770 protein-coding genes, 1 tRNA gene, 10 pseudogenes and 1 riboswitch (2 of these 782 only partly in view) are annotated in these 922,746 nt (G+C 72.2%); of the genes and pseudogenes, 359 read left to right on the top strand and 422 right to left on the bottom strand.

Annotated elements, in window-relative coordinates; genetic code table 11:
- From ACMXN5_RS42660 to ACMXN5_RS42645, 4 genes are all read left to right on the top strand, one after another.
- On the top strand, window positions 1-337 hold the 3' end of the coding sequence (locus tag ACMXN5_RS42660; RefSeq protein WP_439680247.1) for an ABC transporter ATP-binding protein. It extends 575 nt beyond the left edge of the window; 337 of the gene's 912 nt are visible here — the last part of the coding sequence; its start codon lies beyond the left edge, outside the window; the stop codon is at window positions 335-337.
- On the top strand, window positions 334-1,044 hold the full coding sequence (locus ACMXN5_RS42655; protein ID WP_439680246.1) for an ABC transporter permease: 711 nt from the start codon (window positions 334-336) through the stop codon (window positions 1,042-1,044). The genes ACMXN5_RS42660 and ACMXN5_RS42655 overlap by 4 nt, the downstream gene beginning before the upstream one ends.
- Window positions 1,045-1,388: 344 nt before the next feature.
- Entirely contained in the window at window positions 1,389-2,939 is a 1,551-nt protein-coding gene (locus ACMXN5_RS42650; protein ID WP_439680245.1) for a M4 family metallopeptidase, read from the top strand.
- A 251-nt stretch (window positions 2,940-3,190) separates the two neighbouring features.
- A complete protein-coding gene (locus tag ACMXN5_RS42645; protein WP_439680244.1) occupies window positions 3,191-6,646 on the top strand; it encodes a M28 family peptidase in 3,456 nt (1,151 codons plus the stop codon).
- A gap of 100 nt (window positions 6,647-6,746) precedes the next feature.
- Here the strand turns inward: ACMXN5_RS42645 and ACMXN5_RS42640 are convergent, their stop codons facing one another.
- The gene (locus ACMXN5_RS42640) at window positions 6,747-7,214 is read right to left on the bottom strand and encodes a MarR family winged helix-turn-helix transcriptional regulator (protein ID WP_126638644.1); all 468 of its coding nucleotides are present in this window, start codon (window positions 7,212-7,214) and stop codon (window positions 6,747-6,749) included.
- Between the two features lie 184 nt (window positions 7,215-7,398).
- Here ACMXN5_RS42640 and ACMXN5_RS42635 point away from each other — a divergent pair, with 184 nt between their 5' ends.
- The 5 genes from ACMXN5_RS42635 to ACMXN5_RS42615 all read left to right on the top strand — a co-directional run bounded on the left by ACMXN5_RS42635 (window position 7,399) and on the right by ACMXN5_RS42615 (window position 12,485).
- Window positions 7,399-7,965: a DoxX family protein gene (locus ACMXN5_RS42635; protein WP_395792784.1), complete on the top strand. Its 567-nt coding sequence runs from the start codon at window positions 7,399-7,401 to the stop codon at window positions 7,963-7,965.
- 210 nt (window positions 7,966-8,175) lie between these two features.
- Window positions 8,176-8,457, top strand: coding sequence for a metal-sensitive transcriptional regulator (locus tag ACMXN5_RS42630; RefSeq protein ID WP_078981450.1), 282 nt, complete (start codon window positions 8,176-8,178; stop codon window positions 8,455-8,457).
- 148 nt (window positions 8,458-8,605) lie between these two features.
- Window positions 8,606-8,878 (top strand): heavy-metal-associated domain-containing protein, encoded by a 273-nt coding sequence (locus ACMXN5_RS42625; protein ID WP_439680243.1) that lies wholly within the window; start codon window positions 8,606-8,608, stop codon window positions 8,876-8,878.
- Between the two features lie 166 nt (window positions 8,879-9,044).
- Window positions 9,045-10,025 carry a hypothetical protein gene (locus ACMXN5_RS42620; protein WP_439680242.1) on the top strand — a complete coding sequence of 327 codons (981 nt, stop codon included), beginning with the start codon at window positions 9,045-9,047 and terminating at the stop codon, window positions 10,023-10,025.
- A 159-nt stretch (window positions 10,026-10,184) separates the two neighbouring features.
- Entirely contained in the window at window positions 10,185-12,485 is a 2,301-nt protein-coding gene (locus ACMXN5_RS42615) for a heavy metal translocating P-type ATPase (RefSeq protein WP_439680241.1), read from the top strand.
- A 415-nt stretch (window positions 12,486-12,900) separates the two neighbouring features.
- On the opposite strand, the gene ACMXN5_RS42610 is transcribed toward ACMXN5_RS42615, so the two are convergent.
- The 11 genes from ACMXN5_RS42610 to ACMXN5_RS42560 form a co-directional block, all read right to left on the bottom strand.
- The gene (locus ACMXN5_RS42610; RefSeq protein ID WP_439680240.1) at window positions 12,901-13,689 is read right to left on the bottom strand and encodes a VOC family protein; all 789 of its coding nucleotides are present in this window, start codon (window positions 13,687-13,689) and stop codon (window positions 12,901-12,903) included.
- 177 nt (window positions 13,690-13,866) lie between these two features.
- Window positions 13,867-15,453 carry an ABC transporter ATP-binding protein gene (locus tag ACMXN5_RS42605; RefSeq protein WP_439680239.1) on the bottom strand — a complete coding sequence of 529 codons (1,587 nt, stop codon included), beginning with the start codon at window positions 15,451-15,453 and terminating at the stop codon, window positions 13,867-13,869.
- Window positions 15,440-16,231, bottom strand: coding sequence for an ABC transporter permease (locus tag ACMXN5_RS42600; RefSeq protein ID WP_439680238.1), 792 nt, complete (start codon window positions 16,229-16,231; stop codon window positions 15,440-15,442). The genes ACMXN5_RS42605 and ACMXN5_RS42600 overlap by 14 nt, the downstream gene beginning before the upstream one ends.
- A gap of 56 nt (window positions 16,232-16,287) precedes the next feature.
- Complete coding sequence (locus tag ACMXN5_RS42595) at window positions 16,288-17,241, bottom strand: ABC transporter permease (protein WP_439680237.1); 954 nt, start codon at window positions 17,239-17,241, stop codon at window positions 16,288-16,290.
- Window positions 17,238-18,836 (bottom strand): ABC transporter substrate-binding protein, encoded by a 1,599-nt coding sequence (locus ACMXN5_RS42590; protein ID WP_439680236.1) that lies wholly within the window; start codon window positions 18,834-18,836, stop codon window positions 17,238-17,240. The genes ACMXN5_RS42595 and ACMXN5_RS42590 overlap by 4 nt, the downstream gene beginning before the upstream one ends.
- A 49-nt stretch (window positions 18,837-18,885) precedes the next feature.
- Window positions 18,886-19,677, bottom strand: a complete 792-nt coding sequence (locus ACMXN5_RS42585; protein ID WP_439680235.1) for a class I SAM-dependent methyltransferase — start codon at window positions 19,675-19,677, stop codon at window positions 18,886-18,888.
- Window positions 19,678-19,837: 160 nt separating this feature from the next.
- On the bottom strand, window positions 19,838-21,139 hold the full coding sequence (locus tag ACMXN5_RS42580) for an MFS transporter (protein WP_439680234.1): 1,302 nt from the start codon (window positions 21,137-21,139) through the stop codon (window positions 19,838-19,840).
- The gene (locus ACMXN5_RS42575; RefSeq protein WP_439680233.1) at window positions 21,136-22,188 is read right to left on the bottom strand and encodes an enolase C-terminal domain-like protein; all 1,053 of its coding nucleotides are present in this window, start codon (window positions 22,186-22,188) and stop codon (window positions 21,136-21,138) included. Before ACMXN5_RS42575 ends, ACMXN5_RS42580 begins: the two co-directional genes overlap by 4 nt.
- The gene (locus tag ACMXN5_RS42570; RefSeq protein ID WP_439680232.1) at window positions 22,185-23,360 is read right to left on the bottom strand and encodes a PLP-dependent cysteine synthase family protein; all 1,176 of its coding nucleotides are present in this window, start codon (window positions 23,358-23,360) and stop codon (window positions 22,185-22,187) included. Before ACMXN5_RS42570 ends, ACMXN5_RS42575 begins: the two co-directional genes overlap by 4 nt.
- Window positions 23,357-24,352 carry a Rossmann-like domain-containing protein gene (locus tag ACMXN5_RS42565; RefSeq protein WP_439680231.1) on the bottom strand — a complete coding sequence of 332 codons (996 nt, stop codon included), beginning with the start codon at window positions 24,350-24,352 and terminating at the stop codon, window positions 23,357-23,359. The genes ACMXN5_RS42570 and ACMXN5_RS42565 overlap by 4 nt, the downstream gene beginning before the upstream one ends.
- Complete coding sequence (locus ACMXN5_RS42560; RefSeq protein ID WP_439680230.1) at window positions 24,349-25,638, bottom strand: ATP-grasp domain-containing protein; 1,290 nt, start codon at window positions 25,636-25,638, stop codon at window positions 24,349-24,351. The genes ACMXN5_RS42565 and ACMXN5_RS42560 overlap by 4 nt, the downstream gene beginning before the upstream one ends.
- A gap of 469 nt (window positions 25,639-26,107) precedes the next feature.
- On the opposite strand from ACMXN5_RS42560, the gene ACMXN5_RS42555 reads away from it, so the two are divergent.
- Window positions 26,108-26,971 (top strand): hypothetical protein, encoded by an 864-nt coding sequence (locus ACMXN5_RS42555; RefSeq protein ID WP_439680229.1) that lies wholly within the window; start codon window positions 26,108-26,110, stop codon window positions 26,969-26,971.
- Between the two features lie 195 nt (window positions 26,972-27,166).
- Here ACMXN5_RS42555 and ACMXN5_RS42550 read toward each other — a convergent pair whose 3' ends face one another.
- Both ACMXN5_RS42550 and ACMXN5_RS42545 read right to left on the bottom strand, forming a co-directional pair.
- Window positions 27,167-27,652: a DUF1992 domain-containing protein gene (locus ACMXN5_RS42550; protein ID WP_439680228.1), complete on the bottom strand. Its 486-nt coding sequence runs from the start codon at window positions 27,650-27,652 to the stop codon at window positions 27,167-27,169.
- A gap of 119 nt (window positions 27,653-27,771) precedes the next feature.
- Window positions 27,772-28,569, bottom strand: a complete 798-nt coding sequence (locus ACMXN5_RS42545; RefSeq protein WP_439680227.1) for a methyltransferase domain-containing protein — start codon at window positions 28,567-28,569, stop codon at window positions 27,772-27,774.
- Between the two features lie 249 nt (window positions 28,570-28,818).
- On the opposite strand from ACMXN5_RS42545, the gene ACMXN5_RS42540 reads away from it, so the two are divergent.
- Together ACMXN5_RS42540 and ACMXN5_RS42535 are read left to right on the top strand one after the other, a co-directional pair.
- Window positions 28,819-29,691, top strand: coding sequence for an ATP-grasp domain-containing protein (locus ACMXN5_RS42540; RefSeq protein WP_439680226.1), 873 nt, complete (start codon window positions 28,819-28,821; stop codon window positions 29,689-29,691).
- A gap of 277 nt (window positions 29,692-29,968) precedes the next feature.
- Window positions 29,969-30,790 (top strand): SAM-dependent methyltransferase, encoded by an 822-nt coding sequence (locus ACMXN5_RS42535; protein WP_439680225.1) that lies wholly within the window; start codon window positions 29,969-29,971, stop codon window positions 30,788-30,790.
- A gap of 154 nt (window positions 30,791-30,944) precedes the next feature.
- Here ACMXN5_RS42535 and ACMXN5_RS42530 read toward each other — a convergent pair whose 3' ends face one another.
- The gene (locus tag ACMXN5_RS42530; protein ID WP_439680224.1) at window positions 30,945-31,361 is read right to left on the bottom strand and encodes a chaplin; all 417 of its coding nucleotides are present in this window, start codon (window positions 31,359-31,361) and stop codon (window positions 30,945-30,947) included.
- A 150-nt stretch (window positions 31,362-31,511) separates the two neighbouring features.
- Between ACMXN5_RS42530 and ACMXN5_RS42525 the strand changes: the two genes are divergently transcribed.
- Entirely contained in the window at window positions 31,512-33,005 is a 1,494-nt protein-coding gene (locus ACMXN5_RS42525) for a multicopper oxidase family protein (protein WP_439680223.1), read from the top strand.
- Window positions 33,006-33,067: 62 nt separating this feature from the next.
- On the opposite strand, the gene ACMXN5_RS42520 is transcribed toward ACMXN5_RS42525, so the two are convergent.
- From ACMXN5_RS42520 to ACMXN5_RS42470, 11 genes are all read right to left on the bottom strand, one after another.
- The gene (locus ACMXN5_RS42520) at window positions 33,068-34,120 is read right to left on the bottom strand and encodes a right-handed parallel beta-helix repeat-containing protein (protein ID WP_439680222.1); all 1,053 of its coding nucleotides are present in this window, start codon (window positions 34,118-34,120) and stop codon (window positions 33,068-33,070) included.
- A gap of 71 nt (window positions 34,121-34,191) precedes the next feature.
- The gene (locus ACMXN5_RS42515) at window positions 34,192-35,580 is read right to left on the bottom strand and encodes an acetyl-CoA carboxylase biotin carboxylase subunit (RefSeq protein WP_439680221.1); all 1,389 of its coding nucleotides are present in this window, start codon (window positions 35,578-35,580) and stop codon (window positions 34,192-34,194) included.
- Window positions 35,581-35,601: 21 nt separating this feature from the next.
- Window positions 35,602-36,228, bottom strand: a complete 627-nt coding sequence (locus ACMXN5_RS42510) for an acetyl-CoA carboxylase biotin carboxyl carrier protein (RefSeq protein WP_439680220.1) — start codon at window positions 36,226-36,228, stop codon at window positions 35,602-35,604.
- Window positions 36,225-38,300, bottom strand: coding sequence for an acetyl-CoA carboxylase, carboxyltransferase subunit beta (accD, locus tag ACMXN5_RS42505; protein WP_439680219.1), 2,076 nt, complete (start codon window positions 38,298-38,300; stop codon window positions 36,225-36,227). The genes ACMXN5_RS42510 and accD overlap by 4 nt, the downstream gene beginning before the upstream one ends.
- Before the next feature lie 52 nt (window positions 38,301-38,352).
- Entirely contained in the window at window positions 38,353-38,685 is a 333-nt protein-coding gene (locus ACMXN5_RS42500) for a TcmI family type II polyketide cyclase (protein WP_395792832.1), read from the bottom strand.
- A gap of 99 nt (window positions 38,686-38,784) precedes the next feature.
- The gene (locus ACMXN5_RS42495; protein WP_439680218.1) at window positions 38,785-39,267 is read right to left on the bottom strand and encodes an SRPBCC family protein; all 483 of its coding nucleotides are present in this window, start codon (window positions 39,265-39,267) and stop codon (window positions 38,785-38,787) included.
- A gap of 1 nt (window position 39,268) precedes the next feature.
- Window positions 39,269-39,523 carry an acyl carrier protein gene (locus ACMXN5_RS42490; protein ID WP_395792836.1) on the bottom strand — a complete coding sequence of 85 codons (255 nt, stop codon included), beginning with the start codon at window positions 39,521-39,523 and terminating at the stop codon, window positions 39,269-39,271.
- Between the two features lie 79 nt (window positions 39,524-39,602).
- The gene (locus tag ACMXN5_RS42485) at window positions 39,603-40,847 is read right to left on the bottom strand and encodes a beta-ketoacyl synthase N-terminal-like domain-containing protein (RefSeq protein WP_439680217.1); all 1,245 of its coding nucleotides are present in this window, start codon (window positions 40,845-40,847) and stop codon (window positions 39,603-39,605) included.
- A complete protein-coding gene (locus ACMXN5_RS42480) occupies window positions 40,844-42,112 on the bottom strand; it encodes a beta-ketoacyl-[acyl-carrier-protein] synthase family protein (protein ID WP_439680216.1) in 1,269 nt (422 codons plus the stop codon). The genes ACMXN5_RS42485 and ACMXN5_RS42480 overlap by 4 nt, the downstream gene beginning before the upstream one ends.
- Entirely contained in the window at window positions 42,109-42,525 is a 417-nt protein-coding gene (locus ACMXN5_RS42475) for a cupin domain-containing protein (RefSeq protein ID WP_395792840.1), read from the bottom strand. The genes ACMXN5_RS42480 and ACMXN5_RS42475 overlap by 4 nt, the downstream gene beginning before the upstream one ends.
- 52 nt (window positions 42,526-42,577) lie before the next feature.
- Window positions 42,578-43,807, bottom strand: a complete 1,230-nt coding sequence (locus tag ACMXN5_RS42470) for a SchA/CurD-like domain-containing protein (protein ID WP_439680215.1) — start codon at window positions 43,805-43,807, stop codon at window positions 42,578-42,580.
- A 356-nt stretch (window positions 43,808-44,163) separates the two neighbouring features.
- On the opposite strand from ACMXN5_RS42470, the gene ACMXN5_RS42465 reads away from it, so the two are divergent.
- Complete coding sequence (locus ACMXN5_RS42465; protein WP_439680214.1) at window positions 44,164-45,867, top strand: FAD-dependent oxidoreductase; 1,704 nt, start codon at window positions 44,164-44,166, stop codon at window positions 45,865-45,867.
- Window positions 45,868-45,960: 93 nt separating this feature from the next.
- Here the strand turns inward: ACMXN5_RS42465 and ACMXN5_RS42460 are convergent, their stop codons facing one another.
- The 4 genes from ACMXN5_RS42460 to ACMXN5_RS42445 form a co-directional block, all read right to left on the bottom strand.
- Entirely contained in the window at window positions 45,961-46,596 is a 636-nt protein-coding gene (locus tag ACMXN5_RS42460; protein WP_439681401.1) for a class F sortase, read from the bottom strand.
- Window positions 46,597-46,796: 200 nt separating this feature from the next.
- Window positions 46,797-47,201: a hypothetical protein gene (locus ACMXN5_RS42455; RefSeq protein WP_395792846.1), complete on the bottom strand. Its 405-nt coding sequence runs from the start codon at window positions 47,199-47,201 to the stop codon at window positions 46,797-46,799.
- Between the two features lie 264 nt (window positions 47,202-47,465).
- Window positions 47,466-48,500 (bottom strand): methyltransferase, encoded by a 1,035-nt coding sequence (locus ACMXN5_RS42450; protein ID WP_439680213.1) that lies wholly within the window; start codon window positions 48,498-48,500, stop codon window positions 47,466-47,468.
- Between the two features lie 260 nt (window positions 48,501-48,760).
- Window positions 48,761-49,921, bottom strand: coding sequence for a PucR family transcriptional regulator (locus ACMXN5_RS42445; RefSeq protein WP_439680212.1), 1,161 nt, complete (start codon window positions 49,919-49,921; stop codon window positions 48,761-48,763).
- A 92-nt stretch (window positions 49,922-50,013) separates the two neighbouring features.
- Between ACMXN5_RS42445 and ACMXN5_RS42440 the strand changes: the two genes are divergently transcribed.
- Complete coding sequence (locus tag ACMXN5_RS42440) at window positions 50,014-51,204, top strand: amidohydrolase (protein ID WP_439680211.1); 1,191 nt, start codon at window positions 50,014-50,016, stop codon at window positions 51,202-51,204.
- 66 nt (window positions 51,205-51,270) lie between these two features.
- Here the strand turns inward: ACMXN5_RS42440 and aroC are convergent, their stop codons facing one another.
- The 11 genes from aroC to ACMXN5_RS42385 all read right to left on the bottom strand — a co-directional run bounded on the left by aroC (window position 51,271) and on the right by ACMXN5_RS42385 (window position 62,948).
- Window positions 51,271-52,503 (bottom strand): chorismate synthase, encoded by a 1,233-nt coding sequence (aroC, locus tag ACMXN5_RS42435; protein ID WP_439680210.1) that lies wholly within the window; start codon window positions 52,501-52,503, stop codon window positions 51,271-51,273.
- Between the two features lie 48 nt (window positions 52,504-52,551).
- Window positions 52,552-53,370 carry a sulfite exporter TauE/SafE family protein gene (locus ACMXN5_RS42430; RefSeq protein WP_439680209.1) on the bottom strand — a complete coding sequence of 273 codons (819 nt, stop codon included), beginning with the start codon at window positions 53,368-53,370 and terminating at the stop codon, window positions 52,552-52,554.
- Window positions 53,367-54,410 (bottom strand): zinc-binding dehydrogenase, encoded by a 1,044-nt coding sequence (locus ACMXN5_RS42425; RefSeq protein WP_439680208.1) that lies wholly within the window; start codon window positions 54,408-54,410, stop codon window positions 53,367-53,369. Before ACMXN5_RS42425 ends, ACMXN5_RS42430 begins: the two co-directional genes overlap by 4 nt.
- Window positions 54,407-55,315 (bottom strand): ABC transporter permease, encoded by a 909-nt coding sequence (locus ACMXN5_RS42420; RefSeq protein WP_439680207.1) that lies wholly within the window; start codon window positions 55,313-55,315, stop codon window positions 54,407-54,409. Before ACMXN5_RS42420 ends, ACMXN5_RS42425 begins: the two co-directional genes overlap by 4 nt.
- Before the next feature lie 15 nt (window positions 55,316-55,330).
- Window positions 55,331-56,467, bottom strand: a complete 1,137-nt coding sequence (locus ACMXN5_RS42415) for an ABC transporter permease (protein ID WP_439680206.1) — start codon at window positions 56,465-56,467, stop codon at window positions 55,331-55,333.
- Window positions 56,464-58,194 carry an ABC transporter ATP-binding protein gene (locus ACMXN5_RS42410; RefSeq protein ID WP_439680205.1) on the bottom strand — a complete coding sequence of 577 codons (1,731 nt, stop codon included), beginning with the start codon at window positions 58,192-58,194 and terminating at the stop codon, window positions 56,464-56,466. Before ACMXN5_RS42410 ends, ACMXN5_RS42415 begins: the two co-directional genes overlap by 4 nt.
- A complete protein-coding gene (locus tag ACMXN5_RS42405) occupies window positions 58,169-59,251 on the bottom strand; it encodes a BMP family ABC transporter substrate-binding protein (RefSeq protein ID WP_395792866.1) in 1,083 nt (360 codons plus the stop codon). The genes ACMXN5_RS42410 and ACMXN5_RS42405 overlap by 26 nt, the downstream gene beginning before the upstream one ends.
- 296 nt (window positions 59,252-59,547) lie before the next feature.
- Entirely contained in the window at window positions 59,548-59,907 is a 360-nt protein-coding gene (locus tag ACMXN5_RS42400; protein ID WP_126638606.1) for a cupin domain-containing protein, read from the bottom strand.
- A 203-nt stretch (window positions 59,908-60,110) separates the two neighbouring features.
- Window positions 60,111-60,836, bottom strand: coding sequence for a FadR/GntR family transcriptional regulator (locus tag ACMXN5_RS42395; protein WP_160161488.1), 726 nt, complete (start codon window positions 60,834-60,836; stop codon window positions 60,111-60,113).
- A 5-nt stretch (window positions 60,837-60,841) separates the two neighbouring features.
- A complete protein-coding gene (locus ACMXN5_RS42390) occupies window positions 60,842-61,327 on the bottom strand; it encodes a VOC family protein (protein ID WP_380011786.1) in 486 nt (161 codons plus the stop codon).
- A gap of 103 nt (window positions 61,328-61,430) precedes the next feature.
- Window positions 61,431-62,948, bottom strand: a complete 1,518-nt coding sequence (locus ACMXN5_RS42385; RefSeq protein WP_439680204.1) for an aldehyde dehydrogenase family protein — start codon at window positions 62,946-62,948, stop codon at window positions 61,431-61,433.
- Between the two features lie 329 nt (window positions 62,949-63,277).
- On the opposite strand from ACMXN5_RS42385, the gene ACMXN5_RS42380 reads away from it, so the two are divergent.
- Genes ACMXN5_RS42380 through ACMXN5_RS42360 form a run of 5 tightly spaced genes read left to right on the top strand, consistent with a single transcriptional unit; the run spans window position 63,278 to window position 67,959 of the window.
- Window positions 63,278-64,675 carry an amidohydrolase family protein gene (locus tag ACMXN5_RS42380; RefSeq protein WP_439680203.1) on the top strand — a complete coding sequence of 466 codons (1,398 nt, stop codon included), beginning with the start codon at window positions 63,278-63,280 and terminating at the stop codon, window positions 64,673-64,675.
- Window positions 64,676-64,730: 55 nt separating this feature from the next.
- Window positions 64,731-65,750, top strand: coding sequence for a zinc-dependent alcohol dehydrogenase (locus ACMXN5_RS42375; RefSeq protein ID WP_439680202.1), 1,020 nt, complete (start codon window positions 64,731-64,733; stop codon window positions 65,748-65,750).
- 2 nt (window positions 65,751-65,752) lie between these two features.
- Window positions 65,753-67,162, top strand: a complete 1,410-nt coding sequence (locus tag ACMXN5_RS42370; RefSeq protein ID WP_439680201.1) for an FGGY-family carbohydrate kinase — start codon at window positions 65,753-65,755, stop codon at window positions 67,160-67,162.
- Window positions 67,147-67,536 carry a VOC family protein gene (locus ACMXN5_RS42365; protein WP_439680200.1) on the top strand — a complete coding sequence of 130 codons (390 nt, stop codon included), beginning with the start codon at window positions 67,147-67,149 and terminating at the stop codon, window positions 67,534-67,536. The genes ACMXN5_RS42370 and ACMXN5_RS42365 overlap by 16 nt, the downstream gene beginning before the upstream one ends.
- A gap of 36 nt (window positions 67,537-67,572) precedes the next feature.
- On the top strand, window positions 67,573-67,959 hold the full coding sequence (locus ACMXN5_RS42360; RefSeq protein ID WP_380011801.1) for a VOC family protein: 387 nt from the start codon (window positions 67,573-67,575) through the stop codon (window positions 67,957-67,959).
- 119 nt (window positions 67,960-68,078) lie between these two features.
- Here the strand turns inward: ACMXN5_RS42360 and ACMXN5_RS42355 are convergent, their stop codons facing one another.
- Entirely contained in the window at window positions 68,079-69,089 is a 1,011-nt protein-coding gene (locus ACMXN5_RS42355; protein WP_439680199.1) for an aldo/keto reductase, read from the bottom strand.
- Between the two features lie 188 nt (window positions 69,090-69,277).
- Between ACMXN5_RS42355 and ACMXN5_RS42350 the strand changes: the two genes are divergently transcribed.
- From ACMXN5_RS42350 to ACMXN5_RS42300, 11 genes are all read left to right on the top strand, one after another.
- The gene (locus ACMXN5_RS42350) at window positions 69,278-70,477 is read left to right on the top strand and encodes an aromatic ring-hydroxylating oxygenase subunit alpha (RefSeq protein ID WP_439680198.1); all 1,200 of its coding nucleotides are present in this window, start codon (window positions 69,278-69,280) and stop codon (window positions 70,475-70,477) included.
- 124 nt (window positions 70,478-70,601) lie between these two features.
- Complete coding sequence (locus ACMXN5_RS42345; RefSeq protein WP_439680197.1) at window positions 70,602-71,108, top strand: VOC family protein; 507 nt, start codon at window positions 70,602-70,604, stop codon at window positions 71,106-71,108.
- Entirely contained in the window at window positions 71,105-71,545 is a 441-nt protein-coding gene (locus tag ACMXN5_RS42340; protein WP_439680196.1) for an ester cyclase, read from the top strand. The genes ACMXN5_RS42345 and ACMXN5_RS42340 overlap by 4 nt, the downstream gene beginning before the upstream one ends.
- Window positions 71,546-71,598: 53 nt before the next feature.
- Window positions 71,599-72,381 (top strand): class I fructose-bisphosphate aldolase, encoded by a 783-nt coding sequence (locus ACMXN5_RS42335; protein ID WP_439680195.1) that lies wholly within the window; start codon window positions 71,599-71,601, stop codon window positions 72,379-72,381.
- Window positions 72,382-73,106: 725 nt separating this feature from the next.
- Window positions 73,107-74,975: a 2-oxoacid:acceptor oxidoreductase subunit alpha gene (locus ACMXN5_RS42330; protein ID WP_439680194.1), complete on the top strand. Its 1,869-nt coding sequence runs from the start codon at window positions 73,107-73,109 to the stop codon at window positions 74,973-74,975.
- Window positions 74,968-76,023, top strand: coding sequence for a 2-oxoacid:ferredoxin oxidoreductase subunit beta (locus ACMXN5_RS42325; RefSeq protein ID WP_439680193.1), 1,056 nt, complete (start codon window positions 74,968-74,970; stop codon window positions 76,021-76,023). Before ACMXN5_RS42330 ends, ACMXN5_RS42325 begins: the two co-directional genes overlap by 8 nt.
- Window positions 76,020-76,319: a ferredoxin gene (fdxA, locus tag ACMXN5_RS42320; protein ID WP_439680192.1), complete on the top strand. Its 300-nt coding sequence runs from the start codon at window positions 76,020-76,022 to the stop codon at window positions 76,317-76,319. Before ACMXN5_RS42325 ends, fdxA begins: the two co-directional genes overlap by 4 nt.
- 66 nt (window positions 76,320-76,385) lie before the next feature.
- Window positions 76,386-78,572 carry a hydantoinase/oxoprolinase family protein gene (locus ACMXN5_RS42315; protein WP_439680191.1) on the top strand — a complete coding sequence of 729 codons (2,187 nt, stop codon included), beginning with the start codon at window positions 76,386-76,388 and terminating at the stop codon, window positions 78,570-78,572.
- Window positions 78,569-80,170: a hydantoinase B/oxoprolinase family protein gene (locus ACMXN5_RS42310; RefSeq protein ID WP_439680190.1), complete on the top strand. Its 1,602-nt coding sequence runs from the start codon at window positions 78,569-78,571 to the stop codon at window positions 80,168-80,170. The genes ACMXN5_RS42315 and ACMXN5_RS42310 overlap by 4 nt, the downstream gene beginning before the upstream one ends.
- Before the next feature lie 136 nt (window positions 80,171-80,306).
- A complete protein-coding gene (locus tag ACMXN5_RS42305; RefSeq protein WP_439680189.1) occupies window positions 80,307-81,818 on the top strand; it encodes a class I adenylate-forming enzyme family protein in 1,512 nt (503 codons plus the stop codon).
- Window positions 81,815-82,474, top strand: a complete 660-nt coding sequence (locus ACMXN5_RS42300; protein ID WP_439680188.1) for an RraA family protein — start codon at window positions 81,815-81,817, stop codon at window positions 82,472-82,474. Before ACMXN5_RS42305 ends, ACMXN5_RS42300 begins: the two co-directional genes overlap by 4 nt.
- A gap of 66 nt (window positions 82,475-82,540) precedes the next feature.
- Here ACMXN5_RS42300 and ACMXN5_RS42295 read toward each other — a convergent pair whose 3' ends face one another.
- Together ACMXN5_RS42295 and ACMXN5_RS42290 are read right to left on the bottom strand one after the other, a co-directional pair.
- Complete coding sequence (locus ACMXN5_RS42295) at window positions 82,541-83,380, bottom strand: alpha/beta fold hydrolase (RefSeq protein WP_439680187.1); 840 nt, start codon at window positions 83,378-83,380, stop codon at window positions 82,541-82,543.
- Window positions 83,381-83,821: 441 nt separating this feature from the next.
- Window positions 83,822-84,430 (bottom strand): helix-turn-helix domain-containing protein, encoded by a 609-nt coding sequence (locus tag ACMXN5_RS42290; RefSeq protein WP_439680186.1) that lies wholly within the window; start codon window positions 84,428-84,430, stop codon window positions 83,822-83,824.
- 92 nt (window positions 84,431-84,522) lie between these two features.
- Between ACMXN5_RS42290 and ACMXN5_RS42285 the strand changes: the two genes are divergently transcribed.
- Window positions 84,523-85,341, top strand: a complete 819-nt coding sequence (locus ACMXN5_RS42285) for an MBL fold metallo-hydrolase (protein WP_439680185.1) — start codon at window positions 84,523-84,525, stop codon at window positions 85,339-85,341.
- 132 nt (window positions 85,342-85,473) lie between these two features.
- On the opposite strand, the pseudogene ACMXN5_RS42280 reads toward ACMXN5_RS42285, so the two are convergent.
- The 3 genes and pseudogenes from ACMXN5_RS42280 to ACMXN5_RS42270 form a co-directional block, all read right to left on the bottom strand.
- A pseudogene (locus ACMXN5_RS42280) lies at window positions 85,474-85,674 on the bottom strand (hypothetical protein); the annotation flags it as partial.
- Window positions 85,675-85,845: 171 nt separating this feature from the next.
- On the bottom strand, window positions 85,846-87,117 hold the full coding sequence (locus ACMXN5_RS42275) for an aminotransferase class I/II-fold pyridoxal phosphate-dependent enzyme (RefSeq protein WP_395792910.1): 1,272 nt from the start codon (window positions 87,115-87,117) through the stop codon (window positions 85,846-85,848).
- Between the two features lie 141 nt (window positions 87,118-87,258).
- Window positions 87,259-87,708, bottom strand: a complete 450-nt coding sequence (locus ACMXN5_RS42270; RefSeq protein ID WP_439680184.1) for a hypothetical protein — start codon at window positions 87,706-87,708, stop codon at window positions 87,259-87,261.
- A gap of 202 nt (window positions 87,709-87,910) precedes the next feature.
- On the opposite strand from ACMXN5_RS42270, the gene ACMXN5_RS42265 reads away from it, so the two are divergent.
- On the top strand, window positions 87,911-88,990 hold the full coding sequence (locus ACMXN5_RS42265; RefSeq protein ID WP_439680183.1) for a magnesium and cobalt transport protein CorA: 1,080 nt from the start codon (window positions 87,911-87,913) through the stop codon (window positions 88,988-88,990).
- Between the two features lie 67 nt (window positions 88,991-89,057).
- Here ACMXN5_RS42265 and ACMXN5_RS42260 read toward each other — a convergent pair whose 3' ends face one another.
- From ACMXN5_RS42260 to ACMXN5_RS42235, 6 genes are all read right to left on the bottom strand, one after another.
- Window positions 89,058-89,630 (bottom strand): TetR/AcrR family transcriptional regulator, encoded by a 573-nt coding sequence (locus tag ACMXN5_RS42260; protein WP_439680182.1) that lies wholly within the window; start codon window positions 89,628-89,630, stop codon window positions 89,058-89,060.
- Between the two features lie 203 nt (window positions 89,631-89,833).
- Window positions 89,834-90,712, bottom strand: coding sequence for an ATP-binding cassette domain-containing protein (locus ACMXN5_RS42255; RefSeq protein ID WP_439680181.1), 879 nt, complete (start codon window positions 90,710-90,712; stop codon window positions 89,834-89,836).
- Window positions 90,700-92,682 carry a dipeptide/oligopeptide/nickel ABC transporter permease/ATP-binding protein gene (locus tag ACMXN5_RS42250; protein ID WP_439680180.1) on the bottom strand — a complete coding sequence of 661 codons (1,983 nt, stop codon included), beginning with the start codon at window positions 92,680-92,682 and terminating at the stop codon, window positions 90,700-90,702. Before ACMXN5_RS42250 ends, ACMXN5_RS42255 begins: the two co-directional genes overlap by 13 nt.
- Window positions 92,679-93,617 carry an ABC transporter permease gene (locus ACMXN5_RS42245; protein WP_439680179.1) on the bottom strand — a complete coding sequence of 313 codons (939 nt, stop codon included), beginning with the start codon at window positions 93,615-93,617 and terminating at the stop codon, window positions 92,679-92,681. The genes ACMXN5_RS42250 and ACMXN5_RS42245 overlap by 4 nt, the downstream gene beginning before the upstream one ends.
- 8 nt (window positions 93,618-93,625) lie before the next feature.
- Window positions 93,626-95,152: an ABC transporter substrate-binding protein gene (locus ACMXN5_RS42240; RefSeq protein ID WP_439680178.1), complete on the bottom strand. Its 1,527-nt coding sequence runs from the start codon at window positions 95,150-95,152 to the stop codon at window positions 93,626-93,628.
- Window positions 95,153-95,500: 348 nt separating this feature from the next.
- Entirely contained in the window at window positions 95,501-96,928 is a 1,428-nt protein-coding gene (locus tag ACMXN5_RS42235) for a DUF3089 domain-containing protein (protein ID WP_439680177.1), read from the bottom strand.
- 83 nt (window positions 96,929-97,011) lie between these two features.
- Between ACMXN5_RS42235 and ACMXN5_RS42230 the strand changes: the two genes are divergently transcribed.
- Window positions 97,012-97,704 carry a TetR/AcrR family transcriptional regulator gene (locus ACMXN5_RS42230; protein ID WP_439680176.1) on the top strand — a complete coding sequence of 231 codons (693 nt, stop codon included), beginning with the start codon at window positions 97,012-97,014 and terminating at the stop codon, window positions 97,702-97,704.
- Window positions 97,701-100,088, top strand: coding sequence for a family 1 glycosylhydrolase (locus tag ACMXN5_RS42225; RefSeq protein ID WP_439680175.1), 2,388 nt, complete (start codon window positions 97,701-97,703; stop codon window positions 100,086-100,088). The genes ACMXN5_RS42230 and ACMXN5_RS42225 overlap by 4 nt, the downstream gene beginning before the upstream one ends.
- Window positions 100,089-100,177: 89 nt before the next feature.
- Here ACMXN5_RS42225 and ACMXN5_RS42220 read toward each other — a convergent pair whose 3' ends face one another.
- Together ACMXN5_RS42220 and ACMXN5_RS42215 are read right to left on the bottom strand one after the other, a co-directional pair.
- Window positions 100,178-102,049 carry a glycosyl hydrolase gene (locus ACMXN5_RS42220; protein WP_439680174.1) on the bottom strand — a complete coding sequence of 624 codons (1,872 nt, stop codon included), beginning with the start codon at window positions 102,047-102,049 and terminating at the stop codon, window positions 100,178-100,180.
- 433 nt (window positions 102,050-102,482) lie between these two features.
- A complete protein-coding gene (locus ACMXN5_RS42215; protein ID WP_439680173.1) occupies window positions 102,483-103,469 on the bottom strand; it encodes a LysR family transcriptional regulator in 987 nt (328 codons plus the stop codon).
- Between the two features lie 108 nt (window positions 103,470-103,577).
- On the opposite strand from ACMXN5_RS42215, the gene ACMXN5_RS42210 reads away from it, so the two are divergent.
- The 3 genes from ACMXN5_RS42210 to ACMXN5_RS42200 all read left to right on the top strand — a co-directional run bounded on the left by ACMXN5_RS42210 (window position 103,578) and on the right by ACMXN5_RS42200 (window position 105,452).
- Complete coding sequence (locus tag ACMXN5_RS42210) at window positions 103,578-104,471, top strand: NAD(P)H-binding protein (RefSeq protein ID WP_439680172.1); 894 nt, start codon at window positions 103,578-103,580, stop codon at window positions 104,469-104,471.
- An 85-nt stretch (window positions 104,472-104,556) separates the two neighbouring features.
- Complete coding sequence (locus tag ACMXN5_RS42205; RefSeq protein WP_380011903.1) at window positions 104,557-104,922, top strand: darcynin family protein; 366 nt, start codon at window positions 104,557-104,559, stop codon at window positions 104,920-104,922.
- A gap of 65 nt (window positions 104,923-104,987) precedes the next feature.
- Window positions 104,988-105,452 carry a hypothetical protein gene (locus ACMXN5_RS42200; RefSeq protein ID WP_439680171.1) on the top strand — a complete coding sequence of 155 codons (465 nt, stop codon included), beginning with the start codon at window positions 104,988-104,990 and terminating at the stop codon, window positions 105,450-105,452.
- A gap of 155 nt (window positions 105,453-105,607) precedes the next feature.
- Here ACMXN5_RS42200 and ACMXN5_RS42195 read toward each other — a convergent pair whose 3' ends face one another.
- Together ACMXN5_RS42195 and ACMXN5_RS42190 are read right to left on the bottom strand one after the other, a co-directional pair.
- A complete protein-coding gene (locus ACMXN5_RS42195; protein WP_439680170.1) occupies window positions 105,608-107,017 on the bottom strand; it encodes a protein kinase domain-containing protein in 1,410 nt (469 codons plus the stop codon).
- On the bottom strand, window positions 107,014-107,772 hold the full coding sequence (locus ACMXN5_RS42190; RefSeq protein ID WP_439680169.1) for an FHA domain-containing protein: 759 nt from the start codon (window positions 107,770-107,772) through the stop codon (window positions 107,014-107,016). The genes ACMXN5_RS42195 and ACMXN5_RS42190 overlap by 4 nt, the downstream gene beginning before the upstream one ends.
- A 111-nt stretch (window positions 107,773-107,883) precedes the next feature.
- Here ACMXN5_RS42190 and ACMXN5_RS42185 point away from each other — a divergent pair, with 111 nt between their 5' ends.
- The 3 genes from ACMXN5_RS42185 (at window position 107,884) to ACMXN5_RS42175 (ending at window position 112,041) form a co-directional block, all read left to right on the top strand.
- The gene (locus tag ACMXN5_RS42185) at window positions 107,884-108,894 is read left to right on the top strand and encodes a hypothetical protein (RefSeq protein WP_439680168.1); all 1,011 of its coding nucleotides are present in this window, start codon (window positions 107,884-107,886) and stop codon (window positions 108,892-108,894) included.
- Window positions 108,895-109,933: 1,039 nt separating this feature from the next.
- On the top strand, window positions 109,934-110,308 hold the full coding sequence (locus ACMXN5_RS42180; RefSeq protein WP_439680167.1) for a hypothetical protein: 375 nt from the start codon (window positions 109,934-109,936) through the stop codon (window positions 110,306-110,308).
- A 209-nt stretch (window positions 110,309-110,517) separates the two neighbouring features.
- A complete protein-coding gene (locus tag ACMXN5_RS42175; RefSeq protein WP_439680166.1) occupies window positions 110,518-112,041 on the top strand; it encodes a tetratricopeptide repeat protein in 1,524 nt (507 codons plus the stop codon).
- A 160-nt stretch (window positions 112,042-112,201) separates the two neighbouring features.
- On the opposite strand, the gene ACMXN5_RS42170 is transcribed toward ACMXN5_RS42175, so the two are convergent.
- Window positions 112,202-112,675, bottom strand: a complete 474-nt coding sequence (locus ACMXN5_RS42170) for a hypothetical protein (RefSeq protein WP_439680165.1) — start codon at window positions 112,673-112,675, stop codon at window positions 112,202-112,204.
- Window positions 112,656-112,919 carry a hypothetical protein gene (locus ACMXN5_RS42165; RefSeq protein WP_439680164.1) on the bottom strand — a complete coding sequence of 88 codons (264 nt, stop codon included), beginning with the start codon at window positions 112,917-112,919 and terminating at the stop codon, window positions 112,656-112,658. The genes ACMXN5_RS42170 and ACMXN5_RS42165 overlap by 20 nt, the downstream gene beginning before the upstream one ends.
- 118 nt (window positions 112,920-113,037) lie before the next feature.
- Between ACMXN5_RS42165 and ACMXN5_RS42160 the strand changes: the two genes are divergently transcribed.
- On the top strand, window positions 113,038-113,979 hold the full coding sequence (locus ACMXN5_RS42160; protein WP_439680163.1) for a helix-turn-helix domain-containing protein: 942 nt from the start codon (window positions 113,038-113,040) through the stop codon (window positions 113,977-113,979).
- Complete coding sequence (locus tag ACMXN5_RS42155) at window positions 113,939-114,058, top strand: DUF397 domain-containing protein (protein ID WP_439680162.1); 120 nt, start codon at window positions 113,939-113,941, stop codon at window positions 114,056-114,058. Before ACMXN5_RS42160 ends, ACMXN5_RS42155 begins: the two co-directional genes overlap by 41 nt.
- Before the next feature lie 7 nt (window positions 114,059-114,065).
- Here ACMXN5_RS42155 and ACMXN5_RS42150 read toward each other — a convergent pair whose 3' ends face one another.
- Window positions 114,066-115,025, bottom strand: coding sequence for a helix-turn-helix transcriptional regulator (locus tag ACMXN5_RS42150; RefSeq protein ID WP_439680161.1), 960 nt, complete (start codon window positions 115,023-115,025; stop codon window positions 114,066-114,068).
- Between the two features lie 94 nt (window positions 115,026-115,119).
- Here ACMXN5_RS42150 and ACMXN5_RS42145 point away from each other — a divergent pair, with 94 nt between their 5' ends.
- Together ACMXN5_RS42145 and ACMXN5_RS42140 are read left to right on the top strand one after the other, a co-directional pair.
- Entirely contained in the window at window positions 115,120-116,109 is a 990-nt protein-coding gene (locus tag ACMXN5_RS42145; RefSeq protein WP_439680160.1) for a zinc-binding dehydrogenase, read from the top strand.
- A 204-nt stretch (window positions 116,110-116,313) separates the two neighbouring features.
- The gene (locus tag ACMXN5_RS42140; protein ID WP_380011942.1) at window positions 116,314-116,724 is read left to right on the top strand and encodes a DUF3291 domain-containing protein; all 411 of its coding nucleotides are present in this window, start codon (window positions 116,314-116,316) and stop codon (window positions 116,722-116,724) included.
- Window positions 116,725-117,206: 482 nt separating this feature from the next.
- Here ACMXN5_RS42140 and ACMXN5_RS42135 read toward each other — a convergent pair whose 3' ends face one another.
- Both ACMXN5_RS42135 and ACMXN5_RS42130 read right to left on the bottom strand, forming a co-directional pair.
- Window positions 117,207-118,085: a calcium-binding protein gene (locus ACMXN5_RS42135; protein WP_439680159.1), complete on the bottom strand. Its 879-nt coding sequence runs from the start codon at window positions 118,083-118,085 to the stop codon at window positions 117,207-117,209.
- Between the two features lie 556 nt (window positions 118,086-118,641).
- Window positions 118,642-119,235, bottom strand: coding sequence for a helix-turn-helix domain-containing protein (locus ACMXN5_RS42130; RefSeq protein ID WP_439680158.1), 594 nt, complete (start codon window positions 119,233-119,235; stop codon window positions 118,642-118,644).
- Between the two features lie 302 nt (window positions 119,236-119,537).
- On the opposite strand from ACMXN5_RS42130, the gene ACMXN5_RS42125 reads away from it, so the two are divergent.
- On the top strand, window positions 119,538-120,527 hold the full coding sequence (locus ACMXN5_RS42125; RefSeq protein ID WP_439681400.1) for an alpha/beta hydrolase: 990 nt from the start codon (window positions 119,538-119,540) through the stop codon (window positions 120,525-120,527).
- Window positions 120,528-120,586: 59 nt separating this feature from the next.
- Here the strand turns inward: ACMXN5_RS42125 and ACMXN5_RS42120 are convergent, their stop codons facing one another.
- The 6 genes from ACMXN5_RS42120 to ACMXN5_RS42095 form a co-directional block, all read right to left on the bottom strand.
- Entirely contained in the window at window positions 120,587-122,128 is a 1,542-nt protein-coding gene (locus ACMXN5_RS42120) for a YfcC family protein (protein ID WP_439680157.1), read from the bottom strand.
- 114 nt (window positions 122,129-122,242) lie between these two features.
- The gene (locus ACMXN5_RS42115) at window positions 122,243-123,592 is read right to left on the bottom strand and encodes a M20/M25/M40 family metallo-hydrolase (protein ID WP_439680156.1); all 1,350 of its coding nucleotides are present in this window, start codon (window positions 123,590-123,592) and stop codon (window positions 122,243-122,245) included.
- A 272-nt stretch (window positions 123,593-123,864) separates the two neighbouring features.
- On the bottom strand, window positions 123,865-127,239 hold the full coding sequence (locus ACMXN5_RS42110) for a serine hydrolase (protein ID WP_439680155.1): 3,375 nt from the start codon (window positions 127,237-127,239) through the stop codon (window positions 123,865-123,867).
- Window positions 127,240-127,826: 587 nt separating this feature from the next.
- Complete coding sequence (locus tag ACMXN5_RS42105) at window positions 127,827-128,204, bottom strand: nuclear transport factor 2 family protein (protein ID WP_439680154.1); 378 nt, start codon at window positions 128,202-128,204, stop codon at window positions 127,827-127,829.
- A gap of 201 nt (window positions 128,205-128,405) precedes the next feature.
- Window positions 128,406-128,954: a GNAT family N-acetyltransferase gene (locus tag ACMXN5_RS42100; RefSeq protein WP_439680153.1), complete on the bottom strand. Its 549-nt coding sequence runs from the start codon at window positions 128,952-128,954 to the stop codon at window positions 128,406-128,408.
- 172 nt (window positions 128,955-129,126) lie between these two features.
- On the bottom strand, window positions 129,127-129,591 hold the full coding sequence (locus ACMXN5_RS42095; RefSeq protein WP_439680152.1) for an SRPBCC family protein: 465 nt from the start codon (window positions 129,589-129,591) through the stop codon (window positions 129,127-129,129).
- A gap of 460 nt (window positions 129,592-130,051) precedes the next feature.
- On the opposite strand from ACMXN5_RS42095, the gene ACMXN5_RS42090 reads away from it, so the two are divergent.
- Complete coding sequence (locus ACMXN5_RS42090) at window positions 130,052-130,252, top strand: hypothetical protein (protein WP_439680151.1); 201 nt, start codon at window positions 130,052-130,054, stop codon at window positions 130,250-130,252.
- On the opposite strand, the gene ACMXN5_RS42085 is transcribed toward ACMXN5_RS42090, so the two are convergent.
- Both ACMXN5_RS42085 and ACMXN5_RS42080 read right to left on the bottom strand, forming a co-directional pair.
- Window positions 130,249-130,407, bottom strand: coding sequence for a hypothetical protein (locus ACMXN5_RS42085; RefSeq protein ID WP_439680150.1), 159 nt, complete (start codon window positions 130,405-130,407; stop codon window positions 130,249-130,251). The genes ACMXN5_RS42090 and ACMXN5_RS42085 overlap by 4 nt on opposite strands.
- A gap of 159 nt (window positions 130,408-130,566) precedes the next feature.
- Window positions 130,567-130,818, bottom strand: a complete 252-nt coding sequence (locus ACMXN5_RS42080) for a hypothetical protein (RefSeq protein ID WP_439680149.1) — start codon at window positions 130,816-130,818, stop codon at window positions 130,567-130,569.
- A gap of 97 nt (window positions 130,819-130,915) precedes the next feature.
- Here ACMXN5_RS42080 and ACMXN5_RS42075 point away from each other — a divergent pair, with 97 nt between their 5' ends.
- The gene (locus ACMXN5_RS42075) at window positions 130,916-131,149 is read left to right on the top strand and encodes a hypothetical protein (protein ID WP_439680148.1); all 234 of its coding nucleotides are present in this window, start codon (window positions 130,916-130,918) and stop codon (window positions 131,147-131,149) included.
- A 98-nt stretch (window positions 131,150-131,247) separates the two neighbouring features.
- Window positions 131,248-131,961, top strand: coding sequence for a DedA family protein (locus tag ACMXN5_RS42070; protein ID WP_439680147.1), 714 nt, complete (start codon window positions 131,248-131,250; stop codon window positions 131,959-131,961).
- 2,114 nt (window positions 131,962-134,075) lie between these two features.
- Here the strand turns inward: ACMXN5_RS42070 and ACMXN5_RS42065 are convergent.
- Window positions 134,076-134,957 carry a LysR family transcriptional regulator gene (locus ACMXN5_RS42065; RefSeq protein ID WP_439680146.1) on the bottom strand — a complete coding sequence of 294 codons (882 nt, stop codon included), beginning with the start codon at window positions 134,955-134,957 and terminating at the stop codon, window positions 134,076-134,078.
- Window positions 134,958-135,106: 149 nt separating this feature from the next.
- Between ACMXN5_RS42065 and ACMXN5_RS42060 the strand changes: the two genes are divergently transcribed.
- From ACMXN5_RS42060 to nhaA, 3 genes are all read left to right on the top strand, one after another.
- Window positions 135,107-136,282: a nuclear transport factor 2 family protein gene (locus ACMXN5_RS42060; protein WP_439680145.1), complete on the top strand. Its 1,176-nt coding sequence runs from the start codon at window positions 135,107-135,109 to the stop codon at window positions 136,280-136,282.
- Between the two features lie 140 nt (window positions 136,283-136,422).
- A complete protein-coding gene (gene efeU, locus ACMXN5_RS42055; protein ID WP_395797225.1) occupies window positions 136,423-137,283 on the top strand; it encodes an iron uptake transporter permease EfeU in 861 nt (286 codons plus the stop codon).
- 186 nt (window positions 137,284-137,469) lie between these two features.
- Window positions 137,470-139,356: a Na+/H+ antiporter NhaA gene (nhaA, locus tag ACMXN5_RS42050; protein WP_439680144.1), complete on the top strand. Its 1,887-nt coding sequence runs from the start codon at window positions 137,470-137,472 to the stop codon at window positions 139,354-139,356.
- A gap of 101 nt (window positions 139,357-139,457) precedes the next feature.
- On the opposite strand, the gene cynR is transcribed toward nhaA, so the two are convergent.
- Window positions 139,458-140,375, bottom strand: a complete 918-nt coding sequence (gene cynR, locus ACMXN5_RS42045; protein WP_439680143.1) for a transcriptional regulator CynR — start codon at window positions 140,373-140,375, stop codon at window positions 139,458-139,460.
- A 168-nt stretch (window positions 140,376-140,543) separates the two neighbouring features.
- Between cynR and ACMXN5_RS42040 the strand changes: the two genes are divergently transcribed.
- From ACMXN5_RS42040 to ACMXN5_RS42025, 4 genes are all read left to right on the top strand, one after another.
- Entirely contained in the window at window positions 140,544-141,155 is a 612-nt protein-coding gene (locus ACMXN5_RS42040) for a carbonic anhydrase (protein WP_439680142.1), read from the top strand.
- 56 nt (window positions 141,156-141,211) lie between these two features.
- Complete coding sequence (cynS, locus tag ACMXN5_RS42035; RefSeq protein ID WP_439680141.1) at window positions 141,212-141,682, top strand: cyanase; 471 nt, start codon at window positions 141,212-141,214, stop codon at window positions 141,680-141,682.
- Window positions 141,683-141,766: 84 nt separating this feature from the next.
- Window positions 141,767-142,264 carry a nucleoside deaminase gene (locus ACMXN5_RS42030; protein WP_439680140.1) on the top strand — a complete coding sequence of 166 codons (498 nt, stop codon included), beginning with the start codon at window positions 141,767-141,769 and terminating at the stop codon, window positions 142,262-142,264.
- A 170-nt stretch (window positions 142,265-142,434) separates the two neighbouring features.
- Window positions 142,435-143,637 (top strand): methyltransferase domain-containing protein, encoded by a 1,203-nt coding sequence (locus ACMXN5_RS42025; protein WP_439680139.1) that lies wholly within the window; start codon window positions 142,435-142,437, stop codon window positions 143,635-143,637.
- Window positions 143,638-143,647: 10 nt separating this feature from the next.
- On the opposite strand, the gene ACMXN5_RS42020 is transcribed toward ACMXN5_RS42025, so the two are convergent.
- Complete coding sequence (locus ACMXN5_RS42020; protein WP_439680138.1) at window positions 143,648-144,469, bottom strand: alpha/beta hydrolase; 822 nt, start codon at window positions 144,467-144,469, stop codon at window positions 143,648-143,650.
- 301 nt (window positions 144,470-144,770) lie between these two features.
- On the opposite strand from ACMXN5_RS42020, the gene ACMXN5_RS42015 reads away from it, so the two are divergent.
- The 3 genes from ACMXN5_RS42015 (at window position 144,771) to ACMXN5_RS42005 (ending at window position 147,848) form a co-directional block, all read left to right on the top strand.
- Complete coding sequence (locus ACMXN5_RS42015) at window positions 144,771-144,989, top strand: hypothetical protein (RefSeq protein WP_380006923.1); 219 nt, start codon at window positions 144,771-144,773, stop codon at window positions 144,987-144,989.
- Between the two features lie 846 nt (window positions 144,990-145,835).
- Window positions 145,836-146,618 (top strand): SDR family NAD(P)-dependent oxidoreductase, encoded by a 783-nt coding sequence (locus ACMXN5_RS42010; RefSeq protein WP_439680137.1) that lies wholly within the window; start codon window positions 145,836-145,838, stop codon window positions 146,616-146,618.
- 138 nt (window positions 146,619-146,756) lie between these two features.
- Entirely contained in the window at window positions 146,757-147,848 is a 1,092-nt protein-coding gene (locus tag ACMXN5_RS42005; RefSeq protein ID WP_439680136.1) for an NAD(P)/FAD-dependent oxidoreductase, read from the top strand.
- A gap of 48 nt (window positions 147,849-147,896) precedes the next feature.
- Here ACMXN5_RS42005 and ACMXN5_RS42000 read toward each other — a convergent pair whose 3' ends face one another.
- The 3 genes from ACMXN5_RS42000 to ACMXN5_RS41990 all read right to left on the bottom strand — a co-directional run bounded on the left by ACMXN5_RS42000 (window position 147,897) and on the right by ACMXN5_RS41990 (window position 150,765).
- On the bottom strand, window positions 147,897-148,352 hold the full coding sequence (locus tag ACMXN5_RS42000; RefSeq protein ID WP_439681399.1) for a MarR family winged helix-turn-helix transcriptional regulator: 456 nt from the start codon (window positions 148,350-148,352) through the stop codon (window positions 147,897-147,899).
- A 139-nt stretch (window positions 148,353-148,491) separates the two neighbouring features.
- Window positions 148,492-149,604 carry a chitinase gene (locus ACMXN5_RS41995; RefSeq protein WP_439680135.1) on the bottom strand — a complete coding sequence of 371 codons (1,113 nt, stop codon included), beginning with the start codon at window positions 149,602-149,604 and terminating at the stop codon, window positions 148,492-148,494.
- A gap of 501 nt (window positions 149,605-150,105) precedes the next feature.
- Window positions 150,106-150,765, bottom strand: coding sequence for a TetR/AcrR family transcriptional regulator (locus ACMXN5_RS41990; protein ID WP_395797205.1), 660 nt, complete (start codon window positions 150,763-150,765; stop codon window positions 150,106-150,108).
- 170 nt (window positions 150,766-150,935) lie between these two features.
- On the opposite strand from ACMXN5_RS41990, the gene ACMXN5_RS41985 reads away from it, so the two are divergent.
- Entirely contained in the window at window positions 150,936-152,561 is a 1,626-nt protein-coding gene (locus ACMXN5_RS41985) for a flavin-containing monooxygenase (RefSeq protein WP_439680134.1), read from the top strand.
- Between the two features lie 75 nt (window positions 152,562-152,636).
- Here the strand turns inward: ACMXN5_RS41985 and ACMXN5_RS41980 are convergent, their stop codons facing one another.
- Together ACMXN5_RS41980 and ACMXN5_RS41975 are read right to left on the bottom strand one after the other, a co-directional pair.
- Entirely contained in the window at window positions 152,637-153,497 is an 861-nt protein-coding gene (locus ACMXN5_RS41980) for an MMPL family transporter (RefSeq protein WP_439680133.1), read from the bottom strand.
- A 160-nt stretch (window positions 153,498-153,657) separates the two neighbouring features.
- Entirely contained in the window at window positions 153,658-154,167 is a 510-nt protein-coding gene (locus ACMXN5_RS41975) for a DUF2867 domain-containing protein (protein WP_439680132.1), read from the bottom strand.
- 137 nt (window positions 154,168-154,304) lie between these two features.
- Here ACMXN5_RS41975 and ACMXN5_RS41970 point away from each other — a divergent pair, with 137 nt between their 5' ends.
- Window positions 154,305-155,477, top strand: coding sequence for a MalY/PatB family protein (locus tag ACMXN5_RS41970; protein WP_439680131.1), 1,173 nt, complete (start codon window positions 154,305-154,307; stop codon window positions 155,475-155,477).
- A 59-nt stretch (window positions 155,478-155,536) separates the two neighbouring features.
- Here ACMXN5_RS41970 and ACMXN5_RS41965 read toward each other — a convergent pair whose 3' ends face one another.
- Window positions 155,537-156,049, bottom strand: coding sequence for a hypothetical protein (locus tag ACMXN5_RS41965; protein WP_439680130.1), 513 nt, complete (start codon window positions 156,047-156,049; stop codon window positions 155,537-155,539).
- Window positions 156,050-156,212: 163 nt separating this feature from the next.
- A complete protein-coding gene (locus ACMXN5_RS41960) occupies window positions 156,213-156,719 on the bottom strand; it encodes a VOC family protein (protein WP_439680129.1) in 507 nt (168 codons plus the stop codon).
- A 530-nt stretch (window positions 156,720-157,249) separates the two neighbouring features.
- Between ACMXN5_RS41960 and ACMXN5_RS41955 the strand changes: the two genes are divergently transcribed.
- Window positions 157,250-158,551, top strand: coding sequence for a helix-turn-helix domain-containing protein (locus ACMXN5_RS41955; protein WP_439681398.1), 1,302 nt, complete (start codon window positions 157,250-157,252; stop codon window positions 158,549-158,551).
- A gap of 29 nt (window positions 158,552-158,580) precedes the next feature.
- Here the strand turns inward: ACMXN5_RS41955 and ACMXN5_RS41950 are convergent, their stop codons facing one another.
- The 12 genes from ACMXN5_RS41950 to ACMXN5_RS41895 form a co-directional block, all read right to left on the bottom strand.
- A complete protein-coding gene (locus tag ACMXN5_RS41950) occupies window positions 158,581-161,394 on the bottom strand; it encodes a non-ribosomal peptide synthetase (RefSeq protein ID WP_439680128.1) in 2,814 nt (937 codons plus the stop codon).
- A gap of 761 nt (window positions 161,395-162,155) precedes the next feature.
- On the bottom strand, window positions 162,156-163,025 hold the full coding sequence (locus tag ACMXN5_RS41945) for an SDR family oxidoreductase (RefSeq protein ID WP_439680127.1): 870 nt from the start codon (window positions 163,023-163,025) through the stop codon (window positions 162,156-162,158).
- On the bottom strand, window positions 163,022-163,741 hold the full coding sequence (locus tag ACMXN5_RS41940; RefSeq protein ID WP_439680126.1) for a thioesterase II family protein: 720 nt from the start codon (window positions 163,739-163,741) through the stop codon (window positions 163,022-163,024). The genes ACMXN5_RS41945 and ACMXN5_RS41940 overlap by 4 nt, the downstream gene beginning before the upstream one ends.
- A 96-nt stretch (window positions 163,742-163,837) precedes the next feature.
- Window positions 163,838-164,908: a pyridoxal-phosphate dependent enzyme gene (locus ACMXN5_RS41935; protein WP_439680125.1), complete on the bottom strand. Its 1,071-nt coding sequence runs from the start codon at window positions 164,906-164,908 to the stop codon at window positions 163,838-163,840.
- A complete protein-coding gene (locus tag ACMXN5_RS41930) occupies window positions 164,905-167,274 on the bottom strand; it encodes a lantibiotic dehydratase (protein WP_439680124.1) in 2,370 nt (789 codons plus the stop codon). Before ACMXN5_RS41930 ends, ACMXN5_RS41935 begins: the two co-directional genes overlap by 4 nt.
- A 2-nt stretch (window positions 167,275-167,276) precedes the next feature.
- On the bottom strand, window positions 167,277-168,038 hold the full coding sequence (locus ACMXN5_RS41925) for an aspartyl/asparaginyl beta-hydroxylase domain-containing protein (RefSeq protein ID WP_439680123.1): 762 nt from the start codon (window positions 168,036-168,038) through the stop codon (window positions 167,277-167,279).
- Window positions 168,039-168,083: 45 nt separating this feature from the next.
- Window positions 168,084-169,319: an Ldh family oxidoreductase gene (locus ACMXN5_RS41920; protein WP_439680122.1), complete on the bottom strand. Its 1,236-nt coding sequence runs from the start codon at window positions 169,317-169,319 to the stop codon at window positions 168,084-168,086.
- Window positions 169,309-170,055, bottom strand: coding sequence for an aspartyl/asparaginyl beta-hydroxylase domain-containing protein (locus ACMXN5_RS41915; protein ID WP_439680121.1), 747 nt, complete (start codon window positions 170,053-170,055; stop codon window positions 169,309-169,311). Before ACMXN5_RS41915 ends, ACMXN5_RS41920 begins: the two co-directional genes overlap by 11 nt.
- 19 nt (window positions 170,056-170,074) lie before the next feature.
- Complete coding sequence (locus ACMXN5_RS41910; protein ID WP_380032525.1) at window positions 170,075-170,335, bottom strand: MbtH family protein; 261 nt, start codon at window positions 170,333-170,335, stop codon at window positions 170,075-170,077.
- Window positions 170,332-171,090 (bottom strand): aspartate/glutamate racemase family protein, encoded by a 759-nt coding sequence (locus tag ACMXN5_RS41905; RefSeq protein ID WP_439680120.1) that lies wholly within the window; start codon window positions 171,088-171,090, stop codon window positions 170,332-170,334. Before ACMXN5_RS41905 ends, ACMXN5_RS41910 begins: the two co-directional genes overlap by 4 nt.
- Window positions 171,090-178,472 carry an amino acid adenylation domain-containing protein gene (locus ACMXN5_RS41900; protein WP_439680119.1) on the bottom strand — a complete coding sequence of 2,461 codons (7,383 nt, stop codon included), beginning with the start codon at window positions 178,470-178,472 and terminating at the stop codon, window positions 171,090-171,092. The genes ACMXN5_RS41905 and ACMXN5_RS41900 overlap by 1 nt, the downstream gene beginning before the upstream one ends.
- Window positions 178,465-186,618 (bottom strand): amino acid adenylation domain-containing protein, encoded by an 8,154-nt coding sequence (locus ACMXN5_RS41895; RefSeq protein ID WP_439680118.1) that lies wholly within the window; start codon window positions 186,616-186,618, stop codon window positions 178,465-178,467. The genes ACMXN5_RS41900 and ACMXN5_RS41895 overlap by 8 nt, the downstream gene beginning before the upstream one ends.
- Before the next feature lie 477 nt (window positions 186,619-187,095).
- Here ACMXN5_RS41895 and ACMXN5_RS41890 point away from each other — a divergent pair, with 477 nt between their 5' ends.
- The 4 genes from ACMXN5_RS41890 to ACMXN5_RS41875 all read left to right on the top strand — a co-directional run bounded on the left by ACMXN5_RS41890 (window position 187,096) and on the right by ACMXN5_RS41875 (window position 194,291).
- A complete protein-coding gene (locus tag ACMXN5_RS41890) occupies window positions 187,096-189,183 on the top strand; it encodes a B12-binding domain-containing radical SAM protein (protein ID WP_439680117.1) in 2,088 nt (695 codons plus the stop codon).
- Window positions 189,180-190,460 (top strand): MalY/PatB family protein, encoded by a 1,281-nt coding sequence (locus ACMXN5_RS41885; protein ID WP_439680116.1) that lies wholly within the window; start codon window positions 189,180-189,182, stop codon window positions 190,458-190,460. The genes ACMXN5_RS41890 and ACMXN5_RS41885 overlap by 4 nt, the downstream gene beginning before the upstream one ends.
- Window positions 190,457-191,722, top strand: coding sequence for an MFS transporter (locus ACMXN5_RS41880; RefSeq protein ID WP_439680115.1), 1,266 nt, complete (start codon window positions 190,457-190,459; stop codon window positions 191,720-191,722). The genes ACMXN5_RS41885 and ACMXN5_RS41880 overlap by 4 nt, the downstream gene beginning before the upstream one ends.
- Before the next feature lie 238 nt (window positions 191,723-191,960).
- Entirely contained in the window at window positions 191,961-194,291 is a 2,331-nt protein-coding gene (locus tag ACMXN5_RS41875) for a glycosyl hydrolase family 18 protein (RefSeq protein WP_439680114.1), read from the top strand.
- A gap of 139 nt (window positions 194,292-194,430) precedes the next feature.
- Here ACMXN5_RS41875 and ACMXN5_RS41870 read toward each other — a convergent pair whose 3' ends face one another.
- From ACMXN5_RS41870 to ACMXN5_RS41845, 6 genes are all read right to left on the bottom strand, one after another.
- Window positions 194,431-195,240, bottom strand: a complete 810-nt coding sequence (locus ACMXN5_RS41870) for an SAM-dependent methyltransferase (protein WP_439680113.1) — start codon at window positions 195,238-195,240, stop codon at window positions 194,431-194,433.
- 228 nt (window positions 195,241-195,468) lie between these two features.
- Window positions 195,469-195,660 (bottom strand): hypothetical protein, encoded by a 192-nt coding sequence (locus ACMXN5_RS41865; RefSeq protein WP_439680112.1) that lies wholly within the window; start codon window positions 195,658-195,660, stop codon window positions 195,469-195,471.
- A gap of 160 nt (window positions 195,661-195,820) precedes the next feature.
- Complete coding sequence (locus ACMXN5_RS41860; RefSeq protein WP_439680111.1) at window positions 195,821-196,792, bottom strand: aldo/keto reductase; 972 nt, start codon at window positions 196,790-196,792, stop codon at window positions 195,821-195,823.
- Window positions 196,793-196,953: 161 nt separating this feature from the next.
- Complete coding sequence (gene speB, locus ACMXN5_RS41855) at window positions 196,954-197,916, bottom strand: agmatinase (protein ID WP_380032544.1); 963 nt, start codon at window positions 197,914-197,916, stop codon at window positions 196,954-196,956.
- Window positions 197,913-198,893: a nitrilase-related carbon-nitrogen hydrolase gene (locus ACMXN5_RS41850; protein ID WP_439680110.1), complete on the bottom strand. Its 981-nt coding sequence runs from the start codon at window positions 198,891-198,893 to the stop codon at window positions 197,913-197,915. Before ACMXN5_RS41850 ends, speB begins: the two co-directional genes overlap by 4 nt.
- Before the next feature lies 1 nt (window position 198,894).
- Entirely contained in the window at window positions 198,895-200,433 is a 1,539-nt protein-coding gene (locus tag ACMXN5_RS41845; RefSeq protein WP_439680109.1) for a purine-cytosine permease family protein, read from the bottom strand.
- A 144-nt stretch (window positions 200,434-200,577) separates the two neighbouring features.
- Here ACMXN5_RS41845 and ACMXN5_RS41840 point away from each other — a divergent pair, with 144 nt between their 5' ends.
- Window positions 200,578-202,188: a PucR family transcriptional regulator gene (locus ACMXN5_RS41840; protein ID WP_439680108.1), complete on the top strand. Its 1,611-nt coding sequence runs from the start codon at window positions 200,578-200,580 to the stop codon at window positions 202,186-202,188.
- A 297-nt stretch (window positions 202,189-202,485) separates the two neighbouring features.
- On the opposite strand, the gene ACMXN5_RS41835 is transcribed toward ACMXN5_RS41840, so the two are convergent.
- Complete coding sequence (locus ACMXN5_RS41835) at window positions 202,486-203,016, bottom strand: DoxX family protein (RefSeq protein WP_439680107.1); 531 nt, start codon at window positions 203,014-203,016, stop codon at window positions 202,486-202,488.
- 1,286 nt (window positions 203,017-204,302) lie between these two features.
- Here ACMXN5_RS41835 and ACMXN5_RS41830 point away from each other — a divergent pair.
- The 4 genes from ACMXN5_RS41830 (at window position 204,303) to ACMXN5_RS41815 (ending at window position 209,763) form a co-directional block, all read left to right on the top strand.
- Complete coding sequence (locus tag ACMXN5_RS41830; protein WP_439680106.1) at window positions 204,303-206,855, top strand: nitrate- and nitrite sensing domain-containing protein; 2,553 nt, start codon at window positions 204,303-204,305, stop codon at window positions 206,853-206,855.
- A complete protein-coding gene (locus ACMXN5_RS41825; RefSeq protein WP_395797145.1) occupies window positions 206,852-207,364 on the top strand; it encodes a hypothetical protein in 513 nt (170 codons plus the stop codon). The genes ACMXN5_RS41830 and ACMXN5_RS41825 overlap by 4 nt, the downstream gene beginning before the upstream one ends.
- 329 nt (window positions 207,365-207,693) lie before the next feature.
- On the top strand, window positions 207,694-208,926 hold the full coding sequence (locus ACMXN5_RS41820; protein ID WP_439680105.1) for an ABC transporter substrate-binding protein: 1,233 nt from the start codon (window positions 207,694-207,696) through the stop codon (window positions 208,924-208,926).
- A 45-nt stretch (window positions 208,927-208,971) separates the two neighbouring features.
- Complete coding sequence (locus ACMXN5_RS41815; protein WP_439680104.1) at window positions 208,972-209,763, top strand: class I SAM-dependent methyltransferase; 792 nt, start codon at window positions 208,972-208,974, stop codon at window positions 209,761-209,763.
- Window positions 209,764-209,871: 108 nt separating this feature from the next.
- Here ACMXN5_RS41815 and ACMXN5_RS41810 read toward each other — a convergent pair whose 3' ends face one another.
- From ACMXN5_RS41810 to ACMXN5_RS41795, 4 genes are all read right to left on the bottom strand, one after another.
- Window positions 209,872-211,068, bottom strand: a complete 1,197-nt coding sequence (locus tag ACMXN5_RS41810; RefSeq protein WP_439680103.1) for a type III PLP-dependent enzyme — start codon at window positions 211,066-211,068, stop codon at window positions 209,872-209,874.
- Complete coding sequence (locus ACMXN5_RS41805) at window positions 211,065-212,798, bottom strand: IucA/IucC family protein (protein ID WP_439680102.1); 1,734 nt, start codon at window positions 212,796-212,798, stop codon at window positions 211,065-211,067. Before ACMXN5_RS41805 ends, ACMXN5_RS41810 begins: the two co-directional genes overlap by 4 nt.
- 87 nt (window positions 212,799-212,885) lie before the next feature.
- Window positions 212,886-214,595, bottom strand: coding sequence for an IucA/IucC family protein (locus tag ACMXN5_RS41800; RefSeq protein WP_439680101.1), 1,710 nt, complete (start codon window positions 214,593-214,595; stop codon window positions 212,886-212,888).
- Window positions 214,592-215,800 carry an ATP-grasp domain-containing protein gene (locus tag ACMXN5_RS41795; protein WP_439680100.1) on the bottom strand — a complete coding sequence of 403 codons (1,209 nt, stop codon included), beginning with the start codon at window positions 215,798-215,800 and terminating at the stop codon, window positions 214,592-214,594. Before ACMXN5_RS41795 ends, ACMXN5_RS41800 begins: the two co-directional genes overlap by 4 nt.
- A 349-nt stretch (window positions 215,801-216,149) precedes the next feature.
- Between ACMXN5_RS41795 and ACMXN5_RS41790 the strand changes: the two genes are divergently transcribed.
- Window positions 216,150-216,959, top strand: coding sequence for a siderophore-interacting protein (locus ACMXN5_RS41790; protein ID WP_439680099.1), 810 nt, complete (start codon window positions 216,150-216,152; stop codon window positions 216,957-216,959).
- An 89-nt stretch (window positions 216,960-217,048) separates the two neighbouring features.
- Here ACMXN5_RS41790 and ACMXN5_RS41785 read toward each other — a convergent pair whose 3' ends face one another.
- On the bottom strand, window positions 217,049-217,987 hold the full coding sequence (locus tag ACMXN5_RS41785) for a LysR family transcriptional regulator (protein ID WP_439680098.1): 939 nt from the start codon (window positions 217,985-217,987) through the stop codon (window positions 217,049-217,051).
- Between the two features lie 83 nt (window positions 217,988-218,070).
- Here ACMXN5_RS41785 and ACMXN5_RS41780 point away from each other — a divergent pair, with 83 nt between their 5' ends.
- Window positions 218,071-218,967: an EamA family transporter gene (locus ACMXN5_RS41780; protein ID WP_439680097.1), complete on the top strand. Its 897-nt coding sequence runs from the start codon at window positions 218,071-218,073 to the stop codon at window positions 218,965-218,967.
- A gap of 49 nt (window positions 218,968-219,016) precedes the next feature.
- Here ACMXN5_RS41780 and ACMXN5_RS41775 read toward each other — a convergent pair whose 3' ends face one another.
- On the bottom strand, window positions 219,017-219,310 hold the full coding sequence (locus tag ACMXN5_RS41775) for a DUF6343 family protein (protein ID WP_439680096.1): 294 nt from the start codon (window positions 219,308-219,310) through the stop codon (window positions 219,017-219,019).
- A 161-nt stretch (window positions 219,311-219,471) separates the two neighbouring features.
- Here ACMXN5_RS41775 and ACMXN5_RS41770 point away from each other — a divergent pair, with 161 nt between their 5' ends.
- From ACMXN5_RS41770 to ACMXN5_RS41760, 3 genes are all read left to right on the top strand, one after another.
- On the top strand, window positions 219,472-219,759 hold the full coding sequence (locus tag ACMXN5_RS41770) for a hypothetical protein (RefSeq protein ID WP_439680095.1): 288 nt from the start codon (window positions 219,472-219,474) through the stop codon (window positions 219,757-219,759).
- 114 nt (window positions 219,760-219,873) lie between these two features.
- Entirely contained in the window at window positions 219,874-220,821 is a 948-nt protein-coding gene (locus ACMXN5_RS41765; protein WP_439680094.1) for a D-2-hydroxyacid dehydrogenase family protein, read from the top strand.
- 32 nt (window positions 220,822-220,853) lie between these two features.
- The gene (locus ACMXN5_RS41760) at window positions 220,854-221,486 is read left to right on the top strand and encodes an AAA family ATPase (RefSeq protein ID WP_439680093.1); all 633 of its coding nucleotides are present in this window, start codon (window positions 220,854-220,856) and stop codon (window positions 221,484-221,486) included.
- A gap of 12 nt (window positions 221,487-221,498) precedes the next feature.
- Here the strand turns inward: ACMXN5_RS41760 and ACMXN5_RS41755 are convergent, their stop codons facing one another.
- Window positions 221,499-222,179, bottom strand: a complete 681-nt coding sequence (locus ACMXN5_RS41755; RefSeq protein WP_439680092.1) for a hypothetical protein — start codon at window positions 222,177-222,179, stop codon at window positions 221,499-221,501.
- 452 nt (window positions 222,180-222,631) lie between these two features.
- Between ACMXN5_RS41755 and ACMXN5_RS41750 the strand changes: the two genes are divergently transcribed.
- Entirely contained in the window at window positions 222,632-223,447 is an 816-nt protein-coding gene (locus ACMXN5_RS41750) for a SpoIIE family protein phosphatase (RefSeq protein ID WP_439680091.1), read from the top strand.
- 23 nt (window positions 223,448-223,470) lie between these two features.
- On the opposite strand, the gene ACMXN5_RS41745 is transcribed toward ACMXN5_RS41750, so the two are convergent.
- The 7 genes from ACMXN5_RS41745 to ACMXN5_RS41715 form a co-directional block, all read right to left on the bottom strand.
- Entirely contained in the window at window positions 223,471-225,132 is a 1,662-nt protein-coding gene (locus ACMXN5_RS41745) for a PucR family transcriptional regulator (RefSeq protein ID WP_439680090.1), read from the bottom strand.
- Window positions 225,133-225,424: 292 nt separating this feature from the next.
- Window positions 225,425-226,354, bottom strand: a complete 930-nt coding sequence (locus ACMXN5_RS41740; protein WP_439680089.1) for a GNAT family N-acetyltransferase — start codon at window positions 226,352-226,354, stop codon at window positions 225,425-225,427.
- A complete protein-coding gene (locus tag ACMXN5_RS41735) occupies window positions 226,351-227,256 on the bottom strand; it encodes an ATP-binding cassette domain-containing protein (protein ID WP_439680088.1) in 906 nt (301 codons plus the stop codon). Before ACMXN5_RS41735 ends, ACMXN5_RS41740 begins: the two co-directional genes overlap by 4 nt.
- Window positions 227,253-229,109 carry a dipeptide/oligopeptide/nickel ABC transporter permease/ATP-binding protein gene (locus ACMXN5_RS41730; RefSeq protein ID WP_439680087.1) on the bottom strand — a complete coding sequence of 619 codons (1,857 nt, stop codon included), beginning with the start codon at window positions 229,107-229,109 and terminating at the stop codon, window positions 227,253-227,255. The genes ACMXN5_RS41735 and ACMXN5_RS41730 overlap by 4 nt, the downstream gene beginning before the upstream one ends.
- A gap of 2 nt (window positions 229,110-229,111) precedes the next feature.
- On the bottom strand, window positions 229,112-230,101 hold the full coding sequence (locus tag ACMXN5_RS41725) for an ABC transporter permease (RefSeq protein WP_439680086.1): 990 nt from the start codon (window positions 230,099-230,101) through the stop codon (window positions 229,112-229,114).
- Window positions 230,098-231,669 carry an ABC transporter substrate-binding protein gene (locus tag ACMXN5_RS41720; protein ID WP_439680085.1) on the bottom strand — a complete coding sequence of 524 codons (1,572 nt, stop codon included), beginning with the start codon at window positions 231,667-231,669 and terminating at the stop codon, window positions 230,098-230,100. The genes ACMXN5_RS41725 and ACMXN5_RS41720 overlap by 4 nt, the downstream gene beginning before the upstream one ends.
- Window positions 231,666-233,138, bottom strand: coding sequence for a serine hydrolase domain-containing protein (locus ACMXN5_RS41715; RefSeq protein WP_439680084.1), 1,473 nt, complete (start codon window positions 233,136-233,138; stop codon window positions 231,666-231,668). Before ACMXN5_RS41715 ends, ACMXN5_RS41720 begins: the two co-directional genes overlap by 4 nt.
- Window positions 233,139-233,489: 351 nt before the next feature.
- Between ACMXN5_RS41715 and ACMXN5_RS41710 the strand changes: the two genes are divergently transcribed.
- Entirely contained in the window at window positions 233,490-234,389 is a 900-nt protein-coding gene (locus ACMXN5_RS41710) for a serine hydrolase (protein WP_439680083.1), read from the top strand.
- A gap of 91 nt (window positions 234,390-234,480) precedes the next feature.
- Here ACMXN5_RS41710 and ACMXN5_RS41705 read toward each other — a convergent pair whose 3' ends face one another.
- Window positions 234,481-235,212: a spermidine synthase gene (locus tag ACMXN5_RS41705; RefSeq protein WP_439680082.1), complete on the bottom strand. Its 732-nt coding sequence runs from the start codon at window positions 235,210-235,212 to the stop codon at window positions 234,481-234,483.
- 188 nt (window positions 235,213-235,400) lie between these two features.
- Complete coding sequence (locus ACMXN5_RS41700; RefSeq protein ID WP_439680081.1) at window positions 235,401-236,867, bottom strand: carboxylesterase/lipase family protein; 1,467 nt, start codon at window positions 236,865-236,867, stop codon at window positions 235,401-235,403.
- 260 nt (window positions 236,868-237,127) lie between these two features.
- Here ACMXN5_RS41700 and ACMXN5_RS41695 point away from each other — a divergent pair, with 260 nt between their 5' ends.
- The 3 genes and pseudogenes from ACMXN5_RS41695 (at window position 237,128) to ACMXN5_RS41685 (ending at window position 242,828) form a co-directional block, all read left to right on the top strand.
- On the top strand, window positions 237,128-238,771 hold the full coding sequence (locus ACMXN5_RS41695; protein ID WP_439680080.1) for a CocE/NonD family hydrolase: 1,644 nt from the start codon (window positions 237,128-237,130) through the stop codon (window positions 238,769-238,771).
- A 284-nt stretch (window positions 238,772-239,055) separates the two neighbouring features.
- Window positions 239,056-240,936 (top strand): annotated as a pseudogene (locus ACMXN5_RS41690) (M4 family metallopeptidase); the annotation flags it as partial.
- Window positions 240,937-241,550: 614 nt separating this feature from the next.
- Entirely contained in the window at window positions 241,551-242,828 is a 1,278-nt protein-coding gene (locus ACMXN5_RS41685) for a DUF3533 domain-containing protein (protein ID WP_439680079.1), read from the top strand.
- Between the two features lie 265 nt (window positions 242,829-243,093).
- Here ACMXN5_RS41685 and ACMXN5_RS41680 read toward each other — a convergent pair whose 3' ends face one another.
- Window positions 243,094-244,215 (bottom strand): acyl-CoA dehydrogenase family protein, encoded by a 1,122-nt coding sequence (locus tag ACMXN5_RS41680; protein ID WP_439680078.1) that lies wholly within the window; start codon window positions 244,213-244,215, stop codon window positions 243,094-243,096.
- Window positions 244,216-244,660: 445 nt separating this feature from the next.
- Between ACMXN5_RS41680 and ACMXN5_RS41675 the strand changes: the two genes are divergently transcribed.
- From ACMXN5_RS41675 to ACMXN5_RS41630, 10 genes are all read left to right on the top strand, one after another.
- On the top strand, window positions 244,661-245,698 hold the full coding sequence (locus tag ACMXN5_RS41675; protein ID WP_439680077.1) for a dipeptidase: 1,038 nt from the start codon (window positions 244,661-244,663) through the stop codon (window positions 245,696-245,698).
- 65 nt (window positions 245,699-245,763) lie between these two features.
- On the top strand, window positions 245,764-246,855 hold the full coding sequence (locus tag ACMXN5_RS41670; protein ID WP_439681397.1) for a M20 family metallopeptidase: 1,092 nt from the start codon (window positions 245,764-245,766) through the stop codon (window positions 246,853-246,855).
- Window positions 246,852-247,652: a GNAT family N-acetyltransferase gene (locus tag ACMXN5_RS41665; RefSeq protein WP_439680076.1), complete on the top strand. Its 801-nt coding sequence runs from the start codon at window positions 246,852-246,854 to the stop codon at window positions 247,650-247,652. The genes ACMXN5_RS41670 and ACMXN5_RS41665 overlap by 4 nt, the downstream gene beginning before the upstream one ends.
- Window positions 247,653-247,695: 43 nt before the next feature.
- A complete protein-coding gene (menC, locus tag ACMXN5_RS41660) occupies window positions 247,696-248,796 on the top strand; it encodes an o-succinylbenzoate synthase (RefSeq protein ID WP_439680075.1) in 1,101 nt (366 codons plus the stop codon).
- 402 nt (window positions 248,797-249,198) lie between these two features.
- Entirely contained in the window at window positions 249,199-249,519 is a 321-nt protein-coding gene (locus ACMXN5_RS41655; RefSeq protein WP_439680074.1) for a hypothetical protein, read from the top strand.
- Window positions 249,520-249,739: 220 nt separating this feature from the next.
- Entirely contained in the window at window positions 249,740-251,716 is a 1,977-nt protein-coding gene (locus ACMXN5_RS41650; protein ID WP_439680073.1) for a LodA/GoxA family CTQ-dependent oxidase, read from the top strand.
- Window positions 251,713-252,855: a tryptophan 7-halogenase gene (locus tag ACMXN5_RS41645; RefSeq protein ID WP_439680072.1), complete on the top strand. Its 1,143-nt coding sequence runs from the start codon at window positions 251,713-251,715 to the stop codon at window positions 252,853-252,855. The genes ACMXN5_RS41650 and ACMXN5_RS41645 overlap by 4 nt, the downstream gene beginning before the upstream one ends.
- 32 nt (window positions 252,856-252,887) lie before the next feature.
- A complete protein-coding gene (locus ACMXN5_RS41640) occupies window positions 252,888-253,469 on the top strand; it encodes a TetR/AcrR family transcriptional regulator (protein WP_439680071.1) in 582 nt (193 codons plus the stop codon).
- 136 nt (window positions 253,470-253,605) lie between these two features.
- The gene (locus ACMXN5_RS41635; protein WP_439680070.1) at window positions 253,606-254,790 is read left to right on the top strand and encodes an MFS transporter; all 1,185 of its coding nucleotides are present in this window, start codon (window positions 253,606-253,608) and stop codon (window positions 254,788-254,790) included.
- 168 nt (window positions 254,791-254,958) lie between these two features.
- Complete coding sequence (locus tag ACMXN5_RS41630; protein WP_439680069.1) at window positions 254,959-255,108, top strand: hypothetical protein; 150 nt, start codon at window positions 254,959-254,961, stop codon at window positions 255,106-255,108.
- A 48-nt stretch (window positions 255,109-255,156) separates the two neighbouring features.
- Here the strand turns inward: ACMXN5_RS41630 and ACMXN5_RS41625 are convergent, their stop codons facing one another.
- Genes ACMXN5_RS41625 through ACMXN5_RS41605 form a run of 5 tightly spaced genes read right to left on the bottom strand, consistent with a single transcriptional unit; the run spans window position 255,157 to window position 270,713 of the window.
- Complete coding sequence (locus tag ACMXN5_RS41625) at window positions 255,157-255,363, bottom strand: MbtH family protein (RefSeq protein WP_439680068.1); 207 nt, start codon at window positions 255,361-255,363, stop codon at window positions 255,157-255,159.
- Window positions 255,360-260,987, bottom strand: coding sequence for a non-ribosomal peptide synthetase/MFS transporter (locus ACMXN5_RS41620; protein WP_439680067.1), 5,628 nt, complete (start codon window positions 260,985-260,987; stop codon window positions 255,360-255,362). Before ACMXN5_RS41620 ends, ACMXN5_RS41625 begins: the two co-directional genes overlap by 4 nt.
- On the bottom strand, window positions 260,984-264,307 hold the full coding sequence (locus tag ACMXN5_RS41615) for an amino acid adenylation domain-containing protein (protein WP_439680066.1): 3,324 nt from the start codon (window positions 264,305-264,307) through the stop codon (window positions 260,984-260,986). The genes ACMXN5_RS41620 and ACMXN5_RS41615 overlap by 4 nt, the downstream gene beginning before the upstream one ends.
- Window positions 264,304-267,471: a non-ribosomal peptide synthetase gene (locus ACMXN5_RS41610; RefSeq protein ID WP_439680065.1), complete on the bottom strand. Its 3,168-nt coding sequence runs from the start codon at window positions 267,469-267,471 to the stop codon at window positions 264,304-264,306. The genes ACMXN5_RS41615 and ACMXN5_RS41610 overlap by 4 nt, the downstream gene beginning before the upstream one ends.
- On the bottom strand, window positions 267,471-270,713 hold the full coding sequence (locus ACMXN5_RS41605) for an AMP-binding protein (protein WP_439680064.1): 3,243 nt from the start codon (window positions 270,711-270,713) through the stop codon (window positions 267,471-267,473). The genes ACMXN5_RS41610 and ACMXN5_RS41605 overlap by 1 nt, the downstream gene beginning before the upstream one ends.
- 555 nt (window positions 270,714-271,268) lie before the next feature.
- On the opposite strand from ACMXN5_RS41605, the gene ACMXN5_RS41600 reads away from it, so the two are divergent.
- Both ACMXN5_RS41600 and ACMXN5_RS41595 read left to right on the top strand, forming a co-directional pair.
- Window positions 271,269-271,472 carry a DUF6229 family protein gene (locus ACMXN5_RS41600; protein WP_380007174.1) on the top strand — a complete coding sequence of 68 codons (204 nt, stop codon included), beginning with the start codon at window positions 271,269-271,271 and terminating at the stop codon, window positions 271,470-271,472.
- 90 nt (window positions 271,473-271,562) lie between these two features.
- The gene (locus tag ACMXN5_RS41595) at window positions 271,563-274,475 is read left to right on the top strand and encodes a type 2 lanthipeptide synthetase LanM family protein (RefSeq protein WP_439680063.1); all 2,913 of its coding nucleotides are present in this window, start codon (window positions 271,563-271,565) and stop codon (window positions 274,473-274,475) included.
- 28 nt (window positions 274,476-274,503) lie between these two features.
- Here the strand turns inward: ACMXN5_RS41595 and ACMXN5_RS41590 are convergent, their stop codons facing one another.
- The 3 genes from ACMXN5_RS41590 to ACMXN5_RS41580 form a co-directional block, all read right to left on the bottom strand.
- On the bottom strand, window positions 274,504-276,393 hold the full coding sequence (locus ACMXN5_RS41590; RefSeq protein ID WP_395800537.1) for an ABC transporter ATP-binding protein: 1,890 nt from the start codon (window positions 276,391-276,393) through the stop codon (window positions 274,504-274,506).
- A 158-nt stretch (window positions 276,394-276,551) separates the two neighbouring features.
- Window positions 276,552-279,488, bottom strand: coding sequence for a helix-turn-helix transcriptional regulator (locus ACMXN5_RS41585; RefSeq protein ID WP_439681396.1), 2,937 nt, complete (start codon window positions 279,486-279,488; stop codon window positions 276,552-276,554).
- A 280-nt stretch (window positions 279,489-279,768) separates the two neighbouring features.
- Window positions 279,769-280,584, bottom strand: a complete 816-nt coding sequence (locus ACMXN5_RS41580) for a chitosanase (protein WP_395800557.1) — start codon at window positions 280,582-280,584, stop codon at window positions 279,769-279,771.
- 749 nt (window positions 280,585-281,333) lie between these two features.
- On the opposite strand from ACMXN5_RS41580, the gene ACMXN5_RS41575 reads away from it, so the two are divergent.
- A complete protein-coding gene (locus ACMXN5_RS41575) occupies window positions 281,334-281,501 on the top strand; it encodes a hypothetical protein (protein WP_439680062.1) in 168 nt (55 codons plus the stop codon).
- A 127-nt stretch (window positions 281,502-281,628) separates the two neighbouring features.
- Here ACMXN5_RS41575 and ACMXN5_RS41570 read toward each other — a convergent pair whose 3' ends face one another.
- Window positions 281,629-282,072: a hypothetical protein gene (locus tag ACMXN5_RS41570; RefSeq protein ID WP_439680061.1), complete on the bottom strand. Its 444-nt coding sequence runs from the start codon at window positions 282,070-282,072 to the stop codon at window positions 281,629-281,631.
- A 332-nt stretch (window positions 282,073-282,404) separates the two neighbouring features.
- On the opposite strand from ACMXN5_RS41570, the gene ACMXN5_RS41565 reads away from it, so the two are divergent.
- Window positions 282,405-282,956: a hypothetical protein gene (locus ACMXN5_RS41565; protein WP_439680060.1), complete on the top strand. Its 552-nt coding sequence runs from the start codon at window positions 282,405-282,407 to the stop codon at window positions 282,954-282,956.
- A gap of 33 nt (window positions 282,957-282,989) precedes the next feature.
- Here the strand turns inward: ACMXN5_RS41565 and ACMXN5_RS41560 are convergent, their stop codons facing one another.
- The 4 genes from ACMXN5_RS41560 to ACMXN5_RS41545 all read right to left on the bottom strand — a co-directional run bounded on the left by ACMXN5_RS41560 (window position 282,990) and on the right by ACMXN5_RS41545 (window position 286,952).
- Window positions 282,990-283,226: a hypothetical protein gene (locus ACMXN5_RS41560; RefSeq protein WP_439680059.1), complete on the bottom strand. Its 237-nt coding sequence runs from the start codon at window positions 283,224-283,226 to the stop codon at window positions 282,990-282,992.
- A gap of 235 nt (window positions 283,227-283,461) precedes the next feature.
- Window positions 283,462-284,556: a LuxR C-terminal-related transcriptional regulator gene (locus ACMXN5_RS41555; protein ID WP_439680058.1), complete on the bottom strand. Its 1,095-nt coding sequence runs from the start codon at window positions 284,554-284,556 to the stop codon at window positions 283,462-283,464.
- Window positions 284,557-284,735: 179 nt separating this feature from the next.
- Window positions 284,736-285,728, bottom strand: a complete 993-nt coding sequence (locus ACMXN5_RS41550) for a quinone oxidoreductase family protein (protein WP_439680057.1) — start codon at window positions 285,726-285,728, stop codon at window positions 284,736-284,738.
- Between the two features lie 102 nt (window positions 285,729-285,830).
- Window positions 285,831-286,952: a winged helix DNA-binding domain-containing protein gene (locus ACMXN5_RS41545; RefSeq protein WP_439680056.1), complete on the bottom strand. Its 1,122-nt coding sequence runs from the start codon at window positions 286,950-286,952 to the stop codon at window positions 285,831-285,833.
- A gap of 303 nt (window positions 286,953-287,255) precedes the next feature.
- On the opposite strand from ACMXN5_RS41545, the gene ACMXN5_RS41540 reads away from it, so the two are divergent.
- Window positions 287,256-287,609, top strand: a complete 354-nt coding sequence (locus ACMXN5_RS41540; protein WP_439680055.1) for a VOC family protein — start codon at window positions 287,256-287,258, stop codon at window positions 287,607-287,609.
- A gap of 163 nt (window positions 287,610-287,772) precedes the next feature.
- Here ACMXN5_RS41540 and ACMXN5_RS41535 read toward each other — a convergent pair whose 3' ends face one another.
- Window positions 287,773-289,071: an ROK family transcriptional regulator gene (locus tag ACMXN5_RS41535; RefSeq protein ID WP_439680053.1), complete on the bottom strand. Its 1,299-nt coding sequence runs from the start codon at window positions 289,069-289,071 to the stop codon at window positions 287,773-287,775.
- Window positions 289,072-289,238: 167 nt separating this feature from the next.
- Between ACMXN5_RS41535 and ACMXN5_RS41530 the strand changes: the two genes are divergently transcribed.
- Window positions 289,239-290,720 carry a carboxylesterase/lipase family protein gene (locus tag ACMXN5_RS41530; protein ID WP_439680052.1) on the top strand — a complete coding sequence of 494 codons (1,482 nt, stop codon included), beginning with the start codon at window positions 289,239-289,241 and terminating at the stop codon, window positions 290,718-290,720.
- Window positions 290,721-290,846: 126 nt separating this feature from the next.
- Here ACMXN5_RS41530 and ACMXN5_RS41525 read toward each other — a convergent pair whose 3' ends face one another.
- Window positions 290,847-291,626 (bottom strand): SDR family oxidoreductase, encoded by a 780-nt coding sequence (locus ACMXN5_RS41525; RefSeq protein ID WP_439680051.1) that lies wholly within the window; start codon window positions 291,624-291,626, stop codon window positions 290,847-290,849.
- Between the two features lie 177 nt (window positions 291,627-291,803).
- Here ACMXN5_RS41525 and ACMXN5_RS41520 point away from each other — a divergent pair, with 177 nt between their 5' ends.
- Window positions 291,804-292,415 (top strand): isochorismatase family protein, encoded by a 612-nt coding sequence (locus tag ACMXN5_RS41520; protein ID WP_439680050.1) that lies wholly within the window; start codon window positions 291,804-291,806, stop codon window positions 292,413-292,415.
- 51 nt (window positions 292,416-292,466) lie between these two features.
- Here the strand turns inward: ACMXN5_RS41520 and ACMXN5_RS41515 are convergent, their stop codons facing one another.
- Window positions 292,467-294,476 carry an AfsR/SARP family transcriptional regulator gene (locus ACMXN5_RS41515; RefSeq protein ID WP_439680049.1) on the bottom strand — a complete coding sequence of 670 codons (2,010 nt, stop codon included), beginning with the start codon at window positions 294,474-294,476 and terminating at the stop codon, window positions 292,467-292,469.
- Between the two features lie 119 nt (window positions 294,477-294,595).
- On the opposite strand from ACMXN5_RS41515, the gene ACMXN5_RS41510 reads away from it, so the two are divergent.
- Complete coding sequence (locus tag ACMXN5_RS41510; protein ID WP_439680048.1) at window positions 294,596-295,651, top strand: NADP-dependent oxidoreductase; 1,056 nt, start codon at window positions 294,596-294,598, stop codon at window positions 295,649-295,651.
- A gap of 57 nt (window positions 295,652-295,708) precedes the next feature.
- Here ACMXN5_RS41510 and ACMXN5_RS41505 read toward each other — a convergent pair whose 3' ends face one another.
- The 7 genes from ACMXN5_RS41505 to ACMXN5_RS41475 form a co-directional block, all read right to left on the bottom strand.
- Window positions 295,709-296,548, bottom strand: coding sequence for a hypothetical protein (locus ACMXN5_RS41505; RefSeq protein ID WP_439680047.1), 840 nt, complete (start codon window positions 296,546-296,548; stop codon window positions 295,709-295,711).
- A complete protein-coding gene (locus ACMXN5_RS41500; RefSeq protein ID WP_439680046.1) occupies window positions 296,548-298,671 on the bottom strand; it encodes a right-handed parallel beta-helix repeat-containing protein in 2,124 nt (707 codons plus the stop codon). Before ACMXN5_RS41500 ends, ACMXN5_RS41505 begins: the two co-directional genes overlap by 1 nt.
- Before the next feature lie 213 nt (window positions 298,672-298,884).
- Window positions 298,885-299,865 (bottom strand): hydroxyacid dehydrogenase, encoded by a 981-nt coding sequence (locus tag ACMXN5_RS41495; protein WP_439681395.1) that lies wholly within the window; start codon window positions 299,863-299,865, stop codon window positions 298,885-298,887.
- Between the two features lie 71 nt (window positions 299,866-299,936).
- Window positions 299,937-300,893 carry a carbohydrate ABC transporter permease gene (locus ACMXN5_RS41490; protein ID WP_439680045.1) on the bottom strand — a complete coding sequence of 319 codons (957 nt, stop codon included), beginning with the start codon at window positions 300,891-300,893 and terminating at the stop codon, window positions 299,937-299,939.
- Entirely contained in the window at window positions 300,890-301,795 is a 906-nt protein-coding gene (locus tag ACMXN5_RS41485; protein ID WP_380042913.1) for a carbohydrate ABC transporter permease, read from the bottom strand. The genes ACMXN5_RS41490 and ACMXN5_RS41485 overlap by 4 nt, the downstream gene beginning before the upstream one ends.
- 131 nt (window positions 301,796-301,926) lie before the next feature.
- The gene (locus ACMXN5_RS41480) at window positions 301,927-303,261 is read right to left on the bottom strand and encodes an ABC transporter substrate-binding protein (protein ID WP_439680044.1); all 1,335 of its coding nucleotides are present in this window, start codon (window positions 303,259-303,261) and stop codon (window positions 301,927-301,929) included.
- 119 nt (window positions 303,262-303,380) lie between these two features.
- Window positions 303,381-304,568, bottom strand: coding sequence for a substrate-binding domain-containing protein (locus ACMXN5_RS41475; RefSeq protein ID WP_439680043.1), 1,188 nt, complete (start codon window positions 304,566-304,568; stop codon window positions 303,381-303,383).
- A 249-nt stretch (window positions 304,569-304,817) separates the two neighbouring features.
- On the opposite strand from ACMXN5_RS41475, the gene ACMXN5_RS41470 reads away from it, so the two are divergent.
- Window positions 304,818-306,758 carry a DUF2264 domain-containing protein gene (locus ACMXN5_RS41470; protein WP_439680042.1) on the top strand — a complete coding sequence of 647 codons (1,941 nt, stop codon included), beginning with the start codon at window positions 304,818-304,820 and terminating at the stop codon, window positions 306,756-306,758.
- Window positions 306,759-306,771: 13 nt separating this feature from the next.
- On the opposite strand, the gene ACMXN5_RS41465 is transcribed toward ACMXN5_RS41470, so the two are convergent.
- From ACMXN5_RS41465 to ACMXN5_RS41455, 3 genes are all read right to left on the bottom strand, one after another.
- Window positions 306,772-307,440 carry a class I SAM-dependent methyltransferase gene (locus ACMXN5_RS41465; protein ID WP_439680041.1) on the bottom strand — a complete coding sequence of 223 codons (669 nt, stop codon included), beginning with the start codon at window positions 307,438-307,440 and terminating at the stop codon, window positions 306,772-306,774.
- Window positions 307,441-307,707: 267 nt separating this feature from the next.
- On the bottom strand, window positions 307,708-308,298 hold the full coding sequence (locus tag ACMXN5_RS41460) for a lytic polysaccharide monooxygenase auxiliary activity family 9 protein (RefSeq protein ID WP_395796271.1): 591 nt from the start codon (window positions 308,296-308,298) through the stop codon (window positions 307,708-307,710).
- Between the two features lie 227 nt (window positions 308,299-308,525).
- Window positions 308,526-309,254 carry a FadR/GntR family transcriptional regulator gene (locus ACMXN5_RS41455; RefSeq protein WP_439680040.1) on the bottom strand — a complete coding sequence of 243 codons (729 nt, stop codon included), beginning with the start codon at window positions 309,252-309,254 and terminating at the stop codon, window positions 308,526-308,528.
- A 153-nt stretch (window positions 309,255-309,407) separates the two neighbouring features.
- On the opposite strand from ACMXN5_RS41455, the gene ACMXN5_RS41450 reads away from it, so the two are divergent.
- The 4 genes from ACMXN5_RS41450 to argS all read left to right on the top strand — a co-directional run bounded on the left by ACMXN5_RS41450 (window position 309,408) and on the right by argS (window position 313,896).
- Window positions 309,408-309,962, top strand: a complete 555-nt coding sequence (locus tag ACMXN5_RS41450; protein ID WP_439680039.1) for a gluconokinase — start codon at window positions 309,408-309,410, stop codon at window positions 309,960-309,962.
- Window positions 309,959-311,356 (top strand): GntT/GntP/DsdX family permease, encoded by a 1,398-nt coding sequence (locus tag ACMXN5_RS41445; RefSeq protein ID WP_380034895.1) that lies wholly within the window; start codon window positions 309,959-309,961, stop codon window positions 311,354-311,356. The genes ACMXN5_RS41450 and ACMXN5_RS41445 overlap by 4 nt, the downstream gene beginning before the upstream one ends.
- Before the next feature lie 143 nt (window positions 311,357-311,499).
- Window positions 311,500-312,108 carry a TetR family transcriptional regulator C-terminal domain-containing protein gene (locus tag ACMXN5_RS41440; RefSeq protein WP_439680038.1) on the top strand — a complete coding sequence of 203 codons (609 nt, stop codon included), beginning with the start codon at window positions 311,500-311,502 and terminating at the stop codon, window positions 312,106-312,108.
- A 63-nt stretch (window positions 312,109-312,171) separates the two neighbouring features.
- A complete protein-coding gene (gene argS, locus ACMXN5_RS41435; RefSeq protein WP_439680037.1) occupies window positions 312,172-313,896 on the top strand; it encodes an arginine--tRNA ligase in 1,725 nt (574 codons plus the stop codon).
- A 119-nt stretch (window positions 313,897-314,015) separates the two neighbouring features.
- Here argS and ACMXN5_RS41430 read toward each other — a convergent pair whose 3' ends face one another.
- Together ACMXN5_RS41430 and ACMXN5_RS41425 are read right to left on the bottom strand one after the other, a co-directional pair.
- Window positions 314,016-314,834, bottom strand: a complete 819-nt coding sequence (locus ACMXN5_RS41430) for a hypothetical protein (RefSeq protein WP_439680036.1) — start codon at window positions 314,832-314,834, stop codon at window positions 314,016-314,018.
- A 4-nt stretch (window positions 314,835-314,838) separates the two neighbouring features.
- Window positions 314,839-315,504: a papain-like cysteine protease family protein gene (locus tag ACMXN5_RS41425; protein WP_439680035.1), complete on the bottom strand. Its 666-nt coding sequence runs from the start codon at window positions 315,502-315,504 to the stop codon at window positions 314,839-314,841.
- Between the two features lie 237 nt (window positions 315,505-315,741).
- Here ACMXN5_RS41425 and ACMXN5_RS41420 point away from each other — a divergent pair, with 237 nt between their 5' ends.
- Both ACMXN5_RS41420 and ACMXN5_RS41415 read left to right on the top strand, forming a co-directional pair.
- A complete protein-coding gene (locus ACMXN5_RS41420; RefSeq protein WP_395796264.1) occupies window positions 315,742-316,677 on the top strand; it encodes a hypothetical protein in 936 nt (311 codons plus the stop codon).
- Window positions 316,678-316,779: 102 nt separating this feature from the next.
- On the top strand, window positions 316,780-317,721 hold the full coding sequence (locus tag ACMXN5_RS41415) for a ribose-phosphate diphosphokinase (RefSeq protein WP_439680034.1): 942 nt from the start codon (window positions 316,780-316,782) through the stop codon (window positions 317,719-317,721).
- A gap of 18 nt (window positions 317,722-317,739) precedes the next feature.
- Here ACMXN5_RS41415 and ACMXN5_RS41410 read toward each other — a convergent pair whose 3' ends face one another.
- From ACMXN5_RS41410 to ACMXN5_RS41400, 3 genes are all read right to left on the bottom strand, one after another.
- Entirely contained in the window at window positions 317,740-318,684 is a 945-nt protein-coding gene (locus tag ACMXN5_RS41410) for a DUF6114 domain-containing protein (protein ID WP_439680033.1), read from the bottom strand.
- 72 nt (window positions 318,685-318,756) lie between these two features.
- Window positions 318,757-319,413: a DUF6230 family protein gene (locus ACMXN5_RS41405; protein ID WP_439680032.1), complete on the bottom strand. Its 657-nt coding sequence runs from the start codon at window positions 319,411-319,413 to the stop codon at window positions 318,757-318,759.
- Between the two features lie 223 nt (window positions 319,414-319,636).
- Window positions 319,637-321,127 (bottom strand): MFS transporter, encoded by a 1,491-nt coding sequence (locus ACMXN5_RS41400; RefSeq protein ID WP_439680031.1) that lies wholly within the window; start codon window positions 321,125-321,127, stop codon window positions 319,637-319,639.
- Window positions 321,128-321,359: 232 nt separating this feature from the next.
- Here ACMXN5_RS41400 and ACMXN5_RS41395 point away from each other — a divergent pair, with 232 nt between their 5' ends.
- Entirely contained in the window at window positions 321,360-321,683 is a 324-nt protein-coding gene (locus tag ACMXN5_RS41395; RefSeq protein ID WP_380007287.1) for an ArsR/SmtB family transcription factor, read from the top strand.
- A 111-nt stretch (window positions 321,684-321,794) separates the two neighbouring features.
- Window positions 321,795-321,995, top strand: a complete 201-nt coding sequence (locus tag ACMXN5_RS41390; protein ID WP_380007291.1) for a hypothetical protein — start codon at window positions 321,795-321,797, stop codon at window positions 321,993-321,995.
- A gap of 69 nt (window positions 321,996-322,064) precedes the next feature.
- Here ACMXN5_RS41390 and ACMXN5_RS41385 read toward each other — a convergent pair whose 3' ends face one another.
- Window positions 322,065-322,994: a TIGR03619 family F420-dependent LLM class oxidoreductase gene (locus ACMXN5_RS41385; RefSeq protein WP_439680030.1), complete on the bottom strand. Its 930-nt coding sequence runs from the start codon at window positions 322,992-322,994 to the stop codon at window positions 322,065-322,067.
- Window positions 322,995-323,046: 52 nt separating this feature from the next.
- On the bottom strand, window positions 323,047-324,762 hold the full coding sequence (locus ACMXN5_RS41380) for an amidohydrolase (protein WP_439680029.1): 1,716 nt from the start codon (window positions 324,760-324,762) through the stop codon (window positions 323,047-323,049).
- 97 nt (window positions 324,763-324,859) lie between these two features.
- Between ACMXN5_RS41380 and ACMXN5_RS41375 the strand changes: the two genes are divergently transcribed.
- Window positions 324,860-325,552, top strand: a complete 693-nt coding sequence (locus ACMXN5_RS41375) for a type 1 glutamine amidotransferase (protein WP_439680028.1) — start codon at window positions 324,860-324,862, stop codon at window positions 325,550-325,552.
- Window positions 325,553-325,667: 115 nt separating this feature from the next.
- On the opposite strand, the gene ACMXN5_RS41370 is transcribed toward ACMXN5_RS41375, so the two are convergent.
- The 11 genes and pseudogenes from ACMXN5_RS41370 to ACMXN5_RS41320 form a co-directional block, all read right to left on the bottom strand.
- On the bottom strand, window positions 325,668-325,829 hold the full coding sequence (locus tag ACMXN5_RS41370) for a hypothetical protein (RefSeq protein WP_439680027.1): 162 nt from the start codon (window positions 325,827-325,829) through the stop codon (window positions 325,668-325,670).
- Window positions 325,830-325,973: 144 nt separating this feature from the next.
- Window positions 325,974-327,254 (bottom strand): MFS transporter, encoded by a 1,281-nt coding sequence (locus ACMXN5_RS41365; protein ID WP_439680026.1) that lies wholly within the window; start codon window positions 327,252-327,254, stop codon window positions 325,974-325,976.
- 9 nt (window positions 327,255-327,263) lie between these two features.
- Window positions 327,264-327,830, bottom strand: a complete 567-nt coding sequence (locus tag ACMXN5_RS41360) for a GNAT family N-acetyltransferase (protein WP_439680025.1) — start codon at window positions 327,828-327,830, stop codon at window positions 327,264-327,266.
- Complete coding sequence (locus tag ACMXN5_RS41355) at window positions 327,831-329,015, bottom strand: type III PLP-dependent enzyme (protein ID WP_439680024.1); 1,185 nt, start codon at window positions 329,013-329,015, stop codon at window positions 327,831-327,833. It abuts the gene before it with no gap.
- Window positions 329,016-329,034: 19 nt separating this feature from the next.
- Window positions 329,035-330,348: a DUF6271 family protein gene (locus ACMXN5_RS41350; protein WP_439680023.1), complete on the bottom strand. Its 1,314-nt coding sequence runs from the start codon at window positions 330,346-330,348 to the stop codon at window positions 329,035-329,037.
- Window positions 330,330-331,403 carry a phytanoyl-CoA dioxygenase family protein gene (locus tag ACMXN5_RS41345; protein WP_439680022.1) on the bottom strand — a complete coding sequence of 358 codons (1,074 nt, stop codon included), beginning with the start codon at window positions 331,401-331,403 and terminating at the stop codon, window positions 330,330-330,332. The genes ACMXN5_RS41350 and ACMXN5_RS41345 overlap by 19 nt, the downstream gene beginning before the upstream one ends.
- An 888-nt stretch (window positions 331,404-332,291) precedes the next feature.
- Entirely contained in the window at window positions 332,292-332,708 is a 417-nt protein-coding gene (locus ACMXN5_RS41340; protein WP_439680021.1) for an oxidoreductase C-terminal domain-containing protein, read from the bottom strand.
- A 221-nt stretch (window positions 332,709-332,929) separates the two neighbouring features.
- Window positions 332,930-333,118: a ferredoxin gene (locus tag ACMXN5_RS41335; RefSeq protein WP_439680020.1), complete on the bottom strand. Its 189-nt coding sequence runs from the start codon at window positions 333,116-333,118 to the stop codon at window positions 332,930-332,932.
- Window positions 333,119-333,173: 55 nt separating this feature from the next.
- On the bottom strand, window positions 333,174-334,025 hold the full coding sequence (locus ACMXN5_RS41330; RefSeq protein WP_439681394.1) for a fumarylacetoacetate hydrolase family protein: 852 nt from the start codon (window positions 334,023-334,025) through the stop codon (window positions 333,174-333,176).
- Window positions 334,022-334,978, bottom strand: a complete 957-nt coding sequence (locus ACMXN5_RS41325; protein WP_439681393.1) for a catechol 1,2-dioxygenase — start codon at window positions 334,976-334,978, stop codon at window positions 334,022-334,024. The genes ACMXN5_RS41330 and ACMXN5_RS41325 overlap by 4 nt, the downstream gene beginning before the upstream one ends.
- A pseudogene (locus ACMXN5_RS41320) lies at window positions 334,974-336,441 on the bottom strand (aldehyde dehydrogenase); the annotation flags it as partial. The gene ACMXN5_RS41325 and the pseudogene ACMXN5_RS41320, both read right to left, overlap by 5 nt.
- A gap of 174 nt (window positions 336,442-336,615) precedes the next feature.
- Here ACMXN5_RS41320 and ACMXN5_RS41315 point away from each other — a divergent pair.
- Together ACMXN5_RS41315 and ACMXN5_RS41310 are read left to right on the top strand one after the other, a co-directional pair.
- Complete coding sequence (locus ACMXN5_RS41315; RefSeq protein ID WP_439680019.1) at window positions 336,616-338,136, top strand: aldehyde dehydrogenase; 1,521 nt, start codon at window positions 336,616-336,618, stop codon at window positions 338,134-338,136.
- A 112-nt stretch (window positions 338,137-338,248) separates the two neighbouring features.
- Complete coding sequence (locus ACMXN5_RS41310) at window positions 338,249-338,938, top strand: gamma-glutamyl-gamma-aminobutyrate hydrolase family protein (RefSeq protein ID WP_439680018.1); 690 nt, start codon at window positions 338,249-338,251, stop codon at window positions 338,936-338,938.
- A gap of 31 nt (window positions 338,939-338,969) precedes the next feature.
- Here the strand turns inward: ACMXN5_RS41310 and ACMXN5_RS41305 are convergent, their stop codons facing one another.
- Both ACMXN5_RS41305 and ACMXN5_RS41300 read right to left on the bottom strand, forming a co-directional pair.
- Entirely contained in the window at window positions 338,970-339,350 is a 381-nt protein-coding gene (locus ACMXN5_RS41305; RefSeq protein WP_439680017.1) for a DUF4259 domain-containing protein, read from the bottom strand.
- Window positions 339,351-339,421: 71 nt separating this feature from the next.
- Window positions 339,422-339,994 carry a MarR family winged helix-turn-helix transcriptional regulator gene (locus ACMXN5_RS41300; protein WP_395796245.1) on the bottom strand — a complete coding sequence of 191 codons (573 nt, stop codon included), beginning with the start codon at window positions 339,992-339,994 and terminating at the stop codon, window positions 339,422-339,424.
- 197 nt (window positions 339,995-340,191) lie between these two features.
- Between ACMXN5_RS41300 and ACMXN5_RS41295 the strand changes: the two genes are divergently transcribed.
- Complete coding sequence (locus ACMXN5_RS41295; protein WP_439680016.1) at window positions 340,192-341,655, top strand: APC family permease; 1,464 nt, start codon at window positions 340,192-340,194, stop codon at window positions 341,653-341,655.
- Window positions 341,656-341,718: 63 nt separating this feature from the next.
- On the opposite strand, the gene ACMXN5_RS41290 is transcribed toward ACMXN5_RS41295, so the two are convergent.
- Entirely contained in the window at window positions 341,719-342,543 is an 825-nt protein-coding gene (locus tag ACMXN5_RS41290; RefSeq protein ID WP_439680015.1) for an acetoacetate decarboxylase family protein, read from the bottom strand.
- 194 nt (window positions 342,544-342,737) lie between these two features.
- Between ACMXN5_RS41290 and ACMXN5_RS41285 the strand changes: the two genes are divergently transcribed.
- The 3 genes from ACMXN5_RS41285 (at window position 342,738) to ACMXN5_RS41275 (ending at window position 346,558) form a co-directional block, all read left to right on the top strand.
- The gene (locus ACMXN5_RS41285; protein ID WP_439680014.1) at window positions 342,738-344,096 is read left to right on the top strand and encodes a glutamine synthetase family protein; all 1,359 of its coding nucleotides are present in this window, start codon (window positions 342,738-342,740) and stop codon (window positions 344,094-344,096) included.
- Window positions 344,097-344,144: 48 nt separating this feature from the next.
- Entirely contained in the window at window positions 344,145-345,392 is a 1,248-nt protein-coding gene (locus ACMXN5_RS41280) for a cytochrome P450 (RefSeq protein WP_439681392.1), read from the top strand.
- Between the two features lie 98 nt (window positions 345,393-345,490).
- Window positions 345,491-346,558: a PI-PLC domain-containing protein gene (locus tag ACMXN5_RS41275; protein ID WP_439680013.1), complete on the top strand. Its 1,068-nt coding sequence runs from the start codon at window positions 345,491-345,493 to the stop codon at window positions 346,556-346,558.
- A 268-nt stretch (window positions 346,559-346,826) separates the two neighbouring features.
- On the opposite strand, the gene ACMXN5_RS41270 is transcribed toward ACMXN5_RS41275, so the two are convergent.
- From ACMXN5_RS41270 to ACMXN5_RS41255, 4 genes are all read right to left on the bottom strand, one after another.
- Window positions 346,827-347,519, bottom strand: coding sequence for an HU family DNA-binding protein (locus ACMXN5_RS41270; protein ID WP_439680012.1), 693 nt, complete (start codon window positions 347,517-347,519; stop codon window positions 346,827-346,829).
- A gap of 1,641 nt (window positions 347,520-349,160) precedes the next feature.
- Entirely contained in the window at window positions 349,161-349,763 is a 603-nt protein-coding gene (locus tag ACMXN5_RS41265; RefSeq protein WP_439680011.1) for a TetR/AcrR family transcriptional regulator, read from the bottom strand.
- A gap of 52 nt (window positions 349,764-349,815) precedes the next feature.
- Window positions 349,816-350,778: a quinone oxidoreductase family protein gene (locus ACMXN5_RS41260; RefSeq protein WP_439680010.1), complete on the bottom strand. Its 963-nt coding sequence runs from the start codon at window positions 350,776-350,778 to the stop codon at window positions 349,816-349,818.
- Between the two features lie 130 nt (window positions 350,779-350,908).
- Window positions 350,909-351,304 carry an MmcQ/YjbR family DNA-binding protein gene (locus ACMXN5_RS41255; RefSeq protein ID WP_439681391.1) on the bottom strand — a complete coding sequence of 132 codons (396 nt, stop codon included), beginning with the start codon at window positions 351,302-351,304 and terminating at the stop codon, window positions 350,909-350,911.
- Between the two features lie 211 nt (window positions 351,305-351,515).
- Between ACMXN5_RS41255 and ACMXN5_RS41250 the strand changes: the two genes are divergently transcribed.
- The 6 genes from ACMXN5_RS41250 to ACMXN5_RS41225 all read left to right on the top strand — a co-directional run bounded on the left by ACMXN5_RS41250 (window position 351,516) and on the right by ACMXN5_RS41225 (window position 357,083).
- Window positions 351,516-352,043 carry a gamma carbonic anhydrase family protein gene (locus tag ACMXN5_RS41250; RefSeq protein ID WP_395796239.1) on the top strand — a complete coding sequence of 176 codons (528 nt, stop codon included), beginning with the start codon at window positions 351,516-351,518 and terminating at the stop codon, window positions 352,041-352,043.
- 539 nt (window positions 352,044-352,582) lie between these two features.
- A complete protein-coding gene (locus ACMXN5_RS41245; RefSeq protein WP_439680009.1) occupies window positions 352,583-353,779 on the top strand; it encodes a globin domain-containing protein in 1,197 nt (398 codons plus the stop codon).
- Window positions 353,780-354,089: 310 nt separating this feature from the next.
- A complete protein-coding gene (locus ACMXN5_RS41240) occupies window positions 354,090-355,232 on the top strand; it encodes a nitric oxide synthase oxygenase (protein ID WP_439681390.1) in 1,143 nt (380 codons plus the stop codon).
- A gap of 56 nt (window positions 355,233-355,288) precedes the next feature.
- Window positions 355,289-355,969 (top strand): TetR/AcrR family transcriptional regulator, encoded by a 681-nt coding sequence (locus tag ACMXN5_RS41235; RefSeq protein ID WP_439680008.1) that lies wholly within the window; start codon window positions 355,289-355,291, stop codon window positions 355,967-355,969.
- Entirely contained in the window at window positions 355,966-356,739 is a 774-nt protein-coding gene (locus tag ACMXN5_RS41230) for an SDR family NAD(P)-dependent oxidoreductase (protein ID WP_439680007.1), read from the top strand. The genes ACMXN5_RS41235 and ACMXN5_RS41230 overlap by 4 nt, the downstream gene beginning before the upstream one ends.
- A gap of 137 nt (window positions 356,740-356,876) precedes the next feature.
- Window positions 356,877-357,083: a cold-shock protein gene (locus ACMXN5_RS41225; protein WP_395796235.1), complete on the top strand. Its 207-nt coding sequence runs from the start codon at window positions 356,877-356,879 to the stop codon at window positions 357,081-357,083.
- 101 nt (window positions 357,084-357,184) lie between these two features.
- Here ACMXN5_RS41225 and ACMXN5_RS41220 read toward each other — a convergent pair whose 3' ends face one another.
- Both ACMXN5_RS41220 and ACMXN5_RS41215 read right to left on the bottom strand, forming a co-directional pair.
- Complete coding sequence (locus ACMXN5_RS41220) at window positions 357,185-357,679, bottom strand: PaaI family thioesterase (RefSeq protein WP_395796234.1); 495 nt, start codon at window positions 357,677-357,679, stop codon at window positions 357,185-357,187.
- A gap of 48 nt (window positions 357,680-357,727) precedes the next feature.
- Window positions 357,728-358,099, bottom strand: coding sequence for a hypothetical protein (locus ACMXN5_RS41215; RefSeq protein WP_439680006.1), 372 nt, complete (start codon window positions 358,097-358,099; stop codon window positions 357,728-357,730).
- Between the two features lie 247 nt (window positions 358,100-358,346).
- Here ACMXN5_RS41215 and ACMXN5_RS41210 point away from each other — a divergent pair, with 247 nt between their 5' ends.
- The 4 genes from ACMXN5_RS41210 to ACMXN5_RS41195 all read left to right on the top strand — a co-directional run bounded on the left by ACMXN5_RS41210 (window position 358,347) and on the right by ACMXN5_RS41195 (window position 362,462).
- Complete coding sequence (locus tag ACMXN5_RS41210; RefSeq protein WP_439680005.1) at window positions 358,347-360,335, top strand: ABC1 kinase family protein; 1,989 nt, start codon at window positions 358,347-358,349, stop codon at window positions 360,333-360,335.
- A gap of 179 nt (window positions 360,336-360,514) precedes the next feature.
- Window positions 360,515-361,219, top strand: coding sequence for a hypothetical protein (locus tag ACMXN5_RS41205; RefSeq protein WP_439680004.1), 705 nt, complete (start codon window positions 360,515-360,517; stop codon window positions 361,217-361,219).
- A gap of 149 nt (window positions 361,220-361,368) precedes the next feature.
- On the top strand, window positions 361,369-362,127 hold the full coding sequence (locus ACMXN5_RS41200; RefSeq protein WP_439680003.1) for a class I SAM-dependent methyltransferase: 759 nt from the start codon (window positions 361,369-361,371) through the stop codon (window positions 362,125-362,127).
- A 128-nt stretch (window positions 362,128-362,255) separates the two neighbouring features.
- Window positions 362,256-362,462, top strand: a complete 207-nt coding sequence (locus tag ACMXN5_RS41195) for a hypothetical protein (RefSeq protein ID WP_395796230.1) — start codon at window positions 362,256-362,258, stop codon at window positions 362,460-362,462.
- A gap of 148 nt (window positions 362,463-362,610) precedes the next feature.
- On the opposite strand, the gene ACMXN5_RS41190 is transcribed toward ACMXN5_RS41195, so the two are convergent.
- Window positions 362,611-363,267: a hypothetical protein gene (locus tag ACMXN5_RS41190; RefSeq protein WP_439680002.1), complete on the bottom strand. Its 657-nt coding sequence runs from the start codon at window positions 363,265-363,267 to the stop codon at window positions 362,611-362,613.
- Between the two features lie 340 nt (window positions 363,268-363,607).
- Here ACMXN5_RS41190 and ACMXN5_RS41185 point away from each other — a divergent pair, with 340 nt between their 5' ends.
- Both ACMXN5_RS41185 and ACMXN5_RS41180 read left to right on the top strand, forming a co-directional pair.
- Entirely contained in the window at window positions 363,608-365,650 is a 2,043-nt protein-coding gene (locus tag ACMXN5_RS41185) for a prolyl oligopeptidase family serine peptidase (protein WP_439680001.1), read from the top strand.
- Window positions 365,651-366,643: 993 nt separating this feature from the next.
- Window positions 366,644-367,153, top strand: coding sequence for a cupin domain-containing protein (locus tag ACMXN5_RS41180; protein ID WP_380034758.1), 510 nt, complete (start codon window positions 366,644-366,646; stop codon window positions 367,151-367,153).
- A gap of 73 nt (window positions 367,154-367,226) precedes the next feature.
- On the opposite strand, the gene ACMXN5_RS41175 is transcribed toward ACMXN5_RS41180, so the two are convergent.
- Window positions 367,227-367,667: a DUF2000 family protein gene (locus ACMXN5_RS41175; protein WP_439680000.1), complete on the bottom strand. Its 441-nt coding sequence runs from the start codon at window positions 367,665-367,667 to the stop codon at window positions 367,227-367,229.
- A gap of 50 nt (window positions 367,668-367,717) precedes the next feature.
- Between ACMXN5_RS41175 and ACMXN5_RS41170 the strand changes: the two genes are divergently transcribed.
- Together ACMXN5_RS41170 and ACMXN5_RS41165 are read left to right on the top strand one after the other, a co-directional pair.
- Complete coding sequence (locus ACMXN5_RS41170; protein ID WP_439679999.1) at window positions 367,718-368,620, top strand: AraC family transcriptional regulator; 903 nt, start codon at window positions 367,718-367,720, stop codon at window positions 368,618-368,620.
- Window positions 368,621-368,746: 126 nt separating this feature from the next.
- The gene (locus ACMXN5_RS41165; RefSeq protein ID WP_439679998.1) at window positions 368,747-373,237 is read left to right on the top strand and encodes a hypothetical protein; all 4,491 of its coding nucleotides are present in this window, start codon (window positions 368,747-368,749) and stop codon (window positions 373,235-373,237) included.
- A 35-nt stretch (window positions 373,238-373,272) separates the two neighbouring features.
- Here the strand turns inward: ACMXN5_RS41165 and ACMXN5_RS41160 are convergent, their stop codons facing one another.
- Window positions 373,273-374,295: an ABC transporter substrate-binding protein gene (locus ACMXN5_RS41160; RefSeq protein ID WP_395796219.1), complete on the bottom strand. Its 1,023-nt coding sequence runs from the start codon at window positions 374,293-374,295 to the stop codon at window positions 373,273-373,275.
- A 224-nt stretch (window positions 374,296-374,519) separates the two neighbouring features.
- Here ACMXN5_RS41160 and ACMXN5_RS41155 point away from each other — a divergent pair, with 224 nt between their 5' ends.
- The gene (locus tag ACMXN5_RS41155; RefSeq protein ID WP_439679997.1) at window positions 374,520-375,920 is read left to right on the top strand and encodes an aminotransferase class V-fold PLP-dependent enzyme; all 1,401 of its coding nucleotides are present in this window, start codon (window positions 374,520-374,522) and stop codon (window positions 375,918-375,920) included.
- A 16-nt stretch (window positions 375,921-375,936) separates the two neighbouring features.
- Here ACMXN5_RS41155 and ACMXN5_RS41150 read toward each other — a convergent pair whose 3' ends face one another.
- The 3 genes from ACMXN5_RS41150 to ACMXN5_RS41140 all read right to left on the bottom strand — a co-directional run bounded on the left by ACMXN5_RS41150 (window position 375,937) and on the right by ACMXN5_RS41140 (window position 381,607).
- Window positions 375,937-377,703: an ATP-binding cassette domain-containing protein gene (locus ACMXN5_RS41150; protein WP_439679996.1), complete on the bottom strand. Its 1,767-nt coding sequence runs from the start codon at window positions 377,701-377,703 to the stop codon at window positions 375,937-375,939.
- A 120-nt stretch (window positions 377,704-377,823) separates the two neighbouring features.
- Entirely contained in the window at window positions 377,824-380,760 is a 2,937-nt protein-coding gene (locus tag ACMXN5_RS41145) for a helix-turn-helix transcriptional regulator (protein WP_439681389.1), read from the bottom strand.
- 271 nt (window positions 380,761-381,031) lie between these two features.
- A complete protein-coding gene (locus ACMXN5_RS41140; RefSeq protein WP_439679995.1) occupies window positions 381,032-381,607 on the bottom strand; it encodes a GNAT family N-acetyltransferase in 576 nt (191 codons plus the stop codon).
- Between the two features lie 156 nt (window positions 381,608-381,763).
- Between ACMXN5_RS41140 and ACMXN5_RS41135 the strand changes: the two genes are divergently transcribed.
- Window positions 381,764-383,578 carry a glycosyl transferase gene (locus tag ACMXN5_RS41135; protein ID WP_439679994.1) on the top strand — a complete coding sequence of 605 codons (1,815 nt, stop codon included), beginning with the start codon at window positions 381,764-381,766 and terminating at the stop codon, window positions 383,576-383,578.
- 34 nt (window positions 383,579-383,612) lie between these two features.
- On the opposite strand, the gene ACMXN5_RS41130 is transcribed toward ACMXN5_RS41135, so the two are convergent.
- Entirely contained in the window at window positions 383,613-384,050 is a 438-nt protein-coding gene (locus ACMXN5_RS41130) for a hypothetical protein (RefSeq protein WP_439679993.1), read from the bottom strand.
- Between the two features lie 90 nt (window positions 384,051-384,140).
- Here ACMXN5_RS41130 and ACMXN5_RS41125 point away from each other — a divergent pair, with 90 nt between their 5' ends.
- A complete protein-coding gene (locus tag ACMXN5_RS41125; RefSeq protein WP_439679992.1) occupies window positions 384,141-384,794 on the top strand; it encodes a histone deacetylase in 654 nt (217 codons plus the stop codon).
- Window positions 384,795-384,801: 7 nt separating this feature from the next.
- On the opposite strand, the gene ACMXN5_RS41120 is transcribed toward ACMXN5_RS41125, so the two are convergent.
- Window positions 384,802-385,527 (bottom strand): flavodoxin family protein, encoded by a 726-nt coding sequence (locus ACMXN5_RS41120; protein ID WP_439679991.1) that lies wholly within the window; start codon window positions 385,525-385,527, stop codon window positions 384,802-384,804.
- Between the two features lie 347 nt (window positions 385,528-385,874).
- Between ACMXN5_RS41120 and ACMXN5_RS41115 the strand changes: the two genes are divergently transcribed.
- Together ACMXN5_RS41115 and ACMXN5_RS41110 are read left to right on the top strand one after the other, a co-directional pair.
- Window positions 385,875-386,282 (top strand): WXG100 family type VII secretion target, encoded by a 408-nt coding sequence (locus ACMXN5_RS41115; protein WP_439679990.1) that lies wholly within the window; start codon window positions 385,875-385,877, stop codon window positions 386,280-386,282.
- 1 nt (window position 386,283) lies between these two features.
- Complete coding sequence (locus ACMXN5_RS41110) at window positions 386,284-388,404, top strand: hypothetical protein (protein WP_439679989.1); 2,121 nt, start codon at window positions 386,284-386,286, stop codon at window positions 388,402-388,404.
- 38 nt (window positions 388,405-388,442) lie between these two features.
- On the opposite strand, the gene ACMXN5_RS41105 is transcribed toward ACMXN5_RS41110, so the two are convergent.
- The gene (locus ACMXN5_RS41105) at window positions 388,443-389,084 is read right to left on the bottom strand and encodes a uridine kinase family protein (RefSeq protein WP_439679988.1); all 642 of its coding nucleotides are present in this window, start codon (window positions 389,082-389,084) and stop codon (window positions 388,443-388,445) included.
- 110 nt (window positions 389,085-389,194) lie between these two features.
- On the opposite strand from ACMXN5_RS41105, the gene ACMXN5_RS41100 reads away from it, so the two are divergent.
- From ACMXN5_RS41100 to ACMXN5_RS41090, 3 genes are all read left to right on the top strand, one after another.
- Entirely contained in the window at window positions 389,195-389,515 is a 321-nt protein-coding gene (locus tag ACMXN5_RS41100) for a DMT family transporter (RefSeq protein WP_380014501.1), read from the top strand.
- On the top strand, window positions 389,512-390,051 hold the full coding sequence (locus tag ACMXN5_RS41095; protein ID WP_439679987.1) for a TetR/AcrR family transcriptional regulator: 540 nt from the start codon (window positions 389,512-389,514) through the stop codon (window positions 390,049-390,051). The genes ACMXN5_RS41100 and ACMXN5_RS41095 overlap by 4 nt, the downstream gene beginning before the upstream one ends.
- 288 nt (window positions 390,052-390,339) lie before the next feature.
- Window positions 390,340-390,924, top strand: coding sequence for a TMEM165/GDT1 family protein (locus ACMXN5_RS41090; protein ID WP_126642227.1), 585 nt, complete (start codon window positions 390,340-390,342; stop codon window positions 390,922-390,924).
- A gap of 33 nt (window positions 390,925-390,957) precedes the next feature.
- Here the strand turns inward: ACMXN5_RS41090 and ACMXN5_RS41085 are convergent, their stop codons facing one another.
- Window positions 390,958-391,434: a DNA-binding protein gene (locus ACMXN5_RS41085; RefSeq protein ID WP_439679986.1), complete on the bottom strand. Its 477-nt coding sequence runs from the start codon at window positions 391,432-391,434 to the stop codon at window positions 390,958-390,960.
- 569 nt (window positions 391,435-392,003) lie between these two features.
- Window positions 392,004-392,160: riboswitch (cyclic di-AMP (ydaO/yuaA leader) on the top strand.
- Window positions 392,161-392,166: 6 nt separating this feature from the next.
- Here ACMXN5_RS41085 and ACMXN5_RS41080 point away from each other — a divergent pair.
- Window positions 392,167-393,129, top strand: coding sequence for an NlpC/P60 family protein (locus ACMXN5_RS41080; protein WP_439679985.1), 963 nt, complete (start codon window positions 392,167-392,169; stop codon window positions 393,127-393,129).
- Between the two features lie 147 nt (window positions 393,130-393,276).
- Here the strand turns inward: ACMXN5_RS41080 and ACMXN5_RS41075 are convergent, their stop codons facing one another.
- The 5 genes from ACMXN5_RS41075 to ACMXN5_RS41055 form a co-directional block, all read right to left on the bottom strand.
- Window positions 393,277-395,061 carry a methyltransferase gene (locus ACMXN5_RS41075; protein WP_439679984.1) on the bottom strand — a complete coding sequence of 595 codons (1,785 nt, stop codon included), beginning with the start codon at window positions 395,059-395,061 and terminating at the stop codon, window positions 393,277-393,279.
- A gap of 151 nt (window positions 395,062-395,212) precedes the next feature.
- Window positions 395,213-397,042 carry an acyl-CoA dehydrogenase family protein gene (locus tag ACMXN5_RS41070; RefSeq protein ID WP_439679983.1) on the bottom strand — a complete coding sequence of 610 codons (1,830 nt, stop codon included), beginning with the start codon at window positions 397,040-397,042 and terminating at the stop codon, window positions 395,213-395,215.
- Between the two features lie 92 nt (window positions 397,043-397,134).
- Entirely contained in the window at window positions 397,135-403,200 is a 6,066-nt protein-coding gene (locus ACMXN5_RS41065) for a beta-ketoacyl synthase N-terminal-like domain-containing protein (protein WP_439679982.1), read from the bottom strand.
- 505 nt (window positions 403,201-403,705) lie between these two features.
- Window positions 403,706-404,869 carry an ROK family protein gene (locus ACMXN5_RS41060; protein WP_439679981.1) on the bottom strand — a complete coding sequence of 388 codons (1,164 nt, stop codon included), beginning with the start codon at window positions 404,867-404,869 and terminating at the stop codon, window positions 403,706-403,708.
- Entirely contained in the window at window positions 404,866-406,404 is a 1,539-nt protein-coding gene (locus tag ACMXN5_RS41055) for an APC family permease (protein WP_439679980.1), read from the bottom strand. The genes ACMXN5_RS41060 and ACMXN5_RS41055 overlap by 4 nt, the downstream gene beginning before the upstream one ends.
- 228 nt (window positions 406,405-406,632) lie before the next feature.
- Between ACMXN5_RS41055 and ACMXN5_RS41050 the strand changes: the two genes are divergently transcribed.
- Complete coding sequence (locus ACMXN5_RS41050; RefSeq protein ID WP_439679979.1) at window positions 406,633-407,874, top strand: ROK family protein; 1,242 nt, start codon at window positions 406,633-406,635, stop codon at window positions 407,872-407,874.
- 13 nt (window positions 407,875-407,887) lie between these two features.
- Here ACMXN5_RS41050 and ACMXN5_RS41045 read toward each other — a convergent pair whose 3' ends face one another.
- The gene (locus tag ACMXN5_RS41045; RefSeq protein ID WP_439681388.1) at window positions 407,888-408,250 is read right to left on the bottom strand and encodes a transposase; all 363 of its coding nucleotides are present in this window, start codon (window positions 408,248-408,250) and stop codon (window positions 407,888-407,890) included.
- A 48-nt stretch (window positions 408,251-408,298) separates the two neighbouring features.
- Window positions 408,299-408,658, bottom strand: a pseudogene (locus ACMXN5_RS41040) (winged helix-turn-helix transcriptional regulator); the annotation flags it as partial.
- Window positions 408,659-408,807: 149 nt separating this feature from the next.
- On the opposite strand from ACMXN5_RS41040, the gene ACMXN5_RS41035 reads away from it, so the two are divergent.
- From ACMXN5_RS41035 to ACMXN5_RS40995, 9 genes are all read left to right on the top strand, one after another.
- A complete protein-coding gene (locus tag ACMXN5_RS41035) occupies window positions 408,808-409,719 on the top strand; it encodes an NAD(P)-binding domain-containing protein (RefSeq protein ID WP_439679978.1) in 912 nt (303 codons plus the stop codon).
- Between the two features lie 427 nt (window positions 409,720-410,146).
- On the top strand, window positions 410,147-413,374 hold the full coding sequence (locus ACMXN5_RS41030) for an amino acid adenylation domain-containing protein (protein WP_439679977.1): 3,228 nt from the start codon (window positions 410,147-410,149) through the stop codon (window positions 413,372-413,374).
- A complete protein-coding gene (locus ACMXN5_RS41025) occupies window positions 413,371-418,941 on the top strand; it encodes an amino acid adenylation domain-containing protein (protein ID WP_439679976.1) in 5,571 nt (1,856 codons plus the stop codon). The genes ACMXN5_RS41030 and ACMXN5_RS41025 overlap by 4 nt, the downstream gene beginning before the upstream one ends.
- Entirely contained in the window at window positions 418,938-420,452 is a 1,515-nt protein-coding gene (locus ACMXN5_RS41020) for a class I adenylate-forming enzyme family protein (RefSeq protein WP_439679975.1), read from the top strand. The genes ACMXN5_RS41025 and ACMXN5_RS41020 overlap by 4 nt, the downstream gene beginning before the upstream one ends.
- Window positions 420,449-423,817, top strand: a complete 3,369-nt coding sequence (locus ACMXN5_RS41015) for a non-ribosomal peptide synthetase (RefSeq protein WP_439679974.1) — start codon at window positions 420,449-420,451, stop codon at window positions 423,815-423,817. Before ACMXN5_RS41020 ends, ACMXN5_RS41015 begins: the two co-directional genes overlap by 4 nt.
- Window positions 423,817-424,050: an MbtH family protein gene (locus tag ACMXN5_RS41010; RefSeq protein WP_380014546.1), complete on the top strand. Its 234-nt coding sequence runs from the start codon at window positions 423,817-423,819 to the stop codon at window positions 424,048-424,050. The genes ACMXN5_RS41015 and ACMXN5_RS41010 overlap by 1 nt, the downstream gene beginning before the upstream one ends.
- Window positions 424,047-424,313 (top strand): acyl carrier protein, encoded by a 267-nt coding sequence (locus ACMXN5_RS41005; RefSeq protein ID WP_078979926.1) that lies wholly within the window; start codon window positions 424,047-424,049, stop codon window positions 424,311-424,313. The genes ACMXN5_RS41010 and ACMXN5_RS41005 overlap by 4 nt, the downstream gene beginning before the upstream one ends.
- The gene (locus tag ACMXN5_RS41000; protein ID WP_439679973.1) at window positions 424,306-425,769 is read left to right on the top strand and encodes a condensation domain-containing protein; all 1,464 of its coding nucleotides are present in this window, start codon (window positions 424,306-424,308) and stop codon (window positions 425,767-425,769) included. The genes ACMXN5_RS41005 and ACMXN5_RS41000 overlap by 8 nt, the downstream gene beginning before the upstream one ends.
- The gene (locus tag ACMXN5_RS40995; protein WP_439679972.1) at window positions 425,766-427,670 is read left to right on the top strand and encodes a N,N-dimethylformamidase beta subunit family domain-containing protein; all 1,905 of its coding nucleotides are present in this window, start codon (window positions 425,766-425,768) and stop codon (window positions 427,668-427,670) included. The genes ACMXN5_RS41000 and ACMXN5_RS40995 overlap by 4 nt, the downstream gene beginning before the upstream one ends.
- 4 nt (window positions 427,671-427,674) lie before the next feature.
- Here ACMXN5_RS40995 and ACMXN5_RS40990 read toward each other — a convergent pair whose 3' ends face one another.
- Window positions 427,675-428,199 (bottom strand): cupin domain-containing protein, encoded by a 525-nt coding sequence (locus ACMXN5_RS40990; RefSeq protein WP_395796192.1) that lies wholly within the window; start codon window positions 428,197-428,199, stop codon window positions 427,675-427,677.
- A 226-nt stretch (window positions 428,200-428,425) separates the two neighbouring features.
- Between ACMXN5_RS40990 and ACMXN5_RS40985 the strand changes: the two genes are divergently transcribed.
- Entirely contained in the window at window positions 428,426-429,049 is a 624-nt protein-coding gene (locus ACMXN5_RS40985; RefSeq protein WP_439679971.1) for a dihydrofolate reductase family protein, read from the top strand.
- A 308-nt stretch (window positions 429,050-429,357) separates the two neighbouring features.
- Here the strand turns inward: ACMXN5_RS40985 and ACMXN5_RS40980 are convergent, their stop codons facing one another.
- The 3 genes from ACMXN5_RS40980 to ACMXN5_RS40970 form a co-directional block, all read right to left on the bottom strand.
- Entirely contained in the window at window positions 429,358-429,702 is a 345-nt protein-coding gene (locus ACMXN5_RS40980; protein ID WP_395796190.1) for a VOC family protein, read from the bottom strand.
- A gap of 213 nt (window positions 429,703-429,915) precedes the next feature.
- The gene (gene glsA / locus ACMXN5_RS40975; protein WP_439679970.1) at window positions 429,916-431,277 is read right to left on the bottom strand and encodes a glutaminase A; all 1,362 of its coding nucleotides are present in this window, start codon (window positions 431,275-431,277) and stop codon (window positions 429,916-429,918) included.
- 295 nt (window positions 431,278-431,572) lie between these two features.
- Window positions 431,573-432,508 carry a LysR family transcriptional regulator gene (locus ACMXN5_RS40970; protein WP_439679969.1) on the bottom strand — a complete coding sequence of 312 codons (936 nt, stop codon included), beginning with the start codon at window positions 432,506-432,508 and terminating at the stop codon, window positions 431,573-431,575.
- A 245-nt stretch (window positions 432,509-432,753) separates the two neighbouring features.
- Here ACMXN5_RS40970 and ACMXN5_RS40965 point away from each other — a divergent pair, with 245 nt between their 5' ends.
- The 3 genes from ACMXN5_RS40965 to ACMXN5_RS40955 all read left to right on the top strand — a co-directional run bounded on the left by ACMXN5_RS40965 (window position 432,754) and on the right by ACMXN5_RS40955 (window position 435,594).
- Window positions 432,754-434,127: an MFS transporter gene (locus ACMXN5_RS40965; protein WP_439679968.1), complete on the top strand. Its 1,374-nt coding sequence runs from the start codon at window positions 432,754-432,756 to the stop codon at window positions 434,125-434,127.
- Between the two features lie 103 nt (window positions 434,128-434,230).
- A complete protein-coding gene (locus ACMXN5_RS40960; protein ID WP_439679967.1) occupies window positions 434,231-434,632 on the top strand; it encodes a DUF3224 domain-containing protein in 402 nt (133 codons plus the stop codon).
- Window positions 434,633-434,784: 152 nt separating this feature from the next.
- Window positions 434,785-435,594, top strand: coding sequence for a sugar phosphate isomerase/epimerase family protein (locus tag ACMXN5_RS40955; RefSeq protein WP_439679966.1), 810 nt, complete (start codon window positions 434,785-434,787; stop codon window positions 435,592-435,594).
- Window positions 435,595-435,712: 118 nt separating this feature from the next.
- Here the strand turns inward: ACMXN5_RS40955 and ACMXN5_RS40950 are convergent, their stop codons facing one another.
- The 3 genes from ACMXN5_RS40950 to ACMXN5_RS40940 all read right to left on the bottom strand — a co-directional run bounded on the left by ACMXN5_RS40950 (window position 435,713) and on the right by ACMXN5_RS40940 (window position 438,326).
- The gene (locus ACMXN5_RS40950; protein ID WP_439679965.1) at window positions 435,713-435,964 is read right to left on the bottom strand and encodes a hypothetical protein; all 252 of its coding nucleotides are present in this window, start codon (window positions 435,962-435,964) and stop codon (window positions 435,713-435,715) included.
- 224 nt (window positions 435,965-436,188) lie between these two features.
- The gene (locus ACMXN5_RS40945) at window positions 436,189-437,094 is read right to left on the bottom strand and encodes an alpha/beta fold hydrolase (RefSeq protein WP_439679964.1); all 906 of its coding nucleotides are present in this window, start codon (window positions 437,092-437,094) and stop codon (window positions 436,189-436,191) included.
- Between the two features lie 20 nt (window positions 437,095-437,114).
- Entirely contained in the window at window positions 437,115-438,326 is a 1,212-nt protein-coding gene (locus ACMXN5_RS40940; RefSeq protein ID WP_439679963.1) for an MFS transporter, read from the bottom strand.
- Between the two features lie 139 nt (window positions 438,327-438,465).
- On the opposite strand from ACMXN5_RS40940, the gene ACMXN5_RS40935 reads away from it, so the two are divergent.
- Window positions 438,466-438,999, top strand: a complete 534-nt coding sequence (locus ACMXN5_RS40935) for a CGNR zinc finger domain-containing protein (RefSeq protein ID WP_439679962.1) — start codon at window positions 438,466-438,468, stop codon at window positions 438,997-438,999.
- A 373-nt stretch (window positions 439,000-439,372) separates the two neighbouring features.
- Here ACMXN5_RS40935 and ACMXN5_RS40930 read toward each other — a convergent pair whose 3' ends face one another.
- On the bottom strand, window positions 439,373-439,498 hold the full coding sequence (locus ACMXN5_RS40930) for a hypothetical protein (RefSeq protein WP_439681387.1): 126 nt from the start codon (window positions 439,496-439,498) through the stop codon (window positions 439,373-439,375).
- Window positions 439,499-439,834: 336 nt separating this feature from the next.
- Here ACMXN5_RS40930 and ACMXN5_RS40925 point away from each other — a divergent pair, with 336 nt between their 5' ends.
- Window positions 439,835-440,314 (top strand): HIT family protein, encoded by a 480-nt coding sequence (locus ACMXN5_RS40925; RefSeq protein ID WP_439679961.1) that lies wholly within the window; start codon window positions 439,835-439,837, stop codon window positions 440,312-440,314.
- 17 nt (window positions 440,315-440,331) lie between these two features.
- Here ACMXN5_RS40925 and ACMXN5_RS40920 read toward each other — a convergent pair whose 3' ends face one another.
- On the bottom strand, window positions 440,332-440,913 hold the full coding sequence (locus ACMXN5_RS40920) for a dihydrofolate reductase family protein (protein WP_439679960.1): 582 nt from the start codon (window positions 440,911-440,913) through the stop codon (window positions 440,332-440,334).
- 65 nt (window positions 440,914-440,978) lie between these two features.
- Complete coding sequence (locus ACMXN5_RS40915; RefSeq protein ID WP_439679959.1) at window positions 440,979-441,818, bottom strand: helix-turn-helix domain-containing protein; 840 nt, start codon at window positions 441,816-441,818, stop codon at window positions 440,979-440,981.
- Window positions 441,819-442,279: 461 nt separating this feature from the next.
- On the opposite strand from ACMXN5_RS40915, the gene ACMXN5_RS40910 reads away from it, so the two are divergent.
- Window positions 442,280-443,728: an amidase gene (locus ACMXN5_RS40910; RefSeq protein ID WP_439679958.1), complete on the top strand. Its 1,449-nt coding sequence runs from the start codon at window positions 442,280-442,282 to the stop codon at window positions 443,726-443,728.
- Between the two features lie 530 nt (window positions 443,729-444,258).
- Entirely contained in the window at window positions 444,259-444,870 is a 612-nt protein-coding gene (locus ACMXN5_RS40905; RefSeq protein WP_439679957.1) for a YdeI/OmpD-associated family protein, read from the top strand.
- 72 nt (window positions 444,871-444,942) lie between these two features.
- Here ACMXN5_RS40905 and ACMXN5_RS40900 read toward each other — a convergent pair whose 3' ends face one another.
- Window positions 444,943-445,923, bottom strand: coding sequence for a helix-turn-helix transcriptional regulator (locus ACMXN5_RS40900; RefSeq protein WP_439679956.1), 981 nt, complete (start codon window positions 445,921-445,923; stop codon window positions 444,943-444,945).
- A gap of 116 nt (window positions 445,924-446,039) precedes the next feature.
- Here ACMXN5_RS40900 and ACMXN5_RS40895 point away from each other — a divergent pair, with 116 nt between their 5' ends.
- The gene (locus tag ACMXN5_RS40895; protein ID WP_439679955.1) at window positions 446,040-446,981 is read left to right on the top strand and encodes an alpha/beta fold hydrolase; all 942 of its coding nucleotides are present in this window, start codon (window positions 446,040-446,042) and stop codon (window positions 446,979-446,981) included.
- A 551-nt stretch (window positions 446,982-447,532) separates the two neighbouring features.
- Here the strand turns inward: ACMXN5_RS40895 and ACMXN5_RS40890 are convergent.
- Entirely contained in the window at window positions 447,533-448,117 is a 585-nt protein-coding gene (locus ACMXN5_RS40890) for a TetR/AcrR family transcriptional regulator (protein WP_439679954.1), read from the bottom strand.
- 64 nt (window positions 448,118-448,181) lie between these two features.
- Between ACMXN5_RS40890 and ACMXN5_RS40885 the strand changes: the two genes are divergently transcribed.
- The 3 genes from ACMXN5_RS40885 (at window position 448,182) to ACMXN5_RS40875 (ending at window position 449,914) form a co-directional block, all read left to right on the top strand.
- Entirely contained in the window at window positions 448,182-448,718 is a 537-nt protein-coding gene (locus tag ACMXN5_RS40885) for an SRPBCC family protein (protein ID WP_439679953.1), read from the top strand.
- 34 nt (window positions 448,719-448,752) lie between these two features.
- A complete protein-coding gene (locus ACMXN5_RS40880; protein ID WP_439679952.1) occupies window positions 448,753-449,265 on the top strand; it encodes a hypothetical protein in 513 nt (170 codons plus the stop codon).
- A gap of 76 nt (window positions 449,266-449,341) precedes the next feature.
- Window positions 449,342-449,914: a hypothetical protein gene (locus ACMXN5_RS40875; RefSeq protein WP_439679951.1), complete on the top strand. Its 573-nt coding sequence runs from the start codon at window positions 449,342-449,344 to the stop codon at window positions 449,912-449,914.
- A gap of 217 nt (window positions 449,915-450,131) precedes the next feature.
- Here the strand turns inward: ACMXN5_RS40875 and ACMXN5_RS40870 are convergent, their stop codons facing one another.
- On the bottom strand, window positions 450,132-450,992 hold the full coding sequence (locus tag ACMXN5_RS40870) for a helix-turn-helix domain-containing protein (protein ID WP_439679950.1): 861 nt from the start codon (window positions 450,990-450,992) through the stop codon (window positions 450,132-450,134).
- Window positions 450,993-451,221: 229 nt separating this feature from the next.
- On the opposite strand from ACMXN5_RS40870, the gene ACMXN5_RS40865 reads away from it, so the two are divergent.
- Window positions 451,222-452,823, top strand: a complete 1,602-nt coding sequence (locus ACMXN5_RS40865; protein WP_439679949.1) for an MFS transporter — start codon at window positions 451,222-451,224, stop codon at window positions 452,821-452,823.
- Here ACMXN5_RS40865 and ACMXN5_RS40860 read toward each other — a convergent pair.
- Window positions 452,760-453,323, bottom strand: coding sequence for a CGNR zinc finger domain-containing protein (locus tag ACMXN5_RS40860; RefSeq protein WP_439681386.1), 564 nt, complete (start codon window positions 453,321-453,323; stop codon window positions 452,760-452,762). The two genes, ACMXN5_RS40865 and ACMXN5_RS40860, sit on opposite strands and share 64 nt — an antisense overlap.
- 59 nt (window positions 453,324-453,382) lie before the next feature.
- Here ACMXN5_RS40860 and ACMXN5_RS40855 point away from each other — a divergent pair, with 59 nt between their 5' ends.
- Window positions 453,383-454,948, top strand: coding sequence for an MFS transporter (locus ACMXN5_RS40855; RefSeq protein ID WP_439679948.1), 1,566 nt, complete (start codon window positions 453,383-453,385; stop codon window positions 454,946-454,948).
- A 726-nt stretch (window positions 454,949-455,674) separates the two neighbouring features.
- Here ACMXN5_RS40855 and ACMXN5_RS40850 read toward each other — a convergent pair.
- Together ACMXN5_RS40850 and ACMXN5_RS40845 are read right to left on the bottom strand one after the other, a co-directional pair.
- Window positions 455,675-456,843, bottom strand: a protein-coding gene (locus ACMXN5_RS40850) for an IS3 family transposase (RefSeq protein WP_439679947.1) whose coding sequence is annotated in 2 segments (ribosomal slippage) — window positions 455,675-456,594 and window positions 456,594-456,843 — 1,170 coding nt in all. Because the reading frame shifts where the segments join, the coding sequence is not laid out codon by codon here.
- A 1,970-nt stretch (window positions 456,844-458,813) separates the two neighbouring features.
- Window positions 458,814-459,887 (bottom strand): LacI family DNA-binding transcriptional regulator, encoded by a 1,074-nt coding sequence (locus ACMXN5_RS40845; protein ID WP_439679946.1) that lies wholly within the window; start codon window positions 459,885-459,887, stop codon window positions 458,814-458,816.
- Between the two features lie 164 nt (window positions 459,888-460,051).
- Between ACMXN5_RS40845 and ACMXN5_RS40840 the strand changes: the two genes are divergently transcribed.
- The 5 genes from ACMXN5_RS40840 to ACMXN5_RS40820 all read left to right on the top strand — a co-directional run bounded on the left by ACMXN5_RS40840 (window position 460,052) and on the right by ACMXN5_RS40820 (window position 466,101).
- On the top strand, window positions 460,052-461,224 hold the full coding sequence (locus ACMXN5_RS40840; RefSeq protein WP_439679945.1) for a Gfo/Idh/MocA family protein: 1,173 nt from the start codon (window positions 460,052-460,054) through the stop codon (window positions 461,222-461,224).
- Window positions 461,221-462,393 carry a dihydrodipicolinate synthase family protein gene (locus ACMXN5_RS40835; protein WP_439679944.1) on the top strand — a complete coding sequence of 391 codons (1,173 nt, stop codon included), beginning with the start codon at window positions 461,221-461,223 and terminating at the stop codon, window positions 462,391-462,393. Before ACMXN5_RS40840 ends, ACMXN5_RS40835 begins: the two co-directional genes overlap by 4 nt.
- A gap of 146 nt (window positions 462,394-462,539) precedes the next feature.
- Window positions 462,540-463,388: a sugar phosphate isomerase/epimerase family protein gene (locus ACMXN5_RS40830; RefSeq protein ID WP_439681385.1), complete on the top strand. Its 849-nt coding sequence runs from the start codon at window positions 462,540-462,542 to the stop codon at window positions 463,386-463,388.
- A 296-nt stretch (window positions 463,389-463,684) separates the two neighbouring features.
- A complete protein-coding gene (locus ACMXN5_RS40825; RefSeq protein ID WP_439679943.1) occupies window positions 463,685-464,794 on the top strand; it encodes a glycerate kinase in 1,110 nt (369 codons plus the stop codon).
- 149 nt (window positions 464,795-464,943) lie between these two features.
- On the top strand, window positions 464,944-466,101 hold the full coding sequence (locus ACMXN5_RS40820; protein ID WP_439679942.1) for a methyltransferase: 1,158 nt from the start codon (window positions 464,944-464,946) through the stop codon (window positions 466,099-466,101).
- Window positions 466,102-466,198: 97 nt separating this feature from the next.
- Here ACMXN5_RS40820 and ACMXN5_RS40815 read toward each other — a convergent pair whose 3' ends face one another.
- Window positions 466,199-466,774 carry a MarR family winged helix-turn-helix transcriptional regulator gene (locus tag ACMXN5_RS40815; protein ID WP_439679941.1) on the bottom strand — a complete coding sequence of 192 codons (576 nt, stop codon included), beginning with the start codon at window positions 466,772-466,774 and terminating at the stop codon, window positions 466,199-466,201.
- 68 nt (window positions 466,775-466,842) lie between these two features.
- Here ACMXN5_RS40815 and ACMXN5_RS40810 point away from each other — a divergent pair, with 68 nt between their 5' ends.
- From ACMXN5_RS40810 to ACMXN5_RS40800, 3 genes are all read left to right on the top strand, one after another.
- On the top strand, window positions 466,843-468,105 hold the full coding sequence (locus ACMXN5_RS40810; protein ID WP_439679940.1) for an MFS transporter: 1,263 nt from the start codon (window positions 466,843-466,845) through the stop codon (window positions 468,103-468,105).
- A gap of 83 nt (window positions 468,106-468,188) precedes the next feature.
- Window positions 468,189-468,260: transfer RNA gene (locus tag ACMXN5_RS40805), tRNA-Pro, on the top strand.
- 2 nt (window positions 468,261-468,262) lie between these two features.
- Window positions 468,263-470,563, top strand: a complete 2,301-nt coding sequence (locus ACMXN5_RS40800; RefSeq protein WP_439679939.1) for a hypothetical protein — start codon at window positions 468,263-468,265, stop codon at window positions 470,561-470,563.
- Between the two features lie 16 nt (window positions 470,564-470,579).
- Here ACMXN5_RS40800 and ACMXN5_RS40795 read toward each other — a convergent pair whose 3' ends face one another.
- On the bottom strand, window positions 470,580-471,263 hold the full coding sequence (locus ACMXN5_RS40795; protein WP_439679938.1) for a TetR/AcrR family transcriptional regulator: 684 nt from the start codon (window positions 471,261-471,263) through the stop codon (window positions 470,580-470,582).
- A 211-nt stretch (window positions 471,264-471,474) separates the two neighbouring features.
- Between ACMXN5_RS40795 and ACMXN5_RS40790 the strand changes: the two genes are divergently transcribed.
- The gene (locus ACMXN5_RS40790) at window positions 471,475-472,899 is read left to right on the top strand and encodes an MFS transporter (RefSeq protein ID WP_439679937.1); all 1,425 of its coding nucleotides are present in this window, start codon (window positions 471,475-471,477) and stop codon (window positions 472,897-472,899) included.
- Between the two features lie 16 nt (window positions 472,900-472,915).
- Here the strand turns inward: ACMXN5_RS40790 and ACMXN5_RS40785 are convergent, their stop codons facing one another.
- Window positions 472,916-473,584 carry a tetratricopeptide repeat protein gene (locus ACMXN5_RS40785; RefSeq protein WP_439679936.1) on the bottom strand — a complete coding sequence of 223 codons (669 nt, stop codon included), beginning with the start codon at window positions 473,582-473,584 and terminating at the stop codon, window positions 472,916-472,918.
- 169 nt (window positions 473,585-473,753) lie between these two features.
- Between ACMXN5_RS40785 and ACMXN5_RS40780 the strand changes: the two genes are divergently transcribed.
- Window positions 473,754-473,912: a hypothetical protein gene (locus ACMXN5_RS40780; RefSeq protein ID WP_439679935.1), complete on the top strand. Its 159-nt coding sequence runs from the start codon at window positions 473,754-473,756 to the stop codon at window positions 473,910-473,912.
- Window positions 473,913-473,936: 24 nt separating this feature from the next.
- On the opposite strand, the gene ACMXN5_RS40775 is transcribed toward ACMXN5_RS40780, so the two are convergent.
- The 3 genes from ACMXN5_RS40775 to ACMXN5_RS40765 all read right to left on the bottom strand — a co-directional run bounded on the left by ACMXN5_RS40775 (window position 473,937) and on the right by ACMXN5_RS40765 (window position 477,550).
- Window positions 473,937-474,992 (bottom strand): hypothetical protein, encoded by a 1,056-nt coding sequence (locus tag ACMXN5_RS40775; protein WP_439679934.1) that lies wholly within the window; start codon window positions 474,990-474,992, stop codon window positions 473,937-473,939.
- 354 nt (window positions 474,993-475,346) lie between these two features.
- Window positions 475,347-476,753, bottom strand: a complete 1,407-nt coding sequence (gene lpdA / locus ACMXN5_RS40770) for a dihydrolipoyl dehydrogenase (protein ID WP_439679933.1) — start codon at window positions 476,751-476,753, stop codon at window positions 475,347-475,349.
- A gap of 110 nt (window positions 476,754-476,863) precedes the next feature.
- On the bottom strand, window positions 476,864-477,550 hold the full coding sequence (locus ACMXN5_RS40765; RefSeq protein WP_439679932.1) for a helix-turn-helix domain-containing protein: 687 nt from the start codon (window positions 477,548-477,550) through the stop codon (window positions 476,864-476,866).
- A gap of 213 nt (window positions 477,551-477,763) precedes the next feature.
- Here ACMXN5_RS40765 and ACMXN5_RS40760 point away from each other — a divergent pair, with 213 nt between their 5' ends.
- Complete coding sequence (locus tag ACMXN5_RS40760) at window positions 477,764-479,197, top strand: pyridoxal phosphate-dependent decarboxylase family protein (RefSeq protein WP_439679931.1); 1,434 nt, start codon at window positions 477,764-477,766, stop codon at window positions 479,195-479,197.
- A gap of 308 nt (window positions 479,198-479,505) precedes the next feature.
- Complete coding sequence (locus tag ACMXN5_RS40755; RefSeq protein WP_439679930.1) at window positions 479,506-479,760, top strand: acyl carrier protein; 255 nt, start codon at window positions 479,506-479,508, stop codon at window positions 479,758-479,760.
- Between the two features lie 39 nt (window positions 479,761-479,799).
- Here ACMXN5_RS40755 and ACMXN5_RS40750 read toward each other — a convergent pair whose 3' ends face one another.
- Together ACMXN5_RS40750 and ACMXN5_RS40745 are read right to left on the bottom strand one after the other, a co-directional pair.
- The gene (locus ACMXN5_RS40750) at window positions 479,800-480,690 is read right to left on the bottom strand and encodes an alpha/beta fold hydrolase (protein ID WP_439679929.1); all 891 of its coding nucleotides are present in this window, start codon (window positions 480,688-480,690) and stop codon (window positions 479,800-479,802) included.
- Between the two features lie 69 nt (window positions 480,691-480,759).
- Entirely contained in the window at window positions 480,760-481,251 is a 492-nt protein-coding gene (locus ACMXN5_RS40745; protein WP_439679928.1) for a transposase, read from the bottom strand.
- A 48-nt stretch (window positions 481,252-481,299) separates the two neighbouring features.
- Here ACMXN5_RS40745 and ACMXN5_RS40740 point away from each other — a divergent pair, with 48 nt between their 5' ends.
- The gene (locus tag ACMXN5_RS40740) at window positions 481,300-481,695 is read left to right on the top strand and encodes a Rid family hydrolase (RefSeq protein ID WP_439679927.1); all 396 of its coding nucleotides are present in this window, start codon (window positions 481,300-481,302) and stop codon (window positions 481,693-481,695) included.
- A 62-nt stretch (window positions 481,696-481,757) separates the two neighbouring features.
- Here ACMXN5_RS40740 and ACMXN5_RS40735 read toward each other — a convergent pair whose 3' ends face one another.
- Together ACMXN5_RS40735 and ACMXN5_RS40730 are read right to left on the bottom strand one after the other, a co-directional pair.
- Window positions 481,758-483,029, bottom strand: a complete 1,272-nt coding sequence (locus tag ACMXN5_RS40735; protein WP_439679926.1) for a hypothetical protein — start codon at window positions 483,027-483,029, stop codon at window positions 481,758-481,760.
- A gap of 293 nt (window positions 483,030-483,322) precedes the next feature.
- Window positions 483,323-483,730 carry a hypothetical protein gene (locus ACMXN5_RS40730; RefSeq protein WP_439679925.1) on the bottom strand — a complete coding sequence of 136 codons (408 nt, stop codon included), beginning with the start codon at window positions 483,728-483,730 and terminating at the stop codon, window positions 483,323-483,325.
- Window positions 483,731-484,044: 314 nt separating this feature from the next.
- Between ACMXN5_RS40730 and ACMXN5_RS40725 the strand changes: the two genes are divergently transcribed.
- Complete coding sequence (locus ACMXN5_RS40725; RefSeq protein ID WP_439679924.1) at window positions 484,045-485,283, top strand: porin PorA family protein; 1,239 nt, start codon at window positions 484,045-484,047, stop codon at window positions 485,281-485,283.
- Between the two features lie 71 nt (window positions 485,284-485,354).
- Here the strand turns inward: ACMXN5_RS40725 and ACMXN5_RS40720 are convergent, their stop codons facing one another.
- Window positions 485,355-486,245 carry a LysR family transcriptional regulator gene (locus ACMXN5_RS40720; RefSeq protein WP_439679923.1) on the bottom strand — a complete coding sequence of 297 codons (891 nt, stop codon included), beginning with the start codon at window positions 486,243-486,245 and terminating at the stop codon, window positions 485,355-485,357.
- Window positions 486,246-486,329: 84 nt separating this feature from the next.
- Here ACMXN5_RS40720 and ACMXN5_RS40715 point away from each other — a divergent pair, with 84 nt between their 5' ends.
- The 10 genes from ACMXN5_RS40715 (at window position 486,330) to ACMXN5_RS40670 (ending at window position 495,419) form a co-directional block, all read left to right on the top strand.
- Complete coding sequence (locus tag ACMXN5_RS40715; RefSeq protein ID WP_439679922.1) at window positions 486,330-487,352, top strand: threonine ammonia-lyase; 1,023 nt, start codon at window positions 486,330-486,332, stop codon at window positions 487,350-487,352.
- A 305-nt stretch (window positions 487,353-487,657) separates the two neighbouring features.
- On the top strand, window positions 487,658-488,329 hold the full coding sequence (locus tag ACMXN5_RS40710; RefSeq protein WP_078979967.1) for a FadR/GntR family transcriptional regulator: 672 nt from the start codon (window positions 487,658-487,660) through the stop codon (window positions 488,327-488,329).
- A 396-nt stretch (window positions 488,330-488,725) separates the two neighbouring features.
- The gene (locus ACMXN5_RS40705) at window positions 488,726-490,117 is read left to right on the top strand and encodes an L-fuconate dehydratase (protein ID WP_439679921.1); all 1,392 of its coding nucleotides are present in this window, start codon (window positions 488,726-488,728) and stop codon (window positions 490,115-490,117) included.
- Window positions 490,114-490,872, top strand: a complete 759-nt coding sequence (locus tag ACMXN5_RS40700) for an SDR family NAD(P)-dependent oxidoreductase (RefSeq protein ID WP_439679920.1) — start codon at window positions 490,114-490,116, stop codon at window positions 490,870-490,872. The genes ACMXN5_RS40705 and ACMXN5_RS40700 overlap by 4 nt, the downstream gene beginning before the upstream one ends.
- 445 nt (window positions 490,873-491,317) lie before the next feature.
- Window positions 491,318-492,259, top strand: coding sequence for an aldo/keto reductase (locus ACMXN5_RS40695; RefSeq protein WP_439679919.1), 942 nt, complete (start codon window positions 491,318-491,320; stop codon window positions 492,257-492,259).
- 123 nt (window positions 492,260-492,382) lie between these two features.
- On the top strand, window positions 492,383-492,574 hold the full coding sequence (locus ACMXN5_RS40690; protein WP_439679918.1) for a hypothetical protein: 192 nt from the start codon (window positions 492,383-492,385) through the stop codon (window positions 492,572-492,574).
- Between the two features lie 220 nt (window positions 492,575-492,794).
- Complete coding sequence (locus ACMXN5_RS40685; protein WP_439679917.1) at window positions 492,795-493,238, top strand: SRPBCC domain-containing protein; 444 nt, start codon at window positions 492,795-492,797, stop codon at window positions 493,236-493,238.
- Entirely contained in the window at window positions 493,235-493,591 is a 357-nt protein-coding gene (locus ACMXN5_RS40680) for an ArsR/SmtB family transcription factor (protein ID WP_439679916.1), read from the top strand. Before ACMXN5_RS40685 ends, ACMXN5_RS40680 begins: the two co-directional genes overlap by 4 nt.
- A 219-nt stretch (window positions 493,592-493,810) precedes the next feature.
- The gene (locus ACMXN5_RS40675) at window positions 493,811-494,602 is read left to right on the top strand and encodes an SDR family NAD(P)-dependent oxidoreductase (protein ID WP_439679915.1); all 792 of its coding nucleotides are present in this window, start codon (window positions 493,811-493,813) and stop codon (window positions 494,600-494,602) included.
- 76 nt (window positions 494,603-494,678) lie between these two features.
- Window positions 494,679-495,419 (top strand): SDR family NAD(P)-dependent oxidoreductase, encoded by a 741-nt coding sequence (locus ACMXN5_RS40670; protein WP_439679914.1) that lies wholly within the window; start codon window positions 494,679-494,681, stop codon window positions 495,417-495,419.
- On the opposite strand, the gene ACMXN5_RS40665 is transcribed toward ACMXN5_RS40670, so the two are convergent.
- Complete coding sequence (locus ACMXN5_RS40665) at window positions 495,371-496,141, bottom strand: MerR family transcriptional regulator (RefSeq protein ID WP_439679913.1); 771 nt, start codon at window positions 496,139-496,141, stop codon at window positions 495,371-495,373. The two genes, ACMXN5_RS40670 and ACMXN5_RS40665, sit on opposite strands and share 49 nt — an antisense overlap.
- A 36-nt stretch (window positions 496,142-496,177) precedes the next feature.
- Here ACMXN5_RS40665 and ACMXN5_RS40660 point away from each other — a divergent pair, with 36 nt between their 5' ends.
- A complete protein-coding gene (locus ACMXN5_RS40660) occupies window positions 496,178-496,783 on the top strand; it encodes a short chain dehydrogenase (protein WP_439679912.1) in 606 nt (201 codons plus the stop codon).
- Between the two features lie 155 nt (window positions 496,784-496,938).
- Here the strand turns inward: ACMXN5_RS40660 and ACMXN5_RS40655 are convergent, their stop codons facing one another.
- Window positions 496,939-497,598, bottom strand: a complete 660-nt coding sequence (locus ACMXN5_RS40655; protein ID WP_439679911.1) for a hemerythrin domain-containing protein — start codon at window positions 497,596-497,598, stop codon at window positions 496,939-496,941.
- Window positions 497,599-497,886: 288 nt separating this feature from the next.
- Between ACMXN5_RS40655 and ACMXN5_RS40650 the strand changes: the two genes are divergently transcribed.
- On the top strand, window positions 497,887-498,174 hold the full coding sequence (locus ACMXN5_RS40650; protein ID WP_439679910.1) for a hypothetical protein: 288 nt from the start codon (window positions 497,887-497,889) through the stop codon (window positions 498,172-498,174).
- A 69-nt stretch (window positions 498,175-498,243) separates the two neighbouring features.
- Here the strand turns inward: ACMXN5_RS40650 and ACMXN5_RS40645 are convergent, their stop codons facing one another.
- From ACMXN5_RS40645 to ACMXN5_RS40625, 5 genes are all read right to left on the bottom strand, one after another.
- Window positions 498,244-499,476 (bottom strand): hypothetical protein, encoded by a 1,233-nt coding sequence (locus tag ACMXN5_RS40645; protein ID WP_439679909.1) that lies wholly within the window; start codon window positions 499,474-499,476, stop codon window positions 498,244-498,246.
- A gap of 111 nt (window positions 499,477-499,587) precedes the next feature.
- Window positions 499,588-500,910 (bottom strand): nucleotidyl transferase AbiEii/AbiGii toxin family protein, encoded by a 1,323-nt coding sequence (locus ACMXN5_RS40640; RefSeq protein ID WP_439679908.1) that lies wholly within the window; start codon window positions 500,908-500,910, stop codon window positions 499,588-499,590.
- 47 nt (window positions 500,911-500,957) lie between these two features.
- Window positions 500,958-501,503 carry a GNAT family N-acetyltransferase gene (locus tag ACMXN5_RS40635; protein WP_439679907.1) on the bottom strand — a complete coding sequence of 182 codons (546 nt, stop codon included), beginning with the start codon at window positions 501,501-501,503 and terminating at the stop codon, window positions 500,958-500,960.
- Between the two features lie 90 nt (window positions 501,504-501,593).
- Window positions 501,594-503,030, bottom strand: a complete 1,437-nt coding sequence (locus ACMXN5_RS40630) for a GuaB1 family IMP dehydrogenase-related protein (protein ID WP_439679906.1) — start codon at window positions 503,028-503,030, stop codon at window positions 501,594-501,596.
- Between the two features lie 2,045 nt (window positions 503,031-505,075).
- Window positions 505,076-505,963, bottom strand: a complete 888-nt coding sequence (locus tag ACMXN5_RS40625) for a sigma-70 family RNA polymerase sigma factor (protein ID WP_439679905.1) — start codon at window positions 505,961-505,963, stop codon at window positions 505,076-505,078.
- A 491-nt stretch (window positions 505,964-506,454) separates the two neighbouring features.
- Here ACMXN5_RS40625 and ACMXN5_RS40620 point away from each other — a divergent pair, with 491 nt between their 5' ends.
- On the top strand, window positions 506,455-508,008 hold the full coding sequence (locus tag ACMXN5_RS40620; protein WP_439679904.1) for an MFS transporter: 1,554 nt from the start codon (window positions 506,455-506,457) through the stop codon (window positions 508,006-508,008).
- Between the two features lie 143 nt (window positions 508,009-508,151).
- Here ACMXN5_RS40620 and ACMXN5_RS40615 read toward each other — a convergent pair whose 3' ends face one another.
- Together ACMXN5_RS40615 and ACMXN5_RS40610 are read right to left on the bottom strand one after the other, a co-directional pair.
- Window positions 508,152-509,792, bottom strand: coding sequence for a hypothetical protein (locus ACMXN5_RS40615; protein ID WP_439679903.1), 1,641 nt, complete (start codon window positions 509,790-509,792; stop codon window positions 508,152-508,154).
- Window positions 509,789-510,568 carry an ABC transporter ATP-binding protein gene (locus ACMXN5_RS40610; RefSeq protein WP_439679902.1) on the bottom strand — a complete coding sequence of 260 codons (780 nt, stop codon included), beginning with the start codon at window positions 510,566-510,568 and terminating at the stop codon, window positions 509,789-509,791. The genes ACMXN5_RS40615 and ACMXN5_RS40610 overlap by 4 nt, the downstream gene beginning before the upstream one ends.
- A 228-nt stretch (window positions 510,569-510,796) precedes the next feature.
- On the opposite strand from ACMXN5_RS40610, the gene ACMXN5_RS40605 reads away from it, so the two are divergent.
- Window positions 510,797-511,225, top strand: coding sequence for an OsmC family protein (locus tag ACMXN5_RS40605; RefSeq protein WP_395796130.1), 429 nt, complete (start codon window positions 510,797-510,799; stop codon window positions 511,223-511,225).
- 95 nt (window positions 511,226-511,320) lie between these two features.
- Here the strand turns inward: ACMXN5_RS40605 and ACMXN5_RS40600 are convergent, their stop codons facing one another.
- Window positions 511,321-511,761, bottom strand: coding sequence for a hypothetical protein (locus ACMXN5_RS40600; RefSeq protein WP_439679901.1), 441 nt, complete (start codon window positions 511,759-511,761; stop codon window positions 511,321-511,323).
- Window positions 511,762-511,869: 108 nt separating this feature from the next.
- Between ACMXN5_RS40600 and ACMXN5_RS40595 the strand changes: the two genes are divergently transcribed.
- Entirely contained in the window at window positions 511,870-512,532 is a 663-nt protein-coding gene (locus ACMXN5_RS40595; protein WP_439679900.1) for a hemerythrin domain-containing protein, read from the top strand.
- A 273-nt stretch (window positions 512,533-512,805) separates the two neighbouring features.
- Window positions 512,806-513,294, top strand: coding sequence for a beta-class carbonic anhydrase (locus tag ACMXN5_RS40590; protein WP_395796127.1), 489 nt, complete (start codon window positions 512,806-512,808; stop codon window positions 513,292-513,294).
- A 105-nt stretch (window positions 513,295-513,399) separates the two neighbouring features.
- On the opposite strand, the gene ACMXN5_RS40585 is transcribed toward ACMXN5_RS40590, so the two are convergent.
- Window positions 513,400-514,440, bottom strand: a complete 1,041-nt coding sequence (locus ACMXN5_RS40585) for a hypothetical protein (protein ID WP_439679899.1) — start codon at window positions 514,438-514,440, stop codon at window positions 513,400-513,402.
- A gap of 210 nt (window positions 514,441-514,650) precedes the next feature.
- Here ACMXN5_RS40585 and ACMXN5_RS40580 point away from each other — a divergent pair, with 210 nt between their 5' ends.
- The 3 genes from ACMXN5_RS40580 to ACMXN5_RS40570 all read left to right on the top strand — a co-directional run bounded on the left by ACMXN5_RS40580 (window position 514,651) and on the right by ACMXN5_RS40570 (window position 516,652).
- A complete protein-coding gene (locus tag ACMXN5_RS40580; protein WP_439679898.1) occupies window positions 514,651-515,097 on the top strand; it encodes a DUF4267 domain-containing protein in 447 nt (148 codons plus the stop codon).
- A gap of 203 nt (window positions 515,098-515,300) precedes the next feature.
- Entirely contained in the window at window positions 515,301-515,693 is a 393-nt protein-coding gene (locus tag ACMXN5_RS40575; protein WP_439679897.1) for a BlaI/MecI/CopY family transcriptional regulator, read from the top strand.
- A complete protein-coding gene (locus tag ACMXN5_RS40570; RefSeq protein ID WP_439679896.1) occupies window positions 515,690-516,652 on the top strand; it encodes a M56 family metallopeptidase in 963 nt (320 codons plus the stop codon). The genes ACMXN5_RS40575 and ACMXN5_RS40570 overlap by 4 nt, the downstream gene beginning before the upstream one ends.
- Window positions 516,653-516,693: 41 nt before the next feature.
- On the opposite strand, the gene ACMXN5_RS40565 is transcribed toward ACMXN5_RS40570, so the two are convergent.
- Window positions 516,694-517,155 carry an ATP-binding protein gene (locus ACMXN5_RS40565; RefSeq protein WP_439679895.1) on the bottom strand — a complete coding sequence of 154 codons (462 nt, stop codon included), beginning with the start codon at window positions 517,153-517,155 and terminating at the stop codon, window positions 516,694-516,696.
- 177 nt (window positions 517,156-517,332) lie between these two features.
- On the opposite strand from ACMXN5_RS40565, the gene ACMXN5_RS40560 reads away from it, so the two are divergent.
- The 4 genes from ACMXN5_RS40560 (at window position 517,333) to ACMXN5_RS40545 (ending at window position 520,402) form a co-directional block, all read left to right on the top strand.
- The gene (locus ACMXN5_RS40560; protein ID WP_439679894.1) at window positions 517,333-517,533 is read left to right on the top strand and encodes a DUF1918 domain-containing protein; all 201 of its coding nucleotides are present in this window, start codon (window positions 517,333-517,335) and stop codon (window positions 517,531-517,533) included.
- Window positions 517,534-517,596: 63 nt separating this feature from the next.
- Entirely contained in the window at window positions 517,597-518,058 is a 462-nt protein-coding gene (locus tag ACMXN5_RS40555; RefSeq protein ID WP_439679893.1) for a universal stress protein, read from the top strand.
- 222 nt (window positions 518,059-518,280) lie between these two features.
- Entirely contained in the window at window positions 518,281-519,060 is a 780-nt protein-coding gene (locus tag ACMXN5_RS40550; RefSeq protein ID WP_439679892.1) for a VOC family protein, read from the top strand.
- A 226-nt stretch (window positions 519,061-519,286) separates the two neighbouring features.
- A complete protein-coding gene (locus ACMXN5_RS40545) occupies window positions 519,287-520,402 on the top strand; it encodes a PP2C family protein-serine/threonine phosphatase (RefSeq protein WP_439679891.1) in 1,116 nt (371 codons plus the stop codon).
- An 88-nt stretch (window positions 520,403-520,490) separates the two neighbouring features.
- Here ACMXN5_RS40545 and ACMXN5_RS40540 read toward each other — a convergent pair whose 3' ends face one another.
- The 6 genes from ACMXN5_RS40540 to ACMXN5_RS40515 form a co-directional block, all read right to left on the bottom strand.
- On the bottom strand, window positions 520,491-521,183 hold the full coding sequence (locus tag ACMXN5_RS40540; protein WP_439679890.1) for an RraA family protein: 693 nt from the start codon (window positions 521,181-521,183) through the stop codon (window positions 520,491-520,493).
- Window positions 521,184-521,315: 132 nt separating this feature from the next.
- Window positions 521,316-521,984 carry a response regulator gene (locus ACMXN5_RS40535; RefSeq protein WP_395796115.1) on the bottom strand — a complete coding sequence of 223 codons (669 nt, stop codon included), beginning with the start codon at window positions 521,982-521,984 and terminating at the stop codon, window positions 521,316-521,318.
- Window position 521,985: 1 nt separating this feature from the next.
- Complete coding sequence (locus ACMXN5_RS40530; protein WP_439679889.1) at window positions 521,986-523,227, bottom strand: DUF7134 domain-containing protein; 1,242 nt, start codon at window positions 523,225-523,227, stop codon at window positions 521,986-521,988.
- Window positions 523,224-524,078, bottom strand: a complete 855-nt coding sequence (locus ACMXN5_RS40525) for an ABC transporter permease (RefSeq protein WP_439679888.1) — start codon at window positions 524,076-524,078, stop codon at window positions 523,224-523,226. The genes ACMXN5_RS40530 and ACMXN5_RS40525 overlap by 4 nt, the downstream gene beginning before the upstream one ends.
- Window positions 524,078-525,013 (bottom strand): ATP-binding cassette domain-containing protein, encoded by a 936-nt coding sequence (locus ACMXN5_RS40520; protein WP_439679887.1) that lies wholly within the window; start codon window positions 525,011-525,013, stop codon window positions 524,078-524,080. Before ACMXN5_RS40520 ends, ACMXN5_RS40525 begins: the two co-directional genes overlap by 1 nt.
- A 274-nt stretch (window positions 525,014-525,287) precedes the next feature.
- The gene (locus ACMXN5_RS40515; RefSeq protein WP_439679886.1) at window positions 525,288-525,971 is read right to left on the bottom strand and encodes a TetR/AcrR family transcriptional regulator; all 684 of its coding nucleotides are present in this window, start codon (window positions 525,969-525,971) and stop codon (window positions 525,288-525,290) included.
- Window positions 525,972-526,133: 162 nt separating this feature from the next.
- Here ACMXN5_RS40515 and ACMXN5_RS40510 point away from each other — a divergent pair, with 162 nt between their 5' ends.
- The 4 genes from ACMXN5_RS40510 (at window position 526,134) to ACMXN5_RS40495 (ending at window position 530,990) form a co-directional block, all read left to right on the top strand.
- Window positions 526,134-527,096, top strand: coding sequence for a metal-dependent hydrolase (locus tag ACMXN5_RS40510; RefSeq protein ID WP_439679885.1), 963 nt, complete (start codon window positions 526,134-526,136; stop codon window positions 527,094-527,096).
- Between the two features lie 147 nt (window positions 527,097-527,243).
- Window positions 527,244-528,290 (top strand): PDR/VanB family oxidoreductase, encoded by a 1,047-nt coding sequence (locus ACMXN5_RS40505; RefSeq protein ID WP_439679884.1) that lies wholly within the window; start codon window positions 527,244-527,246, stop codon window positions 528,288-528,290.
- A 31-nt stretch (window positions 528,291-528,321) separates the two neighbouring features.
- Entirely contained in the window at window positions 528,322-529,197 is an 876-nt protein-coding gene (locus ACMXN5_RS40500) for a M24 family metallopeptidase (protein WP_439679883.1), read from the top strand.
- Window positions 529,194-530,990 (top strand): SDR family oxidoreductase, encoded by a 1,797-nt coding sequence (locus tag ACMXN5_RS40495; RefSeq protein ID WP_439679882.1) that lies wholly within the window; start codon window positions 529,194-529,196, stop codon window positions 530,988-530,990. Before ACMXN5_RS40500 ends, ACMXN5_RS40495 begins: the two co-directional genes overlap by 4 nt.
- A 1,445-nt stretch (window positions 530,991-532,435) precedes the next feature.
- On the opposite strand, the gene ACMXN5_RS40490 is transcribed toward ACMXN5_RS40495, so the two are convergent.
- Window positions 532,436-533,623, bottom strand: a complete 1,188-nt coding sequence (locus tag ACMXN5_RS40490; protein WP_439679881.1) for a Cmx/CmrA family chloramphenicol efflux MFS transporter — start codon at window positions 533,621-533,623, stop codon at window positions 532,436-532,438.
- A gap of 421 nt (window positions 533,624-534,044) precedes the next feature.
- On the opposite strand from ACMXN5_RS40490, the gene argF reads away from it, so the two are divergent.
- Window positions 534,045-535,028, top strand: coding sequence for an ornithine carbamoyltransferase (gene argF / locus ACMXN5_RS40485; protein WP_439679880.1), 984 nt, complete (start codon window positions 534,045-534,047; stop codon window positions 535,026-535,028).
- A 231-nt stretch (window positions 535,029-535,259) separates the two neighbouring features.
- Here argF and ACMXN5_RS40480 read toward each other — a convergent pair whose 3' ends face one another.
- The 4 genes from ACMXN5_RS40480 to ACMXN5_RS40465 form a co-directional block, all read right to left on the bottom strand.
- Complete coding sequence (locus ACMXN5_RS40480; protein ID WP_439679879.1) at window positions 535,260-536,111, bottom strand: carbohydrate-binding protein; 852 nt, start codon at window positions 536,109-536,111, stop codon at window positions 535,260-535,262.
- 73 nt (window positions 536,112-536,184) lie between these two features.
- On the bottom strand, window positions 536,185-537,147 hold the full coding sequence (locus tag ACMXN5_RS40475) for an AraC family transcriptional regulator (protein ID WP_395792966.1): 963 nt from the start codon (window positions 537,145-537,147) through the stop codon (window positions 536,185-536,187).
- 412 nt (window positions 537,148-537,559) lie between these two features.
- Window positions 537,560-539,692 carry a glycosyl hydrolase family 18 protein gene (locus ACMXN5_RS40470; protein WP_439679878.1) on the bottom strand — a complete coding sequence of 711 codons (2,133 nt, stop codon included), beginning with the start codon at window positions 539,690-539,692 and terminating at the stop codon, window positions 537,560-537,562.
- Between the two features lie 407 nt (window positions 539,693-540,099).
- Window positions 540,100-541,008: a lytic polysaccharide monooxygenase auxiliary activity family 9 protein gene (locus ACMXN5_RS40465; RefSeq protein WP_439679877.1), complete on the bottom strand. Its 909-nt coding sequence runs from the start codon at window positions 541,006-541,008 to the stop codon at window positions 540,100-540,102.
- Between the two features lie 677 nt (window positions 541,009-541,685).
- Here ACMXN5_RS40465 and ACMXN5_RS40460 point away from each other — a divergent pair.
- Complete coding sequence (locus ACMXN5_RS40460; protein WP_439679876.1) at window positions 541,686-543,395, top strand: cellulose binding domain-containing protein; 1,710 nt, start codon at window positions 541,686-541,688, stop codon at window positions 543,393-543,395.
- A 209-nt stretch (window positions 543,396-543,604) separates the two neighbouring features.
- Here the strand turns inward: ACMXN5_RS40460 and ACMXN5_RS40455 are convergent, their stop codons facing one another.
- On the bottom strand, window positions 543,605-544,804 hold the full coding sequence (locus ACMXN5_RS40455) for an alpha/beta hydrolase family protein (protein WP_439679875.1): 1,200 nt from the start codon (window positions 544,802-544,804) through the stop codon (window positions 543,605-543,607).
- A gap of 271 nt (window positions 544,805-545,075) precedes the next feature.
- On the opposite strand from ACMXN5_RS40455, the gene ACMXN5_RS40450 reads away from it, so the two are divergent.
- The gene (locus ACMXN5_RS40450) at window positions 545,076-545,564 is read left to right on the top strand and encodes an SRPBCC family protein (RefSeq protein WP_395792976.1); all 489 of its coding nucleotides are present in this window, start codon (window positions 545,076-545,078) and stop codon (window positions 545,562-545,564) included.
- Between the two features lie 16 nt (window positions 545,565-545,580).
- Here ACMXN5_RS40450 and ACMXN5_RS40445 read toward each other — a convergent pair whose 3' ends face one another.
- Both ACMXN5_RS40445 and ACMXN5_RS40440 read right to left on the bottom strand, forming a co-directional pair.
- Window positions 545,581-546,300, bottom strand: a complete 720-nt coding sequence (locus ACMXN5_RS40445; RefSeq protein ID WP_439679874.1) for an alpha/beta fold hydrolase — start codon at window positions 546,298-546,300, stop codon at window positions 545,581-545,583.
- 121 nt (window positions 546,301-546,421) lie between these two features.
- Window positions 546,422-546,802: an ArsR/SmtB family transcription factor gene (locus ACMXN5_RS40440; RefSeq protein ID WP_439679873.1), complete on the bottom strand. Its 381-nt coding sequence runs from the start codon at window positions 546,800-546,802 to the stop codon at window positions 546,422-546,424.
- Between the two features lie 105 nt (window positions 546,803-546,907).
- On the opposite strand from ACMXN5_RS40440, the gene ACMXN5_RS40435 reads away from it, so the two are divergent.
- A complete protein-coding gene (locus tag ACMXN5_RS40435) occupies window positions 546,908-547,786 on the top strand; it encodes an NAD(P)-dependent oxidoreductase (protein ID WP_439679872.1) in 879 nt (292 codons plus the stop codon).
- 40 nt (window positions 547,787-547,826) lie between these two features.
- Here the strand turns inward: ACMXN5_RS40435 and ACMXN5_RS40430 are convergent, their stop codons facing one another.
- Window positions 547,827-548,300: a DUF6069 family protein gene (locus tag ACMXN5_RS40430; RefSeq protein ID WP_439679871.1), complete on the bottom strand. Its 474-nt coding sequence runs from the start codon at window positions 548,298-548,300 to the stop codon at window positions 547,827-547,829.
- Between the two features lie 146 nt (window positions 548,301-548,446).
- Between ACMXN5_RS40430 and ACMXN5_RS40425 the strand changes: the two genes are divergently transcribed.
- The 6 genes from ACMXN5_RS40425 to ACMXN5_RS40400 all read left to right on the top strand — a co-directional run bounded on the left by ACMXN5_RS40425 (window position 548,447) and on the right by ACMXN5_RS40400 (window position 555,233).
- Window positions 548,447-548,953 (top strand): hypothetical protein, encoded by a 507-nt coding sequence (locus ACMXN5_RS40425; protein WP_439679870.1) that lies wholly within the window; start codon window positions 548,447-548,449, stop codon window positions 548,951-548,953.
- Window positions 548,954-549,450: 497 nt separating this feature from the next.
- Window positions 549,451-550,581 (top strand): sugar ABC transporter substrate-binding protein, encoded by a 1,131-nt coding sequence (locus ACMXN5_RS40420; RefSeq protein WP_439679869.1) that lies wholly within the window; start codon window positions 549,451-549,453, stop codon window positions 550,579-550,581.
- A 99-nt stretch (window positions 550,582-550,680) separates the two neighbouring features.
- The gene (locus ACMXN5_RS40415) at window positions 550,681-551,490 is read left to right on the top strand and encodes an ATP-binding cassette domain-containing protein (protein WP_246126582.1); all 810 of its coding nucleotides are present in this window, start codon (window positions 550,681-550,683) and stop codon (window positions 551,488-551,490) included.
- The gene (locus tag ACMXN5_RS40410; RefSeq protein WP_439679868.1) at window positions 551,487-552,752 is read left to right on the top strand and encodes a sugar ABC transporter permease; all 1,266 of its coding nucleotides are present in this window, start codon (window positions 551,487-551,489) and stop codon (window positions 552,750-552,752) included. The genes ACMXN5_RS40415 and ACMXN5_RS40410 overlap by 4 nt, the downstream gene beginning before the upstream one ends.
- 56 nt (window positions 552,753-552,808) lie before the next feature.
- Window positions 552,809-553,990, top strand: a complete 1,182-nt coding sequence (locus ACMXN5_RS40405) for an ROK family protein (protein ID WP_439679867.1) — start codon at window positions 552,809-552,811, stop codon at window positions 553,988-553,990.
- A gap of 325 nt (window positions 553,991-554,315) precedes the next feature.
- A complete protein-coding gene (locus ACMXN5_RS40400) occupies window positions 554,316-555,233 on the top strand; it encodes an SDR family oxidoreductase (RefSeq protein ID WP_439679866.1) in 918 nt (305 codons plus the stop codon).
- A 46-nt stretch (window positions 555,234-555,279) separates the two neighbouring features.
- Here the strand turns inward: ACMXN5_RS40400 and ACMXN5_RS40395 are convergent, their stop codons facing one another.
- A complete protein-coding gene (locus tag ACMXN5_RS40395) occupies window positions 555,280-556,188 on the bottom strand; it encodes a zinc-binding dehydrogenase (RefSeq protein WP_439679865.1) in 909 nt (302 codons plus the stop codon).
- Between the two features lie 264 nt (window positions 556,189-556,452).
- Between ACMXN5_RS40395 and ACMXN5_RS40390 the strand changes: the two genes are divergently transcribed.
- Both ACMXN5_RS40390 and ACMXN5_RS40385 read left to right on the top strand, forming a co-directional pair.
- A complete protein-coding gene (locus ACMXN5_RS40390) occupies window positions 556,453-557,580 on the top strand; it encodes a PP2C family protein-serine/threonine phosphatase (RefSeq protein ID WP_439679864.1) in 1,128 nt (375 codons plus the stop codon).
- 2 nt (window positions 557,581-557,582) lie between these two features.
- Window positions 557,583-557,963 (top strand): acyl-CoA thioester hydrolase/BAAT C-terminal domain-containing protein, encoded by a 381-nt coding sequence (locus ACMXN5_RS40385; protein WP_439679863.1) that lies wholly within the window; start codon window positions 557,583-557,585, stop codon window positions 557,961-557,963.
- A 28-nt stretch (window positions 557,964-557,991) separates the two neighbouring features.
- Here the strand turns inward: ACMXN5_RS40385 and ACMXN5_RS40380 are convergent, their stop codons facing one another.
- The 6 genes from ACMXN5_RS40380 to ACMXN5_RS40355 all read right to left on the bottom strand — a co-directional run bounded on the left by ACMXN5_RS40380 (window position 557,992) and on the right by ACMXN5_RS40355 (window position 563,839).
- A complete protein-coding gene (locus ACMXN5_RS40380) occupies window positions 557,992-559,008 on the bottom strand; it encodes an NADP-dependent oxidoreductase (RefSeq protein WP_439679862.1) in 1,017 nt (338 codons plus the stop codon).
- An 81-nt stretch (window positions 559,009-559,089) separates the two neighbouring features.
- Window positions 559,090-559,542, bottom strand: coding sequence for a MaoC family dehydratase (locus tag ACMXN5_RS40375; RefSeq protein ID WP_395793002.1), 453 nt, complete (start codon window positions 559,540-559,542; stop codon window positions 559,090-559,092).
- Window positions 559,543-559,614: 72 nt separating this feature from the next.
- Window positions 559,615-560,400: a 3-oxoacyl-ACP reductase FabG gene (fabG, locus tag ACMXN5_RS40370; RefSeq protein ID WP_439679861.1), complete on the bottom strand. Its 786-nt coding sequence runs from the start codon at window positions 560,398-560,400 to the stop codon at window positions 559,615-559,617.
- Between the two features lie 270 nt (window positions 560,401-560,670).
- Window positions 560,671-561,756, bottom strand: a complete 1,086-nt coding sequence (locus ACMXN5_RS40365) for a WD40 repeat domain-containing protein (protein ID WP_439679860.1) — start codon at window positions 561,754-561,756, stop codon at window positions 560,671-560,673.
- Between the two features lie 109 nt (window positions 561,757-561,865).
- Entirely contained in the window at window positions 561,866-562,846 is a 981-nt protein-coding gene (locus ACMXN5_RS40360) for a zinc-binding dehydrogenase (protein WP_439679859.1), read from the bottom strand.
- Window positions 562,847-562,978: 132 nt separating this feature from the next.
- Window positions 562,979-563,839, bottom strand: a complete 861-nt coding sequence (locus ACMXN5_RS40355; RefSeq protein WP_439679858.1) for a tetratricopeptide repeat protein — start codon at window positions 563,837-563,839, stop codon at window positions 562,979-562,981.
- A 117-nt stretch (window positions 563,840-563,956) separates the two neighbouring features.
- On the opposite strand from ACMXN5_RS40355, the gene ACMXN5_RS40350 reads away from it, so the two are divergent.
- Window positions 563,957-564,610, top strand: coding sequence for a M15 family metallopeptidase (locus tag ACMXN5_RS40350; RefSeq protein WP_439679857.1), 654 nt, complete (start codon window positions 563,957-563,959; stop codon window positions 564,608-564,610).
- 38 nt (window positions 564,611-564,648) lie between these two features.
- Here ACMXN5_RS40350 and ACMXN5_RS40345 read toward each other — a convergent pair whose 3' ends face one another.
- Complete coding sequence (locus ACMXN5_RS40345) at window positions 564,649-564,876, bottom strand: hypothetical protein (RefSeq protein ID WP_439679856.1); 228 nt, start codon at window positions 564,874-564,876, stop codon at window positions 564,649-564,651.
- A 78-nt stretch (window positions 564,877-564,954) separates the two neighbouring features.
- On the opposite strand from ACMXN5_RS40345, the gene ACMXN5_RS40340 reads away from it, so the two are divergent.
- The 4 genes from ACMXN5_RS40340 (at window position 564,955) to ACMXN5_RS40325 (ending at window position 570,465) form a co-directional block, all read left to right on the top strand.
- A complete protein-coding gene (locus ACMXN5_RS40340; RefSeq protein WP_439679855.1) occupies window positions 564,955-566,325 on the top strand; it encodes an alkaline phosphatase in 1,371 nt (456 codons plus the stop codon).
- A 695-nt stretch (window positions 566,326-567,020) separates the two neighbouring features.
- Complete coding sequence (locus ACMXN5_RS40335; RefSeq protein ID WP_439679854.1) at window positions 567,021-567,680, top strand: pentapeptide repeat-containing protein; 660 nt, start codon at window positions 567,021-567,023, stop codon at window positions 567,678-567,680.
- A gap of 152 nt (window positions 567,681-567,832) precedes the next feature.
- Window positions 567,833-569,413 carry an MFS transporter gene (locus tag ACMXN5_RS40330; RefSeq protein WP_439679853.1) on the top strand — a complete coding sequence of 527 codons (1,581 nt, stop codon included), beginning with the start codon at window positions 567,833-567,835 and terminating at the stop codon, window positions 569,411-569,413.
- A gap of 281 nt (window positions 569,414-569,694) precedes the next feature.
- Entirely contained in the window at window positions 569,695-570,465 is a 771-nt protein-coding gene (locus ACMXN5_RS40325) for an AAA family ATPase (RefSeq protein ID WP_439681384.1), read from the top strand.
- 151 nt (window positions 570,466-570,616) lie between these two features.
- Here ACMXN5_RS40325 and ACMXN5_RS40320 read toward each other — a convergent pair whose 3' ends face one another.
- A complete protein-coding gene (locus ACMXN5_RS40320) occupies window positions 570,617-570,826 on the bottom strand; it encodes a hypothetical protein (protein WP_395793033.1) in 210 nt (69 codons plus the stop codon).
- A gap of 201 nt (window positions 570,827-571,027) precedes the next feature.
- Window positions 571,028-572,104, bottom strand: coding sequence for an enoyl-CoA hydratase/isomerase family protein (locus tag ACMXN5_RS40315; RefSeq protein ID WP_439679852.1), 1,077 nt, complete (start codon window positions 572,102-572,104; stop codon window positions 571,028-571,030).
- Between the two features lie 291 nt (window positions 572,105-572,395).
- Here ACMXN5_RS40315 and ACMXN5_RS40310 point away from each other — a divergent pair, with 291 nt between their 5' ends.
- Complete coding sequence (locus tag ACMXN5_RS40310) at window positions 572,396-573,259, top strand: siderophore-interacting protein (protein ID WP_439679851.1); 864 nt, start codon at window positions 572,396-572,398, stop codon at window positions 573,257-573,259.
- Between the two features lie 44 nt (window positions 573,260-573,303).
- Here the strand turns inward: ACMXN5_RS40310 and ACMXN5_RS40305 are convergent, their stop codons facing one another.
- The 3 genes from ACMXN5_RS40305 to ACMXN5_RS40295 all read right to left on the bottom strand — a co-directional run bounded on the left by ACMXN5_RS40305 (window position 573,304) and on the right by ACMXN5_RS40295 (window position 574,836).
- Entirely contained in the window at window positions 573,304-573,897 is a 594-nt protein-coding gene (locus tag ACMXN5_RS40305) for a TIGR03086 family metal-binding protein (RefSeq protein WP_439679850.1), read from the bottom strand.
- A gap of 160 nt (window positions 573,898-574,057) precedes the next feature.
- Window positions 574,058-574,270, bottom strand: coding sequence for a hypothetical protein (locus ACMXN5_RS40300; RefSeq protein ID WP_439679849.1), 213 nt, complete (start codon window positions 574,268-574,270; stop codon window positions 574,058-574,060).
- The gene (locus ACMXN5_RS40295; RefSeq protein ID WP_439679848.1) at window positions 574,267-574,836 is read right to left on the bottom strand and encodes a carboxymuconolactone decarboxylase family protein; all 570 of its coding nucleotides are present in this window, start codon (window positions 574,834-574,836) and stop codon (window positions 574,267-574,269) included. The genes ACMXN5_RS40300 and ACMXN5_RS40295 overlap by 4 nt, the downstream gene beginning before the upstream one ends.
- Before the next feature lie 118 nt (window positions 574,837-574,954).
- Between ACMXN5_RS40295 and ACMXN5_RS40290 the strand changes: the two genes are divergently transcribed.
- Entirely contained in the window at window positions 574,955-575,509 is a 555-nt protein-coding gene (locus ACMXN5_RS40290; RefSeq protein ID WP_439679847.1) for a TetR/AcrR family transcriptional regulator, read from the top strand.
- A gap of 16 nt (window positions 575,510-575,525) precedes the next feature.
- Here the strand turns inward: ACMXN5_RS40290 and ACMXN5_RS40285 are convergent, their stop codons facing one another.
- Both ACMXN5_RS40285 and ACMXN5_RS40280 read right to left on the bottom strand, forming a co-directional pair.
- Complete coding sequence (locus ACMXN5_RS40285) at window positions 575,526-576,125, bottom strand: CatB-related O-acetyltransferase (RefSeq protein WP_439681383.1); 600 nt, start codon at window positions 576,123-576,125, stop codon at window positions 575,526-575,528.
- Between the two features lie 119 nt (window positions 576,126-576,244).
- Window positions 576,245-576,925, bottom strand: a complete 681-nt coding sequence (locus ACMXN5_RS40280) for an MSMEG_1061 family FMN-dependent PPOX-type flavoprotein (RefSeq protein WP_439679846.1) — start codon at window positions 576,923-576,925, stop codon at window positions 576,245-576,247.
- 56 nt (window positions 576,926-576,981) lie between these two features.
- Between ACMXN5_RS40280 and ACMXN5_RS40275 the strand changes: the two genes are divergently transcribed.
- From ACMXN5_RS40275 to ACMXN5_RS40265, 3 genes are all read left to right on the top strand, one after another.
- The gene (locus ACMXN5_RS40275) at window positions 576,982-577,752 is read left to right on the top strand and encodes a helical backbone metal receptor (RefSeq protein WP_439679845.1); all 771 of its coding nucleotides are present in this window, start codon (window positions 576,982-576,984) and stop codon (window positions 577,750-577,752) included.
- 361 nt (window positions 577,753-578,113) lie between these two features.
- Entirely contained in the window at window positions 578,114-578,917 is an 804-nt protein-coding gene (locus tag ACMXN5_RS40270) for a methyltransferase domain-containing protein (protein WP_439679844.1), read from the top strand.
- A gap of 85 nt (window positions 578,918-579,002) precedes the next feature.
- Complete coding sequence (locus tag ACMXN5_RS40265) at window positions 579,003-579,551, top strand: MOSC domain-containing protein (protein ID WP_439679843.1); 549 nt, start codon at window positions 579,003-579,005, stop codon at window positions 579,549-579,551.
- 31 nt (window positions 579,552-579,582) lie between these two features.
- On the opposite strand, the gene ACMXN5_RS40260 is transcribed toward ACMXN5_RS40265, so the two are convergent.
- The 6 genes from ACMXN5_RS40260 to ACMXN5_RS40235 all read right to left on the bottom strand — a co-directional run bounded on the left by ACMXN5_RS40260 (window position 579,583) and on the right by ACMXN5_RS40235 (window position 589,600).
- Window positions 579,583-583,758 carry a molybdopterin-dependent oxidoreductase gene (locus ACMXN5_RS40260; protein WP_439679842.1) on the bottom strand — a complete coding sequence of 1,392 codons (4,176 nt, stop codon included), beginning with the start codon at window positions 583,756-583,758 and terminating at the stop codon, window positions 579,583-579,585.
- Between the two features lie 367 nt (window positions 583,759-584,125).
- Window positions 584,126-584,872 (bottom strand): Clp protease N-terminal domain-containing protein, encoded by a 747-nt coding sequence (locus ACMXN5_RS40255; RefSeq protein WP_439679841.1) that lies wholly within the window; start codon window positions 584,870-584,872, stop codon window positions 584,126-584,128.
- Between the two features lie 67 nt (window positions 584,873-584,939).
- Window positions 584,940-586,949 carry an FUSC family protein gene (locus ACMXN5_RS40250; RefSeq protein ID WP_439679840.1) on the bottom strand — a complete coding sequence of 670 codons (2,010 nt, stop codon included), beginning with the start codon at window positions 586,947-586,949 and terminating at the stop codon, window positions 584,940-584,942.
- 158 nt (window positions 586,950-587,107) lie between these two features.
- Window positions 587,108-587,779 carry a class I SAM-dependent DNA methyltransferase gene (locus ACMXN5_RS40245; protein ID WP_439679839.1) on the bottom strand — a complete coding sequence of 224 codons (672 nt, stop codon included), beginning with the start codon at window positions 587,777-587,779 and terminating at the stop codon, window positions 587,108-587,110.
- Window positions 587,780-587,836: 57 nt separating this feature from the next.
- Entirely contained in the window at window positions 587,837-588,346 is a 510-nt protein-coding gene (locus ACMXN5_RS40240) for a mycothiol transferase (protein WP_395793057.1), read from the bottom strand.
- A 234-nt stretch (window positions 588,347-588,580) separates the two neighbouring features.
- Window positions 588,581-589,600, bottom strand: coding sequence for a GlxA family transcriptional regulator (locus ACMXN5_RS40235; RefSeq protein WP_439679838.1), 1,020 nt, complete (start codon window positions 589,598-589,600; stop codon window positions 588,581-588,583).
- A gap of 158 nt (window positions 589,601-589,758) precedes the next feature.
- On the opposite strand from ACMXN5_RS40235, the gene ACMXN5_RS40230 reads away from it, so the two are divergent.
- A complete protein-coding gene (locus tag ACMXN5_RS40230; protein ID WP_439679837.1) occupies window positions 589,759-590,616 on the top strand; it encodes a S1 family peptidase in 858 nt (285 codons plus the stop codon).
- Between the two features lie 131 nt (window positions 590,617-590,747).
- The gene (locus tag ACMXN5_RS40225) at window positions 590,748-591,728 is read left to right on the top strand and encodes a GlxA family transcriptional regulator (RefSeq protein WP_439679836.1); all 981 of its coding nucleotides are present in this window, start codon (window positions 590,748-590,750) and stop codon (window positions 591,726-591,728) included.
- A gap of 24 nt (window positions 591,729-591,752) precedes the next feature.
- Here the strand turns inward: ACMXN5_RS40225 and ACMXN5_RS40220 are convergent, their stop codons facing one another.
- Together ACMXN5_RS40220 and ACMXN5_RS40215 are read right to left on the bottom strand one after the other, a co-directional pair.
- Window positions 591,753-593,450: a bifunctional 3'-5' exonuclease/DNA polymerase gene (locus ACMXN5_RS40220; RefSeq protein WP_439681382.1), complete on the bottom strand. Its 1,698-nt coding sequence runs from the start codon at window positions 593,448-593,450 to the stop codon at window positions 591,753-591,755.
- Window positions 593,451-593,646: 196 nt separating this feature from the next.
- Complete coding sequence (locus ACMXN5_RS40215; RefSeq protein WP_439679835.1) at window positions 593,647-594,618, bottom strand: helix-turn-helix transcriptional regulator; 972 nt, start codon at window positions 594,616-594,618, stop codon at window positions 593,647-593,649.
- A gap of 133 nt (window positions 594,619-594,751) precedes the next feature.
- On the opposite strand from ACMXN5_RS40215, the gene ACMXN5_RS40210 reads away from it, so the two are divergent.
- Together ACMXN5_RS40210 and ACMXN5_RS40205 are read left to right on the top strand one after the other, a co-directional pair.
- The gene (locus ACMXN5_RS40210; RefSeq protein ID WP_395793069.1) at window positions 594,752-595,147 is read left to right on the top strand and encodes a RidA family protein; all 396 of its coding nucleotides are present in this window, start codon (window positions 594,752-594,754) and stop codon (window positions 595,145-595,147) included.
- A 138-nt stretch (window positions 595,148-595,285) separates the two neighbouring features.
- Window positions 595,286-595,588: a hypothetical protein gene (locus ACMXN5_RS40205; RefSeq protein ID WP_439679834.1), complete on the top strand. Its 303-nt coding sequence runs from the start codon at window positions 595,286-595,288 to the stop codon at window positions 595,586-595,588.
- A gap of 67 nt (window positions 595,589-595,655) precedes the next feature.
- Here the strand turns inward: ACMXN5_RS40205 and ACMXN5_RS40200 are convergent, their stop codons facing one another.
- Together ACMXN5_RS40200 and ACMXN5_RS40195 are read right to left on the bottom strand one after the other, a co-directional pair.
- Window positions 595,656-596,375: a sigma-70 family RNA polymerase sigma factor gene (locus ACMXN5_RS40200; protein WP_439681381.1), complete on the bottom strand. Its 720-nt coding sequence runs from the start codon at window positions 596,373-596,375 to the stop codon at window positions 595,656-595,658.
- Between the two features lie 506 nt (window positions 596,376-596,881).
- On the bottom strand, window positions 596,882-597,688 hold the full coding sequence (locus ACMXN5_RS40195) for a hypothetical protein (RefSeq protein ID WP_439679833.1): 807 nt from the start codon (window positions 597,686-597,688) through the stop codon (window positions 596,882-596,884).
- A gap of 238 nt (window positions 597,689-597,926) precedes the next feature.
- On the opposite strand from ACMXN5_RS40195, the gene ACMXN5_RS40190 reads away from it, so the two are divergent.
- The 6 genes from ACMXN5_RS40190 (at window position 597,927) to ACMXN5_RS40165 (ending at window position 604,853) form a co-directional block, all read left to right on the top strand.
- Window positions 597,927-598,319: a hypothetical protein gene (locus ACMXN5_RS40190; RefSeq protein WP_439679832.1), complete on the top strand. Its 393-nt coding sequence runs from the start codon at window positions 597,927-597,929 to the stop codon at window positions 598,317-598,319.
- Window positions 598,316-600,598: a heavy metal translocating P-type ATPase gene (locus ACMXN5_RS40185; RefSeq protein ID WP_439679831.1), complete on the top strand. Its 2,283-nt coding sequence runs from the start codon at window positions 598,316-598,318 to the stop codon at window positions 600,596-600,598. The genes ACMXN5_RS40190 and ACMXN5_RS40185 overlap by 4 nt, the downstream gene beginning before the upstream one ends.
- A complete protein-coding gene (locus ACMXN5_RS40180) occupies window positions 600,595-601,122 on the top strand; it encodes a copper chaperone PCu(A)C (RefSeq protein WP_439679830.1) in 528 nt (175 codons plus the stop codon). The genes ACMXN5_RS40185 and ACMXN5_RS40180 overlap by 4 nt, the downstream gene beginning before the upstream one ends.
- 50 nt (window positions 601,123-601,172) lie before the next feature.
- On the top strand, window positions 601,173-601,622 hold the full coding sequence (locus ACMXN5_RS40175; protein ID WP_439679829.1) for a DUF4440 domain-containing protein: 450 nt from the start codon (window positions 601,173-601,175) through the stop codon (window positions 601,620-601,622).
- A 78-nt stretch (window positions 601,623-601,700) separates the two neighbouring features.
- Complete coding sequence (locus tag ACMXN5_RS40170) at window positions 601,701-603,872, top strand: UvrD-helicase domain-containing protein (RefSeq protein WP_439679828.1); 2,172 nt, start codon at window positions 601,701-601,703, stop codon at window positions 603,870-603,872.
- Window positions 603,873-603,983: 111 nt separating this feature from the next.
- Complete coding sequence (locus ACMXN5_RS40165; RefSeq protein WP_439679827.1) at window positions 603,984-604,853, top strand: pentapeptide repeat-containing protein; 870 nt, start codon at window positions 603,984-603,986, stop codon at window positions 604,851-604,853.
- 25 nt (window positions 604,854-604,878) lie between these two features.
- Here the strand turns inward: ACMXN5_RS40165 and ACMXN5_RS40160 are convergent, their stop codons facing one another.
- Window positions 604,879-605,670, bottom strand: coding sequence for a hypothetical protein (locus tag ACMXN5_RS40160; protein WP_439679826.1), 792 nt, complete (start codon window positions 605,668-605,670; stop codon window positions 604,879-604,881).
- 300 nt (window positions 605,671-605,970) lie between these two features.
- Window positions 605,971-607,461, bottom strand: a complete 1,491-nt coding sequence (locus tag ACMXN5_RS40155; protein ID WP_439679825.1) for a PLP-dependent aminotransferase family protein — start codon at window positions 607,459-607,461, stop codon at window positions 605,971-605,973.
- A 103-nt stretch (window positions 607,462-607,564) separates the two neighbouring features.
- On the opposite strand from ACMXN5_RS40155, the gene ACMXN5_RS40150 reads away from it, so the two are divergent.
- The 3 genes from ACMXN5_RS40150 (at window position 607,565) to ACMXN5_RS40140 (ending at window position 609,912) form a co-directional block, all read left to right on the top strand.
- On the top strand, window positions 607,565-608,317 hold the full coding sequence (locus tag ACMXN5_RS40150) for a metallophosphoesterase (RefSeq protein ID WP_439679824.1): 753 nt from the start codon (window positions 607,565-607,567) through the stop codon (window positions 608,315-608,317).
- Between the two features lie 50 nt (window positions 608,318-608,367).
- Entirely contained in the window at window positions 608,368-609,195 is an 828-nt protein-coding gene (locus ACMXN5_RS40145) for a PP2C family protein-serine/threonine phosphatase (RefSeq protein WP_439679823.1), read from the top strand.
- A 96-nt stretch (window positions 609,196-609,291) separates the two neighbouring features.
- Window positions 609,292-609,912 carry a cyclodeaminase/cyclohydrolase family protein gene (locus tag ACMXN5_RS40140; protein ID WP_439679822.1) on the top strand — a complete coding sequence of 207 codons (621 nt, stop codon included), beginning with the start codon at window positions 609,292-609,294 and terminating at the stop codon, window positions 609,910-609,912.
- Between the two features lie 45 nt (window positions 609,913-609,957).
- Here the strand turns inward: ACMXN5_RS40140 and ACMXN5_RS40135 are convergent, their stop codons facing one another.
- A complete protein-coding gene (locus ACMXN5_RS40135) occupies window positions 609,958-610,332 on the bottom strand; it encodes a hypothetical protein (RefSeq protein WP_439679821.1) in 375 nt (124 codons plus the stop codon).
- Between the two features lie 187 nt (window positions 610,333-610,519).
- Between ACMXN5_RS40135 and ACMXN5_RS40130 the strand changes: the two genes are divergently transcribed.
- From ACMXN5_RS40130 to ACMXN5_RS40115, 4 genes are all read left to right on the top strand, one after another.
- Window positions 610,520-610,780, top strand: a complete 261-nt coding sequence (locus ACMXN5_RS40130; RefSeq protein ID WP_395793099.1) for a DUF3099 domain-containing protein — start codon at window positions 610,520-610,522, stop codon at window positions 610,778-610,780.
- 127 nt (window positions 610,781-610,907) lie between these two features.
- Window positions 610,908-611,192 carry a hypothetical protein gene (locus ACMXN5_RS40125; RefSeq protein ID WP_439679820.1) on the top strand — a complete coding sequence of 95 codons (285 nt, stop codon included), beginning with the start codon at window positions 610,908-610,910 and terminating at the stop codon, window positions 611,190-611,192.
- Between the two features lie 113 nt (window positions 611,193-611,305).
- Window positions 611,306-612,175, top strand: coding sequence for an NAD(P)H-binding protein (locus tag ACMXN5_RS40120; RefSeq protein ID WP_439679819.1), 870 nt, complete (start codon window positions 611,306-611,308; stop codon window positions 612,173-612,175).
- Window positions 612,176-612,260: 85 nt separating this feature from the next.
- Window positions 612,261-612,458, top strand: coding sequence for a hypothetical protein (locus ACMXN5_RS40115; RefSeq protein WP_439679818.1), 198 nt, complete (start codon window positions 612,261-612,263; stop codon window positions 612,456-612,458).
- An 81-nt stretch (window positions 612,459-612,539) separates the two neighbouring features.
- On the opposite strand, the gene ACMXN5_RS40110 is transcribed toward ACMXN5_RS40115, so the two are convergent.
- The gene (locus tag ACMXN5_RS40110; RefSeq protein WP_395793107.1) at window positions 612,540-612,731 is read right to left on the bottom strand and encodes a hypothetical protein; all 192 of its coding nucleotides are present in this window, start codon (window positions 612,729-612,731) and stop codon (window positions 612,540-612,542) included.
- 129 nt (window positions 612,732-612,860) lie between these two features.
- Here ACMXN5_RS40110 and ACMXN5_RS40105 point away from each other — a divergent pair, with 129 nt between their 5' ends.
- On the top strand, window positions 612,861-613,721 hold the full coding sequence (locus tag ACMXN5_RS40105) for a hypothetical protein (RefSeq protein WP_439679817.1): 861 nt from the start codon (window positions 612,861-612,863) through the stop codon (window positions 613,719-613,721).
- 32 nt (window positions 613,722-613,753) lie between these two features.
- Here ACMXN5_RS40105 and ACMXN5_RS40100 read toward each other — a convergent pair whose 3' ends face one another.
- The 3 genes from ACMXN5_RS40100 to ACMXN5_RS40090 form a co-directional block, all read right to left on the bottom strand.
- Window positions 613,754-615,547, bottom strand: a complete 1,794-nt coding sequence (locus ACMXN5_RS40100; protein WP_439679816.1) for a SpoIIE family protein phosphatase — start codon at window positions 615,545-615,547, stop codon at window positions 613,754-613,756.
- A gap of 113 nt (window positions 615,548-615,660) precedes the next feature.
- Window positions 615,661-617,016 carry a pyridoxal phosphate-dependent decarboxylase family protein gene (locus ACMXN5_RS40095; protein WP_439679815.1) on the bottom strand — a complete coding sequence of 452 codons (1,356 nt, stop codon included), beginning with the start codon at window positions 617,014-617,016 and terminating at the stop codon, window positions 615,661-615,663.
- A gap of 193 nt (window positions 617,017-617,209) precedes the next feature.
- The gene (locus ACMXN5_RS40090; protein WP_380004088.1) at window positions 617,210-617,677 is read right to left on the bottom strand and encodes an Lrp/AsnC family transcriptional regulator; all 468 of its coding nucleotides are present in this window, start codon (window positions 617,675-617,677) and stop codon (window positions 617,210-617,212) included.
- A 329-nt stretch (window positions 617,678-618,006) separates the two neighbouring features.
- Between ACMXN5_RS40090 and ACMXN5_RS40085 the strand changes: the two genes are divergently transcribed.
- Entirely contained in the window at window positions 618,007-618,609 is a 603-nt protein-coding gene (locus tag ACMXN5_RS40085; RefSeq protein ID WP_439679814.1) for a hypothetical protein, read from the top strand.
- A gap of 187 nt (window positions 618,610-618,796) precedes the next feature.
- Here the strand turns inward: ACMXN5_RS40085 and ACMXN5_RS40080 are convergent, their stop codons facing one another.
- Together ACMXN5_RS40080 and ACMXN5_RS40075 are read right to left on the bottom strand one after the other, a co-directional pair.
- Window positions 618,797-619,711: a terpene synthase family protein gene (locus ACMXN5_RS40080; RefSeq protein WP_439679813.1), complete on the bottom strand. Its 915-nt coding sequence runs from the start codon at window positions 619,709-619,711 to the stop codon at window positions 618,797-618,799.
- Between the two features lie 82 nt (window positions 619,712-619,793).
- Entirely contained in the window at window positions 619,794-621,260 is a 1,467-nt protein-coding gene (locus ACMXN5_RS40075) for a cytochrome P450 (RefSeq protein WP_439679812.1), read from the bottom strand.
- Between the two features lie 245 nt (window positions 621,261-621,505).
- Here ACMXN5_RS40075 and ACMXN5_RS40070 point away from each other — a divergent pair, with 245 nt between their 5' ends.
- Together ACMXN5_RS40070 and ACMXN5_RS40065 are read left to right on the top strand one after the other, a co-directional pair.
- On the top strand, window positions 621,506-622,858 hold the full coding sequence (locus tag ACMXN5_RS40070) for a cytochrome P450 (RefSeq protein ID WP_439679811.1): 1,353 nt from the start codon (window positions 621,506-621,508) through the stop codon (window positions 622,856-622,858).
- A gap of 96 nt (window positions 622,859-622,954) precedes the next feature.
- Complete coding sequence (locus tag ACMXN5_RS40065) at window positions 622,955-625,051, top strand: beta-alanine-activating enzyme beta-propeller domain-containing protein (RefSeq protein ID WP_439679810.1); 2,097 nt, start codon at window positions 622,955-622,957, stop codon at window positions 625,049-625,051.
- A gap of 6 nt (window positions 625,052-625,057) precedes the next feature.
- Here the strand turns inward: ACMXN5_RS40065 and ACMXN5_RS40060 are convergent, their stop codons facing one another.
- Window positions 625,058-625,774: an NAD(P)-dependent oxidoreductase gene (locus ACMXN5_RS40060; protein ID WP_439679809.1), complete on the bottom strand. Its 717-nt coding sequence runs from the start codon at window positions 625,772-625,774 to the stop codon at window positions 625,058-625,060.
- A gap of 172 nt (window positions 625,775-625,946) precedes the next feature.
- Here ACMXN5_RS40060 and ACMXN5_RS40055 point away from each other — a divergent pair, with 172 nt between their 5' ends.
- A complete protein-coding gene (locus tag ACMXN5_RS40055; RefSeq protein ID WP_439681380.1) occupies window positions 625,947-626,570 on the top strand; it encodes a TetR/AcrR family transcriptional regulator C-terminal domain-containing protein in 624 nt (207 codons plus the stop codon).
- Here the strand turns inward: ACMXN5_RS40055 and ACMXN5_RS40050 are convergent.
- A complete protein-coding gene (locus ACMXN5_RS40050) occupies window positions 626,523-627,128 on the bottom strand; it encodes a TetR/AcrR family transcriptional regulator (RefSeq protein WP_439679808.1) in 606 nt (201 codons plus the stop codon). The two genes, ACMXN5_RS40055 and ACMXN5_RS40050, sit on opposite strands and share 48 nt — an antisense overlap.
- A 101-nt stretch (window positions 627,129-627,229) precedes the next feature.
- Here ACMXN5_RS40050 and ACMXN5_RS40045 point away from each other — a divergent pair, with 101 nt between their 5' ends.
- On the top strand, window positions 627,230-628,732 hold the full coding sequence (locus ACMXN5_RS40045) for an MDR family MFS transporter (RefSeq protein WP_439679807.1): 1,503 nt from the start codon (window positions 627,230-627,232) through the stop codon (window positions 628,730-628,732).
- Window positions 628,733-628,813: 81 nt separating this feature from the next.
- Here ACMXN5_RS40045 and ACMXN5_RS40040 read toward each other — a convergent pair whose 3' ends face one another.
- Window positions 628,814-630,394, bottom strand: a complete 1,581-nt coding sequence (locus ACMXN5_RS40040) for an FAD-dependent oxidoreductase (RefSeq protein ID WP_439679806.1) — start codon at window positions 630,392-630,394, stop codon at window positions 628,814-628,816.
- Between the two features lie 126 nt (window positions 630,395-630,520).
- Between ACMXN5_RS40040 and ACMXN5_RS40035 the strand changes: the two genes are divergently transcribed.
- Window positions 630,521-631,132, top strand: coding sequence for a TetR/AcrR family transcriptional regulator (locus ACMXN5_RS40035; RefSeq protein ID WP_439679805.1), 612 nt, complete (start codon window positions 630,521-630,523; stop codon window positions 631,130-631,132).
- 38 nt (window positions 631,133-631,170) lie between these two features.
- Here ACMXN5_RS40035 and ACMXN5_RS40030 read toward each other — a convergent pair whose 3' ends face one another.
- Window positions 631,171-631,815, bottom strand: a complete 645-nt coding sequence (locus tag ACMXN5_RS40030; protein WP_439679804.1) for a class I SAM-dependent methyltransferase — start codon at window positions 631,813-631,815, stop codon at window positions 631,171-631,173.
- A gap of 684 nt (window positions 631,816-632,499) precedes the next feature.
- On the opposite strand from ACMXN5_RS40030, the gene ACMXN5_RS40025 reads away from it, so the two are divergent.
- A complete protein-coding gene (locus ACMXN5_RS40025) occupies window positions 632,500-633,480 on the top strand; it encodes a polyprenyl synthetase family protein (protein ID WP_439679803.1) in 981 nt (326 codons plus the stop codon).
- Between the two features lie 206 nt (window positions 633,481-633,686).
- Complete coding sequence (locus tag ACMXN5_RS40020) at window positions 633,687-634,376, top strand: helix-turn-helix transcriptional regulator (RefSeq protein ID WP_439679802.1); 690 nt, start codon at window positions 633,687-633,689, stop codon at window positions 634,374-634,376.
- Window positions 634,377-634,441: 65 nt separating this feature from the next.
- Here the strand turns inward: ACMXN5_RS40020 and ACMXN5_RS40015 are convergent, their stop codons facing one another.
- Window positions 634,442-634,945 (bottom strand): methylglyoxal synthase, encoded by a 504-nt coding sequence (locus tag ACMXN5_RS40015; RefSeq protein ID WP_439679801.1) that lies wholly within the window; start codon window positions 634,943-634,945, stop codon window positions 634,442-634,444.
- A gap of 489 nt (window positions 634,946-635,434) precedes the next feature.
- On the opposite strand from ACMXN5_RS40015, the gene ACMXN5_RS40010 reads away from it, so the two are divergent.
- Entirely contained in the window at window positions 635,435-636,880 is a 1,446-nt protein-coding gene (locus ACMXN5_RS40010; protein ID WP_439679800.1) for an esterase/lipase family protein, read from the top strand.
- Window positions 636,881-637,025: 145 nt separating this feature from the next.
- Here the strand turns inward: ACMXN5_RS40010 and ACMXN5_RS40005 are convergent, their stop codons facing one another.
- Together ACMXN5_RS40005 and ACMXN5_RS40000 are read right to left on the bottom strand one after the other, a co-directional pair.
- Window positions 637,026-637,910 (bottom strand): helix-turn-helix transcriptional regulator, encoded by an 885-nt coding sequence (locus tag ACMXN5_RS40005; protein ID WP_439681379.1) that lies wholly within the window; start codon window positions 637,908-637,910, stop codon window positions 637,026-637,028.
- A 36-nt stretch (window positions 637,911-637,946) separates the two neighbouring features.
- Complete coding sequence (locus tag ACMXN5_RS40000) at window positions 637,947-638,753, bottom strand: SDR family oxidoreductase (protein ID WP_439679799.1); 807 nt, start codon at window positions 638,751-638,753, stop codon at window positions 637,947-637,949.
- Window positions 638,754-639,000: 247 nt separating this feature from the next.
- On the opposite strand from ACMXN5_RS40000, the gene ACMXN5_RS39995 reads away from it, so the two are divergent.
- On the top strand, window positions 639,001-640,035 hold the full coding sequence (locus ACMXN5_RS39995) for a WD40/YVTN/BNR-like repeat-containing protein (protein WP_439679798.1): 1,035 nt from the start codon (window positions 639,001-639,003) through the stop codon (window positions 640,033-640,035).
- 81 nt (window positions 640,036-640,116) lie between these two features.
- Here the strand turns inward: ACMXN5_RS39995 and ACMXN5_RS39990 are convergent, their stop codons facing one another.
- Window positions 640,117-640,719: a TetR/AcrR family transcriptional regulator gene (locus tag ACMXN5_RS39990; protein WP_439679797.1), complete on the bottom strand. Its 603-nt coding sequence runs from the start codon at window positions 640,717-640,719 to the stop codon at window positions 640,117-640,119.
- Window positions 640,720-640,826: 107 nt separating this feature from the next.
- Here ACMXN5_RS39990 and ACMXN5_RS39985 point away from each other — a divergent pair, with 107 nt between their 5' ends.
- Window positions 640,827-641,654: an alpha/beta fold hydrolase gene (locus ACMXN5_RS39985; protein WP_439679796.1), complete on the top strand. Its 828-nt coding sequence runs from the start codon at window positions 640,827-640,829 to the stop codon at window positions 641,652-641,654.
- A gap of 30 nt (window positions 641,655-641,684) precedes the next feature.
- On the opposite strand, the gene ACMXN5_RS39980 is transcribed toward ACMXN5_RS39985, so the two are convergent.
- Window positions 641,685-642,236: a carboxymuconolactone decarboxylase family protein gene (locus ACMXN5_RS39980; RefSeq protein WP_439679795.1), complete on the bottom strand. Its 552-nt coding sequence runs from the start codon at window positions 642,234-642,236 to the stop codon at window positions 641,685-641,687.
- 82 nt (window positions 642,237-642,318) lie between these two features.
- Here ACMXN5_RS39980 and ACMXN5_RS39975 point away from each other — a divergent pair, with 82 nt between their 5' ends.
- The gene (locus ACMXN5_RS39975) at window positions 642,319-642,729 is read left to right on the top strand and encodes a winged helix-turn-helix transcriptional regulator (RefSeq protein WP_439679794.1); all 411 of its coding nucleotides are present in this window, start codon (window positions 642,319-642,321) and stop codon (window positions 642,727-642,729) included.
- 6 nt (window positions 642,730-642,735) lie between these two features.
- Here ACMXN5_RS39975 and ACMXN5_RS39970 read toward each other — a convergent pair whose 3' ends face one another.
- The 7 genes from ACMXN5_RS39970 to ACMXN5_RS39940 form a co-directional block, all read right to left on the bottom strand.
- A complete protein-coding gene (locus tag ACMXN5_RS39970; protein WP_439679793.1) occupies window positions 642,736-643,563 on the bottom strand; it encodes a hypothetical protein in 828 nt (275 codons plus the stop codon).
- Between the two features lie 182 nt (window positions 643,564-643,745).
- Complete coding sequence (locus ACMXN5_RS39965; protein WP_439681378.1) at window positions 643,746-644,393, bottom strand: LuxR C-terminal-related transcriptional regulator; 648 nt, start codon at window positions 644,391-644,393, stop codon at window positions 643,746-643,748.
- A 50-nt stretch (window positions 644,394-644,443) separates the two neighbouring features.
- Window positions 644,444-645,778, bottom strand: a complete 1,335-nt coding sequence (locus ACMXN5_RS39960) for a sensor domain-containing protein (RefSeq protein WP_439679792.1) — start codon at window positions 645,776-645,778, stop codon at window positions 644,444-644,446.
- Window positions 645,775-646,371 (bottom strand): ATP-binding protein, encoded by a 597-nt coding sequence (locus ACMXN5_RS39955; protein WP_439679791.1) that lies wholly within the window; start codon window positions 646,369-646,371, stop codon window positions 645,775-645,777. The genes ACMXN5_RS39960 and ACMXN5_RS39955 overlap by 4 nt, the downstream gene beginning before the upstream one ends.
- Before the next feature lie 123 nt (window positions 646,372-646,494).
- On the bottom strand, window positions 646,495-647,733 hold the full coding sequence (locus ACMXN5_RS39950; RefSeq protein WP_439679790.1) for a helix-turn-helix domain-containing protein: 1,239 nt from the start codon (window positions 647,731-647,733) through the stop codon (window positions 646,495-646,497).
- 73 nt (window positions 647,734-647,806) lie between these two features.
- Window positions 647,807-648,301 (bottom strand): metallophosphoesterase family protein, encoded by a 495-nt coding sequence (locus ACMXN5_RS39945; protein ID WP_439679789.1) that lies wholly within the window; start codon window positions 648,299-648,301, stop codon window positions 647,807-647,809.
- A 56-nt stretch (window positions 648,302-648,357) separates the two neighbouring features.
- Window positions 648,358-648,873 (bottom strand): winged helix-turn-helix transcriptional regulator, encoded by a 516-nt coding sequence (locus ACMXN5_RS39940; protein ID WP_439679788.1) that lies wholly within the window; start codon window positions 648,871-648,873, stop codon window positions 648,358-648,360.
- A 242-nt stretch (window positions 648,874-649,115) separates the two neighbouring features.
- Here ACMXN5_RS39940 and ACMXN5_RS39935 point away from each other — a divergent pair, with 242 nt between their 5' ends.
- The gene (locus ACMXN5_RS39935; RefSeq protein ID WP_439679787.1) at window positions 649,116-650,444 is read left to right on the top strand and encodes an MFS transporter; all 1,329 of its coding nucleotides are present in this window, start codon (window positions 649,116-649,118) and stop codon (window positions 650,442-650,444) included.
- A 14-nt stretch (window positions 650,445-650,458) separates the two neighbouring features.
- Window positions 650,459-651,040, top strand: a complete 582-nt coding sequence (locus ACMXN5_RS39930) for a GNAT family N-acetyltransferase (protein ID WP_439679786.1) — start codon at window positions 650,459-650,461, stop codon at window positions 651,038-651,040.
- On the opposite strand, the gene ACMXN5_RS39925 is transcribed toward ACMXN5_RS39930, so the two are convergent.
- The 10 genes from ACMXN5_RS39925 to ACMXN5_RS39880 all read right to left on the bottom strand — a co-directional run bounded on the left by ACMXN5_RS39925 (window position 651,010) and on the right by ACMXN5_RS39880 (window position 662,426).
- Window positions 651,010-651,294, bottom strand: coding sequence for a hypothetical protein (locus tag ACMXN5_RS39925; RefSeq protein ID WP_439679785.1), 285 nt, complete (start codon window positions 651,292-651,294; stop codon window positions 651,010-651,012). The genes ACMXN5_RS39930 and ACMXN5_RS39925 overlap by 31 nt on opposite strands.
- Window positions 651,295-651,512: 218 nt before the next feature.
- Window positions 651,513-652,571: an SIS domain-containing protein gene (locus ACMXN5_RS39920; protein WP_439679784.1), complete on the bottom strand. Its 1,059-nt coding sequence runs from the start codon at window positions 652,569-652,571 to the stop codon at window positions 651,513-651,515.
- Window positions 652,572-652,728: 157 nt separating this feature from the next.
- Window positions 652,729-653,679 carry an ROK family protein gene (locus ACMXN5_RS39915; RefSeq protein WP_439679783.1) on the bottom strand — a complete coding sequence of 317 codons (951 nt, stop codon included), beginning with the start codon at window positions 653,677-653,679 and terminating at the stop codon, window positions 652,729-652,731.
- The gene (locus tag ACMXN5_RS39910) at window positions 653,676-654,890 is read right to left on the bottom strand and encodes an alanine racemase (RefSeq protein ID WP_439679782.1); all 1,215 of its coding nucleotides are present in this window, start codon (window positions 654,888-654,890) and stop codon (window positions 653,676-653,678) included. Before ACMXN5_RS39910 ends, ACMXN5_RS39915 begins: the two co-directional genes overlap by 4 nt.
- A 55-nt stretch (window positions 654,891-654,945) precedes the next feature.
- A complete protein-coding gene (locus tag ACMXN5_RS39905) occupies window positions 654,946-656,481 on the bottom strand; it encodes an APC family permease (protein WP_439679781.1) in 1,536 nt (511 codons plus the stop codon).
- An 89-nt stretch (window positions 656,482-656,570) separates the two neighbouring features.
- Entirely contained in the window at window positions 656,571-657,812 is a 1,242-nt protein-coding gene (locus ACMXN5_RS39900; protein ID WP_439681377.1) for an ROK family transcriptional regulator, read from the bottom strand.
- Between the two features lie 154 nt (window positions 657,813-657,966).
- Window positions 657,967-658,464, bottom strand: a complete 498-nt coding sequence (locus ACMXN5_RS39895) for a hypothetical protein (RefSeq protein WP_439679780.1) — start codon at window positions 658,462-658,464, stop codon at window positions 657,967-657,969.
- Window positions 658,465-658,522: 58 nt separating this feature from the next.
- On the bottom strand, window positions 658,523-659,596 hold the full coding sequence (locus ACMXN5_RS39890) for a hypothetical protein (protein WP_439679779.1): 1,074 nt from the start codon (window positions 659,594-659,596) through the stop codon (window positions 658,523-658,525).
- Between the two features lie 793 nt (window positions 659,597-660,389).
- Window positions 660,390-660,914: an SRPBCC family protein gene (locus tag ACMXN5_RS39885; protein WP_439679778.1), complete on the bottom strand. Its 525-nt coding sequence runs from the start codon at window positions 660,912-660,914 to the stop codon at window positions 660,390-660,392.
- Window positions 660,915-661,928: 1,014 nt separating this feature from the next.
- Complete coding sequence (locus ACMXN5_RS39880; RefSeq protein WP_439679777.1) at window positions 661,929-662,426, bottom strand: MarR family winged helix-turn-helix transcriptional regulator; 498 nt, start codon at window positions 662,424-662,426, stop codon at window positions 661,929-661,931.
- A gap of 126 nt (window positions 662,427-662,552) precedes the next feature.
- Between ACMXN5_RS39880 and ACMXN5_RS39875 the strand changes: the two genes are divergently transcribed.
- Entirely contained in the window at window positions 662,553-663,194 is a 642-nt protein-coding gene (locus ACMXN5_RS39875) for an NAD(P)-dependent oxidoreductase (RefSeq protein ID WP_439679776.1), read from the top strand.
- A 118-nt stretch (window positions 663,195-663,312) separates the two neighbouring features.
- Here the strand turns inward: ACMXN5_RS39875 and ACMXN5_RS39870 are convergent, their stop codons facing one another.
- Both ACMXN5_RS39870 and ACMXN5_RS39865 read right to left on the bottom strand, forming a co-directional pair.
- Window positions 663,313-663,906, bottom strand: a complete 594-nt coding sequence (locus ACMXN5_RS39870; RefSeq protein ID WP_439681376.1) for a cysteine hydrolase family protein — start codon at window positions 663,904-663,906, stop codon at window positions 663,313-663,315.
- Between the two features lie 200 nt (window positions 663,907-664,106).
- Window positions 664,107-665,342 (bottom strand): annotated as a pseudogene (locus ACMXN5_RS39865) (MFS transporter); the annotation flags it as partial.
- Window positions 665,343-665,816: 474 nt separating this feature from the next.
- Between ACMXN5_RS39865 and ACMXN5_RS39860 the strand changes: the two are divergent.
- From ACMXN5_RS39860 to ACMXN5_RS39850, 3 genes and pseudogenes are all read left to right on the top strand, one after another.
- Window positions 665,817-666,785, top strand: coding sequence for a LysR family transcriptional regulator (locus tag ACMXN5_RS39860; protein ID WP_439679775.1), 969 nt, complete (start codon window positions 665,817-665,819; stop codon window positions 666,783-666,785).
- 210 nt (window positions 666,786-666,995) lie between these two features.
- Window positions 666,996-667,703: a haloacid dehalogenase-like hydrolase gene (locus tag ACMXN5_RS39855; protein WP_439679774.1), complete on the top strand. Its 708-nt coding sequence runs from the start codon at window positions 666,996-666,998 to the stop codon at window positions 667,701-667,703.
- Between the two features lie 83 nt (window positions 667,704-667,786).
- Window positions 667,787-668,766, top strand: a pseudogene (locus tag ACMXN5_RS39850) (ADP-ribosylglycohydrolase family protein).
- 39 nt (window positions 668,767-668,805) lie between these two features.
- On the opposite strand, the gene ACMXN5_RS39845 reads toward ACMXN5_RS39850, so the two are convergent.
- The gene (locus ACMXN5_RS39845; RefSeq protein WP_439679773.1) at window positions 668,806-669,465 is read right to left on the bottom strand and encodes an ABATE domain-containing protein; all 660 of its coding nucleotides are present in this window, start codon (window positions 669,463-669,465) and stop codon (window positions 668,806-668,808) included.
- An 86-nt stretch (window positions 669,466-669,551) separates the two neighbouring features.
- Between ACMXN5_RS39845 and ACMXN5_RS39840 the strand changes: the two genes are divergently transcribed.
- Window positions 669,552-670,319 (top strand): MBL fold metallo-hydrolase, encoded by a 768-nt coding sequence (locus ACMXN5_RS39840; RefSeq protein ID WP_380004035.1) that lies wholly within the window; start codon window positions 669,552-669,554, stop codon window positions 670,317-670,319.
- 443 nt (window positions 670,320-670,762) lie between these two features.
- Here ACMXN5_RS39840 and ACMXN5_RS39835 read toward each other — a convergent pair.
- Window positions 670,763-670,987, bottom strand: a pseudogene (locus tag ACMXN5_RS39835) (alpha/beta hydrolase); the annotation flags it as partial.
- A gap of 428 nt (window positions 670,988-671,415) precedes the next feature.
- Window positions 671,416-672,066: a hypothetical protein gene (locus tag ACMXN5_RS39830; RefSeq protein WP_439679772.1), complete on the bottom strand. Its 651-nt coding sequence runs from the start codon at window positions 672,064-672,066 to the stop codon at window positions 671,416-671,418.
- A gap of 233 nt (window positions 672,067-672,299) precedes the next feature.
- Here ACMXN5_RS39830 and ACMXN5_RS39825 point away from each other — a divergent pair, with 233 nt between their 5' ends.
- Window positions 672,300-673,370 (top strand): DUF4328 domain-containing protein, encoded by a 1,071-nt coding sequence (locus ACMXN5_RS39825; protein ID WP_439679771.1) that lies wholly within the window; start codon window positions 672,300-672,302, stop codon window positions 673,368-673,370.
- Between the two features lie 86 nt (window positions 673,371-673,456).
- Here the strand turns inward: ACMXN5_RS39825 and ACMXN5_RS39820 are convergent, their stop codons facing one another.
- Window positions 673,457-673,984 carry a MarR family winged helix-turn-helix transcriptional regulator gene (locus ACMXN5_RS39820; RefSeq protein WP_439679770.1) on the bottom strand — a complete coding sequence of 176 codons (528 nt, stop codon included), beginning with the start codon at window positions 673,982-673,984 and terminating at the stop codon, window positions 673,457-673,459.
- Window positions 673,985-674,059: 75 nt separating this feature from the next.
- Between ACMXN5_RS39820 and ACMXN5_RS39815 the strand changes: the two genes are divergently transcribed.
- From ACMXN5_RS39815 to dnaN, 3 genes are all read left to right on the top strand, one after another.
- The gene (locus ACMXN5_RS39815) at window positions 674,060-675,394 is read left to right on the top strand and encodes an amidohydrolase family protein (RefSeq protein ID WP_439679769.1); all 1,335 of its coding nucleotides are present in this window, start codon (window positions 674,060-674,062) and stop codon (window positions 675,392-675,394) included.
- A gap of 122 nt (window positions 675,395-675,516) precedes the next feature.
- Window positions 675,517-675,648, top strand: coding sequence for a hypothetical protein (locus tag ACMXN5_RS39810; protein ID WP_439679768.1), 132 nt, complete (start codon window positions 675,517-675,519; stop codon window positions 675,646-675,648).
- Between the two features lie 681 nt (window positions 675,649-676,329).
- Complete coding sequence (gene dnaN, locus ACMXN5_RS39805) at window positions 676,330-677,538, top strand: DNA polymerase III subunit beta (protein ID WP_439679767.1); 1,209 nt, start codon at window positions 676,330-676,332, stop codon at window positions 677,536-677,538.
- Here the strand turns inward: dnaN and ACMXN5_RS39800 are convergent.
- Both ACMXN5_RS39800 and ACMXN5_RS39795 read right to left on the bottom strand, forming a co-directional pair.
- Window positions 677,495-677,845: a transposase gene (locus ACMXN5_RS39800; RefSeq protein ID WP_439679766.1), complete on the bottom strand. Its 351-nt coding sequence runs from the start codon at window positions 677,843-677,845 to the stop codon at window positions 677,495-677,497. The two genes, dnaN and ACMXN5_RS39800, sit on opposite strands and share 44 nt — an antisense overlap.
- A gap of 623 nt (window positions 677,846-678,468) precedes the next feature.
- On the bottom strand, window positions 678,469-679,203 hold the full coding sequence (locus ACMXN5_RS39795; RefSeq protein WP_439679765.1) for an HAD family hydrolase: 735 nt from the start codon (window positions 679,201-679,203) through the stop codon (window positions 678,469-678,471).
- 1,194 nt (window positions 679,204-680,397) lie between these two features.
- Here ACMXN5_RS39795 and ACMXN5_RS39790 point away from each other — a divergent pair.
- A complete protein-coding gene (locus ACMXN5_RS39790; RefSeq protein WP_020554288.1) occupies window positions 680,398-680,865 on the top strand; it encodes a hypothetical protein in 468 nt (155 codons plus the stop codon).
- A 328-nt stretch (window positions 680,866-681,193) separates the two neighbouring features.
- A complete protein-coding gene (locus ACMXN5_RS39785) occupies window positions 681,194-683,320 on the top strand; it encodes a hypothetical protein (RefSeq protein WP_439679764.1) in 2,127 nt (708 codons plus the stop codon).
- A gap of 134 nt (window positions 683,321-683,454) precedes the next feature.
- On the opposite strand, the gene ACMXN5_RS39780 is transcribed toward ACMXN5_RS39785, so the two are convergent.
- A complete protein-coding gene (locus tag ACMXN5_RS39780; RefSeq protein WP_439679763.1) occupies window positions 683,455-684,810 on the bottom strand; it encodes a hypothetical protein in 1,356 nt (451 codons plus the stop codon).
- Complete coding sequence (locus ACMXN5_RS39775) at window positions 684,810-685,637, bottom strand: ParA family protein (protein ID WP_078980120.1); 828 nt, start codon at window positions 685,635-685,637, stop codon at window positions 684,810-684,812. Before ACMXN5_RS39775 ends, ACMXN5_RS39780 begins: the two co-directional genes overlap by 1 nt.
- 4,948 nt (window positions 685,638-690,585) lie before the next feature.
- On the opposite strand from ACMXN5_RS39775, the gene ACMXN5_RS39770 reads away from it, so the two are divergent.
- Together ACMXN5_RS39770 and ACMXN5_RS39765 are read left to right on the top strand one after the other, a co-directional pair.
- Window positions 690,586-691,050 carry an SRPBCC family protein gene (locus ACMXN5_RS39770; RefSeq protein ID WP_439679762.1) on the top strand — a complete coding sequence of 155 codons (465 nt, stop codon included), beginning with the start codon at window positions 690,586-690,588 and terminating at the stop codon, window positions 691,048-691,050.
- Between the two features lie 930 nt (window positions 691,051-691,980).
- On the top strand, window positions 691,981-692,508 hold the full coding sequence (locus ACMXN5_RS39765) for a nuclear transport factor 2 family protein (protein WP_439679761.1): 528 nt from the start codon (window positions 691,981-691,983) through the stop codon (window positions 692,506-692,508).
- Window positions 692,509-692,832: 324 nt separating this feature from the next.
- On the opposite strand, the gene rox is transcribed toward ACMXN5_RS39765, so the two are convergent.
- The 5 genes from rox to ACMXN5_RS39740 all read right to left on the bottom strand — a co-directional run bounded on the left by rox (window position 692,833) and on the right by ACMXN5_RS39740 (window position 697,023).
- Entirely contained in the window at window positions 692,833-694,266 is a 1,434-nt protein-coding gene (gene rox, locus ACMXN5_RS39760; protein ID WP_439679760.1) for a rifampin monooxygenase, read from the bottom strand.
- 242 nt (window positions 694,267-694,508) lie between these two features.
- Window positions 694,509-695,333 carry a RidA family protein gene (locus ACMXN5_RS39755; protein ID WP_439681375.1) on the bottom strand — a complete coding sequence of 275 codons (825 nt, stop codon included), beginning with the start codon at window positions 695,331-695,333 and terminating at the stop codon, window positions 694,509-694,511.
- A 60-nt stretch (window positions 695,334-695,393) separates the two neighbouring features.
- Window positions 695,394-695,921, bottom strand: coding sequence for a hypothetical protein (locus tag ACMXN5_RS39750; protein WP_439679759.1), 528 nt, complete (start codon window positions 695,919-695,921; stop codon window positions 695,394-695,396).
- Window positions 695,918-696,451, bottom strand: a complete 534-nt coding sequence (locus tag ACMXN5_RS39745) for an RNA polymerase sigma factor (RefSeq protein WP_439679758.1) — start codon at window positions 696,449-696,451, stop codon at window positions 695,918-695,920. Before ACMXN5_RS39745 ends, ACMXN5_RS39750 begins: the two co-directional genes overlap by 4 nt.
- Before the next feature lie 8 nt (window positions 696,452-696,459).
- Window positions 696,460-697,023 carry a DUF3995 domain-containing protein gene (locus ACMXN5_RS39740; protein ID WP_439679757.1) on the bottom strand — a complete coding sequence of 188 codons (564 nt, stop codon included), beginning with the start codon at window positions 697,021-697,023 and terminating at the stop codon, window positions 696,460-696,462.
- Window positions 697,024-697,195: 172 nt separating this feature from the next.
- Between ACMXN5_RS39740 and ACMXN5_RS39735 the strand changes: the two genes are divergently transcribed.
- Window positions 697,196-697,657, top strand: a complete 462-nt coding sequence (locus ACMXN5_RS39735) for a nuclear transport factor 2 family protein (protein ID WP_439679756.1) — start codon at window positions 697,196-697,198, stop codon at window positions 697,655-697,657.
- Between the two features lie 753 nt (window positions 697,658-698,410).
- Here the strand turns inward: ACMXN5_RS39735 and ACMXN5_RS39730 are convergent.
- From ACMXN5_RS39730 to ACMXN5_RS39720, 3 genes are all read right to left on the bottom strand, one after another.
- Window positions 698,411-698,896: a DUF3291 domain-containing protein gene (locus tag ACMXN5_RS39730; protein WP_439679755.1), complete on the bottom strand. Its 486-nt coding sequence runs from the start codon at window positions 698,894-698,896 to the stop codon at window positions 698,411-698,413.
- 95 nt (window positions 698,897-698,991) lie between these two features.
- Window positions 698,992-699,690, bottom strand: a complete 699-nt coding sequence (locus tag ACMXN5_RS39725; protein WP_439679754.1) for a helix-turn-helix transcriptional regulator — start codon at window positions 699,688-699,690, stop codon at window positions 698,992-698,994.
- Between the two features lie 298 nt (window positions 699,691-699,988).
- Window positions 699,989-700,882 carry a LysR family transcriptional regulator gene (locus tag ACMXN5_RS39720; protein WP_439679753.1) on the bottom strand — a complete coding sequence of 298 codons (894 nt, stop codon included), beginning with the start codon at window positions 700,880-700,882 and terminating at the stop codon, window positions 699,989-699,991.
- 290 nt (window positions 700,883-701,172) lie between these two features.
- Here ACMXN5_RS39720 and ACMXN5_RS39715 point away from each other — a divergent pair, with 290 nt between their 5' ends.
- Window positions 701,173-702,003, top strand: a complete 831-nt coding sequence (locus ACMXN5_RS39715) for an SDR family NAD(P)-dependent oxidoreductase (protein WP_439679752.1) — start codon at window positions 701,173-701,175, stop codon at window positions 702,001-702,003.
- Window positions 702,004-702,193: 190 nt separating this feature from the next.
- Window positions 702,194-702,952 (top strand): snapalysin, encoded by a 759-nt coding sequence (gene snpA / locus ACMXN5_RS39710; protein ID WP_439679751.1) that lies wholly within the window; start codon window positions 702,194-702,196, stop codon window positions 702,950-702,952.
- 332 nt (window positions 702,953-703,284) lie between these two features.
- Here snpA and ACMXN5_RS39705 read toward each other — a convergent pair whose 3' ends face one another.
- From ACMXN5_RS39705 to ACMXN5_RS39665, 9 genes are all read right to left on the bottom strand, one after another.
- Window positions 703,285-705,417, bottom strand: a complete 2,133-nt coding sequence (locus ACMXN5_RS39705) for a phosphocholine-specific phospholipase C (RefSeq protein WP_439679750.1) — start codon at window positions 705,415-705,417, stop codon at window positions 703,285-703,287.
- A gap of 549 nt (window positions 705,418-705,966) precedes the next feature.
- Complete coding sequence (locus ACMXN5_RS39700) at window positions 705,967-707,454, bottom strand: hypothetical protein (protein ID WP_439679749.1); 1,488 nt, start codon at window positions 707,452-707,454, stop codon at window positions 705,967-705,969.
- A 297-nt stretch (window positions 707,455-707,751) separates the two neighbouring features.
- A complete protein-coding gene (locus ACMXN5_RS39695; protein ID WP_439679748.1) occupies window positions 707,752-709,338 on the bottom strand; it encodes a class I adenylate-forming enzyme family protein in 1,587 nt (528 codons plus the stop codon).
- Between the two features lie 45 nt (window positions 709,339-709,383).
- A complete protein-coding gene (locus ACMXN5_RS39690; protein WP_439679747.1) occupies window positions 709,384-709,740 on the bottom strand; it encodes a hypothetical protein in 357 nt (118 codons plus the stop codon).
- 85 nt (window positions 709,741-709,825) lie between these two features.
- Window positions 709,826-710,905: a D-2-hydroxyacid dehydrogenase gene (locus ACMXN5_RS39685; RefSeq protein ID WP_439679746.1), complete on the bottom strand. Its 1,080-nt coding sequence runs from the start codon at window positions 710,903-710,905 to the stop codon at window positions 709,826-709,828.
- Window positions 710,893-711,828, bottom strand: coding sequence for a thiamine pyrophosphate-dependent enzyme (locus tag ACMXN5_RS39680; RefSeq protein WP_439679745.1), 936 nt, complete (start codon window positions 711,826-711,828; stop codon window positions 710,893-710,895). The genes ACMXN5_RS39685 and ACMXN5_RS39680 overlap by 13 nt, the downstream gene beginning before the upstream one ends.
- Window positions 711,825-713,051 carry a hypothetical protein gene (locus tag ACMXN5_RS39675; RefSeq protein ID WP_439679744.1) on the bottom strand — a complete coding sequence of 409 codons (1,227 nt, stop codon included), beginning with the start codon at window positions 713,049-713,051 and terminating at the stop codon, window positions 711,825-711,827. The genes ACMXN5_RS39680 and ACMXN5_RS39675 overlap by 4 nt, the downstream gene beginning before the upstream one ends.
- The gene (locus tag ACMXN5_RS39670) at window positions 713,048-713,368 is read right to left on the bottom strand and encodes a 4Fe-4S dicluster domain-containing protein (RefSeq protein ID WP_439679743.1); all 321 of its coding nucleotides are present in this window, start codon (window positions 713,366-713,368) and stop codon (window positions 713,048-713,050) included. The genes ACMXN5_RS39675 and ACMXN5_RS39670 overlap by 4 nt, the downstream gene beginning before the upstream one ends.
- Window positions 713,365-713,934: a 2-oxoacid:acceptor oxidoreductase family protein gene (locus ACMXN5_RS39665; protein ID WP_439679742.1), complete on the bottom strand. Its 570-nt coding sequence runs from the start codon at window positions 713,932-713,934 to the stop codon at window positions 713,365-713,367. Before ACMXN5_RS39665 ends, ACMXN5_RS39670 begins: the two co-directional genes overlap by 4 nt.
- A 189-nt stretch (window positions 713,935-714,123) precedes the next feature.
- On the opposite strand from ACMXN5_RS39665, the gene ACMXN5_RS39660 reads away from it, so the two are divergent.
- Window positions 714,124-714,801: a TetR/AcrR family transcriptional regulator gene (locus tag ACMXN5_RS39660; RefSeq protein WP_439679741.1), complete on the top strand. Its 678-nt coding sequence runs from the start codon at window positions 714,124-714,126 to the stop codon at window positions 714,799-714,801.
- 1,160 nt (window positions 714,802-715,961) lie between these two features.
- Here the strand turns inward: ACMXN5_RS39660 and ACMXN5_RS39655 are convergent.
- Complete coding sequence (locus tag ACMXN5_RS39655) at window positions 715,962-717,107, bottom strand: ABC transporter substrate-binding protein (RefSeq protein ID WP_439679740.1); 1,146 nt, start codon at window positions 717,105-717,107, stop codon at window positions 715,962-715,964.
- Window positions 717,108-717,287: 180 nt separating this feature from the next.
- Window positions 717,288-717,836: a TetR/AcrR family transcriptional regulator gene (locus ACMXN5_RS39650; RefSeq protein WP_439679739.1), complete on the bottom strand. Its 549-nt coding sequence runs from the start codon at window positions 717,834-717,836 to the stop codon at window positions 717,288-717,290.
- Between the two features lie 129 nt (window positions 717,837-717,965).
- Here ACMXN5_RS39650 and ACMXN5_RS39645 point away from each other — a divergent pair, with 129 nt between their 5' ends.
- The 13 genes from ACMXN5_RS39645 to ACMXN5_RS39585 all read left to right on the top strand — a co-directional run bounded on the left by ACMXN5_RS39645 (window position 717,966) and on the right by ACMXN5_RS39585 (window position 738,194).
- Window positions 717,966-718,274, top strand: coding sequence for a hypothetical protein (locus ACMXN5_RS39645; protein WP_439679738.1), 309 nt, complete (start codon window positions 717,966-717,968; stop codon window positions 718,272-718,274).
- An 87-nt stretch (window positions 718,275-718,361) separates the two neighbouring features.
- Window positions 718,362-719,084 (top strand): VOC family protein, encoded by a 723-nt coding sequence (locus tag ACMXN5_RS39640; RefSeq protein WP_439679737.1) that lies wholly within the window; start codon window positions 718,362-718,364, stop codon window positions 719,082-719,084.
- A gap of 1,659 nt (window positions 719,085-720,743) precedes the next feature.
- The gene (locus ACMXN5_RS39635) at window positions 720,744-720,872 is read left to right on the top strand and encodes a hypothetical protein (RefSeq protein ID WP_439679736.1); all 129 of its coding nucleotides are present in this window, start codon (window positions 720,744-720,746) and stop codon (window positions 720,870-720,872) included.
- Between the two features lie 288 nt (window positions 720,873-721,160).
- Window positions 721,161-722,168 carry an alpha/beta hydrolase gene (locus ACMXN5_RS39630; RefSeq protein WP_439679735.1) on the top strand — a complete coding sequence of 336 codons (1,008 nt, stop codon included), beginning with the start codon at window positions 721,161-721,163 and terminating at the stop codon, window positions 722,166-722,168.
- A gap of 347 nt (window positions 722,169-722,515) precedes the next feature.
- Window positions 722,516-723,277, top strand: a complete 762-nt coding sequence (locus tag ACMXN5_RS39625; RefSeq protein ID WP_395793279.1) for a ParA family protein — start codon at window positions 722,516-722,518, stop codon at window positions 723,275-723,277.
- A gap of 62 nt (window positions 723,278-723,339) precedes the next feature.
- Window positions 723,340-724,083 (top strand): hypothetical protein, encoded by a 744-nt coding sequence (locus ACMXN5_RS39620; RefSeq protein ID WP_439679734.1) that lies wholly within the window; start codon window positions 723,340-723,342, stop codon window positions 724,081-724,083.
- 576 nt (window positions 724,084-724,659) lie between these two features.
- A complete protein-coding gene (locus ACMXN5_RS39615; RefSeq protein ID WP_439679733.1) occupies window positions 724,660-727,575 on the top strand; it encodes a hypothetical protein in 2,916 nt (971 codons plus the stop codon).
- 1,503 nt (window positions 727,576-729,078) lie between these two features.
- On the top strand, window positions 729,079-729,501 hold the full coding sequence (locus ACMXN5_RS39610; protein ID WP_439679732.1) for a hypothetical protein: 423 nt from the start codon (window positions 729,079-729,081) through the stop codon (window positions 729,499-729,501).
- A 549-nt stretch (window positions 729,502-730,050) separates the two neighbouring features.
- Window positions 730,051-730,821 carry an SDR family NAD(P)-dependent oxidoreductase gene (locus ACMXN5_RS39605; protein ID WP_380003988.1) on the top strand — a complete coding sequence of 257 codons (771 nt, stop codon included), beginning with the start codon at window positions 730,051-730,053 and terminating at the stop codon, window positions 730,819-730,821.
- A gap of 1,378 nt (window positions 730,822-732,199) precedes the next feature.
- On the top strand, window positions 732,200-733,522 hold the full coding sequence (locus tag ACMXN5_RS39600) for a hypothetical protein (protein ID WP_439679731.1): 1,323 nt from the start codon (window positions 732,200-732,202) through the stop codon (window positions 733,520-733,522).
- A 199-nt stretch (window positions 733,523-733,721) separates the two neighbouring features.
- On the top strand, window positions 733,722-734,204 hold the full coding sequence (locus tag ACMXN5_RS39595) for an NUDIX domain-containing protein (protein ID WP_439679730.1): 483 nt from the start codon (window positions 733,722-733,724) through the stop codon (window positions 734,202-734,204).
- Between the two features lie 302 nt (window positions 734,205-734,506).
- Window positions 734,507-736,486, top strand: a complete 1,980-nt coding sequence (locus tag ACMXN5_RS39590; RefSeq protein WP_439679729.1) for an IPT/TIG domain-containing protein — start codon at window positions 734,507-734,509, stop codon at window positions 736,484-736,486.
- 361 nt (window positions 736,487-736,847) lie between these two features.
- Window positions 736,848-738,194, top strand: a complete 1,347-nt coding sequence (locus ACMXN5_RS39585) for a low temperature requirement protein A (protein WP_439679728.1) — start codon at window positions 736,848-736,850, stop codon at window positions 738,192-738,194.
- A gap of 131 nt (window positions 738,195-738,325) precedes the next feature.
- On the opposite strand, the gene ACMXN5_RS39580 is transcribed toward ACMXN5_RS39585, so the two are convergent.
- Window positions 738,326-740,608: an MMPL family transporter gene (locus ACMXN5_RS39580; protein ID WP_439679727.1), complete on the bottom strand. Its 2,283-nt coding sequence runs from the start codon at window positions 740,606-740,608 to the stop codon at window positions 738,326-738,328.
- A gap of 435 nt (window positions 740,609-741,043) precedes the next feature.
- Between ACMXN5_RS39580 and ACMXN5_RS39575 the strand changes: the two genes are divergently transcribed.
- The 3 genes from ACMXN5_RS39575 to ACMXN5_RS39565 all read left to right on the top strand — a co-directional run bounded on the left by ACMXN5_RS39575 (window position 741,044) and on the right by ACMXN5_RS39565 (window position 743,028).
- A complete protein-coding gene (locus tag ACMXN5_RS39575; RefSeq protein WP_439679726.1) occupies window positions 741,044-741,649 on the top strand; it encodes a TetR/AcrR family transcriptional regulator in 606 nt (201 codons plus the stop codon).
- A 165-nt stretch (window positions 741,650-741,814) separates the two neighbouring features.
- Window positions 741,815-742,546 carry a hypothetical protein gene (locus tag ACMXN5_RS39570; RefSeq protein WP_439679725.1) on the top strand — a complete coding sequence of 244 codons (732 nt, stop codon included), beginning with the start codon at window positions 741,815-741,817 and terminating at the stop codon, window positions 742,544-742,546.
- Between the two features lie 158 nt (window positions 742,547-742,704).
- Window positions 742,705-743,028 (top strand): hypothetical protein, encoded by a 324-nt coding sequence (locus ACMXN5_RS39565; RefSeq protein WP_439679724.1) that lies wholly within the window; start codon window positions 742,705-742,707, stop codon window positions 743,026-743,028.
- Window positions 743,029-743,088: 60 nt separating this feature from the next.
- Here the strand turns inward: ACMXN5_RS39565 and ACMXN5_RS39560 are convergent, their stop codons facing one another.
- Entirely contained in the window at window positions 743,089-743,847 is a 759-nt protein-coding gene (locus tag ACMXN5_RS39560) for a DeoR/GlpR family DNA-binding transcription regulator (protein ID WP_439679723.1), read from the bottom strand.
- Window positions 743,848-743,897: 50 nt separating this feature from the next.
- On the opposite strand from ACMXN5_RS39560, the gene ACMXN5_RS39555 reads away from it, so the two are divergent.
- Window positions 743,898-744,542, top strand: a complete 645-nt coding sequence (locus ACMXN5_RS39555) for an HAD family hydrolase (protein ID WP_439679722.1) — start codon at window positions 743,898-743,900, stop codon at window positions 744,540-744,542.
- A gap of 93 nt (window positions 744,543-744,635) precedes the next feature.
- On the opposite strand, the gene ACMXN5_RS39550 is transcribed toward ACMXN5_RS39555, so the two are convergent.
- On the bottom strand, window positions 744,636-745,181 hold the full coding sequence (locus tag ACMXN5_RS39550; RefSeq protein ID WP_380003974.1) for a YceI family protein: 546 nt from the start codon (window positions 745,179-745,181) through the stop codon (window positions 744,636-744,638).
- A gap of 126 nt (window positions 745,182-745,307) precedes the next feature.
- Here ACMXN5_RS39550 and ACMXN5_RS39545 point away from each other — a divergent pair, with 126 nt between their 5' ends.
- Window positions 745,308-745,931, top strand: a complete 624-nt coding sequence (locus tag ACMXN5_RS39545; RefSeq protein ID WP_439679721.1) for a MarR family winged helix-turn-helix transcriptional regulator — start codon at window positions 745,308-745,310, stop codon at window positions 745,929-745,931.
- A 44-nt stretch (window positions 745,932-745,975) separates the two neighbouring features.
- Here ACMXN5_RS39545 and ACMXN5_RS39540 read toward each other — a convergent pair whose 3' ends face one another.
- Window positions 745,976-746,737, bottom strand: coding sequence for a putative protein N(5)-glutamine methyltransferase (locus ACMXN5_RS39540; RefSeq protein WP_439679720.1), 762 nt, complete (start codon window positions 746,735-746,737; stop codon window positions 745,976-745,978).
- 327 nt (window positions 746,738-747,064) lie between these two features.
- Window positions 747,065-748,285, bottom strand: coding sequence for an MFS transporter (locus tag ACMXN5_RS39535; protein WP_439679719.1), 1,221 nt, complete (start codon window positions 748,283-748,285; stop codon window positions 747,065-747,067).
- Window positions 748,286-748,490: 205 nt separating this feature from the next.
- Here ACMXN5_RS39535 and ACMXN5_RS39530 point away from each other — a divergent pair, with 205 nt between their 5' ends.
- Window positions 748,491-751,481, top strand: a complete 2,991-nt coding sequence (locus tag ACMXN5_RS39530) for a helix-turn-helix transcriptional regulator (RefSeq protein WP_439679718.1) — start codon at window positions 748,491-748,493, stop codon at window positions 751,479-751,481.
- On the opposite strand, the gene ACMXN5_RS39525 is transcribed toward ACMXN5_RS39530, so the two are convergent.
- From ACMXN5_RS39525 to ACMXN5_RS39510, 4 genes are all read right to left on the bottom strand, one after another.
- Entirely contained in the window at window positions 751,444-751,728 is a 285-nt protein-coding gene (locus ACMXN5_RS39525; RefSeq protein ID WP_439679717.1) for a hypothetical protein, read from the bottom strand. The two genes, ACMXN5_RS39530 and ACMXN5_RS39525, sit on opposite strands and share 38 nt — an antisense overlap.
- A gap of 553 nt (window positions 751,729-752,281) precedes the next feature.
- The gene (locus ACMXN5_RS39520; protein WP_439679716.1) at window positions 752,282-753,445 is read right to left on the bottom strand and encodes a terpene synthase family protein; all 1,164 of its coding nucleotides are present in this window, start codon (window positions 753,443-753,445) and stop codon (window positions 752,282-752,284) included.
- A 241-nt stretch (window positions 753,446-753,686) separates the two neighbouring features.
- Entirely contained in the window at window positions 753,687-755,837 is a 2,151-nt protein-coding gene (gene ligA, locus ACMXN5_RS39515) for an NAD-dependent DNA ligase LigA (protein ID WP_439679715.1), read from the bottom strand.
- A gap of 44 nt (window positions 755,838-755,881) precedes the next feature.
- Window positions 755,882-757,066 (bottom strand): MFS transporter, encoded by a 1,185-nt coding sequence (locus tag ACMXN5_RS39510; RefSeq protein ID WP_439679714.1) that lies wholly within the window; start codon window positions 757,064-757,066, stop codon window positions 755,882-755,884.
- Window positions 757,067-757,125: 59 nt separating this feature from the next.
- Here ACMXN5_RS39510 and ACMXN5_RS39505 point away from each other — a divergent pair, with 59 nt between their 5' ends.
- The gene (locus tag ACMXN5_RS39505; protein WP_439679713.1) at window positions 757,126-758,097 is read left to right on the top strand and encodes an ArsR/SmtB family transcription factor; all 972 of its coding nucleotides are present in this window, start codon (window positions 757,126-757,128) and stop codon (window positions 758,095-758,097) included.
- A gap of 67 nt (window positions 758,098-758,164) precedes the next feature.
- Complete coding sequence (locus ACMXN5_RS39500) at window positions 758,165-758,908, top strand: YqjF family protein (RefSeq protein WP_439679712.1); 744 nt, start codon at window positions 758,165-758,167, stop codon at window positions 758,906-758,908.
- 718 nt (window positions 758,909-759,626) lie between these two features.
- Here ACMXN5_RS39500 and ACMXN5_RS39495 read toward each other — a convergent pair.
- From ACMXN5_RS39495 to ACMXN5_RS39480, 4 genes are all read right to left on the bottom strand, one after another.
- Window positions 759,627-760,154, bottom strand: coding sequence for a nucleotidyltransferase domain-containing protein (locus ACMXN5_RS39495; RefSeq protein ID WP_395793322.1), 528 nt, complete (start codon window positions 760,152-760,154; stop codon window positions 759,627-759,629).
- Window positions 760,155-760,443: 289 nt separating this feature from the next.
- Window positions 760,444-761,439: a carbohydrate kinase family protein gene (locus ACMXN5_RS39490; RefSeq protein ID WP_439679711.1), complete on the bottom strand. Its 996-nt coding sequence runs from the start codon at window positions 761,437-761,439 to the stop codon at window positions 760,444-760,446.
- The gene (locus ACMXN5_RS39485; RefSeq protein WP_439679710.1) at window positions 761,436-762,467 is read right to left on the bottom strand and encodes a LacI family DNA-binding transcriptional regulator; all 1,032 of its coding nucleotides are present in this window, start codon (window positions 762,465-762,467) and stop codon (window positions 761,436-761,438) included. The genes ACMXN5_RS39490 and ACMXN5_RS39485 overlap by 4 nt, the downstream gene beginning before the upstream one ends.
- A gap of 86 nt (window positions 762,468-762,553) precedes the next feature.
- A complete protein-coding gene (locus ACMXN5_RS39480) occupies window positions 762,554-763,858 on the bottom strand; it encodes an AGE family epimerase/isomerase (RefSeq protein WP_439679709.1) in 1,305 nt (434 codons plus the stop codon).
- A 337-nt stretch (window positions 763,859-764,195) separates the two neighbouring features.
- On the opposite strand from ACMXN5_RS39480, the gene ACMXN5_RS39475 reads away from it, so the two are divergent.
- The 3 genes from ACMXN5_RS39475 to ACMXN5_RS39465 all read left to right on the top strand — a co-directional run bounded on the left by ACMXN5_RS39475 (window position 764,196) and on the right by ACMXN5_RS39465 (window position 767,268).
- A complete protein-coding gene (locus ACMXN5_RS39475) occupies window positions 764,196-764,969 on the top strand; it encodes an ATP-binding cassette domain-containing protein (protein ID WP_439679708.1) in 774 nt (257 codons plus the stop codon).
- Window positions 764,966-766,222 carry an ABC transporter permease subunit gene (locus ACMXN5_RS39470; RefSeq protein WP_439679707.1) on the top strand — a complete coding sequence of 419 codons (1,257 nt, stop codon included), beginning with the start codon at window positions 764,966-764,968 and terminating at the stop codon, window positions 766,220-766,222. Before ACMXN5_RS39475 ends, ACMXN5_RS39470 begins: the two co-directional genes overlap by 4 nt.
- A 77-nt stretch (window positions 766,223-766,299) precedes the next feature.
- Window positions 766,300-767,268 carry an ABC transporter substrate-binding protein gene (locus tag ACMXN5_RS39465; protein ID WP_395793334.1) on the top strand — a complete coding sequence of 323 codons (969 nt, stop codon included), beginning with the start codon at window positions 766,300-766,302 and terminating at the stop codon, window positions 767,266-767,268.
- 229 nt (window positions 767,269-767,497) lie between these two features.
- On the opposite strand, the gene ACMXN5_RS39460 is transcribed toward ACMXN5_RS39465, so the two are convergent.
- The 10 genes from ACMXN5_RS39460 to ACMXN5_RS39415 all read right to left on the bottom strand — a co-directional run bounded on the left by ACMXN5_RS39460 (window position 767,498) and on the right by ACMXN5_RS39415 (window position 776,623).
- Entirely contained in the window at window positions 767,498-768,085 is a 588-nt protein-coding gene (locus ACMXN5_RS39460; protein WP_439679706.1) for a septum formation family protein, read from the bottom strand.
- A 145-nt stretch (window positions 768,086-768,230) separates the two neighbouring features.
- Complete coding sequence (locus ACMXN5_RS39455) at window positions 768,231-768,902, bottom strand: S26 family signal peptidase (RefSeq protein ID WP_439679705.1); 672 nt, start codon at window positions 768,900-768,902, stop codon at window positions 768,231-768,233.
- On the bottom strand, window positions 768,899-770,719 hold the full coding sequence (locus ACMXN5_RS39450; protein ID WP_439679704.1) for an ABC transporter ATP-binding protein: 1,821 nt from the start codon (window positions 770,717-770,719) through the stop codon (window positions 768,899-768,901). Before ACMXN5_RS39450 ends, ACMXN5_RS39455 begins: the two co-directional genes overlap by 4 nt.
- A complete protein-coding gene (locus tag ACMXN5_RS39445; protein WP_439679703.1) occupies window positions 770,716-771,240 on the bottom strand; it encodes a peroxiredoxin family protein in 525 nt (174 codons plus the stop codon). The genes ACMXN5_RS39450 and ACMXN5_RS39445 overlap by 4 nt, the downstream gene beginning before the upstream one ends.
- Entirely contained in the window at window positions 771,240-771,758 is a 519-nt protein-coding gene (locus ACMXN5_RS39440; RefSeq protein ID WP_439679702.1) for a MauE/DoxX family redox-associated membrane protein, read from the bottom strand. Before ACMXN5_RS39440 ends, ACMXN5_RS39445 begins: the two co-directional genes overlap by 1 nt.
- 309 nt (window positions 771,759-772,067) lie before the next feature.
- Window positions 772,068-772,232 (bottom strand): hypothetical protein, encoded by a 165-nt coding sequence (locus tag ACMXN5_RS39435; protein ID WP_439679701.1) that lies wholly within the window; start codon window positions 772,230-772,232, stop codon window positions 772,068-772,070.
- A 191-nt stretch (window positions 772,233-772,423) separates the two neighbouring features.
- Window positions 772,424-773,161 carry a class F sortase gene (locus ACMXN5_RS39430; protein ID WP_439679700.1) on the bottom strand — a complete coding sequence of 246 codons (738 nt, stop codon included), beginning with the start codon at window positions 773,159-773,161 and terminating at the stop codon, window positions 772,424-772,426.
- 3 nt (window positions 773,162-773,164) lie between these two features.
- Window positions 773,165-773,635 carry a hypothetical protein gene (locus ACMXN5_RS39425; RefSeq protein WP_395793348.1) on the bottom strand — a complete coding sequence of 157 codons (471 nt, stop codon included), beginning with the start codon at window positions 773,633-773,635 and terminating at the stop codon, window positions 773,165-773,167.
- A 161-nt stretch (window positions 773,636-773,796) separates the two neighbouring features.
- Complete coding sequence (locus ACMXN5_RS39420; RefSeq protein WP_439679699.1) at window positions 773,797-775,563, bottom strand: SpoIIE family protein phosphatase; 1,767 nt, start codon at window positions 775,561-775,563, stop codon at window positions 773,797-773,799.
- Window positions 775,564-775,603: 40 nt separating this feature from the next.
- Complete coding sequence (locus tag ACMXN5_RS39415) at window positions 775,604-776,623, bottom strand: ACP S-malonyltransferase (protein ID WP_439679698.1); 1,020 nt, start codon at window positions 776,621-776,623, stop codon at window positions 775,604-775,606.
- 650 nt (window positions 776,624-777,273) lie between these two features.
- On the opposite strand from ACMXN5_RS39415, the gene ACMXN5_RS39410 reads away from it, so the two are divergent.
- The gene (locus ACMXN5_RS39410) at window positions 777,274-778,182 is read left to right on the top strand and encodes a Gfo/Idh/MocA family protein (protein WP_439679697.1); all 909 of its coding nucleotides are present in this window, start codon (window positions 777,274-777,276) and stop codon (window positions 778,180-778,182) included.
- A gap of 18 nt (window positions 778,183-778,200) precedes the next feature.
- Here ACMXN5_RS39410 and ACMXN5_RS39405 read toward each other — a convergent pair whose 3' ends face one another.
- A complete protein-coding gene (locus tag ACMXN5_RS39405) occupies window positions 778,201-778,635 on the bottom strand; it encodes an ankyrin repeat domain-containing protein (RefSeq protein ID WP_439679696.1) in 435 nt (144 codons plus the stop codon).
- 85 nt (window positions 778,636-778,720) lie between these two features.
- Window positions 778,721-779,152 carry a hypothetical protein gene (locus ACMXN5_RS39400; protein ID WP_395793360.1) on the bottom strand — a complete coding sequence of 144 codons (432 nt, stop codon included), beginning with the start codon at window positions 779,150-779,152 and terminating at the stop codon, window positions 778,721-778,723.
- 191 nt (window positions 779,153-779,343) lie between these two features.
- On the opposite strand from ACMXN5_RS39400, the gene ACMXN5_RS39395 reads away from it, so the two are divergent.
- Window positions 779,344-780,237 (top strand): SecDF P1 head subdomain-containing protein, encoded by an 894-nt coding sequence (locus tag ACMXN5_RS39395; protein WP_439679695.1) that lies wholly within the window; start codon window positions 779,344-779,346, stop codon window positions 780,235-780,237.
- On the opposite strand, the gene ACMXN5_RS39390 is transcribed toward ACMXN5_RS39395, so the two are convergent.
- The gene (locus ACMXN5_RS39390; protein WP_439679694.1) at window positions 780,206-780,784 is read right to left on the bottom strand and encodes a MarR family winged helix-turn-helix transcriptional regulator; all 579 of its coding nucleotides are present in this window, start codon (window positions 780,782-780,784) and stop codon (window positions 780,206-780,208) included. The two genes, ACMXN5_RS39395 and ACMXN5_RS39390, sit on opposite strands and share 32 nt — an antisense overlap.
- Window positions 780,785-780,857: 73 nt before the next feature.
- Between ACMXN5_RS39390 and pip the strand changes: the two genes are divergently transcribed.
- The 3 genes from pip to ACMXN5_RS39375 all read left to right on the top strand — a co-directional run bounded on the left by pip (window position 780,858) and on the right by ACMXN5_RS39375 (window position 782,941).
- Window positions 780,858-781,814 (top strand): prolyl aminopeptidase, encoded by a 957-nt coding sequence (pip, locus tag ACMXN5_RS39385; protein ID WP_439679693.1) that lies wholly within the window; start codon window positions 780,858-780,860, stop codon window positions 781,812-781,814.
- Window positions 781,815-781,886: 72 nt separating this feature from the next.
- Window positions 781,887-782,378: a DUF1877 family protein gene (locus ACMXN5_RS39380; protein WP_395793368.1), complete on the top strand. Its 492-nt coding sequence runs from the start codon at window positions 781,887-781,889 to the stop codon at window positions 782,376-782,378.
- A gap of 74 nt (window positions 782,379-782,452) precedes the next feature.
- Entirely contained in the window at window positions 782,453-782,941 is a 489-nt protein-coding gene (locus tag ACMXN5_RS39375) for a GNAT family N-acetyltransferase (protein ID WP_439679692.1), read from the top strand.
- Between the two features lie 7 nt (window positions 782,942-782,948).
- Here ACMXN5_RS39375 and ACMXN5_RS39370 read toward each other — a convergent pair whose 3' ends face one another.
- The gene (locus ACMXN5_RS39370; RefSeq protein ID WP_439679691.1) at window positions 782,949-783,926 is read right to left on the bottom strand and encodes an acetylxylan esterase; all 978 of its coding nucleotides are present in this window, start codon (window positions 783,924-783,926) and stop codon (window positions 782,949-782,951) included.
- A 319-nt stretch (window positions 783,927-784,245) separates the two neighbouring features.
- On the opposite strand from ACMXN5_RS39370, the gene ACMXN5_RS39365 reads away from it, so the two are divergent.
- The 3 genes from ACMXN5_RS39365 to ACMXN5_RS39355 all read left to right on the top strand — a co-directional run bounded on the left by ACMXN5_RS39365 (window position 784,246) and on the right by ACMXN5_RS39355 (window position 786,497).
- Window positions 784,246-785,058 carry a hypothetical protein gene (locus tag ACMXN5_RS39365; RefSeq protein ID WP_439679690.1) on the top strand — a complete coding sequence of 271 codons (813 nt, stop codon included), beginning with the start codon at window positions 784,246-784,248 and terminating at the stop codon, window positions 785,056-785,058.
- 28 nt (window positions 785,059-785,086) lie between these two features.
- A complete protein-coding gene (locus ACMXN5_RS39360) occupies window positions 785,087-785,842 on the top strand; it encodes a class I SAM-dependent methyltransferase (RefSeq protein WP_439679689.1) in 756 nt (251 codons plus the stop codon).
- Between the two features lie 106 nt (window positions 785,843-785,948).
- Window positions 785,949-786,497 carry a GNAT family N-acetyltransferase gene (locus tag ACMXN5_RS39355; RefSeq protein WP_439679688.1) on the top strand — a complete coding sequence of 183 codons (549 nt, stop codon included), beginning with the start codon at window positions 785,949-785,951 and terminating at the stop codon, window positions 786,495-786,497.
- Here the strand turns inward: ACMXN5_RS39355 and ACMXN5_RS39350 are convergent.
- The 3 genes from ACMXN5_RS39350 to ACMXN5_RS39340 all read right to left on the bottom strand — a co-directional run bounded on the left by ACMXN5_RS39350 (window position 786,484) and on the right by ACMXN5_RS39340 (window position 793,398).
- Window positions 786,484-787,509, bottom strand: coding sequence for a helix-turn-helix domain-containing protein (locus ACMXN5_RS39350; protein WP_439679687.1), 1,026 nt, complete (start codon window positions 787,507-787,509; stop codon window positions 786,484-786,486). The genes ACMXN5_RS39355 and ACMXN5_RS39350 overlap by 14 nt on opposite strands.
- A 195-nt stretch (window positions 787,510-787,704) precedes the next feature.
- The gene (locus tag ACMXN5_RS39345; RefSeq protein WP_439679686.1) at window positions 787,705-788,214 is read right to left on the bottom strand and encodes a DinB family protein; all 510 of its coding nucleotides are present in this window, start codon (window positions 788,212-788,214) and stop codon (window positions 787,705-787,707) included.
- 48 nt (window positions 788,215-788,262) lie between these two features.
- Window positions 788,263-793,398: a caspase, EACC1-associated type gene (locus ACMXN5_RS39340; RefSeq protein WP_439679685.1), complete on the bottom strand. Its 5,136-nt coding sequence runs from the start codon at window positions 793,396-793,398 to the stop codon at window positions 788,263-788,265.
- 207 nt (window positions 793,399-793,605) lie between these two features.
- On the opposite strand from ACMXN5_RS39340, the gene ACMXN5_RS39335 reads away from it, so the two are divergent.
- From ACMXN5_RS39335 to ACMXN5_RS39315, 5 genes are all read left to right on the top strand, one after another.
- A complete protein-coding gene (locus ACMXN5_RS39335; protein WP_439679684.1) occupies window positions 793,606-793,908 on the top strand; it encodes a hypothetical protein in 303 nt (100 codons plus the stop codon).
- Between the two features lie 293 nt (window positions 793,909-794,201).
- The gene (locus tag ACMXN5_RS39330; protein WP_439679683.1) at window positions 794,202-794,819 is read left to right on the top strand and encodes an HIT family protein; all 618 of its coding nucleotides are present in this window, start codon (window positions 794,202-794,204) and stop codon (window positions 794,817-794,819) included.
- A gap of 96 nt (window positions 794,820-794,915) precedes the next feature.
- Window positions 794,916-795,917, top strand: coding sequence for an aminoglycoside phosphotransferase family protein (locus tag ACMXN5_RS39325; protein WP_439679682.1), 1,002 nt, complete (start codon window positions 794,916-794,918; stop codon window positions 795,915-795,917).
- Complete coding sequence (locus ACMXN5_RS39320) at window positions 795,881-796,792, top strand: TetR/AcrR family transcriptional regulator (RefSeq protein ID WP_439679681.1); 912 nt, start codon at window positions 795,881-795,883, stop codon at window positions 796,790-796,792. The genes ACMXN5_RS39325 and ACMXN5_RS39320 overlap by 37 nt, the downstream gene beginning before the upstream one ends.
- 130 nt (window positions 796,793-796,922) lie before the next feature.
- Window positions 796,923-797,783 carry an alpha/beta fold hydrolase gene (locus ACMXN5_RS39315; RefSeq protein ID WP_439679680.1) on the top strand — a complete coding sequence of 287 codons (861 nt, stop codon included), beginning with the start codon at window positions 796,923-796,925 and terminating at the stop codon, window positions 797,781-797,783.
- Between the two features lie 25 nt (window positions 797,784-797,808).
- Here the strand turns inward: ACMXN5_RS39315 and ACMXN5_RS39310 are convergent, their stop codons facing one another.
- A complete protein-coding gene (locus tag ACMXN5_RS39310; protein WP_439679679.1) occupies window positions 797,809-798,795 on the bottom strand; it encodes a helix-turn-helix domain-containing protein in 987 nt (328 codons plus the stop codon).
- 135 nt (window positions 798,796-798,930) lie between these two features.
- Here ACMXN5_RS39310 and ACMXN5_RS39305 point away from each other — a divergent pair, with 135 nt between their 5' ends.
- Entirely contained in the window at window positions 798,931-799,851 is a 921-nt protein-coding gene (locus ACMXN5_RS39305; protein WP_439679678.1) for an NADP-dependent oxidoreductase, read from the top strand.
- 52 nt (window positions 799,852-799,903) lie between these two features.
- Here the strand turns inward: ACMXN5_RS39305 and ACMXN5_RS39300 are convergent, their stop codons facing one another.
- Window positions 799,904-800,602: a hypothetical protein gene (locus ACMXN5_RS39300; RefSeq protein WP_439679677.1), complete on the bottom strand. Its 699-nt coding sequence runs from the start codon at window positions 800,600-800,602 to the stop codon at window positions 799,904-799,906.
- A gap of 181 nt (window positions 800,603-800,783) precedes the next feature.
- Here ACMXN5_RS39300 and ACMXN5_RS39295 point away from each other — a divergent pair, with 181 nt between their 5' ends.
- Window positions 800,784-801,359 carry a TetR/AcrR family transcriptional regulator gene (locus ACMXN5_RS39295; RefSeq protein ID WP_395793402.1) on the top strand — a complete coding sequence of 192 codons (576 nt, stop codon included), beginning with the start codon at window positions 800,784-800,786 and terminating at the stop codon, window positions 801,357-801,359.
- A gap of 187 nt (window positions 801,360-801,546) precedes the next feature.
- A complete protein-coding gene (locus ACMXN5_RS39290) occupies window positions 801,547-801,987 on the top strand; it encodes an NUDIX domain-containing protein (protein WP_380037422.1) in 441 nt (146 codons plus the stop codon).
- A gap of 24 nt (window positions 801,988-802,011) precedes the next feature.
- On the opposite strand, the gene ACMXN5_RS39285 is transcribed toward ACMXN5_RS39290, so the two are convergent.
- Both ACMXN5_RS39285 and ACMXN5_RS39280 read right to left on the bottom strand, forming a co-directional pair.
- Complete coding sequence (locus tag ACMXN5_RS39285; protein ID WP_439679676.1) at window positions 802,012-802,710, bottom strand: response regulator; 699 nt, start codon at window positions 802,708-802,710, stop codon at window positions 802,012-802,014.
- Window positions 802,707-803,861: a sensor histidine kinase gene (locus ACMXN5_RS39280; RefSeq protein ID WP_439679675.1), complete on the bottom strand. Its 1,155-nt coding sequence runs from the start codon at window positions 803,859-803,861 to the stop codon at window positions 802,707-802,709. Before ACMXN5_RS39280 ends, ACMXN5_RS39285 begins: the two co-directional genes overlap by 4 nt.
- Window positions 803,862-804,070: 209 nt before the next feature.
- Here ACMXN5_RS39280 and ACMXN5_RS39275 point away from each other — a divergent pair, with 209 nt between their 5' ends.
- Window positions 804,071-806,620, top strand: coding sequence for an ABC transporter permease (locus tag ACMXN5_RS39275; RefSeq protein WP_439679674.1), 2,550 nt, complete (start codon window positions 804,071-804,073; stop codon window positions 806,618-806,620).
- Here the strand turns inward: ACMXN5_RS39275 and ACMXN5_RS39270 are convergent.
- Together ACMXN5_RS39270 and ACMXN5_RS39265 are read right to left on the bottom strand one after the other, a co-directional pair.
- Entirely contained in the window at window positions 806,617-807,297 is a 681-nt protein-coding gene (locus ACMXN5_RS39270; RefSeq protein ID WP_439679673.1) for a response regulator, read from the bottom strand. The genes ACMXN5_RS39275 and ACMXN5_RS39270 overlap by 4 nt on opposite strands.
- Complete coding sequence (locus ACMXN5_RS39265; protein WP_439679672.1) at window positions 807,294-808,517, bottom strand: sensor histidine kinase; 1,224 nt, start codon at window positions 808,515-808,517, stop codon at window positions 807,294-807,296. Before ACMXN5_RS39265 ends, ACMXN5_RS39270 begins: the two co-directional genes overlap by 4 nt.
- 198 nt (window positions 808,518-808,715) lie before the next feature.
- Between ACMXN5_RS39265 and ACMXN5_RS39260 the strand changes: the two genes are divergently transcribed.
- Both ACMXN5_RS39260 and ACMXN5_RS39255 read left to right on the top strand, forming a co-directional pair.
- Complete coding sequence (locus tag ACMXN5_RS39260; protein ID WP_439679671.1) at window positions 808,716-809,645, top strand: ABC transporter ATP-binding protein; 930 nt, start codon at window positions 808,716-808,718, stop codon at window positions 809,643-809,645.
- Window positions 809,642-810,424 (top strand): ABC transporter permease subunit, encoded by a 783-nt coding sequence (locus tag ACMXN5_RS39255; protein ID WP_395793418.1) that lies wholly within the window; start codon window positions 809,642-809,644, stop codon window positions 810,422-810,424. The genes ACMXN5_RS39260 and ACMXN5_RS39255 overlap by 4 nt, the downstream gene beginning before the upstream one ends.
- Before the next feature lie 335 nt (window positions 810,425-810,759).
- Here ACMXN5_RS39255 and ACMXN5_RS39250 read toward each other — a convergent pair whose 3' ends face one another.
- From ACMXN5_RS39250 to ACMXN5_RS39195, 12 genes are all read right to left on the bottom strand, one after another.
- Window positions 810,760-811,545 carry an ABC transporter permease gene (locus tag ACMXN5_RS39250; protein WP_439679670.1) on the bottom strand — a complete coding sequence of 262 codons (786 nt, stop codon included), beginning with the start codon at window positions 811,543-811,545 and terminating at the stop codon, window positions 810,760-810,762.
- A complete protein-coding gene (locus ACMXN5_RS39245; protein ID WP_439679669.1) occupies window positions 811,542-812,546 on the bottom strand; it encodes an ATP-binding cassette domain-containing protein in 1,005 nt (334 codons plus the stop codon). The genes ACMXN5_RS39250 and ACMXN5_RS39245 overlap by 4 nt, the downstream gene beginning before the upstream one ends.
- Window positions 812,547-812,580: 34 nt before the next feature.
- Complete coding sequence (locus tag ACMXN5_RS39240; protein WP_439679668.1) at window positions 812,581-813,417, bottom strand: DUF4097 family beta strand repeat-containing protein; 837 nt, start codon at window positions 813,415-813,417, stop codon at window positions 812,581-812,583.
- A 96-nt stretch (window positions 813,418-813,513) separates the two neighbouring features.
- Window positions 813,514-814,056 carry a hypothetical protein gene (locus tag ACMXN5_RS39235; RefSeq protein ID WP_439679667.1) on the bottom strand — a complete coding sequence of 181 codons (543 nt, stop codon included), beginning with the start codon at window positions 814,054-814,056 and terminating at the stop codon, window positions 813,514-813,516.
- Between the two features lie 167 nt (window positions 814,057-814,223).
- A complete protein-coding gene (locus ACMXN5_RS39230) occupies window positions 814,224-814,436 on the bottom strand; it encodes a ferredoxin (protein WP_395793428.1) in 213 nt (70 codons plus the stop codon).
- Window positions 814,415-815,365: a pyridoxamine 5'-phosphate oxidase family protein gene (locus ACMXN5_RS39225; RefSeq protein WP_439679666.1), complete on the bottom strand. Its 951-nt coding sequence runs from the start codon at window positions 815,363-815,365 to the stop codon at window positions 814,415-814,417. The genes ACMXN5_RS39230 and ACMXN5_RS39225 overlap by 22 nt, the downstream gene beginning before the upstream one ends.
- Window positions 815,366-815,435: 70 nt before the next feature.
- Entirely contained in the window at window positions 815,436-815,891 is a 456-nt protein-coding gene (locus ACMXN5_RS39220) for a VOC family protein (protein ID WP_439679665.1), read from the bottom strand.
- A 181-nt stretch (window positions 815,892-816,072) separates the two neighbouring features.
- A complete protein-coding gene (locus tag ACMXN5_RS39215) occupies window positions 816,073-816,708 on the bottom strand; it encodes a hypothetical protein (protein ID WP_439679664.1) in 636 nt (211 codons plus the stop codon).
- 86 nt (window positions 816,709-816,794) lie between these two features.
- Window positions 816,795-817,178 carry a hypothetical protein gene (locus ACMXN5_RS39210; RefSeq protein ID WP_439679663.1) on the bottom strand — a complete coding sequence of 128 codons (384 nt, stop codon included), beginning with the start codon at window positions 817,176-817,178 and terminating at the stop codon, window positions 816,795-816,797.
- Between the two features lie 96 nt (window positions 817,179-817,274).
- Window positions 817,275-817,793, bottom strand: coding sequence for a GNAT family N-acetyltransferase (locus ACMXN5_RS39205; protein WP_439679662.1), 519 nt, complete (start codon window positions 817,791-817,793; stop codon window positions 817,275-817,277).
- A gap of 12 nt (window positions 817,794-817,805) precedes the next feature.
- Window positions 817,806-818,411, bottom strand: a complete 606-nt coding sequence (locus tag ACMXN5_RS39200; protein ID WP_439679661.1) for a helix-turn-helix domain-containing protein — start codon at window positions 818,409-818,411, stop codon at window positions 817,806-817,808.
- Window positions 818,412-818,491: 80 nt separating this feature from the next.
- Window positions 818,492-819,997, bottom strand: coding sequence for a YibE/F family protein (locus ACMXN5_RS39195; protein WP_439679660.1), 1,506 nt, complete (start codon window positions 819,995-819,997; stop codon window positions 818,492-818,494).
- Window positions 819,998-820,248: 251 nt separating this feature from the next.
- On the opposite strand from ACMXN5_RS39195, the gene ACMXN5_RS39190 reads away from it, so the two are divergent.
- Both ACMXN5_RS39190 and ACMXN5_RS39185 read left to right on the top strand, forming a co-directional pair.
- Window positions 820,249-820,689, top strand: a complete 441-nt coding sequence (locus ACMXN5_RS39190; protein ID WP_126636947.1) for an Lrp/AsnC family transcriptional regulator — start codon at window positions 820,249-820,251, stop codon at window positions 820,687-820,689.
- A gap of 56 nt (window positions 820,690-820,745) precedes the next feature.
- Entirely contained in the window at window positions 820,746-821,099 is a 354-nt protein-coding gene (locus ACMXN5_RS39185; protein ID WP_439679659.1) for a DUF6204 family protein, read from the top strand.
- 276 nt (window positions 821,100-821,375) lie between these two features.
- Here ACMXN5_RS39185 and ACMXN5_RS39180 read toward each other — a convergent pair whose 3' ends face one another.
- The 3 genes from ACMXN5_RS39180 to ACMXN5_RS39170 form a co-directional block, all read right to left on the bottom strand.
- The gene (locus ACMXN5_RS39180) at window positions 821,376-821,933 is read right to left on the bottom strand and encodes a 2'-5' RNA ligase family protein (RefSeq protein WP_439679658.1); all 558 of its coding nucleotides are present in this window, start codon (window positions 821,931-821,933) and stop codon (window positions 821,376-821,378) included.
- A 518-nt stretch (window positions 821,934-822,451) separates the two neighbouring features.
- On the bottom strand, window positions 822,452-822,634 hold the full coding sequence (locus tag ACMXN5_RS39175; RefSeq protein ID WP_439679657.1) for a hypothetical protein: 183 nt from the start codon (window positions 822,632-822,634) through the stop codon (window positions 822,452-822,454).
- A gap of 200 nt (window positions 822,635-822,834) precedes the next feature.
- Entirely contained in the window at window positions 822,835-824,772 is a 1,938-nt protein-coding gene (locus ACMXN5_RS39170; RefSeq protein ID WP_439679656.1) for a glycerophosphodiester phosphodiesterase family protein, read from the bottom strand.
- 469 nt (window positions 824,773-825,241) lie between these two features.
- Here ACMXN5_RS39170 and ACMXN5_RS39165 point away from each other — a divergent pair, with 469 nt between their 5' ends.
- Complete coding sequence (locus tag ACMXN5_RS39165; RefSeq protein ID WP_439679655.1) at window positions 825,242-830,224, top strand: amino acid adenylation domain-containing protein; 4,983 nt, start codon at window positions 825,242-825,244, stop codon at window positions 830,222-830,224.
- Window positions 830,221-835,698: an amino acid adenylation domain-containing protein gene (locus tag ACMXN5_RS39160; RefSeq protein ID WP_439679654.1), complete on the top strand. Its 5,478-nt coding sequence runs from the start codon at window positions 830,221-830,223 to the stop codon at window positions 835,696-835,698. The genes ACMXN5_RS39165 and ACMXN5_RS39160 overlap by 4 nt, the downstream gene beginning before the upstream one ends.
- A 126-nt stretch (window positions 835,699-835,824) precedes the next feature.
- On the opposite strand, the gene ACMXN5_RS39155 is transcribed toward ACMXN5_RS39160, so the two are convergent.
- The 6 genes from ACMXN5_RS39155 to ACMXN5_RS39130 form a co-directional block, all read right to left on the bottom strand.
- Entirely contained in the window at window positions 835,825-836,907 is a 1,083-nt protein-coding gene (locus ACMXN5_RS39155) for a hypothetical protein (protein ID WP_439679653.1), read from the bottom strand.
- 471 nt (window positions 836,908-837,378) lie between these two features.
- On the bottom strand, window positions 837,379-838,398 hold the full coding sequence (locus tag ACMXN5_RS39150; protein ID WP_439679652.1) for a hypothetical protein: 1,020 nt from the start codon (window positions 838,396-838,398) through the stop codon (window positions 837,379-837,381).
- Window positions 838,399-838,469: 71 nt separating this feature from the next.
- The gene (locus ACMXN5_RS39145) at window positions 838,470-838,598 is read right to left on the bottom strand and encodes a hypothetical protein (protein WP_380003552.1); all 129 of its coding nucleotides are present in this window, start codon (window positions 838,596-838,598) and stop codon (window positions 838,470-838,472) included.
- Window positions 838,599-839,129: 531 nt separating this feature from the next.
- The gene (locus tag ACMXN5_RS39140; protein WP_439679651.1) at window positions 839,130-839,525 is read right to left on the bottom strand and encodes a hypothetical protein; all 396 of its coding nucleotides are present in this window, start codon (window positions 839,523-839,525) and stop codon (window positions 839,130-839,132) included.
- A 96-nt stretch (window positions 839,526-839,621) separates the two neighbouring features.
- Window positions 839,622-840,404, bottom strand: coding sequence for a phosphotransferase family protein (locus ACMXN5_RS39135; RefSeq protein ID WP_439679650.1), 783 nt, complete (start codon window positions 840,402-840,404; stop codon window positions 839,622-839,624).
- A gap of 250 nt (window positions 840,405-840,654) precedes the next feature.
- A complete protein-coding gene (locus ACMXN5_RS39130; RefSeq protein ID WP_439679649.1) occupies window positions 840,655-840,945 on the bottom strand; it encodes a hypothetical protein in 291 nt (96 codons plus the stop codon).
- A gap of 411 nt (window positions 840,946-841,356) precedes the next feature.
- On the opposite strand from ACMXN5_RS39130, the gene ACMXN5_RS39125 reads away from it, so the two are divergent.
- The gene (locus ACMXN5_RS39125) at window positions 841,357-842,220 is read left to right on the top strand and encodes a helix-turn-helix domain-containing protein (protein ID WP_439679648.1); all 864 of its coding nucleotides are present in this window, start codon (window positions 841,357-841,359) and stop codon (window positions 842,218-842,220) included.
- A 6-nt stretch (window positions 842,221-842,226) separates the two neighbouring features.
- Window positions 842,227-842,421, top strand: coding sequence for a DUF397 domain-containing protein (locus ACMXN5_RS39120; protein WP_439679647.1), 195 nt, complete (start codon window positions 842,227-842,229; stop codon window positions 842,419-842,421).
- A gap of 366 nt (window positions 842,422-842,787) precedes the next feature.
- Here the strand turns inward: ACMXN5_RS39120 and ACMXN5_RS39115 are convergent, their stop codons facing one another.
- The 4 genes and pseudogenes from ACMXN5_RS39115 to ACMXN5_RS39100 all read right to left on the bottom strand — a co-directional run bounded on the left by ACMXN5_RS39115 (window position 842,788) and on the right by ACMXN5_RS39100 (window position 846,955).
- The gene (locus tag ACMXN5_RS39115; RefSeq protein WP_439681374.1) at window positions 842,788-843,192 is read right to left on the bottom strand and encodes a Scr1 family TA system antitoxin-like transcriptional regulator; all 405 of its coding nucleotides are present in this window, start codon (window positions 843,190-843,192) and stop codon (window positions 842,788-842,790) included.
- Window positions 843,193-843,316: 124 nt separating this feature from the next.
- Window positions 843,317-843,469: pseudogene (locus ACMXN5_RS39110) on the bottom strand (helix-turn-helix domain-containing protein); the annotation flags it as partial.
- 5 nt (window positions 843,470-843,474) lie between these two features.
- Window positions 843,475-843,897 (bottom strand): DUF6879 family protein, encoded by a 423-nt coding sequence (locus ACMXN5_RS39105; protein WP_439679646.1) that lies wholly within the window; start codon window positions 843,895-843,897, stop codon window positions 843,475-843,477.
- A 421-nt stretch (window positions 843,898-844,318) separates the two neighbouring features.
- Window positions 844,319-846,955: a glycoside hydrolase family 3 C-terminal domain-containing protein gene (locus ACMXN5_RS39100; protein ID WP_439679645.1), complete on the bottom strand. Its 2,637-nt coding sequence runs from the start codon at window positions 846,953-846,955 to the stop codon at window positions 844,319-844,321.
- Window positions 846,956-847,016: 61 nt separating this feature from the next.
- On the opposite strand from ACMXN5_RS39100, the gene ACMXN5_RS39095 reads away from it, so the two are divergent.
- On the top strand, window positions 847,017-847,658 hold the full coding sequence (locus ACMXN5_RS39095; RefSeq protein ID WP_380037354.1) for a TetR family transcriptional regulator: 642 nt from the start codon (window positions 847,017-847,019) through the stop codon (window positions 847,656-847,658).
- 12 nt (window positions 847,659-847,670) lie between these two features.
- Here ACMXN5_RS39095 and ACMXN5_RS39090 read toward each other — a convergent pair whose 3' ends face one another.
- Together ACMXN5_RS39090 and ACMXN5_RS39085 are read right to left on the bottom strand one after the other, a co-directional pair.
- Window positions 847,671-849,968, bottom strand: a complete 2,298-nt coding sequence (locus ACMXN5_RS39090) for an alpha-L-rhamnosidase-related protein (protein WP_439679644.1) — start codon at window positions 849,966-849,968, stop codon at window positions 847,671-847,673.
- A gap of 162 nt (window positions 849,969-850,130) precedes the next feature.
- A complete protein-coding gene (locus tag ACMXN5_RS39085) occupies window positions 850,131-851,033 on the bottom strand; it encodes an alpha/beta fold hydrolase (protein WP_439679643.1) in 903 nt (300 codons plus the stop codon).
- A 277-nt stretch (window positions 851,034-851,310) separates the two neighbouring features.
- On the opposite strand from ACMXN5_RS39085, the gene ACMXN5_RS39080 reads away from it, so the two are divergent.
- The 6 genes from ACMXN5_RS39080 (at window position 851,311) to ACMXN5_RS39055 (ending at window position 864,538) form a co-directional block, all read left to right on the top strand.
- The gene (locus ACMXN5_RS39080; RefSeq protein ID WP_439679642.1) at window positions 851,311-852,645 is read left to right on the top strand and encodes a hypothetical protein; all 1,335 of its coding nucleotides are present in this window, start codon (window positions 851,311-851,313) and stop codon (window positions 852,643-852,645) included.
- 4 nt (window positions 852,646-852,649) lie between these two features.
- Window positions 852,650-854,992: an ATP-binding protein gene (locus tag ACMXN5_RS39075; RefSeq protein WP_395793482.1), complete on the top strand. Its 2,343-nt coding sequence runs from the start codon at window positions 852,650-852,652 to the stop codon at window positions 854,990-854,992.
- On the top strand, window positions 854,985-857,978 hold the full coding sequence (locus tag ACMXN5_RS39070; protein ID WP_439679641.1) for an ABC transporter permease subunit: 2,994 nt from the start codon (window positions 854,985-854,987) through the stop codon (window positions 857,976-857,978). The genes ACMXN5_RS39075 and ACMXN5_RS39070 overlap by 8 nt, the downstream gene beginning before the upstream one ends.
- Before the next feature lie 3 nt (window positions 857,979-857,981).
- Window positions 857,982-858,935, top strand: coding sequence for an alpha/beta hydrolase (locus tag ACMXN5_RS39065; protein ID WP_439679640.1), 954 nt, complete (start codon window positions 857,982-857,984; stop codon window positions 858,933-858,935).
- A gap of 165 nt (window positions 858,936-859,100) precedes the next feature.
- Window positions 859,101-861,098 (top strand): CocE/NonD family hydrolase, encoded by a 1,998-nt coding sequence (locus tag ACMXN5_RS39060; RefSeq protein ID WP_439679639.1) that lies wholly within the window; start codon window positions 859,101-859,103, stop codon window positions 861,096-861,098.
- Between the two features lie 173 nt (window positions 861,099-861,271).
- Window positions 861,272-864,538: a BTAD domain-containing putative transcriptional regulator gene (locus ACMXN5_RS39055; RefSeq protein WP_439679638.1), complete on the top strand. Its 3,267-nt coding sequence runs from the start codon at window positions 861,272-861,274 to the stop codon at window positions 864,536-864,538.
- Here ACMXN5_RS39055 and ACMXN5_RS39050 read toward each other — a convergent pair.
- Complete coding sequence (locus ACMXN5_RS39050) at window positions 864,532-864,942, bottom strand: VOC family protein (RefSeq protein WP_439679637.1); 411 nt, start codon at window positions 864,940-864,942, stop codon at window positions 864,532-864,534. The genes ACMXN5_RS39055 and ACMXN5_RS39050 overlap by 7 nt on opposite strands.
- Before the next feature lie 56 nt (window positions 864,943-864,998).
- On the opposite strand from ACMXN5_RS39050, the gene ACMXN5_RS39045 reads away from it, so the two are divergent.
- Together ACMXN5_RS39045 and ACMXN5_RS39040 are read left to right on the top strand one after the other, a co-directional pair.
- Window positions 864,999-865,442, top strand: coding sequence for a MarR family winged helix-turn-helix transcriptional regulator (locus tag ACMXN5_RS39045; RefSeq protein ID WP_439679636.1), 444 nt, complete (start codon window positions 864,999-865,001; stop codon window positions 865,440-865,442).
- Window positions 865,443-865,577: 135 nt separating this feature from the next.
- Window positions 865,578-866,180 (top strand): hypothetical protein, encoded by a 603-nt coding sequence (locus tag ACMXN5_RS39040; RefSeq protein WP_439679635.1) that lies wholly within the window; start codon window positions 865,578-865,580, stop codon window positions 866,178-866,180.
- Between the two features lie 85 nt (window positions 866,181-866,265).
- Here the strand turns inward: ACMXN5_RS39040 and ACMXN5_RS39035 are convergent, their stop codons facing one another.
- A complete protein-coding gene (locus ACMXN5_RS39035) occupies window positions 866,266-867,432 on the bottom strand; it encodes a pyridoxal phosphate-dependent aminotransferase (RefSeq protein ID WP_439679634.1) in 1,167 nt (388 codons plus the stop codon).
- A gap of 84 nt (window positions 867,433-867,516) precedes the next feature.
- Between ACMXN5_RS39035 and ACMXN5_RS39030 the strand changes: the two genes are divergently transcribed.
- The 5 genes from ACMXN5_RS39030 to ACMXN5_RS39010 all read left to right on the top strand — a co-directional run bounded on the left by ACMXN5_RS39030 (window position 867,517) and on the right by ACMXN5_RS39010 (window position 870,588).
- Entirely contained in the window at window positions 867,517-868,053 is a 537-nt protein-coding gene (locus tag ACMXN5_RS39030) for a helix-turn-helix domain-containing protein (protein WP_439679633.1), read from the top strand.
- A gap of 93 nt (window positions 868,054-868,146) precedes the next feature.
- Complete coding sequence (locus ACMXN5_RS39025; RefSeq protein ID WP_439679632.1) at window positions 868,147-869,268, top strand: poly(ethylene terephthalate) hydrolase family protein; 1,122 nt, start codon at window positions 868,147-868,149, stop codon at window positions 869,266-869,268.
- A gap of 88 nt (window positions 869,269-869,356) precedes the next feature.
- A complete protein-coding gene (locus ACMXN5_RS39020; RefSeq protein ID WP_439679631.1) occupies window positions 869,357-869,746 on the top strand; it encodes a cupin domain-containing protein in 390 nt (129 codons plus the stop codon).
- Between the two features lie 128 nt (window positions 869,747-869,874).
- Window positions 869,875-870,057 carry a hypothetical protein gene (locus tag ACMXN5_RS39015; protein ID WP_439679630.1) on the top strand — a complete coding sequence of 61 codons (183 nt, stop codon included), beginning with the start codon at window positions 869,875-869,877 and terminating at the stop codon, window positions 870,055-870,057.
- Window positions 870,058-870,228: 171 nt separating this feature from the next.
- Complete coding sequence (locus ACMXN5_RS39010) at window positions 870,229-870,588, top strand: GNAT family N-acetyltransferase (protein WP_380003577.1); 360 nt, start codon at window positions 870,229-870,231, stop codon at window positions 870,586-870,588.
- Window positions 870,589-870,634: 46 nt separating this feature from the next.
- Here the strand turns inward: ACMXN5_RS39010 and ACMXN5_RS39005 are convergent, their stop codons facing one another.
- From ACMXN5_RS39005 to ACMXN5_RS38990, 4 genes and pseudogenes are all read right to left on the bottom strand, one after another.
- Complete coding sequence (locus ACMXN5_RS39005; RefSeq protein ID WP_439679629.1) at window positions 870,635-871,273, bottom strand: LysE family translocator; 639 nt, start codon at window positions 871,271-871,273, stop codon at window positions 870,635-870,637.
- A gap of 101 nt (window positions 871,274-871,374) precedes the next feature.
- A pseudogene (locus tag ACMXN5_RS39000) lies at window positions 871,375-871,575 on the bottom strand (cupin domain-containing protein); the annotation flags it as partial.
- Between the two features lie 18 nt (window positions 871,576-871,593).
- Window positions 871,594-872,550 (bottom strand): DMT family transporter, encoded by a 957-nt coding sequence (locus tag ACMXN5_RS38995; protein ID WP_439679628.1) that lies wholly within the window; start codon window positions 872,548-872,550, stop codon window positions 871,594-871,596.
- A 53-nt stretch (window positions 872,551-872,603) separates the two neighbouring features.
- Window positions 872,604-873,272: an alpha/beta fold hydrolase gene (locus ACMXN5_RS38990; RefSeq protein ID WP_439679627.1), complete on the bottom strand. Its 669-nt coding sequence runs from the start codon at window positions 873,270-873,272 to the stop codon at window positions 872,604-872,606.
- A gap of 276 nt (window positions 873,273-873,548) precedes the next feature.
- Here ACMXN5_RS38990 and ACMXN5_RS38985 point away from each other — a divergent pair, with 276 nt between their 5' ends.
- Window positions 873,549-874,409: a LysR family transcriptional regulator gene (locus tag ACMXN5_RS38985; protein WP_439679626.1), complete on the top strand. Its 861-nt coding sequence runs from the start codon at window positions 873,549-873,551 to the stop codon at window positions 874,407-874,409.
- 16 nt (window positions 874,410-874,425) lie between these two features.
- Here the strand turns inward: ACMXN5_RS38985 and ACMXN5_RS38980 are convergent, their stop codons facing one another.
- Window positions 874,426-875,361 (bottom strand): NADP-dependent oxidoreductase, encoded by a 936-nt coding sequence (locus ACMXN5_RS38980; RefSeq protein WP_439679625.1) that lies wholly within the window; start codon window positions 875,359-875,361, stop codon window positions 874,426-874,428.
- 154 nt (window positions 875,362-875,515) lie between these two features.
- On the opposite strand from ACMXN5_RS38980, the gene ACMXN5_RS38975 reads away from it, so the two are divergent.
- A complete protein-coding gene (locus ACMXN5_RS38975) occupies window positions 875,516-876,424 on the top strand; it encodes a LysR family transcriptional regulator (protein WP_439679624.1) in 909 nt (302 codons plus the stop codon).
- Between the two features lie 44 nt (window positions 876,425-876,468).
- Here the strand turns inward: ACMXN5_RS38975 and ACMXN5_RS38970 are convergent, their stop codons facing one another.
- Window positions 876,469-877,380, bottom strand: coding sequence for a DMT family transporter (locus ACMXN5_RS38970; RefSeq protein ID WP_439679623.1), 912 nt, complete (start codon window positions 877,378-877,380; stop codon window positions 876,469-876,471).
- On the opposite strand from ACMXN5_RS38970, the gene ACMXN5_RS38965 reads away from it, so the two are divergent.
- Entirely contained in the window at window positions 877,379-878,809 is a 1,431-nt protein-coding gene (locus ACMXN5_RS38965; protein WP_439679622.1) for a PLP-dependent aminotransferase family protein, read from the top strand. The genes ACMXN5_RS38970 and ACMXN5_RS38965 overlap by 2 nt on opposite strands.
- Window positions 878,810-878,894: 85 nt before the next feature.
- Here ACMXN5_RS38965 and ACMXN5_RS38960 read toward each other — a convergent pair whose 3' ends face one another.
- A complete protein-coding gene (locus ACMXN5_RS38960) occupies window positions 878,895-879,272 on the bottom strand; it encodes a VOC family protein (protein ID WP_439679621.1) in 378 nt (125 codons plus the stop codon).
- Between the two features lie 231 nt (window positions 879,273-879,503).
- Here ACMXN5_RS38960 and ACMXN5_RS38955 point away from each other — a divergent pair, with 231 nt between their 5' ends.
- Complete coding sequence (locus ACMXN5_RS38955) at window positions 879,504-880,970, top strand: MFS transporter (RefSeq protein ID WP_439679620.1); 1,467 nt, start codon at window positions 879,504-879,506, stop codon at window positions 880,968-880,970.
- A gap of 37 nt (window positions 880,971-881,007) precedes the next feature.
- On the opposite strand, the gene ACMXN5_RS38950 is transcribed toward ACMXN5_RS38955, so the two are convergent.
- The 3 genes from ACMXN5_RS38950 to ACMXN5_RS38940 form a co-directional block, all read right to left on the bottom strand.
- Window positions 881,008-881,577, bottom strand: coding sequence for a GNAT family N-acetyltransferase (locus ACMXN5_RS38950; RefSeq protein WP_439679619.1), 570 nt, complete (start codon window positions 881,575-881,577; stop codon window positions 881,008-881,010).
- A 166-nt stretch (window positions 881,578-881,743) separates the two neighbouring features.
- The gene (locus ACMXN5_RS38945) at window positions 881,744-882,523 is read right to left on the bottom strand and encodes an SDR family NAD(P)-dependent oxidoreductase (protein WP_439679618.1); all 780 of its coding nucleotides are present in this window, start codon (window positions 882,521-882,523) and stop codon (window positions 881,744-881,746) included.
- 93 nt (window positions 882,524-882,616) lie between these two features.
- On the bottom strand, window positions 882,617-883,834 hold the full coding sequence (locus tag ACMXN5_RS38940; protein WP_439679617.1) for an MFS transporter: 1,218 nt from the start codon (window positions 883,832-883,834) through the stop codon (window positions 882,617-882,619).
- 64 nt (window positions 883,835-883,898) lie between these two features.
- Between ACMXN5_RS38940 and ACMXN5_RS38935 the strand changes: the two genes are divergently transcribed.
- Together ACMXN5_RS38935 and ACMXN5_RS38930 are read left to right on the top strand one after the other, a co-directional pair.
- The gene (locus ACMXN5_RS38935; protein WP_439679616.1) at window positions 883,899-884,288 is read left to right on the top strand and encodes a MerR family transcriptional regulator; all 390 of its coding nucleotides are present in this window, start codon (window positions 883,899-883,901) and stop codon (window positions 884,286-884,288) included.
- Between the two features lie 289 nt (window positions 884,289-884,577).
- Window positions 884,578-884,799, top strand: a complete 222-nt coding sequence (locus tag ACMXN5_RS38930; protein WP_439679615.1) for a hypothetical protein — start codon at window positions 884,578-884,580, stop codon at window positions 884,797-884,799.
- A 1-nt stretch (window position 884,800) separates the two neighbouring features.
- On the opposite strand, the gene ACMXN5_RS38925 is transcribed toward ACMXN5_RS38930, so the two are convergent.
- The 4 genes from ACMXN5_RS38925 to ACMXN5_RS38910 form a co-directional block, all read right to left on the bottom strand.
- Window positions 884,801-885,280 carry a carboxymuconolactone decarboxylase family protein gene (locus ACMXN5_RS38925; RefSeq protein WP_439679614.1) on the bottom strand — a complete coding sequence of 160 codons (480 nt, stop codon included), beginning with the start codon at window positions 885,278-885,280 and terminating at the stop codon, window positions 884,801-884,803.
- Between the two features lie 99 nt (window positions 885,281-885,379).
- Window positions 885,380-886,348 (bottom strand): RNA polymerase sigma-70 factor, encoded by a 969-nt coding sequence (locus ACMXN5_RS38920; RefSeq protein ID WP_439679613.1) that lies wholly within the window; start codon window positions 886,346-886,348, stop codon window positions 885,380-885,382.
- A gap of 161 nt (window positions 886,349-886,509) precedes the next feature.
- Window positions 886,510-886,884 (bottom strand): MerR family transcriptional regulator, encoded by a 375-nt coding sequence (locus ACMXN5_RS38915; protein WP_439679612.1) that lies wholly within the window; start codon window positions 886,882-886,884, stop codon window positions 886,510-886,512.
- 120 nt (window positions 886,885-887,004) lie between these two features.
- Window positions 887,005-887,769 (bottom strand): SDR family NAD(P)-dependent oxidoreductase, encoded by a 765-nt coding sequence (locus ACMXN5_RS38910; RefSeq protein ID WP_439679611.1) that lies wholly within the window; start codon window positions 887,767-887,769, stop codon window positions 887,005-887,007.
- 175 nt (window positions 887,770-887,944) lie between these two features.
- Here ACMXN5_RS38910 and ACMXN5_RS38905 point away from each other — a divergent pair, with 175 nt between their 5' ends.
- Window positions 887,945-888,997 carry a 2-dehydropantoate 2-reductase gene (locus ACMXN5_RS38905; protein WP_439679610.1) on the top strand — a complete coding sequence of 351 codons (1,053 nt, stop codon included), beginning with the start codon at window positions 887,945-887,947 and terminating at the stop codon, window positions 888,995-888,997.
- A 30-nt stretch (window positions 888,998-889,027) separates the two neighbouring features.
- On the opposite strand, the gene ACMXN5_RS38900 is transcribed toward ACMXN5_RS38905, so the two are convergent.
- Complete coding sequence (locus ACMXN5_RS38900; protein ID WP_439679609.1) at window positions 889,028-890,080, bottom strand: LysR family transcriptional regulator; 1,053 nt, start codon at window positions 890,078-890,080, stop codon at window positions 889,028-889,030.
- A gap of 132 nt (window positions 890,081-890,212) precedes the next feature.
- Between ACMXN5_RS38900 and ACMXN5_RS38895 the strand changes: the two genes are divergently transcribed.
- Window positions 890,213-890,908: a type 1 glutamine amidotransferase domain-containing protein gene (locus tag ACMXN5_RS38895; RefSeq protein ID WP_439679608.1), complete on the top strand. Its 696-nt coding sequence runs from the start codon at window positions 890,213-890,215 to the stop codon at window positions 890,906-890,908.
- A 73-nt stretch (window positions 890,909-890,981) separates the two neighbouring features.
- On the opposite strand, the gene ACMXN5_RS38890 is transcribed toward ACMXN5_RS38895, so the two are convergent.
- The gene (locus ACMXN5_RS38890) at window positions 890,982-892,241 is read right to left on the bottom strand and encodes an MFS transporter (RefSeq protein WP_439679607.1); all 1,260 of its coding nucleotides are present in this window, start codon (window positions 892,239-892,241) and stop codon (window positions 890,982-890,984) included.
- Window positions 892,242-892,807: 566 nt separating this feature from the next.
- Here ACMXN5_RS38890 and ACMXN5_RS38885 point away from each other — a divergent pair.
- Complete coding sequence (locus ACMXN5_RS38885; RefSeq protein ID WP_439679606.1) at window positions 892,808-893,980, top strand: ROK family transcriptional regulator; 1,173 nt, start codon at window positions 892,808-892,810, stop codon at window positions 893,978-893,980.
- Between the two features lie 37 nt (window positions 893,981-894,017).
- On the opposite strand, the gene ACMXN5_RS38880 is transcribed toward ACMXN5_RS38885, so the two are convergent.
- On the bottom strand, window positions 894,018-894,863 hold the full coding sequence (locus ACMXN5_RS38880; protein ID WP_439679605.1) for a serine/threonine protein kinase: 846 nt from the start codon (window positions 894,861-894,863) through the stop codon (window positions 894,018-894,020).
- 1,703 nt (window positions 894,864-896,566) lie between these two features.
- Between ACMXN5_RS38880 and ACMXN5_RS38875 the strand changes: the two genes are divergently transcribed.
- Entirely contained in the window at window positions 896,567-896,698 is a 132-nt protein-coding gene (locus tag ACMXN5_RS38875) for a hypothetical protein (RefSeq protein WP_439679604.1), read from the top strand.
- A 176-nt stretch (window positions 896,699-896,874) separates the two neighbouring features.
- Here the strand turns inward: ACMXN5_RS38875 and ACMXN5_RS38870 are convergent, their stop codons facing one another.
- A complete protein-coding gene (locus tag ACMXN5_RS38870) occupies window positions 896,875-897,999 on the bottom strand; it encodes a helix-turn-helix domain-containing protein (protein WP_439679603.1) in 1,125 nt (374 codons plus the stop codon).
- A 772-nt stretch (window positions 898,000-898,771) separates the two neighbouring features.
- Between ACMXN5_RS38870 and ACMXN5_RS38865 the strand changes: the two genes are divergently transcribed.
- The 3 genes from ACMXN5_RS38865 (at window position 898,772) to trpS (ending at window position 902,386) form a co-directional block, all read left to right on the top strand.
- Complete coding sequence (locus tag ACMXN5_RS38865) at window positions 898,772-899,653, top strand: radical SAM/SPASM domain-containing protein (protein ID WP_439679602.1); 882 nt, start codon at window positions 898,772-898,774, stop codon at window positions 899,651-899,653.
- Between the two features lie 267 nt (window positions 899,654-899,920).
- The gene (locus ACMXN5_RS38860) at window positions 899,921-900,802 is read left to right on the top strand and encodes a methyltransferase domain-containing protein (RefSeq protein ID WP_439679601.1); all 882 of its coding nucleotides are present in this window, start codon (window positions 899,921-899,923) and stop codon (window positions 900,800-900,802) included.
- Between the two features lie 474 nt (window positions 900,803-901,276).
- Entirely contained in the window at window positions 901,277-902,386 is a 1,110-nt protein-coding gene (gene trpS / locus ACMXN5_RS38855) for a tryptophan--tRNA ligase (protein WP_439679600.1), read from the top strand.
- Between the two features lie 123 nt (window positions 902,387-902,509).
- Here the strand turns inward: trpS and ACMXN5_RS38850 are convergent, their stop codons facing one another.
- A complete protein-coding gene (locus ACMXN5_RS38850; protein WP_439679599.1) occupies window positions 902,510-904,108 on the bottom strand; it encodes an MFS transporter in 1,599 nt (532 codons plus the stop codon).
- Between the two features lie 228 nt (window positions 904,109-904,336).
- Here ACMXN5_RS38850 and ACMXN5_RS38845 point away from each other — a divergent pair, with 228 nt between their 5' ends.
- Together ACMXN5_RS38845 and ACMXN5_RS38840 are read left to right on the top strand one after the other, a co-directional pair.
- Window positions 904,337-905,065: a TetR/AcrR family transcriptional regulator gene (locus ACMXN5_RS38845; protein WP_439679598.1), complete on the top strand. Its 729-nt coding sequence runs from the start codon at window positions 904,337-904,339 to the stop codon at window positions 905,063-905,065.
- Window positions 905,066-905,422: 357 nt separating this feature from the next.
- Window positions 905,423-907,552, top strand: a complete 2,130-nt coding sequence (locus tag ACMXN5_RS38840) for an MMPL family transporter (RefSeq protein ID WP_395793556.1) — start codon at window positions 905,423-905,425, stop codon at window positions 907,550-907,552.
- An 86-nt stretch (window positions 907,553-907,638) separates the two neighbouring features.
- On the opposite strand, the gene ACMXN5_RS38835 is transcribed toward ACMXN5_RS38840, so the two are convergent.
- The 3 genes from ACMXN5_RS38835 to ACMXN5_RS38825 form a co-directional block, all read right to left on the bottom strand.
- Window positions 907,639-908,571: a MerR family transcriptional regulator gene (locus ACMXN5_RS38835; protein ID WP_439679597.1), complete on the bottom strand. Its 933-nt coding sequence runs from the start codon at window positions 908,569-908,571 to the stop codon at window positions 907,639-907,641.
- Window positions 908,572-908,706: 135 nt separating this feature from the next.
- The gene (locus ACMXN5_RS38830; RefSeq protein WP_439679596.1) at window positions 908,707-910,341 is read right to left on the bottom strand and encodes an ABC transporter substrate-binding protein; all 1,635 of its coding nucleotides are present in this window, start codon (window positions 910,339-910,341) and stop codon (window positions 908,707-908,709) included.
- 233 nt (window positions 910,342-910,574) lie between these two features.
- A complete protein-coding gene (locus tag ACMXN5_RS38825; protein WP_439679595.1) occupies window positions 910,575-912,131 on the bottom strand; it encodes an alkaline phosphatase D family protein in 1,557 nt (518 codons plus the stop codon).
- Between the two features lie 233 nt (window positions 912,132-912,364).
- Between ACMXN5_RS38825 and ACMXN5_RS38820 the strand changes: the two genes are divergently transcribed.
- On the top strand, window positions 912,365-913,168 hold the full coding sequence (locus tag ACMXN5_RS38820; RefSeq protein ID WP_439679594.1) for an SGNH/GDSL hydrolase family protein: 804 nt from the start codon (window positions 912,365-912,367) through the stop codon (window positions 913,166-913,168).
- Between the two features lie 12 nt (window positions 913,169-913,180).
- Here ACMXN5_RS38820 and ACMXN5_RS38815 read toward each other — a convergent pair whose 3' ends face one another.
- Complete coding sequence (locus ACMXN5_RS38815) at window positions 913,181-914,167, bottom strand: DUF5937 family protein (protein WP_439679593.1); 987 nt, start codon at window positions 914,165-914,167, stop codon at window positions 913,181-913,183.
- An 86-nt stretch (window positions 914,168-914,253) separates the two neighbouring features.
- On the opposite strand from ACMXN5_RS38815, the gene ACMXN5_RS38810 reads away from it, so the two are divergent.
- The 4 genes from ACMXN5_RS38810 (at window position 914,254) to ACMXN5_RS38795 (ending at window position 918,001) form a co-directional block, all read left to right on the top strand.
- Window positions 914,254-915,519: an MFS transporter gene (locus tag ACMXN5_RS38810; protein WP_439679592.1), complete on the top strand. Its 1,266-nt coding sequence runs from the start codon at window positions 914,254-914,256 to the stop codon at window positions 915,517-915,519.
- Window positions 915,520-915,702: 183 nt separating this feature from the next.
- Window positions 915,703-916,065, top strand: coding sequence for a YciI family protein (locus tag ACMXN5_RS38805; protein ID WP_439679591.1), 363 nt, complete (start codon window positions 915,703-915,705; stop codon window positions 916,063-916,065).
- A complete protein-coding gene (locus tag ACMXN5_RS38800; protein WP_439679590.1) occupies window positions 916,062-917,312 on the top strand; it encodes an RNA polymerase sigma factor in 1,251 nt (416 codons plus the stop codon). Before ACMXN5_RS38805 ends, ACMXN5_RS38800 begins: the two co-directional genes overlap by 4 nt.
- Window positions 917,313-917,434: 122 nt before the next feature.
- Window positions 917,435-918,001, top strand: coding sequence for a dihydrofolate reductase family protein (locus ACMXN5_RS38795; protein ID WP_439679589.1), 567 nt, complete (start codon window positions 917,435-917,437; stop codon window positions 917,999-918,001).
- Window positions 918,002-918,044: 43 nt separating this feature from the next.
- Here ACMXN5_RS38795 and ACMXN5_RS38790 read toward each other — a convergent pair whose 3' ends face one another.
- The 4 genes and pseudogenes from ACMXN5_RS38790 to ACMXN5_RS38775 form a co-directional block, all read right to left on the bottom strand.
- Window positions 918,045-918,551 (bottom strand): VOC family protein, encoded by a 507-nt coding sequence (locus ACMXN5_RS38790; protein ID WP_380003615.1) that lies wholly within the window; start codon window positions 918,549-918,551, stop codon window positions 918,045-918,047.
- 93 nt (window positions 918,552-918,644) lie between these two features.
- A complete protein-coding gene (locus ACMXN5_RS38785) occupies window positions 918,645-919,676 on the bottom strand; it encodes an aminotransferase class I/II-fold pyridoxal phosphate-dependent enzyme (RefSeq protein WP_439679588.1) in 1,032 nt (343 codons plus the stop codon).
- A gap of 190 nt (window positions 919,677-919,866) precedes the next feature.
- On the bottom strand, window positions 919,867-920,487 hold the full coding sequence (locus ACMXN5_RS38780) for a GNAT family N-acetyltransferase (RefSeq protein ID WP_439679587.1): 621 nt from the start codon (window positions 920,485-920,487) through the stop codon (window positions 919,867-919,869).
- Between the two features lie 133 nt (window positions 920,488-920,620).
- A pseudogene (locus tag ACMXN5_RS38775) lies at window positions 920,621-921,148 on the bottom strand (family 1 glycosylhydrolase); the annotation flags it as partial.
- Between the two features lies 1 nt (window position 921,149).
- Here ACMXN5_RS38775 and ACMXN5_RS38770 point away from each other — a divergent pair.
- The gene (locus ACMXN5_RS38770; RefSeq protein ID WP_439679586.1) at window positions 921,150-921,329 is read left to right on the top strand and encodes a hypothetical protein; all 180 of its coding nucleotides are present in this window, start codon (window positions 921,150-921,152) and stop codon (window positions 921,327-921,329) included.
- Window positions 921,330-921,338: 9 nt separating this feature from the next.
- A complete protein-coding gene (locus ACMXN5_RS38765; RefSeq protein ID WP_439679585.1) occupies window positions 921,339-921,662 on the top strand; it encodes a hypothetical protein in 324 nt (107 codons plus the stop codon).
- A gap of 139 nt (window positions 921,663-921,801) precedes the next feature.
- On the opposite strand, the gene ACMXN5_RS38760 is transcribed toward ACMXN5_RS38765, so the two are convergent.
- Window positions 921,802-922,746, bottom strand: the 3' portion of a protein-coding gene (locus ACMXN5_RS38760; RefSeq protein WP_439679584.1) for a helix-turn-helix transcriptional regulator. Its footprint extends 63 nt past the window's final position; 945 of the gene's 1,008 nt are visible here — the last part of the coding sequence; its start codon lies beyond the right edge, outside the window — the gene reads right to left on this strand; it ends in the stop codon at window positions 921,802-921,804.

The following is a 922,746-nucleotide window of genomic DNA, read 5'->3' as shown; positions in this document are numbered from 1 at the left end:
GAGCACGCTGGCCGACCGGATCGCGATCATGCGCGAGGGTCGGATCGCGGTCGAGGGCACCCTGACCGAACTGCTCGCCCCATACCCCGCGCGGATCTCCTTCGACCTGCCCGACGGACCGGCCGCGACCGACCTGCCACTCGCGGTGGATGTGGCCGGCAGTCGGGGGGATCGGGTCACCGTGATCACCGACGAACCGGAGCGCGCCATGGCGACGCTGCTCGCCTGGGCGGACGGGCGCGGCGTGCGGCTGCGCGGCCTGGTGACCCGGCCGGCGACGCTGGACGACGTCTTCCGGGCCGTCGCGGGCCCCGCGCCGACGGGGGTGGCCGCGTGAAGGGCACCGCGTGGCGGGCCGTGGCCGCCGCCGAACTGCGCATCATGCTGCGCAACAAGGCGGTCGCGGCCACGGTGGTACTGCTGCCGCTGCTCGTCGCGTTCACCGCGCCGGCCTCGCCGACGCCGAACACGGTCGCGCATTCCGTGTTGTTCATGCTGCTGATCGGGGTGCACGCGACACTCGCCACCACGCTCGCCGCCCGGCGCAAGGACCTGTTCCTCAAACGTCTGCGCAGCGGCGCGGACCCCGACGCGTCGGTCATCGTCGGGCTGGTGCTGCCGGCGATCGTGGTCACGTGCGGCCAAATCGTGGTGTTGGTTGCCGTGTGGGCACGCACCGATCTGTCCGTGCCCGACAACCCGGCGCTGCTCGTCCTGGCGATCGTGAGCGGGGCGCTGATGTGTACGGGGGTCGCGATGGCCACCTCGGCGTTCACCGCGTCGGCGGAGCAGGCGCAGATCACCACGATGCCGTTCCTGGTCGTCGCCATCGGCGGCAGCCTGCTGGTACAGGACCGCGCCCCGGAAAACCTGCAATGGCTCGGCTACCTGGTCCCCGGCGACGGCGTGGTGGACCTCGTGACCGGGGCCTGGGAAGGGATGGGCGTGGGCGCCGCGTTCCTGGCGCTGGCGTCGGTGACCGCCTGGACGCTGATCGGCGCCGTGCTCGGCATCCGGCTGTTCCGCTGGGAGCCCCGGCACTGAGCAGAGCATGCTGCGGCACCGAGCGGGCCCCGGCATCGGGCGGGACCGGGCGCCGAAGACGCGATCTCGGTGCCCGGTCCGCCGGGCTCAGGTCCCGCAGTGCCCGGGTGGGGTGCGGGTGCCGAGGGCGATGTCGATCGCCGAGAGGCGGTCGGCGGGCGGCGCTCGGCCGGGGTGCTCCAATCGCCCACTCCGCTCCCATAACTAGCCAGAATGTGCCGATTGTTCGGCCTTCGTTGCCGCAGAACCGTTCCGCTGTGAGGGTGTTCCTCGCTCGGGCGACGAACCCGGCGCGCCGGCGATCGGTTTCGTCGTCGCGGCCCGTCTTCCCCCGAGGAGCCTCGATGCATCGCAGAACGCCGACGGTCGGGTCGGTCCTGGCCCTGTTGGCCGGCCTGGTGATCGGCACCACCACACCCTCGAACGCGACCCCGCCACCGAACTCCCCCGCCGCCGCCCGCGCCGCCGCGATCGACGCGGCCGACCGCGCCGTCTCCGGCGACTCGGGCAACCTCGCCAAGGCACCCGGCGAGCGGTACCGGCGGGGCATGGTGACGCCCTGGCTCGACAACCTCTACTCGATCGCCTACGCCCGCACCTATCGCGGCCTGCCCGTGGTCGGCGGCGACGCCGCCGTGTTGGCCGACGGCACCGGCCGAATCCGGGCCGTGGAGACCGCCGACGGCCCGCGCATCGACGTACCGACCGAGCCGACCGTGCCCGCCGCGACGGCCGAGGCGAGCGCTCGTTCCCGGCTGACCGCGGTGGAGCGGGTGGACGCGCCCCGCCTGGTGGTGCAACTCGGGCCCGACGCCGCCCACTTGGCCTGGGAGACGGTACTGGCCGGCCGGGCCGGGAACACGCCCGGCAGGCTGCACGTGTTCGTCGACGCCCGATCCGGTGCGGTGCTCGACGCCGCGACCTTCGACGACGTACGCGCCGGCACCGGGCACAGCAAGTGGAACGGCCCGAACCCGATCACCATCACCACCGCCTCCAGCGGTTCCACCTACTTCATGCAGGACCTGACCCGCCCGGGCCTGAGCTGCGCCAAGTACAACGCCGGAGTGTTGACCAAGACCGTCGACGACTGGGGCAACGGGGACCCGACCACGATCGAGACCGGCTGTGTCGACTCGATGTGGGCGGTGCAGAAGGAATGGGACATGCTCCGCGACTGGCTGGGCCGCAACGGGCACAACGGCAACGGCCGCACACTTCCGGTCGTGGTCGGTCTTCCCGACGTCAACGCCTACTCCGACGGCTCCAAGGTGTTCATCGGCCACGACGTCAGGGGCCGGTGGCTCGGCGCGATGGACATCGTGGGCCACGAATACGGGCATTTCATCGACTCGTCCACGCCGGGCTATCCGTTCAAGGAGTACGGACTCAGCGAGGGCTCCGGCGACATCTTCGGCGCGCTCACCGAGTTCTACGCCAACGAACCGGCGCCGTTCGACACCCCGGACTACACCGTCGCCGAGATGGTCGACATGGGTAGCGGCAGGCCGCTGCGGTACATGTACAACCCCTCCCTGACCGGCGACCCGAACTGCTACTCCTCGACGATGCCGCCGGACGAGCACGCCGCATCGGGTCCACTGAACCACTGGTTCTATCTGCTCGCGGAAGGCTCCAACCCCGGTGGCGGCAAGCCCGACAGTCCGACGTGCAACAACTCCACGGTCACCGGCGTGGGCATCAAGATGGCCGGAAAAGTGTTCTACGGCGGCCTGTTGATGCGACCGGCCGGCACCGACTACCGGAAGCTGCGCGTGATCACCGTCCGTGCGGCCAAGGTCCTCGACCCGACCTGCGTCACCTGGAAGGCGACCAGGGCGGCGTGGAGCGCGGTCAACGTCCCGCCCCAGGCGGCGGAACCGCTCTGCCCCTGACCCCACCCCGGCGTCCGGGCCCCGCACCACCGGGGCTCGGACGCCGCGACCGCAACAGGCCCCGAGCGACGGCTATTTCGCCAGTATTTGCTGGCCTCGCCAGAGCCCTTCGCGCGGCCCTTGTGTCCGTGTGAGTGTTTCGCTCGCTCGGGCACGAACCCCGGCCTGCACGGTCGACCGCGACGCTCACGAGGCGCGTGGTCCAAGCCGGATTCGTGGTCGAGGTCTGCCTTCCCACTCGAGGAGCCTCGATGAATCGAAGAATGACCACGGCCGGAACCGTTCTGGCCATGCTCACCGGCCTCACCGTGGGCGTGGCGGCCCAGCCGGCGTCAGCCGACCCGCCGCAGCCCAGCTCGCAGGAACTGGCGGTCTCCGCCGCCGACCGTGCCGTCTCCAGCGGCCTCGACACCCTCGCCAAGGGTCCCGACGAGCAGTACCAGCGCCAAGCCGTCACCCCGTGGATCAACGACCTGTACTCGGTCGCGTACCAGCGCACCTACCGCGGCCTGCCGGTCGTCGGCGCGGACGCCGTGGTGATGGCCGACGGCAAGGGCCGGGTACGGGCGACCCAGTCGTCCACCGACGCCCGCATCGCCGTACCGACCCAGCCCACCATCGCCGCCGGCGCGGCCGAGGCCACGTCCAGGACCAAGCTGGCGAGCGTGGATCGGGTCGACTCGCACCGCCTGGTCGTCCGGGTCAAGGACGGCAAGAGCGCGTTGGCCTGGGAAACCGTGCTGATCGGCCGGACCGCGACCGCGCCCAGCCGGCTGCACGTGTTCGTGGACGCGAGCACGGGCACAGTGCTCGACACGACCGACGACGTCAAGGCCGGCACCGGCAACAGCCAGTGGAACGGCCCCAACCCGCTCACGATCGACACCACCAACTCCGGTGGTACGTACTCCCTGCGCGACCCGAACCGGCCGGGCCTGACCTGCGCCGACTACTCGACCGGCCAGGTCTTCTCCAAGTCCTCGGACTCGTGGGGCAACGGCCAGGCATCGAGCAAGGAAACCGGCTGCGTCGACGTCATGTGGGCGGCGCAGAAGGAATGGAACATGCTCCGCGACTGGCTCGGTCGCAACGGCCACAACGGCACCGGCGGCAGCTGGCCCGTCAAGGTCGGCCTGAACGACGTCAACGCCTACTGGGACGGCTCGTCCGTCTCGATCGGCCACAACCAGAGCAACCAGTGGATCGGCTCGATGGACGTGGTCGGCCACGAATTCGGCCACGGTATCGACCAGTTCACCCCCGGCGGCACCAGCGGTGAGGCCGGGCTCGGTGAGGGCACCGGCGACATCATGGGTGCGCTGACCGAGGCGTTCACCAACGAGCCCTCCCAGTACGACGCCCCCGACTACACCGTCGGCGAGACCGTCAACCTCGTGGGCCAGGGCCCGATCCGCTACATGTACAAGCCGTCCACCAACGGCGACCCCGACTGCTACAGCTCCTCCATTCCCAGCACCGAGGAGCACGCGGCGGCCGGCCCGCTCAACCACTGGTTCTACCTCCTCGCCGAGGGCACCAACCCGGGCGGCGGCAAGCCGACCAGCCCGACCTGCAACAGCAGCACCCTGACCGGGGTCGGCATCCAGCAGGCCGGCAAGGTCTTCTACGGCGGCATGCTCCTGAAGACCAGCGGCATGACCTACAAGCGCTACCGGACCGCGACGCTCAGCGCGGCCAAGACGCTCGACCCGACCTGTGCGCTGTTCACCAAGACCAAGGCCGCCTGGGACGCGATCAGCGTGCCCGCGCAGACGGGTGACCCGACCTGCACCCCCGGCCCGGGTCAGAACGACTTCTCGATCACCCTCAACCCGACCGCCGGCACGGTGGCCCCGGGCGCGTCCGTCACCTCCACGGTGGCCACGACCATCACCAGCGGCCAGGCGCAGACGGTCAACCTGACCGCCTCCGGTCTGCCGAACGGTGTGACCGCCCAGTTCAACCCGGCCAGTGTGCAGTCCGGCGGCAACTCCACGCTGACCCTGTCGGCGAGTTCGGCCGCCACGGCGGGCACGTCCACGATCACGGTGACCGGCACCGGTACCGGCGCGACCCACACCGCGCAGTACACCCTGACGGTCAGCGGGACGTCCTCCCCGATACCCGACGTCAGCGTCGCGAACGTGCAGGCGCACCTGTCCCAGCTGAACACCATCGCGACCCAGAACGGTGGCAACCGCCGTGCGGGCAGCGCCGGTTACACCGCGTCGCTGGCCTATGTGAAGGGTAAGCTCCAGGCGGCCGGCTACCAGGTCACCGAGCAGACCTGCACCTCCTGCACCTACCGCTCCAACAACCTGATCGCCGACTGGCCCGGCGGCCCCGCCGACTCCACCATCATGTTCGGCGCCCACCTGGACAGCGTCCAGGCCGGCCCCGGCATCAACGACAACGGCTCCGGCTCCGCCACCCTCCTGGAGAACGCGCTCGTCCTCGCGCAGGCCAACCCGAACCTGACCAAGCATGTCCGGTTCGGCTGGTGGGCCGGCGAGGAACAGGGCCTCCAGGGCTCGCAGTTCTACGTCAGCCAATTGAGCTCCACCCAGCGCACCGCGATCAAGGGCTACTACAACTTCGACATGGTCGGCTCGCCCAACGGCGGCTACTTCATCAACAACATCAACTCCGCCACCGCCGCCCCGATGAAGGCCTACTGGGACTCGCTGAACCTGCGTCCCGAGGAGAACGTCGAGGGCCAGGGCCGCTCCGACGACTACTCCTTCCAGCAGGGCGGCATCCCCACCTCCGGCTACGCGGCCGGTGCCGACGCGGTCAAGACCTCCGCGCAGGCGCAGAAGTGGGGCGGACAGGCGAACCAGTCCTACGACTCCTGCTACCACTCCGCGTGTGACACCTCCTCCAACATCAACGCGACGGTTCTGGACCGCAGCGCGGACGGCGTCGCCTACACCATCTGGAAGACCGCGGTCGGCGGCGGCAACCCCGGCAACGACTTCTCGGTCGGCGTCAGCCCGAACTCGGGCAGCACCCAGCCGGGCGGCAACACCACCGCGACCGTCAACACCCAGACCACCAGCGGCAACCCGCAGACGGTGAACCTGACCTCCTCCGGCGCGCCGAGCGGCGTGAACGTGACCTTCAACCCGACGTCGGTCCAGTCCGGCGCGTCCTCGACGGTGACCTTCCAGGTGGGGGCCAACGTCGCGACGGGTACGTATCCGATCACCATCACCGGCACCGGCAGCGTCCAGCACGCGACGACCTACACGCTGACCGTCGGCACCGTCAACCCGGGCAACTCGCTGCAGAACGGCGGCTTCGAGCAGGGCACCGCCAACTGGACGCAGAGCGCCAGCGACATCACCAACAGCACGCAGGCCACCCCGCACAGCGGTGGCTGGTACGCCTGGATGATGGGTTACGGCAGCACCGCCACCGAGACCCTGAGCCAGGAGAACATCACCATCCCGGCCAACGCCACGCTGCGCGTGTGGGTCAAGATCACCACCGAGGAGGTCGGGAACACCGTCTACGACACCCTCGGCGTCCAGATCAACGGCACCACGCTGGCCACCTACTCCAACGCCAACGCGACCGGTACCTATGTGCAGAAGACCGTGGACCTGAGCGCCTACGCGGGCCAGACGGTCAGCCTCCAGTTCTCCGGTTCCGAGGACGAGTCCGCGACGACCACGTTCTACGTGGACGACGTCTCGATCTCCTGACCCCGTCCCGAAAGGCACCGCACCACGAGTGACCGCCCCGCCCCCGGCAGCGCGCCGGGGGCGGGGCGCACCCGTGTCCGGGCCCGCGCGCCGGCCGCGCTCAGGCCCGGTCGTGTGCCCGCAGCCGGCGGCCGACCACGCCCAACGCCTCGGCCAGTACCGCCAGTTGCTCACGATCCAGGACGTCGATCAGAACCTCGCGCACCCGCGCGACATGTGCGGGCGCGGCGCCGCGCAACCGCGCGGATCCCTCGTCGGTCAGCACCGCGTAGACCCCGCGCGCCTGTTCCGGGCACGCGCGCCGGCGGACCAGGCCCAGCTTCTCCAACTGGGCGACCTGGTAGGTGATCCCGCTCTTCGAGGTGATCAACCGGTCGGCCAGTTCGGCCATCCGCAGTTCGCCGTCGGGCGCGTCCGCGAGGTGCACCAGGATCTCGTACTGCGGGTGGGACAACCCCGCCTCGTCCTTGAGCTGGCGCTCCAGCGCCCGGTCCACCCGGTGGCCGGCCTCGACGAAGCTCGTCCACGCGGCCATCTCCAGGTCGTCCAGCCAACGCGGTTCGCTCATGCGGCAAACCCTACCCAGCTTGTCGAAGCCGGGGTCGGCCTGTAGCGTCGAAGTAGTTCAAATTTGAACTGACACCGCACCTCGCGGAGCGCGCCGCCACACGCGGTGCCACCGCGTGGCGCCGCCGCATGTCCGCACGCCGCAAGATCGCCCCAGCGACCTCGCCATCGACAGGAGCACCCGCATGTACTCCCCCGCCGAGACGACCCACCGCGACCCCGATCAGGCGACCCGCATCGCGCCGGCCGGCGCGCCCGCCGGGTCGCTGCACGGCTACGACCTCGGCCTGGCCCTGCTGCGCATCGTCGTCGGCCTGACCATGGCCGCACACGGCACACAGAAGCTCTTCGGCTGGTTCGACGGCTCCGGCCTGGACGGCACCGGCCAGTTCTTCACCATGAGCGGCTACCCGTCCGGCAAGGCGATGGCGACCGTGGCCGGCCTCACCGAGACCTTCGGCGGCCTCGCCCTCGTCATCGGCCTGTGCACTCCCCTGGCCGCCGCCGGGATCGTGGGCACCATGATCAACGCCATCGCGGTCAAGTGGGACGGCGGCTTCTTCGCACCGAAGGGCGTCGAGTACGAACTGCTGCTCACCGCGGCCGCCGCCGCGCTCGCGCTGACCGGCCCCGGCCGGCTGGCCGTGGACCGCTTCCTGCCGGTCCTGCGCAGCCACCGCGTCGCGTACGGCATCGCCGCCGTCGCGGTCGGCGCACTCACCGCCGGCGTCATCCTGATGTTGCGCGACTGAGCGCGAGCACGCCCCGAATCACCTGCGACCGCCCCCGGGATCCACGGATCCCGGGGGCGGTCGCACGTCGCGCCTCCGACGTTCGGCGCGGGCGCCCGGCATTCCGAATATTTTCATAGGGCCCGGGGGTATTCGACCGACCGAAACGATACCCTACGGGGGTACCTTGCGGTCGAGCCGAGACCGCATGCGCGACCAAGGAGGCCCGCGATGACCGGATACGACGACGGCAAGGACGCCTACCTCGCCCGCCTCAAGCGGGTGGAAGGCCAGGTCAGAGGGCTGCATCGGATGGTGGAGTCGGACGCCTACTGCATCGACGTGCTGACCCAGGTGTCCGCCGTGACCAAGGCGCTCCAGGCCGTTGCCCTGGGACTGCTGACCGATCACCTGGGGCACTGTGTGGTCCAGGCCGCCGGGCAGGGCGGCGACGCGGCCGACGCCAAGGTCCGCGAGGCCGCCGATGCGGTGGCCCGATTGGTGCGCTCCTGACGGGAGTTGCCCGCGCCCGCACCCCCCGTTCCGAAACAGGAATCCATCCCCTCGGCTTGACAACATACCCAGGGGGGGTATTTTGTAGTCGAAGCCGCCGACCGGAACGCCTCCGGTGCGGCGGACCCGAGAACCAGGAGGCTTCGCCATGAGCACGACCACTTCCGTCACCTCGACCTACACCGTCACCGGCATGACCTGCGGCCACTGCGTCTCCTCGGTCAAGGCCGAGGTCGGCAAAATCGACGGCGTCACGGAGGTCGCGGTCGACCTCGCGAGCGGCAGGGTGACGGTCACCTCCGACGCGGCCCTGGCTGACACGGCCGTCGCGGCGGCGATCGACGAGGCCGGCTACGAACTGGTCGCCCCGGCGGCCGAGGCCCCCGAGGCCGGCGCGAGCTGCTGCGGCACCTGCCACTGACCCGTCGAGGGGGCGCCGCCCGACACCGGCGCCCCCTCGACGAACCACCCACGACCCCGGTCGGCCACACCACCGGGGCCCGCCGCTCCACGGCGACCACCCGCCGCACCGCCTCGAACGCGGCGTCCGACGCGGTGTCGAACGCGCCATCGAACAGGGAGAGAGCATGAACACCGCAGTCAAAGTCGGCGCGTTCGGCGCCGGCGTGGTGCTGGCCTTCGGGGCCGCCTTCGGCATCGGCCACGCGGTCGGCCCGGTCGGCTCCGATCCCGCCCCCGCACACGGCGGCCACGGCGGCGCCCAGGCGGGCCCATCGGGCGGCGCCCGCTCCCCCGGCGCCACACCGGCCGCCGCCGAGATGCCGGGCGGCCTCCAGGTCTCCGAGCGGGGCTACACCCTGGTCACCCCCGCCGAGCCGCTGCCGGCCGGCACCGCCACCGACTTCCGCTTCCGTGTCCTCGGCCCGGACGGGCAACCGTGGACGCGCTACGACCGGGCCCACGACAAGGACCTGCACCTGATCGTGGCCCGCCGCGACCTGTCCGGGTTCCAGCACGTACACCCCGTGCTCGGCGCCGACGGCACCTGGAGCGTGCCGCTGACCTTCGCGAACGCCGGCACGTACCGGATGTTCGCCGACTTCACACCCACGGGCGACCCCGGCGGCACACTCACCCTGGGCGCCGACGTCGTGGTGGCGGGCGACTACGCACCGGCCGCGCTGCCGGCGCCGAGCCGCACCGCCGTCGTCGACGGCTACACCGTCACCCTGGCCGGCGACCTGACCACAACGTCCGCACCGCTCACCCTGAACGTGAGCAAGGACGGCCGCCCCGTCACCGACCTCCAGCCCTACCTCGGCGCCTACGGCCACCTGGTCGCGCTGCGCCAGGGCGACCTGGCCTACCTCCACGTGCACCCGCAGGGCGCGCCCGGCGACGGCAAGACCCCCGCGGGCCCCGGCATCGGCTTCCACGCCCAGGCCCCCAGCGCGGGCAACTACCGCCTCTACCTGGACTTCCAACACGAGGGCAGGGTCCGCACCGCCGAGTTCACCGTCACGGTGGGCGCCGCGACTGCACCGACTCCGCCGCCCGCCCAGTCCACGCAGCCCGCCCAGCCCGAGCACGGCGAGCACGCCCACTAGGGATGCCCGACGCCATTCTCGGGCTCGGCCAGGGCCGACGTTTGACGTTTTGATACCCCCCTAGGGTATAGTTCAGGCATGATCGCGGGACGGCGCCGGCCGCCACCGCCCCCGGCCCCGCGACGGCCGCGCAACCACCGATCCGAACAGGAGCAGGCGATGGGTTCGACCACCGAAACCTCGACGCCACAGGACAGCGGGCAGATCGAACTGTCGATCGGCGGCATGACCTGCGCTTCGTGCGCGATGCGCATCGAGAAGCGGCTGAACAAGCTCGACGGCGTGACCGCGACGGTCAACTACGCCACCGAGAAGGCGAAGGTCAGCTACGCCGGCGAGATCGCGCCGGCCGACCTGATCGCCCAGGTCGAGGCGGCCGGATACACGGCCGAACTTCCCGCCCCTCCCGTCACCGCCGGCGGCGGCGAGGCCGCGCCGGAGGCCGACCCCGAGGGTGGTCGGGTCCGCGCCCTGCGCGACCGGCTGCTGATCTCCGCCGTACTGACCGTGCCGGTGATCGCGATGGCGATGGTCCCGGCGTTCCAGTTCACCAACTGGCAGTGGTTGTCCCTCGCGCTGGCCTGGCCGGTCGTGGCCTACGGCGCGTGGCCGTTCCACAAGGCCGCCTGGACCAACCTGCGGCACGGCACCTCGACCATGGACACACTCGTGTCGATGGGCACACTGGCCGCGCTCGCGTGGTCGGTCTACGCATTGTTCTGGGGCAGCGCCGGCGAACCCGGCATGACCCACGCGTTCTCCTTCGCCATCGAACGCAGCGACGGGGCCGGAAACATCTACCTGGAGGCCGCCGCCGGGGTGACCACCTTCATCCTGGCCGGTCGCTACTTCGAGGCCCGCGCCAAGCGCCGCTCCGGCGCGGCGCTCAAGGCCCTGCTCGAACTCGGCGCCCGCGACGTGGCGGTGCTGCGGGACGGGCGCGAGGAGCGCATCCCGGTCGAACAGCTCGTCGTCGGCGACCTGTTCGTGGTCCGTCCCGGCGAGAAGATCGCCACCGACGGCGTGATCGAGCAGGGCACCTCGGCGGTCGACGCCTCGATGCTCACCGGCGAGTCGGTCCCCGTCGAGGTCGCTCCCGGCGACACCGTCACCGGCGCCACCGTCAACGCCGGCGGCCGGCTCGTGGTCCGGGCCACCCGAATCGGCGCCGACACCCAGCTCGCCCAGATGGCCCGGCTGGTCGAGGACGCGCAGAACGGCAAGGCCCAGGTCCAGCGCCTGGCCGACAAGGTCTCCGGCATCTTCGTCCCGATCGTGATCGCCCTCGCCGCCGCCACCCTCGGCTTCTGGTGGGGCACCGGCCAGGGCATCGCCGGCGCGTTCACCGCCGCCGTCGCCGTGCTGATCATCGCCTGCCCGTGCGCCCTGGGCCTGGCCACCCCGACCGCGCTGATGGTCGGCACCGGGCGCGGCGCCCAGCTGGGCATCCTGATCAAGGGCCCCGAGGTCCTTGAGTCCACCCGTCGCGTCGACACCGTCGTGCTCGACAAGACCGGCACCGTCACCACCGGCCGGATGACCCTCCTGGACGTGCACCTCGCCGCCGACGAGACCGAGGCCGAGGTGCTGCGCCTGGCCGGTGCCCTGGAGAACGCCTCCGAGCACCCCATCGCCCAGGCCGTCGCCAAGGGCGCGACCGAGCGGGTCGGCGACCTGCCGGATCCGGAGGACTTCGCCAACGTCGAGGGGCTCGGCGTGCAGGGCATCGTCGAGGGCCACGCCGTCCTGGTCGGCCGCACCCGGCTGCTGACCGAGTGGGCGCTCGACCTCCCGGCGGAGCTGGAGCGGGCCATGGCCGACGCCGAGGCGCTGGGCCGTACCGCCGTCGCGGTGGCGTGGGACGGCAAGGCCCGCGCGGTGCTGGTCGTCGCCGACGCGATCAAGCCCACCTCCGCCGAGGCCATCCGCCGCTTCCGCGAGCTGGGCCTGACCCCGATCCTGCTCACCGGCGACAACACCACGGTCGCGCACACCGTCGCCGGGCAGGTCGGCATCGACCCGGAGCACGTGTTCGCCGAGGTGATGCCCAAGGACAAGGTCGACGTGGTCACCCGTCTCCAGGAGGAGGGCCGGATCGTGGCCATGGTCGGCGACGGCGTCAACGACGCCGCCGCGCTGGCCAAGGCCGACCTCGGCCTGGCCATGGGCACCGGCACCGATGTCGCCATCGAGGCATCCGACCTCACCCTGGTGCGCGGCGACCTGCGCGCCGCCGCCGACGCCATCCGCCTCGCCCGCAAGACCCTGGGCACGATCAAGTCCAACCTGTTCTGGGCCTTCGCCTACAACGTCGCCGCCCTCCCGCTGGCCGCCTCCGGCCTGCTGAACCCGATGCTCGCCGGTGCGGCGATGGCCTTCAGCTCGGTCTTCGTGATCAGCAACAGCCTGCGGCTGCGCGGCTTCAAGGCCCTGGCCGACGACACCCACCCGACCGCGTAGTCCCGACACGAAAGCACGAATGGTCCGCCCCTCACGAGGGGCGGACCTTCCGCGTGTGCGAGCGGCCGATTCGCAGTACGTCCGGCAGGACCGTGCGCAGCGTGCGTTCCGCGTCGGCCCGCTCGTAGTGGCCGAAGCGGCCGAGCGCGGCGATCCACGCCTCGTAATAGGTGTCCCAGCCCTGGGCGGAAATCCTTGACGATGCCGTCCAGGTCCGCGAAGAACGGGTCGCTGCGCAGGCCGACGGCGAAGCGGTACGGACCGGCCCGAACCACGGTCGTGTCGGCGGCCCGGCGGCGGCGGGCGACGCGCGCCGGTGGTCGCCCGTCCGGCCGCGACACCGCGCCGCTCCGCCCGGCGATACGACCGCAAGGCCCGCCCGACACCCGCGTGGGGTGCCGGGCGGACCGTCTGGTCAGTTCGGTGCCGGAGCGGTCGCGTTGATCACCGCGAACGCGCCGCCCTGCGGGTCCGTGACCACGGCCATCCGGCCGGCCATCATGTCGAACGGCGGCTTGAGCACGTTGCCGCCGGCCCGGACCAGCGCGTCGACGACGCTGTCGGTGTCGTCGACGGAGAAGTAGGTCAGCCAGTGCGACGGCGTACCCTGCGGCAGCTGGTCGAGCCCCTGCATCCCGCCGACCACACGTCCATCCGCACTCAGCGAGAAGTAGCCCTCGGCCCCCTCCATCGGCTCGGCCTCCAGACCGAGCGCGGCCTTGCCGAACTTCGCCGCGGCGCCCGTATCGCTGGTGTTCAGCTCGCTCCAGATCACCGAACCGGGCTCGTTGACCACCTGCGCCCCACCGAAGTCCCGCGCCTGCCACAGACCGAACACCGCGCCGGTGGGATCGGCGGCGACACACATCCGGCCCAGGGTCATCACGTCCATCGCCGGCATCATCACCTTGCCGCCGGCCTTGGTGACCTTCTCCTGGGAAGCGTCCACGTCGGCGGTGGCCAGGTAGGTGGTCCACGCCGTCGGCGGGGTCGGTCCGCCGTCGGGGGACATCGCCTTCATGATGCCCGCGACGGCCTTGCCGTTGAGCGTGCAGACCGCGTATCCACCGGTCTCCGGCGGGCCCACCTCGCCCTGCCAGCCGAATAGGTCGCGGTAGAAGTCGAGCGCGGCCTGCTGGTCGGGCACCATCAGGTCGACCCAACAGGGTGTGCCGGGCTTATAGGGACTGGTTACCTCGGGCATGACGGAACCTCCAGAGAAGAACGACGCCCCCGTACCCGTCGTCACTCGCCATCGTGGGCAACCCACATCGGGCCACCACCGACGCGCCGGTACCCGCCGGACCACGTCCGTCAACCTCCGATCGGGCCGCGTCGCCCACCCGCCCGGCTCGGGACGGTGCGACGCGGTCGCCGTCGTTCACCCCCGGCCGATCCGCAGCGGGTCGGGAAGGTCCGTATCGGCGGCCGGGTCGCCGAGGTCGTCTCCCCGGCCCGGTGACCCGGCACCGCGGGCCGCGCGGACCAGCCGGCGGGTGAACGTGTGTCGAGGGTCGGTCAGGATCCGTCCGGCCGGACCCTCTTCCACCAGCCGGCCCGCGTCCAGGACCGCGATCCGGTCCGCGAGCCGGGCAGCCGCCGCCAGGTCGTGGGTGATGAACACCAGGGACAGGCCGGTACGTTCCCGGGAACGAGCGAGCAGGTCCAGCAACTCCGTCCGGGCCGCGCCGTCCAGGCCCGAGGTGATCTCGTCGCAGACCAGCACGCCGGGCCGGGCGAGCAGGGCTCGGGCCAACGCGGCACGCTGCAACTCGCCCCCGGACAGCGCGCCCGGTCGCCGCTCCGCCACGGACGCGGCCAGGCCGAGTTCGGCCAACGTATCGAGCGCCTCCGTCCGAGCCGCGTCCGGGTGCACGCCGCGCAGCCGTACGGCGGTCCGGGCCACCTGGTCCACGACCGGCCGGCCCTCGTCGAACGAGGCCCGCGCGTCCTGGAACACGTATTGCACGGCGGACAGTTGGTCAGTAGTACGACCGCGCAGCGAGCGGGGCAACGTCGTGCCGTCGAACCGGATCCGCCCCCGGTATCCACTGTGCAGACCGGCGAGGCAGCGTCCCAGCGTCGTTTTGCCGCTGCCCGAACGGCCCACCAGGGCAACGCATTCGCCGGGTGCCACGGACAGGCTCACCCGGTCCAGGACGGTCACCCGGCGCCGCACGTCCGCCGGGTATCCGGCCGTGAGGTCCCCCACTTCCAGCCGAACGGCGGTCCTGGGGTCGGGGCCTGCGTCTGCACCCGGCCTCGGGGGCGGAACCTCCACCCGCTCCGGCGCCGGCAGCACCCGTGCCGTCGGCCCGAACCCGACCGGCCGCCCGTGGGCCAACAGCACCACCTCGTCCGCGAGTCGGCGCACCACATCGAGGTCGTGGCTGAGCAACAACACCGCGATCCCTTCCCCGGCCAGGGCCGCCAGCCGCTCCACGACGCCCTGCTTGGTCAGCGCGTCCTGTCCCGTCGTCGGCTCGTCGGCGACCACGACCCGCGCACCGAGCAACAACGCCTGGGCCACCACGACGCGTTGCTGCTGCCCTCCGGAGAGCTGATGCGGGAAACGCCGCACGACCTCCTCGGGGTGCTCGATCCGCGCCGCCCGCAACGCCTCGACCACCGCTGCCCGGTGCACCCCCCGGCCGCCCACGCGCGCCCGCGCGATGTCCCGCAACAACACGCCGACCCGACGCACCGGGTTGAGCACCGCGCCGGGATGTTGCGGGACGTACCCGACCGCTCCCCCACCCACGACGCGTACCTCGCCCGTCACCCGTGCGCCGGGCGGGAATTCGTCGAGCAGGGCCAGTGCGGTGGTGGTCTTGCCGCTGCCCGACGGCCCCACCAGTGCGGTGATCCGCCCGGCACGTAGCGTCAGATCCACCCCGTCCACGATCGCCCGACCACCCACCACGACCCGCAACCCGCTTACGAACGCCACGGGTTCAGCGCCGCTCATCGTCCCTCCCCCGCCCGGCCGTCGGCGTCCGCAACGCGGTGTCGAACGCCAGGTTCGTACCCATCGACAGCGCCACGATCAGCGCCGCCGGCACCACCACGGCCCACGGTTGCAGGAACAGGCCGGGCCGGTTGCGGTCCACCATCACCGCCCAGTCGGCGGCATCCGGGGCCACACCCACGCCCAGGAACGCGGCGGTCGCCACCAGGTACAGCGCACTGGCGAGCCGGGTCCCCGCGTCGGCGGCCAGCGTGCGCCGGATCGACCGCAGCGGGTAGCCGACGGTGATCCGCCACCAGGACTCGCCCTGCATCCGCAGCGCCTCGACGGCGGGCCGCGCCGCCACCTCGGTGCCCGCCGCGGCCACCACCCGCGCGGCGTCCGGCATCGCCACCAGGGCGATCACCGGCACCAGTTCGGCCGGCCCCGGCCGAAACAGCGCGGCCACGAGCAGCACGACGAGCAGGGACGGTACCGCGATCAGCACGTCCAGCGGCCGCATCAGCACCTCGGCCACCCACCCGCGCCGCGCCGCCGCGGCGGCCAGCCCGAGCGGCACCGCCACCAGATAGGCCAGGACCGTCGCGGCCACCGCCACCAACACCACCGATCGCCCGCCGAGCAACACCTGCCGCCACACATCGCGCCCGGCGAAGTCGGTGCCCAGCCAATGCCCTCCCCCGGCGCTGAACGACACCGCGCGCGGCTGCACCGGCCCCGCGAACCACGGCCCGATCAACGCGATCACCAGCGGCAGCCCGATCAACGCGAGCGCCACCGCATACCGTCGGCCACCGTCGCCGCCCCAACTCGGTCGTCCCAAAGGCGGGTTCACTAGGCCGCCACCTCCACGCGCGGCGCCAGCCGCAGCGTCACGAGGTCGGCGACAAGGTTGACCGAAACGGTCACCACACCGAACACCAGCGCCAGCCCCTGGATCACCGGGATGTCGCGCGCCGCGACCGCGTCCACCAGCACGGTGCCGAGCCCGGGGATCACGAACAGCGCCTCCACCACGATCACGCCGCCCAGCAACCAGTCGCAGGTGCGGGCGAGTTGCTGGCTCGCGGGGGCAAGGGCGTTGGGCAGCGCATGCATCCAGCACACCCGGGCACCGGACAGGCCCTGCCGCCGCGCGTGCGCCACGTACGGCGATGCCATCGCGTCGATCATGCCCGCACGCACCAGCCGGGCGATCGTGCACACCGGCCGGGACAGCAGCACCACCACCGGCAGCACCAACACGGCCGGACGGCCGAGCAGATCACCGTCGGTACCCACCGCCGTCGGCGGCAACCACCGCAGTTCCAGCGCGAACAGCGTGACCAGCAACACCCCGAGGGCGAACTCCGGAACCGCGTGCACCGCCGACGTCAGCGCGCTGATCAGCCGATCCACCGGGCCGCCCTCGCGCCGCGCGGCAAGCACCCCCAGACCCACCGACAGCGGCACGAGAAGGACGACCGTGACCCCGGCCAATACCAGGGTCGGGCCGAACCCGTCGGCGAGCAGGTCGGCGACCGGCCGGCCCGAGACCAGCGAGGTGCCCAGGTCGCCGTGCGCCAGACGCTCGATCCAGGCGGCCAACCGTCCGCCGACCGAACGATCCAGGCTCATCGACTCCCGGATCCGCGCGATCCGCTCCGGGTCGGGCTGGTCGCCCGCCAGGGCCACCGCCGCGTCCCCCGGCAGCGCCTCGGTCAACGCGAAGATCAACACCACCACGGCCGCGATCTGGACCGGGCCAAGCAGCAGGCGGCGTGCCGGGCGGCCACGATCCGCGCTCACCCGAGCCAGACCTTGTCGAACCGGGCCCAGTCCAGCGTATTGGCGGGCGCGTTCGTCGCCACGCCGCGCACCCGGTTCGCGGTGGCCACGATCCAGTCCGCGAAACCCCAGATCAGGAACCCGCCCTCGTCGTGGAGTCGGCGCTGCATACGCTCGTACAACGCGGTGCGCGACGCCTCGTCGGGGGTGGACTGGATCTGCCGGTACAGCTCGTCGAAGTCCCGGTCCCGCCAGTGTGTGGCGTTGGTGGTGGATCCGGTCAACAGCCGCTGGGAGACGTGTGATTCGATCGGCATCGCCCCCGAGCGGTAGGACGCGAACGTGCCGGAGGTGAGGATGTCCTTCCAGTAGGTGTCCTTGTTGCCGATCCGCACCTGGACGGTGACCCCGGCCTTTGCCGCCTGTTCCTTGAATATCCCGGCGGCCTCGACGAATCCGGTGGCGGCGGGCGCGGTGTCCAGCGTGACGGTCAGGCCCTCGGCGCCGGCCTCGCGCAGCAGCGCGCGGGCTCGGGCAAGGTCCTGGGTGCGCTGCGGCAGGCTCGTCGCGTAGTAGCGATATCCCTTGCCGAACAGGTCGTTGCCCACCTCCCCGGCGCCGGACAGTGCCCCGTCGACGAGTTCCCGACGGTCGGCGATCAGGCAGAACGCCTGTCGGACCCGCCGGTCGTCGAACGGCGGCCGATCGGTCTTCATCACAAAGCCCTGCATCGCGCTGTTCCGCAACCGCAACACGCTGATCCGGCCCCGGCCCTCGTGCACCCGCGCGGTGGCCGGGTTCAACTCGTGCGCGTACTCGACCTGCCCGCCGAGCAGCGCGTTGGTCCGCGCCGATTCCTCGCCCGCGATCACGAACTCCAGTTCGTCCAGGTGCGGACCGCCGTCCCAGTACCCGTCGTTGCGCCGCAGCAGCAGCGAACTCCCGGGCTTGAACGACCCGAACACGAACGGCCCCGATCCCACCGGCCGCTCGAAGGAGTCCGCACCGGCCGGCACGATGTAGGCGCCGAACGCCGCGAGTACGTTGGGGAATTCGGCGTAGGGCAGCTTGAGCCGGAACTCCACCGTGGCCGGGTCGATCACCCGACTCGCGGCCTGGTCGATCGACTCCAGCGCGGCCTTGGCCCGGAACGCCCTTGCCGGGTCGGCGATCCGGCGAAAGCTGTACAGCACGTCCTCGGCGGTCACGGGCCGACCGTCGTGGAAGGTCGCCGGACGCAGCCGTACCCGCCAGGTGTCCAGCGTCGCGTTCGGCTCCCACCCGGCGGCGAGCCGGGGTACCGGGGCCAGGTCCGCGCCGTAGTCGGCGAGCTTGTCGAACAGGGCCTTGGCCCGGGCCACGTCGACGAACAGATTGGCCAGGTGCGGATCCAGCGTCTCGTTGGCACCGCCGCCCGGGAAGGCCGCCCGCAACCGACCGCCGCGCCTGGGCGTTCCCTCGCCCGGCGTACCGGCGCGCGGCCCGGGCTCGGCCGTGCCGCCGGCGCAGCCCACCGCCAGGGTCAGCGCGGCGACGCCCCCGGCGGTCAGGAAGGCCCGGCGGGAGGTACCGGCGCGGGATGCGCCGAGGGGTATGCGGGGGTGGATCCGGCTCATGGGTCGTTCTCTCCGTGTCGGCGGTGGTGGTGGGCGAGGTGATGCCGGGTCAGCGGCGGCGGGCGACCACGTGCAGGCGGTCGCCGTGCCCGGTCGCGGCGGGCGGGGCGCCCTCGATCCAGGGCGGGTCGGTACGCGGTCCCGGGCGGTCGTACAGGTCGAGCACGTCAAAGCCGGCGACGTCGAGGAAGTAGTCCAGCTCGCGGGGGAACAGCAGTCGCCACGCGGAGAGCTGCACCCGGGCCAGCGCTCCGTCGTCCGACGTCCATTCCCGGCGTCGGCGCAGCAGTTGGGCGCCGTGGTCGACCCACAGGGTGGTGCGCGAGGTGTGGGTGACCCCGGCGCGCACGACGGTGTCGGTACGGGGTTCGGTTTCGGGCCGGGCACCCTCGGCGCCCTGCAGGAAATAGGCGCCGTTGCGCAGTTCGGCCACGAACAGCCCGCCGGGCACGAGGTGTTCCCGACAACGACCGAGGAACGCCGCGAGTTCGGCGTTCTCGTGGCAGTACAGCAGCGCGCTGTCCAGGCAGATCACGGCGTCGAAGACGCGCCCGAGGTCGAAGTCGCGCATGTCGGCGAGGCGGTAGTCCGGCCCGGGGTGGCGGGTGCGGGCGTGGCGCACCATCGCCGCCGAGGTGTCGATGCCGACCACCTCGCGGGCGGCGTGCGCGTGCAACCAGGCCGCGTCCCGCCCGGTGCCGCACCCCACGTCCAGCACGCGCGGCCCGCCGCCGTGGCGCCGCAGGGTCGCGTCGGTCCACCGGGCGGCGAGCCGGCCGGGGTCGGGGAAGCGGCGTTCGTAGAGTTCGGGGGTATCGGTCAGGAAATTGCGGGTACTCACGTCGGTTCGCTCTCGGCTTCGTACGGGTCGCGGACGCTCATCGGGGCGGTTTCTCGGCCGCGCGGCGGTAACAGGTGCTCATTGCGGCAAGCTCTCGGCCGCGCGGCCGGCACGGGTGCTCGTCGCGGCAAGCTCGCGGCCACGCGACCGGCACGGGTGCTCATCGGGACTCGCTCTCGGCCCTGGGGTGGTCGGGAGTACGCGCCGGCTCGACAGCGCCGGTCCCGGGCGCGGTCGGCGGCAGCGTCCCGCCCCGGCGCAGCCATCCCACCGCCGAGGCCGAGACCAGGCCGAGGAGCGCGCAGCAGGCCCACGGCAACCACGCCCGACCACCGTCCGCGCCCGCGTCCATCGCCCAGCCGATCCCGGCGTTGCCGGCCGCCGCCGCGATGCCCGACGCCGCGTAGAACAGCCCGAAGCAGGTGCCGGTCAATCGGTCCGGGCCGAAGGCGGGGACCAGTTCGAGCACGAACGGCTGGGCGATCATCACGCCCAGATGCAGCAGCAGGGCGGCGGCGATCAGCGGCACCATTCGCACCACCGCGTCCCCGGTCCCGTCTGGGCCGGCGCCGCCGGCGACCACCATCGGGGGTAGAAAGGCCAGCCCCGTCACGGCCGTTCCGATCGTGATCCACCGGGCGCGGTCGCCGCGCGTCTGAAGGAAGCGGGTGATCCGCAGTTGCAGCAGCAGGTTGGCGACCGTCCCGGTGAGGAACAGCAGCCCGACGGCGGCCTCCTGGCCGGTCGCGTGCCGAACGCCGTCCGGGAGCAGCAGATACAGCTGCGTCTCCAGGCCGTACAGCCCGGCCATCGCGATCGAGAACGCCACGAAGGCGCGGTTGCCCAGGACTTCGCGCCAGTCGGCCACCACCGAACGCTCCGGCGCGGGCACCGGGCGCGCCGGCAGGACGAGCGCCTGGGCGATCGTCAGCGCCGCGAACAGCACGGCCGCGGTGAGCGCGGCGGCGGTGAAGTCGACCAGGAGCAGCAGGCTGCCGAGCAGCGGGCCGAGCAGGGCGCCGGTGGTGGCGAAGACGTTGAACAGGGCGAACGCCTCGGCCCGGCGCGGCCCCGCCTCGCGGGCGAGGTAGGTGCGCACCGCGGGGTTGAACAGCGCCCCGGCCAGTCCGCTGAGCAGCGCGGCGGCAAGCAGCACCGGTAGTCCGTCGCCCAGCGCGAACAACCCGAACCCCACGGTGCGCAGCGCACATCCGGCGATGATCACGCCGCGTGCGCCGAGCCGATCGGCGGCGGAGCCGCCGAGGATGAACAGTCCCTGCTGCGCGAGGTTGCGCACGCCCAGGACGATGCCGACGACGGCGGCGGACATCCCCAGGTCGTCGGTGAGGTGGGTGGCCAGATACGGGATCAGCAGGTAGAAGCCGGTGTTCACGCCGAGCTGGTTGACCAGCAACAACCGTACCGCGAGCGGAAATTCGGCCACCGCGCGAAGTGTCCTCATCGGTCGGCCCCGATCGTGCGCCGCACACCCAGCCCGGGCGCGTGTCCGCCGGCGCGCACCGTGCCGTCGATACCGCCGATGCCGGTCCACGGATCGTGGGCGAGCAGCAGATGCCCGTCCAGGTCGACCCAGCGGGCCCGGTCGACGAGGTGTACGGCGGGCGCGATGCCGAGCGAACTGCCGGTCAGACAGCCGAACATGACCCCGGTACCGCTGCCGCGCAGGTCCTCGACGATCCGCGACGCCACACGCGGACCGCCACATTCGGCGAGTTTGAGGTTGACCCCGGGAATCCGTCCGGCCAGCCGCAGCACATCCTCGCGGGTGACCGCGTCCTCGTCGGCGATCACCGGAATCGGTGCGTGCCGAGCGATCCGCGCCAGCACATCGGGTCGCCCGGCGGCGATCGGCTGTTCCACCGCCTCCACCCCGAGAAGGGCGAATCGCGGCAGCAACTCCATGGTCTGCGCCTCGCTCCACGCGCCGTTGGGATCGAGCAGCAGCCGGGCGTCCGGTACCGCGTCGCGCACGGCCGAGATCCGCGCCAGATCGTGCGCCGGATCGGGCGCACCGGCCTTCACCTTGAGCACGGTGAACCCGAGTCCGGCCCACCGCGTCGCCGCACCGGCCGCGTGCTCGATGCCACCGAGCCCGATGGTCCGCGCGGTCATCGCCGCGGGCGCCCGTTCGGCGCCGAGCAGCCGGTGTACGGGCTGCCCGGCGCGCTTGCCCACCAGGTCGAGCAACGCCGCGTCGAGCGCGGCCCGCACCCCGAGCGGCAGCCCGCCCGGTCCGGTGCCGGCCAACTCCCCCGAAGCGCTCTCCGGTTCGCCGAACCGCCCCAGCCACGGCCGGGCCACCCGCGCCAGCGCCGCCCCGATGTCATCGGCCGACAGCCCCAGCCGAGTGCTGCCCAATGCCTCACCCCACCCGCGCACCCCTTCGTGCTCGACACACACCCAGACGGCATCCCGCCCGGCCATCACCGACCGCGAGATGCGCAACGGCTCACCCAGTTCGAGCCGGGTGGTCTGCCACGTGAGCCTCATGCGGACCCCGTTATGGATGCCTCGGGCATGCCCGCGACGCGGGGCGCGGGCGTGGCGGCCGACGCGGGCGCGTATTCCCGCGCCGACGACCCCGGGCCGCCCGGCGTGCGCGCGACCGTGCGACAGCGCGCCCAGCCGCCGACCTCGACGATCCCGGGGTCCAGGATCTCCACCGGGTGGGTGGGCACGTGGGCGCCGTCCAGGCCGTGCGCGGCGCAGAAGGCGTCGTCGTAGACCGTGCCCAGGTACCGGTGCGGGCCGTCCGGGAAGATGGTGGCCACGGTCGTGCCGGGGTGCACCCGGGCCGCCCACGCGGCGACCAGGGCGACCGCGCCGGTACTCCAGCCGCCGCTGACGAAGCTGCCCCGGGCCAGCCGGCGGCACGCGTCGACGGCGGCGGCCGGGCCGACCCAGTGCACCTCGTCGAACGCGTGGTGGGCGACGTTGCGCGGCCGGATGCTGCTGCCGAGCCCGCGCATCAGGCGTGGTCGGGCGGGCTGGCCGAAAATGGTCGAGCCGACGGAGTCGACGCCGATCACGGTCAGCGCCGGCCAGCGCCGGCGCAGCGGCCCGATCAGCCCGGCGCTGTGCCCGCCGGTGCCCACGCTGCACACCAGGACGTCCACGTGGTCGAGCTGGTCGGCGAGTTCGGCCGCCATCGACGCGTAGCCCGCCGGGTTGTCGGGGTTGTTGTACTGGTCCGGCCAATAGGCGCCGGGGGTGCCGCGCAGGATCTCACGCAGCCGGTCGATCCGGGCTGCCTGCCAGCCACCGACCGCCGCCGGATGTTCCACCAGATCCAATTCGGCTCCGTGCGCACGCAACAACTGCCGCATGGACGGTTCGAGTTCGCGATCGCCGACGAGCCGGACCGGGTGACCGAGCGCCTGTCCGGCGAACGCCAGACCGATGCCCAGCGTGCCCGAGGTGGACTCGACCACGAGCGCGCCCGGGCGCAGTTCGCCGCGCCGGCGGGCGCCGCGCAACATCGATACGGCGGCGCGCGCCTTCATGCCGCCCGCGCTCAGGTATTCGAGCTTGGCCCAGAAGCCCGGATGCGGGCAGGGCAGTTCGGTGCCGACGCGGACCACGGGGGTGCGGCCGAGCAGGGCCAGCAGGTCGGGATTGCCACCCGTCGAACCGGCGGCGCGCGGGAGCGGGACGGTATTCACGCGGCACCTCCCGATCGGTGCGCCGCGCTCGCACCTTCGGGCCGGTGCGCCGCGCTCGCACCTTCGGGCCGGTGCGCCGCGCTCGCACTTTCGGGCCCGTCCGCGGCGCTTGTACTTTCGGGCCCGTGCGCGGCACTCGGGTCTGCGAGCCGGTACGCCGCACTCGGCCCGCCGTATTGGTAGACCACACCGGGCCCGCCGTCCAGCCAGAAGAACGGATAGGGCTCGGCGCACACCGCGCTCACCCCCGCGCCGACGAAGTGCGGCAGGATCGCGCTGCCGGTCTGGGCGAACATCACCAGCGGCTTGCCGGTGCTCGCGGCGTGTGCGCGCAGCGGCTCGAAGGTGTCGTTGCCCAGCGTCATGCCGGAGGCCAGGATCGCGTCGCAGCGGTCCAGTTCGGCCTCGGCGTCGCGGCGGATCGGCTCGCCCCATTCGGTGCGCCCGCCCTCGAAGTCGCACGGCACGCAGCCGATCCCGAGCGTACGCAGCCGCTCCAACAGCGAGTTGACCACGCCCACGACCAGCACCGTGCGTACCCGCTCCACGGGTAGCAGGTCGACCACGGCCCGGGCCCGGGCCCGTGACTTGGTCAGCGAACTCCCGGCCGGCAGCGGGTACGCCCGGGCACCGTGCTCGGAGCCGTGCGGCCGGGCCCGCATCAGGTAGGCATCCAGCGCGGCGATCCGGACCGGCGCGAGTGGATGCGCCAGCAGGTCGGCGACGCGGGCCCCGACACATGCGTCGACGGTGTCGGCGGGCAGCGTGCCCGGCTCGGCGGCACACGAGCCGACCGCCGCGCCCAATCGCACGCTCAGCACCTCGTTGCGGTAGCCGGTGGTGCGTTCCGCGTGCCGGACGGCCTGCACGGTGCGGAAGGCGGTGCTCACGCGCTCCTGGTTCGGGTCGGCCCCGAACTCCCCGGCGCGGACCCGGACGAGCAGATCGTCGAGGGTGCCCGGGGGCCCGGGCACGGATCGCGGCCGGCTCACCCGGTCACCGCCGACACGGCCGCGTAGCGGGGGCGCAGCCGACCGAGCATGCGCTCGGCCGACTCCCGCGCGCCGGCGCCCCGGGAGGCGGTCAGCACGTGGCCCAGATACTCGTTGTTGCTGGTCGCGGCCCGTACCGCCCGCCCCGGTTCGGCCAGGGTCAGCTCGACCACGCCCGGCTCGCCGCGTACCGCGTCGGCGCCGTCGATGCCGGCGAGTGTGCCCGTCCCGTCGGCCGACAGGTCGCGTTCGTCCGGCAGCAGCAGGCCGATGGCCGCACTGCGCACGCCGGTCTCCCGCACCGCGAGGTCGGGACGCCGGCCGAGCGCGACATCGACACAGGCCACGACCAGGTCGACGCCGGTGACGTGCCGGACCAGTTCGGTGATGCGATTGCCCGCCGGCCTGGGGTTGACCTCGATCGTGCGCGGCCCGTCGGGGGTGAGCCGGATCTCGGTGTGCGCCACGACGTGGTCCAGGCCCAGCGCCTCGACCGCGCGTACGGCGGTGTCCGCGGCGGCCCGCGTACGGTCCGGATCGAGTGCGGCCGGGAACATGTGTCCGGTCTCGACGAACGTCGGCTCGGCGCCCAGGCTCTTGTCGGTGACGCCGACGACATGGGTGTGCCCCGCCTGGGTGACCGTCTCGACACTGACCTCGGGCCCGGTGAGGTACTCCTCGATCAGCACCACCGGGGCCCGGCGCTGTCCGCGCGCGTTCACCGTGAGGTCCGTGATCGCCCGCTGTGCGCGGGCCAGTTCGACCTCGTCGTGGACGACACGCACCAACATCCCGGCGCACAGGTCCACCGGCTTGACCACGACGGGATAGCCGATCTCGCGCGCCGCGGCACGCGCCCGCGCCCGGTCCGCGCACAGCGCGAAGCGCGGGCCGGGCACGCCCGCCTCGGCCAGGCGCAGGCGGGTCAGATCCTTGCGGCAGGCCGCCTCCACCGCGTCCGGCGCGGGAGCGGGCAGGCCGAGCCGGGCGGCGATCCGCGCGGTGGCCGGCAGGTAGTAGTCGCACGCGGACAACACCCCGTCGAACGCGAACACCTCGTGCAGCCGTTCGACCGCGGCCGGCAGTTCCGCCGCGTCGTTGGTCTCGGTCGTGACGATGTTGCGTGCGGACAGCAGCGGATGCGACGCCGCGCCGGGCATCGCGCGCAGGTAGTGGTGCAGATCCCGGGTGAGGAACGTGAACTCGTGTCCGGCCTCGTGGATCGCCCGGGGCAACAACCCGCTCATCGCCCCGACCCAGCTTTCGACAACCAACAGATGACCCACCGAACTCCCTCTCCGACCGCGGCGACGGCTCTCTCGCAGAGCATCGATCCGCCGTGACCGTATCGGGAATGGTTTTCATTTTCAATACAACATCAACGAGAGCCCGCGTCCGTACCCGTCGACACCCACCCGCGCAGGCCCGCCACCGCCCCGAAACCACATCCGAACCGCACCCGACACCACATCGGCACTGCCGAATCCGGGCCTCGACGCCGCCCCGAAACCCCCGAACCCCGTTTCCCATGTCACAACCCGTCCGCAACACCGCACGCAGAGCGGCCGATCCAAGCTTTCTTCGGGCAATTCCGCACGCGGAAACGTGTTTTGGTGCATGTCACGCGCGGAACGGGCGATCATGGACCCAGCGCGGGTGGGATGCCCCCGCCCGCCGAAGGGGAACAACGTGCTCCGGTCCGCCGGATCGCGACTGCCCCGACCCGATTGCCGAACCACGAAAAGGAGTCGCCGGATGGTCGCATCGTCGGTTGACGAACTGAGAGTTGCATTGGAAAAGGAGGCCACGGAACTGGCCGGGCAACGGGACCGGCTGCAAGAGGAACTGGCCGTGGTCGAGGCTCAGTTGGCCGCTCGGCTGAGCGCGGTGGAGCAACTGGCACTGATTCGCCCGCTGACCGCGTCGGCGTCGGCCCCGGCCGAGGAGGCCGCGGCGGAGCCGGTCGCCGAGACCGAGGTCGCCCCGGCGCCCGAGGCCGAATCCGCGCCCGGGGCCGAACCCGCCGTGGAGACCGCGCCCGAGGCCGAGGCCACCGCCTCGCCCGAGCCGGTCGTCGAGGCCACGCCCGAACCGGCCGCTCCGGAGACCCCGGCGGCGACCGTTCCGGCCCCGCGCCGCAAGAAGCAGGCGGTCGCGGCGGTGGCGGAGCAGACGCGGATACAGTCCGCCTCCGCCCGCAAGGCTCCGGCCGGCAAGCCCGCGGCCAGGAAGTCCACCCGCACCAAGGCCGGCGCAGCGGCGAAGGCAACCGCCGCCAAGCCGGCCACCGCCAAGCCGAGCGCCACCAAGCGGACCACCACCAAGGCGGGCACCGCGACCAAGGCCGCCAAGGCGACCCCGGCCGCCAAGGCCAAGGCCACGGAAGCACCCGCGGCGGCGCCGGCGGCCCGTCCGGTCCGTTCCCACCTGCGCGACGAGATCGCCGCGCTGTTGGCGGGCACCGGCGAGCCGATGAACGTGCGTCAGCTCACCGAGGCCCTGGGCGAGGTCGCCACCAAGAGCCGCATGGAGAGCGTGCGCACCTCGACCGAGGGTCTGGTCAAGGCCGGACGCGCGGTCAAGACCGGTCGCGGGCTGTTCACCGGCCCCGCGGCCTGAACCACCCCGGGTCCGCCCGGTTCTCCGGACGATCGCCGGCTCGACGACCCACCTCGGCACCACCGGGGCCACGTCGAGCCGGCGGTCTCCGTCCCGGCCGAACACCGACCCACCAACGGACCCACCCCGTGCCCAGGCCCTGTCCGGCGGATCTTGCCGGACGACGCGGACCCGGCAAGATCCGCCGGACCGGGCCTACCCCACCCGACGCCGCCAGGGCCGCCACCGCGACGACCCACGCCGACGCGCGTCCGTACCCACCGGGTTCGCCGGCGCCGCCGGCTCCGGCCGCGCCGCCCGCCACCGCGCGACCGCCTCCTCCTCGTCGAACGGCCGAAGGCCCAGCACCGGCCCGGGCGGCGGCATCCGCAACGCGGCGACGATCTTGGCATTGATCTCCGTGACCATGCGCCGGACCTCACGCTCCGAGCGGGCCCGCTCGATCTCCGCCATCGTGTCCTCGGCCTCCTTGCGGAGCGCCAGGGTCGGGGGCAGTACGGAGATGCCCTCGGTCTGCATCTTGCGGCGCACCCACCACAGCTCGTCGTAGGGCGCGTCGATCGCGGCCAACGGTTTGCCGGCCCCGGGAAGGTCGTCGAACTCGCCCCGCGCGGCGGCGGCGTCGATCTGCCGGTCCACCCACGAATCGAACGGAACCTCGGGCGGCTTGCGCTCGGTCACGGAACTCCTCCTCCGCACGACGACGTCGGTTCCCCTCCAGCATGCCGCACCGCCCCACCGACCGGACGGCGGCGGGTCGGCGGCGGGCCACACCCCCGACCCCGCCGCCGACCCCGAGGTCACCAGTCGCAGGAGCACACCTTCGGCTTGTCGGCCCGAACGATCGCCGACCGCATCCCGTCGGTGATCTCGTGCGAGGGCTCGACGGTGATCCGGATGAACCCGGCCGCCCGGAGCCCGGCCCGATACTCGCTCGCCGCCAACGCCCCGGCCAGACACCCGGCGAACGACCCGCGCGCGATCTGCTCCTCGATCGTCAGCCCCTCACCGGCCACCACGTCACACACGGCGAGCCGGCCGCCGGGGCGCAGCACCCGAAACGCCTCGGCGAACACCGCGCCCTTGTCCACCGCCAGACTGATCACACAGTTCGAGATCACCACGTCGACCGTCGCGGCCGGCAGCGGCACCGCCTCGATCGAGCCCTTCAGGAACTCGACGTTGTCCACCCCGGCACGCCGCGCGTTCGCCCCGGCCAACTCCAACATCTCGTCCAGCAGATCGAGCCCGTACACCCGCCCCTTCGGCCCCACCAGTCGGGCCGAAAGCAGTACGTCGATGCCGCCGCCCGAGCCGAGATCGAGCACCCGCTCGCCCTCGACCAGGTCCGCCGCCGCGGCCGGATTACCGCACCCCAGGCTCGCGGCCGACGCCGCCCCGGGCAGCCGCCCCAACTCCTCCGCGCGGTATCGCCCCGCCCCGAACCCCCGACCGACCCCGACCCCACTGCCGTCACAGCAGGATTCGCTGGTCACACTGCCCCCGGCCAGCACGGTGCTCGCCGCCGCCACATAGGTCGCGTGCACCCCGGCACGCACGTCGTCCATGGTTTCGTCTGCCACGGTTTCCTCGCTCATCCACGGTCCCACCCCCCGACCCCGACCGGTCGGCGGTGGCAGTCTGGAGCCATCCGCGGGTGCGATCGCATCATTTCGGCCAATGGACGGCTATCGTTCGCCCGAGGGTCATCAACGCCCGTCGACCCACCCGAACAAGCCACGCCCGCGAACCCGGGCCGGCTCGAACGCGGCCCGCCCGCGGGTGGCGGGCGGGGGTGATCCGCCGACCCGGTGTTCCCGCGTTCACCACCGCCCTCGGAGGTATCCATGTCGGTCGCGATCCGCGTGGCGCCGGCCACCTCGGCCCCGGGCCTCCGACTGGACGCGGACCTGCCGCCGCTGGTGGCCGCCCTGCGCTCGCACGGCGTCGACGCCGAGGCGGTGTCGTGGGATCGCGCCGACGTGGACTGGTCGGCGTACGACGCGGTGGTGATCCGGTCCACGTGGGGCTACTGCGAACGGCCGGCGTGCTATCTGGCCTGGGTGGACGCGGTCGAGGCGGTGACCCGCCTGGACAATCCGGCCGCGCCGGTGTGCTGGAACACCGACAAGCGGTATCTGCGCGAACTCGCCGCGCGCGGCGTCCCGGTGGTGCCGACCCGCTTCGTCGCCCCCGGCGAACAGGCGATCCTGTCCGAACACGGCCACTTCGTGATCAAGCCCGCCGTCTCCTCCGGCGCCCGGGACAGCGCCCGCTACACCCCGGAGCACCACGACGCGGCCGGCCGCCACATCGCCGCACTGCACGCCGGCGGCGAGACCGCGATGGTGCAGCCGTACCTGTCCCGGATCGACGAGGGCGAACGGGCGCTGGTCTTCCTCGGCGGCACGTTCGGCCACGCGATGCGCAAGGGGCCGGTCCTGACCGAGGTCGGCGTCCTCGACAACGACCGCCACCCGCATCCGGGTCTGGCCCCGTACACCCCGACCGCCGCCGAACTCGACCTGGCCGTCGCGGCGTTGTCCGTCGTCCCGGTCGCACATCCGCTGCTCTACGCCCGCGTCGACGTGGCCCTGGCCGACGACGGCTCGCCGGTGGTGATGGAGCTCGAACTCGTCGAGCCCAACCTGTTCCTCGCCGACAACCCCGCCGCCCTGCACCGCCTCGCCGAGCTGATCCGTGCCCGCACCGTCGACTGAACTCGCGCACCGAGAGGGCAGAACGCCGAAGGGCCCGGGTCGGAGAGACTCCGACCCGGGCCCGAACCACCGGCTGACGCTCGACATCGACTGCCCGGGTGCTGAACACCCATCTCGGTTCGGCGCCGAACAGCCGTACCGAAACGGGTCGTTCCGCCGTCACCCGAAAAACTTTGCCGACCGTGACGGAAGATTCACCGCCACGCCTGCCGCCTCGGGTCGAACGGCCCCTAGATTGGCCTGGACCACCCCACACGGCATCCGGAGTTGAGAGTTCGTGGCCGAGTTCATACCCGACGCCGAATCGGCTTTACCAGAGCGGAAGATCGACACCGAGGTGGCCCATACCGCCCGGGTGTGGAACTACTGGCTGGGCGGCAAGGACAACTATCCCGTGGACCGGGAGACCGGTGATCAGATCGCCGCGATCCACCCCGGCACCCGCGATTACGCCCTCGCCGACCGGCAGTTCCTCGGTCGGGCGATCCGCTACCTGGCTCGCGATCTGGGCATCCGGCAGTTCCTCGACATCGGCACCGGACTGCCGACGGCCGGGAACACCCATGAGATCGCGCAGAGCGTGGCGCCGGAGTCCCGCATCGTCTACGTCGACAACGATCCCCTGGTACTGGTGCACGCCCGGGCGCTGCTGACCAGCAGTCCGGAGGGGGCCACCCGCTACATCGACGCCGATCTGCGCGACGTCGACGAGATCCTGGCCCGGGCGTCGAAGACCCTCGACTTCGACCAACCCATCGCCCTGGTCCTGCTCGGCGTGATCATCTTCGTGAACGACGACGACGAGGCCTACGGCACGGTACGCCGCCTCCTGGACGCGCTTCCGTCCGGCAGCCATCTCGCGCTGTCCCACACGGTGACCAGTCCGCCGGCGCCGCCGGACGTGGACGACGCCGTGGCGTTCTGGAACGAGCACGGCACGCCCAAGCTCAAGCAGCGCTCACCTGAGGGCATCGCCCGCTTCTTCGACGGCCTGGAACTGCTCGAACCGGGTGTCGTCACCTGTTCGCACTGGCGGCCGGATACCGGGGTCCGCGCCCCCGAGGTGGCCATGTGGGGCGCGGTGGGCCGCAAACCGTAGCCCGTCGCGCACACGACGAAGCCGGGGCCGCGCCGCAGGGGGAGCGCCGCCACCGGCCGCGTGTGGCGGCCCCTCGGATCCGTCCGCATCGAGGGGCCGCCGGTATATCGGTGTCACGCGCCGTCAGCGGAGGACGGACGGCACGAACCTCGGATCAGCCGTGCTGACCGTGGTGCGGGGCCTCGTGGTGGTCACCGTGGTGCGGCGCCTCGTGCTGGCCGTGCTTCTCGTCGGCGCCGTCGACGTTCGCGCAGACGTTGCCGATCGCCGGGTTGAGCAGCCCGATGACGTTGATGCTGTTGCCGCAGATGTTGATCGGCACGTGGATCGGAACCTGGATGTTGTTGCCGGACAACACGCCGGGCGACCCGACCGCCGCGCCGTTCGCCTCGGACCCGGCGCTGGCGACGCCGGCACCGGCCATGACGAGAGCTGCGACACCGGCGGCCACGGAGGCCGACTTCTTGAACGTGTACATGTGATCTCCGTTTCGGATGGCGCCGCGGGTGGCGCGATCGACCGGTGCAACGAGGGGAATCCCAGGAGGCAACTGGCGTTCGCGCTCGTTCACCCGACCGGCGGCACGGATCGCGGCCGACGGAGTGGCCCGGCGCCAAGGCGTGTTCGCCGGACCGGGGCGGGGTACTGGCGCCGGATCCCGCCGGCACCCCGGCGGCCGACGCCCCGTCGCGAGCCGACCTCAGGAAGCAGGGCCGCACCGTTGCCTGTCCCCTCCCACCCCACCCGCCGCTCGCTGCTGCTCGGTACGGCCGGCACCGCCGCGCTGCTCGCCGCCGGCACCGGCACCCGGTTCCGCGCCGGCGCCCCCGCGACCCTCGCGCCCGTTTCCCGCGCCGGCTCGGCCGCCGATGTCGCGGTCCTGCTCACGGCCGCGCCGACCACGGTCGACCTGGGCGCGCGCGAGGTGGCCACCTGGGGGTTCGGCGACCGCCTCCCCGGCCCGGAGATCCGGGTCACGGCCGGCGCCACCGTGACCGCGCACCTGCGCAACGACCTGCCGCAGGACACCACGGTGCACTGGCACGGGGTACGGATCGATCAGCGGATGGACGGCGCCCCCGGGTTCAGCCAGGCCCCGGTTGCGCCGGGCGGCGGCTTCGACTACCGCTTCGTCGTGCCCGACCCGGGCACGTACTTCTACCACTCGCACGTGGGCACCCAACTCGACCGCGCGCTCTACGGCGCGCTGGTGGTCGAGGACCCGGCCGAGCCGCTGTCCTACGACGCGGAGTGGACCGTCGTGCTCGACGACTGGATCGACGGCACCGGCACCGACCCGGACGCGGTGCTGACGGAACTGCGCGGCAACCCCAGGCCACCGCAGAACATGCGCAGCACCCTCCTCGGCGGCAGCGCCGGACACGTCGCCTACCCGCACTACCTGGTCAACGGCCGCGCCCCGGAGGCCCCGGAGGTGTTCGAGGAGGCACCGGGCCGGCGGATCCGCCTGCGCCTGATCAACGCCGGGGCGGACACGGCGTTCCGGGTCGCGCTGGGCAGCCACCGGCTGACCGTCACCCACACCGACGGCTTCCCGGTGCTGCCGGTACGGGTGGACACGCTGCTGATCGGGATGGGCGAGCGCTACGACGTGCTGGTCACCCTCGACGACGGGGTGTTCCCGCTGGTCGCCGCCGCGGAGGGGAAGAACGCCCGGGCCTTCGCGGTGGTCCGCACCTCGACCGGCGACGCCCCGCCGGCCTCGGTCGACGTCCCGGAACTGGATCGCCGAGTGCTCGGCCTCGCCGACCTGACCGCCGACCCGTCGGTCGACCCGGGCGACGAACCGGCCCGCGAGGTGGACCTGGTGCTGCGCACGGGTGGTGCGCGCGGCACGTCGTGGACGATCGGCACGGCGGACGCGTCCGACGACACATCGCTGCGGGTGGCGGTCGCCCACGGCGAACGGGTGCGCCTGTCCTTCACCAACGACTCCCGCATCTGGCATCCCGTCCACCTGCACGGACACACCTTCCGAGTGCGCCGGCCCGGCGGTGGCGGCCCGCGCAAGGACACCGTGGTGGTCCGCCCCCGGGAAACCGTCACCGTGGACCTGCTCGCCGACAACCCCGGCGAGTGGATGCTGCACTGCCACAACGTCTACCACAGCGAGTTGGGCATGATGGCCACCCTCGGCTACGGCGACGCCCCACCCGACACGATCATGCCCGGCATGGCCCCCGAACAGCACTGACCCGGGCCGGAGACGCCCGACGCGCCTCCGGCCCGGGTGGGTCGGCCCCCTCCCGACAACCGTCAGCAGTGCCCGGCGGGCTCGGACCGCTCACACACGTTCGCCTCGAACGTGTTGATCTCGGTGACCCGGTACGCCAGGTCGGAAGGCGCGTTGCCCGTCACCACGTTGCCCCGGATCACATTGCCCACGGTCGGGCGCCCGGCCTGGCTGGGCATCACCACGATGCCGCCCGACATCGGCGACTCCCCCTGGTTGTCCCGCACCTGATTGTCCGACACCTGCGTCTCCCGGGCGCCGGTGAGCACGATGCCGGAACCCTGGATGAAGGCCAGCCGCGGATTCGGCGGGCAATACTTGTTGTTCTCGTCGATGCGATTGCCCCGGATCGCCAGCGGCCCGGCGGCGGGTTCCTTGTCGTCGCCCACGATGAACACCCCGGCGCAGTTCCCGGTCAGTTCGTTCTGCTCGATCGCCAACTCCCGCCCGCGCCGGATCAGTACGCCGAGCCGGTTGCCGGCGGAGTGGTTGCGGGCGATGCTCGCGCCCATCGCGTCGGCGGTGTCCGCCAGGAACAGCCCCGCCTGGCCGTTGTCCTCGGCGGTGTTGTCGGTGAGTTCGCCCTGAACCGAGTTCTCCTGGCCGATCCCGTGTTCGCCGTTGTGATGTGCGAACACCCGGCGCACCCGCATACGTTCGGTGCCGCTGCCCATCACGCCGGTCTTGGTGAAGCCGGTGACGGTCAACGACTGGATCCGCACATCCGCGACCCGGTGCTCGGCCGTGCCGACCACGCACAGCCCGTTCCCGGCCACCGCGCACTCGTTCGTCGCGTCCGCTTCACCCGGGGTGAGCACCGTACGCTCGCCCGCCCCGCGAATCGTCAGCCGATCGGTGCGGACCAGGACGCTACCGGTGTACGTACCGGGCGCCACCTCGATGGTGTCCCCGGGCGCGGCGGCGTCCACCGCCGCCTGGATCGACTCGCCCGGATGGACGACATGCCGGGTCTCCGCCTGCGCGGTCGGCGCCAACACCGAGCCGAGGATCGTGAGCGCGGTGACACAGCCGAGGGGAAGCAGCCGCTGTACGGGCAGTGCGTGCATGGGGTGCATGGGGAATGATCCGCCTTCGCTTGTGCAGGAACGGGTACGGGAATCGGGTCGCGCCGCAGGGCCTCAGGGCCTCACGGCACCGGGGCGGGCTCGGCCGGGGCGGACTCGGTGACGTCCGAGGTCATCGTGTCCACCAGGTCCGTGGTGTGTTCGCCGGCTCGGAAGCTCGGGTGCGCCAGCAGTCGCCGCAGGAAGCCCAGCGTGGTCTGTACCCCGCCGCCGGCCACCCGGAATTCGCCCAGAGCCCGCTCGGCGCGCGCGATGGCCCGCTCCCGGTCGGGTGCCCAGACGATCGCCTTGGCGAGCAGCGAGTCGTAGTCCGGACCGACCGTCCAGCCCGGATAGGCGTGCGTGTCGATCCGCACGCACGGACCGCCGGGCGGCACGAACTCCGCCAACCGGCCGGGCGTCGGCGCGAAGGCCCGGGCCGGATCCTCGGCGTTGATCCGGCACTCGATCGCCACCCCGCGCGGCACCACGTCGTCCTGACCGAACGTCAGCGGCGCACCAGCGGCGATGGCGAGCTGTTCGCGCACGATGTCCACGCCGGTGACCATCTCGGTGACCGGATGCTCCACCTGGATCCGGCAGTTGATCTCCAGCAGGTGGAACCGGTTCGCGGGCGTGACCACGAACTCGAAGGTGCCCGCGCCCACGTAGCCGACCGCCGTCGCCCCGCGCAACGCCGCCGCGCACATCGCCTCGCGCGTCTCGGCCGGCAGGTTCGGGGCGGGCGACTCCTCGACCAGCTTCTGGTGCCTGCGCTGCGCGGAGCAGTCCCGCTCGCCCAGGTGCACGGCGCCGCCGCGGCCGTCGCACAACACCTGTACCTCGACGTGCCGGGCGCGGTCGATGTAGCGCTCCAGGTAGAGCCGTTCGTCACCGAAGACGGCTCGTGCCCGGGCGCGGGTGTCCTGGTAGGCCCAGGCCAGCTCGTCCGGGTCGCGGACCACGCTCATCCCGCGACCGCCACCGCCCGCCACCGCCTTGAGGATCACCGGATAGCCGACCCGCGCGGCGATCTCGGCGGCCTCCATCGGTGAACTCAACGCGCCGTCGCTGCCGGGGAGTACCGGCAGTCCGGCCGCGGCCATCACCGCGCGCGCCTCGCTCTTGTCGCCGAGCCGCTGCATCACGTGCGGCGGCGGGCCGATGAAGGTGATCCCGTGCGCCTCGCAGATCTCGGCGAAGTCGGGGTCCTCGGACAGGAATCCGTAGCCGGGGTGGATCGCCTCCGCCCCCGTGCGCCGGGCCGCCTCGATGATCGCCGGCATGTTGAGATAGCTGGACCTGGCCGGCGGCGGACCGATGTGCACGGCCTCGTCCGCGAAGCGCACCACCGCGGACTCCCGGTCCGCGGTGGAGTACACGGCCACGCTGCGGATGCCCATTTCGCGGCAGGTGCGGGCGACCCGCAGGGCGATTTCACCGCGGTTGGCGATGAGCACGGTCGAGAACACGGGGACCACCTCGGGTCGTCGTCAGTGCCGGTTGTGGGAGCCGCCGGGACGGTCGTCGGCGCCTACGTCCGGATCGGCGCCGACGGTGTCGATCACGAGCAGGGGCTCCTGGTACTCGACCGGCTGCGCGTCGGCCACCAGCACCTCCACCACCAGCCCGGACACCTCGGCGGTGACGGTGTTCATCATCTTCATGACCTCGAGGATGCCCACCGTCTGACCGGGGTGGACGGTGTCGCCGACGCTGACGAACGGCTTCGCGCCCACCTCGGGAGCGTGGTAGAAGGTGCCGACCATCGGGGCCGACACGTAGCGACGTCCGCCGTCCGGCTCGGCCGACTGCTCGCCGGGGACGGCGGCGACGGGCGCGGCGCCGGGAACGGCGGGCGCGGCCCCGGAGGGGGCGGCCTCGGGCCATTCGATCTCGATGCTGGTGTCGCCGCAGCGCAACCGGATCCACCGCGGCGGCACGGGCGCCGGCCGCACCGGGCCCGGCGCCTCGGGGGCGGCCGGCCGAGGATGCGCGGACCCGTGCGCGGGATCGAACGGTCTGACCCAGCGCTCGTCGGCATAGCCGGCGGGGTGGCGGTCGGGTCGATCATCGGCGTGCGCGTCGCGCGCCGGGGACGGTCCATGGGGCGAACTCATCGGGCACTTCCTTCGACAGGAGCAACTTCGACGGGGACGGCCTCCGCACGGACCGTCTCGACACGCACGGCCGCGCCGGGAGCAACTTCCGCCCGGGCGACGCGAGTACGAGCGGAGACACCTCGGACCGAGCCGGCACCGACGGAGTCGGCCCGACCATGCTCGGCGCGAACGGTCTCGGCACGGGTGGCTTCGACACGAGCGGCCTCGGGGCGGGTGGCCTCGGCATGGGTGGCCTCGGCGGCGCCGAACCTCCGGAAACGTTCGCCGCGTTCGCGCAGGAGGCGGGTGCGGTTCAGGGCGAGGAGTTCGTCGACGACGGGGATCAGGGCGGTGCGCAGCAGTGTGGCGGCTCGGCCGGGGTCGGTGTGGGCGCCGCCGGGTGGCTCGGGAACGATCCCGTCGACCACACCGAGGCGCAGCAGGTCGCGCGGCCCCATACGAAGCGCCGCCGCCGCGGCGGGGGCCGCCGACGGGTCCTTCCACAGGATGGCGGCGCAGCCCTCGGGGCTGATCACCGAGTAGATGCCGTGCTCGCCGATCAGCACCCGGTCGGCCACGGCCAGCGCCAGTGCGCCGCCGCTGCCGCCCTCGCCGGTGATCACCGTGACGATGGGGGTGGCCAGTCGGGCCATCAGGCGCAGGTTCTCCGCGATGGCGACGGCCTGGCCGTCGCGTTCGGCGTCCGGCCCGGGGTTGGCTCCCGGCGTGTCGACCAGGGTGATCACCGGCAGGCCGAGCTTGGCGGCGAGCCGCATCAGCCGGGCCGCCTTGCGGAAGCCGGCCGGGGTGGCCATGCCGAACTTGCGGTATTGCCGCTCGGCGAGGTTGTCGCCGCCCTTCTGATGCCCGATCAGCATCACCGGCCGACCGTCGAGCCGACCGATGCCGCCCACGATCGCGGGGCAGTCGGCACCAATACGATCCCCGTGCAACTCGTGGAAATCCTCCAGGAGTCGACCCGCGTAGTCGAGCATCGTCGGCCGCCCCGCATGCCGCGCCAGCCGAACAGCCTCCCAGGGCTCACCGGGCTCCCCCGCAAGCTCACCGAGCGACGGCGCATGGCACGCATGTCCGTTCGCGGCTGACCCGTTCGCGGCAGACCCATCCGCCCCGGACCCGTTCCGAGCGACCCCGTTCGGCGTAGTGCCCCCCGGGGTAGCCCCGTTCGATGTCGAGCCGTTCGCCCCCGACTCGTACCCACCCGACACGACCCCGTTCAGGATCGTGCCGTTCCCCCCGTCCCGCCGCCCCGCCCTCGCCCCGCCCACCGCGAGGAAGTGCCGCAACGTCGCGCGCAGCGCCGGTCGCGCGACGATCGTGTCGACCATCCCGTGTTCGAGCAGGAATTCGGCGGTCTGGAACCCCTCGGGCAACCGTTCGCCGATGGTCTGCTCGATCACCCGTGGCCCGGCGAAGCCCATCCGCGCGCCGGGTTCGATCAGGATCACATCCGCCGGCGTCGCGAACGAGGCGGCCACCCCGCCGTACGTGGGATCCGTGATCAGCGACAACACCAACACGCCGGCCTCGTCCAGTTCCGCCAGGGCGTGCGCGGTCTTGGCCATCTGCATCAGCGACAGCACGCCCTCCTGCATGCGCGCCCCGCCCGAGGCGGTGATCAGCAGCAGCGGGATCCCCGTCCGCAGGCTCTCGTCGGCGGCGGCGGTGACCAGCGCGCCCACCGCGCAACCCAGACTGCCGCCGAGGAAACGGAAGTCCATCGCGACGACCACCACAGGCTGCCCGTGAATGGTGCCCCGCGCACACACCGCGGCCTCGTCCATGCCGGTCTCCGCACGCGCCCGATCCAGCCGTTCCGGGTAGGGGCGGGAGTCGACGAAGCCGAGCGGATCGTGCGGTGCGGGGTCGGCGCGCAGCGCGATCTCCGAGCCGGGATCGAGGAGTTGATCCAGGCGTTCACGCGCCGTCAGGCGCGCGTGCTCGCCGCAGTCGGGGCACACCCGCAGGTCCCGGGTGAAACGTTTGCCGTATACGAGTTCGGCGCAGCGTCCGCACTTGACCCAGTCGGGTCGGCTGTCGACGGTGAGCCCCGGATGGGTCTCGATCATGGCATCAGGTCCTTGGACGGTCGGGCCTTGGACGGTGGGGCGGGCGGCGAGGTCACCGCTGCGCGTCGCGCTCCCAGCGGTAGAACTCGCGGGCCATCGCGTCCTGGGGCGAGCGCCAGGTCTGCGGGTCGTACGCGTGCACATGCGCCGAGAGCCGTTCGCTGATGTCGCGGAACTCCGGGTGTCCGGCGACCTTCGCGACCGCGGGGCCGGGGGGCCGGTCGGCCTCGATCAGGTGCAGGTACAGGTCGCCGAACTGGAAGAGGCTGCGGCCGGTGACGCCGACCAGGTGCGGGAGTTCGCCGGTGTCGGAGGCGGCGAAGATGTCGGCGATCGGGGTCGCCGAGTCGGGCTTCATCCGGGCGACGATCAGGGTGCGGTGCATGGGTTGCCGTCCTTGTCGAGGGGTGGGCCGGTGGGGCCGCGAGACGCGCGGCCCCACCGGCGGGGCGTCGTCGCGCCGGGGCGGGCGACGACGCGGGGTTCACCAGGTGCGCACGGTGGGCGCTACGCCCGTCTCCCGGGCGCGCTCCTGGATCCGGTCCCGGATCAGTTCGAGCTGGACGCGCGAGTTGCGGTTGATGTTGTCCGTCATCCACTCGTCGTCGACCGGGGCGGTCTCCTTCATCGCGAAGTCCTGGACCCAGCGCATCCGTACGCCGTCGGGCACCTCGTGGTACTCCCAGCGGATGTGCATGTGCGCGAACGGCCCGGTCTCCACCCGGCGCGCCCACACCGTGCGCGTCTCGCGGTCGGCCTCGCGCTCGGACACCCAGCTCCAGATCTTCCCGTCCTTGTCGGGCTTCATGGTCAGGCGGAAGGTGACCTTGCTGCCTTCACGCTCCAGGACCTCCACCGACGCGTATTCGCTGAACAGGTTCGTCCAGTTGTCCACGTCGTTGGTGATGTCCCAGACCAGGTCGAACGGGGCCCCGATGACGATGTCGTTGTCGGTATGGCCGGCCATGTCACACTCCTGAGGTGAGTTGCGAATTGGTGGTTTCCAGGAACTCGCGCGGGGTCTTGCATTGGTCCACGTCCGCGCCGAGCGGGAACTTGTAGCGCCGCTCCAACTCGGCGACGATCCCGAGCAGGCCCAGCGAGTCGAGGCCGAACTGTTCGAACGTGGCTTCGGGGTCCCGCAGTTGCTCGGGCTGAGCGGTGACGCCGGCGCATGACTTCATCACCTCGGCGAGCACTTCGTGGGTGAGCGGTCCGTTCATCGCGGGCTTCCTTTCGGATGAGTCGGATGATGCGTACGAGGGGCACGGGTCGTACCGGCCGCGGGATTCGCCGAGTGGGCTACGGCGTGTCGGGGCGGCCGTCGCCTCGGCGCAGCACCAGTGCGGCGTTGCCGCCCATCAGGCCGCGGCTGAGCACCAGGGCGGTGCGCAGTTCGGCGGCCCTGGCCCGGCCGGTGACCAGGTCGAGGTCGTGGCAGACGTCGAACACGCCCGGGGTGGGCGGCAGTACGCCGTGTTCCATGGCCAGGATCGCGGCGGCGCAGTCGAGCATCGGTGCGCCGCAGTAGGCCCGGCCGATGCCGGCCTTGGGCGCGGTGACCGGCACCCGGGCGGCGCGGGCGCCCAACGCGTCGGACAGGGCGAGTACTTCGGCGTGGTCGGCCTCGGGGGTGCCGAGCGCGTCGGCGAAGACCACGTCGATGTCGGCGGGTCCGCATTCGGCCTCGGCCAGCGCGTCGCGGATCGCGCGGGCCAGTCCGTGCCGGGACGGCCCCCAGCCGCAGGTGCCGGTGAACGTCGCTCCGTGTCCGAGCACTTCGGCCCGGATCCGGGCGCCGCGCCGGCGGGCGGACTCGGCCTCCTCGACGACGAACATCGCGCCGCCCTCGGCGGGGGCGAAGCCTCGGGCGGCGGAGGTGAACGGGAGGTAGGCCCGTGCGGGGTCGGCGGCGAGGCTGAGCGCGTCGTAGCCGAGTTGGCAGACCATCGAGTACGGGGCGAGCGGTGCCTCGGCGGCGCCGACCACGACGGCGTCGGTGCCTCGGCGGATGGTCCGGACGGCGTGCGCGAGCGCATCCAGGCCGCCGGCCTCGTCGTTGGCCAGCACCGCGCAGGGGCCTTTGAAGCCGCCGCGGATGGAGATCTGGCCGGTGGTGGCCGCGTAGAACCAGGCGATCGACTGGTACGGCCCGACGAAGCCGGGTCCCTTGCCCCACAGGTTCTGCAGTTCGCGCTGACCGAACTCGCCGCCGCCGGAGCAGCTCGCGGTGGTCACCCCGACGCCGAAGGTGGACGTCGGGCCCAGTGCCGCGTCGGCCAGGGCCTGGTCGGCGGCGACCAGCGCGAAGTGGGTGAAGCGGTCGGTCTGGACCAGGTATCGCTCCTCGACCACGGCGGCGGGGTCGAAGTCGCGTACCTCGCCCGCGACGGTCAGCGGCAGGTGGTCGCAGCCTTCGCGGGAGATCCGGTCCAGCACGAAGCGGCCCTCGCGGGTCGCCTTCCAGAACACGTCGGCGCCGATGCCGTTGGGCGCGACGACGCCGACGCCGGTGACCACGGTGCGTCTTGCTGTGGAGCCGTTCATCGGGGTCTCCTCTCCCGACGGTCCAGGACCACCGCGGACTGGAAGCCGCCGAACCCGCTGCCCACCGACAACACCGTCGTCAGGCCCATCGGCCGGGCGGTGCCCGGCACGTAGTCGAGGTCGCACTCGGGGTCCGGCGTCTCGTAGTTGGCCGTGGGCGGCACCGCCTTGTGCTCCATCGCCAGGGCGCACGCGGCGAGTTCGATGGCGCCGATGGCGCCGAGCGAGTGGCCGACCATCGACTTGATCGAACTCATCGGCACCTTGTGTGCGTGTGCGCCGAGCGAGCGCTTGACGGCCGCGGTCTCGTGGCGGTCGTTCTGCTTGGTGCCCGAGCCGTGCGCGTTGACGTAGTCGACGGCGTCGGGGGCGACCTCCGCGTCCGCCAGTGCGCGGTCGATCGCCTCGGACATCTCCAGGCCCTCGCGGGTCAGGCCGGTCATGTGGTGTGCGTTGCCGCGCGTGGCGAACCCGCCGACCTCGCAGTACACATGGGCGCCGCGCCGGTGGGCGTGTTCGAGCTCCTCCAGGATCAGCACCGCGGCGCCCTCGCCGAGGACGAATCCGTCCCGGTCCGCGTCGAACGGCCGGGAGGCGTGCGCCGGGTCGTCGTTGCGGGTCGAGGTGGCCTTGATCGCGTCGAAGCAGGCGACCGTGATCGGCGAGATCGGCGAGTCGGCCGCGCCGGCGATGTACACGTCGGCGCGGCCCTCCTCGATCGCGTGCGCGGCGTAGCCGATCGCGTCGAGGCCGGAGGTACAGCCGGTGGAGACGGTCTGCACCGGGCCCTTGGCGACGAACTCCTCGGCCACCTCGGCGGCCAGGGTGCTCGGCGAGAAGGCCCGGTGCAGGAAGGGGTCGGCCCTGCGGTGGTCGACGGCCCAGGTCTTGCCGGGGCCGCTGACCGCGATGTAGTCGTGTTCGAGCCGGGTGGTGCCGCCCACGGCGGTGCCGAGGGAGACGCCGATCCGCCAGGGGTCCTCGGCGTCGCGGTCCAGGCCGCTGCCGCGGACCGCCTCGGCCGCCGCGGCGAGCGCGAACTGCACGTAGCGGTCCGCGCGTCGGGCCCGGTCGGGGTCGACGCCGCACGCGATCGGGTCGAAGTCGCATTCGGCGGCGATCCGGGAGCGGAACCCGGTGGGGTCGAAGAAGGTGATCCCGCGCGTCGCCGTGCGGCCCGCCATCAGCAGGTCCCAGAACGCGGTGACACCCACCCCACCGGGTGCCACCACCCCGACGCCGGTGACCGCGACCCGGCGCCTCAAGAGTCGGCGCCCACGGTCTCGGCGGGTTCGATCCCCTCCGTGTCGACGTGCCCGAGTTCGGGCCGCGGCGCGAGCGGGGCGAGTTGGAAGACCATCCGCGCCTGGACGCGGCCGACGTTGCGGAAGCGGTGGCGCATGTTCTTCGGGATCATCAGGCCCTGGTCGGGCCGGAGTTCGTGGGTGACGCCGTCCAGGTCGACCTCGATGGAGCCGACCACGACGTGGATGAACTCCTCGGAGTACGGGTGGTAGTGCTCGGCGATCATGTCCCCGGGCTCGATCAGGGCCAGGCCCATGAATCCGCTGGTGGAGCCGACGGTCGCCGGGCCGAGCGTGACCCGGAGGTCACCGCCGCGGCGGCGGTTCGGCTCGATCTCGTCCAGGTTGACGATGCGTACGGTCTGCGTGGTCATCTGTGCCACCTCCAAGTGGCGGGGCGGCGCCGTCGGGCGCCGCCCCGGGGGATCAGGCGTCGCGAGCGGCGCGACGGTCGGTGACGGGGGTCGTCTCGCACGCGGCGAGCAGTCGGCGCAGCCCCTCGTCGGTGTCCAACTCGCCGTCCTCGCCGAGGTCGAGCAGTCGGCTCAGCCGGGCGGCGGATTCCCGGCGGTCGACGCCGAGCAGCAGCGCCGGGTCCTGGTCCGCCGGGCCGCGCAGGTCCAGCACGCGGATCAGGGTGTCGCCGCGCAGGAAGACCTGGCTGTGCGCGATCGGGCCGCCGGCGACGGCGATCGCCTGCTCGTCGTGCCGGCGCAGCAGCGTCGCGGCGGATTCACCGCAGCCGTGCCGGACCGGGTACAGGAACGCGCGGCGGGTCGTCTCGGTCTTGTCCGACTTCTTGCCCGACGCCTTGCCCGACGCCTTGTCCGACTTCGTGGTCGGCGCGCTCAGGTGGTAGACCTCGGCCAGCGAGGAGCGCATGAAGAACGCGCGGGCGGCCTCGGAGTCGTTCAGGTCGCGCGCCTCCTCCAGGTGCGGGTTCAGCGCCTCCTCGGCGGCGCGCACCTGGGGCTGCTCGGCCACATGGCGCAGCGCGGCGCGCAGGTCGCCCTCGACCTCGATGGCCCGTACGACGCGGTTGCCGAGCATGAACACCGAGGTGCGGCGCAGCGAGGTGGTCGGGTTGACCCGGGCCTCGGGCGACTCGTAGCCGGCGAGGATGCGGGCCACCTCGGCCTCGCTGCCCGGCTTGACGGTGAAGGTGAGCGCGCAGCGCACCACGCCGGGGGCGGCCGGCGCGGCGACGCGGGCCTTGTCGGCCGCCGCCTTCGCCTTGGGCGTGGCGCCGGCCTTCGCCTTGCCCTTCGGCGCGCGGGCGCCGGTGGTCATCATCGGACCGTCGGGCGCGCGCAGGTCGGTCTCGCGGGCCACCGAGAAGCGCAGCGAGCGGGTGCCGCGCACGCAGCCGTGCAGCGGCTGGACCATCACCTGGTGCTCGGGGCTGTCCACCCACGCCAGGTATTGGGAGGCGCCCTCCCACTCGCTGGTGATCAGCCACTGGCTGGGGTCCTCGATGGACTGGCACAGCTGGTCGCGCAGGTGGCCCGGAACGGCGGCCACCTGGTGGCGGATGCCTTCGTAGGCCTCGAGGAAACGTTGCTCCGACCCTTCGTGCAGCTCCAGCATGAGCAGCACCCGGAGCTTGGACGTGGTGTCGGCGGTGGGATTCGCCGTGGAGTGGACGAGGGTGTCCATGTCAGTCCTTTGGTCATGGGATTCGGCCGAACGTCGTGCCCGCCCGCCGAGGGCGCTCCCGGGGGACCGGGTCGCACCGACGCCGCCCGGGGAACGGAAGGTCGAGCGGGTCGCGGTCGGTCGCGCCGCTCGCGCGATCACACCGGGATACCCGCCCGATCCGTCCGTCGGGACCCGGCTTCGACTTCGAGCGTGGCGGCCGATCATCACCCTGTGCATCTTTTGAGGGCATATGAGTGACATTGGGCAACGACGACCGGCCGGCGGCGATGAGCGGGAACAGGAGGACCCCCGGCGGACCTCCTCCGCCCGCGACGGCGGCCGGGTCCGCAGTCCTCGCCAACGCAGGAGTAGTGATGAACCCCGAGATCCAACACCGGGTGCCGGTCCTGGTCGTGGGCGGCTCGCTGGTCGGGCTGTCCACGTCCGTCTTCCTGGGCCGACTCGGCGTCCCGCACATGCTGGTGGAGCGGCACGCCGACACCTCGCGGCATCCGCGCGGGCGCGGCAACAACGTGCGCACGATGGAGGTGTTCCGCACCGCCGGGGTCGAGGATCGAATCCGCGCCGCGTCCGCCGTACTTGCCGACAACCACGGCATCCTCCAGGCGGACACCATCGCCGGCGACATCCAGGAGTGGCTGTTCAAGGAGATCGATCCGGGCGGCGGACTGGCCAAGTTCAGCCCGTCGTCGTGGTGTCTGTGCAGCCAGAACGACCTGGAGCCGGTACTCGCCGACTACGCCCGCGAACTCGGCGGCGACGTGCGCTTCGGTACCCAACTCCGGTCCTGTGTACCGGACGAGGACGGTGTGACGGCGGTCGTGGAGGCCCGCGAGAGCGGGCAACGGCTCACCGTGCGCGCCGACTACGTGGTCGCGGCGGATGGACCGCGCAGTCCGGTGCGCGACGCGCTGGGCATCGACGTGAGCGGTCCGGGCGACCTGTTCCACAACGTGAGCGTCACCTTCACCTCGCGCGACCTGGCCGCGCACGTCGGCGAACGCCGGTTCATCGTCTGCTATCTGACGAACCCTCGGGGCGAGGGCGCGCTGCTGCCGGTGGACAACCGGGAGCAATGGGTCTTCCACCTGCCGTGGCATCCGGAGGAGGACGAGCCGATCGAGGCGTTCTCCGACGAGCGCTGCGTGGCGCACATCCGCGCCGCCGCCGGGGTGCCGGACCTGGATGTGACGATCACCGGCAAGGCGCCGTGGCACGCCGCCGAGCGGGTGGCCGAACGTTACCGCTCCGGGCGGGTGTTCCTGGCCGGCGACTCGGCCCACGAGATGTCGCCCACCGGCGCGTTCGGGTCCAACACCGGGATCCAGGACGCGCACAACCTGGCCTGGAAACTGGCCGCGGTGCTGAACGGGCACGCGGGCGCCGACCTGTTGGACACCTACGAGGCGGAGCGCCGGCCGGTGGCGGTGGCCACGGCCGCGCGGGCGTCCACCCGTTCGGCCGAACACAGCCACCCGGGGTATGCCGCGCCCACGGTCGGCGGCGGCAAGCAGCCGGGCGTGCTCGGCGTGGTGCTCGGCTACCGCTACGCGTCCGCCGCCGTGCTCGGGGCGGACCCCGAACTGCCGGTGTTGCCCGAGCGGTTCCGGCCGCCGAACGGCGAGCCGGGCACCCGGGCGCCGCACCTGTGGCTGCGCCGCAACGACGCCCGGGTGTCCACCCTGGACCTGTACGAGACCTCGCCGGTGTTGCTGGTCGGCGCGGGTCCGGCCGGGGCCGCGTGGCAGCGGTCGGCGCAGCGTGCGAGCCGGCGCCTGGGCGTACCGGTGGCGGTGTACCGGGTGGGTACCGAGGCGGAGGCCGCGGTGGTGGACCTGGTCACCGCGCCGGACGTGGACTGGGCCGAGGTGCACGGGGTCACCGACGAGGGCGCGGTGTTGGTCCGCCCGGACGGTTTCGTCGCGTGGCGGGTCCCGGTCGCCGAGCCCGATCCGGAGGGCACCCTGGTGGGGGTGTTGGGCGCGGTGGCGTGCCGGACCGAGCGGGGCGAGCGGGGTGGTGAGGCCGCGAAGGTCGGCGGCGACGCTCAGGTGTAGCGGAACGCGCGGCGGCCGGCTCCGGGAGGAATCCGGGGCCGGCCACCGTGTGTTCGGGAGCGGGTGTACGAGGTCGCGCGCGTGCGGGGACGGCTACTCCGGGGGCAGCAGGTGGGCGAAGACGACCACGTTGTCCTTGTAGTCCTTGGCCTTGCGGTCGTACGTGCCGCCGCAGGTGATCAGCCGCAGCTGGGCGTCCTGGGTCTTTCCGTACACCCGCTCGTCGGGGAAGGCGTCCTTCGGGAACGCCTCGACCGAGTCGACCGCGAACCTGGCCACGCTGCCGTCGGCGCGCGAGATCTCCACGGTGTCGCCGGACTTGAGGCTGCCGAGCCCCCAGAAGACAGCGGGGCCCATCATCGTGTCGACGTGGCCGAGCACGAGCGCGTTGCCCCGGGACCCGGGGGTGACGCCCTCCTCGTACCAGCCGGCCAGATTGCGGTTGCCCGCGGGCGGGACGTCCAGGACCCCGGAGGAGTTGAGGCCGAGGCCGATGAACGGGGCGTCCACCTTGATTCGGGGGATCTTGATCCGCACCGGCTCCGAACGTTTCATCGCCCCGGGGGTCGGGCTCGGCGAGGGGGCGGCGCTCGCCGCGGCGCTCGGTTGCGCGGCGGCGGGCACGGGTTGGGGTGGCGGACCCGAGTCGCTGCTCAGGTCGTGCTTGATCATCAGGGCGCCCAGGAGGATCGCCACCGCGGCGATCGCCATCAGTCGAGCGGCGCTCATGCGGCGCGGCGCGGCGGGCTCGGACGTCTCGGTGGGCGGAGCGGGGTCGGGCAAGACGATGCCTCTTTCCTGGCCGAAGGAGTACCGGGGCCGGCTTCGGGGGAACCGGCGGTGCGGGCCGGGGCGGGGACGACGTCACCGTGGCCACCGCCCCGGGAAGGGCGGTGGCCACGGCGGGTGTTGCCTGGGGGCGGGACGGGTCAGGCCCGAGCCGCCGAGACGGCGGGACGACGACGCAGCGCGTAGACGCCGACGCCGACACCACCCGCGATCAGGGCCGCACCGGTGCCGAGCGCGGCACCGTCGTCGAGGAAGGAGCCGCCGATGCCGGTGTGCACGCCACCGTGCGGGCTCTTGTGCTCCTTCCAGGACTTCTCGTGCGAGCCGCCTTCGCCGCCCTTGTCCTCACTGGATTCGCCGCCCTTGTCGGGCGTCCACTTTCCTTCACCGGACCAGGACTTCTCCTGCCCGCCGTTCCCGGGGGCCGAAGGGCCGCTGTCCGGCTTCACCGGCGCCGGGGCATCGGCGTAGGCGGCCGGGACCGCCAGGGTCAGGGCGGCGAAGCCGAGGGCGGAACCGGCGACGAGAGCGCGTGCACGACGCATCGTGATATTCCTTCCGGCGCTCGCGAACTGCCGACGGGCATCGGCAACGGGGATCGGCGAGGCGCCTTCATCACCATCGAACGGCGCCGGCGACCCCGCGACCCGCGTGACTGCATTCGGGGCCCCCGCTCTGGGCCTCCCGGGCGGAAATCCCGACCGGCTTCACCCCCGGGGAGCAGTCGCATGTTTAGCTCATGGTGATCATGCATGACTTTCCGTAGCCGGAGGCGGCGGGGCGGGTCGGACGGGTCGGGTGCGGCCCGATCAGGCCGGGACCGTGCACTCGAACATGTGCAGCGAGGGGTTCACCGCGCGCACGTCCCGGCCGCGCAGGCCCGCCTGCTCGATCAGGGTCAGCAGGCTGTCCTTGGTGTGTTTGCGGCCGCCGACGTTGAGTAGCAGCAGGAGGTCCATCGCCGCGGTGAAGCGCATCGAGGCGGTCTCGTCGACCAGGTTCTCGATCACCGCGACGCGGGCACCGGGGGCGGCCGCGGCGACGATGTTGCGCAGCGTGCGGAGCGTGCTGTCGTCGTCCCATTCGAGGATGTTCTTCACGATGTACAGGTCTGCCCGCACGCCGATGTCGACCCGGCAGTCCCCGCCCACCAGGGTTGCCCGGCCGGCGAGTTCGCCGCCGTCGCGCAGTCGGCGGTCCGCCGAGGCGACCACGCCGGGCAGGTCGAGCAGGGTGCCGCGCAGGGTCGGGTTGCGCTCCAGAAGGGTGGCCAGGACCAGGCCCTGGCCGCCGCCGATGTCGGCGACGGAGTCCACGCCGGTCAGGTCGAGCGCCGCGGTGACGTCCTGGGCGGAGGTCCGGCTGGACTGGGTCATCGCCCGGTCGAGGGCGGCGGCCGACTCGGGGGCGTCCTCGTGCAGGTAGTCGAAGAACTGCTTGCCGTGCAGCTCGGGGAAGACGCTGCCGCCGGAGCGCACCGCGCGGTCCAGGTGCGGCCAGGCCTCCCAGGTCCACGGCTCGGTGGTCCACAGCGCCACGTCCCGCATGCTGCGGGGCGCGTCCGCGCGCAGCAGGCGGGATGCCTCGGTGTGCGTGTAGCGGCCGTCGGGCTCCTCGGCGAAGACGCCCTGGCAGGCGAGCGCGCGCAGCAGGCGGTGCAGTGCCCCGGGGTGCGCGGACACCTCGCGGGCCAATTCCTCGACGGTCGCCGGGGTGTCGCCCAGCGCGTCGGGCAGGCCCAGGCGCAGCGCGGCGCGCAGCGCGCCGGCGGACATCGCGCCGAACGCCAGCTCGCGCAGCCGGGTGGCCGCCTGCGGGGTAAGGGTCACGTCGGTTTCGGTCATGCTGATCGCCTCTCGACCGGTGGGACACCCCGAGCAACCGGCGGGCTCGACCGAATCGGCCCGCGCGTCGACGTCCCGGCGGTCCGCACCGGGGCTGGAACGACTGTGACCCACACCCGGCGGCATCCCGCCGAGGCGCGGCCGATCGACGCGAACTCTCGCCCGGGAGTCATCCGGATGGCCCCACTCGGACACCGGCGGGCGGATGATTCGGGGGCTTGCGGGAGGCGCCCGGGGGCCTGCGCGCGCTCGTGGGGGTGTTACGGGACCTCTCGGAGGGCCAGGAGGAGTTCGCGGGCGGTCAGGGCGGCCTGGAGTTGGAGGGTGACCTCGGGGTCGAGGGGATTGGCGCCGAGGAGTTCGCGGATCTGGCCGATCCGGTAGCCGACCGAGTTGCGGTGCAGGTGCAGCAGCTCGGCGACCGCGGCGCGGCTGCCGTTGGTGGCCAGCCACGCGCTGAGCGTGGCCACCCATTCCTCACGTTCCAGGATCGGGCCCAGGTGTTGGTCCACGAACGCCTGGAGTCGGGCCGGTGGCACGCCGAACAGCAGTTGGGCCAGGCCGAGCGAGGAGAACATCAGCTGTACCTCGCCGGGGCGGCGGCGCAGCAGGCCGAGCACGGTCTCCGCGTCGTGGAAGGAGCGGGCCGTCCCGCGCGGGTCGCTGACCGTGGGGCCGGCGGCGGCCAGTACGGGGACGTCGCCGACCATGCCCTGGAGCCGGATGCGGATGCGGCTGATCTCGCGTTCGACGTTGCCCGAGAGCACCGCCAGGCCCAGTTCGCCCTCTTGGCGCACCGGCATCTCCAGCCAGGACAGCGCGGTGGTCCAGGTGCGCTGGTTGGGTCCGGAGTAGGCGAACACGACGGCGGAGTGAGGGCGATCGAGGTGCAGGCCGAACCGGGCGGCGGTGCGCGTGACATCGCCCAGGTTGCGCAGCGCGCCGTAGCGCAGTTCGTCGATCAGGCGACCCGCGGTCTCGGCGGTCGCGGTGGCCACCGCGTCCCGCCGGATCGCCTCGATCGCCACCGCCGTGACCGCGGCGCGCAGCAGCGGCTCGTCGTCGCGGGCGCCGTCCGGCTCGCCCAACAGCAGTAGTCCGACCCGGCGTTGGGCCACCCGTACGGGCAACGCCGAGGCCCGCCAGCCCTCGTCGCAGGTGACCTCGACCACGCGGTCCTCGACGAATACGTGGGCCACCGCGACGGGGGTCATCGACTCGGTGCCGTCGTCGGTCGCGGCGAGCACACCGCCGTGCACGCCCACCAGTCGGGCGGTGCGGCCGGTACGCCGGGCCAGGGCTCGCAGGATCGCGGGCCAGCCGTCGCCGGAGAGGGCGAGGACGTTCAGCTCACGCTCGAACGCCTCGGCCCGGTCCGGCACGGGGGTCCGGTTTTCCGTGACTTCTGCCTTGTCGATCATGGATTTCCGCACCTTAGCCGGTCGTTGTTACGCGGAACAGATACTTCGTTCGGTCACTTCCCGTTACGTCCGTCGTGGGGCAGGATGCGCCCATGCGAGCCTTCGACCTCGCGGCACCCGCAAAGGCCGCCGCCCAGGCGGCGGTGGACGCCGCCGCACCAGAGCTGGTTGCACTCAGTCACCGTCTGCACGCCCATCCCGAACTCGGCTTCGCCGAGAAGCGCGCCTGCGGATGGTTGGGCGAGCAGCTGACCGAACACGGCTTCACCGTCACCCCGGGCGTGGGCGAGTTGCCGACCGCGTTCGTCGCCGAGCGCGGCGCCGGGCCGCTGGTGCTGGGGATCTGCGCGGAGTACGACGCGCTGCCGGGGATCGGGCACGCGTGCGGGCACAACGTGATCGCGTCCGCCGCGATCACCGCCGCGCTCGCGCTGGGCGCGGTCGCCGACGAGTTGGGCGTGACCGTACGCGTGTTCGGCACCCCCGCCGAGGAGAACGGCGGGGGCAAGGTGCTGATGCTGGAGCGCGGCGTGTTCGCCGGGGTGCACGCGGCGATGATGGTGCACCCCTCGCCCCGGGAGCGGCTCGATCCGACCTGTCTGGCCCGCGCGCAACTGCACGTCGAGTACGACGGCCGGGCCGCGCACGCGTCGGCCTGCCCGGAGGACGGGATCAACGCGGCCGACGCGCTGACCGTCGCGCAGGTGGCGATCGGGCTGCTGCGCCAGCACATGACGCCGGATCAGCGGGTGCACGGGATCACCACCACCGGCGGGCAGGTGCCGAACGTGATCCCCGAGCACACCGAGGCCGACTACTACGTACGCGCCGCCACGTTGGCCGGGTTGACCGATCTGGAGGCGCGGGTGCGCGAGTGTTTCCAGGCGGGCGCGGTGGCCACCCGTTCGCGCCTGACGTTGTCCTCGACCTCGCCCGCGTACTCGGAATTCCGGCACGACCCGGGCCTGTTGGCGGCTTACGAGCGCAACGCGCTGGTGGTGGGACGGGAGTTCCCGCCGGTGACCGCCGAGGACGACCGGCAGGCCGGGTCCACCGACATGGCCAACGTGTCGCTGGCGATCCCGTCCATCCAGCCGCTGATCTCCATCGACTCCGGTGATGTGGGGCTGCACCAGGCCGAGTTCGCCGCGTATGCGGCGCGTCCGGCCGCGGATCGGGCGCTGCTTGACGGTGGTCTGGCGATGGCGTGGACGTGTGTGGACGCCGCGCTGGACGAGGGCCTGCGCGCGCGGCTGCTCGCGGGGGCGCCGGCCGGGGGCTGAACCGCCGATGGGCTCCGGGGTGATCGCCCCGGAGCCCGTCGGCCGGTTTCGGCCCGGCGTGCGTGCTCATGCGTCGGCGACGGTCACCGGCAGGGCCGCGAGGTAGGCGTCGGCGTTGCGCCGGGTCTCGGTCACGCTGTCCCCGCCGAACTTCTCCAGGACCGCGTCCGCGAGGACGAGGGCCACCATCGCCTCGGCGACCACGCCGGTCGCGGGCACCGAACACACGTCGCTGCGCTGGGCGATCGCCTTGGCCGGATCGCCGGTGCGCACGTCGAACGTGGCCAGGGCCCGGGACAGGGTGGAGATCGGCTTCATCGCGGCGCGCACGCGGAGTGGTTCGCCGGAGGTCATGCCGCCCTCGATGCCGCCGGCGCGGCCGGTCTCGCGGCGCACCCGGGTGGGGCCGGGGTGTCCCGGGGCGACCGGGGTGATTTCGTCGTGCGCGACCGAGCCGCGGCGGGTCGCGGTGGTGAAGCCGTCGCCGACCTCGACGCCCTTGATCGCCTGGATGCCCATCAGCGCGGCGGCCAGGCGCGCGTCCAGGCGGCGGTCCCAGTGCACGTAGCTGCCCAGGCCCGGCGGCAGGCCGTACACCACCACCTCGACCACGCCGCCGAGGGTGTCGGCGTCCTTGTGCGCGGCCTCGATCTCGGCGTTCATCGCGGCGGCGGTCTCCGGGTCGACGCAGCGCACCGGGTCGGCGTCGATCGTGTCCAGGCTGCCGCGTTCGGGCACCAGCGCGGTCGGCAGCGCGACGGCGCCGATCCGGACCACGTGGCTGAGGATCTCCACGTCCAGGGTCTGGGCCAGGAACGCGCGGGCGACCTCGCCGAGCGCCACACGGGCCGCGGTCTCCCGGGCGCTGGCCCGCTCCAGGACGGGGCGGATGTCGTCGAAGCCGTACTTCTGCATCCCGGCCAGGTCGGCGTGCCCGGGGCGGGGGCGGGTCAGCGCCGCGGCCCGGCCGCGATCGGCGAGCCGGCCCGGTTCGTCGAAGCGGCGCCCGTCGGCGTCGACCGGATCCGGCGCCATCACCTCGGCCCACTTGGCCCATTCGGTGTTGGCCACGCGCAATGCCACGGGCCCGCCGAGGGTGATCCCGTGCCGCACGCCGCCGGTGAACTCCACCTCGTCCCGCTCGAATCGCATCCGGGCCCCGCGCCCGTTGCCCAGCCGCCGCCGGGCCAACGCGTGTGCCAACTCGCCGGAGGACACCTCGACTCCGGCCGGCAGCCCCTCCAGTACGGCGGTGAGCGCGGGACCGTGCGACTCCCCGGCGGTGAGCCAACGCAACATGGGATTCCTTCTTTCACGAGTGCGACGGTCGAACGGGACCGGGCGGGGTCAGGTGAGCAGCAGGACGGCCCCCACCACCGTGCCGACGACGATGACGAGGGTGCGCAGGATCGGGGCGGGGACCCGACGGCCGACGTGGGCGCCGACCCGGCCGCCCGCCACCGAGCCGAGGGCGAGCAACAGCACGGGGAGCCAAGCGACTTCGGCGGTGAGCGCGAACAGCACGGCGGCCACGAGGTTCACCAGCGCCTGGAGGAGGTTCTTCAGGCCGTTGAGCCGGTTCAGGTCCTCGTCCAGCACGATCGCGAGCAGCGCGAGCAGCAACACGCCCTGCGCGGCGCCGAAATAGCCGCCGTACACGCTCACCGCGAACACCGCGGCGGGCAGCGCGACGCCGACGCCGGAGCCCGCCGTGCGGGACGCGGGAGGCGCCTCGGTCGAGGATCCCGGCACCACCGCCGGGACCCCCGCGTTGGCCGCGCGGCGGGTGCGCAGGCGGGCGGACAACCACGGCTGTACGCCCATCAGCGCCGCGGCGAGCAGGACCAGTACGGGCACCACCGCGCGGAACGCGCCCGGCGGCAGGCCGAGCAGGAGCAGGCCGCCGGTCGCGCCGCCCAGCACGGCGGCGACGGACAGCGGGCGCAACCGGGGTGCCTGCGCGGCCAGTTCGCGCCGGAAGCCGAGGGTTCCGGCGATCGACCCCGGGGTGAGGCCGATCGTATTGGAGACGTTGGCGACCACGGGCGGGTGGCCGAGGGCGAGCAGGACCGGGAAGGTGAGCAGCGAACCGGAGCCGACGACCGTGTTGACCGTGCCCGCGCCGAGGCCCGCCGTCAGCACGAGCAGGGCCTCGGCGGGGGTCATCGGGCGCCGCCGGGGAGCAGGGTGACCTTGCCGAACGCGGCGCCGCTCTCCAGGCGCCGGTGGGCCGCGGCCGCGTCGGCGAGGGGGAACGCGCCGTCCTGTACCGGGGTCAGCCCCCGGTCCAGGCAGAACTCGACCATGGCCGCGAAGTCCGCGTCGCCGATCGAGCCCGCGCCGAGCAGGGTGAGCCCGCTGTGGAACGCGTGCGGGAGGTCGAAGCCCGCCTCGGTGCCGGTGGTGTCCCCGCAGAAGACCAGTCGGCCGCGGGGGCGCAGTGCGTGCAGCGACGCCTGGAACAGCGCCGGACCGACGTGGTCGAGCACCAGGTCGACGCCGGCCCCGCCGGTCGCCGCGCGGGCCCGGGCGACCAGGTCCGAGGTGCGGTGGTCGATCAGCACGTCGGCGCCGAGGTCGGCCATCCGGTCCAGCTTGGCCCGCGAGCCGGAGGTGACCACGACGCGCGCCCCGAGTGCGCGGGCCAGTTGTATGGCGGCGATGCTCACCCCGCTGCCCGCGCCGTGCACCATCAGCGTCTCCCCCGCGCGCAGCCCGCCGCGTACGACCAGGCCCTGCCAGGCCATGCCGTACGCGGTGGGCAGCCCGGCGGCGGCCACGTGCGGCACGTGTGCCGGGATCACGTGGGTGCGCCCGGCGGGGACCACGATCGACTCGGCGTAGCCGCCCGGCCGATTCCCGCCGACCACGCGCAGCGCCCCGCACCACGCCTCGTCGCCGCGCCGACAGGCGGCGCAAGTCCCGCAGTGGACGGCCGGGTTGACCAGCACCCGGTCGCCGACCCGGCGCTCGCGCACGCCGCCGCCGACGGCCAGGACGTCTCCCGCGACATCCATCCCGGGCACGTGCGGCAGCGTGAAGCCCGGCAGCAGCCCCGGGCCGCGCCGTTGCAGCAGGTCGAGGCGGTTGACCGCGGCGGCGCGCACCGCGACCAGCACCTCGCCCGGGCCCGGTTCCGGGTCGGGTAGGACCACCTGCTCCAGGATCTCCGGGCCGCCGTGGCCGCGGTGCCGCACCGCCCTCATACGATCCCCCGCACGAACGGCGCGCCCAGCGCGGCAGGTTGGCGGTGCGTCTTGGCCAGGAACATCATCGCGAGCAGCGCCAGCAGATACGGCGCGGCGATCAGCAGTTGCGAATTGAGATGTACGCCGAGCGCGGGCAGGGCGAGCCGCATCGCGTCGGCGGCGCCGAAGACCAGGCAGCCGGCCATGGTGCCGCGCAGCGTCCAGCCGCCGAAGATCACCGCCGCGATCACCACGAAGCCGCGACCGGCGGTCATGTTCTGGTTGAACGCGCCGACTTCGCCCACCGCGAGATAGGCGCCGCCGAGTCCGGCCAGCACGCCGCACAGCAGCACGCTCTGCCGGCGTCTGCGGCGCACGTCGATGCCGGTGACGTCGGCCGACTGGGGGTTCTCCCCGGCGGCGCGCAACTCCAGGCCGAAGCGGCTGCGTTGCACCAGCCACCACACCAGCGGGATCAGCCCGACCAGCAGATAGGCGGGCCAGCGGTGGGCGAACAACACCGGCCCGAGCAGCGGCAGATCGGACAGCACCGGGATGTCCAGCGCGTCCACCTGATGCCCGGTCAGGTCGATCGAGTCGAGCAGGAAGCTGGTCAGGCCGAGCACGAGCGCGTTCAGGGCAAGCCCGACCACGTAGGTGTTGACCGACAGGCGATGGCTGAACTCGGCGTGCACGAAGCCGATGACCAGGCCGGCCAGCATGCCGAAGACCAGGCCGAAGGACGCGGAACCGGTCATCGAGGCGCCCCACACGGCGTTGAACGCGCCGCCGAGCATCATCGCCTCGACCGAGATGTTGATGGTGCCGGCGCGCTCCGCGATGTATTCGCCGCAGGCGGCGAACGCCAGCGGCACGGTGAGCCGGACCGAACTGGCCAGGACCATGGCGAGGTCGTCGATCATGGCATCCTCCCGGTCTCAGGCCGCGCCGGCGGTACGACGGCGTCGCACCTCGGCGTAGGCGGCGGGGAACACCGTGGCCAGCACCATCAGCGCGGTGACCACGGCGACGATGTAGCGCGGAACCCCGGTGGCGGACAGGAATCCGCCGCCCGCGCGCAGCGCGCCGAAGAACAGCGCCACTGGCACGGCGAGCAGCGGCTTGTCCCGGGCGACGAGCGCGACGAGCAGTCCGTCGAAGCCGACGTTGTCGGCGAAGCCGTCCTGCATGCGGTGGCCGTTGCCGGTGAGCATCACGCCGCCGGCCAGGCCCGCGAACGCACCGGAGGCGAGCAGCGCACCGCCGCCGACCAACACCGCGCCCACGCCCGCCCGATGCGCGGCCTTGGGGTTGAGCCCGAGCATGCGCAGCCGGAAGCCGAGACGGGTGCGGACCAGCACCAGGGAGGTGCCCACGGCCGACACCAACGCGATGAAGATGCCCGCGCCGATGTTGAAGTCGGGGTATTCGCCGATCCGGGGCAGCCAGACCGACTCGGCCAGCATGTCGGTCTGCGAGGTGGTGACCTGCCCGGCCACCGCCTTCTCGCGCAGCAGCGACGGGGAGTTGACCGTGTACGAGACGGCCTGGTTCGCGACGAAGATCAGCAGCAGCGTGCTGATCACCACCGCGACGCCGCGCCAGTAGAACAGCAGCGCGGCGATGCCGGCCCACAACGCGCCGCCGACGGCCGCGCCGAGCAGGGCCAGGATCAGCACCAGCGGTCCCGGGCCCGGGGTGAACAGCGCGATCGCCGCGCCGACCGCGGCGCCGACCAGGAGTTGGCCCTCCTGGCCGATGTTGAAGATGCCCGCCCGGGCTGCGATCACCGAGCCGACGGCGACAAGCAGCAGCGGCGCGGCCTGGTCGATGCTCTGCCCGATGGCCGCGCCGTCGGCCAGGCTCCCGTCGTACATCGCGTTCGCCGCGTCCCACGGGGACTGGCCGACCAGCGCGATCAGCAGGCCGGCCAGGGCCAGTGCGGTGGACAGCGAGAGCAGGTAGAGCAGCGGGGTGCCCAGGTCGGCGAGTCGGGGTCGGCGGCGCGCGTCGGGCTCGGGCGCCGCGACGGTGGACGGGGGTTCGGAGATCAGCGTCCCGGTGGTCGACGTCATGCCGCCTGGCCTCCCATCATCAGGCCCAGTCGCTCGGTGTCGACGTCGGCGCGGTCCATCTCGCCGACCACGGCGCCCCGGTGGAGCACCGCGACGCGGTGCGAGAGAGTGAGGATCTCGCCCAGTTCGGTGGACAGGAGCAGGACGGCGATGCCCTCGCGGGCGGCGGCGTGCAGCCGCTCGGTCATGTACTCGATGGCGCCGATGTCCAGGCCCCGGGTGGGCTGCGCGGCCACCAACACCCTCGGTTTGCCCGCGAGTTCGCGGGCCAGTACCACCTTTTGCTGATTGCCGCCGGACAGTTGCCGCATCGGGGTGTCCGGCGAGGGGGTGGCGATCTCGAACTCCTCGATCAATCGCCGGGCCCGCTCGGCCATCCGGCGCCGGCTGAGCAGTCCCCGGCGGGTCACCGAGGACAGGTCGGCCATCATCAGGTTCTCCGCGACGGACATGTCGAGCACGCAACCCGACACGTGTCGGTCCTCGGGCACCACGCCGACCCCGGCGGCGTGCATCGCGCCGGGCCGGCCGGCGGCGACGGCGCCGCCGCACACCTCCACCCGGCCTGCGTCCAGCGGCAGCAGGCTGGAGAGCAGATCACCCAGTGCCGCCTGGCCGTTGCCCTCGACGCCCGCGATGCCCAGGATCTCCCCGGCGCGCACCTCCAGGCTCAGCCCGCGCAGGAGCGGGCGCCGGTCGGCGGCCCGAGCGTGCGCGTCGGTGATCCGCAGGCGGACCTCGCCGGCCGCCGGGCGCGGCTCGGGGGCGGGGGCCGCCGCGGGTTCCCGTACGTCCAACACGGCGGTGCCGCCGCTCGGTTCACCCGTGCCGGGCTCGATCAGCGCGTCGAGCGCGCCGACCGCGGACGCGGCGGTCCACTTGGACAGTTCGCGCCCGACCATCTCCCGGGCCAGCGCCCGGACATCGGTGTCGGCGGTGGCCCGCCTGGCCACCACGCGCCCCTGGCGCATGATGGTGACCCGGTCGGTGGCGTGCACGATCTCGTCCAGCTTGTGGCTGATCAGGATCACCGCCTTGCCCTCGTCGGCGACCACCCGGCGCAGCACGGTGAACAGCTCGCGCGATTCCTCCAGGGTGAGTACCGAGGTCGGCTCGTCCAGGATCAGCACCCCGGGGTCGCGGCGCAGACACTTGACGATCTCGACCCGCTGCCGCTCGCCGGTGGACAGGTCCTCGACGCACGCGTCGGGGTCGACCCGCAGGCCGTAGCGGTCGCCGACCTCGCGCACCAGCGTGCGCGCCCGGTCCCGGTCGACCCGGCCGCGGTCGCCGAGCACCACGTTTTCCCACACGCTGAGCCGGTCCACCAGGCTGAAGTGCTGGTGCACCATCGAGATGCCGTGCGCCGCCGCGGCCGAGGGGTCGGCGATGGTGGTCTCGGTGCCGCGCAGCACGATCCGTCCGGTGTCCGGGACGACCAGGCCGAGCAGGATCTTCATCAGCGTGCTCTTGCCCGCGCCGTTCTCGCCGAGCAGGCCGTGGATCTCCCCGGCCCGAACCCGCAGCGAGACGTCGTCACAGGCGCGCACCGCGCCGAACCGTTTGCCGATGCCGAGCAGTTGCACGACGGGGACGGTGAGCACCGAGGCGGCGCCGGGGTGTTCGGCGGGCCCGTCGAGGAAGGGGCCCGCGGCCCCGCCGGCGGGCTCGGGTGTGGGTCGGGAGGCGGTCACGGCGGTGTCACTTGCCTGCGGCGACGGCCTCATCGACCTTCACCTTCCCGCTGCCGATGTCCTGGATCAGCGTCTGGAGCTGCTGCGCCTGGTCGCCGGTGGGCTTGCAGAGCTTGACCGTGGGGACCGGGTCCTTGCCCAGGTGCCACTCGCGGGCGACCCCCATCCGCAGCGTGCCCTTCTTGAAGTCCTCCAGCGCGCCGGCGAAGTAGGCGCCGGGGCTGAAGATCACCGAGATCGCGTATTGCGCGCCGGGCGTGCCGCAGCGGTCGGTACCGGGGGTGAGCGCCGGGACGCCCTTCTCGTTGGCGAGTTGGGTGACCACGTCGGTGGCGCCGCCGAGGTAGGGGTAGATCACCTTGACGCCCTGGCTGATCTGCGCCTGGGCGGCTTCCTTGGCCTTGCCGGAGTCGTTGAAGTCGCCGGTGTAGGTCTGCACCATCTCGGCGTCGGGCACGACCTTCTTGATGCCGGCCTCGAACGCCTTGGCCACGTCGCGGGCGAACTGGAGGTCGGGGCCGGTGATGTAGCCGGCCTTCCTGCCGCCGTTCTCCTTGAGGATCAGTCCGGCGGCGTAACCGGCCACGTACAGCGACTCGTTGATGTAGTCGAGCGACTGGGTGAACTCGGCGGTCTGGGTGACGCCCTGCCCGCCGCTGATGTACCAGGTGGTGCCCTTGCACTGGGGTTCCTTGGCGGCGCTCAGCGCGTCCTTGAGCTCGCTGGCGCCGATGGCGATCATGTCGACCTTCTGCCGACACAGGTTGCGCGCCTGCTGCACGGCGTTGGCCGGGTTGATCTTGTCGACCACCACCAGCTTCCAACCGTTCGCCGTGGCATAGGTGTTCGCCTCGTCGACGAAGCTCTGGTAGTAGCCCTTGTCCTTGGTGTCGCCGGGGCTCATCACCCCGATGACGACCTTCTTGTCCTTGTTGACGTCGGGTTCGTTGGCGGGGAGGGTGCCGGCGCCGGGGGCACCGGCCGAGGCGGGCGCCCCGGCGGGGGTGGTGGAGGACGAGGAGGAACCGCCGCCACAGGCGGTGAGGAGCAGTCCCGGTATGATGACCGAGGCCGCGATGACTCGAACCATGTTCTTCATCGGAAGGTCTCCAGACGAATCAGGGCGCGTTGGTTCGACACGGACCGACGGGTACGCGGCGATCCGGGCGGGCACGGTGGGCGTGCCGTTGCCGGGTGTGCGGCCGCGGGCCGGGGTGGGATGTCGGTCCGGCGGAGGAACCCGTTCCGGTTGCACGGGGAAGTCCGGCCCGGGAGCGGGTGGGGGTCGGTGCGCGGTGCCTGCGGCGTGCGCAACCGTCCGACAGTGGTGGGGTGTTGCGGTGGTACGGGGCGTCGTGCGGGTGGTGGGCGCGGGCGGGTCGGCCGTCAGCGGTACTCGTCGCGCGGCGGGGTGAAGATGTCCAGGATCCAGGTCTCGCCGTGCTCGGGGTCGCCGATGAACAGGCTGTCCCCGTGGTCGCAGCCCTTGGGCGCCCAGTAGACGTCGCCGGGGCCGAGCACCCGCCGCTCGTCCGAGTCGATCCGGAAGTCGAGCCTGCCCTTGAGCACCATGCCGTACTGCTCGTGGTCGGGATGGTCGTCGTAGGGGGTGGGGCCGCATCCCTCGCGGATCCGCCACAGGGTCAGCATCAATTCGTCGCCGGTGTAGACCCGGCGCCGGAATCCCGGCTTGACCTCGACGAACTCGCTGTCGTCGAAGGCCCAGACGCGTTGCGTGTCGCTCATCTCGATGCGGTCCTCTCCGGGTGGTGCGCACGGTCGTGGGGGAAGTGGCGGGCGGGGCGGCGCGGGCGGGGGTCGCGCCGGGATCAGCGCGGGTCCCGGGGGCGGTGCCGTGCCGGGTGGCGGTGCCGTGCCGTTTCCGGCGCCGTGCCATGCTGTGCCGTTGCCGGCCGGGTGCGGCCCGGCGCGGGTCTCGAACGGTGGGTCTAGAACATCCGCGCGGTCATCTGCCGCTCCACCTCGCCGAGGTGTTCGGCGGCGGCGTGGGCGGCGGCGTCGGGGGCGCCGGCGGCGACCGCCTCGGCGATGCCGCGGTGCGAGCGGCAGGACTCGGCGATCACCTGACGGACCGCCTCGGCGTTGCCCTCGGCGGCCAGGAGCGAGGCGAAGTCGCCGGACGCGAATACCGCGTCGAGCACCTTCGCGTACAACTCGCGCAGCGTGGTGTTGCCACACGCGCGGGCCAGTGCCGCGTGGAAGCGGCGGTCCTGGCGGCGGAACGCCTCCAGGCTCATCGACGGGTCGAATCCGGCCGCCAGTTCGCCGATCTCGGCCCGCTGGTCTGGCTCGGCCCGCAGCGCGGCCAGTCGGGCGATGGCGACCTCGGTCACCTGGCGTACCTCGAACAGTTCGGACACGCGCAACTTGCGGCCGTCGGCCGCGTCGAAGGACACCCCGGGCAGCCGCTCGGCGACATAGAACCGGTTCCCCCGCTTGACCAGGCAGCCCAGCGAGACCAGGCCCTGGATCGCCTCGCGCACCGAGGTGCGGGCCACCCCGAACTGCTCGCACAGCGTGCGTTCCGGGGGCAGTTGGGCGCCCGGTCGCAGGTCGCCCTCGCGTACGCTCGCCAGGAGCGCGTCGCGGACCTCCTCGGAGATCGTGCGGCGCGCGACCTTGGCGAACGGGATCCGCTCCCCCGGTGCCCGCAAGGGCACTACTCGCCCGCCAGGTGCGCGAACCGCTCACGTTCGGCGTCCAGGTCCAGCGGGCGGATGATCGCCTCGTGTTCCTCGTCGCCCCAATACTCGGGCGGGACCAGCCACATGACCTCGAATTCGAGGCCGTCGGGGTCCTTGGCGTACAGGCTCTTGTTGGCGCCGTGGTCGCTCGCGCCGATCAACGCGCCTGCGGTGGCGAGGCGTTGCCGGGCCTCGTCCAGGTCGTCGAGGGTGGGGACCTCCCACGCGATGTGGTACATCCCCACGGTGCGCCGACCGGCCTGGGACTCGCCGGCCTCGGCGCCGATGGTGAAGAACGCGATGTCGTGGTGGTTCTTCGACGCGGGGGCCCGCATGAAGACGTAGCTCCCGGGCGGGCCGTCGATGACGGTGACGAAATCCAGCACCTCGTTGTAGAACCGGGCGGTCTTGTGCGCGTCGCGCACGTACAGCACCGCGTGGTTCATCCCGGTAACGGCCACGATCGGGCCTCCTCAGGGTGTGGGTCAGGCTGTTGGTCTGACAATCAGAAGGTATGAAGCTCGGTCAGGTGTGGTCATTGGTCCCCGAGCACAACCCGGCGCTTCACCCGCTGTGCACCTGGACGTTCACCGCCTTGGTGCGGGTGTAGGCGTCCACCCCGGTCCTGGCGAAGCCGCTGGCCCCGCGCGGCTCACCGCGTCCGCCGTTCATGTCCGGCGCGAAGTGACAGTTCACATTGACCTCGCCGCAGTCCAGCGCGTCCGCGAATCGGAACGCACGTTCGATGTCCCGGGTGAACACGGTGCCGTTGAGGCCGTACCGCGTCCCGTTGGCCAGCGCCACCGCCTCCGCCTCGTCGGCGAACGACATCGCGGCGAGCACCGGTCCGAACACCTCTTCCTGTTCCACCTCGCACCCGCGCCGAACCCGACCGAGCACGGTCGGCGCGACATAGGTCTCCGGCAGGCCGTCGGGCAGCACCGGCTCGCCGACCACGGAGGCGTCCCCGGCGGCCAGGGCCCGGTCCACGAAGCCCCGAACCCGGTCGGCGTGGCGCGGGTTGATCAGGGGCCCGATGAAGGTGTCCGGATGCAGCGCGTCGCCCACCGGCAGGGACGCCGCGGCCGCCGCCACCGCCTCCACCACCCGCTCGTACACCGACTCCTGGACCAGCAGTCGACTGCCCGCGACGCACACCTCGCCCATGTTCACGAACGCGGCCATCATCGCCCAGCCGACCGCCTGGTCCAGGTCGGCGTCGTCGAACACCACCACCGGCGACTTGCCGCCCAGCTCCAGATGTACGGGGGTCAGGTTGCGCGCGGCGGCGGCCAGTACGTGCCGGCCGGTATCGGTGCCGCCGGTCAGACTGATCAGGTCGATCCTGGGGTCGGTGATCAGCCGCTCGCCGACCGTGGCGCCGGGGCCGAGCACGATGTTCAGCACCCCGGCCGGCAGCCCCGCCGCGGTCAGCAACCGGCCCAGCTCGACCAGCGTCACCACCGCGTCGACCGGCGGTTTGGCCACGATCGAGCAGCCGGCCGCCAGCGCCGAGGCGATCCGCTGACTGCCCGTCATCAACGGGCCGTTCCACGGCAACAACTCGACCACCACGCCGGCCGGCTCGCCGAGCCGCAGGGTCAGCAGGTCCGGGCCGCCGCCGGGCAACAACTCGGGCGGGAAGGACGAGCGCCGCACGTCGCCGTGCACGGTGCGGCAGATCGCCGCGGCGTACGAGAACGCGTTGGCCGCCTCGTAGACGTCGTTCGTCAACGCCCCAGAGACCGCCTTGCCGGTGTCCATCGCCTCCAGGGCAGCCAGTCGGGGCGCGTCCGCGCGGATCGCCGCGGCCACCGCCTCCAGCACCTCCGCCTTGCGCGGCCCCGGCATACGCCGCCACACTCCGGCGTCGAAACTGCCGCGCGCCGCGACGATCGCCGCCTCGACCTCGGCGTCGGTCGCCGCCAACCAGGACGCCGGGTGCCCGCCCGTGGAGGGGTCGACCACCGGCCGCGCCTCGCCGTCGAAGGACTCCCGGCCGGCGATCAACTGCGGGTACGGATCCGAGCGCAGCCAATCGGCACGTATGCGTGGTCCGCTGGTGCTGGTGTCGTCGGTCATGTGGGCAACTCCCTCGACGCGGTGGATGGGCCCGGCCGGTCCGGTGGATCCTGGTGGGCCCCGGTTGGGCCCCGGTGAGTCCCGGTGGGCCCCGACGGGTCCTGGTGGATCCCCGTGGGTCCGCCGGAGCGGCGCGAACCGTGCCGGGCGCCGCAACCTGGAAGCCTCGCCCGACACGGCACCGGGCCAGGTTTTCCCCCGTCGGCCTGTGCTCGCATTGTGTTCCCGGCATGGACTGGGCGCACTTGATTGTGCTCCGGGCCACGATGCCGGCGGCCGGCGCCGGGCCTAGTGTCCCCAGACATGGCGACTGCGCAGGTGAGAGCAACATGAGCGGCCCCGGGCCGACCCGGCCGGAGCTGCTGGTCGCGGGCGGTGACGTGGTCACCATGAACCCGCGCCGCGAGGTCCTGCTCGGCGGCGCGGTCGCCGTCGCCGGGGAGCGCATCGTGGCCGTCGGCGCCACGTCCGAACTGCGCGCCCGCTGGCCGGGCACCCCCGAACTGGACGCGAGCGAGTGCGTCGTCACCCCCGGCCTGGTCAACGCCCACCTGCACCAGACCGGCGACCCGCTGGCCCGCGCGCGCATCCCCGACGACCTGCCGCCGGGCGCCGCCGTCGACACCTGGGCGGTGCCGCTGCACGCGGCGCACCTGCCCGCCGACGACGAACTGTCCGCACTGCTGGCCGGCGTGGAGAGCCTGCGCAACGGGGTGACCACCGTGATCGAGGCGGGCACCGTGGCACACCCGGAGCGGGTGGCCGCCGCGATGCACGAGGTGGGCATCCGGGGCGGGATCGGCGCCTGGGGGTGGGACGTGCCCGGCGCGCCGTTCGCCGCGCCGGCCGGCGAGGTGCTGGACCGGCTCGCCGCGCTGGTGGACGCCCATCCCGCGGGCGGCCGGGTCGAGGGGTGGGTCACCCTGGTCGGGCACGGCTTGGCCTCCGACGAACTGCTCGCCGGCGCAGCCGAGTTGGCCCGTACGAGTGGCGCCCGGATGACGATGCACCTGTCCCCCTCCGGCGCCGACCCCGAGGACTACCTGCGCCGCACCGGCCGCCGGCCCGCGCTGCACCTGGCCTCGCTCGACGTGCTCGGCCCGCACCTGCTGCTCGCACACGCCGTGTGGCTGGACGACGCCGAGGTCGAGGCGCTGCTCGCCACCCGCACGGCGGTCGCCTACTGCCCGTGGGCGTATCTGCGCCTGGGCCAGGGTGTCACCCGCGCCGGACGGCATGCCGAACTGCTGCGCCGCGGCGGGCGGATCGCGCTCGGGACGGACGCGGCCAACGCCGCCGACTCGGCCGACGTGCTGCGTACCGCCGCGCTCGCGGTCGGGCTGGCCAAGGACATGGCGCTCGACCCCACCGGACCGGGTGCCGCCGAGGCGCTGGAGTTGGCCACCATCGGCGGCGCCGAGGCGATCGGCATGGCCGACCGGATCGGCTCGCTGGAGCCCGGCAAGTACGCCGACCTGGCGGTGCACGACGCCACCGGCCCGCAGTGGACCCCGCGCGGCGACGTCGCGCAGCAGTTGGTGTGGTCCGCCGACGGGCGTTCGGTGCGCGACGTGCTGGTCGGCGGCCGGGTCGTGGTGCGCGACCACGCGTGCGTCGAGGTGGACGAGCGTGCCCTGCGTACCGCCGCCGCGCGCACCTCCGAGGCGCTGCTCGCCCGGGCGGGTGTGCCACCGAGTTCGCGCTGGCCGACCCTGCGGGCGTACTGAACACCTCACCTTCCGTTTTTCCGCCGCAGTCTTCCCGCGAAGTCGAGGAGCCCCCATGCGAGTTGCCGTTGTCACCGCGCCCGAGCAGGTCGACCTGCGCGAGGAGCCGGTCCCCGAGGTCGGCCCCGACGACGTGCTGGTGCGCGTCGGCCGTACCGGCATGTGCACCATGGAGCGCAGGCTCTACCTGGGCACCAAGCCGATCTACCCGGTCGCCCCCGGCCACGAGGTGGCGGGCGAGGTGGTCGCCGTGGGCGCCGCCGTGGCCGGGCTGCCCGGGGTCGCGGCGGTCGGCGATACGGTCACCGTCGACCTGCTCACCCGCTGCGGTACCTGTACCTCGTGCCGGCGCGGGCGCAGTGCGCTGTGCAAGCAGCCGCAGGGCGGCGCGCTCGTGGACGGGACCATCTCGATGGGCGCCGGTTTCGCCGAGTTCGTCAAGGTCAAGGCGCTCCAGGCGTTTCGCACCGGCTCGGCACCGATCGCACACGCCGCGATGGGCGAACCGCTGGCCTGTGTGGCGCACTCGGCCCGGCTCGGCGGACTGCGCGCGGGCGATCGGGTGGCGGTGATCGGCGCCGGGTTCATGGGCCGACTGCACCTGGCCCTGGCCCGGTTCAAGGGCGCCGCGTCGGTCGGCCTGATCGACATCAGCGAGGAACGCCTGGCCGAGGCCCGCGCGGCCGGCGCGGACTGGACGAGCACCCCCGAGCAGGCCGTCGAGAGCGGCGGCAGGCAGGACGTCGTGTTCGTCACCGCCGGCGCCCCGGGCGCCCTGGAGGGCGCGCTCGCCCTGTGCGACGACGGTGGCACGGTGGTGCTGTTCGGCGCCTTCTCCAAGGAGGTACTCGCCGGGGTCGGGCCGGATCTGATCCACCATCACGAACTGAGCATCGTCGGCGTGTACAGCCAGGAGCCGCAGGACTGGACCGAGGCCGCCGCGATCATCGGCTCCGGCCGGCTGGCGGCCGACCTCGACGCGCTGGTCACCGCGACCTATCCGCTCGCCGACGTGGACGCGGCCTTCCGGCTGGCCGCGAAGTCGCCCGTCTACCGTGTCCTCGTGGGCGGTTGAGCATGCCCGGCACCTCCTCCGTCGTGGTCGGCGTCGACGTCGGCAGCAACTCGGTCCGCGCGCTGGCCCTGGATCCCGACGGAGCGGTCCTGGGCGGTACCGCCGCCGGCTACCCCGGCGCGGCGAACTGGCGCCCCGGGCACGCCGATCCATACGCCTGGCTGGCCGCGACCACGCAGGCGCTGGCCGAACTGCGCGCGCTGGTGCCCGGTGCGGCCCGTCCCGCCGCGCTGTGCCTGGGCGGGCAGAGCCCGACGACCGTGGTCGGGGGGATCGGGGCGTCGGGCGTCGGCTCTGGAGTCGGCTCGGGGGTCGGCTTCGGGGTTGCCGCGCTGACCTGTCGGCATCCGGCGGGGGCGACCGGCTCGCCCGTGGAGCAACACCACGCCCAGCACGCGGCGTTGCGTGCCGAGCACGGGCCCGATGTGCGGGCCTGGCAGCTGTACGACTGGCTGGCCGCCCGGTTCGGCGCGGATCGGGCGCAGGCGCGGTGGCCGGGTGATCCGGCGCTGAGCGGCTACGGGCCGGTGGTCGCCACCGGGTCCGTGGTCGGCGCGCTGGGGACCGGGCACGATCTGGCGGCGGGCACCCCGCTGGTGGCCGGTGCGCAGGATGCCTATCTGGCGTTCTGGGCGGGCGGGTTGGATCGCCCCGGGCGGGCCCTGGACCCCGGCGGGCGCACCGGTGGGCTGGCCGTGGCGGTGGCCGCCGGTTCGCCCGCCGCCGACGCGTACGCGCTGCCGGCGGCGGTGCCCGGGGTCGAGATCGTCGGCGGGCCGGTAGCCGCGCACGGGCTGATCCTGGAGTGGCTGCGCGACCTCACCGGGCGCGAGGTCCGCGACCTGTTGGCCCTGGCCGCCGAGGTACCGCCGGGCGCACGGGGCGTGGTGATCCTGCCCTACCTCGAGGGCGAGCGCGCGCCGCGCTGGAACCGCGAGTTGCGCGGCGAGGTCTTCGGCCTGACCTCGGGCAGCGGTCCGGGCGAACTGGCCCGCGCCGTCCTGGAGGGCACCGCGTACGGCCTCGCGCACATCGCAACGGTACTGGCCGCGCAGGGAGTTCACCTGGACACCCTGGTGTGCGCCGGCTCGCCCGCGCGCAACGCGCTGTGGTGCTCGATCAAGGCCTCGGTACTGGGCGTTCCGGTCGAGGTGCCCGCCGAGACGGACCTGGCCGCGTACGGCGCGGCCCTGGCCGCCGGCGCCGGCGCACGCTGGTGGCCCGCGCCCGGGGCAGGTCGGGCGGGCGACTGGCCGCGCCCGGCGATGACCGTGCTCGCCCCCGAACCCCACCCCGAGTACGCGGCCGGACTGCGCCGCTTCCTCGACCTCGGCGACGCCGCCCAGCGGCGCGCGTCCGCCGCCGTCACCACCCCCACCCGCTCCGAGGAGTCGACGTGCCCAATCCGGTGATCTTCATGGACCTGCCCTCCCCCGATGTGGAGGCCACGTCCGCCTTCTACGCGGCCTTGTTCGGCTGGGAGTTCAAGCGGCGCCCGGCCGACGAGTTCAGCGAGGTGCTGCCCGGGGTCAAGCCCAACCTGGGCATCCGCCGCGAGGCCCGCCCCGCGGTCGGTCCGGTGCCGCGCATCTACGTGATGGTCGACGAGCCGCCCATCTACCTCGACAAGGCCGTCGCGGCCGGGGCGAGTGTGTTGTGGGAGGAGAAGCCGTGGGCCGAATTCGAGGCCCGCTACGCCGCGTTCCGTGACCCGTGGGGCAACGAGGTCGTGCTGTGGCGCGACAAGGGCACCTACTTCACGCATGGTCACGCCCACCAGGTCTGACTTCTCGTACCCGAACCCCCGGAAAGGATCCACCCGGTGACCAACACCCTGGTCTTCGTCGACATGCCCACGCCCGACGTGCAGGCGACCACCGAGTTCTACCGCGAGTTGTTCGGCTGGACGATCAACCCGCGCCCGCAGGGCGTCTTCCACCAGATCGTGCCCGGCGAGGGGCTGCACCTGGGCCTGTTCGACGAGGCCGCCCAGGTGCCGGACCCGGCGCCGCTGCCCCAACAGCCGCGCTCCGGACTGCACTCGCGGGTGTACATCCTGGTCGACGCGGCCCCGAGCGAGTATCTGAACAAGGCGGTGCTGCTCGGCGCGACCGCGCTGTGGGAGCAGTGCTACTGGGAGGAATTCGGCGGCCACCACGCCTCGTTCCTGGACCCGTGGGGCAACCAGATCGTGATGTGGGAGAAGTGAGGTAGCGCCGACGGGTCCACTCGCCGGTCCACCGGCCCACCGAAGCGCCCGTGCGCACGATCCCGGATACGGGTCGTGCGCACGGGCGGTTGTCGGTGATGTGGCGGGCGCGGATTCGCTCAGGTTCGGGGAGCCGGGCGGGGATAGGGGCAGTCCGCCGGGTTCACGTCCGTGCCGGGGGCGACCAGGGCATCCAGTCGGGCCAGGGCTTCCCGGCTCAACTCGACCTCGCAGGCGTCGAGTTGGGATTCCAGCTGGTCCGGGGTGCGCGGGCCGAGGATGGCGGCGGTCACCTGGGGGTGGGCCAGGACGAAGGCGAGGGCCAACTCGGGCAGGCTGCACCCGGCTTCGTCGGCGATCGCGGCGAACTCCTCGACCAGGGCCGTCTTCGCGGCGCGGATCGTGGTGTCGGCGTGGTCGAAGTGCTCGGCGTTGCGCACCGCGCGGGAATCGGGCGAAACGGCGGCACCGGTGCGGTACTTGCCGGTCAGCCAGCCGCCGTTGAGCGGGCTGAACACCAGCACGCCCAGACCGTGTCGGCCGCAGGTGGGCAGCGCGGCGTGCTCCGCGTGCCGGGCGAAGGCCGAGTAGGCCAGTTGTTCCGTCGCGAACGGCTGGTGCCCGTGCCGCTCGGCGGTCCAGCGCGCCTCCACGATGGCCTCGGCGGGCAGTGCGGAGGAGCCGATCGCGCGCACCTTGCCCTGACGAACCAGGTCGGTCAGCGCGCCCAGCGTCTCGTCCATGTCGGTGGTCGGGTCGGGCCGGTGCAGTTGGTACAGGTCCAGGTGGTCGGTCTCCAGTCGGCGCAGGCTGTCCTCCACCGCGCGCATGATCCAGCGCCGCGAGGCCCCCCGGCGCAGCGGCGCGTCGGGGTCCATCGCCTCGCCGAACTTGGTGGCGAGCACCACGTCGTCGCGGCGGCCCTTGAGCGCCTTGGCCAGGATGCGCTCGCTCTCCCCGAACGCGTACACGTCGGCGGTGTCCACGAAGTTGATCCCGGCGTCGAGCGCGCGATGCACCATGCGCACGCACGCGTCGTGGTCGGTGTTGCCCCACGCGCCGAACATCATCGTGCCGAGACACAGCCTGCTGACCCGGATGCCGGTGCGACCGAGCGGGGTGTACTCCACGGGTGTCCTCCCAGGGTGCCGTGCTTCGGACGTGCTCCCCCGAGGCTGGCACGCCGGTACGTGTGCACCGATGTGGTCCGGGCGCAGCGCGAGGGCCGTTTGTTCGTGCCTGAAGCACATATCGGGGCCGATTCCCGCCGCCTACCTTCGGCTGTATCGCAAACATCCCAGGTGACGGGGAGGACGTTGTGCTGACGGACCGGATCGGGGCCGCGGAACATGCCCTGGACGAGCGGGTGGCGGAACAACGCCGGACCGCGACCGCTCGCGAGGGCGACGGTTTGGTGGACGCCCCCCTGCCGAGCGAGATGTTGCAGCCTTGGGAGGTCTGGGATCGGGACCTGTTCGATCTGGAGATGATCCGGGTGTTCGCCCGCTCGTGGATCTGGCTGGGCGACACCGAGGACCTGCGCCGGCCCGGCGACTTCATCACCGGGCGGATCGGCGGCCAGTCGGTCCTGGTGGTCAAGCAGCGCGACGGCTCGGTCAAGGGTTTCCTGAACAACTGCCGGCACCGGGCCTCCGGCGTCGCGTTCGACGCCGCGGGCAACTGCGGCAAGGCGTTCGCCTGCCCCTACCACGCATGGACGTACGGGCTCGACGGCACGCTGTTGTCGATTCCGGACATGAACCGGATGTACGGGCCGGACTTCCCGATGCACCGGTACGGCCTGGTCCCCATCCGGGTGCACGTGGCCTTCGACAAGCTCGTCTTCGCGTGCCTGTCGCACAAGGCGCCGTCGTTCGAGGAGTGGATCGCACCGCTGCTGCCGCGTTACACGGCGTATCGGATCGGTGACTACCACCGCTACCACCGCGAGTTGGACGAGGAGTACCCGTTCAACTGGAAGGCGTTCGTCGAGAACTCCAACGACGACTACCACGTGCGTTTCGTGCACCGCCGGTTGAACAAGGTGCGCAAGCAGATGGACACCGTGGTGCGCTTCGAGGGGCGAACCACCAGCGGCTACAAGCCGCACAGCGACGCGTACGACATGTCGCTGGGTCGGACCGACCTGGGTGAGGAGGATCTGCGGGGCAGCTACGCGGAGTTCGTCTATCCGAATCTGACGCCGCTGCCCTACGCCTCCCAGCTGATCATGGTGCGGGCGGATCCCATCGCGCCCGATCGCACCCGGCTGTTCTCCCGGATCTACGGGCTGACCGACGATCTCGACTTGCAGGAGCGGGAGTTGGTCAATCTGGAGCTGACCAACAAGGAGGACACCGACATGGTGACCGTGCTGATGGAGAACCTGCGGTCGCCGTTCTACCGGGTGGGTCCGCCCAGCGCGTGGGAGGGCCGCGCCCAGCACATGATGCGGCAGATCCGTCAGGACGTGGCGACGCCGCTGGCGGCGGACGAGTTCGACGGGCCGATCGACTGAGTGCCGGGTGCCGGGCGCGCCGGGCGCCGGGAGCCGTCGGGCGGCGGCGCGCGCACAGGCAGCACGTACACGGAGCACACGCACGGAGCACACGCACCACACCGGACCGAGAGGAGCCATCGCGATGGAACCGACGTTGACCGAGGCCCGCTGGACCCATATCGCGCTGCCGTCGTCCGACCTGGAGGCGGCGATCGACTTCTACACCTCGTTCACCCCGCTGGTGGTGGTGTCGCGGCACAGCGACGACGCCGGCTCCAACGCGTGGTTGTCCAATCCCGATCAGGTACAGACGCCGTTCGTGCTGGTCCTGGTCGCCTTCGACAAGGACCGGGGCAATCCGCAACCGCAGCTGACGCCGTTCGCGCATCTGGGCATGGAGGTGCCGTCGCGGGGCGACGTGGACACGATCGCCGAGCGGGCGCGGGCGGCCGGCTGCCTGCACTGGGAGCCGATGGATGTACCGCCGCCGGTGGGCTACATCTGCGCGCTGAAGGATCCGGACGGCAATGTCGTGGAGATCTCGCACAACCAGCAGGTGTTCGCGGAGGTTCGTGAGCTGTGGGGTGAACGGGAGGGCGGGGGCGGCGGGGATGTTCGGGACGGTCGGGATGTGCGGGCCGATGCGTGAGTGAGGCGGCGGCGGGGACTCGGGCGGCGGTCGAGGCGTATGTCGCGGCGCTCAACGGGGGTGATCCGGACACGATCGCGGAACGGGTGAGTGTCGACTTCCACAACGAGCACACCTCGGCGCTGGGGCGCAGTCTGCGGGGGCGGGCCGCCTATCGCGAGCGGCTGCCGCACTTCCTGGCCGAGTTCGAGGAGTTGCGCTATGTCGTGGAGGACCTGCTGGTGGACGGCGATCGGGCCGCGCTCGCCTACACGATGACGTGCCGACCGCGTGGCTCGCGGGCCGCCGAACCGGTGCGGATCCGTGGGGTGTTCCGGTTTCGGGTGGTGGGCGGGTTGGTGGCGCATCGCGTGGACTACTGGGACGGGAGCGAGTTCGAGCGGCAGGTCGGGGGCGCGGATGCGGCTCGGCTCGGGCCGTCCGTGGATCTGGACTGAAGGTGTTTTTCGGCTCCGCCGACTCGGGTGGAGAACGATCGAAGGGAACGACTGTGCAGACCTATTCCGCTACCGGGGCGGGCAAGCTTCGGCGGATGCGTCGGATGTTCGGCGCGGACGGCCGGGCCGTGTTCGTCGCCATCGACCACGCCGCGTACATGGGCGAGGGGCCGCCGCTGGGTGAGCCGATGGCGCAGATCGCCGCGGGCGGTCCGGACGCGGTGCTCGCCACGTGGCACCTGGCTCGGGCCTACGCCGACACCTTCGCCGATGCGGGGTTGGTGTTGCGGATCGACGGTGGCGCCTCGGAGTTGGGCGAGTTCGCGCCGGGTGACGTCACCGACATCATGCATCTGCCGGAGCAGGCGATGAAGTTGGGCGCGGACTGCGTGGTGGTGCTGGCCTTCCCCGGTGCGCCGGACGAGCATCTGTCGTTGCGGCGGCTGGCCCGGTTGACCTCGGAGTGTGAACAGCTCGGCCTGCCGGTGATGGCGGAGATGATCCCGGGGGGCTGGGGCAAGGCCGTGCCGTGGACCACGGAGAACGTGGCGCGCGCGGCGCGGATCGGCGCGGAACTGGGGGCGGACATCGTCAAGACCGTCTGCCCGGGACGGCCCGAGGAGTTCGCCGCCGTGGTCGAGGCGTGTCCGGTTCCGGTGGTGGCGCTGGGTGGGCCGAAGTCGGACAGTGAGGACGAGGTCGTGGCGTTGGCGGGCGGCGTGGTCGCGGCCGGCGGGGCCGGGGTGGCCTTCGGGCGGAACGTGTGGGGGTCGGCCAAGCCGCAGTTGCTCGTGGAGCGGCTCCGCGATGCGGTCCATGGGGGCGGGGCGGGCTAGCGGACTTGGTGGGCGGTCCTCACGCGCCGGACGGGCTGAATGGGGCTCCGGCCCGCGCCGAGGGCCGGGCCGGGTGCCGCGTGGCCGGTCTGCGGCCCGGCTGTCCTCAAACGCCGGACGGGCTTGGATGGCCCGGTACGGCCCCGCCCAGGGCCGGGCCCGGGCCCGGGTGCCGCCGAGCCGGCCTGCGGCCCGGCTGTCCTCAAACGCCGGACGGGCTTGGATGGCTCGGGTCGGTCCTGTCTGGGACTGAGCGCGGGTCCCGTGCCCCCTGGCCGGCCTGCGGCCCGGCTGTCCTCCAACGCCGGACGGGCTGAAATGGCCCGGTACGGCCCTATCTGGGACTGAGCGCGGGTCCCGTGCCCCCTGGCCGGCCTGCGGCCCGGCTGTCCTCCAACGCCGGACGGGCTGAGATGGCCCGGTACGGCCCCGCTCAGGGCGGGCTCGGGCCCGTGCCCTTGGGCCGGCCTGCGGCCCGGCTGTCCTCAAACGCCGGACGGGCTTGGATGGCCCGGTACGGCCCCGCCCAGGGCCGGGCTCAGGCCCGGTGCCGCCGAGCCGGCCTGCGGCCCGCCTGTCCTCAAACGCCGGACGGGCTGAAATGGGTCGGTCGGCCCCACCTGGGGCTGGGGCTGGGTCTCCCGCTCAGGGCCGGGCTCGGGCCGGTCTGCGGGTCGGGGGGTCTCACGCGTCGGATGGGATGGATTGGATCGGGAGTTGCGATTATGGCTCAGCTGGTTACCTCCGTGTCTCGGGTGGTTGTTCGGTTTGCCGGGGATTCCGGGGACGGGATGCAGCTTGTGGGGGATCGGTTTACCGCGCAGAGCACGCTTTTCGGGAACGACGTGTCCACGTTTCCGGATTTTCCTGCGGAAATTCGCGCGCCGGGTGGGACGTTGCCCGGGGTTTCGGCGTTTCAGATTCAGTTTGCGGATCATTCGGTCAGCACTCCCGGGGATGCCGCCGATGTGTTGGTGGCGATGAATCCGGCTGCTTTGCGGGCCAACCTGGGTGGGCTGCCGCGTGGGGCGGACGTCATTGTGGATACCGATGAGTTCACCGCGCGGAATCTGGTCAAGGCCGGATATCCGGCGGGGGTCAGCCCGCTTGCCGATGGGTCGTTGGCCGGCTATCGGGTGCATGCGGTGGCGTTGACCGGGTTGACCGTGGGGGCGTTGCGGTCCTTTGATCTGCCGCGGCGGGATGCCGAGCGGGGTAGGAACATGTTCGCCTTGGGGCTGCTGTCGTGGATGTATCACCGGCCGACCGAGGCGACCGTGGCGTTTTTGCGGGAGAAGTTCGCTCGGCGGCCGGAGTTGGCGGCGGTCAACGTAGCGGCGTTCACCGCGGGTTGGAACTTCGGGGAGACCACCGAGTCGTTCGGCGGCGGGTATCGGGTTGCGTCCGCGCCTCGGGCGCCGGGGCGGTATCGCACCATCACCGGCAATCGTGCCCTCGCCTACGGGTTGATCGCCGCCGCGGATCGGGCCGGACTGCCGCTGTTTCTCGGGTCGTACCCGATCACCCCGGCCTCGGACATCCTGCACGAGCTGAGCCGGCAGCGGCATTTCGGGGTGACCACGTTCCAGGCCGAGGACGAGATCGCCGGAATCGGGGCGGCGCTCGGTGCGGCCTTCGGCGGCTCGCTCGGGGTGACCACCACGTCCGGGCCGGGATTGGCGCTGAAGTCGGAGACGATCGGACTCGCGGTCTCGCTCGAACTACCGCTGGTGGTCGTGGACGTACAGCGCGGCGGGCCCTCGACCGGGCTGCCCACCAAGACCGAACAGTCGGATCTGCTCCAGGCGTTGTACGGGCGCAACGGCGAGTCGCCGGTGCCGGTGCTGGCCGCCTCCTCGCCCGGCGACTGTTTCGCCACCGCCGTCGAGGCGGTTCGGATCGCGGTCACCTACCGCACGCCGGTGGTGCTGCTCTCCGACGGCTACCTGGCCAACGGCTCCGAGCCCTGGCGGGTGCCGGAAATCGACGAACTGCCGGTGATCGACCCGGCGTTCGCGACCGGACCGAATGCGGTGGACGCCGACGGCACGCCGTGCTTCCAGCCCTATCTGCGCGACCCGGACACGCTGGCCCGGCCCTGGGCGGTGCCCGGCACGCCCGGCCTGGAGCACCGGGTGGGCGGGCTGGAGAAGGCCGACCGCACCGGGGAGATCTCCTACGACGCGGCCAACCACGATCACATGGTGCGCACCCGGCGGGCCAAGGTGGACCGGATCGCGCGTGACCTGCCGCCGCTGGCGGTGGACGATCCAGGCGGCGCCGCCGAGGTGTTGGTGCTCGGCTGGGGGTCCACGGCCGGGCCGATCGCCGCCGCGTGTACCGAAGTCCGGGCCGCCGGAGGCGCGGTGGCCCGGGCCCGGTTGCGCCATCTCGACCCGTTCCCGGCCGACCTCGGCGAACTCCTCGGCCGCTACCGGCGCGTGCTGGTCCCGGAGATGAACCTGGGCCAACTCGCGGGCCTGCTGCGGGCCCGGTACCCGGTCGACGTCGAATCCCTCACCCAGGTGCGCGGCATGCCGTTCAAGGTGGCCGAACTGCGCACCGCGATCGAGAAGGTCGCCGCCGATGTCTGACACGCCCCTGCTCACCATCGCCGAGCGGCCGGCATCCCCGCTGTCCGCCCGCGACTTCCGCAGCGATCAGGAGGTGCGCTGGTGTCCGGGCTGCGGGGACTACGCCATCCTGGCCGCCGTCCAGGGCTTCCTGCCCGAACTGGGCCTGCGCCGGGAGAACATCGTCTTCGTCTCGGGCATCGGCTGCTCCAGCCGCTTCCCGTACTACCTGGACACCTACGGCATGCACTCGATCCATGGCCGGGCACCGGCGATCGCCACCGGCCTGGCCGTGTCCCGCCCCGACCTGAGCGTGTGGGTGGTCACCGGTGACGGCGACGCGCTGTCCATCGGCGGCAACCACCTGATCCACGCGCTGCGCCGCAACGTCAACCTGAAGATCCTGCTGTTCAACAACCGGATCTACGGTCTGACCAAGGGTCAGTACTCGCCCACCTCGGAGACCGGCAAGATCACCAAATCCACCCCGGAGGGGTCGCTCGACCATCCCTTCAACCCGATCTCGCTCGCTCTCGGCGCTGAGGCGGGCTTTGTCGCCCGCACCCTCGACTCCGATCGCAAACACCTGACCTCGGTGCTGCGCGCGGCGGCGGCGCACGAGGGCACGGCCCTGGTGGAGATCTACCAGAACTGCAACATCTTCAACGACGGCGCGTTCGAGCGGTTGAAGGCGCCCGGCACCCGGGACGAGCACGTGTTGCGGCTCGAACACGGTGCGCCGATGCGGTACGGCCCGGCGGGCGCCCGCACGGTGGTGCGCGATCCGGGCGGCGGGTTGCGGCCGGGGGCCGGGGACGACGCGGCCGTGGTGCACGACGCGCATACGAGCGACCCGGTCCCGGCGTTCGCGCTGTCCCGGTTGCCGGAGGCGGGTGGACCGACCCCGATCGGGGTGTTCCGCAGCGTGCGCCGACCCACCTACGACGGCGCCGTGGTCGAGCAGGGCCACCGGGTGCGCGCCGAGCGCGGCCCCGGCAGCGTGGCCGACCTGCTCGGCGGCGGCGATACCTGGACCGTGCCGGCGCCCACCGGAAGCGAGGCGAGATGACCTACGTCATCGGCGCGAACTGCGTCGACGTCAAGGACCGTACCTGCGTGGCGGAATGCCCGGTCGCCTGCATCCACGAGGGCGATCGCATGCTCTACATCCACCCCGAGGAGTGTGTGGACTGCGGCGCCTGCGAGCCGGTCTGCCCGGTGGAGGCCATCTACCACGTGGACGACCTGCCCGCCGACTGGTTGTGGCACCTGGACGCGGCCGCCGAGGCCACCGCCGGACGAACGGACGCGGAACCGGTGTCCGACCCGGCGACGGTGACCGCGCTTCCGCCTGCGGTCCAGTGAACCTCCTTGCTGTTGACCCGAGTTGATTCAGCTCTCCGTACACCCGAGAAGAACAGGAGGCCCGAGATGACCGACTGGCGCCTTGCCGTGGACATCGGTGGCACCTTCACCGACGTGGTCCTGTTGGATGCCGACACGGGCCGTGTGGTGGTCGAGAAGACGCTGACCACCCCGGCCGCCCCGCTCGGCGGCGTCCGGGCGGGAGTGACCTCGGCGCTGGCCAAGGCCGGCATCACGCCGGCCGACATCACCCGGCCGATCGTGCACGCCACCACGCTGATCACCAACGCCCTGATCGAGGGCAAGACCGGCCGGGCCGCGCTGGTGACGACCCTGGGCTTCGGCGACACGCTGGAGATCCGCAACGAGCACCGCTACGACATGTACGACCTCCAGATCGAGTTCCCGGCGCCGCCGATCCCGCGCGAGCTGGTCTTCGAGATCGACGAGCGCACCACCGCCGCCGGCGAGGTCCGCACCGCACCGAGCGAGGCCGAACTCGACGCGCTCGCCGAGCGATTGGCCGCGCACGAGGTGGAGTCGGTCGCGGTGTGCCTGCTCAACTCGTACGCGGACGCGACCAACGAGAGGGCGGTCGCCGAGGGGTTGGCCAAGCGGCTGTCCGTGCCGGTGTGCGCGTCGCACGAGGTGACGCCGCAGATCCGCGAGTATCCGCGCATGGTCACCACCGCGTGCAACGCGGCCACCATGCCGGTGATCGGGCCCTATCTGGCCGAGTTGCAGGCCTGGTTGACCGCCGAGGGCTTCGGCGCGTCGGTGCTGATGATGCTCTCCAACGGCGGGGTGGTCTCCGCCGACGACGCCCGCCGGGTACCGATCCGGCTGGTCGAGTCCGGTCCGGCCGCGGGCGCCCTCGCCGGTGTCTGGTACGCCCGACGGCTGGGCGAGGAACGGCTGTTCTGCTTCGACATGGGCGGCACCACCGCCAAGTCCTGCCTGATCGAGGACTATCGGCCGGAGTTGACCAACGCTTTCGAAGTGGCCCGGGTCTACCGCTTCAAGAAGGGCTCGGGCTACCCCTGTTCGATCCCGTCGGTCGACCTCGTGGAGATCGGCGCGGGCGGCGGCAGCCTGGCCCGGGTGGACGAACTCGGCCTGCTCAAGGTCGGTCCCGACTCCGCCGGCGCCGATCCGGGCCCGGTCGGCTATGCCCGAGGCGGTACCGTACCCGCCACCACCGACGCGGACCTGGTGCTCGGGCTGCTCGACCCGCAGTACTTCCTGGGCGGCGAGATGCCGCTCGATCTGCCCGCCGCCCGAGCCGCGTTCGCGCCGCTCGCCGAACGGCTCAGCGCCGGCGCCGACGCGGACCACGTCGCGGTCGGCGTGTACGAGGTGATCAACCAGAACATGGCCGCCTCCGCGCGGATGCACGCCGTCGAGCGCGGCATCGACCTGCGCGGCGTCTCGTTGATCGCGTTCGGCGGCGCGGGACCGGTGCACGCGTGCGGAGTCGCCACGCTCCTGGAGGCGCCCCGGGTGATCTTCCCGGTCAACGCGAGCGTGTTGTCCGCGTTCGGCACGCTGGTCAGCCCGGTGCGGATCGACCTGGCCCGCAGCATGGTCCGCACCCTCGACGAGGGGGTGTCCGCCGACCGGGACACACTGCTCGCGGACATGCGCCAGGAGGCGCGTCGGGTACTGGCCGCCGCCGGGGCGGAGGCGGGCGATGTGCGCTACCGCTACGGCCTGGACGCGCGCTACGAGGGCCAGGGCAACGAGATCACCCTGTGGGTGGGCGAGGGCGACGCCTGGCCGACCACACTCGCGGACACCGTCGAGCAGTTCCACACCGAGTACCAGAAGATCTACGGGTTGCGGATCCCCGACGTCGGCGTCGAGGTGGTCACGTGGCGGGTCGCCGCGTGGTCGGACGCGCCGGGCTTCGAGGTGCCCACGGTGCCGGTCGGCGCGGGCGAGCCCACGCCGAACCGGTATCGCGCCGCGCGCTTCCGGTTGGGCGCGCCCGCCGTCGACGTCCCGGTGTACCGGCGGGCCGAACTCGGGGCGGGGCACCGGTTCGTCGGGCCCGCGCTGGTCGAGGAGCGGGAGACCACGTCGGTCATTCCCGACGGCTGGACCTGCGAGGTCGGGCCGGACGGGTCGATCGTGGCCACGGCGACGGCTGCCGTTCCTGCTGCTCCAGCTGTTTCCGCCGCTCCTGCTGTTTCTGCTGCCGCCGCCGGCGCTGCCACCGCTGCCACCGCTGCCACCGAGGAGGGATCCGCGTGACTCGCACCTTCGACGCGATCGAGTTGGAGGTCCTGTGGGGCTCCCTCGTCGCGACCGTCAACGAGCAGGCCAAGGCGCTCCAGCGGGCCGCGTTCAGCCCGATCGTGCGCGAGGCCGGCGACTTGGCCAACGCGCTGTTCGACCGGCGCGGGCGGATGGTCGCCCAGGCGGTCACCGGCACCCCCGGGCACATCAACTCGCTGGCCATCGCCTGTCGCAACATCCTGGACCGGCACCCGGTCGACTCGCTCGCCCCCGGGGACGTACTGGTCACCAACGACCCGTATCAGACCGCCGGGCAACTGCTGGACGTCACCGTCCTGGTGCCGGTCTGGCGCGGCGGCCGGGTGATCGCCTTCTTCGGCTCCACCATCCACCACACCGATGTCGGCGGCTACGGCATCGGCGCGGGCGCGCGGGACGTGTTCGAGGAGGGCCTGTGGATCCCGATCAGCAAGCTCATGGTCGGTGGCGAACGCAACGAGCCCGTCTGGGACTTCATCCTGGCCAACGTCCGCCAACCCACGCACATGGCCGGTGACCTGCACGCCCAGATGGCCTCCGGCGAGGTGGGCGCGGCGCGGCTGAAGACACTGCTCGACGCGTATGCGTTGGCGGATATCGAGGATCTGGGCGACGAGGTGATCCGCCGCTCCGAGGAGGCCACCCGACGGGCGATCCGGGCGCTGCCGGGCGGTACGTACGAGGCCGCGTCGGTGCTGGACCTGGCGGACGGCTCGGAGATCACCATCAAGGTGGCGGTCACGATCGACGCCGAGGCGGGCGAGATCCTGGTGGATTACGCCGGTTCGTCGGGGGCGAGTCCGTTCGGGATCAACGTGGTGAAGAACTACACCCACGCCTATACGACATTTACTCTGCGCAGCCTGCTCAATCCCGATGTACCCAACAACGCGGGCTCGTTGGCGCCGATCCGGGTCGAGGCGCCGTTGGGCAGCATCGTCAACGCGGTGTCGCCGGCGCCGTGTACCGCGCGCCACGTGGTGGGCATGTTCCTGCCGATGCCGCTGCTGAACGCGATGTCCCAGGCGCTGCCGGAGGCGGTGATGGCCGAGGGTTCGGCGGCCGTATGGACCATGCAGGTCAGCGGACACGACGCGGAGGGCAGGCCGTTCATCACCGCGATGTTCACCTACGCGGGCGGCGTCGGCGCGCGGGCCGGCAAACCCGGGCTGTCCACCACGTCGTATCCCACCGGCGTGTCCGCCGTGCCGTTGGAGGTGGTCGAGGCGTCGGCACCGATTCGCTTCCTGCGCAAGGAACTTCGACGCGGCTCGGGCGGACTCGGCGCGCAGGAGGGCGGGATGGGGCAGACCATCGAGTTCACCGTGGACTCGCCGTCGCCGTGGGTGCTCAACGCGGTCGCCAGCCGGCTCGCGCGCGGCCCGCGCGGGATCTTCGGCGGCGGGGAGGGGGCCACCGGGCGCTTCCTGGTCAACGGCGAACCGGTGCGCACGCAGGCCCGGATCACGCTGCAGCCGGGGGATGTGGTGCGGCTGGAGCTGCCGGGCGGTGGGGGGTACGGAACGCCGGTGCCGGCGGGAGCGGCCGGGGCTGCGGGGGCGGGCTCGGCGTGACGCGTGGGCGTCGGCGCGCGGCCGCTGCCTGGTCGCGCGTCGGCGCCTGGTTGCGACGCACCCGTACGGTGGCGTAATTCCCCGGGCTTGGTGCCGTCATCCGAAGTCTTCATGTCCGTTTGCCTTGGAGGTTCATGTGGCGTCCGAAGCGCCCACCTTCGCCGCGCGCTGGTCCGCGACCGTGGCCGGTCGGCCGCATGCGCCGTTCCTGATCTGGGAGGGGCCGGACGGGGAGGTGACCCGCTGGACCTATGGCGAGTTCGACGCCCTCGTGGCGCGGGTGGCCGGCGGGCTGACCGCGCGCGGCGTGCGGCCCGGGGATCGGGTCGGCATCGCGCTGCGCAACTGCCCGGCGTACGTGGCGTTGTGGCTCGCGCTGGTCCGGATCGGCGCGGCGATGGTCTGCCACGATCCGTCGGCGAGTGCCCCGGAACTGGCCGCGCACCTGCGGCGGACGGGGGCTCGGCTCGGGTTCTGTGCGCCCTCGCGTGCCGCCGACTACCGGGCGGCGGCGCGGGATTCGGGCGCGGCCGTCGTCGTGGTCGAGGTCGGGGAGGACGACACCGCGCTTGCGGTCCTGTCGGGTCGGCCGGCAGCGGTCGGTGACACTCCCCCGCCGGGGCCTTACGACCTCGCGGGGCTGATGTTCACCTCCGGTACGACGGCCGCGCCCAAGTGTGTGATGGTCACTCAGGCCAACTACGCCTTCGCCGGTGACGTCATGGCGTCCGCCGCCGAACTCGGGGCCGATGACCGGCAGTTGGTCGTGCTGCCGATGTTCCACGCGAACGCGCAGTACTACTCCTTCGCGGCCGCGATCGTGGTGGGGGCGAGCGTGGTGTTGTTGCCCACCTTCTCCGCGAGCCGCTTCGTCGACCAGGCCGCTCGGCATCTGGTCACCCACGTCAGCCTGTTCGCCGCGCCGATCCGGATGATCCTGGCCCGGACGGCGCGGCGGCAGCCGGTCTCCGGTCTGCGGGTGCGGCATTGCTGGTACGCGCAGAATGTCACGGACGAGCAGTACGAGCGCTTCGCGACGCTGCTCGGCGGTTGTCGGCCGCGCCAGTTGTACGGCATGACCGAGACCATCCCGGCGGTGCTGAGCAATCCCGTCGCGGCGCCGATCCCGGGGTCGATGGGTCGGCCGACGCCCGGGTGCGTGGTGGCGGTGCACGACGGGGAGATCGTGGTCGGCGGTGAGCCCGGGGTGAGCCTGTTCGCCGGGTATCTCGACGATCCGGCCGCCACCACCGCCGCCTACCGGGACGGCTGGTTCGTCACCGGCGATCGCGCTCGGGTGGACGCGGACGGGCACTTCCACTTCGCCGGTCGGCGTGGCGATGTGCTCAAGGTGGCCGGGGAGAATGTCTCGATCGTGGAGATCGAGGCGGTGTTGGCCGAACATCCGGCGGTGCTGGAAGCGGCCGTGGTGGGTGTGCCGGACGTGATGCGCGACGAGGTGCCGGTGGCGTTCGTGGTGGCCGCGCCTGGGGCCGGGCCGGCCGCGCTCGACGATCTGGCCGAGTGGTGTGCGGCGCGGCTCGCGAAGGCGAAGCGGCCGGTGCGCTTCGAGCGGGTGGCGGAGTTGCCGCGTACCTCCGTGGGCAAGATCCGCAAGTTCCTGCTGACCGAGAGGACTTCCCCGTGACCGACGTCGTACCCGGGCCGCTGCCCGCCACCGCCGCGCTTGCCGATCTGCTGCAACTCCGGGGGCGGGCGGGGTGGTTGACGCCGCCGTTGCGGCCGTTCCACCGGGGTTCGGGCGCTGTGCTCGGGTCGGCGCGTACGGTGCGGTTGGCGGCCGGGGCGGGCACGCACGGGCTCAAGCCGCTGCATGCGCTGCTCGCGGAGGACCTGGCCGGCCGGGTGGTGGTGATCGGCGGCGCGGACGCGGCTCCGGGGGCGGTGTGGGGCGAGATCCTGAGCACCGCCGCGCTGGCCCGGGGGGCGGTCGGCGCGTTGATCGAGGGGGCGGTGCGGGACGTGCCGGCGGTGGCCCGGCTGGGGTTGCGGCTGTGGGCCCGGTCCGAGGCGACGGCGGGTCCGGGCGGGGCGGTGCATGTGGCCGAGATCGGCGGCCCGATCCGGCTCGGCGACACCGCGCTGGTGGAGGGCGATCCGATTCTGCTCGACGACGGCGGCGCGGTGGCGTTGCCGGCCGCCGACGCGGACGTCCTGCTGACCGACGCGCTGACGTATCACCGCGCGGAGGAGGAGGTGCTGGCCGCCCTGACAGCGGGTCTGCGCCTCCCCCGGGCCTACACCCCCAAGGCCGAGGCGATCACCCGTCTGCGCAACCGCTGACGCCCTGGACGCACGTGTGGGCCGCCGGCGCGGTCGTCGGCGGCCCGCACGTGATCGGGGCGGACGTCAGTCGTGGGCCGGCTGTTCCAGGAAGGAGCGGATCGCGTCGGCGACCCGGTCGGGGAACTGGGCGTGCGCGTAGTGGCCCGCACCCTCGACGAGTTGGAGCCGGGCGAGGCCCTTGGGCATGGCGTCGACGATGGCCTGGCCCTCGGCGGCGGGGTCGGACCAGTCGGGGTCGAGGGTGCCTTCGAGGACGAGCGCCGGGCACTGGATGTTGCCTAGTTCGGCGCCGGCGTCGGTGGGCGGGGCCATGCCCATCTTGGCCACCACGGCCATCCGTCCCGGGCGGCGCAATTCGGTGTCGAGCGTGGCGATTTGGGCGGCGAAGTCGGCCGGCTTGGTACCCGGGTAGGCGTGGTGGAGGTAGCGCTTCCACACTCCGACGTTGCGGAACATGCCGGCGCCCATCAGCAGGATCATGCCCTTGCGGTAGCGGGCGTTGGACCCCAGGGCCCGGAAGTCGACCTTCTGGGCTTGGGTGAACGGGGCGATCTCCACGATGGCGTCGACCAGTTCGGGCGCCCGCGCCGCGGCAATGGTGGCCGATCCGCCGGAGAAGGAGTGTCCGACGATGACGGCCGGGTCGCCGCCCAACTCCCGGATCAGGGCAAGCAGATCGTTCGCCGTGTCGGTGCGGGTGTAGGAGGACCATCCGAGGGTCGACTCGCCGTGCCCGCGCAGGTCCACGCAGGCCACGCGGTATCCGGCGGAGAGCAGGATGTCCGCAAGCTCCCGAAAGGACGACCGATTGTTGCCCATGCCGGGCGAAAGCACCACCAGCCGCCCCTCGCCGCGCACATCGTAGGCAAGCCGCCCACCCTCGATCTCCAGGAACTCGGTCATCGCCGTCGCCTTCTTCCCCGTGACGCATCCTCGAACACCCCGAAGCTAACACCGTTAGCCATTCAAAGTCAACGACCTCACCCACCCCAGGAAGCCGCGACGGGAGCGGGGCGAGGGCAGACGCGGGTGCACCCAGCCGCACGGAACCGCCCGGACGCAGAGGCGGGCGGGCACGGGCGCGAAGGCGGGCGGGCGCTGGTGTGGAGCCGGGCGGGCACGGGCGCGAAGGCGGGCAGCGGGTGCCGGCACGGAGCCGGGGGGCGCGGGCGCGAGGTCGGTGGGAGTGGCGTGTCCCGCTGGAGGGGGCGTGAGCTTGGGTGGTGGGCGGCGTCCGCCGGCGTGCGGGAGGGGGCGGAGGCGGGCGTGGGTGTTCTGGTGGGTTGGGGTTTGGGGTTGGGCTGGTGGTGTGGGTGCCTTGTGAGGGCTGGGGTCTGGTGTTGGTCAGGTTCTGCGGGAGATGACCATGATGTATTCGCAGGGGGCTTTCGTTCGGTTGGCGAAGCCGTGGTCCATGTCGGCTTGGAAGAACAGCGAGTCGCCTGTGGCCAGGGTTTCGGTGATCCCGCCGATCGCGACGGTGAGGGTGCCTTCGAGCACCACGAGTTGTTTCTCCGTACCCGGCGGGTACGCCGGCAGCAGGCCCGTCGAGACCTGCGCCGGGAGGTGATGGACGACCATCTCGGCTCGCCCCGCGCCCGGGGCCGCCGACACGATGTGCCGTTCGAAGCCGGTTTCCGGGTCACGGAACACGGGGCGATCGTTCCTGCGCATGGCAACGGCCACCCCGGCCCGGGCGGCAGCCGGCGCACCGATCAGGTCCGAGAGCGACGCGTCGAGCGCGTGGGCGATTCTGGACGCGACACCGATCGTCGGGCTCTTCTCGCCGCGTTCGACCTTGGACAACATCGCCCGGCTGACCGACGACCGCGTGGACAACTGCTCCAGCGTCAGCCCCGCCTCCTCGCGGCGGCGCCGCACATTGCCGCCGAACGCGCCGGCCAGGTCGTCACCGTGCTGTGGCTCGGCCGCGTTCTCGTCTTGCTCGACCACCGTGCTCCTCGATCGCTGGATGCCTCACTGCCGACAGTGTAGGGTTTCTTCTATAGGAGATTCAGTCTTCCATCAGAGACGTGAGGGATTCCATGCGTTTGATCTCGAGTGGCCGGCACCATGCCACGTTCGAATTCGGCGATCTGCAGGTGGTCGCGTTGCGAGACGGGTACATCGACATGCCGCCGAGCCGGCTTCGCGACGAGCACGGGTGCACGCTCGACGAGTTGCCGGCCGCCGTACCGCTGGCCGGCGACAACCTGCGGCTGTCGGTCAACGCCTTCTTCTTCACCGACGGCACACGGTCGGTGCTCGTCGACACCGGCGCGTCCGACGTCTGGTACGAGCCCACCATGGGATTGCTCCACGACGCGTTCGACGAAGCGGGAATCGACCGCGCGCAGGTCACCGATGTGGCCATCACCCACAGGCACGAGGACCACGTGAGCGGCCTGATCGCGCCGGACGGTTCGGAGGCGTTCCCCAAGCTCGAGCGCGTGTGGATCGGCGCGGGCGACGCCTCGGTGTTCACGGGGCGGCTCGAACCGATCCGCGACCGGGTCGTATCGGTGTCGGAGGAGGTCGCGATCAACGACTGGACCACCGCGATCCCGACGCCGGGCCACACCCCCGGCCACACCGTCTACGAGGTCCGGAGCGGCGCCGGCCGGCTGCTCGCCTGGGGCGACACCGTGCACGTTCCCACGCTTCAATTCGAACAGCCGAAGGTGTCCTGGGAGCTCGACCGCGACCAGTCCCAGGCCCGCGCCGCACGCGCGGCACTGCTCGAACAACTCGGCCGGCCACACCACTTCGTGGCCGGCGCCCACCTCGACTCACCCGGCATCGCCCGCGTGACCCCCTCCGGCGACGGTTACGCGCTGGAATACCTCGCACCACCGATCGGCTGATCGAACCCGCCGGCACCGCACCGCGCCCGCGTGCTCCGGCACGGACTCCGCATGTAGAACTCCTCCGGCGCGACCGCGTAGGAATCGTCCACCGCGACGCCGGCCGCGCCCGTCCCACCCGCGATCGCCCGTCGACTCGTGCCACATGGGGCAGTACGGCCACGGATGGTCGGCGGGCCACAGCAGCGGGCCGCCGATCGAACTGTCGTACGGCGACGGGGAACCGGGGCGGGGATGCAGCCGGATCGCCGGGCGGCCCAGCGGCGCCAGGTCGGGAAGGAGCGCGGTGACGTCGACCGGCCGCGGTGAGGTGGTGTGGGTGGTGCCGTTCATGGTGGCGATGCTGCCGGCAGTGCCCGACAAGGGGTCTACCGACCCATATGACAAGGGCTGTACCCACCCGTGTACAGCCCCCGCGCGCAAGGTGTCGGCGCAAAAACGCGACCCGGCCCGCCCCCGGTTCGATTCGGGGGGCGGGCCGGGTCGTCGTCGGGTGCGTTGGCGTTACTTCGCCGCGGCCTCGGCGGCGGCGAGCTTGACGCACACCGCGACGGCCCGCATCGCGCGGTGCACCTCGTCGACCGTCGGGTAGCTGGGGGCCAAGCGGATGTGGTGGTCGCGCGGGTCGTTGCCCTCGGGGAACGCGGCACCGGCCGGGGTCAGCGCGACGCCGACCTCCTTGGCCAGCCGGACCACCTCGGCGGCGCAGCCGTCCGGCACCTCCAGGCTGACGAAGTACCCGCCCTCGGGCCGGGTCCAGCTCGCGATGCCGAGCGCGCCCAGCTCACGATCCAGGACCTCGTACACCGCGGCGAAGCGCGGCTCCAGCAGCTCGCGGTGCAACTGCATGTGCGCGAGTACGCCCTCGGCGTCGCCGAAGAAGCGCACGTGCCGCAGCTGGTTGACCTTGTCCGGGCCGATGGTCTGCTTGGCCAGCAGCCCGGTCAGCCAGGCGGTGTTCGCCGCGGAGGAGCCGAAGAAGGCCACCCCGGCGCCGGCGTGGCTGATCTTCGAGGTCGAGCCGAAGACGAACGCGCGGTCGGGGTTGCCCGCCTCGGCGCAGGCGTCCAGGATCGACAGCAGCTCGACCGGCTTGTCGGTCAGGTGGTGCACCGCGTAGGCGTTGTCCCAGAACAGCCGGAAGTCCGGCGCGGCGGTGGGCATCGCGGCGAGCCGGCGCACCGTCTCGTCGCTGTAGCTCTCCCCGCTCGGGTTGCTGTACTTGGGCACGCACCACATGCCCTTGATCCGCGCGTCGGCGGCGACCAGCGCCTCGACCGCGGCCAGGTCCGGGCCCTCGCCGGTGAGCGGGACCGGGACCATGCCGATGCCGAACCGCTCGCACAGCGCGAAGTGCCGGTCGTAGCCGGGCACCGGACACAGGAACAGAACCTCGGGCTCGTCCACCCAGCGACGCTCGGCGCCGGGCACCTTGGACAGCAGCGCGTGCGCGATCACGTCGTGCATCAGGGTGAGGCTGGCATTGCCGAGGGCGAGCAGTTGCGCGGCCGGGACCTGCAGCAGTTCGGCGAAGATCTCCCGCAGCTCGGGCAGGCCGTTGAGCCCGCCGTAGTTGCGGCAGTCGGTGCCGTCGGCGGCCTTGAAGTCGTCGCCGCCGGGCAGCGAGAGCAGCCCGTTCGCCAGGTCCAGTTGTTGCGGCGAGGGCTTGCCCCGGGTGAGATCGAGGCGAAGTCCCTCGGCCGCGAGGGCCGCGTACTCCTCGCGAACGGCCGCGAGGTCGATTTCCGGACTGGACACGTCGGTGCTGAGCGGCACGAGATCCCCAAAATAGGCGGAGGCCGCAGACACGTGCGGCGGGGGCGCGCCCAATCTAGCAATACCCGGGGCCCGGCTCCGCCCCGACGGCGGCCCCGCTCCCGGATCGGGGATCGCGCGCCGCCGCGACCCCTCGTTCGTTCATCCGTTCGGGAAGTCCGCCCGCACGAAGCGCAGCTCGCGCCGGGAGCGGTGGTCGTTGATCAGGCTGTGCGTGTCCACGAACAGGGTCAGCGCGTCCTCGGCGAGCCGGCCCACGTACTCCACCGTTCCGGACTCGTCGGTCGCCGCGAACGAGATCGCGGCCCCGTCGAGGTGGTAGGTGCCCTGGCTGCTCCCCTGGTGCCGGGGCCCGAACCAGCGACAGATCAGCGGGATCATCTCGGCCCCGGTCACGCAGGTGACGGTGCTGACCCGATCCGGGTCGGTGAAGCGGACGTAGTGGGTGCACGAGAGATCGCCCATCACGGTTTCCGGCTCGACGTCCACGTACAGCCCGTCGCGGCGCGGCACCGGCCCGCCTCCCGCGAGCGGCGCCGCCTTGGGATCGTCCGGGTCGGTCGGTCCACGGAACTCGCCATCGCCGTCCAACGGTTGCTCCTTCACTCGATTCCGCAGGACGCTACCGCTCGCGCACGGCGACGTCCCCGCCCCGGGCCGGCGGGTCCGTGCGGACGGCGCCGCGGCCCGCTCGCCGGGGGCGGACCGCCGGGATTCCTGCGATGTAGGCCCCCCGCGAAGGGGTGGTGCCGCCTACGATCGGGCGGGACATCCTCGATTCGGGAGCAGGACGATGAGCTCGTGGCGGACGACGAAGCGCTTTCGGCCCGGCGGCGCGATACCGGCGGGTGCGGAGGCGGCGGGGGCTCGGCGGGCGCCCGTGGTGGTGGACTGCGCGCTCTACGACAAGGGGGTCCGGCGCCCCGGTGAGGTGCCGTTGCAGGACGCGCTCGACGCGGCCGAGGCGAGCGAGGACTGCTTCGTGTGGATCGGGCTGCACGCCCCGCTCGCCGAAGACCTGGCCGAGATCGCCGCCGCCTTCCACCTGCACCCGCTGGCCGTGGAGGACGCGGTCGAGGCGCATCAGCGGCCCAAGCTGGAGCGCTACGACGACACCCTGTTCCTGGTGCTCAAGACGATCGTCTACGTCGAGCACGACGCGCTGACCGCGACCAGCGAGGTGGTGGACACCGGCGAGATCATGGTCTTCGCCGGCGACAAGTTCGTCGTGGTGGTCCGACACGGCAGCGCGCCGCCGCTGGTCGAGCTGCGCCAGTCCCTGGAGGCCGATCCCGAGCGGCTCGGGCACGGCCCGGCCGCGGTGGTGCACGCGATCACCGACCGGGTCGTGGACGACTACCTGCTGGTGGCGGACAAGGTCGAGGACGACTTCGAACGCCTGGAGGAGGAGGTGTTCTCGCCCCGGCCGAGCAACGACGCGGAGCGCATCTACCAGCTCAAACGCGAGCTGATCGAGTTCAAGCGCGCGGTACTGCCGCTGGCCCGGCCGCTGGAGCGACTGGCCGACGGGGGTCTGCCGGGGGACGGCACGGTCTTCGACGCCTATCTGCGCGATGTGGCCGACCACCTGGCCCAGGTGCGCGAACGGCTCGTGGCGTTCGACGAACTGCTCGACTCGATACTTTCGGCGAGCCTGGCCGGGGTGACGGTCCGGCAGAACACCGACATGCGCAAGATCGCCGCGATCGCGGCGATCCTGGCCGTCCCGACGCTGATCGTGGGCATCTACGGGATGAACTTCGAACACATGCCGGAGCTGAAGTGGACGTACGGCTATCCGAGCGTGCTGGTCGTGATGGTCGGTGCCTGTGTCCTGATGTTCCGCGCCTTCCGCCGCAACGACTGGTTGTGAGTCCCGACCGCCGTACCGGAGATCCGAGCGCCGGGAACGTGGCTCCGCCGCCGGCAGCGGGCCTCGGTCAGGGCTTCACTCGCAGGCCGGCGATCAGGATCCGCGCCAGCCGCCGCGCGTCGTAGCGCGCGTCGTTGTCGGCGCCGATGCAGAGGTTGCCGACACCGCGCATCAGCTCGTACGCCTCGATGTCGGGGCGGATCTCGCCGGAGGCGGCCGCGGCGGCCAGCAGTTCGGTGCACACCGGCAGGAGCCGATCGAGGAAGTAGTGCAGCAGCGCCTCGAAGCCGGCGTTGTCCGACTGCAACACGGCCGCGAGGCCGTGCTTGGTGACCAGGAAGTCGACGAACAGGTCGATCCAGCGCCCCAGCGCGGCGTACGGGGTCGCGCTGGTCGCGAGCAACTCCGGTCCGGCCTCGGCGCAGGTCTGCACCTGGTGCCGATACACCGCGATGATCAGGTCCGCCCGGGTCGGGAAGTGGCGGTAGATCGTGCCCGTGCCGACTCCGGCCCGGGCCGCGATGTCGCGCACCGGGGCCTCCACGCCCGAGGTCACGAAGACCGCGGCGGCGGCATCGAGCAGGATCTCCTCGTTGCGCCGCGCGTCCACGCGCTTGGGCCGCTCCACGCCGTCCTTCACCCTGCCGCCCCTCTCCCGCCGGATCCGCCGTCGGAACAGCGTTCCGCTTGTCCATGATGCCAGAGCGGGCACGGCGGGCCGGCCCCCGCTCGGCGCGACGATCGCGCGTACCGGTCCCGGCGTGGCCGCCGCCTCCCGGCCGATCCGGTCGGCCCGCCGCCGGTGCGCGATACCGTGCGGGCCGGCCGCCGTGCCGCCCCCGCCTACCCCACTCGCGCCCCCTGCGCCGCCAACCGATGCCGGGCCGCGCGCCGTTCCGCCTGGCGGGCCGGGTTCGGTACCGGGGCCGCCAGCAACAGGGCGCGCGTGTACGGGTGTTCGGGGTCGGTGGTGACTCGCGCCGCGTCCCCGCATTCGACGATCTCGCCGCGCGACATCACCGCGACCCGGTCGCTCACGTGGCCGACCACCGACAGGTCGTGCGCGATGAACAGGTAGGCCACGCCCGTGGCCTGCTGGAGTTCGACTAGCAGGTTGATCACCTGCGCCCGGGTGGACAGGTCGAGTGCGCTCACCGGCTCGTCGCAGATGATCAGGCGCGGGCCGGGCGCGAGCGCGCGGGCGATGGCGACGCGTTGCCGCTGTCCGCCGGAGAGTTCGCGGGCCGAGCGCTCGGCGGTGTCCGCCGGGAGGCCGACCGCGTCGAGCAGTTCGCCGATCCGCTCACGCGCCGCCCGGCGGGTGTGCGTATGCCGCGCGGTGAGCGGTTCGGTGAGGATGTCCCCGATGGTCATCGACGGGTTCAGCGAGCCGTAGGGGTCCTGGAACACCACCTGGATGTCCCGGCTCAGCCCGCGCCGCGCCCGGCGGCCCAGGCCGTCGATCCGGGTGCCGGCGAAGGTGATCGTGCCGCCGGCCACCGGCGCGAGGCCGAGTACCGCGCGCCCGAGGGTGGTCTTGCCGGAGCCGGACTCGCCGACCAGGCCGACGGTTTCGTGGGCGTGCACCTCCAGGCTCACCTCGTGCAGCACGCGCAGCGGCGGGCGCCGCCGACCGCCGGTGCGGTACTCCACCACCAGTTTGTCGACGGCGAGCAGCGGCTGCGCCGGGTCCGCGGCGGCCGTCGCGTTCACCGGTTCCATACGATCACCTCGTTCTCCACGCGGACGCAGCGCACCGCGCCGTCCCGGTGGGTGGTCGGCTCCGGGTGGACCGCGCAGTCGGGTGCGGCGTACGCGCAGCGCGGGGCGAATCGGCAGCCGCTGGGCCGGTCGTGGACCGAGGGCACCCGGTCCGGGATGGTGGGCAGTCGGCTCCGGGCGCTGGCACCGTCCGGGATGGCGGCGAGCAGCGCGGCGGAGTACGGGTGCGCCGGGCGGGCGAACAGGTCCGCCGAGGTCGCGGTTTCGACGATCTCCCCGGCGTACATCACCGCCACCCGGTCGCAGATGTCCGCGACCACGCCCAGGTCGTGGGTGACCAGGATCATCCCCATGCCGTGCTCGCGCTGGAGCGAGCGCAGCAGGTCCAGGATCTCGGCCTGCACGGTGACATCGAGCGCCGTCGTCGGCTCGTCCGCGATCAGCAGGTCGGGTTCGGCGGCGACCGCGCCCGCGATCAGGATGCGCTGGGCCATGCCGCCGGAGACCTGGTGCGGGTAGGCGGCGAACACCCGGGCGGGGTCGGCGATGCCCACCCGGTCCAGGAGTTCCAGGGCCCGGCGGCGGGCGCCGTCGCGGGACAGACCCAGGTGCGCGCGCAGCGGCTCGACCAGTTGGCTGCCGATCCGAAAGCTCGGGTCGAGGTTGGACATCGGGTCCTGCGGGATGTAGCCGATCCGGCGCCCGCGCAGCGCGTTGACCTCCCGCTCGGACAGCGCCGCGAGGTCGCGCCCGTCGAACACCACCCGCCCGGCCCGGATTTCGCCACCGGCGGGCAGCAGGCGCAGTACGGCCAGCGCGGTTTGCGTCTTGCCGCACCCGGATTCGCCGACCAGGCCCAGGATTTCGCCCCGATCCACGCTCAGTGACACCGCGTCCACGACGGCGGCCTCGCCACCGGGCGTCGGGTAGGCGACCTCCAGGCCGTCCACCACGAGCAGCGCGCCGGTGTCCACGCCCACCGCCCGCTCGCGGGCCGGCCCCCGTACCCGCCGGCGCCGCGTCGCCGGGGCGGGCTTGGGCGCGTCCTCGAAGGCGTCCCGAAGTCCCGCGCCGAGCAGCGTGACCGCCAGCACGGTGAGGGTGATCGCCGCGCCCGGCCACACCGACAACATCGCGTTGTCGTACACGTGTACCGAGGCGTCGTTGAGCATCGCCCCCCAACTGGCCCGGTCCGCCTCGCCCAGGCCGAGGAAGGCGATGCCGGATTCGATGATCAACGCGAGGCCGAAGATCAGCGACGCCTGGGTGATGATCGGGACCCGCACCACGCGCAGGATGTGCCGGCCCATGATCCGCGGGTCGGACAGGCCGGCCACCCGCGCGGCGTCCACGTACGGCTCCCCGCGCACCCGTTTCACCTCGCCGCGCACCAGCCGAAAGACGGGGGCGGCGGTGAGTACGCCGAGCACGACCATCGAGCCGACCAGGCCGGGCCCTTCCACCGCGACGAGCGCGAGCAGAACCACCACGCCGGGCAGGGCCAGGAACAGGTTGGCCACCCAACTCGACAGCGCGTCCCACCAGCCGCCCACGTAGCCGGCCGCGAGCCCGGTGGGCACGCCGATCAGCAGCGCCACCCCGGTGGCGATGGCGCCGGCGAACAGGCTGGTGCGGCTGCCGTACAGCAGTCGGCTCAGTACGTCCCGGCCGGAGCCGTCGCCGCCGAGCGGATGGGTGCCGGACGGGTCGGCCAGGACCGCGTCCAACGCGGCCTTGTTGGGCCCGTGTTCGCTCAACAACCCCGCGAACACGCCGGTCACGATCACCAGCAGCAGCACGGCCGACGCGGCGACCGCGATCGGGTCCCGGAGGAAGCGCCCGGCGGGCCCGTGCCGGCGCGGCGCGGCGGCCGGGACGGACTCGGCCGCGGGCCTGCCCCGTTGCGCAGACTCCGCCGGGGCCTGCGCGGCGGTCGGCGGCGCGATGGCCGCGGTCTGGTTGTCGTTCATCTCATGCCGACTTTCGGATCGAGCACGCCGGTCGCCAGATCGACGACCAGGTTGACGGAGACCACGACGCACACACTCACCAGGACGACCCCCTGCACGGTGGGTACGTCCGACTGCGAGGTCGCGCCGATGGCCAGCGAACCGAGACCGGGCAGCGCGAAGATCTGCTCGATCACCAGCGCGCCGCCGAGCAGCCCGATGAACTGGAGGCCGACCACGGTCAGCGCGGGCGGGGTCGCGTTGCGCAGCACGTGGACCAACAGCACGCGCCGTGTCGGCAGTCCGCGGCTGCGCAGGGTCCGCACGTAGTCCCGCTCCAGGACCGTGGCCACCGCGTTGCGGGTCTGCTGGGCGATCGCGGCGATCCCGGAGACGGCGATGGTGGCCACCGGGAGCACCAGTGAACGGGCCCAGTCCACGGGCGATTCGCCGAACGGTACATAGCCGGTGGCGGGCAGCCAGTCGAGCTTCACCGCGAACAGCGCCACCAGCAGGATGCCCACCCAAAGGCCCGGGATCGCGAAGCCGGCCACGGCGAGCACGTGCACCGAGCGGTCCACGATCCCGCGCCGGATCGCGGCGAACAGCCCGAGGGCGATGCCGAACAGCGCGCAGATCAGGGTCGCGGTCAGGGTCAGGGACAGCGTCACCGGCAGTTTGGTGCCGATCGAGTCGGAGACGTCGAGGCCGGTGGTCCACGAGGTGCCCAGGTCGCCGCGCAGCGCCGCCCACAACCAGTCCAGGTAGCGCGGCACGACCGGCCGGTCCAGGCCCAACTCCTTGCGTTTGGCCGCCAGTTGTTCGTCGGTGGCGGATACGCCCAGGATGCCGCGGCCCGGGTCGGGCAGCAGGTCCATCAGGAAGAAGGTCAGCGCGGAGACCACGAGCAGCAGGGCGACGGCCGAGATCAACCGACGGGTGAGGAAGGTGATCATGGCGACGCTCAGCCGGCGAGTTTGTAGTCGGACAGGGAGAAGAAGGTCTGTCCGGGCTGGTTGCCCAGCGTGATCCGCTTGGCCGAGAACATCACCGTCTCGCCGCGGAAGAGCGGCGCGAACCACGCCTGTTCGACCACGTGTGCGTTCAACTGCCGGTACAGCGGGCCCTGGTCCTGATCGCTCGCCTTGGCGATCCGTGCCAGCAGGTCGACCGCGACCGGGTCGTTGACCTTGAACGGATTGGTCGGCGCGGTGGGCGACAGCAGCGCGTTGGCGTCGATCCAGTTCTGCGTGGTGCCCCAGACGTACATGAACGCCGGGAATCGGCCGCTGAAGTACTGCACGGAGAGCTGGTTGGTGCTCACCGGGGTGTACTCGACCTTGATGCCCACCTGGTTCAACTGCTCGGCCAGCACCGGGTAGATCGCGGGCACGAAGGCGTTCTCGCTGGGCAGGGCGAGCTTGAAGCCGTCGGGGAAGCCGGCCTCGGTGAGCAACTGCTTGGCGCGGGCCGGGTCGTAGGGATACTTGCGGTCCAACTCCGGGTCGTACGCCGGGGATCCGGCCGCGAACATCTGCGTGGTGGGGGTGCCGACGCCGGCCATGATGGCCTTGAGGATGCCGGGGCCGTCGACCGCGTGGTTGATCGCCTGGCGTACGCGGGCGTCCTTGAGCGGCGGGGCGATCTTGCCGTCCCGGTCGACCAGCCACAGGCCGGTGACCTGGCCGGGTTGGCGGGTCACGGTCAGGCCCGCCTGTTTGGCGGCGTCCATCCGGGCCGGGGCGCCGATGCCGGCGTCGGCCTGGCCGGTGAGCAGCGCGGTGGTGCGGGCGTTGGTGTCCGGGATCGCCTTGATCACGACCTTGTCGAACGGGTACGCGGCGGGGGTGCGGTAGCGCGGGTTGCGGGTGTAGGTGTAGCGGTCGCCGCGGGTGGTGTGGCCGGTGTCCAGGATGTACGGTCCGGTGCCCACGGGTTGTGCGTTGGCGTCGGCGAAGGCTTTGGGGCCGACCATCATCCCGGCGACCAGGCCGAGGTTGAACAGCAGCGCCGGATCGGGCGTCTTCAGGGCCAGTTCGACCTCGGTGGGGCTGTTGACCGTGACGCCGGCGACGGTGGCGACGGCGAACGAGCTGGGTCCGTTGCTCGTGGCCATGCGGTCCAGGTTCTGTTTGACCACGGACGCGTCGAACGGGGTGCCGTCGCTGAACGTGACGCCCTCGCGCAGGGTCATCCGCAGGTGCCGGCGCTCGGGGTCGGTGTAGGTCCACGCGGTGGCCAGCCCCGGGCCGACGCTCTGGTCGGGGTTGACCGTGGTGAGCGCGTCGTACAGGGGCTGGAGGTAGGCGAGCATGTTGCCCCCGGCCGTCTTCGCCGGGTCCAGGCTCGCCGCGTCGGCCGCGGCGGCCAGGGTCAGGGTCTTGCCGCCGGCGCCCTTCGAGGTGTTCGAGCCGCCACAGCCGGCGACGGCGGCCACGACGAGTCCGGCGGTGGCGAGGGCCGCTACGCGGCGGCGTCCCAGGATGGTCATGACTGGTCCTTAGTCGAATTCGCGGGACGAATTCGGGAATCGAATTCCCCGGTGCGGTCGGCCGGCCGAAATGTTGGCCGTTACACGTAACGGAAGCGTGCGGTCGGGATACCCGGCGTATTCACGCGACGGTTACGCGGGTCGATGGATATGGCCGGGCATTTCGGCCGACCTCGCGGCGTGCTCGAATCGCCGCCGGACGGCCCGGGGATGCGGGTGGGCGCGGCGGGTGCTGCGGCGGTGCGGGTGTGGTGGCGCGGAGGTGGTGCGGGCGCCGGGTGGGGTGGGCCGGGTGGGCCCGGGTGGGCCGAGCGAGCCGGGCCGCTGGGCCCGGGTGGGCCGGTCGGGTCAGGCCGGGTGGGCCGCCCGCCACGTGTTCGCCTGGGCGGCGATCAGCGCGGTGAGGTCGCCCATCGCGACGTTGTAGTCGACGGTGTGCGTGCCCAGCGGGACGGACAGGCCGCTGTCGGGGAACATCTCGGCGCCGCCGGTGATGTCGAACCAGGTCGCGGTGCCGTTCGCGTCCTGGGTGAAGGCGCACTTCCCGCTGATCTTGTCCTGGTATCGGGTGTAGCCGGACGGGTCGTCGGCCAACTCGTACGCGGACAACACGTGCGCGAGGTGGCCGCGCGGGTTGAGCCAGTTGCCGTCCATCAGACGGCGGGTGGGCATGTACATGTCCAGCGGTGTCGCCGTGTCGGCCGGAGTGCCGCGCAACAACGCGGCCGGGTTGACGCACATCATCTGGTGCCCCGGTATCGGTGTGCGGCCGAACGCCGATCCGGCCGGGAGCCCGCCCCCGGGCGGCAGCGCGTAGCTGTTGTACGCCACCACGCACCCGGTCGGGATCGGCGCCTGGGGCCCGGAGCGTACGCACGTGGGGATGTGCTGGAACGTCGAGGCCGGGTCGGCGCCGCCGCCCTGGGTCCCGCCGATCGGCACCTGGAGGTAGCCGCCGAGCAGCACCGCCGACACCAACCGGTCCTGCACGGCCGGGTTGCCGTCGATCTCCTGCTGCATCACCCGGGACAACACGCCGGTGCCCTGGGAGTGGCCCAGGAGCACCACGCCGCGCCGCTGGTGGGTGACCGGGTCGGTGTTGTGGTTGGCCCAGTAGTCGCGCCAGGCGTCCAGGACGTCGCGCGAGCCGGTCTCCGCGTCCAGCGGCACGCCCAGGCCGCCGACCAGCAGTTCGGAGAAGGACGCCTGCCGATACATCGGGGCGAACACCCGACACGTGCCGGCGAAGCGGCCGATCTGGTCGAGGGCGGCCGCGAGCGCGCTGTTGGACGGGCCCGGGGGCAGGGATCCGATCCGCAGGAGCGGGTTGGGCAGCAGGTCGACGGTGGGGTACGCGTAGAAGCAGTCGATCTGCGGGTTCGCCGGCGCGGCGAACGGCTCGGGTACGCGCGAGCCGTCGGCGCGGACCGAGGTGGCGTCGAGCGTGGTGGTCGCCCCGTTGAGGTAGCGGGCGCTGAACGTGCCGTCGGGGCCCGGGCGTTGCGGGTTGCCGGCGAGGTCCTGGTTGCACGGGTTGGTCGCGAGGCCGGGGCGACAGAGCCAGACCGTCTCCTTGAGCGGGGAGGTCAGGCTCTTGCCGGCCGGATCGGCGGTCGAGGTGGTGTTCGCCGGGATGTTCGTGGCGGTGTTCGCGGCGATGCTCGTGGCGCTGTTCGGCGTGCTGTTCGGGGCGGCGGACGTGCCGGTCGGGATGACGGCGGCGGCCAGGGTCAGGGACAGCGCGCCCAGGGCGAGGAAGATTCTCGATCTGCTCATGGCGTGAGCTCCGATCCAGGTGTCGTGAACTTTCGACGAGGTGGAACTTACTAAGGACTAAGTAAATAATCTAGAGTGCCGATGTGACTGAGAATTCGGATGCACGTAAACCAGCCGTCGGCCGCGCACGGGGCCGCACCAAGGCACCGACCGCGAAGGGGGAGGAACGACGGCGGGAGATCGTCGCCGCCGCGTCGGAATTGTTCGCCCGGGCGGGCTTTCGCGGCACCGGTATGGCGGAGGTGGCCCAGCGGGTCGGCATCACCGAGCCCGGCCTGCTCTACCACTTCGGCAGCAAGGAGGGCCTGCTCCGGGCCGTGGTCGAGCACCGGGACCTGCGCAGTCAGGCGTTCGCCCGGGACATCGCCGCGGTGGGCGGGCTCCAGGCGCTGCGCGAGATGCCCGCGTTCGCCCACCGCAATCGCGAACAGCCGGGTCTGGCCAAGCTGTTCGCGGTGCTGCTCGCGGAGAACCTGGATCCGGGCGACCCCGAGCACGACTTCTTCGTCCGGCGCTACCGCGAGATGCGCGCGGTGGTCGCCGGGATGATCCGCGACGGTCAGCGCGGCGGCGAGATGCGGGCGGACGTGAGTCCGGAGCTGAAGGCGATCGAGATCCTGGCCGCGCTCGACGGCATCGCCTCCCAGTGGCTGCTCGATCCCGAGGAGGTCGACCTGGTGGTCAGCATCGAGGAGTACGCCCGCACGCTGATCCGGGACCTGGCCACCCATCCCGAGCCGGCCGAGACCGGCGCGCCCGAGGAGGTACAAGGATGATCGACGGCGGCGGTCGGGACTTCCCTCCCGCGTTCCTGTGGGGCGCGGCCACCGCGGCCCACCAGGTCGAGGGCGGCCTGACCGACAACGACTGGACCGACTGGGAGAACGCCGGCCGCACCGCCGAACCCAGCGGCGCGGGCATCGACCAGTGGCGCCGCTGGCCGACCGACATCGCGCTGCTGGCCGAACTCGGGCACACCGCGCACCGGATGTCGATCGAGTGGTCCCGGCTCGCCCCCTCGCGCGGGGTGTGGGACGCCGCCGCGTTCGACCACTACGCGCGGGTGCTTGACGGTGTGCGCGAGCACGGCCTCGCGGCGTTCGTCACCCTCCAACACTTCACCCTGCCGCGCTGGTTCGCCACGTCCGGCGGCTGGCTCGCGCCCGACGCGCCCGAGATCTTCGCGGAGTTCGCCGCCGAGGCCGGGCGGCGGCTCGGGGATCGCATCCCCTTCGCGGGCACGATCAACGAGCCGCAGATCGTCGCGTTCAACGGCTACCTGAAGGGCAACCACCCACCCGGGTATCGGGATCGGGATCGGATGGTCGCCGCCAACGAGAGCCTGATGCGCGCGCACGACGCCGCCGTGACCGCGTTGCGCGCGACCGCGCCGAACACGCGGGTGGGCGTGTGCCTGCAACTCCCGCTGATACAACCGGCCGACCCGGACGGCGCCGCCGACGTCGAACTGGCGGACTGGTACCGGGAGATGCTGGTCACCCGGCACCTGGAACACCTGCGCGACGCGGCCGATGCGGGCGACTGGGTGGGCGTGCAGTACTACACCCGCGCCCGGGTGAACGCCGCGCTGGAACAGCAGCGACTGGGCGAGCCGCCGGCGGGCACACCCACCACGCAGATGGGGTGGGAGGTCTACCCGGACGGGCTCACCGAGATGTTGCGGTTGGCCGGCAAAACCACCGGCCTGCCGATCTACATCACCGAGAACGGCATCGCCACCACCGACGACGCCGAGCGGGTGGCCTACCTGGACAGCCACCTGCGCGCCGTCCGGGCGGCCCTCGCGGACGGCGTCGACGTGCGCGGATACCTCCACTGGTCCGCGTTCGACAACTTCGAGTGGACACACGGCTACCGCCCCCGCTTCGGCCTGATCGGCATCGACCGCGCCAACGACCTGCAACGCGTGATCCACCCCAGCGCCCGCGCCTACCACCGAGTGATCACAACGGGCCGAATAGCCGCCCTCCACGAACCCGACATCGACCCGGCCGCCGACCCGAACGAGCCCTCGGCCGCCGGCTGCGCGGGGGCCGGGGCGGGGCGCTGCTCGGTCGGTGGGGCGGGGCTTCGTTTCGGGTCCGAAAATTCCGAGTTGTCCGGTCGTTCGGCCGGCCTGTCGAAGGAGATGCTTGTGCGGATCGATCCACCTGTGGTGCGACTGTTGCAGCGTGTGGCCGCCGAGGCGCAGCCCGAGTCGCGGGATCTGGCGCTGCGGCGCGCACAGTCCGCCGCCACCATGCGGCTCGCGGCGTTCCCGCCGGGCCCCGACATCGAGGTCACCGAGCACACCGTGCCCGTCGCCGACGGCGACATCGCGGTGCGGGTGTGGCGGCCGAGGAACCCGGAAACGCCCGTCCCCGCCTACTTCTTCCTGCACGGCGGCGGCTGGGTACTGGGCAACCTGGACACCGCCGAGGCCGAGTGCGGACCCGTCGCCTCGCTCGTCCCGTGCGCCGTGGTCCACGTCGACTACCGGCTCGCCCCCGAACACCCCTTCCCCACCCCGCTGGACGACTGCCTGACCGCCTACGCGTGGCTCCTGGAACACGCCGACGAACTCGGCATCGACCCGAACCTGGTCGCCATCGGCGGCGCGAGCGCGGGCGGCAACCTGGCCGCCGCGATGTGCCTGGCGCTGCGCGAACGCGGCCTGCCGCAGCCCAGCCTCCAGGTCCTGGACGCCGCGCCGTTCGACCTCACCCCGATGCCGGACCCGGTCGCCGCCGGCGAACCGGCCCGACCCGGCCTGTCCGTCGCCGAGTTCAACATGTTCGCGCGGCACTACGTGCCGGAGGCCGAGGCCGCCGTCAACCCGCTGGTGTCCCCGCTGCGCGCCGCCGACCTGTCCGGCCTGGCCCCGGCCCTGGTCGTGGTGGCCGAGTACGACCCACTGCGCGACCAGGCCGAGGACTACCTCGCGGCGCTGCGCGCCGCCGACGTCCCCGCCGCCGGCATCCGCGTACTGGGCCACATCCACGGCGGCTGGGTCGTCCCGGCCACGGTCACCCACACCCTCGTCAACGAAATGCGTGCCGCAGCCCTGCGCCACGCCTTCGCCGGAACCCTGGTCGGCCCACTCACCCCACGCCTGATCGACCGCCTCGCCGCCGCCGAGCCGGCCCCGCAGCCCGCCTGACCGGCGGCCCGGCACCTCCGGGCCGAACCGGGACGGCGGCCGGCGCCGCACGCCGCGACACGTGCCCGTCGCGACGCGCGGCGCCGGGTTCAGCGGACCGTGACCTCGTCGACGAACACGACGGCTCGGCCCGTACCACCCGCGCCCCGACGCTCGAACTGCACGCCGATCTCCCGGATGTCGCCGGGCGAGCCGACCCCGGCCAGGTTGAGGGTCAAGGTCGTGGCGTCCGGCCCGAGCGGAACGGCGCCGGCGTCGTACCACGTTTGGGCGGCGGTGGTCTTGACGTAGAGCTTGGCCGTGCCGCCCGATGCCGTGGCCCGGACCGTGGCGGTCAGGGTTCGGCGACCGGACAGGTCGAACTGCGCGCGGCGGTCCACGTACGCCTCCGGGGCCGCGAGGTCGATCTCGGCGCCGAGCGAACGGCCGCCCTCACTCGCCCAGTCGCTCGTGCTCGCGGGCGCGGTCGCGGTAAGGTAGCCGGTCCAGCCCTCGGTACCGGACTCGAAACCGGAGAGCAGGGTCGGCGGGGCGATCGCGGTGACGTCGTCCACGTACACCGCGCTGCGCCCGCTCGCGCCCGGGGCGGGCCGGAACAGTACGCCGATCTCGCGGACGTCGCCGAGGTCGGCCACGCGGCTCAGATCCAGGCTCAACACCGCGCCGTTCGGGCCGATGCGGACCGCTCCCCCGTCGTACCAGGCCGCCCCCGCGCCGGTGCGGATGTAGAGCTTGGCGGTGGTGCCGGCGGCCTGGTTGCCCCACTCGGCGGTGCGGACCGTCGCCGTCAACGCACGGTATCCGGTGAGGTCTTGCGGGGTGACGCGGTTCAAGTACGCCTCTGGGGCGGCCAGATCGACGTCCGCCTTGAGGGATCGGCCGCCCTGCGCCGCCCATTCGTCCACCGACCAGGGCCCGGCCAGTACCTGCCAGCCGCCCCAACCCTGCGTGCCGGACTCGAAGTCCGCGAGCGGCACGGGTGTTCCGGCGGGGATGGGCCCGCCCTCGGTGCGCGCGGACAGGGCGATCTCACCGCGCGTGATCGTCCACGGGTCGCCCATCAGCCGGGCCGCGCCGGTATTGGCGGTCGGCCGCCACTGGTCGTTCCAGGCCATGAAGTAGGCGGTGGCCGGGAATCGGGTACGGATCGCGTCGATCCACTTCCCGTAGTCCAACGGCACCTCGATCACCCCACCGGGACCGCTTCGCGGCCCGATCTCGGCGAACGCGAACGGCTTGCCCAGCGCGACGAGTTCGTCGTACCCCTGAACGGCGGCGGGCTCGCGCACATAGCAGTCCAGGCCGACGACATCGGTATACGCCCCACCCGGGTAATAGGACGAGCGTTTGCCGTAATTGCAGTCCGGCGCGTACACCCACAGCAGGTTGTGCAGGCCCTTGACCTCGGTGAGGTAGCCATACATGTCACGCCACACGGCGGCGAACGTCTGCGGATCCTGCGCGCTCCACCAGAACGAGTCGCCGTTCATCTCGTGCAACGGCCGGAACAACACCGGCACACCCGCATCGGCGAGATCGCGCAACCCCTCCGCGACCCGGTCGAGTTCGGCCTGCCAGCGCCGGCCGGTCCCGGTGGTGCGGTCGGTGAGCCGATCGAACGTGGCCAACTTGCTGAACAGCCCGCTCCAGTCCGGCTGATCCGGATTGGGCAGGTGGGCGCTGACGGTGACCAGGCCACCGGACGCCGCCCAGTCCTTCAAGGTCGCGTTGCAGGTGTGGTCGATGGCGTTGCCGTCATGCCCGTAGTCGCACCCCAGCAGCCCGGGATACGCACCGGTCTGCGCCTTCGACTCCTCCACCTGGGCGAGGGAGAACGTCTTCCCGCTGTATCCGGCGAACTGCCCGGACACCACCCGATTCTGTGCCCGATTGCCCAAATGCCCGAGCCAGTCCCGGACATCGCGGGTGGCGGACGTGGCCTGCGGATCACTCGGCGGCACCGAATGCGCCCGAGCCGCCGACACCCCCGTCCCCGCCGAAACCACCACCGCAGCCACCAAGGCCGCACATCTTTGCCCCCATCGCGATCGCACGCAGCTCAACCCCCGTCGAAAGTGATCATCACGACGGCACACAGGCTAACCACGCCGGCGGCACCGGGGGCGGCGGGCCGATGATCTCGCGGGTTTCGGCTGAATACCGCCGCACCACCGCCGCCCCCGACCCCTGGGCACCCCCGGCACCTCCTGCGCCCCAACGCCGGTCGCCGCCCTGAGCCCGCGCCTCGCCGGCGACGAAGCCGTGTCCGCCCCCGCGCTCACCGGCTCCCGCGTGCTTCGCGACCGGGATCGGGAGGACCCCGGCCACCTCGACTTCGACGCCCCCTCCCCCGATGTGCCGGCCGACCTGGAGGAGCGACTGGAGGCAGGCCGGCTACCGGACTTCGTCCGCACCCGGCTGCTGGGGCCGGGCGGCCCCGGTGTCCGTCGGTGTGCACAGGGTCCGGCGGACCGCGTCGCGGAGCCAGCGGTGGGCGCCGTCGGCGGTGTGCCGGGGGTGCCAGGCCATGCCGATGGTCACCACCGGCAGGTCCAGCGGGATGTCCAGCAGGTGCAGGCCGAGGGCCTCGGCGTCCCGGGTCAGGGGTGAGTGGGCCGCGCCGGGGAGTGCGGCGGGTACGAGGCAGACGACGTCGCTGCGGGCGGCCAGGGTCATCGCGGCCAGGTGAGCGGGCAGGACGATGCCGACCCGCCGCCGCAGGCCGTGCTCGGCCAACGCGGCGTCGAGGGGGCCGGTGAACCTGCCGCGGCGGCTGACCGCGACGTGTTCGGCGGCGGCGAGCCGGGCCGGCGTCAGCTTCCCCTCGGTCAGCGGATGGCCCGGCCGGACGGCCGCCACCATGCGCAGCTCGACCAGTGTCTCGACCCGGGTCTCCGGGTCCACGTGGTCGATCGAACCGACCTCCAGGTCGATCCGGCCGTCGCGCAGGGCGGGCCCGGCCTCCAGTTCCTCGGCCCGGATCCGGAACGAGACACCCGGCGCCTCCCGCCGACCCAGCTCCAGCAGCCCCGGCGCCAGCGCCGCGCCGACCACGTCGGCCGCCTGGAGCGTGAACGTACTGCGCAGGCCGGCGGGGTCGACACTCGCGCCGGGCCCGAGCAGCGCCCCCAGGCTGCGGACGACCGCGGCGGCCTCCTCGCGCAGGGCCTGGGCGCGCGGGGTGGGAACCATCGCCTGCCCGGCCCGGACCAGGAGGGGGTCTTGGAGGATGCGGCGCAACCGGGCGAGGTTGCGGCTCATCGCGGCGGGCGAGGTATGCAGCCGCGCGGCGGCGCGCGTCACGCTGTGCTCGGCCAGCAGGGCGTCCAGCGCGATGGCGAGATTGGCGTCGATGACCGGATCCGGGCTGCTCACCAGCATTATTCCATTTCAGTCAATGATTCCGTGCCGAAGTTCCCATTGTGGCATCACGGCGCTCCTCAGCAGGATGAGGGACGTAACGAACCGGCACGACACACGAGGTTTTCCATGATCGTCATCACCGCTCCCACCGGGAACATCGGCCGTCACCTGCTCTCCGGGCTGCTGAAATCCGCCCCCGCCGCGGGCGAGGAACTGCGCGTGATCGTGCGCGACCCCGCCCGACTCCCCGAACAGGCGCGCGGAGCCGTCGACGTGGTCACCGGCTCGCACGCGGACGCCGACGTCCTCGACCGGGCCTTCGACGGCGCGGACGCCGTCTTCTGGCTCGTCCCCCCGGACGCCGCGCTGACCCCGCACGACGCGTACATCGGCTTCAGCCGCCCCGCCGTCGAGGCGCTCGCCGCCCACGGCGTCGGCCACGTCGTCGGCGTCTCCGCACTCGGCCGCGGCACCGCGCTCGCCGACCGGGCCGGCATCGTCACCACCTCGCTAGCCATGGACGACCTCATCGCCGAAAGCGGCGCCGCCTATCGCGCCCTGGCCTGCGCGTCCTTCTTCGAGAACTTCCTGGAGGAGGCCGACTCGATCCGCGAACACGGCTTCTTCACCGACACCGTCGAGGCCGACCGCAAGGCCCCCCTCGTCGCCGTCGCCGACATCGCCGTCGCCGCGGCCGACCTGCTCCTGAACCGCTCCTGGACCGGCACCGGCAGCGTCCCGCTCCTCGGCCCCGAGGACCTGTCCGTCAACGACCTCGCCCGCATCATGACCGAGCAGTTCGGCCGCCCCGTGCGCTACGAGCGCCAGGCACTGGACGACATGTACACCACCCTCGTCGGCTACGGCCTCAACGAGGCATTCGTACAGAGCATCGTCGACATGAAGCGGGCCAAGGACGAGGGCCTGGACGCCGGCATCACCCGCACCCCGGAAACCACCTCGCCCACCAGCTTCGAGCAGTGGTGCGCCCAAATCCTCAAGCCCGCAGTCCTGTCCTGACATCCGGCGCCCGCCGTTCGGCGCTCGGCGCTCGGCGCTCGGCGAACTCCCCGACACCACCTACCCCCACCTTGGAGGCATCCCGATGTCCACCGACCAGACCGAACCCCCGGTCACCGCGTTCATGCTGGTCAAGACCACACCCGAGTGGCTCGCCCTGACCGTCGAGGAGCGGGTGCACGCCTTCACCACCCAGGTCCTGCCGGCCATCGAGGCCAAGACCACCGGCGTGCGATCACGCTTCTACGACACGGAGTTCTACTCCGTACGCGTCACCGACGTCTGGGTATGGGAGGCCGACGACCACAAGGCCTACCAGCTCCTGATCGACGCCCTGCGCGAAACCCCGTTCTGGGACCGCTACTTCGAGATCGTCGACCTCCTCGTCGGCACCGAGAACGGCTACGCCCGCACGTACGGCCTCGAACCCGTGACCACCATCAGCACCTGACCCACCCATGCCACCTCACACTTGTGAGGCTCCGCGGGCGTCGGGCCGCCGGCATCGTCATCGTCATGAAACTCAACCGAACCATCACGGTCCTGGCACTGGCAACCGGTGCCCTCGTCGGCGGCATGACCCCGGCCCTGGCGGCCGGAACGACCGGCGCCGCCGCCCAGGGGGCCTCGATCAAGGCGGCGGAGCCCCCCATCGTCACCAGCGGCCCCTCTGGCGGTTATTACGTCTACTACCGCGAGAATGGCCATACCACCGACTGTCCGAGCGAACGACTGTGCCTGAGCGTGTGGGACAAAACCGTGAGCCCACACCAGTGGAAGGTATTCGCCTTCAGGACATGCGGCGTCTACAACATCAAAAACTGGCTGGGCGACGGCTACTGGGAGAACAACCAGACCGGCAAGGCCAAGGGGACGTTCTACTCCGGCCCCAACGGTACCGGCAACTCCAACACCACCGACAAGCCATACTCTCGCGGCGAGTACGGATGGACCCCGATCAACAGCATCCGCCCCTGCTGACCACCCTCACACGCGGCAAACCCGCGAGGTCGTCGAGGGTGCACGGCACGGGGGTTGCAGCCCGGCGGCCGATCGACCGGCTGTTGCCGGGAGTTGAGTGAAACGCTCGGCCGGGATTCCCGAATCCCGGCCGAGCGTTTCGCGTTGCCCACTCGCTACGCGCAGGAATCCGTCCACACGTGCGAACGCGGGAACACGCTCCCGTCGAGGTTGCGGCGGGTACCGGGGGGAACGCAGCCGATTTCCTTCTGCAGGTGTTTGTCCGCGAAGTAGGTGACGTTGATCAAGGTCTCGCCCGCCGCGGCGCCCTTTCCGTTGTTGAAGACCGATCGTGGCGCCGTGGTGCCCGCCCAACTACAGACGTTCTTCCCCGCGAGCCAGTCGGCTTCGTCTCCCACCCAGGCACACATCCGGCCCCCGCCGTCGGACTCGGTGAAGAAGCAGACGCTGCCCGGGATGCAGCGGTCGTAGGCGACGGGAGAGACCGGGGTGGCCGACGGCGTGCCCGCCGGTGCGGCCGGGGTGTTCGAGCCCTTGGCCGTCGGGGAGTTCGTGTCGTCCGGGCCCAGGAGAAATGCCGTACCGGCCGCCACCGCGCAGACCGCCGTGACGAGGGCGGCGGAGAGCAGGAGGCGCTTGCGGCGCCGCGACTCGGTTACCCCGGTGGGACGTTGCAGCTGCTCGATGCGCCGGAGCAGGGAACGCGCGTCGTGCGGGGCGCGCGCGTCGTGGCTCGGGGCCAGGCAGTCACCGATGATCTCCCGCCATGCGGACGGCAGTTCGGGGGCCAGGCGCAGATCCTGCTCGCCTCGTACGTAGTGCGTCAGCGCGGTGCGGCGCGCGGCGGCGGTGGGTCCGGGCAACGGCATGGTCCCGGTGAGCACCAGGTGGGCCAGTACCCCGAACGCCCAGATGTCGGCGGTGGGGCGCACCAGTCGGCCGCGTTCGGTGATGTCGCTCCACAATAATTCGGGCGGGGTGAAGTCGGGTGTGGCGAAGCCGGGCGCGTAGGCGTGGGTGCCCTCCAACTCGGCGGCCATGTTGAAGTCGGCCAGCCGGATGGTGCCATCCGCCATCACCAGGACGTTGCCGGGCTTGAGGTCGCCGTGCACCCAGCCGGCCCCGTGCAACTGCACCAGCCCTTCGCAGATCTGGGTGAGCAGGGCCGGCGCGGACGGGGGTCGTGGTGACCGGGCGAGGACTTGGTCGAGCGAGGTTTCGGCATGGTCCAGCACCAGGACGGTGGCGCCGTCGAGGTCGGGCAGATCCGGGTCGTCGACGGTCAGCACGTCGTGCATGCGGATGAGCCGAGGCGCGTGGACGCGGCGCAGCACCTCGATCTCGCGCTCCGCCAGGTCGCGCAGGTGGCGCAGTTGGCGCGGTGTGCGCGTGCCGGTGGGCAGGAACTTGAGCGCGGCCCGACGCGGTTCGACCGCCGTGGTGCGGCGCGCGGTGTAGACACTGCCGAACCCGCCGGAACCCAGCAGGCGTTCGACCCGCCAGGAGCCGATCTCGTACCCCTCGGGCACGGTCACGGTGCTCGGCCGCGGTTGCTGCCCGGTCACCGCTCCTCTCCGACGCCGGCGGCCTCATCCAGGAGGGCCAGGTCCTCTTCCCGGACCAGATCGAAGCGCAGCGCGACCGCGACCAACGACTCCTTGATGCCGTTGCGCCGCGGACCCGTCTCCGCGCTTTCCCGCGGTGGCCGCAAACGCAGCTTCACGGCAAGGTAGTTGATGTTCCACTGGACCGTCGCACGGTTGGCCGCGGACCACCCGGGACGCAGCCGCCGCACGATCTCCTCGGACGTGGGCAGCGCGGTGTGCGCCGGCATGTCGCGCAGTCGCGGCTCGCACAGGGCGACCAGGACCGCGAAGTAGCGTTTGCCGCGATCCAGGCAGAAGGCCGGCACGGTGGTGGCGCCCTGCGGCTCCCACGGCTCCGAACCCAGGTAGTCGTGGCGCGGCGCCCACACCTCGACGGCGAGCAGTTCGTCCGCCGCGGGTAAGAGGATGCGCGCGAACTCGAAGGGAATGGGCGCGTCCAGGCGACCGGGGGCGAGCTTGATGTGCTCACCCGCCCCCTCCGGGTTCTCCACGACATAGGTCTGCCGGCGGTTGAGATTGCTCAACGTCCAGAACGCGCCCACGGCCGTGATCTCCCCCGCCAGCCGGGACACCCCCTTGTGAGCGAGCACCAGACGGTGGCTGTGACCCAAGAACTCGGCCTCGCGGCCGAAGACCAGCCGCTCACCGGGAACGAGTCCCACTTGGTCCTGGCGTCTCGTACATCCCGGCGGTACCACGATGATGCCGTGCATACATCCCCCATGGGTTTGTCGACCAGCGTACGACCGCACCTCGTCGTCCATGTTGCGGATCCAACATCTCGGTTCATGAGGAACAAGCGAAGGGCAGGCTCGGGAGCGACGGTGCGGATCGGTAGCGTGTTGGGCGTGCACATACATCCCGAAGGCCAGGCGTTGGTGGACGAGTTCCCACAGTTGGGGGACCTCGCCCGGGTCGCGGTGTTGCTGAATCCGGCGAGCGGTGTGCCCGATGCGGGTGACAGCGGTGTGGGCGGGCCGCTGTTGTGGCCCGCCGGCGAACCGTGGCCGCAGTGCTCCGTCGGTCACTGGGTCTACCACCGTGACCCGCTCAGCGCGGCCGAGCGCCGGGAGTGGCAGGAGATGGACGAGGCCCGCAAGACCCGCGCCCGCAATGGCACCGGCGCAGCCAACGTCCTCACGCACGAGGAGGCGGCCGCGCAGAAGCGGATCATGAACGGTGCGAGCGCCCTGGACATGATCAGGTGGGAACGGATCTCGACGCGACCGGACCCGTGCACCGATCCGGTGGCGATGGTGCCCGTGTTGCAGTTGCGCGCGTGCGATGTCCCTCGCGTGTTCGAGGGACGCGACGCGGACCTCCTCCAGGCGTTGTGGTGCCCGAACGACCACGACCGCGAGGACGTGGCCGGCGGATACCCGTACGGCGGCCCGCGGCTCGAATTGCGGTGGCGGCGCAGTACCGAGGACGGGCTCACACCGGCCACGCCGCCGCAGCCGCGTCGGGCGGCGGACGGGTACATCCCGCGGCCGTGCACGTTGAGCCCCGTCGAGGCGTGGGACTTCCCCGAGCACGACGAGCTTCCGGAGGACCTGCGGGACGTCGTCGAGATCTGGTGCGAAGACCAAGACTTGGACTACCACGACGACTTCGCCTGCCTGGACGGCTGGAAAGTCGGCGGTTGGCCGTCATGGCACCTCACCGACCTCCAGCGGATCACCTGTCCCGCAACGGATTGCGGACGTCGCATGCAACTGTTCCTGACCATGGACAGCGGCGGCGATCCCTCCCTCAACGTCGGCCGCTTCGGCGAACTCCGCGTGTTCGTCTGCCCCGACGACCCGGGCCACCCCATCGCCTTGAACATCCAGTAGCTCGTTTCGACGAAACCCCGTGCTCCGGCTGGGACTCTTCAACGTCACCTCGATCACATGTGTCGTGACATATATGTCGTGCAACATGCCCGATATGAGCACTTCAGAGGAGATTCCGACCCTGGTCTTCATCTCCTGCTTCTCCGGCGCCCCGTGGAGCGCCGAACAGCTCGCCCCCTACGGCAATGCGTCCACGCGCACGCTGCGCCTGATTGCGCGCCGGCCGCCGAACTGCCCGAAGCGCTGGCCTACCGCGCCGAGCTCGCCATCCGCGCCGACGACACACCCTGCGGCCGATGCTCTTACCCGCGCACGCGCCGTGCCCCTCACCGAAGCCGAACGCGGCCGACTCACCGCGCACTTGGCCGGCCTCGAAGACCTGGAGGCCGTCCTCCGTCCCGCACAGCGGCCCGCCAACCACAGTTCCGGTGATCCCCGAAGCCCAGGTCGTTCGCCTCGCCCTCGGCAAGCTCACGCGTCCCGTCCACGACCCTCGTGATGCCGACCCGCTACCACTGACTCCGGTGCCGGTACTCACCAGCCCCGGGCACTACCGGCGGTGCGTTCTCATAGTGCCGAACAGTTCCCTTCAGCGGGGTGACAGCCGTCGGGCCCTCGCCTGGCGCGGCGGGCGCATCGTCCGGGAATCCGGTGAGTCGATCGGCCATCTCCTGCACCTGAACCGGCGTCAGCATTCCCGATCGGATCCACGCATCCCGCAGCAGGCCACGCAGCTCGGATGCGGTCGTCCCAGCCGAGGCGCACCGGCTCGGGGAAGTCCGGGTGGCCGAGGTGATGGTGCACCGCCTGACAGTCCTTGAACCGAAGACGCCAGACGTCCCGGTCCCCGCTTCCGGTGCGGCATCCGGGCCTTGAACCGCGAGGTTGAAGGCAAGCCGAGGCCATGACTCCGATCGCCGATGTCGATGCTGTTGCCGCGTCCGCGTCGAACCGCCGGAGACCCGGCTCGAACTGCTCATCGCCCATGTCACCGCCTGTTCCCGAGACTTGATCATGCTTGTGGTCCGACGATGGGTGTGTGACGGGTTGGCGTAAGGCGTGTCTGGTGGGTGTGGCGGTCGTCGGGGTGGTGGCGGCAGTGGGGTTGGTCGTGTTGACGGTTGTCGCCGACCTCGACACGGCGGCTGCGGTGGGCAGTGTGGTGGGGGCGGTGGCGGGTGTCGCGTCGACGTGGGTGTCGGTGGCTGCGTTGCCGGGGGCGACCGGGTCGACGACGGTGCGTGCGGACGGCGGGTCGAACGCGGCGGGCGGGGACATGCGCAATCCCTCGGCCCGTGACACCGGGTCCGGTTCCGGGCCGGCTCCGGTGTCGGGGCCGGGTGTGTCCGCGTCGGGCGGGTCGAACGCCGCGGGTGGGGACATGACCGATCCGACCGCGCATCGCGGCCCGTGACGCGGTGGCGCCGCCGTAGGCGGGCCGCCGACACCTCCACCGCGGCGTCGGGCGTATCGGCGACGGCAGGCTCCAACGCGGCGGGGCGCGACTTGGTCAACCCGGTGGCGATCCGTTCCGAGTTCGCGCTGCCACCGGAGGCGTATGCGCCGATCCCCGATGACGCCGCCCGCGCGGGGGTGTCGAACATTCGCCGTACCGTGTCGTTCGTGGGTCGTGTCGGCGAACTCGGCGCGTTGGAAGCGGCGTTCGCCCGGGTCGGTGAGGTGATCGTGCACGCGGTGCACGGGCTGGGCGGCGTCGGCAAGTCCGCGCTCACCGCCCACTGGGCCGCACACCGAAGCGAGCGGGTGCGGTGGTGGATCACCGCCGAGGATACGACGAAGGTCGACGCGGGATTGAGCGCGCTCGCGCGGGCCCTGCACCCCGGCCTGGGCGCGCTGCCCGCCGAGTTGCAGACCCAACGCGTGCTCGCGTGGCTGGCCGGGCACGACGACTGGCTGCTGGTCCTGGACAACGTCGAGGACCCCGCCCACATCGACCCACTGCTCGACCGGGTCGCGGGACGGGGCCGGATCCTGGTCACCACCCGTCGCGCGACCGGCTGGCACCGCCACGCCACCACCATCCGCCTGGGCGCCCTGGAATCGGCCGACGCCCTCGCCCTGTTCACCCGCATCCTCACCCATCAAGGGCCGCGCGAGGTCGACGGCGCCGACGCGGTGTGCGCGGAACTCGGACACCTGGCACTGGCCGTGGAACAGGCCGCCGCGTACTGCGCCGAAACCGGCACCGCACCGCGCGCCTACCTCGACATGCTCCACCGATGGCCCGCCACGATGTTCGCCGCCACCACCGCGGGAGGCGACTCCCAACGCACCATCGCCCGCATCTGGCACCTGACCCTCGACCGCCTGACCGACACCCCACTCGCCGGGCAACTGCTGCGGATCCTCGCCTGGTACGCCCCCGACCACATCCCCCGCACCCTCCTCACCCCCCTCGCCGCGCCCCCCGAACTCGCCGCCGCGATCGGCCGACTGGTCGCCTACAGCATGATCACCGACAACGGCGACGACACCCTGACCGTCCACCGCCTCGTCCAGACCCACGCCCGCACCCCCGACCCCACCGACCCCCACAGCCAACCCGACGACATCGCCCGCGCCCGCGACAGCGCCGCCGCGCTCCTCGCCATCGCCTTCCCCACCGACGTCAGGCACCCCGCGAACCTGCCCACCTGCCGAACCCTCCTCCCGCACGTCGACGCGCTCACCCGCCGGCACACCCCCGACCACGACACCGCCCACACCGCCCGCACCCTCGACCGCGCGGCAACCTACCGACAGGGGCAAGGCGCACTCGCACCCGCCGTCCTCGGCCTCCAACGCGCCATGAGCGCCCGCGAGCGGGTCTCGGGGGCCGACCATCACGACACGCTGGACTCCCGCAACAACCTCGCGCACGCCTACACGTCGGGGGGAGATCCAGGGCGGGCCATCCCGCTGCACGAACGCACCCTCGCGGACCGGGAACGGGTACTGGGCACCGACCACCCCGACACCCTGACCTCCCGCAAGAACCTCGCGCTCGCGTACCGGTCAGCGGGGGATTTGGGGCGGGCCATCCCCTTGTATGAACGCACCCTCGCCGACGCCGAGCGGGTCCTCAGCCCCGGTCATCCGTTGATCGCAGCGGTACTCGTAGGCCTCGAACAGGCGCTGTCCACGTAGCAGGGCAATGGCGGCCACCCATCGGGTGGTTACGGCAGCCCAGGCCTGAACAGCCCAGCCGGTAGCGACGTCCCGAGCAGTGCGAGGCTGTGATGACGGCGTGTCCTACGGCTCGACGTCCGTCCGGTCCGAGTCGGGGCGGATTTGCGGAGGGATGGGTTCAGAGGCGGTAGCAGCCGTATGCGCGGGGGGCGGGGGTGCCGGGTGGGATGGGGAATGGGCGGGATTTGGCGGGTGGGGCGCCGTCGCTTGGGAACCAGACGCCGTCGTCCGGTACGAGGAGGGTGAGCGAGGCCGTCCAGGTGGGTTGGGCCGGGTCGAAGGGTTGTACGCGGGCTTCGCCGGTGTTCGCGTCGATGTGCTCGATCGTTCCGGGCGGGTGGGTTCGGCGCAGGCAGTCGCTCGTGTGTTTCGCCTTGTCGCCGACGCCGATGCGGCCGGGCCTGGGCGGTGGCGGGATTCGGCGTACGTCGTCCGAGGGCATGACCCAGGCGACCCGGCCGCCGCGCGGTTGCACGGTGAGCTTTTGGCCGCCGTCCGGAAGGGGTTGCGCCATGAGGATCTGGCCGGGCCGGCGCACCTCGCGGATGGCGTCGTCGGTGGGTTCGACCCAGTCACCCTCGCGATACGTCACGGCCCACCCCCGCGATTTCGGCGGAGTCGCCTTCCAACACCCGCAGGTGCCCGCAGTGCGTCCGGAACTCGGTGCCGCCGGCGAGGCGCACGAACGCCTGAAGGTTGATCACGGCGGCGAACGTCCCGATGCGGCCGGAGAGTTCGCACCGGACGGCGCGCTTGCCGTTGGCCTTCCAGAAGCGGGCTACGTGGTCGGTGGTCCAGTCGTGTGGGCTCTCGGGATAGTTATCTAGGGTGGGCATACTTGTCCTCTCGGTTGCCGCCAGTACTGATTCGGCCACTCTGTGAACAAGCATCGATCCGACGCCTAGGCTGCAATAGCCATTGGGGTTTACGTGACCTGCCATAAAGGGGGGATCCATGAGTGATGAGGCCCAGGACGAGGCGCCAGTCGTAGAGGTGTTCGGACGCATGGTCGCAACGCTTCGAGAAGCCGCCGGATACCGGCAAGCCGAACTCGCGCGCGTCACCTATGGTTTGAGTGCCACACGGCTGAACCAGATCGAGCGAGGCACCGGGCACCCGCCCACCTTGGCGAACTCAATCGCCTTGGACACCGCGCTCAAGACGGGCGGCCTCCTCACGAAGCTGTGGAAGCACTTGACCACCCGGGTATTTGCGGCGTGGTCACAGCCCTTCATGGATTTCGAGAGCACTGCCGTCGAGATCCGCAAGTACCTCGTCCAGTTCGTACCCGGACTACTCCAGACGGAGAACTATGCTCGGGCCCTACTGCGTGGAGGTCGAACCCTCCGAGACGATGCGCATCTCGAAGAACGAGTCTTCGGACGTTTGGGTCGACAAGAGCGGCTCAGCGGTCCGGAAGCGCCACACCTATGGGTAGTTCTTGACGAAGGTGTCATTCGCAGGCCAGTTGGCGGCCCGGACACCATGCGGCAGCAACTCGCGCGGCTACTCGAAACAGAGAACGACAGCCGAATCAGCGTGCAGATCCTCCCCTTTGACGAAGGGGAACACGCAGGTATGGGTGGCTCATTGACGCTGCTTACGATGCCGGAAGGTCGCAAGGTCGCCTACATCGAAGGTGCCGGGGTCGGACGTATGATCGAGGACCCGATCGAGGTCGAGCAGTTCGCCGTAACTTACGATCGGCAACGGGCACGAGCCCTACCGGTAGGTATGTCCATGGACATGATCCGAGAAGCTATGGAGGGCCTAGACCATGCACGCTTCCCAGGTTCAGCCCGAGCCCTACGCCTGGCGAAAGTCCAGTCACAGCGACCAGGATGGAGGGGACTGCGTGGAAGTCGGCACCGCCACCTCCCTCGTCCCCGTCCGTGACAGCAAGGACCCGGAGATAGGCCACCTCATATTCGGCGCGGCCTCGTGGGCGGCCCTCACCGCTTCGCTGCGGGCCTGACGTCCCGTCAGCTTGCCGCCGTGTCCCCGGCGCGCGTGAAACGGGCGCCCCACTCTCGGATGTGCGCGGCGAACTCCGGTGGGCCCAGGATCTCGAACTCGGCGCCCACGTTGCCCAGTGCCTGGGTCGGCCAGTCCAGGGACGTCGAGGTCATGGTGAGCAGGCAACTGTCCCCGTCGAGCGGTTCGATCGTGCCCCAGCGGCCGACCAGCTGCCGCACGCGCGAGGACGGCGCGTACACACGCGCCTCGACCGTATACGGAGCCGGCGCCCCGCTCGCCGCCCGCACGAAGGCCACGGCGTCGTCGGCCGGTAGCGGGCGCGGTCGAAAGCGCGCGCCGGTCGCCGTCGGCTCGGTCAACCGGTCGAGGCGGAAACTGCGCCAGTCGTGCCGGGCGAGGTCGTACGCGACCAGGTACCAGCGTCCGCCGAGCGCGACGACGCGGTGCGGCTCGACCTCACGCTCCGTGGGCGCGGATCCCCTGGCCGTATAGCCGAACCGCAGCCGCTCCTCGTCCCGGCACGCCTGGACGATCACGGTGAGCACCCCCGCCGCGACGACCGGCCCGGACACGGCCGCGGAGAGCGTCATCGCGCGCAGGGTGTCCACCCTGGCCCGCAGCCGGGGCGGCAGGACCCGTACCACCTTGGTGAGCGCCCGCAGCGACGCCTCCTCCAACCCCGCGATCCCGCTCTGCGCCGCGTCGCCGATGCCCACCGCGAGGGCCACCGCCTCCTCGTCGTCCAGCAGCAGCGGCGGCAGTACCGCGCCGGGCGCGAGCTGGTAGCCGCCGTCGGTACCCCGGGCGGCGTTGACCGGGTAGCCGAGTTCGCGCAACCGCTCGACGTCGCGGCGCAGCGTGCGCTCGGAGACCCCGAGCCGATCGGACAGTTCCGGTCCGGACCAGTGCCGATGGGTCTGCAACAACGAGAGCAGTCTGAGGGTCCGTGAGCTGGTGTTCGCCATGCCGACAATGCTGCCCGGACTTCCGGCCGGAAAATGACCGGAAGTCCTCCTAGAGTCGATCTCGAAGGTCACACCGAGGCAAGGAACAAGACAAGTGATCACTCGTGAAGTCCAGCTGACCGCCCGAATCACCGGTACGCCCACGCTCGACCATTTCGCCCTCGCCGAGACCGAGGTGGACGGCGAGGTCCTGGTACGCACCGACCGGATCGGGCTCGCCGCGACCTACCTGGAGCTGATGCGGGCCGACTGCACCATCCCGGTGCCGGCCTGGCAGCCGGGGCAGCGGGTGGGGGTGGCCGTCGTCGGCACCGTGGTCCGATCCGACAGCCCCGACCTCGAAGTCGGCGACCTGGTGCAGTCGATGGCCGGCTGGAGCGAGTATTCGGCCGGCCCGGCCGACTCGTACCTCAGGCTCGACCGCGAGGCGTTCGCCGACCCCGGCCACCACCTGGGTCAGGGCCCGACCGCCTACTACGGGATGGCCGACGTGGCGGGCGTGGGCGAAGGCGACGTGGTCTTCGTCTCCGGCGCGGCGGGCGGGGTGGGCTCGCTCGCCGGGCAGATCGCCAAGTGCCTCGGCGCGGCACGGGTGATCGGCAGCGCGGGCAGCGCGGCGAAGGTCGACTGGTTGGTGAACGAGTTGGGCTACGACGCCGCCTTCGACTACCACGACGGGCCCACGGCCGAACGGCTCGCGGAACTCGCGCCCGACGGCATCTCGGTCTTCTTCGACGTCGTGGGCGGCGAGCAGTATCGGGGCGCGCTCCAGGCGGCCCGCCCGGGCACACGCTTCGCCCTGTGCGGGTCGCTGTCCAGCCAACTCGGCGACGCGGCGGACCGCTTCCCGCAGCCCGACCGCGCGGCGGCCGAGGCCGCGGGCGTCGAACTGCTGCCGTTCTCCTGCCACCACACACCGGATCAGATCGCGGCTTGGCGCAAGCACTTCGGCGATTGGCTGGGCGAGGGCCGGTTCGTCTATCCACAGACGGTCGTCGAGGCCGGAATCGCCGACGTACCGCAGGCGTTCCTCTCCCTGCTGCGGGGCACCTACCGCGGCAACGTCTCGGTGCGGCTGCCGTAGGCACCCGTCCCCGCGCCTCCTCCACGCACCGAACCGAGCACAGCAGCCCCACGCCGGGAAGTCGGTTGCTCGGCGGGTCGATTGTCCCCTCGCCGCCGGGTGCCGGATCGGTCCGCAGGCCCAAAGGCGCAACCCGGTCGCGGCCGGGGCCGTCGTACGCGTATCCTCCGGCTCCTGCCAACTTTGTGATCTTGGAGGCCTTTCGTGCCCACCCTGCCGTGGACCGTTCCCAACGCGCCCGGAGACACCACGTCCGCCCTGGTCATGGCGTCGCGTTTCGAGGTGCGCAGCCTCAAGGACGTACCGCGCTTCTTCACCAAGTCGCTCGCCGCCTGGCGCCAGGTCAAAAGAGCCCCCGGCTGCCTGGGCGCCTCCCTGATCGCCCGTCCCTTCAAGCGCACCTTCCTGACGCTCTCCGCGTGGGACGACCGCCAGTCGCTCATGACCTTCAACGGCACCGATCCGCACCGCGGCATCGTGACCGCGATGCGCCCGACGATGAAGACGTCGACCTTCGTCTTCTGGAACGTCGAGGTCGGCGACCTCCCCATCAACTGGGCCGACGCCGAACGCCGCATCGCGGAAAAGGCCGCAACCCAACCGGACGCCGGCTAGGCCGTTGGGCCGTGGCAGTTCGCCAACGCCGGAATCGACGCGATCAGCCGCTGACGGCGCCCGCGATCGGGCTCGCCGGGGACGTCCAGCCGCGCCCACAGTGGCCCGGACACCGGATCGGTGAGGCCGGGGTGACGCTCGCCGTGCAGCGGGCGGCGGGCTTGTCACGGCGGGTCGCGATCGACCGGAACCGGGGGCTGTGTGGACTCCCGAAGATCGTGCGATGGCGGCCATATCCGTTTCGGGCCGGGATCGCGACGGGCGGTGGAACCCTGGTAGTCGGCCACGCACCGGTTGGCGAAGGTTGCGAACGCCCGCTTGGTCCCGGAACCGGCTACCCCGACGAAATCGGCCCGTTCACGCGATCGACCGACACCCTGGGCCCGGGGTGTCGGTGCGACCAAGCGAAAGTGCCGTGTTCGGCTGAACGGAACACCGGTTCAACGAAGTGACCGGGTCGTACTCCTGCTACGACTACCTACTCACGCCTCGCAGTCGGCGGAGACAGTGCCGCCGTCGAGGCCGACGTCGCACTGGTCGATGCCGGTGCCGCCGAAGAGGGCGTCGACGCCGGCTCCACCCCTGAGGATGTCGTTCCCGGCGTTGCCTTCCAGCGTGTCGTTCCCGTCGCCACCGATCAGCAGGTCGTCGCCTTCGGCGCCGCGCAGCTGGTTGTCGGCGGCGTTGCCGGTGATGGCGTCGTTGTACTGACCGCCTCGCACGTTCTCGACGTCGGAGTGCACGTTGATGTTCGTGTAGCCGTTCTGGCCGTCGTCGGCGACGTCGTCCAGGGTCACCGTCACCGGGCCGGTGGCCAGGGTGAAGGCGATCTCGTCACGACCGGCGCCGCCGAAGACCTCGCGCGGCGCGGTCGAGGTGGGGTCGTACACGACGATCGCGTCGTCACCGTCGCCGCCTCGGGTGACGGTGCCCACCTTGGCGTAGAGGACGTCGTCCCCCGCGCCACCGTCGATCTCACAGCGCGACGCGTTCACGATGTCGTCGTCCGCGCCGCCGTTCACACGGCAGTTCACGCCTGCCCTGCCCGTCAGCTGAACGATGTCGTCTCCGGCACCGAGGTCGACGACGACCGAGGTGAAGTTGGAACTCGGGCAGACGGCTGCTCCGGAGGCATTCTTCGTGCAACCGTTCCCGACCGTCACGCCGCCGCCGGGAGTGGAGTCCGACACGGTCCAGCCGGACGCGGATCCGGTGACCGTGACGATGTTGTCCACCACCCCGGCCGAAGTCGTGTGCAGCACACCGTCGTTGTCGACGTACACCGCGGTGCGCGCGACCGCGGCAGCCGATCCGGATGTGCCGGCTCCGGCGATCCCCGTTCCGGCGATCCCAACCGTCACGAGCAGCGCGGTCGATAACCGCGCTAACCGACGTCCATGAGACATCGAAGTTCCTCTCCTTCTCTCACTCTTCGCGCGTATACCCTTCCGGGGGACGCGCGAGATGACACGAACACCGCCACGTCGCACGGCCATTGGCGGCCCGCGTACGAAACGGGCCCAGGGGAACGTCCCTCGTGGACCCGCGACGGCGTGGGCGTGTACCCACGCGTCACAGAATCCCCTTCCGGAACATCCGCCACAGCGAGGATTTCGGACAAAGAATTCGAATAGTGACGATCTTGGTGTCGGCGGCACGCGCGATCACTCGACGCCTCCAAGGCCGCTTCGAACGCCATTTCGAGTGCCGTTTCACCGGTTTTCGGTCAACCCATCCCACCTCCGACCCGGCGGATACATCCCGAGGTCATCCGAACAACCCGGACAGGACACCCGAGACCGTGCGTCGAAGTGGCCCGATCTCGGCGGCCCTGTGGCCAACTCCCTTTGAGGGAAAGTGAGTTCGAAGAGCCGACGGCGGCTTTCGGTGACCCGGACGAGCCGGCCCGGTGCCGCGCTACCGGGGTCCTCGGTCGGGCAACGGGGTGCGTGGGCGCAGACGTTCGCCCTGGGGGCCGAACATGATCAGGTATTCCACCGGGCCGCCGGGGCCGGCGTTCGCGACGCCGTGGGCGGTGCGGGTGTCGAACTCGGCCGTCTCGCCGGCGGTCAGGACGAGATCCTGGTCGCCGAGGGCCAACCACAGGCGCCCGTACAGGACGCACAGCCATTCGTATCCGTCGTGGGAGACCTGCCGGGGCCGCGCGGGCGGCGCGTCGATCGCCGGCAGGACGTGTTTGTGGGCGTGCAGGCCGCCGACGTAGCGGGTCAGCGGCCACACCGCCTTGTCGTCGCCGGCGCGCTGCGGCGTCGGTGGGCGTGGTCCGGCCGGGCCGGCCGGTGCGGTGCCGGCCAGCTCGTCGAGGGAGACGTCGTACGCCTTCGCGAGCCGCAGCAGCACCTCCAGGGTCGGCCTGCGCCGGCCGTTCTCGATCCGGGACAGCGTGCTCGGCGCGATGCCGGTCGCGCGGCCGACGGCGGTGAGCGTGGCGCCGCGCCGCTCGCGCGCGATCCGCAGGCGCGGGCCCATGGCCGCCAGAGCGTCGGCCATCCCGTCGTCCGTCCCCGGCTCCGGCTCCGACCCCGGCCCTCGCCCCGGTCCCGGTCCCCTCTCCGACTCCGACCCCGGCCCTGGCCCCCGCCCCGGTCCCGGTCCCCTCTCCGACCCCGACCCCGACCCCGACCCCGACTCCACCATCCCGCTCCCTCCGCCCGTGTCGCCTCCACGCCCTGTCCTGCAAGTTTGCCAGGATGGCAATGCCACTCGCCCCGCGCACCCGCCGCACCGCATGATCGGTGGGTGACCGCGGCCGGCCGTGAACCGAGGAGCCGCCCGTGACCCGAGGAGAAGCGATGCACCACCCCGCGCCGTCCGCCGACCAACGCCACCGCACCATCGAGGCCCCCGCCGGGCGCCTGCACCTGGTCGAGCAGGGCACCGGACCGCTGGTCCTGCTCGTCCACGGCTTCCCCGAGTCCTGGTACTCCTGGCGCCGGCAGCTCCCGGCCCTCGCCGCGGCGGGCTACCGCGCCGTGGCGCTCGACGTCCGCGGCTACGGCCGCTCCTCCAAGCCCGCCGCCGGCGACGCCTACCGCATGCTCGACCTGGTCGCGGACAACGTCGCCCTGGTGCGCGCCCTGGGCGAGGAGCAGGCGGTGATCGTCGGGCACGACTGGGGCGCCAACATCGCGGCGACCTCCGCCCTGCTCCACCCCGAGGTCTTCCGCGCCGTCGCACTCCTGAGCGTGCCCTACGCGCCGCCCGGCGGCCCCCGCCCCACCGACGTCTTCGCGCAGATGGGCGGCGACGAGGAGTTCTACGTCTCGTACTTCCAGGAGCCCGGCCGGGCCGAAGCGGAGATCGAGCCCGACGTCCGGGGCTGGCTCGCGGGCTTCTACGCGGCCCTGTCCGCCGACACCATGCCGGCCCAGGGCGCGCCCGACCCGCACTTCGTGGCCCGCGCCGGCGGCCGGCTGCGCGACCGCTTCCCCGGCGGGAGCCTGCCCGCGTGGCTGACCGAGGACGAACTCGACGTGTACGCGGGTGAGTTCGAGCGCACCGGTCTGACCGGAGCGCTCAACCGCTACCGCAACATGGACCGCGACTGGGCCGACCTCGCCGACCACGCCGGCGCCCCGATCAAGCAGCCGTCCCTGTTCATCGGCGGCGCCCTGGACGCCTCCACGATCTGGATGGCCGACGCCATCGCCGCCTATCCGACCACCCTCCCCGGCCTGATCTCCTCCCACATCCTGGACGGCTGCGGCCACTGGATCCAGCAGGAGCGTCCCGACGAGGTCAACCGCCTCCTGACCACCTGGCTCTCCGGCCTCCGGGACTGAATCGCCCGCCCCATCGGCCGGGTTCGCCCGAGGGCGACCCCGGCCGGCGCGGCGGCCGGTCAGGACAGGCCGGAGCCCAGCGCGATGAAGGCGCAGATCAGTACGAACAGGATGGCCAGCAGCGGCGCGGCGAAGCGCAGGTATTGGTTGTAGCCGACCTTGGCCAGCGACACCCCACCCATGATCACCGCCGTCGTCGGCACCCACAGGTTCATCCACCCCGACGCCGATTGCCACGCCGTGACCACCAACGCCCGTGGCACATCGGCGAAATCGGCCAACGGCGCCAGGATCGGCATCGCCAGCGTCGCGTGCCCCGAGGTGGACGGGATCAGGAACGCCAGCGGCAGGTTGACCGCGAAGATCAGCAGGCCGAACACGGCCGAGGTGGAATCCGCGACCGTGCTCTCCATCGAGTGCAGCACGGTGTCGGTGACCAGGGCGTTGTTCATGATCACGGTGACCCCTCGGGCCAGCATGATGATCAGCGCCGGCGAGACGAAGTCGGCCGCGCCCTGGATGATCGTCTCGGACAACTTCTTCTCGCCCATCCGGGCCAACAGCCCGACGATGATCGCCGCCACGATGAACAGTGCCGCCAACTGGGCGAAGGACCAGTCGAGTTCCCATCCGTAAGGGGTGGCGTCGGCGTCGCCCGTGAGGACCTGCGCCCACGGGATGATCGAGAAGATCATGAAGACGAACGTGAGCGTCACCGCGACCAGCACGATCTGGTGCGTCCGGGTCAACGGCTCCGGATCCGCGCCGGTGGACGCCGCCTGCGCCTGTTCGCGGTCCTCCGGCAGGAAGCCCACGATGGAGCGGGACGGATCGGCCTTGACCCGACGCGCGTACCGCACCACGTACAGGATCGTCACCGCCGTCAACACGACCAGCATGATCAACCGGAGCACGATGCCGTCGCCCAGCGAGATCCCCGCCGCCGACGAGGCCACGCCGGTCGCGAACGGGTTCACCGTCGAACACAGTACGCCCACGCCCGCGCCCAGGATGATCGTGCCGGTGGCCACCATCCGGTCGTAGCCGAGCGCCAGCATCAACGGCACGATCAGGCCGTAGAACCCGAGCGTCTCCTCGGCGAAACCCTCCACCGAGCCGAGGATGGAGAAGACCGTCATGATCGCCACGATCAACACCGCGCCGCGTGTGCGCAGTCGATGCGCCAGCCGGGCGATGCCCCGATCCAGCGCGCCGGTGGCGAACACCACCGTGATGAACGCCCCGATCGCCAGCACGAACAGGAACACCGCCGCACTGCCGTACAGATCACCGGAGTTGTCCGGCGCGACCTGTCCGCTCTGCACGTCCTTGATCCCGTACAGGCCGTTGACCGGTGACAGGAACAGGTCGTTGAGCCGCTGGATGAAGTCCTCGGGCGACTTGGTGTGGTGGTAGCTGCCCGCGACCGGTTTGCCGTCGTCGCCGCGCCGGTACTCGCCCGTCGGAATCGCGAACGCCAGCGCCCAGACCGCGATCGTCACGATCGCCAATACCGTCAGCGCGCTGGGAAAGCGGAACCCGCGCTTCGGCGAGGGTGTTTCGTCCTCGGCCTCGGTCGGCGGGGCTTGGTCGGTGCTCACGCGGTGCTCCTCGCGGCTGCTGATGGTTCGATGCGGCTGCTGGTGGTTCGTGGGGCGTCGGGGTCGAGGCGGTGGCGACGCGGGCGCCGGGGCGGGTCACGCGTGTGTCACGCCTCAGTCGCGCCGGAACCGCTCGGCGTACGCCGTGAAGAAGGCCGCCTCCGCGACCACCGCGTCGCGCAGTTCGCTCACCAGGACCCGCTCGTTGGGCCCGTGCAGGTTGCACATGCTGTCCTGCGCCCCGAACAGCAGGATCTCCGCGCCGGGTTGGGCCGCCGCCAGGCTGTTGACCAGCGGGATGGACCCGCCCGCCGCCGCGTGTACGGGATCCTCGCCCCACGCCGTGCGCAGCGCCTCGTGCGCGGCGGCGTAGGCCACGCCGTCGGTGGCCGCCGCGAACCCCGAACCGGGCGCGCCGGCCTGAGTCACCGTCAGCGGTACGCCGAACGGCCGCAGGCCCTCCAGGAATTCGATCAGCAGCCGCTGTGCCTCGGCCGGGTCCTGGGCCGGGTGGCAGCGCATGTTGAGCTTGGCCCGCGCGGAGGGGACCACGGCGGAGGCCGCGCGTTCGACCGAGGGCGCGTCCAGGCCGGTGACCGTGACGGCCGGGCCGGACCACAGGCGCGAGCCGAGATCGCCGGTGCCGATCAGCGGCATGCCGGCCCGGATCCCGGCGAGCCGACGGAACTCCTCCTCGCTCCAACCGCCGCCCGCCCACTGCTCGCGGCGCAGGCCGGGCACGGCGACGTCGCCCTTGGCGTCGTGCAGGGCGGCCAGCGCGTGCAGCAGTACCAGGAGGGCGTCCGGTGCGGCGCCGCCGAAGTTGCCGCTGTGCTTGGCCTCTTCGAGCGTGTGCACCTCGACGATCACCTCGACCACGCCGCGCAGCGCCACGGTCAACGTGCCGGTGCCGGGGCGGATGTTGCCCATGTCGGCGATCACCATCGCGTCGCAGGCGAATTCGTCCGGGTGCGCCTGGGGGTAGTCGTCGAAGTCGCTGCCGTACTCCTCCTGGCCCTCGAACACGATCCGGATCCCCACCGGCGGCCGGCCGTCGAACGCCCGCAGCGCGCCGACGTGCACGATCAGGTTCGACTTGTCGTCCGCCACGCCGCGCCCGTGGATCGCCCCGTCGACGTCGGTCGGCTCGAACGGCGTCGTCGTCCACAACGCCTCGTCGCCGGCGGGCTGTACGTCGTAGTGCCCGTAGAGCAGCACGGTCGGCGCGTCCGGGTGCGGCGGCGGGATGTGGCCGGTGATCACCGGGGAGGTGTCCGGCAGTCGCAGCGCGGCGATGTCCTGCACGCCGGCGTCCCGCAGCAGGTCGACCACCAGGTCGTGGGCCTCGGCCACCGGCTCCGGCGGGTAGCCGGGGAAGGCGATCGACGGGATCCGGGTGAGCCGCCGCAGGTCGGCGCAGAGGTCGTCGAGCATCCCGTCGACCCGGGTGGTCAACTCGTCCATCGTGGTACTCCTTGGCCGCCCCGCACGCGGCGCGCCGATCGCGTCGCCTGGCCCATACTCACGCAAACCGGGCACACGGCCGGGGTCCGGCGCGCCTCCGGGGGCGCCCTCACCCGGGTGGGCGCACGGATGCGGCGGCCGATCGAGTGAGGGCGGCTCGGGGACGGGACGGGGGCGCGCACGGAATCGGCCCCCTGCCTCGGACGGGAAACGAGGCAGGGGGCCGACGGCACCGCGTCACGGGGAAACGCGGTGGGGGTGGGCGGGTCGGGTCAGTCCTGTTGCGGACTGATCCGAGCGCCCAGGTACAGGAATCGCCGGCCGGTGCCGAACGAGGCGAAGGTCAGCGGATGCCAGATCGGCGACCCGGGCAGGCGTACCGCGAACACGTCCTCGGCGACCGGCACCATCCGCATCTCGGTGACCGCGTCGGGCAGGGTGTCCGCCAGCGGCCCGGTCAGCTCGCGGCGCAGCACCAGACCGTCGGGCGTCACCGTCACCTCGTCGCGCTGTGCGGCGCGTTCGTAGACCCCGACGTAGCGGTCCACGTCCACGGCCGGCGGCTGGGCAGGCGGGGCGAACGGCTCGTTCGGCGCGATGCCCGCGACCTCGGCGAGGATCTCCGCGAACAGTTCCTCGGAAAGTTCCTCCCCCTGCCCGCCGTTGGTCAACAGCGCCACCGCCAGGCCGTGTTCGGGCAGTACCTGGAGGAAGGCGAGCTGGCCGACGGTGCCGCCGTTGTGGCCGCACAGCTCCTGTCCGTCCACCGACCACAGGCGCCAACCCAGGCCCCAGGCGGTGCCGGTCAACGCGGTGTCGGGTACGTCCACCTGCCGCTCGCGCATCGCGGTCGTGTGCTGCGCGGCGAGCAGTCGGCGGCCGTCGGCGGCGAGGCCGTCGGTCAGGTGCAGCCGGGCGAAGGCGAGCAGTTCGGCCGCGGTGGAGGAGATCAGGCCGGCCGGTCCGAGGGAGCGGGGCAGGCCCGACACCGGTGCCACGGTCGGCGCGCCGCCGCCTTCGGAGACGTGTCCGATCGCGGCGCTCAGGAGCAGCACCTCCTCGGGCAGCGTGACGGTGCGGGTCAGTCCGAGCGGGGTGCTCAGCCGCTCGCGCAACACCTCGTCCCAGGTCTTGCCGGTCAGGTGCTCGATCACCCGGCCGGCCAGGACGAAGCCCGCGTTGCAGTACGACCAGCCGGCGCCCGGCGGGAAGACCTGCGCGACGTCGGCGAGGGTGTCCACGTAGCGGGCCACGCAGTCGTCGCCGCGCCCGGTGTCGGGGAAGTGGTCGCCGTCGATGCCGGAGGAGTGCGTGAGCAGGTGACGCATGGTGATGCGCTTGGGCAACTCCGGGTCGGACAGCCGCAGTTCCGGCATCAGTTCGGCCAACGGCTGGTCCAGGTCCAGCAGTCCGTCCTCGACGAGCTGCATGACCAGCGTGGTGGTCCACACCTTGCTGATCGAGCCGATCTGGAAGACCGATTCGGTGGTGACCGGGACGCCGGTGTTCAGGTTGAGGACGCCGTGGGCGGCCTCGATCAGGTCGTCGGGGCCGTTGTCGCCGAGGCGCAGGATGGCGAGCGTCGCGCCGGGGACCTGGTGGCGCGGGGCCAGCGTGGACAGCCGGCGCTGCCAGTGCGCGGCGTCCAGGCGGGCCGGGCGGGTGCGGCCGGCGGGGCCGGCGTACTGCTCGACCCAGTCGATGATCCGCCGGTTCCAGTCGAGGCGGTGCGAGGGGCGGCCCTGCAGGATGAACAGGTGCGAGCCCTCGGGGTAGAGCACCATCCGGGTCGGTACGCCCTGCTCGCGCAGCGCGCTGAACCACTGCTGGGCCTGGCCGACGGGGCACCGCATGTCGGCGCCGCCGTGCACGATCAGGGTCGGGGTGCGTACGTCGCCGACCCGGGTCAGCGGGTTCATCGCGGCGTAGCGCTCGGGCTCGTCGCGGTAGCTGATGTCGCCGAATTCGGCCCGGGCGAGGAAGGTGCCGGCGTCGGAGGTGCCGGAGACGCTGACCAGGTCGCTGACCACGCCGCCGGCGACCGCCGCGGCGAAGCGCCGGTCGCGGCTGGTCAGGTAGCAGGTCATGTAGCCGCCGTAGCTGTAGCCGGCGACGGCGAGCCGGTCCGGGTCGGCGATGCCCTCGGCGACGAGGGTGTCCAGCGGCTCCAGGAAGTCGGGGGCGTCGGCGAGGCCCCATTCCCCGACGGCGGCGGTGAAGAAGTCCTCGCCGTAGCCGTCGCTGGCCCGGGGGTTGGGCAGCAGGATGGTCCAGCCGCGCTCGACCAGCACCTGGTGGTAGAGGTGGATCGAGTCGGCGGTGCCGCCCCACGCGTTGTGCGGGCCGCCGTGGATGTCCATGAGCAGCGGGCCGGGGCCGGTCGCCTGCGGGTCGCGGATCACCCGGGCGTGTACGACGGTGCCGTCGGAGATGGTGAACCGGCGGTCGACGGCGGTGAACAGTTCCACGTCCGGCAGCGCGTCGGCGACATGCGTGGTGAGTACGCGCTCGGTGCCGTCGGCGGGGTCGACCAGGATGACCTCGCCGTAGGAGGTGGGGGTGGCCAGCACGATGGCGACCGGGCCGGGGTTCTGCGGGATGGAGAGGCCGGAGACGCTGCGGTTGGCGCCGCCGACCAGCAGGCGGGTGGTGTCGGTGGCGGGGTCGAGGACCAGCAGTTGGGTGTCGCCGGCCTCGCGGGCGCAGAACAGCAGTTCGCGGCCGTCGGGGGTGAACGCGGGCAGCGCGCCGGGGTATCCGCCGCCGCCGGGCATGATGTTGCGGTCCAGCGCGGCGGCGAGTTCGGTGACGGGGCCGCCGGCGAGGGGGATGCGGAGCAGGCGCGCGTGTCCGGTGCCGTTGTGGGTGGCGCCGACGGCGAGCAGCGCCTCGCCGTCGGGGGTCCAGCCGACGGGACCGATCATGCCGTCGGCAGGACCGACCTGCTCGGCGGGTGCGTGGGGGGTGAACGGGTCGAGCACGTACGCCGCCGACAGGTTGTTCATGTCGGCGTCGGCGTCGCGGCCGGCGGAGAAGGCCAGCCGGCGGCCGTCGGGCGACCAGGCCGGCTCGCTCGCGTGCCACTCCCCCTCGGTGAGCTGGGTGACCTCGCCGGTGTCCGGGTCGAGCACGTGGAGGTGGCTGCGCATGGTGCCGAGCAGGCCGGCGCCGTCGGCCTGGTAGTCCAGGGCGTCGACGACCAGCGGCGCGTGGCCCCGGGCGGCGCGTGCGGCGTCGTCCTCGCCGGGGACGGCGTGGGTGTCGACGGCACCGGTGAACGCGATGCGGGAGCCGTCCGGGCTCCAGATCGGGCGGCCGGCGCCCAGCGGGAGACGGGTCAGCTGCCGGGGGTCGCCGCCGGTCACGGGCAGGACCCAGATCTGCGGCGGGCCGCCGGCGGCCCGCAGGAACGCGATGCGCGTGCCGTCGGGCGACCAGGCCGCGCTGCCGTCTCCGGGACCCTCGGTGAGCCTGGTCGCCGGGGTGTCGCCGGCGGTGGCCACCCACCACAGGCTGCGCACCGGACGGTCCGCCTCGGCATCGACGCCGACCAGCGTGTAGACGACACGAGTCCCGTCGGGGGAGATCGACGGCTGCTCCGGCAGCACAATCGCGGTCAGGTCGTCCAGACGCAGACGTCGTGTCATGGCTTCCTCCATCCTGGGTCGCCCTCGGCCCGGTCCCGCCGACCCCGGCGGCGGCGAATGCCACGACGCTAGAGCGGCGAGCGCCCGGGAACTTCGTGGCAACGAACCAAGGTGAAGCCCCCTTTCGGTGCGGCCCCACCAGGCGGGGCGGAACGGGAGGGGGTAGGCCGGAGGGGGCGGGGGCGGAGTGGGCCAGGGGCGGGCGGGGGCGGGCCAGAGCCGGGGTGGGCCAGGGCGGGCGGGGCTGGTCGGAGGCCGAAGCCGGGGCGGGGCCGGGCGGGGCCCGATGCCGGGCTGGGGCGGAAGGGGGCTGGGCTGGGGCGGCAATCGCGGGTAGGGGGAGGGGGCCGGCGAACGACTGGGCCGGGTGGCGAGCCTTGGACGGCGGACGGCGGACGGCGGACGGCACGCGGAAGGCGGCAGGCAGCGCCCGCATCCGCAGCGCGAAGGGCATCCGCTGGGGCGGGCGCCGCCTCGACGCCGCAGCATGACCGACCGCGAACCGCAGTCCCGAAGTGCCGAAGTGCCGAAGTGCCGAAGTGCCGAAAAGGACAAGTTCACGAGAAGGACAGCGACGGAAGGACGTCTCAGGAGGCGGACGGCTCGATCTCCCCCGCAAAGACGATGACCTGGTCGATGAGGCTCCGCCGCAGATGGACGACGTCCGTTCCCGCCAGGCGGGGGCCTCCGTCCGGCGTGGTGAAGGCCCACTGGTACCGGGCCCACTCGTCAGGCATGTCCACCGCTGAGCAGCGCACCATCGTGCCGGTCCCCGCCGGGTGGCGCCGAATATCCAGCACGAACCGCTCGACCGCCGCGATTCCTTCGCTGCGACCCAACGGCCCCCAGAAGACCACGTCCGAGGTCAGGGCCTGGGAGAGCAGGCCGGTCACACAGCTGTCGTCCGAGGCGTTGAACGCAGAGATGAACGCGTCGATCGCGGAGCGTGCCGTCTCTTCCTGCATGCCCCAGTAATACCAGCCGTCGCGCGTGCGCTCGTCCCGCGAGGTGCCTTCCGATCACGGTGGACCATCCCGGTCACAGCACTGGCCACCGGCTGCCACCACGCGCTGACCGCCCGCGTCTACCGCTGCCGGTCGCCGCCGCATGCCAACGGCTGCTCGCCCGCGTCGGCCGCCCGGCGATGCCCGTGCGGCCGCCGGATGTTACAGCGTCGGCGTCGACTCCTCGTCCTCCAAAGGCAGTTCGTCCCTCAGGAGGCTGTAGAAGACCACGTCGCGCCACCGGCCTGCTCGGAAGAGGTACGCGCGGGCCACGCCCTCTGGTGTGAAGCCGACCTTTTCCAGCGCGCGTTGTTCGGCGACATTGTCGACCTCCGTCGCCGCCTCCACCCGCGCCACCTGGGTGTGGGCGAACAGGTAGCGGACCAGCAGGAGTTGAGCGCGGGTGCCGAAACCCTGCCCCCGCACCTCGGGGAACAGATTTATCCCGACGTTCCAACAGTAGGAGGTGCGTGAGGTGACGATTTTGCGCCAGGCCACGAAACCCAGGACGTCGGCCCCGCGAACCACCAGCAACTGCCCTCCGGTGTCCCCGAGAAAGCCGCTCTCGGTCCACTCGCGCCGCCACCGCCCGGGATCCGCCCAGCCCTGCCAACCGAACGGACCGACCGCCTCGGGATCCGTCGAAAACCGTTCGAGAAGGGGGAGATCGCCCTCGACCACCGGCCGCAGCGACACCTGTTCGTCACTCATGGGCTCGAACTCCGTTCGATCGTCGCGCACTTCCGCCGGCACCGCCGGGGCGCGGAACCGACCCGCCGGGTACACGATCGGCACGATCACCACGGCAGCCGAGAATACCGCCGCAACGACCGCCTGCCGATGCCCGAACACGACGCCCTTGGGCGGCGCGGAGATCGAACGCCTACTCGGACACTGCCGATTCGAGGGAGTCCTTCAGATACTCATTGCGCGCGACGATCAACCGCACCATGTATCGATGCAGTCCGATCCACCCGACGACGGCACCGATCGGCCCGAACGGAGCGGCGTAGTCGACGACATCGCGCATCACGGTGCCGCCGACCCCGTCCGAGGTGAAGCGGTGCTCGTGGCGCCAGCGCGCGAACGGGCCGCCGACCTGCTCGTCCACGAACCGACTCGGCTCCTCGTACGCCGTGATCCGCGAGGTCATCCGCCACACCACACCGAAGTGCCGCGCCCGCCAGGTGACACTTTCGCCGAGCCCGATCCGGCCGGCCGTCACCCCACCGATCGCCCGCTCCCCCGACGAAGCCATGGACGCGGTATGCGCGTCGATGTCCAGGGACGCCTCGAAAGCCCGTGCGGGCGTGACACGAATGTGCGTGGTCGTCTCGAAATGCGGCACGGGCCGAGCGTACGCGCCCGCCACGGACGGCCGGTGGCGGGTATGGGGGTGGCCACTCGGCTCTGGCAACACCGCTGAGAGCAGCGGCATTTCCGACGCCTGGGCCCCGGTCCGACGATCCGGACCGTGCCGGCCGGATGCCCTGAAGCTTCGTGCGGCCTCGTTCCACGCCCGCGTTCATGTGCAGTCGCCCGGTGTTTCCCTCCAGGTCGCCCCGTCTGGCCCGCGGTTGGGCTTGGGTGGTCGCGGACGAGCCATCCCCGCCGCATGCGGCGCGGCGCGGACCCGCCTGCACCCAGCTCTGCCGTTCGACACACCCGACGTGACGAATCCAAGGAGTAAGGCCATGGCGTTCCCCCAGTGCCCCCGGTGCGGCTTATCGAACGAAGTCGTGCCGGATCGGAGCCGCCAACCGGATCATCCAGGGCCCTCGACCGAGCTTCCCCCGTGGTTCGGCTGGGTGCTCCTGCCTGCGGCCACACTCGCCCTGTCGTTGTTCGTGGGCCTGTACATCGGAATGCCGTTCGGGGCGGTCTCGTTCGGAGCCTGGTTCTGGGCCCGATCGGACACGAACGGCGGCAGCGGCCGCCCACGGCCGCCCGGCAACGAGTTCCTGTGCAACCGCTGCGTGCACAGGTTCGCCACGCCCGGACACAGCTAGATCGCGTGCAGGCACCGCAAACGGCCGACCACCAGGGTTCGTTCGGCGGCCGACAGGCGCCGGTGTCCGCGCACATTCGTGGTCACCACCGGACAGGCGGGCCACGCACCGCAGTTCGAGAACGCCTCGCCCAGACACGGTATCCACATCCACATCCACATCCGCATCCATGTCCACGTCCGCATCCGCATCCGCATCCGCGCGGTATTCCCCAAGCCGCCCGACAGGGAGGCGCATCGGAGGTGTCGCGGTCGACGCGGCGGGTATCCCGTCGCCCTCGACCCGCGCGGCATCGCCATCCGCCGCGACACTGCCTAGTCGTTCCGGGCGTCGCCGTCGTTCGAGCGGTTGGCGCGGCGGCGACGCATACGTTCGCGGAGAGAGTCCGTCGAGGGGTCGAGCATCGGTCGCTCGGCCGAACTGTCCGGGGACGCCTCGCTCCACTGCCGGGCCTGCCGTACCAGCGCGGCCAGTTCGTCGGAGCCGTTCTCCCGCGATGAGTCGTGGTGCGTCATGGTGGACCCGATGCCCGCGCACCTGCCGGCCCACGGCTGATAATTGGTCACGAATATGCGGCATATCGATAACAACGGTGGCGAAGGGGGCGCACCAAGGGGCGGTTTTCAGCCGCCGCATCTCGGCGCGGCGCACTGCGCTGCGCGTGTGCATCGGACCACGACCGAAGGCCGCCTCACCCACGCGCTCGCCAATCGCGACCTGTACGACCTGTACGACCTGTACGACCTGTACGACCTGTACGACCTGGGCAACCTGCACGACGGCGACCGAGTCCCACGCGGCGGTGTTCACCGACGCATCCGGCCCGGCGCGCCGGCCCCCGTCCCCACCGCGTCACCCGCCCGGCCCACAACGCTCTCGGCCGACTCTCAGCCGTGATGCGGCATCGTTTCGAGGGCAGAGCCCCGGTATGTCGTTCCCGCCGTGACCACGGCCGGCCGACACCGGATCGCGCGTTATCGAAGGAGGGAACGCCCATGCCTTCGTCGGCCGTGTCCGACTTGGCCGTGTCCGACCTGGCCGTGAACGTGCTGGACGCGAGTTCGTTGTTGTCCGCCTTCGGGGCGCTCGGCATCGCCGTGGTGTTGTTCGCGGAGACCGGCCTGCTGGTCGGCTTCTTCCTGCCCGGCGACTCGTTGTTGTTCACCGCCGGCCTGTTGTGCGTATCGGGCTCCTCGGACCGGGTGCACCTGACCCTGTGGCAGGTGTTGCTCGCCGCCGTGGGCGGCGCCCTGCTCGGCGCCCAGGTCGGCTACCTCCTCGGCCGGCGCGGCGGACGCGCGCTGCTGAGCCGGTACAAGAACCGCAGCCTGCACGAAGGCGTGGCGCGGGCCGAGGAGTTGCTGGGCAAGTACGGACACGCCAAGGCGGTGGTCCTAGCCCGCTTCGTTCCGGTCGTGCGCACGGTGCTCAACCCGCTGGCAGGCGTACTGGAGATGCCCGTGCGCACCTTCACGCTGTGGCAGATCATCGGCGGCACGGTCTGGGCGATCGGCCTGGTCCTGGCAGGCTACGGACTCGGCTCGTCCGTACCGAACGTGGACACCTACCTGCTGCCGATCGTGGCGGTGGTGGTACTGATCTCGCTTCTGCCGATCGCACTGGAGGTCCTCCGCCAACGCAAACACCGCCGTAGCCCCGGCTCGGGCTCGGGCTCGGACCCCGGCTCCCACCGCCGAGACGAACCGTGACCGACCGCACCTTGTGCGGGTGCTTGGGCGTTCCCGGCGGACGTTGCGCTTGTGGTCGCGGGTGGCCGGGGCGGGGTCTGTCAGAGTCGGTGATGGGCCGCCGCCGGCGTGCGGGGCTCCAAGACTCCGGCTTCCGGCGAGACGGCTGCATTGCTCAGCGAAAACCGGCTGGCAGCGAGGGAGCGGGAGGGCGGTCCGGTCGAGTCCTCCGGAGACCTTCGCGAGTGGGCCGGGCGTTTCCGGCGGGCGTTGCGCTGTTGGTTGCGTGATGGCTGGTCCGGGGCCGGTCAGAGTCGGCGATGGGCCGCCGCCGGCGTGCGGGGCTCCGAGACCTGGGGCTCCTGGCGAGGCGAGCGCATTGGTCGTCGAAAACCGGCTGGCAGCGAGGGAGCGGGAGGGCGGTCGGGTCGAGTCTGCCGGGGGCTTCCCGGGTGGGCTGGGTGTCTTCGGCGAGATCGCGCTTCTGGTTGCGTGGGCCGGTGCGGGGCCGGTCACAGTCGCCGGGTCGGCCGCCGCCGGCGTGCGGGGCTCCGAGCGGCGGGGTGCCCGGCGAGACGCGTATGTTGCTCGGCAAAAAACCGGCCGGCAGCGGGGAGCAGGGGGTGGTCGAGTCGAGTCCTCCGGAGAGCCTTCCCGAGTGGGCCGGGTGTTTCCGGCGGGCGTTGCACCTTGAGTTGCGTGGGCTGGTCCGGGGCCGGTCAGAGTCGGCGATGGGCCGCCGCCGGCGTGCGGGGCTCCGAGACTCGAAGCTCCCGACGAGACGCCCGTATCGCTCGGCGGAAAACCGGCTGGCAGCGAGGGAGCGGGTGGGCGCTCGGGGTGAGTCCTCTGGCCGGCCTTCCGGAGTAGGTCGGGGTGCTTTGGGCGCGTTTGGAAGGGAGTTGGGGCTCGAACCGGATCGTGATCGATGGTTGGGGGTTTTGAGCCTCGGCGACCTGCGGTTTTGTAGTGTCGGGGCGGAAAGTCGGGCGTCGAGTGCCGGTTTCGTGCGGTCCGACCCCCTGAACGCCGCTGTGAAGACCAAAGTCGCCCGATCGCAGCCGACTTCGGGCGCCGCGACCTCGCAGAGGCCGTCGAGGAGACCACAAGTGCCCAGCGGGGGCCGAAACCGGATCCCGAGGCACCTCAAACGCTCCCACTTCGCGCTGACCTGCGGTTCTTTCCCACACCGAGGCCACGACAGCTCACGCCGTCCGGTTTCGTGCACTCTCGCCCCCCACCCACGCCCACTGCACCTCGAAATGCCCTGCCTCACGCACTCGGGAAGCCTCCTCGGCGGGATCGACCTGACCGCCCTCCCTCCCCGCCGCTGCCAGCCGGTTTTCGCCGAGCAATGCACCCGCCCCACCGGAAGCCGGAATCTCGGAGCCCCGCACGCCGGCGGCGGCCCACCGCCGACTCTGACCAGCCCGCACCAGCCACCCGCAACCCAAGGCACAACGCACGCCGAAAACACCTGACTTCCCTGGGAAGGCGCCCGGAGGACTCAACCCGACCACCCTCCTGCCCGCCACTGCCGGCCGGTTTTCGCGGACCAACACAACCGCCTCGCCGGGAATCCGCCGTCTCGGAGCCCCGCACGCCGGCGGCGGCCCACCACCGACCCTGACCAGCCCCGCACCAGCCACACGCAACCAACAGCGCAACGCCCGCCGAAAACACCCGACTCCCCCGGGAAGGTCCCCCGGAGGACTCGACCCGACCGCCCTCCCGCTCCCTCACTGCCGGCCGGTTTTCGCCGACCAAGTCGCCGCCTCACCGGGAGCTTCGAGTCTTGGAGCCCCGCACGCCGGCGGCGGCCCACCACCGACTCTGACCAGCCCCGCACCAGCCACACGCAACCAACAGCGCAACGCCCGCCGGGAACGCCCGGCCCACTCCGGAAGGCCCCCAAAGAACCCGGCCCCACCACCCACCCGCTCCCCCGCTGCCGGCCGGTTTTCGCCGAGCAAGACGCCGCCTCGTCGGGAGCTTCCACTCTTGGAGCCCCGCACGCCGGCGGCGGCCCGCCGCCGACTCTGACCAGCCCCGCACCGGTCACCCGCAACCCAAGGCGCAACGTATGCCGGAAGCAGGCCCGGCTCCGGTCGGCCCGAGGCCTCCGGCGGGGCGTGTCAGGTGAACGCTGTCGCCAAGTGGGTGGACAAGGCCGCTGCTGCTGGGTGTTGGTCGTGTTGTGGGGTGATCGTGTAGATGCCGCGGGTTGGGGGGTCTACCAGGGTCGCCGTGGTGACGTCCGTACGTAGGGCGATGGTCAGGGCTGCGGGGATCAGGGCGATGGCGTGGCCGGTGGCGACCATGGCGATTTTGCCCGGTAGGTCGGCTGCGGTGAGGTCGATTCGGGCGGTGGTGCCGGCGCGGGCGGCGTGGCGGCGTAGGAGGGCCGCCGAGCCGTCGTTGTCCTCGACCCAGGTCTGGTCGGCCAGTTCGTGGATCGGCAGTGGGCCCCGGCCGGCGTGTGGGTGGTCGGCGGGCAGGACGACCACCATCTCGTCCACGCCCAGGAGCCGTCGTTCCACCCGGGGGTCGTCCGGCAGACCCGGCGGCGCGTCCGTGACCACGGCGATGTCCAGGTCGCGGGCGAGCACCCGGTCGTACAGGTCGGCGCTCGATCCGGGCAACAGGCTCCACCGCAGCGGGCCTTCGTCGTCCAGGAGGCGCCGGATCGCGGCGGGTACGATCCCGGCGGCCAGGGACGGCGTCGCGCCGACGGTCAGCGGCCGACCCGGTGCCCCGTCCCGTACGTCCCGAACCGCGCGCACCGCCCGATCCGCCTCGTTGAGCACGACCAGGGCATGATGCCGGAACACCTCGCCGGCCGGCGTCGGCCGCACCCCGCGCACCTGCCGCTCGACCAGCGCCACCCCGAGCCGACGCTCCAGGCCGGCGATCTGCCGGGAGACGGCCGACTGGGTGTGGCCGAGTTCGACCGCCGCCGCCGACAACGACCCGACCCGACACACCGTCACGAAGGTCCGCCACACGGTCAGATCCACGTTGCTTCCTCCATGGCACGGGCACGGGCACGAGCACGAGACGGGCACGAATATGCCGGCCCCCGCGCAGGCTATATGCGAGATACGCATGCCTGCCCTTCCAAAGTTGCGCTTGTCGCAGACCTTGGCCCTGCTTCACGCTGGGGCGCATGACCACCCCACCACGCACGATCGCCGTCCTCGGCCTGGGCCGCATGGGCGCCGCTGTCGCGACACGACTCGCCGAGCACGCCCACGAGGTCATCGGCTGGACCCGCTCCGGGCACCCCGCCACCGGAAGCCCCTTCGACACCACCGCCGACCCAGCCACCGCCGTCGCGAAAGCCGACGTCGTGCTCCTCGCGCTGTTCGACGGTCGGGCCTGCCGCGAGGTTGTCGACCAGGTCCGCGCCTCGCTTCGACCCGACGCCATCGTGGTGAACACGAGCACGATCGCCCCCGCCGACGCGTCGGCGCTGGCCCATGAACTCGGGGCCTCCTACGTACACGCGCCCGTGCTCGGCTCGGTGCCCGCCGTCGCTGCCGGGACCCTGGAGGTCCTCGCCGGCGCCGACCCCGACACGCTCGATCGGATGCGGCCGGTGTTGGCGGCGCTCGGCACCGTGCGGCCCGTCGCCGACGCCGGTACCGCCGCCGCCCTCAAGCTCATCGCCAACAGCAGCCTCGCCGGCGGGGTCCTGGCCCTGCGCGAGGCGCTGCGGCAGGGGGACGCGCTCGGCCTGCCGCGAACCGAGGTGCTGGACGTACTCGAACTCGGCCTGCTCGGCGGACTCGTGGCCCGCAAGCGCAGCATCCTCACGAGCGCAGGCAACCCGGCCACGGCCGCCCCCGCCCAGTTCACCATCGCCGCTCTGGCCAAGGACCTGGACCTGCTGGCCGCCGCGTCCGGCACCCCGCTGCGCAGCGCGGCCGACCTGGCCGACACCCCGGCCGACCCCGAGGCCGACATCGCCGTCGCCGCGCTGACCCCCGCCGTCCCCGACGCGGTGCTCGAACCCCTTCGCACCTATATACGCGGACACGCCACCGGCGACCCCGCCCACTTCCGCGCCGCGTTCCTGCCCACCGCGCACGTCGAGGGCATCCGGGACGGCGCGTTCGTCTCATGGGGCCTCGACGAATATTGCGCGCTCTTCCCCGGCCGGCCCGCCCCGGACGAGCCGACCCGCTCGCGCCGCATCGACACCGTCGACGTACACGGCACCGTCGCCACCGCGACCATGACCCTGCGACACGGCACCGACACCTTCACCGACCTCTTCCTCCTGGCCCACGTCGACGAGAAGTGGCGCATCACCAACAAGGCCTACCACCGACACCCCTGAGCCCCAGCCCCCAAACCGCCCGGCCCCAGCCGCCCGCCCACCCGGACATGACCGATCCCATGTTGACGACGCATCCGAACGGGTGCTTTGGTGAGCCTCGCCTAAATTCCGAGATATGTTCGATCGAGCGGGGTCACCTGGTGTTCGCCAACTACCTGATAGGTCTGCGCGAAGGGCTGGAGGCAGCCCTCGTGGTCAGCATCCTGATCGCCTATCTCGTCAAGAGCGACCGCCGGGACGCGCTGCCCGCCGTCTGGCTCGGGATCGGCGCCGCCGTCGCGCTCAGCGTCGCGCTCGAGGCCACCCTCGAACTGACCTCGGCCGAGATGACCTTCGAGCAGCAGGAGCTGTTCGGCGGTTCGCTCTCCATCCTGGCCGTGCTCCTGGTCACCTGGATGATCTTCTGGATGCGGCGTACCTCACACGCGCTCAAGGCGGAGTTGCAGGGCAAGCTGGACCACGCGCTGGCGATGGGCACCGGTGCGCTGGTGTTGACCGCGTTCCTGTCCGTGGGGCGGGAGGGTCTGGAGACGGCGGTGATCGTGTGGGGCACGGCCCGCTCCACCGGCGAGAACACCGAGCCGATGATCGGCGTCGCCCTCGGACTGGCCACCGCCGTCGTGCTCGGCTACCTCTTCTACGCCGGCGCCGTCCGGATCAACCTCGCCAAGTTCTTCCTCTGGACCGGCGCCGGCCTCGTCGTCGTCGCCGCCGGCGTACTGGCATACGGCGTCCACGACCTCCAAGAGGCCGACTACCTCCCCGGACTGTCGAACCGGGCGTTCGACATCAGCGACACCATCCCCCCGGACACCTGGTACGGCACCCTCCTCAAGGGCATCCTCAACTTCCAGCCCGACCCCACGGTCCTCCAGGTCACCGTCTGGCTCCTGTACCTGATCCCGGTCATGGCGCTGTTCTTCCTCCTCCCCAAGGGCGGCCCGAAGGGCGGCCCGAACAAGGCCCCCGCCCCCGCCGCGCCGGGAACCGCCTCCGTCTGAGCGGACCGCGCCCCGTGGCGCAAATCACGCACATCGCCGGCAGGTCACGACAGGCCACGACAGATCACGCGGACCGACCCGATCCCACGCCGGGTATGTCCGGGAAGATCATCCATCGCGCACCGACGGATATCCTCTGACCCGGTCCGGCCGAGGAGCGCCGAACACGTACAGGGGGGCACAGGCATGACGCAGCCGCGCAACGGGGACGGCCTCGCGGGCCAATCCCTCGACGAGGGCGGGGCGCGCACCGCGCGGTGGGCGTTCATCCGCACCGAGAGCGGCAGCGCGACGGTCCTCCTGGTCGCCACGCTGGCCGCACTGGCCTGGGCGAACATCGGCGCCGACTCCTACGAGTCGTTGTGGCACACGCACCTGTCGATCCGGCTCGGCGACTCTGGTGTCGCGCTCGACCTGCGCGAGTGGGTCAACAGCGGCCTGATGACGCTGTTCTTCTTCGTGGTCGGCCTCGAGGCCCGGCGCGAGTTCGACCTGGGCGAGTTGCGCGAGCGGCGCCGGCTGACCCTGCCGTTGCTGGCCGGACTCAGCGGCATGGCCGTACCGGTGCTGATCTACCTGGCGATTAACGCGGGCGACTCCTCCGTACACGGCTGGGGCGCGGCGATGTCCACCGACACCGCCTTCGCGCTGGGCATGCTCGCCCTGCTCGGCAGCCGGTTCCCGCGCCGGCTGCACACGTTCATCCTGACCGTGGCCGTGGTCGACGACTTCGTCGCCCTCGTGGTGATCGCCGTCGCCTACAGCGACCACATCGACGTGACCCCGCTGCTGATCGCGCTGGCCCTGCTCGGGGTGGTCCTGCTGGTGCGCGGCGCGCGGATCCGGCGTGGTGCCCCGTACGGGGTGCTGGGCGTGATCACCTGGGTCGCGGTGCTGAAGTCCGGCGTGGATCCGGTCGTGGTCGGCCTGGTATTCGGCCTGCTGACCATCGCCCACCCGGCGTCGCGGGCCGAGCTGGAACGGGCCACCGGCCTGTTCCGCTCCTTCCGCGAGCAGCCCACCCCCGAGCTGGAACGCACCGCCCGACGCGGCATGGCGGCGGCGCTGTCGCCCAACGAGCGGCTGCAGCGGATGTACCACCCGTGGACGAGCTACGTGATCGTGCCGCTGTTCGCACTGGCCAACGCCGGGATCACGCTGAACGGCGGGCTGCTCTCCCGGGCCTTCACCTCGCCGATCACGCTCGGCATCCTGTTCGCCTACGTGCTCGGCAAGCCGATCGGGATCATCGGCGCCAGTTCGCTGACCACCAGGCTCAGCGGGGGCCGGCTGCGTCCGCCGGTCGGCTGGGGCGCGGTGGTCGGCGGCGGCGCGATCGCGGGTGTGGGCTTCACCGTGTCGCTGCTGATCGCGACGCTCGCCTTCGAGGGCGAGCAGTTGGACGAGGCCAAGGTCGGCGTGCTCAGCGCCGTCGTGTGCTCGTTCGTGGTCACCTGGCTGGTGTCGGTGGTGATCTCGGCGCTGCCGCGCCCGGCCCGGTCGCGGGCACTGCTCGGCACCGGGCAGAGCCTGGTCGACCTGGCGGTGCCGGTGGATCCGGACCGCGACCACATCCGGGGCCCGATCGACGCGCCGGTGACGCTGGTCGAGTACGGCGACTTCGAATGCCCGTTCTGCGGTCGGGCCGAGCCGGTGGTGCGCGAGCTGCTGGCCGACTTCGGCGACGTGCGCTACGTCTGGCGCCACCTGCCGCTGCCCGACGTACACCCCCGGGCCCGACTGGCCGCGATCGCCGCCGAGGCCGCCGCGGATCAGGGCGCGTTCTGGGAGATGATGGACCACCTCCTCGAACACCAGGACGCACTCAAGCCGAGCGACCTGATCGAACACGCGCGCACCCTGGGCTTGGACGTCGACGAGTTCCGCCTCGCGCTGCGCACCCGGCAGGGCGCCGATCGGGTCGCCGAGGACGAGGAGTCGGCGGACCTGAGCGGGGTGACCGGTACACCGACCTTCTTCGTCAACGGCCGCCGCCACCACGGCCCGTACGACATCGCCGGCCTCACGGCGGCCGTACACGCGGCCAAGGAACGCGCGCTGATGGACCGCTGAGCGGGCGGCGCGCGGGGCCACTCACCTCGGCGCGGCCGCTCACGTCGGCGCGCCCACCCGCCTCGGGACAACGGACACAGCTGACGTAGCGGACGCCGCGCTCACCCGGCCGATTCCGCGACGTCGTCGCGGGCCCGGACCACGTCCCGGGTCAGCCGTTCGAAGGCGCGGGCGGCGGCGCTGCGGTAGGCGCTCTCCCGGCGGAGCAGCACGACGGTACGCACCGGCAGCGGCGGGTCGACGGCCACCGGGCGCAGATGCGGATGGTCGCGGGCGATCGCGTCCGGCAGCACGGTGGCCAGCGGGGTGCGTCGGACGATCTCGGTCAGCGCCTGGATCGAGTTCGCCTGGACCGCGATCCGGGGCCGTACGCCGTGCCGGGCGAAGTACTCGTCGATATGCCCTCGGGTGGCGAAGTCGTCGCTGAGCAGCGCCAGATGCTCCGCGTCCAGGTCGCGCACCGGCAGCGGCGGGGCGTCCGGGGCGGGGGTCGGCCGGGTCGCGCCGACCACCAGGCTGAGCCGTTCGGTGCCGAGCGCCGTCCCGACGAGGCCCGGCAGGTGTGTGCCGCGAAACGCGATGCCCAGGTCGAACTCGTCCGCGGCCAGGCCGGATTCGATCCTGTCCTGGGTGGTCTCCACGACGTCGAGGGCGATCCCGGGGTGCCGGGCGTACAACTCCTCGGTCAGCGGCCCGACCAGGTATGTGGTGAACGTCGGCGTCACCGCGAGCCGCAGGCCGCCGCGGGTCAGGTCGGCCACGTCGTGCACGGCGCGTTCGGCGGCGGCCAGGTCCTGGAGGGCCCGGCGGGCGTAGTGCAGGTAGCTCTCCCCGACGTCGGTCGGCCGCACCGTGCGCCCGCTCCGGTCGAGCAGGCGCACTCCGAGGATGCGTTCGAGCTGTTTGATCTGCTGGGACAGGGTCGGCTGCGAGACACGCAGTTCCTCCGCCGCACGGGTGAAGTTGCCGTGCTCGGCGACGGCGAGCAGGTAGCGGAGGTGCCGTAGTTCCGGGGCCATGCGGACGACTATAGGTGATGGCTATGGCTTCGATGGGTACTGCGTCTTGGACGCTATAGGCACAGGTCATGCATGGTGGATCCAGTCGGACAGGAACACCTTCGAGGAGCGCCTTCGGGAAGCGCCTTCGAGGAGCACCTTCGTCTTCGTAAGGGAGTAGTGCCAGCCATGCATCACCTCACCGCCGGTGTCACCCGGTTCCAGCGCGATGTGTTCCCGGCCAAGGCGCCGCTGTTCGACCGCCTGGCCCATGCCCATCGGCCCGCGACGCTCTTCATCAGCTGCTCCGACGCCCGCGTGGTGCCGGAGCTGATCACCCAGAGCGAGCCGGGCGAGCTGTTCGTGATCCGTACGGCCGGCAATCTGGTGCCGGCCCACACACCGGGCGCGGGCGGCGGTGACGGGGTGGCCGCGAGCATCGAGTACGCGGTCGCCGTCCTGGCGGTCACGGATGTGATCGTCTGCGGGCACTCGGCCTGCGGGGCGATGACCGCGCTCGCCGAGGGCCACGACCTGGCCAGTACGCCGCAGGTCGCCGACTGGCTCCGGCACGCGAATCCCGACCGGGCCCGCCCGGCCGCCGACGCCTCGGATCGGGTGGGCGCGCTGGTCCGGAGCAACGTCGCCGACCAACTCGCCAACCTGGCCACGCATCCGAGCGTGGCCGGCGCCCTGGCCCGGCAGGCACTGACCCTGCATGGCTGGGTCTATGACATCGGCTCCGGCACGGTCACCGCGCTGGACGCCGCCACGGGCCGGCCGATCGCCCTACCGGCCTGACCCCTCCCCTCCGCCTGACCGTCCCCTCCCCCACACACTCTCGTAAGGAAAACTCCATGCCGCACGCCCTGTTCGACCCCGCCGCCCGGCAGCAGCTCGCCGCCACCGCCGTCGAGGCCAAGATCCGCAAGGACCTGACCTGGGAGCGGATCGCCGAACCCACCGGCCTGTCCGTCGCGTTCGTCACCGCCGCCGTCCTCGGTCAGCACCCGCTGCCCGCCGACGCCGCCCAAGCGGTCGCCGAACTCCTGGACCTGGGCCCGGACGCCGCAGCGCTGCTCCAGGCCATCCCCACCCGGGGCCCGGACACCCCGGGCCTGCCGACCGACCCGACCATCTACCGCTTCCACGAGATGCTGATGGTCTACGGCACCACCCTGAAGGCGCTGATCCACGAGCAGTTCGGCGACGGCATCATCAGCGCGATCAACTTCCGCCTCGACGTGCGGAAGGTCGCCGACCCGGAGGGCGGCGAGCGCGCGGTAATCACGTTGGACGGCAAGTATCTGCCGACCAAGCCGTTCTGAGATTCCGGCTTTCCCGTCTCTTTCCGCACACCTTCACCCGAACGACCAAGAAAACCCCACGACCAAGAAATCCCAAGGAATCCCATGGACTTCGCCCAACGCACCATCGACCTCGCCCTCCGCAACGTCGAGGAGGGCGGCCGGCCCTTCGCGACCGTGATCGTCCGCGACGGCGAGATCGTCGCCGAGAGTGCGAACAAGGTGGCCCAGACCGCCGATCCGACCGCGCACGCCGAGATCCTGGCGATCCGCGAGGCGTGCCGAAAGCTGGGGACCGAGCATCTGACCGGCGCCACCATCTACGTCCTCGCCCACCCGTGCCCGATGTGCCTGGGCTCGCTCTACTACTGCTCCCCCGACGAGGTCGTCTTCCTGACCACCCGCGACGACTACGCGCCGCACTATGTCGACGACCGCAGGTACTTCGAACTCGACACCTTCTACGCGGAGTTCGCCAAGCCGTGGGAGGAGCGCCGGCTTCCGATGCGATACGAGCCGCGCACCGCCGCCACCGACGTCTACCGCGAGTGGCAACGCCGCAACGGCGGCGAACGCCGGGTCACGGGCGTCCCCACGGCCTGATCCGGCCGCCGGGGCCGTTCGCCGCCGTTGCGGAGTCGATATCGCCAACTTCCGCGCTCTCCTTGACGATTACGCTTCGGCGTTTCTAGGGTGCGGCGAGTAGTCACCCTCCGGAAAGGTTGGTTCGTGATGGCCGCTCGGTCCGTCGTTCCCGCTCGCCGGTGCGTTTCATGACGGTGGGGCCCGACACGCTGACGGCGCTGCTCAAGCGCAAGGACGTGCTCCCGGCAGGATGGGAGTCGGTGTTCGGCATGGTGGCGCGCGAGGACTTCGTGCCCGCCCGGATCTGGCCGGACGACACCGACGCGCTCCTCGATCGCGACCGGGAGCCGGAGGCGTGGCGCCGCGCGGTCTATTCGGACCGGGCGTTGGTGACCCAGTGGGACGACGGCCGGCACTCCGGCACCGAGGCGGGCCGGCTGGCCACCTCGTCGGCGTCGATGCCCTCGACCCTCGCGGAGATGTTGTACGACCTCGACGCGGCGCCGGGGATGCGGGTGTTGGAGGTCGGCACCGGGACCGGGTACAGCGCCGGCCTGCTGGCCGCGCGCGGCTGCCGGGTCACCTCGATCGAGGTCGACCCGCACCTGGCCCGGCGGGCTCGGGAGAATTTGGCTGCGGCCGGGTTCGGCGATCTGGTCGAGGTGATCACCGGCGACGGCACGCTGGGCCATCGGGCGGGCGGGCCGTACGACCGGATCCAGGTCACCGCCGGGGTGCGGCGGGTGCCGGCGGCGTGGATCGAACAGGCCGCGCCCGGCGCGGTGATCGTGCTGCCGTGGGGCACCGACTACGGCAGTGGCGACTGCGCGCTGCGCCTGGTGGTGGGCGCCGATCGGCGCGGTGCGAGCGGGCCGTTCACGCTCGCCACGGCGTTCATGAAGCTGCGGGCCCAGCGGCCGGATTGGCGGCGCTACGGCGGTGCGGCGCTGCCCGACGACTGGGCCGCCTACGCCCGGGCGACGACCACGACGTTGGGCTACGACGACGTGGTCGGCGGGCCGTTCGACTCGGTGGGCTTCGTGCTCGGCCTGTGTGTACCCGATTGCCTGGCCCGGCCGGTGCTGCACGGGATATTCGGCGCGACGTTGTGGCTGTACGGCGCCGACACCGGCCGGGGTCACTCGATCGCCGCGGCCGACTTCGGCACGGACGCGCCGACCGTCCGGCAGTCGGGCCCGCGTCGGTTGTGGCATGAGGTCGAGGCGAGTTGGCACTGGTGGAACGCCCGGGGCCGGCCGACCATCCACGACTTCGGCCTGACCGTCACGGTCGCCGGTGACGGTGTCGTCGACCAACAACCGTGGTACGGCGCCACCACGTTTCCGCTCGTCCCGCCGGCGCACGACTGGCCCGCGCGGGGCCGCGGTTGACGTCCGGAGGTCAGGCCGGGGTCGGGGCCGCGGCGGCGGGGAAGCCGGCGTCCGCGAGCCAGAGCAGTGCGCTCTCCGCGACTTCCGGCCATCCGCTGTCGACGGTCAGCGAGTGGCCCCGGTCCTCGAAGCAGCGATAGTCCGTGATGGCACGGGAGTTGCGGTAGCACTTGAGCGTGGCGCGGGTCAGCACGTCGGGGACGGTGTGGTCCTGCTTTCCGGACAGCAGCAGGAGCGGACCGCGCGACTGGTTCCTTGTGGCGACCTCGGCGGCGGAGTTGCGGGTGAGGTTGCCCAGGGCCAGTTGGAAGAGTGGGCGGGCCGAACTGGGGATCGTCCAGGCCGCGAACAGGTCCTCCGACTCCTTGCGGGACACGGTGTTGGCGAAGCCGTACCGGAACTGGGCCTGATTCAGCGACACCGCGCGCTTGGCGTTGGCGGGGTTGCGCAGGATCGCGTATGTCGCCTTCACCTGGGCCGGTCCGATCGCCTTGACACCCTTGATCTGACCGGGACAGATCGCCACGGCCGCGGCGACCAGGCCCTCGCCGAGCAGCTGCTGGGCGATGAGGCCGCCGACGGAGTGGCCGATCAACACCGGCGGGGTGTCGAGGCCGCGAATCACGTCCGCGTAGGCCGCGGCGATTTCGGCGAGGCCGACGCCGGCCTGGCTCTGCGGGTCCCGGCGGGTGGCCAGTACGGTGCCCGGCACTCCGGGCCACTCGGGCGCCAGCGGCTCGTAGCCGGCCTTCCGGAATCGTTCGATCCAATTCCGCCAGCTGGTCGAATGCAGCCACAAACCATGGATGAACACCACGGGAGTACGTTTCACGGCCCTACCTCGCCTCGCTCACCAAGCCCCCGCCGCACAGCCCGAACAAGATCCTTTCCCGCCACTGTGGCACCGCCCCCGGCACGGCGCCGGCCGCGCCGCGGCGGACGTGTGGTTGTGTCCGGGGGTGGGGGCGTCGACGGGGGCGGATTTCGGAATGGGCGTCATGTAAGGTTTCTACAGATGTGTAGAAGCTTGGTTTCGGCGGGCTCGGTGCGAGCGAGGCCGCTTGGTCGCCTGCGATTCAGGGGGTGGAACTGTGCTGAATGATCATCGAGAGCGACGCATGGGAGTCGAGTGGGTGACGGCTCCTCCGGAGGAGGAGATCCGCCGGGTCTACGAGCCGGTGGAGATCCGTAACCGGGACGGCAGTTGGGCGCTGGGACGAATCAACGCGCGCTGGTACGGCGGGCGCGGCGAGGACTGGTGCCGCCTGCGCATCGTGGGCAGCGACCGTCCGGCCCGGTGGGTCCCGTTCGACCCGGACGTCTTCGTGGAACTGCAGATCGACGGGACCTGAGGCGCGGCCGCCACGGCACGGCCGCACCGCACACCGCCCGTAGGGCGCGCGTGGGGCCGTGGGGGCGGCGCTGCCGGTCGGCGGCGCCGTGGGCTCGGGCGCGGCGGCGACCGGTACGCGCCTACGGCTCGGATGCACCGCCGCCGGCGCTGCGCAGGCCGAGATCCGGCGTTGCCGGTCGCCGCGGGTCGAGGTGCGGTGCTGCCCGTCAACAGGCGCCATGAGCGCGGGCGTGACGGCGCCCAGCGCGCGCCTACCGGCCCGGGACGCACCGCCGCCGACGCGGCGTAGGCCGAGATGCGGCGTTGCCGGTCGCCGCGAGTAAGAAGTCCGGCGCTGACCGCACGCGCGGGCGGGATGCATCGTTGCCGGTTGGCGCGAGGCAGGGTGCGGTGCTGACGGTACGCGCACGCCAGGACGCCTCGCCTCCGGCCGGCACGAGGCGAGGTGCGACGCTGACCGCACGCGCGGCCCAGGACGCTTGGCTTCCGGCCGGCACGAGGCGAAGTGCGGCGCTGACCGCACGCAGACGCCAGGACGCTTCGCCTCCGGGCGGCGCGAGGCGAGGTGCGGCGCTGACCGCACGCGCGGCCCAGGACGCTTGGCTTCCGGCCGGCACGAGGCGAGGTGCGGCGCTGACCGCACGCAGACGCCAGGGCGATTCGCCTCCGGGCGGCGCGAGGCGAGGGGCGGCGCTGACCGCACGCGCACGGTTGGGCGCCTCGCTTCCGGTTGGCGCTCGCCGGGAGGCTCCCCTGCCGGCCTTGGGTCCGCCGGGGTGCGGCCGTCGACCCTCGTTGGGGGCCTCGTAGGCTCGGGCGTTCGACGCTGTATGAGGAGGTCGTCGTGTCCGATGGGACGTGGGGCTTTCCCGCCGTGGGGCGGCGGGTGTTGGTCAGTGGGGCCGCGCGGGGGTTGGGTCGGGCCGTCGCCCGGGCGTTCGCCGCGCACGGGGACCGGGTGGTGGTGCACTACGGGTCGCGGCGGGACGAGGCCGAGGAGACGTTGGGCGGCCTGGCCGGCCGGGGACACGTGCTGATCGGCGCGGACCTCGCCGAGCCGGACGCGGTCGAGCGGCTGGTGGCCGAGGCGGAGGAGGCCCTCGGCGGCATCGACGTGCTGGTCAACAACGCCGCCGTCAACACCCCACATCCGCCCGCCACGACCGACTACGCCGAGTGGGTGACCGCCTGGCAGCGGCACGTCGCGGTCAACCTCGTCGGCGCCGCCGGACTGAGCCACCTCGTCGCCCGGGGCATGATCGCGCGCGGCACCGGCGGCCGCATCGTCAACGTCGGCTCGCGCGGCGCCTTCCGGGGCGAGCCGGACCACCCCGCCTACGGCGCCACCAAGGCCGGACTGCACGCGCTGGGCCAATCCCTGGCGGTGGCGCTCGCTCCGCACCGGATCGCGGTCGCCTCCGTCGCCCCGGGTTTCATCGACACCGACCGGGTGGCCCACCGCCTCTCCGGCGCCGAGGGTGCCGCGATCCGCGACCAGAGCCCGTTCGGCCGGGTCGCCGATCCGGCCGAAATAGCCGCCGCCGTCCTGTGGTTGGCCTCCCCGGAGGCCGAATGGGCATCCGGCACGATCCTCGACCTCAACGGCGCCTCCCACCTGCGCACCTGAACCGACTCCGGATCGCACGGCCGGGATCCCGGAGCACCGACCCCCACCAACCGAGCATTTACCGTTTGCCGTTCGTACTACGAACTATTAACGTTCGTAGTGCGAACGGCATTCTTATTGCTCGGGGAATGAGGAATCATGAGTCGTACCGTTGCGGTCATCGGTGGGGGCTACGGCGGCGCCGCGGTGGCCAAGGCGCTCGACCAGGACGCCGACGTGGTGCTGATCGAGCCCAAGGACGCGTTCGTACACGCCGCCGCGTCGTTGCGCGCCCTGGTGCAGCCGGACTGGGCGGACAACATGTTCTTCGCCTACGACCGACTGCTCTCGCGCGGCACGGTGCTGCGCGGGCGGGCCGTCTCGGTGGACCCGCGCGGAGTCACGCTCGCATCCGGCGCCCGGGTGGACGCCGACTATCTGGTGCTGGCCTCGGGATCCCAATACCCCTACCCCGCCAAGCCGGACACCGACGTCACCGCCGACGCGCTGAGCCGGATCCGCGAGACCCACACCGAACTGGCGGGCGCCGAACGGGTGTTGCTGGTCGGCGCCGGACCGGTCGGGCTGGAGCTGGCGGGCGAGATCAAGGCGGTGTGGCCGGACAAGCAGGTGGTCGTGGTGGATCCCGCCGAACAGCTGATGCCCGGCTTCCGGCCCGAGCTGCGTGCCGACCTGCTCGCCCAACTCGAGGCGCTGGGCGTGGGGTTGTGCTTGGGTACGACCCTGACCACCCAGCCGCCGAGCGAGCCGGGGCAGGCCAAGGCGTTCACCGTGAACACCACCGAAGGTGGCGGGATATCCGCCGACATCTGGTTCCGCTGCCACGGGGTGCGGATCAACGGGGACTACCTGGCCGACGGCCTCGTCGCCATCCGTACGCCGCAGGGGCAGGTCCGGGTCACCGACACGCTCAACGTCGACGGGCACGCGCACATCTACGCGATCGGCGATGTCACCGACCTGGCCGAGTCCAAGATGGCCGCGTACGCGATGCGGCACGCCGAGGTCGTGGCGCGGAACATCCTGACCCAGGTGCGGGGGGAGGCGCCCACCGCGACCTACCTGCCCTCGCCCGAGCCCTCGATCCTGCTCCCGCTCGGGCCCACGGGTGGCGTCGGCCAATACCCCACGCCGGACGGGCCGATGGTGGTGCCGGCGCAGACCGTCGCCGAGTACAAGGGCCGGGATCTGGGCATCGGCCGGTTCGTCGATCTGTTCGGCACGGGCTGAGTCGCGGCGTGGACCGCGCGCGCCGGCGTGGGTCACCGGCGGTCGCCGTCAGGCGCCGTTCCCGCAGGCGCCCTCGTCGAGTTCCATGAACACCGCCGGCACCTCGTTGTCCCGGACCAGGCGGGACAACAACTCGGCGAGCCTGGTGCGATCGGCGTCGCCCAGACCGGCCGGCAGCTTCTCGACCCGCCGACAGGTCTCCGCGTAGAACTCCTCAGCGAGTTCGGCGCCCTGCTCGGTGAGCGCGATGCGGACCGCGCGGCGGTCCCCGGGGTCCGGCTCGCGGCGCACCAGGTCGCGCTGCACGGTGCGGTCCACCAGCCCGGTCAGGCTGGACTTGGCCAGGCCCAGCATCTCGCCCAGCTCGCGCATCCCGTACGGCTGCGGCATCAGTACGCAGAGCAACTGCCCCTGCTGCGGGGTCAACCCGTGGTCGCGGCTCGACTCGGCGTATACCGCGTTCACCAGGAATGCGGATCGCACCAACGCGGTGACGACCCCCATCTGCTCACCCACGGTCTTTCCCATCCGCCAAGCCTACGGCACCGCCGGTCACGGAAGGTGAGGGCGGTCCCGTCGCCCCCGGGTGGGGGTGACGGGACCGCCCGGTGTGTGCGCGTGCCGTGCCGTGCGGTCGGCGCGGTCAGCGGCCCTGGAGGGCCTTGACGTTGTTGCCGAAGGTCCAGTTGCGCGAGCCGTCCCAGTTCAGCGACCAGGTCATCAGACCCTTGAGTGCGCCGCCGTACTTGTTCCACGCCTGGGAGACCAGGCCGGTCGACATGTAGCCGCCGCCCGCGCCCGGTTGCGCGGGCAGGCCGGGGACCTGCTTGTCGTAGGGAACCTTGATCGTGGTGCCCTGGACGACCAGGCCACGGTTCAGGCAGTCGGTCTGCGCGGTGAAGCCGGCGACGGTGCCGGCGGAGTAGGAGTCGCCGTTGCAGCCGTACATGTTGCCGTTGTAGTACTGCATGTTCAGCCACCACAGCCGGCCGTTGTCCGCGTACTTCTTCACGATCGGCAGATACGCGCCCCAGATCGAGCCGTAGGTGACGCTGCCGCCGGTGACGTAGGCCGTTTCGGGGGCCATCGTGAGACCGAACTGCGGTGGCATCTGGGCCAGTACGCCGTCGATGATGTGCATCAGGTTGGCCTGCGAGGTGGACGGGGTGTTGATGTTGCCGCCGCCGACCAGACCGGTCTCGATGTCGATGTCGATGCCGTCGAATTGGTACTTCTTCAGGATCGGCACCACGGTCGCGATGAACCGGTCCGCCACGGCACGGGAGTTGAGGTCGATACCGGCCGCGGCGCCGCCGATGGACATCAGGATGGTGGCGCCGGCCGCCTTCGCCTGGCACATCTCGGCCGGGGTGGCCACCTTGACGGTCGAGTCCATCCCGTCCTCCCACAGGACGGTGCCGTCGCCGAGGATGACCGGGAACGCCGCGTTGAGGACGTTGTATCCATGCGCGGCGATGCGCGCGTCGGTGATCGGGATCCAGCCGAGCGGCGGGTGTACGCCGTTGACCGCGCCGTCCCAGTTCTCCCAGTAGCCCTGGATCACCTTGCCGAAGGGCTTCGGCTTGCGCGGACAGAGATCGTCCGGCGGGTCGGCGGTGGTGGCCGCGGTGGCCTTCGCCAGGTGCGGACGGCCGCTGCCCTGAATGCCGTCCGGGGTGGACGCGGCGACGGAGCCGCCCACCGCGAAGGCGACCGCCAGGGCGACCCCAAGCAGGCGTGAGGTCCTGCGCTTCATGCTCGATATCCTTCCGGCCGTTCGAGCGCGGCCGGGCACGGAAGGAACGTCCTGCGTGGCACGCCTACCTCCCGGGCGGGGACGGGCCCGGAAACTCACGTGGTGCAACACCAAAACGCTAAAGTGGTCCAGACCTCCAGGTCAACAGGTCCAGACCACAGTCAAACTCCGTCAAACACCCCGCACCCCCGAACCACAAACCGCAACGCGACCCCGGAGCCGAACACAAAACGCGGGGCCGAGCGCGGAACGCGGGGTGAGCGCGGAGCCAGGCACGGGCCGAGGCGAAGGGCGGGGCTCAGAAGGCGAGTCCAGGCGAAAGGCCGGACACGAGACGCGGGACCAGGCACGAGACGCTGCACACAACCCGAACCGGCACACGACGCGAGGCGAGGCACAGCCCGAACCGGCGCGGGACGCGAGGCGACGCACGACCCCGGGCGGCGCGGGACGCGAGGGCGCACACGGCCCGAACCGGCGCACGATGCGGGGTGGTGGGGGCTACCGGGGTGGGGTTGGAGGGTGGTAGATGGCGGTCAGCCAGATGTGGAGCAGGGTGGTTACTGCCTCCGGTTCGGATAGGGAGGGTTGGTCGGTGGCGAGCGTGGCCAGGAGGACTCGTTCGTTCATCGACGTGAGTGCGATGGCCAGGGCTCGGGCCGGGGGGCCGTCGGGGGCGGCGCCTCGGGTGCGTTCGGCGGTGATGGCGGCCGTGGCTCGGCGGATCCAGTTCTCCATGACGCGGGCCCACAGCTCCTGTACCTCGCGGTTGGTGCCGTGGGCTCGGGCTGCGGCCAGGGTGACCGCGCGGTGGGCCCGGAAGGTCGCGAAGAAGGCGTCGATCGTCGATCGCCAGTGGGCCGTCGGGTCCGCCGGCAGGTCTTCGAGCATGCCCTCCGAGCCGGCGTCGGCCTCGGCGACCACCCGGTCGATCAGGCTGAGCAGGACCGCCTCCTTGGAGGCGAAGTAGAAGTAGAAGGTGGGTCGCGAGATGCCCGCCCCGCGGGCCAGGTCGTCGATGGAGATCTCGTCCAGGCCGCGCCCGCCGAGCAGCCGCTCCGCGGTGGCCAGGATGGCCCGCTCCCGATCGTCGCCCGAGGGACGCGAGTCGCGCCGGCCCCGACGCGGGCGGATGCTGTCCGTGGCGGGGGTCTCGGTCACCCCCGAACCCTATCGCCCGTCGAACGTCTCGACACTGTGTTGACTGGCTCGACGCCACGTCGATACCGTTGCCTACGCTACCGCCCGGTAGCCGCGCGCCGCACCGGCGTTCGTACGGGTGTCGCACCCGTCGCCCACTGTCGGGCGCCCCTCGCGGAATGGGGAACGGCATGGCCAGGGAACACGTCGACGTACTGATCGTCGGAGCGGGCCTGTCCGGCATCGGCGCCGCCTGCCACCTGCGCCGACACTCCCCGGGCAAGTCCGTACTGATCCTGGAGGGCCGCGACGCGATCGGCGGCACGTGGGACATCTTCCGCTACCCCGGGATCCGTTCCGACTCGGACATGCACACCCTCGGCTACTCCTTCCGGCCGTGGACCGCGAACGAGGCGATCGTCGAAGGCGCGGCGATCCGCGACTACATCCGCGACACGGCGCGCGAACAGGGCGTGGATCGGCTGGTGCGCTTCGGGCATCGGGTGCTCGGCGCGGAGTGGTCGAGCGGCGAGGCCCGGTGGACGGTACGCGCCGCCCGGCGGCCGGTCGCACTCGCGACGCAGGCGCCCTCGGCGAGGTCTATACCGACGCCGATATCGACAGCAACGACCCCGACCCCGACGCCATCGCCGAACCCCGCCGACGAAGCCGCATCCGATCCGGGCGACGAGGCACGTCCCACCGAAGTCGTCGAGCTGACCTGCTCGTTCCTGTTCGTGTGCACCGGCTACTACCGCTACGACCAGGGCTACACCCCCGACTTCCCCGGCATCGAGAACTTCGCCGGACCCGTCGTCCACCCCCAGGCGTGGCCCGAGGACCTGGACTACACCGACAAGCGGGTGGTGGTCATCGGCAGCGGCGCCACCGCCGTCACCCTGGTCCCCTCGATGGCCGACACCGCCGCGCACGTGACCATGCTCCAGCGCTCGCCCACCTACGTGATGGCGCTGCCCGCACGCGACACGGTGGGCCGACGCCTGCGTCGGGTGTTGCCGGACCGCGCCGCGCTGCCGCTGATCCGGGCCAAGAACGTCGGCCTCACCATGCTCGCCTTCCACCTCTCGCGCGGCGCGCCGAGGCTGATGAAGTCCGTGCTGCGCAGGGGCGCCATCCGGCAACTGCCCGAAGGCTACGACGTGGACACCCACTTCGCGCCCCGCTACGACCCGTGGGACCAGCGCATGTGCTTCGTCCCCGACGGCGACCTGTTCGCCGCGCTACGCGGCGGCCGGGCCTCGATCGTCACCGACACCATCGCCGGCTTCACCGAGACCGGACTGCGTCTGGACTCGGGTGCCGAACTGCCCGCCGACATCGTGGTCACCGCGACCGGCCTGAACCTGCTGGCCATCGGCGGCATGACGCTCACCGTCGACGAAACCCCGATCGAACTGTCCGAGACGGTCGCCTACAAGGGCATGATGCTCTCCGGCGTGCCCAACTTCGCCCTGGCCCTCGGCTACACCAACGCCTCGTGGACGCTCAAGTGCGACCTGGTCAGCCGCTACGTATGCCGGTTGCTCAACCACATGGACGCGCACGGCTACCAGGTGTGCGTGCCACAGGCCCCGCCCGCCGACGCGCCGCTCGAACCGCTGCTCGACCTGAAGTCCGGCTATGTCCTGCGCGGCACCGCGATGTTGCCCAAGCAGGGCCCGACCGCGCCGTGGCGACTGCACCAGAACTACCCGCGCGACGTGCTGCTGTTCAAGCACGGTTCGCTCCAGGACCGGGGGATGCGCTTCGGCCGCGCCACCGCCCGGCCACACCCGGCCGAGCGGGCCGCGCACTGAACGCCCCCCGGGCAAAGGGCAGTTCCGGGGCCGGTCCCCGGGAGAACCGACCCCGGAAGAAAGCGGGTCGTCCGCTCAGCCGTTCGCCGGCTGAGCGGCACCGGCGGCCCGCGCAGGCTCCGTATCGCGCACCAGTTCGCTGCGATACCGCGCGAAGATCAGCAGCGCGTAGTCGATGCCCACGCCGAGCCCGACCAGGATCATCACGAACGGCACCCAGCTCGCGATGGTGAACACCCGGGAGGCGACCACCACCGCGGCCATCGACGAGCCGACCGCGAACAGCGCGGTGACGATGGGCAGTCCGGCCGCGATCAGGGTGCCGAACAGGAAGACCAGGATGACCAGCGCGGCCAGGATCCCCGCGCCCTCGGCACCACTGCTCTCGTTCCGGCCCATCGCCCGGGCCGCCTCGCCGCCCAACTCGACCCGCAGCCCGTCGTGCCGGATCGACCGCGCGGTGTCGTGGATCCGCTCGGTCTGCGCGGTGGTCATCTCCTCCGAGGTACCGGTGAGCACCACCGTGGCATAGCCGACCCGGCCGTCGGGGGAGATCGCCGCCGGATCGTCGTACAGGCTGCGCACCTGCGCCACCATGGGCAGTCCGGCCACCTTGCCGAGCATCGCCTCGATCCGCTGCCAGGTCGCCTCGGTACGCAGGCCGGCCTCGTCGCGCAGCACGATCTGGAGGGTGTCGCCGGCCTCGGCCGAGGCGTGTGCGGCGAGCAGGTCCGACGCCCGCTGCGACTCGGCGCCCGGGATGGAGTAGTCCTCGTGGTAGTCGTCACCGACCGTCGAGGCGACGCCCCAGGTGCCGACGAGAACGACCAGCCACAGCCCCACGACGAGCCATTTGCGGCGATGCGCGAAGCCGGCGAGGCGGGCGAACACCCCCGCTCGTGGGGCCGTGAGGGGAGCTTGTTCGGTGAACGTCATGGGTCTTCCCGGATCGTGTCGATCGGCACAGGCTTCGCCGCTATGACGCGCCCGGCGTGCCGGATGTGACCGATCGGCGCGAGAACCCTCCGACACGACTCGCGCCCGCCAAAAACGGGCGCGTGGCCGGCCCGGTGGCATGGGTCCCGCGTGTGTACGGTCAGCCGCGCAGCGTGCTGCGGCTCGCGCGCCGCAGGAGCCACGGGACGGTCAGGTGGTGAATCGGCGCGATCGCGCCCCACACCACACGGCCGATGCGCCGCTCGTGGCGCACCCGGGTGATCCACACGACACCGTCGTCCCGGACAAGCAGCGTGTTGTGCGCCGTGACCAGGCGTGAACTCGCCGTCACGGTGCACGAGTCGGCGTCGGATGTCGCGATCGACCAGCCCAGCACGTGCGTCGGCGACGGCCGCGGGCCCAGCCGCAACCCGAGCACGAGGGTCCATCCGATCAGCAGCATCCCGCGAAACACGGCCGGCGACCCCTCGAACACCGCCCGGGCCCACTGCTCGGGGGTACGCGCGCGAGCCGTCGCCGTCCCCAGCTCGAACGCCGAGGCGTATTCGGCCCCCGGCAACCCCGCGCCCGGCAGCCCCGCTCCCGACGACTCCGCGCCGGGCGCCGCCACGTCCGGCACCACGATCCGCCGCACCCGCGCGCCACCCACGAAGCATCCTCCCGACACCGACTTGCCAATCCGGTCGATCCTAGGGCGTGCCCGACCCGGATTCGGCGCGGCCCGTCGTTCATTCGCCCTCGTCACACCCTCTTCTCCCGGGCGGGTGCTCGCTTATCGTGGGTTTCATGGACAGTCTGTCGGAGCCCATCGCCGAGAATGTCGATCCGCTGCGCGCGCTCACGTTGGAGACGCTGCGTCGGCGCACCAGCATGAAGTGGCTCGCCTACCCGGAGGATGTACTTCCGCTGTGGGTGGCCGAGTTGGACGTCCCCCTGGCCGAGCCGATCATCCAGGCCGTGACCGACGCCGTCCGGCTCGGCGACACGGGGTATGCCGCGGGCACCGAATACGCCACCGCCCTGGCCGACTTCGCCGCCAAGCGGTGGGGGTGGCACTCGCTCGCGGTCGAGCGTACGGCGATCGTGCCGGACGTGATGCAGGGCGTCGTCGAGATGCTCAAACTGGTCACCGGGCCGGGCGATCGGGTCGTGGTCAACTCACCCGTGTATCCGCCGTTCTACATGTTCCTGAAAAACATGGATCGCCAGGTGGTGGAGGCCCCGCTCGGCGCGGACCACCGGATCGATCTCGACGTACTGGCCGACACCTTCCGTACCGCGACGGCCGCCGGCGGACGGGTCGCCTATCTGCTGTGCAGCCCGCACAACCCGACCGGGACGGTGCACACCGAGGCCGAACTGGCCGCCGTGGCCCGGCTGTCCGCCGAGCACGGGGTGCGCGTCGTGGCGGACGAGATCCACGCGCCGCTGGCGCCGCCGGACCGGTACGTGCCGTACCTGAGCGTCCCGGGCACCGCCGACGGCCTGTCCCTGATGTCCGCGTCCAAGGGTTGGAACCTGGCCGGGCTCAAGGCAGCGCTCGCCATCGCCGGCCCGGCCGCCGCCGAGGAACTGGCCGCGCTGCCCGAGGAGGTGAGCCACGGCCCCAGCCACGTCGGCGTGATCGCGCACACCGCCGCGCTGCGCGACGGTGTCGGCTGGCTGGACGCCCTCCTGGCCGGACTCGCGGCGAACCGGCGGCTCCTGGCCGACCTGCTCGCCGAACACCTGCCGGCCGTGCGCTACACCCCCGCCGAAAGCACCTACCTGGCCTGGCTCGACTGCCGTGACCTCGGCCTGGGCGACCGCCCGGCGGCGTACTTCCTCGACCGGGCCAAGGTCGCGCTGACCTGCGGCGTCGACTTCGGCACCGGCGGCGCGGGACACGCCCGGCTCAACCTGGGCACCCACCCGGACATCGTCACCGACGCGATCCGCCGGATGGCCGCCGCGCTCTGACCACCACACGCATCGCCGGGACGGCCGATCCGCACGGACTCGGCCGTCTCGGCGGGCGCTCAGTCCGTCCGGTTCGGGCCGGCCAGATACTCCAGCGCGTGCAGCAGGTACGCGGCGGAGGGGTCGGTACGGTCGGTGCGCAGCGCCCACAGCGCGACCTCGGTCGGGAACTGTACGTCGGCGAACGCGATCACCACCCCGCTGCCGTCCAGGAACAACCGACTGCGGGCGCTGCCCAGGTCGATCCAGGTCTCGGCGACCGCGAGGGCCGCGGCCTCGTCCGCGCAGGGCAGGTAGGCGAAGCGGCCGTCCACCAGGTCGGGCGGCAGGATCCGGGCGGCGCGGCGCACCTGGGCCAGGTGGGTCTCGAAGGTGTCCGTGTGCTCCCGCGCGGTCCAGGGCAGCCGCGAACGCCACAGCAGGCAGGTGCACCAGGCGGTCACCAATACGGCGTCCGGGTCGACGGCGGACACCGCGTCGGGTCGGCCGGCGGCGTCGGGGTGCGGCCCGGTGCGCATCAGGTGTCGGGCCGCGACCCGCTCGACCACGGCGTCGGGCTGTTCCTCGCTCAACGATCCGATCCCGTTCTCGATACACACGCCGGAGTCGCCGGCGCCCGTCAGGTCACGCTGCACAGCACGGTAGACCACCGAGGCCACCGGGCCGGCCACGCCCCTCCGGGCCGGGCCGAGCGGGTGCCGAGCGGCGTGGGCGCCGGTCTGCTCCGCATCCGGCTCAGGCCGGTGCGCCGACCACTCGATCGGTGGCCGACCGGCCGTGCGGGTGTGGGCGGGGCCGGCCGAAGTCGAGGGACGTACAGCTTGGTTCGTCCGGGTGGGACCAGGCCCCCACGGGGGTGCGCCAGAGGATCTCGACCATGATCCCGTCCGGGTCGTGACCGTGGACGGAAATGCCCATGCCCTGGTCCGTACTGCCGCCGAGCGCGTCGGCCGCCGCCAACCGGTGGCGCGCGCGTCGGAGGTCGGCGATCGTGTCGACCTCGAAGGCGACGTGGTACGGCCCTCGGCCGACGACCGCTCCCGGGCCGGTATTGGCGATCAGGCCCAGATCGTGGCGGATGCTCGACTCGGGCGCGGAGCGCAGCAGGGCCATGGCCGGCCAGTGCGCGGTGGCGGGCAGGCTGCTGACCACCTCCAGGCCCACGACGTCACGGTAGAACCGGGTGGAGAGATCGAGGTCGCGGACGGACATGACGGCGTGGTTGATCCGACGGATCGTCACCGTGCCTCCCTGGGTGACTTGTTCGAGGCGAGCCGCACGCAACGCGGGGTGCGACGCGGGTCGTTCGACGTGGACCGCGCGACGGGGGACGCGCGTTCGGCGCAGGGGAAGTGCGTTCGGCGAAGCGGAGTCGAGCGAACTCCGCCCACAGCGTAGAGTAGTCGCAGCGTGACCGACGGGTCACGTGTCGGATTCGAAAGCTCACAAACACCACTGATGCAACAACTGTCACATCGGCACCCCAACCAGGCTTCAGGGCGGGGTGTTTGGCGCGTTTCAATCTGCCGGCACCGCCTTCCGCTCTCCTAGGGTGACTCTCTGGATGGGCAGTACATCCATCTCCCCCGCCCATTCGTCGCCCGACCGGCCTCGGCCCTCCGGCCACGCCGGATCCCGACGTCGACCCGCGTCGGGAGAGCGCTCCACAAGAGCCCCAGGGCCTTCGGAACCCGGACGGGCCACCTCACCCTGGGTGCGTCCGGGCAGTGCCGACAGTTTCCACACAGGAAAGGTTCGGTCCCTTGCAGCAGGTGAACATGGACGATCACACCGTGTCGTTCGGCGCCGCCCTGCGCCATCATCGTCGACAACAGGGCCTGTCCCTGCGGCAGTTGGCCGGACTCGTGGCCTACAGTCCGGGCTGGCTGAGCAAGATAGAGAACGGCATGTCGACGCCGACCATGCAGTTGGCCCGCTTGTGCGACCGGGAACTGGCAGCCGACGGCGTACTGGCCGCGTTGGCCGGTTCCACGGCCGACGACCTCCCGCCCCGCCTGCGTCCCGCCCAACTCCCGCCCTCCACCGCCGGATTCGTCGGCCGCGAACGCGAACTCCGAGATCTCGACGCGCTCCTGGCACACAGTACGGAGACCGGACTGCCGCTGACGGTCGCCATCGACGGGCCGGCCGGCGTCGGCAAGAGCGCGCTGATGATCCGCTGGGCCGGACAGGTCTCCGGGTCGTTTCCCGGCGGCGTGCTCTACCGCGATCTGCGCGGCTCCTCCCCCGATGCCGAACCGGTGCGTCCGACCGAGGTGTTGGCCGACTTCCTGATCGCGCTGCGGGTGTGTCCGCCCGCCGTCCCGGCCGACCTGGAACAGCGCGCCGCGATGTTCCGCAGCCTGCTGGCCGGTCTGCGCATGCTGGTGATCCTGGACAACGCGGCGGACTCCCGGCAGGTCACGCCCCTGCTGCCGGGAACCGCCGGTTGTGCCGCCGTGGTGACCAGTCGCCGCCGACTGACCGGGATCGCGGTGCGCGCCGGCGCGTCCAAGATCCCGCTCGGACCGATGTCGCCCGCCGAGTCGGTAGCGCTGCTGTGCGCGGTGGTCGGCCCCGATCGGGTGCTCGCCGAGGCGGACGCGGCCCGGAAGTTGGCCCGACACTGTGCCCATCTGCCGCTGGCCCTGCGGATCGCCGCCGAACGCCTGGCCACCCGACCGCACCGCTCGCTCTCGCTGCTCGCCGAGGAACTCGACGACGAGAAAAGCCGGTTGGACCTGCTGGCCGACGCCGACGACCCGCACCTCGCGCTGCGCTCCGCGTTCTTCGGGTCCTATCGCGACCTCGACCCGGAGGCCGCGCGGGCGTTTCGCCTGCTCGGCCTGCATCCGGACGGGCGCTTGGAGGCGTCCGTCGCCGCCGGGTTGATCGGCCGCCCGCTGGGACACACCCGCCGACTGCTGGAAAGCCTGGTCAGCGTGCACCTGTTGGAGGAGACCGGCCCCGACCGGTACCGCCTCGCCACCCTGCTGCGCGCGTACGCGGCCGAACGCGCCGGCGACGAGGAGACCCGGGTCGGCGCCGACGACCCCGGGCCGACCGCCCGCTGACGTACCCGACGGCGCCGGGCCGGCCCTGCTCACCCGGCGCCCTCGGTCAACAACGCCACCAGGCGCGGCACGGTGGCGTGCCGGTAGAACTGCCGCACCGTGATCCGCGGCAGACCGGCCGCCCGCAACTCGGCAAGCAGTCGGGTCGCCAACAGCGAGTTGCCGCCAACCTCGAAGAAGCCCTCGTCAGGCCCGGCATCGGCGCCCAACACCCGCCGCCAGATCTCCCACACCGTCGCGGCCGTCGCCGACTCGGCGGGCGTACCGAATCCGGCGGGCGGATCGGCCGCCATCGGGTCCGGGCCGTTCACAGCCGGCACCGCGTCTTCGTCCGGCGCGGACAGTGCGGCGAGCCGGTCGGTGTCGACCTTCCCGTTCACCGTCAGCGGCAGCGCCGGCACCACGACGGCCCGGCCCGGCACCATGTACTCCGGCAACACCGCCCGCGCCGCGCGCAACACCTGCGCCGGGTCGCCGCCGTCGACCAGCACCAGATACGCGTCGATCCGGGCCTCCGCGCCGTCGTCGGCATTCGCCCCGCGGACCACCACCGCCGCCGCCTCGATCACGCTCGCGTGTTCCAGCAACACCGCCTCGATCTCGCCCAGTTCGATGCGGTAGCCGCGCACCTTCACCTGGGTGTCCAGGCGGCCCAGATGATCGATCCGGCCGTCCGCGCGCAGCCGACCGCGATCGCCGCTGCGGTAGACCCGCTGCCCGGTGTGCGGATCCACCACGAACCGTTCGGCCGTCTGCTCGGGGCGGCCCAGGTAGCCGATCGCCACGCCGGCCCCGCCCACCCACAACTCGCCCGCCACCCCGGGCGGTAGCACCCGCCCCCTCGGGTCGCGCACCGACACCCACCAGCCCGGCAGCGGCGCACCCACGGACCGCGCCTCGTTGGTCGCCCGGGTCGGGGTCAACGGCTGGGCGGTGACGTGCACGGTCGTCTCGGTGATGCCGTACATGTTCACCAACCGGCACTCCGAGTACGAGTGCCGCTCGAACCAGGGGCGCACCATCGGCGGATGCAGCGGCTCGCCGCCGAAGACCACCAGGCGCAGCGCCAGGTCCTCGGCCCGTCTGCGGTCCACCTCGACGAGTTGGGCGAAGGCCGACGGCGTCTGGTTGAGCACGGTCACGCGCCGCTCGACCAGCAGGTCGTAGAAGTCCTCGACCGAGCGGGCCGTCCAGTAGGAGACCACCACCAGGTGGCCGCCGCCGAGCAGGCAGCCCCAGATCTCCCAGACCGAGAAGTCGAAGGCGGTGGAGTGGAACAGGGTCCAGACGTCGTCGATTCCCGGGGCGAGCAGGTCGCGGGTCGCGTCGAGCAGCGCGAGAACGTTGCCGTGCGGCACCTCGACGCCCTTCGGCCGTCCGGTGGAGCCGGAGGTGTAGATCACGTAGGCGGGGTGCGCTGCGCCGACGGCGGGCGGGGAGAACTCGCGGTATTCCGAGGCGCGTTGGCGAATCGTCGCGGGGTCGAGGACGGTGACGGTCGGGGCGGTCCGGTCGGTCGGGTCGGTGGGGTCGGTGGGGTCGCGCGGATCGGCCGGGAAGGCCTTCGGGTCGCCGATCACCAGGCGCAGGCCGGCGTCCGTCGCGGTGTGCCGCAGTCGGGCGGGTGGATGGCGTACGTCGAGCGGCACGTAGGTGCAGCCGGCGGTGAGTACGGCCAGGAGCACCACCACGGTCTCGGCGTCCGGTTCCAGGAGCACGCCCACGCGGTCCCCGGGTTCGGCTCCGGCTGCTCGCAGACCGCGGGCCGTCAGGGCGGCGCGGGCGGCCAACTCCCGGTAGGTGTACGTGCCGTCGTCGTCGGAGAGGGCGATCGCATCGGGTCGCGCGGCGGCCGTCGCGGCGAAGCGGGCATGGATCGTGTCCGCCCGGTCGGGGGCGGGGTCGAGTCGCCGGTCCACGCCGCCCAGGCGCAGCGTGTCCCGGGTCTCGGCCGGGCTCAGCCAGGTGATCGTGGCCAGCGGAGCGGTGTCGGCGGCGGCGTGCAACTCGCGGACGACACGCGCGATGTGCCGACAGATCCGCTCGGCGACCGAGGCGTCGACCAGTCCCGCGTCGTGGCGGCAGGTCAGCGTCGGGGTGCCGGCCGGGTCCGCCGCGGCGTAGAGCGTGAGCGGCACGATCGGGGCCAGGGACGGGCGGTAGTCGGCCCACCCGTCCGGACCGTCGGCGGCGGTGATCAGCACGGTCTGCGGCGCGGGGCCCGGCTCCGCCGGCGCGACCACGATCGGCCCGGCGGCGGGGCAACTCGCCGCGATCAGATGCAGGTAGCGGCCGACCGTGTCGTCCTCGTCCACCCGCACGTCGTGCACATGCGACCCCAGTCGGCGGCATCGGCCGTACGGCGTCGCGGCGGCCACGGTCTCGGCGGCGACGTCCAGGACGGCGAAGCGCTGCCACGGCTCGCCCGCGTGCCGGGCCGACACGAGCGCCACGGCCGCCGGGAGCAGCCGCTCGTACAGCCCGGGCAGCGCGGGCAGCGGCACCGACGCCCACCCGATCCGCCCGACCTCGCTCGGCTCCCCCAGCGCCCAGGCCGGCGCGGCCTCGGGGCGGTTCGCCCGGAACTCCGGCATTTCGGTGGCGAGCGTCGGCACCGTGGGTACGGTCACCGGGTCTGCCGGGATCGGGCCGCCGAACAACACCTCGGCCAGCCGGTGCAGCCCGTAGGGCGACACCGCCACCCGCTCCGCGACCAGGACAAGGTCGGCGACGCCGTCGGCGTACACCAGGACCAACACCCGCAGCGGCCCGGCAGCCGGATGCACCGGCCGCTCGGCCTCCCGCTCCCGCCGCCGTCGGGCGAGCGGATGATCCGAGTCCACGGCCAACACCTGCCGCCACGCGACCCCGACCCTCACCCCCGGCCAAGCTTCGGCAGCCCGCCGCAAGCCGAGCCGCACGGTCTCCTCGTCCACCCCCACCGGCAACCGCCGGACAAGACTGTGGCAGCCCCGCCCAAGCTGCAACGCCCGCGCAGAACGCCCCCGGCAACGCCCGGTCGACACCAAAACGCGAGCCTCGGCCTGTACATCCGACGCATCAACCCCGCCCAGCACCACCCCGCCGGCAGACCCGGAAGCCACGCCCAAGGCGCTCGAACCGGGAGCCGCGCCGACAACAGCGGGCGCGGTCGCCGCGTCCACGGCAGTCGAACCGGTCGAACCGGCGGCCGCACCCAAGGCGGCGGTCACAACGGCGCCATCCACGACCGTGGCCCCGGAGGCCGCATCCACGTTTCCTGGCCCGGTGCCCGGGTCCGACGCGGTCGGTTCGGGACGCGCGTTCACCACCGTCGACCCAACCGCCGTAGCCGGCACGGTCGGTGTGCCCGCACAGCACCTCGAACCGAGCCCGGCACCCGCCGACTCGGACCCCGCATCCGCTGGGTCGGGAACTGCGGCGCCCGCACCCACCGAAGGCGGCGCCATGCCCGCCGGAACAGGGGTCGCACCCGCCGACCCAGCGCCCGCGCCCGCCGCAGCCGGCCCCGCCACGGCCATCCTCGGCTTGGGTCGCACACCGCCCGCGCCGCCCGTCGCGTTCGTATTCGTCGCCTCGCTCTTTCGCATCCGGGCCTCGTTCTTCATCGGACCGTGAACCCCCCGTCGACCGCGAGCAGGCTTCCCGTGACCTGGCGGGCCTCGTCCCCGGCCAGCCACAGGGCCGCGCCGGCCACGTCCGCCGGTTCGACGAGGGAGTTGGTCGGTTGGGCCTGGACGAAGGCTGCCTCGTGTTCGTCGGCCGGGACGTCCAGGGAGCGGGCGATCTCGCCGAGCATGCGGCCCTCCAGGAGCGGATCGTCGCGTACCGATCCCGGGCACAGCGCGTTGACCCGCACCCCATAGGGCGCGTAGTCGAGCGCCGCCGCGCGGGTGAGCCCGATCAGGCCGTGTTTGGCCGCGACGTAGGCGGCGAAGTTGCGGTAGCCGACCATGCCGGCGGTCGAGGAGACGTTCACGATGCTGCCGCCGCGCTGTTCGACCATCACCGGCGCCACCGCCTTCATCAGCCGCCACGCGCCGCTCAGGTCGACGTCGAGCATCAACTGCCACTCGTCCTCGCGGATCTCGTGGATCGGTTTGCCGGAAGGCGCGGCGATACCGGCGTTGTTGAGCAGCACATCGATGCCGCCGAACCGGTCCAGGGCGAGATCGATCGCCCGGTCCACGGTCGACGCGTCGGTGATGTCCGCGACCGAGGTGACCACCTCGACGCCGAACTCCGCGCATTGCCGGGCGGTTTCCGCCAGTTGGGCCGGGGAGGCCAGCGGATACGGCACGCCGGGGTGGTCCGAGGCGACGTCGAGCAGCAACAGGTCGGCGCCCGCCTCGGCATAGCGCACCGCGCAGGCCCGACCCAGCCCCCGACCCGCGCCGGTGATCACGGCGGTCCTGTCCGCGAGTCGCGGTGCGCCGTCGTCGTGTGCGCGGCCCCGGGTCTCCGCCGCGCTCATCGGCTCGGACCCACCGGTTGGCCCACCGTGCCCGCGATCAACCGCAGCAGCGCGTCGGCCTGTTCGGTGGGATACATGTGTCCGCCCGGGAGTTCGGCGGTGAGCAGCGGCGCGGTGGTCACCGCCTGCCACTGCCCGACCTCACGCGCCGAGACCATGTCGTCCGCACTGCCGCGCACGGTGAGAATGGGCGCGGGCAGCGGCCGGTCGACGGTCGGCCGGTAGCGCTCGTGCATCTCGGCGTCCGCGCGCAGCACGGGCAACAGCAGTTCGCGAAACTCCGGGTCGTCCAGCGCGGCCGGCCGGTATCCGACGAACTCGGCGATTCCGTCCAGGAATTGCTCGTCGGACAGGCCGGTGACCTGCCGCCGGCGTGATTGGTACGGGCCGTGCGAGCCGCTGACCACCAGGACCGCGACGCGGATGTCGGCGGTGTCGATCAGGCGATGGGCCAACTCGTAGCCCAGGAAGGCGCCCATGCTGTGTCCGAACACGGCGATCTCGGTACGACCCCGAAGCGCGGCCCGCACGCGCGGGGCGAGTTCGTCGATCGCGGCGCCGATGTCCCGGTGCGGCTCGTCGTCGATCAGCTCTTCCCGGCCCGGCAGTTGCACCGGCACGATGCTCAGGCCGTGTCCTTCGCGCCCCCACCAGGTACGGAAGATCGAGGCGCCGACACCGGCGAAGGGCAGGCACACCAGCGGCAGGGGTTTCATCTCGGCTCCGTTTCGCATCCGCGTGTTCTCCGTTCCCACCCGCACGGCGGGCGTCCTGCTCCCGGCCCCGGGCCTCGCGGCCCGGGTCCGGACGGTTCACCCGCGTCTGCGGGCGGCGGCCAGGTCGGCCAGGCCCTCGCGCAGGGCCGGTTCGGACTCGGGGGGCGGCGGGCGACGGCCCGCGTAGATCGTGTTCAGATACGCCGCGCCCAGGTCCGGACAGATCACGCCGATCTCGCGCAGTTCCGGATCGCCTCGGGCGGCGACCACCGCGCCCAGCAGCGCGGCGCCGGAGGAGCCGCCCAGGGTCAGGCCGGTGGCCGCGCGTACGACCCGGCAGGCCGGCGCGGCGTATTCGTCGGCGACGCGCACGCATACATCCCAGTCGCCCGGACGCAGGAACGACGAGCGTCGGCCGGAGCCGAAGCCGGGGATCTTGGCCGGCCGCGCGCCGCGTTCGCCGCCGGTCGCCGCCGAACCGACCGCGTCCACGGCCACGATCGTGGTGTTCGGGTGGGCGCGGCGGAAGTAGGCGGACAGGCCCGCCAGGGTGCCGCCGGTGGAGATCGCCGCGACCACCGCGTCCGGGCCGACGGCACCGATGCCCCGACCGATGCCCCGGGCGAGTTCGGGTCCCGTCCAGCGTTCGTGCACGTTCGGGTTGGCGGGGCTGCCGTACTGGTCGGTCCAGCGCATGCGCCGGTCGGCGGCGAGGATCCGGCGCACCATGCGCAGCCGTTCGGCGACCGGGTTGCCGGCGGCCGTCGGCTCGACCAGGACCACGTCGGCGCCCGCGTCCGCCATCAGCGTGATGCTCCGGCGCGGGGTGTCGCGGTCCACCACGAGGGTGCACCGATAGCCCCGGGCGCGGCAGATGCCGGCGAGCGCGACGCCCAGGTTGCCGGAGGTGGACTCGACGATCGATCCGCCCGGCTCCAGGCCGCCGTTGCGTTCCAGGTGCTCGATCAGGGCGTGCGCGGTACGGGCCTTGATCGATCCGTACGCGTTGGCCCCTTCGAGCTTGAGCCACAACCGGCGGCCGATGCCGGACACGGGCAGTACCAGCGGTACGAGCGGGGTGCCGCCGATCCCGAGTTCGCCCGCACCGGCGGTCGGCAGGGGGAAGTCCGTTCCCAGGCAGGGTGGTCCGGTCGGTCCGCGATTCATCCGCTGCGCTCCCCCGCCCGTGCCCCTGCCCCTGCTCGTGCCCGGTAGTAGCCGAACCGGAGTTCGGCGGTGTGTCGACCCGCGTGGTCGCGCAGCCACAGGTCGGCCGGTCCCGGCAACATCTCCGAGACCACGATCGGGCCGTGCGCCCGGTCGTAGTGGCGCGAGAACAGGTCGGCCAGCACCGGTACCTCGAAGTCCACGAAGATCGGCTTGGGTTCGCCGGCGAAGCGCACATAGACCTGGTCGGGGAACCCGTACCGGTCGCGCAACCGGCGCATCCGGGTGCGGTTGGCCGGGTGCAGACCGCTCCACGATCGCGGCGGCGGCGCGGGGATCCGCCAGGTCTCCCGGTGCACGACGGTGCGGCCCACGGTCAGCCGGGGCAGGTGCGGGACGTCGTCGAGGGCGCGGAACATGTCCTCGGCGCCGATCAGTCGGGCGCCGGTGAACGGCGTGAAGATCGACTCGACCTCGTCGCCCCAGGACGGCAGCGGCGGTCTGGTCAGCAGTACCCGACCCAACGTCGGGCATTCGAGCACGAGTTCGCCGCCGTCGAGGCGCACCCGCAGGTCGGCCGCGCGGCCGACCCGTCCGGGCGGGCGGGGGCTGGTACCCAGGAACTCCACCTCGGGCAGCACCTCTGCGCGGGCCAGCGTCTTGCGCCCGTGTGCCAGGACCGGATCGCAGATCCGCGCGTCGGTCAGCTCCTCGATCAGGCCGCCGATCTCGGCCTCGAATCCGGCCCGGTCCGGATGCAGCGCCGGCCACAGGCCCTGGAGCAACTGGTCGTGCAGGCCGTGTACTTCGCCGACCACGACGGTGAACGCGTCGGCGTTGATCGCCGCCTCGTCCGGCGCGGCGACGAACAGGTCGGCGCCCGCCACGCACCACGTGTCGAAGTCGACCCGGGCCGCGGCCCGTTTCGCCCAGTCCATGTCGAGCCGCACCCGGGGCCGGTCGGCGTTGGCGCGCAGCCGGTCGGTGAGCGCCGAGGGCCCGTCCATCCGGGTCCGGTCGTCGATCTTGCGCAGCCGCTCACCGAGCCCGGCCGCATCGGCAGCGGCCAACACCAGGTCCAGCGGCACGCTTTGCCCGCCGAACGTGTCGGCGAACCACTCGGTGATCTCGGCGACCAGTCGTCGCCGCCGGGCCAGCGACAGTTCGAACAGCAGGTCCAGGAGCATCGGCGCCTCGTCGGTGAGATACCGGTGCAGCGGGCGGCCGAGGTCGAAGCGCGGCCAGGGGAAGCGTCCGTCCTCGACCAGGATCGACCGGTCGGCGTAGTGCCGACCCGCGTCCTTGTCCGCCGCGGCCCCGGTGACCTCGGTGAACGTGCGCCCGACGGCGGACAACGCCTCGCGGCGCGCCGCCAGGGACGGCGCCTCGTGGAATCGCTGTCGGCGCAGGTCCAGTTCGGCCAGTACGCCGCGCCATCGCCGGCCCGCCGGGCCGGACAGGCGTGCGGCGAACTCGGTGAGCGGGCGCAGCGGATCGATCAGGCCGACCGGGACGGTCAGCCCGAAGCGCACCGAGCCGCGCCGGTCCAGCGCGCGCAGCAGGTCGAGCGTGCCGTCGAGGTCCAGGCCCTCGGCGGCGGCCAGTTCGGCGGCGGTGGTCCGCCCGTCGCAGCGCGCGACCAACGCCCGCTCGGCCGGCGTCCGGGGCGGCTCGACCCGTTCGTCCAGGGTGATCGGCCACCGGTCGTAGCGGACCGCGAACTGCCGCCCGTCCCGCTCGACCAGATTCGGCGGCACGCGCGGCGCCACCTCGGCGAGCACGTCGGGATCGGCGCTCATCACGTCGGCGATCGCCTGCGCGGCCCAGTGGGTCCAGGCGGTCGCCAAGCGCACCGGGGCCGGCTCCCCGAGGTCGAGCCGAAACGGCTCGTCCGGGCGCACCCGCGCCCAGGCGACCGGACCGAAGAAGCTGGTGCTCTCGTTCTTGGCGCACATGCGCTGGAGGTACATCGCGGCCAGCAACACCCGTCGCCGGTCGGCCGAGCGCAGCCGGCTCGGGTCCGGGTCGGTCCGCAACCAGTGGTGCAGGCGTTCGTAGGCTCCCCGGCTGGAGAGCAGGACGGCCTCCAGGAAGCGCGGATCCGCGCAGGTGCGCAGCAGGCGGCGCACACACTCGGCGATCAGGTCCGCGTCGGCCGATCCGCCCACGACGGCGGCCTTCCCGCCCGCGTGCGGATCGGCCGGGTCCGGGACGCGCAAATCCTCCAGCGACTCGTAGGCGAACCCGGTGGATTTGACCAGCGCCCAACCGGATAACCGCCAGGGCCCCTCGGCCGCCGGCCCGGACGCGGGCACCGATCCCGCTTGCGACCCCTGCGGCTCAGGGACGTCCGTCTCGTCGCCCATCCCTAGTCGTCCTCGTACAGGAAGGTCTTCCAAACGGTCATCATGTACGCCAGCGCGCGTTTCTCGATCGTGGTCAGCTCCGGGTGCCAGACGTCGAAGAGCAGCACCGCGCGGCCCGACTCGGCCTCGTTCCACACCTCGTGCTCGAACGAGTCGTCGAAGACGATGGCCCGGCCCTCGCTCCAGGTCCGGGTCTCGTCGGCGACCCGCATCCGCCCGCCGTCGGGCACCACCAGGCCCAGATGACAGCGCACCCGGGCGTTGATGAAGCCGCAGTGCGGTGCGACATGGGTGCGCGGACCCATGATGGAGAAGTAGCACATGCCCGAATCGGCCACCCCGTCCGGCTCGGACAGCACCTTCATGGTGCGCGGGCAGCGGGCGATGTGCTCCGGGTAGGAGCGGCCGAGCAGGTGGAAGTAGTACGCGTTCCAGTCGCCCGCCTCGGCCAGGTTCCCGGAGTTGGGGTGTCGGACGGCGTCGGCGGGGACCAGCCCGCCGACCGCCTCGAACTCCTCCCGGATCGCGCCGTATCCGGCCTCCAGGTCGGCGATCCAGGGGAACTGCCGTCGGTCCCACCACGGTTGCGCGGTGAGGCCGGGAAGCAGGACTTCCGGGCGCTGCACCGCGTCCTCGTCGGCGGGCTCGCGCCACGAACTGACCTCCAGGCCGTCCAGGATCCGGGTCAACCGGGACCGGTCCAGGTGCTGTTCGTCGATCCACCGGTCCAGGAACGGCCGACTGTCGTTGACCCACGCGGGCATCCCGCGCTCCTTCCTTCCGTGCCCACGAGGGGCGTTCGGGTGTGCTCAGGGCCGACGTGACGGACGTTCCGGCCGAGGCGCGGCGAGGTCGGCGGTTCCCGGGTCGACGTCGGCGTCGCCCGTGCGCGGCAGCCTGGTCGGGACGTCGAACCGGGCGCCGACCGCGATCAGGTCGGCCACGGTCGCGCGCGGCAGCGGGATCCCCGTCGCGCGGGCCTGTCGGCTGCGATGTTCCGGGGCGCCGGGGACGCTCGCGTGTGCCCCGGCCGCCTCGGCGTCGGCGATCAGCGCGGCGGTGTCCGCGATCATCGCCCGATACGGCTCCAGGCCGCCGAACGCCTCGGGGTCGATCGCGATCAGGCAGACGCCGGCGATCTCGCCCCGGCCGGTGGAGTCGGGTGGGCGCTGCGAGCCGGCCAGGGTCGGCGTAGCGTCGTCGATCGCGGCCAGACCGCCGAGCAGGGCCGCGCCGAGGGCCAGGCCGAAGCCCTTGTGCGCGGCCACCGGGCTGCCCAGCGGCAACAACGCGCCGCCCGCCAGGTAGTCGGCCGGGTCCCGGCTGGGACGCCGTCCCGCGTCCACGACACACCCCTCGGGCAGTGCCTCGCCGCGCGCCGCGGCGGCGGTGATCTTGCCTTCGGCGAGCAGCGCCATCGACACGTCCACCACCACCGGGTGATCGGTGCCGGGCACGCCGAGCGCCCAGGGGTTGGCCGCGAGGAACCGTCCCGAGCCGCCGGGCGGCGCCATCACGCCGACACCGGGACCGGCGGCTCCCACGGTGAGCATCCCGACCAGACCGGCGTTCGCGAGCAGTTCGCAGTAGTGCCCGAGCCGGCCGATGTGGCCGCAGTGTCGGATGGCCACCACTCCGACGCCGTGTTCGATGGCCAGGGAGGCCACCAACTCGCAGGCCATCCGGGCCGAGTAGTGCCCGAACCCGCGACGCGCGTCGAGCAGTACGCTCGCCCGGCGCCGGCGCAGCACGTGCGGCCGGGCGCCGGGTATCAGGTCGCCGCGCTCCGCCTCGGCGACGTATTGCGGCAGCCGCAACACGCCGTGCGAGTCGTGTCCGGCCAGGTTCGCGCCGACCAGGTGTTCCGCGACCTCGACGGCCACCTGCCCGCCGGCTCCCATGCGGCGGCAGACCGAGTCGACGAACAGGGTCAACTCGGCGGGTGGTACCCGGATCGCGTCCGCGTCGGTCGACGCGGCACGGATCGGCGGCAGCGTCGGCGCGGCCGACGGTGCGGGGCCGGGCGCCCTCGGGTCAGTCCACATCGGACGTCCACATCCGCATCACGAACTCCATGGCCCGGCGCTCGACGTCGGTCAGATCGGGGTGCCAGGTGTCCACCAGCAGCACCGCCCGGGGGCGGTCCGAGTCGTTGGCCACCTCGTGCTCGAACGAGTCGTCGAAGACCGAGCACCGGCCCTCCCGCCAGGCCCGGGTCTCGGTGCCCACCCGCATGCGACAGTCCGGCGGCACGATCAGGCCGAGATGGCAACGAATCCGGGTGTTCACGAAGCCGCAGTGCGGCTTGACCCGGGTTCGCGGCGCCAGCATCGAGAAGTAGCAGATCCCGGCGTCGGCCACCCCGGGCACCGCCGCCAACGCCTCGGCCGTGGCCGGGCATTGCGCCAGATGCTCGGGGAACGTGGTCCCCATGGTGTGGAAGTGGTACGCGTTCCAGCCGCCGGTCGCGGCCAGTTCGCGCTCCTCGGGGTGCCGGTCGATCCCGTCGCTCGCGAACTGCTTCTCGAACTCGTCGCGGATGCGCGGGTATCGGCTCTCCAACGCGTCGACCCACGGATACCGGTCGGGGTCGTGCCAGGGCGAGGCGGCCAGTCCGGGCACCAGGATCGCGGGGGATTGCAGGTGCCCGGCCCGGGATCGCACCGGGTCGTCGGGATCGAGACCGCGGTAGATCCGGTCCAACTCGTCCGGGTCGATGCCCTGTTCGGCGGCCCAGCCGGTCAGGGCCCGGGCGCTGTCCTGCGGCGTGGGCTCACGCATCGTGTTCGTGGCCTTCCGCTCAGCTCGCCGACGGGCGCGCGGCGGACTGCCGCGCCTCGGCCTCGGCCCGCCGGGCGAGCCGGTCACGCAGGCTCTTGGGACGCATGTCGGTCCACACCCGTTCGATGTGGGCGAGGCAGTCCTCCCGGGACCCCTCGACGTCGACGCCGTCCACCCGCACGATCCGCCAACCGACCGGCACATCGCGGCCGACCGCCCAGATCGAGTACTGCTCCTCGTCGTTGATCACGACCGACCAACGGGTGTCCTCGACCGTCATGGTTGTTCTCCGCTCATCACGTTGTGTTGCGTTTCCGATGAAGTGGCGGCCGGTCGCACCGGTCGCGAGGGGATATCTCCGGGGACGAGGATCGCCCGTGCCAACACGTCGGTCACGTCCACGACCGGGACGCGGCCCGCCCGGGCCGGGGCGATCACCGACAGTTCGGTACAGGCCAGCACGACGCAGTCCGGATCACCCGTCCGGCGCGGCAGCAGGCCCTCGATCCAGCGGGCGAACTCCCCGCGCAGCGCCTCGACGGGGTCACCGCGCTTGACCCGATCGATGAAGTCGTCGGTCTCCGCCTGACGGGCCGCGTCCGGGTAGCGGGCGATCGTGTCGGGCGCCAGGTGCGGCTCGTACAGGCGCAGTTCGGCCGTCGCCTCGGTGGCCAGCAGCAGCGGCCGACGCAGCCGGCGGCGGCGCAGCGCGACACCGGTCTCGGCGAGCAGGTCGAAGACGGGTACGCCGACCGCGTCGCACAGCTCGGTCCGGTAGGCGTGTGTGGTCGCCGAGGGGATGGCGATCGCGTCCGCCCCGGCACGCTCCAACCGCTCCACCGTATCGAGCAGTTGCGGCAGCGGGCTCTCACCCCGCCCGAGCAGGTGCTCGATCCGGCTGGGCATCGGTTCGGAGACCAACACCGCCGCCGGGTAGTCGGCGTCGTCGCTCGCGCCGGACAGGCGCAGCAGGCGTTCGTAGAAGTACACGGACGCGAGCGGACCGACGCCGCCGACGATGCCGATGCGTTTCATCAAGGCCCAGCCTCCTCGGGGAACGATGCCGATCCGGCGGGGCCGTCGGGACACAGCGCGGTGTCCACGCCGATGCGCAGCAGCCGGGCGAACTCGGGCACGTGCGGCGGGTTGGCCAGGTCGTGGTGGGTGCCCGGCACCGGCACCACATGCAGCGCGGCATGCGTACGTCGACCCCAACTCGCGGGCACCACGGCTGGGTTGGTCAGCGTCGGGTGCCGCTCGCTCGCGGTGAACAGGTGCAGCGGGGCGCGCACCCGGGTGGTGGAGTGATGGCCCTCGGCGGCACGCCCGTTCGCGGTGAACACATCGATCATCCGGCGCAGCGTGCCGGCGTCGGCGTAGCGGGACAGCCGGTCCCGCGCGGTGAGGTGTCCGGCCAGCAGGGTGAGCACCGCGTCGTCGTCGGCCCGGCTCAGCCCGGAGCGGGTCAGGCCCTGGGTGATGCCGAATCGAGCCAGTTCGCCGGTGTTCGCGTACCACTCCTCGACCTCGTCCTCGCCGAACGCGCGGGCGTCGATCACCCCGACGAACGCGACCGCCTCGCCGGCGGCCTCCAGGAGCGCGGCCATCTCCACCACGACGTTGCCGCCGAAGGACCAACCCGCCAGCAGATAGGGGCCGTTCGGGGCGACCTTGCGGACCTCCTCGACGTAGCGCCGCGCCATCTCCCCCAGGTCGGTCAGCGGGGCGGTGTCGCTGCTGTACCCGATCGCCTCGATCCCGTAGACCGGCCGCCAGTCGCCGAGTTCGCGAACCAGGTGCACGTAGCAGCACACGTCGCCGGACTGCGGGTGTACCAGGAACAGCGGTGGTCCGGGCAGGTGTTCGTCGCCGAGCGGGACCACCAGGTCGGGTCCGTCGGGCGAGGGCTCGGCCAGGGCGGTCGCGGCGGCGGCCAGCCGTTCGATGGTGGGGTTGCGGAAGAGGGTGTGCAGCGGCAGGTCCAGGCCGGTCCGGCGGCGGATCGTCTCGACCAGTTCGACCGCCTTGAGCGAATGGCCGCCGAGTTCGAAGAAGTCCTGATGCACGCCGATCGGGGCCCGACCGAGCACCTCCTCCCACACGCCCAGGAGCCGCATCTCGGCCCGGTTGCGCGGCGTCACCACCGCCTCGCCGGAATGCGGTTCGGGCGCCGGCGGGCGGGCGGCCAGGGCCCGGCGGTCGAGTTTGCCGTGCGCGGTGGTGGGCAGCGCGTCGAGTGCGACGTAGTGGCCCGGGCGCAGGTGCTCGGGCAGTACGTCGGCGATCGCCCGGCGCAGCGCGCGCAGGTCGGGCCGTCCGGCGGCGCCGACCACGTAGGCCACCAACTCGGCGCCGTCCGGCCCCCGGTGCGCCACCACGGCCGCCGCGCGTACCTCCGGGCGGGTCAGCAACGCGGCCTCGACCTCGCCGGGTTCCACCCGCACGCCGCGCACCTTGACCTGGTCGTCTCGGCGGCCGTGGAAGATCAGCCGGCCATGGAAGTCGACCCGGGCCAGGTCCCCGGTGCGGTACCAGCGGCTGCCGGGCGGCCCGTACGGGTCCGGCAGGAAACGCTCGGCGGTGGCGGCCGGCGCGCCCGGGTAACCGATCGAGACACCCGGGCCGCCCAGGTAGAGTTCGCCGATCGCGCCGGTGGGCAGCGGCCGACCGGCGGCGTCCAGGACCAGTGCCCGGGTGCCGGGCAGCGGCGCGCCGATCGGGATCGACCCGGCGTCGAGGTCGGCGTCGGTGATGCGTCGGAACGTGGACGTCATGGTGCACTCGGTGGGCCCGTACTGGTTGACCACCACGATCCCGGTGCCCAGCCGGCGCACCCGGCGCAACACCTCCGCGCTCGGCTCCTCGCCGCTGAGCAGAATCAGCCGCAACCGGCTCGCGGCGGGCGCGGCGTCGGCATCGCCGTCGGCGACCGCGGTCAACACCCCCAGCAGCGACGGCACCACGGACAACAGCGCCGTCACCGCGCACCGGTCGACCGTGGTCAGAATCGCCCTCGGGGCGCGTGCGTGTTCGTCGGCCGGCAGCACCAGGCGGGCGCCGGCGGCGAGGGTGCCGAAGATGTCCCGGATCGCCGCGTCGAAGGAGACGGCGGCCACCTGGAGCACGGTGTCCTCGGCGCCGATCTCGAACTCGGCGGCGAGCAGGCGGAGATACCGGCTCGCCGCCGCGTGGGTGGTGGGCACCGCCTTGGGCAGGCCGGTGGAGCCGGAGGTGAAGGTCACGTAGGCGAGGTCCGCCGGGCCGGCGGGGGAATCCGGAGGGTTGTCGGCCTCGATGGTCGACGCGGACACCACCGCCGACCCGGCGAACCGGTCCGTCGCGTCGCCGGTCGGTGACGCCTCGTCGGTCAGCACCAGGGACGCACCCGCGTGGGTCAGCAACAGCCGGATGCGCTCGTCGGGTTGGCTCGGGTCGAGCGGTACGGCGGCGGCGCCGGTCCGGAACACCGCGAGCAGGCCCACGACCAGCTCGATCGACCGGGGCAGCAGCACGGCGACGAATACGCCGGGCCGGGCGCCGGCCGCCCGCAGCCGCCGGGCCAGGCCGTTCGCGCGCCGGTCCAACCCGGCGTAGGTGACCACCTGTTCGCCGAACTCCAGGGCCGGGGCCGTCGGCCGTTCGGCGGCGCGGGCGGCGACCAGGGTGTGCAGGCAGGCGTCCTGGGACCCGGTGGGCGCGTCGATCGGCAACAGGCCTTGTGCGGCGGCCGGATCGAGCAGTTCGGGTCCCGCCGTCGAGCCGTCCGGGCGGGCGAGGGCCGTGGTGAGCACACGCCGGAAGGTGTCCGCGATGCCGTGCGCGGTCGTGGGGTCGTAGAGCGCCGTGGCGTAGGCCAGCGAACCGGTCAACGTGCCGTCGGGGCGTTCGGTGAGGGTCAGGGCGAGGTCGAACTTCGCGCTGTGATGCGGGACCCGTACGGATTCGGTTCGCACCCCGGGCAGGTCAAGCGCATCGGCCTCGTCCCGGTCGAGCGCGAACATGATCTGGAACAGCGGGTGTCGGCTCAGTTCGCGCTCCGGCCGCAGCTCCTCCACCAACCGCTCGAACGGCAGGTCCTGATGCGCGGTCGCGTCCAGGACGGTGGCCCGCACCTCGCGCACCAGGTCCGCGAACGCGCGCTCCTCCCCGGCGTACGTTCGGAGTACCAGGGTGTTGACGAACGGGCCAATTGCATCGGCCAGTTCGGGATACTGGCGACCGCGACCCGCCGTCGGGGACCCGAGCACGACGTCCGTACTCCCGGAGAGCCGGGCCGCGGTGACCGCGAACGCGGCGCACAGGATCACAAACGGCGTGGCCCCCAGCTCGCGCGCCACCTCGGCCGTACGCCGCGCGACAGTCTCCGGCAGCTCGAAGTCGACCGAGGCGCCCTTCTCGTCGAACATCGCCGGTCGGCGTCGGTCGCCGGGGATCTCGGTGGCGGTCGCTCCGGCCAACTTCTCGCGCCAATAGGCGAGATCAGCCGCGCCTCGGGTGGTGTCGGCACGCTCCCACGCGGCGAAGTCGGCATATTGCAGCGGCGGTCGAGCAGGCTCGGGCGGCATCGATACCGACGCCGATACCGACCCGGATCCGGACTCGAACCCGGCGAGCGCCCGATACCCGGCACCGACCTCCGCCCAGAACAGCGGCAACGACCAACCGTCGACCACCGCGTGGTGCATGACCACCACCAACAGGTGGTCCTCGGCGCCGATCCGGATCGGCGTGGCCCGGAACAGCGGCCCGCGCGCCAGGTCGAACGGCTCGGCGCAGCGCCGCCGCGCCTCGGCGAGCGCCGCCGCTTCCGCGTCGCCCGGATCCGCCGTACCCGGGTCGTACACCTCGTCCCACGGCGCCCACACCGGGTCGGTCACCTGTACGGGGCCGTCGGGGCCGGCCGTGAACCGCCCGCGCAGCACGTCGTGTCGGGTCAGGACCCCCTCGACGGCCCGACGCAGCAGGGCCGGGTCCACCCTGCCGCGCAGCCGCAGCACGGACGCCACGTTGTAGTCGGCGCGATCCGGGCGCAGCCGGTCCAGGAACCACAGTCGCCGCTGGAGGAACGACAGCGGCGCCGGGCCCGGTTCGGCGCGCCGAGGGATGCGCTCGACGGGCCGCTCCGGGTCGAGCGCGGCGGCGAACTCGCGCACCGTGGGCCGGTCGAAGACCAGTCGCACGGGCGCCTCCACCGCCAACTCCTCGCGTAGCGCGGCAACCAGGCGCGCCGCGCGCAGCGAGTGCCCGCCCAGTGCGAAGAAGTCGTCGTGCGCGCCGACCCGTTCGACGTCCAGGACCCGCGCCCACACCTCGGCGATCCGCGACTCCCGCTCGCCGACGGGCGCGACATACGCGGCGCTCGTCCGGGGTGGGGGCGGGTCGGGCAGCGCGCGGCGGTCGAGCTTGCCGTTCGGCGTCAGCGGCAACTCGTCGAGTTCGACGATCAGCGGCGGCACCAGGTATTCCGGCAGGCTCTCCCGCAACCACTCCCGGGCGAGCACGCCGGGGTCCCGGTCGTCGTGGCCGGCGCGGCGCACCAGGTAGCCGACGAGCACGCGGTCCAGCCCCTCGCCGTGCACCCGCACCGCCGCACGGGTGATGTCGGGGTGGGCCAGCAGGCGGGCCTCGATCTCGCCGGGCTCGATGCGATGGCCCCGGATCTTGACCTGGTGGTCGGCCCGGCCGAGGAAGTGCAGCCGGCCGTCGGGGCGGTAGCGGACCAGGTCACCGGTGCGGTACATCCGGGCCCCGGCACGGCCGGCGCCCGCCGCGAACGGATCGGGCAGCAGCCGCTCGGCGGTCCGGCCGGGGTCGGCGGCGTAGCCGCGCGCCAGACCGAGGCCGCCGATGTACAGCTCGCCGACCACGCCGATGGGCACGACGGCGAGACGGTTGTCGAGCACGTACAGCGACGTGTTCAGCAGCGGGCGGCCGAGCGGTGGGGCGGCCGGGTCGGGGGTGCCCACGCCGGGCGTGGCGGGGGTGTACTCCACGAGGTGTGCGGCGGACCAGATGGTGGTTTCGGTCGGGCCGTACACGTTCCACAGGCGCGCCACCCGTGCACGGATGCGCTCGGCGAGCGGTCCCGGCAGTGCCTCGCCGCCGCACAGCGCCCGGATCTCGCCGCCGGGCCAGCCCGCGTCCAGCAACATCGCCCAGCCGGCGGGGGTGGCCTGGACCACGGTGGCGCCGGCGTCGGTCAGCGCGGCGCCGAGCCGGCCGCCGTCCGTGAGCACCGCCTGCGGGAGCACCTGGACCCGGGCGCCGGCCGCGAGCGGGACGAGCAGTTCCAGCACCGCGATATCGAACGAGACGGTGGTCAGCGCGCCGACCACGGACGATCCGTCCAGGGACAGGCGTTCGATCATGTCCCGGGCGACGTTGGCCACGCCCCGGTGGGTCACCATGACACCCTTGGGCCGACCGGTGGAGCCGGAGGTGTGGATCAGGTAGGCCACCTGGTCCGGGTCGGGTGCGGCGGCGGTCGGGCGCGGGGCCGCCGCGTGGTCGGGGACGGTGTCGAGGTCGAGCACCGGCACCCCGAAGTCGGCCCAGGGCATGGTCCGCGCGGTGGCGGCGTGGGTGAGTACCAGTCGGGTCTCGCTGTCCGCGAGGAGGGCGCCGATTCGGGCCGTGGCGTGGCTCGGGTCGATCGGCAGGTAACTTCCGCCCGCGCGCAGCACGCCGAGCAGCGCGATGACCAGGTCCACGGAACGGTCCAGGCAGACCGCGACCACACCCTCGGGCGGCAGGCCCAGGGCTTCGAGCCGGGCGGCCAACCGGTCGGCTTGGCCCATCAGTTCGGCGTAGCTCACCGTACGCTCGCCGCAGCCGAGCGCGATCGCCTCCGGGGTGCGTCGGGCCTGCTCGGCGATCAGTTCGGGCAGCGTGGCGCCGTCCGGGTCGCGGACCTCGCCGCGTCCCCACTCGTGGACGAGGGTGGCCAATTCGGCCGGGTCGGCGAGCGGAAGCCGGGCGGGGGGCAGGTCCGGGTAGGCGGTGGCCGTGTGCATGAGGCGGATGTAACCGGCGGCCAGGCGATGGATGGTCGCGGACTCGAAGAGATCCGGGTCGAAGACGATCGATCCGGTGATCGGGGCTTCGGGCCCGGCCTCGGTCAGGGTGAGCGCGAGGTCGAACTTCGATGTGGTGACCGGCAGCGGCACGGGACGCAGGCGCGGGCCCGACCGGGTTTGCGCATCCGGCGCGGACTCGTGCTGGTGTGCGAACAGCACCTGGAACAGCGGGTTTCGGCTCAGGTCACGGCGGGGGTGGAGGTGTTCGACCAGGTGCGCGAAGGGCAGGCGCTGGTGGGCGTACGCGCCGAGCGCGGTCTCGCGGACCCGACCGATCAGGTCGACGAAGCTCGGCGAGTCGGCCAGTTCGGTGCGCAGCACCACGGTGTTCACGAACGTGCCGAGCATCGCCTCCAGCTCGGGGCGATCCCGCCCGGCGACCGGGGTGCCGACCGCGATGTCGGTCTGCCCGCCGAGCAGGGCGAGTTGCGCCTTGAAGCCGGCGAGCAGGGTCATGAACGGCGTCGCGCCGTGTCGTACGGACAACGCGCGCACCCGATCGACGGTCGCGGTGGGCAGGGTGAAGCGCACCTCGGCGCCGGCGCGCTCGCTCGCGGCGGGCCGGGGATGGTCGGTGGGCAGCGTGAGTTCGGGCAGCCCGGCCAGTCGTTCGGCCCAGTAGCGCAGGTCGGCGGTCTCGGTCTCGGCGGCGCGGGCGCGCTGCCAGGCGGCGAAGTCGGTGTACTGCCGGGCCGGCGGATCCTCGGGCAGCGGCCGGCGGGCGCGGGCGGCGGCGTAGAGACGTGCCAGTTCGTCCCAGGTCCGGGCCATGGCCGGCCCATCGGTGGCGATGTGGTGCACCGTCAGCAGCACCAGCGCGGAACGGTCGACGCAGCGCAGCACGGCCGCGCGCAGGGGCAGTTCGCCGGCCAGGTCGAACGGCCGGTCGGCGAGGCCGGCGACCCTTCGGGCGAGGCGGCGCAGGGCGTCGGGGTCGGCCGGGTCGCCGAGTTCGGTGCCGTCGACCGTCTCGATCGACACCGGGCCCGCGGGACGGAGCACGGGCCGGGGCAGGCCGTCGACCTCGGTGAAGACGGTCCGCAATACCTCGTACCGGGCGACCAGCGCGGTGAGTGCCCGGCCGAACGCGTCCGGGTCGAACTCGTCCCGGAACCACATGCATTGCGGCACGTTGTATTCCGGGGCCCGGCCCAGGACGCGGTCGACCAGCCAGACCCGTTCCTGCTCGAACGAGGCCACGATCGGGGCGTCGGCCGGACGCCGGGGCAACGATCCCGAGTACGTGTCCGACGAATCGGGCCCGGGACCGGCCAGCCGCGCCCGGGCCGCGCGCAGTCGTTCCACCAGGCGCGGGTCACGCGCACCGGTCCGCTCAGTCATCGCAGCCCCCGGCGGGCATGTCGCCGTCGGTCGGTTCGCCGAGCAGTTCGGCCTCGATGGCGGCGGCGAACCCCGCGATCGTCGGATGCTCGAAGAGCAGCACCAGCGGCAGTTCCGCGTCCAGGGCGCGGCGCAGTCGGGAGACGATCCGGGTGGCCAGAAGCGAATGACCCCCCAGGGCGAAAAAGTTGGCGTCGGCGTCGTCGGCGGCCAGGAATTGCGCCCAGACCTCGGCGACCAGGAGTTCCGCGTCGGTCTCGGGGGCGCGGATCGGGCCGGGTGACGGGGCCGGTCGGGCGTCCCGGTCCGGTGCGGGCAGTCGTTTGCGGTCCACCTTGCCGTTCGGGCTCAGCGGCAGTGCGTCCAGCAGGGTCAGGCGGGTGGGCACCAGATACGGCGGCAGCCGTTCGCCCAGATAGGCGCGTACGTGTTCGGGCTCGGGGCGGGTGCCGGCGGCGGCCACGAGGTAGGCGAGCAGACGGTGGTCGCCGGGCGTGGGCTCCCACTTGGTGACCACCGCATCGGCGATGTCCGGGTGTGCGACCAACATGGCCTCGATCTCCCCGAGTTCGACCCGGATGCCGCGAATCTTGACCTGATGGTCGACCCGGCCCAGGAACAGCAGTTCGCCGTCCGGGCGGCGGATCGCCCGGTCGCCGGTCCGGTACAGCCGCTCCCCCGGGACGTCCGGGTCGGGTACGAACGCCTCGGCGGTGCGCCGCGGGTCGTTCCAGTAGCCGCGCGCCAAACCCGGTCCACCGACGTGCAGTTCCCCCTCGACGCCGACCGGGACCGGCCGCAGGTCGGCGTCCAGGACGTGCACCCTGTAGTTGTCCAGGGGCAGGCCGATCGGCACCGTGTCGGCTTTCGCGTCCTCGGGGCCGCAGACGTGGTGGGTGGCGTCGATGGATGCCTCGGTCGGGCCCCACTGGTTGTGCAACCGGGCACCCCGCGCGTCCAGATGCGTTCGGAAGCGGGCCACCAGGTCCGGGCGCAACGCCTCGCCGCTGGAGACCACGACCCGCAGCCGGTCGAGTCCCACGGGCCCGACGGCATCGAGTTCGTCGAGGAACAGGCCGAGCATGCTGGGGACGAACTGGAGCACCGCGACCTCGTGTTCGACGGCCGCGCGCAGAATCTCCCGGGGGTCGCGGTGCAGGCCGGGTTCGAGCATGACCACGGTGCCGCCGACCAGCCACGGCCAGAACAGCTCCACCGCGGAGTCGTCGAAGCTGAGCACCGTCTTGTGCAACACCCGGTCGCCGACGGCCAGACCGTGGCGGCGGTGCATCCACCACATGCGGTTGACCCAGCCCCGGTGCGGGTTGGCCACGCCCTTGGGCTTACCGGTCGAGCCGGAGGTGTAGTAGATCGAGACCAGGTCGTCGGGGTCGACACGGACGTCGGGCGGGGTGTCCGACCGGGCGTCGGGCGGGACCTCCGACCGGGCGTCGGGTGCGGTCGAGTCGACCGTGATGGTACGGATCCCGGCGTCGGCCGGCAGCGCGTCGCCCGCCGAGGCGTCGACCACGCAGATGTCCGTGCCCGCCTCGTCGAGGAGTTGTCGGGCGCGGGCCGGGGGCAGGTCGGGGTCGAGCGGTAGGTAGGCGCCGCCTGCCTTGAGGATCCCGAGCAGCGCGACGGCCAGGTCCGAGCCCCGGTCCAGGCGCAGGCCGACCGGAAGGCCGGGGCGGACGCCGTGTGCCACGAGCCGGTGCGCGAATCGGTTGGCGCGGCGGTCGAGTTCTGCGTAGTCGAGGGCCTCCCGCCCGGCGATCACGGCCGCGGTGTGCGGGGTGCGGCGGGCCTGCCGGGTGAACAGGTCGTGCAGGCAGTGGTCGAGGTCGTGGTCGACGGCGGTGTCGTTCCATCGGACATACGGCGAGGCGCCGGCCTCGGGGTCGCCCGCAGCCGCATGCCGGGCATCGCCGGTCGCGGGGGGCGTGAGGGCCTCGGCCCGGTCGGGCGCGGACCCGAGGGCGTCGGGCGCCCCGAGGCGGGCTTGCCGGCCGAGGCCGCCCACCGGCGCGTGCGGTCGCTCGACCAGCGCCGCGAGGAGCTGGACATAGTCGCGGGCCAGCCGTTCGATCGTGGCGGGGTCGAACAGGTCGGTGGCGTAGTAGACGCTGCCCAGATACGTGTCCCCTCGCTCGGCGACGGCGATCTCCAGGTCGAGCTTGGCGGCGCGGAACGGCACCGGGTGCGGTGCGACCCCGAGTTCCCCCCAGTCGGCGGGGGCGGGGTTGACGTCCGCCATCGAGAACATCAGCTGGAACAGCGGGTTGCGGCCGAGGTCGCGCTCCGGCCTCAGTTCGTCGACGAGTTGCTCGAACGGCAGGTCCTGGTGCGAGTAGGCCGCGGCCGCGTCGGCGCGGGTGCGGGCGATCAGGTCGGCGAAGCCCAGTGCGGGATCGAGATCGGCACGCAGGACCAATGTGTTGACGAACAGACCGATCAGACCGTCGAGTTCGGGGCGGCCGCGCCCGGCGACGGGGGTGCCGACGGCGATGTCGCGGACCCCGGTGCGCCGCGCGACGAGCACCTGGAAGGCGGTGAGCAGGGTGATGAACGGCGTGCTCTCGTGTGTCCGGCTCAGGTCGAGGAGTCGGCGGCGCAGGTCGGCGGGAATCTCGAAGTCGAACTGCTCGCCCCGGCCGGACATGACGGGCGGCCGCGGGCGGTCGCCGGGCAGTTCCACCGAGGTCAGTCCGGCCAGGTGGCTGCGCCAGTAGTCGGCCTGGGCCCGCCGGGCCGGGTCCGCCGCCGCGCCGCTCTCCCAGGCCGCGTAGTCGGCGTAGCGCAGTGCCGGCGGGTCCGGTTCGTGCCGCGCGCCCAGCCGGTATCGGTCGGCCAGTTCGCGGCACAACACCTCGCTGGACCAGCCGTCGGTGGCGATGTGGTGTACGACCAGGAAGAGGATGTGGTCGTCGTCGGCCAACCGAACCAGCAGCGTGCGCAACGGAGGTGCGGCGGCGAGGTCGAACGGGCGGCCGAGGTCGTCGGCGATCGCCGCGTCGGCGGCGGGCAGCGCCTGCTCGATCGGCAGTGTGCGCAGGTCGAGCTCGCGCGGCACGATCGGCGCGGCAGGTTCGACGAGTTGGTGTGCCTCGTCGTCGCGGAGCACATAGCGGGTGCGGAGGATGTCGTGCCGGGCGACCAGCCCGGTGAGCGCGGTGCGCAGCCGATCCGGGTCCAGCGGGCCGGTCAGGCGCAAGGCGACGGGCAGGTTGTAGTCCGGTCGGTTCGGCCAGAGTTGGTCGAGGAACCACAATCGGCGCTGGGCGAAAGACAGCGGCACGAGGTCGTCGGCGGTGGTGGTGCGCGGGATGGTGTGCTCATCGGCGTCGCGGTCGTGATCGGGCCCGGTGAGCCGGAGCCGTGCCTCGGTGGGCAGCCCGGCCAGGAACGCGGCGGGCGTCGGGTGGCGGAAGACGTTCTTGACCGGCACCTCGATCGTGTGGTCCGCGCGCAGCCGGCCGACGAGGCGGATCGCCGCCAGGGAGTTTCCGCCGAGTTCGAAGAAGCTGTCATCGAGGCGCACTTCGGGCACGTCGAGGGTGCGGGCGTACAGCGCGCACAGGGCCCGTTCCTCGGCCGTGCGCGGGGGGCGGGAGGGGTCGGCGAGGTCGAGCGCGGGCAGCGCCGCCTCGTCAACGGTGCCGGACGCGGTGCGCGGGAGGGCGGGCAGCGGGACCAGGGCGGCCGGCACCAGGTGCGCGGGCAGCCGATCGGCCAGGAACGCGACGAGTGCGTCGCCGAGTTCCGTGTGGCTGGGGGCCGGCACCAGGTAGCCGACCAGGATCTCGCCGAGGTGTTCGTCGTCGCGGCGCACCACCACGGCCTCGGCCACCCCGGCGTGTTCGGTCAGCGCCGCCTCGATCTCGGCGGGCTCGATCCGCCGTCCACCCTGGCGCAGTTGCCGGTCGCGGCGGCCCACGTGGTCCGCGCTGCCGTCGGCGCGGCGGTGGAAGAGGTCGCCGGTGCGGTACATCCGCGACCCGGGTGGGCCGTACGGGTCGGGGACGAAGCGCTCGGCGGTGAGTGCGGGTCGGCCCAGGTAGCCGGACGCGATCCCGGGTTCGGCCAGGCACAGTTCGCCGATCATGCCGATGCCGACGAGGGTGCCGGTCTCGTCCACGAGCCGGGCTCTGGGGCCACCGGCGGCCGGTGCGGCCGGAGGATCCGGTTCGCGCACGGTGTCCATGCCGACACCGCGCAGCAGCCGGGCCCACAGCGGATACGGGCCGTCCTCGTCGGTGGGTCCGGAGGCGCGCAGGATCGGCTCGCCCGGGTGGTCCGGGGCGGTGAGCAGGTCGCGGTGGCTCGTGCACACGCCGACGAGGGCGCCGGTGGAGTCGCTCGTATAGGCGATGCAGGCGATCCGGTCGGGGTCGATCTCGACGGGCGCCGAGCCGGTGGGTGCCGCCGCCCCCGCGTGGATCGTGTCGGCCACCCGCAGGACACGGGTTTCGGGGCCGACCAGGGCGCGGACCCGTGCCGCCCGCTCGGGGTGGTCGACCAGTACGGTGCCGGCGCCGCTGTCGGCGAGGATCGTGGCCAGGCGCTGGTCGGGCAGGTCCGGGTCGAGCGGCACGTACGTCCCGCCGGCCTCGATCACGCCGACGGTCGCGGTCACCGCCTCGACGCCGGGTTCCAGGAGCAGCGCGACGGGTGCGTCGACGTCGTTCAGGCCATCCGCGAGGGCCCTGGCGCGTTGGGCCAACTCTCGGTACGTCAGCACGTCTTCGCCGACGGCCGACGCCTCGGGGTGTGCGGCGACCCGGGCGTGGAAGGCGGCGGTCAGGGTGTCGTGTTCCGGGTGGGCGGCCGGCTCGGTCGGGCGCAGGTCCGCGAGTTCGGCGTCGTCTAGGATGGTGAGCGCGCCGAGCGGGCGGTGCGGGTGGGCGACGGCCTCGCGCAGGAGGCGGACCAGTCGGTCGGCCATGCGCCGGACGGTGTCCCGGTCGAACAGGTCGGTGGCGTACTCCACGGTGGCGTCGATGCGGTCCGGGCGGCCCGTCTCGGTGCGGTGCGGGAAGAGGTGGAACGCGAGGTCGAACTTGGCGGATCGGGTGTTGGCCAGGGTCCACGGGTCGGCCAGTCCGGGCAGTCCGGTGATCGCGTCGGGGGTGTTCAGCAGGCCGAGCGAGACCTGGAAGATCGGGTGCCGGGACAGGCTGCGGACCGGGTTGAGTTTCTCGACGAGCAGGTCGAACGGGACGTCCTGGTGCGCGTAGGCGGGTAGCCAGGACCGGTCCACCCTGGCGAGGAGTTCGGCGAAGGTGGGGTCGCCGGAGGTGTCCGTGCGCAGCACCACGGTGTTGACGAAGAAGCCGATCAGGTCGTCGAGGACGGCGTCCGCGCGGCCCGCGATGGGGCTGCCCACCACGATGTCCTCGCCCGCGCCGAGTCGGGTGAGCAGGCCGGCCAGGCCGGCGTGCAGCGCGACGAACAGCGTGGTGTGCGCGGAGCGGGCCAGGTCGTCCAGGGCCGTGCACAGGTCGGCGGGTAGTTCGAAGGCGTGCACGTCGCCCGCGTGACCGGCCACGATCGGGCGCGGACGATCGGTGGGCAGCGTCAGTCCGGCCGGGGCATCGGCCAACCGCTCCGTCCAGTAGGCGAGTTGTCTGCCCAGCGGACTGTCCGGGTCGTTCTCGTCGCCCAGGTGTTCACGCTGCCACGCGGCGTAGTCGCGGTATTGCAGCGGCAGCGGCGGGATGTCGGGCCGGGTGCCGCGGATTCGGGCGGCGTAGGCCCGGCCGAGGTCGCGGGTGAGCGTGGTGAGCGACCAGCCGTCGGCGCTGATGTGGTGGACCACCACGAGCAGCAGGCTCTCGTGCGGGGTTCGGATCAGCTCGGCCCGGATCGGCAGCCGGGTGGTCAGGTCGAACGGCGCCCGCGCGGCGCGGGTGATCTCCGCGTCCACGGCGTCGGCCGCACAGTCGGTGACGGGGATACGCACCCCGAACTCGTCGATGTCGAGGATGTGTTGGTGCGGTACGTCGTCGTGTTGTACCGGGAAGACCGTGCGCAGACTCTCGTGACGTTCGATCACATCGCGCAGCGCGGCCCGCAGGGCTCCGAGGTCGGGCTCGGTGTGCAGGCGGAACAGCAGCGGGATGTGGTAGTCCGGGTTGGCGCTGCCCTCCAGGCGGTTGACCAGCCACAACCGCCGCTGGGCGAAGGACAGCGGGATGACGTCGGGGCGTGGCCGGGGGGCCGGCGGCGGGCGTTCGGCGGTCCGGGCCTGGGCCGCCGCGTCCAGCCGGAGTGCGAGTGCGGCCGGGGTCGGCGCCTCGAACACGTCGACCACCCGCAGGAGTCCGGCTCCGGCGGCGGCGATCCGGGCGACCGCACGGGTCGCGAGCAGCGAGTGGCCGCCGAGTTCGATGAAGTTGTCGTCGATGCCGACCCGGTCGAGGCCGAGCAGGTCGGCGAACACCTCGCACAGCAGTTCCTCGACGGCCGAACGCGGTGCACGGCCGTCGACGGCGTGCGTCGGGGCGGGTAGCGCGGCCGAGTCCACCTTCCCGTTGGGCGTCAGCGGCAGGGCATCCAGAACCACACAGTCCGTCGGCACCATGTAGGCGGGCAGGGTGGCGGCCAACTCCCCCAACACCGACCGACCCCAACCCGGGTCGCCGGGCCTCGGGTTCGCGTCGCCGGTCGAAGTGTCCCGGCGTGGGACCAGGTAGGCGACGATCGTCTTGTCGCCGTGTGCGTCCGGCACGGCCAGCACCGCGGCGCCCGCGACGTCGGGGCGCAGGACGAGGCGGCTCTCGATCTCGCCGAGTTCGATGCGGAAGCCGCGTACCTTGACCTGGCGGTCGCGGCGGCCGACGAATTCGAGCAGGCCGTCCGGCCGCCGGCGCACGATGTCGCCGGTGCGGTACATCCGCGCGCCGCCGCCGGCGAACGGGTCGGGTACGAACCGGTCGGCGGTGATCCCGGGGCGGCCCCGGTAACCGCGCGCGACGCCCCGCCCGCCCAGGCACAGTTCGCCGTCCGCTCCGGTCTCGACCGGGTCCAGCCGCTCGTCCACGACGTAGGTGCGCACGCCCGCCATCGCCGAGCCGATCGGCACGGGCGCTCCCACCGGCTCGGTCGGCACATGGAACGCGGCGAAGATGGTGCCCTCGGTGGGCCCGTAGACGTTGACCACGGTGCCCGCACCGCCCGCCCGCAACGCGCGCGAGACGGCGAGCGGGGAGGCCGCCTCGCCGCCCATCCACACCTGGCCGATGCCCGCGAAGACCGCCGGATCCTGCTCGACCATCACGTTGAACAGGGAGGTCGTGACGAACGCGCAGGTGACGCCCTCCTCCTTGATCAGGCGCGCGACCACGCCCGCGTCCACCTCGCCGGGCGGGGCCACCACCACCCGGCCGCCGCGAAGCAGCGGCATCCAGATCTCGAACACCGACGCGTCGAACGCCAGCGGCGAATACTGGAGCACCCGCCGGTCCAGTCCGTCCGACCAGCACGGATCGGCCGCGAACGCGACCAGGTCGCGGTGTTCGACCTCGACGCCCTTGGGCACGCCGGTGGAGCCGGAGGTGTGGATCACGTACGCGAGCCGACGCGGCGATCGAGGGCGCGCGGGTCCCTCCGCCATGGATCCGGGCGGCGAGACGGGTACGGTCGCCACGGGCCCCGGCGGCGCCACGGCGTCCGCGAAGCACACCACGTCCACCCACTCGGCGCAGAACTCGCGGACCCGCGCCGCCCGTTCGGCGGTGTCCACCAGGACGAGGCCGATACCGCACTCGTCCAGGATCAGCCGCAACCGGGCCGCCGGCGAGCGGATGTCCAGTGGTACATAGGGGCGTCCCGCCTTGACCGTGCCGACCATGGCGGCGACGACGTCGACGCCCCGGTCCATGAACACGCCGACCGGCGCCTCGTCGGCCAGTTCCGGCCCGCACACCTCGCAGTCGTCGACCAGATGGGTGTCCGCACCGCGAGCCTCCAGGAACCGGCGTACCGCGTCGGAGGATTCGTCGAGTTCGCGGTAGTCGACCACCCGCTCCGCGCAGGTGATCGCGGTCGCGTCCGGGTGTTCGGCGACGCGCGCCGCGAACACCCCCACCAGGTCGTCCGGTTCCCGCGACGCGTGATCGTCCGGTTCCCGCGAGGCGTGCGACAACGCAGTTCTCCCATCGCCGATCCGGGCCCGGGACGGGATGCCCGGGGCCGACGTGCGCATACGCGTGTGCTCGGTGGATTCAGGGGGTTGGATGGGTTCCGGGGTCCGGTCACCCGTCCGGCCCGCACCGGCGATGACGCATGCGGACCACCATCGACCGGCGGCCGGGAGGGCGAAAGTGTTGCCCTGTTGCCCGTTCGAGGAAACACCTCCCCACGTGCGACGGCGCGCCCAGTCACGGCTCCCACGAGGACTTTCGCCGTGCCGCGGGCCGGCACGACGGGCCGCCCGACGCGGCGCTGTTTCCTCGTTTGGGCAACAGGGCAACACTTTCGCCCCTCGGGGCCCTCGCCGATGGTGGACGCCATGCCCGTGCGACGGCACGTGCGGCGTCATGGGGGATCGTTCTGCGGCCCACGCGCGGGATTTCGGCCGTCGGCGGCCTGATGGCACGTCGGGGACCGACCTGGAGGGCCGATGACCAATTCCGTCGACGAAGAACCGACCTCGGCCGGCGCGGACATCAGATTCCACGACGCGGGCGGCGGCGCCGCGCCCGCGATCTTCCAGGAGCTCCTGAGTACGCGCAGGCACCGACTCGCGACGGACCTGGCCGCCGGCCGCACGGCGACCCGGTACTTCCCGGTGCTCTGCGTCCTGGCGCCCGTGATGACGCAGGCCGAGGGAGAGATCACCTACCCCGGCGACCCGATGTGCCTGTACGCCGCGCTCAGCCTCGCCGTGCACCGCGCCGTCGCCGACGCGGGGCCGATCCAATGCGCCGAACACTACAACGACCTGGCGCCGGAGTGGACCCGGTTCCCGGACCACGCCTACCGGATGACGGCCGGCCACGACGGCTACCGCGACTACGGCACCGACCCGAACACCGACCAGACCGTCTTCGACCCCCGGATCTGGGACGAGACCGCCCGGGTGCGCTGGATCCGGCTGCTGCGCCGGGTACGGCCCAGGGTCGTGCTGATCAGCGCGGTCTCCCCGGCGCACCGCTACGCCCTGGAGATCGCCGGCCTGGTCCGCACCGAGGCCCCGGACGCCTTCGTGGTACTCGGCGGACGCCACGCGGACGAGACGGTGATCCGGGTACCCCATCGGGAGCGCCTGGTGCTCGCCCCCAGCAGTCCACTCGCCGTGATCGCCGACGGGCGCGCGCCCCGGGTGTTCGACGCGGTGATCACCGGTGAGGCGTACCACTCGCTCGACCTGCTGATGCGTGCGCTGGCCCTGGCCATCGACCTGGAGCGGCGCTGGGTCGACCGCGATCGGGTGTTGCCCTGTCTTCAGGGACTGCTCGACAAAGAGGGGCCCTCGGTGGGCAGTTCCGTGATCGTGCTGCTGTCCGCGTCCGGGTTCGACGTGCTGCCGCAGGACGGATCCTCGCTCGATCTGGGCTCGTTGCCCTCGCCGTACGAGGCGTTCGCGATCCGCTCGCGCTTCCCGATCTTCACCCACTCCGACGGCGGTATCCGACGCACGGCACACGTGATGGTCTCCAACGCCTGTCCTTATCACTGCAATTTCTGCTCGGAGTCCTCCACGCTCGGCATCGGCCTCAAGCGGTTCCGGGAGGATCCGATCGGCCGCGCGCTGGAACGTGTGTGTGAATACGTCGGCTACGGCGCCGAGGCGCTGTTCTTCGACGACTCGGTTTTCTGGAGCGGCCGTTCGCGCGACATCGCCGAATTCTGCGGGCGGTTGCGGGAATTGCGCGGGAGCGAACCGGCGGCGCTGCCGGTGCGCTTCGCCCGGCTGCTGCCGGAGCCGGAGGATCCGGCCCGGCTGCGGGACCTCGAATGGGGTGCCCAACTCACCGTGGACACCCTGATCGCGCTGCGGGAGCGGCACGCGGCGAGCGAGATCCTGAACCGGATGCGCGAGGCCGGCTGCTCGTATGTGTACGTCGGCATCGAGAGCATGTCGACGCAGGTGATGGACCACATCCACAAGAACCTGCGGCGCGGCACCGACCGGCCGTGGGCGCATCGGGTGCGCGAGGCGGTGTCGCTGGTCAAGCGGCACGGGATGCGGGTGGGCACCTCGGTGTTGTTCGGCCTCGACGGCGAGACGCGCGGCAGCATCGACGAGACGATCGAGGCGGTGGGCGGCCTGATCGACGCGCGCCTGATCGACCTGGCCAGCCCGAACATCCTCACCTACCATCCCGCCACGCCGATCACCCGCGTACACGGCATGCACGATCGGCTCGACTACCACTCGCCCCGGGTGGACAACCGGCGCCCCTACACCTACTTCGAGGAGGCCTTCCCGGGCGTGGTCTCGGTGGTGCTGGCCGAGGACGACATCTGGCACATCCACCGCGAGACGGAACGCCGCTGGGGGACGGTACGCAACGACTCGTCCCCGCTGCTCGGGGAGGGAGCCGGGGTGGGGGTCGTGCCGGAGGAGGCGGAGGGCGAGACGGCGGGCGGCCCGGACGACGGGACGGGCAGCGCGGAGCCGGACGGCGGGACAGCCGGCGGCTCGCGGGTCGTGGCCGGTTTTGTACCGGGCGTCGCCGCCGCTGCCGAGGAGCCCGGCCGATGAGCGCGGACGCGGCACCGGCAGCCGACTTCGAGCCCTCGGACCCCCTCGGGGGCGAACCCACCTTCGGGCTGGAACCCGCCTTCGGGCGTGAACCCGCCTTCGAACACCGGGTGTTCGACGCGCTCGACCCGGATGTCCTGGCCCGTCGCGACGGGGAGAAGTGGGCCTACGCGCCCGAGGACACGCTGTCCGCGTGGATCGGCGACATGGACTTCCCCGTGGCGCCCGAGATCCGCGCCGCGCTGATCCGGCGGATCGACGGCGACCTGGGCTACCCGGTGTGGTTCGACGGGACCGAGGGGGCGCCGCTGGGCGAGGTGTTCGCGGCCCGGATGAAGCGCCGGTTCGGCTTCGCCGCCGAGCCGACCCACCTGCGCCTGTTCACCGACGTCAACCAGGCGATGTCGGCGGTCCTGCACCTGGCCACCCGCCCCGGCGACGCGGTCGTCCTGCACACGCCCGCCTGCCCGCCGTTCGTCGACGACCTGCGCCGGATGGACCGCCCGCCGCTGACCGTGCCGATCGAGGAGGGTCTGCACGGCTGGACGCTCGACCCGGACCGGGTGGCCGCGACGCTCGACCGGGCGGAGCGTTGCCGGGTGTTGTTCCTGGTCAATCCGCACAATCCCACGGGCCGGGTGCTGCGCCGGGACGAACTCGAAGGACTGGCCGAACTCGCCCTGCGGCACGACCTGTTGGTGATCTCCGACGAGGTGCACGCGGACCTGACCCACCCGCCGAACGTACACATCCCGTTCGCGTCCCTCGGGCCGGAGATCGCCGCCCGCACGGTCACCGTGACCTCGGGCAGCAAGGCGTTCAACCTGGCGGGCATCCGCTGCGCCGCCGCGCACATCGGCCCGCCGGAGCTGCGGGACGCGGTGGACGCCCGGCGGGGACTGCTCTTCGGCCAGGTCGGCGTGCTGGCCGTGGCCGCCCTGGAGGCGGCCTGGGCGGAGGGCGACGCGTGGCTGGACGAGGTACGCGTCCTCCTCGACCGCAACCGCCGCCGCCTCGCCGCGGGACTGCCCGAGGGCATCCGCCACCACTCCCCCGAGGCGGGATTTCTGGCCTGGCTCGACTGCCGTCCGCTGGGCCTGGGCAACGACCCGTACGTCTTCTTCCGCGACCACGCCAAGGTCCTCCTCTTCTCCGGCCCGTCCTTCGGCCCCGAAGGAAACGGCTTCGCCCGCCTGAACTTCGCCACATCGGCGGGAGTCCTCGACGAAATCCTGACCCGCATGCACACCGCGCTACGCGCACCCGGCCGCACATGAGGCGTGCAACGGCGGCGAGCGTCGTTGCCGGGTCGCCCGCGCATCGTGATCGCAACGTGTTGCGTTGGCTGGTTGCGTATACGGCCTCCGTGGTCGGTGACAGCGGGTTCTTTCTCGCCCTGGGGTGGGCCGCCAACCAGCACGGTGGGCCCGCGCGGGTCGGGTTGGTCATGGCGATCGCGGCGATCCCCCGCGCGGTGCTCATGCTCGGCGGCGGTGTGGTCGCCGACCTGTTCGGGCCGCGTCGGGTGGTGATCGGCAGCGATGCCGTGCGCTGCCTCGTCGTGCTCGCCGCCGCGGCGGTCCTGGCGCTGTCCGCACCCGGGCTGTGGCTGCTGATCGCCGTCGCGCTGGTGTTCAGCGTCGTCGACGCGTTGTTCATGCCGGCCGTGGGCGCCCTCCCGCCGCTGCTGGCCGCGCCCGGGGAACTGGTCCGGGTCCAGGGCATGCGCGCGCTGTCCATCCGGCTCGGCCAGACCGCCGGGCCGCCCCTGGCCGGCGTCGCACTGGCCCTCGGCGGCCCGGCCGCCGCGTTCACCGTCGCGGGCGGGCTGTTCGCGCTCTCCCTCGTGCTGCTGCTCGCGGTACGGATACCCGGCGCCGGATCGATCGCCGCCGCGACGGAGGCCCCCGCCGGCGGCCGTGCGCGGGCCGCCGCGTGGCGCGAACTCACCGACGGCCTGCGCTACATCCGCCGCCGCCCGCTGATCCGTCGCCTCGTCCTGGCGAGCGCGCTGATCGAACTCGGCGCCGGCGGCCCGCTGAACGTCGGCATGGTCGTCCTGGCCGACGCACGCGGCTGGGGCGCCTCGGGCGCCGGCTGGCTCGCCGGCGCGTTCAGTGTCGGCGCGGGCGCGAGCGCACTGCTCCTCACCGTGACCGGCCGGCTGCCCCGAGCCGGCGCCGTCCTGATCACCGCCCTGGCCGCCGGCTCCGCGGGCCTGGCCGGCCTCGGCGCGACCACCGTCCTGCCGATCGCCGTCGCCGTCGCGGCCTGCGCCGGCCTGCTGTTCGGCCTCAACGGCAGCCTGAGTTACGCCCTCGTACAGACCGCGACCGAACCCGCCTACCAGGGCCGGGTCGCCTCCGTCCTCAGCCTGACCGCCTTCGGCCTCGGCCCGATCGCCTTCCCCCTGTTCGGCGCCACCGTCGCCGCCACCGGCCCGGGCCCCGCCTACACGATCTTCGCCGGGATCAGTGCCCTCGGCGCCGCCGTCGGGCTGACCTCCCCGACCATTCGCCGCGCCGAACTCCCGCGCTGAGTAAGGGCGGACCGCCACATCGGTCGGCAAAAACCGCTGTCGGCGCCGCGCCCCGCGCCTCCACTGTTGACCTTTTGGTCCAGACCACTTACCGTCCTAGAGGCGTTTTGGTCCAGACCAATTTCGCCGGCGACCGCTTCTCGACCGCGACCGACGTCCCCGTCGCGCGGTCACCCCGGTGAGGCGCGCACGTGCACGGTTCCGCACAGCCCTGTTCCACGCACGCAGGGAGAGAGCCATGTCCCCACACCAACGCACAGTCCGCGGCACACCCCGCGGCAGATTCCGCAACAGCCTGCGCAGCCGCGCGGCCGTCCTGATCGCCGTCCTGGCCCTGCCCCTGGCCGTACTCACCGGTCTCAACGCCGGCGCCGCACAGGCGGCCGGCAAGCTCACCGCGACGTTCTCCGTCCAGGACAACGGCTCGTGGTGGAAGGGCACTTACGTCGTACACAACGGCGGCACCGCCGCCGTCACCGGCTGGCAACTCGAGTTCGACCTGCCGCCCGGGGTCACCATCAACGGCAACTACTACGGCGACGCCACCGTCACCGGCAGCCACGTCTCGGTCAAGAACGCCTACTACAACGGCACCATCGCCGCCGGCGGCAGCACCGACCCGTTCAGCTACTGGTTCGTCGGCAACGGCCCCGCCGGCACGCCCACCCACTGCACCGTCAACGGCGACAAGTGCGACGGCACCCCCGACGCCCCGCCCTCGGCACCCGGCACACCGCACACCACCACCATCACCGCGCACTCCATCTCGCTCGCCTGGACCCCGGCGGCCGGCGGCGACTATCCGGTGACCGGCTACGAGGTGACCTCCGGCGGCACCACCGTCGCCACCACCACGGCCACCACCGCCACGTTGACCAACCTGACCCCGGCCACCTCGTACACCTACGCGGTCCGGGCCAAGGACAAGCGCGGCAACCTGGGCCCGGCGAGCGCACCGGTGACGGTGACCACTGTCGACCCGGCCGGCGACCCGACCCCGCCGACCGCGCCGGGCACGCTGCGCAGTACCGGCAAGACGTCCGCCACCGTCGCCCTGGCCTGGAACGCGTCGACCGACAACGTCGGCGTGGCCGCGTACGACGTCTATCGCAACGGCACCCTGGCCACCACCGTCGCCGGCACCGCCACCGCGGCCACCGTCGACAGCCTGTCCCCCGCCACCGCCTACACCTTCACGGTCAAGGCCCGGGACGCGGCGGACAACTCCTCGCCGGCCTCCAACGCGGTGGACGTGACCACCGACGACATCGCCGGCGCCGGCAAGAACCTGCGCGTCGGCTACTTCGTGCAGTGGGGCATCTACGGCCGCCAGTACTTCGTGAAGAACCTGGACACCTCCGGCTCGGCCGCCAAGCTGGACGTGATCAACTACGCCTTCGAGAACATCGATCCGGTCAACCTGACCTGCATGGCCGGCGTCACCAAGGGCACCACCGCCAACCCGCAGGACCCCGACCAGGGCACCGGCGCGGGCGACGCGGACGCCGACTACGCCCGGCCGATGTCGGCCTCGCAGTCGGTGAACGGGGTCGCCGACGACGGATGGGCCAAGCTGCGCGGCAACTTCAACCAGATCAAGCTGCTCAAGGCCAAGTACCCGCACCTGAAGGTGGTGGTCTCGCTCGGCGGCTGGACCTACTCGAAGTTCTTCTCCGACGCGGCGGCCACCGAGGCGTCCCGGCAGAAGTTCGTCAAGTCCTGCGTGGACACCTGGATCAAGGGTGACCTGCCGGTCTACAACGGCGCCGGCGGCCCGGGCACCGGCGCGGGCGTGTTCGACGGCATCGACATCGACTGGGAGTGGCCCGGCTCGCCCGACGGGCACGCCGGCAACCACTACAACGTCAACGACAAGCAGAACCTGACCCTGCTGCTCGCCGAGTTCCGCAAGCAGCTCGACGCCACCGGCGGACAGCGCAAGCTGCTCACCGCGTTCACCCCGGCCGACCCGGTCAAGGTGAACCAGGGCTGGGACCTGTCGAAGATCTTCGACTCCCTGGACGTGGCCAACATCCAGGGCTACGACTTCCACGGCGCCGGCAGCGACAACTCGTGGGAGCCCAACCGCGCAGGTCACCAGGCCAACCTCTACACCGACACGCAGGACCCGTACCCGACCCACTTCAGCATCGACGACGCGGTGAAGATCTACACCGACGCCGGGGTCAATCCACGCAAGCTGACCATCGGCTTCCCGTTCTACGGACGGGGCTGGCAGGCGGTGGCCGACGGCGGGGTACACGGCGAGTGGCAGTCCGCGAACGGCGCCGCACCGGGCCAGTTCGCCGAGGAGGCCGGCACCCGCGGCTACCAGAACCTGCTGAGCAGCGTGCCCAATCTGACCGTCTATCACGACGCGCAATCCGTCTCGACCTACGGCTACACCGGAGCCGGCGGACAGTGGTGGACCTTCGACGACGCCTGGTCGATCGGCCAGAAGACGGCCTACCTGAAATCCAAACACCTACTCGGCGCGATGATCTGGGAGATGTCCGGTGACACCCCCAACGGAGCGCTGATGACCGCGATCGACAACGGCCTCAAGTAGCGCCACACGGCGCCGACTTCGGCGCCAAGCGCCAAGCCCGAAGCCCCACGCACCACGCACCACGCACCACGCACCACGCACCGACCGTGCCGCCGTCCGGGACCACCGGGCGGCGGTACGGCCGCCTCCGGGCCGATCCTCACGCCTCCGGGACGCGGCCCAGACCGCCGATCATGGTCAGCCCCGCGTAGGCGGATTCGTCCGCCACTGGGGTCTCGGGACGCCAGTACGGCAGCAGCACCACACCCGGCTCGACCGGTTCGGTACCCGCGAAGTAGCCCTCTATGGTCGCTCGACTGCGGAAGCGGCCACTACCGAGGGTGGACAGGAACAGGTGCTCCAACTCGCGCCCCTCCGGCGTGGAATCGCAGAAGTGGGTGATGAACAGGTAGCTGCCCGGGGCCAGGGCCTCGCGGTAGGTGCGCACCAGCCCCGCCGGATCGTCCGCGTCCGCGAGATGGTGCAGCACCGCGACCATGAGCAACCCCAACGGCCGCTTCAGATCCAGGAGTTCGGTGATCTCCGGCCGGGTGAGCATGTCCCGGGCGTCCCGCACGTCGGCGTTCACCACCCGGGTGCGATCGTTCTCGGCCAACAACGCGCGGCCGTGCGCGAGCACGATCGGATCGTTGTCCACATAGACGACCCGGGCGCGCGGATTCTCCTGCTGCGCCACCTCGTGGGTATTGCGCGCGGTGGGTAATCCCGACCCGAGGTCGAGGAATTGATCGATGCCCTCCCGGGCCATATAGCGCACACCGCGCTCCAGGATCGCCCGATTCACCCGCGCACCCGTACGGGCGTTGGGCATCACGGCCATCGCCTTGTCGGCGATCACCCGGTCGATCGCGAAATGATCCTTGCCGCCCAGAATCGCGTCGTAGACCCGCGCGACACTGGGCACCCCCATATCGACTCCCCCGGGTCCCCACTCGGGTGAAGTCTCCATCTCCGTCTCGTCGTTCGACGGAACCCACCACTCCTCGGACACAGTTGCCCCCCGACCGACTCATCCTCGGCGCCACAGCGGTCCCTACCGTCCACACCGGTGACATCCGCGGATCCCCGCCTGTGCCCCGGAGGCTATCCGCCAACCGCCCGGATAATCAGTCACATCGCCACTCCGTTCCGCGACTGTTACCCCACCGACGGTGATCTTGTACCCGCCGCCGTGGGACTACCGCCGAGGCCGGGGCCGGATCCGGACGTGGAACCCGAAGGCGACACCACCCGCGGTCCCCGCCATCAGCGCGCTCAGCAGCCATTCCCGACTGCACGCCGCAAGTACCGCGATCAGCACCGCGATCGCTGCCGGCGGCCCCCACAGGAACACCTCCCGGCGCGCGTCGCGACCGAGTTCCACCGCCATCCACGCCCTCTTCCGCCCGGATCGACACCGACCCGGCAAACACGCCGATCTCGGCGGCGCCGCCCCCAACACCCACCGAGGCATCGGCTGCGCGCAGTGTACGCGCGCGCGGCCGACGCCCCGTCGACCTCCGCGTCACCGGGCGGGTCGCCGACCGGGATCAGGCGAATCCCGCCACCGGCCGCGGCGTGTACGGGCGTTCCAGCCGGTCCACCTCGGCCGCCGTGAGGGTCAGCGACAGGGCCGTGACGGCGTCGTCGACGTGTACCGGCTTCCCGGCGCCGACGATCGGCGCGGTCACCCCGGGTCGGCTCGCGATCCACGCCAGCGCGACCTGGGCTCGCGATACCCCACGCTCCTCGGCGATCTCGGCCACCGCCTCGACGATCGGGCGGTCCGCCTCGCCGTACAGCGTCTTGCCGAACTCGTCGGTCTCGCTGCGGGCGCTGTCCGCGCCCCAGTCGCGGGTCAGCCGCCCCCGGGCCAGCGGGCTCCACGGAATCACTCCGACGCCCTGGTCCGCGCACAGCGGCAACATCTCCCGCTCCTCCTCGCGGTAGAGGAGGTTGAGGTGGTTCTGCATGGAGACGAACCGGGTCCAGCCGTGCCGCTCGGCGGTGTACTGGGCCTTGGCGAACTGCCACGCGTACATCGAGGACGCGCCGATGTAGCGGGCCTTGCCCGCCTTGACCACGTCGTGCAGCGCCTCCATCGTCTCCTCGATGGGGGTCGCGGTGTCCCAGCGGTGGATCTGGTACAGGTCCACGTAATCCGTGCCCAGTCGGCGCAGCGAGTTGTCGATCTCGGTCAGCACGGCCTTGCGGGAGAGCCCGGCCGCGTTCGGCCCCGGCCGCATCCGCCCGTTCAGCTTCGTGGCGATCACGATCTCGTCCCGCCGCGCGAAGTCCGCCAACGCGCGCCCGACGATCTCCTCGCTGGTCCCGTCGGAGTAGATGTTCGCCGTGTCGAAGAAGTTGATCCCGGCCTCCACGGCGCGCCGAATCAACGGCCGAGCCGCGTCCTCGGGCAACGTCCACGGATGGCTGCCACGCTCGGGCACCCCGTAGCTCATACATCCGAGACAGATCCGCGAGACGTCCAACCCGGTGCTGCCGAGCTTCACATACTCCATTACCGCGCCACCTCTTCCCATAGGCCCCGGACCGCCCACGAACATATCCCGCGACCGCGAAACCCCTGGCCGGGGCCCGCCGAAACCGGATCGAAGGGGTGGTGGGGACGCCTCGGCCGACCGTCCCCCGTGCGGTCGGCCGAGACGGGCTCGGGGGATGGTCAGGCCGGGATGCCGTCGCGTTGGTTGCGGGCCAGGACGGACAGGAGTTCGTAGCCGACGTGGGCCGCGGCGATGCCGGTGAGTTCGGCGTGGTCGTAGGCGGGGGCCACCTCGACGATGTCCGCGCCGACGACGTTCAGGCCGACCAGTCCGCGCAGGGTGTTGAGGAGTTCGCGGCTGGTCAGGCCGCCCGCCTCGGGGGTGCCGGTGCCGGGGGCGTGCGCCGGGTCCAGGACGTCGATGTCGACCGAGACGTACACCGGGCCGGTGCCGAGCCGGCGCCGCATGCGCTCGACCACCGACGCGACCGTGGCGTCCTGGTAGTCGTCGCTGTGCACGACCTGGAAGCCGAGCACGCCGTCCTCGCGCAGGTCGTCGGGGCCGTACAGCGGCCCGCGGATGCCCACGTGCAGGCAGCGGGTCGGGTCGAGCAGGCCCTCCTCCGACGCGCGGCGGAACGGCGTGCCGTGGGTGTACGGCTCGCCGAAGTAGGTGTCCCACGTGTCCAGATGCGCGTCGAAGTGCACCACCGCGACCGGCCCGTGCTCGGCCGCGACCGCGCGCAGCAGGGGCAGGGCGATGGTGTGGTCGCCGCCGATGGTGAGCAGCCGGGTGCCGCTCGCGGCGAACTCGCGGGCGGCGGCTTCGAGCGTGGCGATCGCGGCTCCGATGTCGAACGGGTTGACCGCGATGTCGCCCGCGTCGGCGACCTGCAACTCGGCGAACGGCGACACGTCCAGCGCCGGGTTGTACGGCCGCAGCAGCTTCGACGAGGCGCGCACGTGCGCCGGACCGAAGCGGGCGCCGGGCCGGTAGCTGACACCGGTGTCGAACGGCACGCCCACGACGGCGACATCGACCCGTTCGACCTCGTCGGCGCGCGGCAGGCGCGCGAAGGTGGCGGGGCCCGCGAAGCGCGGAACGCGCGTGGCGTCGATGGGTCCCTGAGGGGCGCCGGTCATCGCTCGGTCCTTTCGGTGGTGTGCTCGTTCGAGTTCGGGTCCGAGTTCGAGTTCGAGTTCGGGTCGGAGTCGGAGTCGGAGTTCGAGTCGGAGTTCGAGTTCACGTTCGACGCTGGAAGCGGGGGCGGTTCGAGAACCGGCCCGTACAACTCGGGCCGTCGGTCCGCGAATACGTCGTTGTGGGCGCCGATCCGCTTGTCCCGGGCCTCGGTGAGTCGGCAGCGGGCGAGCAGCAGGTGTTCGGCGTCCTCGGCCGGCGGGCCGGCGAGGGGGAAGCCGTCCGGGTCGACGATGATCGAGCCGCCGACCCAGGACGTGCCGCGTTCGGGGCCGGCCCGGTCGCAGGCGGCGACGAACACCCGGTTCACCGCGGCGTTCGCCTGGACCCGGACGTCCTCCGCCGGCCGCTCGCCCGCCGGCCGGGGCGCGTAAGGCCAGTTGACCGGCGCGCACAGCAGATCCGCGCCGCGCAGGGTGGCGGTGCGCACCCATTCGGGGAACTCGACGTCGTAGCAGACCAGTACCCCGATACGACCCACCTCGGTCTGCACCACCGGCGGCAACGCGTCGCCGGGGGCGAAGAGTTCGCCCTCGCGGCCCCACAGGTGCGCCTTGCGGTAGCACGCCCGGACGCCGCTCGCGTCGACCAGGACGGCCGAGTTGCGGATCACGCCGTCGGCGTCGCGTTCGGCGAACCCGCCGACCACGATCACCCCGAGCCGCCGGGCCGCCTCGTGCCAGCCGGTCACGGTCGGCCCGTTGACCGGCTCAGCGTAGTCCGCGGCCTCGGCGGCGTCGCGCATCACGTAGCCGCTGTTGGTCAGTTCGGGCAGGACGATCACGTCGGCCCCGGCCGCGGCGGCCCGTTCGATCGCGGCCAGCGCCGCGCGCCGATTGCCCTCGACGTCGCCGACGGACAGGGCGATTTGCGCGCAGGCCACCACGGTCTCGGTCGCGTCGCCGTCACGGTCGCTCATGTCAGGCCCCCGACGGCGCGTCGGCGCCTTCGAGTTCGGCCTCGCTCGCCCGCTCGGCGGCGCGCTCCGCGGTCAGGTCCAGGTCGCGGCACAGCCAGGCGTACAGCGCGCCGCCGACCAGCAGTCCGACCACGAAGGACAGGTCCGCGCCGTCCAGCGCGTCGGCCACCGGGCCGGTGAAGAACGAGGTCTTGAAGAACGGGATCATCGCCGCGAAGCCGACCGCGTAGGCGGTCAGTCCGCGCCAGGACCAGCGCCCGTAGATGCCGCGCGGGTCGAAGATCGCGGTGACCGCGTAGTGGCCCCTGCGGACGAGGTAGAAGTCGACGAGGTTGACCGCGGTCCACGGGATGAGGCCGTAGAGCATCATGAGAATGAAGTCGTTGAAGCTGCCCAGGTAGTCCTCCGGCAGCACGATCGCCACCACGAAGACGATCGCCTCGATCGCCACGATGCCGATCACCCGCACCCGCACGGTGGGCCGCACCGGACGGAACGCGTCGAGCGCGCTGGTCGTGGTGAGCATCGCGCCGTAGGCGTTCACCGCCATGATGCTGATCAGCGCGAGTGCGGACACAAGGACGGCGAACGTCCCGAAGCCCGGCACGATGTCGTTGCCCACCTGCCGCACCGCCGCGATCGCGTCCGGGTCCGGCAGCGCCGAGGCGAGCAGCGCGCCCAGCGACATCAGCCACGCCGCGGAGCCCGCGGCGCCCGCGTACGTCCACCAGATCACCTTGCGCGCGGGCACGTCGGCGGGCAGGTAGCGGGAGTAGTCGGAGACGTAGACGGCGTAGCTGATCTGGTAGCCGGCCGCGCCGGAGAAGACCACCAGGAACGCGGTCCAGGACATCCCGCCACCGCCGGCGGGCGTGGACACGTCGAGGTTGACGATCGCGCCGATGCTGAGCACGCCGAACACGGCGATCAGGACGTACGTCAGCCAGCGCTGGACCAGGTGCAGCAGGTCGTGGCCGACCACGGCGAGCACGATCGCGATGGCGATCAGGACCGCGTACCAGAGCGTCGAACCGCCGGGCAGCACGGTCTGTAGGCCCTGGGTGGCCAGCACCACGTTGAAGACGTTGAAGCCGACGTAGACGAACACGACCGCGACGAACGGCACGATCGCGCCGCGGATGCCGAACTGGGCGCGCGACTGGATCATCTGCGGCAGGCCCATCCGCGGGCCCTGGTTGGCGTGGAACGCCATGAAGAAGGTGCCGAAGCAGGCGCCGAGCACGACCGCCAGGATCGACCAACCCAGGCCCAGGCCGAGGGCGGGGCCGATGAAGCCGGTGACCATCGTGGTCAGCACGAAGTTGCCGGTGAACCAGAACGGACCCTGGTGCCAGACCTTGCCGTGCCGCTCCCGGGCGGGGACGTAGTCGATCGAGCGGGTCTCGATCGCCACACCGCCGGGGCGGGGGCCGGCGACGGACGCGGCGTCGGGGGCACTCGCGGCCCGTACGGCCGTCGCGGGAGCCGTGGCGGAGCGGGCGGCGGCCGGGGCTGCGCGTGATGGCCTGGTGGCGTCCATGGGCTCTCCTGCGGTCCTGCGTTCTGCGCGGTCGACGCGTCGGGGTCGACGGCCGGTGGGTGACGCCTGAAGGTACGCCCGGTTAACAACCGTAAACGATCGATATGATGTCGAATCTGATTGGCGAGGGTGGACACTATGTCCATGCCCATATCGCACTCGGCCGATCTTCCCGGCATTATCCGCATTTCCGACCTGGTGGCCCTCCCCGAGTTGCGCCTGGCCGTGGTGTCCGGCGCCGAGCACCTGGACCGCCGGGTCGAGGCGGCGCATGTGTCCGAGCTGCTCTCCCCGGGGCAGTGGCTCCAGGGCGGCGAGCTGTTGATGACCATCGGCCTGCTGCTGCCGATGACCGATCGGGACTGCGCGGCGTACGTGCGCGATGTCGCGGGTGCGGGCGCCTGCGCGCTGGTCCTCGGTCTGGGGCGGGAGCTGCCCCACCAGCGGGCGCCCGAGCCGCTGATCCGGGCCGCCGGGGACGCCGGGCTGCCGCTGCTCACGGTGCCGGACGAGGTGCCGTTCATCGCGGTCACGAAGGCGGTCTTCGCGGCCCGGGCGGCGCAGCAGCGGTTGGCCCTGGAGCACGCCTTCGAGGCGCAGCGCCGGTTGACCATCGCGGCGGCGTCGGGCAATGGCGTGCTGGCCACGCTGCGGGCCTGGCGGGCGGCGACCGGGGTGGACGCGATCGTCGCCGACCCGGTGGGCCGGCTGGTCGCGGACAGCCTGGCGGGCCCGCCCGAGGCGCCGGGAGCCGACGGCTCGGCGGACGCGGTGGCGTTGCTGGCCGCCAGTACCGACCTGATCCGCCGGGTGGCCGCGCGCGGGCTGCACGGCAGCGGGAGCAGCAGCGACGCCGAGGGGGTGCGGGTGGAGGTGCAGCCGTTGGGCGCCCGGCGGCTGCGCGGGCTGTTGGTGCTGGCGGGGCCGGTGGAGTCGGCGGCTCGGTTGTTGGTGTCCGGGCTGGTGTCCCTGCTGTCGCTGGAGCTGGAGCGGCGGCATCTGGCCGACGAGCCGGTACGTCGCCGGCGGGCCGCGTTGTTGGGCCGGCTGCTCGCCCCGGGGACCACGGCCGAGCAGGCGCGGGACGTGCTGGCGGCGGCGGGGCTGGCGGCGGGGTCGGTGCGCGGGGTGGTGGTGGGCCTCGACGTGGGGCCGGGGGACGGCGGGGACGGCGGGGATCCGGCGGTGGGGGACGCGGCTGACGCGGCTGAACTGGCCGCCGATCTGGCTCTGGCGTTGCCCGGCGGGCTGGTCAGGGTGACGGGCGGGGCGGTGGAGGCGGTGTTCGGGGCGGATCTGGACGTGTACGCGATCCTCGGCCGGTTCGCGCCCGGGCGGCCGGCGGGCGTCGGGCCGGCGGTCGAGCCGGACGCGGCCGGGTCGTCGATCCGCCAGGCCCGCAGTCTGCTGGCGGTCAGCCGGGCGGCGGGGCATCCGGTGGAGGCCCGGCACGGGACCGCGAGCCGGTTGCTGCTGGGGCTTGCGGACGCGCGCACGCTGGCGGGCTACGCGGATGCCGTGCTGGGGCCGATCGATGCGGCCGATCCCGGGGGCGAGTTGGTCGCGACGCTGGCCGTGTGGCTGGAGACGGGCGGGTCGTGGGACGAGACGAGTCGGCGGCTGGACGTGCATCGGCACACCGTGCGCAATCGGGTGGACAAGGCGATGCGGGTGGCCGGGCGGCGGGTGGAGAGTGGGGACGATCGGTTCGATCTGTGGCTGGCGGCCCGCATCCGTCGCGACAGTCCGGGTTGATCGTCCCCACACTCGGGCCGTGGGGCAGCCTTGGCCTTAAGCGCACCCGAGCCGTGCGGCAGCCTCTGGCCTCAAGCGCACCCGAGCCGTGCGACAGCCTCTGGCCTCAAGCGCCGGCCGGGCTGAGTGGCCTCAAACGCCGGCCGGGCTATTTGGGCTCAAGCGCCGCCCGGCTGCTTGGGCTCAAACGCCGGCCGGGCTATTTGGGCTCGACTGCCGGATCGGCTGCTTGGCTCACGTGCCCGCCCGGGTGCTTGGCTTGGGTGACGGTTCGGCTGTTTGTGGGCTGGGGGTGGGTCAGGCGACTACCGCTGGGGCGGATTCGTTGGGGCCCGTTGAGGTGTTGGGCTTGGTGGGTTGGAGGCTCCTGGATTTGGTGGGGGTTTTCGAGTCGGGGTTTCCGGCGTCCGGGGTGGGGGGTGTGTTGCGGGTGAGCAGGTTGTCGAGGGCGAAGCTGCCGGCTCCGAAGACGACGATCAGGAGCAGGGACCAGCAGAACAGCACGGAGAGTTCGCCGCCGTTCTGCAGCGGCCACAGGTCCTCCTTCTGGTGCTCGGTGAAGTAGGCGTAGGCCATCGAGCCGGAGGACAGGAACGCGGCGGCGCGGGTGCCCAACCCGAGCAACACCAGTCCTCCGCCGACGAGTTGAATGACTGCCGCGTACCAGCCGGGCCACTCGCCCGCGGGGACGGTGCCGCGCCCGCTGTCCGGGAAGCCGAACAACGACGCGGCGCCGTGGCAGGTGAACAGCAATCCGATGACGATTCGGAACAGCCCGAGGACATGGGGTTTCGCCGATTCGACGGCGGCGTGCGGAACTGGGGACATCGGACGCTCCTGGGGGACGGATGCGGGAGATTGGTCCAGACCAGATTCGAGCGGCCGGCCCGGTAGCGACAATGCCGGGCTCCGCAACTGTCACAAAATGGCACAGCACCCGCGTGGACACCGAGGGCCGAACGGGCGACGCTGCCGGTGCCGCCGACTTCCGGGACGGCGGACACCGCTCCCGGGCCGTCGCGCCCGGGAGCGGCGCACGGACCGGCTTCGGGTGGCGCCCGATCCGCCATCCGTCGGGCGTCTGCGCCGAACACCCGTACCGGCGCGCGCCGTCGGTCGGCGCCGCCGTGCAATTGACCGGCAACCCCCTTTCACCGGGCTTTCGTTCGTTCTGCGGATCGGCTCGGACATCCCGGCCATCCGGTCGGTTCGATACCGCCGGAGGCCGCCCCACGCCCCGGACGTCGGCGACCTCGGCGGGTGACGTGACGGTGACAACAGGGGTGCAACGAGACCCAAGTTTCGTTTGACGTCCGGTGGATTCGCAGGGACAGTGTGTGTGCGCACCGATGCGAACAGTTGCCCCAGCCGCTATCGGGCGTTTCCTGGTCGACCCCGCACCCCCTTGCGAGGAGTGATCCGTTCATGGGCGTTTTTGCGGCGAAAGCTCACGACCGAATGATCCCGGAGCGGTGGGCCGACTGTCCGAGGGCGCCGCACCTGGGCTCGAACCCCCGTACATGGACCGCCACTTGGTCTCGCGGGAGCCGGCCGCATCCCGTGCCCTGATGCCCCGGACCCGCGTCCACCCCGAGCGGCCATGACCCGCTCACGGACACCCGCCCTCCCGGACACCGGTCCGGATCGTGTCGAGGCCCGGCACCGGGTGACCGGAATGTCCGCGAACCGGAAGCGGAGGCGCCGCTACCGGCCGATCGGGACCCGATCGGCCCGGACCGGGCGCAGACCCCCAGCGGATCCGCCGATCCCGGACCACCCCGTCCCGGGCCGGCCCACGATCCACCGGCCGCCGGAACCCACCGCGTCGACGCCGCCGCAACCCTCCGCCGGCGGCCCGCCCGCGGGCCCCCGCTCGTCGCAAGTCCTCCCCCGCCGACCATCGTTCAGGGATCACTACCCGTGTTGCGATTACTCCGCCGTCCCGCTCACGTCGCTCACGCGACCCGCGCCGGCCGGCCGAACCGGCTCCTCCCGACGTCCGCCGCCCGCCGTCCGGCCGCGACCGCAGCCGCGACCGTGACCGCCGGTCCGCGGCACCCGGCGACGCCGAACCCGCCCGCGCACACCCGATCGGGCACGAGGGGCGAACACGGATGATGAGGATACGTCCCTCCCGCAAGGCGAGCGCGGCCGAGGCGAGCGCGGCACAGCCGACCGCCGACGCACCGCCCGACCCCTCTCCGCCCACCGGCACGGTCTTCGCGTCGCCGCCCGCCGTCGACCCGAACTCCCGTTCTCCGCTGCGGATTCGATTCGCAGCCCGGATCCGGCCCCGGGTCCGCGGGCTGATCACGCTCATGGTCGTCGTGCCCTCCGCGGGCATGGTCTTCTTCGCCGGATCCGCGATCCTGGACATGGTCGAGCAGGCACGGGCCGCCGACCACGCGCACGACTTGGTCCGCGTCTCCGCCGACGCGGGCGAGGTGGGCCGCCGACTCCAGGCCGAGAGCGCCGCCGCGGTCACCCTGCTCTCGCGCGGCCCCGGACCGATCACCAGCGCCGACTACCGCACCGCGATCGCCGCGAGCGAGACCGCCATCCGCCGCTACCAGGACCGCCGTCGCGGCCTGGAACCCGCTTCCACCGCCGAGCGCGACGCGCTGGCCGCCGTGGACATCGCGCTGCGCGGCCTGCCGGGTCTGCGCGTGCAGGTCGACCAGCGCGGCGTGGCCACCTCGGCGGCGGCCGTGCGCTATTGGGCGTGGATCGGCACCACCGTGGACCTGCGCGCCCGGGTCGCCCTCGACCCCGGCGTATCCGGCGAGACCGCCGGCCGGCTGCGCGCCATCACCGCGCTCGCCCAGGCCCGGGCCGCGCTCGGCCAGCAACAGGTCACCGTGCTGCGCTCGTTGGGCGCCGACCCGCTGGGCGGCCCGGTCCTCAAGGCATCCTCCACCGCGCGCGCCGCGCACGACCAGGCGCTGGAGGCGTTCGCGGTGACCGCGCCGTCGAAGTGGCGCGAACAACTGGCCCGATCGTTGTCCGGCCCGGAGATGATCCGCGTCGCGCAGACCGAGGACGCGCTCACGCGCGGCCCCCTGGAGCCCGAGGTCTGGCGCGCGGCGCTGGCCGAACGCGCCGACCGCGTCTGGTCGGTGGAGCAGGAGGCCGACGCCGACGTGGCCCGCGAGGTGGCCGACGTGGCCGACCACCGGTGGTGGCTGGCCGGCATCCAGGGCGCGGTGCTGATCGCCGCGGTGCTCGCCGCCGCCGCGGCCGCCGCCTGGCTCGGCCGACTACTGCACCGGCGCCTGCGGACCCTGGCCGAGCGGGTCACCGTGATGACCCAGGAGACGCTGCCCGCCGTCGAGGCCGACCTGCGTCGGCGCGACGCGCTGGCCCCGCACGAGACGGGTCGGACGTACGCGCTCAAGATGCTCGGCGCCAAGCCCGAACGCGAGCGCGGCGCCGACGAGATCGCCGACCTGGCCCGCGCGCTGACCACCCTCGCGTACAGCACGGTCGAGCACAGCGCCTCGCTGGTGCTGGCCCAGCGCGAGTACAACGACGCGCTCGGCGACGTCGCCCGGCGCATCCGGGTGCAGACCAGCCGGGTCAGCAGCGCGCTCGACCGGCTCCAGGAATCCAATCTGACGGTCGATCAGCTGGGTACGGTCTTCGAGGTCGACCACGGCAACGAGGGCACCAAGCGGCTCGCCGACTCGATCGCCGTGCTCAGTGGGCAACCGCCGAACCGGCTGTGGCCGGACACCCCGCTCTACGAGGTGGTCCGCGCCGGCGCCCAGCGGGTGACCAGCTACGAACGCCTGCCCGACATCGCGTTCAAGGGCATCCCGACCTCGATCGTCCTCGCCGGCGACACGGTCGGCGCGGTCACCCAGATCATCGGCGAGATCGTCGACAACGCGGCCCGCTTCTCCGGCCGGCACCAGGTGGAGATCACCGCCGCGCGCACCGAGGCGGGCGTGTTGGTGCGGATCCTGGACCAGGGCGTCGGCCACCACGACCCGGACCTGCTCAACCGGCGGCTCAGGGCCGACGTGGACGCGCTGCCGTCGCTGCGCCAGACCGGTCTGACCGTGGTCGCGCTCCAGGCCCGCCCGCTGGCCATCGACGTCGAACTGCGGCCCGGCACCGACGGCGGCACGGTCGTCGACATCGTGCTGCCGCACGCGATCATCGCCTCCGTCGGCCGGCACCGCCGCCGGGTGGACAACGGCGCCCGGCCGATCGCACCGCGACCCGCGCCCGCCGCCATCGCCGTCGGCACGAACGGAAGCAGCCCGAACACAGGCGCCCCTCACAGCCCCTTCGCAAGCGGCCCCAACGGCCACAGCCCGTTCGCGAGCGGCCCGAACGCCCACAGCCCCTTCGCGAACGGCCCGTACCCGCTCACCGCCAACGGCAACGGCAGCGGACCCGCCGACGCGCTCGGCGACGCCGCGAACGGCGCCGACCCGCACCTGCCCGGCCCGATCTCCGGCGGCCCGCTCCCCGCCAACCTCGCGCCCGAGTTGACCGCCCAGGGCCTGCCGCGGCGGGCGCGGCGCACGGGCCAACCGACCCAGTTCCGTCGTAGCGCCCCACCCACCCGTGACATCGCGCAGGCCAGCGCCGCCGCCGCCTCCTTCGGCCGCGGCGCCCGCGATCTGCCCTTCACCCGGACCCCCAAGGAATCCCCATGACCGAGCCCGCCGTCGACCAGAGCGTGCTCGACGACTTCATGCGCCAGTTCGTCCACGACCACGCCCCCGACGTGTTGCACGCGGTGGCCGCCAGCGGGGACTCGCTGCTGGTCGCCCAGGCCGCGCTGCCCGGTCGAATACGCCCCGACGAGGCGTCGCAGGCGGCATGGCTCGCGAACGCCGAGAAGATCGCGTCGAGCGCGCCCGGAGCCCTGCTCATGCAGGACTACAGCGCCGACCTGATGGGCCTGGGGCCGGTCAGTGTGCTGATGTCGCAGGCCGAGCACGGCCTGCTGCTCACCATGGGCAACACCGCTCCGGGCCCGGACGGACAGGTCCACCCCTCCGCGCTGATCGTGGCGACCACCTGGAACGCCGACGTCGGTCAGCTGATCCGGGCGATGCACGCGTTGATGGAGCGGGTCGGCCCCTCGCTGACCCCGCTCGCGCGCGGCCGCGGCCTCCAGCCGCAACCCGCGCGTATGCCCGCCCCCAGCCGGGTCTTCTGATCCGAACGGCCCGGCTGCCCCACCGAGCGATCCGGCCATCCGCCCGGGTCGCCCGGCGTACTCGCGCGCCCGGCCCACCGGCCGATCCGGCGCATCGCGCCCCGCGTGGCTCCCGCACGTCCCGGGACGCACTCCCGAGATCCGCGTCCCGCGCCGTCGCGGGTGAGCCGCCGACCCGAGCGGAGTTCGACCCGTTTCGCGTACCCCGTTTCGCGTACCCCGTTTCGCGCATCCCGTCCGCGCCACGACGGTCGGCGCCCGGCCCGTCCGGCGGCACCCCGTCCACGCTCCTTCCGTCCGTGCTCTTCCAGTCCGAGAGAGAGACCGACATGCGCAGCTCCATACGTAGACGGATCCGCTCCACTCGCACTCCCGTGGCCCTCGCCACCGGGCTCCTCCTCGTGCTGTCCGCGTGCTCGGGCAGCGCGGCCGGGAACGACAAGGGCAAGGCCGCCGACGAGGTGGCCAAGATCGGCCTGCTCACCCCGGCCACCGGCCCCTACGCCGCGGTCGGCGAGGACACCCGCGCCGGCCTCGAGCTGTACCGGGACACGCACGGCGGCAAACTCGGCGGCCTCAAGGCGGACATCGTGGTGCGCGACGAGGGCGCGGGACCGCCGACCGCCGTCCCGGCCGCGACCGAACTGGTAAAGCAGCAGAACGTGTTGGCCATCACCGGCATCGTCAGCGGCGGCAGCGTGGCCGGCGTGTTGCCGATCGCCGCCGCCAACAACACCGCGCTGATGGGTGTGGCCGGTCGTCCCGAGTTCCCCGACCCCAAACTGACCGCGCACGTCTGGTCGTTCAACACCCAGTCCTACGAGGCCGGCGCCGCCGCCGGGCCCTGGGTCAAGGAGCACGTCAACGGCCCGGTCTACGCGATCGGCCCGGACTACCAGGGTGGCTGGGACCAACTCAAGGGCTTCACGGAGTCGTTCACCAAGGCCGGTGGCACGCTGGCCAATCCGGACGGCAAGACCACGTTCACCCCGTTCCCCGGCACGCAGAACTTCCTGCCCTACCTGAACAAGATCGCGCAGAGCGGCGCCAAGGCGGTCTACACCTTCTACGCCGGCACCGCGGCGGTCGACTTCGTGAAGCAGTACCGGGCGTCCGAGGCGGCCAAACTCCCGCTGTACGCGAGTGGTCCGCTGACCGAGGGACGCCAACTCGACGCCCAGTCCGACGCCGCCGCCGGCATCACCACGTTCGCCACCTACGGTGCGGATCTGGACAACCCGGCGAACCGCGCCTTCGTCGCCGCGTGGCAGCAGCGGCACCCCGACCGCAGCCCGACGATCTACGCGGTCGCCGCGTGGGACATCGCCCGCTCCCTGGACAGCGCCATCGGCGCGGTCCGCGCGCAGAAGAAGCCGCTCACTCCCGAGGCGGTGAACACCGCCCTGGGCAATGTCGGTCAGATCGACAGCCCGCGCGGCGCGATGCAGCTGAACCCGGCCACCCACTCGCCGGTGCAGCAGTGGTACCGCTTCGAGGTGCGCAACGACGGCCCCAAGCGGGCCAATGTCGCGGTCGAGCAACTGGCCGTGCTGGGCGGCTGATCCGCCCTCCCCCACCCTCCACCCCACCCACGCGAGGAGCCGGCCTTGTACGCGTTCGCCGAAGCCGACGACATCACCTACCAGTTGGAGACCCTGCAACGCCTGCTCGACCCGACCACCCGAATGGTGCTGGACTCGCTCGACACCCCGACCGGCCAGGAGTGGCTGGAGATCGGGTACGGCCTGGGCAGCATCGCCCGTGAACTCTCCCGCCGGATCGGCCCCTCCGGCGCCGTGCACGCCACCGACCTGGCCGCACGCTCGGTGTCGGCGCCGACGGGTGGCGCGCCCATCCACACCTTCCCGCTCGACCTGCGCACCGACACCCTGCCGCCGCGACCGTTCCTGGGCATCCACGGCCGGCTGGTGCTGCTGCACATACCCGAACGCCGGGAGATCCTGACCCGCCTGGTCGAGGCCCTGGAGCCGGGCGGCGTACTGGTCCTGGAGGACTGGTTCTGCCCGACCGCGCCGCGCGTGCTGAACTGCGCCGATTCGACCGACGCCAAGATCTTCACCGAGGTGGTCGAGGGCATCCTGGCGGTGCTGCGCAATCGGGGCGCCGACCTCGAATGGGCGGCGTCCACGTACGAGGCGTTCGCCGAGGCGGGGCTGACCGGGATCCGCGCCGTGCGTACCGAACCCGATTGCGCGGGTCCGGGCCCGGCGCACCGCCTGTACGCCTGCAACGCGCGGCAACTGCGTCCCCAACTCACGGCGTTGGGTGTGGCCGACGAACTCCTGGACCGCTTCCAGGAGATCGTGCTCCAACCGGACCTGGTCACCACGGGTTGGCGGCTGATCTCCACGGTCGGCACCAAGCCGGGCGAGCACTGACCGTCGACACCGGACCGGCCGACCATCGAGCGCCGGCGCCGCGTGCGACCACCCGCCGGCCCGAAACCACCCGGTTTCGGGCCGGCGGCTTGTGCGCTCGGCGCCCCGTCACAGGTGGTGGAACGTCGGGTGCGGGTGCATCAGGAAGTCGTGGTGGGAAATGTTCCACGCGTAGGCGCCGGCCATCGCGAACACGACGCGGTCGCCGAGCGCCAGCCGGGAGACCGGTCGGCGGCGGGCGAACACGTCCTTGGGGGTGCACAGTTGGCCGACCAGGGTGACCTCGGCGGCGGTCACCTGCGGGCGCGGCCACGGATGCGGCCACGGATGTGCGCTCGGCAGGACGGCGAAGGGCTGGTCGTGTCCCTTGGCCGCGGGGGTGCGCAGGTGGTGGGTGCCGCCGCGGAGCACCGCGAAGGCCGCGCCGTGGCTGTGCTTGAGATCCAGCACCTCGGTGGCGTACCAACCGCAGTAGGCGGTCAGCGCCCGACCCGGTTCGATCCGCAGGGACAAGTCCGCACGGTCGGCGAGGATTTCCGCCATCCCGGCGCCCAGGCGGGCCCAGTCGAAGCGGGCGGTGGGGTCGGTGTACTCGACCGCCATGCCGCCGCCGACGTTGACCTCGGGCAGGGCAATCCGTTGCCGGTCGGCGACCGTTCGGGTCCAGTCGACGATCCGCGCGGCGACGGCGACCTGGGTGTCCGCGTCCAGTCCGCCGGCCAGGTGCGCGTGAATCCCGCGCACCCGGACCCGGCCGGCGTCCGGACCGCGCAGCAGGTGCAGGCACGCCTCGGCGTCGTCCGGGTCCAGGCCGAACGGGGACGGATCGCCGCCCATGATCAGCGCCGCGCCGCGCAACAGGGCGCCGTCCAGGGGCAGATTGACCCGCAGCAGCACATCGACGTCGCGGTCGGGCGTATGCCGGCCGGCGAACGCGATCAGGCGGTGCAGTTCGGCGCGGCTCTCCACGTGGATGCGTTCGACGCCCGCCCGCAGCGCGGCGATCAGCTCGGCGTCGGTCTTGCCCGGGCCGCCGAAGGCGATCCGGGCCTCGGGCATGTGGGCGCGCACATGCGCGAGTTCCCCGCCCGAGGAGACCTCGAAGCCGCTCACGGAACCGTCCAGCGCGGTCAGGATCTCCGGTGCCGGGTTGGCCTTTGCCGCGTAGTACACCTCGACCCGCTCGGGCAGCGCGGCGCGCACCGCCGCCGCGTGTGCCCGCAGCCCGGCCCGGTCGTACAGGTACGCGGGCAACGCCTCGGGGGCGAGGTCGGCGACGTGGGCGCGGATGTGCGGGGGGATCATCGGATGCTCCGGACGGGGGTGCGGGGTGCGCCGTCGGGGGTCGGCTCGACCGGCGGCGCGGGGATGCGGACGTATTCCGCCTCGCGGTCGGCGCGCCGCTCCCAGCGAGCGAGGAGGTTGGCCTTGGCGGGCAGCGGCGCGCCCGCGAGCAGGGCGCGCAGCGGTTCGGGATCTCTGTGTTCGGCGGCGCACTCGGCCAGGACCGCGTGGACCAGTGCCCAGCAGCGGGCCTCCAGGCGCGGATGGACGTCGACCAGCGCGGCGAGCATTTCGGCGATGTTGTTGACCAGCAGGCAGTAGACCACGCGGTCCCAGCCGCGCCGGGCGTCGTAGGTCATCGGCGCGGCCACCGACGGCGGCAGCGCGGCCAGCACGGTGGCGTGCGGCCCGGGAAGCAGCTTGGTCCCCTCCATGTCGCGCATCAGCACCTGCCGGGGCCGACCGCCGGCGTCCACCGCGACCAGGACGTTCTGGAGGTGCGGTTCCAGGACCACGCCGTGTGCGAAGTAGTGGGCCAGCACCGGCGGGACGAGCAGCCGCAGGTAGTCCTCCCACCAGTGCAGCGCGTCGTCGGGCCCGGCGCCGTCGAGCAGTCGGGACAGGTGCGCGGACCCGGTCGGGTACTCGGCGGCCACGGCGGCGGCGAGCAGCGGCGTGGTCCCGGACCGCAGCCGCGTGTCGAGCCCGTCGCGGACGATCACCCCGAAGCCTTCGAGGAGTTCGGGGGCGACGTCGGCCGACAGGCTGCGGTAGGCGGGCTCGCCGAGGATGGCGAAGTCGGGAAAGCGGGTGGCTGTGCGGGCCGCGATCGGGGCCAGCGCCCGGGTGAGCGCGACGGCGCCGGACAGTTCGTAGGCGGCGTTCTTGCGTACGCAGTTGGTGATGCGCACGTTCAGGCTGAATTTGAGGAACACTCCGGCGCCGGCGAGGGTGCGTACCGACGCGGTGGGGGCGAAGTGCGGGCCGGCCTCGCCCAGGTCGCGGATGTCGCCGCGGAGCAGTGCGGCGCGCAGGCGCGGGTGGCCGGCGAGGAGTTCGTACTGCCACGGGTGCGCGGGGAGCAGGGTGTAGCCGGCCGGCACCGGGCCGAGCCGGTCCAGGACGGCGGTGTCGGCGGCGGATATGCGCTCCTGGGCGACGAGTTCGCTGCGTACGGCGAGGTGTCGCAGCCGGAACTCGGCGCGGGCCTCGGGGGCGTAGGCGGCCCAGGTGGTCGGGTCGGTGCCGCGCGCCTTGGGGGTGGGGTGGAAGCGGTGTCCGAACAGCAGCGCCTGTTCCGACTCCAGGTAGCGCGACGCGGGCGGCGCGGCGCGGCGCGCCAGCCCGGCGGCCACACCCGCGTGGCTGGAGGCGAGTTGGCCCAGAAACTCGTCGTTGGGCACACCGGTACGCATGTCCAGTTCGCGGTGCACCCGCCGGCCCAGCTCGGACCAGGACAGCGCATGCCAAGCGGGCCCGCGTCGTTCGCTCACCGGCCCGGTGAAGCGGTGGTCGCCGAGCAGGGAGGTGCGTCGCAGCCGGACCCGCAGTTCGGTACCGGATCGGGCCAGCCACAACCGCAGGTGACCGCCGTCGGGCTCGACCACGCTGTGCCGTTCGGGGCCGCAAACCTCCCGGAGCAGGCAGTTGAGCAGGGTGTGCGCGACGGCGTCGTCGGCCGAGGGCGGCGCGGGCGGGGCCTCGGCGGCGGGGGCCGCGGTGGTCGTGGGTCGGGCCGACTGCGGCGACATGGGCGACTCCGGCGGGTCTTGGCAGGTGCGAGGTGCGCGATGTGCGGTGCGAGGTGTGCGGCTCGGGGCCGTGGCGTGGGCGGGCCGCTACGGGGTTTCGGCCGGACGGCGCAGGTAGTTCGGTCCGGTCGTGTAGTGCTTGTTGATGTCGGCAGCGCCGGAGCGCTCCTTGGTGAGCAGGGTCCCGGCGGTGACCATCGCCTTGATCGGGAGCCGGTCCGCGTCGAGGATCCGGCGGCGCAACCACGGATCCGCCATCTCCGCCAGCCGGTCGTGTACCAAGCGCAGCAGTCGGGCGCTTTCGGCGTCCGGCAGGGCGAATGCCAGGGCGCCGGCGCACAGATGCACGGTGATGGTGACGAACAGGTCGGCAAGCGGCCCGTCGTCGGGGCTGTAGGTACGCGGGTCGTCGAAGCCGTCGTGCTCGACCGGGCAGCGGGCCCGGTTGATCCGGGGCCCGTCGTTGTCCTTGAGCAGGAGGCGCATGGGGCGGTCGTCGGCGAGTACGAGGGAGAGGTTCTGCGGGTGCGATTCGAGTGCGACGCCGTACCGGAAGAGTGTGGTCTGCCAGTCCAGGAGCAGCGTGAGGTAGGCGTCGAGCAGCGCGAACCGGTCGCCGCCGTACCAGCGTTCGGCGACCCGGTTGAGAACGGACGTGCCGTCGTGCACCCGGGCGAGCAGGGCGGCGACGGGGAGTACGAGGGTGTCGTCGGGCAGGTTCGGGTAGCGGCGCACCAGGACGGCGAGCAGTTCGTGGCAGGCGTGCAGGTGGGTCTGTTCGTCGGCGAGCAACACCCGGTCTCGTAAGCGGGGTTCGCGGTCCAGGACGGCGGCGAGCAGGCGTTGTCCGGCGGCGCCGTCGACGAGCGTGCCGGGTTTGATGGTGCGTCGGTTGCGCATGCCGAGGGTGGCGATCGGCAGCGGGAGCTTGAGGTGTACGCCGGGGTGGTCGAGCACGGCGACGGTGCGCATCGACAGGGTCGGCCGCACGTCCAGGTGGGCCGGTGCGGTGGGCACGGCCGGGTGCGGGAGTCGGTCGAGGGTGAGGGGGTGTACCGGCAGCGCGAGCCGGCTGTGTTCCAGGTCGGGTCGGCCGAGTGTGGTGGGGGTGGGCCACCAGTCGGGCAGGGTGCCGGTGAGCGTGGCCGCGTCGTGCGGGAGCAGGGCCCAGCGCAGCCGGAAGGTCGGGTGGTGTTCGGGGGCGTAGCGGCGAAGCGCCGCCGCGTCCAGGCCGGAACGGGCGCGCGGGGTCGGGTGGATGGGGTGGTCGAGATGTGCGGCGAGGGTGTCGAGGGCCGGGCCGGCGCGCAGTCCGGTCCAGGTGCTCGGGTCCGGGCCGTGGTCGGCGGCGAGCCGGGCCCGGACTGCCGGGATCGCGTCGGCCATGGCGCGGCCGGCCCGGGCCGACTGGCGGCACTCCTCGGCGAAGTCGTCGAAGCCGGAGCGGTCGCGGGGGTCGGCCTGGTCGCGCAGGCCGGCCAACACGGCGCCGGTGGTGGTCAGTCGGGTGCCCTCGTGTTCGGCGAGCAGAAGCGGTTCGCGGGCCGCGTACTCGCACTGGAAACCGTCGGGACGCACAGGAATCAGCCAACTCGCCGTGCCATGCGGGGCGTTCAGTCGCAACCAGGTGCCGTCGGGCCGGTGCAGGGTTTCGGCGGTGGAGCGCAGGCCGAGGATGTCCTCGCGCAGTACGGCGTCGAGCACGCGTCGCAGTTGCTCGCCGTCGGGGGCGTTCGCCGACGCGCCGCGCCGGGCCGGGTCGGGTGGTGCCGGGTCGGCGACGGCGGGTTCGGTCACGGGGTGATGCCCCACGTGTGGTCGGCGAGGAACGCCTTGGCCGCGTGGTCGACCGCCGACCGGTCGGTACCGGTCGTGCGCAGCACGCCGAGGTAGTCCCGGTTGGAGTGGTGCAGTTCGTGGTGTTCGCCGATCGCCCGCAGCGGGTGGTAGTCCGTCCGCACACCCGCGTCGGAGGTGGTGTCCTCGCGGCCCGGAGCGGTGGTGAGCACGCCGGCACGGTCCGCGCACGGCCAGTCGATGCGGGCGTGCCGGTCGGTGTGCGCACCGAGGTCGGCGGGGAGGTCGTCGCCGAGGTGCACGCGCAGGATGTACTCGAAGAGCGGGATGTCCAGGACGTCGGCGAGCAGCAGGTCGCACTGGTCGCCGATGGCGCGGTAGTTGACCTCGATGATCCGGGGGCGACCGTCCTGGAGCACGAATTCGGTGTGACAGGCGCCGAATCCGACGCCGAGCGCGTCGAGCCGGTCCAGTACGCCGGCGGTGCTCGCGGCGGGCGGGTGGGGGACCAGATCCAGCCTCAGTTCGATGAAGTGTGGTGGCGGCGACAGGTGGGTGTGGAATCCGGCCACCACCCGTGTGCCGTTCCGGTCGCCGAGGGTTTCCAGGGTGTAGAGCTCGCCGCTCAGGAACTCCTCGACCACCAGCGCCGCGCCGGGCCGACGGGAGCGGATCTCGGCGCAGCTCGCCAGGAGTTGCCCGTCGTCGGCGACCAGCACCACGTCCTCACCCGCCACGCCCTCGCGGGGTTTGACCACGCACGGGAACGGCGGGTCGAGCGCGAGCAGTTCCTTCGCGTCCCGCTCCGGCGCCAGTTCGGCGGCCCAGACCGGGTCGACGGCCGTGGCGGCCAGCCGTCGGCGCATGTGTGCCTTGTTCTTGGCGTGCAGCGCGGCCCGCCATTCCTTGGCGGGGAGGTCGAACCAGGCGGCGGCCAGGGCGGTTTGCACCTGGAGGTGGTCGCTGTTGCTGAACACCGCGTCGGGGTGGGGGCCGTCGGCGATCCGGTCGATCACCGCGCGGAAGTCGCGGACGTCGCACTCCACGACCTCGACGAAGTCCCGGCCGCCGCACACCGCGAGGTGGGCCGGCACGTAGGCGGGGTCGGTGAGCAGGGTGACGTCCAGGCCCAGGCGGTGGGCGGCGGGCAGGAAGCCGTCGGTGACCGAGTCGGTGGGGTTGAGCGCGAGCAGGTACAGCCGCATGCGTGATCGCTCCCCCTCGGACACGTCGACTCGTCGATCCGGACGCCGGGCCCGGGCACGCCCCGCCCTCGGCGAACACACCCCGCCGCCGGGCGTCCCGACCCGGACCGGCCGGGGACCCGGACCAACTTAGGCTAGCCATACCTCCTGGCCAAATCCGGCCCTTGCCAAGCCCGTTCGGCCCAGTGTCGGCGCGTCGCGGGTGATCGTGAAACCCGCTCGGTCAGGCTAACCTAACTCCGACATCGTCCCGTGTCGTCCACCGGTCGACCCGTGTCCGAGAGGGCGAGTTCCCATCACCACCGAACGTGAACGTCGTGCGCGGCTGTACCGGCCCTTCCACCTCACCGTGGTCCGCAACACCCCGATCACCCGCAACGCGATCCGGATCACCCTGACCGGCCCGCGCCTGGCGAGCTTCGTGCCCGGCGGGCCGGATCAGCGGATCAAGCTGTTCGTCCCGCGCGAGGGCCGACCGGCACCCCGGATCACCCGGGCGGACCTGACCTGGCGCGAGGCGTGGGCGCGGATCCCCGAGGCGGACCGGCCGTACCAGCGCACCTACACCGTGCGCGCGCACCGTTCGGATCCGGTCGAGATCGACATCGACTTCGCGCTGCACACGCCCGGCGGGCCGGCGTCCCGTTGGGCGCGCGCGGCCCGCCCCGGGGACCCGATCGAGGTGCTGGGGCCGACCGCCGCCCGCAACGGGGGCTACAGCTTCGAGCCACCCGCGGGCCGCCGCCTGCTTCTGGTCGGGGACCACGCGGCGCTGCCGGCGATCGGGTCCATCGTCGAGTCGTTGCCGGCCGACGCCGAGGGGACCGTGTTCGTCGAGGTGACCACCGAGGCGGACCGCCAGCAGTTGGCCGCGCCGCCCGGCGTACGGGTGAACTGGCTGCACCGGGGTGGTGCGCCGGCCGGGGACCACCGCCTCCTGGACGCGGTCCGCGACGCCCGGCCGCCGACCGACCACGGCTACGCGTGGCTCGCGGGCGAGGCCGGCCGGGTGCGGGCGCTGCGCCGCCACCTCAAGGACGAACGCGGCATGGACCCCCGCGCGATCGCGTTCATGGGCTACTGGCGGGTGGGCCACACCGAGGAGACCGCGCACACAGAACCGGGCGCCGCCGCTCCGAGGGTGCAACTCACCCACTGATCGGGCGACTTCGACACGGCGGGTGAACCCGAGCGGGAGACCGGGCCGAGTACCGGCGACTCGGCCCGGAACGCAGCCGGCGCGCCCGGTCAACCCGCCCCTTCCGCCTCCGTCGCGTCCACGTCTGCCGCGTCCATGCGCGCCCGCTGTGCGATCACCCGATCCACGACCAGCTCCACGCCGGGCCGCAGATGGCCGCCGGGGCGGGTGATCGCGAACATCCGCCGCTCCACCTCGATCCCGGGCATCGGCACGTATCGCACACCCGACCGGGGCGGCGCGAACGACGGCACGACCGCGACGCCGAGGTCGGCGGCGACGAAGTCCAGGATCAGGTCCAGGCTGTCCGCGCGGTGCGCGATCCGAGGCCGGAACCCGGCGATCCCGCAGAGCCTGGACACCAGTTCGCCGTCCTGGTCGCCCCGCGAGTTGACCACCCACGGAAGTCGCTCCAGGGTCCGCAACTCGCGCGGCACCGCGATCCGCCCCGGCACCGCGCACCCGGCGGGCACGGCGAGCACCAGCGGCGTACGGCACATCATCCGCACCGCCGCGCCGTCGTGGGCGAACCGCTGGAACAGGCTGTAGTCGTAGCCGAAGCCCAGGTCGATCCGGTCGTGCGCGAGCAGATCCAGCACCTCGGCCGGCTCCCGTTCCTGGAGTTCGAGCCGCAGCGCCGGATGCGAACGGGCCAACTCCCCGGCCACCGGCAGCAGATCGGCCGAGATCGCGGCGGCGTACGCGGCCACCTTGAGCAGTCCGGCGGGTTCGGCGTCGGCGCGCAGCACCGCCCGGGCGGCCTCCTCCGCGGCGAGGATGTCCACCGCGTGCTCGGCGAACCGCCGCCCGGCGCAGGTCAGTCGCACGGTCCGCCCGGTGCGCTCGACCAGTTCGACGCCCGTCTCCCGTTCGAGTGCGGCGATCTGCTGCGACACGGCCGATGTCCCGTAGCCGGTGGCCTCGGCCACGGCGCGCATCGTGCCCAGCCGATCAAGCTCGACCAGGGTGCGCAGCAGGCGGGTCTCCATCGACTCATCATCCGTACCGAGCGGACGTTCTGTCCATCATCACGCGATGGACGCGGACCGTCACGCTCGCCTGCAATGGGCGGATGAGGAACACACCGGCCCCGCTGCTCGCCCTGGGCTCGATCGTCGCCGTGCAGATCGGCGCCGCCACCTCCACGCACATGTTCGACTCGATCGGCCCGGCGGGCACGGCCTGGCTGCGGCTGTGCTGGGCCTCGCTGTTCTTCCTGATCCTGGTCCGACCCAGGCCCTGGACACGCTCCCGCGCCGATCTGGGCGCGGCTCTCACACTCGGCACGGCGAGCGCGGTGATGACCGTGGCCGGATTCGAGGCGATCGCCCGGATCCCGCTCGGGACGGAGGTGGCGATCGCCTTCCTCGGCCCGCTGGGCGTGGCGGTGCTGCGCCGCCGGGATCGTTGGGGCCTGCTCTGGCCGGTCCTGGCCTTCGTCGGCGTGGTCCTGGCCACCCGCCCCTGGCAGGGTCGGCTCGACACCCTGGGCCTGGTGTACGCGCTGATCTGCGCGGCCGGTTGGGCCGGCTACGTGATCCTCACCCAGCGCATCGGCGATCGCTTCTCGGGCCTCGACGGGTTGGCCTACTCCATCCCCGTCGCCACCGTCGCGAGCGCCTTCGTCGGTGTACCGCAGGTGGCCGGTGGGGAAGTGACGCCGCCGCTCGTCCTGGAGGGCGCGGCGTTGGCGCTGCTCATCCCGATCCTGCCCTACACCCTCGAACTGTTCGCCCTGCGCAGGCTGACCGCCGCCGCGTTCGGCACGCTGATGAGCCTGGAGCCGGCCGCCGCGTTGCTCGCCGGCCTGGTCTTCCTGCATCAGGTCCCGGGCGCGGCGCAGATCCTGGGCATGCTCCTGGTCACCGCCGCCGCGCTGGGCACGGCCCGCTCGGCGGGGGCACGGCGTGCGGCGGAGCCGACGGCGGAGGGCCGGGCGGAGCCGCCGGCCACGGTGCGCGCGCAGTAGCCCCCGGCGCCGGTCGCGGCGCGGCGGCCGTGCGTCGAGGGCGAGCGGCTCACCCGGGGCGGCCGGACCGGGTCCGTTCCTCGCGCATCCGGCGGGCGATCACCCGCAGGTCGATCCAGGCGATCACGGCCGTGAGGGCGCAGACGATCGCCGCGATCAGCCAGAGGGTGCGCACGCTGTCGGCGACGTCCCCGACGGCGGCCACGGCGCACGCCGCGCACGCGATCACGAAGAACGGCAGCGCGATCCGGGACATGACCCGACGCGCGGGGAGGTCGCTGCGGGGGTGGGCCGCCTCGCTGCCGGGAGGGCGCCTGGTCGAAGCGCGATGTCGCGCGTTCATATCTTTCGCATACCCGACGGCACACCCGATACGCGGTCCCGCGCCCGGGCGTTTGCACGGGTGGGAGCACGGGAGGACGCTGGAAACGTACGTGATCGAGTCCTCCACGACGCCCGAGGCGAGTGTCGAGCGCGATCCGTACCGAAACGCAGGTGAGATCGATGCGCATGCTTCTTTCCGCACGGATGAACACCGAGGCGGGCAACCAGGCGATCGCGGACGGGTCGCTGGGCAAACGGATCCAGTCCATCGTCGAACGGGTGAACCCCGAGGCGGCCTACTTCGCCGCGTTCGAGGGCGACCGTACGTGTCTGCTCGTGTTCGACATGCAGGACTCCTCCCAGTTGCCGTCCATCACCGAACCGTTCTTCGAGTTGGGCGCCAAGGTCGCCGTCCGGCCGGTGATGAACCTGGACGACCTGCGCACGGGCCTGGCGGCCCTCGGCTGACCTCGGCTGACCTCGGCTGACCTCGCACGGGCTCTCGGCCGAGGCCGCCGGTAGGGTCGGACGCGGTCCGGCCGGGCGAGCCGCGCGACGGGGGCCGCAGGCGAGGGGGCGCACGTGTTTCGGGTGGCCGTGATCGACGACTATCAGGGGCAGGCCGCAGCGCTCGACTGCTGGGGCGAACTGCCGGACGACACCGAGGCGATCTTCTTCCCGGACCATGTGCGCGACCCCGACACGTTGGTCGAACGCCTGTCGGGGTTCGACGCGGTGGTGGCGATGCGCGAGCGCACCGCGTTCCCGGCGGAACTGCTGGCCCGGCTGCCCGCGTTGCGGCTTTTGATCACCACCGGGATGAACAACGCCGCGATCGACGTCGAGGCGGCGCGTGCCCGGGGCGTCACCGTCTGTGGCACGAGTCTGCTCCCGCATCCGGCGGCGGAGTTGACCTGGGCGCTGATCCTCGAACTGGCCAAGCGCACCGGGGCCGAGGAGGCGAGCCTGCGGGCCGGTACCTGGCAGCGCGGCGTGGGCGTCGACCTCGCCGGCGCCACGCTCGGCGTGATCGGTCTGGGCAAGCTGGGCACCCGAGTGGCCCGGGTCGGCGCCGCGTTCGGGATGCGGGTGCTGGCCTGGAGCAGCAACCTCACGGCCGAACAGGGCGCGGCGGTCGGCGTCGAGGTGGTGGCCAAGGAGGAGTTGTTCCGGCGCGCCGACTTCGTCACCGTGCATGTGCGCTACAGCGAGCGCACCAGGTCGCTGGTCGGCGCGGCCGAACTCGCGCTGATGCGGCCGACCGCGTATCTGGTCAACACCTCGCGCGCGCCGATCGTGGACCGGGACGCGCTGCTGGCCGCGCTGCACGAGGGCCGGATCGCGGGGGCCGGGCTGGATGTGTACCCCGTGGAGCCGATCCCGGCGGACGACCCGATCCTGGCGGCACCCAATACCGTGCTCACCCCGCACATCGGGTATGCGACGCGGGACAACTACGAACTGGCGTACGCCGAGGCGGTCGAGGACGTCGCGGCCTTCCTCGCGGGCGTGCCGGTACGGGAGTTGTAGGTCGGCGGCGTCGGCGGCTTAGGGTCGTGCGCATGCTCATCTGGATCAACGGCCCCTTCGGGGGCGGCAAGACGCAGACGGCGCACGAGCTGCACCGACGGCTGCCGGGCAGTGTGATCTGCGACCCGGAGGAGGTCGGCTTCGGGCTGCACCGGATGACGCCGCGGGCGCTGCGCGGCGACTTCCAGGATCTGCCGGCGTGGCGGCAGGGGGTGTACGAGGTGCTGGATCTGACCCTGGCCAGGCATCCGGGGCCGGTGTTGGCACCGATGACGGTGATCGAGCCGGACTACTTCCGGGAGATCGTCGGCCGGCTGCGCGAACGGGGCCACGACGTACGGCACTTCGCGCTGTTGGCCGAGCGGGGGACGGTGTTGCGGCGGTTGGCCGAGCGCGGCTTCGGGCGGGCGGTGCGCGTGGTGGCGGGCCGGGAGGCACCGCTGCGGCGGGAGAGCTTCGCGGTCGCCCGGCTCGATCTGTGCCTGGAACGCCTGGCCGGCCCGGAGTTCGCCGAGCACATCCACACCGACCACATCGACACGCCGAGGGTGGCCGACCTGATCGCCGAGTCGACCGAGTTGACCCTGGTGCCCAACACCGACTCCCCCGCGCGGGCTCGGGTACGCCGGGCCTGGACGGGGTTGCGGCACATCCGCTTCGTGTAGCCCCCCGTCGGGTCAGATCCGCTCTCGCGGCCCATCCGGCAGGAGGGTGGTGAGAGGGAACGTGGTGGTGTGGTCCTCGGGGCGGGACAGGTGCAGCGCGGCGTGGAACCAGCCCGCGGATTCGCGGCCTTCGGGGTCCTCGGCGGCGGCGAGCACCGCGTCGACGGCGTAGCGCTGCTCCCGTTCGCTGGTGAAGCGGCGTTGCGGGAAGGTGTGCGCGCCGAACCTCTCGGTGACCAGGCCGTGGGCGGTGAGTCCGTCGGCGATGGCTCGGTAGGAGCCGGTGCGCAGGACGAACGCGGCCACCCACACGGGTGCCGGGGCGTCGGTCAGGAAGGGGCGGAAGCTGCGCGGAGACAGGAAGCTGGCGCCGCCGGTGACGGTGATCAGGCCGACCGGGCGCGCGGCGGCGAGCAGTTCCGGCGAGGGGGACGCGACCTCCAGGTTCTCGGCGAACCCGGCGTCGAGCAGGCCGACGGCGCGCGCGTAGGCGATGGCGTTGGCCGCCACGTCCAGGCCGATCACGGGCACCGCGTCGGCGCGGCGGCGGGCGGCGTACCACTCGCGGTCGGCCTCGATCAGCTCGGCGGTGTCCATCGCGACGATGGGCGCGGAAGCGTACCGCTCGTACAACTCGGCGAGGGTCACGTCGTGGTTGAGCAGCGCCGCGTTGATCCCGTAGGAGCAACACATGTCCAAGACCGCAACGCCCGCGCCCCCCTCTGCCCGAGTGGCGACAAGCCGCCGAAACACCTCTTGCGCATGATGCGGCGTCTGATACCCCCACGCCCCGAGCGCCCGAAAGAACCCCCGAGGATCCGCCCGGTCATAAATCTCGTCGAACGAGGTCATGGCCCCGGTCTCAACCCCACCACTCACCACACCAACCCCTCTCCTCCCTCCAACCCTGCCCACCCCCCAAACCCCCAAAGCCTCCCCCGACAAACGAACACGAGCCGAGCACAGAGCACGGCACCGCGACCACGAGGCGGCCCAGGCGGGCGCGGGACAGGCGCGGGGCAGGTGCGGGACGGGCCCGGGCGGGCGCGAAGCGGGGCTGGGGTCGGCGGATGGGGGTTGGGGGCGTTTCGGGGGGTCGTGGGTGGGTGACACTCGTCGGAGGTGTCCCGCCGGTGAGGAGATCCGTGAGTACCGACGCGCAGCCGCCCGAGTCCGATCTGTCCAGCATGTCGAGTGATCGCGGGCAGTCCGCGGCTGCCGGGTATGACCTCTCGCCGGGGATAGGGGAGACGACCCTTGCCCGGGTTGATGGGCTGCGCGTGGCTGCTCGGCGGGTCGGGGGTGCGGCGGAAGCGCCCGAGCCGGCCGATCGGTGCTGGTTCGGCGAGGTTCGCGAGACGCCGTTGGGGGCTCGGGCGGTGTTTGGTGACGTGGCCGGCGATCCGCTGTGCGCGCCCGATCTGGCGGCGGAGGTGCTCGCCGCGTTCGGTGCGGTCGCCGCCGAGTTGCCCTCACCGGCCGAGGTCTCCCACCGGATCGCGCTGGCCCTGCGCGAGGACCATTCGCGCGGCCATCGGCCCCTGGTCCGGCTGCTGCTGGTCGAGCGCGCCGGCGGGCCGGCCGGAGACGGCTCGCTGACCCTGGTCAACCGCGGCTATCCGAACCCGCTCCTGATCGTCGGCCGGCGGGTGCTCGGCCTGGAACCCATCTACGCCACCCCGCCGATCGGCGCACTGACACCCGGCACGTTCCGCCCGCCGGAGCTGACCGTCGCGGCGGGCCGGGGCGAGCGGGTACTGCTGTACACGGACGAACTCGCCGAGGCCGCGGGCGCGGACGGCACGCGCTACCCGTTCGCCGAGCGCGCCCCGAGCCACGTGGGCGGCGACTTCGCCGACGCGCTGGACCGCCTGGCGGTCGACGTCGAGGCACACTTCGCCCCAGCCTTCCCCGGCGACGCGGCGCTGTTCCTGGTCGAACCGGGCCCGCTCGGCACCTGACCGACCACACCCCGAGAGAAGCCCTACCCCACCGTCCCCCGCATCGGCGTCGGCACCAGCCGCGCCGCGTCGAGCGACCGGTGCGCCGGGCCGCTCCCGTGCACCCCGTACAGCCGGAGCTGGAACATCGCGTCGAAGCGCGCGTCGCCGTCGGCGAGGTCGATCGCGCCCACCTCGGACAACCGGCGCAGCCGATAGCGGAACGTGTTCGGGTGCACGTGCACGGCCGCCGCGGCGGCGGTGACGTCACCGAACGTGTCCAGCCACGCCGCCAATGTCTCGGTGAGATGGGTGTCGTGTTCGGCGTCGTAGGCCCGCAGTCGGGCCACCGGCCCGGCCGGTGCGTCGTCCGTGGCGGCCACCCGGTCGGCCACCTCGACCAGCAGCGACGACACGTACACGTCGCACAGCCTGGCCACCCGCAGCGGGGATCGGCCCGAGCGCAACACGCGCAGCGCACGATCGGCGTCCGCCCGGGACGAGGGCAGGTCGACGGCGCGGGCGGCCACCCGGCCGATGCCCACCACCGCCTCGATCCGCCCGCCGATCCGGGCCAGGAACTCCTCGGCCAGCCGTACCGCCCGCGCGTCCGACTCGGTCGGCAGGATCGCGTAGGTGAAGCCGCCGAGCCGGGCCGTCGCGGTCCGCGGATGTACCGCCGCCAGGTGCAGCGCCAGCGCGTCGACGATCCGGTGCTCCTCGGCGGTGCGCTCGGCCGGTGCCGCGTCGCCCACCACCGCGAGCGCGAGCACACACGCCGGCTGGTGCGCCAGGCCGAGTCGGCCCGCCGCGTCCACCGCCGCCGGCCCGCCTTCGAGCACCGTGGCCAGCAGGTCGGTGCGCAACCGGCGCTCCACGTCGGCGCCCGCCCGTCGGCGCAGCAGGTGCAGCGCGACCACCTTGGCCGCCTCGATCAGCGACCGCTGCAACTCGGCGGACAGCGGCCCGCGCACCACGACCCAGATCGAGCCGAGGATCTCGTCCCCGGCGCGCACCGCGATGGCCACCCGGGGCATGTCCGAGACGCCCGGCAGGTACACCGGACCCTCGCTGCGATACAGCGCCTGGAACGCGCCGCGCTCCTCCAGGATCCGCAACCACTCGGCGGGCACCTGGCGATCCAGGATGGTGGCGATCCGCGGCTCGTCCGCCTCGTCCTGGCGGCTGGAGAAGGCCAGTACGCGCCCGCTGCGATCCTCCACCGTGACCGGCCCGTCCAGCAGCGCGGCGATCGCGTTGACCAGCGCGAACAGGTCGCCGGAGGGTGCCCCGTCCAGGGTTTCGCCGGTCTGCGCGCTGCCGATCTCGTCCACCGCGAGCAGCGAGCGCAGCAGCGTGGCGACCTGGGACCAGGACGCCCCGGGGGTCAGCGCGAGCACCACCACGCCGGTCTGCGCCACCGCGTCCCGGATCTCCGCGTCCACCGCGAGCGGCCCGCGCACCACGACGGCCGAGGCGGCCAGCGCCGCCGCGCGGTGCACCAGGGTGGCGATCGCCGAGGACCCGTAGACCGCGACGCCGAGCACCACCGCGCCGGGCGGGTGCGCGGGTTCGTCGCCCGGGTCGTGGATGAGGACGCCGGTGACCTCGCGGTTCGGGTCCGCTTCGCCGGCGGCGACCTCGAAAAGGGTCGAGCCGAGGTCGTCGATGATGCGCCCGAGCACGGCGCGCGGACGCGCGGTCATCGCGGGTCCGTCGAGGCGTCGGCGGGCACGGTGGCCCGGGCGGATATCGGCCGGTTGTCGGTCAGGTCCGTCACGAGGGGATCCATTCGGTCGACACGAGCCCCCGTCGAACGCACCGGAGCGGCCGTGTCGCCCGGTGGCCGATCCGTGTGCGGGAGTCTAAACGATCTTGGGCCGAAAGTGGGGAAATCTCCGGCCCACGCCCGGTTCGATCCAACGGCCGCACGTGCCGCCGAACCGAACCGGACCACATGCGTCACAGCCCTTCGGCTCGAACCGAGCCGAGGCGCACTCAGCCCCCGTCTCGTCGCCGGTCCACGACATATCCCCCGAGCCGCCCGAAGCCGCGCACCACGCGACCCTCGCCCATCAGCCCGCCGAGCACCTCGCGCACCGCCAGCCGCCACGAGAGTACGGCGTCCGGGTCGGCACGCCGCAGCGCGTCGATGTCGCGCGGCACCCGGACGATCACCACGTCGGCATCGGTGCGCCCGAGCACGGGTCGGCCATCGGCCCCCGCGTCCAGAGCGATCGCGACCCCCTCCTCCCCCGGAGCCGCCGCGTCGTCCGCCGGCTGCGGGATCCCCTCGCAGGCGAGGGCCACCCGAGGGGCGGTCAGATCCCAGCGCACCAGCAGCCGATCGGTATGGTCACCGGCGTTGAACGCGTCGGTCAAACGCCCGTAGAAGTCGACCAGATACTCGGCGGGTACCGCACCGAGTTTGGCCAGATTGAAGAACGCGTTGCGCCCCACCAGGGGGTCGAACGTCCAGCTGATCCGGGTGATCCCGCGGTCCAGGCACCAGGCGCGCTGGTGCACCTTGAGCGCGTGGCCCACCTCGCGTCCGCGCGAGCGCACGTCCACGCCCGCGATGTGCGAGTGCAGGCCGTCGGTGGCGAGCAGAGCCACGCAGGCACCGGTCAACCGGTCGCCCTCGTAGGTGCCCGCCACATAGCCGCCGGCATGCGCCAGGACCATCAGCAGTTCGGGCAACATCATCGGATTCGCCGAGTCCACCTGCCAGATGCGGTCCAGCAGCTTGCACACCTCGGACACCTCGTCCAGCGTGTGCAGTTGGCGGATCTCGACGTGCGCCGCGCGAGCCGCGCGGACGGCCGCCGCGGTCGCGCGGTCGCGGAGCGCACCGGAATCGGGTGCGGGCTCGGGTTCGGCACGGTACAGGTCGCCGCCGATCCGCGCGCCCGCCGGTGTCGGGGTCATCGGTTCCCGGTCTCCGTTCCCTCGTCCGTACCGGAGGCGGCCCGCGCCGCTCCCCCGGTCTGCGCGCCCTCGGTGCCCGCGCCCTCCGGCAGCGGCTCGCCGATCCGCGGTACGCCCGACAACAGCGCCCGCGTGTACTCGTGTTCGGGGTCCTCAAGGACCTGTGCGGCCGGCCCCTCCTCGACCAGGACACCCCGGTCCATCACCGCGATCCGGTCCGCCAGGTAGCGCACCACGGCCAGGTTGTGCGTGATGAACAACATCGCGAAGCCCAGCTCGCGCTGCAGGTCGCGGATCAGGTTGAGCACCGCGCCCTGGACCGAGACGTCCAGCGCCGAGGTGACCTCGTCCGCCACCAGGACCGCCGGTCGCGCGGCCAACGCGCGGGCCAGCGCCACCCGTTGCCGCTGGCCGCCGGAGAGCGCGCGCGGCATTCGGGTGCTCATCCCCGGGTCGATCCCGACCAGGTCGAGATACCGGGCCACCTCCTCCGCCCGCCGCGCCCGGTCCTCGCGCGGCACCGCCTCGGCCACCGAGGCGCCCACGCTCAACCGGGGGTTCAGCGACGCGAACGGGTCCTGGAAGACCAGTTGCACCGGCCTGCGCCCGGGCCGCCGACCCTGGTCGACGCCGTCCACCAGGACGTTGCCCGCGGTGATCGGCACCAGCCCGACCGCGGCCCGGCCGAGGGTGGACTTGCCCGATCCGGAGCCGCCGACCAGGCCGACCACGCGGCCCGCCGGCACCTCCAGGGACACGTCGTCGACGGCGGTCACCGCCGAGCGGCCACGGCCGTAGCGCACCGTGATGTGGCGCAGTTCGAGCGAACCGGACGTGCCGGCCCCGGCGGGCGCTGCGTCGGCCTCGGCCGCGACCGGGGCAACCGTACCTGCGGCTTTCATCGAACCTCCTCCAGTTCCTGCACGGCGGTGGTGATCGGGTCCCAGCACGCCACGCGGCGTCCGGGGCCGATGCGTTCCAGGACCGGTTCCTCGGTCCGGCAGCGGTCGCTCGCCCGGGCGCAGCGCGGCGCGAACGGGCAGCCCACGCTCTCCTCGCCGGGCTCCGGCGGGCGGCCCGGGATGGTCGCCAGCGGCACGTCCCGGTCGGTGGTCATGGTCGGTACCGCGCCGATCAGCGCGGCCGAGTACGGGTGCGCGACGCCGTCGGCCAGGTCGCCGACCGGCAGTTCCTCGACGATGCGGCCCGCGTACATCACCACGACCCGGTCGCACACCTGCGACACGACGGCGATGTCGTGCGAGATGAGCAGCAACGCGGCGCCGGATTCGGCCCGTACGTCCCGCAGCAGGGCCAACACCTGGGCCTGAACGGTGACATCGAGAGCGGTGGTCGGCTCGTCGGCGATGATCAGTCGGGGCTCGCCCATCAGGCCCATCGCGATCATCACCCGCTGGCGCATGCCGCCGGAGAACTCGTGCGGGCGCTTGGCGACCCGCTGTTCGGGGTTGATGATGCCCACCGCGCCCAGTCGGGCGACCGCTCGGGTCAGTGCCGCCGCGCGGCCGGCGCCGTGGTGCACCTCGGCGACCTCGGCGAGTTGCCGGCCCACGGTGAGCGCCGGGTTGAGCGAGGCCATCGGGTCCTGGAACACCATGGCCAGCGAAGTGCCCTTGGGTGCCTGGCGGTTCAGGTCCCGGTCGGCGAAGCGCAGGGTACGGGCGCTGACCCGGCCGGGGTGCGGAACCAGTCCGGCCGCGGCCAGCGCGGTCAGGCTCTTGCCCGAGCCGGACTCGCCGACGATGCCGACCGCCTCGCCCTCGGTGACGCTGAGGCACACATCGTGTACGGCGGTGTGTCCCGGGAAGCGCACCCGCAGGTGGTCGACGTGCAGCAGGGCCGACTCCGCCTCGGCGGCGACGTGTTCGTCGATCGAGACGACCGGCTCGGCCTCGGGCCGGTTCGCGCCGCGGCCACCGCTGGCACCCGCGACCACCTCGCCGATCAGGCCGAACGTGATGCCGGTCAGCACGATCGCGGCGCCGGGGCCGACCGCCGACATCGGGTCGACCATGACCCGGTCGAGTTGTTCGTTGAGCAGGCGCCCCCAGTCGTAGTCGGGCGCCTGCACGCCAAGGCCGAGGAAGGACAGGCCGGAGAAGGAGACCAGGATGCCGGCGGCGACCTGGGCGACGAACAGCGCGACCGGTTCGGCGATGTTGGGCAGGATGTGCCGCACGACGATCCGGAGCCGGCCGACGCCCAGGATCCGCGCGGCGGCCACGTAGTCGGTGCCGGCGACGGAAGCGGTCAGGTTCTGCACGAGCCGGGCGGTGGCGGGGGCCGCGCCCAGGCCGATGGCGAAGGCGGCGGAGAAGGTGCCGACGCCGAAGATGACCGCGAGGAAGAGCACGAACAGCAGGCCGGGGAAGGCCACGAGCAGGTTGACCGTCGCGGTGATCAGCCGGCCGGCGCGCCGGCCGAGGACCGCCGGGAGCACACCCAGGATCAGCCCGCCGAGCACCGCGATCAACGTGGCGAACAGGGTCAGTTCGAGGGTGAGCCGGGTGGCCACGACCACCCGGGCGGCGATGTCGCGACCGAGCGCGTCGGTACCGAACAGGTGCTCGGTGCCGCTGTGTCGGCCGATCGCGTCGGTGTCGATCCGGTCGGCGGTGTCGCCGGCCAGCATCGGGCCGAAGATCGCCACGAGCAGGATCAGGGCGCTGAGGATCGCCGTGGCGATACCCATCGGGGTGCGCAGCGCTTGGCGCAGTCTAGGGGCCTTGGACATCGTCAGCTCCCGCGAATCGTGGACTTGGGGTCGGCGACGGCGACGGCGAGGTCGACCGCGAAGTGGATCGCGAGCGCGGCGGCTCCGTAGACGAGCACGATGCCCTGGACGAGCGGATAGTCCTTCTGCAGGATCGCCTGGACGATGGTCATGCCCAGGCCGGGCCAGGCGAAGACGTTCTCGATCAGCACGGTGCCCGCGAGCAGGCTGCTGAGGATCAGGCCGCCGAGGGTGAGCGAGGAGGTGAGCAGGTTCGGCAGCGCGTGTCGCAGGTAGAGCAGTCGGCTCGGCAGCCGTTTGGCGCGGGCGGTGCGCATGTAGTCGGTCTCGAACACGCGCAGCGCCTCGACCCGGACGATCCGCGACAGCGCGGCGATCGGGGTGATGGCCAGGGCCAGTACGGGCAGTACGTAGGAGTCGGGCCCCTCGCGCAGTGCCACCGGGAACCAGCCGAGGCTGACGCCGAACACCGAGGCCAGGCCGACGGCGAGGAGGAATTCCGGGATGGCCACGATCGCCCCGGTCGAGGAGGCGAAGGCCAGTTCGCCGCGGCGCCGGCGGCCGTTCAGGGTGAACACGGCCATCGCCATGCCCAGCGGGATGGACACCACCATGACCAGGATGAACGCGTAGATCGCGATCTCCAGGGTGGCGGGGAGCCGATCGCCGATCATGCTCGACACCGAGACCCGGGCGGTGATCGATTCGCCGAGGTCGCCGTGGAAGAGCCCGCTCACGAAGTGTTTGTACTGGGTGATCAGCGAGTCGTTCAGGCCCAGTTGTTCCTTGCGGGCGGCGACCGCCTCAGGGGTGGCGTTCATCCCCAGGGCGCCGCGGACGGGGTCGCCGGGGACGAAGTGGATCATCGCGAACGCTGCGGTCACCAGGGCGGCCAGCGAGACCACCAGGCGACCGGTGCGCCGCAGGAAGAAGGAAGTCCAGGGACCGAGACGGAAGTCCGTCACGCGGCCGGACAGGGTTGCGGTGCTCATCGGCCACCGACCTTGTGCAGGGAGGACGGCACCACGCCGCCACCGTCGAGTTCGAAGCTGTAGCCTCGAACGAAGTAGGGGGTCATCGAGTCCACGAACGTCACCACGTCCGCGCGTTTGATCAACTCGGATTCGGCGGCCGTCCATTCGGGACAGCCGGCGATGTCGGGCTTGGCCATCGCCTCGCCGACGAGGCGCTGGTATTCGGGATTGTCGAGCGATCCGAAGTTCAGCCCCTCGGGAGGCTTGGGTCCGGAGAAGAACGGGAGGACCTGATCGGGCGTGGTCACCGAGATCGGCGCCCACGCGAGTTCCCACTGACCGCCCATCAGGATCGACGCGTTCGTCGACGCCGTGGTCGGCTGGGTGCTCACCTTCACCCCGAACGACTCCCACTGCTTGACCGCCAGTTCGACGGCCGAGACGAGTTGGGTGCCGAACACGCCCGGATACGGCATCGAGATCGACAGTTGTTTGCCGTCTTTGCTCCAGTGTCCGCCGGACTTCTTCCAGCCGGCCTCACGCATCAGCGCCGCGGCCTGCGCCGGGTCGTGCGGCGGGAGGTGGCCGGTGACCGAGTCCTCGGTGCACGGTGGGCCCATCGTGATGCCGAGCCGCAGCGGGGCCATGCCCTTGCCGCCGGTGGCCACCGCGCCGATCTGCTTGAGGTCGACCGCGGACAGCAGCGCCCGGCGCACCCGGGCATCGGCCGTGACACGATTCGGCGCCTCGTTGAAAAGCAACATCCCCAGTGGATCCCGTTCGATCACCGCCTTGATCCCGGCCGCGGTCAACCGGGCTCGGTCGGGGCCCATCACCGCCGCGATGTCGAGTTGCCCGCTGAGCAGCAGATTGGTCCGGGTGGACTCGTTGCCGACGACCTTGAAGACCACCCGGTCCGGCAACGCGGAATTGTCGGCGCCGTCCGGCCCCCAGGTGTAGCCGGGTCGTTTGACGAAGGTGAAATGGTCGCCCGCGACCACCTCTGCGAGTCGGAAGGGACCGGTGCCGTCGGAGGTGTGGGCGAGCTTGTCCGAGTCCTTCAGCGAGGAGGGACACACCAGCCGCAACATCGAGGTGCCGCGGAGCAGGAACGGGGCCGGCTGCGAGGTCTCGAGGGTCACCGTGCCGGCCTCGTTGTCGGCGGTGGCGGTGACCCCGGGAGGCACCATCAGGCCGTACAGCGGCGACTTGTTGGCCGGGTCGACGATGTGGTTGTACTGGGCGGCGACATCGGCCGCGGTGAGCGGCTCACCGTTTTGGCACTTCACGTCGCGCCTGAGCGTGAACGTCGCCGATTTCGCGTCGGAACTCCACTTCTCCGCGACGCCGGAGGCGATACGCCCGTCGGGCCGGATGTTGATCAGCGAGTCGTAGGAGAAGCGGTTCATCATGGTCGCGTAGGAGACCAGCGTGGTCATCGGGTTCAGGTTGCTGGGGTCGCTGGGGATCGCGATGGTGACGGTGTCGCCGTCCCCCGAACTCCCACCCGTGCCCGTCCCGCCGCAGCCGGCGGCGAACAGGCCCAGCGCGAGCGCCGCGGCGGCCCCGCGCGAGGCGCGTCTCATCGCGCGCCTCCGCTACAGGAGTCGACGCCGGCCCGCTCGGCACCGGAGGTGGCGGCCGGCTCGCCGACCACCATCCGGGGCAGCGCGCGGGTCATGTGCACGAAGCGCGCCCGGTCGCCGTCGCCGACGAAGGCGTACTGGTCGTGCTGCCCGCCCTTCGCCTCGACGGCGATCAGCGTGCGGGCGTCGCGGGCGACCAGTTCGGTCGTCCGGACGCTCTCGCCCATCATCTTGGCCGCGGTGCCCAGGGTGCGCATGGTCAGCTCGAAGCCGCGCTCCGACTCGACCACGTCCATCGCCAGTACCTGCGACGCGTAGCGACCGACGAAGAAGCGTGCATCCACCACCGGCGGGTCGACGGGCGGCACGGCGGGCTCGGGCATGGCGACGCCCGCGGTGCTCGCCAACACCTCGCGGACCAGCTCGTACATCACGCCCAACTCGCCGCCGTTGGTCAGGATCGCGATCGAGACGCCGCTCTCGGGGGCCACCCGCAGGATCGCGGCCTGGCCGAACGTGCCGCCGTCGTGGCCGATCACCGGGCCGCCCGCCCAGTCGAACAGGTTCCAACCCAGGCCCCACGCGGTGCCGACCGCGCCGACATCGGGCACGTCCACCTGCGACTCGCGCATGGCCAGGGCCGACGCCTCGGACAGCAGGCGGGTGCCGTCCGGCAACAGGCCGCACGCGACGTGCGCGGCGGCGAACGCGACCAGGTCGCTCGCGGTGGTGGCCAGCGTCGAGCCGGCCGGCGCGTTGGAGCGGGGCAGTTGCCACACCGGCGCCTTCACGCTCGTCCCGTCGGGGCCCTCCACGTGCCCGATCGCCACCCGGTGCAGGATCGCCTCGGCGGCGCCGGTCGCCACCCGGGTCAGCCCGAGCGGAAGGGTGATCCGCTCGCGCAGCGTGGCCTCCCACGTCTGCCCGGTCAGCACCTCGACGATCCGACCGAGGGCGACGTATCCGCTGTTGCAGTAGGAGAACATCTCGCCGGGCGCGAACAACCGCCCGCCGTGGTCGGCCAGATGCCCGACCAGCCCCGCCACCGCGTCGTCACCGGGACCGAAGTCCTCGAACACGTCGCCCTCGAACCCCGCGGTGTGGCACAGCAGTTGACGAACCGTCACGCTCGCCGCGGCGGCCTCGTCGAGCAGCTTGAAGTCCGGGAGGAAGGTCCGCACCGGTGCGTCGAGGTTGAGCACACCCTCGTCGACCAGCTGCATGATCAGCGTCGCCGTCCACACTTTGGTGATCGAGCCGATCTGGAAGATCGACTCGGGCGTGGCCGGGTACCCGATCTCCGTGTCGAGCACGCCGGTGGCGGCCGCGACCGTCTCGTCGCCCATTCGTACCGCGACGCTCGCGCCGGGGATATTGCCACGCTTGGCCAGCTCGCCGAGACGGGTCGCTAGGTACTCGGGAGTCGGCAGCGCCCGGGCAGCGGCCCCGGGCACATCGGATCGTCCCATCGTGGGATACCTCCTCGGAAGGCGGCGGCGAGTGCCGCAGAGGACGATCACGGTAGGCAGCGTCCGAAAACCCCGAATCGTCGTCCCGGACGAAGAACGGTCGGCGAACCTGTCCGAATCACCGACGCCGAGCCGTACCGCGGGGGACGATGCTCGGCAGGGGCCGCCGCGGGGTCGTGAACCGGATCGGCCGAGGTCGTACGACATACGCGCACCACCTTTTCGCGGGCGACCCGACCGACGACGGACCCACCCGCACCGCCTCCCCCGGCACCCCACATCGGCGCCGAACGGGCGACCACCACCGGCGACCGGCCCTGCGGGGCATCCGACCACCCACACGGAGCGGACATGAGCACCGATCGAGAGCCGGTAGAACCCACACAGCGCATCCGGGCGATCTTCGACGCGGCCCGGGTCGACGGCTTCCTGCACGTACGCGACCTCGACACCGCCGACGAGGTCGCCTACCAGGCCGACGACCGGGTCGTGCTCGCGTCGGTCCTGAAGGTGCCGATCGTCCTGGAGTACGCCCGCCAGGCCGCCGACGGCCGGCTCGACCGGGCCGGCCGGCACCTGGTCACCGCCGCCGACCGCGAAGGCGACGGCATCGGCACCGACGGCTGTATGTACGACGTGGAGATGAGCGCGCGCGACCTCGCCTTCATGATGATCACCCAGAGCGACAACGCGGCGACCGACATCGTGCTGCGCCTGGTCGGCCGGGACAACGTGCGGGCCACGCTCGACGCGCTGGACTGCCGCGACACCTCCGTCAGCGGCTGCAGGGACCTGTTCGAATCGGTGCTGGACGATCTGGGTGTCGACCCGAGCGGCAACGTCGACGAGCAGGTCGCCCGGGCCACGCCCGAGCAGATCCGGGCGCTGACCGTGCGCGACCCGAAGCGCACCGCCGCGACCACCCCGCGCGAGATCACCAAGCTGCTCGCCGCGATATGGCGGGACGAGGCGGGCTCCGCCGAGGCCTGCGCCGAGGTGCGCGACATCATGGGCCGGCAGATCTGGCCGCACCGGCTCGCGTCCGGTTTCGCGGACGAGATCCGGGTCTCCGGCAAGACCGGCACCCTGTGGGGCGTGCGCAACGAGGTCGGCGTGGTGGAGTACCCCGACGGCAGGCGCTACGCGGTGGGCGTGTTCCTGCGCCTGGAGTCGCTGGGCTTTCGCGCGCCCGCGGCCGACGCCTCGATCGGGCTTGCGGCCCGCGCGGCGATCGACCACCTGCGCGCCTGATGACCGGGGTCGGGTCCGGCGGCGCGTGCCCTGTCGCCGGGCCCGATACCCCGACCCGCGTCCCGACCCGTCGGCCGGCCCTCACGGCGGGTCAGGACGCGGGCTCCTCCGCTGTGCGGGCCACGTACACGGTGTTGGTGGCCGTACCGCCCTGGAGCGGGTTGTCGAAGTCGACGACGTGCGCTGCCGAGTCGACGAAGACCTCGCCGAGCACCGCGCCGAACTCCAGGTCCGGCGGGTCGTTGGACCACAGCGCGAACACCCCGCCCGGACGCAGCCGATCGGCCAACGCGCGCAATCCTGCGGGCCGGTACAGCGCGGCGTGGCTCGGGTGCAGCACGTGGCGCGGGGAGTGGTCGACGTCCAGCAGGATCGCGTGGAAGCGCCGACCCGGCTCCTGCGGATCGAACCCGCTCGCCTCGCCCGCCAGTGCGAAGAAGTCGCCCTGGACCAGCCGGCAGCGGGGATCGCCCGCGAGGCCGGCGCCGAGCGGGACCAGGCCGCGCCGGTGCCAGTCGATCACCTCGCCGAGCGCGTCGACCACGATCAGCTCGCGTACGCGCGGATCGTCCAGCGCCGCGCGGGCGGTGTAGCCCAGGCCCAGACCGCCCACCACGACGTCGAGTTCGACATCGGGCAACTCGGCCAGGCCCAGCCGGGTCAGCGCGATCTCGCCCGCTGTGAACAGGCTGGACATCAGGAACTCGTCGCCGAGCTTGACCTCGTGCACGTCCTCGCCGGAGACCGGGTCGCGCCTGCGGCGCAGACTGATCTCGCCCATCGGCGTCGTCCGCCAGTCGAGTTCCTCGAAACGCGCGCTCATCCGTGCACCCTCAACCGTGTCGGTACCATCCACCGGCCGCGCCGGTGGGCGGAAGCCTATGGTCCCGGGCGCCCCGCCGCCGTCGGGCTCGCCGTCGGGCGGGCGGCAGGCCCTCCGGGTGGCCGGTCAGCCTACAGCCGCCGCTCGGGTTGCCGGACCGGTCGCCCCGCACCCGGCGGGGTCGGCGATCAGCCCCAGGCGGCGCGTTCGGCCTCGCGCGGGGCGAGCACGGTGGTCGTGGTCGGCGCGTCGAACATCCGTACCGGCCGCCGCGCGTCCCACGGTTCCCAGCCGGGATCGCCGGTCTTGGCGAACCGCACCCAGGCGGCGTGCATCTCGTCGGCGAGGGATTGCGGCGGCGCGTCCCCGGTGAGCGAGGTCCACGCGCCGGAGTCGAGCCCGTCGAAGACGAACGGCAACTCCATCGCGTGCGCGGCACCGAGGTCGCACACGGGGCTGCGCCAGGCGAACTCGTAGACGTAGGTGGCTACTCCACGATCCAGCCGGGCATCCGCGAGGCGGTTGATCGGCAACCGAACCAGCAGATCCGTGGCCAACGCGCCGAGCAGTTCGCCGCGCCCGGCGCCGGGTCGGGCCGCCCGGTACGCGGCCAGGATCCGCCGGCCGATCCGGAACTTCAGCCGCGCGCCCGCGAACAACACCGGCCCGACCCGGTCGAGCAGGCCGGTGGGCACGAACCACAGCCGGTATTCCTCGGTGTTCGAGCCGAGCAGCAACCCGATTCCGGAGCCCGCGCCGGCCAACAGGGCCGCCTGCGGGTGGGTGGGCACCAGGTCGTCGCCGATCGCCGGCGCGAACCCCGCGCCGCCGGTCGTCATCGGTGTGCCGCCGGTGGTGACCGCCTGTTCGGCGGCGACCAGTTCGTCCGGCGGCACCTCGGCGAACGCCGCCCGGGACCCGGCACGGCCCAGCCGCTTGGCCACCGACTCGGTGATCCGCCCGGCCTTCGCGGGCGGCAGCGCGTCCGGCATCCCGCTCTGCAGGATCGCGCGCACGAACAGCGCCTCGGCGTCCGAGTGCGCGACCAACGCCCCGAGCAGGATCGATCCGGCGGACTCGCCGAACACGGTCACCCGCGCCGGATCGCCGCCGAAGGCCGCGATCTCCGCCTGTACCCAGCGCAGCGCGGCGACCACGTCGGCGAGGCCGACATTGCGCGGCGCGCCGTCGAGCACGGAGAAACCCTCCGACGCCAAGCGATAGTTCACCGCGACGTACACCACGCCGTCGCGGGCGAACGCCGCGCCGTCGTAGCCGGGCAGCGCGTTCGCCCCGTGCGCGAGCGAGCCGCCGTGCACCCACACCATCACCGGCAGCCCGCTCGCGTCGGCCGGCGCCCAAACGTTGAGGTTGAGGTATTCGTCGCCCTCGATCACCACTGTCGGCAGCAGTTCGCCCAGGGCTCCCCGGTACGGCGCCTGCGGCGCGGTCGGGCCCATCGTGTCGGCGTCGCGCACCCCGGCCCAGCCCGGGTGCGCGACCGGCCGCTCGAAGCGCGACTCCCCCACCGGCGCGGCGGCGTACGGAATGCCCAGCCAGCGATGGATGCCGTCGGCCAGGGCCACGCCGCGAAGCGATCCGGCGGAGATCGTCACCGTGGCCCGCCCCTGCTCGGCTTCCGGGGGAACGCTCATGACTGGCCATCCGATCCGCGGGTCGGCCCGCTCGACGATTCCGGCAGATCGGCCGAGGGTAGCGAAGCGGGCCGCCGCGAAGTCGCGGGCGTCCGGCCCTCGGGCGGCACCGGAACGGGCTCTGCCACTTCGGATTTTCCGCGCATTCCGGCCACGCACACCATCATTCGATGACACCGTGTTGCCGGGCGGACACCGACCGCCATGCCCGGTCGACCACGCCCTCGTCCGAAACGTTCGCGAAGTGGGGAAGGACCGACGTGAGTTCACACGAAACGCACACGACCAGCCTGTATCCGGAAGTGGACGAGGCGACCTTGGCACAGTTGGTCGAGGCGTTGGAGAGCGGGGACACCACACGACTCGCGCCCGCGCGGGCCGCCGAGATCGAGGAGGCCCGGGCGCTGGTCCGATTCACCCCGGTGCGGGTGCCCGGTGCGGACGGCACCGAACTGGACGGCGCGCTCTGGCTGCACCCCGGAGACCGACCTCGGCCGGTGGTCGTGATGCCGTCCCCGTGGACGCACCTCGGCTGGCTCCTCTACGTGGCCCAGGCCACCCGGTTCGCGCTCAAGGGATATCACGTACTGGCGTACACCGCCCGGGGGTTCGGCCTGTCCAAGGGCAACGTCGAGGTGGCCGGCCCGCTCGACGTCCAGGACGGAATCGCGGCGCTCACGTTCGTATTGTCCCGAATCGACGGCGAGGCGAGCGGCATCGGCTTCCTCGGCGACTCGTACGGCTCGGGCATCAGTCAGTTGGTGGCCGCGCACGATCCCCGGGTGACGGCGGTGGTGGCCCTGAGCACCTGGGGCGACCTGGGCGCGGCGTTCTACGAGAACGAGACCCGGCACACCGCCGCGGTGGAGACCCTGCGCAAGGCCGCGGCCGAGAAGCGGCTCAGCGAGGACACCCGCACCCGGTTCGACAACGTGCGCGACAACGAGGACATCGAGGGCACCCTGGAGTGGGCCAGGGAGCGCTCGCCCATCCACCACATCGAGGCGATCAACAATCGTGAGCGACCGCTGCCCGTCCTGTTCGCGAACGCGTGGCACGAGACGCTGTTCCCGACCAACCAACTGCTGACCATGTTCAACGCGCTGACCGGCCCCAAACGCCTCCTGCTGTCCATCGGCGACCACTCCGCGCCGGAGATGTCGGGCATCGTCGGCCTGCCGAACCGGATCTGGGAGGAGGCCCACCGGTGGTTCGACCACTACCTCCTGCGTGTCGACACCGGCGTCGACCTCGAGGACGAGGTGGTCACCGAGATCATGTGGAGCAAGGCCCTGGAGGAGCAGCCCACCTGGGGCGCGGTCACCGGACGCACCGAGCGGCTGTACCTGTCCGCGCCGCAGAACGGCGGCGACGGCACCCTGTCCGACAAACCCGGCGCCGACGGCGAGGTCGCCTTCGCGGCGGGTACGGACACCCCGGCCACCGTCGCGGACAAGATCATCGGGACCGGGAACGCGGAACTGGCCGGCAACCCGAAGGTATACCCGACCGCCGAGATCGACCGGGCGCACGCGGGCGTATGGGCCACCGCACCGCTCCCAGTGACGGCCAAGCTGCGCGGCGTGCCCCGGCTACACCTGACCTACACGGTCGACGCGGCCGAATCGACGCTGATCGCCTACCTGTTCGACGTCGACGCCGAGGACAACGCGCACATCATCACGCACGCGCCGTTCACCGAGCTGCGCGGCGAGAGCGGTCGACCGGTCTCGGTCGACATCGCGCTCCAGGCCACCGGCTACGACGTGCGGGCCGGCCACCGGGTGATGCTGGTCATCGACACGATCGATCCGTTCTACGGCGACGCCACCGACGGCGACAGCACGATCTCGCTCACCCTCTCCGACGAGGATCCGTCCCATCTGGAGCTTCCGCTGAGCTGAATCGGGCACGCCCGGCTGCCCGGCCCGTCCGGGTCGGGCAGCCGGTGCGCAAACTTCGTGGAGACATTCTCCGTTGGGCGCAACTTGCCTGCCCGATAAGGAGTTTGACAGATTTTGCCGACCCCGCGAAGCCGCATTGTTCGGGACACCGCAGACGTGTGAGCGTTTGCCGATCGGGCACGAACCCGGCGGTCACGCTCGTCGGCGGTTCGCTCACGTCGCGAATTCGCGTACGACGAAGGCCGGTTCGTGGTCGAGGTCTACCTTCCACTCAAGGAGCCTCGATGAATCGCAAAACGGTGACGGCCGGGACTGTCCTGGCCGTACTCGCCGGATTGGCGGTCTCCACCACCGCACAGTCGGCGTCCGCCGACCCGTCTCCCCCTCCCGGCTCGCAGGCATTGGCGGTAGCCGCCGCCGACCAGGCCGTCTCCAGCGGTCTGGACACCCTTGCCAAGGGTCCCGACGAGCAGTACCAGCGCCAGACGGTGACCCCCTGGGTCAACGGTCTCTACTCGGTCGCGTACGAACGCACCTACCACGGCCTTCCGGTCGTCGGCGGGGACGCGGTCGTGCTGGCCGACAACCAGGGCCGGGTCCGCGCGACCCAGTCCGCCACCGGTACCCGCATAGCCGCGAAGACCACGGCCACCATCGACGCGAGCGCCGCGGAGGCGACGTCGAAGGCCCGGCTCGCCGCCGTGGACAAGGTGGAATCGCACCGCCTGGTCGTCCGGGTCAAGGACGGCGTGAGCAACCTCGCCTGGGAAACCGTGGTCGTCGGCCGTACCGCGACCGCGCCCAGCCGCCTGCACGTCTTCGTCGACGCGAGCACGGGCACGGTGCTCGACCAGATCGACGACGTGAAGGCCGGCACCGGCAACAGCCAGTGGAACGGCCCGAATCCGCTGACCATCGACACCACCAACTCGGGCGGCACCTACTCCCTGCGCGACCCGAACCGGCCGGGCCTGACCTGCGCCGACTACAGCACCGGCACGGTCTTCTCCAAGTCCACCGACTCCTGGGGCAACGGCCAGGCGTCGAGCAAGGAAACCGGCTGCGTCGACGTCATGTGGGCGGCGCAGAAGGAATGGAACATGCTCCGCGACTGGCTCGGTCGCAACGGCCACAACGGCACCGGCGGCAGCTGGCCCGTCAAGGTCGGCCTGAACGACGTCAACGCCTACTGGGACGGCTCCTCCGTCTCCATCGGCCACAACCAGGCCAACCAGTGGATCGGCTCGATGGACGTCGTCGGCCACGAATTCGGCCACGGCATCGACCAGTTCACCCCCGGCGGCGCCGGAACCGAACCGGGTCTGGGCGAGAGCACCGGCGACATCATGGGTGCGCTGACCGAGGCGTACACCAACGAGCCCTCCCCCTACGACACCCCCGACTACACCGTCGGCGAAGCCGTGAACCTGGTCGGCCAGGGCCCGATCCGCTACATGTACAAGCCGTCCACCAACGGCGACCCCGACTGCTACAGCTCCTCGATTCCCAACACGGAGGAGCACGCGGCGGCCGGACCGCTCAACCACTGGTTCTACCTGCTCGCCGAAGGCACCAACCCGGGCGGCGGCAAGCCGACCAGCCCGACCTGCAACAGCAGCACCCTGACCGGGGTCGGCATCCAGCAGGCCGGCAAGGTCTTCTACGGCGGCATGCTGCTCAAGACCAGCGGCATGACCTACAAGAAGTACCGCACGGCCACGCTCAACTCGGCCAAGACGCTCGACGCGACCTGCGCGCTGTTCAACAAGACCAAGGCCGCCTGGGACGCGATCAGCGTGCCCGCGCAGACCGGTGACCCGACCTGCACCGGCGGTCCCGCGCAGAACGACTTCTCGATGAGCTTCAACCCGAACTCGGGTACCGTACAGCCCGGTTCGTCGATCACCGCGACCCTGGGCACGACCGTCACCTCGGGTAACGCGCAGTCCGTCTCGCTGACCGCGGCCGGGCAGCCGGGCGACGTCACCGTGGCCCTGAGCCCGAACCCGATCCAGTCCGGCGCCTCCTCGACGCTGACCGCGACGGCCGCGGCGGGCGCCGCGAACGGCACTTATGTGATCACCGTCACCGGTACCGGGCCCAACGCCACGCACACCGCCCAGTACACCCTGACCGTCGGTACCGGCGGCCCGGGCGGCGACGCGATCAAGAACGGCGGCTTCGAACAGGGCACCGCCAACTGGACGCAGAGCGCGAGCGACATCACCAACAGTTCGCAGAACGCGGCACACGGCGGCACCTGGTACGCGTGGATGATGGGCTACGGCTCCACCGCCACCGAGACCCTGTCGCAGTCCAACGTCGCGATCCCCAACACCGCCGCACCCACGTTGAAGGTGTGGATCAAGACCACGACCCAGGAAACGGGGTCCACGGTCTACGACACGCTCAAGGTGCAGATCAACGGCACCACCCTCGCCACCTACTCCAACGTCGGCGCCACCGGTGCCTACGTGCAGCGCACGGTGGACCTGAGCGCCTACAAGGGCCAGACGGTCACCCTGCAGTTCGCGGGCGCCGAGGACTCGTCGCTGACCACCACGTTCCTCGTGGACGACGTGACGATCTCCTGACCGCGCGCGACCGATGACGGCCCTGCTTCCGGCGCCCCACGCCGGGAGCAGGGCTTTCGGACGTACCGGGCGGGTTCGCGGGTTTGGCCGCCCGCCGATCCGGCGACCATCTCGCCCACGGTGGCCGTACCCCGCACGGGCGGGCGCGCGGCGGCCGGATCGCTACGCCGCGCGTCTGGAGAACGATGGCCTCGAATCAGTCCGTGCCCTGGGTCGGCGCGTGGCGGGTGCTGCGCAATCCGCGGATCTGGGTGGGCCCGTCGATCATCGTCGGCCTGCTGGCGTTCCTGCTGTCGATGCTCTACATGGGCGGCATCCTCGATCCGCGCGGGGACCTGCGCAAACTGCCGATCGGCGTGGTCGACGCGGATCGCGGCACCGGGGACGGGACGCCGAGCCTGGGCGCGCGGATCACCGCCGGGATTGCCGCCTCCCCCGGCGGCGCGGTGTCCTGGAAGCGGCTGGACGAGGCGGCGGCCCGCCGTGACCTGGCCTCGGGCAAGCTGTACGGGGCGATCCTGGTGCCGGCCGACTTCACCGCGTCGGTGGCGGCGCTGAACGCACCCGCGCCCAACCCGCCCGCGCCGACCCGCCCGGCGATCCTGGTGCTGACCAACCCGGGCGTGGGCAGCCTGGCCTCGTCGCTGGCCGGCTCCATCGCGCAACAGGCCGTGCACGGCGCGTCGTTGCAGCTCGGCGCGACGCTGAACGCGAGCGCGCCGACCGGGCCGGACACCGCCGCCGGCCGGCTGCTGCGCGCCGATCCGATCGCCGCCGTGGTGACGGTCGGCCACGGCATCGGCCCCCGCACCGGCCTGGGTCTGACCGCGTTCTACTACACACTGCTCCTGGTGCTCGCGGGCTTCCTGGGCGGCAACATCATCGGCAACATGGTCGACGTCGCACTGGGCTACGTGGCGAGCGAGATCGGCCCGTGGCGTACCGAACGACCACTGGTGCACATCACCCGTACGCACACCCTCGCGGTCAAGTGCACGATGTCGGCGGTGTTGTCCGTGCTGACCGCCACCCTGATCATGGTGGCCACCGTCGGCATCCTGGACATGGACGCCGCGCATCTGCCGCTGCTCTGGATCTTCTCGGTCTGCGCGACCACCGCGGTCGGGATCGGCGTCCAGGCGATCAACGCGGCCTTCGGCGGGATCGGCCAGTTGGTGAGCATGTTCGTGTTCATCGTGCTGGCGCTGCCCTCGTCCGGCGCGACCATCCCGCTTCAGGCGCTGCCGCCGTTCTACCGGGTTTTGTCGGTCTTCGAGCCGATGCGCCAACTCAGCGACGGCGTCCGGGCCATCCTGTACTTCGACGCCCGCGCCGACGCGGGACTGACCCGGGCCTGGATCGGCATCGGGTTCGGGATCGTCGCCGGGCTGGTCTTCGGTTTCGCGATGACCACCTACTACGACCGCAGGCAACTGCACCGCATCCCGCCGAAGACCGAGTAGTCGGCAGCGGGTCCGGGTGCTGCGCGCCCGGCTCGCCGACCCCACCCCATCGACCCCCGGAGCCGAACATGCTGCTGCACCTGGTACTCGCCACATGGAAGCCTGACGTCCGCGCCGATGACGTCGCGGAACTCGCCGCTTCGGTCCGCCGGTTCGCCGACCGGCGAACTCCGCAACCCGATGGTGGCGCCGCCGACCCGGCCGTGACCACCCCGACCGGCGGCCCGCTCCGGCGGGGTCCGCCGGTCGGGTGCGTGCCGGTCGATCAGGGGCCCACCGCGGCCAGGCCGGCGGCGTCGCGGCGAGCGGCCCGCCGGTCGTCCCCCGTTCCGGTCCGGGTCGCCCGGCGGTGCAGGGTCGCGGCCTCGCGGGCGTAGCGGTGCACCGGGAACTCGTCGGCCGCCGCGCCCAGGATCCGTACCGCCGTCGTGCTCGTCTCCATCGCGGCCTCCACGGCGACCAGTTCGGCCACCGACGCCTGGCGGGTGTACGACAGGCCGGCGTCACGACGACGGGCGGCGTCCAGGTACATCGCCCGGGCCGAATCGATCGCACCCGCGCATTCGGCCAGGACCCCGCGATCGGGTCGGGCGGCGCAGTCGGTCGCGATCTCCAGCGCCGCCTGGGCCAGTCCGGTCGCACACGCCGCCGCGCCGAGCCGGCCGGCGTCCAGGATCTCGAACGCGATCCGCAGGCCCCGGTCCCGCACTCCGATCAGCCGTTCGGGTTCCAGGTACACGCCGTCCCAGTAGGCGGTGGTGGTCGGGAAGGCACGCAGCCCGAGCGACTGCTCGGGCGGGCCGAAGTAGAGGTATTCGTCGGCGCCGGGCGCCAGGAAGCACGAGACGTCGGGCCGCGCCGGGCCGGTGCGGGCGAACACGGTGTGGAAGTGCGCCCGGCCGCCGTGCGCCAGCTCGACCTGGGTGCCCACCATCAGGTGACCGCCCCTGGTCCGCTCGGCCCGACAGGCCACCGCCGACGGGTCGGCGCCCACGTGCGGCTCGGCACGGCCGTGGCCGCCGATCAGCGCGCCGTCGAACATCTCCGGCAACCACTGCTCGCGCTGCGCGTCGGTGCCGTGCACGGCCGCCGGCAGGCACGCCAGCGTGTGCACGTGTACCGCGTCGGCCAGCCCCACCCAGCGCGCGGCCAACTCCTCCAGGACCTGGAGGTAGACCTCGTACGGCTGGCCGCCGCCCCCGTAGCGCACGGGGTAGGGCAGCCCGGAGAGCCCGGCCCGGCCGAGCGTGCGGAACAACCCCGTGGGGTAACGCGCCTCGGCCTCACAGGCGCCGGCCCGAGGCGTGAGCTCCCGATCCGCGAACGCCCGCGTGCGGGCGATCAGGTCATGGGCGGCATCAGAGGGCAGCAAACGGTCGACAGGCACGGGCGCCTCCCAGGGCCGACGGACGGCCCGGCCAGAAATCCGGGTCGGACGCCGAAACCCGCACGGCACCCCCCGCACCGGAGCCGCCCGAACCAACCCCGGGAAGCCCGGGACACGTGGGCACGGTAGAGCGCCGGCCCCCACCCACGGATCGTCCACCACGACAAACCCGACCCCTTTCCTTCGTCGCCCCCACCCACCGCCGGCCCCGGTCCCACCCGCCCCCGCGCCTCCGCAGGCCCCCGTCCCCCCTCCGCGAGCCCTCGCCGCGGTGCCCGTGGGCCCTTGTCCGCCCCCTGGGGTGTGCGCGAACGTTCGGTGGGGGTGTGTCGTCGTGGCTTTGTGCCCGGTTACGGAAACCATCGACAGCATTGGTCATTCGGACGAAGCACTCGGTGCGCGCCGCCGCCTAGCGTCGCTGACACACCGACCGGAAGGATTCGACATGGGTTCCGACCTGCACACCCGCGCCGTCGTCGCGGATACGCACAACGACCTGTTGATGGCGGTGGTCGAGCGACCACCCGGACGTTGGGCGAGCTTCTTCCGCGAGCAGTGGTTGCCGCAACTCCGCGAGGGCGGGGTGGACGTACAGGTGCTGCCGGTCTTCGTGGACGACCAGTTCCGGCCCGAGGGCGCGCTGCGCCGCACGCTGCGCATGGTCGAGTGCGCGCACGCCATCGCCGAGGGCAACCCGGACGACGTGCGCCTGTGCCTGAACGGCGACGACATCGACGCGGCGCTGGCCGAGGGCCGGATCGCCCTCGTCCTGGCCCTGGAGAGCGCCCCCGGCGTGGACGCCGACCTGGAGCTGTTCCGCACCCTGTACCGCCTCGGCGTCCGGGTCGCCTCGATCGCGCACTGGGGCCGCTCCCCGCTCGGCGACGGCAGCGGCGAGGATGCCACCGGCAGCCGGCTCACCCACGCCGGCGTCGAGGCGCTGCGCGAGATGGAGCGCCTGGGCATCGTCTTCGACATCTCCCACCTGGGCGCCTCCGGCGTCGCACACGTATTGCAGGAGGCCACCCGCCCGCTGCTCGCCAGCCACTCGGCGGCCCGGGCGCTGTGCGACCACCACCGGAACCTGACCGACGAGCAGATCCGGGGCGTGGCCGCCACGGGCGGTGTCGTGTGCGTCAACTTCGTGCCGGACTTCCTGAGCACCGAGCGCGCCGAGCAGACCATCGACCGCGTCGTGGACCACATCGAGCACGTGATCGGCGTGGCCGGCATCGACCACGTCGGAATCGGCCCCGATTTCCTGCGCGAGGTGCTGGCCGACATCACCCCGCCGTGCTGCGAGGGCGTCGACTACACCGGCGTGGACACCTCGACCACCCTGCCGGGCCTGGACGGTCCGGCCGAACTCCCCGCACTGACCGAGGCGTTGGTCCGGCGCGGCTTCGGTGAGAAGGAGATCATGGCGATTTTGGGCGGCAACGTACAGCGGCTGTTCCGCGCCGAGTTGGGGCGGGCCCGATGACCGGCCCGACGACCGACCCCACGCCCGGCGCCACGAGCGCCGTCTCCGCCTTCGACACCGACGCCATGCTGGCCGATCTGGCCGAACTGGTGACGTGCGAGTCCTTCTCCGCCGACCTGGCCGCGGTCGCCCGCAGCGCCGAGGTGGTCGCCGCGCAGGGCGCGCGCCTGCTCGGCGCCCAACCGCGCCGGATCGTGCTCGAAGGCGTGACCCACCTCCAGTGGACCTTCGGCACCCCGCGCGTATTGCTGGTCGGCCACCACGACACGGTGTGGCCGATGGGCTCGCTGACCACCCATCCGTGGTCGGTGCGCGACGGAATCGCCCGGGGGCCGGGGTGCTTCGACATGAAGGCCGGCCTGGTCCAGATCTTCCACGCGCTCGCCTCGCTGGACTCGCTCGACGGGATCGGCGTGCTGATCACCGGCGACGAGGAGGTCGGCTCGACCAGCTCGCGGGGGCTGATCGAGGACGCCGCACGGGGCTGCGCGGCCGCGTTCGTCCTGGAGGCGTCCGCCGACGGCGGCGCGCTCAAGACCGCGCGCAAGGGCGGCTCGCAGTACGAACTGGTCGTGCACGGCAAGGCCGCGCACGCCGGTCTGGAGCCGGAGAAGGGGATCAACGCCGCCATCGAGGCCGCGCACCTGGTGCTCGCCCTCGACGGCCTGGCCGACGTGGTCGACGAAGGCGCGACGGGCGACTGGCGCACCACGGTGACCCCCACCGTGGTGCGGGCGGGCGCGGTGTCCAACACGGTGCCGCCGCACGCGGCGGTGACGGTCGATGTACGGGTGCCCACGCGCAAGGCGCAGGACCGGGTCGACGAGCTGATCCGCGCGCTGCCCACGACCGTGCCGGGTGCCCGGGTCGAGGTGTTGGGCGGAGCCAACCGCCCCCCGCTGGAGGACACTTCCTCGCGCGCGCTGTTCGACCTCGCCGGCCTGACCGCGGCCCACCTGGGCCTGCCGCCGCTGCGCTCCGCGGCGGTCGGCGGCGCCTCCGACGGCAACTTCACCGCCGGCATCGGCTGCCCCACCCTCGACGGCCTGGGCGCCGTCGGCGGCGGCGCGCACGCCGACCACGAACACGTGATCGTGGCCGAACTGGCCCCGCGGGCCGCGCTGCTCGCGGGCCTGATCGACGCGGTGCGGCGATGAGCGCCCCCGTGCTCAGCGCCCCGGCCATCCGGGAGCTGCACGAGCTCGACGAACTCGAGGCCGTCTGCGCGCTGTTCTGCGAGATCTGGGGCACGCCGGCGAACAACCCGCCGATCAACGTGGAGCAGATGCGCGCGTTGTCGCACGCGGGCAACTACGTCGCCGGCGCCTACGCCGACGGCCGGCTCGTCGGCGCGACGGTCGCCTTCTTCGGCGCGCCGATCGCCCGCACCATGCACTCGCACATCACCGGCGCGCTCCCCGGCCACGCGGCGGGCCTGGCGCTGAAGCTGCACCAGCGCGACTGGGCGCTCGATCGCGGCCTGCACCGGATCACCTGGACGTACGATCCGCTGATCGCCCGCAACGCGCACTTCAACCTGGCCAAGCTCGGCGGTGTGATCGACGCCTACCTGCCCAACTTCTACGGCACCGTGGACGACGCGATCAACGCCGGCACCGACACCGACCGCGCCATGGTCGGCTGGGACCTGGCCGAACCGCGCGTGGTCGCCGCGGCCCGCCGCGAGTCGATCCCGGTGGTCGTACCGCCCGGCGCGGTGGCCGCGCTGACCGACCGCGACGGCCGGCCCGTGCTCGGCCGCACCGACGCCGAGGACCTGCTCGTCGGCGTCCCGGCGGACATCGAGAAGTTGCGGCACACCGACCCGGCCACGGCCCGGGACTGGCGACTCGCGCTGCGCGAGGTGCTGGCCGGGTTGCTCGCCGACGGCGCCCGGGTGACCGGCTTCCACGGCCGGTCCCGATACGTCCTCACCCGCGGGCCGGTCGCATGACCTGCCACCGAACCACCTCGAACCGATCAGGAGTCCAGGCACCATGAAGATCAACGCAATCGAACTGCGCCGGATCGCGATGCCGCTGCGCGCGCCGTTCCGCACCTCCTTCGGCGTCGAGACCGCCCGCGACATCGTGCTGGTGCGCGTGGTCACCCCCGAGGGGGAGGGCTGGGGCGAGTGTGTGGCGATGTCCGAGCCGCTGTACAGCTCGGAGTACGTGGACGCCGCACTCGACGTGCTCAAGCGATTCCTGATCCCCGCGCTGCCGGAAAAGGTGGACGCGCGGGCGGCGAAGCGGGCGATGAAGCCGTTCAAGGGCCACCGGATGGCGAAGGCGGCGCTGGAGACGGCCGTGCTCGACGCGCAACTGCGGGTCTCCGGCGAGTCGTTCGGCTCCTTCCTGGGCGCGTCGCGCGATCGGGTGCCGTGCGGGGTGTCCGTGGGCATCATGGACTCGATCCCCGAACTCCTGGAGTCGGTCGGCGGGTTCGTCGAGGAGGGCTATGTCCGGATCAAGCTGAAGATCGCGCCGGGCTGGGACCTGGCGCCGGTGCGCGCGGTGCGCGAGCGGTTCGGCGACGACCTGCTGCTCCAGGTGGACGCGAACGCCGCGTACACCCTGGCCGACGCCCGGCAACTGGCCAAGCTGGACGACTTCGACCTGCTGTTGATCGAACAGCCGCTTGCCGACGACGACCTGGTGCAACACGCCGCGCTGGCCAAGCAGTTGAAGACCCCGGTGTGCCTGGACGAGTCGATCGAGTCGGTCGAGCACGCCGCCGCCGCGATCACCCTGGGCGCGGCCTCGATCATCAACATCAAGCCGGGCAGGGTCGGCGGCTACCTGGAGGCCAAGGCCATCCACGACCTGTGTGTGGCGCACGGCGTGCCGGTCTGGTGCGGCGGCATGTTGGAAACGGGCCTGGGCCGCGCCGCGAACGTCGCCCTCGCCGCGCTCCCCGGCTTCGTGCTCCCCGGCGACACGTCGGCCTCGCGCCGCTACTTCGCCACCGACATCACCACGCCGTTCGAACTCGCCGACGGACACCTCGACGTGCCCACCGGCCCGGGTCTGGGCATCGACCCGATCCAGGACATCCTGGATTCGGTGACCACGTCCAGCGAGTGGATCAAGTTCTGAGACGTCGGGAGCCTTCCCCGAGCGCTCACTGAACGACCCGCGGCGCCCGGACGATCGACCGGTCGTCGGATCACCATCCGATCCGACGACCGGATCGTCCGGGTGCTTCGGCATGCGCATCGGGCGCCGAACGTGCCCACCGGCCCCGGCACGGGCCCGCCATCCGCATCATGAGACACGGTGGACGAGGCGTGGCGGGTGTGCGAACTTCGATGTCATGCGGCGTCGGGCGATTATTACCGACGGCGTGCCGACACCGGGCTGACCAGGACGAACCATTCCCTGCGGCCCACCGTCCGCACGCAGACCTCTCGCGCTTCGCGAGGGGTCTTTCTGTTTTCTCCGACGGTTCGCATCGAAACCGCGCATCCTCCCCCACCCACGACAGGAGCACAGCGACCCATGGTCGACGACGGCACCCAGGTCCTCGATGTCGCTCGGTACGCCCCACCCGCCCAACGGCTCGGCCCACCGGACCAATCCCGAACCGCCGAACCGGAGATCGCCCACCTGGTGGCCCGCATGCGTCATCACCAAGGCTCGCTGGCCCGGGTCGCCTCCGTCCTCAACAACCACGGCGTCCACCGACTGACCTACACCTCGACGGACCTCGGCGCCGCCACGGTCGAGGTGAGCGTGCATCCGCGCGATGCCGCCCGGGTCGAGGCCAGACTGCGCCGGCTGGTGGAAGTCACCGAGGTGACGCGCCTGTCGGCCGACTGACGCGCGCCGCGCCGGGCCGCCGGTGCCCCCGTCCGCACCCGGGCGGGGGCGCGGCGATTCCCCCGTTTGTCACCCGACTGGGCCTTGCGCCGCGTGTGTGCGGTTGGCCAGCGTGTAGGGGCGCGCGCGACTGGGACAAGTATCGCGTCGTGGCGAGCGGCCGACCCCCGTGGGCGTGTTCGTCCCGGCGGCGAGGACGCACGACGGCGACGGGAGTGTTGTGAGCGACCGCAACGGCAGCGGCAGGACGGGCGATGCGATCGTCCGGCTACGGATCCACCCGGCCATCGGCATCGCGCGTGTGGGCAACAGCACGCGCCCCGACGGCTGGTTCCTCGGTCCCGAGACGCCGAACCCACCGGTGTCCCCGGCGGGTTCGTTCAAGGATCCCGACGGCGCGATCAAGCGGCAGGCGGCTCGGTTCCGCCTTTACGGCTACACCGCCGACGGCCGGGTGGTGCGCGAGGTGACCACCGCCGACCCGGGCACCAGGATCACCTGGGGCGTGCACGTGGCCAACCGCAAGGCCGGCTGGTACGAGTTCCATCTGCCGCTGGACATCCCCGACTCCCGCGACCCGGCGGCCAAGCCGTCGGTGCGGCGCAACCCCCGGGTGGCCGACCGGGGTTCGCTGGTGATCGACCCCGGCCGCAAGACCCTCGACGCGGCGAGCGGCGCGACCGTGCCGTTCACCGGCGGCCGGTTCCTGGGCCGGGTCGACGTGCCGCTTGGCGAGATGCACGCGGACGAGGCGGGCCGGTTGGTGGTGCTCGGTGGGCACGGCACGTCCGGCTCCCCCGAACACACACCACTGGACTCGGTCACCAACAACGACGGTTGGTACGACGACATCTCCGACGGGCCGGTCACCGCGATGGTCACCGTCGACGGCATGCCGATCCCGGTGGATCCGGCGTGGGTGGTGGTCGCGCCGCCGAACTTCGCACCCGAGGTACGCACCCTGCGGACGCTGTACGACCTGCTCTTCGACGTGTTCGTCTCGACGGGGCAACTGCCGTTCCCGGACCGGGTTTCCTTCGGCGAGCACATCGAGCCGATCCTGCGCCGGTTCTGCGAACTCCAGTGGGTCAACGCGGGGTTCGCCGCGCAGTTCGGGTGGGCCGGCCCGGAGCACTTCCTCGATCCGGACAACCTGGCCCGGCTCGGGAGCCCGGCGGCCACGTATCGTGAGTTGCGCCGACAGGTGTACACGGCGCTGCGCGACTACGGCCGCGACGACAAGTCGCCGATGCCGTGGCCGTGGTTGTACGGGGACGGCATGGCGAGTGTGCCGCGCACGGTGCGGCAGTACATGACGTTGTCCCCGACCCAGGACCGGCTGCTGCTCGCGTGGTCGCGGGGCGAGTTCGATCCGGCGCCGTTCCCGGGCTACCCCGCGAGGGTGGAGGACGCGTCGCCGGCCGCGCAGCCCGGGTTGTTGGATCGGGCCGCACTGGACTTCTGTGTGGCCGACGCGTTCCATCCGGGGATCGAGGTGACCTGGCCGATCCGGCACGCGTCGATGTTCGCCGAGCCGTTCCGGATCCTGCCGCGTGCCGAGGGTGCGCCGGATCCCGACTACGGCGACACACTGACCCCGGACAAGGCGCTGGCCGCCGACGGGCCGTTGCACGCGCAGGGCCCGGGCGACCTGAGCCGTTGGATGGCGGTGCCGTGGCAGACGGACACCGCCGGGTGTCGGGCCGGGTACGAGTCGCAGGCCGGGCTCGGGCCGCGCTACGACCCGTACGTGCCCACGTTCTGGCCGGCGCGCGTGCCGAACCATGTGCTGAAGCAGAGCGACTACGAAAAAGTCAACCGCCCGGACGGCGACGGCTCGGTTGACCGCGAGGCCGCCTTCGCGCACCGCGTGGTGTGGTTGCGCGGCCTGACCGGGACCACCCCGCAGGAGCAGCGCCGGCAGATGGTGGACGGCTGGTACAAGCTGGGCATCGTCGAGACCCGCCCCTACACCGTCGACGACGGGCGTTTCCCGAAGGTGATGCAGGTCGAATCGACGCCCGAGCCGCCGTTCGATCAGGCCGCCGACACGCACAACCTGGTCAACGTGCACGTCCCGGCGCGGATGGAGGTCGAGACGGCGACCGCGGCCGTGGTCGAGGTGACCGGGCACGACCCGGCGGAGGTGACGGTGGGCTACGTCGACAACATCGACCCCTACCTGGACGCCCTGTGACCGGGGCCGGGGCGCCGCCCGGCCGTCGGCGCCACGACGTGATCGTGGCGGGCGGCGGTCCGGCCGGCGCCTCGGCCGCGATCACCCTGGCCCGGGCCGGTCGTTCGGTCCTGCTCGCCGACGCGGGTTCCGGGCCGCCGGCCATCGGCGAGGCGCTGCCGGCGGCCGCGGGGCGGTTGTTGGCCGACCTGGGCGTGGCGAAGCATGTACCGGGGCCGGGTCACCTGCCCTGCCACGCCACGCGGTCCGCGTGGGGTTCGGCGCACCCGGTCACGGTGTCGGGCATCGCCGACCCGTACGGATCCGGCCGGCACCTGGACCGCGCCCTGTTCGACGCACGGCTGCGCGAGGGCGCCCGGACGGCGGGCGCGGAGGTCGCCGAGCACACCCGGGTCGGCGCGCCGACGCGGCGACCCGACGGCACGTGGTCGGTACCGCTGCACCGCGGCGATCGGCACGAAGTCGCGCTCTGCGACCGACTCGTGGACGCGACGGGTCGTCGCGCGACCATCGCGACCGGCATCGGCGGCGCCCGCCGCCGAACCCGGGACGCGCTGGTCGCGCTGCACGTGACGCTGCCGAACGTCCCCGCGTCGTACACCGACACAAGCACCCTGGTCGAAGCGGCCCCCGACGGCTGGTGGTACACCGCCCTCGTCCCCGGCAGCCGACTCCTCCTCGCCTACTTCACCGACGCCGACGCACCAACTCACGGGGCCGGCAGGGACGTCGCCTTCCGCGCCCACCTCGCCGAGACCACCCACACCGCCGCCCGAGTGGCCGCCGTGCCCTTCCCCCGCGACCTGGCCCCACGCCGCGCCCCCGCCCACAGCGCGCACCTGGACCGCGTCGTCGGCGACGGCTGGATCGCGGTCGGCGACGCCGCCGTAGCCTTCGACCCACTCTCCTCCCAGGGCATCCTCACCGCCCTGTACACCGGCCTGACCGCCGCCGAGGCACTCCACGCGAGCCTGGCGGGCGACCCGAACGCCCTCGACGTATACCGGGATCGCATCACCGCCCTGCTCGACGCCTACCACCGCAACCACAGCGACGCCTACGCCGTCGAACAACGCTGGGCCGACCGTCCCTTCTGGCGCCGACGCCAATCCGCGGGCCGGGTCGCCGGCCGTTGTTGACTGATGTGTACAGAACTGGTTAGCGTCCTCTCATGAGCAGGCCACGCGAGTTCGACGACCAGGCCGTCATCGACGCCGCGATGGCGGTGTTCTGGGAGAAGGGCTACGAGGCGACCACCACGCAGGACCTGTGCGCCCGCACGGGACTCGGCCGGGGCAGCCTGTACAACGCGTTCGGCAGCAAACACCGGCTGTACGAGGAGTCGGTGCGCCGCTACGGCCGCACCCTGGCCGAGGCGCAGGTGGCGATGCTGGCCGAGCCGGGCGGCTCGGTCCGGGAGCGACTGCGGGACCTGCTGCTGGGGATGATCGAGCTCGACCTGGCCGACCCCGGCCGGCGCGGCTGCCTGGCGCTCAACGCCGCGACCGAGCCGAGCGGGCGCAGCGAGATGGTCGCGGACCTGGTGCACCGACAGTTCGTCGACCTGGAGCAGGCGCTCTGCCACCTGATCACGATCGGCCGGGCCACGGGCGAGCTGACCGGCGACCGGCCCGTACTCCAGGTGGCCCGGACCTTCCAAAGCACGTATTACGGCCTGCGCACACTCGCCAAGGTCACCGACGACCGCGCCGCACTCCTCGATGTCGTGGAGGGGGCCGTGGCGGCCCTGTAGGCAGGGCGGGAATCGATCCCGAGTCCGTACAACCACGGCTCGGCCTCGGCATGCCCATTTTCTGTACTGCTCAGTAAAAAATAACACTCGCATAACCCATCAAAACCCACACACATTCACCACGGGGAAACCAAATATGCGCTCGATACGACCCGACGTCCCACCCGCCGTACTGGCCCTGATGTTGTGCGTGTTCGGCGTCACCACCGGCGAGTTCGTGATCGCCGGCATCCTGCCCGATGTCGCCGACGACATGGACGTGTCGATCTCCGCGGCCGGGCTGCTGGTGACCGCGTACGCCGTCGGCATGATCGTCGGCGGTCCGGTGCTGACCGCGCTCACCGCCCGGGCGCAGCGCAAGCCGCTGATCACCGTGCTGCTCACGATCGTGGTGGTCGGGAACCTGGCCTCGGCGCTCGCCCCGAACTATCCCGTCCTGTTCGCGGCGCGCATCGTCACCTCGCTGGTCACGGCCACCTTCTTCGCCAACGCGATCGTGATCGCCGCGTCCACGGCGGCGCCCGGCAAGCAGGCGTCCACGGTGTCCACGCTGGTCTTCGGGATGAACCTGTCGATGATCCTGGGCGCGCCGCTGGGCACGCTGATCGGCAACACGTTCGGCTGGCGGTCCACGTTCGTCGCCATCGCGGCGTGCTGTGCGCTGGGGCTGGCTCTGGTGTGGCGGCTGGTTCCGGACGTACGCGGCGCCGTGTCGGCGGGCTCGGCGGTCGCCGAACTGCGGGTGTTCCGCAGCCCGGACGTGCGGTGGGCGATCGCCGTCACCGCCGTCGCCAACGCCGGACTGCTCGCCGTCTTCACCTACTTCGCGCCGCTGCTCACCGATGTCGCGCACTTCGCGGAGGGATCCGTACCGATCCTGCTGCTGACGTACGGCGTGGGCGCGGCGGTCGGCAACATCGTCGGCGGGCGGCTCGCCGACCGCGCCCCGATGCGCACCCAGATCGGCCTGTTGACCGCGCTCGCCGCGACCCTGGTCCTCATGTGGGCGACCGCCGGCAGCCGCGTGCCCACCGCGATCCTGGTCTTCGCCATCGGCGCCCTCGGCTTCGCGGTCATCCCCGGCATGCAGACCCGCGTCCTGACCACCGCCTCCTCCGCCCCCACCCTGGCCATGGCCGTCAACGCCTCCGCCTACCAACTGGCCGCCGCCCTCGGCGCCTGGCTCGGCGGCCGCACCGCCGACGGCCCGGGCCTACGCGCCATCTACCTCCTGGCCGCGATCATCACCACCGCGGGCATAGCCACCAGCACCTACGCCCACCACCGCTCCCAAATTCCCGAGCCGGCCCAAGCCCCCTGACCCGCTCACTCGTTCGGGGGAGCCGCCCGGGTTCCTGCCCCGACTCCGAGATCTCTGCGTAGGTTCAACCCGACGACAGCACACCGGCCCGGTTGATGGCCTCACGGGCCGTCGGCGGTTAATCATGGGCGCATGACGCGACGCGAGCCACAGGAACGGAGGCCACCGATGTCGACGGTGACCGAACGTGCAGCCGGCGAGCCGGAAGACGGTCGATACACCGTCGTCATCGCACGGTCCTTCGGCAAGCGCGTCCACCTCCCCGCGCCGGTCGACCTGACCATCGACACGGATCGCCTTCTGAACATGGTTCGCTGACCGACCCTCTGTGGTGGGCCCGAGTCGGGCCCACCACCGGCGGTCGGGTCAGGCGTTCGGGGACTCGCGTACGCTGCGGGGGCGCATGTCGGTCCAGACCTTGTCGATGTGGGCCAGGCAGTCCTCGCGGGGGCCGGTGAAGCCTTCGGGGCGCCAGCCGGCCGGGATGTCGCGGTCGGTGGCCCAGACCGAGTACTGGTCCTCGTCGTTGATCACTACACGGCACACACGCGTGGGTTCGTCGTCGGTGGTCATGCCTTCTCCGATTCGAGGTGGGCCGGGTTGGGCCCGGTGGATGGGGTCTTGGTGCGCTTGCGGCGTTCCTCGATGCCGATCAGGTCGTCCGGCATGGCGTCGGGGACCTCGTCGTCGAAGCGCGAGATCACCCGGTGTCGGAACGAGGCGAGGGCCAGCAGGATCATCGCGGACGCGCAGATCAGGTACAGGAACCCGGTGCCGCGCCCCTCCCCCACGCCGATCACCCGGCCGACGCTGGAGGCGAGCGCGCCGTCCGGACGCAACAGCGGTTCGAGCAGATGCACGGACAGCGGCGCGATCACCCCGAAGCCCAGCGGAAGGGTCGACCACGCCACCATCGTGTTCAGCGCGATCACTCGGCCGTGGAACCGCTGCGGCACCTTGACCTGGATGATCGTCGCGTAGATGCCGTTGAGCAGCGACAGGCCGAAGAACACCCCGAAGAAGGAGACCCCGACCAGCACCGGCGAGGGCCGCAGCCCTGCCAGGAACGCGAACACCGCGATGAGCATCGTGGCGACCAGGATCCCGTGCATCCGCCGATGCCGCGGCCCGCCCCACACGCCCATGGCCAGCCCGCCGAGCAGCGCACCCGCCCCGGCCGCCATGCCGACCGCGCCGGCGGTGTGTACCGAGCCGAACGACAACACCAGTGGCGTCATCAGCACCAGCATCGGCGCCAGGAAGACGTTCAGCAGCGCGAAGTAGAGCAACATCGTGCGAAATCCCGCGTGCCCCATCGAGTAGCGCACCCCGTTGGCGATCTCCTTGACCATGCTCTCGCGTCGGGTCTGCGCCATCGTGTCGGGGAACGGCACGAACGCCACCACCGTCACCGCGATCACGAAGGTGCCGATGTCGATCAGCAGGATCCCGCCGAGCCCGATGCCCGCGAGCAGCGCCACCGCGATCAGCGGCACCACCAACTGGGCCAGCCCGGTACTCATTTGCACGATCCCGTTGGCGTGTCCCAGGTAGCGCTTGGGCACCAGTTGCGGCACCGCCGAGTTGTAGGCCAGTCGTTGGAACGTCGCGGTCAGCGACAAAACCACGAGCAGGCCGTACACCGCGCCCACTCCCAAATGGCCCGCCCACAAAAGCAACGCCATCGTCACCTGCACCAGACCCGCCACGCAGTCCGCGGCCAACATCACCGACCGGCGGCTGTTGCGGTCCACCACCGCGCCCGCGAGCGGCGCCACCACGATGCCCGGCACCAGGGCCAACACCGAGAACAGCGCGAACTGGGTGAGCGAATCGGTGCGCAGGTAGATCCAGATCGGGATGGCGAACTCGGTCAGCGCCGACCCGGTGATGGAGGCGAGCTGCCCGAGCGCCACCGCCATGAAGCGGCCCATGCTCGGCCGCACCGCCGACCGACCCGCGGTCTTCACCTCCGCCGCCGAGCCCGACCCCGAACCCGGCACCGACTCGGCCACCGAGCCCGCTTCGGCCCCGGAGACCCCGTGCAGCCACCAGCTCGCGTCCTCGCCGCGCGCCGCCCGGGTCAGCGGCTCGGTACGCTCCCGCGCCACCGCCTCATGCGTCGCCGTGACGATCTCGGCCAACTCCTCGGCCCGGTACCGCAGGAAGTAGTGCCCCGCCTCGTCGATCACCACCAACGCCGTGGCCGAGGCCATGAAGTGCCATTCGCGGTAGCGCTCCTGATAGAACTCGGTACTCGGGTCACGCTCGCCGATCACCGAAATCACCGGCGCGGCCAGCGGCGGCAGGTCCTGGGCCATGCGCTTGGTGAAGTACGCCTCCGAAGTCAGCCCGTCCTTGCGCATGTTGCGGATGATGAAGCCCACCTGCTCCTCGTCCAGGTCGCCGAGGTCGGCGCCCATCGAGGTCAGCCAGTTCAGATGCACCCGGTCCCCGCGCAGCCGCTCCAGACCGGCGAATCGGGTCAACGCGCCGAGCACACCGCCCTCGGGCCGGGCGAACGGGAAGATCGCGCCCAGGTACACCGCCTCCAAGCGGCGCCCGGCCTGTTCCAGGAGATACGCGATCTGCGCGGTGAGCGCGCTGCCCACTCCGCAGTGCCCGTACAGCGCCAACGGCCCCTCGACTCCGGCCAGGATCTCGTCCGCACACTCCCGCGCGACCTCCTCGATCGGTCTGGGCGCCTCCGGCATGGACAGGTCGTGGCCGGGAATCGCCACCGAGTACAGCGCGTGCCCCGCCGGCAGCGCGTCCGCCAACGGCTGGTAGACCACCGCACTGCCGCCGCCGTACGGCACGCACACCAGCGACAACACCCGCTGCCCGACCGGAATCGGCCGGGTCAACTCGTGCAGCAGCGACCGTGGTTCGTCCGCACCGACCGGGCGTTCGAGCAGTTGCGCCAGTTCGCGGATGGTCCGGTGCTTGAACAGTTCGAGCAGCGACACCTGCCGACCGCCGGGCGGCAACACCTTGCGCAGCCGGGCCAACACCTGCATGGCGAGCAGCGAGTGGCCACCGAGTTCGAAGAAGTCGTCCGTCACGCCCACCGACGCGAGTTCGAGGACACCGGTCCAGATCTCGACGAGTGTTTCCTCGAGTTCGCTCGCGGGCGGCACGCGCTCACCCCCACCCGCGCCCTCGGCCGTGTCGGGTTCGGGCAGCAGCGCCCGATCCACCTTGCCGTGCGCCTTCAGCGGCAGCCGGTCCAGCCACACGAAGCGAGACGGCACCATGTACTCGGGCAGTCGCAACAACAACGCGCGCCGCAGGTCCGCTCCGGCGGGGCACTCACCCGACAGGGCCGACGCGTCCCCGTCCTCCTCCGGTGGCACCAGATACGCGATCAGCCGCTGCGCGCCGGCCGGACCGCGCGGGTCCACCACGGCCTGCGCAATGCCCTCCTGTGCCCGCAACGCCTCCTCGATCTCGGCGGGTTCGACCCGGTAGCCGCGAATCTTGATCTGCTGGTCGCCGCGCCCCAAGAACTCGATGTCGCCGTCGGGCAGATACCGGCCCAGATCGCCGGTGCGGTACAGCCGCCCGCCCGGCGGCCCGAACGGGTCGGGGACGAACCGGTCGGCGGTGGCTCCGGGTTGGCCCAGATAGCCCCGGGCCAGCCGCTCGCCGCCGATGTGGATCTCCCCGGTGACCCCGATCGGCACCGGCTCCAGATGCGCGTCCAACAGGTACACCCGCGCGTTCGGCAGCGGCCGGCCGATCGGCGTCACGGTCGAGGTCACCGTGTCGTCGGGCCGGACCCGGTAGGTGGTCACCCCCACCGTGGTCTCCGTGGGCCCGTAGTGGTTGACCACCGCACAACCGCCCAGCGCGGCCAGGTCCCGGGTCCACTCCCACGACGAGCCCTCGCCGCCCAGGATCAACAACCGCCGGGGCAACAGCGGTTCGGTGCCGACCTCGGCGGCGAGCCCGGCCAGGTGCGAGGGCGTCATCTTGAGGTAGTCGACCGGATGCCGGGCCAGATAGTCGGCGAACTCGGCGCCGGACAACCGCTTGGGCATCAGGTGCAGTTCGCCGCCGGTGGTCCAGGCCAGGTACAGCGCGGTGATCGCGAAGTCGAAGGACAACGACTGGGCCAGCCCGTACACCGACCCGGGCACCACCTCGAACCGCTCGCGCACCCCCTCCAGATAGGCCAGCGCCTCCCGGTGCTGGACCGCGACCCCCTTGGGACGCCCGGTCGAACCGGACGTGTAGATCACGTAGGCCAGATTCCCCGGCCGCGCCGTACCCGGCACCGGATCCGCGCTCTCCGCCTCGATCACGGCCCGTTCACGGTCGACCAAGACCACCGCTCCGGTGTGGCCCACCGTGCGTTCCCGCAGCGCGGTGTCGGTCACCACCACTCGCACCGCCGAGTCGGTGAGCATGAACGTCAGCCGCTCCACCGGCTGTTCCGGGTCCAGCGGCAGATAGGCCGCGCCCGCCTTGAGCACGGCGAGCACCGCCACCGCCAGGTCCAGGGACTGCTCCAGGCACAGCGCGACCGGCGTCTCCGGCCCCGCACCGGCCGCCCGCAACCGCCGGGCCAGCCGATTCGCGCGCGCGTCGAGTTCGCCGTAGTCGAGCGTGTCGCCCTGGTGGGTCACCGCCGGCGCACGCGGATCCCGGGCCACCTGCGCCTCTATCGCCCGAGCCAGCGTGGTGTGTTCGGACAGCGGACGAGCCGTGTCGTTCCACTCGGTGAGCAACCGCGCCCGCTCGGCCGCGCCAAGCAGGTCGATCCGGGACAGCGGGACGTGCGGATCGGCGACCACCGACCGCAACAGCGTGGCCAGATGCCCGGCCAGCCGTTCGACCGTGGCCGCGTCGAACAGGTCGGTGTTGTAGGTCATCAGCCCATGCATCCCGGTGCCGACCTCGAACACGAACAGGCTCAGATCGAAGCGGGTCACCCGGGAATCGGCGGTGAACCAGTCGTGTGCGAGACCGGTGAAGCCGTGCTCGCCACGCCCGTAGTTCTGGAGCGCGAAGGTGACCTGGAACAGCGGCGTCCGGGAGACGTCGCGCGCCACGTTCTGCCCGCGCACCACCTGATCGAACGGCAGATCCTGGTGGGCGTAGGCATCCAGGCTGCTCTCCCGTACCCGGCCCAGGAGTTCGGCGAAGGTCGGATCACCCGCCAGTGGTGCCCGCATGGCCAGCATGTTGACGAACATGCCGATCATCGGCTCCAGATCCGGATGCGGACGCCCCGCGATCGGCGAGCCGACCGCGAAGTCGGTTTGCCCGGCGTGCCGGGACAACACCGCCTGCCATGCCGCCAGCAGCGTCATGTACTGCGTGGCACCGTGGGCCCGCCCCAGCGCGGTGACCGCGTCGCACAGCTCCGGGTCGAGTACGAACGAGTGCCCGTCCCCGGAGAACGTCTGCTGCGGCGGGCGGGGCCGGTCGGTGGGCAGGGCGAGCGTACCCACGCCCGCCAATCGTTCGCGCCAATAGGCGGCGGCACGCTCGCCCTCGGCGCCGCCGAGCCGCCGCTGCTGCCAGGCCGCGTAGTCGCCGTACCGCACCGCCGGTGCCGACAGCGGCGATTCGAGCCCGGCGACGAACGCGTTGTAGTCCGTCATGAGTTCGTTCACCATCAGGTGCACCGACCAGCCGTCGCCGACCAGATGGTGCAGCACCACGACCAGGATCGTGTCGTCGCGGTCCAGCCGCACCAGCGCGGCCCGGAACAGCGGGGGCACCTCCAGGTCGAACGGTCGGGCGAACTCCTCGCCCACGAGCGCCGCGGCCCACCGCTCGCGCCCCCCGAGATCCAGGTCGAGGGGCGCGCTGCGCCGAGTCACGGGGACCGGCGCCGGCGGGTGCACGGTCGCGGTCGGGTGACCGTCGGCGCTGGTCCCGAACGTGGTGCGCAGGCTGTCGTGCCGGGCAAGCAGCCCGGTCAACGCCCGCTCCACCGCAGCCTCGTCCAGCGGCCCGCGCAGCCGCAGCGCGAAGGGGATGGTGTAGGCGGCGGTGCCCGGTGTCAGGTTCTCCATGAACCACAGCGGGATCTGCGCCGAGGACAGCGGAATCTCGGCCTCGTCCGGCAGCCGGGGAATCGACGGCGGCGCCACCGCCGTCGACCGGCGCAACCGCTGTTCCAGCAGGGCCCGCTTCGCGGCGGACAGGCCGCCCGCCCGGGTCGGGGGTGAAGTGAGCGTCATCGCGGGTCCCCCGTCTCGGTTGCGTCCAGCACCAGTCGTTCGGCGTCCGCCTCGGACAGCTCGTCCAGTTCGACCATCAGCAGTTCCTCGATCGCCGCGGCCAGACCGGCCACGGTGGGATCGGCGAACAGGGTCCGGATCGGCACCGCGAGTTCGATCGCGGCGCCGAGTCGGGCCACCGCCCGGGTGGCCAGCAACGAATGGCCGCCCAGTGCGAAGAAGTCGTCCAGCGCGCCGACCCGGGACACTCCGAGCACCTCACCGAAGGTCTCCGCGACCAGCTCCTCGGCGCTGCCGCGCGGAGCCACGAACGAGGCTTCGGGTATGGCGTGTCGCTCGGGCGCGGGCAGCGCGGCCCGGTCCAGCTTGCCGTTCGGGGTGAGCGGCAACCGGTCCAGCGTCACGAACGCCGCGGGCACCAGATGGGCCGGCAGCGTGCGGCCCAGCGCGGCCCGCAGCCGCGCCGCGTCCGGCACGGGCATCGACCCGGCCGCCTCCGGTACCACGTAGGCGACCAGCCGTCGATCGCCCCGCTCTTCCCGGACCACCACCACCGCCTGCCCGATGTCCGGCCGCGCCACCAGGGCCGCCTCGATCTCGCCGAGTTCGATCCGGTAGCCGCGCAGCTTGACCTGGTGGTCGTCGCGGCCCAGGAACTCCAAGGCCCCGTCGGGTCGCAGCCGGGCGCGGTCGCCGGTGCGGTAGAGCCGGGCCCCGGGCCGCCCGTACGGGTCGGGCACGAAGTGGCGTGCGGTCAGGGCTGGTCGGCCGAGATAGCCGCGCGCCAACCCGGTTCCGCCGATGCACAGTTCGCCGGCGACCCCGATCGGCACCGGTTCCAGGTGCCGATCCAGCACATGCACGCGGGTGTCCGCGAGCGGGCGGCCGATCGGCGGCCTGGAACCGTCCCAGGCCCCGGCCGCACCTCCGGCCAGGTCCGCCGCGGTGGCGATGACCGTGGCCTCGGTCGGACCGTACGTGTTGACCACCTCGATCCGCTCGCCGAACACCTCGGACCAGCGCCGCATCGAGGCGGCGTCGGCCTGATCGCCGCCCAGGATCAGCAGCCGCAGGGTCTTTGGCCAGGCCAAGCCCGGTGTCAGGGCCACGAGTTCGTGCCAGTAGGACGTCGGCAGGTCGAGCACGGTCAGCGTGCGCCCGGCCGCGGTGCCGAAGAAGTCCGGCAACAACCCGTCGGCGGGGGCGAGCACGAGCGTGGCGCCGCCGAGCAGGCTCGGATACAGCTCCTCGACGTGCGTATCGAAGCCGAACGAGGCGAACTGCAACACCCGGTCGCCCGGACCGCTCCGATACCGCTCGCGCATCCATGCCACCCGACCCGCCAGCGCCTCCCGGGTGATCGGGGTGCCCTTGGGTCGGCCGGTGGAGCCGGACGTGTAGATGATGTAGGCGAGATGGTCGGGACCTGCGATCCGGGCGGGCGGCTCCGCTCCGGTATCCCCAGGCGGATCCGCGTCGACCTCGTCCAGCAGCGACACCGGCAACTCGCCGCCTGCGAACCGATCGGCGAACCGCGCCCGGCACAAGACGCGTTCCGCTCCGCCGTCGGACAGCATCCACCCGATCCGCTCGGTCGGCAACGTCGGGTCGATCGGCAGATACGCGCCACCCGCCTTCAGTACGGCCAGCAGCGCGACAACCGTCTCGATCGAGCGTTCGGCGCAGACCGCGACCACCGTGTCCGGTCCGGTGCCGGCCCGGCGCAACACCCCGGCCAGCCGGTTCGCGCGGGCGTCGAGGTCGGCGTAGTCGACCCGGGTGTCGCCCGACTCGACGGCGACCGCATGCGGGGTGCGCAGCGCCTGTACCTCGAAGGCCACGACCGGGTCGGGGCATTCGCCGCCGGTCGGCCCCATCGCACCCGCCAGCACCCGCACCCGCTCCGCCGCCGACAACAGCGGCAGCCGGGACAGCGGGGTGTCCGGATGCGCGACCGCGCCCGCGAGCAGGGTCTCGAAGCAGCGGGCCAGTCGGGTGATGCTCTCGGGAGCGAAGCGGTCGGTGTTGTACACGAACTCGGTGACCAGCTCGTCGCCTTCCGGCCAGACCTCCAGCGCCAGATCGAACTTGGCCTGCCGGAAGCCCGATTCGAACCCCTCGGCGGCGACCCCGGCCAGACGCAATCCGGCTCCGGCCGGTGGGCGCAGGGTCAGCATGGTCTGGAACACCGGTGGGCTGTCCGGGTCGCGGTCCACGTCCAGCGCGCCGAGCAGCCGCTCGAACGGTACGTCCTGATGCTCGTACGCCTGGAGAGCCACCGTGCGGGTGCGGCTCAGGAAGTCGCGGAAGGACGGGTCACCGGCCGTACTTCCGCGCAGGACCAGGGTGTTCAGGAAATATCCGACCAGCGGCTCGTAGTCCTCCTCGTCCCGACCCGCCAGCGGCGAGCCGACGCAGACGTCCTCCTGGTCGCAGTAGCGGGCGAGCAGGGTCTGGTATCCGGCGAGCAGGGTCATGTAGAGGGTGACCCGTTCGCGCCGGGCGAGTTGTTCGATTCCGATGCGCAGCGATGCCGGAAGGTGGTGGGTGACCGTACCGCCGTGCCCGGACTCGGTGTCGGTGCCGCTGCCCCGGGGCCGATCGACCGGCAGGTCCAGGGTCGGCGCACCGGCGAGTTGCCGGGTCCAGTAGGTCAGTCGTTCCTCGAAGCCGGGCTCGTCGAGGAGTTCGTGTTGGCGCCGTACGTAGTCGCCGTAGGTCAGCGGCAGCGGGGTCAGCGGCGAGGGGCGCCCCTCGGTGAACGCCGCGTAGAGAGCCGCCAGTTCCTCGTCGATCACGTTCATCGACCAGCCGTCGGCGACGATGTGGTGCAGGGCCAGGCACAACACGTGATCCCGGCCGGCGGAGTCCAGGTGCAGCAGGCTCGCCGCGAACAGCGGGCCCCGGGCCAGGTCGAACGCACGGTTCGTGCGTTCGGCGACCAGATCGCGGGCGCGTTGTTCGCGCTCGGCCGGGGCGCCGTCGACCCGCACACGCTCCAGGACGAACGTCCCGGGCGCGCCGATCACCTGGATCGGTACACCGTCCTCGTCGGGGAAGGTCGCGCGCAGGCTGTCGTGCCGGTCGACCAGTTCGCACAGGGCGCGGTCGAGGGCGGCGACGTCGAGCGGGCCGCGCAGACGGTGGACCTGGAACATGTTGAACGCCGCGTCGCCGGGGTTGATCCGGTCGAGCAGCCACAGCCGTTCCTGGCCTGCGGACAGCGGGATGCGCCGCGTTGGGCGGGACGCGGACGGGTCGGCGGTCCGGTCCGGCAGCGTCAACGGGTGCGGGTCGTGGCTTCGGGTCGGGTTGTTCATGGCCGCCGCTCGCTTCGCATCGCGGAAACCGCGCTGGTGAGTCCGGAGATGGTCGGGGTTTCGAAGAACACGTGCAGCGGTACGTCGACGCCGAGGCGTTTGCGGATCCGCGCGCCGATCCGGGTGACGGTCAGCGAGTGACCGCCCAGGTCGAACAGGTCCTCGTCGGGACGGATGTCGTCCAGGCCGAGCACTTCGCGCCAGATCGCGGTGATCTCGGCGGCGGGCCCGGTATCGGCGGAGGTGTCAGCCGCGTCGACCGGGTCCGGTTCGACCGCCCGCAGGCGCGGCGGCGCGGGCAGCGCGGCCCGGTCCAGCTTGCCGTTGGGGGTCAGCGGCAGGCGCTCCAGCGGCACATAGACGCCGGGTACCAGGGCCCGGGGCAGCGTCGCGGCCAGATGCACGCGCAGTTCGGCCGCGCTCGGCATGGCGGCGCCGCGCGGGACCAGGTAGGCGACCAGGAGCGGCCCGTCGGCACCGTCCCCACGCACCGTCACGGCCGCCGCCGCGATGCCCTCGTGGTCGAGCAACGCGCCCTCGATCTCGCCGAGTTCGACCCGATGGCCGAGGATCTTGACCTGGTGGTCGTCCCGGCCCAGGAACTCGATCCGGCCGTCGTCGCGATACCGGGCCAGGTCACCGGTGCGGTAGAGGCGGGCGCCGGGCGGGCCGTACGGGTCGGGCCCGAAGCGGTCGGCGGTGACGCCCGGCAACCGGCGGTAGCCCCGGGCCAGCCCGTCGCCGCCGATGTACAGGTCGCCCGCGACGCCGACCGGGGTGGGGGTCAGGTGTCGGTCCAGGACGTACATCCGGGTGTTGGCGATCGGGCGGCCGATCGTCACCTCGTCGTCGTCCGGGCCGATCTCGGCGGTGCTGGACCACACCGTGGTCTCGGTCGGCCCGTACGCGTTCACCAGGCGGCGGGCCCGGCGGCGCAACTCGTCTGCGAGCGGCACCGGCAGCGGTTCGCCGCCGGTGACGGCGAACACCGCCGGCTCCTCGAAGCCCGCGTCGAGCAGCATGCGCCAGCCGGACGGGGTGGCCTGGACATGGGTAACCCGTCGACCCCGGATCAACCGGAGCAGCGCCCGGCCGTCCCGGGTCTCCCCGTCCTCGGCGAGCACGAGTCGCCCGCCCGTGATCAGCGGCACGTACAGCTCGACCGCCGAGATGTCGAAGGATGCCGAGGTCAGGCCCAACCACACCGAGTTGGCGGCGCAGGCCAGGACCTCCCGCATCGAGGCGAGCAGGTTGCTGAGCGCGCGGTGTTCGATCTCCACGCCCTTCGGGCGGCCGGTGGAGCCGGATGTGGCCAGCACGTAGGCGAGTTCACCGGGCGTCGGTGGGGGTGCGGCCACCGGGTCGGGGCCGGCCGGGTCGATCACCGCCGTCCCGGTGAGGATCCCGTCGATCAGCAGCGCTTCGTCAGCATGACCGGCAAACCGGCCGAGCAGGTCGCGTTCGGTCAACAGGGCATCGGCGGCGCAGTCTTCGAGCACCATTGCCAGTCGGGCCGACGGGTATTCCGGGTCCAGCGGCAGATACGCGGCACCCGCCCGCAGCACCCCGAGCAGCGCGGTGGGCAGCGCGGCCGTGCGCCGCACGCAGACCGCGACCAGGTCGCCTCGGCCGATCCCGGTGCCCCGCAATCGCCGGGCCACCGCGTCGACGGCCGCGTCGAGTCGGGCATAGGTGAGCCGGGTCGCACCGCACTCCACCGCGATCGACTCGGGGGTACGGGCGGCCTGGTGAGCGAACTGTTCGGGCAGGGTGGCCGGTTCGACCTCCTTCCCGGTGTCGTTCCAGTCCCGCACCATACGTTCGCGCTCGTCGGCGCTCTGCAGGGCGAGGCGGGACAGCCGGGTGTCCGGGTCGGCGACGATCGCCCGCAGCAGGGTCCGGTAGTGGCCCGCCATCGCCGTCGCGGCGTCCTCGTCGAGCGCGTCGGTGGCGTAGTGCAGGTGCAGTGCGAGTCGATCCGGGTCGTCCAGGCACTGCATGTGCAGGTCGCCGCGCGCGGCGTGGTTGAACACGGTCCAGTCGATCGACACGGGCAGGCCCGCGAAGTCGGGCACCGAGGTACGGCGGCGATAGCTCATCGACACCGGCGCCAATGCCAGGCGCGGGGTCAGGCCGGTGACGACCCGGCCGAGCGGCACGTCGCGGACCGGGTACAGGTTGCGCAGGTCGGCCCGCAGCGCCTGGACGAAGGCGCGGAAGGTGAGGTCGGCGGACGGCGTGGTGCGGACGGGGAGTTCGTTGACGTAGGGACCCACCCGGTCGCGGCTGTGCGGGGTGCGGGTGCCCAGGTCGATGGCGACCGTGGCCTGTTCGTTGCCGTAGCGCCAGAGCTGGGTGTGCAGCGCGCCCAGGAGCAGCGCGAAGGTACTGACGCCGAGGAGTTCGGCGGTGGCGGCGACGGCCACGCGCAGTTCGTCGTCGACGGGGATCGGGACGGACCCGCCGATACCGCTGTCGATCGTACTGCGGCGGCGTCCGGGCAGGGTGACGACGGGTGGTTCACGCTCCTCGCCGGCGAAGCGGATCTCGGCCAGGCCGACCCGGCGCTCGGCCTCGGCCGCCTCGCGGGCGATACGCTCCGCGTCCTCCGACTCCTCCAGGTCCGGCAGATCGGGTTTGACACCGGTGCCGAACGCGGCGTAGTGCGCGGCCAGATCGCGGACGAGGATGTCCTTGGAGCCGCCGTCGAAGGCCAGGTGGTGGGCGACCACGAGCAGGGTGCGGTGTCCGGGGCCCGCGTCGACCAGGGTGAAGCGCACCAGCGGCCCGGTCTCCGGGTCGAACGGGCGCAGCGTCTCGCGGCGCAGCAACTCGGCCGCCGAATCGCTGCGTTGCGCCTCGGGCGTCTCGGTCAGGTCCTCGATCACCAGGTGCGCAACGGTGTCGGCGGGGACCAGCCACGGTTCCCCGTCGAGTTCGCGCAGCGCGCTGCCCAAGACCGGGTGGCGCACCACGACCGCGTCACAGGCGTGCGCCAGCGCGGCCCGGTCGAGGTCGCCGGTGAACCGGATGCTCAGCGGCATGTGGTGCGCGGTGCCCGTGGGTACCGCGAGTTCGGTGAACCGGATGCCGTGTTGCGCCGGGGACACCGGGGCTCGGCACGGGGATTCCGGCGGCAGGGATACCGGTCGGGTGGTGCGCATCAGCGGCCCTCCTGGGAGGCGGTGGGTGCGTGAACCAGTGCGGCGGTGTCCCCGAACACCGGCGCCTGGGGGTGGTCGAGCGCGAACTCGCAGGCCTCGACGAAGGCCTGGGCCAGGTCCTCGACGACGGACGGGGCGAACGCGCGGTCGTTGTACAGCAGCCAGCCGGCGATGGTGCCGTCGGGCTGTTCAGTCAGGGCCAGTTCGGGCACGCCCAGGTCAGGGCGGCCGTCCGGCGTGGGCCATTCGGCGTCCAACTGCCTGGGCAATTCGAAGGGTTCGGAGAGCAGGCCGAGGAAGTGCGCCTGGTTGCTCCAACTCTCGTAGCGCACCCAGGCCGCGTCCGGAAAGCGCGGGTAGAACTCGGCGAACGGGTAGCACTGGTGCTCGGTCGCGGCGAGCGCGGCGGTGCGGACCCGGTGGAGCAGGTCGTCGTACGACGGGTCGCCGCCCAGGTCGACCCGGATCAGCAGGGATTGCACGAGGCAGCCGATCAGGTTCTCGCTGCCGGGTCGGATCCGGCCGGGTACCGGTGACATCACCACGATGTCCCGGATGCCGGACGCCCGCGCCAGGACGCCCGTCCAGCACGCGGTGGCCACCATGAACGGCGTCGCGCCCCGCTCGCGGGCGGCTGTGCGCAACCGCTCGACCAGGTCGGCGGCAAGGCCGAAACGCACCGAAGCGCTGTGCAGCAGACCGGTGGCCGCGCGCCCGGGGAAGGGGTCGAGGGCGGCGGGCGCCCCGGCCAGGGTCGCCTCCCAGAACGGGCGGGTGCGCGGCCATTGCGCGCGGGCCCAGCCCAGGTGTTCCGAGCAGGTGGGCGTGGGCGGCGGGAGCGGAGCGGGCCGATCGGTGTGCAACGCCGAGTAGATCAGGGCGACCTCCCGCAGCAGGACGCCCATCGACCAGCCGTCGAACACCATGTGGTGCACCGCGAGGATCAGCACGTGGTCCTCGGGGTCGAGTTCGATCAGCAGGGCGCGCACGAGGGGTCCGTGTGCGAGGTCCCAGTGGTGTTCGCGTTCGGTGCCGGCGTGCTCGCGGGCGAACCGTTCGCGGTCGGCGTGCGTGGCGCCTTCGGCCCGGATCCGCCGCATCTCGGGTGGTAGTTCGGCGAGTACGACGGCGTCGGCGGTGCCGTCGGCGTAGTGGAAGACGGTGCGCAGCGCCTCGTGCCGGCGCACCACCTCGCCCAGGGCGGCCTCCAGGGTGTCGGGGTCGAGGGTGTCGGTGATCCGGATCCCCACACTGACGGGGCCGACGTCGCGCGGCTGGTCGGTGGCGTACATCCAGACGAAGAAGTTCTCCTGCTGCGAGCTGAGCGGCATGCGGACGACCGGCTCCTCGGCCGACTCGCGGCTCGCGGCCCCGGGCCACGTGCACGCCGGTTCCGCCGCCGTACTTACGCCTTCCGATTCCGTCCGGGCGGGTTCGGGTCGCGCACGGGCGGTGTCGATCCAGGCGGCCTGGGCGGCCAGTTCGGGTCGGTCGAAGGCGAGCGAGACGGGCACGTCGAGCGCGAACAGGCGGGTCGCGGCGGCGGCCAGCCGGGTCGCCTTGAACGAGTCCCCGCCCAGGGCGAAGAAGTTGTCGTCGGGACCGGCGCCGGGCGTGCCCAGCACTTCCGCCCACAGGCCGCCCACGGCGGTCTCCGTCGCGGTCCGGGGCGCACTCGGCCGCGCGGCGTCGTCCTCGGCCATCCGGGCCCGAAGTTCCGCCTTGACCACCTTGCCCGCCGGGTTCCGGGGCAGGGTGTCCAGGCGCAGGAATCGGGTCGGGATCTCGTGCCGGGCCAGGCGTTCGCGCAGGAACGCCCGCAGGTCGTCGGCGGAGACCTCGTCCCGCAGGACCAGCGCGGCGGCAACCATGGTGCCCATCACGGCGTGTGGCACGCCGAACACGGCGGCGTCGGCGACGGCCGGGTGTTCGTACAGCGCGGCTTCCACGGCGAGCGTGGCGACCTTGTTCGCGCCGGACTTGATCAGGTCGCTTTCCCGGTCGATCAGGTACAGGTAGCCGTCGGCGTCGAGTCGGCCGATGTCGCCCATCCGGATCCAGCCGTCGGTGAACACCCGGGCGTCCGCACCCGGGTCGCGGTAGTAGGTGCGCGAGGTGGTGGGCGAGTGCAGCCAGATCTCGCCGGCCTCGCCGGTCGGTACGGGTTCGCCGTCCGGGCCGACGATGCGCAGGTCGTCCAGCCCGGTGCCGCGCCCGACCGAGGTCGGCCGGTCGGGGTCGAAGACCATGGTGGTCTGGGCCGGGGCCGCCTCGGTCGAGGTGTAGGAGTTGACGATCACGGCGTCGGGGAAGATCTCGGTCAGGGCCAGTGCGGTGGCCGGCGGCAGTGCGGCGGCGGTCGAGCCGAAGAGTTGCACCGAGTCGAGGTCGTGCCGGGTCCAGGCCCGCGAGTCGACCAGGTCGGTCGCCATCGCGGGCACGGTGAACACGGTGCCGACCCGGTGGGCGGCGATCAGCGCGCAGAACTCCTCGGCGTCGAACGCCGGGGCGCACAGCGCGGTCGGCGCGGCGGTCAGCGCGTTGAGCAACATCGTCTGCCCGGCGTTGGTACCGATCGGAAACGCGTGCAGGAAGTGCTTCGAGTGCGCCAACTGCCGTCGTCGGGGCGCCGGTTCGAAACCGTGGGTGAGGTTGGCGTGGGTGGCGCCGACACCCTTGGGGGTGCCGGTGGTGCCGGAGGTGTAGAGGATCTGCGCGAGGTCGTCGGGATGCGGCTCGGCGAGGGCCGGGGGTTCGGCGGGTTCGAGAGGCTCGGCGGGATCCGGGGGTTCATGCGGATCGACGGCGTCCGGCGCCGGGAGTGCGGCCGGATTCGAGCGGCGCCGAGCGTGCGCGGCGGATTCGAGCGTCGTCGAAATCGCCGTCCAAGTACCGGTGTTCGGTGGCTCGATGTCGACGCCGTGCAGGACGCCGGCCGCCGCGCAGTGCGTGAGCAGGGCCTGCACGGCGGCGGTCGGCAGGCGTTCGGGCAGCGGTACGGCGACCGCGCCGGCCCGCTGGACCGCGCAGTAGGCGACCGCGTAGTCGGCCCATTCGCGACCGGCGAAGATCAGCGCGACCCGATCCCCCGCGCGTACCCCCCGATCGTGCAACTCGCGGGCCAGGGCGACGGATCGGCGCCACCAGTCGATGAAGGTCAGTCCGGTCCCGGAGTGGCCCGGGACCAGGATCGCGACGCGATGCGGGTCGAGGTCCGCGCGGGCTGCCAACAGGCCCGGCACGGTGCATCGATCCTCGGGACGCCCCGAACCGGATAACCCGGGCCGGACGTCGGGGGCGGTCACGGCGCGCCCCGCTTCGACGTCGCCGGGCACGGACGTGGTTGAGCTCTGCGCATGGTTCTTCTCCGGGGTAGGAGTGCAAAGTTCGGTACGCCGACGGAGCAGTGTCGGCTCACGCTCGAATGGGGCGGAATTGCCGTACGGGAACCACCGACGAGCCATGGAGCGATGACCGTCGGCGACGCGCCCAAGACTGTCAATGGACTAGACCAATGACAAGAGCCGTTCCGAATCCCGGACCACGTTCAAGGTGGAAAACCGGCCGGTCGCAGCGCCGGGAGGGCGCATCGACCACCCCCGGCTGCCCGTCGGGCCACGTGCGAACCACTCGATTCCGGCCCGGGAGCGGAGAATTCGCCTCGTTGCGCGGAAGTCTGTCGCGGACGACATTCGGGCGCTAACGTGTGCCTGCCGCACTTCCCTCACCCAGGGTCGATGATCGTTGAACCCGGTGTACTCGCCGGTAATCATCGACATCGGCGGAAAGGTATCGTCATGCGTACCGCATCGAATGCCACGCGGAACACCGTCGTCGACGCCTGGCGCTCCGGCGCCGAAACGGCCGACGGCGTGGAGAACCCCGCCGGTTCGCTCTACATCGGCGGATCCGCCACGGAACAGGGCCTCACCGAGATCGACGTCGCGGCGATCAGCTGTGGCACCGCCTGTTCGTGGTCGCGCACCCGCGCCTGTTGTTGACCGAAGCTCTCCGGCTCGCCGTTCGGCGCCGATCGCACGTGCGATCGGCGTCGGGCGGCGGGTCCGTCTCGATGGGGTGGCGATCCGCAGATGGCGATTTTGGTCCGGCCGCGTCCCGTGGTGAGCTACGACGACGCGGGTGAGTTCGACACCGCGTTCGAGCCGCTGATCGGCCCCGCCCTGAACCGCTTCCGGCGCCGACTGCGCGCCGTGCCGGACCCGCTGTCCACCACCGAGCGGGAAATCCTGCTGCGCGCCGCCCGACGCGGCCTGTTGGACACCGTGCGCCCCAAGGCCAACCGGCTGCTCCTGCTGGAACTGCACGCCGCCCGGATGTCCGGTCGGCTCACCCGCGCGACCAGCGAGCAACGCTGGCAGGAATTCCTCGAACGCGCCGCCGAGCCCGCGTTTTGGAGCGAACTCGACGGCGACTACCCGGCCTTCGCACCGCGCCTGGACCGGGTGATCCGCAATCGGTGCACGGCCCTGCTCACCCTGGCCCGCCGCATCGCCGCCGATCGCGACCGGCTGACCGACCTGCTCGGCACGCGCCCCGGCGAACTCGTCGAGATCGGCACGGACGCGGGCGACTCGCACCGCGGCGGCCGTACCGTGGCCCTGCTCCGCTTCGAAGCCGGCCGCGCGGTGTACAAACCCCGCGCGCTCGCGGTCGACGTCGCCCTCGCCACCACCGTCGACACCCTCCTGGCCCACATCCCGCGCGAGGAACGCATCGCGGTCCCGCGGGTGTTGCTCGGCACGGACTACGGCTGGGCGGCACACGTCGAACACCGCTACTGCGCCGACGCCGCCGAACAGTCCCGCTTCTACCGCGGCCTCGGCGAGTGGATGTGCGTCGTACAACTCCTCGGCGGCACCGACCTGCACTCGGAGAACGTGATCGCCTGCGGCCCGGTCCCGTGGGTGGTGGACTGCGAGACGCTGTTCAGCCCCGAACCCCGGGTCGGCGCAAGCGGACTCGGCGACGCCTTCGACACCGCCGCCGCCTCCGTCCGGCGCACCGTGCTGCGCACCGGCCTGTTGCCGATGCGCCTGGGCCAACTCGCTCTGCAGGGCGTGGACATGTCCGCCGTCGGCGCCCTCCCCGACCAGCAACCGCGCGTCCCGGTACCGGTGATCAGTGGCGCCGGCACCGATCTGGCCCGGCTCACGATGGAGCCCGCCGACGTGGCCGGATCGGCCAACCTGCCCGCCCCCGACGCCGATCCGCTCGCCCACCAGGACGACATCGTGCACGGCTACCGCGACCTGCGCGCCCGCCTGGACGCACTCGACGCGGCCGGACGACTGCGGCCCATGCTCGACGTGTTCGCCGGATGCGAGCTGCGGGTGGTGTTGCGCCCCACCCAGGTCTACGTCGAGATCGCCCGGATGCTCTGGCATCCCGCATCGCTGCACGACGAGGGCCCGGCCGTCGAGCGCGCGCGGGATGTACTGATCCGCCAGGCGAAAGCGCTGCACGGCGCCCCCGACACGCCGGAGGTGGTCGGCGCCGAAGTCGCCGATCTCCTCGACGGCGACATCCCGTTCTTCGGCGTCCGGCCCGAGCGGGGGCGGATGACCGGACCGCGCGGTACCGAATGGGGCGATCCCGCACACCTGGTCGACGAGAGCGTCGCCCGCTGGCGGGCCGGGGACCCGGAGTTCGAGGAGGTGATGATCCGCTCCTCGCTGCTCGGCGTCTACCGCGACCGCAGCGCGATGCCCGAGGGGGAACGACACCGCGAGGTGACGGTACGACCCGACCGGCGGGAGGAACGCCGGCGTGCCCTCGCCGCCGAATCCGCGCGCGACCTGTGCGCCCGGGCCGTCGTCGGCGCGGACGGGACGGCCACCTGGATCGGGCCGGTGTACACCGACAGCGGCTTCAACGTACGCCCGTTCGCCGCCGACCTGTACAGCGGACAGGCCGGCGTCGCACTGGCCCTGCGGGCGTATCTGACCGAGTCCCGCGCGGGCCGGGTACCGGCCGTGGACGGGCTGCCGGCGCTGACCGAGGGGGCGATCCGGGCACTGGCGGCGATGGAGGACGCGGTACCCACCACCCGGGTCGGCGCGTTCGACGGGATCGGCGCGGCGGTCCGGACCTGGCTGGCCCTGCACACCGCGTCGGGCCGACCGACCGACCTGGAACGGGCGATCCGGCACGCCGAGCGCGCACCGGGCCTGTTGGCCGAGGACACCATCCTCGACCTCGCCGGCGGCGCCGCCGGGCTGATCGTGCCGATGCTCGCCCTGACCGACCGTACCGGTGACCGCCGTTGGCGCGACGTCGCCGAATCCGCCGCGGAACTGCTCGGGCGACGCGCCGTCGTCGAGGAGGACGCCCTCGGCCGACGCACCGCTCGCTGGCCGACCGTACTCTTTCCCGACGGCATCGGCGGCTTCGCGCACGGCGCCGCGGGCATCGCCTGGGCGCTGACCCGACTCGGACTTGCCGCGAACCAGCCGGAGTGGTTCGAACTCGCCGACCTGGCCTGGGCGTTCCAGGAGTCCCTGTACGACCCGAAGGTGCGCAGCTGGCTGGACGGCCGGCAGCGGGGCGAGGTCCTGTTCCTCGACTCCTGGTGCCACGGCAGCACCGGCATCGGCCTGGCCGGTTGGGACCTGTACGGGCGCACCGGCGCCCCCGAACACCTCGACCGGGCCCTGCGCGCGGCCGCCGCAACCTGGCGCACCGGCTTCGGCTGGGACTACACGCTGTGCCACGGCGACCTGGGCTCGTGGGAGCTCCTGGACACCCTCCTGCGCGGCGCCCCCGAACAGCTTCGCTCCCACCTGCCACAGGCCCCGACCCGGGCCCACCTCGACGCGCTCCTGCTGACCGGGCTCGAAACCTACGGCCCGCACACCACGTCCACCCGGCACACCACCACGGCATCCCTGCTCCCGGGCAGCGCAGGCGCCCTGCACCAACTCCTGCGCATGCACCCGACGAGCGCGGAGCGCCCGCCGTCACTGCTGCTTCTGGACGAACTCTGATTGGTGGTAAGGGCGTTGCCCCGGTCGGTCAATCCACGTAGGCCGATGCCTGGATGCGGTACAGGTCGGCGTATTCGCCGTTCTCGCGCATCAATTCTTCGTGGGTGCCGTGCTCGACCACCTCGCCGGCGCGCAACACGACGATCCGGTCGCACTCTCGAACCGACGCCAACCGGTGGCTGATCAGCACCACCGTACGACCGGCCGCGAGCCGGCGGATGTTGGCGTAGACCGCGTGCTCCGCGCGGGCGTCCAGGGCCGCGGTGGGCTCGTCGGCGATCAGCAGGCGGGCGTCCCGGTAGAAGCCGCGCGCGATCCCGATCCGCTGCCACTGGCCGCCGGACAGGTCCACCCCGGCGCGGAACTTCTTGGACAACAACGTGTCGTAGCCGTACGGGAGTCGCGAGATCAGGCCGTCCGCGTCCGCGTCCCGGGCCGCCCGGGTCAGCGCGGTCCCGTCCGCGTCCGGCCGATCGGCGCGCCCGAGCACGATGTTGCCGCGCGCCGTCAGCGGCCACCGGGTGGGCTGCTGCATCACCAGCGCCACCTGTTCGCGAACCCCCACCGGGTCGACCATGGCCAGATCGGTGCCGTCCCAGTGCACGGTGCCCTTGTCCGGCCGATGCAGCGCGGCCAACAGCAGGGCGAGCGTGGTCTTGCCGGACCCGTTCTCCCCGACCAGGGCCACCGTCTCGCCCCGGCGGATCACCAGATCGACCCCGCGCAGCGCCGGGCCGGCGCTGCCGGGATACGCGAAGTAGACGTCCCGTAACCGGATTTCGGCGAACCCGTCCGGCACCTCGCCGACCGCCGGCGGCCGGGCCCGGCCGGCCGCCTCGGCCAGGAAGGCGTGATAGTCGGTGATGTACAGGGACTTCTCGTAGAGCCGGTCCACCGCCACCATCAGCGTGGCCAGCGAACCGCTCGCGGTACGCACCGCCAACACCGCCGTACCGGCCACCGCGAGCGGCACGATCTCGGCGCGGACCAGCAGTCCGAGAGCCACATAGGTGGCCCCCAACGCCAGGCCGGACAACGTGCGCCCGACCACGCCCACCCGCACCTGGGCATAGCCCACCCGCACCTCGGCCTGCTCGACCAGCCGGGCCAGGCGCCGGAATTCGGTCAACAGCGCCTCCTCGGCGGTCCCGGCCCGCACCTCCGCCGCCGCCTCCCGGGCGGTGAGCAGATCGGCGAACAACCACAGACGCCGATACAGCGTCATGCGCTGGACCATGCCCTCGAACCCGATCCGGGCCGAGCGCAGCGCCGCCCACCCCTGCGGCGCGATCGACAGCGCCAACAGCGGCAGCAGTACCGGGTGCAGCCCGGTCACCACGCCGATGCCGACCAGCAAACCGACCAGGGCGCCGAGCAGTTCGACCGCGTGCGCGAGGGCCAGTTGGGCGTGGTCGATGCCGCGGTCGCGCGCCCGGGCGAGCGCGTCGTGCCAGTCGGCGTCGTCGAACGCGGCCAACTCGGCGCCGACCGCCGCCGCGTGCAGGCGCTCCTCGGCGACCCGACGGATCCCCGGCGACAGGCGGGCCTGGGTCGCCTGCACCACCGTCTCCAAGCCGGCGCGGGCCGAGGTCGCGACCACCACCGCGATCACCGCCGGCACCGCGTCGCCGACCCGGTCCGCCGCCGGCCCCGAGGCGAACAGCGCCGACAACGCCCGCGACGTGGCCAACAGGGCCAGTGCGGTGGCCACCCCGGCGGCGGCCTGGGCGCATACCAACACCACCGCCGCACGCCCACTGGCCGCCCACGCCAGGCGCCACACCTGCGCCAACGCGACCGGCAACCGGGTGACCATACGACCCAGTCCCGCGTTCGCCGCCTCCCCGTCGAAGGGCGTGTCGTAGCCCTCGCCCAACTCGTCGAACTCGCCCAACTCCGGTGGCACATGCCCCGCCATCCCGAACCCCTCCCGGCCGACAAGTGGGGTATGCCCGTGGCGGCGGCACACTACGGGTACCAAAGGGAGCGCACGGGTGGCCGGAGGGGCGCCCGGACCGTCCCGCAAAGCCCGCAACCGGGCATCCACCGCCGACACGCCGCCGGGCGGGCCGGCCCCTAGTCGGGGATCAACCCGCTGCGCCGCGCCAGGGCGACCGCCTCCGTGCGGCGGGAGGCGCCGACCTTGGCCATGATGTTGGACACGTGCACACTCGCGGTCTTGGCGCTGATGTACAGCTCCTCGCCGATCTGCCGATTGCTCAGCCCACGCGCCAGCAGCTCCAACACCTCACGCTCGCGCGCCGTCAGCGTCACCTCGTCGGCCGACGCCGCCGCCGCACCGGCCAGTCGCCCGCGCCGCACCATGGCGTCCACCGCGTCGCGCAGCGGTACCGCCCCCAGCCGCTCCGCGGTCTCCCGCACCCGCTGCGCCAGGGCGGTCGCCTCCTCCCGCCGGTCGGCGGCCACCAGGGCCTGGGCCAGCCGCAGTTCGCTGCGCGCCTGCTCGAACACGTTGCCGTAGCCGTACGCCTCGGCGGTCTTCTCCCACAGCGCGACGTCGACCTCGCCGCGCACCCGCGACCACTCGGCCTCGGCGCGCGACAACCAGGCGACGCTCTCGGGTCCGGTGCGCGGGAAGCGCCGATTGGGCCAGGACATCGTGGTGCGGGCCCGCTCGATGAACGGCTCCGCCCGCGCCACCTCCCGGGCCGCCGCCTCGCTGTCCCCCGCCGCCCGCAGCTCGGTCGCGGTGTCGCCGATCGCGGACAGGGCCAGGGCGGAGATCCGGATGCCCGCGTCGGGGTAGGGGTTGCGGTCCTCGGACAACGCGTCGAGCGCGCGCCGCGCCCACTCGGCCGCCGCCGTGGAATCGCCGCGCCAGGCCGCCTCGTCGGTGAGCACCAGGCTGCCGATCAGGGTGCTGATCCAGTTGAACGGGCGCTCCTCGAACAGGGCGCGGGCCCGCTCCGCGACGCCCGGCTCGCCCCGACCCAGCGGGACGTACAGCGCCGCCTCCGCGACGTGCCGAAACGCGGACGGCACCGTCTCGGGCACCACTTCGAGCGCCTCGTCCCAGCGGCCGAGGGTGTACAGGAGTTGGGCTCGCAGATACTGCATGTCCAGCGGGTAGGGCGAGGTGGATCTGGTGGTGCGGCGGGCCAGTTCCAGGCCCTCGTCCAGCCAGCCCAGGCTCTCCGCGAGTCGACCGGACTCGAAGCTGCCCATGGCCAGGTTGAACAGCGCCCGCAACTCGATCGCGGTGTTCCCCGACTTGTGCGCCAAGTCGCGTGCCTGGCTCAGCCGTTCGCGTCCCTCCATGGCCTGGCGGCTGCCCCATTCCAGCCCGGTCAGCGAGATGATCGCATCGGCGAGCGCATCGTCGGTGCCCAACTCCTCTGCCGCGGCCAGTAGTTGGTGGCCCAGTCGACGCGCGGTCTCGTCGTCGTTGAGGTAGTAGGCGGCCTGGATGTGGGTGGCCGCCGCCCACAACCACGTGCGCGAGGGCGGGTCGGCGGGGATCATCGCGAGCGCCTGGCTGCTGTACTCGAACGCGGCGTGGAGGTTGTCCACGTTCATCAGGCTGGAGGCGAGCGTGTAGCGCACGGTGACGGCGAGGTCGACGTCGGCGTTTTCGCCGACCCGGTCCAGCGCGCTGCGCGCGAACGCGACGGCCCGATGCGCCTCGCCGGCCCGCACGGCGGCGGCCGAGGCGCGCATCATCAGCGTCACGTCGTCGCTGTCCACCAGCTCGCGGGCATTCGGCACCGCGTCCCACACCTCGAGGGCCGCTTCGAGGCGGCGCATCTCCTCCGCCGGCGCGCCCATCCGGGCGGCGGAATCGGCGGCCTCGACGGAGGCGGTGAGCGCGCCGGGCAGGTCGTGACCGGCGCGGTAGTGGTGGGCGCGCTCGGCCGCACTGCCCGACCGCCGTCCCGGCTCGCCGAGCAGCCGGGCGAACACGGCGTGGATCCGGACCCGCTCGCCCGGAAGCAGGTCCTCGTACGCCGCCTCGCGGGTCAGCGCGTGCCGGAAGGCGTACGTATCGCCCTCGTCGGCGACCAGCAGGTGGCGCCCGACGGCCTCGCGCAGCGCGGTCTCCAACTCGTCGTCGGGCAGCTCGACGGCGTCCCGGAGCAGTCCGTGCTCGACCCGGCGCCCGGCCACGGCCGCGGTCCGGAGCACCCGTTGGGCCACGCTCGACATCTGCTCGATCCGGGTGAGCAGCACCTCGGCCAGGCCGCTGGGCACACCGCCGTCGATGTCGTCGGTGGCGGCCCGCAGTTCCTGTGCGTAGAAGGCGTTGCCCTCGGCGCGCTCGACGATGGCCCGGACGGTGTCCTCGGGCAGCGGGTCGGCGGCCAGGCCCCGGACGAGGCGGGCCACGTCGTCGTCGCCCATCGGCCGCAGGTCCAGTCGCCCGACGGACGGCAGGCGCACCAGTTCGGCGAGCAGCGGGCGCAGCGGGTGGCGGCGGTGCAGGTCGTCGGAGCGGTAGGACACGAGTACGGTCAGCCGCTGGTAGCCGGCCGCCCCCGGACGTTGCGGCAGGAGTCGGCTGAGCAGGAAGCGCAGCAGGTCGCGGGTGGACTGGTCGGCCCAGTGCACGTCCTCGATCACCAACAACACCGGCGCCTGCTCGGCCAGGTCCCCGAGCAGCCCGGCGACGTCCTCCAGGAGCCGCAGCCGCACCCCGGAGTCCGGCATCTCGCCGGCGTGCTCCTTGCCCCCGCCGGCCCGCAGCAGTCGCTCCACGGCCGGATGCGCGGCCAGCACGTCGGCATGGCGCTCGTCGGCCTCCAACCGCCGCAGCACCTCGACGAACGGCAGATAGGGCAGCCCGACGTCGCCGAGGTCCACGCAGTGCCCGGTCAACACGGTCATCCCGGCTCCGGACGCCCGAGCCGCCGCCTCCGCCAACAACCGCGTCTTGCCCACACCGGCGTCCCCGGCCACGAGCAGGGCACAGGGATCGCCGGCCCGCCCACGCCCCAGCGCCTCCTCGAGCCGAGCAACCTCCTCGCCCCGCCCCACCAAAGCCGCATCCCAACCCACATCCGTCACCGGCCCATCTTCACACGCCCCATCCACCACCGGCGGACCCGTATCCCGGCGCGACTCGCCCGAGGAGGTGGCGGGGCTCGGTCGGCGCACCGGTGGTGGTGGCCGAGCGTCATCGACAACCCAATGGTTGTGCGCTTGGCGCGGTATGCGGCCACCGCGTGGACGAGCCTCGGGCGTGCGGAAGGCCGCCGCGGGAGGGCGGCGGCCTTGCGGTGCATGGGAAGGGCGGGGGTCCCGGATCGGGGGGATCCGGGACCGCCGCGGGTCGGGGTCAGCTCTTGATCGAGTAGCTGTCCCCGTAGACCTTCCAGTTCAGGGGCGGGTTGAGGTCGAGGTTGCCGGCCTTGAGGAAGACGCGCTGTTCGGTGTCGACCCGGCTGGTGTCGCTGTGCGCGTCCTCGTGCTTCATGGCGACCTTGCGGGCGTCGAGGAAGGCGTTGAGGTAGGTGGTCTCGTTGCCGCCCTGGGCCGGCGGCTTGGCCTTCTTCAGGGCGTTGGCGCGGATCGAGCTGAAGCTGTCCCGGTCGCCACCGTCGCCGTGCATGACGATGGCGTCGTAGTACATGAACTGGCCCAGCGCGCCCAGGCCGTCCGACTTGCCGCGGTTGACCGCCGGGTTGAAGTACACCCGGTCCCGTTCGTCGTCCTGCGCCTTGCGGAAGTCGGGGTCGCCCGCGGCGGTGGCCCAGGCCTTCTCGAAGGAACTGCCCAGCCCGGAATGCGAGTCCGAGCCGTTGACCTTGCGCAGCGCGGGCAGGAACTTGGCCAGCACGTTGTTGGGTTTGCGCGCGGTGTACAGCTCGACCAGGTCGAGCATGTCGCCCGTGCCGGAACAGAAGCCGATGATGCCGGCCGTGTAACCGCGGCCGTCGTCGATGTCCTCGATGTACTTGTACTGCGCCTTCCAATCCAGAGAGGAGTTCTCCGCGCTGGACACCAGTTGCATCGCGATGTCCTTCTTGTGCGGGTCGTCCAGGTCGACGCGCGCGGCGGCCGTGGCCGAGGCGGTCGAACCCGACGATGCCGCGCCGGTGGTCGCCGCGTGGGCCAGCGGCCCGGGTACGGCGATCAGCAGGCCGGTGGCCACAAGCAGGGTCAGGCGCTTGCGGCTGCGTCCGAGTTGAGCGTGCACGTGCGTCTCCGTTCCGGCCGATGACGGCCATGTTCGGGGGGCTTGGCGTGCCGGCTGGAATCCTTTGTTAGGAAAGTTTCCTAACTAGGACGAGTCACATTGAAGCACTGCGGGGTTCCGTCGCCAAGGGGTAGAGCCCATCTCGGCCAAACTCGCCCACCACGATTCACCGTCCCGTCACCAGGATTTGATGATCCATCAGGTGTTCGGCAGGCCCGGCACGCCGACGTCGACCGCGACGTCGCCGCACCCCGACCGCTCGCACACCGTGATCCAACCCCCGCGCCCGCGGGAGCCGATGGTGTCGGGGACCGGCACCCGGGGAAGTCGACACGTGCCAGGGGTGTTTCGGACAGCCGCTCGGACAACCCCGGACGGACCTCCGCCGGTCCCGGGCCGCTCCTGCGGTGAGATTCTCGGCCACGGACGCGCGCGGACTCCCCGCCCCGCTCTCGGATTTCGGGGCGGCGGGGACCACCGGTCGGATTCGCCGACGGATTCGGGAACCGATCAGGGTCGGCGCGCGTGAATGTAGTGGACGTCACCAGGCCGCCCCACCTCCTGTGCGAGCCGGTGAATCAGGCCGAACCGGCCCATTCCGGACAGGGCTTGGTCGTCTTGCCCTGAATGGGTTGGGATGCCGTTTGCCAATCGATTGGGCTTCTGTGGCAGCCAACCACATCGTCACGTGGCAGCATCGGGGGATGGACGAGCATCAGCGACAGCCCGAGGCCGAGCCCGAGTGGCTCGACAACGACGACTTCGAGCGACTCCTGGCCGAGGTTCTGCCGGAGCTGGAGCCCGCGTTGCCGCCGGGCCGAGGCAAGCGGATCTACGAGCGCGCCGCCCACGGGGACTCCGCGGCCGGGTGAACCGACCCGCGTGACCCCACTCGAATCGATCCATGTCGCCCAGCGCGAGCGCAAGTTGGCACAGACCCTCGCGACGCCCCGGCCGCCCATCGGCCGGGGCGTCGCCCCGTTGTCGCTTGTCGGGTGATCAACCGCCCACGGTGATCGGGAGTTCACCGTATCCACGCAACAGCAGGCGGTCGTCCCGAACCGCGCCCGGCGCCTGGGCCGACGCGGGAAAGCGGGCCAGGAATCGTGGGAAGGCCACCGTCGCCTCCAGTCGAGCGAGCATGGCGGTCGCGCGCATCCGGGTGTGCGCGGGCTGGTTGGCCTGCAGGATCGAGCGGCCGAACAGTTCCAGCGACGGCGGTTCGGGATGATAGCCGAACATCGTGGCGTTCAGCTCGGGATCGACCACGCCGAAGTCCCGGTCGCGCAGCACGCGGTCGACGGCGGCGTACCCGGTGACCAGGACGAGCGTGTCGCTCACCCGCGCCACCGGGCCCAGCCGGTGGGCCTGTTCGTACAGCGGATAAGGATTCGCCCGGGCCTCGGGTGTGTCGAGCAGTTCGACGATCGCGGTCGCGTCCACGTGGTTGCCTCTCGTCCCCGTCCGACGGTCGGCCCGGACAATCGGCGCCGGCCACCTGTCACACCGGCAACCTTCGCCACGGCTTGCGGAGTTCCCCGGTCCGGGTCTGCGGCTCACAAGCGGCGCGCGACGGCCCCGTACACCCCGACGATGGCCGCGCCCCGTCGCGCAAATCGTGCGGCTCGCGCAAGGAGGCCATCGTCGATACGCGGGAGCAGGCGGGCGACCCGCCAGGGTTCAATACACTGTGTGATGTCCCGGTTGCTGTATGTGAGATTCCGGGTGACCGTTGATGGGCACTCCCCGTTTCCTTATGGAAGGGTCCATCAGTCATGCGCAACACCCGGATCGTCGCCGCCGCCACCGGCTTGTCTCTCCTCATGGGTGCCGGGGCGGCGGTGGCCGTCACCGAGGTCGGCACCGCCTCGGCGACACCGCGCACCGTCGCCGCGGCTCCCGTGGCCGTGCCGGACGCGGCGACCCAGCTGATCGACCAGCTGGGCGCGGTCGGTGCGGTGACCAAGGCGGTCGGCGACCTGGTCGCGGCGGCCACGGCCGTCCCGCCCGACGTGGCCAAGGTCAACGACGCGGTCGCCTCCCTGGAGGCCCTGGCCAAGGCGCTGCTGGACAAGCTCCCGGCCACCCCCGTCGCCCCTCCGGCACGCGCGGGGTCGTCGGCCGTGCCGCTGTCGCCGGCCGACGCGGTGGCCGCGCTGCTCAAGGACGGCCAGGACCTGCTCAAGGCGGTTCAGGCGCTCGTCGCGGTTCCCCCGGGCTCTCCGAACCCCGACGTGCCGGCCGTGGTCACCAACATCGCCAAGGACCTCCTCGGCCTGGTCACGAGCGTGACGACCGCGCTCGCGGGCGTCGCGCCCCCGGCGTAGTCGGCGCTCGCGGCCCGGGTCGCGGCACCACCCTCACGACGGGGCCCGGTCGATCACCGACCGGGCCCCGTCGGCCGTGCCGGGGCCCGGCCCCACCGCGAACAGCGCCATCAGTACCGCGGGCGACGCCGCGGCGCCGAGCCCGGAGGAGAGCCGGAAGCGGGACAGTGCGCGGCCGAGGCGATGGGCGGGCGTGGTGGCCACGAAGATGCCGGCGGACCGGGCCGGCGACGCGTGCAGGTGGGAGACCGGCACCGCGGGCAGCGCCACTCCAGGACGTTGAAGCAGAACGCGTACGGGAGGTTGGCCACGTCGAGCGCGGTGATCCACGATCCCCCGGCGGCCCGCGACTTCGGCTCGCTCGGCCCGGAGGTGTCCCGTTCCCCGGACCGCCCGTCGCGGTCACCCGCAGCGAGCGGACCAGGAACGCGGCGACGGCGTAGCCGATACCGGTCACCGCCACGAGCATCCGCAGCGCCCCGTACCCCCGGCCATCGCCACCGGGTCAGCTCGCCGTGCGGACCCGGTGTACCGCCGGCGCGGTGGCCGGGGCCACGTATTCGGTGAAGAGTTTGGCGACCAGTTCGCCTCGGCTGGCGACGCCGACCTTGCCCAGCACGGACTTGATGTGGTCGCGCACGGTGTGCGTGGAGATGTGCAGCCGGCGGGCGATCTCGTCGGTGGCCAGGCCGCTCGTGACCAGCCGGGTGATCTCCGTCTCGCGCGCGGTCAGTTCGAACGTCTCGACGATGATCGTGGACACCTCGGACGCCGGGGCCGCCTCGATCATCACCACGGTGAACGCGTCGTCGCCGCTCAGCCGGGACGCGTGGCACACCAGCCAGCGCCCGGCCCGGGTACGCACCCGGACCCGGCCGGTCCCGGCGGCGGCCAGGGTGGCGATCCAGATCGGTGTCATCGGCGCCGTGGGGTCGCCCGGCTCGCCGGTCACGCTCGCGATCCGGGCGCGGGCCTGTTCGTTGGCCGAGACCAGGCGCCCGGCGCGGTCGAAGAGCAGTACGCCGGTGGCCTCTCCCGCCTCGGCGACCGCGTCGGCCGAGACCTCCGCCGGCCGCAGGAACCCGCGCAGCCGCCCGGCGAGCGGCGCGGACAGGCCGGCGACCAGTTCGGTGTCGGCGGCGGTGAAGGCGGGCCGGTCCCGGTCGCGGAACAGGCTCACGCTGCCCCACGGCCGCCCGCCCACCCGCAACACCGCGCGCAGTTCGTCGCCGAAACGACGCGGGCGCAGGTACGCGTCGTAGAGGGGGCCGAGTTCGGGCCGATCGCCGGTGCTCTCCCGCAGCGCGGCCGCCGGGACGCGGGCGTCGACCAGGTCCCGGAACGCGTTGACCGTGTCCGGGTCCGACTCGCTGGTCCAGAACGCGGCGCAGCCCTCCTCGTCCAGGTTCTCCACCCGGATCGGCGCGGCGATCAGCCCGGTGAGCGGATCGGTGGCGCGCCACACGGCGGCGTCGAAGGGCACCAGGCGGCGCAGCCGGGTGGACGCGCCGGCGAACAACGCGAGCGCGTCCGGCGCGTCGGCGGCGCGGGCGAGCAGCTCGTCGCGCTTCCAGGCGTCGGTGTCGGGTCGGCGGGTCATGGGGGTCCGTCCTGATCGGGGGCGGGTCGGGACTGGTCGGGACGGGGCCGGGAGCTGGTCGGGGCCGGTCGGGGGTTGGTCGGGCTGGTCGGGTTGGTCGGGTTGGTCGGGTTGGTCGGGTTGGTCGGGTTGGTCGGGTCGAAGGCTTTCGGATCCGGTTTTCGGGTTCGGTTTCGGATTCAGTCAACCTCCGGGATCAGCAGAAGCTTCCCGGTCGTTCGGCGGCTCTCCAGGTCCTCGTGTGCTCGGCGGGCCTCGGCCAGCGGGTACCGGCCGCCCAGGTGCGGGCGCAGCGTGCCGTCCCCGGTGCGGGCGAACACGTCGCGGGCGCGCAGCAGGAGCTCGTCCCGGTCGCGGATGTAGTCGGCGATCCCCGGTCGGGTCAGGTGCAGCGACCCGCCGGCGAGCAGTCGGCCGGTGTCGAAGTCGCGGACCGGGCCGCTGATCCCGCCGAGCAGCACCATCGTGCCGCGCGGACGCAGGCTCGCCAGGCCGGCGTCGAAGGTGGCCGCGCCGACGCCGTCGTAGACCGCGTCCACGCCCTGCCCGGCGGTCGCCTCGCGGACCCGGTCGGCGAATCCGGCGTAGTCGAGCACGAGGGCGGCGCCTGCGGCACGGGCCCGGGCGTGCTTGTCGGGTCCGGAGACGGTGGCGATCACGCGGGCGCCGCGGGCGACGGCGTACTGGGTGAGCAGGCCGCCCAGACCGCCGGCGGCGGCGTGTACCAGGACGGTGTCGCCGGGGCGGATCCGGTAGGCGTCGTGGGTGAGGTAGTGCGCGGTCATCCCGTGCATCAGGACCGAGGCGGCGGATTCCGCGTCGAGGCGGGGCGGGATCGGTACCAGGCGGTCGGCGCGGACCACGGCGCGCTGCGCGTAGGCGCCGTACGCGGTGGTCACCGAGCCGTCCATGGCCCAGGCGACCCGGTCGCCGACGGCGACGCCGGCCACGTCCGGGCCGGTTTCCAGGACGGTGCCGGCGCCCTCGACACCGGGGACGAACGGAGTGGGTACGGCGAACACGCCGCGGCGCTGGCTGATGTCGATGTAGTTGATCCCGCTCGCGGCGACCGCCACCAGGACCCGGCCCCGGGTGGGCCGCGGCGTGGGATGGGTGTCGACGGTGCTCAGCACCTCGGGTCCGCCGTGGCGGGTGGCGATGACGGCCTGCATGCTGCGCGCTCCTCGGGTGGGCGGATTCCGACCCGATCGATCGTGCGCGGCGGGTGGGCGGGTGCCCATCCCCCAGGTGGGGGATGGGCAGCGCCCTCGTGATCACCCCTGGGGCACGATCTCGACGTCGCGGGCGGCGGAGTCGGCCGGCGCGGCGAACGTGCACAGCCGGGCCGCCTCGGCCATGACCGCGTCGGTGGTTTCGGCGGACAGCGGGGTGAAGGGGGTCAGGCGCAGGCCGGTGGGGTGTACGGACCAGGTACCGGCAATGAACCCGTCGACGAGAAACGTGGGCAGCACGAGCGAGTTGCCCGGCAGGACCCGGCGGCGGTACTCGTCGGGCAGGATCCGGGTCCGGTCGGCGTGGCCGAGTACGGCGTTGTCGAAGGCGGGCAGGAACCGGACCGGGGCGGGGGCGTCCTCGGCGGCCAGTTCGGCGTCGGGGAGGTCGTACAGGTCGCGCCCGTCCGCGTCGCGCAAAACCCGCAGCGGCATGGCCTCGATCACCGCGCGCAGCCGCTTGAGCCCGGACCAGGCCTGTACGTCCGCCACACTCGCCGGGCCGAACGCGGCCAGGTAGCGCTCGACCAGCTCGCGGATGTCACGGGTGGGGTCCATCGCCCGCCCGGTCCAGACCGGCGCCAGGGCCATCGGCACCGACGGCCGGTTGCCCCAGCCGCCCCACACGCCGTTGGGCGTCGGGTGCACGATGGGCAACATGCGCTGGACCGCCGCCGCGAGCACATATCCGGAACGACCGGGATACCGCTCACCCAGGAGCCGGCCGAGTTCGCGCCGGGCGAGCTGCCCGTCGGCGAGCAACTTACGTCCCGTGGCGGCGAGTTCGTCGGGTTCGAGGCCGCGCGTCTCGGCGGCGTAGTAGCTCGCGCGCAGCTCGGTCCCGGGCGCGGGTTGGAAGTGCGGTCGGATCCAGGCGTAGTCCTCGGCGGCGGCGAGGTGCTGGGTGCCGCGCAGGAGCGGGCCGCGGACCACGTCCTTGTCCGTGTACAGGTCGGTCAACTCCGCGTGCCGAAACTCCGCGATGCGCGACCACAGGCCGACATAAGGCCAGTTCGGCTCCTGCGCCTGCATGGCGACCAGGTGCCGGACAACCTGCGCGGCGGGCCGGCGGGTGCGCGCGGCGAGCATCTGACGGGCGATCAGCGTCCGGTTGAGCACGCGGCGGGACACCGGGAGGTGGGGTACGCGGGAAGGGGACTCCATGGTCACAAGCATGTACGGGAATGCGGCAGACTCCCTTCCGCATTCCCACCCGGGTGGGGCCGTCGACGGGGTCAGCGGGCCGGGAACACGTTGTCGCGAAAGGCGCCCGTCATGCAACGGACCGCCGCCGGCGTGCGGGGGGTCCCCTGGCGTGGTCTAGCCGCGATCACTTCTCGCGACTTGCTGCCACGACATCCCGCTGCTCACCGCTCTCGCGGGACACGATCCGCACACCGGACCGGCGGTCGACGGCATTCACCCCCAGCCCTGGCAGCCGGCCAGCCCTGTTTTATGCTCACGCCCATGGCACTCGAATGGGAACAGATCATCGTCGACTCCTCCGACCCCGTCGCCCTCGGGCGCTGGTGGGCCGAGGCTCTCGGCTGGGTGGTGGTCGACGAATCCGAGGAGATCATCGAGATCCGGCCCGAACCGGACCGGATGCCGGGGCTGCTCTTCGTGCCTGTCCCCGAGGGCAAGACATCGAAAAACCGGCTCCACCCCGACTTCCGCCCCGACGACCAGGAAGCCGAGGTCGCCCGGCTGCTCTCCCTCGGCGCCCGGCGCGCCGACGCCGTGCAGAACGAACAGCACTGGGTGACCCTCCTCGACCCGGAGGGCAACGAATTCTGTGTCCTGGGTGAGCGGAAGAGCTGAGCGAGGATCGGGCAGCCGCAGCATGCGGCAAGCACTGTCGATGGCGGCATCGGCGGCCTGCTCCGGGGCCGGGTTCGATCTCGGCCCGGGCCGGCTCGACGGCATCCGCGGTCATGGCCCGGCCCACAAGCCCACGGCGAGGCGTTCGGCGGTGTCGGCGGGGTCAGGGGGCCTGGGGGGTCAGGTGTGGGACCTGGGTCGGGGTGTTCAAGGTGGTTTCTCGGCTGGTTTGTAGCGCGCCCCTCAGGGTGGCTTCCTCGGACAGCTTGCCCGCCGTGATGGTGGGTTCCAGGTGGGGGGCCACTGCGCGGCGGCCGGACAGGGTGGTGTCGATGCCGTTGGTAAGCCAGGGGTACCAGGTGGCCAGGTAGCCGCCGAGGATTACCTCGGCCGGGTCGACCAGGCCGGTGATGGCCAGTACCGCGGCGCCGACCGCGCGGCCGGCGGCGGTGAGGGCTTCGGTTGCGGTCGGGTCGCCGGCTCGTAGGCGGTGGTCGAGTTCGGTCAGGGCCGCGTCGACGCCCTCGTGTGTGGCGATGTCGGCGAGGCCGGCGGCCGCGGTGAGGGGTTCGGGGCCGACGTACATGGCCAGGCAGCCGTGTGCGCCGCAGGGGCAGTCGGGGCCGTCGAAGGCGAGGGGGATGTGGCCCACCTCGCCGGCCAGGCCGTGTGTGCCGGTGTGGATTCGGCCGCCCACCACCAGGCCGCCGCCGACGCCGGTGTCGGCCTTGATGTACACGACGGCGTGCGGTAGTTCGCCGCCCTGTTCGGCGCGGGCGTGGTACTCGGCCAGGGCCGCCACGTTCGCGTCGTTGACCAGGTCCACCGGGCAGGCCAGGTCCGGCAGGTGCGCCGTCACCAGCGCCCGCAGATCGGTCCTGGCCCAGCCGAAGTCGATCGCGGCGGCGACGGTGTGGCCGGGCCCGGTGATCGGCCCGGCCATGGCGATCACGACCCGCGCGAGGTGTGCGTCGGGCCGTGTGCGGACCACCTCCTCGGCGCGGCGGATGGCGTCGGCGAGTACGGCGGCCAGCGGCTCGGGGTCGCCGAACGGCGCGTGGTGCGGGACGGACGCGCGGTGCACCACCTCGCCGGCCAGGTCGGCCGCCAGCACCTCGACCCGCTCCAGGGTCACCTGTACCGCGATCGCCACCACCCGCCCCGGCACCAGGCGCAACAGCCGACGCGGCCGACCCCGTCCACCGGAGGAGGCCGAGCCGACCTCGGCCACCAGGCCGCGCCCGATCAGTTCGGCGGCCAGCGCGGTGACCGACGCGTGGACCAGGCCGGTGGCCGCCGCGACCTCGGTCCGCGCGCAGGGCCCGTGGGCGGCGATCTCGCGCAGGACCAGCGCCAGGTTGTGACGCCGCACGGCGGCGGTGTCGGTGGGGCTGGGACTGGGACTGCGGCGGAGGCCGGAGTCGGGCCCCGGCCCCGGGTCGGGCGTTGCGGCGGTATTCACGTCGTCGATTGTGCCCTGGCTTCCCCCGCTCCGGTGATTATTTTTTTCAACTCTTGCAATATTTATTGACCCGGGTCGATACTCACCGACAAGACCTCGACAAGAACCGTCGTACCCGTCGAACGCCGACCACCCCCGACCCCCGACCCCGCACCCAAGGATCGCCCGTGTCCCAGCAGCCCCTCGTCACCACCACCCTGGGCCCCGTCCGGGGTGTGTGGCAGGACCGGTCCGCCCGCTTCCTGGGCATCCCCTACGCCAAGCCGCCCGTCGGCGACCTCCGCTTCGCCGCCCCCGAGGTCCCGGAGCCGTGGACCGAGCCGCTGGCCGCCACCGCCTACGGGCCCACCGCCCAGCGTCGCGGCTTCGGCGAGGGGCCGACCATCATCCCCGAGCCGTCGATCCCGGGCGACGACGTACTCAACCTCAACGTGTTCACCCCCGACCCCACCCCGGACGCCGCGCTGCCCGTACTGGTCTGGATCCACGGCGGCGGCTTCGTGGCCGGCTCCGCCGCCAGCCCCTGGTACGACGGCCGTACCTTCAACCGCGACGGTGTGGTCCTGGTCTCGCACGGCTACCGACTCGGCATCGAGGGTTTCCTGCACCTGGCGGACGCGCCCGACAACCGGGCCGTGCTGGACTGGATCGCCGCCCTGCGCTGGGTCCGCGACAACATCGCGGCCTTCGGCGGCGACCCCGCCAAGGTGACCATCGCCGGCCAGTCGGCCGGGGGCGGCGCGGTGCAGACGCTGATGGCCACCCCGTCCGCGCACGAATTGTTCCGGGCCGGCATCTCGGTCTCCGGCGCGGTGATGGACCCGCAGCGCCGCGCCGACGGCCTCGCCGTGGCCGCGCGCTTCACCGCCCGCACCGGCCTGCCCGCCACCGCCGCCGCGCTGCGCGACCTCTCGCACGAGGAGCTACAGCGTCTGCAGGACCTGGTCACCGCGCCCGAGGACGGCGCCGCGTCGCTGCCCGAACTGCTCCTCGCGCCGTTCGCCGACGGCGAGTTGATCCCCGAAGACGTACACGGCGCGTTCCGGGACGGCTCGGCCTCACCGGCCCCGCTGATGCTCGGCGCGACCCACCACGAGTTCAACTTCGCCGCCGAACTCGGCATGGCGGACGCCCCGATCGAGGCAGCCGTCGGCGTACTCGGCTCGATCGGCCTGTCGCCCGAGGGCACCTCGGCCTACCTCGCGCTGCACGAGGGCGCGACCCCCGCCGGGGTGATCGGCCAGGCGATCACCGACTCGCTGTTCCGCGCCGCCGCCTCGTCGATCGCCGAGGCGCGTGCGGGCCAGGGCCGGCCGACCTGGATGTACGCCTTCGAATGGCGCTCCACCGCCCCGATGTTCGCCGGCCAGGCGTTCCACTGCCTCGACCTGCCGTTCGCCTTCGACCTGCTCGGCGCCGAACGCGCGCAGGACGCGACCGGCCCCGACGCCCCCGTCGCACTGGCCGAGGCGATGCACGGGGCCTGGGTGTCGTTCGTCCGCGACCTCGACCCGGGGCGGTCCTGGCCGCGCTACACCCGCTCGGGCCGCGAGACGATGGTGTGGGACACGACGCCCTACGTCGCCGGTGACACCCTGGCCGCCGAACGCGAGATCTGGGCGACGCGTTCGGTTCCGACAACGACCTGACCGGGGACGGCCCAGGGTGGGCCGGTACAAGTGCCGACGGTGCCCGGCCCCGGGTGGGGCATGCCCACCCGGGACGGCCGTCCGCGCATACGGGTCACGCGGTGGCGTGGTCCGCCCACAGGCGGGTCACGCCGTGGTGCCGGCGAGCCAGTCGCGGTAGGTCGGGCCCGCGAGGGTGGCGTGCGGGCCGGGGAGCAGGCCGCCGTTCTCGAACAGGTCGCGATCCGGGTTGGCCGGGTCGCTCACCTCCTCGACGCGGACCGTGTGGCCACGCCGCTCCAGCACCAGTTGCGCCATCTCGGCGAGGTTCTCCTCGCGCGGACCGGCGATCTCCGCGAACGGGGTACCCGCCGTCTCCGCGATCGGCCCGTCACCGGTGGCCAGTTCGACCAGACTCTCCGCCACGGCCCGCGCGCCGATCAGCTGGGTACGCATTTTCGGCACGTAGCACACCTCGCCGCGAATCCCCCAGCTCGCCAACTCCTCGACGAACTCGTGGAATTGCGCCGCGCGCAGGATCCGCACCGGCACCGGACCGGCGAGCACGGCCTGTTCGTGGGCCAGCTTGGCCGCGTTGTAGCCCGCGACCGAGGCGTCGATGCCGATGATCGAGGCGACCACCATGCGCCGCACGCCGGTCTTGGCACCCGCCGCCTGGAGGTTGCGCGCCGAGGTGGTGAAGAACTCGGTGGCCTCCTGTTGGTCGGGCGAGGGTGTGCTGGACACGTCGATGACGCAGTCGACCCCCTCCAGCGCCTCGGTGAGCCCCGTGCCGGTGATCACATCCACGCCGGCGGACCGCGAGATCGCGACCACGTCGTGCCCGCGCTCCCGGAGCACGTCGGCCACGTGCCGCCCGGCCCGACCGGTGGCTCCGACGACCGCGATCCTCGAACCAGTCTCCATGGTGTTCTCCCTCTTCGTATCCGTCCCGGGGCCGCTCGGCCCCGATCTGCTGCGACACCACGTTGACGATGCCGGGCATCCCCGTGTGACACCCACGAGCAACCTATTTCAAACTCGAGTCGCCCAAGCTTCGACCCCCTCGCCACCGTCGCGGATGACCAGGCAGGATGGGGTGGCATGACGCAGAACGTGGACGCCGTCTCGGCATTGATCATCGTGGACGCACAGGTGGCCTTCGTCACCGGCGGGGGTGCGGTCCCGGACGCCGCGCGTGTGCTGGATCGGGTCGGCGCCCTGCTCACCGAGGCACGGGCGCGCGGGTCGCTGGTGGTGCATCTCCAGAACGACGGACCGGTCGGCGCGGACGACGAAACCGGCTCCCCCGGTTGGGAGTTGATGCTGCCGGTACGGCCCGGTCCCCGCGAGGTGGTGATCCGCAAGACCGAGGACGACGGCTTCGACGGTACGTCGCTGGCCGAGGTCCTGGCCGCGGCGGAGGTGGCCGGCGTCGCCGTGTGCGGCGTGATGTCCGAGATGTGCGTGGGAGCGACCGCACGGGCCGCGCTGGAACGCGGCTACCGCGTGGTGCTGCCGCACGACGCGCACGCCACGTACGACATCCCGGCCGCGCCCGGGATCAGCGAGGCGGTACCGGCCCGGATGGTCTCACGGGTGGCCGAATGGGCGCTGGGCGACGAGGTCGAGATCGTCCCGCACGCCGAGGACGTCGTCTTCACCGCCGCCGGTACGGACACCGCCCACCCCGAGAGCGCGGAACACCCGGCGTAGCGCGTCCACCGATGCGGTACCCGCCGCCGCACCGTCAAGGGCGGTCGTCCCTCAGGTCGGCGCCGGTCGGCCCGCGAGTTCGCCGGCTTCCCACAGCCGGTCCAGGGCGTACGCCCGCACCGATTCGGCCAACCGGTAGCGGGGGCCGTCGAGTTCGATCGTCATCGCGACGAGGGAGCGGTCCACCAGGCGCGTCAGGGCGTCGACGACATCGAGGTCGCCGCCGCCCGCCAGGGCGACCTCGATCACGTCCGGGAGCCGCCGGCCGCCCTCGGCCACGGACAGGCGGCGCAGCACGGCCTGTTCGGGTGGGGAGAGCAGTTCCCAACTCCAGTCGAGCGTGGCGCTCAGGGTGCGGTGTCGGGTCGGGCCGGCCCGACGGCCCGAGGCCACGATCGCGAATCGATCGTCCAGGCGCGCGGCCACCTCCGCGACGCCGAGGCCGCGTACCCGGCCGGCGGCCAGTTCCAGTGCGAGCGGGATCCCGTCCAGACGACGGCAGATCGTGACCACGTCGGCGGCGTTGTCGGCGTCGAGACGGAAGCCCGGTACGGTCGCGGCGACCCGCTCGACGAACAGCTCCACGGCCGCATGGCCCATCGCGTCCTCCGGTGCCGTCTCCGACGCGGGTACCGGCAGGGGCGGAACGGGCCACAACCGCTCGCCCGGTACGGCCAGCGGCTCCCGACCGGTGGCCAGAATCCGCAGACCGGGCACCGCCCGAAGCAGCCCCTCGGCAACGGTGGCAACCGCGTCGACGACGTGCTCGCAGGTGTCCAACACCAGGAGCAGCCGCCGAGACGCCAACGCGGCGGCCAACGGGCGCGGTTCGCCGACGACTCCCGGGGCGAGGCCCAGGTCCCGGGCGATCGTCGCGGCGACGTCCGCCGGGGTGGCGGTGGCGCGGTCGAGGTCCACAAGGTCGACGAATCCGACCGCCTCGACGCCTGGGAGGCCATCTGCGACCGGCGGTGGTGCGTCCCGGGCCGCCTCGACCGCCAGCGCGGTTTTGCCCACACCGCCGGGACCGGTCAGGGTGACCAGCCGTTCCGTGGCCATCAGCGCCCGCACCCGAGCCATCGCGTCCGCCCGACCGACCAACGGCGTAAGCGCGACGGGCAACCCGACCGGCACGGCCGGGGCAGCGGCAAACGCGACGGAACCCGAGCCGGAGCCGGAGCCCGAAAGCGAGCCCGAGCCGGAGCCGGACTCGGGAACAGAACCCGACCCCGCTGCCGAGTCCGAAACCCGTCCCGGCGCAACGGCCGCCCCCGCGCGGGAATCCACCATCGCCGAACCCCGCGCCGTCGCCTGCAACCCGGGATCCTGCCTGAGGATCCGCTCGTACAGCGCCGCCAGTTCCGGCCCCGGGTCCACGCCCAGTTCGTCCGCGAGCCGCTCGCGCAGTTCCGCGTACACCGCCAGCGCCTCGCTCTGCCGCCCGGCCAGGTACAGGGCCCGCATGTACACCGCGCGCAGCCGTTCGCACAGCGGGTGACGGGTCACCAGGTCGCCGATCTCGTCGACCGGGGACGGTTGTTCGCCCAGATCGAGCCGGGCCAGCGCGTGCTCCCCCTGGGCGGTGATCCGTTCCTTGTCCAGCCGCACGGCCACCGAGCGGGCGAACTCCTCGTCGGCGACGTCGGCGTACGCGGGCCCGCGTCCCAGTGCCAACGCATCGGTCAGCAGCGTCTTCCGGGTCTGCGCGTCCTCGGTGGTCCTGGCCCGCTCCACCAGGACCCGGAAGCGGCCCGCGTCCACGGCGTCGGGCGAGACGGCGAGGCGGTAGCCGGGCGGCTGCCACACCACCAGGTCCCGTCCACCCGGTTCGGCGGCCTCCAGGGCGCGGCGCAGTTGGGACACCCGGGTCTGCAATGTGGCGACGGGGTTGCGCGGGAGTCGGCGGCCCCACAGGTCCTCGATCAGCCGGTCGGCCGGCACCGGTCGGCCCTCGTGGATCAGCAGGTCCGCGAGCAGCGCGCGCACCTTCGCCTCTGGGATCGGCACCGACGCGCCGTCCTCCGTCCAGACGGCCAGCGGGCCGAGCACCCCGAATCGCACCCTCGCACGCTACCCCACACGGACGGACCTACAGCCGATCGGAAGGAAACCGGAAGTGCGGTCCGCCAACGTATGGAGTGCCGCACCGACCGAGAGACACAGACAAGGAAGTCCCCGCGATGAAGCCAAAGAACAACAACACCGACAGCACCAACGGCACCAACACCCCGCGTCCCTCCGTGAACCGGGAAATCCACTTGGCGTCGCGCCCGGTGGGCGAACCGGAGCCGGCGAACTTCGCATTGGTCGAGACGGAGATCCCGGAGCCCGCCGAAGGGCAGATCCTGGTTCGCAACACCTGGATGTCGGTGGACCCGTACATGCGCGGCCGGATGAACGACGACGCCTCCTACATCGTCCCGTTCGCCATCGGCGCCGTGCTGGAGGGCCACGCGGTCGGCGAGGTGGTGGCCTCCCGCAGCGCGGAGGTCGCCGTGGGCGCGACGGTGTCGCACTTCGCCGGATGGCGCGAGTACGCGGTGATCGACGGCGCCGAGGCCACCGTCCTGGACGTCTCGGCCACTCGCCCGCAGGACCACCTCGGCGCACTGGGGCAGGTCGGCTTCACCGCCTATCTCGCGGTCGCCGAGGTCGCTCCGGTACGTCCGGGCGACGTGGTCTTCGTCTCCGGCGCGGCCGGCGCGGTGGGCAGCCTGGCCGGGCAGATCGCCCGCAACCTCGGCGCGTCCCGGGTGATCGGATCGGCCGGCGGGCCCGAGAAGGGTCGGATCCTGACGGACGTGTTCGGCTTCGACGCCGCCATCGACTACCGGGCCGGTTCGATCGCGGAGCAGTTGGCGGAGGCGGCGCCGGAGGGCATCGACGTGTACGTGGACAACGTCGGCGGAGACCACCTGGAGGCCGCGATCGGGGCGATGCGGATGCATGGGCGGGCCGCCATCGTCGGCATGATCAGCGGCTACAACGCCACCGAGCCGGTCCCGGGCCCGAGCAACCTCTACGACCTGGTGCTTCGGCAACTGACCCTGAAGGGCCTGCTCGTGGTCGACCACTACGACAAGTTCCCGGCCTACCTGACCCAGGCGACGAAATGGCTCGCGGACGGCAGCCTGCACACCCGGGAAACGACCGTGCACGGCATCGACCGCGCCCCGGAAGCCTTCCTCGGCATGCTGCACGGCGCCAACACCGGCAAAATGCTCGTCCGCCTGTGACCCGCACCCCCGCCCTGGCTGGCTCCGCCGCGCTCGGGGTGCCCTTGAGGTGTTCGGTTACTCCGCCTGGTGGACCACCGTGTCCGCGGCCGGGCTCGGGAGGAGTCGGGTGGCTGCCGTGCGGTGGGTCAGTTCGGTGTTGAAGGCCGTTGTCGTCAGGTCGCGGCGGAGTCGGTCGCGGGCCTCTTCGAAGGGTGGCGGGCTCGCCGACGGGGCTGCCGTGGCCAGGAGTTCGGTGTATCGGGCGTGCAACCGGGGCTCCGACAGGTCTACTTCGAGGGTGGCTGCCAGTGCCGCCGACCACTCGGCCGTCTCGGTGCGGGCGAAGCTCTCCTCGTCGTAGCGTGGTACGCCGGGCATCGGGTGGCCGGACGAGCGGGCCGCCTCTCGACGGGCGTTCTCCGTGTCCAGGCGGGTGCGGAAGCCCGCCTCGCTCGGGTCGGTCGACAGTCCGGCCTCGTACGCCCACCGGCGCAGCACGGTGTCCGCGACCGCCGCCCGCAACGACCGCTCGACGAGTACCTCGTGCGGCGTGCCACCGGCGACCGGCGTGGCCCAGTAGGCGGCTCGCCCACCGCGCATCGGGAACTCGGCCACCACCTCCGCCCGCAGCCGCGTCGCCACCCGCCGCAGATGGGCCGCCGTCACCGGGACGCCGTCCACGGTCGCGACCGCGGCGGCCGGATCGACGGGGGTGGTGGGCGGCGGGGTCGCCGAGGACGATCCCGCCCGCCCGGGGGTAGCCGCCGAGAACGGGCCGAGGAGAAGCACCGCAAGCACTGCGAGCACCCCGACCACGCCGAGCGCGGCGAAGCCGAGCGCGACACGCGCCGCCACCCGGCGCCGCGCGGCGGGACCGGCGCCCCGTGCCCCCGCGGCCCGTCCTCGGCGGGACATCAGACGACCTTCACGTCGAACACGTGCAGGCCGGGCCCGGCGATCGGGCTGCCCGTCGGCAGGGTCACCGACGCCACGGTCCGGCCGGGGTCGATGGCGAGGGCGGCGACTCGTACCGTGACGTCCTCCTCGGAGCGGGCCGAGGCCGGCGTGCGGTAGTCGGTCTGCGGCTTGTGGTGGTAGGCGGCCCGTACCGCGACCTGGTCGCTCGGGCCGGCGGTGGTGCTCCACCAGTCGCCGAGGGTCAGGGTCGCGGTCGTGGTGGTGCCGTCGGTGTAGGTAACGGTGGTCGTGCCGGTCTGTGCGCCGTACGCGCCCGCGCCCAGCACCACCAGGCGACTGCCGCTGCCGCTCAGCGCGATCCGCTGGCCGGCGGCCTTGACGTTGTCCGGCAGGCCGTACGCGCGCGGGTGCCACGTGAACTCGGCCCCGCCGGCGGTGACCCGGGCGCCCGGGACGTAGCCGGCCGCCGCCAGTGCCTGGCCGGAGTAGCTGCGGCCGGACAATCCGAAGCCGCCGACGTTGGGATTGGCGTCGTCGCCGACCCCGACGTTGTTGTAGGCGGCGGCGATCGAGGGGTACAGCGGCGGCGCGGCCACCGCCGGGCCGTTGTACGCACCCCGGTTGACCCCCGTCCCGTCGGCCGGAACGGCGTTGCCGAAGTAGTCGCTCGTGCCGAGTCCGGGAACGGCGACTCCCTTACCCAGTGCGGGAGATCCGGCGAGCAGCGCGTACCCGGCCGCGTCGGTGCGACCGGTCGCCGTACCCGGTGCGGCCAACCTGGGATCGGTGGTCACGGCGGAGGTGTCGCCGGTGGGCGCGGTGAATCCGCCGTGGTAGACGTTGGCCCGATAGTCGACGCCCGTGCCGGTGGGCAGCGCACCCTGACCCGCGACGAAGACGTTGTTGGCGACGAGGGTGTTCGCGCCGGGACCGTTGGGGAGTTCGACGTCGAGCTTCTTGCTCGGGCAGAAGAAGGTGTTGTTGTACATCCGCAGCGGACTGGTGTTGTCCCCCGAGGCGTTGGCCCTGATCCGGCAGTCGTCCTGGGCGATGTTGAAGCGCAGCACCTGGGTGGCGTGGAAGTTGCCGAAGGAGGTGCAGTTCTGGCAACCCAGGTAGAAACCGCCGCCGTTGTCGTGCGAGTAGTTGTACTGGTAGGTGCAGGATCCGGTGATCGCGCCGTCGCAGTCCCACGCGGTGGAGTCGAAGATCGACGGCCGCTGCCGGGTGACCTCGTTGTATTGGAACACCGGGTCGCGCGAGTTGATCGGCCACATGCCGGCGAAGTTGCCGTTCAAATAGGGGTACTTGCCGCCTCCGCCGTCGTCGAAGAGGTTGTACTCGACGAGCGGCGCGTCCGAGCCGTGCACCACGATGCCGTCACCGCCGACACTGCGGATGGTGTTCGCCCGGATCAGTACGTCGCGGTGGAAGTCGGCGGGCTTGACCGAGATCTTGATGCCGCCGCCACCGGTGTCGTGGACCTGGTTGTCGGCGATGGTGATGCCCTCGATCGGTCCGGCGGTCGCCTTGCCGAGCACGACGATGCCGGCCGACGCGGAGAACCAGCCCGCGTTGGTACCGGTCTTGTCGCTCCAGCCGGCGACGTCGGAGACCTCCAGGTCGCGCAGCACGATCCCGTATTTGCGGTCGGGGGTGGTGGTGTCGACCTGAACTCCGGTACGCAGCGCCTGAGTCGGCGCCGGGTTGGTCACGTGCAGGCCCTGTACGGTCCACCAGCTCTGGTCGACCAGGCGGAGGGTGGAGGGGCCGCCGGTGCCCTGCACGATCGGGCGCGGGCCTTCGCCGTAGGCGCCGATCGTGATGGGATTGCCGGGGGCGCCGTTGCCCTTGGGTTGCAGCGTGCCGACGCAGACGGTGCCGGCGCGGAGCAGGATGCGGTCGCCTCCGGCGTAGGTGCGGGAGTTGACGGCGCTCAGGTCGCCGAGCGGGTCGTCGGGGCTGCCGCCGCCGTCGGGTCGGCCCACCCCGCAATCGACGTAGGTCGTGGTGGGGCCGGTCGTCGCGGCGCCGGCGGTCGGGGCGAGAGCGGCCAGGCCGGCCAGGCTCGCCATGAGGGTTGTCGCCAAAGTGGCGGCAATCGGTCTGAAGCCGTGCATGTGACCTCCGGTCGTGGGGGTCTTGCAAGTGCATCCGGCGGGGGCCGGAAGAGTGTGGCTCGGGTTGACTCGTCGGGTGGCCTCAAACGCCGGCCGGGCTGAAGTGACCGGCCTGGGGTGGCCTCGGACGCCGGCGGGGCTGGAGCGGGTGTTCGAGGTTGACCCCGCCCCGACGCCCGAAGGCGGGGTTCGGGCGTCGGGGTGGACGGAGGGTCAGGCCGAGCGCGTGAGCGTGGCCGGTTCCACCTCGTGGGCGAACGGCACGCCCCTGGTGTAGCGGTCCAGTTCGTCGAGGGCCGAGGCGACCATGCGGCTGAGTTCACCGCCGAGGGAGCCCGCGATGTGCGGGGTCAGCAGGACGTTGGGCAGGTCGTAGAGCGGGGACGCGGCCGGGAGGACGTCGGGCTCCGTGACATCGATGACCGCGTCCAGGCGGCCCGCCACCAGCTCTTCCGTAAGGGCCTCCTGGTCCACCAGCGAGCCTCGCGCGGTGTTGATCAACGTGGCGCCGTCCCGCATCAGGGCCAGCCGGCGGCGGTCCAACAGGTGATGGGTGGACTCCAGTTCGGGGGCGTGCACGCTGACCACGTCGGAGCGGCGCATCAGTTCGTCCAGGTCCACCCGTCGCGCGCCCAGTGCCTCGGCCTGATCGGTGGTCACGTAGGGGTCGTGCAGCAGCAGTTCGAAGTCGAACGGGCGCAGCAGTTCGAGCACACGCCGGCCGATCCGGGACGCGCCGACGATCCCGATGGTGCGCCGGTAGTTGCCGAACCCCGGGAACCGGGCGTCCCAGTCGACCAGGCGCCGCTCCGCGCGGTAGGCGTCCCGGATCCGCAGCACCCGCTTGTTGGCGAACAGCACGGCGGCGACGGTGTATTCGGCCACCGGCAGCGCGTTGGCCGCCGCGCCGGAGGAGACGATCAGGCCGCGCGCCCAGGCCGCGTCGGTGAGGTGGTGCTTGACCGATCCGGCCGCGTGCACCACGGCGCGCAACCTCGGCGCACGGGCCAACGCCGCCTCGTCCAGAGGCGCGCTGCCCCAGCAGGTGAACAACACCTCGGCCTCGGCCAGCGCCGCGACCGCGTCGGGGGCGGCGAAGTCGGCCGCGATCAGGTCCAGGTCGACCTCGGCGAGCGCGGCCAGTCGGGTCCGGGCCTCGTCGTCCAGGATGCGGGCGGCCACCGCCGGGTCCATCGCGAGCAATACCCTCGGTCGCCGCCGCTCCGGGCCGCCGAGTCGGGTGGTGGTGGTGCTCGTACCGTCGGTCACTTGACGCTCCCCGCGGACAGCCCCGAACGCCAGTGGCGCTGGAGCGAGACGAAGGCGACGACCAGCGGGACGACGGCCATCAACGATCCGGTGATCACCAGCGGGTAGAACTCGGGCGACGCGTGCGCGTTGGTGTTCCACGAGTACAGGCCCAGGCTCACCGGGTAGAGCTTCTGGTCGGAGAGCATCACCAGGGGCAGGAAGAAGTTGTTCCAGATCGCGGTGAACTGGAACAGGAAGATGGTCACGAAGCCCGGCATCATCATCGGCAGGGCCACCGCGCGGAAGGTGCGGATCTCGCCGGCGCCGTCCATCCGGGCCGCTTCCAATACCTCTCCGGGGATGTATCCGGCGCTGAACACCCGCGCCAGGTAGACCCCGAAGGGGTTGACGATCACCGGGATGAACACCGCCCAGAAGGTGTTGACCAGGCCCACCTTGGAGGCGAGCAGGTACAGCGGCAGGGCCACCGCCGTGGTGGGCACGAGTACGCCCAGGAGCACGCCGCCGAACAACTTCTCCTTCCCGGGGAAGTCGAACTTGTCGAACGCGTAGCCGGCCAGCACGCTCACGAACGAGCCCAGGGCGGCGCCGACGCCCGCGTACAGCAGGCTGTTGAGGTACCAGCGCCAGTAGATCCCGTCGCTCTCGTTGTTCACCGCCTTGACGTTCTCGGTGAAGTGGAATCCGTCGAACGCGAAGCCGTCGCCGCCGAACAGGCCGCCCATGTCCTTGGTCGCGGCGATCAGCAACCAGGCCAGCGGCAGCAGCATGTAGAGGGTGGCCAGGACCAGCGCGCCGTTGACCGCGATCCTGGACATCAGCGCCTCGGTGGCGCGGCCCTTGGCGCGGGGGCGGCGGGCGGGTCGGCCGGTACGGGCGGGGGTCGGCGCGGGCGCGTCGGCCGCGGCGCCGCCCGAGTGCTCGCCCGGGTGCTGCACGGTGGTGCTCATGCGGTCCTCCGTCCGGACGACAGGCGGGTGACGCCGAACGACAGCGCCGCGGCGAACACGGCCAGCAGCACCGAGGCGGCGGCGGCCAGGCCGAAGTCGTTGGCACGGAAAGCGGCCGAGTAGGCGTACATGTTGGGCGTCCAGGAGCTGCCGACGGCCGGATTGGCGTCGCTGAGGATGGACGGCTCGGTGAACAGTTGCAGCGAGCCGATGATGGTGAACAACATCGTCATGGCGACGGCGGCGCGGATCATCGGGATCTTCACCGACACCGCGATGCGCACCGGTCCGGCACCGTCGACGGTGGCCGCCTCGACCACCTCGCGCGGGATCGCCTGGAGCGCGGCGTAGAAGATGATCATGTTGTAGCCGATCCACTCCCACGTGGCGATGTTGACGATCGAGAACAGCGCGGTGTCCGAGGCCAGGAAGTCCCAGTGCAGACCGCCGGATTCGAGCAGGTCGATGATCGGGCTCAGGCCGGGGGTGTACAGGTAGACCCAGATCAGCGCGGCGATGATGCCGGGCACCGCGTGCGGCAGGAACAGCGCGAGTTGGAAGAACCTGCGGGCCCGGGCCAGCGCCGAGTCGAGCAGCAGCGCCAGCGCGAGTGCGGCGCCGACCATGATCGGGATGTACAGCAGGCAGTACAGGCCGATCGCGATGAAACCGTCGCGGAACTTGTCGTCGCCGAGCGCGTCGGCGTAGTTGCCGAGGCCGGTGAACACCCGTCTGGTGCCGCCGAAGCCCAGGCCCGAGGTCTTCTCGGTGAACAGGCTGAGCCAGATCGCGTACCCGATCGGCACGATCATGGTGGCGATGAACAGCACGTAGAAGGGGGTCAGGAACAGGGCGGCGGTGGTCTTCCGGCGCCGGCGGCCGGCGCGCAGGGATGTGTTCATGGAGTGGAGCTGCTTCCTGGTGGCGGTCCCCCGACGCGCGACGGCGCGGCGCGCGTCGGGGGCCTGCGGATCTCGGATCCGGAATCGTCGTCGCCGGGCGGGCCCGGCGCGAGGCGTCGACGGTCGGTCGGCTACTTGACCGAGATGCCGCGCTTCTTCAGCTCCTCGACGGTGGTCTTCTGGGCCTCCTCCAGGGCGCCCACGATGGTGCCGCCGCTGGAGAGCTTGCCGAACTGGTCCTTGAGGATGGTGTTCGTCTGCGTCATCGACGGACCCCACGTCCAGCCGGCGCCGACCTTGCCGGCCGCGTCGGTGAACAGCGGGTAGATGTCCTGCTTGCCGAAGTAGCCGGTGTCGAAGAACTGCGAGGCGGTGGGCACCAGTTCGGTGGCGGCCGGGTAGGCGCTGGAGGTGCCGGAGGCGATCCGCGCGGAGATGCCCTCCTTGGTGGTGGTCATCCACTCGATGAAGGTGAGCGCGGCTTTGCTCTTCTTGCTGTCCTTGCTCACCGCGAAGGTCGAGCCGCCGAGCATGGCGTTGGCCGGGGTGCCCCAGTCGGGCAGCGGCGCGACGGCCCACTTGCCGGCCAGGTCGGGCTGGCTGCTCTTGAGCACGCCCGCGCTCCACGAGGCGCCGACGATGCCGACGGTGCCGCCGCTCTTGAGGTCGGCGTTCCACTGCTGGCTGAACGAGGGCTGCACGCGCACCAGGTCGTTGGAGACCAGCTTGTTCCAGTACTCGCCGACCTTGCGCGAGTTGGGGTCGGTGAGCGAGACCTTCCAGGACTCGCCCTCGGTGCCGAACCACGCGCCGCCGGCCTGCCAGGTCAGGCCCGCCATGGTGCTGGGGTCGTCGGGGTAGAAGGTGCCGATCCGGGCGTTCGGGTCGGCCTTCTTGACCTGCTCGGCGGCGGCCCGGTACTCGTCCCAGGTCTTGGGAACCGCGATGTTGTGGTCGGTGAAGAAGTCCTTGCGGTAGTACAGCGCCATCGGCGCGGCGTCCAGCGGCACCGCCCAGGTCTTGCCGCCCAGTTCGGTCAGTTTGTTGACCGACGCGGGGAACTTCGACTTCAGCCCCGACACCTTCGAGGTGATGTCCTGCACCGCGCCCTGGCTGACGAAGTCGGGCAGTTGCGGGTACTCGATGGTCAGCACGTCGGGGGCGTTGCCCGCCTTGACCGCGTTGGACATCTTCGCGTAGCCGCCCGCGTTGCCGGACGGGATCTGCTCGTACTTGACCTGGATGTCGGGGTGCGACTTGTTGAACGCGTCCACCACTTCCTGGGTGCCCTTGGTCCAAGACCAGAAGCTCAGCTCCTGCTTCTGCCCCGGGGCGCCGCCCGCGGCTGGGCCGGCGCCCGTGTCCTTCTTCTTGTCGTCGTCGCCACCGCCGCAGGCCGTGACGAGGCTCAGGGCGGTGACTATGCCGACGAGAGCCGTGCCGAGTCGGATGGATGTGCGCTGCATGGATGCTCCTGGGTCGAACCTGCATCGAAGGCGATAGCGAGCATCATTCGTTCAGGAGCGAACAGCGTCAAGAGCAAATGAACAATCGATGAAAAACGAAACTCGCTATGATCGTTCGATCACGCAGGGGTTCGGTCGGTTTCGCTTGTTCGCGAGGGGGTGGTGGTCGGTGTCGGTTCGGCGGACGGGATCGCTCCGCTCGCCTCGGTCGGCGCGTCCGGGTCGGCCGGCTCGGTGGTCGCCCGCAGCCGCAGCCTCGGCACCAGCGAGATGTGTCGGGGCGCGCGCCCCTCGTCGCCGTCGGCGAGCCGCGCGGCCAGCAGTTCGACGGCGATCCGGCCGACCTCGTGCTTGGCCGGCGCGATCGCGCTCAGCGGCGGGTCGGCCAGCGCGGCCACCTCGTCGTCGTAGGCGATCAGCGCCAGGTCGCCGGGCACGTCCAGGCCCGCCGCGCGCAGTCGGGACACTAGGAGCAGTGCGTCCTGGTCGTTGTGCACCAGCGCGGCGGTGGCGGCGCCGGTACGGGCAACCTCGATCACCCGCGTCACCGCCCGGTCGAAGCCGTCCGCGTCCTCGCCCGGATGCGGCGTCTCCACCCCGGCCGGATCCGGCGGGGTCAGCCCGAGCGCGGCCATCGCGGCGGTGTACCCGGCATGCACGGCGGGCGTGGTCGGGCTGCCCAACCGGGCCACGAGCAGGATGCGCCGGTGGCCGAGCGTGCCCAGCCGGCGCACCGCCTGGGCGGCGCCGAGCGCGTGGTCGGAGGCCACCCGGTCCAGGTGTTCGAGCCCGGAGCCGATCTCGGCGCGGCGCTCCACCAGGACCACCGGCACCGGCAGGCTTCCCATCCAGGCGTCCTCCCCGCCCGGGCCCGGTGCGCGCGAGGGGGTCAGCAGCAGCCCGTCCACGCCGCCGCGCAGCAGCTGGTCGACCTGGTCGCGGTCCTCGGCGGGCAGATAGCGCGAGATGCCCAGCACGAGCCGGCCGCCGATCGCCTCGACCGCGTCCCGGGCGCCGCGCACCACCTCCGGGAAGTAGTAGGTGGCGGACGGGACGAGCATGCCGATCGTCGGGCCGTCGTGGCCGTTCGCGGAAGGCCGCCCGGGGGTGGGCGCGGCGGGGCGCGCGTGCGGCAGGGTGGCGCCGCCGTGTACCCGCGCGAGCAGCCCGCTCGCCACCAGCGCGGTGACGTCGCGCCGCACGGTGACCAGGGAGACGCCCAGTTCCTCGGCGATCTCCACCACCTTGACGCTGCCCCGCTCGCGGGCCGTCCTGAGAATGAGTTCCTGCCGCTGTTCCGCCAACACCGTGGACGTCGTCCTTCCGAGTCGCGCACGCCTGCGCCCGGCGTGCCCCCCTGGCGTCCGGCTGCTGTCCGGCCGCCGCCTCAGCCTAGGGCATCGCCATTCGATTTTGATTGAAAAGGATCGTTCGATCAAACCGACTCTTGACCTGATCGATCGACCCCACCTAGCGTGTCGACGGCCGAACGGGTCGAACGGTCGATCGGTCGGCGCGAGCACGCCGACGGCCGAGCCGCCGAGTCGAGGAGATCCGTGAACACACCGCACCCCTTCGTGCTCCCGCCGGAGGACCGCACGCTGAGCCCGTTCACCGGCTGGACGCGCGCGCACTGGGAAGCGGTGGCCGACGGTCTGCTCGCGGCGGTGCGCCCATACCGCTCCCCCGGCGGCGCGCTGATCACCCTGCCGGGCCGCACCAGCTGGTCGGGCGCACGCTCCGACGGCCTGGAGGGGTACGCCCGCACCTTCCTGCTCGCGGCGCTGCGCGCGGCCGGCGCCGCGGCCTCCGGTCGGCCCGTCCCGGCGGGCCTGCTCGAACCGTACGCAGACGGTCTGCGCGCGGGAACCGCCGCACCGGGCACGGCGGATCCGGAGTCCTGGCCGGCCGTGGTCGATCGCGGCCAGGCGATGGTGGAGGCCGCGTCGGTGGCGCTGGCCCTGCATCTGACGAGGGCGCACCTGTGGGACCGGCTGGACGAGCCCACCCGGGAGCGGGCCGCCGACTGGCTGGCGGGCGCCCTGCGGCACGAGCCGGTGGACAACAACTGGTGGCTCTTCCCGGTCGCGGTCGGCACCTTCCTGGAGGCGGTCGGCCGATATCCCGAGCAGTCCCGCGCGGCGATCGAGCGCGGTCTGACCCGGATCGAGGACTGGTACGTCGGCGACGGCTGGTACACCGACGGCGCGGGCCGCTACTTCGACCACTACAACGGCTGGGCCCTGCACCTGTACCCGCTGCTGTGCGCGGTGGTGGCGGGCGAGCCGGTCGACGCGGTCCGGCGCGAGCGGCTGCGCACGTTCCTGGCCGGCTACGGCCGCCTGTTCGACCGCGCCGGTGCGCCGCTGCACCAGGGGCGCTCGCTGACCTACCGGTTCGCCGCGGCGGCGCCGCTGTGGCTGGGCGCGCTGGTGGACGCCACGCCCTACTCCCCCGGTACCACGCGGCGGCTGGCGAGCGGCGTGTTGCGGCACTTCCTCGATCGTGGCGCGGCGGGCCCGGACGGCCTGCTGTCCCTGGGCTGGTACGGCCCGGACCCGGCGACCGTGCAGTCCTATTCGGGCTCGGCGTCGCCGTACTGGGCGGCCAAGGGCTTCGTCGGCCTGCTGCTGCCCGAGGACCACGAGGTGTGGACCGCGCCCGAGTGCGCGGGGCCGGCCGAGACGGAGAGCGCGGAGAGCGGATTCGGGCTGCCCGGGCCGGGTCTGCTCGTACACTCCGGCGGGGGCGCGGCACGGTTGCTCAACCACGGCGCCGACCACCAGCCGGCCGCGCCGAGCGGCGAACTCGCCCCCGACGACCCGCTGTACGCCCGCCTGTCCTACTCCGCGGCGACCGGCCCCACCCGCGACGGCGACCTCGCCGACAACCACCTGGGCCTGGTCCTCGACGGCCGGGTCACCGAGCGCGGCCGGGTCGAGCCGCTGGGCGCCGGGTCGCACTGGGTGGCCTCGGCGCATGTGCCCACGCTCGACGGGAGGCCGGTACCGGGCACCCGGGTCGTATCGGTCGCCGTGGTGCGCGATGCGTACGAGGTGCGCGTGCACCGGGTCCAGGCGCCGGCCGGCACGGCGGTGCGCGAGACGGGGTGGGCGCCGGCGGCGGCATCCGGCGCGGACCTGCACTCCTCCGTGGACGGACCGCGGGCGTGCGTGCATACCGACGCCGTACACGCCGGCCTCACCGGTCTGCTGGGCTGGGACCGGGCCACGATCCACCCGGCGCCGCACGGGACGGCGTTCGGCGCGGCGGCCGAGGTGCCCGCGCTCGACGGCGTCGCGACGGCGGGTCCGCTGGTCACCGCGCTGTCCCTGACCTGGGCCGACGCCCCGCCCGGCCCGGCGCCGCGCGCGACGGAGCCGGCGCCGGGCGCGGACGCCGGGTGGGGTGTGGACATCGCGTGGGGCGACGGCACCGTCGGCCGGGTGCGGGTGTCCGCGTCGGGAGAGTGCTCGGTCGCCCACGAACCGGCCTGACGGCCGGGGAGGTTCAGGCCTTCGGCAGCCGGCGCACCATCAGCGTGTTGTCGATGCGCGTGACCGGCCGGCCCTCGGGGTCGTTCTGGATGCGCTCGTGCTCCTCGCTGCGCAGCACCTCCCACTCCCCGTCCGGGAGTTCGAGCGAGGCCAGCACCTCGTCGGGCGTGGGCAGCGCCATGTCGGGCGTCGGGTCGGTCTCCCACGGCGGCAGTCCGCAGTGCCCGACGACCAACAACACGCCGCCCGGGGCGACCGCCGCGACCGCCTTGCGCAGGATGCGATCGCGGTCGATGCCGGCGTGCGAGTGCAGGAAGTGCGCCGAGATCAGGTCGAAGTCGCCCTCGGGGAAGGTCTCGTCCAGGTTGTGCCACTGCCAGTCGACCAGGTCGGCGACCTGCGCCTCCTCGGCATGGACCGCGGCGCGCTCCAGGGCGATCCGGGAGACGTCGACGCCGGTCACCCGCCAGCCGCGCCGGGCCAGCCAGATCGCGTCGGCCCCCTCCCCGCAGCCCAGGTCCAGGGCGCGGCCGGGCGGCAGGTCGGCGGTCTCGCGGACCAGCGGGGCGTTCGGGTTGCCGCTCCAGATGCGCTCCTTCTCCGCGTAGCGCGCGTCCCACGATTCGGCGGGCGTGAGCGGGGCGGTCGACGGCTCGGCGGTCGGGGGCTTGTCGTCGGTCATCGCGGACGTCCTCCAGGGCGATGGCGGTGTGCCCGGTCGGCGGGACCGGGCGGGCGGCGCGTGGTCCGTCGCCCGTGCGCATGGTCCGCCGGAAGGGGGTCGCGTGACAAACCTTGTTGCCGAGTCGGCAAACGGGGCCTGTCGAAGGCAGGACATCACGAACGTGCGTGGGCCGGTGAGCCGCCGAAGCGCGGCGACCCACCGGCACGCTCGCGATGCCGTGCCGTCCGAATCGCCCGGGTTATTCGGGCTGTTCGGGCTGTCGGATCAGAGCGTCACATCCGTGCACTGGTAGAAGGCGTTGCCGGTGTCCGCGACGTCCCAGACCGCGAGGACCACGGCCCGGCCGCTGCGCCCGCCGGGGATCGTGCCGGTGTGCGAGACGACGGAACCCGGCTGTACGCCGTTGTAGGGGACGGTCAGGAAGGGGGTGCTCTCCAACTGGGCCCGGGTGATCTTCTGACTGGGGGACCAGCTCGCCTTGGTGATGAAGTAGCGGAACGACGTGGTGGCGTGCCGCGCGGTGAGCTTCCAGGTGAAGGTCTTGCTTGAGCCGGAGGTCAGCTGGGAGGTCGGCCACGCGCCGCCACGCGGGTCGTCCAGTTCGGCGAAGCGGCTGTTGCCGCCCGCACACAGGGTGCCGTCGGCGGGACCGCGGGTGGGGAAACCCTTGGGGCCCTCGACGCTCTGCGGCTCCCATTGGATCTCGCCGCAGTTGGTGACGGTGCCGTTGGCGCAGTAGGCGGCCCGGCTGGGCGGGCTGGTGACCCACCCGTGGCCGCTGGCGGTGCCGGCCAGGATCAGGGGAACCGAGACGGCCGGTACGGCCATCGCCGTCAGGATGGTCCTTGTACGCATGGAACTCTCCTTGGGGACGAGTGAATGCGAAGGACGTTCGAACGGTCCGGGTCCGCGTCGCACGCCTCATTTCACCGCGTGTTCACATCCGTATTACCTTCCTCAAGTTAAGAGGTCCAGACCAATCGGTCAATGGTTCGGATGCCGGTGCGGGCAACGAAGTCCCTTTTGGTACAAGGTGGTTGGGGATCTTCGGGGGGATATCGGGGGGTTGGTGATCCCCGATGTCAGCCGCGCCCGGCCGGTTGCCCGGATTCCGGTGCCAGCACCTCGAGTTCGGCCATCGCCCCGACGGTGATCTCCCGGGTCAACCGCTCGGCGGCGACCGCGTCGCCCTCGCGGATCGCCTCGGCGACCCGCACGTGCAGAGTGACGGCCGGCGGGTCCGGGTCGGGGAACATCACGTGGTGGTGGGTGCGTCCGCTCAGCACCTCGGCGACCACGTCGCCCAGGCGGGCGAACATCTCGTTGCCGGACGCGGTGAGGATCTCCCGGTGGAAGGCGATGTCGTGCACGAGATACGCCGCCAACTGCCGACCGCGCGAGGTGGAGACCATGCCGAGCGCATGCCCGGTCAGCGCGGCGCACTGGGCCGGCGTGGCGAACCGGGCGGCCAGCGCGGCGGCGGCGGGCTCGATCGCCGAGCGCAGTTCGGTCAGCGACCGCAGTTGGCGCGGACGGTCGGCGCCGGCCAGGCGCCAGCGGATCACGTACGGGTCGAAGACGTTCCACTGCTCGGGCGGGCGCACGGTGACCCCCACCCGCCGGCGCGACTCGACCAGTTGCATGGATTCCAGCACCCGCACGGCCTCGCGGACCACGGTGCGGGAGACCTCGAAGCGCTCTTCCAGCTCGTCGGTGCGAAGCACCGTGCCGGCCGGGTGGGCGCCGGCCGCGATGGCGGGCCCGAGGGATTCCAACACCTTCATATGCAAGCCCCGGCCCTCGTTCTCCATGGCGTCACCCTACTGGGCGGGGCCCGCCGAGTAGGTGAGATTATGTATGACTTAATTGCATCGAGGGCTTGATTAAGTACTACCTATAGGTTTGGGTATGGGACGGCGCCCGAGCACGAGCCGGGCCGGCCGGGCCGAGACAGCGAGGTATCGATGAGCGCACCCCACGTCGTGGTCGTCATGGGTGTGTCCGGCACGGGCAAGTCCACCGTCGGCCGCCTCCTGGCCGCCGAACTGCGGGTGCCCTACGCCGACGCGGACGACTTCCACCCGCCCGCCAACATCGCCAAGATGTCGGCCGGGATCCCGCTGGACGACGTGGACCGCGCACCCTGGCTGGACGCCATCGGCGACTGGCTCGGCGCGCACGCCGACACCGGAGGCGTGGTCGGCTGCTCGGCCCTCAAGCGGGCCTACCGCGACCGGCTGCGCCGCGCCGCGCCCGACGCGATCACCGTCCACCTCTCCGGTGACCGCGCCCTGATCGCCGAGCGGCTGCACGAGCGCACCGGCCACTTCATGCCGGAGACGCTGCTCGACTCGCAGTTCGCCGACCTGCAACCCCTGGAGCCGGACGAAGCGGGTGTCTCCCTCGACATCACGCCCGGCCCGTCCACCCTCACCGCCCAGGCCGTCGCCGCGCTGCGCCGCCTGGAGACACCACGCAATCCGGACACGCACCGGAATCCGAATCAGGGAACCCCATGAGCACCATCGACCTGCCGGCACTGGCGGCGGCTCCGGCCGCGCCGATCACCTCGGCCGGACACGCCCAACTGGGCCTGGCCGTTCTCGTCGGCATCGGCGTCATCGTCCTGCTGATCGGCAGCCTCAAGCTGCACGCCTTCCTCGCCCTCACCATCGGCTCGCTCGTCCTCGGCGCGGTCGCCGCCGCGCCGATGGACAAGACGATCGCGAGCTTCACCTCCGGACTCGGCTCCACCGTCGCGGGCGTGGGCGTACTGATCGCGCTCGGCGCGATCCTGGGCAAACTCCTCGCCGACTCCGGCGGCGCCGACCAGATCGTGGACACCATCCTGGCCAAGGCGAGCGATCGCACCATGCCGTGGGCGATGGCGCTGATCGCGGGCATCATCGGCCTGCCGCTGTTCTTCGAGGTCGGCGTGGTCCTGCTGATCCCGGTGGTGCTGCTCGTGGCCAAGCGCGGCAACCACTCGCTGATGCGGGTCGGCATCCCCGCCCTGGCCGGGCTGTCCGTCATGCACGGCCTGGTCCCGCCGCACCCCGGGCCGCTGGCCGCGATCGACGCGATCCACGCCGACCTGGGCGTGGTGCTCGCGCTCGGCGTGGTGGTCGCCATCCCGACGCTGGCCATCGCCGGCCCGCTGTTCGGCCGCTACGCCGCCCGCTGGGTGGACATCGCACCGCCGGAGCAGCTCACCCCGGAGCGGCCCTCGGAGGAGTTGGAGCGCCGGCCGAGCTTCGCCGTCACCGTGTCCACCGTGTTGCTGCCCGTCGTACTGATGCTCGGCAAGGCCCTGGTCGACATCGTCGTGGACGATCCCGCCGACCGGGTCCAGCGGGTCGCCGACGTGGTCGGCTCACCGCTGATCGCGCTGCTGTCCGCGGTGCTGGTGGCGATGTTCACCCTCGGCCGGGCGGCGGGCTTTCGCCGCGACCGGCTCGCGAGCACCGTCGAGAAGGCGCTGCTGCCGATCGCCGGGATCCTGCTCATCGTGGGCGCGGGCGGCGGCTTCAAGCAGACCCTGGTCGACGTGGGCGTGGGCCGGATGATCCTGGACATCTCCGAGGACTGGTCCATCTCGCCGCTGCTGTTGGCCTGGCTGATCGCGGTCGCCATCCGCCTGGCCACCGGATCCGCGACGGTGGCCACCATCTCGGCGGCCGGCCTGGTGGCACCGCTGGCGGCGGACATGAGCACCACGCACACCGCCCTGCTCGTGCTGGCCGTGGGCGCCGGGTCGCTGTTCTTCAGCCACCTCAACGACGCCGGGTTCTGGTTGGTCAAGGAGTACTTCGGGATGAACGTCGGTCAGACGATCAAGACCTGGTCCCTGATGGAGACGATCATCTCGGTGGTCGCGGGCGGCTTCGTGCTGTTGTTGTCGCTGGTGTTGTAGCCCGACGAAGGTCGTGGCGTGACCCGACGACGGTCGTGTCGTGGCTCACCAAAGGTCTGGACCAATCGTCGGGTCGACGGACGCCGCCCGCGCCCCGGCACCGGGTCCACCGGAATCGCCCGGTCAGGCCGTAGGCTGCCGGTATGTCGGGTCCCCGGGATGCAGCTCGTGACGAGGACCGGGTGCGCGCCGCCGCCTTCCGACTGGTGGTCGCGGGCGGCGGCGCGGCGGTGGCGCCCGAACGGGTCGCCGCCGCGCTCGAACCGCCCGTGGCCGACCTCGGCCTGGCCGACGCCGACGACGTCCTGCTCGCCGCCGTCCACTGGTCGCACCGGCGCATCGCCCGGCGCTTCTTCGACCTCACCGCCGGCCGCTTCGGCCTGGCCGCGCTGCGGGAGGGCCTGACCGACCTGCTCCCGCTCGACGCGGGCCGGGTCGACGAAACCGTCCTGGAACTGGCCGTGTGGCACCGGGCCCGGGTCAGCGCCAAGGTCGCCGAGAACAACCGGCGCGAACGCGAGGACCTGCGCGTGATCGTGCGCGGCGTGCTGGCCGACGCCCGCGACGACGGCGAACTCGTCGACGGCGTCGACGTGGACGCCGTCGCCGCCTGCCTGCTCGCGCTGATCGACGGATTGAGCGTGCACGTCCTGCTCTACCCCGATCGCGTGCCGGCCGCGACCGCGGCCCGCACTCTCACCGCCGAACTGGACCGCATCACCCGGCCGGCCCCGCCCACCGACGATCGCTGAGCGGCCGGGCCGGCGCCGGAAATCCAGGTGAGCGAAGCACGCGGGGTCGGCTAACTTCCGGGCATGGTCAATCCGGAGAAGCTGCTCATCGAGCGGCTGGCCCCGGCGTTCGCACAGGTCGCGGGTACGCCCGTCGATCCGTCGATACGCCGCGGCCGGCACGCGGATTTCCAGTGCGACGGGGCCCTGGGCCTGGGTCGACGACTGGGCCGCGACGCGCGTGAGGTCGCGGCCGACGTACTCCGACTGGCCCGACTCGACGACCTGTGCCCGACGGCCCGCGTCGCCGGACCCGGCTTCATCGAACTCGACCTCGACCCCGCCCGGCTCGGCACACTGCTCGCGGACATCGCCGCCGATCCCCGGCTCGGCGTGCCGCGCACCGATCGCCCCGAGACCGTCCTGGTCGACTACTCCGGCCCCAACACCGCCAAGGAGATGCACGTCGGCCACCTGCGCTCGACGATCATCGGCGACGCGGCCGTGCGGATCCTGGAGTGGCAGGGCCACACCGTGCTGAGGCGCAACCATCTCGGCGACTGGGGCACTCCGTTCGGCATGCTCATCGAGCACCTGCTCGACGTCGGCGAGGCCGAGGCCGCGCACGAGTTGTCCGTCGGCGACCTGACCGGCTTCTACCAGGCCGCCCGCCGCGCGTTCGACGCCGACGAGGCGTTCCGGGAGCGCTCGCGCCGGCGGGTGGTCGCGCTCCAGGCGGGCGATCCGACCACGCTGCGTCTGTGGCACGTGCTGGTCGCCGGGTCCAAGGCGTACTTCACCACCGTCTACACCCGCCTGGGTGTGCGACTCACCGAGGACGACTTCTTCGGCGAGAGCCACTACAACGACCGACTCCCGTCCGTGCCCGAGGGGTTGGCCGAGGCCGGGCTGCTGCGCGAGAGCGAGGGCGCGCAGTGCGTCTTCCCCGACGGCTTCACCAACCGCGAGGGCGAGCCGCTGCCGCTGATCGTGCGCAAGAGCGACGGCGGCTTCAACTACGCCGCCACCGACCTGGCCGCCGTGCGGCAGCGTGTGCGCGAGGAGGGCGCGACTCGGCTGCTGTACGTCATCGGCGCGCCGCAGCGCGAGCATCTGGAGATGGTCTTCGCGACCGCCCGGTCCATGGGCTGGCTGACCGCGCCCACCCGGGTCGAACACGTCGACTTCGGCTACGTGTTGGGCGATGACGGCCGGATCCTGCGGACCCGGGCGGGGGCGTCGATCAAGCTGGTGGACCTGCTCGACGAGGCGGTGGCCCGGGCGCGGGCGGCGATCGACGGGAAGAACCCGGACCTGGACGCGGAGACCCGGGCTCAGGTGGCCCGCGCGGTGGGCATCGGCGCGGTCAAGTACGGCGACCTGTCGGCGGATCGGCGCAAGGACTACCGCTTCGACTACGACCGAATGCTCGCCTTCGACGGCAACACCGCGCCGTATCTCCAGTACGCCCGGGTTCGGAGCCTGTCGATCCTGCGCCGAGCCGGCGTCGAGACGCCGGACCCGAGTGTCGTGCCGATCGTGCACGAGCCGGCCGAACGGGAGTTGGCCCTGCGCCTGCTCGCGCTGCCCGAGGTGATCGAGGAGGTGGGTGCGTCGCTGGACTTCCACCGGCTCACGCAGTACCTGTTCGCCCTGGCCACCGCGTTCACCACGTTCTTCGAAAGGTGTCCGGTACTGCGCGCGGAGCCCGGGATCCGCGACTCCCGGCTGATCCTGTGCGACCTGACCGCCCGCACCCTGGCGCTCGGCCTGGACCTGCTCGGCATCGAGGCGCCCGACCGCATGTAGTGCGCGCAGCGCGAAAGGGCCTTCCCGGCAAGGGAGTCGGCGGGGGTGGAGACCCGACTCCCCGACGCCGGGAAGGCCCTGCTCACGCCGCCGGCAACCGCACCGGCGTCAACCCGGGTTCAGGAACGGCGCCGCCGCACCCGCACCACGGCGCCGCCCAGACCCGCCACACCGAGCAACCCGGCCGCGGCAAAGGCGGTGGGCGCCACGCCGAACGGGTCGTCGCCGGTACCGGACCGCGCCGCACCCGGGTCGGTGGGCCCGAAGCCGCCCGCCAACCCCTTCGCGTCGTAGCCGGAACCGGGCAACTTGTCGGCGTACGCCCGGTGTACCCGCCGCTGGTAGGCCGCGACGGTGGTCCCGCCCGCGCCGATCGCGTGCTCGGCGTCGGCGTTGAGCGGCGACACCCGGTCGCCGGACTGTACGTACCAGGCGTTGATCTGCGGCTCACGGAAGACCACCCCGCCGGGTGCCAACCTCGCCCCGGTGGCGACGTAGCGGGCCTCGTCGTCACCCTCGGCGATGTTGACCACCTGCGGGCCCTGCGCGGTGTCGGCCGTCCAGACCGACGCCCGGCGGCCGTCCGCGGCGACCGCCGTGCCGGCCAGGAACTCCCGCCGGGCGATCGGTACCGCCGCCGCGCCCGGTCGGGCCGCGACGAACTCCGGGGACAACATGTACACGGCGACCACGTCGCCGTCGATCCTGGGCGCCGCGTCGGGCGCCGCGAGCGCGCCGTCCCGGGCGAAGAACCTGGCCAGCGTGTCCAACGTGCCCGGCGCGGCGACCACGTCCCGGGCCGCGCTCACGCTCGCCGCGTCCGGCGCCGACGGCGCGGGGACGGATGCGGCGTGCGCGGCCTGGGGGTTGAGCGTCAGGGTGAGCGCCGCGGCCAGGGTGCCGGCCGCGAACAGACGCTTGATGGGGCCTGTGGTCATGGCGTCACGCTCCGATCCGGTAGAGCGAGTGGGTCCAGGAGAACTGGTTGTTGTTCACGTACCAGTTGTGCGACGCCCAGTTGTAGCGGGTGCTCGACGGCCACGGGTCGCCCCAGTAGACCCAGCTCTGCGCGGTGTCGTAGCCGTAGATCACGTGCATGTGCCCGCCGCCGGACGACCATTGGATCCGGGTCTCGATCGGCCGGTTGGCGTTGATCTCGGTCTGTACGGTGCTGTACTGGAGCCAACCGTTGACATAGGAGCCGGAGTTGATCCCGGCCCAGTCCAGCGCGTTCTGCACGTTGCCCAGGTCGGCCTGGGAGTTGGGGCACTCGGTGTTCTGGGATCGGCCGAATGCCGCGTTGCAGAACTGGTTCTGGCTGTAGCCGCGGCCGTACCAGGTCGCGATCGTGTTGCCGGCTCCCGCCCAGCACCAGTTGCTCTTCTGCTGGGCCTGCATGGTGATGTTCAGCCGCTTGGCGCCGAGCGCGACCGGCGCCGCGACGTCGGTCGCGACGGAGGCGGAAGCGGAGCCGGAGCCGGCGGTGGAGGCGGCGGAAGCCGCCGACGGCACCGTGAACAGCGCGGAGAGCAGGGCGACCACGGCGAGGGTCACCGCGGCACCGCGCCGACCGGACGCGGGGCCCGTGCGTGGGGACGTTCGAGTCATGGCGTTCCTTCCGTAACGGAGGGACGGGGGGTGGAACGTGGCGCGCGTCCGGACGCTGCAAGGTGGAGCATCGGGTGTTGTCGTGGTGTCTTTCAAGACGCTTCAATGCGGGGTGAAGCGGTGGTGTGAACGTCTCGACCGGCGTGTGAACGACGTACGACCGGTCGACCGGGACACCTCGGCCGGGACCGCCGGCCCCGACCGGACGGCCGTGAACGTTCACAAGGGAGGCGAGCGATGTCGCGGACCGATACCCGACCCGATCCGGTCGAGGCGGAACTGGCGAGGGCGTTGCGCGCGGGCCCGTTCCATCTGGCGTTGCGCGCGGCACTGGCCGCGCGCGGCCTCGCCCTGCACCGCGTGCAACACCGGCTGGCCCAGCGCGGCGTACACGTCGGGGTGACCAGTCTCAGCTACTGGCAACAGGGCGCCCGGCGCCCGCAGCGCGCCGAATCGTTGCGCGCCGTACGGGCGTTGGAGGAGGTCCTGGAGTTGCCGCCGCGTGCGCTGACCCGGCTGCTCGAACCGCCGACCGGCGAGCGCACCGCGTCCCGGCCGTATCGCGCGGTGGTCGAGGAGTCCGGCTCGCTGGGGCGGTTGCTCACCGATCTGGAGTCGCCGGCCGACGGCGGACTGCACACCGTCTGCCAGTTGGAGCGGGTCCGGGTCGGCCCGGCCCGCGAACTCCAGGGCCGCGCCTCGCAACACGTGGTGCGCGCGCACCGCGACGGGGTGGACCGCTATCTCGCCATCCACGTCGGCGACCCGGGCTGCGCACCCGAGCGGGTACGGGTGCGGGCGAACGAGAACTGCCGGGTGGGCCGGGTGCGGTGGAGCGCCGATTCGGCGGTCCTGGTCGCGGAGTTGTTGTTCGACGCGCGGCTGCGGGCCGGTGACACCTACGTGTTCGGCTACGGCTTCGAGGACGGCACGGGCGGACCGAGCAAGGAGTACGTCCGCGGATTCACCTTCCCCTGCGGGCAGTACGTGCTCCAGGTGCGCTTCGACCCGGCCGCACTGCCCGTGCACTGCCGCCGCTTCACGCAGAGCACGGCGACCGCACCGCGCGCCGGCCGACGCGACCTGACCCTGAACGGCCGCCACTGCATCGTCCACCTGGCCGAACAGGACGTCGGCCCGGGTCTGCTCGGGATCGGCTGGGACTGGACCTGAGCGGCGGCCCGGCGTACGCCTCGGGGCGGATTCGGCGGCTCGGCCGCGGGCCCATAGCATGTGGCGGGCATGCCGAAGCACTTCACGCAGAAGGAGCACCACGTGCGAGAGATCGCCGTGTTCAGTGGTAGCGCACACCCCGAGTTGGCCGCCCAGGTCTGCGCGCAACTGGGTGTCCCGCTCAGCCCCACCCGGGTGAACAGATTCGCGAACGACTGCCTCGAGGTGCAGCTTCAGGCCAACTGCCGTGAGCACGACGTCTTCCTGATCCAGCCGCTGGTCGCCCCCGTGCAGGAGAACCTGGTCGAGCTGCTGCTGATGTGCGACGCCGCGCGCGGCGCCTCGGCGGGTCGGATCACCGTGGTCATGCCGCACTACGCGTACGCACGTTCGGACAAGAAGGACGCGCCGCGCATCTCGATCGGCGGCCGGTTGGTCGCCGACCTCATGGTCGCCTCGGGGGCGAGCCGGGTGCTGGCGATGACCCTGCACTCGCCGCAGGTGCACGGGTTCTTCTCGGTCCCGGTCGACCACCTGCACGCGCTGCGCGAGTTGGCCGCCCACTTCCGCCGATACGACCTGTCCAACACCACCGTGGTCTCCCCCGACCTGGGCAACGCCAAGGAGGCCGCGGCCTTCGCCCGGATGCTCGGCGCCCAGGTCGCCGCCGGGGCCAAACAACGGTTCGCCGACGACCGGGTGGCGATCAGCTCGGTGATCGGCGAGATCACCGGCCGTGACGTGATCGTCCTGGACGACGAGATCGCCAAGGGCAGCACCGTCCTGGAACTCCTGGAGCGGTTGCGCGAGTTGGACGCCCGCTCGATCCGTGTCGCGTGTACCCACGGGCTGTTCGCGGCGGGCGCGCTCAAGCGCCTGTCCGATCAGTCCGACGTGCTCGAAATCGTCTGTACGAACACCGTCCCGATCCCCGCGGAGGAACACACGGACAAACTGCGGGTGTTGTCCATCGCCCCGGCCCTGGCCGAGGCGGTACGCCGAATCCACAACGGGGAGAGCGTCAGCGCGCTGTTCGACATGTGACGGTGGCGCCGAACCCGCTCAGGTGAGCTTCAGGTCCGTGGTGATCCGGTCGGTGCGGACCAGCGCCTGTTCGGCGCGGACGTCGGTCATGAACACGAACGGCGGGATGATCGGCGGCAGCGGCAGGCCGTCGGCCGCGAAGTCGAGGCAGAGCAGTCCCTCGATGCAGCCGTGCAGCCTGGTCAGGTAGATCCGGACGTGCCCGTCCAGGTCGAGCCGGGTGGTGTCGATGCGCATCCCCGGTCCGGCGCCGTCCCGGGTGGACAGGCGATAGTCGCGCAGGCGGGCCGAGTCCATGGTCAACACCAGTACGCGCAGCGGCCCGCGCGCGGTGTCGAGGGTGGTCACCCCGGCCAGGGCGAAGCCGACCGGGGCGAAGAAGCTCGCGGTGATCGCCGGAGGTGTGGCGCCGACGACGACGCGCTCGGCCGGCGGCGCGGCGGTGATGGCGGTGGCGGTGGTCCGGCCACCGCCGTGTACCACCGCTTTGGCCCGGTTCTCGCCCGGTCCGAGGATGGACGCGACGACCAGCAGGGGCAACAACACGGCCATCGTCACCGTCTCGCCACCGGTGGACACCCGGTTCGGCCGCCACGCGACGCCCATCGCGCTGCCGAGCACGCCGAGCAGCATGCCGAGCAGGAAGCCGCCGAGGTTGGCCGCCACGAATGACGAGATCGAGACGATCATCGCGAAGATCCCGACGAAGTGCCGGTGTCGGGCCGCGAACCACATGAACAGCCCGGCGACGATAAGGATCACCCCGATCGCCAGGCTCGCGATGCCGGCGATCCCCAGGCTGATCATCACCGGCAGCGGGGACAGCGGGACGGCCAGGATCTCCAGGCCGCCCGCGATCAGATACACCCCGCTCCAGAACGGCCGGGTGCGCCGCCATCGGCGCACCACCCGCCGCTCGGCCCGAAACGGCAGGTACCGGTCCAACCTCGATCTGGGCTCCATGTCGTTCCGTCCTCCGGAGGTGACGTGCGAGCGCAAGCGGCAGCGGCAGTGGCTGCGGCGGTGGGATCGGAATCAGAAGCAGCCGGCGCCGTCGAGGCTCACCCCGACGCGCAGGCCCCGGAGGTTGAACGTGCCGCCGGTGGCCGACCAGGCGTGCGAACGCACGCCGGCCACCGAGACGTCGCCCGCCTGGAGGCCGAACGTGCCGCGCTCGCCCTGCGCACCGGGCACCTTGTCCAGGGTGGACGCGTCGCGGCCGATCTCCACGGTGCCGAACTGCGCGTCGCCGACCAGGTCTTCGGCGCTGATGATCAGGTTCTTCGCGGTCACCGCCCCCGCGTCGCCGCCGGCGGTGAGCTTGAACGTGATCGTCCCCAGCGGGGTCTTGACCTTGGCCGACTGGCAGATGTCGCTCAGCGTCGCGTCGCCGACGGCGAGCATCGAGACCGGGTGTCCCTTGCCGTCGAGTGAGGTGTTGGTGCTCACGTAGGACGACAGGCCGGTGCTGCTCAGCTTGCCCGAACCCACCTGGAAGCTGGTCCCGGACACCGCGAACGAGGCGGCGAGGGCGCCCTGTGCCATGGCCAGGGTGAGGACGCCGACCACGCCGACACCCACCGCGCCGAGCGCCGCCGCGCGCCGCCAACTCGTGCCGCCCTCGTCGGCCTCCGCCGACGGGCCGCCCGTACCGAGGTCGCGTTCCGATGCCGAGCCGTTTCGTGCGGACACTGTGTTCCCCTCTCGTGGGACCGGGCCGTTCACGAGTCGCCGAGACAACACGCACGCACGCGAGTGGGCCGGGACGCGTCGCGGGACATCGGGGCGGGGCAGCGGGGCGGGGCCGGATTTCGGTGCCGCGGGGCGATGCCGTGGGACGCGGAGCGGAGCTGCCTTCGACGCTGTGCGTATATACCGTGCCGGGCCCGAGAGTAGGCGCTGTTTTGAATAAAAGTCAACGGACTTTCGGGAACTTTCCGGCGTCCTCCTCAAGCGCCGAACGGGCTGCGATGTGGGACCGGGTGGTGGAGTGGCGGCGTAGGGCCAGGGTGGCCAGGATGCCGATGGCCATGCCCGCGGCGGTGAGCAGGACGACTACGAACTCACCGTCGGCGGTGGCCGTTCGCAGGGCGGCGCCGGACTTGCCGTCGGTGCCGATGTCGGCGATGGCGGTGAACACCGCGAGGCCGATGGCGTTGCCGAGGTTGAGGGTGGTGGAGGCGATGCCGTTGGCGACGCCCTGCTCGGCGGGAGCGGTGCCGGTGGCCGCGGCGATCCACATGGCGGTCCAGACGATGCCCTGCCCGATGCCGGAGACCACGAGTCCGGGTACGAGCAGGCCATAGCCGGCGCCCTCGTCGAAGCCGACGGCGAGTACGGCGGTACCGATCGCGCCGATCACGAAGCCGATGATCAGCGTTCGGCGATTGCCGAACCGGGTGGCCAGGCGCTCACCGAGTTGGGTGCCCGCGGCGATGGCGACCGAGGGGATCAGGAAGGCGAGTCCGCTCTCCAGCGCGCTGTAGCCGTGCACGCTCTGCAGCAGCACGGTGAGGAAGTAGGGCAGCACGCCGAAGGTGGCCATGTAGATGAACGTGATGCCCATCCCGACGGTGAGGCTGCGATTGCGGAACAGCCGGAACGGCATCAGCGGGTCTCGCGTGCGCGCCTCGACGGCGGCGAACGCCACGAGCAACAGCACGGCCAGGACGAACGCGCCGACGACCCACGGGCTGCCCCAGCCCAGTTCGGGACCCTCGACCAGGGCGGCGACCAGGAGGGTGGATCCGCCGGTGACGCCGAGCGCGCCGGGCAGGTCGAACGGGCGGCGGATACCCCGGGCCGGGTCGCGGGGGATGACGAACAGCGCGGCGAGCGCGGCCAGTCCGGCGAGCGGGACGTTGACGAAGAACACCGCGGGCCAGCCGAAGTTCTCGGTCAGCACGCCGCCGAGCAGGGCGCCGATGGTCAGCCCGCTCGCGCCCGCGCCGCCCCACACCGCGAGAGCTCGATTACGCTTCGGGCCCTCCTCGAACAGGGTGTTGATCAGCGACAGGGTGGCCGGCAGCAGCAGTGCGCCGCCGATGCCCTGGATCGCGCGCGCCACGATGATCGTGCCGGAGTCGGGCGCGAGGCCGCCCGCCAGCGAGGACAACGCGTAGACGAGCAGGGCCGTCACGAAGGTCCGGCGTCGGCCGAGCAGGTCCGCGGCGCGCCCACCGACCAGCAGGAAGCCGCCGGCGAAGACGACATACGCGCTGACCACCAACTGCTGGGTCTGACCGGGGAAGCCGAGGTCGTCGCCGATCTCGGGCAACGCGACGAACACGATGTTGAGGTCGAGGGCGTAGATCAGCTGCGCGAGGGCCAACAGGGCCAACGTCCAGCCGAGGTGTCGCCCGCCGGCGGCGGCCCTCGGCGGTGTCGGCGCGGAGAGAGTGGACATGCGGATACGCCCCTTCGTGGGTTGGGTGGGTCGGGTCGCGGGGTGGTTCCGGCATTCGACGGGCGGGGTCGCCCGGCCAAAGCCGACCGTACGAATGATTGCGTACAGTCGGACTGTTCGGCAAGGCCCCGGCTCGCGAGAACCGCCGCCACGGGACCATGCGGGACCACATCGGCGCAGGTCATCCGGCTTGTCCGCAGGGATTGTTCGAATGTCGCGGTACAGTGGGAGCATGAGCTACCGTCACCCGGACCGCGATCAGATCCGGATCGAGAGCGTCCTGTCGGCACTCGGCAACCCGCTGCGACTCGGCGCGGTGCGGGTGCTCGACGCGGGCGGGGAACACAACTGCGGCAGCGTGCTCGCCGTGCTGGGCGTGACCGCGAAGTCGACGATGACGCACCACTGGCGCGTATTGCGGGACAGCGGCGTGATCACCCAGGAGCCCTCCGGTCGGGAGAACCTGCTCTCGCTGCGCCGGGCCGACCTCGACGCCCGCTACCCGGGCCTGCTCGACGCGATCCTGAGCGGCGCCCGCACCGACGCCGACGAGTAGGCCCCGGCTCCCTCGCCCGGGGCCGCCGCGAACGGCGCAACGCGTGGTGTCCGATGTGCGTCGGTCGGGTACTACCACCGATCTCCGGTATCACGGCGAGAGAAGTGTGCGATGGAGATCGGTACGAAGGTCAGGGCGATCACGGCGCTCGGCGGCGGACTTCGCCAGGAAGTGCCCGCGGACGCCGAGGGCTGGGTGGTGGCCAACCGGTTCGGCGGCGAGATCGAGGTCGCCTTCACCCTCCCGGGTCTGCTCGGCGGTACCCGTACGGTCAACGTCCCGGTGGACCCGATCCACGTGGCACCGGTCTGAGCGGCGTCAGGGCACCCCGAGGCGCCGGGATCAGGCGGGGTCGCGCACCACCCGGCGCGCACGCGGGGCTCACATCGTCGCGACGCGTCGGACGATGTCGCGGCACAGCGTGCCCACTTCGGCCAGGTCGTCGGTGTACTGGGAGGGCTTGACGCAGATCGTGCCGAAGCCGCGCGCCAGTTGGCCGGGGATGGACTCCAGGGCGGGTTCGATCGGCGCGGGGCTGTGCGCGTCCGGGAAGGTGGGCCGGATCCCACCGACCATCTCCAGGGCGTCCGCATCGCGTCCGGCCGCGCCCAAAGCGGCACGCAGGTCGGTCAGTTCGGCGTCGGTGGGCCGGCCGAGCGGATGGAAGCCGTGGCCGTACCGGACCAACCGGCGCAGTAGCGCGGGATGTACCGAGCTGCCGCCGATCCACAGGCGCGGGCCCGATTCCCGGTAGGGCTTGGGCACCAGGTAGGCGTCCTCGAAGCGGTAGTCCTCGCCGGCGAAGGAGGCCGGGGTGTCCCGCCACAACACCTTCCAGGCGGCCAGGTGTTCGTCCAGGAGCCGGCCGCGGCGCTCGAACGGGACGCCGAGCGCGGCATATTCGGGCGGGTGCCAGCTCACGATGGGCTGTACCACCAGACGTCCCTCGGCCAGCAGGTCGAGGGTGGCCAACTGCTGGGCCAGCGCGAGCGGATGGCGCAGCGGCGCGATCACTCCGGCCGCGATCAGGCGCAGCCGGGTGGTCCGCGCGGCGATGGCGGCGAGCAGGAGCAGCGAGTTCGGCCACGGCGTCGCCGGGTCCTGGTTGCCGGGGAGGGCGTACTCGCGCGGATTCGCCATCAGCCCGTCGGCGTCCGAGCCCGGGCCGAGCACGATGTGTTCGCTGACCATGACGCCGTCGAACCCGGCGTCCTCCGCCTCGACCGCCATGCGGACCAGGGCGGGCAGGTCGCGGGGGTCGGTCAGGGTCCAGTTCTCGCTGAGCACGAGGATCATGCGGGGCGCGGGCATGGCGGTCCTTACGTCGGGCATGGGGCATTCGGGCAAGGGGCGTCGGGGCGGGTCAGGCCGAGTACACGATCCGGCCGTCGAACACGGTGAGCGCGACCGGAAGTTCGGCGATCTCGTGCGGGGTCGCCGTGGTGAGGTCGCCGGCCAGGACGCAGATGTCGGCGACCTTGCCGACCTCCAGGGAGCCCTTCCAGTCCTCGGCGAAGTCCTGGCGCGCGGCGTTGATCGTGTACGCGCGCACCGCCGTGGCCAGGTCCACACACTGCTCGGGGCCGCTGGGTTTGCCGGTCGCCTTCGACTCGCGCAGCATCATCGCGGACACCCCTCGGCGCCAATCGGGGTGGGTGATCGGCGCGTCGGAACTCGCGGTGACCGCGATGCCGGCCTGCACCGCGCTGCGCACCGGCCACTGGTAGGCGGAGCGTTCGGGGCCGACCACGCCGTCCATCAGGTCGGCGATCGTCCATTTGATCGCCGGGTTCATGTTCACCCCCCAGCCGTGCTCGGCGAGAGTGCGCAGGCTGCGCGGGGTGCAGAAGTCGCCGTGGATGACGTAGTGACGCTCGTCCTCGCGCGGGTGGGCGTCGGCGGCCTCCGTGAACGCCTCGACGAGGGCGTCGATCGCCTGATCGCCGGTGACGTGCACGCCGATCTGGTGGCCCGCCGCGTGGGCGTGGCGCACGATGGTGCGCAGTTCGTCCACGCGCAGCGCGTCGGTGGAGCCGTGCATGCACAGGCAGCCGTTGCCGCCGCCGACGTACTCCTCGTGCATCCACGCGGTCCGGCTCGGCGGTATCCCGTCCGCGAAGACCTTGACCCCGAGCACCCGCAGGAGCCGGGGGTCCAGGTCGCCGATGCCCTCGGGAAGCGGCGCGGCGAGGCGTTCGGGCAGTACGTCGGCGGCCTCGCCCATGGCCAGCGGCAGCAGCAACACGCTGACCCGCGCGTCGAGTTCGCCGCTGCGCGCCAGGTCGGCGTAGACCGCCAGGGTCTCCGCGCCGGCCGCGCCGAGGAAGAGCGAGCCGCCGCCGGGGCCCAGGCCCGGCTCGGTGAAACCGGTGATGCCCTCGGCGTGACAGATGGCCACCGCCGCGCGGATCGCCCGTTCCCGATCGGCCCGGGTCATCGGCGGTACGGCCGCGTTGACCAGGTTCTGCGCGCCCTCGCGGAGCAGGCCGGTGGGTTCGCCGTCGGGGTCGAGTTCGATGATGCCGCCGGGCGGGGCGACGGTGTGCCGGTCGATGCCCGCCAGTTCGAGGGCGCGGCTGTTCAGCCAGGCGGTGTGTCCGGTGAACTCGTAGAGCAGGACCGGGCGATCGTGCACCACGGCGTCCAGGTCCCGGCGATGCGGCGTACGCGGGCCGGAGCCGCCGGCCGACGGCGGCCCGCACTCGGCGAGGTAGCCGACGTCCCAGCCGTTCCCGATCACCCAGGCGTTTGGTGGCAGGGTCGCCGCGTGTCGGGCGACGGCGGCGGTGATGTCGGCGATCGAGCCGACGGCGGGATGGGACACGTCGACCGCGAGCGGCGGGCGGGTGGCGCCGAACGCGCACGCGTGCAGATGCGAGTCGTCGATGCCGGGCAGCGCACTGCGGCCGGCCAGGTCGATCACCGTCGTGTCGGGACCGATCAGCGGCCGGATCTCGGCGTCCGAGCCGACCGCGACGATCCGGCCGGCCCGGACGGCGAGCGCCTCGGCGATGGTGAACGCGGCATCGACGGTGAGTACCCGACCATTGATCATGACGAGATCGGCGCCGACCGACATGGAGGTCTCCTAACCCGATATTATTTGAGGCCAAACGATATGGATCGAACCCGGCCGCCACAAGACCTCGGGCCGGATCGACGGAAGGAGAGCTCGGGTGCGTGCCCTGATCATTCGCCACGACCACCCCTCACACGCCGGATTCGTCGGCGTGCGACTGGCCGAACGCGGCTTCGAGTCGCACGACGTGACCGTCGTCCCCGACGAACGTTTCCACTCTCCCGACGTCCGGTTCGCCTTCCCGAGCCCGACCGACTTCGACGTGATCGTGGTGCTCGGCGCGCCGTGGTCGGTCTACGACACGGCGACGATAGGCACCTGGGTGGGCGACGAACTCGATCTGCTGCGCGAGGCGGTCGCGGCGGACGTCCCGGTCCTGGGCATCTGCTTCGGCGCCCAGGCGCTGAGCGCGGCGCTCGGCGGCACGGTCGAGCCGGCCCCGAAGTACGAACTCGGGTGGCACCGGGTCGAGACCGACGATCCGAACCTGATCGCCGCCGGGCCCTGGTACCAGTGGCACTTCGACCGGTTCACCGTGCCGCCGGGCGGCCGGGAGATCGCCCGCTCGACGGTCGGGCCCCAGGCGTACGTCGTCGGCCGCTCGATGGGCGTGCAGTTCCATCCCGAGGTCACCCCGGACATCGCGGCCGCGTGGTTGGCCCACGGCGGTGCCGACCAGGCCGCCGAACTCGGCCTGGACGGCGAGGATTTGCGGCGGAGCGAGGCGGGTGCGCGGGAGCGGGCCGCCGCGCTGGTGGACGCGTTCCTGACGGAGGTCGCCAAGCTCTGAGCAACGGGCGTCCCGGACGCCTCTCGGCGAACGCCCGGGGTCGGGTGCTCACCGAGAGGCGTCCTCGGGCGTGGGCCCGCGTCCCGGAGACCTGCTCGGGACGCGGGCCGGTGGCCTACGCCCCGGCGCGGATCAGCACGAAGCCGATTCCGGTGAGGGCTGCGGCCAGGGCCGCGAGCAGGATCGGGGAAAGGCCGACGCCGGTGCCCGGGAGCGGCTTGGGCGTGGGCGCGGGCGGGGACGGCAACAGCGCGGGGCATTGGTACGCATTGCTCACCGCGGCGGGTCGCGCGTCCGGCGTCGTCGATCGCCCGGCCGTGCGCCGCAGACGAGGAAGCCCCGTCGCCCGCCTTCTCGTAAGCGGGTGACGGGGCTTCCGTCCGTGTCGTGGCTCGTCGGCCACGGACCGGGCTCGCGCGGGTTACGCGGATGCGTCGGTGAGTGGGGTGCGGTCGGCGGGGGCGGGTGCGGGGGTCGGGGCGGGCTCGACGTCTGTGTTCATGTCGACGTCGGTATCGGCATCGGTCACGCTCGGCCAGTGGATCTGCGTCGCGCAGACGGAGACCAGGAGGGCCGAGACGGCGACCGCGCCCATCCCCCACACGAGGCTGCTGCCGCTCGCGATGAAGCCGATCAGGGCCGGCCCGGCCAGCAGGCCGGTGGTACCCATCGCGGCGACCAGGGCCAGTGCGTCCGAACCCGCGCGCGCCGCCGCGACGTACACACACGGCGTGACGGCGGCCACGCCCAGGCCGACGCACGCGAAGCCGATCAGCGCCGGCACCACGCCGCCGACCAGGAGCGCGACCGCCAACCCGGCACCGGCCAGCACACTTCCGGCCCGGACGATCCGCCCGTCGCCCCAGCGGGTGCGCCACCCGTCGGCGAAGACCCGGGCGAGCACCATCATCACCGAGACCACGGCGATGCCCAGCGGGGCCACCTCGGCCGACGCGTGCACGACGTCCTTCATGTACAGCGCCGACCAGTCGTTCATCGCGCCCTCGGTCACCGTGCCGAAGGCCATCGCGCAGCCCATCCAGATGGTGATCCGCGACGGCATGCTCAATCGGCGCCGGCCCGCGGGCGCCGGCTCGTCAACGGCCGGCTCCGGTGCGGCCTTCGGCGCCGCCTCGTCCTCGGTCAGCAGCCCGGGCCGGGCGTAGCCGATCAGCAGCGCCAGCAGTACGGCGGCCACCGCGAAGTGCGCGGCCAGCGTGGAGGTGAGGGCGTTCATCCCCGAGGCGAGCAGCGCGGCGCACAACGACCCGCCGCTGAACGTGGCGTGCAGCTTGGCCATCGCCGTGCGCTGGTACCGCACCTCGAGCGCGGCGCCCTGTGCGTTCATCGCGACGTTCAGACAACCCACCGCCACCCCGTCGAGGCAGATGATCAGCAGCGCCACGGGGTAGTTCGGCGCCACCGCCAGGGCGAGCAGCAGGACACCCAGGGCGAGCGCGGACAGCAGCGCGAGCAGGCGCGAGCCCAGGCGCCGGGTCAGGATCGCGACGAGCGGGAACGAGGCCGCCGCCCCGGCTCCGCAGGCCATCAGCAGCAGACCGACCTCGGCCTCGCCCAGGTCGAGCTTGCTCTTGATCGCGGGCAACCGTGACGCCCAGGTGGCGTACTGGAGTCCGAGAAAACAGAACAGTGCTGCGATCGCCACCTGTGCCCGGCGGAAATCATCGCGAACGCGAAACATGTGATCGGCCTACTTCGTCATCCGAGGGTGATCCGCGCGACGGATCGTCGATGGTCCGCGCCGGTCCGGGCGGGGGTCCGCGGCGACCGGCATGGACATGTACACCGCGTCCGGGCCGTAGCTCGCGGGGAGAGCGATCTCGCGCAGGGCGTGGAACCCCCGCGCCGACCAGAACCCCTCGCTGCCGCCGACGGAGACGAGCGAGATGCGCTGGTATCGCTTGGCACGCGCCGCGGTGGTCACCCGGCGCAGCAGTTCGCCCGCCAAGCCGTCGCCGCGGTACGCCTCGCCGACCACCAGGTCGTGCAGGTGCAGGTTGCGCGAGTGGAAGACCACCTGCTCCTCGCGGTCCAGGTCCGGGTATTGCCCGACCGGGTAGGGCAACGACAGGACGTAGCCCGCCACTTGCCGACCGACCTCCAGTACGAAGCAGGTGGCCGGCGAGGAACGGGCCCGCGAGCGCAGCGCGGCCCGTCCCTCCGACAGTGCGGCGTCGGCATAGGTACCGGCTTCCAGAGCGACGATGTCGTCCCAGTCGCCTTCGGTGATGTGCCGAATACGCACGTCGTGGTCCATTTACACCAGACCTTCCACGGATACGTCGACGCAGGTGTACGGCAGCGGGGCGAACCCGTTGAAGCCCTGTGTGGTGTAACTGGTGGCGTAGGCGCCGCTGGAGAGGATCCACACCGGATCCCCCGAGGCGACCGCCCTGGGCACCTGCACGAGGTCGCCGTCCGACCCGAAGGCGTCGTCGCTGTCGCAGGTGGGCCCGGCGACCACGGCGGGCACGTACTCGGCGCCGCCGTGTGTGGGGAACACCAGGCGGTACTGGAGTTCGTCCATCTCGTACAGGCCATTGAACTTGCCGCAGCTCAGGTACAGCCAGTTGCGGCGTTGTCCGTCGGGCTGTTCGCGCGTGGTCAGGCGGGACACCCGGGCCCGGATCGCGCCGTTGTCGGCGACGAAGTAGCGCCCCGGCTCCATCAGGAAGTCGAGCGGCACGACGGACACCCGGCGCAGCCGGCGGATGCCCTCACGGATGACCTCGAAGATCTTGTCCAGCGGGGGTTCCAGCGGTTGACCGTGTCGGTCGAGGTAGCCCAGCGCCGGGAGTCCGCCGCCGAGGTTGACGTGGTCGGGGTGGATCCCTCGCCGGTTCAGTGCCGCGAGGGTGTCCGCGATCCGGTCGAACGCCTCCTGCCAGCCCTCGGTGGTCATCTGTTGCGAGCCGACGTGGACGGACAGCCCGGCGGGGATCAGACCCTCGGCGCGGGCCCGTTCCAGGATCCGCAGGGCGTCGGCGCCGGAGCAGCCGAACTTGCGGCTGAGCCCCCACAGCGCGCCCTCCCCGCTGGTGGCGAGGCGGCAGAAGACCCGGGAGCCGGGGGCGTGCGCGGCGATCGCGGCGACGTCCTCGATGCTGTCCGTGGCGAAGTCGCGGATGCCGAGCCGGTACGCGTCGGCGATGTTGCGGTCGGACTTGATGGTGTTGCCGTAGTGGATGCGGTCCACGGGTACGCCGGTCTCGATCGCCTGCGCGATCTCCTGCGGGCTGGCCGCGTCGAAGCCCGCTCCCTGGCGGGCGAGGCAGCCGAGCACCTCGTCCACGGGGCAGGCCTTCATCGCGAATCGCACGGCGATGTCGGGGAGTTCGCGGATCAGCGTGTCGTAGCGTTCTTCGATGCCCGCGATATCGAAGACGATCAGGTCGTCGTCGGCGGTGGCCAGGGCGGCGCGCATGTGTGCGTTTACGTGCATGATGTCGGTCCGGGTCCCACTATCCGTGCGGTTCGTGGAGGCTTGTGGTCCGGCTCGCCCGGACCAGCGAATCCCATGTCTCGATCAGCAGCGCGAAGTCCTCGATGTCCTCCTGGACCTCGTCGAGCAGGCGTGGGCCGCGGGCGGCGAGCGTGTCGGCGAACTCGGCGTAGCGCCCGCCCAGTCGCCGGTAGGAGCGGTCCAGGCTGCGCAGTCGGTCGATGTTGTCCGTGCGGTCCGACCGGGTGCTCTCGCGGGCGAGTTCGGCGATCACCGAGGGGCGTACGTGGCGTTCGTCGTCCAGGAGTGTGCCGCCGGCCGCCGCCATGCGGTCGTAGATGAACTCGAAGTAGAGCATCGAGAGAAAGAACTTGGTCAACCGGGTCTGGTACGCCGCGAATCCGGGGTCGGTGCGGCGTTCAGCGGTGTAGAAGTTCACGATGTTGCGGTTGTGCAGGACTCCGGGCAGCCCGGCGTCGTGGATCAGGTGCAGGAGGAAGTAGTCGCTGCCGATGGTGTCGGTGGCCGGCGGCAGCGGTACCCGCTCGTACACCGCGTGGTCGAACGCGACGTTGCACATGTCCACCCGCATCGGGTCGACGACGGTCAGGAGCGAGTGGTCCGCGACGAACGGCGCGGTGCCGGCGCCCGTGAACGACTCGTCGACCAGTTCCCGCTTGCGCTCGGCGGACCAGGCGGGCGGGGCCCACAGGCCGACCACGTCGTAGTACACCTCGGGGTCGAGGCTGCGGATCTCACCGATGTCGACCGAGAGTTCGCCGACGAACGAGCTGCCGACCAGGACCACGGGGTCGGCGGCGAGGGCCGGGTCGAGGGTGGTCTCCGACACGCCGGCGCTCGCCTCGCGCGCGGGTCGGCCGAGCGACATCAGCTCGTGGTGGATCGGGAAGACGGGTGCGCCGTCGAGCATTTGGTAGGTGCTGTCCGAGTCCCGGCGGTGCATCGATCGGCAGCCGAGGGCGGCGGCGATCAGGAACGCGCGGTTCGTGCAGGCGCCGTAGGAGACCCGGTCCGGGAGCATCAGGTCGAGCAGCAGGTCCGGCTTGGTGACGTCGGCGCGGGCGAGGACCGCACGGAGGAAGGCGCGCTGTTCGCTCTCGTCGAGGTGGTGCACGACCACGTGCGGTGTCGCCGGCAGGGCGGCGGCGGCCTGCCGGTGTTCGCTCAGCGTCGCCGGGTCGGAGGAGTCGAGGATCAGCAGGTGCACCTCGACGTCGAAGTGCCCGGCCGCATGGGCGGCCTCGGCGGCGATCGCCGAAATGGTCGCGGCGCAGGCCCTGTTGGTGGGTAGGGTCAGGCAGATTGCGTGCATTGCGCTTCTCCGGTCGATGGTGCGGGTGTGTGCCCGCTCCAGGATTCGAGGCCCAGGAGCTTCCTGCCGAGGTCGTTCAGCGTCGCCGTCTCGTACCTGAGGGATTCGTGCTTGCGGGCGTCGCCGACCAGCGTCTTGTTCCAGTCGGGGGTGCGCAGGTGCCGCCAGGAGTCGACTCGGGATTCGGTCAGTTCCCGGTTGCTTTCGAGCGCGGGCATCATGGACAGGTACTGGACCGCGCGCACGCCACGCTCGGAGCTGTTGCGGGCCACGCCGTGGGCGAGCAGTCCGTTCCAGATCAGCAGGTCGCCGGCCGCCAACTGCGGTCGCACTACCGGGTATTCAGCGCGGTCGGCGTCCGGCCGGATCGGGTCGCGGTCCTCGGGTTGGCCGGACTTCCAGTGCTCGAACCGGCGGAACAGCTCCGGCGAACATTGGAAACCGCCGTGGTCCGGGCGGGTGTCGTCGAGCGCGATGATGCCCTGGACCCGCTGCGGGGGTGTCGCGAGGGTGGTGTCGACGTCCCAGTGCAGCTCGATGTCGAAGCCCTTGTCCGTGGGCGCGATGTGCGCGCGGTCACGGTCGCGGATGTTGGGCGGGTTCAGGTTGAGCCGGTCCAGCGTCACCCACAGCTCCTCGCAGTCCCACACGTCGACGAAGGCGTCGTAGACGCGGGCGGACTGGCGGCTGTCCCAGATGAGTTGGTGGTGGTATGCCTCGACGAAGCCGTAGATGTGCAGCTCCTGATCCAGCGCGGAGCGGAACTGCCGGTCGTCCGAGTACCAGCCCTCGGGGTCGTCGGGGTCGAGCCCCTGGAAGTCCCAGGCGAATTCGAGAAGCCGCGCGGCGGCCTCGGCCGGGATGGCCTCCTTCACGACGACGTACCCGTAGGTCTGCCAGAAGTCGAAGTCGGCTTCGGAGAGCACCCGCAGGGGTCGGGTCTTCTTCAGGTCGCGCAGCGGAGTCGGGGCCAGGTAGGTCTCGCCGATCGAACTGAAGTAGGGGATCTCGGACGCGGCTCGGTACGGGTATGGGTCGGATTCGGGCGTCGGCATACGATCCCTCCAAGGCTCGAACGATCTGGTCGGTATTGGGGGCGTGGGGCATCGCGGCTCGTGCCGGCGCGTCGGCGCGATCGCCCCGCCCCGGCCGGCGCCGTCCGGGATCGACCGGGCGAGTCGAGGCACGGGCGGCGGTCGGCCATTCCCGGGCACGGTGAAGTCGTGGACGGGAAAGGGCGGTTCGCACGTCATCGGACGGGCGAGGCTGCGCGCGCTCGCCCGGCCTGCGGGTCGCCTCGATCCGACCGAGGGCAGGACACATCGCAACCTCGCCTGCCTACGCGTGCCGCGAGGTCCTGCCGGTCGCGGAACGTGTGTCGGGTGAGGCCGCCGACGTGGTGCCGTGTGCGGTGCTCGGGAGTTCGGCTGTGGGAGTCAGCCGTGAAAATCGGCCGAGGGAGGTCGGCCGGGGGGTTCGGCGGTACAAGGGGGGTGGTCCGGGGAGGCCGTGATCCCCGACGAAGCCTCGATCGGGATTCCTACCTCCTCGTATCCGGCGCCGCACATCGATCGCGGACACCCAAAGCGAACGCGAGATGCCTCACCGACCGGCCGCGCTACCACGCTGCGGCCATGCCGGGACACACACCTCTCCAATCCCCGTACCTCTAGGTTGGTCTAGACCAACTTTCAGTGTCAACCCCCACGATGATCCTTTTTGCAACGGCGCGTTCCCGCATGATCACGCAGGCGAAGGAGTGGGGTTCGGCGACCGTCCGGGCGTTCGGGTGCCGTTTGCCGCCGATTGCCCGGGAGTTCGCTCGCGCGCCGGTGGGGTGGACCTCGAGCCCTGCGACGCGAGCGCCGACGAGTGGGCCGTCCTCATCGCCGTGACCGGGGGGCGGGCGTCGCCGGCGCCGGGCCCGGCCCGTCGCGTCGCGGTCAGTCGAGGTGGTGGCGGTACTTGGTGGACAAGGGGTGGGATCCGGGGGTCAGGGCCACCACACCCACCAGGGTGTCGTCGCGGTGGTAGCCGACCGCACAGGCGGTGGTCCACGTGCCTTCGAGGAGGCGGATGTCGGCGGCGCCGAGGGCGGGGGCGCCGTAGGACTGGAGGCGGTCCCCGTACTGGTCGGACCAGAAGGCGGGCAGCGGGGCAAAAGGGGCGTCAGGCGCGGCGGTGTCGGACAGGTGGGCGGTCAGGGTGCGGGCCGCGTGCCTGGCCGTGTCCGTGGGGATGCTCCAGTGTTCGACGCGGCGCGGGACGTCGTCGTAGCGCGGGTTGGCAAAGCGGGCCACGTCGCCGACGGCCACCACGTCGGGGCGGGATTCGACCCGCAGGGCGGCGTCGCAGCGCACGCCGTCGGCGAGGTCGAGGCCGTTGCCGGCCGGCCATTCGGTGTTCGGGATCGCGCCGTCGCCTCGATCACCGCGTCGGCCGGGAGCGTACGGCCGTCGTCCAGGACGACCCCGGCGACGTGCCCCTCCCCCGTCAACCGGTCCACCGTGCGGCCGAGTTCGGCGGCCCGCAGACCGCCCATGGACGCGCCGACGACCACCACCCGACGACCGGTCATCGCTCAGTCCTCGATCGTGATGGCCTGCAACGGGCAGACGTCGGCGGCGTCCTCGACCGCGTCGCGCAGCGTGTCGTCCGGCTCGGCGACGAACTCGAGGCGGCCGGCGTCGTTGATCCGGAACACCTCGGGCGCGCAGAACACACACTGCCCGTGGTCCCGACACCGGTCCATGTCGACGATGACCTTCACGGTTGTCCCTTCCGATCGAATGAGGTGGTGGGCCGAGCGGACGGCGGGCGGCGACTCACCGCCTGGGCGCACGGATTCCGCGCAGCTCCCAGTCACCGCCGAGGGCGGTGGAGCGCACCTCTTCGGACTCGGTGGGCTGCGCGCCGCAGTCGGTACGAATGGGGGTCGGACCGGTGACGATGTGGTTGGTCAGTCGGCCCAGGCCCTCCGCCTCGACCTCGACCACATCGCCCGGCTGTACGGGACGCGAGCCGGCCGGGGTGCCGGACAGGAGCACGTCGCCGGGGTGGAGCGTGATCGTGCGGGCGATGTCGGCGACGAGGTAGTGCATGTCCCACTCCATCTCGTCGGTGGAACCCTCCTGCACCACCGCGCCGTTGACATAGGTGCGCAGCGCCTTGCCGCGGAAGTCCCAGCCCTCGACCAGGCCGGGGCCGAGCGGGCACAGCGTGTCGGAGCCCTTGACCCGCAACATCGAGCCGGCGTCGGTGTCCCGGAAGTCGTGCAGGCCGTAGTCGTTGGCGAGGGTGTAGCCGCGGATGTACGCGCCCGCGTCGGCGGGGGCGATGTTGCGGCAGGTACGGCCGATCACGATCGCGATCTCGCCCTCGTAGTTGAGGTATTTGCACCCGGCCGGGCGAACCACCGCACCGCCGTGCGCGTTCAGCGACGAGGTCGGCTTGTGGAAGTAGGTCGGCGCGGGCGGCAGCGAGGTGCCGAACTCCTCGACCCGGCTGCGGTGGTTGAGGTGCACCGCGACGATCTTGCCCGGTGCGATCGGCGGCAGGTGGTGCGCGTCGGCGGCCTTGATCCGTCGGCCGTCGGCGGCGACCAGTTCGGCGCCCTCGCGGACGACCTCGACGACGGCGCCGTCGAGCAGGATGCGGCGGTACTCGGTGGTGGTCATTCGACTCGTCCTCGGGAGGTGTGGGGGTCGGCAACCCGGGAGGTGGGGTCGGCGACCTGTGAGGTGTGTGCGTGGGGCGCCGTCCAGCCGCCCGCCGGCCGGTCGAACCAGACGTGTGCCTGCCCGGTGCCGGTGGCGTTCTCGTAGTCGCCGACCAGCCGCCCCGGCGCGGTGCAGCGCTCCTCGCCGAGCGCGCCGAGCATCATCAGGTAGTGCCCGAAGCGGGCTTCGGGCTTGTACCGCAGGAAGTCCGGCATGCCCGCGAGCACGCTCGCGTGGTCCCCGCGCTCCATCCAGGCGATGCGCTGTTCGTCGGCGGCGCGCGCCTGCGGGGTGCGCACGTGGACCGGGTCCGATGCCTCGTGGTCGCGCAGTTCGCGCAGGCTCCAGAACGTGTGCGAGAACGCGCCGGACGCGATCAGGAGCACCCTGCGGTCGGTGGCCGCGATGCCGTCGGCGAGCGCCCGGCCGAGCCGCAGGTTGTCCTCGACGTCGGCGGTCTGGCAACAACCGATGCCCAGCCAGCGTTTGCCGGGCACGCCCAGGTGGTGCCACAGGTTGACGGTGGCGTAGTGGATCGGCAGGAACGGATCCTCGATCGGGGTGATCCAGGTGCCGTGCTTGGCCGCGAACCCGGCGGTGGCGTGCGCCAGTTCCGGGTCGCCGGGGAAGGCGTAGGGGATCTGCCGCATGCCGCGTGGCAGTTCCTCCGAGGTGTACAGCCCGGCGCGGTGCGCCTGGGCGGCGATGACGAACTCGACGGTGGTCGCCCAGTGCGAGTCGAAGACCACGACGGTGTCGTAGTCGAGCCGTTCGAACACCTCGGCGCGCAGCCGGGCCAGGGCCGGGACCAGGCTGATCTCCCGTCCCTCGTTCAGCTCGTGCCGCACGTCCGGGGGCAGCATGATGGTGGGCGAGTGGGCCAGGATGCCCGCGCCGACGATCTCTCCCATGGTCAGTGCCATCCGTTCGGCGAGGTCACGGTGTTCTTGACGTCGCAGTAGAAGTCGAAGCTCCAGGTGCCGCCTTCGCGGCCGACGCCGGACTGCCGCGCGCCGCCGAAGGGCGCCCGCAGGTCGCGGACGAAGAAGCAGTTGACCCACACCGTGCCCGCGACGAGCCGCGCGCCGACCCGCCGGGCCCGCTCCCGACTTCCCGTCACCAACGTCGCGGCCAGCCCGAATCGGGTGTCGTTGGCGAGGGTGATCGCCTCGTCCTCGGTGGTGAAGGTCTGGAGGGTCAGCACCGGGCCGAACACCTCCTCCTGGACGATCTCGGCGTCCTGGGCGACGTCGGTGAGCAGCGTGGGGCGGTAGTACAGCCCGCCCAGCCCGGTGTCGGGGCCGCCGCCGAGCAGGGCCTTGGCGCCGGCGTCGAGCGCGCGGCGGACGAAGCCGTCGACCCGGGCGAGGTGCTCCGGGTGGATGTTGGGTCCCATGTCGGTGGCCGGATCGCGCGGGTCGCCCTGGACCAGGGTGCGGGCCTTCGCCAGGAACCGCGCGGTGAACTCCTCGGCGACGGCGGCGTCGACGAGCAGCCGGGTGGCCGCCAGGCAGACCTGGCCGGCGTTGTCGTACTGTTCGACGGCCAGTCCCACAGCCAGGTCCAGGTCGGCGTCGGCGAAGACCAACAGCGGGGATTTGCCGCCGAGTTCGAGGCTGACCGGGGTGAGGTTGGCGGCTGCGGCGGCGCCGATGTGCCGGGCGGTGGGGACCGAGCCGGTGAAGCTGATCCGGCGCACGTCCGGGTGTGCGGTCAGCGCGGCGCCGACCTCCTCGCCGTAGCCCTGGACCACGTTGAACACACCCGCCGGCAGGCCCGCCTCGGCGGTGATGTCGGCGAGCAGCGAAGCGGTCAGCGGGGTCCACTCGGCGGCCTTGAGCACGACGGTGTTCCCGGCCGCGAGCGCCGGGGCGACCTTCCAGGTGGCCAGCATCAGCGGCGCGTTCCACGGGGTGATCAGCACACACGGCCCGGCCGGATCCCACGAGACCCGGTTCTCGTGGCCCCGAGTGTCGAAGTCGTCGTGCCCGAGCGAGTCGGTCAGCCAGTCGGCGAAGAAGCGGAAGTTGTGCGCGACCCGCGGCATCACCCCGCGCAGGTGCGAGCGAAGCAACGCGCCGTTGTCCGTGGTCTCCACGATCGCCAACTCGGCGAGCCGGGCCTCGACGCCGTCGGCGACGGCGTGCAGCAGCCGGGCCCGCTCGGCGGGCGGCGTGGCGGCCCACCCGGGGAAGGCGGCGCGGGCGGCGGCCACGGCCGCGTCGGCCTCGGCGCGCCCGCCCCGGGCGATCTCGCCGAGCACGGCGCCGTCGATCGGCGAGACGTCGGTGAAGGTGTCCGCGGACCCGACCCGCTCGCCACCGATCCAGTGCCGGGTGTCGACGGTGACGCCCGCGACGGTGACCTCGGTCATGGATACCCCTCCAAGTCGTTTGACCCCAAACAATTTAGCCGGCGCCGAACACGACGGTCAAGCCCTCTCCCCGGAAGGCCGTTCCGCTGTATCGTTTGCCCCCAAACAATCGCCACGAAAGCCCCGCCGTCCGGTCGCCTCGCGCGGCCGACCGCCCCGACGAAAGCGGACACCATGACGGAGCACCCCCACCCGAACGACCCGAGCGACCCGCCCCAGCACCCCACGCATGACGACTGGCTGCGACGCGCCGACCGGCTCCGTCCCGTGACGGCCCATCACATCGACGGCGAGGACCACCCCGGCGGCGGCGACACCTTCACCGTGATCGCCCCGCGCGACGGCACCCCCCTCGCCGAACCCGCCCGCGCCGGGCAGCGCGAGGTCGACCTCGCCGTCGCCGCCGCCCGCCGCGCCTTCGACGCAGGCCCCTGGCCCCGACTGGCCCCGGCCGATCGCGGCCGGACGCTGATCCGGCTCGCCGACGCCGTCGAGGCCCACCGCGCCGAACTCGCGCTGACCGTCTCGCTGGAGATGGGCAAGCCGATCACCGAGGCGTACGACATCGAACTGCGCGCGGTGGCGGCCACGTTCCGCTGGTACGGCGAGGTCGCAGACAAGCTGGTCGACGAGGCACCGCAGACCCCCGCCGACGCCCTGGCCCTGGTCACCCGCGAACCGGTGGGCGTGGTCGCGGCGGTCGTCCCGTGGAACTTCCCGCTCACCATGGCCGCCTGGAAGGTCGCCCCGGCGCTGGCGGCCGGCTGCACCGTCGTCCTCAAGCCCGCCGAACAGTCACCGCTGTCCGCGCTGCGGTTGGGCCGCCTCGCCAGTGAAGCCGGCCTGCCGCCGGGGGTGTTCAACGTGATCGCCGGCGAGGGCCCGACCACCGGCCGCGCCCTCGGCCTGCACCCGGACGTCGACGTGCTCGCGTTCACCGGCTCCACCGCCGTCGGCCGGCACTTCCTGCGCTACGCCGCCGACTCCAACCTCAAGCGGGTCTGGCTCGAACTGGGCGGGAAATCGCCGCACATCGTGCTGCCCGACGCCGACGTACCGGCCGCCGCGGCAAGCGCCGCATGGGGCATCTTCTTCAACCAGGGCGAGATGTGTACCGCGCCGTCCCGGCTGCTCGTGCACTCCTCGATCGCCGACGAGGTGGTGGACGCGGTGGTCGACCGGGCCCGCGCGCTGCGCGTCGGCGACCCGCTCGACCCGGCCACCACGATGGGCGCGCTGGTGACCGCCGAGCACCTGGCCCGGGTCGGGGACCACATCGCCCGCGCCGACGCCGCCGGCGCCCGGCTGCGCACCGGCGGGGCCCGGCTCGATCGCCCGGGCCACTACCTGGAGCCGACCGTGTTCGACCGGGTCACCCCCGACATGGCGCTCGCCCGCGAGGAGGTCTTCGGCCCGGTGCTGGCGGTGCTCACGTTCGACACCGAGGACGAGGCGATGCGCCTCGCCAACGCGACCGAGTACGGCCTCGCGGCCGGCGTGTGGACCACCGACCTCTCCGCCGCGCACCGCCTGTCCCGAGCGATCCGCGCCGGCACGGTCTGGGTCAACTGCTACGAGGAGGGCGGCCTCAACGTCCCGTTCGGCGGCGTCAAACAATCGGGCCACGGCCGGGACAAGTCGCTGCACGCGCTCGACAAGTACACCGACCTCAAGACGACCTGGATCAGCCTGTGACGCCGGCGGCCGGCAACTCACCCGACCTGCACGGCGGTTGGTCCCGAGCGGCCGGTCCGCCTGCCCCGACCCCACAGCGCTCCACCGTCCCGCCGCACCCCCGGAGACCCCCGTGCCCCGCCCCCTGATAGCCCTCCCCTGCCGGTTCGCGGCCACCACGTCCGCCCTGCGCTACGCCGCCGAGGTCACCGCCCGCGCCCTCGCCGAGGCGGTGTACCGGGCGGGCGGTGAGCCGTTCATGATGCACCCGGCCGAACCCGCCGGTGCCGCGGGTCGGTTGGCCCGCGCCGACGGCCTGCTACTGCCCGGCGGCGGCGATGTGGCACCGAGCACCTACGGCGCGGACACCACGCACGACGAGGTGTACGACGTCGACGCCGACCAGGACGCCTTCGACCTCGCCGCCGCCCGCCACGCGCTGGCCGTCGGCCTGCCCACCCTCGCCGTGTGTCGCGGCCTCCAGGTGGTCAACGTGGCGCTCGGCGGCACGCTGTCCCAGGACATGCCCGTCCACCACCGCCACGTCGTGCACCCGGTGACGCTGACCCCCGACTCGACCACCGCCCGCGCCGCCGGCACCAAGGACCTGGACGTCTCCTGCTACCACCATCAGGCGATCGACCGCCCGGCCCCCGGCCTCCGGATCACCGGCACCGCCGCCGACGGCATCGTCGAGGCGGTCGAACTCGTCGACCCCGCAGGCTGGTTCGTCGCGATCCAGTGGCACCCCGAGGACACCGCCGCCACCGACCCGGCCCAACAGGCCCTGTTCGACGCACTGATCGAGGCGGCCACGAGGTAACCACCCGCGGCACGACACGGCGCGCAGCGTGCTATCGGGCGGCCACCTCGGCGCACGCCCGCACCATACGGTCGAACGTGGCGACCTGGATCTCCCGCCGCTCCTTCTTCCACTCCTCCGACGGCCCCAGACCGTCGATGGTGCGTTCCCAAACGCCCATGAAGGTCTCCTTCCAGCCCTCGACCACCTCGGCGGCGGGCATGCTGTCGGCGACATAGCCGGCGTCGTACAGCGCGCACACCAGTTCCAGGTTGCACGGGATCGCCACACCCCAGTACTCGTCCGGCTCCAGCTGTACCGGATCGTCCGCCGCCATCACCTCGGCGACCTCGTCGACGAGCCGCTCCACGATCATCGTCAAGTGCTCATGGGCGGGATCGCTGTCGAAGTTGCCACTGCCCCACGTGCCCACGTTTCCTCCTCGTCCGGACCACCCGCTCGATGCGGCGCACCGAGCGAAGCAGACCCGTCCGACATCCGCCCCTATCCCTTCGGCCGTCGCCCCCCGCGCCTCGGCTTCGGTTCGCCGCCGGCCAGGAGTTCCTGGCGGCGTTCCTCTCCCTTGGCCTCCAACTGCGCCACGATGCGGCGCAGGCCGTCGGCCAGGGTGAGGCATTCGTCCGGGGTCAGGTCGTCGGCGACGAAGGCCTCCTCGGCGTTGAAGGCGGGGAAGACCCGGGCCATCAGCTCCTCGCCGGCGGGGGTCAACGAGAGCAGCACGAGCCGGCCGTCGGTGGCGTGCGCAGTGCGGTTGAGCAGCCCGCGCGTCTCCAGCGTGCGGGCGACGCCGGTGAGCGTGCCCTTGGAGATGCCCGCCTCCTCGGCGACGTGCCGGGTCTCGCTCTCGCCCCAGATCCACACCTCCCACAACACCGTGAACGCGGTCCAGGTGAGTTCGGCGTCGCGCAGCACCGAGTTCTCCAGGTGCTGGCGCACCGCGGCGGCGGCCCGGTAGATGTTCGACACCGCGGCCATCTGCTCGCGCCGCAGCGGGATGTCGCCCAGCCGGGCCTGAACGGCCTTCTCCGTCTCGGTGATGGACCGCTTGCCGACCAACGTGCCCCGCCTTATCTAGTCGTGCGCGTATCCGACCCCGGCCCGATACGCCCTGTGCACCTTGAAATCTAGCCCTTGTGAGGACCTGTTTGCATCCGTACGATCGGCGGCACTCGCAGATCGTACGGACCCAAACGAATGGCTTCCCGCCCGTTCCCACCGGTCCCCACCCGTCCCCATCCTCGGAGGCGCCGGACATGGCAGTCAGAGAAGCGTCGACGAACAACTCCTCCGCCCCCGACCCGACCGTCTCCTCCCGAGGTTCGCTCGGCGTCGCGCACATCGTCTTCTTCGTGGTGGCGGCCTCAGCCCCCCTCACCGTCGCCGCCGGCGGCATCCCGCAGAGCCTCGCGGTCACCGAGACGTCCGGCATCCCGGCGGCCTACCTCGTCCTGGCCGCCCTGCTCGCCGTCTTCAGCGTCGGCTATGCGGCGATGAGCCGGCGGATCACCGGCGCGGGCGCGTTCTACGCCTACGTGGCCCAAGGGCTGGGCCGGGTCGCCGGCCTCGGCGCCGCGTTCGTCGCACTGATCTCGTACAACGCCATGCAGATCGGCATCTACGGCCTGTTCGGCTTCACCACGGCCGACTTCCTGGACGCCAAGTTCGGGTGGCACGTCGACTGGTGGGTGATCGTCCTGGTCGGCATCGCGATCGTCGGCACCCTCGGCTACCTGCGGATCGACCTCAACGCGCGGGTGCTGGCCGCGCTGCTGATCGCCGAGACGATCACCGTACTCGTCTTCGACATCGGCGCGTTCGGCCACGCTCCCGAGGGCGTGTCGCCGCACCCCTTCTCCTGGGACGCGCTGACCACCGGCTCGATGGGCGCGGCCTTCTGCTTCGTGATGGCCTCCTTCACCGGCTTCGAGTCGGCCGCGATCTACGGCGAGGAGTGCCGGGATCCCCGGCGCACCGTGGCCCGCTCGACCTACATCTCGGTCGGCGTGATCGGCGTGCTGTACGCGATCACCGCCTGGGCGCTGATCAGCGGCGCGGGTACCGACAAGGCGGTCGCGGCGGCGGGCGAGCACGGACCGAACCTGATCTTCGTGCTCGGCGGCGACCAGATCGGCTCGGGTTTCGCCGACGTGGCCCAGGTGTTCCTGATCACCAGCCTGTTCGCCGCGCTGCTGTCCTTCCACAACGCGGTCGCCCGCTACTTCTTCGCGCTCGGACGCGAGGGGGTGCTGCCGACCCCGCTGGGCCGCACCCATCCGCGCAACGACTCCCCACACCTGGGTTCGGCCACCCAGACCGTGCTCGCCGCGGCCGTGGTGATCGTGTTCGCCGTGCTCGACCGCGACCCGATGGCGACCCTGTTCAACTGGTTCACCAACCTGGGCGCGCTCGGCGTGATGTTGCTCCTGGTGCTGACCTCGCTCGCGGTGATCGCCTTCTTCCTCCGACACGGCGCCGACGGCGAGAACGCGTGGAGCCGTTTGGTGGCGCCCGCCGTCGCCGCGGTACTGCTCGCGGTGGTGTTCGTCGCCGCCCTGGACAACTTCGGCGTACTCCTGGGCGTCGACTCGGGCTCCGCGCTGCGCTGGGTGCTGCCCGCGCTGGTGCTCGGCGCGGGGGTGGTGGGTGCGCTGTTCGCGCTGTACCTGCGCGTGGCCCGACCGCACGTATACGCGGGCATCGGGCGGGGGCGCGGCTGACCGCATACGTGTGAAGGGCCCTGCCGACCGGCAGGGCCCTTCACACGTGTACTCCCGCCGGGCCTACGCCACGCCCGACACCCCCGACGCGCCGCTCGCCAGCAGCGTGCCGCCGTTCCACACCACGCCGACCTGGCGGTAGTAGGCGCCGATCGGCTCGATCGGCTCCAGCCGGGCCAGTTCCTCCGTGGGCGCCTCGAACAGGGTCAACTCCGCGTCGCCGGCCCACGCCTGCCCGCCCTCGGCGGACTCGGCGCCGGTGACCACCAGTTCGTCCAGGGCCAGTCCCCCGCCCGGTTCGATCGACGGCAACCAGCGGTGGTGCGCCATCGGATGCCCGTTGACGAAGCCGTTGGTCGGCGCGGGCTCGCGCAGCGTCACCACCACCTCGGCGAGGCGCCGGTCGGCGGCGGCGAGGGTGGCGCCGAACCTCGCGCCCGCCTCGATCCGGGGCGCCGGGCCGTACGGGTGCGGCCGGGTCTGGTGGATCGAGCCCAGCTTCTTCGGATAGCCCTGGTGCAGTCCGCGCGCGATGGCGAAGTCCTTGTCCACCCAGATGTACACGCAGCGCGAGTAGGTCCCTCCCGCGTAGCGGCAGCGCACCACCACGAAGCACTCCTTGTACTGCGCGCGCACCGGGTCGAGCAGTTCGCCCCGCCCGGCCGAGCAGGACTGCCAGTCGGCCCAGATCAGCGCGACCGCGCCGGGGTCCTCGTCGGCGAGTTCGAGTTGTGGGGGCAGCAGTTCGGCCACCCGGGCGGGGTCGGTGCGGTACTCGACGGTGAGCAGGTCGCCGGAGTAGTGCCACGGGGGTGCGGGGATCATCGACGACCGGCCCGTGCCGGTCTTGGGGTGGAAGAAACCGTGTACGCCGCGTACGCCGGTCATGGCGCCTCCCTCTGCGAGTCCGAAGCCGAGCCGAGTGAATCGTTTGGGTCCGTACGATATGCCTCCCGCTCCGCGTTGTCACGTGCGTAAAAGGCTCGTCCAACCCCTTGTGCGACACCTGCGACCTCCATATGGTTTGGGCTCAAACGAATCGGCTCGTGCCGCCGCCGTCCATCCCGTGCGAGGAGAATCCGGTGAATCCATCCGAGTCGGACCGGGTCCACGACATCGTCGCCGAGCTGCGGGCGCGCGGGATCGACGTGGTCCGGGTCGCCTACCCGGACCTGATCGGCACCGATCGTGGTCGCGACGTGCTGGTGGACCACCTGCCCTCGGTGCACGCCCACGGACTGGCCTTCTGTCGCGCGGTCTTCCACACCACACCCCGTGGCGAGACCGTCGCGGTCGCCGGCGGCATGGACGCGGGGTTGCCGGACATCTGCGTGTACCCGGACCCGGACACCCTGGTCGACATTCCGTGGGAGCCGGGCGTGGCGTGGTGTCTGGGCGACACCATGGACCCGGCGACCGGGCGACCCGCCGCCGAGGCACCGCGCTCGGTGCTGCGCGACGTGCTGCGTCGCATGGCCGACGAGACCGGGCTGCGGCCGGTGGTCGGGCCCGAGTTGGAATACTTCCTGTGCGAGCCGGACCCGGACGTCCGGGGCGGGTGGCGGCGGTACGGCGACGCGCCGGGCAACGTCTACGTCGCGGGCCGGCGCGGTGACCCGGACGGCCACCTGCTGCGCACCCTGCGCCACCTCGGCAAGCTGGGCATCGGCGCCACCACCGGCAACCACGAGTACTGCTCGGGCCAGTTCGAGATCAACCTGCACCACTCCGACGCGCTCGACGCCGCCGACCGGGCCTTCCGCTTCAAGGCATCGGTCAAGGAACTGGCCCGCCTGGAAGGCCGGTTGGCCACCTTCATGGCCAAACCCTTCGCGGACGAGGGTGGTTCCGGGTTCCATCTGCACCTGAGCTGCGTGGACCCGGACGGGACCAACGCGTTCGACGACCCCGACGGGGCGCACGGCCTGTCCACCGTCGCGCACCACGCCATCGCCGGCGTACTCGCGCACGCCCCCGCACTGGCCGCGCTGCTCAACCCGACGGTCAACTCGTACAAACGTTTCGGGCCGGACACGCTCGCGCCGTGGCTGATCGACTGGGGCCTGGACAACCGCAGCGCGATGGTGCGGATACCGCCCGAGCGCGGCGCCGGCGCGCGCCTGGAGATCCGCCTCGGCGACGCGAGCGCGAACCCGTACCTGGCCGTCGCCGGGCTGCTCGCCGCGGTGCATCTGGGCCTGCGCGACAAGGCGATGCCGCCGCCCCCGCTGGAGGGGTACGGCTACGACACCGCCAAGGCGCCGGTCCTGCCCGCGACGCTGACCGAGGCGCTGGACGCCTTCGCGGCCGACGACGCGCTCACCGCGCTGCTCGGCGCGGAGTTCACCGACGCCTTCCTCACCTACAAGCGCGACGAGGTCGCCCGCTTCCACCGGCACGTCACCGACTGGGAGTTCACCGAGTACGCCCACCACCTCTGAGGAGCCAGCGTGCGCACCCCCACCACCGCCTCGGCGACGCCCGAGCCGATGCCGCTCGACGAGATCGACCTCGCGGACAACGACCGTTTCCTCGACGGCGAGACGCCGTGGCGCATGTTCCATACGCTGCGCCGCGAGGATCCCGTGCACTGGCAGCCCGAACCGGCGCCGAACAGCGGCTTCTGGGCGCTGACCCGGCACGCCGACATCGTCGCGGTCGACCGCGACCCGCAGACCTTCACCTCCACACGCTTCACCAACCTGGAGGAGGTCGACGACTCGCAGATCGCCATCCGCCGCTCGCTCCTGGAGACCGACGGCCTGCGCCACGGCGCGCTGCGCAGGCTGCTGCAAAGGCAGTTCACGCCGCGCGCGATCGCCGACTACGGCACGTTCCTGCGCGGGCTGACCGCCCGCACCCTCGACAACGCGCTGGCCAAGGGCACGTTCGACTTCGTGCACGAGGTCTCCGCCGACTTCCCGATCAACGTGCTGGCCAAGATGCTGGACGTGCCGGGCGAGGACACCGGGAAACTGATCGACTGGGGCAACCGCATCATCGGCAACACCGACCCGGACTACGCGGACGTACTCCTGGAGAGCGCGGAGAGCGAGCGGTATCGCGACCTGCCCTTCCGCAGCCCGGCCTCGCTCGAAGTCTTCGCCTATGGACGCGAGTTGGCCGAACGTCGGCGGGGCGGCGAGGGCACCGACCTGGTCAGCCGGCTGGTCAACCAGGCCCCCTCCGACGGTGTGCCGCTGTCACGGCACGACTTCGACAACTACTTCCTGCTCCTGGTCGTGGCCGGCAACGAGACCACCCGACACGCGATCTCGCACTCGATGCTGGCCCTGCTGGACAACCCCACCCAGCTGGAGCTGCTGCGCGACAACCTCGCGCTGATGCCGGACGCCGTCGAGGAGTTCCTGCGCTGGGCCTCGCCCGTCTACCACTTCCGCCGCACCGCGACCCGGGACGTCGAGATCGGCGGCAGGCGCATCCGCGAGGGCGACAAGGTGGTGATGTGGTTCGCCTCCGGCAACCGGGACGAGGCGGTGTTCGAGAACCCGTACGACTTCGACGTCACCCGACGCGGCGTCGACCACGTCACCTTCGGCAGGGGCGGCCCGCATTTCTGCCTCGGCAACGCCCTGGCCCGCCTGGAGATGCGGATCATGTTCGAGGAACTGCTCCCCCGGATCTCCGACATCCGCCTGGCCGGCGAGGTCCGCCGGGTGCGTTCGAACTTCGTCAACGGCATCAAGGAACTCCCGGTGACGGTGACGTTGGCCTGAACACCGGCATGCGTGAAGCCGGATGGCCCGAAAGGGGTCGCGGGCCGGTCGGTTCGTGGGGGTCACAACGTGAGGGATTCCGGGTACGTTCCCGGGCCATGGACTCTTCCGGCGGCGTCTCGGCCGCCTCTCTCGGATCCCTCGAACACCGCGGCGCGCGCGGTGGGTCGCGCTCGACCGGCCGGCCCGGACTCGGGCTGCTCGTCGTGGTGTTCGCCCTCCTGGCCGCCCTCCTCCCCTCGGCCGCCTCCGCCGTCGGCTCCGCGGCACCCCTCACCGCCGCAGAGCAACGCTGGGGCAATGCCCGGCTCGATCAGGTCGGTTCGCTGACCACGCACAACTCGTTCACCAACTACGAGGACTCCCGATGGTCCTCGGTCAACCAATCCGAGTCGGTGCGCGGCCAGTTGGCCGGCGGCGTACGCGGATTGATGCTCGACACACACTGGTACGAGCACAGCACCGCGCTGTGCGTGATCAGCTTCGGCAGCGACTGCTACCCGAGCGACGTCTACCTGTGCCACGGCGACTGCAAGGCGTTCGCGGGAGTGACGTACGCCCTGCCCCGGCAGAGCTTCGCGGGCACGATGCAGACCGTCGTGGACTTCCTGACCGCGAATCCGCTGGAGGTGGTGACCGTCTTCCTGGAGGACTACGTCGACACCGAGCAACTGCGCGGCTCGCTCGGCCGGGTGCGCGGCCTGTCGGATCTGCTGTTCCGCCCGGACACCGCCGGAGTGCGCGACAACGGCTGGCCGAGGGTGGCGGATCTGGTCGGCGCGAACAAGCGGCTGTTGATGTTCTCCGACCGGTCGGACAAGACGAGCCTGGGGGTGATGTACGACAAGGCGTGGACCGTGCAGAACTACTGGAGCCTGGGCGACCTGGGCAACGACCTCGCCTGTACGAGCCGCTGGTCGGACGTGCCGTTGGACCGGACCGAACCGGGCTTTCGCCGGTTGTTCGTAATGAGCCACTTCCGCAACGTGCCGACGGTGGGCACCGCGGCCCTGGACAACGGGACCAAGCTCAGAAATCGAATCGCACAGCAGTGCGAACAGGCGGCGGGCCGCGCCCCGAACTTCGTCGCGGTCGACTTCCATCGACTGTCGGACGGGAGCGGCCATACCCCGGCGTCGATCGTGGCCGAGCTGAACGGGCGGTAGAGCCGGCGCCGGCGCCCGTCGCGGCGGCGCGTGCGCCGCGGACGGGCTCGGGGCAAAATCGGCCGGGCGAGTCCGTGGTGTCCGGTCGAGCGTGGTCCGACCGGCACGGCGTGCCGTGACGGGTGGTCGACGAGATGGTGCTTCGGCGGGTCGCCCCGCCGGAGCGTGTGCGTATCGGGAGATGGGCCGCCGTGCCGCGCCGGCGCGGCGAGCCCGGTCGGACCGCCCCGTGTGGGCGGTCCGACCATCACATCCGACCGGGTGGTCCTCAGGCGCGGTTGGCGGTACGAGCGCCGGTCGCGCGCTTGGCGGCGGTCCCCTTGCGACCGGAAGCGCCGCGCGTCGGCGGCTTGGCGGCCTTCTTGGCGGTGGTCTTCGCCGGGGTCGCCTTGGCCGTGGTCTTCTTGGCGGTCGTCTTCTTGGCGGTCACCTTCTTGGCGGTGGTCTTCTTCGCCGCGGTGGTCTTGGCCGCCGCGGTCGCCCGGGTGGTGGCCTTCTTCGCGGTGGTCTTGCGCGCGGCGGCCGGCGCGGCGGCGCGCGTGGTGGCCTTCTTGGCCGTCTTCTTGGCGGTGGCCTTCTTCGCGGTGGTCTTCTTGGCCGCGGCCTTCTTGCCCGCGACGGTGGTGCCGCCGGACACGGTGCCCGGGGACGCCTTCTTGATCGCGGTCTCGCCCTTGGTCAGCTTCTTGGTACCGCCGGTGAGGTCCTTGAAGCCCTGGCCCGGGCGGAAGCGCGGCACCGACGTCTTCTTGACCCGAACCCGTTCGCCCGTCTGGGGGTTACGGGCGTAACGAGCGGCCCGGTCGACCTTCTCGAACGACCCGAAGCCGGTGACCGAGACCCGGTCACCCGCGACGACCGAACGAATGATGGTGTCCAAAACCGCGTCGACCGCTTCCTCGGCCGCAGCCCGGCCGCCGAGCTTGTCGGCGATGGCTTCGACGAGTTGTGCCTTGTTCATGAGACGCCTTTCGTGGTGCGGGGGTACCGATCGCCTTCGACCGGCCGGACCATCCGACCGATCGGGTCGAACGCCGTTGCGCCAGTACCCATTTCCATGACTGTAACTCTCCGTCACACGGGGGGCATTTCGAACTGCGGTAACGACGCGCTCGAAACACCCCCTTGGATCAACGACGGGGACCCCGCACGGAGATCGGTCCGACACCGACCAAATCCGCGTATCCGGTCCCGACGTTCGCCGGCGAAGGACCGTTTTCCCCTTGTGGGACAAGGCCCGAGGCGGCACGAGGGCCCTCGGATCCGGCGCGGGAAACACCCCTTCGGCCCCCTGTCGAGGGTCCGGTAATCGGGAAATACGCGCCGACACGCGGCCCGTCGAAACCGATTTCCCACCCCGGCGCGCCAACACCCGTCGACGCACGGGACGGAACCGGGCTCCCCGGCCCTGCGAAAGCCCACCGCCGGCACGAACTCGGGACGGCACACGCACCCGTCGGCCGGGTGCGCTCGCGAGCCCGGGGCCCGGATCGGGGCCCAACACGAGGTGTCGGCCGGGCCGATAGCGCGCCGGCGGGCCGAACTCGGGACATCGAAGGGCCCCGCGGCGCGGGAGGCGCCGATGACGGAAGAGCCGCGAACGGACGCCGATCCGGCCACCGAGACGGCGGATGCGCGGCCGGGGCGACCGTTCATCGGCCCCTGGAAGGCCCACAGGCGGGACAGGGCCGCTCAAAGCGCCCCGGTCGACCCTCGGGGACAGGCAATGGATTCGAGGCTCACGGAGGGCGATTCAGGGCGGTCCGGGGCGAACCGGATCCCGAAGCAGGCGGATCCCCGGCGGACGAAGGCACATTCGGACCGGATTCTCGGCCCCCTGGACCGAATCGAGCCGGGCACTCCCGGAACCCACCACGAAACATCGCGGACCAGCGTTCCCGGCACACGAATCCCGAGACCACGGAGGGCGCGTAGGACCCACGGCCGGGAACCGACCGCACACACCGCCGGACCGGTCCCGCAGGCCGAACCCGGCCACGGCGGCACGACTGCCTCAAGAAACCCGCAGCTCACCGTGCCCAACGGCACTCCGACACCGCGGAAACGAGCACGCCCGCCGGAGGATCGCCGAACACCGGCGGCCGAACCGCACGGCGCGCTCCGCCGCACTCCGACAGGCCGCCGGCCCCGGAAACTCACCCTCAGTCACCCTCGGCCCCGATCCGTATCGGCGCGCCTCATCCGTTCCGGAACGTTCCGGAAATTCGACCTCGGCACGTCGAACAAGGATTGGCGCGCCCGAGAAAGCGAACGAATGAGCGAGGAGCGAACCGGACCGGGCGCAATCCGCGCCCCGCCGGAGGCGAGCCGGCGAAGTCGACCCACTCGGACGCGACAGACGGGCAAACGACCTCCGTCGCCGGCCACGGCGGTTCCGGGTGATCGTCCCGGCCGAGCGGCCCGACCCCCGGCACCCGCTCGATACGTGCGGCCACCGCGGACCGCCCAGCCCTGGGCAGGACATCGGCGACCGCAAGCCGTTGCGCCCCAGAACTCGGCGCCGCCGTCCCACGGTTGCCAGAGCCGCATCCGAACTTGCTTGCGAATCAAGCCGGTTGCCCTCATCGAGGCCACCCCTTGCTCAACGGTCCCGGGGACCCCCGGTGCGCAGATGGGCGATGCCCAGGTCCAAGGCGGCTTCCAAGTGGGTCGTGGCACCCGTGGTCAGCAGGATCAGCACGCCGCCCTGGATGCCGGCCAGCAAGGCTGCGGCCTCGCGGTCGGCGTCCAGCGCGGGGGCGATCTCGCCGCCGTCCTGCATGTGGCGGATGCCCTCGGCCAACTGTCCCTGCCACCGGTCGAGCAGTTCGCCGGCGACGCTCCGGCCGGCGTCGGTGGCCGTACCCAGCCGGGACAGGGCCACATGGAGGGGGCAGTCGACGCCCTGCGCGCGATAGCGGGCAAGGACCTTGTCCCGCCATCGATACCAGGCGTCCCAGGAGGTGAGCGCACCCAGCTCCGGCTGCTGGTCGTCGATGACTTGGGCCGCCTCGTGTCGGGCCACCGCGAGGAGCAGTTCGTCCTTCCCGTCCGGGAAGTAGTGGAAGAGCTGGCTCTTGCTGGTGGCGGTGCGAGCCATGACGTCCTCCAGCCGCAGCCCGAACACACCCTCGGCACGGATCTGCTCGGCGGCGCCCTCGATGATGCGTCGCCTGGTCGCGGCGCCCTTGCGGGTCAACGGCACGTGTCCTCCCGATGCGATCGGTTCCGGTCGAGCCGGGTCGGGCCCGGCGATGTCACGGCAGGAGCAGCAGCTTGCCGGTGGTCCGGCGCGATTCGAGGTCCGCATGGGCACGGGCCGCGTCCGCGAGGGCGTAGCGGCCGGTGACGCGCGGGGTGAGGCGTGCGTCCAGGATCAGGTCGAAGATCTCGCCGGTGCGCCGGAGCAGCGCCGCACGGGTGTCGACGTGGTGATGCACCACGGGGTAGGTGAGCAGGATGCTGTTCGGCAGGTCGGTGGGTCGCAGGGTCGGCACGCCCATGAACGGGCCGTAGTACGCGTGCACCCCGTGCGGACGCAGGGCCAGCTGGGAGGAGCGGAAGGTGTCGGCGCCGCCTCCGTCGTAGACGACGTCCGCCCCCCGCCCGCCGGTCAGCTCCCGGATCCGGTCCTCGAAGCCGCCGCCGGAGTGGACCAGCACGTGGTCGGCGCCGGCCTCCTTCGCCGTGGGAACCTTGTCCTGGCGCGAGACCAGGCCGATCACCCGGCCACCGCGCGCCTTGACCATCTGCGTGAGCAACAGGCCGACTCCGCCGGCCGCGGCGTGCACCACGGCAGTATCGCCCGGCGTGATCGGGTGGGTCTCGGTGCTCAGGTGGCTCGCGGTCAGGCCCTGCATCATCACGGCGGCGGCCGTCTCGTCGTCGACCCCATCGGGCACCTGGACCAGTGAGTGCGCCGGTACGACGAGGAGTTCGGCGTAACTGCCCGGGTGGTAGAACCAGGCCACGCGGTCGCCCTCGGCCAGGTCCCGGACGCCCTCGCCGAGCGCGGCGACGCGGCCCATGCCTTCGACACCCAGGATCGCCGGCGCGGCCCAGCCCGGACCACCTCGACCGCGGGCGCCGACGTCCATGTAGTTCACCCCGGCGGCGCCCAGGCGCACCAGCACCTCGCCGGGGCCGGGGGACGGGTCCGGCAGTTCGGTCCAGCGCATGACCTCGGGGCCGCCGTGCTCCTCGATACGGATCGCATACATGGGTGACACCTCTCCGGCCGTCCGCGCGAGCGGGCACGTCGTGTGGGAATGCCGGCAACCGTAGGTCGGCAAAAATGGACCGGCAAGTCCAGACATCGGCCCCGACGGGCCGGCCCACGAGGCGGCGGAGTCACCCGTCCTCGCGATTGCGCTCCCGCTGCCCCGGCCAGTCGAGCCTGAGCCGTTGCAGTCGCGGCAGGGAGGCGACCACCAGGTCGTAGGAGTCCTCGATCAGATCCCGCACCATCGCCTCCGGCAACGAGCCGTCCAGGGTCACGGTGTTCCAATGCCGCTTGTTGAGGTGGTAGCCGGGCGCGATCGCGGGGTGATCGTTGCGCAGCCGAACCGCCAGGTCCGGATCGCACTTCAGGCTCACCCGCAGCGGCGGCGTGTCGGTCAGCGTGGACAGGGCGAAGATCTTCCCACCGACCTTGAAGGTCGACACATCCGGGTTCCGTCCGAACGGAAACTCCTCGACGGCGCCGTTGAACCCGAGGCACACCCCCCGAAGCCGCCCCGCACCCATCCCCGGCAACCGCCGCGCATCAGCCATCCCGCCAGTATGCCCACGCATCGGGCGCGGAACCCGACGGCATCGCGGCGCGCGACCTTTGCGTCGCGGAATCCGGCCGAGGCAGGCCCCGAGCGCGGCCGGGCACTGCCGGTCGGGGGCCGCGGAGCCGCGGCTACAGTGCCAGGGTCGCGGATCGGGTGGGTCCGCGTGTCGAAGGAGGGTCATGTCCAACCCGCTGATCGCCGCCGTGGGCGGACGCGTTCCGCAGGTCGATCCCGCCGCGTTCGTCGCGGTGAACGCGACCGTGGTCGGCGCCGTCACCCTCGCCGCCGGGTCGAGCGTATGGTACGGCGCGGTGTTGCGCGGCGACGCCGAGTCGATCGCCGTGGGCCCCGAAACCAATATCCAGGACAACTGCACCGTGCACAGCGACCCCGATTTCCCCACGGTGATCGGCGCGCGAGTGTCCGTGGGCCACAACGCGGTACTGCACGGCTGCACGATCGAGGACGACGTCCTGGTCGGGATGAACTCCACCGTCCTCAACGGCGCGCACATCGGCGCCGGCGCCCTGATCGCCGCCGGCGCGGTGGTCCCGCAGGGCATGCGGGTGCCGCCGGGCGTGTTGGTCGCCGGTGTACCGGGCCGGATCCGGCGCGAACTCACCGAGGAGGAGCGCGCCGGCATCAAGGCCAACGGTGTCGGTTACCGGTTCCTGGCGCAGGCTCACGGCGAGATCACCCCGCTCTGACCCCACCCGCACCGCCGACGGACCGCGCCCTCGCACCGACCCGGGGCGCGGTCCGTGCGCGTATGCGGACTTTTCGGGCGTGCGGCGGGGCTTCGTCGAGCCGATTCCCGGGCGTCGCGCCCCCGCCGACAACCGTCGGGGGCGGCCAGTCGCGCGATGCGTCCGCGACGCGCGTAGACACGATTCGGCGCGTGCCACCCATCTCCACGACGACGCACTCGGCCGTCCCGGGCTCCGGCCGGCGGTTCCCGGCACCCTCGCACGCCGCTCTCCGCCGGCCGGAATTGCACTCTCACCTGGGGGTTTACCACTCCCATACGTGTGCGTACGGCTGCGGAGAGTGTAGGTGGATTACCGGTCAACCGGCGCATAACAGACTTCTGTGCCTCCAGAACCGGAACCGGGCCTTCGACTTGACGCCGGGGCGATGATCCGATGATCGTGTTCCGGCCGCCGGTGTTCCGCGATGGACTCGCGAAGGACTCGCGACGGAACCGGCCGAGCAACCCTCTTGTGGAAGGGCTACCGATGGGCCGATTTTGGAATCCAACGACGCAGACCACATCCGACATAACGACGCCGACTTCATTCGGTACAACCTCGCGGTCGTCGCTCCTCGGGCCGCCGACGTCACGTCCCACTTCTACGCGCTGCTGTTCCTGCGGCGGCCCGAACTCCGCGACCTTTTCCCCCCGGCGATGGACGTCCAGCGCGATCGCCTGCTGCACGCACTGATCCGCATCGTCGGCGATCTGGACGACGCTCCCGCGCTGCACGGCTACCTCGGCCAACTCGGCCGCGACCATCGCAAGTTCGACGTGATCGCCGAACACTACGACCTGGTCGGGGAATGCCTGGTCGCCGCACTCGCCCGCTACAGCGGCGAAACCTGGAACGACGCGGTACAGGCCGCCTGGGTACGCGCGTACGGCGCGGCGGCCAAAATCATGATCGGCGCCGCCGACGAGGACGCCCGGACCAACCCCCCGCACTGGGCGGCCGAAATCGTCTCGCACCACAAGGCCGCCGATGACATCGCGGTGGTCACCGTCCGCCCCGATATCCCGTTCCCGTACCGGGCCGGCCAGTACACGTTCCTGGAAACCCCGTGGTGGCCACGGGTATGGCGGGCCTACTCGATCGCCAACGCGCCCGACCCCCAGGGCCTGCTCACCTTCCACGTGCGCTCGGTACCGGCCGGTTGGGTCAGCAACGCCCTGGTCCACAAGGCCAAGCCGGGCGACCGGATCAAACTCGGTGCAGCCATGGGCGAGATGGTCGTCGACCACCTGGCACCCAACCCGATGTTGTGCGTCGCGGGCGGCACCGGACTCGCACCGCTGAAGGCGATGGTGGAGGAACTGGCCTACTACGGCACCGATCGGTTCGTCGACCTCTTCTACGGCGCCAGCGCGCACAGCGGCCTGTACGGCCTGGAGGACCTGCTGCGCCTGTCCCAGAAGGTGTCCTGGCTGCGGGTCAGACCCGCGCTCGACGACCTGACCCTGGCCGGGATCAGCGGAGGGATCTCGGAGGTGGTCGGCGAGTACGGGCCGCGCTTCGACTGCGACGCGTATCTCAGCGGACCACCCGCGATGGTGCTCGACAGCGCCCGGGTACTGCGCCGACTGGGCCTTAACAGAAGCCAGATCCACCACGATCCGGTCGTCGGCGCGTACGCCGCCGAGGCCGAGGTCGAGATACCGACCCCCGTCGCCGCGGAGGCACCCGGCTGAACCCTCGGACCACCCTCGCCGTCTCGTACCCCGCCCAGACCCGAAACAGGCTCCCGCGACCCGTCGTCGCGCCGCCGAGCCGGTTCCCAGGAGAACGTTGACCGAACACGGCAGCACCCGAATCCGCGAGGATCAGCCGTCACCCGTCGGGTCCCATCCCGGAGTTCCGTCACCGCCCGACGAAGTCGCCTGTCCCACGGGCCGATTCCCCGCCCCACCGGGCCACCCTCCCGCAGCGGCGGTCGAAGCGGGCGCGATACCGGCCCAACTCCCCGCACCGGCGGCATCCCTGCCCGCCCCGCCACCGCTGATCCACTCCCCACGCCCCCGCGGTGCCGTCGATCCCGAACTCGCCCGCTCCTTCCTGGAGCGTTTCCTCCGCGAGACCAAGTCCCCCGTGGATCCCGCGAGTCGATGGCGTGAGATCGCCGAGCAGATCCGGGACACCGGCACCTACACCCACACCTCCGCCGAACTCACCTGGGGCGCCCGGGTCGCCTGGCGCAACTCGGCCCGCTGCATCGGCCGGCTGTACTGGAACAGCCTGGCCGTGCGCGACCGCCGACACGTGAGCCGGCCCGACGAAGTCGCCGCGCAGTGCGCCGGGCACCTGCGCGAGACCTGGCGCGGCGGCCGGATCCGCCCGACCCTGACGGTGTTCGCCCCCGACACCCCCACCGGTCCGCAGGTACGGATCTGGAACGAGCAGCTGATCCGCTACGCCGGCTACCGTCGCGCGGACGGCACCCCGGTGGGCGACGGCCGCAATCTCGGCATCACCGATCTCGCCCACGAACTCGGCTGGCGCGGCGAGGGCACCGAGTTCGACCCGCTGCCGCTGATCATCGAGGGCCGGGACGGCCGGCTGCGGCCGTACGCACTGCCCCCGGACGCGATCCGCGAGATCGCGCTGACCCACCCCGAGCACCCGGACTTCGCCGACCTGGGGCTGCGCTGGCACGCGGTCCCGGCGATCTCCAACATGCGCCTGGAGATCGGCGGCGTCTCGTACAGCGCGGCGCCGTTCAACGGCTGGTACATGGGCACCGAGATCGGCGCCCGCAACCTGGTCGACGCGGATCGCTACGACGCGCTGCCGGCGATCGCCGAGTTGTTCGCGCTGGACACCTCCAGCGAGCGCACGTTGTGGCGCGATCGGGCCCTGATCGAGCTCAACCGGGCCGTACTGCACTCCTTCGACACGGCCGGCGCGACCATCACCGACCACCACACCGAGTCCACCCGCTTCCTGCGCCACGTCGAGCGCGAGGCCGAGGCGGGCCGCAGGTGTCCGGCGGACTGGAGTTGGATCGTGCCACCCGTCTCGGGCGGGCTGACCCCGGTGTACCACCGCTACTACGACGACCACGACGAACACACCCTGACCCCGGCGTACATCCTCGACGAGGCGGCGACCCGACGGGCGGCGGGCGAGGTCGGAGGGCTGGGGTAGCCCGAGACCGAGGCGGGTTATGTCCCATCGGGACAATAGAGTGTTACGCTGCTGATATGAGCATCGACGACCCCGAATCCGACGGCCGTCGGCAACGCACCCGGCGCAGTCGGGAGGCGATGTCCGACGCCGCCGTCGAGCTGCTGCTCGCGCACGGTCTCGACGGAGTCACCGTCGAGGCCGTCGCCGAGCGGGCCGGGGTCACGCGCCGCACGTTCAGTCGGCACTTCGCCGGCAAGGAGGACGCGGTCCTCGCCGAGTTCCGGGAGAACACCGCCCGGATCAACGACGCGCTGCGCGCCCGTCCCGAGGCCGAACCGCCGCTGCTCGCCTACCGCGCCGCGGTGGCCGACTGGCTGGCGATCGAGTACACCGCGGCCGACGCCCGGCTCGCCCGACACCTGGAACTGTTCCGCCGGGTCGATGGTGAGCCGGCGCTGTTCGGCGCCTACCAGCGGATCCGGATCGAGGCCGAGGCCGAATCGGTGCGGGTGATCGCGGCCCGTCTGGGCGTCGACCCCGACCACGATCCGCGCCCCGCGGTGGTCGTCGGCGCCGGCGCCGGCACCCTGGTCGCCGCGTTGCGGGCCTGGGCCCGGGCCGGCGATCCGGGGGCGCTGCCCGCGCTCGCCGAGCGGTTCTTCGATGCCCTGGTCGGCATGCTCGCCGACCCGACGGGGGACGTCCATCCCACATCAGGCAACACCCGTTCCACAAAGGTCGTGAACCACCCATGAGCACCACCACCCCCGAGTACGCCGTCGAGTTCGCCGGCAAGGTCGCCCTCGTCACCGGCGCGGCATCCGGCATCGGCCTGGCCATCGCCCACCGACTCGCCGCCGGCGGCGCCGCGGTCGTCCTCGCCGACTTCAACGAGGCCGGCGCCCGGGAGGCCGCCGACGCCCTGTCCGCCACCGGCGCGCGGGCCGCGGCGGTCGCGGTGGACGTGACCGACCCGGACTCGGTCGAGGCCGCCGTACGCTTCACCGTCGAGACCTTCGGCGCGCTGCACCTGGCGGTCAACAACGCGGGCATCGCCGGGCCCAGCGGGCCCACCGGCGAGTACGACGTCGCGGCCTGGGACCGGGTGATCGCCACCGACCTGTCCGGGGTCTTCTACTCGATGCGCCACGAACTGCCCGCGATCCTGGCCGCCGGCGGTGGGGCCGTGGTCAACATGTCGTCGATCCTGGGCACCAACGGCTTCGCCGGTCAGGCCGCCTACGTCGCCGCCAAGCACGGGGTGATCGGCCTGACCAAGACCGCCGCCGTCGAATACGCCGAACACGGCGTGCGGATCAACGCGGTGGGCCCCGGGTTCATCGAGACCCCGCTGCTGCGGGACAGCGACGAGGAGCAGCACGCGCTCCTGGTGTCGCTGCACCCGCAGGGCCGCCTGGGCACCGCCGAGGAGGTCGCCGAACTGACCGCGTTCCTCCTGTCCGACCGGGCCTCGTTCGTCCAGGGCAGCTACCACCTGGTGGACGGCGGCTACTCGGCCCGCTGAGCCGATCCGGGGCCGCCGCCCGCGTCCACCGCGTGTTTCGCCGCCGGCCGGGCGGGAAATCTCGGGGGCCGCAGTCGCGACGAGGCTCCGGCGGACGCGCCCGTCGCGCGTCGTGGCATCAGATGAAGGAATGAACGATGGCAACAGGCAAGGTGAAGTGGTTCAACGCGGACAAGGGCTTCGGCTTCATCGAGCAGGATGACAAGGGTCCGGACGTCTTCGTCCACTTCTCCGCCATCCAGGGCACCGGCTTCAAGCAGTTGGAGGAGAACGACGAGGTCGAGTACGACGTCACTCAGGGCCCCAAGGGTCCGCAAGCGGAGAACGTCGTCGTCCGCAGGTAGGCCGCGGTCGCACGTTCGACCGCCACCGGGGCATCGCCGGGACCACGGTCCCGCCGGTGCCCCGGCCGCGTTTCGCCCGAGGGCCGGGGCAACCGCTCGGGTCAGGGCGTCGGCAGGTCGAACAGCATGCACGTGCTGGTGGCGTGGGCCAGCAGCCGGTCGTTCGCGTCGTACAGGCCGGCCTCGGCGAGGGCGGTGCGCCGGCCCCGGGTGAGCACGGTGCCGATCGCCCGGACCTTGCCCGTATCGACGGTCATCGGCCGCAGGAACCGGGTGGACAGGTCGAGCGAGGTGTAGCCGACGCCCTTGGCGAGGGTGGTGTGCACGGCGCAGCCGGCCGCCGAGTCGAGCAGGGTGGCGTAGAGCCCGCCGTGCACGCTGCCGATCGGGTTGTAGTGCTCCTCGCCCGGGACGACGGCGAACACTGCCCGGCCCTCCTCGACCTCCTCCAGGGTGAAGTCGAGATTGGCCGCGATCGGCGGTCCGGGCAGCCGTCCGGCCACGATCTCGCGCAGGAAGTCCAGCCCCGACATGGTGCCCACGGCGACGGCGGAGAGCTTCGGATCCTGCCAGGTGAACGTGCGCGACCGAGTCATGTGCTTTCCGACCTTCTTCCCGACGACGAGGGCGAGGGCGGCGACGCCCTACGACGATGATGATCCAAGCCCTCGACGGCGCTTCGCCCGGCCCCGGGCAGCGGCCAGACCGACGAACCCGGCCGCGGCGAGGGCAGCGGTGATCACGGCGGCGAGCAGCCAGAGGTCGATCGTGCCCTGGTGGTCGTTCCACGGGTGCGGCGGCACCGGCGAACCGTCGCCGTAGGTGGTCGTGTCGCGCAGGGACCCGGTCACCCGGGCACCGAGCCGGACCACGCCGGCGGCCACCGCGCACAGCACACTCGCCCCGGCCGCCGCGGCGGGCACCGTGTACCAGGCGCCGTGCGGCCGCCTCCGGGGGTGCCGCGGCGGCCCCCACGTCGGGCGCGGGCGGTTCGGGTACGCGGTGCGGTCGGTCATGATCGCCATCCTGGCCCCTCGGCCGGACGGGGACCTGAGTACCCGTACTCGGTTTCCCGCCGAACCACCGCCGGGATCCGCCTCGTGGGTCGCAGGTCCGAATCCGCGGGTCGGCGCCTGGTGGGGGGTCGGGCGGTAGGTTCTCCTCCGCACGTGCAAGATCACTCGGGGAAGGTCTCATCAGCATGTCGCATGGATTCTCGGCGCCCGCCGACGGACACGTCATACTCGCGGCCGGCTCCCGGGGGTGCCCGTGCTGAGCGCGGGTGAGGCCGGCGTGGATCGGGGCGTGTTGTGGGTGGCGACCACGCTCACCGCGTTGGCCCTCGTCGTCGGACTCGCCTGGGGCGCCCGGCGGTTGCTGGGGTTGCCGGTGGGGACGAGGCGTACGCTCGCGGCGGGGCTGCTCGGCATGGTCGTGTCGTGGGCCGTCGGCGGCAACATCCAGCGGCACAACCCCGGCGTCTTCATGACGGTGACGCTCGGCGTGGCGCTGCTCGCCTCGATGACGTTCATCGTGGTGATCGAGGCACTCGTGCCGAGCGGGTCGTGGCCCGGCACGGTCGAGTTCGTCCGCGGACTGCGTCGGCGCGCCGCGCGGGGGCGGCGCTACTCGCAGATCAGCCGGATCGCCGCCCGGCACGGACTGGGCCCGTACCTGCGCGGTCGGCGCCGGACCGACGCGGGCGGCCGGCGCGCGGTCCTGGCCCGCTCGTTGCAACAGGCGCTCCAGGAGGGCGGGGTCACCTTCGTCAAGCTGGGCCAGGTGTTGTCCACCCGCCGCGACCTGCTGCCGGTCGAGTTCGTGGACGCGCTCGCGCTGCTCCAACACCGGGTCGCGCCCGCGCCGTGGGCCGAGGTCGAGGCGGTACTGGCCGCCGAGTTGGGCGCGCCGGTGTCCGACGTCTTCGCCGAATTCGACCCGGAGCCGCTGGCGGCCGCGTCGATCGCCCAGGTGCATCGGGCCCGGTTGCGCTCGGGCGGCGAGGTCGTGGTGAAGATACAGCGCCCCGGGATCGGGCCGATCGTCGAGCGGGATCTGGACATCCTGGCCCGGCTCGCGGCGAGTCTGGATCGGCGCACCGCGTGGGGACACGCGCTCGGTCTGGTCGAGTTGGCCGACGGCTTCGCGGTCGCGTTGCGCGAGGAGTTGGACTTCCGGATCGAGGCGCGCAACACCGCCGCCGTGCTGGCCGCCGGGTCCGGGCGGCGGGATCCGCAGCTGATCCTGCCCCGGCCACACCCCGAGTTGAGCACCGCGCGGGTGCTGGTCCTGGACCGGTTGGACGGGGTACCGCTGGGGACCGCCGTGCAGACGCTCGACGAACGCGGGCTCGACCGGGGCGGGTTGGCCCGTACGCTGCTCGGCGAGTTGTTGCGGCAGATCATGTTCGACGGGGTGTTCCACGCCGACCCGCATCCGGGGAACATCATGCTGCTGACCGACGGCCGGTTGGCGCTGCTCGACTTCGGCTCGGTGGGCCGGATCGACGCACAACTGCGCGGCGGATTGCAGGATCTGCTGCTCGCGCTCGGCCGGGCCGATCCCGCCGCGATGTCCGACGCGCTGCTGCGGGTGGTGACCCGCCCGGCGGAGTTGGACGAGCAGCGGCTGCAACGTGCGCTCGGCCGGTTCATGGCCCGTCATCTCAGCGCGGGACTGGCGCCGGACATGGCCATGTTCACCGACCTGTTCCGGCTCGTGTCCGCGTTCGAGCTGACCGTGGCGCCGGAGATCGCGGCGGTGTTCCGGGCACTGGCCACGGTCGAGGGCACGCTCACCGGGATCGAACCGGGCTTCGACATCTTCGCCGAGGCACGCGGCTATGCGACCGCACACGTCACCGAACAGTTCGAACCGGGCAGCCTGCGCGACGCGGCCACGAGCGAACTGCTGCACCTGCTCCCGGTGTTGCGCCGACTTCCGCGCCGCTTCGAGCGGCTGACGGGGGCACTGGAGGAGGGACGACTGGGCGTCAACGTACGGTTGTTGGCCGACGAGCGCGATCGCCGGGTGGTCACCTCGATGTTGCATCGGACGCTGCTGACCGTGCTGGGGGCGACCGCCGGGATCATGGCGGTCCTGCTCCTGGGCACCGAGGGCGGGCCGCGTGTGGGCGAAAGTGTGGGGCTGTACCAGGTGTTCGGCTACAACCTGCTCGTGGTCAGCTGCGTACTGGTGTTGCGGGTGTTGTTCACCATCTTCCGTGCGGAGCGGGTCGAGAGGTGGCGTTGACGGACTGCCGTGCTCCGTACCGAAATTGGTGATGCCTCGCACGAATCGGTGACGCTGTGCACGGTCGCGGCGACTCTCCGGTATCTTTCTGCTTCATGATCATTTCGATGATCGTGCGCCACACCCGTCCCATCATTCGTCCGTCCCATGACGACCCATGCATCCAGGGGGAATCCCATATGAAGCGTTGGCCTGCCGCCCTTGTCCTCGCGTTCGGCATCACCATCGGCGCCGGCGGCGCCCAGAGCGCGGTCGCCGCGTCCACGCACACCCCCGCCTGCGTGGCCGACGCCTCGCCCGGCCACACGCGCCGGCATCTGCCGGTGGCGGAGATCTTCGTGACCGACAACACCGCGGTGATCAGCGATCCGAACGATCCCCGACTGCGAACGGAACTGAACCGCTTCGCCTGCCAGGTGCGTGCGACGATCCGCGCGCACGGTGCCGACCCGGACAAGTCCTCGTTGCTGGACGGGGTGTTCTGGTCCGGCGAGTCGCAGAGCGTCACCTACGAGCGCTCGCGCGAGTTCGACGTCGACGGCCTGGACGCGGCGGAGCTCAACCACATCGCCGACGTACTGCGCAAGCGCTACGACCAGGAGTCGGTGCTCACCTTCGAGTACCTGCGCGCCGACTCCCCGCGCGCGGACGCGATCGAGGTCGAGGTGCCGAACGTGAGCGTGCAGCGCCTGCACGACGGGCTCGCCGCCGACCCCGAGGCGCGCGAACGTCTCTTCGGCGGCTCGGTCACGGTGCGCGGTGGCAAGCTGATCCTGGTCGCCGACCGCGCGGACGCGGCCCTGGTCGAGCGCTTCGTCGGCACCCTGGGCGGCGACTGGTCGTCGGCCACGGTCCACTACGGGGACCGGGAGTTCGTCGGCTAGCAGACGACCGGGCGATACGGGGCGGGATGTGCGGCGACGATGGCCTGCGTCGCCGCATCCCGCCCCGGCTGCGCTCGGCCGGTTTCGCGGCGACGGGCCGGGGCGGAAAACGTTTGCCGGATGGGTTGCGGCGCGGTATTGATGCGGATATGTCACGCACCTTTGCAGACCTGACCGCCGAGGCCGAGTCGGTGTCCGTGGCCGGCTGGGACTTCTCCTGGCTGGCCGGACGGGCCACCGAGGCCCGCCCCTCGTGGGGATACCAGCGGCTGATGGGCGAGCGTCTGGCCGGTGTGTCCGCCGCCCTCGACATCCAGACCGGTGGCGGGGAGGTGTTGGCCGGCGTACCGAAGTTGCCGCCCACCATGGTCGCCACCGAGTCGTGGCCGCCGAACGTGGCCAAGGCCACGGAGTTGTTGCACCCGCTCGGCGCGGTGGTGGTCGCCGACCCCGACGAGCCGCCGCTGCCGTTCGCCGACGCCGCCTTCGACCTGGTCACCAGCCGCCATCCGGCGACGGTTTGGTGGTCGGAGATCGCCCGCGTGTTGCGGCCCGGCGGCACCTATCTGGCCCAGCATGTCGGCCCGGCCTCGGTGTTCGAGCTGATCGAATACTTCCTGGGCCCGCAGCCCGAGGCGCGCAAGGGTCGGCACCCGGACACCGAGAGCGCCGACGCGCGGGCCGCCGGTCTGGAGATCGTCGATCTGCGGACGGAACGGCTGCGGATGGAGTTCTTCGACGTCGGCGCGGTCGTGTACTTCCTGCGCAAGGTGATCTGGCTGGTGCCCGGCTTCACCGTGGACGCCTACCGGGACCGACTCCACGACCTGCACGAACTCATCGAACGGGACGGACCGTTCGTCGCGCACTCGACCCGGGTGCTGTTCGAGGCGCGGCGACCCGACTGAGCCGGCCGGGGGCGCGCGGGCTCCGCGCCGGTGACGAGCGCCGGGGTACGCCGGGGCGGACCGCCCCCGCGCAGGCCCGGGCGGGTGACATGGCGTAGCCCCCGGCCGATCCCGGCGTTGAGCACGGCATGACCCAGACTCGACGCATCATCGCCGCCGTGGTCCTGGCGACGGGCGCCGCCGCACTCGCCACCCCCGTCGCGAACGCGGGCACCCCGCCCCCGGACATCGCCCTCACCACCCCGGACAGCACGGCCTCGGCCACCGACGGCATCACCCCGCAGCAGGCCCTGGGCACCGCCATGAGCTCCCTCGTCGGCGGCCTCGCCCATTGACCCACCCGAAGCCCGCGGCGGCCCCGTCCGCCGCCGGCCGGACCGACCGCCGCCGCCCCTCCCTCCGGAGCGCGGCGGTTTCCCGTTTCCGGGGGCCGGAAAAACCGTTTCCCGCCCGGTTCGGTGCGAAATGCCGACGCTCCGGAGATCACCGGTGGCTTGTGGTCGCCGCCGCCACACCGGGAGCGCGAGGCTCGATGCCCGGTTCGGGGAACAGCGCGTGCAGGCGGGTGACCAGTGCGGCGTCCGGGAGGACCGCGCGGCGCGCGTCGGCGGCGATCGGGCAGGACGACATCACCCGCACACCGTGGCGCAGGCCGTCGTCGTACCCGAACATCACGACGTAGTCCGCCTGGCGACCCGCCCCGGAGCAGGCGAGGCCGCCGGCGGGCAACGGGGGTTGGGTCCGCAGCGCCCGGGCGTACTCGGCCGGATCCGGGAGGGCGCGCGTGCCGGCCAAGTCCGTGCGGTGCCGCGCCGGTCGGTCGTCGCGCGGATAGCGGCACACCACGGCGGAGCGCGGCGTGCCCGGGACGAACGGGTCCGCCGGGGCGGCATGGTTCGGCAATCGCCAGTCGGGGGTGGTCGGGTCGACCCACCGGGGGCAGCCCTCCGCGTCCACGGGAGCGGGCGGCGGCGCGGGATTGGCGGTCGCCGAATACCGCGCGGGCGCCTCCCCGGCGGCATTGAGCAGCGCGGTCCCGCCGAGGCCGACCGCGATCACGGCGACCGCCGGAGCGGCCCACCGACGACGTCGGTGATCGCGCGGCGGACTCGGCCGATCGGCACGCGGCTTCTCGCCCATGACAGCACCCTGACACACGGCCCCGCGCGCGTGCGCGGCGGGCCAACCGGCCTTCGGCCGCGGAAGGTTGCCCCCGACGCCCCGGGTACGGCATGCGCCGACAGCGCTACGGCCCGACCGGGCCGATGTGGCCGGGGTGGGCGGCGGGCGTGCTCGGCAAAACGCCGGCCACGTGCGTCGGAAGGGCCGCAAGCGGTGCGAAGCCGACAGGAAAGCCCGGACGCGCGCCGGCCCGCGCCGCGGCCGGCGCGAGGCGCGCCCGTCAACCGGCCGGCCCGGGTTGTTTCGCCGGGTGGCGAAACATTCGGTGGGGCCGGGCCCGGCGGCCAGTCTGTAGCGCATGTCGATGATCGGTTTGCCCCGGCAGTTCGTGCGCACTCGGCGGTTCACCTCGGGTCTGCCCACCGCGTTCACCGTGTCCGGCGACGGTGCGTCGGTGCTGTTCCTGCGCAGTCGTTCCGGGGAGGATCCGGTGGGCTGCCTGTGGTGTCTGGACCTCGACACCGGCGCCGAGCGGCTGCTCGTGGATCCCGCACGCTCGGCGCAGGCGGCCGGCCGGGCCGGGATCGCCGCGTACGCCACCGACGACGCGGCTCGGCTCGCCGCGTTCGTGCTGCCGGACGGGTTGTGGGTGGTCGACGTGCCGACCGGGCGTGCGCGTCGGTTGCCCGTCGAGGGGCCGGTCGCCGACCCCCGCCTCGACCCGGCCGGGCGGCGGATCGCCTATCTGGCCGACGGTGCGCTGCGGGTGGTAGAGGCGGACGGCACCGGTGACCGGGCGGTCGCCGAAGCCGACGGCACCCACGTGCGTTTCGGGGTCGCCGAGTATGTCGCGACCGCGTCGATCGGCCGGGACCGCGGCTACTGGTGGTCCCCGGACGGTACGCGGCTCCTGGTCGCCCGCGTGGACGAGAGCGAGGTGCCGATCCGCTGGCTCGCCGACCCGACGGATCCGGGTGTCGCGCCGCGCGCCCTGCGCTACCCGGCGGCGGGCGACCCCAACGCCGAGGTCACCCTGTGGCTCGTCACCCTCGCCGGTGAACGCGTCGAAGTGCCCTGGGACCGAGCCGGGTTCGAATACCTGACCGCCGCCGGCTGGGACGCCCACGGCCCGTTCGCCGAGGTGCAGAGCCGCGACCAGCGCACCGTCCGCGTATTGGCCGTCGACGAGGTGGACGGCCGTACCCGCCTGCTCGCCGAACGGCGGGACCCGCACTGGGTGCACCTGCTGCGCGGCACCCCGGTACGGACCGCGTCCGGCGCGCTGGTCGGGCACTCCGACGCCGACGGCACCCGCCGACTCACCCTGGACGGCGTACCGATCACCCCGGCGGGCTTGCACGTGCGCGAAGTGTTCGGGGTGGACGGCGACGACGTGTTGTTCGGCGCCGCCGACGACCCCACCGAGGCCGGGATCTGGACGTACCGACCGGGCGCCGGCGCCGAACGGCTCGACGGGGAGGCGGGCGTACATGCCGCCGTGCGCCGCGCGGGCACGCTCGTACACACGGCCCGGACCCCCGATCGCCCGGGCGCCCGCACGCACGTGCTGCCTGTGGATCGCCCCGCCGTGCCGATCCGCTCGTATCCGGCCGAGCCGGTCCTGCGGCTGCGCGCCACCCGGATCATCACCACCGAACGCGGCCTGCACAGCCAGGTGTTGCTGCCGTCATGGCATCGCGCGGGCGACCCGCCGCTGCCCGTGCTCGTCGACCCGTACGGGGGTCCGGCCCTCCAGCGGGTCACCGCTCAGCAGGCGCCGATGACCTTCGTTTCCCAGTGGTTCGCCGAACAGGGCTTCGCCGTGCTGATCACCGACGGCAGCGGGACGCCGGGGCGCGGTCCGGCCTGGGAGCGCGAGGTGGCCGGCGACATCCTCGGCCCGGTGCTCGCCGACCAGGTCGCCGCGCTGGCCGAAGTGGTGCGACAGCGGCCCGAGTTGGACGCCTCGACGGTCGCCGTGCGGGGTTGGTCGTTCGGCGCGACACTGGCCCTGACCGCCATCCTGCGCCGCCCGGACGTCTTCCACGCCGCGATCGCCGGCGGCGGCGTCACCGACCAGCGCCTGTACGACACGCATTGGCGCGAACGTTTCCTCGGCCGTCCCGACGAGCACCCCGAACGTTACGCCGCCTGCTCACCGCTGTCCTCGGCCGCCGAGTTGCGCCGACCCCTGTTGCTGATCCACGGGCTGGCCGACGACAACGTCTGGCCGGCCAACACATTGCGCCTGTCCGGCGAACTGCTCGCCGCCGGACGGCCGCACGAGGTGTTGCCGCTGGTCCGCACCGGCCACGCGCCCACGGACGAAAACCTCTTCGAGAAGTTGTTGGCCCATCAACTCGACTTCCTGCGGCGCCATTTGCGACTCCCACCACGCTGAGCGCCCAGCCGGGCGGGCAGCGGGGACGACATGCGGGCGAGTCAGCCGGTGGCGCTCGGGTACGGCCAGGGGCTCCCCAACTCGGCGTGCAGTTGCCGTCGGAAGGCCACTTCGAGGTCGGGGTCGACGTCGAGCACGATGTCGGGGTCGAGGTCGGTGTCCGCTCCACCGGGGGACCCGCGCCCCGGCTCGCTGCATCTCTGCGACCGCCTCCACGCTGTGGTCCTCCCAATACCGCAGCACCACCACCGCCCGGTCCCTCGGCGCCAACCGCATCAGCGCGTCGATCAGGGTCAGCCGTACGTCCGGGAGATCGGCATCGGCGGCCGTGTCGGGGCGGCGCTCCAGGCCCGCCGCGTCGATGCCGGGCAGCTCGGTGGAACCGAGTCGGCGCCTGCGGTCCAGGTAGGCGTTCAGGAGCACCCGCTTCGCGTACGCGTGCGGCTGGTCGGTGTGCTCTATGCGGCGCCCGTCGCGGCGCTGCCGTCCCATCCCGACCTCCCCTCCTGTCGCGTCCGTCCCTGATCCATACGCATCCGGAGGAGGGGGCGGATGCACGTGTCCTGCGCCACAGCGCGGACGGGTCGGCCGGGGGTCGCCCTCGCGGACTCGTACGCGTGTCGCAATCGGTCCCCCAATTGGCATGTCGGGCCGGTCATACCGACATCGAACGGGCCATACGTTGGTTCGGTCGACGCGAAGTAGGCGTCCGGGACTCCTTCGGGGGCGCGGGAGGGGTTTCGCCGTCACGGGGCGGCGAAACCCCTCCCTTGTTTGTGCGGGGTTGACCGAGGGCGGGAAATTGACCCATCATTTCGTCCTCGAAATGCACCATTGTGAGGGTCGAAAGCGGCCGTAGATTGGTGTCAACGAACGGCGGGGCCGGGCGCCGAGGAAGCAGCGAAGCGCCCCCACCGTCCGTACGCATCACCTCGATCGGCACCGGTCGACCGGTTCACCGCTCTCCCGCACGTCCGTACGCAAGGAGCCACCATGTCCGCGAACACCTCGAACACCGCCGCCGCCACCACCGGCGAGGTCCCCGTCCTGGTCCGTACCCGGGACGCCGAGATCATCCAGGACGGTCCGACCAGCCTGATCACGCTGCTGGCCGACACCCCCGGGCTGACCGCGAACCTGGCCACGTTCCGCAAGGGCTCGCCGGGCGCGCCCGCGCACTTCCACACCCGGGCGAGCGAGATGTTCCACGTCACCGAGGGCACCATGCGCATCCTGCTCGGCGAGGAGATCGTGACCCTGGAGACGGGCGACTTCCTCCTCGTGCCGCCGAACACCACGCACGCCTTCGCCCCGGCCCCGGACACCGAGGCCAAGATGCTGGTGGTCTTCACGCCCGGCATGGACCGCTTCGACTACTACCGCCTGCTGGAGCGGGTGCACCGCGGCGAGGCCGACTTCGCCGAACTGCGCGCGACGTCCGAGCGGTTCGACAACCACTACGTCGACAGCCCCGTGTGGCGCGAGGCCATCGCCGGGAAGTGAACCCACGCACCATGACGCAGGGCCCGGACCACCTCACGTGGTCCGGGCCCTGCGTGTTTCACGCGGACACCCCCTACGGGTGCATCGCCGCGCCCTTGCAGACCTTGTCCACCGCGTTGCGCGGCCCGTACACGGCGATGCCGACCAGGTCCAGATCGGCGCGCGGCACCGCCCGCACCGCCGCGCGGTTGTCCCGGTCGTTGCCGGTGGCGAACAGGTCCGAGGTGAACACCGCCACCGACAGGTCCCGGCCGAGGGCGCGGGTGTGCGCCGTGTTCAGCAGTTCCTTCCCGGCCTCGAAGATCAGTACCGGCTGGCGGAACATCGGCAGGTACGCGGTGTCGTCGGCGTCCGTGTACGGCTCGCCGATCACCTCCGGCACCCGGGTGCCCAGGCCACTGACCAGGAACGCCGTCACGTTCAGTCGTTGCCAGGCGGCCAGGTCCTCGCGCAGCAGGACGGCGATCTTGGTGTCGAAACGGATGGGCGCGTTCTCGGCGTGCTCGGATTCCATGCCCGGAAGTCTTCCGGGGCCCGCATCGGCCCGTCTTGTACGATCCTGACATGGTTGCCGGTGCGGAACTCGTGGCATGGCGGCCACCGGTGGCCGGCGTCACCGAGGTGCTGCACGCACACATGACCGACCACGCCTACCCGATGCACACACACGCCGCGTGGACGTTGCTGATCGTCGACGACGGCATGATCCGCTACGACCTGGACCGGCACGAACACGGTGTGTTGCGACAGACCGTGAGCCTGCTGCCGCCACATGTGCCGCACAACGGCGCCGCGGCCACCGCGACCGGGTTCCATAAGCGGGTGTTGTATCTGGACTCCTCGCACCTGCCCCACTCCCTGATCGGCCCGGCCGTGGACCGACCGGTGTTCGACGATCCGGAATTGCGCCTCCGGCTGGATCGGCTGCACCTGTCGCTGGCCTGTGCCGGCGAGGAGTTGGAGACCGAGAGCAGGCTCGCGTTCATCGCCGAGCGGCTGCGCACCCACCTGCGGGGCCGGGTCGGCGCACCGCCGGAGGTGCGCGATCCGGGCCTGGCCCGCCGATTGCGGGACCTGCTGGACGAGCGTTACGTCGAAGGTGTCACGCTGCGCGAGGCGGCCGAGGTGCTGTACGCGCATCCCACCCATCTGATCCGGGCCTTCGGCCGGGAGTTCGGCATCGGCCCGCACCAGTATCTGACCGGCCGTCGGGTCGACCTGGCCCGCACGCTCCTGCTCGACGGCATGCCTGCGCACACCGTCGCCACCGCCGCGGGATTTTATGATCAGTCGCATCTGAACCGGCACTTCAGGCGTGTATTGGGTACCAGCCCGGGCCGGTTCGCGCGGATCGGGGCCGGTGCGGTCGCGATGCGCGGGCGCTCGTCGGCGATCCCTACGACCGCCCCGGGCGATCGCCGCCGACCTCGGCCCGCGCCCCTGTCCGGCACCCCTGTCGGCCCCTGACCGGTCCGCGCTCGACGGCCGATCGTCGGTGAGCTGTGGTGGGGTGGCCCTCGCGATGCCGCCCGGAACCCGGGCGGGAACACGGCGGACGGCCGGTGGGTCCGACAAGCAAAGGGGAGGCGAACAGTGACGCAGGAAGCCGCGCGGCGATCCGACCCGGCCGCGGAGGTGCTGCTCGGACTCGCGGTGGCGAGCGGCGAGCCGGGCGACGCGGGCCGGCTGCGGCATCGACTCGGCGTGCGCGAGCCGGCCTGGTTGGCCGATGCGGCGCTGCCGATCACCGCACGTCGTCGGGCGGTGCGCGATCCGGACGTGCCGGTGCGCCGCGCGGTGGCGCGCAACCCCCGGGCCACCCCGGCCGATCTGGCCGCGCTCCTGGAACGGCCCGACCCGGTCGTCGATCGCCTGGTCTACCGGCACGCCACCGCGCTGCCGTGGATGCGCCGGGAGATCCTCGCCCCGGGCCGACACCCGGATGCGAGCGCCCTCGCGGTGTTGTGGGAGGAGATCCGCGCCTGTGCCGAAGACCCGCCGGACCATCCGCACTTCGTCGGCGCGGCGGTGGTCTCCGGCATCCCGGCGCTGATCGAGCACGCACTGCGCACCCAGGGCGCGCGGCTGACCCGCGCCGAGCAACTGCGCGGTCTGCTCGGCATGTTCGCCGAGCCGGAGCGGCTGCGCGCGCTGCTCGGCGAGGTGCGGTTTCGGCCCGGCGTGCCGTCCGAGCCCGGCAGCGCACCCGGGCCCGGTGTCGCCGACCTCGCCGCCGCCGCGCTCGCGTCCGGGGACGACGGGCCGCTGCGGGCCGCGGTGCTCGCCGCGGAGGGCTCGGCCGGGTTGATCGCGGGGCTGCGGGCCCGCGAGCCGGAGCCGACCTGGCGCCGGCACGTCGACTGGACCCGGCTGCCGGCCGCGCACCGCGCCGACCCGCTGCCCGAGTCGGCCGCCGTCGCGCTGGCCGCCCGGCCGGACTGTCCCGAGGTGCTGCTCGCCGAGTTGTATCGGGCCCACCCGGCCGCGGTGGCGCACGTCGCCCGCCCCTCGGTCGCCCTCCTGGAGGCCGCGGCGCACCTGCCGGGCCATGTCGAGGCGACCCGGATCGCCGCCGCTGCCGCCGCGTCCGGACTGGCCGACGAACGACACGCCGCGCCGATACCGAGCCGCGTGGCCCCCGCCCGCGTCGGGGTGGCCATGCTCGCCGAACTCCCGCCCGGCCGCCCGCTCGCCGAGCTGATCCACCGTCACCTGGGTTGTTCGGCCGACCGCTGGGCCGCCCTGCGCGGCGCGCTGTCCCGCTACCGGGGCACCCTGGCCGACCTGCTGACGGGCATCGCCGACGGCACCGTGCCCGGCTCCGGAAACGCCCCTCCTCCGGCGCTGTCCCGGTCCTACCGCTTCCTGCTCCACGCCGCCCCGCCCGAGGATCTACGCGCCCTGCTGCCGCACCTGCCCGACGAGTTGCTGCGCGACCTGCTCGGGCGCGGCCCGCTCCCCGAGCACGTCTTCGAGGCCGCCCTCGCCGGCCGCGACCCGAGAGTCTGCGCAGCGTCGGCGGCCAACTCGGGCCTGGATCCGCGCCGGCTGGGCCGGCTCGTCGGGCTGGACGAACCCCACGTGAACGCCGCGGTGTATCGCAACCACCACTGCCCGCTCACCCTGCGCCGCCGCATCGCCTCGGGCATGCCGCGCACCGCGGGTCGGACCGAACCGGTGCCACTGGACCCGGTGTTGCGCGCCGAACTGCTCGACTGCGCGGACCAGCGCCGACTCACCCCGCTGGTGATCAGCGGCGACCCGGAGCTGGTGCACGCCGCGCTGTACGCGTTGCCCTCCGCCGACGCGCGGGCGTTCGCGTTCCTGAAGGTGTGGCAACGCGGCGGCCCCGACGCGGCCCGGCGCCTGGTGGAACTGATCGGCGGACTCGGGCCGCACCGGGCCGACGCCCTCCCGGACCACCTCGAATCCGCGGATGGGCCGGGCCGGTTGGGCGCGGTGCGCATCCCGTACGAGGACCCCGACGCCCTGCCGAACGTGCTGGCCGGCGCGCGCGGGCGCAACGCCACCCGCCGGCTCCTGGCCACGCTGGTGCACGAGCCGTACGCGTACGACCTGCCGCGCCTGGTCGCCCGGCATCGGGAAACGCCGTTCGCGCCCGAGTCGATCGACGAACTGCTGCGCCACGAGGACGCCGTCGGCGAACCGACCCGCCTGCTGCGCCTCGCGGTGGTCAACCGGGCCTGCGGGACCACCGCCGAGGACCTGAACCGCGAGCCGATCGACCGGCTGCGCGAGGTCGCCTTCCACCGCACCGACGCCGGCTGGGTGAACGACTGCGTCGAGCACGAACTTCTGGATCCGATACGCCTGGTGGACACCGCCCGCCCGGCCGGCGAGGTGCTGCGCGCGCTGCCCAAGCTGACCCGGGACACCGTCGCCGCACCGGTCCGGGCCCGGATCGGCGCGCTGGTGCGGACCCGGCTCGCCGGGCACGTCGAGGCGACCGTGATCGCGCTGGGCCTGCTCGACTCGTTCGCCGGCACCGTCGGCGAGCTGATCGATGTCGCCGCACAGGCCGCCGGACCGCCGCCCGAACCCGGGCAACGCGCCGCCGCCGACGCCGAGATCGCCGAATCGGCCCGCGAACTGGCCGCGTCCACGCCGGCGTCGCGCACCCCCGAGCGGGTCGGGCCGACGTTGCCGACCCGGTGCGGGCGACGCGGCGCCCCGGACCGCAGTTGTGCGCTGGCCGCCGCGCATCTGTTGCGCTCGATGGTGCCGGGCGCGCCGATCCCCACCGATCCGGCCGTGCTCACGGTCTTCGCGGAGACCCCGGAGGCGGATGTACCCGGGCTGGCCCACCCGGACTGGCTGCGCGCGGCCTGCGCGGCGGCTCCCGTGGACCTGCCGCGCGAGCGGTTGGCCCGGCGCGATCCGGTCGGCTTCCGCGCCGGCGCCTCGGTCTCGGTGCGCTACCGCGCCGGGCTGGTCGGCCCCGCCGAGTTGATCGCCGGCACCCCCGCCCGCGCGTTGAGCACCGCGCGGCCGGGCGAGTTCTCCCAGCTCGCCCGGGAACCGCTGACCCGGGCGGTGCGCGCGCTGCTCGCCGAACACCTCGGCCACGACCCGCGCCGCTGGCTCGCCGCACTGGCGGTGATGGACAGCGACGGCGGCGAACTGCCGCTGCCCAAGCTCCTTGAGCGCGTCACCGCCGGCGCCCCGGAGCCGCCGGGGGACGGGCCGCCCGCGGTGCTCTCCGACGCCGGGTCGGCGCTGCTCGTCTACGCCGACGTGCGGGTGCTGCGCGCCGTCCTGCCGCTGCTCGCGCCCGGCGCGCCGAGCATCCTGGCCCGCGACGCCGAGCGGGGTCGGCATGTCAGCGCCGACCTGGTCGAGTACGTGCTCGGCCTGACCGACGTCGAGCCCGCGCTAATCCTGGCCGAGGGCGACGCCCGCTCGCCGCACACCCGACACGTGCGCGAACGCCTGCTGGCCCGGCGCGATCCGGCGCTGGACGACCGGCTGTACGGCGATGTGAAGCGGCGCGGCGACGTGGCCGAGCGGCGGCGGATCCTGGCCCGCGCGGCGGACGACCCCCGGCCGCTGTCCGCCGCGCTGCGGGCCCGGCTGCTCGAACCCGGCGTGTTCTCGGCGTATTGGGTGGACGCGCTGCGGGTCGCCGTCGAGGCGGCCGACGCGGACGTGGTCGAATCGGCGCTGGCCGCGATGTCCGGGAAGTTGTCCCTGCTGGACCAACTGCTCGCGGCCCGGAGCGTGTTGCGCTTCGGCGGCGCGCGTCGGCTACGCGCGGTGATCGATCGTGGCCTCCTGGGCAGCGGCGCGGCCAGGATCGCCGGCAAGGCACTGGAGGCGCACGATCGGGCGCTCGACGCCGGGGGGCGGGCCGGGCTCGACGTGTCCCCGCCGGCGCGCGCCGCGCTCGACGCCGGGTCGGCGGTGCTGAGCGAGCGGGTCGAGCGGGAGTCGTCGCCGGCCCGGCTGGTGGCCCGGCTGCGCGGGTGCCGGCGGCTGCCGGACGCGGAGCGGGTCCTGGATCGGCCGTACCGGCGCGACTGGGCGCTGCTGGCGCGAGAGCACGCGCGCGAGCCGTGGCCGGCGGGCGTGCGGCACGCGCTCGCGACCCGGCCGGACGCGCCCGACGAGATCGTGCTGTCGATGCTGGCCGACCTGCATCCGGCGGAGGCGTTCGCCGCGGCCCGGCGCGGTCCGCGCGCCGCCCGCGCCGTCACCGCGCTGGTGGTGCCCGACGGCGGCACCGCCGAGTGGCACGCGGAGGTGGAACGCCTGGTCGAGGCGGGCCTGTTGACCGGCCGCGACCTGGTGCACGAGGTCGGCCACGCGGAACGGGCGCTGCGCTACCTCGCCGACGCCCGGGCCCGGGTCGACCTGGCCGGTCCGGTGCGCGCGGCGGTCGACGCGGCATACGAGGAGGTCGCCGTACTGGCCGTCGACCTGCTGGGCACCGAGGACCGCTCGTGGCAACGCCTGTTCGCCGCACTGACCGAACAGGACGAACACTGGCGCCGCGCACACGGCCCGGCCGCCGGCATCGCCGGCCTGCTGACATACGCGGCCCGCGAACCGCTGGGACCGGCCTGACACGGGCCGGTCCCGCCGGCGCGGTGGGAGCGGCCTCAGCCGGCCAGGTTCTTCTCCAGGTCGCCCAGGATCGAGTTCGCCGCGACCACGCCGAGGCCGAGGTACCAGGTCTCGTCGGGGACGGTGACGGCCTTGCCCTTCTCCACCGCGCCGAGCTTCTTCCACAGCGGGTTGTCGGTGACCCTGCCCTGCGCGGTCTTGTCCGCCGGGCCGTAGGTGCCGACGAAGATCCGGTCGGCGTCCGCCTCGGTGATCCGCTCCTCGGACAGCTCCACCGCCAGGTCGTCGATGTTCTGGTTGGCCGGGCGCGGCAGGCCGACGTCCTGGAGCACCGTGCCGATCAGCGACTTGTTCGCGTACAGGCGGATCTTGCCCGGCATGAACCGCACCATCGAGATGGTCGGCTTGTTCGGACCGAGCTTCTCGCCGAGCGCCTTGGCCCGGGCCTGGTAGGCGTCCAGCTGCTGCTTCGCCTCGGCGGTCTTGTCCAGCGCCGCGGCGTTGAGCAGGAAGTTCTCCTTCCAGGTGTAGCCGGGGCGCACGGAGAACACGGTCGGCGCGATCTTGGCCAGCGTGGCGTACTGCTGTTCGGCGCGCAGCTTGCTGCCCAGGATCAGGTCGGGCTTCAGGTTCTCGATCGCCTCGAGGTTGAGGCTGTTGATCGTGCCGACCTTGGCCGGCTTGCCGGCCTTGCCCTCCAAGTAGGCGGGCAGTTCCTGGGAGCCGTCGGTGAACGCGACGCCGACCGGCTGCACACCGAGCGCGGCGACGTTGTCCAACTCGCCGGTGTCCAGCACGACGACCCGCTTCGGCCGCTCCTTCAGGACCACGTCGCCCATCGCGGTACGGATGGTGCGCGGGTACTGCCCCGGCGCCGCGTCGGTGCCCAGGCCTGTGGTGACCTGGCCGGCGTTGCCGAACTCCTTGCCGCCGGCGGCGACGGCGGGCTTGCCGCCCTTGTTCCCGTCGGACGAGTCCGAGCTGCCGCAGGCCCCGGTGAGCAGGGCGGCGGACAGGGTCACGGCGACGGCGGCGATCCGGCGGCGGGGTATCGGCATGGGTGCTGGTTCCTTGGCGCGTGGGGGACGCGGGTCGAACGCCGTGGTACGGCGGCGATCGACCCACCTGTGTTCAGGTAAGGCTTACCTTGCCTCACCCTAGAGGATGGTTGGCGCGGAACCGCCATCAGGGGTGAGAACGGGCATCCGGAACACGCGGTCGCACCCGTTGACGTGCGCTCCGCGAGGGCGCGAGACTCGGACATTCGGGGGAGGTGGGGACCGTGGGAAGCGCCGAGCCGACCGGACCGCCGGACTTCGAGGCGATCCGCCGTACGGAATACGGCTACCTCGACGACCAGGGCCTCGTCTACCTCGACCACACCGGCGCCGGCCTGGCCGCACGCCGCCAGTGGCAGGCGCACGCCGCACGCATGGCGGGCCGTACCTACGGCAATCCGCACTCCGAACACCCGGCGTCGGTCGCCTCCACGGACCTGGTCGAGCACACCCGCCGGGCGATCCTGGCGCACTTCAACGCCGATCCGGACCGCTACGCGGCGGTGTTCACCGCGAACGCCACCGGCGCCTGCCGACTGGTCGGCGAGGCCTACCCGTTCCGGCGCGGCACCCGGTTCGTCCTGCCGATCGACAACCACAACTCGGTGAACGGGATCCGCGAGTACGCTCGCGCCCGGGGCGCGCGCACCGAGTACATCGGCCTGTCCGGTCCCGAACTGCGCCTGGACGGCGAACGATTACGCGCCACGCTGGCCCGCCGCCGGGGCCTGTTCGCGTTCCCCGCGCAGAGCAACTTCACCGGCGTACGCCACCCCCTGGAGTGGATCGACGTCGCCCACGAGCACGGCTGGGAGGTACTGCTCGACGCCGCCGCGTACGCCCCCACCAACGTGCTCGATCTGGCCGTCGTACAACCGGAGTTCGTCGCCGTCAGCTGGTACAAGGTGTTCGGCTACCCGACCGGCGTGGGCGCGCTGATCGCGCGTCGGGACGCGCTGGCCCGGCTGCGTCGGCCGTGGTTCGCCGGCGGCACGATCGAGGCGGTCAGTGCGCAGGGCGGCTGGCATCGCATGGCCGACGACGAGTCCGCGTACGAGGACGGCACGCTCAACTTCCTGGCCGTTCCCGACGTGGCGCAGGGCCTGGCCTGGGTCGAGGAGGTGGGGATGACGGCGATCCACGAGCGGGTCGCCGCGTTGACCGCGCATCTGCTGGCCGGATTGGCCGAGTTGCACCATCACGGCGGCGAGCCGCTGGTGCGGGTGTACGGGCCGGGCACGACGGACGAGCGGGGTGCGACGGTGGCGCTCAACGTCCTGGACGCCGCCGGGCACGTGGTGGACGAGCGGGTCGTGGCGCGTGACACCGCCGCCGCCCGGATCTGCGTGCGCACCGGCTGCTTCTGCAATCCCGGCGCGGGCGAGGCGGCGTTCGCGATCGGCCGACGCACGCTGCGCGGCGCGGTGTTGCGCACCGCCGCGTCCGGCGGCACCCTCGACGACTATCTGACCCGGCTCGGTCTGCCCTCCGGCGGCGCGGTCCGGGTCTCGCTCGGCCTGCCGTCCACCCGCGCCGACGTGGACGCCTTCCTCGACTTCCTGGTCCGCGCCTACCGCGACCGAGCGGTCGACCCGAACGGACTGGCCCCGCGCCTGCGCTGTTGACCACGCCCGCGCACGCTCACCGCCCGGCCCGGGGGCAGCGGCGGGCCAGCACGACGCAGGTCGCGGCCACGAACAGCGCGGCGCAGCCCGCGAGTACCGCCCAGCCGAGCAGTGGCGAGTGGTCGAAGCTGTCCCCGTACGAGGCGAGCAGCGGCGGTCCGAGCGGGGAACGGCTGTGCGCCCAGCGGCCGGACAGGTCCAGGTCGCTGCCCAGGGCCTCGAACGCCCACCGGTTGGTCATCGCGTAGCTGAGGGTGTGTCCGATCGCGGGCATCCGGGGCACCGGGACGAACGCGCCGGAGAAGAGCACCTGGGGAAAACACAGCAACGGCAACATCAGCGTGGCCTGGCCCACTTCGGTCACCGCGGCGGAGGTCAGCAGCCCGAGCGCGAGCGCCGCGGCCGAGGCGAGCAGCAGCGTCACCAGGAGGGATCCGTACACGCTCCAGGACGCGGCGGGCAGCCGGTTCATCCCGCGCAGCACGGCGAGCAGCAGTACGTCGGCCAGTACCAGAATCGGGAGCAGCACGGTGAACTTGGCCGCGAGGTACGGCCCGATCCGCAGCACGGTCAGCCGTTCGCGGCGCACGATCGGCAGTTCCACGCAGATCTGCAACAGCCCGTAGGTCAGCCCGAAGAAGAAGCCGCCGAACGCGATCCAGAACAGGATCATCGCCGCTCCGGACGGGCTCGGCGCGAGCGGGTCGAAGGCGCCGGGGCGAAAGAGCATCGCGAACATGGCCACGATCACCAGCGGCGAGCCGATCAGCATCGCGGCGGTCAGCCGGTCCCGGGTGATCAGTTCGAGATCGCGGCGGGCCAGGATCGACCATTGGCGCAGCGGGTGATCGGCCTTTCCGGCGCCACGGGCCGGGCCCGGCCTGCGGACTGCCGGGGGTTTCGGGGCGGCGGAACGTGGCTCGGCCGGGTAATCGGGTGTGGGCACCGACCCGGCGACCGGGCCCGACCTGCCTCCCGGTCCGGCTGTCCGCTCCAACTCCGGTTCCAGAGCGCCCACTTCGGGTTCGAGCAGCAGTTCCGGCTCACGGCCCGCGTCCACGCTCGCCCCTCGGGACGCCACCGCGGCGTACACGTCGGCCTCGGTCGCCACGCCGAAGTGCGCGCACATCGCCCGGGGATCGCCGACGTAGGCGGGCCGTCCGTCGGGCGCCAGGAACGCCACCCGGTCGCAGCGGGCCAGGTCGGCCGGGGCGTGTGTGGTGAGCACGACGGTGGTGCCCGCGCGGGCCAACTCGTGCAGCAGGTCCATCAGTTCGGCTGCGGCGGCCGGATCCAGGCCGGACGTCGGCTCGTCCAGGAACAACACCCTGGGCCGGGTCAGCAACTCCACCGCGATGCTGGCCCGCTTGCGCTCGCCGCCGCTGAGCGTGCCCACCCGCTGACCCGCGCGCGCGGTCAGCCCGAGCGCGGCCAGGGTGCGCTCGACGGCGTCGGCCGGCCCCTCGTCGGCCGGTGCGCGCAGCGCCGCCGCGTAGCGCAGGCTGTGCGCCAACGGCAGCGCGCGGTGCAGGATGTCGTCCTGCGGGACATAGCCCAGGCCGCGCGCGTCGGGCCGCCCACCGTCGTGCCGCACCTCGCCCGCACTCGGCGCCCGGATCCCGGCCAGGGTGTCCAGGAGCGTGGTCTTGCCCGACCCGCTGCCGCCCGCGATCGCCGACACCTCACCGGCCTCGGCGACCATCGAGACGCCGCGAAGCACGGTCCGCCCGCCGACCGTTCGCTCCACATCGCACGCCGCGACCCGGATCCCGTGCCCTGCCATGAGCGCCCCCCGACGACTGCCCCCGAACCATCGACGGGTCATGTATAGCCCGTGCAACCGGCCCCGGACACCCCGCTCGGTGTGATCGGTATCGGGTTGCCGAGGTTCGTCGGCGCCGGGTCAGTCGTCCAGCAGCCGCATCCGGTGGGCCAGCGCGGCGGCCTCGCCGCGGGTGGCCACCTCCAACTTGGCCAGGATGTTGGACACGTGCACGCTCGCCGTCTTGACGCTGATGAACAACGTCTCGGCGATCTGCCGGTTGCTCCGCCCGTCCACGAGCAGGCCCAGCACCTCCTGCTCACGGGGCGTCAGATCGCCCGCCTGGTGCGCCGATCGGGCCGCGGCCGGGCTCGCGCCGGCGCGGCCGAAAGGTTCGAGTCGGGCCCGTCGGGCGAGCAGTTCGATACGTTCGCGCAGCGGCACGGCACCCAGGCGCACCGCCGTCTCGTGGGCCCGGCCGAGCACCTCGGCGGCGGCCGCCCGCTCGCCGGCGGCGACAAGCGCGGCGCCGAGGTCGGCCTGTGCCTGCGCGGTGGGATAGGGCTGCGTGGTCGCCTCCCAGCCCGCCACCACCTCGCGCCATCGGTCCACGGTGTCGGTGCCCTCGACGCGGTCCAGGCACGCGGTCAGGGTGCGTGCCTGGGTGCGGTCCAGCGCGCAGTCCTGGGCCAGCGCCGCGCCGGCCGCCCGGATCCGGGCGAGGTCGGCGCGGATCGCCTCGGTCGGCTCGTCGTCGCCGTACGCGCGGGCCGCCTCGATCAGCAGCGGGAAGGCGAACCGCTGGTTGCCGACGCCGAAGCCGGCCCGCAGTTCCGCGTCCAGGATCTCGACCACCTCGGCGCGCCGGCCCTGCGCGCGGGCCAGCGCGATCGCGGCGCCGGACTGCGGGATGCGGTGTTGCGCCTCCTGGTGCCTGCCGCGTGCGCTCTCGCGCGCGTGGGTCAGCGGGGCCGCCGCCTCGGCGATGTCGCCGCGGACCAGGTGGGTCATGGCCAGCATGCGTTCGGCGTGGCCGGTGGCGCAGCCGTCGGCGTTGTGCTCGCGGATGTCGTCCACCGTCCGGGCCACCTCGTTCCAGCGGCCGAGCGAGAACAGGCTCTCCGCGAGGTTGCCCAGGAGGAACGCGCCGGTGTTGCGGACCACGCCACGTTCCCGGGACAGGTCGAGCGCGCGGTGGAGCGCGGCGACCGACTCCTCGTGCCGGCCGACGCCCTCCAGGACGGAGGCCCAGTTGCCGAGCACGTAGATCAGCGTGTCCGGCTTGCCGCCCGTCGCCGCCTCCGCGACGCGGACCGCCTCGATGCCGTACGCGAGTGCCTGCGTCTCGTCCGGCTCGCCGGACCCGGTCAGGAACCAGGACAGCGCCTGGAGCGTGCCGGCGATCATGTCCTGGTCGTCGAGCCGGCGGGCGATCTCCAGGACCTGCCGGGCGATCTGCAGGGCCTCCTGGACGTGCCCCTCCAGGAAGTGGGCGCGGGCGCTGCGCAGGGCCACGCCCGCGTACTCGATCGAGTCGGGTCGGTCCTGCAACAGGCTTTCGGCGTGCTCCAGTTCGACCATGCCGGAGCCGCGGCCCAGCCGGTTCAGCGACTTCGCCCGCTGGGTCCACAGCAGCGCCGCCCGGAGCGGGTCGCGCTCCTCGTCGACGAGGTCCAACGCGTGGCGCAACAGGGCGAGTTCACGATCGCCGGAGTTGTCGTAGCGGGCCGCGACGATGGCACCGTCCAGGACCTGTGCGAGCGTGGTGCCGGTGGACTCCTCCGGGTCGGGGACCATGTCCCACATCGCGATCGCCCGCTCGTACAGCTCCCGCGCCTCGCCGAAGGCGTACCGGTCGGCGGCGGCGACAGCCGCGGTCAGGCTCGCGGGCAGTGCCTCGGCGGGACGACCGGCGGCGGTCCAGTAGCGGGCCCGGCGCTCCACGTGGTCGCGGTGCGGGGACAGTTCGCCGCGCTCCACCAGGGCGTCGTGGGCCCGGGCGAACGCCGCGTACATCCGGGTGCGCTCGCCGGGCAGCAGGTCGCCGAGCGCCGCCTCGCCGACGAGCGCGTGCCGGAAGGTGTAGCCCTCGCCGTCCGCGTCGGAGACCAGGACGTGCCCCGACACGGCCGCGCGCAGCGCCGTCTCCAGGGTGTCCGGGTCGAGACCGGCCACCTCGGCGAGCAGCCGGTGCTCCACGCCGATGCCGCCGACGGCGGCCAGCCGAACCACACGGCGGGCCTGTTCGGGCAGTTGTTCGATCCGGATCAGGAGCAGGTCGCGGAGCGTGTCGGACAGGTCGGTGAGCCGCCCGTCGCGGATGCCGGCGGCCAGTTCCTCGACGAAGAACGCGTTGCCCTCGGAGCGTTCGAACACCTGCCGGGTGAGGGCGCGCGAGGGGGTCTCGCCGAGCAGGCCGGTGAGGTGCCTCTCCACCTGCGGCAGGGTGAGCCGGCCCAGCTCCACCCGGGCCACCGAGCGGATGCGTTCCAGCTCGGCGACCAGGCGGCGCATCGGGTGGCTGCGGTCCATCGCGTCCGCGCGCAGCGTGCCGACCAGCAGGATCCGTCCCCGGCGCAGCGAGCGGACCAGGAACGCGAGCAGTTCACGGGTGGCCGAGTCGGCCCAGTGCAGGTCCTCGAAGGCGATCACGAGGGTGCGGTCCTCGCCGGCGCGCTCCAGCAGGCGCAGCGCGGACTCGTACAGCCCGGCCCGCTCCGGGGCGGGGCCCACCACGGGTTCGGCGGCGAGCGTCGGCGAGATCCAGGCCAGCTCGCGGCGGCGGTCGCCGACCACGGCGTCGAAGTCGTCGCCGAGCGTGGTCGCCAACGCCCGCAGGATGGCCGAGAACGGCGCGAACGGCAGCCCCTCGGCACCCAGTTCGAAACAGGCCCCGACCGCGACCACGGTCGGCTGCGAGCGATCGGCGGCACCGGCCAAGAACTCGTCCAACAACCGGGTCTTCCCGACCCCGGCCTCCCCGGTGAGCAACACGACCCGGGGCTCCCCGCCATCGGCCTCGCCAAGCGCCTCGACAAGCCGCCCCATCTCGGACTCACGACCAACAAACAGCGGCATCCCGACAAGAACAGTCACACAACGCAGCTTCCCACGCCCCCTGACCAAACGAACGGCACGGGTAGCAACAACCCACCCCTCCGGCAGCCCGTCGGCCGGGCGGTCGGGGCGAGCAGGCGGGCAAGCCGAGCAGGCCGCCGCGCGGGAAGCGAGGAGCCAGGCAAGCGGGCCGGCGAGTAGGCGGGCGAGCCGGCCATCGGGCGGTGGGTGGGCTTTCGGACCGGCGGGTCCGGGGTGGGTGGGTGGGGGGTGGTGGGGGTGTGGCGCCGGGTCAGGTGGGGGTGGGTCGGGTTCGGTGGAGCCATTCGGTGCGGGTGATCGTGTATTCGACCTCGCCGTGTTCGGAGCCCTCGATCGGCTCGGGCCAGTTGTCGAAGTATGTGCGTCGCAGGGTCAGGCCCAGCTTTTCCAGCACCCGTCGCGAGGCCCGGTTCACGGACATCGTGTTCGCGGTCACCTCGTGCGGTCCCGGCTCGGCGAAGCCTCGGTCGAGCAGCGCCCCCGCACCCTCGGTCGCGTAGCCCAGCCCCCACGCGTCACGACGCAGGCGATATCCCAGCTCGACCACGTCGACACCGTTCTCGGCGAGCGGACGCAGCTCGAACCACGCAACGAACCGCCCACCGTCCCGCTCCCGCGCGGCCCAGAAGCCCGGCCGGCCCCACGCCGGGTACACGTGCCGCAACCGAGGCAGGACCCGCTCCCGAACGGCCTCGACCGACGTCGGCCGCCCGCCGTCGATGAAGCGCATGACCTCCGGGTCACCGTCCAACTCGACCAGATGCGTCAGGTCCGACTCGACGAACGCCCGCAACTCCAGCCGCGGCGTCTCCAGAAAGATCGACATCCCGCCATCCTGGCCGACGCCCCGGCGCCGAGCCGGCGAATTTACCCGTCCGGCGACCCCGGTGCCCGCTCGGCCGCCCGGCCCTCATACCATGGCCGGCGATCCTCTCGCCGCTGGGCGCTCATGGCGGGCAATCTCCCCGGAAGGACCCGATCCATGGCCGCCGTCGCGACCCGGCTCCGCATATCGTCCTGCCTCGCGCGCGCCGGTGGCATACGCGGCGGCCGCATACCCGGCGTGCGTGCCGGCGACCGGTGGGTCGCCGTCGGGTTCCTCCTGCTCGCCGTCTGGCTCTACCACGACCTCTGGGCCGATCTCGATCACGCCTACCTGGCCTCCGCCGGCCAGGACCAGAACATGTGGGAGTGGTTCTTCGACGCCACCGCCGACGCGGTGCGCGACCTGCGCGATCCGCTGATCTCGGACCTGCAGAACCACCCGCTGGGCGTCAACATGATGGCCAACACGGCCATGCTCGGCCTAGGCGTACCGCTGACCCCGGTGACCCTGCTGTTCGGCCCGACCAGCACATGGGCACTGGTGCTCACCGGCGGCCTGGCCGCAAGCGCGTTCGCCTGGTATCGCCTGTTCATCCGCCACCTCGTGCGACATCGCGCGGCGGCGGTGATCGCCGGCGGGTTCTGCGGGTTCGCGCCGCCGATCGTCGCGCACGGCAACGCACATCCGAACTTCGTCGTGCTCTTCGTGATCCCGCCGATCATCGGCGCGGTGATCCGGCTGTGGCGCGACGAACGGCCGGTGCGCAACGGCATCGTGCTCGGGCTGCTGATCGCGTTCCAGATCTTCATCGGCGAGGAACCCCTGGTGTTCGCCGCCACCGGCCTGGTGGTGTTCGGGTTCGCCTACGCACTGGCCCGCCCCGAGGCGGCCCGGGCGGCGGCCCGACCGCTGGGCACGGGACTGCTGATCGCCGCCGCCGTGTCGTTCGCACTGGTGGCGTATCCGCTCTGGGTGCAGTTCTTCGGGCCGCAGCACTACTCCTCGCTCGAACACGAGTCCGGCAACGACCTGGCCGCGTTCACCGCGTACGCGAGCGATTCCCTCGCCGGCGACCGGAGCAGCGCGGCGGCGCTGTCCGAGGGCCCGACCGAGGAGAACGCGTTCTTCGGCTGGCCGCTGATGATCCTCACCGGATTCCTCGTCGTCTGGCTGCGCCGCGAGGTGGTCGCGCGAGCGGCGACGATCACCGCCCTGGTCGCGGCACTGCTCTCGCTCGGGCTGCGGATCGTGGTCGACCACGAGAAGACCGGCATCCCGGGACCGTGGCAGCTGGTGAACAAGTTGCCGCTGTTCGAATCGATCCTGGAATCCCGGTACGCGATGGTCTGCGTCCCCGCGATCGCGGTCCTGCTGGCGATGGCCACCGACCGGGTACTGGCCTCGGTCCGGGATCGACCCGTCACCGAGCGCGAGTTGCCGGTACGGCTGATCTGGGCCGGCGTGCTGACCATGGCCCTGCTGCCGATCGCGCCCACCCCGCTGGACGTCGTCGACCGCCGCCCGGTACCGGCCTTCTTCGCCGACGGACGGTGGCGCCCGTACGTGGACCACGGGTCGGTGGTCGTGGTGCCGCTGCCGAGCGTGGTCGAGGCGTCCGCGTTGCACTGGCAGAGCGTGGCCGACCTGGGCTTCCCGCTCGCGGAGGGCTACTTCGTCGGCCCGTGGGGTCCCGACCGGGTGGGTGTGTACGGCGCCGACTACAGCCCGACCTCGGCGCTGCTCGGTCGGGTCGCCTCCGAGGGCAAGGTCCCCGAGATCACCGACGACCAGCGCCGCGAGGCCCGCGAGGACCTGGCCCGCTGGCGCGCCGACGTGGTCGTACTGCCCCGGCACCCGCACGGCGCGGAGCTGGCCGGCACCCTGACCGCGCTGCTCGGTCCGGGTCAACGGGTCGCCGACGTGCAGGTATGGGACGTACGACCGCTGGTGGCGGCGGCCCGGGCCGGATAGGCCGGGCCGAACCGGCCCGAAACCGCACACCGGATCAGCGGTATCTGGCCTCGATCTCGGCGAAGTACGCCTTGGCGAGCCGCAGAAACCGCGCTTCGCACAGCGCGATCTCGTCGCCGAGCCGATATCCCAGGACGGACCGCGCGGGATCCAGCCGGATCTGCGTGTCGCCGACCAGCCGACCGGCATGCGCCGTCAACGATCTGGCCAGCACCCGGACCTCGTTGACGGGGTTGCCGTCCTTCTTCTCCAGACTGCGGCTGCGGTTCGCGAAGAAATGGTCCAGGGCCAGGACCAGGTTGTTGAAGAACTCCGGCTCGAACGCCTCCAGCGCCGTCTCGAACCGTGTCGCGGCCGCGCCGGACAACCGCGCCCCCGTCGCCGCCAGTGCGTGATACGTGTCGACCTGGCGCTCGATCGAGGCCCGACACGCATCGATGTAGGTCTGGTCGTAGCGGTTCACGCACACCACGCCCGCCACCTCCCGATACTCGACTGCGTTATCCGACTGACGCGCCCCGTCCCGTGAATGTGACCGCGCACTCGCGCTACGCTGCCGGGCGTGTGTTCCGATCTGGTGTGGTATGTCGCGTACGGGTCCAACATGCACGCCGCCCGGCTCGACTGTTACCTGCGCGGCGGCCGGCCGCCCGGCGGCGTCCGGAACTATCCGGGATGCCGGGATCCGGCCGCACCGCGCGCGACGCGGCCGGTGGTGATACCGGGCCGGATGTACTTCGCCCTCGAGTCGAGGGTCTGGACCGGCGGAATGGCCCTGTACGACCCGCTGGACCCGGGTCGCACACCCGGCCGGGCATACCTGCTGACCCTCGGGCAGTTCGCCGACCTCGCCGCACAGGAGATGCACCGCGCCCCCGGGCGCGACCTCGACCTCGGCGACATGGCGACCACCGGCCGGGTGACCCTCGGCCCGGGCCGCTACGAGACGGTGGTCCGCGTCGGTACGGCCGACGGCCTGCCGATACTCACCCTGACCACGCCTTCCCGCAGCGCCGATGTGCCGTGGAACGCCCCCGCCGCCGCATATCTGCACCACCTGAGCGCCGGTCTCGGCGAGGCGCACGGCTGGTCCCGCCGGCGCGCCGCCCGCTACCTCGCCGGCTGCCCGGGCGCGGCCGGCACCTGGACCGAGGACACGATCGCCGTGCTGCCGAGCCCACCGGACCCGCCGTGCCCGCCCGGCCCGCCGAGTTGACCGTCCCTCAGCGATAGTCCGGATTCTCGAAGTCGTACCGGCACCCGGCGTCCCACCCCGCCCGCTGGTTGCCGTACGCCGGAATCCCACCCGCGTCCTTGAGCAGCCGGGCCAGGTGCAGCAGATTCCAGGTCATGAAGGTGGTGTTGCGGTTGGTGAAGTCGTTGTCCGGACCCCCCGACCCGGGATCCAGATACGACGGCCCCGGCCCGGCCTCGCCCATCCACCCCGCGTCCGCCTGCGGCGGGATGGTGTAGCCGAGGTGCTGAAGGCTGTACAGCACGTTCATCGCGCAGTGTTTGACGCCGTCCTCGTTCCCGGTGATCAGACAACCGCCGACCCGCCCGTAATAGGCGTACTGCCCGGCCTCGTTGAGCAGGCTGGAACACGCGTACAGCCGCTCCACCACCCGCTTGAGCACCGAACTGTTGTCGCCGAGCCAGATCGGCCCGGCCAGGACCAGGATGTCCGCGTCCATCACCCGCTCGTACAACTCCGGCCACTCGTCGCTCGGCCACCCGCGCTCGCGCATGTTCGGCCAGACCCCGGTGGCGATCTCGTGGTCCACCGCCCGGAACTCGTCGACCGCGACCCCGTGTCGGGTCATGATGCCGCGGCTGATGTCCACCAGGCCCTGGGTGTTGCTGACCTCCGGGGAACGTTTGAGGGTGCAGTTCACGAACAGCGCTCGCAGGTCGTCGTAGCGCGCGGGCGGTGGTCCGAAGTCGGGCATCGAAGGCTCCTCGTTTCTCGTGTCTCGTGTCTCTTGTCTCGAAGGCGGTGAACGGGGGTGACGCGGGGCCGGCGCGATGGACGACCGAGGACGTCCCGGCGCCGGCCTCTCGCATCCGATCACCCCGGGAGGGCATATCCCCCCGCACCTCGCCCACCGCCCCGCCCCGGCCCACCCGCTCGGCGCAACAGCGGCGCCCGTCGGCCGACTCCCCGCCCGCGGTTCCGATCCGGCATCACCCCCCGCGATGTCCACGGATCGGTTGATCACGGCGAGCCGGTGGTCTTGGATGGCCGTGTATCGCGCATGTATGGCGCGTATCGCATCGGTGACTCGGGGGTTACGGCATGACGACCGATTTCGACTCGATACTCAATCCGGGACTGCCCCGAGTGAAGGTGGACGGCAGCACGTTCGCCGCCACGAACAGGCCCGACCCGCGCCCGGGTTGCGCACCGCAGGCACCCGACGTACATGTCGAGCCCGGCACGTTGGACACCGCCGCCGGCCGACTGCGGGAGATCGCGGGGGACTTCCGCACCACCGGCCTCAAGGGCGTCACCGCACTCGAACCGGTGACCAAGGCACTCGACGGTTTCGACCTGGCCAAGGCGGTGGACGCCGCGCACACCGCGTGGCACGACCGCACCATCGCGGTCGCCGACACCCTCGCCGGCCGGGCCGGGAACCTGAACACCGCGGCGACCGCATGGCGCAACACCGAGGGATCCGTCTGCACGACCTTCGGAGGCTGACGTGGTCGATTTCATCCACCTGCGTGACGTCGACCTGGGCACGCTCGTCACCGCGGCCGAGGTGTGGGCCACACTGCCCGACCGCATGCACACCCAGCACGGCGACGTGGACCGCGACGTGGTCGCTCCGCTCGCCGGCGGCGCCTGGAAGGGCGCCGAGGCCACCGCCGCGATCGGCGAACTCCGGGCCATGTCCGGCCAGATGGAGGACGCGCACACCGAGGCGGCGGCGCTGCGCACGGTGCTGCTCGACGCGGCGAGCGACCTGAAGACCGCCAAGGAGCACCTGACCAAGGCGATCACCGACGCGGCCGACCAGAAGTTGACCGTGAACGACAGCGGCGGCGTGCACTGGACCGCGCCGTCGTACGCGCGCAACCTGCCCCCGGACGACTACGACGCGGTGACCAAACCGCTCAAGGAGGCGGCGCAGGGCATCGCGGACCGGATCGGCAGGGCGCTGACCGAGGCCACCGCCGCCGACCAGCGCGCCGCCTTCGCGCTGAACGCGGACACGCGCGGCGACGACCCGAAGAAGTTCAACGGCAAGGCGGTCGGCGCGGGCCCGGCCCAGGACGCGCGCCGCGCGACCGACCTGGCCAATCGGCTGATGATGCTCAGCCCGGCCGAGCGCGGCGAACTGCGCAATCTCCTCGCCGCCAACGCCGACGACCCGGCGTTCGGTACCCCGTTCCTGAACCAACAGGGTCCGCGCGGCACGCTCTGGCTGGCGGGGATGATCGCCAAGCTCGGCGGCGGCGACGCACCCAAGGGCTTACAGGAGGACCTGAAGGCGATCCAGGCCGACCTCGGTCGAGTGCTGGCCGCCGGTACCGGAAAGGGCCCCGGGCCGCACGTCGATCGGGCGTGGGTCGACGAACTCATGCGGGCCGGCCGGGAGAAGACCGACATCGGGCTGTATTCGTTTCGGCCCTACGGATATCAACTCCTGGGCACCCTGCTCGACACCGGGCATCAGGACACCGATTTCCTGCGCTTGATCAGCCAGGACATGCGCGCCATGGAGCGGGACGATCCCGCCGTATGGATGAAGAACACGCCGTCGGGCGCGATGTACAACGGGTTCCGGCTCGACATCGCCGACGGACACGGGGCGGGTCTGGACCCGATGACCGGCCTGATGGCCGCCTTCGGCAACAACCCCGAGGCGTCGAAGGAGTTCTTCGATCCCGCCAAGCACCCCGGCGAGGTCGGCTACATGCTCAAGCGGCACTGGTTGCCGGACTGGGCCGGCGCGGGCCCGATCCCCGAGGGGTACAACCCGCCCGGACTCGACCAGTTGGGCCGGGCGTTGGAGGCCGCCTCGACCGGACAGACGCCCGGCGGCGGCTACGGACTGCCCGGCGGCCCGCATCCCCCGCACGACGAGACGATGCGGCAGATCATGCGGGACACGGTCGCCACGCTCGGCGGCGACGACGGCCTGCGCGGCAAGTTCGCGGCCAACCTGCGGGACAGCGTCGGCAACATGGTCGCGTCCTATATGGGCGACGGCGTGTACGACCAACTCGTCGCCAAGGACGGGCAGAACGGGGCGATGTTCCACGACCGGGACCTGATGCGGGTGATCACCGGCGCGGGCAACGACCCCGAGGCGTTCGCGGTGATGCACGGCGCCACCGTCGAACACGCCGCCGGCGTGCTGGCCGCACACCCGGTGGTCAAGGCGCCGGGGGCGCTGCCGGCGATGGACGTCGAGGCCCGGCAGGCGTTCAACGCGCTGGGCACGATGGACGGTCTGCGCGACGAGTCGATCGTGGCGGCGCGCGAGGCGGGGGTCACCGAGGCGACCTGGAACCGCAAGTACCAGACCCTCGCGAGTGCGCAGATCCTGAGCTACATCCCGCACGTCGGCGTTCCCGCCGGCCGGATGATGGACATCTACACGGCGCACGCCCTGGCCGCCGACACCGCCGCCCTCGAACACGGCTCCGGGCTCAGCCGGACCGAGAACTACTGGAGCGGCTGGTCGAGTTCGCAGGCGATGGCGGAGGAGTACGCGCGGGCGAACAGCACCAGCCCGGAGGAGATCGCCGACCTGGCCGAGGACCGCCGGGCCCAGGCGATGGACACCGCCGCCCGCCGACTGGCCCGCAAGTAGCCCGATCGAGCCCGCCGCCCACTCCCCGGGCGGCGGGCTCACCCGGATCCGGCGACGGCCTCGGCTGGTGAGGCGGGCGATCCGGGCGGCACGAGCCGGCCACTCGTGCCGTCGACGCGCAGATGGGGGCGCTCCCACGGACGGTCGGCGGCCAGGTGCGCGGCCTCGGCGGTGCGCCACAACCGCCAGAACCAGGCGAGTCCGGGCCCGTCGCGCTCCAGCGTGCGGGCGGCGGCGACCTCGGCCGGAGTGTCGACCAGGACGCGCAGCGCGGTGACCGTAGCGAGTTCCCGGCGGGCCGCGCCGACGCCCTCCAGGATCACCACCGGGGCGGCCGGTATCTCGCGGTAGCCGCCGATCCGATAGGCGGGCCAGTCGTAGATGTCGCACCGCGCCGGCTCGTGCCGGGCCAGCGGCGCCAGCAACTGCTCGCGCAACCGCGGCAGCCAGCCGAAGAAGTCGCCGGGCCGGGCGAAGTCGTCCAACCGCACCACGGGCGCGCCGGGCAGGTGCGCGGTGAGCGTGTCGGCGAACGTGGTCTTGCCCGAGCCGCCGATCCCGTCCACCGCGATCAACCGGGTCCGGCCGACGGACGGCGGGAGCGCCACGGCACACGCGCCCAACCGGGCAGCCGTCGCACACCGGCGCGGATCGAGCCGTTCGGGCCGTTCGGTGGGCATCGGCGCAGCCTACCCACCACCACGACCAGGCCCGCCGGGGGCCGGCGACCGCACACCCCGCTCCAGTACATTTGTACTTGTACATCTGTACAACTCGGTGGGGAGGGCACATGGCCTGGTTGTTCCTGGGGTTGGCGATCTCGTGTGAGGTGATCGCGACCAGTCTGCTCAAGAGCACCGACGGCTTCACCCGGCTGTGGCCGACGCTGGCCTGCCTGGGCGGCTATGCCGGCGCCTTCTATCTCCTGACGCTCTCGCTGCGCCAGTTGCAGGTGGGCACGGCGTACGCGATCTGGTCGGGGCTCGGGACGGTGGCGATCGCCCTGGTCGGCGCGGTGTTCCTGAACGAGCCGATGACGCTGCTCAAGGCGTTCGGGATGGCCCTGGTGATCGCGGGCGTGGTGGTGCTGAACCTGGGTGGTGCGCATTGACCGCGACCCGGGATCCGGAGGGCCGCCGGTTGCGGATCGTGCGCGGCGCCGTCCAGGCCATCGCCGAGGTGGGCGTCGGCAACACCACGCACCGCCTGGTCGCGGCGCGGGCCGAGGTCCCGCTGGGGGCGACCACGTACTACTTCGCGTCGCTCGACGACCTGGTCGCCGCGGCGCTGGAGTACGCGTCGGCGGAGACGGTGCGGATGGTGGACGACTGGGCGGCGCGGATCCGGGGCAGCGACGACGTGCCCGGCGTGCTCACCACGCTCACCGCCGAATACCTCGCGGACCGCCCTCGGGCGCTGGTCGAGTACGAGTTGTATCTGGCCGCGGCGCGCAGTCCCGAGCTGCGCGGTTTCGCGCGGGCGTGGGTCGAGGGGATCGGCGGCTCCCTGGCCGATCGGTTCGGATCACCCGCCGCGGCGGCGGCGGTCACGCTCCTGGACGGCACGATGTTGCAGGTGTTGACCCTGGGCACGCCGCTGGACGAGGAGCAACTGCGCTGGTCGCTGGCCCGCTGCCTGGCATCGTGAGCCGGACCCGGGCCCGCGCGGCGATGCTCGGGCGGGTCGTACGCATGCGGTAGGGTCGCAGCCAGCGAAGGGGAGTAGCCCCGCGAACCGGTCGTCGACATGCTGGAGCCCTCGGGCTCCCGGTGGCCGGGCCCGATCATCACGGGTGGGCGAGACCTTCGGCCAGGCAACGACGCGTCCGCGAATCTCGCGGACGCACCCCGTCGTGCCGGGCCGAGTGGTCCTCCAATCCGCCGAGCGGCGCTTCGTGAAGACCCGGGGCCCGGCTCTCGCAGAAAGCCACCCGGAATGCACCTCGACCTCCTGGCGATCCTGACCGCCTTCGGGCTGATCTTCCTCGCCGAGCTCCCGGACAAGACCATGTTCGCGTCGCTCGCCATGGGCACGCGCATGCGCCCGCTCTACGTCTGGTTCGGTACCTCGACCGCGTTCGCCGTGCACGTCGCGCTCGCCGTGGGCGCGGGCGGCCTGCTCGGCCTGCTGCCCGGTTGGATCGTCAAGCTCGTCTCCGCCGCGCTGTTCGGCTTCGGCGCGTTCATGCTGCTGCGCGGTGGTGCCGACGACGAGGACGCGGACGGCGGCGGGGCGCGGATCACCGGATTCCGGGCGGTGTTCTCGACCGCCTTCATGGCCGTGTTCATCAGCGAGTGGGGCGACCTGACCCAGATCACCACCGCCAACCTGGCCGCCACCAACGGCACCTGGTCCACCGCGATCGGCTCGGTCGCGGCGCTGATGTCGGTGTCCGCGCTGGCGCTGCTCGCCGGGCGGTTCATCGCCAAGCGCATGCCGTTGCAGACCGTGCAGCGGATCGGCGGGGTGTGCATGCTCGGCCTGGCGATCTGGTCCCTGGTCGAGGTCTTCGCGGGCTGACCCGGTGGGTGTTGCGAGCCGACCCGCGCGCGTTCAGGCCCGAGCGGCCGGGTCGTCCTCCGGCTCGGGGGTGGTGCGGCCGAGCAGGCGCTCGTAGCGCTGGCGGGCCGCCTGCGGGGTGCCCAGGCCCAGGCCGAAGGCGATCTCCTGCCAGGTCATCTCGCGCCCCCGGGCCATTCGGAGCAGCCCCGCCTCCAGGTCGTCCATCTCGCCCCTGGCCATCGGGATCAGGCTCAGCGCGGCGGTGATGTCGGCGTGGTCGACCGCCGGCTCGCCGTCGGCGGGCTGCGCGATACCGCCGAGCAGGAACGACACCAGCCGGATCGCCTCGTGCGGGCCGAGCATGTACGGGTGCACCTGCCGCGCGCGCTGCTCGTCGGTGGCCGCGTGCCGCTCGGCGATCCGGAACAGGGAGGCGTGTACGCGCCGGGCCCGCGCCTGCTCGGGGTCGGGCGCGGTGAAGGGGTCGTGGGATTCGGGGGTCGCGGGCGTGTCCGGAGTCGACGACATGGTCACAGCATGCCGAGACGCACGGATCGATGTCAATGGATCATGTCGCATGATTCGTGTTGAACACTTTGTTCATGTGGCTTGATTCCGCCCCCTACCCCCGCGTCGATCCGGCCTGGGTTGCGCCGGAGTGAAACCCGGACCCAGGAGCAGGAGACCGCACCAGTGACGGTCCCCGGCGCGTCCGTCCGGTGGAAAGCCCCTCTGCCGGGGCGTAGGCACGGGGGGGCGGCCGGCCCGATGCCCGGAATGTGATGTAGCCCGCATGGATAAAACGGACATAAATTATATAGCCGACTTCGGGTTGCAATTCATTTTCGGTGGCCGGCGACGGATCTCGACTATTTTCCGTTACCGCTCCGTCACGCCACTCTCCGAGATACGCCCTCGTCATCGCGGGTGCTTCCGACCGAAGCCGGCCGAGATGTCGCCTTTATTCCGCCTTTACGCTCCGCACAATGTCTGGGATTCGGTTGTGATCTCCCCATCGCATTGCCTACCTTTCTCGCCGATTCACCTTTCGGGTGAACCCTGCCGCCGGTACGCCGAATCCCGTCGCCGGCAGCGGGATGTCTACAGCGAAGAATCCGACGGGAGCGGGGGAACCAGGTGAATCGCCGTGGCCGGGATCGTTCCGGTGACGGCTAGGGGTGAAGTCGCGTGAAGCGACCGGGCTGCTCCAGTCCGAATCCGACAGCTCACCTCGTAGGCGACAGGAGAGGACCCCATTTCATGCTGTCCGCAAACGCTCGCCACCGAGCCGCCCGCCCCGCCAACGTCCGCCGCTTCGTCGCGGCGGTGGGCATCGCCGGCATGGGAGCCGTCATCCCGGTCGCCGGCGCCGGTGCGGCCCACGCACAGGTCCCCACCACCGACCAGGCCCCCACCGGCGCCTCCGCCGTGCTGTCGGCCACGCCGACCGCCGCGGTCGAGAGTGCCCCGGTCCAGGCCGAGGTCGCCGCGCCCGCGGCCACCACCGCCGCGGACAAGGCCCGCTACCTGGTCCAGGCCGGTGACACGCTGTCCCAGCTCGCGCTGACCAACAAGGTCTCCGGCGGCTGGCAGAGCCTGTACCAGCTCAACCGCGACGTGCTCCTGTCCGGCCCGGACCTGATCGAGATCGGCCAGACCCTGCGGCTGACCGGCTCGGCGCCCGCGCAGCCCAAGGCGGAGGCCCCGGCCAAGCCAAGCATCCAGGTCCAGCCGAAGACCACGGTCACCGGCAAGACCGCGCCGAAGCCGACGAGCAAGCCGTCGGTCGACGTCGCGGCCAAGCCCGCCGCCAAGCCCGCCACCGGCGGCTCGAAGGGCAACCAGGCGCCCACCGGCGGTTCCTCGAACGCGTCGAGCAAGGCCCTCCAGGCCGTCGCCTTCGCCAAGGCGCAGGTCGGCAAGCCGTACGTGTACGGCGCCACCGGCCCGAACGCGTACGACTGCTCGGGTCTGGTCCAGGCCGCGTACAAGGCGGCGGGCATCTCGCTGCCGCGCGTGACCAACGACCAGTTCGCCGCCGACCCGCACGTGTCGATCGCCAACCTGCAGCCCGGCGACCTGGTGTTCTTCTACTCGGGCATCAGCCACGTCGGCATCTACATCGGCGACGGCAAGATGGTGCACGCCGCCAACTCGCGCAAGCCGGTGGAGATCGCCTCGATCAACACCATGCCGATCGCCGGCGCGACCCGCCCGAACTGATCGCGCGACCCGGCCGCGGCGGCGCCCGGGTGAGCATCGCACAGCAGTGGCGGTAGCTGTGACAGCAGTGGCTCGGCGCCGTGCCCCCGACCGTGGTCGGGGGCACGGCGCCGTCGCACATCCGCTGCCTGCACGTGCGCCGGGTAGCTACTCCTGCGTAAGACGCGGTCGGGCGGTGAGTACCGCCATGTCCAGCGGCAGCGGTCGCAGGTCGAGCAGTTCGAAGCCGCCCTCGGCCAGCAACGCGCGATACTCCGCCACCGTGCGCTCGCGGCCCCGGGCGTTGGTCATCATCTGGATGTCGAAGCGCAGCGGCAACACCGACCCGCCCGCCTCGACGATCGGCCGTTCGACGATCGCCAGGCGTGCGTCGACCGGCATCGCCCGGGCCAGCGCCCGCAACACGACCAGGCACTCGGCATCCGCCCAGTCGTGCAGGATCCGGGCCAGCAGGTACACGTCTCCGCCACCGGGCAGCGGATCGGTGAAGAAGTCGCCGACCACCAGATCGCACCGGTCCTCGGCGGCCGATGCGGTGAGCAACTCCCGGGCGGCGTCGACCACATGCCCCCGCTCGAAGAGCACCCCGCGCGCGGTCGCATGCTCGCGCAACACGCGTAGGAGCAACTCCCCGTCGCCGCCCCCGACATCGACCACCGTCGCGGCCGGCGGCAGGTCCAGGGCGGCCGGCACCGCGTCGAAGACGATCGTGCCGAACGCCATCGCCTCCCGGAACAGCCGGGCGTCGTCCGGGTGTTCGGCGAAATATTCGAACGACTCCCGGCCGTGCACCCGGGTGAACGCGTCCTCGCCGGTGCGCACCGTGTGTTCCAGGCCGAGATACGACGTGAAGAACAGACCGCTGTACAGGTCCGCCAGCGCGGCCAACGATCCGTCCCGATCGGTGCGCAGCAGCGCACCGCGCTCGGTGAGCCGGTAGTGTCCGTCCGCCTCGACCCGCAACACCCCGTGCCCGGCCAGCAGGCGCATCAGCCGCCCCAGGCGGTCCGGTTCGGCACCCGCCGCCTCGGCCAGCTCGGCCACCGACCGGGACCCGTCGCCGAGGTGGTCGGCCAGGCCCAGCCGTGCCGCGACACCGATCGCCTGGGTCACCCACGCGCCGGTGACCAGGTGCAACATCTCCCGGGTCGGGTCCTCGCGCGGCGGATCCTCGTGCGCCGGCGAACCGGCCCGACCGGACGCCGGGTCCGGAGCCGCGTGGCGCCGCAGAACCTCGGGATACGAACCGGTGGCCAGGATCTCCAGGCGGCGCGGCCAGCGGTCCGAGGCCGGTTCACCGGTGCTGCGGAAGTACAGCACGAAGGTGTCCTCGTGCGGATTGAAGCCGCCGCCGTCCCGCAGTACCTCGTCCCGGGACACCAGCAGGTCGTGCAGATCCAGGAGGGTGACCGGAGTCGGCTCGACCACGCGGAAGGCGAAGTGCGTCTCGCCGTTGCGGGCGCGCTCCTCGGCCCGTAGTCGGGCGAAGTCGGCTCCCGGGACCGGTGCCACGGCGAACAGTTCGAGGTTGCGGCCCTCGCAGGCGGCGACCCCGTCGCCGGGCAGCGAGCAGCGCACGATGTGTACGTCGACCGATTCCGCGCGCAGGCCCAGGCGTTCGGCGATGCGGTTGCGAACGACGGTGCTGGGCACGACCTCGATGGTGCGTAATCCCCAGTGCGGCAGTCGGTCGAGCAGGTCGCCGAGCCGCTCCGGGAACACGAGCAGCGCGGCGTGGTCGAAGCGGCAGTGCCGGGACACCATGTCCACGACCGCGTCGGGAACTCCCGGCGGCAGCGCGGCCCGGAGAATGTCCGCCGCGCCGTGTCCGCACACGTGGTCGATCAACGCGCGGATACGGTCGGCGTCCGGATCGGACAGGTACTCGGGGGCGATCCCGGTCGGGACGGCCGTCGAAGGTGCAGGGTTCATCGAAGCTCCGTTTGTCCGTGGTCCGAGGGGTGGTGCGCGCGCGTCCCGAACGGCCCGGCGGGGGTGCGCGGGTCGGGGCGGGGCGCCCTGTGGAGGTATGGGGAGTCAGGAGGGTGGCGCCCGGGGAGGCGGATCCGGGGGCGGCGGGGCGTCACGTCGTCAGGTCGCCGATCGGGTCGTCCCCGGCCAGGGCGCCCCGGACCAGGCCCGGCGGTACGTCCAGCAGGTCGACCAATGCCCGGGCGTGCGGCGCCAGTCGGGCGCACGCGGCGTCGATCCGGGCCGACAGGGCGCGGACCTCGTCGGCGGTGAGCAGACCGGCGGCCAGGAACCAGCCGTCGTGTGCCGTGACTTCCTCCAGGACCCGGACCAGGCACAGGTCGTCGAGCACCGGCTCGGGCACGCGGTGCCCGAACGTCGGGCGGGCGTCGTGGATCAGCGCCTCGACGGTGATCCGCGCCGCGTGCGCCTCGCCCAGGCGCTCGGCGGCATCGGCGCAGTCGTTGCGGAGGACGAACGGGTCGGTCCCCCGCTCCGCACCGATCCGCAGCCGCTCGACGAGTCCTTCGTGCAGCAGTCGCTCGCGAGCGCGGAACAGGCCGGCCCAGCCGGCGCGTTCGAGGGGCGCGGTGGCGCGGCCCGGGGCGTCGGGAGCGTCGGCGTCGTCGGGGGCTGCCGGGGGCTCGTAGTCGATGCCGGTCGCCATCGACCAGCCCGCGTCGAGGAGGATCAACTGGTTGTCGCCGCCCGCCGCGTTGAAGGCCATCGCCAGGCCCTGGTAGTCGATCAGCCGGTTCTCCGCGAAGAAGCCGAACGCGCCGCACGCCCGCCGACAGCGCGACACGGCCTGTTCGGCGAGTCGATCGGTGGTCACCTTGAGCAGCGAGGCGGTGCGCATCGTGGCCGGGGGCAGACCCCGATCGGCCCCCCGGTGCACCGGCAACCGCCAGCACAGGTCGGTCGCCCGGCGGGCCAGCACCGTCGCGGTCAAGGCCGCCGCGTGGGCGCCGAACAGTGCGCGCTGCTGATTGCGGTGGGCCAGCGCCGGGGTTTCCGGATCGAAGGGGCCGACCGTGCGGCGCCGGTGGGCGTGGGCGAGGGCGATCGCGGTCGCGGCGCGCGTGACGGCGGCCATCCCGGTGGCGATCGCTCCCCACGCGAACCTGCTCTGGCCCTGACTGCGCCGGCTGCGGGCCGCCGGATCGAGCGGGTCGTGATGGCCGTTCGGCGCGGTGATCGTGGCCCCGTCGCGCAACCAGCGGTCGGCGGGCACCCGGACGTGATCGAAGCGTACGGCCGCGTAGTCCAGCGGCAGCAGACCGGTCGGCGGTCGTGGCGTGATCACCACCCCCGGGCACGGGCCGGCCTCGTCCCGCAGCGGCACCAGGAACAGCCCGGTGCCCCGGCCGATGCCGTCCACCACGATCCGCGCGCCGACGACCGCCACTCGGGGCACCCCGCAAAGGCCCACGTTGGGCGGGTACTTGCTCGCCCCGGCGTCCGGGGTGTACAGGTCGAACGTCTCACCCACCGGGTCCCAGACCGCCTCGGTGCGGATGCCGGCGGAGCTGTTACCCCGGCCCGCCTCGGTCATCAGCGCGGCGCCGATCGTGGGGCCGAGGGCCAGTTCGGCGATGTCCTCGGGGCTCGCCCCGAAGTCCAGCGCGGGGCCGAGGGTCATGCAGTGGTGCAGGAACATCACGTGGAACACGCTCGGGTCGACCATCGCGGCGAGTTCGAGCAGTTCGCGCAGGTACGCCGGATGGTGCAGGAGCGGATCATCGCCGGATATGCGCTCGTGCAGCCACCCCACCCGGCGGTAGGTCAGCGCGTCCCGGACCGGCCCGGCGATCGCCGCGTCGGGACCGGCCGGCGGATCGAAGAGCACGTCGGCGAACAGCTTGGCGGGGTCGGGGAAGGCGTGCTCGGTGGGCGCAACGGGGGCGTTCCCCAGGGCGGTTCGCCGGGCGTGCTCGGTCATCCGGGTGGCTCCTGACACAAGGGGTGGCCGCACGACGCCGGGGGCCGGCGGTGCGGTGGTACGACGGGCGGGCGGGGTGCGGACGGGGGTGGTCACCGATCTGCCGCGTCGAGCGGGAGCCGGAGCAGCCAGGATTCGACCGCCGCGACCACCGGTCCGGCGTGCGCGTCGAGCACCGAGAAGTGGTCGCCGGGCACGTCCACGCGGGTGTGCGGGAGCGCCCAGTCGGCGGCCCCGGCGAGCGGTCGTTCGGCCCGGAGCAGCAGCGTGGGCGTGCCGATCGGCTCCGGTTGCCGGGCGGTCAGGATGCGGAGGTAGGCGCCGGTCGCGGTGAGCCGGGTCGGGCCGGCGTCGATCGGGTCGGCGGCCTCGGGGCGGGCGTCGGTCCCGGAGTCGGCGTCCATCCCGGACCCGCCCCAGGGCGCGGTGAGGATCGTCGGCAGCGCCGTGGCGAGGAGTTCGGGATCCGGCCGGGAGGTGTCGAGCAGGACCACCCCCTCGGCCGGCCGGCCGAGCGCCTCCAGACGACCCGCCACCGCGTGGGCGATCAGCCCGCCGGAGGAGTGGCCGCACACCACGAACGGGGACGAGTCGTCCCGGCGTTCCAGACCCGCGACGTGTGCCGCGACGACGGCGTCCAGGTCGCGCGGCAGCGGTTCGCCGGCCAGGAAGCCCGGTTGGGACAGGATGTGGACGGTACGCACGCCGGCCCAGTGGGCCACGAGGCGGGCGTACTCGTGCGGCCCGCTCATCGGCAACACCGAGGGCAGCCAGATCAGTTCCGGGTGCGCCTCGCCCCGGGCCCGGGTGCGGCCGATCGAGGCGTGCGCGGGCGCGCCGGCCGCGTCGAAGGCGGGTCGCAGTCGCGACGCGCTCGCGAGGATGTCCAAGGCGACGGCGGCCTGTCCGTCCGCGCAGGCTCGCCGCACCAACCCGGCCAGTCCGTCCGGAAGTTCGGCGGACGCCGCGGCGGGCGGAGCGGCGTCCACGACCCGGGTCCAGACGTAGCCGGCGAGTCGGGCCGGGGTGGGGAGGTCGAACACGGCTCCGGTGGGCAGCCGGACACCGAGCAGGTCGGTCAGCCGGCGGCGCAGGCGGGCTGCGGCGAGCGAGTCGAACCCGTGTTCCTGGAAGGCACGATCGGCCGGGATCTCGTCGGCGTCGGGGTATCCGATCACGTCGGCGGCGATCCGCCGGACCAGATCCGACACGGCGATCCGGCCCTCGGCTTCCGGAAGGGCGCGAATACGGTCGGCGGTTCCGGCGGTCCCGGCGGTGTCGGCGTCGGCGGGTCGGTCGGGCGTGGGCGGCAACGGGTCGGCGGGCGTCGACGTGTCGGCCGGCCAGTACCGCTCCCGCCGGAACGGGTACGTGGGCAACTCGACCAGGTCCCGGGCCTGTCCGGGACAGACCGACCGCCAATCGACGGACACACCCTGGACGTACGCGTCGGCCATCGACAGCAAAAACCGGCGCATGCCGCCGTCGCCTCGGCGCAGGCTGCCCACGGCCACCGCGTCCCGCCCGGCCGCCTCCGCACTCTCGTGCACGGCGTGGGTGAGCAGCGGATGCGGACTGGGTTCGACGAAGCAGCGGTGGCCGTCGGCGAGCAGCTTGCCGACGGTGGTGTCGAACGCGACCGGCAGGCGCAGATTGCGGTACCAGTACTCGGCGTTCATCCTCCGCGTGTCCAACCGGCCGGGGTCGACCGTGGAGTACAGCGGAGTGTGCCCGGCGCGCGGGGTGATCCCGGCGAGTTCGGCGCGCAGGCGGTGTTCGGCTTCGGCCACGTGTGCCGAGTGCGAGGCGTAGTCGACGGGGAGTCGGGCGACCCGGACGTCCTCGGCCCGCAGTTCGGCCAGCAGCGCGTCCACCTCGGGGGCGTCCCCGGCGAGCACCACCGAACGCGGCGCGTTGACGGCGGCGATGCTCACCCGGCCCTCCCGCAGCGCCGCGCGGGCTCGGAGTTCATCGGCGGACAGCGCGACGGAGGCCATCGCGCCACCCGCGAGTTCGCGCACCACCCGGGCCCGTACGGCGACCACCCGGGCGGCGTCGGCGAGCGACAACGCTCCGCATATGTAAGCGGCGGCCACCTCACCCTGGCTGTGCCCGACCACGGCGGCGGGTCGGACGCCGTACGCGCGCCAGAGTTCGGCCAGCGAGACCTGCGTGGCGAACAACACCGCCTGGATCACCTCGACCCCGTCCGCCGGCGGACCGTTGGCGGCACCGCGCAGGACGTCGAGCGGGGACCAGTGCAGGTGTTCGGCCAGGGCCGCATCGCAGGCGGCCATGGAGCGGGCGAACTCCGGCGACTCGGCGAGCAGTCCGTCGACCATGCCGGCCCACTGCGACCCCTGGCCGGGGAACACGAACACCGCCTCGCCGACGGGCCCCGAACTCCCGCCGACCAGGTCCGGCGTGTCCTCGCCCGTGGCGAGCGCGCGCAACGCGGCCCGATAGGCGGCCGGTTCGTCGGCGACCACGACGGCGCGGTGCTCGAAGCCGGTCCGGGTGCGGGCAAGGGTGTGGCCGACGTCGGCCGGCGCGAAGTCGCCCCGGACGGTGGGGTGATCGGCCAGCCGTTCGGCGAGCACCCGCAGCGCGGCCGGGGTCTTCGCGGACAGGACCCAGGGCACGGGCCGGCTCGGCGCGGCGGGGCGTGCGTCCGGCGCGTCGTCGGCCGCGTCCGCCTCCGCCACCAGCACATGGGCGTTGGTGCCGCTGATCCCGAACGCCGATACACCCGCGACGCGGGGGCGGGAGGCGGACCTCGACCACGGGGTCGCGGCGGTCAGCAACCGAACCGTCTCGCTCGACCAGTCGACGTGGGGGGTCGGCGCGTCCACGTGGAGCGTGCGAGGCAGCACGCCGTGGCGCAGTGCCAGTACCGTCTTGATCACCCCGGCGATCCCGGCGGCGGCCTGGGTGTGGCCCAGGTTCGACTTGATCGAGCCCAGCCAGAGCGGAGCGGACGCGCGGCGCCGGCTGCCGTAGCCGGCCAGGATCGCGCGGGCCTCGATCGGGTCGCCCAAGGGGGTTCCGGTGCCGTGCGCCTCGACCGCGTCCACCTGGTCTGCGGTCAGCCCGGCGTCGGCCAGGGCCTGGCGGATCACCTGCTCCTGGGCGCCGCCGTGGGGTGCGGTCAGCCCGTTGCTCGCGCCGTCCTGGTTGACGGCGGAGCCGCGCAACTCGGCCAGGATGGCATGGCCCAGGCGCCGGGCGTCCGAGCGCCGTTCCAGGATCAGTACGCCCGCGCCCTCCGCCCAGCCGGCGCCGTCCGCCGCCGCCGCGAACGCCTTGCAGCGGCCGTCGGCGGCCAGCGCGCGCTGCCGGCTGAACTCGACGAACGAGCCGGGGCCGGCCATCACGGTCACCCCGCCCACCACGGCCAGCGTGCACTCGCGGCGGCGCAGCGCCTGGCCGGCCAGGTGCAGGGCGACCAGCGACGACGAGCAGGCGGTATCCACGGTGAGCGCGGGACCGGTCAGGCCCAGCTGGTAGGCGATCCGGCCGGACGCCACACTCGCGGCGTTGCCGGTGAGCAGCCGACCGTCGAAGCGCTCCGGGGCCTCGCCGACGCGGGGCGCGTAGTCCGCGGCCATCATGCCGACGTAGACGCCGGTGGGTGTACCGCGCAGGGTCGTGGGGTCGATGCCGGCCCGCTCCAAAGCCTCCCACGTGGTTTCCAGGAGCAGCCGCTGCTGCGGATCCATGGCCAGGGCCTCGGCGGGGCCGATGCCGAAGAAGCGGGCGTCGAAGTCGGCGGCGTCGGCGAGGAATCCGCCGTGTCGCACGTACGAGGTGCCCGGGTGGTCGGGGTCGGGGTGGTACAGCCGCGCCGCGTCCCAGCCGCGATCGGTGGGGAATTCGGTGATCGTGTCGCGGCCCTCGTCGAGCACGCGCCACAGGTCGGCCGGGGAAACGATCCCACCGGGGAAGCGGCAGCCCATCCCGACGATCACCAGGGGCTCGTCGTCGTCTCCGGCGGCCGGCCGCGGCACGACGGTGTCCTCGGGTTGCGCCTCGTCTCCGAGGGCGGCCAAGTGTCGGGCCAGCGCGCGCGGGGTCGGGTGGTCGTAGACCACGGTGCTGGGGAGCGTAATCCCGGCGGCGTCCGACAGGCGCAGGGCCAGCCGCACCGCGGCCGCCGACTGAAGGCCGAGCGAGCCGAACGTGGCGTCGGGCGCGACGGGTTCGGCCGGGTCGGCACCGACCGCGCCCGTGGTGAGGTCGAGGACCAGGGCGAGGGCGGCGGCTAAACGCGGCGCCGGGGTCGCGGGGTCGGTCGGGTCGGCCGGGTCGGCTGAGTCGGTCGGGTCGGCTGAGTCGGTCGGGTCGTCGGCCGGGCTGGCTGAGTCAGTCGGGTCGGTCAGGCCGGCTGAGTCGGCAGGGTCGGTCGGATCGACCAGGTCGCCCGATTCCCCCGAGCCACCTGGGCGGTCCGAGTCGGCCACCGCCGAGATCGCCCGGTCCAGGTCGGTCGCCCCCGTCCCGCCCACCCCCGTCGGACCCCCCGCATCCCCACCCCGGCCGCCGCCCCCCGCGCCGGTCCGGCTCGCCAGCAGCTCCGCCAGCCGGCCGCGCGCGATCTTGCCGGTCGGGGTGACCGGCACCTCGTCGACCACGATCAGCGCCAACGGCCACTTGTACTCGGCGACTTCCCGGCGGGCCAGGTGCGCCCGGATCCCGTCCAGGTCGATCGTGGCACCCGGGCGCAACGCGGCGACGGCGCACGGATATTCGCCCAGCCGGGCGTCCGGGCGCGCGCCGATCGCGACGGTGGCGAACTGCGGCAGCTCGTCGAGCACCGCCTCGACCTCGGCGGCGCCGAACTTCAGCCCGCCGACGTTGATCGACTCGGCGTGCCGGCCGTGGAAGACGACGGTGCCGTCCTCGGCGAGCGCCGCCCGGTCCCCGGTGCGCAACCAGCCGTCGGCGGTCATCGCCGCGCGGGTGAGTTCCGGGTCGCCGAGGTAGCCCCGGAACACATGCGGCCCCCGGTACTGGAGTTCGCCCACCTCGCCGGGCGCGCACGGCGCACCGCTCTCGTCCAGCACCCGAACCCGGGCGTCCCGTATCGGGCGACCGATGCTGCGGGCGGCGGCCTCGGGTGGATCGTCCGGGAGGGTGTACGTGCCGGCGCCGAGTTCGGACATGCCCCACTGGACGATCGTGCGGGCCCCGGCGACGCGGCGCAGTTCCGCGACCAGCCGGCCCGGCACGGCGGCGCCGCCGGTGCGGACCTCGCGCAGCCGGATCGGCGGGTGGCTCCCGGTCCGGCCCACCACGTCGCGCAGTTGCGCCGGGACGGCGAACAGCACGGTGGCGTCGACCCGGGCGGCCAGATCGGCGAAGGTCTCGACGTCCCAGGCGGGGAGCAGCGCCTGACGATGGCCGACCAGCACCGACAGGTGGACCGACAACAGGCCGAACAGGTGGGTGAACGCGCTTGCGCTGACGATCGTGTCGTCCGCCCGGACCCGCCCCTCCCAGGCCACGGTCGCGGCGTTCGCGAGCAGCCCGGCATGGCTGTGCAGGCAGAGTTTGGGCCGGGTGGAGGTGGTTCCGGAGGAGGGCAGCAGCACGAACGGCTGCTCCGGGCGTACCGGAACCGGGCGTGGCCGGCGGCCGACGTATGCGCGCAGCAGCGCCGCGAACGAGCGCACGTCGGGCGTCTCGGTGACCTCACCGATCACCAACAGGCGGATGGGGACGGCCAGTCCCGCCGATATTCGACGCGCGTCACCTGGTTCGTCCCGACCGCGCCACGCGGCCGGCAGCACGAGGACCCGGGGCGTCACCCGTTCCAGCAACGACCGTAGTTCGCGCGGGCCCAGGGCCAGATGCAGCGGCACCATCACCGCGCCCAGGTCGGCGATCGCGACATGCGCGAGCAGGAACTCCCAGGAGTTGGCCAGCCGCACCGCCACGGGGTCGCCGGGGCGCACGCCGAGGTCCTGGAGTCCGGCGGCCAACGCGTGCGACTCGGCCCGCCATTCGCGCCAGGTCCGGGTGTGTTCCCCGTAGGACACGGCGGGTGCGTCGGCCCACGCTGCGGCGGCCTCGGCGAACAAGTCGGGCAGCGTACGCGGATCCTCGACCCGGTCGTGCATCGTTTCGTCGATCAGGTAGTCGCCCACCGTGATGGCCATCCGCACCTACCCCCGCACACCGAATGGGCCGCCACACGCCGACCGTTGCGCACACAGGCGGTGACCATGGCGCGCGTATGCGTGTGCATGGTGCGGGTGGGGCGCACATCTTGTCAAGACGAAAGGGTCTTATCGGTCGATCATTTCGATCGGGATGCGAGGGCCACGTGCGGCGGGCGTTGTCGGGAGCCGGCGGAAGTCGCCCGGCATCGGCCGCAATCGCATACCGGGCGGGGCGAATTCGGAGCGGTCGTTGTCCGGGTGGGACGAATTCCGACGCGCATATCGCGCGTGCCACGCCCGAATTCGGCGCCGGCGTCGAATTGGGGCCGAGCCCGGTACACGTTCCGAATGCGGTCCGGGCGCATTCGGAACGTGTACCGGGCGGATTGCGAGCGCACTCGGTACGCTCCCCGCCCGCGTGCCGGACCGATTCGGACCGCAATTCCCCGTCGTTCCGGCCGATTCCGGGCACGTCGAGCACGTATCGACCCGAGGCGACCCCTTACGGTCGCCCGGCTTTGGAGGTCACCCCGGCGGTGGCCGTCGACAGGCCGGCCACCTCGGTGGCGAGCGAGAGGGCGCCTCGCAGGGACGCGTCCTGGAGGAAGCGGGCCGGGACGACCACCGGCGGGAAGGGCACGGCGGTGCGGATCCGGGCGCGCAGCGCGGCCAGCACACGCGGCGCGGAACGCATCAGGCCGCCGGTGATCGCGATGCGTTCCGCGTCGATCGTGATCGCCAGATTCGCGATGTGGACCGCGAGTTCGTCCAGAGCCTCGTCGACCAGGGCCCGTACACGCGGATCCGGGTCGGTGAACAGTGCGGCGGCGTCCACCTCGTGGCCGAGCAGTTCGCCGCCGCGTCTGCCCAGGCCGCTGCCGGCGGTGTACTCCTCCAACGGCGCGCGCCCGGCGCCGAATCCGACGTCCGCGCGATCCCGAAGCAGGTAACCGATCTCGCCCGCCGCGCCGTTCGCCCCGGCGAGGACCCGCCCGCCGAGCACGATCGCCGCGGCGATCCCGGTGCCGAGGGTGAGCAGGATCGCCGGATCCGCGCCGCGCAGCGCACCCCAGTGGGACTCGGCCAGCGCCGCCGCCTTGCCGTCGTTGCCGACCGCAACCCGCTCGGGGTCCAGGTCGAAACCCTCGGCCAGGGTGGCCGCGAGCGCCAGATCCTGCCAGCCGGGCACGTTGGGCGCGAGCAACACCCGGTCGGGCAGCACGATTCCGGGGCTGACCGCGCCCACCGCCGAACAATGCCCGCCGGTATCGGCCGCGGTCCGTGCGACCAGGCCGCGCGCCGCGTGCATCGCACGCCGCACCGCCTGCTCGGCGCCCTCGCGGGCGTCGGTCTCCAGCCGTTCGCCGGCCAGCACCGTGCCGTCCGGCCGCGCGGTCGCCACCGCGATCTTGGTGCCACCGAAGTCGATGCCACACACGAACGACTCCCCCACCTCCGCGCCGGAGCGGGCGAACACCCGCTCCGGCGCGGGAAGGGTGCCGGGTGCGCCCGGGGTACGGAGCGCGCCGGCGGCGTCGGTGCCGCCATACACCCCGTTCGCGCCGACCACACCGGAGGCATCGGCCGCTCCGGAAGCGCCGGGGGCATCCGGAGCGCCGAATCCTTCGGCGGCGGCGGGATTGCGATCACCGCCGACCGCCCTCATGCGGGCTCCGCGAGGCCGCCGCCAGTCGCACCGGCTCCACCCGGCCCGACCTCGCTCGCCGCCGCCGCCCCGGCCGGTGCCGGCTCCCCATCGACCTTGCCGTCCACATCCGCCTCGTTCCGGTTCAAGTACACCTCGTCGATCTCCCTCGGCCCGAACGGCCAGGTCCGCTCCACCTTCGCCCAGATCAGGAACGCCAGACACCCCAGCGCCACCCACGCCAGCGACCACTCGATCGGATGCCGGTCGGGCGAATTCTTGTCCGCGTAGCAGAAGATCGCTATCCAACCGACCAAGGAGACCACGGCCGGAACCGGATAGAGCCACATCCGGTAGGGCCGGCGGAGCCCGGGTTGCCGGCGGCGCAGCACGATCAGCGCGGCGACCTGGGACACCGCCTGCACGATCACCATCACCGCGGTCAGCAGCACGATGATCGTGTTGAAGTCGGTGTGGTTGCCGATCAGGAAGCCGGCCGCCGTCACCACGCCCATGGTGACCAGGCCCACGGTCGGGAACCGGTGACGCGGGTGCAGCCGGGCGAACTGCTTGAAGAACACCCGGTCGCGGGCCGCGTCGAAGGGCACCCGGGAGCCGCCGAGCAGGCCGGCGAACACCGACGCGAAGGCGGTGATCAGGATCAGCACGGTCACCGTCTGCGCCGCGCCCTTGCCCCACGCCTTCTCCAGGACGAGCGAACCGATCGACGAGGAACCGGAAATGGTGTCGGTGTCGGTCACCCCCAGTACGCCGATCTGCATGATCAGGTAGATCCCCATGATGCCCACGATCGAGTAGACGATCGAACGCGGCAGCACCCGGCCGGGGTTCTTGATCTCGGCGCCCAGGTAGGCGGTGGTGTTGTACCCGAGGTAGTCGTAGATGCCGATGTTCAGGCCGCCGACGAACGCCAGCCAGAAGGCGGTGGTGCCCATGTCGAACGCGCCGTCGGGGTAGGTGAAGGCCAGGTCGGCGTCGAAGTTGGTGTAGCACGCGATGATCACCGCACCGACGCTGATCAGCATGACCACCCACATGATGGTGCTGAGCAGCCCGATCGATTCGATCCGGCGCCACAACAGCAGCACCACGAGCACCACCACGCCGACGCCGACGACGTCGCCCTCGGTCTGCGACATCGAGGGCCACAGGTATTGCAGGTACTGCACCATGCCCAACACGCCGGTGGACATGATCAGCGGGATGAACAGGATGGCCGTCCAGACGAACAGGAACGGCATCAGCCGACCCGTGCGGTACTGGAATGCCTCGCGCAGATAGATGTAGGTGCCGCCCGCGCCCGGCATCGCGGCGCCGAGTTCGGCCCAGATCAGGCCGTCGGCGAGGGCGAGCAGCGCGCCGGCGAGGAAGCCGAGGATGGCCTGCGGACCGCCGAAGGTGCCGACCATCAGCGGGATCGTGACGAACGGCCCGATGCCGCACATCTGGCTCATGTTGATCGCGGTCGCCTGGAACAGGCCGATTCGGCGGACGAATCCGCCCTCCGGCGTGGTCGTTCTCGGGCCGGCGCTCATCGTGGACCTCCTGCAGAGGGGTACCCCCGGGGGGACCGCCGGGGGTCGGAACGATGGTGCGGAGAAAGGGACTTCGGACGGCGGCCGAGTGCTCGGAGCCGTCGGTTTGTTAAGTAAATTTCCTTAACTAATCCCCGTCAAGAGCGCCCGGGGATCGAGGCCACATCTTTGCCCTTCCGTGGCGGTTACAGTGGCGCGACTACCTTCGATGCCGCTGACGGAGAGCCGATGACCCCAGGAGGTATCCCGCCGGAACCCGACGCGCCCGCCGTGGCGCACTGGAACCGGGGCGTGCTGCGCAGTCACAACGAGCGGGTACTCCTGGATCGGGTCCGCGCCGCCGCGCCCATCTCGCGCGCCCAACTCGCCCGCGACACCGGCCTGTCCAAACCGACAGTGTCCACCGCGCTGGACGCGTTGGAACGTGCGGGGCTGGTGCGGCCGGTGGGCCTGGAGACCGGCGCGCGGGGTCGGGCCGCGCTGCTGTACGAGCCCGATCCGACGGCGGGCTACGTGGTGGGGATCGATGTGGGGCGGTCCTGGATCCGAGCCGCGGTCGCCGACCTGGACGGCCGGTTGCTGGCCCGGCAGGACCGGCACAACCGGGCCCGTACCTCGGCCACCATGCTGGCCACCGCCACCGACCTGGCGCGGACCGTGGTCGCCGACGCCGGTCTGGAGCCGACCGCCGTGGTGCACACCGTGATCGGCTGCCCGGGCGTGTACGACCGCGCGGCCGACCGGATCCGGTACGCGGTCAACCTGCCCGGATGGGGCCGCCCGGGCCTGCGCGGCCGGATGGAGGCGGCGCTCGGCACCACCGTGGACATCGTCAACGACGCGAACCTGGCCGCGCTCGGCGAGTACCACGGCGGCGCCGGGGCGGGCTGCCCGCTGTTCGTGTACGTCACCGTCGGCACCGGCCTGGGCATGGGCATCGTCGCCGACGGGCGGCTGTTCCCGGGCGCGGGCGGCGCGGCGGGCGAGATCGGCTTCCTGCCGCTGTCCCCGCGCCCGTCGGACCGGGTCGGGCACGGCGCGAGCGGCCCGGTGCCGCGACGCGGCATGCTGGAGGACGCGGTGTCCGCCGACGCGGTCGTGCGCGGCGCGCGGGCGCTGGGGATGACCGGGCCGCTCACCGCGAAGGCCGTCTTCGACGCCGCCCGCCGCGCGGAGGAACCGGCCGCGAGCGCGGTCCGACACGAGGCACAGCGGCTCGCCCACGTGGTGGCCTCGGTCGCCGCCGTGCTCGATCCGGAACTGGTGGTCCTCGGCGGCGGGATCGGCGCCAACGCGGACCTGCTGCTCGGCCCGATGACCACCGAACTGCACGAGTTGACCCCACTGCGCCCTCGGGTGGCCGCGAGCGGCCTCGGCGAGGAGGCGGTCCTGCTCGGCGCGGTGGCCACGGCCGTCGCCACCGCCCGGGACCGCGTCTTCACCCACCACACGATGGGCCAGCAGGGCTGACCGGAGGCCGGCCTCAGCTCCGGCCGACGACCAGCGGTCGCGGTTGGCGGGCCACCTCACCCAGCCGGCCGATCAGGCCGCGCAGCACCTCAGCGTCGTCCCCGCCGGCCGCCTGAAGGCGGTCCTGCAACACCCGGACGACCGCCGCCCACGTACCGTCGGAGACCCAGCGGCGCCGGCACGCGGCGACCGTCCGCCACGGCCCGAACCGGGGCGGCAGGTCGGACCAGCGCACACCGGTCCGCATGCGGTACAGCACGCCGTCGACGATCTGTCGCAGGCCCGGCCCCCGGTCGGCGGAAGGCCCGGGCGCCGGCCAGAGCGGCGCGAGCAACGCCCATTCGCGGTCGGTGAGTTCGGTGCGATCGGCAACCACGGACAGGGTGATCAACCGGTCCGTGTCGACGCTGTACCCGGACGCGTCGCCCAGGAGGTTCGCCCGTCCCCACGCGCCGAGCGGTCGCAGTGCCGCGTTCAACGACGTGCCCAGCGGGGTGAGCGAATACTCGACCCGCAACGGCAGTTCGTCGAACTGCTCACGATGCACGATGCCGTCCAGTTCCAACTCTCGCAGATGCGAGGCCAGTACCTTCTCGGTGATCCCGGGTACCAACCGGCGCAGCTCGCCGAAGCGGCACGGGTGCTCGTTCAGCGCCCACAGGATGAGCACCTTCCACTTCCCGCCGACCACCCCCATGGCCGCGTCGATCCCGCAGACGTACGCCCCCGGCCTGCCCCTGACCGTACCCGTGCCGGTTCCCGTGCCTGTTCCGGCGCCCGTCATGTCCGTCCTCCGCCCGCTCGTCGCCCGTGCACCGCCCACGCCGCCCCGCTTCGGTATCGCTCGGGCCGTCCCGGCGGCCGGTGTCGCACGAGTACCCACTTCCAAGTGCGTACTTGCCCGCCCGGACGCCGGTGACCAGCCTAATCCGCATGGAACCCGACACCCGAACGACCGATCCCACCCTGCTCGCGTCCACCCCCAGGTCCCCGCTCGCCGTACTCGGCCTGGGCGCCATGGGCGGCGCGCTGGCCCGCGCCTGGCTCGCCGCCGGACACCCGGTGACCGTCTGGAACCGCACCCCGGGCCGGGCCGAGCCGTTCGCCGACGCAGGCGCGACCGTCGCCGCGAGCGCCGCCGAGGCGGTGGCCGCGGCCGAGTTGGTCGTGGTGTGCCTGCTCGACCACGCCTCGGTCGAGGAGACCCTGGCCGGTGTCGACCTCGCCGGTCGGGACCTGGTCGACCTCACCACGACCACCCCCGCCGAGGCCCGTGCCGGCGCCGCCGGGGCCGCCGAGCGCGGGGCCCGCTTCCTGGCGGGCGGGGTGATGGCGATCCCACCGATGATCGGCGTCCCCGGGGCCGGCTGCTACGTCTTCTACAGCGGCTCCCGGGAGGTCTTCGACACCCGCGGCGACACCCTGGCCGTGCCGGCGGCCGGCCGTTACGTGGGCGCAGACGCCGGTTTCGCCGCGCTGTACGACGTGGCCCTGCTCAGCGCGATGACCGGGATGTTCGCCGGCCTCACGCACGCCTTCGCACTGGTGCGCGAGGAGGCGATCGAACCGACCGCCTTCGCCCCGCTCCTGGCCGAATGGCTGACCGCGATGGCACCCACGGCGCACCGCACGGCGGCCCAACTGACGACCGGCGACTACGCCTCGGGGGTGGCCTCCCCGCTCACGATGCAACTCGCGGGCGCGCCGACCCTGCTGCGTACCGCCGCCGAGCAGGGCGTCAGTCCCGAACTGCTGCTGCCCTATCTGGCCCTGATGGAGCGTCGGGTGGCCGACGGGCACGGGAACGAGAGCGGGACGGGGCTGATCGATCTGCTGCGCGGCTGAGCCGCCGATGCGGATGCGAGCCGGCCCGGATCCGCGCCGCCGATCCCGAATGCGCGAAGTCCGACCCGGATGCGCGGGGCCGGGCCCGGCTCGGCTCCACGTCCCCGAATCCCCCTGCCCGACTGCCGGTTCGACCATCCCGATCATTAACACCCGGTTGGTATTCGGGCCGGTCGGCTCCGTTCCGCTTGATTCGAGGTCTGGACCAATAGTCGGTTTGGTATAGACCATTGACACTGCCTCGATGGCACTCCTAGCGTTGCCGACGCACGCCACGGGGGCGGACTTCGATCGGGCGACGACAGGTCGTCCGACGCGCCGCCGTGCCGCGAGCCGACGCCCGCGTCGGATCGCGGAAACGGGATGACGGCACGGCCGTTCGGTCGGCGCGTGACGTCCCTCGGGCGATGGTGGCGAGGGGGTCGACATGGACGACGAACGCACGCTTTCCCGAACCGGGTCCGGAGAACGGATCGAGCCGACCGGGGCCGCCGAGCCGCGCGCCGGGGAGCGGGTCGGCGGGTTGTCCTTCGGCCAGGAACGCCTGTGGTTCCTCGACCGCTTCGAACCGGGCGACGCCGCCTGGAACATCCCGTGGGTATTGCGCCTGTCCGGCCCGCTGGACATCGAGGCGCTGCGTGTCGCGTTCGCGGGTGTCGCCGCCCGACACGACGCGCTGCGCACCCGATTCCCCGACGACGAGGGACGCCCCGTCGCCGTGGTGGCACCGCCCGGCCCGGTCCCGATCGAGATCGTGGACCCGGCCGGGCCGAGTGCCGACGCACCCGCCCGCATCCTCGCCGAGCGGGTCAACACCGGCTTCGACCTCGCCGCCGCACCGCCGCTGCGGGTGACCCTGGTCCGGCTCGACGACCGTAAACACGTGTTGTGCGTGGTGCTCCACCACATCCTGGCCGACGGCTGGTCGCTCAATCTGCTCCGCCGCGAACTGGAACTGCGCTACAGCGCGCACCGCGACGGCGTGTCGCCCGTCTTCGCCGAACTGCCCTCCTACCTCGACCACGCCGCCCGGCAGCGGGAGCACGACCGGGACACCGAGCGGGCCGTCGACTACTGGCGCCGGCAACTCGCCGACCTGCCCACGCTCGACCTGCCGCTGGACCGCCCGCGCACCGCCGCGCCGTCCTCCGCGACCGCGTTCCACACCCGGCGCCTGACCGGCATCGGCCCCGCCCTGGACCACGTCGCGCGAACCCGGCGCTGTACCCCGTTCATGGTCCTGCTCGCCGGCTACCAGGCACTGCTGCACCGCCACGGCGGGCAGCGCGACTTCGCCGTGGGCGCGCCGATCGCCGGTCGCGGTGAGGTCGAACACGAGGGCCTGATCGGCTACTTCTCCAACACCTTGGTGTTGCGCGCCGACCTGCGCGGGGAGCCGACCTTCGGCGAACTGCTGCACCGCACCCGACGGACCGCGCTCGGCGCGTACGGCCACGACCGCATCCCGTTCGAGCAACTGCTCGCCGAACTGCGGGTGGACCGCGATCCGGCGGCGCCCGCCCCGCTGTTCCAGACGCTGCTCACGGTGCACACCCAGGACGCGGACACCGGACCCGCCCGCCGCTTCGCCGACCTGGAGGCCCGCGAGGTGGACGGCGGCCACCGCGCGGGCAAGTTCGACCTCTCCCTGGACATCCGCCGCGACGGCGACGACCTGGAGGCGGTCTTCGGCTACCGCACCGCGCTGTTCGACGAGTCGACCGCGGTCGCCCTGGCCACCCGCCTGGAAACCCTGCTGCGCGGCGCCCTCGCCGATCCGGACACCCCGGTACACCTGCTGCCGCTGCTGACCGACGCCGACCGGGACCGACTGCGCATCCGACCCGCACCCGCCGACGAGCCCGCCGAATCGGTCCCGGCGGCCATCGCCCGGGTCCCGGGCGACCGCATCGCCCTGCGCACCCCCGACGGCTCCGTCACCTACCGCGAACTCGCTCTGCGCGCCGACGCCCTGGCCGCCCGACTCCGCAGCGCGGGGGCCGAACCCGGCGCCGTCGTCGGGGTGTTGTGCCCACGCGGCGCCAACGCGGTCGTGGCCATGCTGGCCGCCTGGCGCGCGGGCGCCGCGTATCTGCCCCTGGACCCCGAATACCCGACCAAGCGCCTGGAGTTCATGCTCGCGGACAGTGCGACCCGGGTGGTGGTCACCGACGCCGCGCACGCCGGGGGCCTGCCCGCGACGATCACCCCGGTACTCGCCGACACCGCGCCGGAGGGCGCGCCCTTCACGCCCGTCGAACCCACCGCCCAGTCCCCCGCGTACCTGATCTACACCTCCGGCTCCACGGGCACCCCCAAGGGTGTCCTGGTCCCGCACGGGGCCCTCGCCGCCCGGGTGCGCTGGATGCGCACCGGCTACCGGATCGAGCCGAGCGACCGGGTTCTACAGAGCGCCTCGCTCAGCTTCGACACCCATGTCGAGGAGCTGTATCCGGCCCTGGCCGCCGGCGCCACGCTGGTCCTGCCCGCGCCCGACGCCACCCTGCCCGACGTACTCGCCGCCGGCGACGCGGACGACGTCACCGTGCTCGACCTGCCCACCCCCTACTGGCACGAACTCGTCGAGACCGGCGCCGACACCATCGCCTGGCCGCCCGCGCTGCGCCTGCTCATCCTCGGCGCCGACCAGGTCCGCCCCGGCGCGGTCGCCGCCTGGCGCGCCCGCTTCGGCGACCGGGTCCGCCTGGTCAACTCCTACGGGCCGACCGAGACCACCGTCATCGCCACCACCGCCGACCTCGGCGCCGCCGACACCACCGCACGCCCGCCGATCGGCACCCCGATCGACGCCACGCACACCGTCGTCGCCGACGCGCACGGCAACCCCGTCCCGCCCGGCGTGCCCGGCGAACTGCTGATCGGCGGCGCCGGCGTCGCCCAGGGCTACCTCGGCCGCCCCGGCACCACCGCCGCCGCCTTCCGTCCCGACCCCGACGGCCCGCCCGGCGCCCGCCGCTACCACACCGGGGACCGGGTACGGCTGCGCGCCGACGGGCGGTTGGAATTCCTCGGCCGGCTCGACGCCCAGGTCAAGGTGCGCGGCTACCGGATCGAGCCGGGCGAGGTGGAGGTCGCGCTCCTGGCCCACCCCGGCGTACTCCAGGCCGCCGTGGTCGCCCGGGACGAGGCACTGGTGGGCTACGTGGTCGCCACCGCCGACCTGTCCGTGCCCGAACTGCGCGCCGACCTGGCCGGCCGACTGCCCGCGCACCTGCTGCCCGGCGCCCTGGTCCGGCTGGACCGGCTCCCGCTGACCCCGAACGGCAAACTCGACCACCGCGCCCTGCCCGCCCCCGACCGCCGCGCCGAACAGGCCCACGGTTACCTCGCGCCTCGCACCGACGCCGAGGGACTGGTCGCCGAGATCTGGATCGACGTGCTCGGCCTGGACAAGGCCGGCGTACTCGACGACTTCTTCGAACTCGGCGGGCACTCGCTCCTGGCCACCCGCGTGGTCGCCCGGATCGCCGCCGCCACCGACCTCGTCGTACCGCTGCGCACCCTGTTCACCCACCGCACCCTCGCCGGATTCGCCGCCGCGGTCGAGGAGCTGTTGGTCGCCGACCTGGCCGCGCTCGACGACGACACCGCCGAGCAGCTGCTCTCCGCCGAGAGGAACCGTTCGCAGCCATGAGCACCGAGTCCCCCGCGCGCGACACGTCGCTGTCCGCGACCAAACGCGAACTCCTGGAACGCCGGCTGCGCCGCCGCGTAGCCGCCGGCCCGGTCATCCCCCGCCGGCCCGAGGGCACCGTGCCGCCGCTGTCCTACGCCCAGGAACGCGTCTGGTTCATGGAGCAGTTCGCGCCCGGCACGGCCGCCTACACCATCCCGGTCGCCCGCCGGCTGCGCGGTGCGCTCGACGTCGACGCCCTGGAACGGGCTCTGGCCGACCTGGTCGCCCGCCACGAGACCCTGCGCTCGCGCTACCTCGTGGACGAGGACGGACAGCCCCGCCTGGACATCGCCGCGACCCTGCCGTCGGTACTCACACGCGTCGAGGCGGCCGACCGGGCCGAGGCGGAGCGGCTGGTCAACGCGGGCGCCGCGGCGTCCTTCGACCTCGCCGAGGGACCCCTGATCCGGGCCCTGCTGATCCGCCTGACCGATACCGACCACGTGTTGCTGCTGACTGTGCACCACAGCGTCAGCGACGGATGGTCCAGCGAGATCATGGTCCGCGAGGTACTGGCCGGCTACGCCGCGTATGCCACCGGCAGCGCGCCGCGACTTCCCGAATTGCCGGTCTCCTACGGCGACTTCGCCATCTGGCAGCGGGAGCGGCTGACCGGCGAGACGCTGCTGCGCGAGACGGCGTACTGGCGGACCGAGCTGGCCGGCGTCGAACCGCTCGAACTGCCCACCCGCGGACCACGCCCGTCCCGGCAGACCTTCGCCGGCGCCGGCCACGCCTTCGAGGTCGACCGCGAACTCCTGGACCGGCTGACCGCGTTGGCCCGCGAGCGCGGCGCCACCCTGTACATGGTGCTGCTCGCCGCCTTCCACCTCATGCTCGCCCGGCACAGCGGGCAGCGCGAGTTCGCGGTCGGCTCGCCGGTCGCCGGTCGCCCGCATCCCGAGGTGGAGAACCTGGTCGGGATGTTCGTCAACGTGGTGGCGCTGCGCGCCCGCACCGGCGGCGATCCGACCTTCGCCGAACTGCTCGACCGCACCCGAGAGACCTGCCTGGAGGCTTACGCGCACCAGGAGTTGCCATTCGCCCAGCTGGTAACCGAGCTGAACGTGGCGCGCGACGTGACCCGGTCGCCTGTGTTCCAGGCGGTGCTCGCGGTGCAGAACTACGCCACGGCGAACGCCCCCGACGACCGGGCCGGGTTGACCGCCGAGGCGTTCGGCCTCCAGGCCGGCGGCACCCGGTTCGACCTGGAACTGTTCCTGATGGAGTGGCCGGACGGCCTGTACGGCGCCTTCAACTACAACACCGACCTGTTCGACGAGACGACCATCGCCCGCCTCGGCCGGCATCTGGGTCGACTGCTCGCGGTACTCGCCGACCGGCCCGACGTACCGGTGTCCACCCTCGACGGCCTCGACCCCGACGAACGCGACCTGGTCCTGACCCGCTGGAACGACACCGCCGCGCCGGTCCCGGAACGGTCCACGCTGGTCGACCTGATCGCCGACCGCATCGCCCGCACCCCCGACGCCACCGCCGTGGTCCTGGACGATCACACCCTGACCTATCGCGAACTCGACGCCGCCGCCGATCGGGTCGCCCACCGCCTCCGCGTCGAGGGGGTCCGACCCGGCGACCTGGTCGCGGTCGGCGCGGAACGCTCCCCCGAACTGGTGGCCGCCCTGCTTGGCGTGCTGCGCACCGGCGCCGGGTACACGCCGCTGGACCCCGAATACCCGGCCGAACGCCTGGCGTTCATGCTGGCCGACTCGGGCGCGCGGGTGTTGCTCAGCCAGCGGCGACTGCCGATGCCCGCCGACTGCGCGGCCACGGTGATCGCCCTGGACGACCTCGCCGACTGGCCCGACCCGACACCCGGCGCCGACGGCACCGGCGGCATCACCGACGTCGCGGCACCGACTCCCGACGACGTCGCGTACATGATCTACACCTCCGGCTCCACCGGCCGGCCCAAGGGTGTGCCCAACACGCACCGCGGCATCGTGAACCGGATCGCGTGGATGCAGGACACCTACCGACTGGGCCCCGACGACGCGGTGTTGCAGAAGACCCCGGCGAGCTTCGACGTGTCGGTCTGGGAGTTCTTCTGGCCGCTGACCGCGGGTGCCCGGCTGGTCCTGGCCCGCCCGGGCGGGCACAAGGATGCCGGCTATCTGCGCGACGTGATCGCCGAACAGGGCGTGACAGTGGCGCACTTCGTGCCCGCGATGCTGACCGTGTTCCTCGCCGAGGAGGGCGTCGAGCGCTGCACGACGCTGCGTCGAGTGGTGTGCAGCGGCGAGGAGTTGGCGCCGGACAACGCCCGCGCCTTCCGCGAGCGACTGCCGGATTGTGCGCTGGCGAACCTGTACGGGCCCACCGAGGCGGCCGTGGACGTCACCGCGTGGGAGTGCGCCGGCCCGCTCGCCACCGTGCCGATCGGCGCGCCGATCCACAACACCCGGGTGTACGTGCTCGACGAGGCCATGCGACCGGCGCCGCTCGGCACGCCCGGCGAGCTGTATCTGGGCGGGGTCCAGGTGGCGCTGGGCTACCACCGGCGGCCCGGACTGACCGGGGAACGTTTCGTCCCGGACCCGTTCGGCGCCCCGGGCACCCGCCTCTACCGCACCGGTGACCTCGCCCGGTGGCGACCCGACGGCACCCTCGACTTCCTCGGCCGGATCGACGGTCAGGTCAAGCTGCGCGGCCTGCGGATCGAACTCGGCGAGATCGAGGCCGCGTTGCGCGCCCGCCCGGAGGTGGACGAGGCCGCGGTGGTGGTCCGCGAGGACACCCCCGGAGACAAACGCATCACCGCGTATGTGGTGCCCACCGACCCGGATCGCGGCACCGAGGACTTCGACGCCGACGACATCCGGGCCGCACTCAAACGCACCCTGCCCGACTACATGGTCCCCGCCGCGTTCGTCGCGCTGCCGGCGCTGCCCCTGACTCCCAGCGGCAAGCTCGACCGCAAGGCTTTGCCCGCGCCCGCCGCGCGTCGCTCCAAGGGCGCCGCCGCCGCGCCGCCGACCACCCCGGCCGAGCTGCTGTTCGCCCGGATCTGGTGCGACGTGCTCACGCTGCCCGAAGTCGGCGTCGACGACGACTTCTTCGACCTCGGCGGCCACTCCCTGCTGGCCACCCAGGTGGTCGCGCGAGCCCGCAAGCAGCTCCCGGAGATCGGCGGCCGGGCGGTCAGCGTGATGGACGTCTTCACGCACAAGACCATCCGCGAGATCGCCGCCCTGTCCACGCTGTCCGAGGCCGAACGCGGCCCGGCGCGGCTGCTGTACCGGCTGAGCAAGCCCGTCCCGGCGGCGCGGCGCACCTTGTCCCTGGTCTGCGTGCCCTACGGCGGCGGCAGCGCGGTGGTGTACCAGCCGCTGGCCGACGCACTGCCGGACACCCACGACCTGTGGTCGGTGGCCATCCCCGGACACGACGTGGGCGTCACCCAGGAGCGGCTGCCGTTCGACGAACTCGCCCGGCGGATCGTCGCCGAGGTCCAGGAACGAGTCGAGGGACCGATCGCGCTCTACGGCCACTGCGGCGTCGGCAGCGCGTTGATCGTCGCCGTGGCCCGGCAACTAGAGTCCGCCGGACGCGAGTTGGACGCGGTGTACATCGGCGCCCAGTTCCCGTTCGCCCGGCCTCGCGGGCGGGTGCTCTCCGCGCTGAGCAAGGTGGCCGCGCTCGAACCACTGCTCGGCGACCGGGTGTACGCCAACTGGCTGACCTCGATGGGCGCCGACATGGCGGACCTGGACGGCGACCAGATGAAGTTCATCATCGGCAACATGCGGCGCGACTCGGTGGCGGCCGAGGAGTACTTCACCGAGGCGCTGTCCGACAACCGCCCCCGGCTGCGCGCGCCCATCGTCTCGGTGATGGGCGACCGGGACCCGGCCGCCGACTTCTACCAGGAACGCTTCCGCGAGTGGCGCACCATCGCCGACCGGGTGGCGCTGGTGATGCTGGACGAGGCGGGCCACTTCTTCCTCAAGCACCGCGCGAACGACCTGGCCGAAGTGATCACGCGCGTACATCCGGCGGTGGCCGCGGGCCGCACCGACGCGCTGCCCATCCGCGAGGCGGACGGCCCGTGGTGGTTCCACGGCACCGCCGGACCACCGGACGATCCCGGACCGGACCGGGCCAGGGCCGACGCTGCTCCGGGCCGCGAACCCCAGCCCGGCATGGGCCGGTTCCTCCTGGTGGCGTTCAGCCAACTGGTCTCGATCACCGGCTCCGCGCTGACCGAGTTCGCGTTGCCGATCTGGATCTACCTCCAGACCGGCTCGATGGGCCGCTTCGCGCTCTACGCGGTGATCGGCATGTTGCCGGGCATCCTGATCGGCCCGCTCGCCGGGGCGATCGTGGACCGGATGGATCGACGCAGGGTGATGCTGCTCGGCGACCTGGCGGCGGGCAGCACGCAGGGGGTGCTGTTGCTGCTCCTGGTCTCGGGGTCGCTGCATCCGTGGCACATCTACGTCCTGCTGGGCGCGCTGTCCATGGCGCTCACCTTCCAACGCCTGGCCTACGCCTCGGCGGTGCCACAACTGGTGCCCAAGCAATACCTCGGGCACGCCAACGGCATCGTGCAACTGGCCGGTGGAGTCGCCCAGTTCGTGGTCCCGCTGATGGCGGTTGGGCTGATGGCCGGCATCGGTCTGCGCGGCATCCTGATCCTGGACGTGATCAGCTACACGATCGCGATCACCATCATCGCCTTCGTGAAGTTCCCGCGCACCCTCCCGTGGCGGCGGCGCGAATCGCTCACCGCCGAGATCAAGCACGGCTTCACCTACTCGTGGCGCCATCGCGGCTTCCGGGCCATGCTGCTCTGGTTCGCCGTGCTGAACCTGTTCCTGTCCCCGCTGTTCCTGCTCACCACGCCGCTGGTGTTGTCCTTCGACTCGCTCGGCGGCGCCGCCCGGGTATCCATGGCGGCCGGTGCCGGGGTGATCGTGGGTGGCATCGCGATGGGCTTCTGGGGCGGTCCGCGCCGGCAACGGTTGCGCGGCATGTTGTGGTTGGCCGCCGCGCTGGCCGGGGCGTCCGCGTTCACCGGTCTGCACGCGAGCCTGTGGGTGGTCGGGATCGGCGCCTTCGGGATGTCCTGCGCACTGTCCCTGGTCAACGGCGTCTACACGACCATCGTCCAGGTCAAGGTGCCCCAGCGCTTCCACGGCCGGGTGTTCGCGCTGAACACCCTGGTCGCCTGGTCCACGCTGCCGATCGGGCACGGCGTCATCGCGCCGCTCGGCGCCAAGCTGTTCGAGCCGTTGATGACCGACGACGGGCCGCTCGCGGGCTCGATGGGCCGCTTGATCGGACACGGCGAGGGGCGCGGCATCGGCCTGCTCTACCTGGTGTTCGGCGCCGCGATGCTCGCCCTCGTGCTGATCGGCCTGCGACTGCCGGTCCTTGCCCACTTCGACCGGGATGTCCCGGACGCGCCCGCCGACGACGAGGTCGGCATCCAGGAACGCGAACGCCGGATCCGGGCCCGAGCCGCCGAGTCGGCGCCCGCCCTCGCGGAGGTGTCGAAGTGAGCATCGGAACCCGGCCCCGGCCGACGCCCGCCGGCCGCCGCGCGCCGGAGAGCCTGTCCGCGCTGCTCGCGCATCGCGCCGAGATCGAGCCGGAGCAACCCGCGATCCTCAGCGGGCGCGAGAAGTTGACGTTCGGCTCCTGGCACTACCGCGCGGACGCGGTCGCCGCGGGGCTGGCCGAACGCGGCATCGGCGCGGGCGATCGGGTCGCGCTCCTGTACGGCAACGGCGACTGGATCGACTACGCGACCGCCTACCTGGGCGTACAGCGCGCCGGCGCGGTCGCGGTGCCGATGTCGGACCGGCTCGCCCCGGCCGAGGTGCGGCACCTGCTCGCGCACAGCGGGGCCGCGGCCGTGCTGCACCGCGCCGAGTTGGTCCCGCCGGACGCCGGCACCGGCGCTTGGACCGCCCCGGTCGAGGACATCGAGACCTACCCCGCGGGCGGCCTGCCGACCCCGGACCCCGGCGACCTCGCGCAGATCCTGTACACCTCCGGAACCACCGGCACCCCCAAGGGTGTCGCCGCGACGCATGCCAACCTGGCGTACGGCTGCACGCTGGACGCGCGCCGTCGCCCGCTCGGCCACTCGGCGCACTTCCTGCACGCGTACCCGGTGGGCACCAACGCCGGGCAGACCATGCTGATCAACGCGCTCGACGCGAAGGCGACCGCGATCGCCGCCCCGCGCTTCACCCCGGGACACTTCGCCCGACTGATCGAACGGCACGCGGTGGGCAGTGTGTTCGTGGTGCCGGCGATGGCCATCGAACTGCTCGGCGCGGACCAGGCACACCGCCACGACCTGTCCAGCGTGCGGCTGCTCGGCTCCACCGCCGCCGCCCTGCCGCGCCGGGTCGCGGTGGGCCTGGCCCGGCTGTTCCCACAGGCGCAGATCGTCAACTACTACACCTCCACCGAGGCCGCGCCCGCGCAGACCACGATGTTGTTCGACCCCGAACACCCCGGCTCGCCCGGCCGACCCGCGTCGTTGCGCGACCTGCGGGTGACCGACGAGCGCGGGCGGGTGTTGCCGGTCGGGGAGACCGGAGAGGTCTGGCTGCGCACCCCGACCACGCCCCGCTCGTACTACGGCGAGAAGACCGACTCGCGGGTGTTCTCCGGGCGTTGGGTGCGCATGGGCGACCTCGGCTACCTGGACGCCGAGGGTTTCCTGTACCTGGTCGACCGCGAGCGGGACGTGATCAAGTCCGGTGCGTACAAGGTCTCCACGTTGCAGGTCGAGGACGCCCTGCACGAACACCCGGGCGTGCTGGACGCGGCCGCGTTCGGCGTACCGCACCCCGTGCTCGGGATGACCGTCGCCGCCGTCGTGGTGCCCCGGGGCGAATTGACCGCGACCGAGCTGCGGGTGTTCCTGATGGAACGGCTCGCCGCCCACGAACTCCCCGGACACGTGGTGTTCCGGGAATCCCTGCCGCGCAACGAGGGCGGCAAGATCCTCAAGCGCGAGCTGCGCCGGCTCCTGGACGACGAGGTCCGACCATGACTGTGACGAACGATCAGATCCCCTGGAACGATCGTATTCCGCCGAACGAGCACCCGGCCCCGACGGCCGAAAGCACCGACGCCGAGCCCGGGGCGGGGCTCGACACGCTGCCCTTCACGCCGTTGTCCGCCGCCCAGTTGGGCGTGTGGGTGACCGAGCGCACGTTGCCCGCCGAGTCCGCCTACCACCTCTCGGTGCTGCTGCGCTTCGACGGCCCGCTCGACCCGGACGCGCTGGCCCGCGCGTGCGCCGCCACGATCGAGCGGCACCCGATACTGGCCGCGGCGGTCGGCGAGGCGGACGGCACGCCGGGCCTGGTGCCCACAACCCCCGCGCCGATGCGCCGGGTGCCGGCCGACGAGGCGGACCTGGACGCGATGATCCGGGCCGAACTGGGTCGCCCCTTCGACCTGTACGCCGGTCCGCTCTCCCGCTTCACGCTGTTCTCCCTCGCGCCGGACCGGCACACGCTCCTGGTGACGGCGCACCACGTGATCTTCGACGGCACGTCCAAGGAGATCGTGGTGGCCGCCCTGGCTCGGGCCTACCGCGCGGCCCGCGAGGGCGGGACCCCGGCGGGCCCGGCAGTCCCGGCGTCACAAGGCCCCGGATCGACAGACGTGTTCCGGGCCGGACCGGTGTCGGCCGACCATCCCGACACCACCGGCGTCTGGGCCCGGCACCGCGAGGAGCCCGGTCGGGCGATCCTGCCGGGGCTGCTGCCCACCACGCGGGCCGGCGGCGAACCGGCGCCGGGCACCACGATCCCGTTCACCCTCGGGCCCGAAACGGTCGACGCACTGCACGAGACGGCCGTGCGACTCGGCGTCACCCACTTCGAACTGCTGCTGGCCGCCTGGCACACGCTGCTGTTCCGCTACGGCAACGCGCGGGTGCGTACCGCGCTCGAACTCACCACCCGCACCCCGGCCGAGGCGCGCGGGGTCGGGCTGTACGTCAACGAGCTGCCGGTCTCCTCCCGGCCGCGCGCGGGACAGGGCTTCGGCACGTTCGTCCGGGAACTGCGCGCCGAACTGCGGGCGATCTACGCCTTCCGCGACGTGCCGTACAGCCACACCGTGCGCGGTCTCGGACCCAGGACCGCGCTGACCGAGCTGACCGTGAGCTATCGGCGGCGCACCCGCGTGGTCGAGCCGGTCTTCCCCGGGGTGGAGACCCGGGTCGAATGGATCGTGTTGCCGCCGACCGCGCGCAACACCGCGCATCTGCAACTGGTCGAGGGCCGGGATCGGATCGACGGCGCGCTGCACGTACCTACGGACGGCTTCGTCCCGGACGCGGCCACGCGTATCCCGGGCCACTTCGCCACCCTGCTGAACACCGCGCTGGCCGACCCCGAACTGCCGCTGGGCGATCTGCCGTTGTTGTCCGAGCGGGAGCTGGTCCGGGTCCTGCACACCGACAACGCCACCGACACGCCGTATCCGGCCGAGGAAACCGTCGTCGAGCTGTTCGCCGCGCGCGCCGCGGCGGCCCCCGACACGGTCGCCGTCGTGTGCTCGGGCCGGTTCCTGACCTACCGCCAGGTGGCCTCGGCCGCCTACGTGTTCGCCGAGCGCCTGCACCGCGCCGGGATCGGCGCCGGCGACCTGGTGGCGATCGAACTGCCGCGTACCGGCGAACAGGTCGCCGCCGTCCTCGGCGTGCTCGGCGCGGGCGCCGCGTATCTGCCGCTCGACCCGGGCTATCCGGCCGAACGGTTGGCCTTCATCCGGTCGGACGCGCGCATCGCGGCGATCGTACGCGACGGGGGCGCGCGCACGGGTGAACCGAGCGGCCCCGGTGCGGACTTCACGCCCGACCACATTCCGGACGCGCCCGAGGAGTCGCTCCGGCTCCATCTCGTCGCTCCCGTCGAAGCGCCGGTCCCCGATGCCTCCGCCGCACCGGCCCGGCTTCGCCTCGTCGCCCCCGTCGAACCGCTCGTCCTGGCCGCCCCCGACCTGAACGGGCCCGACCTCTTCGGTAGCGAGCCCGGTCGGGTCCGGCCGCCCAGTCGGCCGGCGCCGGGCGATCCGGCGTATGTGATCTACACGTCCGGCTCGACCGGTCGGCCCAAGGGCGTCCAGGTACCGCACCACGCGCTGGCCAATCTGCTCGCGAGCATGCGCGACCGGCTCGGCGCCGGTCCCGACGACCGCTGGCTCGGGTTGACCTCGCTGTCCTTCGACATCTCCACGGTCGAACTCCTGCTGCCGCTGACCACCGGCGCCCGGGTGGTACTGGTGCCCGACGACCGGCACCGGGACGGACCGGCGCAACTGGCCCTGCTGGAGCGGCACGCCGTCTCGCACGTCCAGGCCACCCCGAGCGGCTGGAGGGTGCTGCTCGCGGCCGGCCTGCACCGTCCGGGGCTGACCGCGATCACCGGCGGCGAGGCCCTGCCCGCCTCGCTGGCCGCCGAACTGCGCGGTGTGGTGGGCCGGTTGGTCAACGTATACGGGCCCACCGAGACCACGGTGTGGTCCACCTACGCCGAGGTCGACTCCGAGACCGCGCCCGGCATCGGCCGGCCCCTGGCCAACACCCGCGCGTACGTGCTCGACGGCCGGCTGCATCCGGTCCCCGAGGGCCTGGTGGGCGAGTTGTTCCTGGGCGGGGACGGCGTCGCGCACGGCTACCTCGGCCGCCCGGGGCTGACCGCCGAGCGGTTCGTGGCGGACCCGTTCGGGCCGCCCGGCACCCGCCTGTACCGCACCGGCGATCTGGTCCGACACGCGCCCGGCGGCGGGCTCGACTACGTCGGGCGTACCGACGCCCAGGTCAAACTGCGCGGACACCGGATCGAACTCGGCGAGATCGAGAGCCGGCTCGCCGCGCATCCCGGCATCGCCCAAGCGGCGATCCGACTGCTCGACCCGGATGGCGAACACGCCCGCCTGGTCGGCTACCTGGTCCCCGAGCCCGGTCAACCCCCCATCGTCCCCGACGAGTTGCGCGCCTACCTCGCCCGCACCCTGCCGAGCGCCATGGTGCCCACCGGCTTCCTGGCCCTGGACGCCTTCCCGCTGACCCCCAACGGCAAGCTGGACCAGGCCCGCCTGCCCGAACCGGCACCCGCTCGACCCCAACCGGGCGGATCCGCCGACCCGTTCGACGCGGCCGACGGCCCGGCCGACGAACTCACCGAGACCGTACGGGCGATCTGGGCCGAGGTGTTGCGCCTGGACGACATCGGCGTGGACGAGGACCTTTTCGACCTCGGCGGCCACTCGCTCACCATCACCCAGATCGCCGCCCGGATCCGCAAACGCCTGGGCGTCGAGGTCCCGCTCGACGTCTTCTTCGACACCCCCACCGTCGGCGGCGTGACCGACGCCGTCCGCGACCTCCAGGAGCCGTGATGCGCAACGATCCCGAAACCACCGACCCCGAGACCGACCAGGAGACCTACCGCGTGGTCGTCAACGACGAGGAACAACACTCGTTGTGGCCGCTGCGCACCGACCCGCCCGCAGGCTGGGTGCCCACCGGATTCGTCGGCACCCGCGAGGAGTGCACGGCGCACATCGACCGGGTCTGGCCGGACATCCGGCCGCTGAGCCTGCGTCGGCGACTGGCCGGGGACGCGGCATGAGGGCGGACCCGCTGCGCGAACGGGTGGCCACGCTGATCGCCGACGTGAGCGGCGGCGAGGTGAGCGCGCACGAGGTGTTGGAATCGACCGGCTCGCTGACCGCGTCCGGGGTGAGTTCGCTGACCTTCCTGCGCCTGATCGACGCCCTGGAGGGCGAGTTCGACGTGTTCTTCGATCTTGACGCCGACCTGGACTTCGTCGAGGACCTGGACTCGCTGGTGGCGCACCTGACCCGGCACGGCGTGGCGGTGGGCGATGGTTGAGGACGAATCGGCGAGAGCCCGGGTCGCGGCCGAGCCACCGGTCGCGGCCCCCTACGAGGTGCCGGCACCCTTCGCGGTCTCCGCCGACGACCCGGTCCAAGCCCCGCTGACGTGGGGTCAGCGGGCGATCTGGCAGGCCATCCGGCGCACCGCGCCCAGCGACCACTACTTCAACATGACCCGCGTCTTGCCGATCGCCGACCGCGGCCGGCCGGTGGACGTGACCCGGGCGACCGCCGCGCTCGGCCGGCTGATGGAGCGTCACGACGCGTTGCGCACCCGGCTCGTGTCCTCCGACGGCGAGCCCCGACAGGCCCGCCACTCGGTGGGCACGCTGCCGGTGGAGGTGTTCGAGGCGGCGCTGATCGAGGACGCGGACACGGTCGCGGCGGCGGTGGCCGAACGCCTCGGCGCCACCCGCTTCGACTACTTCGACGCCTGGCCGATCCGGGTCGGCCTGGTGGTGCACGGCGGCCGGGTCCGCTACATCGCACTGGCCCTGTGTCACGTGGCCACCGACGGGCACGGCGTCGAAGTCCTGGTCCGCGACCTGCGGTTGCTGATCCGGCGCGGGTCGGCGGGCGGCCCGGCGGCGGGTGGGCCGCTGGACCTGGCGCACGAGCAGTCCACGACCACGGGCCTGCGTCGGGGCGAATCGGCGCTCGCGCACTGGGAGACGCACTATCGGCGGATCGCGCCGACGGTGTTCGCCGACGTGATCGCCGAACCGGCGGCGCCGCGCTTTCGTACCGTGCGCCTGGTCTCCCCCGCACTGGCCCGGGCCGCCGACGCGGTCGCGCTGCGCCACCGGGTCAGCCCGTCGGCGGTGTTGCTCGCGGGCGCGGCCGTGTTGGCGGCGCGCGCGGGCGGCCGGGACACCGCGGTGATGTTGCCGATCGTCGCCAACCGTTTCCGGGCGGACAGCCGCGATCTGGTCACCACGCTGTCCCAGGAAGGGCTGTTCGTGCTCGACCTGGACCTCGGCGCGCGCTTCACCGACCTGCTGCCCGCCGCGTGGCAGGCGTCGCTGCGCGCGTATCGCAGCGCGGGCTACGACCCCGACCGGTGGAACGCGCTGATGTCCAGAATCACCGCCGAACGCGGCACGCCCATCCGGCCGTTCTGCTGCTTCAACGACATGCGCCTGGTGGACAGGCCGCCGGAGCCGGGACCGGAGCCGACCGCCGCCGAACTGGACGTGGCGCGCACCCGCAGTCGGGTGGAACCGGCGGGCGGGCACGAGTTCATCGCCTGCCGGTACTGCATGCACGTGGTCGCCGAGGGCGACGCGCTGGTGGTCAGCGTCACCGGCGACACCGCCTATCTGCCCCTACACGCGCTGGAGGCGCACCTGGTCGCGCTGGAGGATCTGCTGGTACGCGCCGCCGCCGGGCGGGAGGTGCCGATCGGCGCGCTGACCGGCTTCGCGGAGCGGGTGGCGGAGCCGGTCGCATGAGCGTCCTGGCGTATGCCGGTGCCACGTCCGTCACGGCGGGCGACCGGCTGCGCTTCCACGTGGCCTCGACCGACGGCGGCCCGGTGCGTGGCGAGGTCACGATCGTCGACGCGACCACCGACCACGTCCTGGCCCGGGCGCGAGTGAGCGGCGAGCACTGGGAGTTGGCCGTTCCACCGGACTGGCCCAGCTCGCTGTACCGGGCCGTGTTCGACGACGGCACCCCGCTCGCCGGGGACGAACCCCTGGACCACGAGGCCTGGTTCGTGGTCCGCGCGGCGCGGCCCGGGATGGCCGCGCCGATCCTGGTGTCGGTGCCGTTCGCCACCTGGCAGGCGTACAACCGCTCCGGCGTGCCCGGCCGGGGGCTGTACTACGCCGAACAGCCGAACCGGGCCGCCCGGGTCACGTTCGACCGACCCGGCGGCGGGCCCCCGCCGGAGCGCTGGGAGGAGGGCCTGCTGCGCTGGTTGCGGGCCACCGGCCGGCCGGTCGAGTTCTGCTCCGGCCTGGATCTGCACGGCGGGGACGAACTCCTGTCGCACTACCGGCTGTTGGTGGTCAATGGGCACGATGAGTATTGGTCGCGGGAACAGCGCGACACCGTCGAAGGGTTCGTCCGACGCGGCGGCAACCTGGCCATCTTCGCCGCGAACACCGCGTGGTGGCAGATGCGCCTGGAGGACGACGGCCGCACCATGGTCTGCCATCGGGACGCGGTCGCCGACCCGATGGCGGCGATCGATCCCGAGCGGGTCACCGTGGAGTGGTCCAGCGCGCCGGTGCACCGGCCGGAGAACACGATGACCGGGCTCAGCTTCCGGCGGGGCGCGGGTGCGTGGGGCGAGGGAATGAAGGTGATCCGCGAGGAGGCGTACATCGCCCGGTTCACCGACCACTGGGCGTTCGCCGGCACCGGCCTCGCGGACGGCGACAAGTTCGCCCAGGGCGCGCTCGGCTACGAGACGGACGCGGCCGAACTGGACTGGAGCACGGGTGTCCCGCGCGCCACCGGCCGCGACGGCACCCCGCCGTCGTTCGTCGTGCTCGCCACCGCCGATCTGCGGCACTGGGCGCGCTACGGGCAGGGCGGCGACGCGGTGATGGGCACGTTCCGGCTCGGCGCGGGCACGGTGTTCAACGCGGGCACCATCAACTGGGGCAGTGCGCTGGCCGATCCGGTGGTCGACCGGGTCACCCGCAACGTGCTGGACCAGCTCGGCGCCGCCACACAGCCGCAGTGGGAGGTGATCGGCCCCGCCGCCGACATCCGCGCGCTCACCGCCTGCGAGGACGTGCTGTTCGCGGTGGACATCGAGGGGGCGTTGCTCTGCCGCGACACCGGCGGGCAGAACCTGCCCTGGCGGGCGATCGGCGCCGCGCCGGCGGTGCGCGCCCTGGCCGCGGCGCGGGAGGCGGCCGGTGCGCTGCCGCTGGAGGTGTACGCGGTCGGCCCGGACGATCGGCTGCTGCGCCGGCCGCCGGTGACTCGGCCCGCGCCGTGGACCCCGGTCGCCCGACTGCCCGAGGGCACTCTCGCGCTGGCGCTGTGCGACGGCGGCGTCTTCGCGGTGGACGCCGCCGACACGCTGCACCACGTGTACGCGACCGAGCTGCCCGCCGACCCCGAGGCGCCGGCGCCGTGGCGCGTACTCGGCCCGGCGGGCGGCGCGATCGCCCTCGCGGCGATGAACGGCCGGTTGTACGCCGCCGACGGCGTCGGCCGGCTGTGCACCCGGCTGCCGATCGTGGGGCCGGCCGCGTTCGTCCCGCTGCCCGGCGAATCGGCCCCGCCCGACACCTGCCGCACGCTGACCGGCCACGCCGGGAGCGTGATCGTCACCGCACCGGGTTGCCGGATCCGCCGCCGCTCGGCGGTGCCGCCGCCGACGAGGGGCTGAGCGCCTACGCGCCGAGGTCGACCCAGTGGTTGTCGTGGCGGAGGAAGAACCGGGCGCGTTCCTTGTCGGTGAGGTGTTCCAGCTCGGGGATGCCCTCGAAGTAGGCCTCCCGGGGCGCCCCCGGGGCGAACTGGAGCAGCATCGAGGCCGGCTCGCCGGATTCGTTCCGGAACGCGTGCAGGCCGCCGACCGGGACGTACAGGAAGTCCCCGGCCCTGGCGTCGCGCCAGTCCCGGCCGTCGAACAGCCGGATTGTGCCGGAGAGCACGAAGAACGACTCGGAGATGGTCCGGTGGAAGTGGGTGCCGGGGCCGCTGGGCACCGCGTGCATGTCGACCCGGTACAGGCCGTACTCGCCGTCGGTGGAGTCGGTGGTGGCCAGGTAGTGGTAGGTCGCACCGGCGGTGATCAGCTCGGGCGGGTGCTCGGCCGGGCGGAACCGGGCGTTGACCTCGCCGGAGTCGCCGCGGTAGCGGGTCTCGGGGTAGCCGAGGCTCTGCGGATCGTCGGGGACGTCGGGGAAGGACATCGCGGGCTCCTCATCGGACGTGTCGCGTTTGGTGGCGGTGCGTGTGGTGGTGACGTGTGACGTGTGTGGTCGTGACGCATGCGGGTGGATCGGGGCGGGAATCGTCGGGGATCGATCGAAGGACCGCTCCCGGACCGATGAGTTTCCGGTGGACGCGCGGTCGAAGCATGTGTCGGCTCGAAAACCACGCGACCACGACGGCGACACCGCGACGAAGGGCAGCGCCATGAAAATCACCCTCGCCACCTTCCTCACCATCGACGGGGTCTACCAGGCCCCGGGCGGTCCGGAGGAGGACCCCGGAGGCGGCTTCGAACACGGCGGCTGGTCGGCGCCGTACGGGGACGACGACTTCGGCCGGTTCATGGTCGGGGTGATCGGCCGTGCGGAGGCGTTCCTGCTCGGACGGCGGACGTACGACATCTTCGCGTCCTATTGGCCCGCGATCACCGACCCGGCCGACCCGATCGCCGGGCCGCTGAACACGCTGCCCAAGTACGTACCCACCAACACCCTCACGTCGGCCGATTGGCACAACACCCGGCTGCTGCACGGCGACCTGGCGGAGGAGGTCGGCGCGCTCCGGAAGCAGGACGGCGGCGAACTCCAGATCCACGGCAGCGGCGCGCTCGCCGGGTCGCTGCTGCGGCTCGGCCTCATCGACACGATGCACCTGCTGACGTTCCCGATCGCCCTCGGCACGGGCAAGCGCCTGTTCGAGCCGGGTGTACTGCCGGCCGCGTTCGCGCTCACCGGCTCGGAGGTCACCGGGAAGGGCGTGGTGATCACGTCCTACGAGCGCCGGGGCGCACCCACCTACGGCAGCTACGAACGTCCCGAGCAGGGGTAGAGCCGCAGGCCCGAGCGGGGTGGCCGCAGGCCCGAGCCGGGATGGCCGCAGGCCCGGGAGCGCAGCCGAGAGCCCGGGAGCGCACACGCCGACGGCGCGTCCGAGACCCACGGGGGGTGTCGGCCGCGCCGTCGGCGGTTTTTCGCGGGGCGGGGACCCCGCGATCGTGGGGCCGGGGCCCGGCCTGGGGAGACCGGCTCGGGCACCCTGCCCGCGCGGGCCCGGGAGTCCGGTCTCGGGAGTCATGGCCGGGGTTCGGCGTACCCCGGCCGAGACTCGCGAGTCCCCGGGCCCACGACGCTCGGGACTCAGGCCTCCTGGATGAGACCGATCGGGTTGTCGTCGGCGTCCTTGAGTACGGCGGTGCGCTTGCCGCCGCCGACGTCCTTGACCTCGTGGACGGGCTGCGCGCCGCCCTCGACCAGCGACGCGAAGGTCGCGTCGATGTCCGCGACGTGCCAGTAGGAGATCGGGCCGTGCTCCCACTTGGCGTGGCCGTGCGGGTCCAGGCCGATGTCCTGGCCGTCGAGGTGATAGCCGACGTAGTACGACTCGTCCATCACCGGGTCGACGCCGAGGATCCGGCTGTACAACTCCTTGGCCTTGGCGAGATCCCGCACGGGGTAGATCACCGTCTTGATGCCTGTGGTCATGCTGCGCTCCTCGGGAGGGCCGGCCGGCGTCCGGGTTCGGGGTCCGGGTGCGGGTCGGCGTCGGGGCTTTCGCCTTTGTGGGTGCGGGTCCGTTGTCGGTCCGTCGAGGAGGTGACCCGCGCGGACGGAGGAGTGTGACCGGTCCGGTGAAGATTTTCCGAGGTGGGGTACGGGGCGGCGTGGGGGTGGGCGGCCGGGTGCGCGGGGTCGTGGCTATCCGGCCGGCTCGATCGTCGTCGCCAACAGCCGGTCCTCTCCCCACGCGACGGCCTCCTCCCGGTTGGCGAACGCCGTCCACGGCGCCGGTCCGTCGCCGATCGGGTCGAGCAGCGGTTCCCGGGCGGCGATGGCGATCTCGTGGCCGGCGGCGACCAGGTCGGCCAGCACGGCACCGAGCATCGCGGCCGAGCCGAGCGCGATCCGGGTGACCCGGTCCAGGTCGAGCACGATCCACCCGGGCGGGCTCGGCTCGGACTGGCGCAGCGCGTGCAGCAGGTGCTCCGTCTCGGTGAACTCCAACGCCCCCTGCGCCCGGATGACCACGACACGATGCCCCTCGCGGTCGAGAACCGCCCGCTGCGCGGGTGTCCGGGCCCGGTAGGAGGGGTGTTCGAGCGCGGTGGTGACCTCGGTGACGGTGGCGATGTGCCGACCGGGCTGGTGCATCAGGTGCAGCGCGAAACGTTCGGACAACTCGGTCAGCGCGACCACACCGCGCACGGGGTTGCCGGCCCGGTCCAGCGGCGGGCTGTGTACCGCGATGCCGAACCGCGCCGGACTGCACGCGATCAGGCCGCCGGACACCCCGCTCTTGGCGGGCAGTCCCACCCGCAGCAGCCATTCGCCCGCGCTGTCGTACATCCCGCAGGTCGCCATCACCGCCAACGTCCTCACCGCCACCGGCTCGGCGATCACCCGGTCGCCGGTGACGGGGTTGACGCCGCCGTTGGCCAACGTGGCCGCCATCACCGCCAGGTCGGCCACCCGGACCCGGATCGAGCATTGGCGGAAGTAGGTGCGTACGGTCTCGTCCACGTCGCCGGCCAACGAACCCGCGCCGCGCATCAGGTAGGCCAGCGCCCGGTTGCGGTCTCCGGTCGCCGCCTCGGAGCGGTAGACGTCCTCGTCGACGTCCAGGGATCGGCCCGCGAAGGCGGACAGGCAGGCGCGGATACGTTCGAAGCGGTCCCGCGCGTCGGCCGCCGGAACCAGCGAGGTGGTGACGATCGCGCCCGCGTTGACCATCGGGTTCGCCGGTCGGCCGGTGCCCGGCTCCAGGCTGATCGCGTTGAACGCCTCGCCGCTGGGCTCGGCGCCGACCCGGCGGGCCACCTCGGCCGGGCCGAGTTCGGATACGGCGAGCGCGTAGACGAAGGGCTTGGACACCGACTGGATGCTGAACAGGTCGTCGGTGTCGCCGGCGTGGTAGCGGTTGCCGGACATGCTGACCAGCGCGAGGCCGAAGGTACGGGGGTCGGCGGAGGCCAACTGTGGGATGTAGTCGGCGACTTCGCCGTCGGCGAGCGAACTCAGCCGGTCGTGCAGCTCGGCCAGGGAGGTGGTCACCGGGTCCATGGGGACCACCCTTCGGCTGTGTGGGCGCAGCGGGGTCCGGCATCGTCCTGCTCCCGTCCGTCGACCGGCCGGGCCGGCGAGCGGGTGTGGGCCGATGCGGTGTCGTCACGTAGCGTGATGGTCGGTCTTCGAGCGTAGTCGGCACAGGGTGGACATGCCCGTCGGCGGGGCGCGGGGTTGGGCCGGTTGTGGGGCCGGCTGTGCAGCCGGTTGTGTGGCTTGCCGTGGGGCCGGCTGTGCAGCCGGTTGTGTGGCTTGCCGTGGGGCCGGCTGTGGGGCGGGCTGTGGGGCCGGCTCAGCCCTGTGGCGATCCCGTCCGGATCGGCGCGCCGGCCTCGGCGCGCTCGCCGGGTGCCGCCGCCGCGTACAGCACCTCGCGCAGTCCGGGAAGTGTCTCGCGGTCCGGGCGCCAGACCAGGCGCAGGGTGAGGTCGGGGGTGTCCAGCGGAAGCCTGACCAGGGTGCCGGCGGCGAGTTGGTCGGCGACCGCGAAGTGCGGCAACAGTGCGACGCCCAGCCCCTGTTCGGCCCAGGCCCGGGTGACCGCGACACCGCCGGCCCTGACCCGCTCCACCTCGGCACCGAGCAACCGATCGCCGGCCAGCCGGAACGAGCAGGCCGACGCCCCGTTGACCAGCAGCCGCTCCTTGCGCAGGTCGGCGTCGGTGATCCGGTCCCGGTCACCCAGCGCATGCCCCGGGGCGGCGACCAGCGCCAGCCCGACGGGTTCCAGGTCGACGAACGCCAGTACGGCCGGCGGTGGTTCGAACCCCAGCTCGCCGAGCCAGGTGCCGGCGTCCAGGAGCAGCGCCACGTCCAGCCGACCGGCCACCACGGCGGCCAGGAGTTCGCTCCGATCGCTGTCCGAGACCACCTGGACCCGCAGATCGGGTCGGCGGGCGGCGAGCCGGCCGAGCACCGAGGGCACGTGCGTCGCGGCGATGCTCTCCAACGCCCCCAGTCGCAGCAGCGGCGCCGCTGCGGCCACCTCGCGGCGGGCCTGTTCGGCCTGGTCGAGCAGCCGGTGCGCCCACTCCCGCATGCGCTCCCCGGCGGCGGTCGGCGTCATGCCCCGGGGGCCTCGGTCGAACAGGAGTACGCCCATGGACTTCTCCAGCACCCGGATCTGCTCGGAGACCGACGACGGCGCGATGTCGAGCGCGTTGGCGGCCGCGGTGACCGTACCGAACCGGGCGACCGCCTCGAAGGTGCGGAGCTGGCGAAGTTCCATGGCCGGGCAACCTCCTTCGAGCATTCGGATATTCCGAACGGAGCATACGGGCGGGCCGGTCGAGTCGAGGGCTGCGGTCGACGGACAGTGGTGCAGCGCGATCCTCGGGCTCTTCCGGGTGGCCCCCGGGCCTGTTCCGGGTCGTTCCCGGGCCTCCTTCGGGCCTCTTTTGGGCCTGCTTTGGGCCTGCTTTGGGCCTCTTTTCGGTCGCTCCCCCACTGCCGCTCCACCTTCGGAGACTCTCGATGACACTCCTCGATCCACCCGTCGCAACCGCACCCACCATCACCTCGAGGTCGCGCACCCGGGCCCTGATCGGCATCTCGCTCGGCTACTTCATGGTGTTGCTCGACATGACCGTGCTGTCCGTGGCCGAGCCGGATCTGGCCCGGTCGCTGGGCGGTTCGGTGGCAGGGCTGCAGTGGACGGTGTCCGGGTACACGGTCGTCTTCGGCGCCCTGCTCCTGACCGCGGGGGCGGTGGCCGACCGGTTCGGCGCGCACCGGGCGTTCCGGGTCGGCATCGTCGGGTTCGGCGTCGGTTCGCTGCTGAGCGCGGCGGCGCCGAACCTGTGGACGCTGGTGGCGCTGCGCGGGCTGCTCGGGGTGGCCGCGGCCGCCTGCGTACCGGCGTCGATGGCGATGATCACCCGGCTGTTCCCAGTCCCCGCCGAGCGGGCCGGGGCGGTGTCGGTGTGGGCGGCGCTCAGCGGCGCGGCCCTCGCCGTCGGCCCGCTCGCCGGCGGCCTGCTCGTGGACGCGTACAGCTGGCGCGCCATCTTCCTGGTCAACGTCCCGATCGCCGCCCTCACCCTGGCGCTGACCGCCGGCCGCGCGGTGCGGTGCCCCCGGGGCGAGCGGCCGATCGACTGGGCCTCCCAGTTCGTCGTGTGCGTGGCGCTGGGCCTGGCCACCGACGCGCTGATCGCGGCCGGGTCGGGGTCCGGGACGCACGCGGCCGGCTCGGGGGCGGCGGCGGTGCTCGCCGCGCTGCTGTTCGTCCGGGCCGAACGGCGCAGCCCGCACCCGGTGTTGCCGGCCGCCGTGTTGCGCTCGCGCGCCACGAGGTCGGCGCTGCTCGCCGGGGCGGCGGTCAACTTCGCGATGACGGGGCTGCTGTTCGTCCTGCCGCTGCTGTTCCGGCAGAACCTGCACATGTCGCCGATGCGGACGGGGGTGGCGTTCCTGCCGATGACGCTGCCGTTCGCGGTGAACCCGCTGCTCACCGGGCGGATCGTGGCGCGGTCCGGGCCGCGGGCCCCGATGCTGGCCGGGCTGGGGCTGCTGACCTCGGGCTGCGTGGTGTTCGCCGTCGCGGTGCTTACCGGCTTCGGGTATCCGGTGCTGGCGATCGGGCTGGTGTGTACCGGCTTCGGGGTTTCCTTCGCGCTGCCCGCCCTGGTCGGCACGGTGATCGCCACGGCACCGGAGGGCACGGCCGGCGCGGCCGGCGGCCTGCTCAACGCGGTCCGCCAGATCGGTGCCACGGTCGGGGTCGCGGCGATGGGCGCGTTCATCGGCGTCGACGGCGCGACGGGCACCCACGATCTGGCCTGGGCCCTGCTGCTGCCGGCGGCGCTGTGCGCGGTGATGACGGTGGTGGTGGGACGGCGGGTCTGACACGCGGGCGCCGGGCCATACGCGGATGTCGGCGCCGTATGCAAAGCTGCGTGCGACCAGCGGGGCACGGGATCCTCATCCCCCCAGAAACGAGGACTGCGCAATGGACATGGGCACGACCGCCACCGGGACATTCGACCTCACCTCCTTCCAACCGGAGGCGATCGACGAGGCCCCGGGGGCCGCACTCGGCCGGGTCACCATCACCAAGGTGTTCACCGGCGACCTGGCCGGCGAGAGCACGGTGCACATGTCGTCGGTCATGGACGTCGAAGGCGCCCCCGCCGCCTATGTCGCGGTGGAACGCTTCACCGGCGAACTGACGGGCCGCAAGGGCTCCTTCGTCTTCCTGCACTGCGCACCGGGGACCGCGGGCGAGGAACTGACGATCCGGGTGGTCGCGGGTACCGGGACGGACGAACTCGCCGGGATCACCGGCTCGCTGGACATCACACGAACCGAGGACGGCGGTCACACGTACGTCCTGGAGTACACACTCGGCTGACATCCCGCTCCGGGGTCGGACACGGGGGCACCTCGATGCCGGGCCGGTGTCGCCTTGACCCGGGGGCGACGGCGACCTACGCTCCGAAACGGAAACGGGAAAGCGCTTTCCATTCGACCGTGCCGCCCGCGGGGCGAAAGATTCGAGGACACGTGAGCACACCCGAGCAGCCGAGGTGGGCCTTCAGCACCCTCGGTGCCCCCGGCCGGCCGGTGCACGAACACCTCGTCCGCGCGCTTCGACACGGCTGCACCGGCCTCGAACTCCGGGTCCACCAGGACGAGTTCGTACACGTGGACCTGCCCCCGGCCGAGCGCCGGGCCATCCGCGCCCGGATCACCGACGCCGGCCTGGCCGTACCGTGCCTGGCCGGCTACGCGGGCATCTGCGCACCCACCCCCGACCCGGTCGTCCTGTCCGCCATCGACCGCCTCCTCGACCTGGCCTACGACCTGGGCGCATCGGCCGTCCGCATCTTCCCCGGCGGTACCGGCGACGGCGACACCGAACGCGCCCAACGCAGGCTGGCCGCCCTCCTCCCCGACGCCCGCGCCCGCGGCGTCACCATGCTCATCGAAACCCACGACTCCCACCCCACGGGCGCAGCCGTCGCGACCCTGATCCGCCCCTTCACCGGCGCGGTCGGCGCAATCTGGGACGCCCTGCACCCCTGGCGCCACGGCGAACAACCCCCCGAAACCGCCGAAGCCCTCGCGGGCTTCCTGCGTTACGTCCAAATCAAGGACGCGGCCTCAACGATCGACACCACCCCGGTCCCCCTGGGCACCGGAGCAGTACCACTGACCACCATCGGCACCACCCTGCAAGCCCAGGCCTGGCAAGGCTGGATCTCCCTCGAATGGGAAAAAGCCTGGTACCCGGAAATCCCCACCCTCGACGAGGTCCTCCCAGCCGCAGCCCAATGGGTGAACACATACTCCCGAACACGACCGAGCAAATAACTATCGTGCGGTTGCTCGGCCATGCCGGTGGCGCGGTTGCCGCGGGCGGTGTCGCGAGGCTTGTAGTCGGGTCGCCCACGGTGCGGGGGCTTGCCCTGGAACCTGTCCAGGAGGGTATTCACGTAGCCGCCGACCCTGGCCGGTGCGCGAAGGGGGACCGGGCCTCGGGAGAGAGTGGTCCGGGATTCCGCTCGGCGTGATCGGGCAGTCGATCCGTCTCGGCGCGGTCCGCCGGGAGCGACGCGCCACGTGACTGCTGCTGCACCGCGAACACGACCAGCTCAGGCGGTGGTTGCTCCTCGACGGACAGGATGTTCGCGCGGAGATCGACCGCGGCGCCGCCCGAACCGGCGTCGTCGGTACGAGCCATGGCCCGATCCACGAGAAAGCACGTCACAGCAGCTCCCACTCGGTCGTACTCGCGAGGTTCCGCAACGCCGCGAGGTGGCGCGCCAGATGCGGTCTGTGGTCCGTGAGTGGTGCCGTGACCGGTGCCAGGATCCCCCGGGCACGCCCTGACGCGACGCGGCGCCGCATCCGGCCGAGTGGCCAGGTGCGGCGCCGCGTGTGCGAGTGCGTGCGTGGGCGTGGCGGTCAGGTGACGTTGCGGCCGAGGAAGTCGCGGATCAGCGCCGCGATTTCCGGGGTGTGGGTGGCGAGTGCGAAGTGCCCGGCGTCGAGCAGGTGGATCTCCGCGTCGGGCAGGTCGCGGACGAACGCGCGGGCCCCGTCCGGGCCGAAGATCTCGTCGCCCGCGCCCCACGCGACCAGCGTCGGCGGGCGGTGGGTGCGGAAGTACTCCTGGAAGGCCGGGTAGCCGTCCAGGTTGAACTGGTAGTCCCAGAACAGCTGTAGCTGGATCTCCTTGTTGCCGGGTCGATCCAGGTACGCCTGGTCCAGGACCCAGGCATCCGGCGCCACTCGGGCCAGGCGGTCCGCCGGGATGCCGTGTGTGTGCTGCCACTTGGTGGCCTCGGCGGTAAACAGCTCGCGCACCGCGGGCTCGTGCGTCTCGCGGTCCTTGGCGTGCGCGAACAGGATGTCCCAGAACGGGGTGAAGCCCTCCAGGTAGGCGTTCCCGCTCTGGCTGATCAGCGCGGTGACCCGCTCGGGGTGCGCGGCGGCGATCCGCAGGCCGATGGGGGCGCCGTAGTCCTGGATGTACAGCGCGAACCGGTCCAGGCCGAGGTGGTCGACGAGCTTGAGGGTGACCTCGGTCAACGTGTCGAAGCTGTACGGGAAGGCGTCCACGGCCGGCGCGTCCGACTGCCCGAAACCGATGTGGTCGGGGGCCACCAGGTGGTAGGTGTCGGCGAGTTCGCCGATCAGGTCGCGGTACATCGCGGAGCTGGACGGGAAGCCGTGCAGCAGGAGCAGCGTGGGGTTCGCCGGGTCGCCGGCCTCGCGGTAGAAGACGTTCAGTCCGTCGATCCGCACGGTGGCGTGGCGAATGGCGCGGTCGGCGGAGGCGGTGGGGGTGGGGGTGGCGATGGCGTTCATGGGGATCGTCCCTTTCAGGGTCACGAGGTGGATGCAGAGGATGCGAGAGCTGCGGTAGAGGCGGTGGTGCGCGCGGCGGTACGGGCCGCGCTCTCGGTGGTCGACGTCAGGACGGCGGCGAGCAGGCTGAGTCCGACGCCGGCCGCGAAGTAGGCGCGGTAGCCGCCGGTGGCGGCGTGTCCGGCGGCGGCCAGGGCGAGGCCGAGGCCGGCCGAGCCCTGGTGGACGATCCAGGCGGGAGCGAGCGTTCGGCCCAGGCGTGCCGGGTCGAGGCCGCGGGTGACGATCGCCATGGTCAGCGGGATCACCGTGAACGACGCGGCGCCGAACAGCACGGCGGCGACGACGAGCAGCCGCGGGTCGGGAGCGGCGGCCGCGAGCACGAGGGACGCGGCGCGCAGCAGGTGCATGACCGGCAACAGGCGTTCGGGCACGGTGTGACCGACGAGACGCGCCGTCACCGCGGACGACACCGCGGCAGCGGCGGCGGCCACCGCGACCAGACTGCCGCCGGCCGCGGCCGACCAGCCCAGTTCGACGGCGTGCTTGGGGAGCAGCAGGACCATCGCGTACAAGGTCGCGGCATGCAGCCCGAACGCGGCGAGGATGCGCCCACGGCCACGCAACGATTGCCGCTTCGGCAAACCCGGCCCGCCTCCCCCGGTAGCGAGGGAAGCCCCGGAAGCCCCGGAAGCCCCCGGCACGGCTGCCACCTGACGGTCCGTCGGGATGGCCGCCGCAAGCACCGCGGTGGCGGCCAGCCCCGCCGCACCGATCGCCACGTACGTACCGCGCGTCCCCAACGGCCCGAACAGCCCGGCCGCCGCCCACGGGACGACCAGTTGCCCGAGGTTGATGCCGATCGTGGCGCGGGCCAACGCCGGTGCCGCACGGTCGCCTTCGGCCCGGGCGATCAGGGTGCTGACGGCGAGGCTGGAGGACCCCGCGAAGCCGAGGCCGCCGAGCACCACGTACGCCGCCACGAACTGCCCGGCGCCGCGCGCCGCGCCGAGCGCCAGGTAGCTCGCCGACAGCAGCAGGAGCGCCGCGACGATCACCCGCTTCGCGCCGATCCGGTCGAGCAGGACGCCGACCAGCGGCTGGGCGGCGCCGGTGACCGCCGTGGACAGCGCCGCCGCGACCGCGAGGGTCCCGGCGCCGATGCCGTAGTCCTCCGCGACCGGTGCGAAGAACACCCCTGCGGAGAAGTTGAGACCGAACGACACGGTCATGGCCGCCAGTCCTGCCCCGGTACTGCCGATGCGCGGCACTACGGCCACCCCCTTGTTTCTAATGCCTACTTTGATGCCTAGACATTAGACAGCCGGGAACTAACCTGTCAACACGCATTCATCGGTTAGATTGATCGGCATGGACATCCGACCGCTGACCGGCGAACCCCTGGCGCTTGACCTCGCGAACACACGCCTGTCCCTGCACGGCGCCCTGCACGACCACCTGGACGACCCGGCCCTACTGCGGGCCTGGCTCGCCGAACACGCCTTGGACAACCACCCCGACACCACGCCCGAGACGGACCTCGACGCCGTACGCGACGCACTCGTCGCCACCCGGGAAGCGATCCGCGCCGCACTGGAGGAAGGCGCATACCACGACCTGGACGCGGTCCTCGCACGCGGGACGATCCGCCTCGGACTCGGCGCACAGGGCCCCACCGAGCAGGTCGACGTCGCCGACCCGGCATGGCGACCGGCCTGGGAAACGGCACGCGCCTACCTGGAGTTGCTCCGCACCGCCGATCCGGACCGAATCAGACGCTGCGCGAACCCGGAATGCACACTCTGGTTCGCGGACGTATCCAAGAACGGACGACGCCGGTGGTGTTCGATGGCCGAATGCGGCAACCGCGCCAAGGCCCGAGCCCACTACACCCGAAGCCGATGACCGCGAACCAACCCGAGCACCCGAAACCGGCCCGTACAACGCCGTGATGCGACCGGAGGCGACGTCGGCTGATAGGAGCGGACCCCAGCGAGGGCATCCGCGCCGCGCTCGCCGACCGCAGGGTCGCACGGCACCTCAAAGGCCGGGCGGCGGACCGGTGATCGAAGCCGCCGCCGGCGACCCGACCCACGCACGACGGACCGCGCTCGACCACCCGTCCGCGGCCACCGCCACCCGCGACGAGACGGCCGGCGACGTGGCGACGGCCGGGAAAATCGGCGAGCGTCGCCGCTGCCACGTCGCCCTCCGCACAGCCACCGCCCCTGCCGTACACCGGCGTGATCGACGGCCGCCGCCACGACGTGCCACCCCACTACGCGGGCAACACACCGCGCTCAGCCCCGGTCGTCCGGCGCAAGGCCGGCCGCCGGTGTCTACTCCGTCGGCCGTAGGGGGCAATCGTCAGCAGCCCGCACCCATATGCCCGCCCCTTTCCCACGCCACCGACCGCCACCGACCACCGCGGCCCTCAGCGAGTCGGGGTCGACGGTTTCCGCTGTGCCCTCGAAGGGAGCGAAACGTCGGCAGGGCACAGGACACAGGAACTTCGCGTTAGGCGAGCACGTGGGGGCGGTCCCTACGCCCTCGCCCCGGCGACTGACCCGGCAACCGGGATCCGCGCCGTCCCTGGGGACACCCGGGCGCCTCCTCCCGGCGCCGCGGTCGTATCGCACAAGGATCGGCGAGTCGTACGACAAGACGCGACAGCGCACCAGCCCGGTCAGGAAAGGGGCTTCCCCTTTCGTGGGTTTACACGCCGCCTACGCTCGTGGGCATGACGACACCTTCCGAAAGCTGCTACTCCTGCCGGCAGGACGCCTCGTACGACACCCTCCCACCCCGCGAACGCATCGTTTCCGACGCGCTGTGGAGGGTGAAGCACGCGGTCGGTACGAGCCTGCCGGGCTGGCTGGTCCTGATCCCTCGACGCCATGTCACCTCGATCGCGGACCTGACCGAGGACGAGGCCGCCGGTCTGGGGCTGTTGCAGGTCCACGTGTCGCGGGCGCTGCGGGAGGTGACCGGTTGCGCCAAGACCTATGTGGCGCAGTTCGCCGAGAAACCGGGGTTCGAGCACGTGCACTTCCACGTGGTGCCCCGAATGGCGGGTCTGGCTCCCGAGTTGCGCGGGCCGAGCGTATTCGCCCTGTTGAATACGACCGAGGCGGAGCGAGTGTCGACCGCAGAGATGGACCGCGTCGCGCTCGCGATACGCGGACACCTCGGATCGCTGCCGAGCGCGTCAACGCAGTGAGTGCAGCGACGGATCGGTCAACGGCGTACCCGATAGCGCAGGTGGAGCACCCGGTCGCCCTGGATCACCACGTCGGGGTCCTCCAACAGGTGTTGCGCGTAGACCGACCCGAAGTAGCGTTTGCCGGACCCGAAAACGACCGGCACGACGTCCATGCGCACCTCGTCGACCAAGCCCGCCGCAAGCACCTGGCCGCCGACGTTGCCGGCGGCGACCTCGACGATGCGGTCGCCCGCAAGCTCCCGCGCCTTGGCGATGGCCGCCTCGACGCCGTCGACGAAGTGGAACGGCGCCCGGGGGTCCCAGCCTTCGGGCGCCGGCCGGTGCGTCACCACGACCACGTGGTCGATCCCGCTCGGCGGCTTCCCGTCCCAGCCGTCGGTCATGTCGAAGACGTGGCGGCCGGCAACCGTCACCCCGATTTGGTCCCAGTACGGCCGGGTGTAGTCGTAGGACGTCTGCGACACCTTCACCTCGCCGCTCTCGTCCAACGGGACGTCACCGCCGGACAGCCAGTCGAACAGCGGTCCGGGCTGGTCGTTCTCGTCCGCGACGAAGCCGTCCACCGACACCGAGCCGTACATGACCACCTTGCCCACGGGGCTCTCCTCTGCTTTCGGGTGCCCCAAATTAGCGGGTCGTGAGCCGTCGCTCTTGTAGGAAATCAATCGGCCGGCAGCGGCCACCCGTCCAGCGTGTGGCCGGGATGTTCGCGCAGGAACCGCCGCCGGATCTCGAGGTACCGGGTCGGTGTGAGCCCGGTGAACGCCCGGAACTCGTGGACGAAGTGGGCCTGGTCGAAGTAGCCCGCGCCACCTGCGAGTTCACCCCAGTCGATCGGCCCGGCGGGGTCGATCGCGAGCACGGCGGCGGTGAAGCGGTGGGTGCGGGCCAGCCGCTTCGGCGTGACGCCGACGAGTTCCTTGAACCGCTGCGCCAGATGGGTACCGCTGACGCCGGCCGCCGCGCTCAGGTCGCCCATCGCCACCGCCCCGCCGGTCGCCGCGATGACGCCGCCCGTATGGCGGACCAGCCCCAGGCCGGCCCTCTCGCACAGCCGTCGCATCAGCTCCTCCTCGAGCAGCGTCAGCATCTCGTGCGGTCCGTCGGCCGCGGCCAGCCGCTCACGCAGTTCGGCGACGGCGGGCCGACCCCAGACCTGCTCCAGCGTCACCGGCCGGTCGCGCAGTTCGGCCGCGGGCATCGGCAGGAACGACGCCGGCCCCCACGGCTTGAAGTGCACGCCGACGGACCGGGTCCGGGGCGGGTAGCCGAACTCCAACGCGCGGGTGGGCGTGGTGACCACGCAGCCGTCGGCGTACTCGGCCGTCTCGACATCGGTGCCGGCGCGGATGCGAAACGGCGCCCCGAGGTTGACGATCAGCAGCGCCGCCGGCATCGCCGGCAGCGTCAGCCGGGCGTACGGCGGCGCACCCTCCAGGTAGTAGAGGTCGTCGATCAGCCCGTCCAGCGGCGGCCGCGGCACTTGGGACACGTACTCCACACGCACAGCATCGCCGACGCCCCGCCGGCACCGCGCGCCGGGACGGGTCGGCGGCGCTGGTGTCGGCGACGAGGCGGGGACGAGCCGGCCCCGACCCGGTGCCGATCCCGGACGAGCGCCCGGCCGCGGACATGTGCGTGGGATACGCGTGCGGTGTGGTGTGGGCGTTCCTGCGCTCGACGACGCCGAGCAGTCCTGGGCGCGCGAGGGCGCTCGGTGGGGGTGGGACGTCTGCCGAGTCGGATGCTTGCGCACGTCCCGTGTGGCGGCCGTTTCGTGGCCGTCAGCCTCCGGTTGCGGCCCCTTGAGTGCGGACGAAGCTGTCGGCAAAAGTGACCAAGGCCACACGCCCACTTGATCGCCTACGCACGTTAGCCTCGGCCTTGACCGGCCCTGAGCTGGGCTTTTGTGTCAGCCGCAGTGGTGTGATCGCTGCGGTTCGGGTTTTTTCGGAGGTTCGCATGACCGATGTGGCATTTCATTCCGCAGGCCGACTCGCCGCCGCCGTCGCGGCGAAGGAGGTGTCGAGCGTCGAGCTGCTCGACCACTACCTCGACCGGCTGGAGCGGTTCGGCCCGAAGGTCAACGCCATCGTCGCCCGGGACGAGGAGGGCGCGCGAGCCGCGGCACTGGCGGCCGACCGCGCGGTCTCGCGCGGCGAGCCGCTCGGCCGGCTGCACGGCGTGCCCGTGACGATCAAGGACAGTCTCGAGGTCGCCGGCATGCGGACCACCGGGGGCTCGACCCGCTGGGGACATCACGTCTCGACGCACGACGCCGAGTCGGTCGCGCGGCTCAGGAACGCGGGAGCGATCGTGTTCGGCAAGTCGAACCTGCCGGCCGACGCCCGGGACTGGCAGACCCACAACGAGATCTACGGAACGACGAACAACCCGTGGGACCCGGCCCGTGGAGCCGGCGGGTCGTCCGGCGGGTCCGCCGCGGCGGTGGCCGCGGGGCTGACCGGCCTGGAACTCGGCGGCGACACGGCGGGCTCGATCCGGGTACCCGCCCACTTCTGCGGCGTCTACGGACTGCGCCCGTCGTTCGGGATCGTGCCGAGGCACGGCAGCGTCTCCGGGCACGCCCCCGGGACGCTGGCGGACTTCGACATGGCGGTACTCGGCCCGCTCGCCAGGCACGCCGACGACCTCGACCTGGGGCTCGACGTCCTCGCGGGGGCCGACCACGAACGCGCCCCGGCCTGGCGGCTGGAGCTGCCCGCCGCCAAGGCCCGCACGCTGCGGGAGTTCCGGGTCGCGGCGTGGCTCGACGACCCGTTCTGCCCCGTCGACAGCGAGTTGGTCGCCATCATGCGGGCAGCGGTGGAAGCGGTGCGGGCCGAGGGCGCCACCGTGGTGGAGGGCGCGGGGCCGGCCGGGCTGGAGGAGACGATGGCCCTGTATCAGCCGTTGCTGATGGCGCAGAGCGGGCTGGTCGAGTCCGACGAGTCGTACGCCGGGCTCGTGGAACTCGCCGCGACGGAAGGTGCAGCGGGCGGGTTCGCGTCGGATCTGACGCTCCGCTTCCGGGACTGGCACGCGCTCGACGAACGCCGGCAGCACTCCCGCCGCCGCTGGGCCGAGTTCTTCGGCGACGTCGACGTACTCCTGTGCCCGGTGAGCCCGACGGCCGCCTTCCGGCACGACCATCGCCCCGACCCCACCTGGTCGGTCCGGACCCTGCGCGTCGACGGCGCCGACCGGCCGTACCGCGAGATGCTCACCTGGATGGCGCCTTCGGCGGTCAACCACCTGCCCGCAGCGGTGGCGCCCGTCGGGGCGACCCGGGACGGGCTTCCGGTCGGCATCCAGATCATCGCGCCCTACCTGCACGACCGCACGGCGGTCCGGTTCGCGCGGTGCCTCGCCGAGGTGATCGGCGGGTCCCGCCGCCCACCGGGGTTCTGAGCGCCACCGGCCGCTCGCGGCCGGGAACGCCCGCCGGAGACAACCGAGTTCCCGGCGTCGGGTTGACGGCGCGGGCATAGTGGGGCAGCGCATGACTCGCCTCACGTGGCAGGGCATCACCCTCGCATCGCGTCCTTGCGCCACACCAAGCGGTCGCGGGGCCTACTGGTGGACTCGCCTATTCAACTGTCGCCAGTTCCGCCTGGGCCCAGCCTGCTGGTGACCGTACGTGGTCGTCGGCGTAGCGACTCCAGTCTTCTCCGACCTCGGATGCGAGGCGGGTCGCGATGACGTCGTGGTAGCCGAGGGCGTCGACGACGACGGGGCGGGCATCTCCAGGACCCACTGTGGCGGATCACTCCGGTCCGGGCGGCGGCTGTGGGGACGCCGAGGTCGTTGAGCTGACCGGAGAGGGCAGCCGTTCTTCACGGTGGCGTCGGCGAGGGCGAGCCAGGCCGACATCGACGCCGCGGGCTCAACGAGTCATCCCGACAGGTCGAGACACCTGGTTGCGGCACTAACCTGCGGTGGTGACCGGAGCCGAGCTGGATGGGTTGATCGTTGCCGACGGCGCGGCGCTGCGCGCGTGGCTGCTGGACAACCACACCGCCTCTCCTGGCGTGTGGCTCGCCCTGACCAGGAAGGGCGGCACCGTTACCACGCTGACCTGGCAGCAGGCGGTCGACGAGGCACTGTGCTTCGGCTGGATCGACGGACAGGCCCGCAAGCGCGACGAGGAGAGCTCCTGGCGGCGGTTCACCCCGCGCCGGCCCCGCAGCATCTGGTCCCAGCGCAACGTCGCCAACGTGGCCCGGTTGGAGGCGGCCGGCCTGATGCAGCCCGCCGGCCGCGCCGCGGTCGACGCCGCGAAGGCCGACGGGCGGTGGACGGCCGCCTATGCGCCGTCATCGGAAGCGGAGGTGCCGGCCGACCTGCGCGTCGCGATCGCCGCCGACCCAGCGGCGCAGGCGATGTTCGAGGTACTCACCAAGACCAACCGCTTCGCCCTCATCAGCCGGGTCAATGCCGTCAAGCGGGCCGAGATGCGAACCCGGAAGATCGCCGAGTGCGTGGCGATGCTGGTCCGGCACGAGACGATCCACCCGCAGAGAGCCAGGCCGGCGGACCCGCCGGCGTCGTGACCGGGCTCCTGCCGGAACGGACAAACCCAGCCTATTGAGCGGAACTGTTCTCGAACCCCTGCCTCGTCCGCTTCAAGACGGGTGAAGGTCTCCGCCGGTGCGCGGCCGGCCGTATCGTTCGACGAGGGCGTTGCCGATCGAGGCCAGACGGTCACGGACCCCCGGAGGGCCGGTCACCTCGACCCATTCGACCAGCCCGGAGAGCTCGCCGGCGAGGATGTACTCGTTGGGGCCGCGGATCACGACCTCGATGCGGCCGTCGGTCGTGGAACCTCCCACGTCGAGCCGGTCGCCGAGCGCCATCCGGAGGATGCCCATCCCGTCGGGTGTGCATACCGCCCGGACCTCCAGCGGCGTTCGTTTGCGATCGACCTCTTCGGCGATCTCATTCCAGCTCTCGGCAAGGTCGAAGTCCCCGGGTCGGTGCACAGGGTCGCCGGTCGGGTCGGCGGACGACACGCGGTCGATCCGGAAGACCCGTCGGCCGGTCTCGGTGTCGGAGACGAGGTACCACACAGGACCTTTGGCGACGATGCCCAGCGGGTGGACGGTTCTCCGGGTTTCGACGCCTTTGCCGTCGACGTAGCCGAGCGACACCTGGACCCCGCGGATCACCGCGTCTTGGAGTTCGTCGAGGAAGCGAGGCGGCCGGTGCTCGATACGGCCCGCCCCCCATCGCTGCGGGTCCACGACCAGCGACGCCGCCGCTGCCTCGGCCTGCACCCGGAAGGGCTTCGGTAGGGCATGGACGAGCTTGCGCAGAGCCGCCTTCATCGCCGGCGTCGCGTCCGAGGCCGGACCGACAGCCAGGAACAGGGCGCGTGCCTCGCCGGCGGTCAACCCGGACAGGTCGGTACGGGCGCCGCCCACCAGGCGCCAGCCACCGCCTCGGCCCTGCACGGAGTACACGGGCACCCCGGCCGCGGCCAGGGCGTCGAGGTCACGGCGGGCGGTGCGCTCGGAGACGTCCAGCTCTCGGGAGACCTCCGCGGCTGTCACCTGCTCGCGTCGTTGGAGCAAGAGGAGTACGGCCACCAGCCGATCGGATCGCATACCGACAAAACTCCCATGAAAACCGGTCATGAGGTGACCGGTTTGGGGAGCAAGGTGGCTACATGACCTCATCGAGGAGGTCGACCGTCGGCGAACGCCCCCAGAGAGGAAATGCAGTGTTCAATCCAGCAGAATTTCCCGAGCCCACCCTCATCCAGGTCAACGGTGTGGAGCTCGAAGTCTTCGAGGCAGGCCGGGAAAACAAGGGCAAGCCCATCGTGCTCTGCCACGGCTGGCCGGAGCACGCGTTCTCCTGGCGTCACCTGATGCCCGTCCTCGCAGCGGCCGGCTACCACGTCATCGCACCGAACCAGCGGGGTTACGGCAACTCGTCCCGCCCGACCGAGGTGACGGACTACGACATCGAACACCTGACGGGTGACCTCGTCGCGCTCCTGGACCACTACGGCTACGAGGACGCCACCTTCGTCGGCCACGACTGGGGGGCGTTCGTCGTCTGGGGACTGACCCTGTTGCACCCCGACCGGGTGAACAAGCTGATCAACCTGAGCCTGCCTTACCAGGAGCGCGGAGAAACGCCGTGGATCGAGGTCATGGAAACCTTCCTCGGCGGCGACTTCTACTTCGTCCACTTCAACCGGCAGCCGGGCGTCGCGGACGCCGTATTCGATGCCGACACCTCCCGGTTCCTCCGCAACCTCTACCGGAAGAACGTGCCCCCCGCACCCCCTGAGCCGGGCATGGCATTCATCAACCTCGCCAAGGCGGAAACACCACTCGGTGAGCCCGTCATGAGCGACAGCGACCTGGCCGTCTACGTCTCCGCGTTCGAGACGTCGGGATTCACGGGCGGCATCAACTGGTACAGGAACCTCGACCGCAACTGGCACCGGCTGGCGGACGCGGACCCGATCATCAAGCAGCCCGCCCTCATGATCTACGGCGACCGGGACTTCGCGATCCCGAGGTTCGAAAGACTGGCGGAGTTCGTGCCCAACGTGGAAGTGGTCGGCCTGGACTGCGGTCACTGGATCCAGGAGGAAATGCCGGAAGAAACCAACCAGGTTATTTCGAAATGGCTGGAACGGCAGGGCTAGTGTCTCGTGATCCGGTTCGTATCACCTGAAGGCCGAGTTCTCGCATCACACCGATGACAGCCGGACGTGGGGGTGGGCCAGGTCGCGCGGCCTCCTCGTCAGGGCTTCAAGGTCATCTGGTAGCGGGTTTCAGGCTCACCCTGGGGTGGAACCCGACCTCCCCACCGTGGCTCGTCGAGCCCGAGCGACCGACCCAAGCCCCGACAAGTGTCATCCCGACAACCCACTTGCCTAGTGAATCGGCTGAAGGTCGCCAAGAATCGGTGGGTGCCCAGCCGACCGGTGACCTCCCGTGGTCTCCGGCGGCGTATCGGCTCCAGGTGCCGCCGGTCTCGTTGCGGAGGCGACTGGTGGTACGACGTGAGGGTGAGGCAGCACCGTCGCCTCGCGGCCCCGGTGCTGCCGGATCACCTCGGGCAGCGCCGCACGTGAGGGTGATGAGGTGATCGGCGGCCGGTATGAGCGCGGCGCGCCGGTGTCCGGTCCGCGCCGCCTCAAGAGTGGGCCGTCGCGGGCGTGGGGATAGGCAACTCCCTTGGAAGCAGCACCGTTCACGGCCGCAACAGGGCGACCGCACTCTCTTGCGCGAGGTTCTCGGCGACATCGGGCAGGGCCGTCCCATTCCGCAGGTGCCTCCGTACCAGCGCCAGCGGCAAGTCGACGACCGCCAGCACGACACGCTCGAAGTCCGCGGGCGCGGTGGCGTCCAGCCGGACGGCCAACTCCGACAACACTTCGTGAACCCGCTGGTTCGCGTCGGCCAGGCGGCGCGCATGCCGCTCCGGCCACTCCTCCTGGCCGAAGGCGCCGGCTCCGTACAACAACACGGCAGCCCGCTCAGGATTCGCCCTGCTCCAGGCAACGACGTACCGTGCCGCCGCGCCGCCCGCGTCGTGCGGCTCGGGGCGGGAGGCGAGCGCGGCGAAGTAGCCCTCGTGGAACTCGCCGACGGTGCGCAGCCACAACTCCGCCAACAAGACGGCCCGTTGCGGGAAGCGGTGGTAGACCGAGCCGCTGGGTGCGCCGCACGCTCGGGCGACCGCCGCCATGGTGACCGCGGCCGGTCCGTGGGCGGCGGCCACGTGTACCGCGGCTTCGAGGAGGTCTGTTTCGTCGTAGCGAGGTGGCCTGGCCATGAAATAGAGAGTACTCTCCATTTCAATTAGAGGAGAGCATCTAATACTCTTGGGAGGGGCGCGAATGGCGGTCCTGAACATTCACGAACGCCGGATCCAGGCGCCATGCGGGCAGGTCGGCGCACTGATCAATCGTCTGGCGAGCGCCGACGACCCGCTGTGGCCGGGCCGGTCCTGGCCCAGGATGGTGCTGGATCGTGGTCTGTGTGTCGGCTCGCGCGGCGGCCACGGCCCCATCCGCTACTCCGTCGAGGCCTATGTGCCCGGGCAGTGGGTCCGGTTCCGGTTCTCGGCCCCGCGCGGCTTCGACGGCACGCATGAGTTCGTCGTCCAGCCCGCCGAACCGGGCGGCACGGTGCTCCGCCACGTCCTCGCCATGCGACTGCACGGCAGCGCCCGGCTTTCGTGGCCGCTGGCCTTTCGCCGGCTGCACGACGCCCTGATCGAGGAGTGCTTGGACCGCGCCGAGTCCGCCTTCGGGCCGGCAGACGGCGGTCGTGCCAAGCGGAGCACCTATGTTCGGCTCCTGCGTTACCTCGGGGCGCGGACCACACGTCGGTTCCGGGGCGCATCGGCGCCGACAGGGCTGCGGACAGATTGACGACACGGACGCCGCGCATCATGGACCACACGCTGTGGCCGAGCGATCCGCGCCCACCGGGCCCCTCGTCAGCCCGGTCGACCCAGGGCCCCACGCCCACCCCCGCCGCGAACGCCTCCGACGCCGCCTCGGCTTCGCCGCCATCGTCGCGTGTCTCCCGTACGTCGGGCTCAAGCTGCTCTGGGTCCGCTGCGTCGATGTCGGCGTGATCGACCGCAGCCGACTGAGCACCGCCGCACGGATCGCGGTCAACCTGGTGACGTTCCTGATGGACGCGACGGCCGCGGTCATCGCGTACTGGCTCACCCGGCCCGGCGGACCCCCCGTCCGCGCCTGGCTCGTCGCGTTGCCGATGTGGATGGCGTCGGGACTCCTGTCGACCATCATGCTCGCGGTCCCGCTCCAGCTGGGCGTCGCGCTACTCGGCGGGGCGAACCCGTCCGCCGCCGACGACTTCCTCCAGTCATGGGTCCATGGCGTCGTCTACGGTGGCTTCATCGCCGAAGGCGCCGTCCTGCTCGGCGCGTTCGATGTCGGCCGCTGGTAAGGCCTCCGTGGGGAAGCGCTTGCGTGCCGGTTCGTCGAAGCGGAGCGAGCCGGGCGTGGGCTGAATACCCTGGGCCATGCCATCGATCAGACTGAACAACGACACCGCTGCGATGCTGGCGGTCTGGGTCGAGCCGTGGGGCACCGACCATTGGATGCGACCACACGAGAAGTTCACGCTCCTCACCGGCGACGGTCCCGAACCGGATCCCGACGATGTGCCCTTCGACGTGGTTTTCCACGACGAGGGCGTGAGTGTCTGGGTCAACGGCGCCTACGAGGCCACCGTGCACGACGAATCGGGTGCCGAGGTGTCGTGCGGACATCAGCGCCCCCTCGACGTCATGCGTGCCTGGACCGAGTCGGCCGAGGCGGCAGCGATCGCCGACCGTCCGTACCTCACCCCGGAGATCCGGGAGATGGCCCGACGCCACGCCGAGGACATGCGCCGCGCGCTCACCGAGGCCGAGGCCGCGGCCGCCGCTGAGGCGGCCGAAGTGGTGGCGGAGGTCGAAGGGTCTGCCGAGGATCCAATAGCGGAGCCGGAGTCCACGGCCGAAGCCGACATGAGCGACGCCAACACGGCCGAACTCGGCACCCGCTCCGGGCCCACCACTCCAAACGGAGCGGACACGACGGCCGGACGCTGACCAGTTCAAAGCCTGAGTGGCTATGAACCCGAGCGGCTGAGGACCTGGGCGGCCAACGACCTGGGCTGAGCAGCTGAGCAGCTGCGCGACCGAGCAGCTGCGCGACCGAGCAGCTGAGCGGCTGAAGAACCCGAGCACCCAAGCGCCAAGCCCCAACGCAAGACCCTCCCCCACGCCCGCCGCCCGCGCAGCGGCACCCCCCGGGCCGCCGGCCCCCCTATGCCGTGGCCTCCGGCCGGGCCCTCGTGGCCAGTTCGGACAGGCCCCGCAACACCCGGCGGCCCTCCTCGTCCGGCTCCTGCGGCTGGTAGATGGTGATCCGCTGGCCGCCCTCCATCCGCAGCACCTCGAACGCGAGCGTGATCTCGCCGAGTTGCGGATGCCGGTACGTCTCCTGGTCGCTACGCCGCCGACGCACGTCGTACCGCTGCCACTGCGCCGCGAACTCGGGGCTCCCCTCCGTGAGTTCGTCCACCAGAGCGGCCAACTCCCGGTCTCTGGGGTCGGCGGCGAGCAGCGAGCGCAGTTGCGCCGTGGTGCTGAGCGCGGCCCGCTCCCAGTCGGCGAACAGCTCCCGTGCCATCGGGTGCAGGAACAGGTACCGAATGCTGTTGCGCCGCTCCGGCGCCCAGTCGGCCAGCCCTGGCAGCAGCGCGAACACCTCGGGGTTGGCGGCCAGGATGTCGCTGGTCCGACCGAGCAGGTACGCGGGCCAGGGTCGGACCCGCTCCAGGAGCGCGCGGATCCCCGGCCGTACCTCCCGATCCGCGGGCGCGCCGCCGGCCGGCACCCGCTCCGCCGCGTGGTTGGCCAGGGCGTACAGGTGCGCGTGCTCCTCCTCGTTCAACCGCAGCGCGCTCGCGATCCCGTCCAGGACCGCACCGCCGGGATTGTTTTCGCGGCCCTGCTCCAGGCGCGTGTAGTACTGGATGCTCAGCCCCGCCAGCGCGGCCAGCTCCTCCCTGCGCAGCCCCTGGGTACGACGGAGTCCGGTGCCGGCGGGCAGCCCGACGTCGCCGGGCTGGAGACGGGCGCGGCGGGCCTGCAGGAACTCTCCGAGTGGATGTGGTGACGTCACCTCTCGATTGTCACAAAGCCGGGGTCTCGGTGCGTGTCCCCCGCGGGGACAGGCACGGCGGGTTGGCGCCGGCACGGGGACGACCGTGCCACCACCGGTCCCGGCACCGCACTCGCCACTGGTGCGAATGACACGGCCTTCATGGCGACCCACGCACGCGCAAAGCTGACAGCGCCGCCCCGGGTCCGGCCCCCGACCCGACGCCCGCAGAACGGACGTGCCCGCCGCCATGCCCCCGACCGACCCGCTTCCGCATCCGACTCCCTCGCCCCCGCGCCGCCGATTCGCCGGCCCCACGCCCGAACGGGCCGGATTCGGGGCCCGGTTCACCACGGCCGCCGCCGTCGGATCGGTCCTGAATCCGATCAACTCGTCCATCATCGCGATCGCGCTGGTGTCGATCGGCCGGGCGTTCGGCGTGGACGCGGGGGCAACGACGTGGCTGGTGTCGGCGTTGTACCTGGCCACCGCGATCGGGCAGCCGACGGCTGGGCGGCGCGCGGATCTTTTCGGGCCCAGGCGGGTGTACCTCGCCGGCATGGCACTGGTCGCGCTCGGCGGGCTGATCGGCTTCGTGGGTACGTCGATCGGCATGCTCGTGGTCGCGCGTGTGGTGCTCGGACTGGGTACGTCGGCGGCCTATCCGGCGGCGATGACGATGGTACGCCGGCAGTCCGAACGCCTCGCCCGGCCCGCGCCGGGACGGGTGTTGAACGCGCTCGCGGTGGCCGGGCAGACCACGATGGCGATCGGGCCGCCGCTGGGCGGCCTGCTGATCGCGGTCGGCGGGTGGCGGGCGATGTTCCTGATCAACATCCCGCTCGCGGCGATCGCGGCCGGGTTCGCGGTGTATTGGTTGCCGGCGGACGAGCGCCGGCGGCGTACCGGCTCGGCGGCGCGAGAACTGGATCCCCCGGGCCTGCTGCTGTTCGCCGCGACGTTGACGAGCGTACTGCTGTTCCTGATGCGGCCCACCGCGTCGAGGTGGTGGCTGCTCGCGCTCGGTCTGGTGGCCGGACTGGCGCTGACCCGGTGGGAGTCGCGCGCGCACTCGCCGTTCCTGGATGTGCGAATGGTGGCCCGCAACGGCGCGTTGACCAGGACGTACCTGCGGCAGGCGGTGGCGATGGCCTCGACCTACTGCTTCATCTACGGCTGGACCATGTGGCTGGAGCAGAGCGCGGACCGCTCCGCGTCGGCCGCAGGGCTGCTGATGACGCCGTCGTTCGTGGTGGCGGCCGGGGTCTCGGCCGTGGTGACGGGGCCCAGGCTGCGTACTCCCCTGCTGGCCGGTGCCGGCGTGCTGACCGTGGGCAGCGCGAGCCTGTTGCTGCTGCGGGCCGACTCGCCGCTGTGGTTGCTGATCGTGGTGAGCGTCGTCTTCGGGCTCCAGAACGGCCTGGCCAACACGGCCAACCAGCGAGCGATGTTCCGTCAGGCGCCGGCCGCCGCGACGGGCACGGCGGCCGGGCTGCTGCGTACGTTCTCCTACCTGGGCGCGCTGGCGTCGGCGAGCCTGATCGGCGCCACCTTCGGTCGGCGGGCGACCGACGTGGGGCTGCATCACCTGGGCATGATCCTGACGGTGATGTCGGTCGTATTGGTGGCGGCCACCGCGCTGGACCCGGCGCTGCGTGGGGGGCGGGAGGACGAGGGGCGGGGTGCCGGGGGGCGGGGTGGCAAGGGGCCGGGTGGCGAGGGATCGGATGCCGAGGGATCGGATGCCGGGGAACCGGGAGCCGGGGAGCCGGAGGCCGGAAAGCCGCCCTATGCCCGGGCGCGGCGGTGGGCGGCCACCCGTTCGCGCGTGGCGCAGCGCCGGGAGCAGTAGCGGCGGGGCGGGCCACCGCCCTCGTCGACGAAGACGTGTCGGCAGGTCGCCGAGGTACAGACGCCGCCGGGTGGACGTTGCCGGTCCCACAGCAGCATGGTCAGGGCCAGACACGACGAGGCGAGGAACCATTCGCCCCACGGCGCGTCGTCGTCGCGGTCGAGGTGGGGATGCCACGGGCTGCGGCCGTCGTGCGAGGTGAGCCGAAGCCTGCCCCGCCCCCGACGAAGCAGGCGATTGAGCGCGTCGGCGGCAGCGTCGACGTCCTCGGCGGCGAAGACCGCACGCAGCAGCAGGGCGGCGGCGCGCAGGTCGGCGACGTCGGTCGCGGTGAGCTCGATCGGATCGGACTCGCCGTGTTCGCGCAGGAGTTCGGCGAGGGCGGAGGGGGATGGGTCGGGCGGCGGGTCGTCCGCCGTCAGCACGTTGACCAGGGCGACGGTGCGTCGGGCCACGGCCTGTACCGAGTGGCGGGTGGCCCGCTCGTCGTTCGAGTGCAGCACAGCTCAAATGTAACGCATCTAGCCAATAATTGAGTTACCTACGTAACGTGCCAGTCATGCAAAAGCGTTACGGAGGAATATGGCCGTACATCGCCGGAGCGGCCGCAGCACGCACCGGCGACGAGATGTCGGGCCCGGCCCTGCTGCTGGCCGGCTTGGCGACCACCGGCTCGCCCGCCACCGCCTCGGCACTGCTCGCCGCCGTCACCGCGGCGGCAGCACTCGGCGGTCCCGTCTTCGGCGTACTCCTCGACCGCTCCCCCCGACCGGGCCGCCTGCTGACTGCCACGCTGGCGGGCTATGCGGCGGCGCTCGGGGCAATCCTGGCCACGCTGGGCCGAACCCCGATCGCGATCACCCTGCTGATCGCCCTGACCGCAGGACTGGCCGGCCCAGCCCTGACCGGCGGCTGGACGTCCCAACTGCCGCGTGTGGTCGCACCAGCCGACCTGCCGCGCGCAACGACGTACGACGCCATGACATTCAACCTGGCCGCCCTGGCCGGCCCGGCCCTGGCCGGAATCGTCACGACCCTGGCCGGGGCGCGGGCCGCGATGACAACCGCGATCGTCCTGATCTGCCTGGCCCTATCGGCGGCCCGAGCACTGCCCCCGGCCCGTGCGCAGGTACCCGCTCGCACATCGGTGGCGGCCCGCCCGCAGGTACTGCGGCGGCGGCGCTTGACGCCGCCACCAGCCGGGACATCACCCACCACCGGAGTACAGGCGCCCCGAAACCACGCGGCGCCACCGCCGACCCCAGCGCCGCCCACCAACCGCAGCCAGGAGCCCCGGGAGCCGTCGGAGCCGTCGAAGCCGTCGGCGGCGGCCAACGGCCTGCCCACCGCTGCCTCTCACAACGCACCCCCGGAGCGGCCGGAGCGGCCGAAGCGGCCGAAGCCGCCGAAGCACCCGTCGACCCCGTCGATCGGCGCCGACCTCGTCGCGGGCTTCAGGGCCATCGTGGGATCACCGTCCCTGGCCCGGGCCACGGCGGCATCGATGTTGTCCTGTGTCGGACAGGGCATCCTGCTCGCCGCCGGCCCACTCCTCGGCGAACGGGCCTTCGGCTCGGCCGCCCACGGACCGACCCTGCTCTCACTGCTCGCCGCCTCGGCGTTGACGACGAACGCGTTCCTGGCCCGCCGGCCGCACCCACTGCGCCCGGAGACGGTGATCCGGTACAGCACGCTGATCCTCGCCGGCGCCCTCCTACTCGCAGCAACGGCCCACCCGATCCCGCTGATCGCCGCGATGCTCCTCGCCGGCATGGCCGAAGGCCCGCAACTCACGGCCCTGTTCACGATCCGACACCGCGAAGCCCCCGAGGCCCTACGCAGCCGCATCTTCACCACCGGCGCCAGCCTGAAAATCACCACCTTCGCCCTCGGCGCAGCCCTCACCGGCCCCCTCCTCACCCACTCCCTCACCACAGCCCTGGCCACAGCCGCGCTCTTCCAGGTCCTGGCCACACTCAGCCTCACCGGGGGAAGGCCGATGCCACCGGCGGACGGGAGAACAAACGCCGGGTCCACCGAACACCCCAAGCCAGAGCCCGAATCCGAACCCGAACCCGAGCAACACCCGGGGTCAAGGCAGGAAAGCCGCAGCCCCGAACGGTGATCACTCGAAACGCGCCGAGTTCCTCCCACACGCTCGCCCCCCAGACACGCCAACCGGCACGGCACGACGCCGGGCGCGCGGGATATCGACCCTGCAGCGACCGGGCCGACATCCCCAACCGAGGCCGAGGAGGTCGGAGATGCCTTTTTTTGGGTGGGTCAGAGCGTGTTCGGCGGACGTTGCGCTGTTGGTTGCGGGGTGCCGGGTGCGGGGCTGGTCCGGCACGTGGGATGGGCCGCCGCCGGCGTGCGTGGCTCCGAGACGGAGGGCTCCCGACAAGACGAGCGTGTTGGTCGGCGAAAACCGGCCGGCAGCGGGGGCGGGAGGGGGCCGGGGTCGGGTTCCCCGGCCGGCCTTCCCGAGTGGGTGAAGGTGCTTCCGGCGCGTGCTGCGCTTGTGGTTGCGGGTGGCTGGTGCGGGGCTGGTCAGAGTCGGTGATGGGCCGCCGCCAGCGTGCGGGGCTCCGAGACCCGGATTCCCGACGAGACGGGCGCGTTACTCGGTGAAAAACCGGCCGGCAGCGAGGGCGCGAAGGGTGGTCCGGTCGGGTTCCCGGGTGACCTTCCTGAGTGGGTCGAGCGTTTCCGGCGCGCGTTGCGCTTGTGGTTGCGGGTGGCTGGTCCGGGGCCGGTCAGAGTCGGTGATGGGCCGCCGCCAGCGTGCGGGGCTCCCCGTCGAAGGGTTTGAGGAGCCCCGCGTTTTCCGGACGCCTTACTTGTTGTCCTTTTATGCCGCGAGTCCGAGTCCGTCGTGGTCCCGCAGGGCTTCGAGTGGTGTGCGATAGCCCAGGGCGGAGTGGAGTCGTCGGCGATTGTAGAAGCCCTCGATGTATCTGACAACCTCGCGGCGTGCCTTCGCGTGGTTCGTGAAGACGTAGCGGTTCAGGCATTCGTTCTTCAGCGCACCGAAGAAGGACTCTGCCATTGCGTTGTCCCAGCACACTCCGGTGCGTCCGACCGATTGGCGCATGTCGTGGTGGTCCAGGGTCCGCGCGAATTCCTCCGAGGTGTAGTTGCTGCCGCGATCCGAATGGAAGATCGCATCCTTCTCGATGTGCGTGCGCCCCCGGGCCATGTCGAGTGCCGAGGCGACGAGCGAGGTTTTGTAATGGTCGGCCATCGCCCACCCGACGACCGACTTGCTGTGGCAGTCGATGACCGTGGCGAGATAAAGAAAACCCTCCCACGTCGGAATGTAGGTGACGTCGCCGACGAGCTTTGCCCCGGGCCGGTCGGCGGTGAAGTCACGTCGGACGAGGTCGGGGATCCGCGGGTGCGCCTCGCCCGGCCGGGTGGTGACCGTCCGCCATGGGCGGGGTTGGCAGGGCACCAGGCCCAGCTCGCGCATCAGCGCGCGGACCAACTCCGGCGAGACGGTCTCGCCGGAGCGGGCCAGGACGGCGTGGACGCGCCGATATCCGTAGGTCTCGTGATTCGCGGCGAAGATCTCCTTGATCGCGGCGGTGAGTCGGTGGCGTCGTCGCGTGGTGGCGGATTCGGGGCGGGCCCGCCATTCGTAATATCCGGAGCGGGACACGTCGAGCCATCGGCACATGTCGGCGATGCGAAAGGTTGCCTTCTCCGCGTCGACGAGTTCGTAGCGGGAACTCACCGATGGTTGCGGGCGAAGAAGGCGCTTGCTTTTACCAGGAACGCGTTCTCCTCGCGGAGTTTCCGGTTCTCGCGTTCGAGCTCGCGTTCGCGCGCGGTCACGGGTTCGTCGCCTCGCGGCGTCGACCCGGGTTCCGTGACGGACCTGCGGTGTTGCGCGACCCAGTTCCCGAGAGTGGTGTCGTTGATTCCCAACTCGTGCGCGACCTGGACGATCGGACGGGGACCGTCCAACACCAGACGAACGGCCTCGTCCTTGAACTGCTGCGTATATCTCTTCGGCACGTGCTTTCTCTTTCCGGTTTCCTGCAACCCTACGCGGGTCGCTGTCCGGAAGATCAAGGGCACCTCAGTTCCCGACGAGACGGGCGCGTTGCTCGGCGAAAACCGGCCGGCAGCGAGGGCACGGAGGGTGGTCCGGTCGCGTTCCCGGAGGGCCTTCCCAAGTGGGCCGGGCGCTTCCTGCGGGCGTTGCGCCTTTGGTTACGTGGGCCGGTGCGGGGCTGGTCAGAGTCGGTGGTGGGTCGCCGCCGGCGTGCGGGGCTCCGAGACTCGAAGTTCTCGGCGAGGCGGGCGTTTTGCTCACTGGAAACCGGCTGGCAGCGGGGGAGCGGGTGGGTGCTCGGGTCGAGTCTGCCGAGGGGCTTTCCGGGGTGGGTTGGTGCGATTCGGGGCGTTGGGGGCGGGGTTGGGGTTCGGAGCCGGATCTCGGTGGGTGGTTGGGGGCTTCGAGTTTCTGTGGCCTGCGGTTTTGTGGGGGCGGGGTGGAAAGTCGGGTGTTGAGTGCCGGTTTCGTGTTCGTCGACCTCTTCGGCGCGAGTGTGGAGACCGAAACTGCCTGGTCGGAGTCGGCTGCAAGCGCTGCGGCCTTGCAAGGGTCGTCGAGGAAACCGAAAGTGCCCAGTGAGGGTCGAAACCGGATCCCGAGGCACCTCAAACGCTCTCCTCTTTGCGCTGACCTGCGGTTTTCTCTCACCGCGAGGCCACGGCACCCCACGCCGTCCAGATTTGTGAACTCTCGCCACCCACACACCGACCGCACACCGAAAACACCCGACCCACCCGGGAAGGCTCCCTGCGGACTCGACCCGAGCCCCCTCCTGCCCGCTGCTGCCGGCCGGTTTTCGCCGAGCAACACGCCCGCCTCGTCGGGAGCCCGGAGGCTTGGAGCCCCGCACGCCGGCGGCGGCCCATCACCGACTCTGACCAGCCCCGCACCAGCCACCCGCAACCACAAGCGCAACGCCCGCCGGAAACACCCGACCCACTCAGGAAGGTCACCCTGGAACCCGACCGGACCACCCTCCGCGCCCTCGCTGCCGGCCGGTTTTTCACCGAGCAACGCGCCCGTCTCGTCGGGAATCCGGGCCTCGGAGCCCCGCACGCCGGCGGCGGCCCCCCACCGACTCAGACCAGCCCCGCACCAGCCACCCGCAACCACAAGCGCAACGCCCGCCGGAAACACCCGACCCACTCGGAAAGGCCACCCGGCGGACTCGACCGGACCACCCTCCTGCCCGCCGCTGCCGGCCGGTTTTCGCCGAGCAACACGCCCGCCTCGTCGGGAGCCCGGAGGCTTGGAGCCACGCACGCCGGCGGCGGCCCACCACCGACTCTGACCGGCCCCGGACCGGCCACCCGCAACCCAAGACGCAACGCGCGCCGAAAACACCCGGCCCATTCGGGAACGCACGCCCGGCGGACCCGACCCGAGCACCCACCCCGCCCGCCGCTGCAGGCCGCTTTTTCGCCGACCAACACACCCGCCTCGTCAGGACCTCGAAGTCTCGAAGCCCCGAACGCCGGCGGCGGACCACCACCGACCCGGACCCGCCCCGCACCGGGACCACGCGGCCAAAGCTCAGCGCCTGCCGGACGGAAAACCTCGGCCTGCTCGGGCAGCCTCTCGCCTCTCGCCTCTCGCCTCTCCCCGCCCCCATACCCCCGGCCCGGGCATCGCGTGGATGAGCACACAGCCGCTGCGACGCCGACACCAAGCCCGGCCAACATGCCCTGCCAAGGTTCGGCAGGTCGGGAGTTCCGCCGCATCCACCTCACCGAGCCAACCGCACGCCCCCTGCCTCGAAGGTCTCGGAGGGTGCACTCACGGCGCCGCCTGGGATGGGTCGGGGACCGGGCCGGCAACGGCCGGCGCCGTCGCCCGCCCGAGCCGCCAATGCCCTGATGATCCCCGTTGCCACCGGCCGCCCCGACGCCCTGCCCCAATGGCACCGAGGCCCCGGCAACCCCACCGGTCAGGCCCCAGGGACCGGCCCCGTGCTGGATCTGATGACCAGTTCCGCGTCCACGTCCACCGTGCGTGGGGTCACCGTTGGGCCCGTGAGGATCATGTGCATGGCCTGGGTGCCGATGTCGGCCAGGGGGAGGCGGATCGTGGTCAGGGGTGGGTTGAGGTCGGCGGCGAAGGGGACGTCGTCGAAGCCCACCACCGAGACCTGGTCCGGTACGCGCAAGCCCAGGTCCTCCCGCAGGGCGGCCAGCACTCCGGCGGCCATCACGTCGTTGAGGACGACGAGCGCGGTCGGTGCGGACGGACCGGCCAACAGGGCACGGGCGGCAGTTCGGGCCTGCTCTCGGGTGAATCCGCCGTCGACCACCTGACCCGGGGTCAGGGGAAGCCCCAGCGACCGGAGTTGCCGCCGGGCGCCGTCCAGGCGATCCCGGACCGTGGTCAGCGCGCGGGGGCCGGAGACGATGCCGAAGCGCCGGTGGCCGAGGTCGTACAGGTGGCGCACGGCGAGGGCGGCGCCGGCGCGGTTGGCCGGGCGTACGGTGTCGGCGGCGATCCCGTGTGAGCCGACCGCGATCACGTGGCCGCCGTCGGCGCGGTAGGCCTCCGCCTCGGCGGCGAGCCGTCGGGTGAACTCGCGGTCGGCGAAGCCGCTGCCGGCCAGGACCACCGCGCGGGCGCGTTGGGCGCGCAGGCGGGCCAGGTAGTCGAGTTCCAGTTCGGGGTCGCGGAACGTGGCGGCCAGCATCACCAGCAGCCCGTGCTCCCGGGCGACGCCCATCGCGCCGGCCGCGATCGCCGCGAAGTACGGGTCGGCGACGTCGTGCACCACCACGCCCACCACGCTCGTCGTGGAGCGGGCCAGCGCCTGCGCCGGAGCGTTGGAGACGTACCTGAGTTCGCGGGCGGCGTCGAGTACGCGCTTGCGCAGTTCCTCCCCCACGATCCGGGTCCCGCTGCTGCCGTGCAGGGCGCGGGAGGCGGTGGCGGAGGAGACCCCGGCGCGCTCGGCCACCTGCTGGAGGGTGACGGGGCCCGGCGGGCGGGCCGCAGGCGAGTCGGAGGTCGGATTCGGCATGGGCACAGAGTAGCGATTGGAAAGCGCATACCCAAGTGGATGCCGGGCGCGGTAAGCGGGCAGTGCGCCTCTGGCCCGGCATCCCTTGACCTTGGCGGCCCCGCGCTCTAGCTTACGGGAAAGCGCTTTCCCACTCCCGTCCACCCGCCTATCGAGAGGCCCCCATGACCACCACCCACACCCTCGGCGTCGTGATGAACGGCGTCACCGGCCGCATGGGCTACCGCCAGCACCTGGTCCGCTCGATCCTGGCCATCCGCGAGCAGGGCGGCGTGGCGCTGGCCGACGGGTCGCGGGTCGTGCTCGAGCCGGTGCTGGTCGGGCGTGACGCGGACAAGCTGCGCGCGATGGCCGACCGGCACGGCATCGCCGCCTGGACGACCAACCTGGACACCGCGCTCGCCGACCCCGCGAACACGATCTACTTCGACGCGCAGGTGACCACGGCGCGCGAGAAGGCGATCCACGCGGCGATCGCGGCGGGCAAGCACATTTACACCGAGAAGCCGACCGCCGAGACCCTGACCGGCGCGCTGGACCTGGCCCGGGCCGCCGACGCCGCCGGGGTCAAGCACGGCGTGGTGCAGGACAAGCTGTTCCTGCCCGGACTGCTCAAGCTCCGCCGGTTGATCCAGGGCGGCTTCTTCGGCCGAATCCTGTCCGTGCGCGGCGAGTTCGGCTACTGGGTGTTCGAGGGCGACTGGCAGGCCGCACAGCGGCCGAGCTGGAACTACCGGGCCGAGGACGGCGGCGGCATCGTCGTGGACATGTTCTGCCACTGGTCGTACGTCCTGGAGAACCTGTTCGGCCGGGTCGAGGCGGTCACCGCCAAGGCCGTCACGCACATCCCCACCCGCTGGGACGAGCAGGGCCGGGAATACCCGGCGACCGCCGACGACGCGGCCTACGGCATCTTCGAACTCGCGGGCGGGGTGGTCGCGCAGATCAACTCGTCGTGGGCGGTGCGGGTGAACCGGGACGAACTGGTGGAGTTCCAGGTCGACGGCACCGAGGGCAGCGCCGTCGCCGGGCTGCGTCGATGCCGCGTCCAGCACCGCTCGGCGACGCCGACTCCGGTGTGGAACCCGGACCTTCCGGTCACCGAGTCCTTCCGGGACCAGTGGCAGGAGATCCCCGACAACGCGGGCGACAGCGGCTTCGACAACGGATTCAAGGTCCAGTGGGAGGACTTCGTCCGGCACGTGGTGGACGACGCGCCGTTCGCGTTCGACTTCCTCGCCGGCGCGCGGGGCGTACAGCTGGCCGAGTGCGGCCTGCGCTCCTCGGCCGAGGGCCGTCGGATCGAGCTCCCCGTGCTCGACGGGAAGTCCGCATGACCGCCCGCCTGTTGCTGCCCACGACGACGGGCACGGTCGAGCCGTACGAACTCACCGGCGTACACCTGGGCGCGGCTCCCGGGGGCCCGGCCTTCCGCGAACGCACCGCGTACGCCGCCGCGCACGTGGTGGCCGACCCGCTCGCCGACAACACCCCGGGCCGGCCGGCGGCACCCGACTGGGACGCCACGCTCGCCTTCCGGCGCCACCTGTGGTCGCACGGCTTCGCCGTCGCCGACGCGATGGACACCGCGCAGCGCAACATGGGCCTGGACTGGGCGGCCACCGCCGAGTTGATCCGCCGCAGCGCCGCCGAGGCGGCCACGATCGGCGACCCGTACGCGCTGATCGCCTGCGGCGCGGGCACGGACCACGCCGGCGTCGGACTGACCGTGGATCAGGTGATCGCCGCCTACACGGAACAGATCGCGGTGGTCGAGGAATCGGGCGCCAAGGTCGTGCTGATGGCGAGCCGGCAACTGGCCGCGGTGGCGCAGGGGCCGGAGGACTATCGGCGGGTGTACGACGCGCTGTTGCGGCAGGTGCGGCGGCCGGTGGTACTGCACTGGTTGGGCGAGGTGTTCGACCCGGCGCTGGCCGGCTACTGGGGCTCCGCCGATGTCGACGCGGCGACGGAGACGTTCCTGGACCTGGTGCGCGAGCACGCGGATCGGGTCGACGGGGTCAAGGTCTCGCTGCTCGACCGTGACCACGAGGTTCGGCTGCGCGCGCAACTCCCCGCCGGGGTACGCCTGTACACCGGGGACGACTTCCACTACCCGGAGCTGATCCGGGGCGACGGGCGGCACTTCAGCCACGCCCTGCTCGGCATCTTCGACGCGATCGCCCCGGTCGCGGCGGGCGCGCTGCGGGCGTTGGACGCCGGTGACACGGATCGGTACGAGGCCCTGATGGCGCCGACGGTGCCGCTGTCCCGGCATCTGTTCGCGGCGCCGACCTACCACTACAAGACCGGCATCGTCTTCCTGGCCTGGCTGACCGGCCGCCAGTCCGCGTTCACGATGGTGGCGGGCGCACAATCGGCCCGCTCCGTACCGCACTTGGCCGAGGCCTTCCGACTGGCCGACGCGGCGGGCCTGTTCCCGGATCCGGAGTTGGCGGCGTCCCGGATGCGGGCGCTGTTGACGGTGGCGGGGGTGGCGTCGTGAGGGCGAACGAGGCGACGGGTTCGGAGGCACAGGACGTGACGGCGGCGGCAGCGGTACCCGCATCCGAGGCCGCAACGGCCTCGGATGCACGCCAACCCGCCCCCGACCCGACGGCGGTGGACGTCCCGAGCGGGCGACCCGCCGGCGTGCCCACGCCCGCGGTCGGCGACGCGCGGTTGGCGCGGCTTGCGCTGAACCAGTGGACGACGCGGGAGTGGTCGCTGCGCGAGGCGGTCGAGGGGTGTGCGCGGGCGGGCCTGCCGGCGATCGGGTTGTGGCGGGACAAGGTCGCCGACGCGGGGCTCGCCGAGTCGGCGAAGCTCGTGCGCGAGGCCGGGTTGCGCGTCTCGTCGTTGTGCCGAGGCGGGTTCCTGACCGCGCGCGAACCGGCCGCGTGGGCCAAGGCGATCGCGGACAACCGTCGCGCGATCGAGGAGGCCGCGGCGTTGGAGGCGGCCTGTCTGGTCCTGGTCGTCGGCGGACTGCCCGCTGACGACCGGGACTTGCCGGGGGCGCGGGAGCGGGTCGCCGAGGCGCTGGCCGAACTCGCGCCGTACGCCGGGGAGCACGGGGTTCGGCTCGCGTTGGAGCCGCTGCACCCGATGTACTGCGCGGACCGCGCGGTACTCTCCACTCTGGACCAGGCACTGGACCTGGCCGAGCCGCATCCGGTCGAGCAGGTCGGTGTGGTCGTGGACGCGTTCCACGTGTGGTGGGACCCGTACCTCCCGGCGGCCATCCGCCGGGCCGGCGCGCGGATCGCCTCGTTCCAGATCTGCGACTGGGTGCTCCCGCTGCCCGCGGACACCCTCCTCGCCCGAGGCATGATGGGCGACGGCACGATCGACTTCCGCGCGATGGCGACGATGGTCGAGGCGGCCGGCTACCGAGGCGACATCGAGGTGGAGATCTTCAACGCCGACGTCTGGTCCGCCGACCCGAACGCGGTCCTGGCCACCCTGAAACGCCGATACGTGACGGAACTCCTGGGCTGAGCCCGCGAGTCGCCTCCGGCCCGGCTGCTCGGGGCGGCCGTCCACCATCCGGCCGCCCCGAGCCGGCATCGGTTTCACTACACGGGTGCCGGCAAGTGCGTCCGACCGGGCCCCGTCGAATCCGGCCGAGCGGCGCCGACACTGCTCCGTGCCGCCCGGTCGGACTCGCGGAGGACCGGGTCGGCGCAGCGGACGTGGGAGGGTGCCTTCCCCGTGTACCTCGCCTCCCCAGGCGTGCCCGGGGCCGGCCCGGCATACGTCCGGCCGACTCTCACCGATACGAAAGTGGATCCATCATGCGCATCGTGCTTGCTCCCGACTCGTTCAAGGGGACCGTTGAGGCTTCGGTGGTGGCCGAGGTTTGGGCGGAGGGGTGGTTGCGGGGGCGGCCGGGGGACGAGGTGGTGTCGGTGCCGTTGGCGGATGGGGGTGAGGGCACGCTCGATGCGGTGGCGCGGGCCGTGCCGGGGGCCGTGCGGGTGCCGGTGGGGCCGGTGCCCGGGCCCGATGGGCGGCCCGTGGACGGCGTGTGGTTGCGGTTGCCGGACGGTACGGGCGTGGTCGAACTCGCCGCCGTGTCGGGGCTGCCGCTGATGGCCGCGCCCGATCCGACCGGGGCGCATACCGCCGGCCTCGGCGTCGTCGTCGGCGCGGCGCTGCGGGCCGGCGTGTCCGCCCTGGTGGTCGCGGTGGGCGGTTCGGCCTCAACCGACGGCGGCACCGGCGCCCTGGCCGCGCTCGGTGCCCGCTTCCTCGACCACGACGGCCGGGAACTTCCGTACGGCGGCGGCCCCTTGGCTCGTCTGGCCGGCATCGACACGAGCGGGCTCGCGGCGCCTCCCCCCTGCGGCGTACAGATCCTCACCGACGTCACCAATCCCCTGCTCGGCCCGACCGGCGCGGCGGCCGTCTTCGGCCCGCAGAAGGGCGCGACCCCGGACCACGTCGCGGCCCTGGACGCCGCCCTCGCCCGCCTGGCCGTCCTCCTCGGCGGCAGCCCGACCGCCCCCGGCGCCGGCGCGGCAGGCGGTACCGCGTACGGCCTCGCCGCCGCCTGGAACGCCTCGATCGTGCCCGGCGCCCTCCGCGTCGCCGAGCTCGCGGGCCTGCCGGACGCCCTCGTCGGCGCCGACCTCGTGATCACCGGCGAGGGCCGCTTCGACGCCACCTCCGCGCAGGGCAAGGTGGTCGGCACGGTCCTCGACCTGGCCCACCACGGCGCCGGCGTCCCCGTGGCCCTGATCGCCGGCTCGATCGCCGCCCCGCTACCCCCGGGTGTGCGGACCGCCGCCGACCTGACCGCCCTGTCCGGCTCCCCCGCCGAGGCCCGAACCAACCCCGCCCACTGGCTCCGCGAGGCCGCCACGCGCCTGGCCGGCGAATTCCGCGCCACGTCCGCAACCTGACCGCCCCACGGCCGACTTCGGCGCGGCGGAGGTGGCGGTCGATCCAGCCGAGCGGTCCGCCGGCCGACCCCAGCCCCGGCCCCGACCCCGCCCGCGAGCCCGCCGCATGGCCCCGAGCAGCCGATGGGGGCGGCTAGGCTGAGGGGATAATGAATTGGTTTTCTGCGCCTTCGGGCGAGTTCGAGCTCGGCCGGTATCCCGAGGATCCCCGTGATCTGCTGCGCGCCTGGGATGCCGCCGACGAGTACGTACTGCGCCACCTCGCCGGCATCGACGACGCCGAACCGACGGATCTGTCCGGCTCCGTCGTGATCGTGGGCGACCGATGGGGCGCGCTGGCGACCGCGCTGGCCGAGTCCCGGCCGGTACAGATCAGCGACTCGTTCCTCGGCCAGGAGGCCACTCGGACGAACCTGGCGCGCAACGACGCCGACCCGAAGTGGGTGCGGCTGCTCTCCACGCAGGACGCGCCGCCGGAGCGGATCGACGTACTGATCGTCCGCGTCCCGAAGAATCTGGCCCTGCTGGAGGACCAGCTGCACCGGCTCGCGCCCGGGGTGCACGCCGACACCGTGGTGGTCGGCACCGGGATGACCACCGAGATCCATACGTCCACGCTCAAGCTGTTCGAGCGGATCATCGGCCCGACCCGGACCTCGCTCGCGGTGAAGAAGGCCCGGCTGATCTTCGCCACGCCCGACCCCGCGCTGCCGCGTACCCCGAGCCCGTGGCCGCACGGCTACACGCTGCCGGACGGCCTGGGCGCGGCGTCCGGGATCGTGACCGTCAACCACGCGGGCATCTTCTGCGCCGACCGGCTCGACATCGGTACCCGCTTCCTGCTGCGCAACCTGCCGCGTCGCGTCGGCCGCGACCGGGTGGTGGACCTGGGCTGCGGCAACGGCGTGGTGGGTACGGCGGCGATGCTGACCAATCCGCGCTCGGAGGTGTTGTTCGTCGACGAGTCGCACCAGGCGGTGGCGTCGGCGCGGGCCACCTTCGAGGCGAACCTCGGGACCGACGCGGGCGCCGAGTTCGTGGTGGGCGACGGGGTGACCGACGTGGCGCCCGAGAGTGTCGACCTGATCCTGAACAATCCGCCGTTCCACACCCACCGGGCCACCACCGAGGGCATCTCGTGGCGGATGTTCGCCGGTTCGCGCGCGGCGCTGCGCTCCGGCGGCGAACTGTGGGTGATCGGCAATCGGCATCTGGGCTATCACGTGAAGCTGCGCCGGTTGTTCGGCAACTGCGAGATCGTGGCGAGCGACCCGAAGTTCGTCGTGCTGCGGGCCGTGAAGAAGTAGGGGGCGAGGCCGTTCGGGGGGACACCGGGCCGGAGCCACCGCCCGACCCGGTCCCGCCCGTCCCGGACCGTTCCCAGGCCCCAGCCCCCGGCCCCACTCAGTCCTCGTTCTCCACCCGCAACAACATCCGCTTCAGCAGCGCGTTCAGTACATCCCGATCCGCCTCGTCGAGCGGCCCGACCATCGCCCGCTCGGCCCGGTCGAGCAGTTTCATCGCGGCCGTCCAGCGCTCCCGGCCGGTGTCGGTCAGTTCGACGTCGACCCGGCGGCGGTCCTCGGTGCCCCGGATGCGGCGGATCAGGCCGGCCTTCTCCAGCGTGTCCAGCCGCCCGGTGATGCCGGCCGGCGACACCATCAGCTCGCCGGCCAGTTCGGACGGCGTGGCCCGGTACGGCGCGCCGCGCGAGGACAGTCGGTGCAGCGTCTCGAACTCGAAGCCCTGGAGTCCCAGCTCGGCGAGCGTGCGTTCCTTGACCTGCCGCACGTGCCTGTTCAGCATCTGGATGCGGGTGACGATGCCCTCCACCCGCTCGTCGAAGGGCGCCTTGTCCCGCCAGCGCGCGATGTGCCGGTCGACCGAGTCGTCGGTCTCGGACGGCCTGGGCTCGCCGCGCTCGCCGCCCCGCGTCTGCCGATCCTGGTCCGATGTCCGGTCCCGACGCTCACCTTGCATTCGGTCATTATGCTATGCGGGTCGTTAATTTGCTGGCGAAAGATTCGCTGACGAATTATATTGCGGTCATGACGTCCTCGACCCGACGGCTGATCCTCGGCCGCTCCTTCGCGGCCTTCGCGACCGCGCTGATCCCGACCACGCTGACCCTGGCGCTCGTACACACCGGTTCCAACGGCGATCTGGGCCTGGTCCTGGCATGCGAGCTGATCCCGATGTTGCTGCTGCTACCGGTGGCCGGGGTGATGGCGGACCGCTTCCCTCCGCACCGGGTGGTACTGATCGCCGACCTCGTACGCGCCACCGCCCAGTTGGCGATCGGCGTCGAACTGCTCTCGGCCCCGCCCCGGATCGCCGACCTGGCCGTACTGTCCGCGCTCACCGGCGCCGCCGTCGCGTTCGGCACGTCGGCGATCCATACCCTGGTGGTGTCGGTGGTGCCCGAGCCGGAGCGGATGCGGACCAACTCCCGCCTCGGCGTGGTCCAGGGCCTGGCCCAGATGGCGGCACCCGCGGCCGCCGGCGGCCTGATGCTCGCGGTCGGCGCCGGCTGGTCCTCGCTGCTCACCGGTCTGCTGTTCGTCGGATCGGCCGCCACCTTCGGCGGCCTGCGTCCCGAACGGATCGTACGTCGGGCCGAACCGGGGCCGTTCCTGGGCGAGTTGCGGGCCGGGTGGGAGGAGACCAGGCGCCATCCCTGGTTCCTGGCGAGCGTGATCACGCACGGCGTCTGGCACCTGGCGGCCGGCTTTCTGCTCACCCTCGGGCCGATCATCGCCGTGGACCGGCTCGGCGGCGACCGGTCCTGGGTGATCATCGCCCAAGTCGGCACCGTGGGGCTGCTGTTCGGCGTGTGGGTCTCCTCCCGTCTGCCGATTCGCCGTCCCCTGGTGGCCACCACGTTCGGCGCCGCGCTCTACGCCGTCCCGCTCACCACCCTGGCCCTGCACGCCCCGATGCCGGTCGTCGCGGCCGGCTACTTCGTCGCCATGCTCGGCCTCGGCGTCCTCAGCCCGCTGTGGGAGACCACGATGCAGCGCCGGATCCCGGCGGACGCGCTGGGCCGGGTCGGCTCGTTCGACGCGCTGATCTCCTTCGCGGCCCGGCCGCTCGGCCTGGCCGTGGCCGCTCCGGTCGCGGCGGCGATCGGCAGTACGACGCCGCTGCTGGTGGCCGCCGTACTCGTATTGGCCTCGAATCTGGCGCTGTTGCTGCTGCCGGACGTTCGGATGACCACGAACGCGGCGGAGGACGCGGCGAAAGACGCCGCGACGGACGCGCCCGTCGTGGCGGAGCCCGCGACCGAGTCCGCCCCCGCCAGGCAGGCCTGACCCACCCGGGGCGGACCGAGCCCCGCCGCAAATCCGATTGTTCCGCCCTCGTGTCCGCCTCTAGCCTGAACCCGCAACGACGACGGCGTGTAGCTCAGCAGTAGAGCACCGGGCTTGGGACCCGGAGGGCGCGGGGGCGGAACCCGCCATGCCGGCTATGAACGACAACGAAGAGCAGCGACAGGGGCCCGCGCCCGAGAGCGCCGACGGTACCTACATCGGCGGGCAACTGGCCCGAGCCCTCCGCACGGCCGCGACCCACGAGGACGCGGACACCCGCCGCCGTGCCGAACTCCGGCTCGGGCGTTGGCGCCAAGTGCTGCACGGCCTGCGCGACGGGTCGTTGCGGATCGGCTCGCGCACGCCCGTCGCCGGGTTCCCGGCCTGGGTGACGCCCGAGGTGGTCCGCGGCGGATTCGCCACAGGGGCGGCGAGCGCCGGCGGCCCGCCGCTGCCGCACGAGGTCGAACTCGCGCGCCGTGTGGGCGTACCGGCCGATCGGCGCGCCCTGTTCGAGTATCACCTGAGCGATGCGGGTCTGGCCGAACTCACCGCGATGCTCGACAGCGGGCACTACGAGGTGACCGTGCCGGAGGAGGCCGCGCTGCTCGCGGTGGCCTGGCTGGCCCGAGCGGGCGAGCGGGCCGCGGCGCTCGAACTCCTGGAGGCGATCGCGCCGTTCGCGGACCGTCTGCGCTTCGCGCCGCGCCCGACGTCCGCCCCCGCGCCCGACCCCTCGACGGCGTACCGGCGTACGGTCGGCGAGGCCCGCGCCGAGGTGGCTGGGCGGCGGCCGAAGCGCGCGATCGAGGCGATGCGCGAGGCCCTTGCCGTCTGGAACCCGTTCGCGGACGAACTGCTCACGCTCTGGCTGGACGTCACCGATGTCGACACCGGCCATGTGCTCACCCGCGACCCGGATCCGGACTGGCGGCGGCGCGGACGCGAACTGCTGGACCGGTACGAGGTGTTGGCGGCCGAGCATAGCCTGTGCGGCAAGCACCGCGACCCGAAGCAGAATCAGAGCATCCTGCGCACCGCTCTCGCGGATGTCCTCGCCGAACGCCCGCTCGACGCGCGCCGGCTCGGACTGGTCCGGCACACGATCGTGTCGATGGTGGGTCGGCGCGGTATCCCCGGATCGGCCGAGCACACACGGCTGCGCGAGTGGCAGGCGGACGATGCGAGGCGGCCGATGCACCACGAGTCGGCCCGCGTGGTGGTGCGGCGGTTGGGCGACCTGCCGCAGGATGCCGGGACGACCGACACCGGCGCGCTGCTCGGGCCGATCACGACGGCCGAGCAGGAGGCGACCGGTGTGCCGGCGCACGCGGAGATCCCGGTGGCGATCCGGCGGTTGGTCGAGCGGGCGCTGAGCGCGCCGATCGGGACGCTGATCGAGCGCGGCGTCGTGCCGTCGGCCGAGGTACTGGCCGAGCTGGTACCGCAGTTGGTCGCCTCGACGACGGCACAGGCGTACCCCGATGCCTCGTTGCGGGCGCTGATGAGCGCGCACCACCGGGCGTTCGGCAATCGTCGCTCGTTGTTGCTGGTGGATCTGCAACACCAGGTCCGGGCCGAGGAACTGCCGTGGGTGGCCGCGGTGTCCGGTCGGCGCGAGCGCGACATCGAGGCCCGGGAGCAGGCCCGGACGGTGTTGACCCGCATCGGCGAGCTGGCGCTGACCGGCTTCCCGGCGACGATCCTGCCCAACCCGATGATCGCCCAGCTGTCCGCGCTCACCGCCGGCGCGGGGGTGCGGGTGCCGTGGGTGGAGGAGTTGGCGGCGGACATCTTCATGGGCCGGTTCTCCCGGAAGTTCCTGGGCGCGGCGGTGCTGGCCCGCGGGATCCTGGAAGGGTCGTTGTACGAGCGGTACTTCGACATCGACTACGCCGCGGTGGCGGAGTGGGTGAACGGGGACCCGGACTGGCGTGCCTACTCCGACGCGTCGCTCACCCGGTTCGGCGAGATGTGCCGAGCGCGGGGCGGGGTCGGGACGGGGTGGTCCGTGGCTTCGAACGGCGTGGTGCTCGAGCATGCGCAGATCCTGACCACGCACAACCTGGCGGCACTCGCCGGACCGGTCGGGGTCGAGCCGAACTGGGCCGACCTGGCCCGGCGTTCGTTCACCGCGGTGTGCCGGTTGACGGCGCGCACGCAGGGCAACCCGCGGCCGCTGGGCATGGTGAAGGACGCGGCGTACGCGTGGCGGCAGATGGTGTTCCACCTGTCGCTGTGCGGCGAGGCGGAGCGGGCCGAGGTGGAATCCTGGTTCGACGACGAGAGCGCCCGGTATCCCGACCACGTGGGCCGACGGCTGGCACCGGCGGTGTTCGGGCTGCGCGCAGTCGCCGCCGGCGCGCGCTTCAACGCCGGTGGCACGCTCGACAACGGCGCGGGCCGACGGCTGGTGGGGTGGACGACGAGCCGGCATTGGTTGTTGGAGTCGCGGTAGAGGCGTGGGCCGGCTCCTACAGGTCCGGCCATCCTTGGCACAGGTGGGTGAACACGACGTCCAGCGCCCGGCGGGGGTCGGGTTCCCCGCCGGCCAGGTCGGGGGTCTCCAGCACGTAGCGGGCCAGGACGCGCAGCGACAGGTCGGCGGGGTCGCGGCCGGTCTCCTCGGCGATCACCCGGGCCAGGGCCGCCTCGCAGCCGATCCACAACGATCTGGCGTACGCGCGCAACGCCGGGGTGGCCACCACGAGTTCGGCCCGACGGCGGAACTCGGGATCCGGGTCGGGACGGAACGGCCCCCGCCGGGTCAGGAACGTGTGTAGGGCGGTCAGGATCGAGCTGCCTTCGGGGCGTTCGCGGACCGCCGCGAGCAGGGCCGCCTCGCGCTCGTCGCCGTCGTGCAGGATCAACGCTTCCTTGCCGCCGGGGAAGTGCGCGAAGAGCGTGGTCACGGCGGTGTCCGCGGCCTCGGCAATCTCGGCGACGGTCACCTCGGTGAAGCCGCGCTCCAGGAACAGACGTAGCGCGGCGTCGGAGAGGGCCTTGCGGGTGGCGGCCTTCTTGCGCTCGCGGCGGCCGAGAGGCTCGGAGGGGGCGGGCGTCGCGGCGGCGGCCGGTGCGGGTCGCGCCTTCGCCGCGGGTTGCCGGCGGCGGCTCGCGGGAGGCTGCGCGGGTGTCTGCGGCCGGCTGTCAGTCATGGGGCGATCGTAGCAAAGTCGCAAGTACTACGGATCCATAATGATGATGTAGTCGTAGTGTCAATGATTTCATGGTGACTATGAATCCGTAGTGATTGCGGTTTTGTAGTGAGTGTGGTCCTCTGGAAGGGCGCTCGCCTCGCTCGCCCTGCTCGCCCGGCGGGCCCACCCCGTTCACGCCCCTTATGCCGACCTGCCTCCGGAGTCCGCCATGTCCGTCCTCACCGAACCCGCCCCGACGCCGACGCAGGCGTCACCCTCACGAACCGTCCTGTGGCTGATCCTCGGCCTCGTCCTGGTGGCCGACGCCCTGGACATGATCGACTCGACGGTGACCAACATCGCCGCGCCCACGATCGTGGACGACGTCGGCGGCGGCGAGACGCTGATCAAGTGGCTCGGCTCGGCGTACGCGCTGGCCATGGGTGTACTGCTGGTGGTCGGCGGTCGCCTGGGCGACAAGTTCGGTCAGCGCCGGTTGTTCCTGATCGGCATGATCGGCTTCACAGCGGCCTCGGCCGGCTGCGGACTGGCGCCGGATCCGGTGCTGCTCGTGGTCGCCCGGGTGGTCCAGGGCGCCTTCGGAGCGCTGCTTCTCCCGCAGGGCATGGCGATCATGACCAGGACGTTTCCGCGCGAGATGTTGGCCAAGGCGTTCAACCTGTTCGGCCCGCTGCTCGGCCTGGCCACCGTCGGTGGGCCGGTCCTGGCCGGGTTCGTCATCGACGCCGATGTGGCCGGGCTGTCCTGGCGGCCGATCTTCCTGGTCAACCTGATCCTGGGCGGTGTCGGCGTCGTCGCCGCGCTGCGCCTGCTCCCGCACGACGACGGGGATCGCTCGCTCACCGTGGACGGGCCCGGCGCCGGCTATCTGGGCGTGACCATGTTCGGCCTGATGTTCGGCCTCATCGAGGGATCCGCCAACGGCTGGGACGCCCTGCCGATCGGCTCCCTCGCGGTCGGCCTGGTCGCGCTGGCCCTGTTTGCGCGACGCCAGCGAACCGCCGCGAACCCGCTGATCAAGCCGTCGCTGTTGAGCAATCGCGGCTTCACGGCCGGTCTGATCGTCGGCCTGCTGTTCTTCGCCGTCACCAGCGGATCGACGTATGTCGTCTCGCTCTTCATGCAGCAGGCCCTGAACGCCGGCCCCCGCGACGCGGCCCTCGGCCTGCTGCCGCTGACCATCGGGATCATCATCGCCGCCGGCGCGTGCATGGCCCTCACCCGGCGACTCGGCCGCACACTCATCCTGATCGGCATGCTGATCACCCTGGTCGGCACCGGATGGCTGCTCGCCCTCGTCGTCGCGCACGGTACCGACCTGAGCCTGTGGGCCCTGGCCCCGGCGGTGCTGGTCACCGGCCTCGGGATGGGTACGTGCTTCGGCACCATCTTCGACATCGCCCTCGGCGACATCGCGCCCGACGAGGCGGGCAGCGCCGGCGGGGCGCTCACCGCGATCCAACAACTGGCCGCCGGCATCGGTTCGGCGACGGTGACCACGATCTACTTCCACGCCGGCGCGCCCGCGCACGCGATGACGGTCAGCCTGGTCACGGTGCTCGTGGTCACCGTGGTGTGCCTGCCGGCCGTGCTGCTGTTGCCCCGCAACGCACCTGCGGAACCGGCGAGTTGACGGCCGCGTCGCGGTGTCAGGCGGGCGGGATGGCCTCGGTCAGGGCGGCGCGGGACTCCTCGATCGAGGCGGTGATGCCCTTCGCGTCGGCCGCCTCGGCGAGGGCGCTCGCCTCCTCGATCAGCGCGAGGGCGTCGTCGCGGCGATCCTGGCCGGCGGCGATGTAGGCCAGGCCGACCAGGTTGGCCGCGACCCCGGCGGGGAAGTCGAGTTCGCGGCGCAGCCGGGTCGACCACTCCAACCGCTCCCGCGCCCGATCGAGCCGGCCGGCCCGGTGTTCGGCGATGCCCAGGTGCCGGAGCGCGTACGACATCGTCCGCCGGTCGTCGACGCCCGTGGCCAATTCCAGAGAACGTTCGAGGGCCGGCACCGCCGCGGCGTCGTCGTCCCGGATCACCTGGTGCAGCACGCCGATCCAGAACAGCGCCTCGCCCTCGCCGCGTTCGTCACCCAGATTCCGGTACAGCTCCGCGGCACGTTCGAACAGGGCCGACTCACGCGGATCCTCCCCGCCCGCCCGGCGCTCAAGAAAGCGAGCGTGCAGAACACGACCCCGAGCCAGAGCCAAGTCGGCCTCGACAGCGTCGAGTTCCTGATCGGCGGCGGGCAACGCGGCGGCTTCACCACCGAATACCGACCGCTCGTAGAACAACCTCGCCCGCTCGAAACGTTCGTCGACGCTCATCAAGTGCCCCCGGCATGCGCGGATCGGAAGCCGCGAGTCCAGTGGCGGGTGCGGCACGGCGGGAGGGCGCGGCCGTCGAGTCCCCCCGAAGCCGGTCACGATCGTCGCCGCCCTCGGCGCCACGTTCCTGACCCTCCTGTGGACGGTCCTGACCCTGACCACCGAAATCATGGGCACCACCATCCGCGGCGACGACCTGCCCGACGACTTCCCAAGCCGGGTGGGCGGCTGGGAAGCCGCCTCCTACTACATCTGCTACGCCCCGTTGATCCTTTGGGGCCCACTACTCGCGATCCTCACCATCGCCTACCACAACCGCCGAAAGTAACCCGAACACAAGCGGCGGTACATGTCAGTCGGCGTCCGGCCAAGCCCGGGCGGGGCCGGTCTTGGCCAGATACGCCTCGGTCTCGGCCCGGGTCAGCACCGCCTCCAGGGTGAGGTCGCCGGGCAGGGCCGGATAGAACCGGCCGGCGCTCCAAGTGCGGCCATATGTCGGCGGATCCAGCACCAACAGGCGCTCGCCGTCGACGAGCGGGATATCCGCGGGGCAGCCCTCGTTCCAGATCCACGAGCCGTCCGCCGCACACAGGTTGAACGCGCCGTTCGTCTGCAATTCCCCATCGAGCGCGGTATCCCGGGCCGCGGCCACCACCTCGGCCGAGGGCGCCTCACCGGCAATGTGGCCGCCTCCGACGAGGAGATGCGCCAGCAGCGTGTGCAGTTGAAAGTTGTCCCCGATCCGGCTCACCCGCATCCGGTATCCCGTCCCGGAGGGACGGTGCAGAACAACCAAGGGCTCGTCGTCGAACATCTTGAGCAGGTAGCGCAGGCACTTGAGGTCCGCATCCCCCTGTGCGGCCTTCTCGACCAGCCCAACCAACGTCCCGTCGGCCTGTACCGCCCGGCGTATCTCGGCGTGGAGAAGCACCGCGACACCGGCCATCTCCCACAGCGGCAACTGCGTCCACGCGGACACCGCCCCGAACTTCCGCCCGTCCATGCCACCGACCGCCGCGATCCGCTCCACCACCTCACCCAGCATCAGGTGGTCGCGTTCCGGCAATTCGCCCCCGACCGTCTCCTCCCACAAGGCCGGAAACGCCATCACGTCACGCATGGCCTCACCCACCCCGGCGAGGATCGGCCCCGAACATGCCTCCGGATCGGCCCCGTGCTCCACACAGGCCCCGACCATCACGGCAAGAATCCCCTCGGCCCCCATCGGAACCCGCGGCAACAACGCCGCCATCCGCGGCCCCGCCTCCACACAACTCGCCGGCTTCGCCCCTTGCACCGCGCCGCTCAACGCATGAAAGGCCTCATTGAGCAACACTTCATCCTGCTCCCCCAAGGCCCGCTCAAGCTGGTCAACCGCCTTGGACAAAGCACGCTCACGAAAGATCATGCACGCAACCTAGCCACCCCCACTGCCACTTCCCCCACAACAACCAACACCCGCAGCCGCGACCCCAGTCGATACAACGCAGCGGAGACGGAACAGGTTCTGTCGCGGTCGGCAACCGTGGTTTGCCTGCGGTGCAGGCGAACGGTCCCGATTCTTCAGGGAGTTCGCCCTCGTCATCGGGCTCAATGGCCCGGCCGGGTCAAAGGAGGCCGTCGATCGCGCCTGTGCGGGCGCGATCGACGGCCGGGGGCGATCCCGGAGGGATCCCGCAGTGGTCCGGATCGCCGTCGTGGAGGCTTCAGCGGGTGGCTCCGGCTTCGGGATCCGGCGTGGCGAGCCCGAAGGCACGCCTCGTCACATGTTGATCATGTGGCCGGCGAGGCCGTGGATGGCTTCCTTGACGGCTTCGCCGAGGGTCGGGTGGGCGTGGACGTTGCGGGCCACCTCGTGGACGGTGAGGTCCCACTGTTGGGCCAGGGTGAGTTCGGGGAGGAGTTCGGTGACCTCGGGGCCGATCAGGTGGGCGCCCAGGAGTTCGCCGTGGGTGCGGTCGCTGATCACCTTGACGAAGCCGACCGGGTCGCCCAGGCCGTGCGCCTTGCCGTTGGCCGTGAACGGGAACTTGGCGACCTGTACGTCGAAGCCCTTCTCCCGCGCCTGCGCCTCCGTCCAGCCGAAGCTGGCGATCTGCGGCTGGCAGTAGGTGGCGCGCGGGATCATCGGGAAGTCGAGTTCCATCGTCTCGGCGCCCGCGATCGTCTCGGCGGCGATGACCGCCATCGACTCGGCCGCGTGCGCGAGCATCAGCTTCGCGGTGACGTCGCCGATCGCGTAGATGTGCGGGACGTTGGTCCGGCCGCGGCCGTCCACGTCGATCGCGCCGCGCTCGGTGAGGGCGACGCCGGTGTTCTCCAGGCCGTATCCGCTCACGCGCGGCGCGAAGCCGATCGCCTGCAGGACCTTGTCCGCCTCCAGTACCTGCTGCTGCCCGTCGCGGGTCACGGTGACCCGGACCTTGGCGTTCGGGTCGCTGTCGTCGATCGACTCGACCCGCGTGGAGGTCAGGATCTCGATGCCCAACCGCCGGTAGCGCTTGGCGAGTTCGGTGGAGACGTCGACGTCCTCGAGCGGCACGACCCGGTCGAGGAACTCGACGATGGTCACCTTCACGCCGTAGTTGTGCAGGACGTACGCGAACTCCACGCCGATCGCGCCGGCGCCCGCGATGATGATGCTCTCCGGCAGTCGGTCGGTGAGGATCTGCTCCTCATAGGTGACCACACGCTCGCTGAGCGAGGTGCCCGGCAGCAGCCGGGTGGTGGCGCCGGCCGCGATGACGCAGTGGTCGAAGGTGACGGTCTGGACGCCGCCCGCGGTGAGCGACACGTCCAGGGTGTGCGTGTCGACGAACGTGCCGAGCCCGTCGAACTCGGTGATGCCGTTCTTCTTCATCAGGTAGTGCACGCCGTTGACCCGGCCGTCGGCCACCTTGCGGCTGCGCTTGAACGCGGCCTCGTAGTCGAACGTGACCGAGCCCTCGACACGGATCCCGAAGGTCTTGGCCTCCTGCGTGAAGATGTGCGCCAGCTCCGCGTTGCGCAGCAGCGCCTTGGACGGGATGCAGCCGACGTTCAGGCAGACACCTCCCCAGTACTTCTGCTCGACGACCGCGACGCGCAGTCCGAGCTGTGCGCTGCGAACCGCCGCGGTGTATCCGCCGGGACCGGCACCCAGGACGACGACGTCAAAGTGATTGCTCATGATCCATACGATATGCGGCCGGCGTCGGGCCCGGGACGGCCGGGGCGCCCTCGCGGGCACGTGTTCCGGACGCCCCGGCGGACGCCGCCGCACCCGCCTCGCCGCGCCCGCTACGCCTCCCCCGCCGGCGGTCGCACCCGCCGCCCCGTCATGCGCTCGGCGCGGATCCGGATGCACACGTCGCGGCGCCCGGCCGGCCACGGGCCCTCGTCCGCGCCCGGCACGTCGGCGGGGTCGTCGTCGGGCTCCGCCGTGCCCCGGATCAGGACGCTCCAGCCGATCCGCGCCGCGTCGACGATGTCGTCCACCTCGAACAGCACCGGGCCCGCGACGCGGGCCAGGGACGAGTCGGCGGCGGTACAGAACACCACGTCGCGGCCGAGCAGCACGTAGTTGACCGGCAGTACGAACGGATCGGGCGCATCCAGCACGGCCACCCGGCCGACCAGTTGCAGGGCGACCCGGGCCAGACACTCCTCCTCCGTCATCACCACCAGCTCCCGCTCCGGGGCCGGCTCCCGACCCGGCGGCGCGGGCGCGAGCCGATGCGTGAAGGCCGCGGACGAGGGGGCCAGCAGGTCGTCGACGGTGGTTTCGAGCGCGTCGGCGAGTCGGGACAGGGCCGGCGCCGACGGCGCGGTCGAACCGGACTCGACGGAGTGCACCCACCCGCCGGGCAGCCCCGTACGGCGGGCGATGTCCGGTACGGACAACCCGAGTTCGCGTCGCCGGGCGGCCACCCGCCCGGGCAACGCGTCGGTGGATGGACGGACGGTACCCGCAGTCTCCTCGGTCATCACCCCAGCCCACTCCCCACGACCCGGTTCGACCGGGCATTGCGCCGATCGGCGGCGCGCCCCCTCGGGAGGGGGCCGAACACCGCGCGTCGATCCCTACAGACATCCCGCACCCGCCGCGCTACCGTGCCCGAACCCCCGGTCGAAGCGCGTGGGAACACCGCCGGATCGGGTCGTGATCGGTCGCATCGAGGGAACGATCGGGAGGCACGAATGGGCACATTCGCGGACGGGCGGCCGGCGGCCGAGGTACTGGCGGAGTTGACCACACTGCACGCCGGGGACGAGCCCGGGCGCGGGCGGCCCGGGGTGGCCAATACCTTCGACTCGGGTTCGGCCTCGGTCGAGGATGTCGCGGTCCGCGCGTTCGAGCTGTATCTGCACGTCAACGGCCTGTACCCGACCTCCTTCCCGAGCGTGGCCACGCTGGAGCACGAGGTCGTCGCGATCGTCGGCGAGCAGCTGCACGCCCCGCCGGGCGCCGCCGGGAGCTGGACCAGCGGCGGCACCGAGAGCTGCCTGCTCGCGGCGAAGGCGGCCCGGGACGCGCGCCCCGACGTGGGCCGCCCGCGCATCGTGTTCGCCCGCTCGGCGCACGCGGCCTGGGCCAAGGCGGCCGGATACTTCGGCCTCGACCCCGTCATCGTGGACATCGACCCCGTCACGATGACCGCCGACGTCGCCGCGATCGAGCGGGCGATCGACGACGACACCGTCCTGGTGGTCGCCTCGGCGCCCTCCTACGGCCACGGCGTCGTCGACCCCATCCCCGAGATCGCCGCGATCTGCGCCCGGCGCGGCGTGCGCTGCCACGTGGACGCGTGCATCGGCGGCTGGGTGCTGCCGTTCGCCGAACAGCTCGGACACCCCGTCCCGGCCTGGGACTTCCGCGTCCCCGGCGTGGACTCGATCTCGGTGGACCTGCACAAGTACGGCTACACGCCCAAGGGTTGCTCGATCCTGCTGTACCGCACCGCGGCGCTACGCCGGACCCAGTACTTCGTCGGGTCCGCCTGGACCGGCTATCCGGTGGTCAATCCCACCATGCAGAGTTCGAAGTCGGGCGGACTGATCGCCGCCGCGTGGGCGGTGCTGCGCCACCTCGGGGCGGACGGGTACCGGGAGTTGGTCACCCGCACACTGACCGCCACCCGCGAACTGGTCGACGGCGTCAGGGAGATCCCGGAACTCCGTGTCCTGGGCACCCCCGCCGCCAGCCTGGTCGCGGTGACCACGAACGGCGTCGACTTCTTCGCCTTCCTGGACGAACTGGAGCGCCTGGGTTGGGCCGTGCAGCCCCAGCTGTCGCAGCCGAACGTACCGCCGACGATCCATCTGACCATGACCGCGACCCACGGCCCCCATGTCCCGGATCTGCTCCACGCGCTCCGCACCGCCGCCCGCACCGCGGCCGGCCGCGAACCGCTGCCCACCACCGAGCAGTTGCGCGCGGTCGACCGGCTCACCGCGCTCGCCGCCGCCGACGGCGGGGTGTCGCCCGACGCGCTGACCGAACTCATGGTCGAGACCGGCCTGTTGACCGACGGCCGGTTCGCCCCGGTACACGCGCTCCTGGACCACCTGCCGCCCGCGCTGCGCGAGGCCGTGTTACTCGCCTTCTTCGAGGGCCTCAACCCGCCCCTGTAGGCCCGGCCCGGCACCCGGCGCGGCACCCGCGCGCCACGCCCGGCCGAACCGCCCCCGGCCTGGTCGTCACGGCGATTCGCCATGCTTCGCCACCCGCGCCGCACCGATTGTGTCCTACCGCCGGAACGTGGGCGCCGACTAGCGTTTCCCCCGGTACGACAGGGGCCGATGCCGTCGATCGGCGGCCTCGGGCCCCGGTCGACGGGCCGGCCCGGAACATCCTCGCCGTCGGCCGCCACGCCCGTGTCCGTGTACCGCCCCCTCTCCCCCGTCCGGGACGCATCCATGACCCGCCAAGGAGCCACGCCATGTCCGTGAACGCCGCTCTTCTGGAGGAGATCGTCGATCAGACCGCCCGACTCATCTCCCTCGACGTGACCCGGATCGACCCCGACGACACCTTCGCCGAACTGGGCGTGGACGCGACCCTCGCGGTCGAGTTCGCGGACGTGCTCGGCAAGCGGTACGGCATCTCCGTCGCGCCGGCGGCGATCCTGGCGCGGGTCACGCCCAGCGGCCTGGCCGAGTTCGTCGACCAGGTGCGCGCGGGCGGTACGGCCTGATCGCGGAGCGCGCGACCGGCGATCACCCGCCGCCGGCGATCACCCACCGCGCTCGGCCCGCGCGGACACGCCGTTGCGTCCGGACAGGAAGGCCCGGAGCACGGCCAGGGACCGTTCCGGCGCCTCCTGAAAGGCTCCGTGACCGGCGTCGGGCAGTACGTGCAGCCGGGTCTCGGCATTGACCAGGCCGGCCGCCAGGCGCCGCGCCGCGCTCGCGGTGGTCACCGGGTCGTACTCGCCGGCCAGGACCAGCGTCGGGCAGGTGACCGCGTCGAGCCCGATCCACTCCTCGAAGTGGTCGGCGAGGTGGTACCGGAACCGCTCCACGACATCGTGGTTCCACCGGATCCGGCGCGTGCGATCCGCGGCGCCGGGGTCGCCGTCCGGACGTCGCGAGTACAGCGGTACGCAGTCCTGCTCCCAGCCCCGCCGTATCTCGTCGGAACGCTCGCCCTGCCAGTAGCGACGGGCGATCTCCCGTACCCGCGCGCCACCGAGGCGTTCGAACACGTCGAGTCGCTCGTCGGTACGGCCGGGCAACACGCTGTCCAGTACGAGCCGGCCGACCCGCCCCGGATGCCGAATGGCCGCGGTGAGCGCAACCCTCCCGCCGCTCGCGGTACCCACCAGGATCGGCGCGGGAATGTCCACGATGTCACAGAACGCGACCACGTCGTCGGCCCAGCGTTCCCACGTCCACAACGCGGGATCGCCCCGCTCGGACCGCCCGCTGCCCCGCTGGTCGAGGTAGACGACCTGGGCGAACCGCGCGGCGGCGTACATCGCGGGCTTGAACGTGGAGTGGTCGGCGCCGGGACCACCGTGCAGCAGCACCAGGGTCGGCCGCTCGACCATGATCGGGCCGTACGGAACGACTTTCGGACCATCAACATCGAAATAGAGCCGGATGTCACCTATGGACACACGCATGTCAACATCGTGACAGAGCAGACGCACATCGGCCGGACGCCGATGCGCGCGGCCACGACCCGCCGGGCATCACGACACCGCCGACTCGTCCCCCCGCTCGCCCCGCGCACCGGTCGCCCGGGCCCCGAGCGCCGCGTCGACCTCGATCAGCCAGTCCAGATTGCCGTTCGGGTCGGGGCAGTGTTGGAGCCGGGTCAGGATGCGATGCCAGGTGCCGTCGTTGCCCCACACGGTGTACCGGTGATACACGGTCCGCCACGGCCCGAACCGCTCCGGCAGTTCCCACCACGCACACCGGCGCTCGTGTTTCCAGGCCACCGCGTCGATCACGGCCCGCCGATCGAGCGACCGGCCGCCCCGCCGCCGCCGCGCCCGTTCCGGCAGCAGAGGCTCCACCAGCGCCCACTGACCATCCGTCAGCCCATCCCAACGACCCACACCCCACCAACGACGCACCCACCCATCCGACACGGCACCGATGTGGGGATCTCGGACGAGGCGGCGTGTTCGGTGGGGGTGGGCAGGGAAGTTGGTTAGAGTCGACGGGGCAACTTGCGCCATTTTGCCAGCTTTTGCCAACCTCCAGGCTCATGGGCGAAGGATGATGCGATGCACAGGCAGGACATCGGACCTCGAATGTTCGGCGATCGACTCGGCTACAACCGGGCCGTCTCGGTGGACCGCCCCGATCGGTGGCTGGTGTTGGCCGGTCACGAATCCCGCGGGCCCGACGGCGCGATCGTGCATGTACGGGATCTGCGCGGCCAGATCGAGACCACCTTCGACCGGATCGCCGAAACACTGGACGAGGCCGGCTTCACCTTCACGGACGTCGTGCGACTGCGCTACTTCGCGCTCGACGTCGCCGCCGTCGCCGGCCACTTCGACGTGATCACCGCGCGCCTGGAACGAGAGAACTGCCGCCCGGCCACCGTCCTGGTCGGCGTCACCGCCCTCTCCGACCCGGACATGCTGATCGAAATCGAGGGCCTGGCCGTCCGGTAGGGCCAGGATCGGCCCGGGAGCCGAACGGCTCCCGGACCGATCCCGCCCACCGCCGTTCACCGTCACCCGTACAGGGCGCCCGCCTCCTCGAAGTCGGCGACACCCTCGGCCGCCCGACCCACCGTGGCCAGAAGCAGGGCATGGTCGGTGAGGGCGCGGACCAGCAACGGCGTACCGGCGTCCGGATCGGCGACGGCGAACGCCCGCGCGTGGTCGACGGCCTTGGCGAAGGCCGGCAGCAGCCGATCGATCACGTCGGTCCGGGGCATGTACGCGAACGTGGCCCGGACGTTGAGCCGACGTTCGAGCACCAGGCGTTCGGCGGCGCCGGTGGTCGGGGCGTCGAGCGCGCCACGAAGCGCGGTTTCGGCGTGGACGTACCCTTCCAGGCGCGTCGGCGACCAGTGGTCGCGAGTCGTGGCGTGCGCGACATCCGCCGGCTCGTCGGCGGCGCCGAAGACGGCTAGGTGGTGGGCGAGTTCGTCGTGGCGCAGGCCGTGCACCGAACCACGGAACGGCCCACGGACCGGCCCCCGAACCGGGCTCTGTTCGACACCTCGGCGATACACCTCGACGGCACGCGCGAACACCGCCCGCCCCTCCGCGCGCCGTTGCGCGGCGGCAAGCAGGTGGGCGCCGTAGAGCAGGATCGGCACCCGACGGTCGTCCGGCATGGCGTCGACGGCGACGGCGAGGCCGCTGCCGTTGCCGCCGCCGTCGAGCAGTGGGGCGTACACCTCCGCCGCCTCGGCAAAGCGGCCGCGCGTGGCGAGGTGGCCCGCGAAGGCGGTGACGTACCAGTGCCGGTCGGCCGTCAACCGGTAGTCCCGCCGCAACCCGGCGGTGACCGCGACCGCCTCGGCGAACAACGACTCGGCCTCGTCGTCCCGTCCGTCCTCGACCAGTCCGACGGCGAGCGCCAGGATCGCCTCGGCCAGGGCCCAGCGGTCACCCCCTCCGGCTCGGGCGAGCGCGACGAGTTCGCGTCGGACGGCAAGTGCCTCCCGCCGCCGCCCGTAGCGGTACAGCGCCCATTGGTGGGTGGCCTGCATCCCCCGCAACACCGCGTCCCGGTCCCGGTGTTCGGCCGGGTCCAGCCCCCGGCACAACTCGATCGCCTCGGTCAGCCGCCCGAGGGTGAGACCCATGTCGACCCCGTGCCGGGCGAAGACGTGCCCGGTCGTGTGCAACGCCACGGCCAACCGTCGCGCGTAGTGCCGCGGCCCGTCGACCTCCCCCAACACCCGGTAGATCCCGACCAATCGCTCCGCCGACAACCGCTCGACGTCGAACAGCGCGACTCGCGCACGAGCCACCACATCGGCATTCGCCACATGCACCCCTGTAATTCGTGTCCACCCCGTCGCGCCACTCGGCACGACGCCACAACGCACCCCGGAAACGCGCATGCCGTCGAAACCCCCGGACTCCCCCGGCGGCTCGATCGATCCGACATGTACGCACACCCGATGCCGCGCCCGTCCCCGGCGGCTCGTTGTCGCGGAACCGTACAGCGAGCGATGCGCCTTCAGGCTGTACGCAAATTCCCATAAGGTAAGGGCGTATCAACCTCCGGGACCCGGTCCCGAAACTCCGGCCCTCGGCTCTCGACCGATAGTCGGCGGCGTCAGGGCACCTGGCGGAGATAGAGAGCGCCGCACGTGTGGCAGACGGGGTGGATGGTGCCCCATTCGAGATCCGACCTGGTTTCGGCCTGCGGTCGGAGGACGCGGCCACACAGGGCATCGGTGCCGGCGTTGCGGATCATGTGCCAGAGCCTGACCCGGGCGGCGGTGTCATCCCCGGCGGCTCCGGCGGATGCGGCCGATTCGACGTATTCGGCGCACAGTTCGTAGACCACGAGCATGATCGCACCACCTCTGCTGGGCTCGGTCGGATGAGACATCACGCCCTTTCGTCCACTTTTGCACAAAGTGACCCGGCGGACGACCAAGAGCTGTTCATGTTTCCGACGGGGTGTCAAAAAAAGCCCCTGACTTGGGACTTGCATGGCGAGCTGCAACAGAAGCTGCATGAAGGCATGTTCGGGGAATCGCAGCGACACTCACAACGCACACTGCGACGACACATGTAGCGGCACTCGCAACGCCACCCGCAACGGCAGCGGCAACGGCAACGACGGCTCGACGACCGCCGGTTCAAGTGAGGCGCAACAGCTCGTACGCCCGATATACCACGAACCAACCGTACTGAGGTGGGAATCGTGGTATCTGGCGCAATCCGTTGCGAATCCTGGTGGGGTACGGGCCAACAGGTCGCGTGCGCCGACGCGACGGGAGGACATCCGGCCCTCCCGGGGCCATCTGGCGACCTGCGGAGGCTGGTCTGATGAGAAAGACGTCCTGGTATCTCGGTGCCGCCGCCACATTGCTGGTGACGGCGAGTGCGGTGACCCGGTTCGCCGTGCTGCCCGCCGTGCACCAGGTGCCCGACGACGCCGACTTCACGATGCATTTCGCCGGCGGCATGACCATGTTGGATCCCCAGGCGTTGCAGGCGGGCAATCTGTCCGGGGCCATCGTGCGCGACCTGCCGGTGAAGGTGGACCGGCACGTGCACGCCGTGCACACCTCCGGTTCGACGATCGTGCTGAGCGACCGGACCGTGGTGTCCGGTCCGCAGAAGCAGATCCTGACCGACGTGGACAACCGCTGGGCGGTGGACCGCAAGACGCTGCTGGAGCGGTCCATTCCCAAGGGTGTCCGCGCCAATCCGCACAAGGGTCTGACCGCGGGCTTCCCGTTGGAGCCGAAGAAGAAGAACTATCCGTTCTGGGACTCGCCGACCCAGACGACCGTCCCGGCGACGTACATCCGCACCGAACAACGCGCCGGCCGCGAGACGTACGTGTTCTCGATCCGCACGAGCGGCCCGCTCGCCGATCCGGACACGCTGCGCTCGCTGCCGCCCGCGATGCCCAAGGCGGCCGTGCAGGGCCTGGCCGGCGTCGCGTTCCCGAATCGGCCCGCCGATCCGACCGACGGGGCCGATCCCACACCCCTCGCGTACACGTCGACCACCGACCTCACCGGCTGGGTCGACAGCGAAACGGGCACCACGGTGGACCTCGAATCCACCCAGTCGGTCACCGCGACCGCCGTGACCGCGAACGGCACCCCGACCGAGGTCTTCCCGGTGGTGCAGCTCAAGATGACCACCACGCCGGCCTCGCGCGCGGAGTTGGCCGACACCGCTGCCGACGGCGCGCAGGCCCTGTGGCTGCTCGGCGTCGTGGGTCCGTTGGTCGCGCTGCTCCTCGGCCTGGCACTGCTCGGCTTGGCCGTGTACCTCGAATTCCGGGCCCGGCGGGCGCAGCCCGACCCGGCCGTCCCGGGGCCGCGCACCGAGACCGACGCCGCTCCCGAGCCGTCACCGGATCCGGCGCCGATTGGGGCCGCATCCGGGGCCGCATCCGGGACCGCGGCCGGAACCACGGAATCGACCACGAAGGCGGACACCAACACCGCCTCGTCCGTCCCGGCTGCCGGTTCCAATGCCGATGCGGATGCCGATTCCGAATCGGATGCCGGAACCAACCACAAAACCAACAACGCCTCGACCACCTGAACCACGCCCCCGCAAGCGGCCCGACCCCGGGGACCCCCACCCCGGCGGCCGGGCCGCACCCGTCCCAGCCATCACCCCTCGGCCAACGCCCCCGCCGCCGCGCGGCCCAGCTCCGCAAGCAACGCGGCCGTGGGCGCCGGGTCGGGCGCGGCGCCGTGTACCGCCGCGTCCACCAGGCGTACCTGATCGGCCAGCCGCACCGTTCGCACCGCCGCGTTGCGCTGCGCGGCCAGGGCCAGGCCCGGCAGCGTGGTGACCCCGAGGCCGGCGGCGACCAGGGCCTGGACGGCGACGTAGTCGTCGGTGGTGAACGCGATGTCGGGGACGAATCCGGCCGCCGCGCACGAGCGGACCAGCTGCGTACGGCAACATTCGCAGCCGGTGATCCAGCGCCGCTCGGCGTGGTCCGCGACCCGGTCACCGGCCACGTCGAGCGGCGTGACCAAATGAATCGGCTCGACCAGCAGCCGGGTGCGGCGCAGCCCGTCGTCGTCCGCCGACACCGTGCCCGGATGCGTGAACAGCACCGCCACGTCCACCTCACCGGCCCGCAACAGCCGTACCGCGTCCGGCGGTTCGGCCTCGATGAGGCGCAGTTCGACACCCGGGTGGGCGGCGTCGAACGCGGCGGCGGCGCGCGGAACGAAGGTGCCGAGCGCGGAGGGGAACGCGGCCAGGCGCACCCGGCCCGCGCGCAGCCCGGTGTGGGCGGCCAGCTCCGCCTCGGCCGCGTCGAGCCGTCCCAGGATCTCCTCGGCCCGCTCGGCCAGCATGCGCCCGGCGTCGGTCAACCGGATTCCGCGCCCCACCCGCTGGATCAGCCGACTTCCGGTCTCCGCCTCCAGGCGCGACAGGTGATGGCTGATCGAGGGCTGCGCGTACCCGAGCGCCCGAGCCGCGTCGGTGACCGACCCGTACCGGGCGACGGCGGCGAGCACACGCAGTCGGGTGACGTCGAGCATGCGGCCAATATATCGATGCCATCGATGGATGACCCACAAAAATGGCATTGGACCAATGAATCGCCGGCACCGCAGGATGGCCCCATGACAGCCGACCCGACCGCTCCCCCTCCGGCCCTCTCTCCCCAGCCCAGGCCCACGCCCTCGCCCACGCCCACCTTCGCCGACATCCTCAGCGCCCGCGATCTCCTCGCCGGCCATCTCCCACCGACCCCGATGTGGTCCTATCCCGCGCTCGACGCGGCCACCGGCGCCGAGGTTTACGTCAAACACGAGAACGTGCAGCCGGTCGGCGCCTTCAAGGTGCGGGGCGGCCTGACCCTGCTCGCCGGCCTGAACCCGGCCGAACGGGCCCGCGGCCTGGTCACCTACTCGACGGGCAATCACGCGCAGTCGATCGCCTACGCGTGTGCCGCCTTCGGCGTGACCGGCACCGTGGTGATGCCCGCCGGCGCGAACCCGGCCAAGGTGCGGGCGGTGCGCGCGCTCGGGGCGAGCGTGGTGCTGCACGGCGCGGACATGGCCGGCGCACAGGGGCGGGCCGAGCAGTACGCGGACGATACCGGCGCCCTCCTCGTCAGCCCCGGCGACACCCCGGCCCTGGTGGCCGGTGTCGGCACCGCGTACCTGGAGATCTGTACCGCCCGGCCCGACCTGGATGCGATCGTGGTCCCGATCGGCAGTGGTACCGGTGCCGCGGCCGCCGTCCTCGTGGCCGCCGAACTCGCCCCGAACTGCCGGGTGATCGGCGTACAGTCCGCCGCCGCGCCGGCCGCGCACGACTCCTGGCGCGCCGGCACGTGCGTCACGCGCGCCAACACCACCGTCGTGGACGGGTTGGCCACGGGCCGCGGATTCGCCCTGCCACAAAGGCTGTTGCGGCAGGGTCTGGCCGACTTCCTCCTGGTCTCCGACGCGGATATCGCCGTCGCCCAGCGGCTGTTCGCCACCCACGCCCACACCCTGGCCGAGGGCGCGGGGGCCGCGGCGCTGGCCGCCGTACTGACCCATCCGGCCGAGTTCGCGGGACGCCGGGTCGCGGTGATGTGCTCCGGGGGCAATGCGTCGCCGGCCGAGATCGCGGCGCTCGGCGAAGGGCACGATTGAGCGATCGCGGAGGCCCGGATGTACGGCGACGCGATCTACGGGACCCGCCTGCGGAGTACGCCGGAAGATCGGACGGCTGACGGGGTCTCCGCGCGGTACACCATCCCGGACGGCGACCGGATCGCGACGCCGCCGCCCTCCGTACCCGGTTTCCCCGCTCCGGTGATGCCGCGGATCAGCCCCGCACCCCACCCGATTCGACCCTCCCCGGTCCCGCTCCCGCGCGTGCCGGCGGGCGGCCCTGTCCATGTACGGGCCGACCCGCCATACTGGGGAGTCATCGGATCTCTGGAAGGGTCATCGGCGTGGCGGTCACAGACGAAGCCATCGACAAGATCAAGGGCATGATCGTCTCCGGGGAGCTTCAGCCGGGCGAGAAGCTGCCCAAGGAGGCCGACCTGGCCGCGAAGCTCGGCCTGTCCCGGAATTCGCTGCGCGAGGCGGTCAAGGCGCTGTCGCTGATCCAGATCCTCGACGTGCGCCAGGGCGACGGCACCTACGTGACGAGCCTGGAGCCCAATCTGCTCCTCGGCGCGATCTCCTTCGTGGTCGACTTCCACCACGACAAGAGCGTGCTCGACTTCCTCCAGGTACGCCGGATCCTGGAACCGGCGGCGACCGCGCTGGCCGCCGAGCGGATCGACGCGGAGGGCATCGCGAAGCTGCGGGCGCTCGCGGACGCGCCGAGTCCGGACGCGGGGCACGAGGCGCTGATCGAGCAGGATCTGCGCTTCCATCACGAAATCGCCGTGTTCAGCGGCAACCAGGTGTTGTGCTCGCTCCTCGAGACGTTGTCGAGCCCGACCACACGTGCCCGGATCTGGCGCGGACTGACCGAGGACGACTCGTGGCTGCGCACGATCCGCGAGCACCACTCGATCGTGGACGCCCTGGAGAACCACGACGCGGCGGCGGCGCACGCGTGGTCGACGGTGCACACGAGCGGGGTCGAGCAGTGGCTGCGGCGGATGGCCTGAGTTCCGGAGGCGCGGACATCCTGCGGTCGGTCGGCGATGCAGCGGGACGGGGTGGCCGGGTTCGCGGTGCGCCGGGCGGGCCGGATGCGCCGGGGCCGCGTCGAGCCGTGTCCGGCCGGGCGCCGACAGGCGTCGATGCGGGAGGTGGCGGGTCATTCGGAGCGATCGGCACCTTTGGCCTCTCGACGAACACCATTGATCCGATGTATCAGACCCCTTCAAGGATAATTGCAGCGTAAACCCGGCATTTCTCGACCAGCCCTCCGATGAATCGTAGACGAGCGACCGGAAACGGGGTATACATCGGATGTCTGATCGTCCTTCACCCCGCTCGGGCGCATTCCCGTTCCCGTGTTCGGCGATCGGGTCGCACGGTCGAGAACCGAGGAGTCGCACGTGATCCCGCACCACTCCGATGATCCGCCCCGGCGGGTCGCCGGCGCCGTCCCCCGCGTCACCGAACTCGTCACCGCGGACATCCGCTTTCCCACCTCGCGGGAACTGGACGGCTCCGATGCGATGAACCCCGACCCGGACTACTCGGCCGCATACGTGATCCTGCGCACCGACGCGGGCGACGGGCACGAGGGCCACGGGTTCGCGTTCACCATCGGGCGTGGCAACGATGTGCAGGTCGCCGCGATCGAGACGCTGCGCCCGTATGTGGTCGGCAGGCCCCTCGACGAACTCCTGGACGATCTGGGCGAGTTCTCGCGCGGTCTGATCGGCGACAGCCAACTGCGGTGGCTCGGACCGGAGAAGGGCGTCATGCACATGGCCATCTCGGCCGTGGTCAACGCCGCCTGGGATCTCAAGGCCAAGCGCGCCGGGCAACCGCTGTGGCAGCTGCTCGCCGAGATGAGCCCGGAACGGATCGTCGATCTGGTCGACTTCCGCTACCTGGGCGACGCGCTCACGCGCGAGGAGGCGCTGGAGATCCTGCACCGTGCCGTGCCCGGTCGGGCCGAGCGGGTCGAGACGTTGCGGGCGCAGGGCTATCCCGCCTACACCACGTCGCCCGGCTGGCTGGGCTACGACGATGACAAGCTCGCCCGGCTGTGCCGCGAGGCGGTGGCCGACGGCTTCGGTCAGATCAAGCTGAAGGTCGGCGCGGACGTCGAGGACGACGTCCGTCGGTTGCGGATCGCCCGTGCGACAGTGGGGCCGGACATCCGTATCGCGGTGGACGCCAACCAGCGCTGGGAGGTGGCGGAGGCGATCTCCTGGATGAGCCGGCTCGCCGAGTTCGACCCGCACTGGATCGAGGAGCCCACCAGTCCCGACGAAGTCCTCGGCCACGCCGCGATCCGCGCGGCGATCGCCCCGGTCAAGGTCGCCACCGGTGAACACGTACAGAACCGGATCGTGTTCAAGCAGTTGCTCCAGGCCGGGGCGATCGACTTCCTGCAGCTCGACGCGTGTCGGGTCGGCGGGGTCAACGAGAACATCGCCATCCTGCTGCTGGCCGCCAAGTTCGGCGTGCCGGTCTGCCCGCACGCGGGCGGGGTGGGGCTGTGCGAACTGGTCCGGCACCTCTCGATGTTCGACTACGTCGCGGTCAGCGGCACGCTCCAGGACCGGGTCATCGAGTACGTCGACCACCTGCACGAGCACTTCGTCGACCCGGTGGTGATCGAGCGCGGGGCCTACCGCGCGCCCACCGCGCCCGGCTTCTCCGCGACGATGCACCCCGCGTCGATCGACACCTACCGCTACCCGGACGGCCTGTTCTGGATCGCCGACCGGGCGGCCGAACTCGCCGAAACCCATGTCGGAGCCGCCTCGTGAGCACCCATCAGGAATTCGCCGGCCTGCGGGCCCTGGTCACGGGCGGCGCGTCCGGCATCGGCCTGGCCACCGCGCGCCTGCTTGCCGCGCGCGGGGCGGCCGTCGCCGTCCTGGATCGCGACCTCACCGGCCTGCCGGGCGAACTCGCGGGCCACACCGCCGACGTCAGCGACGACGCGTCGGTGGTCCGCGCCGTCGAGGCGGTCGGCGTGGAGCTCGGCGGGCTGGACATCCTGGTCAACAACGCCGGCATCGGCGCCGCCGGGACCGTCGCGGACAACGACGACGCGGAATGGCACCGGGTCCTGGATGTCAACGTGCTCGGCCTGGTGCGGGTCACGCGCGCGTGCCTGCCGTATCTGCGGGCTTCCGCGCATGCGGCGATCGTCAACACGTGCTCGATCGCGGCGACGGCGGGGTTGCCGCAGCGGGCGCTGTACTCGGCGTCCAAGGGCGCGGTACAGGCGCTGACGCTGGCGATGGCGGCCGACCATGTGCGGGAGGGGATTCGGGTCAACTGCGTCAATCCCGGTACGGCCGACACGCCGTGGGTGGGGCGGTTGTTGTCCGCCGCGGCCGATCCCGACGGGGAGCGGGCGGCGCTCAACGCCCGGCAGCCGCTGGGGCGGTTGGTCAGCGCGGAGGAGGTCGCCTACGCGATCTGCACGCTGGCCAGCCCACTCGCTTCCGCGACGACCGGGGCGGCGGTGGCGGTGGATGGCGGTATGCAAGGTTTGCGGTTGCGGCCGTCGTGAACTCGGCCTGCGGTCGGGGGTTGTCCTCAAACGCCGGACGGGCTGTCGCCGCACTCGGAACGGGCGAGGATCCCGCACGGGCCTGCGGCCGGCTTTTCGTCCTCAAACGCCGGACGGGCTGAGATGGTTGGCTCGCCCTGGGCGCAAGGCGAGGCACCCGGCACGGGCCTGCGGCCGGCCTTTTGTCCTCAAACGCCGGACGGGCTGAAATGGTTGGCTCGCCCTGGACGCGAGGCGAGGCACCCGGCACCGGCCTGCGGCCGGCCTTTTGTCCTCAAACGCCGGACAGGCTGAAGTGATTGGCTCGCTCTCGGTGCCAGGCGAGGCGCCCGGCACCGGCCTGCGGACTGGGCTTCGGCCGGCGCGGGTCTGCGGGTGGTTTGGGCTCGGGTGGTGTGGGTGGATTGGGTTGTCGGGGGTGGGTTTGGAACGGGAGGTGATGGTTGTGAAGTGGCGTGTGGTTGGTGGGACCGATGTGTTGGTGAGTGAAGTGGGGCTCGGGGCCGCGCCGTTGGGGAATCTTGGGGCGCCGATCGACGATGAGACGGCCGGCGCGGTCGTGGATGCCGCCTGGCGGGCCGGGATTCGGTACTTCGATACCGCGCCGCATTACGGCGTCGGGTTGTCCGAGTCCCGACTCGGGGACGCGTTGCGTGGGCGGCCGCGCGGTGAGTTCACCGTTTCGACCAAGGTTGGCCGGCTCCTCGTTGACGACCCCGACGCGCCCACCGCCGGGGAGGGGTTCGTCGATACGCCCGCGCGGCGTCGAGTACGCGACTACTCGGCGGACGGTGTGCGGCGCAGTATCGAGGCGAGCCTGGACCGGCTCGGGCTGGACCGGATCGACATCGTGCTGATCCACGATCCGGACGAGCACTGGGCCGAGGCCGTCGGCGCGGCGTATCCCGCCCTCGCCGAACTGCGCGCCCAGGGCGTGATCGGCGCGATCGGCGTCGGCATGAACCAGAGCGCGATGCCCGCCCGGTTCGTGGCCGAGACCGACCTCGACTGCGTCATGCTCGCCGGCCGCTACACCCTCCTCGACCGCACCGGCGCCGACCTGCTCGACCTGTGCGCCCGCCGAGGCGTCTCCGTCCTGGGCGCCGGCGTCTACAACAGCGGCCTCCTCGCCAACCCGCGCCCGGGCGCCACCTACGACTACGCGCCCGCCGACGCCGAGCTGCTGGCGCGGGCGTTGCGGCTGCGCGACCTCTGCGAGGCGTACGACGTACCGCTGCGCGCCGCGGCCCTCCGCTTCGTCGCGGCACACCCGGCAGTGGCCACCATCGTGGTCGGCGCCCGGAGCGCGGCCCAGATCACGGACACCGTCGCCCTCGCCGCCGAACGTATCCCCGACGAGCTGTGGGAGGAACTGGGCGCCGTGTGATGGCAGTTCGGATCGTCGGCGGACCTACCAACGGCGGACCGAGCTTCGACGGAGGTCCCTCGGACACAGCGGGTCGGCGCGTGTTACAAAGACTGTGACACTGGCACGATCTTGGAGGCACCCATGATCCGCAGGATGGTCACCGGCTTCGTCGACACGATCACCGGCCGCGCCCGCCGCCGGCAAAAGGCCGCAGGGCCCGGCGCCGACGACCTCTTGCGCGTGGGCGACGACTCGGTCGGCGGACCGCACGCCGCCTATCGTCGCGGCGAGGGCGGCTCCGCATGGATGCGTGGTGGCGGCGGCGGTTTGTAACGTCCGATGGCGGCCCTCTCGACGCGGCCGCGACACCGAGTGGCGAACAGCTCGGTGTCGTCGCCGCGTTCGACGGCGACGCACCCCCTCCCCCAGACTCTCCACCCCCACCGCGCCTCCCTGCCCGCGACGAGTCGGCAGTGAAACGCAACCCATGGTTGCGCCTGAGAGGTCGACGTGCAATCGTGGGGTTGCGCCTGAGACTGTAGGGGGAAGCGCGATGAGTGAAGACCGGATCGAACGCGATACGTTGATCGATGCGCCTTTGGAGCGAGTATGGTCGCTCGTGGCCGTGCCCGGATTCTGGGTGGCCGACGAGGCGAGCGTGGCAGGCACCGTGGCCAGGGAGGGTGTGTCGATGCTCGCGAAGAACCCCAACCTGGGTGAGGTCTCGGTGCGTGTGGAGCGGGTCGAACCGCCGACTTATGTGGCCTATCGCTGGGCCGGCGCGTTCCCGGGCGAGGAATTGCGCGCGGACAACAGCACCCTGGTCGAATTCACGCTGAGCACAGAGGGCGACAAGACACGACTTCGTGTCGTCGAGAGCGGGTTCGCCGCGCTGAACATGTCCGACGAGCGGCGCGACCGGACGATCCGGTTCCACGCCGAAGGCTGGCCCCAGGTGTTCGACGTGGTCAAGGGCCGCGCGGAACCGGCCGGGTGACCGCAGCGGAAGGTCGCGGCCCCGCCGACGGGATCGACAGTGTCCTGGTCGCGCTGGCCGACCCGACCAGACGTCAACTGCTCGCCGTACTCGCCGCACAGGGCGAGGCGACCGCGACCACACTCGCCGACGCGCTGCCCATCTCGCGCCAGGCGGTGGTCAAACATCTTTCCGTCCTGGACGGCGCCGGACTGGTTTCCGGCTCCCGCGTGGGGCGCGAAGTGCGGTACACGGTGCGGCCCGCGGCCCTGGACGCGACGGCACGCTGGATGGCCTCCCTCGCCGCCGACTGGGATCAGCGGTTGGCGATGATCAAGCGCCTCGCCGAGGCACCCGAGCGGGAAGAGCGTTAGCTCCCCTCGGAGCATGTGTGTGTAGGTAGTACGTAGCCGACTCCCGCCTGGCCGCCTTCGCCGCGCGGCCATGGGGTCCTGCCGCCCTGCGGCCCCTTCATGGCCCGGCGTTCGACGTAATCCCCATGTCTTCCGAGCCGTGCCGCCGATGCGGTACGACGCTCGCAACTCGCCTGCGCCGCAACGTTCGTTGCGGCGGCGAAAGGAGCAGAACCTCCCATGGATCTTCGACTCACCGGTAAGACGGCCGTCGTCACCGGCGGCAGCAAAGGCATAGGTCTCGCCGTCGTACGCACCCTGCTCGCCGAGGGGATGCGCGTGGTCACCGGCTCACGCACCATGACGGCGGAGCTGAAGAAGACCGAGGCGGTGCCCGTGACCGTCGACCTCACCACGCCCGACGGGCCGGGCCGGCTCATCGACAGGGCCGTGGCGGAGCTCGGCGGCATCGACCTGCTGGTCAACAACGTAGGGGTGGGCGATACCGACGACTTCGCGAAGGGGGTCCGGTTCAACCTGCTCGAACTGCCGGACGAAGCGTGGGAGCACACATTCGACCTGCACTTCTACAGCGCGTTGCGCGCCGTCCGCGCCGCGCTCCCCTACCTGATCGAGCGCAACGGCACGATCGTCAACGTCTCCTCGACCGGCGCGCGTGCCGCCGGCGCCGGTCCCGCCGACTACAACGTCTCCAAGGCCGCGCTGGGCGCGCTCACCAAGGTGATCTCCGAGCAGTTCGGCGGGCAGGGCGTACGCGCCGTCACCGTATCGCCCGGGCCGGTCGGCACCGGGGTGTGGACCGACCCGGACGGTTTCGTCGGCCGCATGGCGCGGGAACAGGGCCTTGCCCACGACGTGTTCGTGGAGCAGCTGATCAACGCGAGCGGTGTCACCACCGGCCGCCTCGCCGCCCCGGAGGAGGTCGCGCAGCTCATCGCCTTCCTGGCGTCACCCGTCAACATCACCGGCAGCGAACACCTCATCGACGGGGGCATGATCAAACACGTCTGACGCCGGTCGGAGCGGGCGAAACGCCAAGGCGGTTTTCCGCCGGCTCCGCGGAGGGGAGTCGGCCAGGCTTGGGGACATGAACGAGATCCAAGGAAAAATCGCGTTGGTCACCGGTGGCAGCCGAGGCATCGGGGCCGCGTCGGTGCGGGCGCTGGCCGCGCACGGAGCCGACGTGGCGTTCACCTACCGGTCCGATGTCGACGCGGCGGCCGGTGTGGTGGAGCAGGTGAAGGCGCTGGGACGACGGGCGTTGGCGATCCGCGCCGACGGCGTGGACACGGACGCGGTGGTCGCGGCCGTGGACGAGACGGCCGCCACATTCGGCCGGCTGGACATCCTGCTGAACAACGCGGCGGTGTTCCGGCTCGGCCCGATCGAGGAGTTGGGCGCGGCCGAGCTGAACGAGACGCTCGCGGCCAACGTGAGTGCCCCGTACCTGGCTTCGCGTGCGGCGGCCGCGCACATGGTCGACGGCGGCCGAATCATCACCATCGGCAGCAACGTGGCCGGGCGCACCATCTTCCCGGGCTTCACCCTGTACACACTGAGCAAGGCCGCGGTGGTCGGCATGACCAAGGGCCTGGCCCGGGACCTGGGTCCGCGCGGGATCACGGTCAATGTGATCCAGCCCGGCCCGACCGACACCGACCTCAACCCCGCCGACGGCCCGAACGCCGAGGGCGTGCGCGGCCACACCGCGCTCGGGCGCTTCGCGTCCACGGACGAGATAGCCCGCACCGTCGTGTACCTGGCCGGTCCGGGTGGCGACTACATCACCGGCACCGCGATCGAAGTGGACGGGGGGTTCAACATCTGAGCGATGCCTCGTGACAGCCGGCCCGGGCCCGCGCCCGGGCCGGCGTCGGTGAGCACCTCCCGGAAGTACGGGCAGTGGGTCAGGTCGTCGTGAGTGCGGGACAGGGCGCACGTGACCAGGTCCAACGCGGTGCGGGTGCGGGCGAGTTCGGCTGCCAAGGCGGTCTGTCGGCGGCGCAGGGTGGCTCGGCGGGCGTGCGGGTCGGCGTCGGCGAGCAGGGCCGCGATGTCGTCCAGGGGCAGGCCGGCCTCCTTGGCGCGCAGGACGACGGCGATCCGTTCGGCGTCGGCCTCGCCGTAGCGGCGGCGGCCTGCTCCGTCGCGGTCGGGGCGGAGCAGGCCGACGTGTTCCCAGTGGCGCAGTACGTGTGCGGCGAGTCCGAAGCGGGCGGCCGTATCGCCGATAGCGAGGGTCGGTCCGGGATCGGGGGTTGACTTCATGTCGTCATTGAGTCGCACGGTGGTCGGCATGACCAGTACGAACCGGTCGGCCCCGACGCCGGCCCCGCCGCGCCGACCACCGAACCCGACGATGTCCTCCTCGCCCTCCTCGCCCTCCTCGCCCGCCTCGACGCCGTGGATGCGCGGCCCGAGGCGGTACGACTGCGTGCCCGTACCTATGCACCGCCCTTCGCCGACGCGTCGTTCGGCGGTTACCGCTCGGACCTCCCGGGCCGGTCGTATCCGTCGTTTGCCCATCCCCGACGAACCGGCGAGGATCACAGCGGTATTCGTTCGTTTCCCGCGTCGGAGGTCGTCGTGAAGGTTCTCGTGGTCGGTGCCACCGGCACTCTCGGTGCCGCAGTCACCACATTGCTCGCCACCCGACACGACGTGGTCACCGCGTCGCGGACGGAGCGCACCGACGTGGCGGTGGACATCACCGACCCGGCGTCGATCGCGGCGATGTACGAACGGGTCGGCCGCGTCGACGCGGTCGCCTGTACCGCCGGCAGCGTGCCGTTCAAGGAGATCGGCGACCTCTCACGGGAGGACACCGTGAGCGCGGCGCTGGACAAGCTGCTCGGACAGATCGAACTGGTCCGTCGCGGCCTCGACGCGGTCGCGGACAACGGCTCGTTCACGCTGATCACCGGCATCCTGGCGGGCGAGCCGGTCCGCACCGGATCGATGTCCTCGATGGCCAACGGCGGCGTCGACGCGTTCGTTCGGGGCGCGGCCGTCGAACTCCCGCGCGGGTTGCGGATCAACTCGGTCAGCCCGACGGTGTTCACCGAATCCGCCGAGGCATACGACGCGATCTTTCCCGGTTTTCCGCCGGTCGACGTGTCCGCCGCCGCACTCGCCTACCGACGCTCGATCGAGGGCGTGCAGACGGGGCAGACGTTCCGCGTGGGCTGGTAGCCGACAGGCGTGGTGCGTACGACGGTCCGGGCACCGTTGGCGTTGATGTACCGCACTGGCCGGGTGGGGGTCCGGATCGCCGCCGTGATCCGGAACCGCGCCCGGCCGGTGCGGTATGGGTCTCGGGGGGCTGCGGCATTGGTGCGGGGTGTGGGTCATGCGGCGGTGGAGCCGTTCTTCGGGCCCCAGATGTGGCGGGCGGCGTAGGCCGGCTTCCATTCGGCGTGGTAGGCGGCGCGGACCGGTTCGGGCAGCACGCCGAGGGCGATCGCGATGTGTTCGTCGCTCGCGCCCTGGAGGAGCCAGGGGAGGTATTCGGGGGTGCCCGGCCCTATCCGTACCTGGTGCTCGGCGCCGAATCGCCGGAGCAGTTCGGGTGTGCAGTGCTCGTCGACGATCGCCAGGGCCTCGTCCTCCTCGTGGGTGAGGTGTCCGCCGAGGCCGCCGACCAGACGCTCGACGATCATCGCCAGGCGTTCCGGGCCGCCCTCACGGTCGGCCAGCGCGGCGTCGACGGCGTTCAGGCCGGGGTCGACGATCGCGTGCTCCGCCTCCATCGCTTCGATCACCGCGAGCTGGTTCGGCAGGTTCTGCGTGGCCAACCGGATCGCGGGCCACAACACGTCGTCCTCGGCGCCGTGGTGCACGTGCAGGTACCGCTTGAACAGCTCCCAGCCGACCGACGCCTGGAGGATCACCCGGGGATCGTCCGTGGCCTCGGCGGTGATCCGCGCGATCTGTTCCAGCTGGCGACGAAGCGCATCATGGAAGATGAACATCATCGACATATCGTTCTTGAAGGACTTGCCGGTCATGCTGTGCTCCGATTCGCGATCTGCCGACCTCGGCTGCGGCGCGCGGCGATGCGCGGCCCCGCGGCGTTGTCGCCGGGTGCCGTCGCCGGTCCGATCGGCTCGTTGTCGTCGGCTCGTGGTCGGCGGCTCGTTGCCGCCCGACACCTCACTGACGGATCCGAGTCGGGGAATGTGACCGATCGCGGCCGGATATTTTTTCGGGGCCTCGGTCGGGGCGGCGGGCCGGTCGGGGCGGTGGGCCGGGCCGGTCGGGGCGGTGGTGTCCGTCCTGTCGGACATCATGGGGGGATGAACACACACCGCCCACGAGGCACCTGCGGAGTGTGCGGGCGTCGGGTCGCGGTGACCGAGACGCACGCGGTCTGGCGGCACGACGATCCCGGACACGTGCGGGCCGGCGACGCGCCGATCTCCTGCCGGGGGTCCTGGACGCCCGCCGCCGAGCGGGCGCACGACCTGCTCGACGGGCACGAGCAGCTCGTCCTGCTCGGCGCCGAGACGGAAGCGGAGCGGGATCGGGAGGAGTCGGACGGCGCGCCGACGGCCGTCTCCGCCGGGCACTCGTTTGGTCGGTGAGACGATGCGGGCGGGACGCCGGACGCCGGCGGGCGCTCGGCGGCCCACCCGAGCCGGGCCGGCCGTCGATCAGCCGACCGCCCCTGCCCGGTCCCCGGTCACCGCGCCTGCGGTGGCCAGGAGTTCCGGGATGGTGCCGGTGAAGTCCGGGAACAGCCGCAGCGCGACGATCCACGCCTCCACGTCCGCCCCCAGATAGCGGTCGGCCAGCAGGTACGCCCGGGCACGCGGCGCGCCCGACGCCCAACGGTCCGGGGACGTACGTCCGTCGGTGCCGGCGAGGATCGACAACGCCACCGCCGCCGGGCGGGCGTGGTCCAGTACGTCGGCGCCGGTCAGTCGGCCGGCGACCAGTGCCGTGTGCAGCCACGGTCGGTCGTCGCGGCTCGACCGCGGCAGCCCCTCGGCCAGCAGCGCGATCAGCAACTCGTGGGGGCAGTCCGGCAGTTCGGCCAGCCGCGCATGCAGCGCGGCCGGCAGCGGGGTGGTTCGGTGCGCCCGGATCAGCTCCGGCCACGGGATCGTGCCGCCGTCGTCGAGGATCCCGTCGACCCGGTCGGGCTGCTCGGAGTCGTCGCCGGCGCACAGGAACTCCACGATGTGCTCCGGGACTTCCGACTCGGCCAAGCGCGCGTCGAGGACGGCGCGGCCGTCGTGGCGACCCAGGGCCTCCTCGATCTCGGCCCGCGCCTCGGCCGGGAAGTGGGCCTCGGCGAGTATCCGGCGCACCTCGTCCCGGCCGTGCCGCGCCCAGACCCCGAGGATCAGCCGCAGTCGGCCCGCCTCGGTGCGCAGCGGCAGGCGGTTGACCACGATCCGGGCCACCTCGGCGTCGCCCGAGGCCATCCCGGCGGCGAGCCACCGGGCGCAGCGGCCCAGTTCGGCCGCCCACAGCAGGTCGGTGAGCGCCGTGGGCACCGGGCCGACCGTACCGTCACGACGCACACCCGCGAGCAGCCGGGCGCGTTCCGTGCGGTCCAGGACCGGTCCGGCGAACAGGCGGGCGTCGACGAGCGGGTCGTCCAGGTCGAGGAGCGCGTCCAGTTCCTCGGCGGTGAGGTCGGTCCGGGCGGCCCGAGCGAGGGGATCGTGCGACGCGGGGTCGGCGGGGGCGGGGACGGATGGGGCGGCCGGGTCGGCTGGAGCGGCCGGGTCGGCGTCGGCCAACGCCCCAGGAACACTGGGCAAGGAGCGCAGTGCCGGGCCCAGTTCGTCCCCGAGCCGGTCGACGAGCACGGGCACGACGGCGGCATCCGCCAGCGTGAAGACGGCCTTGACCACGGACGGTTCGATGGTGCTCACCGATGGTCCTTCCTGAACGGTGATCCGAGCGATTCGACAATCGGACGGGCGGACGGGCGGACGGGCAGCCGGGCAGCCGGGCAGCCGGGCAGCCGGGGGATGCTCGGCCGGTCAGACCTCTTCCCGCAGTGCCTCCAACGCGTTGCGCACGACGTCCGGATTACGCTCGTAGTAGCCGAGTTGGCTCGACCCGTACGGCAGTTCCGCCACATACGCGGCCGCCGCCTGTTCCGGTGTGCAGCGCTCGGGGCCGACCACCTCGCGGATCACCACGATGCTCTCGGTCAGGCCGAGGGCGCGGCTGCGCAGCCACCCGGCCAGCGCCGGCATCCCGCCGTGTGCCGCCTCGCGCCGGCCGTCCGGGAGCAGCGGCGCGAGCCACCGCAGTCGCCAGGCGTAGCCGTCGACTGCCGGCTCGCCCGCCTCCTCGGCGAAGACCGGGGCCAGTGCGGTGAGCAGGCGCTCCATGAACTCCTCGGTCGAGCCGCCGAGATGCGGGTATTCCTTGGCGAACTCGCTCCAGTCGGGGTCCTGGTCGACCAGCGCGCCGCGCCCCACCCGCCGGCCGGCCCAGTGCGGTTCCGCCGCGACCAGGGTGGCGTGCAGCAGTTCGGCGCGCAGCGGCGTCGACTCGGCGAGCAGGACCGCGTCGTACAGGTCCTTGCCCTGTGGGTAGGCGTCGGCGATCAGCCACAACAACTTCCAGGCCAGGGACTGCTCGCGGGTGGCGGCCAGGAGCCGGTGCCCGCCCGTGCCGTCGTGCCTGGGCACCTCGGTGTACGCGGCCGGCGAGGGCAGCGTCTCGGAGAAGACGAAGTCGAGTTGCACCGTCCCGGACGGCAGGCCGTCGGCCTGCCAGGGCAGCACCAGCCGTCGGCCCGGGACACGGTCGTAGGTCCAGATCTCGTCGTCGACCGCGCCGGCCGCGTCGATCCGCACCTCGCCCGCCGCGCGCGCGTGCGCCTCGGCGGCGCGCCCGATCCCGGCCAACATCCGCTCCGTGCGCGGCTCGGCCAGTTCCCAGGTGGCCGGGACCACCACGAAGTCCAGGTCGCCGGGTTCCCGGGCGGCGTCGCCGTACCAGGCGCGGAGCAGCATGCTCCCGCGCAGCACCAGGTGTTCGGCCCACCGGGATTCCGCGATCGCGGCGAGCGCGTGGTCGATCGCGCGGCGGCGCGCGGTGTGCCAGCGTTCGGCGGCCTCGGGCGCGGCAAATTGCGGCTCCCCGGCCCGCATCGCGCTGGCGTACTGCTTCAACGCCGGGTCGAACACGGCGCGTTGCACCAGGCCGGGGCCGGTCGCCGCCAGCAGCGTGCGGGGCAACTCCTGTTGTTCACGGTCCTGTTCGCTCGGCGGTCCCTGCGGGAGCGCCAACCGCTCGTCCCACGGCCCCCATCCGAGGTTGTACCAGTTGTCGTCCTGGTCGCTGGTCATGCCCGCTCCCCCTCGTCGTCTCCGCCGCCGCGCCCCCGTCCGTGTACTCAGGCCGGATCGGCCGGCTCCGGCGCGCCGTCGACGGTGAGGTCCTTGGCGTACCAGATCTCCGCATATTGGCAATTGTTGTGCGCCGGCACCTCGACGTAGCCGGTCCTGGTGTACAGGGTGCGCGCCTCGATCAGGTCCAGCCGGGTGTCGAGCATGATGCGTTCGGCGCCCAGCGCCCGCGCGGCGTCGTCCACGGCGGCCATCAGGCGCCGGCCGCCGCCGGTGCCGCGCATGTCGGGGCGGACGAAGACGCGGGTGAGTTCGGCGGCGCCGTCGGCGCGCAGCCGCACTCCGGCGCAGGCGGCCGGTTCGTCGCGGTACCGGCCGACCAGGAACACCCCGGCGGGCGGCACGAGATCGTCGTGCGTGGTCTCGGCGAGGCCCGCCTCGATCTCGGCGGGGGTGGAGTCGCGGCCCTCGTGCAACCGGTAGTAGCGGTCGCTGACCTCGACGTAGTACGCGCGATGCAGCGCGAGTGCCTCGGGCGAGTCGACCGGGGTGGGCACGATCGTCCAGGTTCCGGTGCGGGTGGCGTGCGTCATGACAAGAGTGTCACCCGGCCGTCAATCCGTTTCGTACGGAGGGTGCCTCGGCGGCGCGCTCCCGGGGCGGAGGTTCGCGCCGCCGACGGCTCACCAGCTCTCGGGCAGCGGTTTGCCCTCCGCGTAGCCCGCCGGGCTCTGCACGCCCAGGATCGCGCGCTCGTGGAATTCGGCGAGGTTGCGGGCGCCCGCGTAGGTGCAGGCGCTGCGCACGCCCGCGCCGATCGAGTCCATCAGGTCCTCGACGCCCGGGCGGACCGGGTCCAGGTACATCCGCGAGGACGAGATGCCCTCCTCGAACAGCGCCTTGCGGGCCCGGTCGAAGGCGGATTCGGTGGCGGTGCGCAGTCGGACCGCGCGGGCCGAGGCCATGCCGAAGCTCTCCTTGTACAGCCGACCCTCGCCGTCGCGGTACGCGTCCCCGGGTGATTCGTAGGTGGCCGCGAACCACGAGCCGACCATCACGTTCGAGGCCCCGGCGGCCAGCGCGAGGGCCACGTCGCGCGGATACCGGACGCCGCCGTCGGCCCACACGTGTCGCCCCGACCGCGCCGCCTCGGCGGCACATTCGGCGACGGCGGAGAACTGCGGGCGGCCGACGCCGGTCATCATCCGCGTGGTACACATCGCGCCGGGCCCGACGCCGACCTTGACGATGTCGGCGCCCGCGTCGATCAGGTCGCGCACGCCCGCCACGGTGACCACGTTGCCCGCGACGATCGGTACGGGCGGGTCGAGCGCCCGTACCGCGCGCAGTGCCTTGAGCATCTGCTCCTGGTGACCGTGCGCGGTGTCCAGGACGAGCGTGTCCACGCCCGCCTCGATCAGGCTCGCCGCCTTGTGCGCCACGTCGTTGGTGATGCCGATCGCGGCGGCCACCCGCAGCCGGCCCGCGGCGTCCACGGCCGGCGTGTACAGGGTCGAGCGCAGCGCGCCGGTGCGGGTGAGTACGGCGACCAGTCGGCCGTCGGCGTCCACGATCGGCGCGAGCTTGTGCCGGCCCTCGTGGAGCCGGTCGAACGCCTCGCGCGGGTCGACCCCGTCGGGCAGCGTGAGCAGTTCGGTGGACATCACCCGCGCGAGCTGCGCGAAACGATCCACCCCCAGGCAGTCCGCCTCGGCCACGATCCCCACCGGCCGACCGCCCTCGGTCACCACGACCGCCCCGTGCGCCCGCTTGGGAAGCAGGTTCATCGCCTCGCCGACGGTGTCGGTGGGCGACATCGTGATGGGGGTGTCGTACACGAGGTGGCGTTGCTTGACCCAGCCGGTCACCTCGGCGACCACATCGACCGGGATGTCCTGCGGAATCACCGCGAGCCCACCACGCCGCGCAATGGTCTCGGCCATCCGCCGCCCGGCCACGGCGGTCATATTGGCCACCACCACGGGGATGGTGGTCCCGGTCCCATCGGAGGTGGTCAGGTCCACATCGAGCCGCGACCCCACACCGGATCGCGACGGAACGAGGAAGACGTCACTGTAGGTGAGGTCATGGGGCGGAACCTGATCGTGGAGAAATCTCATGCCGCGGAACGTACCCACCCCGACGACGGATATCGATCTTCACAACGGACTGCCGTTGACCACTGGGGGGTTGGGGGTGGGAACGCGGGCGTTGAGGGTTTGGCTGCGGGGGGGCGCCCGGGGCGGGGCTGGCCCGAGTCGGCGGGTCGGCGGGTCGGCCGCCGCCAACGTGCGGGGCTCCGAGACTTGGGGCTTTTGGCGAGGCTGGTGTGCTGGTTGGCGAAAAAGCGGCCTGCAGCGGCGGGCGGCGCGGGTGCTCGGGTGGGGTTCGCCGGGCGTGCGTTCCCGAGTGGGCCGAGTGTTTCCGGCGCGCGCTGCGCCTTGGTTGGCGTGGGCTGGTCCGGGGCGGGTCAGAGTCGGTGGTGGGCCGCCGCCGGCGTGCGTGGCTCCAAGACTCCGGCCCCCGACGAGACGGGTGCGTTGCGCACCGAAAACCGGCCGGCAGCGGCGAGCACGAGGAGGCTTGGGTCGAGACTGCCGAGGAACCTTCCCGAGTGGGCCCGGCATTCCCGGCGCCCGTTGCGCACTTGGCTGCGTGGGCTGCTCCGGGGCCGGTCGGAGTCGGTGGTGAGCCGCCGCCGGCGTGCGGGGCTCCAAGACCCGGGGCTCCCGACGAGACGGGCATGTCGGTCGGCGAAAAAGCGGCCCGCAGCGGCGGGCAGGGTGGTACTCGGGTTGGGTTCGCAGGGCGTGCGTTCCCGAATGGGCCGGGTGTTTTCGGCGCGCGTTGCGCTTGTGGTTCCGGGTGGCTGGTGCGGGGCGGGTCAGAGTCGATGGTGGGCCGCCGCCGGCGTGCGGGGCTCCGAGACCTGGGCCTCCCGACGAGACGAGCGCGTTGCTCGGCGAAAACCGGCCAGCAGCGGGGGCGGGAGGGCCCTTGGGTCGAGTCCTCCAGGCGGCCTTCCCGGGTGGGTCGGGCAGGGCGTTTCGAGGTGCGGTGGGCGTGTGGGGGCGGGAGTTCACGAAACCGGACGGCCTGAGGTGCTGTGGTCTCGACGTGAGAGAAAACCGCAGGTCAGCGCGAAGCGGGAGTGTCCGAGGTGCCTCGGGATCCGGTTTCGGCGCCGGCTGGGCACTTTCGGTCTCCTCGGCGGCCTCTGTGGGGTCGCAGAGTCCGAAGTCGGCGTCGTTTGGGCGGTTTTGGTCTCTACAGCGGCGTTGAGGGGGTCGGAGCGCACGAAACCGGCACTCGTCGCCCGACTTTCCGCCCCGGCCCCGCAAAACCGCAGGTCACCGAAGCTCGAAGCCCACAACCACCCATCGCGATCCGGTTTCGGACCCCAACTCCCCTCCAAACACTCCCGAAACGCCCCGACCCACCCGGGAAGGCCGCCCGGAGGACTCGACCCAAGCGCCCTCCCTGCCCGCCGCTGCCGGCCGGTTTTCGCCGAGCAACGCGCGCGTCTCGTCGGGAAGCCCGGGTCTCGGAGCCCCGCACGCCGGCGGCGGCCCATCGTCGACTCTGACCGGCCCCGCACCGGCCACCCGCAACCCAAGGCGCAACGCGCGGCGGAAACGCCCGGCCCACTCGGAAAGGTCACCCGGCGGACTCGACCCGAGCCTTCTCCCGCCCCCCGCTGCCGGCCGGTTTTCGCCGAGCAACGCGCGCGTCTCGTCGGGAGGCCCGGGTCTTGGAACCCCGCACGCCGGCGGCGGCCCACCACCGACTCTGACCAGCCCCGGACCGGCCACCCGCAACCCAAGGCGCAGCGCGCGACGGAAACGCCCGGCCCACTCGGAAAGGTCATCCGGCGGACTCGACCCGAGCCTTCTCCTGCTCCCTCACTGCCGGCCGGTTTTCGCCGAGCAACGCGCTCGTCTCGTCGGGAAGCCCGGGTCTTGGAGCCCCGCACGCCGGCGGCGGCCCACCACCGACTCTGACCAGCCCCGCACCGGCGCACCGCAGCCGAAGTGCGACTCTCGCCGAAGACACGCGACGCACTCGGAAAGGCCACCCGGGGAATCCAACCCAACCACCCTCCCGCCCCCGCTGCCGGCCGCGCCCCCGCCGCCCTCCCCGCAACCCCGCCCGTGTCGGCCTTCGTTCAGCTTGCCGGGACCGTCAGGTCCAAGTGGCTGAGGCGGGCTGGGTCGGCCAGGATGTCCAGGCTGACGATTCGGCCGGCCACGAAGCCGAAGGCCAGTACCGACATCGGCCGGCCGGCGGAGATGGCCACCACCCCGGCCATGCCGTTGACCAGGGCGGGGCGGGCGCTGTCGGCGATTTGGGCGAAGGCGAGCGCCTGGCCGGCCACCGCCGCCGCGCCGCGCACGATCGAGCCGCCGGGGCGCAGGGGGCCGCCGTCGGCGCGGGCCACCACGTCCGGGTCGAGCACGGCGACCAGCGCATCGAAGTCGCCGCCGCGGACGGCCGCCAGGAACGCGTCGACGATCTCGCGCTGGACGGCGAGGTCGACGTCGGGGGATGGGGCCGCGCCCTGGACCCGACGCCGGGCCCGGCTGGCGAGTTGGCGGGCCGCGGCCGGTGTGCGGTCCACGATCGGCGCGATCTCGTCGAACGGGACGGCGAACAGGTCGTGCAGGACGAAGGCCAGCCGTTCGGCGGGGGCGAGCGTCTCCAGGACCACCATGAGGGCGAGGCCGATCGAGTCGGCGATCAGGACCGATTCCTCGGGGTCGCCGGCGCCCATCCCGGTGATGATCGGGTCGGGCACGTGTACCTGCGGGTCCAGCGGCTCCTCGCCGCGTGAGCGACGCGAGCGCAGCATGTCCAGGCAGACCCGGCCGACCACGGTGGTCAGCCAGCCGGCCAGGTTGTCCACCTCGTCCGGGTCGGACCGGCTGAGCTTGAGCCAGGTCTCCTGGAGCGCGTCGTCGGCCTCGGTCAGCGAGCCGAGCATGCGATAGGCCACCGCCAGCAGGTGGCCGCGGTGCGTCTCGAAGCGCTCGGCCAGAAAGTCGTGCTCGTTCATCCGCATCACCATCACCATCACCATCACCATCCCCGTCCTGCGGTCGCGTCCTCGGTTCTCGTCGCGACCTTCACAGCCATGACGTTGCGATCAGGGCCGATGTGACAGCGCAGGGACGGCGGGGACGGAAGGACGGACCGAGGGACGGACCGAGGGAAGGACCGAAGCACCGGCCGAGGACGCGGCCCTCGGGCCGCGCGTCGGGACGACCCCGGGCGCGTTCGGAAATTGCCCTCCGCCCCGCTGTCACATTCGCCGTCGGCGATCCGTCAAGGCGGTGACGAACGAGTCCCGGCCCCAGCGGCCGGGGGCGGAACCGACGCGAACGTACGACGCGGCCGGTTCGGCGGATCCCCGCGACGACGCTCGGCCGGTTGCCTCCCGCGACCGCCCGGCGTGGGTGGGACCTGCCCTCGAACACCCGATACCGCGATCGCCACGGACGTCCGATCGCTCGATCACCCGATTCCGCATGGTTTAGGAGAAATGTGATGTCTGCCACCGATTCGGCGACGAGCCGATCCGGACCCGGCGTCGGCACCGGAGCGATCCTGGCGTTCCTGTGCCTGGGCCAGTTCATGGTGTTCCTCGACGTGTCGATCGTGAACCTGGCGCTGCCGTCGATCAAGACCGGCCTGGACATGTCGGAGGTGAGCCAGAACTACATCGTCACCGCGTACGGCACCGTCCTCGGCGGCTTCCTGCTCCTCGGCGGACGACTCGCGGACACCTTCGGCCGTCGCCGGGTACTGCAGGCGGGCTTCGTGCTGTTCGCGCTCGCGTCGCTGGTCTCGGGCCTGGCGCAGAACGGCACGATGCTGATCACCGCGCGCGGCTTCCAGGGCCTGGGCTCGTCGATGATCGCGCCGTCGGCGCTGTCCATCCTGACCAACACCTTCCCCGAGGGCGCCGAGCGCAACAAGGCGCTGGGCATCTGGGGTTCGCTCGCCGGCATCGCGTCGATCGTCGGCGTGATCATGGGGGGCCTGCTCGCGGACGGACCCGGCTGGGAATGGATCTTCTGGATCAACGTGCCGATCGGACTCGGCGTCGCGCTCCTCGCCCCGAAGGTGCTGCCGGAGAGCGTGGCCGAAGAGCGTGGACACAAGTTCGACGTGGCCGGCGCGGCCACCCTCACCGCCGGTCTGCTGCTGCTGATCTTCACCCTCGGCGAGGCCACCACGGTGGGCTGGGCCACTACTCGGACCATCGGCAGCCTGAGTGGCGTGGCCGTCCTGCTCGGCGCGTTTTTGGCGATCGAGGCGCGGGCGGCGGCACCGACCCTGCCGCTGCGGGTCTTCCGGTTGAAGACGATGCGGACCGCGAACCTGTCCGCGATCCTGGTGTTCGGCATGTTCGGCGCGCTGTTCTTCTTCGCCAGCCTGTTCATGCAGGACGTGTACGACTACTCGCCGATGAAGGCCGGCTTCGCCTACGTGCCGCTGGCCGTCGCGGTCGCGGTCGGTGCGGGCGTCGCGTCGGGTCTGATCACCAAGGTGGCCGCGCGACCGGTGCTGATCGCCGGACTCGCGGTGACCACCACGGGACTGCTCCTGCTGTGGCGGGCCCCGCTGGACGGCCGGTACGCGGTCGACATCCTGCCCGCGTTCATCGCCCTCGGCCTCGGTTGCGGCATGTGCTTCGTCACCCTCCAGATCGCCGCGTTCGTCGGCATCAGCGAGGAGGAGGCGGGCATGGGCGCCGGTCTGATCAACACCAGCCAGGAGGCGGGCGGCGCTCTCGGCCTCGCGGTGATCGCCACCATCGCCTACAGCGGCTTCGCCGGCGACATGACCCGGGCGGCGGGCAACGTGCACAGGGTGCACGAGGCCCAACTGTCGGTCAATCACGACGCGTTCCTGTCCGCCGCGATCCTGGGCGTGGTCGCGTTGCTCTTCGCGGCGCTGCTGATGCCCCGGGGCCAGGCGGCGATGAGCTCCGGCCCGGCACCGGCGGCCGGCGCGGCTCCGGCCAGCGCGGCGGGCAGCGTGGACGTCACCTCCGCGATGACGGAGGCCGAGGTCGAGATCGACGCCCGGAAGTAGCCCGCAAGTAGCATGGAGTTCCCATCGAGGCGTCGCCCCGGACCGAGTTCGGCCCGGAGCGACGCCTCGACGTATCGAACGACCGCGCCGAGCACGGGTGTTCGAGCGATACCCCGGGTGTTCGACCGATACCCGGACTGCCCTCAGCCCGCGCGCAGCCGGCGGCCCGTGTAGTGGGCCCACCACGCCATCGGGCCGGCCGCCGCGAGGACGCAGGCGAGCGGGATCGGAGCGAGCCCATCGTGTGCGCAGGCCGCGGCCAGCGCGGGTACCGCGGCCGCCAGTGCGGCCAGCGGCCCTCGCAGGTACCACAGCGCGGTCTGGGCCAAGGCGGTGTTGCCCATCGGGGTGTCCGCGCCGAACAACACGGACGTGGGGACCGGCCCCCGGTACGCGCTGACCAATGCCGCACCGGTCAGCACCGGCACCGCGGCGGGAAGCACCAGCAGCGCCGGATGCCAGCGCCCGACCACCGCACAGACCCCGAGGCCCACACCCGTCGCCGTGATCGCCGACAGCGCCGGCACGACGCCGTGCCACAGCGCCAACACCCCGGCGGAGAAGGGGAGATTGCCGGCGCGCCGGACGTCGTCGGTCTCCACGCGGGCGGGTTCGGCGAGCCGGCTCACCGCCAGGTAGGCGCCGGTCAGCGCGAGTGCGCAGAGCAACACCCGAGGTCGGGTGGCCGGTTCGGGCCCGGCGGCGGTCAGCGTCACCGCGATCGTGGTCCACAGGACCGCCCATCCCAGCAGGCGCGGCGCGCGCAGCAGGGCCGTCGCGTCGCGCCACGGGATCGCCATCCGGCGATCGTGCGGGATCGGCAGTCGCCACACCGGGCGCCGCCGGCGGGTCGTCCGGGCGCCGCGCACGACGGTGCCGGCCTGGCGCAGGTCCAGGGTGAGTACGGACGCGGTCACCCGCGCGACCAGCGCGGTCCGGGTCCGCAGGCCCTCGGCGGGGATGGCGCCCGACGCGCGCCACGCGAGGCCGAGCGGGGCGGCGGTTCCGAGCAGGGCCAGGACACCGGCCGGAGCCCATCCCGGCGCTCGGGTCGCGGTCGCGGCCAGGAGCGGTTGGGTCGCCCACCCCCATGGGCCGCTCCAGGACACCACCGTGCCGATCCACCCCGTGCCGGAGCCGAGCAGCGCGGGTACGGACAGGGCGACCAGGACGAGCAGCGCCAGTCGTACGCCGAGCAGGGTCCGCCCCGCGTACCGGAGCGGAACGCGGTCGTAGCGTTGCACGAGCACGCCGACCCCGACCATGCCGAGCCCGGTGAGCAGCCCGGCGAACGCGCCGCCGGCGGTCGGCCCGGGCCAGGAATCGGCGCCCAGGACGTACAACACGAAGCCCGCCGCGCCACCGGCCGCCGTACCCGCCGCGCCCGAGACCAGCATCGCCCCGAGCAGCCGGGGCCGGAACAACCGCCGGCGCAGCGCCGGAAGCGGCAGCAGCCAACTCGCGGCCGGCCCGTCGAGCCGGATCGGGCCACGCCAGAGCGCGTCGCGCGCGGCCGCGTACAGGACCAGCGCGACCAGGGTCGGCGCGGTCACCGGCAGCGACGCCAGCACGTGCCGGGCCGCCGGGCCGTCCCAGCTGCCGGCCCGCGCGGTGTGCAGGCCGGCCACCAGGTACGGCACGCCCCAGATCGCGACCAGCAACCCGATCGTGTACAGCGCGAACGCGGTTCGCCCGCGCCGCCGTTCGCGCTCGGCGCGGCGAACGCGGTGGAGGTGGGCCAGGGTTCGCGAGGTGACGGCCGCAAAGTCGGGGTCGGCGCTCATCGCGCGGACTGCGGCGCGGGCTCGCCGACACCCCCGTGCGGCCGAGGCGCCGGACACGACGCGTCGACCGGGTGCGCGGTACCGGAGCCGGCCGACTCGCCAACCCCGCCGTCCCCGGGCGTCCCCGCCTCGTACCGGTCCAGCACCAGGATACGATCGGCCACCGCCCGGGCCAGGTCGTCGCGGTGCGTGGCCAGCAGGATCGCCACACCGTCCGCCTTGTGTGCGAGCAGTCGTTCGATCAACTCGGCCCGCGCCCGCGCGTCCAACCGCTGTTCGGGCTCGTCCAGGACCAGCAGGTCGTGCGGCCGGACGAACGCGGCGGCCAGCGACATCGCCTGGGTCTGCCCGGAGGACAGGCCGCCGGGGAAGACGTCGGCGTGGTCGCCGAGCCGGTGTTCGACGAGCATGTCGTCCACCACGTCGTCGGCATCGCGGCCGAGCCCGTGCGCGACGGCGACCAGCATCAGGTGCTCACGTACCGTCAGGTCCGGGTAGTGGGCGCCGACATCCATCACGGTCGCGATCCGGGCGCGGGTGGCCGGGTCGTCCTCGTCCACGGGAGCACCGGCGAAGCGCACCTCGCCCGAGGCGGGCCGTTCGCGGCCGACGGCCAGGCGCAGCAGCGTCGATTTGCCGGACCCGTTGTCGCCCATCAGCGCCAGGCACTCCCCGGGGCGGATCGACGCGCTGATCCCGTCGAGCACGGGCCGGTCCCCGTAGCGGTGGCCGACCTCGTCGAGGACGAGGAGCGCGGCGTCGTGGTCGGCGCTCACTGCGCTTCCCCTCCGTTCGAGGCGTTCGTTCCGGCGACCGGATACCCGGCGGCACGGCCCTCAGCCTACGCGGGACGTCCGCGCCGCCCGGGCGCCCTCCATCGGACATCACGCCAGGCCGGGGAAGCCGGGAAACCGGGAGGACATCGGGGTCCGAAGCGGTGTGGGGCGCGGCGGGCCGCCGCCACGTCCACGGGAGCGAATATCGTCACCCGCTAGGGTCGTCCCATGACTATTCGTAGCGCGACCGCACACTGGCAGGGCACCATCCTCGAGGGTGCCGGCACCATGCGCACCGGTAAGGGCGGCCTGGAAGGCGCCTATTCGTTCAAGTCCCGCTTCGAGGAAGGCGAGGGCACCAACCCGGAGGAGCTGATCGGCGCGGCGCTCGCGGGCTGCTTCTCGATGGCCCTGGCCAAGGGCCTGGGCGACGCGGGTTTCCCGGCCACGAGCGTGGTCACCACCGCCAAGGTGCACCTGGACAAGGTCGACGGCGCCCCGACCGTGACCCGGATCGACCTGGAGAACACCGTCGTGGCCGCCGGGATCGACGAGGCCGAGTTCCTCAAGATCGCCGATGTCACCAAGCGGAACTGTCCCATCTCGCGGCTGCTGGCACCCGGCACGGAGATCACCCTGACCGCGTCGCTGGGCTGACCCGAAGCACGATCCCCCCGCCGCCGTCCGGGCTCACATCCCGGACGGCGGCGGGGCAACCGAACCCGGCACCACGCAATCCCGACCCGACCGGCTCACGCGCCCGGATCGAGTCCGGCCTTTCGGGCCGACAGATACGCATGCCTGGTGGGACGTACACCCTCGCCGGGGTCGGGATCACGAACCGTCCGCGCGTGCAGGACCAGACCCGACGCGGTGAGCAGGTCGGCGATCGTGTCCGGGTGCCGACGATGGCAGTCCAGGGACACCTCGTGGCCGAACGCCTCGGTCAGGCACAGCGGTTCGTCCCCGGCCTGGAAGGCAAGCAACAACCGGCCGCCCGGAGCCAGGACCCGATGGAACTCGGCGAACGCAGCCGATGTCGGCGACCGGCCCGACCTCGGGGCCGGTCGAAAGCACCGATTCGGCGCGAACACGGCCAACTGGGCCCGATCCATCGGCTTGCGCGCGAGTTCCTCGCGGGCGAGGTCGGTGTACGCGGCGGCCACCGGATCGCGGACACATCGCCCGGTCACATCACCCCGTCGCCGCGCGTCAAAGAGGTACACGAGCGCGGAGTCACGGAGATCGAGGGCCGACTCCCCGCGCCACCCGACCCGACCCGGCCACAAGCAAGGAATCCCGTGCGCAACAGGGCCTTTCGACACGACATGTCGACCACGTTCGCCATCCACGACGCGCTGCGCCGCGACCTGGAGCGGATCGCCCGCCTGGCCGCGCGCGGCGAGGACGAGGCATGGCACGTGTTGCGGTTCGCGGGCGGGTGGGAGATGTTCGAGCGCTACCTGCGTGTGCATCACGACGCCGAAGACGCCGCCCTGTGGCCGCTCCTGCGCCGCAGGCTCGCACACCGACCCGACGAGTTGGCCCTGATCGCGGTGATGGAGGCGGAGCACGCCACCTTCGACCCGCTCTTGGACGCGATCGACGCGGCACTGGCCGACCCGGCGTGGGGACCCACCCGGCTCGGCGACCTCCTCGACGGCCTGGTCACCGGGCTGCGCGGACACCTCGCCCACGAGGAGGACGAGGTCCTGCCGCTCCTGGACGCGGTCGCCGGCGCCGAACAGGTGCACCGACTCGATGTGGAACACGGTCGCCGCATCGGCTCCGGCACCTGCCGCTACCTGCCCTGGCTGCTGGATCGGGCGGATCCCGAGACGGTCACCACCATCCTCGGTCGACTCCCGGAATCCATCCGCCCGACCTACCTGGACCAGTGGCAGCCGGCCTACGCGGCCCGGAACCTGTGGGGCACCCACAACCGATCGACCCTGGCCTCCTGAGCAGCTCGCCCCGAACGGGTGTGCGCTTGCGCCGCACGGGCACGTTCAGTTCACTGTCCTCATGGGGAACGGGCCCGGTATGGCGGCGACTTCGCTCGAAGGCTTCTGGCCGACGCGCCGCGTCCGCCTGTTCGACGAGTGGTGTCCGTGGGCCACGCCGCGTGTCGTCGCCGCGCGCGTGGCCGCTCCGCGTCCGAACCCGCCCGGTTCGCACGACACTTCGGGCGCCGGGATCGGGTGAGTCCCGCAACTCCCCAGCGCGAAGGACCCCACATGTCCGTCACCGACGAACTCCTGGCCAACAACGTGGCCTATGTCGAGAACTTCACCGGTCCCCTCCCGCTCCCACCCGCCAGGCACCTCGCCGTGGTCGCGTGCATGGACGCGCGGTTGAACGTGTACGCGATCCTCGGGCTGGCCGAGGGCGACGCACACGTGATCCGCAACGCCGGCGGGGTGATCACCGCCGACGAACTGCGGTCGCTGACGATCAGTCAACGGCTGCTCGGCACCGAGGAGATCATCCTCATCCACCACACCGACTGCGGCATGCTGACCTTCGACGACGACGGGTTCAAGGCCGACATCGCGGCCGACACCGGCCTCAAGCCCGCCTGGGCGAGCGAGGCGTTCACGGATGTGGAAACCGACGTACGCCAGTCGATCGGCCGGATCAAGGCCGACCCGTTCATCGTGCACAAGGACCGTGTGCGCGGCTTCGTCTTCGACGTGGCCACCGGGAAACTCAACGAGGTCGTCTGACCCACGACGCCACCCCGGCCCGAGGGCCCGAGGAACACACGCGGACCCTCGGGCCGGGGGGAATCGTACGAAACACCCGAGGGTTCGACGCGGCGTCCCCGACGCTCAGCAGGCGAACGGATCGGTCGGGTCGGTGGCGTCGCTCGGATGGGCGGGATACGAAGGCCCGTTCGGCGGCGCCGCGCCGCGCCGAGGACCCACACCGGCGGGCGTGCCCGCAGCAGGCGCCGGGGCCGTGCCCGTCGCCGAACCGGCCACCGCACCCGGCCCCGCTCCCGCACCGCCCGCCGACCCGTCGCCGATCCCCCGCGCCGCCTCCACCCCGTCCGGCTCCTCCTCGCCGTCGGCCACCACCGCCTCGGCCTGTTCGCGCTGGGCGCGGAGCTTCGTGGCGATCGTGTCGGTACGGGCACGCAGCACACGGGTACGCTCGGCCACCGCCGCGTCGTCCGAGCCGCCCGCCGAGGCGGCCTCGACCACCTCGACGCCGTGCGCCCGCGCGGTGGCCACCAGGCTCTCCGCGACGGCGGTCTGCCGAGCCAGCAGCGCGGTCGCGAACAGGCTTGCCCGCAGCGTGCGTTCCCGGCCGAGCAGGCCGCGGTAGGTGATCTCGCAGGCCACCGGCACCCGGTCGATGCGCCGGTCGTCGGCCTGTTCCAGCGAGGCCAGGACGACGGTGAGCAACCCCTCCACGACCTTGGTGACCGCCCACTTGCGCCCCGGCAACGGCGGCAACACCTCGCGGATCCGGTCCACCTCGATGTCCAGCGCCGCCGTGGTCATCGACTCGAACGCGTCGTGCGTGGTCAGCCGGACGACCTTCTCCCACGGGATGTCCTCCCCGTCGAAGCCGACCGTCTCGGGGCCGAACCGCATCGCACCGAGGCCGTCCAGCAACCGCAGCGGCCGGGCGGTGATCGCGGGTACCTTCGGGTGCCGACACACCAGCGCGCCGAGGGAGAACTCCCAGGCCACGAAGGTGGGCGCGTCCGGCGCAGGCAGTGCGTCCAGCGTCGCGTGCACCCACTCGCCCGACGCGACCCGGGCCCGACCCGCCCCGATTCGACTGCCCACCGCGGCCCGCCCGGACGCCGCCGCGGAGCCCACCGCGCCGCCGATGCCCCGCAGTTGGTCCCGTATCGCCACGTCCCCGCTCCCCTCGCCGAACCACCCCGCGAACCCCTTCATGATCACCTTAATCGCACCCACCCCCACCGACCGGCCCCGCCGGCTCCCCGCGCACCCTCCGGGCCGCCTCCAAGTCGCTTCCATGTGCCTTCCAGGACCACCCGGCGAGTGTTTTCCCCACAAGGCGACGACAGCCGGTCCCACCGGCCCGACACTCGGGAGAACACCATGAAGCTCAGGACCCTCGCCACCATCCTGGCCGCCCTCGGTGGCGGCTTCATCATCTACGTGGGCCTCGCCTACCTGCTCGACCCGCAGGCGACCGCGTCCGGCTTCGGCCTGCCCAGTTGGCCCGAACACCAAGGCACCGGCTTCCTCGCCGTCAAGGGCGTCCGCGACATCGGCACCGGGCTGGTCATACTCGCCCTGCTGCTGACCGGACACCGGCGGGCGCTCGGCTGGACGATGCTCGCCATGACCTTCATCCCGGCCGGCGACATGACGGTCGTGCTGAGCAACGACGGCTCCACCGCCACGGCCTTCGGCGTCCACGGCCTGACCGCCTCGCTGGTGGCGCTCACCGCCGGCCTGCTGCTGCGCGAACGCCCGGTCGCGGCAACCGCCCCCGCGCCGACCGCGACCACCCCGCGCGTGAGCGTCCCGGCGACACGTTGACCCCTCGGGCCATGCCGGCGACCGTGCCCCGACGCGCCTACGACGGCCTTGCGGGACGACCGGGCACCCCGCACGAGCGGGTACGGTCTAGACCGTCACCGTTCGCCGGCATGGCGCCACCGAGCGTGGCGCGGACGGGTGCGGGGTACGGGTACGGGATTACGGGGCCGGGAGAGCAAAGCCGAGGACGGAGGGACACGGGCATGGGCGAATCACCGCGGGTGCAGGGCGAGTTGCAGGCCGAGATCATGGCCGTGTTGTGGCGGATCGAGGCCGGCACCGTCGAGCGGATCAGGTCCGAACTGCCCGAGTCCTCGCGCGGGGCCTATACGACCGTTCAGACCGTGTGCAACCGCCTCGCCGAGCGGGGGTTGTTGGCCAGGGCGCGGGACGGTCAGGCGTTCGTGTACCGGCCGACGGTGACCGAGGCCGACTATGTGGCGTCGTCGGTGTCCTCGGCGCTCGCCGCGGCCTCCGAGCCGGCCCGCCGGGTGGCGCTGGCCCAACTCGTCGGCGGTCTGGAGGCCTCGGAGTTGGCCGACCTGCGTGCGCTGGCCCGCCGGATCGAGATCGAACGCGGGCCCGACGGCCGATGAGTTCGCTCGGCGTCTGGGCCGCGCTCCTGGGGGCGGTGATCGTACTGCCACACCTCGCGCCGCTGGACCGAGTCCGTCCCGTGGGCGCGGCGGCGATCTGGGCCTTGGCTCTCGCGGCCCGCGCGACGGTGGCGATCGGCCTCGTCCTCACCGCGGTGATCTGCCTGCCGGACACCCCACGCTTCGCGCACTGGGTACGGGAGTTGCCGCACCAGGTGGTCGCCGGCGTCGGCGACACCGAACTCGCCCTCGGCGGCCTGGCGTTCCTGACCCTGGCCGCGATCGCCCACCGTCTCCGGGCCTGCCTGCGCGGCGCCCGCACCCCGCCGCACCCGCTGCCGCTGACCGGCCCGGGCGGCAGCATCGTGGTCGGCGACCGCGAGGTGCTGATGGCGGCCGTCGGCTGGCGGCGGCGCTCGATCGTGGTCAGCGCCGGCGCGTTGGCGGCGCTCGACGACGACGAATTGGCGGCGGGTCTCGCACACGAGCAGGGCCACATCTCCCGCGCCCACCACTGGTGGCAGGCCGGCGCCGAGGTGTGCCGCCTGCTCGCCCGCCGGCTGCCCGGCACCACGCGGGCCGCCGACGAGTTGGCGTTCCAACTGGAGCGGGCCGCCGACGTATGGGCGATCGAGCACGACCACGACCCGGTCGTCCTGGCGAGCGCGGTGTGCAAGGCGGCGCTCGCCGGGCCTGTCCGCGAACCCGACCCGACCGGCGGCGCACACCACCTGATCGGCCGCTCTCCGGCCTACGCGGGACGCCGGGTCCGCCTGCTCCTGGAGGGCTGCCCGACCGGCACCCACCGACGCAACCTCGCGGTCCGGGCGAGCGCGCTGGCCATGACCGTCCTGATCACCGGCGCAACCCTGACCGGCACCACCCACTTCGGCACGACCCTGCTCCGCTGCCACATCACCACCACATGCCCCCACCCGATCCAGTCGGCACACCGCTGACGCCACCGCTACCAACCCGCCCGGACCCGCCCAACCGCCCGTCACCCGCCCGCCCCCGCCTCGGTCCGCGCGATCGTCGCCCACACCAGCAGCTCGCCCGCCACCGGCCGGCTCCCCCACTCCACCGCCAACGCCTCGACCAGGCGCAGCCCCCGGCCGCATTCGCTGTCCTCCGGTGGGCCGTTCGGCCGGGGCAGCCGTCGTGGCCGGGCGTGCCGACTGCGTACCGCGAGGTGGATCCGCGTCGGCTCGATCCGCACGTCGAGGTCCATCGTCGGCCCACTCCCGTGCCGGATCGCGTTGCTCAGCAACTCGCAGACGATCAGCTGCGCGGTATGTACGTCGTCCTCGTGCACGTGCCGCCGACGCAGCGCCGAGGCCAGCACCCGACGGGCCCGAGGCACCTCGGCCGCCACCGCCTCGAACACCGCACCGCCCCGAAGCGCGGGCGGCTCCGCCGGATCCGCCGGGGTGGCCGGCCCACCGCCCGCACGCTGCGCCATCCCACACGTCCCCTCACCGGGCAAAGCAAGTAGTCCTACGAACTGTAGGAGAGATCGGCTCGGGACTCCAGCCGCGCTCGACGACGGCTCGTTCCCGACCTTCACCCACCGTGATCATCCTGTTACGATCTGATGGCTGAATCGACTCCCCACCCCACCCCAGAGGAGCCAGTCGACATGCACGCCACCAAGGGTGATCGCCTTCTCATCCACGGCCGGGTCGTCGGCCAACAGGACCACGTCGTCGAGATCGTCGAGGTCCTGGGTCCGAACGGAACCCCGCCCTTCCGGGTCCGGGCCGCGAACGGCCACGAGAGCATCATGGCCCCGGGCCCGGACTGCGTGGTCGAACACCGCCAGTCCCCCACCCAGGGGTAGCCTCGGAACCCGTCGCCCGCCCCTCGTACGCGTGCGCACGACCCCCACGTCCGAGGAGCACCCGTGACCGACCCCGCGTCGCCGCCCGTCTTCGAACTCGGCACGGACGGACCGCGCGCCGTGCTCGTCGGCGTGGACGGCAGCCGCACCTCGCTCCGCGCCGCCGACTACGCCCTCGGGCAGGCCCGCCGCGGCGACGCGGAGTTGGTCTCCGTCTACGTCCGCGCCCCCATGGGCATCGCCGCCACCACCCCCGAGGGGGCCGGGGTGATGGAGCAGGCGCACGAGTCGGCCGTCCACGAGGTCGCCGACTACATCACGAAGCGGGCCGCCGAGTTGCGAGTGCGCCACCGCTTCGTCGAGGCGTACGGCGACGTGGCGCACGAGATCGCCAAACTCGCCGACCAGGTCCGCGCGGACGCGGTGGTCGTCGGCGCCTCGGAACGCTTCGGCCACCGCCTCGTCGGCTCGCTCGCGATCCGCCTGGTCCGCTCGGCCCGCTGGCCGGTCACGGTCATCCCCTGAGCCCTGGACCCCCGGGTCCCCCATACCTCGCGCCCGCCCTGATCGCCCGGCGGATCGCTCACCCATTCGGCACGACCACAGCGCGACCGCAGTGCGACCGCAGCCCACCACCCGTGCGTGCGCAGGCGCGGAACGGGTGTCCGGAGTCAGACTTGTCGAGTCCGTGCAATTCATGACATCTGCGGCAACTCGGACCGAAGCGAGGTCCGGCGAAGGAGCGACATGCTCAGCACCGACTACGCGACCGGCGCGCCGAACTGGCTCGACCTGGGCAGCCCCGACACCGACGCGGCGGCGCGTTTCTACACCACGATCTTCGGCTGGGACTTCCAGTCGGCCGGCGAGGATGCCGGCGGCTACGGCCTCTTCCAGCAGGGCGGCAAGCCGGTCGCCGGACTCGGGCCGTTGACCGAGGAGGGCGCCTCGTCCGCCTGGACCGTCTACTTCAAGACCCCCGACGCCGACGCGACCGCCCGCGCCGTGACCGACGGCGGCGGCCGGGTGCGGGTGGAACCGTTCGACGTGATGGAGATGGGTCGGATGTCGCCGCTCACCGACCCGGCGGGCGCCGATTTCGCGATCTGGCAGCCCGGTACCTTCCAGGGCGCGGAACTGGTCGGCAAGCCGACCTCGCCGGCCTGGGTCGAACTGCACGGCGTCGAACCCACCGCGGCGCTCGCCTTCTACGGGAAGTTGTTCGGCTGGCGCACGCAGCAGTTCGAGATGCCCGACATGACATACAACGTGCTGTCCACGGCCGAGGGCGACCAGCAGACGACCTCCTTCGGCGGCATCGTGCCCGACCCGCACGGCCAGGACGCGCACTGGATCGCCTACTTCGAGGTCGCCGACCCCGACGACGTGATCGCCAAGGCGGAGCGCAACGGCGGCACCGTGACGATGCCCGCCGCCGACGTCCCGGACGTGGGCCGACTGGCGTGGCTGACCGACCCGTTCGGCGCACCGTTCGCCATCATCAAGGGCGTGGACCAGACCGCGTAGACCGCGTGGCGCCGACGGCCGGGATCCCCCGGCCCGGCGGCGCCGCGATCGGCGTCCCGGGCCCGACGGCTGCGGGACGCCGACGGCGTCCAGGCCGGATCCCGCTACTCCCCGCCGCGCCCCCCGCTCCCACCTCGCCGGGCCGCCCGTTCGGGTGTCGTCACCTGTTCAGCGGGCGCTGTGCATGCGGCATACCACTACATTCTGGGCGACCATGGACGCACCGATGAGCAGCAGGGAGCCGCAGCAGCCCGTGGCCGGAACCGCAACACAGTCGCTGTTTCGTCAGATCGCGCTGCCCGTCGGCATCCTCGTCGTGGTCACCGTCGTGGACCTGGCGACGGGTTCGTCGATGGTGTTCTATCCGTTCCTGCTGCTCGCGCCGACGCTCGCCGCCGCCACCGCGCCGCCCCTGGCGATTCTCGTCATCGGCGGCGTCTCGCTGCCGCTGCGCTACTGGCTGGCGTCGGTGGACGGCTATCTCGGGCCCGAGTACCACGAGCTGTTCAACATCAGCACGTGGATGTACGTGATGGCCACAGCGCTGGCGATGTACCTGTCCGCCGCCCGGATACGGCACGAGCGGGCCCTGGTCGCGGTCTCCGAGGTGGCCCTCGCGGCGCAGCGCGCGATCCTGATGCCGCCCACCGACGGCCTCGGCGGCCTGCGGTTGGCGGTGCGCTACTTCGCGGTGGCCGAGGGGGCGGAGCTGGGCGGGGATCTGTACATCGCGCTCGACACCCCGTTCGGGGTGCGGCTGATCATCGGCGACGTGCTCGGGAAGGGGTTGGGGGCGGTGCGGACCGCCGCGATCACGATCGGCGCGTTTCGCGAGGCGGCGTACGACGAGCCGGAACTGAGCGCGGTGGCCCGCCGGGTGGACGCCAGTGTGACCCGCAACGCACCGGCCGACCGCTTCGTGACCGCGCTGCTCGTCGAGGTGCGGGCCGAGCAGGTGGCGTTCGTACACCGCGGCCACGAGCAGCCGGTGGCGATCCGGGCGGACGGCACCGTGCATGTGCTGGAACCGCCCGATCCCGGCCTGCCGCTGGGTCTGGGCGAGCTGGACCCGGGCACGCCGCCCGAGTGGGAGGTGCCGTTCGGCGCGGGCGACCTGCTGCTGCTGATGACCGACGGCTTCGCCGACGCGCGGGACGCGGGGGGCCGGCACTATCCGCTGGTCGAGCGGATCGAGGCGCTGCTCGGCGGCGAGCGACCGATCGCGGCGGATCCGGTGGCCGCGGTCGAGCGGCTGGGCGACGATTTGCGGCAACACGTCGGCACGCTGCGCCTGACCGACGACGCGCTGGTGCTGGCGCTGTGCCGCCCGCCGGCCTGCTGACCGCGTGGCGACCGTGGCCCGACCGCGTGCCGATCCCCGCGACGCCGCGCCCCGCCGAACGCCGCCCGCGCCGACCGCCGCCCCTCGGCTACTCCTCGATCGCGCCGCCGGTGCGGCGCAGGTGTTGCCGGAAGGTATACGACGGGTCGGCGGCGCGGCGGGACAGGTAGTCGGCGAAGGTGGTCTGCTCGCGCAGGGTGTCGCCGGAGCGGATGCGGCGGGCCTGTTCGCGTTCGGTGTCGTGGATGCGGTGGGCGGTGGCCAGGACCTCCTCGACCCGGTCGGCGGCGACGAACAGCACGCCGTCCTCGTCGCCGAACACCACGTCGTCGACGCCCACCGTGTGCGGCCCGATCCGGGCCGAGGTCAGCGCCTCGGGCTCACGCTCGTCCAGCCGGGTCGGTCCCGGCGGATAGGCGCCGTAGCTGAACACCGGCAGCCCGATCTCGATCAGTTCCGGCGTATCGCGGTGCAGCCCCCACACCACCAGCGCCGCCACCCCCGCCGCCTCGGCCTCCAACACCGCCAGGTCGCCCACACACGCCTCGTCGAGGCGACCACCGTTGTCGATCACCAGTACGTCACCCGGCTCGGCCGCGCCGAACGCCTCCAGGAACACGTCCACGCTCCCGTAGTGCCGAACCGGCAACACCCGCCCGGCGATCCGCTGCCCGGGAACCACCGCCCGAATCCCGGGCGGCGCGATCCGCAGCGGCGCGTCCACCCGGACGCAGGCGTCGGCCACGAGGGGCGTGGACAGGTCCGCGAATGCCTTGAGCATGTGCGTTCTCCGTGGCTCGGCACCGTCGCCGTCGACGGCGCGCCCGAATACGACGAGTCAGTCTCATGAGGCTACCCACCCGCCCATCCGCCGTCGACGCCATCCGCTGCGGCGATCGCGCGGGAACGCGGTTCACAGGGGTTGCACGAGGCGGCTTTCGTAGGCGACCACCACCGCCTGGACTCGGTCGCGGACGCCGAGTTTGGCCAGGACTCGGCTGACGTGGGTTTTGATCGTGGCGTCGGACAGTTGGAGGCGGGCGGCGATCTCGGCGTTGGACAGGCCCCGGGCCATCTCGACCAGGACGCCGCGTTCACGTTCGGTCAGGCCGCCCAGGCGCGGGTCCTCGGCGCCGGGGGCGGCGTCGTGTTCGGGCAGGCGGTGGGCGAAGGTCTCCAGGAGGCGGCGGGTGATCCGGGGCGCGACCACCGCGTCGCCGGCCGCGACCGAGCGGATCGCCGCGAGCAGTTCGGCGGGCAGCGCGTTCTTGAGCAGGAAGCCGGAGGCACCGGCGCGCAGTCCGGCGAACGCGTACTCGTCCAGGTCGAACGTGGTCAGGATGAGCACCCTGGTGTCGGGGCAGCGCTCGGTGATCAGCCGGGTGGCCTCGATGCCGTCCATGCCGGGCATCCGCACGTCCATCAACACCACGTCGGGGCGGGTGAGTTCGGCCAGTCGTACGGCCTCCTCGCCGCAGTCGGCCTCGCCGGCCACGCTCATGTCGTCCTGGGCGCCCAGGACCATCGTGAACGCCATCCGCAGCAGCGGCTGGTCGTCCACCACCAGTACGTCGATGGCCACGTCAGGATCCTCCCGGGTCGGTCAGGTGCAGTACGGCCGACACGCGCCAGCCGCCGCCGGGCAGCGGTCCGGCCGCCACTTCGCCACCGTAGACGGCGGCGCGCTCGCGCATGCCGGCGATGCCGCTGCCGGTGCCGGTGGTGGTGGTAGCCGCGGTGCCGCCGGCGGCGGCGAATGCGCGCGGGCGGCCGTCGTCGACCACGCTCAACTCCAGGCGCTCGGGCGAACTCCACACCCGGATCCGGGCGTTCGCGCCGGGTTCGGCGTGCTTGAGGGTGTTGGTCAGGGCCTCCTGGGCGAGCCGGTACACCGCGAGTTGGGCGCCCTGCGGCACCTCGCGGGTGTCGCCCTGGATGGTCAGCGTGGTCGGCAGGCCCGCCGCGCGGACCTGTTCGGCCAGCGCGCCGAGCCGGGCCAGGTCGGGCTGCGGGTGCCGGGCCGCGTCCGGTTCGTCCTCGCGCAGCACGCCCAGGAAGCGGCGCATCTCGGTGAGCGCCTGCCGGCCGGTGCCGGAGACCTGCTCCATCGCCGTCGCGGATCGGTCGGGCGTACTGCGCACGGTCATCGCGGCGGCGTCGGCGAGGGCGACCATCACCGACAGGTTGTGCGTGACGATGTCGTGCATCTCCCGGGCGATCCGCGCGCGTTCGGCCGCGACGGCGAGTTGCGCCTGCTGTTCCTGGTCGCGCTCCAGGCGGTGGGCGCGGTCCTCCAGGGCGGCCAGGTAGCGCCGTCGGGTGCGCAGGTTCGCGCCGAGCACCACCGCCGTGACGGCCATCGCGCTCAGTCCGACGAACGCGCCGAAGCGGTAGCCGTCCAGGGTCCAGCGCCCGACGGCCAGCAGGATGCCGGCCTCGACCACCGCCAGCGCGTACACCGTTCGGCGCCGGTCCTGGGTGGCGGCCACCGTGTACAGCGCGATCAGCAGGCTCGCGTCCGCGCCGGTGCGCGCGTCGATGATCCACTGGACCAGGGCCACGGTCGCGATCACCGCGAACACCGCCACCGGGGCCCGGCGGCGCAGCGCGAGCGGCAGGATCAGGGCCAGCCCGACCACCGACCAGGCGGACAGCCGCATCAGGTTGCCGGACTCGAAGATGAGCACCAGGCCCACCGCCACGGTGGTGTCGGCCCAGATCGGATGCCTGCTGGTGAAGGCCATCACGCGCGCCGGGACGGCGGCGAGCCCATGCCCGCCGCCGTCCCGGCGCAGCGCCGTTTCGATGCGCCGTGCCGTACTCATGCGTCGCGCCTGCGCATCAACACCGCCGCTGCCGCGAGGGTCGCCGCGGCGTAGAGCGCGAAGACCGTGATGCCCGTGTTCGGGGACAGCGCGTCGGCCGACGGATGCCAGCGGGTGAACGCCTGACCGGCCTCGCTGGGGAGGTACCTGGTGATGTGGTCCTGCCACGCGGTCGGCAGGGCCTGCACCACCTGGGGCAGCACGAGCAGCAGGCCGAACACGATCGCGATGCCGCCGGCGGCGTTGCGCACGATGGCGCCGACGCCGATCGCCAGGATGCCGGTGATGGCGAGGTAGAGGGCCACGCCGATCACCACGCGCGGCACGCCCGGGTCGCCGAGCCCGACGTCGATGTGCTCCTTGCTCAGCACCGCCTGCCCGGCCAGGAACGCGATCAGGGAGGTGACCAGCATCAGTACGAAGGTGACCGCGCCGAAGACGGCGGCCTTGGCCCACAACACGGGCAGGCGATGCGGCACCGCGGACATCGTGGCCCGGATCGAGCCGGTGGCGTACTCCCCGGTGATCACCAGCACACCGAGTACGCCGATGGCCAACTGGGCGAGGTAGAGGCCGGTCAGGCTCGCGTTGGGCGCGGAGAAGCGGGCACGCTCGGCGGCACCGGTGTCCGGCCAGCGGTCGACCGTGCCGGAGGTGACCAGCAGGCCGAGCGCGATCACCACGAAGACCGCGGCGACCAGGACCCAGAACGTCGAGCGCAGGCTGCGCAGTTTGATCCATTCGGCGTGGAGCACGCGGACGAAGGTGACCCGGCCGCGCCCGGCGGCGCGGGAGACGAAGTTGGGGGTGGGAGCGGGGGCGGGGGCGCCGGGGGTGATCGTGGTCGACATCAGGCGGCCCTGCCCCGTGTCCCGACCGACGGGTCGCCGACCCGATACTCGACCGCGTCGCGTGTCGACTCCATGAACGCCTCCTCCAGGGACACCCGATGCGGGACCAGTTCGAACAGGGTGATGCCATGCGCCGCCGCGATCCGGCCGATGTCGTCGCTGGAGACCCCGCTGATCTCCAACACGTCGCGCTCCTCGGTCGCGATGCGCACCTCGGGCCCGAACAGCAGCGCCCGCAAGCGGTCGGCGTCGGGGGTGCGTACCCGGACCTGGTCGGGCGCGGCGCCCGCGATGAAGTCCGCGACCGACGTGTCGGCGATCAGCCGGCCCCGACCGACCACGATCAGGTGCTCGGCGGTGAGCGCCATCTCGCTCATCAGGTGTGAGGACAGGAAGACCGTACGTCCCTCGGCGGCGAGCGACTTGAGCAGGGTACGGATCCACAACACGCCCTCGGGGTCGAGGCCGTTGACCGGTTCGTCCAGGACCAGTGTCGCCGGGTCGCCGAGCAGTGCGGTGGCGATGCCGAGGCGCTGGCCCATGCCGAGCGAGAAGCCGCCGACCCGCTTGCGGGCCACCTCGTCCAGGCCGACCATCCGGATCACCTGGTGCACCCGACGGGTGGGGATGCCGGTGGTGGCGGCCATGGACAGCAGGTGGTGGTACGCCGAGCGGCCGGTGTGTACCGCCTTCGCCTCCAGGAGCGCGCCGACTTCGTGCAGCGGGGCCGGATGGTCGGCGTAGCGGCGGCCGTTGACGGTGACCGAGCCGGAGGTGGGGCGGTCCAGGCCCAGGATCATCCGCATGGTGGTGGACTTGCCGGCGCCGTTGGGACCCAGGAATCCGGTGACCACGCCGGGACGGACGGTGAAGCTCAACCCCTCCACGGCGGTCTTGGGACCGTAGCGTTTGGTCAGTGCTTCGGCTGTGATCATCGCTGGATCTCCGCGGCTCCGGTGCGTCGACGCCTCCTTGGGGAGGGCCGCCGGGCGGGTGCCCGGTATGCCCTCGACGGTAGGGAATCGGTACGGCCGTGACGATCGCCGTGCGGACGAACCTTTCGGGCGTGGACGTGCGCCCGAAGGGTGAGCGGGTAGGCCCCGGGGATGACCCGGGGCGGGTGGGGGTCGGGTGGGGGTCCGGCGCGGGGCGGGTGGGGGTCCGGCGCGGGACGGGTGCCGGTCGGGTGCTGCGGGTCGTCGACCCTTGCTACTCCGGCTGCGTCCGCGCGCGCTGCAGGGCGAGGGCGGCCTCGGGTGGTTGCCACGCCGGGTCGAGGTCGGCGATGGTGACGAACGTATCCATCAGCAGCGTCACCAGCAGGTGGTGGACCTCCTCGCGGGCCAACTCCCGCCGGGCCAGCCAGTCCAGCGTGACCCCCTCGACGCAGTACAGCCAACCCACCAGCGCGGCGCGGGCGATCGGCGACAGGTCGACGCGGCCGTAGGCGCCGTCGGCGAGCGAGGTGAGCATCTCCTCGCGGACCCGTTCGCGGATCGTGAGCACGTCGGTGTCGAAGCCGACGCCGCCGCTGACCACGGTGCGATAGGCGGCCTCGTTGCCCTGGGCGAAGCGCAGATAGCCGTCCAGCACCTTGCGCAACCGGTCGGCCGCGGGTTGGTCGGCGTCGCTGCGGGCGCGGGCGACCAGGTCGGCGACGGAGTCCTCGATCACCGCGACGTAGTAGCCGCGCTTGTTTCGGAAGTAGTAGTAGAGCAGGCCCTTCGCGACGTTGGCCCGGGTCGCGATCTCGTCCACGGACAGTGCGTCGTAGGAGGTGTTCGCGAACAACTGGCGCCCAATGGCCACGAGTTCGGCGCGACGGGCCTGCGAGCGCTCGGAGTCGGGCGGGGTCCGGCGACCCTCCGTGCGGGATCGTTGACTCTTGTTCAAATCGGGGCCTGGTTTCGGTCGCGGCGACGGCGGCGGGTACGCGCAGAGTATCGAAACCGGCCGGTGCTGGAAGTATTGACTTTTATTCAACACTCCCTACTGTGAGGTAACAAGACAGGTGACCAGAGAGGCAGCAAGAGTTCCCCACGAAGGAGCACCGTCATGTCCTCGGCTCCCCCCGGCCCACCGCTCCCCCGTCGCGACCGTCACGACCGCCGCTCGACCCGAACCCCGGCCAGGGGTCCGGCCGTTCGCGCCGACGAGCACCACGACCTCGCGCTCAACCCGCGCGACGTGCGCTTCGACTGGTCGCGCCTGCCGATGCACTGGGTTCCGCAGGAACCGATGGCCACGCACACGATGAATGTGCTGCACCTGCTGCTGCCCGAGGGCGAGCGCTGGTTCGTGCGCACCTTCCGGGAGGCGTTGCCGCTGGTCACCGACGAGCGGCTGCGCGAGGACGTGATCGGCTTCATCGGCCAGGAGTCCGTACACGCCGAGGCCCACCAGGGCGTGCTCGACCTGCTGCTCGCCAAGGGCCTGGACCCGGCGCCGTTCGTGCGCCAGGTGGAATGGCTCTTCCGCCGCGTGCTCGCCGGCCGGGACGACCTCACCGGCCCGGCCGGCCGCGAGCACCTGATCGAACGGGTCGCGATCATCGCCGCGATCGAGCACTTCACCGCGTTCCTCGGCGACTGGGTGCTCAACGCGCCGGGCCTGGACCGGGCCGGGGTCGACCCGGTGATGCTGGACCTGCTCCGCTGGCACGGCGCCGAGGAGGTGGAACACCGCAGCGTGGCCTACGACTTGCTGGTCCACCTCGACCCGAGCTATCTGCGCCGGATGCGCACGATGGCGGTCACCGGACCTGTGCTCACCTGGATGTGGGTGCGCGGCGTGCGCTTCCTGATGCTGGCCGACCCCGCCCTGGAGGGCCGGGTGCGGCCCACGTGGCGCGCGTACGTACAGGCGTCGCGGCGCGGGTTGTTGCCGGGGCTGACCGGCGCGGCCCGCTCCGCCGCGCGATACGTCAAGCCGCGCTACCACCCGACCCAGGAGGGCTCGACCGGGCAGGCGGTGGCGTATCTGGCCCGATCTCCGGCGGCGCGGGCGGCTGCGCGGTAGTTCGCTGCGATACCTGCTTCGATCCGGATGCCGAGGACACCGACGATGCCGAGGATGCCGATGAGTCCGTCCATACCGCCAACCTCCGCACCGTCGGAGCACATTAGCCCGCCGCCGGATCTTTACGGCCGCGAGCGCGGCGACCGGATGATGCGGGCGCTGGCCGTCCTGGGCCGCGTCCACACCGAGGCGATCGCCCGGCGCGGCCGGCGGCCGGCCCGGGTGGGCGCGCCGAACACCGCCGCCGTCCGCTCCGACGCGCTCGAACTGGTGGTGCGCGAACGGGTCGTCGAGGCCGAGGACGTGGTCTCCCTGCGGCTGACCACACCGGCCGGCGGCCGGCTGCCCCGCTGGCAGCCGGGCGCGCACCTGCTCCTGTCGCTGCCGTCCGGACGTCGCCGGCACTACTCGCTGTGCGGCGACCCCGAGGACCGCTACACGTATCGGATCGCGGTGCGCCGGCTGGCCGAGGGCGGCGGCGGATCGATCGAGATGCACGACGCGTTGCCGGTGGGCGCCACGCTGCGAACCGCCGGGCCGCGCAACGCGTTTCCGTTCGCCGCCGAACCCGCCGTGCTGTTCCTGGCCGGCGGCATCGGCATCACGCCGATCCTGCCGATGGTGCGTCGGGCCGCGCGGCTCGGATCGGACTGGCGGCTGATCCATCTCGGACGGACCCGCGACTCGCTGCCGTTCGGCGCCGAACTGGCGGAACTGGGCGACGCCGGAGGCCGGTTCGAGGTGCGCGCGGACGACGAGGAGGGCCCGCCGGATTGCGCCGAACTGCTCGGCCGCGCGCCCGTCGGGGCGGCGGTGTACTGCTGCGGGCCGGCGCCGATGCTGGCCGCCGTGCGCGAGGCCGTCGAGGCAAGTCCGGTCGGGGGCCTGCACTTCGAGCGCTTCGCGCCGGCACCCGTGGTCGACGGCCAACCGTTCACCCTCCGTCTGCGGCGCAGCGGCATCGAACTGCCGATACCGGCCGACCGGCCGGCGCTCGACGTGCTGCGCGAGGCCGATCCCGACACCGCCTACTCCTGCCGGCAGGGCTTTTGCGGCATGTGTCGGGTCAACGTGGTGGCCGGCACCGTGCAGCACCGCGACCTGCGCCTGACCGACGACGAACGCGCGGCCGGCGCGATGCTGATCTGCGTCTCCCGCGCCGCCGAGGGCGAGCGGTTGGTCCTCGACCTGTGACGCGCATGATCTCGCTTGGAAGGCGGCGTTGATGAGCACACGGCTCAAGGTCCCGTCGGCGCGCGCGCCCGGGGGCATGCCGGCGTTCCGGTACGACGAGGACGACCTGGATCGATTCCGCGACGTGCAGCGGTTGGCGTATCGGTGCGCCGAGCGGGTCGCGGCCTGGATCGAACCGGGCGTCACCGAGCGGCAGGCCGCCGCGCGGCTCGGGCGGGAGTTGGCGGCGGAGGGTGTCCGGGATTGCTTCCACATCCCGTTCGTGTGGTTCGGCGACCGCACCGCGTTCCGCAACTTCCGTACTCCGTTGCAGTTCTTCCCGAGCGGCCGGGTCCTGACCGAGGGTATGCCGTACGTGCTGGACTGCGCGCCGATCGTGGACGGGTACACCGGCGACATCGGCTACGCGGGCAAGGTCGGCGAAAACCCGGTGTGGGACCGGGTCGTGGCCGATCTCGGTGCCTACCGCGAGCTGATCGTGGCCGAGGTGCGCCGGCGCAGGCCGCTGGACGACGTGTACCGGGCGGTCGACGCACTGACGATCGCGCACGGCTACGACAACCGGCATCAGGTCTATCCGGGGCGGGTGATCGCCCATCAGGTCACCCGGGTCACCCTGCGCAGGCCGATCGGGGTGAATGTGCTCGGCTTCGGTGTGCGCACGATTCGCACCCTCGGTCGGGAGCTGATCGCCGAGCGGCTGCACGGGCGTTCGCCGCTGTGGGCGGACGGTCGGGCGTCGCGACATGCGCCCACTCCGGGCCTGTGGGCGGTGGAACCGCACATCGCGCTGCGCGCGGTGGGCGCCAAATTCGAGGAGTTGCTGGTGGTCACCGACGACGACGCGTACTGGCTGGACGACGACGTGCCGCACGTGCGGCGGTTGTGCGAAGCGGGGTCGCGATGACGGCGGGGGCAGTCGGAGGGGCCGGCGAAGTCGGCGTCGTGCGCGCTCGGACCGTCGTGTCGCGTGGTGTCCGGCTCGCGGTGTACGAACAGGGGCCGCAGGACGGCCCATTGGTGCTGCTGGTGCACGGCTATCCGGACACCCATCACGTGTGGGACGACGTCGCCGCCGATCTGGCTCACGACCACCGGGTGGTGCGCTACGACGTGCGTGGCGCGGGAGCGTCGGGGGCGCCCGGAAGTCGATACGGCTATCGACTGGAGCAGTTGGCCGCCGACCTGTTCGCCGTGCTGGACGCGGTGAGCCCGGATCGGCCGGCGCACGTGCTCGCCCACGACTGGGGTTCGATCCAGGCGTGGGAGGCGGTCACCGACCGGGCCGGGCCGCGCCGGATCGCCTCGTACACCTCGATCTCCGGGCCGTGCCTGGACCACGTCGGACACTGGGCCAGGCACCGACTGGCCCGGCCCACGCCACGGCATCTGCGCCAACTCGCGGCCCAGTCGGCGCGTTCGTGGTACATCGCGATGTTCCACCTGCCGATGCTCGCGCCCGCGGTCTGGCGGTCGGGGCTGGCGGCGCGGTGGGGCGGGCTGTTGGCCCGGGCCGAGGGGGTGCGGCCGCGCGCGGGTCACCCGCAGGCCACGCTCGCCGACGACGCGGTGCGCGGCATCGGGCTGTACCGGGCCAACATGCTGCCCCGAATGTTGCTTCCGGGGCGGCGCGAGACGACCGTGCCGGTGCAACTGATCACCCTCGCCGACGATCCGTATGTCGGTGCGGCGCTGTCCGAGGACCTGGACCGCTGGGTGCCCCGGTTGTGGCGGCGCACGGTCGCGGCCGGCCACTGGTCCGCCCTTCTGGAGAAAGGCCCGACCGTGGCCCGGATGACCCGCGAATTCGCCGCACACATCGACCACGGCACCACGACGCCCGACCTCGACGCGGCCCGGCACGGCGAACGGCGGCCCGGAAAGGACCCGTTCGCGGGTCGCCTCGCCCTGATCACCGGCGCGGGCGGCGGAATCGGCCGAGCCACCGCGGTCGCGTTCGCCGAACAGGGCGCCGACATCGTGGTGTGCGACGTCGACTCGGCCGGAGCCGAACGCACCGCCGAACTGGCCCGCCTGTACGGGCGTTCGGCGCACGTGTACCGCGTCGACGTATCCGACGGTGCGGCCATGGACGCCTTCGCGGCCAAGGTCGCGGCGGCACACGGCGTCCCGGACATCGTGGTCAACAACGCGGGCGTCGGCCACGCCGGCACGTTCCTGGCCACCACCGACGCCGAGTGGAAGCGCGTGTTGGACGTCAACCTGTGGGGCGTCATCCACGGCTGCCGGGCCTTCGGCACGCTGTTGGCCGAACGCGGCGAGGGCGGACACATCGTCAACATCGCGTCGGCGGCGGCGTACACCCCCTCCAAGTTGCTGGCGGCCTACGCGACCACCAAGGCGGCGGTGGCCATGCTGTCGGACTGCCTACGAGCCGAACTGGCGGGCTCCGGCGTGCGGGTGACCACGATCCACCCGGGCATCGTCAACACCGGAATCACCCGAAGCACCACCTTCTCCGGGATGAACACCACCGACCAGGCCGCACAGCGAGAACGCGCATCCAGACTGTACGCCCGCCGCAACTACCCCCCGGAAAAGGTGGCGGACCACATCATCCGAGCAATCCGCCGCCGCCAAGCGGTGGCCCCAATAACCCCGGAGGCCAGAGCCGCATGGTGGCTGAGCCGCCTATCCCCCACAACAATGCGAATACTGGCCCGCACAGGCATCGCCTAGCCCCCGCCGCTCCCCGCGCCCAGGCCCCCACACCCCACAACCGAAGGGCAGCACCACCGGAACAACCTGCGTGCCGTGCCCTTACTCTTCCGGGCAGTGACCCGCATAGGGTTGTTTGGGTCGCGGGTGCCCGGTGCGGGGCCGGCCAGAGTCGGTGATGGGCCGCCGCCAGCGCTCGGGGCTCCAAGACTCAGCGCTACCGACGAGATGGGCGCGTTGCTCGCCCAAACCCAGGCAGCGGCGGGGAGGAAGGTGCTCCGGTCAAGTCTGCCGGGGCGCCTTCCGAGATGGGCCGGGTGCCCTCGGCGGGCGCTGCGCCTTGGGTTGCGGGTGACCCGGTGCGGGGCTGGTCAGAGTCGGTGATGGGCCGCCGCCGGCGTGCGGGGCTCCGAGACTCGAAGCTTGCGGTGAGGCGGGTGTGTTGGTCGGCGGAAACCGGCCGGCAGCGGCGGGGAAGGAGGGTGCTCGGGTCGAGTCTGGCGGGGCGCCTTCCCGAGTGGGTCGGGGCATTTTGGGGGCGTTGGGGCTGGGTTGGGGTTCGAAACCGGATCTCGGCGGGTGGTTGTGGGCTTGGAGCTTCGGTGACCTGCGGTTTTGCGTGGTCGGGGCGGGAAGTCGGGTGTCGAGTGCCGGTTTCGTGTGCTCCGGCCCCCTCAACGCCGGTGTGAAGGCCAAATCGGCCCGATCGCAGCCGACTTCGGGCGCTGCGACCTCACAGGGGCCTTCGGGGAGACCGACAGTGCCCAGTGGGTGTCGGAACCGGATTCCGAGGCAGTCGAAACGACTCCTCTTCGCACTGACCTGTGGTTTTCTCTCGTGCCGAGGCTCCGGCACCCCACGTCGTCCAGGTTTGTGAACCCTCGTCGCCCAAATGCCCACCGCACACCGAAACCACCTGACCCACTCGGGAAGGCCCCCGGTCTCGGCGCCCCGCACGCTGGCGGTGGCCAACCCCGAACTGTGACCAGCCCCGCACCAGCCCACCGCGACCAAAGGCGCAACCCTCGCCGCCACCAGCCAACCCACTCGGAAAGGCGCCCGGCAAGACTCGACCCGAGCACCGTCCCGCTCCGCCGCTGCCAGCCGGTTCTTGCCGAGCGATGCGGCTGTCTCGTCGGAAACCCTCAGTCTTGGAGCCCCGCACGCCGGCGGCGGCCCACCCGCCGACTCAGACCGACCCCGCACCGGCCACCCGCAACCAAAAGCGCAACGCCCGTCGGAAACACCCGACCCACTCGGCAGGGACCCCGGAGAACCCAACCCGACCGCCCTCCCGCTCCCCGCTGCCGGCCGGTTTTCCACCGAGCAACACACCCGCCGCGCCGAGAGCCCCCAGGCTCTGAGCCCCCCACGCCGGCGGCGGCCCGCCCGCCGACTCAGACCGACCCCGCACCGGGCACCCGCTCGGTGGACTCGGCGCCGATCGCCAAGTGGCCGGGGGTGGGTCAGGTGTGTGCGGTGGGCTTGGGGAGGTGGTGGGGCCTGCGTTCGTGGTGGTGGGTTGTTGCTGCCACCGTTAGGGCCAGGAGCATGAGGGCTGCGCTGGTTGCCAGGGGGGCTCGGTAGCCGAGGTTGGCGTTGAGGGTCAGGCCGCCCAGCCAGGGGCCCAGGGTGCCGCCGATGTTGAAGGCGGAGGTGGCCAGGGCGCCGGACAGGCCGGAGGTGTCCTGGGAGAGGCGGAGTACGCGGGCGATCAGGGCCGTGCCGGTCGCGAAGGCGAGCATGCCCTGGATTGCGACCAGGGTGATCGCCGCCCATGGGGTGGCCGCCGTGTACGCGAACAGGGCCCAGCCGACGGCCGAGGCCGCCATCCCCCACCCGATCACCTGGGTCGGTCGTCGGTCGACGATCCGGCCCGCGATGGTTACGCCGACGAACGAGCCGATTCCGAACAGGGCGAGGGCGATCGGGACCCAGCCGTCGGCCAGGCCGGTGACCTCGGTGATCACCGGCTCGAAGTAGGAGAACGCGCAGAAGGTGGCGCCTTGGACGAGGGCCATCACCGACAGGGTCGACAGCAGCGGCCGGGTGAGCAGGGCGCGCAGGTCCCGACGGGTGTTTGCCGACGGGTCCGGCTGCGCCGGTGGTGCGTGGTTCGGGATGGTTCGGGCGATGGCGAGTACGGCCGGCAGCGACACCAGGGCCACCGCCCAGAACGCCGCGCGCCAGCCCCACCGGTCGCCCAGGAGCGCGCCGGCCGGTACACCGACCACGCAGGCGACGGTGACGCCGCCGACCACCACCGAGGCGGCGCGGGCCCGCTGTTCGGGTCGGACCAGGTCGATCGCGGTCACCAGGGCGACCGCCCAGAAGCCGGCGTTGGCCAGTGCGCCGAATACGCGAGTGGCCAGCAGGACCGGGTAGTTCGGGGTGAGCGCGCCCACCACGTGCGCGGCGATGAACACGCACAGGAAGAACAGCAGTGCGCGGCGGCGTGGTTGCCGGCGGCCGACCAGCGCCATCGCGGGCGCGCCCACCACCATCCCGATGGCGAACGCCGAGGTCAGCAGTCCGGCGGTGGGAATGGACACGTGCAGATCGTCGGCGATGCCCGAGAGCAGGCCGGAGAGCATGAACTCCGAGGTGCCCTGGGCAAAGACCGCGAGCCCGAGCACATATACGGCGAATGGCATGACGAAACCCCATGGACGTCCGATGGATTACCTCACGGCTCGACACCGGCGACTCCGGTGGCGGCCATGTCCGAGGACGCCCGCGGCCATTGCGGCCACGCGGCTTCAGCTCATCGACAGGGGATCGGCCACCGGCTCACCGGCGGCCGTCGTCTGTCCGACTCGGGGTTGCTCACGGGGGCGAAGCTATCAGCCCCGCTCACGGCACCTCCACCGGGTTTTCGATCTCACCGGACTCCGAACTCCGAGCGCCGAGCGCCGAGCGCCAAGCGCCGGGCACCGGGCACCGGGCACCGAGCACCGGGCACCGAGTGGTGGCTGCCGGAAAATAGGCCGCCGTTTTCGACCTCAGTCGTGCATGATGATGCCGTATCAGGAATATTCATGCATCTTCATCGAGCCATCGAATCGAGGTCATCCCATGGGGTTTTCCGCCCTCAAGGGTCGCAACCTGCTCTCGCTCCTGGACGTGAGCGCCGCAGAGATCGGTGAGTTGCTGGATCGGGCCGGGGATCTGAAGGAGCGGGCCGCGTTCGGGGAGCGGGTGCCGGTGTTGGCGGGGCGCAATATCGCGTTGATATTTCTCAAGCCCTCGTGCCGCACTCGCGTCTCGTTCGTCGTCGCGGCGACGCAGTCCGGGGCGCATCCGGAGGTCTTCGGTCGCGAGGACATCCGATTCGGGATCAAGGAGTCCGTGCGCGATATCGCCCGGGTGTTCGGGCGGGTCTTCGACGGGGTGATGTTCCGCGGCTTCGAGCATACGACCGTCGCCGAGTTCGCCGCGCACGCGGGGGTGCCGGTGTGGAACGGGCTGTGCGACACCTACCATCCGACCCAGGTGCTCGCCGACCTGCTCACGCTACGGGAGAACTTCGGCGAACTCCGCGGCCTGCCCGTCGCATACGTCGGCGACGGCCGCAACAACGTGGCCCGTACCCTTGCCGTCGCCGCCGTCAAGCTCGGCCTCGACCTGCGCGTCCTGGCCCCGGAGCCGCTGCACCCCGACCCCGCGTCGATCGCCGAACTGCTCGCCGGGGCGGAGTCGTCGGGGGCCGCGATCACCGTCACCGCGTCGCCGGGAGAGGCGCTGGCCGGCTCGGCCGCGGTGTACGGCGACGTGTGGGTGTCCATGGGCGAGGAGGAGGAGACCGACCATCGTATCGAGCTGCTGCGCGACCTGAAGGTCACGCCCGAGCTGATGGCCCGCACCGGCCGCGCCGACACCGTCTACCTGCACTGCCTGCCCGCGTTCCACGACCTGGAGACCGAGACCGCGCGGGCCCGTCCCGACCTCCGCGAGGTGGCGGACGAGGTCTTCGAGGGCCCGCGCAGCCGGGTGTTCGACCAGTCGGAAAACCGCATGCACACCGCCAAGGCCCTGATGCAACTCACCATCGCGGGCTGAACGGTCGCGCACGCCCCAAGGAGTCCACACCGATCGAACCGGCCCGACCGATCGAAACGACCCGACCGGGCCAACCGGGTCGGCCGGGCCGAGCGGCCCGGCCGTTCCCACCGACCACGCGGGCCCCACGATTCGCGCGGTCGCGCCCGAGGACGGCGCCCACGAACGCCGGGCCCCGGCGGGTGGCACCGCCGGGGCCCGTGATCGACTCGCCTCCCCCGGCGATGTCGATCAGATCCGCTGCCAAAGAGCCGGCACGTTCGGCGGCTCCCATCCCGAAATTGCCGTATGCCCTTGCAGGCAGCGGTAGTTCTGGCCGCCGTAGGACACCGTGGCGCCGGCGGCGTAGTTGGTGCCCGCCCGCCAGGTGCCGCCCGGCGGGTTCGTCGGCGGCTCGCTCGTGGGCGGCTGGCTCGTCGGCGGCTGGCTCGTCGGGGGGACCCCGGCGATGTTGAGGACGAAGTCGAAGGTCGCCTCCTTGCCGGGGTTGCCGTTGCGCACGTTCATCAACAGCCGCGCGTCGAAGATCGTGTCGGTGTTGTTGCGCGGCTCGCCCGGGAAGTAGGTCTGCGTGGTCAGGATCCCCCGGTTGGGCGCCTGGACCTTCACGTGCAGGTGCCGGGTGCGACCCGGGTACAGGCCAGGTACCACCGTGGTCAGCTGGTACGCGCCCTGCGCGTTGGTGAACTGGTGGCCGCGGAAGGTGTATCCGACGTTGTCGTACTCGCCGTTGGTGTCCGCCTGCCAGAAGTCGAGCAGCACGTTGGCCAGTGGCTGACACGCGCGGTTGAACACGAAGCCGGACACCACCAGCGGCGTACCGGGGCCGGTGAGCACCGACCGCAGCGGGGAGTTGGGCTTGAAGTACGGCCCTTCGGTCTGGTCGATGGTGGGCTCGTCGCCGTCGTGGCAGAACGGCGTCGGGGCCAACGGCCCGCCGCTGCCTCGCTGCGCCCGGGCCAGCGCGGGCACGCCGCCGATCAGCAGCGGCAGCGGAGCGGCGATCAGCGCCGCCTTGAGCAGGTTCTTGCGGGTGATGCCGCGCGCGACGGGTTCTTCCTGGTCGGTGATCTCGGGGTCCATGGCGACCTCCTCGGCGAGGGGACGGGCGGGCAGCGTCGACGAATCGATCCGCTCGCTCGCGATTGGTCTGAACCTATGCTCGCCAGTTGCGGGCGTCGATGGACAAAGCACGGCTCTCGTGGTGCTTCGCGTTGATCTCGCGGCGATACTCCCCCGGGGTGCTCCCGGTCTCCCGACGAAAGAACCGGCAGAAGTACGCGGGGTCCGCGAAACCCACCCTGTCCGCGACTTGACGCACTGTCAGATCACTGCCGGCGAGTAGCCGCTTGGCCTCCACCACCTGCGCCTCGCGGATGATCCGGCCGGGGGTGCGGCCGGTGGCGGTCTTCACCGCGTGGTTGAGATGGCCCACCGAGACGCCTAGGCGGTCGGCGTACGCACCGACCGTACGCTCGACCGGATCCGGGTCCGGCGGGCCGTCCAGGAGCCGGGCGAAGCGCTGGGCGAGGGCCGCGGTCGGCCCCGGATCGGGCTGTCCCGGATCCGATCGCCCCGCATCCCGCCGGGAGTCGGGGCCGTCCCATATCGCCAGTCGGGCCGCACGCAGGATCAGCACATGCAGATACGCCTGGAGCACCGGGATGAATCCCACGCCCTGTTCGGCGTATTCGCGGCGCAACTCGGCCACCACGCCGAGCAGTCCGGGCGCCGCCTCCGGCGTGGGCCGCAGCCGCGCACAGCCGGCCAGGTCGCGGACGGTGTCCCGGTCCTCGGGGTGGGCGAACAGGAAGTCGTCGTTGAACAACACGACCCAGCCGGTCAGGTCCTGCATGCGATGCCAGAAGTGCACCTGGCCGGGGGCGATGAAGAACAACTGCGGCGGAGACACCGACCGGGGCACCAGATCCAATACGTGGGTACCGCGACCGCCGGTGACGATGGCGATCTCGTAGAAGGTGTGCCGGTGCGGGAAATCGGCCCGGGACAGCGGGCCGATGCTGTCGAACGAGCCGACGGCGAACGGCAGGACGCTCGGCGCGGGCACCTCGAGTCGGTGCAGCGGAACCGCCGGGCGGAGCTGGGTGGACGCGGTCATCGGCGCCTCCCGGCGCCGGTGCGGCGGGTTGGTCGCGGGTGGGTGTTGCGTGCCATGTCGGCCCCCTGGCGGTTCTCGGACGATGCGGCCGGCGCTCGATCAGCGCTTCAGGTTAGGCCGTTCCGAGACGACTGCCGGGCGGGTCGCGCGCAACGGCACGAACTGGCAAACCAAACCGTGCGCGACCTGCCACGACGGCCGGCCGGGAAGGGTTCGCGCCCCGACTGGACCGGCACCGCCGCCGGGTGAACGGGCCCCGCCTCGCCCGCGATCCCCGCATGGCATACGGCAACCGGGCGCCGGCTCGCGGTGGGGTCGCGAGCCGGCGTCCGGGCTTCGGGGGCGATCGCAGCGGTGTCGGGGGGTCCCGTGCATCCGGCGGGATGCGCGGGGCCGCCCCGGCACCATGGCCTCAGCTGATCGCGAAGTCGTCGCCGTAGACCGAGCCCTGCCCGTACCAGCCGTGCAGGTAGACCGTCACGCTGCCGGACGCGCCGACCGTGAACGGCACGGTCACCTTGGCCCACGTGGTCCCGGGCGAGGCCCAGGTACTGGCCGTCGCGCCCCCGCTCACGCCCAGGTAGGCGTAGTTGCCGCGAACCCAAGCGGTGAGGGTGTGGGTCGAGTTGGGGGCGAGTTGCAGGGTCTGCTTGCATTCCCCGGTCTGCGCCGCGCCGGCCGCGACCTCCAGGGCGTGTGTGCCGCCGTGGGTGGGCGTGGAGACCACCGCCCCGCCGGGTTGGCAGGTCCACGGAGCGAGCGAGCCGCTTTCCAGGTCGGCGTTGAGCAGGCCGCCGGAGGAGCCGTTGACGGTGAGCGTGTACACCGCGCTGTGCGTGGCCGACGGGCTGGTGCCGGTGACGGTGATCGGATAGGTGCCGGGGAGCAGGGCCGCGGTGGTGGAGATGTTCAGCGCCGCGGATCCGCCCGTGGTGACCGAGGCCGGGGTGATCGTGGCGTTGAGGCCGTTGCCGGCGCCGGACACGGTCAGTGCGATGGTTTCCGCCGCGCCGGCGGCGATCGTGGTGGTGAGTGTCGACGAGGTGCTGCCGCCCTGTGTGACGCTGCCCGACGCGGGACCGGCGGACAGGGTGAAGTCGTTGGTGACCGGCCCGGAGGTGACGGTCAGCGAGTAGGTCGCGCTGTGCGTCGCGGACGCGCCGACGCCGGTGACGGTGAGCGGATAGGTGCCGGGGGTCGCCGTCGCGGAGGCGCTGACGTTCAGCGTCGCGGATCCGCCCGCGGTGACCGTACTCGGGGTGACGGACGCGTTCACCCCGCTGGGGGCGCCGGTCACGGTGAGCGCGACGTTCTGCGCGTTGCCCTGGGTGACCGCGGTGGTGATCGTCGACGACGTGGTGCCGCCGAGCGCGACCGAGCCGGTGGACGGGTTCAGGCTGAGCGCGAAGTCGTTGGTGACCGGTCCTCCGCCGCCGGTGAACGGTGCGAAGGTGTGCGTGAACTGCCATTGCTCCTGCGGGATTCCGGAACAGTTGTCCTGCGCCGTACCCCCCGGGCAGGAGCCGTTGTCGCGCTGGAGGGCCCACATCGACAGGGTGCTGATCCCCTGCGTCTTGGCCCAGTCGACGACGGTGACCGCATCGGCCGTGGTGAACGTCTCGGCGGCGCCGAAGTCGTCCACGCCGGGCATCACGGTGACGCCGACCATGGCCCACAGTTCGGCCTGGGTCTTGTTCGGGTACAGCTGGCCGAGTTGGTTCTTCAGGCCGGTCGCGGCGCTCTTCGCGTCGTTGGCCATCTGGTGCGGCTGGTTGTCGTAGTAGTCGAACGTCATGATGTTGACGACGTCGACCTTGGTGCCGTTGCTCACCGCGTTCCGCAACACCGCCAGGCCGCTGTCGGCCAGGCCCGAGGTCGTGGTCGGCAGGGTGTACTGGATCTGCAGAGAGCGGTTGTTGCTCGCCGCCCACGCCTGGACCTGCTTGAGCGCCTTGTTGCGGCGGTCGATGCCGGCCGTGTTGGTCAGCGAGTTGTCCTCGATGTCGAGGCAGATGCGGCTGATGTCGTAGGTGGAGATCACGTTCTCGATCGCCGTCGCGATGGAGTTGACGTTGGTGCAGCTGTCCGCGATCTCGGTGCCGGTGTTGTCCGCGGTGTAGCCGCCGAACGACGGGATCACGTCGCCGCCGGCCGCGCGGATCCTGGCGATGTCCGCGCCGAACGTGGACTGGGCGATGGGCATTCCGGTGTCGCCGTTCCAGTACGGCGTACACGAGCCCTTGCTCGGGGTCTGGATGAAGGCCATGGTCAGGTACTTCGCGCCGGACTGGGCGGACAGCGTCGCCGGGTTCTCCCCCGTCCACGCCTCGAAGTACGGCGCGAACACGCGGGTGGGCAGCGGTGTGGCGGCCTGCGCGCCCGCCTGTCCGGCCGTGGCGGGCGCCGCTGCCGCCGCCTGCGCGGTGGTCGGCGTGGTTTCCGCGGCGGCATTCGCGGCGCCGCCCGAGGTCAGCACGAGGCCCAGCGACGCGGCGGCGGTGGCCACCACGGTCGCCAGGGTGCGGAGCGGACTTGGTCGTCGCATGGGTACTCCCGCTTTCTGAGGACGAGAAAGGGACTTGCGGAGCACGTGCGGGGCGGGACGGTGGGTGCGGGGTCGGCGCGGAGGGGTGGAGCCGCGGGAGGACCCGTCCGGAGGAGACGGGTTTTCGGTCGGGCGTCGCGCGGTCGGGATGGGCCACGCGGGGTGGTTCGAGCCGGCGCGGTGGGGACGGCCGCGCCGGCGGATCGGGTGGAGGGATCGGGTGGTGCGGAGGGGCCGGCCCCGGGACCGGGCCGGTGCGAGGAGGGTGCCGGCCCCCCGGGGACGTGGGGGGCGGCGCGGCAGGCGTGGTTTGGCCCACCTCCGGCCCGGCGGCGGTCGTCGGGTTGGTCGGGCCCGACGACTTCGTCCGGGCCGGAGGTGGCATCTGTGGGGTGCCGGGCGCGGGTTCAGCGCCGGGCGCGGGCCTCCCGACGCCGGTTGGTCAGCACGACGGCGCCCCCGCCGACGATGATCAACGCACCCGCGCCGGCCGCTCCGACCGTGGCCGCGCGCGGCACGCCCGCCGGGCCGTGGTCCGGCACGGCCGCGGCCACCGGGGCCTCGTGGATGCTCTCGTGGGTACGCCCGGCGGGTTCGATGTACGGTGCGCCGGTCTCGTGCGCGAGCGGCGCGGTCGCCGCCGTCACCCGCTCGGCGGCGGCCGGTGCGGCAGCGGCGCCGAAGACCACGTCCGAGCAGGAGTAGAACGCCTCGGGGCTGTCGGAGCGTTGGTAGATCACATAGACCAGGTGGCGCCCGGTCTTGCCCTGCGGCATCCGGCCGTTCATCACGAACGACCCGTTGTCCAGCGGCGGATCGGTCTGGGTCAGGAACGGCGTGGCCTCCAGGTCGGACCAACGCAGCGGCACGGTGGGGTCGTAGCCGTCGCGGGTCACGAAGAACTGGAACGTGCCGCGGTGCGGGGAGGTGGCCCGGAACAGGAAGTTGAAGGTGCTGCCGGGGGAGACCGCGGTCGCGGGCCAGTCGGCGCGCGCCTGGTCGAAGCCCTTGTACTTGTCCCGCCCGGCGCTGCACAACTTGCCGTCGGGGATCAGCTGGTGGTGCCGACCGGCGACGTCCGCGAGGTTGACCTCGTTCCAGTCGTACACCGGCTGTGTGCCGCCGATGGCCACCGCGGCCTTGCACGCGGCGGACGTCGGGTTCTCCGGGTTCTCGGCGCGACACGTGCCGGTACGGCTGAGCGGGTTGCTGAGTGTGCCGTGCGCCTGTGCGGTTCCGGTGGCCAGCGCGGCGATCGTCAAGGGTGCCAGGCAGCAGGCCGCGGCGAATGCCGCGACCCTGCGGGGAGACTTCATGAAGCCCTCCGGGTAAGGGAGTTGCCGATTGCGGGGGACGCACGAAGACCGCATGGACGTCATACGGAAGCCCTCGAACGCGGGTGGGACGGTCGGCGCGGTTGGAACCTGTCGGCACTGGTGGGACGGTCGGCGCGGGTGGGACGGGGATCCGAGGTGGCCGCGACGGATCCCGGTATTCCGGCGTACGGGTGCCGCCGCCTGCGGTCCGACGGGACAGGTATAGACCAATGACTGCGGCGCTACACAGATTCGTCGTGCTCGTCCGGTCGCGCAAGAGCGCGGAGCGGGTCTTTCCGATTCGATCGTGCCGACGAGGGTTCATTACGCCCCAACCGAGGCGTTGCGAAAGCCCGCGAAAAGTCGGTCCGGCCTGCGCGACCTTGTTTCTGACGGTGCGTCATATGTGTCGTCATTGTGCCGAGGAAAAATTTTCCGCGATCCGCAGCGGCCTTGCCAATACTTGCCGGGCGCGCCGAGAAAGTGCCCGCGACCCTATGGACGAGACCCGGGTTGGTATAGACCATTGCACCAGACACATCTCGAAGCGCAGTACGATCCGGCACACCGCCCGGCCGCGAGCGGTGGAATGCGCCAACCGGCGGCGCACGCACGGCGGATCGCGCACGACCCTCGTCCCCCGACTCGTGTCCCAGACGTGTCCAGGAGCCGGCTCGATGAACCCTGAGTCCCCCGCCCCGTCCCCCTCCCCGCGCCGCGATCCCCGGTCCGGCACCTCCCGGCCCGGCAACTCCCCGTCCCCCAGGGCCCATTCCACATCCACCGGACCGGCTCGGCGCCGGCTGCGCGCACTCGCCCGCGCCGTCGCCGTCACCGTTCTCGCCCCCATCGCGTTGGTGGTCCTGCCCGCCGGCGCCGCGCACGCCGCCTCCCCCGAGGCGACGTTCGCCAAGGCGTCCGACTGGGGCTCCGGCTTCACCGGGCAGTACACCGTCCGCAACCAGGGCACCGGCACGCTCACCGGTTGGAAGGTCGAGTTCGACCTGCCCGCCGGCACCACGGTCGGCTCCTACTGGGACACGCTGCAAAGCGGTTCCGGCAGCGGCGGCCACTACGTGTTCACCAACCGCGAGTACAACGGCACCCTCGCACCGGGCGCCTCGACCACGTTCGGCTTCCTCGGCGCCGGGCCCGGAACCCCCACCGGCTGCAAGCTCAACGGCAATCCGTGCACCGGACCGGCCACGCCGGACACCACCGCGCCGAGCACACCGACGAACCTGCGGGTATCCGCGGCCGGTTCCTCGTCGCTGACCCTGGCCTGGACCGCGTCCACCGACAACGACCGGGTCACCGGCTACGACGTGTACGTCGACAGCGTCGCCCGCGCCGGCACGGCCGACCCCGGCGCGACGCTGACCGGGCTCACCCCGGACACCGCGTACCGGATCAAGGTCCGGGCGAAGGACGCGTCGGGCAACGTGTCCCCGTTCACCCCCGAGCTGATCGGCACCACCACGACGGGCGGCGGCAATCCGCCGGCGGGCTCGGTGCGCAGCGTCCCGTACATCGACATCACCGCGCCCACCCCCACCCTGACCGACGTGGCCGCGGCCACCGGCCAGAAGGTGTTCACGCTCGCCTTCGTCCTGGGCAGCAACAGTGGTTGCGACCCCAAGTGGGGTGGCACGATCGCCCTCGACGAGCCGCGAATCCTCAACCAGATCGCGGCACTTCGGGCCCAGGGCGGGGACATCGTGGTCGCCTTCGGCGGCGCGGCCGGCCCCTACCTGGAGGCGTCCTGCGGCAGCGCCGACGCGCTCGCCGCCGCGTACACCAAGGTGATCGACACGCTGGGCGCCAAGCACCTCGACATCGACATCGAGGCGTCCATCCCGCTCGACACGATGAACAAGGCGCTGGCGAAGGTGCAGCGGGATCGGCCGGCCACCACGGTGAGCTTCACGCTGATGGTCCAGGGCGACGACTACGGTCTGACCCCGGCGCTGGGCGTGGACCTGCTGAAGAACGCGCGGGACAACGGAGTTCGGGTCGACATCGTCAACCCGATGGCGATGGAGTTCGGCACGTCGCGCCCGGTGTGGGGCGACGCGGTGATCGCCGCCGCGGAATCGACGCTGCGTCAGATGAAGGAGATCTGGCCAGCCAAGTCCGACGCCGAACTCCGGGGCATGCTCGCGGTCACGCCGATGATCGGCCGCAACTTCAACGGCAAGATCTTCGTCCAGTCGGACGCGACCAAGCTGGTCTCCTGGGCCAACAGCAACCACATCGGCCGACTGGCGTTCTGGTCGGTGGGCCGGGACAACGGCTCCTGCCCGGGTGGCGGGGTCTCCGCGACGTGCAGCAGCATCAGCCAGTCGCCCTACGAATTCACCAATCTCTTCGAGGGTTTCACCGGCTGAGCCCCCTTCGGGATCCGTCCGGATCCCACCCGAGGAAGAACCCGTGCCCGGCATCGATCGACCCCCTTTCGGTCGATGCCTCCCGAGCCCGGCGGCGACCACGCGACGCCGCCGGGCCTTCCTCGTTCACGAGTCATGGGTCACGAGTCATGGGTCGCGGGTCGCGGGTCGCGGGTCGCGGGTCGCGGGTCGTCGGTCGGGGTCGCCGGTCAGGGGTTGTTGAACCGGATCTCCGGGTTCGCCGGAGTCGGGCCGTCGAGCAGCGGTCGGGGCAGGTGCCTCAGGTGGCGGTCGACGAAGGCGGCAAGGTAGGCACGGGTCAGCTCCAGCCCCCGCGCACCCGGCAGGGTCGTCGCCGATCCGCCGCCGGGCAGGCCGAGTTGGTCCAGGAAGACGGGGAAGTCGCTGAAGCTGAAGTGGGTGGCGTTCGCCACGGTCAACCACCGCTTCCAGCCGTCCAGTCGGGTCCACGCCTGGTCCCAGCTCGGGTCGTCGCCGCCCGGCCGATGGGTCTCGTCGTCGGTGCCGAAGAGCAGGAACGGTCGTTTGCCCAGGCCGCTTTCGGGCACGGCGGAGTGGAAGGCGCCGTCCATGTTCACGCCCGCCCGGATCCGGGGGTCGCCGGCCATCGCCGCCGCCGCGCCCGCGCCGCCGATCGAGTGGCCGGCCGCGCCGATGCGGTGCCGGTCGATGAGGTCGGCGTACCGCCAGGCCGGGTCGGCCCCAATGAGGCGATCCACCACGAACGACATGTCCCGACCCCGGCCGGAGGTGGCCGCGACGAAGTCCTCCTCGGTGCGCACTTTCATACAGGCCACGCAGGTGAGCATCCGGCCGCCGGGGAACGCGGTGCCCACCGACTCGTACGCGTGGTCGATCGCGGCCACCACATAGCCCCGACTCGCCAGATCCTCGGCGAGGCCGGTGAGGGTGAACACGGAATAGCCGAATCCCGGGGAGAGCACCACCAGCGGATACCGGCCGGGCGCGGGGCGGGCGTCGGCCCGCACGTCGGTGGCGGTCGTGCTCAACACCTCCGCGGGGAACACGTCCCCCATCCCGATGTCGGCCAACATCAGCCGCGCCTCGTCGACCGTGGCGTACCGCGTGGGTGTGCCGGTTCCGCGACGGGCGGGGTAGTACATCCCGACCATCAGTTCACGCGCCCCCGCCTCGGGCACCCACGGATCGGTCCGACTCGGGTCGACCAGGTGGAGGGATTGCCGGCCGACCCCGTAGGGCCCGGTCGGGTGCGGCAACGAGGTACGCTGTCCGCCCGGCACGGGATCGGCGGCGAGCACCGTCCGCGCGGGCGGGGGCGAGGCGGCGGCGGGAAGGGCCGCCGCGATCGGCAACACCAGCGCGAGCGCCGGTGGCAGCAGTCTGCGGAGCAGTGAGAATGCGGGCATACCCCGAACACTGGCCGCCGCCCCGCTCCGGCGCATCACCCTTCGGTCGCAGTCGGTGACCGCGCTCGTCTACATCCTGAGGCGTGTCCGTCCCCCCGCGGTTCGATCGGCCGATCGGACCACTCCCGGGTGGTTCGGCGGAATGCTTCGGCGTGGCGCGGGAGCAGGGTGCCGGTGTCGCGGGGGGCGCCGGCGGATAGTGGAACGCAGGCGATCCCCGGGCATCCGGTCACGTCCGCGACCGATGCCGCCCCACCTGGGAGAAGGCTCCGTGTCCGACACGCAGTTCGACTACGTCATCTACATCCGCGCCACCCCCGAGGTGTTGTGGCGCGCACTCACCGAACGGGCCGAGATCGAGCGCTGGTTCGACGGCTCCGGGCCGGAGTCGGACTGGGCCGTCGGCTCGACCGTACGCTGGTCGATGTCGCCCCGGATGGCCCCGCGCGACGCCGGTCAGGTGGTCCTGGAGGCCGAGCCGCCACATCGGCTGGCGTACACCTGGCACAACTACGAACCCGAGATCGCCGAGATGTTCGGGTGGAGCGCCGAGCAGTTGGCCGAGCGTCGACGGGAGCCGGTGTCCAAGGTCGCGTTCGACCTGGTGCCGGTCGGCGAGGCGGTGGCGCTGCGCGTCCTGCACGACGGGTTCGCGCCCGGCTCGGAGATGTTGGCGAGCATTCGGGAGGGGTGGCCGATGATCCTGTCCAACCTCAAGACGGTGCTGGAGACCGACGAACCGCTGCGGTTCGGCGCCTAGGCCGGCGTTTCGGAGCTCAGGGCGCCGGGCGGCGGGCGTCCGGGGCGGCGAGGAAGGATCGGACCACCTCGGTGAACGCGTGCGGTTCGGCCGCGTGCACCAAGTGGCCGACCGGGATGGTGACGACGCGCACGTCGGGGAGGCGGCGGCTCCATTCGGCGATGCGCTCCTGGGGGATGTGGCTGCCCGATCCGCCGCCGACGACGAGGGTAGGGGCGGTGATCAGGCCGAGGCGATCCCCCCAGGCGGGGTCGGGGCTGTCGATCTGCTTGCGGATGGCGATCACCATGTCCCAGTCGAAGCCGAGTTCGCCCTCCGGCCGCGTTGGCGCGACGGCCTCGCGCGGCACCGGGACGGAGACGTCCTCCAGGACCAACCTCCTGACCCGGTCCGGGTGTTCCTGGGCGAAGAGGTAGGCCACGATGCCGCCCATCGAATGGCCGATCAGGTCCACGCGAGCCAGGCCCAGCGCGTCCAGGCAGCCGAGGAGGTCGTCTCGCATGAGTTCGAGCGAGTAGCTGCCGGGCCGGTCGCTGCGCCCGTGTCCGCGCAGTTCGACGACGTACACCCGCCAGGTGTCGGCCAGACTGCGAGCTATCCGATCCCAGTCCGCGGCGTCCTCCCCGAGCGCGTGCAACAACACGATCGGCGGAGCCGCGGGATCCCCCCAAACCTCATGAACCAGCCGCACCCCGTCGACCTCGACCACGCCGACCACACCACTCGATTCACCCATATTCGGACCATACCGAGGACCCACACACCAACGGAACAGCCCACGGGACGCGAAGCGCGAGGCGGGCCGGCGCGGCGGTGTCGAGGGGCTGGGGTTTGTGGAGGCCGGGGCTGGGCCGTGATCAGGGCTGGGGGTTTGGCTCGGTGGGACCGGCAGGCGTGGGGTCTTCAGGTGCGGGGCTGGTGGGGGTTATGCCTTCGAGGTGGAGGAGGTTGGGTAGGAGGCCTGGGAAGCGGGCGTTGAATTCTTCTGCGCGTAGGCGCAGGGTCATGCCCGTGCCGGTGTTGCGCTGGACGATCAGGCCGGCTTCCCGCAGCACCTTCCAGTGGTACGAGCGGGTGGACTTCGACCCGGGTACGGACAGCGCCGTGCACGGCAGTTCGCGATCCGGGTCGGCGGCCAGCGTGACCACCACGCCGCGTCGGTGGTCGTCGGACAACGCGGCGAAGACCGTACTCAGCGCCACCTCGTCGAGTGACGGGTGGGGCATCTGAACAGCCATCCCGTATCCCACTCCTCGGTCCGATCCCGGTTGCCGGCGTATGCCGTCGGTGTCTACGGTACCGGGGTACGAAGATTTTCGAACCACCCCACGGGGAGTGCACTCATGACGAACACCCGTCCGACCATCGCCGTGCTGGGCATCGGCATCATCGGTGCCGCCCTCGCCCGCAACCTGGCGCGCGCCGGGTTCGCCGTCCGGGCCTGGAACCGCAGTCCGGAGAAGGCGGCGGCGCTGGTCGCCGACGGGGTGACCGCGGCCGAGACCCCGGCCGACGCGGTCACCGGCGCCGACTTCGTGCTCACCGCGCTCAACGACGGCCCACGCGTGCTCGACGCGATGCGCGCGGCGGTCCCGGGCCTGCGCAAGGGCACGACGTGGGTGCAGGTCAGCACGGTCGGCGTGGACGCGTTCGACGAGCTGGCCGCATTCGCCCGCGCCCAGGGCCTGTTCCTGGTGGACGCCCCCGTCCAGGGCACCCGCGGACCGGCCGAGCAGGGGAAGCTGGTGATCCTGGCGGCCGGCGAGCCGGGGATTCGGGACCGGGTGCAGCCGCTGTTCGACACGATCGGACAGCGCACCATGTGGGTGGGCGAGGACGGTACGTCCGGCACCGCGAGCCGGCTCAAGCTCGTCCTGAACACCTGGGTCCTGGCGCTGACCCACGGCGTGGGCGAGACGCTGGCCCTGGCCAAGGGCCTGGATGTGGACCCGAAGCTGGTCTTCGACGCGATCTCCGGCGGCCCGCTGGACAACCAGTACTTCCACCTCAAGGGCGGCGCCATCCTCGCGAACGAGTACACCCCGTCCTTCACCGTGGACAACGCGGAGAAGGACGCCCGACTGGTCCTGCAGGCCGCCGAGTACGCGGGCATCCGCGTGGACGTCGTCGCGGCCGGCGCCGAACGCCTCCACCGCGCCTCCGAACAGGGCCACGGCGACAAGGACATGGCCGCCGCGTATCTCGCCTCGTTCGACGACTGACGGCCACACCGAACCCCGGGCGCCGCCGCCCCCACCGGGTTCAGACTCGGAGGGCGCGGTCGGCGTCCGCCAGGCGGTGGGTGACGGTCGGGACGACCACGGCCGCGGCCACCAGGTGGGCGCCGCACAACATGAGCTTGGTCGAGATCGTGGTGTCGCCGGCCAGGATCGGGCTGATCATGGACAGCGCGGTCAGGGCGACGGTGGTGCGCAGGTACGTCCGCGCCGGACGGGGCGCTCGGCGCGCGATCAGCACGGCGAGCAGCGTGCCGACGCTCATGGCCACCGCCACGCCCATGGCGAACATCCCCACGGTGATCGGCTCCGCCGTCGCCGCGCCGACGTTCCCGGCCCGCATCGGCGTACCGAGCCCACGCGCGATCAGCCCGTACACCTCGGTGGCGACGGCCGCGACCGCCCCGGCGGCCACGCTGACCAGCCACACCGGCCGGGTCGAGACGAGGGTCGGGGTCGAACGGTCGTGGGCGGCGGGGCGGCTGACGGTCTGGGCCATGGCGATCTCCTCGGGTGGTCGTTTCGTTGTCGTCACCGGGGAGTCGGAGCCGCCCTCGGTTTCTCGACGCCCCGCGCACAAACTTTTCCGCGCGGCTTCGAGGCGACCCGAACCCCCGTCTCCCGTACGGGCGTAGGGTCGGTGCCATGGGCGAGCTGGTGGGATTCGCGATGGTCGCCGGCAGCCTTGCCGCCGCGGTGGGAGTGTGCCTGTGGCTCGCCGTCCGCGTACGCCGCAGAGGCACCGGCGGCGCGGCCATTCGCGCCGCCATGTCCGCCTATGACGAGGCCCTGCACGGAACGGCGAACGACGCCTACGTGGAGATCCAGGTCCAGGCGCGGCGCAAGCTGCCGGTGCGGTCGCCCGACGACCCTTGGCGCTCGTCCCGATTCGACCCCACCCGGCAAAACGACGACCGCACCGCGCCGCCGCCCCGAGCCCGCGCACGCCGCACGGCGGCGCGCGGTCGGCTCCGGCGGTTGTGGTCGAGGCGCACTCCGGCGGAACGGGACCCGGGTGGGACACTCCGACGGGTGACCGCCGAGGCGACGAGCCCGCGAGCCGGTCGCCGGTTCACCGCACGATCGCCGCGCGCAAGCCGGTCCGGCCCGCGTACGCCGATCTTCGGACCCGCGACGATCCCGGTCGGGTAGTTCCTCCCGGTCCCTCTCGGCGTAACGCCGTCGCCCTTCGCACGACACCGTCCACGCCCTCTTCGCCGGGCACTTCGCCACCCGCCGCCGGCCCGCGCACGGTAGCCCCGGCCCGACCGGGCGATCCCCGCCGCCCCGACACCGCCGACCAACCGGTCCTGCCGGCCACGGACCCGCCCCACACCACATCCCCGCGCCCGCACGCCCCCACCGCCGGCGCCGCCAAAAGTTGCCTCACCCGCCCGAATGCCCAGGCCGGGGCCTACGAACGCGCCCTCTGCCTCCCTAAGTTGTGGCTCGGAACTTAATTTCCCCCCACCTGAGGTCTGGCGGACACCCCGTGCGGCTATTACGTTGTCGCCCACAACATTTACGGCGCGGTCGCCGCCGGACTGTCGACCGCTCACCCCTGCGCACAACTCCGCACGCCGCACCACCCCGTGACGCCATCACGTCCCCCCGCCGGCCCCACCGGCGCGTGCCCGAAGGGATCCACCATGCGCAAGAGGTTCCTCGTGTCCGTCTCCGCCTGTGTGCTGGTCGCCGCCGGCACCCTGTCCGCCTGTTCGGACACCTCCGGCTCCGGGTCCGGGTCCTCCGGTGCCCCCGGCGCGTCCGGTGCCTCCGGCGGCAACGGCAAGAAGGCGAAGATCGGCGTGATCCTCCCGGACAGCAAGACCTCGGGTCGCTGGGAGACCAACGACCGCAAGTACCTGACCGAGGCGTTCAAGGCCGCCGGCGTCGACTACGACATCCAGAACGCCCAGGGCGACAAGTCCCAGTTCCAGACCCTCGCCGACCAGATGATCACCAACGGCGCCACCGTCCTGGTCATCGTCAACCTGGACAGCGGCACCGGAAAGGCCGTACTGGACAAGGCGAAGTCGCAGGGCGTGGCGACCATCGACTACGACCGGCTGACCCTGGGTGGCAGCGCCCAGTACTACGTCAGCTTCGACAACGTGAAGGTCGGCACGCTGATGGGCCAGGGCATCGAGAAGTGCCTGTCCGCCGCCGGCGCGCAAAAGCCCACCATCGCGATGCTCAACGGCTCGGCCACCGACAACAACGCGACGCTGCTCAAGCAGGGCTACGACGGGGTGCTCAAGCCGAAGTTCGACTCCGGCGAGTACGTGAAGGGCCCGGACCAGGCCGTCCCGGACTGGAACAACACCGAGGGCGCCAACATGTTCGAGCAGATGCTCACCCAGTCGCCGAACGTCTCCGGCGTGGTGGCCGCCAACGACGGCCTGGGCAACGCGGCGATCTCGATCCTGAAGAAGCAGAAGCTCAACGGCCGGGTCCCGGTCACCGGGCAGGACGCGGAGACCACCGCGCTGCAGAACATCCTGGTCGGCGACCAGTGCATGACCGTCTACAAGGCGATCAAGAAGGAGGCCGACGCGGTCTCCGGCCTGGCCGTGGCGCTGGCCAAGGGCCAAAAGCCCAGCGTGCCCGCCACCGTGCGCGACCCCGAGGGCAAGCGCGACGTGCCGTCCGTGCTCCTGGAGCCGCTGGCGATCTACAAGGAGAACGTCAAGGACGTCGTCGCCGACGGCTACGTCACCAAGGACACCCTGTGCACCGGCGCCTACGCCGCCAAGTGCACCGAGTTCGGCATCAACTGACCGTTCGGGCCCCGCGATCGTGCCGGAACCGACACCCACGAGGGTCGGTTCCGGTCGGCGCGTCCCACCCCTGCCGCCCCCAAGCGAGGAGCCCGCATCGTGGCCCTGTCCCCCACCCCCGCCCCGCCGCCCGCGAGCAATCCGGTGCTCGAACTGCGCGGCGTCAACAAGAGCTTCGGCGCCGTCCACGTGCTGCGCGACGTCGACCTGTCCGTGTACGAGGGCCAGGTGACCGCGCTCGTCGGCGACAACGGCGCGGGCAAGTCGACCCTGGTCAAGTGCATCGGCGGGATCCACACCGCCGACTCCGGCGAATACTTCTTCGACGGTGCGCCCGTCACCGTGCACAGCCCGCGCGACGCGTCCGACCTGGGCGTCGAGATCGTCTACCAGGACCTCGCCCTGTGCGACAACCTCGACATCGTGCAGAACATGTTCCTCGGTCGGGAACGCCGGCGCGGCTGGGTGCTCGACGAGGACAGCATGGAGCAGATCGCCGAGGAGACCCTGGCCGGCCTGTCCGTGCGTACCGTCTCCTCGATCCGTCAGCGCGTCTCCAGCCTCTCCGGCGGCCAACGCCAGACCGTGGCCATCGCCAAGGCGGTGTTGTGGAACAGCAAGGTCGTGGTGCTGGACGAACCCACCGCCGCGCTGGGCGTGTCGCAGACCGCGCAGGTGCTCGAACTGGTCCGCCGGCTCGCCGACAACGGCCTCGCCGTCGTACTCATCTCGCACAACATGAACGACGTGTTCGCGGTCGCCGACCGGATCGCGGTGCTCTACCTGGGCCGGACCGCCGCCCAGGTCAACGCGGGTGAGATCACCCATTCCCAGATCGTCGAACTCATCACGTCGGGACAGACCGAGGCATTCGGTCCCGGTGCCGGTCGAAACGGAGTGAACCGATGACGAGCAGCGCCCTGCCTCTCGCCGACGGCAACAGCGGAACCGGTGCCCCCGAATCGCCGGTGGTCGCGCACGTGAAGGACTACCTCGCCCGGCTGCGCGGCGGTGACACCGGCGCGATGCCCGCGGTGCTCGGCCTGGTCGTGCTGTGCACGGTATTCGCCATCATGCGCCCCAAGTTCCTCAGCGCGGGCAACTTCGCCAACCTGTTCACCCAGGGCGCCGCGGTCACCGTGATCGCGATGGGACTGATCTTCGTCCTGGTCCTGGGCGAGATCGACCTGTCCGCGGGCTTCGCCAGCGGGGTGTGCGCGGCGGTGCTCGCCGTGCTGCTCACCGAACACGACTGGCCCTGGTACGCCGCCGTGCTCGCCGCGCTGGTCGTGGGCATGGTGATCGGCCTGGTCCTGGGCGTGCTGGTGGCCAAGGTCGGCATCCCGTCCTTCGTGGTCACCCTCGGCGCGTTCCTGGCCTTCCAGGGTGTCTCGCTGCTGCTGGTCAAGGGCGGCACCAACGTGCCGGTGCGCGACTCGACCATCCTGGCCATCTCCAACCGCAACCTCGCCCCGATCGTCGGCTGGCTGCTGGCCGCCGCCGCGGTCGCCGGGTACGGGGTGGTGCACGTGCGCCGCAACCGCAGCCGGGCGCGCCGCGGGCTGAGCGCCGAGCCGATCGTGATCACCGGCCTGCGGATCGGCGTGCTCGCCGTGCTGGTCGGCCTCGCCGTGTACGTGCTCAACCAGGAGCGCAGCCGCAACACGGTGATCTCCTCGCTACGCGGTGTGCCGATCGTGGTGCCGGTCCTGGTGATCCTGCTCCTGGTCGGCACGTTCGTGCTGCGCCGCACCCCGTACGGGCTGAGCCTGTACGCGGTCGGCGGCAACCGCGAGGCGGCCCGGCGGGCCGGGATCAATGTGGACCGGGTACGCATCTCGGCGTTCGTGATCTGCTCCACGATGGCCGCGATCGGCGGCATCGTCGCCGCCTCCCGGGCCAACTCGGTCGACTCCAACACCGGCGGCAGCAACGTGCTGTTGTACGCCGTGGGCGCCGCGGTGATCGGCGGCACCAGCCTGTTCGGCGGCAAGGGACGGGTGCTGGACGCGGTGCTCGGCGGCGCGGTGGTCGCGGTGATCGACAACGGCATGGGGCTCATGGGGTACAGCGCCGGCGTCAAGTACGTTGTGACCGGCGTCGTGCTGCTCCTCGCCGCCGGGGTCGACGCCCTGTCGCGGCGGCGGGCCGAAGCCGCCGGGCTGCGGTGACGCCGCCCTCCCCCTCGATCGACGCCACGGATGAGAAAGGCAGGGTCCGCAGCCCGATGCGCGCAGCGCCCACCCAGGAGGACATCCGCAGGCAGAACCTGGGGGCGCTGCTGCGCCACGTGCACGTGCTCGGCCCCACCTCCCGGGCCCGGTTGACCGCCGGCATGGGCCTGAACCGCAGCACGATCGGCGCGCTGACCACGGAACTCGCGGCGGCCGGGCTGATCGTCGAGGAGGCGCCGCGCGACACCTCCGGCGGCGGGCGGGGCCGGCCCTCGCTCGTGGTCCGGGCCCAGCAGCGGGTGTACGTGTACGCCTTCACGATCGGCGTGGACCGGCTGGTCGCGGCCCGGGTCGGGCTCGGCGGGGTGATCCTGGATCGCCGCGAACTCCAGCGCCCGGGCAGCGGGTTCTCGCCGAAGGAGGTGGCCGAGGCGCTCGGCGGGTTCGTCGCGCAGATGCGGCTGAGCGCGCCGCACGACGGGGTGTGCGTGGGTGCGGGCGTGGCGGTGTGCGCGATGGTGCGCGGCTCGGACGGCACGATTCCCGAGGGGCCGACCCAGGACTGGCGCAACGAACCGCTGGGGGAGCGGCTTTCGACCGCGATCGGGATGGTGGTCATGGTCGGCAACGACGCCGACCTGGGAGTGGTCGCCGAGCACACCCGGGGTGCGGCGGTGGGCTGCGACGACGTGATCTACCTGCACGGCGACGTGTGCATCGGCGGCGGCATCCTGTCCGCCGGGCGGCCGGTGGCCGGCGGCGACGGGTACGCGGGCGAGGTCGGACACATGGTGGTCAATCCGGACGGCCGACCGTGTCGGTGCGGGGCGCGCGGGTGCTGGGAGGCGGAGATCGGCGAGTTCGCGCTCACCCGGGGCACCGCGAAGCACGCGATCGGCGGTCTGGCGGACGCGGCGGCGCGCGGCGACCACGACGCGGAGGAGGGGATGCGCCGGGTCGGCGACTGGCTCGGCCTGGGCGTGGCCAACCTGGTGAACATCCTCAACCCGCAGATGGTGGTGTTCGGCGGCACACTGCGCGAGGTGTACCTGGCCACCGCCGCGCAGGTGCGCAGTCGGCTCAACCGCACCAGCCTGTCGGTCACCCGCGAACACCTCAAACTGCGCACGGCGGCCCTGGGCGACGACGCCCCGCTGTACGGCGCCGCCGAACTGGCTTTCGCCCGCCTGCTGGACAACCCCCTGGAGTCGGGGCTGGCGCCGGCGGCGGGATAGGCGGGACGGGCGGTCGGCAGAGGGACGGGCGGTCGGCGGCGCGCCCACGATCGGGTGGACTCGGCGCGTCGAATCCGCCGTCCGGGTGACCTTTCGGGTCGCCCGGCGTGGCGCGCCCTGTTTCATGGTCCTCGTGCGGGCCGCCGAGTCCGGAGGGTGCATCGCGCCCGAGCATCCCCCGGACCCGGCGGCCGGCACCCGAAGCCCCCGACGCCCCAGCGGCGTTCGGCTCCGACGCCGCGCCCGTCCCGACGCGGGTTTGCCGCATCCGATCCCGGGCAGCGGCCGACGGGGCAGCGATCCACGAGCAACACCGGGAGCCGGCATGGCCACGAGCACCCTCCGCGATCGGGTCGCCCTGGTCGCCGGAGCCACCCGAGGCGCCGGACGCGGCGTCGCGGTCGAACTCGGCGCGGCCGGCGCGACCGTGTACGTCACCGGCCGCAGCACCCGCGGTCAACGCTCCGAGTACGACCGCCCGGAGACCATCGAGGACACCGCCGACCTGGTCACCGCCGCCGGCGGCCACGGCATCGCGGTACCCACCGACCACCTGGAGCCGGCGCGGGTCCGGGCGCTGATCGAGCGCATCGACGCCGAGCAGGGCCGCCTCGACGTGCTGGTCAACGACATCTGGGGCGGCGAGAAGTTGTTCGCCTGGGACACCCCGATGTGGGAACACGACCTGGACGACGGGCTGCGGATCCTGCGCCTCGCCGTGGACACGCACGCGATCACCAGCCATTACGCCCTGCCGCTGCTGCTGCGCGACCCCGGCGGCCTGGTGGTGGAGATGACCGACGGCACCAACGAGTACAACCGCGACAACTACCGGGTGTCCTTCTTCTACGACCTGGCCAAGTCGGCGGTGTTGCGGATGGCCTTCGCGCTCGGCCACGAACTCGGCCCGCGCGGCGCCACCGCCGTCGCCCTCACTCCGGGGTGGCTGCGCTCGGAGATGATGCTCGACGCGTACAAGGTGACCGAGGCGAACTGGCGCGACGCCCTGAAGGTGCAGCCACACTTCGGCATCTCCGAGTCTCCGGCGTACGTGGGCCGGGCCGTGGCGGCGTTGGCCGCCGACCCCGACGTGGCCCGCTGGAACGGGCAGTCCCTCTCCAGCGGGCAACTCGCCGGCGTCTACGGCTTCACCGACACGGACGGCAGCCGCCCCGACGCCTGGCGCTACCTGGTCGAGGTCCAGGACCGCGACCTCCCCGCCGACCAGACCGGTTACCGCTGAACCGCGCCTGAACCGCGCCCGGCGCGCCGACGGCCCACGCCCGGACTCAGCCCACCGTCAGTACCGCCTTGCCCCGGATCCGCCGGCCGAGCAGCAGCGCCGTGGCCTCGCCGATCCTGCTCCAATCCGCCTGCCAGTCGACGGGGGCATGCAGTCGCCCGTCGGCGACCAGGCGCACCACATGGGCCAGATCCGCCGCCGAGTCGCCGCCGCGCTTGAAACCGACGATCGAGGTCTCGGGTCCGATCAGATCGTAGGACGAGAAGTCCGCCCGCTCACCGGACGCGGCGCCGACGGCGATCACCCGACCGCCCGGCGCCAGGTGTCGCAGCAGCCCGGTCAGCAGCGGCCCGCCGACGTTGTCCACCACCACGTCCAGCGGGGCGTCGAGGTCGGCGGGATCGGTGAGCACCCGCTCCGCGCCGTACTCCGCCAACCCCTTGCCCCGCTCGGGCCCGCCGACGAAGGCGGTCACCCGTGCGCCCGCGAGGTGTGCCAGCTGTACCGCGAACGTCCCGACCCCGCCCGACGCCCCGGTCACCCCGACCCGGGTGCCCGGGCCCACCTCGCCCCGGCGCAGCGCCCGCAAGGCGGTGACCGCCGCCACCGGCAGCGTCGCGGCCTGCTCGAACCCGACCCCGTCCGGCAGCACGGCGAGCTCATCCACGTGTACCGCACGCAACTCCGCCCACCCGGACCGCCAGTCGAAGGTGACCACCCGCTCACCCACCCGCGGCCCACGCCCGGATTCGGCGGCCCGCTCCACCACACCGGCCGCGTCCCACCCGGGAATCGTGCCGTCCGGGGTGTCCCCGTCGACCTTGGGCAACTCGCCGAAGTTCAACGAGATCGCGGCGACACGCACCAGTACCTCGTCGGGCCCGGGCACGGGATCGGCCACGGTTCCGAGTTCGAGTCGCCCGGGCACACCATGATTCACGACGACAGCACGCATGAAACACACTCCCACCATTGGAACCCACCTGCCGTCGAACCCCAACTCGCCCACCTCCAAAGGCATTCCGCCACAGTCGGGGACGGCCGCGCGGTCCGCGACGGCGCTGTGGTCCCGGACGGCCGTCCACCGTGTGGCGTAGCTGGGGGTGGGGTGGACCGGGAAAGGGTTCCGAGGGGCATCGGCTCCCGGCGGTCGACCGACGACCGATCCACTCCGGGTGACCCGCGTGGTGCCCGCCCGACGCAGGACGGTGCCCAGCCGATGAGCGAAGCCGCGGTGGTCGAGGCGGAGCGAGGGCGGGCGCTGCGGCAGTTGATCCCGCTGCTTCCGGCGCTGCTCTACATCACCATCGTGGCCGTCGACTTCGGCACACCGGACGAGTTCCGGACCGACACGATGTTGTGCCTGGTGCCGATGACCGCGTCCGCGCTGATCCCGGTGGGTCCGACCATGGTGTACGCCGTCCTCGCCACGGTGACGTTCCTGGTCCTGGACCCGTGGCTGGCGCCGGTGGGGTACGAACACGACTGGGCCGGGTTCGTGGTGGTCGTGCTGGGCGGGGCGATCGCGGTGACGACGGTGTGGCTCCGGACCCGATTGCAGGACCGGGTCTCGCGCCTGGGCAACGTGGTCGAACACGTCCAGCGCGCACTGCTGCCGCCGGTGCCGCCGGTGGTGGGCGGGGTCCGGGTCGAGCGCAGCTATCTGGCCGCCGAACGGGACGCGGAGGTCGGCGGCGACGTGTACGACGTGGTGGACACCCCGCATGGGACACGCGCGTTCATCGCCGACGTGCAGGGCAAGGGGCTGACCGCGGTGGGCGCGAGCGCGGCACTGGTCGGCACGTTCGACGAGGCGGCCCACGCCGAGCCGGACCTGTGGCGGGTCGGACGGCGCATGGGCGCGGGGTTGGAGCGCTTCGGCCGCAACCAGGTGCTGCTCGGCGAGCCGGACACAGACTGGTTCGCCACCGCGCTGATCGTCTGCTTCGACGGGGACGGCCGGGTCGAGCTGACCAACCACGGGCACGAGGCGCCGGCGGTGATCGGCCCGTCCGGGGTGCGCTGGTTGCAGGTGCCGCCGGAGTTGCCGCTGGGTCTGGCCGGACTGGCGCCGGCCGAGGACCGGGGGCCGACGTACCGGTTCCGGATGACCCCCGACGAGTCGTTGCTGCTGTACACCGACGGCACCACCGAGGCGCGGGATGCGGCCGGCCGGTTCTTCCCGCTGCGCGACTGGGTCGCCCGGCACGCGGACCCGAACCGGTCCGCGGCCGAGTTGTTGGCCGATCTGCAACAGGCGCTGCTCGCGCACGTGGGCGGGCGGCTCACCGACGACGCGGCGCTGATGGTGCTGCGCCCGGTGGCCCCGGAGCCGGCGGGGCCGTAGGGGTGGCGGCCCTTCGGGCGCCGCCGACCTGGCCGGGACCGCCACGAGGAGCAGGATGGCCGGCCACGGCCCGAGCACCGGGTCGGCGAGCGCCGCGAGAAATCGCCGGCGCCGACGATCAACTGTGGCCGTCGGCGGATGCGGCCCGCGCGATCGTCGAGGAACTCGATGATCGCGGCAACCCCCACCCGCACCGGGCCCTGGTCTTTCCGGATGCCGGGCACGGCGTCGGCACCTTTCCCTATCTCGCCGCGGGCACCCGGTATACCTACCCGGTGACCAAGGAACCGCTCGACCTGGGCGGCACCCGGGCCGCCAACGCCGCCGCCCAGGCACGGGGATGGCCCCGGGTCCTCGCCCTGCTCGCGTCCCTGACCCGCTGAACGGCCGGCCCCGGCCACGACCGACCGCTCAGCGGATGCGCAGCACCAGCTTGCCCGTGTTCGCCCCGGTGAACAGGCGCAGCAGGGTCTCCGGGAAGGCCGTGACGTCGCCCTCCACCACGTCCTCGCGCGCGCGGAGTCGGCCGTCCGCGAGCCACCCGGCCAGTTCCGCCGTCGCCTCGGGGTAGCGGTCGGCGTAGTCGAAGACCACCATGCCGGTCATCGACGCCCGGTTGACCAGCAGGGAGAGGTAGTTGCTGGGGCCCGGGCCGGGTTCGGTGTTGTTGTACTGGGAGATCGCGCCGCACACGATCACCCGCGCGCCCCGGGCCAGCCGGGTCAGCGCCGCGTCCAGGATCGTGCCGCCGACGTTGTCGAAGAACACGTCCACGCCGTCGGGGCAGTGTTTGCGCAGCGCGGCGGGCACGTCGTCGTTCTTGTAGTCGACGGCCGCGTCGAAGCCGAACTCCTCGGTCAGCGTGCGGCACTTGTCCGGCCCGCCGGCGATGCCCACCGCCCGGCAGCCCTTCAACCTGGCGAGTTGGCCGGCCACGCTGCCCACCGCACCGGCCGCGCCGGACACGAGTACGGTCTGCCCCGGTTGCGGGCGCCCGATGTCGAACAGGCCGAAGTACGCGGTCAGTCCGGTGGCGCCGAGGACGCCCAGGTGGGTCTCGGGCGGGGCGATGCCCAGGTCCACTCGGCGCACCCCCTCGCCGTCGGTCTCCGCGTACTCCTGCACGCCGAAGCGGCCGAACACGTGGTCCCCGACCGCGAAGTCCGGATGCCGCGAGGCGAGCACGCGGCCGATGCCGCCGGCGCGCATCACCTCGCCGATCCGTACCGGCGGGATGTACGAGCGCACGTCGTTCATCCAGCCGCGCATCGCCGGGTCGAGCGAGATGTGCGAGACCTCGACCAGGAGGCGCCCGTCGGCCGGCTCGGGCACCGGTTCGGCGGTCAGCTCCCAGTCGGTGGTCACGGGCAGGCCGGACGGGCGCGCGGCCAGCCGGATCTGACGGTTCGTGGCGGCGGGCGTGGTCATACGGGACGCAACTCCTTCGTCGTGGACGTGCCGGACGGGCGGTCGGACGCAAGCTCGTGGGCGGTACGGACGCCGGACGGGTCAGGGGACGAGCAGGGAGAGCGTGTCCGCGACGCACGCGGGCTTTGCGACGCCCTCGATCTCGATGGTGTGCCGCACCGTCAGCCGCACCCCCTGCGCGGTCCGTACCGCGTCGACCAGGACCGCGTGGTCGCGGATCCGCGCGCCGACCGGCACCGGGGCCGGGAAACGCACCTTGTCCGAGCCGTAGTTGACGCCCATCCGCACCCCGCGCACGGTCAACAGGTCGGCGGCCAGGACCGGGATCAGCGACAGGGTGAGATAGCCGTGCGCGATGGTGGTGCCGAACGGGCCGTCCTTGGCCCGTTCGGGGTCGACGTGGATCCACTGGTGGTCGCCGGTCGCGTCGGCGAAGGTGTCGATGCGTTCCTGGTCGACGGTCAACCAGTCACCGGTACCCAGCGGTTCGCCCTTGGCCGCGAACACCTCGTCGACGTTCTCGAACACACGCATGGTGGATGCTCCTTCGGGATGGACCCGGGCCGGGGGTGGCCGGCCCGGGCGCCTGGGTGTATTGCCCCGCGGTCAGCAGAGCGGGCCGCCGGCGACGTAGATCACCTGGCCCGAGACGAAGCCCGCGTCCTCGCCGGTCAGGAACGCGATGGTGTTGGCGACGTCCTCGGGGCGGCCGACCCGGCGGACCGGGATCTGCTGGGCCGCGGCCTCCTGGAACGCCTCGAACTCCATGCCGACGCGGGCCGCGGTGGCCGCGGTCATGTCGGTGACGATGAAGCCCGGCGCCACCGCGTTGGCGGTCACCCCGAACTTGCCCAGTTCGAAGGCGAGGGTCTTGGTGAAGCCCTGGAGTCCGGCCTTGGCCGCCGAGTAGTTGGCCTGCCCCCGGTTGCCCAGCGCGGACGAGCTGGAGAGGTTGACGATCCGGCCCCAGCCGGCGGCGGTCATGTGCGCCTGGACCGCGCGGCTCATCAGGAACGCGCCGCGCAGGTGTACGTCGATGACCGTGTCCCAGTCGCCGTCGGACATCTTGAACAGCAGGTTGTCCCGGATCACGCCGGCGTTGTTGACCAGCACGGTCGGCGCGCCGAGGGTGTCGGCCACGCGCGCGACGGCGGCGTCCACCTGGTCGCCGACAGTGACGTCGGCGCCGACCGCGAGCGCCGTGCCGCCGGCCGCGACGATCGCGGCGACCGTGTCGGCACAGGCGGCCTCGTCCAGGTCGAGCACGGCCACGGCCCTGCCCTCGGCGGCGAGTCGGCGGGCGGTGGCCGCGCCGATGCCGCGCGCGGCGCCGGTGACGATGGCCACGCGCGGGGTGGTCGAGGTCGCGGTCGCGGGGGTGTTCTCGGTCATGGGTGCGGGGTCCTCCGGGTCGTCGCCGGCACGGCAGGGCCGGCGAATACGGCGCTTCCGACCGCCCCTTGGGCGACCCGCGCCCGTCCGGCCGAAGGCGCCGACCGGGCGATGCTCGCGGGTCTCGGAGCGTGGAGTAGCGGGATTCTGCTGTGCGGTAACGGTACCGACCGGTCGGTATCAAGGCTAGAGCGCACCACGAACTCGTTCGGGTCGAACAGGCGCCGGGGGCGCGGGCGCCGGGAGGCGCGGGCCGGGGGTGGGCGGGTGTCAATCGTGGCGCAGTACCGCGAGTTCTCGGCCGAAGGCGACGACGACGCGGCCGCCCGGGGCCACGGTCAGCGCGTCGACCGGGAAGGGGAAGAGGAGGCGGGGGCCGATGGGGGTGTGGGTGGTCAGGTCCCAGACCTGTACCGTGCCGCGCTCCCCCGTCGGGACGGTCGGGGCGGTCGGGACGGTCGGGATGGTCTGAGCGCTCGCGCCCGTGAAGCCGCCGGCGACCACGATCGGGCGGCCGGCGAGCAGGCCGGTCGCGACGGCGGAGACGTCGGCGGCGAGTGGTGCGCCGATCGGCTCGCGGGTGACCAGATCCCAGACCCGCGCCGCCTGCCGGCTGCCGGTGACGGCGACCGGGCGGCCGTGCACGACGGCGGTGGCCACAGCAGTCACCGCGCAGGAGTGTCCGGTCAGCGGTGCCCCGAATTCGGCGCCGGTGGCCAGGTCGATCACCCGTACCGCGTTGTCCGCGTCGCCGTTCCGGGCCGTCTCGGGGCCCACGATCGCCACCGGACGCCCGTCCAGTTCGGCCGTCGCCACCGCCCGCACCGATCCGATCAGCGGTTCGCCGACCGGCAGGCCCGTGGCCGGGTCCCACACCCGTACGCCGGCCGAGTCCCCGGTGACCGCCACCGGGCGGCCCGCCACGGTGGCCCGCGCGGCGCCCACCCACGCGGTCCGGCCGACCAGGGGCCGGCACACCTGGTGGCCGCCGTCCAGGTCGAACACCCGTACCGTGGCGCCCCACCCGGCCGTCCCGGCGACCACCACCGGCCGGCCGCCGACCAGCGCGGTCGTCACCGCGGTCACCCGTGCGTCGTGCCCGACCAAGGGTTCGCCGACGGACCGTTCGGGGACCAGGTCGCAGATCCACACCCCCTCGGGCCCGCCGTCGGCCCGGCCGGTCGTCCGCGCCGGCGGGTCGGTCGCCGTCCAGGGGCCCGTCACCCAGTCCGGCCGCCAGCGCGAAGGCAGTTCGCGGCCGGCCCGGTCGGCCCGGTCGGCGGGAGGGGAGGTCTCCGACGTGTCGTCGTCGATCGTCGCGAGCCAAGAGATATCGCCCTGCGCAACGTTGGACATATCACCATTGTGCCCATCGGCACCCGCCACGTGCACGGTCTCCGGCCCGCCGCGCCGGCCGAAAACCGGCGCCGCCGGCGGGGCGTGACCGCGACCGGAACGGCGGCGCTCAGGCCCCGACCGTCAACACCACCTTGCCGTCCGTCGCGCGCGATTCCAGTGCGGCGTGCGCGGCCGCGGCCTCGGCCAACGGGAAGGCGGTGATGGCCGGCACCATCGTGCCGTCGGCGGCGGCGTTCAGGGCGCGGGCGGTCAATTCCGGCCAACCGCCCGCCGGGACCATGTTCGGCCCGATCGCCCAGGTCGCGGTCAGTTGCCGCTCGACCAGGTCGCGCGTGGTGATCTCGGTCGGCTCGCCCGCGGCCCAGCCGTACAGGAGGAACCGGCCGCCGGGGCCCAGGAGTTCGAGGGCCTGCCGGCCGAGGGCGCCGCCGACGCCGTCGAGCACGACGGTGGGTTCGCGGCCGGCCGACGCGGCCCGCACCCGCTCGGGCCAGTCCGCGTCGCGGTAGTCCACCGCGATGTCGGCGCCCAGCGCACGCACCTTGGCCACCTTCGCCGGGCCGCCCGCGGCCCCCACCACGAGTGCCCCGGCGGCGCGCGCGGCGCGGACGAACAGGCTGCCCAGGCCGCCGGCGGCGGACATCACCAGGACCACGTCCCGGGCGTCGATCCGGGCCACCCCGAGCACGCCCTGCGCCGTGGTGCCGGTGGTGATCGCCGCGACCGCCTCGGCGGCACCCAGGCCGTCGGGGATCGGGTGCACCGCGGCCAGGTCGGCGACCGCCCGCTCGGCGTACCCGCCGCCGTCGCCGAGCTGCGCCACGACCCGACGGCCCAGCCACTGCGCGGCGACCCCCGGCCCGACCGCCCCGACCACGCCGGCCACCTCGCCGCCGGGCGTGGTCGGCAACGCCGGCGGCCGGTGCGGGCCGACCGCCTCCCCGCGCCGCAAGCGGGCCTCGATCAGGTGCACACCGGCGACCTCGACGTCGATGCGCACCTGCCCCTCGCCGGGCCGAGGGTCCGGAACCCCTTCGAACCGCAGATTCTCGGCCGGGCCGAACGTATGCAGCCGGATCGCGCGCATGGGGTGACTCCCGAGTTCGAAGTGGGCGCCCACGATCCGAAGAACCGACGGGCGCCGGGTACGGGAGCCACTATCAAAGATGAAGCCGACTTGAGGTCAACCCAGCCGGGGAGCGCAACCCGCGAGGCGGGATCAGACCGCGACCAGGTCCGTCCACGAGCGGGCGTCCCCCAGGTCGGCCCAGGCGTTCAGGAGCGAGCGGGCCTCGGCCTCGGGAGCGGCGATCCGTACGCCCACGCCCACCCCGTGCCCGCTCGTGCGCTCCTGCTCGACCCGGCCCTCGGCGCAACACCCGCACAACATCCGGATGCCGGCGCTCGCCTCCAGGGCGAAGTCGCGTTCGGTGAAGGACGTCTCCAGCGCGTCGAAGTCCGCCTCCGTCGGCGCGGTCACGTCGGCCGTCCAGGTGGGCATGTCGGACGCACGCCAGAGCAGCAGTTCGTCGAAGACCGGATAGGTATGGCCGCCCATCACCCGCTCACCCTCGGGCACGCCGTCGTGCAGCACGATGTCGCCGAAGCGGCGGGCCGGGGACAGCGGCACGTTGAGCACCACCGCCCGGGTCGGGCAGATCCGCCGGCCCCAGACCACCTCCCGGCCGTCGGGGGTGTCCAGACGCACACAGGTGATCCCGAAGTCCTGGTCGATCTCCCCCGTGCCCGGCGCGATGTCGATGCCGTACGCCCGCCACGACGCGCGGGCCGTCTCCCAGTCGCCGAGCACGGTGGCGGCGATGCCCAGGTTCCAGTGCGCGGGATCCCCGGTGCCCGGCGACGGCACCAGCGCGGCCGCCTGCCGACCGACCGCGAAAGCCTTCCGCCAGTCGCGCAGGAACTTGTGCGCCAGTGCCGCGTCGAAAGCCCACTGCCCCGCGAGCGCATGGTCGGGTTCGGCGGCGAGCAGCCGCTCGTACCGGTCGGCGGCACGCGCCCATTCCTGCCGGTCCCAGGCCCGTTCGGCCCGATCGATCAGGGCACGCGTGCTGCGGTTCATCGGTACGACTCCCTCGTGGCCATCGTACGTCGACGGTCCGCACGGAGTGTGCCGGCCGACGCCGACAGGCGTGGACGGTGTGCGCGGGGGTCACCGCCGTCGGGAGATGATCTTCGTATGGATCAGATCATCTTGATGTCCGACCCGCTCGTGGCCGCCATCCCCGTCCGTGATCGCGGCGAGCCGTTGGTGGACGTGCGGGCGGACGGGTCGTTGCCGGTGGATCCGCGCCAGGCGGAGTGGGCCGCCGCGTACACCTTCGTGCGCGTCGGCGTGCTCGACCGGCTGATCAGGGCGCAGGCGGCGCTGCCCGACGGGCTGCGCCTGTTGTTCGTCGAGGGATACCGGCCGCCGGCGCTGCAACGTCGATACTTCGAGGAGTACGCCGACGAGCTGCGCGCCGCGCACCCCGACTGGGACGCCGACCGCGCCCACGTCGCGGCCGGCCGCTACGTCTCCCCGCCCGAGATCGCCCCGCACAGCGCCGGCGCCGCGGTCGACCTGACCCTCGTCGACCCGACCGGCCGCGAACTCGACCTGGGCACCCCGATGAACGCGAGCCCCGAGGAAAGCGCCGGCACCTGCTACACCGCCGCAGAGAACATCACCCCGCAGGCCCGCGCCAACCGCGCCATCCTGAGCGCCGCCCTGACCGAGGCCGGCCTGGTCAACTACCCGACCGAGTGGTGGCACTGGTCCTACGGCGACCGCTACTGGGCCCTGCTCACCAACACCGAAGCCGCCCTCTACGGCCCCCGCGAACTCCCCTGACCCGCCCCCGCCGAGCCCGACACGCGTCGACCGGCGGTTCAGGCGAGCCAGGCCGGCACGGCGTCCCCGCTCGCCGCCGCCGCGTCGAGAAAGACCACCAGCGCCTCGAAACGGTCCCGCCCCCACTCCAGGCAGGCGGGCTCCTCCCAACCCAGGGGGTAGACGTTCGCCGCCCGGGCCGCCGGTCGTCCGTCCCCGATGGCAACCGGGTCGGAGTGCGCACTTCGGGCATGGGAACGGACATTCGGGTGTACGCGACACGTCATCTGTTCTTCGCCCCTTGGTTCCCCCCGGGCTGATGGACTCGGCATCGTCGGCAACGCGTCGACCCCGAAGGAGGAAAAATGCCGGATCTGCGTTTGTCCCGTCGTCATCTCGCGTGGGGGGCAGCCGCCGTGTTGGCCGCCGGCGTCGCCGTACCCAGCGCGGCGTCGGCGTTCGGTCAGGCGGATCAAGCCCGGCACGCGATCAAGGACGGTCAGGCCAAGAACGTCATCATGCTGCTCGGTGACGGGATGGGCGACTCCGAGATCACCCTGGCCCGGAACTACTCGGTCGGCGCGGCCGGTCGACTGAACATGGACGGGTTCCCGCTCACCGGCGCGTACACCACGTACGCCGTCGACAAGGACAAGCGCCCGGACTACGTCACCGACTCGGCCGCGAGCGGCACCGGGTGGGCGACCGGACAAAAGACGGTCAACGGCCGCATCTCCAAGACTCCGGACACCGACAAGGCGCTGCCGACGATCCTGGAGCTGGCCAAGAAGAACGGCTACGCCACGGGCAGCGTCACCACGGCCGAGCTGACCGACGCCACCCCGGCGGTCCTCCAGGCGCACGCCACGGACCGCAGCTGCCAGGGCCCGGCGGACATGGCCAAGTGCCCGACCGACACGATCGCCGCCGGCGGCCCCGGCTCGATCGCCGAGCAGAGCGTCGCTGGCAAGTTCGACGTGCTCCTCGGCGGCGGCAAGGCCCGCTTCGACCAGACCATCACGCAGGGCCCGTTCGCGGGCAAGACCGTGCTCCAGCAGGCGCAGGAGTCGGGCTACCAGATCGCCACCGACGCCGACTCGCTCAAGGCCGCGCGGGCCGGCAAGCCGGTGCTCGGCCTGTTCGCGCCGGTCAACGTCCCGGTCGAGTGGACCGGCAAGGCCGCCGCGGTCGGCGGTACCGAGCCGCAGCGCTGCGTCACCTCGAACCCGAACCGCCCGGCCTCCACGCCGACCCTGGTGCAGCAGACCGCCAAGGCGATCGAGCTGCTGGAGGCCAAGCAGTCCGGCCGCGGCCACGACCGCGGCAAGGGCTTCTTCCTCCAGGTCGAGGGTGCCTCGATCGACAAGCAGGACCACGCCGCCGACCCGTGCGGTCAGATCGGTGAGACCGTCGCGTTCGACCAGGCGGTCAAGCTCGCCCGCGAGTACGCGGCCAAGCACCCCGACACGCTCGTGGTGACCACCGCGGACCACGCGCACACCAGCCAGATCGTGCCGCTGGACGCCACCCCTCCGGGTCTGTCCTCGACGCTGGTCACCAACGAGGGTGTGCAGCTCAAGGTCAACTACTCGACCAACACCCCCGGCAAGTCGCAGGAGCACACCGGCACCGAGGTGCGCATCGCGGCCCAGGGCCCGCAGGCGTTCCGCGTGCTCGGCGTGACCGACCAGACGGAACTGTTCAACACGTTCCGGGCGGCACTGCGACTGCGCTGACGCGCAGCGGCTTCGGCCACGACCGCGGCCCGCAGGCCCTCCCGCCTGCGGGCCGCGGCGCGTTCGTGTCCGCGCGCCCCCGATAACGTTCGATCTTCCGACGCAGCGACAGGAAAAGGAGCCCGAGGAGGCGTGGCTTCCCCGGGATGGCACCGAGTGCCGGAACCTCCTGATCGAGGACGGGTGGCGGATCGCCGGGGACGGTGGAGACCGACGTCGAGGTGGTCGACCCGATCCGCCTCGTCTCCTGACGTCCCGCCGTGTCCCTGGCGGGTTCGGCGAGGTCGGCCGGGAGGTGATGCGTAAGTCGTCCTCCGTCGCACGATCGTTCTCACGGAACTCGGCTCCGGTCGGCCGCCCGCGTCGCCGAGCGTCGTCACCCGCCGGCAACAGGCTTGCCACGCAGCGGAGTTGGTGCCGGGTGTCGATCGGGAGAAGCGGACGACGCGGTCTCATCCGATGCAGTGTGATCCGTGTCACCTAGAAGGTTTGGGGTAATATCGCCGCATTCGGTGGCGGCCTCGCTCGAAGTCGCGGATGCCGCCGGGCGCCGCCCGCGAGGCCGCGTCGATTCGGTGGATCGCGGCGTCGCGCGATAGGCATGGACCCCCGCCCGCCGCGCCCCGTTCGGCGACGGTCGTGGGCGGGCAAGCCGCGGGACCCGGTCCCGATGATGCGTTCGTGGAGGATTCCTGATGCGCGCCCGTGCCCCTCGTGACTTCGACCAACTGCCGTACGCACACCGGCTCGTGGCGTTCGACGGCGAACTCGACCGGGAAGGCGACCACGAGTTCGCACACTTCGACGGAGGCGTGTTCACGGACGTGGAGGGCGGCGGTACCGCGTTCACCTCGTCGGCCTTCTCCTCGGTGAGCTTCGACGGCGGCCGTTTCCGCCGTGCCCGGTTCGACGACGTGTGGCTGCACGCCGCCCGCATCGTCGGCACCGACCTCGCGGAAACGAGGTGGATGGACGCCGAGTTCACCGCGTGCGTCCTGGCCGGCCTCGAGGTGTTCGGCGCCGGGCTGCGCCGTGTGGTCTTCCACAACTGCAAGTTCGACTCGGTCAACCTGCGCGGGGCCAAGCTGCGCGAGGTCTCCTTCGTGGACTGCCTGCTGCGCGACGTGGACTTCGCCGGCGCGACGCTGACCGATCTGCGCTTCCCCGGCTCGACCCTGGAGCGGGTCCGCCTGGAGAACGCCGTGTTGACCAGGGTCGACCTGCGCGAGGCGGGCGCGCTCGGCTTCGCCTCCGGCGTCGACGCACTGCGCGGCGCGACCGTCGACAGCGCCCAACTCCTCGACCTGGCCCCGGCGCTCGCCCAGGTCCTGGGCCTGATCGTCAAGGACCGGTAGGCGCACACGGGGAGTTGGCCGGCCGGCCCGTCGCTGCCCCGATTTGCGCACCGAGAGGAACGGGCGCGAGGTTCGCGGATCGCAGCGCAACCACCCGGGCACACTGGGTGAGTAGGCCGTTCCATTCCCGACGCGTGAGGTCGTGCGCAACCATGGCTCAGCCCGCATCCCCCACCCCGTCAACCTCAAACGCATCACCACCCTCGGCCGCGGCGGCACCGGCGGCCCGCTGGCCGGCCATACTGGTCAGCGGCGCCGGCATCCTGATGACCCTCGATGTGACCATCGTCAACGTCGCGCTGCCCGACATCGCCGACGACCTCGGCGCCCGGCTCGGTGGCCTGCAGTGGGTGGTCAGCGCCTACACGCTCGCCTTCGCCGCGCTGCTGCTCGCGGCCGGTTCGGTCTCCGACCGGATCGGCCGGCGGCGGGTGTTCGGCGCGGGCGTGGCCCTGTTCACCGTCGCCTCGGCGGCCTGCGCGTTCGCGCCGAACGTGGGCACGCTGATCATCTTCCGCGGCATCCAGGGCGTCGGCGCGGCGATGGTGATGGCCACCTCGTTGGCGCTGCTCGCGTCCGCCTACTCCGGGCGCACCCGCCAGACCGCGATCGGCGTCTACTCCGGCCTCAGCGGTGCCGCCGCCGCGCTCGGGCCGCTGGTGGGCGGGGCCCTGGTGGACGGGCTCGGTTGGCGGTGGATCTTCCTGATCAACCTCCCCGTCGGTGTCCTGGTCGTGGTCGGCACCTGGCTGAAGCTGCCCGACGACACCACCGACACGGCCGGGCGCGGGCGACTCGACCTGGCCGGCGTACTGCTCGCGATCGGCGGCCTGTTCGCGCTCAACTACGCGGTGATCAAGGGCCCGGAGGAGGGGTGGACCGCGGCGATCGTGCTGACCACGCTGATCGTCGGGACGATACTGATCGTCGCCTTCGTGGTGGTCGAGGTGGTCCGGCCGTCGATCGCGCTGCTCGATGTCCGGCTGTTCCGGATCCCGTCGTTCACCGGGGCGATCCTGGCCAGTCTGTTCGGCCGGATCACCTCGTTCGGGCTGTTGCCTTTCCTGATCCTGTGGTTGCAGGGCATGCTCGGCAACTCGCCGTTCCGGACCGGCGTCAAGATGCTGGTGCTGACCGTTCCGCTCCTGCTGATCGCGCCGCTGAGCGGGCTGGTACAGCGGGTACTGACGCCGGGTCAGGCGATCGGGGTGGGCTTCGCGGTGGCCGGGGTCGGGTCGTTGACCATGGCCCGGGTGGACGCGGGCAGTTCGTGGACGGTCATGCTGCCGGGCTTCATCCTGCTCGGCATCGCGGGCGGATTGAGCTTCCCGCCGCTGATGGGCGTGGCGGTGGGCGTGGTACCGGCCGAGCGGGCCGGGATGGCCTCCGGCGCCACCAACATGTTCTTCCCGCTGGGCACTTCGATCGGCGTGGCCGCCGGCGGCGCGCTGCTGACCGCACGGATCGCCGACGACCTGAGCGACGACGTGCTCACCGGCGGCGGCGTGCCCCCGGGCGCGGCCGACCGGGTTCGCGACGGTGTCGCCTCCGGCCGGTTCGCCCCGCTGAAGGACCACCCGGCGGCGCTGGCCGACGCCCGGGACGCCTTCACCTCCGGCCTGGCCCAGGTATGCCTGCTGATGGCCGTCATCGGCTTCGTGGCGGCGATCCTGTGCACGGTGCTCATCCGCGAATCCGACCGCCACGAGGCCCCGCCACCGGCGGCGGGCTGAACACGTTCGCGACCCCCGACGATCCAGGACGTGCCCGCGTACGCCGATCGCCCGGACGCGCTCGCGTGGGGCGCGGGATTTCGGGTGACGATGATTATCGTTGGCGGGCCCGGGCGGGCCCGGGCGGGCGGAGAGCGGCGCGACCTGTGAGGATGTCCGCTGGTGTCGCGCCCGATCGCGGGTCCTGTCGCGCCGGGGGAGTTGTGCCGATGCGTCGAGGGACGCGGCGGAGGCGGATGTCGCCGGGTGCGGCGCGGGCGGGGGAAGTGGCGGTGGGCGAGATGCAGGGGGCGGACCGGGTGGGTACGGGGGAGGAGTCGGCCGGGGGATCCGGAGGACTGATGCGACCGCGCGGACTCGTCGATCTGCGCGGGCAGGAGCACGGGCCCGCCGTGCTCGGGTACCCCGCAGGCGCCGTCGTGGTGGTCTCCGGGCTGCCGGGGAGCGGCAAGAGCACGCTGCTGAACCGCTGGTCCGGATCGGCAGTCGTGGTCGACCCGCGTACGGCGCACGTCGAGTATCAGGACCGGATGCCCTCGTGGTTGCCGTACGCGGTGTATCGCCCGTGGGTGCGGCTGCAGCACGTCAGGCGGCTGCGCGCACACGTGCGGAGCGGGAGTCCGGTCCTCGTGCACGACTGCGGCAGCCGATCGTGGATGCGTCGGTGGTTGGCCAGGTCCGCCGAACGGCAACGACGCGAACTGCACCTGGTCCTGCTCGCGGTGGACGCCGCCGACGCGCTCGCCGGGCAGGAGAAGCGCGGACGCTGGGTGCCCGGCCGGGTCTTCGACCGGCATCGGCGCGGCCTGACCCGGTTGTTGCTGGCGCTGTCCGTACAGGGCGCCGCGGTCGTCCCCGAGGCCGCCTCCGTCGTACTGCTCGACCGCACCCTGCGCGAACACGTGGTCGCCCTGGAATTCGGCCCGGACCGCGTGGCCGATCCCCGTCCGGAGACCCCCGAGCGGCCTCCGGTCCCGCCCACCGCGACCCCCGCCCACGTCGTGATCACCCGCCCACGACGCGACCCGAGGGCCCCCGAACCCGCGTCCTAGGCCGGGGCGGGGCGCGTCGCCGCACCAGCGGCGACCCACGTGCGCCCCGCCCCGATCCGAGCCGCCCCGTCGGCTCGCGTGTCCCCGATGTCGCGCCGGCCGCCGAGTCCCCTGTGCCCGGCGGACGAGCGCCACTCATCGGAAGCATGATTCACCGGGCCAACAGGTGCAGCCCACGGTGCATGTCGTGGGCCGGTTCGAGCACGGCGAGCGTCGTGAGCGCCACCGCTCCCGCCCGCTCGGCCCGGCGCATCCTGGCCTCGGCCCGCCGCTCCCGCCACGCCGTGCGCCGCAGCGCCGCGCGGTCCGCGTCCGCCAGGATCTCCCGCTCGCGCGCCTTGAACATCTCGTACTCGATCATGACCGTCTCCCGCTTCCCCCGACCCGGCCTCCCCGGTTCGTGGTAACAGCTTCGCGGCCCAGGTGGGCCCCGGACATCGGGCGGATGCCCCATCCCTACGCGCCGGACAAACCCCGAGACCCCTAAGGCGTCCTAGGGATCCCCACCCGCCGCCCCAAAACCACCCGGGCAACCGGCCCCGCCGCCCCGCTCGCCTCCCGCTCAGCCCAGTCCCAACTCCCGCTCCCCGAGCGGCGCGAAGAACGCCTCCACGTCGGCCGCCCCGACCTCCGCGAGCGTCGCCGGAGACCAGCGCGGTCGGCGATCCTTGTCCACCACCTGCGCCCGTACACCCTCGACCAGATCGGGCGTGCCCACCGCCACGCACGAGACCCGGTACTCCTGGTCCAGCACCGCCCCGAGCGACCCGGCCCGCCGGGCCCGGCGCAGCGCCGCCAGCGTCACCTTCAGCGCCGTGGGCGACCTGGCCGCGATCAGCTCGGCAGCCTCCTTGGCCGCCGGTTCGCCGCTGGCGAGCAGCCGATCCAGGATCTCCTCGACGGTGTCCGCCGCGTAGCACGCGTCGATCCAGGCGCGCCGCTCGGCCGGCACGCCGGCGGGCGCGGGCTCGGCGTGGTGGGCCGCCGCCTCGGCCGGGTCGCCGGCGGCCAGGGCGTCGAGCAGGGCGGGCAGCCGGTCCGAGGGAACGAAGTGGTCGGCGAGCCCGCACAGGATCGTGTCGGCGGCGCCGATCGCACCGGCGGTGAGCGCCAGATGGGTGCCGAGTTCGCCGGGGGCGCGGGAGAGCAGGTACGTGCCGCCGACGTCCGGTACGAAGCCGATCCCGGTCTCCGGCATGGCCACCGTCGAGCGCTCGGTGACGATGCGTACGTCGCCGTGCGCCGAGACGCCGACGCCGCCGCCCATCACCACGCCGTCCATGATCGCGACGTAGGGCTTCGGATACGCCGCGATCCGCGCGTTGAGCAGGTATTCGTCGCGCCAGAACTCGCGCGCCGCGTGCCCGCCTTCGAGCGCGTCCGCGCGGATCGCCCGGATGTCCCCGCCCGCACACAGCCCGCGCTCGCCCGCGCCGGTGATCAGTACGGCCGCGACGGAGTCGTCCCGCGCCCACTCGGCGAGCGCGGCGGTGATCCGGCGCACCATCGGGTGGTCCAGCGCGTTGATCGCGCGCGGCCGGTTCAGGGTGATCCGACCGAGCCGGCCCGCCGGTCCGATGCGATCGACCAGCACGGTGTCCTCGGGGGAGGGCTGCGGGGGCTGCGCGTGCGGCGTCATGGTGCGTCGTTCCCTTCGGGTCCGGAAAAAGCCGATCGGCGGCGGCCCCGGCGACCCGCCCCGTTCGCGGCTCCCCGGCGTCCGTACACCCCGACGATCTCTCTCGGCACCGTATCGCCCGGCCCTCGACGCCCCGCAGGCACGCACCTGTGCGGTCCCCCGCGCTGACCGCCCCGCGCGGAAAATCCTTTCGCGGAATCGCCTTGACAAAGTTGCGTGATTTTTTGCTAAACCTACCCAAGCCGGTTCACCCAACCGTCGTCAATCGACGCATTCATGGGGGTTTGCGCCATGGGCGGATCACCGCTTGTTTCTCTTCTCCACGTCGCCGAGGTCACCCGGATCACCCCGCGCATGACGCGCGTGAGCTTCACCGGGGAGGGACTGGGCGAGGACTTCGCGACCTGGCCCGACCAGCAGCTCAAGCTGTGCTTCCCGCGTGCCGGACAACGCGCACCGCTGCTGCCGCAGGAGGATCCGGACGACCTCGGGCGGTGGTACGGGGCGTTCCTGGCCATCCCCGAGGCCGAACGCCCCTGGATGCGCAGCTACACGGTCCGCGCCCACCACCGCGAACGCGCCACGATCGACGTCGACTTCGTGCTGCACCCGGACGCCGGCCCGGCCACCCGGTGGGCCGAGTCGGCGCGCCCCGGCGACATCCTCGCCCGCTACGGCCCCTCGGCGGCCTACGCCAGGCCGCTCGGCGCCGCCGACACGCATCTCCTGGTCGGCGACGAGACCGCGCTGCCCGCCATCGGCTCGATCCTGGCGGCGCTGCCCGAGGACACCCACGCGATCGTGTACGCGGAGGTGGTGGACGCGGCCGAGGAGCAACGTTTCCGCACCCGGGCCCGGCTCACCACGCACTGGCTGCATCGCGGCACGGTGCCGGCCGGACACGGTGACCTGCTGCCGGCGGCGCTTCGGGCCGCCCGGTTGCCGGAGGGGTCGACGCGGGCCTGGTTGGCGGGTGAGGCGGGCACGGTCCGGGCGCTGCGCCGGCACCTGGTCGACGAGCGCGGACTGGCCAAGGGGGCGGTCGAGTTCGCGGGCTACTGGCGGCTGCGGCTGACCCAGGACGACGCGCCGACCGAGGCGGACCTGGCCGAGGCACGCGAGCGGATGGCGGACGCGGCGGCGACCGGCTCCTGAGCGAACCGGGCCCGACCCCATGTCTCCGTCTGTCGCCGTCGCGCCTACGCCGCCTGCCACGACGGGCTGCGGCCGGCCATCGCGACCACCCGGTCGAGCAGCGGCGCGTCGGCGGGGACGGCCACCGGCGGCGCGAAGATGGCGTCCGGATCGGGCAGATCCGGGTCGACCGCCTCCTGGGTCGGGGCGAGGAAGGCCGGCGAGGCCTCCAGGTTTGCCGTGTCCACGGTGTATACGCGGCCCAGCGCGCGAGCCAAGTCCCAGCCGTGCAGCAGGAGTTCGTTGTGCGCGACGAGGCCCATGACCTGGGCGGGCAGGGTCACCCCGCCGGCCTGGGTCATCCCCTCCCAGGCGTCCGTACGCCGCCAGACGGCCACGAGTTCGTCCAACTCGCGGGGCAGGATCGTGCGCCAGTCCGGGTCGAGGTCGGGCATCTTCGCGGGCGGGGCGGTGGCGGTGGTCGGGCCCAGATCCTTGCGGCCCGCGTCGCGGAACGCGATGGTCAGGCCGACCAGATGGGAGAGCAGATCCCGGACCGCGTAGTTCGCACACGGGGTCGGATCGTCCAGCCGGTCGTCCGGCAGGTCGGCCGCGAGACGGGCGACGGTCGTGGCCGGCGAGTGCAGATCCACGGTCATGGGGTGGCTCCTCCGGGTGCGGATCGAGTCCTTGGGGGGTGGACCGTGCGGGCCGGGAAAACTCATCGGTGTATCCGCACATCCGCGCATCCGCATCGCGTTTCTCGCGCGCCTCCGCCGGTGCGGCCGGCGACGATGTCGACGTCGCCGGCCGCACCGCTCAGCCCGCCGGCTCCTCCCGGTAGGTGATCAGCCGTACCGCCGGCGCGGAGACGACCTGGACGACACCGGTGCCGGGGATGTCGAGGTGGACGAAGCCGCCCTCGATCGCGACGCGTGCGGTCGGGACGGAGGTGGTGGGTACGCCGTCGGCGCCCCGCACCGGGTAGCCGTCGACGAGTTCGACGGACGCGGTGTGCCAGGTGCGGGTCACGCGGTCACCTCCGGGAAGTCCAGCTCGGGCCGGGCCAGGTGGTTGTAGTAGTTGGACAGCGTGTTCAGCGCGATGTGCGCGACGATCTCGGCCTCCTCGGCCTCGGTGACCCCGGCCGCGCGGGCCTTGGACCGGTCCTCCTCGCCGACACGGCCCCGGGTGCGGACGATCCGCCGGGCCAGGGTCAGCACGGCGTCGGTGTGCGGATCCGCGTCGTGCGCGTCCCGGGTCTCCCGCAGTTCGTCCTCGGTCAGGCCCATCAGGCCGCCCCGGTAGGTGTGCGCGCTGACGCAGTAGGTGCACTCGTTCTCCTGCGCGATCAGCAGCGCCAACTGCTCCCGGAGGCGGGCCCGCAGGACACCTCGGGTGAGCCGGTCGCGCATCGCGAGGTAACCCTCCAGCGCGGCCGGACCGCTCGCGAGCGCCGCGTACAGGTTCGGCACCCGGCCGAGCTGCTTCTCGACCCGCGCCAGCAGGTCGGCATGCGCGTCGGTCGCCCCGGGCGACGAAGGCGCGGGCGTGGGTGTCGGCGCGGATGTGGGTGTGGGTGTGGGTGTGGACGACATGTGAACCCCCGTTGCTCTCTCGCTTCGATGTGCCGCCAAAAAACGGTACCGATCGGTTCCGTTTTGCAGACGGTACTGATCGGTACCGTTTCCGGTCAAGAGGGGTTAGGATCCGAACGTGCCCGTCAAAGCCCGAGACCGTCTGCTCGCCACCGCCGAGGAACTCTTCTACGCCGAGGGGATCCGCGCCGTCGGCACCGAGCGCATCCTGGCCGAATCCGGCGTCGGCCGGGCGTCGTTGTATCGGCACTTCCCGAGCAAGGACGACCTCGTCGTCGCCGTCCTGGAGGCGCGCGATCGGCGCTGGCGGGCCTGGCTGGCGGAGCGGGTCGAGGCGCTGGGCGGCGGCCCGGCGGCCGTGTTCGACGCGCTCGCCGAGCGGTTCGCGCGCAACGACTTCCGGGGGTGCGCGTTCATCAACACGATGGTCGAGTCCGCCGACCCGGACGGTTCGGCGCACCGCGTCGCGGCCGACCACAAGGAGCGGGTGGTGGCCTACCTGGAGCAGCTCCTGACCGCCGCGCAGGTCTCGGAACCGGCGCTCCTGGCGCGCGAGTTCGCGCTGCTCATGGACGGCGCGATCGTCACCGCGCTGCGTGAGCGCACCCCCGCCCCGGCGGTCCGGGCCCGTCGGATCGCCCAGGCGCTGCTGGCGGCCGACGGGGCCGGGTAGGGGTGGCGGTCTTCGGTTACGGTGCGACCGCCGCCAACTCGGCGACCGTGCCGGACATGATGGTCCGGATGTTCCGGGTGATGTGCTCGATCGGCCAGTCCCACCACGCCAGTTCGAGCAGGCGCGCGACGTCCTCCGGGCTGTACCGGGTACGGATCGGCTTCGCCGGATTGCCGCCGACGATCGTGTAATCGGGGACGTCGTCCACCACCACGGCACCGGAGGCGACGATCGCGCCGTGTCCGATCCGGACCCCGGGCATCACCATGGCCCGATAGCCGAACCAGACGTCGTTGCCGATCACCGTGTCGCCCCGTCCCGGCAGGCCGGAGATCAGGTCGAAGTGGTCGGCCCAGGACCCGCCCATGATCGGGAACGGGAAGGTCGAGGGCCCGTCCATCCGGTGGTTGGCCCCGTTCATCACGAACCGCACGCCCTCGCCCAGCGCGCAGAACTTCCCGATCACCAGCCGCTCCGGCCCGTAGTGATAGAGCACGTTGCGGGTCTCGAACGCGGTGGGGTCGTCCGGGTCGTCGTAGTAGGAGAAGTCCCCGACCTCGATCAGCGGCGAGGTCACCAGCGGCTTGAGCAGGACCACGCGCGACTGCCCCGGCATCGGGTGCAGCACGGTGGGATCGGCGGGCGTCTGGGCATCCACGGCGTACTCCGAGGGTGGATCGGCCGGCCGACGGGGGCCGGTGGGACGGGGTTCGGTACCTCGGGCGTGGTCGCCGGCTACTCGTACCGGTACTTCAACGAGTCCTCCTCCGCCTGTCGGACGGCCTCGATGGTCAACCCGGGCATGCGCAGCTGGGCCAGGGTCACCTCGGCCGAACTCGGCTGGGCGTCGGCCGGCAGCCAACCGTCCGGCTTCCAGGCCGAACTGCGCAGCAGCGCCTTGGGGCAGTGCGGGTACACCTCGTCCAGCTCGACCACGAGCGCGCTGACCGGGGGCTTGCCCACCGGCGTGAGCCGCGCGAGCAACTCGGGCCGCGCGGACACGCACGCGCGCCCGTTGGCGCGAAGTGTGGTGGTGCGCCCGGGAATCACGAACAGCAGACCGACCCGGCCGGTCGCCACCACGTTGTGCAGCGTGTCGAGGCGCTTGTTGCCGGTGGCGTCGGGGATGACCAGGGTGCGGTCGTCGAGCACGGTGACGAACCCGGCCGGGCCGCCGCGAGGGGTGACATCGCAGCGGCCGGCGGCGTCGGTACTGGCGACGAAGACCAACGACGCGCAGCCGACCAGCGCGCGGGTCTTCTCGGTGAGCCGGTCCATCTCCTTGGCCGCGGCGGCCGCGCCCGGATGCTCGTACAGCTCGCGCAGGCCCGTGACGTCGGATATCGCGTCCGCGCTCAACGCGTCGAACAGACTGGGACCGCGCTCCGCGACGGGGTTCTCGGTGCTGGTGATCATGCCGCCACCCTAGGTGGTGCTCCCGAACGGCCGGTCGGTCCCCGTAGGGTCGGGGCATGCGCGACGATCTCGATCTGCCCGTGCCGGTGCCCGACGAGGTGCGGCGGGTGGTCTCGCTGGTGCCCTCGCTCACCGAGGCGGTCGCGGTGAGCGCGCCCGGCCTGCTGGTCGGCGCCACCGACTGGTGTACGCATCCCGCCGACCTGGACGTGGTCCGGATCCGGGGCACCAAGAATCCGGACCTGGACGCCATCCGCGCCCTTGCCCCGGATCTGGTCCTGGCCAACGAGGAGGAGAACCGACCGGCCGACCTGGCCGCGCTGCGGGCGGCCGGAATCGCCGTGTGGGTCACCCGGGTTCGCGGTCTGGACGAGGCCTTCACCGCGCTGGAGCGCATGCTCGTGCTCGGCTGCCGACTGCCGGCACCGCCCTGGCTCGCCGCCTGCCGGGCCGCGTGGGCGGGGCTGCCGGCGGCCCCGCCGCGCCGCGCGATCGTCCCGGTGTGGCGGCGGCCGTGGATGGTCGCCGGCCGGGACACCTTCGCCGCCGACGTGCTGGCCCGCTTCGGCCTGACCAACGTGTTCGCGCAGCACGCGGAACGTTGGCCGAAGGTCTCCCTCGACGAACTCCGCGCCGCCGAGCCCGACTTGGTGGTGCTCCCGGACGAGCCCTACCGGTTCACCACCGAGGACGGCCCGGAGGCGTTCCCCGGCCTTCCGGTCGCACTGGTCGACGGGCGCCATCTCACCTGGTACGGCCCGTCGTTGGCGGCGGCCCCCGGGGTGCTCGCCGGGCAACTGGCGGCCGCCGGCCGGTTCGACGGGTAACCCGGTGCGGCGCACTCGCGGAAGTGCGTGATGCCGACCAGCTTCCCGTCCACCTTGGCACCCAGCGCGTGCGTCCGGATGTCCTCCCCTCGCGCGGGACCGAGCCTTGTTCATCAGGCCGAACGTGTTCGCGTTCCCGTACGTGTCCATGGCGGAGCGGCACCTTTGAGGCGGCGTGGCCCGGGGGTGTGGGGACTTGCCTACCAGAGCGAGGCGACGCCCGTTCGCGGGAGTGCGCCGGAGCCCGGTGTCTCGCGGGGCGGGAGGCGGGCGCAGCGCTGCGGGCGGGCGCGGGGCGGGTGGGGTGGGGTGAGGTGGGGTGAGGTGGGTGGGTGGTGTTGTCGGGGGGCAGGATTGGGGGATGGGTGAAGTCGGTGGGGGTCAGGGCTATCTGTTGGACAACCGGCAGGCCGAGGCCGGGGTTCGGTTCGAGGCGCTTGCGAAGTTGTTCGACCCGGTGACGTTCGGGCACGTGGATCGGCTCGGGATCGGGGCCGGGATGCGGTGTTGGGAGGTGGGGGCCGGCGGGACCTCGGTGCCGTTGGGGCTGGCCGAGCGGGTCGGGTCGACGGGGGCGGTGGTCGCCACCGACATCGACGTGTCCTGGGCGCGGGACGTCGCCGGCGGTGTGATCGAGGTGTTCACGCACGATGTCGCGGTCGATCCGCCGCCGGCCGGTGGCTTCGACCTGGTGCACGCCCGGCTGGTCCTGATCCACGTCGCCGACCGCGCCGAGGCGCTGCGTCGGATGGTCGGGGCGCTGCGGCCCGGCGGCGTACTGCTTGTCGAGGACGCCGATCCGATGTTGCAGCCGTTGCCGTGCCCGGACGAGTCGGGGCCGGAGCAGCGGCTCGCCAATCGACTCCGGGCCGACGTCCGCGCCCTGATGGCGGCGCGCGGCGCCGATCTGGCCTACGGCCGGACCCTGCCACGTCTGCTGCGCGCGGCGGGGCTGGACGACGTGCGGGCCGACGCGTACTTCCCGATCACCTCGCCGGCGTGCGCCGTACTGGAGGCGGCCACGGTGCGGCAGGTCCGGCACCACCTGGTCGAACAGGGCCTGGCGAGCGACGAGGAGATCGACCGCCACCTGGCCACCATCGCCGCCGGCCGGCTCGACCTGGCCCTGGCGCCGCTGATCTCGGCGTGGGGACGCCGCCGATAGGCCGACTCCCGTGCGGTGCGGGCGGGCGTTGTCGTACTGTGTCGTCGGATCGCAGTGAGTCTCTTATGGAAACCGAGGAGGCGCCATGGGCGTGGTCGGCGGCGTGGTGGCGGTGTCGCGGAGCGGCGAACACACGTTTCGCAAAGGGAATGTCGAGACCATCCGCCTCCTCGCCGGCCTCGGCGTGGAGGGCGACGCCCACCTCGGCGTCACCGTGCAACACCGATCGCGGGTCGCGGTCGACCCCACGCAGCCCAATCTGCGCCAGGTACACCTCATCCACGCCGAGTTGTACCAGGAGCTGGCCGCCGCCGGATTCACCGTCGCTCCGGGGCAGTTGGGCGAGAACGTGACCACGCGCGGGATCGACCTGCTCGGCCTGCCCACCGGCACGCTGCTGCACCTGGGCGCCGAGGCGGTGGTCGAGGTGACCGGACTGCGCAACCCGTGTCAGCAGATCAACACGTTCCGCGCCGGCCTGCTCAAGGAGGTCGTCGGTCGGGACGAAGCGGGCAACCTGGTGCGCAAGGCGGGCATCATGGGCGTGGTCCGCGCCGGCGGCGAGATCCGACCCGGCGATCCCATTCGGGTCGAGGTGCCCGCGCCGCCGCATCGCGCCCTGGAACGGGTCTGAGCCCGCACCGCCGGCGCGCACTGCTCACTGCTTAGTACACGTCCCGCACATAGCGCCGCTCCCCCACCATCTGCCGTACGTACGCGTCCGCTTCGTCCTCGGTCCGCCCACCGTGGGCGATCACGATCTCGCGCAGCGCGCGGTCGACGTCCTTGGCCATGCGACCCGCGTCGCCGCAGACGTAGACGTGCGCCCCGCGCGACAACCAGTCCCACATGCGCGGGCCGTGTTCACGCATGCGGTCCTGGACGTAGATCTTGGCCCGCTGGTCGCGGGAGAACGCCAGGTCGAGCCGATCCAGCAGCCCGACGCGGCGGAACTCGGCGAGTTCGTCCCGGTAGTAGAAGTCGGTGGCCCGCCGCTGCTCGCCGAAGAACAGCCAGTTCGGCCCGGTGTGACCGCGCGCCTGCCGATCGGCCAGAAAACCCAGGAACGGTGCGACGCCCGTACCGGGGCCGATCATCACGGCGGGTGTCGTCGGATCCGTCGGCGGCCGGAAATGCGGGGAACGGCGCACGAATACCGGCACCGGCCCGTCGGCGCCCAGCGTCGCGAGATGCCCGGAGCACACCCCCTGCCGCTCGGCACCGGCCTCGTTGCGATAGCGCACCACGGACACGGTGATCCGCACCTCGCCGGGGTGCGCGAGCGGGCTGGAGGAGATCGAGTACAGCCGCGGCTCCAGCCGCTTGAGCACGCCGGCCCACTCGACCGGATCCGCCCGCACCCCGAACTCGCCGATCACGTCCACCGCTTGGCGGCCCCAACTCCACCGGGCGAGTTCGTCCCGACCGCCGGCCCGGAGCAGCCGCTCCAGGTCCCGGTCGTGGGTGCGCTCCGCGACGAACCGGAGCAGTTCGGGGGTGATCCGGGCGATTTCGAACCGGCTCCGCAGTGCCTCGCCGAGCGCGAGTTCGCCCAGGTCCGGCACGGGGATGGGGGTCGCCGGGTCCAGGCCGGTGGCGGCCAGCCATTCGGCCACCGCCTCCGGGCGGTTGACCGGCCAGACCCCGAGCGCGTCCCCGGGCTCGTAGTCCAGGTCGCCGTGTGCGCCGCCGCGCGTATCGAAGGTGAACTGCCGTACCTCCTTGGCGGATTCGGGCAGACCGAGCAGTCGATCGCCGATCAGCAGGGCGGGGAAGGGCGCCGCCTTCGAGTAGCCGACGGCGGCCGGCGGCGGCGGCGGTGCGCCGGGCGTCGGCGCCGTGCTGCCGAGCGCGGCCAGCACCCCGTCCAGCCAGCTCGCGGCGGTTCGGTCGTAGTCGGGTTCGCAGTCGGCGCGTGGGGCGATCCGGGTGCCGCCGAGTTCGGCCAACCGCTCGTCGAGGCGGCGGCCGTGCCCGCAGAAGTCGGCATAGCCCGAGTCGCCCAGGGCCAACACGGCGTAGCGCAGCCCGTGCACCTCCGGCCGCCCGGCCCCGGTCAGCGCCGCCCAGAACCCGGCCCCGTTGTCGGGCGCCTCGCCGTCGCCGAAGGTGCTGGTGATCAGGAGCACGGGTACGCCGCTGGGCAGCGTGTCCGGACTGTGCTCGGTCATCTCGCGCACGACGGGTCGCCGCCCGGCCTCGGCCAGTCGGCCGGCGATCGAGCCGGCCAACTCGGCGGCGTTGCCGGTCTGCGAGGCCCACAACACCAACACGTCGCCCTCGTCGGGTGATTCGGCCGTGAGGTCGGCGACCGCGACGGCCGCGGTCGTGGCGGCGGGCATCTCGACGGTCCGGGAGAACAGGCCCGCCAGGAGCCCGTTGACCCACGGCACCCGGGCCGGGGCGATCGGGGCCCGGTCGGGCAGCACCGGGACGCCCAGCGCCCGGCTCGTCCCGGATCCGGCCGCGCCCGCGAGGAATCCGGCCAGGTAGCGCCGTTCCTCGTCCGTGTACACCGGCGGCGCGAGGTCGCCGAGGCCGAGCAGCGCGGCTGCGGCGCGGATGTCGGGGTCGGTCGGGGCCGACGGTGATGCGACGGCGGCCGGGTCCGGTCCCGAAGCGGGGGTCGAGGGCGCGACCGGGTCGGGGCGCACCGGGCCCGCGACCTTCGTCAACGCCACCGCGCAGGCCTTGAATTCGGGCTGGAAGGAGATCGGGTCGACCGCGTCGTTCGTGACCGCGTTGATCCCGAGGAACGCGCCGAACCGCTCGTTCCAGTGGAACGGCACGAAGCAGTTGCCCGGCCGGACCCGGTCGGTGGGCCGAGCGGGCAACACCACGCGCCCGCGTCGGGAGGCCACTTCGACCACGTCGCCCGCCTCGATGCCCAGTTCCAGTGCGTCCTCGGGGTGGATCTCCACGAACGGTGCCGGGTCGAGGCGGTTGAGCGCGTCGATCCGCCCGGTCTTGGTCATGGTGTGCCACTGGTGCTGCACGCGGCCGGTGTTGAGCACCATCGGGTAGTCCCGATCGGGCAGTTCGGCGGGCGGCAGATGCGGCCGGGCGAAGAACACCGCCCGCCCGCTCGCGGTCGGGAAGCGCGGCCGGCGGCGGGTGTCGCCCGCGTCGCCCGGTTCCGCGACATCCGCCGTCAGGTATCGGATCGGGTTACGGTCCGGCCCGTCCGGCGCCGAGCTCGGCCACTGCACCGGTGTCTCGCGCAGCCGCTCGTGGCTCACCCCGCTCAGGTCGTAGCCGGTCATCGGGTTCCGGGCCCGCCGGAGTTCGTCGAACACCTCCTCGACACCGGCGTAGTCGAAGGCGTCGGCGAAGCCCATCTCGCGCGCGACCCGGGCGATGATCAGCCAGTCGGGCAGCGCCTCGCCGACCGGGTCGACAGCCTGCCGGGACAGCGTGAGATTACGTTCGGAGTTGACCATGACGCCCTCGGTCTCGGCCCACATCGCGGCCGGCAGCACCACATCGGCGTACACATTGGTCTCGGTGTCCGCGAACACGTCCTGGGCGACCACGAATTCAGCCGCCCGCAGTCCCGCGATCACCGCGTCCCGGTTGGCCACCGAGGCGACCGGGTTGGTGCAGATGATCCAGCACGCCTTGACGTCACCCGCGGCCATCCGAGCGAACAGGTCCACCGTGCCGCCGCCCGCCTCCGCACGCAGCGTCCCGGCGGGCACCTCCCATAGCCGCTCGACGAACTCCCGGTCCTCGGCCACCAGTACCGAACGCTGACCGGGCAACCCCGGGCCCATGTAGCCCATTTCCCGGCCGCCCATCGCGTTCGGCTGCCCGGTCAGCGAGAACGGGCCGCTGCCCGGTCGGCAGATCGCGCCGGTGGCGAGATGCAGGTTGATCAGCGCGTTGGTGTTCCAGGTGCCGTGGGTGCTCTGGTTGAGCCCCATCGTCCAGCAGCTGGTCCACTCCCCCGCCGCGCCGATCCACCGCGCGGCCTGCCCGATGTCCTGCTCGGCCAGGCCGGTCAGCTCGGCGACCCGCGCCGGCGGGTAGTCCCGCAGGAACTCCGGCATCTCGTCCCAGCCCTCGGTGCACTCGGCGATGAACGCGGGATCGGTGTCGCCGTTCTCCACGAGGAGGTGCAACAGGCCGTTCAGCAGGGCCAGATCGGTGCCGGGACGGATCTGCAGGAACAGGTCGGCCTTGGCGGCGGTGGCGGTGCGACGCGGGTCGACCACGATCAGCTTGGCGCCCGCCCGGACCCGGTCCATCATGCGCAGGAACAGGATCGGGTGGCAGTCGGCCATGTTGGCGCCGATCACCAGGAAGACGTCGGCGTGTTCGAAGTCCTGGTACGAGCCGGGCGGTCCGTCCGCGCCCAGGGAGAGTTTGTAGCCACTTCCGGCACTGGCCATGCACAACCGCGAGTTCGACTCGATGCGGTTGGTACCCACAAAGCCCTTGGCCAGCTTGGTGGCCAGATACTGGGCCTCCAGGGTGAGTTGGCCGGAGACGTAGAAGGCCAGCGCGTCCGGGCCGTGCGCGTCCAGGATCTCGCGCAACCGCCGGGCGGTCGTGGTGATCGCCGCGTCCACCCCGGTCGGCGTCGGCGCGGCGTCGCGCTCGGCGCGGACCAGCGCGGTGGTCAACCGCCCCGGGGCGGTGAGCAGTTCGGCGCTGGTGGCGCCCTTCGTACACAGCCGCCCCCGATTCGTCGGGTGCGCCCGGTCACCGCGCGCCTTGAGCACGGTGCGCCGGCCGGTCGCGGAGTCGACCGCGATGTCGAGGAGCATGCCGCAGCCGACCCCGCAGTACGAGCAGACGGTCCGCACGGTGTCGTCGGCCGCCTTCGGCTCCGATCCCACTGGCGACACCCCTTTCCCGGCATTCTCCGGAACTTCCGGTACACACCTATATATGCCGGTACGCCCCCGGCCGCGCGGCGCTGGTGCGGCCACCGCCGCCCGAGCCCCATGTCCGGGACGCTAAAGAGCGGCGGTTTCACGAACATCACACGCCCCCGCGTCGGGGGTTACGTCGACCGCACAAACGCCCGGTCACCACGGTGAGGCGGGCCGCGTCCGGGGATCGACGCGAGGATGACGCCGGAAGCGACGGTGCCGGGTGAGTCGGACGGGAACACCGAAGCGGCGTCGTCCCCGGCGCTGGGCCGGCGACGACGCCGCTCGGGCAGTCGTGGTGGTGGACGACACCACCGATCGCGGTGCGGGCTCAGTCCTGCGATCCGTCGGCTGCGCCCGCGATGGCCGCCAGTGCCTCGGCCAGATACGCGTCGACGGCCGTCTTGTCGATGCCCAGGCCGCCGAGGAGGCCATCCGAGTCGCCCTCGAACTCCAGGAGGGCGAGCAGGACATGCTCGGTGCCGACGTAGTTGTGGCCCAGGCGCAGCGCCTCGCGGAGGGTGAGTTCCAGGACCTTGCGGGCCGCCGCGTCGTAGGGAACGAGGTCGGGCACCGTCTCGACGGTCGGCGGCAGTTCGGCGCGGGCCGCCTCCCGGAGCGCGTCCAGCGTGACCCCCTGGGCGACCACGGCCGCGGCGGCGAGCGAGGCGGGGTCGGCGATCAGGCCGAGGATCAGGTGCACCGGACCGATCTCGACGTTGCCCGCCGCGTGCGCCTCGTTCTGCGCCACCACCACCAGGTTGCGGGCCCGGGCGGTGAACCGGCCGAAGCCCTGCCGCGGATCGAGCTCGGACTCGCCGGCGGCCTTGGGGACGAAGCGCTTCTGCGCCGCCTGCTTGGTCACACCCATGCCGGCGCCGATGTCCTTCCAGGACGCGCCGGAGCGGCGGGCCTGGTCCACGAAGTGGCCGATGAGGTGGTCGGCCACCTCGCCGAGGTGATCGGACACGATCACCGCGCCGGACAGTTGTTCCAGGATGTCGGAGTGGGTCTGCTTGATGGTTTCGATGAGATCGTCGAGCCGGACCGGGTTGGTCATGCGCGCGGGATTCTCCATGCGTCAGCCGTAGGTTGACCACCATGATTGGTCAACCCTTGGTTGACGCTCGTATCGGCGCCGACTCTCAAGGCTTCTTCGGCTGCTCCGATGCCTCCGACGGCCCGTCCAGCGTCGAGCGCACCGAACGCACCTCCCTGCGCACGTCGGAGAACACGTCCTGCGGCTCCTCCACCGCCGCCGCCGCCGGAACCGCCCCCACCGCACCCAGGCCCTCGGAGCGCATCGACGCCGCCAACGCCCGCAGTTCGGCGGCGATGTGCGCCGCCGCCTCCGGCGAGGGCGGCGGCGCGCCGTGCGCGGTGTGCACCGCCGCGGCCGTACCCGTGTCGATCACCCGCTCCACCGCCACGATCAGCGGCCACCAGGCCGCCGCCCGGGCGCCCGCCGGCGGCGGTTCGCCGAGCGCGCGCTGGAACTCGGTCCGTACGTCGGACAGATCGCGATAGATCCGCCGCCGGGTCCGGGCCCGGGCGGCCTGGTCGGCGTTCTCGTCGAACGCGCACTCGATGTAGCGCGCGGTGTCCTCGATCGCGGTGGCCAACCGCGCGCCGACCCGGGTGTGCCAGCTCTCCGGCCACAGCGCATAGCCCACGACCAGCACGATCGCGCAGCCGATCAGGCTGTCCACCAGGCGCGGCGCGAGCAGCCCGACGCCCTGGTGCCCCAGCAGATCGGACAGGATCAGGATCAGCGGCGTGATCACCGCGGTCTGATAGCCGTAGCCGCGCCGGGAGAGTATCGGCAGCGCCGCCGCGAGCACGAGCACGACCGGCACCTCCCATCCTCCGCGCGGCACGAATTCCAGGATCACGCCCGCCACCACCAGCCCGGCTGCCGTACCCAGCGCGCGCAGCAGGGCCCGGGAGAACACCGAGCCGAAGTCCGGTTTGAGGACGAACGTGACGGTCAGCGGCACCCAGTACGAGCGCGGTACGTCCACCACGGACACCAGTGCCTGGGCCACGCCGATGCACAACATCAGCCGCAGCCCGTACCGCCACGACTCCGCCGACACCAGCAGAGCACGCGCGCCGGCCGCCACCCGCTCGGGCAGCGCACCCGGGCGGCCGACCCGATCGGGCACCCGGTACGCGCCGGACAACGTCTCCCGGGCATGGGTGATCGCGGCGGCCACCGCACGATCGGCCGGAGCGCACACCCCCGAGCGGTCGGCCGAGCCGACGGGGACCGTACCGCCGCGCACCGCCGCCGCGATCTCGCGCACGGTGGCCACGTCGACCTCGGCCACGGAGCGCTCCTCGGCGTGCGTCGCGGTGCCCGCCTCGACCAGCGGGCCGACCGCGTTCAGCAGCGCGACCAGCCGCGACATGCCACGGCTGCGGCCCGGTGCCACCGCCCGCCGCCCGAGCAGCAGGTCGTACGCGTGGTTGAGGGTCAACGTCACCTCGGCCCGGGCCGGCTCCCACTCCTCGGTGCCGGCCGCCGCCAACAGGTTCGCGGTCGCGTCGTACGCGTCGGCGACCGCGTCCCGTTCGGGGATGCGCGAGCGCGCGGGCCAGGCGAGCAGCGCCATCAGCAGCACCAGCCCGGCCCCGGCCAGGGTCAACATCGGCGCGCGCCACCACGGCGAGGGCATCGGCAGGCCGGCCCCGATCACCGCCATCAGCAGCAGGTTCAGGCCGGACGCCGAGGCCACCGCGCCGATCGTGCTGATCATCCCGGCGACCAGCGCGAGCACGGTGAGCATCGCGACGGCGGACCAGCCGTGGCCGAACTGCGCGCTGCCGAGAGCGAGTCCGATCGCGCCGACGATCTGCGGGACGGCGATGTTGAGTACGCGCAGCCGGTAGGCGTCGGCGGTGTCCCCGAAGACCGCGCCCAGCGCGCCGATGGCCACGAGCGCGCCGGAGGCGGTGTCGTCGACGAGCACACCCACCGCGAGCGGCGCGCCGATGCCGATCGCGGCGCGCACCGCGGCGGCCTTCGGCATCGGGCCCGGGGTGGCGCGCAGGGTCAGGGCCAGCCACTCCGGCGGCGCGAGGCGGCCGGACCGGGCGGCGGCGCCGTCGGGCCGCCCGTCGTCGCTCGGCTCCGCACGTTCGGTCATCGTCATCACAGGATCCCGAACGAGGCGAGGCGGACGGACAAGGCGCGCGGAGCCGGATGAGTGCGGCATTCCGCTGCCGGGTCAACGGTACCGACCGACCTCCGGCGGCCGGCCGGCGCCCCGGCCGCGACGGCTCGGCCCGCGACCGCTCAACCCGCGGCGGCTCAGCCCGCGGCGGACTTGCGCGCGTGTACGAAGAGTTGTTCCTCCGGCCCGGCGGCGGGGTGGTGGGGATGGAACACGCTGACCCGCTGGTGCAGGATCTCCAGACCGGCGGCACGCAGACGCACGAGTAGTTCCTCTCGCGCGTGGCTGGTCACCCGGGCCCGGTGGCCCAGCCAGTCGATCTCCACGCCGTCCGCCTCGGCCGGCACCGTCGCGAACGCGAGCAGCCCGCCGGGCACGAGTCGGGCACCCAGGCGTTCGAGTTGATGGTCCAGGTCGGCGCGCGGCAATTGCAGGAACGGGAAGAACGCGCAGATCGCGTCCCAGGCCGCGTCGTCGTCAACGAGGTCGCGGGCGTCCACCTGTTCGAAAACGGCGCCCGGGACCCGGGCCCGGGCCAGTTCGACCATGGTCGCCGAGACGTCGATCCCGGTCACCCGGTGACCGGCCGCGGTCAGCCGCTCGGCGGTCGGCCGGCCCGTACCGGATCCGATGTCCAGCACCTTCGAGCCGGGCGGGAGTTCGGCGATCAGCCAGTCCAGTGCGGCCAGTTGTTCGGGCAGATCGGCGAACGCGTTTTCGTAGCCCGCCCCGATGGCGTCGAACAACGCGGCGGCGGGGGATCGTGCGCCGTGTGCCGACGGGGAGGGCGAAACGGGATCGGGGGCCATGGGACGGCGTCCTTTCCTCCGTGGGAAGGGCGGGGAGCGAAGGCAGGAAGGGCAGTCCTAACGACGCAGCAGGATGCCCCGGATGAACGCCGCCTGCCCCGCGTGCTGGAGGTCGTCGCCGATCACGCTGACCAGCCGTACGCCCAGGGTGACCGCCGGCGTCCACGCCTCGTCCACGACCCGATCCAGGTCGGCGGGCGTCAGGTCGCGGACGTACCCGATGGTCTGCTCGTGTACCGCGTCGTAGTAGCCGGTGAGCAGGTCCGCCGAGTCCACCCGCACCGCGGCCACCGCCTTCGTGTCCTGCCCGTAGCCGATCGCCCGGACCGGGAACGGCAGTTCGAAACGTTTGTGCCAGTCCTGCGCGGTCCACACCTGCTCCAGGCCCGCGACGTCGGCGACGTGGTCGTCCTGGACCCGGGCCAGATGCCAGATCAGCCACGCGATCGAGTTCGCGTCGTCGTCCAGTCGCTCGGCCAGTTGGTCGGGCGTCAGATCGGCGACCGCCTGGTGCACGACCTCCTGCACTCGGCCGAATGCGTCGACCAGTAGCTCCGCGCTGTTCATCGAACCCCTCGCTCCACTCGTTCCACCGCCGTGGCGTCCATGTCGTCCATGTCGTCCATGTCGTCCTGGTCTTCCGCGTCGTCCCGCTCGTCTGCTACTCCTGCCCCGTCCGCTGCCGGTCGTACACCTGCCGCGCGGCCCCGACGGCGGCGAACCGCCCCTACGGGTCACGCAGGACCGGGCCGAGGCGGGCCGTGTCTTCCCGGGTGGGGGCGGCAATCGCAATTCGTCGGCTCACTCCGGGTTTCGGTTCGGGTGGTGCGACTGCTGCGAGGGGGTGAAGTCGGCGACGAGGGAACGGAAGGCCGCGCGGTAGACGCTCGGCGTGGTGCCGGTCGCGCGCAGGAAGTGGGCGCGCAGATTCGCGGGGGTGCCCAGGCCGGTCTGCGCCGCGATGCGTTCGACCGGGTCCTCGGTGCGCTCCAGCAGCCACTGGGCGCGCTGGATCCGGATGCGGAGCAGGTATTGGAGCGGGGAGAGCCCGGTCTCGGCGCGAAATCGCCGGGTGAGGCTGCGCACGCCCAGTCCCGCGCGGCCGGCGATGTCGGCGAGCGCGATCGGGTGGTGCAGGTTGGCCGCCAGCCACGCGGTGGTCGGTTCGAGGCTGCTGCCGGGTGGGGTGTAAGCGCTGTGCGCGGCGTCGTCCGGGCCGTCGGCGTCGATGTCCTCGGCGGGGGCGTGCAGTTGCAGGAACAGCTGCCGCTCGGTCTCGATGGCCACACCCAGGCCGTAGTCGAGCGTGATCAGGTCGAGGTACAGATCGACGCCGCCGAGCACCCCGGCGGCGGAGCGGAAACCGCCGTCGGCGACCACCTCGCCCTCGGGGTCGACCTCGATCCGGGGGTGACGCCGGGCCAGTTCCCGGGTGTACCGCCGGGCGGTGGCCGCGCGCCGGCCGTCCAGGAGGCCGGTGGCCGCGAGGGTGAACGTTCCGGTGCCGACCGCGCCGATCCGGCCGCCGCGTGCGGCCACGCCCCGAAGCGCGGCTACGATCTCCGGCGCGGGTTCGTCGCGAAAGGCCGCGTGCCCCGGGATCAGGACCGTGTCCGCCTCTTCCAGAACGGCCGGGTCCCAGGGCGCCTCCACCCGAAAGGACCCGGGTTCGCCGGTCGCCGTGAAGCCCGGGGCGGTACAGATCCGCAGGTCGTAGGCGACCGGTGGGTGATGCCGGGCGGCGGTGCCGAAGACCAGTCCGGGGGCGGTGAGCTGATGCCCGGGGATTCCGTCGAGCGCGAGCACGGCGATCACTGGCATGTCCGGAATCTAACCGAGGACGACATCGAGACGGCTGTTTCGAGCCGGCCGCCGCGCCGAGGATGGACAACACGGGGCCGGACGCGGGAGACGTCCGGCCCCGGGTACGGCCGCCGCACCCCTGTGCGGCCGATACTCCCTCCACGAAAGGTCACCACATGCGCGCAACCACCTCGCGTTCCACCGCCGACACCGGCGCCGCCCCGCGCCGCCGGCGCGGCCTGGTCGCCAAGGCGCTCACGGCCACGGGAGCGGCACTGGTGCTCGGCACCACGGCCTTCGCCGGCAGCGCCGGGGCGATCGTCAACGGTCAGGACTCGACCGAGAAGTACCAGTTCATGGCGTATGTGCCGATGAAGGCGGCGGGCGTGGACGCCGGGTGCGGGGCCACCTTGATCGACAAGCAGTGGGTGCTCACCGCGGCGCACTGTGTCGACCGTGAGCTGCCGATCGAACTGGCGGGGACGGTGCGGATCGGCAGCGAGAACCGCACGCAGGGCGGCACTGTTCGCAAGATCGACAAGATCGTGATGCACCCCGGCTACTCGCAGCCCGCCGAGGAGGGTGGCTACAACGTGAACGACCTCGCGTTGATCCGCCTGGACCGGCCGGTCAAGGAGAAGCCGATCAAGCTCGCCAAGCAGGCCGGGCCGGTGGGCACGCCGACTCGACTTCTCGGCTTCGGCACGATCGTCGACCCGGACAGCCTGGACAACGCGGTCTTCCCGACCCGGCTCCAGGAGCTGGACACCCGCCTGGGCACCAGCGCCGAGTGCAACGGCCGCACCGACGGCACGCGCCTGTGCACGGTCAGCCGCAAGCTCAACGCCATGGCCTGCTTCGGCGACTCCGGCGGCCCGCAGATCCAAAAGAACCGCGCCGGCCGGTGGGAGCTGATCGGCACCACGTCCGGCGACGGCGACGGCAAGCCGGGCTGCGCGACGGGCCCGGGCCTGTACACGAACGACACCGCGTACAAGAGCTGGATCCACACGACGATGCACAACAACAAGTAGCCCGATCCGCCGCCGCCCAGCCCCGGCCCGCCCGACGTGGGACACCCCGCGTCGGGCGGGCCGCGCGACGGGTGCGTGGCGTGTCGATGTGGTGTGCGGCTTCGGTGGACCGCGAGTGGTTGGATTCGGTCATGTCGGTTATCGCCGTGCTCGCCCTCGACGGGGTCCCCGAGCACCAGCTCACCGCCCCCGGGCTGGTGTTCGGGGTCGCCGGGCGCGAACATCGCGGCGTCGCATACGAGATCAGGATCTGTTCGGGGCCCGGGCCGCGGGTGACCGGCGGGCCGGCCGGGTTGCGGATCGGCGCGCCCTACGGACTCGATGCCCTCGCGGACGCGGACGTCGTACTGGTCCCGGGCCACGACGGCTTCCGGGACGCGCCGCCGGCCGGTGTCCTCGCGGCACTGCGCGCCGCGGCATCGCACGGCGGCCGGATCGCCGCCGTCGACACCGGGACCTTCACCCTCGCCGCGACCGGACTCCTGAGCGGACGCCGAGCCACCACCAACCGACGCCACACCGACGAACTGGCCGAGCTGCACCCCGACATCGACGTCGACCCGCTCGGCATCGCGATCGAGGACGGCCCCTTCCTCACCGCCGCGGGCGTCTTCGGCGGCATCGACGTCTGCCTGCGGATCCTGGCGCACGACCACGGCCGGCGGGTGGCCGAGGCGACGAGCCGGGAACTCATCACCCCGCTGCACGTGTACGCCGACGACGTCCAGGAGGCAATCGCCCGGGAGGTCGCCGAAAGCGTCGGGCTGGACCCGACACTGCGCTGGATGCGGGAGCACCTCCACGAGCCGCTCACCGTCGCCGGCCTCGCCGCCCACGCCCGGACCAGCGTCAGCAGCCTCACCCGCCGCTTCCACGCGCACACGGGTCTGAGCCCGCTCCAATACCTGCTCCGCATCCGCCTGGAAGAGGCGCAACGCCTGCTCCGGGAAACCGACTTCCCCGTCGGACTGATCGCGGACCGCACGGGCTTCGGCACACCGGCCGCCATGCGCCGACACTTCCGCGCCCTCACCGACACCACCCCGAGCGCCTACCGCCGGGCCCACCGGGTCGCCGAGGGCCGATCCCGCCCCCGGCCCGGATCCGGTTGAGGCCGACCGTGCGGGCGGCGTGCGCTACTTGGCCTCGGCGTAGGTCCGGGTCGCCGTCGGCACCAGGGGCAGCAGGACGGGCGTGTCGCCGAAGACCAGGGTCCGGGCCTCCTCCGCCGCCTCGGTGATCGCGGCGGAAACCGCCTCGGTCAGGTCCGCGGGGCTGTGCACGATGAACTCGTCGTGTTGGAAGAAGACCAGATGCGGGCGGCCCGACGGGGACGCGTCGTAGCGGGCGAGCCGACGGCGCAGCGCGGCGAGCAGGGCCAGCGCCCAGTCGGCGGCACTGGCCTGGATGACGAAGTTGCGGGTGAAACGGCCCCGGGCGCGCGTGGATCGGGCGCCCGCGTCGTCGGTGCGGTCGGCGCCTGGTTCGCCGCTCGCGCCGCCCTCGGCGAGGTCGAGCCAGGCGGAAGAGGGCGGCGGGCAGGTACGCCCGAGCCGCGACCGGACGATGCCGCCCTCCTCGCCGGTGCGCGCGGCGGCCTCGACGTAGCCCATCGCGTCCGGATACCGCCGCCGCAGGGTGGTCAGGAGCGGACCGATGTCGCCGCTGGTCTGGCCGTACATCGCACCGAGCAGGCCGAGTTTGGCCTTGGCCCGATCACCCTGGAAGGCGGCCTTGGCCAACGCCTCGTACAGGTCGCCGGCGGCGGCGGAACGGGCCAGCCCGGCGTCGCCCGACATCGCGGCCAGCACGCGCGGCTCCAGCTGCGCCGCGTCGGCGACCACCAGCCGCCACCCGGGGTCGGCCACGACCGCGCCGCGCAGGACGCGCGGGATCTGCAGCGCGCCGCCGCCGCGACCGGCCCAGCGGCCGGTGACAACGCCCCCGACGACGTACTCGGGGCGGAATCGGCCGCCGCGCACCCAGGTGTCCTGCCACGCCCACCCGTGCGCGGCGTGCAGGCGGGCGAGTTCCTTGTACTTGATCAACAGGGCGGCGGCCGGGTGGGCCACGTCGCGCAGGTACCAGGTGCGGGTCGAGGTGAGCCGTACGCCCTGATCGGCGAACGCCTTCAGCACCTGCGGATGCGAATCGGGGTTGAACGCCCGCCCGCCGAGCGCCGCGCGCAGTTGTTCGGCCAGGTCGGCGAGGTGTTGCGGCGGCGTGCCCGCGACCCGGGGCCGGGCGCCGAGCAGTTCGGTGAGCAGCGCGTCGTGTACGTCGACCCGCCAGGGCAGCCCGTCGGCGGCCATCTCGGCCGCGGCCAGCCCGCCGGCCGACTCGGCGGCGACCAGGAGCCGGAAGCGGGAGCGGCGGGCGGCGTCCTCGATCGCGTCGATGCGGCGCACCTGGTCGGCGTGCACCGCCACCACGGCCTCCAGCGCGTCGACGCCGGCGGGCAGCCGCAGCCGATCGGGGACGAACAGGCTGTCCTGCGCGTCGGCGACGCCGATCGGCAGGTCCTCGGGCACCGGCAGGCCCTTCAGCCGGGCCCAGGCCGCGCCCAGCGAGCGGGGTTCGCCGACCCGCTCCTCGTGCGCGAGCAGCAGCGACTCGACCAGCGCGAGGTCGTGGCAGCGACTCACCCGGGAGGGCAACAACGGCGCGTACGCACTCTCCGCCGACGCCCACACCCATCGGGGCGGCACCGGCGCGGCCTCGAAGTCGGCCACCGCCGCGACCAGATCGGTCACGTGGACGGCCGCCCCGAGCGGCACCCCGTCGTCCCCGAGCGGCCGCAGCCATCCCCCGTGCCCATAGGCGTCGGGCGCCACGGCCACGCGAGGCGCCCTCACCCGCACCACACTCCCGGCCGGACCCGGTCGACCGAGGCACGGCGCACCCCGCACCGAGTCGAATCCACGGCCCACCTCCTCCCGCCGCACCGAATGCGCACGAACCACTCACAACCGACAACACCGCCGACCGACGAACACTACCCGCCACCCCCGACAAAGGCGGCGCCGACGGTCAGGGGGAGGTCGTGTAGCGGGTCGCGGCCGCCATGGCGCGCTCGTGCAGGGACGTGCGCAACGACCGGGGCGCCAGTGCCTCGGCGTCCGGGTCGAGTCGCCACAGGGCCCATTCGGCGTGGCGGGCGTCCTGGAAGGTCACTTCCAGGCGCAGTCGGCCGTCCGCCTCGGGCTCTTCGGCGCGCACGGCCAGCGCGGTGGCCAACAGTTCCTCCCGCCGTGCCGGGTTCACCCGCACCAGTACGGCGAATTGTTCGTCGGCAAGGAACTGCGCGCAGCGTTCGCGCCAGACCCGGTCCAGGTCGACCCGGTTCGGCCGCCGGGCCGGTTCGGGCAGTTCCTCGGCGGCCAGCACCCGGGACAGCCGGTAGGTGCGGTCCTCGCCGGATCGGGTGGCCAGCAGATAGCCCCGATCGCGCACGGTGACCAGGCCGATCGGGTCCACCGTGCGCCACTGCGGCTCCCGGCCGGTGGGCGCGTAGTGGATCCGGAGCCGGTGTCCGGCCAGCACCGCGCGCCGGACCTCGACCATCGCCGTACGGGACACCTCCTCGGCCGGCGACCGGCGGGAGAGCAGGTCCGTCTCCGGCTCGACGAGAAACCGCTGCGCCGCGTCGTTCGCGGTGGCCCGATGGCTTTCGGGCAGCGCGTCGACCACCTTGCGCATCGCCGAGGCGAGCGCCGACCCGAGGCCGAACACCTGCTCGCCGCGCCCCGATCCGGCGGCCAGGAGGGCAAGGGCCTCGTCGTGGTTCAGCCCGGTCAGCTCGGTCCGGAAACCGGGCGACAACACGAACCCGCCGTGCCGGCCGCGCTCGGCGTAGACCGGGACACCGGCAGCGGACAGCGCCTCGATGTCGCGCAGCACGGTGCGCGTGGACACCTCCAGCTCGTCGGCCAGCGTGGCGGCGGTCAGCCGACCGCGCTGCCGCAGCAACAACACCAGTGAAACCAACCGATCGGCGCGCACCTCGAGAATTTATCGGAATACCTGACCAAGGATGTCGTGATTCATTGCGAGGCTCTTCCCACGACGTCAGGGGCGGCCGTCGGGCCGCCGGACGTACGTACTTCCGACACCTGCGAATGGAGCCGACGTGGCGATGGAACGAACGGCAGTCAACCCGGTGACGTGGTCGACGGAGCTGGGATTCAACCAGGGAGAGGTCGTCTCCGGGCACACCCGGACCCTGTACTGCTCCGGGCAGACCGCGATGAGCGCGGAGGGCAAGCCCGAGCACGACGGGGACATGGCGGCTCAGTTGGCGCTGACCCTCGACAACCTGGAGGCCGTTCTCGGCGAGGCCGGCATGTCCCTCGCGAACCTGATCCGGCTCAACGTCTACACGACCGACGTCGATCTGCTCTTTCGGCACTACGGCGTGCTGGCGTCACGATTGGGCGCCGCAGGGGTGGCGCCGACCACCACGATGCTCGGGGTGACCCGGCTGGCGATCCCGACCCTGATGGTCGAACTGGAGGGGACCGCGGTCGCCTGACGCGACCTCGGCGCCGGGCGGGGGGCGGCGGCGAATCGCGGGGGGTTAGGTTCGTGGGCGGAGCGGTCGATCGGTCGTCGCCGTGTCCGGTGGCATCGATCGACCGCGGTTTCGTCGTCGTTGTGAGGAGTGCGTTCCATGGCTCGTGTGCCTTCCGCCGCCGTTGCCGCCGCCGGGTTGATCGGCGGGTACGCGGTTGCCCGCTTTACGAAGCGGCGACCGCTCGGCGGCGCGGTGTTGGCCGCGGCGGGTGCGGTGGCGGCCAAGGGGTGGCGGGAGCGGGCCGGTACACCGACCGCCGCCGCGCTGACCGGCCTGTACACGGTCGCGTTCGGCGCCTCGCACCCACTCGCGAAGAAGATCGGCGCCTGGCCCTCGGTATTCGCGGTGGCCGCAACGGTGGCCGCCGCGTCGTACGCACTCGCGGACCGCAAGGCATAGAACCGACCATGCCGGCTCCGAACGAGGGCACGCCACGCGCGGGTTGCGTGGCGTGCCCTCCGGCGGGTCAGCCGGCTTTGCGGTGGGGGGTGGGGTGGGGTTCCGGGGAGTCGTAGCCGGCTTCGTCGGCCTCGCGCAGGAGTGCGATCAGGTCGCTTCGGGCTCTGGCGACGCGTGAGCGTACGGTGCCGATCGGGCAGCCGGCGATGACGGCCGCCTCGGCGTAGCCGAAGTCGAGCACCTGGGTCAGGACGAATGCCTCGCGTCGGGCCGGATGCAGCGCGCCGAACAGGTCGTCGAGGGCCAGGCCCTCGTCGAAGCCGGGACGGGTGATGTCCTGGCGGCGTTCGGCGACTTCCACCCAGTCGTCGACGGCGGCGGTACGGGGCCGCGCGGCGGCCGCGCGATACCGGTCGACGACGGTGCGTCGGGCGATGGACAACAGCCAGGTCCGGACCGAGGACGACCCCGTGAAACGGGGCAGTGCCGTCCAGGCTCGCAGGTACGTCTCCTGGGTGAGGTCGTCCGCGCTCTGGACGTCGGTCAGGTAGGCGACGAAGCGCCACACGTCGCGATGTGTGCCCCGGACGAAGTCGTCCACGGCGTCCGGGTCACCGGCCGCGCCGGCGAGGGCGCGCGCGGTCAGGTCGAGGTCGGGCGTGGGATCCCCGGAGCGGCGGGAGTCGAGCGGGGTCACCGAGGCGGTGTGGTCGCCGCGCGAGGCTTCGCATGCGCGGGACGGGTCGGGCGTGGGGTGAGCGGTACGGCGCGCCGGGGGGCGCAGCATCAAGGTGGTCGCGAGGGCCGGCAGTTGGTGCTCGGGCCGGTGTTCGGGCCGGTGTTCCGGTCGGGTGACAGGGTGGAGAGCAGACATGGTCCACGTCCTCGTCGTGCGGGCGGCGATCGATCGGCGCCGGGCGGATCGATGCCGAGCGGGTGGAGGGGCGCGCACCGGGAGCCGAGTGCGGCGGTGCCTGCGACTCGGACTCGACGACGGTGCGGTGGAAGACCCGAGGACACACAGGGCCGAACACGGATATTTCGGCAACGGCGTGAAGAATCGCACCTTGGCCGCGAGAACCGGGGAACGTTTCCCGGCCACGACACCGGTGTCACTCGGGTGATCGGTACGCCTGATTCCACCGACCGCGATGCGACGACGGCCGCAGGCGCCGACGCGCCCGGGGCAGGCCCCGGATCGGGCGAGGTCACCGCGCCGAAGGCACGACGGACCCGGCCGTCCCGCGCGGGCGTGCGTGGGCCGGAGCGCACATCGGTGGACGTCGGTGGACGTCAGGCGTACAGCGCCGCCGGCGGCCCTCGACCCGGTAGCGGTCGGCTGACCCACTTGGGGACGGCCCGTACCCGACGCCGGCTCGCCCTCGGCATCGCGGGGCGGCCGGTGGCGATCGGCGACGTCCAGGCGCCGACCAGCGCGAGCACCACGCTGCCCGCCATCGTGGCGAGCAGGCGCAGCAGTCGGAAGACCGCCTTCTCGCCGTGCCGCAACCACAGGCCGCACCCGAGCGCGGCGAGCACGTGTGCGGCGAACATCCCGGTACCGCCGTGTCCCAGAACGGACATCAGCACACCGTCGTGGTTCATCCCGCCCATCGCGGAACCGGAACCGGAACCGGATCCCGAACCGGCGCCGGCCATGTGGTGCCCACCGGAGCCGGCCGCGGGCCCGCCGAAGCCGGCCGCCGCCGGGGACTGTCGGGCCAGGTCCGGGTCGAGCCGCATCCGGGTGAGCAGTTCGGCCACCGAGTGGGTCGGCGCGTCGCCGGGGCGGTCGTCGTTGCACAGCAGCACTTGGAGCCACTGGGATCGAAAGCGGGCCGCGCCGGTCGGCTCGGCGACCGGTTGCCGAGCCAGCGTGAACAACGTATGCAGACCGGCCTGGGCGGCCAGTACGGCGGCCGTGATCGCGCCCAGTCCACGTTCACGATCGGCCACGGCCCAGGCCAGTACGCCGATCCCGACCCCGGCTCCGACCGGGGCGACCCAGTGCACCGGGGCGTCGGACATCAGGGTGTGCCCGAACAGCGCGAGCAACACACAGACCACCGCGAACATCGCGGCGCGAACGGCTCGAAGCACGGACCGGGCAGGCATGGTGAGCCTCATGTTCCCATTCGCGGGCGCCGATCGGACCCGGGGGTGGCCGCCCACTTCCCGAACTTCTCCCGAACCCCGCCGAAACCCGGACCGAACCCGACTCCGGATCCCGAGCGTCCACCGGGAGTCCGGGTGGATCGTGTCGTCCGGGAACCAGGCATGATCGCCGGCCGACTACCGGGATGCCCTCGCCCGCCGACCGATCCCTGGAGCCCGATTCATGCCCGTGTTCGCCGGTGGACCCGACCCCCGGGATCGCCCCTGGCACCTGCGCCTGCGCCCGCCGTTCCGGCCGCGCATCGGCGGAGTCGCCGGAGATGCCGGAAATGCCGAAGACACCGGGATCACCCCGGATTTGCTTCCGCGCCCGACGGCGACGTCGCGTCGGGCCGGTTCGGCGCCCGGGACGGTGTTCGCCTTCCTCGGCCTGCTCCTGGTCCTGTTCGTCGTCGCGTTCACGATCGGCCGCCAGGTCGGCCCGGTGGCGCCCGACCTGCGCAAGCCGGGTCCGCCCGGGGTGCCGGTCAAGATGGGCGAGGAGGGCGGCGGGCACGGCCGGATGGGCCTGGGCGAACCCGACGGCCGCCTCCGCACCTCGGGCGCCGCCCTGTGACCACCTCGACCCGACCGATCACCACCGACGTGACCGTCTCCGGCATGACCTGCGGCGCCTGCGTGAATCGGGTCGAGCGTCGGCTGGCCCGGCTCGACGGCGTCACCGCCACGGTCAACCTCGCCACCGGCCGGGCCCGCGTCGTACACCCCGCGTCCCTGCCGGTGATCGACCTCCTCGCGGCCATCACCGCCGCCGGCTACGAGGCGACCGTGGCCGGCCCGGATTCCGCCGGCGCCGCCGCGACCGGCCCGGCCGCCGAGGCGATCGACCCCGGTCGGCGCAACCTCCTGATCGTGGCCGCACTGGCGCTGCCCGTACTGGTCCTGTCGATGGTGCCCGCGTGGCAGTTCACCAACTGGCAGTGGTTGTGCCTGACGCTGGCCGCGCCGGTGGCCACGTGGGGGGCCTGGCCGTTCCATCGTCGGGCCCTGCACGGGCTGCGCTACGCGGGCGCGACCATGGACACCCTGGTCAGCCTCGGCGTACTCGCCGCGTTCGGCTGGTCCCTGTGGGCCCTGTTCGGCGGCGGCGCCGGCGAGCCCGGGATGCGGATGCCCTTCACCCTGCTGCCGCCCGCCGCCGGCGACGAGGCGCACATGTACCTCGAAGTCGCCGTCGCCGTGCCGCTGTTCGTCCTGCTGGGCCGCCGGTTGGAGGACCGGGCCCGGACCCGGACCGGCTCCGCGCTGCGCGAGTTGGCCGCGCTCGTCCCGGACCGGGTCGCCGTCCTGCACCCGGGGCCCGGCGGGAAGACGGTCGAGGTGACCGTGCCGACCGCGTCCCTGACGGTCGGTCAGGTCTTCGTGGTCCGGCCCGGCGACCGGGTGCCCGCCGATGGCGTCGTGGTCGACGGCCGCTCCGCGCTCGACGTGTCCCACCTGACCGGGGAAAGCCGCCCGATGGAGGTCGGCCCCGACGACCAGGTGCCCGGCGGCAGCGTCAACGAGGGCGGCCGGATCACCGCGAGGGCCACCGCCGTCGGTGCGGACACCCGCCTCGCCCGGATCACCGCCGCGGTGGAGGAGGCCCAGGCCGGCAAGACCGGCGCACAGCGGCTCGCCGACCGCATCGCGGGCGTGTTCGTCCCGTCCGTACTGGCCACGGCCGTGACCGTGCTCGGCTTCTGGCTCGGCGCCGGCGGCGACCCGCAGGCCGCGGCCGGTGCGACCATGGCCGTCCTGGTGGTGGCCTGCCCGTGCGCCCTCGGCCTGGCCACACCCACCGCGATCCTGGCCGCCACCGGGCGCGGCGCGCGGCTCGGCGTACTGATCCGCGAACCCGCCGCCCTGGAACGCCTGCGCCGCGTGGGCACCGTCGTGGTCGACAAGACCGGCACGCTGACCACCGGCGGCATGAGCCTGCTGCGCTGCGTGGCCGCGCCCGACGTCGACCCGGGCGAACTGCTCGCCCGGGTGGGCGCGGTCGAGTCCGCGTCCGGGCACCCGATCGGCCGGGCCCTCACCCGCGCCGCCACCGAGCGCGCGGGCACGCTGCCGCCGGTCGCCGACTTCGCCTCGGAGCCCGGAATCGGCGTCCGCGGCCTGGTGGACGGCTCACGGGTGGCCGTCCTGCGCCCGGGCGTCGAGGACGTCACGGCGCTGCCCGCCGGCCTGCGGGCGGCGCTGTCCGAGGCGGACGCCGCCGGGGACACCGCGGTCGTCGCGACGGTCAACGGCGTGCCGGCGGGGGTGCTGGTCCTGGGCGACTCGGTACGCCCGGAGGCCGCCGCCGCGATCCGGGCGCTCGATCGGCTCGGCGTCACGGTGGTCCTGGCCACGGGCGATCGGCCGGGGCCGGCCCGGGCGGTGGCCGACGCGGTCGGGATCGACGAGGTGCTGAGCGAGTTGGACCCGCACGACAAGGCCGAACTCGTCCGCGGCCTGCGGCAGGACCAGCCCGGACGGGCCGTCGCGGTGGTCGGCGACGGCATCAACGACACGATCGCGCTCGGCGAGGCGGACCTGGGCATCGGCATGGGCGGCGGCACGGCGGCGGCGATCGGCGTCGCCGACGTGACGCTGGTGCGCGACGACCTGGGCGCGCTGGCCGACGCGATCCGGCTCTCCCGGCGCACGACCGGGACGATCCGGGCCAACCTCGGCTGGGCGTTCGGCTACAACGCGGTACTGATCCCGATCGCGGTGACCGGGCTGCTCAACCCCATGCTCGCCGCCGCCGCGATGTCGGTCAGCTCGCTCGCGGTGGTCACCAACAGCCTCCGGCTGACCCGTTTCCGGGCCGGCCGCCCCGACGACGCGAAGCGGAACCGGACATGAAGCCCCTGACCGCGCCGAAGCCCCCGTTCGTACCGAAGGCCCTGGCCGCGTTGAAGTCCGTCGCCGGCCCCGTCCTGGCCGCCGCCCTCGCGCTGACCCTGCTCACCGTCTGGACCGCGACCGGCCGCGCCGGTACCGCACCCAGGCTCTCCATCAGCGACGGTCGGGTACACCTGGCCACCAACGCCGACGCCACCTCCGCCTACTTCACCATCCGCAACACCGGCGACGCCAACGACGAACTCGTCTCCGTCAGCACCCCCATCACCACCGACGTCGGCTTCAGCTTCCACACCTACACGGGCTACGCCGGCCGCATGTGGATGACCAAGGCCCTGCCGATCCCGGCCAACGGCCTGCTCGGCATGACCGCGAGCGGCGCGAACATCATGCTCGGCACACCCCCCAAACTCACTCCCGGCCAAACCATCCCCTTCACCCTCCACTTCCGCCACAGCCCCCCGATCCACACCACCGCCGTAGTGATCCGACCGGGCACCTGGACCCCCGCCCGCACCTCCTGACCCGAAAAAACCGGTCGGTCATCCCCGATGAGATGGTCCAAACTCGCCCAATGACCGACGAAGCCGCAGCCGAAGCCACAACCGCGACCCCAGCCCAAGCCCAAGCCGACCACGAATCCGCGATCCGAGCCGCCGTCACCGGCGAGCTGCAACTGCTCGATCCCGCCGTACGACGCTCCCGAAAAGCCGTGTCCGCACTTCTCGACCCCGACTTCGTGGAGTTCGGACGCTCCGGACGCCGCTGGGACCGCGACAGCACCCTCGAGGCCCTGGCCACCGAGGAGCCGATCCGAACGACCGTGTCCGCGATGTCCGGCACCCTCCTGGCCCCGAACCTGGTCCACCTGACCTTTCGAACCGAGTCCACCGACCGGCACACCCTCCGCAGTTCCCTGTGGCGCCACTCCCCGGAGGGCTGGCGAATGTACTTCCACCAGGCCACGCCCACCTCCGCCGGCACCAGCCACTGGCGCGTGTCTTCAGGCATCGAGCCGGATTAGCATGGACGTGCGACGTGATCTGCGAGCGGCCCGCCCGAAAGCCGGCGCCGCCCGGGAGCGCAGCGGGGGGCGGGTGCGATGCGAGCTGTGGATGCGGGTGGGTCGTTGGCCCGGCTCGCGCGCGATGCGCGGGCACGGGAGCGGGAGTTGCGGCGGGAGTGGGTGGCCGCCCGTCGGACGGCGCTGCGGTTCGAGGCCGCGTCGGCGGCCGAACAGCGGGTCGTGGCGCACCTGTTGCTGTTGCTCGGCTACGGATGGCGGCTGCTGGCCGACCGACGTTGGCCCGGCACTCGGGCGGCCAACGTCGACCTGGTGCTGGTCGGGCCCGGCGGGATCCACGTGGTCGACGTCAAGAACTGGCGCGACGCCCCACGGGTCGCGGACGGGCATCTGTTCGCGGGCGAGCGGGCCCGGGACGACGAGGCGGCGAAGCTGTTGGCGATCACCCGAATCGCCGAGGAGGCGGTGGGGCCGCTGGGCATCTCGCCCGTGGCGGTGCAGCCGCTGATGGTGTTCGCCGGCCACCGGGTCGACGCCGTCCTCGGCCGGATCCGGCTGCTCGGCGAGGCGCAGGTCGGGCCGGATCTGGCAGCCCTCCCGGCCCGCCTCGACCCGGGCGCCGTGGCGGCGATCGCGGACCGGCTGGCGCGGGTGTTCCCGGCGTACGAGGACACCGTCCGGGCACCCGTCGACCCGGTGCCGCCCGGGCCGCGCGACGGGGCGTTCGATCCGCGCGAGTTCGCCGCCGCCACGCTGCGCGCCGCCCGACTCGGGCCGATCGAGCGGTGGATGACCTACCTCGACCCCGGCCAGTGCGACCTGGTCCGCGCCGACTGGCCCGGCCCCGCGCGGATCACCGGCCCGGCCGGGACCGGCAAGACCGTGGTCGGCCTGCATCGGGCCGCCTACCTGGCCCAACACGGCGCGGGCCGGGTTCTGTACGTGACCTTCACCGCGAACCTGCCCCGCGTACAACGCACGTTCCTGGCCGACCTGGCGCCGGTCGCGGTGGATCGGGTGGACTTCCACACCATTCACTCCTGGGCCCTGCGCTTCCTCGACGAACACGGCGCCCGACCCCCCGGCCTCGACGCCGCCCGCGCCGCGGCCGCCTTCGACCGAGCCTGGTCCGAAACCCGAACCGAGACCCGAGAGACCCGCACCCACGAACGCCTCACCCGCATCGCCGCGTCCCCCGCCTACTGGCGCCAGGAGATCGACCACCTGATCAAGGGCCGAGGCATCGAGACCTCCGCCGAGTACGCCCGCCTGCCCCGCCCCGGCCGCCGAACCCGACTGACCCGCGCCGGAGACCACGACGCGGTATGGCGGTTGTACCGGCGCTACGAGCAACTACTGCGCGCCGAAGGCATCTCCGACTTCAACGACGTCCTGACCGCCGCCCTGCGCCAGGCACGCCGGCGGCCCCGGGTCGCATCGCCCTACACCTCCGTGATCGTCGACGAGGTACAGGACCTCACCCTGGTGGGCGTGCGCCTGCTGCGCACGCTGGTCGGCGACGCGCCCAACGGCCTGTTGCTCATCGGCGACGGCCAACAGGCCGTCTACCCGGGCGGGTTCCGCCTCGCCGACGCGGGCCTGGTGATCCCCGACGAGCACACGCACGTCCTGCGCCGCAACTACCGCAACGCACCGGACATCGTCCGCGCCGCACTCGAGGTGGTCGCGTCGGACGGCTACGAGGACCCGGCACTCGGCCGCGTCACCGCCCCACGCCCCCTCGAATTCGCAAACCGGACGCGCGCTCCAAACACGCCGGCCGAGCCCAACCCCGCCGTCACCCGGGCGAACCTCCCCTCACCCGCCGACCACGACGCCGCCCTGCTCACCACCCTGCTCGCCGACCCCCGCGCCTGGCCCGACACCGCCGTCCTGTGCCGATCCGGCGCCGACGTCGTCCACTACGCGGATCTGCTCGCACGGGCCGGAATCCCGGTATGCCCCCTGGCCCGCTACGAGGGCCGCACCACCGCCGGCGTCAAGGTCGGCGGCTACATCCGAGCCAAGGGGTTGGAGTTCAAGCACGTCCTGCTGCCGAGATACGACCTGGCCCACCCCACCGGCGACCGAGGCGGACTCGCGGCCCGAGAGCGCGCGGAGGCGGCCCGACGCCGGCTGTTCATCGCCATGGTCCGCGCCCGCGACACGCTGTGGCTGGGCCACGTCACCCCCGCTTCGACCCCGAACCCGCCCACTCCACCGAGTCATCCCACCCGCCCCATCCGGTAAGCACTGCCCCGACACGGTCACCGGGGCCGATCGGGGACAATGGACGGATCGCCCCGAGCCGACCGCGTCCCCCTCGCCCGGCTCCCCCGCCCCGTCAGGAGTCCCCGCACCGTGCCCGAGCAGCGCGAGCCCGCAGCACCCGGCCCCGACCCGGTCCTCGTCGACGGGCGTGCCCAGGCCCTGCGCGCCGACTGCGCGAACTGCTTCGCGCTGTGCTGCGTCGCGCCCGCCTTCGCCGCCTCGGCCGACTTCGCCATCGACAAGCCCGCCGGCCGCCCCTGCCCGAACCTGCGCACCGACGACTTCGGCTGCGGCGTACACACCCGCCTGCGCACGATCGGCTTCACGGGCTGCACCGTCTACGACTGCTTCGGCGCGGGCCAGAAGGTCGCCCAGGTCACCTACGCCGGCCGGGACTGGCGCCGGGCGCCGCACACCGCGCAGCAGATGTTCCGGGTCTTCCCGGTCATGCGTGACCTGCACGAACTGCTGCGCTACCTGAACGAGGCGCTGTCCCTGCCGGCCGCACACCCGGTACACGCCGACCTCGGCGCCGCCTACGACGAGACCGAGCAGCTGACCCTGGGCAGCCCCGCCGACCTGCTGCGGGTCGACATCATGGCGCTGCGGCAGCGGTACAACCCGCTGCTCCTGCGCGCGAGCGAACTGACCCGCGCGGCCGTCCCGGGCCGCAGGAAGGACCGCCGGGGCGCGGACCTGATGGGGGCCCGCCTGGGGGGCATCGACCTGCGCGGCGCGAACCTGCGCGGGGCGTACCTGATCGGCGCCGACCTGCGCGGAGCCGACCTGCGCCTGGCCGACGTGATCGGCGCGGACTTCCGCGACGCGGACCTGCGCGACGCCGACCTGCGCGACGCCCTCTACCTGACCCAGTCCCAACTCGACGCCGCCAAGGGCAACCCCCGAACCAAACTGCCCGCCGCCTACACCCACCCCGCCCACTGGACGCAGACCCGGTGAAACACCCTCACCCGCCGGCGCACGCTCACGGGTAGGTCCTGCGGATCTGGTAGATACCCGGCGCCACCCGGTTGGAGTGGGAGCGGATCAGGGCGGCCAGGGTGTCCGGCCAGACGGTGGTGCGGGACCAGATGACGCCCGCCAGCACGGGAATGTCCAGGTGGTCGACCCGGGACAGGTCGGTGTCGGAGGCGTCGACGGGCTCGGCGCGGATCTCCTCCTCCAGGCACGAGGCGAGGCGGGCCGCGGAGCCCGCCGCCGCAAGGGCCGCCGCGGCAGGGATCGTTCGGCCCGGCTCGGCCGATTCGCGGAGGCGTTGCTGGGCGGCGTCCAGGGCGCGGCCGCTGTCGGCCAGTGCGGTGCCCAGGGCCTCGGCGAGTACGCCCGGCCGCGAGGGGACGAGGGTCGGGAGCGGAGTGAGGCGGTTGCCCAGGCAGCGGGCCTGACCGGCGGCCAACGACAGGGCGATCAACGCCTCCGTCCGGCGGTGCCGGCCGTCGCCCCGGCACGCCGACTCCAGCACCCGAAACGCCCGGCCCACCGCCGCCCGATGCCCGAGGACCCGCCCGCGGATGTCCCGGGCCCGGGCACGCAGCACGATCGCGGTCCGCGCCGGGCAGCGGTCCTGCGATACGAGCAGCTCCGCGTGCGCGCTCGGCCCGTGCTCGTACCGGTCGCACAGGGCCCGGCCCAACTCGTCGCCCAGGTGCGCCCAGGCCAGGCGTGCGGCGGCCGGGTCGGCATCCGGGTCCGCGGTCGACAACACGCGCAGATCGTGCTCGGTGAAGGCACGTCGTTCCTCGTCGGAAATGTTCATCGGGCCGCCTCCTGCTGTCGCAAGTCGAACCGCCACGTCGAACCGCACGTCGAGCCAGAGGGCCGAACAGAAAGGGGCAGGAGGAAACGAACCGAAGCACGAGCCGGCGGAATCTCGGGGACGAGAAAGGCGCTTTATGAATGAAGCCGCACCTTGTCCGCGTGCTTCAAGGTATCAGCCGACCCCCGGTTTGCTCCATGGATGCGACACCCTGGGTTACCCCATGGATCTTCCGCGTCACCGTTTCCCGCCGGGCGCACGCATGGCGCGCGTCGAGCGCACGTCGAGCGCACCCCCGGTTCACGCCGCCCGCAGCACCTCCGCCAGCGCGTCCAGCGTGCCCGGCCAGGCGTGTCCGGGCGAGGCCGCGAACCCGACGAGGATGCCCTCCTCGGGGGCCGGCCCGTGCCACAACTCCCGTACGCCGCGCAGTGCCATCCCGCACGCCGCGGCGCGCGCGAGCACCAGGTCCTCGTCCGGGCCGCCCGGCGGCAGCGTCATCAGTACATGCAGCCCGGCCGGCACACCGCGGAACTCCCGCCCGAAAGCCGCCCGTTCGGTGCCGAAGCGGCGCACGAGGAGTTCCCGTCGACGGCGATAGCTCAGCCGGGCCGCGCGCACGTGCCGCTCGTAGTCGTGCCGGTTCAGCAGATCCGCCAGCACCGACTGGCCCAACCCCTGGGTGTGCCAGTCGGCCCGGTGCTTGGCCCGCACCACCGGTTCGACCAGGTGTCCGGGCAGGGCCAGCCAGGCCAGCCGCAGCCCCGGCCCCAACGTCTTGGACACCGACCCGCAATACGCCACATGCTCCGGCGCCATGCCCTGCAACGCGCCGACGGGCTGCCGGTCGTAGCGGAACTCGCCGTCGTAGTCGTCCTCGACGATCAACGCGCCACTCGCCCGCGCCCACGCGCACACCCGGTGCCGGCGTCCGGGTCGCAACGGCACACCCGTCGGATACTGGTGCGCCGGCGTCAACACCACCGCGCCCAGCGCCGGATCGGCCAGCCGCTCGAAGCGCGCGCCCTCGGCATCCACGGGCAGTGGCACCACCGCCGGCCCGGCGCGGCGGATCACGTCCCGATACACGTTGTGCCCGGGGTCCTCCATCCCCACCGCACGCACCCCGGCCTCGGCCAGGACGCTCGCGAGCAGCCCGATCGACTGGTAGAAGCCCGTGGTGATCACGATGCGATCGGGCGTGGTCAGCACGCCTCGAGTACGGCCGAGGTGTTCGGCCAGCGCGGTGCGCAGTTCGAGCCGGCCCTGCGGATCGCCGACGCCGTGCACCGCGAGCGGCGCGGCGGTGGTGAGTACCCGGCGGGTGGCGCGCAGCCACGCGGCGGTCGGGAAGGCCGATACGTCCGGCAGGCCGGGGCGCAGGTCGAACCGGGGCGCGCCGGCCTCCGGCGCGCCGTGTGAGGTCTCCGGTCCGGCCGGCCCGGGCAGGTCTGCGACCCGGGTGGCGGCTCCCTGACGGGCGATCAGGAACCCTTCGGCGACCAGCTGGTCGTAGGCCGCGGTGACCGTCCCGCGCGCGAAGCCCAGGTCGGCGGCGAGCCCGCGCGTGGACGGCAGCGCGGCACCGGGCGCCAGCCGCCCGCCGCGGATCGCCGCCCGCAGGGCCCGCTCCAGACCGACCCTGCGGCCCTCGGCGGTGTCCACGTCGACGTGCAGGTCGATCGCGGCGGCCACACCGCCCGCGCCGGGCCCACCGGCCGCCTCACCCACTTCGCCCACCGCGCCCACCGCGCCCACCGCGCCCACGAAACTGGACCAATCCTTCGGCATTTCACTGGATCTTAACCCTGGTCCGGTAGCCCGCGTAGCGTCTACGTCATCACGACCGGCTACACCGGAACAACGTTTCCCCTCGCCCTCAAGGACCCGCCCGATGATCGTGTTCGCGCATCTCAGTGACACCCACCTCGACGGCAGCCGGCGGGCCGCCAAGCGCACCCGCGCGACGATGGAGCACCTGAACACGCTCCCCTTCGACCTGGACGCGGTCCTGGTCACCGGCGACATCGTGGACCACGGCCTGCCCGCCGAATACGACGAGGCCCGCGCGGTGTTGGCGTCCCGGCACCCGCTGCTGATCCTGCCCGGCAACCACGACGTACGCGGCCCCTTCCGGAAGGGGCTGCTCGACGAGCCCGCCGACGACGCCCCGATCAACCGGGTGCATCGCACGGAGCGCGCGGTGTACGCGCTGTGCGACTCGTCGATCCCGGGCCGCGACGACGGTCTGATCCCCGACGAGACGCTGACCTGGTTGACCGGGGTGCTGGACGAAACCCCGTCCTCCGTACCGGTGTTCGTGGCGTTCCACCACCCGCCGGTGGAGTTGGGCATTCCGACCATCGACGCGATCCGCCAGTTCGGCGCGGACCGCCTCGCCGCCGTGGTCGCCGACCGGCCCAACGTGGCCGGACTGCTGTGCGGGCATGCGCACACGCCCGCGGCCACCACGTTCGCCGGCAAGCCGTTGATCGTCGCGCCGGGCGTGGTCTCCACCGTCAACCTGCCGTGGGAGCGCGCCGACGAGGACGCGCCGTTCGTCGACGTGGACATCCCGCCCGCGCTCGCATTCCACATCCTGGACGACGCCGGCCGGCTCACCACACATTTCCGCACCGTGGTCTGATCGCCCGATAGCGTGCCACGGTACGCCAATCGGAGCGAAGGGGGCCGCTCATGTTCGAACGACGCCGGCAGGACCCGGGGGGCGCGGGCGGGGTCGGTTTCACGGCGGGCCCGGCGCGGGTGCTCGCGGCGGCGGGCAGCGTGGTCGGCACCCGGTATCGGGCCAACTTCGACGTGTTCGGCCTGGACCCGGACCTGCGCCTGGCCGCCGTGGTCGACGGCATGGGCGACGGGCCCGGGAGCACGGCGGCCGGACGGATCACCATGACCGGGTTCACCGAGACGGTCCGCCGCGCCGTGCACGGGGGCGGCGCGGCGGACCCGGCGGCGTTGCGGGCGGGCGTGGCCGCCGTCCAGGACCGGGTGCTGGCCGCGGCCCGCGACCTGGACGGGGTCACCGGCTGCACGCTCACCGCGCTGGTCGCCGACGCGGGCGCGGCGAGCGACCCGGAGGGCGCCGCATGGCTGGTCCAGATCGGCGATTCGCGCGTGTATCGCCTGCGGGCCGGATACCTCGAGTTGCTGACGGTGGATCACACCGAGGCGTGGTTGGGCGCCGTCTACGGCTGGTACCCGGCCGACTCGCCGCAGGCCGCCGCCGCGCGTTATCGACTCGGCCGCTATCTCGGGCACCCGGGTCGGCCCGAACCGGACGTGCTCAACGTGACGTTGCGTCCGGGCGACGTGTACCTGCTGTGCACCGACGGTGTCGCCGAACAGGTGGACTACCGCACGCTCGGCCGACTGCTCGCCGCGCCGGGGGAGCCCGCGGGAATCGTCGAGCGCCTGCTCACCGCGACCCTGGACGCGGGCGGCCACGACAACGCGACCGCGATCGTGCTCCGCGTGGAGGAGTCGGCGGCGGGGTCGACACACTGACCGCGTGAGGGTTGCCGTCGGCACCGAACACGGCCCGGATTCGTGCGAGGATTCCCGGACATGCGGCAGTCGCCCCCGAGCGAAGGACGAACTCCCATGCAGGACGAGAAGATCGGCGAATACCTGGCCCGGCTCGCCGACCGGGTGCCGGCGCCCGGCGGCGGCGCGGCGGCCGCGCTGCACATCGCGCAGGCCACCGCGCTGCTCGGGATGGTGGCCCGCTACACCACGGGCGAGCAGTACACCGAGCACGCCACGTCGATCGCCGAGGTGATCTCGCTGACCGACGAACTGCGGGCCATGGCACTGCGCTTGGCCGAGGCGGACGCGGCCGCGTTCACCGCGGTGACGGAGGCGTACAAGCTGCCCCGGGAGACCGCCAAGGAGGTCTCCGACCGGTCGGCGACCGTGGCCGTCGCGCTGGTCGGCGCGGCCAAGCCGCCGGCCGAGGTGATCGTCCTGGCCTCGGCGTGTGTCGAACTGGCCGAGAAACTGCTGCCGATCGCGAATCAGACGGTGATCACCGACGTGGCCGCGGCGGTCGAGGCGGCGCGGGCGGCGGCGACCACGTCCAGGGTGAACATCGAGGTCAACCTCAACAGCATCAGGGACGAACAGGTCCGCGCCGAACTCGCCGCGCAGACCGCCCGCGTGGACGACATCACGACCCGCGCCGACGAGGTCACCAAGGCGGTGCGGGCGGTGGTATCCGGCTGAGGCGGCGATCGGGGCGGGGCCGGTTCCGGCGCCGCCCCGATCGCCTCACCACCTCGCGACGCGGCGTCCCTCGTGCTCGTGCCAGCGGCCCGGGAGGTCGATGATCTGGGCGCCGGCGCCGATGAACCGATCCGCGATGGCGCGTGCCCGCTCGGGGTCGAGCGAGAAGACCCACAGGCCGGGGATCAGGACGATCCGGACCGCGCCGGCCAGCACATGGACCAGCAGTTGTTCGAGGGCGGGTCGTTCCTCACGCGAGGAGACACCGTTGTCCAAACACACCACCGGCCGACTCAGCCCGATGCCCTGCGCGTACGCCGTCAGCGCGTTGCGGTGGGCGGCCATCTCCCACGGGTCACGCGGGTAGCACCGCAGGTAAGCGACCGGCGCGCCGACGTGCGGAGGGGAGACGGTCGTCATGGCGACTGATTCCTTTCCGGCGATCGGCACGGACCCGCGGTCCCGCCTGAGCGCAAGTGAACACCTTCCCCACCCCAGAGGTCTATACCAATATTGTCATTCCTGGGTAACTCCCGGGCATCGGCCCACCGTGGCGGCCGTCGCGGCGTCCCCGTCGTCTTGCCTCGACAAGTCGTACCGTGAAGGCATGAGCACCAACGACCCGGGCGGCCCGGGTCCCGGGGGTGCCACCCCGAACGGGCCGGTCCCGTCCCAGCGCCGCCGCCGCAAGCGCTACTTCGTGATGATGGGCGTGTGCCTGGTGCTGTTCCTGCTCGCCGGCACGGTGGTCTACCGCTGGTCGTTCCCGGCCGCCGCCGGCATGACGATCGTCGCGATGGCGATCCCCCCGTTCGCCGCGATCGTGGCCAATCGCCGCGAGCGGGGCGACCGCTGGTGGGACGAGTGACGCGCCCCGTCGGTCACGGATCGGTTCCGACGCGGTGACAACCCGGAAGGCGACGAACCATCGCCCCCTCCCGGTCCGTCCCTCCCGACGACCCGCGAACGCGCGGGGTGTGGGGGGAAGGACGGACATGGCCGGCAACGCGGGCATACAGGCGGCACGACGGGGCGCGACACCGCGGGACGACCTGCTCGACCGAACGATCCCCGCAGAGCACACGATCCCGGGCGAGCGCGTCGACCCGGGCGGGGTGCGCCGAGTCGGCCGGGCCGCCCGACAGGGGCTGCTCCTGCTGCTCCTCGTCGTGGTCGCGGCGGGCCTCGCCGCCCTCTACCCGGACCAGGCGCACCAGGCGTTCGACCGATCCCGCCCGCTCCTGGACCTGATGCTCGGCCCGCTCGGCGACGTGCGCTGAACCGGGCGCGCCGGATGGGCGTGGTTCGGCGGGAGAGCGGCAACCGCGCAGTAGGGTCGGTGGCCGAGCGGCCGGGCCGGGCCCGATCGCGCGAGTCGGGAAAGGACGCAGTCATGGCACCAGTCATCGCGGTCACCGGAGCGAGCGGGCAGATCGGCGGCCGGGTCGCCCGGCGGCTCGCCGAGGCCGGCGCGACGCAACGATTGGTGGGACGTGATCCGTCCCGACTGCCCGAACTGGGCGGCGCGACCCCGGCGCCGCCGGCGACCTACGCCGACGGCGAGGCGATGCGCAGGGCGCTGGACGGCGCGAGCGTACTGTTCCTGGTCTCCGCCCGGGAGAGCGCCGATCGGGTCCGCGAGCACATCTCGGTCGTGGACGCCGCGGTCGCCGCCGGGGTGCACCGCATCGTCTACGTGTCCTTCCTGAGCGCCGCCCCCGACGCCACCTTCACCTTCGCCCGCGACCACTGGCACACCGAGCAGCACATCCGCGACTCGGGACTGCGGCACACCTTCCTGCGCGACAGCCTGTACCTGGCCGGGCTGCCCGCCATGGTCGGACCCGACGGCATCATCCGCGGCCCGGCCGGCGACGGTCGGGTCTCGGCGGTGGCGCACGCGGACATCGCGGACGCCGCGGCGGCGGTCCTGCTCGGCGGCGACGCGCACGACGACCTCACCTACGACCTCACCGGCCCCGAGGCGATCACCCTGACCGAGGCCGCGGCGGTGCTCACCCGCTTCGCCGGCCGGCCGATCGGCTACGTGCCCGAGACCCGCGACGAGGCGTACGCCTCACGCGCCCGCTACAACGCGCCGGCCTGGGAGATGGCCGGCTGGGTGAGCTCCTACGAGGCGATCGCGACCGGCGAGATGAGCAAGGTCTCCAACGCGGTACCGATGCTCACCGGTCGCCCGGCGCAGAACCTGGCCGGCTGGCTGACCACCCACCCGCAGTCCTGGAGCCACCTCAAGCCCTGAACCCCCCGCGACCGGCACGTCGGGTCGCTCCCCCGACCGGCCGCGCCCGGGTGCGAGGCGCCGGCAGGACGGGTCTGCTGGGGCTATGCACCCCACACACCCGATCATCGAGCTGACCGAGCTACTGATGCGCGAGACCGATCTGCCCCAGGATCGCGCGAACGCTCTCGTACGCCGCATCTGGGACGCGGGCGTGGCCGAGGGCACTCGGCGGATGATGGACGACCTCGCCGCCGCCAACCGCGAGAGCGAGGAACTGCGCCGCGCCCTGGACGACGAGTGAGCCCGCCGCGTCCGAAGGCGTGGTGTCCCCGCTCGGGGCCGGACCGGGACACCACGCCCGCCCGTGACGCGGATGACGCGCCTACAGCGGCAGCGTGCCCGCGAGCTGGTTGACGTGGTTCAGGTTGTTGAGGCCGTCGGGATAGACCGAACGGGGCACCCCGGCGACCTGGCCGGTGTTCGGGGTGGGCTCCTGCGCGGAGGCGGCGGACGCGCCGAAGGTCACGGCGAGGGCGGTGCCGGCCAGAGCGGCGGCGGTGATGCGCTTGATCATGTCCCGCCCAACGAGGGCCCGCCCACTTGGTCACCGGGCCGCGCGTCGGCGGCTCCCGGTTCACCTGATCGGCGTCGGTAGCCCGGCCCGGAGGGGGAACCGGAGCACGGACACCGAGGAGGAGGGCCGATGCCGGCGGCGCACACCACCCACCCGCAACTGGCCGGATGGTGGCAGGACACCATGATCCGCGAGGGCCGGCTGCCGATGACCCTGGCGTTCGCGTCGCTGCTGCTCACCTTCCTGATCACGCGCACCATCACCCGGCTGATCCGGGCCGGGCGCGGCCCGTTCCGCAACCTCGACAGCGGCGGGGTGCACATCCACCACGTGGTCCCGGGCATCGTGCTCGCCCTGATCGGCGGCTTCGTCGGCGTCGGGTCCGGCGAATACCTGGTCGGCCGCGCGGTCGCGGGGGTGCTGCTCGGGATCGGCGCGGGGCTGGTCCTGGACGAGTTCGGGATGATCGTGCACCTGGCCGACGTGTACTGGTCCGAGCAGGGCCGGATCTCGATCGAGGCCACCGTGCTGACGATCGCCGCGGTCGGCCTGGCGGCGAGCGGATTCGTGCCCTTCGACGCGAAGCCCGAGGGAGACAGCGTCGACGATCGGGTGGTGTGGGTGATCGTGCTGCTCCTGGACATCGCCATGGCCGCGATCACCTTCGCCAAGGGCAAGGTCGGTACCGGCGTGATCGGCGTGTTCATCCCGATCGTCAACATCGTCGCGGCGATCCGACTGGCCCGCCCCGGCTCGCCGTGGGCCCGCCGACGCTACCGTGACCGCCCGCGAAAGTTGCGCCGCGCCCAGGCCCGGGCCGCGCGCCACGACGCCCGCTGGGGCCCGATCCGCCACCGCTTCGAGGACACCATCGCGGGCAGCCTGATCCCGACCCCGCCCGCCCCGACGCCGCCCCGGGAAGCCCGCCGGCGGGTCACGGTGACCGGCACCCGGCACACCTGGACCCGCCCGGCCGCCGACCCGAACTGACGCCCGGCGCGCACCGGTTACGGCCGACGGGGTCAGCGGCCCGGGGTCGATCCCCCCGGGGCCGCCGGGCGTCTTCGGGCGGCCAGGACCGCGATGTCGTCCTCCGGCTTGTCGGTGATCATCCGGGCGATCACCGTGTCCACCAGGCGCACCAGCGGAGTCTCCGCGGTCAGTCCCACCCGGGTCAGTCGTTGCAGCGACTCGCCGATGTCCTCGCCCCGGCGCTCGACCAGGCCGTCGGTATACATCACCAGGACCCGGTCCGGATCGCTGCGGCGCCGTACCGAGCCGTAGCCGCCGAAACCGGTGCCCAGCGGCGGTCCGACCGGCACGTCGACCAGTTCGGCCGCGTCGCCCGGGCCGACCAGGAGCGGCGGCAGGTGGCCGGCGCTGGCGAAGGTGACCGTGTCCGTCGCCGGGTCGACCAGGACCAGCAGGCAGCTGGCCACCCGTTCGATGCCCGCCTTGGTGCTGGTGCGGTCCACCGCGGCCAGGATCTCGTGCGGCTCCAGGTCGGAGCGGGCCTGTACCCGCAGCAGCGCCCGGAACTGGCTCATCTCCACGGCGGCCTGCACGCCGTGTCCCATCACGTCGCCGACCGCGAGCAATGTGCGGCCCCCGCTCAGCGCGACCGCGTCGTACCAGTCGCCGCCCACCTCGACGCTGCTGCCCGCGGGCCGGTAGCGCGAGGCCAACTCGATGTCCGGGTGCGGCGCGTCGGGCGCGGCGAGCAGCGCGTGCTGCAGGGCCAGTGCGATGTCGTGCTCGTGCGCGTAGCGGCGGGCGTTGTCCACGCTGATCGCCCCGCGCCGGGCCAGGTCGCGGGCCAGGATCACGTCCTCGGGAGAGAACTCGTCGGCCGCGCCGTGCCGGGACATGGTGACCATGCCGATCGCACTACCCCGGGCGACCAGCGGCAGCGCCACCACCGAGTGCAGGCCCACCGAGCGGAACACCGCGAGTCGGTCGGGGCTGGACACCTGCCGGGCCATCTCCTCGTCGGCCGCCCGGTTGACCACCACGGGGCTGCGTTCGCTGAGCGCGCGCGGCACCATCGAGCCCTGCTGGTAGTCCACGTTCTCGCCGGGTTGGCGCAGGATCGCCGCCTGTTCGGCCATACCGGGCCGGTGCGAGAGCGCGGCGCGCCACATCCGGACCAGGTCGAGCGGTTGGTGCGGGGTGCCGTTGGCGCCCTCGACGGCGAACACGTCCACCGTGGCCACATCGCTCAGCTCGGCGACGAACAGCTCGGCCAACTCCTCGCAGGTCTCGACCAGATCGAGGGTGGTGCCGACCCGGGTGGCGGCGGCGTCCAGGACCGCGAGCCGGCGCCGGGCCGCGTCCAGCTCCAGCTGGGTGCGCCGGGACTCGGACACCTCCAGGAGCACGGCCGCCAGACCGACCACCTCGCCCTCGTGCTCCAGGCGGTGGTAGGCGCCGTGCCACCAGCGGCGGCCGGGCGGGCCCGCGTGCGTGGTCCCGGAGGAGGTGGCCTCGCGGGGCACGCCGTCGCGCAGCACCGCCCGGAGCACGTCCTCCTTCGCGTCCAGGTCGGGCAGCACCTCGCCGATGGTGCGGCCCAGGTGCACCTCGGCCGGCAGGCCGTTCATCCGCGCCAGCGCCGGATTGACATAGAGGTAGCGCATGGTCGGGCTCATCACCCCCACCGCCGCCGGCGTGCCGTCGAGCAGGCCCTGCAACACCGCGTAGGCGCCGACATCGCGCACATCCCCCGCGCGTGTGCCCACCAGTCGTGCCACCGCGCCGGTCACGGCGTCGACCTCCGGCACCATCATCGGCGGGTCCGCGTACTCGTCCAGCGCCACGCCTGTCCTCTCCGGCCCCGAGGCCGATCGGGCGCCCGGCCCCCGAAGCCGTCCCATCGGCTTCCAGTCTGGGCCACGGCGACCCGAACGCGCGAGCGGCAGGCCGCACTGCGTTACCTCATCGTGGCCAGGATCTCCTCGACCGTCGCCATCGTGGTACCCGGGTGCAGGAACGCGAAGCGGGCCACGGTCTCCCCCTCCCAACCGGTCGGGGTGACGAAACCGACCTGGCCGGCCAGCAGGCGGCGGGACCAGTCGAGGTAGTCGTCCGGGCCCCAACCGGTGCGCCGGAACAGCACCGCGGACAGCTCCGGGTCGCGGATCAGCTCCAGCCCGGGGGTGGCCCGGATCAGCTCGGCGGTGTCCCGGGCCAGGGTCAGTGCGGTCTCGATGGCCTCGGTGTACGCGTCGGTGCCATGCACGGCGAGGGAGAACCACAGCGGCAGGCCGCGGGCGCGCCGGGTGAGGTGGTACGCGTAGTCGGTCGGGTTCCACTCCTCGGGCGCGTCGGTGTGCAGGACGTCGAGGTAGGACGCGTCCTGGGTGTGCACGCCGCGGGCCGGGCCCGGGTTGCGGTAGATCAGCGCCGCGCAGTCGAACGGCGCGAACAGCCACTTGTGCGGGTCGACGACGAACGAGTCGGCGAGTTCGATCCCGTCGTAGCGGGCCCGCACGCTCGGCGCGAGCAATCCGGCGCCGCCGTACGCGCCGTCCACGTGGAACCACAGGTCGCGCTCGCGGGCCACCGCACCGATCCCGGCCAGGTCGTCGATGATGCCCGCGTTGGTGGTGCCGGCGGTGGCCACCACGCCGACCACGTCGTGCGCCTCGGGGTCGGCGTCCAGCCCGGCGCGCAACGCCTCGCCGGTGAGGCGGTGGTCGGTGGTCCGCACCACGAGCGCGTCCATGCCGATGATCCGCAGCGTGTTGCCGATCGAGGAGTGCGCCTGGTCACTGACCGCGATCCGCAGCCGGTCCCGCGCGCCGGTCCCGGTCCGCCGCCGGCCCATGTCCCGGGCCACCACGAGCGCGGACAGGTTGCCCGCCGAGCCGCCGCTGACGAAGCAGCCGCCGGCGCTCGCGGGCAGCCCGGCCAGGTCGGCGATCAGCCGCAACACCTGGTTCTCCGCGGCCACCGCGCCGGCCGCCTCCAGCCACGAGATGCCCTGGAGGGACGCGCACGAGACGACCATGTCGAACAGCAGCGCGGCCTTGGTCGGCGCGGCCGGGATGAAGGAGAGGAAGCGCGGGCTGTCGCAGGAGATGACCGCCGGGGCGAGCTGGTCGGCGTAGATCGCCAACACCTCGCCCGGGTCGTTGCCCCGCGCGCCGATCAGGCCGTCGAGCGCGCGGTCGAGCTTGTCCTTGCGGCCGGGGTGGTCGAGCGGGACCGGGTCCAGGGCGAGCCGTTCGCGCATGTAGTCGAAGACGAGGTCGGCGAGCGCGGGGTCGTACCGGTGCATGGACATGGGCGTGGGGGTGCTCGGCGTCGGCATGGCGGTGCTCGGCATTCTCTCGGCGCGGTCGCGCGGCGTCCCCGCCCGGGGGCGGCGGGGTCGCGACGACGGAATTCGGGGCGCCGGGGGTCCGCACCGGCAGCTCAAACCCTACGTACGGGTGTGCGATCCGGCCAAGAGCGTGATCATGCGCGTTCGTGGCGATCTATTGCGTCTCCACTCCCTGCCACGTCGTTCCATTGCGCCTGACCAGCCGGGAAAGCACGACACAGCTCTTCGAGCGCACCACGAAGGGCTCTGCGGCGATCCGCTCCAGGACCTGCTCGAAGTGTTGTACATCGGCCGCGAGCAGGTGGATCACCGCATCCGCGTCGCCGGTGACGGTGCTGGCCGAGACCACCTCGGGGAACTTGGCCAGCGCGCGCCCGATCTCGCTGGGCGAGGTACGCCCGACGCAGTACAGCTCGACGAACGCCTCGGTGGTCCAGCCGAGCGCGGCGGGTTCGACCGACGCGGAGAAGCCGGTGATCACGCCGGTGGCGAGGAGGCGGTCCACCCGGCGCTTGACCGCGGACGCGGACAGGCCGACCCGGGTGCCGATCTCGGCGTAGGTCGAACGCGCGTCCTCGATGAGCGCGGTGATGATCCGGCTGTCCAGCGGGTCCAACGCCATCGGTGGCTCTCCTCGGTGCGGTCGGCGGGGCGGGGTCGGGGGTCCGGTGGGCCGGGCACAGTGACGGTAGCCCACCCGGTGCCCGGATCCGATTCGTTCGCGACAGCCGCTCTCCGCGGTCGAGGCGGCGGCGCCGGCGGTCGGCGGACGAGCGGGCCCGGGGGTGGCGCGGGGAGTCCGCTTCGTGGCGTGAACGGCCATCAGCACGAGGGTGTAGCCGCGCCTAGCGTGAAGTGGCCGGCACACCGTACGCGTGCCGGTTGATCATGAACTGGCCGGCAGATCGGAAAGGCACCGGCTTTTCCGGACATCCGCTACGGGGAGACGACATGAGCATCAAGGTCACCGTGATCTATCACGACACCGACACGTGCGTACGCGCGCTGGCCGACGCGGTCGCCGCGGTCGCCTGGAACACCGGTGCCGAGATCCGGCTGCGCAGACTGCCCGAGGCCGAACCGGCCGCGCCACGGGACGGGACCAAGGCCGACCCCCTCGCCACGGTGGGCGACCTGACCTGGCCCGACGTGGTGATCCTGGGCGCACCGGCACGCGACGGCCACGTCGTCGCCCTGCTGCACCGCCTCACCCGCTCGGCGGCCGCGTCGGCGACCGACGCGGCCGCCCGGGACATGCGCGACTCCTGGCAGCGGCGATCCTGCGAGCAGGTCTTCGGCGTCTTCGTCACCACCCCGGCCCCCGACACCCGCCACGGTGGCCTGATGCGCAGCTTCGCGATCATCCGCCCCCAGTCCCCGACGGACGACGACGCCCACCCGCGCCGATCGATCGCCACCCTCACCGAACTCACCGCCCGCGCGTCCGCCACGGACGACCCGACCCTGCTGTCCCTCGACCTGGCCCGCATCCAAACCCGCCGCTGCGTCGAGATGGCCGCCCTGCTCCGAGCCGACCGCGTGCTGGTGGCCTGAGGAGCGAACGGGTGGCCCCCGGCGGTCGGTTCGACACGCGGGCGACCGCCGGACGGCCCGGTCTTGGGTAGGGACCGGGCCGCCTGCCCGCCTCCCTGCGGCGGGCTCGACCGGTCGCAGACTACGGCCGCCTCACATGATGGCCGATCGCTCCGACATCGTCACCGGCAACCCTGGGAAACGCGGTTCAGGCGCCGAAGAGCGAGGGCAGGTTCTCGGGTGGTTGTGGGGAAGTGACGTGGTAGCGGCCGCAGTTCATGGACCAGTCGCGGTTGCCGCGGATCCACGCGCCCATCCCGCGCACGTATCGGGCCAGGCGGGCGTCGCCCGAATCCAGGAGGGGGCGGGCCAGTCGGTCGAAGCGGCGCATCTGGTCCTCGTACATGTACACCGCCCTGCGCAGCGCCTCGTCGAGGGGGCAGTGGAAGTGCTCGGCGAGCACGGTGATCAGGTTGGTGTGGCCGGGCCAGTACAACTCGCGCATCCCGGAGAGGATGTCGTGGGTGTACGCGATGGCCCGGGCGGCGGCCTGTTCACAGCGGCGCACCTCGCGGGCCGCCCAGATCGGGCCCGGCAGGTAGCAGTCGTCGGCCAGTTCGATGACGACGAAGCACATGCCGCGCATCAGGATCGTGGACTCGCGCAGCCGCACGTACTGCCCCAGGCTCGGGGTGATGCCGCGGGCCCGATAGATCGCCTCCGCCGCGACCGCCCCCAGGTAGCGGTTGAAGCCGTCGGCGAAGCGCTCCACCTGTTCCGCGTCCACGGCCATGCGGGCGACCCTGGTGCGCAGGTCGATCAGGGCTTCCAGATACGGCTCGGGCGCCACTCTCGTCCGGCCGTGCAGGATGCGCTGGGACCACAGGATGTGCTCGGCCAAGTCCTCGATCCGGCCCTGCGCGGGAGCCAGTTCGGAGAAGCGGTCGTCCTGGAGGAACAGCCACACCATCAACTGCGCGGCCAGTACCGCGCCTTCCGGGTCGCCGTGCGGATAGGTCAGCGCCCCCAGCTCGCCGAACTGCGCGGCACGTGCGGCGACTTCCTCGGTGCGTGTGGTGATGTAGCCGAACCGGCGCATCCACGCGACCGTACGCTCGGTCACCTCGCGCTCGGCGGGGTGGCGGGCGGGCTCGACCGGGCACCACAGGTGCGGCGCGGTGAGCCGGGCCGCCGGGTGCGCCGGGTCAGTCGGCGTCGGGGGATGTGGCGTCGGCGCCGGCGACGGGGTGGACGGGGCAGCGGAGCGTCGCGGGTTCGTCGGTCGGTGCATCGGCCGCCTCCTCGGGTGCCTGGGCCCGCGTACCGCGTGGCTCCACCGTCAACTCCAGGGGGACCGGGGAGAGCGTCATGCGCAGCAGGGGCCTCGGCGTCGGGGCGCCGGGTATCCGGGCCAGCGAGACCCGGGACATGATGCCCGCGGCGGCCAGGGTGGCCTCGGTGATGCCGTAGGAGTCGCCGATGCACTTGCGGGTGCCGGATCCGAACGGGATGAACGCCTCGCGCTGGGCCTGGGTCACCGCGCCCGGCAACCAGCGGTCCGGGTCGAAACGTTCGGGGTCGGGGAACACGCTCGCGTCCCGGTGCAGGCAGTAGGGACTGAACATCACCTCGTCCCCCGGGCACAGTTGTATGCCGTCGAGGGTGATGTAGTCGGTGACCCGGCGGCTGAGCACCGACACCGACGGGTACAGGCGCAGTGTTTCGGTCAGGACCCGGCTCAGCAGGGGCAGGCGCGGGATGTCGTGGTAGCCGGGCACCCGGCCGCCCAGTGCGGCGTCCACCTCGTCGTGCAGGCTCTGCTCCAGCGGGGCGTTGTGCGCCAGCACGCCGAAGGTCCAGGCCAACAGGTCGGCGGTGGCGGGGATTCCGCCGATCATCAACGTGGCGATCTGGTCGCACACCTCGTCGTCGGTGAACGCACGACCGCACTCGTCCTCGGCGGCCATGATCGTGGACAGGCCGTCGGCCGGGTCGGCGCCGCGTACGCGGTACGCCTCGACCATGCGCTTGATCAGCGAACGGGCCTGGATCCGGGCCTTTTCGAAGCGGCGGTTGGCCGGGATCGGCGCCTTGTGGACGAGGGCGACGGGGATCACCATCTGCCACCACATGCCGGGCATCAGCACGGTGTACGCCGCTTCGATCCGGGTGGTCAGATGTGCCTGGGCCGGATCGGAGAACAGCGTGCGGGTCAGCGCCCGGCACGCGAGCAGACGCATCTCCCGGCATACGTCGACGACTTGGCCCGGTTGCCAGGCGTGGAGCACGTCCTGCACACATTCGGTCATGGCGTGGGTGTAGGAGACGATGCTCGGTTGGCGGAACGCCTGGTTCATCAGGGGCCGCTGGTAGCGGTGGTCGGCGGCGGAGCAGGTGCCCAGGCCGTCGCCGATCAGGGTGCGGGCGGCGTCGACGAACGGGCCGCCCTTGTCGAACCGGTGCTGCTCGGTGACCAGCGCCTTGCGGACCAGGTCGGGCCGGGTGATGAGGTAGGCGACCTTCGGGCCGAGCCGCAGCTGTACGACCGGGGCGACGGCGTGCTGCTCCAGCAGGAACGCCATCGGGTCGCGCCACATGGGCAGGGTGTGCCCGAGGATCGGGAGCACCCTGCCGGCCAGGGGTGGGACGCCGGGTGGGGTGAGGGTGGTCATGAAGCCCTCCTTGGTGTTGCCGGTGGCGGAGCAGGCGAGGGCGGCGGTGTGCGCAGGGGTTCGGGAGCGGTCCGCGTGCTCGCCGTTTCATGCTTAGCGGTCGCCCGGCACGGCCGGTAAGGGCGTGCGAGGTAGCGAATGCACGGCGCCCGAAGGCCGGTCGGGTGCACCCTGCCGAACCGGCGATCACCTCGGCACAGTGGTGGGGGTCACCGGCAGCCTGGCCCGACGTGAAGGGATGGCGTGTGCATTCCATCGAGGACGTACCCACCGCACCGGGCGCTCTGCCCGGCGTAGGACACCTCCACCGCCTGGCCGGTCAGCGGCTGCGCTTTCTCGAATCCCTGCCCGGGGTGGGGCCGTTGGTGCGGATCAGACTGGGCACCGCGCCGGTGTACGTGGTGACCGATCCCGTTCTGGTCCATCAGGTGCAGTCGTCCAAGGGCCGCAGTTTCGGCCGGGGCAAACAGTTCGAACGTATGATCCCGCTCCTGGGGCACGGCGTGATCACCTCCGACGGGGAGCTGTACCACCGCCAACGGCGGGTCATCCAAAAGGCGTTCACCCCGGCGCACATCGAGCGGCACCTGGCCTCGATCCATCGGCGCACGCGGGAGTTGTGCGCCGACTGGAAGCCGGGTCGACCGGTGGACGTCCTGGAGGAGATGAAGGGCCTCTCGGTGGCCGTGACGGCCGAGACCCTGTTCTCCAACCGTATGCCCGACGGCGTCCTGCACCGGTTGCACGAGGTGTTGCCGGTGATCGAGCGGGCGGCGGTGGAGCGGCCGATGTTGCCGAAGGTGGTGGATCGGCTGCCGCTGCCGTATGTCCGGCGCGGCGACGAGGCCATGGCCCGGATGCGCGCGTCGGTGGGCGAGGCCGTCGCCGCGTGCCGCGAGCAGTCCCCGGAGGCCGGCGGCGACGTGGTGGCGTGCCTGCTCGCCGCCCACGACCCGGACACGGGGCGGCCGTTGGCCGACGACCTGATCTGCGACGAGGTCATCGCCATGCTGATCGGCGGGGTGGCGAACGTCCCGACCACACTGTCCTGGGCGTGGTACCACCTGGCCCGGCGCCCGGGGGCGGAGCGGCGGATGCTCGCCGAGATCGCCGGGGTCGCCGGGTCAGCCGCACCGGGCGACGCCGTGCCGGAGGCGGCCGATCCGCGGGCACTGCCGTACACGCGGGCGGTGATGTACGAGACGATGCGCCTGCACTCGGTGCAACTGGTAACGCAACGCACCACGGCTGCGGTGGAGTTGGGTGACGTCATGGTGCCCAGCGGCACCGATACCGCGTACAGCCAGCACTCCCTGCACACCGACCCGCGCTTCTGCCGCCGCCCGGAGGCCTTCTCCCCGGAACGCTGGCTCCCGGATAGCGGTTGGAAGCCGCCGCGGCACTCCTTCGTGCCGTTCGGCGGCGGCCGGTTCAAGTGCATCGGCGACAACTTCGCCCTCGCCGAGATGCTGGCCACGCTGGTGGCGGTGGGCAGTTCGTGGCGCCTGTCCCTGCAACCCGACACACGGGTGGGCACATCCGTGCGCGAACCCATCCCCAGCCCGAGGGGACTGATGTTGGTTCCGGAACCCGTCTGACCCGCCCGCCGCCCGCCGGCATCGGGCGACCCCGGCGGGCCATCGGGGTCGTACCATGCCCGAGCGGAGAGTCCGGGTCGGCGGCGGGGGTTGCGGGTGCGGGTGTTGGCAGGTCGGTACGAACTGGTCCGGTTCGTCGGGCGAGGCGGCATGGGGGAGGTCTGGGAGGGGCGGGACCGGCTGATCGAGCGGCGGGTCGCGGTCAAGCTGCTCCCGCACGCGAAGTCCGATGCCGCCGGTGCCGCGTTGTTCTTCCGCGAGGCGCGTACGGCGGGGGCGCTGCACCACCCGGGTGTGGTCACCGTGCACGACCTGGGACAGGACGACGGGGACGGTTCGCTGTTCCTGGTGATGGAGTTCGTCGAGGGCCGCGACCTGGCCGCGGTGCTCGACATGGAGGGGCCTCCGTCGGTGGGCACCGCCGTGGAGTGGGCGGCGCAGGCCGCCGCGGCGCTGGCCCGGGCGCACACCGCGGGGATCGTGCACCGGGACCTGAAGCCGGCGAACCTGATGCTCACCGTCGAGGACCGGGTCAAGATCCTGGACTTCGGGATCGCCCGGTTCGTGGCGGCCACGAACCGGTCCAGCCAGGTGATGGGCACCCTCGCCTACATGCCGCCCGAGCGTTTCCACGAGCAGCCCGGGGACGCCCGCTCGGACCTGTACTCGTTCGGCTGCGTCCTGCACGAACTCCTCACCGGCGACGTGCCGTTCCGCGCCACCGGCCCGGTCTCGATGATGAACGCCCACCTGCGGACCACACCCACCAGACCCGGCGAACGGCGCCGCGGCATCCCCACCGCACTCGACGACCTCGTCCTCGCGTTGCTCGCCAAGGATCCCCGGGACCGACCCGACTCCGCCGACGAGGTACACCGACTCCTGCGCGCCGCCGTCGACCCCGCCCCGGCCGCCGAGACCCGACGGATGGTCCGGGACGCGAATCCGCTCGGCGACGCGCCGACCGTCGGCCTCGAACGCGGGCCCGCCGCGGGCGGCACACCGCGAAGGGGTGCCGACGCCGCCCCGCCCGAGACCCCGAGCCCCACGCGCCGCCGGCTTCTGCAACTCGTCGGCGGCGGCGCGACCACCGCGCTGGGCGTCATCGTGTTTGTCGAACTGGCCGACCCGTCCGGCCGGCGAGAGCCGAAGTACACCGCCGGCAACCGGGTCTCGTCGTCCCCGCCCGCGCCGGCCCGCACCGACACCACGGTGCGCTGGGCCTACTCCACCGAGGCCGAGGTCGACTCCACGCCGGCGGTGGTGGACGGGGTGGTGTACTTCGGTGGCCACGACAAGAACGTGTACGCGCTCGACGCCGCCACCGGCACCAAGAAGTGGGCCTACACCACGGGCCACGTGGTCGGCTCCTCGCCGGCGGTGGCGAACGCAGTGGTGTACATCGGCAGCCGCGACAAGAACGTGTACGCGCTCGACGCCGCCACGGGTACCAAAAAGTGGAGCCATGCCGCCGGAGCCGAGGTCGACTCGTCGCCCGTGGTGGTCGACGGGGTGGTGTACGTCGGCTGCCGCGACAAGAACGTATACGCGCTGGACGCGGCCACGGGTGCGAGGAAGTGGGCCCATGCCACCGGGGCCGAGATCAGCTCGAGTCCGGCGGTGGTGGGCGGGGTGGTGTACGTCGGCAGCACCGACAAGAACGTGTACGCGCTCGACGCCGCCACCGGCACCGAGAAGTGGGTCCACCCGACACGCGCCGAGGTCTTTTCGTCGCCCGTGGTCGTGGGCGGGGTGGTGTACATCGGCAGCGCCGACAAGAACGTATACGCGCTCGACGCCGCCACCGGCACCAAGAAGTGGGAATACGCCACCGGCGAGAAGGTCGCCTCCACGCCGGTCGTCGTGGGCGGGGTGGTGTACGTCGGCAGCGCCGACAAGAACGTGTACGCGCTCGACGCCGCCACCGGTGCGAAGAAGTGGGCCTTCACCACCGAGGGCGCCGTCTGGCGGGCGGCGGCGGTCGTGGGCGGAGTCGTCTATGTCCCCAGCCAGGACAAGAACGTGTACGCGCTCGACGCCGCCACCGGCACCAAGAAGTGGGCCTACTCCTTCGGGGCCTACAACAGCTCGGATCCGGTGGTGGCGGGCGGCGTGGTGTACCTCGGCAGCGGCGACAAGAATGTGTACGCGCTCGACGCGTTTCCCGGCATCACGCCGCCTCGGAAGTCCTGACCACACTCACCCGTCCGACCTCCGGCCGTCCGCGTGGGCGAGGGCGCTGGGGGTGCGGCAGCCGACGATCGCCGGGGCCTCTCGGACGAGTTCGTCGTCGGTGAGCGCCGCCACCATGAACAGGGCGAAGTCCACCCGGCGGGTGCGGTCACTGGCCAGTACCGGATCGCCCACGTGCCGGCTCCACACGGGCAGGCCCTCGCTGTCCCCCTCCTTCAGGGTGCTGCCGCGCACCACCGTCCACCGGGTGTCGCTGTCGAACACCCGCCGGCACGCCTCGACCTGGTCGTCGATCTCTACGGCCCGCACGAGCCTGCCCAGCACGGCGGCGATCCGCACGCCCAGGGTGAACAGCCGCGAGTATCGGTCCTTGCCGTCGCGCGTGATGTGCCAACCGCAGGAGAAGACCAGCCGCGCGCCCGGTCGGGCGTGGTCGAGCACCGCCTGCGCCGTGCCGGACGCGTACTGCCGCACACCCCACGGCACCAGCACCGTCAACACCCCGTCGCACCCGTCGACCGCCCGCCGAATCACCTCCGGGTCGTTCGTGGGCCCGGGAACGACGGTCATCCGGCCCTGGAACGCGGCCAGTTTCGGCACACTCTGCTCCCGGCACACGCCGACCACCTCGTAACCGCGCTCCAGGCACTGCCGAACCATGTACTGCCCGAGCCTGCCCGAGGCCCCGACGACGCAGACCTTCCTCATGCCTTCCGTAGCCATGGCGCAGCCCTTCCTCGAAATGCCGACCTTATCTTGTAAGGCAAGTTAGCCTTATGTCGTAAGGTGGTCAACGACAACGAACAAGGAGTGGTGCGTGAGCGAGGCAGCCAAGCGCCGCCGCGACCGGTCGACCCGCACGCCGCTCAGCCGCGAGCGGGTGATCGCCACGGCGATGGCGGTGGCCGACGAGAAGGGCACGGCCGCCCTCACCATGCGGGCCATCGCCGAACCCCTGGGCGTGGAGGCGATGTCCCTCTACCACCACGTCGCCGGCCGCGAGGAGGTCCTGGACGGCATGGTGGACGCGGTCTTCGCCGAGATCGAGCTACCGCCGCCCGGCGGCGACTGGAAGACGGCGATGCACCACCGGGCGGCCTCGGCCCGCGCGGCGCTGCGCCGCCACCCCTGGGCGGTGGCCCTGCTCGACTCGCGCGCCCACCCGGGCCCCGCGACGCTGCGCCACCACGACGCCGTCGTCGGCGCGCTGCGCACGGCGGGCTTGTCCGTCCCGATGACCGCGCACGCCGTATCCCTGATCGACAGCTACGTCTACGGCTACGTCATCCAGGAACTGAGCCTGCCGTTCACCGGCGCGGCGGACCTGACCGAGATCACCGACGAATTCCTGCACGACCTGCCCGCCGACACCTACCCGCACCTGACCGAACTGGCCACGGAACTGGCCCGGACCCCCGACTACGACGCGAACGAGGAATTCGCCTTCGGCCTGACCCTGATCCTCGACGCCCTAGACCCGAGCGGCACGTGCCCGGCCGTCGGTGTCGCCGATCAGTAGGGGGAGGAAGATCTCGTCGACGATCTCCTCCAGGGCGCGGTCGGGGGCGGCGGCGAAGGTGGTCAGGAATTCGTGGCGCAGCAGGTCGAACGGTAGGGACTTGATCCGCTCGGTGAGGCGGCCCGGGTCGATCTCGCCGCGTTCCACGGCCCGGTCGAAGAGCACGTCCACGGCCTCCCTGCGGCCGGTCACGAGCGGGTCGGTGATGTCGCCGGGGCGGATTCCGGTCGCCTGGTAGTGGGCGGCCAGGTGTGCGATCACGATCGTGGCCAACTCGGCCCGGGTCTCGTTGATCTCACGCATCAGGGTCAGCACGTCCTCGCGCAGGCTGCCCGTGTCGGGGATGGCCAGGCGGGCCTCCTTCATGGTGTGCGCGATGGCGGCCCGGACCAGTTCGTCGCGGTCCGACCAGCGGCGATACAGCACCGGCGGACTGGTACCGGCCCGCTTGACGACGGCGTCCATGGTGAATTTGGCGTAGCCGTGGAGGGTGAGTTCCGCCCAGGCCGCGTCCAGGAGCGCCTTCTCCAGTGCCGCCCCGCGGCGCCGCTCGGTCATCCGCGACCTCCTGTTCTTCCTCGTTGGATAGGTTGCCTATCTTATCGCGGCGCCCTACTCTGGCGATCATAAGATAGAGAGCCTTTCTTAAGGAGTCGTCCATGACCGCCTCGGGCGCTCAGTCGCCACCCGCCGCCGCAGATCCCACCAACCCCACCGGACCCGCGAACCCCGACCGCATCGACCCCGCGCTGCGGCGCCTGACCTTCACCCTGATCATCGGCGCGCTCGCGGTCATGTTCGACGCCACGATCATGAGCGTCGCCATCGACGACCTCGCCGGGCGCATGCGCGCCCCGGTGTCCACCGTCCAGTGGGTGAGCACCGCCTACCTGCTGGCCCTGGCCACCGTGATGCCGGCCGTCGGCTGGCTCCAGGCAACCCTGGGCGGCAAACGCCTGTGGATCGCGGCACTCGGCGTGTTCCTCGTCGGCTCGCTGCTGTGCGCCGCGGCCTGGAACGCGCCGAGCCTGATCGCCTTCCGGGTGGTCCAGGGCTTCGGCGGCGGCATCATGATGGTGCTGATGACCACGCTGATCATGCAGGCCGCCAAGGGCCGCAACATCGGCCGGGTCATGGCCTTGATCACCGTGCCCACCGCGCTCGGGCCGATACTCGGCCCGGTGCTCGGCGGCGTGATCCTGCATCTGGGCGACTGGCGCTGGATCTTCCTGTTCAACGTGCCCTTCTGCGTCGTCGGCGCCTACCTCGCCGCCCGCAACCTGCCGCGGGACCGGCCCGTTTCCCGTCCCCGGCTCGACGTCGTCGGCATGCTGCTGCTCTCGCCCGGCGTCGCCGCCGTCATCTACGGCCTGTCCCGGATCGGCGGCTCGCAGGGGCCGGCCGACCCCACGGTATGGCTGCCCCTCGCCGCCGGGCTCGCCCTCCTGCTCGGCTACCTCGGCTGGGCGCTGCGGCGCGGATCGCGCGCCCTGGTCGACGTCGGACTGTTCCGCCACCGCGCCCTGGCCTCGTCGTCGGTGCTGGTGTTCCTGTCCGGCGCGTCCCTGTACGGCACGATGTTGCTGCTGCCGCTGTACTGGCAGCAGGTACGCGGCGCGGACGCGCTCGACGCCGCGCTGCTCCTGATCCCGCAGGGCGGGGGCACCCTCGTCTCGCGCACGCTCGCCGGGCGGTACATGGACCGCTTCGGCGCGCGCCCCGTCGCCGTCGTCGCGTGCGCCCTCGCCTGCGCGGCTACCGTGCCGTTCGCCTTCGTCACCGCCTCCACCAGCAATATCGTGCTGATGGCCGTGCTGTTCGTGCGCGGCGTCGGACTCGGTGGCGCGATGACCACGATCCTGGGCGCCGCCTATATCGGCCTCGCGCCGGAGGAGATCCCCCAGGGCTCGGGCATCAGCCGCCTCGCCCAGCAGATCGGCGGCTCGGCGGGCACCGCGCTGCTCGCGATGATCCTGCAGCGCGCCTCCGCCGACGCCCACACGCCGGCCGCGCTGGCCTCGGGATTCGGCGAAGCCTTCTGGTGGGCCACCGCGTTCACCGCCGCCGCCATCCCCCTGTGCCTGCTCCTACCCGGCCGCCCCGCCGATCCGCCCTCGCGGGAGCGGGACGCCGCGCCCGCCGGGGAGACCGCCGCGGTCTGAGCGATCCGCCCCCGCCGACGAGCCCGTCCGGAGCCCGGATTCGGGCTCGGAGCGGGCTCGGGGCAGTCTCGGAGGGGTCGGTCAGCGGGTGCCGGCCCAGCGGAGTCCGGCCGTGGCGAATCGCTTTGCGGCGGCGGCCGGTTCGTCCGCCTCGTGCGCGGCCCAGATGACGATGCCGTCGGGACGTACCAGCAGGCTCGGTCGGTCCGGGTCCGCGGTCGGGTCCGCGACGTGCACGATTCGCTCGTCGAGCAGTCGGACCGCGTCCGCGAAGCGGCCGTCGGGCGTGCGGTCGATCAGGACGAAGCGGCCGTCGTGCGCGTAGTCGGCCAGGCGGCGGCCGGACGTCAGGGGGACGTCGCCCACGATGGATCCGACGGGCGCGTCCGCGTCGTCCGCGACGTCGTAGTGCTGCATGATGCCCGAGGACAGGGCGACCATCCGGTTCGTCGCGCCCGGTACGGCGAACAGTTCGTCGCCGACGACCCCGCGCAGGTGCCGGGTGCGCTCGTCGCCGCGCATGAGGGCGACCTGGGCCCGGGTCCAGTCGAGCACCCAGTCGGCGATCGGGGCGCGCTCCGCGTGGTAGGTGTCCAGCAGTCCGGCCGGTGCCCAGCCCTGGATCGTCGCGGCCAGCTTCCAGCCCAGGTTCACCGCGTCGCCGAAGCCGAGGTTCAGGCCCTGTGCGCTGAACGGCGAGTGCACGTGGGCGGCGTCGCCGGCGAAGAACACCCGGCCGTGGCGGTACCGTTCGACCCGGCGGGCGTTGTCCGACCAGCGTGTCGCGCGGCCCTGTATCCCGTTCAGGGTCACGTCCGTCCCGGTGACCTCGCGCACCGCGTCCTGGAGTTCGGCCAAGGTCACCGGCGCGTCGCGGTCCTCGGGCTGCGGACCGAAGCGGGCGACGAGGATGCGGCCGGCGATCGGGCCGTAGGCGTAGACGCCGGTGGGCGTCCAGTTCCATCCGTGCGCCAGACCGGTCGCATCGAAGTCGGCGATGGCCTGATAGCCCACCAACTCCGGTGCGGTGCCGATGAATTCGACGCCCAGCTGCTTGCGGATCGCACTGCGTCCGCCGTCGGCCGCGACGACCCAGTCGGCGGTCCACTCGCCCGCGTCGGTATCTACGATGACGGCGCCGTCGCCGTCGCCGAGCACGTCGCCGCGCACGCCCTGAACCGTGACACCCCGGTGGACGGCGACCCCCAGCCGGGCGCAGCGCTCGGCGAGCAGCAGTTCCAGGTCGTACTGCGGCACCGCGATCCCGCCCGCCACCGCCGTGTGCGAGGCCAGTACCGGGTCCGCCTGGTCGACCAGGTCGTTGCGGAACATGATGCCCGCGAAGTGGCCCATCACCGGGAAGCGCGGGGCGCTGTCCTCGAACGCGCCGACCAGCCCGCGGGTGACGGCCGTGCCGCCGCCGGCGGTGAAGCGCCCCGCGGCGGCCATCCGGCGGCGCTGGATCTCCTCCGCCGCCGGCAGCAGGCCGCGCCGGTCGAGGATCTCGGCGCTGGCCACGTTGATCGAGCCGGACTTGATGGTCGAGTCCGGCTCGGCGAGGCGTTCGAGCACGGTCACCCGTATGCCCTGGACGGCCAGCTCGGTGGCGAGCAGGAGCCCGGTGGGCCCGGCGCCGACGACGATCACATCGCTCCGCTGCATCGTGCACCCCTTAGACTGAGTCCGTTGACTGACTCGGTAGCCTTACCCAGCACGCTTACCGGGTAGATTGACTCAGTAGCCTTACCGAGTAAGCCTTACCCGGTAAATGTAACACGAGAGGTGGGCATGCCGAACCGAGGAGACCGAGGCGGCGCGCAAACACGCGCCCGGATCGCGGACGTCGCGACGCGGATGTTCCTGGAGCGGGGCTTCGACGACGTCACGGTCGCCCAAGTGGCGACCGCGGCCGGGGTCTCGAAGGTGACGGTGTTCTCGCACTTCGAGCGCAAGGAGGACCTCCTGCTCGACCGGCTTCCCGCCGCGATGGACATCCTGCGCACCGCGATCCGCGAGCGCGCCGAGGGCGTCGGGCCGGTGCGGGCGTTCCGCACCCTCGCCGTCACCCTCGCGGAGCAGCGGCGCGCCCTGACCGGGCTGGGTGACGGCGTCGAGCCGGTACTGCGGACGGTCGCCGGCTCCCCCGCCCTCCTGGCCCGGCTCCGCGAGTTCGAGCACGAGGTCGAGGCGGCGCTGGCGGACGACCTGCGCGAGGATCCGCGCTTCACGGGCAATGCGGACCTGGTCGCGGCGCTGATGGTCGCCGCCTACCGCACGGTCGCCGTGGACACCGCCCGACGCCGGCTCGCCGGGGACGATCGGGCCGAGATCGTCGCCGCGCACCTGGAACGACTCGACCAGGCGTTCGACGCGGTCGAACACGGGATCGCGCCCGGCTGAACCGGCCGACGTCGGGTACTACGGTGGCGGCGCGACCGCTACGCGGTTCGCCGCGCCAGCAGATATCCGCGCCGGGTCTCGGCCTCCTGCGGATAGTGCGAGCGCTCCAGCCGTGCCTCCAGGGTGAAGCCCGTCGCGGTCAACTGCTCGACCACCGCCTCGATTTCGAGGTAGTGAAAGTCCACGTCGACCTCCCGCCCCCACCACTCCGCCAGGTGCCGCACCTCGACGCCCAGGTGGAACGCCAGGAGCAACTGCGCCCCGGGACGCAACACGCGGTGCAACTCGACGAAGGCGGGGCGCAGTTCACCGGCGTCGAGGTGGATGATCGAATAGAACGCGATCGCGGCGCCGAACTCGCCGTCGCGCGCGGGCAGACGCAGGAAGTCGCCCTCGCGGAACTGCGCCTTCGGGTGCTCGCGCTCGGCGATGGCCACCATGGCCGGCGAGAGGTCGATCCCGACCGCCCGCACCCCGCGCTCGGCGAGCCATCCGGTGATGTGCCCGGGACCGCAACCCACGTCCGCTATCGGCACGTCGGGGTCGCTCTGCTCGATCAGCGCGCTCAACAGCGCGCGATCCAGCGGCTTGTGGGCGAGTTCGTCGCCGATCCGCTCTCGATACTCCTCCGCCACGACGTCGTAGCTCCGCCGTACCCGACCGTGATCACTCGTAGGGGACATGCCCGTCAGGATTCCACGCCGACCGGAACCCACGAACCGGTTACCGGCCCACCGCGTGCTCGTCACCGCTGGTGGGACGCGGTGCCCCGGTGACCCGGCCGGCACCGACCCGACACGCGGCGCTGTCGGCCCGCCTGTTGCCCACCGATCCCCCGGCCGCGTTGACGGTGCGTCAGGGCCCCTGGCCCGAATCATCGCGATCCGGGGCACGTTCGCGTTGCAGCAGGCGCTGTCCGCACTCCGCGACGGCGATCGTGCCGAGTTGGCCGACGGGTTGAGCGCGTATCGCGGACGCCCCGCCGAGCCCCAACCGCCGCGAAACCACGCGATGGTGGGGACTGGAAGCACGCGATCCCCGTTCGGGGTGGACGCACGCCGCGGTGGTGCTTCCGCACTCGACTGTCGGTGACCGGTCGAGGTCTGTTGGGTTGATCCGGGCGCCGTCGAGCGTCCGCATCATGCGTCGCCCCCACCGCGCCTCGGCGTCGCGAGGCGGCGTCCGGGGGCGACACAGGGGGTTCGCAAGCCGTGACCGAGACGACACCGCAGGTTTCCTCGACAACACAGGCAACGCAGAAAGGGCACACGGCACCGGCACCGCACAAACGTCGCCCGAGCCAACGGGCCCGCACGGCAGGCGCGTCCGCACCCGCACCCGCCCCGTACGAGGTGTGCGATCGCCCGGTGGTGGACGTACCGACCGTGCTGGCCGCCGAGTTCGCCCGCCGCTGGCCGAGCAACGCGGACGGGATGGCCGCGGTGCACCGCTACGCGCTGCTGCCCACCGGTAAGTTGCTGCGGCCCGCGCTGGTGATGTACGCGGCGCTGGCGGTGGGCGGCGAGGTCGAGCACGCGTTGCCGGCCGCGGCCGGCATGGAGTGCGTGCACACCGGGAGCCTGGTCCACGACGACATCATCGACGCCGACGAGGAGCGGCGCGGCCGGCCCGCGGTACACCGGGCGTACGGCCCCGAGCGGGCCATCATCGCGGGCAGCAGCCTGTACTTCACCTGGTTCCGCACCCTCGCCGAGTGTGCCCGCAACGGGGTGTCGCCCGAGCGGATCGCACGGGCGATGGCGGCCCAGGCCGAGGGCGGATACGCGATGTGCCAGGGCGTGTTCGACGAGTTGGGCTTCGCCGGGGACCTGGACTGCCCGGTCGAGGACTATCTCACGATGGCCGGCGGCAAGACCGGGGCGCTCCTGGCCACGTCGTGCCGGGTGGGGGCGATCCTGGGCGGCGGGGACGACGCGGCGGTGGAGGCGTTGAACGCGTTCGGGCGCCATGTCGGCCTCGCCTTCCAGATCCGCGACGACCTGCTCCCCTACGCCGACGCCTCGGCCGCGACGATGGGCAAGCCCGCCGACAGCGACGTGTGCAACCACCGGCCGACCCTTCCGGTACTGCTCGCCCACGAGCGCGGCACCCTCGACCAGCGCGCCGCGATCCGACACGCGCTGCTGCACGAGCGCAACCCGGAGATCGCGCTGACCCGCATGCGCACGCTGGTCGAGGCGACCGGCGCGGCGGCCGACGCGCGGGCACTCGCCGAAAGCTACGAACAGAGCGCCCGGGACGCGATCTCCTGGCTTCCGGTCAACCCGTACACGGAGGTATTGCGCCGCTGGTCCCGGCGCGACCCGACGCCGCCCACCGACGGCTGACCCCGCCTTCGCGCACCGTGCGCGACTCCTCCGCGTCGCCGCGTCACCGAAAGTCCGCCCCGGCATGGCGAAAGCGGAGTCGCGAACGTCCCTTCCCGGATAGGTTGTACGGCGCCGGCCGGGGTACGGACCGGCCCGAACAGGGCAATCGGGTGCACACCGCCCGAACTACCGTGATCGGCGCGGGAGTCGAAAGGTTGACCTACGTGACGAACCGGCCCGAGCCGACTGCGCACCCGATCGCCGGCGCGCCGAGGCGACCACCGGTCGCGGATCCGGGCCGCGGTCCGGACCCGAGCCGGCTGCCGTCACGGACCCGGGTCCTGATCCGGGTCGCCGACGACCGGGCGGCCGTGCGCGAGCGCCTGGCCGCGCTGATCGGCGCGTGCGGCGACATGGAGGTGATGGTCGACGGCGACGGGCGTGCACCGCACGTGGTGTTGACGGACGGGCGCGCACCCGGCCCGGACGGCGGCCCCGAGGGCCCCGCCGACGTGCTCGCCCGGCATCCGGGCGCCGCGCTGCTCGTGGTGTCCGCCGCCGCGTCCGATCCGGCCGCGCCCACCGGCGGGTTCGGCCGCCTGGCCGAGGACGCGAGCGGCGAGCAGATCGCGACGGCGATCCGGGACGCCGCGCGCGGGCGGGCCGCGATCGACCCGGCGACCGTGGGACGCCCACGCCGGCGCACCGGGCACCCGGATCGGCTCACCGACCGGGAGGTGGAGGTGTTGTGCCTGATCGCGTCCGGCCTGAACAACGCGGAGATCGCCGCGACCCTGCGGATCGGCGCGGCGACGGTCAAGACGCACATCAACAACACGTTCGCCAAGATCAACGCCCGCAACCGCGTCGACGCGGTGCGCTACGTCGACCGCCAGGGCCTGTCGCGCGGCTGAGCCGGGCCGAAGGGCCGAAGGGTCGGCGGTCCGGCGGCGGTGCGGCGCCTGCCGGCGTACGGCGCCTACGCGGCCAGTGGCGCGAACACCGGCGACTCCGGCCGATCCGGATCGTCGGCCACCGCGAGCAGGGGCGAGGTGATCACGAAGTCGGCGGTCGCCCGGTTGCAGGCCACCGGGATGTCCGCGAGCACGGCGAGGCGCAGCAGCGCCCGTACGTCGGGCTCGTGCGGCTGGGGGCTGAGCGGGTCCCAGAAGAACACCAGCAGATCCACGTCGCCCTCGGCGATCCGCGAGCCGATCTGCTGGTCGCCGCCCAGGGGGCCGCTGCGGAACCGGATGATCTCCAGGTCGAGTTCGTCGGCGAGGATGCCGCCGGTGGTTCCGGTCGCGTACAGGCGGTGTTGGGTCAGCGTCTCGCGGTGGGTCCGGGCCCAGGCGAGCATCTCCGGCTTGCAGCGGTCGTGCGCCACCAGGGCGATGCCGCGCTCGCGGGGCTCATGGTGCTTCGGGTCGAGCAGGTCGTTCGGTCGGGTCACAGGCATCTCCGAGTTGTCGGTGTTTCGCATGCCCCCAGTCTGACCGGCCCGTGTTGCGGCGGTATGGCCGCGACATGACGACCACGAGAAGTCGCATGGATCATGTGTCGAGGGCGCCGACGTATTCCCGACTCGACCAAAACGTACTTAAGACTGCAATTTGACTAAATGCCACATAAGCGTCACTCGTCTGCCGCATATCCGTTCGCCGCCGCCCGTCGTTGACACCGGCCTCGCCGCACCCGGGTCCCCGACACCCGACGCCGACCCGGGCCCGCACTCCTTCGACACCCCCTGAAGCGGGGACTCAGCGCCCGGTTCGACGAAACGACTTCGGAAATCGCCTGCGGGCCCGCCGTTTCGCCGGCCAGGATGGATGGGCGGCGCCGGGGCGGGTGGGGCGCGTACCGGCCGCCGGGGGAAGGCGGCCGCGTGCGTCGCGGCGGCGGCGCGGGGCCCGCGGTCGGTGGGAGCGCGGGACCGCGAGGTGCGCGACGGAGGGGCCCGACGGCCCGTTCCGTGCGCGCACGGGACGGCTTCGGCCGGGGGTTGGGGGCGACGGTGAACGACGCGGTGATCGTGCTGCCGGGAATGATGGGCAGCGAACTGGTGGAGGTGTCCACCGGGCGAACCCTGTGGGGGCCCGCCGACGCGAATTGGTACGCCGGGACCTGGACCACGGGCGGCGCATTGGACGCACTGGCCGTCACCGACGCGGAACGCTCCGGGCGCGTGGGGCGGATCCGGGCCACCCGGCTGCTGCATACCCCCGCGTGGGCTCCGCTGCTCGGCGGCTTCGAGCCGTACACCGAGCTGGTCCGGGCGCTGCGCCGGGCCGCCGCCGATCCGGCCGCGGTGCACGAATTCCCGTACGACTGGCGGCTGCCCGTCGACTACAACGCCGGTCTGTTGGCGATCGCCGCCTACGAACACCTGCGCCGCTGGCGCCGCCACCCGCTGGGCGGCAGGGACGCGCTCCTGGTGCTCGTGGCCCACTCGACGGGCGGCCCGGTCGCCCGCTACTTCACCGAAGTACTGGGCGACGCCGCCGAGTTGCGCGCGCTGGTCACCCTCGGCGCCCCGTTCCTGGGCGCTGCGAAGGCGCTGCACGTGCTCGGCGCCGCACCCGCCGACCCCGGGAGCCGGTCCGCATCGCGGCCGTCCGCGGCGCGGTTGCCCGAGGCCCGGCTGCGCCGATTCGCGGCCACCGCGCCCGGCCTGTACGACCTGCTGCCGTCGTACCGCTGCCTGGACGAGGGGTCCGCGGTCCGGCGGCCGACCGCCGCCGACGTCGCGGCGGTCGGCGGCGACGAGCGCCTGGCCGAGGACGCCTTCGCCCGGCGCGAACGCCTGCTCGGTACCGGGTCCTGGGACACGCTGTGGCCGGTGGTCGGCGTCGAGCAGCCGACCGTACAGTCCCTGGTGATCCGCGACGGGGTGGTCCGGCCGCGCTTCGTGACCTGCGCGAGCGACGGGGACGGCGGGATCGTGCGGGCCGATCGGCGCGGCGACGACACGGTGTGCCGCCGAGTGGCGGCGCCGGCCGCGCCCAAGCCGTTCGCCGTGGTCCAGACGCACGGCGCGCTGGCCCGCTCCCGCGAGGCGATCGGGTATGTCTGCGCGGTCCTGCGCCAGGAGGACCCGGCGCCCGAACGCGCCGGGGACATCGTCCCGTTGGCCCTGGACGTCGCGGACTCGGTGGTGGCCGGCAGCACCCTCGACATCGTCCTGGACGGGGTCGCCGACCCGACGGCGATCGGCGTCCGCGTGGTCGACGTGGCCACGGGTGTCGCGCTGCCCAGGGCCCTGCCGGTGGCCCGCGACGGCCGGGTGACGATCCGCCAGATCCTGCCCGTGGAGGGCCTGTTCCGGGTCCTGGCCGGGACGGGCGAGCAGTCCCCGGTCAGCCGACTCGTCCTCGCCACCGACCCCAGCGCCGCCTTCGACCCGACCGACCCGGAGTAGGCACGAGGGCACCTCGACCGGGCGGCCCCTCCGGGAGCGTGCGCAGCGCGCGGATCGGCGAGCAGAACACCGGCAGGAAGGCCAACGCCATGCACATGCCGGGAGCCTGCCTGGCTCCCGCGCCGGCACGGCCTGTCGATGTGGACTATCCGTCATGTGCTTCGAGTTCGGTCGCCGGTGTCTGCCGGGTGGCCGCCCACGACGCCAGGAGTGCCAGATTGTCGGCGGTCGGTGTGCCCGCGGGTGCGGTGTAGACGTTGAGGTGCAGGCCGGGTTCGGCGGGCAGCTCCAGGGACTCGACGTCCAGGTCGAGCCGGCCCACGATCGGATGGCGCACCCGCTTGCGTCCGGACCGATGCAGCCGCACGTCCTGGGATGCCCACCGCTGCCGGAACAGCTCGCTGCGCGTCGACAGTTCGCCGACCAGGGCAATCAGCTTCCCGTCGTGCGGATCGCGGCCGGCCTCCATGCGTAGCTTCGCGGCTACGACACCGGCGATGTGGTCGTAGTCGACGAAGAATTCCTTGGCCGCCTCGGGGTGCAGAAACACGAACCGCGCCGTGTTGGCGGGCCGTCGCGGGTCGGCCGGCATCGGTGAATACAGTGCGCGAGCGAGTCGATTCATGGCGAGTACGTCGAAATTTCCGTTACCGATCCAGGCGGGCGCGGCGGAGATCGCGTCGAGCACCTGTTGCAGTGTCGAGCGCACCGTCGCGGCAGGCCCGCGCCGGCGTGGGCCGCCGGGCGCCCCGGATCGGCGCGCGAGGTGGAACAGGTGGTCGCGCTCGGCCTCGTCGAGTTGCAGGGCGGAGGCCAACGCGTCGAGCACGCCGTCGGAGACCCCGGCGAGGCCGCCGCGCTCCATGCGCACGTAGTAGTCGACCGAGACCCCCGTCAGCAGCGCCACCTCCTCGCGACGCAGACCCTTGACCCGACGGTTGCCGCCATAGGCGGGCAGGCCCGCCTGCTCGGGCGCGATGCGCGCGCGACGCGAGCTGAGAAACTCCCGGATATCGGTGCGTGGATCCATCGTGGCCATTTCCTCACCGTAAGCCCGTCCCGCCGCTTAAGGGGTACCGGATGCGGTCGTCGCGACGCCGCCGTCCACCGGGATGATGGCGCCCGTGAGGTAGGACCCCGCCCGGCCGGCGAGAAACACGGCGATACCCGCCATGTCGTCGTCGCGACCGATCCGGCGCAGAGGGGTTGCCGCCGCGATCGTGTCGCCGATGGCATCGAGCGTGGACGCCATCATCCGCGACGGGAACACTCCCGGTGCCACCGCGTTCACCGTGACGTGTTGTGGGCCCAGTTCCCTGGCGAGCACTCTGGTGAGTTGATGGAGTGCCGCTTTGCTGCCGGCGTACGAGTAGTTGGGCGCCTGGGCGACGTGGATGGCGGCGATGCTGCCGATGTTGATGATCCGCGCGGGATCATCGGCGGTGCCCGCTTTGCGAAGTGCGGGGAGCAGCGCCTGCACCAGCCGGAACGGCGCCTTGAGGTTGAGGTCGATCACCGCGTCCCAGGCCTCGTCCGAAAATGTCGCCAGCGGCTCGCGCCACATCGCTCCCGCGTTGTTGACAAGAATGTCCAGGCATTCCGAGTCGGCCATGACAAGGTCGGCAAGGCGCAGACACTCGTCGCGCTTGGACAGGTCGGCGGGAATTGCTCGAACGTCGCCGAATTCGGACAGGAGATGCTGTGCCTCCGCGCACGCGTCCGCCTTGCGTGAGCTGATGACGACGCGGGCGCCCGCCTGGAGAAGGCCGCGCGCAATCATCATCCCGATGCCTTTGGTGCCGCCCGTGACAAGGGCGTACTTCCCACTCAGATCGAAAAGTTCTCGATGAGTGGTGAATCGGTTGTCCGCCATTGGTCTCCGTCCATTCTGTCGTGGAGGAATGCGCCGACGCGATCGCGCATTCGGGGCGCCTGAATCGAACTGTCGGAGGTGAACCCGCAGTGCGTGCCCATGGAGTGTTGTCGGCGCTTTCGACTCGATCAGGTTGACAGGGGTTCGGGACGTCTGGGAGATCCTGGTGACACAGGTACCGTGAGAGCCCCCCTCGCCGGTGGTTCGCAAAGTCACGGGTCGAGACCGAGTCGGAGGAAGCGCTGCGATGCACGAGCCGGGGGATGCCGCCGTGGTGGTGGAAGGCGGGAGTTCGGGCGAGGGGTCGCACGAGCCCTCGAAAGAGGCGCCGCGCGAGTTCGTCGAGGACATCGTCGTCGTCCACGAGGGCGGCGGCGTGGTGCACTTCCTGTTGATCACGTACGTCCCCGGCGACTCGGGCAACGCCGCGGGGTACGTCTTCCGGCGCCCCGTCGGCAGCGACGAGCCGGCCGAGAACATCCTGGCGACCAACGACACGCTCCGCGAGTTGTGGTGCTCGCCGCAGGGGCATGTGTGGGCGACGAGCAGCACCGGTCTGGTCTGGACGAGCGCACCGGTTCCCTGGACGGACACCATGCCGCCGGACCTGGAGTTCGACACGCCCGAAGGCGGGGTGACCTGGCGCCACACCGCGCTGCCCGCGCAGGCGCACAACGAGGGTCGGCCGAACCCCTCGGCCGTGTGGGGGACTTCGGACGACGACGTCCACATCGCCACCTTCGGCGGCGTGCTCTACCACTGGAACGGCGCCGACTGGTCGCAGTTCCACTCCGGGATCGGCGCACCGATCGGCGCCGTCCGCGGACGCGCGGCGAACGACGTCTACGCCGCCGGCCACAACGGCACCCTGCTGCACTTCGACGGCACCGCGTGGACACGGATCGCCGATCCGGACGGCCCCGACACAACCGACCTGCTGACGGGCATCGCCTTCGACGCCGACGACGACGTGTACGTCACCGGCAGATCGCGCGGCGGCCGCATACTTCGCGGATCCGCGCGAAGCGGCTTCACGGTGGCCGTACGCGACCGGGTCGCCGCCCTCGGCGTGGCGCTCGTCGAGGGACGGCTGTTCTGCGCCGCCGGGAAGGGCGGCGTCGTGGAACTGACCGCCCAGGGCCCGAAGACGCTGCGCGACGACATCGCCGCCTGGTCCATCGCCGAGGGCGAGGGCCGCGTCTACGTGACGGAGACACCGGGAGAGGCCGCGTACTCCGAACTCGACCTCGCCACCGGGCAATGGCACCGCCGCTACTACTGACCACCGTCCCGTGCGGCACGGCCGCACCCGCGACGGAGCTCCCATGAGCGCGGCGAGCGCAGGGAACCGGCCAGGGACCGGCTAGGGTCCGTCGGGCCAACTTCGCATCGCCAGTTCCGCGACGCGTTCCAGTCTCTCGCGGCCGACGCCGTCGACGGCCTGGGTGGACATGCCCTGGACGACGGCCGCGTAGTAGGCGGCGAGGTCGTCCGGGTCGGTGTCGGCGGGCAGCCGGCCGGCCGCCATGTCGGCGGCGATCCTGCGGCGGAACGCCGCCTTGGACGCCTCGCGCAGCGCGCGCAGTTCGGCCTTGACCTCCTCGGCCGCCGCAGTGCAGTTCACCGCCGCCGTGATCACCATGCAGCCGGGCGGGTGGCCGGGCTCGGTGTAGGCCTCGGCCAGCGCGTACAACATGCGCTCCATCCCCCGGCGGGCGTCCGGCTCGGCGTCGAGTGCCCGGCCGGCGACCGCGCCGTAGGTGACCCCGTAGCGCTGGATCGCCTCGCTGAACAGGGTGCGTTTATCGCCGAAGGCCGCGTACAGGCTGGGCGGCTTGATGCCCATCGCGGCGGTCAGCCCCGATACCGAGGTCGCCTCGTAGCCGTGCTGCCAGAACTCGATGACCGCGCGATCCAGCGCGGCTTCGCGGTCGAAGCCGCGCGGACGGCCTTGGGTACCGGACATGCGAACCATTCTATAGCGCTCGCTATGGAAGGCGGGAATCTCTGCTACGGTGAGATCTGTAGCGACCGCTACGAAACTCGTTTGCGCATCTTCTACAGGGAGCCTTCATGTCCACCGCCACCGCCGCCACGGCCCGCGCCGCCCTGCCCGTGCCGACCTTCGCGCGTACCGTGCGCGGCTCGGGCCCCGGCCTGCTGCTCGCGCACGGCGCCGGCGGCGGTGTCGCCGCCAACTACGGGCCGATCCTGGACGGCCTCGCGGCCGAACACCGCGTGGTCGGCGTCGACTTCCCCGGCTCCGGCGAAACCCCGCGCTCGACCGGGCCGCTCGACCTGGACGAACTCGCCGACCAGCTGGTCGCGGCCGGTGTCGCCGAGGGCCTGGAGACCTTCGCGGTGTCCGGCTACTCGCTCGGCGGCGCGGTCGCCGTCCGGGCCGCGACCCGGCACCCCGAGCGGGTCACGTCGCTGATCCTGACCTCGGCCTTCGCACACGCCGACGCCCGCCTCCGGTTGGCCGCGCGGGTCTGGCGCGGGCTGTACGAGTCCGGCGACCGGGCCACGTTCGCCGCCTTCCTGACCCCGTTCGCACTCGGCCCGGCCACCCTCGACGCGCTCTCCCCCGAGGACCTGGCGGGCGTACTGCGGATGACCGCGGACACCCCACCGCTCGGGACGCCCGAGCACACCGAACTGGTCGAGCGTGTCGACGTGCGCGCCGACCTGGCCACGATCGCGGTCCCGACGCTGGTGGTGTCCACCACCGGCGACCGCCTCGTCGAGCCGTACCACCACCGCGCCGTCGCGGCTGCCCTGCGCAACGTCCGCGTGGTCGAACTCGACTCGGGCCACCTGCCGTTCGCGGAGCGTCCGGCGCAGTGGCTGGCGGAGATCGTCGGTTTCCTGGACGAGGTCGAGGGCGACGCCGCTCGGTAGCGGGTGGCGGCCTCGGGCCTCCGGGTGCTTTCACGCCTCCGGGAACGGCGCGGCCCACTCCTCGTCCGGCAGCCGCAGCGCATTGGCCACGTACGCGATCGTGCGGTACCAGCCGGCCAGGACCAGCACCTCCACGATCTGCCGATCCTCGAATCCGGCCCGGAGTTCGGCCCACGTGCCGTCGGTGAGGTCGGCGCCGTCGTGCAACTCGTCGACCACGCGCACCAGGATCGCCTGGCGCGGTGTCCAGGCGGCCTCGTCGTCGACGACGGTGGCCCGGAGTTGACGCGGAGTCAGGCCGACCCGCTCGGCGAACACCTCGGCGTGCACGCCCCATTCGTACGAGCATCCCGCCCGCGCGCACACCCGCTGCACCACGGTCTCCCGCTCGACGGCGGGCAACGTACCGTGCCCCAGCAACCCCGAGCCGAGCACCCGCATCCGCGAGGCCAGGTCGGGGTGATGCTCCAAGACCCGGAACAGGGCGAGGGGTTCACGGTCTCCGGCGGCGCCCATCCAGCGGGCCAGGGACGCCTCGGTATCGGGGGCGTAGGGCGGGGACAATGGCGTGATCCGCGACATGGGCGTGCTCCTCCATCGGCCGGGACGGCCGCTCGGGCGCTTCGGCGGCCGACCCCTCGGGTGCTTCGCTTTCAAAAGCACTATGCTGCTTTCGAAAGCAAAGCGCAAGGAGGCGGCCGTGGACCGGCACGACAAGGCGGGCATCCCACGTCCCGGAAGCCCGGTACGCGGGTCGACCACGGGCCGGGCTCCGATGGCCGCGCTCGACCTGCTCGGCCGGCGCTGGATCCTGCGCCTGATCTGGGAGCTGAGCCGGGAACCGGCCGGTTTCCGCGCCCTGCAACGCCGGTGCGACGACATGTCCTCCAGCGTGCTCAACAACCGCCTGCGGGATGTGGTGGAGGCCGGGATCGCCGCCCAGGACCCGACCGGCCGCTACACCCTCACCGCCACCGGGACCCGACTCGTCGCCGCCCTGGACCCGCTGCTGGAGTGGTCGGTGGAGTGGGCAAGCGAGCTGGACAGGGACAAAGACAGGAGGGACAAGGACTGACGCGCGTCACCACCCGCCCTCGAAGAAGGCCGCGAGCGCCGGCTTCGGGTCGGCCGTGGTGCCCACGTTCGCCATCACCACCACGAGCACGACCAGCGTCGACGCCACCGCGAGCACCCCGAACCACGCCTGCAGGCGCCGGGCGCGCCGATCGGCGGCGTCGGTCGCGGCGAACCGCCGCCACACCACCACGGCGAGCCCGATCAGCACGACGGCCACGAGCCCGGCCACCACGGCCAACGCCGCGTGGTAGCGGGCGAAGTCGTCGATCATCAGGTCGAGGGCGGGCGGGGTGCGCTCGCCCTTGCCCGAGGGGGCGTCCAGCGCTTCCCGCACCTGGCGGAGTGTGTCGCCCGGTTCGCCGCCGGCCGCGCCGCTCGGCAGCAGCGTCAACAGCGACGAGAACGGCGCCACCGCGCCCTGGATGTTGGCCATCACCGTCGCCAGCGCGCCCGCCCCGAGCATCGTGACGAACACGCCCGCCGCCGCGAGCCCGGCCCGGCGTCCCGTACCGAGATCGCGCGCCCGCAGGAACGCCCGCCACACGAGCATGCCGAGCGCGACGACCACCACCAGCAGGATCGCGGCGATCACCGCCTTGACGACGTGGAATCGGAACCAGTAGTCGACCGCCCGGTCCATGCCCGGGGTGAAGTCCCGCCGACCGGCGCGCCAGTACTCGACGAACGCCGTGCGGAAGGACGCGGCGAGGTTGTCCTGATCGACGGAGCCGTCGCCGGCGATGTGCTCGGCCAGTACGGGCGGAACGACGAACAGGGCGGCGATCAGGGCCACTACGGCGCCGACGAGGAGGGCGAGCGGGCGCGCGGGCATGCCCGCGAATCGCGATGGGACGGCGGGACGCTGCCGCCGCCGGCCCGGGAGGTGAGGCGTTGCTGTCATGCCGACCACGCTTCCGCAGCGGCGCCGCCCGGTCACCGGAGCAGGCCGGACACCCGGAGGTATGGCAGGCCACACCCCCGGGACGAATCGGGCGCGGCGGTCAAGCGCGTGGCTCAGCCCCTGAGATAGGTGAGTACGGCGAGCACCCGGCGATGGCGGGCGTCGTCGTCGGCCGGCAGGCCGAGTTTGGCGAAGATGTTGCCGATGTGCTTCTCCACCGCACTGGCGGAGATCACCAGCCGCCGGGCGACCGCCGTGTTCGAGCAGCCCTCGGCCATCAGCGCCAGGATCTCGCGTTCGCGGGCGGTCAGGGCACTCACGCCGCCGTCCCGGCGACGCGCGGCCAGCAGTTGGGCGACGACCTGCGGATCGAGCACCGTGGCGCCGTGCGCGACCCGGTCCAGCGCGTCGAGGAACTCCTCGACCCTGGCCACCCGGTCCTTGAGGAGGTAGCCGACCGAGCCCGAGCCGTCCGCGAGCAGGTCGCCGGCGTAGGACGCCTCCACGTACTGACTGAGCATCAGCATCGGCGCGCCGGGCACGTACGAGCGGGCGCTGATCGCCGCGCGTAGGCCCTCGTCGGTGTGCGTCGGCGGCATCCGTACGTCGACGATCGACACGTCAGGCCGGTGTTCGAGCACCGCCGCGACCAGGGCGGGCCCGTCGCCGACCGAGGCCACCACCCGGTGACCGTCCTCGACGAGCAGGCGGACCAAGCCCTCGCGCAGCAGTACCGAGTCGTCGGCCACCACGATCCGCAACGAGCGGCGCTCGGCGCGGGCCGGCGCCTGGTCCGGCGCCGTGTCCGGGGTCAGTCGCATGGCAGTACGGCGGTGATCGTCGTCGGGCCGCCGGCCAAACTGTCCACCCGCAACCGCCCGCCGACCGCGAGCAACCGCTCCGCGAGGCCGCGCAGTCCGTGGCCCTTGGCCAAGGCCGCGCCGCCGATGCCGTCGTCGGTCACCCACACGGTCAAGTCGCCCCCGTCGTGCCGTAGTCCGAGTACGCACCGGTGTGCGTGGCTGTGTTTGGCCACGTTGGTCAGGGCCTCGGCCACGACGAAGTACGCGGCCGTCTCGACGCCGGCGTCGAGTCGCCGGCCCGGCGCGACGATGTCCAACTCGGCCGGGACGGTGGACAGCGCGGCCAGGGCGGCGAGCGCGTCGGGCAGGCCGCGGTCGACCAGGATCGGCGGGGCGATGCCGCGCGAGAGCGCGCGCAATTCGTCCAGGGCCTCCTGGGCGTGGGCCATCGCGTCGGCGAGGGCCGCGCGGGCGGTCTCCGGCCTGCGGTCGAGATGGTGCTCGGCCCGGCCCAGTTCCATGGCCAGGCGGACCAGGCGCTGCTGCGGGCCGTCGTGGATGTCCCGTTCGAGCCGGCGCAGCGCGCTCGTCTCGGCCGTGACGGCGGCGACGGTCTGCGCGCGGGCGGTGTCGCGTTCCTGTTCGAGGCCGAGGATGCGGCGGTGCAGGGCGGAGGCGTCGGAGAGCAGCGCCTGGCCGAGGCCGGTCTGGGCGGTGGTGAAGGCGCGGGTGACCAGCGGCAGGGTGCACAGGAGCAGCAGGCCGACCGTGGTCCCGAAGGCGACCCGATCGACCGGCGAGAGCAGCCCGAGGCTCACGGTGACGTGCGATTGCCCGCCGCCGGCGTTCAGGGACAACGGCCGCAGCGGCTCGGACGCCGCGTATTCGTAGCGCAGCGCGCAGGTGGCGCAGCCCACCGCGACGAACCACCACAGCGCGGTCACCAGCGCGGTGACCAGGGTGATCGGGAACAGCACCACGGCGTGCGCGGCGTCGAGCCACAGGCCGGGCCCGGCACCGGCGCCGGACGGGCTCGCCCCCGGCTCGGCACGCGCGGCCCCGGCGCCGGCGGCACGCACCTTGGCGATCCGCCACCGCTCCAGATCGGCACACCACTGCGCGGGCGCGAGCGCGCGGGCCACGAGCGGCGCGCCGCCGGGCAGCACCAGCCCGAGCGCCGCGAAGAACACCCCGCCCAGCGCGGCGACCACCCCGACGGCGGCAAACACCGGCGCGGTCAACAGGTACACCGACTGCACCAACGTGCGCCGCCCCACCCGCGAGAGCGCCCCGACGCCCGGCCACGATCGACCCCGGACGGCGGCGGAGAGCGATTTGGTCATGCACCAAAACTAGTACCGCGCCGCGCCCACGCCCCCGAAGCCGCCCGTTGCAGGTAGACCAGTGCCGTCACCGTCGTATGGTCCGGCCCGAACCCGTGCTCGGCGCAGTCGCGGTCCATCCAGTCGTCGCACCGGAACCGGGCCCGCTTCTCCAGCGAACAAAACGCCACCTCCCACGCCGACGCGAGCCGATCCACCAGCAGCAACCCCCGCTCCGCGCCGGCATCGACTCCGGGCGAGCGAGGACACAACGCGGTCCGCGCACCGGCGGGATGGTTGATGTAGTCGTACTCCCGTCCGATGTGCCCCAGATCCGACACCCGCGCCACCACCACACTCGGCCCGGCGTCGTCCCCGACGCTCTCCACGAGGAAGACCTCCACGGCGAAGTCGGCCGACCCCGAATGCCGCACGGCGTTGGTGGCCAGCTCGGTGACGATGAGCCGGATGTCGTACGAGATCGCCTCCGGCACCTCGGCCTCCGCCAGCGCGCGGCCGACAACGCGACGCGCCTCGCCGACATTGCGCTCGGTGGAGGCGTAGGCCCAGCGCGACTGGGCGACGAGCCGGCGTGCGGGGGTAAGGGTCGTCATGGTCCGGCTCCCGAGCGTTGGCGATCAATGCTCGTGACGGTAGAAAACCGACATGCCGGGAACCAGACGTGCTGCGCGCCGGTTTCGACAGGGCCGGCGTCGAGCCACCGCGTTACGCGGTAGTCATCCGGTTACACCGAGGTGATCGGCCAGTTCGCGCATGTCGGTGGTCAAGGTGCGCTTGCGCTTTTTCAGGATCAGTCGGACCACGTCTCGGGCCAGGCTCTGGTGGCGAACCCATTCCGGCGCGGCCTGCAAGACGGTCCGCATTTCGGTCATCGCCTCGCCGTAGTCGCCGACATGCGCCTGTGCCAGGGCAATGTCCAGGCGGTGTCGGTTCTGCGTGTTCGGGCCCGGGGGCGGACCGGTGATCGGCTTCGGGGTGTGCTCGACCCCCCGGAGCAGTCCGCGGTGGTCGCCGACGACCGCGAAGTCCTCAAGGGTCTTCAGGTGGGCCGTGACCGGGCCGAACGATCCCCAGTGCACGCTGCGGTCGGTGTGTTCGACGCCGACGGCGGTGGCTGCGGTGCCGGCCATGCGGCGGGCCTCCCGGGCGACATCGGGGTTGTTATTGCGCACGGCCGCCGCAGCGACGCGCTGGAGCAATTCGCCCCACCCCGCGATCTCACCGGCGGTGGCCCTCGACAGGCGCGGCTCGATGCCGTCGGCCGTCTCCGCCGCCAGGTGTTCGCACTCGTCGAAACGACCCTGGCGTAGCAGCAGCCAGCACAGGCCGCCCACGCCGACAGCCGCGAGGTGTACCCGACCCATGGCCCGGGCATCGCGAATGCTCTCCGAGAACGCGTGATAGGCGAGGTCGTATTGGCGAACCTGGGTAAGGTACTTCCCGGCCGCGTGCAACGCCGCCACCCGCACCTCGCCGACACCCTCGGGCCCCTCGGCAGAGGGCACCGCCCGCAGGATCGCGGGGAGTTCGTCCGCCATCGACTCGTACCGGTCGGCCTGATACAGCTCGTGGGCCCGATCGATCCGGGCCCGGACGGCGGCCAGGCGTTGCGGGGTGAGTTCGGCGGAGTCGGCGCGGTCGACCAGGCCGACCGGTGGCGTGAGTGCTTGGCGCAGCGCGATCAACTGGATGCGGGAGCCCACTTCGTCGCGCACGGGTTTGGGCACCGACGGCGCGAAGAGCGCCGACGTGGGCAGATCCAGCGCTCGTGCGAGCACGTGCAGCGTAGCGATCCGGACGTCGCCGCCCTGTTCGACCTTGGCAACCGTCGACACGCCCAAGCCCGCCGCCTCCGCCAGTTGCTCCTGGCTGAGCCCGGCCACCCGTCGATACCGCCGGACGTTGTCCCCGAGTCCGCTCACCGTGTACCTCTCACCCTGGGAGGTGGCACTCACCCATGCCGATCCCAAGCTAGCGCGGCAACGGCCCGTTCGGGATCGGGAAAGGCGCGGCGGCGACCCAGGGCCGTCAGTCGAGGTTGTGCAGCACGACGTCGCTGATCCGGCCGGCCTCGGCCGTGAGCGTCATGTACGTGTGATGCGGTTGGCGGCGCCGATCGGTGGGCGAGCCCGGATTGAGCAACCGCAACCCCGTGTCCGTGACCGTGTCCCACGGGATGTGGCTGTGTCCGAACACGAGGACGTCCGCGTCGGGATACCGCGCCGCGCACCGGCGTTCGCGGCCCTCGGCCGGGCCCGTCTCGTGGACGACGGCGAAACGCACGCCGCCGAGTTCGACCCGGGCCACCTCCGGTAGCCGCGCCCGCAGGTCCGGCCCGTCGTTGTTGCCGTAGACCCCGACCACGCGATGCGAGGACGCCTCGAACAGGTCGAGTACGTCGACATCGACCCAGTCCCCCGCGTGGATCACCACATCGGCGACCGCCGCCTCGACCAGCACCTGCTCCGGAACGGCCTTGGCACGACGGGCGACATGGGTGTCGGACACCAGCAGAACGCGCATGCCCACCACGGTACGACTCCGACGCCGCATCCGGGACGAACCCGACCCTCGTCCGGTCAGGGAGCCGTTTCCGGTTGCGGCGCCGGCTTCGGGGCCCGCCAGGCGGGATTCCTGCGGATGCCGACCTGTTCGAGTTCGAGCGTGTCGCCGGTTTCGGTGCGGAGTTCGACGTGGACCGGTACGCCCGTTTCGTGGTCGACGTAGTGCAGCGGCGCCGTGCCGTCCTGGAGGTACCGGTCGCCCCACTGCATCAGCGCCACGATCACCGGGAACAATTCGCGGCCCATGTCGGTGAGCACGTATTCGTCGCGCGTACGACCGCCGTCCTCCCGATACGGGCGCTTGGCGAGCAGGCCGGCCTCGGTCAGGCGGCGCAACTGCTGGGCGGCGGCGCGGTCGGTGATCCCGATGCGGTCGGCGAAGCCGCTGAACCGGGTCGTGCCGTAGCAGGCCTCGCGCAGGATCAGCAGCGCGGAGCGGGTTCCGACCACCTCCAGCGCCTTGACCAGCGAGCAGTGATCGGTCTTCCACGCGCCGAGATCGGCGAGCGCGCCCTCCATGACAACCGGCATGACCCCATCGTACCCACCCCGACTATCACCTTGTATAGCCAGACACCCGCTACCTATACTCCAGGAAAGCCAGCCCTCGCCGCGCACTCCCGAGCGGACGGCGCAACGCCGCGCTGCCCTCGACCGGACCATCCGACCCGCATCACAGGGGGATCCCCATGGCCTCGCAGGCCACACAAGCCGCGCCGGACGCCGACAAACGGCGGCAAGTCCCCGGTGGACCAACGGCCATCACGTTCGTCGTGTGTTCCGCGGCGTTCATGGCGATGCTCGACGTGTTCGTGGTCAACGTCGCCTTCACCGACATCGGCGCCGAATTCGACGCACCACTCGCGGACCTGAGCTGGGTCCTCAACGCCTACGCCATCGTCTACGCGGCGCTGCTGATCCCGGCCGGCCGGCTCGCCGACCGGTACGGCCGCAAACCGGCGTTCCTCGCCGGACTGGCCCTGTTCACCGTGGCGAGCGCCGCCTGTTCCGCCGCGCCCCAGTTGTGGTGGCTGGTGTTCTTCCGCGGGCTCCAGGCGGTCGGCGCGGCCGTACTCACCCCGGCGAGCCTCGGGCTCCTGCTCACCGCGCTGCCGCCGGACCGCCGAGCCAAGGCGGTCGGAATCTGGGCCACCACCAGCTCGTTCGCGGCGGCGGTCGGTCCCGTCGTCGGCGGCGGCCTGGTGGAGCTGTCCTGGCGGTGGGTGTTCCTGATCAACATCCCGATCGGCGTGGCGGCGTTCGTGGCGGCCCGCCGCGTGCTCCCCGACCTGCGCGAGGCCTCGGCCGTACGCATGCCGGACCCGCTCGGCACGGCCGCGCTGATCGTCGCCTTCGGCGCGCTGTCCCTGGGCCTGGTCAAGGGCCAGGACTGGGCATGGACCGGGGCGGCGACCATCGGCACCTTCGCCGTCGCCGCCTTCGGTATCGCGATCTTCGTCGGGCGGATCCTCACCCACCCGGAACCGGCCGTGGATCCGGCCCTGTTCCGCACCTCGACGTTCGTGTGGGCCAACATCACCGTGTTGACGTTCTGTACCGCCTTCGGCGCGGTCTTCCCGTCCGTGGTGTTGTGGCTGGAGGGCCCCGGCGGCTACTCGACCCTGGCCACCGGCCTGGCCATCGCGCCGGGCCCGCTGATGGTGCCGCTGTTCGCGGTCGTCGGCCGACGGCTGGCCGCGCGGGTGCCGATCGGGGTGCTGGTGGCGGCGGGCAACGTGCTGTTCGCCGGCGGCGCCCTGTTGTTGGCCGCCGGCGCGTCGGCCGATCCCCGGTACGTGACGCAGGTCCTGCCGGGATGGCTGGTCATCGGCATCGGTATCGGCCTGGCCATGCCCCTCATGCTCTCCCGCGCCACCGCCCGGCTGCCCGGTGACCAGGCCGCGACCGGCAGTGCCGTGGTCAACACCAGCCGCCAACTCGGGTACGTGCTCGGCGTCGCCATCCTGGTCGCCGTCCTCGGCACGACCGGCACCGCGCCCGATCCGACCGGCGCCTTCCGACACGCCTGGTGGTTCATCGCGGCCACCGCCGCCGGATCGGCCGTCACCGCCCTGGGCATCACCGGCCGCACTCGGAGCTGATCACCGTGAGCGTCATGACCCCCGTAGCCCGCGTAGCCCTCGCCGACACCGTGCGCCTGCGCCCGTGGCGCTCGGACGACGCCGACGAACTCGGCCGAGCTGCCGCGTACTTCTCACCGAACGCACTCGCCGCGCGATTCGGCGCGGCGAGCACCACGATCCCCGACTGGTACCGGGCCCACATCATCGAGGCCCGGGCACACGGCAGGTGGGACGCGTGTGTGGCCCACAGCGGGGACCACATCGTGGGCTGGGCGGAGTACGGACTCGACGACGAGCCCGGTCACGCCGACATCGCCGCCCTGGTCGGCGACCGGTACCAGGGGCACGGCCTCGGCACCCGGTTGATCGGGCAGGTCGCGTCCCTGGCCAAGGCGGCCGGGGTACGCGTCCTGCACGCCCAGATCCGGGTCGACAACCGGGCCGCCCGCAAGGCGCTGTACGCGGCGTTTGCGAACCTGCGCTACACGGAACTGCAGGACGGACAGTGGCACTTCGCCGTGGACTCGGCGCACGCCGTCGACCTGCCACACGCCTCGAACGGGCCGGGCCCGATCGGCCCCGCTCAGCGACCGCCCTCCTCGCCCCGCACCTGATGCGGGCCGACCGCCCCCGCGACGGCCGACCCGGTCGGTGGCTTGACCCCGTTGGTGGCGCCGGCCGTCGGCCGTCCCGTGCCGGGCGGCTTGACGCCGTTGGTGCGCCCGGTCGGTGTACTGCCGTGCGCCGACCGGGTGTTGCCCTCGGGCCGGTCGCCGTGGCGTCGGGGCGGCTCCGTCGATTCTTTGGGCTCCCCCGAATCCCGGAAGTCCGTGGCGGATCGCCCGAGTTCCCCGTTGTCCCCGTTCATGTTCGTTCGCTCTCCTCGATTCCCGCGAACCGTGCGATCGCTCGGGTCCCTGTCTTCCGAGCGACCGCCCCCCGATCCGGTTGATTCCTGGCCTTGCGGGTGCTGTCGGAAATAGTCGAGTGACAACACACCACATAGTCAGATACGTACCGGGGCCTCGAACGGTTCGGCGTTCGCGGGACGAGATTTGCGCAGACGAGATTTGCGAGCCGGACGCGTCAGGTCGTCGGCGTCACCTTCGCCAGACCCGCCGGGGCGTCCGGGTTCGCTCCTCGGCGCAGGGCGAACGTGCGGGCCAGATTCTGCAGATGCACGGTGGTGGCGATGGCCCGGGCGGCCTCCGTACGCAGGCCGCCGAGTTCGGGGGCAACCGTCGCGTGCGGGACGCCGTCGGCGACCAGGCGCTCGCGCAGTTGGGCGATGTCGGGCGCGGTGGGGCCGCCCAGATCGATCAGCAGGACCGGAACGCGGGCGCCCAGTGCGGCGATCGGGCCGTGCAGCAGGTCGGCGACCGAGATGCCCTCGGCGAATACGCCGGAGGTCTCGCGGATCTTGAGCGCGCCCTCCAACGCCACCGCGCCGCCGAGTCCCCGGCCGGCCACGACCAGGCGGTCGTGGTGCGCCCAGTCGGCGGCCAGCCTCTCGCACGCGTCGGCGTCGGCCAGCACGCGGCGTACCGCGTCGGGGAGTTCGGCCAGGTCGGCGAGATCGGCGACGGTCGGCGGCAGCGGGCCGAGGGCGAGCGCGATGCCGACCACGGCCAGGAGTTGGGCGGTGACGGTCTTGGTCGCCGGGACCGCGATCTCGGTGCCGGCGTCGGTGGCGACCAGGACGTCGGCCTCGGCGGCGAGCAGGCTGTCCGCCTCGTTGGTGATCGCCACGACCCTGGCGCCCTGTTCGCGCGCGGCCCGGACCGCCGTGACGATCTCGGGGGTGCGGCCCGACTGGCTCAGCGCGGTGACCAGGTAGCCGGAGTAGTCGGTGCGCGCGCCGTAGCGGGTCACCAGGCTCGGCGCGGCCAGGCCCGCCGGGCGACCGGACGCCGGCTCGTACAGGTAGCGGCCGAACACCGCGGCGTTGTCCGACGATCCGCGCGCGATCAGCGTCGACCCGAGCAGCGGTGTGGGCAGCGCGGCCCGGACGGCCTCGCCGAGTTCGGGCAGGCGGGCGACCAACCGGCCCAGGACGTCCGGCTGTTCGGCCATCTCGGCGGCCATCACGGACCCGGGGGCGGCGGGGTGGTCGGTGGTCGGCGTGCTCGGGGTTGCGGGGGTCATGGCGTTGGTCCCTTCGGTCGGCTTCGCTTCGGTCGGCTGTGCTTCGGTCGGCCTTGCTTCGGTCGGCTTTACTCGGGCCGGCCTTGCTTCGGTCGGCTTCGCTTCGGTCCGTGCCGGGTCGATCGGTTCGGGAGGAGCGGTTCGGGGGTCGACCTCATCACGTCACCAGCGCCCACTTCGGGCGTTCGCCGCGGGCGATGTCCCAGGCCAGGGCGGCGGCGCCACGCAGCGCGCCGTCGTGGATGTGCCGCGCCGCGACGATCACCTCGTCCGGGGCGGCGGCGCCGGGCGCGTGTTTGGCGACGAAGCCGCGCAGTACGTCGAGGACCCGATCGGCCGCGGCCATCAACCCGCCGCCGAGGGCGATCCGGGTCGGGTCCAAGGCCAGGTACAGGTTGAGCACATGGCCCGCGAGCACGTCGAGCGCCTGGTCGGCGACCGCACGCAGCCGGGGGTCGGCGGAGGTCAGGATCGCCGCCGCGTCGGGGGCCGGGCCGGTGCCGCCGAGCGCGTACAGGGCCTGCGTGCGGGCGAGCAGCGGGCCGCCGCCGATCAGCGATTCCAGGTCCGGCTCGTCCGGGCGGCCGGGCGCCAGCGCGTAGCCGATCTCGCCGGCCACACCCCGCGCGCCGCCCACGACCCGGCCGCCTACGGTGAGCGCGGCGGCGACGCCCGTACCCAGATTGACGAACAACCCCGGATCGGCGTCGACGAGCGCGCCGGACCGCACCTCGGCCAGCCCCGCCGCCTTGACGTCGTTGGCCACCACCACCGGCAGCGCCCCGAACGCCTCCCGGGCCCGGCCCAGGACGTCCACCCGCTCGATGCCGGGCAGGTTCGGCGACAGCTCCACCCCGGCCGAGGTCACCGTCCCGGGACACACCAGGCCCACGGCCACCACCTCGTGCCGCCCACCCCGGGTCGCCGCCGCGACCTGGTCCCGGGCCGCCCCGAGCAGCCGGTCGAACGCGCGCCCCATGTCCTCACCGGGAGCGCGCGTGGGCACCCGCCGCCCGGCCGACATCACCCCGGCGGCATCGATCGTGGCCATCGCGGTCTTGGTGCCGCCGATGTCCAGCGCGACTATCGCACGCGCACCACGCGTCACGACGCGTCCTCCACGACCCGCGCCTCCGCGTCGTACCTGCTCCCCCACACCGGCGCACCCCCCGCCCTGTGCAGCCCGGCGACCGCCTGGGTGCGCCCACGCGTGACGAACGCCTGCGGCCGGAAGCACATCACCACCGTGTCGCCCGGACGGATGTCCAGACGCCGGGCGTCGCGCAGCACCGTGTAGTAGTGGATCGCCCCATCGGGGGCGGCATCCACGCGCGCCACCCGATCGCCGGCGGTCACGGTCGCCGCGTCCCGGCCGACCAGCGCGGTCGGTTGGAAGTCGCCGAGGACCTTGTCGATGTAGTGGCCGGCGGCGAACGCGTACGCGTCGTCCCCGTCCACGTGCGACACCTCGGTCACGTACACGATCGCCGGCTGCTCCGGGGCGTCCTCGGAGAACACGTGCAGCGGCGTGGTCCCGTGGATCGCGTTGCCCGGCTCGACGTGCGTGGCCCCGGCGTCGGCGGCGATGGCCAGCGAGCGGGCCGAGGTGGTGCCGGGCGCGTTGACCTGGCGGATGTCGAACCCGGCCGCGCGCAGGCGTTCCGCGGCCGTGACGAGCGTGGTCAGGTTCGGGGTGGCGGCGATCCGCCGGTTGTCCGGGTCGGCGAGCAGGGCCGGGAACGTGGTGACGCCGTGTACCGCGACGCCCTCGATGGCGTGCACCGCCCGCGCGGCGGCCTCCACGTCGGCGGCCGGGAAGCCGCCGCCGTGGCCGAAGTAGAACCGGTCCCCCTCGCCGTGCACCCGCAGCAGCACCGACACTGGCGGGCCGCCCCGACGCAGCGCCGCCGCGCCGATGCGGCGCGCGGCGTCGAGCGAGAACACGGTGACCACCTCGGGGTCGGCGCCGACCACGAAGTCCTCGCTGCCCCGGTGCGGTTGCACGAGGTGCCCTACGTGGCCGACCGGGAGCCCGTGGCGCACCGCCGCCGAGACGCAGGCGGTGTCCACCGCGACGACGGGGCCGAGGCCGGCGTCGATCGCGGTGCGGGTCACGTCGGGGTTGCGCCCGTACTGCTTGGCCATCACGTAGGTGGACAAACCGCGCGCCCGGGCCGCGTCGGCGATGGCGGCGGCGTTGCGGGCGACCGTGTCCAGGTCCACCACGTAGGTGTTGGCGAGCAGTTCGCCGGCCTGATGGGCCGTCACGACGGCGTCGATCAGGGGGCGGTTGTGGGCGAGCAGTCGGTCCAGGAACATCGGGTCTCCTTGGCGCGGGCGGGGCGGGGTGCGGGCGATCCGAACGGTGTGCGGATCAGGTCCGGCCGGTCGACACCGGCACCACCCCCGTCGACGCGGTCCGGGACGCCGCCGTCGAAGCGTCCGTCGTTTCCGTCGTGTCGTCGCCCGGTTCGTCCTCGAACACCCGTCCCATCGCGGCCAATACCTCCGGACGCGAGCGGTGTGCCCACACCAGATACGCGGCGCCGAGCACCATCCAGCCGACGATCACGTACGGCACGAGGTTGTTCGGATGATCCGGCACCGGCCACAGCTGGCCGTAGATCGGCAGCAGCATCAGCAGCACCGTCGCGCCCGGCAGGATCCCGTGCCGCAACAGGGCGAACTCGCCCCGGTGTTCGCGCAGGTAGAACCGGATCACCGCGATGCTCATCAGGATGTAGATGACCACCATGCCGAGGCCGAGAATGGTGCCGGCGAACCCGTACACGCCCAGCGGACCGAGGTCGCCGCCGAAGCCGCTGCCCAGGGCCAGCGCGAACACGAGCGAGAAGCCCAGATACGCGGTGATCGCCGACTGCGGCACGTGGCGCTCGTTGGTGCGGCCGAGGAAGCGCGGCAACACCCCCTCGCGGCCCATCGAGAACAACACCCGCACGGCCGCGTTCGATCCCGAGACGACGTTGGCGAACTGGCTGACGATCACGGTCAGCGCGAGGATCCAGGTGACGCCCCAGTAGCGGTCGACCAGCGTGGTCAGCGGCGCGGCGTCGCCGGCCAGGTCCGAGCCGTGCGCGGAGCCGAAGCCGATCGAGGTCGAGTAGGCCATCAGCACATAGAAGGTGCCGATCACCGCGACGGCCGTGAACAGCGCGAGCGGGATGCTGCGCTTGGCGCCACGCGCCTCCTCGCCGAGGGTGGCCACCGACTCGAAGCCGATGAACATCAGGATGCCCCAGAGCATGCCGGTACCCAGGCCGCTGAACCCGTCGATGGAGTTGGCCGGGTTGAACGGCGCCACCGACAGGCCCGAGTCGCCGCCGTCGCCGAGGATCACCCCGGCCAGGCCGAGCAGTACGCCGACCTCCAGGACCAGGAAGATCAGCGCGGTCTTGGCCGAACTGGACACCCCGAGCGAGTTGACGCCCCACACCACGGCGGCGAACGCCAGCGACATCATCTGCCACGGCACGCGGATGTCGAACTGGCTGTCCAGGAAGTCGTGGCTGTACCCGCCGAGCGCGGCGAACAACATCGGCCCGACCATGCCGTACGTGAGCAGCAGCAGCCACCCGGACAGGAAGCCGCCGGACTTGCCGAACCCGTGACTGTTGTAGGTGTAGGCGAAGCCGGCCGCCGGCAGCTTGCGGGCGAACGCGGCGATGGTGTTGGCCACCAGGAGGCTGGCGACCATGGCCAACACGATGGCGAGCGGCAGCGCGTACCCGGCGCCGGCCGCGGCGGGCGGGGTGTTGAACGCGACGCTGGTGGCGGGGCCCATGAAGGCCATACACATGGCGACGGCGCCGAACACCGACAGCGTGTTGCGGCGGAGCGACCCGCCCTTCGGGTTCGGGCTCGCGGGCGGCGAGGGCAGTGCGGTGGACATGGGTGGTACTCCAGGCGGTTCGGTGGGGCGGGACGGGCCCCGGGGGTGCGGGGAGGGTGGGGACGCGCGCCTGTGGGGTGGGGTCGGGCTCAGTGCGCCCGTGGCGTCAGCAAGGCCGCGAGGTCGAGGTCGGCTCGGACCGCCGCCGCCGCGTCGGGTGCGACGTCGAAGCGCACGCGCAATGCGGTGAGGCCGCGCGATACCGCGCCCAACGCGCCTGCCAGGTCGGCCAGTTCGGAGTGCACCAGCTCGGGGCAGGCGGGCAATCGTCGGCGTACCCGCTCACGCAGCCGGGTGGTCATCGCGGCGTCGATGGAGGCGGAGACGCGGCCGCCGAGGACGACCAGTTCGGGCTCGTACGCGATGGTGACCGCGGTCAGCGCGACGCCGAGGGCACGCTCGAAGCGTTCGACCACGGCGCGGGCGGCCGGCGCGGTGTCGGTGAAGACGTCGGCGGCGGTGGCCACGTCGAGGCCGGCCTCGCGGGCGGCGCGCATCAGGCCCTCGGCACCGACCAGTTCCTCCACGGTGTGGTCGTCGGAATCGACGGGCAGGAAACCGAACTCGCCGACCAGGCCGGTCGGTCCGCCCCGGATGTGCCGATCCACGGCCACGCCCGCGCCGAAGCCCGCACCGACGGTGAACATCACGGCGGTGTCGGCGGTGCGCGCGGCGCCGTGCCGAAGCTCGCCCTCCAGGGCCAGGTCGGCGTCGTTGCCGAACGCGACGGTGCCCTCCAGGGCGCGGCGCAGCCGGCGGGTGAACAGGTCGCCCTCGATCTGCGGGAGGTTGGTCGCGCCGCGCACGTCCAGCCCGTCGGCCGCGACCGCTCCGGGCAGACCTATCACGCCCGCGCGCAGCACGTCGGGCGCGGCGGCGGGCCGGGTGGCGGCGGGCCCGGTGGCGGCGGGCCCGGCGATGTCGGTCCCGGCGGTGGCGTACAGCGCGCGGACCCGCTCGGCGAGCCAGTCCGCGAGGTGGTCGGCGGCGAGGTGCCGGGGCGTGGGCTCCTCGTGGTAGCGCGGCGAACGGCCGAGCAGGTCGGTGGCCAGGAACCGGCAGGTGGTGCCGCCGAGGTCGACACCGACCGCGACACCACGTTCCGCGGCGACCTCGATCACCACGCCCTGGCGGCCCCGCCGGCCGGTCTGGAGCACGGCGCCCTCACGGACGAGGCCCTCGTCCAGCAGTCCTTCAACCACCCGGGACACGGTGGCGGCGCTGAGCCCGGTCTGCTGGGTGAGACCCGCGCGACTGTGCTGCCCACCGGCCAGCAACACCGCGAGCAGGCTGGAACGGTTGGCCCATCGGGCATCCGCCGTCTCCGCCATGTTCACCTCTCAGAGTGAAAATATTTCAGAGTGAGAGAAAATTAAGCCCGGCGAAGGGAGGTGTCAAGGGTTCATCAAGACGGCCCCAAATCAGGACAACAGTGAGCATGCACCCGACCACTCCCCGCACCCACCGCAGGCCGCGGGGCATGCGTCAGCCGGGTCCGTCCGCGGGTTCGATGAGCCGGCCCAGGCGCCGGGCCTCCGCCGTGATCTCCGCATCGATCTCCGCCGCCGTCCGGGCGCCGACTCCGAGGCAGTCGTACTCGTCGTCGAGTTGGGCCAAGCGCTCCGTGAGGGCGAGTTCGTGGCCGTGATGCCGGTGGATCCGGGAGGCGAACTCCCGGGGCGAGAGCCGGCCCCCGAGCATGCGCCGAGCAAGCGCCGGCACGGCGGCCACCTTGCCGACGGCACCGCCGAACGCGTAAAAGGCGAGACCGAGTTGTCCGAACGCCACCGGGAGCAGTTCGTGCACGTCACGAACCGCCTCGGCACGCGTACAGGCAGCCAGGATCCGCAGGCCGGGGCCGTCGAGCCCCGCGACGAGCGCGACACAGGCCGCGTCGACGACGTCGATCGCCGGTATCTCGCGCGCACTCCAGAGCGCGGCATGGTCCTGAAGGGCAAGCGCCGCTGCTTCGGTCGACGTCACGCGCCCATGCCTCACGCGACGGGGCACCCCCGTCGAGCCGATTTCATCGACGTGGAACCTACGGCTGGAAGGTGTACCCCCGGCCCTGGCCCCACTCCACCGCCGCGGCGGCGATGGCGCGGCTGAAGCGGTAGTCGTCGATCAGGGTCTTCAGGGTCTCGGTCACGCCGTCGGTCAGGACGTCGTCGGCCTGCCACCCGGCGAGCAGTTCGCAGGCGGCGGTCAGGGTGCGGGCGTCCCAGGACCCGGAGCGCGAGTGCACCATCAGCGACTCGCCGAGCAGATGCGGATCCTCGAAGGTCGAGAGCAGGAACGGGGACGCGGCCGGCACCGCCCCGCGCCGGAAGACGGCGGGCAGCGGGGTCCCCTGCGGGAGCCAGTACACGGTGCCGATGATCTCCCAGCGGCCGTGCCGACCCCGGCAGGCCGGGAGGTCGCGGGCCACCCACGAATCGTGTGCACCGGTGTCGAGCACGGTTGTCCCGTCCGCGCCCCGGACCGTACCGTCGACCACGGGCCACGCCTCCCAGTACCGCGCCACCGAACTGCGCGTGTCGTCGATCGACCCGTCATCGCGGTTCACCCGCTCGGTGCGGTCGATGCGCTGGACGATGTACCCGGTCGCGCCTGCGGGCGGCACCCAGCGGAAGCTGCGATCGAAGGCGCCGAACTCGTTCGAGGTGTCCACGGAGTTCACCGTCCCGAGATCGAAGGCCGGCCCGTCCTCGTCCTCGTCCTCGTCCTCGTCCTCGTCGTCATCGTCGTCGTCGGGCAGCGGCTTCACGTGGGCCTCGGCTTGGAGTCGTTCGCGCTCGGCGGCCGTCATCGACAGGGCACCGGCGCCGACGCCGGTGGTCGTGGGTGCAGGTGCTGGGGGCATCCCGGACTTGGCCGACTCCTTGCCCTTCTTCTCCTTCTCCTCGCGCGTCGTGCTCTCGCGCAGGGCGACCACGCGGCCGGATACGTCCCGCAGTTCGGCGTTCCCGCACGCCAGGCAGTAACTGCTGCACCTCTTGTGCACGAAAACGTCCCGACAGGTCGGGCATTCGAACACCGAGCGGTAGTCCTCGTCGGAGTCCTCGACGAAGCGGCGCTCGCAGAAGTAACAGGTGCTGGAAGCGGTGAGTGGCATCGCCGATCCTTCCGCGCGTCCCCGAGCAGCCGAACGGATGCTCCTGGTCGGAACCTACTCGCGCCGACCCTCCCGGATGGCCGGGTTTGCCCGATTACCCGAAGAAGTTTCGGGGACGCGGCGAATAGCCGGGTGGTTGGGTAACCCGCTTACCCAGCAAGGAAGTTGCCCCACCGTCGAGACGCCGGCCGGGCAGCGGAAGCAGGTCTTCGCTCGGCCTTGCCAAGCGAACCTCGGGTCGAGCCACCGCAGCGGCCCTCGGGCCGGCCTTCACGAGCGAGGCGAAGGTCGGACGCGACCCTCCGGCCGGGCAGCGAGCGGGCCTGCACCCGAACGGCGGGAGCGAGTCTTTGGTCCCACTCCGCGAGTTGACCTCCCGGCGCGCTGCGGGCTCGGGCCTCGGGCGGGCTGCGCGTGTGGAGCTTCGGTCGGGCCCCGTGGGTAGCGCTTCGGTTGGTCTTCGCGCGTGGGGCGCCGGTCGGTTACGGGCCTGCGGGCGGGCCGGCTTTTGGATGCGTTTTGCGGGTGGGTCTTCCGGTGCGTTGCGGGGCTGGGCTTCGGGCGGATGCGTGTGTGGGATTTGGTGGGCTTTCGTGTGGGGGCTTCGGGCGGCTTCTGGGGGCACGCGCTCGATTGGGCTCGGCGGGTGGGGTCGGTTGCGCTTTGTGGGCGGGGCGGGGCGGGCCGCGGCCGGGTTGGCCGGGTGCGAGCGCGCCCCGAGCGGTGGGTGGCGGGCGGGCCGGGGTTCGCTCGGGGCGGGTGGTGGCGGGCGCGGGGTGGGGCGGTTGCGGCGTCAGCCTTGCCGCCGGCCGGTCTCGAGGTAGATCCGCAGGTGGTCGAGGCCGCGTTCGAGGATGTCGCCGACGGCGAGGTCGGTGTCCGCGCCGGCTGCCCGGTGTCGGGTCAGGGCGTCCACCGACAACGCCTCGCCGCCCTTCTTGCCGCCGAACTGGGCCGAGTCGTGGACGCGCTCGCCCTCGACCGCGCCCGGGTCGAGTGGATCCCGGCCGTCCTCGACCATGACGGTGACGATGCTGTCGATGTCGCTGGGACCGTCCTGGACGATCACGATGCCGGTGTACGGCGTACCGCGCACCGCCCACTCGATGCGGGTGCCGGGGCCGTCCCGGTCCAGGTCGACCTCGGCCGCCACGGATTGCGCGGCCTCGCCGGCGGTCACCACGACCGCGTGGGCCGAGGTGGTCCGGACGGCGGTCACCGGCGGGAAGTATTCGGGGAGCCTGTCGGTATCCGACAAGACCATGTACGCCTGGTCGGTGGACGCTGCGACCTGCACGGAACGCGTGTGAAGAACCATGCGCGTACTGCTATCCGTTCAACGAGGGTTCCATTCGCGATCACAGCGGCGCGCGGGGCCGGGAGACAGGGGCCTGGCCGGGGCGGCACGGCCGGGCGCGGCCGACGCGATCCGGCTCGGCGTCCGGGGTTGGGCGGCAGGCATCCTGCCGAGACGCGTCACCCAGGCGTTCGACCTCGGCCAATCGCCGGGCCTTCCGCGCACCCCACGCCGTCCGCGTCTTCACCAGGCTTTCCTGGTCTTCCGCGTCCGCGCCGCGCCTTCCGCACTTCGCCGCGCCTGCCATGCCTTCCGCGTCTTTGCCTCGCCTTGCAAGCCTTCCGCGCCTGTCAACGCGTCCGCCTCCACGCCGCGCCTTTCGAGCGTCGCCGGGCCTACCGCACCTCGCGGAGCCTGCCATGCCTTCCGCGACTTTGCCGCACCCTGCAAGGCTTCCGCGCCCTCGCGCCTTCCGCGCCTGTCAACGTTTCCGCCTCTGCGCCGCGCCTTTCGAGCCTCCGGGCCCACCGCACTTCGCCGGGCCTGCCATGCTTTCCGCGCCTTGCGAGGCTTCCGCGCCCCCGCGCCTTCCGCGCTTGTCAACGCGTCCGCCTCTGCGCCGCGCCTTTCGAGCCTCCGACCCACCGCACTTCGCCGGGCCTGCCATGCTTTCCGCGCCTTCGCCGCGCCCCGCGGCTCTTCGCGCCTTCCAATGTTTCCGCCACTGCGCCGCGCCGTCCGCGCTTCGCCGCGCCTGCCATGCTTTTCCGCGCCTTGGCTGCGCCTTGCAAGTCTTGCCGCCTTCCGCGCCCCCGCCCGCGCCCGCGCCTTCCAACGCTTCCGCCGTTGCGCGGCGCCTTCCAGGCATTCCGCGCCTTCGCCGGGCGTTCGGCCCGACGTTCAGCTCGGTTTCAGGTCTCACTCTCAGCCCGTTCAGGCACGACCTGGGCCGGGTTCAGGACCCGCCTTCGGCCCGGCGTTCGACTCCGCCTTCACCCCGGCGCGCCCGCGCCGCCCGCGCCGCCCGCGCCGCGTTCACGCCCTCGCGTCGCCGAGGGATTCCAGCAGCGCCCGCAGGCCGTCCGCGACGGCGGAGCGTTGTTTGGGGGTGAGCGCGGCGAGTAGGCGTTGTTCGGTTTCGATGTGTGCCGGCAGCACCTCGTCGATCAGTTCCCGGCCCGCGTCCGTGAGGGCGACCAATACGCTGCGGCCGTCCGACTCGTCGGCGCTGCGGGACACCAGGCCGCGCGCCTCGAGGCGGTCCAGCCGCTGGGTGATCGCGCCCGAGGTGACCATGGACGAGCGCATCAGCTCGGTGGGGCTCAATCGATGCGGCGGCGGGTTGCGGCGCAGGGTCGCCAGTACGTCGAACGACGAGGCGTCGAGCCCGTGTTCGGCGAAGGTCCGGGTCAGCTCGGTGCCGACCAGGCGCGCGGCGCGGGACAGTCGGGCGAGCACCGCCATCGGTGACGCGTCCAGATCGGGGCGCTGCGTACCCCATTGCTCCAGCACAAGGTCGACGTGATCTGCCACGGCGTCAGGCTAGCCGACTCCGCCCGTCGAAGCGGCTCGCGACGCCCCTCGCATTTACCTTAGCACTGAGGTACATTTCCCTTAGCGTTAAGGAATCGACCGCACCCCGGAAAGGGACACCCCACCATGCGCATCACCGTATTCGGAGCGGCCGGCAGCGTAGGCAGCCGCGTCGTCTCCGAAGCCCTGTTCCGGGGCCACGAGGTCACCGCCGTGGTCCGCGACCGGGCCCGCTTCCCCGACCTGGATCCCCGCGCCGAAGCCCGGATCGGGGACGCCGCCCGCACCGACGACGTCGCCGCCCTCGGCGCCGACCAGGACCTGGTGATCAGCGCCACCCGCCCGCCCCACGGCCGCGAACGGGAACTGGCCGCCACCGCCGAGGCGCTGCTGTCCGGCCTGGCCGGCACCGACGTACGGCTGTTGACCGTCGGCGGCGCGGGCAGCCTGCGCGTCCCGGGCGCGGGCGACACGATGGCGGTCGACGATCCGAGGTTCGTCCCCACCGCGTGGCGCGGCATCGCTCTGGCCTGCAACGCCCAGTTCGACGTCTTCCGCGCCGACTCCGCGGTGAACTGGACCTACCTCAGCCCGCCGGCCCACCTGCAACCGGGCACCCGTACCGGAACCTTCCGCGTCGGCGGCGACGAACTCCTGGTCGACGACGACGGCGTCTCCGCGATCTCGATGGAGGACCTGGCCGTGGCCCTGGTCGACGAGGCGGAGAACCCGCGCCACCACCGCGCGCGCTTCACGGTGGCGTACTGACATGGGCGGCGGAACGGTACGCCGGCGCCGGCGCAGCGACACGGGGACCGCGCCCGCCCCGGTCGGGAGGATCGCCGCGGCGCGACCCTCCCGACCGCGGATCGGGGCGACGGCGGGCTCAGCCGGCCCGCAGCAGGACGCGCAACTCGGCGGTGTCGATGACGTGGGCCCGGGTCGGGAACACGTGGTCGAGCAAGGCGCGATGGACCTCGGGATCCGGGTCGGCGACGCCGTCGGAGAGCACGTACAGCCGATAGTCGCGGTCGGCCGCGTCGACGACGGTGGACAACACGGCGCCGCCGGTGCTGACACCGGCCACGACCAGGGTGTCGATACCGCGCTCGCGTAGGCGCCGGTCCAGGTCGGTGGTGGACATCGCGCCGTAGCGCACCTTGCGGACCTCGATGTCGCCGTCGCGCGGAGCCAACCGGTGGTGGATGGCGACGGCGGGGTCCTCGTGGTGCATGAGCCGGTATCGGGCCACCGGCGCGAAGGACTTGTTCGCGACGGGAATCGTGTCCCAGTCCGCTGCGGTGAAGCCGACCCGGACATGGGCGACGGTACCGCCGGCGGCCCGCACGTCGGAGACGATCGCCTCCACACGAGCGAGGAGCGCGCCGCGATGCCCGTACTCCTCCCCGTCGGGCAACGCGGCGAGGATGGCGGGCTGGTAATCCAGCACGAGCAGGGCGGTCTGTACGGGGTTGAGCATGGTCACGCGGGGGTCTTCCCTTCCGACGACGCATGGTCGCTGTGTGCCCGACCGGGCGCCGAGTCTTTCGGCGCCCGGTCGGCGGCTTCGTGGGATGCCGGAGCAGATGCCGAATCAATCGCCTCGTGAGCTGCCTGATCGACGGCTGCACAGGGCGCCTGGTCGACGGCTTCGTGCAATGCCCGATCGGCGGCTTCGGGGGGCGCCGGTTCGATCGCTGCGCCGCCCGGCGGCTCCCCGCGCCCCAGGAGCAGCAGCGGGGTCGCCAAGAGCAGCATCCCCGCGACCGCGATCGCGGTGCGGGTGCCCGCGGCGGCGGCCAGTACGCCCGCCAACGCGGTCAGTACGGCGATGGAGGCGGTGCTGCTGACCGACCACGCGGTCAGCGTGCGGGCGACCCGGTCGGGATCGGTGTGGTCCAGCCGATAGGTGGCCTGTACGGGATTGAACACACCGCAACAAGCCACCAAACCGAACTGCAGAACGATGACGAGCACCATCCCGGAAACCCCGGGCCGGACGAACGCCAGCCCCACCGGCCAGCACGCGCGCAGCACCCCGGACACGAGCAACACCTCACGCCGCCCGAACCGCGCCACGAGTCGCCGCGCCAGCCGCGCACCGACCAGCCCACCCACACACGGAGCGGCGAACATCAGCCCGTACTGCCACGGTTCGAACCCGAGGGGGCCCAACAGGAGTACGGCGAGCAGCGGCTCACCGGCCATGATCAACCCGTTGACCACGACCGTATTGAAGAACAGCGGCCGCAAGACGGGATGACCGAGAATGTAGCGCCACCCGTCGAGCAGATCACCGGCCCGCAACCGGGGCGCACCGGTCCGCTCGGGAGGCGTCTCCGTACCGCCGATGGCACGAATCCCCAGCGCCGACAACAGATAGGTGACCGCGTCGGCCAGCACGGTCGTCACCGGACCGAAGTACCCGATCGCGGCCCCACCGAGCGGCGGCCCGACCGTGATCGCGGTCCAACTCGTGGACTCGAACCGGCTGTTCGCAACGAGCAGGTCGGCCGGCGGCAGCAGCGACTTCAGATACGCCCCGCTCGCCGCCTTGAACGCGATATCGGCGGCGGCCACGACGACCGAAACCACGAGAAGTTGTACAAAACTCAGCCGGCCGAACGCAAACGCAACCGGAATGCTCGTCAGCGCCGCGAACCGAACCAGGTCCATCGCCACCATGACCGACCGCTTGCGACGAAACTCCACCCAGGGCCCGAGCGGCACCGCGATCACCGCCCCCACCACCCGCCCGGCAGCCGCCAACACCGCCACCTGAGCCGGCCCCGAGTGCAACACCAGCACCGCAATCAGCGGAAACGCCCCGAATCCGAACGCCGTCCCATACGCACTTACGGCATAGGCCCCCCAGAGCCACCCGAACCCGCGCCCCAAATCCCGCCCACCCGCCACCCGCGCACACCCCTCACCACCCGAACTCCCAGGCACCGACTCCAGACATCAAAGCGACCGACAATCCCCGACTTCAAACAACAACCCAGCACCCACCGCACAACCAAAGGTTGTGCACCACGCCTCCACCCACTGGCACCTTCCCGCGTCTTGTCGTCCACGGGATTGATGCTCGTCGCCACCGTCCGGATCAGGACCTCGCCGGGCCCCGGCTGGGGTTCGGGAGCCTCGACGATGCCGAGGACATCAGGGGAACCGAAACGATCGATCTGCATGGCGCGCACGAAAGGGCCTTTCACACCGGGGATGCCGACAGCAGGGCCCGACACCCTTGTCGATCCAGGGATTCACGTCGTCGAAGCCCCGTGCCCGGCGGCAACGCACGTGCCGGCCGCGACTGGGGTTCCAGGTGCGACCGAGCCCGTCCGACGCGGCCTCACCACGGCCCGCCGGACAGGCCATAGCATGCGCCGGGTGGATCTCGATGCTGTTCGGACCTTCGTCGTCGTTGTGGATGCGGGGAGGTTTCGGGACGCCGCCGCCGAGTTGTCGGTCAGTCAGCAGGCCGTGTCGAAGCGGGTCGCCGCGCTGGAGAAGTCCCTGGGCGTACGGCTGTTCACCCGCACCGCGCGAGGCGCGAAGCTCACCGTCGACGGGCAGGCGTTTTTGGCGCACGCCCGCGATGTCGTTCGGGCCGAGGCGCGGGCGGTGGCCTCCGTATCCCCCGGTCGCCGCCCGCTGCGCATCGACGTGATCGGTCGGCGGCTCGCCCCGGCCGGGCGGCTGGGCGAATTCCATCGGGCGCACCCCGGGCTCGAACTCGACGTGGTGACGCTCTTCGACGCCGACGCGGCCATCGCCGGCATTCGGGCCGGGACGATCGACGCGTCCTTCCGCGCCGTCACCATGCCGGGTCGGCGACTCCCCGACGACATCCGGGCCACCCGGGCCTTCGCCGAACCCATCGAACTGCTCACGGGACCGGACCACGAACTCGCCGGCGCCCGCGCGGTCACCCCCGCCGAACTCGCCGGACACCGGATCTGGATGCCGGGCATCGTGGCCGGAACCGAGTGGGCCGCCTACTACGACGCGCTCGCCGCGACCTTCGGCCTCACCATCGAGGTCACCGGGCCCGACTTCGGCACCGAGCCCCTGCTCGACACGATCGCCGACTCCCGGACGCTGGCGACCTTCGTCGGCGAACAGACCCGCCTGGTCTGGCCCGCCGACCAGGGCCTACGCCGCATCCCCGTACGGGCGCCGACCCCGATCTACCCCCACTCTCTGCTCTCCCACCGCGACAGCCCACACCCGACGCTCACGAAGCTCCGCACCCACCTCCACACCCGCCGCCCCACCAACCCCGACACCGAAACCTGGACCCCGAAGTGGGCAAGATGGCCACGCCAACCCCGAACTTCGGCCTCGACGCAAGGGTGAACGGGGAGCCGCGGCCAACCCCGGCGGATCACCCCCGCCTGCGCGGGGAGCATCCTTGCCAACGACATCCTGCGCGCGCTCGTGGCCGGCCGACTCGTCGACGGCAAGGGCCGCATCGGCTGACCACCGCCCGCCGCCCGCTCCACGCCACCGGCCACGCCCGACCGCCCCGCCGCCACCACGACCACCCCCGCCCAAGGAGCGCGCCCCGTGCCCCACCCCCCACCAGCCCCCCGCCCCATCGCCGTCTTCGACCTCGACGGCACCCTCGTCCGAGGCGACTCCTTCACCCACTTCACCCGCGCCCTGCTGCGCCGCTCCCCCTGGCGCGCCGTCGTCGCGACCCTGTGCGTACCGATACTCGCCCCCCTGTACGCCCTCCACCCCACCCGCCGCCGCGCCTTCGCCCTGCTCCTCCGAGTCGCCACCATCGGCCTACCCCCGCACCGATTCGCCGCTCTCGCAACGGAGTTCGCCACCGAACGCACATCCGACGGGAACCGAATCCCGCACACCCTCGACCGCGCCCGAGCCCACCTCGCCGCCGGCGACCGCGTCGTGATCGCGACGTCCTGCGCCGAGCCCCTCGCCGCCGCCATCTGCCACGAACTCGGCCTGGCCCCCGTGGACGTGATCGCGTCCCGACTCACCGCGAGCCGAACCGGCATGCGGCCGCTGCCGGCGTGCCGGGGCGTCCGCAAGGTCGAGCGGATCCGCGCGGCCGGCATCACCGGCCCGATCACCCACGCCTACACGGACAGTTCCGTCGACCTCCCCCTGCTGAACGCCGCCGCCCACCGCTATCTGATCGACCCCTCCCCCGCCCACCTCACCCGGATCCACACCCACCTCGGCCCCACCTACGTGGTACTGCGCTCCACCGAACCGACCACGCCGTCCGAACCGTCCTCGCCGTAGCGCGAAGCGCAAGGCCCCCACCGCCCGGCGCCATCGCACACACCCTCGAGTCCGACCCGCGCGTCGACCTCTACGCTGCCCGTATGGACATCACACAGCGCGCCGCCGGGGCCGTCGTCGGCTCGGCGGTCGGGGACGCGCTGGGAGCGCCCTTCGAGTTCGGCGCTCCGGGCGACTTCGGCACCCGATTTCCCGAGGCGCCGCCCGGGAGTTCCCGGGCCGAGGCGCGCTACGCGAACGAGATGTGCGGTGGCGGCGGTTGGGACGCGGGCGAGGCCACGGACGACACCCAGATGGCCGTGCACGTGGCGTACTCCCTCCTGGAGCGCGGCGAAGCGGACCTGCCCGACATCTTCGACCGCTTCCGCCGCTGGGCCCGCGCCGAACCGAAGGACATCGGTCTGCAGACCGAGGACGTACTCACCAACGGCCTGCCCTGGGATCTCGCCGCCGGCGTGCACTTCCAGACCACCGGACGCGCGGCCGGCAACGGCTCGCTGATGCGTGCCACCACCCCCGCCGTCTGGTTCGCGGCCGACGGCCGTACCGCCACCATGGCCGCCGCCCGCCGCATCGCCGCGCTGACCCACGGCGACCGCGCCGCGTGGGAGGGCACCGCGATCTTCCACGAGTTGGTGCGGGTGGCCCTGAATGGCGACGACCCACCGGCCGCGCTTCCCGCGACCCTGGACGAGGTACACCCCGACCATCGCGACCGCTACGCCGTCGTGTTGTCCCCGACGTGGCATCCCACCGACGCCACCGAGTTCAACGGCGCGCGGTCTGGCCCTGTCTCGGCTCGGCGGTCTGGGCGCTGCGGACGACGACGTCGTACGAATCCGCCCTGCGCGCCGCCCTCGACCTCGGCGGCGACACCGACACGGTCGGCGCGGTCACCGGCGCGCTCGCCGGAGCCGTATACGGCCCCGCGGCCATCCCGACCCGCTGGACCGACCGACTGCATGTACCGATCCCCGGCTCGGCCGGCGAAGTCCTGCGCCACGCCGACCTGTCAGGCCTGGCCCACGACCTGCTGAACCGTACGCCGCGCGCGGCTCGCTGACGCGGCCCACGCCCCGCCGGCCCACCCCGAGTCCCGCCGTCAGTCCGCCTTCCCCCGGGTCCGCCGCGCATAGGCCCGCGCCGCCCGGACCCGATCGCCGCATCGTGTCGAGCACCACTGCCGGGACGCGTGCGTACGAACCAGGAAGCGGCGACATGGCGTGGCGCCGCACGGGGTGAGCCGTGCCGCGTCGGGCGCGGTCAGCAGGTCGGCGGCGTCGGCGGCCAGCACGGCGATCGCGTGGTTGACGATCTGGTCGATCGGGTGCGCCTGGGCGCGATACGGGCCGTGTACGTCGTCCCAGTGCAGCAGCGCGGCCGACGGCGCGCTGGTGAGCGCGGCGTTGACCGCGCGTACCGCTTCGGCCGGCGCCACCACCTCCTCGACCCGAGCCGACAGCAGCGCCCTCACCGCGTCGCGCAGCGCCCGCAGGCGTCCCGCGCACACGTCGTAGAGCACGGCCTCCGCCGGCGCCAGCTCGCGCGTGACCAGCCACTCCCTCGCCGACTCGGGCGTGCCGAGCAGATCCACGTCCCGGCCGCCGGGGAAGGCGAGATCGCTGTTCACCAGGTCCAGGGACAGATACCGCTCGGCACCCGGCGCGAGTGGGGGCCCCGAGGGCGCGGGGCGGGCGGCGGCGAGGTCCGCGACAGGATCGGCGGCGGGCCCGGCGGACGCGGCCGGCGAGGTCTCCTTCATGAGTCTCATGCTAAGCCTTGCCGTTCCCCGTGAGAATCGGCTAGCTTTTCTCACGGCAAACACAACCATTATCCGTGAGGTGTGCAGTGACCGGTTTCGACGCGACCAACGAGCAGATCGCCATTCGGGTCTTCGGCGGCCCCTCCGCCCTGATCGAGTACGGCGGCCTCACGTTCCTCACCGACCCCGCCTTCGACGCCCCCGGCGAGTACCCCGTCGGCGACCGCGTCCTCACCAAGACCGCCCCGGCCTCGGTCGACCCGGCGGACCTGGGCCCGATCGACGTGGTCCTGCTCTCCCACGACCAACACCCGGACAACCTCGACCACTCCGGCCGCGCGCTCCTCGCCGACGTCCCGCTCGTGCTGACCACCCCGAGCGGCGCGGACCGCCTCGGCGGCACCGCCCGCCCGCTGGCCCCGTGGACGACGATCGACGTCCCCCGCCCCGGCGGCGGCACCGTGACCGTCACGGCCACCCCCGCCCAACACGGCCCGGACGGCTGCGAGCCGATCACCGGCGAGGTCGTCGGCTTCGTCCTGACCGCCGCCGACCTCCCGACCATCTACGTCAGCGGCGACAACGCGTCCCTGCCCGTGGTCGAGAAGATCGCGGCCCGGGTCGGCCCGGTCGACACGGCCGTACTCTTCGCCGGCGCCGCCCGCACCCCGCTGTTCGACGGCGCCCTGCTCACCCTGGACAGCGCCCAGGCCGCCGAGGCCGCCGCGATCCTCGGCGCGCGCCGCGTCGTCCCGGTCCACTTCGACAGCTGGGGCCACTTCACGGAGGGCCGCACCGCCCTCGTCGAGGCGTTCACCGCGGCCGGCCTGATCGACCGCCTGCAACTCGCCTGAGCACCGGGCGAACCGGCCCGCGCGGCGCGTCGCCCGGTCCGGGTCCAGTGCACCAAGTGGTCGGCCCCGAGGCCCGGTTCGCCATCCGGGTCTCGGGGCGATCCGGCCAGGATGGCGTCGAGGAACTCCGTGCGCGCCGCCGCGTTCGCCTGAAACCACAACCCGAGCTTGTGGTCCGCCTGCGGGAACGCCAGCCGGGTGAACCGCGAAGCCGACGCACCGAGCGCATCCGCGATGGCCTCGGTGACGGCCTCGGGGATGACCTCGTCGACCGCCGGAGTCGCCAACACCGCACGCGCCGCCGGTACACCACGAAAGACATCGAGCGCCGGCGACCGCCGCCAACTGCCGGGCGCGCGAATGATCTCGGTGAAGCCCGCCGCGAACGGAACACTCCACGCCTCGGCCGCATAGACGGCCGGCGCGCACAGCCCAATGGCCCGCACCCGGTCACCGTAGTGGGCGGCCAGATCCGCAACCGTGTGCCCGCTCATGCTGAAGCCGACCACAATCAGCCGGTGATCCGCAGGCACCACCGCGTCGACGACGGCGCGGGCCCGCACGAACCGGCGTTTCAGGCTCAGTTCACCAAGGGTCCCGGAACTGTCGCCGTGTCCCGAGAAGTCGAGCGCACAGGCCGGGAAACCGCGACCGGCACAGTCGCCCATCAGCTCGACGAAGCGCGCTTTGCGCCCGGCCCCGGCACCGTGCAGCAGAACAACAGTCGACGGCATCCCGAGATCGTGCGCACCCTCAACCGCAGCGCCGGCGCCATCGCCCGCGCCCGCGCCCGCGCCCGGAACGACGCGCACACAACTCAGCCGCTCACCATCGCACTCCACCACAAAGCGCTCGAACACCGCTGAACCGCCCGGGGATTGCTCACCGCTCACGCGGGCACTCCTCCACGGAATCCGACCGCGCCGAACACAATCGTTCCACGGCCGCCCAGGCATCCCGACGCCCAACGACAACCCAGCAAGCCCAGCAGCCCAGCAGCCCAGGCGACCCAAAGCACCCCAAGCACCCCAAGCACCCCAAGCACCCCAAGCACCCCAAGCAACTCTCGGGCACCCCGAACCCCCACCGGCGCTCCCTACCTCACCCCACCGCCCAAACGCCCGGCCCGCCCCGCGTTCCCCACCGCCGCCCGGGCAACGGCGTGTCCGATCCGCTCGGCCAACGTGCCCCACGGCCGGCATTCGACGACGGGCAGCCCGTACCGCGCCGCCTCCTCCGCCAGCCACCGCGAATATCGAACGCCGACCTCCGCCCGCTGCGCCTGGACCCCGTCCTCCGGCTCCCGCTCGGCGTAGTTGGCGACGATCCGGGCGCCGTCGTCCTCGTGCAGGAACACCCCCCGCACGCTGCGCCCGGCCTCGACACCCTCCCGCATGGCCTGGGCCACGGCGGCCGGCGTGAGGTAGTCGCCCTCGACCACCGCCGGGACATCGACGGTGGTCCGATTGCGCACCACGCCGACGACGGCGGGTTCCAGCGCTCGGGCGGTGGCGACCTGGAGCTCCAGTACCCGATCGACCCCGAGCCCGTCGACATCGGCGATCCCGTCGAAGAGATGCAGCCCAGGATGCCCCTCGGCCGTCGTGATGTGCTGCACCGCACTCACCACGTCATCGAACTCGACCACGAACGCCCCGGCCGACAAGGCCAGTTCCGCAGCCGCCCGACTTTTGCCCACCCCGGAGGCCCCACCGACGAGCAACACATCCCACCACGTCCCGATCACCCCCCGACCGTACCCCCAACCACCCATGTGGTTACGCACGCCCCACCCCCCAAGGCGCGGCACCGTGCGGTGTGGGGTGCCGGTGTTGTCGCCACGCCCGTCACCTCACGTATTCGCGGGTCTTCCGATCGTGACATGGGAAGGTACTCACGGCATGATGCCCGTTACGCGGCGCCGCTGGCGCGGTCGGCGCGCTCGGCCGTGATGCCGTCGCCCGCCGGCTCGTCCGGTCGGTGTCGAGGATCGTCGACGGGGGATTCGAACTCGTGTTGTGCTCAGCCTGCGGTGGCCGGTCGACGTTGCCGGACCGTTGTACCAACTGTGGCCATCGCGAGTACGCCCCGCCCAACGCCCCCACCGACGCCGCCCTGGACGCGCGTTTCGCCCACTTCGGGCCCGCCGGAACGCCGATGCCGGATCCGCGGTTTCGGCCCGGCCCGATCTTCCGGTCGCTGCGCGGGCCGGCCATCGCGCTCTACGTCCTGTTGGGCATCACGGCCGTCGCCTGTCTGCTCGCCGCCATCGCGTTCTTCCACCGCGCGAACCTGGTCGACCAGGTGTTGCGCAGCAGGTGGTCCGCGCCCGATTCGGACGGGGCGAACCACTCCATCGCCGTGTGGTGGGGACTCGCGACCCTGGCCATGGTTGCGAGCGCGGTACTCTTCGTGGTCTGGTTCCATCGCGCGCGACGCAATGTCGATCTGTTCCCGCCGTCCGTGCAGCGCCTGTCCGGCGGTTGGGCGATCGGCGGCTGGTTCTGCCCGGTGGTCAACCTGTGGTTCCCGCCGCTGATCGCACACGACATCTGGAAGGCCAGCGATCCCCGCGCGCCGATGCGCGGCGGCGCCACTCCCGGGCGGCATCCGCTGCTCTGGGCCTGGTGGTCGACCTATCTCGCCGCGAACGTCCTCCTCGCCATCGGGCTGACCGGCCGCGAGAGTGACGGCGGCGACGCGATGACCGGCAGCGATGCGTGGGTCGCCTACCACGAGTCCTACCGCACCGCGGACACCGCGACGGGCTGGGCCTTCCTCCTGATGATCATCGCCGCCGGCACGGCCATCGCGGTCGTGGCCCGGATCACCGGGTTCCAGATCGAGCGCGAATACGCCTTCCTCGTGCCGCCGACGATGCACCCGGCGCACCCCATGCATCCGATGCACCCTCTGTACGCGGTCCAGCCGACCCACCCCGAAGTCGCCGCATCCGGCCCGGTGCCCGGCTCGACGCAGCCCGTGGCGCCGCCGATTCCGCGCCAGCCGCCGCCCCCGCCGCGTCCGAAGGACCCACCGGCTCCGTTCTGAACGGGCGGGCGCCGGCCGCCTTGCGAGCGGCGCTTCGCCTTGCGGGCAACGCCCATCCGCCGTTTTTGTGCGCGATGTTCGATTGATCAGGCCCCGCGCCGCCGCCCCGCGGTCCGCGGGGCCTCGGTGGCCGCGGCGATCTCGCGCAGCGCGAGCGTCGCCGCCTCGATCGCCGCCGCCGGGGCGCCCCGCCAGACCTCGGCGTGCGCGGCGGCGTTCGCCCGGACCGCCTCCTCGGCGACCCGTACCCCGCGCGGCGTCAGGCAGATCAGCGTGCCCCGACCGTCGCCCTGATCCGGGAGGCGCTCGGCCAACCCCTCCGCGACCAGGTGATTCGTCACGTTGCTGGTGCCGCCCGAGGACAGCAGCAGCGCACGGCTCAGCTCGGTCGGCTTGAGCCGATACGGCGCACCCGCGCGCCGCAGCGCGACCAGTACGCCGAACTGGGCCGGAGTCAGGCCGAATTCGGGCAGCTCACGGCGGGTGGCCTCGTCCAGGTCGGCCGCGAGCAGCATGATCCGCTTGCTCAACTCCGTCGTCGCATCCAGCACGTCGGGCAGTTCGGCCTGCCATGCGCTGATCAGCGCGCTCGCGCGGTCCTCGGATGCGGTCATCTTGACAGCGTATTACACACAGCTGATAGCTTTCTAAAAAGCTTTCCAGTGAACATGACTCGATGCGAGGCTCCCGTGTCCGGCGCTCCCACCTCCCCCGCGACCGACCTCTCCCCCACCTCCCCCGCAACCGCCCGACTCCTCCTCCGCGGCGGCACCGTCGTCGACACCGACCCGCACGTCACCGCCCGCCCCGACACCGACGTCCTGATCGAGCACGGAGTGATCGCCGCCGTCGGCCCCGACCTGTCCGCCGAGGGGGCCGAAGTCCTCGACGCGCGCGAGCGGATCGTGCTGCCGGGCTTCGTCGACACCCATCGCCACGTCTGGCAGTCCGTACTGCGCGCGGTGGCCGTCGACAGCGACCTCGGCGACTACCTCGGCCTGGTCCTCGGCCGGCTCTCCCCCGCGATGCGCCCCGAGGACGTGTACGCCGGCAACCTGGTCGGCGCGCTCGAATGCCTCGACGGCGGCATCACCACCGTCCAGGACTTCTCCCACGTCCAGCACCGGGCCGAACACGGCGACGCGGCGGTGCGCGGGCTGCGCGCGGCGGGCATCCGGGCGGTGTTCGGGTACGGCTACCCGCCGTTCGACCCGGCCGCCCGCGACCCGCGACACGTCCGCAACCTGCGCGAACGCCTGTTCGCCGGAGACGGCCCCGACGACCTGGTCACGCTCGCGCTCGCCCCCGGCGGGCCCTCGTACACCCCGATCGAACTCGTCGAGGAGGACTGGCGGCTGGCCGCCGACCTCGACATTCCGCTGGCCGTACACGTCGGCAGCGGCTCCGTCGCCCGCCGGCCCATCGACGCTCTGCGCGAGCGCGGCCTGCTCAACGCGCGCACGCTGTACGTCCACGGCAACTCGCTGCCCGACGACGAACTCGCGATGATCGCCGACTCCGGCGGCGCGCTCTCGATCGCACCGGCCATCGAGGCGCAGATGGGACACGGCGCGCCGATGATCAACCGGGCCCGTGCCCTGGGCCTGATCACCGGGCTCGGCGTGGACGTGGTCACCAGCACCCCGGGCGACATGTTCTCGCTGCTGCGGGCGGCCCTGCTGACCAGCCAACTCGCCGACGGGGAGCGGCTGTTCGCGGCCGACGTACTGCGCATGGCGACCATCGGCGGCGCCGCCGCGCTGGGTCTGGCCGACCGGATCGGATCGCTGGCCGTCGGCAAGCAGGCGGACCTGATCCTGCTGCGCACGGACGCGGTCAACATGGTCGGCGCCGCACACGACCCGGCCGGCGCGGTCGTGGCGTCGGCGCATCCGGGCAACGTCGACACGGTCCTGGTCGCGGGCCGCACGGTCAAGCGGGCGGGCCGGCTCACCCACCCCGCGCACATCGAGGCCGTCACCGCCGCACGGACGGCCGCCGAACACGTGGCGACCGCGATCTGACGACGCGGCGCGGCCTCGGCGCGCGGTCCCGGCGCGCCGGGGAGCCCTACCCACCACCCGTCGTTCCGGCCCGGCGGTCCCGTAGCCATGACAGAGACCACCAGCATTCGACTGGGGGCCTGGTGCTGGGCAGCGACGACCCGGAACGGCTCAGCGACTGGTACCGCGCGGCGTTCGCACCGTCGGCGACGCCGGGCGCCGTCCTGATGGTGGGCGACGGGCGCAGAGCACCCGCGAGCCGGGCCGGATCCTGATCAACTTCTACGTCGAGGACATCGAGGCGGTCGCGGCCCACCTCGACACGCTCGGCGACACGAAGTGGATCCGGCCCGTGGAACACTTCGGCCCGGGTCTCATCGCGACGGTGGAAGACCCGGTCGGAAACCACGTACAGATCGTCGAGTTCACCACTCGACCCGGTTCCGGACAGTAAGACGCATGCAGGACACCCACATCGGGATCGACGCCGCGATCGACTCTCTCGCCCACGACGACCTCTTCGTCCGGTCGACCTCCCCCTACCGGCCGCAACTGCTCGCCTATTGCTCCCGCATGCTCGGTTCGAGGGGCGGGCGTCACTGCGCACGTGGCTGTACCGAATCGCGACCAACGTCTGCCTCACCGCACTCGAAAGCCGCGCGCGGCGACCGCTGCCGTCGGGGCTCGGCGCTCCCGCCGACGACCCCGAAGGACCCCTGGCGCCGCCGGCGGAGGTGACCTGGCTGCAACCGTTCCCCGACCGGCTCAGCCGGGCCCCACCTTCGCCGCCCCCTACCTTCACCGCCCTTACCTCAAACACCCACAATCCGCTGAGATTCGCCGAGATCCGGGCGCGCTGTCCGAGCGCCCCGGTAGTGTCGCCCTTCCTGGAATCGAACAGATATTCGATCACCGTGCGACCAGCCTCCTCGTCGAGTTCTCGGAAAGGGCCCGTTGTGAAGGTTCGAATAACACGCGACCGCCTCGTCGAGGGCGTCGCCTGGGCCGTTCGCGCCCTGCCCGCCCGGCCGGTCGTCCCCGCCCTCGCCGCGTTCCGACTCGAGGCGGACGGCGGCACCCTCACGATCTCCGCGTACAACTACGAGGTCTCGACCGGGATCGAGGTCCCGGCCGAGGTCACCCGCCCCGGGAGGATCCTGGTCCCGGGGCGACTGCTCGCCGAGATCGCCCGATCCCTGCCCCGCGAGCACCCGGTGGACCTCACCGTCGACGCGAGAAGGGTGACCAGGTCGTCGTCGCCGTCCCCGGCGAGTCGGGCCCGACTGACCTGCGCCGGTGCCTACTTCGCGCTGCCCCTGACGTCCCCGACCGACTATCCGGCCACCCCGCTGCTCCCGGAGACCGTCGGGATGGTGGGCGCGTCCGCCTTCGCCGAGGCCGTCGCGCAGGTGACGATCGCCGCGTCCCGGGACGAGAGCGTGCCCGTACTCACCGCCGTCCGACTCCACCTGACCCACGACTCGCTCGTCCTGGCCGCCACCGATCGATATCGCCTCGCGGTCCGCCGCATGCCCTGGCAGCCCATAACCGAGGACCCCGCCCGCACCGCCCTGATCCCGGCCCGAGTCCTCGCCGAACTCGCCCGCAACCCGGATGCCGGCGCGGACCTGCGTCTGGCCCTCGGCCCGGAGGCCGGTCGCCGCGGCCTGCTCGGGCTGATCACCGCCGGACGGCAGGCCACCACGCGGCTGCTCGACTACGAGTTCCCGCGCTACGACTGGCTGTTCGACAACGAGGCCACCGCCGTGGCGACCATCGACACGGTGGCGCTGATCGAGGCTGTACGGCGGGTATCCCTCGTGGTCACCCGCAACGCACCCATCCGCCTGACGTTCGAACACGACGCCCTGCGGGTGGAGGCCGGCACCACCGACGAAGCCGAGGCAGGCGCAACGGTCCCGGTACACCTGACGGGCGACCCCACCAGGTCCGCCTTCAACCCGTCCCACCTCCTGGACGGCCTGACCGCCCTCCGCACCCCAACCGCCCAACTGCTCTTCAGTACACCAACCAAGCCCACCGTACTCACAGAGGCCCCACCGCCAACCAACACCCAAGTCCCCGAGGCAACATCGCTTCAAAAAACCACAAACCAAGACATCAAGGACTACCGCTACCTACTAATGCCAATGCGCAGCACCTAACCACCAGCCCCACCACACCCACTCCCCTATATAGGGACGCCCTCGGCCCCATCTCAAACCGGGCCCCACCAGGAAACCAACCCACCACCTCGACCCCAACCGCAAGCCCGGCCCACCCCCACCGGGACGGCGGTGCGCCTTCCGCGTCGGCAATGCGGCCAACGAGGCCCGCGGCGCGCATCAGCCGCGCGACGCGGCAGCGCCCGACCCGCACACCGCCGCAAACCAGCACCGCGTGCACCCGCAGGGCTCCGTAACTCCCGCGCGAGGCACAGTGGTCGTCGATGATCCGCCAGGTCGATTGCACGTCCCGAACGCCGCGCGGACAGGGAGCCGCACGGCGGTGACGAAAGGCGGCACGCGAGACCTACAGCAGGTCACAGACGCGTTCAACGCTGTGACCTACAGTTTTCTCCGCCTCGATGAACGGGTGCCCGTCACCGAGTCTCTCTCGCGAAGAACCCATGGCCCGCCTGAGGACTCCCACGTCCTACCCCAACCTGATGTTCCCCCGCCGCAGCGCGGCAAGTGCCTCCCGCTCGGACGAGGCCGGGCCATGGCACTCACCCGTTGTCGACCCGGTCTGCTGCACCCAGTCCCGCACCGCAGTCTCGGTCGGATCGAAGCCCTTCGCGACCGGCGCGACCAGCCCGACCAACCTGTCACCTGCCAGCACAGCACAACCATCTCGGCTTTGAGCTCCGGCGCGAACAAGCGGCGAGGCCGAGGCGCCTTCTCCCCCATGCCACCCATAACGGACATCCTCCCCAAGGAGCCACAAACCCCTCAGCCAGGGGGTCCATCAAAGCGGATCAAGCCCAACCGCCTCGGCCGCCACCAAGCCTCGGCCCGACCCCAGTCCTCGCCGGACGGCGAACTCAACCCCTCGGCCGGGCAGGCCCGCCTGCCCCATCACCGCCTCGCCCGCCGTCACCCACCCGAGCCGCGGCCCGGGCCCCCGCCCAGTAGTGCGCTCAGCACCTCCTCCGTGTCGGCGAGGTTGGTGAGGACGACATCGGCGCCCGCCGCCGTCAGCGCGGCCGCGCTCGTCAGGCCGGTTGCCACCGCCACAGACCGCGCGCCCACCGCGCGGGCCGTGGCCACGTCGCGCAGGGTGTCGCCGACGATCACGGTGTCGGCTCCCACGTGCCGCCGACCCAGGTGCTCCTCGGTCCGCGCGAACGCCCGGGCCGGCAGGTCGATTCGCTCATAGGCGTCCTCGCCGTACGCACCGACCCGGAAGTCCACGTGATCGGCCAGCCCGAAGACGTTCATCTTCAATACGGCGAGCGCGTACAGGTTCCCGGTCAACACCGACTGCCGCACATCAGGCATCGTGCCCAGCGCCGTCAGAGCCTCCAGCGCCCCCGCCAACACCCGCCCCTCCGCCGCCAACTCGGCTTCACGCTGCCGTAGTTCGACGACGATCAGGTCCAGGAAAGCAGCCAACAGGCCATCCTCGGGCGACAACCCGTGCAGCCGCAGGACCTCGCTCGCCGCAGCCATCTCGGTACGACCGTCGAATTGCCACGGTTGTTCCAGAGCCCGCCCGGCCACCTGCCGAAACGCGGCCGCGTACGCCCGCCGCGACACCTTCCCACCGTCGATCAGCGTGTGATCGATGTCCCACAACACCAGCCGGGGGCCGGATCCACCAGTCGCCATCAGCACTCCGATCCTCCCGACCACCCCACGCGGCCACTGCCCAGAGCATCGCATCCGCCCACCGGACACAGGACCCCTCGGCCCGATCGCAGTCGGAAACGCCCCACGACGGGGCTACCGAACACAACGCAGGAAGGCATCCGAACACAACCAACCGGCTCTTCGGCAGCGGCACCACAACCCCCGGCACCGGAATCGCCACACAACCACCCACCGGCACGTCGCGAAAACCACACCCATCACTCATCCCCCAGCCACCCCCGTTGGGCCGCACCCCCTCCCGACCGCACAACCGCCCGCCCCACCCCCCAAGCCCCACACGCAGCGCCACACCACTCCACCGCACGCCACCCAACCGTCCCGTAGATCGGACGCGCCCCACCCCTCCCTTCCACCACATCCTCCCCGAGATGGCCTTCCCCCTCCCCCCAATGACTACAAAAGCCGGCTTCCCCACCATTTAAGGTGATTTTCACTCCCGTCATAATCCCGCTCCCGGGCCCTTGAAAGCCCCTTCGCCGAGCCTGCACACCACCTCATCGAGCCATTCCCACAACACCCTCAAATGGCTCTTGACCTGCAACTTGCATGGCAAGCTGTCCGGCAATCCGCAGCGGGATCTGTGCGGGCCGCTGTGCGGTGAGATGTCCTTTGATATGTCCGGCACATTGCAGCCCAACTTGTTCGTCAATCCGCATCGCTGTCCGGGCGGGTGTGCGGGCGGGTGTACGGCACGAACGGCGGACGCGCGGTGTCGTGGGCGGCCGGCCGGAGCAGTGGGCGGAGCTGCGGCTCGCACGGTGGAGCCGCCGATGGCTCCGGCGACGGCTCTCACGGCGGCTCTCCCAACGGCTCGCACGACGGGCCCCGCAGTGGGCGTCGCGGCGGATCGCACGATCGGTCGCTCGCTCGCTCTCGCGATGGTCCGAACGGCGGAACCCACGCTCGATCGAGCACTGGATCACGCGACAGAACACACACTCGACGCCTGGGTATTCATGCGTGACAGGAGATGGGTGGGCGGGCGGATCTTCCAACATGCAGATCGAACACAACGGCAATGCCTGATTTTCTGGGCTTTTGTGCCGTTGCCGTGCCGGCTTCACTGCAACGAGCGACACGCCGACTCTCCTGACAGGAAGTTATTTGCCGGAGATCGCGATAGGCTTCGGTCGTTGACACGAAAGGACGGTCATGGCCACTTCCCGGGAGCGTTGGACCGTGGCAAGGCTCGCGGCCATCGCGGGTCTGCCCAGCAAGGTGGGCTACGAGGCACGGGACCGAAACGTGCTGCACCCGACGGTGCTCTCGCCCAGCGATGTATTGCCCCTGCTCACCTTCGAGGCCCTGCGAAGGATCAGCTGGCCGGGTGAGAACTATGCGCGCAACACACCGCAACGCCTGCGCCTCTGGGAGCACCTGGCCATCGAACACTCACGCGTCGGCGATCTCGCCGACGTCGACCCGATGACCGGCCTCTACGTCCACCCCTCGGGTGCCGACCTGGCCGTTCGACCGAGTGAACACGCCGCCCTCGCACTGCGGTTCGTCGAGGAGAACACGCCGTACCAGTACCTCACCCTCGGCGCGTGGGCCCAGCAGGCCCTGCGCGCCCTGGCGGCCGAACAGGAACAGGTCGGACGACGGCATGGTGCGGCCTGAGCGCCGGGCAACGCCGTCGGAAGTCCACAAAAGCAGAGCGAGTGGCCTAGGAGTCCAGCCCTAGTCCACTCGCTCGCAGCTCAGCGCCCCTAGGGGCGCCGTCGGAGAAAGGAGGCCTGCCGGCCGCTTACACAACCGAACAGTGAGACCCAGCCGTTCCGGTACTTCCACGCGCCGAACGGTCGGGTCGCCCATACCTCTTTCTCTTCACCAGCTTCAGGAGCAGATCATACCTGCGATCCCCGAGGCAGGCCCAGTGCTGTCTTCAGCCAGGTCCTTGCCCTCTTCAAGTGTGCCCGAATCCTCTGGATTCACGATGCAGGCTCGGGTGCGTGCCGCCTTGCGTGCGGCCCGAGTTCGGGTCAGCGGCGCCCGCGGCATCGACCCGACCATGCCGGACTCGGTCCGCCGCGCCTCGGTCAAGGTCCCGCTGCGTGTGGTGACCGGCGAGGCGTACAGCGACCTGGCCTTCGTCTTCGCCGCCAAGGTCGGCCACCTGGCAGCCGGCCCGAACCAGCCCGGCTGCATCGCCGACCTGACCACGATCGCCCGCTACCTGGGCCTGACCGTTCGCTCCGTCACCCAGCCCGACGGCCGCGTCGCGCTCAAGGCCCCGTCGTCCCTGTACGCCGCGCAGAAGCAGCTCACCGCCGGCGAGGAACTGACCGTGGTCCGCCGCACCAAGCCCTCCGGCACCGGGACCTCGGCCGTACGCCGCCTGCGCGCCCCCGAGAAGGGCGAGCCGTGGGTGATGGTGCCCGTCGCGCTCCTGGGCGCCGTGCCGCACCGGCATGCCCGGGCGTACGCCGTCATCAGCTACGCCCGCGCCCGCGGCCACCACCTGACCTACGCCGAACTCGCCGACGTGCTGCGCCACCAGTCGGGCCGCCGGATCGGCGAGCCGGTGAGCGTACGCGCCGCCCGCGGCGTGGTGTCCGACCTGGAGCGATGGGGCTGGGTCGAGGTGGGCCGCCGGGAGGGGTGGCAGGGGCGGAACATGATGGTCCCGCTCCGGCCGTTCGAACCCGGGAGCGACGACGAGTCGATTGCCGAGGACGCCGAGGACGCCGAGACCGCTGAAACCGCCGAGGCCGGTGTCGCGACCGAGGCGAACGAGGGGATGCACAGAACCGACTCGGCGGGAGCGGCGGGGGAGACCTCGGCGGACTCGCGGTCCGACCGTCCGGTCGCCCTCGGGGCCGCCTTTCACGTGGGCGCCGGAACGGCGGCCTTCCCGACCCTCGCATCGACCGTCAACAAGGTTGTCGAAACACCTGGCGGGACACCGTCCGAGGCCGCCTCGCGAACCGTCGTCCGGACCTCGTCCGAGCCGCCGGAGAACGGCATTTCGGCAGCTCAAAACCCAGGTGCGGAGGGTCAATGGACGTCGGGTCCGCAGGGGGTTCGGACCTCCGTCACGTATAAGGAAGACACTCCGATTGACCTACAGATGAACGCGGCTTCCCGAGGGGGTTCCGCCCGCAGGGCGCTCTCGTTGGTAGACGTGCCCGGTCCCGCGAACAGCGCCCGACCCGGCTCCGCAACGCTCCCGGCGAACGAGGCGCCTGCGGCGGAACCCCGTCGATCGCGACACGTGACGGTCTCGAACGACCGGACCACCATCTCCCCGACCGCGGCGAAGGCATTCGCCCGAATCGGGCCGCTGGTGGACCGGATGAGCACCGGCCAGCGGGTCGTGGCGGCGGCTCTGGTGGACCGCGCCGTGGCCGAAGTCGGCGACGCGGACCGGGTCTTCGCCCGGCTGGCGGACCGCTGGCGGACGCAGGAAGGGCCCGTACGCAGCCCCATGGGCTGGCTGGGCGCCCGCGGGCTGGCCCGGCGTGGGTGCGCCGACCCGAACTGCGAGGACGGCCGCCTGTGGCTGCCCACGGCCGGTCCCGGGGCGGGCGTGGCGGGCGACCCGTTCGCCTGCCGCAACTGCGCCCGGCAGGACCAGGATCGGCGGGCCGCGGCGGACGAGCGGTTCGGCGCGGACCGGCGGGCGGCGAGCCGGGCCCGGACGGGGCGGGAGCCGAGCACGGCGATGGCGGCGGCGGTCGGCACAGCGGCCCACCGGGTGGCCGTGCCGGCGCCGATCGGGACCTGCGACGACTGCGACCGGGCGGTCCGGGGCCTGCGGGCCGACGGGGTGTGCGCCGACTGCCGCGAGGAGCGGGAGGCCGCCGCCGAGGCCGCCGAACGGGCCTCCGGAGCGCTCCAAGGGGCGTTCGAGCGCCCGTGGAGCCGCCGGCGGGTTGATCGATGGCCGGCGGGCCAGGAGGCCGCAGGAAGGCCACTCAGCGACTTGGCGGCTGGTGGGCCTACCTGGAATCCCGACGAACAGAACGAATCGGACGGGGTGTTCGGGGGCGGCGCGGCAGCAGGGTGCCGGCGGCAACGCGTGGGCACCGCGCCGGCCACGCGGACTCCGGTACGGGTACGAGTACGGCCGTAACCGGAAGCGAAGCCCGGCCGTCAGCGCAAGCGGGCTCGGCCTACCGCGTCCCTCGACTCCGCCCCGGCCTCGCACGCAAAAACGCCGTCGGCGGGCGCGGGGACCGGAAGTCCTCCACGCCCGCCGACGGCGGATTACTGCTGGGGCGAGAAGATCTCGGGGCGGCCGAGAGCGCCCTCGGCGTCGAGGCGTTCGAGGAACAGTTCGACGGCGGCCGAGAACAGGTACACGACCAGGCCGCGCTTCTCCGTCGCCGTGAGCTCGGTGTCGAGATCGCGGGCGAGTTCGTACACGGCCGGGCTGACCCGGTAGCTGGAGGACTGGCTGGGGTCGGTGATACCGCCCCTGGCACGAAGGAACGAGCGGATCATCTCGATCTGCTCGTCGTTGTCCTCGGGAAGCTCCAGCAACGCGGCGTTGAGGTAGTGCCCCAGCGCCAGACGTCGATTCTGCGACGAACGTTTGTCGGCGGTGAGCCGCTTGCCCAGACGCGCCTTCACGTCGGGCAGGAGCCGGAATCCCCAGGTCTCCCAACCCTTGGAGTTTATCCGCGCGTCGAGAAAGCTCTCCAGGAGCGCGGCATGCGCCGACTGCTCGTCGGCGGAGCCGGCGGCGACCGGAGCCGGCGCGGCAGGCGCGGGAGCGCTGCGCCGCGAAGCACGCGGAGCCGGGGCGGCCTTCGCGGGCGCCGGCGCGGATGCCTTCGCCGGCTGGGCGGATGAGGTGGCCCGAGCCGGAGCGGCCGTTCGGGGCGCGGGCTCGGCGGCCCGATCCGGTGTCCGCTCCGCCTGCGCGGCCGGAGCCGGGGTCGAGGCCGGCTCCGGCCGCGGCGTCGGGGCCTGCGCCCGGGCCGACTCCTCGCGGGCCACTTCGAGCCGTGCCAACTGCACGAGCGGGTGTTCCTCGTCGGGTTCGACTTTCCGCCGGGGCCGGGGAGTCGACGCTTCGGCAGGTACGGACGAGACCGAAACCGAGGCCGCGGCCGTGGGCGCCGCCGCGCGCGCGAATTCCGGTTCCGGAGTCGACGCCTGCACCGATTCCGAAGCCGCCACCGGCTTCGGGTCCGACACGTGCTCCACCGCCGAAGCCGGCTCCGCACTCGCCGGGGCAGCCCCGACGACAGGCGCGGCCGCGGCCTGTACCGGCTCGGGCTCGGGCGCCGTCGCGGGCTCGGGCGCCACGTCGGCCGCCCCCGAAGTCGGGGCAGGGGCCGCCGTCTCCTCGGGTGCCGGCTCCGGTTCGGGCTCGGCCGCCGGTGCCGGTACAGCGGCCGCGGCGGTCTTGAACGGCGGCCCCGAGGACGTGGTCCCGGAACCGCCGCCACTGCCGCCGCCCATTTGGGCCAGCAGCGCCGCCGTCGAGTCGGTGCCCGAGTTCAGGAAGCTGCCGTTCATGGCGTCCTGCAGCGCCGCCGCCAGGACGGACGACTGAACGGCGGGTGCCTTCCTCGCTTTTGCCTTGGACTTGGGCACGGGCTTCTCGTCGGTCATCAGGCGGCCTGCTTCACACGGTCGAACAGTTCGATGGCCAGCTCGGTGTAGGCAACGCTCGCGGCGATGTTCGGTTGCTCTATGCAGACGGGGCGCCCGATCTCGTACGCCTGCGAGATCCGGCTGTCCCGGCGGATCTGCGTCTGGAAGGGGTCGAGGCCGTAGTCGGCCAGCCGCTGCTCGACCTGGTCGTCCTCGCTGGTGCGCCGGGACGGGGCGTTGGCCTTGTTGATCACGGTGCCGAGGAAGCGCGGCTCGCACTCGCCGAGAGTGCGCTCGGAGGTGGCGGCGGTCAGCCCCTTGATCACGGCGGCGCCCTGGACGGTCGCGTACAGCGGCTCGCACACCGCGACCACGAAGTCGGCGGCGGCGAGCGCGACGGCGGACAGGGCGCTCACGCTGGGCGGCGTGTCGATCAGGATGATCGTCGGAGTCCGGCGAATCGGCTCCAGGATGCGGCGGAGGATCCCGGTGGTGGAGAAGTCCATCCCGGCGATCTTGCGCTCGGCGTCGACCATCGTGCTCTGCACCGAGCCGAAGAGGCTGAGGCTGCCGGTGGTCTCGAACGACTTGAGCAGTTCGCTGCGGTCGAAGATCATCTCCGGCACGTCGGGCGTCATGCCGTTGAGCTGGGCGTAGAGCGCGAAACCGACCGAGCGCTGAGGCTGTGGCACCACACCGAGGGCGACCCCGGCCTGCGCCTGCGGCTCGAGGTCGACCACCAGGGCGTGAAAGCCGTTGATGGCCAGAGCACTCGCGAGGTTCACCGTCGTCGTCGTCTTCCCGGGACCCCCCTTCTGGCTGGCCACCGCCACAACTGCACCCATCGCGCGTCCTCTCGGAGTAGAGCGGCCGAACGCCTGCGTGAGCCGGGGTCCCGCCCGGTGGCCTGTCAGAGCCGTCCACTGAACCTGACAGGGAAGACGACGTACCTCCGGGATAGCTGCTCGATACTTCCGCCGGAAGCCCGAAAGCGCAACGAACCAGGATCTAGCGGGCAGAACCTCCAAGGTGTCCTTGAGGGGTCCGACCTAAGTTTTGTCTGTCAGGTTAGCAGCGGAATCCCAAAATTCACTGTGACACTCGGAAAACCCACCCGTATGTCCCGGTTAACCCGTTTGGTCGGCCCGATCTACGCCCCCAACAGACTCTTTTGGCGCACCCATTCCCCCTGGCCTCTCGTTCTCCGAACCACCTGTACGACATATCGAGACACCCCAACTCCACCCCGGCCCCCGGGGTCTCACCGCCCCGACCCCCAGCACCACAAGCCCCGACCCCCGAACCCCGCCCCCACCGCCTGGGCCGGCCCACCCCACCAAGCCAACGAAGCCCCCAGGCAATAGAGCCCCAGGCCACGAACACCCGCCCCGCCCCGCCCCGCCCCGCCCCGCCCCGCCCCGCCTCACCGCCCCGCCTCACCGCCCCGCCTCACCGCCCCGCCCCGCCTCACCGCCCTGGGCGCCGCCCTGGCGAGCCTTGCCGTGCCCGCCTTGGTGAGGCCCACAGCGTCCGTCCCGCCGAGCCGCGTTCGCCGAGCCGCGTTCGCCGAGCTGCGTCCAACCCGCCGCTCCGCACCTGCGTGTCCCCGACCTGTGTGTTTTTGGCCTGTGCGTCCCTGACCTGTGTGTCCTTGGGCTGCGTTCCCCACCTCTTGCGCCCGGCCCGGCCTGCCCGGCCCGACCCGGGCCCCCGACCCATGGATCGCCTGCCCGCCCGCCCGAGCGGCCTTTGCCCGCTTGCCGCTTGCCATGACACAGGCCAACCTCGTCGCCCGCTCGCCCTGACGGGGTCACTCCCGTTGCGCGCTTGTGTCAGCACCAACTCCCGCCTGTCAGCCGCCTCTTGACCGCCTCGCATCGGGCGTACTGATGGGGTATCGCTGTCCCAGGTGGGGCGACGCATCACACCGCTGCCTGCCGTTCGCCGAATGCCACCCGCTACGTCGAGGACCCGCTGACCCTCCCGTGCCGTCCCGTGCCGTCCCGTGCCGTCCCGTGCCGTGCCGTGCCGGGCTGACGGTGCCGTCCCGTGCCGCGCCGCGCCGCGCCGTCCCGTGCCGTGCCGTGCCGGGCTGACGGTGCCGTCCCGTGCCGCGCCGCGCCGCGCCGGGCTGACCGCGCCGTCCCGTGCCGCGCCGTCCCGTGCCGCGCCGCGCCGCGCCGGGCTGACCGTGCCAGGCCACGCCGTGCCGGCAGCATTCGGCCGACCGCATCCGCTCGTCGGGTCCATCCCGGCCCGGCTGAGTAGACGGACTCGCATGCCGTACCGCCGGGTCGTCCGCGCCGGCACCGGCCCAGCTGTCCCGACGTGGCCCGACCCGGTCGTCCGGCACACCCGTCTCAACACGGCCTGATCCGGAGCTTTGGCCAGTCCGTCCTGACGCAACCTTGCTCGGCCGGCCCGTCCCGGTCCGCCTGCTCTATGTCAAGCGGCCTGTCGGGGAGTACCGGTGGCCAGGTGGCCTCGGCCGTTCAGGTCATCGGTCTCCGGTCCGCCCGCTCTGTGGCGGGGCGGTGTGTGCGCCGGGCGGTACGGGTGGGTGCGCATCCGGCGATTGGGGAGCGGGAACTCGGGCGGCCATTCGCGTGCCGCGCAGCGTGTTCTGCCCAGCCGGCGGTGTCCCGTGCGGGGGCCGGCGGGGTGGGGGAGGGGAGGAGCGGCGTGTAAAGCGACGTTCGGACCGCACGTCGTATGTGCCGTCGTGCCGCCGGATGTTCGCCGGATCGCACTGTCGGCCCTGAGGGTCGCTGTACGTGCGCTCGCTTGATCGTGTGTGCCTACCGCCCGCGCATCCCGGCACAGAGCCGCTGAGAGACTGTCTCGGCCGCGGATCCATCCGCCGTTGCGTCGTCTGTTGCGCCCGCATGCGGAGTCGTTGTCGGATCCGCACGCCCGCGTGTTCGTCCACGGAGCCTTCGTGCGTGCCGTGGTCTGAGCGTTCCGCAGCTTTGCCCGCCCGGTGAACCGTAGCCGGATCGTGTGTGGGAGTGTCGGAGCGCACTGTAGGCAGACCGGCCCGAAGGCAGGCCCGCCCGCAGATTCGGCCGCCCACCGCGCGGTTCGTGGGCAGACTGATCGGCCCACCCGCCGACACAGCCGATCGGCCACCCACCCGCCGCTGCACCGAAACACCCATTGCTCCGGCCGTCGATCCGTCGCTGCGAACGCAGAACGGTCCGCCCGCAGGACCATCGCTCCGTCCGACCGTCGAGCCATCGCTCCGTCCGACCGAACGCCTGCCCATCGCTCCGCACACAGGAACACCCAGGGTTGCGCACGCCGACCGGCCCGCCGTTCGTTCGCTCCGACCGCCTGTCCGCCTGCCCGCCCACCCGTCCATACGCCCATCCATCCAAACGCACGTACAACCGGCCGCCCGTACGCCCATAGTTCAATCCGGCCGCAGAAACGTCCATCCATAGTTCCGGCCACAGATCCACCCGCAGAGCCAGCCGGCCACCCATCGATCGGTCCAGAGCAACGCCCGCCTGCACGCCCGTCGATAGATCTGCCCACCCACTCACACACCGTTCCGTCCACTCGCAGACAGATCCGTGCACCCAGCGATAGATCCGTCCACACGCCCGTTGTTCGCTCTACACAGTCATCGTTTCGTGCGCCCATCCAGTGATCCGTCCACCCATCTCAACACCCGCCCAGTCGTCCGTACACAGCAACACCCACACCAACGCCCATTGCCACATCCATCCATTGATCCATCCGTACAGCCACACGCCCGTAGATACACCTGCACAATCACCGATCCATACGACCAAACACAGATCCGTAGAGCCGTTCGCAGACAGAGCTATCCACCCGTCGATCCGACCGTTGATCCGTCCATACAGAGATACGCCCACCCATACGTCCGCACACCCGCCGTAACAGACAGCCACACACCCGCCCGCACAGCCGCCGTTTTAGTGTTGCAAGTCCCCGAACTTATCTCGTTGCAGTAGAACGCACATGTTGCGTTGCACCCTCCAGAACCTGTTGCCATGTAGTTGGAGCAACAGCGCCCCGCGTACCTCAAGGGACACTTGCCCGTGCGAGCTGATGTGCAACAGGCGCTACATGATGCTGAACATGTTCCGTTGTATGAGTTGTGAACTTGTGAAATATGCAGGTCAAGGGCATGTACTTGGTACAAGAAAAAGGTTCGCTGCACTCGAAACACTAGCCGGAAAGTTGACTTCCGGCTTGCGAAGTCCGTGGCCTTCGTTCGCCTTGGCGGCGACTGCAGTGCCGATCCAGCGCAGGTTGGATCGTGTTGTCGACGGTGATGATCTTGGGGTCAGGCTAGATGGCTATCTCGGCTACCACGGTCCGTTGGCGGGAACGTTACCTGACGCTCGCAGCCGGGCCGACTGTACGGAGTATGCCTTGATGGAGCGCCATGATTTCTTGCCCAGTTCATGCGGTACGGGTGGGGCATGACGACGGCACGGACGAAGACACGGTGCTTGAGTGAAGCCGCAGGAGGGCGATTGTGGTTCCCCAGGCTTGGTTCCTGGGGCCTGGGTGAGGCGATCTTCGGCCTAACGCGCGCCGGCATCATGTGGAGTGGCGCTGAGTTTTGGATCCCGTGAGGCGGCAGGGGCTCAGGCAGGTGGCTTCGGCGGGCGTCGTGGGTGGGTGCGGTGAAGAACGTTTACGTGCGACGTACGCGACGAGTTGCGCTTTGGTGGCCACACCTCTGGGCGGTGGTGTTCCGAGAGTGGTCCTTTCGGGGGGTTCGGGATCGCTCTGGCGGTAGGTGAGCTTGGTGCCGCCGGCCTTGGGTTGCTGTGCCATCCGGGCTGTTGTGACGATGCCGGGCGGTTCCATTCGCGTTCTGGCCGCCCCTACTGGAACCTGTTCGCTGAGCGTTCTTTGATCGGTTCAAATGAGCGGCTGCTGGGGCTGAACCAGCTGGTGTGGCTTTTGAGAAGCCCATCGGGATCAGGGGTTCGGTCGGGGAACGTGTCTGCGGTGCGGATGTCCGACTTGGCGAGTCGTTGGGCGCGTTGATGCGTTCTTCCCCGTGCGGCGGCCCGGTCGGTTACGTCTCTGTACCGGCCTGCCGGGGTGAGGACTTCTGCCGGCCAGGGATGACCGGAGCCTTTTCGTGGCGGCGTTGGTTGCTTCGTTGGGGACTTGGTGCGGGTGGTTGTCTCGCTGGTGCATGTTGTTCGTGGCGCGGCGGGGCGTTTGCGCTGTTGCGTGCGGCATGGGCGCGTTTGCTTCCACCGGTGTTCGGATTGCTTTGCCGATCCACGCTTGCGTTTGATGGGTCGCGCGTCGTGTGTGTCCGATGCAGGTTCCCCAACATCTCGATGCTCCGAGGTCGGGCGCCGTAGCGGGGTGGTTCGTTGTTGGCTACGGGGCGCTGGGCGGGGATTTGGCGATCTTTGCTGCTGGCACCCTGTCTGACCTGCGCATTTACAGAAATTCTCTTGTCAGCCGCGAACTCTCACTGCCTGGCATGATCCGATGCCCATGATCTTGTTCGGCCCTTAGAACGTCGTCTGTGGCATCGTTGCAGGTCAGCGGCTTGTTCCGGCGGGGAAGCGGTGTGCTTGGTCAGCATGGCTATGCGTCTTGGTGTGCCGGTCGGCGGGGGTATGGGTTGGGTGGGCGTGGAGTGCTTGTTGTGTGTTTTTGCCCGGATGATTGGTGATATGAGCTTGTGAGCGGGATTAGTTCGCCGATGGGCGGCTGTCCCCTGCCGACTGGCTTTCACCGGACGGCCGGATGATTTTGAACGTGCACCTCTGATGAGGAGAACCCATCGTGAGCAGCACCCTGCCCCGACCTGATCTCGGCGCGCGTCCGTATGGGCTGACCGTCGAACGTATGATGCGGGCGGCGCCGGAGGTGGTGTATCGGGCGTGGACCGAGGGGTTCGATACCTGGTTTGCCGAGCCGGGCTTGATTCGCATGCGGGCCGTTGTCGGTGAGCCCTACGTGTTCGTGACTCGGCACGAGAGCGAACTTCACCCCCACTACGGTCGGTTCCTGGCTCTGGAGCCCTATCGGCTTGTCGAATTGACCTGGGTCACCGGCGCCGCGGGCACGGCAGGTGCCGAAACGGTCGTCACCGTCGAGTTGGCGGCCGCTGCGGAGGGGGGTGGGACGCGGCTGCGTCTGTCGCATGCCGGTTTCTACGACCAGGGCGCTGCCGAGCGGCATGACGAGGCTTGGGCTCACCATGTTCTGCCCCACCTAGATGACGTTTTGGCAGGCCGGCAAGGGTAGTTGCGCCTGGCTGTTGGCTTCCGTCTTCTGCGGGCATTGGCTCTGCGGTTGGTGATTGCGGATGTGATGCGGGGCCGGACTGCGATGCTGAGGCCGACCGATCCGGGCCGTGGGGGTGGGGCGGCTTCCAGTCTTGGGTCAGCAGTCCGGGTAGGGCCTGGTTGAGGAGATTTTGCCCAGGACCCGGGTCGAGGAGCGCGGCATCGCGGTGTTGTCCGCCGGCGTCTCGAGCTGTCGTCGGTGCAGGCCGCGCCCGCACGATGAAACCGTAGTGGCACGGCGCCGCGACCGCGTCGGTGTCGTGGCCCTTGCCGCGGGCGGCGGGGAGCGGTCCCGGTCCGATGTGCGCGGACCCGTTGTGGGTGTCGATGCCCCACGGCGTGGCCATGCCGACCAGCGTGTCGCCGTCGAGTTCCACCACGGAGAACGGCGAATGGGACGAGCCCGGGCCCGTTGTCGTTGGCCACGAGTCGCGAACCTTGCGAACCGGGCGTGATCGGCCGCCATGGCGACTCTCGGCCCGCGAGCCGCTGACCACGTCGTCGTAGAGCGCGGTTCGCAGGATTGGGATGTCGTCCTACTGGATTGGGGTTCGGGCGGGCGTGGTGGCGACCAGGCTGCTGCCGGCGATTATGCAGGTGGCGGCGAGGGGCAGGAGGGTGATCTGGGTTGCAATGTCATGGTCCAGTACGCCTGTTGGAACGTCCGGATCAGGCCCGTCGGGTGGGCCGTCACCGGGGACTGGTTCAGCCCCACGCGGTCGGTCGGACCGGCGGGATTGGCGGGGGTTGAGCCGGTCAGGTCAAGGCAGAGGGAGCCGGCGGCCTTGAGCATCCCGGGTGTCGGGTGACTCGATGGCGTCCTGTTGCGAATGGGGCGGGGTGTACCGGTGGTCAGTGGCCGGCGCTTGCGACGATCCTGCTCGACCGGATGAGGGACCTCGACCAGAAGCTTGAGAGCATTGCCGATCGGATCGAAATCGCCGCGTTGTGGGGCGAGTTCGCCGATGCCGTGATGATGCGCGACTACGACCGCCTGGCGTTGCTGTTCGCGGACGACGGTGTGTGGCGGATTCCCGAGGCTCACGTGGAGTTCAGCGGTCGGCGGGAGATCCGTGCCGGGAGCGAGCGGGTGCAGGGTGCTTGGGAGTTCTTCGTACAGACCGTGCATCCCGGCGTGATCGAGCTGGACGGCGATACGGCGTCCGGCCGTGCGCGTGTGCGGGAGCTTGGGCGTATGCGTGATGGCAGGTCCGGGTTGAACTACTCCCTCTATCGCGATCGCTACCGACGTACATCGGATGGGTGGAAGTTCGCGGAGCGGGTCTATGAGGTGCGGTATCTCGACACCACGCCCTTGGCGGGCTCGGGCTGGTCGCCGGGTTCGGGCTCGGAGAGGGATGTGGTGGCTTCGCACGAGGTGGAGGTCGAGGTCGAGGGCGAGGGGGAAACGTCTTGATTGTGGTTCACTGCCGGCGCTGATGGCGCAGGGCTGGTGGTCTCGGTACACGGGCATCCCGGGCCTGGGCGAAGGTCGTTGCCGTGTTCGGCGGGCGGTGGGGTGTGGTGTCGTAGGGCGGCAGCGAGCGTGTTGCCGGGGTGGGTGCTCGTCTGGGTTCTGTGCTCGGGCCTTTGCGTGCCGCCGTCTCCCGGGTGTTGGTGTGGGGAGTTCGGAAACGCTGCGAGATACCGGTGTCTGTCGCTCAGTGGGTCGGCCCGCCCTGGGTGCGACCCGGGGCGGGCCGAGCTGTGGGTTGCCTACGGCTGTCGGTCTGTGGGCTGCTCAGATGGTGGCCGGGCCGAACCACTTGGGCAGGTGGCGGAGTAGGTCGCGCTGGTTGTCGCCGACCCACGCCACGTGGCCGTCGGGGCGCAGCAGCGCTGCCGGTACGTCGGGGTCCTTGCCTGGGTCGACGACGTGGTCGACCCGATCCGTCCAGCCCGCTATGGACAACCGGCCGGTATGGTCGAGTAGCAGGCCGCGGCCTCGGTGCATTCGTTCGTAGAGACGGCCTTGTTCGAGTTGGACGTCCCGCAGTCGGCGGCCGAGTAGTTCGTGGCCCTCGCCGACGTCGTAGCGGATGTCGATGGCGGTGGTGATTCCGGTCAGGTAGCGGTTTGCCTCCTCGTGGTCCAACAGCCTCGAGAGCAGGTTTCGCAGTGCGGCGGCGCCCGGTTCGGTGCCGAGGAGGGTCATCTGTGCGCGGGCGTTGTCCAGGACGCTCGCGCCGACCGGGTGGCGTTCGGCGTGGTAGGTGTCCAGCAGCCCCCGCGGCGCCCGGCCGTGGACCTCGGCGGCCAGCTTCCATCCGAGGTTGAACGCGTCCTGGATGCCGAGGTTGAGCCCCTGTCCGCCGGTCGGCGGGTGGACGTGCGCCGCGTCGCCGGCGAGCAGTACCCGGCCGACCCGGTAGTGCTCGGCCTGCCGTGTCGCGTCGCCGATCCTGGACAGGTGGCGGGGCGAGTGCACGCCGAAGTCGGTGCCCGCGACGTCGCGCAGTCGCTGCTTGAACTCCGCGAAGGTCGGCGCGCTGCGGTTTTCGGCCACCCCCTCGGCGGGCACCACGAAGCGATATACGCCTTTTTGGCCTTCCGTGTCGGGGATGGCGCCGAACCGCAACTGGGTCTTGCGGACTTCCGTGACGACGGCGGCGATCGTTGTCGGGTCGTCGGTTGCCTCCATGTCCCCCAGCAACGTTTCGATTTTGGAGGGCTCGCCGGGGAAGGCGATCCCGAGTCGCTTGCGTACCGTGCTGCGCCCGCCGTCGCATCCGACGACGTAGCGTGCGTGCAGAAACGTTCCGGCGGCTGTCTCGACGGTTACTCGGTCAGTGTCCTGGCGTACGTCGACCGCTTCGTGGCCGCGCCGGATTTCCGCGCCGAGTGCGAGGGCGTGTTCGGTGAGCAGTCGTTCGGTGACGGGTTGCGGGATGGTGAGGCCGTACGGGTGTGCCGTGTCGAGCCGTTCCGGCCACTTCTTTCGGATGCCGCCGAAGAAGGCGCCGATCGAGAACTTGTCACCGGCCGCGAGGAATCGGTCCAGCAGGCCACGCTGGTCCATGATTTCGACGCTCCGGGCGTGCAGTCCGCGTCCTCGGGAGTGGTCGGACGGCTGGGCCGACTGCTCCAGGACGACCGTGTACACATCGTGCAGCCGCAGTTCGGCGGCCAGCATCAGACCGGTGGGTCCGCCGCCGACCACGATCACGTCAATCATCACAACGCCCATTCCACGAGATTGGATTCCGGCCGGGTGGGTCATTCTGCGGCGTGGCCGGGGCCTTGCCGCAAGGCCCCGGGGGCGCTATATGTTGAAGAGGGCAGGGAGAGGGATGGGATCTCTCCTCGCCCTTTTTTGTGCCTGGACCGAACGCGCCGTGGCCCGACATGGCACGGTGTCGGGCCACGGCGCGTGTGGTGATGAGTGAGTCCAATTGGACTCGGGTCGGTTCGTCGGGGTTACGGGCGGACCGCTACCGCGTCCACCTCGAAGAGCATGTCGGGGAGGGCGAGGGCGGCCACTCCGAGGAGGGATTGGGCCGGCGGCTTGTCGCCCCAGATGCGGGTGATGACCGCGAGCAGGGCTTCGAGCTTGGCGTGGTCGTGGTCGACGATGTACGTGCCGAGTCGGACCACGTCGCGGAAGCCCAGGCCGGCCGCGGCCAGGGCGGTGCCCAGGTTGGCGAAGGACAGTTCGACCTGCGCCGCGAAGTCCGATGAGTCGACCGCGCCGGTGGGGCCGGAGCCGTACTGGCCGGCAATGAAGACCAGGCCGGGGGCCGGGACGTCGACCACGTGGCTGTAGCCGTAGGACACCGGGTTGTGCAGGTCGGACGGGTTGGTGATGGTGAACGCGGTGTTGCTCATTGTCGAGGGCTCCTTGGTGCGGTGATGGCTTCGGCCGCGATCGCGGTTGTGGTTGCGGCTGCGGTCTTGGTGCGGGTGCGGGCACGGTTGCGGTTGCTGGTGTGCGTGTTGGTCAGTTGCCGGTTGGGGGTGGCGGAGCGTGCCTGCGGTCAGGGCGGTGAGGAGGGTGAGTGCGGCGGCGAGCCACAGGGCCGCCGTGGTGGTGATGCCGTCGGCGGCGAGTGCGCCGAGCAGGGCGCCGAGGGCGATGGACAGGTTGAACACGGCGACGAACAGGGACGTCGCCGCCTCGGCCGCCTGGGGTGCGGCGGTGAGCATCCAGGTCGGGAGGCTTACCGGCACGGCGCCGTAGGCGAGGCCCCACACGATCAGCAGCACGATGCCCGCTGCGGCGACGCCCTGGAGGCTGGCCGGCAGGGTGAGTGCGACGGTCAGGACGGTGGCGATGGTGAGCGCAGCCCGGTTTCGCCGGGTCGGTCAGCCTTCCTCCACCGCCTGACCCAACCGGGCCATGCCCCGGCGCAGTTCGCGCGTCGCGCCCACCGGCACGATGGCGGCGCGGCCGGGGACGCGTACGCCGCCGGTGAGGGCCACCCGGGTTCTCCCGTGCTCGGGGACGGCCGCCATGCCGATGATCACGAACCTGCTCTGCAGCCAGCACCACCCCGGGCGCAGCACGCCGTCGAAGCGGGCCCGCATCCCGTATCTGCTGCGTGCGTGCGCCTCGATGCGATCGCCGTCGCGTCGCAGTACCCGAACGTGGCGCATGTCCGGCTGGAATCGGCCGAAGCCGTGTTCCAGGTCCCCCATCACCGCCCAGACGTCGGCGAACGGCGCGTCGACGATCCCTTCGACGATGCGCGCGCCGGGGATCCCGGCGATCAGCACCCGGAGTCGGCCCACCGCGTCGATCGGCTCGGGGTCGATGTCGGTGTGGGATTCGGTGGTGGCGTCGGTGTTGGGGCCAGGGGGTTCGATGTTGTCGGGTTCGGATGGCTTGCTCATGCCGTCCACATCCTTCGAAATCCCGCCCGGGCGCGGTGCAGCCGGGACTTGACGGTGCCTTCGGGGACGCCGAGCAGATCGGCGGCGGTCTGTTCGTCCAGGCCCTCGACGTCGCGCAGGACCAGTACCGCGCGGTGTTCGGGGGAGAGTCGGGCCAGTACGTCGTCGATGTCGGCGGCGAGTTGCGGGTCGCCGGGGGCGGGTGGGTCGGCCCACTCGGTGGGGACGTCGCGGATCGCCCGCCGCGCGATCCGCACTGCCTCGCGTACCGCGATTGCCCGGACCCAGCCGTACAGCGCCTCGGGTTCGTCGAGCGAGCGCAGGGCGCGGAAGACCACGACGAGGGTTTCCTGGACCGCGTCCTGCCGGGCGTCGAGGGCGATCGGGCCGCAGATGGTGGTGACGTAGGGGATCAGGTGGTCGAGCAGATCGCTCATTGCGACCGTGTCGCCGCGGCGGGCGGCGCGGGCAAGGGCGACGCCGCGCGCACGGCGCTCGGCGGCTCGGTCCTCGGTTCCACGCTTGGGCACGGTGGTGATCATCTCCCGGCGGCCCGCGTTCGGAGCAGCCGACTCGGCCGCCGGACGATGCCGTCCAGTGCGACGCGCGCGGCGGCGTAGCCGAAGCCCACGCACACCGGGGTGTAGACGGCGAGGTTGAGCCGGTAGAAGGTGCTGCTCGGATCGGCCCCGACGCCGAGGACCCAGACCACGCCCGCTCCGGCCCGCACGGTGAGCCCGGTGGCCACGGCCGCGCTGACGAGTGCGGCGAGTCTGCCGCCGCGGCCTCGGCTGTGTGCGTATATGCCGACGGCGGCGGTGGTGAGCAGTGTGCACAGCGGGAGCAGGACGCGTGGGGTGAACGGGACGTCGGCGTTGAGCAGTCCCTGCGACAGGGCCTCGGTGCTGCCGGCCGGCCACGTCGCGCCGGTCGCCCAGAACGCGTGGACGAGCGCGTCGCCGGCCAACAGCGTGGCGACGGCGGTGCCTTTGCGCCGGCGCGCGGCGGCGGCCGAGGCGGTGGTGGTCACATCCGTGGCTGCGGCTGCGGCCACGTTGGCGGCGGTTCTCGTGCTGCCTGCGGCTTCGGTGGCGTTGTGCATGGCGCGATCCCCTTCCCGGGCCGACGAGTTGTCGGCCGATCGCCAGGAAGAGGACGCCCACTCGGGAAAGGTTCCATGTGACGGCGGACACATCCGGTTCCGTGACCCGGGCCCGGAACGCGACGACCGATTGCCGCCGGCACCGCCCCGCGCCGAACTTCACGATGGATCCGTGACCACCGAGAACACACACCCGGCACCCCGGCCCACCGACGGCGCCGACACCCTCGCCGTCCTCCGGCGGTTCTTCGCCGCGGAGGCCGCGTACGTCGCCGCCGGCGGCCGGGGCAAGGCGAGCTTCGCCGACCTCGCCGCGTGCCTCGACCCGGACGTGGTCATGTACCAGTCGCCCGGCCTCCCCTACGGCGGCCCTCGCTACGGCCCCGAGGGCATCGAGGACTTCATGGCCGCGATGGGCGAGGCCTGGCGGGACATGGAATTCCTCGAACAACGTTTCGCCATCGACGGCGAGCGGGCCGCCATCCTCAACCACGGCCTGCTCACCGCCCGGGCCACCGGCCGCGTCCTCGACACGTGGGTGATGCAGATGATCACCATCCGGGACGGCCTGATCACCGAGATCCGGCCGTTCTACTGGGACACCAAGGCGGTCGACGCGGCGCTGATCCCGTAGATTTCCCGCGCACGGGCGCGAGGGGGTCCGGTAGCCTCCCGCATGTGGGGACGACAGGTGGTGGATGGCGGCGCGGCCCGGGGCGGGATCGGGGTACCGGCGCGCATGGGTTCCGTTAGGTACGCCAGGGAGAGGACCTGGCGGTGCATCGACGGAGTTCCCATGTCCCGTACCGCACATCACCCGATTCCGCGTCGCCTCGAAGAGGCAAGCGAATCGGCTTTTTCCGAAGGACCGTGGCGATCCGTCCGGTGCTTCGACCTGCGCTACAGCGCCCGAGTCCTGGCGGAGGCGGCTCGCGAGGGGCGTCGCCCGCGTCCGCGGCGGATCGTCCGGCGGGTCGATGTGTACGCCTGGGGGCGGTACCTCGCGTCCGATGGGGAAATCGGCGCGGCGGCCGCTCTGGCCGAGGGGCGGGAGCGGATGCGACTGCGGGCGGGGGTCGTTCTCGTGCGGGCGGTGGTCAATAGCTCGGCTGCCGGTGGCCTCGACGTGACGGCGGCGGAATCGGTGGACATTCCGCCTGCGCGGCATCGGCGGGACGGGCTCCATCACGTCTGATGCGGGATCGTGCGCCCCGGGTCGCCTTGGCGTTCGCGCGGGACGAACCGCCTTGGAGTCCGCGCGAGTCGGTGTGCCGGGCAGCGGCCGGTGGCTCTGGTGATGGCGCGAGCTTCGAGGGGCACGCTCGACACGGGGGGTTGCGGCGGCGCCGAGGGCCGCCGCAACCCCCCGTGGTGGTCGCGTGCGTGGTCAGGCGACCTCCGCCGCCTGCTCGTCGGTGTCCGGTGCGGGGAAGCGGTTGCGGAAGGTGAAGGCGTACGGGGTGGGGCCGTGTTCGCGCAGGTGGTCCAGGCGCGCCTTGCCCTCGGCGACGGTCGGGATGGTCCCCGCCGGGATCCACCACACGACCTGGGTGATCTCGGCGAGGTGGTGGAACCAGTCCTGGCGCCGGCGCAGGTATTCCAGGTGACCGCTGCGGTAGACGAACTCCCAGAGCAGTTCCGGGGTTTCCCACACCGACATGGTCACGATGGAGTCGGGGTCGTAGGGGCGGATGTCGGTGGACGAGGGCACTCCCTCGTCCTCGCCCGTCAGGCGCCAGACGAAGCCGGGGGCGCCGTCGGCGAGTTCGTTGACCGGGTCGAGACCGGCGACGAAGTCGACCATGGTGGGCGTGTCCAGGGGAGCGAGCATTCGCGCGACGTTGAACTGGGCGATGTGGTGTGTCGTCGGCATGGCATCACCTCACCAGGTCGCGGAGAATATGTCAACGAGAATTGTTTTTAGAGATCGAGGGCGACGACGAAGTATGTCCCGCGCGATGTCCGCCCCTACGGGGCGCGTTCGACCACCACGCAGCAGCGGCCCGGTACCGAGTCCAGGCGGGCCCGATGGCCGGGTGCGTCGACGCCGTCGAGCAGGCCTTCGAGCAGGGCCAGGTTCATTCCGCACACCAGTGGCGGGAAGTCCTCGGCCAGTTGGTGGAACGGGCAGTTCCGCAGCAGGATCCGGGACGCCTCCGGGACCGGCTCGTAGCCGCGTGCCGTCAGGGCCGCGAGCACCCGGGCGTGCTCGTCGGCCTCCCCCGTTGCGGGCGCCCCGCCCCCGAGGGCCCGGCCGGCCACGCGCCCGGCGTCGTACGCGGCCGCGTGTACCGCCCGGTCGGCGCCTGCCCGCTCGATCGCGTCCGCCAGGATCTGGCCGGCCGTGTCGTAGGCGCGCGGGGGCAGCGTCACGCTCGTCTCGACCGGGTTGCGGCGGTACAACTTCGCCGGCCGCCCCGCGCCGGGGCCGCCCTTGCCGGTGGGCCGGGCGTACTCCGTGGTGAGCAGGTTCGCCTCGACCAGTTTGTCGAGGTGGAAGGCCGCGAGCGTGCGCTGGATGCCGACCGCGTCCGCCGCGGCCGCCCGGCCCACGGGGCCCTCGGCCGCGACGACGTGGCGATACAACGCCCGGCGAACCGGATCGACGAGCACCCCGACCGCGTCGAGCGCGTCGTCACCGGGCGGGGGAGAGGAGAGGTCGGACACAACCGGAGTGTAGGCGAGCGCATCCGAACCCGCCCCGTCCCGGGTGGTCCGGGCCCGATATTCGGGACCGTTCGAGGCCCGACCGCGCACGGCGGCCGTCCGGCACGGCCCCGGGCGGCGGCGAGTCCGACACGTCACGGGAACCGCCGAGCGACTCGGCCCGAAACGGCCGGCGGGGCCGGGACGGACACCTCGGCACGGCGAATACGGACGCGACACCCCCGCGCCCGCCCAGGCGCGTCGCCGCCCGGCACCCGCCGCGGCCCGCGGCCGAGGAGCACCACGGGCCCCGCACCAGTCAGGCCTCGGCCGCCGCCAACGTGTCCTCGGCCGCCCGGAAGAAGGCCCGGGCGAGCGGGGAGAGGGCGGCGGTGCGGTGGATCAGGGCCCAGGACAACACGGGCGAGTCGTGGATGGGGATGTACGCGATGTCGCCGCGAGGGAAGTACTTGACCGCGTGCAGCGGCACCGGCGAGATGGCCAGGCCCGCCGCGATCGTGGTCAGCGTCTCGTGCGCGGTCGAGCTGACCGGGCCGCGCGGGATCGGCTTGCCGCTGGGTGTCTGCGCAGGGTTGATCGCCTCGGCCCAGTAGGCCGGTACCGAGTCGTCGAAGCCGAACACCGGCCCCACCGCCAGGTCTTCGAGCGACACCGACTCGCGCCCCGCGAACTCGTGCCGGGCGGACACCGCGAGCACCAGCGGCTCGGTCAGCACGATCGGACCCACCGTCAGGTCGGGCTCCTCCACCGGCAGCCACACCAGTTGCAGGTCGACCTCGCCGGCCCGCAACAGCCCGAACGGGTTCCCGATGTGCGCCTCTCGGATCCGCAGCTCGCAGTCGGGGTGCCGGGTCCGGAACGCCTCCAGGATCTCCGGGATCTCGGCCAGCGTGGCATCCATCGTGCCCAGGCGCAGCGTCCCGGTCAGGCCGCGTGCCGAGGCGGCGGCGCGTTCGATCCCGTCCTGGATGCGCTGATAGCCCGCCGACAGGTCCTCGCGCAGCTGGTCCCCGATCGGGGTCAGTGCCACACGTCTGCTGGTCCGCTCGAACAGCGGTGCGCCGATCCGGCGTTCCTGCTGCTTGATCGCCTGGCTGACCCGCGCCGAGGAGATCAGCAGACGATCCGCGGTGCGGCCGAAGTGCAACTCCTCGGCCAGTACGAGGAAGATCTCGATGTCCCGCAGCTCCATATGCCCCCGCCGTTCGTTGCCATATCGCCGTGCCGTATCGCCGTGCCGCGCTCGCGGCCGTGCCGCCCTGCCGCCCTGCCCCGTCGTCGAACCGAGTCGAGCCGACCGATCCGCCGCAATGCCCCGCATCGTTAACCCGAGGGTTAACGCTCATTGCCGGCATCGCCGTTGTTCCGACCCTCGCCTCGGCACGATCGTAGACACACGCCGGTCCGCCCGGTCGACTCCACCCGACTCGGCCGGCGGCGACCCGCGCCACGTACGACGGCTCGACGGAATCGGGGAGTGCCATGTCCAAAACCGCCATCGTCACAGGGGGGACCGGGCGACTCGGCCTGGCCGTGCTGCGCGGGTTGTGCCGCCGCCTCGCCGCCGACGACGTCGTCTACCTCACCGCCCGCGACCCCGAACGCGGACAAGCCGCCGTCGAGCGCCTGCGCCGCGAGGGGTTCGCGCCGTGCCTGGCCGCCCTCGACCTGTGCGATCCGGCCGGCGCCGAGGCGTTGGCCGACACCGTCGCCGCGCGGCACGGCGGCGTGGACATCCTGATCGGCGGCGCCGGCGCCCGGATCGACCTCGCCGCCCGCAATCAGGACCAGGTCGGGGCATACGTCGACACCAACAACCACGGCACCCGCCGGCTGATCGAGGCGTTCGCGCCGCGACTGCGCGACGGGGCCCGGTTCGTGTGCGTGGTGGGCGATCTCGGCGGCCTGCGGCACCTGCCCCATCGGCTGCGCGCGCGCTTCGACGTGGACCGGGTGAGCCTGGCCGACCTGTCGCGGGTGATGGACGACTACGTACGGGCCGTTCAGGACGGGCGGTCGGCGGCGGAGGGGTGGCCGGCGTGGATCGGTGTCCCGTCCGCGATCGGCACGGTGGCCGCGGTGAAGGTGCTGGCCCGGGAACTGGCCGAGGACCCCGCGCGGCGCGACATCGTGGTCAACGTCGCGTGCGTGGGGCGCCCGGATCCGGCCGCGCCGGGTGACGCGGCCGCGCGGGAGGAGGCGCTCGACCGGGCCGCCGCCGACGTGGTGTGGCTGGCCACGCTCCCGGCCGGCACCCGTACGCCGCACGCCGAACTGGTCCGGGAACGCACGGCGTTGCCCTTCCGGGCCTGAGCGCGCGGCGTACCGAGGGCGGGGTGTCGGGGGTGGCGGGCGCCACCGGATCCGACGGAGCTATCACCCACTGGCATCATCCGCGCTCGTCGCCACCGGGGACACACTCGCCCTGACCGGAATTCCCCCGGCGAGTCCCCGGCGTCCCACCGGCGACCGCCGATTCCCGGCATGAATGGAGTCCCCCCAGATGAATCGACCGAATCGATCGAGTTTCCCGAGTCACCCGAGCGACCAGAGCCACCCGAGCCGTCCGGAGCGCCCGCGCCACGCCGGCCGCCGCAGGACGGTGTTCTCGGCCGCGCTCGGTCTCGGCCTGGCCGCCGTACTGACCGCGGTGCCGACGTCCGCCTCCGCCTCCCCGTCCGCGTCCCACCACCCCGTGCCGAGCCACCACACCGCCTCCGCCTACGCCGGCTCGGCCGCCGATCAGGCCGGCAACAAGGCGTTCTTCGACGCGGTGATGAGGTCGGTCAGGGCCAAGCAGTCCGCCAACCCGGGTCTGCTGAGCGTCACCATCACCTACGACGCGAGCCAGGCGCCGTCGTTCGCGTCCGAGATAGCGCAGAGCGCGCAGATCTGGAACAACGCGGTCGGCAACGTCCAGTTGAGCGAGGGCGGGGGCGGCGGCGCCGACTTCGCCTACTACGAGGGCAGCGATCCGCAGGGCTTCTACGCCGACACCGACGGCCACGGGCACGGGTACATCTTCCTCGACTACCAGCAGAACCAGGAGTACTACTCGGTCCGCGTCGCCGCGCACGAGACCGGCCACGTGCTCGGCCTGCCGGACAACTACTCCGGTCCGTGCAGCGAACTGATGTCCGGCGGCGGACCCGGCCCGTCCTGCACGAACACGCAGCCGGACGCGCAGGAGCGCAGCGACGTCGAATATCTGTGGGAGAACGGCCTGGCCGCGAACTCCCCCGTGTTCAAGAGGGTTCACTGACCTTTCGCGGGATCGTCTGACCGATAGCCGGCGCCGATCCAGCCTGTCCCCCGTCACCCCGCTGCCCCCCGCTACCCCGTCACCCCGGCTCCGACCCCCGAGCTTCGCTCCCGACCTCGGCCTCGACGACCCACCGATGGGTCGTGGCGACCGAGGTCGGCTCGCGTTCGGCCCCGCGCCCGCACCCCCTCGCACGTCCCGGCGCGGGGAAGTGCGCCGGGACGTACGGGGTCGTGCGGGCGCGGCCGCGGACCCGGCATGGTCGGTGGGCCGCCCGGAGACGCCGCGCCGGCCTCCGGGCGACCCACGTCGCGAGTCGAGTCGGTCACGGGTCAGCCGCTGACGCTCTCCCGACCGTTCTCGATGTGACCGGCCAGACGTCGGACGAAGCCGTCGGCGCCCTCGATGGTCACCGTGACGTCGTACCAGCCGTCGGCCGAGCCCGTCGACCAGTGCACCGTGCGGTCGCGGCCGGGCTTGAGGGTGATCGTACGCTCGCGGTCGGAGCAGCCCTGCCCGTAGGCGTTCGGGGTGAGCTTGAAGGTCACCGACTGCTTGCCGTGGTTGACCAGTTCGAGGTCGAGCATGCGCCCGGTGGACCGCACCCGCGAGGTGACCTCGGCGCCCGCCCCGGGCGCGGTCGGCGCGATCGCCCCGGCGAACTCGCGGCGGAAGCCGTTGGGGCCGATCAGCGTCAGGTCGTAGCGCTCGCCCTTGAGCGCGATCGTGTCCGAGCGCCGGCCGCGCACGTCGTAGTGCTTCGGCTTGGCCAGGTCCCCGGAGTACGGGAACAGTTGCAGGTGCACGCTGGACTGCCCGCCGTTGGCGAGGTCGAGCGTCAGCGTGCGCTTGGAGGCGTCCAGCCGCGCGGAGGCGTCGGGCTGGTACGGCAGCGGCCTGGCCGGGCGGCGACCGCGCTCCGGCTCGGGCAGCTTCTGGTTCGCCGGCGGCGCGGGCCGCCAGCGCGAGGTGAACGCGGGGGCCGGCGCCGGGCGCGGCGGCACCTGCGAGCGGCGGGCCCGGTCGAAGTCGAACGCGCCGGTCAGGTCGCCGGACACGGTCCGCCGCCAGGCGCTGATGTCGGGCGCGCGTACGCCGGTCCAGGTCTCCAGGAACCGGGTCACCGAGGTGTGGTCGAAGATCTCCGACGAGACGTAGCCGCCGACCGTCCACGGCGACACGATCATCATCGGCACGCGCGCGCCGAAGCCGATCGGCAGCCCGTTGTAGTACTCGTCGGTGACCTCCGCCGGCGGGCAGGGCGCCGGCACGTGGTCGAAGAAGCCGTCGTTCTCGTCGAACGTGAGCAGCACGACGGTCGAGTCCCAGATCTCCCGGTTGGACGCGATCGCGTCGAGCACCTGGTAGGTGATCGTCGCGCTGGCGGCGGGCGAGGAGGCGCTCGGGTGCTCGGAGTCGGCCGCGGAGGGCACCAGGTAGGACACCTCGGGCAGGGTGCCGGCCGCGATGTCGGCGCGCAGCGCGTCGGCGAGCGAGTGCGGCCGGCCGCGGCGCAGGCCGCGGTCGTACAGGACCCGCTCGGCGGGCGACAGCGTGGCGACGCCCTGTTCCAGCTTGGCCAGCATGGCGTCCTGCTCGGCGGCGGGTACGCCGGCGAGCTTGCCGTAGAACGAGTCCAGGCTCTTGAAGCCGCCGGCGGTGGCGAGCGCCTTGCGGGCGACCTGCTTGAACGAGACGTAGAACTCCAGGTTGTTGTCCTGGTAGTTGTCCCACTCCTGGTAGACCTTCCAGGACCGGCCCGCGCGCTGCAGCTCCTCGGCGTAGGTGGTCCAGGAGTAGCCCGCGTGGGTGTCCTCGGAGTACGCGGCGTTGTCGATCGCCCGCCGGGTGGTGCTGCCCGGCTCGTAGCCGGTGTAGCCGCTGACCAGGTAGTTGCGGTTGGGCGAGGTCGACGACGGCAGCGCGCAGTGGTACGCGTCGCAGATCGTGAAGGTGTCCGCCAGCTCGTAGTGGAACGGCAGGTCGGTGCGGTCGTAGAAGGCCATCGTGGCCGGTGACTTGGCGCCGATCCAGCCGTCGTTCCAGCCGTCGTTCCAGGCCTTGTGGCCGCCGTCCCAGCTGTGGTCGAGCGCGCCGATGTACTGGAGGTCCTTCGACGCGTCCTGGGCGGCCTTGCGCACCGGGAAGGGCAGGACGTGGCCGGCGGTGCCGCCGGGCTGCTCGAACACGCTGCCGCCGTCGCGCAGGCGGATCGCGTTGCGGTCGCCGAAGCCCCGCACGCCGCGCAGCGTGCCGTAGTAGTGGTCGAAGGAGCGGTTCTCCTGGACCAGCACGACCACGTGCTTGATCGCCTTCAACCCGCCGCGCGGGGGCGGGGAGGCCAGGGCCTGCTGGACGGACGGCGGCAGGAGGGAGCCGGCGACGGCGAGACCCGCGCCGCCCGCGCCGAGCTGGAACAGGCGGCGGCGGGATACGCCGGAGGGAGGCTGGGGGGAGGCCGACACGAAATGCCCTTTCGAGAACGCGGAGAGCCGGACGCTCGCGCCTGTCGACGGGGGTCGGCGGTGCGGGCCCGGCGGGAGGGGCGGACGTACGCAGTTCATCGCTCCGCGCCCTACCGGGGAGCGGATCGCGGGTGACGGGCAGGCGAACATCGGCCGGCGTGAAGGCCGGTGACGTGCTTGATGGCGGCCGACCGCAGCGTCCGAAGGGCCGGTCCCGGCGCGATTCGGCAGCGCATGCGGCGTACACCGGCCGGCTCGGGCGCGGCTGGGAGGGGTGCGGCGGTGCGCGAGCGGTCGGGGATGCCCGGGGGCATCGGCCGGGGGCTCGGCAGTGCTTGTGGCCGGCCGCCGGGGCGCCGGGGTGGGACGTGGTGATCCGGGACGTGGTGGCGCGGACGGCGGCGCCGGCCGTGCCGGGCGCGGTGGTCGACGGGCTCACCGACCTCCGGGCCGGGTGATTCCGGCGGAACCGGGTTGTGCCTGTACCGGCTCACCCGGACGCGGACGTGGAACGGGCGGTGGTCGCTTGTGTGATGCGGGTCGGCGTGCTCAGGTCGTCGGGTCGGCCGGGGGCGTGGGCGCTTCCTGCGGCGCGGACTCCGCCTCCGCCGCTGCGGCGGCCGCCGCCTTGGCTGCCGCCTGGAGGGTCTGTACCGGGGTGTTCGTGCGCAGGGCCTCGACGAAGATCAGTTGGTCCGGGCCGAGTTGGGCGTGCAGTGTGCCCTCCTCGACGTGGGCCTCGGTCAGCCAGCCCTCGGCCACCAGCACCTCGGCCGCCGCCACCGCCTCCTCCGGGGTACTCGCGGTGAGGCCGGCGAGGAAGTCGACGTCGGCCCGGGCCGCACCGTGCGCGTCGCAGTGCGAGGTGATGCCGAGGGCGGCCAGCCGTACCCGCGCCGGTTGTTTGCGGAGCTTCTTGTGCGCGATCAGCCGGGCCACCCAGCCCGACGACCGGGTCCGGGGCAGCTTGCCCAGGGTGAAGCCCTCCGCGCCGGGGACGCCGCAGCCGACCGGGTCCTCCTCGGTGGCCAGCAGGTCCTCGACGTCGACGCTGAGCCAGCCGGACGCGGTCAACTCGCCGACCGCCGACTCCGCCTCCTTGCCGCACACGCCGCGCAGGTCGGGGCCGGTCAGGTTGGCGACGCCGGTGCCCACCCCGCGCAACAGGCAGACCAGCGCGAGCAGTCGGGCCACGGGCGAGGTGCCGGGGGCGGTGCGGCCGATGTACGTCAGCGCGCCGCGCACCGGCTCGCCCAGTCCGCTCACCGCCCAGTGCCCACCGGGCTCCGCGTCGGGGCGGGCGCTCTCCCACGGGATGCCCCGCTGCTGGGCCAACTGCTGCAACGTCGTCTCGTGCGCCCGGCGGGCCCGCTCCGCCTCGGCCCGGACCAGCCCCGTACCCAGCGGATACGGCACCTCGGCCCACACCGCGAGCGCGGCCGCCTTGCGCTTGGTCAACTCGGCGACCACCGTCAGGTCGGCCACCCCGGAGGCCTGATGCGCCCGGAAACCCTCGACGATCGAGGTCAGTTCGGCCAGCAGCGCGTCCGGCAGCCCCGGCGGCACGGTCAGCACGCCGAAGCGCCGCAGCCCGGTCTGTTCGCCGTCCCTGGCGCCCTTCGGCTCACGCGGCCGGCGGGCCTCCTTCGACAGCCGAGGCTCCGGCACGGGCCGCGCGCCGCGGGCCTGTTCCGGCACGACCCCGGGCCCGACCGGCTCGCGCAGCTCCGGCATGGTCGGCGACATCGGGCGCGGCAACACCGGTTTGGCGGCGCCCTCCGTCGTGCTCCGGCCGGCCACGGACACCTCGATCGGCCCGTCGAGCCCGACCGAGGCCAACGGCGGGGACAGGGCGAGCAGACCGCTGTCGACCAGATCGCCGGCGATGCTCATCGCACTGCGCGAGCCGATCGTGCGCCCGTTGGGCCCGGCCAGGCCGGCCACCTCCCGGATGGTGACGGTCTGGCCGGCCGCGGCTGCCGCGGCGAACAGGGCGAACACCCGCAACTCCACCGGGGCCATACGATTCACATCCATCGAGCCGACCCTGGCGGCACGCGTCTTCAGAGGCATGCCCCCTTGTCTACCGCACCGAGCCCGGGCCCGAAGCCCCATTCGAGCCCAACACCCGAAAGGACTAACCGAACACCCCGCAAACAATCCGAGAACTCCACGACCGCCTCCACCCCGATTGCCGCCCCGAGCAGCCGGAACACCCAATTTCCGTCCCACAGCCACCCGTTGCCCACCGACGTCACCACCGACGTCACCACCGGCGCCGGCGCCTCGTCAGCGCCGCGCAGTCCTCGGCGAGCGTGCGGGCGGTTCGGGGGTTCAGGGGTGGTGCGAGGGCGGCGGCGGGTCGTCTTCGGTCGTGCGTTCGGTGATGTGTTCGACCAGTCGGCGGCGTTGTACCTGGCCGGTGGCCGTGGTGCGGGGCAGTTCGGGGACGTGTACCACCCGGCGGGGGTGTTTGTGGCCGGCCAGGCGCGTGGCGCAGAAGGTGCGGAGCGTGGTCGGGTCGGGTGGGTTCGTCGGGTCGACGGGGACCACGACCGCGCAGATCAGCTCGCCCCAGACGGGATCCGGCAGGCCGACCACGGCGACCTCGCGGACCCCTTCGGCCCGCGCGAGCACCGCCTCGACCTCGCCGGGGTCGACCGCCTCGCCGCCGGTGCGGATCAGTTCGCCGACCCGGCCGGTGATGGTCAGGTAGCCGTCGGCGTCCACCGTGGCCAGGTCGCCGGTGTGGTACCGGCCCTCGCGCAGCACCGCGCGGGTGGCCGCCGGGTCGTCGAAGTAGCCGTCGAACAGCAGCGGTCCGCTGACGTACACCTCGCCGTCGGCGGTGAGTCCGACGTCCTGGTAGGGGCTCGGCACGCCGCAACTCCCGGGCTTGCGGGCGATGTCGGCGCCGTCGAGCGCGGCCACGTTGCCCGCCTCGGTCGAGCCGTAGAAGACCCGCAGTACCGCGTTGGGGGCGGCGTCGGCGATCGCCGCGAGCAGTTCCGGCGGGGTGCGGGAGGTGCCGGTGTCGGCGAACCGCACCGTGTTCAGCACGCCGGCGCCGGGCCCCGCCTCCGCCGCGAGCGTGTCCAGGACCCGCCGCCAGACGGCCGGTACGCAGTTCAGCCGCGTCGCCCGGTGTCGGCGCACCGCCGCGACGATCTCCGCGCCGTCGGCCCGGGCGACCAGCACGAGCGTGTCCCGGGCCTGCCACTGCTGCAACGCGATGGTCCAGGCGCCCATGTGGAACAGGGGATACGGGCACACCATCGCGCCGCGCGGTTCGAGCTGCGCGCCGGGAAGGGTGCGGAGCACGTTGGTGCGGTGGGAGAGGATCACGCCCTTGGGGCGGCCGGTGCTGCCGGAGGTGAAGAACAGGACGTGCGGGTCGGTTTCGTCGGGGCCGGGCGTGGTGTCCTCGGGTGCCGGTGCCGATGCTTCTCCCGGTTTCGGTCCCGGTCCCGGTGCGGGTGCGTTTTCGGGCGCCCGTGCCGGTGCCGATGCCGTGCCGGCAGCGGCCCGCAGGATGTCCAGGCCCAGCACCGGCACGCCGCTAGCCCCGCCGACGGCCGGCCCCGGCACCGTGTGGTCGGCGACCAGCAGTACCGGGCGGGCCGCGGCGACCGTCCCCCGCGCCTCGTCGGCGGTCAGGTCCGGGTTCAGCGGGACGTACACCGCGCCGATTCGGGCCAGCGCGGCGAATACGGGCAGGACGTCCAGGGTGGTCCGGTTCCAGCACACGACCCGGTCGCCGCGCGCGACCCCGGCCGCCCGCAAAGCGCGGGCCGTACGCCCCGCCGCCGCGTGCAGCGCGCCGAACGTCAGCACCTCGTCGCCGAACACCGCCGCCGCCCGATCGGGCACCGCCCGCGCCGCGCCGGCGAACACCGCGCCGATCACCAGGCCGCCCGTCATCGCCCCACCCTCCCGGACCGCCGCGCCGACCCCATCGTGGACGACCTACCGGTCCTTCAGCTCGACGATGATCTCGTGATAGCGCTGCTCGCCGACGTTGACCGCCGTCTCCACCCCGCCGCGCCGCATCGGCACGACCACGCCGGGGACCACGTCGGCGGCGAAGTACTCGCGATACTCGCCCGCGCTGTCCGGCTCGGGCTCGACCGCGATGCGATCGCCCGCGATCTGGACCAGGTAGTAGTCGAGTTCGTGGCGGTGTACATCGCTGCGGGCGCCGGGGGCCAGTTCCAGCTCCCAGATCCGGACCCGGTCGTCCTCGAACAGGACCCGGGTGCCGATGCCGCCGAGTGTGCGTTCGGTGGCCGACTCGTCCGTGTCGGGCACGGTTTCCTCGCGCATCTGATCCGTCCTCGGGTCGATGGGGTTTCCCGCGTGGGTGCGGGTTTCCGGTGTCGCCGCGTGCCGCGTGCCGTGTGCCGCGTGTTCAGCAGCCCGCGTCCGGGTCGATCGTGTTGCGCAGTTCCTCGCCCGCCAGGTAGCGGCCGAGGTTGTCCCGGAACAGGCGGAACACCTCGGTGAAGTGTTCGAGGGCCGCGCTGGAGCAGTGCGCGGACAGGTACAGGTTCGGCGCCGTCCACAACGGATCGTCGGCCGGCAGCGGCTCGTGGGCGACCACGTCCAGCGCCGCGCCGCCGAGCCGGCCGCCGCGCAACGCCGCGATCAGGTCCGCTTCGACCACGAACGAACCCCGCCCGACGTTGCAGTAGAACGCGCCCTCGCGCATCGCGGCGAACGCGGCGGCATTCATCGTGCCCACCGTGTCCGCCGTCTCCGGCGCCGCCGACACCACCGCGTCGCAGCCCGCCAACATCTCGTGCAGGTCGTCCGGGTGGTAGAGCCGATCCACATGCTCGGCCGGCAACTCCACCCGACGCCGCGTCGCGTGCACCCGCATCCCGAACGCCTGCGCCCGGCGGGCGATTTGGGTACCGATCCCGCCCACGCCGATCAGGCCGAGGGTGCGACCCTGGACGAGCCCGCCGAACGCCGGCCGCCATCGCCGGACCCGCTGCGCCGCGTCCAGGTCGCGGTGGCGTTTGGCGAAGGCGAGCAGCCGGGCCAGTACGAACTCCGCGATCGGCGCACCGTTGACCCCGGCCGCGCTGGTCAGCCGGATGCGCTCGGTGGGCAGGCCCGCGGAGAGCAGTTGGCCGTTGCCCGCCGCGCAGCTCTGTACCCAGCGCAGGTTCGGTGCCAGCGCCGCCACGTCGAACGGCAGATCGGCGACCAGGGCGATCTCGACCCGGGCCAGGAGGGCGCGTTGTTCGGCGGTCAACTCGGGGGCGAGCGACCGCAGTTCGGGACGGCCTTCGGCGCCCGGTCGGCCGCGGGCGGTGCGCAGGCCCTCGGGTTCGAGATAGCGGCAGTCCACGATCTCGATGCGCGGATCGAGCGCGCGCACCGCGTCCAGGTCGGCGGCGAGCGCGTGTGCGGGGCGGATGTCCCAGGCCGGGGGGTACATGATGCCGACCACGATGGGTGCCGGGGGGTTCAGGTCGGCCATGCGGTGGTTCCTTCCGGGGCGGCGTGCGGGCCCGACGTGCGTGTCGTGTCCTTCAGTACGCCGAGGGTGTGCGTCGCGGCGTGCGTGTTCGCGAGGTAGGCGGGTGCGGCGGCGGTGTCCACGAACCAACCGGTGGGGCACATGGTCAGGATCTCCACGAAGGAGAAGCCGCCGCCGCGCAGTTGGGTGCGGAAGGCGTTGCGGATCATCCGGGTGGTGCGGGTGATGTTCACGATGTCGTGGACCGCGCCGCGCGCGACGTACGTGGCGCCGTCCAACTCGGCGATCAGGTTGGCCAGTCGGATCGGGTGACCGTGGCGGGCCGCGTCGCGTCCGTCCAGGGTGTTCTTGGTGCGCTGGCCGAGCACGGTGGCGGCGGTCATGTGTCCGCCGGTCTCGCCGAACACCCCGTTGTTGAGCATCAGGCAGGTGACGTTCTCGCCGCGCGCCGCCGTGTGCAGCACCTCCTGGAGGCCCTCGTTGACCATGTCGCCGTCGCCCTGCACGGTGAACACGAGCGTGTCCGGCCGGCAGCGCTTGACCCCGGTGGCCAGGGACGGGGCGCGCCCGTGGAGGGCTTGGAGCACCTCGATGTCCAGGTTGTTGGAGTAGGCGGTGTAGCAGCCGATGCCGAACACCGCGATCGCCTTGGTCACCTGGCCGAGTTCGGCGACCTGTTCGACCATCGAGCGCATCGCGATCGGCTCGCCGCAGCCGGGGCACAGGTGGTGCGCGCCGACGTCGATCAGGTCGGGGGTGAAGTCGTGGACGAGGCGGGCGGCGCAGGTGGGGGGTTGGTGGGTGGTGGTCAGTATGGGCAGTTCGCGGCGGCCGGCGGGGGTGGGGGCGTCGGGGGTGCGGCGGGCTTCCGGGTCCGGTTCCGTTCCCGCTTTTGCTTTTGCTTTTGCTTCCGCGGCGCTCATCGGGGGCCGTTCGGGTGGGTGGGGCGTGAGGTTGCGGTCGATGGGGGTGGGGGTTCGGATCGGGTTTCGTGCGGGGGTTGGCGCGCGGGTGCGTGCGCGGGTTCGAACAGTGCTTCGATGCGGCGTCGCATCGCGCCCACGTCGAGGTCGGGGGCGATGCCGAACCCCGAGGGGTCCAGGCTCAGTCGGCCGATGAACCGCACCGGCGCCGCGCCGAGCACGGCCAGGCGCACGTCGTCCACCATCTGACCTCCGCTGTTCTCGTACACCGCGACCACCCGCGCGTCGGCCGCCGCCGCGCGCACGATGTCGCTCGGGAAGGGCACGAGTGTGATCGGGCGTACATAGCCCACGCGCCGACCGAGGGCGCGCAGGTCGGACACGGCCCGGCGGACGTACAGGGCGGGTGTCCCGTATGCGATCACCACCACCTCGGCGTCGGCCAGGAAGCCGGTCTCCGCGCGGGGTTCCGTCTCGGTGAGCATTCGTTCCAGGGCGGCGCCGCGCCGGACGTAGAACTCGGCCAGGTCGTAGCCGGCGTCCGCGCGATCGCCCGCGTGGCGTTGTTTGCGGTCGGACAGCGGTGAGATGAGCTTGGCCGCGCCCGTTCCGCCGCTCGACCCGTCCAGGGCCCAGTCGCGGGGCGGCAACGGGCCGAAGTCGGTGGGGCGTACGTGCACCGAGACGTGGGTGTGCGCGAGGTAGTAGTCGCCCATCACCAGCACCGGGCTGCGCCAGTACTCGGCGAGGTGGAAGGCGTACCCGGTCAGTTCGACGGCCTCGCGCACATCGCAGGGCGCGAGTACGAGGTGCCGGTAGTCGCCGTGTCCGCCGCCGCGCGTGGCCTGGTGGTAGTCGCCCTGCGCGCGGGCCATGTCGAGCACCACCAGCGGGAGTCGGGCGTGCACGATCTCGGCCAGTGATTCCTGCATCAGGGACAGCCCCTGGCCGGTCGATCCGGTGGCGGCGGGGGTGCCGGTGGCGGCAGCGCCCCACGCCATGCCGATGGCCTCCAACTCGCTCTCCGCGTTGACGCATACCCCGCCCACCTCGGGCAGCCGGGCCGCCATGTGTTCGAGCACTTCGGTGAACGGCGTCATCGGGTAGCCCGCGAAGAACCGGCAACCGGCGGCGATCATCGCCTCGCCGATGGCGGCGGAGCCGGCGAGGACCGTGGGGCGGGCGCCGGGTCGGGTGGTGGGCCCGGAAGTGGGTGCGTTCATCGGCCGGTTCCTCCGGTCTCGTCGCGGGATTCGTCGTAGCGGTAGACCTGGAACACGAAGTCCGGACAGATCGCCGAGCACGCCTTGCAGGCGATGCAGCCGGGGAGCAGACGGGGGTAGCGGTAGCCGCGGTCGTTGACCTCGGAGACGGTCATCCGCAGGACGTCCGCGGGGCATGCGTCGATGCAGAGGTCGCAGCCCTTGCAGGCGTCGATGTCGATGACGAGGGTGCCTCTGCTGAGCGGGGGCGGGTCGGGCGTGGGCGTCGTGGGCGTGGGCGTGGGCGTGGGCGTGGGCGTGGGTTCGGGGCCGGTCACGTGTACACAGGCCAGGCTCGCAGTGCCGGTCCGGCGTGTGCGTGCCCCATCCGCAGCGCGGCGCGGATGCCCTCGGCGTGGTGTTGCCGGTACGGGGGCAGGACGTCGGGGGCCGTCGCCAGGAGGGTGTCGAGGCCGACGACGGCGGTGGCGGCGACGTATGCGCCGAGCGCGATCATCGTCACCGCCGCCGGGTTGCCGGTGCTCGCGGCCGACTCCGATGCGGGCACGGGCACCAGGCGGCCCACGGTGGGCGTCGCGCCCGGATCGCACAGGCTGGTGTTGAGCACGAGCAGGCCGTCGTCGCGCAGCCGCGCGTACACGCCGGCCGCGTGCGCGGGGTGCAGCACCAGGGCCGACCAGGCCGAGCCGATCGTCGGCGGACTCTGTACGGGGGCGTCGCCCAGGACAAGCGTGGTGTCGGAGTTGCCGCCGCGCATCATGCCGCCGTACGCCCCGAAGTACATCGCGTGCCGACCCTCGGCCACCGCCGCCGCGGCCAGCAGCGCGGTGGCGAGTTGGATGCCTTGGCCGCCGATCCCGGTCAGTAGAACCTCGCGTTGCATGCGGTGCCCCTTCGGGTCGGGGTGGCTGGTGGAACAGTGACCGCACGTGTGAGAACGTCGTTCTGGATAGTAGGATGCGGCGTTCCGACAGACAAGAGCGTCGGGAACGTCGAGGATCTCGGGGCTCTTTGGGGCCTCGGGGACTTCTGGGACCTCTGGGACCTCGGGAATCGAAGGTGGGTGCCGCCGATGGACGGGATCGAACCGGCGGTGGATTCCGGCGGGTTGGTGGGCAACGCGGTCCGCCGTCCGCTGGAGGCGCGGTGGGCGGTGTACGCGCAGGAGGTGCGTCGGCTGGTCGACGCGACGTATCGGGTGGTCGAGCGCACCGGCAGCCTCGATCCCACGATGCGCGACATCCTGCGCGAGTCGGGATTGTCGAACCAGGCGTTCTATCGGCACTTCCGGTCCAAGGACGAACTGCTCGTCGCGCTGCTCGACGACGGGCGGCGGCGGATGGCCGCGTACCTGGACCACCGGATGTCGGCGGCCGACGACGTCGCGGGCAAGGTGGTGGCCTGGATCGAGGGCGTGCTGGCGCAGGCCGGCGATCCGGTGGCGGCGGCGCGTACCCGTCCGTTCATGGCCCACCAGGACCGGTTGGCCGAGCTGTTCCCGGCCGAGCAGCGGGACTCGGTGGAGGCGATGATCCGGCCCCTGCGCGAGGCGCTGGCGGGGGCCGAGGGGGCGACGACGGCGGGCGATGTGGAGGCCGACGCACGCGCGGTGTACCGGCTGACGCTGGCCACCCTGCACGACCACCTGCGCGCGGGCACCCCGGTCGCACCACAACACATGGCACACACGGTGCGGTTCGCGCTGGCGGGGTTGGGACTGGGGGCGCGATCGGGGCCGGAGCCGCAGTGACCGCTCGGCCGAAGAGGCCCGCTGCGCAGACCTTTCGGCGGTGTGCCCCCCGGAGCGTGACCCGGCATCCACAACAGCAGCGCGCCCCGGCCCGCAGACCGATCAGGCAACGACCAAACGCCCACCGAAGGCCCACAGGTCCTCATACGCCCGCCCCCTCGAGCGGATGCCGCACGAGCATGCCCAGGACCGCCTCACCTGCGGGACACCCGCGCGACCGCCGTGCATGCGGCTCGGCAACGACCAGAACAATCAACCACGCCTACCACTCGCGGCGTTCCGCCCAGAGCGCCAACGCCCCACCAGGCGCGCGGCGGCGACGAGCGCAACCAGGCCCCCCGGCAGCCGCCACCACACCCACCCAGCGGCCCTCACTCCGCGCGGAAAGCCGAGCACGTCCCGGACCACCTCGCCAACCGCACGACCTCACAAACATCGCCCCCTCACCACTGGAGCGGCCACAGGAAACGGCCACCCCGATCGCGACCCGGCACAACGCTGGAACGCACGTACGGCGGGACCCACCGGAAGGTGCCCCAGGCGGTGAACTCCACCCCGAGCCGGCGGGACCGACGCCGAGACCTTCGGCGCCACGACCGGTGCCTTCGCAATATTCCCGCGCCCGCAGGGTCGACACTGGACGCCCCGGAGTTCTATCAGCCGGGAACAGCGTTTTCACTCGGCCGTATCTTGCTACCCATGGGTTGTCTCCAGTGAGGCGGATCTTCCGCGACACAACGGCAGTTCACCCGCCGGCCGCGTGGGATCTCCGACGGGCAACCGATCCGGGCCGCCCCCAGATCACAACGATCGGCCCGACTCCGCCCTCGACCCCGGCGCGAGCATCCCACGCTACGGACCGAGTCCAACGACAACGCGATTCGCACGCACACCGCCTTCGAGGCATCCCACCCCGACCCACACCCGCCGCTGCGGTGGACACGTGCACCCAGCGCCGGCCACCCACACCCCCGCGCTCACGTTCGGCAGGGCCGACATCGTCCGCACCGGAGTTGAGGCACGGACCACAGGAACATCCCCACCTGCGTCGGGACTTCTTGTTGACCTGCGGGTTCTTGGCTGTGGTGGCGCGTGGATAGGTATGGGCGGTATCGAGTTCGGGTGGGGAGGGATCCGGATTGGCGGGCTTCCGGGTTTGTTCAGCCGGTGTGAAGGATTCGGAAGCGGTTGGGTTCGGTTGGGTTTCGATCGACGATCTGGGTTGGTGGCCATGCCCATTGCCAGACGCTGATGCCGGGAGTGCGGGAGAACCGGATTTGGCCACGGGTGCCTTCGACCGCGACGCGCGGCCAGGATTCGGCGATGTGCGGCCGGTCCGTGCCGTGGGAGCGCAGCATGTCGGCGAGTACGGCGATTGTGTCGTAGCCCTCGAAGGCGACGAAGGACGGCGCCCTGCCCAGCTGTCGGCGGAGATCCGCCTCGACCCTCGCGCCGAGTGGGCTCAGGCGTTCGGGCAGGTAGCGCAGGAACGCGATCGATGCGCCGTCGTCGCCCAGTAGCGAAGCCCATTCGGTGAACTCCGGTTGCCCGGCCGGAGCGCCGATCACGACCTCGGCGAGGCGCCGGTCGCGGCGGACGGACTTGACGATCGACACTGCCGGTTCCGGGTGGCCGACCAGAAGAAGGAGGGCTGTCGTGCGATGGTCGGCGAGTGCGTCGCACACGTCCGTGGGGGTGAGCGCGCGCGTGTCGAGTTCCATGACGGTACCGCCGCGGGCGGTGAGGTGGTCCCGCAGGATGGCCGTCCCGGATGCCCAGTAGAGACTCGGTTGGGTTGCCAGGGCGATTCGACTGTGGCCTGCCGCGAGGAGGAAGTCCGCGTAGACGCGCCAGCCGTGGGACTGCGCCGGGGCGAGCCGCGCGACCCATTCGGTCGGTTGTCCGGTGAGTGCGTCGAGGACCGCCGACGAGCAGAGGAACGGCAGTTCGAGGGCATCGGCCCTGGTGGCGGCGGCGCGGGCGACGACGCTGTGATACTCCCCGGCCACGGCGGCCACGCCCAGGGCGGCCAATTCGTCCATGGCCGCCACGGCCGTTTGCGGATCGGCGGCGGTGTCTCGGATCGCGAGTTCGAGGGGTCTTCCGTTGATCCCGCCGTCGTCGTTGATGTCGCGAACGGCCAGTTCGAGCCCGGTGAGCAAGTGCTGCCCGGCCTCGACCCAACCTGGCGGGCTCAGCGGGACGAGAGCGCCGATCCGGATGGGTGATCCGCCGGTCGGGCGACCGTTGTTGGCTGTGTCGGCCTGTTGCTGGGTGGGCTCAAGATCGTCGTCGGTCGCGTTCATGGATACGGGAGTGTAGGGGGCTGTGGATTGGGGTTTTTGTCGGCCGTACGTAGCGTGCGTGGGGGCTGCGTGGATCAGGTCGAGCTGTGCAGTGTGGTTCGAGGAGGGCTGTCTGCCGTAGGAGGATCAGCCGCTTTCTTTGGGTGTCCGGAGGGGGGTGGGTTTTGTTCCCGCGCCGGGTCAAGCCGGGCTCGGGAGGGCGGAGAGTAGGGCTGCGGCGGCGCTGTCGAACGGCGCGATGTCACCCGCTGCGCGGCACAGGATGTGGGCGCCTTCGAGTGTGACGATCATGAGGGTGGCCAGATCGGCGGCCTTGGGTGGGCTCATTCCGGCGTGGGTGAGTTTTGCGGTGAGCTCGCCGATCCAACCGGCGAATCCTTCGGCCGCGACAGTGCGCAGGCTGCCCTGGTCGGCGATGGCCGCACCGCCGTCGACGGTGACCGCCGCGACTGCGCAGCCGCCGCCTTCGGCGGACGCTTGCACCACGGGGCGGACGTTGCCGAGGAACGCCTCCACGACTTCGCGTGGCGTGGCGGCCGGCAGTTCGTGCAGGTGGCCGCGGACGTCCTCCGCGTTGCGGCGGGCGGCTTCAAGCGCGAGTTGCTGTTTGCCGCCCGGGAAATGGTGATAGATCGCTCCGCGTGCGGCCCCGCTCTCGGCCAAGACGTCGGTGAAGGACATCGCGGCCAAGCCGTGGCGCTGCAACAGCGCGATCGCTGCGCCGATCATGCGGGACCTCGTATCCGCGGCCATCGCGACCCCCCTTGACTAGTACGTCCATCCTAGTTCATGCTCACCTCACTAGTACGCACGTACTAGTCGCATGGGTGGGGCAGCCGCCGAAATCGGAGGTTTGTGATGGGCAGGACATTTCTCTACACCGAGATCCAGGCGGCAGTGCCGTTCGAGCAGTTCGACTGGCTCTCGATCAACGCGGCGCTGAAGACCACGCCGGGCCTGATCCGCAAGACGTGGTTGTCCGGCATCGGTACGCACACCGTCGGTGGCTTCTACGAGTTCGACAACGCCGAGAACGCCCTGGCCTTCGCTCAGGGCCCGTTCACCGAAGAAGCCCGCCGGGCCGGAGCCGCGGCGACGACACGACTGTTCGACGGCGATGTCGTCGAAGACGCCAGTGTCGACATGAACTCGCCGTATTACGCCTGACAACGCAGGCAGGTCGCCGCCGAGTCGGCTTCGGACACTGCTTCGCTTCCACTGCCGGGGCGGCGGCGCCAACGGAGAGGCATCTCGATGGACATCACGCGGCACCCCGAGAACAGCGTGAGCTGGATCGACCTCGGTACCCCCGACATGGAGACGACGGCGGCGTTCCATACCGCGCTGTTCGGTTGGAACGTCGCCCCACCGGACTCCGACGGCTACAGGCTCTGCACACTGCGCGGACGTCTCGTCGCCGCCCTGGGACCGGCCGAGGACGCCGGCGCGCCCTACTGGACGGTCAACGTCACCGTGTCGGACATCCAAGCCGTCGCCACCCGCTTCGCGAGCCTGGGCGCCCGAATCGTCGTGGCACCCACGCGGGTTGGGACGCTCGGCTACGCCGCCGTCACGCTCGATCCCGTCGGCGCACCACTGTCACTGTGGCAGCCGGGCACGCATGACGGCATGCACCTGGCCCACGAGCCGGGCACTTTCGCGGGCATCAGCCTTCTTACCGACCGCACCGCGCACGCCGCCGCCTTCTACCGACCGGCGCTGCACTGGGACTTCGACCCTGGGTGCACCGAGTTCCGGTTGCCGGACGACTCCATCGCCGCCACCGGGGCGCCGCCAGGGAAAGGAACGGCGCAGCGATCACTGTGGCTGGTTCGTTTCGCCGGCAACAGCCCTGATGACGGCGCGGAGCGGGCTCGACGGCTTGGTGCGACCGTGGTTCGCCGGGAGTCCGACGCAGATGTGGTCTTGCGCGATCCCACCGGCGCTTTGTTCGGGCTTACGCGGCACGCCCGATAGTGCTGCCGCCAACCCGCCCGAGCGCGTTGCGCCGGGGAATTGCGCCGCACCGAGGCATGATTGCTTCGATTCGGGTGGGGGCGGGTGTGCCGGGAAGGGGCCCGTCCGGGGAGGGGGCCGTGTGGGCCGGGCCCACGATTCGGTCGTGGTGGGTGCCTGGGTCGGCGTTGATGGTGGAGCGGGCAGGGCTCGTCGATGGAGTGGGTGTCGCCGGTTGTGACCGGGGCCGGACTCCGGGGGCTGCGCGGCCGGTGGCGACGGCATCCGCCGGGTCGATGCCGGAGTGTTTGGTGAATACCTGCCTGCGGTTCGGCGGTGTGTGCGTTGATGGTCGCCGGCATGAGTGGGCGATGCGGTCAGGTGTGTAGGGGCAGCCGGACGGCGGTTGTCGCGCGCCGGGCGGATATGGGGACGGTCGGGGCGGGAGGGCCATCTCGCCGACGTGGGGGTGGAGTTCGGTGGGCTCGTCACCGCCTTTGTACAGCTTGCTCCGGACTCCCGGCAGTTCCTGGATGCTCGTGCCGGTTGCGGCAGTTCCTGGTTTTGTGATGTTGGGTCGGCTTGGCGCTTGAACAGTTTCGGCAGGGGAATTCCGGTTCTGCGTTGGGCGGCCACCATTGGTTCCGGGAGTTTGGGTTCCTGGTCGGGGCGTCTTTGCCGACGGATGTGACCGATGGGTGTGCGGCCGACGGTGCTCGGGCGGACTCCCCAGTCACCCGAGCATCCGTCGGCGCCGGCGGGGTCGCGGGGCCGTTGCCCGCTGACCCGGCCGATTGCGGGGCCAGCGGTGTGGTTGTTACCGCCACCGCCAGGGTTGTGGTCACCGCCCCATGGCTTGCCTGGTCGCCTCCCGGCGGATCGGACCGGTTGGTCCGGATCGGATCAGGCCGTACGAACCTGGCTTCATCACTCGAGCCGGCCGACCGAGCCAACCCCGCTTCCGCCCGGCCCGCTCCCCGGCGGCACCATCGACGTGAGGTTCAACGCCTCCTCCAACAACGCCTCGACGATCTTCGATTCCGGTACGGTCCTCACCAGTCTGGTGCGGCTCGAATCCGATCCGGTCTGGTCCCACCCGGCCCGGCTCACCTCGCCCCGCCCCGCCCCATCCGCCCCGGCAATGGGGTACTTGTCGAAGTTTTCCCGACCATCACACGATCCATAAGGCGTGAACCCCGCCCCGGTGACGCACCGATGATCACACCCGCACGCCGGGTGGTACGGATATCGACCACGGCGCGAACGCATGCGCCCCGGCGGATACCCCGGGCGCCGGTGGCGCCGATCCCGCGCTTCGCAGACGCAGCGGACGCGAACAGGTACATGGCGACCTCGAAGACATCCCCGCCACCCGGCATCCGAGCCGCCAAGGCCGCCGCCACCCGGGCCCGTGCGGCGGGCCAAAGTGGCCCAGCGGCACGCCATACGACTGCGCCTGGCCGAGCCGCCGGCCGCGCCGCCCGTCATCCGGATCCGCCTCCAAGCGGGCTCCGCCGCACGGGACTTGGCCCCGGGGGAGCGATCCTCGCGGGTCGGCCGGGCGGTGGCGGGCCAAGGTGGTCCAGCGGTGTGCCATACAACTGCTCCCGGCCGAGTCGGCGGCCGTCAAGACCGACCTGCGGGCCGGTGTCGATGCGGCCCGCGCGGCGGACATGGCGCTTGCCGTACGCGCCCGAAGGCCACCATCTCCTGGTCCACGGGCGCGGCCGGAGCCCCGAGGCATGGCAGGCGTGGGTAGCCGAAGCCCTGGTCCTGCAACTGCTCACGGGAGCGGAGGATCCGGGCTGAGCCGGGGTGTGCGTCGCCGAACCGCCGCATTTGACTGAAGCAGGGCACCAGCGATGGGCGGAGGTGAATTGCTGACGGCGCGAAACGGGTGCCTCGGCGCGGCCGAAGTGTCCGTGCGAGTGGGGGTGAAGCGGATGTTGGCAAGGTTTGGAGAGGATTGCGGCCGAGCCTCCGCGTAGACAGCGGTGAATCGATTGCCGGGATTGGGGGTGTCGCCGGCGTCCCGCGGACTTCGCGTATTTGGGGATCGTTGGCTGGGTGGTGGGGGTGGCCGGCAGAGTTGGGGTTATGGGTGATGGGGATTTTGGTGGGTTGGCTGATGGTGAGCTTGCTGCCTATGTGGACGCGGAGCGGCTTGGTTGTGGGCCCTCGGTTCGGGAATTGGGTGTGGTTGAGGTTCGGCGGCGGCAGGCGGTGCGGGTTGCCGGGCGGGTGGCTGGGCCTGGGCTTGCCGAGGTTCGGGATGTTGAGGTTGGCCGCCGGAGTGTGAGTGGGGTGGCGCTGGGTGGGTTGACCGGCGTTGATGTGGTTGCGGGTGGGGCGGTTTCTGTTCGGGGTCGGCTTTATCGGCCGACCCTCGATGCGGTTCCGCTGGTGGTTTATGTGCATGGGGGGATGTGGAGCATCGGCGGTTTGGAGTCGCATGATCGGCTGTGTCGGCGACTGGCTGTTGCCGCGCGGGTTGCTGTGTTGGCTGTTGACTATCGGTTGGCGCCCGAACATCCCTGGCCTGCCGGGATCGATGACGCTGTTGCGGCGTTTCGGTGGGCCGCGGAGCATGCGGGTGAGTTGTGTGGTGCGGTCGGGGTGCCGGCGATTGCGGGGGACAGTTCCGGTGGGCACTTGGCTGCGCTTGTGTGTTTGCGGATGCGTGATGCGGGTGGGCCGATGCCGGCTGCGCAGTTTCTTGCGTTTCCCAATACCGATTTGACGTTGTCTCGGCCGAGTACGCGGGAGAAGGCGACCGGGTGGGGACTGACGACGGATGCCGTGGCGTGGGGAGTCGAGAACCTCGTGCCCGATCCTGTTCGGCGTGCCGATCCGGGGGTCAGTCCGCTTTTCGCCGCCGACTTGGCCGGGTTGCCGCCGGCGGTGGTTGTGACCGCCGAGCATGATCCGCTGCGGGATGAGGGGGATGAGTACGCGGATCGCCTGCGTGGCGCTGGGGTTCGGGTTCGGCATCGGCGTGAACTCGGGATGGTTCATGGGTTTTTGACCATGGAGCTTGTTTCGCCGGCGGCGGATGCGGCCGGTGGTCGGTTCTTTGCGGACGTGGCTGATTTCTTGTTGGGCTGAGGAGGATGGGAGGGATGCAAGGGCGGGTGGGTGTGGGGGCTGCGGCGGTGATTGGTTGGCCTTGGTGGTTTGGGGTTTTGGTTGCTCCGCGCCATCGATTGGGCTGATGTGGGAGGTTGCGCCTGCGCAGGGGTCGCACTGGCTGGGGCGGCTCGGGCTTTGGGGTGGCGTTGGGGTTCGGGACGGTGCGGGCGTCCGGGTTTTGATTGGGTGTTCCGGTGGGGGTATGGCTGGTTTGTTCGGGCTTGCGGAGTGTCGTTCGTCCCGAATGGGGGTTGCTCCGTGGGGGTCTGGCATGCTGGGTGGTGTCCGAGTACCCGTTATGGGGAAGCCAACGGAGGTCCCAGATGAGCCCTGCCCGCCGGTCGACGGCGCCGCCGTCGAAAGCCAGAGTCGTGGTCGTCATCAACCGCAAGGGTGGTGTCGGCAAGAGCACGATCGCGGTGAATCTGGCCGCTGTTCAGGGTCAGAACTTCACCCCCACCGGGCCGATCGATCCGGATGCCGACGCGCCTGTGGTCGCCTGCGGGATCGACCCCCAGGGGTCGATGGAGGACTGGGCGGACCGCGTTCCCGAGGAACTGCTGCCGTTCGACTACATGTCCACCAAGGGCAAGCCCGGCATGCTGGCCGAGTTGAAGGCCGACCCGAGCGTTGCCCGGATCGTGGTCGACAGCCCCGGCTTCATGGACACCGACCCCGAGGCCGAACTCGCCACCGATCCGCTGGGCCACGGCGCGGCGGCGGACGCGCTGCGCGACATGCTCGAAGTGGCGGACCTGGCGGTGGTACCGATCACGCCGGAGTTCATGAGCTGGTCGCCCAGTGAGTACACGATCGAGCGGGTGCTCAAGCCGCGCGGGATCCCGTACATCGCGGTGGTCAACCTGTGGGACCCGCGCGACGGTGAGACCGACCGGGCGCGGGTCGAGGCGTGGATAGACGAACGCGGATATCCGCGGGCGCGGGAACCGATTCGCAAGTACAAGATCCACGCTCATGCGGCGGAGGGCGGGCTCGTGGTCACCCAATACAAGGAGAGCGGTACCGCGTTGCGTGCCCGAGAGGACTTCTACAAGCTCGCCCTCGCGATCGAGCAGGCGCTCTGATGGGCCGGCAGCGTACCCCCCGGACGGCCGCCGAGCCGCGTCGACTGCGTACCGCCGCCGACATGGCCAAGGAACTGCCCACGCCGTTCCGGCCGTTGTCGGACAGCCCGGTTCTGATCGACGACGAGCAGCGGCAACTGGCCGCGTGTGAGGCGGCGATCGAGACGTTGCGGGTCGCGTTCTGGGCGGCGGGCAAGGCGCTTCAGATCGTTCGCGACGCGCGGTTGTACCGCACGCGTTACGAGAGCTTCGAGGAGTACTGCCTCGATCGCTGGGACATGCAGCGTAGGTATGCGGACCGGCTGATCCAGGCGTGGCCGATCGCCGAGGCGTTGAGTCCAATTGGACTCAAGGCGGTGAACGAGGCCCAGGTGCGCGAACTGGTCCCGCTGGCGGGGCGGTACGGGAACGAGGCCGCGGTGACGGTGTATCGCACGGTCGCGGAGGCCGAGTTCGTGCCGCTGACCGCGTCGGTGCTGCGGGGTGCGGTCGCCGCCATCGGGGATGCGTTCTCGCCTGCCGCCGCGGTTGAGCAGGTGCGGCGCTACCTCGATTCGCTCGGCATCGAACCGGCGGAGCCCGAGGGCGAGCGGGTGGTCGACTACACGGCCAAGGCCGCGGACACCATCCCGCGCCGCTGGCTGAGTACGCTCGCGCGGCAGGATCGCGCGGCGGCGGTGGCGTATCTCGACGAATTGGAGCGGCAGGTTGCCCAGGTTCGACGGGAGCTTGCGGAGGCGGATGGGGACGTCGGCGACGGGTCGCGGGGCGGGCGGGGCGCGGATGAGGATGCCTTGAGCGCGTAGGGCGAGTGGTTGCCGGTTTGGCGGTTGACGGGTGGTCGTTGGCCGTTGGTTGTTGATGGCTGACGGGTGACGCTTGGCTGTCGCGTGGTTGCCGGGCAGTGGCAGTGGGCTGCCTGGTGATGGTTGTTGGGCGATGGTGGCCGGCCGGCGGCGGTGCCTTGGTGAGTCCAATTGGACTCGGTTGGATTCGCTTGGACTCGCCGGGATTTGGCCGGCCGTCGTTGGGCTTGCTTCGCTGCGGTTGGACTTGTTTGGACTCGTTTGGGCTCGCCGGGATTCGGTCGGCTGCGGGTGGGCTGCTGCCAGGGCGGCTTTGGGTGGCCTGGGCGGTACATGCTCCTGCGTGGCCGGAGTTCCTGTGTCCGGAGCGTTGTGGCGGTCGGGATGTCTGCGGCGTCTGATCGGATTGCCCCGGGAGCGGGCTTGGTTCGGTGGCCGAATCGCACGTTGCGCCGACCTTCGATCGGATCACCCGCCGGTGATTCGGGCCCTTTCCTGCGGTCGTATCACCCACGGACACGAGCACTTCCCGAATCGGACCCGTGCCTCGCGCGGGACGAAGGAGTTGTCGTACAGATGCTGGACCTCGCGCGCTGGGACTGGTCCCGGGACTGGCCCTACCTGGCCGGAGCCCTCGTCGTGCTCGCGTCGGCCGTCCTGATCGAACGGGCCCGCCGCCGGGCCGTCGCCGAGCGGGCCAGGGTCGCCGCGTTGCCCGAAGAGTCCCGGAAGGCGCTGGAGAGCGACCGGGCCGCGACCCGGGATCGGCGCGGCCGGCGGGTCGAAGACCTGCTGACGGCGGGCGTCGCGGCCGCTGCGGCGGGCCTGTCGGCGGCGCAGTTGGGCAAGTTCGGTCGGGACGTCATGGGCCTGACCGGGCCGTGGGCGTATCTGCCCTTCGTCGCGCTGGACTTCGCCGCGGTGGTTTGCGCGTTGCGGGCCCGGCGGCGGGCCTCGCGGGGCGCGGCGGCGGGGTTGTCCGGGGCGTTGGTGTGGGTTCTGGCGCTGTTGTCGGCGTCGATGTCGGCCAGCGAGGGGGCCGGCCTCGGCGAGATGTTCGCGTTGGGCATCTGGGCGCCGATCGCGGCGGTGTTGTGGGAGTTGGGCCTGGCCGAGGAGCGCCACGCCCGGACCGCGCGGGCCGACCGTCGGGTGGGCTGGATCCGCTGGTTGCACCCGATCGAGCGGGTCCTGGTCCTGGCGGAACTGGCGAGCGACGAACACCTCGGCGCGGCCGACGCGACCGAGCGGGTCCGGGAGCGGCGTGCCGCACGAGCGCTGTACCGGCTGCGCCAGGCCACGGAGGCCAGAGACGCGCGTGCCGGGACGGGTGGGGCGTCGGCGCGGTCGGTACGCGGGATCGACCGCCGGTATCGCCGCGCCGAGGCCTTTGCCCAACGCACCGCGTCCCGGGTGCGGTTGGCCGACGCGGAGGTGGAGGCCGCGGTGCTTCCCCAGCTCCGAGTCCTGGTCGACGTCGGCCGGTTGGCCACGATGACGTGGCCTGCGCCGGGGGCCGCCGCCCCGCGAGTGGGTGAAGCCGCGCTGACGCCGAGGATGCCACGGCCGCGTGTGGGCGACGCGGGCGCGGGCGCCGGTGCGGTGCCGCCGAACGGTGATGGCCGACACGACGATCTCGGCCACGGATCGGCGGTGGTGTCCGCAGTCGGGCCCTTTCGTCACGAGGTAGGCGACGATCGAGGGCGATTCGAGGCGGTGGCGGGGCCGGGTCGACTGCGTCCGGACGACGGGATGTACGCCTCGTCGGACACCGGACACCCGGACGCCGGCGCATCCACGGGCGTCCCTGTGTCCGGTGTCGCGGGTGGCTCGGACGCTCTTAGCGTGGCGTCGCGAGGCGTTGCGCATGCACCTCGCGAAGTGCCTGCGGGCGGGTCGGCCGCCTCGGACATCCACGGGCGGTTGGCGGGTCGGCCGGGGGAGTTGGACGGCCGGATGCCGGTGTCCGGTGTCGCGGTGTCCGGTGGTGTGTCCGATGAGGTGTCCGCCGGTCGGGTGGCCGCGTCGGACATGCGCCGGCGGCCGACGGACGCGGCCGATGTCGTGCCGTTGGGTGCCGGGGGCGGGGCCGTCGGCCGTGACGCGCCCGCCGGCCGAGCGACCGCGTCGGACATCCGCCGGGAGCCGGTCGACGACGACTCGGCGGCACGCGGCGTCCTGGTGACCGAGTGGCCGGTGGCGAATGTCGCCGTGGCTGGTGGTGCGGTGTCGGGTGGCGTCGTGTCCGGTGGCCCCGTGTCCGGTGCAGCTGATACGCGTCGCGATGTGGTGACCGGATGGCCGACGGAGGCGGACGGCCGCCATGGGGTGTCCGGTACGCCGCATGGCGCGTCGGACACTCGCCGGCGGCCGGCTGGTGTTGCGGCGGCGTCCACGTGGCCGGAGGAGACGAGGGGTCGGGTGTCGGTGTCCGGTGAGGCTGGTGTCGTGTCGCCCGGGACGGCGCATGGCGGGTCGGACATTCACCGGCAGTCGGCCGATGGCGTGGCCGGGGCCGCGTGGCCGGAGGAGACGGGTGGGCAGGTGCCGGTGTCCGGTGCGGCCGATGCCGATGCCGATGCCGATGCCGATGCCGGTGTCGTTGCCGTGTCGTCCGGCGGTGTCGGGGCGCGGCGCCGGGTGGTGGCGGATTGGCCGGAGGGTACGGAGGTTCGCCGAGGCGGCTCGGGCGCCGGTGGGCGGCGGGACGTGACGGTAGCGTGGCCGGACTCGGCGGACGGTGGCCGGGACGAGGGTGTCGTGTCGCCGGATCCGGGGCTGGTCGGCGTCACCAAGGGCGCCGGGTCGCGGGGGGCTTCGCGGGCGCCCGCCGAGGGCGATGTGCATCACCATACGTCGGCCGCCATCGCGGCCGACGTCACGGATTTGCGTCACCGGGCTGCGGCCGGGTCACCGGGTGAGGCGCATGCTCCCCACGACGACGATGCGGGCGCGGATCGGGGACGGCGCGCCGACGGCCCTGCGCCGCGTTCCGATGCGCGCAGTGGGTCGACTCGCGCCGAGGCCGCCCGGGACGCCCAGGCCGACACGGCGCGCCGCCGGGCCGCGACGCGGCCGACGGTGTCGGACGTACTCCCGGCCGACGCGCCGTCGCCGAACACGATCCCCGAACCACGAGCGACCGAGGGTACGGGGGCCGACCGCCGGAGCGCCGTCGCCGATGCCGATGCCGACACAGCGCCCTCGGACACCGCGTCCCCCGCCGTCGAGGCGACGCCCGGCTACGACTTCCCGCGCCAGGGCCACGCCGTCGACGGCACCCCGCTCACCAGCGCCGCACGTCGCGACCCCCGGATCCTCGGACTGGTCGCCCTCCTCGCCGCCGAAGCCGACGTGACCGGCGCCGAGGTCGGCCGCCGCCTCGGCGTCAGCAGCCGAACCGGCCAACGCCTCCTCGGCCTGGCCCAGGACGAACTCGACGCCCGCCGCAACCACGCCGACGACCCCGAACTCAGCGACGCCGGCATCTGACACGAGTCCAACGCCGAGGCGATGGCGGCCCGTTGTCGGCCGTTCGCCGAGGCCCTACCTCGACGCGCGGCGCGGTGCGGCGTGCGCTTCGCGGTGATCGGCGCCGGCTGATTCGCAGCGGAGCGGGATGGCTTGCCAGGGTCGCGCGTTGCGGAGAGGGGCTTGGGTGGCGGCGAAGCGGGTGGCTTGCCAGGCGCGCGGTGATGCCCGAGTCGTCAGGGGCGGGCGGCTCGCCGGGGCCGTGCGTTGTGGGGCGGGTTTGAGTCGCGGTGAGGCGGTGGCTTGCTGGGGCGGGGTTTCGGTGGGGGCCGGAGCCATGGCGGAGCGGAGTGGCTTGCCAGGGTCGTCGGGGGCGGGGCGGGTTGTGGTGTGGGGGCTGAGTCGCGGCCGGAGCGGAGTGGCTTGCTGGGGTTGGGCGTTGCCGTGGGCAGGGCCTGGGTCGTTGCGGAGCGGGGCGGCTTGCCAGGGTTGCGGGTTGTTGCGGGATGGGGCCGAGGCGCGTGGGGAGTGGGCGGCTTGCCTGAGTCGGGTGCCGTGGTCGCGGGAGCCTGAGGGGTGAGTAGGGCGGCTCGGGGTGCCGGAGTCGTGTTCGCGGCGTTGCTTCTTATTGGGCGCTTCGCGCCGGCTCGCGAGGGACCGCTTTTCTGCTCCCCCGCTTCGCTCCTCCGCAGAAAAGCGGCCCCTCGCTCGGGGCTGTGTGCCCCTCCGCTTCGCTCCGGGTCACCCAGCCCAAGTTCTGCGGCTCCGCCGCTCTCCGCGCTGCGCGCGTCGATCCCGGGGGCGGCCCGAGCCGTGGGCGCTGACGCGCCTGGGGGTCGGTGGCTCGTAGACGTCCGAGTCGAGGAGGGCGGTCTGGAGGCTTTGCTCCGTCGCGCCGGCTGCGGTCGACCCGCAGCCAGTTTTGCTCCGGTCCTCCGACCCACACTTGGCGGCTTCGCCACACTCCGTGCTCCGCACGGCGATCACCACGGTTGGCCATGGTCGTTGGCACTGACGCGCCGCGCATGGGCGGCTTGGTGGCCGTTCAAGTTGCGGGGGCGGCCTGGGAGGTTCTACCGCGTCGCGCCGGTTTCGGTCGGCTCCCGGCCGGTGTGCGCGGGCCGGCCGGTGCGGTGCCCAATCGTGGACGGCGCGACTGGGTGCGGGCACGCCCGAGAGTGGGCGGCTCGGTGGATGCCCGGGTCGGGGGCGGACTGGGAGGCTTTACCGCGTCGTGCACGCCCCGGCCGGCTCCCGGACGGTGTGCGCGGGCGGAGGTGGTGCGGTGCTCATGGTCGGCGGCCCGACGCGTGGGTGCTGACGTGGCCGGGGGTCGGCAGCTCGTGCGGGTCGGGTCTGCGGGTGATGAGCCGGGTGGCCCGCACGAACTACGCACCAGGTTGGATGTATCGGCCGTGGTCTCGATGTCAGACTCGGTGTCGGTTCGGTGCCGAGGTCGGGGGACGAGCGCATGGACGAGGTCGGATGACGCACACGGCGCGAAGGGTCGTTGTGGGGATCACGATGGCGGCCGGAATGCTGATCGGCGCGTGCGGCCTCGGAGACGGTGACGACAAGGACGAAAAGGCGGCGCACCGCTGTGAACCGACGAGTTCCGTCGCAGCCGATCTGTTGGCGGTGTTCCCGCAGTTGGGCTCCGTGACCTCCGCCAAGTGGTGTGTCCGGGCCATGGGTGCGCCCGACACGGGGCGTGTGACGGTGCCGGGGCCGCACGACTGGGGCTACTACGGGGTCGTTCATCTCGCGGATACCGTCGCCGCGGAAGGGTGGGGGCAGTGGCAGGCGATCGCCGGACCGCCGATGGAGGAGATGCCGAGCGCCTTGCGTTCGCTCGTACCCGAACACGGCCGGTGGTCGTACAACGGGGCGGGTGCCTACTTGGATCGTTCCTCCGCGACGATCGTCCTGAGCGGGGCATCCGGATGACGGCTCGGCTTCAGTAGTCCCGAGTCCTGACGAAGGCGTTTCGCTTGTCGGTGGGTGACGGGACAGGCGGCGAAGCCGAGGCAGGCGTCGTGGGTGTCGGTACGCCCTGCCTCTCCCTTCTCCTCTCTCTTCGTCTCGCCCTTCTCATGTGTGCGCCGGGGTCTGTGGCGTGAGGATTTTCGCGCTGGGCGGTCACGGGCTTGCCGCCCCGTGCCCGCACGAGGTGCTGTCCCACCCGGTCGCGGACGTGGGGACCCGGCGAGCGAGCAGCGGTGGAGTTCGGTCCCGAGGGGCGGGCCTGGGCTCGATCGGGTGCCCATCGCTTCGGTGGGGAGCGCACACGGCCGATGGACGTTCGCATCCACCGTTGCTGCTTTTCGTGCGGCAGCACACCTGCTCCTACACCGCCGGTCGGTTGGCGGTGAGGGGTGGGGAAGTGGGTCTGGTTTCCCCAACTTGGCTGTGGCACGATCCGTCACCTCTGGTCGTGGGTGCGTTGTCGTGCCCTTTCGATCCGTCTTCCGAATCCTCGTCCGATGGAGTGAACGCATGTCGATAGCCCATGTGTCCGGCCGGTTCGACGGTAAGACCGCGGTGGTCACCGGAGCCGGGTCGGGGGTCGGGCGGGCCACCACGTTGCGGTTGGCGGCGGAGGGGGCCAACGTGTTCGCGCTGGACATCGCGGCGGCGTCGTTGGCCGAGACCGCCGAGGCGGCGGTCGGGCTTGCGGGCAAGGTGGCCACTCGGGTCACCGACGTGGCGGTACGGGACGAGTGTTTTGCCGCGGTGGCGGCGGCCGTGGCGGAGTTCGGTGGGATCGACGTGCTGGGCAACGTGGCGGGCATCGCGCGGGCCGAGCACGTGCTGGAGGTCACCGAGGCGGACTACCGGCGGATGATGGGCGTCAACATCGACGGCTACTTCTTCATGTGCCAGGCGGCCATCCCGCACCTGCTCGAACGGTCCGGCAACGTGGTCAACATCGCGTCCAACGCCGGTGTGATGGGCCTGGCGTACGGCGTCGTCTACACCATGAGCAAGGGCGCCGTGGTTCAGCTGACCCGGTCGCTGGCCTGGGAGTTCGCCAAGCAGCCACTGCGGGTGAACGCGATCGCGCCGGGCGGTATCGACACCAACCTGGTGGCCAACTACCAGATGCCCGCGGACGTGGACTGGGACCTGGTCGGCCGCGCCATGACGCCGCGCCCGATGGCGCAGCCGGAGGACATCGCGGCGATGTTCTCGTATGTCGCCTCCGAGGAGGCCCGGAACGTACACGGCGCGATCCTGCACAACGACAGCGGTCTGACCGCCGGCTGAGCCGACGAGACGACACGGGACGGCGCGGGGCGACACGAGACGACGCGAGACGGCGCGGGAGGGCTCGACTCGGGATCGAGCGACTCGATACGACGCGACTTGATACGACGCGATACGAATCGATACCGGACGGCACCGTTCGCCGCCGCGAGACTCCGCGCCCCCATTCCACCGGCGCGATCCGGCCCCGGGCGCGTGGCCGGATCAGCTCCGGCGTGCGCAGTCCGGCGGCCGTCGCCGCGTCCGACGCGGGGCCGGTACCACCGCAACGCTCGGGTACGGGCGGCCAGTTGGGCGAGCAGCAGCGGAGTGGCGGCCTCGAAGGCGATCCGTGGCCGGGATCCCGCCTCCGCGCACGCGCGTTCCAACACCCCGCGCAACCCGCTTCCGCGCGGCCGGGGGAGGGTGGTCCGTCCCGACGTCGGCAACATTTCGCCCGGAGCCATCACCGCGACTACGGGTTCGTCGACCACGATCCGGACGCCCCCGGCCGGAGGCTCCGGAACCACCACGCCGACCAGCGCGATGTCCGGCTCGCCCCGGGGCGGCGCGGGTGAACTTGGGCTCCTCGACGACGGCGATGAAGTATTGCAGCGATTGCTGCGACCCCCGGCGCTCGCGGCCGCCTCCGCGGCCGAACGTCGGGAATCGGCCGCCGTGTTCGACGGACTTTCTATCGAGCACACTGGAACTCCCCGTCCCGGTGCGCGGGTTGGGGCGCGCGAAATGGTAGCGGACATGTCGCTCGGCTTCCGCTGCTCGTTGGTTCGGCTCCGCCCGGAGGTGGTCAAGGTACGCGACAGCCTTCACCGCATGACCGACCGCCGTGCCCGCGCGGACACGGCCGCGCTGTCCACCGACGAGCCGGTCGCGGCGCTGCGGGACAACGCCGAGTCCCACCGTGGCCCTGGGTCACGACGTGCTCCACGGCCTCGCCGTCGCCATCGCCATCGCCCTGAGCCTCGACCGGCCGGTCCCGCAGGAGCGGCTGCGCCCGCTGCCGGATGCGATCGGTCCCCGGGGTCTCCCGTTCTCAAGGCGCCCTGGCCGCTGTCCGGCTGCGTGCCGACGAACGACCTCGGCCGCGGGCTTCCGCCGGCCCGACGGCACGGCGAGCGCCGGGACCGCTTCACCACCACCTGAGACCCACCGCCTACACACCGTTCGCGCCCACCACCCCCGCACACCTCCGGCATCCGCCCGGCGGCGTGGGTCGGAGTTGCGACGGGCGAGGGACGGGCGAAGAGTTGTTCTTGTCGATCCCCGTGCACTGTTCGACACATGTGCACCGTCACGCGTGCACCGTTCGATACACGTGCACCGTCACATGCGCACCGTCGAGGCTTGAGGTCTCCGGTGCCTGCAGGCAGCCGCCTCGGTGATCGAGCCGACAGCGGCCGAGACGACAACGGCACAGCAGCAACGTCCCCACTCGACTGGATTCGTCATGTCCAAAACTGCCCGGCGACAGATATCCCGCATCGTAGGCACGTCCTGTCTGGCTGCCGCACTGGCGCTGCCGACCGCCGCCGCCGCGGCCGGCGCGCCACAGGTCGCCTCGCCCGGCCAGGCCACCAGCCGCATACCCGCCGACACCCCCGAACCGCCGAACACCCCGCAGGCGCCGGCGTACACACCGCCCCCGCCCAACACCCCGAACACACCCAACGCGCCGAAGACCCCGAACTCCCCCAACGGGCCGAACACGCCGGGGACGGGCACGCCCAGCGCCCCGGGCACCCCCTCGTCGGGGACGCCGAGCACACCCGGTCCGGGCGGATCGTCGCATCCGCCCAATCAGCTGCAACAGGTCGCGCCGCCGCCGGATCCGAAGACGGACCCGGACGGCGCGAAGCGGGAGGTGGAGGCCGAGATCGACAAACTGAACGTCCCGCCGGATGTGAAGCAGAAGCTGAAGGAGGGCCTGAACACGGCGGTGAACGCGATCAAGAATCCGTCCACGTCCACCGAGGACCGGAACAGGTACGCCGAGGCCGTCTCGGCGATCAATCAAACGCTGAAGGCCATCCAGGACCCGACGACGTCGGCGCCGGACCGGGCGCTGTACACGAAGGTCGTGCAGGGCGTGAACGAGGCGCTGCGGCGGAGTCAGGACCCGAACTTGGCCGTGGGGGAGCGAGCCGATTATCTGAAGACCGCGCAGGGCGTGGCCCAGATCATGGTACGGCTCCAGAGTCCGACCTTCCCGGCGGCCGACCGAGGGTTCGCCATCCAGGTCGTGACGCTGATCAGTGACGCGTTGCTCGCCTCCAAGGACCCGAAGACGGCGCCGAAGAAGCCGGCGGACCAGCAGCAGATCCAGAAGGTCATCCAGACGACCGCGACGGCGGCCACGCAGGCGACCGCGACGCTGCAGGACCCGAATGCGTCGCCGCAGGCCAAGGACGCGGCCCGGCAGACCCTGGTCACGCAGGCCAACGTGCTCCAGAACCCCAAGTATCTGGAGTTCATCAACGAGGTGAAACGCTACAACCCGAGCGCGGAATGCCTCACGACGATCGAAACGCGCACTCGTCAGGCCGGTTGGCCGGACGGATCCCTCTGGGGTCTTTCCGACGACACGTGCGGCGACGCGCTGACCACGGCCGTCGCCGACAGCAGCAGCAAGTGGAACGCACTGTTCACCTGCGTGCAGCAGAACGCGTTCTCGACCTGTCCGACGTACATTCCCAAGGACTGACCCGCTCCCGAGAATCGACCGAAGCGGCCCTCCACGGCCCCGCCGGCTCCAGGCCGGCGGGGTCGTGCCGGCGTTGCGGCGGTGACTCGGCGCCGGGCCCGGTACCCACGCGGCCCGCGCCCCGCCGCCCCACCACCCGCCGCCCCCGCCGCCACAGCCCCCGCCGCCGCAGCCCTGGCCCGGCGCTAGGCTCGACGAAATGACCCGAGACTTCCTGCCGCCCGAGCAGTGGTACGAGCAACTGCCCTCCCTTTACGCCGCCGCCTCCGCGCTGATCACCGACGCCGAGGACCGGGTCCTGGTGGTCAAACCCAACTACCGGGACTACTGGAACCTGCCCGGCGGCTTCGTCGATCGCAACGAATCACCCCACGACGCCTGCGCGCGCGAACTCCGCGAGGAACTCGGGCTCGACGTCGCCGTCGGGGAGTTGCTGGTGGTCGACTGGGTACCCGAACTCGAGCCCCGGCCCCGCCCGTTGACCGGTTGGATGTTCGACGGCGGTACGTTCTCCCCCGACCGGATCGCGGCCATCCGGATCCAGGAGGACGAACTCGACGACCACGCGTTCGTCACGGTCGAGCGGGCCGCGGAACTGCTGCCGAGTACGGTCGCCCCGCGCGTGCCTGCCGCGCTGCGTGCCCGCGCCCAGGGCCGGACGGTATACCTGCCCAGGGACTGAGCGGACCGCCCTCGATCCCCGCCCCAACGATCTCCACCTCAGCGCCTCTACATCAACTCCCGCCCCCATGAGGCGATTTCGCCGTTAAGGCCGCATCACCGCCCGCCGACCCGGTACGTTTCGGGCGACGCACCGACGAATCGCGATCCGTGATTCGCGGCCGTCCGGCACCACGGCTCGGCACCGTTGCCGGGCGTGGCGCCGGATTCGGGTGGGGGCCCGAGTGCTGCACTGCGGGGTGGGGATCGGTGTGCCCCGATGGAGCCGGCCGGGTGCGCTCCATCGTCAGGGAGGGGATCCCGATGTCACACGATCTCGCAGAGCCCGCCGACGGGTTACGGCACCCGCGCCGCCCGGCCCGGCCCCACCGTTCGATCCGACCCCACCGTCCGCGGACCCGCCCTCCGCTGCCCGGCCGGCTGATCGCTTTCGTCGCCGCCGCGGCCCTCGTGCTCGCCGGCCTGATCGCCCAGGCCGTACCCGCCGCCGCGGCCCACCCGGGCGTGGCCGTCTACGTGGCCAACTCCGGCTCGGACACGGTCTCGGTCATCGACGCCGCGAACAACACCACCACGGCCACCGTCCCGGTGGGCCGGGGCCCGTACGGGCTCGCCGCGAACCACGCCGGCACCCGGGTGTACGTCGCGAACTTCGACTCCGGCGGCATCTCGGTGATCGACACCGCCACCGATGCGGTCGTCGCCACGATCGCCACCGGCGGTGGGCCGTTCGCGATGGCGATCGATCCGACGGACACCCGGCTGTACGTGGCCCAGGGCAACTCCGTCCTCGCCGTCGACACGGCGACCGACACCGTCGCCGCCACGATCGCGGTGGGCACCGGCCCGATCGCGGTACTGGCCGCGCCGGACGGGGCACACGTGTACGCGGTCAACAACGCCGGACGCAGCGTCTCGGTGATCACCGCCGCGACCGGCGTCGTCGGCACGACCATCACGCTGCCCGGTACGCCCGACGGGGCCGCGCTCAGTCCCGACGGGCGTCGGCTGTACGTGGTCGACAACCAGTCCGGACTGTGGACGCTCGACCTGACCGCCGGCGGCCTGCTCGTCGCGACCGTGCCGATCACCGACGCCAGCAACGTCGCGGTGGACTCGACCGGAAGCCGGGCGTACGTCTCCGCGTTCCCGGCCGAGGTCAAGGTGGTGGACCTGGGCACGAACACGGTGGTCGACAGCGTGGCGGTGGGCGCGTACCCGGCCAACCTGACCCTGCACGTCGCGGGCCGATATGTGTACACCACCAACACCCAGTCCGGCGACGTGTCCGTGATCGACGGCACGACCGACACCGTGGTGGCCACCGTCCCGGTCGGCTCCACCCCCTACGGCATAGTCGTCGTCGGCGTCCCGCAACCGCGCACCGTCACGTCGGTACGCCCCAACTCCGGCCCCACGGCCGGTGGTACCTCCGTGACCGTCACCGGCACCCACCTGACCGGCACCACCGCCGTCGTGTTCGGTACGACCCCGGCCGCCGCGTTCACCGTCGTCGACGACACCACCCTCACCGCGACCGCGCCCCCCGGCGCACCCGGCACCGTCGACATCACCGTATCCGGCCCCGGCGGGACCAGTGCGACCTCGGCCGCCGACCGCTACACCTACCTGCCCGCCCCCACGGTCACCGCGGTGAGCCCGAACTCCGGCCCCGACACCGGCGGCACGGCGGTCACCGTCACCGGCACCGACCTCGCGGGCGCGACCGGCATCACCTTCGGCCCGGGCCGCCCCGCCACCGCCGTGACCTGCACCGCCACCACCTGCACCGCGACCGCCCCGCCCGGTCCGGCCGGCCAGGTCGACGTCCGGGTGACCACGGCCGGCGGCACCAGCGCGACCGTACCGGCCGACCGCTACACCTACATCGCGAGCGCGGCCGACGTGTCGGTGGCCCTCCAGGCCAACGGCGTCGGCGGCCTGTTCGGCGCACACATCGACTACACCGTCACCGTTACCAACCGCGGCCCGAACACACTCGCCTCGGCGACCGTCACCGCGCCGCTGCCGTCCCCGATGACCGCGACTTCACCGGACTGCGCGGTGGCCAACCGCACGGTCACCTGCACGGTCGGCCCGCTGGCCAAGGGCGCGGCAACCACCCGCCACTTCACCGCCCCGGTCGCCCTGCTCAACCTGGGCCTCGGCTACGAGGTCACCGCGACCCGCACGGCGAGCACACCCAACGACCCCAACCCGGGCAACAATTCCTCGTCGGCATCGTGCACGGTGGTCACCTCGCTGCTCATCCTGTGCTCGTAAGCCCAAGCACCAAGGCACCCAAGCACCAAGGCACCCAAGCGCGCGTACTCGCCCACTCACGCGCGTACATCGCACATACGCACGTGCGCGTGAGCCCCCACCCCCGCGGCGGACCGGAAAGAAATCCGGTCCGCCGCAGCACATCCCGGCCCATCTCCGCGCGTCCGGGATACGCCCACCGCGAACGTGATGACTTCCGCTGTCCCCGAACGCGCGGCGCGGTGATGATGGGCCCTCGCACGTACGACCCGAACTCGACCACCCGCGCAGGTTCGGGCGGCCCGACCGGCTCGCGGCCGGTGGCCGCGACGCGTGTCGGGATCGAAGGAAGCATGCTCGCAAGACACCTGGAAGTGACCGCATGAACCCCTCCCCGACCCCACCGGATCGCGACCCGCACGACCACCCGCCAACCACCACCGGCGACGCACGCACCACGACCGTCGCCGACCCGGCCACGGCCCCCGCCGAACCGCCCACCGCCGAGCCGGCCCTCTCGATCCCCATGGACCTCCCGCACGACCCGATCGAACCCCCCGACGAACTGGAGCAGTCCACCGGCGTCACGCCGATCGAGCTGTTCTTCGACCTCGTCTTCGTCTTCGTACTCACCCAGGCGACCCACCAGGTGGAGTCCCACCCGGGCTGGTCCGGCCTGTTCCAGGGGATGTTGCCGCTGGCCGCGCTGTGGTGGATGTTCGGCGCGTTCAGCTGGCTGACCAACGCGGTGCGGCCCGACGCGGTGGTGCATCGGCTGCTGCTCGCGCTGACCATGACCGCGTTCTTCGTGATGGGCCTGGATCTGCCGTACGCGTTCGACCCCGACGGCTGGGCGTTCGGACTCGCGTTCCTCGTCGCGGTCGGGATGCACGTCGCGCTGTTCCTGACCGCCGCCGAGCCGTCGGCCCGCGCCGGGATCCTGCGGCTGGCCCCGTTCAACGCGGTCGGCGGCGTACTGATCCTGATCGCGCCGCACTTGTCCGACGTCGGGACCTGGGTGTGCTGGGCCGGTGCGGTGACGGTGTTGTACCTGTCGATGGTGATCGGCCGGATCCGCGGATTCGTGGTCGAGCCGCACCACTTCGTGGAGCGCCACGGCCTGATCATCCTGATCGTGCTCGGCGAGTCGGTCGTGGCGGTCGGCATCGGCGCGGGCGGGCGACCGGTCGACTGGAAGCTCGCGGGGGGCATCCTGCTCGGTATCGCGGTCGCCACCGGCATCTGGTGGACCTACTTCGGCGGTGACGACGAACGCACCGTACGGGCCATGTCCGAGGCGTCGGTGGAGCGCCGGCAGATGCTCGGGTACGTGGCGTTCGGCCTGGCCCACGCGGTGATGATCGCCGGCATCGTGCTGGTCGCGGCCGGCATCTCCGACGGCATCCATCACCTGGGCACCGACACGAACCGTTGGTGGCTGGGTACGGGTGTGGCCGTCTTCCTGCTCGGCCACGCCTGGCATCGCTACGTACTCGGCACCGGCTCGATCGCGGCACGGATCGGCGCGGCTGTGGTGGTCGTACCGCTGACCGCCCCACTGGCCGGCACCGGTTGGGCCACGCTCGCCGCCGCCACGGTCGTACTCGCCGCCATGACCGTGGTGGACCATCTCCTCCAACTCCGCATGATGATGCCGAGGGAGGCGCGGGAGCCCAGGGAGCCCAGGGAGCCCAAGGAGCCCAAGGAGCAGCAGCCGGTGGCGACCTGATCCCACCGACCGCGGATCCCATCGACCGCGCCACCCACCACACCCACACGACAGCGGGGTGTGCCCGAGCCGAAGCCCGGGCACACCCCGCTGTCGCGTTGTCCGGTCGGATCAGACCTCGATCGCCCGGATCACACCTTCACCGTGTCCAGATCCGGATCCCGGTCCGACCGCCGCGACCCGTCCTCGGAGTCCGGCGCCGTGTTCGCGTCGTCGTCCCCGAGGTACTTCCGCAGCCCCTCGCCCTCGACGTCGACGTTCGGGATCAGCCGGTTGAGCCAACCCGGCAGCCACCACGCGGACTTGCCGAGCAGGGCCAGGACGGCGGGCACGATCGTCATCCGGACCACGAAGGCGTCGAAGAGCACCGCCGAGGCGAGGCCGAAGCCGATCATTTTGACCATCGACTCGGGCGCCCCGATGAAGCCGGCGAACACCCCGATCATGATCAGTGCTGCGGCGGTGACCACCCGGGCGCCGTGGCGGAATCCGCTGACCACGGCCTGCCGGGGGCTTTCGCCGTGGACGTACGCCTCGCGCATCCCGGTGACCAGGAACACCTCGTAGTCCATGGCCAGGCCGAACACGATGCCCACCAGGAAGATCGGCATCATGCTCATGATCGGCCCGGTCTGGTCGACCCCGATCAGGCCGCCGAGCCAGCCCCACTGGAAGACCGCGACGACCGCGCCGAGCGAGGCCACCACCGAGAGCAGGAAGCCGCCGGCCGCCTTGATCGGCACCAGGACGGACCGGAACACCGCCATCAGCAGCAGGATCGCGAGGCCGACGACCAGGGCCAGGTAGGGCAGAAGTGCGTCGTTCAGGCGCTGGGAGAAGTCGATGTTCAGCGCCGGTCCGCCGCCGACCAGCGTCTCGGCACCGGTGCGGGCCTTGGTCTGATCCGCCGTGTCGCGGATCGCGTGCACCAGGTCCTTGGTGGCGTTGCTGCTCGGCTTGGAGTTCGGCGTGACCTCGATGATGGCGGTGTTGCCCGCCTTGTTGAACGTGGCCTCGCCGACCGAGGCGATGCCCTTGACCTTGCCGAGTGCCTGGGTGACCTCGGCAGCGGCCTCCTTGCCGTTGTTGCTCTTCGCGGCGTCCACCACGACCAGCAGGGGCCCGTTGAAGCCGGGGCCGAAGCTCTCGGTCAGCAGGTCGTAGCCGCGTCGTTGGGTGGTGTCGGTCGACTTGACGCCGTCGTCCGGGAGGCCGAGTTGCATGCTGCCGACGGGGATCGCGAGGGTGCCCAGGCCGAGTACGGCGATCACGAGCACCCGGATCGGGTGGCGCAGGACGAACCGGGCCCAGCGGGTACCCATGTTCGGCTTCTCCGCGGCCCGTCGGTGCACGCTGCCGCCCTCGGCGGCCTCGGCAGCGAGCAGTTCGGCCTTCCTGCGGGCCTTGCGGCCGAAGATGCGCTTGCCCGCGAAGCCCAGGATGGCGGGGACGAAGGTGAGCGCGACCAGTACGGCCACCGCCACCGTCCCGGCCGCGGCCAGGCCCATCTCGGTCAGCATCGGGATGTTGACCACCGCGAGGCCGGCGAGTGCGACGATCACGGTGAGGCCGGCGAAGACCACCGCGGAGCCGGCGGTGCCGACCGCCCGGCCGGCGGCGTCCTCCGGGTCGTGGCCCTTGGTGAGTTCGTTGCGGTAGCGCGAGACCACGAACAGCGCGTAGTCGATCCCCACCGCCAGGCCGAGCATCATGGCCAGGGTCGAGGTGGTGGGGGAGAGGTCGAACACGCCGGCCAGGGCGGTGATGGAGCCGACGCCGACCGCGACGCCGAGCAGCGCGGTGAGGATCGGCAGACCCGCGGCGACCAGGCCGCCGAAGGTGATCACGAGTACGACGGCCGCGATCGCGATGCCGACGATCTCGCCGTTGCCGGGACCGGAGTCGTCCTGGAGCGCGTCGCCGCCGATCTCGACGGTCAGGCCCGCGTCGCGACCCTTCTGCGCGGCGTGTTCGAGGTTGTCGCGGGTGGCGTCCTTCAGCGTGTCGCCGGAGACCTGGTACGACACCGCGGCGTAGGCGGTGGTGTGGTCCTTGCTCACCGTGCCCGCCGTGTACGGGTCGTCGGCGGCGGCCGCCTGGTCGCTGCCCTTGAGCGCGCCGACGACCTGCTCGACGACCGCCTTGTTCTTGGCGGAGTCGATCTGCTGCCCGGCGGGGGCGCGGAAGACGATCCGCGCGCTCGCGCCGTCGGCCGCCGCCTCGGGCATGCGCTCGCCGAGCAGGTCGACGGCCTTTTGCGCCTCGATGCCGGGCACGGTGAAGGGCTTGGCGGCGGGTGCGGACGCGTTGGCGGCGCCGAACCCGACGAGGGCGATGATCGCCACCCAGAGCAGGACGACCAGGCGCCTGCGCCGGAAGGCACTCCGGCCGAGTCGATACAGGAAAGTGGCCATGAAAAGGGGTCTCCAGGCTCATGCGAGTCGGGACTGAACGGGGCGGGACGTGTGGCATCGACCCGGACGACACGTGTCGAAACCGCCGGGTTGGATATGCGTGACGCAAAGGAGAAACAGAGACAGGGCAGGTAAGGGCAGGTGAGGGCATGTGCGAGCAGGTCGCGGCCCCGTCCGGCCGAGCATTTTTACTAGCCGGACAGTAGAAAGTATTCACCGCGATCAACCCCGCGGACGTCCTTCGGAGGTTCTGGCCGCGCGTACTACGTGGGGCGTAGTTTTTACTGGCCGTACAGTAGAAATAGTCTTCGACGCAGGTCTTGGAACCAGATCTCGGTAGTAGGTCTCGGAAGCGGGATCCGCAACCAGGACTCGGAAGCAGGTGCCGTGCGGGGGACGCGAAGGCGTTCACCGCCACCGGGGAAGGATGCGCGCGTGACCGGTCAACGAGGCGACACCCGGCGCCGCGTCCGAGATGCCGCACTGACGCTGTTCGCCGAGCGGACCTACGGCGCGACCCGGCTCCAGGACATCGCCGACGCGATGGGCGTGACCAAGGCCGCCCTCTACTACTACTTCCACACCAAGGAAGAGATCCTCGCCGACCTGGTCGAGCCGGCCGTCGAGGAGCTGGAGGCGATCCTCGACCGGGCCGAGGGGCACGGCTTCTCGCCCGCCGCGACCCGTGATCTGCTCGTCGCGATGGGCGAGTTGTACGCGCGGGACCGGCGCCTGCTCACCGTGCTGATGTTCGACCGTACGTTCCGGGCCCAGCCCGTGCTGGGCGCGCGGGTGTTGGCTTGCCGGCGGCGTACCCAGCGGGCGTTGAACCGGAGCGACGCCGAGGACACGATGGTCGGCGAGGTACGGGCGCTGGCCGCGCTGGCGGCCCTCACCGTTCCGCTGGCCGCGCTGGAGGGGTATGAGGACCTGCGACCGCTGGTCGGGCCGTCGGTCGCGGCCGCGTGCGCCGTGCTGGGGATCCGGCCGCCGCGCGCCCGGGCGGGGGCGGCGGCCGTCGGCTCGACGGTTTCGGAGTAGCCGGGCGCCGGATCGACGCGGGGGCGGCTGCGATCGGGCGGGCCGTGTCCGCTCCGGTCCGTGCGGCTCCGTCGCGTTCCGCTCGGTCCCGCTTTGTCCCACCGGCCCTTGGCCTCGGCGTAATACCGGTGGCCGATTCCGGTTGGCGCAATAAAGTTCGGCGTCATGGACGTGACGCCGCTTTCCGTGTCGGCCTTCGTGGTCGCCGCCGTCGCGGTCATGCGGCTCGCGGCGTTGGCCGACGTGAACCTGAAAGCACGGGAGACGCCGGAGGCGCGGCACTCGTGGGCCCTGCTCGGGTACGACCACCGGGCCGCCGGTTGGGACCCGTGCCTCGCGTACTGGGATCCGCTGCCGATGGCCCACCAGGCGCTCGACGCGGCCGACGCGCTCGACGCGCCCGACGCCGTCGCCGACCGCCTCGGCAACGGCCGCCCGCTCGTCAACGGCCGCTGGGCCGACCGGAGTTGGCTGAGTGTCCCGGGCCCGTTCTTCATCGGCGCGGACGGTGCGGGCCCGGACGCTCCGATGGCCGCCGCCCATCTCCTGGCCGACGACGGGCGGCGGGCCTTCGTCCACCGCCAACCCCGAACGCCGCGCGAGGTGTGCGACTTCCTCGCCGCGGCCGCGACCCGGCCGGCCGGCGGCTGCGGGTGGGACGGGGACGAGTACTGGACCCCGGCGGCGGTGCGCGCCTGGTGGGCCGACCGGGATCGGGTCCGCGCCTGGATCGACGCGCGGCTGGCCGATCCCGATCCGGCGTACCACGACCCCGCGACGCTGCGGGCCTTCGCGGCCCATCTCGACCACGGCCTCGAGGACTATCTGCGCGGGTACCTGTTCTGGCTGATCACGGGCCGGCAGCCGACTCGGCACGATCCGCTGCCGCCCCTGTGAGGCGCGGGCTCACGCCGCCCGGGCGGGCGGCCCGACCCTATCCGGCAGGTCGGCGGGCGCCCCTCATCGATCGCCCTCCGCGGCGGCGACCAGATGCTCGATCGCGGCGACCATCGGCGGTGGTGCGGACAACGCCGTGGTGGGGAAGGGTGCCGGGCATGGAGCGTTCCGAGCTTGCGACGGTGCCGCCGTGGCGACGCACCGGCATTCGACACTTTCCGCATGCGGCCATGGTGCGGGGAGTGTGGTGGGTGCTGCGCCTCAATGTCTTTCCGGATCATCCGATGTTCACGCTGTTCGTCGACGGTGCGCGGCGTTTCGACTTCGACGACTCCCCGCCGTACTGGGACCTTTGGGCCGAACCGACGGTTCCGCCGCTGCCGGCCGAGGCCGTCGAGGCGGCGTTGGCGCCGGTGCGGGACTTCGTGGCGTACGGCAGCGAGGTGGGGCGTCCCTGTGACAACGTCTTCTGCTGCGGATGAGGCCCGGACGTCCGCCGTTCCGCCGCTCCCATGGGCCGGCAGGCGCGTCGGCACGGGAGTTCAGACCACCCGTACGTCCACGCCCAGGTCGCGTAGCCGCTCGACCGCCTCGCTCGGGGCGTCCGCGTCGGTGATCACCATGTCCAGGTCGGTCACCGGACAGACGTGACCGAGGCCGGTACGGCCGAACTTGGCCCCGGCGCAGACCGCGACGATCCGCTGCGCCGAGGCGATCATTGCCTGCTTGACCGCGATTTCGTCCAGATCGTGGGCGGTCAGCCCGTGCTCGACGGAGATGCCGCAGACGCCGAGGACGGCGGTGTCCACCCGCAGTGTGCGCAGCGAGTTCTCGGTGAGGGGGCCGCTCAGGCTGAGCGCGCCGGGTGTGCTCCGGCCGCCCGGGACGAGCAGTTGTACGTCGGGCGCGTCGCCGAGGACCCGGGCCGCGTGCAGGTCGAGCGGGACGACGGTGACCCGGCGGCGGGCCAGGACGCGGGCGATGGCCAGGCCCGTGGTGCCGCTGTCCAGGATCAGCGATTCGCCGTCGGTGACAAGCGAGTCCAACTCGGCGGCGATGCGGCGTTTGCTCTCGGTCGCCTCGTGCTCCCGGACGCCGAACGGCAGTACCTCGCCACGCAACATCAGGCTCACCGCGCCACCCCGCACCCGCCGCAGCACACCGCGCTCGGCGAGTTGGTCGAGATCGCGGCGGATGGTCATCTCGGAGCAGCCGGTCTCCTCGGCCAGCTCCGCGACCGTGACGCGCTCCGTTGTACGCATCCGTTCAATGAGCGTTTGTTGACGTTCCGCACTTTCCATGCGTTCAATCAAACGTATCGGATGTTCGAAAGTCAACGGAGGGAGCGCCCATGGGTACCCGATGGATCGTTTTCGACTTCGGCGGGGTCATCTGTGTCCCGCCCTCCGACGCGGCGAGCGAGGCCCTGGCCGGTGTCGTCGGAGTCACGGCGGCGGAGTTGTGGTCGGCGTACTGGCCGGATCGCATCGACTACGACGCGGGCACGGTCGATGCCGCCGGGTTCTGGCACGGGGTGTGCGCCCGGTTGGGCCGTCCGACGCCGGACGCGGCCGGGCTCGGCCGACTGGTGGCCGCCGACCTCGCGGTCTGGATGGACATGAACCAGGACACCCTCGACCTGTTGGCCGAATTGGCCGAGTCGGCGGGCGACGCCGACCCCGGTCTCGCGCTGCTCTCGAACGCCCCGATCGAAATGGCCCGGCACATCGAGGAGCAGGACTGGTCAGGGCTGTTCCGGCACCGGGTGTTCAGCGCGGACCTGGGTCTGGCCAAGCCCGACGCGCGTATCTATCTCCACCTGTGCGAACGGCTCGACGCGCGCCCCGACCAACTGTTGTTCATCGACGACCGACCGGAGAACGTGACGGCGGCCCGAGCCCTGGGCATCGAGTCCCTCCACTACACGGACACTCCGACGCTGCGCGCCGACCTCGCCCGGCTCGGGATCACCGCTGCCGCTTCGTCGCACCTCTAGGGAGCCCGCCGGGGTTGGGTCGCCGGGCCCGGTGCGCTTCGGAGAGTGGGCGCACCGGGGCCCGGCGTCGGCGGGGTCGGCTACAGGCGGGGGTCACGCCTGCTTGGCTTCGATTTCCAGGACGATGGTGATCTTGTCGCCGACCGCCGCGCCCGCCGCACCGCCGGTGACGCCGAAGTCGCTGCGGCTGATCTCGGTGGTGGCGGTGAAGCCGGCGACCGGGCTACCGTCGAAACCGGTGCCGAAGCCGTTCAGTTCGAGCTCGAGGGTGACCGGCTTGGTCACGCCGCGCAGGGTCAGGTCGCCGTCGACCTGGTAGACGAGCGCGGACTCGGCACGCACACCGGTGGAGGTGAAGGTCAGCGTCGGGAATCCGTCCGTGTCGAGGAAGTCCTCGTTGCGGATGTGGTCGTCGCGCATCTTGTTGTTGCTGTTGACCGACGCGGTCTCGATGGAGGCGGTGACCGAGGACTCCAGCGGGTTCTCGGCGGTGACGATCGAGCCCTCGAAGGTGTCGAAGCGCCCGCGGACCTTGGCGACACCGAGGTGACGTACCGAGAACGAGACGTCCGAGTGGACCGGGTCGATGGTCCAGTTGCCCGCGATGTAGCCGGGGATGGTCTCGACGGAGGTGGTCATGGGAACTCCTTGGAAGTGTTGCGGTGGGGTGGACCGGCCCGCCGCGATGTTCCGCGCCGGGTTTGTTGAACGCTCAGCAACATAGCACCCATAAGTTGAGGATTCAACAAGTCTTATGCTGTTCCCATGAACGACGACGATCGGCTGACCACGTCCGAGCGCGAGATCTGGCGCTCGTACTTCACCGGGACCAGGGAACTCGCCGCCCACCTGGACCGGCGGATGCGCCGCGAGGCGGGCATGCCGATGACGTACTTCGAGATCCTGGGCCTGCTCGCCGAATCGCCGGATCATCGGATGCGGATGAGCGAACTGGCCGCCGCGTCGTTGTCGTCCAGTAGCCGGCTGTCACACGCCGTGACCGCCATGGAGAAGTCCGGATGGGTCTCCCGGGGCCCCGCCGAGGGGGATCGGCGAGGCTGGGTCGCACATCTGACCGATGCCGGCCTGGCCGCGCTGGCGGAGGCCGAGCCGACCCACGCGGCCACCGTGCGGGAACACGTGTTCGACACGTTGACGCCGCGCCAGGTGGCCTCGATGGCCGAGATCGGCCGGACCATCCGGGACGGCCTGAGCGGGGTCTGCGCGAGCGCCCGGGCGGAGGCGGCGGGGGTGGACGGATCCGAAGCCGAAGCCGAGGCCGGGCCCGAGGCCGGAGCGGGTGCCGGGATCGGCGCCGGTGCCGGTGCCGGCGTCGAGATGGAGGAGATCGACACCGGGATGGACTGTCCGCTGGACGGCTCGGAGTAGGCCGGGGTGGGCGGGGGAGGCTGGGCGTCCCGGCCTGCCGACCCCTATCCGTGCGCCCGCGTGCCGATCACGACCGTGGCGTACAACTCCTCGGACTCGACCACCCGCGTACGCAGGCCGGCGGCGCGGAACACCTCGACCGTCAGCGCCGTCTGCCGCTCGCTGGTCTCGACCAGCAGCCCGCCGCCGGGGGCGAGCCAATCCGGCGCCGCCGCGGCGACCCGACGTTGCACGTCCAGGCCGTCCGAGCCGCCGTCCAGCGCCACCCTGGGCTCGTGGATCCGGGCCTCCGAGGGCAGCAGTTGGATGTCCTCGGTGGGCACGTAGGGGGTGTTGGCGATCAGGACGTCGATCCGGCCGCGCAGCGACGCGGGCAACGGTTCGTACAGGTCGCCCTCGTACACCCGATCCGCCGCGATGTTGCGCCGCGCGCACCGCACCGCGGCCGGGTCGATGTCGGCGGCGTACACCTCGACGCCGGCCACCTCGGCCGACACGGCCGCGCCCAACGCGCCCGAGCCGCAGCACAGGTCGACCACGACCGCGCCCGGACGGGCCAGCGCGACGGCCTGTTCGACCAGGAACCCGGTACGCCGGCGCGGGACGAAGACGCCCGGGTCGACGGCGATCCGCAGGTCGCGGAACTCGGCCCAGCCGAGCACGTGTTCCAGCGGGAGGCCGGCCACCCGGCGATCCACCATGGCGGCGAGCTCGGTGGGATCGCCGGCGGTGGAGACGAGCAACCGCGCCTCGTCCTCGGCGAATACACAACCGGCGGCACGAAGCGTGGCAACGATGGGCGCCATCGACGAAGTCGAGGAGATCGAGGACGTCGGGAACGGTGCGGCGGAGGAATCCGACATGAGAGCCTTGGAGCCTTTCGGGATGCCGAAGGGTGCTCTCGCGGGCTCACCTATGCCAGGAGGCCGCACGGTCGTGGAAGGAGAGCACCCGACCTGAAACAGCGGTAATGGGTCCCACCTCCTCGACGTCGAGTCCGATCCGCGCCCCGAACCGGGCGCGGCGGCAACACTACCCGACGGGGCTCGGCGCGTACGCCGGGGTTCCGTCACGTACGCCGCCGCCCGTGCCACGTACGCCGCCGGCCGTTTTCGTACGCCCCGCCCGTGCCGCTACGCCGGAGGCAGGGACGCGGATGGTCCGTCGACGGCTTCGCCGCGCCGATCGACGCCGACCAGGACCAGGCCGCCCAGAACGAGCGCGCCGGTGCCCAGGAAGGCCGCCGGGTAGCCGGTGGCGCCGATCACCACGCCGACGCCGACCGCGCCGATGCCCATGCCCGCGTCGAAGGCGAGGTTCCACAACGCGCTCACCCGACCGAAGTCGTGCGGGCCGACCCGCTCGAACATCAACGACTGGGTGACGTTCTGGGCCACCCCGAAACCGGTGCCGAACACGGCGGCGCCGACGAGTACGATGACCGGATCGGCCGGGCGGGCCAGCAGCGCGACGCCGATCGCGACGGCCGCGATCGAGGGCCCGAACAGCCGGGCGTGGCCGTGCCGATCGCCGAAATGCCCGGCCCACCAGCGGGCCGCCGGCGTGGTCGCGGACTGGACCAGCATGGCGATGGTCACCAGGGTCAACTCACTCGACGACACCGCGAGCGGCAGGAACGTCACGACCACCCCCGCCGCCAACGTGCAGCCCGCGAACGTCACGGCGGGCCGGGCCAGCGCACCCGTCCGCAGTCCGCCCAACACGCCGCCGCGCGCACCCGAGGGCGCGGGCCGGTTCGTGGGCAGCGCGATCGCGGCGCCGAGCGCGCCCAGGCAGCACCCGGTCGCGATCGCGAACACGGCGGTGTAGCCGAGGTGTTCGCTCATCCACAGGCCGAGGGGCAGGCCCAGGATGCCCGGTACGCCGACCGCCGCGCCGTACAACCCGAGCCCTTCGCCGCGCCGTTCGGCCGGAACCAACTCGGCGGCCAGCGCGGTGCCGACCACCATCACGATGCCGAGCCCGGCCCCGCGCAGCAGACACACCCCGACCACCAGCGGCACCGCGGCCGACCACGCGAGCGCCATCGTGGGCGCGCCGAGCAGCACCAACCCGAGCACGAACACGGCCCGATAGCCGAACCGGGCCGTCAACGCCGGCACCGCGACCTCGGCCGCCACGGTCGACACCATCAACGCCCCGGTGACCACCCCGGCCGCCCCGGCACCGGAGCCCGAGCCCGAACCGTCGGCCACATACAGCGGAACGACCGACAGCAGCAGATAGAAGCCGACCATCGCACCACAGGCTGCGATGATCGTGGCCACCATGGCCCGGGTCAGGATCGGCCCGGGCGACCCCCCGTCGAGCGAACACTGCACAGGCGCGGTCATGGAAACCCCTTCGAACTTCGACCCGATCCGACCCCACCGACACTGCCGTCCGCACCCCCGACCCCACATCGGGCAAACTCCCCGACCGGCCCCCGAGATCGCCCTAGATGTGTTGCCCACGCCGGCCGGTGCCCCCGCACGGGTACCGCTCCGGGCCGGATCACGACCCGGCGGGTGGGACGGGTGGCGGTGACATGCTGGGGACGTGGACAACGATCGGGGTGAGCGGGGCGGGGCGGGCCTGGTGGGGCGGGTCCGGGAGCTGGACGTGTTGGGGCGGGCCTGGGAGGAGGCCGGGGCGCAGGGGGCGCTCGTCGTGCTCGTTCGCGGCGATGCGGGGATCGGGAAGTCGCGGCTGGTCGAGGAGTTCGCGGCGGGGCCGCCGGCGCGGTCCCGGGCCCGGGTGGTGCGCGGTGGGTGTCTGGACATGGGGCCGGACAACCTTCCGTTCGGGCCGTTCGTCACCGCGCTCCGCCGGCTGACGCGCGACCTCGGGACGACCGCGACCGCCGCGCTCCTGCCTGCCGCCGGCCGCCGGGGAGTGGCCCGGCTGTTGCCCGAACTCGGCGATCCCGTACCCGAGTCCGATCCCGACCTGGGTCGGGCTCGGTTGTTCGAGGAGGTCCTGATCCTGCTGGAGCGGGCCGCCGAGGAGCGTCCGCTCCTGCTCGTCCTGGAGGACCTGCACTGGGCCGACCGCTCCACCTGCGAACTGCTCGCGTTCCTGGCCCGCAACCTCGACCAGCCCGGCGTACTCGTGCTCGGCACCCACCGCCCGGTCGCCCCGCACGGCGACGAGCCGTTCGCCGCGCTCCCCGGCCTGCTCGCCCGGCTCCCCAACACCCGCACCCTCGACCCGGCCCCGCTCGGCCGCGCCGAGGTGGCCCGCCAACTCGCCGACCTCATCGGCCGGCCGCCGGATCCCCGACACGTGGAACGTGTCCTGTGCCGCAGCGAGGGCAATCCGCTGTTCGTCGAGGCCCTGGCGAACACCCGAGCCGAACCCGACGCGGACACCGCCGGCGAAACCCCGGCGCCGCTGCGCGAGTTGCTGCTGGCCGGCGTACACCGCGTCGGCCCGCCCGGCCGTCGCCTCCTGCGTATCGCGGCCGTTGCCGGAACCACCGTCGGCCACGCCCTCCTCCACACGATCAGCGCCCTCGACGCCGCGACGGCCATCCCGGATCCGGACCTGGACGCCGGCGATATCGACGACGCGCTGCGTGCCGTGATCGACGCCCGGCTGCTGCTCCCGACCGGCGACGGCTACACGTTCCGGCACACGCTGATTCGCGACGCGGTCTACCACGACCTCCTCCCGGGCGAGCGGATCCGGCTGCACGCCCGGTGCGCACGGGCGCTGACCGCCGATCCCGCGCTCGCGCCCGAGGGCCGGGCCGCCGCCGAATCGGCCGCGCACTGGTACGCCGCCGGGGACCGGCCCCGCGCCTTCGCCACCGCCTGGCGTGCGGCGGGCGCGGCCGGTGCGGCCTGTGCCTACGCCGAGCGGCTGGCCATGCTGGAACGTGTCCTGGAGCTGTGGGACGCCGTTCCCGACCCGGCGGGGGACCTGGGCGTGGACCGGATCCGCGTGCTCGAACTCGCCGCCGACGCGGCCGCCCACGGCGGCGCCGCGCACCGCGCCGAGATCCTGCTCACGAAGGCCCTGCACCTGCTCGACCCGGCCCGGGAGCCGGAACGCACGGCCCTGGTCCTGGCGAGCCGGGCCGCCGCGCGGGAGCACACCGGCCGGGACGCGCTCCCCGACCTGGAACGTGCGGTGGGGCTGGCCACCGGTGACGAGGCGACGCCGGTGCGGGGCCGGCTGCTCGCGTCCCTGGCCGGCATCCTCGCCGCACGCGGCCGGGACGCGGACGCCGACCAGTACGCCCGGGACGCGCTCCGGCTCGGCGAGGCGGCGGCGGACGCCTCGGTCCGGGCCCGGGCGCTGACCACGTCGGCGATGTTGGCCGCCCGGCACGGCGAACTCGCGGCCGCAGTGGGGCTGTACGGGCAAGCCGCGCACATCGCCCGGGACGCCGGGTGCGACGACGACCTGCTCGCCGCGATCGCGGGCGAGGCGGACGCGCTCCAGGCGGCGGGCGAACACGAGCGGGCCGCCGAGGTGGCCCGGCGGGGTGTGGCCACCGCGCGCGACCTGGGCCTGGCCCGTTCGCGCGGAACGCTGCTGGCCGCCAACCTCGCCGAACCGCTGGTCTCGCTGGGCCGCTGGGCGGAGGCGGTGGAGATCGTGACCGACGCAATCGCCCTGGATCCGCCGCCGGTGTATCGGGCCTGGTTGTACGTGGTGCGCGCCGAACCGGCCGCCGCCGTCGGCGCGCACGACGTGGCGGCCGACGCGTTGCGTGAGGCCCGGGCCGCGCTGGGGGCTCCGCACGGGCAGGAGACGTGCCTGGAGGTGGACGTCCTGGCCTGCCGGCTCGCCTTCGCGCGCGACGACCTGGTCGAGGCGGAGCGGCTCGCCGCACACATCCTGTCCGACCACGACCTCACGCTGAGTCGACGCTACGCGTGGCCATTCCTGGTGGTCGCCCAACGGATCGCGCAAATCCGCCTCGCCCAAACCCTACGCGCACCGACCACCCAAGCCGAAAGCACCGACCGCATAGCCCAACTCCGGGCACTGGCCGCCAAGTTGCCCACCGCAGGCCCCCTTCAAGCAGCCCACCGCGCGACATTCGAAGCCGAGGCCGGCCTGGCCACCTGGCCCGACGCAATCGCGGCCTGGCAGGCGATCGGCCAACCCCATGCCCTGGCCGAAACCCTGCTGAGCGCGGCCACGGCGTCCCTGACCACCGGAAACCGACCCACGGCCGCCACCTACCTCCAACAAAGCGCGACCCTGGCCGACCAACTGGGCGCCACCCCGCTACAAACCCGAATCACCCACCTGTCCACCCGCAGCCGCCTCCCGACAACCCCCGAACCCCCCGCCCCACCCACCAACCCCGGAACCCAGCTGGGCCTGACGGCCCGCGAATTCGAGGTCCTCTCCCTACTGGCCCAAGGTCACACCAACCGCCAAATAGCCGAACTCCTCTTCATCTCCACCAAAACCGCCGGAACCCACGTCTCCAACATCCTCACCAAACTCCCCGCAAAATCCCGCACCCAAGCCGCCACCCTGGCCCACAACCTCAACCTGTTCCCAGCCCCACACAGCCCCGCCCCATAAACCTCCAAACGCGTTTGCGCCGGTCAAGCGTGAAGTCCGGCGCCGTGACGAACCGATCGGTGTCGGTAAATGCGGTGTCGGCCCGCGCGTTGCGCCGGAGCAGCGCCCCCTCCAGCACCGCGAACACGGCCGCGCGCAGTTTGGCCCTGGCCTCGGTCCGCAACGCCGCCGGATGGAGGAACTCGGAGAAGCGACCCTCACTCGGATCGCCCGTCGGCATGCTGTCGTAGCCGTGAGGGAGGATCACGGCGGCTATCGAACGCTGCGGCGGTGACCACCCGCCGATGACCCCACTGTCGAAGGGGAGAGGCATGGCGACCTCGCTGTACGACCCGGCCGCCCTCGTCGTCAAGGGGCCGGTGTCCGCACATACCTGCCCCGGACCCACGACACGGCGCGGCCGGCCCACCGTGCCCCGCACCGCGGCCGACTCCCGCCACCAGCCCCCTCAGCCCATCCGGCGGCGGCCGACTCGCCAACGCCACCAACCCCCTCAGCCCATCCGGCGGCGGCCGACTCGCCAACGCCACCAACCCCCTCAGCCCATCCGGCGGCGGCCGACTCGCCAACGTCACCAATTCCCTCAGCCCGTCCGGCGTTTGAGGACGGCAAGCGGTCCCGGGCTCATCACACGGCGCGGCGGGCCCATCGTGCCCGCACCGCAGCGGACTCGCCGGCAGCACCAAATCCAGCCCGTCCGGCGCTTGAGGACGGTAAGCCGCTCGGGGCTCACGACACGGCTCGGCCGGCCCACCATGCCCCGCGACGGGTTCACCACACGCAACAGGGCGCGCCGACTCCTACGGCCACCGATGCCCCGCCGCGCCGCCGTCCCAACCTCGCGGCCGGCCCCGGACATCCAACAGGTCCTCCACGAACTCCGGCACCCGCAGGCCACCGTCCGCGTCCCGCGCGCTCCGCGCATCACCCGCACCGCCCGCCCCCCGCCGACGGTCGATCGACCTGACGTTCTCCCACGCCCAGGCCTCCGTCCCCGCCATGCGATGGTGCATCGCCGAAACGCAGCGCCGCAGCACCAGATCGGCAGCCGGATCCGCCAACGCCGCCGCGCTCCCGCCCCCCTGCAACGCCCGGCGCGCGCTCAGGAAGTCGGCCACCCGATCCTGGATCCGCGCGGCCACCGCCGACTCCGCGTGCGCACGACCCACATGCTCCGTGTACGCCAGCACGCCGACCAGATCGGTGGCCGCATCCGCCCCGGCGCCCGCTCCGGAATCCGCCCCGCACCCCGCCCCGGAACCCGCACTGTCCCGCGACGCGTAGTAGTCGCTCGTCCAAGAGACCACGTCCGCCTGGGCGTTCCGCACATCGTCATACGCCGCCCCGTCCCGAATCACCACCGGCAGTTCCCCGCCCGCCATGTACTCGTCCAGCAGCAGACACGGGAACTGCCCACAGGCGAACCGCCGATGCCGCACATACGCCTCGACCCCACCCGCGTGATCCCGCCCCGCCGTGCGCGGCCCGCCCGGCGGACGCGGCAACACGTGTCGCAGCGTCTCCAGACCCTCGACCACGAACCGCTCGCGCCAATCAGCGCTCATGGCCGGATACACCTGCCCCAGGATGTCCGCGAGCGCCCGCGCCATCGGCCCGGCGGCGGGATCGGCGCGGCCCGTGCGGTATACCGGCTCGACCTGGGCGGTCAGGTGCTCCCGGCCGGCTACGGTGCGTTCGTCCGGTTCGGCGTAGCGGTCGTGCGTGAGGAACTGCCAGGCGATGAACTGCGCGTACAGCACCAGCCGGTCGGGCTCGGCGTCGGGGTGCGTATAGGCCGCGAGGTCCCCGAGTCGCGCGCCGACCAGCCGTTTCTCGGCGTCGGCGTGGTCGAGCAGGTCGTGGCGTCGGGCCCAGTCGAGCAGCCGGCATTCCGCCTCGGGCGCGTGCGGATTGCGGTCGAGGGCGAACGGCAGCGGTATTCGCGGGGGGTGTGCCTCGACCATGGGGGACTCCATTCGTCGTCGAAGGGTGGTGCGGCTCCGGCGGTTCCGCGCGCTGCGAACCTTCCCGGCCACCACCGGCTCCCGAACGCGACGATGCCGGCGCCGAAGGCTTCGCACACCGATATCGTCCTATTCACCTCACGGTCTTCGTCGATCTGCTAGGGATCGCCCGAATCACCGCCGCCGGAGCGGGAGCCGGAACGGGAGCGGGTATCGACGCGAATGCCGGCACCCCCGTCGGTCAGGACGGAAGCAACGCCCCCACCAGTTCCGCGAATTCCTCCGGCGTCAGGATCCGCACGCCCAGTTGCTCCGCCTTGGCCCGCTTGGATCCGGCCTTGTCCCCGGCGACCACGAGCGCCGTCTTCTTGGACACCCCGGAGGAGGCGGTACCCCCGGCACGTTCGATCAACTCGTTCATCTCGTTGCGCGACAGCGCCGCGAGCGCACCCGTCATCGCCCCGGTCACCACGACGGCCATACCCGCAAGCGGCCCGGCCCCACCCGCGTCGCCCGACTCAGAGCCCGCCTCGCCACCCACCCCCGAAGCCACACCCGTCCCCGAAACCACACCCGCACCCGGCACCACACCCACCCCCGCACCTTGCACCACCCCGGGCTCGCTCATGTTCACCCCGGCAGCCACCAACTTGTCGATCACATCCCCGAGTTCGGCCAGTTCCGAGACGATCACCGCAGCCTTCCCGGGCCCGATCCCCTCGACCTGCGCCATCGCCTCCACATCGGCCGCACGGATCGCGTCCATCGTGCCGAAGTGGCGGGCGATCCGCCGAGACATCGAGCGCCCGGTCAACCGCACCCCCAGCGCGCACAACACCCGATTCAGCGGCTTGGTCCGGGCCTCCTCGATGCCCGCCATCAGCCGGTCGGCGATCTTGTCGATCCGGTCCAGGGCGAGGAACTGTTCGCGGGTGAGGGTGAACAGGTCGGCCACGTCCGCGACCGCGCCGGATTCGATCAGTTGCGTCACGATCCGGCCGCCGATGCCCTCGATGTCGAGTTGGTCGCGGCCCACCGCGTACAGGATCCCGGCGTGCAGCCCGCACGCGCGGCCCTGGGCGCACCGCCACCGCTGCTGCGAAGTGTCCACCTCACCGCCGCACTTGGGACACGCGGTGGGGAACTCGATCGGCGTCTCGGCGCCGGTGCGCGCGTGCACCAGCGGGGCCTCCACGCGCGGGATGATGTCGCCCGCCTTGTACACGCTGACCGTGTCGCCGATCATCAGCCCGCGTCGCTCGATGTCGGCCGGGTTGTGCAGGGTCGCGAAGCCGACGATGCTGCCGTCGATCTCGATCGGGTCCAGGATCGCGCGCGGAGCGATCACCCCGGTGCGGCCGACCGCCCAGTCGACCCCGAGGAGCCGGGTGATCTTGTGCACGGCGGCCAGCTTGTACGCGATCGCCCAGCGCGGCGCGCGGGTGCCGCTGCCGGCCTCGGCCTGGTCGGCGGCGGCGTCGGCCTTGATCACCACGCCGTCGATCCCGAACGGCAACTCGGCGCGCAGCGCCGCGATTTCGTCCACCACCGCCTGGACCTCGGCGATCGTGGCGCACACCCGAAGCCGCGCCGCGGTACGCCCGGTGGTGAGCACGCCCAGCGCCTCCACCCGGCCCATCACCGCCGAGTGGTCGGCTGTGCGCAACTCGGCCGCGAACGTGCTCTCGTCGTCGGGCAGCGGCAGCGCCACGTAGCCGAAGAAGGTCATCGGGATCACGTACGGCCGGTCCTTGGCCCGCAGCGTCCCGGCCGCACCGCCGCGCGGATTGGCGAACACACTCGCGCCGTATTCCCGGCGGATCTCGTTGGCCGCCTCGAACTGCTCGGCGGTGAGCAGGACTTCGCCGCGCACCTCGATCGAGACCGGCTCGGCCAACCGCTCGGGCAGACCGACGATGGTGCCGATGGCGTGCGAGACGTCCTCCCCGGCGATGCCGTCGCCGCGGGTGATCAGCCGGTCGAGCCGGCCCTCGCGGTAGCGCACCGCGACCGCGAGGCCGTCCATCTTCGGCTCGACCGTCAGCGCGGCCGGCGCCCGGCCCAACCGGCGCTCCAACGAGGCGGCCCACGCGGTCAGCCCTTCCGGGGCGAACACGTTGTCCAGGCTCAGCATCGGCACCGTGTGCGGCACGTCCCCGCCGGGCAGCGCGCCCGCGGCGACCTTGCCCACCGGCGATTCGGCGACCGCGTGCTCGGGGTGCGCCCGCTCGTACGCCTCGATCCCGCGCAGCAGCCGGTCGTAGGTGTCGTCGTCGACGGTGGACTCGGCGCCGCCGTAGTAGGCCCGCGCGGCGTCGGCGACGGCCGCGACGGCCCGGTTGTACGCGTCGAAGTCGGCGAGAACGGCGGCCGGCGCCGGGGTGTCGATCATGCGCACATGCTCTCGAACAGCACCGACATCACTCCGCGCCGACATCACCCCACGGGCACCTCCGCCGCCCCCGGGCCCGCCCGCAGGCCCGCCGTCAGGCTCAGCGTCACCGTGATCGACATCCCCGCCATCACCACCATCGCGGTGCTCGGCGATGTCACCTGCGCGATCCCGCCCGCGAGCGACGCGCACACCCCCTGCATCGCCACCATCCCGGACGCGTGCAGCCCCAGCGCCTGGCCGCTCAGCTCGTCCGGCGTCATGGCCATCAGCCGTTCCTGGAACAGCAGGCTCGCCGAGTAGCCGACCGATGCGATCGCGACCACGATCAGCGCGAGCGGCAGCGCCGGATCCGTCACGAACACCAGGTACGGCGCGGCCAGCAGCAGCAACATCGGTGGCCCGAGCCGGTGCCGCCACGGCCCCGGCACGAACCGGCCGCCGAGCACGTCCCCGGCCAGCATGCCCAGCGCCGCCGCCGCGAACAGCAGTCCCGCGTGGTCGGGTTCGAGCGGGATGAACAACGACTCGCAGCCGACGACCAGCCCGTTGGGCACCCACAGTGCGAGGTAGACGTAGCGGCGCGGTTTCACCGACCACAACAGCGCGTTGTTGCGCCACGTCTCGGCCACCGACGGCCGACCGGCCGCGCGCGGCGGCCGAGCCGCCAGTCCGCACCGCGACACCACCGCCGCGAGCAGGTACAACCCGGCCCCCACCAGGAGCGTGCCGCGCGCGGACAGCGCGGTGACCAGCACGGCGCCGAGCGAGTAGCCCAGGATCTGTACCGTCCCGTTGCTCATGTTGAGCACCGACCGGCCGAGCAGGTAGCCGTCCCGGGGCAGGATCTCGTTCAGCAGCCCGAAACGCACCCCACCGCCCACCGCGGCCACCGCACCCTGGCCCAACACGACGGCGAACAGCGCCCACAGCGGCATCCCGGGCAGGGCCAACGCGGCCGTGCCCAGGGCGAACACCAGACCCGTCGAGGTCAACGCGGCCCGGGGCGGCAACCGATCCGCCGCCGACATCAGCGCGGTCGCCCCCACCACCTGCGCGAGCGACCCGCCGAACATGCCGAGCGCGGCCAGCAGCGGCGAGCCGGTCCGGTCGAAGACCAGGGTGCCCAGGGCCAGTCCGCTGACCGTCATCGCCGCCAGATGCGCGGATGTGGCGGCGAACAGCGGGGTGTACTCCGGTGTGCGGAACAGCTCTCGGTAGGTGCGCATGGCGAGAGCTTCGAGGCATCCGAGCCCGGGGCGTTACTGTTTCGCCGGGAGGCGAAAGCATGGGGTGGTGGCAGGTCGACGCGGATACCCTCGCGGGCAGCCGCTTCACCGTTTCACCCCTGGCCGAGGTCACCGCGACGCTGAAGACCCTGGAGCGCGGTACGGCCCGCCACCCCGGCGAGGGCGCCTGGCTGGCCGCGCACCTGCCCGCCTACCGGGCCCGGCTCGCCGCCGACCCGATCACCGCGCTGCTGCTGCGCATCGGCTACGGCGGCAGTTGGAACGCCGACTTCCTCACGCCCCCGCCGACCCGCGACCCGGAGCCGAGCTTCGACACGGAACTGGAACGGGTCCGGGCCGCCTCCGCCGCCGACACCCGGGCGAACCTGGAGGTGTCGATGGGCGGCCCACTGCCGCCCGCGCTGCGGCGCGACGACCTCGCCGCGCGCGCCGCCGACATCCTGGACTGGGTCTGGAGCGGGGTGGTCCGCCCCGACTGGCCGCGCCGCCGCCGGATCATCGAGGCCGACATCATCGCCCGCACCGATCGACTCGGCCGCGGCGGCTGGGCGGCGGCGCTGGACGACCTGCGCCCGGGCATGCGCTGGCTGGGCGCGAGCCGACTGCGGATCAACGCGTACGACTACCCGCCGCGCGATCTCGGCCGGGCGCGGCTGTCGTTCGTCCCGGTCACCCCCGGGCGCGGCTGGGTGGCCTGGGACGAGGCCCGGCACTACGCGGTGGTCTACCCCTGTTCCGGCGTGCTGGCCGACGGCCCCCGACCGGCCGCGGCCGATGCGCTGGCCCGCCTCCTCGGCGCCGGCCGGGCCGGCGTACTGATCCGCCTCGACACGCCCAAGAGCACCAGCCAACTGGTCGCGCTCACCGGACAGGGCCTGGGCTCGGTCGGCCGCCACCTGCGGATCCTGCTGGACGCCCACCTGGTGCTGCGCCGCCGCGCCGGCCGCTCCGTCCTGTACTACCGCTCCCCGACGGGCGAGGCCCTGATCGCCGCCCAGACATCGCGATGACCGGGCGCCGGCCCCGAACCGGGCGATGCGGCGACCCCCGCCCCCGCCGATGCGCCACCATGGCCCGATGAGGATCGAACCCGTCACCCCGTTGGCGCCGCGCGGGATCCGGCACGTGGTGCTCACCCAGCGCTGGAGCGAACTCACCTTTTTGCACTGGCCCGTGTCGCCCGCCGAGGTCGCCCCGCTGCTCCCCGAGGGCACCCGGCCCGACGTGCTCGACGGGGTGACCTACGTCGGCCTGGTCCCGTTCCGGATGGTCGACGTCGGTCTGCTGCGGCTGCCGCGCGTCCCGTGGCTGGGCACCTTCCCGGAGACCAATGTGCGGTTGTACTCCGTGGACGGCGCCGGCCGTCGCGGCGTCGTCTTCCGCTCCCTGGAGGCCGCCCGCCTGCTGCCGGTGCTGACCGCCCGGGCCACGCTGCGCCTGCCCTACCGCTGGGCCCGGATGCGGATCGAGCGCGCCGGCGACCGGGTGCGCTACACCACCTGCCGGCACCGCCTCGAGGGCGCGCCGCACGCGGCGACGGTCGAGGTCCGCGTCGGCGCGCCGGTGACCGAACCCGGCCCGCTGGAACACTTCCTGACGGCGCGTTGGGGCCTGCACACCTCGGTCGCCGGCCGCACCCTTTACCTGCCCAACGCGCATCCGCAGTGGTCGCTGCACCACGCCGAGGTGCTGCACCTCGACGAAAACCTGATCGCCGCCGCCGGCCTCCCGAACATCACCGGCGCCCCGACCAGCGCGCTTTACTCCCCGGGCGTACCCGTACGCTTCGGCCCACCCGTCACGGTCACCCCCGACACCTGACCGACACCCGCAACCCGGGTCGGGTCCGAAGGCGCTCGCGGCCACGAACGCCGCCTCGCGCAACGCCCGGCCCAGGTGGTCCGGGACGGCGTCTCCGAGCCCGAACGCCGGCCCGACCACCGACTCGGAGCCGGCCGGGAACAGCCGCCGGCGGAGCGACCGTCGAGTCAGCCGGGCAACGCGGGCGCCCGCCACGACGTTCCTATGCGGCACCGCCCCGCGGCCACCGTCGATCCACCGATCGGACCGGCGGTGACCGCTCCGGAGGGCGCGGCCACCCCCGAGCCCTCCGGAGCCCCGGCCGACCATCGACCGGCCGTGCCACGCCCACACCACCCGAACACCGACGCGCACCCGCGCAACCCCACGCGGATACCACCCGCGCATCCCGCAGCCCGGCGACTCGAACCGCTGTCGACGCGCGCACCACGACTCGGCGCCCCGAAAGCGCGCCAGTGCGCGAGTGCGTGTGCGCACGCCGAATTGCCCGGCCACGGTCGACCGGTGACCGCATACGGATCACGGATTGTCGATGTCGGTTTCAGTCCGCTCGACCGACGACGCGGTCGACGCCCCGATGCGAATCCCCCTTCGAGGCCCGATCCGGATCACGGCCGAATCGGTGTCGCTCCCCGGGCGAAGCCCGGCAGCGCATCCCCATCGTCCCCACCCTCCCCACACTCCCGGGTCACGCGGTCCCCACCGCGAACCCCACCGCCTACCGGGCCAATCCCTCCCGCAGGCGTTCGATGTCCTCGGCGTCCTTGGCCCGGCGCGGTCGGTGCGGTCGCCAGACCGGGGTCATCAACTTGATCTCGATCTGGGCCTCGGGCGAAATGATCGGACACGACACCCCGGCCAACTTCCCGGGGGGAGCGTCGAGCATCCCGTCCGGCCAGCGGGCGCCCGCCCACGGTCCGCCGGCCACGATCACGTGGCCCTCCGGGTCGCGGGCCAGGAAGGCAAAACCCAATTCCACGTCTCCCGTCGTGTAATCGAGCTGCTGTTCGGCCGGTGCCCGGGCCAACCGCACGAAGCCGCGCGCGGCGAACGCGACCGTGAGCGCCGGGGCGTCCTCGGCCCACGCGAACCAGTCGACGTCCACATGCTCCCGGGTGATCCGGCCGAGGTAGAAATCCATCGCCCAACCGCCGCGCAACCAGACCTCGATACCCAATTCCCGGGCCAGGTCCTGGACTTCGACGATCAGTGCGAGCTGTTTGTCGGCATCCGACGACACAGTCATGGGTTTACCGTAGAGCGCCCGAATCCCGCCTCGGCACCGTCTCGGCCGGCCGTCATCTACCCGTGACCGAAACGGACGTCGATCGTGGTTCCGGCCACGTGCCGGACTCACCCCCACCCACCGGACACCACCGGAATCGGCCATCGCCCCGATCGCCCCGCCGGAGTACCGACACGGAACAACCACGAGGTCCCCGGCCTGGCATCACCCCACGCGCCGACGACACCCACCCTCGACCGAGTGTCCGAATATCGCCGCCCAACACCCCTGCCCCTGGGTCGCCGAGCAATCACACACAGTCATCACTCATTCCGAGACGTCCGTCCCGCCGGTACGCCTCCACCTCCGCCGCCGTCGGCGGATCCGCGCCCGGCCGGGAGCAGGTGAGCGCCGCGATCGACGAGGCTTCGACGAGCAGTTCGGCCAGGGTTGACGGGTCGAGGTCGCGAACCCCGTTCGGGCTCAGCAGATCCCGCCGACGAAGCGCGTCCAACAGCCCGGCCGTGTACGCGTCGCCCGCGCCGACCGTGTCCACCACCCGCACCGGCACGGCCGGGATCGTCGCCCGGCCGGCCCGGCAGACCCCGTACGCACCCTCGGCCCCCCGGGTCACCACGACCAGACCCGGCCCCCGGCGCAGCCACTCGTCCGCCACTTCGCGGAACGATCGCGCCGGATACAGCCATTCCAGGTCCTGATCGCTGACCTTGACCAGATCGCACAGATCCACCAGCGCCTCGATCCGCGCCCGAGCCGCCTCCGGTTCGCCCATCAGGGACGGCCGGCAGTTCGGGTCGTACGACACGAGCGCGCGGCGCCCGGCGTGCGCGGCGGCCAGCAACTCCCGTACCGTCTCGGCCCCCGGCGCCAGGGTCGCCGCGATCGATCCGGTGTGCACGCACCGTGAGTCGGCAGGCACCCGCACCGTCGCGGGCAGATCCCACACGATGTCGAAGGAGTAGTCGGCCACCCCCGCCGCGTCCACTCGCGCGTGCGCCACGCTCGTCGACCCCGAGCGCACGCCCTCCGGCGCCGGCACCACCCCGCTCGCGGCCAGGTGCGCGGCCAGCAACTCGCCGTACTCGTCCTTCCCATAACGGGTGATCAGCCGCACCGGCACGCCGAGCCGACCCAGGCCGACCGCCACATTGGCCGGACTGCCGCCCGGATGGGCGACGGGCGCGCCGCCCTCGGTCCGGACCAGATCGATCAACGCCTCGCCGATCACCGTGATCACGGCCGAACCTCCCTCGTCGTACGCCGACCTCGCGTCTTGCCCGGTCACGGCCCCACCTCGCCCGATCCCCGGGGGATGAGCCGGGTGCGCATGTGTACGTGCTGGACCGGGGTCGGATCCCCCGCCAGCCGCCGGAACAACAACTGCGCGGCGGCCTGTCCGAGGCCGGACGGATCCTGGGCGATCACGGTCACCGCCGGCGTGAGCATGTCGGCGAGTTCGAAGTCGTCGAAGCCGACCAGGGCCGGCTGTACCGGGGAGCGGCGGATCTCGCGCACCGTCTCGACCGTGAACCGGCTGTTCCCGCAGAACACCGCCGTCGCCGGATCGGCGCCGCCGAGCATCGCCCGCAACCACGCGCGCAGTTCCTCGCCGTACGGCGGCCCGTTGTACACCAGGCGTGGATCGATGTCGATGCCCGCCTCGGTCAACGCCTCGCGGTATCCGCGCACCCGCTCGCGCGCGGTGAAGATCTCCAGCCGGTCGCCGATGAAGGCGATCCGCCGATGCCCGTGCCGGACCAGATGCCCGACGCCGGTCCGGGCCCCGCCCACGTTGTCGACCAGGACCGTGTCCGCCTCTATGTCGCCCGGCGGCCGGTCGACGAACACGCACACCATGCCCGCCTCGATCTCCGGCAGCAGATAGGTATGGCTGCCGCTGGCCGGCACCACGATCAGCCCGTCCACCCGCCGGGCGCACAGCGCCAGCACGAGGTCGCGCTCCTTGTCCGGATCCTCCGCCGATGACGCGCTGAACAACACCGTGCCGTGCTGGTGCGCGATGTCCTGGATGGAGCGGGTGAGCGCGGACGAGAAGGGGTCCGCGGCGTCCTCCAGCACCAGGCCGATGCTGGAGGTGTGCCCGGAACGCAGCTGCGCGGCACTGTCGTTGCGGCGGAACCCGGTCTCGGCGACCGCCGCCCACACCGCCTGTCGCTTGACCGCGCTCACGTTCGGCTCGCCGTTGATCACCCGCGAGACGGTCTTGATCCCCACGCCGGCGAGGGCGGCCACGTCCTTCATCGTGGAGCGCCCGCGCCCGCGCGGTCGCTCCGGTGTCGTCGGGCCGGCCATCGCATTCCTTTCGGGCGACCGGGCTCACACCCGGCACTCACGGTGCGTGTTGCGTGTTGCGCGTGGGAAGGGGGACGGGACCGCGCTCACCCCACGGCCCGACGACGCAGCGCCTCCGCGATGGTCGGTGCGGACCGGAGCCGAGGCAGCAGGGTCGCCTGGACCGCGTGGTACGCGTCGGGCTTGCCCCGCCAGACGTCGGCCGAGGGCCGAGCGTCGGCGTCGAGTTCGTGATGCCAGCCGCCGTGCTCCCGGTCCAGGAATACGGCGTCGGCATGCTCCCACCACACTCGGTACCAGTCATCGTAGTCGGCGTCCCCCGAGGCCCGACGCAGCGCCGCCGCGGCCGCGATCGCCTCGGCCGCGACCCAGTGCATCCGGGTCCGGACCAGCGGTTTCCCCGACCAGTCGACGGTGTACACGAACCCCGGCCGACCGTCGGCGTGCCAACCCTCCCGCACCGCCGCGTCGAACAGCGCCACCGCGTCCGCGCGCAGCCACCCGGGCGGCTCCGGCAGCGCCTCGGCCAGCGTGATCAGCAGCCGGGACCACTCGAACCAGTGGCCCACGGTGGCGCCGTAGGGACGGAACGGGTCGGCGGGGCGCTCGCGGTTGTACTCGGGCAGGGGGGTCCAGTCCGCGGCGAAGTGTTCGATCAGCCGCCAGTGGTTGGCGCGGGCGTGCTCGTGCACCACCCGCTCGGCGATTCGCAGGGCGTGTTCGCGCCAGCGGGCCTCGCCGGTGGCGTCGGCGGCGGCCAGGAACGCCTCGACGGCGTGCATGTTGCTGTTGGCGCCCCGATACGGCTCGCCGACGGTCCAGGTCCGGTCCCAGGATTCCGCGCAGGCGCCGCGGTCTTCCTCCCAGAAGCGGCGCTCCACCACGTCGAGGGCCTCGGCGAGCAGCGCGGGTGCCTCGGGATGACCGGCGGCGCACGCGCTCGCGGCGGCCAGCACGACGAACGCGTGGTCGTACATCCGCTTGCCGTCCGGCCGTTCGGGGTCGGCATCGGCGTCGGCGTCGCCCGGCGCGGGTCGCCCGGCGCGATCCACGACCGGATGCCAGCCGCCGTACTCGTGGTCGCGCAGCGGCCCGGTCAGCGCCGCGATCCCATGCGCCACGAGCGCGCCCGCCTCGGCGGCGTCGAACGCCGACCCGCGCGCCTGCGCACGCAGTCGGGCCAGGGCGAACACGTGGGTCATCCGCGCGGTCACCCACGTGTGCACCACCCCGTCCGGCAGCGGCCGGCCGACGTCGTCGAGCCAACCGAAGCCGCCACCGGTCAACTTGGCGCCGGTCGCGAAGCGGATCAGCCGGTCGCATTCCGCGTCGAGCCGGGCCGTGTGCTCGGGGGAGTCCGGCCAGGGTTCCGGCCGGGGTTCAGCTGCCATGTGCCGCACGCTCCCTCTGACATCGTTGTCATGCGGACCGTACCCGTCGCACCCCGCGCTGTCGACATCCCGACCCGATCGTCCTCGGCGGCCATACGTTCGGCGGTACCTGTCGGGGCAATAACCGTAATACCCACCCGATTTCCGCCTCATTCGAGGCGGCGCAACCCCTGGACACCCGCCGGTGTGGCCGGCACTGTACTGACACCGTTGTCAGCAGCAGGCGGCGCGGATCCCCTCGCCCCCGTTCCGACACACGTGCGAACGCGTGGCGCCCGCCTGGTCCGGCCGAGCCGGCTCGCGGGGAACGACCCGACAATCCGAAGGAGTTGGGCACGTGCAACCCCTGATCGAAGGTCGCGGCCTGGTCAAGCGATACGGCCAGGTGCAGGCCCTGCGCGGCGCCGACTTCACGGTCTTCCCGGCCGAGGTGGTCGCGTTGATCGGCGACAACGGCGCGGGCAAGAGCACCCTGACCAAAACCCTGGCCGGCACCGAACGCCCCGACGCGGGCCGGATCCTCTTCGAGGGTCGCGAGGTGCACATGGAACGCCCCACCGATGCCCAGGGGTTGGGCATCGAGACGGTGTACCAGGACCTGGCCCTGGCCCCGGACCTGGACGGCCCGGCCAACCTCTTCCTCGGCCGCGAACTGCTGCGTCGCGGCCTGGCCGGCCGCCTCGGCGTGCTGGACAAGGCCACGATGCGGGCGCGGGCGATCGAGGCGTTCGCCCGACTCGGCGTCGAACTCCAGGACGTGGACGCGCCGATCGGGACGTTGTCCGGCGGCCAGCGGCAGAGCGTGGCCATCGCCCGCGCGGTCGCCTGGGCGGACAAGGTGATCTTCATGGACGAGCCCACCGCGGCGCTCGGCGTACTCCAGCGCGGCCGGGTGCTCGATGTGATCCGCCGGGTCCGGGACAACGGCATCGCGGTCGTGCTGATCAGCCACAACATGCCCGAGGTGTTGTCGGTCGCGGACCGTGTCGAGGTGTTGCGCCTCGGCCGCCGGGTGGCGAGTCTCCCCGCGGCGGACACGACGGTGGAGGAACTGGTCGGCGCGATGACCGGCGCGCTCGACACACTCGACACGGAAGGCGCGCCGGCATGAACCGCGACGACACGGCCACCACACCGAACTCCCAAGAGCACCCCGACCACCCGCCGCGAGACGAGACGCCCGACAACCCGGACGCCCGACCCGACGCCAAGCCCGACGGCCGACCGGACGGCGAACACGAGGGCAACCCGGATGCCAAGCCGGGCGCCGACCCGGATGCCCGGCCCGCGAATCCATCCGACGGCCGTCGCGCCGATCACCCCGAACCGCCGGACGTCGATCCCCCCTCGACGCCCCGTTCACACCCCGCGGTCGCCTTCGCCCGTACCGTCCTGTGGCCCCGCCTCGCCCGTACCAACACCTGGTGGACCTTCCTGGTCCTGATGGTCCTGGTGACCGCCTTCTCGATCATGCGTCCGTCGCAGTTCCCGACCTCGTTCAACCTGCGCAACGTAGCCACGGACGCCGCCGTGTTGCTGATCATCGGCGTCGGCATGACCTTCGTGATCATCATGGCCGGCATCGACCTCTCGGTCGGCTCGGTCCTGGTGTTCGCGGGCGTCGCGGCGGCCAAGACGATGACCGCCGTCTCCGGCCCGGACGCGGGCTGGGGCGCGATCCTGCTCGGCGTACTCGCCGGCCTCGCCGCCGGTGCCGCGTGGGGCGCGTTCAACGGATTCCTGGTCGCCAAGGCCCGGGTACCGGCGCTGATCGTCACCCTCGGCAGCCTCGGCATGGCGCTCGGCCTGGCCCAGGTGATGACGGAGGGTCAGGACGTCCGGGGCGTGCCCACCCGGTTCACCGACACCATCGGCAACGGCCGGATCCTGGGCGTGCCCTGGTTGGTGGTGATCGCCCTCCTCGTCACCGCGGTCGGCGCGCTCGTGCTCGGCACCACTCGATTCGGCCGCCGCACCTACGCGGTCGGCTCCAACGCCGAGGCGGCGCGCCGGGCCGGCATCCCGGTCGACCGGCACATGATCGCGGTGTACGCCCTGTCGGGCACCCTGGCCGGCCTCGCCGGCGTGTTGTCCCTCGCCCGCTTCACCACCACCACGATCGGCGGCCACGCCAACGACTCGCTGGGCGCGATCGCGGCCGTGGTGCTGGGCGGCACCAGCCTGTTCGGCGGCATCGGCACCGTCGTCGGCACGCTGATCGGCGTGTTCATCCCCGCGATCCTGCAGAACGGCTTCGTCATCCTCGGCGTACAACCGTTCTGGCAGAGCGTCGCAGTCGGTGCCGTCCTGATCGCCGCCGTGTACGCCGACCAGTTGCGCCGCCGCGGACGCCAACGCCGTTGAACCACAAGGAAGTTGCCGAACTGCCAACTGCCCTCACCACCCCGCATCGCCCCACCACCGCCAGGAGGCACTGCCCGATGAAGACACCGACCTACGTCGCCGTGACCATCGCCCTGACCGCGGTCGCCGCCCTGAGCGGATGCAGCGACGACGGCGGCGGCTCCGGGGGTGGGCGCAAGATCACCTTCGTCCAAGGCGTCAAGGGCGACGAGTTCTACATCTCGATGGCCTGCGGCGCGCAGCAGAAGGCCAAGGAACTCGGCGTCAAGCTCGACGTGACCGGCGCGGACAAGTGGGACGCCTCGCTCCAGACCCCGGTGGTCAACGCGGTCGCGGCAAAAAGTCCGGACGCGGTGCTGATCGCGCCGACCGACACCCAGGCCATGCGCCAACCCGAGCAGCAGCTCAAGTCGCGCGGCGCGAAGGTGATCGAGGTGGACACCAAGCTCGACGACGCCTCGATCCGGGAGACCGCGATCTCCTCCGACAACGAACGCGGCGGCATGCTCGCCGCGCAGACCCTGGCCGCCCAGGTCCAGGAGCGCGGCGCCGTCGCCGCGATCAGCGTCAAGCCCGGCATCTCCACCACCGACGCCCGCCTGAAGGGCTTCGAGACCGAGATCAGGAAGCACCCGGGCATCACCTATCTCGGCGTGCAGTACAACGACGACGACCCGGCCAAGGCCGCCTCGATCGTCACCTCCACCATCGCCTCGCACCGAGACCTGGTCGGGATCTTCGCCGCCAACGTGTTCAGCGGCGAGGGCGCGGCCACCGGCATCGAGCAGGCGGGCAGGGCCGGCCAGGTCAAACTGATCGCGTTCGACGCCACCCCCAAGCAGGTCGAGGCGCTGCGCAAGGGCTCCATCCAGGGCCTGATCGCCCAGAAGCCCTTCGACATCGGCGCCCAGGGCGTGGAACAGGCCGTGGCCGCCCTGGACAAGAAGCCGGTCCCCAAGGCCATCTCCACCGACCTGATCGCCGTCACCAAGGAGAACGTCGACCAGCCCGACGTCGGCAAGTACCTGTACAAGGGCGCCTGCTGAAGCGGAGGCCCGCGCCCCCCGCGAGGCCCCCGCACCCCCGGCCCCCGGGAGGGGCCTCGACGCGATCGAGCCCCCGTGGGGAGTCACGGGGGCTCGACCAATGAGGTGCGCTCGGATGCAACGGTGTGCGTCGTGAGGGGGCGTACGCGACGTGCCGGATCCGGCCGGGGTTCGGAGGGTCGAGGGGCCGGGGGCCGCTATGCCTCGACCGGTACCACCGGAGTCGGTGCTACTTGACGATCGTGGTGAGCGGCAACTTGTCCTCGCGCTCGATGATGCACGCGGCCTGGTGGTTGCCGTGTCGCCACGACTCCATGTCCAGCGGGTACGTGAACGAGAACGTGATCTTCGGCGACGCGGGCTGCCGGTCGACGATCGGGCCGACGTACTGCTCGCACAGTTCGCTGACCTTGTCCTCGTAACCGGGGGTTTCCGGCGTGACCGTGGACGGCAGGTCGAAGGCCCGGCCGACCTGGCCGTTGTGCGACTTGCCGCACGGCACGTCCTCGGTCTTGGTGCCGTTCTGGTTGATGCACTGGCCGGTCTTGTACGTGAACGCGTCGATCACGTCGGCCGAGCTGCTCGCGGAGCCGGTCGGCTTCGGCAGGCCCGTCGCCTTGCCGGTCGGCTTGCCGGTCGGGCTCGTGGTGGCCTTCTCGGTGGCGCTCGCGTTCGTGGACGCGGTCGCGGAGGACGAGGGAGCCTTGCTGCTCTTGTCGCTCTTGTCACTGCCGAGACAGCCGGACAGCAGGGCGGTGGCGGCGACGACTCCGGCCACGGCCGGCGCGATCGTGCGCAGGCGGTGGATGGTGGGCATGAAGGACACAACCTTTCGCTTTTCGGGACGCCCAAGATCCTGTCGCGATCCACGGTCGAAAGGTTGAGGGAAACGGTGCTTGAACATTTGCCGAACCCGGCGTATCCGCTCACGGTGGTACGGCCGCGGCGACCGGTCGCGGCGATCAGTCGCGGTACGCGTCGAACCAACGGGGTTCGATCCCGCGCCACGCGCCGTCCATCGTGTCCGATTCCCGCGCCCCTTCATCCTCGTACGCCGGCGCCGCCCACGCCAGCCCCTCGCGCGAGGTAGGTCCCGCGCCGCCCGGCGGCGCGATCCGGCGCACCGCCACGCCGACCACCTGATCGCGGTGCACGAAGCCGTACGCCCGCGAGTCCCAACTCGCGGCGGTGTTGTCGCCCAGCACGACCAGCGCCCCCTCGGGCACACGTTCCTCGGCCACGTCGCGCAGCACCGGGAACCGCTCCCGGGGCACCCGATCGCCGCCCACCGCCACCGCCCGCTTGATCATCGGCCGACCGGCCGGTCGCGGGGCCAACTCCGGCCGCATCGGCAGCGCGGCCAGCTCCTCTGGAGTCAACTCCCGCAGCTCGGGCGGCAGTCCGGGCAGCGTCGGCGGATTGGGCACCAGGACGACCACCACCTGACCGGCCCGGACCCGGACACCGCGCCGCACCAGGAGCCGATCGCCCGGCGCGAGTGTGGGCTCCATGCTGGACCCCTCGACCGTGGCCACCAGATAGCGCTGCCGCACCCACAACAGCGCCGCCCCGCCCAGCGCCCCGACCGCCGTCCCGGCCGCCACGACCGTACGTCCGTGCACCCGTGCGCTCACTTCGCCTCCTGATATCCCGCGGCCTGGAGCCGGAAGAGTTTCGCGTAGTGCCCCTCGCGGTCGAGCAATTCCTCGTGCGAGCCCTGTTCGGCAATCCGGCCGGCCGCCAGCACCACGATCACGTCGGCGTCGCGCACCGCGCCGAGCCGGTGCGAGATGAGCAGGCTGGTGCGGCCCTCGCGGTACTCGCGCATCCGGGTGTGCACCTCGTGCTCGGCCTGCGGATCCAGCCCCGAACCGGGCTCGTCCAGGATCATCAGATCCCGCCCGACGCGCACGAACGCCCGGGCCAGGGCCAGCCGTTGCCACTGACCACCGGAGAGCACCACGCCGGTGTCCGGGTTCTCCTTGTCCGCCTCGCTGAAGAACATCCGGGTCAGCAGCGTGTCGTAGCCGCGCGGCAGGGCGGCCAACTTCTCGTGGATGCCCGCCCGTTGTGCGGCGGCCACGATCCGGTCCCGGTCCTCCGAGTGCGCCGGGTCGCCGAGCGCGATGTTCTCCGCCGCGCTCATGTCGTAGTTCATGTGGTCCTGGAACACCGCGCTGATCCGCTCGCGCAGTGCGGCGGGCGTGATCTCGCGCAGGTCCACGCCGTCCCAGGTGATCCGGCCCCGGGTCGGGTCGTACATCCGGCACATCAGCTTGACCAGCGTGCTCTTGCCCGCACCGTTGAGCCCGACCAGGGCCACAGCGCGGCCGTGCGGAAGGCTCAGGTCGACCCCGTTCAGCACCCAGGGGTGGTCCTCGCTGTAGCGGAACCAGACGTCGTGGAACTCGATGCCCGCCCCGGGCGCGGGTACCACCGTCGGTTCGGCGGTCGCCGAGACCAGGTCGGGTTCGGCCCGGGACACCGCGACGTAGTGGGTCAGGCCGAGCAGTTGCCCGTAGGTGGCGGCGATCGAGGCGACCAGGGTGTTCAGCGCGTTTTGGATACCGGTCAGCGCGGCGACGAACATCACCACGTCGCCGACGGTGAGCCTGCCGTCGTGGGCCGCCGTCACCGCCCACCACAGGCCGCCGCCGGCCACCACGGCGCCGAGTGCGCCCAGCGCCGCCTGGGTGACGAACTCGCGCAGATCCATGCGCCGTTCGGCCTCGTTGGCGCGCCGCCGTTCGCCCATCATCCGGGCCCGCAGCATCGGCCCGATCCCGAACAGGCGGATCTCGGTGGCCGCCTGAACACCCGTCAGCAGCCCGCCGTAGAAGAACTCCCGGCGGTGCACCTGCTCGTTGTCCCACACCATCGCGGCCCGCATGCGGGACAACCGCAGCTCGGCGATCAGCACCGGCACAGCCGCGACCAGCACCAGGGCGGTCATGGTGGGGCTGAGGATCAACAACGAGCCGATGAAGCCGACCAGGGTCAGCGTGCCCTGCAGGGTGCTGCCCGCGCCGTCGACGAGGCCGCCGACGCTGGTGGTGCTCTGCTTGGCCAGCCGCAGCCGGTCCAGGAACGCCGGGTCCTCGAACCGGCGCAGCCCCACCTGGCGTTCGGCCGCGCCGAAGAGTCGATCGGTGGCCAGCACACCGGTGGCCCGGCCGACCTGGGCGTGCAGATAGCGGCCGAGGCCGGGCAGTACGGTCGCGGCGAGCCCGATGAACGCGAGCGCGAGCGCGGGCGTGGTGATCGAATCGTGCGGGTCGGCCAGCCGGTCGAGCACCAGCTTGGTCGACCACGCGGTGGCGATCGGCAGACCCGCCAGGCCGATGGTGACCGCCAGCGACCCGATCGCCTGGCCGGGCGCGGCGCGCAGGATCAGCGCCAGCCCCACCCGCGCGGCGCCGGCCGCCTCGCGGGTGGATATCCGTGGGCTCACGCGGGGGCTTCGCTGAACAGGTCCGCCATCCGCCCGCCACTGGCCACCACGCGCCGATCCCGCCCGAGCAGGTACACCGAGGGCGTCCAACTGTTGTGGAAGGCCGCCTGCACGGCGCCGTCGTAGTCCTCCCGGATCACCCGAGCCACCGGGGCGAGGATCGCCGCCAACTCCGGGTCGTCGCCCGCGATCACCGCGATCACCCGCTCCCGCCCCATGACCCGGGCCTGTTCGGCGAACCGCGGCGCGAGGGTGTGGCAGGGTTCGCACTGCGCGGAGAAGAACCCGACCATGCCGTAGACATCGGAGTCGGAGACCTGCTCACCCTCGGTGGTGGTCGCGGTGAACACCTCCGGCTGCGCGCCGAGCGGCAGCCCGTGCTCGGGTGGGTCCGAAGGCGCGTGGCCGCCGTGCGCCGGACTCGAGGGTTCGCGCAGGCGCCGGATCACGCCCAGGGTGAGCAGCAGATTGACCGCGGTGATCAGGGCGAGCAGGACCACGGCGGCGACCAGGTAGGGCATCAGGCAGTCCTTGCGAACAGGTCGACGATGTCGTCGAGGGTGATGATCAGGAGTGCGCCGACCAGGCCCGCCACGCCCGCGATCAGGCCGCCGGCGAGCGGCGGGGAGTCGGCGGCGCCCGGCATGGCGGCCGCGGCGCCGGCGCAGGCGGCGACGAGCAGGACCGCGTTGCGGGCCAGGTGACGCGCGCCCAGCGGGGCGTCGGAGGCGCCGAAGCAGCGGCACGAGGAGTGCCGGCCGCGCCGCAGCGCGCCGGCGATCGCGACGGTGAAGGCGAGCAGCAGCACCGCCGCGACCGTGAACCCGAGTGCGCCCAGGGGCGGGACCGCGACCAGGATCGACACCGCCGTCTCCGCGGCCACCACGAGGACCGCGATCGGCCGGGCCCGCCCGATCGGCATCGGCACCAGTCGCGGCACCGACGCGACGAAGCCGGCGAAATCCCGGAACTTCGAGACCGCCGAGACGACGAATACCAGGCCGACCAGACACGCGCAGCCCACATATACATACCCCATGGGCACCCCCTTTTATGGCGCACGGAAACAGCGCGCGCGCGAAATCATCGCGGCCCGCCGTCGAGTCGGGTGGGCTCGTTCGTCTTTCCGTGCCGGAAGCGGTGGTCGAGTGATCCGCGGGACGTCGACCTCGTGGGTCGGCGTCCCGAAATTGACGGCAGTAATCCCGCTGTACGTTATTGCGAGGCGAAGTAATTGCACCGGGGAAAGCTGTTGCCGCCAGAGCGATCGAGAGCGATTTCTTGGGGTCGCCGCGGGCGGGGAGGGTTGGGGGCCTGCCCCACCCGCGACAAGGTCATCGGCGGAGCGTCAGCATCCCTTGGCGATCAGCGAGGTCTGGCAGCCCTCGTTGAGGCAGCAGATGCGCATGTAGTAGTACCCGTTCTGGCAGTAGTAGTACGGGGAAGAACAACCGGCTGCCACGGTGACCTTTTGGGTCAGGCGGTTGAGCAGGCGGTCGGCGAGACGCATCATGACGTCTCCTCTCCCGGCCGGGTAGGGCCGTTTGGATTGGGTGATCGGATTATTTCCAGTTCTGCTTTTTATTGGCAAGACCCAAAATCTCGTCGAGGGAAATGATCAAGGAATGCCGATCATGGCCGCCCAATTCCCCGCAGGTAATGAAGCGCCCGCACATCGACCCGCGCCATACCAATACGACCCGCTTACGGGACGAGATGGGCGAAAGCGACGACATTGCCGGAGTAGTGATTCTTCTTGCTGTACGCACCACCGCAGGTGATCAGCCGCAATTCCGGCCGGGCCGCGTCGCCGAACACCCGCGCGGTGGGGAACGCGTCCTTGGCGAACGCCTCGACCCCGTCCACCTCGAACGCCGCGACGCTGCCGTCCTCACGATCGATCTCGATCCGGGACCCGCGCGGGAGCGCGCCGAGCGGATAGAACACCGCCGGGCCGGCCGCGGTGTCCACGTGCCCGGCGATCGACGCGGTGCCCTTCTGCCCAGGTGTGACGCCGCCCTGGTACCAGCCGGCGAGGTTGCGCTCGCCCTGCGCGGGCACGTCGATGCCGCCGTCCTTGTCCAGACCGACCCGGGCCAGCGGCGCCGAGATGCCCAGCACCGGGATCCGGATCCGGGTCGGCGACGACGCGCGCATCGGCGCCGCCTCCGGCGCGGGCGCGGGCACCTCGGCGCCGCCCACCGGCCCCGCGCTCGCGCCCACCGGCCCCGGAGCCGACCCGGGGATCGGCCCGGGGACCGGCACGGCCGCCGCGGCGGGCGGGCGCGGCGGCGGCCGGTCGGCGTCGAACCCGGCGTACAACAGACCGGAGCCGCAGATCGCCAGCGCGCCGGTGGCCGCCGCCCAGACCAGGCGACGGCCACTGCGTCGGTGCTGCCGATCCGCGGCGCCCTCGGGTGCCTCGGGTACGGAACGAGCCATCGGTCAGGCGGGGTTCGCGGCCCGACGGCGCAGCGCGACGAAGCCGGTGCCGGCCGCGCCCGCGAGCACCAGACCACCCACCGCCAGCAGCGCCGGGTCCGCGCCCTGGGTGCCGCCGAAGCCGGCCGTGGACGGCGCGGTCGGCGCGCCGCCCATCACGTGCAGGCTGCCGATCAGCTCCTGACCCTCACCGCAGACCACCTTGACCTCGTAGTCGCCGGTGGCCACGTCCTTGATGGTCGCCTGACCCTTGACCTCGTCGCCGGAACGGGTGAGAGTGACCGACGACGTGAACGCCTCCGAGGTCGCGGTCGCGGTGTTCGCGGTGCAGTGCTTGTCATCCGACAACAACACGGTGTCGCCGGGGCGACCGGAATCGGCCTGCATCGGCGCGGCGGCGAACGCCGCGCCTGCCGAACCGCATACGGTGAGACCGACGATCGTGCCGACGACGGCGAGACGGGCACAGCGCATTTCGTCCTCCAATGGGCAGCCGGAACCCGAACCCGACAGACCGGGCTCAAGGGGGAGTTCCGCTACAAGGAACGTAAAAAGCCGCCGAATCGCCCGCCACCGCTCGCCGCCGAACGGTGGATCACGCCGGGCGTGGGGGTGGAACGCGCCCGGCCGGGGGTTTACCGCTCCCGCACCGAGCCCGTGTCCGACAGCCGGGCCGCGACCACCGCGATGTCGTCCTCCACGGGCGGCACCACCAGCCGGTCCAGGATCGTGTCCACCAGCGATTCCAACGGCGCGTCCGACGCCAGCCGCACCGACGCCAGGCGGGCCAGCGACGCGTCGATGTCCTCGTCCCGACGCTCCACCAGGCCGTCGGTGTACAGGATCAGCACCCCGCCGGCCACGTCCGGCCGGATGTACGACGCATAACCCCCGCACCCGGTGCCCAGCGGCGGACCGGTCGGCAGGCGCAACAACCGGCTCGCCCCGCCCGGCGCGATCAGCAGCGGCGGCAGATGCCCCGCGTTGGCGAACGTGGAGATGCCCGCGCGCGGGTCGATCAGGACCAGCAGACACGTGGCCACCCGCTCCAACTCCGCCTCCTGGCTCATCCGGTCGGCCCGGGCCAGGATCTCCTCCGGCGCCAACCCGCCGGCCGCCAACACCCGCAGCAGCGCCCGATAGTGGCTCATGTCCACCGCCGCCTGCACGCCGTGCCCCATCACGTCGCCGACCGCGAGCAGCGTGCGCCCGTGCGGCAGCGCGATCGCGTCGAACCAGTCCCCGCCCACCTCCGCGCTGCGCCCGGCGGGCAGATATCGGGTGGCCAGTTCCACGTCCGGGTGCGGCACCTTGGGTCGGGACAACAACGCGCGCTGCAGGGCCAGCGCGACACCGTGCTCGCGCGAGTAGCGCCGCGCGTTGTCCACGCACGTCGCCGCCCGGTACGCGAGGTCGCGGGCCATCTCCACGTCGTCCTCGGTGAACGGCGGCGAGGAGCCGGCGCGGATCAGGCTGAGGGAGCCGATGATCTCGCCGCGCGCGATCAACGGCACCATCAGCGCCGAGTGCAGGCCCGCCTTGCGGTACACCTCCACCCGCGACGCGTCCGGCGCGGTGGTCCGCAACCGGTCGTCGGGCGGCCGGTTGTCCACCACGGTGGCGCCGGTGCGCACCACGCGCGCCACGTCGGCGCCCGGCTGATAGTCGATGTGCTCGCCGGGCCGGCCCAGCACGGCGCTGAGCCGGCGCAGCTCCGGGATCGACGTCCACGCGGCCCGGCGCAGCCGCACGGTGTCCGGCGCCGGGCGCGAGCGACCGCTGTCCTGGTCCGGGTCGGCGGGCTCCAAAAGTTCCACACCCACCACGTCCGCGAGCACCGGCACCAGCAGCTCGACCAGTTCGCGGCACGTGGTGTCGGTGTCCAGGGTGGTGCCGATCTCCAGCGCGGCCCGATCGAGCAGCGCGAGCCGACGGTGTGCCTGGTCCAGGGCCAGTTGGGTGCGCCGCGACCGGGTCGTCTCCATCAGGATCCCGACCACGCCGAACACCCCGCTCTCGTCGTCGAGGCGGTGATACGCGGCATGCCACCAGCGCTTTTGCGGCAGACCGCGCACCGTGGTGACGCCGCTGATCGTGGTCTCGCGCGCGACCCCGTCGGCCAGTACCGCGCGCAGCAGGTCCTCGGGCACCTCCAGGCCGGGAAACCCCTCGGCGATCGACCGCCCCACCTGCTCGCTCGCGGGCCGACCGTCGATCGCGGACATCGCCGGATTGACGTACACGTGCCGCAACCGCGGGTCCAGGATGCCGATCGGCGCCTTGGTCTCGGTCAGGACCCGGTGGAACAGCCGCAGCCGGGCGCGCACCGACAACCGCGAGTCGGCGCCGAGCAGTCCGCCCATGTCGAACTCGTCGTCCGCCGGGTCGACATCCCTGTGCAAGCCGCTCCCTCCTCGCCGCCACCGCCGCCGTCTCCCGCGCTCAGCCCGCGGGCACCCCCGACGGACCCGCGAGCGCGGCCGGGTCGAGGGGCGACAACCCGTACGCGCGCAGCGTGCCCGCGACGGCGGCGAAATCGGCGCCGGCCGCCACCGGCACCGCGGTACGCACCCGGGGATCGGCGGCCCGCGCGAACGCCCCCAGCACGTCCCGGGCCCCGGTCTCCACGAACAGCTCGATCCCCCGCTCCCGCAACGTGGTCACCGCGTTGCGATAGCGCACCGGGTGCCGCAACTGTCCGACCACGCCGTCGCGCAACTCCCGCTCGTCGGCGTAATCGCGCCCGAGCAGCGGCGACAACACCGGATAGCGCGGAGGGTGGAACTCGACATCGGTACCGAGGCGACGCCACTCGGTCGCCGCCGACTCGCGCAACCGGTTGTGGAACAGGGTGCGCACGGTCAGCGGCTTCGAGACCACCGCCCGCCGCTCGGCCAACGCGGCGAACGTCGCCAACGACTCGTCCGGCCCGGAGACGACCGTATGCTCCGCCGAGTTGTCACAGGCCAGATCGAGCCCCGGCAACTGCGCCGAACACAGCAGCTCCAGGGTGTGCCCCGGGGCCAGCCGCAGGGTGAGCAGCCCACCCGGATCGCAGGTGTACAGCGTGCACGCCGCGGCCCGCGCCAGGTACAACCGCGCCCCGTCGCCCGCGGTGAACACCCCGGCGGCGGCCAGCGCCGCCATCTCGCCCAGGCTGTGCCCCAGCAGTACGTCGGGATGAACCCCGAAGTCGCCCTCCAACAACCGGAACGCGGCCAGCGCCCCCGCGTAGATGGCCAGATGCAGGGCCAGCTCGTGCCGATCCATCAACTCGTGCGCATCCGGCGCGTGGGGATCGACGAGCAGGCGCGACGCCGGCAGGGTGGCCCGGTCGCCCACCGCGTCGTCGACCTCGTCCAGGGTGTCGCGGATGGCGGGTCGATCCTGGAGCCGGCGCAACGCGCCCGGCACATAGGAGCCGACACCGGGCATGACGATCGCGGTACGTGGCACGCTCACGGAGACTCTCCCTTGGCTCGGTGGTCTCTGGCACCAGGAGGCGACTCGCGGGACTCGCGGCGACGGTCGCGCCGCGCGGCTCGCGGATCGCCCCCGCTCATGGCGGAAGCCCGGGCGCGCGGGTCGGGCGCGGTCCGGGTCGGGCGGGTGGGGACGGGGCCGTGGGCGGCGGGTCGGGGATGGAAGACGGCCCAGGGTTCCAGGAGAGTCGAGCCGGCCCGTGCCCGCAACCGCACCCCACGCCGCGACCACCCCCGGGCCGGGCCGCACACACGCCGGCCGACCGGACCCGAGCCGGCCTCGGGCGGCCCGCGTCGGCCGTTCGGCCGTATGCCATCCGGGTGGCCCCGACCGTGAGCCGGTCGCCGATTCGAGTGGAGAGCGCCGCCCGCCCGTCGCCCACGCGCACCCGGATCGTTGGGCCGAACGTGATCACCCCCAGCCGGGTACTCGCCGCCGGCCTCGTCGCGGCCGCCGCCCTGATCGCGGCACAGGCGCCCACCGTGGCCGCCCGTCGGGCCTGCGCGCGGAACACGAGCCGGAGCCGGCGAGCGTGGATCCGGGAGCCCTGCGCCGCGAGTGCACCCCTATGCTGACCACGCCATGACCCGGGCATCCGGCCCGGCGGCGCACTTACGCGAGGGGTTCGGATGAGGGTCGGCGTCATCGGTTTGGGCGACATCGCGGAAAAGGCCTACCTGCCCGTGCTCTCCACGCTGCCGGACCTCGACCTGCGGCTGCACACCCGTACGCCCGAGACGCTGCGCCGCATCGCCGCCGCGTACCGCGTGCCCGCCGAGCACTGCCACGCCGACCTCGACGGGCTGCTCGCCGAGGGGCTGGACGCGGCCTTCGTCCACGCCGCCACCTCCGCGCACCCGGCGCTGGTGACCCGGTTGCTGGAGGCGGGCGTGCCCACGTTCGTGGACAAGCCGCTGGCGTACACCCTGGCCGACAGCGCGCGCCTGCTGGAGTTGTCCCGCGAGCGCGGCGTCGGCCTGATGGTCGGCTTCAACCGTCGCCATGTGCCCGCCTACGCGGCGAGCCGGGAGTTGCCGCGTGATCTGATCGTGGTGCGGCGCAACCGGGTCGACACCGCGCGCGAGGTGCGCACGGTCGTCTTCGACGACCTGATCCACGTGGTCGACACACTGCGCTTCCTCGTGCCGGGCACGATCGAGCACGTCGACGCGCGGGCGCGGGTCGTGGACGGGCTGGCGCAACACTTCGTCCTGCACCTGTCCGGCGCGGGGTTCAGCGCGATCGGCACGCTCAACCTCCGCAGCGGGTCGAACGAGGAGATCCTGGAGGTCTCCGGCCGGGACACGATGCGCGAGGTGTACAACCTGGCCGACGTGGTCGACCACGACCGCGGCCTGCCGACGGCCCGGCGGCGCGGCGACTGGACGCCGATCGCCCGGCAACGCGGAATCGAGCAGCTCGTGCTGTCGTTCCTGGACGCGGTCCGCACCGGCGCCTTCCCCGACCTCGACGACGTGCTCCGGACCCACGAGATGTGCGAACTGGTGGTCACCGAGGTGGAGAAGCACAACGCCTGAGCCGGCAGACCTCGCCCATCACCCCGTCGTGCTGTGATCCGCTCGGACGAGCGCCGCCCTCAACACGGCCGCCGTGTCCGTGTGGGAGCCGATCTCGGCCCACTGCAGCGGGGTGTGTCCGGTGCCGTGGTCCTCGCGCAGGCGGGGGTCCGCGCCGTGGGCGAGGAGTTCGCGGACGGTCTCGGTGTGCCCCCAACAGGCCGCCGCGCACAGGGGGGTGCCCTCGGTGCCGTGTCCGCTCTCGGTGTCGGGCGCGGCGCCGGCCCGGAGCAGGAGCGCCACCACGTCCGCGGCGCCGTGCACCGAGGCGGCGTACAGGGGCGTGGTGCCGTGCCGGTCGGCCCGCTCCGGATCGGCGCCCGCCCGCAACGCGGCGGTCGCCGCCGCGAACCGGCCCAGCCCGGCGGCGGCCACCAGCAGCGTCGACAGTCGTTTGCGCTCGCGATTGTTCACGCCGGCGAGGGTAGCGGGGCGACCACGACCGGGAGTGACAATTTCCGGGTCGCCGGTGGGGTCGCCGGCGGGGTCGGGGTCGGTGCTAGGCGCGGTGCCGGGCGGCGGCCCTGGTGCTCTCCTCCACCCACGCGGCCTCGTAGTCGCGATCGAGGCGGTTCTGCTCGTTCTCGGAGAGGTGGTCCAGGGCGGGGCGCAGGTCGCGTTGTTCGTGCAGGAGGAGGCCGTCCATCGCGGACGCCGCGTCCTGCGCCTCGTCGTGGAAACCCGGGCCCTCCGGGCCGATTCGCGCGGCCGAGTCGAGGAAGGCCTCGATCCGGCGACCCTGCGCGATCGCGGCGTCGACGTACCCGGTGCGTTGCTCGTCGGCGTTGCGGACCGCCGGGTACAACACCCGCTCCTTCGTCGCGAGGGTCGCCCGGATCGCGGCGTCGGCCTCGGCGAAGAGCGCGACGGTGCTCTGCGGGGTGGCCCGCCACCGGCGGATCAGCTCACGGAGGTTGCGGTTGTCCAGCACGGTTGTCTCCTCGCACGTCGACTCGGCCGCACCCGTCCGCTCCGGGCGGACCGGCGGGCATCACATCCGGGACAGGTGCCCTTTTCGGCCGGGATCATCCCTGGATCGGCCGGACGCGGGCCTCCCGGGGGCGGGTTCGTGGGCGGCGGAGGCGTTTCCGACCGGCTCGGCGAGCCGGCATGGTGTGGCGGGTGACTCAGCCAACGCATGTGCGGCGCCGCGCCGCCCGGTCCCTCGTCGCCACCGTCGCCGTCGCCGCCGTGCTGGGGGTGGCCGGTTGCTCGTCGGACGACCCGGTGAAGTTCAAGGACGGCGACCACACCAAGCCGGTGGACGAGGCATCCGGCCGGGACTTCGCCGAGGCCCGGCTGGTTCCGGAACGTGCGCTGGACGAGCGGCAGTTGGCGGCCTCGGCGGAGACCATCCGCAAACGGGCGAGCGCGGGGCGGCTGCCGGTGAAGTCGGTGACCGTGCGGGATGGCGCGCTGGTGGTGCGGGTCGCGGTGAAGCCGTCCGGGGACGACACCCGGCAGCGACTCGCGGCGATCGTGCACACCGGACAGCTGAGCGTGCGCGCCGTGACGGCCGTGACGCCGTACGCGCCCGCGAACGGGGGCCCGGGCGGTACGGCGGCGCCCTCGGGCGGGCCGGAGTGCGGCGATCCGGCGGTGCCGCGCGTGGACGATCCCGCCGCGCCGATCGTGGCCTGCGACGACAAGCCGATGGAGAAGTACACGCTGGCGCCCGCCGTGATCACCGGTACCGATGTGGCGAAGGCGGAGGCCAAGGCGTCGCTCCAGGGCTCGGGCGGTTGGGAGATACAGCTCGACTGGACGCAGAAGGGCCAGGCCGCCTTCACCACGCTCACCGCCGACGCGGCGCGGCGCGAAGAGCCGACCAACCGGGTCGCGATCGTGTGGGACGGCCGGGTGCTGGTCGCGCCGATGGTGCGATCCGCGATCCCGGGGGCCGCGGTGATCTCCGGCACCTATACGGAGGCGGATGCCCGGCAACTGGCCGGGACCATCGGCTCGGGCATGTTGCCGGCGGGGTTCAGGGTCGAGTCGTTCGAGCCGGGGCGCTGACGGGTCCGGTTTTTTGGGCGAGTGAGTCCGGACGCGGCTGCTCCTCGTGCGCGGCCATGGCGTCGGCGATCCGGTCCCGCATCGGGCGGCGGTCCAGGGCGGTCAGTGCCTCGTCGATCAACCGGCTGAGGGGGTACGGAAGTTCGGCCTCCAGGGCGCGGGCCGCGGTGGTGGTGGCGGCCCATTCGGCGTCCAGGACGGGCCGTAGGCGTTCGGCCTCGGGCGTGGCGGAGACGATGCGTTGGCGGGCGTCGGCGCCGGGCGAGAGGGTGACCAGGCCGGCCTTGACCATGTGTGCCACGGTCTGGCTCGCGGCCGAGTGGGTGACGCCGATCGCGGCGGCCAGGTCGCGGATCGAGGCGGGCCCGTGTGCGGTCAGGACCCGGACGACGGGCGTGTAGCGGGGGCGGAACCCGGCCTGACCGAGGTCGGCGTAGGCCGCGCCGACACCCGCGTCGAGGACGTCGAGCAGGTGCCGCAGCCTGGTCCCGAGCAGTTCCGGGCCGGGGGCCGGTCCGACGGGCGGTGTCGGGGATGGCGGGGTCATGGCGGTAAATATAACAGTGCTGTTGTATTAGAGTCGGCCGCTGCCCACCCGCCTCTTCGACCGAGGGAACACCGTGACCGTTCGATATCCGCCGATCGAGCCCTATGAGCACGGGATGCTCGACGTCGGGGACGACAACCGCGTCTACTGGGAGAGTTGCGGCAACCCCGCCGGGAAGCCCGCGCTCGTCGTGCACGGCGGTCCGGGGTCGGGCTGTTCGACGGGGGTGCGGCAACTGTTCGACCCGAGTCGCTACCGCGTCGTGCTCTTCGACCAGCGCGGGTGCGGGCGCAGCACACCGCACGCGAGCGATCCGGACACCGCCATGCGGCACAACACCACCGAGCATCTGCTCGCCGACATCGAGCGGCTGCGCGAACACCTGGGCGTGCAGCGCTGGTTGTTGTACGGCGGCTCGTGGGGGTCGACGCTGATCCTGGCGTACGCGCAGCGCCATCCCGAGCGGGTGTCCGAGATCGTCATCCCGGCCGTCACCACCACCCGTCGGGTCGAGATCGACTGGCTGTATCGCGGGGTCGGGCGTTTCCTGCCCGCGGAGTGGGAGCGTTTTCGGGACGTGGTGCCCGAGGCCGAGCGCGACGACCCGGTCGCGGCCTATGCCCGCCTTGTGGAGAACCCGGATCCGGCGGTGCGCGAGCACGCGGTGCGGGAGTGGTGCGCGTGGGAGGACGCGGTGGTCGGGGGCGAACCGAACGGCCGGCCCGACGTGTACGGCGGCCGGCCGGCGGCGGCCCGCACGGCACTGGTCCGGATCGCCGCGCACTACTTCTCGCACGGCGCGTGGTTGCCCGAAGGTGTCCTGATCCGCGAGGCCGGCCGGCTCGCCGGCATCCCGGGCGTACTCATCCACGGCCGCCTCGACCTGAGCAGCCCGCTCGACACCGCCTGGCACCTGTCCCGAGCCTGGCCGGATGCCACGCTGGAGGTCATCGACGACGCCGGCCACCTCGGCAGCGACACGATGCGCGCCACGATCCTGTCCGCCCTCGACCGCTTCGCCACGACCTGACCCCCTCCCGAGCCGACCACCTGTCGACCCGGCCGGCATCCTGGTGCCGACATCGGTGGGCGGAGGGCTGACATGGGTGGTCGTGCGGTGTTGTTCGCGGTGGACGCCGAGGCGTCGCGACGACTCCTGGCGGCGGACGACGACGCGGCCGTCATGGCGGTCGTCGAGGAGGCCGAGGAGCGTTGGGACCGGTCTCGGCTCACCGAGTTGGACAAGGCGTGGGACGCCCTCCACCGTTGCCTGACCGACGGCACGTTGACCTACGAGGGTGGCGAATACCCGCTGTCGCACACGCTTTTGGGCGGTTACCTGCTACACGAGGGCGACGACTACGAGGTCGTCTACGTGTCCCCGGACGAGGTGCGGGACGTGGCCGCTGCACTGGCTCCGTTGGACGGGCCGTGGTTGCGCGGGCGGTTCGCCGAGCTGGAGTTCGTCGACTACGAGGGGACCGCCGACGAGGCCGACATCGCGTACACCGAGCCGTTCCTGCCGGACCTGAAGGAGTTCTATCGCCGGGCCGCCGAAGCCGGGAGCGCGGTGATCTTCACGGTGGACCTCTGAACCGTCGACATCCGCACCGCCGACCTCCGCGAAAGGTGGTGGCGGGTCCGCGGTGGGATCGGCATGCTGGGCGCATGTTGATCAGGGAAGCCGGAAGCGACGACTGGGCGGCGATCTGGCCGTTCTTCCATGAGATCGTCGCGGCCGGGGAGACGTTCACCTATCCGCTCGACCTGGGGATGGACGAAGGCCGCGAGTGGTGGCTGCCGGCCCCGCCGGCGCGGGCGGTGGTCGCGGTGGACGAGGCCGGAGTCGTGCTCGGCACCGCGAAGATGAATCGCAACCACATGGGCAACGGGTCGCACATCGCCAGTGCGAGCTACATGGTCGACCCCGCACACTCGGGGCGGGGGGTCGGCCGGGCGTTGTGCGAGTACACCATCGAGTGGGCCCGGGCGCAGGGCTACCGGGCGATGCAGTTCAACGCGGTCGTGGCGACGAACGAGCACGCGGTGCGGCTGTACCGCAGCCTCGGCTTCGAGGTGATCGGCACCCTCCCGGAGGGGTTCGACCACCCGAAACACGGCTACGTCGGGCTGCACATCATGCACTTGGCACTCTGACTTCGCGTCAGTCGATTCCGAAGGCGCCGCGCAGGTAGGTCAGGTTCAGGCCGTCCTGGTACGCGCCGCCGCCCTCGTGGCCGTTGAACGTATGCACCTCCATACGCTTGTCCGCCGCGTAGTGGTGGTAGGCGGTGAACACCGTGGAGGGCGGGCACGTGGTGTCCATCAGCGCCACGCTGAACCGCGCCGGAGCGCTCGCGCGGGCGCCGTGGTTGACCGCGTCGAAGTAGTCGAGAGTGCGGAACACTTGGTCGACGCGGTCCCGGTGTACGGCGAGGTAGCGGGCCAGTTCGCCGTAGGGACCCGTCCCGGCGATCTCCGCGCCGCGGCGGAAGTGGCACAGGAACGGGACGTCGGCCACCACCGCGGTCAGGTCGGGCACCAGGCCGGCGACCGTGAGGGCCAGGCCCCCGCCCTGGCTCGCGCCGAGCGCGGCGATCCGGGTCGGGTCGACGGCCGGGTGGCTGCGGGCGACGGCGATCGCCCGGACCGCGTCGACGGCGACCCGGCGGTAGTAGTACCGATCCGGGTCGGTGACGCCCCGGGTCATGAAGCCCGGGTGGGTGGAGCCGTCGCCCGCGGGCGCGTCGTCCCCGGTGGCGCCGGCGCGCCAACTGCCGCCCTGGCCGCGTACATCGATCACGAGATGGGCGAACCCGGCCACGCCGTACAGCAGTTGCTCGTGCGGCAGACCCCGGCCGCCACCGTATCCGGGGAACTCCACCACACACGGCAGGGGTCCGTCCCGATGCACGGGCAGCACCAGCCAACCGTGCACCCGTTGGCCGCCGTGACCCGCGAACGAGACGTCGTACACCTCGACTCCGGTCAGCGGACCGACCTCGGGCGTGAACGCCGGGTCGAGGGGGTGGGCGTCGGCCTCGTCGAGCGTACGAGCCCAGAAGGCGTCGAAGTCTGCCGGTTCGGAACGTTCCGGGTGAAACTGCTGCAACTCCGGCAGTGAAAGGTCGCTCAGGGGCATGGCGGGTTCCTCTCCGAGGGGCGGCTTTGATCGGCATTGTCGAGGCCGGCGGATCATGGTGATCATCCGGGGCGGGGCACCGACCGAACGGGTGCCCGATCCAAGGGTGTTCCCTGAGGAGTAGGGGGCCGTGGACGTAGGTTCCCGGCAGTACTTTGGTCACCCTCACTGCGTCGTCGGGAGTAGTACCCCTAGGGGAGAGTCCTCCCCAAGCAGTAACAGCAGTACCTACACACGACTGATTCACCGGTGCTTCCGGACCTCTAGATTTGTCGAGTAGAAGACGACGACCAGTCGACAAAGAGGAACCAGGGGACTCATGAGCGCCGCAGGGAAGTCGGGGACCGTGGCCGCGTTCGTGCGCTTCGTCGTCTGCGGCGGTGGCACCGGACTCGCGTCGAGCGCCGCGCTCGTGGCCCTCACGGGGCACCTCTCCATAGCCGTCGCCAACGCCCTGGTGACCGTGGTCTTCACGCTCCTGGCGACCGAACTGCACAGCCGGTTCACCTTCGGCGCGGGTCGGGCGCGGGGCCGACTGCACGTCCAGGCCGCGCTGTCCGCGCTGGTGTGCTACCTGTTCACCACCGGCGCGATGCTCGCGCTGCACGCGATGCAGTCGTCGCCCGGCGTGGTCAAGGAGCAGGCGGTCTATCTGACGGCTTCCGGGATCGCCGGGATCGCTCGGTTCCTCTTCCTGCGCTTCGTTGTTCGGGTTCGGGCGCGGTCGAACGCGGCGGAGGTGGAAACGGGGTTCGGGGCCGGAGTGGAGTCGGCGACGGTGGTGGACGTGCGGGTCGGCGGCGCGGCGGCGGAGGTCGGTGCGTCCGTGGGTGCCGGTGCCGGTGCCGCCGTGGGCGAGTCCGGGACCGGGCTCGGCGCCGCGCCGGTGGCCGCGCCCGTGTTCGGGCCCCTGCAGCCGGTGTTCATGCCTGCCCCCGCGCCCGCATCCGCCTCCCGCTCCGCGTCGGATGTGGTGTCCGCTCTGCTGTCCGCCCCCGCCTTCGTGCCCACGGCGTCCGTGCCGGAGTCGGCCGGTCGGGGTTCGGGACGGGTGTTCGAGTCGCTTCTGATTCTTCCTGCGTGCGATGGCTGGGTCGCGCCCACGCGCGCGGCCATGGTCGCGACGGCGTAGGCGTCACACCTTCGACAGGAGTCCGTGGATGACCCGCGCCGCCGCCGAACACTACGAGCGAATCCTGGCCGCCAACTACACCTGGACGCTGGGCGGGGACCTGGCACCGATCGCCGCCGGGCAGGGCGAGTTGCTGACCGGACTGGGCGTCGCCCCGACGGCGACGTCCGCGTTGGCCGTGGATCTGGGCTGTGGGCCCGGCAACCAGAGCCTGGCCCTGGCCGATCTCGGCTTCAGCCGGGTTCTGGCGGTCGACACCAGCCGGATCCTGCTGGCCGAACTGGCCGAACACGCGGCCGGGTTGCCCGCGATCGAGCCGGTGTACGGGGACATCCGCAAGGTGTTGCCCGAGTTGACCGCGCCGGGCGAGGTCGCGGCCGTGGTGTGCATGGGCGACACGCTCACCCACCTGTCGACGAAGGACGACGTGAGCGCGCTGCTCGCCGAGATCGCACAGGCCCTCGCCACCGGGGGGCGCCTGGTCGTCACCTACCGCGACCTGACCGAAACCCTGCATGGAATCGACCGGTTCATCCCGATACGAAGCACGGACGATCGGGTGTTCACCTGCTTTCTCGAATACCCGGACGACGACACGGTCCTGGTCCACGATCTGCTGCACGTCCACGACGGCACCGGATGGACCCAGCACGTCGGCAGTTACCCGAAGTTGCGGATCGCCCCGACCTGGCTTGCCGAGCGCTGCCGGGACGTCGGGCTGACGGTCGAGCACAACCGAACGGGCGCGCGGGGCCTACAGGTCCTGGCGGCGCGCAAGGACTGACGCGGGGGCGGGGGCCGGTGAGTGTGCGCCGGTCGGTGTTCCCGCAGGTCGGCGCGGGTGGAAATCGGATGCGGGGCGGCCTTCGGCCGTGATACTCCAGGCTCCCATGGGAGATCTCGAAACCGAACGACTCGTACTGCACCCGTTGACCGTCGCCGAGACGGAGCGGGTGGTGGCCGGTGAGCCGGCCGCCGACGACCGATGGGAGGTCGGCTATCCGACGGCCGGGGACGTGGCCGGGGGTGGTCGGTTTCTGCGTACCTGCGCGACCGTCGGGCATCCGGGGGCCTTCGGCAACTACGAGATCCGCCGTCGGGAGGACGGCATGGCGGTCGGGGGCATGGGCTTTCACGGCGTGCCGGACGACAGCGGCACGGTCGCGATCGGCTACGGCCTGATCGAGGCGGTCCGGGGGCGCGGCTATGCCACCGAGGCCCTGCGCGAACTGCTGCGCTTCGCCCGAGCCGCGGGCGTGACCCGGGTCATCGGGGACACAGCGCAGGACAACGTCGCGTCGCAGCGCGTGATGGCGGCGGTGGGGATGCGGTTGGTCAAGGAGGAGGCCGGGCTCAAGCACTACGCGATCGAGTGGTCGTCGGGCACAGACGGGGCGGAGCCGGCCGCCGATGCCCCGGCGCGGGTCAGGCGCCCGTGACGGCGGTTCTCCGGTAGGCGTCGGGGGTCTGGCCGGTCCAGCGTTGGAAGGCACGGCGCAGGGCGCGGGCGTCGGTGTAGCCCAGCCGCCCGGCTATCGACTGGACCGGTAGCTCCGTATCGCGCAGCAGCGTTGCGGCGTGCTCGTGCCGCACCGATTCGATCTCGTCCCGCCAGGTGGTCTCCAGCTCGCTCAGTCGGCGCTGGAGGGTGCGCGGGCTCATCGCCATCCGGTGGGCGACCATCTCCAGGCTCAGTTCCTCGCCGCCGAGGGAGCCGGCCAACACCGACCGGAACCTGCCGTGCCACCCCGCCGCCGGGCGGGCGTTCTCCAGCAGGTTGTCCGCGTATCGGCGCAGGATCAGCCCGAGCTCGTCGTCGCCGGGGCCGGTCGGGCGCGGGCGTTCGGCGTCCATGTCGAGGAAGGTCATCGAGTTCGTTCGGGCGCCGAAGTCGATGGCGCGGGTGCCGAACGCCTCGATCAGATGCCGGTGGTTCTTCGGGGCCTCGTGCGCGAGGGCGACGTGTACGGGGACCACGCCCGGGCCCCGGGCGTCGCGCGCCCGCTTGAGCATGATCGCCATCGCGAATTCGTCGATCGCGGTGACCGCCGCCGGCGAGTAGTTGGCGATGCCGTAGGTGACGGTGAGGCGTCGATCGTCCTCGACCACGGTCATCTCGACCACCGGGTCGGACATCGTCGACACGTAGCGTGCGGCGTCGCGGCAGCCGTCGGCGAACGAGCCGGCGGAGGTGAACAGGTAGTCCCACACGTGCAGCCGACCCTGCGTGGCGCTCGCCGCGGCCCGGATGGCGACGTCGGGCGGGCCGATGGCGACGGCCAGCTCCCAGGTACGGACCACGCTGGCGGTGGGCACCCGCAACAACGGGTCGGCCAGCGTCTCCGGTTCGAAGCCCGGCAGATGCGCGAGTTCGCTCAGCGCCACCCCGGCCTCCAGGGCAGCGTCCCGCACCACGCGTGCCGCGTGCGAGGAAAGCGTGTACTCGATCACCGCCGGAGCATATCCGGACGGTCGGCCGCAATGGGGATTTGGGATCTGTCGTCCTCGGTCCCCATGTTGACGTGAAGTGTCCCCCGGCGGCGGAGGGTGGGGTCCACAGGTGCGAAAAACGCGACCGCCGTCCCGAAAATCGGGACGGCGGTCGCGGTGGGGAAGGAGGTTGGACGGGGGCGGGGTGGGAGCGGGTCAGGCCCCGACGGTGCCGTCGACGCCCTCGCGGAGGAAGTCGGCGTGGCCGTTGTGGCGGGCGTACTCGTGCATCAGGTGCAGCATGACCAGGCGCAGCGACACGTCCTGGTCCCACCTGGCGTTGTGGCCGATGACGTCCAGGGATTCGGCCTCGGCCTCGATCCGCCGCGAGTGGGCCACCTCGGCCTCCCATGCGGCGAACGCCTCCGAGCGGGTCGACGCGCTCGCGTCGTAGGCCACCTGGAAGTCGCCTTCGTCGGACCACACGAGCGGGATGTCCTCCGCGTTGATCACCCGCCGGAACCAGGTGCGCTCCACCTCGGCCATGTGCCGGACCAGTCCGAGGAGGGAGAGCGTCGACGGCGGCATCGACTGCCGGCGTAGCTCCTCGTCGGAGAGTCCTTCGCACTTCATCGCGAGCGTGGCCCGGTGGAACTCGAGGAAGGCCCGCATCATCTCGCGCTCGTTGCCGGTCACGGGTGGGGTGGGGCGTTGGTCGCCGGCCATGGGTGTGCTCGCTTTCGCTCCGCGTGGGTGTTCGGGTGGACCTGCTTTCTAGCAGACCGGCAGCTCGTACCCCTGACCGAAGTCGCGGAGGACGCGGGCGACGGTTCGGCGGGCGTAGGAGGTCGAGACGGTGAGGTCGCCGGCGGGGAGGGCGCGGAGGATCGCGGCGGCTTCGGGGCGGAAGCGTGGACTGAGCATGCCGAGGGCGGCCGCGGCTCGGCGGGTGGCGACGGGGGGCGTGGCGGGGGCGGCGAGGAGGCGGCGCAGGTGTTCGGCCGCTTCGTTGAGGAAGCGGGGGCTGAGGCTGCCGAGCAGGCGGGCCGCGCGGGTGCGGGTGTAGGGGCCGGCGTCGGGCTCGGCGAGGACGGCGCGGAGGGTGGCGGCGACGTCGGGGAGGGATTGGCGGCTCAGTTTGAACAGCCTGCGGGCCACTGTGATCCAGTCATCGAGGCGGGTGTCGGGGGAGGTGAGCAGTTGTCGGAGCGCGGCGATGCCCTCGGCCTCGAAGCCCTGTCCGAGATCGACGAGCTTCGCCGCCGCCTTGGCCCGTGCGGGCGCGGTGGCGTCGGGCGCGGCGAGGATGGCTCTCAGGTGATCGGCGCCTTCGTGGACGTAGCCGCGGCCGAGCCGGCCGAGTGTGTGGGCGGCGAGGGTTCGGGCGAGGGGTGCGGTGGAGGGGTCGGTGAGGATGGCGCGGAGGGTTTGGGCCAGTTCCTGCGTGCGGGCGGTGCCGATGTCGAAGAGCGCCTGGGCTCCCTTGCATCGTTCGGTCGCGTCGATCGCGGGTGTGGTGACGATTTCCCAGAGCGCGTCAGAGGCTTCGTCAAGATAGCCGGCACCATATTCGCCGAGGTTGTGTGCGGCGACGCGGCGGAGAGTGGGCTCGGATGCGGGGTCTCGGAGGATGGCCTGCGTCAGTGAGACCGCCTCGGAGAGACAGGCCGGCCCGATGCCGGCGCAGACGTCGGCGACGGAGATACGAGACGCGGCAGACATGCCGGGGGTGGCCAGGATGGCTCGACCGATACTCGTGGCCTCCCCGACGTAGCCCTGTCCGAGGGATTTGAGGAGTTGCGCGGCACGTGCCCGGTCAACCGGTCGTGTCGTCGGGCAAGCGGCGATCGCGCGCAAGGTGTCCGCCGCCACGGCGTGGTTGTCCGGGCCTCGATCGGACAGATCGTTGGCGGCCCACGCACGAGACTCCGCGTCGGCGTCGGGAGCCGAAAGCAGATCCCGAAGCGCGGTCGTGGCTTCCGCCATGTACTGCGCCCTTCGATGTCCCAGGATCTGCGCGGCTCTACGGCGATCCCCGGCGACCGTATCCGGTGCGTACAGCACGGCGCGGACGATGTCCCCCACCTCGGGGACGCCGCCCCCGACGTTATCCAGCGTTCGTGCCGTTTCGGCTCGATGCCGGATGGCGAAATCCGGATGGTCCAGCATCCTTCGGAGGCTGATGTCCAGGTCTTCGCAGCGGTCGGGCGCGAGCGGAATCAGCGTCAAAGCGATGTGGTTGCGGAGCGTGGTGGTGAGGTTCGGATCATCGAATAGGCGAGCGAGTGTGTCGACTGCCTCGGCTACGTGCATCGCGCCCAGGCTCGACAGACACCGAGCTGCCTCCACCCGCGCCCAGACGTCGGCATCGGGCGCCGCCAGGACCTCACGCAACCCCCGAATCGCCCGGGGTAGGAATCTGGGTCCAAGTCCGGCCAAACTTGCCGCCGCGCTTTGGCGTTGGTCCGATGTCGTATCGGCGGCGGCGAGCACTGTTTCGAGGAGCTCCGCCGCCTCCGCCACATGATCGGGGCCCAACTGCCCCAACGTGTGGGCGGCGTCGATACGCCGGACCGCGTTGGACGTCGGAACGGCGAGCACCGCGCGGATGACGTCGGCGGCCTCGGTGAGTCGACTCGGGTCCAATTGCGCCAGCGATTGTGCGACGGTGCAGCGAAGGGACGTGGTCGTAGTGGGTGCCGCGAGGAGTCGAAGAAGGGCGTCGATGCTCTCGTTCGAGTGGGCGGGAGCGAGTTTCGCCAGCGCCTTGGCAATCTCGATCGCGACCGAGTCGTTGGTGTCCCCTGCCGCGAGATGGGCGCGCAGTAGCTGCACCGCCTCTGTGATGTGGCCGGGGCCGAGACCGGCCAGAGTGAGAATGGCGTCCGTGCGCGTATGCGCCGTGGCATCGAGCATGGCCGGGTGGGCGCGGAGCAGGTCTGCGGCTTCCGCCGTGTACGCGGGTCCGAGTCCGGCCAGTCGCTTCACGGCGGTGATGCGCTGGAAGGGCGAACCGTCCGGAGCGTGCTGGATCGCACGCAACGCGTGCGCGGCTTTCGACGCGTGTGCCGGCTCGATCTCGGCCAGTGCGCGTGCCGCCTGAATACGGTCGTGGACGTCTGAGGTGGGGGCGGTGAGGACTGTCAGCAGCGCGGTAACGGCTGCATCCTTGTGTTCCGGACCGAGCGCGGCGAGTCCTGTGGCGGCTTCGATCATCGAGTAGGGGGTTGCGTCATCCGAGCCGAGAGCGCTCCGCAATGCCTCGACGGCCTCGGCGACGTGTTCGGGGCCGCATCCGGCCAGGGCCCGCATGGCCGAGATGTGTGTGTTCAGGTGGATGCCCTCTCGGCCGAGTACACCGCGCAGGATGTCGACGGCGAGGCCGGTGTCGTGGGTGGCCAGGGACTTGGCCAGCTCGATGTGGATGTCGTTCCGCTGGTAGCAACTGCCCAGGTAGTCCAGCAACGTTCGACGGACCGCGGGCTCCGCGACCAACGCGGCGGCGTCCGAGGCCGCGCGCTGTAATTGTTCACCCGTGGCCCCCGACGTCAACGTCAACATCAGGTTCGCCGCGAACGACTCGGTGTGTCGGCTCGCTGCCGGGACGCCCCGGGCGAGGAGTTCGCCGGCCAGCGCTGCGAAGTCGCCGGTGCCGTGGCCGAGCCAGTCCAGGATCGCTTCGCCCGTGGCGTAGCGGTGGGCGTGGTGGGCCAGGATCGCGTGGGCGAACAGGTCGCCGTGGACGGCTCGGTGTACCGCGTGGGACCAGTCCGGGGCCGCCGGGTCGAAGTGGGGCGGCAGTTGGTCGGCCCGGACGTCGGCGGCCAGGTGTTCGGCGAAGCTGTAGTGGGTGAAGCGCAGGAAGTCGTGGTGGTGGGTGAAGACGCCGACCGTGCCGAGTACCGAGGCGACCAGCCTGGGCCATTCCGGGACGCCTCGGCGGGTGGCCCGACAGTCGTGTTCGTCGAGCCAGTCCAGGGCCAGGTCGAGGAGCGGGCGGGTGCCGGCCGTCGGGTCGGTGACCACCATGACGGCCAGGTGTTCGACGAGTTCGGGGCGGTGGTCGAACAGGAACGCGGCGGCGGCTCGGTGTACGGCCGGGCGTAGCGTCCAGCGTTGCAACACGGTTTGTTGTTGCTCGTGCATCTCCTCCAGGTGCGCTTCGGTCAGGAGGGTGAAGTAGTCGCAGTAGAGGGTGAATCGGTTGCTCGGCAGCGGGGTGGTCGGGTGTTTGCGGTAGACGAGCGCCGCCACCGTCGCCAGCAGTGGCACGCGGACCAGGTCGCGGACGCCGGCGGCCTCGGTCTGGCGGAGGAAGCCGGCGGCGAGGGTCGGTCCGTCGGGGTGGTCGCGGAACCAGCGGCGGGCGAACTCGTGCAACTGCTCTCGGTCGAACGGCTCCAGCGTGTAGGTCCCGGTCGCCGCGTGTTGGAGCGGGGCCAGTTCGTCGTTGGGCAGCGGCCTGGTGGTGATCAGCAGCCGGAAGCGGCCCTCGGGGTTGCGGACCCGGCCGGCCAACTCGGCGACCAGGCCGCGCCGTCGCTCCGGGTCGGTGATCTCGTCCAGGCCGTCGACGATCAGCAGGCACGTGGTGTTCTCGGGCAGGTGGTCGAGCAGGTCGTCCGGGAGGGCGTAGTCGAGGTGTGGCGCCAGTTCGGCGGAAAGGATCCGGACCAGGCGCGGGATCAGCGCGCTACGCCCGGCGGCCAGGCGCCCGGCCGTGACGCGCAGGGGCAACAGCCGTTCGCCGTCCGCGCCTTGGGCCTCGCCCGACTCGTAGGCCAGGGCCAGGGACGCGGCCAGTTGCAGGCTCAGGGTGGACTTGCCCTGGCCCGCGCCGCCGGTGATCAGGACATGGCGATGCAGTCCGAGTGTGTCCTCGGCGGCCCGGGCGGGGGCGATCGCGGGTCCGCTCGGCTCGGTCGATACGAAGTGCCGTTGGTGGTGCTCCTCTTCGCGCGGGTTCCGGCGGGGGTCCCGCATGCGGTCGAGGGGTTGCCGGGTGGGCGCCGTCGGGGCGCTGCGGGCCTGTTGCCGGACGTAGACGGTGGCGAGTCCGTCGAGCGGCGCGTCGTAGAGGCGGTAGGTGAAGTTGCGTGCGGCGATGGTCTGCGCGTGCAGCAAGTCCCGCAGGTGGGGCGGCAGTCGCGGCGTGGCGTCGGCGGCCGACGGGTGGCGGTTCCAGCCCAGTACGATCCGCGCACCCTGGTCCTCGTTGCGCTGTCGGGGCCGGGGGAAGCCCAGTTCGGGCAGGATGCGGTGCAGGTGGGCGTGCACCGTGGCCAGGTCGAGGGTCTTCGGGCCGCCCGGGACGCCGTGTTCGAGGACGTCGATCAACTGCCCGGTGAAGGCCGTGTATTGCCCGCCGACCGGGGCGATCGCCTGCCGGGTCGCCGCGGCGGCGGCCAGGACGTAACTGCCCTCCACCCGGGACAACTCCGTCAGCCGCGCGTCGTCCGGACCCATCGCCCCCGTCAGGGCGCGGCCGGCGAAGCAACAGTCCAGGAGTACCGCCTTGGCGGGGACCCGGCGGGCCGAGCGCAGCACGTCGCGGATCTCCTGGAACGGCAATGCCGTGTAGGGACGTTCGGGGCGGAACCGGGGGAGGGACAGCAGCAGGTCCTCGCTGTCCGGGGAGACCAGGCCGTGACCGGCGTAGTACAGCAGGACCAGGTCGGTCGCGGCGGCCGTGGCGTCGGTGAGCGCGTCCAGGATCAGGTCGCGATGGTCCGGCTGCTCGATCACGACGCAGTTCTCGGCGGGTAGGCCCCAGACTTTTGGGTCGGTCAGCAACTCCCGTAGCCGGGAGAGGTTTCGGGCCACGGCCGGCAGCGGGGTCAGGTGTTCGAAGGTGTGTGCGCCGACCAGGACCACCCGGGATCCCCGGGGGTCGTGCGGTGCGGTGCTCATGTCCGAACGGGCCCGGGACGGCGGGTCGTGGCTCGGCACGTGCATCCATCCCCCTCGTCCGGCCGGGTGGTTCAGCCTAATGGGTGGACTCGACGGGTGGGGCGAAACGGTGGGGTCGGGCGCGCGGACCTGCGGCGATCGGAGCGGGGTGCAATCGGCGGTAGCCTGCCGAGCGCATTGTCGAGGTTCGACGCGGAGGTTTGCGCAGTGAGCAAGGCGGCGGCGGAGCAGGGGGCAGCGGTGGAGGCGGAAACCGATGCGGCGGAGCGGGCCCGGGTGGCGCTGCTCGACGCGGTGGCGCGGATGGCCGGCCAGGTGGGCAAGGAGGCGGTGAGCGTCAAGGAGTTGGAACAGCTCGCGCGCACCTACGCGATCGTGGTGGGACCGGGTTCGGGATCGGGAGCGGCGTCGCCGGCCGAGGCCGCGGGCGGTACGGACGCGGAGACGGCGGAGACGCTGCAGATCGTGCCGGTGGCGCAGCGCGGTGGGGACGGGCGGGAACGGTCGTAGCACGCGCGGTGTCGGCGGGGCGGTCGGCTCGACCGGCGGCTCCGCCGGTCCACTCGGGTGGGTGAGTGGGCCGTCGCGGGTGGGTGGTGGTTTTGTCGCCCGGTGGGTGAAACCTCGGGCGTGTGGGGTTGCGCCTGTCGCGGATCCGTCCCGAGGGTGCTGCGGGCCGGTCACAGGCCGGGACGGGGGCGTGACATCGTTTCGACGCTTTTCGTTGATTCAACCGAACGTTTGCAGCAGCAAGCGGGCTCTCGCCCCCGTTCGTGTTGGAGGCCGTCGTGTGTGGTTCCCAGGTGCCCGGACCCCGCCCACTCGAAGCGTCCACCTGGCCCGAGCGGTACGCGGAGCCGCACCCGGACGCGCCCTGCGCGATGTGCGAAAAGGACTTCACCGCGCCCGACATCGGCTGGGGCCTGCTGCTCAAGCGCGGCGTCTACGGCAATGCCTACCTGTGGCGTTCGGGGCGGGTACGCGGGTACATCGTCGTGGTGTGGACCGGCGGCCACGTCGCGCGCCTGACCGACCTGACCCCACGTCAGCTCGCCGGGTTCATGACCGAGGTGACCGCGGCGGGGCGGGCGATCGAGGCGCACTATCGACCGGTTCCCGGGCTGAACGTGTCCCTTCTCGAAAACGACATCCCGCACCTGCACGCACATCTGATTCCGCGTCACCCCACCGCCCCGAGCCCCGGCCGCACACCCGCCTTCGCCCACCTTGACCGGGGTCGGCAGAACGAGGCCCACATCCAGGCGGACGCGGCGGCGTTGCGTGCCCTGCTGGCCTATACGGGGGCGCCGGGGGTGGTGGTGGGGGACCGGCTCCTGCCGTCGGGCCGGGGCGGGGGCGCAGGCGGTTCGCGGGACGCGGGTCCGGTGGGGGAGGAGGGCTCGGAGGGGGTCGGTATGTGAGGCGATCGCCGGGGTGGGCACGCGGTTGCCCGCGGGAGTGTGGCGGGGGTGGGATAACCCGTTGGTGGCCCCGGTCCCGGCTGGGATGATCGGGGGATGTCCGCAGCTGCCTCCGCGTCCGTGTCGCCGCTGTCCACGACGCCCGGGACGCCTGCCGGGCCGCCCGTGCCGACGGAGCGGGTGGTGCGGTGCCTCGTCGACGCGGTGTTGGGTCGGGACGCGGGGCGGGTCGTGCGGCCGATCGACGAGGGTGGGGAGCACTGCTCGTGGTGGGTCGGGGCGGATCATGTTCTGCGGTTGGCCCGGGACGCGGATACGTCCGCCCGGCAGCGTCGCGAGATCGCGCTGCGCGACCTGCTGCGTCCCGTGGCCGGCGTCGCGCTGCCCGCGAGCATGGCCGCCGGCGAGTGGGCGGACGGGCTCGCCTATTCCCTCGACACCCGCATCCCCGGCACCTCCGCCGAACTGCGTCGGGTCTCGCGGCGGGGCGAGGTCGCCCTGGCGCGGATGTTGGCCGGCCTGGCCCGGGTCACCGAAGCGGACGCGGTCGGCGTCGGCCTGCCCGTGGTCGCGCCCCGGTCGATGGCCGAACTGCGCGAACCGGCCGAGGTGGCGGCGCAACGGCTCACCGCCGACGGCGAGTTCGACGGGGCGCCGCTGCGTGGCCCGAGCGCGGAACCCGTGTCGAGCGTCGTCGTGCACGGCGATCTCAAGGGCGAGCACCTGATGGTCGGCAGCGGCGGTCGGGTGCGCGGGGTGCTGGACTGGACGGACGCGGTGGTCGGCGATCCCGCCGAGGACATCGCCGGACTGGCCATCGCGGTGGGCGCCGCGGCCGCCGTCCGGGTGGCCGCGGGAGCCGGATACGGCCCCTCGTCGTGGGCCCGGGGGCTCGCCCTCGCCCGCCACGACACGCTGATCCGCCTCGCGGACCGCCTGTACGGCACGGACGACAGCCCCATCCCCCTGCTGCGCGCGCAACGGGACCGCGCCTGGCAACCCTCCGCCCTCGACCGCATCCCCGATCCGCCGGGCCCGGACGCGGACCGGACGGCGGCCCGATGGCCATGGCCGACGGTCGCCCATCGCTGCCACTGACGCTCGTGGAGCACCGGGTCAGGGGTGAGGGCGTCGGTGCCGTGGTGGGCCGGCCCGCGCCGGGGACGGCACTAATGTCGACCGGTGCACGTATCGCGCCCGGGCGTCGATCGTGCGCCGCGTACCGCGCCGTGCGTCCGACGCTCTCTTCGGGTGCGGACGGTGGATATTCGACCATGGGAGTTGCCGACGTGAACCCCTCCGCACGTGAGCCCGTCGAGCCGGTCGAGGCTGTCGATTCGGTAGAGCCGCTCGATCCTGTCCCCGAGGCATCATCCGCCGGGGGCTATCGGCGATCCGTCGGGTCGCCGCGGGGGGAGGCTCGGCGGCGGGAGTTGCTCGATCGGGTCACCGCGGATCTGGCGGCCAATGGGCTCGTGGACTTTTCGTTGCGTCGGGCCGCGAGGGCGGCCGATACCACGCACAAGGTGCTGCTCTATCACTTCGACGGGGCCGACGACCTGCTGCGGCAAGCCATCCTGCAACTGCGCGATCGGCGAATCGATCGTTCCGTCGCCGCCGGGCGGCCCGGTTCCGAGCGGCTGCCACTGGCCGAGTGGGTGCGGGTGGTGTGGCCGATTCTGGTCGGTGACGAGGCACGGGTGCTCGACCAGGCGATCGGGCTGGCGATGTACGACCCCGACCGCTACGCCGACCTCGGCCGCGGGGCGTCTCGGCAGTATCTGCCCACGCTGCTGGCCATCTGCCCCGAACACTGGTCCGAGCGACGCAAGTTCGAGGTCGCCGAGATGATCCTCGCGGTGCTCCGTGGGTTTTTGGTGGATGCGCGGACCAGTGGCGACAGGGCGGGCGTCGCCGCCGGGTTCGAGGCGCTGATTCGGGCGCTGGAGCGGGAGGAGGCGGCCGAGGAGTGACGGCACGCCGGCGTCTCGGGCTTCCCGTGACTTCCCGTGGCTTCCCGTGGACAGTTTGCGAACCACGTGGTTCACTTTTTGAGGGTGAACGGCGAACGGTGCACGCTGTGTGCCGCCGGAGGGGGAGACCATGGCCCACAAGGAAGTTCGGCTGTCGGTAGGCACGATCGAGTACGAGGACACCGGCGGCGACGGTCCCACGGTCGTGCTGCTGCACGGGTTCCTGATGGACTCGTCGTTGTGGGACGAGGTGATCGCCACGCTGTCCGTCGACCACCGCTGCGTGGCGCCCACCCTGCCGCTCGGCGCGCACCGGCATGCGATGTCCGCCGACGCCGACCTGTCGTTGCCCGGAGCGGCCGCGCTGGTGGGCGAGTTCCTGGACACGCTCGACCTGAGTGAGGTCACCCTGGTCGGCGTCGACACCGGCGGCGCGCTCGTGCAACTGCTGATCGCCGGTGGACACACGGCCCGGGTGGGGCGGGTCGTGCTCGCCTCGTGTGATGCCTTCGACAACTTTCCGCCCGGGCTCACCGGCCGGACCCTCGTGCGCGCCGGCAAACTCCCGCCGCGCCTGTTCGGGCTCTTCATGCAGCAGATGCGGCTGCGCCCTGTACGCCGACTCCCGCTCGCCTTCGGGTGGTTGACCAAGCGCGGCGACGCCGCCACCGCCCGCTGGGCGGCGCCGATCCTGTCCCGACCCGAGATCCGCCGCGACGCGGTGCGTATGCTGCGCGCGGCCGGCGCGGACACCGACCTCCTGCTCGCGGCGGCGCAGCGCCTGCCCGACTTCGACCGTCCGGCGCTCGTAGTCTGGGCGAGCGCCGACCGGGTCATGCCCCCGGACCACGGCCGCCGCCTCGCCGAACTCCTGCCCGGGGGACGGCTGGTCGAGATCGACGACAGCTACACCCTCATCCCCCTCGACCGCCCTGCGGAACTGGCACGAGTCGTACGGGAGTTCACCCTCGCGACCGATCCGTCCCGGTAGCCGCCGGAGCCGGAACCGGTCCGCGCTACCGGCGGCCCGCCGCCGACTCCCCGTCGGCCCGCCGTTGATGGAAGGTCCGGCGATATGCGTCGGGCGGCACGCCCACCGTGCGGTTGAAGTGGCGGCGCAGGGTGGCCGCGGTGCCCATGCCGGTGGCCTCGGCGACGGCGTCCACACTGTCGTCGGTGGTCTCCAGCAACTCCTGGGCCCGGTGGATGCGTTGGATGAGCAGCCACTGCAACGGGGTGGTGCCCGTCACCGACCGGAAGTGCCGGCCCAGGTGGCGTGAGCTCATGTTGGCTCGGCGGGCCAGGTCCTCCACCGTCAAGGGCTGGTCCAGCCGGCCCGCCGCCCAGCCGAGCAGTTCCCCGAGCGGGTGGTCGGGCTGTTCGGGTACCGGGGTGGCGACGAACTGGGCCTGGCCGCCAGGTCGGTGGGGTGCCACCACCAGTCGGCGGGCGATCGCGTTGGCGACCGCCGAGCCGTGGTCGAGGCGGATCATGTGCAGGCTCAGATCCATCGCGGCGGCCTTGCCGGCCGAGGTGAGCACGCTGCCGTTGTCGACGTACAGCACATCCGGGTCCACCTCGACCTCGGGATAGCGCTCGGCCAGGGCCTCGGTGTGGGCCCAGTGGGTGGTGGCGCGCCGCCCGTCGAGCAGCCCCGCGGCGGCCAGGACGAAGGCGCCCGTGCAGAGCGAGGCCACCCGCGCGCCGGCCTCGTGGGCCGCGCGTACCGCGTCGACCAGGTCCGCCGGCGGCTCGGTGTCCACGTCGGCCCAGCCGGGGACGATCACCGTGTCGGCGCCGGCGAGCCGGTCGAGGCCGCCGTCGGGTTCGAGCAGGAAACGCCCGTCGACCCGCACCGGGCCGGCCCCGCAGACGACGACGTCGTACCAGTGCTCGACGCCGGCCGAGGCCGCGGCCGGTGCCGGTGACCCGAAGACCTCGTGGGCCAGGGCCAGTTCGAAATGCAGGATGCCGTCGGCGACGGCTATCGCGACTGTGCTCACGTCCGGAAGTGTACGCATCATGTCGTTCCGGACGCTCGCCCGGCCGGTCGGGTACTCGACACGATGTCCGGGTCGATCAGGCGGACCGGGGCGACCGGCGCGATCGGGCGGCCCCGCTACCGAGAGAGAAGTGACATGCGCGCCATCAGTCAGGACGTTCTGGGCGACCCGGCGGTATTGCGGGAGGTGGAGTTGGAGCGGCCGGTGCCCGGCCCGAGCGAGGTGCTGGTCCGGGTGTGTGCGGCGGGAGTGAATCCGACCGACTGGATCCACCGGGCCACCGGCCTGATCCTGGGCCGGCCGCCGTTCGTACTCGGCTGGGAGGTGTCCGGCGTGGTCGAGGCGGTGGGCCTGGGCGTGGCCGTCCACCGACCGGGGGACGAGGTGTTCGGCATGCTGCACTACCCGTACGGGAACGGGGCGCACGCCGAATACGCGGTCGCCGCGGCCCGCCACCTGGTGCGCAAGCCCGCGAACCTCGACCACGTCCGCGCCGCCGCACTGCCGCTGTGTGCGACCACCGCGTGGCAGGCCCTGGTCGATGTCGGCGAACTTCGGGCCGGGCAGCGGGTGTTGATCCATGCCGCCGCCGGCGGGGTCGGCCACCTGGCGGTACAGATCGCCAAGGCGCGCGGCGCGTACGTCATCGGCACGGCGAGCGGGCCCAAGCACGACTTCGTCCGGGCGCTCGGCGCGGACGAGGTGATCGACTACACCACGACCGACTTCGCCGAGGTGGTGCGGGACGTGGACGTGGTCCTGGACGGCGTCGGCGGCGAGTACGGGCCGCGCTCGTTGCCGACGCTGCGTCCGGGCGGCATCCTGGTCGCGATCGTCAACCACGTGCGGGACCTGGACGTCGGGCGATACCGGGTCCGGGCCGCGGAGATGCTGGTCGAGGCCGATCACGCGGCCATGCGGGAGATCGCGGCGCTGGTCGAGGCGGGCCGCCTGCGCCCCGAACTGGACTCTGTGTTCCCCCTGTCGGCCGCCGCCGAGGCGCACGCGCGCGGCGAATCGGGCCGGGTCGCCGGGAAGATCGTGCTGACCCTCTGATCCTCCGACCCTTCGACCGGTGCGCGTGGCCTCCGGCCTCCACGGCGGGGGGTTACGGTCGCGGCTCGCTGTACCAGCGCCACGAGGTGCGGCGGGGGCGGCCGGGCAGGTCGCCTCGGCCGGTGGCCCACAGGAGGGTGGGCCAGGGGTCGGTGTCCTGCGGGACGTCCGGGAAGATCCGGGCGATCACTCGTGCGCACAGGTCGGCGGGCGGGGTCCAGGGCAGGCCCAGGCCGTCGGCCAGGTCGTACGTGTGCACCACGGTCTCCACGATGCCCATCGCCGCGAAGCCCTCGGGGTCCGCGTCGCCGAAGCCGTGGTGGGCGCGCACGCTCGACGGCGTGGTCCGCACCATGGACACCAGCAGGGCGCCGCTCACCTCCAGGACCTGCAACAGCCCGCCGGGACCGGCCGTACGGTCCGCGTGGATCGCGTTCGCCGGGCCGCCCGGGCGGCGGCTCTCCCAGACGAAGGGCACGTTGGCGGTCAACGGCGGGGTGCGCAGGCCCAGTTGGGCGGCGTACGCGAAGAGGTCGTCGTTCAGGTGCTCCACCGTCTCCCAGCAGGTCCACTCCAGCGAACCGGCCCGGTCGTCCCAGGTGGTCGCCGGCACCTCGCGGAGCGCGGCCACCGCGAGCCGGACGGCCAGATCCAGGTCGTCCGCGGTCACGGGGCCGGGCGAGGCGGGCGAGGGCGGCGACGCCGCTTCGGGCGTGGGGTCGGAGGTGGCGGCTCGCGGCGAATCATGCATGGCAGGACCGTACCGCCCACCGCCCACCGCCCACCGCCCACCGCCCACCGCCCACCGCCCACCGCCCACCGCCCACCGCCCACCGCCCACCGCCCACCGCCCACCGCCCACGCCCCCACTGCGGATATGTGCGGCGCTGTAGTCTCCGTGCAGGTGTAGTACTACAGATGGAGTGGTCTTTATGGTGCGCAGAAATGACGAGCGGAGGGCGGCGCTGGTCGATGCCGCCATCGAGGTGCTGGCCAAGGAGGGGGCCCGGGGGCTTACCTTCCGGGCGGTCGACGTCGAGGCGCGGGTGCCGACCGGTACCGCCTCCAACTACTTCACGAGCCGCGACGACCTGCTCACCCAGGCCGGTGCCCGGGTCTACGAGCGACTACAACCCGGCGAGGAGATCATCGCGCGACACCGCGCGAGCACACCGGACCGGGAGACGTACACCGTGTTGATGCGCGAGGTCGTCGACCGCGTCAGCGCCTTCCGCACCGGCTACCTCGCGCTGCTCGAACTGCGCCTGGAGGCCACCCGGCGGCCGGAGTTGCGCACGGTGCTGACCGAGCGGGTCCGGGCCGACGTGGCGGCCAACGTGAGCTACCACGAGCAATCCGGCCTCCCCGGCGACGCCACCGCAGTCCGCCTCCTGTACCTGGCGTTCAACTGGCTCATCGTCGAACAGCTCACCCTGCCGGACGTGTTCTCCCCGGCCGAACGCGACAGCCTTGTCGCGGCGGCGGTCGAACGCATCGTGGGAGCGTGAGGGCGACGCCCAACCCCGGTGGTTCGGGCGTGACGCCGTCCCGCACCGGTCGTTGGTCCGGGCACAGGTGCGTGTCGGAGCGCGGGTCGCCCCCGCCGGTCCGCCACGCGCCGGCGCCGTCGCGCGCCCGGGGCGATCGCCCGCAGGCGCCCGGAAGCACCCGGATCGACCATGGGGAGACCGACACGTGAGCGACCACCGCCACAACGCCATCGCCTACGCCGCCATCATCCTCGAACGCGCGGACGGGGCGGTGTTGTTCATGGAGCGCAAGGACACCGGCTTCGCCGACGGCCTGCTCGCGCTCCCGGGCGGCCTGGTCGACCCCGGCGAACTCCTCATCGAGGCGTGCGCCCGGGAGACCAGGGAGGAGATCGCCACCGACGTGGCCACGGCCGACCTGCGCACGGCCTACGTCTCGCAGGTGCTCGGCGACACCGGCGCACCGGTGATCGGCTGGTACTTCCACACCGCCGCCTGGACCGGCGATCCCACCAACGCCGAACCCGACCAGTGCGCCCGCCTGGCCTGGCTCGACCCCACCGACCTCCCGCCGGACGTGGAACCCACCGACGCCACGGCGGTGACCGCATGGCACACCAAGGCCCACCCGACCGCCTGGGCCTGAGCGCCGCCGCCTCCCGGCGTCCGCCTACCGCTCGGCGGCGCGGGCGGACGCACCGGGGCCGACCAGGCCGGATTCGTAGGCGGCGATCACCAGTTGGGCCCGGTCGCGGGCGCCCAGTTTCATCAGCAGGCGACCCACGTGGGTCTTCACCGTGGACGCGCTCACATGCAGGTACTCGGTGATCTCGGGGTTGGACAGCCCGCGACCGATCAGGGTCAGCACCTCGCGCTCGCGGTCGGTCAGGCCCGCGTCCCGGCCGGAGTTCGGCCGCTGTCGCGGCTCGGGGCGGGCCGCGAACTCGGCGATCAGTCGGCGCGTGACGCTCGGCGCGATCAGCGCGTCGCCCGCCGCGACGATCCGGATGGCGGTGAGGAGTTCGGCCGGCGGCGTCTCCTTCAGCAGGAAGCCGCTCGCGCCCGCGCGCAGCGCCGCGTACACGTACTCGTCGAGGTCGAACGTGGTCAGGATGAGCACGCGGGTCTCGCACGTGTCGGGCGAGGCGGTGATCCGCCGGGTGGCCTCCAGACCGTCCATGCCGGGCATCCGGATGTCCATCAGGACCACGTCCGGGCGGGCGGTGCGGACCAGTTCGAGGGCATGGGCGCCGTCGGCGGCCTCGCCGACCGCGGTCAGATCCGGCGCGGCGTCGATCAACAGGTGCAACGCCCCCCGCAGCAGCGCCTGATCGTCGGCGACCAGTACCCGGATCGGCTCCCCCGTCACGGCGCACCCTCCTCGATCGGCAACCGGGCGCCCACCCGAAACCCGGCCCCGTCCGCCCTCGGCCCCGCGTCGAACTCGCCGCCGTAGGCCGCCACCCGCTCACGCATCCCGATCAGCCCGTGCCCCGGCACCGCCGCCGGACCGCCGCGTCCCGAGTCGACGACGTCGAGCGCGATCTCCCGTTCGGTGTAGCGCAGTTCGACCGAGCAGCGATCGACCCCCGCATGCCTGATCACGTTGGTCAATGCCTCCTGGACGATCCGGTACGCGGCCAACTCGATGCCCGCCGGCAGGTCTCGGCGCTCACCGAGCACCGTGAAATCGACGCTCAGCCCGGCCGCCGCCGCGTCCCGGACGAGCGTATCGAGCGCGGCCAACGTCGGCGCGGGAGCCAACTCCGGGTCCTGCGGCGTGCCGTCCGCATCACGCAACATGCCGAGCAGCCGGCGCATGTCGCGCAGCGCGGTCCGCCCGGTCGCCTCGATCGAGCCCAGCGCCCGGATCGCCTCCTCCGGCCGCTCGGCGCCCACGTAGTGCGCCACGCCCGCCTGCACGGTGATCAGGCTCATGCTGTGCGCGACCACGTCGTGCAGTTCGCGGGCGATCCGCAAGCGCTCCTCGGCCGCCTGCTCCCCGGCCCGCCGTTCCGCCTCCTCCCGCCCCTGCCGCTCGGCCTGCCGGCGCAGCGCCCGCGCGTACTCGCGCCGCGAGCGGGCGCTCGTCCCCAGCGTCCAGGCCAGGATCGACGGATACAGCGGGATCGGCGCCGCCACGAACCCCGCCGTGACCGCGACCGTACCCAGACCCCACACGGCCGGCCGGTTCCGGGCGGTGAGCGCCGCCGTGTACAGGGTGAGCGCGGTCGCGAAACCGACCGCCGCCTTCAGCCCGAGCCCGCGCAGACATGCCTCCGCCACCAGCGCCGCGGCGAGCGCGGTGATCGGGTACACCCGGCGCACCGCGACGGCGCCGGCGATGACCAGCATCAGCAGCGCGATCACGATCCAGGTTGCCGAGCCGAGCCGGCCCTCGGCGTCCGGCCGCAGCGTGACGAGCGAACTCGCCAACACACACGCGACGAGCACGTCGATGATCAGCCAGTGCGCGGGGCGCAGCCGCTGGGTCAGCGGCGGGCGCGGTTCGTCGACCACGTTCGGACCCTAGCCACGCGACGGGCGCGCCCGCATCGGCCCACGGGGCCGGACCGGCGATCCCCCCACGGGTGGATCACGGCCGGTCGACCCGGGCTCGGGCCGACCCCGGTACCGCGCCGGAAAACGCCTCTCGGCCCGACGACCGGCGGGGGCCGCGCACGAGAACTTGGGCGACGTCCACCGCTCCGCTTCGAAAGGCAGTCCCCGTGTTGAAGGCTTCGTTGCGCGGATTCCTCGCGCACAAGGGTCGAATGGTGTTGTCCGCGGTGGCGATCACCCTCTCGGTCGCGTTCGTCACCGGCACGCTGATGTTCGTCGACACGGTCTCCGCCGTGTTCGCCGACCTGGCCCGGTCGACCTCGGCCGATGTGACCGTCACGCCCCGGACCGAGGTCAAGGCGATCCGGCTGGTCCGCGCGGGGCGCACGCCGACCGTGCCGGCGGCGCTGGTGGAGCGGGTTCGCGGCGTCGAGGGCGTGGCCGCCGTGCACGGCGACGTGGTGGTCCGGGACGTGCCCGTCGTCGACGGGGAGGGGGATCGGGTCGGGGTGGTCTCGGATCCGGAGACGGCGGTCGCCGGGTGGTGTGCGTGTGTCCACGCGCCGGTACGACTGACCTCGGGCCACGAACCGCACGGCCCGAACGAGGCGGTCCTGGACGCCGAGTCGGCGCGGGTGAGTCGGATCCGCCTGGGTGACCGGCTGCGGCTGAGCCCGTCGACGGGCACGTTCGAGGTCACCGTGGTCGGCATCGCCGGCTACCGGGTGCGGGCCACGGGCGACACTCTCGTCTTCGTCGACCCGGCGACCGCCGCCGCCCGACTCCTGGGCAGGCCGGACGTGGTCACGGCGGTCTCCGTCACGGCGGCGCCGGGCGTACCGGACACGGTGCTGCGCGATCGTGTCGCCGCCGCACTCGACGCCGAGGGCGCCGGCTCGCCCGCGCTCGACATCCGCACCCGCGCCCAAACCGGCGCCGCCGCCGTCGGGGAACTCGGCGGCGCGCTGGACGTGGTCCGCTACGGCCTGCTCGGTTTCGCGCTGATGACCATGGCGATCGGGATGTTCCTGATCTTCAACACCTTCTCCATGCTCGTCGCCCAACGCACCCGCGAAATCGGCCTGTTGCGCGCACTCGGCGCCTCCCGCGCGGACGTGCGCCGATCGGTGCTCATCGAGGCGGCGGTGCTCGGCCTGCTCGGCTCGACCCTCGGCCTGGGCACCGGCTACGCGTTGGCCACCGGACTGACCGCACTGCTCGGCGCGGTCGGTGTGCAGTCCGCGGGCATCGACCTGGTCTTCGCGCCGACCACCCCCGTGGTCGGCTACGCCGTCGGCACCCTCGCCACGGTCCTCGCCGCATACCGCCCCGCACGTCGCGCGAGTCGGGTGGCGCCGATGGCCGCCCTGCGTGCCGTGGACGCGCCGCAGGGGCCGCCGCGTCGGCGCGCCGCCCTCGGCGGTGGCGTCGTCCTCGCGCTCGGGGTCGCCGCGGTGGCCGGCGGCAATCTCGCCCTGCTCGCGCTCGGCGGCGCGCTGACGCTGCTCGGGGTCGTTCTGCTCGGCCCGATCCTCGCCCGCCGATTGATCCCGGCGCTCTGCGCCCCGTACATCCGCCCGTTCGGTGCCGTGGGCCGGCTCGGCCGGGACAACGCGCTGCGCAACCCGCGCCGGACCGGGGCCACCGCCGGCGCACTGATGATCGGTGTCGCGCTGGTCGCCGCGGTCGGCGTGGCCGTCTCCTCGATGACCGCGTCGTTCGACGCCACCTTCGACCGCACCTTTCGCGCCGACCTGGTGCTCTCCGGCAAGCCGGCACTGTCCGCCCGGACCGCGACCGACGCGCGGGCCGTACCGGGTGTGGCGAGCACGGTGCGCACCCGGCGGGTGGACGTGCGGATCACCGCCCGCGAGCACACCGATCGGCTCGAACTCGACGGTGCCGATCCGGGGGTCGGCGCCCTGCTCGGCCACACCTACGGCCGCGGCACCGAGGCGGCCGGATTGGCGCCCGGCGCGATCGTGCTCGACGCGCGCTACGCCCGGCGCCGGGGTCTGGCGGTCGGCGACCCGGTCGTGGTGCGGGCCGTGGCCGGCGAGACCCGCACGTTGCGGATCGGCGGGCTGCGCACGGATCGGCCGGCGGGCACGGGCGGCGACGTGAACCCGATGGTCGGCCTGGACACCCTGGCCGAGTTGGCGCCCGACGCGCGGGACGAGACGGTCTACCTGGCCGCGACACCCGGTACCGATACGACCGTGCTGCGCGCGGCGGTGCGGGCGGCGACCTCGGCCGAGCCGGGCGTGGCGGTGCGTACCCGGGCCGACTACCGGGAGAGCCGCAAGGCTGCCCTGGGCACGATGGTGGCCCTGGCGTACGGGCTGCTGTCGCTGACCATCGTGATCGCGGTCCTGGGCGTGGTGAACACCCTCGTGTTGTCCGTGGTCGAACGCACCCGGGAGATCGCGATGTTGCGCGCCCTGGGCCTGACCCGCAGGCAGGTGCGCCGGATGATCCGCCTCGAATCGGTGACCATCGCGCTGTACGGCGCGACCCTGGGCCTGGCGCTCGGTCTCGGTTGGGGCCTCGGCGTGACACGTTGGATGGCCCACGACGGCAGCGTGACGGTGGTCGCCGTGCCCTGGCCGACGATCGCCGCGGTGATCGTCGGCGCAACCCTCGCGGGCCTGTCCGCGGCAACCGTCCCGGCCCGGCGCGCGGCCCGCCTGGACATCCCCGCGGCGATCGGGGATTAGCTCGGGCCAAGCCCCGCGCGGAAGGCGGTGATCACCAGTTGTACGCGGTCGCGGGCGGCGAGTTTGGTGAGCAGGTGGCCCACGTGGGTCTTGGTGGTGCCCTCGGTGATGTGCAGGCGGCGGGCGATCTCGGGGTTGGTGTGGCCCTCGGCGATCAGGACCAGGACCTCGTGTTCGCGCGCGGTGATCCCGGGCAGCGTCGTGGGCCGGGCCGGCTCGACACTCCCGCTCGGGTCCGGGCGACCGGCGAACTCGGCGATCAGGCGCCGGGTCACACTCGGCGCGAGCAGCGCATCGCCGGCGGCGACCACCCGGATCGCGGCCAACAGGTCCTCCGGCGCGGTGTCCTTGAGCAGGAACCCGCTCGCGCCGCCGCGCAGCGCCTCGTAGATGTGCTCGTCGAGGTCGAACATGGTCAGGATCAACACCCGCACTCCCGGCACGCCCGCCGGACCGCCCGCGCCGGTGATCAGCCGGGTGGCCTCCAGGCCGTCCATGCCCGGCATCCGGATGTCCATCAGCACCACGTCCGGCCGCTCCCGCCGGGCGACTTCGACCGCGGCCGTCCCGGTGCCCGCCTCGCCGACCACGGTGAAGCCCGGCGCCACCTCGACGATCCCGCGAAACCCCGCGCGCACCAGCGCCTGATCGTCGGCGATCAGGACCCGGACGCTCATGCGACACGCTCGCGCAGCGGCATCACCGCGGTCACCCGGAAGCCGCGCCCCGGCAGCGGACCGGCGGTGAACTCCCCGTCGTACAGCCCGACCCGCTCGCGCATCCCGGCCAGCCCGTGTCCGTAAGGGAGTTCGTCCGGCCATCCGGGCCCCGGACCGACGCCGTCGTCGGTGACCTCGATCGCCAGCGCGTCCCCGCGATAGTCCACGGTGACCATTGCGTTCGCGGTGCGCGCGTGTCGGGCGATGTTGGTCAGCGCCTCCTGGACGATCCGGTACGCGGACAACTCCACGCCGGGCGGCAACGCGCGCGGTTCGCCGAGCACGGCCGAATCCACCCGCAGACCCGCCTCGGCGCTGCGGTCGAGCAGCGCGGGCAGATCGGCCAACCCCGGCGCGGGCAGCCGGTCGGCCGGGCCGTCCGCGCGCAACACCCCGAGCAGGCCGCGCATTTCGCGGATCGTCTCACCGCTGATCCGCCGGATCGCCGCCAACGCCTCCCGGGCCTGCTCCGGCCGTCGGTCGAGCACGAAACCGCCGTATCCGGCCTGCACGTTGACCACCCCCAGGCTGTGTGCGATCACGTCGTGCAACTCCCGCGCCAGCCGCAGCCGTTCCTCGGCGAACTCGGACCGGGCCAGTTCCGCGTGATGCTCGCGCAGCGCGGCGGCGTACGCGCGCTGCCGGCCGACCGCGTAGCCCACCGCGCCCGCGATGCCGACGAACAGCGGCGTCAACCAGGCGTTGCGCCGCAGGTCGTCGGAACCGAACAACCACGGCACCGCGCCCAGCAGACCGAGCGCGAGCACGCCGATCGCCGCGCGTGGCGGATAGGTCACCATCGCGCTGTAGACCACCGCCATCGAGACCAGCACCACGAACGGCCCGCCCACGTACAGCGCGATCGTGGTCTTGCCGGCCACGGCCACCACGACCGCCCAGGTCGCGACCACCACCGCCGTCGCGAGCGCGGGCCGGAACCGGCGCAGTACCAGCGCGCCGGCCAGTACGCCGACACCGACCAGGGCGACGCACAGCCGAACCCGGTTCGGCTCCGGGTAGCCGCGTCCGTGCGGGTCGTGGTGGTGGTAGGCGTCCAGCACGCGCAGCACCGCGATCGACGCCCCGACCAGGGCCACGAGCACGTCGAGCGCGACCCGGTGCTCGGCGCGCAGCCGCTTGGTGAATGGACGCGACGGCTCCGATCCCATGCCTGTCATGCCCTCGAGGGTGGCACGCCGGCCGCCGCCGCCCATCGCCCGGCAGACCTATGACCACGGTCGTAGTCGAACCCCGATCCCGGCCGCGCACTCCGGCCACGGTCCGATGACCGCCCGCCGGCGACCCGACACGGTGGAGGACGTATCGCCGGCGGCACCGGGACGGGCCGGCCGGCCGACGCGGATCCGGGAGACGAGATGATCGAAGTGCGCGGCCTCACCAAGAGATACGGCGCACGCGTGGCCGTGGACGATGTCACCTTCACCGTCGAACCGGGACGGGTGACCGGCTTCCTCGGCCCGAACGGGGCGGGCAAGTCCACCATCATGCGGATGATCCTGGGCCTGGCCGCGCCCACCGCGGGTCGAGCGCTGGTGGACGGGCGGCCCTACCGTGCGTTCGACCGGCCGCTGCGCCGGGTCGGGGCGCTGCTGGACGCGGACGCGGTGCCGGCCGGGCGCAGTGCGTACCACCACCTGGCGAGCATCGCCGCGAGCAACGACATCGCGCGCGGCCGGGTGCACGAGGTGCTGGACGTGGTCGGGCTGCGCGCCGCCGCCCGGCGTCGGGCGGGCGGGTTCTCGCTGGGCATGCGGCAGCGGCTGGGCATCGCGGTGGCGCTGCTCGGCGACCCGCCGGTGTTGTTGCTGGACGAGCCGGTGAACGGGCTCGACCCGGACGGGATCCGGTGGATCCGCACACTGATGCGGGAGCTGGCGGCCGAGGGGCGGACGGTGTTCGTGGCCGGCCACCTGATGAGCGAGATGGCGCTGACCGCCGACCATGTGATCGTGCTGGGCCGGGGGCGGGTGATCGTGGACACGGAGATGGCCGAGTTCGTGCGCGACGGGGCGCGGGGGGATGTGCTGGTGCGGTCCCCGGACGGGGCGCGGTTGGCGGCGTTGCTGACGGCGCGCGGCGCGACGGTGACGGTCGAGCCGGACGGGGCGCTCGCGGTCGAGGGGTTGGCGTACTCGCGGATCGGCGAACTGGCCGCGGGGGAGGGCCTGGTGATTCACGAACTTGCGGCCCGGCAAGGGTCGTTGGAAGAGGCGTACCTGCGGATCACCGAGCCGGAAGCGGTGCACCGGGCGGCCGACGGGGTGCGGAACGGGGCGGGCGCGTGAGTCGGGTCATGGTTCCGCGCGGGGTGTTGGCGGCCGAGTGGATCAAGCTGCGCACGCTGCGGTCGACGTATTTCACCGTGCTGGTGTCCGCCGTCGCGGCGCTCGGCCTCGGTGCGTTCGACCTGGGCAACCTGGTCGCGGACTGGGACGGGATGTCGGCGGAGCGGCGGGCCGCGTTCGACCCGGTCCGGTTCGGATTCAGCGGCGGCTACTACGTGGTGGTGCTCGCGGTGGGCACGCTCGGGGTGTTGACGGCGAGCTCGGAGTACGGGTCGGGGCTGATCCGGACCACGTTCACCGCGGTGCCGAGGCGGCGGCGGGTGTTCGCGGCCAAGGTCGTGGTCGTCGGCGCGGCCACGCTCGTCCTGGGGGAGGTGATCGCCTTCGCCACCTACTTCGTGGGGCAGGCGATCCTGGCGGACAAGGACCTGGAGGTGGGGCTCGGCGCGCCGCACGTGTTGCGGGCGGTGCTCGCGACGGGTGCGTTCGTGACGGTGTTGGCGCTGATCGGGCTGGCACTCGGGGTGGTCGTCCGGCATACGGCGGGGGCGATCGCGGCGCTGTTCGGGCTGTTCTTCGTGGCGCCGATGGTCACCGGGGCAGCGGGGGACCGGGTACGGAACGGCACCTTGCAACAGGCGTTCCAGGCGTTGAGCAGTACGACCGGGGCGGATGCCGCCGGGCGGCCGTCCACGGTGACGGCGGTCGTGGTGTGCCTGGTGTGGGTCGGCGTCGCGGTGGCGGTGGCGGCGTGGGTGATCGAGCGGCGGGACGTGTGAGGGTGGGTTCGTCGGCCCGGGCGGGTTCGGCGGTTGCGTTCACCGCGTCGGCCGCGTCGGCCGCGTCGACCTCGATGGCCTCGGGGTGACATGCGCGTGGCCGTCCGACCGGGGGTTCCGGGTTGGACGGCCAAGTGCGGCGCGTGGGGCTGTGGCTGCCGGGGAGCGGGCTTTGTGCGCTGGGGGTTACCGTGCAGCCGGCCGTGCGAGCTTCCATGCAACTCGCCGTGCGGATCACCGTGCGGAGTGCCGTGCAGGTCACCATGCACTTTGCCATGCAGCTCGCCATGCAAGTACCAGGTCAGAGGCCCTTTTGATGCGCTGGAGCAAGGCTCTCAGCGAGCCTTGTTGAACACCCTGTGCGCCCATACATAGCCGACCAGGGTGGCGCCGAGGCACCAGGCCAGGGCGATGATCGCGTTGTTGCCGATCTCGGTGCCGAGGAGCAGGCCCCGGAGGGTTTCGATGATCGGGGTGAACGGCTGGTACTCGGCGAACCAGCGCAACCCGGTGGGCATCGAATCCGTCGGGACGATCGCGCTGCCGAGGAACGGCAGGAACGTCATCGGCATCGGGATGTTGCTGGCGGTCTCCACGTTCTTGGCGACCAGACCGATACCGGCCGAGATCCAGGTCAGGGCCAGCGTCAACAGCGTGAGCAGGCCCATCGCGGCGAGCCATTCGAGCGCCGTGGCGTTCGGCCGGAAGCCGACGGCGAGGGCGGTGCCGATCACCAGGGCCAGGCTGACCAGGGTCTGGATCACGCTGCCGACGACGTGTCCCGTCAGGAACGCCGCCCGGGAGACGGACATCGTGCGGAACCGGTTGACAATGCCCTCGGTCATGTCGACGCAGACCGAGATCGCCGTGGCCAGGGCCCCGGAGGTGGCCGCCATCAGGATGATGCCGGGGGCCACGTAGTCGATGTACTTCGTGTCGCCGGTGGGGGAGTCGGCGATCCCGGCGCCGATGGCGTTGCCGAAGGCGTAGTTGAACAGCAGCAGCATGACGATCGGCATCGCGACCACGGAGACGGTCACCGAGGGATAGCGCAGTGCGTGTCGCAGGTTGCGGCGCAACATGGTCGCCGAATCGGTGACCGCGTAGGACAGGGAGCTCATCGCGGGTTTTCCTTCCGGGAGTCCGGAACGCGGTCGCCCTGCGGCCGGCCGGTGAGGGTGAGGAAGACGTCGTCCAGGTCGGGGGTGTGCACGGTCAGTTCCTCGGCGGGGATCGACGCCGAGTCGAGCGCGTCGAGGATGGTGCGCAGGGCGGGGATGCCGGGGTCGCACGGAATGTTCAGGGTGAGCGCGTCGTCGTTGCGGCTGGTGGCCCGGAAGAGGTCGGCGGCGGCGTCGAGCCGGTGCGCGTCGGCGAAACGGAGCCGGATGTGCGCGCCGGGGATGCGCCGCTTGAGCTCGTCGGCGGTGCCCTCGGCGATCAACGTGCCGTGGTCCAGGACCGCGATCCGGTCGGCGAGTTCGTCGGCCTCGTCCAGGTACTGCGTGGTGAGCAGGATGGTGACGCCGCGGTCGGTGACCAGGTCGCGGATGATCCCCCACATGATGCGTCGGCTGCGCGGATCGAGGCCGGTGGTCGGCTCGTCGAGGAAGATCACCCGGGGGTCGCCGACCAGGGTCATCGCCAGGTCGAGCTTGCGCCGCATGCCGCCGGAGAAGGTGGCCACCGGGGTGTGCGCGTCCTCGGTGAGGTCGAAGCGGGCGAGCAGTTCGTCGGCCCGACGGCGGCCCTCGCGCCGGCCGAGGTGCTGCAGATCCGCCATCAGGATCAGGTTCTCCCGGGCGGTGAGCAGGTTGTCCACGGCGGCGAACTGGCCGGTGACGCCGATGGATCGGCGTACTCCGTCGGCTGCGCCGGTCAGATCGTATCCGGCGATCTCGGCCCGGCCGGAATCCGCCGTGATCAGGGTGGACAGGATCTGTACGGTCGTGGTCTTGCCCGCGCCGTTGGGTCCGAGCAGGGCGAAGACGGTGCCCTCGGGGATGTGCAGGTCGATGCCGTCCAGCACCTTCTTGTCGCCGTAGGACTTGGTCAGGCCGGTGGCGCTGATCGCGAGGGTCCGGGTGCGGTTGCGGGTGGTGGTGGTCGTGGTCGTGGTCATGGCGATCGTGTCCCTTGGGTCGTGGCTCGTCGATTCAGGCGCGGCGGATCACGATGTGGCCCATGGAGGTGCGGGCGCGCACCTCGACGGTCTGCTCGGTGGCGTCGGGCCCCTGGGCGGCGTCGAGGGAGTTGCGCACGCTGCCCATCTGGGTCCGTACGTCGAGCCAGGCCGCGGTGGACTCGCGGATGCCGACCTCCAGGTCGCCGGAGCCGGACTGGAGGTCCACTCGGCCGCGGGCGACCTCGTCGAGGCGGATCGTGCCGTGGGCGCACTTGGCGTCGACGTCGGAGTGCGCGATGCCCACGGTGATCCGGCCGTTGGCCGAGCCGACCTGCAGGCGGCCGGCGACCTCGCGGATCGTGGTGTCGCCGTTGGCGTTCCTGAGCGTCGCGGTGCCGCCGACGGTACCGATCTCGATCCGGCCGGCGGCGCTCACCTCGGCGTCGCCGACGATGTGGTCCGCGTGGATGGCGCCGTGGTCGGTGTGGGCGTCCAGGGTCGCGGCCGAGTCGATCCGGAGGGTGCCGACCGAGGTCCTGAGCCGGCAGTCGCCGAGCGGCCCGGTGCAGGTGAAGTCGGCCAGCGGCGTGGTGCCGTGCAGGTCGGAGCCGGCCGGCAACTCGACGACGATGTCCACCGAGCCGGACTTGCCGAACGGCGAGCGCTTCCTGGGCCCCTTCACCAGCAGCCTGCCGTCGGTGCAGGTGACGGTGGTCTCTTTCGCCGTGCGTACGTCGAGTTCGTCTCGGTCGTTGACGGGCCGGACCTCGACGAGCGTGTCGGTGCGCTTGCTCGCGGTGATCCGGACCATGCCGATGTCGAACTCGAGGGTGGCGGTGATGGGTTCGGGGGTGGCGAAAGTAGGCATGGCGGTGCCGTCCTCATGGCTCGATGTGGGGTGGTGCGAGTCGGGGTGACTCGGTGTGTGGTGTCGCCCGGCGGTGGGGCGGGTGCGCGTGACCCGTTAGCGGGCCCAGCCCGTGTAGCCCTGGCGGCCGCGGTGGCGGTGCGGGCCGGGGCCGGGGGCGGGGGTGCGCGGGATGTCGGGCTCCATGGCGCCGGCGACCGCGCGGACCAGCCAGGCGTTGACAGACAGGCCCGCGAGTCCGGCGGTCTCCTCGACCCTGGCCTTGAGGTGGGCGGGGAGGCGGAAGTTGATCCGGGCCATCCCGCCCTCGTCCCCGTCCGGCGCCGTGAGTGGCGCCATCGCTGCGGTCTTCGGCGCCGGCTTGTCTGCTTCCGGCGCCGCGTACGCCTCCTGCGGCGGTGGCGTCGTCACCACGAACTCGGGGTCGAGGCCGCGCAGGCGGATGTCCACGGAGCCCGGCGCCAGCTCGCTGGTGACCTCGGCCATGGCTGCGGACAGTGCGTTCATGAGGGTGAGCCGGGCGGCCGACTCCAGCGGAGCGGTCAGCCGTTCGGCCACGTCCCGAGCCTGGGGGCCGCCCGCGGCAGCGGCGATGGCGAGTTCCCGACGAAGGTTGTCGACGTACGGTGTGAGGTCCATGACGTCATCATGGCACATTGATGGCGTCATTGCGAGCCATTGGCGCCATGATGTGCCAGGTGCGCGTCACGGCCGGCGCACCCTGCCCTGACCGGCCCAAATACGTCCGCCCGGAGCCGATGGCTCCGGGCGGGGTCGTGCGATGTGGCGGGGCGAGTGGGGGTGGTTCAGGACGTGGCGTCCGGCTCGCCCTCGTCGATGATCGAAATGGCGCGGGCCGGGCACATGCTCACGGCGGTGCGCACGTGCGCTCGGAGTGCGTCCGCCGGCCGGCCCTCGTAGACGAGGAAATCGTCGTCGTCGAAGGAGAACACGTCGGGCGCGGCGAACACGCACTGGCCGTGGCTCTCGCACAGGTTCATGTCGACGGTGATGCGCATGGTTCGACTCCCTGGATGGGCGGGTTGAAGCGGGAGGCTTGTGGGGCGCTCCAGCGCAGCGGGACGGCGTCGGGGATCTCCACCACGTCCGTGACGGTGAACTCGACCAGGCGCTGCGCGCCGGGGATTCGGGCGATCTCGTCGTGGTCCCAGAGAGTGCGGGTGGTGCCGGACAGGTGCAGGGACGTACCGCTGTCCCAGCCCGGGACCAACAGCCCTGCCACCGGCCGCAGTTCGAGATTGCCCAGTGTCAGGAACATGGCGTTGCCGACGTAGTCCGGCCAGCGCAGCACGGTCGGGGACAACACCTCCACGAAGCCCGGGTTGCCGCCTCGGTGCGAGGCGTCGGTGTTGCCGAGTTCGTCGGCGGTGGCCACGAAGAACGTGTCGGCGGCGCGCAGCGTCCGTTGCTGGGCCGGGGTGAGCGCGGTGCCCCGGGTGACCGCGCGATTGCCCTGCGGCTGGCCGGAGTTCGGGTCTCGAAGGATGCGGTAGTCGCGTTTTTGGATGTACTTCGGGCAGTTGGCGATGACCTGGTCGGGCACTACGCGCAGGCCGCCGGGCACCGGCGTGGAGCGGCCGTTGATCCGCATCCTGCGTCGGGACGCCGGTTCGATGGCGATCATCCCGACCCGGGCCGGCTCGCCGAGGAGGTCCGCGAGCGGGTCCTCGGCGAGCGGCAGTGCGTCGATGGTGAGCGTGTGCGGGTCGGGGGTGGACAGGAAGCCGGGCTCGCCGGTCAGTTGTGAGCACCAGATCCGGCCGGCCGCGTCCGCGCCGCCGACGATGATCATGGGCTGTGCGGCGAGGAATGCCGCGGCGACCGGCGGGATGGCGTCCCCGATGCCGCCGAGCGAGTGCGAGGCCTGGCGGGTGAGGTTGGCGCGATCCTGTACCGCGCGTTCCCCGCGGTGGTAGTCGGTTGCCACGACATTGCCTCCGGATCTGCGGTGTGCGGTGTTGGGGCGTGGTGCGCTTGGTGGGGGTGCTGCGCGGGGTCTAGAAGAAGCCGCAGGTCGGCGCGCCGGCGGTGGGGGCGTCGGCCGGGTCGGCGCCGGACGGGGCGTAGATCTCCAGGCGGATGCCGTCCGGGTCGGTGAAGAAGATCCCGCCGGAGGTGCCGTGCTCGCCGTGCGGGACGACGCCCTCGTAGTCGAAGTGCGCGTCGAGGCCGCGCAGGACCTGTTCGGCGGCCTTCACCTCGTCGATGGTCTCCACCTGGAAGGACAGGTGGTGCAACCCGGGACGCCGGGTCGCGAACATGCCCTCGCTCTGCTGCCACAGCGTGATCAGGAGCTTCCCGTCCCGCCCGAGGAAGGCGAAGCGGCGACCCTCCTCGTTGCCCTCGGCCACCACCTCGACCTCCAGGACCGCCCGGTAGAAGGCCACGGAACGGTCGAGGTCGGTGACGTTCAGTCCGACGTGGCCGGTCTGAAGTGCCTTGAGGTTGCCCATCGTTGCTCCTTGTTTCGGCTCGACGTGACGCGGCGCGACGTGACGTGACGCGGCGCCGGATGCTCGGCGCTCGGGGCGAGCACCGTCTATCTAATGATTACACACTTCCTTATCCATTAGAAAGTGAGAACAGAACAATCCCACGGTCCATCGACCGTGGGATTGGTTGCGGGTCTGCGGATCAGTCCATCGGAGGCTGGGGCTCACGACCTCCGTCGGGGTGGTTGAGCGCGGCGAACTGCACCCGACGCCCCAACGCCTCGAAGCCGTAGGTCAGTTGCTCGTAGTGCTCGTGCTGTTCTTCGAGTTGCCTGGTCACCTGCACGGTGCCCGGTGTCGAGGCCGCCTCCGGGAAGACCATCGCGGTGTACGTGGTTCCGGGTACCCGGGGGTCCGAGGCGCGCGGGTAGACGATGAAGTCCCAGGACTCGGCGCCTCCGGTCGCTACCCCCGGATCACGCAACAGCAGGGCGTACGCCGGTGGTCGCCGCCAGACCTGGAGCGGGGCCAGCACCGCGAGTCTGCGGCTCACCACGCGCCATCGCGCCGCCGGGCGCCCGACATGGTGCAGGTCGGAGAACAGTTCCCGGCGCAGCTTGGCGTAGGGCGGTGCGATCGCGGCCAGGCCCTCGGCCGCATCCACCACATCCATCCGGCTGTCGCAGTGGTCGATGCTGTTTTCCCGAGCGCCGAGTTCGCTCCGTATCGCCGCGTGTAGCACCGCGTCGAGTGCGCCCAGGGGGAAGGCGTCCTCGGCGCACTCGACGGTGAACAGTCCGGCCTCGTACAACCCCCGATACCGCGTACCCAGATCCACGTCGATGTTCTCCCCACACTCGGTCGCGGTCGTCCGGTCAGGATAGGACGATCGTGCCGACGGGATGCGATGCGGACGGGCGTGGGTCAGCGACCGAGTTGGGTGTACGTCTTGAACGTGTACAACCCGTCCAGGGTGACCGAGTTGGTGCCACCGGGCGACGGCAGGCCGTTGCGCCGGTTGAGCACCGTGCCGAGCGGGCCACAACCGTCGGCGGCGGGGATGGCGACCGTGTCGTCCCACAGGGTGCCCTTGAGGATGGGCGGGTCCTTGGAGATCCATTCGTTGGGGCCCTTGCGCATCATGGTCAACCGGATCGGCTGCTCTGCGGTGCCGATCGAGCAGTCCTTCGGCAGCAGCGGGCCGCTCAGGGCCAGGGTCACGTCCAGGCCGCCGGCCGAGGTGCCGTGCGAGAGGAAGTCGAACCAACCGCCGTATTTTCGGAATCCGGCGGCCCCCAGCCCGGGCACTGGGGGCAGCCCCAACACCCGGGCGGGGGTGACCGGTTCCGGGGGAGCGGCGACGGGCCACCGGCGATCGGACCACCGGGCACGAACCGCTCGGGCTCAGGCGATGCGCTTGTAGTAGAAGGTGCAGTCCCGCATCTTCCCGGCCGGGTCGGTCGCATAGTCCGGGACCAGGCCGTATCGGGTCCAGCCGGCCGTCCGGTACAGGTGGTCGGCCGTGCTCTCGGTCTCGGTGTCGAGCAGGAGCAGGCGGCTTCCGGCGTCGGCGGCGCCCTGTTCGGCGGTGCGCAGCAGGGCGCGGCCGAGTCCGTGGCCCCGGGCGTCGCCGTGGACCATGAGCTTGACCACCTCGGCGCGGTGCCGGCTGTTCGGCTTCTGCTCCAGGACGAGACTCACCGTGCCGGCCACGCCGTTCGGCCCCCGGGCGACCCACACCCGGCGGCTGCCGTCGGCCACGGCGGAGTCCAGGGACCGCCACCAGGCCGCCGCGGCGGCGTGGTCGAACGGGGCGACGAAGCCGACGGAGGAGCCGCCGGCGACCACGTCGACGAGGAGGTCGGCCAGGTGCGCGATGCCCGCGCGGAAGTCGTCGACGCTCAGTCGGGTGATGGTGTGCAAGGCGGCTCTCCGTCAGGGCAGGACGATCAACAGGGCGTAGCGGACCGGTTCGGGCCCCGGGTTGCGAAAGCGGGTGCGGTCCCACGACCGGTAGCGCAGGCAGTCGCCGGCACGCACCTCGTGCGGCCGACCGCCCGAGGTGACCTCCAGGACGCCGTCCAGCACCCAGATGTGGTGTTCGAGGCCGGGCAGGGACGGGCCGTCGTAGGCGATGTCCGCGCCCGGGCGCAGGGTGCCCTCGACGACCTCGCCGCGCAGGCTCGGATGCGGCGGGGACACCGATCGACGGGTGAAGCCCGAGGCCCGGTCCTGCCACACCTCCTGCCGGTCGGCGCGCACCAGTTGCGGCGGCTCCGACTCGACCTCGGCCAACAACTGCGACATGGTCCGTTCGTACGCCGTGCACAACCGGCCGAGCAGCGCCGCCGTCGGACTGATCTCGCCGCGCTCCAGCCGGGACAGGGTGGACCGGCTCACGTCCGTCCGCCGGCCCAACTCGTCCAGCGACCAGCCGCGTTCCAACCGGAGTTCGGCGAGCCGACCGGCCAGTCGCGCCTCGACCTGTGCGGCGGCGGCATGGTTCGGCGCCCCCGCGTCCCCCTCTGCGGCCTCTCTCATATTCGAGACGATATCCCGAATATGAGAGAGGGTCCATGGTGGGGTCCGTCACGCCGACCGACGCGAGCCCCCATGCGCGCTCAGCGGCCCCGGTGGCGCCCCCGGGATGCGGGCGCCGGTACGGTGACGGCCGGCGCGGCGGCACCCTTCGTCGGCGGCCCGGGCGGTCCGTGATCGGCCGCGGCAAGCAGCGCGGCCAGTGCGGTGGTGACCGGGACCGAGGCGACCAGGCCGATGCTGCCGACCAGCGTGCGGGCGATCTCCTCCGCGACGATCTCGCTGGTGGCCACGTCCAGGACGTCCCGACGCGCGATCGAGAACAGCAGCATCAACGGCAACGCGGCGCCCGCGTAGGCCAGTACCAGCGTGTTGACCGTCGACGCGATGTGGTCGCGGCCGATTCGGATGCCCGCCCGGTACAGCCGACGGGCCGTCATGGTCGGGTCGGCCTGCTTGAGTTCCCACACCGCCGAGGTCTGAGTGACCGTCACATCGTCGAGTACGCCCAGCGAACCGATGATGAAGCCGGCCAACAGCAGGCCGTGCAACTCGATGTGCGGATACAGCGCGTGTACGAGGCCGGTCTCGTCGGAGGTGTTGCCGGTCAGGTGCGCCCACCCGATGAACAGCTTCCCCAACACCCCGATCAGGGCCACCGATACCAGCGTGCCGACCACCGCGACCGACGTGCGCGCGGATATGCCGTGACACAGGTACAGGGCCGTGAACATGATCGCGCTGCCGCCGACGACCGCGACCAGGAGCGGATCCGACCCGTGCAGGATGGCCGGGAGGATGAAGAAGGACAACACCGCGAAGCTGATCGCGAGCGCGATCAGGGCGGTCAGCCCACGCATCCGCCCGACCACGATCACCGCGATCGCGAACAGGCCCGCGAGCAGCAACATCGGCGGGCCGCGCCGGACGTCGATCACCGAATAGCGCAGGTCCTCGGGCGCGCCCGGGGCGTACGCGAGCACCACCCCCTGCCCGACAGAGAACCGGCGCAGCTGGTCCGGCCGGACCACCTCGGTGACCCGGCGGCCCTGGTCGGCGCCGGAGGTGATCTCGATGGTGGCGCGGCGGCAGTCGGCGGGCGGGGGCACCGAGCCGGGCGCGGTGGTGGGTGGGGGCCAGGGGACGCCTCCGGGGGTGGCGTCCGGCGGGGGAGCGGCGGCGCCGGCCGGGTCGCCCGAGTGGCCGTTGCCGGCGGCGAAGGCGTCGGCGTCCGCCTGGGCGCAGGGCAACTCCTCGATCTTGGTGACGCGCCCGTCCCGGGTCTCCTGGTCGAAGCCCACGCCCGTACGCGGGTGCGCGGGCGTACCGCTGGGCCACAACACCACGAGGCCGACCACCACGGCGGCGGCGAACGGGATGAGCACGGCGGCCACCAGACGGCGCAGCCGGGTCGAGACGGGGGAGGCGGGGCCGTGCGCGTGGGCGTGACCGTGGCCGTGGTTCGCCGGCGGGGGTGGCGGATCGGGCGCGTGATGGTCGCTCCCGTGGCTGCGTCGGCCGTGACCCGGTGGGTGGGTCGGGCCGCCGACGTCCTCGGGATCCTGGTGATCCGCTCGTGTCCTGCGCATGATGGCGAAGCCCTCCCGCCGATCCGGTCGACGCGTCGTCGTCCCCGGGGTCTCGGATCCCGGCGGGCAGCGTATCGGGCCACGCGGCGGGCTCCGGGAGCATCCCGGGGGGTCGGCGGCGATGTGGGCCGTTCGGTCGCCGGCGCAAGCATCTTGCGGCGGATCGGGTACATGCCGCAAGATTCTTGCCTGCCGATCGGACTCGGGTTCGATGCTTTGCGGTGGCAGCGCCGAGGACGGGAGCGTCGGGCATGGCCGAGATCGACAGCATCGACCACAACATCCTGCGCATGTTGCGGGAGGACGGGCGGCGCACCTTCTCCGAGATGGCCGGGCAGATCGGCCTGTCGGTCGCGGCGGTCAAGCGCCGGGTGGACCGGCTGCGCGAGGAGGGCGTGATCACCGGCTTCACCGTGCAGATCGACCACGCCAAGCTGGGCTGGGGCGTCGAGGCGTTCACCGAACTGCGCTACCCGGGCAGCATGCCGGTGAGCGAGATCGTGCGCACCGCCACGGACACCCCCGAGGTGCAGGCGGTGTACACGATCGCCGGCGATCCGGACGCGCTGATCCATGTCCGGGTCCGCGACATCACCCACCTGCAACAGGTGATCGACCACCTCCGTCGCAACGGAAACGTCACCGGCACCAAGACGCTGATGGTCCTGGGGTCGTGGACGAAGGAGCGCTGAGCCCGGGCGCGGGCCTCCCGCCGAAATTCGGTTGAGGCGCCGCCTAGGGTTTGCCCATGAGCGCACGCACCTTCCGAATCACCGTCCGAGGCGCCTTCGACGCACTGGACGAGGAGCAGCGGGCGGAACTGCTCGCCCGAGCCGCCGAGCACGACGTGCTGCGGGCGGCCTTCACGCCCGAGGGGCATCTGACGTACGACCTGGCGGCGCGCCCGTTCTTCACCTTCCGCTTCGTCGACTCGGGCGAGGCGGAGGAGGACATCGTCCCGGCGACGGAGCGCGCGCTGGCCGCGGCGGACCGGTGGCTGACCGACCGCGGCTACGGCCACAAGAACCTCCGGGCCCAAGCCGAAGACCTGTCCCAGGCCCCGCTGTCCAAGCGCCAACGCAGGGCCCAGGCTGCCGGCTGAACCGTTGTCGGGACCCCGTCGGAAGACCGTCGGAAAATCGGTGGATCGGCGGCGCGGTGCGCCGTTACCGTGCCGCCGACCTGTCCTCCAGGCAAGGAAGTGCCGTTGTACACCGTGTGAGATTCCCCGAGCGCTGTTGGTCGCGCGTCGCGCATCTGCGCCGCGCTGCTTCTTGCTGCGGTCTTCTCACTGGAACCGGTGACTTCACCTTCATGCTCAAACCCTGACCCCCCCTCCGGACGAGGGGCCGGTCCGGCAACTCCCGCCGGACAGGGCCTAGTCCCGGGTCGGGGCGGTTCGTGGGGCGAAGGGGAAGGACTCGCGCAGGGACCAGTTGCCGTCCTCGTCGCCGACCACCAGGTCGAGTCCGGCGACCCGGGCGGTGAGGGGCAGGCGGGTGGTGACCTCCTCGGCCAGGGCCCGCAGTTGCTCGGTGTCCTGGCCGAGGGCGACGGTCAGGTGTGGTCCGACGTCGTCCGGATCGTCGAGGTAGGCGCCGCCGTAGGGGAGGTAGTCCGGCCAGCGGTCGGTCACCGCCTCGATCAGGCGCAACACCGGCTCGGCCGGATCGGGGGCCAGCCACAATCCGCGATGGAACTTCCCGATGCGCTCGAACACCAGCTCCATCGCCGGCTGTGCGGCGGCGATCGTGCCCAGCGCCTCCAGGTCCTCGGCGCCGATCTCCGTGGGCGGCAACCACGGGTACAACACGGTCACATGCGCCGGAATGCCCTCGGCGACGCGCGGGTCGTACCGCTCCCGCCAGGGCTCGACGACCTGCTCCACGTCGGGAACCAGCAACACAAGCGCACTGACCACAAACCGCTCGCCCATCCCCGAAGTCTACGGTCCGACAGGGGCCCCCGCGCCCACAGGCACGCCCGGCTCGGGCCCGTTGTAGCGATGAGTCGACGTCCGGTCAGCTTCGGCGGCTACGCCGCTTGTGGGTCAGCCGGATCAGGACGGCGCCGGCCGGCAGCAGGACGACCGCGCCCAGTACGAGCGGTGCGGTGGGGCCGCTGCCGGTGGCGGGCATCCGGTCGGCCGTGCCGTGGTCCGGTGCGGATCCCGGTGGGTGCGGGTCGTCGGGTAGGGCCGGGTGCGGAGACCGGGTGTGGTGTGTGGGTGGGCTCGGGATCGTGCTGGGGGGGCGGAGTGGATCGGGCACGGGGTGGGCATTTCGGGGCACGGCGTGAACGTAGGCGTGGCCGTCGTGGCTGTGGCTGTAGCCGTGGCTGTGGCTGTGGGTGTTGCGCTGTGCGTGTGGGTCGGCTTGGGGCTGTGCGTGGGGGTCGGAGTCGGGCTCGGGCCCGGACCGACGACCGTGATGGTTTCGCTGTCCGGCGGTGAGGTCACCGGGCGCTCGGTGGTGGCACGGGCATGGAGAGGACGCGCTGCGCCCCCGAGCCGAAGTCGATGTCGACACCGAGCTGCGGGTCGGGCGTCGGGGTGATGCGGACGGTCACGGTGCGGCGCGACGGGACCAGCGCGGTGTCGGCTTCCTGCGGCGTCGCCGTGGGCGGCAGGTCCCCCACCGTGGTCGGGCCCTGGAGGGTGCCGGGCAGCGTCTAGTTCCACGGGCCGGGAACCAACCGGATGATCGTATGAACCACCCGAGGGGCTCAAGGCCCTTCGAACGGGGAACCGTTCCTCGGGGTGCGCGCACGACACGGCTCCGGTGGACGCGGGGTCGCGTCCACCGGAGCCGTGTTGTGGCCGTGGCGTTCGGGCTCGGTCAGCCCAGGGCGCGGGCGTCGCCGGCTATCTGTCGGGCCTTGGGGGCCGCGATGGTACGGCCGGACTGGTTCTCCGCCCAGTTGGCCAGCTGGGGGTACTGGTCGTGGGCGAGCATGGTGGTCAGGGTGGCCACCGCGACGCGGTCGGCGCCGGAGGTCAGGATCAGATGGGCCAGGCCGGTGCGCGTGGCGGTGATCGTGAAGGTGGATTCCGCGGTCGTGGTGCCGCCGGGGCCCTTGGCTTCGGCGCGCAGGGTGTGTGTGCCGAGGGGTAGGGCGGTGGTGTCGATCGGGGTGCCCGCCGCGAACTCCTTGCCGTCCAGGGTGAGTCGCACCGACTCGGCGCCGGTGGTGTCGAGCGCCGGCACCGGGGAGGCCGCGCGCTCGACGCGGGCTCCGGCGGCCGGGGCGAGGATGCGCACCGTCGGGGCGGCCGGCGTCGGCGGTGTGCCGTTCTGGCGCCACGCCGCGTTCCAGCCCGCGAGTTCGGCCGGCCGGTTCGTGATCACCGCGTCCACGCCGCCCGCCTCCAGGATCTTCCACCCGGCGGCGTCGTCGACCGTCCAGACCATCACCGCGACGCCGGCCCGATGCAGGTCGGCGACCACGCCGGGGCGGGCGGCCAGGCCGCCGGCCGAGGGGTTGTAGGCCTTGAGGTCGAGGCGCTTGGCCAGGGCGACCGGGTCCGCGTCCAAGGCGCTGCGGAGCAGGCCCAGCGGCAGGTCGGGGGCCAATTCGTGGGTGAATTCCAGCGCGTCGACCTCGAAGCTCTGGACGAATACCCGGCCACTCATGCCGGTGTCCCTGATGTCCCGGATGATGCGGGCCACTTCGTCCCTGGTGTGCTTGCCCTTGATCTCCAGGAGCAGGTTGCCGCCGCGCGTGCGCAGGTCGTCCAACTGGGCGCGCAGCGTCGGCACCCGGGCCCCGGTGTGCAGCGGCGAGAACCACGAACCGGCGTCCAGGGCCGCGAGTTGAGCGGCCGTCAGGTCGCGGATGCGGCCCTTGCCGTCGGTGGTGCGGTTCACCGTGTCGTCGTGCAGGATGTGGGGGATGCCGTCCAGGCTCGGCTGTACGTCGTTCTCGATCCAGTCGGCGCCGGCCCGGCGGGCGGTCTCGTCCGAGATCAGCGTGTTCTCCGGCGCGGCGGAGGACGCGCCCCGGTGCGCGACGACCGACATCGGCGCACCCGGCGCCCGCAGGTAGGCGTTGGCCTCCGGGGCGAGCGTGGTGACCTTGACGTCGTCGAAGGAGACCCGCGCGCCGTTGACCAGGAGCGCTTGGCCGCCGTCGGCGGAGCGCTGGACCCGGGTGGTGCGCAGCGCCTCGCGCCCGTCCACGACCAGCCGGGCCCGGGTGCCGTGCACCTCGACCGCGATCCGTACGTCGCGGCCGGTGCCGGCGGCGGTCGGCGCGGAGCCGGTGTCGGTGACGTTCCAGGCGTTGGCGGTGGTGCGCTGGGCGAATTCGAGGCCGTTGGCGGCGGTGGTGCCGGTACGCATGGTGGCGATCGACCACGGCGTGTTCCCGGTGGCCGGGACGTCCAAGCCGAACGCGGTCCAGCGGGCCGCGTCGACGGCGCTCTCGAAGCGGGCGACCGCCTCGAAGCGGAAGTCGTCCAGGTGTCGGCCGAAGGTGATCCGGCTCTGCTGACCGGAGTTGGCGGACGTACCGACCAGGCGGCCGTTCTCGACCTTCCAGTCGCCCTCGACGGCGTGCCAGCCGGCGGGCAGCGCGGAGCCGCCGAAGTCCTCCGAGACCACCACGTCGCCGGCCGCGGGCGCGGCCTGGGCCGAGTCGGTCGAGGCGGCGACCGAGACGCCGGCGAGCGCGGCGGTCGCGGCCAGGCCCAGGGCGGTGCCCAGGGCGCCGGCCCGGAGCCGGGAGCGGTGCCGCCGAGGCAGCCGGAACGGTGACGCGGGTGTCTGTGCAGGCATGCCCGAAACGGTAGGGAGCGCCGACGAACCGCCGACCACACGCGCCTGAAGCCCGGACCAACGATCGGGTCCGCCGGGTGTCCGGCAGCCGACAGCCGGGCGAACCGCCTATCACGTCACATACACCCCGAGCCCGCCGAAGCGGCCCCCGCGCAACCCCGGGCCCCGCTCGCCGTCCCCGACCCATCCCCTTCCCCGCCAACCTCGGCTCGCCCCAACTCCGGTGTGTGCCAAGCGTTTCGCAAGCGTCGCGCGATACACCTGCTCCCGTCGAAGCCGGCCGGCACGGTCCGATTCGACCCGGTTCGCCGCCCTCCGGGCGTGACGGTGCTACGGCTGCTTTCGGCCAACCCGAAGTAGTGGGGGGAAGATGCTAGGCACAGTCAAATCCTTCCTCCACGATCTCCCCGGGAGCACATCGCCTGCGTCGCCGACCACGAATCGGCATGAGGACCCTTCAGGAGAGTCGATGAGTTCAACCGCATTCCCCGAGCTGGATCCGGCCGCACCCCTGGCCGCTCCGGTGGACGCCCGGATCGTGCACATGCCCACCTCGATCGCGGTGATTGCCGGCGAACACCGGCTCTCCTACCGCGAGTTGGGCGAGCAGGCCGATCTGGTCGGGGCGCGCCTCGCGGCGGCCGGGGTGACCAGGGGCACCCTGGTCGGGGTCTGCCTGCCCCGCACACCCCACCTGGTCGCCACCCTGCTCGCGATCCTCCGCGCCGGAGCCGCGTACGTACCGCTCGACCCCGAGTACCCGCGCGACCGGCTGGAGTGGGTGATCGGCGACTCGCAGGCCCCCGTCGTGGTCACCGACCACGCCCACGAACACCTCCTGGCCTCGGCCGCGACCAGGCTCGTGCACGTCGACGGCCCACCGCCCGCCGATCCGACACCCGCCCGCGCGGTGACCGGCCCGGACGATCTCGCCTACGTGCTCTACACGTCAGGCTCCACCGGCCGGCCCAAGGGTGTCCGGGTGACCCACCGCGGGGTCGTGGCGATGTTGCGCTGGGCGGCCGACACCTATCGGCCCGACCAGGTCCGCGGGGTGTTGTGCTCCACCTCGGTGTGCTTCGACATCTCCGTCTACGAACTGTTCTTCCCGCTCGCCGTCGGCGGCACGGTGATCCTCGTCGAGAACGTGCTCGCGCTCGCCGACGCGCCCGCGCGGGACGAGGTCACCCTGATCAACACGGTGCCCAGCGCGATCGCCGCGCTGCTGCGCGGTCCCGGACTGCCGGTCGGGGTTCGTACGATCAACCTGGTCGGCGAGGCGCTGTCGCGGCGGGTCGCGGACCAGGTGTACGCGTGCCCGCAGGTCGAGGTGCTGTACAACCTGTACGGGCCGACCGAGGACACCGTGTACTCCACCTGGGCCGTGGTGGACCGCGCCGACCGGGCCGAGCCGCTGATCGGCGTACCGATCCCCGGCACCACCGCCCACGTACACGGCGAGGACGGCGAACCCGTCGCGGACGGCGAGTTGGGCGAGCTGTACCTCGCGGGCGACGGCCTCGCGCAGGGGTATCACGGCCGCCCCGACCTGACCGCCGAGCGCTTCGTCACGGTGGCGAGGGAACGCCGCTACCGCACCGGTGACCTGGTGCGACGCAGACCCGACGGCGCGCTGGAGTACCACGGCCGGGCCGACCAGCAGGTCAAGCTGCGCGGCTTCCGGATCGAACTCGGCGAGATCGAGGCGGTGTTGACCGGACACCCCGGGGTCCAGGCCGCCGCCGTGGTGCTGCGCGAGGACGCGGCCGGACCGTTCCTGGCGGCGTTCGTGCAGCCCGCCGCCGGGACGACCGACGGATGGTCGGCTGCCGTCGGTCCCGCCGACCTGCGCGCCCACTGCCTCACCCGGCTTCCCGCCTACATGCTCCCCGACGCCGTTTCCCTGCTCCCGGAGCTGCCGCTCACCCTCAACGGCAAGATCGACCGCAAGGCGCTGCCCGAGGCCACCCGATCCCGCTTCGTGGCGGCCGAGTTCGTCGGCCCCCGCACGCCCACCGAGACCCGCGTCGTGGCAATCTTCCACGACGTGCTCGGCGTGCCCCGCATCGGCGTGCACGACCCGTTCCTCGACGCCGGCGGCAACTCGCTCCTGGCCGTCGGGCTGCTGGCCCGCGTCGAGCGGGAGTTCGGGATCCGCATCCCGCTCGACACCTTCTTCGCCCTGCCCACGCCCGCCGCCGTGGCCGAACGCGTCGAGCGGGCCGAACCGGGCTCGACCGGCCCGTTGGTTGAACCGCCGTACCGCGACCCGCGCATCCCCGTCCTGGTGGGCACCGTCCAGCGCGAGTTCGCCACGCACGAACTGGTCGCCCCCGGCAGCGCGTTGTACAACGTGCCGCTGCGGATCCGGGCCACCGGCGCGCTGGATCCGGTCGAACTGAGTCGGGCCCTGGGCGAACTGGTGGCACGGCACGAGGTGTTGCGCACCGCGCTGCTGTTCCGGGCCGGCGCGCCGGTGGCCGAGATTCGACCGCCGTACCCGGTCGAGGTGCCGCTGCTCGACCTGCCGGACGCGGACGCCGCACAGGTGGAGGCGGCGCTGCGCCCGTACGCGCGCCGGCCGCTGGACCGGGCCGAGGGCCGGTTGTTGCGCGCGGTCGCCGTGCGTACCGGCCCGGACCGGTACGAACTGCTGCTGGTGATCCACCACATCGCGATGGACGGCTGGTCGATCGGGCTGCTCCTGAACGATCTGGCCCGGGCCTATCAGGGCCTGCCGCTCGGCGAACCCGCGCTCCAGTACCGCGACGTGGCCGCCTGGGAGCGCCGGTACGCCGACGCGCACGAGGACGAGGCACGCGGCTGGGCCGCCCGGTTGACCGACCTGGGCCCGGAGCAGTACATCCCCGGCGATCGGACCCACGCCGACCCGTTCGACCCGCGCGGGGCCCGGTTCGCCCGCCGCCTCGACGCCGGCATCGTGCGCGCCGCCGAGGAGTGGGCGGCCGGTGAGGGGGCCAGCCTGTACATGGCCATGCTCGCCGCCCTCGGCATCCTGGTGAACCGCTACACCGGCCGCACCGACCAGGCCGTGCTCACCCCGTTCGCGGTCCGCCCGCTGCCGGAACTGGAGGACGTGGTGGGCCCGTTGCTGAACACGGTGCCGCTGCGCTTCCGGGTCGAGGGCACCGACTCCTTCCGCGAGCTGGTGCACCGGCTGCGCCCGATCGTGCTCGACGCGCTCGACCACAGCGCGCTGCCCTACCTGGAGCAGCTGCGCTTCGCGGGTGTGGCCGGCGCCGACACCTCCACGCCCGTGTCCCAACTGCTGCTCGCGGTGCAGAACCACCCGGGCGCGGCTGTCGAACTGCCGGGCCTGACCCTGGAGTTCCTGGAAGAGATGTGCAACGGCGGGGCCAAGACCGACCTGTCGATGTTCGTCGAGTTCCCGGCGAGCGGGCCGCTGCTGTCCGTGGAATACCGCACCGGGCGCTACGACGCGGCCTCGATCGCGACGATCGTCGACCACCTGATGGCGATCCTCGCCGAGGGCCTGGCCGCGTCGGACCGGCCGATCGCTGAAACGATCATGCTCGATCCGGCCGAATACACGCGGGTGGTCGACGCCGCCAACCCCGCCCCGACCGCGCGCCCCGACGTGTCCCTGCCCGAGTTGATCGCCGCGCAGATCGCCCGCACCCCGGACGCGATCGCCGTCTCCGCCGCGAGCGGCACCCTCACCTACAACGAACTGGACGCCCTCGCCGCCCGGTTGGCCCGCACCCTGCGCTACTACGGCGCCGAGCGCGGCACCCGCGTGGCGGTCGCCATGCCCCGCACCCACCTGCTGCCCGCCGCACTCCTGGCCGTGCTGCGCACCGGCGCCGCCTACCTGCCGATCGACACCGACCAGCCGATCGCCCGCAACCGGGCCCTGCTCGACGACGCCAAGGTCACCCTGATCGTCGGGGAGAGCACGCACGCGGCCGGGGTGCCGCTGTTGGCCGACCCCGGCTACGACGTGGTCCTCGTGGACGGCGACGAGGTCCGCCTCGCCCCCGCCGCCACCCCGGACCCGGGCATCGAGGCCGAGGACCCGGCCTACCTCATCCACACCTCCGGCTCCACCGGCCGCCCCAAGGCGGTCGTCGTCCCGCACCGCGCCATCGTCAACTTCCTGCTCTCGATGGCCCGCGAACCCGGACTGACCGCCGCCGACACGATGGCCGCCGTCACCACGCTCACCTTCGACATCGCCGCCCTGGAACTGTGGTTGCCGCTCGTGGTCGGCGCCCGGGTGGAGATCGCCGACCGGGAGACGAGCGCCGACGGCCGCCGACTGGCCGACTGGCTCGACCGCCGCGAGGTGACGGTGTGCCAGGCCACCCCGGCCACGTGGCGCATGCTCCTGGAGGCGCACTGGCCCGGCCGCCCCGGCCTGGTCGCGCTCTCCGGCGGCGAGGCGCTGACCGGCGACCTGGCCGGCGCGCTGCTCGACCGCTGCGCGCGAGTGTGGAACATGTACGGACCGACCGAGACCACGGTCTGGTCCACCCTCCTGCGCGTCGAACGTGCCCACGCGGCGCTGCGCGTGGTCCCGATCGGCACGCCGATCGACAACACCCGGGTGTACGTGCTGGACGCGGCCGGCCGCCCCGCACCCGTCAACGCGCCCGGCGAGTTGTGCATCGCCGGCGCCGGTGTCGCGCTGGGCTATCTCGGCAACGCCGAAACCACCGCGGAACGTTTCGTCCACGACCCGTTCGGCCCGCCCGGCGCGCTGATGTACCGCACCGGCGACATCGCCTGCCGGCGCCGCGACGGATCGCTCGAATTCCACGGCCGGGCCGACCACCAGGTCAAGCTGCGCGGCTTCCGGATCGAACTGGGCGAGGTGGAGGCGGGGTTGACCGCACTGCCCGAGGTGACCGCCGCCGTCGCGAGCGTGTGGGACGCGCCCGCCGGGCCCACCCTGGTCGGCTACGTCGTCGCGAAAAACCCCTTCGTCGCCGACGAGTTGACCGCAGCGCTCGCCGAACGGCTGCCCCGCCACCTGATCCCCGGCGTGCTGATCCCGCTCGACGCGCTGCCGCTGACCCCCGCCGGAAAGATCGACCGGAAGGCCCTGCCGGAGCCGCGCCCCGGCGGCAGCGGCGCACCCCCCGAGGGCGACTGCGAGGAGATCCTGGCCGAGATCTGGCACGAACTGCTCGGCCCGGCCCGGATCGGCCGCGACGACCGGTTCCTGGGCCTGGGCGGCAACTCGCTCCAGGCACTGCGGATGGCGGCCATGGTCGAGGAGCGCTTCGAGATCACCTTCCCACTGCGCGTCGTCTTCGAGGCGCCGAGCCTGGCCGCGATGGCCCGCCGGATCGAGGACATCCTGATGGCCGAACCGGAGGACCCCGGAGAGTTCGACGAATACCCGGACGTCGTCGAGCACACCGGACCGACCGAATACCCCGACTCGACCGTGCGGGACATGCGATGACCGACTCCGAGGAGATCCTGACCACGCGCCCCGACCCCGACCGGGATCCGGAGCGCGTCCGCCGCGAACACCTGCGCCGCCGACTGGCCAGGGCCCGATCCGCCACACCCCGGGCCGAGCTGACCCCCAGGCCCGCCGACGTACCCACGCCGCTGTCCGCCGCGCAACGCCGGATGTGGTTCCTGGCCCAGTACGAACCCGACGGCGCCGCCTACAACATGCCGCTCGTGCTGCGCCTGACCGGCCGCCCCGACGAGGCCGCGCTCGGCGCCGCGCTCACCGACGTGGTGGCCCGGCACGAGGTGTTGCGCACGGTGTACCCCAGCGTGGACGGCCACGTGCTGCCCACCGTCCTGGACGTCGACCGGTTCGCGATGCCCGTCGTCGACCTGCCGGAGCCGGACGTACCGGACCGGCTCGCCGCCGAGGCCCGGCAACCCTTCGACCTGGCCGAGGATCTGCCCATCCGAGCCGTCCTGTTACGATCCGACAACCGCTACGTACTGAGCGTGGTGCTGCACCACATCGCGGCCGACGCCTGGTCGGTGGGCGTGCTGTTCCGCGAGCTGACCGCCGCGTACACCGCCCGCCTCGCCGGCCGCGAACCCGAACTGCCACCCCTGCCGGTCCAGTACGCCGACATCGCCTACCGCCAGGAGACCACCCTCGCCGCCGAACTCGACCGGCAGCGCGCCTGGTGGCTGGACCGGCTGCGCGGCGCACCCGCCACGATCACCGTCCCCACCGACCGCCCGCGTCCGGCCGTGGCCGACACCGCGGGCGAGCGCATCCAGGTCGCCCTCGGCGCGGACCGCTCGCGCCGCGTCCGGGCCTTGGCCGAACGCACCGGCACCACCACGTACATGGTGCTGCTGACCGCCCTCCAGGTGGTGCTCGCCCGGTACAACGGCGGTACTGATGTGACCGTCGGCAGCCCGGTGGCCGGACGTACGCACCGCAGCACCGACACCGTGATCGGCTGCTTCGTCAACACCCTCGCGATGCGCACCGATCTGTCGGGCGAACCGAGCGTGCGCGAACTGCTCGACCGGGTCCGGGAGGGGACCCTCGCCGCGTTCGCCCGCCAGGAACTGCCCTTCGACCGACTCGTCGACGCGCTCGACCTCGAACGCGAACTCGCCTACACGCCGCTGTTCCAGGTACTGCTCAACGTGCACAACCAGACCTCCGTACACCCCACGCTGCCCGGCGTCGAGGTCGAGTGGCGCGACACGTACACCGGAGCCGCGAAGTTCGACCTGTCGATCGCCGTGCTGGACACCGGACCCGCCGACGAGTTGCGCGCCGACCTGGTCTGGCGCAGCGCGCTCTACGACGAGTCCACCATCCGGCGCACCTTCGGCCATCTCGCCACCGCCCTGGACGCGATGGCGGCCGACCCGGAACGGCCGGTGGCCGAACTGCCGTTGCTCACCGCCGCCGAGGAGAGCGCGCTCGCCGGATGGAACGACACCGCACGCGCGTGGGACACCGCCGGCACCCTGCACGGCCTGATCGAGGCCCAGGCCCGCGCCACGCCGGAGCGACCGGCGGTCCGCGGCGCCGACGAAACGCTCACGTACGCGGAACTGGACGCCCGCGCCGCAGTGTTGGCCCGGCGTCTGGCCGCCCTGGGGGTCGGTCCGAACCGTGTCGTCGGGCTGTTCGCGGAGCGCTCGGCCGCGCTGATCGTCGGCATGCTCGGCACCCTCAAGGCCGGTGGTGCCTATCTGCCGCTCGACCCGCTCTACCCCGACGACCGGATCCGTACGCTCCTCACCGCCGCCGACGCCGTCGCCGTGGTCGCCACCGCCGACCTGCACGCTCGCGTCGGCGACACCCTGCCGGTCGTCGCCCCCGATCCGGTCGCCCCCGACCCGGTCGCCCCCGCCGACCCGGTCCCGGACCCGGCCGTCCCGCCGACACCGGTCGCCGCCACGGACCTGTGCTACGTGCTGTTCACCTCCGGCTCCACCGGCACCCCCAAGGCGGTGGCGGTCGAGCATCGCAACTACCTCAACTACCTGTACGGGCTGCGCGAGCGAATACGGCCCGGACGGGCGGCCGACGGCCGGCCGTGGAACTGGGCGCTGGTGTCCACGTTCGCCGCCGACCTCGGCACGACCAACGTGTTCGGCGCGCTCACCTCGGGCGGCTGCCTGCACCTGCTCACTCGGGACCAGGCCACCGATCCGGACGCGTTCGCCGCGTATCTGACGGCACATCGCATCGATGCGATGAAGCTGGTACCCAGTCATCTGGAGGGACTGGCCGCGGTCGGCGGCCGGTTCGCCGACGCGCTGCCGCGCGAGCTGCTGATCTGCGCGGGCGAACCGCTCCGCGCCGAGCTGCTCGATCGGATCCGGGCGGCCCGGCCGGAGTTGACCGTGCACAACCACTACGGACCGACCGAGACCACCGTCTCGATGCTCGGCGCGCCCGTCACCGAGGTGCCCGCCGGCGCGGCGAGCGCGCCGCTGGGGCTGCCGTTCGGCAACGTCGGCGCGCATGTGCTCGATTCGCTGCGCCGACCGCTTCCCGTGGGCGTGCCGGGCGAGTTGTACGTGACCGGCGCGGGGGTGGCCCGGGGCTATCTCGGGCCGGCCGCGTCGAACACGGAGCGTTTCGTCGACCTCGACGGGCGGCGCGCGTACCGGACCGGCGACCTGGTCCGGCGGCGCCCCGACGGCCTGATCGAGTTCCTGGGCCGGGCCGACCACCAGGTCAAGATCCGCGGCTTCCGGGTCGAGATCGGCGAGGTGGAAGCCGAACTCGGCGCGCTGCCCGGGGTACGCGAGGCGGTCGTGGTGGCCCGCGGCGAGGGCGCGGCCCGCAAGCTCGTGGGCTACGTGGTCGTCGAAGCCGCCGCGCCGGCGGACCGAACCGCCCCCGAAGGCCCCACGATTCGCACCGCCGTGCGCACCCGCCTGCCCGACTACATGGTCCCCTCGGCGGTCGTGGTGCTGCCCGCCCTGCCCCTCACCCCCAACGGCAAGGTGGACCGCGCGGCCCTGCCCGAACCCGACCTCGCACCCGCCCCGGACACCCGCGTCGAGCCCGTCACGGCCACCGAACAGGCCGTGGCGGCCACCTTCGCCGAGGTACTCGGCACCGGCGACATCGGCGCCGGCGACGACTTCTTCGCGCTGGGCGGGGACAGCTTCTCCGCCGTCCGCGCGGTGCGTGCCATCGGGCGGGGCCTGTCCATCATCGACCTGTTCCAGCACCCTGTGGTGGGCGAACTCGCCGCCCTGATCGACCGCCGCGCCGACGGCACCGAACCCGGCGAGGGCGATCGTTCGCTGCTGCACCGGCTCACCCGGGACGCGGGACCGACCACGTTGTCCCTGGTCTGCGTTCCGTACGGCGGCGGAAGTCCGATCACCTTCCAACCGCTCGCCGACGCGCTGCCGGCCGGACACCGGCTGTACGCGGTGGAGCTGCCCGGACACGATCCGGGCCGGCCCGACGACGAGCCCGAGCAACTGGACGCGCTGGCCGACCGGTTGACCGCGCAGATCGTCGCCCGGATCCAGGGGCCGATCCTGCTCTACGGGCACTGCCTGGGCGGCGCGTTGGCCACCGCCCTGGCCGCGCGCCTGGAGGCGGCCGGTGCCGAACTGCGCGGCCTGGCGCTCGGCGGCACCTTCCCCGCCGCGCGGCTCCCGGGCCGGCTCGCCGCGTGGGTGGCCGAGCGGCTGCCCGGCGACCGCATGCTCTCCGACCGGGCCTACCTCGACTACCTGCGTGCGATGGGCGGCTTCACCGACGTCTACGACGAGGCCGAACAGCGCTTCCTGATCCGGGCGTTGCGGCACGACGTGCGCCAGGCCGAGGACTTCTACACGCGCGCCTACGGCGACGAGCGGCCCGTGCCGGTGGCCGCGCCGATCCTGTGCGTGGTGGGCGACAAGGACCGGGCGACTCTTCTGTACGAGGAACGCTACGCGGAATGGGAGCACTTCGGGCCGCGCGTCGAACTCGCGGTCATTCCGAGGGCGGGCCACTACTTCCTCAAGCACCAGGCGGGCGAGTTGGCCCGGTTGCTCGGCCGGTGGTCGGCCGGCCCGGCGCCGACGGCCGAACTCCCGTCCGCACGACCGGCGGCGGCCCGGCCGAATCTGGCCACGTTCGCCAAGGTGGCCGGCGGGCAGTTCGTGTCGATGATCGGCACCGCGCTGTCCACGTTCGCGCTCGGCGTCTGGGTCTACCTGCGGACCGGATCCGCCTTCGACTTCGCGATGATCTCGGTGGCGGCGGTGTTGCCCGCAGTGTTGCTGCTGCCGATCGCCGGGGCGGTGGCGGACCGGATGGACCGGCGGCGGATCATGATCGTCACCGATACCGCGGCCGCCGCGGCGATGCTCTCGCTAGGCGTGTTGTTGTGGACCGGATATCTCGACCTGTGGCACGTATACGTGGTCGCCTGCGTCGGGTCGGTCTGCAACGCCTTCCAACGGCCCGCCTACATCGCGGCGATCGCCCAACTGGTGCCCAAGCGCTACCTCGGTCAGGCCAACGGGCTGGCCCAACTGGGCACCGGATCGGGCGACATGCTCGCCGCGCTTGCCGGCGGCGTACTGGTCGCGGCGGTCGGGCTGCACGGCGTGGTGTTGTTCGACATGGCGACGTTCCTGGTCGGGGTGACCGTACTGCTGCGGGTGCGCTTCCCGAACACGCTGTTCGAAAAGCGCGAGGAACCGCTGCTGCGCGAGGTGGTGACGGGCTGGCGCTACATCGTGCGGCGGCGCGGACTGGTCGCGATGGTGGTCTTCTTCGTGGTGTTCAACTACCTCTTCGCGGTCGCCACCGTGCTGGTGACCCCGATGGTGCTGGCCGACGGTTCGGCGGTGACGCTGGGTGTGGTCACCGCGGTCGGCGGGATCGGCGCGGTACTCGGTGCGCTGGTGATGGCCCTGTGGGGCGGGACCGCGCGGCGGGCCACCGGGATGATCGGCTTCACCTCGGTGGTCGGCGTGGCCGCGGTGTTCGCGGGCAGTCGGCCGGAGCCGGTCTTCGTCGCGGTCGGGCTGTTCGTGTTGTGGGCGGCGCTGATGATCCTCAACTCGCACTGGATGGCGCTGATCCAGACCAAGGTCGGGATGGAGTTGCAGGGCCGGGTGCTGGCCACCAATCAGATGCTGGCGATGTCCATGATGCCGCTGGGCTTCCTGACCGCCGGGCCGCTGGCGGACCGGGTGTTCGAGCCGCTGCTGCGGCCCGACGGTGCGCTCGCCGGGTCGCTGGGGCCGATCCTGGGCACGGGACCGGGGCGCGGTACGGGGCTGTTGCTCGTCCTGGTCGGCCTGACGCTGGGCGTGTGGGGCCTGTTGGGGTTGGCGTACCGGCCGCTGAGTCGGATGGAGGATGTGCTGCCCGACGCGGTCCCGGATGTGGAGATCGGCGACAAGGACGCCATCCAGGCCGCTGCGGACCGGCAGTTGGCGGGATCGGGGGCGTCGCCGACGGGCTGATCGATCGCATCGCGGGGCCGGGCGGGCACGATCGGGGCCGCCCGGCCCCGCAGGTCATCGGGCGTCAGGGTCACCGGGGGTGCGGGTCAACTCGTGCACGCGGGTCGACCGTTCGGGTGCTCGGCCTCAGCGGGACGCGGGTGTACAACGCGGCCGGGTGCGGGCGGCGTACGACCGGGCGGCCACCGCGAGGGCGAAGCCCAGGCCGCCGAACGCGGCGCCGCCGAAGGCGATCAGCCACAGGGTGCCGGAGCGGGTGCCGCCGATGAGCGGGTCCGGATCGGGGGTGGGGAGCACGTGGAGCGCGGCGAGGGGGGCGTACACCGACAGAAGCACGCCGTACAGCGCGAGCCCGAACGCGGTGAGCGCCGCCGGCACCAGCGGCAGGGGCCGGGGCACACGACGGCCGCCCAGCCACGGCAGTGGACGCGGGAAGCGCTGCCCCCATGGGTACAGCAGCCCGGCGATCAGGAAGAGGGCCACGCAGGCGGCCAGTACGGTCGCGTCGATGCCCACGTCGGCGAGCGCGCGCACCGGGCGGGAGTCGTCGGCGTGTGAGGCATTCCAGCGTTCGGCGGTGATGCCGAGGGCGTCCCCGCCCAGCGTCCAGATGGTTTTCACGGCCATCCACGGCAGGAGGCCGGTGGTCAGGAGGAACGCGGTGCGCCGGGTTCGGCGGGACGCGATCGACGGTGCGGGCCGCTGTAGCGGTGCATCGGCGCGGGCGGCGACATGGTCTTGGCCGCAGTCGGGGCATGCCTCGGTGGATCGACGGTGGTGGGCGAGGACGAGCGTGCTGGTGAGGGTCGTGCTGAGCAGGACGTGGGCCAGGCCGGTCGCGCTTTCCACGCCCGCGCCGGCGGTGATCGTGACCAGGTAGGCGGGCAACGGCGCCATGCCGAAGCCCAGGACGGGGATGGCGCCGAGCAGGACGCCGGCGACGCCGCGATGCGCTCGCCGCGTGCGCGGGGCGAGCAGGCCGGCTGCGCCTGCGACCAAGGCCACCAGTGCCAGGGTGTACTGGACCGCCGGCGAGTGCACGGAGTGGGCCTTCCACGGCACAGCCGTGCCGGTTGCGGCCCACGTCACCTGGACACCGGCGTACACCGTCGCCGACACGGCCGCCGCCGGTGCCCATGCGGACCGGCGGCGCAACGCCCTTGCGGGCGGGGCCGGATCGGCGATGGGCGTGGGAAGGGGAGGGGCCACGACGACCTCCGGGCTCGGTTTCGGGCGGGGTCTCCACCTTTGCCGCGCAGCCGCGCCGGGTCGTCGCCCGACGGACCGCCGCCTGGTCCCCCGGGCGGGGGACGACCGGCTACCCCAAAGGTCGCCGCGCCCGACCGCCGGCACGATCCGACCCGGCCTTCGGCCGAGTGTCCTCAAGCGCCGGACGGGCCGGCTCATGTGGCCCGAACGTTTCGGAGCCCGGCCGGGCTTGGTTGGGTTCGGCCTTCGGCCGGATGTCCTCAAACGCCGGAGGGTCCGGGTTTCGCGGACCGGGTGCTTTTGGCCCGGTCTGGCGCGGCTGGGCCTGGTCCGCGGTTGCGATCGTGTGTGAGGTCGGCTATTCGAGACGAAACCACAGCGAGGAACGTTCGTGCCGGCACGCGACAAAGACGCCGAAGGCTAAGGTCGGTCAGCCCCGACCCGTGTTTTCGGGCCGGGGCCGACACGGTGCTATGCGCCGGACGCCGGTCCGATCTCCACTCGGCCGTTCCGCCCGTCGAGCCACGTCGACTGACCGTCACGGGTCACGGTGACCCCGTGTTGTTCGCGCGAGGGTTCCCCTTGATCGCGCCACGCTTCGTACGCGGCTTCGATCTCCGCCCACAGATCGCGTGGCCCGTGCTCGTTCACCTCGAACGAGTCCGCGCCCGGTTGGTAGTCGATGGATGCCCAGGACTCCCCATCGGCGTACCAGGTCGCGAACCTGTCGCCCTGCCCGAAGTACGTGCGGTGCTCGACATCGGGTAGACGCAGACCGATGGCAAAATCGGCGTGTTCCTCCCTGATGGGTCGTGGGTCTGTCGTGGTGTGTCGAATCCGGCGCGTCTTCGGGTCCGGGATGACGTCACCCACGAACCGCCGACCGTCGAACGCCGAACGCTGCGATCGGGCCCACATGAAATTCACGTTCCCCACGAACGGACCCGATGCCGTGCCGTCGTCGCCGACGACCAGACGCAGCAGTCCACTGACGTTGTACGCATTACCCCAGGGCGTGACGATCACCCCGCCGGGCGTGGTCTGTTCCACCCATGCGTAAGGCACGCGTCGTACCGCCATGGTCGCGATGAGGCGGTCGTACGGTGCGCCTTCCTTGTGCCCCTGCAACCCGTCGCCGACAATGAGCGTCGGCTCGAAGTCGCCGGCAAACAGCGACTCTTGCGCCTGCGCGGCCACGTGCGGATCCACCTCGATCGATGTCACCCGGCCACGAGTGAGCGCGGTAGACAACAGCGCAGTCGACCACCCCGTCCCCGTGCCGAGTTCGAGCACGTTGTGATCTGTGCGCGGGTCGAGCTGTTCGAGCATGAGCCGAACGAGGGATGGCATGGACGCGGACGACGTGGGGATCATGTGTCCGGCGTCCGTCCCGTCATCCACTTGGGTGACCAGTGGGATATCCGCCGCTACCGCGTTTGCCCACGCGTCCGGGTCCGTGCTCCGGTCGATCCGTGCGTCGTCGTCGCCCACCCACACCACGTTGGGGATGTACGGAAGACGGGGCGTGTCCGCGAACACACGCGCCCATACGGGCCGGGCGTTCACTTGTCCTTGTCCGGCTTCGTGGGGTCGTTCGTCGGGATCGGCTTGTCCTTCGGCCATTGCCCGTCCTTCTGCCGTTGCGGGGTCTTGCCGTCCCCGTCTTCGCCCGGCTTTTCGTGGTCGGCCATCGTTGTACCTCCCGAGTTGTCGAGTCGGTATCCATGCTGTCCCTGCCCGCCGGTCGCGGGATGCCGAATACCCATACGGGTTAGAGCTGTTCCACTGCCGCCGGCGGGTGGTCCAGGTCCCGTGGAGCGGTCCGGCCGATGATCGGCACGCCGGACGCTTGCGGGTGCGAGCGGTTGAGCGTGGACCGATCCGCCGAAATTCGGCCGAGTCGTGTCCACAGTCAGCCTGGACAGCGGCGCCGTCCAATTGAATCGGGGGCGGGGTGGGGCAGGGGTCCGGCCAACGGTGGACGGAGGTTGCCGGTTCGCCCTGCCCCCTGCCGCGCACGGATCGGCCGTACGCGGGGGTTGCAAGGGTCAGGGAGGACCGGAGTGTCCGGGAGGGGCGGGAACGTCTTGACGTGGTCGAGGCACGTGTAGACGCTTGCGCCCGCGAGACCGACCGGTGAGTTGATCAGGGCAACGATCACGCAGTCGTGCCGGTAGGCGCGGCAGCGTACGCAGTAGTGGAATGCCGGGGGCGCAGGAGCGTCACGCCATCACTCCCGCCGCGCGCGCCGCGACGGTCCAGTCATGGACGGGCCAGGTCGTGGCTTCGGCGAGTTCGGCGCGCCGTTCTTCCGCTTGTCGCTGTTCTTCAGCCGCTGTTGCTTCGGCGGATTGCCGGCGCCGCCGTTCGGCGAGTTCTTCCGACGTCATCAGGTAAGGCGGGACGACTGTCGCCGAATCCTGCATGGGCGGGTTGTCGTCGGCGGGGGTGGGCGGCACGAAGTCCCGCCATTGAGGCCGGATTTGTGGTCTCGGGTTCGTGGGGTTGCCGGTGTGGGGGCGCTTCGGCTCGGCGGGCCGGGCCTGCCGTCCGGGCGACTTCGGTGGGGTGAGCGGTCGGCGCAGCCAGCCGAGAATGGCAGCGATAAAGTGGGTCACGTCGTCAGCTCCTGTCCAAGGGTGGGCTGTCGGCCGATCCCGGGACCGTTCCAGCGGTCGCCGGGGCTTTTTCATGTGTGGATCGATTCCGGGCCGTCACTGATCGAGCAGCGATGCCCAGCGGGCGACGTGTTCGGGGCTGTCGGCGCATTCGGCGGTCGCCCCGGCCACGTAGGCGCGGATGGCCGCTCGACTCGCCATGCGCCACGCGGGGAACCGGGCCAGCCACGCTCGGGCTTGCGCCGGGTTGTGTCCGCTGAACAGCAGCCACATGTAAAGGCCGGCGTACTCCGCCCACGCGGGACCGAGTACGGCGCGGCCCCAGTCGACCAGCACGACCTGATCGCCGTAGCCGGCGCGCCGGAGCATCACATTCGACGGAACGAGGTCGTTGTGCAGCAAGTGATTGCCGGACAGCAACGATCGTTGGTCGCCGTTCAGGTAGTTGGTCCACTGGTCGGCGAGTGTCGGCAGCGCCAAGCCGTGTGGCGGGCGAATCTGTTGAACTTCCCGCAACGTCGCCGACAGGTACCCGAGATCGGAGTGTCCGGGTGACAAGTCGGCCTGCCCGCCCTTGACGAAGCCGAACAGGAGCACGGTCCACCCGTGCTCGGCGACGCGTCCGAGCAAGGGAGCGGCGAACCGGTTCACGATCGGGGCGAGCAGGGTTTCCCGCCGGTACTGCTCCATCGTGGCGGTGTCGTGATCGGGTGCGGCCTTGGCGAACACCTTGCCGCTGTCGGTGGTCAGGGTGCCGGTGAACGGTGCGTCGCTGTGCCAGGTGGTGATGCGCTCGGATGCGACAACCGGCCCCGTGACCGACTCGACGGCGGACCGGAGCACCTCGGGCAACTCGGGCCATGTGTAGCGCGTACTCATTGTGTCCTCTCGGGTGGGGCCGGCCACGGGGTTGGTGCGGCTGCTACTTCCTCGTACGGACTGCGGGGCAGTGTTTGCACCTGTCGGCGTGGCCGTAGTGCCACCACTCGTGAGCACAGTTCGGGTTGCCGCCCGTGATCTCGTACTCGTCGTCTGCCATGCGCCCTATCTCTCGTGTCGGTAGTGCTGGGATGGTGCGGACCCCGCTCGGCGTTCCTCCCCGAGCGCCCGGTCGGCGCGAACGTGGGTGTCAGCGCGACGCCTTGACCCGGTACAACTCGGAGCCCTTGAGCATGTACGGAGCGCCGCCCGGCGGAAGCACGATGACGACCCGGTCGTTGTCGAGCCCGGCGCACTCCTCGGCCCGTTCCACGCGCCCTGCGGGGTACGTGTCATGGCCGTGTCCGGGCAACGCGGCAACCCAATCACCGACGGCGTATCGCAACGGCAACGGGCGCTCACGCGGCGGAAGTTCGCGCGCTGTGACGATCGGAACGGTTTCTCCGTCCGCGCCCACCACGAAGCCCGCTTCACGGCTCACGACAACGTTCCGGAAGGCGCGCGCCGAACAACCAAGCGGGGGGACCGGGCACGAATCCGGCGGATGATCCATCCCCGAATGGCGTACTGATCCGGGCTCAACGTCCGCAGCACACCAGGCGGATGCTTCGACTTCGCCATGCCACTTCCCTCCAGAGCGTGCGCCTCGGCGCCGGGACCACGTGCGATCGAGACCGACACCGGGGCAGTTCAAGGCGCGACGAACCCGCCGCTCGGCAGGGCGCGGCAAGTCCCAGGATCACCAGTTGGTAGCGGTGATGTCGCTGTACGTAGCGTGCACCCAACGAGTGCTGAAGTGCAACAGATGTACTTGAGAACGTCCTATGTCACTTTCGCGCTGTCTCCCGTGTTGCCGAGACGGCAGACTGACCCACACATGGGAGGTGGATAGGTGCCGATCGAGCAGAACCCGACAGTGCGTCGGCGTCGTCTGGGGTCCGAGTTGCGCCGTCTGCGGGAGCGGGAGGCGCGCACCCTTGACGATGCTGCGGCAGTCCTCGAGTGCCATAAAACCAAGATCAGCCGCATCGAGAACGGGCGTTCCGGGGTTCGAGCCCGTGACGTTCGGGAACTGCTCAATCTTTACGGCGTGGATGATCCCGATGTTCGGGCGACGCTCGAAGCATTGGCTCGGGAAGGTGCCAAGCGTGGCTGGTGGCAGGACTACAGCGATACGCTGCCTTCGTCTTATGCGGATGTCATCGAGCTGGAAGCCGCCGCAAGCTATATCAGAGGCTTTCAAACCCTCCTGATTCCCGGTCTCTTTCAGACCGAGGAATATGCTCGGGCCGTTCATTCTGCCAACCCGGCCGCTATCGATCCGGCGACGACAGAAACTCTCCTCGAAGTCCGCATGGCGCGACAGAGCGTGTTGGAGAAAGTAGATCCTGTTGTTCGCGTAAGCGCGATCATCTGCGAGCCGGCGATCATTACTCCCGTCGGCGGCTCGCTCGTTATGCAAGCTCAACTCGGCAGACTTCTCGAACTGTCGGCACGACCCAACATCGACATTCAAATCCTGCCGATCAGCGTCGGTGCTCATGCTGGAATGAGTGGTCCATTTATCATTTTCGGCTTCCCGCTCGTTGGGGATACCGACGTAGTTTTCTTGGAGAATCTGACAAGCTCTCTCTATGTGGAGAAGCAGGCGGAGACCGACTTCTACACGTTGGTGTACGACAAGCTCAGATCTTCAGCTCTGGCCCCGGAGGCATCTGAAAATGCCATCCGGAAAGCAATCGCAAAACTCCAGTAGAGGTGAATGGTGTTCTCATCAAAGGTCGTAGCCGGTGAATGGCGTAAGAGTAGCTACAGCGGGGCTACAAATGAATGTGTCGAAGCAGCGGGACTCGATAAAGGAGGCGCGGCGGTGCGCGATAGCAAAGACCCAAGCGTTGGCCAACTTGCTGTCAGTGCATCTTCGTGGGCAGCCCTGACGGCTGCACTGCGCGCCTGACGGCACCTCTGATGCCCCGTCGCCCCGACCATGGGGTGGCGGGGCGCTCTGCCACCCGGACAGCGGAGAAGTGCCCCGACCCATTGGCAGGGTGTGTCGGGGTGCAGGTATCGGCAGTTCGGCGAACAGGCGCACGGTGGTTCGGCCTTTGGCCACCTATTGGCCCACGGCCAGGCCGTCGGGTCGGGGTCGGTGAACCGCTCCCGTGGTCGCACGACGTGCGTTCCGGCACGGTCGATCCGGTAGACCGCGAGCCAAATCCCGTCGCCGGGCGCGGTGCCTGTGTGTTCGCTGCCTGCGGTCATGGTGTCGACGCTGGAAAGACTCGTGCCGGTGCTCAACGAACGTGCACGGACTTGCGCGGATTCACTCGAGCGAGTCGATGGCGGCAGTGATCAACGAACGTGCGGGCGCGCCAAACACGGCCATTTCGGCAAGTTCGGCGAACGTCCTTGCGTACATGCCGATTTCGTGGGGCTGGGTGATGGTCGGGAAGGCGGACACCAATTCGACGTTGACCTGTTCGCCGTCGAAGATCCAGAAGTCCTCGACCGGCCACAGCGCGGTGCGGTCCGCCGACAGCGGGACGATGCCGAGGCTGATCGAGGGCAGCGACGCGAGCGAGAGCAGATGGCCGAGTTGTCCGGCCATCGTCTCCGTACCGCCGACCCGATGCCGCAGGACGCGCTCTTCCATGACGAACGCGCACCGGCGCCTGCCCTCGTGGAGTAGTCGTTGCTTGTCCACGCGTACGGCGACGGCGGCATCCAGGTCGTCGGGCAGTGTGCGGGACGTACATGCCCGCGATGCCGCGCGACACGGCGATCAGGTCGGCGGTCTGCCCCTCGGCGCGGCACAGCCTTGTCCAGGCGCGGATGTCGGCGTCGGGCGGTGGCGTGCGGCCGTGTTCGATGCGCGAGCACTTCGACTCGTGCCATCCCGCGCGCCCCGCCAACGCTCGCGCGGTCAGTCCCGCGTCCTTGCGGATCTCCCGCAGGCGCTGTCCGAGGGCCTGCCGCGCCTGTACGACGCTCGACGACGAGGACACGAGGATCAGACGGGTCGGTAGTCCCGGTGGGGCGTGGCCCGTTCCCAGACCGCTTCGAACGCTGTAGTGCACAGCGCGATCACGTCCGGGTCGGTCACCACTTCCTCCCCGGTCATCGTGCCGTCGCCGGCGAAGTGGTTGAACATCACCACCTCGCCGTCGAACAGCCGGAAGTCGGTTCCCGGCAGCGCCAGGACGGCGGCATCCTTCCGCGCCAACCAGCGGACGTCCTCACCCGCCTTCACGAGGAAGAACTGCATCATCCGACGCGGGAACTCGATTACGGTCTCATGGTCGGGCACGTCCATCCGGGCCAACCGGTCGGCGTCGGTGACCTTCCAGGACTGGAACAGGTAGGTATCGGTCTCGTCGTCGTAGTACAGGGTCGGGCTTCCGCTGTTCGGGCTCTCGGGGTCCTTACCGAGCAACTGCCGTGAACGTGCGAGGTGCCCGGAGCGGACCCCGCCGGGTACGCGTGTGCCACGGGTGGTCGGCCGTTCCGCTGTCCCGTACAGAAGTGCCCCGACCCGATGGCACGAAGCCAACAAGTCGGGGCATATTTGCAGCCCGATCGCCGGGCTGAAGCCGCGCGGTTCCGCGGTTCTGGCAGCGGACGCAGAGCGGTCTCATGCGCTCCCACGCGTCCGGATCGGACACCGCTTGCTCAACTCGACCAGGTCACGAAGCCGTTGCCACCTGGTCGACGCGTAACGATCCTCCGAGGTAGGAGCACGCAACGGCTCAGCCTCTCGGCGGTGCTCGGCGCAGCGTCCACCATCGGTCGGTTCGGGGCACCCGTGGCCTGCCCGGGCCCGGTTCGCCTGTACCGACCGGGTGGGGTTGGTTGGGTTAGGTTTGGGTGATTGTGGGGTCGGGGGTGGGGATTGTCAGGGTTGTGGTGAGGGGGAGGTTGGTGCTGGAGCTGCCGATGTGCAGGGTGTATGTGCCTGGTTCGGTTTGGCGGCCCCTGCCCGCCGCCCAGTGTTGGAAGGCTCGGGACGGGATGTGTAGGTCGACTGTGGTTTCCGTGTTGGGGTTCGCGGTGGCGTGGGTGTAGGACGCCAGCCAGGACACCGGGCGTTCGACTTCGCTGTCGGGGCGGCTCAGGTAGGCCTGGATCAGGTGGCGGCCGGGGCGGTTGCCGGTGTTGCGGACCGTTACGCGGGCTACGAAGTCCGGGCCTGATGTGAGCGTTTCGACCGCTACGTGGGTCCAGGTGGTCCAGCCGAGGCCGTGTCCGAACGGGTAGGCCGGGGTTGCGCCTGCCCGTGCCCAGCCGCGGTGGCCGATGTGGATGCCCTCGGTGTAGTCCAGGCGGCCCGCGATCGGCGTGGTGGTCAGGACCGCCGCGTCGTTCTCGTACGCGGGCCAGGTCACCGGGAGTCGGCCGCCCGGCTCGACGCGCCCGAGCAGGACGTCGGCCAGTGCCGCGCCGAACTCCTGCCCCGGGAACCAGCCGACCAGGATCGCCGCGACCTCCGACCGCCACGGCAGCAGTACGGGCGAGCCGCTGTTGAGCACCACGACCGTGTTCGGGTTGACCTCGGCCACCCGGCGGATCAACTCGTCCTGGCGGCCCGGCAGGGACAGGTGGATGCGGTCGCGGCCCTCGCTGTCGCTCTCCTCGGTGCTGCCCACCACCACGATGGCCACCTCGGCGTCGGCCGCCACCGCGACCGCGTGCGCCAGGTCCTCGTTCTCGTGCGCCGCCGGCGGGTCGACGCCCAGGACGAACCCGGTGCCCGGGCGTTCCAACGCGAACTCGTGGCGCAACCGCAGTTCGACCTCCTGGCCGGCCTTCAGGTCCAGTTCGGCCCACCGCTCGGGCGGGGTCAGGATGCCGCCGAGCGGATCGTCGGTGACCAGGTCCTCGTCCACCACCACGACGTCGTCCGCGGCCAGCCGGAAACGGCCCACGCCGGCCACCCCGACGCGATGCGGTCCGTCCTCGCCGACCTCCAGGACGCCGACCGCCTCGATCGCCACGGCCCGCGCCACGATCGGATCGTCCAGCCACAACAACCGTCCGCCGCCCCGCAGTTCCTCGTGCAGCACGTCGCCGTCCGGGCCGAAGAAGCGCACCCGCAGGCCACGCGCGCCCGACTCCGGGTCGCGCACCTCGGCCTCGGTGACCGCCGGCAGGCGATGCCGGATCCGCGCGCCGACGGCGTGCTCCACCCGCACCTCGGGCCCGAGCGCCGCCCGCAAGCCCGCGAGCGGGCCGATCGTGTACGGCGGGATCACCGTCGCGCTGCCGCCGCCCTGGATGCGCGGCGTGTCCGCGTTGGGCCCGAGCACCGCCACGCGGCGCAGCCGGCCCGGATCCAGCGGCAGCGCCGTACCGGTGTCGCGCAGCAGTACGATGCCCGCCGCGGCGGCCTCGCGCAGCAGCGCGGCCGGCTCCGGCGCGGGCACGGGCGCGGGCGGGGTCGGGCCGACGCCGTCGAGCGCGCCGACCCGGGAGGCGAGGAGCAGCAGGTGCCGCACCTTGTCGTCCACCGCCCGCTCCGGCACCCGTCCGTCCCGGACCGCCGCCACCAGGGCGGCGCCCCAGGGCTGGTCCGGACCCGGGCCCGGCATCGCCAGGTCCAGGCCCGCCCGCCCGGCGCCCTCGGTCGAGCGGGTCGCGAACCAGTCCGATACGACCAGCCCGTCGAAGCCCCACTCGGTACGCAACGGTGTTTCCAGCAGCGGACTTTCCGTCATCGTCACACCGTCGACCGAGTTGTACGCGGCCATCAGCGCCCAGACGCCGCCCGCACGCACGATCTCCTCGAACGCGGCCAGGTGCACCTCGTGCAGCGCCCGCTCGGACATCCGCACGTCGACCGAGTAGCGCTCGGTCTCCGAGTCGTTGGCGGTGTAGTGCTTGACCGTGGCCGCCACGCCGCCCGACTGCACGCCGCGCACCAGTGCCGCGCCGATCCGTCCGGACAGCAGCGGGTCCTCCGAGTAGCACTCGAAGTGCCGCCCGGCGTAAGGGCTGCGCTGGAGGTTGACGGTCGGGCCGAGCACGACGTCCACCCCCTTGCGGCGCGCCTCGCCGGCGAGCAGTACGCCGACCCGCTCGACCAGGTCCTCGTCCCAGGAGGCGGCGAGCGCGGTCGGGCAGGGCAGCGAGGCGGACGGCTCACGCTCGTCGAAACGTTCGCCGCGCACGCCCGCCGGGCCGTCGCACAGCACCATCTCGCGCAGTCCGATCGCCGGTTCGGCGGCGGTGCGCCAAAATCCCGAACCGGTGAGCAGTCGGACCTTGCGTTCCAGATCCAGTTCCGCGAGCGCGGCCTCGATCCGCGCGTGCGTTTCGGAGTCCCGGGCACGGGCTTCCGGCGCACGGGCTTCCGGCGCACGGGGATCCGGTCCACGCTGATCCGGCACGCGCGGCGGGGCCGGTGAGTCGATTTCGGGTGACGCGGCGGCGCCGTACGCCGTCGCGACCGGGGGCAAGGGGTGGGTGCGGTCATCATGACCGTTGGCCTGCGACACGAGGGGCACACTACATTCAATACATTCCAGCTGGAATGCTTTCACGAGGGGAGCCGGACGGATGTCGGATCGCACGGGGGCGCGGGGCCCGTACGCGCGAGGAGTCGCACGACGGCAGGAGATCGTGCACGCGGCCCTGGAGGTCTTCGCCACGCGCGGCTACGACGCGGTGTCGCTGCGCGAGATCGCCGCCCAGGTGGGCCTGTCCCATACCGGGCTGCGCCACCACTTCGCGTCCAAGGAGGACCTGCTCACGGCGGTGCTGCGGTACAAGGACGAGTTGACGCTCACGCCGGACGAGCCGGTCGACGTCTCCGGGATCGCCTGGGTGCGGGCGAGCCGGGACGTGGTCGCGCTCAACGCCCGGCAACCGCTGCTGATCCGGCTGTTCGCCACGTTGTCGGTGCAGGCCACCGATCCGGCGCATCCGGCGCACACGTACTTCGTCGAGCGCTACCGGATCGCGCGCGAGATCGCCACGCGGCACCTGGCCCAGGCCCGGGACGACGGCGACATCGCCGCCGACGTGGACGCCGAGCACTGCGCCGAGTTGATGCTGGCCGCGATGGACGGCCTCCAGGTGCAGTGGCTGCTCGAACCCGATCGGGTGGACATGGTCGCCGCGTACGGGCAGTTCCTGGACCGTTTCCTGGCCGTGCTGGCCGTTCCGCCGCCCGAGGACGGCGGAACGGCGCAGCGGTAGGCGGCCGGGCGCTCAGCCGGCCGAACGCGCGATCGTGTGCCGGCCCGCAGGGTAGGGCCGGCCCGCGTGTACGAAGGGCAGCGGGCTGTCCACGGTCAGCTCCGTCGGCGTCACGACCACGCCGATCGGGCCGGCCGGGCTCGGCACCGCGCCCTCGGCCCGGGTCAGCCGACCGAGCGCGGGTTCGATCCGGGCCACCGCGAACCCGGGCTCGGCCGGCTCGACGCCCAGCACCCGGGTCATCAGGTCGCGGGTCGGCGTCGAGGACCAGCCGTGGCTGACCGTGCCGCCGTACCAGGTCTCGCTCCACGAGGTGTCGCTGCGCTCCAGCAGGACGAGCCAGTCCAGGCACAGGTCCGCGATCAGGTCGGCCCGGCCGGCCAGGGCCAGCGCGTCGTGTACGACGTAGCGGAAGAACGGCTGGGCCCGGACCACCTGCCGGCCGGTGTCCCACCACGGCTCGGGCGGCCCGGCCCGCAGGTGTGCACCGCCGACCTCGGTGTCCGAACCGGGCTCGGCGGGACCCTTCGCGGCGCTGAACGCGGCGTGTACGAGGGCGCTTTCGTCGGTGAGCACGTGCACCAGGCGATCGACCCGCGCCGCCGGGACCAGGCCGCCCACCAGTGCCGCCGCCTGCCCGTGCTGGGACGCCATCGGGCGCCGCCGGCCGTCGGCGATCGAGTCGGCGTAGCGCTCGCGCTCGGGATCCCACAACCGCTCGAACCCGGCCGCCAACCGGGCGTGCGCGGCGCGCGCCCACTCGGCCCGGGAGCGATCGCCGAGCCAGGACGCCAGTTCGGCGAATTCGAGCAGCGCCCGACCCCACAACCCGCACAGCGCGGCCGAGACACCCTCGGTGTGCACGGCCGACCAGTCGATGATCACCCAGCCGAACACGTCGGTGGGCAGGCCGGTTTCGTCCAGGAACGGGACGAACCAGCGCAGCACCCGCTCGACCACGGGCAGCAGTTCGGCGATCTCCTCGCGGTCGCCGACATAGCGGTACAGGTTCCACACCGAATGCACCCAGTGCAGCGCCCAGTCCGGGATGACGGTGAAGTCGGCCCACTCGGCGTCGCCCGCCACCGCCATCGGCAACATGCCGTCCGGGCGCGGCGACGCGGCCAACCGGGGATGCCAACGGGCCAGCCGCCAGTCGTCGTTGGTGGTCAGGTCGACCATCTGGTGCACCACCGCGTCGCCGGTCCAGGCGCGCTGTTCGCGGGTGGGGCAGTCGAGGTAGGCGTCGGCCGAGCACAGCGTCACCGTGCGCCGGCCGATCCGCCAGATCTGCTCCAGGCGCGGGTCCGAGCAGGCGAACCACGCGTCGCCGGTGACCGGATAGGTGCGATCGCGGACCGCCACACCGTGTACGACGACGCCGTCGGCGGCCTCGACGAGCGCGCCGCGCAGCCCGTAGGAGTCCACGGATTCGAGGGCGCGGCGGGTGCCGTCGGCGGTCATGGCCAGGCTCGCGTCGTGTTCGCCGGGTGCGGGCCGCCCGGTCGGGTCGGCGAACTCGGCGGTGCGGACCAGCACTTCGGCGCCCGCCGGGCCGCTCGCGTCGACCACGAGCGTGCCGGAGAGCACCCGGTCGGCGGTGTACGCGCCGTCCTCGCACGGGGTCAGCGCGATCAGGCGCGGCTGCGGCCAGGCGATCGGCCGGCCGCCGAACGGGCCGCCGGGGTAGCTGGGCGGCTCGGGGCGGCCGGGTTCGCCGGTGGTCATCGCCCGCCGCAGCACCGCCGCGGGCCAGCCGGGGTCGCGGTCGGGACGCTGCCAGTCGGCGGGCAGCGCGCGGGCGTCGAGCAGTTCGCGCCCGCGCCCGGAGACGCTGCCGCCGCCGGGGGTGGCGGTCCAGCCGGACAGGACCCGGCCCCGCCAGCGCTCGTCGGTGTGGAACCAGGTGTCCGGGCCGAGCCGGGCCTCCAGGACGAAGGCGCCGTGCACGAGGTCGTTGGCGAACGGCGACGGCGGCAACCACCACGCCGTGGGGCCGTCGTGTACCCAGGCGAGCGCGGTGACGACGTTGGTGCCCGGGCGCAGCGCCGGGGCCAGGTCGAGGTCGTCGTACGGCCGCATGCGCGGATTCGCGCGCACCGGTCCCCGGGCCACCTCGACCCCGTTGACGGCCAGCGCGTAGCCGGACAGGGCGACCAGGCGCGTGGGCACCCGCTCGGGGACCCGGTCGAGCTCCAGGACGGCCCGGAGCGCGACGGTGTGCCGCCCGGTGGGCGGGCCGTCCGGCGACTCGGCCCAGATCCATCGGGCCCGCCAGCGTCCGGGCGGAAAGTCGTTATCGGCGATCACGCGATCGTTCCTTCGTGTCGGGGAGGTGGGTGCGGCCGGGTCGGGGAGGCGAGCAAGGCGCACCCGGACGCCCTGGGCGCTTGTACGCCCGGGGCGGGGCCTGGGGCGGGTCCCTGGGGCCGGTCCGGCGGCGCGGGGCCGCCTGGAGCCGCCCGAGGCGCTTCAGCGAGCCAGATGCTCGCGAACCGCAGCCAGCCACTCCTGCGGCTGCTCGGTCTGCGGGCTGTGCTTGGCGCCGGCGATCACACGCAGCCGCGCGCCCGGGATGCCCGCCGCGAACTGTTCCGCCGCGCCGCGCAGGCGCCGGTCGTGTTCGCCGACCACGACGGTGACCGGGCAGGAGACCTCGGCCAGCCGGCCGACCAGCGACGGGTACGTGCCGAGCGCCTGCGCGCAGCCGACGAACGCGGCGCGGTCCATCCCGGCCAGTGCCCGGGACTGCCGCTCGCGGCGGGCCAGGTCATCGGGCGAGGCGTCGGCGGGCGCGCGGGTGAACGGTTTGAGCAGCGTGAGCAGCGGGCCGAGGCCCCACCGGCCGACCACCGCGTTCAGGCCCCGGCTCAGCACCCGCTGGACGCCGGTCGAGGTGGGTTCGGCGGCGGTGTCCATCAGCACCAGCGAGCGCACCCGGTCGGGGTGGGCCAGCGTGTAGCGCAGCGCCAGCACACCGCCCATCGAGTGGCCGAGCAGGTCGAACGGCTCGGGCAGCATGCGCTCGGTGAACGACTCCAGGTCGGCCGCGAGGTGGTCGAAGGTATAGGCCGACCGCTCGCCGAATTTGGCGCTGTCGCCGTGCCCGCGGTGGTCGTACGCGAGCACCCGACGATCATGGGCGAGCAGCGGCGCCACGCCGTCCCAGTCGGCGGCGCTGCCCGCGAATCCGTGCAGCAACAGCAGCGGTGCCGCACCCGATCCGGGGTCGGCCGAGGGCAGGTCGCGGTACCGCAGATCCGCCGCCGACCAGGGCGAACGGGGTGGGTCGGGGTGATGCGCTCGGGCCTCGCCGCGGGTACCGCCGGCGAGGAGTCGGGATGATGCCGTCCACGAAAGCCTTCCATCTGGCATGTATTCGATGTTAGCGTCCCGCCGTCGTGATGTGACACACAAATCCCCCGGATTCCCGACGGCCCGGACCTCGCGCCCACCGTCTCGACTCCCGATCCGCCGCCGCACGTCGGTGCTCCCCGGCATCGCCGCCACCTCCGCCCGCACCACCCGAACCCGCGATCCGAATCCGAGATCCGAAACCCGCGATCCGAACCCGCGGCCCGAACCCGCGATCCGGACCCGCGATCGAACCACCGTTGATCCATTGCTTCCTTTGAAGGACAGGTGAGCCGTTGTGTTGCTCCGAGGAGACGGACCCGCTCCCGCGCGACGTATCGCTGTAGGCGTCCTGCTCGCCGCCTTCGGCCTGACCGCCGCGGCCGGCTGCTCGGTCGAGAAGACGTCGGACGCCAAGAAGCCCTCGGGCCCGGCCGCCGCCCCGAGCGGCCCGGCCCGAGGCGTCACCGACACCACCGTCAAGCTCGGCGTCGCCGCCACCGACCCCGCCCAGCTCAAGGCCTTCGGCGTGCCCACCGAGGGCCCGGCGAGCAAGGACCTGTACGCCGCCTGGGTCGCCGCGCAGAACAAGCGCGGCGGCGTCCAGGGCCGCACCATCGAACTCGCCTTCCGCCCGTTCCTGCCCACCGGCCCCGCCGAGGCGCAGGCCGCATGCGTGGAACTGAGCGAGGACAAGAAGGTGTTCCTGGCCATCGGCATCCTCACCGGGGACACCCCGCTGTGCTTCACCGAGACGCACGGCACCCCCTACCTGGGCCAGTGGGGCCAGTCCGCCGAGCGCGACCGCCGCTCGAAGGCCCCGTTCGTCGCCCTGGAGATGGCCGACGACCGGCAACGCGCCGCCGCTGTCAAGGCGTTGCTCGACCAGAAGTCGTTGCAGGGCAAGAAGGTCGCGCTCTACTGGGAGGCCCAGGACGCGGCCGTCACCAAGAACACCGTCAAGCCGCTGCTGGACGCGGCCGGCGTCGACGTGGTCGTGCAGACCCCGCTCGACGACTACGGCAAGGACCAGGCCGCCGGCGACCAGGCATTGGACACGCTGGTGCAGAAGATGCGCTCGGCGGGCGCGGACACCATCCTCAACACGTCCAACTTCTCCAACCTGATGATCGCGCTGCAACGCGCGAACTGGCTGCCCGAGCAGGTGTACGCCACCTCGGCCCAGGCGCTGAGCCCGGCCGTGGTCAAGACCACCGGGATCAAGCCCGCCACCATGGAGCGGGTGACGGTGGCCGCGCCGTACATCCCGACCAAGGCCGAACTGCTGGCCGATCCCGGGCTGACCGCGTGTGTCGAGGAGTACAACGCGGGCGGCACCGGCGAGAAGTTCGACGCCGGCGCGGCGAGCCGCGAGGCGCTGAGCGCGGTGGCCAACTCGTGCGCCGCGTTCCGGCTGTTCGTCCAGGCGTCCGACGCCGCCGGCCGCGACCTGAACGCCGCGTCCTGGCAGCGCGGCGCGGAATCCCTGACCAAGCTCACCCTGCCGGGTATGCCGCTCGCCTCGCTCGGCGCCGGCAAGCACAGCGCGGGCGACGCGGTCGGCGTATTCCGCTGGGACGCGGCGCAGAGCCAGATGCTCCCGGCCGGACCGCCGATCTCCGCCGTCAAGTGAGCCCGTGACGGCACGCGAAATCCCGAGAAAGGCCCAGCACATGGACGGCGGCACCGCCGCACCCCAGCGGGACGGCACCGGAGGCGAGCGCGGCGATCTGGCCGACCTCGCCGGTGCGGTCCTGGATGAATCACCCCCGACGGCCGCGCGACGGCCGTCGGGCCGGTCGCGGCGGTCCGCCGGCGGCGCCGACACCACCGTCCCCGGTGTCGACCCGGCCGGCAAACCCCCCGCCGAGAGCCCGACCCTGCGGCAGGGACTGCGTCGCGGCGGCACCTCGGTGTTCACCGTGCTGCTGATCCTGACCGCGCTCGACGAACTCGAAGGCGCAGCACTGGCGGTGCTCGCCCCCGACATCAGGGACAGCCTGGGCGTCGGCAACGGCACGATCGTCTTCCTCGGCGTCGCGGCGGGCGCGTTCACCGTACTCGGCGCGGTGCCGATGGGCTGGATCGCGGACCGCTTCCGGCGCGGCCCGGTGATCGGCGCGTCGACCGCGTTCTTCGCGATGATGGTGTTCCTGTCGGGCTTCGCGATGAACGCGTTCATGTTCTTTTGGACCCGTTTCGGCGCGGGGGTGGCCAAGTCCAACAGCGGTCCCGTGCAGGGGTCGTTGCTCGCGGACACCTACCCGATCGGGATCCGCGGCCGGCTCGGCGCCTCGATCGGGGTGAGCGGCCGGCTCTGCGCGGTGCTCAGCCCGCTGGTGGTCGGCGGGATCGCGGCGGCCGTCGGCGGGCCCGACGGCTGGCGGTGGGCCTACTACCTGCTCGGCCTGCCGGTGGTGATCTTCGCCGCGTTCGCCTTCTTCCTGCCCGAACCCCCTCGCGGGCAGTGGGAGAAGACCGACGTGCTCGGCGAGGTGATCGAGGACGAGAACCCGCCGCCGATCTCGATCGAGGCGGCGTTCGCCCGGCTCGGCCGGATCCGCACCCTCAAGACGGTCATCCTCGCCTTCGCCGCCATGGGCTTCGGCCTGTTCACCACGCCCGTGCTCGGCAACCTGTTCCTGGAACAGGAGTACGGCCTGGGCGCGTTCGAGCGCGGCATGGTCGGCACCGCGGGCGGCGTCGCCGGGTTGCTCGTGCTGCCGTTCGTCGGCCGCTACTACGACCGGCGGTTCCAGGAGGACCCGGCTCGCGCGCTGCGGTTGATCGGGCTGCTGATCGTGCCGTCGGCGCTGTTCGCGCCGCTCCAGTTCTTCGCCCCCAACCCGGTGTTGTTCGCCGTCTTCGGAGTGCCGCAAGTAGTGCTGCTTTCCTGCGCGTTCGCGCTGATGGGTCCGCTGATGCAGACGATCGTGCCGTATCGGCTGCGCGGCCTGGGTACCGCGATGGCGTCGATCTACGTGTTCTTCATCGGCGCCACCGGCGGCGGCCTGGTCTCCGCGCCGCTGATCGACGGCTTCGGTCCGCGCACCGCGGTACTGATCACCCTGGTCCCGGCCACGATCATCGGCGGCCTGCTGATCATGCGCGGCGCCGAGCACGTACACGGCGACCTCGCGCTGATCGTCGCCGAACTGCACGAGGAACAGGCCGAACACGAGCGCCGGCAGGCCGAGCCGGACCGGCTGCCGGTGCTCCAGGTCAACCACGTGGACTTCTCCTACGGCCAAGTGCAGGTCCTGTACGACGTCGGCTTCGAGGTGCGCCGCGGCGAGGTGCTGGCCCTGCTCGGCACCAACGGCGCGGGCAAGTCGACCATCCTGCGACTGATCGCGGGCCTGGCCACGCCGGAACGCGGGGTGATCCGGCTGAACGGACGCACCGTCACCTTCGTCGCCCCCGAACAGCGGGTGCGGATGGGCATCGTGTCGCTGGCGGGCGGGGCGGGGGTGTTCCCGGGGATGAGCGTGCGGGAGAACCTGGAGATGGGCGCGTACATCCACCGCGCCGACCCCGACCTGGTGCGCGAGCGCATCGAGCGCTCGCTCGCGCTGTTCCCGCGCCTGGTCGAGCGGGCCGACGAACCCGCCTCGGCGCTGTCGGGCGGCCAGCAGCAGATGCTCGCGTTGGCGATGGCCCTGCTGCACGACCCCGAGGTGTTGCTGATCGACGAACTCTCGCTCGGCCTCGCCCCGGCGATGGTCGGCGAACTCCTCGAAGTGATCGAACGGCTCCGGGCCGAAGGACTGGCGATGATCGTGGTCGAGCAGTCCCTGAACGTGGCGATGTCGATCGCCGACCGGGCGCTGTTCCTGGAGAAGGGCCGCATCCGGTTCGAGGGCGCGGCGGCCGACCTGGCCGAACGCGACTTCGTCCGGGCGGTGTTCCTGGGCGGCGACACGGGAGCGGACACCTCGCACGAGCGCAGCGCATCCGGAAAGAGCGTCGACCATGGCTGACCTGATGACCCGCCAGATCGCCTTCGACGGTCTGGTCAACGGCCTGGCGATCGGCCTGATCGCGCTCGGCGTGGTGCTGGTGTACCGATCCAGTCGGGTGATCAACTTCGCGGTCGGCAACCTCGGCGTGATCGGCGCCGCACTGCTGCCGCTGGCCGTGATCAACTACGGTGTGCCGTTCTGGGCCGCGCTGCTCGGCGCGCTCCTGGTCGGCACGCTCGCCGGCACCATCGTCGAACTCGCGGTGATCCGCCGCCTGTTCCACTCCGCCCGGGTCACCGTGCTGATCGCCACCATCGGCGTGGCCCAGGCATGCGTGGCCGCGGTGCGCTCGCTGCCCGACGTGGACGGCGCGGTCCGGGCGAGCTACCCGGTGGCCATCGACGCCCAGTGGCAGATCGCGGGCGTGCGGGTCACCGGCGCCCAGGTGTGCGTCCTGGTCGTGGTGCCCGTCGTGGCCGGCGGGCTGACCTGGTTCCTCGGCCGCACCACCCGGGGTCGGGCGGTCACCGCCTGCGCGGAGAACCCGGACCTGGCCCGCACCGTCGGGATCAGTCCCAAGATCGTGTCCACCGTGGTGTGGACCATCGCCGGCCTGCTGTCCACGCTCGCGATGATCCTGATCGCCGGCCAGTCGGGCCGGGTCTCGGCCACCGCCGATCTGGGTCCCAACACCATGGTGCGGGCGATGGCCGCCGCGGTGATCGCCGGACTCACCTCGTTCCGCTGGTCGATGCTCGCGGGCGTGCTGATCGGCGTGCTCCAGGCGGCCGTTCGGTTCAACTTCGTCGAACAGACCGGCCTGGTCGACTTCCTGCTGCTGTGCGCCGTGGTCACCGCGGTGTGGGTGCGCGCTCGGCGCGACGCGCGTACCGACCAGCGGGCCGGGACCCGGGCGTTCGCCACCGGACCACGACCGGCCCCGATCCCGGAGCGGTTGCGTGGGGTGTGGTGGATCCGGCACATGAACAAGCTCGCGCTGATCGTCCCGCTGCTGATCGCCGTACTGCTGCCGCTGGTGGTCACCCAGGCCTCCCGGCACCTGCTCTACGGCACGATCCTCGCGTTCGCGATCTGCGCCTGCTCGCTCACCGTGCTCACCGGCTGGGCCGGGCAACTCTCGCTCGGCCAGATGGCGTTCGCCGGACTGGGCGCGCTCACCGCCGCCGCGCTCACGCGCGGTGTGTCGATCGACATCGGCGGCGACCGCACCATCGCCTTCCAGGCCCTGCCGTTCGCGCCCTCCGTGCTGCTGGCCGCGCTGGTCACCGCCGCGTTGGCCGCGATCGTCGGCGTCGGTGCGCTGCGGGTGGACGGCATGCTGCTCGCGGTCAGCACCTTCGCGCTCGGCGTCGCAGCGGCGGCCTACCTGTACCGGCGGCCGTTCCTGACCGACGGCAACGCCTCCTCCGTGCCGATGCCCAGGGGCGACCTGCTCGGTCTGGACCTGGCCGACGAACGCACCTACTACTACGTGCTGTTGGTCGTACTGATCGTGGTCCTTGCGCTGCTCGCCCGACTGCGCGCCCACGGCATCGGGCGGCGCACCATCGCGGTCCGGGACAACCCGGAGGCCGCCGCGGCCTGCACCGTGCCGCCGCTGCGTACCAAGGTCACCGCGTTCGCCCTGTCCGGCGCGATCGCCGGTCTCGGCGGGGCGCTGCTCGCGGGCAGCGTGCAGAGTGTGCCGCTGACCGAACGGTTCTTCCAGGTGTCCGACTCGTTGACCCTGGTGGCGATCGTGGTGATCGGCGGACTCGGGTCCACGATCGGTCCGGTGATCGGCTCCGTGTGGGTGGTCGGCCTGCCGGCCTTCTTCCCCGGCAATGCCCTGGTGCCGCTGTTCGCCTCCAGCATCGGGCTGCTCGTCCTGCTCCTGTACTTCCCCGGCGGACTCGCCCAGATCGGCAACGCGGCCCGCGCCGCGCTGCTCGACTGGGCGGAGCGGCGGCTCCCCGAGCCGAGCGCGGCGCCGGCGCCGGCATCGGCGTCGACGCATGCGCCGAAACCGGAACGTGCCATGCGGGTTCGGGAGCGGGCCGAGGCGTCCGCCGCGCCCGACGAGGCAGCCGCGCCCGACGCGCCCGTGCTGGTCACCCGCGACGTGTCCGTGCGCTACGGCGGCAACACCGCCGTCGACAAGGTGTCCATCGAGCTGCGCCCCGGCGAGATCCTGGGCCTGATCGGTACCAACGGCGCGGGCAAGTCCACCCTGCTCAACGCGATCGGCGGCTTCGCGCCGGCCACCGGCTCGGTCGAACTGTTCGGCCGCGACGTCTCGCGCCTGGCCCCGGCCCGGCGCGCCGCGCTCGGCCTGGGCCGCACCTTCCAGGCGGCCCGGTTGTTCCCCGAACTCACGGTGCGGGAGACGGTGTTGGTCGCGTTGGAGGCGCGCGGTCGATCCGGCCTCGCGGGCACCGCCCTGTTCCTGCCCGCCGCCACGCGCGCCGAACGCCGGCGGCGGGCCGAGGCCGCCGACCTGATCGACCTGGTCGGCCTGGGCCGCTACGCCGAGACCCCGGTGGCCCGACTGTCCACCGGAACCCGGCGCATCGTCGAGTTGGCCAACCTGATCGCGCTCGACGCGAAGGTGTTGTGCCTGGACGAGCCGACCGCCGGCGTCGCCCAGCGCGAGACCGAGGCACTGGGTCCGCTGCTGCTGCGGCTGCGCCGGGAGTTGCACGCCGCGATGATCGTGATCGAGCACGACATGCCGTTCATGATGTCGATCAGCGACCGGCTGTACTGCCTGGGCGCGGGCCGGGTGATCAGCGAGGGCACGCCGGAGGAGGTGCGCTCCGACCCGGCGGTGATCGCCGGCTACCTCGGCACCGACACCCGCGCCATCGACCGCTCCGGAGCACTCGGCGCCGGCGCCCCCGTCGCGCCGCGACCCGTTTCCGTCGCCGCCCCCGTCCCCGCCCCCGCTTCTGTTTCCGTTCCCGCCCCGCCGCACCTCGCGGCCGATCCCGCGCCGGAGAGCTGACCCATGCCCCTGGACCCGCCGATCCAACGCATCATCGACCTGCTCGCCGACCACCGTTCCGCCGACCCGCCGCCGGGTACGTTGGCCGAGCGGCGCGAACTCGCCAACGCCACGATGCGGCTCGCCTTCATCGGTCGCCCCGACGACGTCACCGCGACCGACCACCGGATCCCGGTCCCGGGCGGCGAGATCACCGTGCGCATCCTGCGTCCGGCCGGACTGCCCGCCGCCGCACCGGCGTTCTACTTCATCCACGGCGGCGGCTGGTTCCAGGGCGACCTGGACACCGCCGAGGTGGAACTGGGTCCGATCACCGCGCAGGTGGCCTGCGCGGTGGCGCTGGTCGACTACCGGCTCGCGCCCGAACACCCCTACCCGACACCGCTGGAGGACTGTGTCGCGGGTTACGCGTGGCTGCACGCCCACCACGCCGAACTGGGTCTGGACCCCAACCGGATCGCGGTCGGCGGGTGCAGTGCGGGTGGCAACCTCGCCGCGCTGCTGTGCCTGGTCGCCCGCGACCGGCAACTGCCCAAGCCGGTAGCGCAGTTGCTCGACGTACCCGGCGTGGACCTGACCCGGATGGAACCCTCGGCCGGCCCGGAGGCGACCGCGGACCTCGGCGGCCTGACCCCCGAGGCCTGCAACGAGTTCTTCGACCTGTACCTGCCCGAGGGCGTCGACCCGCGCGACCCGCGCGTGTCCCCGCTGTTCGAGCCGGACCTGAGCGGACTGCCCCCGGCGGTGATCACCATCGCCGAGCACGACCCGCTGCGCGACCAGGGCGAGCGCTATCTGACCCGGCTGCACGAGGCGGGTGTACCCGCTGCCGCCTTCCGGGTCCTGGCCCACCTGCACGGCGGCTGGGTCATCCCCGGCACCGTCACCCACGCCCTCGTGGGCGACCTGCGCGCGGCGTCGGTACGCCGTGCCCTCGGCGGCACGCTCGCCCCCTGACCCCGGCGCGTGGCTGCGGTCCTCCGACGGACGACCGCAGCCACGCCCCGGCCCGCTTCACCCTCATCCCCCCCGATCCACCGTCCCCGACGAAACACGCGCCACCATCGTCCGTTTCATCCATTTTTGTTCATTTTCACCCTCGCACGACCTTTGGAGGTCAGGGTGTCCGTCCACATCCGCAGACAGCGGGCCACTCGGCAAGTCGCGGCCAGACGCCGCCTCGCCGTGTCCCTCGGCTCGGTCCTCGCCCTCGTCGCCGCGCTGTTCGGCGCGGTCCCGGCCGGCTCGACGCCCGCCGCCGCGACGCCGCTCGTGCAGGGCAGCGTCGCGCAGTACGGCGTCGCCACACAGCTCAACGTCCCCGTCACCATGGCCGACGGAACCGTGCTCCGGGCCGATGTCCGCACGCCCGCCGCCGCCGGCACCACCACCCCCGCCGCCGGGTCGTTCCCCGTGCTGCTGACCCAGACCCCCTACGGCCGGGGCGGCGTCGAGGCCGAACTGTCCTGGTTCACCCAGCGCGGCTACATCACCGTCAGCGCCGACGTGCGCGGCACCGGCACCTCGGCCGGCTCCTGGTCGCCGTGGGCGCCGATCGAGGGCCAGGACGGCGCCGCACTGGCGACCTGGGCCGCCGTGCTGCCGCACGCCGACGGCAAGGTCGGCCTGTACGGCGGCTCGTACGCCGGCATCAACCAGATCATGACCGCCGCCGCCGTCGGCCCGAACTCGCCGATCAAGGCCATCTTCCCGCTCGTCGCGGGCAACGACCTGTATCGCGAACTGGTCACCATGGGCGGCATCCCCGACTCCCAGTTCATGTCCTTCTGGCTCACCTACACCGGCATCTCGCACATGACCGCGCCGCTGGCCGAGGCACTGCGCGAGGGCTCCACCCAGAACATCCTGGACACCCTCACCCTGGAGATCCAACACCTCGGCGGCGTCGCCCAGTCCAACCTGCCCATCCTCACCGGCCTGCTCGGCGGCGGCGCGCAGGCCTACGACGGCACCTTCTGGCAGCAGCGGCGCCCCGCCGACATGCTGGCGAGCGTGGTCGCCAACGGCGTGCCGGCGTTCCTGGTCGGCGGCTGGTACGACCTGTTCCAGCGCGGCGCGTTGATGAACTACGCCGGACTGCAGAACGCGTGGGCCGGTCGCCCGGTCGGCGCGCCGATGACCGCCGACCAGCCGGTCACCGACCGCTACCAACTCCTGATGGGCCCCTGGTACCACGACCCGCGCCAGGACCCGACGCTCGACCTGCCCGCGCTGCACCTGCGCTGGTACGACAAGTGGCTCAAGGGCATCGACACCGGCATCACCGGCGCCGCGAACCCCAACCCGCTGCACGTCAAGGAACTGGGCACCAACCGCTGGCTGGACACCCGCGCCTACCCGTTCACCGGCGCCGACCCCACCCGCCTGTACCTGGACAAGGGCCGCACCGGCAGCGCCCCGGCCTCGGCCAACGACGGCGGGCTCAGCACGACCGCGCCCACCGCCAACGCCAGCGAGTGGATCAGCTGGACCGCCAACAACAGCCCGTGCACCCGCTCGACGGCCCAGTGGCTCGGCGGCTTCATCAAGGACCCGGCCTGTACCGACAGCAACACCGCGCGGGAGACCGGGACCGGCTCGCTCGTCTACACCACGGCCCCGATGACCGAGACCAAGGTGCTCGCCGGCCCGATCGGCGCGACCCTGTACGCCCAGTCCAACACCCCCGAGACGCACTGGGTGGTGACCGTCACCGACGTCGCCCCCGACGGCTCCTCGGTGCCGCTCAGCTCCGGCGCCCTGGCCGGCTCGCACCGCGCGATCGACCCGGCCAAGAGCTGGTACGCCCCGGACGGCAGCATGCTGATGCCGTACCACCCGTCGACCCAGGCGACCACCTCGTCCGTGCCGACGAACCAGGTCGTGCGCTACGACGTGGAGGTCTTCCCGACCTTCGCCTCGATCGCCCCCGGCCACCGGATCCGGGTGAACGTGACCACCGCGGACACCCCGCACCTGTCCGCCACGCTGACCCAGACGCCGGGCCTGCTCGCCGGCATCTGGCAGCTCAAGTCCGGTCCCGCCAACCCGTCGTCGGTCACCATCCCGCTGGCGCCGGCCTCGGCGTTCGGCACGGCGTGCACGAGCGTGTGCCCGTAGCGGTGCCCGCTCGATGACGGCATGACCCGCACGCGCCCGGCCGGGGGAGGCATCCCCGACCGGGCGCGTGCCCGTGTGCCCGCCGCGCCGCCCGTGACCCGCGTTGCGCCGGTCCCGCGCCGCCCGCGACCACCGGTCGTCGGGCGGTTTCGCGGCTCTGGGATCCTGGGCGGATGCGCGTGGCACTGCTCGGGACGGTTCGGGCTCAGGGGGACGACGGGACACCGATCGAGATCGGGGGCGTGCGGCTGCGCATGTTGCTGGCCCGGCTCGCGCTGGACGCCGGGCACGTCGTGTCGGTCGACACGATCGTCGACGGGCTGTGGGGTACCGAACCCCTGGCGGACGCCGGCAACGCGGTCCAGACGCTGGTTTCGCGGCTGCGCAAGGTGCTGCGGGCGGCCGGGGTGTCCGTGGACCTGGTCGGCGGCGGCTACCGGCTCGCGCTGCGCCCGGAGGACGTGGACGTGCGCCGCTTCGAGGAACTGGCCGCGCGCGGTCGACGGGAACTGGCGGCGGACCGCCCGGCCGAGGCGGCCCCGGTACTGGCCGAGGCGCTGGCCCTGTGGGAGGGGCCCGCGCTGGGCGACCTGGCCGAGGCGCCGTTCGCCCGCTCGGTCGCCGCCCGCCTGGACGGGCTGCGGGTGGACGCCGCCGAGGACCGGTTCGAGGCGCAACTGCGGCTCGGCCGGCACGCCGAGGTGCTGGCCGACCTGGAAGCGGCCTGTGCCGCGCACCCGTTGCGCGAGCGCAGCGCGGCGATGCGGATGCGCGCGTTGTACGCGGCGGGCCGCCAGGCCGAGGCGCTGGCCGTGTTCGAGGAGGTACGCGGCCGGCTGGCCGGGGAGTTGGGCGTGGATCCCTCGCCCGAACTGCGCGAGACCCATCTCGCGGTGCTGCGCGGCGAGTTGGCCGACCCCGTCGCCGCCCGTCCCGAGCCGGTCGCGGATCACCTGCCGACCCGGCTGACCGGCTTCTTCGGCCGCGACGCGGAACTGGGGCTGCTGGCCGAGCTGATGGCCGGCTCCCGCCTGGTCACCCTGGTCGGCGCCGGTGGCGCGGGCAAGACCAGGTTGTCCGTGGAGGCGGCGAGCCGGCATCCGGCCCACGGGCGCGGCCGGGTCTGGTTCGTATCGCTCGCCGGCGTGCGCAGCGCGGACGGCGTGGTCGACGCGGTGTCGGCCGCGCTCGGCTCCTGGGACCTGCGCTCCTCCGACGCCCGCCCGCGCCGGACCGCCTCGCCGCTGGAGCGGGTGGCCGAACTGCTCGACGTGGGCGAGGCCGTACTGGTCCTGGACAACTGCGAGCACCTCGTCGACGCGGCCGCGGAGCTGGCCTACGGCCTGCTCGACCGGTTGCCGCGGTTGACCGTGCTCGCCACCAGCCGCGAGCCGCTGGGGATCACCGGCGAGGCGCTGTGCCGGGTCGGGCCGCTGCCGATACCGGTGCCGATCCCCGAGCACGGCGCCGCGCCGGACCCGGACACGGTCGCGCGGGCCGCCTCGGTACGGCTGTTCCTGGACCGGGCCGCCGCCGTGCGGCCGGGCTTTCGGCTGGACGCGGCCACGATCGGCCCGGTGGTGGAGATCTGCCGGCGCCTCGACGGGATGCCGCTGGCCCTGGAGTTGGCCGCCGCCCGGCTGCGGGCGATGAGCGTGGAGCAGATCGCCCGGCGGCTCGATGACCGGTTCCGGCTGCTGAACGCGGGCAGTCGGGCCGAGGCGCCGCGGATGCGCACGCTGCACGCGGTGGTGGAGTGGAGCTGGGACCTGCTCGCCGAACCGGAGCGGATGCTCGCCCGCCGGTTGGCGGTGTTCCCCGGCGGCGCGACCGTGGACGCGCTCGAAGCGGTGTGCGCGGGCGGGGAGTTGGCTGCGGACGACGTCTTCTACGTGCTCGGCTCGCTGGTGGAGAAGTCGATCGTGGACGCGGTCGGCGACGGCGAACCGCGCTACCGGATGCTGGAGACGGTACGCGCCTACGCGGCGGAGCGGTTGGACCGCGCCGGCGAACGCGCCGAGTTCGCGGCCCGGTTCGAGCGCTGGTGCCTGGATCTGGCGGAGCGGCACGACCCGCTCCTGCGCACCGCCGCGCAGTTGCACGCGCTGGCGGTCCTGGACGCCGAGTACGCCAACCTGATGGCCGCGCTGCGCGCCACGCTGGACGCCGGCGCGGCCGAGCCCGCCGCCCGGTTCGCCGCCGCGCTCTTCTGGTACTGGGGCATTCGCGGGATCGGCGCGCCGTTCGAGACGATCGTCCCGGAGGTGCTGGGCTTCGGCGACGCGCTGCCCGAGGCCGCGCGGGCCGCGTTCGGCGCGATGCACGTGCTGGCCGCGATCACCGTGCCCCGGCTCGCGGACAGCGAGGAGTTGCGCGCGGCGTTGGCCGAATGCGCCCGGACGGACGTGGTCGCGCGTTATCCGGCACTCGCCGTCGGACTGCCGCTGGCCGCGTTCCTGTCCGGAAACGTCGAGATCGGCGAGCGCGAACTGGCCCGGATGTCGAACGGGTCCGACCCGTGGGCCCGGGCATGCGCGCACTGGGCAATGGACTTCGTGTGCAGCGACCGCGGCGACTGGACCTCCGGCGCGACCGCGCGGGCCGAGGCGCTGCGCGGATTCCGGGCGCTGGGCGAGCGGTGGGGCCTGGCGTCGGTGTCGATGGCCGTCGGCTCGCACCACTCGATCCGCGGCGAACACGCGCCGGCCGTCGCCGCCTTCGAGGAGGCGGTGGCGCTCATGGCCGAACTCGGCTCCGAGGACGACCTGGCCATGTACCGGGGCATGCTCGCGGCGGAGCGGATGCGCGCCGGCGACCTGGCGGACGCGGAGCGCGAGTTGCACGTCGCCGAGGCGCGGGCGCGGGAGCGCGGCCACCGGCACCTGGAGTTGACCGTGCTCTCCGGTCGCGCCGAACTGCACCGCCGAAGGGGTGATTTCGCGGCGGCCGAGGCGGCGCTCGACCGGCTGGACGTACTCGCCGAGAGCCTGTCGCTGCCCGCCGAGATGGTCGGCGACCTGGTCGCCAAGGGCCGCGTGGCCACCCTCCTGGCCCGGGCCGCGAAGGGCGAGGGCGACGATGTGTCGGCGCGAGTCCGGGAGTTGCTGGCGGCCACCTCCGCCGGCGCGATCCGGCGCCGCGATTTCGCCGACGTCGCGCCGACGGCGGAACTGCTCGCCGCGCTGTTGGAGGCGACGGGGCAGCCGGTCGACGCGGCCGAGGTGCTGGGCCTCGGCACGGCGCTGCGCGGGATCTTCGACGCGGGCAGCCCGGATCTGCGCGCCCTGGTCGACCGACTCGTCGCGATCCTGGGCGAGGACGACCACCGGGCGGCCTACGAGCGGGGCGCCACGTTGTCCCGCGACGCGGCGGCGACCGCGCTGACCGCCCGGCTTACCTCCGACGCCCACGCCGACTCGGCGCCGAACCGCGCTCAGTAGACCTGGAGTTCGATCAGGTTGCCGTCCGGGTCGCGGACGTGGGCGCTGTGCAGGGTGGGGCCCCAGGCCGGGCGGTGGGTGGGCGGGGTGACGGGGCGCGCGCCGTGCGCCAGGCACAGGGCGTAGCCCGCGTCCAGGTCGGTGACCCGGCTGACCAGCATGGTGCGGTCCTGGGTCGGGCCCGGGGCGGCGGCCGGGAGGTCCTCGGTGCCGACCACCGATGCGAGCATCGCCCGGTCGAACAGGACCAGTGCACCCTCGGTGCCCACGTCCCAGCTCGCGTACGGGCCGTTCTCGTCGCCCCTGGCCCGGGTGGCGCCGATCAGCTCGGGCAGTACCGCGTCGTAGAAGCGGAAACACTCGGTGAACCGGTCGACGAGCAGGCGTGGGTGAAGGGCGTCCATCGGAACTCCTATTCGTAGGTGTGTACCAATGATTGGTGCAACCCTACAATAACGTCATGGACGAGACCACACCCCCGACGCTGACCGCGCTCAGCACCTACCTGCTCTCCCGCGTCGGCAAGGCGGCCCGGAGTCGGCTCGGCGAGCAACTGGCGCTGCGAGGGCTGCGGTTGTGGCACACGGCCGTGCTCGCCGCGCTGGCCGACTTCGGCGCGCACGCCCAGCGCGACCTCGCCGCACGCCTGGGGATCCATCCCAGCGACGTGGTCAAGGTGCTCGACGAACTGACCGCCGCCGGCTGGGTGGAGCGCATGCGCGATCCGGACGACCGCCGCCGGGTGCTGGTCACGCTCACCCCGGCCGGGCGCGCCGCGCTGGCCGAGCAGGAGGCGGCGGCGCGCGCCGTACAGGAGGAGATCCTGGCCCCGCTGGACGCCGAGGAACGTGCGCTCCTGCACGACTTCCTGCTCCGGATGCACCACGAACTGCCGCTTCGCTGATCCGAGACCGGGCGGCGCCCGCGCCCCCGAGGCGCCGATTTGGCCTGCGGATTCAAAGTGTGTTCGAGTATCCGGGCATGGGCATGATCCGGTGCAGTGGCCGGACGAAGATCACGCGCTCGGAGAGGAACACCAGTGAGCGATCGCGGGATCCGAGAGTACGGCCTCGACGGGGAGTTGGCACGTGTCGCGGGTGTCGAGGTCCGACTCGTCGTGGACGGATTCGCGGCCTGGGGCCTGGAGTGGGTCGACGGGCCCACGGTGGACCGGATGCGCGCCCACGTGGCCGCCGTACGGGCCGGCCGGCGGGGCGTCGCGCCGCCCGAACACCGGCTCGACTACCGACGCCGGCAGAGCCCGCGCGCCTGGGCCGCGCGGGCCGTCGCCGCGATGCGCGACGTGAGTTCGGTCCGGGCGGTGGCCGCCGGCGCGGCGCTGCGGCGCAACCACCCGGCGGGCCGGAACCGACGCCCCGGCGCGCTGCGGCCGGAGGACCACGCGCTGCTCGACCTGGTGCAGCGGCTGTACGAGGGCAGCGCCGACCCGGAGCAGGCCGATCGGCCGGAGGACGAGCCGCTGATACGGCGGCTGCTGGCCGAGGGCAACCAGTCCAGGGAGGCGATGTGCCGCATCCTCAACGACGCCGACCCGGAACTCGGCTTCGGTGCCGACGACCTGCGCCGCACCGAGTCCGGCAGGCCGATCCTGCGCCTGGTGTCGGAGGAATCGAGCTGCTGAGGAGCGCCCCGGGCGCGCCCGGCGTGCCCGCCCCGCCTGCCGTGTCCGCCGCACCCGGCGTGTCCGCCGCACCTGCCCCGCCCGCTCAGCCGAACGCCGCCACGAACCGCGTGCGCAGGTCGTCCAGCCGCTCGGCCGGCTCGTTGGCGAACACCAGGCGCAGGTACGTGTCGCCCGCCGGCCCCCACCCGTTCATCGGCGTGGCCGCGACCCGGCCGAGCCGGAACAGCCGTTCGGCGGCGACCTCGGGCGACAAGCCCATCGCGACGGTGTCGATCAGCAGCGACCAGCCGCCGTGCGGGCGAATGCACGGATAGTCGGCGAGCCGGTCGAGGATCGTCGCGCAGCGGCCCTGCCAGATCGCGGTCGCGGCGGCGACGTCCGCATCGGCGTCCGGTGCGGACAGCGCGGCGGCGACCGCCTCCTGGGCGATGCCGACGGGGCAGACCACATTGCTCAGGCCGACGAGTTTGACGTCGGCCATCAGCTCGGCGGGGCCGACCACCCAGCCGACCCGCCAGCCGATCATCCGCAGCTCCTTGGAGGCCGCGCCGCAGGTGATCGTGCGGTGGGCCAGGCCCGGATGCGCGGCGGGGTGGTCGGGGCCCTTGCCGTCGAAGCGGATGCGCTCCATCGCCGCGTCGTAGATCACCCAGCAGTCGTGCTCGGCGATGGCCCGGGCCAGCGCGTCCCAGTGGCCGCCGTCGAGCAGCGCGCCGGTGGGCATCGCCGGCGCCATCACCAGCACGGCGGCGGTGTTCGGGCCGACGGCGGCGGCGAGTTCGTCCGGGTCGGTGTGCCAGCCGGCGGCGCTCGGCCGGCACGGCACATGGCGCGGGACGCCGCCGGCGAGGCGGATCCGGTTGACCAGGCCGGCGTAGATCGGGTCGGCGATCACCACCTCGCGCCCGGGTTCGACGGTGGCGAGCAGCACGTCGAGCACGCCGTTGAGGCCACCGGCCGCGTTGACCACCTCGGTGTCCGGGTCGTACGCGCGCCCCGCGATCCGGCCCACGTGCGCGGCGACGGCCGCACGCAGCCGCGCCGAGCCGTGGAACGGCAGGTAGCTGTTGGCGGCGTCGTCGTCGATCGCGGCCCGGGTGGCGGCCGGCGCCACGGCCGGCGGGCGGATGTCGGTGTCCAGGTTCTCCAGGCGCAACAACTCCGGGTCGTGCGCGGCGTCGGCGGCGTCGCCGACCTTGTCCACACCGATGCCCGGGATGTGCCGGAGGCGGGTTACCCGAGTGACCATGATGCCGATCTCCCTCGAATATGCCGGTAAACTGGTACGTGGGTCCAGCATAATGAACGCCATGACCATCGCAAGGGAATCCGCATGACCATCGCGCGCGACATCGGCACCAACATCCGCGTCCTCCGCGAGGCGGCCGGCCACTCGCTCGCCGACCTCGCCGCGAGCGCCGGGCTGAGCAAGACCACGCTGCACGGCATCGAACAGGGCGAGGCCAACCCGACGCTCAGCACGCTGTGGGCGCTCGCCGCCGCGCTGGACGTGCCGCTGGGCGGCCTGCTCGACGGAGGCGCGTCGGCCGTCACGGTGGTCCGGGCCGATCAGGGTCCGACGGTGCGCGGCGACGCGGTCCGGGCCCGCCTGCTGCACCGGGTGCACGTGCGCGGCTGGGTCGAGCTGTACGAACTCGACGTGGACACCGCCGAACAGGTGTCCGATCCGCACCGGCTCGGTGTGGAGGAGTGCCTGCTGGTCACCGAGGGCCGGGTGGAGACCGGACCGGCCGCCGATCCGCGGGAGTTGGCGGCGGGCGACTCGATCCGCTTCGACGCGGCCCGGCCGCACGTGTACCGGGGGCTGGACGAGCACAATCGGGCGGTGCTGCTGATGGTGCATCACTGACGTGGGGCAGGCGCCGCCGGGTGCGGGCGGGGTTACCGTACTGTGACCAAGGTTCGTCGTATGGCAGCGAGTTCGGGGCGATTGACTCCCGCTATGGCATCCTCATTCGTCCCCGGGGATCCGGTTCGGCCGGACCTGCCGGGACCCTTCCACATCGGCACCATCGAGTTCCCGTTCTGGACCGGTGGGCCGGGGTTCACCCTCGCCAAGATCAGCTACCCGGCCGAATACGACGGTTGGCTGGCTCCGGCCGACACGTCCGAGGGTTCCTACCCGTCGGTGATCATGGCGCCCGCGACCTGGACCGGTTCGAACATGTACGACTGGTTCACCGACTACGTGGTGCGGCACGGCTACATCGTCTTCCGCTACTTCCCGGAGAACATCCTCGCGCTCGACCCGCACATGCACGCGGACACCATCGGCGACGCCATCGACAAGCTGCTGGACATCGACGACGACCGGTTCAACCCGCTGCGCGGCCTGATCAAGAGGGACGCGTTCGCGGCGGTCGGGGTGTCCCTGGGCGGGGCCGGCGCGCTGCTCGCGGCGGCGCGGGACAGGCGCATCCGCGCGGTGCTTGGCTTCGCGCCGGGCCGCAACGTGAAGCAGGCCGAGTTGTACGCGGCGATCGACGTCGAGGTCCGCACGGTGGCCACGCCCACACTGATCGTGTCCGGGCAGAACGACCGGATCTCCCCCGGATCGGGGCTGCACTACCTCGACCTGGTTCCGCGCGGCTACAAGGCGTACGTCGAGATCTCCGGCGGGAACCATGTGCAGTTCCTCGACCCGTGCGATGTGGACATCCACCTGCCCGGGCTGCCTCGGGACGGCAAGCCCTCGATCACCTTCGCCGAGCAGCACGCGATCACCAACGTGTACGCGACCGCCTTCCTGCACGCGGCGCTGAAGGGATACGGCCACTGCGAGGCCCACGTGTCCGGCGCGGACGCGCTGCTGGCGCTGGCGAGCGGCGTACTCTCCGACCTGCGCTCGGAGGCGGGGCCGTTGCCGCTGCCGTTCCCGGCCGCGCCGGCGGGGGTGCGCGGCGCGGCGGCGGCAGCGGTGCCGGCGGCGGTGGCCGGCGACATCGTCGGCGCGGCCGGCACGGTGGCATCGGCGCTGGCGCTGCGGGTCAACGGGCTCGTACGGGACCTGGCCCGAGGGGTGGAACGGGTCACCACGGAGGTGGAGAAGCGGATCGCCCGCTAGCGGGCGAAGGCCGGTCGGCACTCGCCCATTCGGTGTGGTTCGCTCTGCTGTGTGTTTCCCGGCTTCGAGCGGCGTCGACCCTGAACTCATGGGTGACCGTGAACCGATGACCAAAGCCGTGCTCGTGCCCGCCGGCGCCGACCTCGTCGGTGCGCAGGGCACCCGGATCAGCGAACGTGTATCCACCGCGACGGTGGGCTCCGGGCGCCTGTGCGGCTTCTTCGCCACGCTCGGACCGGGTGAGCGTACGGCCGTGCACCACCACGACGGGGAGGAGACCGTCGTGCTGCTCACCGCCGGCAGCTGCGACGTCTTCTCCGGCGACGGGCTGAGCGGCGGAGTGCACATGCGGGTGGGCGACGTCGTGTTCATCCCGTCCGGCTGCGTGCACCAGGTGCTGGCCGGGCCGCACGGGTTCACCGTGTTCGAGGTCAGATCGGGCGGCACGGACCGGACCGAACTGGTCGACCCCGCCTGACCGCACATCCGTTCGCCGACCGCGCCGCCCGGTGCGGGGGTGTCGGGGCGGCAACCCGCCTGGCACTCTGGGGGTCGGGCCGCGAAGTCGCGGGTGCCACACGGGGTTACGGAGATGGGTAGGCGTCGATGACGAAGTCCTTGATCGACGAGATCGGCCGGGAGCGGGCCGCGGAATTGATGACCAAGGCCGTCGAGAAGGCGGTCGCGGAGCTGCACGCGGCGGGGCTGCCGGCGATCGGCGGGGAGAACGGGCGGGTGTACAAGGTGTACCCGGACGGGACGAAGGTGTACGTCGACGAGGAGGAGTGACGCGCGGATCCCGCCGGCCGGATCCCGGGGAGCGGCCCGCGGGCCCCGCTCGCCGGGTCGATACGGTGGGGGCTCGCGAGCGGCGATCGGTCTGGCCGAGGGGCGTGCGCGTGGGTCCGGATTCCCGGGCCGCCGACCCGACCGTTCGATCGTGAGCCAGGAGGCAGCAGCATGGAAACGCGCGTCGTCGACAACCCGGCGAAGTCCCGCTACGAGATATTCATCGCCGCCGACAACGCCGCGGAGGGCGCTTCGGGCCCGGTCGCGCCGCCGCTTCGGGCCGGCGAACTCGCGGGCTTCGCCGAATACTTCGTCAGCGGCGACGAGGTCGCCTTCACGCACACCGAGATCGAACCGCGCTTCGGCGGCCGGGGTCTCGGCGGGCGGTTGACCCACGCGGCGCTGGACGCGGTGCACGAGCGGGGCCTGGCGGTGCTGCCGTACTGCTCGTTCATCCGCGACTGGATCGCCAAGCACCCGGAGTACACCCACCTGGTCCCGGAGGACCGCCGCGACGCCTTCGGCGTGTAAGCCCCGGCCGTGGCGGACGGCGGTCGCTTCCGGACCCGTCCCGGCTCTACGACTCCACGGCCATCCGGATGCCCAGGGCGACCATCACCCCGCCGGACGTCTGCTCCAGCCGGCGCCGCACCTTGGCCCGGCCGAGCACGGTGCGCATGCGGCCGACGAACCACACGTACAGGCCGTAGAAGCCGATCTCGAAGGTGGCCCAGATCGCGGCCAGCACGACCATCGTGGGCAGTTGCGGCGAACCGCTCGGGACGAACTGGGGCAGGAACGACATCGCGAACACCGCCGCCTTCGGGTTGGCCAGGTTCAGCGTCAAGGCCGCCCGATAGGCCCGCCACCCGCCGCCCGACTCCTCCTCGCCCGCCGCCCCCTCGGCCGCGGCGGTGAATCCGGTCAGCCCGTCCTGCCGCGCCGCCCGGATGGCCTGCACCCCGAACCCGACCAGCACCACGGCCCCGACGATGCGCATGATGTCGTAGGCCAACTGCGACGCGGCCAACAACCCGGTCAGCCCGAAGGCCGCCGCGAGCCCCCAGACGAACACCCCGCTCTCGTTCCCGAGCACGGCCGCGAACCCGGCCCGCCGACTCCGCAACGAATGCCGAATGATCAGTACCGAACTCGGCCCCGGACTGGCCGCGATCAACGCACAGGCACCCAAAAACGCCAACAACGTATGAGTCATCCCGGCATCCTGACCCCGAACCAACCCACCCGGCCACCCATTTCCCCGAGCGCCGCGCCGGGGGCGTGACGGCGGTTCCGGGGAGGCGGGTTCAGGACCTGGCCCGGGGTGATGACGATGAGGACCTCGGCGTCCTCGCCCGGCGCGGCGGCGAAGGCACGGTCGAGGCCGGGCGGCGCGATCACCACATCGCCGCGCTCGGCCGTGACCACCCGGTCACCCGACAGCAGTTGGGCCGTGCCGTCGAGCAGGTGGAACAGCTCGGCCGACCGCGAATGGTGGTGCGGCGCCGCCCCGGCAGCCGAGGCGCCCTGTCGGAGTCAGGGACCACTCGGAGCCGATGTCGGCGACACCGTCGCGAAGTCCGGTGACGATGCCGCGTGCCACGGCCGACCGCCGACCGCACCCGTCGCGACGGGCCCTTCCGCGTTCCTGCGCGTCGCGAGGACCGCGCCGCCCAGGATCAGTACGAACGACGCCCCGGTCGTCACCGTGAACTTCTCGTCCAGGATCAACACGCCGGCCGCCACCGCGACCGCCGGATTGACGTAGGTGAACACCGTGGCCCGCGCCGCGCCCACCTCGCGGACCAGTGCGAAGAAGATCACCATCGCGATGGCGGTGCACACGAGAGCCAACACGCCCATCGCCCCGAGCGCCTTGCCGTCGGGCACGTGCGCGGGCCACTGCACGGCGGCGAGCGGTGTGTACACCAGCGTGGTGAAGCCGAGGCAGACCACGGTCATCGGCAGGCTCGGCACGTCCGCGAGCCGGCGCTCGACCACCAGCGCCGCCCCGGCGTAGCACAGCGCGGCCACGAGCACCTCGACCGCCGCCCACGGATCCCCGCCGCCGAGCGTCGGCCCGGCCAGTACCGCGACCCCGCCGAACCCGATCGCGAGCCCGGCCCACCGCACCGGCCCCATCCGCTCGGTGCCGCCGGTCGTATACACGAGCACCGCCCCGAAGATCGGCACCGACGCGATCAACAGCCCGGCCGTCGAACTGGACAGCCGCCGCTCGGCGTCCGAGAGCATCCACCACGGCCCGACGAACTCGGTCACCGCGAAGACGAGCAGCGGCCACCGGTACGGGGTGAGCCCGCGCAGCCCCGTACCGCGCAGTGCGAACGGCAACAGCAGCAGGGCCGCGAGCCCGGTACGCGCGAACACCAGCACGCCCGGCGACACCTCGTCCACCGCGACCTTGATCAGCAGGTACGGGATCCCCCAGATCACGCACATGCACGCGAACAACAACGCCCCACGACGACTCACGACCGTGCCCCCTCGACCTCGACGCATGGATGGGTGGAGATCTCGACGACCGATCAGGCGGCGTCGAGGAGGATTTTCAGGAGTTCGTCCGGCGCCTCGCGCATCACGTTGTGGCCGGACGCGACGCTGTGCACATGCCAGGCGGGGTCCTGTGCCAGTCGCCGATGAACCTCCTCGAAGGGGGACTCTCCGTCCCAGCCGGTCGCGTAGACGAAGTCCCGCCGCGCAACCCGGTCGAGGCCGCCTTCGAGCCGCACGGCCTGCATCAGCGAGGCCAGCGGGTGCGGCGTGGCCCGTGGATCGAAGAACGGCAGGGGCGCGCTGGAGTATCCGTCGCGGCCGATGCCCCGGAGATACCACTCGCGCTCCTGGTCGTTGACCAGGGACCAGCACGATTCGCCGTCCCGGGGTACCAGGGCGTCGACATGGACGAGCCCTCGCACCCGATCCGGCGCCCGGTCGGCGGCACCGGTGATCACCATTCCGCCGTAGCTGTGCCCGACGAGTACGGCGTCGGTGATCCGCTCGTCCGCCAGGAGGTTCAGCACGTCGTCGATGTGGGTGTCGAGGTTGACCGAGGCCGTGAGCAGATGTTTCCGGTCGCCGACGCCGGTCAGGGTCAGGGGGTAGGCATCGTGGCCGTGCTCGCGCAGCCGCCGGGCCAGAGGCTGGAAGGTCCAGGCGCCGTGCCAGGCGCCGGGGACGAGGACGAAGGTGGTCATCGGTCGCCTCGTGGTGCGGGGAAGGGGTGATCGGGCATGGGAGGGCGATCCCTTCGGCGGTTCGGTGGCCCCGGAGCGGGGCGGGGGTTCGGTCGGACGGATCGGCAGTGCGGGTGGACCACGCCGCCGGCGGATCTCGTCGAGCCCACCACGACCGTCGCCGGATGACGTGATCAACCAAACCGCGCCGCGCCGTTCGCCATCAAGGCACAATGGGCGCACGGTTGTTTAGCGGAACTCAAAAGCGGGGCCGACGTGCTGCTGGAGCGAGTAGAGGTGGAATCGTTTCTGGCATTGGCCGAGGAGTTGCACTTCGGGCGCGCGGCACAGCGCCTCGGACTGACCACCGGGCGGATCAGCCAGACCATCAAGAAGCTCGAACGGCGCGTCGGCGCACCGCTGTTCGAGCGCACCACCCGTCGGGTGACGCCGACCCCGCTGGGCCGCAGGCTCGCCGACGAGCTCACGCCCCTCGTGGCCGGCATGGACGCCGCGGTACAGCGGGCCGTCGACTCCGCCCGAGGGGTCACCGGTGTGCTCCGCGTCGGCTTTCTCGGGGCGGCGGCCGGGCAACTCCTGCTGAAGGCGATCACCGTGTTCGCCTCCAGGTATCCCGACTGCGAAGTACGCATCCACGAAACGCAGGTCCACGACGCCATGCCCAGGCTGCATGGCGGCGACATCGACGTCCTCATCACGGCCCTGCCGGTCTCCGGGGTGGCCGAGGGACCCGTGCTCCTCGCGGAGACCCGGGTGTTGGCGACACCCGCCGATCCCACCTGGACGGCCCGCCGGTCCGTGTCGGTGGAGATACTGGCCGAGCAGCCGGTGATCCAGATGTCCGCGACGATGCCGGAGGAGCTGCGCAGCGACCGCTGCCCGCTGCACACGCCCTCGGGCAGGCCCGTCCCGAAGGGCCCGATCGCCACCACGTTTCCCGAGGCGCTGGCCCTCGTCGCCTCGGGCCGAGGCGTCTTTCCGGTCGGTGAACACGCCGCACGTTTCTACCCGCGTCCCGACATCGCCTACGTACCCTTCCACGACGCGCCGCCCGTGTGCTGGGGGCCGGTGTGGCCGCACACCAACGACACCGCGCGCGTGCGGGCATTCGTCCAGGCCGCGGCGGACGCGTCCTGACGAGCACTCGATCGCGTCAGTCGGCGACGGTGAGCACGATCTTTCCGGTGGTGCGGCCCGTCTCGCCGATCTCGTGTGCCTTGGCCACCTGGTCGAGGGGCATGGTCGCGGCGATCTCGGCCCGCAGCAGGCCGGATGCCACGAGGGAGGCGATCTCCCGCATACCGGCCTGGTCGGCTTCGGTGATCATGAAGGTGGAGCGCAGTCCCAGGGAGCGGGCCTCGGTGACCAGGTTCGCTTCGGCGGGGGAGGCGAGCGAGACGACGATGCCGCCCGTGCGCAGCGTCCGGAGGGAGCGCGGTCCGTAGTCGCCGCCGATGGTGTCGAGCACGACGTCGATGTCCGCGACCGCGGACGCGAAGTCGACCTCGGTGTAGTCGATCGTCTCGTCGGCGCCCAGCCCTCGCACGAAGTCGTGCTTGGCCGCGCGGGCGGTGCCGATCACGTACGCGCCGCGGGCCTTGGCGATCTGTACGGCGAGATGCCCGACACCGCCCGCCGCGGCGTGGATCAGTACCCGCCCACCGGGACGAACATCGGCGGTGTCGACCAGCGCCTGCCATGCGGTGAGCGCGGCCAGCGGCAACGCGGCGGCCTCCACATGCGAGAGCCCGGCCGGTTTGGCGACCAGGTGCCGTGCGGGCGAGACCACGTATTCGGCGTATGTCCCCGCCGGACGCGGCTGGCACGGCATGCCGAACACCTCGTCGCCGGGCTCGAACAGGGTCACGCCGGGGCCGACGGCCTCGATCACCCCCGACACGTCCCAGCCGAGCCGGATCGGGACGTCGCCCGCCAGTCCACCGGTGGCGCGGTGCCACCAGTCGGTCGGGTTGACCCCCGCCGCGCACACCCGCACGAGTACCTCGGCCGGCCCTGGCTCGGGGCGCGCCACCTCGACGATCCTCAGCACTTCGGGCCCGCCGAACGATTCCTGGCCGATGGCACGCACGGTCTGCTCCTCTTCCGGCCCTCCGGAACGAGAGCGCGCTGCTCGCGCGGCCGGTCCGCGCGATTTTCGATCAAGATCACTGTCGATCCTCGCCCGGTCCGGATCAAGGCCGAAGTGTGCAAGGGTCGGTGATCCGGACTCACCAATGGAGGCGATGGTGGAGCGGCACGAAATCGAGACCTTTCTGACGCTCGCCGAGGAGCTGCACTTCCGGCGGACCTCCGCGCGGCTGGGGTTGGCGCAGGGTCGGGTGAGTCAGACGATCAAGAAGCTGGAACGTCGCATCGGCGTACCGCTGTTCGAACGCACCAGCCGTCGGGTGGCCCTGACCCCGACCGGGCGGCAGCTCCGCGACGACCTGCTGCCCGCATACGAGCAGACCCAACGTGCGATCGCGCGGGCGATCGCGACCGGGCGGGGGATCACCGACACCGTGCACGTCGGCTACTCCACGCCGTGGGTGGGTGATCTCGTCGTCCATGCCGGCGACGTGTTCCGGGCCCGTCATCCCCACTGTGACGTCCGGGTCCGCGAGGTCGGGCTCGGCGATCCGCTCGGCGGCCTGCGGTCCGGTGAACTCCAGCTCCAGATCACCGAGTTCCCGATCGACGAGCCCGACATCCGGGCCGGTCCCGTGGTCTTCTCCGAACGTCGGGCCCTGATGGTGCCCGCCGCCCACCCCTTCGCCCGGCGGGAGACCCTGTCGCTGGAAGACCTCGCCCACGCACCGCTGGTGACGGTCGCCGGAAGGATTCCGCAGGGTTGGCTGGACCACCACTTTCCGACCCACACGCCCTCGGGCCGGCCGATACCCCGAGGACCGGTCACCACGTTCTGGCCGGAAGTGCTCACCCTCGTCGCGGCCGGCAAGGGTGTGTTTCCCGTCTCCGCCCGCGCCGCCCACTACCACGCCCGGCCCGGTGTCGCATTCGTCCCTTTCCGGGATGCCCCACCGGTCGCCTACGGGCTGCTGTGGCCGACCGCCGGACAGATGCCCCGGGTACGCGCGTTCGTCGAGACCGTGCGCGAGGTCGCCGGCATCCCGGTGGGCGCCTCGACGTGATTCCCGCGCCGAGTTCGCACCCGCGACACCGTGCCGGACAAGGCCTAGGTCCTGTCCGGCGGTGTCGATCTTGTGCGTTGGGTGAGGACGATGCAGGCCAGGACGGCGAGGGCGGTGAGGGGGGTCGACGGGGTCAGGGTCTCGTCGAGGATCAGTACCGCCCAGAGCAACGTCAGTAGCGGCTGGGCCAGTTGCAGTTGGCTGGCGGCCGGGACGCCGATGCTCGCCATGCCCCGGTACAGGACCACGAAGCCGAGGAACTGCGAGACGGCCGCGAGGTACAGCACGCCGGCGACGCCGTGGCCGCCGAGGTGGACCGGCTCGGTGGCCAGGCCCGCCGCGGCGGTCGCCGCGGTGAACGGCGACGCCGCCACCACGCCCCACGCGATCACCTGCCATCCGGGGAGGTGTCCGGCCAGTCGGCCGCCCTCGGCGTAGCCGGCCGCGCACAACACCAGGGCCGCGAACAGGTATCCGTCCGCCAGGCCGATGCCGCCGCTGCTCCGGGTGAGCGCGAAGGCCAGGACCACCGCGGCCCCCGCGAGCGCTGCCGCCCAGAAGGTCCGGCTCGGCCGTTCGCCGGTGCGCAACACCGAGCACACCGTGGTGGCCAACGGCAGCAGGCCGATCACCACCGCGGAGTGCGCGGTCGACGAGGTCTGCAGCGCGAGCGTGGTGAGTAGTGGGAAGCCGAGTACGCAGCCGACGGCGACCACGACCAGGCCGAGCCGGTCCGCTCGACCGGGCAGCGGCGCGCGTACGGCGAGCAGTGCCGCCCCGGCGAACAGTGCGGCGAGCAGGCCGCGCAGACCCGTGACGCTCCACGGGCCGAAGCTCTCCAGAGCCCAGACGGTGGCCGGGAAGCTGAGCGAGAAGGCCAGGATCGCCAGTGCGGCGAGGGCCGTTCCGCCGACCGCTATCGGCGCCGGGCGGATAGCGCTATTTTGTGCTGTCATGCACAACAGTAGCGGTGCCGTCGATCTGCTGGCGCTCCTGCGCAGTGAGTTGGACCGCTACTCGGTCGGCGAGAAGCTGCCGTCCAGTCGCTCGCTCGTCGAGCGCCATCGGGTCAGCCCGGTGACCGTCTCCCGCGCGATGGCCACACTCGCCGCCGAGGGCCTGGTCGTCTCCCGCCCCGGCGCCGGCGTCTACCGCGCCGATCCGACCCGCCCGGTGCCAGCGACCGGCGACACCTCCTGGCAGGAGGTCGCGCTCAGCGCCGAACCCGGCCTCCCGCCCCGGCGCAGCCCGGACGCGACCGGCGTGTTGTCCGCGCTCGCGGTGGCCCCGCCCGAGGTGATCGACCTCAACAGCGGCTACCTGCACCCGTCGCTGCAACCCGAGCGCGCCCTGGCCGCCGCGCTGTCCCGGGCCGGCCGGCGCCCCGGCGCGTGGGAGCGGCCGCCCATCGAGGGCCTGACCGAGCTGCGCGCCTGGTTCGCCCGGGACATCGGCGGCGCGGTCGCCGGCTCGGATGTGCTGATCACCGCAGGCGGGCAGAACGCGCTGACCACGGCGCTGCGTTCGCTGGTCGCGCCCGGGTCGCCGGTGCTGGTCGAATCGCCGACCTACCCCGGCATACTGGCCGTCGCCCAGGCCGCCGGGCTGCGTCCGGTGCCGGTGCCGGTGGATGCCGACGGGGTGCGTACCGATCTGCTCGCCGACGCGTTCGCGGCCACCCGGGCCCGCGCGTTCGTCTGCCAGCCGCTGTTCCAGAACCCGACCGGTACGGTGCTTGCCCCCGAGCGGCGCGCGGAGGTGGTGCGCATCGCGCACGCGGCGGGTGCGTTCGTCCTGGAGGACGACTTCGCCCGCCGGCTCGTGCACGGCGACGCGCCGCCGCTGCCCGCCCCGTTGGCCGCCGACGACCCGAACGGCGTGGTGGTGCACATCCGTTCGCTGACCAAGGCCGGCTCGCCCAGCCTGCGGGTCGCCGCCCTGGTCGCGCGCGGCCCGGCGTTCGAGCGGCTGCGCGCCGTCCTGGCGGTGGACAGCTTCTTCGTGCCGCGCGTGCTCCAGGAGACCGCCGTGCAGCTGGTCGGCGCCCCGGGCTGGCCGCAACACCTGCGCACACTGGGCATCGCGCTGCGCGATCGACGCCGGGTCGTGGTCGACGCGCTGGCCCGGCTGCTGCCCGAACTGCTGCCGGCCCGACTGCCGTACGGCGGCTACCACTTCTGGCTGCGGCTGCCCGACGGTCGCGACGTCCGGGCGCTGACCTCGGCCGCGCTGCGCGCGGGCGTCGCGGTCACGCCCGGACCGGGCTACTTCACCGCCGAACCCCCGGCCCCGTACCTGCGCGTGGGGTACGCGTGCGCCGAGGGCCCGGAGCGGCTCGTCGAGGGCGTGGAGCGGCTGCATCGGGCCTACACCGGGCAGGCTTGAGGGCCCGCGCCGGGCCGGGCCGACCGGGAGCATGCTTCGGAACAACCCTTGCCCCGCCCCGAGTCGCGCCCGTCGACCGCTACCGTCAGGTGTACGGCCGGGTGATGATCTCCATGTTGTGGCCGTCCGGGTCGGCGAAGAACGCGCCTCGGCCGCCGTTCCACGTGTTGATTCGTCCGGCCAGGCGCCGGTGCGGATCGGCGTACACGGTCACCCCGGCGTGGCGCAGCCGGTCCATGATCGCGTCGAACTCGGCCTCCTCGACCAGGAACGCGAAGTGCTGCGGGGACATCTGCTTCCCGGGCGCGTCCCAGAAGTCGAGGGCGACCCCGTTCGCCGTGTCGACCGGGAGGAACGGGCCGTAGGGTGTGCCGACTTTCAGACCCAGGACATGTGCCAGGAAGGCGGCGGAGCGGCGCTTGTCGGTGGCGACGACGATGGTGTGGTTGAGCTGTACCGGCATCTCGACTCCTCGGCTGGGTGGCGCGGCGGGGGCCGGCCCGCGCCGTGTCCCCCGATCCTCGATCGCCGGACGACCGGCCGGCAGAGACCCGGGCATCCAGGGACCGGCGGTCCCAGGGTGGGCACTCCACTGCTGCGGTGGGGTGTGGTCGTGGCAGCGTTCGGAGAGTCACCGCCGGCGCCTTTCGGACGGACACCGGCGACCTCCCCGCCCTGCCCGGAAGGCTTCGCCATGCCCGCATCCGACACCGCTCCCGGGCTCCGCCGGCCCGGCGCCGCCCTTGCGTTGCTCGCCTTCGCGAGTCTGATCACCTCGCTCGACTACAACATCGTGTACGTCGCGCTGCCCGACATCGGCGCGGGCGTCGGCTTCTCGGCGCAGACCCTCCAGTGGGTGGTGAGCGCGTATGCGGTGGTCTTCGGCGCGTTTTTGCTGCTCGGCGGCCGGATGGCCGATCTGCTGGGCCGGCGGCGGATGTTCGTGCTCGGCATGGGCCTGTTCGCGGTCGCCTCCCTCGCGGGCGGACTGGCCGGCGCCCCCGGAGCGCTGATCGCGGCCCGCGCCGGGCAGGGCCTGGGCGCCGCCCTCCTCTTCCCCGCCACGTTGTCCCTGGTCAACACCACGTTCGCGGAGGGCCGGGCGCGCAATCGGGCGCTCTCCGTGTGGGCCGCGACCGGCTCCGGCGGGCTGATCCTCGGGTCGCTGCTCGGCGGCGTACTCACCCAGGCGCTGGGCTGGCAGGCGGTGTTCTTCGTCAACGTGCCCCTGGCCGGCTGCGCCGCGCTGCTCGCGTTCGTCGCACTGCCGGCCGATCCGGACCGCGCCGTCGGCCGTCGCTTCGACGTGCCCGGCGCGCTGACCGCGACGGTCGGCTCCACGGCGGTCGTGTTCGCCCTTGTACAGGGACCCGAACAGGGCTGGACCGCACCGCGCGTACTCGCCGCCGGCGCGGTCGGGATCGTCGCCCTTGCCGGGTTGTCGCCGATCGAGCGGCACACCGCCGACCCGTTGATGCCGCCGCACCTGCCGCGCAACCGCAACCTGGGCACCGGGATGGCCGTGACGTTCCTGTTCATGGCCACGCTCGGCACCCTGCCGTACTTTCTGACCGTCTACTTTCAAGGTGTACACGGGTATGGCGCGCTGCGCACCGGCTTCGCGTTCCTGATCCCGCTGGGTGGGGGGTTCCTCGGCTCGCTGCTCGGCGGCCGGGCGGCGACCCGGTTCGGCGTACGGTCCACGCTGCTCGTCAGTCTGGCCGCGAGCGCACTCGGCGTGGCCGCGATCGGCCTGGGTATCTCCGCATACGGCACCTACCTCGACCTGGTTCCCGGTCTGCTGGTCTTCGGGCTCGGCCAAGGCGTCGTCTACACCACGATGTTCGCCGCCACCGCGACCGGCGTGCCGGCCCCGGAGCAGGGCGTCGCGTCGGGGATGGCGTCCACGGGGCAACAGATCGGCGGCGCGATGGGCCTGGCCGTACTGGTCGCACTGGCCAACTCCGGGACGGGCGGCGGCCGGAGCGGTGAGGCGCTGCGGGTGGCGACCGCACACGGCCTGCGCGTCGCGGTGTTCGGCGCGGCCGTCGGTGCGGGGGCGGCCGCGCTGGTCGCGCTCAACTTCCGGCGGGCGGAGAGCGGCGACCGGGCGGCGGAGCGGGATTCGGTCGCCGAGGGCTCCCGGGCCGGCGCGTCCTGACACGGGTGGGTCGGCCGCACGGCCGGGACGGGGCCGGTCAGGTGGTCGGGATGCGATCGGCCGGCACCTCGTAGATGATTTCGAGGCCGTCCTCCTCGTCCATCTGCTCGCCCGTCTCGACGAAGCCGAAGCCCTGGATGGTCGCGAGCGACGCGGAGTTGTCGGGGGAGATGGTCACCCGGACGACCCGCACGTCGGGCTCCTCGGCCGCGCGTACGAGCAGCGACCTGAGCATCGCCCGCGCGTAGCCTCGGCGGCGCGCCTCCGGTACCACGGTGTAGCCGATCTCCACCATGCCGTTCTCGTCCGGCGGCCCGTGATAGCCGGCGTAGCCGACCACCGCGCCGTCGGGTTCGGAGACCGCCGCCCGGACCAGCCACGGGGCGCTCGCCGGGTCGGCGGTCACCTGGTCGAAGCGGTATCGCCACAACCAACGCGCCTCTTCGGACACGAAGAACTCGGGCAGGTCGAGGCCGGTCTGCCCGCGGGCCTCGGCCAGGTCCCCGGCCAGCAGGGCGGTCAGCGGTCGGCCGACCAGCGGGATCCAGCGGACCTGCCGCTCGGGGGTGGTGGACGGGGGCCGGGAGGCATCAGCGGGATTGTTCACCAGCGGATCATCGGCGACGGTCGAGCGGCCGTCCACCGCATTTCCCGCCGCCCCTGCCGCAATCGCCCGTTCGGACGCGGCCCCGCCTGGCTCCGACCTCGCTCCCCCCGGGACCGGCCGCTCCCGCGCCGCTCCCGGGGCTTTCACCCCGCCGAGCCCGAAGGGCTCAATGCACCGAGAGTCCGCCGTCGACGAAGATCGACTGGCCGGTGACATACGCCGAACCGGCACTCGCCAGGAACACCGCGGCGGCGGCGAAGTCCTCGGCCACGCCGTTGCGTCCGACCATGGTGCGGGCGGCCAGCGCGGCGACCCGCTCCGGGTCGGCGGACAGTCGGGCGTTGAGCGGGGTCATCACGAACCCCGGCACCAGCGTGTTGGCGGTGACGCCGTGCGGCGACCAGGCCTCGGCCTGGGAGCGGGCCAGCGACTCCAACCCGCCCTTGGACACGCCGTAGACCCCGCTCTGCACGAACGCGCGGTGTGCCTGCTGCGAGGAGACGTGGATGAGCCGGCCGTAGCCGCGCTCGGCCATGCCGGGGCCGAACCGCTGCCCGAGCAGGTAGGGCGCCGTCAGGTTCACCGCCATCGTGGTGTCCCACACGTCGTCGTCGATGTCGCCCATCGGCGGGCGCAGGTTGATCCCGGCGCTGTTGACCACGATGTCGGGCTCACCGAAGATCTCGGCCGCCGCGTCCGCCGCGGTCCGTACCCCGGCGCGGCTGCCCAGGTCGGCGCTCACCCAGGCCGCCTCGGCGCCCCGACCGGTCAACTCGTCGACGGTGGCGACCAGTTCGGCCTCCCGTCGAGCGAGGACCACGACACGCGCGCCCGCCCGGGCGAGCGCCCCGGCGATGGCCCGGCCGATACCGGAGCTGCCGCCGGTCACCACGGCGACCCGGCCGTCCAGCGAGAACAGTTCGGAGAGATATCCCTGCGCGCTCATGTCCGCACCCTAGTGACCCGACCCCCGTCGCGAAGGCGGGGGCCGGGCCGGATCGTCGGAGGTGTCGCGGCAGGAGTCGTCGAACGCCCCGGATCACTCGCCGGACGCGCCGCGTCGGGCCGGGAAGCCGTGCGTACGGGCGCCGATCACCACCGCCAGGACCGGGACGAGCAGCACCAACACGCTCCACGGGAAGGACGTGGCGCCGAGCAGGTCGAGCAGGATCGCGCCGACCACACCGCCGCCGGCCATCGCCACGTTCCACAGCGTGACGAGCATGGCCTGCGCCGCGTCGGCGTCCTCGCCGCCCGCCTCGCCGACGGCGGTCTGGAGGAGCGTGGGCGCGCCGCCCCAGCCCAGGCCCCACAGGATCGCCGCGAGATAGACCATGGCGTGGCTGTCGGAGAGCACCGCGAGCACCCCGGCTCCGGCGCCGAACAACAGCGTGGCGGCGATGGTGAGCGTGCGCAGCCGGCCGTGGATCTGCGCGCCGACGATCCAGATGCTGACCAGCGACGCGCCGCCGAATACGAGCAGGACCAGGTCGGTGGAGCCGTCCATGTCCACATGGTCGAGGTAGGAGGCGATGTAGGTGTAGAGGATGGTGTGCGCCAGTACGAACACCAGCGTGACGAACAGGACGGGGCCCACCCCGGGAATGGCCACCGTGCGCAGCAGGGGCTTACGTTCGTCCGGGCGTTGGCCGGGGTGGTCGGGGACGAGCGCGACGATCCAGCCGATCAGCAGTAGGGCCAGCGCGGTCATGATCCAGAAGGTGGTGCGCCAGCCGAACGTGTCGCCGAGGAAGGTGCCGGCCGGTACGCCGAGGGACAGCGCGACGGGGATGCCGGCCATCACGATGGCGATCGCCCGGCCCTGGAGGTGCGGGGGCGCCAGGCGGCGGGCGTATCCGGCCAGCAGCGCCCAGGCCACGCCCGCGGCCACGCCGGCCACGAAGCGGGCGACCATGGTGAGCGGGTAGTTCGCCGAGACGGCGGTGACCGTGTTGGCCGCGGCGAAGCCGCCCATCGCGGTCAACAACAGCCGCTTGCGCCGCCAGCCGGCGGTGGCGGCCGACAGCGGGATCGCGGTCAGCGCGGTACCGATCGCGTAGATCGTCACGGATTGGCCCATCGCGGATTCGCCGACCCCGAGGTCGGAACTCATCGCGGGCAGCACCCCGGCCGGCAGCGTCTCGGTCAGGCTGGTCGTGAACACCGCGGTGGCCAGTGCCAACAGCGCGCCCATCGGCAGCTTTCGGTGGGCGATCGTGGTGTGGGAAGGTGATTGTGCGGTGATGTCGTTGCTCATGCTGCGTATGCTCGAACCCTCACATTGATGTGAAGGTCAAGCGACGAGACGTGAGGTGGATCACATGCGTATCGGAGAGTTGTCGGAGCGCACCGGCACCCCCCGACGACTGCTGCGCTATTACGAGGAACAGGGCCTGATCGTCGCCGATCGTTCGGCGAACGGATACCGGGACTACGACGAGTTCTTCGTGGACCGGGTGATGCAGATCCGGGGCCTGCTCGACGCCGGATTGCCGACCCGGATCATCCGGCAGATCCTCCCCTGCCTCGACAAGCCGAGGGTCATCCACTTCCCCGACGCGACACCGGAGATGATCGCCACGCTCGAACACGAGCGCGACCGAATGACCGAACGTGTCAACTGCCTCATCCGCAACCGAGACGCGATCGCCGAATACCTGGACGCAGTCCGCACCGACCGCCCCTTGGAGCCCACCACGGCCCCCTCCTGACGGCCACCGGCATGGTCACCACCCCCTGACCGGACCACCCCCCGACCCACACCACGCGAACCGCACCCGGGCCGTCCCCCCGGGCCCCAAATCCCCTTGCCCACCCACACCCACCTCTGTGAGGGTGACCAAGCCGACCCGGGCCCGTCCCCGCGCCCCCTCCGAGCCTCGCCGCGATCGGGCCGCAATCGGCCCTTCCCCGACCGGAAATGGTGCTGACGTGCGCGCTGATCCACCGCTTCGACCCACGCCGCTCGGCGGTTTCCCGGAATGGCTTCCGGAGGTCCGCATGGTCGAGGTCCGGTGGACGGAGACGTATCACCAGGCCGACAAGCTTGCCAGGCAACTGCGCTACGCCCTGCGCAAGGGCATCCCGTACGTGTGGTTCCCGGGCGGGGCGGAGAGTGGCGGCCGGGGTGGCCACGAGGTCAAGGATCTGACCGCCGCCGTCCAGGGTCCGGCCGACCCGGACACCTGGCGGCCGGCGGTGACGACGTCGAACCAGCCTTGAACTAGCCGAGGGGTGAGCCGGGTTCGTGGTTGCCGCCTGCTTGGCGGGTGATTACTCCCATGCGGTTGGAGGCGTTGATCAGGGCGATGATGGTCACCATGGCGGCGAGTTGGTCGGCGTCGTAGTGTTCGGCGGCTCGGGACCAGACGTCGTCGCCGACGCCGCCGGCGGCGTCGGCGATGCGGGTGCCCTCTTCGGTCAGTTCCAGGGCAGCGCGTTCGGCGTCGGTGAAGACGGTGGATTCGCGCCAGGTGGCGACCAGGTTGATGCGGACCTGGTCCTCGCCGGCGTGTACGGCGTCCTTGCTGTGCACGTCGGCGCAGAATCCGCAGCCGTTGATCTGGCTCGCGCGGAGCATCATCAGGTCCTGGGTGCGGGACGGCACGGTCGAGTCGTTGGTGATCACCCTGCTCGCCGAGGCGAGGTGGCGCATGGACCTGGCCACGACCGGGCTTGCGAAGAGGTTCGAACGGGCTTGCATGGTGGGCTCCTTGTGGTTGAGGGGGAGAAGTGGGTTACCTGTACGGGACGAGACGGCCCGGCGGGTTGTGACATGGCCGGGGGCGGGGGAGGAGGCGGCCTACGCGGGGCCGTCGTTCCCGCGTTCCGTGGCGTGGCGGCGCCGGTTGGCCTCGCGGGACATTGCCCAGGCGTCGGCCACCGGGCCCACGTGGGCCAGTTTGTCGGGGTTGAGCACGGTGCGGATCGTCTGGATCCGGCCGTCGAGGATGTCCAGGATCCAGGCGCTGACGACGCGGCCGTCCCGGTCCCGGAAGACCGCGCCGGGCTGCCCGTTCACCTCGTGCGGTGTCACCGCGACGCCCATCCGCGCGATCTGCGGGACGGCGATGGCCAGCAGTCGGTTCACGTTCGCCAGGCCGAGTGTGTGGGTGGCGAAGAGGGGGGCTTTGCCGCCGCTGTCGCCGACCATGTGCACGTCGGCGGCGAGCAGTTCGCGCAGGGCATCGAGGTCGCCCTCGCGGAAGGCGTCGAAGAACCGCCCGGCGAGTTCCTCGCGTTCCTTGCGGTCGGCCTCGAACCGGGGTCGACCGTCGTCCATGTGCCGCCGCGCCCGCACCGCGAGTTGCCGGCACGCGGCCTCCGAACGCCCCACGGCCGCCGCGATCTCCGGGAAGCCGAACGCGAACACCTCGCGCAGCACGAAGACCGCGCGCTCCAGCGGACTCAGCCGCTCCAGCAGCAACAGGGCCGCCATCGAGATCGAGTCGGCCAACTCCGCCGACCGTTCCGGATCCTGGTACGGGTCGGTCAGCAGCGGCTCGGGGAACCACGGCCCGACGTACTCCTCCCGCCGCACCCGCGCCGACCGCAACACGTCGATCGAGATCCGGGTGACCACCGCGGACAGGAACGCCTTCGCCGACACGGGCCGGGTCGGCGACGCCTCGTAGCGCAGCCACGTCTCCTGTACCGCGTCCTCGGCCTCGCCGACACTGCCGAGGATGCGGTAGGCGATCGAGAACAGCAGGGGTCGCAACTCCTCGAACTCCCGGATGCGGGCCGCCCCGACGCCTTCCCGGGACGTCACGTCGTCGCCTCCTCGAAGCCCCGCCGCCGCCACGACACCCCGCCGCCACCTGCCACGAACACCCGCATACCCGTCACCCTCCCGTATCGGAAACCGACCTCACGACCCGAGACGAGACAGCCCCGTCGGGTGTGACATCGCGGTGGCGGCCACCGGCGGGCCTATGCGCTGCGGACGCGTTCGATGCCCGCCCGGCGCAGGGCGGCCGTCAGGTTGTCGCGGGCCGTGGTTTGCGCGGCGATTCGGGCGTCCAGTACGGCCAACCGGTCGAGGGCGATGCGCAAGGCGGTGTCCGACGGGGGGCGGGCGGCGACGTCGACCCCGGCGTCCAGGCAGGGCAGGAACGCCCGTACGTCGTCCAGGGTCAGGCCGACCGCGAGCAGGTCCCGGATCGACCGGACCCGGGCCACCACCCGCGCGTCGTACTCCCGGTAGCCGTTCGCCGCCCGCGCCGACTCGATCAGCCCCGCCTGCTCGTAGTGCCGCAAGGCGCGCGGGGTGGTCCCGGTCGCGTCCGCCAACTCCCCGATCCGCACTCGACCCTCCCGGCCCGCCTGGACGGGTCGGCGTCCCGGCCCGATCCACCCGATCCTCGCACGGCGGGTACGGGGAGGGCGGACCGGTCGAACCCCCGCCGTCGGCGGAACCGGCCCGGTCTAACCCACGACCGCGCCCCCGTCGACCGGGAGCACGATGCCCGTGACGAAGGATGCGCCCGGAGCGGTCAGGGCCGTGACGGCCCACGCGATCTCCTCCGGGGCGCCGATCCGGCCCAGCGGCGTGTGGGCCAGTTGCCACGTGCGGATGGCGGCCCGCCGCTCGGGGCCCACCCCGTTGTGCTCCGCGATCGGCGTGCCGACCGCGCCGGGGGCGACCGCGACCACCCGTACGCCGCGCGGGGCCAGCTCGACCGCCCAGCTGCGGGTGAGCAGTTCGAGTGCGGTCTTGGTCGCGGCGTAGAGCGAGTTGCCCGGCCACGCGCGTTGGCCGACCGAGGTGGTGATGTTGACGATCACCCCGCCGGCGCGCTCCAGGAGGGGGAGTGCGGCCTGGGTGAGCAGGAGCGGGGCGATCAGGTTGGTGGCGAGCAGCGGATCGATCGTGGCGCGGGTATAGGCGCCGAGCCCGCCGGTGCCGACGATGCCGGCGTTGTTGACCAGGATGTCGAGCCGGCCGTGCGCCTCGGCGATGGTGCGGACGATGCGCTCGGGCTCGCCCTCGGCGGTGATGTCGGCGGTGAGCGGAGTGATCCGGGGGTGGCCCTCGGAGGTCTCGGCGAGGGGCTCGCGGCGGCGGCCGACGGCGATCACGTGGGCGCCCTCGGCGGCGTACGCGCGGGCCGTGGCCCGGCCGATGCCGGTGCCGGCGCCGGTGATCAGCACGATACGGGGGCCGGCGGTGGGGGTTTCGGTGGTGTCCATGCGGCGATGCTCCGACCCTGCCGCCAACGGCAGGGTCAAGCGCACATCGGTCCGGGCGGCATGTGGGTGACCCGCCCCCGGACACCTCGAACACGGGTGCGGTGCGGGGACGTACCCTTGCGGATTGGTTCCCCGGCCGGCCACGGCCCGTCCCACCCGTAGGCGGAGGTTGTAGATGTCCCAACCCGCTCCCCGTTCGCGGCCCCGTCCCCGGATCGCGATCTTCGGCGCCGGCAGCATCGGCGGCTACCTCGGCGGTCGGCTCGCCGCATTCGCCGACGTCACGCTCATCGGCCGACCGGCCCTCGCCGACGCGCTCCGGGACGGGTTGACGGTGACGGGCGCGGGCCGGCCCCCGACGGTGGTCGAACCGGAGCGGCTGACCGTGGCCGGCACGCCCGACGCGGTCGCAGGCGCCGACTTCGTCCTGGTCACCGTCAAGTCGGCGGCGACCGCCGAGGCCGGCCGGGAACTGGCGGGGCGGCTGAGCCCGGCCGCGCTCGTGGTCAGCCTGCAGAACGGGGTACGCAATCCCGCCGTGTTGCGCGCCGCGCTGCCCGCGCACACCGTGTTGGCCGGCATGGTCCCGTTCAACGTCGTACGCACCGAGCCCGCCGTGTTCCACCAGGGCACCTCGGGCGCGCTGATGATCGACGCGAACCCCCGGGCGCTGCCCCTGGTCGACGTATTGGTCGAGGCGGGCGTACCGATCCAGGTCCGCGAGGACATGCCCGAGGTACAACACGCCAAGTTGCTGATGAACCTGAACAACGCGATCAACGCGCTGTCCGGCCTGCCGCTGCGCGACCAACTCGGCCGGCGCGACTACCGGGCCTGCCTCGCGCTGTGCCAGGGCGAGGCGCTGGCCGCGTTCCGGGCCGAGGGCATCCGCCCGGCCAAGCTCGGCCCCGCCTCCGCCGCGCGCACCCGACAACTGCTCTCGCTGCCCGACCCGCTGTTCCGCCGGTTGGCGAGTTCGACCCTTCGGGTGGACGCACAGGCGCGTTCCTCGATGTGGGAGGACCTGGAACGCGGCCGGCCCACCGAGATAGACAGCGTCCAGGGCGAGATCCTGTCCATCGCCGAGCGCAACGGCCTGACCGCCCCGGCCAACGCGCGCCTGATCGAACTGATCCGCGAGGCCGAGGCCGCCCCGCCGGGCGAATCCCGCCACTGGAGCGGCGCGGACCTGCTCGCCGAACTTACCCGGGCAGTCGCGGCGGCCTGATCGAGGCGGCTCGACCCATCGCGGCCCGCCTCACCACCCCCGCGCCGCCCGGATCAACCGCTGCTCCACCAGGCCCAGATGCGGGTGCTGCGCCGCGCCCGCACGGCGTACCAGGAAGCCGGTGTTGATCGGCGGATCGTCGGGGGTGAGCAGCGGTACCAGCGCGCCGGTCGCCAGCTCGGCCGCGCACAGGTAGCGCGGCAGGACGGTCAGGCCCGCGCCGGCGACCACCGCGGCCAGTACGCCGCGCAGATCCGGGACGGTGATCGCGGCACGTTCGGTGAGCCGGGTGCCGAACACGTGTCGCCAGTAGCGGCGGGCGATCGGCAGGTCCTCGGCGTAGCTGACGAGTGGGATCCCGCGCAGCGCGGCGGGGCCCTCGGCGGCGATCCGCGCCGGATCGACGCGGCGTGCCCACACCGGTGCCGCGACCAGCACGAACTCCTCGTCCATCAGTGGTACGGCGGCCAGCGTCCGGCCGCGCGGCCGGATCGTGGCCAGCACGAGGTCGTGCCGACCCGCGCGCAGCCCCTCGAGGAGGTCGTCGGTCAGCCCGGTGGCGATCCGCAGCAGCACGCCGCGCTCGATCAGCGGGACCAGCGCGGGCAGGACGAGCGTGCACAGGATGTCGGCGGGACCGGCCAGATGCACCGGCTCGGCGGGCGGGTCGACGCCGAACCGGTCCGGCTCGGTCACCTCCGCGAGCGCATCCAGCGGCGCCGCGACCCGCACCGCCAGGTCGTCGGCGACGGGTGTGGCCGCCACGCCCCGGGGCAGCCGCTCGAACAGCGTGCGACCCAGCCGCCGCTCCAGCGCCCGGATCTGGGTGGTGACCGTGGGCTGGGACAGGCCCAGGACCCGGGCACCACCGGTGAACGAGCCGGCCCGGTGTACGGCCAGGAAGGTGCGCAACAGGCTCAGGTCCAACGGGCCGCGCGGGTCCGGTATCGCGGACGCCTGCGTCGGGTCGGACGCCTGCGTCGGGTCGGACGCCTGCGTCGGGACGGACGTCGGAGTCGGAGCGGACGTCGGCTCCGACGTCTGCCCCGCGCTCACCGATCCATCGGAATTCGCATGGCTCATGATGGAGAGCCTATTTGAACCCTGATGGGTGGGCGATCTACGTTCGACGCGACGGCGCGAGGGCGTGCCGGCAGATCGCACGAGGACGCCCGGGCATACCCCGCTCGGCCGCCCCGAATGGAGGGATGACAGATGGCGAAGATCCTGTTCGTGCTCACCGGGTCCGACCACTGGACGCTGGCCGACGGTACCCGGCACCCGACCGGCTTCTGGGCGGACGAGGCGGTAGCCCCGTTCGAGGCGTTCACCGCGGCCGGTCACGAGGTCGTGGTGGCCACGCCCGGCGGGGTGGTGCCTACCGTCGACGCGGCGAGCCTGGCCCCGGATGTGAACGGCGGTCCGGACGGGGCCGCGGAGGTCGCCGCGGGCCTGGACCGGTTCGCCGCGCTGCGTGCGCCGCTGGACCTGGCCGAGGTCGAACTCGCCGACTACGCGGCCGTGTTCTACCCGGGCGGACACGGGCCGATGGAGGACCTGGCGGTCGACGCGACCTCCGGCGCGCTGCTCGTCGCGGCGCTGGCCTCGGGCAAGCCGCTGGGTGTGGTCTGCCACGGGCCGGCGGCGCTGCTGGCCACGGCGGACGCGGACGGCACGTCGCCGTTCGCCGGCCGTCGGATGACCGCGTTCACCAATGCCGAGGAGATCCAGGCGGGCTTCGGCGAGCGGGCGCACTGGCTGCTCCAGGACCGGCTGATCAACCTGGGCGTCGACTTCCGCGAGGGTGGCCCATGGGCGCCGCACGTGGTCGTCGACGACAACCTGTACACCGGCCAGAACCCGGCCTCGGCGGCTCCGCTCGCCCGGGAGATCGTCAAGGCCCTGGGCTGACCGGGCCCGCGTGGCACGGCCCGGGGCGGGGGTGCGCCCCGGGCGGTGTGGCGCGGTCGGCTTTCGCGCCCCATCAGCGCTCCGGCGGCGGGAAGACCACGGTGGTGGCGGCGCCCGACGGGGAGGTGCCGATCCGGATCGATCCCGAGGCGGGCTCGGGCGCGGGCGGCGCGGCTTCGGGCGAGGCGGCTTCGGGCGGGGCGGGTCGGCTGCCCGCGGGGGGCGGCGCCGAGGGGTTGAGCAGCCGCGCGGTCGGGATCAGGATCGCGGTGAGGACGGCGACCACGGCGAACGAGGTGTTGAGCGAGGCGTGGTCGGCGATGGCGCCGACGATCGCGGGGGCGATTAGGCCGGACGTGTAGGTCACCGTGGCCACGCCGGCGATGGACCGGCTCGGATTGTCGCCGACCCGGCCCGCCGCCGCGAAGGTCAGCGGCAGGACCGCGGCCACGCCGACCCCGAGCAGCGCGAAGCCGAGCGCGGCGGGCAGGGGGGAGTGCGAGGCGGCGACGACGACGGCGCCGACGGTGCTCAGGGCCGCGCCGGCGCGGATCGTACGGGTCACCCCGAAGCGGTCCACCACCATCCCGGAGAGCAGTCGGGCGACGGCCATCGTGCAGGCGAATCCGGTGAACGCGAGGGCCGCGACGCCGGGGGAGGCGCCGGCCACCTCCTTCAGGTGGACCGCGCTCCAGTTCGCGCCCGCGCCCTCGGCGAACACCCCGCAGAAGCCGACGGCGCCGATCGCGAGTACGGCCTTGGACGGCAGCGCGAAGCGCGGTGGGGCCTCGGTGTCGGCGCCGCCGACGGCGCCGGCGGCGGCCGGCCGCGCGTCGAGCAGGTTGCGGCCGGCGAACCAGCCCGTGACCGCGAGCAGTACGGCCAGGCCCGCCATGTGCAGGCGGGCGTCCAGCCCGGCGAACGCCGCCGCCGCGCCCACGCCCGCGCCGAACAGCGCGCCGGCGCTCCACATCCCGTGCAGCAGCGGCAACGTCGAGCGCTTGACCCGCTGCTCGACCACGAGCCCCTGCGTGTTCATCGCGACGTCGGACATCCCGGCGCCGACGCCGAACACCAGCAGCGCCGCGCACAACCAGACCAGTCCCGGCGCGGACAGCGGCAACAGCGGCACCGCGCACCACACCGCGATCAGACACCGCAGCGCGGTCCGCCCCCCGTGCCGATGCACCAGCGACGCGGCCAACGGCATGGCGAGGGACGCCCCCACGGCAGGCGCCGCGAGCGCGACCCCCAACTGCCCCGCACTCAAATCCAGATGCCCCTGCAACCAGGGCAACCGCGCCGCGAACCCACCCCCCACGGATCCATGCACCGCAAATATCAAACAAGCCGCAACCCGGGCCCGCCCGGCCTCCCCATCCACACCCGGCTTCGCCCGCCCACCCGCATCGCCCGGCGGGCCCGCCCCGGCGGCCCCGTCCAGCGGCCCCCCGCCTCCCGCTCCGCGTACACCGCCCACCTCACCCGTGCTCACGCCCTCGCCCGCACCGCGCACCCGGCCTGCGTCGACCACCTCGCGCGCACTGCCCTCCGCACCGGCGGCCACGCGTCCGCCCACGCCACCCACCGGCCCCGCGCCGGCCGCCTCGCACGCACCGTCCGACGCGCCCGTGCTCGCGCGCTCGGCCGTGTCGCTTATCCGCCCCGTGCTCGCCGGCTCGTGTGTGGCGCCCCGCTCGGTTGGGCCCGCCTCCCCGGTTGCGTTGGCCCCCGTGAGCCCGCCGGCCGTTTGCGGAGGTGGCGAGGGTGGGTGGCTCGGGGGCGTTTCGGCCTGGGGGTGCGGAGTGGACGGGGTGGGGCAGATGTTCGTCTCGGTCATGGCGGGAAAATTATCAGGCAGGGTTCCTGAAAGAAAGACTTTGCGTAGGATCGGTTCCCATGACAGTCACCGCCCGTACCGCCACGCCGAGCACGTGTCGTGCGATCAACGACCGCCTGGCCCTCGATCTGCTGATCGAGCACGGCCCCCTCACCGCCGCCCAGCTCAAAACGCTGACCGGGCTCTCCCGCCCGACCGTGGCGGACCTGGTCGACCGCCTAGGCAGCGCGGGACTGATCCACCTGGCCGGCGAATCGGGCACCCGCCAACGCGGCCCGAACGCGCGGCTGTACGGGATCGTCGCGGAGCGCGCCTACATCGCCGGCCTGGACGTCCGCCTGGGCGGCGTCGAGGTGGTCGTCGCCGACCTGACCGGCCGGATCGCCGCGTCCGGCACGCTCGCGATACCGGCGAACCGGGAGCCGACCCGCGCCATCGCCGACGTCCTGGCCCTGGTCGACGACACCGCCGCCCGCGCCGGCGCCGAGACGCTGCACACGTTCGGCGTCGGCGCACCCGGCCTGATTGACCCCGTCACCGGCAACCTGGGGGTGGAGGACTTCCTCCCGGCCTGGCACGCCCTCCTGCCGGCCGCGCTCCGCGACCGCGGCCGGGTGGTCCTGGAGAACGAGGCCAACCTCGCCGGCATCGCCGAACAGCGCTTCGGCGCGGCCCGCGGCCTGGACACGTTCGTCCTGGTGTGGCTGGGCCAGGGGATCGGCGCCTGCGTAATGTTGGACGGCCGGCTGCGCCGCGGCATGTCGGGCGGCAGCGGCGAGTTGGGCTTCCTGCCGGTCCCGGGGACGGGTCGACTGCCGTCGCGGGCGGACTGCGAGGGCGGCTTCCAGAGCCTGGCCTCGGGCGCCGCCGTGGAGGAGTTGGCCGCCCGGCACGGCCTCACCGGTACCGCCGAGGACTGCGTACGGGCCGCGGCGGAGCGGGACACCGGGGCCGCTGCGGCGTTCCTCGACGAACTCGCCGACCGGGTCGCACTCGCCGCCGCCGCGCTCGCCGTCATCCTCGACCCGGGCTGCGTGGTGCTGGGCGGGGAGACCGGCCGGGCCGGCGGCGCGGCCCTCGCCGGGCGGGTCGAGTCCCGACTCGCCGAGCTGACGCCCCTGCCCACCCGGGTACTCGCGGGGACCGTCCCGGGCAGCGCGATCCTGGACGGCGCGGTCCTGACCGCCCTCGACGACGCCCGCGACGCCCTGTTCGGCAGCCCACAGCGCTGAGCCCATCGGCCGCCGTGCCCGAAGCCGGGCCCGACGATCACACCCGATACGTACCCGAGAGCATGCCCGCCGGCGCCACCGCGCTCCACGCGTCGAAAAGCTCGGTGACGTTCGCGTAGCGCTCCGCCGGGTCGCGCCGCGTCGCCCGTTCGACCACCGCGAGTTGCGCCAGGGTGCCGCGCCACGCGCGTTCCTCGTCGCCCGCGTCCAGGAGCAGGCGCAGCGTGCGGCCGAGCAGGAACACGGTGCCGGCCCGGGTGACCAGCGCGCCGCGCCGACTGTGCTCGGGCGGCATGTAGCGGGTGGACCCGGACAGTCGGGCGCAGTCGAGCACGAACGGCGCGCTGCGGTACTCGTCCAGGTCGATCAGGTGCACCCGACGCGCCGGGAAGTCGTAGAGCACGCAGCCGTCGTACCAGTCCACCCCGACGTAGCCGGCCGCGTCGATCAGCCGGTGCGCGTCGAGGATCGCTTCCAGAGCCGCGTGTACGTCGTCCAGCGGCAGCGCCCGAAAGCGGGCCAGCGGCGAGGCCGCGCCGGTGCGCAGCAGCTTGCCCGCACGTTTGACGGTCGAGTGGTACAGCACCTCGCCGGACTGCCACGGCCCCACCGTCACGGGCACGCCGCCGGCGGTGAAGGTGTGCAGGATGGGCACGATCGCCGGGTGGCGGACATGCGCGTGCAGGTCGATCGCGCGACGCAGGCTGAGCGCGGACGCGGGGTTGGGGCCGGTTTTCACGAACCAGTTCCCCTCGGCGTGCACTCCATACGAGACCGCACCCGAGCCCTGGTCACCGAAGGTCGTGTGCACGGTTCCGATCGAGTGCAGGAAAGCGGCGGGATCCTGCGGGGTGTCGACGGCGTCGAGCAATGGGTGCGGCACGGCAATCGGCCTTTCCTGACGGGTGTCCGGGACCCGCCGCCCGGGGGTCGGCAGCGTGGACGGATCGAACTTGTGGGCTTCGGGTCCTTATGCCGAAGGTAGCGCCCCCGGCAAGAGCGATGGGGCGTTTTCCCCGGAAGCCCGGCAGATGAGCGGCCCGGAAGCCCCGCAACAACCCCGGAAGGGAACAGGAATTCGGACACCGAAGCCCCGAAAGCGACAATTACGCGAGCACGTTACGACCGACGCGCCCCCCACCAGCCACGCACAATCCGCCCGCACGACCGCGACGCCACCGCCCGCCCCGCCAGCACCGGCGTGACAGCGGTGCAGGTCGCCCCCCGACCCGCCGACCTCGCCCCGACGAGGCGGAGCGCGGGGCATTCGCCGCGTTCCGCCTCGCCCGCCGCGCCACGGAGGGGCCTCCCCAAAGGCGTTCCGCGGGGCTATTCAATTCGGCTCGGACCGAACCCCGCCGGACCGACCGGCACGATGCCGCGATCACGTTCGGGGACGGGGGAGTTGCCGGCACACCGGACCGGACCAGCCACGATCCCACTTCGAGCCCTGCCACGGTAGCCCCGCCCATACCCCCTCCGACAGACGATTCCCAGCCACACGCACACACTCCAGCCACGCCAACCCCACCCCCGACCCGGACCAACACCACATCTCAGCACCGGAGTTCACCGACCCAGACCACCTGCGCCCCAGGATCGCCGCCACAAAGGTCAGGGCGAACAGGATCGTGCACTGACCCACCAACTGCCCTACCACCGACCCGAACCGCCCCACCCGACGCGGAACACCCCTCATTTGCCCACCACTTCGAGTCCGACGGCCAACGCCACGACCTTGAGACCCCGCCACCACCGCAGCCCACCCACGACCCGGCCTACCCACCGCCGCTCCCCCCATGGCGCGTCAGCGCCCACGCCTCAGGCCGCCCCCGAGCGAGGGGCCGCTTTTTCTGCGGAGGAGCGATCCGATAGAGAGCGACTAGACGGACAACCCCGGGAGCCTCCCAGTGTCCGCAGTACGGGCGCGCGTCGTCGCCCTGGTGTCGGTACATGCGTCCGCCGCACGCGTCGCAGTGAATCACGAGTGGCGACCTGGTCGTGATCGACGTGACGCCGATTGGGCCGGACGGGTTGCCGATCGATCCGCCGGTCATTCCTCCGAGGGGGGTGGATGCTTCGGGACCCGAGTAGGCATGTCAGCCCGTTCTGTTCGGTCTGTGGGCAGGGGGCGGATGTCTCGGCCCACTGGCCGTTGACTCGGCGCGAACTGGTCTCGCGTGGCGTGTCCCGCCCGGACATGCCCGGCTACCGGCGGTCGTTCTGTGTGCCGTGCTACTCGGCCGCTGTGAAGGCGCGTAAGGCCCGTAGACCCGCCAACTAACCGCAACGGGGCCCGGGGGATTCACGACTACCCCCGGGCCCCGGATTGGACCCCCATGCCCCGTAGGCCCCGCCCCCCTTGCCCGATCCCGGGCTGTCTTGAGCTGACCTCGGGCGGGCAGTGCGCCAAGCACCAACGGGAGGCGAACAAGTCCCGTGTGAGACGGCAAGGCGTACGAAGTCCGTTGGCAGCGGACCCGCCGCGCCTACCTGTACGCGAACCCGTGGTGCGTCCTGTGCGCCGCTCCGGCGGTCGTCGCCGACCATCACCCGGTCAGCCGACGGCAGCTCATCGACCAGGGCGTGACCGACCCGGACGCGTGGGCGCGGCTGCGTCCGCTGTGTGTGCGCTGCCACAACCGCGAGACCGCGCGGCTTCAGCCCGGCGGTTGGGCTGCCGAGCGCCGTTCCGAGCGCGAGTCCGGCCCGAGCTGAGCCCCGCCGACCAGGCGGGGACCCCCCTCTACCGGCCACACCGAGCGGCAGGGAGCGGGATTTTCGGCACGGCTCGTTGGGCCATTTTGGTGGTACTTGCAACCGTTGATGCTCGCAACCATTCCCCGGCTCGTTGGCTACTCGCCATCGGGTTGGGGCATTTTCGCGTTCACGGCTCAGGTGCCGTGAGGCGGTGACTGAATCTCGTTCATGAGCATCCGCAGCGTCAGTGAGTGCTTGGCGACCGGCAGGCGCTCCAAGGCCGTACGGGCATGGGTGATCCCTCCGACCCGATCGCCGGTTCTGGCCAGCATGAGCCCCTGGTGCATCTCCAAGTGTGTGACGAAGCGGGGCAACGTCGCCGGCAGGCTCCGGGAGGCGGCTTCCTGTGCCACCAGGGCGGATTGTTCCTCGCCGAGCCGTGCCAGGAGCAGGGAGACGAGCACGTTGAATCGCCACCAGGGGACCGCGTAGTCCGATTCGGGATCATCCGACGCCACCACGTCGAACACCCGACGCCCCTCCGACAAGAGGTGCAGCGCCGACGCCTTGTCGCCCCGTAGTGCCATGACATGTGCCTTGCCCATCAAGGCGTTCAAGCGTGCCAATGTAGGCCGGTCGCTGATCGCCAAGGCTTGGTCCGCGAACATGTCGGCCAACCCCAACGAAGCCCCCTCGTACCCGAGTGCGATGGCGGCACGCGCGCGCACCCACACACGGGTCGCCTCGTCGCCGGACCGGTCGGCGGCCTCGGACGCGTAGCGGTACCACTCGGCGGCCTTGGCGCCGTCACTGCCCGGGAACGTCTTGCCGAACAGAGTCATCATGCGCGCGGCAACCGACCACAACTCAGGGCGCTCCAACTGCTGCTGCACGATGGCGAGATCGGATGTCAGGCGCACTTGGATGTCGGCCGCGCCGAGGGACATGTAGTCCCGGCCGTACGTGGTCAACCGGTCTTCCCATCCGTCCACATCGGGCCGCCTGCCTCCTATCGCGGCTGCGAATCCGTGTGCCAGGAGGTCCGATGCCACGAGGGGCGCGATCGCCGATGCGGCACCGTTGGTCAGGAAACGCCGTCGATCCACGTCTCCCCCTTCCAAGGCCGCCACGGGAACTTGCAGGACCGTGGCGAGGTGCCGGCACCAGAACGGGCCCGGCGACCGCTTTCCGGACTCCCACCGAGACACGTACTCGCGGGTGATGTTGGTACCCGCCACGCGATTCAGATTGTCCCGCAGAGCGGCCTGTGACCATCCCCGGGCCATCCGTAGATCACGGATCAAGACTCCCAGCTTCATGCACCCATCATGGCCACCCCCTTGGCCACTGTGCGTGGATTCGGAATGTTCCTAAAGTAACGACCACGCGGGCGCCCAAAGCTTCCGGCACACAGACCCGCATCGTCGGTGCCGGGCACAAGCAATCCGTTGATCAGCCCTGACGACTCGGCCCGCACCGGAGGTCAGGGCGCCCGCCCGATCCCGCCGCGCCGAGCTGGTATGGCTCCCACAGTCCGGCGCGGCGGGCACCAACCCCGGGAAAGGAAGCGGAAAATGCCAACTGCGGAGCGCCCCACCGATTACGCGGTCACCTCGGGCGGTGTGGTGATCCCGATCGTTGCGACCCGCATACGACCGCCACGTGAGGACCCCCGACCCGCGCGCAAGCCGATCAAGGTCGGTGAATGGGTCGCCTCGCTGCCGGGCCGGAAGCACAGCATCTCGGCCGCTCGCGTCGACCAGGTCGTCACATGCGCAGGGCTTGTCGGCTACCGCGTTCTCATGGTCTTCCCGGGCGGAAGCGGCATGCCATGCACGGTCCGCTGTCGGTAGAAGAGTGCAGAGAAGGCGGACACCGGTCGACCCCGGGGCAAGCTGAGCACGTGCTTTGACTGTGGGTCGTCCTGCAAGGCGGACGCGTCCACATGCCCCGATGATCTGCCGTACGACAAGCACCACCCGAAAGCCTGACCTGGCACACGACGTCCCCGCTTGGATGCTCGGGGAAGAACATCCGGCGGGGGCTCGCACGGTCCGTTCAAGTCCACCCGACAGGGAGCGTGAACGCACTATGACCACAGCATTCAAGATCCCCGCCCGCACGGCCGGACTCGACTCACTCGAGCTCGAAGTGACCGGCGGATGCCAACTCGCCTGCACCCACTGCCTTTCGTCGTCGTCACCCAAGGGAACACACGGCGTGATGACCCTTGACGACTGGCGCGCGGTCATCATCGACGCGGCGGGTATCGGGGTCTCTCGGATACAGCTCATCGGCGGGGAACCGACGCTCTACCCGGCTTGGGACGCCCTGGTCGATCTGTCGCTGTCCCTTGGGCTTCGGGTTGAGGTCTACAGCAACCTGTACAAGGTGCTGCCCGCCACATGGGAGACGTTCGAACGCCCCGGGGTCTCGGTCGCAACCAGCTACTACAGCGACACCCCCGCCGAGCACGACAGCATCACCACGAAGCCCGGCAGCTACCACCGGACACGCTCGAACATCTCCGAGGTCATCCGGCGCGGCATCCGACTTCGCGCGGGCATCATCCGAGTGTCGGACACGCAACGCGTAACCGAAGCACGGGCCGAACTGGTTGCGCTCGGCGTCGACCCCAAGCGGATCGGCATCGACCGTGTTCGGGCGGTCGGCCGCGCGGCTCCCCTCGGGATCACGCCGAGCACCGACGAACTATGTGGCCGGTGCGGAACCGATCGCGCTGCCGTACTGCCGTCCGGGCAACTGGTGTTGTGCGTGCTCTCCCGGTTCATGCCGGTAGAGAACGTGCGGGTCCATCCGCTCTCCGAAATCGTCATGGGCCCGGCTTGGCAGGCAGCTCGGGACCGAGTTCCCGCCTTGTCGCCCACCGCGTGTCAGCCGGACGGCAACGACTGCGAACCGTCCCGGACCGAATCCTGCACCCCCTCTTACGACGACATCCCCGACGAGTAACGGAGAGCCCCCATGGATTGGCAGCGTCCGGCGCAGAGACTCGCCGACACCGTGACCCATCCCGTGTCACGGTGGCGCGGTGCGGTTGCCCACACACCCCGACACACGTTCGTACCGGCATGGTGGGAACCGACCGATGGTGACGGGTGGGCGGTTCGCCACGGATACGACGACCCCGAAGCGTGGGCGGACGCGGTGTACTCGGATCGCACGCTGGTGACCCGAGTCGGTCCGTATCACGCGGACGACGCGAGCAAGGGCGCCGAGGTGACCGAGCGGCTCGCGACCTCTTCGTCGACGCTGCCAACCTTGGTCGTCAACATGTACCGACACGCTCGCCTGTATGAAGGCGCCGATCTATTGGACGTCGGCACGGGATCGGGGTACGGCACGGCACTCGCCGCTCGCCGACTCGGCGCCGAGCACGTGACGAGTATCGACGTCGACCCCTACCTGATCGACGCGGCACGCGACCGCCTCGCATCGATCGGACTTCGGCCGCACGTGACGACTGTGGACGCCACGGGGCCGCTACCGGGAACGTACGACCGCATCGTGTCGATGGTGTCGGTACGTCCGATCCCAGCATCGTGGCTCGCCGCGCTGCGCCCGGGTGGGCGATTGGTCACCACGATCAGCAACACCATGTGCATCATCACCGCCGACGCCACACCGGACGGGGGTGCGGTCGGTCGGATCGAACGGGACTGGGCCCAGTTCATGACAACCCGTCACGGCGACGACTACCCGACCGGACTCGCCGAGTTGGTTGCCCACGCATGGAAGGCAGAAGGGGCAACGGTAGGTGAGGGGCGGCTCCCCGTCGTCAACGTGGCGGATGCATGGGACGTCCGATCGATGCTCGAAGTCGAAGCGCCGGGCGTACAACTCGACTTCGCAAAGTCAGGGGACACGCGAACCGCTGTACTCGTCCACCCGGAAGGTTCGTGGGCACGGGCAACCGCACACCGGTTCGCCGCGCCGATCGTTCACCAGGGCGGACCCCGCCGGTTGTGGCGCATCCTCGAACGCATTCGGCTACGCCTCAACGTCGAAGGGGCGTTGCCGCTCTACGGCGCGCACGTCCGGATCACGCCGGATGGTGTATGCCACCTGACCCGGGGCGGGTGGGCCGGCACGATCGACTGACCCAAGCCGCCCTACTCGGTCGTGAACCTGACGCGCGATCGGGTAGGGCGTCGGTACTTCCCGGCCTACTCTGACGCGTGGTCGGCCGCTTGATCGCGACCAACCACGTACGTTCCCCGCTGCGGCACCGTGCGCACGTACCCCTGTTCGCGTAGGTAGTCGACCACTCGCCGCGCCGTACCGCGAGCCCCGACTGCCACGGGTCACGTCTCCGCCGCGCAACACCCCCGCCCGATCCCGGCGCTCGCCCCGACCGGAACACCGAAAGCCTCACCAGCGCATCGGGTGCGCGCTATGCTCGGGGTATGCATCGTGTATCGGGTACGAGTTGGTGGCGCTCCGCCTAGGAGCGACCGCCCATTCGGGCCTGACCAGGGTCGTTCGTACGGACGGCCCTTTTTCGTGTCCCGAAGTGGGAGGCGGGCGGGTGTCGTTCCGGCGGCGGCCCGCCGACCATCCACCGGGAGACGGATCATGAACGACCTGCTCGACACCACCACAACCGCCGGCGCGACCACCCCGACCGACGCCATCGGTACCTCCGCCGCGCAGCTTCGCAGCGCCGAGCTGGAGAAGCGGATCCGGCACGAGCCCGGCCGGTTTCGGGTGCTCACCGGCGACCGGCCGACCGGCCCCCTCCACCTCGGGCACTACTTCGGCACCCTGCACAACCGGGTGCGGCTCCAGGACCTCGGCGTCGAGGGATTCCTCATCATCGCCGACTACCAGGTACTGACCGACCGGGACGTCGCCGAGCGCCTGGTCGAATACGTCGAGGGCCTGGTGCTCGACTACCTGGCCATCGGGATCGACCCCGACCGCACCACCATCTTCACGCACAGCGCGATCCCGGCGCTGAACCAGCTGTTGCTGCCGTTCCTCAGCCTCGTCTCGGTGGCCGAGCTGAACCGCAATCCGACCGTCAAGGACGAGATCGCGCACTCGCGGCAGGCCGCTGTCAGCGGGCTGATGTTCACCTACCCCGCCCATCAGGCCGCCGACATCCTGTTCTGCAAGGGCAATCTCGTCCCGGTCGGCCAGGACCAGTTGCCGCACGTCGAACTCACCCGGTCCATCGCCCGCCGGTTCAACGACCGCTACCCGACGGACGGTCGGCCGGTCTTCCCCGTGCCCGACGCGCTGCTGTCGGCCGCGCCGCTGCTGCTCGGCACCGACGGCACCAAGATGAGCAAGAGCCGGGGCAACGCGATCCCGCTCGGGGCGAGCGCGGACGAGACGGCCCGGCTGATCCGCGCGGCCCGGACCGACGCCGACCGGCACATCACCTACGACCCCGTCGCCCGGCCCGGCGTGGCCGGCCTGGTGTTGTTGGCCGCGCTGTGCCAGGGGCGCGACCCGCACGAGGTGGCCGAGGAGATGGGCGCAGCCGGAGCCGCCGCGCTGAAGCGGACCGTCACCGAGGCGGTGAACGAGTTCCTGGCCCCGATCCGGGCCCGGCGCGCCGAATTCGCCCGCGATCCCGAGCAGGTCCGGCGCGTGTTGCGGGCCGGCAACGAGCGGGCGAACGCGGTGGCCGACGAGACACTGCGCGAGGTCCGGACGGCGATGCGCAGCATGTACTGAAGGGAGGCCGAAGCGCCACCCGGACGGCGGTCGCGGCCCCCCAGACATCACCCGCCGCGACCCCGTCCCGCCCTTCCGGCCGCCACCCCCGGCCCGCCCTTCAAGCCGGCCCCGCCCCGTCCCTCAGGCCGCCGCCCCCGTCCGCTCCACCGCCGCTCCCCGAGTCCCCGTCTCCTCCGCCCGCTCCCGCATCAGGAACGCCACCACCACCGCCGACCCGAGCAGCACGGCCGACCCGGTCCACAGGGCCAGGTGCAGGCCGTCGATGAACGCCGTCGAGGCGGCCTCGCGCACGACCGGCGGCGCCGTACCCAGGTGCCCGATGCCCCCGCCGCCACCCGACGTGCTCGCGTCGACCACCTTCCGGGCCTGGTCCGGCGGTACGTTCGCCCGGTCGAGCAGGTCGCCCAGCCGACTCGACATCCGCGCCGTGAGGATCGCGCCGAGGGCGGCGATGCCGACCACGCCGCCCAGTTCGCGCGCGGTGTTGGAGATCGCCGAGGCCATGCCGGCCCGGGCCGGTTCGACCCGGGACATCACCGCGATCGAGATCGGCGTGAAGCACAGGCCCATGCCGCCACCCAGGAACGGCAACACCCAGCAGAACTCTAGGTACGTCACGTCCTTGCCGTAGAAGGACAGCCCGCCCAGCGCGATCCCGCACATCGTCAGCCCGATCACCAGCGGCAGACGCGGCCCGATTCGGCCCGCCACCCGCCCGGAGATCGGCGCCGCGACCATGATCGCCAGGGTCGACGGGAACGACGCGAACCCGGCCTCGGTCGGCGTGTACCCGAGCACGTCCTGGAGGTAGAGGCCGAGGAAGAAGAACGCGCCGAACATCCCGAAGCTGACCGCGAATCCGCCCCACACGGCGGCGCCGATCACCCGGTCGCGCAGGAAGCCGACATCGAGCATCGGTTGGGCGGCACGCAGCTCGACCACCACGAAACCGACCAGCGCGACCACGGCCAGTGCGCCGGCGCCAAGCACGCGGGCCGAGGTCCAACCCTCGGCGGGACCCTCGATCAGCGCGAACACCAGCGCGCCGACGGCGGGTACGCCGAGCAGCACACCCGGCACGTCGAAGCGACCGCGCCGTTCGGCGAACTCCGGGAGCACGAGGGCGCCGATCACGACCCCGGCCACGCCGATCGGCACGTTGATCCAGAACACGCTCGCCCAGCCGAACGCGTCCACCAGCGGACCGCCGATCGCCGGCCCGAGCGCCAGCCCCGCGCCCGAGACCCCCGACCAGATCCCGATCGCCCGAGCGCGTTCCCGATCGTCGGTGAACACGTGCCGGATGATCGACATGCTGCCCGGCAACAACAGCGCGCCGCCGACGCCCTGGACCGCGCGCCCGGCGATCAGCGTCGCCAACGACCCGGCCAGCGCACACGCCACCGATCCCGCCGTGAAGATGCCGAGGCCGATCAGGAACACCCGGCGCCGGCCGTACCGGTCGCCCAACGTGCCGCCCGTGAGCAGCAGCGCGGCGAAGACCAGGCTGTAGCCCTCCATCACCCACTGGAGCCCGCTGACCCCGGCGCCGAGATCGCGGTCGATGCTCGGCAGCGCGTTGGACACCACGACGTTGTCTAGCATCGCCACGAACAGCGCCACACACAGCGTGGCCAGGATCAGCCCCTTGCGTGGCGCGCCGGCCCGATCCGACCCGGATATCGACCCCGCGCCCGACTCGGAGGACTCCTGCGACATGGCTCTCCCTAACAGCGTTAGTCGATCCCTAATGGTGTTAGATTGCATCGCGTCGCCGCCCGACGCAAGAGGATTGATCCGAACCGATCCGAACCGATTCGACGTCGGGTTCGCGCCGCGCCGCGACGCGACCCGAATGCGGAAGGGAATCGACCTGATTCCGAGGGAGGATCGACCGCACGAGGTCGGCGGCGACGCCCCCGGCGGAGTCGACGACGAGGAGTGGGTATGACGGGCAAGGGTCGGGCACGACCGGACGGCACGCGCAAGCGGCCGGCGGTGACCCTCGACGCGCTGGTCGAGGCGGGCCTGGCCGTGCTCGAACGCGACGGCCTCGACGCGCTGTCGATGCGCTCGGTGGCGGCCGAACTGGAGGTACGGGCACCGTCGTTGTACTGGCACGTGCGGGACAAGGAGGAATTGCTGGACCTGCTCGCCGACGGCCTGCTCGGCCGCGGCGCCCGCGAACTGCCGCCGAGGCTCGGCGACTGGCGCCTCGATCTGCGCGAACTCGCTTGGGCCTTTCGGAAGTTCCTCAAGTTCAACCGGGATTCGGTGCGGGTCCTGATGGGTCGTTTCCCGTCCGGGCCCGGGATGGCGACGGTGATGGAGCATCAGCTCGCCGTGCTGGACGAGGCGGGCTTCGACCGGCAGGACGCGGCCTACATCACCTACGGCCTGAGCCTGCTGGTGAGCGGATTCGTGTACAGCGAACAGCGGCCGATCACCGCGGCGGTGGCCGCCGGGGTGCCCATCGGCGAGGCGGTGTCCGCGATCGGCGACACGATCGCGGCGTTCCCGGCCGACACCTACCCGCACCTGGTCGCGGCGGCTCGCGAACTCACCGGCCCGCACATCGACGAACGCTTCACCTTCGTCCTGGAACGTTTCCTGGACGGCCTGGTCGCGCTGCCCCGCCGACCGAAAGCCGAACCGCCGGCAGCCACCGACGCATGACCGATCGCGACCCCACCCGTCCGCTGCGTCACGATTCGCCCGCCGATCCGCCCCGCCCGCGTGGTGAGTTCACCAGCTATTAACCCGTCCTGTGCCCAACAGGGCGGTATTCGGTGGACGGTAGGGCAGTCCGTCCAGGACAATCCGCCGTCGGACCGCCGGCAAGCGATGAGTTTCGGGGCGCCGGACGGTCCGAATCTCGGTATGGCACACAGCAACAACAGCACCGCACGGTTGGCTACGCGCGGTGCTGCGGACAGCCTTGGTCGCGTGTTCTCGAACCCGGCACAGAGCTGAATCCGTGAAGTCGATCGACCGCTGCTTCCGTTCGGAATCAGCCCATCAGCTGGGGGATACATGGACCGGATCAAGGCGCTTGCGGCGTTGCCGTGCGGGCGCCGATCCAAGTGGGTCGTGCTGGCCTTGTGGGTGGTGCTGCTCGTTGCGGCGGCGCCTCTGGCGAGCAAGCTGACCGACGCACAGAACAACGAGGTCTCGTCGTGGCTGCCCGCCGACGCCGAGTCCACGAAGGTGATCAACGAGCAGAAGGACTTCCGCCCCGACACCACGGTGCCCGCGGTGGTGGTCTACGAACGTTCGTCGGGCCTGACCCAGGCGGACCAGGACGCGATCGTCGCCGACCGCACGAAGTTCGGCACCGCCAAGGGCGTGACCGGCAAGATCGAGGACACGAGCTTCGACAAGGACCACAAGGCCGCCCAGATCCTGGTTCCGATCAGCATCAAGGACGGCGGCTGGAACGATCTCGGTGACGCGGTCGACCAGCTCAAGGAAGCCCTGAAGGACAACCCGACGGGCCTGAAGTCGTACGTCACCGGCCCCGCCGGGCTCGGCGCCGACCAGGCCGAGTCGTTCGAGGGCATCGACGGCACACTGCTCTACGCCACCCTCGGCGTGGTGGTGCTGATCCTGCTGTTCACCTACCGCAGTCCCGTCCTGTGGCTGCTCCCGGTGATCTCGGCGGTGGTGGCACTGTTCAGCGCCCAGGCCGTGGTGTACCTGTTCACCAAGGCCGGCCTGGTCGTCAACGGGCAGAGCGCGGCCATCCTGACCGTGTTGATCTTCGGTGCCGGAACCGACTACGCGCTGCTGCTGATCGCGCGCTATCGCGAGGAGTTGCACCGGTACGAGGACCGGCACGAGGCCATGGCGGCGGCGATGTTCCGCGCCGGACCGGCGATCGTGGCCAGCGCCGCCACCGTCGGCGTCGGCATGTTGTGCCTGATGGCCGCCGAGATGCAGTCCACCAAGGGCCTGGGCCCGGTCTGCGCGCTCGGTGTCCTGGTCGGCCTGATCGCGATGACCACGCTGCTGCCCGCACTGCTCGTGATCGTCGGCCGCTGGGTGTTCTGGCCGGTGCGTCCGCAGTTCGAGCCGGACGCGATCACGCACGACGAGAAGGGCGTCTGGGCCCGGGTCGGCCGCAAGATCTCCGGCGGTCCCCGCGTGGTGTGGATCATCACCGCGGTCATCCTCGGTGTGATGACCATCGGCCTGACCAACCTCAACGGCGACGGCATCGCCAACAAGGACTCCTTCACCAACAAGCCGCAGTCGATCCACGGCCAGGAGGTGTCGGAGCGCTACTTCCCTGCGGGCTCCGGCGACCCGATCGTGGTGATCGGCAAGGAGTCCGCCTCGGCGGCGCTGATCCAGGCCATCCAGGGCACCCCCGGGATCGCTCCCGGCCAGGTGCACCAGACCGGCGCGGTGGGCGGCCGGGTCCAGATCGAGGCGACGATGATCGCGTCGCCCGACTCGAAGGCGGCCAACGGCACCGTCGATCGGGTACGCGACTCGGTGCACGGGGTGCCGGACGCCGCGGCCAAGGTCGGCGGCGGTACCGCGACCCGCATGGACATCACCTCGGCGTCCGAACACGACGACATGGTGATCATTCCGCTGATCCTGCTCGTGGTGCTGATCGTGCTCGGCCTGCTGCTGCGGGCGGTGGTGGCGCCGCTGGTGCTGATCGCCACCGTGGTGCTGTCGTTCGCCGCGGCCCTCGGGATCAGCGTGTTCACCTTCGAGCACCTGCTCGGCTTCAAGGGCACGGACGTCGGCTTCCCGCTCTTCGTGTTCGTGTTCCTGGTGGCGCTCGGCATCGACTACAACGTGTTCCTGATGAGTCGGGTCCACGAGGAGTCGAAGCGGCACGGCACCCGACGCGGCATGCAGATCGGCCTGGCCGCGACCGGTGGCGTGATCACCTCGGCCGGCCTGGTGCTGGCCAGCACGTTCGCGGTGCTCGGCACGCTGCCGATCGTCGCGTTCGCCGAGATGGGCTTCACCGTCGCGCTCGGCGTGCTCCTGGACACCTTCATCGTGCGCTCGGTCCTGGTCACCGCACTGACCCTGGACATCGGCCGCAAGATCTGGTGGCCGAGCAAGCTGGCCGAACACCCGGAGGAGGACGACCCGGAGCCGGGCGGCGGCGACACCCGCGAGGGCGTACTGGTCGGCTGATCCGGTAGTGCGAGACCGGAGGGTGGTGGGCGGAGGAAATCCGCCCACCACCCTCTTCGCGTTTCTCGTCGGCCGTCGGCTCGGGCCTACACCCGGGCGCGCAGCGCCTCCGTGAACCACGCGAAGACCGGGGCCGCGCTGGGCCAGGCGGGCCAGCCGTTGATGATGCCGAGCAGGGCCCAGTAGCGTTCCGCGCGTGGGTCGTTGCCCACCTCCATCCGCTCCACCAGCGATGCGACGAAGGCCGCGTCGGCCGGGCGGCCGAAGGCCGTCGCATAGGCCGCGATCAGCTCGGTGACCACCGGCTCGGCCGCGGTCGAGGTCGGCTCGATCCCGGCCGCGCGGGCCGCCTCGACGCGCTCCCGGGTGAGTTCGGACAGCCGCTCGTACGTGCCCTGGGGCAGCTCGTTCGGGCGGTCGCGCGCCTGGTACTCCGCCATCCGCCGGATCGACGCGCGGAAGTCGGGGTCGGTGACCAGTTCGCCGAGGTCGACCCACGCCTCCAACTGCTCCTGGGTCGGATCGTCCGGCAGGCTCGGCAGCCCGCAGCGCATCCGGGCCAGGAAGTCCGGGTCCACGTCCAGGTCGGCGAAGGTCGCGTCGAGGAAGTCGGTGATCAACTTCCGGCGTTCCCCGTCGGACAGTCGGGCGAGTTTGTGCATCAGATTCGTCTCCTCGGGACTCGAACCCCGCCCGGCCACCGCGCGCAGCACGGCTCGACGCAACCGCAGCGTCTCGATCTGCGTGTCCAGCGCCCGCGCGTGCGCGTCGGCGACCTCGGCGACGGTGACCTCGCGGGCCAACACCCGTTGGATGGTCGCCAGGTCGACGTCGAGGTCGCGCAGCGTGCGCACGAGTTCGAGACGGGCCAGTGCGTCGACGTCGTACAGCCGGTAGCCGGCGGGACTTCGTCGGGTGGGCGGCACGACCCCCGCGTCCGCGTAGAACCGGATCGTGCGGACCGACAGACCGGTCCGTCGAGCCAGGTCGCCGATCGAATACAGGGGCGTGCCGTCCATGTCCCTCACCGTGCCGTCTCCACCCGGTGGAGACTCAAGTCCGAACCCCGAGGGTACGGCGGCCGAGGCCGGGCCGGATCGGCACCCGGCCGCCGGCCCCGGGCCCCGGCCTCCGGCACCCGGCGCCGGCCCGGATCAGCCCTTGAGCCCGATTCGGTCCATCAGCACCATGCCGTCGTTGCTCAACACCATGCCCACCACCGTCGACCGGTGGAACGCGGTGACCACCGACGACTGGTACGTCCACAGCGGCGCGTCCTGCTTTAGCTGCGCGGCGACCGCGGTGTAGGCGGCCTTGCGCTGTGCCGGGTCGTTGGTCGTCCGGGCCCGGTCCAGGTTCTGGTCGACGGTGGGGTTCGCGTACAGCAGGTAGTTGTTCGGGCTGGTGCTGTACAGGTTCACGTACAGCCCGGGTTCGGCGTCCGAGAGGTAGTAGCTGAACATCGCCGCCTGGTAGTTCTTGTTGATCACGATGTCGGTCTGGAACGCGGCGATCGGCATCGGCGCGATCTTGACCGAGATGTTCCGCAGCGCGCGCAGCGAGGTCATGATGTATTCGGCGGTCCGCTGCGCGTTGGCGTTCTGCGGGATGGAGTAGGTGAAGTCGAGCGGCTTGCCCTCCGCGGCCAACTCGTCGAGCAGCCGCTGCGCCTCCGCACGGTCGGTGCGCTGGACGGTCTCGGTGCCCGCGTCCACGAGCGGGCTCTCCGGCGGGAAGATGCTGTGCGTGGGGGTGCCGTTGCCGCTGAACGAGATCTTGTTCACCTCGTCCGCGTCGAGCGCGAGCTGCACCGCACGCCGGGCGCGCACGTCGTCGAACGGCGCGCGCTTGTTGTTGAAGTAGATCGACTCGCCGCCGATGATCGTGACGATCTTGGTCTCCAGGCCCTTCTGCCTGGCCTTGACCGGGTCCTCGGCGTTGACCGAGACCTTCATGTCGGCGCCGCCGGAGTAGACCGTCTCCAGGCCCTGGGTGCTGTCCTGGATGACCTTGAACACCACGGTGTCGGCGTACGGCTTGGCCGCGCCCTGCCAGTAGCCGCGGTTCTTGACGAAGGTCATGTGGTCGCCGGTGGTCCACTCCTTGAAGGTGTACGGGCCGGCGCCGACGGGGTTGCGGGCGAAACCGGCCGGGTCCCTGCGGTACGCGGTGGGGGAGACGATGAACGACAGGTTCGAGGCCACGATGTGGTCGAAGTTGGCGTTCGGGCCGGTCAGGGTGATCTTCAGGGTGGTGGGATCGACCGCCTCGGTCGTCTTGACCGCCGCGATCGTGCCCGCCTGATACGACTTGCGCGCCGGCGCGGCGTGCTCGTCCCAGGTGAACTTGACCGCCGCCGCGTCGTACGGGGTGCCGTCGGAGAACTTGACGTTCGGCTTGAGCTTGAGCGTCCAGGACGCGTTGCCCGGGTCCGGGGTCAGGCTCTCGCCGATCTGCGGCATCACCTTGCCGGTCTTGGCCTCGTGCCAGAACAGCGAGTCGTAGACCGCGTTGAGTCGGCTGTTGTCGGTGTACGAATTGCTCAGCGCGCCGAACGGGTCCATCGAGCGCATGTCGCTCGCCATCGCCACGGTCAGTGTGCCGCCGGACTTGGGCGCCACCGTGGAGGTGTCCGCGTCCTTGCCCGCCGCGTCGTCACCGCCGCCGCACGCGCCGAGCACCAGACAGGCGGCGACGGCGGGGACCACGGTGCGCACGATTCGCCCGACGGGCGCGCCCGCTCGGGCGCCGGGGCGGGTGGGGTCGGGATGCTCACGTGCGATGTCCATGGGTGCGCCTCGTTTCGCTCGGTGCGTCGACCCCTTAGGGGCGGTCGGAGGCGGAGCGTAATCGAAGCGGCGAACGATCTTTGTCGCGCTTTTTCGGGTAGTGATGGACGTTTCGCCGTATGCATGGGGCGAGTTGCCCGCCGGACGGGAGCCCTCGTCGGCGGACGAGGGCTCCCGTGACGGTGTGTCAGCGAATGGAACTGACGGCGCGTCAGTACTGGACTGACGGTGCGTCAGCGGGTCGGGCGCAGCGTCTTGCTCCACAGGACGGTGGATGTGGCATCCCGCAGATTGACCGTCAGGTTGCCCGACGGGCCGTCGATCTCGACCTCGCCGAAGTGCTGGAAACCCTCCAGCGGCGAGAAGTTCGCGCGCGGCGGGGCGTGCACGAACTCGGCCTTCGGGCCGAAGGTGCCGTCCAGCGCGTTGGGGCCGAACGCGCCCGCGTTCAGCGGGCCCGAGACGAACTCCCAGAACGGGTCGAAGTCCTGGAACGCGGCCCGCGACGGGTCGTAGTGGTGCGCCGCCGTGTAGTGCACGTCTGCGGTCAGGAACACGATGCCCCGAACACCCCGGCGCTGCGCGGTGCGCAGGACAGTGGCGAACTCCATCTCCCGGCCCAGCGGCTTGCCCGGGTCGCCCTGCGCGACACCCTCCTGCGCGTTGGCGCCGTCCGGCACCACCAGGCCCAGCGGCAGGTCGTTGGCGATCACCTTCCACGTGGCCCGACTGCGCGAAAGACCCTCGATCAGCCACTCGCGCTGCCGGTCGCCGAGCATGCCGCGCTTGGGGTCGGCGTAGCGGTTGTCGTCGTTGCGGTCCTTGTACGTGCGCATGTCCAGGACGAACACGTCCAGGTGCCGGCCGAAGGACAACTTGCGGTACACCCGGTCGTCGCCGATCGGCACCCACTCGCGAAACGCCTGCTTGGCCCGCGCGGCGAGCACGTCGATGCGCTTCTCGGTGTAGCGCGCGTCGTCGAGGATCTGGCCCGGGTACCAGTTGTTGCGCACCTCGTGGTCGTCCCACTGGTTGATCTGGGCGACTTCGGCGGTGAACGCGCGGTAGTTGCGGTCGAGCAGGTTGTACGCGAACTGGCCGCGGTACTCGGTCAGCGACTCGGCCACCTTGGACTTCTCCGGGGTGACCACGTTGCGCCAGATCCGGCCGTCGGGCAGCTTGACGCTCTCCACCAGCGGGCCGTCGGAGTAGACGGTGTCGCCGCTGTGCAGGAAGAAGTCCGGACGCAGCCGGCGCATCTGCTCGAAGATGGTCATCCCGCCCAGGTCGGGGTTGCTGCCCCAGCCCTGGCCGACACAGTCGCCCGACCACAGGAAGCGCACATCGGAGCGGCTGTGCTCGTGCGGCGCGGTGACCAGCGAGCCGGTGACCGCCTCGCCGGCCGCGCCGCGCTCGCCCTCGACCCGGACCCGGTAGTGGATGCGCTTGCCCGCCGGCAGGTCGCGCAGCCGGACCCGGCCGGTCAGGTCGCCGTCGGGGGTCAGCCACGGCCCGCGGATCCGGCAGGCGTCGCGCAGGTCGGGCCGGGTGCCGTACTCGACGATCAGTCGACCGGGCGAGTCGGCGCGGCCCCACACGATCGCGGAGGACGCGGTGACGTCGCCGCTCTGCACGCCGTGGCTCAGCGCGGGCCGGCCGGACGCGACGAAGGCGGGCGCGTCCGACGTCGAGGCCGAGGCGGAACCGGCGCCCAGGACGGGGGCGATCGCCAGGCCGGCGCCGACGACGGAGCCGGTACGCAGGAGGGTCCTTCTGTCCACTGATGTCATGGATACGTGTGTAGTGGCGTCGGGCGACGCGGGGGCGAACGCCGGCTTGACGGTTCGTCAAGACTGGTCGGCGGGCCGGGGGTGGATCCGCCCGCCGACCCGCGGTCGAGGAGGCGGCCGGTGCGGAGGCGGCGGCCCGCCCGGGTCCTTCCGGGGGGTGATCGTGGTCAAGTCGGTCGGCCGCGCGGCCGATACCTCCGACGACGTGCCCACGTTTCGGAGGAGACCCACCCGTGCCCTCGCTCGCCCGTGTCGCCGCCCCCCTCGCCGCCGCCGGCCTCGTGCTCACCGGGCTCGCCGCACCCACCGCGCATTCGGCGCCGGCCGCGCCGGCGTCGAGCTACGCGGCGCTGGGCGATTCGTACAGTTCCGGGGTGGGGGCGGGCGACTATCTGCCCGGCGGCGGCGACTGCAAGCGCAGCGCCAACGCGTACCCCTCGCTGTGGCATCGGGCGCACCCGGCGGCCGAGTTCGCGTTCGCCGCCTGCTCCGGCGCGACCACCGCGCAGGTGCTGGGCGGGCAGACGTCCGTGTTGAACGCCGACACCACGCTCGTGACGATCAGCGTCGGCGGCAATGACGTCGGCTTCGCCGACACGATCCGTACGTGCGTGCTCGGCACCGATCGGGACTGCGCGGACAAGGTGGCGACGTCGACGGCGTATACGCGCGACCGGCTGCCGACCGACCTGGACGCCACCTACGCGCGGATCCGGCTGCTCGCGCCGCGTGCGCGGCTGGTAGTGCTCGGGTATCCGCGCCTGTTCGAATTGGGCGGTTGCCTGTTCGGGCTGAGCGAGGCCAAGCGGCGGGTGCTGGACGAGGCGGCCGACATCCTGGACGAGACCACGGCCGGGCGCGCGGCGGCGGCCGGCGCGGACTTCGCGGACGTACGGGACCGGTTCGCCGGCCATGGGGTGTGCGGGGCCGACGAGTGGCTGCACGGGGTGACGGTGCCCCTGGACGAGTCGTACCACCCGACGGCGACGGGGCAGTCGAAGGGGTATCTGCCGGGATTGGTCGCGGTGGCGGGGTGAGCCGCGTGTGCTTCAGGGCGGGCCCTCGGTCAACACCTCGCCGAGCGCGGTGCGTTGGTAGCGGACCGAGCGGCCCACGCGCAGGCCGGTGATCAGCCGGGCGCGGCGCAGTACGGCCAGGTGGTCGCCGACGGTGCCCAGGGGTAGGTTCAGCCGGGCGGCGAGTTGGGTGGTGGTGGCCGGGATGTGCAACGCGCGCAGGATCAGCGCGCGCGTGCCGCCGAGCAGGTCGGCCAGCGCCGCGTCGTCGGAGGGAGCCGGGGCGCCCAGGAGTTCGGCCACGCCGCGGGCCGGATAGACGATGGCGTACGGCCACGGCGGCTCCACGTAGACGATGCTCGCGCCGAACGCCGAGGGCACGAACAACAACCCCGCGCCGCCGAGCACGACCGTGCCGTTGTCCTGGTGGCCGGCCACCTCGATCGTGCCCTCGTCGTGCCAGCGCAGCCGGGGCGACAGGTCGCTCAGCGCGGCGCCCCAGCCGTAGGTGGTCAACCGCCCGGCGGTGCGCACCAGATCGTGCTGCAACACCGCGTGCAGCGCCGGCCACTCCGGCGCGAGCAGCGTGGTCCACGCCGCCTCGATCGCGTCCGCGAGCCGCGCGACCACGTCGGGTGCCTCGAACAGCGCGCGCGCCGCGGCCGACGGCGGGCGCATCCCGGTCAGGTTGCGCGCCAACTCGCCCCGGGCCCGGTCGAGCGGGGTCGCCCGTACCGCGGCGAGTTCGTCCCCGATGCCGGTCGGTATCCCCGCCGGCGGCGGATGCAGGAAGTCGGCGTTGTAGGCGCCGCGCCGATACAGCGAGGTCATCGCGGCGACCGCCGGCATCTGCCGACGCAGCCGCTCGTACGCGGGCCGCAGCCGCTCGATCCACGGCCGCAGCGGCCCGGCCTGATGACTGCCCGCCAGCGTCCGCAGCACCAACACGGTCTCGCCCAGCGGGGAGATCGCGAACCTGCTGCGCGCCACGTCGGCCGGCCCGACCTCGATCCTGAGCACCCGACACCTCCCGCCCGCAGGCTCCCAGGTTTCGGCCGGGGCCGAAAGTTTGGCCCACGCCCGGCGCGCCTCGGCAGGCTCGCCGCATGATCGGTGACGACGTCAGACCGGCGACCTACCGCGAGATCTTCGCGGTGGGCGCCTTCCGGGTGCTCTTCGGTTCCTACGTACTCCTGCTGATCGGCGACACCGTGCGGATGCTCGCGCTCGCGGTGCTCGTCTACGAACGCACCGGGTCCCCGGCGCTGTCCGCGCTCGCGTATGTGGCGGGCTTCGTACCGCAGGCGTTCGGCGGGGCGCTGCTGCTCTCGCTGACCGACCGGCTGCCCGTGCGGGTGGCGATGGTGGGCTACGACCTGATCCGCTGCGCCATGGCGCTGGTGCTCGCGGTCGACGTGTTGCCCGTATGGGCGGTGTTGGCGCTGCTCGCGAGCGTCGGCCTGGTCAGCCCGGTCGCGGGAGCGGCCCGGCAGCGCACCGTGCCCGAACTGCTGCACGGTGACGCCTATGTGCTGGGCCGCTCGGTGTTCGGGGTGACGGCCGGGGCGATGCAGGTGCTCGGGTACGCGGTCGGCGGCGTGTTGCTGGCGCTGGTCGGGCCGGGCGGCGCGCTGGTGTTCGCCGGGGTCGTGGCGCTGGTGTCGGCGGTGGTGGTGCGCTTCGGGCTGCCGCGCGGCACGCCTGCGGAGGGGGACGAGGTCGAAGCGGGCGGCGACGGCGAAGCTGGTGGCGGCGGCCCGGCGCCTCGGCCCGAGGGCGCGATACGGGCGACGTGGCGGGTCAATCGCGAACTGCTCGGCGATCCGGTCGTGCGCGGACTGCTGCTGGCGCAGTGGGTGCCGGCGAATCTGACCGTGGCCGCCGAGGGGGTCATCGTGCCGTACGCGCCCGATCACGCTGGGCTGTTGTACGGCTCGGCCGCCGCCGGGATGTTGCTCGGCAATCTGCTCGTGGGGCGCTTCGTCCGGCCGGCCCGACGGGAGCGGCTGGTGCCGTGGCTGGCGCTCCAACTCGGCGTCCCGCTGCTGTTCGTCGCCGCGAGCCCGCCGGTGGCGGTGACGGCCGCGCTGTTCGTGCTCTCCAACGCGGGCTTCGCCTACCAACTCGGCCTGCAACGCCGGTTCCTGGCCGCCGTCCCGAAAGCGGGCACCGGGCAGGCGATGGGGCTGGCGATGACCGGGACGATGACCCTCCAGGGCGTGAGCATGGCCGGCGCCGGTGCCCTGGCCGGGGTATTCGACCCCGGGCACGTGATCGCGCTGTCCGGCGTGGCGACGATCGTCGGCACCGCCATGGTGTGGCGGATGTTGCGGCCCGGGGACGTGCCGGCGGCGGAGGTCGCCGTGGGGTGAACGGCCGACGGGGGGATTGGTCCGACTTCTGCGCGGCTTTGCGCGGCCTCGCGCGGCAAGATCGCCTTCGGGATGTCGATCCGACATTCTGTGCGCCGGGATGTCGAGAACGGTCGGGCGACTCCGACCCGGATACGAGCGGCCCGCAGGGGCCGACGCAGTGCACGCACGAGGAGCGAAGTCATGAAGTTCATGCTGCTGATCTACAACCGCCCGGGTTTCGTGGAGGAGCTGTCCGAGGCCGAGCGCAACGAGCTGTTCGGCGAGGTCGGCACGATCATGGCCGAGCTGACCGCGTCCGGTGAACTGCTCGGCGGCGAGGCGCTCGCCGACCCGACCCAGACCAAAACGGTCCGGACGCGGGACGGGGTTCCGGCGGTCACCGACGGCCCGTTCATGGAGGCCAAGGAGCACTTCGCGGGATATCTCCTCGTCGAGTGCGAGAGCACCGAGCGGGCCGTCGACATCGCCGCACGCTGGCCGGACGCCAAGCGGTGGGCGATGGAGGTACGGCCGGTGATGTCCGAGTCGGGGACGGAGATGTGAGCCTGGACGCGCCCGCCGAGGACCTGCTGCGGGCATTGGCCCCGCAGGTCCTCGGTGTGCTCGTCCGCCGACACGGCCAGTTCGACGCGTGTGAGGACGCCGTACAGGAGGCGCTGCTCGCGGCGACCGTGCAGTGGCCGGTGGACGGGCTGCCCGATCATCCGTTCGGGTGGTTGCTCACCGTGGCCGATCGGCGGCTGATCGACCACTGGCGCAGCGAACGTGCCCGGCGCAACCGCGAGGAGCGGCTGGCCGCCCAGGCGCCGGCCGACGAGCACGTGGCGCCCGCGCCCGACGGGGAGCCGACCGGCGCCCACGACGACGCGTTGACCCTGCTGTTCCTGTGCTGCCATCCCGCGCTGTCGGGGGCCTCGCAGGTGGCGCTGACGCTGCGCGCGGTCGGCGGCCTGACCACGGCGCAGATCGCCGACGCCTTCCTGGTCCCCGAGGCCACCATGGCGCAGCGGATCAGCCGGGCCAAGCAGCGGATCAAGGCGGCCGGCGGCCGATTCGGCACCCCCGCCGGGCCCGAGGCGATCGAGCGGCTCCGGGCGGTGCTGCACGTGCTGTACCTGATCTTCAACGAGGGCTACACCGCCAGTTCGGGCCCCGACCTGCACCGGACCGACCTGACCGCCGAGGCGATCCGGCTCACCCGGGCGATACACCGGCTGCGGCCGGACGACGGCGAGATCGCCGGGCTGCTGGCGCTGATGTTGCTCACCGACTCGCGGCGGGCCGCGCGGACCGGCGCCGACGGCGCGCTGATCCCGCTGGCCGAGCAGGATCGGACCCGCTGGCATGCCGAGTCCATCCGTGAGGGCACGGACCTGGTCACCGACGCGCTCACGTGGGGGCCGCCGGGGCCGTACCAGGTCCAGGCCGCGATCGCCGCGGTGCACGCCGAGGCGGCGCGGGCCGAGGACACCGACTGGCCGCAGATCCTCGCGCTGTACCGGCTCCTCGCCCACCTGTCGCCGGGGCCGATGGTCACCCTGAACCAGAGCGTCGCGGCGGCGATGGTGCACGGCCCGCAGGCCGGTCTGGACCTGCTCGACACGCTGGCGGGGGACGAGCGCATGGCCGGCCGGCACCGGGTCTGGGCGGTACGGGGCCACCTGCTCGAACTGGCCGGGGACCGCGAGGCGGCGCGGGAGGCGTACCGCGAGGCGGCCCGCCGCACCACGAGCCTGCCGGAGCGCCGCTACCTGGAGATACGCGCGGCGCGGGTGGGCGAGGGCGCCTGAAGAACTTTCGCGGGGATTGTTCGTCGTCGATGTCGAGAACGTGTCGCCGGGTCCGACCTCACCGTGAGAACAGCGGAAACGGACGGAATCCCCGATCCCCCGATCCTCCCAGGGAGCACCTCATGCGCAAGATCCTCTACATGGTCCACCAGTCGGTCGACGGTTACATCGAGGGCCCCAACGGTGAGTTCGACTGGCCGACGATGGGTCCGGAGCTGTCCGACTTCGGGCAGACGATCAACGAAGGCGTCGACACGTTCCTGTACGGCCGCGTGGTGTGGGAGATGATGGCCGGCTACTGGCCGATCGTCGAGACCATCTCCACCCATCCGCACGACCTGCGGTTCGCGCCGATCTGGCGGGCCACCCGCAAGGTCGTGGTCTCGGCCACGCTGAAGCAGGCGGGGCACGGCGCCGAGGTGATCGGCGCCGACGTGGCCGAGGACATCGCCGCGCTCAAGGCCGAGCCCGGCAAGGACATCCTGCTGAGCGGCGGTGCGGGACTGGCCAACACACTCACCGAACTGGGCCTGATCGACGAGTACGCGCTCTTCGTGCACCCGGTGATCCTTGGCGGCGGCAAGCCGGTGTTCCGGAACGACGACGTGCGTCGCGGGCTGCGCCTGGTCGATACGCGGACCTTCGACGCCGGTGTGGTCATGGTGCGCTACGCGCGCGTCGAGAGCTGACCGGGTCGAGCCCGGGATCACGGGGATGTCCCGGGCTCGCGCCTCAGACCCGGCCGGCCGCCCGGTCGGCGAGCCAGCCGTCGAACGCGGACCGGGCCTCGTCGGCGTCCTGCTTGGTCAACGGGCGGTTCTGGTGGGTGATTTCGAGGTGTACACCGTTGGGGTCGAAGCAGTAGACGGAGTACCAGACGCCCTCGTGGTCGATCGGGCCGCGCACCTCGACGCCGTGTCGGCGGATCTGCTCGGCCATCGCGTCGACCTCGGCGGGTGAGTCGACGGCGAGCGCGACGTGCCGGGTCCACCACTCCAGGCCGTCGGGGACCGGCTCGTACTCCTTGGCCACGTCGAAGAACGCGATGCACTCGCCGCTCGCGAGCGCGTAGAAGACGTGCAGGAACGGCGGGGTGACCTCGCCGCTGCTGGTCGTCCGGGACTCCTCGCGGACCGCGCCCGCGAGTTCGGCGCCGACCGCCTCGGTCCAGAAGCGGTGTGTCGCGGCCAGATCCCGGGTCTGGTAGGCGAGGTGGTTCATCGCCACGGGCACTGCCATGGTGTGCTCCCGTCCGGTCGAGCTGTGGGCAACTCCCGTACACCGCACACCATATCGCTGGTTGTATCGGCTCGGGTCGATCGTGGGGCGCCGCTACGGGACGAGGGTGGTGAACGTGCGTCGATCCGGGCGGCGGGAGTGGCGGCCCGAGCGGTCGCCGACCAGGGCGGCCAGGCGGTCCAGGCCGGCGTCGATGCGGGCCGGGTCCAGGGCGCCGCCGGACAGGCGCAGCCGGTGGGCGGGTCCGATACCCGGGTCGTAGAAGTGCGCCATGGGCGTCCACAGCACGCCGAACTCCCTTGCGGACAGCTCCAGTAGTGCGTCGTCGACCACGAACGGGACGGTCAGCACGGTGAACAGGCCGCCGGCGGGGCTGTGCCAGTGCACTCGGCCGGCCAGTGGGCCGTGGCCGAAGCGGGCGGCGAGACCTTCGAGGAGGTGGCGGGGGTTGTGCAGGTATACGCGTGCGGCCCAGGTGGTTCGATCGGGGGTGTTGGTGGTGGTGGATGGGGTGGGGGTGCTTCGGGTGAAGGTGTCCACGTGTACGACCCGACGGCGGGTGTCGAGGGTGTGCAGTGCCGGTGGGCGGTGGGGGTCGGCGGTGGTGGGTACGGGTGCCGGGCCGTAGGGGTCGTCCTCCAGGAGCAGGAGGTCCAAGTCGGCCACGAGATCGAGCAGTTCGTGGCGGGCGGGCAGGTCCAGGCTGATTCCGGCCGGGGTGGCGAAGTCCGGGACCAGGTACAGCGCTCGGGGGCGCAGTCCGGCGGCGCGGGCGCCGTGCACCTGGGCGGCGAGGTCGTCGAGGTCGATGCCGCGCGGGCCGTCGGCGACGGGGAGTACCGGCAGTTCGGCGAGGCGGGCGGCGCGGGTGAGGCCGATGTAGGTGGGCGCGACGGCCAGGACCACGTCGGGGTCCGAACGGCGCAGCGCCCGCAACGCATGGGCCAGCGCCTCCTGATGCCCGTCGGCCGGCTCGGCGCGGGCCGGGTCGACGGGACGTCCGGCGGCCAGGGACACCGCGCGCGGGTAGCGGTCGGCGACCTCGTCGAGCAGGGCGGTCGAGCGCAGCACCGGGTCGACGCGTGCCGGGGCGATCCACGTATCGGGTGTCCGACTCGGGCTCATCGCACCTCCGTTGCCGCACTCGCCGGGCGGCCGACCCGGTGCGCGGGCCGGGGGATCGCCCGTAGGCGACGAGGCTAGGAGGGTGGCGCGCGGGAGGGGCGGGATCTGAGCAAAACGTGAGGTTCGGTGGGCGGGTGGGGTGCCGGGCGAGTCCGGGCGTGGGGTGGGGTGGCTCAGGGTGCCGGGTGGCTCACCGCGTGGGATGGGCCGGGCGCCACATGGTGGTGACCGCGTGGCCGGTGTCCAGGGTGACCGTGTCGAGGGTGGTGAAGCCCACCCGTTCGTAGCGCGCGTTGTTGGCCGGGTTGCACGACTCGAGGTAGGCGGGCTCGCCGAGCGCGTCGATCCGGGCCAGGTTCTCGGTCAGCAGGCCCATGCCCAGGCCACGGCCGCGGTGGTCGTCGTGGGTGGCCAACAGGCTCAGGTAGAAGTGCGGTTCGCTCGGTTGCGCGTCGCCGAGCAGTTCGAAGATGCGCAGGATTCCGTCGGCGGTGGGGCGGTCGGTGAGCTCGACCAGGAACGTCTCCAGGTCGCTCTCCTCCTCCGCCGCCAACTCGCTCGCGCCCGGCGGGATCCACAGCGCCGCGGCCTCGACGTGCTCGGTGACCAGCGCCCAGGGGTGACGCAGCGCTGAGCCGGCGAGCAACCGCCAGAGTTGGGACGCCTGTTCGGCGCGACGCTCGACGTCGGGGAACGCCGGTCCCCACATCGGGTCGTCGAAGAAAGCGGTGGTCAGGGCGGCGACGATCGCGTCGACATCCGCGCTCGTCGCCACCCGTGCGGGTACGGGTTGGTACGGGGAAGTGCTCACACGCCCAGCCTAGGCCGCCCCTGCCGGCGGCCCGCCGCAACCCCGCCGGTCAGCCCGAATGCGCGGGCGTACGGGCCCATTTCCGTCGACCGGTGGGCCGAATTCGCCCGGTGCGTGCGCTCGCCCCCGCGCGTCAGCCTCGTGGGTGCGGGAGGGCGCCCGAGCGGCCCGGGTCGGCGAGCCACTTCGCGGACGGCTCGGGGGTACGGGCGAAGGTGTGCCGGTCGACCGCGATCAGGCCGAACGTGGGCCAGTAGGAGCCCCATTCGTAGTTGTCCAACAACGACCAGTGCAGGTAGCCGCGTACGTAGATGCCGCCGGCCGGCGCCGCCGCCGATTCGGCCGGGGCGCCCGAGGTGTAGGCGATCCGCCGGGTGTCGTCGTCCGTCGCGATGCCGTTCTCGGTGACGATCAGCGGGACCGGGCCGACCACCCTCGCCGTTTGGCGCAGTGCCTCGCCGAGCGCCTGGGGGTGGAACTCCCGCCCGGTGAGCGTACGTTCGGCGTCGTCGGGAATCGGCAGCGGGCCGTCGGGGCCGATCCGGGTGCGGGTGTACGACCGCACGCCCACCCGGTCGTCGCCGCGCGCGGCCTCCAGGAAGACGTCCTCGCGGGGGCGGCGGTACGCCTCGGTCACGGCCTCCGTACCCGACGCCGCCTGGGTGGCCCGAATCCTGCTCGCCGCCGTCGACGGCCTTCAACTCCAGTGGCTCCTGAAGCCGGACATCGACATGGCCGCCGACATCGAGACCCTGTGCGAGGTACTCACTTCCGCCTCCGCCCGAGCACAAAACCGCCGAGTTGTCGTTCCGGTCTGGCGTGGCGGGGGCATCGTCGGGTAAATGTCGACCATGACCGCACGAGCAGCCCAGCCACCTCCGAGCCGCAGCACCGGCGGTCACCACCACCTACCCGTCCATCTCAGCCCACTCGCCCGCCGCCTGACCCCGGCCGGCATCGCGCTACCGGTCCTGATCCTGGCCGCCACCCTGTTCGCGGTGGCCGCCGACACCAACGCGTCAGGCGCCCGCGCCCTGTGGATCCTGGCCGCGATCGGCTCCATCATCGGAGCCGGAATCGCCTGGACCGACATCCTGATCGTCGTACACCGCCGCCGCCCCTCGGGCCGGCCCCGCCCGCCCACCATCAACGGGCCCCACACCACGGATGGTTGACCGCGCCCCGTGACCGACCGGTCGCAGCGCCCCGCCCAACGACAGAGCGAGCAACCCGACCGCCCCTGGCCACACGCCCCGACCACCCACCGCCCGCGACTTCACGGGGGCACTCGCCTCGACGGGTAACGACCCACGCCTACCCGGGAGTCGGCGGCTCACCGCCGGGCCCACTTGGCAGCGTCGCCCCGGCCGCGGCCAGCCGTCCGGCCAACTCGCGGCAGCGAGCGCCAAGTTCCGGCGGGGCGATCGCCTCGAAGTCGTGGCCGAGCAGCGCCACGTGCATGAGGACGTAGTCGAGGCTGCCCCCACCGCTGACGACCTCGCAGCGGTCGTCCCCGCGCGGGTGTACGACGGCCGCCGACGGGGGGATCTGCGCGCGTACCGTGTCGGCCGGCGCGTGGACGAGGAAGCGGGCCTGGTGCGCGTACACCCGACTCGCCACACCCTCCTGCACATACGCCGCCGCATCCGGCGCGGCGCGGGGCCGGAAGCGCCAGGTCCGCGCCGACACCCCGGTCATCCGGTCGACCCGGAAACTGCGCCAGCCGTCCCGGTCGAGGTCGTACGCGAGCAGGTACCACCGCCGGTCGGAGGCGACCAGCCGATACGGCTCGACCCGCCGCCGCCGTACCTCGTCCCCGGACGGGTAGTCGAAGCCCGCCTCGACCTCGTCCCGGCACGCCCCCGCCAGCGTCATCACCACCTCGGGGTCGACGGGCGTACGCCCCCGACCGAAGAACTCCACCGAACCCGACAGCGCCCGCACCTCGTGCCGCAACCGCGCGGGCAGCACGCGATCGAGCTTGCTCAACGCCCGGAGCGCGGCCTCCCCGGCACCGGCGACCGCGCCGCCCGCACCCGCGAGCAACGACACCGCGGTCGCGATCGCCTCCTCGTCGTCCAGCAGCAGCGGCGGCACCTCCTGTCCCGCCCCGAGCCGGTAGCCCCCGCCGACCCCCTGCCCGCCGTGCACCGGATACCCCAGCACCCGCAGCCGCTCCACATCGCGCCGCACGGTCCGCGCCGTGACCCGAAGCCGCTCGGCCAACTCCGCCCCGGTCCACATCCGCCGCTGCTGCAA

Origin of the sequence: Embleya australiensis, from assembly GCF_051903075.1 — a bacterium.
Classification (GTDB): domain Bacteria; phylum Actinomycetota; class Actinomycetes; order Streptomycetales; family Streptomycetaceae; genus Embleya.
Note: the sequence above shows the minus strand (reverse complement) of the source record. Positions and strands in the feature narration are given on the sequence as shown.

Excerpts from the sequence above, each read along its gene's own strand:
- ACMXN5_RS40605 (WP_395796130.1), top strand. The coding sequence starts at position 510,797 with ATGACTATTCGTAGCGCGACCGCACACTGGCAGGGCACCATCCTCGAG.
- ACMXN5_RS38990 (WP_439679627.1), bottom strand. The coding sequence starts at position 873,272 with ATGACCACCTTCGTCCTCGTCCCCGGCGCCTGGCACGGCGCCTGGACC.
- ACMXN5_RS39610 (WP_439679732.1), top strand. The coding sequence starts at position 729,079 with ATGGCGGCCGGAATGCTGATCGGCGCGTGCGGCCTCGGAGACGGTGAC.
- ACMXN5_RS42245 (WP_439680179.1), bottom strand. The coding sequence starts at position 93,617 with ATGATCACCTTCCTCACCCGTCGGTTGATCTCGGCCGTCGCCCTGCTG.
- ACMXN5_RS39540 (WP_439679720.1), bottom strand. The coding sequence starts at position 746,737 with ATGGCGCCCATCGTTGCCACGCTTCGTGCCGCCGGTTGTGTATTCGCC.
- ACMXN5_RS41145 (WP_439681389.1), bottom strand. The coding sequence starts at position 380,760 with ATGCCGCTGTTTGTTGGTCGTGAGTCCGAGATGGGGCGGCTTGTCGAG.
- ACMXN5_RS42330 (WP_439680194.1), top strand. The coding sequence starts at position 73,107 with ATGGCTCAGCTGGTTACCTCCGTGTCTCGGGTGGTTGTTCGGTTTGCC.
- ACMXN5_RS40035 (WP_439679805.1), top strand. The coding sequence starts at position 630,521 with ATGCCGAACCGAGGAGACCGAGGCGGCGCGCAAACACGCGCCCGGATC.
- ACMXN5_RS38935 (WP_439679616.1), top strand. The coding sequence starts at position 883,899 with ATGCGTATCGGAGAGTTGTCGGAGCGCACCGGCACCCCCCGACGACTG.
- ACMXN5_RS39875 (WP_439679776.1), top strand. The coding sequence starts at position 662,553 with ATGCGCATCACCGTATTCGGAGCGGCCGGCAGCGTAGGCAGCCGCGTC.
- ACMXN5_RS39035 (WP_439679634.1), bottom strand. The coding sequence starts at position 867,432 with ATGGTCACTCGGGTAACCCGCCTCCGGCACATCCCGGGCATCGGTGTG.
- ACMXN5_RS40625 (WP_439679905.1), bottom strand. The coding sequence starts at position 505,963 with ATGAACGAGCACGACTTTCTGGCCGAGCGCTTCGAGACGCACCGCGGC.
- ACMXN5_RS41075 (WP_439679984.1), bottom strand. The coding sequence starts at position 395,061 with ATGAACCCTGCACCTTCGACGGCCGTCCCGACCGGGATCGCCCCCGAG.
- ACMXN5_RS41915 (WP_439680121.1), bottom strand. The coding sequence starts at position 170,055 with ATGCGTGAGCCCACGCCGCAGGACAGCGCCCGGGCCCTGACCGGCTGG.
- ACMXN5_RS41150 (WP_439679996.1), bottom strand. The coding sequence starts at position 377,703 with ATGGCAGGGCACGGGATCCGGGTCGCGGCGTGCGATGTGGAGCGAACG.
- ACMXN5_RS40630 (WP_439679906.1), bottom strand. The coding sequence starts at position 503,030 with ATGAGATTTCTCCACGATCAGGTTCCGCCCCATGACCTCACCTACAGT.
- ACMXN5_RS40480 (WP_439679879.1), bottom strand. The coding sequence starts at position 536,111 with ATGGACCCCGAGATCACCGACCAGGAAGAACCCGTCGCGCGCGGCATC.
- ACMXN5_RS39570 (WP_439679725.1), top strand. The coding sequence starts at position 741,815 with ATGGACGTGACGCCGCTTTCCGTGTCGGCCTTCGTGGTCGCCGCCGTC.
- ACMXN5_RS40780 (WP_439679935.1), top strand. The coding sequence starts at position 473,754 with ATGGGCACCACCATCCGCGGCGACGACCTGCCCGACGACTTCCCAAGC.
- ACMXN5_RS42110 (WP_439680155.1), bottom strand. The coding sequence starts at position 127,239 with ATGACACGACGTCTGCGTCTGGACGACCTGACCGCGATTGTGCTGCCG.
- ACMXN5_RS39595 (WP_439679730.1), top strand. The coding sequence starts at position 733,722 with ATGACCCGAGACTTCCTGCCGCCCGAGCAGTGGTACGAGCAACTGCCC.
- ACMXN5_RS40495 (WP_439679882.1), top strand. The coding sequence starts at position 529,194 with ATGACGGCGGGGGCAGTCGGAGGGGCCGGCGAAGTCGGCGTCGTGCGC.
- ACMXN5_RS39740 (WP_439679757.1), bottom strand. The coding sequence starts at position 697,023 with ATGCACAACGCCACCGAAGCCGCAGGCAGCACGAGAACCGCCGCCAAC.
- ACMXN5_RS39245 (WP_439679669.1), bottom strand. The coding sequence starts at position 812,546 with ATGACCACGACCACGACCACCACCACCCGCAACCGCACCCGGACCCTC.
- ACMXN5_RS38790 (WP_380003615.1), bottom strand. The coding sequence starts at position 918,551 with ATGGCAGTGCCCGTGGCGATGAACCACCTCGCCTACCAGACCCGGGAT.
- ACMXN5_RS42580 (WP_439680234.1), bottom strand. The coding sequence starts at position 21,139 with ATGAGGACACTTCGCGCGGTGGCCGAATTTCCGCTCGCGGTACGGTTG.
- ACMXN5_RS42000 (WP_439681399.1), bottom strand. The coding sequence starts at position 148,352 with ATGGGGGTCGTCACCGCGTTGGTGCGATCCGCATTCCTGGTGAACGCG.
- ACMXN5_RS40815 (WP_439679941.1), bottom strand. The coding sequence starts at position 466,774 with ATGCAAGGTGAGCGTCGGGACCGGACATCGGACCAGGATCGGCAGACG.
- ACMXN5_RS41140 (WP_439679995.1), bottom strand. The coding sequence starts at position 381,607 with ATGTCGATCTTTCTGGAGACGCCGCGGCTGGAGTTGCGGGCGTTCGTC.
- ACMXN5_RS41455 (WP_439680040.1), bottom strand. The coding sequence starts at position 309,254 with ATGGAGAACGAGGGCCGGGGCTTGCATATGAAGGTGTTGGAATCCCTC.
- ACMXN5_RS39230 (WP_395793428.1), bottom strand. The coding sequence starts at position 814,436 with ATGCGCATCACCGTCGACATGAACCTGTGCGAGAGCCACGGCCAGTGC.
- ACMXN5_RS38945 (WP_439679618.1), bottom strand. The coding sequence starts at position 882,523 with ATGAGCGCGCAGGGATATCTCTCCGAACTGTTCTCGCTGGACGGCCGG.
- ACMXN5_RS40910 (WP_439679958.1), top strand. The coding sequence starts at position 442,280 with ATGACCGATGTGGCATTTCATTCCGCAGGCCGACTCGCCGCCGCCGTC.
- argS (WP_439680037.1), top strand. The coding sequence starts at position 312,172 with ATGGTCAATCCGGAGAAGCTGCTCATCGAGCGGCTGGCCCCGGCGTTC.
- ACMXN5_RS41065 (WP_439679982.1), bottom strand. The coding sequence starts at position 403,200 with ATGGCCATCACGGTGGGCGACTACCTGATCGACGAAACGATGCACGAC.
- ACMXN5_RS41740 (WP_439680089.1), bottom strand. The coding sequence starts at position 226,354 with ATGACCCCGACACCGGCGGGCGCGCGGATCGGCGGCGACCTGTACCGT.
- ACMXN5_RS39315 (WP_439679680.1), top strand. The coding sequence starts at position 796,923 with ATGGCCCACAAGGAAGTTCGGCTGTCGGTAGGCACGATCGAGTACGAG.
- ACMXN5_RS42115 (WP_439680156.1), bottom strand. The coding sequence starts at position 123,592 with ATGGACGAGTTGACCACCCGGGTCGACGGGATGCTCGACGACCTCTGC.
- ACMXN5_RS40795 (WP_439679938.1), bottom strand. The coding sequence starts at position 471,263 with ATGACTGACAGCCGGCCGCAGACACCCGCGCAGCCTCCCGCGAGCCGC.
- ACMXN5_RS42510 (WP_439680220.1), bottom strand. The coding sequence starts at position 36,228 with ATGAGTTCGCCCCATGGACCGTCCCCGGCGCGCGACGCGCACGCCGAT.
- ACMXN5_RS41745 (WP_439680090.1), bottom strand. The coding sequence starts at position 225,132 with ATGACCGCGCGTCCGCGCGCCGTGCTCGGGCGCATCATCGACGACCTC.
- ACMXN5_RS40075 (WP_439679812.1), bottom strand. The coding sequence starts at position 621,260 with ATGACCACCCTCACCCCACCCGGCGTCCCACCCCTGGCCGGCAGGGTG.
- ACMXN5_RS40200 (WP_439681381.1), bottom strand. The coding sequence starts at position 596,375 with ATGCTGCGCCCCCCGGCGCGCCGTACCGCTCACCCCACGCCCGACCCG.
- ACMXN5_RS40560 (WP_439679894.1), top strand. The coding sequence starts at position 517,333 with ATGCACGCCACCAAGGGTGATCGCCTTCTCATCCACGGCCGGGTCGTC.
- ACMXN5_RS42490 (WP_395792836.1), bottom strand. The coding sequence starts at position 39,523 with ATGAACGGACCGCTCACCCACGAAGTGCTCGCCGAGGTGATGAAGTCA.
- ACMXN5_RS42420 (WP_439680207.1), bottom strand. The coding sequence starts at position 55,315 with ATGATCGACGACCTCGCCATGGTCCTGGCCAGTTCGGTCCGGCTCACC.
- ACMXN5_RS41795 (WP_439680100.1), bottom strand. The coding sequence starts at position 215,800 with ATGCGGCTGTACCTGCTCGCGCTCAACCCCACCGACTCGGTCACCGAC.
- ACMXN5_RS42030 (WP_439680140.1), top strand. The coding sequence starts at position 141,767 with ATGGACTTCGCCCAACGCACCATCGACCTCGCCCTCCGCAACGTCGAG.
- ACMXN5_RS40520 (WP_439679887.1), bottom strand. The coding sequence starts at position 525,013 with ATGATCACAGCCGAAGCACTGACCAAACGCTACGGTCCCAAGACCGCC.
- ACMXN5_RS41830 (WP_439680106.1), top strand. The coding sequence starts at position 204,303 with ATGATGAGGATACGTCCCTCCCGCAAGGCGAGCGCGGCCGAGGCGAGC.
- ACMXN5_RS39795 (WP_439679765.1), bottom strand. The coding sequence starts at position 679,203 with ATGGCGACTGGTGGATCCGGCCCCCGGCTGGTGTTGTGGGACATCGAT.
- ACMXN5_RS41590 (WP_395800537.1), bottom strand. The coding sequence starts at position 276,393 with ATGGCGGGGCATGTGCCACCGGAGTTGGGCGAGTTCGACGAGTTGGGC.
- ACMXN5_RS40530 (WP_439679889.1), bottom strand. The coding sequence starts at position 523,227 with ATGAGTACGGCACGGCGCATCGAAACGGCGCTGCGCCGGGACGGCGGC.
- ACMXN5_RS39120 (WP_439679647.1), top strand. The coding sequence starts at position 842,227 with ATGGTGTTCTCATCAAAGGTCGTAGCCGGTGAATGGCGTAAGAGTAGC.
- ACMXN5_RS41525 (WP_439680051.1), bottom strand. The coding sequence starts at position 291,626 with ATGGAGACTGGTTCGAGGATCGCGGTCGTCGGAGCCACCGGTCGGGCC.
- ACMXN5_RS40005 (WP_439681379.1), bottom strand. The coding sequence starts at position 637,910 with ATGGATCCACGCACCGATATCCGGGAGTTTCTCAGCTCGCGTCGCGCG.
- ACMXN5_RS41500 (WP_439680046.1), bottom strand. The coding sequence starts at position 298,671 with ATGCACGGCTTCAGACCGATTGCCGCCACTTTGGCGACAACCCTCATG.
- ACMXN5_RS40105 (WP_439679817.1), top strand. The coding sequence starts at position 612,861 with ATGCCGGCGGCGCACACCACCCACCCGCAACTGGCCGGATGGTGGCAG.
- ACMXN5_RS40685 (WP_439679917.1), top strand. The coding sequence starts at position 492,795 with ATGAGTGAAGACCGGATCGAACGCGATACGTTGATCGATGCGCCTTTG.
- ACMXN5_RS40510 (WP_439679885.1), top strand. The coding sequence starts at position 526,134 with ATGTCCTCGGCTCCCCCCGGCCCACCGCTCCCCCGTCGCGACCGTCAC.
- ACMXN5_RS41520 (WP_439680050.1), top strand. The coding sequence starts at position 291,804 with ATGACGCAGAACGTGGACGCCGTCTCGGCATTGATCATCGTGGACGCA.
- ACMXN5_RS41615 (WP_439680066.1), bottom strand. The coding sequence starts at position 264,307 with ATGAACAACCCGACCCGAAGCCACGACCCGCACCCGTTGACGCTGCCG.
- ACMXN5_RS39750 (WP_439679759.1), bottom strand. The coding sequence starts at position 695,921 with ATGAGCAAGCCATCCGAACCCGACAACATCGAACCCCCTGGCCCCAAC.
- ACMXN5_RS42645 (WP_439680244.1), top strand. The coding sequence starts at position 3,191 with ATGAATCGAAGAATGACCACGGCCGGAACCGTTCTGGCCATGCTCACC.
- ACMXN5_RS38895 (WP_439679608.1), top strand. The coding sequence starts at position 890,213 with ATGGCGAAGATCCTGTTCGTGCTCACCGGGTCCGACCACTGGACGCTG.
- ACMXN5_RS41550 (WP_439680057.1), bottom strand. The coding sequence starts at position 285,728 with ATGCAGGCCGTCATCGCCACCCGCCACGGCGGACCCGAGGTGCTGAGC.
- ACMXN5_RS42405 (WP_395792866.1), bottom strand. The coding sequence starts at position 59,251 with ATGGTTCGAGTCATCGCGGCCTCGGTCATCATACCGGGACTGCTCCTC.
- ACMXN5_RS39940 (WP_439679788.1), bottom strand. The coding sequence starts at position 648,873 with ATGCCGGTTGTCATGGAGGGCGCGCTCGCCGATCTCGGCGCGTGGAAG.
- ACMXN5_RS41510 (WP_439680048.1), top strand. The coding sequence starts at position 294,596 with ATGAAGCCAAAGAACAACAACACCGACAGCACCAACGGCACCAACACC.
- ACMXN5_RS40120 (WP_439679819.1), top strand. The coding sequence starts at position 611,306 with ATGGCACCAGTCATCGCGGTCACCGGAGCGAGCGGGCAGATCGGCGGC.
- ACMXN5_RS40040 (WP_439679806.1), bottom strand. The coding sequence starts at position 630,394 with ATGCAGCGGAGCGATGTGATCGTCGTCGGCGCCGGGCCCACCGGGCTC.
- ACMXN5_RS40055 (WP_439681380.1), top strand. The coding sequence starts at position 625,947 with ATGGCGGTGGCCGACGAGAAGGGCACGGCCGCCCTCACCATGCGGGCC.
- ACMXN5_RS42495 (WP_439680218.1), bottom strand. The coding sequence starts at position 39,267 with ATGGCCGGCCATACCGACAACGACATCGTCATCGGGGCCCCGTTCGAC.
- ACMXN5_RS40155 (WP_439679825.1), bottom strand. The coding sequence starts at position 607,461 with ATGCCGAAGGATTGGTCCAGTTTCGTGGGCGCGGTGGGCGCGGTGGGC.
- ACMXN5_RS40810 (WP_439679940.1), top strand. The coding sequence starts at position 466,843 with ATGACGTCCTCGACCCGACGGCTGATCCTCGGCCGCTCCTTCGCGGCC.
- ACMXN5_RS39240 (WP_439679668.1), bottom strand. The coding sequence starts at position 813,417 with ATGCCTACTTTCGCCACCCCCGAACCCATCACCGCCACCCTCGAGTTC.
- ACMXN5_RS42610 (WP_439680240.1), bottom strand. The coding sequence starts at position 13,689 with ATGCCCGAGGTAACCAGTCCCTATAAGCCCGGCACACCCTGTTGGGTC.
- ACMXN5_RS40580 (WP_439679898.1), top strand. The coding sequence starts at position 514,651 with ATGAAGCTCAGGACCCTCGCCACCATCCTGGCCGCCCTCGGTGGCGGC.
- ACMXN5_RS41015 (WP_439679974.1), top strand. The coding sequence starts at position 420,449 with ATGACTGTGACGAACGATCAGATCCCCTGGAACGATCGTATTCCGCCG.
- ACMXN5_RS40340 (WP_439679855.1), top strand. The coding sequence starts at position 564,955 with ATGCCGGATCTGCGTTTGTCCCGTCGTCATCTCGCGTGGGGGGCAGCC.
- ACMXN5_RS41665 (WP_439680076.1), top strand. The coding sequence starts at position 246,852 with ATGAGCGCCCCCGTGCTCAGCGCCCCGGCCATCCGGGAGCTGCACGAG.
- ACMXN5_RS40275 (WP_439679845.1), top strand. The coding sequence starts at position 576,982 with ATGCGCGACGATCTCGATCTGCCCGTGCCGGTGCCCGACGAGGTGCGG.
- ACMXN5_RS39300 (WP_439679677.1), bottom strand. The coding sequence starts at position 800,602 with ATGCATGATTCGCCGCGAGCCGCCACCTCCGACCCCACGCCCGAAGCG.
- ACMXN5_RS40410 (WP_439679868.1), top strand. The coding sequence starts at position 551,487 with ATGACGAGCAGCGCCCTGCCTCTCGCCGACGGCAACAGCGGAACCGGT.
- ACMXN5_RS40790 (WP_439679937.1), top strand. The coding sequence starts at position 471,475 with ATGTCCGTCCTCACCGAACCCGCCCCGACGCCGACGCAGGCGTCACCC.
- ACMXN5_RS39195 (WP_439679660.1), bottom strand. The coding sequence starts at position 819,997 with ATGCGCAGGACACGAGCGGATCACCAGGATCCCGAGGACGTCGGCGGC.
- ACMXN5_RS42415 (WP_439680206.1), bottom strand. The coding sequence starts at position 56,467 with ATGACGTCGACCACCGGGACGCTGATCTCCGAACCCCCGTCCACCGTC.
- ACMXN5_RS40775 (WP_439679934.1), bottom strand. The coding sequence starts at position 474,992 with ATGATCTTTCGTGAGCGTGCTTTGTCCAAGGCGGTTGACCAGCTTGAG.
- ACMXN5_RS39650 (WP_439679739.1), bottom strand. The coding sequence starts at position 717,836 with ATGATCGGCGCAGCGATCGCGCTGTTGCAGCGCCACGGCTTGGCCGCG.
- ACMXN5_RS39820 (WP_439679770.1), bottom strand. The coding sequence starts at position 673,984 with ATGACCGCATCCGAGGACCGCGCGAGCGCGCTGATCAGCGCATGGCAG.
- ACMXN5_RS41440 (WP_439680038.1), top strand. The coding sequence starts at position 311,500 with ATGTCGGGTCCCCGGGATGCAGCTCGTGACGAGGACCGGGTGCGCGCC.
- ACMXN5_RS40325 (WP_439681384.1), top strand. The coding sequence starts at position 569,695 with ATGCAGGGGGCGGACCGGGTGGGTACGGGGGAGGAGTCGGCCGGGGGA.
- ACMXN5_RS39680 (WP_439679745.1), bottom strand. The coding sequence starts at position 711,828 with ATGAGCGCCGCGGAAGCAAAAGCAAAAGCAAAAGCGGGAACGGAACCG.
- ACMXN5_RS41935 (WP_439680125.1), bottom strand. The coding sequence starts at position 164,908 with ATGAATCGCGGACCGACCGGACCACCCTGCCTGGGAACGGACTTCCCC.
- ACMXN5_RS40205 (WP_439679834.1), top strand. The coding sequence starts at position 595,286 with ATGGCTCGTGTGCCTTCCGCCGCCGTTGCCGCCGCCGGGTTGATCGGC.
- ACMXN5_RS39380 (WP_395793368.1), top strand. The coding sequence starts at position 781,887 with ATGGGTGGTCGTGCGGTGTTGTTCGCGGTGGACGCCGAGGCGTCGCGA.
- ACMXN5_RS41010 (WP_380014546.1), top strand. The coding sequence starts at position 423,817 with ATGCGCAACGATCCCGAAACCACCGACCCCGAGACCGACCAGGAGACC.
- ACMXN5_RS40255 (WP_439679841.1), bottom strand. The coding sequence starts at position 584,872 with ATGGAGAATCCCGCGCGCATGACCAACCCGGTCCGGCTCGACGATCTC.
- ACMXN5_RS39250 (WP_439679670.1), bottom strand. The coding sequence starts at position 811,545 with ATGAGCTCCCTGTCCTACGCGGTCACCGATTCGGCGACCATGTTGCGC.
- ACMXN5_RS42485 (WP_439680217.1), bottom strand. The coding sequence starts at position 40,847 with ATGAACGGCTCCACAGCAAGACGCACCGTGGTCACCGGCGTCGGCGTC.
- ACMXN5_RS39890 (WP_439679779.1), bottom strand. The coding sequence starts at position 659,596 with ATGCCACTCACCGCTTCCAGCACCTGTTACTTCTGCGAGCGCCGCTTC.
- ACMXN5_RS40085 (WP_439679814.1), top strand. The coding sequence starts at position 618,007 with ATGAGCATCAAGGTCACCGTGATCTATCACGACACCGACACGTGCGTA.
- ACMXN5_RS42400 (WP_126638606.1), bottom strand. The coding sequence starts at position 59,907 with ATGAGCGACACGCAACGCGTCTGGGCCTTCGACGACAGCGAGTTCGTC.
- ACMXN5_RS39550 (WP_380003974.1), bottom strand. The coding sequence starts at position 745,181 with ATGACCACCTCCGTCGAGACCATCCCCGGCTACATCGCGGGCAACTGG.
- ACMXN5_RS41945 (WP_439680127.1), bottom strand. The coding sequence starts at position 163,025 with ATGAGCGCGGCGGAGACCCGGGGCCGCGCACACGACGACGGCGCACCG.
- ACMXN5_RS42410 (WP_439680205.1), bottom strand. The coding sequence starts at position 58,194 with ATGAGGCCGTCGCCGCAGGCAAGTGACACCGCCGTGACCGCCTCCCGA.
- ACMXN5_RS40380 (WP_439679862.1), bottom strand. The coding sequence starts at position 559,008 with ATGACCACGCCCGCCGCCACGAACCGTCAGATCCGGCTGGCCGCGCGC.
- ACMXN5_RS38955 (WP_439679620.1), top strand. The coding sequence starts at position 879,504 with ATGCCCGCATCCGACACCGCTCCCGGGCTCCGCCGGCCCGGCGCCGCC.
- ACMXN5_RS41060 (WP_439679981.1), bottom strand. The coding sequence starts at position 404,869 with ATGAGGGCGGTCGGCGGTGATCGCAATCCCGCCGCCGCCGAAGGATTC.
- ACMXN5_RS39630 (WP_439679735.1), top strand. The coding sequence starts at position 721,161 with ATGGGTGATGGGGATTTTGGTGGGTTGGCTGATGGTGAGCTTGCTGCC.
- ACMXN5_RS40160 (WP_439679826.1), bottom strand. The coding sequence starts at position 605,670 with ATGAACATTTCCGACGAGGAACGACGTGCCTTCACCGAGCACGATCTG.
- ACMXN5_RS40760 (WP_439679931.1), top strand. The coding sequence starts at position 477,764 with ATGGGCACATTCGCGGACGGGCGGCCGGCGGCCGAGGTACTGGCGGAG.
- ACMXN5_RS42450 (WP_439680213.1), bottom strand. The coding sequence starts at position 48,500 with ATGACCGAAACCGACGTGACCCTTACCCCGCAGGCGGCCACCCGGCTG.
- glsA (WP_439679970.1), bottom strand. The coding sequence starts at position 431,277 with ATGGACCCGGTGACCACCTCCCTGGCCGAGCTGCACGACCGGCTGAGT.
- ACMXN5_RS41170 (WP_439679999.1), top strand. The coding sequence starts at position 367,718 with ATGGTTGCCGGTGCGGAACTCGTGGCATGGCGGCCACCGGTGGCCGGC.
- ACMXN5_RS42255 (WP_439680181.1), bottom strand. The coding sequence starts at position 90,712 with ATGGAACCGGTGAACGCGACGGCCGCCGCGGACCCGGCGCAGCCGCTG.
- ACMXN5_RS38960 (WP_439679621.1), bottom strand. The coding sequence starts at position 879,272 with ATGCCGGTACAGCTCAACCACACCATCGTCGTCGCCACCGACAAGCGC.
- ACMXN5_RS42100 (WP_439680153.1), bottom strand. The coding sequence starts at position 128,954 with ATGAGTGACGAACAGGTGTCGCTGCGGCCGGTGGTCGAGGGCGATCTC.
- ACMXN5_RS40820 (WP_439679942.1), top strand. The coding sequence starts at position 464,944 with ATGAATTGGTTTTCTGCGCCTTCGGGCGAGTTCGAGCTCGGCCGGTAT.
- ACMXN5_RS42325 (WP_439680193.1), top strand. The coding sequence starts at position 74,968 with ATGTCTGACACGCCCCTGCTCACCATCGCCGAGCGGCCGGCATCCCCG.
- ACMXN5_RS41640 (WP_439680071.1), top strand. The coding sequence starts at position 252,888 with ATGAGCAGGCCACGCGAGTTCGACGACCAGGCCGTCATCGACGCCGCG.
- ACMXN5_RS41005 (WP_078979926.1), top strand. The coding sequence starts at position 424,047 with ATGAGGGCGGACCCGCTGCGCGAACGGGTGGCCACGCTGATCGCCGAC.
- ACMXN5_RS40725 (WP_439679924.1), top strand. The coding sequence starts at position 484,045 with ATGAGAAAGACGTCCTGGTATCTCGGTGCCGCCGCCACATTGCTGGTG.
- ACMXN5_RS41485 (WP_380042913.1), bottom strand. The coding sequence starts at position 301,795 with ATGAACACATCCCTGCGCGCCGGCCGCCGGCGCCGGAAGACCACCGCC.
- ACMXN5_RS42070 (WP_439680147.1), top strand. The coding sequence starts at position 131,248 with ATGCCTTCGTCGGCCGTGTCCGACTTGGCCGTGTCCGACCTGGCCGTG.
- ACMXN5_RS42500 (WP_395792832.1), bottom strand. The coding sequence starts at position 38,685 with ATGCACCGCACCCTGATCGTCGCCCGGATGAAGCCCGACTCGGCGACC.
- ACMXN5_RS39930 (WP_439679786.1), top strand. The coding sequence starts at position 650,459 with ATGACCCCCGTAGCCCGCGTAGCCCTCGCCGACACCGTGCGCCTGCGC.
- ACMXN5_RS40445 (WP_439679874.1), bottom strand. The coding sequence starts at position 546,300 with ATGGGTGAATCGAGTGGTGTGGTCGGCGTGGTCGAGGTCGACGGGGTG.
- ACMXN5_RS38910 (WP_439679611.1), bottom strand. The coding sequence starts at position 887,769 with ATGGACACCACCGAAACCCCCACCGCCGGCCCCCGTATCGTGCTGATC.
- ACMXN5_RS40125 (WP_439679820.1), top strand. The coding sequence starts at position 610,908 with ATGGCCGGCAACGCGGGCATACAGGCGGCACGACGGGGCGCGACACCG.
- ACMXN5_RS40565 (WP_439679895.1), bottom strand. The coding sequence starts at position 517,155 with ATGGCGCAGCGTGCGGGCGGTGGGCCGGCCACCCCGGCGGATCCGGCG.
- ACMXN5_RS39235 (WP_439679667.1), bottom strand. The coding sequence starts at position 814,056 with ATGGACCTCACACCGTACGTCGACAACCTTCGTCGGGAACTCGCCATC.
- ACMXN5_RS41090 (WP_126642227.1), top strand. The coding sequence starts at position 390,340 with ATGCACCTCGACCTCCTGGCGATCCTGACCGCCTTCGGGCTGATCTTC.
- ACMXN5_RS40875 (WP_439679951.1), top strand. The coding sequence starts at position 449,342 with ATGCCATCGATCAGACTGAACAACGACACCGCTGCGATGCTGGCGGTC.
- ACMXN5_RS42295 (WP_439680187.1), bottom strand. The coding sequence starts at position 83,380 with ATGACCGAGTTCCTGGAGATCGAGGGTGGGCGGCTTGCCTACGATGTG.
- ACMXN5_RS40225 (WP_439679836.1), top strand. The coding sequence starts at position 590,748 with ATGTCGGTTATCGCCGTGCTCGCCCTCGACGGGGTCCCCGAGCACCAG.
- ACMXN5_RS40320 (WP_395793033.1), bottom strand. The coding sequence starts at position 570,826 with ATGATCGAGTACGAGATGTTCAAGGCGCGCGAGCGGGAGATCCTGGCG.
- ACMXN5_RS41720 (WP_439680085.1), bottom strand. The coding sequence starts at position 231,669 with ATGAGACGCGCCTCGCGCGGGGCCGCCGCGGCGCTCGCGCTGGGCCTG.
- ACMXN5_RS41770 (WP_439680095.1), top strand. The coding sequence starts at position 219,472 with ATGCGCATGCTTCTTTCCGCACGGATGAACACCGAGGCGGGCAACCAG.
- speB (WP_380032544.1), bottom strand. The coding sequence starts at position 197,916 with ATGACCGGCGCCCCTCAGGGACCCATCGACGCCACGCGCGTTCCGCGC.
- ACMXN5_RS41345 (WP_439680022.1), bottom strand. The coding sequence starts at position 331,403 with ATGCCGACGCCCGAATCCGACCCATACCCGTACCGAGCCGCGTCCGAG.
- ACMXN5_RS38905 (WP_439679610.1), top strand. The coding sequence starts at position 887,945 with ATGTCCCAACCCGCTCCCCGTTCGCGGCCCCGTCCCCGGATCGCGATC.
- ACMXN5_RS39665 (WP_439679742.1), bottom strand. The coding sequence starts at position 713,934 with ATGCAACGCGAGGTTCTACTGACCGGGATCGGCGGCCAAGGCATCCAA.
- ACMXN5_RS41610 (WP_439680065.1), bottom strand. The coding sequence starts at position 267,471 with ATGCGCACCACCCGACCGGTATCCCTGCCGCCGGAATCCCCGTGCCGA.
- ACMXN5_RS40030 (WP_439679804.1), bottom strand. The coding sequence starts at position 631,815 with ATGTCCCCTACGAGTGATCACGGTCGGGTACGGCGGAGCTACGACGTC.
- ACMXN5_RS39640 (WP_439679737.1), top strand. The coding sequence starts at position 718,362 with ATGGACATCACGCGGCACCCCGAGAACAGCGTGAGCTGGATCGACCTC.
- ACMXN5_RS39580 (WP_439679727.1), bottom strand. The coding sequence starts at position 740,608 with ATGGCCACTTTCCTGTATCGACTCGGCCGGAGTGCCTTCCGGCGCAGG.
- ACMXN5_RS41630 (WP_439680069.1), top strand. The coding sequence starts at position 254,959 with ATGTCGACGGTGACCGAACGTGCAGCCGGCGAGCCGGAAGACGGTCGA.
- ACMXN5_RS41540 (WP_439680055.1), top strand. The coding sequence starts at position 287,256 with ATGGCACTCGAATGGGAACAGATCATCGTCGACTCCTCCGACCCCGTC.
- ACMXN5_RS40350 (WP_439679857.1), top strand. The coding sequence starts at position 563,957 with ATGGATCAGATCATCTTGATGTCCGACCCGCTCGTGGCCGCCATCCCC.
- ACMXN5_RS41670 (WP_439681397.1), top strand. The coding sequence starts at position 245,764 with ATGCTGGCCGATCTGGCCGAACTGGTGACGTGCGAGTCCTTCTCCGCC.
- lpdA (WP_439679933.1), bottom strand. The coding sequence starts at position 476,753 with ATGAGCAATCACTTTGACGTCGTCGTCCTGGGTGCCGGTCCCGGCGGA.
- ACMXN5_RS39165 (WP_439679655.1), top strand. The coding sequence starts at position 825,242 with ATGAGTTCAACCGCATTCCCCGAGCTGGATCCGGCCGCACCCCTGGCC.
- ACMXN5_RS38975 (WP_439679624.1), top strand. The coding sequence starts at position 875,516 with ATGGTGGAGCGGCACGAAATCGAGACCTTTCTGACGCTCGCCGAGGAG.
- ACMXN5_RS41290 (WP_439680015.1), bottom strand. The coding sequence starts at position 342,543 with ATGACCGGCGTACGCGGCGTACACGGTTTCTTCCACCCCAAGACCGGC.
- ACMXN5_RS40095 (WP_439679815.1), bottom strand. The coding sequence starts at position 617,016 with ATGTCCATGCACCGGTACGACCCCGCGCTCGCCGACCTCGTCTTCGAC.
- ACMXN5_RS39555 (WP_439679722.1), top strand. The coding sequence starts at position 743,898 with ATGGGTACCCGATGGATCGTTTTCGACTTCGGCGGGGTCATCTGTGTC.
- ACMXN5_RS42590 (WP_439680236.1), bottom strand. The coding sequence starts at position 18,836 with ATGAGCCGGATCCACCCCCGCATACCCCTCGGCGCATCCCGCGCCGGT.
- ACMXN5_RS41625 (WP_439680068.1), bottom strand. The coding sequence starts at position 255,363 with ATGACCACCGACGACGAACCCACGCGTGTGTGCCGTGTAGTGATCAAC.
- ACMXN5_RS40405 (WP_439679867.1), top strand. The coding sequence starts at position 552,809 with ATGCGCGCAGCGCCCACCCAGGAGGACATCCGCAGGCAGAACCTGGGG.
- ACMXN5_RS39720 (WP_439679753.1), bottom strand. The coding sequence starts at position 700,882 with ATGGAGCTGCGGGACATCGAGATCTTCCTCGTACTGGCCGAGGAGTTG.
- ACMXN5_RS41205 (WP_439680004.1), top strand. The coding sequence starts at position 360,515 with ATGAAGCGTTGGCCTGCCGCCCTTGTCCTCGCGTTCGGCATCACCATC.
- ACMXN5_RS40060 (WP_439679809.1), bottom strand. The coding sequence starts at position 625,774 with ATGGCTACGGAAGGCATGAGGAAGGTCTGCGTCGTCGGGGCCTCGGGC.
- ACMXN5_RS40590 (WP_395796127.1), top strand. The coding sequence starts at position 512,806 with ATGTCCGTCACCGACGAACTCCTGGCCAACAACGTGGCCTATGTCGAG.
- ACMXN5_RS40000 (WP_439679799.1), bottom strand. The coding sequence starts at position 638,753 with ATGGCGGACAACCGATTCACCACTCATCGAGAACTTTTCGATCTGAGT.
- ACMXN5_RS40465 (WP_439679877.1), bottom strand. The coding sequence starts at position 541,008 with ATGAAGTCTCCCCGCAGGGTCGCGGCATTCGCCGCGGCCTGCTGCCTG.
- ACMXN5_RS38850 (WP_439679599.1), bottom strand. The coding sequence starts at position 904,108 with ATGTCGCAGGAGTCCTCCGAGTCGGGCGCGGGGTCGATATCCGGGTCG.
- ACMXN5_RS41230 (WP_439680007.1), top strand. The coding sequence starts at position 355,966 with ATGAGCACCACCACCCCCGAGTACGCCGTCGAGTTCGCCGGCAAGGTC.
- ACMXN5_RS38840 (WP_395793556.1), top strand. The coding sequence starts at position 905,423 with ATGGACCGGATCAAGGCGCTTGCGGCGTTGCCGTGCGGGCGCCGATCC.
- trpS (WP_439679600.1), top strand. The coding sequence starts at position 901,277 with ATGAACGACCTGCTCGACACCACCACAACCGCCGGCGCGACCACCCCG.
- ACMXN5_RS40280 (WP_439679846.1), bottom strand. The coding sequence starts at position 576,925 with ATGATCACCAGCACCGAGAACCCCGTCGCGGAGCGCGGTCCCAGTCTG.
- ACMXN5_RS39305 (WP_439679678.1), top strand. The coding sequence starts at position 798,931 with ATGCGCGCCATCAGTCAGGACGTTCTGGGCGACCCGGCGGTATTGCGG.
- ACMXN5_RS40950 (WP_439679965.1), bottom strand. The coding sequence starts at position 435,964 with ATGGCTCGTACCGACGACGCCGGTTCGGGCGGCGCCGCGGTCGATCTC.
- ACMXN5_RS40210 (WP_395793069.1), top strand. The coding sequence starts at position 594,752 with ATGGAACGAACGGCAGTCAACCCGGTGACGTGGTCGACGGAGCTGGGA.
- ACMXN5_RS40045 (WP_439679807.1), top strand. The coding sequence starts at position 627,230 with ATGACCGCCTCGGGCGCTCAGTCGCCACCCGCCGCCGCAGATCCCACC.
- ACMXN5_RS39270 (WP_439679673.1), bottom strand. The coding sequence starts at position 807,297 with ATGAGCGTCCGGGTCCTGATCGCCGACGATCAGGCGCTGGTGCGCGCG.
- ACMXN5_RS42465 (WP_439680214.1), top strand. The coding sequence starts at position 44,164 with ATGAACCCCGAGATCCAACACCGGGTGCCGGTCCTGGTCGTGGGCGGC.
- ACMXN5_RS40285 (WP_439681383.1), bottom strand. The coding sequence starts at position 576,125 with ATGCCGGGGCAGTCGCGCGTGGTCCTGCTCAAGCCGCTGGTGACCTCG.
- ACMXN5_RS41870 (WP_439680113.1), bottom strand. The coding sequence starts at position 195,240 with ATGGAGACTTCACCCGAGTGGGGACCCGGGGGAGTCGATATGGGGGTG.
- ACMXN5_RS41275 (WP_439680013.1), top strand. The coding sequence starts at position 345,491 with ATGGACTCTTCCGGCGGCGTCTCGGCCGCCTCTCTCGGATCCCTCGAA.
- ACMXN5_RS40435 (WP_439679872.1), top strand. The coding sequence starts at position 546,908 with ATGACGAACACCCGTCCGACCATCGCCGTGCTGGGCATCGGCATCATC.
- cynR (WP_439680143.1), bottom strand. The coding sequence starts at position 140,375 with ATGGCCCCGGAACTACGGCACCTCCGCTACCTGCTCGCCGTCGCCGAG.
- ACMXN5_RS40180 (WP_439679830.1), top strand. The coding sequence starts at position 600,595 with ATGAAGCCCCTGACCGCGCCGAAGCCCCCGTTCGTACCGAAGGCCCTG.
- ACMXN5_RS39020 (WP_439679631.1), top strand. The coding sequence starts at position 869,357 with ATGGGTGACCGTGAACCGATGACCAAAGCCGTGCTCGTGCCCGCCGGC.
- ACMXN5_RS41890 (WP_439680117.1), top strand. The coding sequence starts at position 187,096 with ATGACCAATTCCGTCGACGAAGAACCGACCTCGGCCGGCGCGGACATC.
- ACMXN5_RS40375 (WP_395793002.1), bottom strand. The coding sequence starts at position 559,542 with ATGCGTGTGTTCGAGAACGTCGACGAGGTGTTCGCGGCCAAGGGCGAA.
- ACMXN5_RS40750 (WP_439679929.1), bottom strand. The coding sequence starts at position 480,690 with ATGCGTGTGTCCATAGGTGACATCCGGCTCTATTTCGATGTTGATGGT.
- ACMXN5_RS41825 (WP_395797145.1), top strand. The coding sequence starts at position 206,852 with ATGACCGAGCCCGCCGTCGACCAGAGCGTGCTCGACGACTTCATGCGC.
- ACMXN5_RS42160 (WP_439680163.1), top strand. The coding sequence starts at position 113,038 with ATGAGTGATGAGGCCCAGGACGAGGCGCCAGTCGTAGAGGTGTTCGGA.
- ACMXN5_RS39645 (WP_439679738.1), top strand. The coding sequence starts at position 717,966 with ATGGGCAGGACATTTCTCTACACCGAGATCCAGGCGGCAGTGCCGTTC.
- ACMXN5_RS42475 (WP_395792840.1), bottom strand. The coding sequence starts at position 42,525 with ATGACCACGCAGACCGTACGCATCGTCAACCTGGACGAGATCGAGCCG.
- ACMXN5_RS41055 (WP_439679980.1), bottom strand. The coding sequence starts at position 406,404 with ATGAGCGCCGGCCCGAGAACGACCACGCCGGAGGGCGGATTCGTCCGC.
- ACMXN5_RS38795 (WP_439679589.1), top strand. The coding sequence starts at position 917,435 with ATGCGCAAGATCCTCTACATGGTCCACCAGTCGGTCGACGGTTACATC.
- ACMXN5_RS42040 (WP_439680142.1), top strand. The coding sequence starts at position 140,544 with ATGCATCACCTCACCGCCGGTGTCACCCGGTTCCAGCGCGATGTGTTC.
- ACMXN5_RS39045 (WP_439679636.1), top strand. The coding sequence starts at position 864,999 with ATGGACGAGACCACACCCCCGACGCTGACCGCGCTCAGCACCTACCTG.
- menC (WP_439680075.1), top strand. The coding sequence starts at position 247,696 with ATGAAGATCAACGCAATCGAACTGCGCCGGATCGCGATGCCGCTGCGC.
- ACMXN5_RS39690 (WP_439679747.1), bottom strand. The coding sequence starts at position 709,740 with ATGCGCGAGGAAACCGTGCCCGACACGGACGAGTCGGCCACCGAACGC.
- ACMXN5_RS40295 (WP_439679848.1), bottom strand. The coding sequence starts at position 574,836 with ATGTCGTCCACACCCACACCCACACCCACATCCGCGCCGACACCCACG.
- ACMXN5_RS41105 (WP_439679988.1), bottom strand. The coding sequence starts at position 389,084 with ATGCCCACCGAACGGCCCGAACGGCTCGATCCGCGCCGGTGTGCGACG.
- ACMXN5_RS42370 (WP_439680201.1), top strand. The coding sequence starts at position 65,753 with ATGCCCGGCACCTCCTCCGTCGTGGTCGGCGTCGACGTCGGCAGCAAC.
- ACMXN5_RS39320 (WP_439679681.1), top strand. The coding sequence starts at position 795,881 with ATGGCCATGGCCGACGGTCGCCCATCGCTGCCACTGACGCTCGTGGAG.
- ACMXN5_RS41700 (WP_439680081.1), bottom strand. The coding sequence starts at position 236,867 with ATGAGCGTTCCCCCGGAAGCCGAGCAGGGGCGGGCCACGGTGACGATC.
- ACMXN5_RS40965 (WP_439679968.1), top strand. The coding sequence starts at position 432,754 with ATGACACTCCTCGATCCACCCGTCGCAACCGCACCCACCATCACCTCG.
- ACMXN5_RS42200 (WP_439680171.1), top strand. The coding sequence starts at position 104,988 with ATGAAACTCAACCGAACCATCACGGTCCTGGCACTGGCAACCGGTGCC.
- ACMXN5_RS40755 (WP_439679930.1), top strand. The coding sequence starts at position 479,506 with ATGTCCGTGAACGCCGCTCTTCTGGAGGAGATCGTCGATCAGACCGCC.
- ACMXN5_RS41940 (WP_439680126.1), bottom strand. The coding sequence starts at position 163,741 with ATGAAACCCCTGCCGCTGGTGTGCCTGCCCTTCGCCGGTGTCGGCGCC.
- ACMXN5_RS41775 (WP_439680096.1), bottom strand. The coding sequence starts at position 219,310 with ATGAACGCGCGACATCGCGCTTCGACCAGGCGCCCTCCCGGCAGCGAG.
- ACMXN5_RS40765 (WP_439679932.1), bottom strand. The coding sequence starts at position 477,550 with ATGACCGAGGAGACTGCGGGTACCGTCCGTCCATCCACCGACGCGTTG.
- ACMXN5_RS41755 (WP_439680092.1), bottom strand. The coding sequence starts at position 222,179 with ATGTGTTGCTCCTACGGGATCAACGCGGCGCTGCTCAACCACGACGTG.
- ACMXN5_RS40140 (WP_439679822.1), top strand. The coding sequence starts at position 609,292 with ATGCAGGACGAGAAGATCGGCGAATACCTGGCCCGGCTCGCCGACCGG.
- ACMXN5_RS40335 (WP_439679854.1), top strand. The coding sequence starts at position 567,021 with ATGCGCGCCCGTGCCCCTCGTGACTTCGACCAACTGCCGTACGCACAC.
- ACMXN5_RS41185 (WP_439680001.1), top strand. The coding sequence starts at position 363,608 with ATGTCGATGATCGGTTTGCCCCGGCAGTTCGTGCGCACTCGGCGGTTC.
- ACMXN5_RS42445 (WP_439680212.1), bottom strand. The coding sequence starts at position 49,921 with ATGATCGACAAGGCAGAAGTCACGGAAAACCGGACCCCCGTGCCGGAC.
- ACMXN5_RS41480 (WP_439680044.1), bottom strand. The coding sequence starts at position 303,261 with ATGCAGCGCACATCCATCCGACTCGGCACGGCTCTCGTCGGCATAGTC.
- ACMXN5_RS42635 (WP_395792784.1), top strand. The coding sequence starts at position 7,399 with ATGTACTCCCCCGCCGAGACGACCCACCGCGACCCCGATCAGGCGACC.
- ACMXN5_RS39085 (WP_439679643.1), bottom strand. The coding sequence starts at position 851,033 with ATGCCAGATGGAAGGCTTTCGTGGACGGCATCATCCCGACTCCTCGCC.
- ACMXN5_RS41710 (WP_439680083.1), top strand. The coding sequence starts at position 233,490 with ATGAGCACCGATCGAGAGCCGGTAGAACCCACACAGCGCATCCGGGCG.
- ACMXN5_RS41460 (WP_395796271.1), bottom strand. The coding sequence starts at position 308,298 with ATGCGTACAAGGACCATCCTGACGGCGATGGCCGTACCGGCCGTCTCG.
- ACMXN5_RS40115 (WP_439679818.1), top strand. The coding sequence starts at position 612,261 with ATGCACCCCACACACCCGATCATCGAGCTGACCGAGCTACTGATGCGC.
- ACMXN5_RS39700 (WP_439679749.1), bottom strand. The coding sequence starts at position 707,454 with ATGGATGTGAATCGTATGGCCCCGGTGGAGTTGCGGGTGTTCGCCCTG.
- ACMXN5_RS41160 (WP_395796219.1), bottom strand. The coding sequence starts at position 374,295 with ATGCCGATACCCCGCCGCCGGATCGCCGCCGTCGCCGTGACCCTGTCC.
- ACMXN5_RS42455 (WP_395792846.1), bottom strand. The coding sequence starts at position 47,201 with ATGCGTCGTGCACGCGCTCTCGTCGCCGGTTCCGCCCTCGGCTTCGCC.
- ACMXN5_RS41735 (WP_439680088.1), bottom strand. The coding sequence starts at position 227,256 with ATGAAAGCCGCAGGTACGGTTGCCCCGGTCGCGGCCGAGGCCGACGCA.
- ACMXN5_RS40315 (WP_439679852.1), bottom strand. The coding sequence starts at position 572,104 with ATGACGCCGCACGCGCAGCCCCCGCAGCCCTCCCCCGAGGACACCGTG.
- ACMXN5_RS42460 (WP_439681401.1), bottom strand. The coding sequence starts at position 46,596 with ATGAGCGCCGCTCGACTGATGGCGATCGCCGCGGTGGCGATCCTCCTG.
- ACMXN5_RS40365 (WP_439679860.1), bottom strand. The coding sequence starts at position 561,756 with ATGTCCAACGTTGCGCAGGGCGATATCTCTTGGCTCGCGACGATCGAC.
- ACMXN5_RS40150 (WP_439679824.1), top strand. The coding sequence starts at position 607,565 with ATGATCGTGTTCGCGCATCTCAGTGACACCCACCTCGACGGCAGCCGG.
- ACMXN5_RS39370 (WP_439679691.1), bottom strand. The coding sequence starts at position 783,926 with ATGCCCCTGAGCGACCTTTCACTGCCGGAGTTGCAGCAGTTTCACCCG.
- ACMXN5_RS38900 (WP_439679609.1), bottom strand. The coding sequence starts at position 890,080 with ATGAGCCATGCGAATTCCGATGGATCGGTGAGCGCGGGGCAGACGTCG.
- ACMXN5_RS39065 (WP_439679640.1), top strand. The coding sequence starts at position 857,982 with ATGCCCCTGGACCCGCCGATCCAACGCATCATCGACCTGCTCGCCGAC.
- ACMXN5_RS40170 (WP_439679828.1), top strand. The coding sequence starts at position 601,701 with ATGCGAGCTGTGGATGCGGGTGGGTCGTTGGCCCGGCTCGCGCGCGAT.
- ACMXN5_RS40740 (WP_439679927.1), top strand. The coding sequence starts at position 481,300 with ATGCACAGGCAGGACATCGGACCTCGAATGTTCGGCGATCGACTCGGC.
- fabG (WP_439679861.1), bottom strand. The coding sequence starts at position 560,400 with ATGACCGAGAACACCCCCGCGACCGCGACCTCGACCACCCCGCGCGTG.
- ACMXN5_RS42540 (WP_439680226.1), top strand. The coding sequence starts at position 28,819 with ATGTCGGTCGCGATCCGCGTGGCGCCGGCCACCTCGGCCCCGGGCCTC.
- ACMXN5_RS39340 (WP_439679685.1), bottom strand. The coding sequence starts at position 793,398 with ATGAGCACCGCACCGCACGACCCCCGGGGATCCCGGGTGGTCCTGGTC.
- argF (WP_439679880.1), top strand. The coding sequence starts at position 534,045 with ATGGGGTTTTCCGCCCTCAAGGGTCGCAACCTGCTCTCGCTCCTGGAC.
- ACMXN5_RS39920 (WP_439679784.1), bottom strand. The coding sequence starts at position 652,571 with ATGACCCCCGCAACCCCGAGCACGCCGACCACCGACCACCCCGCCGCC.
- ACMXN5_RS41250 (WP_395796239.1), top strand. The coding sequence starts at position 351,516 with ATGTCCAACCCGCTGATCGCCGCCGTGGGCGGACGCGTTCCGCAGGTC.
- ACMXN5_RS40355 (WP_439679858.1), bottom strand. The coding sequence starts at position 563,839 with ATGAACCGCAGCACGCGTGCCCTGATCGATCGGGCCGAACGGGCCTGG.
- ACMXN5_RS40345 (WP_439679856.1), bottom strand. The coding sequence starts at position 564,876 with ATGACGTGTCGCGTACACCCGAATGTCCGTTCCCATGCCCGAAGTGCG.
- ACMXN5_RS40655 (WP_439679911.1), bottom strand. The coding sequence starts at position 497,598 with ATGACCGGCAAGTCCTTCAAGAACGATATGTCGATGATGTTCATCTTC.
- ACMXN5_RS41730 (WP_439680087.1), bottom strand. The coding sequence starts at position 229,109 with ATGTCCAAGGCCCCTAGACTGCGCCAAGCGCTGCGCACCCCGATGGGT.
- ACMXN5_RS40925 (WP_439679961.1), top strand. The coding sequence starts at position 439,835 with ATGACGACACCTTCCGAAAGCTGCTACTCCTGCCGGCAGGACGCCTCG.
- ACMXN5_RS42165 (WP_439680164.1), bottom strand. The coding sequence starts at position 112,919 with ATGCCCACCCTAGATAACTATCCCGAGAGCCCACACGACTGGACCACC.
- ACMXN5_RS41835 (WP_439680107.1), bottom strand. The coding sequence starts at position 203,016 with ATGTCCCCAGTTCCGCACGCCGCCGTCGAATCGGCGAAACCCCATGTC.
- ACMXN5_RS42265 (WP_439680183.1), top strand. The coding sequence starts at position 87,911 with ATGAGCTCGTGGCGGACGACGAAGCGCTTTCGGCCCGGCGGCGCGATA.
- ACMXN5_RS41360 (WP_439680025.1), bottom strand. The coding sequence starts at position 327,830 with ATGGACCACGACGTGCGTATTCGGCACATCACCGAAGGCGACTGGGAC.
- ACMXN5_RS41620 (WP_439680067.1), bottom strand. The coding sequence starts at position 260,987 with ATGACGCTCACTTCACCCCCGACCCGGGCGGGCGGCCTGTCCGCCGCG.
- ACMXN5_RS41985 (WP_439680134.1), top strand. The coding sequence starts at position 150,936 with ATGGCCAGGGAACACGTCGACGTACTGATCGTCGGAGCGGGCCTGTCC.
- ACMXN5_RS41050 (WP_439679979.1), top strand. The coding sequence starts at position 406,633 with ATGACCCCAGGAGGTATCCCGCCGGAACCCGACGCGCCCGCCGTGGCG.
- ACMXN5_RS40250 (WP_439679840.1), bottom strand. The coding sequence starts at position 586,949 with ATGACGATGACCGAACGTGCGGAGCCGAGCGACGACGGGCGGCCCGAC.
- ACMXN5_RS42630 (WP_078981450.1), top strand. The coding sequence starts at position 8,176 with ATGACCGGATACGACGACGGCAAGGACGCCTACCTCGCCCGCCTCAAG.
- ACMXN5_RS42130 (WP_439680158.1), bottom strand. The coding sequence starts at position 119,235 with ATGGCCGACGCTCTGGCGGCCATGGGCCCGCGCCTGCGGATCGCGCGC.
- ACMXN5_RS42205 (WP_380011903.1), top strand. The coding sequence starts at position 104,557 with ATGTCCACCGACCAGACCGAACCCCCGGTCACCGCGTTCATGCTGGTC.
- ACMXN5_RS41575 (WP_439680062.1), top strand. The coding sequence starts at position 281,334 with ATGGACGAGCATCAGCGACAGCCCGAGGCCGAGCCCGAGTGGCTCGAC.
- ACMXN5_RS42345 (WP_439680197.1), top strand. The coding sequence starts at position 70,602 with ATGGAACCGACGTTGACCGAGGCCCGCTGGACCCATATCGCGCTGCCG.
- ACMXN5_RS41505 (WP_439680047.1), bottom strand. The coding sequence starts at position 296,548 with ATGTCCCGCCGAGGACGGGCCGCGGGGGCACGGGGCGCCGGTCCCGCC.
- ACMXN5_RS41810 (WP_439680103.1), bottom strand. The coding sequence starts at position 211,068 with ATGATCCCCCCGCACATCCGCGCCCACGTCGCCGACCTCGCCCCCGAG.
- ACMXN5_RS41465 (WP_439680041.1), bottom strand. The coding sequence starts at position 307,440 with ATGACCGACGACAAGCCCCCGACCGCCGAGCCGTCGACCGCCCCGCTC.
- ACMXN5_RS39500 (WP_439679712.1), top strand. The coding sequence starts at position 758,165 with ATGAGGATCGAACCCGTCACCCCGTTGGCGCCGCGCGGGATCCGGCAC.
- ACMXN5_RS41635 (WP_439680070.1), top strand. The coding sequence starts at position 253,606 with ATGCGCTCGATACGACCCGACGTCCCACCCGCCGTACTGGCCCTGATG.
- ACMXN5_RS39485 (WP_439679710.1), bottom strand. The coding sequence starts at position 762,467 with ATGGCCGGCCCGACGACACCGGAGCGACCGCGCGGGCGCGGGCGCTCC.
- ACMXN5_RS40570 (WP_439679896.1), top strand. The coding sequence starts at position 515,690 with ATGAGTTCGCTCGGCGTCTGGGCCGCGCTCCTGGGGGCGGTGATCGTA.
- ACMXN5_RS39365 (WP_439679690.1), top strand. The coding sequence starts at position 784,246 with ATGAGCGCCGCAGGGAAGTCGGGGACCGTGGCCGCGTTCGTGCGCTTC.
- ACMXN5_RS39675 (WP_439679744.1), bottom strand. The coding sequence starts at position 713,051 with ATGAACGCACCCACTTCCGGGCCCACCACCCGACCCGGCGCCCGCCCC.
- ACMXN5_RS39260 (WP_439679671.1), top strand. The coding sequence starts at position 808,716 with ATGATCGAAGTGCGCGGCCTCACCAAGAGATACGGCGCACGCGTGGCC.
- ACMXN5_RS39995 (WP_439679798.1), top strand. The coding sequence starts at position 639,001 with ATGCACGAGCCGGGGGATGCCGCCGTGGTGGTGGAAGGCGGGAGTTCG.
- ACMXN5_RS39885 (WP_439679778.1), bottom strand. The coding sequence starts at position 660,914 with ATGGTTCTTCACACGCGTTCCGTGCAGGTCGCAGCGTCCACCGACCAG.
- ACMXN5_RS39345 (WP_439679686.1), bottom strand. The coding sequence starts at position 788,214 with ATGGCCGGCGACCAACGCCCCACCCCACCCGTGACCGGCAACGAGCGC.
- ACMXN5_RS42640 (WP_126638644.1), bottom strand. The coding sequence starts at position 7,214 with ATGAGCGAACCGCGTTGGCTGGACGACCTGGAGATGGCCGCGTGGACG.
- ACMXN5_RS40940 (WP_439679963.1), bottom strand. The coding sequence starts at position 438,326 with ATGACCGTGTCGTTCGGTCTCAACTTCTCCGCAGGGGTGTTCTTCGCA.
- ACMXN5_RS41030 (WP_439679977.1), top strand. The coding sequence starts at position 410,147 with ATGGACGACGAACGCACGCTTTCCCGAACCGGGTCCGGAGAACGGATC.
- ACMXN5_RS42210 (WP_439680172.1), top strand. The coding sequence starts at position 103,578 with ATGATCGTCATCACCGCTCCCACCGGGAACATCGGCCGTCACCTGCTC.
- ACMXN5_RS38930 (WP_439679615.1), top strand. The coding sequence starts at position 884,578 with ATGGTCGAGGTCCGGTGGACGGAGACGTATCACCAGGCCGACAAGCTT.
- ACMXN5_RS38965 (WP_439679622.1), top strand. The coding sequence starts at position 877,379 with ATGCACAACAGTAGCGGTGCCGTCGATCTGCTGGCGCTCCTGCGCAGT.
- ACMXN5_RS39685 (WP_439679746.1), bottom strand. The coding sequence starts at position 710,905 with ATGGCCGACCTGAACCCCCCGGCACCCATCGTGGTCGGCATCATGTAC.
- cynS (WP_439680141.1), top strand. The coding sequence starts at position 141,212 with ATGCCGCACGCCCTGTTCGACCCCGCCGCCCGGCAGCAGCTCGCCGCC.
- ACMXN5_RS40845 (WP_439679946.1), bottom strand. The coding sequence starts at position 459,887 with ATGCCGAATCCGACCTCCGACTCGCCTGCGGCCCGCCCGCCGGGCCCC.
- ACMXN5_RS39960 (WP_439679792.1), bottom strand. The coding sequence starts at position 645,778 with ATGACCAAATCGCTCTCCGCCGCCGTCCGGGGTCGATCGTGGCCGGGC.
- ACMXN5_RS39970 (WP_439679793.1), bottom strand. The coding sequence starts at position 643,563 with ATGCCCGCGCGCCCGCTCGCCCTCCTCGTCGGCGCCGTAGTGGCCCTG.
- ACMXN5_RS42650 (WP_439680245.1), top strand. The coding sequence starts at position 1,389 with ATGCATCGCAGAACGCCGACGGTCGGGTCGGTCCTGGCCCTGTTGGCC.
- ACMXN5_RS41430 (WP_439680036.1), bottom strand. The coding sequence starts at position 314,834 with ATGACCACAGGCCCCATCAAGCGTCTGTTCGCGGCCGGCACCCTGGCC.
- ACMXN5_RS40270 (WP_439679844.1), top strand. The coding sequence starts at position 578,114 with ATGGGTGAAGTCGGTGGGGGTCAGGGCTATCTGTTGGACAACCGGCAG.
- ACMXN5_RS39945 (WP_439679789.1), bottom strand. The coding sequence starts at position 648,301 with ATGCGCGTTCTGCTGGTGTCCGACACCCATGTCGCCCGTCGTGCCAAG.
- ACMXN5_RS40360 (WP_439679859.1), bottom strand. The coding sequence starts at position 562,846 with ATGCGCGCGATCCGGCTGCATACGTTCGGCCCGGCCGAGAATCTGCGG.
- ACMXN5_RS41760 (WP_439680093.1), top strand. The coding sequence starts at position 220,854 with ATGCTCATCTGGATCAACGGCCCCTTCGGGGGCGGCAAGACGCAGACG.
- ACMXN5_RS39030 (WP_439679633.1), top strand. The coding sequence starts at position 867,517 with ATGACCATCGCGCGCGACATCGGCACCAACATCCGCGTCCTCCGCGAG.
- ACMXN5_RS38785 (WP_439679588.1), bottom strand. The coding sequence starts at position 919,676 with ATGAGCCCGAGTCGGACACCCGATACGTGGATCGCCCCGGCACGCGTC.
- ACMXN5_RS39715 (WP_439679752.1), top strand. The coding sequence starts at position 701,173 with ATGTCCAAAACCGCCATCGTCACAGGGGGGACCGGGCGACTCGGCCTG.
- ACMXN5_RS41195 (WP_395796230.1), top strand. The coding sequence starts at position 362,256 with ATGACCCAGACTCGACGCATCATCGCCGCCGTGGTCCTGGCGACGGGC.
- ACMXN5_RS41865 (WP_439680112.1), bottom strand. The coding sequence starts at position 195,660 with ATGGCGGTGGAACTCGGTCGCGACGCGCGCCGGGAGGTGTTCCTGTGG.
- ACMXN5_RS41785 (WP_439680098.1), bottom strand. The coding sequence starts at position 217,987 with ATGGAGACCCGCCTGCTGCGCACCCTGGTCGAGCTTGATCGGCTGGGC.
- ACMXN5_RS42190 (WP_439680169.1), bottom strand. The coding sequence starts at position 107,772 with ATGCACGGCATCATCGTGGTACCGCCGGGATGTACGAGACGCCAGGAC.
- ACMXN5_RS41175 (WP_439680000.1), bottom strand. The coding sequence starts at position 367,667 with ATGGAATCCGAGCACGCCGAGAACGCGCCCATCCGTTTCGACACCAAG.
- ACMXN5_RS39605 (WP_380003988.1), top strand. The coding sequence starts at position 730,051 with ATGTCGATAGCCCATGTGTCCGGCCGGTTCGACGGTAAGACCGCGGTG.
- ligA (WP_439679715.1), bottom strand. The coding sequence starts at position 755,837 with ATGATCGACACCCCGGCGCCGGCCGCCGTTCTCGCCGACTTCGACGCG.
- ACMXN5_RS41885 (WP_439680116.1), top strand. The coding sequence starts at position 189,180 with ATGAGCGCGGACGCGGCACCGGCAGCCGACTTCGAGCCCTCGGACCCC.
- ACMXN5_RS39355 (WP_439679688.1), top strand. The coding sequence starts at position 785,949 with ATGGGAGATCTCGAAACCGAACGACTCGTACTGCACCCGTTGACCGTC.
- ACMXN5_RS41325 (WP_439681393.1), bottom strand. The coding sequence starts at position 334,978 with ATGGGAGAGATCGTCGGCGCGGGCATCCTGGCCCACTCGCCCACCATC.
- ACMXN5_RS40505 (WP_439679884.1), top strand. The coding sequence starts at position 527,244 with ATGATGCGGGCGCTGGCCGTCCTGGGCCGCGTCCACACCGAGGCGATC.
- ACMXN5_RS41900 (WP_439680119.1), bottom strand. The coding sequence starts at position 178,472 with ATGACTGAGCGGACCGGTGCGCGTGACCCGCGCCTGGTGGAACGACTG.
- ACMXN5_RS40310 (WP_439679851.1), top strand. The coding sequence starts at position 572,396 with ATGGGCGGATCACCGCTTGTTTCTCTTCTCCACGTCGCCGAGGTCACC.
- ACMXN5_RS39185 (WP_439679659.1), top strand. The coding sequence starts at position 820,746 with ATGAGCGCACGCACCTTCCGAATCACCGTCCGAGGCGCCTTCGACGCA.
- ACMXN5_RS39585 (WP_439679728.1), top strand. The coding sequence starts at position 736,848 with ATGAACCCCTCCCCGACCCCACCGGATCGCGACCCGCACGACCACCCG.
- ACMXN5_RS39095 (WP_380037354.1), top strand. The coding sequence starts at position 847,017 with ATGTCGGATCGCACGGGGGCGCGGGGCCCGTACGCGCGAGGAGTCGCA.
- ACMXN5_RS41845 (WP_439680109.1), bottom strand. The coding sequence starts at position 200,433 with ATGGACGCCACCAGGCCATCACGCGCAGCCCCGGCCGCCGCCCGCTCC.
- ACMXN5_RS40825 (WP_439679943.1), top strand. The coding sequence starts at position 463,685 with ATGCGCATCGTGCTTGCTCCCGACTCGTTCAAGGGGACCGTTGAGGCT.
- ACMXN5_RS41080 (WP_439679985.1), top strand. The coding sequence starts at position 392,167 with ATGCTGTCCGCAAACGCTCGCCACCGAGCCGCCCGCCCCGCCAACGTC.
- ACMXN5_RS42440 (WP_439680211.1), top strand. The coding sequence starts at position 50,014 with ATGCGAGCCTTCGACCTCGCGGCACCCGCAAAGGCCGCCGCCCAGGCG.
- ACMXN5_RS42225 (WP_439680175.1), top strand. The coding sequence starts at position 97,701 with ATGATCGACGGCGGCGGTCGGGACTTCCCTCCCGCGTTCCTGTGGGGC.
- ACMXN5_RS42575 (WP_439680233.1), bottom strand. The coding sequence starts at position 22,188 with ATGAGGCTCACGTGGCAGACCACCCGGCTCGAACTGGGTGAGCCGTTG.
- ACMXN5_RS42315 (WP_439680191.1), top strand. The coding sequence starts at position 76,386 with ATGACCGACTGGCGCCTTGCCGTGGACATCGGTGGCACCTTCACCGAC.
- ACMXN5_RS39025 (WP_439679632.1), top strand. The coding sequence starts at position 868,147 with ATGGCATCCTCATTCGTCCCCGGGGATCCGGTTCGGCCGGACCTGCCG.
- ACMXN5_RS39625 (WP_395793279.1), top strand. The coding sequence starts at position 722,516 with ATGAGCCCTGCCCGCCGGTCGACGGCGCCGCCGTCGAAAGCCAGAGTC.
- ACMXN5_RS39430 (WP_439679700.1), bottom strand. The coding sequence starts at position 773,161 with ATGGCTCGTTCCGTACCCGAGGCACCCGAGGGCGCCGCGGATCGGCAG.
- ACMXN5_RS40110 (WP_395793107.1), bottom strand. The coding sequence starts at position 612,731 with ATGATCAAGCGCATCACCGCCGCCGCTCTGGCCGGCACCGCCCTCGCC.
- ACMXN5_RS39520 (WP_439679716.1), bottom strand. The coding sequence starts at position 753,445 with ATGGTCGAGGCACACCCCCCGCGAATACCGCTGCCGTTCGCCCTCGAC.
- ACMXN5_RS38865 (WP_439679602.1), top strand. The coding sequence starts at position 898,772 with ATGACCACAGCATTCAAGATCCCCGCCCGCACGGCCGGACTCGACTCA.
- ACMXN5_RS42430 (WP_439680209.1), bottom strand. The coding sequence starts at position 53,370 with ATGACCCCCGCCGAGGCCCTGCTCGTGCTGACGGCGGGCCTCGGCGCG.
- ACMXN5_RS39050 (WP_439679637.1), bottom strand. The coding sequence starts at position 864,942 with ATGGACGCCCTTCACCCACGCCTGCTCGTCGACCGGTTCACCGAGTGT.
- ACMXN5_RS40785 (WP_439679936.1), bottom strand. The coding sequence starts at position 473,584 with ATGAGCGTCGACGAACGTTTCGAGCGGGCGAGGTTGTTCTACGAGCGG.
- ACMXN5_RS39465 (WP_395793334.1), top strand. The coding sequence starts at position 766,300 with ATGAAGACACCGACCTACGTCGCCGTGACCATCGCCCTGACCGCGGTC.
- ACMXN5_RS39990 (WP_439679797.1), bottom strand. The coding sequence starts at position 640,719 with ATGTCCGGTACCCAAGGCCGTCCGCGCGGCTTCGACCGCGAAGCCGCG.
- fdxA (WP_439680192.1), top strand. The coding sequence starts at position 76,020 with ATGACCTACGTCATCGGCGCGAACTGCGTCGACGTCAAGGACCGTACC.
- ACMXN5_RS39905 (WP_439679781.1), bottom strand. The coding sequence starts at position 656,481 with ATGTCCACCGCACTGCCCTCGCCGCCCGCGAGCCCGAACCCGAAGGGC.
- ACMXN5_RS40265 (WP_439679843.1), top strand. The coding sequence starts at position 579,003 with ATGGGCGTGGTCGGCGGCGTGGTGGCGGTGTCGCGGAGCGGCGAACAC.
- ACMXN5_RS41995 (WP_439680135.1), bottom strand. The coding sequence starts at position 149,604 with ATGAAGCGCAGGACCTCACGCCTGCTTGGGGTCGCCCTGGCGGTCGCC.
- ACMXN5_RS38940 (WP_439679617.1), bottom strand. The coding sequence starts at position 883,834 with ATGAGCAACGACATCACCGCACAATCACCTTCCCACACCACGATCGCC.
- ACMXN5_RS41980 (WP_439680133.1), bottom strand. The coding sequence starts at position 153,497 with ATGACGTTCACCGAACAAGCTCCCCTCACGGCCCCACGAGCGGGGGTG.
- ACMXN5_RS42620 (WP_439680242.1), top strand. The coding sequence starts at position 9,045 with ATGAACACCGCAGTCAAAGTCGGCGCGTTCGGCGCCGGCGTGGTGCTG.
- ACMXN5_RS38810 (WP_439679592.1), top strand. The coding sequence starts at position 914,254 with ATGATCGGTGACGACGTCAGACCGGCGACCTACCGCGAGATCTTCGCG.
- ACMXN5_RS41875 (WP_439680114.1), top strand. The coding sequence starts at position 191,961 with ATGTCCCCACACCAACGCACAGTCCGCGGCACACCCCGCGGCAGATTC.
- ACMXN5_RS42025 (WP_439680139.1), top strand. The coding sequence starts at position 142,435 with ATGACGGTGGGGCCCGACACGCTGACGGCGCTGCTCAAGCGCAAGGAC.
- ACMXN5_RS41970 (WP_439680131.1), top strand. The coding sequence starts at position 154,305 with ATGGACAGTCTGTCGGAGCCCATCGCCGAGAATGTCGATCCGCTGCGC.
- ACMXN5_RS41490 (WP_439680045.1), bottom strand. The coding sequence starts at position 300,893 with ATGAGCACCACCGTGCAGCACCCGGGCGAGCACTCGGGCGGCGCCGCG.
- ACMXN5_RS42375 (WP_439680202.1), top strand. The coding sequence starts at position 64,731 with ATGCGAGTTGCCGTTGTCACCGCGCCCGAGCAGGTCGACCTGCGCGAG.
- ACMXN5_RS41235 (WP_439680008.1), top strand. The coding sequence starts at position 355,289 with ATGAGCATCGACGACCCCGAATCCGACGGCCGTCGGCAACGCACCCGG.
- ACMXN5_RS39390 (WP_439679694.1), bottom strand. The coding sequence starts at position 780,784 with ATGACCCCGCCATCCCCGACACCGCCCGTCGGACCGGCCCCCGGCCCG.
- ACMXN5_RS39145 (WP_380003552.1), bottom strand. The coding sequence starts at position 838,598 with ATGGCCGACCACGAAAAGCCGGGCGAAGACGGGGACGGCAAGACCCCG.
- ACMXN5_RS38825 (WP_439679595.1), bottom strand. The coding sequence starts at position 912,131 with ATGACATCAGTGGACAGAAGGACCCTCCTGCGTACCGGCTCCGTCGTC.
- aroC (WP_439680210.1), bottom strand. The coding sequence starts at position 52,503 with ATGTTGCGTTGGCTCACCGCCGGGGAGTCGCACGGTCCCGCGCTCACC.
- ACMXN5_RS40885 (WP_439679953.1), top strand. The coding sequence starts at position 448,182 with ATGGCGGTCCTGAACATTCACGAACGCCGGATCCAGGCGCCATGCGGG.
- ACMXN5_RS40395 (WP_439679865.1), bottom strand. The coding sequence starts at position 556,188 with ATGCGTGCTGTCGTCGTGAATCATGGTGTGCCCGGGCGACTCGAACTC.
- ACMXN5_RS40980 (WP_395796190.1), bottom strand. The coding sequence starts at position 429,702 with ATGACCACAGGCATCAAGACGGTGATCTACCCCGTGCGGGATCTCGCC.
- ACMXN5_RS42625 (WP_439680243.1), top strand. The coding sequence starts at position 8,606 with ATGAGCACGACCACTTCCGTCACCTCGACCTACACCGTCACCGGCATG.
- ACMXN5_RS40550 (WP_439679892.1), top strand. The coding sequence starts at position 518,281 with ATGCTCAGCACCGACTACGCGACCGGCGCGCCGAACTGGCTCGACCTG.
- ACMXN5_RS42520 (WP_439680222.1), bottom strand. The coding sequence starts at position 34,120 with ATGCACCCCATGCACGCACTGCCCGTACAGCGGCTGCTTCCCCTCGGC.
- ACMXN5_RS41725 (WP_439680086.1), bottom strand. The coding sequence starts at position 230,101 with ATGAGCACCGCAACCCTGTCCGGCCGCGTGACGGACTTCCGTCTCGGT.
- ACMXN5_RS38885 (WP_439679606.1), top strand. The coding sequence starts at position 892,808 with ATGACAGTCACCGCCCGTACCGCCACGCCGAGCACGTGTCGTGCGATC.
- ACMXN5_RS39495 (WP_395793322.1), bottom strand. The coding sequence starts at position 760,154 with ATGACTGTGTCGTCGGATGCCGACAAACAGCTCGCACTGATCGTCGAA.
- ACMXN5_RS39445 (WP_439679703.1), bottom strand. The coding sequence starts at position 771,240 with ATGCCCTACCTGGTCGCCGCCGTGGTCCTGCTCGCCCTGATCACCGCG.
- ACMXN5_RS41445 (WP_380034895.1), top strand. The coding sequence starts at position 309,959 with ATGAGCACCATCGACCTGCCGGCACTGGCGGCGGCTCCGGCCGCGCCG.
- ACMXN5_RS40960 (WP_439679967.1), top strand. The coding sequence starts at position 434,231 with ATGGACATGGGCACGACCGCCACCGGGACATTCGACCTCACCTCCTTC.
- ACMXN5_RS40855 (WP_439679948.1), top strand. The coding sequence starts at position 453,383 with ATGCAAAAGCGTTACGGAGGAATATGGCCGTACATCGCCGGAGCGGCC.
- ACMXN5_RS41355 (WP_439680024.1), bottom strand. The coding sequence starts at position 329,015 with ATGCACGTAAACGCACACATGCGCGCCGCCCTGGCCACCGCCGACGAC.
- ACMXN5_RS41385 (WP_439680030.1), bottom strand. The coding sequence starts at position 322,994 with ATGCCCGCGCCCCGCATGATCCTCGTGCTCAGCGAGAACTGGACCCTG.
- ACMXN5_RS42470 (WP_439680215.1), bottom strand. The coding sequence starts at position 43,807 with ATGGACACCCTCGTCCACTCCACGGCGAATCCCACCGCCGACACCACG.
- ACMXN5_RS38830 (WP_439679596.1), bottom strand. The coding sequence starts at position 910,341 with ATGGACATCGCACGTGAGCATCCCGACCCCACCCGCCCCGGCGCCCGA.
- ACMXN5_RS40460 (WP_439679876.1), top strand. The coding sequence starts at position 541,686 with ATGAACCCTGAGTCCCCCGCCCCGTCCCCCTCCCCGCGCCGCGATCCC.
- ACMXN5_RS41215 (WP_439680006.1), bottom strand. The coding sequence starts at position 358,099 with ATGACCGACCGCACCGCGTACCCGAACCGCCCGCGCCCGACGTGGGGG.
- ACMXN5_RS42005 (WP_439680136.1), top strand. The coding sequence starts at position 146,757 with ATGAGTCGTACCGTTGCGGTCATCGGTGGGGGCTACGGCGGCGCCGCG.
- ACMXN5_RS42105 (WP_439680154.1), bottom strand. The coding sequence starts at position 128,204 with ATGCAGGAAGAGACGGCACGCTCCGCGATCGACGCGTTCATCTCTGCG.
- ACMXN5_RS41850 (WP_439680110.1), bottom strand. The coding sequence starts at position 198,893 with ATGAGCGACCGTGACGGCGACGCGACCGAGACCGTGGTGGCCTGCGCG.
- ACMXN5_RS41705 (WP_439680082.1), bottom strand. The coding sequence starts at position 235,212 with ATGAGCGCGCGTTTCGAGGAACTCGACTGGCGGACGACGCCGATGGGC.
- ACMXN5_RS39375 (WP_439679692.1), top strand. The coding sequence starts at position 782,453 with ATGTTGATCAGGGAAGCCGGAAGCGACGACTGGGCGGCGATCTGGCCG.
- ACMXN5_RS40330 (WP_439679853.1), top strand. The coding sequence starts at position 567,833 with ATGGCTCAGCCCGCATCCCCCACCCCGTCAACCTCAAACGCATCACCA.
- ACMXN5_RS42235 (WP_439680177.1), bottom strand. The coding sequence starts at position 96,928 with ATGAGCAGATCGAGAATCTTCCTCGCCCTGGGCGCGCTGTCCCTGACC.
- ACMXN5_RS40475 (WP_395792966.1), bottom strand. The coding sequence starts at position 537,147 with ATGACCGCGTCCACCCAGCTCCGCCCGGCGGTTCCGCTGCACCGACTC.
- ACMXN5_RS42380 (WP_439680203.1), top strand. The coding sequence starts at position 63,278 with ATGAGCGGCCCCGGGCCGACCCGGCCGGAGCTGCTGGTCGCGGGCGGT.
- ACMXN5_RS41425 (WP_439680035.1), bottom strand. The coding sequence starts at position 315,504 with ATGACTCGAACGTCCCCACGCACGGGCCCCGCGTCCGGTCGGCGCGGT.
- ACMXN5_RS40620 (WP_439679904.1), top strand. The coding sequence starts at position 506,455 with ATGTCTGCCACCGATTCGGCGACGAGCCGATCCGGACCCGGCGTCGGC.
- ACMXN5_RS38845 (WP_439679598.1), top strand. The coding sequence starts at position 904,337 with ATGACGGGCAAGGGTCGGGCACGACCGGACGGCACGCGCAAGCGGCCG.
- ACMXN5_RS40900 (WP_439679956.1), bottom strand. The coding sequence starts at position 445,923 with ATGCGATCCGATCGGCTGGTGGCCGTACTCCTCTTGCTCCAACGACGC.
- ACMXN5_RS41920 (WP_439680122.1), bottom strand. The coding sequence starts at position 169,319 with ATGTGGACTGACCCGAGGGCGCCCGGCCCCGCACCGTCGGCCGCGCCG.
- ACMXN5_RS39200 (WP_439679661.1), bottom strand. The coding sequence starts at position 818,411 with ATGAGAGAGGCCGCAGAGGGGGACGCGGGGGCGCCGAACCATGCCGCC.
- ACMXN5_RS39425 (WP_395793348.1), bottom strand. The coding sequence starts at position 773,635 with ATGCGCTGTGCCCGTCTCGCCGTCGTCGGCACGATCGTCGGTCTCACC.
- ACMXN5_RS42605 (WP_439680239.1), bottom strand. The coding sequence starts at position 15,453 with ATGAGCGGCGCTGAACCCGTGGCGTTCGTAAGCGGGTTGCGGGTCGTG.
- ACMXN5_RS41115 (WP_439679990.1), top strand. The coding sequence starts at position 385,875 with ATGACGACCGATTTCGACTCGATACTCAATCCGGGACTGCCCCGAGTG.
- ACMXN5_RS40545 (WP_439679891.1), top strand. The coding sequence starts at position 519,287 with ATGAGCAGCAGGGAGCCGCAGCAGCCCGTGGCCGGAACCGCAACACAG.
- ACMXN5_RS38870 (WP_439679603.1), bottom strand. The coding sequence starts at position 897,999 with ATGAAGCTGGGAGTCTTGATCCGTGATCTACGGATGGCCCGGGGATGG.
- ACMXN5_RS42060 (WP_439680145.1), top strand. The coding sequence starts at position 135,107 with ATGACCACCCCACCACGCACGATCGCCGTCCTCGGCCTGGGCCGCATG.
- ACMXN5_RS40840 (WP_439679945.1), top strand. The coding sequence starts at position 460,052 with ATGACCACCACCCACACCCTCGGCGTCGTGATGAACGGCGTCACCGGC.
- ACMXN5_RS40230 (WP_439679837.1), top strand. The coding sequence starts at position 589,759 with ATGCGCGCAACCACCTCGCGTTCCACCGCCGACACCGGCGCCGCCCCG.
- ACMXN5_RS41400 (WP_439680031.1), bottom strand. The coding sequence starts at position 321,127 with ATGTCCACTCTCTCCGCGCCGACACCGCCGAGGGCCGCCGCCGGCGGG.
- rox (WP_439679760.1), bottom strand. The coding sequence starts at position 694,266 with ATGATTGACGTGATCGTGGTCGGCGGCGGACCCACCGGTCTGATGCTG.
- ACMXN5_RS41035 (WP_439679978.1), top strand. The coding sequence starts at position 408,808 with ATGGAACCCGACACCCGAACGACCGATCCCACCCTGCTCGCGTCCACC.
- ACMXN5_RS41000 (WP_439679973.1), top strand. The coding sequence starts at position 424,306 with ATGGTTGAGGACGAATCGGCGAGAGCCCGGGTCGCGGCCGAGCCACCG.
- ACMXN5_RS39410 (WP_439679697.1), top strand. The coding sequence starts at position 777,274 with ATGAGGGTCGGCGTCATCGGTTTGGGCGACATCGCGGAAAAGGCCTAC.
- ACMXN5_RS39870 (WP_439681376.1), bottom strand. The coding sequence starts at position 663,906 with ATGCTCAACCCCGTACAGACCGCCCTGCTCGTGCTGGATTACCAGCCC.
- ACMXN5_RS41280 (WP_439681392.1), top strand. The coding sequence starts at position 344,145 with ATGCCGCTCGACGAGATCGACCTCGCGGACAACGACCGTTTCCTCGAC.
- ACMXN5_RS41565 (WP_439680060.1), top strand. The coding sequence starts at position 282,405 with ATGCGCAACACCCGGATCGTCGCCGCCGCCACCGGCTTGTCTCTCCTC.
- ACMXN5_RS40525 (WP_439679888.1), bottom strand. The coding sequence starts at position 524,078 with ATGTCGACCACGATCACCCCCGGCGCCCCCGCCCCCGCTCCCACCCCC.
- ACMXN5_RS40390 (WP_439679864.1), top strand. The coding sequence starts at position 556,453 with ATGAGCGAAGCCGCGGTGGTCGAGGCGGAGCGAGGGCGGGCGCTGCGG.
- ACMXN5_RS42150 (WP_439680161.1), bottom strand. The coding sequence starts at position 115,025 with ATGGCGAACACCAGCTCACGGACCCTCAGACTGCTCTCGTTGTTGCAG.
- ACMXN5_RS41120 (WP_439679991.1), bottom strand. The coding sequence starts at position 385,527 with ATGCCCGACTTCGGACCACCGCCCGCGCGCTACGACGACCTGCGAGCG.
- ACMXN5_RS40650 (WP_439679910.1), top strand. The coding sequence starts at position 497,887 with ATGAACACACACCGCCCACGAGGCACCTGCGGAGTGTGCGGGCGTCGG.
- ACMXN5_RS40135 (WP_439679821.1), bottom strand. The coding sequence starts at position 610,332 with ATGACGACCGTCTCCCCTCCGCACGTCGGCGCGCCGGTCGCTTACCTG.
- ACMXN5_RS40015 (WP_439679801.1), bottom strand. The coding sequence starts at position 634,945 with ATGCGAAACACCGACAACTCGGAGATGCCTGTGACCCGACCGAACGAC.
- ACMXN5_RS40440 (WP_439679873.1), bottom strand. The coding sequence starts at position 546,802 with ATGGCTGTTCAGATGCCCCACCCGTCACTCGACGAGGTGGCGCTGAGT.
- ACMXN5_RS39010 (WP_380003577.1), top strand. The coding sequence starts at position 870,229 with ATGGAAACGCGCGTCGTCGACAACCCGGCGAAGTCCCGCTACGAGATA.
- ACMXN5_RS40720 (WP_439679923.1), bottom strand. The coding sequence starts at position 486,245 with ATGCTCGACGTCACCCGACTGCGTGTGCTCGCCGCCGTCGCCCGGTAC.
- ACMXN5_RS39360 (WP_439679689.1), top strand. The coding sequence starts at position 785,087 with ATGACCCGCGCCGCCGCCGAACACTACGAGCGAATCCTGGCCGCCAAC.
- ACMXN5_RS40235 (WP_439679838.1), bottom strand. The coding sequence starts at position 589,600 with ATGCCAGTGATCGCCGTGCTCGCGCTCGACGGAATCCCCGGGCATCAG.
- ACMXN5_RS39985 (WP_439679796.1), top strand. The coding sequence starts at position 640,827 with ATGTCCACCGCCACCGCCGCCACGGCCCGCGCCGCCCTGCCCGTGCCG.
- ACMXN5_RS40865 (WP_439679949.1), top strand. The coding sequence starts at position 451,222 with ATGCCCCCGACCGACCCGCTTCCGCATCCGACTCCCTCGCCCCCGCGC.
- ACMXN5_RS39730 (WP_439679755.1), bottom strand. The coding sequence starts at position 698,896 with ATGCCGACGACACACCACATCGCCCAGTTCAACGTCGCGCGAATGCTC.
- ACMXN5_RS42545 (WP_439680227.1), bottom strand. The coding sequence starts at position 28,569 with ATGAGCGAGGAAACCGTGGCAGACGAAACCATGGACGACGTGCGTGCC.
- ACMXN5_RS41595 (WP_439680063.1), top strand. The coding sequence starts at position 271,563 with ATGGCGATTTTGGTCCGGCCGCGTCCCGTGGTGAGCTACGACGACGCG.
- ACMXN5_RS41840 (WP_439680108.1), top strand. The coding sequence starts at position 200,578 with ATGCCCATATCGCACTCGGCCGATCTTCCCGGCATTATCCGCATTTCC.
- ACMXN5_RS39325 (WP_439679682.1), top strand. The coding sequence starts at position 794,916 with ATGTCCGCAGCTGCCTCCGCGTCCGTGTCGCCGCTGTCCACGACGCCC.
- ACMXN5_RS39220 (WP_439679665.1), bottom strand. The coding sequence starts at position 815,891 with ATGGGCAACCTCAAGGCACTTCAGACCGGCCACGTCGGACTGAACGTC.
- ACMXN5_RS41410 (WP_439680033.1), bottom strand. The coding sequence starts at position 318,684 with ATGGAGCCCAGATCGAGGTTGGACCGGTACCTGCCGTTTCGGGCCGAG.
- ACMXN5_RS41315 (WP_439680019.1), top strand. The coding sequence starts at position 336,616 with ATGACGGAGCACCCCCACCCGAACGACCCGAGCGACCCGCCCCAGCAC.
- ACMXN5_RS41380 (WP_439680029.1), bottom strand. The coding sequence starts at position 324,762 with ATGTCGGTCGGCGCCGATCTCGTCATGATCAATGGTCGGGTACTCACC.
- ACMXN5_RS38835 (WP_439679597.1), bottom strand. The coding sequence starts at position 908,571 with ATGGACGGCACGCCCCTGTATTCGATCGGCGACCTGGCTCGACGGACC.
- ACMXN5_RS40575 (WP_439679897.1), top strand. The coding sequence starts at position 515,301 with ATGGGCGAATCACCGCGGGTGCAGGGCGAGTTGCAGGCCGAGATCATG.
- ACMXN5_RS42250 (WP_439680180.1), bottom strand. The coding sequence starts at position 92,682 with ATGAACGACAACCAGACCGCGGCCATCGCGCCGCCGACCGCCGCGCAG.
- ACMXN5_RS40995 (WP_439679972.1), top strand. The coding sequence starts at position 425,766 with ATGAGCGTCCTGGCGTATGCCGGTGCCACGTCCGTCACGGCGGGCGAC.
- ACMXN5_RS42285 (WP_439680185.1), top strand. The coding sequence starts at position 84,523 with ATGCGTTTGATCTCGAGTGGCCGGCACCATGCCACGTTCGAATTCGGC.
- ACMXN5_RS39925 (WP_439679785.1), bottom strand. The coding sequence starts at position 651,294 with ATGAACGGGGACAACGGGGAACTCGGGCGATCCGCCACGGACTTCCGG.
- ACMXN5_RS41860 (WP_439680111.1), bottom strand. The coding sequence starts at position 196,792 with ATGGAGTATGTGAAGCTCGGCAGCACCGGGTTGGACGTCTCGCGGATC.
- ACMXN5_RS41600 (WP_380007174.1), top strand. The coding sequence starts at position 271,269 with ATGCGTACCGCATCGAATGCCACGCGGAACACCGTCGTCGACGCCTGG.
- ACMXN5_RS41330 (WP_439681394.1), bottom strand. The coding sequence starts at position 334,025 with ATGACCACCACCGAGTACCGCCGCATCCTGCTCGACGGCGCCGTCGTC.
- nhaA (WP_439680144.1), top strand. The coding sequence starts at position 137,470 with ATGACGCAGCCGCGCAACGGGGACGGCCTCGCGGGCCAATCCCTCGAC.
- ACMXN5_RS42215 (WP_439680173.1), bottom strand. The coding sequence starts at position 103,469 with ATGCTGGTGAGCAGCCCGGATCCGGTCATCGACGCCAATCTCGCCATC.
- snpA (WP_439679751.1), top strand. The coding sequence starts at position 702,194 with ATGAATCGACCGAATCGATCGAGTTTCCCGAGTCACCCGAGCGACCAG.
- ACMXN5_RS41655 (WP_439680074.1), top strand. The coding sequence starts at position 249,199 with ATGGTCGACGACGGCACCCAGGTCCTCGATGTCGCTCGGTACGCCCCA.
- ACMXN5_RS41100 (WP_380014501.1), top strand. The coding sequence starts at position 389,195 with ATGGCCTGGTTGTTCCTGGGGTTGGCGATCTCGTGTGAGGTGATCGCG.
- ACMXN5_RS39505 (WP_439679713.1), top strand. The coding sequence starts at position 757,126 with ATGGGGTGGTGGCAGGTCGACGCGGATACCCTCGCGGGCAGCCGCTTC.
- ACMXN5_RS39910 (WP_439679782.1), bottom strand. The coding sequence starts at position 654,890 with ATGTTCCTGGACCGACTGCTCGCCCACAACCGCCCCCTGATCGACGCC.
- ACMXN5_RS39135 (WP_439679650.1), bottom strand. The coding sequence starts at position 840,404 with ATGAGTACGCGCTACACATGGCCCGAGTTGCCCGAGGTGCTCCGGTCC.
- ACMXN5_RS42425 (WP_439680208.1), bottom strand. The coding sequence starts at position 54,410 with ATGAGGGCGGTGCGGCACCGCGGCCACGGCGGCCCGGAGATCCTGGAG.
- ACMXN5_RS39190 (WP_126636947.1), top strand. The coding sequence starts at position 820,249 with ATGGCCGAGATCGACAGCATCGACCACAACATCCTGCGCATGTTGCGG.
- ACMXN5_RS39620 (WP_439679734.1), top strand. The coding sequence starts at position 723,340 with ATGGCCAAGGAACTGCCCACGCCGTTCCGGCCGTTGTCGGACAGCCCG.
- ACMXN5_RS39655 (WP_439679740.1), bottom strand. The coding sequence starts at position 717,107 with ATGAACGCGACCGACGACGATCTTGAGCCCACCCAGCAACAGGCCGAC.
- ACMXN5_RS41545 (WP_439680056.1), bottom strand. The coding sequence starts at position 286,952 with ATGGAGTCCCCTTCCCGCGTACCCCACCTCCCGGTGTCCCGCCGCGTG.
- ACMXN5_RS40730 (WP_439679925.1), bottom strand. The coding sequence starts at position 483,730 with ATGCAGCTTCTGTTGCAGCTCGCCATGCAAGTCCCAAGTCAGGGGCTT.
- ACMXN5_RS41200 (WP_439680003.1), top strand. The coding sequence starts at position 361,369 with ATGTCACGCACCTTTGCAGACCTGACCGCCGAGGCCGAGTCGGTGTCC.
- ACMXN5_RS41350 (WP_439680023.1), bottom strand. The coding sequence starts at position 330,348 with ATGCACGCAATCTGCCTGACCCTACCCACCAACAGGGCCTGCGCCGCG.
- ACMXN5_RS40890 (WP_439679954.1), bottom strand. The coding sequence starts at position 448,117 with ATGGCCAGGCCACCTCGCTACGACGAAACAGACCTCCTCGAAGCCGCG.
- ACMXN5_RS41260 (WP_439680010.1), bottom strand. The coding sequence starts at position 350,778 with ATGTATGCGATCCGTATCGAGGAGCACGGCGGCCCCGAGGTCATGCGC.
- ACMXN5_RS40145 (WP_439679823.1), top strand. The coding sequence starts at position 608,368 with ATGTTCGAACGACGCCGGCAGGACCCGGGGGGCGCGGGCGGGGTCGGT.
- ACMXN5_RS40305 (WP_439679850.1), bottom strand. The coding sequence starts at position 573,897 with ATGACCGTGGATCTGCACTCGCCGGCCACGACCGTCGCCCGTCTCGCG.
- ACMXN5_RS41685 (WP_439680079.1), top strand. The coding sequence starts at position 241,551 with ATGGCCTCGAATCAGTCCGTGCCCTGGGTCGGCGCGTGGCGGGTGCTG.
- ACMXN5_RS41390 (WP_380007291.1), top strand. The coding sequence starts at position 321,795 with ATGGAGATCGGTACGAAGGTCAGGGCGATCACGGCGCTCGGCGGCGGA.
- ACMXN5_RS42615 (WP_439680241.1), top strand. The coding sequence starts at position 10,185 with ATGGGTTCGACCACCGAAACCTCGACGCCACAGGACAGCGGGCAGATC.
- ACMXN5_RS39480 (WP_439679709.1), bottom strand. The coding sequence starts at position 763,858 with ATGGCAGCTGAACCCCGGCCGGAACCCTGGCCGGACTCCCCCGAGCAC.
- ACMXN5_RS39660 (WP_439679741.1), top strand. The coding sequence starts at position 714,124 with ATGGACGGGATCGAACCGGCGGTGGATTCCGGCGGGTTGGTGGGCAAC.
- ACMXN5_RS40425 (WP_439679870.1), top strand. The coding sequence starts at position 548,447 with ATGGGCGAGCTGGTGGGATTCGCGATGGTCGCCGGCAGCCTTGCCGCC.
- ACMXN5_RS38970 (WP_439679623.1), bottom strand. The coding sequence starts at position 877,380 with ATGACAGCACAAAATAGCGCTATCCGCCCGGCGCCGATAGCGGTCGGC.
- ACMXN5_RS41220 (WP_395796234.1), bottom strand. The coding sequence starts at position 357,679 with ATGACTCGGTCGCGCACGTTCACCTGGCAGGATCCGAAGCTCTCCGCC.
- ACMXN5_RS41905 (WP_439680120.1), bottom strand. The coding sequence starts at position 171,090 with ATGAAACGCATCGGCATCGTCGGCGGCGTCGGTCCGCTCGCGTCCGTG.
- ACMXN5_RS41880 (WP_439680115.1), top strand. The coding sequence starts at position 190,457 with ATGAGGCGTGCAACGGCGGCGAGCGTCGTTGCCGGGTCGCCCGCGCAT.
- ACMXN5_RS40670 (WP_439679914.1), top strand. The coding sequence starts at position 494,679 with ATGAACGAGATCCAAGGAAAAATCGCGTTGGTCACCGGTGGCAGCCGA.
- ACMXN5_RS40430 (WP_439679871.1), bottom strand. The coding sequence starts at position 548,300 with ATGGCCCAGACCGTCAGCCGCCCCGCCGCCCACGACCGTTCGACCCCG.
- ACMXN5_RS42085 (WP_439680150.1), bottom strand. The coding sequence starts at position 130,407 with ATGTGGATGTGGATACCGTGTCTGGGCGAGGCGTTCTCGAACTGCGGT.
- ACMXN5_RS40090 (WP_380004088.1), bottom strand. The coding sequence starts at position 617,677 with ATGGCGTTGGACCCGCTGGACAGCCGGATCATCACCGCGCTCATCGAG.
- ACMXN5_RS42240 (WP_439680178.1), bottom strand. The coding sequence starts at position 95,152 with ATGACCATCCTGGGACGCCGCCGCGTAGCGGCCCTCGCCACCGCCGGA.
- accD (WP_439680219.1), bottom strand. The coding sequence starts at position 38,300 with ATGATCGAGACCCATCCGGGGCTCACCGTCGACAGCCGACCCGACTGG.
- ACMXN5_RS40745 (WP_439679928.1), bottom strand. The coding sequence starts at position 481,251 with ATGGCGCAAGTTGCCCCGTCGACTCTAACCAACTTCCCTGCCCACCCC.
- ACMXN5_RS39790 (WP_020554288.1), top strand. The coding sequence starts at position 680,398 with ATGGCCACTTCCCGGGAGCGTTGGACCGTGGCAAGGCTCGCGGCCATC.
- ACMXN5_RS39775 (WP_078980120.1), bottom strand. The coding sequence starts at position 685,637 with ATGGGTGCAGTTGTGGCGGTGGCCAGCCAGAAGGGGGGTCCCGGGAAG.
- ACMXN5_RS39265 (WP_439679672.1), bottom strand. The coding sequence starts at position 808,517 with ATGACAGGCATGGGATCGGAGCCGTCGCGTCCATTCACCAAGCGGCTG.
- ACMXN5_RS40800 (WP_439679939.1), top strand. The coding sequence starts at position 468,263 with ATGAACGACAACGAAGAGCAGCGACAGGGGCCCGCGCCCGAGAGCGCC.
- ACMXN5_RS40050 (WP_439679808.1), bottom strand. The coding sequence starts at position 627,128 with ATGACCGAGCGGCGCCGCGGGGCGGCACTGGAGAAGGCGCTCCTGGAC.
- ACMXN5_RS39900 (WP_439681377.1), bottom strand. The coding sequence starts at position 657,812 with ATGGCGGAGACGGCGGATGCCCGATGGGCCAACCGTTCCAGCCTGCTC.
- ACMXN5_RS40615 (WP_439679903.1), bottom strand. The coding sequence starts at position 509,792 with ATGAGCGCCGACCCCGACTTTGCGGCCGTCACCTCGCGAACCCTGGCC.
- ACMXN5_RS39590 (WP_439679729.1), top strand. The coding sequence starts at position 734,507 with ATGTCACACGATCTCGCAGAGCCCGCCGACGGGTTACGGCACCCGCGC.
- ACMXN5_RS40420 (WP_439679869.1), top strand. The coding sequence starts at position 549,451 with ATGCGCAAGAGGTTCCTCGTGTCCGTCTCCGCCTGTGTGCTGGTCGCC.
- ACMXN5_RS40500 (WP_439679883.1), top strand. The coding sequence starts at position 528,322 with ATGAGCACACGGCTCAAGGTCCCGTCGGCGCGCGCGCCCGGGGGCATG.
- ACMXN5_RS39160 (WP_439679654.1), top strand. The coding sequence starts at position 830,221 with ATGACCGACTCCGAGGAGATCCTGACCACGCGCCCCGACCCCGACCGG.
- ACMXN5_RS40990 (WP_395796192.1), bottom strand. The coding sequence starts at position 428,199 with ATGTCCTTCCCCGACGTCCCCGACGATCCGCAGAGCCTCGGCTACCCC.
- ACMXN5_RS41295 (WP_439680016.1), top strand. The coding sequence starts at position 340,192 with ATGGCAGTCAGAGAAGCGTCGACGAACAACTCCTCCGCCCCCGACCCG.
- ACMXN5_RS40130 (WP_395793099.1), top strand. The coding sequence starts at position 610,520 with ATGAGCACCAACGACCCGGGCGGCCCGGGTCCCGGGGGTGCCACCCCG.
- ACMXN5_RS39845 (WP_439679773.1), bottom strand. The coding sequence starts at position 669,465 with ATGAAGGAGACCTCGCCGGCCGCGTCCGCCGGGCCCGCCGCCGATCCT.
- ACMXN5_RS39535 (WP_439679719.1), bottom strand. The coding sequence starts at position 748,285 with ATGACCGCGCCTGTGCAGTGTTCGCTCGACGGGGGGTCGCCCGGGCCG.
- ACMXN5_RS39295 (WP_395793402.1), top strand. The coding sequence starts at position 800,784 with ATGGTGCGCAGAAATGACGAGCGGAGGGCGGCGCTGGTCGATGCCGCC.
- ACMXN5_RS41450 (WP_439680039.1), top strand. The coding sequence starts at position 309,408 with ATGAGCGCACCCCACGTCGTGGTCGTCATGGGTGTGTCCGGCACGGGC.
- ACMXN5_RS42385 (WP_439680204.1), bottom strand. The coding sequence starts at position 62,948 with ATGACCGACGACACCAGCACCAGCGGACCACGCATACGTGCCGATTGG.
- ACMXN5_RS39470 (WP_439679707.1), top strand. The coding sequence starts at position 764,966 with ATGAACCGCGACGACACGGCCACCACACCGAACTCCCAAGAGCACCCC.
- ACMXN5_RS41780 (WP_439680097.1), top strand. The coding sequence starts at position 218,071 with ATGAGGAACACACCGGCCCCGCTGCTCGCCCTGGGCTCGATCGTCGCC.
- ACMXN5_RS39565 (WP_439679724.1), top strand. The coding sequence starts at position 742,705 with ATGGAGCGTTCCGAGCTTGCGACGGTGCCGCCGTGGCGACGCACCGGC.
- ACMXN5_RS39005 (WP_439679629.1), bottom strand. The coding sequence starts at position 871,273 with ATGACTCATACGTTGTTGGCGTTTTTGGGTGCCTGTGCGTTGATCGCG.
- ACMXN5_RS41395 (WP_380007287.1), top strand. The coding sequence starts at position 321,360 with ATGAGCTACCGTCACCCGGACCGCGATCAGATCCGGATCGAGAGCGTC.
- ACMXN5_RS40715 (WP_439679922.1), top strand. The coding sequence starts at position 486,330 with ATGACAGCCGACCCGACCGCTCCCCCTCCGGCCCTCTCTCCCCAGCCC.
- ACMXN5_RS39765 (WP_439679761.1), top strand. The coding sequence starts at position 691,981 with ATGAGGGACCTCGACCAGAAGCTTGAGAGCATTGCCGATCGGATCGAA.
- ACMXN5_RS41365 (WP_439680026.1), bottom strand. The coding sequence starts at position 327,254 with ATGTTTCGCGTTCGCGATGATTTCCGCCGGGCACAGGTGGCGATCGCA.
- ACMXN5_RS40190 (WP_439679832.1), top strand. The coding sequence starts at position 597,927 with ATGCCCGTGTTCGCCGGTGGACCCGACCCCCGGGATCGCCCCTGGCAC.
- ACMXN5_RS41070 (WP_439679983.1), bottom strand. The coding sequence starts at position 397,042 with ATGACCGAGCACGCCCGGCGAACCGCCCTGGGGAACGCCCCCGTTGCG.
- ACMXN5_RS39055 (WP_439679638.1), top strand. The coding sequence starts at position 861,272 with ATGCGCGTGGCACTGCTCGGGACGGTTCGGGCTCAGGGGGACGACGGG.
- ACMXN5_RS41190 (WP_439680002.1), bottom strand. The coding sequence starts at position 363,267 with ATGGGCGAGAAGCCGCGTGCCGATCGGCCGAGTCCGCCGCGCGATCAC.
- ACMXN5_RS40175 (WP_439679829.1), top strand. The coding sequence starts at position 601,173 with ATGACCGACGAAGCCGCAGCCGAAGCCACAACCGCGACCCCAGCCCAA.
- ACMXN5_RS41555 (WP_439680058.1), bottom strand. The coding sequence starts at position 284,556 with ATGACCCGCCGACCCGACACCGACGCCTGGAAGCGCGACGAGCTGCTC.
- ACMXN5_RS40490 (WP_439679881.1), bottom strand. The coding sequence starts at position 533,623 with ATGCCATTCGCCGTATATGTGCTCGGGCTCGCGGTCTTTGCCCAGGGC.
- ACMXN5_RS40640 (WP_439679908.1), bottom strand. The coding sequence starts at position 500,910 with ATGACCAGCGACCAGGACGACAACTGGTACAACCTCGGATGGGGGCCG.
- ACMXN5_RS38925 (WP_439679614.1), bottom strand. The coding sequence starts at position 885,280 with ATGCAAGCCCGTTCGAACCTCTTCGCAAGCCCGGTCGTGGCCAGGTCC.
- ACMXN5_RS39975 (WP_439679794.1), top strand. The coding sequence starts at position 642,319 with ATGCTGCTTTCGAAAGCAAAGCGCAAGGAGGCGGCCGTGGACCGGCAC.
- ACMXN5_RS39440 (WP_439679702.1), bottom strand. The coding sequence starts at position 771,758 with ATGGGGTATGTATATGTGGGCTGCGCGTGTCTGGTCGGCCTGGTATTC.
- ACMXN5_RS39180 (WP_439679658.1), bottom strand. The coding sequence starts at position 821,933 with ATGGGCGAGCGGTTTGTGGTCAGTGCGCTTGTGTTGCTGGTTCCCGAC.
- ACMXN5_RS41135 (WP_439679994.1), top strand. The coding sequence starts at position 381,764 with ATGGCCGCCGTCGCGACCCGGCTCCGCATATCGTCCTGCCTCGCGCGC.
- ACMXN5_RS39615 (WP_439679733.1), top strand. The coding sequence starts at position 724,660 with ATGCTGGACCTCGCGCGCTGGGACTGGTCCCGGGACTGGCCCTACCTG.
- ACMXN5_RS41085 (WP_439679986.1), bottom strand. The coding sequence starts at position 391,434 with ATGTCGTCGACTCCGGACACGCCCGCGACCCCCGAATCCCACGACCCC.
- ACMXN5_RS40540 (WP_439679890.1), bottom strand. The coding sequence starts at position 521,183 with ATGCTCAAGGCATTCGCGGACCTGTCCACGCCCCTCGTGGCCGACGCC.
- ACMXN5_RS40835 (WP_439679944.1), top strand. The coding sequence starts at position 461,221 with ATGACCGCCCGCCTGTTGCTGCCCACGACGACGGGCACGGTCGAGCCG.
- ACMXN5_RS40400 (WP_439679866.1), top strand. The coding sequence starts at position 554,316 with ATGGCCACGAGCACCCTCCGCGATCGGGTCGCCCTGGTCGCCGGAGCC.
- ACMXN5_RS40635 (WP_439679907.1), bottom strand. The coding sequence starts at position 501,503 with ATGACGCACGCCACCCGCACCGGAACCTGGACGATCGTGCCCACCCCG.
- ACMXN5_RS41225 (WP_395796235.1), top strand. The coding sequence starts at position 356,877 with ATGGCAACAGGCAAGGTGAAGTGGTTCAACGCGGACAAGGGCTTCGGC.
- ACMXN5_RS40675 (WP_439679915.1), top strand. The coding sequence starts at position 493,811 with ATGGATCTTCGACTCACCGGTAAGACGGCCGTCGTCACCGGCGGCAGC.
- ACMXN5_RS39980 (WP_439679795.1), bottom strand. The coding sequence starts at position 642,236 with ATGTCGCGGATCACGCCATTGTCCCCGCCCTACGCCCCCGATACCGAG.
- ACMXN5_RS41715 (WP_439680084.1), bottom strand. The coding sequence starts at position 233,138 with ATGGGACGATCCGATGTGCCCGGGGCCGCTGCCCGGGCGCTGCCGACT.
- ACMXN5_RS39695 (WP_439679748.1), bottom strand. The coding sequence starts at position 709,338 with ATGACGGGCGGCCTGGTGATCGGCGCGGTGTTCGCCGGCGCGGCGCGG.
- ACMXN5_RS40935 (WP_439679962.1), top strand. The coding sequence starts at position 438,466 with ATGGACATCCGACCGCTGACCGGCGAACCCCTGGCGCTTGACCTCGCG.
- ACMXN5_RS41820 (WP_439680105.1), top strand. The coding sequence starts at position 207,694 with ATGCGCAGCTCCATACGTAGACGGATCCGCTCCACTCGCACTCCCGTG.
- ACMXN5_RS41180 (WP_380034758.1), top strand. The coding sequence starts at position 366,644 with ATGTCCGCGAACACCTCGAACACCGCCGCCGCCACCACCGGCGAGGTC.
- ACMXN5_RS41675 (WP_439680077.1), top strand. The coding sequence starts at position 244,661 with ATGGGTTCCGACCTGCACACCCGCGCCGTCGTCGCGGATACGCACAAC.
- ACMXN5_RS40690 (WP_439679918.1), top strand. The coding sequence starts at position 492,383 with ATGATCCGCAGGATGGTCACCGGCTTCGTCGACACGATCACCGGCCGC.
- ACMXN5_RS42555 (WP_439680229.1), top strand. The coding sequence starts at position 26,108 with ATGGTCGCATCGTCGGTTGACGAACTGAGAGTTGCATTGGAAAAGGAG.
- ACMXN5_RS41925 (WP_439680123.1), bottom strand. The coding sequence starts at position 168,038 with ATGCCCGCGTGGGTCAACGACAGTCGGCCGTTCCTGGACCGGTGGATC.
- ACMXN5_RS39170 (WP_439679656.1), bottom strand. The coding sequence starts at position 824,772 with ATGCCTGCACAGACACCCGCGTCACCGTTCCGGCTGCCTCGGCGGCAC.
- ACMXN5_RS40470 (WP_439679878.1), bottom strand. The coding sequence starts at position 539,692 with ATGCGACGACCAAGTCCGCTCCGCACCCTGGCGACCGTGGTGGCCACC.
- ACMXN5_RS41270 (WP_439680012.1), bottom strand. The coding sequence starts at position 347,519 with ATGAACAAGGCACAACTCGTCGAAGCCATCGCCGACAAGCTCGGCGGC.
- ACMXN5_RS40970 (WP_439679969.1), bottom strand. The coding sequence starts at position 432,508 with ATGGAACTTCGCCAGCTCCGCACCTTCGAGGCGGTCGCCCGGTTCGGT.
- ACMXN5_RS40240 (WP_395793057.1), bottom strand. The coding sequence starts at position 588,346 with ATGAACAGCGCGGAGCTACTGGTCGACGCATTCGGCCGAGTGCAGGAG.
- ACMXN5_RS39560 (WP_439679723.1), bottom strand. The coding sequence starts at position 743,847 with ATGGAAAGTGCGGAACGTCAACAAACGCTCATTGAACGGATGCGTACA.
- ACMXN5_RS39955 (WP_439679791.1), bottom strand. The coding sequence starts at position 646,371 with ATGACGACCCTTACCCCCGCACGCCGGCTCGTCGCCCAGTCGCGCTGG.
- ACMXN5_RS39780 (WP_439679763.1), bottom strand. The coding sequence starts at position 684,810 with ATGACCGACGAGAAGCCCGTGCCCAAGTCCAAGGCAAAAGCGAGGAAG.
- ACMXN5_RS41495 (WP_439681395.1), bottom strand. The coding sequence starts at position 299,865 with ATGGACCCGGCGGTGGCCGCCCGCATCCTGGACGACGAGGCCCGGACC.
- ACMXN5_RS38805 (WP_439679591.1), top strand. The coding sequence starts at position 915,703 with ATGAAGTTCATGCTGCTGATCTACAACCGCCCGGGTTTCGTGGAGGAG.
- ACMXN5_RS40945 (WP_439679964.1), bottom strand. The coding sequence starts at position 437,094 with ATGAACGCCATCGCCACCCCCACCCCCACCGCCTCCGCCGACCGCGCC.
- ACMXN5_RS39545 (WP_439679721.1), top strand. The coding sequence starts at position 745,308 with ATGAACGACGACGATCGGCTGACCACGTCCGAGCGCGAGATCTGGCGC.
- ACMXN5_RS41910 (WP_380032525.1), bottom strand. The coding sequence starts at position 170,335 with ATGACGGTCGAGGACACCCGTTGGTCGGTCGTGATCAACGACGAGGAG.
- ACMXN5_RS39510 (WP_439679714.1), bottom strand. The coding sequence starts at position 757,066 with ATGCGCACCTACCGAGAGCTGTTCCGCACACCGGAGTACACCCCGCTG.
- ACMXN5_RS40245 (WP_439679839.1), bottom strand. The coding sequence starts at position 587,779 with ATGGCCCCCGATCCCGTTTCGCCCTCCCCGTCGGCACACGGCGCACGA.
- ACMXN5_RS41930 (WP_439680124.1), bottom strand. The coding sequence starts at position 167,274 with ATGGGCGACGAGACGGACGTCCCTGAGCCGCAGGGGTCGCAAGCGGGA.
- ACMXN5_RS39015 (WP_439679630.1), top strand. The coding sequence starts at position 869,875 with ATGACGAAGTCCTTGATCGACGAGATCGGCCGGGAGCGGGCCGCGGAA.
- ACMXN5_RS39460 (WP_439679706.1), bottom strand. The coding sequence starts at position 768,085 with ATGCCCACCATCCACCGCCTGCGCACGATCGCGCCGGCCGTGGCCGGA.
- ACMXN5_RS41805 (WP_439680102.1), bottom strand. The coding sequence starts at position 212,798 with ATGTCGCCGCAGTCGGCCCGACCCACGACCACCGCGGCCCCCGCCGCC.
- ACMXN5_RS40455 (WP_439679875.1), bottom strand. The coding sequence starts at position 544,804 with ATGCCCGCATTCTCACTGCTCCGCAGACTGCTGCCACCGGCGCTCGCG.
- ACMXN5_RS41025 (WP_439679976.1), top strand. The coding sequence starts at position 413,371 with ATGAGCACCGAGTCCCCCGCGCGCGACACGTCGCTGTCCGCGACCAAA.
- ACMXN5_RS39070 (WP_439679641.1), top strand. The coding sequence starts at position 854,985 with ATGGCTGACCTGATGACCCGCCAGATCGCCTTCGACGGTCTGGTCAAC.
- ACMXN5_RS40985 (WP_439679971.1), top strand. The coding sequence starts at position 428,426 with ATGAAAATCACCCTCGCCACCTTCCTCACCATCGACGGGGTCTACCAG.
- ACMXN5_RS41420 (WP_395796264.1), top strand. The coding sequence starts at position 315,742 with ATGTCGCGGACCGATACCCGACCCGATCCGGTCGAGGCGGAACTGGCG.
- ACMXN5_RS42125 (WP_439681400.1), top strand. The coding sequence starts at position 119,538 with ATGCACCACCCCGCGCCGTCCGCCGACCAACGCCACCGCACCATCGAG.
- ACMXN5_RS38765 (WP_439679585.1), top strand. The coding sequence starts at position 921,339 with ATGACCGCACGAGCAGCCCAGCCACCTCCGAGCCGCAGCACCGGCGGT.
- ACMXN5_RS41255 (WP_439681391.1), bottom strand. The coding sequence starts at position 351,304 with ATGGGTGCGGGGCGGCTTCGGGGGGTGTGCCTCGGGTTCAACGGCGCC.
- ACMXN5_RS39435 (WP_439679701.1), bottom strand. The coding sequence starts at position 772,232 with ATGATGCGTCTCGCCGACCGCCTGCTCAACCGCCTGACCCAAAAGGTC.